We start from the raw sequence: 922,746 nt of genomic DNA, 5'->3' as shown, positions 1-922,746 counted from the left end.
TAAGCGCTCACACCCAGGAGTGGGTAGTAAGTTCCATGATGTTTGGTGCGGCCGTGGGTGCCGTGGGCAGCGGCTGGCTCTCTTTCAGGCTGGGCCGCAAAAAGAGCCTGATGATCGGTGCAATCCTGTTTGTTGCAGGTTCGCTCTTCTCAGCAGCGGCTCCAAACGTTGAGGTATTGCTGCTTTCTCGCGTGCTGCTTGGTCTGGCCGTGGGTGTGGCATCGTATACCGCCCCACTCTATCTCTCTGAAATCGCACCCGAGAAAATCCGTGGCAGTATGATTTCGATGTACCAGCTGATGATTACCATCGGCATCCTCGGAGCTTACCTTTCCGATACCGCGTTCAGCTACAGCGGCGCATGGCGCTGGATGCTTGGCGTGATCATTATCCCTGCCATTCTGCTGCTGATTGGCGTTTTCTTCCTGCCGGACAGCCCACGCTGGTTTGCAGCGAAGCGTCGTTTCGTCGATGCCGAGCGCGTGCTGCTGCGACTGCGCGATACCAGCGCGGAAGCCAAAAACGAACTGGAAGAGATCCGCGAGAGCCTGAAGGTAAAACAGTCAGGCTGGGCGCTGTTTAAAGAGAACAGCAACTTCCGTCGTGCGGTATTCCTGGGCGTGCTCCTGCAGGTGATGCAGCAGTTCACCGGGATGAACGTCATCATGTACTACGCACCAAAAATCTTTGAACTGGCGGGGTATACCAATACCACCGAGCAGATGTGGGGGACCGTCATCGTTGGGTTGACCAACGTTCTGGCGACCTTTATCGCTATCGGTCTGGTGGACCGCTGGGGCCGTAAGCCAACCCTGACGCTGGGCTTCCTGGTGATGGCCGCCGGTATGGGTGTTCTCGGCACGATGATGCACGTGGGGATTCACTCTCCAACCGCCCAGTATTTCGCTGTGGGGATGCTGCTGATGTTTATCGTCGGGTTTGCGATGAGCGCCGGTCCGCTGATTTGGGTGCTGTGCTCTGAAATCCAGCCGTTGAAAGGGCGTGATTTCGGTATCACCTGCTCCACCGCGACCAACTGGATTGCCAACATGATTGTGGGTGCGACGTTCCTGACCATGCTCAATACGCTGGGCAACGCGAACACCTTCTGGGTCTACTCCGGCCTGAACATCTTCTTTATTGTTCTGACGCTGTGGCTGGTTCCTGAAACCAAACACGTGTCACTGGAACATATTGAACGTAACCTGATGAAGGGTCGTCCACTGCGCGAGATTGGCGCACACGACTAATTCTCTGGCGGGAGGTGCCTCTTGCACCTCCCCGCTTCGCGCTTTATGCTCTGCCCCTATGAAAGCACCCCGTCTCCCCATCGCCCTTCAGCAAGCCGTTATGCGCAGCCTGCGGGAAAAACTCGCCCAGGCCAACCTGAAACTCGGCCGGAATTACCCTGAGCCGAAACTCGTCTACCAACAGCGTGGCACGGCGGCGGGCACGGCGTGGCTCGAATCCTATGAGATCCGTCTGAACCCGGTGCTGATGCTGGAAAATCAGCAGGCTTTTATTGAGGAAGTGGTGCCGCACGAGCTGGCGCACCTGCTGGTATGGAAACACTTTGGCCGCGTGGCACCCCACGGCAAAGAGTGGAAGTGGATGATGGAAGCCGTGCTGGGCGTTCCGGCACGCAGAACCCATCAGTTTGAACTTGAGTCGGTACGCCGCAATACCTTCCCCTACCGCTGCCAGTGTCAGCAGCATCAGCTTACCGTCCGCCGTCATAATCGCGTGGTGCGCGGCGAGGCCACCTACCGTTGCGTCAAATGTGGTGAACCGCTGGTCGCGGAATAACCAACTGAACTTTCAGGAACTTTCCTGATCTGACTGATTGCATACAGGAACAACATTCGTTACGTTGCGGGCTCGTTTTGACACGGAGTGTAAGATGTCCCGTAATTTTTCTCTCGCGGTCGCTTTTCTGGCGACAGCACTCTCCGGCCAGGCTCTGGCCGACGGTATTAACAGTTTCTCCCAGGCAAAAGCGGCAGGCGTAAAGGTCAACGCGGATGTTCCCGGTGATTTTTATTGCGGCTGTAAGATTAACTGGCAGGGTAAAAAAGGGATCGTTGATCTCGAATCCTGCGGCTATAAAGTGCGTAAGAATGAAAACCGCGCCAGCCGCATCGAGTGGGAACACGTGGTGCCGGCATGGCAGTTTGGCCACCAGCGTCAGTGCTGGCAGGATGGCGGTCGTAAAAATTGCGCCAAAGATCCGGTCTATCGCCAGATGGAAAGCGATATGCACAACCTGCAACCCGCGGTTGGCGAGGTGAATGGCGATCGCGGCAACTTTATGTACAGCCAGTGGAACGGCGGAGAGGGTCAGTACGGCCAGTGCGGCATGAAGGTTGATTTTAAAGAGAAAGTCGCTGAGCCCCCGGCCCGCGCGCGCGGCAGTATCGCCCGCACCTATTTCTATATGCGTGACCGTTACGACCTCAACCTTTCCCGCCAGCAGACGCAACTGTTCAACGCATGGGACAAGCAATATCCGGTGACGGAATGGGAATGCCAGCGTGACGCGCGCATCGCGAAAGTTCAGGGTAATCATAACCCTTACGTCCAGCGGGCTTGCCAGGCGCAAAAGAGCTAACCTACACTAGCGGCAATTCGCTTATACCGCATGACATATGGAATTTCTGACTATGCGCATTCCTCGCATCTACCACCCTGAGCTGATTACCGTCGGCCGCGAAATTGCCCTCTCTGACGATGCCGCCAACCATGTTGGTCGCGTACTGCGCATGGGAGCAGGACAAGCTATTCAGCTGTTTGATGGTTCTAATCAGGTTTTCGACGCGGAAATTACGCGTGCTGATAAAAAAAGCGTGCATGTAACGATATTGCGCGGCGAAGTGGATGACCGTGAATCTCCGCTGCACATACACCTGGGACAGGTGATGTCGCGCGGAGAAAAGATGGAGTTCACCATCCAGAAATCCATTGAACTGGGTGTAAGCCTCATTACGCCACTTTTTTCTGAGCGCTGTGGCGTTAAACTGGATGCGGAACGTCTGAATAAAAAGATCCAGCAGTGGCAGAAAATTGCCATTGCTGCCTGTGAACAGAGTGGCCGCAACCGTATTCCGGAGATCCGCCCGGCGATGGATCTGGAGGACTGGTGTGCTGAAGAGGAAAGCGGGCTGAAGCTCAATCTCCATCCACGCGCCAGCGCCAGCATCAATACGCTGCCGCTACCCGTTGAACGTGTTCGCCTGCTGATTGGTCCGGAAGGCGGCTTGTCCGCTGACGAAATTGCCATGACGGCGCGTTACCAGTTTACTGATATTCTGTTGGGACCTCGCGTTCTGCGTACTGAGACAACGGCACTCACAGCCATTACCGCGCTACAGGTGCGTTTTGGCGATCTGGGTTAACGCTAAGCCTGAGCCCTCAGGCTTTTAACGGAGATGAAAATGATCAAGCTCGGCATCGTGATGGATCCCATCGCAAACATTAACATCAAGAAAGATTCCAGCTTCGCGATGCTGCTGGAAGCGCAGCGTCGCGGCTATGAACTCCACTACATGGAGATGAACGATCTTTACCTGATCAACGGTGAAGCCCGCGCACGCACCCGCATCGTTAACGTCGAGCAGAATTACGACAAATGGTATGAATTCGGCACCGAGCAGGATATTGCCCTTGCCGACCTCAATGTCATTCTGATGCGTAAAGATCCTCCGTTCGACACCGAATACATCTACTGCACCTATATCCTTGAGCGCGCGGAAGAGAAAGGAACGCTGATCGTCAACAAACCGCAGAGCCTGCGCGACTGTAACGAGAAGCTCTACACCGCATGGTTCTCTGACCTGACGCCTGAAACGCTGGTGACCCGCAACAAGGCACAGCTGAAAGCGTTCTGGCAGAAACACGGCGACATCATCATGAAACCGCTGGACGGCATGGGTGGCGCATCTATTTTCCGCGTGAAGGAGAGCGACCCGAATATTGGGGTGATTGCCGAAACGCTGACCGAGCTGGGCACGCGTTACTGCATGGCACAAAACTACCTCCCGGCCATTAAAGATGGCGATAAACGCGTTCTGGTGGTGGATGGTGAACCGGTGCCGTATTGCCTCGCGCGTATCCCGCAGGGCGGCGAAACCCGCGGTAACCTGGCGGCCGGTGGCCGCGGTGAGCCGCGCCCGTTAAGTGAAAGCGACTGGGAAATTGCCCGCCGCGTTGGCCCGACACTGAAAGCCAAGGGCCTGATTTTTGTCGGCCTGGATATCATCGGCGATCGCCTGACCGAAGTGAACGTGACCAGCCCAACCTGTATTCGTGAAATCGAAGCGGAATTCCCGATTTCGATCACCGGAATGCTGATGGACGCCATCGAGAAACGTTTACAGAAATAACCTTTCAATACTATTAGTGACAGCACCCCGGTTTGTCCGCATACTGGGGCTGTCGCTTTTTAAACCAGGAAACAGTACCTCTGACAATGAATTTACAGCATCACTTTCTTATTGCCATGCCTGCTCTCCAGGATCCGATTTTTCGCCGCGCCGTGGTTTATATTTGTGAATACAATGAAGACGGCGCGATGGGCATTATCATCAACAAACCGCTGGAAAACCTGCAGGTTGAAGGGATTCTGGACAAGCTGAAAATTTCGGCTGAAGAGCGTCTGCCGGAAATCAGGCTTGATAAACCGGTGATGCTGGGCGGGCCACTCGCAGAGGATCGCGGTTTTATCCTGCATACACCGCCGGTCTTCTCTTCCAGTATTCGCATCTCTGACAACACCGTCATTACGACCTCTCGCGACGTGCTCGAAACGCTGGGTACCGCTGAGCAGCCGTCGGAAGTGCTGGTGGCCCTGGGCTACTCTTCCTGGGAGAAAGGCCAGCTTGAGCAAGAGATCCTCGATAACGCCTGGCTGACCGCGCCTGCGGACATGAACATTCTGTTTAAAACCCCTATTGCCGATCGCTGGCGTGACGCCGCGAAACTGATCGGCATTGATATCCTGACTATGCCTGGCGTAGCGGGGCATGCCTGATGAGCGGAACACTTCTGGCCTTCGATTTTGGCACCAAAAGCATAGGCGTCGCCGTGGGTCAGCGAATCACGGGTACCGCACGCCCGCTCACGGCTCTGAAGGCCAGTGACGGCACACCGGACTGGAACCTCATCGAGCGCCTGCTAAAAGAGTGGCAGCCGGATGACGTCATCGTTGGGTTACCGCTGAACATGGATGGCACTGAACAACCGCTTACCGCCCGAGCGCGTAAGTTCGCCAATAAAATCCATGGCCGCTTTGGCGTCTCCGTGAAGCTCCACGACGAGCGTCTGAGCACCGTTGAAGCACGCGCAGGTCTTTTTGAACACGGCGGCTTCAGGGCTCTCAACAAAGGCAGCGTTGACTCCGCGTCTGCTGTCATCATTCTCGAAAGCTATTTCGAACAGGGTTATTGAGCGCCGGGGCCTGGAGTTGCCCCTGCGCCCGTCTTTCAGCCAGGCTCTGGTCAAAGTTCTGCATCCCCGCCTGCTGGCCGGTTTGAATAATACCGGGCAATTGCCACGTTTTTCCTTCGCGAATGAGATTCGCCGCCGCCGGAGTATTCACCAGCAGCTCATAAAGCGCCACGCGCCCGCCCTGCGCATCGGGGAGGAGCTTTTGCGCCAGCACCGCCCGCAGGCTGCCGGCCAGCTGATTGCGCACCGGCTCTTTCTCCTGCGCCGGAAACGTATCGACCAGCCGCTCAATCGCCTGCGCTGCCCCGCGGGTATGCAGTGTCGCGAGCACCAGATGTCCGGTTTCCGCCGCCGTCAGCGCGAGGCGGATTGTTTCACTGTCGCGCAGCTCACCCAGCAGTATGACATCAGGATCCTGGCGTAACGCCCCGCGCAGCGCGTCGGCAAATGACGGGCTGTGTTGGCCAATCTCGCGCTGCTGGATCAGGCAACGTTCGCTCTGGTACAGAAACTCCACCGGGTCTTCGAGCGTCAGAATATGCCCGTCAGTATGGTGATTAAGAAAATCTACCATCGCTGCCAGCGTAGTGGACTAACCGCTGCCGGTTGCCCCGGTGACCAGGATCAACCCGTTGTCACTGGATAACAGCTCAGGAACAACCCGGGGCACCCCCAACGCGGGGAGTTGCGGGCAGACCCCGGGCAACAGCCGCAGCGTCATTGAGACGCCGCTTGTCTGTTTAAACGCGCTTCCGCGCAGGCGCTGGTTGCCCGCCAGGGTGACGGCAAAATCCACCTGCCCGTTCGCCCACCACGTTCCCTGCTGTTCATCGTTGAGCCACGCTTTTAATAGCGTATCGACTTCGGGAGGCGGAAACGGTGCGGGTTCAAGACGACCTGATCTGCGCCAGCGCGGTGGCGAATCACTGCACAGGTGTAGATCGGAGACATTATGCTTTACACTAAGGGCCACAATTTCTTCCACATCCATACAATACTCCTCGGAAAATGAACGACATTGCGCACAACCTGGCACAGGTCCGGGACAAAATCTCAGCTGCAGCAACACGTTGCGGCCGTGCTTCAGAAGAAATTACGTTACTTGCAGTGAGTAAAACCAAGCCTGCGAGCGCCATCGCAGATGCGATTGAGGCGGGTCAGCATGCGTTTGGTGAAAACTACGTGCAGGAGGGCGTGGATAAAATTCGCTTCTTCCAGGAACAGGGGAAGACGGATCTGCAATGGCACTTTATTGGCCCCTTGCAGTCGAACAAAAGCCGTCTGGTCGCTGAACATTTCGACTGGTGCCATACCATTGACCGTTTGCGTATTGCTTCGCGCCTGAACGACCAGCGCCCTGAAGCGTTACCGCCGCTGAATGTGCTGATTCAGGTCAACATCAGTGACGAAAACAGCAAGTCCGGTATTGCGCTGGAAGAACTGGATGCGCTGGCAGCAGATGTCGCGGCACTGCCGCGCTTAACCCTGCGCGGGTTAATGGCCATCCCTGCACCGGAGTCAAGTTATGAAAGGCAGTTTGCCGTGGCACAGCAAATGGCTGTAGCATTTGAGGCGCTTAAAGGGCGCTATGAAACGGTAGACACGCTTTCTCTGGGCATGTCGGATGATATGGAAGCCGCCATCGCGGCAGGCAGCACTATGGTGCGCATCGGCACAGCAATTTTCGGTGCGCGCGATTACACCCAATAATAAGGAAACCTGAGGAACGCCATGAAGACGTTGACTTTCCTGCTTTCAACGGTCATTGAGCTGTATACGATGGCGCTGTTACTGCGCGTCTGGATGCAGTGGGCCCGCTGTGATTTTTACAATCCGTTCTCGCAGTTTGTCGTGAAAATCACGCAACCTATCGTAGGACCGCTGCGTCGCGTCATTCCGGCGATGGGCCCCATTGACAGTGCTTCTCTGCTGGTCGCGTTTATTCTGAGCGTGATCAAAGCGATTGTGCTGTTTATGGTTATCACCTTCCAGCCGATAATCTGGATTGCCGCCGTTCTGATCCTGATAAAAACCGTCGGTCTGCTGATCTTCTGGGTGCTGCTGGTCATGGCGATCATGAGCTGGGTAAGCCAGGGCCGTAGTCCGGTGGAGTACGCGTTAATTCAGCTGGCTGAACCGCTGCTGCGTCCAATCCGTAACCTGCTTCCGTCTATGGGCGGCATCGATTTCTCTCCGATGATCCTGGTTCTGCTGCTGTACGTCGTGAATATGGGGATCGCTGAGCTGTTACAGTCCACGGGCGATATGCTGCTGCCGGGGCTGTGGATGGCGCTATGAGTGCAGTGAGCACCTGCGCTGACGGGCTGGTTTTACGGCTGTATATTCAGCCGAAAGCCAGCCGTGACAGTATTGTTGGACTGCATGGCGACGAGCTAAAAGTCGCCATCACTGCCCCACCGGTTGATGGCCAGGCGAATGCGCATCTGACCAAATATCTGGCAAAACAGTTTCGTGTCGCCAAAAGCCAGGTGATCATCGAGAAAGGTGAACTTGGGCGGCATAAACAGGTAAAAATTCTTAACCCGCAATCTATCCCGACGGAAGTCGCGGCGCTGACAGAGCAGGATTAAACCATGCAGAAAGTTGTTCTCGCTACCGGTAACGCCGGTAAAGTGCGCGAGCTGGCCTCGCTATTAAATGATTTTGGACTGGATGTCGTTGCACAGACCGAACTGGGTGTGGAGTCCGCTGAAGAGACAGGGCTGACGTTTATCGAAAACGCGATCCTGAAAGCGCGCCATGCCGCACAGATTACCGGTTTGCCCGCGATTGCCGACGACTCCGGTCTGGCGGTAGATGCCCTTGGCGGTGCGCCGGGTATCTACTCCGCACGCTATTCAGGCATCGATGCCACCGACCAGCAGAATCTGGAAAAGCTGCTTGTCGCGCTGAAAGACGTGCCAGATGATAAACGCCAGGCTCAGTTCCACTGCGTACTGGTCTATCTGCGTCATGCCGAAGACCCTACGCCAGTCGTCTGCCACGGCAGCTGGCCGGGTGTGATTACCCGTGAAGCGGCAGGCAGTGGTGGCTTTGGCTACGACCCGATTTTCTTTGTCCCGTCTGAGGGCAAAACCGCTGCGGAACTGTCCCGCGAAGAGAAAAGCGCGATTTCCCACCGTGGACGCGCCCTGAAACTGTTACTGGAAGCACTGCGTAATGGCTAATTTGCCGCCTCTGAGTCTTTATATTCACATCCCGTGGTGCGTGCAGAAATGCCCGTACTGCGATTTCAACTCGCACGCGCTGAAAGGTGAAGTGCCGCATGATGACTACGTTGCGCATCTGCTGGCCGACCTCGATGCCGATGTACCTTACGCACAGGGACGTGAAGTTAAGACCATTTTCATTGGTGGCGGTACGCCGAGCCTGCTTTCTGGCCCGGCGATGCAAACGCTGCTGGACGGCGTGCGTGCGCGCCTGAACCTGGCCGCGGATGCTGAAATAACAATGGAAGCCAACCCCGGCACCGTTGAAGCCGACCGTTTTGTCGATTATCAACGTGCAGGCGTAAACCGCATCTCGATCGGTGTCCAGAGCTTTAGCGAGCCGAAGCTGAAACGTCTGGGACGCATTCACGGCCCGGAAGAGGCAAAGCGCGCGGCAAACCTGGCCACTGGCTTAGGCCTGCGCAGCTTTAACCTGGATTTGATGCACGGCCTGCCGGACCAGTCGCTGGAGGAAGCGCTGGACGATCTGCGTCAGGCGATCGCGCTTAACCCACCGCATCTCTCATGGTATCAGCTGACTATTGAGCCAAACACGCTGTTTGGTTCCCGTCCGCCGGTGCTGCCGGATGATGACGCCCTGTGGGATATCTTTGAGCAAGGTCATCAGCTTTTGACCGCGGCAGGTTATCAGCAATACGAAACCTCCGCATACGCGAAGCCGGGTTACCAGTGTCAGCACAACCTGAACTACTGGCGCTTTGGTGATTATCTGGGGATTGGCTGTGGCGCACACGGTAAAGTAACCTTCCCTGACGGGCGCATCCTGCGTACCGCCAAAACGCGTCATCCGCGTGGTTACATGGAAGGCCGCTACCTTGAACGTCAGCATGATGTTGAGGCGGCGGATAAACCGTTTGAGTTCTTTATGAACCGCTTCCGCTTGCTGGAACCCGCACCACGTGCGGAGTTTGCGCGTTATACCGGATTGCCGGAAGCCACGATTCGTCCGCAGATTGACGAGGCGCTGGCGCAGGGATATCTCACCGAGTGTGAGGATTACTGGCAGATCACCGAGCACGGCAAACTGTTTTTAAACTCCCTGCTTGAGTTGTTCCTCGCAGAAGATTCCTGAAGGCTGATTCAGGATTTTGCACCCCATTCTGCCGGCTGAGGGAAAGGCTGGCAGAGTGTGGGGATGGATATTACTCGAACTTATGCAAAACAGCTCAGACGGGAGCTGACAAAAGAAGAAAGACGGCTTTGGTATCTACTGCGCAGCCGCCGTTTCGAAAATTATAAATTTCGTCGACAACATCCTGTAGATTACTACATTCTGGATTTCGCCTGCTGCGCGGCTCATCTGGCTATTGAACTGGATGGCGGGCAACATGATGAAAAGCAGGAATACGATCGTCAAAGAACGTGCTGGCTTAACGAGAAAGGCTGGTATGTCATTCGATTTTGGAACAACGAACTCTGGAATAACGAAGAAGCGGTGTTAGAAAAGATCCTTGAAACACTGCAAATGCTGCAACCCTCACCCCGGCCTTCTCTCTAAAAGGGAAAGGGCGCAAACCATCCCCTCGCCCCTTTGGGGAGAGGTTTAGGGTGAGGGGAAATTACTTCAGCGTTCCCACCAGCGCCTTGCGGCTATCTTCCAGCGACACTACGCGCTTACAGACGTCTTTGCCGAACTGCTGGAAATCGTCTTCCTGGTTCTTCCACTCGTTCTGAATCGAGGTCTGCAGACCGCCCAGGCTACCGAGCACGCCCTGCAGTGGGTTACCGCCGCCTTTCAGCACCGCTTTAGCCCCCATCTCGTTAATGCTGTCCTGCAGGATGCCACCCATTGCCTGGTTCACCAGCTGCTGACCGTCGGCACGAACCTGATCGATTGCCTTGTAATGGAACGTCAGGCCGTCGGCGCGATGCTCAATAATGCGGTTCATCTGCTCTTTCAGCTGTTTGTCGAGCTTCGTCAGGCGGGTGCGCATGTTACTGCTCTCTCCCACCTCTTTGGTGATGATCTTATCCAGCGCGACGCGGCTCTTCTCTACGCGCGTCAGGGCACCTTCATCAATCCACGGCAGCGCGGTACGCAAATCGGCCTGGTAGTCTTTCGCCTGCTCACGCTGAGCGGGGGTCAGGTTGTACTGTTTACCGTTAAATGTGACGTTCCCGTCCGGCGTAATCACCAGATGGCCGTTCTCGCCTTTGACCTGCACGGTTTGCGGGCTTAACACCACGTCATCACGCGGGGTGACGCTACATTTATACTCCGCATGAGCGGTGAATCCGGTTGCCATTAAGGCAACAGCCAGCAACGTTTTGCGCATCTTAAACACTCCCTCAGACAAAATGGGCCAGCTAATGCTGGCCCCTTACTGCTTAATTAGTCCCACCAAACGTCAAAAAGTTCGCTGACGCGGACATCTTCCAGTTTGTGGTCTTCAAGCCATTTGCGCACAAGCGCCTGATGTTCTTCGGTGCATTTACCGACTTCCTGGGTGCAGATCAGACCTTCCCATGCCAGGTAACCGCTACCATCAAAGGCCAGCTTGTTTGGCTCGATCACTTCATTAATGAACGCATCTACGTCCTGATCGATCTGGTCTACACTGGTGCCTTCCGGGAAACGCCACGCAACGGAGAAGCCCACTTCCTGGAATTCTTCGATGTGCATTTTTTTACGCAGACGACGGCTACGATTCTTTGCCATTATTTCACCCTCTCGAACATTAAGTCCCATACGCCGTGACCAAGACGATGGCCACGCTGTTCAAATTTTGTCACCGGACGTGAATCCGGACGCGGTACATAGTCGTTGCTTGCAGACTGGTTTTTATACCCGTCCAGAGACGACATGACTTCCAGCATATGTTCCGCATAAGGTTCCCAGTCGGTCGCCATATGGAAGACACCGCCCAGTTTCAGCTTACTTTTTACCAGCTCAGCAAACGGCGCCTGAACGATACGGCGTTTATTATGCCGTGCTTTGTGCCACGGGTCAGGGAAAAAGAGCTGAACCATGGTCAAAGAATTGTCAGGAATCATTTTGTGCAGCACTTCAACCGCGTCGTGACACATAACGCGCAGGTTCTCAACGCCCTCTTCATGAGCCGTTGCCAGACATGCGCCTACGCCTGGTGAGTGCACCTCAATGCCGAGGAAATTTTGCTCCGGGCGCGCGTGGGCCATGGTAACCAGTGAAGACCCCATACCGAAGCCAATCTCCAGTGTTACCGGCGCGTCGCGGCCAAACAGCTCGGTAAAGTCCAGAGGCTGCTCGCTGAACTCAACGCCCATCACCGGCCAGTAGTTGTCCAGCGCATGTTGCTGCCCTTTGGTCAGGCGACCCTGACGGCGGACAAAGCTGCGAATACGGCGCAGCGGGCGACCGTTTTCATCAAATTCCGGTGAAATGACGTCGTTTTTCATAAAAGAGTTGTCTGCTTGTGAGAATGTTCGGGAAACGGGCATTATCCAAAGTTAAGGCTTCTATGCAAGCATGGGAAAGATCCGGTTTACAGCAGATTGACGCTGTGCTGCAATCGGCGTCCCTGATTATGCGAATCGATGACCATGCAAGCCTCTCAATTTTCAGCCCAGGTGCTGGACTGGTACGACAAATACGGGCGTAAAACCCTGCCCTGGCAAATTGAAAAAACGCCTTACAAAGTATGGCTCTCCGAAGTGATGTTGCAACAAACGCAGGTCGCTACGGTGATTCCTTACTTCGAGCGCTTTATGGCACGTTTCCCAACGGTGACCGACCTGGCCAATGCGCCATTAGACGAGGTGCTGCACCTGTGGACCGGTCTCGGTTACTACGCCCGTGCGCGCAATTTGCATAAAGCCGCGCAGCAGGTGGCGACCCGACACCACGGCACATTTCCGGAAACCTTCGATGAAGTGGCCGATTTGCCCGGCGTCGGACGTTCAACCGCTGGCGCAATCCTCTCCCTGTCTTTAGGTAAACATTTCCCGATCCTCGACGGCAACGTGAAGCGCGTCCTCGCACGATGCTATGCCGTTGACGGCTGGCCGGGAAAAAAAGAGGTCGAAAAACGGCTGTGGGAGATCAGCGAAGCGGTTACCCCGGCAAAAGGCGTGGAGCGCTTTAACCAGGCGATGATGGACCTGGGGGCCATGGTCTGCACGCGATCAAAACCGAAATGCGAACTTTGCCCGGTCAATAATCTCTGCGTGGCTTATGCGAACCACGCATGGGCGCAGTATCCGGGCAAAAAGCCAAAGCAGACGCTGCCAGAGCGCACCGGCTACATGCTGTTGATGCAGCATGGCGAAGGCGTCTTTCTGGCGCAGCGGCCGCCGAGCGGCCTGTGGGGTGGTCTATACTGCTTCCCACAGTTTGAAGATGAAGAATTGTTACGGGAATGGCTTAAACAGCGCGGCATCGCTGCCGATAACCTGACGCAGCTGACCGCGTTTCGTCATACCTTTAGCCATTTCCATCTGGATATTGTACCGATGTGGCTTCCCGTGTCCTCAATCACCGCCTGCATGGATGAAGGAACGGCTCTCTGGTATAACTTAGCGCAACCGCCATCAGTCGGGCTGGCGGCTCCCGTGGAGCGCCTGTTACAGCAATTACGTGCCGGTGCAATGGTTTAGCATCAGCCACCAACAGAGGAATGAGTATGGCCAGAACTATTTTTTGTACTTTCCTGCAGCGTGACGCTGAAGGCCAGGATTTCCAGCTTTATCCGGGCGAACTGGGTAAGCGCATCTATAACGAAATTTCCAAAGAAGCCTGGGGACAGTGGCAGAAAAAACAGACCATGCTGATCAACGAGAAGAAACTCAGCATGATGAACCCGGAGCACCGCAAACTGCTTGAGCAGGAGATGGTGAACTTCCTGTTCGAAGGCAAAGACGTCCACATCGAAGGCTATACGCCACCGGAACAATAACAGCGTGCGGGGGCAACTCCGCCGTACAAGCAAACACAACACGCACTCCCGGAATGATGAAAAAATTTTTAGCGCTAGCCCTTGTTGCGCCGTTGCTTGTCTCTTGTTCTTCCAAAAAAGGCGATGATTACAACGAAGCCTGGATAAAGGACACTAACGGTTTTGACATTTTGATGGGGCAGTTTGCCCATAACATCGAAAATATATGGGGATTTAACGAAGTTCTTATTGCCGGACCTAAGGACTACGTTAAGTACACCGACGCCTATCAGACCCGTAGCCACATCAACTTTGATGAGGGGACTATCACGGTTGAAACCATCGCAGGCACCGAACCTGCCGCACGGTTACGCCAGGCGATCGTGAAAACCTTGCTGATGGGTGACGATCCAGGCTCAATCGATCTCTACTCCGACGCCGATGACATCACCATCTCCAAAGAACCGTTCCTGTACGGCCAGGTTGTCGATCAGACCGGACAGGCCATTCGCTGGGAAGGGCGTGCCACAAAATTTGCCGATTATCTGCTGCAGACGCGCCTGAAAAGCCGCTCTAACGGCCTGAAGATCATCTACAGCGTCACCATTAACCTCGTGCCGAACCACCTCGACAAACGTGCGCATAAGTACATTGGCATGGTGCGTCAGGCCTCGCGTAAGTACGGCGTGGATGAGTCGCTGATCCTGGCGATCATGCAGACCGAATCGTCGTTTAACCCGTACGCGGTAAGCCGTTCCGACGCGCTGGGACTGATGCAGGTCGTGCAGCACAGCGCAGGTAAAGACGTCTTCCGCGCTCAGGGTAAATCCGGTACGCCGAGCCGCAGTTATCTGTTCGATCCGCAAAGCAACATTGATACCGGTACCGCCTACCTGGCGATGCTCAACAATGTCTACCTGGGCGGGATTGATAACCCGACATCACGTCGCTATGCGGTGATCACCGCGTATAACGGCGGTGCGGGCAGCGTCCTGCGCGTCTTCTCGAGTGACAAAGTGCAGGCGGCGAATATCATCAACAGTATGGCGCCGGGGGATGTCTATTCCACGCTCACCACCCGACACCCGTCTGCGGAATCGCGTCGTTATCTGTATAAAGTGAACACGGCGCAAAAAAACTACCGTCGACGCTAAACCCTTTACCCTGCCCTCTTCCTGTGGGAGAGGGCCAGGGTGAGGGCATCAGACCGCACCTTCCCCGCTCCCACCCATACGAAAATGTTATTTGCATCACAATCCAAACTGCAAATTAATGTGGATTGCATTTTTTTGCGGGAGGTAACAAAACATAACCTCGCCTGCTGATAGAATTGCATCAAATAACAACCCTGAATGTTCCTATAACAACATATCTCCCGCTCACTTGTGAGGAAAGTAACATGAACCTTAAGCTGCAGCTTAAAATATTGTCGTTTCTGCAGTTCTGCCTGTGGGGTAGCTGGCTGACTACACTCGGCTCCTATATGTTTGTGACGCTCAAGTTCGATGGTGCGTCTATCGGTGCCGTCTACAGCTCGCTCGGCATTGCGGCTGTCTTTATGCCAACGCTGCTGGGGATCGTGGCGGATAAATGGTTAAGTGCGAAATGGCTGTACATGCTTTGCCATCTGGTGGGTGCGGGGACGCTGTTTATGGCAGCCCAGGTCACCACGCCGGGGGCGATGTTCATGGTGATCCTGTTTAACTCGCTGGCCTACATGCCAACGCTTGGCCTGATCAACACCATCTCCTACTACCGCCTGAAATCTGCCGGTATGGAAATCGTCACCGATTTCCCACCAATCCGTATCTGGGGCACCATCGGCTTTATCATGGCAATGTGGGGCGTGAGCTTCGCAGGCTTCGAACTGAGCCATATGCAGCTCTACATCGGGGCGGCACTCTCCGTGGTGCTGGCGCTGTTCACCCTGACCCTGCCGCATATTCCGGTGTCTAACCAGCAGAAAAACCAGAGCTGGAGCACCATGCTCGGTCTGGACGCCTTTGCGCTGTTTAAAAACAAACGCATGGCGATCTTCTTTATCTTCTCCATGCTGCTGGGTGCGGAACTGCAGATCACCAACATGTTCGGCAACACCTTCCTGCACAGCTTCGACAATAACCCGCTGTTCTCTGGCAGCTTTATCGTTGAACATGCGTCAGTGATGATGTCCATCTCTCAGATCTCTGAGACGCTGTTCATCCTGACCATCCCGTTCTTCCTGAGCCGCTACGGCATCAAGAACGTCATGCTGATCAGTATCGCTGCATGGATGTTGCGCTTCGGTCTGTTTGCCTACGGCGACCCAAGCCCGTTCGGTACCGTGCTGCTGGTTCTGTCGATGATTGTTTACGGCTGCGCCTTCGACTTCTTCAACATCTCTGGTTCGGTGTTTGTGGAAAAAGAGGTGAAACCTGAAATTCGCGCCAGTGCTCAGGGTATGTTCCTGATGATGACCAACGGCTTCGGCTGTATTCTGGGCGGTGTGGTGAGCGGTAAAGTGGTTGAGATGTACACCACTAACGGCATCACCAACTGGCAGCCCGTGTGGCTTATCTTCGCCGCGTACTCATTGGTACTGTTCTTCGCGTTTATCGCACTGTTCAAGTACAAGCACGTACGCGAACCGCACGCTGCGCAGCCTATCGCGCATTAATGATTATCCCCTCTCCTTTCAGGAGAGGGGTAATTTCGCCAGCACCCATCCTACCGACAATAAATCCGCACTGCCGCCCGGGCTTAAATTCCGTTCAATGAGCGCATTGTCCATCTGTATTAATGCATCACGATCCCAGCCACGCGTCAGTAATGCCCGCGCATACCCCTGCACATAACGCAGCCCTTCCATACCGCCGCGCGACACCAGGTTACTGTCCTGATTCATCGCCATCAGGCGCAGCAGCAGGTCATGCAGCGCGTGCCCGTTCCATTGCGCCAGCGCTGCACGCACCGTAGCAAAACCGCTTTCCGCTTCGCCCCGTGCGCCGGTTAACCCATACTGCTGAAACTGCCGCTCCCCTGCCGTCGCCTGTCCACTGCGTGCTGCCAGCTCACGCGCTACCAGCCCGCGACAGAGGTGACTCACCTCACTACAGAGGCTCTCAGCCGTGGCGTGTTTCACACGTCCGGCGGCAAAGCACAGCAAACCGAGGGCAAAAATGCCGCCTTTATGCGTGTTCACCCCGCATGTTGCAGCGTACATTGCCTGTTCACAGGCAATGCCCATCGGGCGAATGATCCGTATTTGTTCCGCCGCGGGTTTATCCGCATGGGTATGACCCAGCTCTGCAAAGCGCGCAAACCACGGGGTGATAGCCGCAATACTGCGGGCAAACAGCGCATGGTCCATATCGCGGTGTGCACCGTTGTTGAGCTTATCCACCAGACCCGGCTTTGGCGTCAACGCCAGCTCCTGCCATAACGCCTCTTCGGCAAGCCCTGGCACATCGCATGGCTGCGGGTTAGTCGCGAGCAAACCAGTCATCGATCATCTTCTCCACGCGAGCCACCACCTGCTCTACAGGATGCTTACGCGAACGAGAACAGGCGTGGGCAGGCTCATCACATACCAGACAGCGCCGGAGATGTGTCCCTAAAGACTGGCGCCCCACATGCCCCTGTACCGGGCAGATCACATCCAAATCCCACAGCCTGCCGAGTGGGTGAGTCTGCTCCAGATCCGTACAGTGCGCTTTGATTTCCGCCGCCGGATGCGCCACGCACCAGATTGCTTCTGGCCCGGTGGGCAGCCACAGCACCTGGCGGTCCAGCACCTGCCAGCGGTTTTCCCACAGCAGCTGGTCGCACATCTGCAATGCCACGCCCATCGTATTGCGATAGCGCAGGCTGTCTTTGATCTCCCCGGGGGTGACGAGCGTGAGAGAAATCACCGGTTGTTGATAGTGCGTGAGCCAGTCAGTCTGGCGTGCTGCACGGCGCTCTTTCGCCGCCAGCAGCTCCTCCAGGCTGACACCCGCCCGCACGGGTGTCGCTACAGTCATCATTACTCCTTCACCTGTCGAACGGTGTCGATAACGCTGCCGTCGCGGTAGCGGATCACACCGACGATTTTGTCGGTAAACTCAATGGGTTTTGGTACGCCGGTCAGTGATATCGCCCGCTCGAAAAGCGCATTGATATCGACAACGTTGAGGCCTGCGGCAAGCAGTCGTTCGCGGATTTCCGGGCGTGCCGGGTTAACCGCGATGCCGTGATCGGTGACCAGCACGTCGATACTCTCCCCGGGCGTCAGCCGGGTGGTCACCCGCTTCACGACGGTTGGAATACGGCTACGCAGCAGGGGGGCGACCACGATGGTCAGGTTCGCCGCCGCGGCCACATCACAATGTCCGCCGGATGCCCCACGCATTACGCCGTCAGAGCCGGTAATAACATTGACGTTAAAATCGACGTCAATTTCCAGGGCGCTCAGGATCACCACATCAAGCTGGTCGCAGCTTGCTGCCTTGCTGCCGGGGTTGGCATAAACGTTGGTGGAGATCTCCACATGATTCGGATTTCGTGCCAGCGAGGCCGCGGCCTGGCCATCGAAACACTGGGTATCGAGCAGCTTTTCGATCAGGCCTTTCTCGTGCAGATCCACCAGGCTGCCGGTAATGCCCCCGAGCGCGAAGCGCGCCTTCACGCCGCTGCGCTCCATTTTCTCCTCCATAAAGCGGGTACAGGCGGTAGCCGCCGCACCGGAGCCGGTCTGCATGGAAAAACCGGGTTTGAAATAGCCTGAATGTTCAATCACATCCGCCGCGTAGCGGGCAATCATCAGCTCACGCGGATTACTGGTCACGCGAGCTGCACCGACGCTGATTTTCGCCGGGTCACCCACGCTCTCCACCTGCACAATGTAATCCACCTGATCCTGCACCAGGCTGGCGGGCATATTCGGGAACGGCACCAGTTCTTCGGTCAGCAGCACCACCTTGCGGGCAAAATGCGCATCCACCATTGCATAGCCAAGCGAGCCGCAGCACGATTTCCCGTGCGTGCCGTTGGCGTTGCCAAATTCATCGCTGCACGGCACGCCAAGAAACGCCACGTCGATATTCAGCTCGCCGTCCTGCAACAGCTTCACGCGCCCGCCGTGGGAGTGAATTTGTACCGGCTCGGCCATCAACCCGTGTGAGATAGCGTCCGCCAGCTTGCCACGCATACCGGAGGTGTAAATCCGGGTGATAACGCCGCTTTCGATGTGTTCGATCAGCGCGTCGTTACAGGTCATCAGCGAGCTGGAAGCCAGCGTCAGGTTTTTAAAGCCCATACGCGCAAGCAGCGCCACGACGGTATTGATCACCCGGTCGCCTTCGCGAAACGCGTGGTGGAAGGAGACGGTCATCCCGTCCTGTAACCCGCTGCGTAACACCGCCTCTTCGACCGAAGCACAGAGCTTACGGGTGTGTTTTTCGTCAGGGCTGTTCAGCCATGGCGTTGCGCTGTGGGCGGCATCAAACGGTTTTAAGTCCCGCAGATGGGGGAAATTCACATGGAGAAGTTCTATCTGATTCATTGTGTAATCCTTAACGACGCACGCCGGAGGCCGCCGCGCGTTCCAGCACCATCTGCGCGTGGTTAATAATAGGGGCATCGACCATTTTGCCGTTGAGCGACACGACGCCCAGGCCGTTACGCTCCCCCTCTTCTGCCGCTTCAATCACCCGTTTCGCGTGATCCACTTCCTGCTGGGTTGGGGCATAGGCGTTATGTAACAGGTCAATCTGACGTGGGTTAATCAGCGATTTACCGTTAAAGCCCATCTTGCGGATCAAATCGACCTCGCGCAGGAAGCCGGCTTCATCGTTAACGTCCGACCACACCACGTCGAAAGCGTCGATACCCGCGGCGCGGGCGGCGTGCAGCACGGCACAGCGGGCATAAAACAGCTCAGTGCCATCCCCGCGTTCCGTCTGCATGTCCATCACATAATCAAAGGCGGCCAGCGCGATCCCGATTAAGCGCGGAGAACTGCGGGCAATGGCCACGGCGTTAATCACCCCAATCGCCGATTCAATAGCCGCCATGACGCGGGTCGAGCCCGGCTCGCGCCCGCATTCACGCTCAATACGCGCCAGATGCCCTTCCAGCTCATCGATATCCTCTGGGGTGTCGGTTTTCGGCAATCGAATCACGTCCACCCCTGCCCGCACGGCGGCTTCCAGATCCAGCAAGCCAAACGGCGTGCTCAGCGGGTTAATGCGCACCACGGTTTCGATATCCTGATACATCGGGTGCTGCAGGGCATGAAACACCAGCATGCGCGCGGTATCCTTCTCGCGCAGGGCGACGGCGTCTTCAAGGTCAAACATGATGGAGTCCGGGCGGTAGATAAATGCCGTAGAGAGCATGGCGGCGTTTGCGCCCGGCAGGAACAGCATACTGCGGCGGAGTTTGCTCATTTCAGCGCCCCCCAGTTGAGTGTCGGCTCAACGGCTGCGCGCAGGAGCGCACTTTGCAGGCGGGCGCGGATCACACAGTCCAGCGCCCCTTTGTCTTCAACAATAATTAATCCCTGGTGCACGTTCATGGCGCGCAATGTGTCGTTAACGACCTGGCGAATATGTTCGCCAAACTGCTTAATCACTTCACTGTGGATGATAATTTCCAGCTCACCCTGAGCGGGGGCAATTTTTACCATCAGGTCGCTGGACTCCTGTGTACCGGCCAGCGCCTCCCTAACAATTTTCATGATAAATTCCTGATAGTTATGCGACTTCCGCACTCGCACGGTAATGCGTTTCGAGGTGCGCGAAGGTGGAGTCCGGGACAATCTCCCGGATCCGGGAAAACTGCTGTGTCTTCAGCAAGCGGCGGACTTCCGACGCGGAAATAGCGTTGCCGGTGACCTTGATGCGCGGCATTTCCACCACGTCAATCTGCGAGGCCAGCAGGTCGTGCAGCGTCTGGTTGTACTGACGGGTGATATCGCAAAACGGCTCCGAACCGATAAAGCGATGCGTAATACCCAGCGCCGGAGCGATGAAGTCCCGGAAGATCAGCACATCGATTTCGCTCCACGCCTGCTGTACTTTGCCGGTCTCTTTCAGGAAGTAGGCCGGGAACGTGGCGCGGGAGATGATGTACTGCGATCCTTCATGCACAATCACGTTCGGCAGATGCGCCACGCCCGCCCGTACCATCTCTAGCCGGGCGCTGAACGGGAAGAACGAGGCATCCTCGCGCACCACAAACAGATGCAGCGCATCGCACTGCCCCGCGGCCTGCTCGACCAGATGCCGGTGGCCGAGGGTAAACGGATTCGCATTCATCACGATCGCGCCAATCTTCTTCCCGGCCTTGCGCTGGCACTTGAGCGCGCGGCAGTAGCGCTGGATCCCCTGCGGGGTGTTCTCCATCAGCACCGCGTTGTTCCCGCTCTGGGCAATCGGCCAGAAGCCGCTGCGGCCAAAGCGCTCCTTGTTGCACGGACGGGTGCAGAGGAAGAGGTGAAAATGGCCGCGCTCCAGCGCCGCATTTTCCACCTCTGCCAGCAACCGTGCGCTGAGGTTCTCCCCACGAAGCTGCTCGTTTACCGCCACGCACTTGATGACGTTAGCGGCAAGCCCGGCACAACCCACCAGCTGCGTGCCGGACCAGGCTTCGACAAACAGCGTGATGTCGTTGTCCAGGCCAAGGCCGCTGTCTGCCAGCAGGTAACGGATCTGGCTTAAGCGTTCCGGGTGTTTCGCCACAAGGGTGTGGCGAAAATCAATAGTGGGTTGACTGTTCATGCCGTTTTACTCAGTGTGCTGCCGCAAGCCCGGTGGCGGGCGCTTCCATGATCACATTGCTCAGATGACCGATATGCTCGATCTCCACCTCAATGCGATCGCCCTCTTTCATGAACAGCGGCGGGTTGCGCTTTTTGCCCACGCCGCCAGGGGAGCCGGTGATGATCACATCGCCCGGGCTGAGGCGGGTAAAGGTGCTGATGTATTCGATAAGCTCCGCGACCTTGTGGATCATGCTGCTGGTGTTGTCTTCCTGCACCATACGGCCGTTAAGCCAGGTGCGGATCGCCAGCTGGTGCGGGTCCGGGATCTCATCAGCCGTCGCCATCCACGGGCCAAACGCTCCGGTCTGACGCCAGTTCTTGCCTGCCGTAAACCAGGTGTGCTGCCAGTCGCGGGCGGAGCCGTCCATATAGCAGCTGTAACCTGCCACATGGCGCAGCGCCTCATCACGGCTGATGTTCTCTCCGGCTTTGCCGATGATGACCGCCAGCTCTCCTTCGTAGTCGAATTCACTGGAGTGACGCGGCTTCAGCACCGGTTCGTTGTGGCCGGTCTGCGAATCCGGGAAGCGGACAAACAGCGTCGGCGCCGGGTTGTGCTGGTCAAACTCTTTGCGTTTGTCGGCGTAGTTCATGCCCACGCAGAGGATTTTTTCCGGCTGCTCAATCACCGGTAAGAAGGTGATGGCATTCAGAGGGACATCCACGGCGTCGTTGAGATAACGGGTGGCCTCAGCCAGCCCGTTGCCCTGCAGCAGCGCTTTGAGGTCGCTGTAGCGGTCGCCGAGACGGCGACCTAAATCAATCACACCTTCGGCCTGAACGATGCCGTAGCTGCGTGTTCCCTGGTATAAAAAGCTTGCGAGTTTCATTGTTCTTTCCTGAAAACTTAAACGAGGAAGTTGCCCAGTATCAGCAGAGAGATGGAGACGTTAATCGCGCCGCCAATACGGGTAGCAATCTGGGCGAAGGGCATCAGACTCATACGGTTGCCTGCGGTCAGAATCGCCACGTCACCGGTACCGCCCTGGCCGCTCTGGCAGCAGGAGACGATGGCGACATCAATCGGGTGCATGCCAATCTTTTTGCCCACGAAGAAACCGGTCGCCACCAGCGCGGAGACGGTGCTGACAATCACCAGCAGGTTGGTCAGCGTGAATGCGGCGACCAGTTCATGCCAGGGGGTAATGGCCACGCCCACAGCGAAGAGAATGGGGTAAGTTACTGACGTCTGGAAGAATTTATACACCACCTGAGAGCCTTCCAGCAGACGCGGAGAAGCACCATTGCAAAGCTTGACCAGCACCGCCATAAACAGCATGCCAACCGGCGCAGGCAGGCCAATCAGCTTGTGGCCGAGCATCCCCAGCATGTAGAGCAGAACGGCCAGCAGTGCGCCAGAAGCGATCGTGGTGACGTCTGCTTTACCGGAGAACGCAGGCTGTGCGGTGGTTCCATCGGTATTCGCACGGTTAGGCATCAGCTGGCCTTCGCCGGTCAGGTGCGGGTAACGTTTACCGAGCTGATTGAGGCAGCCGGAGATGATGATTGCCGTCAGACCGCCGAGCATAACCATAGGCAGAACGCGACCGAGCGCCACGCCCTGGTCCATATGCAGCAGGGTGGCATAGCCGATGGAGAGCGGGATCGCCCCTTCCCCAACACCGCCCGCCATGATCGGCAGAATGATAAAGAAGAAGATCTGGAATGGCTCAAGGCCCAGCGCTATCCCTACGCCCATGCCAACAATCATGCCGACAATTTCGCCGCAGAGCATCGGGAAGAAGATGCGCAGGAAGCCCTGAATCAGCACGGTGCGGTTCATGCTCATGATGCTGCCGACAATGATGCAGCAGATGTAGAGATACAGAATGTTGGTGGATTTGTAGAACTTCGTGGTGGACTCCACCACCACATCCGGCAGCAGACCGTAATAGACCAGTGCCGAAGGAATAAAAGTGGCACAAATCGCCGCCGCGCCGAGTTTACCGACAATCGGCAGGCGCTTGCCAAACTCACCGCAGGCAAAACCGAAGAACGCGAGCGTGGCGACCATCACCACGATATCGCTGGGCAGTTTGCCGCCGAGGCAATCAATGGCAATCAGCGCGCCGGCCAGGACAAACAGTGGCAGAGGGATAATTCCGATTTTCCACGTATCCATAATATGCCACCAGCGCTCTTTGAGTGATGGTCGCTGAATATCAATCGGGTCGTGGGTAACAGAGAAAGAATCGTCAGTTGTGCTCATAATAAGCCCCTTAGTTATTTTGTGCGTTCAGCTTAGAGTCACAAAGGCTTACTTTATGTGAGGGATGGCATATTAAAAGCGAAGTTTTTATGGCAGCTATGGTTTTAATGGTTTCTTTTATTTAATGTGATTTACGCCTTATTTATTGCCGTGGTTTTTATGGTTTCTTTTCTAAAACGAACAATCAAATAACATTTCTCCAGACGGCTTCAGGCGCATAGGCTATTCGGAAAATTCTTTTACAGGGCCTGCTGTGCAAGGGATCACAAGTTTTCGGCAAACCGGGCATCGGCGCGAAAAAAGATGATATATTGGCAATCTTTGCTGCTACCTCGCGTGATAGTTATGAAAGTATCGTTTCAGATTAAGCTGTTTATTTCGCTGGTCGCCTTTTTCTCAGTACTTTTTGCGTTACTGGGCGGATATTATTACGTCGATGTCGGCAAGCAGCTTTATCAGGAAATGAGCGCACGTGCCAAAATACAGGCGGAAGAGATCGCACTTATTCCCTCATTACGTGATGAGGTTGAACAAAAAGATATCAAAGCCATCCATGATTTTATGCAGAAAATTGCCGCTCACAGTGATGCCAGCTTTATTGTGATTGGAGATAATAAAGGTCTGCATCTTTTTCATTCGGTCTTTGCCGACAGAGTGGGCAAGACGCTTATCGGTGGAGACAATGAGGAAGTCCTGCAGGGAAAAAGCACCACCACCATCCGCAAAGGGGGGTTGGGTATTTCGCTGCGCAGCAAAGCGCCCATCTTCAACGATGCGGGGCAAGTGGTGGGGATTGTCTCGGTGGGTTATCTCACCAGCTACCTTGATACCATTACCGTCAGCAAAGTGGTCAATATCCTGCTGGCCGCCGTGCTGCTGTTGATTGCGCTCTTTATCTTCTCCTGGTTCTTTACCCGCAGTATTAAGAAGCAGATCTTCTCCCTGGAGCCACGGGAAATCGGCCTGCTGGTGCGCCAGCAAAAGGCGATGATGGAGTCTATCTATGAAGGGGTGATCGCCATCGATGATGAGCTGCGCATTGAGGTGATCAACCAGGCGGCGCGCAAGTTGCTTGGCCTGAGCCAGCCAGCCCGTGAACTGCGCGGGCAGCTGATTAGCCAGGTTATCGACCCTGTCCCGTTCTTCTCGACGCAGACGATGCTGGCAAAAGATACCCATGATGAAATTTGCCGTTTTAACACCCTCACGGTGATTGCCAGCCGGGTGCGCATCATGCTTGAGGATTCGCTGCAGGGCTGGGTGATCACCTTCCGCGATCGGAATGAAATTGACTCGCTTAGCGCCCAGCTCAGCCAGGTTAAACGCTATGTCGATAACCTGCGCATCATGCGTCATGAGCAGTTGAACCGCATGACCACTCTATCCGGCCTGCTGCACATGGGCCGCTATGAAGAGGCGATTGGCTATATTCAGGCGCAGTCGGAACACGCTCAGGAGCTGCTGGACTTTATCTCTTCCCGCTTCAGCTCCCCGACCCTGTGTGGCCTGCTGCTGGGTAAAGCCGCCCGCGCGCGGGAGAAAGGGGTCGAGCTCAGTTTTGACCCGGCCTGCCGGCTGGACAGGCCGTTCCCGTCGCTGGCTGAAGAAGAGCTGATCTCAATCATCGGCAACCTGCTGGATAACGCCATCGAAGCAACGCAGCGCTCACCGCTCCCCCATGCACCGGTCGAAGTGCTGATCAAACTGAGCGAGCAGGAGCTGATTATCGAAGTGGCCGACCAGGGCGTTGGCATCAAACCGGAGATCCGTGACAGGATATTTGAACGCGGCATCACCACCAAAACACGCGGCGATCACGGGATTGGCCTGTATCTGATCGAAAGCTATGTTACGCAGGCTGGCGGCGCGATAGAAATTGCCGATAACACCCCGCGCGGCGCCATTTTCTCACTGTTTATTCCCGCCCGGCGTCCCGCCCAGCAACTGGAAGATACCGACTATGCAACATGAACTTATCGACGTATTGATTGTTGAAGACGAGAACGAACTGGCGCAACTGCACGCGGAACTTATCGGTAAACATCCGCGCCTGAGGCTGGTAGGGATCGCCTCGTCTCTCGCTGCCGCCCAGGTCCAGCTTGAAAGCAAGCAGCCGCAGCTTATGCTGCTGGATAACTATCTGCCGGACGGTAAAGGGATCACACTGATCAATGACCCCATGCTCACCCGCGCCAACTGTTCGGTAATTTTCATTACTGCTGCCAGCGACATGGACACCTGCAGCCAGGCCATCCGAAATGGCGCCTTTGATTACATCCTGAAGCCGGTCTCCTGGAAACGCCTCAGCCAGTCGCTTGAACGCTTTGTGCAGTTTGCCGAACAACAGCGGGTCTGGAAGATTGTCGACCAGCAGAACGTCGACTCGCTCTACCAGCTGCAGGCGAAAAACTACCGTCTGGATAACGGCAGCAAAGGCATTGAGGAGAATACGCTGGCACGGGTGCAGGCGTTGTTTAACGACAAGGCGACACACTGTTTTTCCGTCGACGAGGTCGTGCAGGAGACAGGATTAAGTAAAACCACCACCCGACGCTATCTGGAGCACTGCGTGGAGGCGGGGTTTCTGAGCGTAGAGATGTTGTACGGGAAGATTGGGCATCCACGGAGGATGTATAAGAGAAGTGCGGTGTGAGCCCTGACCCTCTCTTTTGGGAGAGGGCCGGGATTACGGATGACGGCGGCTATGACAAAACATACCCGTACAGTCGCTTAATCCCATCGGGATCCTTTTCGCTGTAAACGCCCTGCAGCTCCGGCGAGAAGCCTGGCAGCAGGTTGATGCCCTCCTCCAGCGCCAGGAAGTAACGCTGTACCGACCCACCCCAGATTTCACCCGGCACCACGCACAGTACGCCAGGGGGATACGGCAGCGCGCCCTCGGCGGCAATGCGTCCGCCGGCATCACGAATGCGCACCAGCTCCACGTTCCCGCGAATATACGCCTGATTCGCATCCTGCGGATTCATCGCCCGTTCTGGCAAACTCTCTTTACGGAACATTGCCTTCTGCAGATCTTTCACGTCAAAGCTCACGTAGAGATCGTGCATCTCCTGGCAGAGCTGGCGAAGGGTGTAATCGCGATACCGTACCGGGTATTTCTGGTAGATGGTCGGCAGGACGTCAGCAAGCGGCGTATCGTCTTCAATATGCTGTTCAAACTGACCCAGCATCGCCACCAGCTGCGCCAGCTTCTCACTGCTTTCGGCAGGCGTCAGCAGGAAGAGGATCGAGTTGAGATCGCATTTCTCCGGCACAATGCCGTTTTCACGCAGGTAGTGCGCAAGAATGGTCGCCGGAATGCCGAACTCGGTATATTCCCCGGTTTCCGCATCAATACCCGGCGTGGTCAGCAGCAGCTTGCACGGATCGACGAAATACTGCTCGCTGGCATAGCCTTCAAACCCGTGCCATTTAGCCCCCGGCTCAAAGCTGAAGAAGCGGCGCTCGCTGGCGATGGCGTGAGTGGGATGATCCTGCCACGGACGCCCGGCCACCATCGGCGGAATAAACGGTTTGATCATATGGCAGTTGGCAATGATCGCCTTGCGGGCCTCAATGCCCAGCTCAACACACTCCGCCCAAAGCCGGCGCCCGCTCTCCCCTTCATGGATTTTCGCGTTCACATCAAGAGCCGCGAACAGCGGATAGAACGGACTGGTCGAGGCATGGAGCATAAACGCATTGTTGAGGCGCTTGTGCGGACAGAAACGCGCCTGGCCGCGAATGTGATTATCTTTTTTATGGATCTGCGAAGTCTGCGAGAACCCGGCCTGCTGTTTATGCACCGACTGCGTCACGAAAATGCCCGGATCGTTCTCGTTCAGATCCAGTAACAGCGGAGAGGTTTCCGCCATCATCGGAATAAACTGCTCGTAGCCCACCCAGGCCGAATCAAACAGGATGTAGTCACAAAGATGGCCGATCTTGTCGATCACCTGACGGGCGTTGTAGATCGTGCCATCGTAGGTACCAAGCTGAATGATCGCCAGACGAAACGGGCGTTTCTCCATGGCCTTTTCCGGCGCAACTTCACGGATCTGATTTCGCAGGTACGCGTCGTCAAAGCACTGCGCGTCAATCCCGCCAATAAAACCAAACGGGTTACGCGCCGCTTCGAGATAAACCGGCGTGGCTCCCGCCTGGATCAGCGCACCGTGGTGGTTGGACTTATGGTTGTTGCGATCGAACAGCACCAGGTCGCCGCGGGTCAGCAGCGCATTGGTGACCACCTTATTTGCAGCGGAGGTGCCGTTCAGTACGAAGTAGGTTTTATCAGCATTAAAGACTTTTGCCGCGAACTTCTGGGCATGCTTGGCGGAGCCTTCGTGGATCAGCAGATCGCCCAGTTTCACATCGGCATTGCACATATCGGCGCGAAATACGTTCTCACCGAAGAATTCATAGAACTGCCGTCCCGCAGGGTGTTTTTTAAAAAATGCACCGTGCTGGTGTCCCGGACAGGCAAAAGTACTGTTGCCCATCGCCACGTACTGGCTCAGGGTGTCAAAAAATGGCGGCAACAGATTCTCTTCATACCGGCTGGCCGCCGTCTCCAGTTCCAGAAACTCCTGAGCTTTACCTGATATCACTGCCGTTGCGCCATCAGGAACGTCAGACGGCTCTTGCGAGTAAATAAACACCGGAAGCTGAAAGCCCGTGCGTTTAAGCAATGCCAGAATGCCGCTGCAACTTTCCGCGGGGGTAATGACGACTGCCGCCACATCCGTAAAATCAGTGTTATCCAGCGTCACCTTTTCGCGGTGCGTAGACACAGTAGAGACCAGCTCGCGGCTGACGGCGATTTTCATGGTTTTCATAAGTGCAGTTACCCTCACCGAACGGTGAGACAGGAGTAGATAATATCGATACGGGTGAGCGTTCGCGCAGCGACAGACAACATCATCATTGGCGGCTCCGTACACAGGAAGGAGAAATTTCGCGCAATCATGTCACCTTTTATTTTGAGGTGCAAGAAGCAATCAGTATGCGTTAACCCGCCTAAACCTAAGCTTAACAGGCCCCTGGCGTGTCATAATCCTGCAATACCCATGATTAACTAACAGGAGTTCACGGTGGTTATCGGACCCTTTATCAATGCCGGTGCCGTATTGCTGGGCGGCGTACTTGGCGCCGTATTAAGTCAGCGGTTGCCGGAGCGTATTCGCTCTTCCATGCCCTCAATATTCGGCCTGGCCTCGTTAGGTATCGGCATTTTGCTGGTGATCAAGTGCGCCAACCTGCCGGTGATGGTGCTTGCTACCCTGCTCGGCGCGCTCATTGGCGAGTTCTGCTATCTGGAAAAGGGTATTAACAGTGCGGTCAGCAAAGCCAAAAACCTGATTGCCCACCCGGGCAAGGCGAAAAACGGCACTCACGAGTCGTTTATTCAGAACTACGTCGCGATAATTATTCTTTTTTGCGCCAGCGGCACAGGCATTTTCGGTTCAATGCAGGAAGGCATGACTGGCGACCCCAGCATATTGATTGCGAAGGCGTTTCTTGATTTCTTCACGGCCACCATTTTCGCCACGACCCTCGGCATCGCCGTCGCCGCGATTTGCGTGCCCATGCTGCTTATCCAGCTGGCCCTCGCTACCTGCGCCACACTGATCCTTCCTCTCACCACGCCGGCGATGATGGCCGACTTCACCGCCGTCGGTGGCCTGCTGCTGCTGGCGACAGGGCTGCGGATATGCGGAATAAAGATGTTTGCGGTGGTGAATATGCTGCCCGCGTTGTTGATTGCAATGCCGCTATCCGCGCTCTGGACGCACTTTTTTGCTTAAGTTTACGGCGAACTGGTGAGAGAGTGTGCAGTCCGTTACGAAAACAACAAATTTCGTTGACGGCAGAGGGCATATCAGGTTTAATGCGCCCCGTTGCCCGGATAGCTCAGTCGGTAGAGCAGGGGATTGAAAATCCCCGTGTCCTTGGTTCGATTCCGAGTCCGGGCACCACTCTTCAGAAAACCCGCCCTCGTGGCGGGTTTTTGCTTTTGGGGTAAAGCAAAGCTAGGGATCGTTCCCATCCGAATCCAGCAGTTTATTTTTAAAGATAAACAAACAAGCCTCGTTGAAGTTCTCTGCCCCCAGCCGTTCTGAGAGCGCGGTCCGTTTACGGTAGAGGCTTTTAATCGACGTATTCAGTTCCTGTGCCACCTCTTCCATCGCCATGCCAGCCCTGAGCAACCGCAGCATAATGGCTTCATGCGTGCTCAGCCGTAAGTTCAGCAGCCACTTTGTTGTCAGACGTTTGCCCTTCATGTTGAGCACCAGGTTGAATAACGACGCCATATCGGGTGCCGTGAGCGACGTGTTCATAAACAACTTCATGCTGAGCAGATTCTCCTCGCGATGCCGCATATCGAGCATAACGCAGCAGATTGTTTTTTTCGTTCTGGCCGGATGGCGTATCAGGTAATCATATAAACGCAGCGGTGCACGGCTATCAATCAATACAGAATATTCATCTGCGCCGTTATCAAATATCTTTCTGTCAATGGAGTCCAGCAGGATTATATCCGGAAAAAATATCCTCATCCCCCTGACAAGGTAGCGATCCTGTGTCACTAACACTATTGAAGTTGCCACTAACCATCCCTTTTAGATTAAAGCAAGAACGACCCTTCGGAAAGAAGTCCGCCTTCGTTTTATAGCGCTTTTATATTAACGATAAATGTATTCTGGCTTTGATTGACCCTCAATTCGCACATTCATTGATACGCCTTCCCATAGACTATCATTCAATGGCTGCCATTAATTATAAGTAAAAAACAATCTCAGAAAAGTCACTTTTATGGATATTAAGAATTTTTGTCATGAAACTTCCCAAACATGCACCGGAAAGTACTTTAATTCACACCAATAAGGCACATTAAAAATATAAACAAATTTGTCACAATATAAATAAAAACCAATAAAATCATAAAATTACAAATATAAACTCATTTCAAAATAATCGTTTAGGACAGCTCATTACAGAATTATCTCAAAACAACCACCCTGCTTTTCAACATATTTATCTGCCAACATATCGGGTGTACATTACCAGCCACTTAGCCCTGACCATAAGGACCCATAATTACCTTTAAGTAAGTACCCCATAACGTAACTGCATTCAGATTAAACGTTCTCATTTATGGCCTTTAACCCCGTGCTTAAAGGCGGCCGTGTTATGCAATGGATTTATGATAAACAAATGGCAAATAGATATGGAAAGATCACTTCGCTTCAATACGTTATTCTTTTACCGCACTCCCGCTTTATTGTTTCTGTTATTACTTTTCCCCTTTCTGGTTCAGGCAGCAGAATCAGTATATGAACAACAGATTCAGCAGGCGCGTAACGGTAATTACGCACCTTTTCTGCAATATCTTCAGCGTTATCAGCAGCAACATGCCCTGACGCCTGAGCAGGTTGCGGACTGGTTGCAGGTGGCGTCCTGGGCGGGTCGTGATGACGACGTTATTCATGTCTGGCTGCGTTATAAGGTCTATATGCCTCTTCCTGCCCGTGGCGTGGCTGCTGCTGCTCAGGCAAGGCGAAACCAAAAGGCGTGGCAACCTGCGTTAATGCTCTGGAAGGAGGCGTGTAACCTTGCACCGGATAACGACGATTATCGCATCGGCTACATCAAAACCCTCGCCGACGCCCGCATGGATACACTGGCTCTGCAGGAAGCCCGGCAACGGGTGGCGGAAAAGCCCTCTCTGGCTCACCTCCAGACGCTCTCTTATGTCTATTCACGTCAGGGGAAAAACCAGGAGCGGCTTTTAGCAGACATCCGCGCGTTGAATAGTGCGCCAGCGGATGACGCCCTTCGTACTGAGTTGATTGATGCGTTAACAGACAACCGGGCCGACACGCCTGCCCTGCGGCTTTCACAAACGGTGACGCTGCCCCCCGCGCAACGTCGCCGCCTGGCACTCAACGCCGCCGCCGAAATGGTACGCCTTGCCGATGTACCTGCCCGTACTGAAACAGAGCGTTTGCAGCTCGCGCAAGCGGCGCTGAACCGCTATGACGAACTGCTGTCCCGCTGGCAAAACGAACCTCAGGCAGCGGAGGACGTTATCCGGGCCCGTGTCGATCGGCTTGGCGCGCTTCACGCCCACGGTAATTATCAACAGGTCATCAGGGAATATCAGGCGTTAACGTCGGCTCAGCATCCCGTGCCGACCTGGGCAATTGGCTGGGTTATCTCCGCGTATCTGGAGGAGAAAAACGCCGATGCCGCCCTCTCGCTTCTCAAACGGTATCCAGACTATGCGCCGGATCCGCAGGACGACGATCATGCGCTTTTCTACGCCTGGCTGGATACCGGGCAGTATCAGGCCGCTCTCCAGTATGTTGAGAAGATAACCCGTAACACGCCCTGGACCCGCTACGATTTCGGTTCGCCAACCCCGCAACCCAACGATCAATGGCTCATCGGGCAGTCGCTCACCTTTAACTATTTGCTGATGACGAATGCCCTTCCGCAAGCCGAAAAGCTGGCGCAACGTCTGGCTGCGTCAGCGCCGGGAAATCAGGGATTACAGATTGATTACGCCACCTTACTTCAGGCGCGGGGTCTGCCGCGGGCGGCGGAGAAAAAGCTCAAAATGGCCGAGACGCTGGAGCCATCCAATATCGAGCTGGAACGGCAGCAGGCCTACGTCGCAATGGATCTGCAGGAGTGGCGACAGATGGATTTACTGGCCGATGACGTTATCGCCCGCGCGCCTGTCGACGGGAGCGCCCGACGTCTGGACAGGCTCAGAGACGTCCATCATCTGTCCGAACTGCGTTTGAACGCGGGCAAAGGACTGCACTCTGATAACCCCGTCAGCGGCACACACGATCTGAGCTGGGATGCCACGCTCTACGGTCCGCCCGTCGCGGATAACTGGCGGCTGTTTGGTGGAACCCGATTTGCGCAAGGCAATTTCGACGAAGGCAAAGGCAGCAGCCGCCACCTGTTTGCCGGCGTCGAATGGCGGCCTCGCGACCTTCTGGTCGAAGCTGAACTCTCCGGCAACCATTATCACGGTGCAAACAAGCCCGGTGCTCGCCTCTCGGCGGCGTACAGCCTGAACGATAGCTGGCAGGTGGGTGGAAACCTCGAACGTCTTTCACGCACGACGCCTTTACGGGCACTGCGTAATGGCGTCAGCGCAAACCGGGGAGAAGGCTGGGTCCGCTGGTATCAAAACGAACGCCGTGAGTACCAGTTTAACGCCTCTGCCAGCCACTTTTCCGACCATAACCGCCGCCAGGAGTTCGCCCTTACGGGTAAAGAGCGGCTGTGGCAGACACCCACCCTGACGCTGGATCTCGAACCGGGTATATCAGCGAGTACCAACACCCTGCGGGACACGCTCTATTACAACCCGGAGCGGGATCTGTCCGTAACGGCGGCCCTGTCCGTCGATCACCAGATGTACCGCCATTACGACACGCTCTGGAGCCAGCAGGTCGTTCTCGGAGGTGGGGAATACTGGCAGAAAAATCAGCCCGCTGGCGCCATCGCCCTGCTGGGTTACGGGCAGCGCATTCAATGGAACAACGTCATTGATAGCGGCGTGATGCTGAACTGGGACAAGCGCCCTTTCGACGGTAAACGAGAAAGCAATCTCTCCGTCACGTTTGATGCGAATTTACGCTTTTAAGGATGAATATGCTGAACAAACGTTTTTCTGTGAGCCTGATAATTATCGGCTGGTTATGCCTCAGCGCGAGCGTTTGCGCTCAGGCCCTCTCGTTTATGTCCCCCCAGGAACGGCCACAGCCTGAGGCGAGTAAACCCTGGCCAAAGAACCATTTTCTGGTTCTGGCCTACCATGACGTTGAAGATGATGCAGCCGATCAGCGCTACCTGTCCGTTCGTACCAGCGCCCTAAACGAGCAGATCGGCTGGCTTGTGCATCACGGTTATCACGCCATTAGCGTGCAGGATATTCTGGATGCGCATGAGGGCAAAAAAACGCTGCCGCCCAGAGCCTATTTACTCAGTTTTGATGATGGCTACAGCAGTTTCTACACCCGCGTCTGGCCACTTCTTCAGGCCTGGAACGTCCCTGCGCTGTGGGCACCGGTGGGCAGTTGGGTAGATACGCCAGCGAATCAGCAGGTCAATTTCGGCGGACTGATGACGCCCCGCGAGCGCTTTGCAACCTGGGATATGGTGCGGGAGCTAAGCCAGTCTCCGCTGGTTGAGATTGGCTCGCATACCTGGGCTTCGCATTACGGCATACCGGCTAACCCACAGGGAAGCCGTGAACCCGCCATCGCCAACCGCTTTTACGATAAAGCGACGGGGCGTTATGAAACCGATCGGCAGTTCAACCAGCGGATCGCTGATGACGTGCGCAAAGTTACCGACAAAATTACCCGGGTGACGGGAAAAGCGCCCCGCGCCTGGGTCTGGCCCTATGGCGCCGCGAACGGCACATCGCTCGCCATCGCCAGAAAGCAGGGTTATCAGTTGGCTTTTACCCTTGAGGATGGGCTGGCGGATGTGCGCGATCTCGGCAATATTCCGCGTCTTTTGATTTCCGGAAATCCCTCGCTCAAATCCTTTGCCAGCACGGTCAGCCAGATTCAGGAGGCCGATCCCGTGCGCGTCATGCATGTCGATCTCGATTATGTTTACGATCCCGATCCGGCCCAGCAAACCAACAACATCAACAAACTTGTCCAGCGGGTTTACGACATGAAAATCAGTCATGTTTTCCTGCAGGCGTTTTCCGATCCACTGGGCGATGGCACGATCAAAGCGCTCTACTTCCCTAACAGCCGGCTTCCGGTGCGCGCCGATCTGTTTAATTTTGTCGCCTGGCAGCTGCAAACCCGTGCAGGCGTAAAAGTCTATGCATGGATGCCGGTGCTCTCTTTCGATCTCTCACCCGCACTCCCGCGGGTACAGCGCTGGGATCGTCAAACGGGCCAATTGCACGAGGCTACCGACCCCTACATCCGCCTCTCCCCGTGGAACCCCGAGGTTCGTCAGCAGGTCACGGAAATCTATGAAGATCTTGCCCGCTATGCCAGCTTCAATGGGATCTTATTTCACGACGATGCGGTACTAACAGACTTTGAAGATGCCGGCCCGGATGCCCTGCGCGCCTGGAATAACCGCAGCATCGCCGCGATGCAACACGATCCGGCCGCCCTTCATGCCTGGAGTCGCTTTAAAAGTCAGACGCTCATCGGCTTTACCCGCAGCCTTAGCCAGGCGGTGAAAAACATACGCGGCCCGCAGATTAAAACCGCGCGGAATATGTTCGCCCTGCCCATCCTGCAGCCCGAGAGCGAAGCGTGGTTTGCACAAAATCTGGATGATTTTCTGATGACCTACGACTGGACGGTTCCGATGGCTATGCCGCTGATGGAATCCGTTCCGGCCGAGGAAAGCGATGCCTGGCTCACGCGGTTGATCGCCGCCGTTGCCGCACGGCCCGGTGCGCTCAATAAAACCATTTTCGAGCTACAGGCCCGGGACTGGGAGCAGAAACCTCAACGTGCCGTGCCCGACACGCGTCTGGCGCAGTGGATGCGCGTTCTCCAGCTGAACGGCATCAAAAATTATGGTTACTACCCCGACGATTTCATCAACAACCAACCTGATATTTCACGCATCAGGCCTGAATTCTCTTCGTACTGGTACCCTGACAATGACTGATCGCATTATCGCATTCTCTATTTTATGCCTGGTATTCGGGTTGCCTCTGGGCGTGGCTGCCCTCTTTACCGGAGAACTGATTCTGGATTTTGTCTTCTTCTGGCCACTGTTCATGTCCGTGCTCTGGATAACCGGAGGGCTCTATTTCTGGTTTCAGCTTGAACGGCACTGGTCATGGGATAAGCAGACGCCCGCTCCCACGTTAGACGGCGATCCGTTAATTTCAATCCTGATCCCGTGTTTCAACGAGGAAAGAAATGCCCGGGAGACCATTAGCGCCGCGCTGGATCAGCGCTACCCCCATATCGAAGTTATCGCGATCAACGATGGTTCTTCTGACAACACCGCAGAGGTGCTGCAGCAGCTGGCGCAGGAACAGCCGCGCCTGCGCGTCATTCACCTCGCAGAAAACCAGGGTAAGGCGGTGGCGCTTAAGGCCGGCGCGGCGGCGGCGCGCGGCGATCTGCTGGTCTGTATTGATGGCGACGCCCTGCTCGATCGTGATACCGCAGCCTATCTGGTAGAGCCGCTGATTAAGTATCCCCACGTCGGGGCCGTCACCGGGAATCCGCGTATTCGCACACGATCAACGCTGATTGGCCGTATTCAGGTAGGCGAGTTCTCATCGATTATTGGTCTCATCAAACGGACACAGCGGATCTACGGCAGGGTCTTTACCGTCTCCGGGGTTATTGCGGCCTTTCGCCGGCAGGCGCTGGCAGATGTGGGGTACTGGAGCCCGGATATGATCACCGAAGATATCGACATCAGCTGGAAGCTTCAGCTTCGACACTGGGATATCTTTTTTGAGCCGCGGGCGCTGTGCTGGATCCTGATGCCAGAGACGTTAAAAGGTCTGTGGAAACAGCGTTTACGCTGGGCTCAGGGCGGTGCGGAGGTCTTTCTGGTTAACCTTCGCAAGATCGTGCGCTGGGAACATCATCGCATGTGGCCGCTGTTTTTAGAGTACGCGTTGTCAACGCTGTGGGCATTCGCCTATGCGGTGACCGTGTTGCTGTTCATTGTCAGCCATATCATTACGTTACCCACAAACCTGACCGTCGAGAGTCTGTTTCCTCCTGAATTTACCGGGTTGCTTCTGGGGGTCATGTGTCTGATGCAATTCCTCGTCAGTTTGTATATCGAGCGACGCTATGAAAGAAACGTGGCGAGTTCGCTTTTCTGGGTGATCTGGTTCCCGATGGTGTACTGGATGATTGGTCTGTTCACCACCCTCGTCGCCTTTCCAAAAGTCATGCTTAAACGCCAGCGTGCACGTGCGCGCTGGATCAGTCCGGACCGGGGAAAAGGAAGCATTCAATGAACGAAAATACGCTAATTCTGACTGAACATCGGCTATTGCCCCGTCTTTTTGATGCGGTGCTGACGCTGCTGGCATGGGGAGGTTTTCTGTTTTTCCTCTATGCCAATCTGTGGATGCAGGTAACCGAGGAGAGCAACTACCGCTGGGGCATTATTATTGCCTCGTTTAATACGGTGCTGATCTTTTTGCTGATCGCCGCGCTTAACGGCTGGTTGCTCATTCTGTGGTATCAGTACAATCGCCGTCGCGCTCAGGTAAGGCGGCGGCGTCCCGATGCCTGGCGTCACGATGAGCTGGCGAGAAGCTTTAACGTCCCCCCGCAAATCATTTCAGAGATGAGTCAGTACAATTTGCTGACGGTCTATCATGACCAGATCGGCCGCATCATTGACCTGAAGATAAGTCAGCAGCACGACGAGCATCCCTGAGCCGCCAGAAAACGAAAAACACCCGCAAGGAACACTTGCGGGTGTGTGTTGACAGCCGGAACGGCTTACTTGTCTTACACCACAATCAACGGTTCGATGTCGCTCTCTTTCTTCACCACCAGCGAATCATCCCCGCGCAGGCAGGTGCCGCCGTAGTTACCGCCCACGGTAAACGTACAGACCTGGATATGCTTGCCATCCACCTTCGGCAGGCACCACAGCTGCTGGTAGATATTTTTGCGATCGACAAACTTGCCGCTCGACTTGTCCAGCACTTCATCCCCGGCGCTAATCAGATCGATATTGCTGCCGCAGCGTCCGGCAATCGGTTTGATGGCGTAACCGGTCTGTTTCAGCAGGTCGTTAACCTCGAAATCGGTATCGAGCAGATAACGGTGATTCGGGAACAGCTGCCAGAGCACCGGGAGGATCGCCTTGTTGCCGGGAATAACCGTCCACAGCGGTTCGAACACCAGCACTTCCGGACGCAGCAGGACGTCAATCAGCCGTACGTCACCTGCCGGATGCCCGGTGCGGATCGGCACGGCGGCGTATTCGGTTTCGCTCACCTCGCGGATCTGCTCTATCGCCGTCTCCCACGCCCAGGTTTTCCACACGCAGTTAACGTGACGGCCTTCATCGTCAATCAGTTGCCCGGCCGCATCCCAGCTGAGAGCGTTAAGCCCATGCAGAATTTTGGTTTCAAACCCGGCCTGCAGCAGAGAGCGCTGAATAAAGAGCGCGTGATAATCCTCTTCGACGTCATTGTCCTGCATGATGTGCACGAACGGACGCGCATGGCTGTGCTTCCACGCGCCGGTAAGTTCTTCCAGCAAACCTTCCGCCGGATTGTGGCCGTTACCGCGATAACCGTTCTTCACCCACTCTTCGAGGATTAATCCCCCTTCCGTGTGGCAGGAGGCGGAATCGGCGTTGTACTCGTAAACCTTGATGCCACGCTCATCCATACAGAAATCCATACGACCGGTGATCATATGGTGGCGACGCCACTGCCATGAGAGGCGCAGACGCGGCCAGAGGATTTTAGGGATGTCAAAAAGCGCCAGTAAGTTATCGTCCTTCAGCACTTTGTCGGTCGCGTGCAGGTACATCAGGTGCAGTTCATTGGTCGCTTTGATCAGCTCCTGCTCGGCACTTTCGGTAATGGTAAAATACTGGCAGGGATCTTTATTGATAAAGTGGCCGTTTGCGCGGACATACGCCTGCTGCAGGGCGTCGTTTTCGTTGAGCCATTTCCCGTCAAACTGACGTTTATTCTTCAGCCGCGCACCGCTGATTTTCAGCAGTTCACCGTCGAGTTCCGGCTGCGGGATGCTGTGCTCCATGTCGTCCGTCTGGATCATCCAGCCGAGAATTTCGGTATCGTTAAAGGTGTCATGCAGCGTGTAAGTACCGTTCTCAACGGTCATTCGCAGCTCGCGCGTCCACTGCTGCCCGAGCGGGAGCGGAGAGTGAATAACGTTCTGCTCGGCAATGCGCACCTTATCGTCCAACAGTTGCGTGATCACGGCAACGTGGCCGGTCTCATGAAACTCCCCGCCCTTTTGCCAGATAAGCAACGCCCCGGCCTGCGGCGCGCGTTTCGAACCATTGGCAAAGGCCTGAAGCGGCAGGATGTTATCGTTCACGACCTGGCGCAAAAAGCGCAGAGAGAAGATCTCCCACGCCATACCGACGTCGGTGAAAACACATCCATAATTGAGGAACAGAAAACGGCGGGCGAACTCAACACACTGCCACTTGTGGCCCATGTATTCATTGCCAATATAGCTGCGAAAATCCGCGTCTTCCGGATAACGACGCGGATCGAGACTGCCGTAGTTTGAAGAGTAAATCGCCACGCCACCCGGCGCATAACCTAATAACGTCCCGAATGGCGCGTCACTGCTTAACTTTCCTTTACGCATGTATCCAACCTAAGACGGGCAGGCGGCAATGTTGAAAGGGTTGTCGTCGTCTGCACGTTGTAATTAACCTGACAGAGGTGTGATTTATCATACACCCGTTCCGCTGTCTGTGTAGTGTGGCGCGAAGGGGAAATGTATTGCGCTCAGTTCGCTAAACCCTCCCATGAACTCCTGCTACACTCCCTCAACACATCACAAAAAAGGCAGGCCAACATGTCAGACGAAAATACCTATCAGCCACCCAAAGTGTGGGAATGGAAAAAGAACGGTGGCGGCGCGTTCGCCAATATTAACCGTCCGATCTCCGGTGCGACGCATGAGAAAGAGTTACCCGTGGGTTCGCATCCGCTGCAGCTCTATTCTCTGGGCACACCAAACGGGCAGAAAGTGACCATCATGCTGGAAGAGCTTCTGGCGCTTGGCGTGACGGGTGCCGAGTACGATGCATGGTTGATTCGCATTGGTGAAGGCGACCAGTTCTCCAGCGGCTTTGTTGAAGTGAATCCGAACTCGAAAATTCCGGCGCTGCGTGACCACTCCACGACACCGCCCACGCGCGTATTTGAATCCGGCAGCATCCTGCTCTATCTGGCAGAGAAGTTCGGCCATTTCCTGCCAAAAGATCCGGCGGGACGTACGGAAACCCTGAACTGGCTGTTCTGGCTGCAGGGCGCGGCCCCGTTCCTCGGCGGCGGTTTCGGCCACTTCTATAACTACGCACCGGTGAAGATTGAGTACGCGATTGACCGCTTCACGATGGAAGCCAAACGCCTGTTCGACGTGCTGGATAAACAGCTGGCGCGTAGCCGCTACGTGGCCGGTGAAGAGTACACCATCGCCGATATGGCGGTCTGGCCGTGGTTCGGCTGCGTGGCACTGGGTAGCGTGTATAACGCCGCAGAGTTCCTCGACGCTGAGAAGTACACCAACGTTCAGCGCTGGGCGAAAGATGTGGCACACCGCCATGCCGTGAAGCGCGGGCGTATCGTTAACCGCACCAGCGGCGAGCTCAACGAGCAGCTCCACGAACGCCACGCGGCGAGCGACTTCGAGACCAATACGGAAGACAAGCGTCAGGCGTAATGCTCTGCCGGGCGGACCACCGCCCGGCAACAGGGATCCCTGCCAGGGGCATGATTTGCTTAAGGGTTGAGCCGGTATTACTGGCACTATGCGGACGTTTTTCTCAGGTCAGATGACGAGAAAAGCGGACTCAACCGACAGCAGTCACAAAGGATTTGTTATGAAATTGATGAAAACAGCGCTGATTATCAGCACCCTGATCTTTTCCACTTCTGGTATGGCGATAGATAAAACCGCCGCCGGTGCAGTGGCCGGTGCGGCAATTGGCGCAGCCACGGGCAAAGATTTGAAATCCACGGTAGGCGGTGCGGTCGTTGGCGCGGGTACCGGTGCGATGTTCAAAAACGGCGACAAAGGTAAAGCTGCGCGTAAAGGCGGCGCGGTGGGTGCCGTGGTGGGCGCAGGTGCTGCAGCGGTAACAGGCAACAGCGTACTGAAAGGGGCCGCCGTCGGTGCCGGCTCTGGCGCACTGATTGGTGAAGCCACCCACTGATAAGCGGCAGGCGGCGCTCCGTTTGGTTCGCCTGCATTTAACCGAAAAAAAGGCCGCACACGGCGGCCTTTTAACAGTGATTAAGCCGAGAGGCGGAATTTCTGCACCGACCGCTGGAGCTCTTCGGTCTGACGTTCAAGCGCGGAGGCCGCTGCCGAGACCTCTTCCACAAGCGAGGCGTTTTGCTGTGTCACGCCATCCATTTGCGTGATAGCAATACCCACCTGCGAAATCCCCTTACTTTGCTCCTCAGACGCAGACGCGATTTGCTTCATGATGGTCGTCACTTCCGTCACATCACGCAAAATGGCATCCATGGTGGTGCCCGTGTCGCCCACCAGCTTTGCGCCCTGCTCTACGCGGGAAACGGAATCGGTAATCAATCCCTCAATTTCTTTTGCCGCGTTGGCGCTGCGGCTTGCCAGGTTACGCACCTCGCCGGCCACGACGGCAAACCCACGTCCCTGCTCGCCCGCACGTGCCGCTTCCACGGCAGCGTTGAGCGCCAGGATATTGGTCTGGAAGGCAATGCTGTTGATCACATTGGTGATTTCAGCAATCTTCTTCGAGCTCTCAGAAATACCGCTCATGGTGGTCACCACCTCTTCCACCAGCGAGCCGCCGCGGCTGGCCGTTGTTGACGCCACATCCGCCAGTTGGCTGGCCTGACGCGCGCTTTCCGCGTTCAGCTTCACGGTGGCGGTCAGCTGTTCCATGCTGGCCGCCGTCTCTTCAAGTGCGGCGGCCTGCTCTTCGGTACGGGACGAGAGATCGTTATTACCGCTGGAGATCTCCGTCGCGCCGCGCCAGATATTCTCGCTGCCGGAGCGAATAGAGCTCACCGCTTCTCGCAGGCTATCCTGCATCGCGCTCAGCAGAGGAACCAGTTGACCCACGCAGTTGCGACCGAACGGTTCAATCGGCTGACTGAGATCGCCCTGGGCAATCTGGCGGAACTGCTGGCGAATGCGAGCCAGCGGTTTTACCAGCATCGCCACCAGGTAACGGTCGGTGAAGAGCAGGATTAACAGGCCAATAATCGTGGCGGTGATAATCACCGTGCGGGTCATGCTGGTCAGGCTGTCTACGACGACTCGGGTGCTGTCGAGTGCCCGGGCGGCCGCGTTGTTAAAGTTCTCCGCAGCAGCACCAAACGCACGACTCAGCGGAGGGGTGATGTTATTCGCCTGCTGACGGTAGCCCTCCAGAGAGGACTGCTTCGCCTGCTGCATTTGCGGCGTTACGCCCTGCTCAAGCAAAGCCTGCCAGCTACCGATCACCTGAGCTGAAACTTGCTCATCCATCGGTCCTGGTGAGATTGCCTTCATCTCAGCCAGTTTCCTCCCCATATTGTCCAGCGCCTGCTGGGCAGGGGCCAGGTCCGGTGTGCCGCCCGCGGCTTTCACTTCCATCGCGCGACTCAACCGGGTCACAAAGCGAAAATACTGATCGTTACCCTGACTGAGTATGGTCATCTGTTTGACCAGCTGGCGATCCACCTCATTGCCCTCTGATACCCGTGACAGAGACCAGGTGCTGTAAAGCCCCACGCCCGCCCACATTAAACAAAAGATCCCGAGAATCGTCAGCATGACGAAACGGATCGTGAAATTACGCAACATATTCATAAGTCTTCCTTGCCGTGAGGGTGAATTCGCCCAGAGGCGAGTCTTACCCTCGTTATCGGCAGGAATGAGCAAATTCATCACCTTTCACGCATTATTTTTATTAAAATTTTTACTGCTCCTGCGTTCATTCAGAAAAAAGAGACACTTTCGAAGGGGAAAATTACCCTGCTAAGAATGTGTTTTACTTTGTCAGTGGATAAATAAATGTAAAACTGCAGCGCATTAAATTAACGGCCATACCTCCTGAGGAGTACATCATCAACAGGTTGCGTCAATCAATAGCGCTACCCTTTCGCGAAAACCCGCTTAATTTGCAGGGTAACTATTCAGTTCTATTTATGACACAAATATATTAACACCTTATTATCAGATTTCATGATTTAAATACCCCAATAACTTACTCCTTATCTTTTAAATTTCATTACATCCTTTACTTATGAGAAATTCCTTAAATTAAATAAATTCCTTTACAAGGATGTCGACGATTTTTTATTAACGGAGTTTCAGATGCGTAAATTTATGAACCGCACATTGCTTTCGCAGTGTGTCTTAATGGCTTTAACCTCTTTCGGTACCCAGGCAGCAATGACGACAGCGACACCGTGTGAGGATGGCGTGACGACGCAAACCTGTGGATTAACGAAATATACCGATGACAGCTTTTATCAAAATCCCGGTGTGACAAATGCGGTTATGGCCGACGCCACGGCGAATAATATTTTCATGGATGGTCATCGAGGGGATGGCGACACGCAGTCATTAACGGTATCCGGAACGGATATGTCAGGCCACTATATCCAGGGAAGCAACGGCGGTACCGCGAATATCACCCTGAATAACGGCGCTACGGCCGATATGATTGAAGTCGGTAGCGGAGGCGCGACCACCAATACCACCGTGACGGTTGATGGCGCGACGCTGAACGGTGAAAACAGCACAGGCAATTACCAGCGTGATAAAACCTATATGATGGGCTCAGCGATTTATCTCGATCCACTGGATAAAGGCTACCACACCGTCAATATTGAGAATGGGAGCGTGCTGCACGGCAGCATTGTAAGCGCCGGTGCTGGCGAACAGGATATTACCCTCAGCAACAGTACAATGGATAAGGGCGGTATTTATGCAGGGAGCGATCAATCAAATACCCGCATTACGCTGACCGGAGCCACCGTCGATGCCTCGCAGAGTGAAATCGCGCAGAACATGGATCATTTGGCCGAAAAACTCAGCGAGTATAAGCCGTTCAGTGACATCAACCTGGATGGCGTGGGCGATCTTGCTATCGCCATGTACGGCACCCAGGCCGATTCCCTGGCCCTGAATAACAGTACCGTCACTGGCGATATTGGCGTTATTAATGAAAAGGGGTCGACATCACTTACGTTTACTAATAAGAGCGTCGTGAATGGCAATATTACCCTGAACGGCAGTTCAGCGAATTCTGTTCTGGTGGATAACAGCACCATTAATGGTGCGGTAAATACCGGTCAAAACAGCGGCAATACCACCATCACGCTGCAAAACGATGCCACTGTAAATGGTGATATTACAACCGGTGCGGGCGATGATACGGTCGTGCTGACCAATAATTCTCATGTTAACGGCAATGTTGATGGCGGTGACGGTAGCGACACGCTGTCAATGGATGACGGCAGTTCTGTTTCTGGTGAAATTAGTCAGTTCGAGACGGTGAACACGACCAGCAATAACAGCATCGCCATTGATAAAATTAACGATGCCACCAGCTGGAGTTTGCAAAATGGCTCAACGCTTGTCGCTACTACCACCGGCAGTAATGCGATGGTAAATATGAGCACCGACAGCTTTGTTGATTTCGGCAATATCACCGGGGTTAATAATGCCGTTGTCGTCAACAGCATTACTCCTTCGGCACAAAATCAGCAGAACGTGATTCTGGGTACGTTCACCACTTCAGGCACCAGCACCCCGCAAAATTATGCGGCGGCCACCTTCACAAATGGCCAACAGAATGTTGAAAACCGTAGCGGCGCTTATAACTATGACAACAGCCTGAATATTGTGGCCGCAGATACCGCGCCGCAGACACGCCTTACCGCCGATAATACGCAGTCGTGGAATATCGAATTTAACAGCCAGAAGGGCAGCCTCGCGAGCGACGTTCAGGGCCTTGTTGCCGGTCTGGACGCTGCCGAGCAGGCCGGACATCAGGTGGCTGATGATATCAGCAACCATATGAATCAGGTGCATCTGGCTAACCTGCTCGGCAGGCAGGAGGAAGGTGCGCAGGTCTGGGGTGATTTCCTCTATCAGAATGGCAACTTCAGCAATGATGTTGACTATAAGAGCATCACCCAGGGCGCTCAGGGTGGCGTGGACTGGACGGCGCATCTGGACAACGGTGATAGCGTCACTGGCGGTATTGCACTGGCATGGACACGCAGCCGCGTGCAGGATACCCATGACGGCGCTGATAGCTTTAATGACAGCGTCTACGGTAATTACTACAGCCTGTACGGTGGCTGGCAGCAGGCGCTTAACGGCAGAACATGGGGTATGTTTGCCGACGGTAGCTTCAGCTATGGCGATATGCGGTACACCCTGTCTGCGAATAACGTGACGGGGAATACCAGCGGCATGACCGAAGCACTGCACGGTTCGACGGATGGCACCCTGTATATGGCGCAGGCGCGTACCGGTGTGAACGTGTTGCTGCCAGGTGAAACCCTGCTGCAACCTTACGCCACCTTAGGCTGGGATCAAACCAAAGCAAACGGCTTCTCCGACAGTGAAGTGTCCTTCGCCGACAGTCAGGTCTCTTCCTGGAACAGTGGGGTCGGGTTGAGACTCACCACAACGCTTCGCGATCTGAGCAAGAACGTGCAGATGATGCCGTGGATCGACGCACGCTTCCAGAAAGAGTTCAGCGACGATACTGATATTCAGGCGGCGGATTACCACACCACCTCCGGCCATAACAACACGATGGGGATCTTCGGAGCAGGCATCAATGCAACCATCGCGCATAACTTCACGCTCAATACCGGGGTGTATGTCGGCACCGGTGACGTGGACAACGATGCCAGCGTGCAGGCGGGGATGAGTTACAGCTTCTGACGAGTGAACGCCCGGTCAGTCTGATGCTGCCGGGCTTTAATCATTCAGGGTGGTCAGGTATGTCATCGCTTATCAACAGGATTTGTGATTTGATAAGCACAGAATGAAAACGTTGTTTCGAAAATTCATCGACAAGAAAGGAGACATCATGTCCTGGCACCCTTACCCCGCCCGCTACGAAAATATGCAGTACCGCTACTGCGGAAAAAGCGGCCTGCGCCTGCCGGCGCTGTCGCTTGGTCTGTGGCATAGTTTCGGCCACGTACAGCCTCTCGACTCTCAGCGGGCGCTGTTGCATAAAGCCTTCGACCTCGGCATTACCCATTTCGATCTTGCCAACAACTACGGCCCGCCGGCGGGAAGCGCGGAAGAAAACATGGGTCGTCTGCTGCGGGAAGATTTTGCCGCGTATCGCGATGAACTGATCATCTCAACCAAAGCAGGCTATGACATGTGGCCGGGGCCGTATGGGTCGGGCGGGTCGCGCAAATACCTGCTCGCCAGCCTCGATCAGAGCCTCAAGCGCATGGGGCTGGAGTATGTGGATATTTTCTATTCTCACCGCGTGGATGAAAATACGCCGATGGAAGAGACCGCCGCTGCGCTGGCCCAGGCCGTGCAGAGCGGTAAAGCGCTGTATGTTGGTATCTCCTCCTACTCCACAGAGCGCACCCAGAAAATGGCGGACCTGTTACGTGAGTGGAAGATCCCGCTGCTTATCCACCAGCCATCTTACAACCTGCTCAACCGCTGGGTCGATCACACCGGCCTGCTGGATACGCTTGAGAAAAACGGGGCGGGTTGCATTGCGTTTACGCCGCTGGCGCAGGGTCTGCTGACCGGAAAATACCTGAACGGTATTCCTGAAGATTCTCGTATGCAGCGTGAAGGCAAGAAGGTGCGCGGTCTGACGGAAAACATGCTGACTGAAGCCAACCTGAACAGCCTGCGTTTACTGAATGAGATGGCACAGGCCCGTGGTCAGACGATGGCGCAAATGGCGCTGAGCTGGCTGCTGAAGGATGAACGCGTGACATCCGTACTGATTGGTGCGAGCCGTCCGGAGCAGATCGAAGAGAACGTGCAGGCCCTGAATAACCTGCACTTTAGCGACGATGAGCTGAAAAGGATTGACCAGCATGTTGCGGATGGGGAATTGAATTTGTGGCAGGCATCGTCGGATAAATAGCGCGGTCTGTCGCGCTCACGCTCCCCCTCTCCCTTGGGAAGAGGGGGGGAAAATTACTTCTTACTGATCTTATCCAGATACCCCATCACGAACGCAGACAGCACAAACGTCAGATGGATAATCACATACCACATCAGTTTGTTGTCCGGGACATTCTTGGCGTCCATGAATACGCGTAACAGGTGGATAGATGAGATCGCCACAATCGACGCGGCCACTTTATTCTTCAGCGACGAGGCATCCATTTTGCCCAGCCAGTTGAGCTTCTCTTTGCGCTCGTCGATATCGAGCTGAGAGACAAAGTTCTCATAGCCGGAGAACATCACCATCACCAGTAATCCGCCCACCAGCGTCATATCCACCAGCGAGAGCAGAACCAGAATCAAATCTGCTTCGGCAATGGAAAAGATGTTCGGCAGAACATGCAAGATTTCCTGGAAAAACTTAATCGTCAGCGCAATCAGCGCCAGCGAAAGGCCAAAATAGACGGGTGCCAGTATCCAGCGAGAGGCGTACATCGCGTTTTCAAAGAAGCGTTCCATAAAGTCCTGTCTGCAAACGAAACCAGCGCCCAGTATATCTCAACGGCGCTGACTGTTTGCAACAACTCACTCGTTGTACGTTCAGACATTGTCAGGATTGACGTCCGGGCGCGCATACTCCGGCCAGACCAGCACCACCAGTTCCGGATACGCCTCCAGGCTGAACTCACGAAAACACTGGCGCAGGTTTAATACGTCCAGATCGGAACAGGAGACCTTCTCACCGTTAAGGCAACGCTTTTTGATATTGTCATAATATTTATACACCGCGGAATTCAGGTCGCTGCAGCGGCGCTGCGCTTCAAACAACCCAGGCGTGTCATTAATTTCCGACATTTTCATTCGCTTAATTGTCGCGTGCAAAAAGTCGATATATTCATGGTTCACCCGCCAGTACCAAACCGGTGTAACCGAGTTCATCAATACGGAGAAGTGGTCTTCACCTTCCTCTTTTGTCATCAGTTCAGGTAGCGGAGGTTCACTGGCGTCTTTCGACACTTGCGTTTTATTGAACTCCTGCATCAATAAAAGAACACCAGCGGTCAGTAATAGTAATGTGATGACCGTAAAAAAAATGCTGTTCATGGGTAGGCTCCATTTTTTTTGATTTTAAAATTGCCTCATGATATTGTCAACGAATCTCACGCCTTTACCAACCCCACCCTGTTGTAATTAAAGGAAATTAAAATGCTGCCCGACTACCTCGTCCCGGCTAAGTACCACATTGCGCCTGTGGAACAGCAAACGACGGAAGCAGAAAAAGAGGCTAATTTCACTCAGGGGAAAAGAAAGCTCTCTGATTACGAGTCTGACATATTAATAGGCGTTTCTCGCACCGGTAAATCCCGTAATATGTTACTGGAAGAGCACGACCGTCATATAAAGGACCGGTTATTTCGCGCCGTTAAAATAGAAGCCTTTGTCCACCTGCTGAATGACCTGCAGGCCGAAGGTGAAATAGATGCCCAGAAACTAAGTCAAATAATCGCGGAAAAAACCAAAGAAATAAACGAAGCCGGCAATGAAATTTGGCTTAATCTAATTACGCGTGAAACCAACAACCCTATTTTTTATAAGCTGGGGGAAGAGTAACGTGAAAGAAATTAAAGATAACGACGTTTATTTGGCTTTAGATAACAAAAAAAGTGATGAATTTATCTTAAAGCAAAATCTCGATGCACTGCGAAACACAAAAAATGCCGAGATGACGCGAATAACTCAGGACCTGGTATCGATCCCGGCGACGCTGGTACGCCTGAAATGGCATAATCGCCGCGAGATTTATCCTTTGCAGGTGAAGGAAGAGATATACGGCGCGGTGATGAATATCCTCATCGAACAGCGGCCTGAGCTGAAAGAGAAGCTTCTCGGGCGTCTGGAGGCCCATTATCAGTATCTGCTCGCCAGAGAAGTGGCCACCCTGCGCCTGACGCGCAAACTGTCCGACGGCGAGTACCGCACGTCAAACGTCACCTGCGTTGCGCTTGATGAAGACGCGCTGGCGTCCCACGCGCCTGCGCCTGCGTCCACTGAGACAAAAAACTGATCGCCCGACACGCATAAAAAAAGCCGGCTTTCGCCAGCTTCTTTGTTATTTCGCGGCCGCTTTCTCTTCGCCGACCAGCCCAATCTTGAGATAACCCGCCTGATGCAGCGTGTCCATTACCTTCATCATGGTTTCGTAATCGACGGTTTTATCCGCGCGGAAGAAAACCGTGGTGTCTTTCTTGCCGCCGGTGAGCTGATCCAGCGCCGGGATAACAGACTGCTCCGTCACCGGGTCATTGCCGAGGAACATCGATTTATCCGCTTTCACCGACAAATAGACAGGTTTCTCAGGACGCGGCTGCGGCTGGCTGGAAGAGGCAGGCAGATTCACCTTCACGTCGACCGTCGCCAGCGGCGCAGCCACCATGAAGATAATCAGCAGAACCAGCATGACGTCGATAAACGGCGTCACGTTGATTTCATGCATTTCACCGTTATCGTCCAGATTTTCGTTAAGACGCATCGCCATACAATCAACCTACGCGCAGTTTAGACGCCGCATGCACCGGTTTAACGGAGCTGGCATTGAGGTCAAGATCGCGGCTTTGCAGCAACAGCACCTGCGCGGCGACGTCACCGAGCGTGGCTTTATAGTTGCCAATCATACGCGCGAAGATGTTATAGATGACGACCGCAGGAATGGCCGCGACCAGACCGATTGCGGTCGCCAGCAACGCTTCGGCAATCCCTGGCGCAACCACCGCCAGGTTGGTGGTCTGCGTCTGCGCAATGCCGATAAAGCTGTTCATGATGCCCCAGACCGTACCGAACAGACCGATAAACGGTGAGATCGCCCCGATAGTGGCCAGATAACCGTTACCGCGGCCCATATGGCGGCCAACGGCAGCAACGCGACGCTCCAGGCGGAAGCCGGTACGTTCTTTAATGCCTTCGTTATCTTCACTGCCTGCGGAGAGTTCCAGCTCGTTCTGTGCTTCGTTGACTAACAGGGTGGTCAGGCTTTTTCCATGGAAGGATGAGGTCATGTCTAAGGCCTGATCCAGGGAGCGGGCTTCAGCCAGTTGCTGTTGTTCCCGCTTGAGGCGACGCTTCTGCGACAGCAGTTCGACGCTCTTACTGAAGAAGATAGCCCAGGTGATCACGGACGCCAGAACCAGGCCGATCATCACAATCTTAACCACGATGTCAGCATGATGATACATGCCCCAGACGGAGAGATCCGTCTGCATCAAATTATTACCCACTCTGTATCTCCAGGACGCAAATCACAAAATCTGACCGTAATAATATCAAAACGTCGTCGAATTGATAGTAGTTCTCATTAGTATTTACATACTGCCGTAATTTTCGTTCACTTTCCTTGCGCTTACGCAGTAAAAATTTCTTATGCGTATTTTTGCTAATATTTTCTGCTTATTCGATAAGCCCCCGGGTGCAGATTTTTACAATCGTGGTAGTCTGGACGTCCAGACGTATAAAAACAGGGTTAGCGAACATGACAAAGAAGCATCTTGATACCACGCTGGTACAGGCAGGACGCAGCAAAAAATATACTCAGGGATCGGTCAACAGCGTGATTCAACGCGCCTCCTCGCTGGTATTTGATACCGTCGAGGATAAAAAAATCGCCACGCGCAACCGCGCCAAAGGCGGGCTGTTCTATGGCCGTCGTGGCACGCTAACCCATTTTTCACTTCAGGAAGCCATGTGCGAACTGGAAGGCGGCGTGGGCTGCGCCCTGTTCCCCTGTGGTGCGGCGGCAGTCGCCAATACCATTCTGGCGTTTGTGGAACAGGGCGACCATATCCTGATGACCAATACCGCTTATGAACCAAGCCAGGATTTTTGCACCAAAATCCTCAGCAAGCTCGGCGTGACCACCGGCTGGTTCGATCCGCTGATTGGCGAAGGTATCGCTGAACTTATTCAGCCGAACACGCGCATTGTATTTCTGGAATCCCCAGGCTCTATCACCATGGAAGTGCACGACGTCCCGGCTATTGTGAAAGCAGTGCGCAGCAAAGCCCCCGAGGCAATCATTATGATCGACAACACCTGGGCGGCGGGCGTGCTGTTCAGGGCGCTGGAATTCGACATTGATATCTCTATTCAAGCCGCGACCAAATATCTGATTGGCCACTCTGATGGCATGATCGGTACTGCGGTATCCAACGCGCGCTGCTGGGATCAACTTCGGGAGAATGCCTACCTGATGGGCCAGATGGTGGATGCGGATACGGCCTACATGACCAGCCGCGGTATCCGTACGCTGGGGGTGCGCCTGCGTCAGCACCATGAAAGCAGTCTGAAGGTGGCCGAATGGCTGGCCCGGCACCCGCAGGTCGAGCGCGTTAACCATCCGGCGCTTCCGGGCAGCAAAGGCCATGAATTCTGGCAACGTGACTTTACGGGCAGTAGCGGGTTGTTCTCATTTGTTCTTAAAAAACGGCTCAGTAACGACGAACTGGCGAACTACCTGGATCATTTTACCCTTTTCAGCATGGCTTACTCCTGGGGCGGGTTTGAATCCCTGATCCTGCCTAACCAGCCGGAGCAAATTGCGGCCCTGCGCCCCGGTGGAGAAGTGGATTTCAGCGGCACGCTGATCCGACTGCATATTGGTTTAGAAGATGTTGACGATTTAATTGCGGATTTAGCGGCAGGGTTTGAACGTATCGTGTAGAGTGCATGCTGAAAATGTACTCCCTGGACGCTTTTGTGAACACTGCCACCAGAAAAGTCTGCATTAGTTGCGCCCGCGATCAAACCCCACGGGCGAATTAGGGAGTACAATAGCGCTATATCTGCATCTGCTGTTCCACAGGAAAGTCCATGGCTGTTATTCAAGATATTATTGCGGCACTCTGGCAACACGATTTTGCCGCGCTGGCGGACCCTCACGTTGTAGGTATCGTCTATTTCGTGATGTTCGCAACCCTGTTTCTGGAAAATGGATTACTGCCAGCCTCATTTTTACCCGGTGACAGCCTGCTTTTACTGGCCGGGGCGTTAATCGGTAAAGGCGTCATGGACTTCACGCCGACGATGGTCATACTCACCTCCGCTGCCAGCCTCGGTTGCTGGCTGAGCTATCTGCAGGGCCGCTGGCTCGGCAATACGCGCGTCGTGAAAGGCTGGCTGGCTCAGTTACCGCATAAATATCATCAACGTGCGACCTGCATGTTTGACCGCCACGGTCTGCTGGCGCTGCTGGCCGGGCGTTTTCTGGCGTTTGTTCGCACGCTGCTGCCGACCATGGCAGGCATTTCCGGGCTGTCAAACCGCCGCTTCCAGTTCTTTAACTGGTTGAGCGCCCTGCTGTGGGTAGGCGTGGTGACCACGCTTGGCTACGCGCTGAATATGATCCCCTTTGTGAAACACCACGAAGACCAGGTAATGACCTTCCTGATGATCCTCCCGCTTTTCCTGCTGGTCGCGGGACTGCTCGGGACGATTGCGGTCGTGATTAAGAAGAAATACTGCAGCGCGTGATATAAAAAAGCCGGGTGACGTTACGCTTACCCGGCTGGACTCTCTCCTCAGGTCCCCTGCATCATTCTGATGCGCGACGCATCTTCCCCCGGTGTGACGCCGAAGTAACGCTTAAACTCCCGGCTAAACTGCGACGCACTTTCATAGCCCACCCGCATCGCCGCCGCGCTGGCCTTCATGCCGTCGTGGATCATCAGCATACGAGCCTTATGCAGCCGATAGGTTTTAAGATACTGCAGCGGCGAGGTGCTGGTCACCGACTTAAAATTATGATGAAACGCCGAGACGCTCATGTTTGCTTCCGCCGCCAGCTGGTCAACGCTCAGGTTTTCCGTGTACTGGCTTTCGATTCGCTTGAGCACGCGGCTAATCAGGCTGAAGTGCGTCTGGCGGCTGACCAGCGCGAGTAATGCCCCACCGCCCGGCCCCAGCAGCACATGGTAAAGAATTTCGCGGATAATCTGTTTGCCCAGGATGCGTGCATCCAGCGGCCGTTCCATAACGTCGAGCAGACGCTCAATGGCGCAGAGGATCTCCTCGGATAACGTCGCGGAGTTAATCCCGCTCGCGGGCATCGACGGGCGGAACAATGCGTCCTCGCCAATCTCCATCAGCAGCTCCTGCAGCTGAAGGAGATCAACATTTAAACGAATGCCCGCCAGCGGTACCGCTTCTGTCGCGAAAGTTTCACATTCAAAGGGTAAAGGTACTGTGAGCAGAAGATATTCATTGGTGTCATACCGGAACACGCGCTCATTGATATAGCCAATTTTATGGCCTGAAAAGAGAAAAACGATGCCCGGCTGGTACATGACCGGTGTGCGTGTCCCTGGCTGCGTCCCATACAGAAGACGAATGTCAGGCAACATTTCACCGACGCCATTTTCTTTATCAATCAGTCTTTTAATCTGCGCAGTAAGCTGAAGGCAGATCGCTTCACGGTTCATTTTACGTTACTCCGGCTACGGTTTCCGACGTTAACAGTGTGCGCAGTTTACCGTGTTTTCTCCAGCGTTCTGTAGAAATGGGCAAGACATCGGCAGGAATGTGCATTGAGAGGATAGCCCCGGACGGCCACAATGTGCAGCATCAGGTCGCCTTCAGCGCCACCACGGTTTTTCACCCACATAAGGGAACGAGCAATGAATAATTTTAATCTCCACACCCCAACCCGCATTCTGTTTGGTAAAGGCGCTATCGCCGACCTGCGCGCACAGATCCCCGCTGACGCCCGCGTACTGATCACCTACGGTGGCGGCAGCGTGAAAAAAACCGGCGTACTGGATCAGGTTTACAGCGCGCTGGAAGGTCTGGACGTGCGTGAGTTCGGCGGTATCGAGCCTAACCCGTCTTATGAAACACTGATGAACGCGGTCAAGATCGCCCGTGATGAAAAAGTCACCTTCCTGCTGGCAGTCGGCGGCGGCTCCGTTCTGGATGGCACCAAATTCATCGCCGCTGCGGCGCACTACGCGGACGGTATTGACCCGTGGCACATTCTGGAAACCCGCGGCAGCGATATCAAAAGCGCGATCCCAATGGGTTCCGTGCTGACCCTGCCTGCGACCGGTTCTGAATCCAACAAAGGTGCCGTTATCTCCCGTAAAACCACGGGTGATAAGCAGGCCTTTATGAACGATCACGTTCAGCCTGTATTCGCCATCCTCGATCCGGTTTACACCTACACCCTGCCTGCACGTCAGGTCGCGAACGGTGTGGTCGATGCGTTTGTGCACACCGTTGAGCAGTACGTTACCTACCCGGTAGATGCCAAAATTCAGGATCGCTTCGCGGAAGGCATTCTGCTGACGCTGATTGAAGACGGTCCGACAGCGCTGAAAGAGCCGGAAAACTACGATGTGCGCGCCAACGTGATGTGGGCGGCAACCCAGGCGCTGAACGGTCTGATCGGTGCCGGCGTGCCGCAGGACTGGGCAACCCATATGCTGGGCCACGAACTGACGGCCATGCACGGTCTGGATCACGCACAAACGCTGGCCGTCGTCCTGCCTGCACTGTGGAACGAAAAACGTGATACCAAACGCGCTAAATTGCTGCAATACGCTGAGCGCGTGTGGAACATCACCGAAGGTTCTGACGATGCGCGTATCGACGCGGCTATCGAAGCAACCCGCAGCTTCTTTGAAGGTCTGGGCGTGCCAACGCGTCTGTCCGGCTATGGCCTGGATGGCAGCTCCATCCCTGCCCTGCTGGCGAAACTTGAAGAACACGGTATGACCCAGTTGGGCGAGCACGGCGACATTACGCTGGAAGTGAGCCGTCGTATCTACGAAGCGGCACGCTAAGCGTTTTTGACATCCCGCCTTTCGTTTTTTGACATTTCGTCCAGACTTAATGCACATCACATCGTCGGGGGTTCCCTCCGACGATGAGCACCTGAAGGAGGAAAAATGGCAAACCAAACCGTAATCAAGCTGCAGGATGGCAACGTGATGCCCCAACTGGGGCTAGGTGTATGGAAAGCCGGTAACGACGAGGTCGTCTCCGCCATTCATAAAGCACTGGAAGTCGGCTATCGGTCGATTGATACCGCCGCCGCGTACAAAAATGAGGACGGCGTGGGTAAGGCACTGGCCAGCGCTGGCATGCCCCGCGACGATCTTTTCATTACCACCAAACTGTGGAACGACGATCAAAAACGCCCCCGCGAAGCCTTGCAGGAGAGTCTGGACAAACTCCAGCTCGATTTCGTCGATCTCTATCTGATGCACTGGCCAGTCCCGGCTATCGATCACTATGTTGACGCCTGGAAAGGGATGATTGAGCTGCAGCAGGCAGGGCTGGTAAAAAGCATCGGCGTGTGTAATTTCCAGGTTCACCACCTGCAGCGCCTGATTGACGAGACGGGTGTCGCGCCGGTTATCAACCAGATTGAGCTGCACCCGCTGATGCAGCAGCGTCAGCTTCACGCCTGGAACGCCACGCACAAGATCCAGACCGAGTCCTGGAGCCCGCTGGCACAGGGCGGTGAAGGGGTGTTCGACCAGAAAATTATTCGCGATCTCGCGGATAAATACGGCAAGACGCCGGCGCAAATCGTTATTCGCTGGCATCTGGATAACGGCCTGGTGGTGATCCCGAAATCGGTCACGCCATCGCGTATCGCTGAGAATTTCGACGTCTGGGATTTCCGCCTGGATAAAGATGAACTGAGTGAAATTGCGAAGCTGGACAAGGGCAAGCGTTTAGGCCCGGATCCCGATCAGTTTGGCGGGTGAATAAAAAAACCCCGGCTCGCCGGGGTTTTTATTTTTTACGCTTTACGTTTCACGGGTTTCTTCGCACTGACGTTACCGTTTGAACGCTGATGCACAATCGGCGTGTGCTTGGTCAATGCCGGGCGCGTATGGCGGTTCTGGCGGCGCGCTTCACGCATCTCATCAAGCGTAGGCGCAGGCACCAGGCAGTCGCGGCGCGAGCCGATCAGATGCTTTTTACCCATATCTTCCAGCGCCTGACGGATCAGCGGCCAGTTAGCCGGATCGTGGTAGCGCAGCAGTGCTTTATGCAGACGGCGCTGTTTATCCCCTTTCGGCACCACCACATCTTCACTCTTATAGCCAATTTTACCCAGCGGGTTCTTGCCGGTGTAATACATGGTCGTTGAGTTTGCGAGCGGTGATGGATAGAAGTTCTGCACCTGATCCAGACGGAAGCGACGCTGTTTCAGCCACAGCGCCAGGTTCACCATGTCCTCATCGCGCGTGCCGGGGTGCGCGGAGATGAAGTATGGGATCAGATACTGCTCTTTACCCGCCTGCTTCGAGTAGGTGTCAAACAGCTCTTTAAAGCGATCGTAGCTGCCCATACCCGGCTTCATCATCTTGGACAGCGGGCCTTCTTCGGTATGCTCAGGGGCAATCTTCAGGTAGCCACCCACGTGATGCGTCGCCAGCTCTTTGATGTAGCGCGGATCTTCCACGGCGATATCGTAACGTACCCCGGAGGCGATCAGGATCTTCTTGATCCCTTTCAGGTCACGCGCACGACGATAAAGGTTGATCGTCGGTTCATGGTTGGTATCCATGTGCTGACAGATATCCGGATACACACACGACAGACGACGGCAGGTCTGTTCCGCGCGCGGTGACTTACAGCGCAGCATGTACATGTTGGCAGTCGGACCGCCCAGATCGGAGATCACCCCGGTGAAGCCAGGCACGGTATCGCGAATGGCTTCGATCTCATTGATGATCGAATCTTCGGAGCGACTCTGAATAATGCGCCCTTCGTGCTCGGTAATGGAGCAGAAGGAGCAGCCGCCGAAGCAGCCGCGCATGATGTTTATTGAGAAACGGATCATCTCATACGCCGGGATTCGGCGCTCGCCGTATGCCGGATGCGGCACGCGTTTGTACGGCAGCGCGAAGACGCTGTCCATCTCTTCGGTGGAAAGCGGGATTGCCGGCGGGTTGATCCAGATAAAGCGCTCGCCGTGCTTTTGCATCAGCGCACGCGCGCAGCCCGGGTTGGTTTCGTGGTGCAGAATACGGGACGCATGCGCGTAGAGCACTTTATCGGCTTTGACCTTCTCAAAGGAAGGCAGCAGCACGTAGGTTTTTTCCCACGGTTTCGGGCGCGGCGGCTGAACAACGATAGCTTTCGTTTCGGCTTTCTTTGGCTCTACCGGTTTGTTATCCGCACACGGCAGATCGTCGCCGTACGGGTGCGGGATCGGGTCGATTTTACCCGGCATATCAATGATACGGGAATCCACCCCGCTCCAGCCCGGCAGCGCCTCTTTCACCATGATCGCGGTGTTGCGCACGTCGCGGATGCTGCTCACCGGCTCACCCTGTGAGAGACGGTGCGCCACTTCCACCAGCGGACGTTCACCGTTACCGTAAATCAGCATATCGGCTTTGGAATCCACCAGCACCGAACGGCGCACGGTGTCTGACCAGTAGTCGTAGTGCGCGGTACGGCGCAGACTCGCCTCGATGCCGCCCAGGATAACCGGCACGTCTTTCCAGGCTTCTTTGCAGCGTTGGGTGTAGACCAGCGTCGCACGGTCAGGACGTTTACCCGCGACGTTATCCGGCGTGTAGGCATCGTCATGACGCAGCTTACGGTCGGCGGTATAGCGGTTGATCATCGAGTCCATGTTGCCTGCGGTCACGCCGAAGAACAGGTTGGGTTTCCCCAGACGCATAAAGTCGTCTTTGCTGTTCCAGTCAGGCTGGGCGATGATCCCCACACGGAAGCCCTGCGCTTCAAGCATACGGCCACAGATAGCCATGCCAAAGCTCGGGTGGTCGACATAGGCATCGCCCGTCACCAGAATGATATCGCAGCTGTCCCAGCCCAGTTGGTCCATCTCTTCCCGGGACATCGGCAGGAACGGTGCCGGTCCAAAGCAGGCCGCCCAGTACTGGGGCCAGGAGAAGAGGTCACGATCCGGCTGGATCAGGGAAATTGCGCTCATAGTGCTTCCGAAGAAAAAATAGACAAAAGGAGCGGGATTATACGCTGTTAGTCTGCCGGATTTGAAGAAAAGGATGCAAGAAGTAAACAGAAAATCCTGGAAGCCGTTAAAATACAGCGCACTGTTAATTTTGGATCATAATATCCACTATATCTTGCGGTAATCAGTTACCGGGATGCATTCTGGCACGGAGTTTCTTTGTGAAGTTCAACGATTCGTTACATGTGTCCCAGCTGCGGGTTGTGCTTCACCTCTGCGGTTTTCTGGTTCTTCTGTACAGCCTGTCCATGCTGCCGCCGATGGTTATCGCCCTGCTGAATAAAGAGCGAACCTACTTTGCTTTTTTAACCACCTTTTTGACCTTTTTTACCCTTGGCGGACTCACCTGGCGGGCAACACGTCATTCCGGTATACAGCTGCGCACCCGTGACGGTTTCGTGATTATCGTTCTGTTCTGGCTGCTGTTTTCATTGATTAGCGCCATGCCGTTATGGATGGATGACGGTCTGCAACTCTCCTTTTCCGATGCGCTCTTTGAAGGGGTCTCAGGGATCACCACCACCGGGGCGACGGTGATTGGAGACGTCAGTGCCCTGCCGAAGTCGTACCTTTATTACCGCGCTCAGCTCAATTTCATTGGCGGATTAGGGGTCATCGTACTGGCCGTCGCGGTCCTGCCGCTGCTCGGTATCGGTGGCATGAAGCTGTATCAGTCGGAAATGCCTGGGCCGTTCAAGGAGGAGCGCCTGACGCCCCGACTCGCCGATACCGCGCGTACGCTGTGGGTAACCTATCTGGCGCTGGGACTGGTCTGCACGCTGGCGTACTGGCTGGCGGGCATGCCCTTTTTTGACGCCGTCTGTCACGGGCTTTCCACCGTCTCATTGGGTGGGTTTTCAACCCGAAGTGAGAGCATCGGGTTTTACGACAGCCACGCGATTGAGCTTGTCGCCGGGGCTTTTTCACTGCTTTCCGCGTTTAACTTTACCCTCTGGTATGTCGTCATCGCGCGCCGCACGCTGAAACCGATTCGGCGCAGCCCGGAGGTGAAATTCTTTCTCGGTGCCGCCACCGTCATTATCGCCATCACCGCCTGGCAGGTGTGGCACGCGGGGATGTACAACGGCACCGACAGCCTGGTACATGCCTTCTTTCTGGCCAGCTCCATGATGACCGACAACGGTCTTTCGACGGCCGATTACGCTCACTGGCCTCCCCACACCATTTTCCTGCTGTTGAGCGCCAGCTTTTTTGGCGGCTGCGTCGGCTCTACCTGCGGCGGGATCAAAGCGCTGCGTTTTCTCATCATGTTTAAACAGTGTATTCAGGAGATGAATCAACTCGCGCATCCGCGCGCGCTGCTGAGTATTAAGGTCGGCAAAAGCGTCGTGAATGAACGCGTTCTGCGCTCGGTGTGGAGCTTCTTTTTTCTCTACGTGATGATAACGGGCTTTTTCGTCTGGGCGCTGAACCTGCTGGGATACGATCTGTTCACGTCATTTGCCACCGTTGCGGCCTGCATTAACAATATGGGGCTGGGGTTCGGCGAAACGGCATCGACCTTCGGGACGTTAAAAGACGAGGCCAAGCTGTTGATGTGTGCGGCGATGATTATGGGACGTCTGGAAATTTATCCGGTGCTGATCCTGTGCTCACGCTTTTTCTGGCGGGCATAAACATTCCCGGCGAACCGGGAATCGTATCGTGGTTTAGGGTGCCGGGTTGACCAGCATCTGGCCGACGGAACCCCTGTCCATCATCTCCAGCGTCTGGCTGTGGAACAGGAACGGGAAGTGCGGCCACGAAGGCTGTCCGTAGTAGACCAGCAGTTCGACCTGCCCATCCACCCAGACGGTATCCTTCCAGCCCCTGTCTTCGGGGAACGGCATCGCGCCATTGACGTTGCGGATCAGGAAACTCACCCCTTCGATATGGAACGACTGCGGCATGTCCGAGCGAACCGTCCAACGCTCCCAGGTACCCTGCTGCGCGGTAATATCGATACGGTTAACGTCCCACAGCGTGCCGTTGATCCCCGGGTCGTCGCCCAGGTTGATATCGCGGCTGCGCACCGGCGAACCGCTCATGATCTCCTGCGGTAGCAGGCGCATCGGCAGGCTGTCGGTCACCAGCGGCAGCAGGCCGGTAGGACGCAGGGTCAGCACCAGGGTGGAGACCAGGATACTCGACGGCTCAAAGAAACCGCGAATGCGGTCCACAATGCTGGCCGCTTCGCCACAGGTGATCGACACCTCATCACCGTTGGTCATATCAATAAGGATTTCGCGGCGTTCGCCTGGCGACAGCGCCAGCTGCTTCACGGAAACCGGGGCCGGTAAAAAGCCCTGGTCGCCGGAGATGACGTGTAGCGCGCGGCCATCGCTCATTTGCAGCTGGTAGCGGCGCGAGTTAGAGGCGTTCAGCAGACGCAGACGTACCCATCCGCGCGACACTTCAACATACGGACTTTGCGCGCCGTTAACCAGCAGCGTATCGCCAACGAAGCCACCGCTGCCCGGCTCGCTGTATTCCGGCGTGCCGAAATTATCCAGCCGTTTGTCCTGAATAATGACCGGAAAATCATCCACGCCATAGTGGTTCGGGATTGGCAGGGATTTACTGATTTCATCTTCCACCAGCCACATGCCGGCCAGGCCGTTATACACCTGCTGGGCCGTGCGGTTAGGGGTATTGGCATGATACCAGAGCGTCGCCGCGCTCTGACGAATCGGCAGAACGGGCGCCCAGTCAGCGTTAGGCGACATCATGCGCGCCGCGCCGCCAAGCAGCGGGCCAGGCACCTGTAAACCACTGATGGTCATGGCGACATTTTCTGTCGTACGGTTACTGTAGATCAGCTTAACGTCATCGCCATTCCACACGCGTATGGTCGGCCCAAGGTAACGCCCGTTAATGCCCCACACCGGCGCACGCGTGCCCTGGGTAAAGGACCAGTGGCTGCGCTGTAGCGTCAGGAAAAGCGGCTGCCCGCGACGGGATTCTATTAACGGCGGAATGGGCAGCGGCTGTTGCTGCCCGGCGGCGTTGGCTGTCAGCGGCAGCGCACCCGCACAAAGGGCGATCCCGGAAGCCTGAATAAACTGACGCCGACTGAATGACATATAAGCTCCATCTGAAACGACTAACAACGCGGGAATTCGTTTTCCCTTTTAACGCCGGCTTACTTCTTACCGGCGGCTTCTCTCTCTGCGACTTCTTTGTCGAGCAGCGCAATATGCTGAGCCATCAGTTCACGGCAGTGTGCTGCCAGCTCGCGAACCTGATCTTTACCGTATTTGCTGGTATCCACCGGCGGCAGCATTTCGACAATCACCAGCCCGTTATTCAGGCGGTTAAGATTAATCTTATTAGAAGTATTGGAAACACACACAGGAATAATTGGAACACCTGCCGCAATTGCAGCATGAAACGCACCGGTTTTGAACGGCAGCAGGCCACGACCACGGCTGCGCGTCCCTTCCGGGAACATCCAGATTGAGATCCTGCGCTTTTTGAAGTGATTAACCACTTCAGCAATAGTGCTGTGCGCTTTCGCGCGGTTGTTACGGTCAATCAGCAGGTTACCGGTCAGCCAGTACAGCTGGCCGAAAAAAGGGATCCACAGCAGGCTCTTTTTGCCCACGGTCACGGTCGGTGGCAGAACAATGTTGGAGGCCGTCACCATATCGTAGTTGTTCTGATGGTTAGCGATAAAGATGGCGTTACCGAAGTTCTCAGCCCCTTCCGGCAGGCGTTTTTCAACCTTCAGGCCAAACAGCGGCGCAAGGCGGCCGAACATATGGCCGAAGGTGGCGACATGTTTCGGATTGCGCGGACTGAACAGGCAATAAATAGAGCCGAAAATACAGACCAGAATGCAGTAAATAATGGTAAGAATTAAACGAACAATGAATAGCATAGCGACCTCTGAAGCCCTGACAGCTGACAATTATACTTCACCTGTGGCCAGGTAAGGACTTTATTACGAGCGCGTATTGTTAATCGCAACGCACGAATTAACAACGATTTTACGGGAAATTTTATTGAAATTCCCCCTCCGGAACAGAGGGGGAGATAACGGCGTTACTCTTCGCTGTCGCCCGCGGTACTGCGCGCAGGAGAGTCAATCTCCACGCGGTCAATACGCTGCAGGCCGCGCATCAGCGAGCCGCGTCGACCGCGCTCGCCCACCACTTTCTGCAACTCTTCCGGACGAAGCTTGATTTTACGTTTGCCGACATGAATGGTCAGCGTGCTCTGCGGCGGCAGAATAAAGAGGTGCGCCAGACCATCTACCCCTTTCGCCGCTTCCGCTGACGGGATGCTGATGATCTTGTTGCCCTTGCCTTTTGACAATTCCGGCAGGTCGCTGACCGGGAACATCAGCATACGTCCGGCGGCAGTGATCGCCAGCAGCATATCGCTGTCGTTTTCCACCACCAGCGGCGGCATCACATGCGCGTTGTCAGGCAGGCTGATCAGCGCCTTACCGGCACGGTTGCGGGAAACAAGATCGTTAAAGGTACAGATAAAGCCGTACCCCGCGTCAGACGCCAGCAGCAGTTTCTGGTCATCGGCTTCCATCAGCATATGGTCAACCGTCGCACCCGGCGGCAGCGTCAGCTTACCGGTAAGCGGTTCGCCCTGTCCGCGGGCAGAAGGCAGCGTGATCGGGTCAATGGCGTAGCTGCGCCCCGTCGAGTCGATAAAGGCGACCGGCTGGTTGCTCTTACCTTTCACGGCCGCTTTAAAGCTATCGCCCGCCTTGTAGCTCAACCCTGGCGCGTCGATATCGTGACCTTTAGCACTGCGCACCCAGCCGCTCTGAGACAGCACAATGGTGACCGGCTCAGATGGCTGCATGTCGTGCTCATTCATCGCCTTCGCTTCTTCGCGCTCATGCAGCGGAGAACGACGGTCGTCACCGAATGCATCGGCGTCAGCCTGCAGCTCTTTCTTGAGCAGGTTGTTCATCTTGCGTTCGGACGCGAGGATCGCCTGCAGCTGATCGCGCTCTTTTTCAAGTTCGTTCTGCTCACCGCGGATCTTCATCTCTTCGAGTTTGGCGAGATGACGCAGTTTCAGCTCAAGGATCGCTTCGGCCTGGGTTTCACTGATGTCAAAGCGCGACATCAGCGCCGGCTTCGGCTCGTCCTCGGAACGGATTATCTCAATAACTTCGTCGATATTGAGGAACGCCACCAGCAAACCTTCAAGGATGTGCAGGCGTTTAAGCACTTTTTCCAGTCGATAGTTCAGACGGCGGCGAACGGTATCGCGGCGGAACGTCAGCCATTCGCTCAGGATCTCCAGCAGGTTTTTCACTGCAGGACGACCGTCGAGGCCGATCATGTTCAGGTTGATGCGGTAGCTTTTTTCCAGATCGGTGGTGGCAAACAGGTGGTTCATCACCTGCTCCATATCCACGCGGTTGGAACGCGGCACGATCACCAGACGCGTCGGGTTTTCGTGGTCGGATTCGTCGCGCAGGTCATCCACCATCGGCAGCTTTTTATTGCGCATCTGGGAGGCAATCTGTTCCAGCACTTTCGCGCCGGAGACCTGGTGCGGCAGCGCGGTGATGACCACTGCGCCGTCCTCTTTGGTCCACACCGCACGCATGCGCACGGAGCCGCGGCCGTTCTGGTAGATTTTGCGGATTTCCGCGCGCGAGGTGATGATTTCGGCCTCGGTCGGGTAGTCCGGCCCCTGCACGATATCCAGCAGATCGTCCAGCGTGGTTTTCGGCTGTTCAATCAGGGTGATGGCGGCTTTCGCCACTTCACGCAGGTTGTGCGGCGGAATGTCCGTCGCCATACCCACCGCGATACCGGTAGTGCCGTTCAGCAGGATGTTCGGCAGACGCGCAGGCAGCATTTTCGGCTCCTGCATCGTACCGTCGAAGTTTGGCACCCAGTCCACAGTTCCCTGACCCAGCTCGCCCAGCAGCACTTCAGCGTAGCGGGAGAGACGGGATTCGGTATAACGCATCGCTGCGAAGGATTTCGGATCGTCCGGCGCCCCCCAGTTCCCCTGACCATCCACCAGCGGATAACGGTAAGAGAACGGCTGTGCCATCAGCACCATCGCTTCATAACAGGCGCTGTCGCCGTGCGGATGGTATTTACCCAGTACGTCACCGACGGTACGGGCGGATTTTTTGAACTTGGCGGTCGCATTCAGCCCCAGCTCGGACATCGCATAGACGATGCGGCGCTGAACGGGCTTCAGGCCATCCCCGATAAACGGCAACGCCCTGTCCATAATGACGTACATGGAGTAGTTCAGGTAGGCGTTTTCCGTGAATTCATGTAGCGCGAGGCGCTCTGCCATATCGCTCATTATGTGTGATTCCTCAACTCAGAAACCGAAAGGTTTCAGGCAATATTGCCGCAGATACTACCTTATCTGGCGTGTTGAGTCACAAAGAAAAAGGGCCGCATCCGCGGCCCTTTCGGGGTTATTTGTTCAGTTTGATAACCTGCTTCACGTCGATTTCAAAATCGTTCCACTCTTTATCGACTTTACCCTGAATTTCCACCTTATCCTGCGGGGTTACGGTCACGCCGTTCCAGCGCTTGTGGTCAATCTCCACGTTAACCGTACCGGTCTCATCGCGGAAGGTGTAGCGGTCATCAGACAGGCGCTGAGTGATGTTCCCGCGCAGCTTCACCCAGCTGTCGTCCTTCATGTCCTTCACTTTCACCGCGGTGGTGAGGTTCGCGTCATTATCGACAAAACCGCCCGCCTGCGTCTGGGCCTGGGTTTGTGCGGCAGAGGGGCCGTTAAATCCGCCCTGTGCAGCAAAAACAGGGGCAGTGGTCATCATCATGATGGCGGCAATCGCAGCGAATTTTTTCATATTAACTCTCCCTTTAATGTGGTTTCGCAGTCCATTTAACAGGGTAAACCTTAACAACTTCTTAAGGGAAAAATTTATTTATTATTACTGTACAGCAGGCTGATGCAGAGGGTTTACTGACGTTATCAAGGAGGGAACATGCGCATTTTACTGGTTGAAGACGACAAGTTGATCGGCGATGGCATCAAGGCGGGTTTAAGCAAAATGGGCTTTAGCGTGGACTGGTTCACCGACGGAAAAACCGGCCAGACCGCGCTTCATTCTGCACCGTATGATGCCGTAGTGCTGGATCTGACGCTGCCGGAAATCGACGGACTGGAGATTCTGCGCGCCTGGCGCGAAAGCGGACGCCGCGAGCCGGTATTGATTCTGACGGCGCGGGATGCGTTGAACCAGCGTGTCGAAGGGCTGCGTCTGGGGGCGGATGATTACCTGTGCAAGCCCTTTGCACTGATCGAAGTGGCTGCCCGCCTTGAGGCGCTGGTGCGCCGAAGCCACGGCCAGACCCGCAGCGAGTTGCACCATGGAAAGGTCACGCTCGATCCCACCAGTCTCGTGGCCACGCTGGACGGCGAAACGCTGACGCTCAAGCCGAAAGAGTTCGCCCTGCTGGAGCTGCTGATGCGTAACGCGGGCCGCGTGCTGCCGCGCAAGCTGATCGAGGAAAAGCTCTACACCTGGGACGACGACGTCTCCAGCAACGCCGTTGAAGTCCACGTCCACCATCTTCGTCGTAAACTGGGCAGCGAATTTATCCGCACCGTGCACGGTATCGGCTATACCCTGGGTGACGCATGAAACTGACTCAACGCCTGAGCCTGAAGCTGCGCCTGACGCTCCTCTTTTTAGTGCTATCGCTGACGGCGTGGTTTGCCGCAAGCCTGGTCGCCTGGCAGCAGACCACCCACACGCTGGATAAGCTGTTCGATACGCAGCAGATGCTGTTTGCCAAACGGCTGTTGACCATGGATCTGGATGAGATCCGGGCCCCCGAACGGATGCGTGAGATCCCCAAAAAAGCGAAACATGGTCGTCTGGATGACGACGCGCTGGCCTTCGCCATCTACGCCACCGACGGCAAGATGATGTTAAATGACGGCGAAAACGGGCGGGACATTCCGTACCACTATCGCCGTGACGGGTTTGATAATGGACGGCTACAGGGCGACAACGACGAGTGGCGTTTTCTATGGCTCACCTCACCCGACGGGAAGTACCGCGTGGTGGTCGGCCAGGAGTGGGAGTATCGCCAGGAGATGGCGGTAGATGTGGTCAGCTCCCAGTTGACCCCGTGGCTGGTGGCGCTGCCCCTGATGCTGTTGTTGCTGATCGTTCTGCTGAGCCGGGAACTGAAACCGTTAAAAAAACTGGCGCAGACCCTGCGCTCCCGCTCACCGGATGCCACCGACGCGCTCCCGACTCAGGGGGTTCCCACTGAGGTGCGCCCGCTGCTCGACTCGCTGAACCATCTGTTCACGCGAACCCAGGAGATGATGACCCGCGAGCGTCGTTTTACCTCAGATGCCGCGCACGAGCTACGCAGCCCTCTCGCGGCCCTGAAGGTGCAAACCGACGTGGCGCAACTGTATCAGGACGATCCGCAGGCGCAGCAAAAAGCGCTGGCGCAGCTGCATGCGGGTATCGATCGCGCATCCCGGCTGGTGGATCAGCTCCTTACGCTGTCGCGTCTGGACTCGCTGGATAACCTCGACGATATCGAACCGATCGTGATGGCCGATCTCCTGCAGTCGGCGGTGCTGGATATCTGGCATCCGGCACAGCAGGCCGGGATTGATATTCGCCTGAACATTCATGCCCCGCAGGTCACACGTCAGGGCCAGCCGCTGCTGCTGAGCCTGCTGGTGCGTAACCTGCTGGACAACGCCGTGCGTTATAGCCCGCATGGCAGCGTGGTGGACGTCACGCTGGACACCCGGCGTTTTACCGTGCGTGACACCGGCCCCGGCGTTTCCACCGATGCGCTGGCGCGTATTGGCGAGCGTTTTTATCGCCCACCGGGACAGGATGCAACGGGTAGCGGCCTGGGGTTATCTATCGTCAGGCGCATTGCCGCCCTGCATGGTATGCGCGTCGCGCTGGGCAATGCGGCAGAAGGCGGCTTCGAAGTGAAGGTCAGCTGGTAAGGGATTATTGCGTTTAATGCAAAAGACTTTGCACATTTTGCTCATTTAACCGCATCGCTCGCGCGCGTAAAATCCTCGCCATACTTTCATCTTCGAGGACACCTCATGAGCAACATTCTGATTATCAACGGTGCAAAAGAATTTGCGCACTCTAAAGGCCAACTGAATGACACCCTGACCGAGGTCGCGGACGGTTTTCTGCGCGACGCCGGGCATGATGTTAAGGTCGTGCGCGCGGACAGCGATTACGATGTCAACGCGGAAGTGCAGAACTTCCTGTGGGCTGACGTGATTATCTGGCAGATGCCTGGCTGGTGGATGGGCGCCCCCTGGACCGTGAAAAAATACATGGATGATGTCTTCACCGAAGGCCATGGCGCACTGTACGCCAGCGACGGTCGCACCCGCTCCGACGCATCCAAAAAATACGGTTCTGGCGGCCTGATTCAGGGCAAAAAATATATGCTGTCCCTGACCTGGAACGCACCGCTGGAAGCGTTCACCGAGAAAGATCAGTTCTTTGAAGGGGTGGGCGTTGACGGCGCGTATCTGCCGTTCCACAAAGCTAACCAGTTCCTCGGAATGACGCCGCTGCCAACCTTTATCGTTAACGACGTCATCAAAATGCCTGACGTCCCGCGCTATATCGCAGAATATCGCAAGCATCTCGCGGAAATTTTTGCTTAACTGGTAACCTGGAATTAGAAGGAGTTAACCATGCTTACTGTTATTGCTGAAATCCGTACTCGTCCAGGCCAACATCACCGCCAGGCGGTGCTGGATGAGTTCGTGAAAATTATCCCCACTGTACTGAAGGAAGAAGGCTGCCACGGCTACGCGCCGATGGTCGACGCCACCACCACCGCCAGCTTCCAGGCTACTGCCCCAGACTCGATCATTATGATTGAGCAGTGGGAAACCGTGGCCCATCTTGAAGCCCATCTGCAGACCGCGCACATGAAAGCGTGGAGCGACGCGGTGAAGGGCGATGTGCTGGAAACGCATATCCGCATTCTGGAGCAAGGGGTGTAAGTTTACCCTGTTCCTGATTCCTGCCCTCCCCCTTTCGGGAGAGGGTCAGGGAGGCATATTACCAGTACAACTTCCAGCTTTGGGTAAACCTGACCAGCGCCTCCACGTAGAAGTAGTCCCCCCAGCTCGCGCACTCGTCCACGCCTTTATTGCTTGCCAGATGATAAACGGAGTGCTTCAGCAGCCCTGTGCCCTTCTCGTCTTTGCCCATCAGGTAGTGTTTCGTCAGTGACGACATCATTCCTTTTGCCCATTCAGAATACCGCTCGCGATCCGGGTCGGTCACCGGCAGATGCTTCACCAGCTCCAGCAGGCCACATACCGCAATCGCCGCCGAGGACGCGTCGCGTAGCGCATCCGTGCCGACCAGCGCCAGATCCCAGTGGCAGACGTAATCTTCCGGCAGACGGTTGAGGAAGTAGTTCGCCAGCCGTTTCGACAGGGCAATCATCGTCGCATCACCGGTATAGATGTAGCTCAACAGGAAGCCGTAAATTCCCCACGCCTGCCCGCGTGACCAGCAGGAGTCATCGGCATAGCCTTGCTGAGTATTGCCGTAGCGCGGCGCGCCGGTGTGCACATCCATATAGTAGGTGTGGAACGTTGAGGCATCTTCACGGATAAGGTACCTCGCTGCCTGCATCACGTGTGCTTTAGCAGCATCGGCAAAGCGCGGATCGCCCGTCTGTTCGCTCGCCCAGTAGAGCAGCGGCAGGTTCATATTGCAGTCGATAATCATCCGCCCGGCCTGTTCCGGGTCAGCCAGATCGCCCCACGCCTGAATAATTTTTGCCTTCTCGTGGAAGCGCTCCAGCAGCGCCTCTGCCGCCAGCAGCGAGAAGCCACGCGCCTCACGGTTACCGGTCAGTCGCCAGGCCGCCACGCAGGAGAGCGTATACAAAAAGCCCAGATCGTGGGTGTTAGTGTCGTGGCGCCCGGCGATACGCAGGCCAAACGAGCGCACATGTTTTTCCGCCATCGCGCGGAATTTCGCTTCGCCGCTCATCTCCCACGCCAGCCACAGCTGCCCGGTCCAGAAGCTGGTGGTCCACTCCACGTTGTCGGTCAGCGGATAAAAACCCTGCTGGCAGGTTTCCGCCGGGAACTGCTCACCAAACGCCGTTAAATGGCGGCTAATCAGCGCAAGGACATGGTCGCGTGCTGAACTCAGTTCATCGCGGAATACGCGCGAATCAACGGGCACGGGGATAGCGGGCAGGCGTTCCTCTGCGATACGACTTAACATATTTCGGTTCCTTCTTTGACGGCTTAATTATCGTGATGAGGGTTCTGCTACGTTCAGCGAGCGTGGGCCGCGCCATTTACTCTGGCAGGCCGATAACGTAAAGGCAGAAATAAACGTGAAGATCAGCGCCGTGGCGCCCATGATGATATAGGTGTTCTCGAAACCGATGCGGTCATACATATAGCCGGCAGGCGACGAGACCACGACATTGCCGACGTACAGCATCGCCTGATATCCCAGCAAATACATGGTGGCGTTAACGCGCTTATCGAAATGTTCGGCAATATATTTAAAGACGGAGACCAGCAGCAGACAAATTTCCAGACCGTACAGCGGCTTAAGAATGGAAATTAACAGATGTGAATCACACAGACCGGAAATAATCAGACGCGCACCGACCACCAGCCCGACAATTAACAGCCCACGTTTGGCGCCAATAGCGTTCACCAGCAGCGGGATCACCATATACATGACAAACTCCATTCCCGACTGCACGGTCCCCAGATAACCAAACACCGCATTGCCCTGGTGAATATCATCAAAGAAGGTCACGAAATAACGCGAAAACTGCTGCTCGGCGATAAACATCATCCACGCCACACCGGCTACGTACAGACAGAAGGCCCAGAATTTACGGTTACGCAGCAGCGCGTAAACGTCTGACGGGGCAATTTTCTCTTTCGTCAGCACTTCGCCGGCATGTGCGGAGTTAGTGTTCACTTTCAGGCTCAACAGGACAATCAGCATCACCACCGATGCCACGCTGCCCATAATAAAGTTATACGCTGGCGAGAGATTAAAGAGCAGGCCGGAGAAGGAGGACGCCACTGCCCAGCCAAGGGAGCCCCACATCCGGATCTGACCAAACTCCATGCCGTTTAAACGGCTAAAACGGTCAGAATAGGATTCGCACGCCGCCACGCCCGCATACCAGGCAAAGCTTAAATAGAGTGCGCCAATAATAATCCCCAACAGCGTGTTGGACATTAACAGCGGCTGATAGACATAAATAAAGAACGGCGCCATCAGGGCAGACATTGCCACTACAAAATAGAGCAGGTATTTGCTCATGCCGATCTTATCGAGAATATAGCCATAGATGGGCTTCAGAATGACGGAGAAAATCCCGTTCACCGCAAATACGGTACCAATCACCGAACCACTGAGGTTCGCTTTCTGGCCTAACCAGATAGCCAGCAGGCCAATACTGGCAGACCAGGTAAAGAAATAGAGAAATATAAAACTGCTGATTTTGTAATATTCAGTTCTGTTTGTTGTAGCGGTCTTTTTCATATCATCCTCGCCGACGTGTAGGGTCAGAGTTTTTATAATGAGAACGACAGCTGTCGCTCACTGCCGGGCTCGCGGATAACAACCCGGTTCTCGCTGATATTCAGTTGTGGGACTGCCATAACCGGCTGGCTTTCGCCGGCGACGGCGGCACAACAGAGCCAGCTCTCCCCCTGCGCAAGCGTGGTTTTCAACAGCGGAATGGCAGCGCATTCCGGGAACATAATGCTGCTGTTCGGCGGTGTGACGATGCTGTCCGGTTCACGGTTAACCACCGGAGAGAGATCGACCAGCACGCTGGTGCCGTTACCGGCGACAAGCCAGCATCCGTTCTCACGGATCTGCGGTTCAGTGTTCATCACCGCAAAACCGCCCTCCGCCGTATTCAGTCGACGGGCGCTGTTGATACGGTGCAGTCGCAGGTGCCACTCACCAAACGGCACTTGCCAGGTCTCGATATGGACGTCATGCCACGGAGACCAGCGTGAGTAGAGATAATCTTCAGTGACCCGCACCGCTTCACATTCGCGGCGACCGCGGAAATAGTTATCCCCGTCTGCCAGCAGCAGCATGGAGTCGCAGGCGGCATGTTTCAGGCCAAACCGTCCGCGCTCAATCGTGAAACCAAAGCGGCTGGAGTAGGCAAATTTGGTGTATTTGGCTTCCGTATTCACGTAGTTATTCAGCTCAAGCTGCCCGGCGGTAAGCAGGGTGATGTGCTGCGACTGACCGGCATGCATCAGGATCTGCTGCGCGTGCGGGATGACGCGTTTTTCCGCAAGCGCGGGCAGCGGCTGCTCTTCAGCCTGCCAGAACGGATGGTCCTCCGGCATCGCCAGAATCAGGTAAGTTTTCAGCGCCCAGTATGGCGAGCCGGGGGCGTTATAGTCCTCACACATCGCCAGGTTCGGGTAAGCAAAACCGAGGGTCAGAATGCCGTCCCGATCGGTGATGGGCTGTTGCTGCCACCAGCGAAGATGGCGCAGCACGACGCCCTTCACAATCCCCGGCGTGAACACCTCCAGACCGGAAAAGGCGACGGCACTCCAGAAGGCGACCATTGCAAAGCGATAGGTCAGACTGCGACCAAACGGTACCGAGGCACCGTCGGCGGCTGACCAGTAGATAAAGTCTTCGGCGAACAGGCGCGAACGTGCTCGCAGCACCTGCGCCCTCTCCTCGTCACCGCTCAGGGTGGCGTAAATCAGGCCGTAGAAATGGAATGCCATCGAGATGTAATAATCTTTCGGCCGCCCCGGCCCGTCGGAATACCAGCCATCGCCCAGATAATAGGCCTCCATCATCGCAAACCGTCGGTCAATCGCCGTCTGGTCATACGGCAGCCCGGCGCGCTTAAAACCGAGCTGCACCATAATGGCAAAGTAGTTCCAGTTGCTGTCCGGCATTTGCGCATGGGCGCTCTGGTTGAGCCATGCGTGCAGGTTCATGACCTCGCGCCCGGTGAAGTGCGCGGTGAGTTTATCCCCCAGCAGGGCAAGCCCCAGACCGTAGGCCGCCATTTCGACCAGACGCTGATCGTAGGGGCCGGTTTCGCCCCAGTAACCGTCACTGTGCGGATCGGTGCCGAGTTTGATCGCGGTAAGGTATTTTTCGCAAAAGGGGCTGGCATCGCCGGATGCCAGCAGCGGAAACAGCCCCCATAGCGCACGTGAGAGTCCCTCCATCTGCGCGATATCCGTGCTGTAATGCGCACAGGTTTCGCCCAGCGAAAATCGTGAACTGTCCGGCGCAAACGCCTTATCCAGCGCACTCAACAGAGTATTCAGTGACGCCACGATATCCTGGCGTGAAGACAACGGATTTGATTTTTCTTTGTTTGCCGCCCACATACGCTCACCCTCGTAATCAACTGCGGCAAAGCATAGTGAATCCGCACGGGGCAGAAATGTTAGCCATGTCACAGCTAAGAGCGATGAATAAACCCGCAGTTAAGAAAATTTAAAAAGGTGGTTTATAAAGAGATTCTGACGGGAAAAAGTTGAGTTTTATTGCACTATGCGCGACACGCCAACATCCGATCATCTGGAGCTGATTACCTTAAATGACACCGTGGTGTCGTTTAGCCGCCTGTTCGCCAATACGGTGCGCTATCACCACTGGCATCAGTGTCTGGAAATTCTCTATGTGGAAGAAGGCTTTGGCGTGGCGATTGTCGATAACCGTCATTACACCATGCGCCCCGGGCGGCTGTTTTTCTTCCCACCGTTTACCCTGCATAAGGTGATGGTGGACGAGAAGGCAGAAGCCCTTTACAGGCGCACCATTATTCATCTCGACCAGCATGCCGTACTGAAAACCCTGCGTGATTTTCCGCAGGCTCAGCAGCGTCTGCAGAAGCTGTCTCGTCGTGGCGGCGAGGCCTGGGTCGCTGACCTGGCGCATTGCCAGAAGCATATCGATTATCTTCTTGGCTGTTATCAGCCGCCGCTGAACAGCGAAAACATTGCCGGGCTGTTGATTAGCCTGTTTGCCATGCTGCCGGATGATAACGACGGTGCCCCGGGGAGCAGTCAGGGAGTAGCAAGTCAGGTGATGTTCTGGCTGGATGAGCACTATCGGGAGAAATTTCGCCTGGATGCGCTGGCGGCTGAGCTGGGAAAATCACGCAGCTATGTATCGCGAAAATTCCATGCGGAAACAGGCGAGAAGATCCACGACTATCTGAATACACTACGGCTGCGAAAAGCCTGCGAGTACTTGCTGCACAGTGATGCCAGCGTGCGTGAGATTGCCGCGCAGGTGGGATTTTCCGACGTGACGTGGTTTATCAGCGCCTTTAAAAAAGGAATTGGTGAGACGCCGCTGCAGTACCGGAAAAATCATGGCGCGGCGTGAACCCCTCACCCGCTCTTCTTGCCCGGTTTTAACCCGCGATGAAATTCGTTAATGCGCTTCATCGACCTGATGGTGCGCTGGGGCTCCATTGACGCTACAGACAAAATGATCATCTCCAGACACAGCAGCACCGTGCCGTGGAGCGGAATTTTGCCCTTTTCACCGCCGCGCGGAACGTGGATCACCACGCTGGCCTCTTTGCTGAAGCGCGAGTCCGTAGCATTGGTCAGCAGTATCGTGGGAATACTCAGCCGTTTCGCTTCACGCAGCGTGGTTTGTCCTTCCCGGTGGGCCGATTTTTGCGCCATCATCACCAGCACGTCGCCGCGCTGTAAGGCTATCAGTTGCTCTGCCAGACCAATGCCGGTGCGGTTGAGCGCAATAGCGGGCAGGCCGATACGGCTGAACAGCCGGGAAGTGTACTCGGCCAGAATGCCGGAAGCCCCAATCCCAAAGATCGCGACCTGACGTGCCTGCGCCAGCAACGACACCGCCTGCGCCATTGCGTAGCGGTTGTGCGGCTCGGATAGCACGTCACAGGTATGCTGATGCCCTTCCAGCACAAAATCGATGCTCGCGTTCACGTCGCTGGTGAGCGTATTCACCGTGGTGGACATTTTTTCGCTGGAGGAGACCACCGGCCCAAACCACTGCTCCAGAGTCTGCTTCAGGTCACGCAGCCCGGCAAAGCCAAGAGCCTGAATGGCGCGTACCACCGTAGCGTCCGAGGTTTTCAGCAACGCGGCAATCTCCATCGCCGTCTGCTCCATCACCGCTTCGCGGTTTTCATTGATGTAACGCGCAACCTGCAGCAGGCGCGGCGTGAGCTGGTGCCCCCGCGAGCGAAAGCGGTCGCCATAGACATCAACCCGGGCTTTGTCTTTTCTGATCACTGTGACGCCTCCGGCAGCGGTCGACCGGCAATCTGCGACTGCACCTGGGCGGCCATCAGGCCTAAGGAGGCAAAGGAGTTCGAGATGGCCTCTTCACGGGAGATCAGTATGTAGTGACCGGTGCGACAGGCATTGAGGAACTGACACCAGCCAGGCATCACGGCATCCATCGCTGCCAGCTCATCCTGCGGTTTGCCGCCGGTATCCCCGCGCCAGGTGGCAAAGACAAAATCTGCATCCAGCTCGGGCAGACGCTCGGCGCTGACGTCAATTCGACCGCCGTCAGGGATGGACTCAATCAGCGGCGGGAATGTGAATCCTGCGTCACGCAGCACGCGCCCCAGCGAGTGGTAGCTGTGCATGGCGTTGATTTTGCCCTGGTTGGCCTGTATCACCGACACGGTGATGTTGCGGGTGTCGATGGTCGCTTTCAGGGCGTTAATCTGCTCCTGATAGCGACGTTCAAGGATCTTCAACCGGGCTTCGGTGCCCGTGAGCTGTGCCAGCTTGCGGTAGATCTCCGGCGCGCCGCCATCGAGATGATCGATACTCACCGTCGGGGCAATTTTCTCCAGCTGTTCAACCGGCGTGTTACGGGTTGGTTCGGTGATGATCAGATCCGGCTTTGCAGCGGCGATGGCCTCGATGTCGATATCCGCGGAGCCGATAAATTTGATGTCGGCGTTATCAAAATCAACGCCCGTCAGCATGCCGCTGGCGCGCAGAAAATGGCTACCGTCCGGCCGCGTGCGCCCGTGGCTTGCCACTGGCGGCACGCCGAGCTCAATCAGCGGAATGGTGATATCCAGATCGTGCAGCGAGACAATCCGCTTCGGGTGAAGGGGCACAGTCACCTTGCGGTTCAGATCGTCGGTAAACGTCTGCGTCGGCTCCGCCGCACTCACGGTAAACCCCACCAGCAACAACATCGAAAAAAGTATACGCATCACCATCCCCTAAAATCTGTCCCGTCGCTGCCAGAGCAGCAGCAGGAAAAACGGTCCGCCAATCAATGAAATGACTACGCCTGCCGGCAACTGCAGCGGCAGGAAAGCCAGACGTCCGACGTTATCTGCCAGCAGAACCAGCAGCGCACCCAGGACGGCACTTCCCGCCAGCAGCGCGGTTTGTCCGCCGCGCAGCAGCAGGCGTGCCATATGTGGCGCAATCAGTCCCACAAAACCGATACTGCCCACGCAGGAGACGCAGGCTGCGGTCAGCACCACCGGGGCAAGCACACGCAGCAGCGCCAGCCGTGAGGTGTGTACGCCAAGCCCCGTTGCGGTGGGGTTGCCCATCAGGGCCACGTCTGCGGCGCGCGCGGTCAACAGCAATAGCGCAAATGCCGGCAGCGTCCAGGCTGCCGCAATGCCCACCAGCGTCCAGTTTGCGGCATGCAGGCTTCCCGCCAGCCACAGCATCGCCGTCTGCACGTCACGCACGTCGGCGGTGGTCATGAAGACCCCCATTGCCGCGGCAAACGCCCAGGAAACGCCGATCCCCGTCAGGATAAATCGCGGCCGCGAAATATCGCGCGCCAGCGCCACCACCAGCAGCGCGGTGAGTATGCCCCCCGCCATTCCCGCCAGCGGTCGCCAGGCCAGGCTGAGCGCCGGGAACTGAAAAATCAGCACCAGCACCGCCGCGCTACATCCCTCTTTCACGCCGATAAGCCCCGGGTCGGCAAGGCCATTACGGGTGACAGACTGCATCGCTGCCCCCGCCATGCCGAGCATGGCACCGCATAACACCGCCATGAGCAGACGCGGCAGACGAATATCCATCACGATGTAGCGCGTATCCGCCTCCAGACTTTGCGGATACAGCAGCGCCCGTCCGATGGCCGACGTCGGGATCGGCAGCGAGCCGTGCGTCAGGCCAAACCCGAGCAGGATAAAGGCCGTGAGTGAAATCAGCGCAAGGCAGGCCAGCGCCCTCGGGCGTACCAGCGTAGAAAAGGTGCCTATACGCAACGCGCGCAGTCCGGCCCGGCTCATTTGAACACCCTCGAGGCCATAAAGATAAAGACGGGAGCACCGACCAGCGCGGTCATAATGCCGGTCGACAGTTCATAAGGGGTAAACAGCGTGCGGGCGGCGAGATCCGCCAGCAGCAAAACCAACCCTCCACACAGGGCTGAAAGCGGCACCATCACGCACAGATCCACCGTCACCAGACGCCGTATCAGCTGCGGCACCACGAGGCCAATAAAACCAATCGGCCCGGCAACGGAGACTGCCGCGCCGCACAGCAGCGCGATTGCCAGCAGCGCGAACAGGCGCGTCCTGAGAAGCGATACGCCAAGCCCCTGGGCCATCCGGTCTCCCAGTGCCAGCATATTGAGTGATGGCGACAGCCAGAGCGCAAGGGCGAAACCCGCGCCAGCGGCCCACGAAGCGCTGCGAAGCGTTCCTTCTGTTATCCCGGCCAAATCCCCCGCCAGCCAGGTGCGTAAGGCGAGAAGCGTCTGCTCATCGAGGATCAGGACCGTGGCGGTAATCGAGGAGGCGAACGCCGACATCGCCACCCCGCACAAGGTGACTTTCATCGGCGTCAACCCGGTGCGTCCCGAAGAGGAGAGCATCAGTACCAGCAGAAACAGCCCGGCGGCGCCGGTGGCGGCAATCAACGGGCGACCAAACGGCAGGGTGAACCCGAGTGCACTTGTCAGCACGACGGCCAGCGCGGCGCCAGCATTCAGCCCCAGAATATGTGGCTCACCCAGCGGGTTACGGATAACGGACTGCAGCAAGACGCCTGCCACGCCAAGTGCAGCGCCGGTCAGCATGGCCGCAAGGAGGCGTAACAGGCGCAGCCTGATAATGATGTTATGGTCGAAATTGCGCGGGTCGAAATCGACAAAAGCCTGCACGACCGTCAGGGGGGAAATAACGCGCGCGCCCGTGCCCAGGTGCGCAATTGCGCCCATCACCAGCAGCAGCGCAAAGAGCAGAAAAGCCAGTGACGTTCGCATCATGATTTTTCTGCGACCTGGCGAAACGGCATGAAGAACGGTTTGCCGGTGAGCGGATTAACTGACATATGTACGTCAACCTCAAACACCGCTTTGATCAGTTCCGGCGTACAGGTATCGCCCTCGTGAAGCACGCCCTCGACTTTCCCCTGGCGTAAAAAGACCAGGGAATCACCGTAGTTCACCGCGAAGTTAAGATCGTGCAGCACCACCACGACGGTGCGCCCGTGCTGACGGGTCAGCGTATGCAGCAGTTCAAGGATTTCCACCTGATAGCGGAGGTCAAGAAACGTTGTCGGCTCGTCGAGCAGGATATAGGGCGTTTGCTGCGCCAGCGCCATCGCAATCCAGCAGCGCTGACGCTGGCCGCCGGAAAGGCTTTCCACCGGCAAATGGGCAAACTCCGCCGTACCGGTCAGGCGCAGTGCCTCTTCCACGGCCTGCTCGTCTTCGTCACTCCACTGGCGCATAAAATTTTGCCAGGGGAAACGCCCGCGTGAAACCAGCTCAAACACGGTTAACCCTTCCGGCAACAGCGGTGACTGCGGCAGAATGCCCAGCTGACGGGCGACCGCTTTGGTTGGCTGTTGATGAATGGCTTTGCCATCCAGCAGCGCAGCTCCCCCGAGCGGTTGCAGCAGACGTGCGATCGTGCTCAGTAGCGTGGATTTTCCACAGCCGTTCGCGCCCACCAGAACGGTTATTTTCTGTGGGGGGATCGCAAGCGAGATCTCATCGACGATGATTTTTTTCTGATAGCCAGCAGAGAGGTTCTCAAGAACCAGCCCTGACTTATTCGTGTTGTGAGCCACGTGAACGCCAACTTAATAAAAAACTAACAAATAAAAATAAAACTCATTCTCTTTTGAGAGTTTGCCGCTGCGCCATGTAGTAGTCAAGAGAAGAAACACCCTTAAAACCCCAGGGCTATCGTGCAGAAACGGGAAAACCGCTAAACGCATTAATTAATTATTTTCAACAGGTTAATTACTTACCTCGCTAAGCATTAGAGGGAAAGTACCGCTGTAGTCGATTTTTGCTTTTTTCCATTTACTACTACATCAGCGCATGATTGAATGATTCTCAATTACATGTTCGATGCCAGCGATGGCTAACGAGCAGACCGTAAAGGGCAATGACTCACACATTCTTCCGTGACGCTTCATTCGCGGGATATTTCGGGAAAACAGATGTAATGGCTACGTTCACTCCTTCACTCTCTGGGGTAAAAGGGCGCGCGCTCTTTTCACTGCTGTTTATGGCGCCGCTGGTGCAGGCAGCAGACAACACCGCGGCTCAGGACGGCGAAACGCTTACCGTCACCGCCGATCCTAATGCCGTGGCCGATGCCACCAACGGCTATCAGCCGCTGAACACCTCCACCGCCACGCTGACCAACATGCCGATGCTGGATATCCCGCAGGTGGTAAATACTGTCAGCGATAAAGTGCTGGAAGATCAGCATGCTACCACGCTGGATGAAGCCCTCTATAACGTCAGTAACGTGGTGCAGACCAACACGCTGGGCGGCACGCAGGATGCGTTTGTACGCCGTGGATTTGGCGCGAACCGCGACGGTTCAATCATGACCAACGGCCTGCGCACCGTGCTGCCGCGCAGCTTTAACGCGGCCACCGAGCGTGTGGAAGTCCTCAAGGGACCGGCCTCAACGCTGTACGGCATCCTCGATCCGGGAGGGCTTATCAATGTGGTCACCCGACGCCCGGAAAAACAGTTTGGCGGTTCGATCTCGGGCACCTCCTCAAGTTTTGGCGGCGGTACCGGCCAGCTCGATGTCACAGGTCCCATTGAAGGAACGCGTCTGGCTTACCGCCTGACGGGCGAGTACCAGGACGAAGATTACTGGCGAAGTTTCGGCAAGGCGCGCAGCACCTTTATCGCGCCCTCGCTGACCTGGTTTGGCGATGACGCCACCGTGACCGCGCTCTATTCACATCGTGATTATAAGACGCCGTTCGATCGCGGTACGATCTTCGATCTCACGACCAAACAGCCGGTGAATGTTGACCGTAAAACCCGCTTTGACGAGCCGTTCAACATTACCGATGGCCAGTCCGATCTGGCGCAGCTCAACGCGGAATACCGCCTTAACAGCCAGTGGACGGCGAAGTTCGATTACAGCTACAGCCAGGATAAATACAGCGATAACCAGGCGCGGGTGATGGCCTATGACGCGAAAACCGGCAACCTGACCCGTCGTGTCGATGCGACGCAAGGATCAACGCAGCGCATGCATTCCACCCGTGCAGACCTGCAGGGGAACGTGGATATAGCGGGCTTTTACAATGAGATCCTGACCGGCGTGTCGTATGAGAATTACGACCTGCTGCGCACGGATATGATTCGCTGTAAGAATGTAAAAGATTTCAATATTTACCATCCGTCTTACGGCAATCTGAGCAAGTGTACGACCGTTTCCGCCGCGGACAGCGATCAGACGCTCAAGCAGGAGAGTTACTCCGCTTATGCTCAGGACGCCCTGTACCTGACGGATAAATGGATTGCCGTCGCGGGGCTGCGTTATCAGTATTACACCCAGTACGCGGGCAAGGGCCGGCCGTTCAACGTCAATACCGACAGCCGCGACGAGCAGTGGACGCCGAAGCTGGGGCTGGTCTACAAGCTCACGCCATCCGTCTCGCTGTTTGCGAACTACGCCCAGACGTTTATGCCGCAATCGTCCATCGCGAGCTACATTGGCGACCTGCCGCCAGAAACGTCCAATGCCTACGAAGTCGGCGCTAAATTTGACCTGTTCAACGGCATTACCGCCAACATCGCGCTGTTTGATATCCACAAGCGCAACGTGCTGTACACCGAAAGCGTGGCGGGTGAAAACATTGCTAAAACCGCTGGCCGCGTGCGCTCGCAGGGTGTGGAAGTGGATCTGGCTGGCTCTCTGACCGAGAACACCAATATTATTGCCAGCTATGGCTACACCGATGCGAAAGTGCTGGAAGACCCGGACTACGCCGGCAAACCGCTACCAAACGTGCCGCGCCATACCGGTTCGCTGTTCCTGACGTACGATATTCACAACGTCATCGGCGGGAATACCCTGACAATCGGCGGCGGTGGACACGGCGTGAGCCGTCGCTCCGCGACCAACGGTGCGGATTATTATTTGCCAGGGTACGTTGTTGCTGATGCCTTTGCGGCCTATAAAATGAAGCTACAGTATCCGGTGACGCTGCAGGTCAACGTGAAGAACCTGTTTGATAAGACCTACTACACCTCGTCGATTGCGACCAATAACCTCGGCAACCAGCCAGGCGATCCGCGTGAAGTGCAGTTTACGGTGAAGATGGAATTTTGATGTAAAAAAGCCCGGTGGCGCTAGCGCCTACCGGGCCTTCGTTCCATCCCCTCTCCCGGTGGGAGAGGAGTAAAGAGAGGGCATCAGGCCTCAATATCCGCCATATCGCCTTTTTCCTGCAGCCAGTTGCGTCGGTCTTCCGAACGCTTCTTGGCAAGCAGCATATCCATCATGGCGTTGGTTTGCTGTTCGTCTTCGTCGCTGATGGTCAATTGCACCAGGCGGCGGGTGTTTGGATCCAGCGTGGTTTCGCGCAACTGCATCGGGTTCATCTCGCCCAGCCCTTTAAAGCGCTGCACGTTCGGTTTGCCCTTTTTACGCTTGAGCTGTTCCAGTACGCCCGCTTTTTCCTCTTCCGTCAGCGCGTAGTAAACTTCTTTGCCGAGGTCGATACGGTAGAGCGGCGGCAGCGCCACATGGACGTGACCGTTTTTCACCAGCGTCCTGAAGTGCTTCACAAACAGCGCGCACAGCAGCGTAGCGATGTGCAGCCCATCGGAGTCCGCATCCGCGAGGATACAGATCTTACCGTAGCGCAGCTGGCTCAGATCGTCGCTGTCCGGATCGATACCGATCGCAACGGAGATATCATGCACTTCCTGCGAGGCCAGCACTTCATCCGACGACACTTCCCAGGTGTTCAGGATCTTACCCTTGAGCGGCATGATCGCCTGATACTCACGATCGCGCGCCTGCTTGGCAGAGCCTCCTGCCGAGTCCCCTTCCACGAGGAACAGCTCGGTGCGGTTCAGATCCTGCGCGGTACAGTCCGCCAGCTTGCCCGGAAGCGCCGGGCCACTGGTCAGTTTTTTACGCACCACCTTCTTGGCAGCACGCAGGCGTCGCTGGGCGCTGGAAATGGCCATTTCTGCCAGCATCTCGGCGGCCTGCACGTTCTGGTTCAGCCACAGGGTGAAAGCATCTTTGACCACGCCGGAGACGAACGCCGCACACTGACGTGAGGACAAACGTTCTTTGGTCTGACCGGCGAACTGCGGATCCTGCATCTTCACCGACAGGACGTAGGCGCAGCGATCCCAGATATCTTCCGCCGACAGCTTCACGCCCCGGGGCAGAATGTTGCGGTATTCGCAGAACTCGCGCATTGCATCCAGCAGCCCCTGACGCAGACCGTTGACGTGCGTACCGCCAAGCATGGTCGGGATCAGGTTGACGTAGCTTTCGGTCAGCAGCTCGCCGCCTTCCGGCAGCCACAACAGCGCCCAGTCCACCGCTTCCGTATCACCGGTGAAATTACCGACAAACGGTTTTTCCGGCAGGGTTGGCAGGCCGTTAACGGCTTCGCACAGATAGTCGTTTAGACCGTCTTCATAGCGCCAGGTCTGTTCGGTGTTGTTGACGTTATCTTTAAAGGTAATTTCCACGCCAGGGCACAGTACCGCTTTGGCTTTCAGCAGGTGCGTCAGGCGTGAAACAGAGAAACGAGGACTGTCAAAGAAGCTTTCGTCAGGCCAGAAGTGGACGCTGGTCCCGGTATTGCGCTTGCCGCACGTGCCGACGACCTGCAGATCCTGCACCTTCTCGCCGTTTTCAAAGGCGATGTTATACACCTGACCGTCGCGGCGGACATTGACTTCCACGCGTCTGGACAGGGCGTTAACCACGGAGATCCCCACGCCGTGCAAACCACCCGAGAACTGGTAGTTTTTGTTGGAGAACTTACCGCCCGCATGAAGACGACAGAGGATCAGCTCAACGGCTGGCACCCCCTCTTCCGGGTGGATATCCACCGGCATGCCGCGTCCGTCGTCGATGACTTCCAGCGACTGATCGGCATGGAGGATGACGTCAACGCGTTTGGCATGGCCAGCCAACGCTTCATCCACACTGTTATCAATAACTTCCTGGCCCAGATGGTTTGGGCGTGTCGTATCGGTGTACATCCCAGGGCGGCGGCGAACCGGCTCAAGCCCGGTGAGTACCTCAATGGCATCAGCGTTATAGGTTTGCGTCATGATTTAAACTAGCAGTTCGCATTGATTGTCAGTGGCTGTGCAGTCCAAGAAAATCGACAATCTGGGTGAAATGATTCTCAAAGCCCGTGAAAGCATGGTTTCCGCCTTCTTCTATAGTCTGGCGGCAGGATGCGTAATACGCCACTGCCTGGCGGTAATCCAGCACTTCATCACCCGTCTGTTGCAGCAACCAGATAAGATCGGGCGCTTCAAGCGGGTCTACCTGCATAACTTTGAGATCGTAAATATGGCGTGACTCTAGCACATATTGTTGGCCGGTGTAGGGGTTCTCGTTTTGCCCGAGAAAGTCCCGCAGCAGCTCAAATGGCCGAACCGCCGGGTTAACCACCACCGCAGGCAGCATAAAACATTGCGAGAGCCAGGTGGCGTAATATCCGCCCAGCGAAGAACCGACCACGCCGAACGATTCGCCGCCGTGTTCCATCACAACCGATTCCAGCATTTCTGCGGCTTCCGCCGGGTAAGGCGGCAGTTGTGGGACGATCATCTCAACGTGCGGGTGATGTTCGCTCAGCCACTGGCGAAACTGCGTCGCTTTCGCGGAGCGCGGCGAACTGTTGAATCCGTGCAGATAGAGGAGCGTAGACATCAATAGCCTTCTGAAGCGGTGTCCGGGCGGAATTTTGCGCCGGTTAAACGGCAGACTTCCGTGGTGAGCAGGCCATCGGGATGCAGTTCGAGCCAGCGCCAGCCCGGTGCGATGGTGTCCAGGGTAAAGTTTGCGCAATGCGGCTTGAACTGAACGCAGGTCGAGGGCGTGGCCAGCAGTCGGCGGCCATTCCAGTCGAGATCCTGTTCCTGATGAATATGTCCGCACAGGAGATTCTGCACCCGCGGGAATTTCGCCAACACTCTGTCCAGCGCGGCAGAGTTGCGCAGGCTGTGTTGATCAAGCCAGCTACAGCCTGCCGGCAAAGGATGATGATGCAGCAACAGCAGCGTATGACGTTCAGGTTCGGCAGACAGTTTGGTCTCAAGCCAGTCGAGTTGAAAGTCGCTTAACTCACCGTGTGGGACGCCAAAGACCTGGCTGTCCAGCAGCAGGATCTGCCAGTGGTCACCCACAAAAACACATTTTGCCGGAGAGATCCCCGCATCCTGCAGCGAGCTGTACATGGCAGGCTGGAAATCGTGGTTTCCCGGTAGCCAGACGCAAGGCACGCTAAAACTCGCGATGCCTTCAGCGAAATGCTGGTAGGCCGCGGAGGATTGGTCCTGCGCCAGATCGCCCGTCGCGACAATCAGATCGCATGGGCGATTTTCAGCGTGAATGGCGCTAAGTACCGCCTGATAGCTCTCCCAGGTATTCACCCCAAGCAGAGTTTCATGCTTTTCGGCAAAAAGGTGGGTATCGGTGATTTGTAATATCCTGACTGGTGCCCCACCAGCAACAGTCAGGTTCAACAGGCTTTCCAAATGGTGTCCTTAGGTAGGTTTATGACGCTAACAAACCGGAATCGCCATTGCTCCATGTGCTAAACAATATCTTAGCCAGTCGGCTAAAAACTGGTTAATTTGATGCTTTTCGTCGCGTTGATGCAACTTTTTATTCGGATAATCATACCGCGCTTTGAAGCGAAAGATCTGCTGGCTTGAACACACTTCAGCGACCATCGCGTCATGGTAAAGGCGCACCGTCATCGACGGCAGGCTCCAGTAGCTAATGCTGGGCGCCGTTTGTTCAATTTCGACAAGCGTAGTGTAGCGCGTTGATTCTGTTATCGTTAATCGATACTGCGCGTTGCTCACCTGATAGCTCACCGTTTCGCCGGGTGCGTCGTTTTTCGGCAGCAGGCGGCGCAATTGTGCGAAATTGGTTTCGCACAGGCGCATCATTTCTGGGAAGTCAGGTGTATAACGCTTCATTTTTTCCACTCGTTTCGTAAAGTCTGATAATGCAGTTGCAGCCATTGCAGAGCGATGACAGACGCTGCGTTGTCGATTTTCCCCTCTTCTACCCACTGATAAGCCTGCTCCCGACTCACCACATGAACCCGAATATCTTCGTTTTCATCTGCCAGACCGTGGATCCCTTCCGCCGTCGTGGCGTCCACTTCGCCCACCATAATGGACAAGCGCTCGCTGGTGCCGCCTGGGCTTGCCAGATAACTCAGCACCGGTTTTGTCCGGCCAACCACCAGCCCCGCCTCTTCCAGCGCCTCGCGGCGGGCAACATCTTCGACCGATTCGCCCTCTTCAATCATGCCGGCCACCATCTCCAGCAGCCAGGGGCTGGCGCTGACGTCATACGCGGCAATACGGATCTGCTCCACCAGCACGACTTCATCACGCACTGGGTCAAAGGGTAGCAAGACTGCCGCATGCCCGCGCTCAAAAATTTCGCGTCTGATTTCACCGCTCATTTCGCCGTTAAACAGGCGATGCCTGAAACGGTAAAGTTCCATTGAAAAAAAACCGCTATAAAGCGTTTCTCGTGCAATAATTTCTACATCGTTTTTCGCGAATGTCACGGGCAAGTTTTCTGGTTTTTGCATGAGTCGAGTCCTGGTAGCAATGGTGATGAAATTATGAATTTCAAGGCTGTTTGGCTGCCGTTTGTAAGGCTATATGGTAGATTGGTGCAAATTACCGCCAGATGGCACGTAACGCCAACCTTTTGGTATGGAAGATTCTGTTAGAATCGGCAATTATTTTTTAATTAGATCAGCGCTAATACTGCTTCACAACAAGGAATGCAAATGAAGAAATTGCTCCCCATCCTTATCGGCCTGAGCCTGACGGGCTTCAGTGCAATGAGCCAGGCGGAAAACCTGTTACAGGTCTACCAGCAGGCACGTCTGGGCAACCCTGATTTACGTAAATCAGCGGCCGATCGTGATGCTGCGTTTGAAAAGATTAACGAAGCGCGTAGCCCATTGCTGCCACAGTTAGGTTTAGGTGCAGATTATACCTACAGCAACGGCTTCCGCGACGCCAATGGCGTTAACTCCAATGCTACCAGCGCCTCACTGCAATTAACACAGACGCTGTTTGATATGTCCAAATGGCGCGCCCTGACCCTGCAGGAAAAGAGCGCGGGCATCCAGGATGTGACGTATCAGACCGATCAGCAGACGCTGATCCTGAACACCGCCACCGCATACTTCAACGTGCTGAGCGCAATTGACTCGCTCTCCTACACCGAAGCGCAGAAACAGGCGATTTACCGCCAGTTAGATCAAACCACCCAGCGTTTCAACGTGGGTCTGGTGGCAATCACTGACGTTCAGAACGCCCGTTCACAATACGATAGCGTCCTGGCCAACGAAGTGACCGCACGTAATAACCTCGATAACGCGCTGGAATCCCTGCGTCAGGTTACCGGGAATTACTACCCTGAGCTGGCGTCTCTGAACGTCGACAGCTTCAAAACGGATAAACCGCAGGCCGTTAACGCCCTGCTGAAAGAAGCGGAAAACCGCAACCTGACGTTACTGCAGGCGCGTCTGAGCCAGGATTTGGCCCGCGAGCAAATCCGTCAGGCACAGGACGGCCACCTGCCGACCCTGAGCCTGAGCGCGTCTACCGGCGTGTCTGATACCACTTACAGTGGTTCTAAAACGAACACGTCCCAGTACGACGACAGCAACATGGGTCAGAACAAAGTGGGTCTGAACTTCTCGCTGCCACTGTACCAGGGCGGCCAGGTGACCTCTCAGGTGAAACAGGCGCAGTACAACTTTGTTGGCGCGAGCGAACAGCTGGAAAGTGCCCACCGCAACGTGGTACAGACCGTTCGTTCGTCCTTCAACAACGTGAATGCCTCTATCAGCAGCATCAACGCCTACAAACAGGCCGTTGTGTCTGCGCAGAGCTCTCTTGATGCCATGGAAGCGGGTTACTCCGTGGGTACGCGTACCATCGTTGACGTCCTGGACGCGACCACCACGCTGTACAACGCGAAACAGCAGCTCTCCAGCGCACGTTACCAGTACCTGATTAACCAGCTGAACATCAAACAGGCGCTGGGTACGTTGAACGAGCAGGATCTGCAGATGCTGAACAGCACCCTGGGTAAACCTGTCTCTACTTCTCCGGAAAATGTCGCGCCAGAGAACCCTGAGCAGGTTGCCGCCGTTGATAACTTCAACGGTAACGGTGCTGCACCTGCCGCGCAGCCAGCTGCCGCACGTACGACTGCACCGGCCAGCAGCGGTAACAATCCGTTCCGCAATTAAGCATGTCATCGGGCCCACTGCGGCCTGATGCCTTCGCCATACCCCTCTCCTTTCGGGAGAGGGCGTACGTAAATCACACCTGAACGTAAGCCAACGTAAAGATCCCCCTCATTCCGGCCATCATCGCTTCATTTTCAACCACTCATCCTCTATCCTGAGCGTTATTACCACTGGGTCCAGGAAGACAACGATGAAACGGACAAAATCTATCAATCACGCTTCGTTCCGCAAAAGCTGGAACGCGCGTCATCTCACCCCTGTTGCGCTGGCCGTCACGGCTGTCTTTATGCTTGCAGGCTGTGAGAAAAGCGATGAAACAGTTTCGCTTTATCAAAACGCGGACGACTGCTCTGCTGCAACCGGCAACGCCGCAGAGTGTAAAACGGCGTATACCAACGCCCTGAAAGAGGCGGAACGTACGGCTCCGAAATATGCTTCACGTGAAGACTGCGTAGCAGAGTTCGGTGAAGGTCAGTGTCAGCAGGCACCGGCTCAGGCAGGCACGGCCCCTGAAAACCAGGCACAGGCCCAGTCCAGCGGCAGTTTCTGGATGCCGCTGATGGCAGGTTACATGATGGGCCGCCTGATGAGTGGCGGCGCGGGTTACCAGCAGCAGCCGCTGTTTAGCTCGAAAAACCCGGCCAGCCCGGCTTATGGGCAATATACCGATGCCAGCGGCAAAGGCTATGGCGCAGCCACCCCTGGCCGCTCCGTAACCGTACCGAAAACGGCGATGGCTCCGAAACCCGCGACCACCAGCACCATTACCCGTGGCGGGTTCGGTGAGTCTGTGGCGAAACAGACCAGCATGCAGCGTAGCGCGTCAGGCACGTCCACTCGCTCAATGGGCGGCTGATCATGGAACGAGTCAGTATCACCGAGCGCCCGGACTGGCGCGAAAAAGCGACCGAATACGGTTTTAACTTCCACACCATGTACGGCGAGCCATACTGGTGTGAAGACGCTTACTACAAGCTCACGCTTGCCCAGGTTGAGAAACTGGAAGAGGTGACCGCCGAGCTGCACCAGATGTGCCTGAAAGTGGTGGATAAAGTCATCGACAGCGACGCGCTGATGGCGAAGTTCCGCATTCCGAAGCACACCTGGAGTTTCGTCCGCCAGTCGTGGAAAACCCACCAGCCTTCGCTTTACTCACGTCTGGATCTGGCGTGGGACGGCGTGGGCGATCCTAAGCTTCTGGAAAACAATGCTGATACGCCAACCTCGCTGTACGAAGCGGCGTTCTTCCAGTGGATCTGGCTGGAAGACCAGGCCAATGCCGGCAACCTGCCGCAAGGCAGCGACCAGTTCAACAGTCTGCAGGAAAAGCTGATTGAGCGTTTCGCCGAACTGCGCGAACAGCATGGTTTTAATCTGCTGCACCTTGCCTGCTGCCGTGACACGGAAGAAGACCGTGGCACGGTGCAATATCTGCAGGACTGCGCGGCTGAAGCTGAAGTGGCGACCGAGTTTCTTTATATCGAAGATATCGGCCTGGGTGAGAAAGGTCAGTTTACTGACCTGCAGGATCAGGTGATAAGCAACCTGTTCAAGCTCTACCCGTGGGAATACATGCTGCGTGAAATGTTCTCCACCAAGCTGGAAGACGCCGGCGTGCGCTGGCTGGAGCCGGCATGGAAGAGCATTATCTCCAACAAAGCCCTGCTGCCGATGCTGTGGGAGATGTTCCCGAACCATCCGAACCTGCTGCCGGCTTACTTTGCGGAAGACGATCACCCGCCGATGGAGAAATACGTCGTTAAACCGATCTTCTCCCGTGAAGGGGCGAACGTGTCGATTATTGAAAATGGCAAAACGCTGGAAGCCGTTGAAGGGCCTTATGGCGAGGAAGGAATGATCGTCCAGGCGTTTTATCAACTGCCGAAGTTTGGTGACAGCTATACCCTGATTGGCAGCTGGCTCATCAACGATCAGCCAGCCGGGATTGGCATCCGCGAAGATCGCGCGCTGATCACGCAGGATCTGTCACGGTTCTATCCGCACATTTTCGTCGAGTGATCGGGTGTGCCGGGGTGCGAGCGGAAGCCCTCACCCCGGCCCTTTCTCTTTGGGAAAGGCACGCATACGTTATCCAATCTGCACCGACAACATACTTAAGCTTCCCATCTCAATGCCATCGACCGGTATGCTGATCGGCTCCTGACCATCCCACGCGCCCAGTACATACAGCAAAGGCAGGAAGTGTTCCGGCGTCGGGTTAGAGAGTGAACCGCCTTCGTGATCCAGATAGTTCACCAGCGGATGCTCCTCAACCGGCCCTTGCCAGGTCAGATTTGCTTTCACGTAATCGTTAAAAGATGTCGCCCACGGGTATGGCGTGTTCTCACCGTGCCAGCGCGCTGTACGCAGGTTGTGTACCACGTTGCCGCTTGCGATCAGCATGATACCCTCGTCGCGTAAGGTCGCCAGTTTTCGCCCCATCTCCAGGTGCCAGGCCGCCGGTTTAGTGCTGTCGATACTCAACTGCACCATTGGGATATCCGCCTCGGGATACATCTTTATCAGTACGCCCCACGAGCCATGGTCAAAGCCCCAGGCTTCGTTATCCAGCGCCACAGGCACAGGTGCGAGTAATTCCACCAGCTGTCGGGCCAGCGCTGGCGAGCCAGGTGCCGGATAGTGCGTGTCGTACAACGCCTGCGGGAAGCCGCCGAAATCATGAATGGTTTTTGGCGTTTCCATTGCGGTCACGCCCGTGCCCTGGGTAAACCAGTGCGCAGACACCACCACAATCGCTTTCGGACGCGGTAGCGTCTCGCCCAGATGACGCCATACTCGGGTATAGACGTTGTCTTCCAGAACGTTCATTGGGCTACCGTGGCCTAAAAACAGTGCTGGCATACGGGAAGAAGTCATGGTGATATCCTTACAGAAGGTGTCAATTTAATGGTTCTACATTACGCGCAATCTCGCCCGGATGAACGCTGATAAGCGTGAAGATCATCATCAGGAAATTTGAATGTAAGGAATGTGTAAAGCAGGGTTTCGCCTCTCGCTTTGACCGAAATGAACCATTAATATTAATGATAATCATTATCATAAGGAGCAATGCATGTCAGTCCCCTTGATCCTGACTATACTGGCGGGCGCCGCAACGTTCATCGGTGCCATTCTCGGTGTGCTTGGTCAAAAGCCGTCTAACCGCGTGCTGGCCTTCTCATTGGGCTTTGCTGCCGGGATCATGCTGCTCATCTCTCTGATGGAGATGCTCCCTGCCGCACTGGGCACCGAAGGCATGTCTCCGGTGCTGGGATATGGCATGTTTGTATTCGGCCTGCTTGGTTACTTTGCCCTCGACCGCATGCTGCCGCACGCGCATCCGCAGGATTTAATGCAAAAAAGCGTGACCCCGATGCCGCGCAATATTAAGCGCACGGCCATTCTGTTAACGCTCGGCATAAGCCTGCACAACTTCCCGGAAGGCGTGGCAACCTATGTCACCGCCAGCAGCAATCTGGAGATGGGCTTTGGTATCGCCCTGGCGGTAGCAATGCACAATATTCCTGAAGGACTGGCGGTGGCCGGGCCGGTTTATGCCGCCACGGGCTCGAAACGGACCGCGGTCTTCTGGGCGGGGATCTCGGGGATGGCCGAAATTCTCGGCGGCGTGCTGGCGTGGTTGATTCTGGGCAGCCTGGTCTCGCCTGTGGTGATGGCCGCTATCATGGCCGCCGTGGCCGGGATAATGGTGGCGCTCTCCGTGGATGAGCTGATGCCGCTGGCGAAAGAGATCGATCCGAATAATAACCCGAGCTATGGCGTGCTGTGCGGCATGTCGGTGATGGGCTTGAGCCTGGTGCTGCTGCAAACGGCAGGGATCGGCTAAAACAATCGCGCATTAACGTCTCACAACAAAAAAGCCGGGTTTCCCCGGCTTTTTCACATCAGCCCTTTCAGCTGGCTTTGCGCGCGTGCGCCTGGCGATACTCCACCAGATCTTCAATCGTCACCACGGGCATATTATGCAGACGGGCAAAGGTGATGCACTCCGGCGCACGTGCCATGGTGCCATCGTCGTTGGTGAGTTCACACAGTACGCCCGCAGGTTTAAAGCCTGCCAGGGTCACGAGGTCAATGGTCGCTTCGGTGTGACCGCCACGGGTCAATACACCGCCGGCCTGCGCACGCAACGGGAAGACGTGGCCTGGACGATGCAGGTCTGATGGCTTCGCATCATCGGCAATCGCGGCACGTACGGTGGTCAAACGGTCAGCCGCCGACACGCCGGTGGTCACGCCATGTGCCGCTTCGATGGTCACGGTAAAACCGGTTCCAAAGGCGCTGGTGTTGTTTTCAACCATCATGGGCAGGTCGAGCTGCTTACGACGGTCTTCGTTGATACACAGGCACACGATGCCGCTACCGTGACGGATGGTCAGCGCCATCTGCTCAACGGTCATGTTTTCGGCGGCGAAAATCATGTCGCCTTCATTTTCACGGTTTTCATCGTCAAGCACCATCACGCCGCGGCCTTCGCGCAGTGCATCCAGTGCATGTTCAACACGTTCAATAGAAGTGCCAAAAGAGGAAAGTAGCGTCTGATTCATGGTAAAAAAACCTCATTAACATTATGGTTACCAGAATCAGGGCAGTCTTAGGAGCGCCGTATTAGCGGCAAAAAGATAACGTGAGCGGGCCAGGCCCGACTTGATCGTTACTCTCTCCCATCCGGACTCTAACCGTCGGCCCCGGAATTACACCGGATCTGCTGTCCTTTGAGTGGTGACCCAAAGCGCTCGCGGGCTTTCAGCGTTACGCTGATTTACCGCCGGTGGGGAATTTCGCCCCGCCCTGAGAATAAGCGAGATAACTATAACGCGATTGATTACCCTGGGCAATGCGCAGACATAAAATCTCCTTTATCCTGGGGCATGACGCGCTACAATGTTCATTAACACCGTCTTATCAAGGGAAGCCACAATGATTGACCCGAAGAAAATTGAGCAAATTGCGCGTCAGGTTCATGAGTCTATGCCAAAAGGTATTCGTGAGTTTGGAGATGACGTAGAGAAGAAAATCCGCCAGACGCTGCAGGCGCAGTTGGTTCGCCTTGATTTAGTCAGCCGCGAAGAGTTTGACGTGCAGACGCAGGTTCTGCTGCGTACCCGCGAGAAGCTGGCCCTGCTGGAGCAGCGTCTGAACGAGCTGGAAAACCGCAATACGCCAGCGGAAGTAAAACCGGCACCGGCCATTCCACCGGTTGATGAAGCAGAATAACAGCCGCGTATAACGGGCTGTTTGCGAAGATACCCTCTCCTGCAAAGAGAGGGTGAAAAAAACGGGCCAGATGGCCCGTTTTTTATTGGCTGACTTTATTTGCTGTCTTTCTGGATCTTCTTGATGATGTTGGTGGTTGAGCACCCGTCCTCAAAGTTGAGCACCATCACTTCACCACCATTAGCCCAGACCTCTTCGCTGCCTGCGATTTGATCCGGTTTGTAATCGCCGCCTTTCACCAGCAGATCCGGCAAAATACCGGCAATCAGGCGCTGCGGGGTATCTTCTTCAAACGACACCACCCAGTCCACCGCTTCCAGCGCACCCAGTACGATCATGCGCTGCTCCAGCGGGTTCACCGGACGCGTTTCACCTTTAAGACGTTTCGTCGACGCATCGCTGTTCACCGCCACAATCAGACGGTCGCCCAGCTTACGCGCATTGGCCAGATAAGAGACATGACCGGCATGCAGGATGTCGAACACGCCGTTGGTCATCACCACTTTTTCACCGCGTTTACGGGCGGCGGCAACGGCCACTTTCAGCTCATCTTCGCTCATCACGCCAAAACCGGTATCGGCACGACCGCGCACCGCGTTTTCCAGTTCGATCGGCGAAACGGTGGAAGTCCCCAGCTTGCCGACGACCACGCCTGCCGCAGCATTAGCGAAGTAGCACGCTTCTTCCAGAGAGTTCCCTGCCGCCAGCGTCGCCGCCAGAACGCCTATGACCGTGTCGCCGGCACCGGTCACGTCATACACTTCCTGCGCCTGGGTCGGCATATGCAGCGGCGCTTTGCCAGGCTGCAGCAGCGTCATCCCCTGCTCGGAGCGGGTCACCAGCAGCGCGGAGAGTTCGAAGTCAGCAATGATCTTCATGCCGCGCTCAACGAGCTCTTCTTCCGTCTTACATTTGCCCGCCACCGCTTCAAACTCAGAGAGGTTTGGCGTCAGAAGCGTTGCGCCGCGATAGCGCTCAAAGTCAGTACCTTTCGGGTCGATCAGCACGGGCACATTGGCTTTACGCGCGAGCTGAATCATCTGCTGTACGCTTGCCAGCGCACCTTTGGCGTAGTCGGACAGCACCAGCGCGCCGATAGTGCTCAGCGCCTGGTTAATGCGCTCGTGCAGCGGCTCAGGATCAACGCCCTCAAAGCCTTCCTCGAAGTCGAGGCGGATCAGCTGCTGGTTACGCGACAGAACGCGCAGTTTGGTGATCGTCGGGTGTGTCGGAACCGAAACGAAGTCGCACTTCACGTTCACGTCCGCCAGCGACTTGCTCAGCGCACGCGCCGCATCATCAATGCCGGTTAAGCCAACCAGACGCGACTGCGCGCCCAGAGAGGCAATGTTCATCGCCACGTTTGCCGCGCCGCCAGGACGCTCTTCAATGGTGTCGACCTTAACTACCGGTACCGGTGCTTCCGGAGAGATGCGGCTGGTCGGCCCGTACCAGTAGCGATCCAGCATGACATCCCCGACAACCATAACTCCAGCACGTTCAAACTCTGGCAGTGTTACTTTCATTCCTGACTCCAGAAAGATTCACAATTTGCGCGCGATAATATCACACTTGTTTTGTTACGCACGGTTCCACCAGCCACTTCTGCCAGCTGGCGGTAACCTGCGCGCGTTCAGTGGCGAAACAGTCCAGCGCGACGTGGCCAGGCTGCTCCTGTAAGGCCAGGTGGTGCAGCTCGTCGCGCAGCGTGGTATAGGCGCGCGTTAAGGCCTGCGCCTCCTGCTCATCCATAATGTCGTTTTGCGCCAGCAGTTCCAGAATACGCACATTATCAGACCAGCGGGTCAGCTTCGGTTTAGCGTGCGCATGGCGTAGCACCAGATATTGCGTAATAAATTCAATATCGGTAATGCCGCCCTCATCCGCTTTAATATCAAAGCGATCGCGATGCTTATTGCCCAGGTGCGCGCGCATTTTCTCGCGCATCTCTCGCACCTCGGTCTGCAGCGTGCTGCCGTCACGCGGGGTCGTCATAATCTCCCGACGAATGGCATCAAACTGCGTTTTCAGCGACGGATCGCCGTACACCACGCGGGCACGCACCAGCGCCTGATGTTCCCACGTCCAGGCTTCATTCTTCTGGTACTCAGCGAAGGACTCCGTTGAGGTCACCAGCATGCCGGCCGCGCCGGAAGGACGCAGACGCGCATCCACTTCATATAAAATGCCGGATGACGTGCGGGTGCTGAACAGATGCATAATGCGCTGGGCCAGACGCAGGTAGAACTGACGCCCGTCGATTTCACGCTCGCCGTCGGTCATGACGTCTGCCGGGCAGTCATGCAGGAAGATTAAATCGAGATCCGAGCTGTACCCCAGTTCCCATCCGCCGAGCTTACCGTAACCCACAACGGCAAAACCGCGGCCTTCGCGGTCAGCAAGGTGTTTCGGCTGGCCGTAGCGCGCCACCATCTGAATCCATGCCTGATGCACCACCGCATCAATGATCGCTTCTGCAAGCCAGGTTAAGTGATCGCTCACTTTCATCACTGGCAGCGTTCCGGCGATATCTGCCGCCGCCACGCGCAGCATTTGCGCCTGCTTAAATTGACGCAGCGCCTCCAGCTGTTGCTCTTCGTCCTCTTCCGGTACGCGCAGCAGATACTGACGCAGCTCGTCACGGTAGGCGTCCGTTGCCGTCGGCTGGTAGAGCGTATTGGGATCGAGCAGCTCATCCAGCAGCAACGGATACCGCGCCAGCTTGTTGGCCACCATCGGCGAGGCGGCGCAAAGCGTAATCAGATGCTTGAGCGCGCCCGGGAACTCGCTCAGCAACTCAAGATAGGTCGTACGGGTGATGATCCCGCTCAGCAGCGGCATCATGCGCGACAGCGGGACCGGCGCATCCGCACGCGAGCAGACGTTGCTCAGCAGGTGCGGCATCAGATGATCCAGCACCTGACGACCGCGCGGACCAATGGCCCGTTTATTCAGTTCGAGACGGAAATCAGCAATTAACGCCACCACACGATGGCGATCGTCATCGCTCAGGTGCGCCAGCACCGGCGTGGTGTCATCTTCCTGCAGCGCGTCCTGCCACAATTCGCGCCAGTGTTCAGAGAGCGTATCGTCCTGCGATTCACTTTCATCGTCACCAATCAGCGCGTTAAAGACACGGCGCACGCCGGCCATATGCGCATCCAGTTGCCCGGTCAACGTTGACCAGTCGTCGACGTGCATCCCCCAGGCCAGCCGCGCCCGGTTCAGGTCATCGCCTGGCAAAGTCTGGGTCTGCTCGTCATTGATGCTTTGCAGCAGGTTTTCCAGGCGGCGCAGGAACAGATAGGCCTCACGCAGGATCTGCGCGTCGCCTTCCGGCAGCAGATGCAGTTGCTCTATGGCTGACAGCGTCGGCAGCAGCGAACGGGATTGCAGTGAAGGCTCACGTCCGCCGCGGATCAGCTGGAAGACCTGAACGATAAATTCGATTTCGCGAATGCCGCCCGCGCCGAGCTTGATGTTGTCCTTCAGACCCCGGCGACGCACTTCACGGGCGATCATTCCTTTCATGTTGCGCAGCGACTGAATAACGCTAAAGTCGATATAGCGACGGAACACGAACGGGCGCAGCATGGCGCGCAGCTCGTTGGCGTAGGCATCGTCGCTGTCTCCCATGATCCGCGCTTTGACCATCGCGTAACGCTCCCAGTCGCGCCCCTGCTCCTGGTAATAATCTTCCAGTGCCGCAAAGCTCAGCACCAGCGGACCGCTGTCGCCAAACGGGCGCAGACGCATATCCACGCGATAGACAAAACCATCCTGGGTAGGTTGATCCAGCGCTTTAATCAGACGTTGCCCGAGACGGGTAAAGAACTGCGCATTGTCCAGTTCACGGCGGCCCCCGCGTGTGGAGCCGTTCTCCGGCCAGGCAAAAATCAGGTCGATATCCGAGGAGAAATTCAGTTCGCAGCCCCCGAGCTTGCCCATGCCCAGAATCAAGAGTGGCTGAGGAACCCCATCCTCATTGCACGGCGTGCCCCACTCTTTACAGCAGGCGGCATAGAGCCAGTCCCGTGCGGCAACAATCAGCGTCTGTGCCAGCTCGCTCAGCTGCTGCAGGGTACTTTCTTCGCTGACCAGTTCCAGCGCCTGAGCCCAGGCAATACGCACCATGACCCGGCGGCGGAACTGGCGCAGGACGCGCATCAGTGTCGCTTCATCCGCGACCTCTTCAAGTGCGGTTTGCAACCAGCCCGCATAATGCCGCCACTCGTCTGCCTGCGGCGGGGTGCTCTCAAGCGCCTCCAGCCAGTCCGGGTAAGCGGTGATACTTTCCTGCACAAAATCACTGAAGGTGAGCACGCTCCTGGCCTGCTCGCTTAACGATGACGCCGGTAATGACTCAGGCAGACGTTCGCAAACGGTCTGCCACTGCTGCTGTAACTGCGAAGAAAGCGGCATTATAGGGTTCCTTGCCAGAGTTAACGTTTTCCGCTGTGCAGCCAGAACGGCTCCTGCGAAATGGCTTCATTACGGAAATGCTCAATCTCTATGTGCTGACGGGTTTCGATAGCATGTTTCAGCCCCTGCCAGTTCTCCAGCCAGGCCTGCGCTTTAGGGCCGTCATAGGCACCCGACAGCAGCAGCATGCTGTCGATATTGCGCGACAGGCGGATCAGCTGATCGCCATACTGGTCTCCCAGCGGATACGCAAAGGTGGTTTTAAGCTCCGCCGCGTGGCGTGAAAGATGGATATCCGCGAAACGTTTGAAGTTATCTTCAATTTTGGCCTGCGCTTTTGCATCCAGGAAGGCACGCCAGCTACGCGTCACCAGAAACTCGGTCAGCGCCAGCCTGGCGGCGGCGTTTTGCGGGCTGTAGAGCGCCGTTTGTGCGGATACATCAGAGAGCAGCAGCGCTTCGGTCTGGGTCAGCAGGTCACGTAAGTGAGCGCTCGCTTTACGAGGTACGATGCCGCCGAACAGCGCCAGGGTATGACGCACAAGGCTCATCGCCGCTAACACGTGCGCTTTTGCGTTTTTCACATTACGCACCCACAGCTCTTCATGATAAAGCCACTGTGAGAGCGCCAGCTCCAGCGCCGCCTCCATGCCCTGCTCAACGCTGGCTTTCGGTGGCACGTGCAAAATAGTCGTCTCTTTCAGCAGGCGCGGCGCATTCCCGGCGGCCAGATGATACCCCCGCGCCGCTTTGCTCAGGCTGCCCTGACGCAGGCCCGGCTGGCTTACCAGCTTACGCGCCAGCTTCAGTACGTCCTGGACTTCACCCTCCAGCAGTTCGAGCTCCAGCTCGCAAATCGGCTCCTGAAGCTCACCCGCTTTTACCTCACCCTGATCGAGGGCGATTTCAATGCGGCTTTTCCCTTCCGTTACCAGCCATTTTTCACGCCAGAAATCGGTACTAAACAGCGGTTTCACCTCGGCGGATAAGGTTTCTGGCAGCACGCCGTTCGGCCAGACTTCTGCCGGGAAACGATCCAGCTCAAGTTCTGGCTGATTGATGTCGATATTGTATTCCGGGCGCTGATGTAAACCGCCGACCACGCGGCCAGCGATTTTCATCGTCATCTCGTAGCGCCCGTTCGCGCCACGGATGCGCAGTCCCATATCATGGCGGCGCAGCCAGTTGTCTGGCGTTTCGTAATAGATATTAAGCAGTTGTACCGGTTCATGGTGTTCGCCGGAAAGGGTCTGCAGATGCTGACGGAGTGCGTCAACGCTGTCTTTTTCGACGATAAATTTTAATTCGATTTCTTGAGCCATAGCCTTGTACTTTTGCAGGCGTCACAGACGCGTCAATGAGGGCGAACTTCCTCGCCATTTGTTTGTCAGTACATAGTATTTTGCGCCAAATTGCCACGCAATGAGCAATTTGACGGGCGTAAATGTTTAGGGTCGTGACACAGATGATTCTGATTGCTGACGAATGCTTTGCGTAGAGACACTGTTGCCACTACTATCGTTCCACTATTTATGAAAATAACGACTAATGATGCTTAAATTACGCCTGATTGGACTTACTTTCCTCGCTTTTAGCGCCGCAACCGCCGTGCACGCTGAAGAGAAGCGTTACGTTTCTGACGAACTGAACACCTGGGTACGCAGTGGCCCCGGAGATAATTATCGCCTCGTGGGTACGGTCAATGCCGGCGAGGAAGTGACGCTGTTACAGACCAACGCGGAGACCAATTATGGTCAGGTTCGCGACAGTACCGGCCGCACGTCCTGGATCCCACTGAAAGAGCTGAGCGCGGTGCCAAGCCTACGCACCCGCGTGCCGGACCTGGAAAATCAGGTGAAAACGCTGACCGACAAGCTGAACAATATCGACGGTACCTGGAACCAGCGCACCGCGGAAATGCAGCAGAAAGTGGCCCAGAGCGACAGCGTGATTAACGGTCTGAAAGATGAGAATCAGAAACTGAAAAACGAGCTGATTGTCGCGCAGAAGAAGGTGAACGCCGCCAATCTGCAACTTGATGACAAACAACGTACCATCATCATGCAGTGGTTTATGTACGGTGGCGGTGTGCTGGGCGTTGGCCTGGTGCTGGGTCTGGTGCTTCCTCACCTGATCCCAAGCCGTAAGCGTAAAGACCGCTGGATGAACTAATTCGTCTTCTCTGCCAGACTTACGTATTATCTTGCGAAAAGAGAAAACGGGAGTACAGGGCGTGAAGAGTTATCTGGTCGGTGGTGCGGTACGTGATGCGTTGTTAGGTCTGCCGGTCAAAGATAAAGACTGGGTGGTGGTGGGAGCCACACCTGAAGAGATGCTTAACGCGGGCTACCAGCAGGTAGGCCGCGATTTTCCCGTGTTTCTGCATCCGCAAAGCCGTGAGGAGTACGCCCTGGCGCGTACCGAACGGAAATCCGGTTCGGGTTATACCGGCTTCACCTGCTATGCCGCACCGGACGTCACGCTGGAGCAAGATCTCCTGCGTCGCGATCTCACCATCAACGCGCTGGCGCAGGACGAAGACGGCCAGATCATTGACGCGTATGGCGGTCAGGACGATCTGCGTAATCGACTGCTGCGTCACGTCTCCCCGGCGTTTTCTGAAGATCCGCTCCGCGTGCTGCGCGTGGCGCGCTTTGCGGCGCGTTACGCGCATCTGAGCTTCCGCATTGCTGATGAGACCCTGGCACTGATGACCGCCATGACCGAGGCGGGCGAACTGGCCCACCTCACGCCAGAGCGCGTCTGGAAAGAGACGGAAAACGCCCTTACTACCCGCAACCCGCAGGTCTTTTTCCAGGTGCTGCGTGACTGTGGTGCACTGAAAGTGCTGTTCCCGGAAATTGACGCGCTGTTCGGCGTGCCCGCCCCGGCGAAATGGCACCCGGAAATCGATACCGGCGTGCATACCCTGATGACCCTGAGTATGGCTGCCATGCTCAGCCCCGAGGTGGATGTGCGTTTTTCAACGCTGTGCCACGATCTCGGCAAAGGATTAACGCCAAAAGCCATGTGGCCGCGCCACCATGGCCACGGTCCTGCCGGGGTGAAGCTGGTCGAAGGGCTTTGCCAGCGCCTGCGGGTACCGAACGAGATCCGCGATCTCGCCAGACTGGTGGCGGAATTTCACGACCTGATCCACACCTTCCCGATCCTCAAACCGGCCACCATCGTTAAGCTGTTTGATAACATCGACGCATGGCGCAAACCCCAGCGCGTCGAGCAGATCGCGTTGACCAGCGAAGCCGACGTACGTGGCCGCACCGGTTTTGAAGCCTGCGATTATCCGCAGGGGCGGCTGTTACGCGCAGCGTGGGAAGTGGCAAAAGCGGTACCGACTAAAGCGGTTGTCGAGGCGGGCTTCAAGGGACCGGAAATCCGGGAAGAGCTGACGAAACGTCGAATTCAGGCGGTGACGGACTGGAAGGAAAAGCATTGCCCTCAGCCTAAAGACTGAGGGCCGTCGGTCAGAAGAAGACCACGTAAACCGCAGCCGCCACGATAAAGCGATAGATCGCGAACGGAATAAACGAGATACGCTTAATCAACTGCAGGAAGGTTTTGATGGCGATCAGCGCCACAATAAAGGCGGTGACAAAGCCCACGGCGAACATCGGAATGTCACCCGTGGTGAGGAAGCCAATGCTTTTATAGACGTCGAGTGCGGTCGCGCCCATCATCATCGGCACCGCCAGCAGGAACGAGAACTCCGACGCAGCATAGCGGCTAACGCCCATCAGCATCCCGCCAGAGATGGTCGCGCCTGAGCGTGAAAAGCCCGGCCACAGCGCCAGACACTGGAAACAACCAATGATAAACGCCTGACGGTAGGTCATGTCATCCAGACCTTCCGCGCGTGGCGTTTTCGGCTTCAGCAGTTCTGCCGCGATCAGCAGGAAACCGCCGACGACCAGCGCATACATGACGTTAATCGGGTTAAACAGCGATTTAATGGTGTCGTGGAAAACCAGGCCCAGAACCACTGCCGGAACCATGCCAAGCAGAATATGGATAAGCGTCAGGCGACCTTTGCTTTCACCCTCGCGCTGAGGAAGACGGCCAAAGTGGATACCGATAAGCCCGAACAGACGACGCCAGAACATCACAACGACCGCCAGAATAGACCCCAACTGAATGACAACTTCAAACGTCTTTGCGGTATCGCCTTCAAAGCCCAGCAGATGGCCAACGATAATCATATGGCCCGTACTGGAAACCGGCAAAAACTCCGTCAATCCTTCGACCACACCCAGTATTGCCGCCACCAGCAGCGAGTGCATATCGCTCATCTATAAACCCCTAAAAAGATATAAAAAAAACGGTGTCCCACGCGGACAACCGTGAAAGATACAGCTTTAAGACCGGTATAACCTAAAATGGTTTAGCTATTATGACGTTAAATCTTCCCTTTCAGATTTGTGCCACGCTCAATGATCACGCCGACGTTAGCAGCACGCGCCACGGCGCCCGGTTTGCTCAATTTGATGCGTACCCACGGTGCGTTGAACTTGCTCAGCAGCAGCTCGGCCACCTCTTCTGCCACACGCTCCACCAGCGCAAAACGTTGCCCTTCGACGTGGCCCACGACCGTTTCACTGATATCGGCGTAGCTCAGACAGTCATTCACGTCGTCGCTTTTTGCTGACTTGCGGTTATCCCAGCCCATTTCGATATCGAACACGAGTTTCTGCTCAATGGTCTGTTCCCAGTCGTAAACACCAATAGTGGTGATTACCGAAAGTTGCTCTATAAATACAATATCCATCACGACCTGCCTGCTTTTTGGCTAAACCGGATACCACTTCCGGCGAATTATGCGTATTATCCACAGATGCTGAGAATACAGATACATTTTCAAAACGGAACAGCGTTATGAGTGCAATCGCGCCTGGAATGATCCTCCTCGCCTACCTTTGCGGCTCAATCTCCAGCGCCATTCTGGTCTGCCGCATTGCCGGGTTACCTGACCCGCGCGAAAGTGGTTCCGGGAATCCGGGGGCGACCAATGTACTACGAATTGGCGGCAAGGGAGCAGCCGTAGCGGTATTGATTTTTGATGTTCTGAAAGGAATGTTACCCGTCTGGGGAGCGTATGCGCTGGGCGTAACGCCGTTCTGGCTGGGGCTCATTGCTATCGCCGCCTGTGTCGGCCATATCTGGCCTGTATTCTTTGGTTTTAAAGGCGGTAAAGGCGTCGCCACCGCCTTTGGTGCTATTGCCCCTATCGGCTGGGACTTAACCGGCGTGATGGCCGGCACCTGGCTACTGACCATTCTTCTGAGCGGTTACTCGTCACTGGGCGCCATCGTCAGCGCGCTGATCGCGCCATTCTATGTCTGGTGGTTCAAACCGCAGTTCACCTTCCCGGTGTCGATGCTCTCCTGCCTCATCCTGCTGCGTCATCACGATAATATTCAGCGCCTGTGGCGTCGCCAGGAGACCAAAATCTGGTCGAAGCTCAAGAGAAAGAAAAAAGACGCCCCGTAAGGGGTTAGTTATGCCTTATAACCAAATGTGATTTTGGTCACCCTCTGCCTGTGGTAACTGTTAATGACACAACACAACCACACAAAAAGAAAATGGCAGACATTACAGACACAACTCCCCTTTCAACGGCAGGACATTCGCCTGATGGCGACATCAAGTGGGTACGTAACGCCTCTGACGTTTCACGTCTGGTCAACGACGGTTCTCAGGGTCGGGCCAACGCCCGCATCGTAGTCGGTATCGCGCTGGGCGGTATTTTCCTCGATGCGTACGACCTTGGCGCGCTGGCGTTCGGCATCAAAGACATCACCCGCGAATTTAATCTCACCCCCGCCGGTACCGGCATGGTGGCCTCGGCCATTACCTTTGGTGCGATTGTCGGGGCGCTACTGGGTGGCTATCTCACGGACAAGATCGGACGCTACCGCGTCTTTATGGCCGATATGCTGTTCTTCGTGGTAGCGGCCATCGCCTGTGCACTGGCACCCAACGAATATGCGCTGGCGGGCGCACGCTTTGTGATGGGCCTCGGCGTGGGGATCGATCTGCCGGTGGCGATGGCGTTTCTTAGCGAGTTCGCCAGGCTCAAAGGCCCCGGAAACAAGGCCTCCAGCGTGGCAATGTGGTGCCCAACCTGGTATGCCGCAATCAGCATCTCTTACCTGTTGGTGTTATTCTTCTACGCCGTACTGCCAGAAAGTCACAGCGACTGGCTGTGGCGCTTAATCCTGGGGTTTGGCGCGGTGCCAGCGCTGGTGATTATCGCCATTCGTAGCCGCTACATGAGCGAGTCCCCGGTCTGGGCGGCGAATCAGGGCAACCTGAAAGAGGCGGCCGCTATCTTGCGGCAATCGTATAACATCAACGCCCACGTGCCGCAGGATGCGCTTAACCAACCGGCACCGGTGGTCAACAAGGCGAAGTGGGCAAACTATCTGAACCTGTTCCGTGGCGTCTATTTGCGACGTACCACGCTCGCTACCCTGCTCTCGGTGGTGTCGTCTTTCGCCTATAACGCCGTCGCATTTGGTCTGCCGGTCATTATCTCCAGCTTCTTTGTGCAGTCGATGCTGACCACTATTCTGATCTCGCTGGTGCTAAACCTGCTGTTTGCCTTCGTCGGCGGATTGCTGGCAGTGCGCTATGTTCCGCGCTTCGGCGCGTGGCGGATGTCACTGGCGGGCTACGCCTGTCAGCTTGTTGCTCTGCTGGGGCTGGCGCTGATTGGTCGTCCGGAAGGCGTATCGGAAGGCATTATCGCCGTCGCGATGCTGGCGCTGTTCCTGTTCGGTCAGGGATTTGGGCCCGGCGCCCATACCATGACGTTTGCGTCCCTGAGCTATCCCACCTCTCTGCGCGGCGTGGGCGTGGGCCTTAACCAGACGCTGATGCGCAGCAGTTCTACGCTCTCGCTGTTTCTGTTCCCGCTGCTGGTGGCCTCTCTTGATACCGCCGTGTTCTGGGTGATCGCCCTGGCACCGTTTATCGGGCTGGCTTCGCTACTGGCGATCCGCTGGGAACCGTCCGGCTATGATGTGGATGCAGAGGATTATCGATAACCTTCTCAACCGGCTCCTTGAGCCGGTTTTTTTATCCATAAGCGACTCATATGACAGCCTTCATTTCTGCCAGGGCATACTGAAACGTCTCCCGATGATGAGCAGATGGATGCAGCATGTTAGCAGCTCAGGTCACTGATAATTCTTACAAAGGCTGGCAGGCATCGCTCGCCCTGCAGTTTTGTTACACCCCTGAGAAAACCCTCCTGCACGCTGCTCATCACATCGGGCCCCTCACCGTACAGCGACCTTTTTATCCCGAAGGCGACACCTGCCACCTGTATTTACTGCACCCGCCAGGCGGGATAGTCGGCGGCGATACGCTGGATATTTCGGTGCATCTGGACGCGAAAAGCCATGCGCTGATCACCATGCCCGGCGCGAGCAAGTTCTATCGCAGCAGCGGTCCGCAGGCCTGTCTCAATCAGCACTTCTGGCTCGACGATGAGGCTACGCTGGAGTGGCTGCCGCAGGACACCATTATCTTTCCCGGTGCGAATGCCGCCCTGCGTTCCGTTTTTCATCTGAAGGCTTCCAGTACGCTGCTGGCGTGGGAATTGTACTGTCTGGGTCGCCCGGTGATCGGCGAAACCTTCAGCCACGGCACGCTGGAAAGCCGCCTTGAGATCTGGGTCGACGATGAGCCACGGCTGATTGAACGTCAGCACCTCAGCAATGGCGATCTCACGCCCGTTGCAGGTCTCCCGTGGGTCGGCACGCTGCTGTTCTTTCCGGCCAGGGAAGCGCACCTCGAAACGGTGCGCGAGCTGCTGACGCCGCTGAGCCACTTTGCCGGGGCAACGCTCACAGACGATCTGCTGTCGGTGCGTTTTCTCTCCCACGACAACCTGATTTGCCAGCGGGTGATGCGCGATATCTGGCAGTCGCTTCGCCCGCTTTTAACCCCCAAAACCGCCTGTTCGCCGCGTATCTGGCAGACATAAGAGAAACGTTATGGAACTGACCCCCAGAGAAAAAGACAAGCTGTTGCTGTTTACCGCTGCGCTGGTTGCCGAACGCCGCCTTGCGCGCGGGGTAAAACTGAATTACCCGGAATCAGTCGCGCTGATCAGCGCGTTTATTATGGAAGGCGCCCGCGATGGCGAAACCGTCGCCTCACTGATGGAAGCGGGCCGTCACGTCCTGACGCGCGACCAGGTGATGGAAGGCGTACCGGAGATGATCCCCGACATTCAGGTGGAAGCGACGTTCCCGGACGGATCAAAGCTCGTCACCGTCCATAACCCGATCGTATAAGGAGCGCGTGATGATCCCAGGCGAATACCAGATCCAATCCGGAAACATTACGATCAACGTTGGGCGAGACACGCAAAACGTGATCGTCGAAAACCATGGCGACAGACCGATCCAGGTGGGATCGCACTACCACTTTTATGAGATTAACCCGGCGCTGAAATTCGACCGGGAAGCCACCAAAGGCTATCGGCTGAATATTCCGGCAGGCACCGCCGTGCGTTTCGAACCCGGACAGAAGCGCGAGGTGACGCTGGTTCAGGTCAGCGGCGCGCAGCGTATTTTCGGCTTTCGCGGCGAGGTGATGGGAGAGGTGAAAAATGGCTGAAATTTCACGTCAGGCCTACGCCGATATGTTCGGCCCCACCACTGGCGATAAAGTGCGTCTGGCCGACAGCGAGCTGTGGATAGAAGTGGAAAACGATCTCACGGTCTACGGCGAAGAGGTCAAATTCGGTGGCGGGAAGGTGATCCGCGACGGTATGGGCCAGGGGCAGATGACATCCGACGGCTGCGTGGATCTGGTGCTGACCAACGCGCTGATTATCGATCACTGGGGGATCGTTAAAGCCGATATTGGCGTAAAAAACGGGCGGATCTTTGCCGTGGGTAAAGCCGGCAACCCGGATATACAGCCCGGGGTCACGATCCCAATTGGCGCAGCGACAGAAGTGATCGCCGCCGAAGGGAAAATTGTCACCGCCGGCGGGATCGACACGCACATCCACTGGATCTGCCCGCAGCAGGCGGAAGAGGCGCTGGTCTCTGGCGTCACCACCATGATTGGCGGGGGCACGGGCCCTGCGGCAGGCACCAACGCCACGACCTGTACGCCGGGGCCCTGGTATATCGCACGAATGTTGCAGGCGGCCGATACACTACCGGTGAATATCGGCCTGCTTGGCAAAGGTAATGGTTCCAACCCTGATGCCCTGCGCGAGCAGATCGCAGCGGGTGCCATCGGGCTGAAGATCCACGAAGACTGGGGCGCGACGCCTGCCGCCATCAACTGCTCACTGGCGGTGGCGGAGGAGATGGATATTCAGGTGGCGCTGCACAGCGACACGCTGAACGAATCCGGGTTTGTTGAGGACACGCTGACGGCTATCGGCGGGCGGACCATTCACACCTTCCATACGGAAGGGGCGGGCGGCGGACATGCACCGGATATTATTACTGCCTGCGCGCACCCGAATATTCTGCCCTCCTCCACTAACCCGACGCTGCCCTACACGGTGAATACCATCGACGAGCATCTCGACATGCTGATGGTGTGTCACCACCTCGATCCGGATATCGCCGAGGACGTGGCCTTTGCTGAATCACGCATTCGCCGGGAGACCATCGCTGCGGAAGATGTCCTTCACGATATCGGCGCCTTCTCGCTGACCTCGTCCGACTCCCAGGCAATGGGTCGCGTCGGCGAAGTGATTATTCGTACCTGGCAGGTGGCGCACCGTATGAAGGTTCAGCGCGGCGCACTGCCGGAAGAGACCGGGAACAACGATAACTTCCGCGTGAAACGCTATATCGCCAAATACACCATTAACCCGGCGCTGACCCACGGGATTGCTCATGAAGTGGGCTCGATTGAGGCCGGGAAACTGGCGGATTTAGTGGTCTGGTCCCCCGCGTTCTTTGGCGTCAAACCCGCCACCATTGTGAAAGGCGGGATGATCGCCTGCGCGCCGATGGGGGATATCAACGCCTCTATCCCAACGCCGCAACCGGTCCATTACCGTCCGATGTTTGGCTCGCTGGGTGCCGCACGCCATGCGACGCGGCTGACGTTTGTCTCACAGGCTGCCGATGCGAAGGGCATTTCGCACCAGCTCAGCCTGCAGAGCGGCATAGCCGTTGTAAAAGGCTGCCGCACGGTGAAAAAGGCCGACATGATCCACAACAGCCTGCAGCCCAACATCACCGTTGATGCACAAACTTACGAGGTTCGCGTTGATGGCGAGCTCATTACCAGCGAGCCGGCAGACGTTCTGCCGATGGCCCAACGCTATTTCCTGTTTTAAGGAGTGACAATGATCTACCTGACCCAACGCCTTGACCATGCCCATCCGATAACCGCCAGCGTCACGCTGCCGATTGATGTCCGGGTGAAAAGCCGCGCCCGCGTGGCGCTGAATGACGGTCGCGAAGCCGGGCTGATGCTGCCGCGCGGCCTGCTGCTGCGCGGGGGAGATCTGCTGACCACTGACGACGGCAGCGAGGTGATCGAGGTGATCGCCGCGCCGGAATCGGTCTCCGTGGTGCGCTGCGACGATCCATTCCTGCTCGCCCGCGCCTGCTACCACCTCGGCAACCGCCACGTGCCGCTGCAGATCATGCCCGGCGAGCTGCGCTATCACCACGATCATGTGCTCGATGACATGCTGCGCCAGTTCGGACTCGAGGTGACATTTGCCACCCTCCCGTTTGAACCGGAAGCAGGGGCGTATACCAGCGATGCCCACAGCCATAGTCACTCTCACGCTCATTCACATTAAGGATTCATCATGCGTACGTTTTTACCTCTGTTACTGCTGGCCTTTTCTCTTCCTGCCCTGGCGCATCCCGGACACGGCACAGACAGCTTTCAGGCCGGTTTTTTCCATCCGCTGACGGGTCTTGATCATCTGCTGATGCTAACCGGTGCGGGCGTACTTTCGGCCCTGAGCGGGCGCAAGCTACTGCTGCCTCTCGCCACTCTCGGCATGATGCTGGCCGGGGCCGTTGCAGGCAGCCTGCTTGGCGGCTTTAGCGGCATGGAAATGCTGATTATCGCCTCGCTGGCGGTCTGCGGCGCGATGATGTTTAAAACCGAAAATCGCCTGCTGTTGGCCGTGCCGGCGCTGGCAATGTTCCACGGCTGGGCGCACGGGGTAGAGATGTCTGGCCACAACTTCTGGCTCTTCACCAGCGGCTTTATGTTTGCAAGTGCCACGGTGCTGTGCGCCAGCTTCGCCGCCGGGTTACTGCTGCGCCGTCACGACGGGTTGCGTAAAACCTTTGGTGGCGGGCTGATTGTCTCTGCGCTGCTGGCGCTGATGAGCTGATGGAGCACGTCCGCCAGCGGCTGCGCCTGATGCAGCTCTCCAGCAGCAGCCTTCCGGTCGGGTCATTCACCTGGTCGCAGGGGCTGGAGTGGGCCGTTGAAGCAGGCTGGGTCCCCGATGCTGAGGCGTTCAAAAACTGGCAGATCCTGCAGATGGAGCAGAGCTTTTTCTGTGTCGATCTGCCGCTGTTTTCCCGACTTTATCAGGCGTGCGAGCAAAACGATTTGGCGACGGCAACACGCTGGACGGCCTACCTTCTCGCCTGCCGGGAAACGCGTGAACTGCGTGAAGAGGAACGCAACCGCGGGGCGGCCTTTACGCGCCTGCTCAAAAGCTGGGAGCCAGACTGTCCGGCAGAGTGGCAGACGCTGTTTATGCAAAGCCAGCTCAGCGGCATGGCGTGGCTCGGAGTACGCTGGGGCATTAGCGCCCATGAGCTGGCCCTGAGCCTGGGCTACAGCTGGATTGAGAGCGCGGTCATGGCGGGCGTCAAGCTGGTGCCGTTCGGGCAACAGGCGGCGCAGCAGCTGATTATCGACCTGAGCGACCACTTTGCCGCCGGGCTTGAACCGGCATTTTTGCGTGGCGACGACGCGCTGGGTGCGGCAACGCCGCTGTCGGCCATCGCCTCTGCGCGCCACGAAACACAATATTCACGATTATTCCGTTCCTGAGGAGACAACATGGCTGATTACAAACATCCCCTGCGCGTGGGCGTGGGCGGCCCGGTGGGGTCGGGCAAAACCGCGTTACTGGAAGCACTCTGCAAAGCAATGCGCGACACCTATCACCTGGCAGTGGTGACCAACGATATCTACACCAAAGAGGACCAGCGCATTCTCACCGAAGCGGGCGCCCTTGAGCCAGAGCGCATCGTGGGCGTGGAGACGGGCGGCTGCCCGCATACCGCAATCCGGGAAGATGCCTCAATGAACCTGGCGGCAGTGGAAGCGTTAAGCGAAAAGTTCGGCAATCTGGATCTGATCTTCGTTGAAAGCGGCGGTGACAACCTGAGCGCCACCTTCAGCCCGGAGCTGGCTGACCTGACGATCTATGTGATTGACGTCGCTGAAGGGGAGAAGATCCCGCGTAAGGGCGGCCCAGGGATTACCAAATCCGATTTTCTGGTGATCAACAAAACCGACCTGGCACCCTATGTGGGGGCCTCACTGGAGGTGATGGAGCGTGACACCCACCGCATGCGCGGCGAGCGCCCGTGGACCTTCACCAATCTGAAGGCGGGCGACGGACTGGCAACGATCGTGACATTTCTGGAAGAGAAAGGGATGTTGCGGGTGTAACCGTATAAATCCCCTCTCCCTGGCGGGAGAGGGTCAGACATTACGCCTCCGGCAACTCCGCCAGCGGCCAGCGTGGACGTACAGAGACGCTCAGATCGGCGGTCGCGCCAGCGTTCAGACGTACCATACCCGCGTAGGCGATCATCGCCCCGTTATCGGTACAGAATTCCGGACGGGCATAAAATACTTCCCCACCACGCTTTTGCATCATCTGCGCGAGTTTTGCACGCAACGTGCGGTTGGCGCTGACGCCCCCGGCCATCACCAGACGCTTAAAGCCGGTCTTTTCCAGTGCGCGTTTGCATTTGATCATCAGGGTATCGACCACCGCGTCTTCGAACGCACGGGCGATATCAGCACGGGTCTGCTCGCTATCGTCGTTATTGCGAATGGTATTGGCCGCGAAGGTTTTCAGACCGGAAAAGCTGAAATCCAGCCCTGGACGGTCAGTCATCGGACGCGGGAAGACGAAACGCCCTTCCGTGCCCTGCGATGCCATTTTCGAGAGCATCGGACCGCCAGGATAATCCAGGCCCAGCAGTTTGGCCGTTTTGTCGAAGGCCTCACCGGCTGCGTCGTCAATGGACTCGCCGAGCAGCTCATACTTGCCAATCCCCGTTACGCTAATCAGCTGGGTATGGCCACCTGAAACCAGCAGCGCCACAAAAGGAAACGCAGGCGGATTATCTTCCAGCATCGGCGCCAGAAGATGCCCTTCCATATGGTGAACCGGAATGGCCGGCACATCCCACGCGAATGCCAGCGAACGGCCCACCGTTGCGCCGACCAGCAGCGCACCCACCAGGCCTGGGCCTGCGGTATACGCTACAGCATCAATATCAGTAGAGCTCAACCCGGCTTCTTTCAGCGCCGCCTGAATCAGGGGAACCGTTTTACGCACGTGGTCACGAGAAGCCAGTTCAGGCACGACGCCGCCGTAGTCAGCGTGTAATTTCACCTGACTATACAGTTGGTTGGCAAGAAGCCCTTTTTCGTCGTCGTAAATGGCGATGCCGGTCTCATCGCAGGATGTTTCAATACCCAGTACACGCATGACTTGTTTTACCTCGTTTCAATACCGCGCAGTGTAGGGCCAATGCGGATTGATGTAAAACTTTGTTCGCCCCAGGAAGAAGCCTCGTGTATACTCCTCACCCTTATTAAAGTCCCTTTCAAAAACGCGTCGGTGCTTTACAAAGCAGCAGCATTTGCAGTAAAATTCCGCACCATTTTGAAATAAGCTGGCGTTGATGCCAGCGGCAAACCGAATTTATCAAAGGTGAGAGTTACATGCCGGTAATTAAAGTACGTGAAAACGAGCCGTTCGACGTTGCACTGCGTCGCTTCAAACGTTCATGCGAGAAAGCAGGTGTTCTGGCTGAAGTTCGTCGTCGTGAGTTCTATGAAAAACCAACGACCGAACGTAAGCGCGCTAAAGCTTCTGCTGTGAAACGTCACGCGAAGAAACTGGCTCGCGAAAACGCACGCCGTACTCGTCTGTACTAATCAATTGAGGGCCTCAGCCCTCAATGACAGACAGAGTTGTAGTCGTAAGGCCGTGCTTCCGGAAGGAATGCGCGGCTTGTTTTCGTTTATGAGTTACTAAAAATTTTGGGGCATATGGCCGGACGAATCCCACGCGTATTCATCAATGACCTGCTAGCCAGAACCGACATCGTCGATCTCATCGACGCGCGGGTAAAGCTGAAAAAGCAGGGCAAGAACTACCATGCGTGCTGTCCTTTCCATAACGAAAAAACCCCCTCCTTCACCGTAAACGGTGAAAAGCAGTTTTACCATTGCTTCGGCTGTGGTGCTCACGGTAATGCTGTCGATTTTTTAATGAACTACGACAAGCTCGAGTTCGTTGAAACCGTCGAAGAACTGGCGGCGATGCACAACCTTGAAGTGCCGTATGAAGCAGGCAGTGGACCAAGCCAGATCGAGCGCCATCAACGGCAAACGCTGTACCAACTGATGGATGGTCTGAACTCGTTTTATCAACAGTCTCTTAAGCACGCTGCTGCTGAGCCTGCGCGTCAGTACCTGACAGCGCGCGGACTGAGTGACGATGTGATTGCGCGTTTCGCTATTGGTTACGCCCCGCCCGGCTGGGACAACGTGTTAAAGCGTTTTGGCGGCAATAGCGAAGATCGTAAGTCTCTTATCGATGCCGGCATGCTGGTCACCAATGACCAGGGACGAAGCTACGACCGCTTCCGCGAACGGGTGATGTTCCCGATCCGCGACAAGCGTGGCCGGGTGATTGGTTTTGGTGGTCGCGTGCTGGGTGATGCCCTGCCGAAGTACCTCAACTCCCCGGAGACCGATATTTTTCATAAAGGCCGCCAGCTTTACGGTCTTTATGAGGCGCTGAAGGATAACGCGGAACCTCCGCGCCTTCTGGTCGTCGAAGGCTATATGGATGTCGTTGCGCTGGCGCAGTACGACATCAACTATGCGGTTGCATCTCTGGGCACCTCGACCACAGCCGATCACATTCAGCTGCTGTACAGGGTGACTAACAATGTCATCTGCTGTTACGACGGTGACCGTGCAGGGCGCGACGCCGCCTGGCGTGCGCTGGAAACCGCACTGCCTTATATGACCGACGGGCGTCAGTTACGCTTTATGTTCCTGCCCGACGGTGAAGACCCGGATACGCTGGTGCGTAAAGAGGGCAAAGCGGCGTTTGAAGCGCGGATGGAGCAGGCTCAGCCGCTCTCCACGTTTTTGTTTAACAGCCTGATGCCGCAGGTCGATTTGAGTACCCCTGACGGGCGCGCGCAGCTCAGCACGCTGGCGCTGCCGTTAATCAGTCAGGTGCCCGGCGAAACGCTGCGCATCTATCTGCGTCAGGAGCTAGGCAACAAGCTCGGCATTCTGGATGACAGTCAGCTTGAACGTTTAATGCCTAAACAGTCTGAAAACGGTGCGGTTCGTCCCGCGCCTCAGCTAAAACGCACAACCATGCGTATACTGATAGGGTTACTGGTTCAAAACCCCGAACTTGCTCCGCAAGTGCCATCACTGGCGGGTTTGAACCACGAAAAATTGCCCGGGCTTGGCTTATTTTCAGAATTGGTCAACACTTGTTTGTCTCAGCCAGGTCTGACCACCGGACAACTTTTAGAACATTATCGCGGCACAAAAGAGGCTGCTACCCTTGAAAAATTGTCGATGTGGGACGATATAGCAGATAAGGACATTGCAGAAAAAACGTTCACCGACTCACTCAACCATATGTTTGATTCGATGCTTGAGCTGCGCCAGGAAGAGTTGATAGCTCGCGAGCGCACACACGGCTTAAGCAGCGAAGAACGCCGGGAACTCTGGATGCTGAACCAGGAGCTGGCAAAAAAATGAATTCAACGGCTTAAGTGCCGAATATCGATCGGGAAGCCCCCGGCAGCCGCACTGAGAGGCAGCGGCACAAATATAAGTACGCCCTCGCTTTAAAGGTTGGCAGCCCCATCGCCGACACCAATCAAACGAATTAAGTGTGGATACCGTCTTATGGAGCAAAACCCGCAGTCACAGCTGAAACTTCTTGTCCAACGCGGTAAGGAGCAAGGCTATCTGACCTATGCCGAGGTCAATGACCATCTGCCGGAAGATATCGTCGATTCAGATCAAATCGAAGACATCATCCAAATGATCAATGACATGGGTATTCAGGTGATGGAAGAAGCACCTGATGCCGATGATCTGTTGCTGGCTGAAACCTCCAACAACACTGACGAAGATGCGGAAGAAGCTGCTGCACAGGTCCTGTCCAGCGTGGAATCTGAAATCGGGCGTACCACTGACCCGGTCCGCATGTACATGCGCGAAATGGGTACCGTTGAACTGTTGACCCGCGAAGGCGAAATTGACATCGCGAAACGCATCGAAGACGGGATCAACCAGGTTCAGTGCTCTGTTGCCGAATACCCGGAAGCGATCACCTATCTGCTGGAGCAGTACGATCGTGTTGAAGCGGAAGAAGCGCGCCTGTCTGACCTGATCACCGGTTTTGTCGACCCGAACGCTGAAGAAGATATGGCACCGACCGCCACTCACGTGGGTTCTGAACTGTCTCAGGAAGAGATGGATGATGACGAAGACGAAGATGAGGAAGATGCCGACGACGATACCGCCGATGATGACAACAGCATCGACCCGGAACTGGCGCGCGAGAAGTTTGCCGAGCTGCGTACCCAGTACGAAGTCACGCGTGACACCATCAAAGCAAAAGGTCGCAGCCACGCAGCCGCACAGGAAGAGATCCTGAAACTGTCTGAAGTCTTCAAACAGTTCCGTCTGGTGCCTAAACAGTTCGACTACCTGGTTAACAGCATGCGCGTGATGATGGATCGCGTACGTACCCAGGAACGCATCATCATGAAACTGTGCGTTGAGCAGTGCAAAATGCCGAAGAAGAACTTCATCACCCTCTTCACCGGCAACGAAACCAGCGAAACCTGGTTCAATGCGGCTATCGCGATGAACAAGCCGTGGTCTGAAAAACTGCATGACGTGAAAGAAGACGTGTTCCGCGGCCTGCAGAAACTGCATCAGATTGAAGAAGAGACCGGCCTGACCATTGAGCAGGTTAAAGACATCAACCGTCGTATGTCCATCGGTGAAGCGAAAGCCCGCCGTGCGAAGAAAGAGATGGTTGAAGCGAACCTGCGTCTGGTTATCTCTATCGCCAAGAAGTACACCAACCGTGGCCTGCAGTTCCTGGATCTGATTCAGGAAGGCAACATCGGTCTGATGAAAGCGGTTGATAAGTTTGAATACCGTCGTGGTTATAAGTTCTCCACCTATGCTACCTGGTGGATCCGTCAGGCTATCACCCGCTCTATCGCGGATCAGGCGCGCACCATCCGTATTCCGGTGCATATGATTGAGACCATCAACAAGCTCAACCGTATCTCCCGCCAGATGCTGCAGGAGATGGGCCGCGAGCCAACGCCAGAAGAGCTGGCTGAGCGCATGCTGATGCCGGAAGACAAGATCCGTAAAGTGCTGAAGATCGCCAAAGAGCCAATCTCCATGGAAACACCAATCGGTGATGATGAAGATTCGCATCTGGGTGATTTCATCGAGGATACCACCCTCGAGCTGCCGCTGGACTCTGCGACGACCGAGAGCCTGCGTGCTGCAACACACGACGTTCTGGCTGGCCTGACCGCCCGTGAAGCAAAAGTGCTGCGTATGCGTTTCGGTATCGATATGAACACCGACCATACTCTGGAAGAAGTGGGTAAACAGTTCGACGTTACCCGCGAACGTATCCGTCAGATCGAAGCGAAGGCGCTGCGTAAACTGCGCCATCCAAGCCGCTCTGAAGTACTGCGTAGCTTCCTGGACGATTAATCGATCCTGTCAGTGAAAAAGCTCCCTTTGGGGAGCTTTTTTTTTGCATTTTCTCCGCCCCTCAGGGACAAGGAAACACCGCCCTACAGCCCACGCACAACCAGGGCCTCATCCAGTTCCCGATACGCCTCCACCAGCTTATCCAGCGTTGCCCTGTTAAGCCCGCTCGGGTTCGGCAGCACCCACACCTGCGTGACGCCAATGGTGATGGCCTGTTTGCCCCACTGCGCACCGCGCTGACTGAACGCCTGTTCGTAAGCCTGCTTGCCCAGGATGGCCAGCGCTGCCGGCTGATAATCTTCAATCTTCTTAATCAGCTCCCGCCCACCGCTGCGCAGTTCATGCAGGTTCACCTCACTCGCCTGTACCGTGGGCCGCTCGACCAGCATGGTTATCCCGCAGCGCGTATCCAGCAGGTGCTGCTCCTCTTCAGGCTTTAGTAGCCTGTCGGTAAACCCGGCCTGATAGATAACCTTCCAGAAGCGATTCCCCGGATGGGCAAAGTGAAAACCGGTGTGCGCCGAGGACTTCCCCGGGTTAATCCCGCAAAACACCACCCGCAAGCCCGGGGCCAGAATATCGTTGATCATCTCTACTCCCATTGATACATCCTTATGGAAGTATAAAGGATTGATTATGCATTGTTTATAAAAACAGCAGGCAGGTGTGAATGGCTGGATTGCTGAAGGGAGTTCCTCTATAATTCACCGCCACGGCCCCTTAGCTCAGTGGTTAGAGCAGGCGACTCATAATCGCTTGGTCGCTGGTTCAAGTCCAGCAGGGGCCACCAAATTTAGCTGTATAATCAAATGATTAAGCCACTCGATTGAGTGGCTTTTTTATTGGTTTTTTTGAGCCGGTGGCGCAGTCGCTAACCATGGGTCTGCGAAGCCGTTCGGACACGCTCAGCGGCGCCAGGTGTCGCAATCAGACGCTCCACGGACTCCATCGTCACGAACGTACAGCTGCAGTCCACATTGGTGCACTGGTGATAGCGCTCTTTGGTATTTTCACTTAAATAGCGACTGGTACGCGCATGCGCGGAATGCTTGCACTTAGGACAATGAAACATGTACCCCTCCACGTAATTCACAATTTGTGAATTATAATACCCGAAAAGAACTCAATAGCAAATACATTACTCATTTTCGATAGAAAATTTTTCATCGGCGACGTTCAGCTCAAGCTTAAGTTGCGTGGTAAATCCACTCTCGCTGAGAGTATGAACCACCTCGTTGATAATCCACGCCTGCTCGTCAATGACCCGTTTAAAGCCGTTGACCAGCACCGGCGTTTCGGGATACAGATCGGCGCGTCCCAGCGCCAGCTGGATAGAAAAATTCACGGTACCCCGCTGAAGCGCGCGCCACTTCGCCTCTGCAGCCCTGAGCGCCTGCTCTTGAGAGGCATAAACCGTGGTGAGCTCAAAAACGTTTTCCGCCGATCCCACCAGCCTCTCTTGCGGCTTCTCTGCCTTGCCTCCTGCTCCCGCTACCGGTGTAGCGGCATCCGGGTGCTGTAGTCCTTCTGTCGGCTGCCCCCCGGGCTGACGAGCAATACTCAATTGAGTATTTTGTTGTTTTGGGTCACGCGTTTGCAGCCATTTGGCCGTCACGCCGGAATAATTTTCACGGTCAGCGACGGAAAAAAGGTGCCGATCGCCATCTCCACGCTCAATCATCATTAAGGGAAGCGGTGTGCCACTGGCCGTCACGGCATGGCCCGCTTTCATAAAAATAACCTTCCCGGCTTTGATTGAAACAAATGCACCATTACGTTCGGCCAGGCGGGAGAGAAACGCCGCGTCAGTCTCCTGAGACTGATCGATATGAGAAATGGCGATGGATGCAAGTCCCGCCCCGACGCTGGCGGTAAACCGGTTACGCTGAGCAATGGTGTTGACTATCGCGCCGATCGTCGTGTCATGCCACGACTGTTCGCGCCGCACGTTGAGCTTCCCACGAAAATCGGCGCTGCATCCTCGGATGGTCAGCGTGTCCGGCGTGCCCCGGAATTCAATCGCATCTATCGTAAAGTCCCCTTTCGGCTGGAGCGGTGTTCCTTCCCATCCCAGCCATAAGGACAGTCTTGCCCCCCGGGCAGGCAGGTCTAACAACCCGTCGGAATCATCCAGTAGAATATCCAGCTGATCGGCTTCCAGCCCACGTTTGTCGGTCATGGTCAAACTGATAAGACGATGGCTGAAATTTTGCGTGATATCGCGCTCGTCAAGCTTAAGCATAAAATCAGGGGCGATTTTCCCACCTGCCCGGATATTCATTTCGGTGATCATCCCACCAGCCCTCCAATGCTATTACGTGCGCTTTCCACCAGCTCTGAGGCCTGCGTTCTCAGGTCGCCAAACGTCGTCATCAGCGATTCATCCACGCGTTTCAGTACCAGGGTAAAATCAATTTTCCGGGCAGTGCCATCGCTGTAAAAATCCGAATGCGTATGCGTGACTTTCTCAATGATAAACATGCCGTGAATGATGCCGGTACCGTCTATCAACGGCCATGCCCGCCCTTCATTCGCCATCAGCTCAACCGCCTTGAGAGAAAGCCGCCCTCCCGTGAGCTCCGGGTAAAGTAATCCGGAAAGGTTAAAGGATGTCTCACCTTCGCCAAGGTACTGCCAGGCTTTGGGTTTCCCGATGCGTTCGTTGGATGCCCAGCGGTAGTCTTTTGTAAATACCATTGACTGATACGGTAAGGTTCGTCGTTCAAAGACAAACAGACCCAGCACCATTAACATTTTCTCTCTCCTTAACCATACATAAAGCTGGATTGCTGCCGTCTCGCTTTTTCCTGCTCACTGCTCTCTATAGCCTCCCGGATTTGACGAGTCAGATCCGTTCCGGAGGCTGCGCTCCCCTGCAGCGTGAAGTTGTATTCACTTTTACTCTGATCGATGTAAGAACGTCCTCCCGCTGCTGCCATCGGCTGGTATCCCATGAAGCCGCTGTAAACAGGTGACGCCGGGTCCCAGGCACTGCCGGCGTCAGCAGAGGAGGTGCCTTCTTTCGGTACAGCCGAGTCGATATTGCCCGACTCTCTTTTTATGACGCCGAGTTTCTCCAGCAGCCAGCTGGCCTTGCCGCGCAGGCTGTTAAAGAGATTTAGCGGCGCCATTAGCGCATCTCCCAGCGCCTGACCGAACGCCACGCCGACATTTTTGCAGCTGTCGAGCGTTTCCTGCGTCGCCTTAATCGGCGCAATCAGATCGATGAACCACTGCCAGATCCCGCCCAGTTTTTCTGAAATGAAACCAAAGGCCTGTAACAGCGGAGAGAACAGCTCGCCCAGCGGCGCGAAGGCCGCAGAAAGCCCCTCAATCACCCCGCCAAAGAAGGCGCTAATGGGCTCCCAGTATTTAAGAATCAGTAAAGCGCCGGCGGCAATTGCCGCTCCGAGAGCAATAACGGGCCAGCTCAGGGCGCCCAGCACCGTCATGATGCTCCCCCCCACTACGCTGAATACCGTGCCCAGCATCCCGGCAGCGGTTATCACCAGATTCAGGCCTGACACAATGGGGGCGACCACCATACCTAGCGTGCCCAGGACACCGGCAAAGGCTTGTGCGCCCATAACCACGCTGACCAGGGCTTGCGTCAGTGCAGGGTTAGCGTTGACCCAGAGAGAGAGCGTACTAAGCCATCCGGTCGCGGTTGAGATCAGCGTGCGTAGGGCACCATCGGCCTTATCAAAGACATCAATCTTCAGGCCGTTTAATGCAGCCTGGAACTTGCTGATATCACCCTCGAGGTTATCGCCCTGAACCGAGGCTGTCAGCGCGGTGCTCCCCCTCGCGCCCTGGAGTGTCTGGCGCTTGTTATCCAGCGTTCCATTCCCAGCCGCTGAAACCAGTACGCCTGCGCCTTGCATCGCATCCGTACCGAAAATGGCCTTCAGGTATTCAGTTTGTTGAGCCGCACCGATTTTGCTGTTTTCGAATGAGGCAGAGATCGCCTTGAGGATATTCTCTGTCGGCAGTGGATTACCCTCGCCATCCCGGGTTTGCACCTTCAGTTCATTCAGCGCTGCAGAACGCTGCCCATCCGGCGTCTGCAGGCGGCTCAACATGGCGCTAACCTCTGCGCCGGCATCTGCCCCTTTCATCCCCTTTTCCATCAGAATACCAAGCAGCGCGGTGGTCTCCTCAAGGCTGGCGCCGGCTTCTCCGGCGGCAGGTGCGGCGGATGCAACGGCGGTACTCAGTTCGGTGAGACTGGTATTTGACGCAGTGAAACCGCGGGTAAGGACATCTGCAACGCGTTCAACATCCGTATTCGCCAGGTTAAACGAGGCCTGCGTGCTGCGGATGATGTCGACCGCTTTGGCGGCATCAATATTCCCAGCGAGGCTGAGGTTGACCGTCGGCACAGTGGCGGCCACCACCCCGTCGGCGTCATAGCCTGATCGGGCCAGCTCGCCCTGCGCCCGGGTGACAACATCTGTAGAGGTTCCTGTACTGACGCTGACATCCCGTGCCTGCTGGCGAATGGCCTCCAGCCTGGTATCCCCCTTCTGCAGACCCAGGCTTGCCTGTATGGCAGACATCTGCTTTTCAAAACGGATTCCCGGGGCAATAAAGCGGGACGTCTGATTAAAGCCCGCCTTTGCCATTCCTGCGCTCACATTAGCAAACTGCTGCACACCCGCGGCAACACGTTTGCCAGACTCGTAGCGGTTCTGAACGGTATTAAGCCGCTCCTGTTGCTGATTGACCCTGGCAAGCGCCTCTTTATGTCGATTTAGTTGTAGCGTTTTTTCGCTGATACCCTGTCTTAAACGACGCTCATCTGACGACAGCGTGCGCGTATTAATCCCTGCCTGCGCCAGCTCACCGCGCTGGCGCTGCACCGACTGGCGTAAATTGTTGTACTCAAGCTTAAGCGCGGCGGCAGATTGGCGGGCTGCCGCCAGCGCATCCGCCTGGTCACGGGTTGGGTTCTGGGTGTTTTTGAGCTGGAGCGCCAGTGCCGCGGTCTGCTGTTTCGCCCGGGCAAGAGACTGCCCCGTCACGGCGAGCTGTTCGTTGGCTTTTCTGAAGCCGTTAATGCGGCCCGCCTGTTCATCAAGCGCGCGCAACGCCGCCTCAGAATCGCGGATACTGGCCGCGAGAGAGAGACTGGCGTTCTGGATAGCGTTAAGCGGTCGGCTTGCCCGGTCGACTGCCTTAAGCAACTCCTGAAGTCTGACATTATTACTCATGGTAGTTTCCGCTTCGCTGCAGCGCCTTTTCGCGCCATATAAGGAGTTCGGTCATGCTCAGCGAGTACAGCTCTGACGGCGGCCAGTGAAAGATCACCGCGATATCCGCCATCAGATCATCGACCGACAGGTTTTCGGGAAATGTTAGCGAGCCGAAGCCGGTGACAAAAAACCGATCACCTTGCCCGCAAAAGAGAGCAGATCGGAAGCATCCAGACGCGCAATCTCATGCTCGGTCAGGGCCGGAGAGGTCATTCGCGGCAGCACTTTAATCAGCGCATCGACGTCAGATTGTGCCAGCGACGCCAGCGATACCCCACGCAGGGTCCCCGCGTTGGGTTTTGCGACGGTCACCTTTTCGATTTTTTGCTCGCCGCGCAGAACGGGGGTATCGAGCGTAATGGTGTTCGGGTTTTCGCTTTCGTTAATGACGGTCTCGTTGATATTTTCCATTTCGTTACTCTTCAGAAAGTTAACTTACCGGCCGGCAGTCCCGGCCGGTTAAAGGTTTACAGGCCAATCGCCTTACGGTGTTCCGCCAGACGATCGACGCCGTCGACTTTCAGCACCATGTTGATGATGTCAATTTCGATGATCTCTTTGCCATCGATGGTCAGTTGGTAGTAAGCGCACTCGGTGGACATCTTGGTGGTGCCGCTCTCGCCCTGCTTGTTTTCACCACCATCAAACTCTTTATGACGGCCTCGCATGACGATTTCGACGGCGGAGATTTCGCCCGTGTCGTCACGCTGGAAGGAGCCGGTAAAGCGCAGAGGCACGCTGTCCGCGCCCGGAGAGGCATACTGTGCCCACAGCGCGACGTCCGGCAGACCGCCAATGGTCCACTCAAGCGCCAGGGCATCATCGTCCAGGCCGAGGTCGACAGAGACCGAGCCCGGCATACCGCCGCCGCGATACTTCTCCAGTTTGCGGGTGAGCTTCGGTAAGGTGACAGACTCAACAACGCCCATATAACTCAGGCCATCGTTGAACATGTTCAGATATTTAAGTTTGCGTGGTAACGCCATGCTTCAGCTCCTTAGCTGTTAACCGAATCGGACAGATCTGCCAGATAGGTATCGGTGATGCGCTGGCGCAGGGTCAGGTTCTCCAGCGGCGGGACAGGGGTGTAGTCGTAATCGATGTACAATTTCCCTGCTTTCAGGGTCGATGCATCATTTGATTCCGGGTCATACCAGCAAGTGCCATCAACGATATAGCCGTTGGTTTTCAGCTCACGGAATTTGGCATTGATACCGGAAACGATGTCGCGGATGAGCGTTGGCGTAATGGGTTTATCCATTGCCCATGCGTGTGCTTCGGCCATGGTATCGGCCAACACCTGCGCGGTACGGGTGTAGTTTTCAAAGACGAAGAGCGGATCGTCTGAACAGGTACGGTTGCCCCAGAATTTGAAGCCGTCGTTACGAATAAGCGTGGTGACGCCGGCCTGGTTAAGCAGGTTCGCATCGGTCGCTTGTTCCTGCAGATCCCAGGACACGGAGGCGCTTACACCTGTGACACCGTTAACGCCGATGTTGGACAGGGTTTTGTGCCAGCCAATCGTCTGGTCGATTTTGGCGCGCAGGCCGAGAGCACGTGCAGTGGCCCAGGCGTGGGTCGTCGTGTTGGTGGTGGTATCCCACGCCAGAAAATCAGGGTGAATTACCATCAACTCGCGCTGACTGAAGTTTTTGCGGTAATCGATAGCGGCTGAAATGGTTTTACAACCCCATGCACTGACATAGCCAAACGCGCGCAGGCTCTGGCACATGGCGGCCAGCGCGGTCGCCACTTCCTGCGAATCCAGCCCCGGAACACCGAGAATACGTGGCTTAACGCCAGTGACCGTTTTCGCGGTAAGGAGCGCTTTCAGACCGGTATATTTACCGTTTTCATCGGTTGTACCGATGATATTAGAGATAGTCTCTTTCTGTGCTTCCTCAGCGGTATCAGCGGTGCCTTCAGCGACACGCACGACAACAACAACCGGTTTACACTGATCGGCAATCGCCTGCAGGGAAGCGGACAACGTCCCCATTTTCCCGGCTTTCGCAATCGCGGTTTGCACGTTGGTAATGAGCACAGGCTCGTTTAAAGGAAATGTCTTGTCGTCCGCATCGCTGGCCGTACAGACCATGCCGATGATTGCCGTCGAGACGGTAGAAATGGTGCGGGTGCCATCGTTGATTTCGATGACTTCCACGCCGTGATGATAGTCGCCCATCCGTTTAACTCCTTCGTTTAGTGGTGAGGCTATTGTCTGTGGAGCGCACGATTGATGCGACGTATTGGGGTTGGAGAAAGGATTACACAACAAACGAAAAACCCTCCGGATGGAGGGTTTGGGGTCAGGCAGGGCGTTCTGGCCATTCAATATCCGGGGCGGTGGTAACATCAACCCGATTTAGCATTACCCGGTACCGCTTCCAGCGTAACAACGCGGCAGCTTCTTCCTCGGTAGCAATGCCTAGCTCGGAGGCATCCTCAAGCGGAGTGATAATGTCATTTGCCGCTTGCATTAAGGATGTTTTTTGAGAATGCGCCAGAGCAACACGATCTTCATGCGTGGGTGCTGGCGGTTCCGCAAGCACGGGATAGCCGTTCTTATCTGAGACAATCACTTTTCCCTCGGTTTGCCCGGCCATAAGCGAATCATAATCTTCATCGATCACTTTTACATAATCATCTGGCCAGGTGCCGGCGGAACGATAGTCTGCCTCAAGAGTATCGTTATAAAAAGCCCGGGTAATGGGACAATAAACATAACTCATATTAATAGCCTCTCGCCTCGAAATAAACTTTAACCTCACCACTGCCAGCAACATAGGTAAAACCTGATTTATCAGGGTTTTGAACATAAATATTCTGATCGTGGAATCCATTGGTATAAAGCAGTGTTAACTGCACACTCAAACAAGCATTAGGAAATGCCGTAGGGAAAGCGATACGTGTTGAATCCGCACTCCGTGTTGCCACACCCCATTGCTTCATAATTCCTGTCGAGTTATCTTTCTCCCAACCACTCGCCGCCTTGCTGGCTGTATTTTTAAGATTGTACCGCGCATCGCTTTCGGCTTTTGTATAGGCAGAAGTTTTTGCCATATAACCGGCATCACTTTGTCCCTTGGTGTAATAACGGGAGTCGAAATTAGTAAAACTCCCTGGAATAATCTGTCCTGGTGCAATAAAATTACCGCTAGTATCCCATTTATAATTAACGTCCTGACCTCCACTCCCTTTCATATGTAAATGCCATGAAAGAACGCTACTGCTTACCAGGGAGCCCATTGAAAATGCCCAAGAGTTTACCCCCTGAATGGTTGCCTGTTGTTTTAAAACTGGGTGATATTCGCTTGTCCCGGCTGTACTGTATAAATTGAAAAATGGCGCTTTAGTATTATATTGCTCGACCCATGCATAATTTCCGCTATAACCCGCCGTAATTTCTTTTCCAGCATAAATCGTATTATTAACAGATAGCGGCGAAGCGGAATTTAGCGCACCGGTTTCAAGGCTCACCCACAAAGGGCGCAGCGAATTATAGCCACCAAATTTATCACCTTTGTTCGTTAGCATGAGATATAGGTTTGCGCCATCATTGCGCCAAAAGGTGCCATAGTCACCGTAAGCAATACGCATACCATTTGCATTCAAGGAGGTGATTTCGAGTCGTGCACGTAACCCGTTTGCAGTACTGAGATTGATTTCCTCCTGACCGTCTGTCGAACCAGTTGCAAGACGCCAATTTCCCTGTTGTACCGTCTCATGCCAGATAGTATCACCTTCCCCACCACGCATTTTTCGTAGGTAGTTTTTTTCACCGCGCATGCCATTACTCAGTCCAGATTGCAGATAAACTCCTTGCTTTACGCCATCAAGATTGAGCGTACCGCTCATGCTGTCACCAAATTTACTTACGCGTTCGCTGGCATTACGATTTGCGGCTACAGCGTTATCATTAGCTGTTTTGACGGCTTTCGGAGTGGCGGCGAGCGCCTCAGATGCGCTGTCGGCTGCGCTACTAAGCTGAACGATGCCCTTTTGTGTCGTAGTAGCATCCAGAGCGGTGTATTTCCCTTTAGCAAGATCATAAGCAGTCTTCACCGCTTTCGGCGTCGCGGCCAGCGTCTCAGATACATTGTCAATGGCGCTGCTGAGCTGGACGATACCTTTTTGTGCCGTGCTGGCATCCTGAGCCGTATATTTCCCTTTGGCCAGGTCATAGGTGGCCTTTACCGCTTTAGGCGTTGCGGCCAGCACCTCAGACACGCTGTCGATCGCACTACTGAGCTGGACGATACCCTTTTGTGCCGTGCTGGCATCCTGAGCAGTATATTTCCCTTTAGCCAGGTCATACGCGACCTTCACCGCTTTTGGCGTCGCGGCAACGACTTCAGAGACACTGTCGATCGCACTACTGAGCTGAGTAAAACCTTTTGCCGTCAGAGAAGCATCAGGATGGCGTCGGGACTGCTCGTGCTCGGCAAGTTTGTCGTCGACGTAATCCTGCGTCGCCATCACCGTTGAGGTGTCAATCGTCAACTCGACGGAGGCGATATCACTCACCATGATGACCATACGCACAGTCTGCGCACGTCCAGATCCTTCAGCGAGTGCAGGTTTGTAACTTTCAGCCATATTGCCGACAGCAATCAGCGTCCCGGTATCATCATAGAGCCCCATTTCACGCATCCAGAACCCGCCGATCTCAGGAGGGATCAGCAGCTCCGCCACGACATAATTTTTATTCTTTTTGTCCTGGCTGATTTTGTTCAGCGCATGACGCCAGACCTCATTGATGAGTTTCGTCTGGCTGGCATTTGGCGTCGGGAGTTGCCCGCCGCCATCACCCACCGCCATCGCCGTAAAATTCACTTTCTTCCCGTTCGGGACGGTTGCGGCAGCCAGTTTTTCGGCGCCGGCTTTGGTGATAACCGTTTTATACTTCACTGTCATTGTGCTCTCACTTATCCGGGGTAAACCGTGATGATGTCGCCGTCATAGCTCAGGGCACCGGTATAGAGATAGCCCGGAACATCCTGAATGATATTGAGGCCGATAAGATGTCGGCTGGCAGGCTTTGCATCAGCAATAAGCCGCTCCATTTCGTAATACATTTCTTCGGTGATGCCGGTTTCCAGCACGCCAATGTCCAGGCGAAACGTGCCTGCCGGGTCGTTGGTTTGCCACCACTCCGTCACGTTGATCAGATAGCCAAGTGGCTCCACCACGCGGCGTACTGCGCCGATCGTTCCTTTGTGTGCATGGATAAACCATGCATTGCGGATAACATCGCGCTTGGTGGCCTCCGGCCAGTTTTCATCCCAGCGATCAACCGAAAACGCCCACGCCAGCCAGGGCAACAGATTTGCCGGACAGGTGTCGGCATTCCAGAGGTGACGAAGCGGGACGGGGGTATTCTCAATGTCGGCACAGGCGCGCGCCGCCGCGACCTCAAGCGGCGACGACCCCACCGGTAACAATCGGGCATTACTCATCGTTTCCCCCAACGGTTACGCTGTACTGGCTGCACCATGAGGCCTGGGTTTCATCAAGCACAATATCGGCCGCAGGCGCGGTCAGTTCGACGCGTTGTACACCCTCAACATGCAGTGCAGCGTAAATGGCGGACTTACGAATATCCCGCCCGAGCCGGTGCTGTGCCGTTATATAGGCCTGCAGCCGGGCCCTTGCCGCGTTGAGTACTGGCTCGCTTTCGGGACCTGGGAAGAGAAAAAGAGAAGCCGCAATGCGGTAGTCGACAATGCTGGCGGACTGGACGGTCACACGATCGGCAACGGGCCTGACGTCCTCATCGTTCAGCGCGTTGCGCACAATGGCCAGCAGCTCTTCAGACGCCACGCCGTTATTCTCCCGGGACAGCACGGAGACGGTAACGTTCGCAGGCTGAGGACTGATGACAGAGATGTCCGCTACCCGGCCATCCGCGCTGCGACCATGGAACTGATAAGCCCCCGTCGATCCCGCCACGCTCAGCCCTTCCGGGGCTTGCTGGATGCGCAAACGAAAGTCGGTGTCAGACTCCATCACTGCCGGCGTGGGCGGAAACGTCATGTCGTCGGCAGGCGTTATCACCAGACGCGCAAGGTTAGCGTTAGCACCAAGCTGGTCGAGATCGCTACCGGTGGCGTAGGCCAGCATGACCGCACGCGCGGCCTCGTTAACGCGCTGGCGCCAGATAACTTCCCGATACGCATTCTCCTGCAGCAGTTTCACAATCGGCTCTGACTCAAGCGTCAGCGTTCGTGCAATTGCCTCCTGCTCTTCTTCGGGATAGAGCGAGACAAAAGTGGCCTTTCGTTCTGCCAGCAGCGTTTCGTAATCCACCTCCTCCACGACATCCGGCGCGGCGAGCTGGCTCAGATCAACAATAGCCATAGCGTTTAACTCAATGAAATAGTGATAGAAAAGGAATGTCCGGAGGTCTGGCGGGTGCCGGTGAGATCGACATACAGCGTCCCGTCATTCTCCGAACGTTCGAAAGTGATGGCCGTCAGGCTGATCCGCGGCTCCCATTTCTGGATAGCGGAGTAACATGCGGCCATGATTTGCAGGCGCAGCGCCGGACTCTGCGGCCTGTCGATCATTGCCGCCAGCAGTGAACCGTACTCGCGGCGCATCACCCGCGAGCCAATCGGCGTGACCAGAATGTCCCGCACGCTTTGTCTGATATGTTCAGCCTTTGAAATGCTGAGCCCGGTCTGACTGTTCATTCCCCTGTAGCGCACCGTCATTGCGTCCCCTTAGTCCAGCTTCCGCCGCTTTGCACACTGCCGTGAGCATGGTTGTCCACCTGCACCCCATTGGAGGTGAATTTACCGCCGGAATGCTCAATATTGCCGGCCATTACCCCGCCCTTCTGCACTTCAAGAGAGGCGGTAATTAGCTTGTTGGTACACACCACCTCAGGTGTATCCAGGGTGATGCGCGTCTCAGACTTCACCAGGACCACCGGTACGGTGGCGGTGAGTGATTCAGAGGCTGTGATGTCAGCCGTTTTAATGCCTGCGGCCATGAGTGCTCCGCTCCCGGGCTCGTACTCGATAACTGCCCCATCAGGGAACGAGACGTGGAGTGCGTCAGGGGAACCTGACGGCGCCGGGTGGTCATCGGAAAAGATACCTGGCAGCACGAAGGCGGTATCAAGCTCACCGCCGATGGCCAGCAGCAGCACTTGTTCTCCCTCGGACGGTGCCCACCACACGCGCGAACGGCCGGCGCGACAGGTCAGCCAGTTCAGCCAGGTGGTTTTCATCCCTCCGGACTGGACGCGGCAGAGCCCTCTGTTGAGGTCAACATCGGTGACAACACCGATACGAATCAGGTTACGGATCGCGCGAGCGATACCGTGCATGGAAGTGAGTGTATTCATGAGAAGAGAATGCCCTTCAGGGGGATCGGCAGCAACGAGACGGGGTTTTATGCGGGATGAAACAACAATCGTTCACGCTGATGGCTGGACAGCCATCAGCGCGGTGAACTTACGCTTTCCACTGACTGACCAGTTCACCGTTGATGTACAGCTCCAGCGGACGTGTGACGGGCTCTGGTAACGGCGGCTCCGGGGAATAGGTGGCATGCAACGTTCCCTGCTCCTGCGAAACAAGAATGCGCTCGGTGAGCTGCAGGCTAAAGCTGATATTCGCCGTACCATCGTCGTTGATGGTGACGCCAAAGAGAAACCCGTTTTTTCGCCCGTCATCGAGGGTAAAAATATCTGGCTGGTTATCACGCAGCCAGGCGAGTACCGGGACGAAGACCCCCTCGCTGTCGCCGGCGAAGCTACTGATATTCGCTTTCAGTTCATACTTTTTTTCAAAGGAGAGCGAGGACGCGAGGCGGGCGTCAATATTTCCGCTCCCCACCGACATCTGCAGATGATCAGGGTGAGCGTTCAGTTGAGGAACGGCGTCAATTAATGCCTGACGCAGGCTGTTGAGTTTGTGCATCGAGTTTATCCTGACAGTCTTTTATGGTTTCGACCTGCAGCGCGCAGGCGATAAGGGCATGCTCAAGCCGACGAATATCAGCACTGAGATCGCCGTTGGTGATGGGCTCACTGCCCGGCATCGGACAGGCGCTCACCTTCGGGCAGGCGTTGTAAACAATGTGCTGCGGAGGCGCAGGCGGCGCGGGTGTGCAACCTGCGCACAGCATCAGGCAGCTGAGCGTTATACCAGCGGCGTAACTCTTCATTTTCATTTACCCATTTCCCGATAGCCGCTTCGCGTCGTGCCATCTCCTCGCCGACGGCAGCAAGATCCTCGCGGAGCCTGACCTGCGCATCTTCGTTCGACCTGGCAATCCGCTGTGCTTCGGATAACTGCTGAAGCAGCGTGTTGATAGTGTTTTTTTGATCGCGGGCGATCTGGTTGGCTTTAGCAAGAGAGCGGGACAGGTTCACGTTGTCATGACGAAACCACAGCGTGATGGCCAGCAGAACAGCCAGTACCAGCAGGAGAGGTTTCATGGCATCCCCTTCAGGCACCAGGCCTTCTCACGAGCTCGACGGTTTTCCAGTCCGGCATTTTTGACCCCATTGACGTACACCCAGCGGGTAAGCTGATTGCACGCCTGCGGCCACTGTTTACGCTTTATGAATGACACCAGCGTGGAACGGCAGGCAGCCCCTGTTCCAACGTTAAAGGCAAAACTCACCAGCGCATCATAGACACGGGGTGGCATCTCCACCGGTGCGCATACCGCCAGCCGTCTTTCAACGTTCATCACGTCGGCAACAAGGTTCTCTGCCGCCTCACGCTCCGTAATTTCCCGTCCCGGCACGACGCCTGACGTATGGCCAATGCCTGATGTCCATACGCCCGCACTGCAACGATAAGGCGACAGGCGACACCCTTCGAGATCAGCAATGAGCGCCAACCCCTCCGGTGAGATGTTCAGTAACCGGAAGTCAGGCATCAGCACCGCCAGGGCCAGTACGCCCGCGGCACTGCAACGCTTAATGATTGAGTTCACGAATACTCTTCTTATCGAGTCCAAGAGAGGTCAGATAGCGATAGGTTTTCCGCTTAAACCAGTAATTCGTCAGCGCGGTAAAAATGGCGCAGAGGCTTCCCACGTATAGCGCGACTTTTTCAGGAGACATCGCCCCGAACCAGGCCAGCGCTACGGCCAGCCAGTAGGCGATAAACGTGGTGATTTTCTCAAGACTCAGTCCCATAGGTTCACTGATTCTTTAGTCGGTGCGCTATCAACCTCTGGCATGTCTATCGGCGTGCCATGAGGTAAGATGACCCCCAACTCCGCGAGGCCAGAATTGGCGTTCAGAACGGTTTCAACCACCCCTGCCGTGCGCCCATAATAACGGGCACAGATGGCATCAAGCGTGTCCCCCTGCATTGCATAGATTTTCATCAGACGCTCCCAACATCCGGATTTCCAGGTACCGTTGAGTTTCCAGCGCTGGCGCCCTTTTTGCTATTGCTGCAGGATGGACAATCGCGGACACAACAGACTGCCCGCGAGATGGCAGAGGGCCTAGCGCCAGCTCTCGTCTTCCCAGACTTCCCGGAGGATATTGTCCAGCGCTTCGCGATCGGCCTCTCTTTCAATCCCCTGCAACTCCACGCCGGTCATGGATCCTTTTTTGACGGTAACCAGCGTTGACGGAAACACGGATCTTATCCTGCGGGTTAATTCGTCCTGAAACGCCTCCACGACGGACGGACCAATAAGCTGATCCTTATCCAGGGTAATGTTCACCCGCACGCTGGCCTCTTTTTTGATTCTGTCCGGAACGGGTGATGCCGAGAAAACCACGGTAAACGCGTTGTTCCTGATTAAATTTCCTCTCGCAATCTCAGCGATCAAATTCAGGGCAATTTCACGATCTCTTTCCTGACACGTTCCTTCTGTCGTCAGCCGCGCAATCATCTCGACGCGTTCAATCATGACTTGCTCGTTCAACTCTCTGTCCACACAACCTCCACCACGAGATACTGTATAAACATACAGTAGCATGTATTCATAAAAAGAGTGAAGCAAAAAATCAGAACCATGCGAGGTATGTACATGATATCGATGAAGATTAGCGAATCCCTTTGCTTATCAGATGCGTTAAATACCTTATACGTTCAAGGATTTTCCGGGCCTTTTGCTGATAAGACGGTGCCGCAGGAAATAGCGATCCGTCTGCAGATCCCCGGCACCATTTGTCGTTAAAACGGCTAATGCCCCCCGCCATAAGATGCAGGGCTTCCCCCCGGCTGATCGTTATTCCGGTGGCGAGCCGTATCTCATCAATCACTCTCTCTGCCACTCCGTTCTGCGGATCCTTTTCATAGACAAAGGGAGTCTTTGCAACCGGTCTGGGGAGGGTTATGCGTGCGGCTAACGCGCGTCTCGCACGGCGGCTGAGGGGTTGAGAGACGTCGCTCACCGTACAGTTATTGACAGAACTCCAAGAACGCGCAGCGGTGCCGTTAAGGTCAACGGCCAAATCAACGGCACGCTTCGGCACAATTTTCCACTGCGTGAGCCGGGTCAAAATCGGCGAGCCCGGGCCGAGTGCGGTGTCGTAAACGCCGCGAATACAGACTCGTTCTTCGCCGTACTGATTGTATTCGGCACGGGGCTCATACAGCGTGCGCACCTGCAACGCATCCCGACGAACAAACGGTCCTCCCTGTGCATTGACGTATCCTGCCCAGTCTCCGGCGTCCGCGGCGTCATGCGCTGCCGCAAATTCTACGCTCAGACCGTGTGCGGCCTGCGTATCAGTCAAACGGCGCAGCTCACGGTAGACGGTCACCGGTGCACCGCCGATAAACTGAAACTGACGGATATGCCAGCGCGCCGCCCAGGCCGAAACGGCAGATGCAGTCACTTTAAGCAACTCGCCGCTTTCGTTATCAGTCTCGCCATCAAGGGCATAGCCGTCGATATTCTTGGAGATGTATTTAGCGATATAACCGGTGGCACTGCCCTTTTGCGGGTCTATAGCTTCAGCGTGAAAGCGAGCTTTTCTGGCGTTATCGCTTTGCAGTTCAAAAGCGTCTTCCTCCTGTGTGTATTCCTCCATAATGCGGCGAACGCGCTCAACGTTTTCGGGCAGCATGAACATCAGCATGTGCCAGTGAGGCGTACCGTCATGGTGGGGTTCAGCAACGCGGATGCCAAACAGACGAATCGCCTGCCGGTGGAGTTTTGCCCGGATCCGCGCCCACAGTTTTGTCAGGTAGCTTTGTGTATCCGCAGGGCTCGCCCCGTTCCATTTACCGTTACGATAGCCGGTGTTCAGGGTGGCGTGATATTTCGACGGCGCGGTTAAGGTATAGAACTCGCCCACATAGCCAAGCTCATGGCAGATATTTTCAAACCCGCGGATGCGGGTCATCAGTTCGCAGCGACGTATCGCGGGATTGGCCACCGAGCCATCGTGCCTGGCAATCAGGCTTATACGGTTGCCCTCTTCATCCTCCAGTTCCAGACCTTTAAGAAATTCACGCGTGCGCCGCTTCTGTTCACGCCAGTCAGTGATGCAGCGTTTACTCGCATAGGCAGACTTCTTTTTGCTGACGTTTCCAAGTGCAATCTGCACATGCTCACGCCAGGCGGCCGCCATGCGACGCAGTCGTCCACGCCACCAGTCTTCGGAAAACATGCGGATCACCGCTGGCGCAATGTCCTCTTTGTTAAAGAGTATCTTCGACACGCGCTCCCAGTGAGGAGGCAGTACATTGAACTGGCGGGTGATTAATCCAGCTCGCTGATACCAGACATGAAGGGTTTGAAATTCGCCGAGGCCAGCGTCATTGATATTCGCCAGCTCGGAACGAATAAAGCCAGCGATGTCAGCGGCCAGCAAATCAATATCGGCGCGGGACATATCCGGGAGACGATTGAAGCGGGCAATCAGCGTAACCATCCGCGATGCAAGATATTGCAAAAGCGGCGTGTCGAAGTGTCCACCAAAAACGGCGGTGGAGACGTTACGGTCAACACCTGAACAGGCATACCGTGCAGAGACCTGCTGCAGACGTGGTAATACCCTGTTGCAGAACCGAATCAAAAAGGCATTGGCTCGCAGGCTGCCCTGATGAAGTTCAAGAGCATCAACCGTGCGCCAGACGTCAAAACGCACGCAGTCAGGCTGCAGAGCGAGCGCTTTTCTGGCTTGCCGCAGCGCCGCGAACAGACGGTCGCGACGCTGTAATTGGGGGTGAGTCAGGTAGGGGCTGGCAATAGCCGATCGGGGTTCATTCCACGGATAAGCAAATGACATCACCAACTTATCCTCCCCGGAAATGTTTGTTTTTCAGCTCCGTTATCTCCTGGCAGGTGACGCATAAGGCCACTCCAGGTAACGCCTTTCGCCGCGCCTCGGGGATGGGGATGTCGCATTCCTCGCAGGTAAAACGCGAGGGCGATGCGCATCGCTGGCGGGCGCTATTAATATGACGTTCGCGATCTTCAAGCTCACGCTCCTGCGCCAGATCGATAAAATCGGCCATCAGTGCAGCTCCTGGGATTCGCGTTCGTAACGGGCAGCCTCGTGACACAGCAGTTCCGCTGCGTCTTCGCCACACATTCCGGTCTTATAGATGTGACTGGCTAATGCCTCCAGCCGCAGGGAGACGGCGAGTGCGAGTGCCCTGCGCTCCTCCATCTTCGCCTGCACCAGCAGGTGCTGGAGTTCCTCGCGCCCGTTCAGAAAAGTGCGGTTTTCGCTATTTCGCATCACTCATTCTCCTTAATTCAGGCAATAAAATGCCCGGCGGGTTTACGCCATTACGTTTTGGGGTGGATTAAAGCGGCATGGTCAGCCGTTCAGGAAATAAACTCACGACTGCACGGAAATGATTCATGGCTCCGATAAGCGCTCTTTTCTCCTCAGTCGTCAGCTCGTTGATACCGCATTCGTGACGGGCGGCGGGTAATTTAGCCAGGAAAAAGATGGCCGCCAGCGCCCTGTTATTCTCCTCAAAACTGGGATCGCGCTTATCACGCATCTCGGCCAAAAACCGCGCCAGCGCTTTCTCGTTATCGCCCCAGTACCTGGCACGCAGTTCGGCCACGTGATTAAGCCCGGAAAGACGTGCCCCCACCTTGAGTGGGACCGTTGCACGTGTCGCTTCTATTGCCATAACGACCCTCGCGTTGATTCACACTGTGTGAATTACTCACCCGTAACGGGCTGAAAACGGGATTGGCCTACGCGTTACGCCGCTTTCCAGCGCAGCGAACTGCGCCAGCCTAACGACAGGGCTGGCACTTTGATGATTGCGATTTCAGAAGCCATGTTGCATGATTCCCATTTTGATAATGTCTGCAATCATTAGCCTCTGTTTGCCAACGTCTGCCGCTGATTGCCCGAATTCGCATTGATACTAATACCCAATTGAGTATTAGTAAATACCCAAAGGAATATATTTTGATTTTAGATTCTCAAGTGAATAATGAAGAGTTACTCGATAGAATCTGTCAGGTATATGGTTTTACCCAAAAAATCCAGCTGGCCCGGCACTTCAATATTGCCGCCAGTTCCCTTCAGAACCGCTACGCGCGCGGCACCATCTCCTACGACTTCGCGGTACAGTGTGCACTGGACACAGGGGCCAGCCTGCGCTGGTTGATGACCGGACAGGGTGCCCAGTTTGAAGGTAACCCTGCGCCTGGCGATCCCGTTGCGGTTGTCACATTCACTCTCAGTGATGGTCAACTGGAAGAAAATTCCACTTTGAGTATCGATTCACATCTCTTTAGCAAACCGCTCACTCGCGGTATCGCAGTCCGGTCTGAGGCAAAGCTCCACTTTGTTGAAAAAGGGGCGTCATTAACCGACGGGCTATGGCTGGTTGAGATTGAAGGCACCACCAGTCTTCGTGATTTAACCCTGCTGCCGGGGAAAAAACTCCACGTCGCGGGCGGCAAAGTTCCCTTTGAATGCGGTATCGATGAGATAAAAACACTGGGCCGTGTGGTGGGCATCTACAGCGAGGTGAACTGATGACGGTACATATGGTTCGTATGGCATCTTTCGATTTCGCTATGCAGGGCATTCAGCCTTAGGTATTCCTTCAGGAATGGCAGAACAAGAACCGGGGCCAACGCTCCCCCGCCAGCCTTTCGGCTTCCTGTTCGTGCCACTCTTCTTCACAAACCCTAAAAACTAAAGAAATCCCCCATCGCGCCGATCATCATCCGTGTGTATTATTTCCTGTAGCGTTTACAACAATTAACCTTAACTCAAATACTTAAGCGCCAAAGCGAAAGGCATCATGAGCACACCGATCAAACGGCTAGAAATCATAAAAAATGCGATTGAACTGGAAGACGACGACATCATCCAGAGCCAGCTGACACGGCTGAAAAATGAAGCGTTTGACGATGAGCTACAGGCAATCGTCGCGGCGCTTGAGCAGAAAAACTATACCGTGGCCATGGCGGCGATCGCTGCCTGGCTACAGGGCCAGCGCGCCATGACGCAATGGCGTGACCCGCAGGTGGCGGCCAGCAAGATGGAGCTAAAAGCGCTGGAAGAGCGCCTCAGGGATTTGATTGACCGTCGCAATGCCCGCGTGCAACAGCTCGATGAATTCAACGATCTCTATTTCTCACGCCTCGGACCGCTGATGCAGCAGATCCTCGCCCTGCGTAAAACGCTGGCGGAGCTGAACCTGCGACGTCAGCAGGCGGAGGCGCGTCGACGTGAGGAAGATTACCGTCGCTGCCAGCGCTATATGGCGCAGGCGGTGGAAGTGCTGGCGATACTGACCCAGCGCTGGCGCGATCTGCCTGCGGATTCCGTACAGGCCGCCGAGGCGCGTAAGCAACTGCAGCAGCAAAGCAATCTGATTGCTAACCTGCTGGCCGAAGCGCTGGAACTGGAGAGTGGCTTAACGCGCGAAGAAGAGCCTGCACGTCAGGCGCGCGACGAGGCCAATGAAGAGTACGAGAAATACCGCGAGCAGCATCACGATGCCGAAATGCGTCTGCGTAAAGGCAAGAACCTCTCCGAGGAAGATCAGAACGAACTGAAGCGTCTCTGGCGTCAGGCGAGCAAGCTCTGCCATCCGGACCTGGTCGCTGACGATCTGAAAGAAGAAGCCAACGCGATGATGGTGCAACTCAACCAGGCCAAACAGCGTGGTGACGTTAAAGCCATTCGTTCGCTGGTGGCACGTCTGCAGCAGGGCTTTGAGCCGCTGATGGCCAGCGACAGGCTGAACGATCTGGAACGCATCCGCAAAAAAATGGCGCAGGTTCGCGAGCAGATTGACACGTTAGTGAACGAGCTGGCGGAGCTGGAGAAAGAGGAGTCCTGGCTGCTGGTCTCGTCGCTGAGCAATATGGAAACCTACTTTGCCCAGCAGGAGAAGGCGCTGCACGACGTTCGCGCCTCGCTCGAACATCAGGTGAGCGAAGCGCAGCTGGAGTCCGCAGCCTGATTATTTAGCATGCCAGTATGCACTGGCACGCACCAGTTGCTGGTCGATTGCGTCGGTTTCAAACTGACGGCTCAGGTTTTTCACTACCTTCCCTTCCCCGGTCAGCCAGATAAAATAATCTTCCGCAGGCACCGTCAACGCCGCCAGACGCTCGGCCACCGCCTGTTCGCTGTGGCCGACAACCCAGGTGATGTTGAACGCGCTCAGATGGGCCAGATAGTCCTGATACGACGCATCACCGACCGTCACCACCGCATGAATGTCCGGGCGAACCGGCAGTGTTGCGATGCTTTCCAGGCGACGGCGCAGCGCGGGCATGCCGGATTCATCGCACACATACAGTTGCCAGGCATAATCTTCCGGCACAACAAGCGAACCGCGCGGGCCGCCAATCGTGAGCGTGTCACCCACTTTTGCCTCTGTCGCCCAGTGACTGGCAACGCCGCCATCGTGTATGAAGAAATCGAGCACCAGCTCATGCCGTTCGGCATCGTACAGAGGTGTATAGTCTCGCGCCTGCGGACGCACACCGTCGCCCCAGTCGATACCTTCATCGGTAACAACCGGTGGTACAAAGGTCGCCCCCGGGGCCGGGAAAAACACTTTTGTGTGGTCGTCGAAACCGCGAGAGCTAAAGCCCTCCAGCGCCTCGCCGCCTAAAACAATGCGCTGGAAACCTGCGCTGACACGCTCAACGCGAAGCACGTCCAGCTTGCGAAAACGGAGATCATTACGAACACGTTGTGGGTAACGGGTGGATGTCATGATGAGACCCTTCTCAGGTGAATACGATATATCTAAATCAATTTTAAATGATAATGATTGCTAATCAGCAAGAATGCAAGATCTTTTAGATTGCATCTGAATATATCTAAGATATAGTTTAGATATATCAATTTGAAGGGATGAGTATGCGAAACGAACACGACGGCGGCGGACGCCGACCACGCTTTTTTGGTCACGGCGATCTGCGTCTGGTGATACTGGATATCCTGACCCACAACGCGAGCCATGGCTACGAGTTGATCAAGGCGATCGAGAACATGACGCAGGGGAATTACACCCCAAGCCCTGGCGTTATCTACCCGACCCTCGATTACCTTCAGGATCAGACCTATATCACCATCACCGAAGAAGAGAATGGCCGCAAGAGAATTGCGATTACCGTGGCCGGTCAGCAGTGGCTGGATGAAAATCAGGAGCAGCTGGCGCAAATTCAGGCGCGTATCAAAGCGCGCTCCGTCGGCTTCCAGCTGAGAAAAAACCCGCAAATGAAGCGGGCTCTGGATAACTTCAAAGCGGTGTTAGACCTGAAGGTGAACCAGGGCGAACTCAGCGATGCGCAGCTTAAGCAGATCATCGGCGTGATCGACCGCGCAGCGCTGGAGATCTCCCAGCTGGATTAAGCCAGTACGCGATCGCTCACGCGGAAGACGCGGACAAGGTCTTTCAGGTGCATCGCCTGTTCGTTCAGGGACGCTGCTGCCGCGACAGACTCCTCCACCAGGGCGGAGTTCTGCTGCGTGGTGGCATCAATCAGGCCGATCGCGCTGTTAATCTGCGAGATCCCTTCCGTCTGCTCATGGCTGGCCTGGCGGATCTCACGCAGAATGACGTCCATCTCTTCCACGTTGCCGACCATACCGTTAATCAACTCGCTCGCTTTCTCGACCAGGTTCATCCCGTCCTGCGTCTGGCTGGTAGAACTTTCGATCAGCTGGCGAATTTCACTGGCAGATGACGCACTCTTCTGCGCAAGCTGACGCACTTCGCCCGCCACCACCGCAAAACCACGACCGTGCTCGCCCGCACGTGCTGCTTCCACCGCCGCGTTCAGCGCCAGAATGTTGGTCTGGAAAGCGATGGCATCGATCAGGTCGATGATGTCGGACATCCGGTTAGAGGTCTCGTTAATCAGGCGCATTTTGCTGGTGACCTGCTTCATCATCTCGCCGTTGTTTTTGACCACCATGGCGGCGTCCGCCGAGAGGTGAGTTGCTTCTCCGGTGTGTGAGGCGGTGTTTTTTACCGTCGCCGTGATCTGCTCCATCGAGGCAGCGGTCTGTTCAACAGAGCTGGCCTGCTCTTCAGTGCGCGCGGCAAGATCCTGGTTCCCCGCGACAATCTGCGCGGCGGCAGTCGAGATATTCTCCGAACCGGTCTGGACCTGCTGCACAATGTCCAGCAGACGCGTTTTCATCTCCATCAGCGCATGCAGCAGCAGGCCGGTTTCGTCTTTACCGTGCGGCGTGATGCTGCCGGTCAGATCGCCTTCAGCAATGGCTTTTGCAAAATCCACCGCCTCGCCCAGCGGACGCGTGATTGAGCGCACGATAAACCAGCCAATCAGGCTGCCGGTCGCGACGCTAAAGAGCGTGATCAGGATCAGCAGCAGGCGGTTCGATTTGAAATCGCCCTCGACCTGCACTCCTGCGCTTTGCATTTCCTGGTTCTGAATCGCGATCAACGCCTGCACGTTGGCTTTATAGGCCTGCTGTAGCTTCAGGGTGTTGGTCATCATCTCCTGAATAGCGCCCGCCCGATCGTTATTCTGCACCGCCTGCAAAATGCGATAACGCGAGTCCAGATACTGCTGACGCACGCCGCGTATCTCAGCAAGAACCCGCTGTGATTCAGGATCCTGCAGCGCAGTATTCAGCTCGCCGAGGATCACCGTAATCTGTTCGCTGATCGCTTTTAGACGCTGCTGTGACTGCGCTGTATACGTTCCCTGTTCATCCAGTAACATCAGCTGCTGAGTGCCAATAAATTCCTGGAAGTTGTCGATTAACTGGTTCGCTTTTACCGTGGTCGGATAATCACGGGTAATGATGGATTGCATTCCGTTGTTCGCCCGGTTCAGGCTTAGCAAGGATAAACTCGCACTGACCACCATCAGGACAATAAAGAATCCAAACGCCAGAAATAATTTCGTGCCGATCTTTACGTCATGTAAGAACATATTTTCTCCATCGATGTGATTATTTCTCAGACGATCACCGTTATCGGTAACGAAACCGCTAACTTTATGACTTTGATCGTTTTTTTATTTCATAACCACAACAATGGATAGGTGTAGGCTATTAATATCCGTAAATCGATCGTTACGTCACCCTCTGATGAGGCATTTTCAAAATAGCATCGGGAAAAACGGACTTAGGCTGGGGTAAATATCTGATGTGCTTTCTTTAGTTACTTAATATAAAGTTAACAATAAAAGACATTAATAATTACATTCAGAAAAAATAAAGCCGCTTATTCCTGATGAAATAAACGGCTTTCTGGAACCTTACTGGCTCAATGGAGCACGGTTACCGCATCCTTAAGACGCCCGGCGCGATGCTTCACCATTGCGGATATGTGGGCACTTTCCTCAACCAGATCGGCATTTTTCTGCGTGATGCTGTCCAGCTCGGCCACCGCACGGGTGAGCTCTGACAAGCCGGTAGCCTGTTCAGAGGTGGAGTGGCTGATCTGCGCGATAAGCTGCGTCACGTTTTTCACCTGCTCGACGATATCATCCATTGTACGACCGGCGGCATGAACCTGATCAGAGCCGGACTGCACCTTGCTGGCGCTGGCATCAATCAGCTTGCGAATATCGTTGGCTGCACTGGCGCTACGGCTGGCGAGATGGCGCACTTCGCCGGCGACAACCGCGAAGCCTTTCCCCTGCTCACCGGCTCTTGCCGCCTCCACCGCCGCATTCAGCGCCAGAATATTGGTCTGAAACGCGATGTCGTTAATAAGGGAGGTAATCGAGCCAATCCGCTGCGTGCTATCCGCGATGTCATCCATGGTTTTCACCACCGTCTGCATCGCGTTTCCGCCTTTGGTCGCCGCGCTGCTGGCGGCCACTGACAGCTTGTCCACTTCGGCGGCGGTTTCTGAATTACTCTGCACGGAGGCGGCCATCTGATTCATTGTCGCCACGGTCTGCTGCACATTGGCCACGGTCTGACGCGTCCGATCGTTCAGATCTTCATTCCCCTTTGCCAGCCTGTCGCTGCCATCACGCACGCTCACCACCTGGCTTGACACATCGTTAATCAACCAGCGGCACATCAGCCCCAGCTGCCCTACCGCACGCAGGGTCAACCCCAGCTCGTCGCTGCGGTTCAGGTGCTGCACGCTGTTGCGCTCGCCGGTGGCGACTTTCAGCGCCTGACGCGCCACGTTTTCGATCGGACGAACAATCTGCTGCTCGAACAGCAGCGTGCCCAGCAGCATGACTACCGCGGCGGCAGCCAGCGGGTACGCACCCGCTGAGGTGCCCACCAGCGTGATAGCCAGCACCGCAAACAGCCCTGCCATCACGCTGCGCACGCGCCAGCGCAGCGGCATTGCCGGAAGTTTCCCCAGCCAGCCTTTCCTTACCACCAGTCCTTTATGAATACGTTTCTTGCAGCGCCCGTCATTCAAAGCACGATAGAGCGGCTCCACGCCAGCAATCTCTTCTGCCGTGGCTTTGGTGCGAATCGACATATAGCCCGTCACCTGCCCGTGACGCACCATCGGCACCGCATTGGCGCGCACCCAGTAGTGGTCGCCATTTTTACGTCGGTTTTTGACAATGCCGCTCCACGGCTCGCCCTTTTGCAGGGTGTACCACATATCGGCAAACGCCGCTTTTGGCATATCGGGGTGGCGCACCAGATTGTGCGGCTGGCCCATCAGCTCATCAAGCTGATAGCCACTCACCTGCACAAAGGTGTCGTTGGCGTGGGTCAGGTAACTGTGGATATCGGTGGTCGACATTAAGGTGGTGTCATCGTCCAGAGGATATTCATTCTGGGTGACAAAGGTTGGAGCGGACATCGTGAGCATCCCTTGCAGGTTATTTGAATGTTAATTTTGTGGATTAATGTTTTTTCGGCGGTAAAGAATTTATCTTTAGTTGTTAAAGTTGATAGAGATCGCAGATTTCACTTAAACCGCACTTTTTGTGAGATTTTATAATTCATTGATTTCAAATACTTTCACAGAGAAATTACCTGCAGAGTATGACGCGTTAACGCCCACTTAAGTCGCAGCGTCTGCACTCTATAAGTGCAATTGCCTCTTGTTCGCACCTCCCCAGCCTTTTCCGCCGTACCGCTAAATCCCGTATCGGTTATATCGGCATGATTAAATTTTGCGCAACATAATGTTAACCTGGTGTTTATCCTGATTTTCGTTAAGGCATCTGAAGTGGCGTAATCCCTGCAATACTTAATCCAGTATCATGTGATACGCGATCCCCGGGAGCACATTTTGAACAGGTTACCTTCCAGCGCCTCGGCTCTTGCCTGTACCGCGCACGCACTGAATCTCATTGAGAAGCGAACGCTTGATCATGAGGAGATGAAACAACTTAACCGAGAGGTCATCGATTACTTTAAAGAGCATGTCAATCCAGGGTTTTTGGAGTATCGCAAATCTGTTACCGCCGGCGGGGATTACGGAGCCGTAGAGTGGCAAGCGGGAAGTCTTAATACGCTTGTCGACACCCAGGGACAGGAGTTTATAGATTGCCTGGGTGGTTTTGGCATTTTCAACGTGGGGCACCGTAATCCAGTTGTGGTTTCCGCCGTACAGAATCAACTTGCGAAACAACCTCTCCATAGCCAGGAACTGCTCGATCCACTTCGCGCTATGCTCGCGAAAACGCTCGCGGCCTTAACGCCCGGCAAACTGAAGTACAGCTTCTTTAGCAACAGCGGCACGGAATCGGTCGAAGCGGCGATTAAACTCGCCAAAGCGTACCAGTCGCCGCGCGGCAAATTCACGTTTATCGCCACCAGCGGCGCGTTCCACGGAAAATCCCTGGGCGCACTGTCGGCTACCGCCAAATCTACCTTCCGCAAACCGTTTATGCCGCTGCTGCCGGGCTTCCGCCACGTGCCGTTTGGTGACATTAGCGCTATGCGCACCATGCTGAGCGAATGCCGTAAAACCGGCGACGACGTGGCAGCGGTGATCCTGGAGCCTATTCAGGGTGAGGGTGGCGTGATCCTGCCCCCGCAGGGCTATCTGCCTGCTGTGCGTCAGTTGTGCGATGAGTTTGGCGCACTGCTGATCCTCGACGAAGTCCAAACCGGGATGGGGCGTACGGGCAAGATGTTTGCCTGCGAGCATGAGAACGTCCAGCCGGACATTCTCTGTCTGGCAAAAGCGCTGGGCGGCGGCGTGATGCCGATTGGCGCGACGGTGGCAACCGAAGAGGTCTTCTCGGTGCTGTTCGATAACCCGTTCCTGCACACCACTACGTTTGGCGGTAACCCGCTGGCCTGCGCGGCCGCGCTGGCGACCATCAACGTGCTGCTGGATCAAAACCTGCCTGCACAGGCGGAACAGAAAGGCGATATGCTGCTGGACGGTTTCCGCCAGCTGGGCCGGGAATATCCGGATCTGGTGCAGGATGCGCGGGGTAAAGGGTTGCTAATGGCCATTGAGTTTGTCGACAACGAAATCGGCTACAGCTTCGCGAGCGAGATGTTCCGCCAGCGTGTCCTGGTTGCCGGAACGCTCAACAACTCGAAGACCATTCGCATTGAACCGCCGCTGACGCTGACGGTTGAACAGTGTGAGCAGGTGCTGAAAGCGGCGCGTAAAGCGCTGGCAGCCCTGCGGGTAAGCGTGGAAGAAGCGTGATATCCCCTCCCCCTCCTGACGGAGGGGGCGTTTTTAGCGGTGAAACTCCGCCACCGTCATGGTAAACCGCAACACATTTTCGCCCTCATTCGCGTAGCCGTGTGCCGCTTCCGTTTTCGCCACCGCCGAAGCGCCTGCCGCCACCTGCGTCACCGCCTCTTCGACCGTCAGGGTCAATCCTCCCTCAGTGACATGCAGCAGCTCAAACGTTCCCGCCGGATGCCCCGGTGAGGTAAAACGCTCCCCCGGATGCATCACCCACTGCCAGAGTTCAATCATATCCGGGCCAGACGTGCCCGCGAGCAGCCGGGCATATCCGCCCTGTGGGCCCTGCCACAGAACCGGGATCGCCGCTGCTTCTATGACGTGCACCCGCGGCTCGCTGGAGACGTTTACGATATCCGCCACCGAAACGCCCAGCGCGGCAGCCAGCTTGCAGAGAATGGCAATGCTGGGATTCGCCGCCCCTTTTTCAATCTCCACCAGCATGCCTTTGCTGACGCTGGCGCGGCGTGAAAGCTCATCCAGCGACAGTTTTTTCTCTTTGCGCCAGTTGCGAATGCGGGTGGCGACGGCCAGGCTTACCTGGGCGATATCGGCACCCGAATCGGTCATTATATTGACTTTATCAGTCATTGGTCACTACCATAGTATAAAACAGTCAATACAGGATTATTTATGTCTCTCGTTACGCCGTCAATAGACCCGCGTCTTGCCGGGATTGCCCCCGGCTTTCGGGCGCTGAGCATTCTGGTTGAAGCCGCCCCGATAACCCAGCCGGACGTGGCCTCTGCCGCGCTGGCACAGGCCTGCCAGCAGGTCCTCACTGATGATGTCGTCTGGGCGGAAGCGCACCTCAGCGCCTGGGATGACGTGTTCAGGGCATTTGGTGCGAAACCGAAACGCACGCCCTGCTCGGCATCGGCCCTGCGTAAGCGAGTGCTGAAAGAGGGCGCACTGCCCCCGCTCGATCCAGTGGTCGATATTTACAATGCCATCAGCATTCGTTACGCCATTCCCGTCGGGGGTGAGAACCTTGCCGCTTATGCAGGCGCACCGCGTCTGACGCTTGCCGAAGGTAATGAACCGTTTGATACCCTGAAAGAGGGCCAGCCGGTTATCGAATACCCGGATGCGGGCGAAGTTATCTGGCGCGATGATATCGGCGTCACCTGCCGTCGCTGGAACTGGCGCCAGGGCGTGCGTACACGTCTCGATAGCCAGGCGCAACACATGTGGTTTATTCTCGAAAGTCTGCCGTCGATGCCGTTATCGGCGTTGCAGGAGGCTGGCGATGAGTTAGTCAGCAACCTGCAGCGGCTGATGCCGGGCTCCACTGCTCACCTTCAACTGATTGAACTCTAAAAGGATAAGCGGATGTTTCACGGGTTAAGCGCATTCCCTCTGACGCCATTGCGAGAGGGGAAATTTGATGAGCAGGCGTTTGTGCAGTTGCTGCGCCCGCTGGTGGATGCCGGTGTCGATTCGCTGGGGATCCTCGGTTCGACGGGCAGTTACGCGTATCTGACGCCTGAAGAGCGCACGCATATCACCCGCTGTGCCGTGGCGCATGCCGACAACATCCCGGTGAGCGTAAGTATTGGCGCGCTTCGCCTCGACGATATTCTCCGTCTGGCGGATGAGGCGCAAAGTGCCGGCGCCCGCGGGGTGTTACTGGCCCCCGTGTCGTACCAGCGCCTGACGGCAGAGGAAGTGTTTACCCTGTATGAGACGGTGACCCACCGGATCTCTGTTCCGCTGTGCATTTACGACAACCCGGCCACCACCGGGTTCGAGTTTAACGACGATTTGCTGTATGCCGTGGCGGCGCTACCGAACGTCAAATCCGTCAAGCTCGGGCGCATACCGGACGATATCGCCCACATGCGCGCCCGTCTTCCTGAAAACGTCACCCTGGGCATCAGTGGCGACTGGCGGGCGGCGTCAGCCCTGCAGGCCGGGTTTGATGTCTGGTATTCGGTTATCGCAGGGCTCTATCCGCAGACGGCACTGGCGATTGCACGAGCCAAAGACACCGCAGCCTCTGACCGGCTGGCACCGCTGTGGGCGCTGTTCCGCCAGTACGGCAGTTTGCGGGTGATGGCCGCAGCAGCAGAAATGTCAGGGAAAGTGGCCGCGCCTGCACTGCCGTTCCCGCTTGCGTCGCTGAGCGGGAAACCGCGCGAAACGCTGGCGGCGATCCTGGCGGAACTGGCCCTCGCCTGAGCATCGCCGGGCTAGCGTAAGCGCTACCCGGCGGTCTGTTACGCCGGCAACAACCCGACAAAACTGCGTTTTTTGCGCGGCTCTGACATCAGGTCCTCAAGCTTATCCACGCAGGCCAGATAGTGCGGGGTTTTCTTGTGCGCCAGCACCGCCTCTTCATCCTTGTAGGCTTCGTAGATAAAGAACCGGGTTTTCACGCGCGGATCCTGTAAAACATCAAAGCGCAGATTGCCCGGCTCCTGAATCGCCCCTTCGTGGTTAGCGCGAAACACCTCCAGAAACTCATCGACCCGCTCGGGTTTGATGTTGATTTCCACTAATGTCACGTTCATTTTGCTTCTCCCTGTTTCTCTTCCTGCCAGAACTGGAACGCGTCCCGCGCGCTCATGTTCTCATGTACCACTTTTTTCACCGCTTTCAGCATGGCCAGCGGGGCGCTGGACTGGAAGATATTGCGGCCCATGTCAACGCCGGACGCCCCCTGGTCAATCGCCCGCCAGCACATCTCCAGCGCGTCGTGCTCCGGCAGCTTTTTGCCTCCGGCAATCACGATCGGCACCGGGCAGCTGGCGGTTACTTTTTCAAACCCTTCGTCGACATAATAGGTTTTGACGAACTGCGCCCCCATCTCGGCCGCGATACGGCTGGCAAGCGAGAAATACCGCGCGTCGCGCGCCATCTCTTTGCCAACGCCCGTCACCGCCAGGGTCGGCATGCCATAGCGCGCACCGGCATCCACCAGTTTGATGATGTTGTTGATCGACTGATGTTCAAACTCACTGCCGATGTACACCTGCGCCGCCACCGCGCAGACGTTCAGGCGCAGCGCATCTTCCATCGCCACCGCCACGCACTCGTTGGAAAGTTCCCCTAAAATCGAATTGCCGCCGGAGGCGCGCAACACGACGGGTTTATTGGTGGCGACAGGCACCTGGCTGCGCAAAATACCGCGGGTGCACATCAGCACGTCGGTTTCCCCGAACAGCGGGGCGATAGAGAGATCGATACGCTCAAGGCCGGTCGTCGGTCCCTGGAAATAGCCGTGGTCAAAGGCCAGCATCACCGTGCGGTTGCTTTTTGGGTTGAAGATGCGCGCCAGCCTGGACTGCATTCCCCAGTCCAGCGAGCCGCATCCCTTCAGGGTAAACGGCACGTTCTGCTGCGGTGTGCCGATGCCAAAATCTTTGCCGTCTTTGATGTCGTCTAAATCAGCCATTTGCTCCCCCGTCAGAAATCGTATTTGTTGATGTTCTCTTTGGTAAACACCACCCGCTCCGGCAGCAGCACAATGCCGTTGCCCTTCGCTTCATACTGGTAGCCCTGCACGCTGTTCGGCTCGACCTTCAGCGTACCGATATCTTTCACCTCCACGCTGTCGCCAACGTTAAGATCGCCTTTTTTCAACAACCGATCGGCGACATTGACCGCAATTTTGCCCTGTTGCACCACATCCCACAGGCCGAAGGCTTTCACCGTGCCGCGTTCTACGTACGGACGCATCACGTTAGGCGTGCTGAAGCCGACAATCGCCACCCCTTCTCGCTTCAGGTTTTCCGCCGCCTGCGCCGCCGCCGGCAGGGCGTTGGCATCCGGGGCGATGATCGCATCCAGATCCGGATACGCTTTTAAGATCCCCTCGGCGGTTTGTAGCGATTTGGTGGCATCGTTATAGCCAAACTGCGTGGTCACGACCTGCCACTGCGGATGATCTTTCTCGATTTTGGCCTTCGCCTCTTTCACCCACTGGTTCTGGTCGGTAACGGTCGGGCTGGAGTAAAAGAACGCCACTTTGGCATTCGGTTTGGTGACCTGTTTACCGGCCATGTCGACCAGCAGGCCGCCGAGCTGCGCCGGGGTGCCCTGGTTGATGTAGATGCTGCGGCATTCCGGTTTGGTGTCGGAGTCCCAGGTCAGTACTTTGACGCCACGCTGCATCGCACGCTTCAGCGCCGGGCAGAGGCCATCCGGCGACACCGCCGAAACGATAATGGCGTTATAGCCCTGGTTAACGAAGTTATTGATAAGCTGCACCTGGCCTGAGACGCTGGGCTCGGTCGGGCCGTCGTAGGTGACGTCCACGCCGAGATCTTTACCCGCCTCTTTCGCGCCATTGCCGCCGCTGGTAAAGAAGCCAACGCCCACCAGCTTGGGGATAAAGGCGATGCGGTCCGCGGCCTGTGCCGACGCGAAGCTGAGTGCCATCGCCAGGACTATCAGTTTTGTTTTCATCTTACGCTCCGGGTATGTTTTGTGAGGAGAGAGCGCACCCATTCACGGTGCAAACTCAGTGAACGTCCCATCACCACCACAACCAACAGCGCCCCTGACAGCGCGCTCGACACCTGGTTGGGGATGCCGACCATCTGTAAACCCTGCTGCAGATACCCCACCAGCAACGCCGCCAGGGCCGTACCGATTACCGACCCCGAACCGCCATAGATATTGGCGCCGCCGAGGACCGCTGCGGTCAGTGCAGGCATCAGTAAATCGCGTCCCAAATCCGAACGCGCCGAACCGAAATAGGAGACCATCACCAGCGCAGCAATGGCCGAAGCGACGCCCACCAGGCCATACAGGGCGTAGGGCATCCCGTTGACCGAGAGCGCCGCATAGCGCGCCGCGCGCGGGTTCTGCCCAATCAGAAACAGATGGCGGCCAAAGCGTCCGCGATGGGTAATCAGCCAGAAGAAGACGGTAATCACGGCGAACAGCACCAGCGGGATTGGCAACCCCAGGAACGTGAGGTTAGCGAACGCGGTAAAGCTGTCCGGGAAGCCCCCGATGCCTTCGTAACCGGTCGCCCCCGCCATGCCGGAGAGCAACAGTGCGCCACCGCCGTAGAGATAGAGCGTGCCGAGGGTGATAACCAGCGGGCTGATGCCGGTGTAGTGGATCAGCGCAGCGTTGACCAGACCGCACAGCAGGCCGAGCAGCAACGTCAACGGTATCGCCAGCGCCATCGGCCAGCCCGCCTGCATCATCACCCCCAGCGCGATGGCACACAGGCCGATGGTCGAACCGAGAGAAATATCAATGCCGCCGCTGATGATCACCAGGGTGAGCGGCAGCGCCACAATGCCAATGCAGATAAAATCGCTGGTGCTGAACAGCAGCATGTTGATATCGAGCATGCGCGGATTGATGGCCCCAAAGAGCAGGATTTCCAGCACCAGTAATATCAGCAGCGCGCTTTCCCAGTTAAGCTTCATTTACGCCACCTCTTTTTTGTGTTTCGTAAACGGGGTGACATGCTTCCCCCCTTTGTTACCGGGCTGGAAGCGGCTGTACTTAAGTGCGCGCTGATGCCGGGCCAGCGCCTGTCGCAAGCGCCCGTCGAGCACCAGCACACCGAGCAGCACCAGCCCGGCGATAAAGTCATTCCACCACGCGGGCAGCCTGAACAGCACCAGCACGGTGTCGATTTGAGTCAGGAAAAAAGCCCCCAGTAAGGCGCCAATAAGCGTCCCGGTACCGCCCAGCAGAGAGATCCCCCCGAGTACGCAGGCGGCAATGGCTTTCATCTCCAGCCCGCTGCCGGTCTGGTTAGGTACAAAGCCAATCTGCGAAGCGAAGACAATTCCCGCACACGCGGCCAGCATGCCGTTCAGCGTAAAAGCGATCATTCGCGTCCGGTTCACCGCCACACCCAGCTGGCGTGCGGCGGTAAGGTTATCGCCCACGGCGTAGAAATCGCGTCCGAAGGCGGTGCGCGACAACGTCCATGCGCCGACCGCGGCTAAAAACACCACGCCCATTCCGAGCGGTGAAATACCCATAGCGGCAGGTTCAGAGAGCGATTTCAGGCTCGGCGGTAGCCCTTCAATCCACTTTCCTCCCGTCCACAGCAGCATCGCCCCGCGATAGAGACCCAGCGTGCCGAGGGTGGCCACGATTGCCGGAATACGCAGCCCCACCACCAGAAAACCGTTAAATGCTCCCGCCAGTGCGCCAATCGACAGCGCAAAGAGGATCGATACCGGCAGGGTGTAGCCGCTGTTCAGGGCCACCCCCACGGCAATGGCAGACAGCCCGACGGTAGAGCCGACGGAAACATCAATATTGCGGGTCAACATCACCAGCGCGGCGCCGAGCGCCAGCAGGATCAGGATTTGCGAACTGGCGAAGATCATCCCCAGCGTTTGCAGGCTGAAATAGGCCGGATTGAGCCCCACCAGCACCGCGAACAACGCCAGAATGGCGATGAACGCGCTCAGTTCGCGATTTTTCAGTAAGGTCTTCATGACTGCCCTCCGAATGCCAGCGCCATCATTCTGTCGAGACTGACCGCGTGCCGGGACAGCTCGCCGCTCAGCACGCCCTGGTGCATCACCAGCACGCGATCGGCAAGCCCGGGGAACTCATCCAGATCGCTTGAGATCATCAGCACCGCCACGTTCTGCGCCGCCACGCTTTTGATGAGCTGATAGATATCGGCCCGCGCCGACACATCCACTCCGCGTGTCGGTTCATCGACGATCAACAGCAGCGGGTTCGCCTCCAGACAGCGCGCCAGCAACACCTTCTGCTGGTTGCCGCCGGAGAGCGTGCGCACGGTTTGATCCGCATGGTTAAGCTTGATCCCCAGCGCCCGGTGATAGCGCTCCACCACCGCCGACTCCCGTTTGCGCTGCTGCCAGACCGAGGGCTCATTCAGTGCCACGGTGTTCCAGCGAATCGGCGCATCCAGGAACAAGCCGGAAACCTGTCGGTCCTCTGGCAGGTAGACCAGCCCTTTCTCAAGCCGTGCCGCCACGGGTTCGCCGGTTATTTCCTGATTTTCCAGCCAGACTCGCCCACCGCGCACCGGGCGCAGCCCATACAGCGTTTCCGCAAACTCGGTACGCCCGGAGCCGACCAGCCCGGCGAGGCCAACTATTTCCCCGGCATAGATTTCCATGCTGAGATCGATAAACCCCTCACCGGTAAGCTCTTCCACCCGCAGCACCGGGAAATCCTGCGGCTGCGTGCGGCGATTGCCCGGCAGCGCCAGCCACAGTTTTTGCGCATCACTTAATCCTTTTTCGCGGCTCACCGGCGTCATGGCGGCAATCAGGGCATTATCGTCAAACTGTGCAGTTTCACCGCTGAGCACAATCGCGCCGTCGCGCATTACCGAAACGTGGCTCGCCAGCTGGCGGATCTCCGGTAATTTGTGCGAGATAAAAACAATGCCGACGCCCAGCGCCTGCAACGCGCGGATCTGGCGGAACAGCCGTTCGGTTTCCCCCGGGGTGAGCGACGCCGTGGGTTCATCAAGGATCAGGATCTTCGCGTTGCGCATCAGGCCGCGCAGGATCTCCACCATCTGTTGATCCGCCACTTCCAGGGTGCTGGCGGTGGCATCAAGATTGAGCTGGCACTGCAGCTGCTGGAGTTTCTCCGCCAGCCGTTCCCCCATACCGGCCTCACGCGGCAGGCGGAAAAGGATGTTTTCCCGCACCGTCAGGTTGGGGAAAAGCAGTGGTTCCTGCGGCACCAGATAAATCCCCAGCCTGTGGGCCTGCGCGGGCGAAAGCCGCGCAAACGCGTGGCCGTCAACCGAAAGTTCACCGCTGTCCGGCGTTTCCACCCCGGCGATGATTTTCATCAGCGTTGATTTTCCCGCGCCGTTACCGCCCATCAGCGCATGCACCTGACCCGCAAGCAGCGTGAAATGAATACCTTTCAGGACCGGTACGCCGGAGAACTGCTTGCTGATATCACGTGCTTCGATAAGTGGCGTCATTATCGCTCCGCTATTGAACAAATGATTTTTAGATTTAATAATGTTCAAAAGCGTAGACGGTGAACTATATTTAGAACCGTGCAGGGATCACAAATTTATCGATTAAGATCCACACAGACACAAATCAATCTAAAAGATCTGTTTTGTCGCGTGGTTCACACTTTCTTTCTGCGCGATCACGAACATATGATCTAAATTTTTATAAGAGTTCAATTATGAGCGATAAACGCACTGCGGAAGAAGGTCGTTTTGCCGGGCTGGCACTGTCGGAAGAAGAGCTGGTTGCCCGCGTCGCCTGGTGCTACTACCACGACGGATTAACCCAGAACGACATCGGCGAGCGGCTCGGACTGCCGCGTCTGAAGATCTCGCGTCTGCTGGAGAAAGGACGACAGTCCGGGGTGATCCGCGTGCAGATCAACTCCCGCTATGAGGGGTGTCTGGCGCTGGAAACCGAGCTGCAGCAACGCTTCGGGCTCAAGCTGGTTCGCGTGTTGCCGGCCCTGAATACCCCGCCCATGAATGTCCGGCTGGGCATTGGCGCGGCGCAATCGCTGATGGGCGTGCTGGAGCCCGGCCAGCTGCTGGCGGTGGGATTTGGTGAAACCACCATGAGCAGCCTGCAGCACTTAAGCGGTTTTATCAGCTCGCAGCAGATCCGCCTGGTGACGCTCTCCGGCGGCGTTGGGCCGTATATGACGGGCATCGGTCAGCTTGATGCCGCCTGCAGCGTCAGCATGATCCCCGCCCCGCTTCGCGTTTCCTCCGCCGAAGTGGCCGGGATCCTAAAACGTGAATCCAGCGTGCGGGACGTGATCCTCGCCGCCGCCGCGGCCGATGCGGCGGTGGTAGGCATTGGTTCAGTAAACCAGCGCCGGGACGCCACCATATTGCGCTCCGGCTATATCAGCGAAGGTGAACAGCTGATGTACGCCCGCAAAGGGGCGGTGGGCGATATCCTTGGCTATTTCCTGAACGCCGAAGGGGAATGCGTGCACGAGCTGGAGATCCACCGGGAATTACTGGGCGTCACACTCGATGAACTGGCGCAGTTGCCCACCATCGTTGGCGTGGCCGGAGGTGAAGAGAAAGCCGATGCGATTTATGCCGCACTCAAAGGCCGCCGTATTAATGGCCTGGTGACGGAGGAGACGACAGCCCGCGCGGTGCTGGCTCTGGCGAGCTAAGAGCCTGTCCTGCGCCTGACACGAGGCATGCTCATGAGTTACCTTTTAGCGTTAGATGCAGGGACAGGCAGCGTTCGCGCCGTAATTTTCGATTTGCAGGGCAACCAGGTTGCCGTCGGCCAGGCCGAGTGGAAACACCTGAGCGTGGAGAATGTGCCGGGCTCGATGGAGTTTGATCTCGACATTAACTGGCGGCTCACCTGCCAGTGTATTCATCAGGCGCTGGAGCGCGCCCACCTGAGCGCAGCGGATATCCAGTCCGTGGCCTGCTGCTCAATGCGCGAGGGGATCGTGCTGTATGACCGCAACGGCGACGCCATCTGGGCGTGCGCCAACGTCGATGCCCGCGCCAGCCGCGAGGTAGCCGAACTCAAAGAGATCCACGACTACCGTTTTGAATCCGAAGTGTATGACGTCTCTGGCCAAACCCTGGCCCTGAGCGCCATGCCGCGCCTGCTGTGGCTGGCGCACCATCGTCCGGACATCTACCGCAAAGCCGCCACGATCACCATGATAAGCGACTGGCTGGCGGCAAAACTGTCCGGCGAGCTGGCCGTTGACCCGTCCAATGCCGGGACTACCGGTATGCTGGATCTCTTCTCCCGTGACTGGCGTCCGGCGCTGCTCGACATGGCCGGGCTGCGTGCCGATATCCTCTCTCCGGTGAAGGAGACCGGCACCGTGCTCGGTGCGATCACCAAAGATGCCGCACAGCAGAGCGGCCTGCGCGAAGGCACGCCGGTGGTGATGGGCGGTGGCGATGTGCAGCTTGGCTGTCTTGGGTTAGGCGTCGTGCGGGCCGGGCAAACGGCCGTGCTGGGCGGTACCTTCTGGCAGCAGGTGGTCAACCTGCCGCAGGTACGCACCGACCCGGAGATGAACATCCGCGTGAATCCGCATGTGATCCCCGGCATGGTGCAGGCGGAGTCGATCAGCTTCTTTACCGGCCTGACCATGCGCTGGTTCCGTGACGCCTTCTGCGCGGAAGAGAAACTCATCGCGGAGCGGATGGGAATGGACACTTACTCCCTGCTTGAGGAGATGGCCAGCCGCGTGCCTGCCGGTTCACACGGTGTGATGCCGATCTTCTCAGATGCTATGCACTTCAAGCAGTGGTATCACGCCGCGCCGTCGTTTATTAACCTCTCCATCGACCCGGAAAAATGCAACAAAGCCACGCTGTTCCGTGCGCTGGAAGAGAACGCGGCGATTGTCTCGGCGTGTAACCTGACGCAGATCTCACGGTTCTCAGGGGTAACGTTCGACGGTCTGGTGTTTGCAGGCGGTGGCTCGAAAGGTGCGTTGTGGAGCCAGATTTTAAGCGACGTGACCGGTCTGCCGGTGCGCGTCCCGCAAGTGAAAGAGGCGACAGCGCTGGGCTGCGCGATTGCTGCCGGAACGGGAGCCGGGCTGTTTTCGGATATGGCGGCGACAGGCGAACGGCTGGTGAAATGGAGCCGCGAGTTCACGCCGAACCCGGCGCACCGGGAGCTGTATGACGGTATGATGCAGAAGTGGCAGGCCGTTTATGCCGACCAGCTTGGGCTGGTGGACAGCGGACTGACGACATCGATGTGGCAGGCACCGGGCTTAGTGCGTGCCCCCTCTCCCTGAGAGCTATTACGCCCCCTCTCCCTCCGGGAGAGGGCGTCAGGCCACACCAATATTTGAATCCCATCACAATCGCCGCATTCCCCTTTTCCCTTTTACTCATCGCTGGCTAAATTAGTAACTCATCCGACCACATAACAATAATTTTACACTGGAAGAGACTATGAGCCACTACCCGTCGTTATTTGCCCCCCTCGATCTGGGGTTCACCACCCTTAAAAACCGCGTGCTGATGGGCTCAATGCATACCGGGCTTGAAGAACATCCGGACGGGGCCGAACGTCTGGCGGCCTTCTATGCCGAGCGTGCACGTCACGGGGTGGCGCTGATTGTTACCGGCGGGGTGGCCCCTGCGCCTTCTGGCGTGGGGATGGAAGGCGGTGCGGTGCTGAACGACGCCAGCCAGCTGCCGCATCATCGCGTGGTCACTGACGCCGTTCACCGGGAGGGCGGGAAAATTGCCCTGCAGATCCTGCACACCGGGCGTTACAGCTATCAACCGAATCTGGTCGCACCGTCGGCCATTCAGGCCCCGATTAACCGCTTTACGCCCCATGCCCTCAGCCACGATGAGATCCTGACGCTGATTGACGACTTCGCCCGCTGTGCGGCACTGGCGCGTGAAGCGGGCTATGACGGTGTTGAGGTGATGGGCTCGGAAGGCTACCTGATCAACGAATTCCTCGCGGCCCGCACTAACCAGCGCGACGATGAGTGGGGTGGCGACTACGCGCGCCGCATGCGCTTTGCAGTGGAAGTGGTGCGCGCCGTGCGTGAACGTGCCGGGGCGGATTTTATTATTATCTACCGCCTGTCGATGCTCGACCTGGTGGAAGGCGGCGGGACGTTCGACGAAACCGTACAGCTGGCGCAGGCGATTGAAGCCGCCGGCGCGACCATCATCAATACCGGCATCGGCTGGCATGAGGCGCGTATTCCGACCATCGCCACGCCGGTGCCACGCGCGGCGTTCAGCTGGGTCACGCGCAAGCTGAAAGGGAAAGTGTCTGTCCCGCTGGTGACCACTAACCGCATTAACGACCCTCAGGTGGCGGAAAATGTGATCGCCGCCGGTGATGCCGACATGGTCTCCATGGCGCGTCCGTTCCTTGCGGATGCCGAGCTGCTTTCCAAAGCGCAGAGCGGGCGTGCAGATGAGATTAACACCTGCATCGGCTGTAATCAGGCCTGTCTGGATCAGATTTTTGTTGGCAAGGTCACTTCGTGTCTGGTCAACCCCCGCGCCTGCCACGAAACCAAAATGCCGATTTTCCCGGCGGTGAATAAAAAACGCCTGGCCGTGGTCGGTGCCGGCCCGGCGGGTCTGGCGTTTGCGGTGAATGCCGCCTCGCGCGGCCACAGCGTAACGTTGTTCGATGCCGCCGCTGAGATTGGCGGGCAGTTCAATATCGCCAAACAGATCCCGGGCAAAGAAGAATTTTACGAAACCCTGCGCTATTACCGCCGAATGATCGACCTGACGGGCGTGGATCTGCGCCTCAACCAGTTTGTAAACCCGGCGGATGTAATGGAGTACGATGAGGTGATCCTTGCGAGCGGGATCGCACCACGCAGGCCTGCGATCGAGGGCATCGATCATCCGAAAGTCCTGAGCTATCTGGACGTTTTGCGTGACAAAGCGCCGGTGGGGGCAAAAGTGGCGATCATCGGCTGCGGCGGGATCGGGTTCGATACCGCGATGTACTTAAGTCAGCCCGGCGAACCCACCAGCCAGAACATTGCCGACTTCTGCGTGGAATGGGGTATCGACACCAGCCTTAACCAGTCCGGCGGCTTGCGACCGGAAGGACCCCAGCTGCCGAAAAGCCCGCGTCAGATCGTCATGCTGCAGCGTAAAGCCAGCAAACCCGGTGAAGGACTGGGCAAAACCACGGGCTGGATCCATCGCGCAACCCTGCTCTCTCGCGGGGTGAAGATGATACCGTCGGTGAGCTATCAGAAGATCGATGACGCGGGGCTGCACGTGCTGATCGGCGGTGAGCCGCAGCTGCTGCAGGTGGATCATGTGATTTTGTGTGCGGGTCAGGAGCCGAAGCGCGATCTGGTGGATCCGCTACGTGAGGCGGGAAAAACGGTACACATGATCGGCGGATGCGACGTGGCGATGGAGCTGGATGCGCGACGCGCCATTGCGCAGGGCACAACGCTGGCCTTGAGTCTCTGAGTGACGCAACGCTCACCGGGCCTGCACGCGAGGCAGGCCGGTGTAAACTCAGCGCCCCGCGTTAGCGGCGGCGACCCAGCTTGACGGATTTCAGCACCACGAACTTGTTGTTGGTGGCAACCGTGGTGCAGTTACCGAAGATCTTCTTCAGCTTGTGGAAGTAGTCCAGGTGACGGTTCGCCACGATATACAGCTCGCCGTTAATTTTCAGGCAGCGGCGTGCATGGTGGAACATCTCCCAGGCGACGTTATCCGTCAGGGCGTGTTTCTGGTGGAACGGGGGATTACAGAACACGGCATTAAAGCGGAACGGCTCAACGCCCGACAGCGCGTTATTAATCATAAACTCGCAGCGATCCAGCGCGTCCGGCATGTTAATTTCAACGTTCAGACGACTGGAGGCCACCGCCATCGGCGACTCATCACTAAATACAACGCTCGCTTCAGGGTTCTTCGCCAGCAGCGTCAGGCCAATCACACCGTTACCACAGCCCAGATCGACGATTTCGCCTTCCAGGTTATCCGGCAGATTTTCAATAAAGAAACGCGCCCCGATATCAAGGCCGGTGCGGGAGAAGACGTTCGCGTGGTTGTGGATTGTCCAGTCAGTGCCTTCCAGCGTCCAGCTCAGAGTTTCTGGCGCGTCGGCCAGTTCGGGGGCACTGAAAGTACAGTTAATGAGACGCGCTTTTTTCCAGGCGAGCGTCGTGGTGGTTGGGCCTAGCACTTTCTCGAACAGCTCCAGCGTTGAGGTATGGATATCACGCGCCTTGGCCCCCGCGATAATACGCGTTTGTGGGGTAACGACGTTGCGCAGTGCGCGCAATTGTTGTTCCAGCAGCGCCATTGTTTTCGGCACTTTGATCAGCACCACGCCCGGCGCCTGCGGATAGTCCGCGGTGCTGTCGAGGAACTTAACGCTGGATTCGTCGATGTCGTTGTGGCGCAGGTTTTCCCGCGTCGCCAGCTCGCTCAGGTAGGAATCACCGATGCTGTAAGGCGTGTGTTCTGCCAGAGCACAGCCCAGCGCGCCAAACGCGTCATTCAGGATCAAAACCGGGCCGCTGATTTCAGTGTCATCCAACTGTTGCAGCAGATATTCATCCGCCGCTTCCCACGCCTGAAGCGGGTTAACGTCGTCCGTTTCCGGGAAACGTTTAAGGTTGAGTGAACGGAAACCGTTGTCTAAGTGGCTCATCGGCCCTCCTGAATGGTAAAATTTCGGCGTTATCCCTGAAAAGGGTGCGTGAGTATACCCGTTTTATTGTCAAATTGGGGCGTTGATGAACCAACTAACTTATCTCCAGGGCTACCCGGAGAACTTACTTTCTCAGGTTCGCAGCTTAATTGCCGAGCAAAAGCTGGGCGCGGTGCTGGAAAAACGCTATCCGGGTACGCATGACTTCGCGACCGATAAGGCGCTCTGGCAGTATACCCAGGATCTGAAAAACACCTATCTGAAGAGCGCGCCACCCATCAATAAGGTGATGTACGACAACAAGATCCATGTGTTGAAAAACGCGCTCGGCCTGCACACTGCCGTTTCCCGTGTTCAGGGCGGCAAGCTCAAAGCGAAAGCGGAGATCCGCGTTGCCACCGTGTTTCGTCACGCGCCGGAAGCGTTCTTGCGGATGATCGTGGTGCATGAGCTGGCACACCTGAAGGAAAAAGAGCACGACAAGGCCTTCTACTCTCTGTGCTGCCATATGGAGCCGCAGTACCACCAGCTGGAGTTCGATACCCGTTTATGGCTTACGCATTTATCGTTAAAGAGTAATGCGCAGTAGCGCACTGGTTTTGCAATAATCACGTGCTACAGTGGCTAAAGGTTCCCTGCTACGGAGTACGTAAACGTTTATGATACGTTTCGCAGTTATTGGCACGAACTGGATCACCCGCCAGTTCGTCGACGCCGCCCATGAAACCGGCAAATTTAAGCTCACCGCAGTCTATTCCCGCAGCCTGGAGCAGGCGCAGAGTTTCGCGAACGACTATCTGGTTGAACATCTGTTCACGTCGCTCGATGAGATGGCGCAAAGTGACGCCATTGACGCGGTCTACATCGCCAGCCCAAACTCCCTGCACTTTCCGCAAACGTCGCTGTTTCTCAGCCATAAAAAACATGTGATTTGCGAGAAGCCGCTGGCCTCGAACATTCAGGAAGTGGAAGCCGCGATTCAGCTTGCCCGCGACAATCAGGTGGTGCTGTTCGAAGCGTTCAAAACCGCCAGCCTGCCAAACTTCCTGCTGTTACAGCAGTCTCTGCCGAAGATTGGCAAAGTGCGTAAAGCGTTTATTAATTACTGCCAGTACTCGTCGCGCTATCAACGTTATCTGGACGGTGAAAACCCGAACACCTTTAACCCGGCCTTCTCTAACGGCTCGATTATGGACATCGGTTTTTACTGTCTGGCCTCTGCCGTGGCGCTGTGGGGCGAGCCGCACGGCGTCACCGCCACGGCCAGCCTGCTGGAAAGCGGTGTGGATGCGCACGGCATCGTGGTGCTGGATTACGGTGATTTCAGCGTTACGCTGCAGCACTCCAAGGTGAGCGATTCCGTTCTGCCCAGCGAAATTCAGGGCGAAGCGGGCTCACTGGTTATCGAGAAGATTTCCGAGTGTCAGAAGCTGAGCATTGTCCCACGCGGCGGCAAAGCGCAGGAGCTGACGCAGCCTCAGCATATTAACACTATGCTCTATGAGGCAGAGGTCTTCGCCCGTCTGGTTGAAGACAACGAAGTGAATCACCCTGGGCTGGCGGTCAGCCGCACCACGGCGAAACTGCAAACCGAGATCCGCCGTCAAACCGGCGTGGTCTTCCCTGCAGATGGCGTGGGCGCAGAAGCTATCGCGTAAAGCTGTGTAATGAAACGGTGCAGACCATTGACGAAATCACTGGTCTGACATATTTTGTTACCTGCAAAGGGGAGTAACTTCCTTGCCGGTGGATCGTCATTACGATGCGTGCAAAACCGCATCCGGTCGCCGGGCAACCAAAAAGCCCGTCTTTTTGGTTGTAAGTGAGACCTTGCCGGAAGGCGAGGTCTATGCATAAAAAGCTAACGGCTATCGTCTTCTGACCATGGCCGTTTTTGTTTTTTATGTGTAAGGAAAATAGTATGCATTCTGTCGGCACTCCCATGTTGTGGGGCGGATTCGCGGTTGTCGTGCTCATCATGCTGGCGATCGACCTCTTTTTGCAGGGGCGTCGCGGCGCACATGGCATGACCATGAAACAGGCTGCGGCCTGGTCACTGGTGTGGGTCACCCTCTCCCTGCTCTTCTGTGCTGCCTTCTGGTGGTACCTGGCCTCAACGGAAGGCCGCGCGGTTGCCGATCCTCAGGCGCTCGCGTTCCTCACCGGCTATCTGATTGAAAAAGCCCTGGCGGTCGATAACGTCTTCGTCTGGCTGATGCTGTTCAGCTACTTTGCCGTGCCTGCGGCCCTGCAGCGTCGCGTGCTGGTGTACGGCGTGCTGGGTGCGATTATCCTGCGTACGATTATGATCTTCGCCGGAAGCTGGCTGATTACGCAGTTCGAATGGCTGCTGTATGTCTTTGGCGCATTCCTGCTGTTCACCGGGATCAAAATGGCGCTGGCAAAAGAAGATGGCTCCGCCATTGGCGACCGTCCGCTGGTGAAGTGGATCCGTGGTCATCTGCGCATGACCGACAAGATCGAGAGCGAGCACTTCTTCGTGCGTAAGAACGGCCTGCTTTTTGCCACGCCGCTGCTGCTGGTGCTGATTCTGGTTGAGCTGAGTGATGTGATTTTCGCGGTAGACAGCATTCCGGCTATCTTCGCGGTCACCACTGACCCGTTCATTGTGCTGACATCTAACCTGTTCGCCATCCTCGGTCTGCGTGCCATGTACTTCCTGCTGGCAGGCGCGGCTGAGCGCTTCTCAATGCTGAAATATGGTCTGTCGGTGATTCTGGTGTTTATCGGTATCAAGATGCTGATTGTCGATTTCTACCACATCCCTATCGCTATCTCGCTCGGTGTGGTGTTTGGCATTCTGATCGTGACGTTGCTTATCAATACCTGGGTTAATCGTCAGCACGATAAGAAGCAACAGATGGAGTAATTACGCTCCTTCCTGCTGCCTTTACGCTGGCCCTCTTCCCCCCAGGGAGAGGGCCAGCACACTTTTGTAAATGAATAGTTAAAAACTATGACGCAACACGTAAAATGCAGCATTTTACGCTTCCCTCCGCATCCGGTTTCCCTATACTCAACCAGGCAAACATTTTCTTACATCCGGACATAAATGTGACTTAGAGCACATAAAGGATGGAACGCAATTTCACTTAGGAATTTTTATGAGCACACAATCAACTGGTCTCTTTGCGCGCCTGGCGCAAGGCAGTCTCGTTAAACAAATTCTGGTAGGGCTGGTACTGGGGATTCTGCTGGCAATGGTGTCAAAACCGGCTGCGGAAGCGACGGGGCTGCTTGGCACCATTTTCGTTGGCGCACTGAAAGCCGTGGCACCGGTGCTGGTGCTGATGCTGGTCATGGCGTCAATTGCCAATCATCAACACGGACAAAAAACCAACATTCGCCCTATCTTGTTCCTGTATCTGCTGGGCACCTTCTCTGCAGCCTTAACAGCCGTCGTTTTCAGCTTCCTGTTCCCTTCCTCGCTGCACCTGACCAGCGCTGCGGGTGATATCACCCCGCCATCCGGTATTGTGGAAGTGCTGCGCAGCCTGCTGATGAGCATGGTCTCTAACCCGATTACGGCACTGATGAACGCTAACTACATCGGCATCCTGGTCTGGGCGATCGGTCTTGGTTTTGCCCTGCGTCACGGCAACGAAACAACGAAAAACCTGGTCAACGACGTGTCGAACGCCGTGACCTTTATGGTCAAAATCGTGATTCGCTTTGCGCCAATTGGCATCTTCGGTCTGGTCTCTTCCACACTGGCGACCACCGGCTTTGGCGCACTGCTGGGCTATGCGCAGTTGCTGGTGGTACTGATTGGTTGCATGCTGCTGGTTGCGCTGGTAATTAACCCGCTGCTGGTGTTCTGGCAGATCCGCCGTAACCCGTATCCGCTGGTGTTAACCTGCCTGCGCGAGAGCGGTGTGTATGCGTTCTTCACCCGCAGTTCTGCGGCAAACATTCCGGTTAACATGGCGCTGGCGGAGAAGCTGAATCTGGATCGCGACACCTACTCGGTTTCCATCCCGCTGGGTGCGACCGTGAATATGGCGGGTGCGGCAATTACCATTACCGTGCTGACGCTGGCGGCTGTGCATACGCTGGGCATTCCGGTCGATCTGCCCACGGCGCTGTTGCTGAGCGTGGTGGCGTCGCTGTGTGCGTGTGGTGCATCGGGTGTAGCGGGTGGTTCGCTGCTGCTGATCCCACTGGCGTGCAATATGTTCGGTATCCCGAATGAGATTGCCATGCAGGTAGTGGCCGTCGGCTTTATCATCGGTGTATTGCAGGACTCCTGCGAAACCGCGCTGAACTCCTCAACGGACGTGCTGTTCACCGCAGCGGCATGCCAGGCGGAAGACGCGCGTTTAGCGAAGAACGCGTTACGCGGGTAAACAAAAGCCCGGTGACAAAACGTAAAGCAAAACGGCAACCGAAGGTTGCCGTTTTAGTATTTGACCCTCTCCACAGGGATGAGGGCATCACCCGCACCACACTTACAGCGTCACGCCACTCTTGAAGATCGCCAGTTCGCGGAAGTCATTCTTCTCGTTACAGGTCTGTCTGCCGTTGGCAAACTCCACAATGGTATCCACGAATTCCGTCAGCAACTGCGGCATCCCTTTGCCGTGGATTAACTGGCCTGCATCAAAGTCGATCCAGTGTTTTTTCTTCGCTGCCAGCTCGCTGTTGGTCGCGATTTTGACCGTCGGCACAAAGCCACCGTACGGTGTCCCGCGCCCGGTGCTGAACAGCACCATGTGGCAGCCGGCGCCGGCCAGCGCGCTGGTCGCAACCGCATCGTTACCCGGTGCGCTGAGCAAATTCAGACCGTGCGTTTTAAGACGTTCACCGTAGCGCAGGACATCAACCACCGGGCTGGCGCCCGCTTTTTGCGTGCAGCCGAGAGACTTCTCTTCAAGCGTGGTGATCCCGCCCGCTTTGTTACCCGGAGACGGGTTTTCATAAATCGGCTGGTTGTGGGCGATAAAGTACTGCTTGAAGTCGTTCACCATCGTGACGGTCTTCTCAAACGTCTCTTCGTCGCGACAGTGGCTCATCAGAATACGTTCAGCGCCGAACATTTCCGGCACTTCTGTCAGCACCGTCGTACCGCCGTTGGCGATCACATAATCTGAGAAGCGGCCCAGCATCGGGTTCGCGGTGATCCCGGACAGGCCATCAGACCCGCCGCACTCCAGGCCAAACTTCAGCTCACTCAGCTTGCCCGGCTCACGCCTGTCGTGACGCATCACCTCATACAGCTGGTGAAGGTGCTCAATGCCCGCTTCCACTTCATCATCCTGGTGCTGACACACCATAAAGTGCACGCGCTCGGGGTCAAACTCACCCAGCGTGTCGCGAAACGCATCCACCTGATTGTTCTCGCAGCCCAGGCCAATCACCAGCACCGCGCCCGCGTTCGGGTGGCGGACCATGTTTTGCAGCATGGTGCGGGTGTTGATGTGGTCGTCGCCAAGCTGAGAACAGCCGTAGGTGTGGCTGAACAGGTGCACACCGTCCGTACCTTCGGCGTCATGGGTCTCTTTCAGGAAACGCGTCTGGATTTGACGCGCGATCCCATTCACGCAGCCGACGGTGGGAAGGATCCACAGCTCGTTGCGGATCCCCACCTCACCGTTCGCCCGGCGGTAGATCTGTACCTCGCGATCCGCCGCCTGCGCTTCTTCCGCCGCTAAATCAGGTTGATAGCTGTACTCGTCCAGATCGCTCAGATTGGTGCGGGTGTTGTGGGAATGAATATGCTCACCCGGCGCAATATCCGCCAGCGCATGACCAATCGGGAGACCGTATTTAACAACGTTGTCTCCTTGGGCGATCGGCTTCACGGCAAACTTATGCCCGCGAGTCACCGCCTGACGCAGGGTTACCGTCTGGTTATCAACGGTGACAACTTCACCTTCGGCCAGATCCGCCAGCGCGACGGCAACGTTATCCAGCGAATGGATTTTGATGTATTGCATATCAACCTCAAACGGCCTTAGTTCAGTTCAATGGCGAAGTAGTCGCGCGCATTGTTAAAGCAGATGTTTCTCACCATTTCGCCCAGCAGCTGAATATCGGCAGGGGCCTCACCCGCGGTTACCCAGCGGCCAATCATCTGGCACAGAATGCGGCGGAAATATTCGTGGCGCGTGTAAGAAAGGAAGCTACGGCTGTCGGTCAGCATGCCCACAAAGCGGCTTAACAGACCCAGCTGCGCCAGCTGCGTCATTTGACGCTCCATCCCGTCTTTCTGGTCATTGAACCACCAGCCGGAACCGAACTGCATCTTGCCTGGCATACCTTCACCCTGGAAGTTACCGATCATGGTACCCAGCACTTCGTTATCGCGCGGGTTCAGGCAGTAGAGGATGGTTTTTGGCAGCAGATTTTGCTCGTTCTGTTTGCTCAGCAGCTTAGAAAGTTCTTCCGCAAGCGGGCGATCGTTGATGGAGTCGAAGCCCACGTCCGCGCCCAGCAGTTTAAACTGACGCTGGTTGTTATTGCGCAGGGCACCAATGTGGTATTGCTGCACCCAACCGCGGCGAGCATATTCCGCACCGAGGAAGACCAGCACCGCCGTTTTGAACTGTGCCACTTCGTGCTCGCTCAGGGATTCACCGGACAGGCGACGTGCCAGAATGCTATCAAGCTCAGCTTCATTTGATTCCGCAAACATCACCACATCCAGCGCGTGGTCAGAGACTTTACAGCCGTGTGCCGCGAAGTGGTCCAGACGTTTGGTCAGCGCGCTCTGCAGGTCTGCAAAACGACGAATGTCGGTGTCAGACACTTCCGCCAGCTTCGCCATGTAATCATTGAACGTCGCCTGTTCGATATTAAAGGCTTTATCCGGACGCCAGCTTGGCAGCACTTTAATATCAAACGAGGTATCGCGGGCGACCACCGCGTGATGTTCCAGGGAGTCAATCGGATCGTCAGTGGTCCCCACCATCTTCACGTTCATCTGCTTCATGATACCGCGGGCGGAGAAGGTATCCTGCGCCAGTAATTCATTGCACCGATCCCAGATTTCATCGGCGGTAGCCGGGGAGAGCAGCTTTCCGGTGATGCCGAACGGACGGCGCAGCTCAAGGTGCGTCCAGTGATATAACGGGTTGCCGATGGTGTGCGGAACGGTCGCCGCCCAGGCGTCAAACTTCTCGCGGTCGCTTGCATCACCGGTACACAGGCGCTCCGCCACGCCGTTGGTGCGCATCGCACGCCATTTGTAGTGGTCACCTTTCAGCCAGATGTCATACAGGTTTTTGAAACGGTAATTTTCGGCAACCTGCTGCGGCGGTAAATGGCAGTGGTAGTCGAAAATTGGCTGGTCTTTGGCGTAGTCGTGGTACAGGCGGCGAGCAAATTCGGTATCTAACAGAAAATCTTCGGTCATAAACGGTGTCATTATCGTCTTCCTCGTAACGAGAGCGTCAGAAAGCTTATGCTCAGATGCTGCAAAGTTATCACACCAATTTCCAGAGACAGAACATTTTTTCGTGAGTTAGATCAATAAACGCAGACAAATTAATTACCTCAAATGAGGTAAACCCTTCGCCAGGCCGCGCCAGAACTGGCTTTATCCGTAACACATAATGTCCCTACAAATAATCATGCATTTGTGATGTCACTCACCTTTTAAAGTTGTATGACAAGTTATCTTTTCGCCGTCGCAAACACTAAGCCGACGGAATGCATTCCCGGTGTGAAAACACCGGTTTTAACGGTACGGATACCGACTTATGCACGCTTACTTATGGCAAGGTTCGGGCCGTTCCGGGACATCTCCCGGTTATGCCCCTCCCGTTACACAACCGCTCCCGGACACGGTCGAGAGGTTGCCGTGCAAGGCACGGAATTAACATAACGATGAGGTTTTAGATGCGTAAAATTAAAGGGTTACGTTGGTATATGATCGCACTGGTGACGTTAGGCACCGTGCTGGGCTACCTGACACGTAACACCGTGGCAGCCGCAGCCCCGACGTTGATGGAAGAGCTGCATATCTCCACTCAGCAATATTCCTACATCATTGCTGCTTATTCCGCGGCTTACACCATCATGCAGCCTGTCGCAGGCTATGTTCTGGATATTCTCGGGACCAAAATCGGCTACGCCTTCTTCGCCATCGCCTGGGCTATTTTCTGCGGCGCCACGGCGCTGGCAGGCAGCTGGGGCGGTCTGGCGCTGGCACGTGGTGCGGTAGGTGCGGCGGAAGCGGCAATGATCCCGGCCGGGCTGAAAGCCAGCTCTGAGTGGTTCCCGGCGAAAGAGCGTTCTATTGCCGTCGGCTATTTCAACGTCGGTTCTTCCATCGGTGCGATGATTGCACCACCGCTGGTGGTGTGGGCTATCGTGATGCACAGCTGGCAGATGGCGTTCATTATCTCTGGTGTACTGAGCTTTGCGTGGGCCATGGCGTGGCTGATTTTCTATAAACACCCGCGCGATCAGAAAAAACTGTCTGAAGACGAACGCGAATACATCATTGGGGGTCAGGAAGCTCAGCATCAGACCAACAACGGCAAAAAAATGACGGTCTGGCAGATTCTGGGTACCCGTCAGTTCTGGGGTATCGCCCTGCCGCGCTTCCTCGCCGAACCCGCCTGGGGGACCTTCAACGCCTGGATCCCGCTGTTCATGTTTAAGGTCTATGGCTTTAACCTGAAAGAGATTGCGATGTTCGCGTGGATGCCAATGCTGTTTGCCGATCTCGGCTGTATCGTTGGCGGTTATCTGCCACCGCTGTTCCAGCGCTGGTTTGGCGTGAACCTGATCGTTTCCCGTAAAATGGTCGTGACGATGGGCGCAGTGCTGATGATTGGCCCGGGCATGATCGGCCTCTTCACCAGCCCGTATGTGGCAATCGCCCTGCTGTGCGTCGGTGGTTTTGCTCACCAGTCACTGTCCGGTGCGCTGATTACGCTCTCTTCTGACGTCTTCGGGCGTAACGAAGTGGCTACCGCTAACGGCCTGACCGGTATGGCTGCCTGGACAGCAAGCACCCTGTTTGCTCTGGTGGTGGGTGCGCTGGCGGACACTATCGGCTTCAGCCCGCTGTTTGCCGTACTGGCTATCTTCGACCTGATGGGTGCAGTGGTTATCTGGACGGTGCTGAAAAGTAAGTCGGCAGAAGAGGTGCTAAAAGAGTCCCTGGGGGGACCGGCAACGCAAAGTTAGCGCCCCTCCTGCTGTCACAGAAGCCGCCTCCGGGCGGCTTTTTTCATGGCAAAATCTGGAGACTGGCACGCAAAAGTGGTATAACAAATAATCCGCCGTACCCTGCCTGGAGCGCATATGGAAATCACCGAACCACGTCGTTTATATCAACAACTTGCTGCCGAGCTGAAAGATCGCATCGAGCAAGGTGTCTACCTTGTCGGTGATAAACTCCCCGCTGAGCGCTTTATCGCTGATGAAAAAAGCGTAAGCCGCACCGTGGTGCGTGAAGCGATTATCATGCTGGAAGTGGAAGGCTACGTTGAAGTTCGCAAAGGCTCCGGCATTCACGTGATTTCTAATCAGCCGAAACACTCCCCGGTCGCCGACGAAAGTCTCGAATTCGCCAGCTACGGTCCGTTTGAACTGCTCCAGGCGCGCCAGCTTATCGAAAGCAATATTGCGGAATTTGCAGCGACCCAGGTGACCAAGCAGGACATCATGAAGCTGATGGAAATCCAGGAAAACGCGCGCAAGGAAAAATGTTTCCGTGATTCAGAGTGGGATCTGCAGTTCCACGTTCAGGTCGCGCTGGCAACGCAAAACACGGCGCTGGCGGCAATCGTGGAAAAAATGTGGACTCAGCGCGTTCACAACCCGTACTGGAAAAAACTGCACGATCACATCGATTCCCGCACCGTGGATAACTGGTGCGACGATCACGATCAGATCCTTAAAGCGCTGATTCGCAAAGATCCCCATGCGGCAAAACTGGCCATGTGGCAGCACCTGGAAAACACCAAGCAGATGCTGTTCAATGAAACCAGCGATGACTTCGAATTTAACGCTGACCGCTATCTTTTTGCCGATAATCCTGTCGTTCATCTCGATACGGCAGCCAGTGCGGCAAAATAGTTTACCTTTTCGCTGGCAGGCGCTTCGCTGCGCCTTCTGGCAGAGGTGGGTAAGCAAAACATATATAGTGTCAGCCTTTGTAAATCCCCTCGCTCCCCTCCATGGCTTACGCCAAAATCATCACACCCCTGCAAATTCTGTGACGCAGAACCTTGGGCTTTGTTACAATTGGATTCAATTCGTTATTTTGTAAGTTAGTGCTTGCTAACCAGCCAATTAACAGGGAACAGTGTTGGCCACACCTCAATGTGTCCGCGAGCGACCATAATGAAATCACAACAATGTCGCCGTGCTGTTTGTCCCGGATAACAGGCGTGACGTTAACCGATTTCCAGGAACACTGAATGGAACTTTTGACCCAACTACTGCATGCCCTCTGGGCGCAGGATTTTGAAACGCTGGCCAACCCTTCCATGATTGGCATGCTCTACTTCGTCTTATTTATGATTCTGTTCCTTGAGAACGGTTTACTGCCTGCCGCCTTTTTACCTGGCGACAGCTTACTGGTGCTCGTCGGCGTGCTGTGTGCCAAAGGGGCAATGGCCTTTCCGCAAACCATTTTATTACTGACCATCGCCGCCAGCCTTGGCTGCTGGGTGAGCTATATCCAGGGACGATGGCTGGGCAATACGCGTCTGGTGCAGAACTGGCTCTCCCACCTTCCTGCGCATTATCACCAGCGGGCGCACCATCTTTTCCATAAGCACGGGCTTTCCGCGCTCCTGATCGGCCGCTTTATCGCCTTTGTACGCACCCTGCTGCCTACCATTGCGGGTCTTTCCGGATTAAGCAGCACCCGCTTCCAGTTCTTCAACTGGATGAGCGGCCTGCTGTGGGTTCTGATCCTGACCACGCTGGGCTATGCGCTGGGCAAAACGCCGGTCTTCATGAAATATGAAGATCAGCTCATGTCCTGCCTGATGCTGTTACCGGTGGTTCTGCTGGTCTTTGGTCTGGTCGGTTCGCTGGTGGTGCTGTGGAAGAAGAAATACGGGGCCAGAGGTTAACGATGGTTATCTCACCGCTTGCCGTGCGCCGTTTTGCCGTGGCCATGATTGCCCTGGGCTTGCTCAGCCTCATGTTCCTGGCCTGGACGACGCTTTCGCATCAGGAATCGACGCTGGCCATTCGTCCCGTGAGTCAGGGTGTCAGCGTGCCTGACGGTTTTTCGGTGTGGCATCATCTTGATGCCAACGGCATCCGCTTTAAGAGCATCACCCCGCAGGACGATGTTTTACTGATTAAGTTTGATTCCCGCGCGCAGAGTGCCGCCGCGAAAGTGGTGCTCGACCGTACGCTGCCGCACGGTTATATCATTGCCCAGCAGGAAGATGACAACCAGCCTGCAGCCTGGCTGTCACTGATTCGCGATTCGTCGCATAGATTTGGATAATTACCAGGATTCCGAATCTTTTCACTCACTTTGGTGAATCCCCCGTTTACTTACTATGCTTAAGTACGCGGAGCACCCCATGAATGTACTCCGCTTGACTCTGGATAGCGGCTCACGCCGCAACACAATGGAAGGTTTCGATAATGAAATTCCGCATTACTCTGGCTCTGGCCCTTTTTTCTTTAAGCACAGCGTCCTTCGCCAACTCTCTCTGTCAGGAGAAAGAACAGGATATTCAGCGTGAGATCAGTTATGCCGAAAAGCATAACAATCAGCATCGTGTTGAGGGTCTCAAAAAAGCGCTGAGCGAAGTGAAAGCGAACTGTTCTGACAGCAAGCTACGTGCCGATCACCAGAAAAAAATCGCTGAACAGAAGGACGAGATAGCCGAGCGCCGTCACGACCTGCAGGAAGCGAAAGAGAAAGGGGATGCGGAAAAAATTGCTAAGCGCGAGAAGAAGTTGAAAGAAGCGCAGGACGACCTGAAAGCGCTGGAAGCTCGCGATTATTGAGTTAACGGAAATCTCAACAGGAGAGAATCATGTCAAAAGATACGACGTCTGAAAATCTGCGCGCTGAACTGAAATCCCTGGCCGATACCCTGGAAGAGGTGCTGAACTCCTCTGCAGATAAGTCAAAAGAAGAGGTCAGCAAACTGCGCAGCAAAGCTGAGCAGGCGCTGAAAGAGAGCCGTTATCGCCTGGGTGAAACCGGTGATGCACTGGCGAAACAGACCCGCGAAGCGGCAGCTCGCGCGGACGAATATGTTCGCGATAATCCGTGGACGGGTGTAGGGATTGGTGCCGCGGTAGGTGTGGTACTGGGTGTCCTGCTGACGCGTCGTTAATATGGAAGATCCTCGTCACGCACAAGGGCCTGCTAACAACGTCCTCGGCATCGGCCAGCGTATTCTGACGACGCTGGTCGGGATTGCCGAAACGCGCGTCCGACTGGCAGTGGTTGAACTGGAAGAGGAGAAAGCGAACCTTTTCCAGATGCTGCTGATGCTCGGGCTTACCATGCTCTTCGCCGCGTTTGGTCTGATGAGCCTGATGGTGTTAATCATCTGGGCCATTGACCCGCAATATCGACTCAACGCGATGATTGCCACCACCGTTGTTCTGCTGGTTGCGGCATTGATTGGCGGCATATGGACGATGCGTAAAGCACGCAAATCCACTTTCCTGCGCCATACGCGCCAGGAACTGGCCAACGATCGCGCCCTGCTGGAGGATGACAAGTCGTGAGCGATAAAGCCGAACGTCAGAAGCGAAAAGCATTCCTGCTCAGTCAGATCCAGCAGCAACGGCTGGATTTGTCTGCCAGTCGTCGCGACTGGGTTGACGCGACGCGTCGTTTTGACCGGGGCTGGAATACCTTCCTGAGCCTGCGATCATGGGCGCTGGTCGGAAGCAGCGTGATGGCTATCTGGACGGTTCGTCATCCAAATATGCTGATCCGCTGGGCCCGCCGCGGCTTTGGTGCCTGGAGCGCCTGGCGTCTGGTGAAAGCGACGATTCGTCAACAACAGCTGCGTTAGTTCTTATGCCGGGTAGCGTTTCGCTTACCCGGCACACTTTCCCCCTTCCCCGTTACTCAATATCTTTGAAGAAGATTGACAGTTTTCCTTGCTAACAATTCCCATCTGCCCCGTTTACACTCCTCTCCATCGACAGCAAAGACGCGGTATCTACCCGAATTTGCACACAAATAAAGTTCAGCCGCTGATGTGGTTTCCTGGAGAGTAAAATGAAAAAATTAGAAGATGTTGGTGTTCTGGTAGCGCGTATTCTGATGCCGGTTCTGTTTATCACCGCAGGCTGGGGCAAAATCACCGGTTATGCGGGCACGCAGCAATACATGGAAGCCATGGGTGTTCCCGGGTTCCTGCTGCCACTGACTATTCTCCTTGAGTTCGGCGGCGGCCTGGCGGTACTGTTCGGCTTCCTGACCCGCACCACGGCACTGTTTACCGCAGGCTTCACCCTGCTGACGGCGTTCATCTTCCACAGTAACTTTGCGGAAGGCGTGAACTCTCTGATGTTCATGAAAAACCTGACCATCGCGGGTGGCTTCCTGCTGCTGGCCATCACTGGCCCAGGCGCATACAGCATCGACCGCGTTCTGAATAAGAAGTGGTAAGCACGCTATACTGAATGAACACAAAGCGAGGAGATATCTCCTCGCTTTTGCTTATTGACGGAGGAGAAAAAAATGGGACAACTCGTAGACGGCGTCTGGCAGGATGTCTGGTATGACACCAAATCCACCGGGGGACGCTTCAAGCGCTCTGTTTCGGCCTTCCGTAACTGGCTAACCGCCGATGGCGCACCGGGCCCAAGCGGCGAAGGCGGCTTTGCGGCTGAGAAAGACCGTTATCATCTCTATGTTTCTCTGGCCTGCCCGTGGGCGCACCGCACGCTGATTGTGCGCAAGCTGAAAGGACTCGAATCCTTAATTCCGGTTTCGGTGGTCAACCCCCTGATGCTGGAAAACGGCTGGACGTTTGACAGTGATTTCCCGGCCGCCACCGGTGATGACCTCTACCACCACGATTTTCTCTATCAGCTCTATCTGCGCGCCGATCCGCACTACACCGGACGCGTGACCGTACCCGTGCTGTGGGACAAGAAAAACCAGACCATTGTCAGCAATGAGTCCGCAGAGATCATCCGCATGTTCAACACCGCGTTTGATGCCCACGGGGCCCGCGCCGGGGATTACTATCCGGTTGAGCTGCGCGATAAGATTGATGAGTTGAACAGCTGGATTTACGACAACGTGAATAACGGGGTCTACAAGGCCGGCTTTGCCACCAGCCAGGAAGCGTATGACGACGCGGTGGGAAAAGTGTTTGAATCGCTGGAGCGTCTTGAGCAGATCCTCGGCCAGCATCGCTACCTGACGGGCGACCGCCTGACGGAAGCAGACATTCGTCTGTGGACAACGCTGGTTCGCTTTGATCCTGTTTATGTCACCCACTTCAAGTGTGATAAACACCGCATCAGCGATTACCTGAACCTGTACGGTTTCCTGCGCGATATTTATCAGATGCCGGGCATTGCTGAAACGGTCGATTTCAACCATATCCGCACCCACTATTTCCGCAGCCATAAGACCATCAACCCGACGGGTATTATCTCGGTGGGCCCGTGGCAAGACCTGGATGAACCGCACGGTCGCGACGTGCGTTTCGGATAAATATCAAGGGCATCAATTGATGCCCTTTTTTAATTCACAATCTCCATCTATCCTTACCTCGATCGCTTAAAAAACAAGTGATTGACTGACTAATGAGGCAAGGAAAATGGACTGGTATTTAAAAGTACTGCGCAACTACATTGGATTTGGTGGCCGCGCTCGCCGTAAAGAGTACTGGATGTTCGTTCTGGTGAACTTCATCCTCATCATGGTGCTGGGCATTATCGATAAAATTCTCGGCTGGGAACGAGCCGGCGGTGAAGGTGTTCTCACCACGATTTACGGCCTGCTGGTCCTGCTTCCCTCATGGGCCGTACTGTTCCGACGGCTACACGATACCGATCGTTCAGCCTGGTGGTTACTGCTGCTGCTGATCCCGATTGTGGGCTGGCTGGTCATTCTGGTCTTCAACTGCCAGGCCGGCACGCCGGGCGAAAACCGCTTCGGGCCCGATCCAAAACTCAACGCATAAATAAAGCCCGGTGGCGTTTCGCGTACCGGGCTCGATTTTTTATTTGTTGTGATGGGCAAAGAGCTTGGGTATTTCGCGCAGGCACCACGATTTGGCCTCACCCATGCTGTCGCGCCGCCACGCCATAATGATGTCCACTTCGCTGGTGTACTCCGGGCTGACCACGCGTAGCCGCCCTTCTGCAATATCTTTTTCGACAAACGGATACGGCATTGTTGCCACGCCCAGGCCCGCCAGCAACGCCTGACGTTTGTCTTCAAGCGATGTGACGGTCAGACGCGGTTGTTTATCCAACAACTGCACCGTTAACACCGGACGCTCGCGTGCGGTATCTGCGACCGCGACCCCGCGGTATTTCACCCGAGTCACTTCCGAGAGCGGCTCCGGCTCCTGGTGAATCGGATGATCGGGTGCGGCGACATAGACGTTCATCACGCTGTAGAGCTTGCGGGAGTTGATTTCAGATGAGGAACGGAAGTGCATATCCGGGGCAATGACGATATCCGCCCTGCCCGTCTCCAGTCGCTCCCAGGCCCCGGCCAGCACCTCGGTGATGATCGATAACTGGGTGTTTGCTTTGTCGGCCAGCCGGTTCACCAGCGGGAACAGCGCCTCGGTGGGCACCAGCGCTTCCGTCACCAGCGTCAGATGGGTTTCCCAGCCGCGCGCCAGCGCTTCGGCGTCCGTCGTCAGCTTGTCCGCCGCTTCCAGCAGGACGCGACCACGCTCCAGCAGCATCCGTCCGACGTTAGTGAATTTTGTTCGATGACCGGAGCGGTCAAAGAGCACCACGTCCAGCTCTTCCTCCAGCTTCTGCATGGTATAGCTGAGCGCAGACGGAACGCGCCCCAGTTCATCTGCCGCCGCGGCAAAACTGCCACGCCGATCAATTGCGTCCATGACGCGAAGCGCCTCAAGCGTCAATGCTCTCTCTTTAGCCATCTCGTTCTCATTCAGGAAATTTGAACATACCGGGCAGAATATCTGGCTAACAATGAAGCGTCCATACCTTTACCATTGTTTAGTGTAAAGAGAGGTCAAGTTTATGATTACGACAAGAACAGCTAAACAGTGCGGACAAGCCGATTTCGGTTGGCTGCAGGCCCGCTACACCTTTTCCTTTGGACACTACTTTGACCCTAAACTGCTCGGTTACGCTTCATTGCGCGTATTGAATCAGGAAGTGCTCGCCCCAGGCGCGTCCTTCCAGCCGCGTACGTACCCGAAAGTCGATATCCTGAACCTGATCCTGGAAGGCGAAGCAGAATACCGCGACAGCGAGGGCAATCATGTTCAGGCGAAGGCCGGCGAAGCATTATTAATCTCCACGCAGCCGGGCATCAGTTACAGCGAGCATAACCTCAGCAAAGACAAAACGCTGACCCGTATGCAGCTGTGGCTGGATGCCTGCCCTGAGCGGGAAAACCCGCTGGTACAGAAGTTAGATTTGACGGGCGACAGGCAGCAGCTGATAGCCTCCCCGGACGGCAGTCAAGGCAGCCTGCAGTTGCGCCAGCAGGTGTGGTTGCACCATATCGAACTGAAGAAAGGGGAACAGGCGAGCTTCCAGCTTCATGGTCCGCGCGCCTATCTGCAATCGATTCACGGTACGGTGCATGCGGTGACGCATACGGAAGAGAAAGAAGCGCTCACCTGCGGTGACGGGGCGTTTATTCGCGACGAAGCGAATATCACGCTGGTTGCTGATTCGCCGCTGCGCGCGCTGTTAATTGATTTACCGGTTTAACACCCGATGCTCCTCTCTCCCCGGCGGGGAGAGAGGAAACCGTTACACTTTACGTGCCATAATCTCAATAATCTGCCGGTCCGTCGCCTGCATGGCGCGGCACGCCAGCGAACACAGGTTCGCGATCGACTGCTCCACATCGTGCGCCACAATCCCTTCATTGCCCGTTACCGCCGAATCATCCAGCGCCATCATCACCGCTTTCCAGGCACTGCCGACGCTGGTTGAGACCTTCATGGCACAACTGTTGGACGCGCCATCGCAGATCATCCCGCTGACATCGCCAATCATGCTGCTGATTGCCATTGAGAGCGTCTGATAGCTTCCGCCCATCAGCCAGGCCATGCCTGCCGCCGCCCCCATCGCCGCCGTGGTAGCCGCACACAGCGCCGACAGGCGCGGAAGCTGGGCGTGGATATAAATAGCCGAAAGGTGTGAAAGCATCAGCGCCCGGGCAAGACGTTCATCATCCGCCTGGACATGTTCCGCCACCACCACAACCGGCATGGTGGCCGTGATCCCCTGGTTGCCCGATCCGGAATTGCTCATTGCCGGCAGCGTCGCCCCGCCCATTCGGGCGTCCGAGGCCGCGCTGGTGCGAATGACAATATCCGAGCCCAGGTCCTGCGCTATCCATCCGCGAGCGCGCTGCTTATTGAGCGTCGCGCCAATATGCAGCCCCCATTTTCCGCTTAAACCTTCACGGGAGAGCGCATCATTTAATTGTCCGGCAGCCAGGATAAAGCGGATCGCGTCAAACGGCACCTGCTCCACAAACTCAAGGATCTGCGATAGCGTGGCGTTTGAAAGTACCGCCAGCGGATCGTCGTTCCTCTCGTCGGGTTGAGAATCAAGCGTAAAGCGGGTTTCGCCCTGACAGACAATCTCCACCACCCGCGTATGCCCACCGGCGATGGTCACCATCGCCGAGGCCTGTCCGGCGTGAACGCAGGCGCGGGAGTAGAGGATGTCATCGCACGGCTCCTGCAGCTTGACCTGCACCTGTCCGGCGTCCAGCAGCGCTTTGGCACGCACCAGCGCATCAGCAGTGGCATCTTTCAGTACCTCCAGCCCGGCGTGCGCGTTGCCGCCAATGGCCCCCAGTGCCGCCGCAATCGGCAACCCAACCATCCCGGTGCCAGGTACCGTCACGCCAAGGCCATTTTTCATCAGATTCGGTGAAACCCACGCCTCAATCTGTGTGACGTCACCCGGCAGAAGCTCCGCGGCCATCGCACAAGCCAGCGCCAGAGAGATCGGCTCGGTACACCCCAGTGCAGGTTTAACTTCCTCCTGCACCGCCCGAATAAATTGATTCCATAAAGATTGAGTTTGCTCTGACATCGTTACGACCTTGTTTGCCCTTAAGAAAACGCGAGGAAAGGAGAAACACACAGCAGCAGACCGGTGATGATAATGATCACCAGCGACACGCCTTTATATTTGTGCAGCGCCGGCACTTTGTAGACCAGCCACGCCGGAATCAAACACCCCACCATGCCGAAGATGGGGCTGCAAATAGAGGTGAAGCTCAGTACCGGCGCGTTTAACACAATCGCGCTCCATGCCAGCAGAATGGCAAACAGCATGATGCCGCGCTGTACGGTGTTTTCGTTGATTTTCTCTGCCGGCATTTTGCGGCGCAGAATGTTCATCACAATGCCCTGCGTCGCTTCACGAAAGCCCAGGTACACGCCGAAGAACGCGGTCATGACGGCAAAAATATTCAGGATAACGCTGACAATTTTGACCCAGCCGGCACCGTCGCCACTGATAAACTGCGCGGCAATTGCCAGTGCGGAAATATTCTGTTCGTAGGCTTTGACTGCCTCATCATGCCCCATTGCCAGGGTGAACGAGACCGCGTAGAAAAAGACCGTCACGAAGAGTATCGCGAAGGCGATGTTCATCGCCCGCAGCGCTTTATGGCGCGCCACTTCAACCGATTTTTCGCGTGAACGATAGGAGATCACCATCGGGCTTAATGTCTGAATAAACAGAATCGACGTTAAGGTAAACGGCAACGTGATAATCGCGTTTTTAATGAGTAGCCCCACGGGTGGCAGCATGCCCACGTTGGCTAAATGCCAGAGGCCAATCATCGACAACCCGAGCGCCGCCACCACAAATAACTTGGTCAGCACCATCAGGCTGGAGACTTTAAACAGCAGTTTCTCGCCACGGGAGGAGATCGCCACCAGGATGCAGATCAGGAACAGACCGTAGAACGGATTTTCAGAGAGCAGCCCCTCCGTCACGCCGAAGGTGTGTAAATAGGAGGCGCTGTCGTTGGTGATGGCGGTGGAGTAGACGAACATCCAGATAACCAGCATCACGAAATAGAGCGCACCTAATAAAATGCCCCAGTTCTTACCGAGGTAGCCGCTGATGACGCTTGGATAATCTTTGCACTCCGGCGATTCTGCCAGCGTGTTAATAAACAGCCGCTGAAACAGGTACATGGCCGGATAGCCAATCACTGACGAAAGCAGAAACACCCACAGTCCCATCAGCCCCACCTGTACCGGGAGAAAAACAATCCCCGCGCCGATGGCCATTCCGATACTCATGATGACCCAGCCCGTATCGGTGCTGTCGAATTTAATGGCCTCCTGCCACTCGCTTTCACTCATCCCTGCCCGCTTTGCCGCGGGTGAATCGTTCACAATCACACTGCTGTTTGTTGCCGTATCCATAAGGCACTCGCTTATTTTGTAGGGTAACCAGTTGTTTTTATGGGATTCTGACCACCAGCGATAATGAGCCAGACTGCTGCAGGTGTGTGTTATTGGAATGGACAAATCATACGTGGAGAGCGGGAGAAAAAAGTCACAATATTTATAAGGCTTTTCGCAAGCGAGAGAAATAAATACTCTGATATGATGAATAATCGATGGGTTTTTCTAAAAGTGATGCCGATCAAGAAATAAAAAACCCGCGACATGCGCGGGTGTGTCATCAGTTAGCCAGCGCGTTCGCCATATCGGTTTTCACCTGTTTACGCTGCTCCGCTGTCAGAACCTGGCTGACATCAAAGTAGTATTTGACGCGGTAATAGCGGGTCTGCTCTTCAATTTTACTGAACGCGGCAAGCTGGTTTTTCACCGTGCTTTCATCCCATTTCCCTGTCTGGAACATCTCGATCAGCGCACCATCTTTCACGCCGGTCATCGGGATCTTGCTGACATTTTGTTCCAGCGTCTGATGCAGCGCGTCGATCTTCTTAATCTGATCGTTGCTCAGCTTGAGGTGTTGCACCAGCGGATCCTGCGCCGGAGAGGGGGCAGCTTCAACGTCAGCGGCCTGTGCGGCAAAACTGCACGCCACCAGCGAGGCAGCAACCAGGGTGATACGGGTCATTTTCATCATCTTACTGTCCTTACATACTGTTTCAGGGGAAAAGCAGGCGCATTGTTTTTCAGAAGCGGATGAAGATGTGTGAGTAATTATATAAACATTTTTGTATGTTCCGCGGACAAAAAAGCCCCCTTAACCAAAGGGGGCCTGTTTCAGACGACGATCACAGTGCCTGGGTAAACGTCCTTGAGATCACGTCCTGCTGCTGCTCGCGCGTCAGCGCATTAAAGCGCACCGCATACCCTGAGACACGAATGGTCAGGTTGGGATAGTTCTCCGGGTGCTCAATCGCCTCCATCAGCATCTCCCGGTTCATGACGTTAACGTTGAGGTGCTGTCCCCCCTCAATGGCCGCTTCGTGGTGGAAATACCCGTCCAGCAGCCCGACAAGGTTGGTTTTGCGCACCCTCTCATCCTTGCCCAGCGCCTGAGGCACGATGGAGAAGGTGTAAGAGATCCCGTCTTTCGCATAGGTGAACGGCAGCTTAGCGACAGAGGTTAACGAGGCCACCGCCCCTTTCCTGTCTCGTCCGTGCATCGGGTTCGCGCCCGGTGCGAATGGCGTACCGCCGCGGCGTCCGTCCGGCGTATTGCCGGTCTTCTGGCCGTAGACCACATTCGACGTAATGGTCAGGATCGACTGGGTCGGCACCGCGTTGCGGTAGGTCGGCAGCGCCTGAATTTTCTTCATAAAGCGTTCCACCAGGTCACAGGCAATGCTGTCCACGCGGTCATCATTGTTACCGTACTGCGGGTAGTCCCCTTCAATCACAAAATCGACCGCCAGGCCGGTATGGTCGCGTACGGGTTTTACCGTGGCGTATTTGATGGCGGACAGCGAGTCCGCCGCCACCGACAGCCCGGCGATACCGCAGGCCATGGTGCGGTAAACGTCCCGGTCGTGCAGCGCCATCAGCGAGGCTTCGTAGCTGTACTTATCGTGCATGTAATGAATGAGATTCAGCGCGCTAATGTACTGCACCGCCAGCCAGTCCATAAAGTGATCCAGGCTCGCCATCACGGTGTCGTAATCCAGCACCTCATCCAGCAGCGGCGCGGTTTTCGGCCCGACCTGGATCTTCAGCTTCTCATCCACCCCGCCGTTGATCGCATACAGCAGCGTTTTCGCCAGGTTAGCGCGGGCGCCAAAGAACTGCATTTGCTTGCCGATCACCATCGGGCTGACGCAGCAGGCAATGGCGTAGTCGTCGCTGTTGAAATCCACGCGCATCAGGTCGTCGTTCTCATACTGCAGCGACGAGGTGTCGATCGACATCTGTGCAGCGTACTTCTTGAATGCGACGGGCAGTTGTTCGGACCACAGGATCGTCAGGTTTGGCTCCGGTGCAGGTCCCATCGTGTGCAGGGTATGCAGGTAACGGAAGCTGTTTTTGGTGACCAGCGTGCGACCATCCAGCCCCATTCCGCCAATCACTTCGGTGGCCCAGACAGGATCGCCGGAGAAGAGCGTGTCGAACTCCGGAGTACGCAGGAAGCGCACCATGCGGATCTTCATGATGAAATGATCGACCAGTTCCTGCGCCTGGATCTCACTCAGGCGACCCGCCTCGATATCGCGTTCGATATAAATATCCAGGAACGAGGCCGTGCGTCCCAGCGACATCGCCCCGCCGTTCTGGGATTTCACTGCGGCCAGATAGGCAAAGTAAACCCACTGTACCGCTTCCTGCGCATTCATCGCCGGGCGAGAAATATCGAAGCCATAGTTCGCTGCCATCTGCTGGATCTGCAGCAGTGCGCGTTTGTGTTCCGCCAGCTCTTCACGCAGGCGGATCGTCGCCTCCAGATCTTCACCCCGTTCGAGTTTGCCCTGCAGATCCGCGAACTGGCGCTCACGCTCGTGCACCAGATAGCGGATGCCGTACAGCGCCACGCGACGGTAATCGCCGATGATGCGCCCGCGTCCGTAGCCGTCCGGTAGCCCGGTCAGCACGCCTGATTTACGACAGCGCATCATCTCGGGGGAGTAAACGTCAAAGACCCCCTGATTATGGGTTTTGCGCAGTTCGGTAAAGAGATATTCGAACTGCGGATCCATCTCACGGCCATAGGCTTCGAATGAACTGCGGATCATATTGATCCCGCCGTACGGATGCAGCGCACGTTTGAGCGGCTTATCGGTTTGCAGGCCGACGATCGTCTCCAGCTGCTGGTCAATATAGCCCGGTCCGTGGGCCGTGATGGTGGTGGCAATGTTGGTGTCAAAATCCACCGGCGCATGGGTGGCATTCTCCTGACGAATGCCCACCATTACCTTCTCCCAGAGCGCCGTCGTTGCTGGCGTCGCCTGCGCGAGGAAAGTTTCGTCGCCTTCATAAGGGGTATAGTTATGCTGAATAAAATCGCGCACGTTGACGGTGTCTTTCCATTCTTCACCGCGAAACCCGGCCCATGCGTCGCTGTAAGGGGCCACGCGCGTATCGATTGCTACTTTCATGAATTTCTCGCTCTGTCAGGCATAAGCCGCAGCCGGAATGACCTTCCCAAGACGGAGGGCATCCAGCGCGATCATTTTTTCTTCGTTGGTTGGGATCACCGCGCAGGCCACGCGGGACGAATCGGTGGTGATCACGCGCTCACCTGCGCTGCCCGGCAGGGCATTTTTGGCTTCATCGAGGGTGATGCCAAAGACGGCCAGGTGTTCCGCCACCAGCGTGCGGATCAGTCTGGAGTTCTCACCAATCCCGCCGGTGAACACCACACCGTCCAGGCGGTGTAACGACGCCGCGTGACCGGCAATATGCCGTGCGATACGGTGAACAAAGGTCTGGATCGCCAGCTGTGCCCGCTGATGTCCCTCATGCCAGGCCTTTTCGAGAGCTCGCAGATCGGAGGATATTCCCGAGATCCCCAGCAGGCCGGACTCTTTATTGACGACGCGTTCCAGATCCTCAAATGACTGTCCGGTCTGTTGGGCTATCCAGGCCATGGCGCCGAAATCAACGTCGCCACAGCGGGTCCCCATGATCAGCCCTTCCAGCGGCGTCATGCCCATGGAGGTATCCACGCTCTCACCATTGCGTACCGCGCAGATGGATGCCCCGTTGCCGAGATGGGCAATCACCAGCCCGCTGTCCTCAGGCGAAATCCCGAGCAAGGCATGCGCCTGCCCGGCAACGTAGCGGTGGGACGTCCCGTGGAAGCCATAGCGCCGCACGCCAAGCTCTTCAAAATAGCGGTACGGCAGCCCGTACAGATAGGCCTGCGGGGCCAGCGTCTGGTGGAAGCTGGTGTCAAACACCGCCACCTGCTGTATGCCCGGAAACAGGCGTTCGGCTGCCTCGACGCCGCTTAAGTTGGCGTAGTTATGCAGCGGTGCCAGCGAGGAAACCTGACGGATCTGCTCAATAACCTGTTCCGTGATAAGGGTCGACTCGCTGAAGAGGTCGCCGCCGTGCGCAATACGATGGCCAATCAGGACCACGCTGCTCATCAGGTCACGCTTCTCCAGCTCCAGGGCGATGGCTGCCAGCGCCCCTTCGTAGTCATGGTGAGCCAGTCTGGCTGGCTCACCCCCGTTCACGGAAATAAAGGCTTTTTCAGTGTTAATCCCGTCTGCAATGCCCGTCATCAGGGCATCACAGCTGCTGGCATCGAGTACTGAAAACTTAACAGAGGACGATCCGCAGTTAATAACCAATACAACCGGAAACTCAATCATGGTGTTACTCCGCTCTTCCTGAGCCAGGGTTTAGAACAGTTTGTAGACGATGTTCAGGATGGTCAGCAGGCCCACAACCGTGACGAAGATGTTTTCGGGTCTGCCCTTATATTTCGCCATTGCCGGCGCTTTACGAATGGCATACATCGGCAACAGGCACAGCAGAGAGGCGATGATTGGCGCCCCCATGGCTTCGATAAGGTCAAGAATGTTCGGGTTGGCATAGGCAACGACCCAGGTCGACCCCATGATGAACACCATGCTGATGGTGTTCAGTTTGCCCACGGAGACTTTCTTCTTATCGCCTTTATAACCGAACTTCAGGATCAGGCCGTTCAGCCCTTCCAGCGTGCCCAGATAGTGGCCGAAGAAGGATTTGAAGATAGCGACCAGCGCAATGATGGAGGCACCGTATTCCAGCACCGTAGCAAACGTTGATTTAGTGCCTGACATGGTCGCAAAGTGGTTCGCCAGGTAAGAGAGCACGGGAATATTCTGCGCTTTGGCATCGGCCATGTTCTGCGGCGAGAGCGTGAACAGGCAGCTAAAGGCGAAGAACATCACCACCGCGACCATCAGCAAGCTGGCGCGACCGATGATTTTGGAACATTTCTGCTCGGTAAACGCTTTACCGAACTCGGGTTCGTACTCTTCACGTTTCGAGACCACAAACGAGGAGACGATGGGCGAGAAGTTGAAGGAGAAGACCATGATGGAGATCCCCAGCCAGACCGTCACCAGAATGCCGTCATGCCCGGTAAACGCAATATCGCTCAGATTGACCTGGTCAATCACCGACGAGTTCCAGTAAGGGATCAGCGACAGGGAAATCAGCACCAGGCTGGCGATAAACGGGAACACCAGGAAGCTCATCACCTTCACCATCAGGTCTTTACCAAACCAGATAACAAAGGCCATCAGCAGCAGCAGGAACAGCGCCACCACGCCGCGGTTAAGCGCGGGCAGCTGGAGCTGGTTTTCCCAGAAGGTCATAAAGGTGTTCGTAATGGTGACGCCGTAAATCCACAGCAGCGGGCAAATGGCGAAGAAGTAGAGGAACGTAATCACCACCCCACCGGTCTTACCAAAATGCTCTTCCACCGTTTCGGTGATGTTGCCAGACACGTTACTGCCGGACAGACACAGGCGTGCCAGCGCCCGGTGGCAATAAAACGCAATCGGGAAAGCGAGAACCAGCATCAGCAGGATAGGAATCAAGCCGCCGAAGCCTGCGCGAATCGGGAAGAACAGCACACCTGCGCCAATGGCGGTTCCAAACAGGCCAAGCGTCCAGGTGGTATCAGACTTACGCCAGGAGGACGTTTTTGTCTGGCCAACGATAATGCTTTCTGTGTTGCTCATAGGTCATCCTTTATGCGTCAACGAAGCCGGTAATTTGGGATACGCGGGAGAGATCGATATTGCCGCCGGAAATAATGCAGACGGTTTTACGACCCTGAATATAGTGATCAAGCTTGCCGCTTAATAACGCCGCACAGGCCAGTGCGCCAGCACCTTCTGTAACCACTTTATTTCTCTGAATGAGGGCAATCATGCTGTTACGAATATCGTCTTCGCTGACCAGCACAATGTCATCGACTAATTCGCGAACAATCTCGAAGGTTAATTTACCCGGACGAGACACATCACATCCGTCGGCTAGTGTACCGGTAACGCGGTGGTTAATGATTTCTCCTGCCTGATACGATGCGGCCATTCCATGTACGTTTTCAGACTGCACGCCGATAATATTAATGGTCGGGTTGATGGATTTAATGGCCGTTGCAATTCCGGCAATTAAACCGCCACCGCCGATGGGTACAATCACGTTATCCACATCATACAAATCTTCGAGAATTTCCAGACCAATGGTGCCCTGGCCGGCAATCACTTTCGGATCGTCATACGGCGGGATAAAAATGCGCCCTTCCAGCTCCACGATTTCGCTGACTTTGGCGATGGTGTCGTTGAAGTTTTCGCCGTGCAGCACCACTTCAGCCGAGTAGTCACGGGTGGCGGCGACTTTAGATTTCGGCGCGCCCATCGGCATGACCACTTTGCCGTCGATACCGAGCATTGCACAGGAGAGCGACACGCCCTGCGCGTGGTTGCCTGCAGAACAGGCGACCACGCCTTTACGTTTTTCAGCTTCGGTCAGCGAACTTAATTTATTAAACGCACCGCGGATCTTGAAGGAGCCAGTACGCTGCATATTTTCAAACTTCAGGAATATCTCACCTTTACAGCGTTCGCTGAGATAATTTGAGCGCGGCATGCCGGTTTTATATATTTTGCCTGCCAGTCGTTTTCTGGCGTCCTGAATATCTTCAATGGTCACCGGGAGATCGTAGGTAATATGCATAATATCCTCGTTATAATAATTCATTTTCTTCAGGCAAAGTCAGGGTATCAGAGCACGGATAAAATAAGCTCTGGGTGTTTTTAAACAGGTTAACGCGTTATCAGAGGGTTATTTAATCATCGTCGTCTTTCACTGGTCAGTGACGCGTATTGTTTTGCCAGTTCGACTAATACTGACGCCGATTTCTTAATTCTGTAATTTTTTGACCACACCGCAGCATAACGCGCTATGGGTAATTCATCTTCCACCGGCAGTACAATAAACTGGTCGGAACCGAATGGCGCAATCATGTCGCGGGGAATAACCGTCAGGTAATCGGCATTCAGGACAAGGTTGTAAATGGTCACGACGGAATCGGTCTGGACGATGTTTTCAATGCTGATGTGATTGTCTTGCAGGGTGGTCAGAAGTTCTTTGTAGTAGCCCATATCGGTTTGCGGCATCACCCACTGTTCATCCGTGAGTGATGCCAGTGTAGTCGAGCCGGTGCACGTTCGTGATTTGTTGGCTACCAGGACAAACTCAGACTCAAACAGCGGCTCGACATGAAGATCCTGCAGCAGCATTTCATCACTTAATGTGCCGATGGCAAAATCCAGCCGACCGTCGCGAATGGCCGGCAGGAAAGAGGACAGCTGAGCTTCGTACATCGAGACGCGCGCTTTCGGGAACACTTCCTTGAATTTTTTGATCATTTCGGACAGGAAGGTGAAGCCAATGAGCGACGGGTAACCAAATGAGACATCCATGACGGTACTGAAACTGAGGCTGTTAATCTCGCTCACCATGTTTTTCATCTCACGGGTGATCGACTCAGAATACGAGAGTAATACCTGGCCTGCCGCAGTCAGTTTAACGCCGGTGTTTTTGCGCACCATGACTTCAACGCCAAAGTAAGATTCGATATCGCTGATAATTTTGCTGACGGCAGGTTGCGTCAGGCCCAGTTGTCTTGCAGCAGAACCAATGGAGCCACTTTTAATGACTTCCTGAAATACCACGAGGTGCTGTGTTTTCGGTAGAATAATAGTGTTCATAATATTCTGCGCTTATTTCCCTATGACGGGGTGGATTCTACTCAATATGGCTGACGGGGGTATGTGCTGTTACTCACAATTTGCTTTTTCACACCCTTAATCAGCATAACGATAATCCTTTAAAACACCTTGCTATCAATAAGTTACATTAAAATAAATACGCCATAACGCTGATATTGATCAACAAAAAGAGCAGTAATAAATTTATTTTATGGCGATAACACAGGTAAATTTTTCGGCGCTAAAAAAATCGATAAAGACTATCTTTCAGGCAATTAAAGATTAATAAATAACCGTAATTCGTTTAAAACATTCTTTCAATTTATCAAATTTGTCTGGGGTGATTTTGCTGACTTTCGGGAAACAGTGGAATGCATCACACATTCATGAGCCAAATGTTTTTGAATTCAATATACATATATCAAATAAGAAAACATTCACGATCAGAAAAGCAACATTCATAACAAATTAACAATATTGCAGAATCAGTATTATTTAGCGCGAAATTTTGCGATTACGATCGCCAGCAGATGCGAAAAAGAGGCTGAAGGGGTGAAAGCAGTGAAATGTGCTTAATGTCGCAAATATGAGAATTGATGTCGTGTGAGCGATGCATCGGGTGGCACTTGCTTGCAATTTCTAAGGCCGATAAAAGAAAAACCCCGCCGAAGCGGGATTTTATAAAAAGTTGAAGCTGGCCGATAAGCCGCGTTCTTTTATAGAAAGCGGAGTGGACAGTCATTCATCTCGTTTTGCGCAGATAGCAAAAACCCTGCCGAAGCGGGGTTTTGTAAGAAGTTGAAGCTGACCGATAAGCCGCGTTCTTTCTTAGAAAGCGGAGTGGACAGTCATTCATCTCGTTTTGCGCAGATAGCAAAAACCCCGCCGAAGCGGGGTTTTGTAAAAAGTTGAAGCTGACCGATAAGCCGCGTTCTTTCATAGAAAGTGGAGTGGACAGTCATTCATCTCATTTAGCGCTGATAGCAAAAACCCCGCCGAAGCGGGGTTTTGTAAGAAGTTGAAGCTGACCGATAAGCCGCGTTCTTTCTTAGAAAGCGGAGTGGACAGTCATTCATCTCATTTAGCGCAGATAGCAAAAACCCCGCCGAAGCGGGGTTTTGTAAGAAGTTGAACCTGACCGATAAGCCGCGTTCTTTCTTAGAAAGCGGAGTGGACAGTCATTCATCTCATTTAGCGCAGATAGCAAAAACCCCGCCGAAGCGGGGTTTTGTAAGAAGTTGAAGCTGACCGATAAGCCGGGTTCTGTCGTGGACAGTCATTCATCTAGGCCAGCAATCGCTCACTGGCTCAAGCAGCCTACCCGGGTTCAGTACGGGCCGTACCATGTGAACCCCTATTTGGCCTTGCTCCGGGTGGAGTTTACCGTGCCACGGACTGTTGCCAGCCGCGCGGTGCGCTCTTACCGCACCCTTTCACCCTTACCTGATCCCGCTTGCGCGGGCCATCGGCGGTTTGCTCTCTGTTGCACTGGTCGTGGGTTTCCCCCCCAGGCGTTACCTGGCACCCTGCCCTATGGAGCCCGGACTTTCCTCCCCTCCGCCCGTCTCCCCCCGAAAGGGGACGACGACGAAGCGGCGACTGTCTGGTCAGCTTCGGCGCGCAGTATAGAGGGTTTGTGCCCTGCTGTCACCCTTGGGTGTGCATCCCTATCTGCAAAGTGGCGGCGATATTGCGCGAGGCGCGGTAAATATTGTCAAACGCCCCACGGTAAGCCTCTTCCAGCGACTCGACGCAGCTCAGCACGCTGAATACCGCGTCGATGCCATACTGATGCACGACCCCCACATCCCGGGACAGACTGCCGGCAATGCCGATCACCGGCTTATGGTATTTTTTGGCGATACGGGCGATACCGACGGGCACTTTGCCCTGAATGCTCTGGCTGTCAATGCGCCCTTCGCCCGTCAGTACCAGCGTGCAGTCGTGAATATGTTCTTCGAGGTTAAGTGCCTGGGTGACAATCTCAATACCGCTCTTCAGTTCCGCGCCGAGGAAGGCCATCAGGGCCGCCCCCATGCCTCCCGCGGCACCCGCACCGGGAACCTGCTTCACGTCAATTCGCAGAGATTTTTTTATCACATCGGCATAGTGGCTGAGATTAGCGTCGAGAGTGAGGATCATCTCCTCTGTCGCCCCTTTTTGCGGGCCAAAGATACGGGAAGCGCCTCTCTCGCCAACCAGCGGATTCGTGACGTCGCACGCGACGTGGATTGTGCAATCTTTTAGCCTGGCGTCGAGGCCGGAGAGATCGACGCTGTTGAGCGCCATCAGGCTGCCGCCGCCATAACCCATTTCAGTACCGTTGGCATCGCGGAGCGTGGCCCCCAGCGCCTGCATCATTCCGGCGCCGCCGTCGTTGGTGGCACTGCCGCCAATGCCGATAATGATATGTCGAGCACCTTTATCCAGCGCGCTGAGAATAAGCTCCCCGGTACCCCGGGACGTGGTGACGAGCGGGTTACGTTGGGTGGCCGGGACCAGTGCCAGGCCGCTGGCGGCGGCCATCTCAATAAATGCCGTGCTGCCATCGCCGGACATGCCCCAGCGGGCGTTTACCTGTTCACCCAACGGGCCCGTGACCCGAGCATACTGTTCTGTGCCCTGGGTGGCGGCGATCATCGCGTCAACCGTACCTTCCCCGCCGTCAGCAACCGGCACCGAAACATAAAGTGCATCGGGGAAAATTTCCCGAAATCCTTTTTCAATCGCCTGAGCAACCCCGGAGGCAGAAAGGCTTTCTTTCCAGGAATCTGGCGCGATTACGATTTTCATAGTTGTCGCCTGTTACCGCACTCGGCAAAAATAGCGGACGCGTTCCCGCGTCCGTTTTTATTAGCGAGAGACTTCCACCTTCGCCAGTTTTTCGTAGTAGCACGCAATCGCGCTGTGGTCGGCAGTGCCCAGACCATCCGCGCGCAGGGCCTGCATCATCTCCATGACGGCGGCGGTCAGCGGCAGCTGCGCGCCCACGCCGTGGGAGGTATCCAGGGCATTCGCCAGATCTTTAATGTGCAGGTCGATTCTAAAACCGGGCTTGAAGTTACGATCCATCACCATGGGCGCTTTGGCATCCAGCACGGTGCTGCCCGCCAGGCCGCCACGGATCGCCTGATACACCAGATCAGGGTTAACGCCCGCTTTGGTGGCCAGCGTCAGCGCTTCCGACATTGCGGCAATGTTCAGCGCCACAATCACCTGGTTTGCCAGCTTGGTGACGTTACCCGCCCCGATATCGCCGGTATGCACCACGGATCCCGCCATGGCTTTCATCAGGTCGTAGTATTTATCGAAAACAGCTTTGTCGCCGCCAACCATCACCGACAGGGTGCCGTCGATGGCTTTGGGCTCTCCGCCGCTGACCGGGGCATCCAGCATATCGACGCCCTTCGCGTTTAGCGCCTCACTGATTTCACGGCTTGCCAGCGGCGCGATAGAACTCATGTCAATCACCACCAGGCCGGGTTTGGCACCGTCAATGATGCCGTTCTCCCCCAGGGCCACCTCTTTCACATGCGGGGAGTTTGGCAGCATGGTGATAATGACATCGCACTGCTCAGCAATCGCTTTGGCGTGTGCTGCGGTTTCTGCGCCTGCGGCAATCACCTCGGCCACGGCTTGCGGATTATGGTCTGCAACCACCAGGGAGTAACCTGCTTTGATGAGGTTTTTACTCATGGGTTTACCCATGATCCCAAGGCCAATAAAACCCACTTTCAGCGTCATAATTCGTTTCCTCAATGATGGTTATTTTTTAAAGGCGTCCGCTAACTTCTGCGTGGCCGAGCGGAATACGCCGAGGTCGCTACCGACGGCAACGAAGGTCGCGCCCCACTCCAGATAGCGACGGGCATCAGCCTCAACCGGCGCCAGAATGCCGCACGGTTTGCCGTGCGCGTTGGCACGGGCAAAGATGTGCTGAATAGCGCGCTGCACCTCAGGATGACCCGCATTGCCCAGATGGCCGAATGCCGCAGCAAGATCGCTTGGGCCAACGAAGATGCCATCCACACCGTCGGTGGCAGCGATAGCGTCGACGTTATCGACCCCCTGCTGGCTCTCAATCTGTACCAGGATGGTGATGTTGCTGTTGGACTGTGTGAAGTAGTCCGGGACGGTGCCAAACATGTTGGCACGATGGGAAACGGAGACCCCGCGGATCCCTTCCGGCGGATAACGCGTTGACGCCACGGCCTGCACCGCCTGCTCTTCCGTTTCCACAAACGGGATCAGGAAGTTGTAAAACCCAATATCCAGCAGACGTTTGATGATTACCGGCTCGTTGGTCGGGACGCGAACCACCGGCGCGCTATGGCTCCCTTTGAGCGCCATTAACTGCGGAATAAAGGTGCTGATATCGTTCGGCGCATGTTCGCCGTCCAGCACCAGCCAGTCGAAACCGGCCAGGCCCAGTACTTCGGTGCTGATGGGGCTTGCCAGCGCGGACCAGCAGCCAATCTGGATCTGGTGCGCCGCGAGGGCCGCTTTAAACTTATTCGGGAAGATATCATTATTCATCACGTTTACCTTTTTAATTCCGCAGTCTTATTCAGGTTCATATTTATATTTTCAGACGCAGCGTCAGCGTTATATTTATTTCCTGACTTAATTTAGGCGTTATAAAATCGTCATTCAGTATAATCCTCACGTCATGGCAGCACATTGTTTTAATGCTCAAGCATTGCGGCGTGTTTTGATAATATTTTGAGCATATGCACAACGCGATGGGCGCTGATGCACAGAATCAGGTATTGCTGGCCGGGTGGCATCTGCGCCGGTTTTAAGGAGCGATCGGGATCACATTTTGATATCTCGTCTCCTGACATTCTTTATTGACTCAAGCCGCGTCTTTATTTCTGCGATAAGAAAATAAACATCCCCTGGCTGCATTTACTATCAGACATTTTGCTGGAGAATATTGAACAATGGCCGACATTGAAATTCGACAAGCGTCGCCGACGGCGTTCTATATCAAAGTTCACGACACGGATAATGTGGCGATAATTGTTAACGACAACGGTCTAAAAGCGGGCACCCGTTTCCCGGATGGGCTGGAGCTGACTGAACATATTCCGCAGGGGCATAAAGTCGCCCTGGTGGATATCCCGGCCCACGGTGAAATCGTGCGGTATGGCGAAGTTATCGGGTATGCGGTTCGCGCTATTCCTCAGGGGAGCTGGATTGAGGAGTCGCTGGTTGAGTTACCCGAAGCGCCGCCGCTGAACACGCTACCCCTGGCCACCCGGGTTCCTGAGCCACTGCCCCCGCTGGAAGGGTACACATTCGAAGGGTACAGGAATGCGGACGGCAGCGTAGGCACCAAGAATCTGCTCGGTATCACCACCAGCGTGCACTGTGTGGCAGGCGTGGTGGATTACGTGGTGAAAATCATTGAGCGCGACCTGCTGCCGAAATACCCGAATGTCGACGGCGTGGTGGGTCTGAACCATCTGTACGGCTGCGGCGTGGCCATCAATGCTCCGGCGGCCGTGGTACCGATTCGTACCATCCATAATATCGCCCTGAACCCGAATTTCGGTGGCGAAGTGATGGTCATTGGTCTGGGTTGCGAAAAGCTGCAGCCAGAGCGTCTGTTGCAGGGCACCGAAGATGTGAATGCCATTCCGGTCGACGAGGCCAGCATTGTACGTTTGCAGGATGCGCATCACGTCGGATTCCGTTCAATGGTTGACGATATCCTTCAGGTGGCGGAGCGCCATCTGGAAAAACTGAACCAGCGCCAGCGCGAGACCTGCCCGGCATCAGAGCTGGTGATAGGCACCCAGTGCGGCGGCAGCGATGCGTTTTCAGGCGTCACGGCGAACCCGGCGGTGGGCTATGCCTCGGATCTGTTTGTCCGTTGTGGCGCCACGGTGATGTTCTCCGAAGTGACCGAAGTGCGTGATGCCATCCATCTGCTCACCCCACGCGCCATCAATGAAGAGGTGGGCAAACGCCTGCTTGAGGAGATGGCCTGGTACGATAACTATCTCGACATGGGACAAACCGATCGCAGCGCCAACCCCTCTCCGGGCAATAAAAAAGGCGGTCTGGCGAACGTGGTGGAAAAAGCCCTCGGCTCGATTGCCAAATCCGGCCAGAGCGCCATTGTTGAAGTGCTCTCCCCGGGCCAGCGCCCCACCAGACGCGGCCTGATTTACGCCGCGACCCCGGCCAGCGACTTCGTCTGTGGCACACAGCAGGTGGCATCCGGCATTACGGTGCAGGTCTTTACCACCGGGCGCGGCACGCCGTACGGGCTGATGGCGGTACCGGTGATTAAAATGGCCACCCGTACCGAGCTGGCAAACCGCTGGTATGACCTAATGGACATCAACGCAGGCACCATTGCCACTGGCGAAGAGAGTATTGAGGATGTCGGCTGGAAGCTGTTCCACTTCATTCTGGACGTGGCAAGCGGCCGTAAGAAGACGTTCTCCGATCAATGGGGATTACATAACCAGCTGGCGGTGTTTAACCCGGCACCGGTGACGTGACCGCTTTCCCCCTCTCCCGAAGAGAGGGGGCAACTTATCCCTTCACCAACACCACATCTATCCCGCTCTTACGCAGCCCTTCCAGGCTCTCAGGCGGAATCCCTTCATCGACGATAATCATATCGATTCTCTGGGTATCGATGATTTTATGCAGGCTCGAACGGTTAAATTTGCTGGAGTCAGTGACCACGATAATACGCTCTGCCACCTCGCACATCCGCCGGTTCAGTCGGGCTTCATCTTCATTGTGGGTACTGACGCCGCGATCGAGGTCGATGGCGTCGACCCCAAGAAAAAGCAGATCAAAGTGGTAATTCTGTAAGGACTGCTCAGCCTGATCGCCGTAAAAAGATTGCGACTGGCGGCGCAAGTGCCCACCGGTCATCAGCAGCTCCACCCCTTCCGCTTCCAGTAATGCATTCGCCACGTTCATTCCGTTGGTCATGGCAATCACATCCGTGTGCTGACGCAGCATACGGGCGATTTCAAACGTTGTGGTTCCGGAATCCAGAATGATGCGATGACCCGGCTTCACCAGCGCGGCGGCGGCCTGCGCGATACTGCGCTTAACTGCAGTATTGAGCGAACTTTTGTCCTCCACGGAGGGTTCAGTGCCAGGCGCATTGCCTTCACAAATCAGCGCTCCGCCATAAGCACGAACGGCAATGCCCTGCTTCTCAAGAAACGCCAGGTCGTTACGGATCGTCACCGTGGAAACGCCATATAAATGAGAAAGATCGTTAACCTGCACGCTTCCCTGTGCCCGCAACCGCTGAATGATCTGCTCTCGCCTTTCACTGGTGCCGGTGACGCGCTTCTCCGCGGATGAATCGGTGCTGCTCATGCGAGCTCCTTAATAAATGGTCTTTCGTTTCATTTCGTTTTGTCTATTAACGCCTTTCTTTTATGGGAATGCAAGCCCTGCCTGCTTCCAGTCAGCGCACTCTCTCGTCGCTGAAACATTTCATTATGTTTCTTTTGTGAAACAGATCGGAAAACCATTATCTTTCGTTTTATTTTTATATCACCATGATGCAGGATTAAATGAAACAAAACGAAAGATGAAAACCATCACCATCCGAAATGGAGAGGAAAGTGAAACATCTGACAGAAATGGTGGAACAACATAAACGGGGGAATGCGAACGGGATTTATGCCGTTTGTTCCGCACATCCACTGGTACTTGAAGCCGCAATTCGTTACGCCCAACTGCATCACACGCCGCTGCTGATTGAAGCCACCTCTAATCAGGTGGATCAATTTGGCGGTTACACCGGTATGACACCCGCCGATTTTCACGGGTTCGTCTGTAAGCTGGCGGAATCCCTTGGTTTCCCGACATCGCAACTGATCCTCGGCGGCGATCATTTAGGGCCAAACCGCTGGCAAAACCTGCCTGCCCGGCAGGCGATGGCGAATGCCGAAGATCTGATCAGAAGCTATGTCGCTGCCGGGTTTAAAAAGATCCACCTCGACTGCAGCATGTCCTGCGAAGACGATCCGGTTCCGTTAACCGACGCCATCGTTGCCGAACGCGCGGCACGCCTGGCGAAAATTGCGGAGAAAACCAGCCTGGCGCACGCTGATGTCGCTGACCTGGTGTATGTCATCGGTACGGAAGTGCCGGTTCCGGGCGGCGCGCATGAAACGCTCACCGAGCTTGCCGTCACGACCCCAGAAGCCGCGCGTGCCACCCTTGAAGCTCACCGCCACGCGTTCGAGAAAGAAGGGTTAAGCGACATCTGGCCACGCATTATTGGCCTGGTGGTTCAGCCTGGCGTTGAGTTTGACCACGCACATGTGTGTGACTATCAACCCCAAAACGCCGTCGCCCTGAGCCATATGGTTGAAGCTTACGACACGCTGATATTTGAAGCGCACTCTACCGACTACCAGACACCGCAGGCGCTGCGCCAACTGGTGAAAGATCACTTCGCCATCCTCAAAGTTGGCCCGGCACTGACCTTTGCCCTGCGTGAAGCGTTGTTCTCGCTGGCCGCCATTGAAGAAGAGTTGCTGCCTGCAAAAGCCTGTTCGGGCCTGCGTCATGTCCTGGAAAACGTGATGCTCGATCGCCCCGAATACTGGCAAAGCCATTATCACGGTGATGGCAATGCGCGACGCCTGGCACGCGGGTATAGCTACTCCGATCGGGTGCGCTATTACTGGCCGGACAGCCAGATCGACGAAGCCTTTGCGCGACTGGTACGCAACCTGGCAGACGAACCGATCCCGCTGCCGCTGATCAGCCAGTACCTGCCGTTGCAATACAGCAAAGTTCGCGAGGGTGCTCTCAAGTCGACACCACGGGACCTCATCCTCGACCACATTCAGGACATACTCCAGCAGTACCATGCCGCCTGCGAAGGCGTAACGACTCAAAACGCATAATTAAAAAGAGGAAAGCGCTATGCCAAACATTGTCTTATGCCGCATCGATGAACGCCTGATCCACGGTCAGGTAGGTGTGCAATGGGTTGGGTTTGCGGGGGCCAACCTGGTGCTGGTCGCTAATGATGAAGTCGCTGAGGATCCGGTTCAACAAAACCTGATGGAGATGGTGCTCGCAGAAGGGATCGCCGTGCGTTTCTGGTCGCTGCAAAAAGTGATCGACAACATTCATCGCGCTGCCGAGCGCCAGAAAATTCTGCTGGTCTGCAAATCACCCGCGGATTTTCTGACGCTGGTCGAAGGCGGCGTGCCCATCACCCGTATCAACGTAGGAAACCTGCATTACGCCAGTGGCAAAAAACAAATTGCCAAAACGGTCTCTGTCGATGCGAACGATATCGCCGCATTTAACGGCCTGAAAGCCGCCGGAGTGGAATGCTTCGTTCAGGGTGTTCCGACTGAGACTGCTTTGGATCTCTTTAAACTGCTCTGAGGGATTCACAATGGAAATTAGTCTCTTGCAGGCATTCGCGCTGGGCATTCTCGCCTTTATCGCGGGCCTGGATATGTTTAACGGGTTAACACACATGCACCGCCCGGTGGTGCTCGGGCCGCTGGTTGGCCTCATTCTGGGCGATCTGCACACCGGTATTTTAACGGGCGGTACGCTGGAGCTGGTCTGGATGGGGCTGGCTCCGCTGGCCGGCGCGCAACCGCCAAACGTCATTATCGGCACGATTGTCGGCACCACGTTTGCGATCAGCACCGGTGTGAAGCCGGATGTCGCCGTTGGGGTCGCCGTCCCGTTTGCGGTTGCGGTACAGATGGGGATCACTTTCCTGTTCTCCGTCATGTCCGGGGTGATGTCACGCTGTGACCGCATGGCAGCCAATGCGGACACGAACGGCATCGAAAGAGTCAACTATCTGGCACTGCTGGCGCTCGGTATCTTCTATTTTCTGTGTGCCTTCCTGCCGATCTACTTTGGCGCTGAACACGCGAAAACCGCCATTGATGTGCTGCCGGAACGTCTGATTGACGGCCTCGGCGTCGCCGGCGGCATCATGCCCGCGATTGGCTTCGCCGTATTGCTGAAAATCATGATGAAAAACGTCTATATCCCTTACTTTATCATCGGCTTTGTTGCCGCAGCCTGGTTGAAACTGCCGGTGCTGGCGATTGCCGCGGCCGCGCTGGCAATGGCGCTGATTGACCTGATGCGTAAATCGCCTGAACCGGCGACACCTGCAGCCCAGAAAGAGGAATTCGAAGATGGCATCTAATCAAACTACGCTGCCTGGCGTTTCTGACCACGAAGAGACGCTGCTCACGGGCGTGAATGAAAACGTCTATGAAGATCAACATATTGGTGCCGAGCTGACGAAAAAGGATATTAACCGTGTCGCCTGGCGTTCGATGCTGCTGCAGGCCTCGTTTAACTATGAACGTATGCAGGCTTCCGGCTGGCTGTATGGCCTCCTGCCCGCGCTGAAAAAGATCCATACCAACAAGCGGGATCTGGCCCGCGCCATGAAAGGCCATATGGGCTTCTTCAATACGCATCCATTTCTGGTGACATTTGTCATTGGCATCATCCTGGCGATGGAGCGCTCCAAGCAGGATGTCAACAGTATCCAGAGCACCAAGATCGCCGTGGGGGCACCGCTTGGCGGCATTGGCGATGCCATGTTCTGGCTTACGCTATTGCCAATTTGCGGCGGGATCGGCGCAAGCCTTGCCCTGCAAGGCTCCATACTGGGTGCGGTGGTCTTTATTGTGCTGTTTAACGTAGTGCATCTTGGCCTGCGTTTTGGCCTGGCACATTACGCCTACCGGATGGGTGTGGCAGCCATCCCGCTGATTAAAGCCAATACCAAAAAGGTCGGCCACGCGGCTTCCATCGTGGGGATGACGGTCATTGGCGCGCTGGTGGCAACCTACGTACGTCTCAACACCACGCTTGAAATCAAGGCCGGGCATGCGGTGGTCAAGCTGCAAGCCGACGTTATCGATAAACTGATGCCCGCTTTCCTGCCGCTGGTCTATACCCTGACCATGTTCTGGCTGGTTCGTCGCGGCTGGACCCCACTGCGCCTGATCGGTATCACCGTGGTGCTGGGGGTTGTCGGTAAGTTCTGTCACTTCCTGTAAAGCAAAGAGGTCGCAATGTTAGGCATTATTTTGACGGGTCACGGCGGGTTTGCCAGCGGGCTTGAACAGGCGATGAAACAAATCCTCGGCGAGCAGCCGCAGTTTATCGCCATCGATTTTCCTGAAAGCTCCACCACCGCGCGGCTGACCGCGCAGCTTGAACAGGCAGTCAGTGAACTGGACGGGCAGCACGATATTGTGTTTCTCACCGATCTGCTCGGGGGGACGCCGTTCCGGGTGGCATCAACGCTCGCCATGAAAAGACCCGGCAGCGAGGTGATTACCGGTACAAACCTGCAGCTGTTGCTTGAGATGGTGCTGGAGCGCGACGGGTTAAGCAGCGAAGCCTTTCGTCTGCAGGCCCTGGAATGCGGGCATCGCGGCCTGACCAGCCTGGTGGATGAGCTGGGGCGCTGTCGTGAGGAAGCCCCCGCTGAGGAAGGGATATGAGTCAGGTGCTGCGCGCGCGTCGTCTGCTGACCGAGCAGGGCTGGCTTGAGGATCACCAGCTACGCATGGAGAGCGGAATTATCACCGCCATCGAGCCGATCCCAGCTGGCGTGCATGCCCGGGATGCCGACCAGCTTTGCCCGGCGTATATCGATACCCATGTTCACGGTGGCGCGGGTGTGGACGTGATGGATGATGCCCCAGAGGTGCTGGACACGCTGGCGATGCATAAAGCGCGTGAAGGCACAGGGGCTTTTTTACCGACGACCGTCACCGCACCGCTGGAGACTGTCCACCGGGCGCTCGCACGCATCGCCCGGCGCTGTATGTCCGGGGGTCCCGGCGCGCAGATACTGGGCAGCTATCTTGAAGGTCCCTATTTTACGCCACAGAACAAAGGGGCACATCCGCCAGCGCTGTTTCGTGAACTGGATGTCAGCGAACTGGACTCGCTGATTGAAGTATCGCGACACACCCTCAGGGTTGTCGCTCTGGCACCGGAGAAACCCGGTGCGTTGCAGGCCATTCGCCACCTTAAGCAGCGTGGGATACGGATCATGCTGGGCCACAGCGCCGCGACGTACGATCAAACGCTTGCCGCTTTTGAGGCGGGCGCTGATGGGTTAGTGCACTGTTATAACGGCATGACCGGGCTCCATCATCGTGAACCCGGTATGGTCGGTGCAGGCTTGACGGACCCGCGGGCATGGCTGGAACTGATTGCCGACGGGCATCACGTTCACCCGGGCGCTTTGCGGCTGTGCGCCTGCTGTGCCAAAGAGCGGATCGTTCTGATTACCGATGCCATGCAGGCCGCAGGGATGCCCGACGGACGTTACAGGCTATGTGGCGACGAGGTCAACATGCACGGTGGGGTGGTACGCACCGCTTCCGGTGGGCTTGCAGGCAGCACGCTGTCTCTCGATGCCGCCGTGCGCAATATGGTGGCGCAGGCGGGAATAACGCCAGCGGATGCGATCCATATGGCCTCGCTGCACCCTGCCCGATTGCTGGGTATTGATCACCAGCTCGGTTCATTAAAACCGGGCAAGCGTGCCAATATGATTGCGCTGGATGAAGGTTTCCACCTTCAGCAGATCTGGATCCAGGGTTTGTCTCTCCCCCTTTAGACCTTTCATTGTCCCGTTATTGGGCCTTGCGGCAAGCGATCGCAAGGTCTTTCTTTTCCTTTCCTTAATCATTGCCTTTTCTTTGCCGATCACACTTTTCGTTTTATTTCTTTTCTTTCATTGAACTTTCGATTTCTTTTCTATAGATTTTATTTAACTGCTTAAGTGAACAAGTGAAACGAAACGAAAGATAGCGACACGTTTGCCAGCGTCTGATGTGGAATTCACACGACTAAGGACTGAAGTTATGTCAGAAACCAACACTACCGCCACCACCGGCACATGGACCGAAGAAGAGATCCGCCAGCAACCTGCCAGCTGGATCCGCTCACTCAACAATATCGATAACCTGCGCGCGTCGATCGATAACTTCCTGACGCCGCTGCTGCGCAAGCACGAGCTACGGATCGTGTTGACGGGGGCAGGCACCTCGGCCTTTATCGGCGACATCATTGCGCCCTGGCTCGCCAGCCACACCGGGAAAAACATTACCGCCGTACCGACGACCGATCTGGTCACGAATCCGATGGACTACCTGAGCGCCGCACACCCGCTGCTGCTGGTGTCGTTTGCCCGTTCCGGCAATAGTCCGGAAAGCGTAGCCGCCGTTGAACTGGCAAACCAGTGTGTGCCGGAGTGCTACCACCTGTCGATCACCTGTAATGAGGCGGGAAGCCTTTATCAGACCGCGGTAAACAGCGATAACGCGTATGCGCTGCTGATGCCTGCCGAAACACACGATCGCGGGTTCGCGATGACCAGCAGCATTACCACCATGATGGCAAGCTGCCTGGCAGTCTTCGCCCCGGAGACGATCAACAGCCACACCTTCCGCGATGTGGCCGATCGATGCCAGACGATCCTCACGTCACTGGGCGATTTCAGCCAGAGCGTCTTTGGCAACGATCCGTGGAAAAGGATCGTCTATCTGGGAAGCGGGGGTCTGCAGGGAGCCGCTCGTGAATCGGCGCTGAAGGTGCTGGAGCTGACGGCAGGCAAGCTGGCGGCGTTCTACGATTCCCCAACCGGTTTCCGCCATGGCCCCAAATCGCTGGTGGATCGCGAAACGCTGGTGGTGGTGTTTGTCTCCAGCCATCCGTATACGCGGCTGTACGATCTGGATCTGCTTGCTGAGCTGCGCCGCGATCGTCAGGCCATGCGCGTGGTGGCCATTGCCGCCGAAACCGATCCGGTCATTGAGGCTGGCCCGCATATCCTGCTGCCCCCTGCCCGCACGTTTATCGATATGGAGCAGGCCTTCTGCTTCCTGATGTACGCCCAGGTTTTTGCCCTGTCTCAGTCACTTCGTGTGGGCAATACCCCGGATACACCGTCCGCCAGCGGCACGGTTAACCGTGTCGTGCAGGGCGTCGTTATTCATCCGTGGCAGGCTTGAGAGGATCCGATCATGAGTATTATTTCGACAAAATATCTTCTGCTGGACGCCCAGGCGAAAGGCTACGCCGTACCGGCGTTCAATATCCATAACGCGGAGACGATCCAGGCGATCCTCGAAGTGTGTAGTGAAATGCGATCGCCGGTGATCCTCGCGGGCACGCCGGGCACCTTTAAGCACATTGCCCTGGAAGAGATCTACGCCCTGTGCAGCGCGTACTCCACCACTTACGACATGCCGCTGGCGCTGCATCTCGATCATCACGAATCACTCGACGACATTCGTCGCAAAGTTAACGCGGGTGTGCGCAGCGCGATGATCGACGGCAGCCACTATCCGTTTGAGCAAAACGTAAAGCTGGTGAAATCAGTGGTCGACTTCTGCCACCTCAACGATTGCAGCGTTGAAGCCGAACTGGGCCGCCTGGGCGGCGTGGAGGATGACATGAGCGTGGACGCTGAAAGCGCGTTTCTGACCGACCCGCAGGAAGCGAAACGCTTCGTTGCGCTGACCGGCGTCGACAGCCTGGCCGTGGCCATCGGAACCGCCCACGGTCTTTATACCAAACGTCCGAAAATCGACTTCCGGCGGCTGGCTGAAATCCGCGACGTGGTGAGCGTACCGCTGGTGCTGCACGGGGCGAGTGATGTGCCGGATGACGATGTTCGCCGCACCATAGAGCTGGGCGTTTGCAAAGTGAACGTGGCAACCGAGCTAAAAATTGCGTTCTCTGGCGCCGTTAAGGCCTGGTTTGCTGAGAACCCGCAGGGCAACGATCCGCGTTTCTACATGCGGGTTGGCATGGATGCCATGAAAGACGTGGTCAGAAGCAAAATCACCGTGTGCGGCTCGGCGAACCGATTGCTGCTCCCGGCGGAAGCCTGATCTCATCGCATCGAACATCAATAACTCAAAAATAACTATAAGCCTCGCAAATATGAAGGCGCGTTCTTAAGCCAGACAGCGCCTTCCATTACGATAAATAATTCCGAGGAGTCCCTACATGACACAGGAAAAGTCGTTTAAATCGAAAGCGTGGGAGTTTTTTCAGAGCCTGGGAAAGACCTTTATGTTCCCGGTCTCCCTTCTGGCCTTTATGGGGTTATTGCTGGGTATCGGTAGTTCTGTTACCAGCCCCTCCACCCTCAAAAGTTTCCCCTTTCTGGGCGGCGAATTAACTCAGCTCACCTTTGGCTTTATTGCCATGGTTGGCGGCTTCGCCTTTACCTATCTTCCCCTCATGTTTGCCATGGCGATCCCAATGGGGCTGGCCAGACGCAACAAAGCAGTGGGCGCTTTTGCCGGGTTTGTTGGCTATATGCTGATGAACATGAGCATCAATTATTACCTGATTGCGACCCACCAGCTTGCCGATGCCGCCTCCATGAGACAAGTCGGGCAATCGATGGTGCTGGGCATTCAAACCCTGGAGATGGGTGTGCTGGGCGGTATCGTGGTTGGGGTCATTACCTTTTTCCTGCACGAGCGTTTTCAGGACACCGTTTTACACGACGCGTTCGCCTTCTTTAGCGGCATTCGTTTTGTGCCGATTATCACCGCCCTCACCCTCTCACTGGTGGGGCTGTTTATTCCCCTGCTGTGGGAGTACGTTGCGCTGGGTATTACCGGGATTGGCCATATTATCCAGAGCACCAGCGTGTTCGGCCCGTTCCTCTACGGCGTGGGGGTACTACTGCTCAAACCCTTTGGCCTGCACCATATTTTGCTGGCGATGGTGCGCTTCACGCCCGCGGGCGGTATTGAAATGGTCAATGGTCATGAAGTCGCCGGGGCGCTGAACATTTTCTACGCCGAACTGAAAGCGGGTCTGCCGTTCAGCCCGCACGTTACCGCGTTCCTGTCGCAGGGCTTTATGCCGACCTTTATCTTCGGCTTACCGGCAGTGGCATACGCCATCTATCGCACGGCCCGCCCGGAAAACCGCCCGGTGATTAAAGGCCTGCTGCTCTCCGGCGTGCTGGTCTCCGTCGTCACCGGGATCTCCGAGCCAATTGAATTCCTGTTCTTGTTTATCGCCCCTGCCCTTTACGCCTTCCATATTGTGATGTCGGGCCTGGCGCTGATGGTCATGGCTCTGCTGGGGGTGACCATCGGCAACACCGACGGCGGCATTCTGGATCTGCTTATCTTCGGGGTCATGCAAGGAATGTCGACCAAATGGTATCTGGTATTCCCGGTAGGCATTGCCTGGTTTGCCCTCTACTTCTTCGTCTTCCGCTGGTACATCCTCAAACACGATATTAAAACGCCGGGCCGTGAAGTGGACACCCAGGGTGCACAGCAGGCCGTCGAGGCCAATACCCGGGCACGCGGAAAATCGAAATACGATCACGGGCTTATCCTGCGTGCGCTCGGCGGTAAAGAGAACATCGAGTCGCTTGATAATTGCATTACCCGGCTGCGTCTGGTGGTGAAAGACATGAGTCTCATCGACCAGCAGGCGTTAAAAGAGGCCGGTGCATTGTCGGTTGTGGTGCTGGATGCGCACAGCGTCCAGGTGATCATCGGCCCGCAGGTGCAAAGCGTAAAAACCGGCATTGAAGCCTTAATTTAACAGGGGGTTGTGGTGTTTAATTTTGACGAAATCATTGAGCGTAAAAGCGACCGGTGTCGAAAATGGGATCACGCCTTTGTCCGCTCGCGCTTTGGTGATGTGCCTGAAGGCTTTATCCCGCTGTGGATTGCCGATATGGATTTCACCTCCCCACCTGCCGTGACAGAAGGTTTCCAGCGCATCGTGGAGCATGGCACCTTCGGCTACACCTGGTGCTTTGACGAATTTTACGATGCGGTTATCGCCTTCCAGCGCGAACGACATCAGGTTGACGTCGATAAATCGTGGATCACGCTGACGTACGGTACCGTCTCCACGCTGCATTATACGGTTCAGGCGTTTTGTAAATCTGGCGACACGGTGATGATGAACACACCGGTGTACGATCCGTTTGCCATGGCCGCCCAGCGTCAGGGGGTAGCGATACTGGCAAACCCGCTGTGCGTGAGGGAAAATCGCTACCAGCTTGATTTTAATCTGGTGGAAGAACAGCTCAGAACGTACCGTCCAAAACTGTGGTTCTTCTGCTCGCCGCATAACCCTTCCGGCAGGATCTGGCACGCCGATGAGATACGCCAGGTTTCAGACCTCTGTCAACGCTACGGCACCCTTCTGGTGGTTGATGAGGTCCACGCCGAACATATTCTGGACGGTCATTTCGTCAGCTGTCTGGCATCCGGCTGCGCGGCGCAGGACAATCTGATCCTGCTGACCTCCCCGAATAAAGCGTTCAACCTTGGCGGGCTGAAAACCTCCTACGCCATCATTCCGGATGCCACCCTGCGCCAGCGCTTTCGCCACCAGCTTGAGAAGAACGCCATCACCTCACCCAATATATTCGGGATATGGGGAATTATTCTTGCCTACCAGCATGGTTTGCCGTGGCTCGACGCGCTGAACGGCTATCTGCGCCGTAACGCTTGCTATCTGGCAGAGGCCATCCAGACCCACTTCCCGGCCTGGAAAATGATGAACCCGGAATCATCGTATCTGGCCTGGGTTGACGTCAGCGCAGATGAACGTAGCGCCACTGAATTGACCCGACATTTCGCCCATCAGGCTGGCGTCGTCCTCGAAGATGGCAGCCACTACGTCCAAAACGGCGAACACTACCTGCGCATTAATTTCGGCACCCAGCGCTACTGGCTGGAGCAGTCCATCACCCGAATGCTGAAGCATTACTAATAAGGATCTTACCCTGATGAAAAAAGTGCTCACACTCTCGATGCTTGCCTTGTGTGTTTCTCATGGCGCGGCGGCAGCGCAATACGCGCTTGATAACGACTCCATTGCCCTCTCGTTTGATGACGCCAGTTCAACGGTGGTAGTGAAAGACAAAACGGTTAACCATCCGCTTACGCCGCAGGAGCTGTTCTTTCTGACCCTGCCGGATGAGACCAAAATTCACACCGCAGATTTTACAATTAAGCATGTAGAAAAACAGGACAACGCGATTGTCATTGATTTCACCCGTCCGGATTTTAACGTGACGGTGAAGCTGAATCTGGTGAAGGGAAAATACGCCAGTATTGATTACACCATTGCGGCCGTCGGCCAGCCGCGAGAGGTGGCGAAAATCACCTTCTTCCCGACGAAAAAACAGTCTCAGGCACCGTACGTTGATGGCGCCATCAACAGCTCGCCCATTATTGCTGATTCGTTCTTTATCCTGCCGGATAAGCCAATCGTTAATACGTATGCCTATGAAGCGACGACCAATCTGAACGTGGAGCTGAAAACGCCGGTTCAGCCTGACGCACCGGTCAGCTTTACCACCTACTTTGGCACGTTCCCGGAAACCAGCCAGCTGCGCCGTAGCGTAAACCAGTTTATCGACGCCGTGCGCCCACGGGTGTACAAACCCTATCTGCACTACAACAGCTGGATGGATATCGGCTTCTTTAACCCCTACACCGAACAGGATGTGCTGGGGCGGATGGATGAGTGGAATAAAGAATTTATCACCGGACGCGGCGTGGCGCTGGATGCGTTCCTGCTGGACGATGGCTGGGACGATCGTACCGGACGCTGGCTGTTTGGCCCGGCCTTCAGCCACGGCTTTGGTAAGGTCAGGGAAAAAGCGGACAGTCTGCACAGTTCCGTCGGGCTGTGGCTCTCACCGTGGGGAGGTTATAATAAGCCGCGCGATATTCGCGTCTCCCACGCCAAAGAGTACGGCTTCGAAACGGTAGACGGGAAGCTGGCTCTCTCGGGCCCGCGCTACTTCAAAAACTTCAATGAGCAGATCATCAAACTGATTAAAAACGAACATATCACCTCGTTTAAGCTCGACGGGATGGGCAACGCCAACTCGCATATTACTGGCAGCCAGTTCGCGTCCGATTTTGATGCGTCTATCGCCCTGCTGCATAACATGCGCAGCGCAAACCCCAATCTATTTATCAACCTGACGACCGGTACCGACGCCAGCCCGTCCTGGCTGTTCTATGCCGACTCCATCTGGCGTCAGGGGGATGACATCAACCTTTACGGCCCCGGCACGCCGGTACAGCAGTGGATGACCTACCGCGATGCTGAAACATATCGCTCTATTGTGCGTAAAGGCCCACTGTTCCCGCTGAACTCGCTGATGTACCACGGGATAGTTAGCGCGGAAAATGCCTATTACGGACTGGAGAAGGTGCAAACGGACAGCGATTTTGCCGATCAGGTCTGGAGCTACTTCGCCACAGGAACGCAACTGCAGGAGTTATATATCACGCCATCAATGCTGAATAAGGCGAAATGGGACACCCTGGCGCAGGCAGCAAAATGGGCGCGAAATAACGCCAGCGTGCTGGTGGATACGCATTGGATCGGTGGCGACCCGACGGCGCTTGAGGTTTACGGCTGGGCCTCCTGGAGCAAAGACAAAGCCATTCTGGGCTTGCGAAACCCGTCGGATAAACCGCAAAGCTATTATCTGGATTTGGCAAAAGACTTTGAAATCCCCACAGGGGGCATGGCGCAGTTCAGTCTGAACGCCGTGTACGGCAGTAACACAAGCGTACCAGGAGAGTATCAAAAGGCCGTGGTGATTACGCTGCAGCCGCTGGAAACGCTGGTGTACGAGGCCATTCCCGCGAAGTAAAATAAACTGGCCCGGCGTGATTGCCGGGCCGATAAATTACCCCTGCTGCTCCAGCGCATACTTATACAGTGCGTTTTTCTTCACGCCATGGATCTCTGCCGCCAGCGCAGCCGCTTTCTTGAGCGGCAGTTCAGCCTGCAGCAGCGCAAGTGTACGAAGCGCATCGGCAGGTAATGCGTCCTCCTGCGCCTTATGTCCTTCGACAATCAGCACCATCTCGCCCTTGCGGCGGTTTTCGTCTTCCTTCACCCACGCCAGCAGTTCTCCTACCGGTGCGCCGTGAATGGTTTCCCAGGTTTTGGTCAGCTCGCGTGCCAGCACCACGTAGCGGGCTTCCCCCCAGACGGTCACCATATCTTCCAGGCTTTCCAGCAGGCGATGCGTAGATTCGTAGAAAATCAGGGTGCGCGGTTCAGCTTCCAGCGCTTTTAACACGTCGCGGCGGCCTTTGGATTTGGCAGGCAGGAAACCTTCATAGCAGAAGCGGTCGGAAGGCAGACCCGCAGCGCTCAGCGCCGCGATAGCCGCACATGGGCCAGGCAGCGGCACCACGCGGATCCCGGCCTCACGGCAGGTACGCACCAGATGGTAGCCGGGGTCGTTAATCAGCGGCGTACCCGCATCGGAGACCAGGGCAATGTTCTGCCCCTCTTTCAGCTTCGCCACCAGCGTTTCGGCTTTTTGTTGCTCATTGTGATCGTGTAACGCGAACAAACGCGCGCTAATGGCGAAGTGCTGGAGCAGTAAGCCTGTGTGTCGGGTATCTTCAGCGGCAATTAAATCAACAGCCTGCAATACGGTAAGCGCACGTTGGGTAATATCAGATAAATTCCCGATAGGAGTAGGTACAATATAGAGCTGGCCTTGAGAATTATCTGCCGTTTCGTGTTGTTTCATTGTTTCGTCCGTATTGCCGATTTAATATTGAGCATTGCGTAAAAAAAATCACTGGATACAGTATGGTACCGTTAACGTTTCTTCGAAAAAAAGCCACGCGCAGCGTGCCGCTCCTGCTGGCAGCCCTGATCTTTGCAGGCTGTGGCACCCAGGCACCCGACCAGAGCACCGCCCATTTGCAGGGTTCTGCTCAGGCTGACTCTGGCTTTTATCTGCAACAAATGTCGCAGAGCTCAAATGATACCAAGACCAACTGGCAATTACTCGCCATTCGTGCACTGCTGAAAGAGGGTAAAACCCAGCAGGCTGCCGAATTGTTCAACCAGTTGCCAAAAGATCTGAATGATATTCAGCGTCGTGAGCAGAGCCTGCTCTCTGCCGAGCTGAAAGTCGCGCTGAAAGATTATGATGCCGCGAAAAAGATACTCGGGGATATCGACGTGAGCGCGCTGGACAAAAATCAGCAGGCTCGCTTCTGGCAGGCGGGCATTACCGCTGAACAGGGCCGCCCTTCCCTGACGCTGCTCCGTGCGCTGATCGCCCAGGAGCCTCTGCTCGGCGGGGCTGATAAGCAGAAAAATATCGATGCCACGTGGCAGGCGCTGGCCTCTATGACGCAGGAACAGGCGCGTGCACTGGTGATCAATGCAGATGAAAACGTCCTGCAGGGCTGGCTGGATCTGCAGCAGATGTGGTTTAACAACCGCAACGATCCGAAGATGCTGAAAGCCGGTATCACTGACTGGCAGACCCGCTACCCGCAGAATCCGGGCGCGAAAATGCTGCCGACGCAGCTGGTAAACGTGCAGAACTTTAAGCCGGCCTCGACCAGCAAGATTGCACTCCTTCTGCCCTTAAACGGTCAGGCGGCGGTATTCGGTCGCACTATTCAACAGGGTTTTGAAGCCGCGAAAAACGGCACGACGCCAGTGACGGGCAGCGCAGTGCCGACCCAGGCGGCACAGGCGGCAAACGTGAACGACGTGGTCAGCCCTTCCGCCGCTGAAACCAGTGACCTGACCACCGCGCAGACGCCGGCACAGGGGACGATGCAGAACCCGGTAACGGCCCCTACGACGGCAACGCCAGCGCCGGCTGAAACTCAAGCAGCTCCGGCGACTGACACCGCTTCTGAACAACCTCAACCGCAGAACGTTCAGCCTGCACCGCCCGCCACGCCGGCGCCGGCTGAAACTCAAGCAGCCCCAGCGACTGACACCGCGTCTGAACAACCTCAACCGCAGAACGTTCAGCCTGCCCAGCCCGCAGAACAAACGGCACAACCTGTCGCGCAAACACCGTCGGTGGCCACCACCAGCGCGAACCCGGGTGCTGAGCTGAAAATCTACGACACCAGTTCGAAGCCGCTTGACCAGGTACTGGCGCAGGTTCAACAGGATGGTGCGAGCATCGTTGTCGGCCCGCTGCTGAAAAACAATGTCGAAGAGTTGATGAAGAGCAATACCACGCTGAACGTGCTGGCACTCAACCAGCCAGAGCAGGTTCAGAACCGGGCCAATATTTGCTACTTCGCGCTGTCGCCAGAAGATGAAGCCCGCGATGCGGCGCGTCATATTCACGAGCAGGGTAAACAGGCTCCGCTGTTGCTCATCCCACGCAGTACGCTGGGGGATCGCGTTGCTAATGCTTTTGCCGATGAGTGGCAGAAGTTGGGCGGCGGCATTGTGCTGCAGCAGAAATTCGGCTCCGCGTCTGAACTGCGCGCGGGCGTCAATGGCGGAGCGGGCATTGCCCTCAACGGCAGCCCGGTCAGCGCAAGCCTGCCGCAGCAGCAGAGTGTGACCATTGGCGGTCTGTCGATCCCTGCGCCACCTACCGACGCGCAGATCAGCGGTGGCGGTAAAGTGGATGCAGCGTATATCGTTGCCACCCCGCAGGAAATCGCCTTCATCAAACCGATGATTGCAATGCGTAACGGTAGCCAGAGCGGCGCAACGCTGTACGCCAGTTCACGCAGCGCGCAAGGTACCGCCGGCCCGGATTTCCGTCTGGAGATGGACGGCCTGCAGTACAGCGAAATACCCATGCTCGCAGGCAGCAACCCGGCACTGATGCAGCAGGCGCTGAGCACCGTCCGCAATGACTACTCTCTGGCACGTCTGTATGCCATGGGTGTCGATGCCTGGGCGCTGGCGAACCACTTTACCCAGATGCGTCAGGTGCCGGGCTTTGAGCTTAACGGCAATACCGGCGATCTGACGGCCACTCAGGATTGTGTGATTAACAGGAAGTTATCATGGCTCAAATACCAGCAGGGGCAAATCGTCCCGGCCAGTTAAGCCGTAAAGAGACCGGTGACGCGTGGGAATTAAAAGCGCGTCGCTGGCTTGAAGGCAAAGGACTGCACTTTATCGCCGCTAACGTTCGCGGACGTGGCGGCGAAATCGACCTCATCATGAAAGACGGTGAGGTCATCGTGTTTGTAGAAGTTCGCTACCGACAGTCTTCCCGTTTTGGCGGCGCTGCCGCCAGCGTGACGCTCGCCAAACAACATAAATTATTACAGACTGCCCACTTGTGGCTTGCCCGCCATAATGGGAGTTTTGATACTGTGGATTGCCGGTTCGATGTGGTAGCCTTCACCGGCAATGCGATCGAATGGCTGAAAAACGCTTTTGGCGAAGACGCATAATTAAGATTTAAAAGGGATAACGTGCTCGAAAGAATTAAAGTGTGCTTCACTGAAAGCATCCAGACTCAGATTGCAGCGGCGGAAGCCCTTCCGGACGCTATCTCTCGTGCCGCCATGACGCTGGTGCAATCCCTGCTCAACGGCAACAAAATCCTCTGTTGTGGCAATGGCACTTCAGCCGCCAACGCACAGCATTTTGCTGCCAGCATGATCAATCGTTTTGAAACAGAACGACCGAGTTTACCCGCCATTGCACTTAATACCGATAATGTGGTCTTAACAGCGATTGCTAACGATCGTCTGCATGATGAGATTTACGCAAAGCAGGTGCGAGCCCTGGGTCATGCCGGAGATGTTCTGCTGGCAATCTCCACGCGCGGCAACAGCCGGGACATTGTCAAAGCCGTTGAAGCCGCCGTCACCCGCGACATGACTATCGTTGCCTTAACAGGCTATGACGGTGGTGAGCTGGCGGGTTTGCTTGGGCCGCAGGATGTTGAAATCCGCATTCCCTCTCACCGTAGCGCGCGCATTCAGGAGATGCATATGCTCACGGTGAACTGCTTATGCGATTTGATCGATAACACGCTTTTCCCTCACCAGGATGATTAAGGAGTTCTTATGAAGGCTTTATCGACCCTCGCAGTCCTTATGTCTGCATTACTGCTTCAGGGATGTATCGCTGCGGCTGTCGTGGGTACCGCCGCGGTTGGTACTAAAGCGGCAACCGACCCGCGTTCCGTAGGGACACAAGTCGATGACGGTACGCTGGAGCTGCGCGTCAACAGTGCGCTGTCGAAAGACGAACAAATCAAGAAAGAAGCGCGTATCAACGTCACGGCCTATCAGGGCAAAGTGTTGCTGACGGGCCAGTCGCCGAATACCGAACTCTCCAGCCGCGCAAAACAGATCGCAATGGGCGTTGAGGGCACCACGGAAGTCTTCAATGAAATCCGTCAGGGGCAGCCAATCAGCCTGGGTACCGCGTCGTCTGATACCTGGATCACCACCAAAGTTCGCTCCCAGCTGCTGGGCTCGGACCAGGTGAAATCCTCAAACGTGAAAGTGACAACGGAAAACGGCGAAGTGTTCCTGCTGGGTCTGGTCACTGACCGTGAAGGCAAAGCGGCGGCCGATATCGCCAGCCGGGTGAGCGGCGTGAAACACGTCACCACCGCCTTTACCTACATCAAGTAACCAGGACGTCTGACAAAAAGCCCGGTAAGCGGTAACGCTACCGGGCTTTTTTTATACCAGTGCAATACTTCCTACCATCACCCCGCTCAGCGCCACCAGCCCCGCGGTCAGCCACAGCGCTTTCGCCGGGAATGACTTACGCAACATGACAAGCGACGGCAGGCTGATTGCAGGCAGGGTAATCAGCAGCGCCAGTGCAGGCGCGGTGCCCATCCCGGCCAGCATCATGGTCTGAACAATGGGAATTTCAGCGGCCGTTGGGATCACGAACAGGCAACCGGCAACCGCCATTGCAACGACCCACAGCAGCGTGTTGTCGATAGCCCCGTCCGCATGCGGGAACAGCCAGACGCGCGCCGCGCCCAGCACCAGAACCGCCAGGATATAGACCGGGATGGTGCTCCAGAAAAGTTGCCACAGCGCCCTGCCCCAGCGCGCGAAGAAGCCGCCCTGCGGTTCGCTGATATCCACGTCAACTGACGCAGGCGCTACGGTTTTGTCTTTCACCAGATGTTGCACCAGGGTCGCCACGACCAGCACCGTCAGCAGCCCGGCCACCAGACGAATAAAGGCGAAATGCCAGCCCAGCACAAAGCCCATAAACACCAGCGTCGCCGGGTTTAACAACGGGTTCCCCATCCAGAAAGCAAGCGCACCGCCCATCGAGACGCGCTGACGACGCATCCCGGCGGCCACAGGCGCCGCACAGCACGAGCACATCATGCCCGGCAGGGAGAAAATCGTCCCCAGCAGCGTACCCTGAAAGCGGGGCTGACCGAGGGTTTTCACCAGCCAGTGACGCGGGATAAGCACCTGAATCAGCGAGCCCAGCAGGACGCCCAGTACCGCGGCTTTCCAGACGGCAAGGAAATAGATCATGGCGTAATCCCACGCCGCCTGAAGCGGGCTGGAATCAGCCTGAGCGAGAATAGATTTTCCGATACTGTGCGTTTCGGCGGCCGTGAAGGCTTTACCGTAGTACGGCTGCCATTTCACATACCAGAGGCCGATGATGACCACGAGAAAGAAGAGCGCGGGCTTCCACCATTGAACAGGTGAAGCCGCCTGAGATGAAGACTGACCAGTCATAGCATTCCCCGGAGAGTAGTAGGTTATTAGCCGGGGGAGTTTACGCCTCGCCCTGTGCGATTTCACGCAGTTTTGCCGACGGGATGATATTCACGCCCTCCTGCGATGGCGAGAGCCCTTCTTTTAGCATCGCACGCGCCACGTCCGCTGCCTCAATGGATTTCCAGTTACCCGGCAGGATGCGGAACAGAGGCGCGAAAAACGATTCGTTAAAACGGCGTTCATCCCGATGCCCGAGCAGCATGGAGGGGCGAACAATGGTCAGTTGCTCCCACTTCTGGGCAATCAGCGCCTCTTCCATTTTGCCCTTCACCTTGTTGTAGAAAAAAGGTGACCCGGCATTGGCACCGAGCGAACTGATTACCACAAAATGTGTTGCCCCCAGCTTTTTAGCCGTCAGCGCCGTATCGACCACCAGCGTGTAGTCCGCATGCACAAAGGCCTCTTTACTGCCCGCTTCACGCAGCGTTGTACCGAGGCAGCAAAAGGCGATATCAACAGGATCCTGTACCTGCGCCAGTGCATCGGTAAGCTGCGGGTCGTGGGGGTTAAAGACGCCGGAGATATCCGCGAGAGGCCGACGCGTCGGGGCGGCAATATAGTTAACCCGATGCTCCTGAAGCAGCAGCCGCAGCAGATGTCCGCCCACCAGCCCGGTCGCGCCGGTAATCAGTACCTGACTCATCTCATCTCCCCTTTACAGAATTGTCCGTTTGCGAACTCAGCGTCGTCGACCACACTTAGAAGTCTGTTACAGGTAAGTATTTACCACAAGCGGAGAAAAATCTGTCTGAAGCCAAAACAACGGAGGAAGCATGGGCAAGAAAATCGCAGTCTTGATCACCGACGAGTTTGAAGATTCAGAATTCACCTCGCCAGCCGAGGCATTTCGCAAGGCAGGACATGAGGTCATCACCATTGAGAAAGAGGCGGGTAAAACGGTGAAAGGCCATAAGGGCGAAGCCAGCGTGACCATCGATGAAACCATCGATAACGTCAGCCCGTCAGATTTCGATGCCCTGCTGTTACCCGGCGGTCATTCACCGGATTCCCTGCGTGGGGATGAACGGTTCGTGACCTTCACGCGAGACTTTGTCTCGACGGGCAAACCGGTCTTTGCCATCTGCCACGGTCCGCAGCTGCTCATCAGCGCAGATGTCGTGCGCGGGCGTAAACTCACGGCCGTGAAACCGATCGTTATCGATCTGAAAAATGCGGGGGCTGAGTTTTACGATCAGGAGGTTGTGAACGACAAAGACCAGCTGATCACCAGCAGGACCCCGGACGATCTGCCCGCGTTTAACCGTGAAGCGCTACGCCTGCTCGGCGCGTAGCCAGTGAAGCTTTGTGCCAAAGCCCAGGGTGTTGTCGGTAAATTTCAGCTCATCAAGGCGGATTTCCCACACCGGAGCTTTTAGCGCAATGGCAACCGGAAAGCGGCGCGTGTAGCGTTTTCGCTGCGCGTCGCTCTCTTCTCCGTCCAGGCGGCGGATCTCCCCTTTAAACTGCAGGCCACGAATCAGCGCGACCGTTTTAGGCTGGCCGTTCACCGTGCCCGCCACCTTCGCCTGCGGACCCGACATTTGCGCATGACGGGTTTTATCCTCGCTCAGGACATAAAAGGCGACGCGCTCTGGATCGTAGTAATAAAACGCGTTTGCACACCACATTTCACCTTCGTCATACACGCACCAGGTGACGACATGCTGTTTTGCCAGCCAGCGGTTAATGGTGGTCAGAGTTTCCATTTTCGCTCTCTCTCATGCTAAGGTGCGTTCACCTTAACATACTGAATCTGTTTACCGTGTGCTGGTTTCTCTATCTTGTTCGTACCGCCGATAACGCCCTGTACACCGGGATTACTACCGATGTGGCGCGGCGTTTTCTGCAACATCAAACGGGGAAAGGTGCCAAAGCGCTGCGGGGGAAAGGGGAATTACAGCTCGCCTTTTCAGCGCCCGTTGGCGACAGATCGCTGGCGCTCAGAATGGAATACCGCATTAAGCAACTGACGAAGCGTCAGAAAGAGCGCCTCGTCACCGGAGACGGCTCCTTTGAGGCGCTTCGCGAGAGCCTGATTAAAAGCGATTGAAATGGTCGTGATACTCAACCAGACCGTTCACGCCATTAAGCGCGTCATCCGCCAGACGGTGCACCTGGAAGGCGGATTCCGTTCCCGGCCAGCGGCAGCGGAGATCGTAATGCGCTGCCGGCTCGAAGCCTAAACGGCCATAGAACGTAGCATCTCCCAGCGTCACCACGGCGGCATAGCCAAATTCGTTGAGCGAGTCCAGCCCTTCGTAAACCAGCTGGCGCGCCAGCCCCTGGCCGCGGTAGTGCTCATCAACCGCCAGCGGTGCCATTCCTACCCACTGTAACTCTTCGCCCTGAACGGTAACCGGGCTGAAGGCAACATAGCCCACCACCTGACCTTCGTCATCGGTGGCAACCAGCCCCAGCGTAATCAGGCCGTCTTCGCGGAGATCGTGGACCAGTTGCGCTTCGTCATCCCGCGCAAAAGAGCGGCGTAACAACGCATCGATTCCCGGTGCATCAATCCCAATTTCGACTCGAATCAGCATGGCTCACCTACTGAAGTGTGTTTACTTTCCGGCGGGGTTTTCAGCCCCGCCTCAACGAAATCTGCCATTTGCATCAACATCACACGCAGCGCTTTCGGCATCTGCTCCAGCTCAATGGCATCCATTAAATTCTTCACGTACAGACCAAGTTCCGTATCGCCTTCGATAACCAGTCGGCGCTGGAAGAAGAGTGTGTCCGGATCCTGCTTACGCGCGGCGATCATCAGCAGATCGCTGGCGCTGGCGCTAAAGCTCACATCCGCCTCGGCGGACTCACGGACGATCAGTTGGTTATTCTCAACAGAGGTAAACCAGCGCAGCCCGATATCGTGGACGTCAATGCTTAACCAGCGCCCTTCCAGGAACGCCAGCTCACCGTCCTGCAGTGCCTGGCGGAATTGCCAGCTCAGCACCTGCTCCAGCACCTGGCGTTTAAGCGCGAACGGGGCCAGTTTTACCGGCACGCTCAGCATTGATGGACCAAATTGTACGAGACGTGAACGCAGTTTATCCAGCACGAGCTTTACTCCCTGATAGCTATAGTCCTGCTATTTTGCCATATCCGAAGCACAACATAGCGGCGTAAATCAACAAACTGTCGTCAGGTGTACCTCATTATTGGTGCCATCAATACGCCATTAGCTGCCTTAAATCAAAAATTGTCGCGTATGGGTTAATTAAAATCCCAGCTCGTTAACAAATTTGCGATCGACTACATCAGGATAAATTATGGAGCTGCTCTGCCCAGCCGGAAATCTTCCGGCGCTTAAGGCGGCCATCGAAAATGGGGCCGATGCGGTCTATATCGGGCTGAAAGATGATACCAACGCCCGCCATTTTGCTGGCCTCAACTTTACGGAGAAAAAGCTTCAGGAAGCCGTTACCTTCGTCCACCAGCACTGCCGCAAACTGCATATCGCCATCAATACCTTCGCCCATCCTGATGGCTACGCCCGCTGGCAACGCGCGGTGGATATGGCAGCACAGCTGGGTGCCGATGCGCTGATCCTCGCCGACCTCGCTATGCTTGAGTATGCGGCAGAACGCTATCCTCATATTGAGCGTCACGTCTCCGTTCAGGCATCTGCCACTAACGAAGAGGCGGTGCGTTTTTATCATCGTCACTTTGATGTTGCCCGCGTGGTGCTGCCACGCGTGCTCTCTATTCATCAGGTTAAGCAACTCGCGCGCGTCACGCCAGTACCACTGGAAGTTTTTGCCTTTGGCAGCCTGTGTATCATGGCCGAAGGCCGTTGCTATCTCTCTTCCTATTTAACCGGCGAATCCCCCAATACCGTTGGGGCCTGCTCGCCCGCCCGCTTTGTTCGCTGGCAACAAACGCCGCAGGGGCTGGAATCGCGCCTGAACGACGTGCTGATTGACCGCTATCAGGACGGCGAAAATGCCGGTTACCCGACGCTGTGCAAAGGCCGCTATCTGGTAGACGGCGAGCGTTACCACGCGCTGGAAGAGCCAACCAGCCTTAATACGCTGGAACTGCTGCCAGAACTGCTGGCCGCCAATATCGCCTCGGTGAAAATTGAGGGCCGCCAGCGCAGCCCGGCGTACGTCAGCCAGGTGGCGAAAGTCTGGCGCCAGGCTATCGATCGCTGCATGGCAGACCCGCAGAACTACGCACCGCAACCGGCGTGGATGGAGACACTCGGTGCGATGTCCGAGGGTACACAAACCACGCTTGGCGCGTATCACCGTAAATGGCAGTGAGATAATCATGAAATATTCATTAGGGCCGGTGCTCTACTACTGGCCAAAAGAGACGCTGGAAGATTTTTACCACCAGGCCGCGACCAGCAGCGCAGATGTGATTTACCTCGGTGAAGCGGTATGCAGCAAGCGCCGCGCCACCAAAGTGGGCGACTGGCTGGATATGGCGAAAAGCCTCGCCGGAAGCGGTAAACAGGTGGTGCTCTCAACGCTCGCCCTCGTCCAGGCCTCCTCCGAACTGGGTGAACTCAAACGCTACGTAGAGAACGGTGAATTCCTGCTGGAAGCCAGCGATCTGGGCGTAGTGAACATGTGCGCCGAACGCAGGCTGCCGTTTGTCGCAGGCCATGCGCTGAACTGCTATAACGCCGTGACGCTGCGCCTGCTGCTTAAACAGGGGATGACGCGCTGGTGCATGCCGGTCGAACTCTCGCGCGACTGGCTGGCTAACCTGCTCAACCAGTGCGAAACGCTGGGTATTCGCAATCAGTTTGAGGTGGAAGTGCTGAGCTATGGTCATCTGCCGCTGGCCTATTCTGCCCGCTGCTTCACCGCCCGCTCTGAAGACCGCCCGAAAGACGAGTGTGAAACCTGCTGCATCAAATACCCGAACGGGCGCAGCATGCTGTCGCAGGAAAATCAGCAGGTGTTCGTCCTGAACGGTATCCAGACCATGAGCGGCTATGTGTATAACCTCGGCAATGAACTGGCGTCGATGAACGGTCTGGTCGACATGGTGCGCCTGTCACCGGTGGATACGGGCGTATTCGCCATGCTGGATGCCTTCCGCGCCAATGAAAACGGTGACGCTCCGCTGCCGTTAACCGCTAACAGCGACTGTAACGGCTACTGGAAACGCCTCCCCGGGCTGGTGCTACAGGGCTGAAGAAGAAATGTAAAAGCTCACTTTGTTAACAACGGTTATTAAATTTTAATGCACTATTAAAAGATTCACCGTCGACAAAGTGAGCTGTTATGACTGATAAAACCATTCCGTTTTCGGTGCTGGATCTGGCGCCGATCCCTCAAGGGTCCTCAGCACGAGAAGCCTTTACCCACTCTCTCGATCTCGCTCGCCTGGCAGAAAAACGCGGTTATCACCGTTACTGGCTGGCTGAGCACCACAATATGGTTGGTATCGCCAGTGCCGCGACCTCCGTGCTGATTGGTTACCTGGCGGCGAACACCACCACGCTGCACCTTGGCTCCGGTGGCGTGATGTTGCCGAACCATGCCCCGCTGGTGATTGCCGAGCAGTTTGGTACGCTGAATACCCTCTATCCTGGCCGTATCGACCTGGGTCTTGGCCGTGCGCCGGGCAGCGACCAGCCGACCATGCGCGCCCTGCGTCGCCATATGAGCGGCGACATCGATAACTTCCCGCGCGATGTGGCTGAACTGGTGGACTGGTTTGACGCGCGTGACCCTAACCCGCACGTGCGCCCGGTGCCAGGCTACGGTGAGAAGATCCCGGTGTGGCTGTTGGGCTCAAGCCTGTACAGCGCGCAGCTTGCCGCGCAGCTGGGGCTGCCGTTCGCCTTTGCCTCACACTTCGCGCCAGATATGCTCCACCAGGCGCTTCACCTCTATCGCACAAACTTCAAACCTTCAGAGCGTCTGGAAAAACCGTATGCGATGGTGTGCATCAACATCGTTGCCGCCGACAGCAATCGCGATGCGGAATTCCTGTTCACCTCCATGCAACAGGCTTTTGTGAAGTTGCGTCGCGGTGAGACCGGCCAGCTGCCGCCGCCGGTGGAGAATATGCATCAGCTGTGGTCGGCATCCGAACAGTATGGCGTTCAGCAGGCGCTGAGCATGTCGCTGGTGGGGGATAAGGCAAAAGTGCGTTACGGGCTGGAGGCGGTGCTGCGTGAGACGCAGGCGGATGAAATTATGGTTAACGGCCAGATTTTCGATCATCAGGCACGCTTGCATTCGTTTGACCTGGCGATGCAGGTGAAAGAGGAAGTGTCAGGTTAGCGCGGTTTGTCACCCTCTCCCGTCGGGAGAGGGTGACAGGTGGTGTTACTGATACACCGGCAGCAGGTTAAAACTCGACAGGACATGCACCAGCGCGTTGCCAATACCGAACACCAGAATCAGCGCAATCATCGGCTTTCCACCCCAGACGCGGAATTTCGGGCTGCCGAAGCGTTTACGTGATTTGCGTGCCAGCAGCGCAGGCACAATCGCCGCCCAGATGGTCGCCGCCAGCCCGGCATAGCCGATGGCATAGAGGAAACCATTCGGCCACAGCAGACCGCCAACAATCGGTGGCAGGAAAGTCAGCAGCGCGGTTTTAAAGCGCCCCATAGCAGAATCATCAAAACCAAACAGATCGGCCAGGTAGTCAAACAGGCCCAGCGTCACGCCGAGGAAAGAGCTCGCGACGGCAAAGTTAGAGAATACTACCAGCAACAGATCCAGACTGCGGCTGTTCAGTACGCCGCTCAGCGCCTGTACCAGTACATCAATGTTACCGCCCTTCTGCGCAATGCTGATAAATTCAGGACGCGGGATATTGCCCATCGTCCCCAGCAGCCAAATCACGTACAGCGCCAGCGCCAGCAGCGTGCCGTAGATCAGGCACTTCACAATCGTGCGGGGATCTTTACCGTAATACTTCATCAGGCTCGGCACATTACCGTGGTAACCAAATGATGCCAGACAGAACGGCAGGGTCATCAGCAGGTACGGCGTGTAAGCGGTATTCGTCTCCGCCACGTTGAACAGCGTGGCCGGCGTAACGTGCCCAAGCAGGCTGCCGAAGGTCAGGAAGAAGGTGATCACCTTCGCGCCCAGCACAATCGCCGTCATGCGGCTCACCGCTTTGGTGCTCATCCAGACGATAAACGCGACGCCCAGCGCGAAGCACAAGCCCGCCATTCTTGCCGGCACGTTCAGCGACAACTCCGAGAATGTGTGATGCAGAATGGAGCCACTCGCTGAGATGTACGCGTAAGTCAGGATGTAGAGCACAAAGGCAATGGAGAGGCCGTTTACCAGGTTCCAGCCTTTGCCTAACAGGTCTTTAGTGATGGTGTCGAAGCTGGAGCCAATGCGGTAGTTCAGGTTGGCTTCGAGGATCATCAGCCCGGAATGAAGCATACAGAACCAGGTAAACACCAGTGCCGCCAGCGACCAGAAGAACCACGCACCGGACATAACCACAGGCAGGGAGAACATCCCGGCACCAATAATGGTTCCGCCGATGATCACCACGCCGCCAAGCAGCGAAGGTGACGTTTGGGTGGTGGTAAGTGTCGCCATACAGCCTTTTCTCCAGTCAATAATGCGGTTATGCATGTTAATGTGCAGCACTGTACCAGTACAAGAGTACAAAAGGAATAAAAAAAGCCCCGACAGTGTTTATCGGGGCTGTATAGATTACTTTACGTCAGAAACGAAAGACTTACGCGTCACCGAAACGACGACGAGCGGTACCTTCTTCACGACGTGGGCCACGGCTTTCGCGACGCTCGCCAGAGAAACGACGACCTTCGCCTGCGCCAGCGCGGTTGCCTTCGCTACGACCGCCTTCACGACGTTCGCCACCGAAACCACGACCACCGCCACGACGTTCGCCACCACGGTCAGTACGTGGCTGGGCATCGCCCATCAGCTGCATGTTCATCGGCTTGTTCAGGATGCGGGTGCGAGTAAAGTGCTGCAGTACTTCGCCCGGCATGCCTTTTGGCAGCTCGATGGTAGAGTGAGATGCGAACAGCTTGATGTTACCGATGTAACGGCTGCTGATGTCGCCTTCGTTAGCGATCGCGCCAACGATATGACGAACTTCAACACCATCATCACGGCCCACTTCAATGCGGTACAGTTCCATTTCGCCAGCGTCACGACGCTCACGACGTGGACGCTCTTCGCCACTGCGCTCTGGACGGTCAGCACGTGGACCACGATCGTTACGGTCGCCACGACGTTCGAAACGCTCGTCACGGTCACGGAACTCACGCTTAGGACGCATCGGTGCATCTGGTGGCACGATCAGGGTACGTTCGCCCTGTGCCATTTTCAGCAGTGCTGCGGCCAGCGTTTCCATATCCAGCTCTTCGCCTTCAGCGGTAGGCTGAATCTGTGCCAGCAGCGCACGATACTGGTCCAGGTCGCTGCTTTCCAGCTGCTGCTGGACTTTCGCGGCGAATTTTTCCAGACGGCGTTTGCCCAGCAGTTCTGCATTTGGCAGTTCCGCTTCTGGAATGGTCAGCTTCATGGTGCGTTCAATGTTACGCAGCAGACGACGCTCGCGGTTCTCAACGAACAGCAGCGCACGACCTGCACGACCCGCACGACCGGTACGACCGATACGGTGAACGTAGGACTCGGAGTCCATTGGAATATCGTAGTTAACAACCAGGCTGATACGCTCAACGTCCAGACCACGTGCTGCCACGTCGGTTGCAATCAGGATATCCAGACGACCGTCTTTCAGGCGCTCCAGCGTCTGCTCACGCAGAGCCTGGTTCATGTCACCGTTCAGCGCTGCGCTGTTGTAGCCGCTACGCTCCAGCGCTTCAGCCACTTCCAGGGTCGCGTTTTTGGTACGAACGAAGATAATCGCCGCATCAAAATCTTCCGCTTCCAGGAAACGAACCAGCGCTTCGTTTTTACGCATACCGTATACAGACCAGTAGCTCTGGCTGATGTCCGGGCGAGTGGTCACGCTGGACTGAATGCGCACTTCCTGCGGCTCTTTCATGAAGCGGCGGGTAATGCGACGAATCGCTTCTGGCATGGTTGCAGAGAACAGAGCGGTCTGATGACCTTCCGGGATCTGCGCCATAATCGTTTCTACGTCTTCGATGAAGCCCATACGCAGCATTTCATCTGCTTCATCCAGTACCAGACCGCTCAGTTTAGAGAGGTCAAGGGTACCGCGCTTCAGGTGATCCAGCAGACGGCCCGGCGTACCGACAACAATCTGTGGACCCTGGCGCAGGGCACGTAACTGCACGTCATAACGCTGGCCACCGTACAGGGCCACCACGTTTACGCCGCGCATATGTTTAGAGAAATCAGTCATAGCTTCTGCAACCTGAACAGCCAGTTCACGGGTTGGAGCCAGGACGAGGATCTGCGGTGCACGCAGTTCCGGATCGATGTTGTGCAGCAGCGGCAGCGAGAACGCTGCGGTTTTGCCGCTACCAGTCTGGGCCATGCCCAGCACGTCACGACCAGACAACAGATGTGGGATACATTCTGCCTGGATCGGAGATGGTTTTTCGTAACCCAGATCGGTAAGGGCTTCAAGGATAGGAGCCTTCAGGCCCAGATCTGCAAAAGTGGTTTCGAATTCAGCCATGTAGTACGAGTGCCTCAATGTCAATGGCGGCCAGTCTACTTAGCTCATCGTGAAAATGATTAGCAATTTTCATTGAAAAGTGTGAACCGGCTCAAAGTAGATGTATTGACGAACAACAACGCCCTCACCAGTTAAGGTGATGGCAATCAAAAGATTACGGGCTGATGTTTATGTCGTCAGCTATTGCTGGTCCGATTCTGCCAGGTCGTCTTGCTCCTGGCCCAAGAGCGATAATTCCAACAATGCATAACGGTGCTCAACGAAGTTGTGTACGTTGTTAGCAACCGCTAATTTGAACAGTGCCGTAGCGCTGTCCTTATCCCCCAGACTTAGGTAGTACTTACCTAAATAGAAGTTGGTTTCACTGAGATGCTCAGCGAGCGAGGTGTTATCCGTTGCGTCCGCCTTGAGGCGTTCCATCAGCGTTGCTTCGCTAATGTTGCCCAGGTAGAACTCGACAATGTTCCATCCCCACTGTTCCTTGTCCGATTTATCGAAGCGCTGTTTCAGTGCTTCTTTTGCCTGCTTCTCATCGAGCTTCTGCTCAACGATGTATAACCACAGACTGCGGAAAGGATCATTAGGATCGTCTTGATAAAACGCCAGCAGATCATCTTGCGCTAACTTATCACGACCGCCGTAATACAGGGCGATACCGCGATTCAAGTGCGCGTAGTTGTAAGTTGGATCAAGCTCAAGTACAGAATCAAACGCTTCATAGGCAGCATCAAAATTGCCTGCCTGCGTTAAATAAATGCCTAAGTAATTGAATACTTCAGGCATATCAGGTCGGATTGCCAGCGCTTGTGAGAAATCATTCCGCGCTAATGCCCTCAGACCGAGACTATCATACAACACTCCGCGCTCATATAAAAGCTGTGCGCGTTCGTCATCGGTTAAAGCCCGACTGGCAAGAATTTGTTCCATGCGTGCCAGAATCACTTCCTGCTGCAAAGTCGGTTGCAATGGCACTGCGAGGACTTCGCTCTTACGCCAGGCAGAGTTGCTGCATCCTGCCAGCGTTAAAGCTGTCGCAACGAAACACCAGCGCAAAAAAGGCTTCATTTCCCACTCCCGAAGACAACTATTGGATGAACGTCCTGTCCCCCGGCGGCTTAACAAGGCGTCCTGCCTGATAATAGGCCCTCCACCGAAGCGGAGGGCAAATGCAACACTTACTCGCCTTGCTGTTCTGCTGCCGATGCTTCTGGCGCAGCAGCCGGCTGAGACTGCTCGGTTGCTTCTTTAATGCTCAGACGGATACGGCCCTGGCGGTCAACTTCCAGAACTTTAACCGGGACTTCCTGACCCATCTGCAGGTAATCGGTCACTTTCTCAACGCGCTTGTCAGCGATTTGAGAGATGTGAACCAGACCTTCTTTACCGCCACCGATGGCAACGAACGCGCCAAAGTCAACGATACGGGTCACTTTACCATTGTAGATACGGCCCACTTCGATTTCTGCAGTAATTTCTTCGATGCGACGAATAGCGAATTTCGCTTTCTCGCCGTCGGTCGCTGCAATTTTCACCGTACCGTCATCTTCGATTTCGATAGTGGTGCCAGTCTCTTCGGTCAGAGCACGGATAACGGAACCGCCCTTACCGATAACATCTTTGATCTTGTCTGGATTGATCTTGATGGTGTGGATACGCGGAGCGAACTGAGAAATGTCGCCACGTGGCGCGTTGATCGCCTGTTCCATCACGCCCAGGATGTGCAGACGAGCACCTTTAGCCTGGTTCAGCGCAACCTGCATGATCTCTTTGGTGATACCTTCAATTTTGATATCCATCTGCAGCGCAGAGATACCGTCGCGGGAACCCGCAACTTTGAAGTCCATATCGCCCAGGTGGTCTTCGTCGCCCAGAATGTCAGACAGAACAACAAAGTTCTCGCCTTCTTTCACCAGGCCCATTGCGATACCCGCAACGGCGGCTTTGATTGGCACGCCTGCATCCATCAGCGCCAGAGATGCGCCACACACGGAAGCCATGGAAGAAGAACCGTTAGATTCGGTGATTTCAGAAACCACACGAACGGTGTACGGGAATTTGTCAGCATCCGGCATCACTGCCAGCACACCACGCTTCGCCAGACGACCGTGACCAATTTCACGACGCTTAGGCGAACCCACCATACCGGTTTCACCTACGGAGTATGGAGGGAAGTTGTAGTGGAACAGGAAGCTGTCAGTACGCTCGCCCATCAGTTCGTCGATGTTCTGCGCGTCACGTGCTGTCCCCAGGGTCGCGGTAACCAGCGCCTGCGTTTCGCCACGGGTGAACAGTGCAGAACCGTGAGTACGTGGCAGAACGCCAGTACGCACGTCCAGACCACGGATCATGTCTTTTTCGCGGCCATCGATACGCGGCTCACCCGCCAGGACGCGGCTACGAACCACGTTTTTCTCGATAGCGTGCAGAATTTCGCTCAGCTCGTTAGCATCCAGCGTTTCGTCTTCAGCAATCAGCGTTGCGATAGTTTCGTCTTTGATCACGTCAACCTGAGCATAACGCTCCTGTTTGTCGGTGATGCGATAAGCATCGCTCAGACGAGATTCAGCCAGCGCAGCAACGCGTGCATTCAGCGCGTCGTTGACGGCTTCAGGCTGCCAGTCCCAACGTGGTTTGCCCGCCTCTTTAACCAGATCGTTGATGTTCTGAATAACGATCTGCTGCTGATCGTGGCCAAAGACCACCGCGCCCAGCATCTGGTCTTCGCTCAGCAGTTCCGCTTCGGATTCAACCATCAGCACAGCCGCTTCAGTACCAGCAACAACCAGGTCCAGCTTACTTTCTTTCAGCTCTTCCTGCGTTGGGTTCAGCACGTACTGGTCGTTGATGTAACCAACGCGTGCAGCACCGATTGGGCCATTGAATGGAATACCAGACAGTGACAGGGCTGCAGAAGCACCGATCATCGCAACGATATCCGGGTTAACCTGTGGGTTAACGGAAACAACGGTCGCGATAACCTGCACTTCGTTCACGAAGCCTTCCGGGAACAGCGGACGAACCGGGCGGTCAATCAGACGCGCAATCAGGGTTTCGCCTTCGCTTGGACGGCCTTCACGACGGAAGAAGCCACCCGGAATTTTACCGGCAGCGTAGGTACGCTCCTGGTAGTTAACGGTCAGTGGGAAGAAGTCCTGACCTGGTTTTGCTTTTTTCTGGCCAACTACGGTTACGAATACCGCAGTGTCATCCATGCTTACCATAACGGCAGCAGTAGCCTGACGTGCCATCATGCCGGTTTCCAGCGTGACGGTGTGTTGACCATACTGGAATTTACGAACGATCGGATTCAGCAAAGTTCTGTCCTTTCTTAAATGTATGACAGCACACCACCGGTGTGCTGACGTTTTAACCCGACCTTCTTCGCATCCTCGCGACTAATGACAACCAACACCCCCATGGGTGAAGCCTCTCATTAGCCGCGCGAACCTCTGCAATGAAGATCATTTATAGCAACAATACAATAGTTTCCAGTGAATTGCTGCCGTCTGGTTGAAAAAAGGGGCCATCAGGCCCCCTTTTCTGAAACTCGCAAGACTTAGCGACGCAGACCCAGACGCTCGATCAGCGCGGAGTAACGTGCAACATCTTTACGTTTCAGGTAGTCGAGCAGTTTACGACGCTGAGAAACCATACGCAGCAGACCACGACGGCTGTGGTGATCTTTTTTGTGCTCTGCAAAGTGACCCTGCAGGTGGTTAATCTGTGCAGTCAGCAGTGCAACCTGAACTTCGGTAGAACCGCTGTCGTTAGTACCACGACCAAACTCAGAAACGATTTTAGCTTTAGCTTCAACGCTTAGAGACATTTTCAAACTCCAGAATATAAAGAATGTAAGGATGCCGATCTCTAATTCAGCAATCCCAGTATACGTCCCGCAATATGTTAAACAATTTGCCGAACGTTAAGCCGCGATATTCTACTCGTCTCCCCTGCTTATCGCAAGGCGAGCCGTTATCGCTATCAGGCTTCAACCGGATACTCAACGACCAGGCGACGCGGCGCGACGCGCCCTTCGCTATCCATTTCACCCATGCCGATAAACTTACCTTCATCCCCCTCGGTCACGCGCACCAGACCTTCAGAAGGAGCACTGGTGGTACGAACCGGGTTTCCGTTCTTAAAGTAAACGGAGGATGTTAAAGGAAGATTAACAACCGGGAAATCGGCCGCCGGGCTGTCCATTGGCATCAGCAGCGGATCGAGCAAATCGGCCGGCGCAATCTCCTGCGCTTCCGCCTGCTCAACCAACTCGCGCAGATGTTCAAGGGTCACCATTCGCTCAACCGGGTACGTGCTGACAGCCAGGCGACGCAGGTAAATCACGTGCGCACCGCAACCCAGCTTTTCACCCAGGTCGTCAATGATGGTACGAATATAGGTGCCTTTCGAACAGTGAACTTCCAGCTCCAGCTCATCGCCTTCGTGACGAATAAAGAGCAGTTCGTACACGGTAATCGGACGGGGTTCACGAGGAACGTCAATGCCCTGGCGTGCATATTCGTACAGTTTTTTACCCTGGTACTTCAGCGCCGAATACATTGACGGTACCTGCAGCGTGTCGCCACGGAAACTTTCCAGCGCAGCATCAAGTTGCTCCGCGCTGAAGGTCACCGGACGCTCTTCTACCACCTGACCATCGGCATCGGAGGTGTCAGTGCGCTGGCCTAATCGGGCGATGACCCGATAGCGCTTATCGGAGTCCAGCAGGTACTGGGAAAACTTTGTCGCTTCCCCCAGGCAGATCGGCAGCATGCCGGTCGCCAGCGGATCGAGCGCGCCCGTGTGGCCCGCACGGTTGGCGTTAAAAATACGCTTAACTTTTTGCAGCACGTCGTTGCTGGAAGCGCCCTGGGGTTTATCCAGCAGCAGCACACCATGCACGTCGCGACCGCGACGACGAGGACGACTCATTAGTCCTCCTTGCTGTCGTCCGTTGGGTTAACACGACGTTCGTCGTCATGTTTCACCACGCTGGTCACCAGGTTGGACATGCGCATACCTTCGACCAGAGAGTTGTCGTAGAAGAAGGTCAGCTCAGGCACGATACGCAGACGCATCGCTTTGCCGAGCAGAGAGCGGATGTAGCCAGAGGCTTCCTGCAGCGCTTTAATGCCGTTTTTTACCGCGGCTTCGTCCTGATCGTTCAGGAAGGTCACGAACACTTTGGCATACGCCAGGTCGCGGGACATTTCCACGCCGGACACGGTGGTCATCACACCCACGCGTGGATCTTTAATTTCACGTTGCAGGATGAGGGCGATCTCTTTCTGCATTTCTTGCGCTACGCGCTGCGGGCGACCAAATTCTTTCGCCATAATAAATTCTCCAGACAAAAAAGGGGCAAAAAGCCCCTTTTAAAATTATTACCGGGTGGCGCTTTGCTTACCCGGCCTGCATCGATGATTAAGCAATCGTACGCTGAATTTCGATGATCTCGAACACTTCGATCATGTCGCCAACGCGAACGTCGTTGTAGTTCTTCACGCCGATACCACATTCCATGCCGTTACGGACTTCGTTAACGTCATCTTTGAAGCGGCGCAGGGATTCCAGCTCGCCTTCGTAGATAACCACGTTGTCACGCAGTACGCGGATTGGGTTGTGACGTTTGATGATACCTTCGGTAACCATACAGCCCGCGATCGCACCAAATTTCGGTGATTTGAACACGTCACGCACTTCAGCCAGACCGATGATCTGCTGTTTCAGCTCTGGAGACAGCATGCCGCTCATCGCTGCTTTCACTTCGTCGATCAGGTTATAGATGACGGAGTAGTAACGCAGATCCAGACTTTCAGCATCAATCACTTTACGTGCAGACGCGTCAGCACGTACGTTGAAGCCGACCAGGATTGCATTGGATGCAGCAGCCAGGGTGGCGTCGGTTTCGGTGATACCCCCTACGCCAGAACCGATAATCTTCACTTTAACTTCGTCAGTAGACAGTTTCAGCAAGGAGTCGGAGATCGCTTCCACAGAACCCTGAACGTCGGCTTTCAGAACGATGTTCACTTCGTGAACTTCGCCTTCGGTCATGTTCGCAAACATGTTCTCGAGTTTAGATTTCTGCTGACGAGCCAGTTTAACTTCACGGAATTTGCCCTGACGATACAGTGCAACTTCACGCGCTTTCTTCTCGTCACGTACGACGGTCACTTCATCGCCCGCAGCCGGCACACCGGACAGGCCCAGGATTTCCACTGGAATGGACGGACCTGCTTCCAGAACTTCCTGACCCAGTTCGTTACGCATCGCACGAACACGACCGTATTCGAAACCACACAGAACGATATCGCCTTTATGCAGCGTACCTTCACGAACCAGAACGGTTGCAACCGGACCACGACCTTTATCCAGGAAGGATTCGATAACCGCGCCGCTCGCCATACCTTTACGAACCGCTTTCAGCTCCAGAACTTCAGCCTGCAGCAGGATAGCGTTCAGCAGGTCGTCGATACCGGTACCGGCTTTCGCAGATACAGGGATGAACTGCGCTTCACCGCCCCACTCTTCCGGCATAACACCGTACTGGGAGAGTTCGTTTTTAACGCGATCCATGTCAGCTTCTGGCTTATCGATCTTGTTCACTGCAACCACCAGAGGCACCTGCGCCGCTTTCGCGTGCTGGATAGCTTCAATGGTCTGTGGCATCACGCCGTCATCTGCAGCAACAACCAGTACAACGATATCCGTTGCCTGAGCACCACGAGCACGCATAGAGGTAAACGCTGCGTGGCCCGGGGTATCCAGGAAGGTGATCATGCCGTTGTCGGTTTCTACGTGGTACGCACCGATGTGCTGGGTAATACCACCCGCTTCACCGGAGGCCACTTTCGTCGAACGAATGTAGTCGAGCAGAGAGGTTTTACCGTGGTCAACGTGACCCATGATGGTCACTACAGGCGCGCGCGGTTCTGCCGCTGCGCCGGTGTCACGGTCGCTCATTACTGCTTCTTCCAGCTCGTTTTCACGACGCAGGATAACTTTATGGCCCATCTCTTCGGCTACCAGTTGCGCAGTTTCCTGGTCGATAACCTGGTTGATGGTGGCCATTGCACCCAGTTTCATCATCGCTTTGATGACCTGAGAACCTTTAACCGCCATTTTGTTGGCCAGATCGCCAACGGTGATGGTTTCACCAATCACTACGTCACGGTTAACAGCCTGAGCTGGCTTCTGGAAGCCCTGCTGCAGTGCGGAACCTTTACGCTTGCCGCCTTTACCACCGCGGATCGCTGCACGTGCTTCTTCACGGTCAGCTTTAGATTCAGCGTGCTTGTTGCCTTTTTTGGCTGGGCGAGCAGCTTTGGTGCTGCGAGTACGGCCACGACCACCTTCAACTTCACGGTCGTTATCGTCTTCTGCCTGACGCGCATGCTGAGAAGTGGTGACGTGATAATCGCTGGTGTCTTCAGACGCTTCAGCAGGGTTCACACCGTTCTTCTCGTTTTCTTCGGCCATACGGCGCGCTTCTTCAGCTACACGGCGAGCTTCTTCTTCAAGCTTGCGGCGGGCTTCTTCTTCCGCTTTACGCTTCAGCTCGGCAGCTTCATTTTCACGGCGGGCTTTTTCAGCCTGGGCGGTTTTTGTCATTTCGTCGGTCTGTTGATTGCTCACTTTGTCTTTTTCCGCAGCTTCACGCTTCACTTTATCACTTGCGTCGCGTTTCGCTTTTTCTGCGGCCTCACGTTCAGCTTTTAATTCTGCTTCACGTTTGGCAGTCGCTTCTGCCTCACGCTGAGCTTGTTCTTCCGCTTCACGCTGTGCCTGCTCTTCCGCAGCAAGGCGTTCTGCCTCTTGCGGATCACGTTTTACAAAGGTGCGTGTCTTGCGGACTTCAATTTGTACCGATTTGCTTTTACCACCGGTACCAGGGATATTCAACGTGCTACGCGTTTTGCGCTGCAGCGTCAGCTTGTCAGGCGTCGAACCGTGTTCACGGTTCAGGTGCGCTAACAAGGTTTGTTTTTCTTGCGCGTTCACCGAGTCATCAGCGGACTTCGGGATCCCTGCATCAGCAAATTGCTGTACCAGGCGGTCCACGGAGGTCTGAATCTCGGCAGCCAGCGATTTTACAGTTACATCAGTCATGCTGTTCCTTCCTGCTACAGTTTATTACGCTTCGTCGCCGAACCAGCAAATATTACGTGCGGCCATGATGAGTTCGCCGGCTTTCTCGTCGGTTAAACCTTCGATATCAGCCAGGTCATCAACGCCTTGCTCAGCGAGATCTTCCAGCGTACAAACACCACGGGCAGCCAGCTTGAACGCAATCGCACGATCAAGACCTTCCAGATTCAGCAGGTCATCAGCCGGCTTCTTATCGCCAAGGCTTTCTTCCTGAGCCAGTGCCAGGGTGGTCAGTGCGTTTTTAGCGCGTTCACGCAGGGCTTCAACGGTGGCTTCATCAAGACCGTCGATTTCCAGCAGCTCTTTCATTGGCACATAGGCCAGTTCTTCAAGGGTAGAGAAACCTTCTTCAACCAGAACAGTGGCGAAATCTTCGTCAATATCCAGGTATTTCGTGAAGGTATCGATCGCCGCATGGGCTTCAGCCTGATGCTTAGCCTGCAGGTCATCAACGGTCATTACGTTGAGTTCCCAGCCGCTCAGCTGTGACGCCAGGCGTACGTTCTGACCGTTACGGCCGATTGCCTGCGCCAGGTTGCCCGCTTCAACAGCGATATCCATGGTGTGTTTGTCTTCGTCAACAACGATAGACGCCACATCCGCCGGAGCCATTGCGTTAATCACGAATTGCGCCGGGTTGTCGTCCCACAGGACGATATCGATACGCTCGCCGCCCAGTTCGGTAGAAACCGCCTGAACACGCGCACCGCGCATACCTACGCAAGCACCGACCGGGTCGATACGCTTGTCGTTGGTTTTCACCGCGATTTTCGCGCGTGAACCCGGATCGCGGGCAGCCGCTTTAATTTCGATAACTTCTTCGCCGATTTCCGGTACTTCGATACGGAACAGTTCAATCAGCATCTCTGGCTTGGAACGGGTCACAAACAGCTGTGCACCACGCGCTTCAGGGCGTACGGCATACAGAACGCCACGAATACGGTCACCCGGGCGGAAGTTTTCACGCGGCAGCATGTCTTCACGCAGGATAACGGCTTCAGCGTTACCTGGCAGCCCTTCAGATTTGATTTCCAGAGAGATGTTGTCGCGGTTTACTTTCTTCACCACGCCGGTAATGATCTCACCTTCCTGATCGCGGAACTGATCGACAACCAGCGCGCGCTCAGCTTCACGGACTTTCTGGACGATAACCTGTTTTGCGGTTTGCGTGGTGATACGGTCGAAGGTGACAGATTCAATCTGGTCTTCAACATAGTCACCCACGTTCAGGCTTTCGTCTTCAAAACGCGCCGCTTCCAGGGTGATCTCTTTCGTCGGCTGGGTCACCTCTTCAACGATTACCCAACGACGGAATGTATCGAAGTCACCGCTTTTACGATCGATTTCTACGCGAACATCGATCTCTTGTTCGTATTTTTTCTTGGTTGCTGTAGCCAGTGCACTTTCCAGCGCTTCGAAAATCTTCTCACGCGGCAGTGATTTCTCGTTGGAGACGGCTTCAACAACAGCCAAAATTTCTTTGTTCATCGCGGGCTTTTCACCTCAATCCAGACTGTTAAAAGTGGGGAACCAGGTTCGCCTTCTGGATATTACTCAGCGCGAACACTTCATCTTTGCCTTCGACTGTAACCGTGATCATTTCACCATCAACGGCTTTGATAATTCCCTGCCATTTACGGCGGTTCTGTACGGCCATACGCAGAACGAGAGCCACTTCTTCACCGGTAAAGCGCACATAGTGCTCGGCCGTGAACATCGGGCGATCGAGGCCGGGTGAGGAAACTTCCAGGTTGTACGCAACGGTAATCGGGTCTTCAACATCAAGAACCGCACTCACCTGGTGGCTAACATCAGCACAATCATCAACATTGATGCCATCTTCACTATCAATATAGATGCGCAGCGTCGATGTACGGCCGCGAACGAATTCGATGCCGACCAGTTCGTAGCCCAGTGCTTCGACCGGTGCAGTAATCATCTCTGTTAATTTTTGCTCTAATGTGGACAAGCCCACCCCCAAGACATAAAAAAAGGGCGTAAAGCCCAGTTATTCTGTAGTCAGATAACAAAAAACCCCGATAAATCGGGGCTTTAGATAACTGAACCCTATAGCCGCAACTGCGGCCTGGAGCACTCTCCGAAAGAATTTTTTCAAATCCAGCTACGAAGGCTCTAAGTCTTCACAGTATATTTGAAAAAGAACTTTATGGGAAAGTGGTTGCGGGGGCCGGATTTGAACCGACGACCTTCGGGTTATGAGCCCGACGAGCTACCAGGCTGCTCCACCCCGCGCCTGAAACGTGGCAAATTCTACGCGTTTTGGAGAGAATTTGCAAATAATGCTGGGATTTGGTACCGAAGACGGGACGTAAAATCGGCGTTTAGTATATTGATAGTGAACCCCACCTGTCAAGCCAGTTTCCGCCAGGTCAAACAAAGGGAAAATTTTACAAAAAACGCACGAGTCTCTTCCGGTCATCGACAAAAGATGATTAAATGAATACTCACTTATTTTGCATAAACATGCATCGAGAGCGAAAGCGGTCTCTTAATCAGTCAATCAAGCAGGGTTTTATTTTATGACGACGATTCTCAAGCATCTTCCGGTAGGACAACGTATTGGCATCGCTTTTTCAGGCGGCCTGGATACCAGCGCTGCACTGCTGTGGATGCGCCAGAAGGGAGCGGTTCCGTATGCATATACTGCGAACCTGGGTCAGCCGGATGAGGACGATTATGATGCAATCCCTCGTCGTGCTAAAGAGTATGGCGCAGAGAACGCGCGACTGATTGACTGCCGTAAGCAACTGGTCGCTGAAGGTATTGCTGCTATTCAGTGTGGTGCTTTCCATAATACCACCGGCGGCCTGACCTATTTCAATACCACCCCGCTGGGCCGTGCAGTGACCGGTACCATGCTGGTTGCCGCCATGAAAGAAGATGGCGTAAACATCTGGGGTGATGGCAGTACGTATAAAGGAAACGATATCGAACGTTTCTATCGTTATGGCCTGCTGACCAACGCCGAGCTGCAGATTTATAAACCGTGGCTCGATACCGACTTTATCGACGAGCTGGGCGGCCGTCATGAAATGTCCGAGTTCATGATCGCCTGTGGCTTCGACTATAAGATGTCCGTTGAGAAAGCCTACTCTACCGATTCCAATATGCTGGGTGCGACGCACGAAGCGAAAGACCTGGAATTCCTGAACTCCAGCGTGAAGATCGTTAACCCGATCATGGGTGTGAAGTTCTGGGACGAAAACGTCAAAATCCAGGCGGAAGAAGTCACCGTGCGTTTCGAGCGCGGCCATCCGGTTGCCCTGAACGGCAAGACCTTCTCTGACGATGTGGAACTGATGCTGGAAGCTAACCGTATCGGTGGCCGTCACGGTCTGGGCATGAGCGATCAAATTGAAAACCGTATTATCGAAGCAAAAAGCCGTGGCATCTATGAAGCCCCTGGGATGGCGCTGCTGCACATCGCTTATGAGCGTCTGCTGACCGGTATTCACAACGAAGACACCATCGAGCAGTATCACTCTCATGGTCGTCAGTTGGGTAAACTGCTGTACCAGGGCCGTTGGTTCGACCCACAGGCCCTGATGCTGCGCGATGCACTGCAACGTTGGGTGGCAAGCGCGATCACCGGCGAAGTGACGCTGGAGCTGCGTCGCGGGAATGACTACTCGATTCTGAACACCGTGTCCGACAACCTGACTTATAAAGCAGAGCGTCTGACCATGGAGAAAGGTGAATCCGTGTTCTCTCCGGACGATCGTATTGGCCAGCTGACCATGCGTAACCTGGACATCACCGATACCCGTGAGAAGCTGTTCAACTACGTTGAGAATGGCCTGCTCTCCGCAAGCGCCGGTAATGGCCTGCCGCAGGTTGAAAACCTGGAGCACAGTGTTAAGAAATAAGGCTTACGCAGAAATGCAAAAGGCGCTCAGTGGGCGCCTTTTTTACGATCGCTGCAGAACCGGTCCCGCTGGCACGAACGTACCCGCCGACGAAAACGCTCCTTCTACAGACGAAATCTACAGACGAAAAAAAAGACGTCTTTCGACGTCTTTCTTCTGGAATATTGGTACCGAGGATGGGACTCGAACCCACAAGCCCGTTAGGGCACTACCACCTCAAGGTAGCGTGTCTACCAATTCCACCACCTCGGTACTGAATACTTAGTGCGGGATATCGCTGGTCGGCTTAGCCGGTGCAGCTGGCTGAGTCTGCTCAGTTTTCGCTGGCGCGCTCAGATTTTCCCACTCGCTTCCTTTGCTGGTCTTGTTGCTGTTGATATTGCCAAGCGCCAGACTGATGATGAAGAACAGCGTAGCCAGAATCGCCGTTGTGCGGGTCATGAAGTTCGCAGAACCACTTGAACCGAACAGCGTACCGGAAGCGCCTGCTCCGAAGGAGGCTCCCATATCAGCGCCTTTACCTTGCTGCAGCATAATCAGCGCTACGAGAGCGATGGCTACAATAAGGAAAATAACTAAAAGAGCTTCGTACATAATCAACCTGTTCCTTGCGGATTTGCCGCATACCAATGCTTCGACCAATTAGCAGGATTTTTGTTTCCCACTGAAGCGGGTGTGAATACTAACCAAAGCGAATGTGCTTCGCAAGGGCAATTTTGACGCATTGTATCAACTGCGGAAAAAAACAGCAAAAAGCCATCAATTGCTCAAAACAAAGGCGGCAAGCGCCGCCTTTTTAATCACTTAACGTGAAAAACTATGCAGCTTTTACGGCATCCGCAATACGGTGCGCAAATTCATTCACCTGCGCCTCGTCTTCGCCTTCCACCATTACGCGGATCAGCGGTTCAGTTCCAGACTTACGCAGCAGCACACGCCCACGGTTGCCCAGCGCGGCTTCAACGTCAGCCATCACCGCTTTCACATTTTCATTTTCCAGCGGGTCGCCTTTACCGGCGGTGAAACGCACATTCACCAGGATCTGCGGGAACATTTTCATGCCGCTGCAGAGATCGTGCAGGCTCATATGGTTGCGCGCCATGGCGGCAACAACCTGCAGCGCAGCGACGATACCGTCTCCGGTGGTGGTTTTATCCAGCAGGATCACGTGGCCTGAGTTTTCAGCCCCGATGCGCCAGCCTTTTTCCTGCAGTTTTTCCAGCACATAGCGGTCGCCCACTTTTGCACGGACAAACGGAATACCCAGCTGTTTCAGCGCCAGCTCCAGACCCATGTTGCTCATCAGCGTGCCTACTGCACCGCCGCGCAACTGGCCCTGACGCAGACCTTCACGCGCAATGATATAGAGGATCTGGTCGCCGTCGACCTTATTACCTTCGTGATCGACCATGATCACGCGATCGCCGTCGCCATCCAGTGCGATGCCCAGATCGGCTTTTTCCGCCAGAACGCGCGCCTGCAGAGCACGAACGTCAGTCGCACCCACCTGTTCGTTAATATTCAGGCCATCAGGCTCACAGCCGATGGTAATCACGTTCGCACCCAGTTCGCGGAAAACATTCGGCGCAATGTGATAGGTCGCACCGTTGGCGCAGTCCACCACAATTTTAAGATGGGCCAGGCTCAGTTCATTCGGGAAAGTACCTTTGCAGAATTCGATGTAACGACCCGCGGCATCGACAATGCGGTTCGCTTTACCCAGCTCGGCGGAGTCGACACAGGTGATCTCTTTTTCCATCTCCGCTTCGATCGCCTCTTCCACTTCATCCGGCAGCTTAGTGCCGTCGATGGAGAAGAATTTAATGCCGTTGTCATAAAACGGGTTATGCGAGGCCGAAATCACAATCCCTGCTTCAGCACGGAAAGTACGCGTCAGATATGCCACAGCAGGCGTTGGCATTGGGCCAGTGAAGGAAGCGGAAAGCCCCGCGGCAGCCAGACCGGCCTCCAGCGCTGACTCCAGCATATACCCGGAGATACGGGTATCTTTACCAATGATGATTTTACGGGAGCCATGACGCGCAAGGACTTTACCCGCTGCCCAGCCCAGTTTCAGTACAAAATCAGGGGTGATTGGCGCATCACCCACGCGCCCACGAATACCATCGGTACCAAAATATTTACGATTACTCATAGCGTTTGTTTTCCTTCGCTGCCAGTGTAGCTTCCACTACACGCATGGCTTCTACTGTTTCTTTAACGTCATGGACACGAATAATGTGCGCGCCCTGCATCGCCGCAATTACAGCGCAGGCCAGGCTTCCGCTCAGACGTTCGCTCGGCCCTACATTCAGTAACTGACCAATCATCGACTTTCTCGACATACCAACCAGCAATGGCAGGTCGAAATGATGGAATTCCGATAAGCGCGCAAGCAGCTCATAATTGTGAGAGAGATTTTTACCGAAACCGAACCCCGGGTCGAGCAGCAATTTCTCTTTTGCGATACCCGCACGTTCACAACGTGCAATATGCTCAATAAAGAAGCAATTTACGTCGGCATAAACATCGTCATACTTTGGCGCTTCCTGCATGGTTTTCGGCTGTCCTTGCATGTGCATCAGGCAAACCGGTAGCCCGGTCTCCGCGGCCGCCTCCAGTGCGCCAGGCTCCGTCAGCGAGCGAATATCATTGATGATGTGAGCACCCACTCTCGCGACTTCACGGATCACTTCAGGTTTAGACGTATCGACGGAGATCCACACTTCGAACCGCTGTGCGATAGCTTCAACCACAGGCACCACGCGCGCCAGTTCTTCTTCCACCGAAACGTCTGCCGCCCCCGGGCGCGTCGATTCCCCACCTACGTCAATGATGGTGGCGCCCGCGTTAATCATCAAATTTGCGTGCTTCACAGCCTCGATAAGCGTGTTATGCGTGCCGCCGTCAGAGAAGGAGTCAGGCGTGACATTCAGGATACCCATCACATGCGGATGTGAGAGATCGAGATGCGAGTCCTGGGCGAATAGTTTCATGGTCAAATCCCTGGTATCAATATGGTTTTACAGAAAAGAAAAACCCCGGAGCAAGCTCCAGGGTTTGAGGTGCAAACATAGACTTCAACAGCAGTGACTTACTTGTCGCCCAACTGTTCTGACATGGTGTTGCCCGGGTTCGGCGTACGCGGTTCATCGACCGGACGCGGTGCACGCGGTGTGCCATTGTTGTCAGAATTGTTGGAAGCGCCTGGGTCTTCCCAACCCGCTGGCGGACGCACTTCGCGGCGAGCCATCAAGTCGTCAATCTGCGGAGCATCGATGGTTTCATATTTCATGAGCGCATCTTTCATCGAATGCAGAATGTCCAGGTTATCGTTCAGGATCTGACGGGCGCGATTGTAGTTACGCTCGATCAGCAGCTTCACTTCCTGGTCAATGATACGTGCGGTTTCATCGGACATGTGTTTCGCTTTCGCCACGGAGCGGCCCAGGAACACTTCGCCTTCTTCTTCCGCATACAGCAGGGGACCCAGCTTCTCGGAGAAGCCCCATTGGGTCACCATGTTACGCGCCAGGTTGGTCGCGACTTTAATGTCGTTGGACGCACCGGTCGAAACATGTTCCGCACCGTAAATAATCTCTTCTGCCAGACGACCGCCGTAAAGGGTTGAAATCTGACTTTCCAGTTTCTGACGACTGGCGCTGATGGCATCGCCTTCCGGCAGGAAGAACGTCACACCCAGCGCACGACCGCGCGGAATAATCGTCACTTTATGCACCGGATCGTGTTCCGGCACCAGGCGACCGATAATCGCGTGACCGGCTTCGTGGTAAGCCGTGGACTCTTTCTGCGCTTCCGTCATCACCATGGAGCGACGTTCAGCACCCATCATGATTTTGTCTTTCGCTTTCTCGAACTCCACCATCGACACAACGCGTTTGTTACCGCGAGCAGCAAACAGTGCAGCTTCGTTGACCAGGTTTGCCAGGTCAGCACCGGAGAAGCCCGGCGTACCACGCGCGATGATCGCCGCGTCGACATCAGGTGCCAGCGGTACGCGACGCATGTGAACTTTCAGAATCTGTTCACGACCACGTACATCCGGCAGACCAACCACAACCTGACGGTCGAAACGGCCTGGACGCAGCAGCGCAGGGTCAAGAACGTCCGGACGGTTAGTCGCCGCGATAACGATAATACCTTCGTTACCTTCGAAGCCATCCATCTCAACCAGCATCTGGTTCAGCGTCTGTTCACGTTCATCGTGACCACCGCCCAGGCCTGCGCCACGCTGGCGGCCTACGGCGTCGATTTCATCGATGAAGATAATGCACGGTGCTGCCTTCTTGGCCTGCTCGAACATGTCACGCACACGAGATGCACCAACACCCACGAACATTTCAACGAAGTCAGAACCTGAAATAGTAAAGAACGGCACCTTCGCTTCACCCGCGATGGCTTTCGCCAGCAGGGTTTTACCGGTACCCGGAGGCCCTACCATCAGAACGCCTTTCGGGATCTTACCGCCCAGTTTCTGGAAACGGCTCGGCTCGCGCAGGTATTCGACCAGTTCGCCCACTTCTTCTTTTGCTTCGTCGCAACCTGCAACGTCGGCAAACGTGGTCTTGATCTGATCTTCCGTTAGCATACGCGCCTTGCTCTTACCGAACGACATGGCACCTTTGCCACCGCCGCCCTGCATCTGGCGCATAAAGAAGATCCAGACGCCAATAAGAAGCAGCATCGGGAACCAGGAGATGAAGATAGAAGCCAGCAGGCTTGGTTCTTCTGGCGGCTCGCCTACCACCTTGACGTTTTTGGTCAGAAGGTTATCAAGCAGCTTAGGATCGTTCACCGGGATGTAAGTCGTGTAACGGTTACTATCTTTCTTGGTAACGTTGATCTCACGTCCGTTGATACGCGCTTCGCGAACCTGGTCCTGATTGACCTCCTGCAGGAAGGTAGAATAATCCACCTTGCGGCCATTCGACTCGCTGGGCCCAAAGCTCTGGAATACTGACATCAGCACAACGGCAATGACCAGCCAGAGTATTAGGTTTTTCGCCATGTCACTCAAGGGATTAACCTCATATTACAACTGTGTTAAAAACAGCGTCAGGATACTCTATATCCCGTGTCATTCAAACTTTCGTCTGAAAGACGCGGGTTATCATTTTCGCCCGGTCGCTACAATATACACTTCTCGGGAACGGGCCCGGGAAGAGTCCGGCTTACGAACTTTAACCTTCGCAAACAGGGAGCGAATTTCCTTAAGATACTCCTCGAAACCTTCGCCCTGAAACACCTTCACAACAAAACTACCACCAGGCGCTAGTACATCACGACACATTTCTAACGCTAGCTCCACCAAATACATGGCGCGGGGGATATCCACCGCCGGTGTTCCACACATATTTGGTGCCATATCTGACATGACAACCTGGACCTTACTATCACCTACACGCTCAAGTAGCGCTTTCAGCACTAATTCATCACGAAAGTCGCCCTGAAGGAAGTCGACACCGACGATGGGATCCATTGGTAAAAGGTCGCATGCGATGATTCGGCCCGTTCCGCCGATCTGCGTAACCGCATACTGGGACCATCCGCCAGGTGCTGCACCGAGATCGACAACCGTCATTCCCGGCTTAAAAAGTTTGTCACTTTGCTGTATTTCATCAAGTTTAAACCAGGCACGGGAACGCAACCCCTTTTTCTGTGCCTGTTGAACATATTTATCGCTAAAGTGTTCCTGAAGCCAGCGGCTGGAGCTGGCAGAACGCTTTTTACCTGTCATTTAACATTTCCGTCCTGGTTCATCGTTACTTGCCTGTGACGTAAATTTCTACGCAGCTATTTGGCGATATAAGGGAGATGGCGGTAGAATGAACCGTTTTCAATCCCAACGTAAGCAAAAATATACGATGAATCTGAGTACTAAACAAAAACAGCACCTTAAAGGTCTGGCACATCCGCTCAAGCCTGTAGTCATGCTTGGCAACAATGGTTTGACCGAAGGGGTGCTTGCCGAGATTGAACAAGCGCTGGAACACCACGAGCTGATCAAGGTGAAAATCGCCTCTGAAGACCGAGACACTAAAAACCTGATCGTGGAAGCCATCGTGCGTGAAACGGGTGCCTGTAATGTACAGGTCATCGGTAAAACGCTGGTGCTCTATCGCCCATCTAAAGAGCGTAAAATCTCGCTGCCACGCTAAGGATATCCTGAATCGAACACATTTTCTGTGTAAAACGAGGGATTTCTGTCAGCAGGTGAGCAAAATGCCACGCTCCTTGAGTTGATAAAAGGCCGCTATGCGGCCTTTTTCTTTTCTTTACAATGTATCAACATCTTAGTCGAGATGCGAATTACAGGTATTCAACCTTAATAATTTCGTATTCCACTTCACCACCCGGGGTGCGGATAGTGACAACATCATCCTGCTCTTTGCCAATCAGGCCGCGAGCAATCGGGGAGTTCACCGAAATCAGATTCTGTTTAAAGTCCGCTTCATCATCACCCACGATGCGATAAGTCTGCTCTTCGTCATTGTCCAGGTTCAGCACGGTAACGGTTGAACCAAAAATGACGCGGCCATTGTTAGGCATTTTGGTGATATCGATAACCTGCGCATTGGACAGTTTTGCTTCGATATCTTTAATACGCCCTTCACAGAAGCCCTGCTGCTCACGCGCCGCGTGGTATTCAGCATTCTCTTTCAGGTCGCCATGCTCACGCGCATCCGCGATAGCGGCGATGATTTCAGGGCGACGAACGGATTTCAGAAAATCCAGCTCTTCGCGCAGTTTTTCGGCACCACGTAAGGTCATCGGAATAGCTTGCATTTGTTATACCTCTTAAACATTCCTGTTGGGAGCAGTGTTCCCTGCCCCGGCCCCCATGAGCGGGCCAGAAGCAAAAAGAAAACCGACCCGGGAGCGAAGCCCCAGGTCAGCAACAATTTTCAATTTGATACGCATTTTACCGCGAAGTTCACTATGGGTCATCGTTTACTTTGCAGTGCTATGCACCGTAGTATGACGGTTTGTTTTCGGGTTGTTAGCGCGAGATTATGCGATTTTCCAGATTTATCATCGGATTGACTACCAGTATAGCGTTCAGCGTTCAGGCCGCGAATGTTGATGAGTACATTAATCAGCTCCCCGCAGGTGCCAACCTTGCCTTGATGGTGCAGAAGGTCGGGGCGCAGTCGCCAGAGATTGACTATCACAGTCAACAGATGGCGCTGCCTGCCAGTACCCAGAAGGTGATCACCGCACTCGCCGCCCTGCTTCAGCTTGGACCTGACTTCCGTTTTACCACCACGCTCGAGACCAAAGGCAACATCGAGGGTGGCGAACTGAAAGGCGATCTTATCGCTCGTTTCGGGGGAGATCCTACGTTTAAACGCCAGGATATCCGCAACATGGTCGCGTCGCTGAAAAAATCTGGCGTGCAGAAGATTGATGGCAATGTGTTAATCGACACCTCTATTTTTGCCAGCCACGATAAAGCGCCAGGATGGCCGTGGAACGACATGACGCAGTGCTTTAGCGCTCCGCCAGCCGCCGCGATTGTGGATCGTAACTGCTTCTCCATTTCACTTTACAGCGCGCCAAAACCGGATGACTTAGCGTTTATTCGCGTGGCGTCTTACTACCCGGTGACGATGTTCAGCCAGGTTCGTACCCTCGCAAAAGGCTCCCCGGATGCGCAGTATTGCGAGCTGGACGTGGTGCCAGGCGATCTTAACCGCTTCACGCTGACCGGGTGCCTGACACAGCGCGCCGACCCATTGCCGCTGGCCTTTGCGATACAGGATGGCGCAAGCTATGCGGGTGCCATTCTCAAGGATGAACTGAAGCAGGCGGGAATAACCTATTCCGGTACCCTGCTGCGCCAGACGCAGGTTAATCAATCCGGTACGGTCATCGCCAGCAAACAATCTGCGCCGCTGCACGATTTGCTACGGATTATGCTGAAAAAGTCTGACAACATGATTGCTGACACGGTGTTCCGCATGATTGGTCACGCGCGTTTCGGCGTGCCAGGAACCTGGCGTGCGGGTTCCGACGCCGTACGTCAGATCCTGCGCCAACAGGCGGGGATCGATCTTGGCAACACCATTGCCGTCGATGGCTCCGGGTTATCGCGGCATAATTTGATCTCCCCGGCAACGATGATGCAAGTACTTCAGTACATTGCACAACATGACACTGAGCTAAACTTTATTTCGATGCTGCCACTTGCCGGGCATGACGGTTCGCTTCAGTACCGTGCCGGCCTTCATGCGGCCGGGGTGGATGGAAAAGTTTCAGCCAAGACAGGTTCACTGCAGGGGGTTTATAACCTTGCAGGCTTCATCACTACCGCCAGCGGGCAACGCATGGCATTCGTGCAGTATCTTTCCGGCTATGCCGTCGAACCGACCGACCAGCGTAATCGTCGTATTCCACTGGTTCGCTTCGAAAGCAGGCTTTATAAGGACATCTACCAGAATAACTAGCGATGAAACTACTCATAGTTGAAGACGATCTGTTATTGCAGGAAGGGCTGGCTCTGGCGCTGGCCAATGAAGGATATGCCCTCGACTGCGCCGCCACGGCGGCTGAGGCGGATGCCCTGATCCAGAGCGGCGAATACAGTCTGGTGATCCTCGATTTAGGCTTACCGGATAAAGACGGCGCTACGCAGCTAAGCCAGTGGCGCCGCCGGGGTATCGCCAATCCAGTATTGATCCTGACGGCACGTGATGCCATTGAAGATCGTATCAACGGCCTCGATTCTGGCGCTGATGATTACCTGGTGAAACCGTTTGCCCTTGCGGAGCTTCAGGCGCGGGTACGGGCGTTGATTCGTCGTTATCAGGGACACAGCGATAACTTACTGACCGACGGCGATATTACGCTGAATCTGCAAACCCAGCAGGTGCTGTGCCAGTCCCTGCCGGTTGAAGTAACCCCTAAAGAGTTCGCGCTGCTGACGCGCCTGATTATGCGCAGCGGACAAACGGTACACCGCGAAACCCTGCAGCAGGATATTTACTCCTGGCAGGACGATCCGGGCTCAAATACCCTCGAAGTGCATATTCACAATCTGCGTCGCAAACTGGGTAAAGACCGGATTAAAACTGTCCGTGGCGTAGGCTATCGTCTGGAGAGCCAGAAATGAACAGCATGCGTCGGCGATTAATGGTTCTGCTGGCGGTCATTCTGTTATTTTTCCAGCTGATAAGCGTGATCTGGCTCTGGCATGAAAGCCGTGAACAGATTGGTTTTCTGGTCAACGAAACGCTCTCGGCGAAATCGCGCAATAATCATGTCGAGAAAGAGATCCGTGAAGCGATTGCCTCGCTGCTGGTTCCCTCTCTGGTGATGGTCGGTTTTACGCTGTGCTTCTCATTCTGGGCGGTCACCTGGATAACCCGGCCGCTGAATCAACTGCGCGTCAGCCTGGCGAACCGCTCGGCGGATAACTTAACCCCACTCCCTGTCTATTCCGACATGGAAGAAATTGGTGCCGTCACAACCTCGCTCAACCAGCTCCTCGCCCGTTTGGATCACACCATTCAACAGGAACGTCTCTTCACCGCGGACGCCGCTCACGAGCTGCGAACGCCGCTTGCGGGGATCAGACTGCATCTGGAACTGATGGCGCAGTCCGGCTCTCCACAGGCCACGACGTTAATTACCCGTATCGATCAGCTGATGCACACGGTTGAGCAACTGCTGATGTTGTCCCGTGCCGGACAGGCGATGGCGAGCGGTCACTATGAAACCGTCAACTGGACAGACGATATCATCATGCCGCTCGGTCTTGGGCATGAAGCCAAAGAGCATACGGTGATATGGCCGGACAAAAGTCCGCTCACGGTGCAGGGTGATGCGGTACTTCTGCGTTTGATGCTGCGCAATCTGCTTGAGAACGCCGGGCGCTACAGTCCGTCAGGCACAACGATTCGCGTGACTCTGGCCGACGTTGACGGGGGGACACAGGTCAGCGTTATCGATCAGGGGCCGGGGATAGATGAAGCGCACCGCCAGTTGATTACTGAACCGTTCCGTCGTCTTGACCAGCGCTACGGTGGCAGCGGCCTGGGGCTGAGCATTGTGCAACGTATCGTGCAGCTCCACCACGGCAAGCTGACGCTGGAGAATGGTGCTGAGGGCGGCTTAATCGCCAGCTGCTGGTTGCCGTCCAGCCTGCAATAAAAAAGCCCCCTTCCGGGGGCTTTAAACTGCGATTAGTGCTTGTAGATGAACTCGACACCTTCTTCGTCGTCTTCATCCCAGTCGTCGTCCCAGTCTTCTTCCTCTTCCACTTCCAGCTCTTCGAGCTGTTGGCGGTGGTAGTCATCCCACATGAATTCGACTTTTTCTGGCTGTTTCGCTTCTTCAGCCTGAACAACCGGGTTCTCGATGATAAAGGTCATCACATCCCAGCACAGATCTTTCACGCCAACCTGGCTTGCCGCGGAGATCAGGTAGTATTTATCTTCCCAGCCCATCGCTTCAGCAATGGCTTTCGCTTTCGCTTCCGCTTCGGCTTTATCCATCAGATCGATCTTGTTAAAGACCAGCCAGCGTGGCTTGTTCGCCAGTTTTTCGCTGTATTTTTCCAGCTCGCCGATAATGATGCGGGCATTTTCTACCGGATCGGAACCGTCGATTGGATCGATATCGATGAGATGCAGCAGTACGCGGCAGCGCTCAAGGTGTTTCAGGAAGCGGATACCCAGACCGGCACCTTCTGCAGCACCTTCAATCAGACCCGGGATATCAGCAACCACAAAGCTCTTCTCGTTATCCATACGGACAACGCCCAGGCTTGGTACCAGCGTGGTAAACGGATAATCCGCCACTTTTGGCTTGGCTGCAGAGACCGCGCGAATAAACGTCGATTTACCGGCGTTTGGCATACCCAGCATCCCGACATCGGCCAGAAGCATCAGCTCCAGCTGCAGATCGCGCTTGTCACCCGGCGTACCCATCGTTTTCTGACGCGGGGTACGGTTTACGGACGATTTGAAACGGCTGTTACCCAGACCGTGCCAGCCGCCTTTCGCCACCATCAGACGCTGACCGTGTTTGGTCATATCGCCCATGGTTTCGCCCGTCCCCTGGTCAATCACACGCGTACCGACCGGAACCTTAATGGTCACGTCTTTACCGCGTTTGCCCGTACAGTCACGGCTTTGACCGTTCTGACCACGCTCAGCGCGGAAGGATTTTTCGAAACGGTAGTCGATCAGCGTGTTGAGGTTCTCATCCGCCTCCAGCCACACGTCACCGCCGTCCCCACCGTCACCGCCGTCAGGACCGCCACGTGGAATATATTTCTCACGGCGGAAGCTCACGCAACCATTGCCGCCATCACCTGCCACGACCAGGATTGTCGCTTCATCAACAAACTTCATTTTACTCTCCGTAACTCATTCGCCTGAGCGGGGGACTACTACGACCGCTTCATTTTTGCGCCAACGCCCCCAAAGACGATGACCAATGGCGGAATACATCGCGCCCGCAACCACGACAAACGCACCGAGATAGCCCAACATGTTGAGCATCGGTCTGACGAAGACATCGGGCCAGGCCATTGATAACAAATCTGAAAATAACAGCGTAAACAGCGGGGTAAGCGTAATGAGTGCGCTCACCTGTGCTGCCTGCCAGCGCGCCATCGCTTCGGCCAGCGCGCCATAACCGACCAGCGTGTTCAGCCCACAAAAAATGAGGCACGCCAGTTGCCAGTCGCTAAGCTGGGTAATCACACCCGGTTTTGCTAACGGCAATAATGCTATTGTACACAAAGTGTACAGCAAAAAGAGGATCTGCTGTGAGGCCAAACGACGCAATAACACCTTTTGCGCGACGCCATAACTCACCCAAACCGTTGCTGCTCCCACTCCGAAGATCACACCCCAGGTGTAATCCGTCAGTCGGGTAAAAATCTCTATCAGACTGGTGTTGAAGAACATCACCAGACCACAGAGCAACATGCTCGCCCCGATAATTTGCGTGCCACGCATCTTCTCCTTGAGGATAAAGACGCTGGCGACCATCATGCCGACCGGTGAAAGCTGACCAATCACCTGCGACGCCGTGGGGCTAAGATACTGCAGGGAAGAACTGAACAGTATGAAGTTACCGAACAAGCCACCCGTCGCGATAGCCAGCAACACCAGCCAGCGCGGTTTACGGAAGATACGCAACGGCGGAAGCTTACCTTTGATCGCGAGGATGGCCCCAAGGCCGATACTTGCCATCAGAAAGCGATAAAATACCACCGTTGGCGGCTCCATCACTTCCAGTACCTGCTTCATTGCAATTGGCAGCGCACCCCAGCACATTGCGGTCGTGAGCGCCAAAAGAATACCAATGCCGGCCTGCTGCTTCATGCCCGTTTTCCCTACAGAAAAAATTACCGGGTTTCCAATGTAAAAAGCCCCGCAACAGGTTGCGGGGCTTTAATCCGTTACCGGACCGAGAAAACCTTACTCAGCAACGATGCTGATGTATTTACGGTTGTTCGGGCCTTTAACTTCAAATTTCACTTTACCGTCTGCTTTAGCAAACAGAGTGTGGTCACGACCGCAACCTACGTTGTTGCCAGCGTGGAATTTGGTGCCACGTTGACGAACAATGATGCTACCCGCCAGAACGGATTCGCCACCGAAACGCTTAACGCCCAGGCGTTTAGCTTCTGAATCGCGACCGTTACGTGTGGAGCCGCCAGCCTTTTTATGTGCCATTTAAATCTCTCCTCAGGTCTTAGGCGCTGATGCCAGTAATTTTCACATCAGTGAACCACTGACGGTGGCCCTGCTGCTTACGGTAGTGTTTACGACGACGAAACTTAACGATTTTAACTTTCTCGCCACGACCGTGAGCAACAACTTCAGCTTTGATAACGCCGCCATCAACGAAAGGAACGCCGATTTTGACTTCTTCACCGTTTGCGATCATCAGAACTTCTGCGAACTCAACAGATTCGCCAGTTGCGATGTCCAGCTTTTCCAGGCGAACGGTCTGACCTTCGCTTACTCGGTGTTGTTTACCACCACTTTGGAAAACCGCGTACATATAAACTCCGCTTCCGCGCACATCCTCGTATGAATCAGAGTGCGCTATAAATATTCACAATAGGGCGCGAATATTACGCAAAACGCGAGCCTTTGACAAGTGCTACCATCAATACATGAAGAAAAAAAACACAACGCGTAAGGTAACGTTTATCTGAGCCGTTTTTTCAGTACAATCAGCACTACTATTGATAAACCTAACCCTTCGTTACCCCATTGAAGATGGGATAAACAGGATAAAAAGCCCGGCTTTTGCGATGAATTTAGAAAAAATCAACGAGTTAACCGCGCAAGATATGGCGGGTGTGAATGCAGCAATCCTGGAGCAACTCAATTCTGACGTTCAGCTGATCAATCAGTTGGGCTATTACATCGTCAGCGGCGGCGGTAAACGCATTCGCCCGATGATTGCCATCCTGGCTGCCCGAGCCGTCGGCTATCAGGGAAATGCTCACGTCACGATCGCGGCACTGATCGAATTTATTCACACTGCGACGCTTCTTCATGATGATGTTGTGGATGAATCAGACATGCGCCGGGGTAAAGCCACCGCCAACGCCGCCTTTGGCAATGCTGCCAGCGTCCTGGTGGGGGATTTTATCTATACCCGTGCCTTCCAGATGATGACCAGCCTGGGTTCGCTGAAAGTGCTGGAGGTCATGTCTGAAGCCGTTAACGTGATTGCTGAAGGCGAAGTGCTTCAGCTGATGAACGTCAACGACCCTGACATCACCGAAGAAAACTACATGCGCGTGATTTACAGCAAAACTGCGCGCCTGTTTGAAGCGGCTGCACAGTGTTCCGGCATTCTGGCTGGCTGTAGCGAAGCCCAGGAAAAAGGGCTGCAGGACTATGGCCGTTATCTGGGTACCGCATTCCAGCTGATTGATGATTTGCTGGATTACAGTGCAGACGGCGAAACGCTCGGCAAAAACGTGGGTGATGACCTGAACGAAGGCAAACCGACGCTGCCGCTACTCCATGCGATGCGCAACGGGTCAGCCGACCAGGCGAAAATGATCCGTGAAGCGATCGAGCAGGGAAATGGTCGTCATCTTCTGGAACCCGTGCTGGAAACAATGGCCGTTTGCGGATCGCTGGACTGGACGCGTCAGCGTGCCGAAGAAGAGGCGGATAAAGCCATCGCTGCACTTCAGGTCATCCCGGACAGCCCATGGCGCGATGCGCTTATTGGTCTTGCCCATATCGCCGTTCAGCGCGACCGTTAATCCTGCTCTCCCCTCCCCGCGGCCCTCGCGGGGAGATTCCAGTACACACCTGTATATTCCTCTTTCACGTAAACGCACCGGTTTACAGACCGCATGAATAAAGCTATGCCTTATTCTGAATATCCCTACCAGTAACGCGAACTTTTTAGAACAAGAAATTGAAATGGGTATAGTAAGGCCAGTCGTTTCAGACGAAATGGCGTAAGTGAATCCGAACTTAAGGACAGCGTTATGGATACGAAATTTATCGACTGGCACACAGCAGATATCATTGCGGCACTGCGCAAAAAAGGCACATCACTGGCTGCGGAATCTCGCCGCCATGGCCTGAGTTCTTCAACCCTGGCAAATGCCCTGACGCGCCCCTGGCCGAAGGGAGAATTGATCATTGCGACGGCGCTGGATACGCATCCGTGGGTGATCTGGCCTTCGCGTTACCACGATCCCATTACCCATGAATTTATCGACAGATCGCGCATGATCCGCCAGAGGAAAGTGAAGAAAGACCCGCAGGAATAGCGGTTTTTTTGACAGGAACAGCAACCCCCCGGTCATTTCTGGCAGGGGGCTGCCGGAACGATTACTCGCCCTTCACACGCTCGATATTCGCACCCAACGCGCGCAGTTTATCTTCGATACGTTCATAGCCACGATCGATGTGATAAATACGATCAACGACCGTCGTCCCTTCCGCAATACAACCCGCCAGCACCAGGCTTGCAGATGCACGCAGATCGGTTGCCATCACCTGAGCACCAGACAGTTTCTCAACGCCGTGGCAAATCACGGTATTACTCTCGATCTCAGCATGTGCGCCCATACGGATCAGTTCCGGTACGTGCATAAAGCGGTTTTCAAAGATGGTCTCGGTAATGAACCCCGTCCCTTCCGCCACCAGGTTTAACAGGGTGAACTGCGCCTGCATATCGGTCGGGAAAGCAGGATGCGGAGCTGTACGCACGTTTACCGCTTTTGGACGATTGCCGTGCATGTCCAGGCTGATCCAGTCTTCACCGATTTCGATATCAGCGCCTGCGTCACGCAGTTTCGCCAGCACCGCATCCAGGGTATCTGGCTGCGCGTTGCGGCAGGTAATTTTCCCGCCTGAAATCGCGGCAGCAACCAGGAACGTCCCGGTTTCGATACGGTCTGGCAGGACGCGATACACGCCGCCGCCCAGACGCTCAACGCCTTCGATGGTGATACGGTCGGTGCCCTGGCCGGTGATCTTCGCACCCAGCGCCACGAGGAAGTTCGCGGTATCCACAATCTCCGGTTCACGCGCGGCGTTTTCGATGATGGTAGTACCTTCTGCCAGCGTTGCCGCAGACATGATGGTGACGGTGGCACCAACGCTCACTTTGTCCATGACAATGTGCGCGCCTTTCAGGCGGCCATTCACAGACGCTTTAACATAACCTTCTTCGAGTTTGATCTCGGCGCCCAGTTTCTCCAGGCCAAAGATGTGCAGGTCAACCGGACGTGCACCGATTGCGCAGCCACCCGGCAGGGAAACCTGACCCTGACCAAAACGTGCCACCAGCGGGCCAAGCGCCCAGATGGATGCACGCATGGTTTTCACCAGATCGTAAGGTGCAGAGAAGTTGTTTACATTGCTGGCGTCGATCCAGACGGAACCGTTACGCTCAACTTTGGTGCCCAGCTGGCTGAGCAACTTCATGGTGGTGTCGATATCTTTCAGCTTCGGTACGTTCTGAATTTCTACCGGCTCTTCCGCGAGCAGCGCAGCAAAGAGGATGGGCAGCGCGGCATTTTTTGCGCCAGAAATTGTGACTTCGCCCTGGAGACGCGTTGGCCCCTGTACACGAAATTTATCCATTGTGTGCTCTCTTATAAATTCAACCGTGCTGCGGGCGTGTCGCCCACAACTCAAAAACCGTTTAGTTTGCGATCGCGTGCCCACTCTTGAGGGGTGAACGCTTTAATCGACAGGGCGTGGATGCGGTTATCCGCAATGTATTCCATCAGCGGCGCGTATACAGCCTGCTGTTTCTTCACACGGCTCATACCGTCGAACATCTCACCCACAGCAATAACCTGGAAGTGACTGCCATCGCCAGTGACGTGGGCTTCCTGAAGGGAGAGTGCATTCATCAGCACTGTCTGGATTTCATGATTTTCCATGGGTTCTTAATCATCTGATAGTGAAAACAAGCCCAACATCTTAGAGCAAAGTGGCGTCGTCTTAAACAAGCAAAAAGCCCCGACGATGAATCTGTCAGGGCTTTCAGAAGTAACGCACTGAAAATATTAACGAGGCAGTACGTCCTGAGGGAGATTATAGAGCTGGGCCAGGGTGACCACATTATCGCTCGCCGCGTGCAGCGTAACGCTTGTCCCCTGCTTTTTCCCCACGGCAACAAGATGGGCCAGCAGCGCGACGCCTGCCGTGTCCACCCGTGAAATGCCGCTCAGATCGATAACCGTCACGCCCTGCATCGCTTCAAAACGTTTGTCCCAGAGCGGGTTCAGCAGATCCTGGTCGAGTTCACCCGTCAGCTTCAACGTCTCACCCTCACGCGACCAGCTCAGTTGATCCGACATTACTTCTTCTCGTCCAGAGAGATTTTCTGACGCGAGATAGACTGCAGCTGTGCGGTCAGGCCATCAATGCCTTTGGTGCGCAGCAGGTCACTCCACTCGTTCTGTTTAGTGGTGATCATGCTCACCCCTTCCGCAATCATGTCATAGGCCTGCCAGTGACCGGTCTGGCTGTTTTTACGCCACTGGAAGTCCAGGCGTACTGGCGGACGGCCGTTAGGATCGATAATCGTTACGCGGATAGGAATGATAGTCGCGTCGCCCAGCGGCTGCTCTGGCGCAATCTGATAGGTCTGACCGTGATACATCGCCAGTGCCTGACCGTAAGCCTGTTTCAGGTATTCACGGAACGCGGCAAAATAGGCGTCGCGCTGCGCCGGGGTCGCGTCTTTGTAATAACGGCCCAGAACCAGCGCACCCGCATATTTGATCTGCACGTACGGCAGCAGCTCTTGATCAACCACGTCGCGCAGATAATCAGGATTGGAACGAATTTTCGGCTGTTCGTTTTTAAGCCGGTCGAAGGTCTTCTTCGCAGCCTCATCCATCAGTTTGTACGGGTTACTCTGATCCGCAGCATGCGCCGCGGTGAGAGGGGCAATGACCAGCATGGCAACCATTAACAGTCGTTTAAACATGAATGACTTCTCCTGAAATTAATTCGTCGTGCCTGGTGTCGGTGCGACACTGGCAGGATCTTCGCTCTGCGCCGGGGCAGCGTCGGACTTCTTATCATCTCCTTTACTGTTATAAAGGAACTGACCAATCATATCCTCCAGTACCATCGCGGACTTCGTATCCTGGATTACGCTACCGTCTTTAAGGATAGTCGTTCCCAGCTCCGGGTCTTCAAAACCGACGTTAAGCGCCAGATATTGCTCACCCAACAGGCCGGACGTGCGGATAGAAAGCGAGCTGGTGTCCGGGATATGGTTGTAACGCTCTTCAATATCCATCGACACGCGCGGCAGATAGGTTTTCTCATCAAGCGTAATGTCAGAGACACGTCCGATGACCACCCCGCCTATACGTACCGGCGAGCGCGCCTTCAGCCCGCCGATGTTATCAAAGGTCGCATAAATGCGATAAGTCGGCTCGGTGCGCACAGACGTGATATCCGCCGCTCTCAGGCAGATAAACAGCGCGGCCAGCAACGCCAGTAACAGGAACACGCCGACCCAAATTTCATTTTTTCTCGTTTGCATGAACTCAATTCCCAAACATCAGTGCGGTGAGCACAAAATCCAGACCCAGTACGGCCAGCGACGAATGTACGACAGTACGTGTAGTTGCACGGCTGATGCCCGCCGAGGTCGGGATCGCATCATAGCCATTGAACAAGGCGATCCAGGTAACCGTAATGGCAAATACCACGCTTTTAATCAGACAGTTAACCAGATCCATTCGCAGATCGATGGCGTCCTGCATGGCCGACCAGAAGAAGCCCGCATCGATGCCCTTCCAGTGAACGCCAACCAGCGAGCCGCCCCAGATACCCACGGCGACAAAGAGGATCGTCAGGAGCGGTAAGGAAATCACCCCCGCCCAGAAGCGTGGCGAGATCACGCGACGCAGCGGGTCGACCGCCATCATCTCCATGCTGGAAAGCTGCTCGGTCGCACGCATCAGGCCAATTTCAGCGGTCAATGCCGACCCTGCACGCCCGGCGAACAACAGCGCCGCCACTACCGGCCCCAGTTCACGCAGCAGCGACAGCGCCACCAGCATGCCGAGGCTGGTTTCGGCGCTGTAGGTCGTCAGAACGAGGTAGCCCTGCAGCCCCAGCACCATGCCGATAAACAGACCGGAGACAATGATGATGAGCATCGACAGCACGCCGACATTATAGAGCTGCCGCACCAGTAGCGGTGCATGCTTACGAAATTCCGGCTTGCCGACCAGCGCGTTGAACAACATCAATCCGGCACGCCCGAACGTCCTGATGGTTTTTATGCCACGGTGTCCAAGAGCGGCCAATGCATTTAACAGCATCAGTGGCTTAACTCCCTATTCCCAGTAAATCGTCACGATAGTCGCCCGCCGGATAGCGGAATGGCACAGGCCCATCCGCAATGCCGTCGAGGAACTGCCGTACACGCGGATCGCAGTTTTCCTGCAACGCCTGAGCGCTGCCATGCGCAACGATCCTTTTGTCTGCCACAATGTAGGCATAGTCGGCGATGCTCAACACTTCCGGTACATCGTGAGAAACCACTATACAGGTTACGCCGAGCGCGCTGTTCAGTTCAGAGATGAGCTTCACCAGCACGCCCATCGTGATAGGGTCCTGCCCGACGAACGGTTCGTCGAACATGATTAAATCGGGTTCTAAGGCGATGGCGCGTGCCAGCGCGGCACGACGTGCCATACCGCCGGACAGCTCTGAGGGCATCAGTTTTGCAGCCCCTCGCAGTCCCACGGCTTCAAGCTTCATCATCACCGTACTTTTCAGCAGCTCTGGCGGCAGACGGGTGTGTTCGCGCAGCGGATAGGCCACGTTATCAAAGACATTCATGTCCGTGAACAACGCTCCCGACTGGAAAAGCATACTCATGCGTTTACGAACAGTATACAGGCGCGATCGTGACATCTCGGGGATGTTTTCGCCGTCAAAGAGGATTTCACCGCTATCGGGTGGGATCTGGCCACCAATAAGGCGCAGCAGGGTCGTTTTACCGATCCCGGACGGCCCCATGATGGCAGTGATCTTGCCACGCGGTACGGTCAACGAAATATCATCGAATATCAATCTGTTGGCGCGAGAAAAACTCACACCCCGGACATCAACTAAATTCGCCATAGTTTGGCTCATTTATGGTTCCTTTCTTACCCTGCTCACGTTAAGCATGCAGACTGAATCAGCCCTAAACTCAGCATTTTTACAGAATATTAGCCGTTGAGGTTAGCGAAAGCTGGCATTTGTTTTACTTTTCCGGCGCATAAAGTCAAAATTAGGAATTCGTTACGCCTCAGACTGTATGCAGTCCTGCCATTCCATTCCTGCGCGATGGACCGACGAGTATACCTGAAGAAAGGACTTTTGATGCTTTTAGCAACAGCACTGTTAATAATTGGTTTACTTTTGGTGGTCTACAGTGCTGACCGTTTGGTATTTGCTGCATCTATCCTGTGCCGCCTGACTGGCGTACCGCCTGTCGTCATCGGGATGACCGTGGTCAGTGTCGGAACCTCGCTTCCTGAAATCATCGTCTCTGTCACGGCATCACTGCACGGTCAGTTAGACCTTGCCGTCGGCACCGCGATTGGTTCCAACATCGTCAATATCTTACTGATCCTTGGCCTTGCGGCCCTGCTCCATCCATTTCGCGTGCATTCTGATGTTCTGCGCCGTGAATTGCCGCTAATGTTAATCGTAAGCCTGCTGGCAGGGTGCGTATTTTATGATGGCGTACTGAGCTACGGTGACGGCATTTTCTTGCTGGCGCTGGCCGTTATCTGGCTGCTGTATAGTGTTAAAATCGCCCGTCTGGCAGAAAAACAGGGCCAGGATAGCCTGACGCGAGAGCAGGTCGCCGAACTCCCGCGTGAAGGCACGCTGCCTGTAGCGCTGCTGTGGCTCGGCGTCGCGCTGATCATCATGCCGATGGCCACGCGCATGGTCGTCGATAACGCCACGGTGCTGGCGAACTATTTCGCCATGAGTGAGCTCACCATTGGCCTGACGGTCATTGCCATTGGCACCAGTCTGCCGGAACTGGCCACCGCTATCGCAGGGGCACGTAAAGGTGAAGATGACATTGCCATAGGCAATATTATCGGTTCAAACATTTTTAATATCGCCATCGTGATGGGCCTGCCGGCCCTGATAACGCCCGGGCCTTTTAACCCCCTGGCATTCTCACGCGATTACGGGGTGATGTTGCTGGTCAGCGTCATTTTTGCCCTGCTCTGCTGGCGGCGGCAACGACAGATCGGCAAAGGCGCAGGGGCGCTGCTGACGGGTGGATTTATCGTATGGATGGCGATGCTGTACTGGCTTTCGCCTCTTCTCTCTGGGTAAACGGAAACGCATTATGTCGCAAATAGAATTGCAGCCGGGTTTTGACTTTCAGAAAGCAGGCAAAGAGGTTCTGGAGATTGAACGTGAAGGTCTGGCGCAGTTAGATCAGTACATTAATCAGGATTTTAGTCTGGCATGTGAGAAGATGTTCTACTGTGCCGGTAAAATCGTGGTGATGGGCATGGGCAAGTCCGGTCACATTGGGCGCAAAATGGCAGCAACGTTTGCCAGCACCGGAACCTCTTCCTTCTTTGTACACCCGGGGGAAGCCGCGCACGGCGATCTGGGCATGGTAACGCCGCAGGATATCGTCATCGCGCTGTCGAACTCCGGTGAGTCTAATGAGATCCTGGCGCTGATCCCCGTGCTGAAGCGGCTGCGGGTTCCGCTTATTTGCATGACCAGCCGCCCGGAAAGTAGCATGGCGCGCGCGGCGGATATTCACCTGTGCGTGAAAGTGCCTAAAGAAGCCTGCCCGCTGGGTCTTGCTCCAACGTCCAGCACGACCGCTGCGCTGGTCATGGGCGATGCGCTTGCCGTTGCGTTGCTGGAAGCCCGCGGTTTTACCCCGGAAGATTTCGCGCTTTCCCACCCAGGTGGCGCGCTCGGGCGTAAGCTTCTGCTTCGGGTTAACGATATTATGCACACTGGCGATGAGATCCCTCACGTCAGTAAAGAGGCCTCCCTGCGCGATGCGCTGCTGGAGATCACCCGCAAGAATCTGGGTATGACGGTTGTGTGCGACGACCTGATGAAGATCCAGGGGATCTTCACCGATGGCGACCTGCGCCGCGTGTTCGACATGGGTGTTGATGTTCGCACGCTGGGCATCGCTGATGTGATGACGTCCGGCGGTATCCGTGTTCGTCCGGGCACGCTGGCGGTGGATGTGCTGAACCTGATGCAGTCCCGTCATATCACCTCAGTGATGGTTGCCGATGGCGACCAGTTGCTGGGTGTGGTACATATGCATGATCTGCTGCGCGCAGGCGTAGTGTAATGAAGGATAAGACAATGAGTAATGCGGGTGCATCCCTTGCAACCTGTTATGGTCCGGTCAGTACCCATATGATGGCAAAGGCGGAAAACATTCGCCTGCTCATCCTGGATGTGGATGGGGTACTCTCTGATGGCCTGATTTACATGGGCAATAATGGTGAAGAGCTGAAAGCGTTTAACGTTCGCGATGGCTACGGTATTCGTTGTGCGCTCACATCAGGCATCGACGTTGCCATCATCACCGGTCGGAAAGCTAAACTGGTAGAAGACCGTTGTGAAACGTTAGGCATTACCCATCTGTATCAGGGTCAGTCCGATAAGATGGCGGCGTTCAACGATTTACTGGGTAAACTGGCCGTCGCGCCGGAAAACGTGGCCTATGTCGGGGACGATCTGATTGACTGGCCGGTGATGGCTGAAGTCGGTCTGAGTATCGCCGTGGCCGATGCGCATCCGCTGCTGATCCCGCGCGCTGACTATGTCACCCATATCAACGGTGGCCGTGGTGCCGTACGTGAAGTCTGCGATCTGCTTTTGCTGGCGCAGGGCAAGCTTGATGAGGCCAAAGGGCAATCGATATGAGTAAAACCAGACGTTGGGTTATCATTCTGCTTTCGCTTGTCGCACTGGTATTGATTGGCGTGAACCTTGCCGATCGCGACGATACGCAGACGGAAGTGGTCAATACGAGCGAGCCAACTTATAAAAGCGATCACAGTGACACCGTGGTCTACAGCCCGGAAGGTGCGCTGAACTATCGCCTGATTGCCCAGCATGTTGAATATTTTTCAGATGACGGTATTTCGTGGTTTACCCAGCCTGTCATGACCACGTTTGATAAAGACAAAGTGCCGACGTGGTCGATTAAATCTGACCGGGCAAAACTGACGAATGACCGTATGCTTTATCTGTATGGCCACGTTGAAGTCAACGCCCTGACCGCTGACTCACAACTGCGCAAAATCACGACGGATAATGCACAGATCAACCTCGTGACCCAGGACGTGACGTCGCAGGATCTGGTCACACTGTATGGCACAACATTTAATTCCAGCGGTTTAAGAATGCGCGGGAACTTACGCAGCAAAAACGCCGAGCTGATTGAAAAGGTTAGAACCTCCTATGAAATTCAAAACAAACAAACTCAGCCTTAAAGTAATTATCGCCAGTGCGATGCTGGCGACCAGTCTTCCCGCGCTTGCTGTAACGGGCGATACTGACCAGCCTATCCATATCGAGTCCGACACGCAGTCGCTTGATATGCAAGGCAATGTCGTTACCTTTACCGGTAACGTCGTCATGACCCAGGGCACCATCAAAATCAACGCCGACAAAGTGGTCGTTACCCGTCCCGGTGGCGAGCAAGGCAAAGAGATCATTGATGGCTATGGCAACCCGGCAACCTTCTACCAGATGCAGGATAACGGCAAACCCGTGAAAGGCCGCGCCACGCATATGCACTATGAGCTGGCAAAGGACCTGGTCATCCTGACCGGTAACGCTTATCTGGAACAGCTGGACAGCAACATCACCGGCGACCAGATCACCTATCTGGTGAAAGAGCAAAAAATGCAGGCCTCCAGCGAGAAAGGCAAACGCGTAACCACCGTGCTGGTTCCGTCGCAGCTGCAGGACAAAGGTAAGGGTCAGGCCCCGGCACAGAAGAAGAGTAACTAATTCGTTATGGCAACATTAACTGCAAAAAATCTCGCGAAGGCCTATAAGGGCCGCCGTGTCGTAGAAGATGTCAGTCTGACCGTCAACTCCGGCGAAATTGTAGGCCTGCTTGGCCCTAACGGTGCGGGCAAGACCACAACCTTCTACATGGTCGTTGGCATTGTGTCGCGCGATGCAGGCAACATCGTCATTGATGATGAAGATATCAGTCTTCTGCCGCTGCATGCGCGTGCGCGTCGCGGTATCGGCTATCTGCCGCAGGAAGCCTCCATTTTCCGCCGCCTGAGCGTCTTTGATAACCTGATGGCCGTCCTGCAAATTCGTGACGATCTGACCAGCGAACAGCGTCAGGACCGGGCTAACGAGCTGATGGAAGAGTTCCATATCGAACATCTGCGCGACAGCCTCGGTCAGGCGCTGTCCGGCGGTGAACGCCGTCGCGTTGAGATTGCACGTGCGCTGGCTGCAAACCCGAAATTTATCCTTCTGGATGAACCGTTTGCAGGCGTTGACCCGATCTCCGTTATCGACATTAAACGTATCATTGAGCATCTGCGCGACAGCGGGCTTGGCGTACTGATCACTGACCATAACGTCCGTGAAACGCTGGCCGTGTGCGAACGCGCATACATCGTGAGCCAGGGCAATCTGATCGCCCACGGTACGCCGCAGCAGATCCTCGAAGATGATCATGTTAAGCGTGTCTACCTTGGGGAAGACTTCAGACTCTGATAGGGTAGAGGTAATGTAACGCCGAACCGGAGAAAAATGCTCTGAACATGAAGCAAGGTTTGCAATTACGGCTCAGCCAACAACTGGCGATGACGCCGCAGCTACAGCAGGCGATTCGCCTGTTGCAACTGTCCACCTTAGAACTCCAGCAGGAGCTCCAGCAAGCGCTGGATAGCAATCCGTTGCTGGAGCAAGCCGATCTTCATGAAGAGGTAGATACCCAGCAGTCGCAGGATACTGAAGCACTCGACACCGCCGATGCGCTCGAACAAAAAGAGATGCCGGACGAGCTTCCGCTGGATGCCAGCTGGGATGAAATCTACACCGCCGGAACCCCTTCCGGTACGCGTGCAGACTACCAGGACGATGAGCTACCGGTTTATCAGGGTGAAACTACCCAGTCACTGCAGGATTACCTGATGTGGCAGGTGGAACTTACCCCCTTCTCCGATACCGACCGCGCGATAGCGACATCCATTGTCGATGCCGTGGATGACACCGGTTATCTGACCGTCACGCTGGACGAAATTCTGGAAAGCATGGGTGACGAAGAGATTGAACTCGAGGAGATAGAAGCCGTTTTGAAGCGCATTCAGCGTTTCGATCCGGTTGGGGTGGCCGCAAAAGATCTGCGCGACTGCCTGCTTATCCAACTTTCTCAGTTCAGTAAAGAGACGCCATGGCTTGATGAAGCCCGCTTGATCATCAGCGACCATCTGGATCTTCTGGCCAACCACGATTTCCGCAGCCTGATGCGCGTCACGCGCCTGAAAGAAGAGGTGCTGAAAGAGGCGGTCAATCTGATTCAGTCCCTCGATCCGCGCCCCGGTCAGTCCATTCAGACCAGCGAACCCGAGTACGTCATCCCGGATGTGCTGGTCAGAAAACACAATGACCGCTGGGTCGTTGAACTGAACTCAGACAGCATCCCTCGCCTGCAAATCAACCAGCAGTATGCCTCCATGTGCACCAGCGTGCGTAACGACTCCGATAATCAATACATTCGTAGCAATTTGCAGGAAGCGCGATGGTTGATCAAAAGTCTGGAGAGCCGAAATGATACGCTGCTCCGCGTAAGCCGCTGTATTGTCGAACAGCAGCAGGCGTTCTTTGAGCAGGGCGAAGAGTATATGAAACCGATGGTGCTGGCGGATATCGCCCAGGCCGTCGAGATGCATGAATCAACCATTTCCCGCGTGACCACGCAGAAGTATCTGCACAGCCCACGCGGTATTTTTGAGCTTAAGTATTTCTTCTCCAGCCATGTGAATACCGAGGGCGGCGGTGAAGCGTCGTCAACGGCCATTCGCGCCCTGGTGAAGAAGTTGATCGCCGCGGAGAACCCCGCGAAGCCACTGAGCGACAGTAAGTTAACCACCATACTGTCCGACCAGGGTATTATGGTGGCACGCCGAACTGTTGCGAAGTATCGAGAGTCTTTATCCATTCCGCCGTCTAACCAGCGTAAACAGCTGGTCTGACACAACCGATAAGGAAGACACTATGCAGCTCAATATCACAGGACATAACGTCGAGATTACTGAGGCTTTACGTGATTTTGTGAATGCTAAATTCGCGAAACTCGAGCAGTATTTCGAAAGGATCAACCAGGTCTATGTTGTATTGAAAGTGGAGAAAGTGACTCATATCTCGGATGCGACCCTGCATGTCAACGGGGGTGAGCTCCATGCCAGTGCGGAAGGGCAAGACATGTACGCTGCTATCGACGGCTTGATTGATAAGCTTGCACGACAGCTCAATAAACATAAAGACAAACTGAAACAACACTAATTGTCCGGGCAGTTAACGGGTGCAGGAAGGCCTGTTGTGAAACACAACAGGCCGTTTGTACAGTTAGCGCTTAGGTGAAATTATGATGAACAACGATTCCGCTCTTCAACTGAGCAATGTCCTTAACCAGGAATGTACGCGCAGTGCTGTTCACTGCCAGAGCAAAAAACGTGCGCTGGAGATCATCAGTGAACTGGCCGCAAAACAGCTGGGCCTGCCGCCGCAGGTCGTGTTCGAAGCGATCCTGACCCGTGAAAAAATGGGCAGTACCGGCATCGGCAACGGCATCGCGATCCCGCACGGCAAACTGGAAGAGGACACCCTGCGTGCCGTCGGTGTGTTTGTGCAGCTGGAGACGCCTATCGCCTTCGATGCCATCGATAATCAGCCCGTCGATCTCCTCTTCGCGCTGCTGGTGCCTGCCGACCAGACGAAAACCCATTTGCATACGCTTTCGCTGGTCGCAAAACGCCTGGCCGATAAAACCATTTGCCGTCGACTGCGCGCAGCCCAAAGTGATGAAGAGCTATATCAAATTATCACTGAAGCAGAAGGCAATCAGGATGATGCATAACCAGGAGATGGCCTTCACATCTGTTGTCCTGAGGAGAAACGGAACATGGTGCTGATGATTGTCAGTGGCCGTTCAGGGTCCGGGAAATCCGTGGCCCTGCGCGCGCTGGAAGACATGGGGTTTTACTGCGTAGATAACCTGCCGGTCGTGCTGCTGCCCGACCTGGCACGCACGCTTGCGGAGAGGCAAATCTCTGCCGCCGTCAGTATCGACGTTCGTAACATGCCTGAATCGCCAGAAATCTTTGAACAGGCAATGAGCAACCTGCCTGATTCATTCTCGCCTCAGCTGCTGTTCCTCGATGCAGACCGCAATACTCTGATCCGTCGCTACAGCGATACCCGTCGTTTGCACCCGCTTTCCAGCAAGAACCTCTCGCTGGAAAGTGCTATCGACGAAGAGAGCGATCTGCTGGAACCGCTGCGTTCCCGTGCTGACCTGATTGTCGATACGTCCGAAATGTCCGTGCATGAGCTGGCGGAAATGCTGCGTACCCGTTTACTGGGCAAACGCGAGCGTGAACTGACGATGGTGTTCGAGTCGTTCGGCTTTAAGCACGGTATTCCTATCGATGCGGATTATGTTTTCGACGTGCGCTTCCTGCCGAACCCGCACTGGGATCCGAAGCTGCGTCCAATGACCGGTCTCGATAAGCCCGTCGCGGCCTTCCTCGACAGACACACAGAAGTTCACAATTTTATCTACCAGACGCGAAGCTACCTTGAGCTATGGTTACCTATGCTGGAGACAAACAACCGTAGCTACCTGACCGTAGCGATTGGCTGTACCGGCGGTAAACATCGTTCGGTCTATATCGCCGAACAGCTGGCCGACTATTTCCGTTCACGCGGAAAGAACGTTCAGTCCCGTCATCGCACGCTGGAAAAACGTAAAACATGACCGTAAAACAAACCGTTGAGATCACCAATAAGCTGGGCATGCATGCACGTCCGGCGATGAAACTGTTTGAGCTGATGCAGGGTTTCGATGCAGAAGTTCTGCTGCGTAACGATGAAGGTACCGAGGCGGAAGCGAACAGCGTAATTGCGCTACTGATGCTGGACTCCGCCAAAGGCCGCCAGATTGAAGTAGAAGCTACCGGTCCACAGGAAGAGGAAGCGCTGGCGGCGGTGATTGCGCTGTTTAACGCCGGGTTTGACGAAGACTAACGCCTCTTTCATGGCGGGTAGCGCTACGCTTACCCGCCTTACATCAATTTATTTCTCGCCATAAACCCTTCTCCTCCCAGCTGCCGCATCTGGCGCATGATCCACGCCTGTCGGTTTCGCACATAGCCTGAGGGGGCATCAGCCTTAAAGCGAATTGGGTTAGGCAAGACCGCGGCCAACAGCGCAGCTTCAGAGAGGCTCAGCCGGCTGGCAGGTTTATTGAAATATCTCTGCGACGCGGCTTCGACACCAAACACGCCATCACCAAACTCGGCAATGTTCAGATAGACCGTCAGAATACGTTTCTTGCTCCAGACCGTTTCCATCCCCAGGGTCAATCCGGCTTCCAGCCCTTTTCGCACCCAGCTACGGCCATCCCACAAAAACAGGTTTTTGGCCGTCTGTTGTGACAGCGTCGATGCGCCGCGCACGCGGTTTTCATGGCGTTCGTTATGGGCGAGCGCTTTCTCGATTGCCGCCACGTCAAACCCCCAGTGCTCCGGGAATTTCTGATCCTCCGCCGCTATCACCGCCAGCCCCATCCACGGGGAGATTTCATCTGTGCTCACCCAGTCAGAGTGGGCAACATAGCTGAAGTCACCGGTGAACCACGCGCTCAGCTGACGCTCAACCATCACGGCAGAAAACGGAACCGGCAGAATGCTGAATAATGCCAGTCCGCCGCCCCAGAACACCGCCAGCACCAGCACGGCACGCCAAAGAATACGTTTTACCCAGGCGCCTGCGGCGAATTGACGCCTCATTCAGTCAGCACCAGCACTCTGGCCACCAGCTTTTCAATGCCTGAAGCGGCTTCCGCGATAGTCTGCGCCAGCATATACGCGGGTGTGGTGACGATTTTATTGTCTTCATCCACCACAATGTCATCCACCGGACAAGGGATATGCTCGCCTCCCATCTCCTCGATGATTTCCGCTGTATCAATATCGGTCCCGATGGTCAGGCGCAGCGGGAAATCAAAAATTGTCGGAAGCATGGCCGGAGCGATACAGATAAAGCCCTGCGGTTTACCCGCCGCATGCATGGCCTGTGATAATGCTTTTAAATGCGGATCAACCTGACACCCGGCGCCTTGCGTGGCAAACGTGCTGAGGTTTTTAGCCGCCCCAAACCCGCCCGGCACAATTAACGCATCAAGCTCTGCCGCGTCCGCCTGAATCAGAGGATGAATTTCGCCACGCGCAATACGCGCGGCTTCAATCAGGACGTTACGGGTTTCCGCCATCGGCTCCCCGGTCAGATGATTAATGACATCAGCCTGATTTTTGTCTGGCGCGAAGCAAATGACTTCAGCCCCCTCTCTTGCCAGGGCCAGCAATGTGATGACGGCTTCGTGTATCTCAGAACCATCGTAAACGCCACATCCGCTCAGTACGACACCAATCTTTTTCATCATGACGATCCTTCTCTGCAACTCGCTGAAGCACATAATTAATTTTGATTAAAACGCTATGCTTCACACATTTCACTGATTCCTGTAACAAACCATTTAAGATTTGCTATCTTATTTGCGTGCGGCCTAAATTTTCAGGCGGCGTCCATACGAAAACAACACAAAAAAACAGGCGCAGCCACAATTTCCCTGGTGTTGGCGCAGTATTCGCGCACCCCGGTTAAGCCGGGGTCATTTTTTTCTGGCGTCCACCCAGGCTTTAAGCACCGCCACATCGTTCTGCCACTCTTGTTTCATCTCTTCAACCCAATCACCTACGTTATCTTCCCAGGCAGGTAAATCAGGTGACTGAATCTGTTGTCCCAGCTGCTGCAGGTGACGTAAGCCGACCGAGCCGGCCGCGCCTTTGATTTTATGCCCTTCTTCCACAATGCCTTTCTGATCCCGCGCTGTCAGATTTGACTCCAGCACGCTCAGATAGCCCGGCATCATTTTTTCAAATACCGCCAGACCGTCGGTAATCAGTTTTGGACCAACCAGATCGATGTACTGCTCCAGCATCGCGGTATCGAGTATCGTTTGGGCTTTCGCACTATCCACAGACGTCATGGTGTTCTCCTCTTCATCATGGGTATCCCAGAACTTCTTGATCATGGCGGTCAGGGCAGGCACCGCCAGCGGCTTGCTAAGTACATCATCCATACCGGCATCGAGGTACTCTTTTTTATCTTTCAGCACGTTCGCCGTCAACGCCACCAGCGGCGGCAGTTCGTCGGCAGCGTACTGGCTCGTCAGTTCACGGGAAATATCCAGCCCGGTCATGTCCGGCAACTGAATATCCAGCAGAACGAGATCATATTCACCCGGCTTAAACATCTCCAGCGCGGCTTTACCGGTCATCGCCACATCTACACTGTTGCCCAGTTTTTCCAGGACAGAGCGTGCGACAATTACGTTAAGCTCAATATCTTCCACCAGCAGGACATGCAGCGCAGGCAGCGGCATATCGTCGTTTTCGAAGGTATCTTCCACCTCTTCCGCCACCGCCGGCGCGTGCACCGTCAACGTGAAGGTTGAGCCTTTGCCCGGATGGCTGGCGACGGTAATATCACCGCCCATGCTCTTCGCAAGGCGTTTAGACACCGCCAGACCAATTCCTGTGCCGGTCGCGGGCTTGCCGCCGTTGCTGTCCTTCACCTGATAGTACATCGCAAATATTTTGTCCTGCTCTTCCTGCGGAATCCCAATGCCGGAGTCTTCCACCTCAAAGTGCAGCATGTCGCCCTGGTCATAGCGAATACGTACCGAGACCTGCCCCTTCTGGGTAAATTTGACCGCATTGCTGATAAGGTTCCACAGGATCTGGCGCAGACGCGTGCCGTCGGTAACCACCTTGTGCGGCAGCGGCAGCGTGGGATCCATGACAAAGCTCAGCCCCTTCTGTTGCGCCTGCAAGCCAGACAGGTTTTCCAGATCGGCAAGGAAACCGGTGAAATCAACCGGCTGGTTATCAAGCTGCACTTTGCGGCGTTCCATCTTATCCATATCGATAATATCGTTGAAGATATTCCCCAGCGTGACCGCTGAGACATGGATGGTTTTAAGGTATTTTTCCTGTTCTGCGGTGAGATCGGTGTCCAGCAGAATGCGGCTCAGGCCGACAATTCCGTTAAGTGGCGTACGCAGTTCATGGCTGATGGTGGAGATGAAGGTGGTTTTATCGCGGCTGGCACGTTCAAGGGCATCCTGATAGCGCTTACGCTCGGTGATATCGCGGCCAAACCCCATCAGACCGTGGCGTTTCCCCACGCGGTCGTAGTACGGCACCTTCCGGATCTCAAAGCAGGCTTTGCGCCCGTCGGGGTAATCCAGCCACTGTTCATAGGTCAGCGAAACGTTATGACGGAACACTTTTTCGTCCGTCTCCATCACTTTGGCGGCCGCCTCTTCGGAGTATACGTCCTGCGGCTTCAGGTGAATCAGCTGCTTCTCGCTCTTCCCGGTCAGCAGTTCCATCGCCCGGTTACACCCGGAAAACTCTTTATCTTCATTACGGTAGAAAACCAGATCCGGTGATGCATCAAGGAACGAGCGCAAGAAAGAGGATTGCTGCTCAAGCTGGATCTGCGTCACCTCGCGCTCTTTCATTTCGATTTTCAGCTGCTCCAGCGTCGCCTGGCGCTCAGCCTCCGCCTTCTCACGATCCGAAATCTCCTGGTTCAGTTGGGCGATATTATCCTTTAGCTGAACGTTGAGCTTCAGATCGCGATCGCGCATCTCTTCCAGTTTATCGACCAATTTTGACAGGCGCTGACGGGACTCCTCCAGTTGTTCAACCACCACGGAGAGGAAATAGACCGCCCAGGGTGTAATCAGCAAGCCAAAGAAGATGGAGCGGATCACGTCGATACTCTCGACCTGACCGTGCAGAACCATGGTTACGGCCATCTGCACGACAATGGCCAGAACGACCAGCGCCAGTGCCAGCAGCATGGAGAAACGCACCAGCCCAAGCTTCATCATCAGATCGACGTAGTACTGGGCCAGCATTCGAATTTGCTTCATAGAGGATCCCTTCACGACTTTATCGCTCAATAATACTCAAATTCGCGGCGGGGCGTTGAAGGTTGTGAGAAAAAGTGCGGGGTGAAACAGGAGATTAGCCTCGCTTCCGGTTCTCCGGAAGCGAGGAGAGGTATGTCAGGAGCGTTTCAGCATCAGCCAGAGGCTGATCAGGAAGAAGCTGGCGCTCGGCAGCAGCGCGCCGATAACAGGCGGAATACCATAAACCAGCGTCAGCGGGCCGAAGATCTGATCGAGAACGTAGAACACAAAGCCGAAGCTGATCCCGGTCACCACGCGCACGCCCATCGGCACGCTACGCAACGGGCCAAAGATAAACGACAGTGCCATCAGCATCATCACCGCCACGGACAACGGCTGGAAGATTTTGCTCCACATGTTGAGCTGATAACGTCCGGCGTCCTGTCCGCTCGACTTCAGGTATTTCACGTAGTTGTGCAAACCACTGATGGAGAGAGCGTCAGGATCCAACGCCACCACGCCGAGTTTGTCCGGCGTGAGTTTGGTTTTCCACATGCCCGACACCGTCTGAGAGCCGGAGATCTGTTTTGGATCGGTCAGGTCTGACTCATCCACCTGCGACAACCGCCACTGCTTATGCTCGGCGTCAAACTTGGCCGAAGAGGCGTGACGCACGGAGAGCAAACGACGATCGTTATTGAAGGTGTAAATACTCACGCCCCCCAGTTCGTCATCGCCCTTCACACGTTCGATATAGACGAAGCTGTCACCATCTTTTGCCCACAACCCTTGCTGCGTTGAGAGCAATGAACCACCGTACATCGCCTGCGCACGATAGTTACGCGCCATCTGCTCACCCTGCGGTGCCACCCACTCACCAATTGCCATGGTCAATAGCACCAGCGGGATCGCGGTTTTCATCACCGACAGCGCAACCTGCATACGGGTGAAGCCCGAAGCCTGCATAACAACCAGTTCACTGCGCTGTGCCAGCATCCCTAAGCCCAACAGCGCACCCAGCAGGGCTGCCATCGGGAAGAAGATCTGCACATCTTTTGGCACGCTGAGCAGGGTATACATGCCCGCACCCAGCGCGTCATAGCTCCCCTGCCCGGCTTTTTTCAACTGATCGACAAATTTGATAATGCCGGAGAGCGACACCAGCATGAACAACGTCATCATGATGGTGGAAAAAATAGTTTTACCGATATAGCGGTCAAGAACGCCAAACGCCTGCATTAGAGGGCTCCTTTACGCGAGAAGCGGGCACGAATGCGGCGCACAGGCACCGTATCCCACAGGTTGAGTCCCACCGCCAGCAGCAGATACAGACCATTGACCACCCAGGTCCAGACGAACGGGTCAATTTTACCTTTACCACCGTTAGACTTAATTGAGGTCTGCAACAGGAAGAACACCAGGTACAGCAGCATGGCTGGCAACATTGACAGCACGCGTCCCTGACGTGGGTTAACCACACTCAGCGGAACGACCATCAGAGCCATCATAAATACGGCGAATACTAGCGTGATACGCCAGTGCAGTTCGGCACGCGCACGGTTGTTGTCCGTATTGAACAGGGTACGCATATCCATTTGCTCGGTATCACTTGGATCGAGCGCCACGGTCTGGTGACCAATAATGGCCTGGTAGTTCTGGAAATCGGTGATGCGGAAATCGCGCAGCATCGCAGTGCCTTCGAAGCGCGTGCCTTTATTCAGCGTCACTACCTGAGAGCCATCTTTACGCTGTGACAGTTGACCCGAATCGGCCACCACGACGGAAGGACGGGCATTCCCTTTGGTGCGGAGCTGCGCAAGGAACACATCGTTAAAGCGGCTACCATCCACGCTTTCGATAAAGAGAACAGAATTCCCGTCCGTCGCCTGCTGGAACTGGCCCTGCGCCAGTGCGGCCATACCCGGGTTTGCTTTGGCTTCTGCCAGCACTTCATCCTGGTGACGGGAAGACGTTGGGCCCGCCCACATCACATTCACCGCCGCAACGATACCTGTGAAAAGCGCCAGAACCATAGCGGCTTTCACCAGTACGGCTTTACTCAAGCCGCAGGCGTGCATCACGGTGATTTCACTCTCGGTATAAAGCTTGCCGAGCGTCATGAGCAGACCGAGGAAAAGACTTAGCGGCAGGATAAGCTGCGCCATTTCCGGGATCCCTAAACCAAGCAGGGAAAGCACCAGATTCGTAGGAATTTCGCCGTCAACGGCCGCACCGAGGATCCTGACCAGCTTCTGACAGAAAAAAATCAGCAGCAGGATGAAGAGGATCGCCAGCTGGCTTTTGAGCGTCTCCCGCACCAGATATCTTATGATTATCACTTTAAATACGCCCGTAAAAACCCGTCTCTTTGCTGGAAAATCGCTTGTTTCATGGCTTAAACGTCATTTATTCTCTTGAGTCGTCGAAATCATCGCTAAGATTAAAACATCCGGCGGATTCACGCTTCAGGACTTTTTCTGACGTGTCGAAACCGTAGTAACGTAAGATTAACACGAAGTCACCACAACAGCGGACATGAGTTACGAAAGGTTTCAATTCTATCTGTAGCAGCCGCTGTTGTCTTTAAGATTCAGGAGCGTAGTGCATGGAGTTCAGTGTAAAAAGCGGTAGCCCGGAGAAACAGCGGAGTGCCTGCATCGTTGTGGGCGTCTTTGAACCACGCCGACTCTCCCCGATCGCCGAGCAACTCGATAAGATCAGTGATGGCTACATCAGCGCCCTGCTGCGCCGTGGCGAACTGGAAGGCAAACCTGGGCAGACGCTGTTACTGCACCATGTTCCAAACGTACTGTCTGAACGTATTCTGCTGATTGGCTGCGGTAAAGAGCGCGAGCTGGATGAACGTCAGTATAAGCAGGTTATTCAGAAAACGATTAATACGCTGAATGATACCGGCTCAATGGAAGCCGTTTGCTTCCTGACCGAGCTGCACGTCAAAGGCCGTAACACCTACTGGAAAGTGCGTCAGGCGGTCGAAACGGCAAAAGAGAGCCTGTACAGCTTCGACCAGCTGAAAACCAACAAAAGCGAGCCACGTCGTCCGCTGCGTAAGATGGTCTTTAACGTACCGACCCGTCGCGAGCTGACCAGCGGTGAACGCGCTATTCAGCACGGCCTGGCGATTGCTGCCGGGATTAAAGCCGCAAAAGATCTGGGCAATATGCCGCCTAACATCTGTAACGCAGCGTATCTGGCCTCTCAGGCACGTCAGCTGGCTGACGCCTACAGTAAAAATGTCATCACCCGCGTCATCGGCGAACAGCAGATGAAAGAGCTGGGAATGCACTCCTATCTGGCAGTCGGCAACGGCTCCCAGAATGAGTCGCTGATGTCGGTTATCGAGTACAAAGGTAACCCGTCTGAAGATGCGCGTCCGATTGTGCTGGTTGGTAAGGGTCTGACCTTCGATTCCGGCGGTATCTCCATCAAGCCTGCCGAAGGCATGGACGAGATGAAGTACGACATGTGTGGTGCAGCAGCAGTGTATGGCGTGATGCGTATGGTGGCGGAACTTCAGCTGCCGATTAACGTCATTGGCGTGCTGGCGGGCTGTGAAAACATGCCTGGCGGTCGTGCGTACCGTCCGGGTGACGTTCTGACGACCATGTCCGGCCAGACCGTTGAAGTGCTGAACACCGACGCCGAAGGCCGTCTGGTGCTGTGCGACGTGCTGACCTACGTTGAGCGCTTCGAGCCTGAAGCGGTCATTGACGTGGCCACGCTGACCGGTGCCTGTGTGATTGCGCTGGGCCATCACATCACCGGGCTGATGTCGAACCACAATCCTCTGGCGCACGAGCTGATTGGCGCGTCCGAACAGGCCGGTGACCGCGCATGGCGTCTGCCGCTGGGTGACGAGTACCAGGAACAGCTGGAGTCTAATTTCGCCGATATGGCGAACATCGGCGGTCGTCCTGGCGGGGCAATTACTGCGGGCTGCTTCCTGGCGCGCTTTACCCGTAAGTACAACTGGGCGCATCTGGATATCGCAGGTACCGCCTGGCGTTCCGGTAAGGCCAAAGGCGCAACCGGTCGTCCGGTCGCGTTACTGTCGCAGTTCCTGCTCAATCGTGCGGGTTTTAACGGCGAAGAGTAATTGCCGTCAGATGCCCGGTAGCGCTACGCTTACCGGGCCTACGGAAAGATGCCGTTTGTAGGCCGGGTCAGCCCGGCCTTGCATTTAAATCCACAACAAGAAGCCCCATATATGAAGAATGCAACGTTCTACCTTCTGGACAACGACACCCATCAGGACGGCCTCAGCGCAGTTGAACAGCTGGTGTGTGAAATTGCCGCAGAACGTTGGCGCGCAGGTAAACGCGTTCTGATTGCCTGCGAAGATGAGCAGCAGGCCATCCGCCTTGACGAAGCACTCTGGGCACGCCCGCCGGAGAGTTTTGTTCCGCATAATCTGTCTGGCGAAGGCCCTCGTGGCGGCGCACCGGTAGAGATTGCCTGGCCGCAAAAGCGCAACAGCAGCGCGCGCGATATTCTGATTAGCCTGCGGATAGATTTTGCAGATTTTGCCACCGCTTTCACAGAAGTGGTAGACTTTGTCCCTTACGAAGAATCTTTGAAACAACTGGCGCGCGAACGCTATAAAGCGTACCGCCTGGCTGGTTTTAACCTGAATACGGCAACCTGGAAATAATGGAAAAGACATATAACCCACGCGATATCGAACAGCCGCTTTACGAGCACTGGGAACAGCAGGGCTATTTCAAGCCTAACGGCGATGAAAGCAAAGAGTCCTTCTGCATCATGATCCCACCGCCGAACGTCACCGGCAGTTTGCATATGGGTCATGCCTTCCAGCAGACCATCATGGATACCATGATCCGCTACCAGCGCATGCAGGGCAAAAACACCCTGTGGCAGGCGGGGACTGACCACGCGGGTATCGCGACCCAGATGGTGGTTGAGCGTAAAATTGCCGCTGAAGAAGGTAAAACCCGCCACGACTACGGTCGCGACGCGTTCATCGATAAAATCTGGCAGTGGAAAGCAGAATCCGGCGGTACCATCACCCGTCAGATGCGCCGTCTTGGCAACTCCGTGGACTGGGAGCGCGAGCGCTTCACCATGGACGAAGGCCTTTCCAACGCCGTTAAAGAAGTGTTTGTCCGTCTGTACAAAGAAGACCTGATTTACCGTGGCAAGCGCCTGGTAAACTGGGACCCTAAACTGCGCACCGCTATCTCCGACCTGGAAGTGGAAAACCGTGAGTCTAAAGGCTCCATGTGGCATATCCGCTATCCGCTGGCCGACGGCGCTAAAACGGCAGACGGTAAAGATTACCTGGTGGTAGCGACCACCCGTCCGGAAACCCTGCTGGGCGATACCGGCGTGGCCGTTAACCCGGAAGATCCGCGTTATAAAGATCTGATTGGTAAATTCGTGGTGCTGCCGCTGGTTAACCGCCGCATTCCCGTTGTGGGCGATGAACACGCCGACATGGAAAAAGGCACCGGCTGTGTGAAAATCACCCCGGCACACGACTTCAACGACTACGAAGTGGGCCGTCGTCACGCCCTGCCAATGATCAACATTCTGACGTTCGACGGTGATATCCGTGAAAGCGCGGAAGTGTATGACACCAAAGGTAACGAATCCGACGTTTACTCCAGCGACATTCCGGCTGAATTCCAGAAAATGGAACGTTTTGCCGCGCGTAAAGCGATTGTCGCTGCAGTGGATGCACTCGGCCTGCTGGAAGAGATCAAACCTCACGATCTGACCGTGCCGTACGGTGACCGTGGTGGTGTTGTTATCGAGCCAATGCTGACCGACCAGTGGTACGTGCGCGCCGACGTGCTGGCGAAACCGGCTGTTGAAGCGGTCGAGAACGGCGACATCCAGTTTGTGCCGAAGCAGTATGAAAACATGTACTTCTCCTGGATGCGTGATATTCAGGACTGGTGTATCTCCCGTCAGCTGTGGTGGGGCCACCGTATCCCGGCCTGGTACGACAGCGAAGGCAACGTCTATGTTGGCCGCAGCGAAGATGAAGTTCGTCAGGAAAACAACCTGAGTGCCGATGTCGCCCTGCGTCAGGACGAAGACGTACTGGACACCTGGTTCTCCTCCGCACTGTGGACCTTCTCCACGCTGGGCTGGCCGGAGAACACCGACGCGCTGCGTCAGTTCCACCCAACCAGCGTGATGGTGTCCGGCTTCGACATCATCTTCTTCTGGATCGCCCGCATGATCATGATGACCATGCACTTCATCAAAGATGAAAACGGCAAGCCACAGGTTCCGTTCCATACCGTCTACATGACCGGTCTGATTCGTGACGACGAAGGCCAGAAGATGTCCAAGTCCAAGGGTAACGTTATCGACCCGCTGGACATGGTTGACGGTATCTCCCTCGAAGAGCTGCTGGAAAAACGTACCGGCAACATGATGCAACCGCAGCTGGCAGAGAAGATCCGCAAGCGTACTGAGAAACAGTTCCCGAATGGGATCGAACCTCACGGTACTGACGCCCTGCGTTTCACTCTGGCGGCACTGGCTTCAACCGGTCGTGACATCAACTGGGACATGAAGCGCCTGGAAGGTTACCGTAACTTCTGTAACAAGCTGTGGAACGCCAGCCGCTTCGTGCTGATGAACACCGAAGATCAGGATTGCGGCTTCAACGGCGGCGAGATGACCCTGTCTCTGGCCGATCGCTGGATCCTGGCAGAGTTCAACCAGACGGTAAAAGCCTTCCGCGAAGCGCTGGACAGCTACCGCTTCGATATCGCGGCGGGCATTCTGTATGAATTCACCTGGAACCAGTTCTGTGACTGGTACCTGGAGCTGGCAAAACCGGTAATGAACGGCGGTTCTGAAGCGGAACTGCGCGGTACGCGCAACACGCTGATTACCGTTCTGGAAGGTCTGCTGCGTCTGGCGCACCCGATTATTCCATTCATCACCGAAACCATCTGGCAGCGTGTGAAAGTGATTGCCGGCATCAACGCCGACACTATCATGCTGCAGCCGTTCCCGGAATTCGATGCAGCGAAGGTCGATGAAGCGGCGTCAGCCGATACCGAATGGCTGAAACAGGCGATCGTGGCGGTACGTAATATCCGTGCCGAAATGAACATCGCCCCGGGTAAACCTCTGGAGCTGCTGCTGCGCGGTTGCAGTGAGGCTGCTGTTCGCCGTGTCACCGAGAACAACACCTTCCTGAAAACCATGGCGCGTCTGGAAAGCATCACCGTGCTGCCTGCGGATGACAAAGGTCCGGTATCCGTGACCAAAATCATCGACGGCGCCGAGCTGCTGATCCCGATGGCAGGTCTTATCGACAAAGACGCTGAGCTGGCCCGTCTGGCAAAAGAAGTGGCTAAGGTCGATGTGGAAATTGGCAAAATCGAAAGCAAACTGGCGAACGAAGGCTTTGTTGCCCGCGCGCCGGAAGCGGTTATCGCGAAAGAGCGTGAGCGTCTGGTTGCCTTCGCCGATGCTAAGACCAAACTGATCGAGCAGCAGGCGGTTATTGCAGCCCTGTAATGCTTTTACCCCTTACGCTTCAGGGCGTAAGGGGTATCCTTCCTGAAAACTCCTCGCTTGCGCTCCCTTTACTGCGGTGCTATTAACAGCAGTTGTGTGTCAATTTTTGTAATGAGTAAGACTATGAGCGTGATTACCCCCGTCGCGACGACGATGCGTCGGATCACTGAGCAGGACAACCCGGCTATTGCCGCCGTTATCCGAACGGTTTCCGCAGAGTATGGCCTGACCGCCGACAAAGGCTATACCGTTGCCGACCCGAATCTGGATGAGCTGTTTCAGTTGTACAGCCAGCCGGGCTACGCCTATTGGGTTATTGAGCAGAACGGCCAGGTCGTGGGCGGCGGTGGCGTGGCGCCTTTAAGCTGCAGCGAGCCGGATATCTGCGAACTGCAAAAAATGTATTTTCTGCCGTCGGTACGCGGGCAAGGGCTGGCGAAAAAGCTGGCGCTTATCGCCCTTGAACATGCGCGTACTCAGGGTTTTAAACGCTGTTACCTGGAAACAACCGCCTTCCTCAAAGAGGCCATTGGCCTGTATGAACATCTGGGCTTTACGCATATTGATGCGCCGCTGGGCTGTACCGGCCACGTCGATTGCGAAGTCAGAATGCTGAAAACTCTGTAAAGGGCATTCCTGCCCTCTTCTGTTAAGCGACTGTAAACTGAATGCTCTACACTCTCAGTTCACACCATAACGGGGGAAACACGATGTCGAAGATAAAAAGCTACGCCGCACCGCAGGCGGGTGCAGAACTTGAGCTGTACGAATACGATGCGGGCGACCTAAAAGCAGAAGACGTCGAAGTGCAGGTTGATTACTGCGGGATCTGCCACTCCGATCTCTCCATGATCGACAATGAATGGGGCTTCTCACAGTATCCACTGATTGCCGGCCACGAAGTCATTGGCCGCGTTGTGGCGCTCGGTAGCGCCGCACAGGACAAAGGGCTGAAGGTCGGCCAGCGCGTGGGTATTGGCTGGACGGCGCGCAGCTGTGGTCACTGCGATGCCTGTATCAGCGGTAACCAAATTAACTGCCTCGAAGGCGCAGTCCCTACCATTCTGAACAAAGGCGGTTTCGCCGATAAACTGCGTGCCGACTGGCAATGGGTTATTCCCCTGCCGGACAGCATTGATATCGAATCTGCCGGTCCGCTGCTGTGCGGCGGTATCACCGTATTCAAACCGCTGCTGATGCATCATGTCACCGCCACCAGCCGTGTGGGTGTCATCGGGATTGGTGGTCTGGGCCATATCGCAATTAAACTGCTGCATGCGATGGGCTGTGAAGTCACGGCGTTTAGCTCGAACCCGGCCAAAGAGAAAGAAGTGCTGGCGATGGGGGCGGATAAGGTAGTCAACAGCCGCGATCCGCAAGCGCTCAAATCGCTGGCAGGTCAGTTTGATCTGATCATCAATACCGTTAACGTCGATCTCGACTGGCAACCGTACTTTGAAGCGCTGGCCCACGGCGGTAACTTCCACACCGTCGGTGCGGTGATGAAACCGCTGCCGGTGCCTGCGTTTACGCTGATCGGGGGGGATCGCAGCGTCTCCGGTTCAGCAACCGGTACGCCGTTCGAATTGCGCAAACTGATGAAGTTTGCCGGACGCACTAAAGTGGCGCCCACCACCGAACTGTATCCGATGTCTAAGATCAACGAAGCTATCCAGCATGTGCGTGACGGTAAAGCCCGTTATCGCGTGGTGTTGAAAGCGGATTTTTGATGTGAACGCGCGGGGTGCGTGCGGCCTGATTGCACGCATCTACATCCTCTCCCGTCGGGAGAGGATGTAATACTCAAAACGCTACCGTTTTGCTGCGGTCATTGCCTTGAACACCTCTGCCACCGCCACGGCCCCCGGGTCGGTCACACCCTCCAGGTTCTCTTTGTTGACATACGACGAACGTCCGGCACCTGCTTTCACCATATTCGCTGTCGCCTCAGCGCCCGCGTTCGCAGCCTGCGCAGCAGCCTGAAGGTCGCCTTTCTGCAATGCCTCCAGCGCCGGTTGCAGGGCATCGATCAAGGTGCGATCGCCAAGATCTGCCCCACCATACTGCTTCATCTGCGCCAGCCCGCTGAAGAGCGCTTCCGGCAACGGCTGACCGTCGTGCAACGTCTGCCCGGCAGCGGTAAAGAAGATCGACATCAGCACACCGCTTGAGCCCCCCATAACCGTTGCCAGCCGCTCGCCAACCAGCAGCAACAGCGTCGACACATCATTTAGCGGAAGCTGTTTCTTCTCCAGACGCTGCGCAATATCCCGCGCCCCTTGCGCAAAGGTAGAGCCCGTATCGCCATCACCCACTTTGGCATCCAGCGCATTGAGGCGGTTTTCCAGCTGGATCAGCGTCTGCGTGACCGTGGAGACGATCTCTGCGACCCGTGGATTGTCCGAGGCGGTATATTCCACGCGGTCATGGATCGCGCTATGTTCCTGCACGCGCAGCGGCGCAAACGCCACCGGCTTCTGCCAGCCCAACGTCTCCACCTCTTCATGGAGAGCTTTTTCGAACAGATCGTTAAGCTTCAGCAACGTCAGCGAAAAGCCTTTCATATCCAGGGCACTCACCAGCGGTGCCGGACCAATCAGATAAGCGATATTTTCTTTCAGCGCCGAGTGGGCCAGCTCTTTGGTGAGCAACGCCATCTCCAGCGCCGACACGCCGCCGAGGTTATTGATAAGCACGGCAAAACGCCCGTTACCGGCCTGCGCTTTGAGCGGCTCGACCAGCGTGTCGATGATGGCTTTGCTGTTTTGCGTATCGACAACCGAGGCACCAGGCTCCCCGTGGATCCCGAGCCCCAGCTCCACGTGCCCCTGCTTGATCCGCCCCTCTTCATCATCACTGCCCGGCAGGTTACAGGTTTGCATTGCCACGCCCAGGCTCCAGAGATTATCGCAAGCCTGTTGCGCGATATCGCGCACCTCGGTCAGTGATTTGCCGTGCTCTGCCGCATAGCCCGCGATTTTATGTACCAGTGCCGTACCGGCGATACCGCGCGGCTGCTTGTTCTCCGGCAGGGCAATATCATCGGCGACAATGACCATCTCGACCTTCAGGCCATAGCGCTTGGCTTTTTCTGCCGCCAGGCCGAAATTAAGCCGGTCGCCGGTGTAATTTTTCACGATCAGCAGACAACCCCGATCGCCCGTTACCGCCACAATGGCGTTCAGCACCGCATCAACGCTCGGCGAAGCAAAAAGATCCCCGCACACCGCTGCCGTGAGCATCCCTTTGCCGACAAACCCGGCGTGTGCAGGTTCGTGACCAGAGCCACCGCCTGAAATGACCGCCACCCGGCTTTTATCCCAGTCGCTGCGCGCCACCACCCGAATGGCCGGGTCGATATCAAGTTTGACGAGATTAGCGTGTGGTGCCGAAATCAGTATGCCTTCGATGGCGTCGTTGACCAGCTGTTTGCGATCGTTAAAGAAGAATCTGGACATAGTTTTCCAAAATTTTGTGAACCGTATGCAAAAGCATAGTCCGCGCTGGATAATGCGCCGCAAAGTCAGCAATTTACTCAGCCATTTTGCCGTCAGGTTGCCTATACTCGACCGAGGACTAAGAGAGGAAGCGCATTATGAGTACACCATTGTTAATTGCCCGCACGCTGGACAAAGAGCTGTTTTTACTGCCCGCGATGGCCAACCGCCACGGTCTCATCACCGGGGCCACCGGGACGGGGAAAACCGTGACCCTGCAGAAGCTGGCAGAGTCGCTTTCAGAGATTGGCGTACCGGTCTTTATGGCCGATGTAAAAGGCGATTTAACCGGTGTGGCTCAGGAAGGCACTCCCTCCGAAAAACTGCTCGACCGACTCAAAAATATCGGCATCACGGACTGGACACCGCACAACAATCCGGTCGTGTTATGGGATATCTTTGGTGAGAAAGGTCACCCGGTACGTGCAACCGTCTCCGATCTTGGTCCGCTGCTGCTGGCTCGTCTGCTCAACCTCAACGATGTGCAGTCCGGTGTGCTGAATATCATCTTCCGTATTGCCGACGACCAGGGTCTGCTGTTACTTGATTTCAAAGATCTGCGGGCCATTACCCAGTACATCGGTGATAACGCCAAATCGTTCCAAAACCAGTACGGTAATATCAGCAGCGCCTCAGTCGGGGCCATCCAGCGCGGGTTACTGACCCTGGAGCAACAGGGTGCCGAACATTTCTTTGGCGAGCCGATGCTGGATATCAAGGACTGGATGCGCACCGACAGCAACGGGAAAGGCATCATCAATATTCTGAGCTCAGAGAAGCTCTACCAGATGCCGAAGCTCTACGCCGCCAGCCTGCTGTGGCTGCTCTCTGAACTGTACGAGCAGTTACCCGAAGCCGGCGATCTCGACAAACCCAAGCTGGTCTTCTTCTTCGACGAAGCGCACCTGCTGTTTAACGATGCGCCTCAGGTTCTGCTGGATAAGATTGAACAGGTGATCCGCCTGATCCGCTCTAAAGGCGTCGGCGTCTGGTTTGTTTCGCAAAACCCGTCCGATATTCCTGACAACGTGCTGGGACAGCTTGGCAACCGCGTACAGCATGCCCTGCGCGCCTTTACGCCGAAAGATCAGAAGGCCGTCAAAGCCGCCGCGCAAACCATGCGAGCGAACCCGGCATTTGATACCGAAGCGGCCATCCAGGCGTTGGGCACCGGTGAAGCGCTTATCTCTTTCCTGGATGCAAAAGGCAGCCCGTCCGTTGTGGAGCGCGCAATGGTGATTGCCCCTTGCTCCCGGATGGGACCCGTGACGGACGATGAACGCAACGGCCTGATTAACCGCTCCCCGCTGTATGGTAAGTATGAGGACGACGTGGATCGCGAGTCGGCATTCGAGATGCTGCAAAAAGGGGTTCAGGCCACCACCGAATCCCAGGACGCACCTGCCGCCAAAGGCCAGTCTGTTGCCGTGGACGACGGCATCCTGGGCGGGCTTAAGGATATCCTGTTTGGTACAACCGGACCACGCGGCGGCAAACGCGATGGCGTCGTGCAGACCATGGCGAAAAGTGCAGCGCGTCAGGTCACGAATCAGATTGTACGCGGCATGCTGGGGAGCCTGTTAGGCGGTCGTCGCCGGTAAGCGGGGAACCCAGGGGCGACCAAGCGCCGACCCCTGTACGCCGTGCTCTTGCAGATAACGGTCGATTTCAACCATCCCCGTCCAGCGGTTCTCACACCAGAGCGGTGCAAGAAGCGTTGGACGGCGGGCGCTGGCGGAGATGCGGTGGTAGACAATCTCCGGTGGGGTGTGCCGAATCATCTCCCCCGCCGTCATCGTATACGCATCAAGCTCAATACCGGTTAAGCGCCCGGCTTCCCAGGCTTTGGCCATGATACTGCCCTTTACGATGTGCAGTGGATGCAGCTTAATTCCGTCCACACCGGTCTCGACCACCTTTTCCAGTGTCTCAAGACCGTGCTGCTGCCCTTCGCCTGGCAGGCCGACAATCAGGTGCGAGCACACCTTTAGCCCACGCTCACGCGCGAGACGTGTGGTGCGCTGGTAACAGGCGAAATCATGCCCACGGTTGATGCGGTGCAGAGTTTTGGCGTGCGCACTTTGCAGGCCCAGCTCCAGCCAGATCTCATACCCTTGTTCCTTGTACTCGCTGAGCAGGTCCAGTACCGCTTCCGGCACGCAGTCCGGGCGGGTGCCCACACACAGCCCTACGATACTGGCCTGACTTACCGCCTGCTGATACATGGAGCGCAAGACCTGTACTTCCGCCCATGTGCTAGTGTAGGCCTGGAAATAGGCCAGATACTGTTTCGCACGGTTGACCAGACCCGCCTGATGGGACAGCTGTTCGACGATGGAACGATGCTGCTGCGCTTCGTCAGCAAAAGACGCCACATTACAGAAAGTACAGCCCCCGCGCCCGATCGTCCCGTCACGGTTCGGGCAGCTAAAACCGCCATGCAGCGTCAGCTTGTGAACCTTTTGCCCATAACGCTGCAAAAGATCCCCACCAAACATATTGACTAATTTCTGTAACTGCATAATCTGATAGACCGTCCCAAAGAAAGGGGACAAGCCTGCCATTTTTAGCCTCTGTCGGCGATGACCTGGATCAATCGCCCTGGACGGCCTTTATCTCTATGAATAAATACTCAGGATTACTGCAATTTCATTCACGCCAGTTGTGATTACTTTTCCTTATGTTCTGATTGTTTTTTTCACTTATAGCGTCAGCACTGAAAAACAGTGACTTTATGCGGGTTTGCATTTCATCGTAGAGAATTATTCTGCTAAAAAACGGCTATTCAGCACGCTACATCGATAATACCGCTTTCATATAGTGAGTCAGATCACACTCCGCTGCGTCTCACCACAGCTTACAAACGTTGTAAATAGAGTTGAATTTCTTTTATATACAAATAGTTAATAGCTCTTTAGCACATTTTTGTATAAATAAGATTGCCATTTGACCTGTGTACCAATTCCCGATAAGTTGGAAATCCGCTGGAAGCTTTCTGGATGAGCAGCCTGCTCATCATATTTATGCAGTAATTGAGATTCCCTCTGAAGCAAGTCCTCAAACTTGTTTACCTGCGCGAAAGGATGAAAAAGAGGGCGAATGCGAGGTACGCGTATGAAACGCAAACCCCGTCGCCATGCTCTTTCTGTGCCTGTGCGCCACGGTTCAGTGGGAAGCCCGACGAGCCTGGGGAGGTTCACTGATATGTTGTACGATAAATCCCTTGAGAAGGATAACTGTGGTTTCGGCCTGATCGCCCACATAGAAGGCGAACCTAGCCACAAGGTAGTGCGTACTGCTATTCACGCACTGGCCCGCATGCAGCACCGTGGTGCCATCCTTGCTGATGGTAAAACCGGCGACGGTTGCGGTCTGCTGCTGCAAAAACCGGATCGTTTCTTCCGTATCGTTGCGGAAGAGCGCGGCTGGCGTTTAGCCAAAAACTACGCTGTCGGTATGCTGTTCCTGAATCAGGATCCTGAAAAAGCTGCCGCCTCACGCCGCATCGTCGAAGAAGAACTTCAACGTGAAACCCTGTCTATTGTTGGCTGGCGCGATGTGCCAACCAACGAAGGGGTACTCGGCGAAATCGCCCTCTCCTCGCTGCCTCGAATTGAACAGATTTTTGTTAATGCCCCTGCGGGCTGGCGTCCGCGTGATATGGAACGCCGTCTGTTTATCGCCCGTCGTCGCATTGAAAAACGTCTCCAGGACGACAAAGAGTTCTACGTCTGTAGCCTCTCTAACCTGGTGAACATCTATAAAGGTCTGTGTATGCCGGCTGACCTGCCGCGCTTCTACCTGGACCTGGCGGACCTGCGTCTGGAATCGGCCATCTGCCTCTTCCACCAGCGCTTCTCCACCAACACCGTCCCTCGCTGGCCGCTGGCGCAGCCGTTCCGCTACCTGGCGCACAACGGCGAGATCAATACCATTACGGGTAACCGCCAGTGGGCGCGTGCTCGTACCTATAAGTTCCAGACGCCACTGATCCCTGACCTGCATGATGCCGCGCCGTTCGTTAACGAAACCGGCTCTGACTCCAGCTCCATGGATAACATGCTGGAGCTGCTGCTGGCAGGCGGTATGGATATCGTGCGCGCCATGCGTCTGCTCGTGCCACCGGCATGGCAGAACAACCCGGATATGGATCCAGAGCTGCGCGCGTTCTTCGACTTTAACTCCATGCACATGGAGCCGTGGGATGGCCCGGCGGGCATCGTTATGTCCGACGGTCGCTTTGCTGCCTGTAACCTGGACCGTAACGGTCTGCGTCCGGCACGCTACGTCATCACCAAAGATAAGCTCATCACCTGCGCCTCTGAAGTCGGTATCTGGGATTACCAGCCTGACGAAGTGGTTGAGAAAGGCCGCGTTGGCCCGGGCGAGCTGATGGTTATCGACACCCGCGGTGGGCGCATTCTGCACTCTGCTGAAACCGATAACGATCTGAAGAGCCGCCATCCGTACAAAGAGTGGATGGAGAAAAACGTTCGTCGCCTGGTGCCATTCGAAGATCTGCCGGATGAAGAAGTGGGCAGTCGTGAGCTGGACGACGATACGCTCGCCAGCTTCCAGAAACAGTTTAACTACAGCGCCGAAGAGCTGGATTCCGTGATCCGCGTACTCGGTGAAAATGGCCAGGAAGCGGTCGGCTCCATGGGTGACGATACCCCGTTTGCCGTGCTCTCCAGCCAGCCACGCATCATTTATGATTACTTCCGTCAGCAGTTTGCGCAGGTGACCAACCCGCCAATCGATCCGCTGCGTGAAGCACACGTGATGTCACTGGCCACCAGCATCGGTCGCGAGATGAACGTCTTCTGCGAAGCTGAAGGCCAGGCGCACCGCCTGACCTTTAAATCGCCGATCCTGCTGTACTCTGATTTCAAACAGCTCACCACCCTGAAAGAGGATCACTACCGCGCCGACACGCTCGATATCACTTTCGACGTGACCGAAGCGACCCTCGAAGAGACGGTGAATGCGCTGTGTGACAAAGCGGAACAGATGGTGCGTAACGGTACCGTTCTGCTGGTGCTCTCTGACCGCAATATTGCGAAAAACCGTCTGCCGGTACCGGCCCCAATGGCGGTAGGTGCTATCCAGACGCGTCTGGTCGATAAGAGCCTGCGCTGCGACGCCAACATCATTGTTGAAACCGCCAGCGCCCGCGATCCGCACCACTTTGCCGTGCTGTTAGGCTTTGGTGCGACGGCTATTTACCCGTACCTGGCCTACGAAACGCTGGCGCGTCTCGTGGATACCCGTGCTATCGACAAAGATTACCGCACGGTGATGCTGAACTACCGTAACGGCATCAACAAAGGCCTGTACAAAATCATGTCCAAAATGGGCATCTCGACCATCGCCTCCTACCGCTGCTCGAAGCTGTTTGAAGCGGTCGGTCTGCATGACGACGTGGCGACACTTTGCTTCCAGGGTGTTATCAGCCGTATCGGCGGTGCCGGATTCGCTGACTTCCAGCAGGATCTGATGAACCTGTCGAAACGCGCCTGGCTGGCACGTAAGCCGCTGGATCAAGGTGGTCTGCTGAAGTATGTCCACGGCGGTGAATATCACGCTTATAACCCGGACGTGGTGCGTACGCTGCAACAGGCCGTTCAGAGCGGCGAGTACAGCGATTACCAGCAGTATGCTGAACTGGTGAACAACCGTCCGGCGGCGACGCTGCGCGACCTGCTGGCGCTGAACCCGGGTGATGAAGCCGTCAGCATTGACGACGTTGAGCCTGCCACTGAACTGTTTAAACGCTTTGACACCGCGGCAATGTCCATCGGTGCGCTCAGCCCGGAAGCTCACGAAGCGCTGGCTGAAGCGATGAACAGCATCGGCGGCAATTCAAACTCCGGTGAAGGTGGTGAAGACCCTGCCCGTTATGGCACCAACAAAGTCTCACGTATCAAGCAGGTTGCATCCGGTCGCTTTGGCGTCACGCCAGCGTATCTGGTTAACGCCGACGTGATTCAGATTAAAGTCGCTCAGGGTGCAAAACCGGGCGAAGGCGGCCAGTTACCGGGTGATAAAGTCACGCCGTATATCGCCAAATTACGCTATTCCGTACCGGGTGTGACGCTGATTTCTCCGCCACCGCATCACGATATTTATTCTATCGAGGATCTGGCTCAGCTGATTTTCGACCTGAAACAGGTCAACCCGAAAGCGATGATCTCCGTGAAGCTGGTTTCCGAACCGGGCGTTGGCACCATCGCGACCGGTGTGGCAAAAGCCTATGCGGACCTGATCACCATCGCCGGTTATGACGGTGGTACCGGGGCAAGCCCACTCTCCTCCGTGAAATACGCGGGCTGTCCGTGGGAGCTTGGCCTGGTGGAAACCCAGCAGGCGCTGGTGGCTAACGGTCTGCGTCATAAGATCCGTCTGCAGGTGGATGGCGGCCTGAAAACCGGCCTCGACATCATCAAGGCGGCGATTCTGGGTGCGGAAAGCTTTGGTTTCGGCACGGGCCCTATGGTCGCGCTCGGCTGTAAATACCTGCGTATTTGCCACCTGAACAACTGTGCTACCGGTGTTGCAACCCAGGACGAGAAGCTGCGTAAGAACCATTACCACGGCCTGCCGTTCAAAGTGACCAACTACTTTGATTTCATCGCCCGCGAAACCCGTGAGCTGATGGCACAGCTGGGCGTGAAACGCCTGGTGGATCTGATTGGCCGTACCGACCTGCTCAAAGAGCTGGAAGGTTTCACAGCCAAACAGCAGAAGCTGGAGCTGTCTAAGTTGCTGGAAACTGCCGAGCCACATCCTGGCAAAGCGGTCTACTGCACTGAGAATAACCCGCCGTTCGACAATGGCGTGCTGAACGCGCAGCTGCTGCAGCAAGCGAAGCCGTACGTGGATGACAAGCAGAGCAAAACGTTCTGGTTTGATATTCGCAACACTGATCGTTCTGTCGGTGCATCGCTTTCCGGTTACATCGCGCAAACGCACGGTGACCAGGGCCTGGCGGCCGACCCGATTACCGCACACTTCAGCGGTACCGCGGGTCAGAGCTTCGGCGTGTGGAACGCCGGCGGCGTTGAACTGTATCTGACCGGTGATGCCAACGACTATGTCGGTAAAGGCATGGCGGGTGGTCTGCTGGCGGTACGTCCGCCGGTCGGTTCAGCCTTCCGTAGCTGCGATGCCAGCATCATCGGTAACACCTGTCTGTACGGCGCGACCGGTGGTCGTCTGTTTGCAGCGGGTCGTGCAGGTGAACGTTTTGCCGTACGTAACTCCGGTGCCATCACCGTGGTTGAAGGTATCGGTGATAACGGTTGTGAATACATGACGGGCGGGATTGTGTGCGTCCTGGGTAAAACCGGCGTGAACTTTGGCGCAGGCATGACGGGCGGTTTTGCTTACGTCCTGGATGAAGACGGTGAGTTCCGCAAACGCGTGAACCCTGAACTGGTGGAAGTGCTGGACGTTGAAACGCTGGCTATCCACGAAGAACACCTGCGCGGTTTGATTACCGAACACGTGCAGCATACCGGTTCTTCGCGCGGCGAAGAGATCCTGGCCAACTGGCCGGCGTTCTCTGCGAAATTCGCGCTGGTTAAACCGAAGTCCAGCGATGTTAAAGCCCTGTTGGGTCACCGTAGTCGTAGCGCAGCAGAGCTGCGTGTGCAGGCGCAGTAAGGAATTCAGATGAGCCAGAACGTATACCAGTTTATCGACCTGCAGCGTGTTGATCCGCCAAAGAAACCGCTGAAGATCCGTAAAATTGAATTTGTAGAAATCTATGAGCCGTTTTCAGAAGGCCAGGCCAAAGCACAGGCAGACCGCTGCCTGTCCTGCGGTAACCCTTACTGCGAATGGAAATGTCCGGTCCATAACTACATCCCGAACTGGCTGAAACTGGCCAACGAAGGACGTATTTTTGAAGCTGCCGAGCTGTCTCACCAGACAAACACCCTGCCGGAAGTGTGCGGCCGCGTGTGTCCTCAGGACCGTCTGTGTGAAGGTTCCTGTACGCTGAACGACGAATTTGGCGCGGTGACCATCGGTAATATCGAACGCTATATCAACGATAAAGCCTTCGAAATGGGCTGGCGTCCGGATATGACCGGCGTGAAGCAAACCGACAAGCGTGTGGCGATCATCGGTGCGGGCCCGGCGGGCCTGGCCTGTGCGGACGTTCTGACCCGTAACGGCGTGAAGGCGGTGGTCTTTGACCGCCATCCGGAAATCGGCGGTCTGCTGACCTTCGGTATTCCGGCCTTCAAGCTGGAAAAAGAGGTCATGACCCGCCGCCGTGAAATCTTCACCGGTATGGGCATCGAGTTCAAACTGAACGTGGAAGTGGGTCGCGACGTGCAGCTCGACGACCTGCTGAAGGATTACGACGCCGTCTTCCTGGGCGTGGGAACCTATCAGTCCATGCGTGGTGGTCTGGAAAACGAAGATGCGCCGGGCGTATTCGACGCACTGCCGTTCCTGATTGCCAATACCAAACAGATCATGGGCTATGGCGAAACCGCCGATGAGCCGTATGTCAGCATGGAAGGCAAACGCGTGGTGGTGCTGGGCGGGGGTGATACCGCGATGGACTGCGTGCGTACCTCCATTCGCCAGAATGCGGCACACGTGATCTGCGCCTATCGTCGTGACGAAGAGAACATGCCGGGCTCTAAACGCGAAGTGAAAAACGCGCGTGAAGAGGGCGTGGAATTCCAGTTCAACATCCAGCCTCTGGGTATTGAAGTGAATGCCAACGGCAAAGTGAGCGGCGTGAAAATGGCGCGCACTGAGATGGGTGCGCCGGATGCGAAAGGTCGTCGTCGCGCAGAGATCGTGGCAGGTTCCGAGCATGTGATCCCGGCCGATGCCGTAGTAATGGCGTTCGGTTTCCGTCCTCACAGCATGGAGTGGCTGGCGAAGCACAGCGTAGAGCTGGACTCTCAGGGTCGTGTTATTGCGCCGGAAGGCAACGAAAACGCGTTCCAGACCAGCAACCCGAAAATCTTTGCTGGCGGTGATATCGTTCGCGGTTCCGACCTGGTCGTTACCGCGATTGCCGAAGGCCGTAAAGCCGCTGACGGTATTCTGAATTACCTGGAAGTGTAAAAAAATAAGCCGGATGGCAAATACCATCCGGCTTTTTTTATGCGGCTAACCACCGTTGATTCCCGCCCTGCAGCTCCGCTTTTCTGTGGTGCCGCAAAAAGAAGGGTTACTTCGTCAATAAGCTCCAGGTCAAATCACTTTCCAGCGTAGTTTGATCTGTCAGATGGCTGAACGCGCTTTCGTTGAGTACCGGTGAGAGCGTTACGTTGAAACTCATCTGCTGGCCGGAAGGGACCTGGTTATTCTCAAGCGCAATCACCGCCTCGTTATTACGCAGATAGAACGGCGTCGGTGTACCGTTTTCCGGCGTAAAATTCAGCTGATCGACCGTTTTACCCACGGTGTAACTTTTGCCATCGACGGTCATGTTGTCAATTTTGACTGCGACACCGCCGGACTGCCCAAAAAGAAACCGCCCCTTATCTCCCGCTGTACCGCGCAGTATCACCGCCATCTGCTGAGACTGAGGGCAAAAAACATTTACCGTGATGTCACGATCGGCCATTTTATGCCAGTCCTGCTGCGTCGTTTCGATCGTATCCCGGCGCATTTCATGATAATCCACCACCGGCTGTGAGAGACTGAGCTGGCAATCTTCAGCATGGGTTATTCCTGTCACACCGAGCATCAGCAAGGCCACTAAGCCCGATAAGTGTCGACTGTTCATCGGCAGACTCCGTTCACTTCTTCATAGAAGGCATTTTCGTCACGCTTATCAGCCAGGGTGTAATCAATCTTACACAGCCGGTTATTGTCACCGTCTAGCGCGTAGAGCGCGCTCAGCTGATCGGCATCGTTAATAAAGACGTGGCCATCATCAACCGTGGTCACGATATAGTTACCTTTCTCATCAACAATCGAGATCCCTTTACTCAGGGGCTGACCGTCAGCCTGCTTAACGCTTAGCATGACGCGGCGGCTGTTAAGTACTTTGAAATCAATCTCGCTGACCGAGGCATGGCCTGAGGCAATATATTTCGTGCCGTTAGCCAGCGTCATACTCTGCGGCAGCTTATTAGCATCAATTTCTATGCGGGAGTTATGCCATTCGTTGAGTGAAGGTACCACGGCCTGACCCCATGGATCGGTCCAGACGGTACCTTGCGGAGTGGAGATTTCAACGCCGCTCTTCTTCTCGCTCAGTCTGGCAATCGCGAAGGTGTCCTGAATCGTATATGGCGAGAAAGTCACACCCTCTTTATGCATGGCCACGCCACCCGACAATGTCGCATTGTAGTTCCGCTGATTATCCCCACTGGTTCCGCCCCCTACGCTCAATTGCGTATAGCGCAGGTTAGTGTTGATGTTGCCGTTGAAGCTGTTGTCTTTCGAATCCTGATCGCGATCGGCTGAGATGTAATAGTTCGTATTGTCTCCCAGCGAGCCGCTGTTAGACGCGCCATAGGAGGTGCTATCACCCTGTTTACGCATATAGGTACTGATGGACTGACTGCCGCCGAGCGGGATGCTCACGTTGACGTAGAACATCTCATTGTCCTGATCGTCATCGACATTACCGACCGCACTTTGCCAGTTCATGGATACTGACGCGTACGTAAAGGTCTTGCCCCATGACAGCAAGAGGTAACGTGAATCTTCACCGTCACCGCTGGTCTGGTTGTAGTTGAACCCTGCGCTAAACACCCCCGCCAGAGGGGAGGAGAAACGAACGTTGCCGGAATAGGTGTTGTCATATCCCTGATAATCATCGTCCATCGCATCAGCCAGTTCGCGATACTCTCCGCTGTAATGTGTCGCACTGCCTGAAAGACCGACGTACTCGTTCAGGATGTAATCACTTTGCAGCTCGGTTTTTACCCCGCTGCTGCTGTCACCAAAGCTCGCATTGCTGACTGCCGCACCCGTTGAAAGGGTCCAGTCATCGCTTATCAGGAACTCTGTCCTGCCGCCTGCCGCCTGGTAGTTTTCCGCAGCGGCACCTGAAGCCAGGAGATTCATCCACGGAGAGACACGCCAGCCGTCAGAGATGTTCATCACCAGCGGATCGTTATAGTCGCTGTCGATGCTGCGCACCTGACCTACAGAAAGGGTTAGACCCTGCGGGCGTGAAAGGTTGCGCGCCCTTACCTGAGACGCCGGGACGATGAAACGGTTAGTTGCGCCGTCGGATTCCACCACCGAGACGTCCAGATCCACATTGTTGCGAACCACGGGCACGTCATCCAGCGTGAAGGGGCCGGCTGGCACAAGGGTACTGAAGACCAGTTGACCGTTCTGGCGGATTTCGACACGTGCCTGGGAAGACTGGGCAATACCGGAAACGCTCACGCCAGAGCTTGCTCTCGCCAGACCGCTGGTCGGCATAAACTGAACGCCGGTAATCGGCACCCCGCTCAACACGTTGGACATGGCGTTGATTTCACCCACCTGCATCGTCATTTTTTGCGCGGTAAAGACATGCTCTGCATAGGTGTAAATGCTTTCGGCATTTCGGCTACCGTCGTCATCCGTCAGGATATAACGGCTGCGCAGCGCCCAGTCCATCGTGTTGAATCCGGCTTCCAGGCTGGCCTGAGAGTAGCGACTGCTGTCATTGTCACCATAGTCGTTATGGGTGCTGAACAATGAATAGTTCAGCAACGCCGCCGTTCCACCATGCTGGAAGTTTTTGATATCCGACGACAGACTGTTCACCGCTTCAGCTGGCAGATAGAGTTCAACGGCCTCCTGGTTAGGCAAGGCGTTGATGACGGCTTTAGGATAGTTATCCCGAATATCATGACACTCCTCACCGGACTTTATTGACACAGGCATCAGCCCAGCAAACTCCATGAGATCGTTATCAAAGCAAAGCATGCCATCTTTGTTGAAACGAACTGCAGCCATTCCCCGCTCTTTCCCGTTGACCTTCACCGAAACGGAGTGGGTTCCGGGTAAAAAGCGCGGTGCTTCTGCGAAGTAATGGTTGAGATCTTTATTCAACCCCAGCGTTTGCATTATCCCCGTGTCGAAGGTGACCTCCCTCGCCAGAACGGATGTTGAATCAAGTAACACCAGAGGTAATGTGCCGCAAAGAATGGCGCGGACACAAAGTGCAAGGCGGCTTTGTTTACTGACCGTCATATCCCTATTTTATTTATTTAATTCCGACGTAAAGCTCGGTACCTCAACGCCATAGCGGCTGGCCGGGAAAAACTTAACGCTGCTGTCACCGCTGACTTTCTTACTCATATCAGCCGTTAGCGTTTCGCCAGGAAGAATGTAGGTTTTGGACAGAGAGGCACTCACACCTGAAGGCAGCAGCATCACGTTCTGCCCAAGACGGACCACATATTTGCTGGGATTGTTCACGGTGACGGACGTGCCGTTTGAGGACCACTTCAGGAACTTCCAGGCATCAGTGACCACTCCCAGGGATGCCGGACGAATAAGCACGGGGATATCCTGGCGAATGTTAATGCCAATCTTTATTTTTTTATCATCGTTTTTAGGCGGAATACCGTCGAATGTGACGCGTTTATAATGCTCTACATCCAATGGCTGTTTGTTCTGAAGAATAAAGCGCAGCTGCTGCGTCTGACCTGGCTCAAGACGTACCACCGGCTGCGTTGCAATAAGCTTAAGACCAGTATCGTCCGGCAGGTCAACGACATTTGTATATAAAAGTGAAGGATGCGAATCGGTATTCTTGACGTTAATCGTTCCACTGTGCGTCGCTTCATCAATGATTAACAGACTGGTTTCAGGCACCATGCCTTCTGCATGTACAGCAACACTGGCAGATAATAACGCGGCAGTAATAAGCGTGTTAAATAAAGTGGATTTTAAACAATGCATAATAATATCTCCTTGAAAGCAACAACAGAACAGTCCATGTTTATCGCGCCGTTAAAAAGAGAGTAAATGCAGCGCATTTACTCTCCGGTTAATTAAATTACGTTTACTCGATTAAAAGTCTTACAGATAACGCAGGCTGATAGTCACCTGACCATCAAGCTGGGTGTCATCAGTGATCGCCAGCGTGGTGGTATCCTGGATCGCCAGAGAGGTCACCAGTGGGAAGGTTGCGGTCTGGAACGCCAGTGGAGCCAGGGTGCCAACAGTCGCAACGGTGAAATCACGATAGTTATCGCCCTGAGTTGTACCGTTGGTGCTCTTCGACCAGTTACCGGTAGCATTCTGCTGGTAAATTGGGTCAACTTTAGCGCCGTCAGCCATTACGCTGTCAGTTTTAACGAACAGCGAGTATGTTCCGATGTTCACTGGTGTTGCACCTGTTGTTTTACCTACACCGTAAGTCTGGCTTTCAGACGAATTAGAACCACCACCAAACATGCCATTCTCAACGGTGAGTTTCGCGTTAGAATCAGCGCGATCGTCAATCATATTCCAGGACACTTTTGTTGCTGCGGTGCAGGTAATAGTCAGATCGATGTCTTTCTGGCCCAGCTGGTTAACTGCCGTTGAGCTTAAACCACCCAAACTAACTGTGCCGTAGTCAACCGTTCCGCCGTTGCTTAACTGAGGCGTACAGGCTGAATTAGTCAGCGTACCTTTGACTTTCAGAACGGCAGTTGGGTTAGCCGCAAAAGCGGATGTCACACACAGAGAGAGCGCAGTAGCGAGTAAAACCTTTTTCACTTGTTATTCCTTAACATATGAGTAATTGCAATATTAAATACAGCAGGGATAAATAAATTTACCCCATACTGTTTATCGTCATGCTTGAGAGCATGCGTAGATAATATAATCTTTATAAATACAAGCAATTTAGAAAAATTAATTTATGGATTTAGAATAACGTTATCAATAAGTGATATTTATTTATAAGAGTGTATATAGCTTTAAAACGACATATTATATTCAGCGGAGATATAGCTTGAAATTATCCGAACGGTGGGGGCAAGCAAAAAAGAAGGGATGTATATGATTTACTTTATTAAACGTTTTGACATAAAAAGACATAAAAAAAATCCAGCTAGTCTGAATAACTAACTGGATAGTCGATAAAAATGCTTTTACTACTTCACAACGCGCAGTGCCGGACGGCCTCCGCGCGGCGGCGGATCGTCATCAGGATCGTCATTGTGATCGGGCTTGTCACCCTCAATGACCGACATCAGCGTTTCGCTTTCGTTTTCCGAAGCGCCGTTTTCGTCATTCAGGCCGACAACATCCTCGTCATAAGCCGCTTCCGGCTCAAACATAGTGCCTGCACCGTTTTCACGCGCATAAATCGCCAGCACCGCAGCCAGCGGTACAGAAACCTGACGCGGCACACCGCCGAAACGCGCGTTAAAGCGCACTTCGTCGTTGGCCAGTTCAAGGTTACCCACCGCGCGCGGCGCGATGTTCAGTACGATCTGCCCGTCACGTGCATATTCCATAGGAACCTGCACGCCCGGCAACGTCACATCCACAACCAGGTGCGGCGTGAGCTGGTTATCCAGCAGCCATTCATAGAAGGCGCGCAGCAGATACGGACGGCGTGGGGTAAGTTGTGACATTTCCACAGTCATTAGCCTCGGCCGAGACGCATTTCACGTTCCGGTTCAGTTAAAGATGCCAGGAAAGAATCGCGTTCAAATACGCGAGTCATGTAGCCCTTCAGCTCTTTCGCGCCCGGACCGCTGAACTCTACGCCCAGGGTTGGCAGACGCCACAGCAACGGCGCCAGGTAGCAATCTACCAGGCTGAACTCATCGCTCAGGAAGAATGGTTTCTGACCAAACACAGGGGCAATCGCCAGCAGCTCTTCACGCAGTTGCTTGCGTGCAGCGTCTGCTTCAGAAGAGGAACCGTTGACGATAACGTTCATCAGCGTGTACCAGTCTTTTTCGATACGCTGCATGTACAGGCGGCTTTCACCACGTGCAACAGGGTAAACAGGCATCAGTGGTGGATGCGGGAAACGCTCATCCAGATATTCCATAATGATACGGGATTCCCACAGGGTCAGCTCGCGATCCACCAGCGTCGGTACGCTTTGGCTCGGGTTGAGATCGATCAGATCCTGAGGCGGGTTATCCTTTTCCACATGCTCGATCTCAAAACTGACACCCTTCTCGGCCAGCACGATACGAACCTGATGGCTATAAATGTCAGTAGGACCAGAAAACAGCGTCATTACCGAACGTTTGTTGGCAGCGACAGCCATGAAAACCTCCAGGTATATTCAGAATTTTTACTGCTACCAGCCCAAACAGGGCCAGCCAGATGTTGTATCGCCCATCCCAGAGAAAACACATTGTTCAAGAATCGAACAAAAAACGAGTATTCACCGATATTTGGGCAGAAAATTGGATGATAGTTTACCAGATTTTGATGGCTTTGTGGTGAGGGGATTCTGGAAATGTGGAAAAAGAGAAGATATATGCAGTGATGCTGTGGATAACCTGCACATTATCCATAAAAAAAAACCCGCCGAAGCGGGTTTTTCGCCAATCGTTTCTGCGTAAGCAGAAAAGGATTAACGTTTGGAGAACTGTGGACGACGACGTGCTTTACGCAGACCCACTTTCTTACGTTCAACCTGACGAGCGTCACGAGTAACGAAGCCAGCTTTACGCAGTTCAGAACGCAGGGATTCGTCGTACTCCATCAGAGCGCGGGTGATACCGTGACGGATCGCACCTGCCTGACCGGAGATACCACCACCTTTAACGGTGATGTACAGATCCAGTTTTTCTACCATATCAACCAGTTCCAGCGGCTGGCGAACTACCATGCGGGCAGTTTCACGACCGAAGTACTGTTCCAGAGAACGTTGGTTGATTACGATTTTACCACTGCCCGGTTTGATGAACACGCGAGCTGCGGAACTTTTGCGGCGACCAGTGCCGTAGTATTGATTTTCAGCCATTGCCTATAATCCCGATTAGATGTCAAGAACTTGCGGTTGCTGTGCCGCGTGGTTGTGCTCGTTACCTGCGTAAACTTTCAGTTTACGGAACATAGCACGACCCAGCGGGCCTTTTGGCAGCATGCCTTTAACCGCGATTTCAATCACACGCTCAGGACGGCGAGCAATCATCTCTTCAAAGGTCGCTTCTTTGATACCACCGATGTGGCCAGTGTGATGGTAGTACATTTTGTCTGTACGCTTGTTGCCGGTTACAGCAACTTTATCTGCGTTCAGAACGATGATGTAATCACCCGTATCAACGTGCGGAGTGTATTCCGCTTTATGCTTACCGCGCAGGCGACGAGCCAGTTCAGTAGCCAGACGGCCCAGAGTTTTACCGGTCGCGTCAACAACATACCAGTCGCGCTGTACGGTTTCTGGTTTAGCTGTAAAAGTTTTCATTAAAAGCTTACCCAAATAATAAGTTACACGTTGGTGAACACCCAAACGTTTAGTCAGTTGAGGTTCACACGACAAAGTCCGGCAAACCTACCCCTTCGAATAGCTAATGCCGACACATAGAAAGTTTCGGGAAAAAAACCTTCTCGTAACGTGGGGTCGCAAGATTATAGAGAAGTTGAGGTCAAAGATCGACCCTTAAATGTGATTCGAGGCGGGTTTTTCGGGGGTAAGGTTTTTGCGGTCTGCCGCCCTCACCCCCAGCCCCTCTCCCACAGGGAGAAGGTCGCATTTATGGCATATGCTGAAGCTTAAGATACTCCTCGCTTTGCATCTCCTGCAGGCGCGACAGACAGCGCTGGAACTCAAACTTCAGCCGCTCGCCTTTATACACCTCATATAAAGGTACCTCGGCGCTGACCACAAGCTTCACGTGACGCTCATAGAACTCATCGACCAGCGCAATGAAGCGGCGCGCTTCGCTTTCCATCAGCGGCGTCATGACCGGCACGTTGAGCAGCATCACGGTATGGAACAAACGCGAGAGCGCGATGTAGTCATGCTGACTGCGGGCATCCACACAGAGCGTTGCAAAGGAGACGGCCAGGGTTTGATTTTCGACACCCAGGGTTTGCAGCGGGCGATGGTTAATCTCGAGCTCAGGGGCATGAGCCCGTTTTGCCCCCGCCAGCGCCAGCCACAGTTTATCCATCTGCTGCGTGGTCTCATCGTTTAAGGGAGAGAGCCACAGATGCGCCTGAGTTAAGGTACGCAGGCGGTAATCCACCCCGGCATCAACATTCATGATGTCGCAGTGCTGTTTGATGGCATCAATAGCGGGCAGGAAACGCGCGCGCTGCAGGCCATTGCGGTATAGCTCATCCGGCGGGATATTCGAGGTCGCCACCAGCGTTATCCCGCGTGCGAACAGCGCTTTCATCAGGCCACCCAGCAGCATGGCGTCGGTAATATCGGAGACAAAAAACTCGTCAAAACAGAGTACGTCCGTTTCCGCCTTGAACCTGTCGGCCACAATCTCCAGCGGATCGCTTTTGCCCTGCAGTGCCGTCAGCTCTTCGTGAACCCGCAGCATAAAGCGGTGGAAATGCAGACGCTGCTTACGGGTACCCGGCAGGCTCAGATAAAAGAGGTCCATCAGCCAGGTTTTCCCGCGCCCGACGCCGCCCCACATATACAAACCGCGCACCGGCGCATGAGTCTGTGGCTCTTTTTTTCCGAGCAACCGCCCCAGAGCCGCCTTCAACCCACCGCTCTGTTCACCCTCTGCAGGTTTTGCCGTGAGCTCCTGATAAATCGTATCCAGACGATTCACCGCTTCACGCTGAACGTCATCCGGCTGATGTGTACCCTCATTAAGGGCAAGTTGGTATCGCGATGCAGGGGACAGGTTTTGCATAAACGTATTGTTATTCCTTCAAATAATACTCACCAGCAGACGTGACTGATGAAAAAAAGGCCGTTCTACACTACGCGATGATACGTCAGGATTCCACTTCTGCGGAAATAGCGGTTATAGTGGCAATATCAGGCACAGGCAGGAGCCGAGCCAACACCCTACGGAACAACAAGACAACGGGAGAAGTTCATGACCTGGGAATATGCGCTAATCGGTTTAGTCGTCGGCATCGTCATTGGTGCTGTGGCCATGCGTTTCGGTAATCGCAAATTGCGTCAGCAGCAGTCACTGCAGTACGAACTGGAAAAGAACAAAGCCGAACTGGAAGAGTATCGTGAAGAGCTGGTCAGCCACTTTGCCCGTAGCGCCGAGCTGCTGGACAACATGGCGACCGACTATCGTCAGCTCTATCAACATATGGCAAAAAGCTCCAGCAGCCTGCTGCCAGAAATGACCGCGGAATCCAATCCATTCCGTAACCGTCTGGCCGACTCTGAAGCCGGTAACGATCAGGCCCCTGTTCAGATGCCACGCGACTATTCAGATGGCGCGTCCGGCCTGCTGCGCGGCGGTGCAAAACGCGATTAATCGCACAACCTGAATTTATTTTACGGGCGCTGCTATTGCGCCCGTCCTTTCTTCATGACCCCAGCTATTATTGAGTAAGCACTTCATTGTTCAGCGGTTTAAAATTCAATAACATCAACGTGTTTTAGGGCCGTTTTTCCTTTATTCCAGGTTACGAGAGTCAGCATCGATGAAGAAAAAAAACCAGCTGTTGAGCGCTATAGCGTTAAGTGTCGGGTTATCTCTCTCGGCGTCCTTCCCTGCATCTGCCGCCCTGCCTTCCCAGGTACCCGGCCAGGCGGCAATTCCAAGTCTTGCGCCAATGCTGGAAAAAGTTCTGCCTGCAGTAGTGAGCGTGCAGGTAGAAGGCACGGCATTACAAAATCAACGCGTACCTGAAGAACTGAAAAAATATTTTGGCGATGAGTCGCCCGACCAGCAGGCGCAGCCTTTTGAAGGTCTGGGTTCTGGCGTCATTATTGATGCGGCCAAAGGTTATATTCTGACCAACAATCATGTTATCAGTCAGGCCGATAAAATCAGCGTACAGCTCAACGATGGGCGTGAGTTTGAGGCCAAACTGATTGGCGGCGATGACCAGAGCGACATCGCGCTGCTGCAGGTGCAAAACCCGAGCAATCTGACTCAAATTGCCATTGCGGACTCCGATAAACTGCGTGTTGGTGATTTTGCTGTCGCCGTGGGAAATCCGTTTGGTTTAGGGCAAACCGCCACCTCCGGGATAATCTCGGCGCTGGGTCGCAGCGGTCTGAATCTGGAAGGTCTGGAAAACTTTATCCAGACCGATGCCTCAATCAACCGCGGGAACTCCGGCGGGGCCTTGCTCAATCTCAACGGCGAGCTGATTGGGATTAACACCGCAATCCTGGCGCCGGGCGGCGGCAGTATCGGCATCGGTTTTGCTATCCCCAGCAATATGGCCAAAACGCTGGCGCAGCAGCTCATTCAGTTCGGTGAGGTCAAACGCGGGCTGTTGGGCATCAAAGGGATGGAGATGAGCGCTGACATCGCGAAAGCGTTCAACATCAATGTGCAGCGCGGTGCGTTTGTCAGTGAAGTGCTGCCAAACTCCGGCTCGGCAAAAGCTGGCGTGAAGTCGGGCGATGTGATTGTCAGCCTGAACGATAAACCGCTGAGCAGCTTTGCGGAACTGCGCTCGCGTATTGCCACCACCGAACCGGGTGCCAAAGTGAAGTTAGGCCTGATTCGTGATGGTAAGCCGCTGGATGTCGAAGTGACGCTTGATAAGAGCACCTCATCCTCTGCCAGCGCGGAGCTTATCGCCCCGGCGCTGCAAGGGGCAACGCTGAGCGATGGACAGCTGAAAGACGGGACGAAAGGGATTAGTGTCGATACCGTCGAGAAGAGCAGTCCTGCCGCGCAGGCCGGATTGCATCAGGATGATGTGATCATCGGCGTGAACCGCAATCGCGTGCAATCCATCGCAGAACTGCGCAAGGTGCTGGAAAGCAAACCGGCGGTCATTGCCCTGCAGGTTATGCGCGGCAACGAGTCTATCTATATTCTGTTGCGCTAAGCATTTGCGATTCCGGACATCACCGCTGCGTGTGATGTCCGGATAACTCATGTTATGCTGCAAATCGTTCCTTTATTAACGACACGCGCATCATGCTTTTAAAGCTCTTTCGTTCAATTGTCATCGGTTTGATTGTTGCCGGCCTGCTGCTGGTCGTCATGCCGTCTTTACGCCAGTTCAATAAGCTGTCGGCGCCTCAGTTCGACAGTGCGGATGAAACGCCTGCGACCTACAACCAGGCCGTTCGCCGTGCCGCGCCTGCCGTGGTTAACGTTTATAACCGTGGCCTCAATAGCTCAGCCCATAACCAGCTGGAGATCCGCACTCTCGGTTCCGGGGTAATTATGGACGAGCGCGGCTACATCATTACCAACAAACACGTGATTAACGATGCCGACCAGATCATCGTTGCCCTGCAGGATGGCCGCGTGTTTGAGGCCCTGCTGGTGGGCTCGGATAGCCTGACTGACCTGGCTGTTTTGAAGATCAACGCCACGGGCGGTTTACCGGTTATTCCTATCAACCGTAAACGAACCCCTCATATTGGCGACGTCGTGCTGGCTATCGGTAACCCTTATAACCTGGGCCAGACGATCACGCAGGGGATTATCAGCGCCACCGGTCGCATTGGCCTCAACCCGTCGGGACGGCAGAACTTCCTGCAAACCGATGCGTCCATCAACCACGGTAACTCCGGCGGTGCGCTGGTCAACTCGCTGGGCGAACTGATGGGTATCAATACCCTCTCGTTCGATAAAAGCAATGACGGTGAGACGCCGGAAGGGATTGGGTTCGCCATTCCATTCCAGCTGGCGACCAAGATCATGGATAAATTGATCCGCGATGGCCGTGTGATCCGCGGTTATATTGGTATTGGCGGTCGTGAAATTGCGCCTATGCATTCGCAGGGCGGTGGCATCGATCAGATTCAGGGCATCGTGGTCAACGAAGTGTCGCCTGGCGGCCCGGCGGCTAACGCGGGAATTCAGGTTAATGATGTCATCGTGTCGGTCAACGGCATACCAGCGGTATCGGCGCTGGAGACCATGGATCAGGTTGCGGAGATCCGTCCTGGCTCTATCATCCCGGTTGAAGTCATGCGTAACGATAAGAAGCTGACGCTGCAGGTGACGATTCAGGAATACCCGGCCACCAACTGACAGGCATAAAAAAACGGAGCGCATTGCTCCGTTTTTTTTGCCGGGCGGCATGACGGCCCGGCCTATGGGGACATCCGTTTTACTTGTTAACGAACTCTTCGCCCAGAGTGATATCTTTCTTCAGCGTATCCAGCATGCCTTCCATCGCGTTCTGTTCAAACGCGCTCAGCTTGCCAATCGGCTGATGTTCTTCGATACCGTTTTTACCCAGCAGCAGCGGCTGAGAGAAGAAACGAGCGTGTTCTCCGTCGCCTTCAACATACGCGCATTCAACAACGCCTTTCTCGCCCTGCAGTGCACGAACCAGTGACAGACCAAAACGTGCCGCCGCCTGACCCATAGACAGGGTTGCAGAACCGCCACCCGCCTTCGCTTCCACCACTTCGGTGCCCGCGTTCTGGATGCGTTTGGTCAGGTCAGCCACTTCCTGCTCGGTGAAGCTAACACCAGGGATCTGCGACAGCAGAGGCAGAATGGTGACACCAGAGTGACCGCCGATAACCGGCACTTCAACTTCTGAAGGCTGTTTGCCTTTCAGTTCAGCCACAAAGGTGTTGGAACGGATGATGTCCAGCGTGGTTACGCCGAACAGTTTGTTCTTATCGTAAACACCGGCTTTTTTCAGCACTTCTGCCGCGATAGCGACCGTGGTGTTCACCGGGTTAGTGATGATACCAATGCACGCTTTCGGGCAGGTTTCAGCAATCTGCTGCACCAGGTTTTTCACAATACCCGCGTTGACGTTGAACAGGTCTGAACGATCCATGCCTGGCTTACGCGCCACGCCAGCGGAGATCAGCACCACGTCCGCGCCCTGCAGGGCAGGACGAGCATCTTCACCGGAGAAGCCTTTGATTTTCACAGCTGTCGGGATGTGGCTCAGGTCAACCGCCACACCTGGGGTTACCGGAGCAATATCGTACAGGGAGAGTTCTGAGCCTGAAGGCAGTTGGGTTTTCAGTAGTAGGGCAAGCGCCTGGCCGATACCACCAGCAGCGCCGAGGACTGCGACTTTCATCCTAAACTCCTTATTATGGTTAACTTAAGTATCTGTAACTCCGTTGCGGCGACCATAATTCAGCAGGTAATTAATTACAATTTTCGTCACTAAATAATTTGAGGTCGCGCGACTTTATCTCTCACCAGAAGGCTATCTGACGACAGACGACAACGAATTAAGAGGGGGTTACAATACACCCTGCCACGCCACCAAAACAACATCATTTTGATAACATTTAATTTACTTTTAAGCTTATTTGCTTGCCGTGACCCAGGCATGTTTTCTGATAACGAAATCTGATAAAATCACTCCCTTTCATAACATTATTTCAGCCTAACCGCTGGCAGATAATTTGCATAAAAATTCATCCACATGCATAATAATGTTGTTTCTTTCGTCATATTCCGGGTGACTTATGCGAAGCTCGTCTAAGCAAGAAGATTTAGTGAAGGCGTTTAAAGCGCTACTCAAAGAAGAGATATTCAGTTCTCAGGGAGAAATTGTTCAGGCTTTACAGGAACAAGGCTTCGATAACATCAACCAGTCGAAAGTCTCCCGCATGTTAACCAAATTTGGTGCGGTACGTACGCGTAACGCCAAAATGGAGATGGTCTACTGCCTGCCTGCAGAACTTGGCGTGCCAACCACCTCCAGCCCGTTGAAGAATCTGGTTCTCGATATCGATTACAACGATGCCGTTGTCGTGATCCATACCAGCCCAGGTGCTGCACAGTTGATTGCACGTATGCTGGACTCGCTGGGTAAGCCCAAAGGCATCCTTGGGACGATTGCGGGTGACGATACCATCTTCACTACCCCCGCCAATGGCTTCTCAGTGAAAGATCTCTACGAAGCGATTCTGGACCTGTTCGAGCAGGAACTCTGATTACCCTCCCCGTGGCGTCCTGCTGCGGGGATCATTCTGCTTCTGCCGCGTTTACCCCTGTTTTATCCCGCCCTTTACTTTAACAAATAGTGCTTTTTACCGCCCATTAACATTCATTTGGTGAATGATAAATCAAAAAATCGCACAAAAAATCAAAAGCTGATATCCATATGATTTTCTTAGATATACAGCCACACATTGAACAATAAACGCACAATTTTATGCCATTAGGTTATAAAAAACAGGTTAGTTAATACGTAATAACAACAGAAACAATTAGTCTGGTATTAATTTTTACCGTTATTAGTGTATACTTGATTTTGTGATGAGGGTCACGAAACAAAGACCCCACTAAAAATTCGACGAGGTAAAGAATCATGAAAATCAAAACTACTGTAGCGGCGCTCAGCGTCCTGTCTGTCCTGTCATTCGGTGCTTTCGCCGCTGACGCTATCAATGCCGAGCAGGCACAATCCCGCCAGGCAATCGGTACGGTTTCTGTCGGCGCAATCGGCACGTCTCCAATGGACATGCATGAGATGCTGAACAAAAAAGCGGAAGAACAAGGTGCGTCATCTTATCGCATCATTGAAGCGCGTTCAGGTGACCACTGGCACGCAACCGCTGAGCTGTACAAATAAGTTTTAGTAATAACTGAAGACCAAAATCTCTACTCAACGGCACCAGGCATAAAAATAGCAGTTCAACCCTTCTCGCCGTTGAGCAAAAACCCTATTCAGGAGCAAAAACTATGAAAACCAAATTCATCATCGCAACCCTCGGTCTGGCATCCGTTCTCTCTTTCGGCGCAAGTGCCGCCGTACAGCAAGTGAACGCTGACCAGGCGCAGAATCTGCAGTCTATGGGGAGTGTGTCTGTGACGTCCGTTACCGGCTCTCCAATGGATATCCGTCAGGCACTGGCCGCTAAAGCTGAAAAAGCAGGCGCCAGCAGCTATCGCGTCACCGAGCTGAACCAGGGTGACCACTGGCATGCAACGGCTCAACTGTATAAATAAACCCTCGTCGTATCTCATCATACGACTTGCCCCTGGCCTTCTGGTCAGGGGCTTTTTTATGGCTTGATCAATGGCGCGCGTTGAAGCGTAGCTGCCCTTCCAGCTCTTCTTCCGCTTCATCAAACAGCAAAATGAGTGCGCCAAACCGTCTGCGCAACTTTTCAGGCAGATGGATAAACTCAATTTCCAGCGGTAACGGCAGCAGGCTGCCGGTCACCACGTCCCACAGCGTGTCCAGATTGGTGACGCTTTCCCGTTCAAGATCAAACACCCGGATAAATTCACGATAGAAGTCATCCTGACTGTCGATCTCGTCAAAATCAAAGGTATAGGTTTTCATTGCCAGTCACCCAGTCCAGGCGAGCGGCCTGCGCCGCCCTGATTATTATAATCCCCCAATATGCAGGGTTTTGACTTCCAGATACTCTTCCAGCCCCAGCACGGACCCTTCGCGCCCAAGGCCAGACTCTTTTACCCCACCAAACGGCCCCAGCTCTGTGGAGACGGCACATTCGTTAATTCCTATCATCCCGCTTTCGATGGCCTGCGACACGCGGAAGACACGTGCCAGATTTTGGGTATAGAAGTAAGCCGCCAGGCCATATGGCGTGTTATTGGCACGCTGGATAACCTCATCTTCCGAGGTAAAACGGAAGCAGGCCGCAACCGGGCCAAACGTCTCTTCTTCAGCCAGTTTCATGCCTTCATGGCAATCGCCCAGGACAGTTGGCATCCAGAAATTGCCGCCAAGCGAATGGGGTTTACCGCCCGCCAGAACGGTCGCGCCACGGGCCACGGCATCTTCAACGTGTTCACGCGCCTTATCGACGGCGGAGGATTCGATCAGCGGCCCCACGATGACGCCCTCTTCCAGACCATTCCCGACCTTCAGGGCCTTCACCGCATCGGCAAGCTTATTCACAAATTTGTCGTAGACGGTTTCCTGGATATAGAAACGGTTAACGCTGACGCAGACCTGGCCGGCATTGCGAAATTTATTGGCGATAGCCCCTTTAACGGCAGCCTCGATATCCGCATCTTCAAAGACGATATACGGCGCATTGCCTCCCAGCTCCATCGACACTTTCTTCATGGTTTCTGCGGCGTTACGCACCAGCGTTTTGCCGACGGAAGTCGAGCCGGTAAAGGAGATTTTCCGCACCTCATGGCTCGCCATAATCGCGTCGCTGATCTCATGCGTATTCCCGGCTACGGCGTTGAGTACCCCATCCGGTACACCGGCCTGTTTTGCCAGCGTAAGCAGCGCGAAGGCGCTGAGAGGTGTGTTATTTGCCGGTTTGATTACCCCGGTACACCCTGCCGCCAGCGCCGGACCTAATTTACGGGTGAGCATGGCCATCGGGAAGTTCCACGGCGTAATCGCCGCGACCACGCCGATGGGCTCGCGGGTCGCCAGGATGCGGGAGCCCGGTTTGATCGGTGGAATAATTTCACCGTTCGCGCGCTTGGCCTCTTCGGCGAACCACTGGATAAAACTCGCGGCGTATTCCACCTCGCCTTCCGCTTCTTGCAGGGGCTTGCCCTGTTCGGTGGTCATTAAACGCCCGAGCCAGCTTTTGTTCTCAATGATCAGTTCGTACCAGCGGTAGAGAATTGCCGAACGCGCTTTCGCGGTTTTGGCGCGCCATGCCGGGAAGGCTTTGGCCGCCGCGGCAATGGCGTCTTCGGTTTCTGCTTTGCCGGCTTTGGCTACTCTGGCGATGACCTCACCGGTAGCCGGGTTCAGCACATCAAACGTCGTGTCCAGCGTTTTCCATATGCCGTTGACCAGATAACCGGTCTGAAAAAGGTGATTGTCCTGAAGCGCCTGGGTTGTCATGTGTCCTCCCTTCCTGAATGTAAGAGCATGCTGGAATAAGTATAGCCACAAAAAAACCGACGCTTTTGGCGTCGGCTTTTTTACTTCAGTCAGTTATCCGTAAGGGCGTTCTGATAGCGATGCAGCATAAACACCAGCCGTCCTACCGGCTCTGTCACCTGAGGCGGTGCTTCCCAGACTTTCAGCTTCTCCTGGTAGATATCCAGCTCTTCAAGCAGTTGCTTAAAGTAACGACGTCGTTTGTCATCGCTGGAGGCGGAAAGCACGTGGTCGGCCGTCCGACGCAGCTGGCGGTGGAAAGCCGACAGATCGTCATTGATGGGCACGGGGGCATTACGCAAACGCTGGTGCGCGATAATCATGGTCAAGGCCAGACGGAACTTGGCGATGTCACCCGGGAACTTGTTCAGCAGTAAAAACAGCTGCTGATAGAGCGCCGGCAGGTGGTTCTCTTTGCGACGCGCGGTATTGGTGGTCATGGACGACACAGCAGCCGAGACAAACTGATTCAACAGCACGCGGCCCGTCCGTGCCTGAGAGTTATCCCGCACCAGCAGAATGACCATCATCGCCAGGAAACAGCCCACCAGCTGACCTAAGGCGCTGTCTAAGAACTGGCTGAAATGGAAGGTCATCGGGTTATCCAGCACAATGATGTTAATCGTACTGGCCAGGGCACCCAATGAACCCAGCCGGCGCTTTTGCACTTCGATTCCGATAAAGAACGCCATCACCGCGAGGCTAATACAGAGCAGTAACATGCTCTGCTGGGTCGAGGGAATGATCACCAGAAAATAGAACGCGCCAATCGGCAGTGCAGCAATTGTGCCGAACAGAAAATCAATGGCCACCATGCGCGGATTCGGAAGACGCATCGCCAACGCGGTAACGACGGCGATCATCACCATCGCGCCGCTGCCGGAGGTCCAGCCGGTCCACAGCCAGAACAGCGTGCCGAGCATACAGGCAAGCGTTGTACGCCAGAAGTTAACCATTGCGTGATGGCGTTCGGCGGATTCTGCCTTGATCACCACTTCACCCTGCAGCACCTCTTCTTCTACCGCGCTGATTTTGGTGTTACTGATCACACCGCGTTTCAGCAACAGGTAGCGCGTCGCGGCCCCGACCCAGGTATAGATCGTTACTGGCGTATCACGATCCCCGGTCCAGGCAATGACCCGGCGCATGCGTTTAAGCTGTTTGTGTACGTCCTGCACGGTTTCCACCGGCTCAGCAAACAGCTCGCGGAAGGTATCGGTTACCGCGTCCGGGCGGGTGTTTTGGATCAGATAGGTTTCACACGCCTGGGTAATCAGCGTTAAGGAGACGGTGTTGATGGCTTTAAGGCGGCGGTTGGCACGGGCCCAGCGCGAAGACTCCATGTTCAGGTTGCTGCGCATCCCTTCCAGCGCCGTGGTGCGGCGCACCAGAGCACTCCAGGCTTTATCCACCTCTTCGCTGTCACCATGCTTAATACAGAGCTGCATCAACTGATACTGGGCAACAATCAGCGCATCCAGTTCACGATCCACTTCCTGCTTAATGGAGCGAGGAGAGAAAAGCAGGTCAGCGACAATGGCACTGACAATACCGATGACAATCTCACTGCAGCGCTCTACGGCAAACTGCGGGGCAAGCAGCGGTTCGCTTTGAATGGTGATGATAATAATCAGCGCGGTATAACCGGCCAGACCCCAGGCGTAGGAGTTCTCCACTTTCACCAGCGACGAGAGCCAGGTACAAAAGCCCGCCCAGATACAGCACACCATCAGCATCAGCAGCGGCGTGCGGATCATCAATATGATGATGGTCAGTGCGGCGAAACAGCCAATAAATGTCCCAATGATGCGCAGCATCCCACGGTAGCGGATCGCCCCGGAGTAAGGTTCCCCGCCCGCAGCAAAGGCAGGCCCTGCCGCCACAATCGCCGCCGTCAGTACGGCCCAGCGGGGGGTTTCCAGCTGAAAGTGGAAGCCGACAAACAGCGCCAGCACAATGGCACACGCCAGCTTAACGGCGAAGCGAATGTGCTGGCTGGCGATGGAAAAGATACCCATAACGATTAACCAAACTCGCGCAGGCGATGGGCAATTTTACGGAAGATGGAGTCCTGGCTGGCGTCACGGTCTTTTTCACCGGTGATCACCACCGTCGCTGTGGTCCCGGCAGGCCACAGATTGCCCTGCTGTTCATCCAGGTGGATACGCACCGGCACACGCTGGGCCAGACGTACCCATTCCAGGTTGGAATCCACCGTCGCCATCCCTTTAGTATCGTTAGAGCTGCTGGAGTTAGTGACCCCCGCGGCTACGCTGTCGACGGTGCCTTTAAGCACTCGGTTGCTGCCAAGCGGCGTAATTTCAGCCCGGAACCCCGGACGCACGCCTTCCAGTTTGGTCTCTTCCATATAAGCGAGCACGTAGAAGGAGTTCTGTTTAACCAGCGCCACGGCGGTTGAGCCGCGGGTGATAAACTCCCCGGCATAAACATTCAGGTTGGTGATCCAGCCATCGGCTGGTGCACGGATCACGGTGCGCTCAAGATCGAGCCGGGCAAGATCGCGTGTCGCTTGCGCTTTGGCCAGCTGATGCAGCACGGTTTGCAGGACGTTATTGGACTGGTCAATCTCTTCGCGGGACATCGCCTGAACACCCAGTTGGTTACGGCGACCTGCCTCACGGCGTTTCTCGGAAGCCAGCGCCTGATAATAGGCCACATCCGCTTCGGCTTCTTCTAACGCTTTCTGATAACGCGGCTGGTCGATGGTGAACAGTACCTGATCTTTTTTCACCAGCTGGTTATCGTGGACATTGACCGCAGTGATGAGACCCGCCACGTCGGGGGCGATTGCCACGACATCGGCGCTAAAGCGCGCATCACGCGTCCACGGTGATTCAGTGTAATAGACCCAGGCGCGGAAAATAGCGATGAACGCGAGGATAACGAGCGCCATGGTGATGGCAGTGCGGGAGATTTTTCTTGTTAGCGTTTTCACATCAACCTCAGACAAACATGCGCGATATCAGGTAAAACAGGCAGCAATACAGCGCGGTATTGAACAATGCAGGATGCCAGACAAAATCGTAGATCCCGGTGGGGACCAGCACCTTGCGCACCAGCCAGAAAATCGCCAGTGATAAAAGAAGCTCGAAAAATATCGGTGGGAACGACAAACCGAACACCACGATAACGGGAAACAGACTCATGTTGACCTTGATTAGAGAGAGTGCAGGCTTCAGACTTTTTTAGCGCACGCCACCGCAGGAGAGCAAGAAACGCCGGGCGAGAATGGCGCAGCCGTTATGTAATTAATAATATATTAACGTAACTGTTATGCTGTTATCTATAATATGTGATCTAAATCACTTTTAAGTCAGAGTTAACAATGGAACGTCTAAAACGGATGTCGGTCTTTGCCAAAGTGGTTGAACTTGGCTCTTTTACCGCCGCTGCACGTCAGCTTCAGATGAGCGTCTCTTCCATCAGCCAGACCGTGTCCAAACTGGAAGATGAGCTGCAGGTCAAGCTACTCAACCGCAGCACCCGCAGCATTGGGCTGACGGAAGCGGGTAAGATTTACTATCAGGGTTGTCGCCGCATGCTGCTCGAAGTGCAGGATGTGCACGAACAACTTTACGCCTTCAACAACACGCCTATCGGTACGCTGCGCATCGGTTGTTCTTCAACTATGGCACAAAATGTTCTCGCCGCCATGACCGCTGACATGCTGAAAGAGTACCCGGGATTAACCGTCAATCTGGTCACGGGCATTCCCGCCCCGGACTTGATTGCCGACGGGCTGGACGTGGTGATCCGCGTGGGGGCATTGCAGGACTCCAGCCTCTTCTCCCGGCGGCTGGGCAGTATGCCAATGGTGGTCTGCGCCTCGAAAAGCTATCTGGCTCAGTACGGGGTGCCGGAGAAACCCGCCGATCTCACCAACCACTCCTGGCTGGAGTACAGCGTTCGCCCCGACAATGAATTTGAGCTGATTGCCCCGGAAGGGATTTCCACCAGACTGCTGCCGGAAGGACGGTTCGTCACCAACGATCCGATGACCATCTCGCGCTGGCTGGTGGCCGGCGCCGGGATCGCGTATGTGCCGTTAATGTGGGTGATCAACGAGATCAACAGCGGTGTACTGGAGATCCTCTTCCCGCGCTATCAGTCCGATCCGCGTCCGGTGTACGCGTTGTACACCGAGAAAGACAAACTGCCGCTCAAGGTTCAGGTGTGCATAAACTATCTGACCGAGTATTTTGTGGACGTGGCGGAGTTGTTTCAGGGAATGCGCGAAAGACGAAAGGAATAACCTTTAATTTCCGAAATGTATATTTGTGATGAATATTCCAGGATGATACAGACCGTCATTCAGGAATATTCCTTCACCCCTGCCAGGAATAGCGAATTGACACTGCCGCCATCTGCGCCTTACCTTATAAACAGTCTGACAGTCAGGCTGTTATTAATTTGTTACCGATATGAATAATAAAATGTATTTCTCAGGATGACGTTAAACAAGGAAAAGAAATGAATATATTTGAACAAACACCGCCTTCACGCAGGCGCTATGGACTCGCCGCGTTCATTGGTTTGATTGCAGGGATTGTCTCCGCCTTCGTAAAATGGGGAGCAGAGGTGCCGCTTCCGCCGCGAAGCCCTACCGATTTATTCACCAGCGCATGCGGACCGGAGCAATTAATAAGAGCCGCAGGTCAGATTGATTGTTCCCGCAATTTTTTAAATCCTCCTTATGTATTTTTACGCGACTGGCTGGGCATTGCTGACCCTAACGCCGCGGTTTATACCTTTGCCGGACATATATTTAACGCGGTCGGCGTAACACATATTATTTTCTCTATCGTCTTTGCTGTAGGGTATTGTGTAGTTGCTGAAGTCTTCCCAAAAATTAAACTCTGGCAAGGTTTACTGGCGGGTGCGTTAGCACAGCTTTTTGTTCACATGATCTCCTTCCCGCTGATGGGGCTGACACCCCCGCTGTTCGAACTGCCCTGGTACGAACACGTCTCAGAGATCGTGGGGCATTTGATCTGGTTCTGGTCGATTGAAATCATTCGTCGTGACCTACGTAACCGCATCACGCACGAGCCCGACCCGGAAATCCCGCTGGGTAACGCACGTTAAAAAAAATGGCGCGACTTTTACAGTCGCGCCATTTTTTCAGATTGATTCAGGTCAGGCGGTGCCGCCCACCGTCAGGTTATCCACTTTCAGCGTTGGCTGACCGACGCCAACCGGCAGGCTCTGGCCCTCTTTACCGCAAACACCAACGCCGTTATCCAGCTTCAGATCGTTGCCGACCATGGAGATCTGCTGCATGGCTTCAATACCGGAGCCAATCAGGGTCGCCCCTTTCACCGCTTTGGTCACTTTGCCTTTCTCAATCAGATACGCTTCTGAAGTGGAGAAGACGAACTTACCGGAGGTGATATCTACCTGACCGCCACCAAAGTTTGGCGCGAAGATGCCGTAATCAACGGACTCGATGATCTCCTGCGGTGTGGATTTACCCGGCAACATGTAAGTGTTCGTCATACGCGGCATCGGCAGATGCGCGTAGGATTCACGACGGCCGTTGCCCGTTGGCGCAACGCCCATCAGACGCGCGTTGAGTTTGTCCTGCATGTAGCCTTTCAGTACGCCATTTTCGATCAGCACGTTGTACTGCCCGGGCGTACCTTCATCGTCGATTGAAATCGAGCCACGGCGATCCTGCATCGTGCCGTCATCAACCACGGTACAGAGTTCAGATGAGACGCGTTGTCCCATCTGGCCGCTGAATACGGAGGTGCCGCGACGGTTAAAATCGCCTTCCAGACCGTGGCCCACCGCTTCGTGCAGCAGCACGCCAGGCCAGCCTGCGCCAAGTACCACCGGCAATGTACCGGCGGGTGCCGCCACGGCAGACAGGTTCACCAGCGCCATGCGCACGGCTTCTTTTGCCCACGCGTCAGCGCGTGCTTCACCGTCAACATCGCCCAGGAACCAGTCATAACCAAAACGACCGCCGCCACCGCTTGAACCGCGTTCACGCTTACCGTCGTCTTCAACCTGCACGCTGACAGAAAGACGTACCAGCGGACGCACATCCGCTGCCAGCGTGCCGTCTGTCGCCGCGACCAGGATCAGTTCATAGACACCGCTCAGGCTGGCAGAGACTTCCTGCACGCGTTTATCCGCAGCGCGTGCGACTTTATCCACGCGACGCAGGATATCCAGTTTCTCTTCACGGCTCATGCTCTGCAGGGGATCGATACTGGTATAGAGTGCAGAGTGCTGCACTTCACCCAGCGTCTTCACGCGACCGTCACCGCTTTCACGCACGATAGTCCGCGCGGCCAGCGCGCTCTGCTCCAGTGCGGCCAGGCTAATCTGGTCGGCATAAGCAAAACCGGTTTTCTCGCCGCTGACGGCACGTACACCGACACCCTGGTCAATGTTATAAGAGCCATCTTTAATGATGCTGTCTTCTAAAACCCAGGATTCGTGATAGCTCGACTGGAAATAGAGATCGCCGTAGTCGAGACGGCGTTCGGTCAGTTGACCAAGAATGGAGAACAGGTCCTGATGGCTCAGGCCGTTCGCTGCGAGCAAATGTTCACTTACCAGGTTCAGACTCATCGTATTGCTACTCGTTCGTTGCCGCCCGTGGCGGTATATAAATCGTATTTATTGAGAGTGAGGCAATTACCTGCCCACGTCAAATCATTGCTGTGCATCTTTGCGCGGCTGGCGCAGCACTTCATTAATCTGCGGTTTATCCACCGGCCCGGTGATGCGATAGCGCAGAATAGAGACTTTGCTCCACAGCGGCCCCAGCACTTTACTGGCGGCAAACACCGCCGCACCGACAATCGGGTTCACCACAAAAGCCGCCGCCACGCCGACGGTGGCAGAAATTTCAGGTGCCACCACCGCTTCCATATCCAGTTCGCGGCGCACGAGGTTGACCGAGCCTTTCATCGCAATATCCGCTTCCAGGCCGTCCACCAGCGTATCGTCGGTATGCAGCACCCCGTCTTTGATCCATGCCGTACTGCGGATGGAGTCGTAATAGAAACCTTCGCTGAAGGTATCGCTAAAGTCGAAACGCAGCTTACGCAGCAGGGCATCAAAGCTCAACAGACGCAGTATCTGGCCCGCATGCCCGGTACTCACATCGGCAATTTCACCCTTGCCAAAGCGGGTTTTCAGAATGCCGTTCAGTGAGGCTTCATCCGGCGTCCACGGTGCCGCACGCCAGTGGAGATCGTAATTCACGTCAAATGATGACCCCCGCAGCGGCGTGCTGATGCCAAAGAAGTTAGCCACGGAATCCAGTTTATTGCCCTTGATGTCGCCCTTCAAAGAGGTTCGCTGCTCGCCCGGGTTATTAACCCACTCCCCGGCGGCCCTCAGACGGCCAAAGCCGGTGTCGATAAGCCCGCCCGCAAGGCTCAGCGTATTCCCCTTAATGGCGAAATCGCCGTCAATACGGCCATACTTTTGACCCCAAAGCCAGCACTCAGCACAGCGTAGCTGGAGATCGGGCCAGCCGCTGAAGTCGATACGGGTTGGGTTATTCAACGGCGCCGTATTTGACGGACGATCTTTTCCGCTCGCGGTGGCCGGGTTGTAGTAAAGATAGCGAATCGCCGCCTGCCACGGCGCGTTGTCGCGCATGGTCAGCGTGCCATTGATCTCGCGGCCCTGGGCTTCGACTTTTGACCCGTTCGCCGTTGGCTGCGAAACAATGCTCAGGTTATTCCACTGCTGTCCACCCAGCATCAGCGACGGCGTACGAACAGTAATGCTCTGCGGGAACTGGGCAGCCTCATCAACGTTTTGGCCTACGCCCTTCTGGAACAGAGCCAGCCACTCGGCCCCGTCCATTGGCGGCAGATTAAGCTCAATGCCGGTGTGATCGGGCAGCGGCGGCGTGGTGCGGCTGTCCGTCGTCCAGATGGCTCTGTCGAGCGTGAGCTTACGGTTAAGCAGCCAGCGGCTGTTGAAATGGTTTTTCTCACCCGCACTGCCGGTTAGCGCGAAGCTGTTAAGATTGCCATCGACGTTAACCTTTATTGGCAGCGGTTGACCGGACGATTTATCCAGCGGTGCAGGCAACTGGCTCTGAATGTTTTTCAGATCGCCAGTGATATCAACTTTATAGCGCGCACCGGCGTGATAAGGCAGTTCAATTGCCACCTTGCCATTCCAGGAGACTGCACCGTTAACGGACTCCTCAATCGGCTTCGGCAGAACATCCATGCGCGATGGCTGCCAGTTGCCGTCCAGGTTGACGGCTACCTGATAAGCTTTCTCGCCCTCGGTGGTCGAGAAATCAATATTCACAGGCTGATTAAACCAGCTGGCCTTGAGCGGCTCGCTCTTCAGGTTACCGTTCTCAAAGCTAAACTGCCCGCTGAGGTTCTTCAGGGTGCTTTCAAGCGGCTTAATATACAGGCTGTTGTTATTGAGACGGACGTCGCCTTTGGCGGTGGTCATTTCACCGTCGAGCGGGATATCAAGATGTAAGCGAGCACTCACATCGCCATCCAGCTGCAGCTGCTGAAGGGTGGCTGCCAGTGACTCTTTCAGCGGCGTGTCTTCAAAATAGGGGCCGACCGCTTTCCCGGGGCCGTTAATGTCGGCATCGATCAAAAGCTTCTCTTTTGAGTAATCCGGAATGTTTGCCGTCAGGTTACTGGCCGTTACGCCGCCCAGCGCCACGTTGTCTGCCTTCATCCATAATCCGTCATTGATAAAATTAAGTTCAATGTCGAGATTTTTCAGCGCAGGCCAGCCCGGCTGGAAGGCAAAGGTGGCGTTGTGCAGCGGCACCAGCACCTGGAATTGACCTTCATTGTGCTTGTACGGGAAAAGATGCGGATTACCGCCGTAGACCAGGGTGGCATTATCCGCCTGGCCGCCCTGGATCGCGCCGCTCAGATAGTCCACCAGCGCTTTGCCCATCAGGTTCTCGGGGAAGTAGCGCCAGGCCTGAGAACCGTCGTTAGTGCTGATCCCGGCCAGAATACCCAGCCACGGCTCTTCACCTTCAGGCTGCAGATAGCGGAAATCGCCACGCGCATGTACCGCTTTGGCTTTCACATCGATATGGCGTCCATCCAGCTGGAAGCCTTTATCGTTACGCAGCCAGTTGAGCACCGCATTGCCTTGTTCAATTTCAAGCGGCGCACGGAAGACCGTTTCGTAAGGCATTCTGGCGTCATGCATATCGACCGTTAGCCTGCCGTTCTCAACGCTCCCTTCCAGCTTACCGCTGAAGTTTTCCGCGCCCGGTAACATCTTCCACTGCTTCCAGGCCAGACATTTCCATGCGGCCTGAAAACGGGTCTTTTCCGTGGCCTGAAGCGGGATATCCAGCGCCAGCGAATCTATCTTTCCGCTTGGCTGCGTTGCCAGCCAGATCTCACCCAGGTCCGGAGAGAGCTTGGCGGCCATCGAGCGCAGACCTTCTATTGCGGCCAGATCAAGGTTGCTGGCGCGAATACGCAGCTCGTCACTGCGTTTGCTGGTCGCCCCACCGACATCCTGTTCCGGCATCCAGGCCAGCGTCAGAGCACCGCGCGGCCAGGGTTTGTTATCCATGGTGATGCGTGTGTCCGGAATGGCAAACTGCCACCCCTCTTTCTCTTTCGTCACGTGCGCGGTGAGGTTGTCGACCGAAAGTTGATGCTGCTGTTTTTCGCCCTTCCAGCTTGCGCCCCCCTGCTTAAGCCAGATATCGCCGCTGGCAAATTCCCCTTTCGTCAGGGTCATCCAGCCTTCAAGGCTAAAACGGGCGGTTTCCAGCTGCATATTTTGCTGTAACCAGTCGCCGAGCCACGGCTTAACATCCACGTCGTCGGCCTGCAGCCATACCTTGCCGTTATTTAACAAACCGTCGTCGTCGCGCAGATCCATACGAACCTGCATCACGCCATGCTGGCCGTTCAGGCTGGAGAGATTCACCTGTCCTTCCGCGCGATGGCGTTCTTTGCCGTTGAGCCAGGTCAGCTGTGGTATCGCCAGTTCAGCGCGCTGCCCGGAGAGGGTAATAAAGCTCACTTCGCTGTCACGCAGATCGAAATGATCGAACTGACGCAGGAAGAGATCGCTGAAGCGGTTGGTTTCAAGGCTCTGATTGCTATCGCCGCCGGACAGCGGGGTATTGGTCAGAAACTGAAGCTGATAAAAGGTGAGATCGCGGAACTGCCAGCGAAAATGGAGCAGGCTTTGCCAGACATCCAGCGCCAGGGTGACGCGTTTGATTTTCAGATAGCCGCCATCTTTCAGGCTGGCATTGATATCCCGGACATCAAGCGTCGGGCCAAAATTCTGCCAGCTGGCGCTTATCTGGCTCACGTCCACCGGGACACCGGTGGTGGATTCGATTTTTGCCAGCAGCTGCGGACGCCAGCTGTCCAGATGCGGTAAAACGAGGCGCAGCCCGCTCACGAGCAACGCGACAATCACGACCAGCGTTGCCCCTGTAAGCAATAAAATCCCCGGCAATCGCCTCACTCATCTCTCCTTGTCAGCTTTGGTCACGCGGCGTACCGCGTCTTACATCATCACGACGTCAAACTGCTCCTGGTTATAGAGCGGTTCGATTTGAACTTTTACCTGTTTGCCGACAAAGATTTCCACTTCCGCCAGCGCGTGCGACTCTTCGCCTTTCAGCGCTTCAGCCACCGCAGGGGAAGCATAGACCAGAAAACGATCGGAGTCGTAGGCATGATGAACGCGAACGATTTCACGCATGATCTCGTAGCAGACGGTCTCAACCGTCTTTACTGTGCCACGTCCGTGGCAGGTTGGGCATTCATTGCACAGCACGTGCTCCACGCTTTCGCGGGTACGCTTACGCGTCATTTCCACCAGCCCCAGCTGTGAGAAGCCGTTGATGCTGGTTTTCACGCGATCTTTACTCAGCGCCTGCTCCAGCGAGTGCAGCACACGACGGCGATGGTCTTCATTACTCATATCGATAAAGTCGATGATGATAATGCCGCCCAGATTGCGCAGGCGAAGCTGGCGGGCGATGGCCTGCGTGGCTTCGATGTTGGTATTAAAGATGGTGTCATCCAGGTTGCGATGACCGACAAACGCGCCGGTGTTGATATCCACCGTCGTCATCGCTTCGGTCTGATCGATGATCAGATAGCCGCCGGACTTCAGTTCAACCTTGCGTTCCAGCGCTCGCTGGATCTCATTTTCGACGTCATAGAGATCGAAGATAGGCTGACGCCCCGTGTAATGCTCCAGCAGACCAGGCATTTCGGGAATGTATTCGGCGGTAAATTCCAGCAGTGCTTCATAGGTCAGGCGGGAATCCACGCGAATTCTGTCGAGCTGTGCATCGGCAAAATCACGCAGGACGCGCTGAGCCAGCGCCAGTTCGCCGTAAAGCTGGTAGCGGGTCTGGTTGCGTTTTTTACGCTCCATGACTTTGGTCCAGACGCGCTTGAGGTAGGCCGCATCAGATGCCAGATCGTCTTCACTGATCCCTTCTGCGGCGGTACGGATGATAAACCCGCCCTGTTCATCGCAGTAAGCGCTGACCACTTTTTTAAGACGCTCGCGCTCGCTTTCGCTCTCAATGCGCTGCGAAACGCCCACGTGCGACGCGCCAGGCATAAAGACCAGATAGCGGGAAGGCAAGGTAATGTCGGTCGTCAGACGGGCGCCTTTCGTGCCCAGCGGATCTTTGACGACCTGCACCATCAGATCCTGGCCCTGACGCACCAGTTCGGAGATATCGCGCACGGCAAACTGCTTTTGCTCTTCGCCCGCGACGCACTCGGTATGCGGCATAATGTCGGAGGCATGTAAAAATGCCGCCTTATCCAGTCCAATATCTACAAAAGCCGCCTGCATACCCGGTAGTACACGACTGACACGACCTTTGTAGATATTGCCTACTATTCCGCGCCGCGCTTCACGCTCAATATGAATTTCCTGAAGAATGCCACCATCAATATAGGCCACACGGGTTTCCGATGGCGTTACGTTTACCAACAATTCAGCCGTCATAATTATCCCTTCCCTCACGCAGTGAGTTAAAATTGCTCAGCAACTCATACGTTTCCACCAGCGGTAAGCCGACTACGGCGTGATAGCTGCCATTAATCTTCCTGACAAAACAGCCACCCAGCCCCTGAATACCGTATGCACCTGCCTTATCCATCGGTTCACCGCTGGTGATATAAGCGGCGATCTCGTCGTCGGTAAGCACTCTGAATGTCACGTCCGTCACCACCAGGCAATCCAGCACGTGCTGGCTGTCCGCCAGCGCGACGGCGGTCATTACCTGATGTGTTTGTCCGGACATTTTGCGCAGCATGCGCGCCGCATGTTCAGCGTCGTGCGGTTTCTCAAGCACTTCACCGTTAAGAATAACGATGGTATCTGCCCCCAGCACCGGCAAGTCACGCGGCGTTTGCGCCACGCCTGCCTGCGCTTTCTCACGCGCCAGTCGAGAAACGTACTGCTGGGCACTTTCGCCTTCAGCGCGTTTCTCTTCGATGCCCGTAACGATGCGTTCAAAGGAGACACCCAGCTGAGTGAGCAACTCCTGACGACGCGGAGAACCAGAAGCAAGATATAGAGACGTCATAGAAACCTTTTATTGCACAGCAAACTGCTGGCGAACCTTACGCATCAGCAGGAACAGCCACGGCCAGAGCACACCGTTTACTACACTACTCCAGAACACTTCCGGTCGGAAAGAGACGTTGATCACTAAAAACTCTGCCCAGAAAACAACGATATCCGCAGCAAGCGACAACAACATCACCACCAGCGCCTGTTGCCAGAGCGCGAGGTTACGAAAGAGCTGGAATTTAAGTGCGACGAGGTACGCAATAATACTCATGGACAAGGCGCGCACGCCAAGCGTAGAGCCACTAATGAGATCCAGTATGGCACCCATCACAAAACCTGTGCCGACATTTACGCGGTGCGGCAGGGCAAGGATCCAGTAGAGCAAAATGAGCAATACCCAGTTTGGCCGGAAAACGAGAATGTCGTCCGGCCAGGGCATGATTTGCAGTAACAGCGCAATGAGAAATGAGAGCCAGATAACCCAGCGTCCCTGGCTACGATAACTTGCCACTACTGCCCTCCCGAGGAGAGTTTAGGCGGTGGCGGTGCATCCGGCAGCGGCTGCGTTAGCCCCGTAGCAGGGGCCGGTACTGGCGCAGGGGGTCCCATGGCATCCGGTGCCGGCAGAACCTGCGGCATCATTTGCATCAGGCGTTCATTCGCGACGCGATGAACATCTTCAGGCGTCATGGGGTTAGCACCATTGCGGTCGGCGCCCCACAGCAGCAGCAGGTAGCGAAGACGCTGTAAACCCGCGGTTGGACGCGCCTGAATCACGGTATAGGCACGCTGCGTATCAAGCTTCACCGAAGAGACAACCGCAACCGGATACCCTTCAGGGAAACGTCCACCCAGACCCGACGTCACCAGAACGTCGCCCACACGAATGTCCGTGTTAGCCGGCAGATGTTCCAGCTGGAGATCGTCGGTACACCCGTTACCGGCCGCGATGACGCGAATGTCATTACGCAGTACCTGAATCGGCAACGCATGCGTGGCATCGCAGATCAGCAGAACGCGGCTGGTCAGTTTGGCCACAGCAACAACCTGGCCTACAACGCCTTTATCACTGATAACAGGCTGACCTTCATACACACCGTTCACGCTTCCTTTGTCGATCACAACCTGATCGCTGTAGGGATCGTTGACGGTGGAGATCACCTGCGTCACCATCTTCTGCTCATCCTGACGCAGCGGCGAGCCAAGCAGCTCACGCAGACGCGCGTTTTCCTGCTTATATTGTCCCAGCATCAGCAGCTCGCTGTTTTTCAACAGCAGTTCCTGACGTAATGCCCGGTTTTCGAGTTCGAGTTGGTCACGTGAAGACAACGTTTGAGAAACGGAGTCGAGCAACTCACGGGGACCATTTGAAATAAAGTAGAAAGGACTGACGGCGGTATCCATGTACGTTCTGATCTGACTGAACGTACCGAGGCGGCTATCGGCAATAATGACCCCAAGCGCAACCAGGACCGCCAGAATGAGGCGAAACTGTAGCGATGGGCCACGGCTAAAAATTGGCTTCATAGGCTATGCGTATTCTCGTGTCAGAGAGAAAGGGTAGCGATACGCTACCCTTTCACAATGACTACTCTTCGCTGAACAAGTCGCCGCCGTGCATGTCGATCATTTCCAGCGCCTTGCCACCACCACGGGCGACGCAAGTCAGTGGATCTTCTGCAACTACGACAGGAATACCTGTCTCTTCCATTAACAGGCGGTCGAGGTTACGCAGCAGCGCACCACCACCGGTCAGAACCATACCGCGCTCGGAGATGTCAGACGCCAGTTCTGGTGGGCACTGTTCCAGGGCAACCATCACTGCGCTCACGATACCGGTCAGAGGTTCCTGCAGCGCTTCCAGAATTTCGTTGGAGTTCAGGGTAAAGCCGCGTGGAACACCTTCAGCCAGGTTACGGCCGCGAACTTCGATTTCACGCACTTCATCGCCCGGGTAAGCGGAACCGATTTCATGCTTGATACGCTCAGCGGTCGCTTCGCCGATCAGGGAACCGTAGTTACGACGCACATAATTAATGATGGCTTCGTCGAAACGATCGCCACCGATACGCACGGAAGAGGAGTACACCACGCCGTTCAGGGAGATAACGGCCACTTCAGTGGTACCACCACCGATATCCACCACCATAGAACCGGTCGCTTCAGAAACAGGCAGACCCGCACCGATTGCCGCCGCCATTGGCTCTTCAATCAGGAACACTTCACGCGCGCCTGCACCCTGGGCTGATTCACGGATTGCGCGACGTTCAACCTGGGTGGCGCCAACCGGCACACACACCAGAACACGCGGGCTTGGGCGCATGAAGCTGTTGCTGTGAACCTGCTTGATGAAGTGCTGAAGCATTTTTTCAGTCACGAAGAAGTCAGCGATAACGCCGTCTTTCATTGGGCGGATTGCGGCGATGTTGCCAGGGGTACGTCCCAGCATCTGCTTCGCGTCATGACCCACAGCGGCTACGCTTTTCGGCGAGCCGGCACGATCCTGACGAATGGCCACAACGGAAGGCTCATTCAATACGATGCCTTGTCCTTTAACGTAAATAAGGGTATTCGCGGTACCCAGGTCAATGGACAGGTCATTGGAAAACATGCCACGAAATTTTTTCAACATACTAAGGGATAATCCTGAAAGCTGGGGCGGAAAACAAAATCCGCTTACTTTACCAACCACACGCAGCAGCGACAAGGCGCAAAAATCATCTGCAGCGGTGAAAATTTGTGCAGTACGTATCCTGATGTTACAAATCTTTCCCTGATTCCCTCAGGGCTGAGTACACAGTAGCGTCCCTCACTGACATTTGTAACCCGCTAAAGGTCGTTCACTGGCTTTTTGCTCGTCATACTCAAAGCTACAGGCGCGATATTCTACGTGAAAACGGATTAAACGGCAGGTCAAACAGAGTATCTTTGCAAATATTTTTTCACATTGGTGTCAAGCGGCTGAGAGGAGGCAAAAAAATCCCCCTGACCGCCCGTCACACCGCGCTCTGTCAACATCTGCCATTCGCTTCTGGAGCGCACGCCCGTGGCAAAGACTTGTGTTCGCGTTCCCTTGCACGCTTCCACCAGACTCTGTACCAGCAGCTGGTTTTCCGTGCGCTTTTCAATGTTCCTTACCAGCCCCGGATGCAGCTTTAATAACTCCACATCCAGTTCCTTAATCCAGTTAGTACTGACCAGCGTTAAACCCGCCTGCGTGACCGCGACACGGGCACCTAGCGCATTAATCAACCGTACTACCGGACGTAACCGGCTGATGTGTTGACCCACATCCGCCTCAGCAAGTTCAAAAATAATGTGTTTGCGTTGCGATTTTTCGCATTGCATTAATGTATCACGCAACCAGCGCTGAAAACGCGGGCGAATTAACGACTCCACGGTAACCTGTAGCGCCAGGTTTTCTTCGGGCCAAAAGGATAAAAACGGCATGAGTCGGGTGATCTGCTGGCGGTCATACTCTTCAGAAAGCCCAAACTGCAGCACCATCGGCAAATATTCCGCGGAGATGACCTCTTCCGTACCGTCAAAAATACGGCACATCAGCTCACGGTGATGAACGATCCCGTTTTTCATCACCGCCGGTTTTTGATAAATGCGCGGCCCGCCGCGGCTGAGCATTTGCTCTATCAACGTTCGCCAGCGCACATTGCCGCGCCCTTTTTCCGGTAACGAATCGTCGTACACAGCCCAGCCGTTAGCGCCCTGCAACACGGCGTTGCGGGTTGCCGCTTCAGCATGTTCCATCACCTGTTCCGTCGACTGGCCGCCGCGCCAGGCACAGATGCCCATATGAACCATATCGTCCCTGTCGAGCATTTTGCTCTGCGGCAGCGCATCCACCGCTTTCAGCAGCTGGCTGGCGATGCTTTCTGACTCTTTCAGCGTACGATGAGGCAGCAGCACGGCAAAGTCGCTGCGGTGATAACGGGCCAGCAGCGCTCCCGGATAACGCATAATAAAGGTGGAGAGCAGGTTGATCAGCGTAAAGAGATTCTCTTCCGCCACGCGCTGTCCCCAGGTGTCGCGCAGCAGATCGAAATCGGGCAGGCGAATCATCATGACAACACCGTGCGTCCCGACTTTTTCCGGATCGTCCAGCAACGTGGCCAGTTGATTATCAAAGAAAAGACGGTTGTTCAGCCCGGTTTTATTATCCTGCGCAGCGTAAGAGCGGATCAGCGTGTCCATACGGCTGCGCTGGTCGCTGGCGAACTGAATTTCTGAGAGCAGCATATCCAGCGCACTGCTGGCACGTGCAGGCCATTCATGGATCGAGCCACGCACCTGCGGGCCGCGTTCACCGTTCAGTATTCGCACGGAACGCATCTCCAGCAGTTCCTGACCAGAGAGCTGACGGCGCAGCCAGCGAACCGCGAGAAAAATCAGCAGGACAATAAACGCGACGGCGACGGTGAGCGGCGCGGTGGTCATCATCGAGCGGAAGTAGCTGGCCATCGGATCGAGGTAGACCATGTTTATGGTCATGCCGGGGTTTTTAAGGGAATGCACCGTCACTTCCCGGTACTGGCTTACCACGCCCGCAGGCCGATAGCTGTCCTGCCGGGCATGGCTTAAAACATTATGCTTTCCCTGCAGAATGTCGATTTGGACAATATCGACAGGCACCATCAACTCATCCAGCTCGCGGGACAGCGCCGGCAGCGGGGTGGTGAGGAGACGATTATCAATCACCGACGCGACAGACTGCACCCGATTAACCAGCTTGTCCTGAATGGCGTTATAAAAGCTCAGAGAACAGCCAAGGAGCGTGACAAAAATGGTCAGCCCCGTCAGTAAGGTGATAAAAGCCGAGAACTTCGTCGTTAATCGCATCCTTGAGATAACTCCGTGGGTTGAGGGGTTAGCGAGTAAGCGCTAACTTGCATTTCAAATGCGGCATACTATCAAACCTGGCGTATCTGGCAATTTATTGCGTTAAATCGGCATTGCTTTTCCCTGAGGGAGTATAGTCTTCAGGAGCTATTTTCCAATCATCTGAGTCGTGAGGACCCTGTATGCAGGCTTTGATCTTAGAACAGCAGGACGGCAAAACGCTTGCCTCGGTGCAGGCCGTTGAAGAGAGCCGACTGCCGGCCGGCGAAGTGACCGTCGACATCGACTGGTCCAGTTTAAATTATAAAGATGCGCTGGCTATTACCGGGAAGGGTAAAATCATCCGAAATTTCCCTATGGTGCCAGGTATCGATTTTGCGGGCCGGGTTCATGCGAGCGAAGATCCGCGCTTCCATGCCGGCCAGCAGGTGCTGCTCACGGGCTGGGGCGTGGGTGAAAATCACTGGGGTGGGCTGGCGACACAGGCGCGCGTGAAAGGCGACTGGCTGGTGCCGATGCCACAAGGCCTGGATGGTCGTAAAGCGATGATCATCGGTACCGCAGGCTTTACCGCCATGCTGTGCGTGATGGCGCTGGAAGATGCCGGTATTCGCCCTGAATCGGGTGAGATCGTCGTGACCGGTGCCAGCGGTGGTGTGGGCAGCACGGCGGTGACATTGCTGCACAAACTGGGTTACCAGGTTGCGGCAGTTTCCGGGCGCGAGAGCACCCATGCATACTTGCGTCAGCTCGGCGCTAATCGCATCCTGAGCCGCGACGAGTTTGCCGAAACCCGTCCACTGGAAAAACAGCTCTGGGCAGGTGCGGTAGATACCGTCGGTGACAAAGTGCTGGCAAAAGTGCTGGCGCAGATGAACTACGGCGGCTGCGTGGCAGCCTGTGGTCTGGCGGGCGGTTTTGCCCTGCCCACCACCGTGATGCCCTTTATTCTGCGTAACGTTCGCCTGCAGGGTGTTGATTCCGTGATGACCCCGGCGGCGCGCCGCATTGCAGCCTGGGAACGTCTGCAGCGCGATTTGCCGGACACGTTCTTTACTCAGAGCGCAACCGAAATCACGCTTAGCCAGGCGCCTGAATATGCCAGCAAGATCATGGACAACCAGTTCCACGGCCGCGCGCTGGTGAAAATTGCCTAATCTTCAAATTTTCGTGACATATTCGCGCTAATCCCTCTCCTCCGTCATGCTTAGAAAAACGCATGACGGAGGATGCCATGAAAACCCGAAAACTGACGGAAGCCGACGTAACGTCTGAATCTGTCTTTATGTTACAGCGCCGCCACATCCTGAAAATGCTTGGCATCAGCGCCACCGCACTGACGCTTTCCCCTGCGGCTCATGCCGACCTGCTCGACTGGTTTAAAGGTAACGATCGCCCCAAAGCCCCTTCTGGCGCCCCACTCACCTTTACGAAGCCCGCTCAGTGGCAAAACACACTGACGCTCACGCCGGAAGACAAAGTGACCGGCTATAACAATTTCTACGAATTTGGTCTCGATAAGGCCGATCCTGCGGCCAACGCGGGGAGTATGAAAACCGATCCGTGGACGCTGAAAATCGACGGTGAAGTGGCAAAACCGCTGACGCTGGACCATCACGATCTCACCACCCGTTTTCCACTGGAAGAGCGTATCTACCGCATGCGCTGCGTGGAAGCCTGGTCGATGGTTGTGCCCTGGGTAGGCTTCCCGTTGCATAAACTGCTGGCGATGGTTGAACCCACCAGCAACGCAAAATATGTCTCTTTCCAGACGCGCTACGCTCCGGACGAGATGCCGGGCCAGAAAGATCGGTTTATCGGTGGTGGGCTTGCGTATCCGTATGTCGAAGGGTTACGGCTCGACGAAGCGATGCATCCTCTTACGCTGCTGACCGTCGGCGTTTACGGCAAAGCACTCCCGCCGCAGAACGGCGCGCCAGTTCGCTTAACGGTGCCGTGGAAGTACGGTTTTAAAGGGATTAAATCTATCGTCAGCATTAAGCTCACCCGCGAACGTCCACCCACGACCTGGAACCTGGCGGCGCCCGACGAATATGGCTTTTTTGCCAATGTGAACCCGCACGTCGATCATCCCCGCTGGTCGCAGGCCACCGAGCGATTTATCGGTTCCGGCGGCGCGCTGGATGTGAAGCGTCAGCCGACACTGCTGTTTAACGGCTACGCTGATGAAGTGGCGTCGCTTTACCGTGGCCTTAATTTACGGGAGAACTTCTGAGTGCGTTTAACGGCAAAACAGATAACCTGGCTGAAAGTGCTGTTGCACTTAGCCGGGTTGCTTCCTTTTATCTGGTTATTCTGGGCCGCCAGCCAGGGGCTTTTTAGCGCTGATCCGGCAAAGGATATCCAGCACTTTACCGGTCGGATGGCTCTGAAATTTTTACTGGCGACCTTGCTGGTGTCACCGTTAGCGCGCTACGCTAAACAGCCATTATTGATACGCACCCGCCGGCTTTTGGGGCTATGGTGTTTTGCCTGGGCGACGCTCCATTTGACCAGCTACGCCTTGCTGGAACTGGGCGTTAACAACCTGGCACTGCTGGGCCGCGAACTGGTTACCCGTCCGTACCTGACGTTAGGTATCGTGAGCTGGCTGGTGTTACTGGCATTAGCACTGACATCAACGCAATATGCACAACGTACATTGGGCAGGCGCTGGCAACTGCTGCACAACTTCGTCTATCTTGTCGCGATCCTCGCACCCATCCATTATCTGTGGTCGGTGAAGATCCTCTCCCCGCAGCCCATACTCTACGCGCTGCTGGCTGTGGCGCTTTTAGCATGGCGTTACAAGAAGTTCCGTCAGTGGTTGCGATAATTCGCGAAACTGTGCGTTTTCCCGCAGAATCCCTGTCAACCGCGAATCTTTTTCGGATAGCGGTTGATAATCTTCCCTGATAAGACCAGTATTTAGCTGCCAAATGCTACGAAATCGTTATAATGTGCGACTTTGGTTTACCCGACAGCGGTTTTAGGCCTCTGAAAAGGTGACAATCGTGCTTCGAAGGTATATTTTGTTTTTTACCGGAGAATCGCAGGAGATAGCGGCACAATGGCTGATAAGTTCCATATCTTAGTTTTAAACGGACCGAACCTGAACATGCTCGGCACCCGCGAGCCAGAGAAGTACGGCTCGCTAACATTGAGTGAAATTGTTAACCGTCTGAGCACGGAAGCAACGTCGCTGAATGTGGATTTGGATCATTTTCAGTCTAACGCGGAGTACGCAATCATCGACCGTATTCATCAGGCTAAAGACACTGTGGACTATATCCTGATCAATCCGGCCGCGTTTACGCACACCAGTGTTGCTATTCGCGACGCACTGCTCGCAGTGAGTATCCCGTTTATCGAGATCCACCTGAGCAACGTGCACGCCCGAGAGCCGTTCCGCCACCATTCCTATCTATCAGATATCGCCGCTGGCGTTATTTGCGGACTGGGCGCTGACGGCTATTCATACGCTTTACAGACAGCGGTAAAACGCTTGTCACAATCACACTAAACAAGAGTACGGAACCCACTCATGGATATTCGTAAGATTAAAAAACTGATCGAGCTGGTTGAAGAATCAGGCATCTCCGAACTGGAAATTTCTGAAGGCGAAGAGTCTGTACGCATCAGCCGTGCAGCCCCAGCCGCTAGCTTCCCGGTAATGCAGCAGGCTTATGCTGCGCCAGTGCAGCAGCCTGCGCTTTCCGCAGCCGTTGCACCAGCAGCTGAAGCCGCACCTGCCGCTGCAGCAGAAATCAGTGGTCACATCGTACGTTCCCCAATGGTTGGTACTTTCTACCGCACCCCGAGCCCGGACGCGAAAGCGTTCATCGAAGTGGGTCAGAAAGTCAACGCAGGCGATACCCTGTGCATCGTTGAAGCGATGAAAATGATGAACCAGATCGAAGCAGACAAATCAGGCACTGTGAAAGCGATTCTGGTCGAAAGTGGTCAGCCGGTTGAATTTGACGAGCCGCTGGTCGTCATCGAGTAACGAGGCGAACATGCTGGATAAAATTGTTATCGCCAACCGCGGCGAGATTGCACTGCGTATTCTTCGTGCCTGTAAAGAACTGGGCATCAAGACCGTCGCTGTGCACTCAAGCGCGGATCGCGATTTAAAACACGTATTGCTGGCGGATGAGACGGTCTGTATTGGCCCGGCTCCGTCCGTAAAAAGCTATCTGAACATCCCGGCTATCATCAGCGCCGCTGAAATCACCGGCGCGGTGGCAATTCATCCGGGTTATGGCTTCCTCTCTGAGAACGCCAACTTTGCTGAGCAGGTTGAGCGCTCTGGCTTTATCTTCATCGGCCCGAAAGCTGACACTATCCGCCTGATGGGCGACAAAGTGTCCGCAATCACCGCGATGAAAAAAGCCGGTGTTCCAACCGTACCGGGCTCTGACGGTCCTCTGACCGACGACATGGATGCTAACCGTGCTCATGCGAAACGCATTGGCTATCCGGTTATCATCAAGGCGTCCGGCGGCGGCGGCGGTCGCGGTATGCGCGTTGTGCGTAGCGATGCTGAACTGGCTCAGTCCATCTCCATGACCAAAGCGGAAGCGAAAGCAGCTTTCAGCAATGACATGGTGTACATGGAAAAATACCTGGAAAACCCACGCCACATCGAAATTCAGGTGCTGGCTGACGGTCAGGGTAACGCTATCTATCTGGCAGAACGTGACTGCTCCATGCAGCGTCGTCACCAGAAAGTGGTTGAAGAAGCGCCAGCACCGGGCATTACGCCGGAACTGCGTCGCTACATCGGCGAGCGTTGTGCTAAAGCCTGTGTCGATATCGGCTATCGCGGTGCGGGTACTTTCGAGTTCCTGTTCGAAAACGGCGAGTTCTACTTCATTGAGATGAACACCCGTATTCAGGTAGAACACCCGGTTACCGAAATGATTACCGGCGTTGACCTGATCAAAGAACAGCTGCGTATCGCTGCGGGTCAGCCTCTGTCCATCAAACAGGAAGAAGTTGTGGTCAAAGGCCATGCGGTGGAATGCCGTATCAACGCCGAAGACCCGAATACCTTCCTGCCAAGCCCGGGTAAAATCACGCGTTTCCACGCGCCGGGTGGCTTTGGTGTGCGTTGGGAGTCTCATATCTACGCGGGTTACACCGTACCGCCGTACTATGACTCCATGATCGGTAAGCTTATCTGCTACGGCGAAAACCGTGACGTGGCAATTGCCCGCATGAAGAACGCCCTGCAGGAGCTGATTATCGACGGTATCAAAACCAACGTTGAACTGCAGATGCGTATCATGAGCGACGAGCACTTCCAGAATGGTGGGACTAACATCCACTATCTGGAGAAAAAACTCGGTCTGCAAGAGAAGTAAGCGCGCAGTCACGCCAAAAAGGCCGGATAATCCGGCCTTTTTTTATTTCTGGGGATCGGAAAGCCCCATCATGTACAATCCCCGCTTTATTCATCCACAAGGGACAAAAAATGGACAAGCGTTTTGTTCAGGCCCATAAAGAAGCGCGATGGGCGCTGTGGCTGACCCTTCTCTATCTTGCCGCATGGTTGGTGACCGCTTACTTACCTGACTCGGCTATCGGCATTACCGGCCTGCCTCACTGGTTCGAAATGGCCTGCCTGCTGGTGCCGCTGGTCTTTATCCTGCTGTGCTGGGCAATGGTGAAATTTATCTACCGGGATATCCCGCTGGAGGATGATGATGCAGCTTGAAGTCATTCTGCCGCTGGTCGCGTACCTGGTGGTCGTGTTTGGTTTGTCCGTTTATGCAATGCGTAAGAGAACGACCGGCACCTTCCTGAATGAGTATTTCCTCGGCAGTCGCTCGATGGGCGGTGTCGTGCTGGCCATGACGCTTACCGCCACCTATATCAGCGCCAGCTCGTTTATCGGTGGCCCCGGTGCAGCCTATAAATACGGGTTAGGTTGGGTGCTGCTGGCAATGATTCAGCTGCCTGCCGTCTGGCTCTCGCTGGGTATACTGGGTAAAAAATTTGCCATTCTGGCACGCCGTTATAACGCCGTGACGCTCAACGATATGCTGTTTGCGCGCTACCAGAGCCGTCTGCTGGTGTGGCTGGCAAGCTTAAGCCTGCTGGTCGCGTTTATTGGTGCAATGACGGTGCAGTTCATCGGCGGGGCACGTCTGCTGGAAACCGCTGCTGGGATCCCCTATGAGACGGGCCTTATCATCTTTGGGGTGAGCATTGCGCTGTATACCGCGTTTGGCGGATTTCGCGCCAGCGTGCTGAACGATACGCTGCAGGGGATGGTGATGCTCGTTGGCACAATCGTTCTGCTGGTGGGAATTGTTCACGCCGCAGGTGGTCTGAGCCATGCCGTTGAAACTCTGGAAGCGATTGACCCGAAACTGATTTCCCCGCAGGGTGCGGATGATATCCTTTCGCCAACATTTATGACGTCGTTCTGGGTGCTGGTGTGCTTTGGTGTTATTGGCCTGCCGCATACCGCCGTGCGTTGTATCTCGTATAAAGACAGCAAAGCCGTTCACCGGGGTATTATTATCGGGACGATCGTTGTTGCAATCCTGATGTTCGGCATGCATCTGGCGGGTGCGTTAGGACGTGCGGTGATCCCCGACCTTACGGTTCCCGATTTGGTGATCCCAACCCTGATGGTCAAAGTGCTTCCGCCTTTTGCCGCGGGGATATTCCTCGCCGCGCCAATGGCCGCCATAATGTCGACCATTAACGCCCAGCTACTGCAGAGTTCCGCTACGATCATTAAAGATCTCTATCTGAACCTGCGTCCTGAGCAGGTGCAAAATGAACGACGCCTGAAGCGTATGTCGGCGGTGATTACGCTCGTTTTAGGCGCGCTGCTGCTGTTAGCCGCATGGCGTCCGCCGGAGATGATTATCTGGCTGAACCTGCTGGCGTTTGGCGGCCTTGAAGCCGTCTTCCTGTGGCCGCTGGTATTGGGCCTCTACTGGGAGCGCGCCAACGCTGCCGGCGCCCTGAGCGGCATGATTGTCGGCGGTGTGCTGTATGCCGTGCTAGCTACATTTAAAATTCAGTACCTGGGCTTCCATCCTATTGTGCCTTCGTTACTGTTAAGTTTACTGGCGTTTGTGGTCGGGAACCGTTTCGGTCAGCCTGTCCCACAGCCCGCTACGATTTCTACTGATAAATAAAGAGTTTTGCCATGCCGTGGATCCAACTAAAACTGAATACAACCGGCGCTAACGCCGAAGAGCTAAGCGATGCGCTGATGGAAGCCGGTTCGGTCTCCATCACCTTCCAGGACACGCATGACACGCCGGTGTTTGAGCCACTGCCGGGCGAAACCCGCCTGTGGGGTGATACCGACGTTATTGGCCTGTTTGATGCAGAAACTGACATGAAAGAGGTTGTCGCGATCCTGGAAAATCATCCGCTGCTGGGTGCGGGTTTTGCACACAAAATCGAACAACTGGAAGACAAAGACTGGGAACGCGAGTGGATGGATAACTTCCACCCGATGCAGTTCGGTAAACGTCTGTGGATCTGCCCGAGCTGGCGTGACGTTCCGGATGAAAACGCGGTAAACGTGATGCTGGATCCGGGCCTGGCATTTGGGACCGGTACTCACCCGACGACTTCTCTGTGCCTGCAGTGGCTGGACAGTCTGGATCTGGACGGCAAGACGGTGATCGACTTCGGATGCGGCTCCGGGATCCTCGCTATCGCGGCGCTGAAACTGGGCGCGGCCAAAGCCATTGGGATCGATATCGATCCACAGGCTATTCAGGCCAGCCGTGATAACGCTGAACGCAACGGCGTTTCTGACCGCCTTGAACTGTATCTGCCGGATGCGCAGCCAGAAGCCATGAAAGCCGATGTGGTGGTGGCGAACATTCTGGCCGGCCCATTACGCGAACTGGCCCCGTTAATCAGCGTGCTGCCCGTTGACGGCGGTCTGCTGGGGCTTTCCGGGATCCTTGCAAGCCAGGCTGACAGCGTTTGCGAAGCCTACGCCGATCTTTTCGCCCTCGACCCGGTGGTCGAAAAAGAAGAGTGGTGTCGTATTACGGGCCGTAAAAAGTAAGCCATTGGCGTGGTCATCTGACCACGCCTCTCTTCCTCCGATAATCCTCTCCTCCTATGCTCTTCTCCGGTAAAATACCCACACAAATCATATTGATAACAATGGTTTGAACCACAATAATTCACCGGAAGAATACTATGACCCACTTTACTGGCAAGGCAGCGCTCTTTGCGCTGAGCATTATCTCGGCTTCAGCCTGCGCATCACACTGGAGCTACGAAGGCGAAGGCGCACCGGAACACTGGGGCGAACTGGACGAGGCTTACAAAACCTGTCAAAGCGGGATGAATCAGTCCCCCATCAACATTGAATCCACCGCGAACGCGCACCTCTCCCCGCTGCAAACACATTACATTGATGGCCCTGTGACGCTGACGAACAACGGCCATACCATTCAGGCAAGTGAAAAGCCGGAAACCCGCGATACCCTTACCCTCGATAAGCAAACCTGGACCCTGCAACAGTTCCATTTCCACGCGCCGAGCGAAAACACCGTGCATGGCAAGAAATTTGCGATGGAAATGCATCTGGTGCACAAAAACGCGGCCGGTGAGCTGGCGGTGGTGGCGGTCATGTTCGATAAAGGGGCCGCGAACCCGGAGCTGGATAAGCTGTGGAGCGTCATGCCTGAGCAGGCCGAACAGAACGTCTCGATTAAGCAAGATCTCAATCTGAACAAGCTGATTCCAAAAGATAAAACGTACTGGCGCTTTAGCGGCTCGCTGACCACACCGCCGTGCTCAGAGGGGGTAACCTGGATTGTACTGAAGCACCCGCTGACCGTCTCTGCAGAGCAGCTTGAGAAATTCTCCCACACGATGCACCACGAAAATAACCGCCCGGTACAACCCCTTCATGGTCGCGTAGTCGTCGAATAATGCGCATTTTTCGCATGCAGATCATGTTCTAAAATGCGACTCAGATCGCAAACAAGCGGGATAATCTGCTGCTAAAAACAGCAGATTATCCCGCTCAAGTGATGCATTTATTCAGAAATGATGAGAAGTTACGGGAAATTGTAAGCGGCTATAAAATAATCATTCCATCATAACTTTATGATTTAACAGGTTTATAATTTTCACCTGAAGGACAGAGCGGCGATTCCTTGATCTACAACAGTGGATTGTTCAAAGTTTGGCCTTTCATCTCGTGCAAAAAATGCGTAATATACGCCGCCTTGCAGTCACAGTATGGTCATTTCTTAACTCATGCGCATCGGACACTACCAGCTCAGAAATCGCCTGATCGCAGCCCCAATGGCAGGTATTACCGACCGGCCGTTCAGGACGCTGTGCTATAAGATGGGGGCAGGTTTAACCGTTTCCGAGATGATGTCGTCTAACCCACAGGTGTGGGAAAGCGATAAGTCCCGCCTTCGGATGGTGCACGTTGATGAACCAGGTATTCGCACCGTGCAAATTGCCGGAAGCGTGCCTGAAGAGATGGCAGATGCCGCGCGGATTAACGTGGAAAGTGGCGCCCAGATTATTGATATCAATATGGGTTGCCCGGCCAAGAAAGTGAATCGCAAGCTTGCAGGTTCAGCCCTTCTGCAATACCCCGACCAGGTGAAGTCTATCCTGACCGCGGTTGTCAGCGCAGTGGACGTTCCTGTTACGTTGAAGATTCGCACGGGTTGGTCGCCGGAACACCGTAACTGTGTAGAGATTGCCCAACTGGCCGAAGACTGTGGCATTCAGGCCCTGACCATCCATGGACGCACTCGCGCCTGTTTGTTCAATGGTGAAGCTGAATACGACAGCATTCGGGCAGTTAAGCAGAAAGTTTCCATTCCGGTTATCGCGAATGGTGACATTACTGACCCGCTTAAAGCCAGAGCTGTGCTCGACTATACGGGAGCTGATGCTCTGATGATAGGACGTGCCGCTCAGGGAAGACCCTGGATCTTTCGGGAAATCCAGCATTATCTGGACACTGGGGAGTTGCTTGCCCCACTGCCACTGGCAGAGGTAAAGCGCTTGCTTTGTTCGCATGTTCGGGAATTGCATGACTTTTATGGTCAGGCAAAAGGGTACCGAATTGCGCGTAAACACGTATCCTGGTATCTCCAGGAGCACGCTCCAAATGACCAGTTTCGGCGCACATTCAACGCCATAGAGGATGCCAGCGTACAGCTGGAGGCGTTGGAGGCATACTTCGAAAATCTTGCGTAATGAAATAAAGAGCTGACAGAACTATGTTCGAACAACGCGTAAATTCTGACGTACTGACCGTTTCTACCGTTAACTCTCAGGATCAGGTAACTCAAAAGCCCCTGCGTGACTCGGTTAAACAGGCACTGAAGAACTATTTTGCTCAACTGAACGGTCAGGATGTTAATGACCTGTATGAGCTGGTACTGGCTGAAGTTGAACAGCCACTGTTGGACATGGTGATGCAATACACCCGCGGTAACCAAACCCGCGCTGCCCTGATGATGGGTATCAACCGTGGTACACTGCGTAAGAAACTGAAAAAATACGGCATGAACTAATTTCGGTTAGCGAAATGCTTGTTTAAAAAGGCGCTACCTGGCATGGGGATGCGCCTTTTTTATTGCCCGCGCCTGTCACCGTCAAGGCTGTGTAAACCTTCGTTTATCCCCCTTTTAAACCGCAACTTTTCGTGTATATTTCCACCACCTCACTGAACCTCTTCGCCCGGAACGGTACGTATGATTCGTAAATACTGGTGGCTGGTTGTATTTGCTGTCTCGGTTTTCCTCTTCGACGCGCTCCTGATGCAGTGGATTGAACTGATGAGCACTGAAGCCGATAAGTGTCGTAATATGAATTCCGTAAATCCGCTAAAATTAGTGAACTGCTCAGAACTCGACTAACCGCCTGACGCCGCTAAACTCACTGTTATGACCTACTAAAAACGGGGATTTAAATCCCTTTGAGCCATTACCTTACGATGATAATGTCTCGCCCTTCTCAACCGCGCCTGCGTAACCTCACACTCGAGTAGAACCGATCATGCTGGTTAGCCAATACAACCATATCCTCGTCGTCCTCTCCTTTGTTGTTGCTATCCTTGCTGCCTATACCGCGCTGAATATGGCTGCACGTGTTGCCGGGAGTCAGGGCGTGGCTGCGCGCGTCTGGCTGGCCGGCGGCGGTATTGCCATGGGGATTGGCGTGTGGGCCATGCATTTTATCGGCATGCTGGCGATGGACCTCTCCATGAGCATGCGCTACAACGCGACCCTGACGGTGCTATCCATGGTTATCGCCGTGGGCTCGTCACTGTTTGCGCTGTGGCTCGTTAGCTGTGAGCAGTTACGTTTACGCCGTCTGCTGCCCGGTGCGTTAGTGATGGGCTGCGGCATTGTGGCGATGCATTACACCGGCATGGCGGCGCTGGAAGTCTCTCCCGGTATTATCTGGGACAAAACATGGGTGGCCATTTCGGTTGTCATTGCGCTTGCGGCTTCGCTCGCCGCATTATGGTTGACGTTCCGCTTGCGGCATGAAGCGTCTCAGGTGTCGCTGATGCGTTTTGCCGCCGCCGTTACGATGGGGATCGCCATTGCCGGTATGCACTATGCCGGGATGAAAGCCGCTCAGTTTCCCATGTCGACCATGGCGCACCATGGAGGTATTAACGGCAGCTGGCTGGCAGTACTGGTCAGCGTCGTCGCACTTGCCATACTGGGGATCACGCTGCTAGTCTCGATGCTGGATGCCCGCCTTCAGGCACGAACCTCCCTTCTGGCCTCATCCCTTGCAGAAGCGAACCGCGAACTCGCTCAACTGGCTTTACAAGATACGCTGACGCGTCTGCCGAACCGTGTTTTGCTGGAGGACCGACTCGATCAGGCCATCAGCAAAGCTGACCGTGAAGGCACCCATTTTGCACTGATGTTCATGGATCTCGACGGGTTTAAAACCATCAACGATGCGTACGGCCATGATATCGGTGACAGACTGCTTGTCGCCGTGACGCAGCGCCTGCTCACGCCCCTGAAGGGTCAGTTCACCCTTGCCCGTATCGGTGGTGATGAGTTTGTTCTGCTGGCAGAAGGAGAAGGTCCGGATGATGCGGCCTCGCTGGCCAACTCGCTGGTTCGCGCTATCGATAACCCGTTCAATCTGGATCCCTATGAACTGGTGGTAACCCTTAGCATTGGTATCGCGCTCTATCCCCACGACGGTAAAACCGAGCGCGAGCTGATGTTTAACGCCGATGCGGCGATGTACCACACGAAGCACATGGGCCGAAACGGTTATCACTTTTTCCAGCCCTCCATGAACACCCTGGCGCAGACCCATCTCCAGTTGATGAACGATCTGTGGCTGGCTATCGATCGTAATGAACTGCGCCTGCTTTATCAGCCAAAATTCCACGCACCGGCGGGTCCTGTCCTTGGGTTCGAGGCGCTATTGCGCTGGCAACACCCGAAGCAGGGATTACTGACGCCAGACCTGTTCCTGCCGCTGGCGGAAAAAACGGGGCTGATCATCCCGATTGGTAACTGGGTGCTTAATGAGGCCTGCCGTCAGTTGCGGGAGTGGCACCTTCAGGGGCATCAAAACTGGTCGATGGCGGTGAACCTGTCGACACTGCAGTTTGAGCAACCTTCACTGGTTAAAACGGTGCTCGACTGCCTGACGCGTCACAACGTACCGCCGGAGATGCTGATCCTTGAAGTGACGGAAACCACGGCGATGAGCAACCCGGATGAGAGTGTGCGCGTGCTGACAGAGCTGACGGACGCGGGCGTGAAAGCGTCCATTGATGATTTTGGTACCGGTTATTCCAGCCTGCTTTATCTCAAGCGCCTGCCGGCCTGTGAATTGAAAATTGACAGAGCGTTCGTGAAAGAGTTAAGCGGTGAAAGCGAAGACGCCACCATTGTCTCAGCGATTGTGGCTCTGGCAAAAACGCTAAATCTGAAAGTCGTGGCGGAAGGGGTGGAAACCGAAGCACAGCAAACCTTTTTGACGGCGCTGGGCTGCAACACGCTTCAGGGCTATCTGTTGGGCAAACCGGTCAGTGCACAGACCATCGAAACGCTCTGCGCACAAGGGGAAATGTTACCTGGCGCTGAGCTAAAATCATCCTCATGAGGCGACACCTGCACGACAGGGAGTGTCGCCAGAATACTATCGACCAGCGCAGGAGCCTGCTGGTAAAGATTAAAACTGCTGTTATTCATTAACCAGTTTTTAATGATTCCGCTGAAAAAACCGTGGAAAACAATCAGGGTCAGATCAACATTTACCTGTGACGAAATGAGGTTCCGCGAAATACAGTCCTGCAACGTGGCACGTAAAGAATCATAATTAAAACCAATACGTTTTCTGATTTCACACTCTGAAATCATATCGCTATTAAATTCACACTTATGATACAAGATTTGCAAAAGAGCGCATTGCCGAGGCTCATGTGCAATATATTGCAACGCAGCAATAAATTGCTCACGAAGCATTAACAAGGGATCGCTGCCCGCAGAAAGAGAAAGTCTGTCACGAATGATGTCACGAAACGGTAATTGCTGTTCCCAGATGGCATTAAATATTTCTGATTTACTGGTAAAATGCCAGTAGATGGCACCCCGTGTAACATTTGCTGCATCCGCGATATCCGTCAGCGTCGTGTTCGCCACGCCCCGCGTCGCAAACTGCCCGATAGCCGCTTCAATCAGCTGCTGACGGGTTTGTTGAGCCTCTTCTTTCTTTTTACGCGCCATAGACGACTACTCGTTACTCACAAGGTTTATATTTACACGGTTCAGGTATACGAAAGTATTCACTACTTTGCGTTTTAATTTTGCACAAAAAAAGTCAAATCGCTTAATTAATAATTTAGACAAATGCATAGATATAATTAAATTCATGAGATGAATAATTCAACCACGTTAAATGCCATTTATCTGATTAACCAGCCAGAAGTATATCCCCGCTAACACCAGGTTTGATTCTGATTTTTGCCTTAAGGCCTGTTCATTCGCACTTATAAATTAAAAAACATTAATTACCCTCATTATTATACGCCCTACATTTTATTTTTATCCCTCTGCCCTGCTACCGATTCACGGCAAATATCGGTTCATGGGTATTTAAAGGAACAGTAATGACGAATTATTTCAGACGTTTGCCCTTATCCGGTTTTATTGTCTGCGCGGTACTGCTCGCTGGATGCGATGGTCAGGAAAACCAACCACCACATCCGCAGGCGCCTCAGGTCAGCGTGCATATAGTGAAAAGCGCCCCTCTGGCTGTCACCACCGAACTCCCGGGCAGAACAGATGCCTTTCGCGTTGCGGAGGTTCGTCCTCAGGTGAGCGGCATCATATTGCGTCGTAACTTCACAGAGGGAAGTGATGTAAAAGCCGGCGAGTCACTTTATCAGATCGATCCTGCCACCTATCAGGCCGCGTATGACAACGCGAAAGGTGAACTCGCGAAGGCCCAGGCGGCGGCTAACATTGCGCACCTGACGGTAAAACGTTATCTCACGCTGGTTGGCACGCAGTATGTCAGCAAGCAGGAATACGACCAGGCCGTGGCGACAGCGCAGCAAGCAGATGCCAGCGTCGTTGCCGCACACGCAGGCGTTGAAAGCGCGCGCATTAATCTTGCCTATACCAAAGTGACGTCTCCCGTCGAGGGTCGCATCGGTAAATCCAGCGTCACCGAAGGCGCGCTGGTGACCAACGGGCAAGCCGCAGCCCTGGCAACGGTTCAGCAGCTTGATCCGATGTATGTCGACGTCACCCAGTCCAGCAGTGATTTTATGCGTCTGAAGCAGACGAGCCTGCAAAAAGGAGAGGCCACCAGCACCGTTGAGCTGGTGATGGAGAATGGTCAGCCCTACCCGTTGAAAGGTACGCTGCAGTTCTCAGATGTCACGGTCGACGAAAGTACCGGCTCTATCACCTTGCGCGCGATTTTCCCAAACCCACAGCACCTGCTGTTGCCTGGCATGTTTGTCCGGGCCCGCATTGATGAAGGCACACAGCCTGATGCGATTCTGGTCCCACAACAAGGCGTGACCCGCACGCCGCGCGGTGATGCATCCGTTCTGGTGGTTAACGATAAAAACCAGGTTGAGTCACGTACCGTCGTTGCCCCTCAGGCGATTGGCGATCGCTGGCTGGTGACGGAAGGGCTGAAAAATGGCGACCGCGTCATTGTCAGCGGCTTACAAAAAGTCAGACCGGGCGCTACCGTCGTCGCGACGCCTGATACCACCACGACTCCAGCCGGTTAAGGGACGACGACATGGCTAATTTCTTTATCCAACGGCCGGTTTTCGCCTGGGTGCTTGCCATCATTTTGATGATTGCAGGCGGGCTGGCCATTCTCAAACTGCCCATCGCGCAGTATCCGACCATTGCCCCTCCCGCCGTGGCTATCACCGCAACGTATCCGGGTGCTGATGCGCAAACGGTGCAGGATACCGTAACGCAGGTTATCGAACAGAACATGAACGGTATCGATAACCTGATGTATATGTCATCCACCAGCGATTCCGCAGGTAATGTCACCATCACGCTGACCTTCCAGTCTGGAACAGACCCGGACATTGCGCAGGTACAGGTGCAGAACAAACTGCAGCTCGCCATGCCGCAGCTCCCCCAAGAGGTCCAGCAGCAAGGGATCGGTGTTGAGAAGTCCAGCAGCAGCTTCCTGCTGGTCGCAGGCTTTGTTTCCGATAACAAAGACCTCACGCAGGATGACATCTCTGACTATGTCGCGTCTAACGTGAAAGATGCCATTAGCCGCACCACGGGAGTTGGTGATGTGCAGCTGTTTGGTGCCCAGTATGCGATGCGCATCTGGCTCGACAGCAACGCGATGAACAAATACCAGCTGACGCCACTGGATGTGATTAATCAGCTGAAAACGCAGAACGACCAGATAGCGGCCGGCCAGTTAGGCGGAACGCCGTCAGTACCGGGGCAGCAGTTGAACGCCTCGATCATTGCACAAACGCGTCTGAAATCTCCGGAAGAGTTTGGCCGCGTGACGCTAAAGGTGAACCAGGACGGCTCCATGGTTCATCTGAAAGATGTGGCCCGCATTGAGCTGGGTGGCGAAAACTACAATATGGTCACCAAAATCAACGGGCAAGCGGCAACCGGCCTGGGGATTAAGCTGGCTACCGGTGCAAACGCACTGGACACGGCCGCCGCCATCAAGAGCAAACTGGCCCAGCTCCAGCAGTTCTTCCCGCAGGGGCTGAAAGTAGTCTACCCCTATGACACCACGCCTTTTGTGAAGATCTCTATCCACGAAGTGGTGAAAACGCTGTTCGAAGCGATCATTCTCGTCTTCCTGGTGATGTATCTTTTCCTGCAAAACCTGCGGGCGACGCTTATCCCGACAATTGCGGTGCCGGTCGTGCTGTTGGGTACGTTTGCGATCCTGGCGGCGTTCGGTTTCTCCATCAACACCCTGACCATGTTCGGTATGGTGCTGGCGATTGGCCTGCTGGTTGATGACGCCATCGTGGTGGTTGAGAACGTCGAACGCGTCATGGTTGAGGACAAGCTGCCGCCAAAAGAGGCGACGCAGAAGTCGATGGGGCAGATACAGGGCGCACTGGTGGGTATCGCCATGGTGCTCTCGGCGGTCTTTATCCCCATGGCCTTTTTTGGCGGTTCAACGGGAGCCATCTATCGTCAGTTCTCGCTGACCATTGTCTCGGCTATGGCGCTGTCAGTGCTGGTCGCTCTGATTCTGACACCGGCACTGTGCGCCACCTTGCTTAAGCCCGTTTCCAGCGATCACCACGAAAAGAAAGGTGGCTTCTTCGGCTGGTTTAATGCGCTCTTTGATCGGAGCGTGGAGCATTACAGCAACAGCGTAAGCGGCATTTTGCGTAAGACCGGGCGCTATCTGGTGGTATACGTCATCATCGTCGGTGGTATGGCTGTACTGTTCCTGCGCTTACCCACCTCCTTCCTGCCCGAAGAGGATCAGGGGGTATTTATGACTATGGTCCAGCTCCCCGCCGGAGCCACCCAGATGCGTACCCAGCAGGTGCTTGACCAGGTTCAAAATTATTATCTCAACAACGAGAAGGCTAACGTTGAATCGGTGTTTACCGTGAACGGCTTTAGCTTTAGTGGTCAGGGTCAGAACTCCGGTATTGCGTTCGTTAGCCTGAAGCCCTGGGAAGCGCGTCCCGGAGCAGAAAATAGCGTTGAGGCGATCGTAAGGCGTGCGACAAAGGCCTTCAGTCAGATTAAAGATGGCCTCGTGTTCCCGTTTAACCTGCCTGCGATTATCGAGCTGGGTACCGCAACGGGCTTTGACTTTGAGTTGATTGATCAAGCTAACCTGGGGCATACCCAACTGACCCAGGCGCGTAATCAGCTGCTCGGTATGGTGAAAGCGCACCCCGATCTGCTGGTTCGCGTTCGTCCTAACGGTCTGGAAGATACCCCACAGTTCAAACTGGATGTCGACCAGGAGAAGGCACAGGCGCTGGGCGTCAGCCTCTCTGACGTCAACCAGACGATCTCGACGGCATTGGGGGGAACCTATGTGAACGACTTTATCGATCATGGACGCGTGAAAAAAGTGTACGTCCAGGCCGACGCTCACTTCCGTATGTTGCCAGGGGACATCAACAACCTCTACGTGCGCAGCGCGAACGGAGAAATGGTGCCGTTCTCCTCCTTTAGCAGCTCGCACTGGGTGTATGGCTCGCCTCGCCTGGAGCGCTACAACGGGATGCCTTCGATGGAGATCCTCGGTGAGTCCGCGCCGGGTAAAAGTACCGGTGAGGCGATGGCCTTGATGGAGAACCTCGCCGCAAAACTGCCTTCCGGTATCGGCCATGACTGGACGGGAATGTCTTATCAGGAACGACTGTCTGGTAACCAGGCACCTGCCCTGTACGCCATTTCACTGATTGTGGTGTTCCTGTGCCTGGCTGCGCTTTATGAAAGCTGGTCTATTCCCTTCTCGGTCATGCTGGTTGTGCCGCTGGGTGTCACGGGCGCACTTCTCGCCGCATCGATTCGCGGGTTAAATAATGATGTCTATTTCCAGGTCGGCCTGCTGACAACGATTGGTCTGTCGGCGAAAAACGCCATCCTGATCGTCGAGTTTGCTAAGGATCTGATGGATAAAGAAGGTAAAGGGATCATTGAAGCCACACTGGAAGCATCCAGAATGCGCCTTCGACCGATCCTGATGACGTCGCTGGCCTTTATCCTTGGCGTGATGCCACTGGTCATCAGCAGAGGAGCCGGGAGCGGCGCGCAAAATGCTGTCGGGACAGGTGTTATGGGAGGGATGCTTTCCGCAACGCTTCTGGCCATTTTCTTCGTGCCCGTCTTCTTTGTGGTTGTCCGGCGCCGGTTTACGAAACACAAAGAGTAATGTTTCTCAAAAAAGGCACCTCAGGTGCCTTTTTTATTTTTAGCATAAACAATGAATTAGATATGTCATACTCACAGCATTAATAGTTAACCATTTGCATTAAGTAAAAACGCCGCGTTACGTCTTCATATTTTCTCCATTAATTCATCCTGACAGCGACTTTTCTCCACGATTTTTACAAACAACATAATTTGAGATTATTCCCCGTGCAACGTTGCCTTATCCCGGTGGTAAAATAGTCTCCAGTTCGTTAATAGCCCTCCTGGCTGTATAGCGAATGAGAAATAATACTGAGGTAACATCATGAAAAGATTCATTTCCGTTGCACTACTCGCTGCGCTGCTTGCTGGATGCGCGCACGACTCTCCATGTGTACCGGTATACGACGATCAAGGCCGACTGGTTCATACCAATACCTGTATGAAAGGCACCACTCAGGACAACTGGGAAACAGCAGGTGCTATCGCCGGTGGTGCTGCCGCAGTGGCAGGTTTGACGCTGGGTATCGTTGCTCTGACGAAGTAACATCAGAACGTATCATTTGTGTAGAAAGCGCGGCTCTGTACGCGCTTTTGCTTTTAAAGAGTGCAGCGTTTTCAGATAAGTAAAAAAATAGCCCCGTCTTTACCCAGACTGTTTATTTCATTCTGCGGACAGTCACATATTTTTAATGCACAGCGTTAAATTACATATTCTATCGTGATGATTTTCACATATTAATTACATTTAATACCCTGCCAATATTCACCCCAGAAACTATCTCTTCTTTTTAAGGTATAGCCGCTGAAAGTTTTGCTCCGATTTGTGGCACAGGTTGTAATTTCGCACCGTTTCGGGGCGCTCTCTTTATTTAACCCTGTCTACACTCAGCATTATGCGTTCATTGGTCACCTATTTTGTTGAGCGCAAAACCTGGCATTACGTTTGCTTTATAAACGTTGGCCAAAGCCACAGACAGGTAAAGCGTTTAAAACGCCTCTATAACGATAAATTTCGCCACACAGGATGCATTATGAAAAAGACGATGATAGCCAGCCTGGCCGCCGCGGGCATGTTGTTTGCTGTAGCCGGTCAGGCCCATGCGGGTACGACACTGGATGCCGTTAAAAAGAAAGGGTTTGTTCAATGTGGGATCAGTGACGGTTTACCTGGCTTCTCTTATGCCGATGCAAACGGCAAATTTACCGGTATTGATGTTGATGTCTGCCGCGGTGTCGCCGCCGCCGTTTTCGGTGACAACAGTAAAGTAAAATATACCCCGCTGACGGCGAAAGAACGTTTTACTGCATTACAGTCTGGCGAAGTTGACATGCTTTCCCGTAATACCACCTGGACCTCCTCCCGTGATGCAGGCATGGGAATGGCATTTACTGGCGTGACCTATTATGACGGTATCGGTTTCCTGACCCACAATAAAGCGGGCCTGAAAAGCGCCAAAGAGCTGGATGGCGCGACCGTTTGTATCCAGGCCGGTACCGATACCGAGCTGAACGTCGCGGATTATTTCAAAGCAAATAACATGAAATATACCCCTGTGACATTCGATCGCTCCGATGAATCGGCCAAAGCGCTGGAATCCGGTCGTTGCGACACGCTGGCTTCTGACCAGTCACAGCTGTACGCCTTGCGTATTAAGCTGAGCAACCCGGCGGAGTGGATTGTCCTGCCCGAAGTGATCTCCAAGGAGCCTCTTGGACCGGTTGTGCGTCGTGGCGATGAAGACTGGTTCTCCATTGTTCGCTGGACGCTGTTTGCCATGCTGAATGCCGAAGAGATGGGCATCAACTCGAAAAACGTCGACGAGAAAGCCGCTAAACCGTCCACGCCGGATATGGCTCATCTGCTGGGAACAGAGGGCGATTTCGGGAAGGATCTGAAGCTGGATAACAAGTGGGCTTACAACATCATCAAACAGGTGGGTAACTACGCTGAGATCTTTGAGCGCAACGTGGGATCGGAAAGCCCTCTGAAGATCAAACGCGGCCAGAACAATCTCTGGAACAACGGCGGTATTCAGTACGCGCCACCAGTACGTTAAGTCATTGCTGTAACGGGCACTGTTAAGGCAGTGCCCGCCCCAGAGTCATGGTTACCGAGGTTTCTTTATGTCCCATCGCCGCTCAGCCGTAAAAGGATCGCTATCCTTTTCTCATCCCGCGGTCCGCGCCTGGCTATTCCAGGTTATTGCGATTATTGCGGTTGTTCTTATCGCCGTGTATCTCATCCATAACACTATAACCAACCTGAATAATCGCGGTATTACCTCCGGCTTTGCTTTTCTGGATCGCAGCGCGGGGTTTGGCATTGTTCAACACCTTATTGATTATCAGGAAGGCGACACGTATGGACGCGTGTTCGTGGTCGGTTTACTGAATACGCTGCTAGTCTCTGCACTTTGTATTGTTTTTGCCTCCATACTGGGCTTCTTTATTGGTCTGGCACGTTTGTCCGAAAACTGGCTGCTACGCAAACTGTCTACTTTTTATATTGAGACGTTCCGTAATATCCCGCCGCTGCTGCAGATCTTTTTCTGGTATTTTGCCGTGCTGCGCAACCTGCCGGGGCCACGTCAGGCTATTGACGCTCTTGATCTGTTTTTCCTGAGTAATCGCGGGTTGTATATTCCTTCTCCGCAGCCGGGTGAAGGGTTGTATGCCTTCATTGCCGCCCTTGTAATAGCGCTTGCTCTCTCAGCCGCCATGTTCCGCTATAACCGCACGCATCAGTTCAAAACCGGGCAGCTTCGTAAAACCTGGCCAACCGCCGCCATCCTTATCATTGGTCTGCCACTTCTGACACACTGGCTGTTTGGGGCCGCCCTTCACTGGGATATTCCGCAGCTGCGTGGCTTTAACTTCCAGGGCGGAATGGTTTTAATTCCTGAGCTGGCAGCCCTGACGCTGGCGCTTTCGATTTATACCTCTGCATTTATCGCCGAGATTATTCGTGCGGGGATCCAGGCCGTTCCTTACGGGCAACACGAGGCGGCGCGCTCGCTGGGATTACCCCATACGGTGACGCTTCGTCAGGTCATTATTCCGCAAGCGTTACGGGTCATCATTCCGCCGCTGACCAGTCAATACCTCAATATTGTCAAAAACTCATCGCTGGCGGCCGCCATTGGTTACCCCGATATGGTGTCGCTGTTTGCCGGAACCGTGCTTAACCAGACCGGACAAGCCATTGAAACTATCGCCATCACAATGTCTGTCTATCTGATCATCAGCCTGGTGATTTCGTTGCTGATGAACCTCTATAACCGTCGTATAGCACTGGTCGAGCGCTAAGGATCTATGATGACAAAAGCGATACTGTCGCACTCCTCGCGCCCTGCCGGTTCGACAGGCGGACGTTTAATTCTCTGGGCGCGTAAGAATCTGTTCTCCAGCTGGAGTAACAGCCTGCTGACAATTGTATGTTTGTGGCTTATGTGGGAATTAATTCCACCGCTGCTGAACTGGGCTTTTTTACAGGCTAACTGGTCGGGATCCACTCGCGCAGACTGCACAAAAGCAGGGGCCTGCTGGGTGTTTATCCATGAGCGTTTTGGCCAGTTCATGTATGGATTGTATCCGCATGAACAGCGCTGGCGGATTAATCTGGCACTGGCCATCGGGCTACTCTCCATCGCCGTAATGTTCTGGAAAAAACTGCCTCATCGGGGGCGTTATATTGCCTGTTGGGCAGTGGTGTATCCCATTATTGTTTGGGTGCTGTTGTATGGCGGCTTCCTGGGGCTGGAACGTGTTGAAACACGTCAGTGGGGTGGGTTAACGCTGACGCTGATTATCGCGTCCGTTGGGATAGCCGGCGCACTGCCATGGGGTATTTTGCTCGCGCTTGGGCGGCGCTCAAAAATGCCTGTCGTACGTGTGCTTTCCGTTATTTTCATTGAATTCTGGCGTGGTGTACCGCTTATCACCGTTCTGTTTATGTCTTCGGTCATGTTGCCGCTGTTTATGGCAGAAGGGACAACGATAGACAAACTGATCCGTGCCCTGGTCGGGGTCATCCTTTTCCAGTCCGCTTACGTTGCGGAAGTGGTGCGTGGGGGCCTGCAGGCTCTGCCTAAAGGTCAGTACGAAGCGGCGGAATCACTGGCGCTTGGCTACTGGAAAACGCAGGGACTGGTGATATTGCCACAAGCACTCAAGCTGGTTATCCCGGGCCTGGTCAATACCATCATTGCCCTCTTCAAAGATACCAGCCTGGTGATCATCATCGGGCTGTTCGATCTCTTTAGCAGCGTGCAACAGGCGACCGTTGACCCTGCCTGGCTGGGTATGTCCACCGAGGGATATGTCTTTGCTGCTCTGATCTACTGGATCTTTTGTTTTAGCATGTCGCGCTATAGCCAGCATCTGGAAAAGCGCTTTAACACCGGGCGTACACCGCACTGAGGAAATTATGAGCCAGATTACTATGACACCTGCCGACGCGATGATAACGCTGGAAAACGTGAATAAATGGTACGGGCAGTTTCATGTTTTGAAAGACATTAACCTCAAGGTTAAGCAGGGAGAACGGATCGTTCTTTGTGGCCCTTCCGGGTCCGGGAAATCCACGACCATTCGCTGTATTAACCACCTTGAAGAACATCAGCAGGGGCGCATTGTTGTTGATGGCATCGAGCTGAATGAAGATATTCGTAACATCGAACGGGTGCGCCAGGAAGTGGGAATGGTGTTTCAACACTTTAACCTGTTTCCCCATCTCACCGTTCTGCAGAACTGTACGCTTGCGCCAATTTGGGTACGAAAGATGCCTAAAAAGGATGCTGAAGCACTGGCGATGCACTACCTGGAACGGGTACGTATCGCAGAGCACGCCAATAAATTTCCAGGCCAGATATCAGGCGGTCAGCAGCAGCGCGTGGCTATCGCCCGTTCGCTCTGTATGAAACCAAAAATTATGCTGTTTGATGAACCGACATCCGCCCTGGATCCGGAAATGGTGAAAGAGGTACTGGATACCATGATTGGACTGGCGCAGTCCGGGATGACCATGCTGTGTGTGACGCACGAAATGGGGTTTGCCAGAACCGTGGCCGATCGGGTGATCTTTATGGATCGTGGGGAAATCGTTGAGCAGGCACCGCCGGATGAGTTCTTCGCACATCCTAAATCTGAACGTACGCGGGCTTTCCTGTCACAAGTGATCCATTAAGCGTGTCTTAGCCCGGTGGCGCTTCGCTTACCGGGTCTGACTTTTTCCGGGAAACATAACGCAAAAAGGCCATCCTTTCGGATGGCCTCTTCACTTGTTTGATGTCTGGCAGTTCCCTACTCTCACATGGGGAGACCCCACACTACCATCGGCGCTACGGCGTTTCACTTCTGAGTTCGGCATGGGGTCAGGTGGGACCACCGCGCTAAAGCCGCCAGACAAATTCTTTTACTTCTTGCCGAACTTTAACCTAAGTATAAAGTGGTGCTGATACCCAGAGTCGAACTGGGGACCTCACCCTTACCAAGGGTGCGCTCTACCAACTGAGCCATATCAGCACGCTAAATTTGATGCCTGGCAGTTCCCTACTCTCGCATGGGGAGACCCCACACTACCATCGGCGCTACGGCGTTTCACTTCTGAGTTCGGCATGGGGTCAGGTGGGACCACCGCGCTAAAGCCGCCAGGCAAATTCTGTAATCTGTATCAGCTGAAAATCGTCTCTCATCGCCAAAACATCTTCGGCGTTGTAAGGTTAAGCCTCACGGTTCATTAGTATCGGTTAGCTCAACGCATCGCTGCGCTTACACACCCGACCTATCAACGTCGTAGTCTTCAACGTTCCTTCAGGAGACTTAAAGTCTCAGGGAGAACTCATCTCGGGGCAAGTTTCGTGCTTAGATGCTTTCAGCACTTATCTCTTCCGCATTTAGCTACCGGGCAGTGCCATTGGCATGACAACCCGAACACCAGTGATGCGTCCACTCCGGTCCTCTCGTACTAGGAGCAGCCCCCCTCAATTCTCCAGCGCCCACGGCAGATAGGGACCGAACTGTCTCACGACGTTCTAAACCCAGCTCGCGTACCACTTTAAATGGCGAACAGCCATACCCTTGGGACCTACTTCAGCCCCAGGATGTGATGAGCCGACATCGAGGTGCCAAACACCGCCGTCGATATGAACTCTTGGGCGGTATCAGCCTGTTATCCCCGGAGTACCTTTTATCCGTTGAGCGATGGCCCTTCCATTCAGAACCACCGGATCACTATGACCTGCTTTCGCACCTGCTCGAGCCGTCACTCTCGCAGTCAAGCTAGCTTATGCCATTGCACTAACCTCCTGATGTCCGACCAGGATTAGCTAACCTTCGTGCTCCTCCGTTACTCTTTGGGAGGAGACCGCCCCAGTCAAACTACCCACCAGACACTGTCCGCAACCCGGATCACGGGTCTACGTTAGAACACCAGCCATTAAAGGGTGGTATTTCAAGGTTGGCTCCACGCAGACTGGCGTCCACGCTTCAAAGCCTCCCACCTATCCTACACATCAAGGACCAGTGTTCAGTGTCAAGCTATAGTAAAGGTTCACGGGGTCTTTCCGTCTTGCCGCGGGTACACTGCATCTTCACAGCGAGTTCAATTTCACTGAGTCTCGGGTGGAGACAGCCTGGCCATCATTACGCCATTCGTGCAGGTCGGAACTTACCCGACAAGGAATTTCGCTACCTTAGGACCGTTATAGTTACGGCCGCCGTTTACCGGGGCTTCGATCAAGAGCTTCGCGTTACCGCTAACCCCATCAATTAACCTTCCGGCACCGGGCAGGCGTCACACCGTATACGTCCACTTTCGTGTTTGCACAGTGCTGTGTTTTTAATAAACAGTTGCAGCCAGCTGGTATCTTCGACTGATTTCAGCTCCACCCGCAGGGGCTTCACCTACATATCAGCGTGCCTTCTCCCGAAGTTACGGCACCATTTTGCCTAGTTCCTTCACCCGAGTTCTCTCAAGCGCCTTGGTATTCTCTACCTGACCACCTGTGTCGGTTTGGGGTACGATTTGATGTTACCTGATGCTTAGAGGCTTTTCCTGGAAGCAGGGCATTTGTTACTTCAGCACCGTAGTGCCTCGTCATCACACCTCAGCGTTAACAAGGAACCGGATTTACCTGGAACCTCCGCCTACATGCTTAAACCGGGACAACCGTCGCCCGGCTAACATAGCCTTCTCCGTCCCCCCTTCGCAGTAACACCAAGTACAGGAATATTAACCTGTTTCCCATCGACTACGCCTTTCGGCCTCGCCTTAGGGGTCGACTCACCCTGCCCCGATTAACGTTGGACAGGAACCCTTGGTCTTCCGGCGAGCGGGCTTTTCACCCGCTTTATCGTTACTTATGTCAGCATTCGCACTTCTGATACCTCCAGCACCCCTCACAGGACACCTTCAACGGCTTACAGAACGCTCCCCTACCCAACAACGCATAAGCGTCGCTGCCGCAGCTTCGGTGCATGGTTTAGCCCCGTTACATCTTCCGCGCAGGCCGACTCGACCAGTGAGCTATTACGCTTTCTTTAAATGATGGCTGCTTCTAAGCCAACATCCTGGCTGTCTGTGCCTTCCCACATCGTTTCCCACTTAACCATGACTTTGGGACCTTAGCTGGCGGTCTGGGTTGTTTCCCTCTTCACGACGGACGTTAGCACCCGCCGTGTGTCTCCCGTGATAACATTCTTCGGTATTCGTAGTTTGCATCGGGTTGGTAAGCCGGGATGGCCCCCTAGCCGAAACAGTGCTCTACCCCGAAGATGAGTTCACGAGGCGCTACCTAAATAGCTTTCGGGGAGAACCAGCTATCTCCCGGTTTGATTGGCCTTTCACCCCCAGCCACAAGTCATCCGCTAATTTTTCAACATTAGTCGGTTCGGTCCTCCAGTTAGTGTTACCCAACCTTCAACCTGCCCATGGCTAGATCACCGGGTTTCGGGTCTATACCCTGCAACTTAACGCCCAGTTAAGACTCGGTTTCCCTTCGGCTCCCCTATACGGTTAACCTTGCTACAGAATATAAGTCGCTGACCCATTATACAAAAGGTACGCAGTCACCCCATAAAAGAGGCTCCCACTGCTTGTACGTACACGGTTTCAGGTTCTTTTTCACTCCCCTCGCCGGGGTTCTTTTCGCCTTTCCCTCACGGTACTGGTTCACTATCGGTCAGTCAGGAGTATTTAGCCTTGGAGGATGGTCCCCCCATATTCAGACAGGATACCACGTGTCCCGCCCTACTCTTCGAGTTCACAGCCTGTGTGCTTTCGTGTACGGGACTTTCACCCTGTACCGTGCGACTTTCCAGACGCTTCCACTAACACACAAGCTGATTCAGACTCTGGGCTGCTCCCCGTTCGCTCGCCGCTACTGGGGGAATCTCGGTTGATTTCTTTTCCTCGGGGTACTTAGATGTTTCAGTTCCCCCGGTTCGCCTCGTTAACCTATGTATTCAGTTAACGATAGTGTGTCGGAACACACTGGGTTTCCCCATTCGGACATCGCCGGGTCAAAGGTTCATATCACCTCGCCGGCGCTTTTCGCAGATTAGCACGTCCTTCATCGCCTCTGACTGCCAGGGCATCCACCGTGTACGCTTAGTCGCTTAACCTCACAACCCGAAGATGTTTCTTTCGATTCATCACCGGTTTGCGAAAATTTGAGAGACTCGAACACACATAACATGTGTGTCGTTTCAATTTTCAGCTTGATCCAGATTTTTAAAGAACAAAATTTCACAATGCACTTCGCAGTACATTTTGAAATTTATCATTCATCAGACAATCTGTGTGAGCACTACAAAGGCAGGTTCTTTAAGGTAAGGAGGTGATCCAACCGCAGGTTCCCCTACGGTTACCTTGTTACGACTTCACCCCAGTCATGAATCACAAAGTGGTAAGCGCCCTCCCGAAGGTTAAGCTACCTACTTCTTTTGCAACCCACTCCCATGGTGTGACGGGCGGTGTGTACAAGGCCCGGGAACGTATTCACCGTAGCATTCTGATCTACGATTACTAGCGATTCCGACTTCATGGAGTCGAGTTGCAGACTCCAATCCGGACTACGACGCACTTTATGAGGTCCGCTTGCTCTCGCGAGTTCGCTTCTCTTTGTATGCGCCATTGTAGCACGTGTGTAGCCCTACTCGTAAGGGCCATGATGACTTGACGTCATCCCCACCTTCCTCCAGTTTATCACTGGCAGTCTCCTTTGAGTTCCCGGCCGGACCGCTGGCAACAAAGGATAAGGGTTGCGCTCGTTGCGGGACTTAACCCAACATTTCACAACACGAGCTGACGACAGCCATGCAGCACCTGTCTCAGAGTTCCCGAAGGCACCAATCCATCTCTGGAAAGTTCTCTGGATGTCAAGAGTAGGTAAGGTTCTTCGCGTTGCATCGAATTAAACCACATGCTCCACCGCTTGTGCGGGCCCCCGTCAATTCATTTGAGTTTTAACCTTGCGGCCGTACTCCCCAGGCGGTCGACTTAACGCGTTAGCTCCGGAAGCCACGCCTCAAGGGCACAACCTCCAAGTCGACATCGTTTACGGCGTGGACTACCAGGGTATCTAATCCTGTTTGCTCCCCACGCTTTCGCACCTGAGCGTCAGTCTTTGTCCAGGGGGCCGCCTTCGCCACCGGTATTCCTCCAGATCTCTACGCATTTCACCGCTACACCTGGAATTCTACCCCCCTCTACAAGACTCTAGCCTGCCAGTTTCGAATGCAGTTCCCAGGTTGAGCCCGGGGATTTCACATCCGACTTGACAGACCGCCTGCGTGCGCTTTACGCCCAGTAATTCCGATTAACGCTTGCACCCTCCGTATTACCGCGGCTGCTGGCACGGAGTTAGCCGGTGCTTCTTCTGCGGGTAACGTCAATTGCTGTGGTTATTAACCACAACACCTTCCTCCCCGCTGAAAGTACTTTACAACCCGAAGGCCTTCTTCATACACGCGGCATGGCTGCATCAGGCTTGCGCCCATTGTGCAATATTCCCCACTGCTGCCTCCCGTAGGAGTCTGGACCGTGTCTCAGTTCCAGTGTGGCTGGTCATCCTCTCAGACCAGCTAGGGATCGTCGCCTAGGTGAGCCGTTACCCCACCTACTAGCTAATCCCATCTGGGCACATCTGATGGCAAGAGGCCCGAAGGTCCCCCTCTTTGGTCTTGCGACGTTATGCGGTATTAGCTACCGTTTCCAGTAGTTATCCCCCTCCATCAGGCAGTTTCCCAGACATTACTCACCCGTCCGCCACTCGTCACCCGAGAGCAAGCTCTCTGTGCTACCGTTCGACTTGCATGTGTTAGGCCTGCCGCCAGCGTTCAATCTGAGCCATGATCAAACTCTTCAATTTAAGTTTGATGCTCGTGAATTAAACTTCGTAATGAATTACGTATGTTCACTCAGAGACTTGGTATTCATTTAGTGTCCGAAGACATTAAGAATCCATGTCACTTTGAGTGCCCACACAGATTGTCTGATAAATTGTTAAAGAGCAGTTGCGACGCGGCTTACAGCTCACCGTCGCGAGGTGGCGTATATTACGCTTTCCTCTTTCAGAGTCAACCCTGATGTTCAGGATTTTTTCTCTTCAACCGACCGGGTTATCTGTGAAGTGATTCACATCTGCCGTGTCGATGGAGGCGCATTATAGGGAGTTCTCTGCAGGCCGCAACCTAAAAGTTGCAAAAAGATGACTGACTGCTGTATTCCCCAGCAAAACCCCGCTTTATACCCTTTTACGCACAGACTTATCCACAATTGAGGCGGGATCTCTGTGCGATCCTACGGATTAACAGGCAAGATCAACTATACTAGCGACAAATATTCCCCCACCAGGCCACCCCATGACCACACAACAACTGACGCGTGACTGGCGCCTTCCTACAGCAGGCATCATGTTGCTGGCGATGCTCTTAGCCGGGTTTACCCTGCATACGCACTGGAACACCTTTCTTCAGTGGTGCCTTGCCACGCAAATTACCCTGCACCGTTATCTGGTGATGTACCTGCTCCAGCTTAACAACCACCAGTACAGCGGCGGGTTATGGCTATTAACCGGCGCCTTCTTCTATGGCGTATTGCACGCCATCGGGCCGGGGCATGGGAAATTCATTGTGACGACCTACCTCACGACAAATAAAGAAAGCGAACGGGCCGCCCGGGTCGTTCCTTTTCTTGGCAGCCTGATGCAGGGCGTCAGCGCCATTCTCTTTGTCTTTATTCTGGCGGTAGGGTTTAACCTCGCATCGGGGGATATCAGTACCAGCCGCTGGTACGTCGAGAAGATAAGCGCGGTGCTCATCGGTGCATTTGGTGTATTTGTCATTTACCAGGCGCTGAAAAGCCTGCGGCCTCGCCGGATGGCTATCTCAGCCATCACGCCCCTTCATCAACATAATGAACACTGTGGTTGTGGTCATCACGGTGTAGGTGCAGATCTGGCGCAAGGCGACTGGAAAACCCGGTTGGGCGTCATACTGGCGATTGGTGCGCGTCCGTGCAGCGGGGCGATCATGATCCTGATGTTTTCAAATGCGCTGGGTATTGTTACCTGGGGGATGGCCGCGGTCATGACCATGTCGCTGGGAACGGCGTTGTCGATTATGGGCCTGTCACTGGCGGTACGTTATGCCCGAGAGCGGACGGTGGCCTGGTTTGGCGGCGGGGCTTCACTCAGCTGGCTGGTTCCGGTCTTTAAAATAGCCGGAGGAATAGTCCTGATCCTGTTCGCGACCGTGCTGTTCCTGACGGTACTCCCCATCAGCGCCAATGGCGATTACATCGCCGCAGGCTGCTAATAAAAGAAAACCCGCCAGCGGCGGGTTTTTTATTACTCGTTGATTCGTGGATGCTGGTCCACCAGGCGGGAGCGTTTTTGCTGCAGCTCTTCAATCTCTGCATCAATGTCTTCAATCTTCTGCTCTACATTATCGTAGTGTTCGCGCAGGATCTCTTTCGCTTCCTGGATATCAGACGCCGCAGGAGTGGCCCCTTTAAGAGGACGATTCGCCGTCTCCTTCATGGTAATACCGGTAATCAAACCAATCACCGCGATAACCATCAGGTAATAAGCCGGCATCATCAGGTTCTGCGTACTTTCCACCAGAGAGGCGGCAAGCGTCGGGGTCAGACCGGCAATCAGCACCGAGATGTTAAAGGCAGCCGCCAGCGCACTGTACCGAATGTGTGTCGGGAACATCGCAGGCAGCGTCGACGCCATCACCCCGATAAAGCAGTTAAGGATCACCGCCAGCATCAGCAGACCGGCAAAAATCAGCCCCAGCACATTACTGTTAATCAGAATAAAGGCCGGGATTGCCAGGGCAAACAGCGCGACACTCCCCAGAATAATGAACGGTCGACGGCCAAAGCGGTCGCTCAACAGCCCCATAATCGGCTGCACAAACAGCATACCCACCATGATGGCGATAATAATCAGCACACCGTGGTCTTCTGAATAGTGCAGGTTATGCGACAGATAGCTCGGCATGTAGGTCAACAGCATGTAGTAGGTCACGTTCGTGGAGATGACCAGACCAATACAGGTCAGCAGGCTGCGCCAGTGCTTCGTCGCAATCTCTTTAAAGGAGACTTTCGGGCCATCCTGCAGCCCTTCGCGGTCGCCCTGCTCCAGCTTCTCAACGTGCTGCTGGAACGCCGGCGTTTCTTCAAGAGCATGACGCAGGTAAAGACCGATAATCCCTAACGGCAGCGCCAGGAAGAACGGAATACGCCAGCCCCAGGAGAGGAAGTTCTCTTCACCGACGACGGTAGAAATCAGCACCACCACGCCCGCCCCCAGGACAAACCCGGCAATCGAGCCGAAGTCCAGCCAGCTTCCCATAAAGCCGCGCTTACGGTCCGGGGAATACTCTGCGACAAAGATAGAGGCACCCGTATACTCACCGCCTACGGAGAAGCCCTGGGCCATCTTACAAAGCAGCAGCAGAATCGGAGCCCAGATGCCGATGCTGGCATAGGACGGTATCAGGCCGATACAGAACGTACTGATCGACATAATGACAATGGTGATAGCAAGGATCTTCTGGCGACCATATTTATCGCCAAGCATACCGAAGAACAGACCACCCAGCGGGCGAATCAGGAAGGGGACGGAGAACGTACCCAGCGCGGCAATCATCTGCAGACTGGGGTCGGCGCCGGGGAAGAACACTTTACCTAACGCATAGGCCACAAAGCCGTAAACACCAAAATCGAACCATTCCATCGCATTACCCAGCGAGGCGGCGGTGATCGCTTTGCGCAGTTTGGCATCATCAATAATGGTGACGTCGCGAAGCGTGATGGGTTTGATTTTTTTCCTTCTGAGCATAGCTATCCTCGTAGACTCGGCCCTGTCCGTTTCACAGTCCCGTATGCGATCTGTGAACCATGGGATCCGCTCCATGCGAATCGCCTTATTCAAGCGTAGCAGGTTTACTTACATTGACGTTTTACGTCGATACAACCGAACCTGTTGACGCCTGCCTGGGCAGTTAATGACCTTTTTACCCTACCAGCGTTTATATTTGTGATCAACTTCACACATATATTTATGTTACGTCAACTGGCTGCAGTTTTTGTCAATTAGCGCAAATCTGCACGTTCTCAATCGCCATAAAAACACATCCTCACACACGTCATTATTTCCCGGACAACGGAAAATGAAACCCCATTACTTCACATCAGATTTACATAAATTCTAACCCTCCGACGCGCGTTTAAAACGTTTACGTCAATATGTGATGCAGATAACTAAAACAGTGTTTTATTTTCATTGAATCATCATTCCAATGATCGCATGATAATTCCGAATACCACGTTCCCGGTGCTGTGGCACCGCGTTTACCAGGATCGCTTTTTTAGTTTTATTGCATGGGTAATGACACCATCGAACCCAAAGACATTCAATTCATTGAATTTATTGATTTATTTTTTAGTTTTTGCCGCCCGCCATGCGGGATACGATTTGAGGGTTATCTATGAAGATTAAAGCCACGATTGAACGCATACCGGGCGGTATGATGCTGGTTCCGCTTGTACTGGGCGCTATCCTGAATACCCTGGCTCCTGAAACCGGCGCTTATTTTGGCGGGTTCACAAAAGGGATGATTACGGGCACCGTTCCCATTCTGGCCGTCTGGTTCTTTTGTATCGGCGCCTCAATTAATTTACGGGCAACAGGCACCGTATTACGGAAATCCGGCACGCTGGTGATTACGAAAATTGCCGTGGCCTGGGTAGTGGCAATGATCTGTGCGATGTTCATTCCGGAGAATGGAATTCAGACCGGATTCTTCGCCGGATTATCGGTTCTGGCAATTGTCTCTGCGATGGATATGACCAACGGCGGTTTGTATGCCAGCCTGATGAACCAGTACGGCACCAAAGAAGAGTCAGGTGCATTTGTCCTGATGTCTCTGGAGTCCGGTCCGCTGATGACCATGCTGATTCTGGGCTCTGCTGGCCTGGCGTCCTTTGAACCCCACCACTTTATCGGCGCGATCCTGCCCTTCCTGATCGGTTTTGCTCTGGGTAACCTGGATCACGATCTGCGTGATTTCTTCAGCAAAGCCACGCCGGTGCTGATCCCGTTCTTCGGTTTTGCGCTGGGTAACACCATCAACCTGAATGTCATCCTCGATACGGGTCTGCTGGGTATCGTGCTGGGCGTGGCGGTTATCATCATCACCGGTATTCCGCTGATTATTGCCGACCGGGTCATTGGGGGAGGAAACGGAACGGCGGGGATCGCCGCCTCTTCAGCCGCAGGCGCAGCCGTGGCCAACCCGGTAATCATTGCGCAGATTAACCCGGCTTTTGAACCGGTGGCCGCGTCCGCGACGGCACTGGTTGCAGCCAGCGTGATTGTGACCGCGATTCTGGTTCCCATCATCACCGCACTGTACGCAAAACGCGTCGGACATGTTGCTGAGATTCAGACAGAGCCTAAGCCTGTTGAAACACACCACTAACCGGTGCTCCCCCTCCCGGTGAGAGGGGGATTTCAGCCACCAAAAATCTCTTCCACCATCCCATCCACAAGCCGTTTTGCCGAGCACAGCCTCGGCATACCCAGCGCGACAGTGTGCCAGCTTTGCGTCACCGACCAGCTCACCGGATGGTTATCCGCCTGACACCAGTCGCCCAGCCAGCCGAGCATGTCTTTATGATCTATCAGTCCCGGCGACGCGGGCGTTGTCAGCCACTGATGGTAGAAATGGCGGGTGGAAGGAGAAGCGTTGATGCCCTGAGCAAGATAGTTTGCCGCCATACTGCGTAAGTTATCCTTGAGCATCGCCGCCACGTCTTCATTCGCCAGGCGACAGGCATCACCAAATGCGCCCCAGCGCAGCTCTTCCAGGACGACATAGCAACGCCCGGCCAGCGACCAGCCATCGTAGTGACCGGCTCGCCAGCGGGTAAAAATTTGTTCGCTGTGCTCACCCGCCTGCACCGTCAGCCCTCGCTGGGAGAGCGCCTTCTCTTTATAGGCGGCTCGTTGCGTAAAATGAGCGGAAAGCTCAGCGTACTGCTGAATCAGGCCGGGCGATTGCTGGGCCCGCGGGTTAGTCTGCTGACGCAGCGCAATCAATTTGTCTGCCATCAGCGTCAGCGCAAGGTGCCCGGGGTCAAGCATACCGGCCAGCTTTTCCGCCAGCCCCAGGCGCAGCGCCGCATTTTCATTAAGCATACCCGCCATCGCCCAGGGCCGTAGCCGGGTATGCGTCATGATCTCCTGGGTCAAACGCTCACGAAACTGCAGCTGTTGTGGTCCCGGGTGGGGATGACGCGCCGCGTCCACCCCCTGAACCAGATCGACCATAAATTTTGGATGAATACACTCCAGCGTTCGCCCGGGGCCGTCCAGTAGTTGTGTTGTCATGGTTGTTCTGCCGCGAATAGGGTTTGAATATCATCGCGTAACAGTCGGGTATCTTCCTGTATCCACGTCGCAGTCGTGATACTTTGCTTTAACAGCTGGCTGAGCGCTCGGGTCGAATGCTCATTTTGCTGACGTACTGCGAGGCTATCACGCAAACTTTCCTGTAACCCGGTCAGGCATAACGAAAATTCCGCAAAGAACGTTGCCATCCCCGCCGTAACAGAGACATCGACCTGGGCGGTCAAAGCTTTACGGATTTGTTCACAGAACTGATCGATATGCTGCTTGAATTTTTCATGCAGCTTTTCAATATCAATGACATAGCGTGTGCGTGCAACAACATAATCTTCCCAGCCCCAGCCCGGGTTATTCAGCCAGCGAGAGACGGTTTCACGCATGCTCGCCGCGCCCGCTGGCTGGCCTGCCGGGCGGTGATCCTGCGCAATGGCATCGTTAAACAGCGCCCGGGTGTTGAAGTTAAGTTGATGCGCCTGAAACGCCGGGAAGCTTATCCGCGCGCGAAAACCCGCATGGCTGAGTTGTTCTTTAATACGCGTTTCGATTGGCCGCATGGCTTCATTCAGCGAGCGCGCCAGCGTCGACTCCAGTTGATCGAAGCGTAACGCCAGCTCCCGGCCGATCTTCGTCTGCGCATCCAGCATGATCAGCTCGCAGGAGGAGCGGATTTTACTCAGCGCAATTCGCGCCTGCCCTTCATCATCCAGTACCAGCTGTTTCAGCGCCTGCGGCTCGTCACGGCGAAGATCCCGCGGTTCGATGCCAGCCAGGTCGAGAACAGAGCGGGCGCTAAACACATGGCTAATCGCCTGCTGGAGTGAAGTATTCTGCGACATCATAAAGTCAGCGGTGGCGTTAAGCGCCTGCTCCACTTCATGCTTCACTTCGTCGCTCACCACGCGCTGACGCGTATGCAGCAGGGCCATGTCCTCTTCCAGGCGCGCGATATTCAATTCCAGCGCCTCAAAAGCGACCGTCAGCCCCTGGTAGCGGAAGTCCAGGTACTCCCGGGCATTTTGGGCGTAGTTAAGCAGCTTATGCGACGCCGAACGCAGAGCGAAGAGCGATGCATTGGCATAGGCGGCATAAATAAGCTTGCGGATCGGCTGTTCAAATAACGAATCTTCCCACAGCAAATCGGCAGCATGACGAATATGGTCGATGTCGTCCAAATCCTCCGTACGCCAGCGGCGTCCCAGCGCGGCTTCGGCAAAATCCTGAACCCAGCGCTGCTCCTTGTGATCCGGTAGCTGACCGTGGGTAGTCATCTCATAACGGGCGCGGTTCGCCAGATACGCCCACATCGACGAAACGGGATAAATTTGCCCCGGCGAAATATTCCCTTTCATTAAGGTGCCGGAGATCATCGCTTTAACCTGTTCTTCATCGTCGCTGTTACGATCTTTCTGATCGAATTTATTGACCAGCGCATACAGCGGCACCGATTTACCGGCGACTGAAATGGCCTGCCGGACCTCTTGATCGGAAATCGATTTGAGCTGGGTGTAATCCATCACCGCCAGCACCGCCGACGCGCGGGATAACTGCTCGCTCAGCATTTTTTGCAGATGCGGTTGCCCGGCCTCATTCGGCCCGGGGGTATCAAGCAGCGTCAGTTGCCCAAGGTGGGCATCCAGACCCGCGAGATGCACGAACTCCACTTCAATCACCGGAATGTGTTCGATGGCCGCATATTCAGAGAACGGAAATTCGACGCCCAACGCCTGTGAGAGCCTCACCAGGTCGTTAAGGCTTTTCAGACAATGAAATATCGGCTGCGCACCAAGGTGATGCTTCTCGAAAGCCTCACCTTTTTCAATTCTTTCCAGCAGCGTAATCATGTCCTTATCAATTTCCAGACGCTGCGCCAGCTTCCCGCGATCGTAATCGCAGAGCTTTTTCTGTAACAGGAGGATTAATTCATCGATAGGAGAGACGTGAGCAAAATGGAGCACCGGCTCTTTCTGACCCGGCGTATGACGGATCAATGTCGGAAGCGCCGTCATCGGGCGGTTGCGGTTCGGCAACACTTCGGTTCCGACAATGGCATTAATGGTGGTCGATTTCCCCGCTTTCATGGTGCCCACAATTGCCAGCACCATTTCCAGACGGGTTATTTTCCGTAATTCATTATTCAGCATAGCCTGCTGGGCTTCGACACCCCGCGCACTAAAATGCAAAGGTAAGACGTTGTTCTTTTCACCCGTAATGGCTGCGGCGGTGCTTTCCAGCTTCGCCGTCGGCATTGATTTCAACGTATCAAGATTTTGCAGGGCGAGCTGTAACAAACGCTCTGCTTCCTGGCTTAATTCAAAAATGGTCTGTGTGTGCATGATAAAAGCCTTTCCTTAACGCAAATTTATTACTTTTATTAAGCCACTGGTTTTAATTATGTTGTTCAGGCTTATATGATCACGTGTGGAAAACATGTTCACCGAAATATAACTGATTGAAGATAATCAGAAATAAATCGCTATCCTTGCATGGCGTGTAAAGCTTCCCCTCTGGCATGACAGCCAAAAGATAAAAGCCTGGCCCATTTTTAAGAAACTTCAGGATATATCATCATTATTTACCCACCTAAAAAGAGAGGTAATGCGTCACCGCCATAAGATATGAATGACGGGGAAGTCAGGAGATAAATAACAATGTGTCGCTTCACCTTATCCGAAATGGAGGTGCGTAGCAATTTGCTGCAATAAAATATTCGATATATTTACTGCCATTTCTTTCCACCGTGTTAATGCCGTCAGCATCGCTTAACTGACTGACAGGAAATGTCACTGGCGACACGCTTTTTGCTTTTTTTTTTAAATAGAATATCACCGACAACGGTGTGGATTTGCGTTATACTTGCCCCCTTTTTCGGCACCCAGCCGTCATTTTGCTGGCACTTTCCAGCGTGTTACGCACTTTTTGAGGATACCCTTATGCAACTCCCACACTGCCCGAAATGCAATTCTGAATACACCTATGAAGATAATGGCATGTTCATCTGCCCGGAATGCGCTCACGAATGGAATGACGCCGAGCCGTCGCACGATACTGATACGCTTGTTGTAAAAGATGCGAACGGTAATCTGCTGGCTGATGGCGACAGCGTCACCGTGATTAAAGATTTGAAGGTTAAAGGCAGCTCTTCCATGCTGAAGATCGGCACTAAAGTGAAGAATATCCGTCTGGTAGAAGGCGACCATAATATTGACTGCAAAATTGACGGCTTTGGCCCGATGAAACTGAAATCAGAGTTTGTGAAAAAGAACTGATTTACCCGCCCGGTGGCGCTTCGCTTACCGGGCTGGCGAGAACTACACTTAACGGGCTCTTCTTACGTGAGGTATAGATTATGCCGTTAAGTCCCTACATCTCTTTCGCCGGTAACTGTGCCGAGGCCTCCGCCTTTTATCAGCACGCCGTCGGCGCAGAGCTCCTCTATAAAATCACCTTCGGTGAAATGCCAAAAGGCGACAGCAGCGAAGAAGGCTGTCCGTCTGGCATGCAGTTTCCGGATTCGGCGATCGCCCACTCGAATGTTCGCATTGCGGGCAGCGATATCATGATGAGTGATGGGCAGCCGCCCGGCAGCAAAGCGCAGTATGCCGGGTTCACGCTGGTGCTGGACACCCAGGACGTGGCAGAAGGCAAACGCTGGTTCGACAATCTGGCCGCGGAAGGCCATATCGAAATGGCCTGGCAGGAGACCTTCTGGGCGCACGGTTTCGGTAAAGTCACCGACAAATACGGCGTACCGTGGATGATTAACGTCGTTAAGCAACAACAGTGACCTTCTGGCGGTGGGCAGTCTGCCCCCGCCTGTCATCAAACTCCCCTGAACTCTTCAAACTCCCGCAACCGAGACTTAACCCAAATGTCATATTGATGCGCCAGCATGAGGCCACATTTATTGTGAGGCCCAGCATATGCAAACTGTTATCCGCGTCGAGAAACTGAGCAAGACCTTTCATCACAACAAGGCCCTGCATGCCGTTGATCTGACCGTCCAGCAGGGCGAAATGGTGGCGCTCCTGGGGCCATCCGGCTCTGGTAAATCCACCCTTATGCGTCATTTAAGCGGCCTTATCACCTGTGATAAGACCTCAGAAAGCCACGTCGAGCTGCTGGGCAACACCGTGCAGCGTGCAGGACGCCTGGCGCGGGATATCCGCAAAAGCCGCGCCCAGACGGGCTATATCTTCCAGCAGTTCAACCTGGTCAATCGCCTGACGGTACTGGAGAACGTGCTGATTGGCGCGCTCGGCAGCACCCCGTTCTGGCGTACCTGTCTGCGCTGGTTCTCCCCCTCTCAAAAGCAGGAAGCGTTGCAGGCGCTGACCCGCGTCGGAATGGCGCATTTCGCCCACCAGCGCGTCTCCACACTTTCCGGTGGACAGCAGCAGCGCGTGGCGATCGCCCGTGCCCTGATGCAAAAAGCGCAAATCATTCTTGCCGATGAACCCATCGCCTCGCTGGACCCGGAATCGGCTCGCATCGTGATGGAAACCCTGCGCGACATCAACCTCAACGACGGCATCACCGTAGTGGTGACGCTGCACCAGGTGGACTACGCCCTGCGCTATTGCGAGCGCATCGTCGCGTTGCGTCAGGGGCATGTGTTCTTTGATGGCCCAAGCCATCAGTTTGATAACGACCGTTTCGACCATCTCTACCGCAGCATTAACCGCGTCGAAGAGAACGCGCAGGCTGCTTAATTAAAACCGATCCGAGGAAAGTACATGAGCTACAAAGCCGTTGCCGCGCTGGCGTTTACCAGCATGTTCAGCATAAGCACTCTGTTAAGCCCTGCGTACGCCCAGGAGCAGGAAAAAGCGCTGAACTTTGGCATTATTTCGACGGAATCACAGCAGAACCTGAAACCTCAGTGGGAACCGTTCCTGAAAGATATGGAAACCAAACTGGGGATCAAAGTGAACGCCTTCTTCGCCCCGGACTATGCGGGCATCATCCAGGGGATGCGCTTTAACAAAGTCGACATCGCCTGGTACGGTAACCTCTCCGCCATGGAAGCGGTGGATCGCGCGAACGGCCAGGTCTTTGCCCAGACCGTTGCCGCGGATGGCTCTCCGGGTTACTGGAGCGTGCTGATCGTCAATAAAGACAGCCCCATCAACAACCTGAACGACATGCTCGCCAAACGTAAAGAGCTGACGTTTGGTAACGGCGATCCCAACTCCACCTCTGGTTTCCTTGTGCCGGGCTATTACGTCTTTGCTAAAAACAACGCCTCTGCCAGCGAGTTTAAGCGCACCGTGAACGCCAGCCATGAAACCAACGCGCTGGCCGTGGCCAATAAGCAGGTGGATGTCGCCACGAATAACACCGAGAACCTCGACAAGCTGAAAACCTCGGCACCGGACAAGCTGAAAGCGCTGAAGGTTATCTGGAAATCCCCTCTGATCCCGGGCGACCCCATCGTCTGGCGCAAAAACCTGTCTGAGACCACCAAAGACAAGGTGTACGACTTCTTTATGAATTACGGCAAAACGCCGGAAGAAAAAACGGTTCTGGAACGCCTGGGCTGGGCACCTTTCCGCCCGTCAAGCGACCTGCAACTGGTCCCGATTCGCCAGCTGGCGCTGTTTAAAGAGATGCAGGGCGTGAAGGACAACAAGGGCCTGAAGGAGGAGGAGAAGAGCAGCAAAGTGGCTGCGATTCAGGCTCAGCTCGAAGACCTTGACCGCCTGACCGCGGCGCTCGGCGCCATGAGCAGCGTGAATAAAGCGGTGCAATAACGCTTACCGCCCTCTCCCGGTGGGAGAGGGCATTCAGACCAAAGGGGCACACATGCAAACCATCACCCTCCCACCGCCGAAACGCAGCTGGTTCTCGCTTTTTAGCTGGGCCATTTTGCTTGCGGTGCTCGTTATCTCCTGGCAGGGCGCGGAAATGGATCCGCTGCTGCTGTTTAAAGATGCCGGCAATATGGCCACTTTTGCCGCCGACTTCTTCCCGCCTGATTTCAGCCAGTGGCAGGATTACCTCAGTGAAATGGCGGTCACTCTGCAAATCGCCGTCTGGGGCACCGCCCTGGCCGTCATCCTTTCTGTTCCGTTCGGCCTGATGAGTGCCGAGAACATCGTACCGTGGTGGATTTACCAGCCGATGCGTCGCCTGATGGACGCCTGCCGCGCCATTAACGAAATGGTCTTTGCCATGCTGTTCGTGGTGGCCGTCGGCCTGGGTCCGTTCGCCGGGGTGATGGCGCTGTTTATTCATACCACCGGCGTGCTCTCCAAGCTGCTCTCCGAGGCGGTGGAAGCTATTGAGCCGGGCCCGGTCGAAGGGATCCGCGCAACGGGCGCCAACAAAATTGAAGAGATTCTCTTCGGCGTACTGCCCCAGGTGATGCCGCTGCTGATCTCCTACTCCCTGTACCGTTTCGAATCCAACGTTCGTTCCGCCACCGTCGTCGGCATGGTGGGTGCAGGCGGTATTGGCGTCACGCTGTGGGAAGCGATTCGCGGGTTCCAGTTCCAGCAAACCTGCGCCCTGATGGTGCTCATTATCATCACCGTCAGCCTGCTGGATTTTATGTCTCAACGTTTGCGTAAGCACTTCATCTGAGAAGCGAGGCTTTGATTTGTATGCACTTATCCAGACATCCGACCAGTTACCCTACCCGCTGGCAAGAGATAGCGGCAAAGCTCGAGGTGGAACTTCGCACCCACTACCGCTGCGGAGACTACCTGCCTGCCGAGCAGCAGCTTGCCGACCGCTATGAAGTGAACCGACACACGCTGCGCCGCGCCATTGATCAGCTGGTCGAGCGCGGCTGGGTGCAGCGCCGTCAGGGCGTCGGCGTGCTGGTGTTGATGCGTCCGTTTGACTATCCGCTCAATGCGCAGGCGCGTTTTAGCCAGAACCTGCTGGATCAGGGCAGCCACCCGACCAGCGAAAAACTGCTGTCGGTGCTGCGCCCGGCCTCAAGCCACGTTGCGGACGCGCTGGGCATTCAGGAGGGCGACAATGTCATCCACCTGCGTACCCTGCGTCGGGTCAACGGCGTGGCGGTGTGCCAGATAGACCACTACTTCGCCGACCTGGCGCTGTGGCCGGTGCTGCAAAATTTCTCCAGCGGCTCGCTGCATGATTTTCTTCAGGATGCCACGGGCATCTCGCTTAAACGTACCCAGACGCGCATCAGCGCCCGCCGCGCGCAGGCCAAAGAGAGCAAAGTGCTGGAGATCCCCAACATGGCTCCGCTGCTCTGCGTACGTACCCTCAACCACCGTGACGGCGAAATAGACGCGACGGAATACTCCGTCAGCCTGACCCGCGCCGACATGATCGAATTCACCATGGAGCACTGAATGCATTTCGACACCTCCACCCGCCAGCGCTGGATGGGCGTTCTGGCGCACAGCCAGCCCGCTGCGCTTTCGGACCGCATACAGGCGCTGAATCTGACGCCGGAATATGACCTCATCCGCGCGCCGGAAATCGGTCTGGTGCAGATCCAGGCACGTATGGGCGGTACCGGTGAGCGCTTCTTCGCCGGCGATGCCACCCTCACCCGCGCAGTGATCCGCCTGAACAGCGGCACGCTGGGCTACAGCTACGTGCTCGGGCGCGACAAACCACACGCCGAACGCTGCGCGGTGATTGACGCCCTGTTACAGGAACAACCTCATTTCCAGACCCTGATGGAAACCCTTATTGCCCCGCTGGAAGCCGACCGTGCTGCACTGATTGCCGCCCGCCAGGCCCAGATAAACACCAGCCGGGTCGACTTCTTTACGCTCGTTCGCGGAGATAACGCATGACGCTTCAACCCGCTTTTACCCTGGCCGTCCAGGATGCCCAACAAAGTTTTCGTCGCCTGCTGAAAGCCATGAGCGAGCCGGGCGTCATCGTCTCGCTGCATCAGCTCTCTCAGGGTTGGCTGCCGCTGAATCTGGCGACCACCAGCGTACTGCTGACGCTCGCCGACAACGACACCCCGGTGTGGCTCTCTGGCGCGTTATCGAATGATATCGCCAGCCAGAACCTGCGCTTTCACACCAACGCCCCGCTGGTTGAACAGCCCCGGCAGGCGGTGTTTGCCGTGGCCGACGAGCAAATCAGCCACGAGCAGCTTAATGCCCTGAGCGAAGGAAGCGCGGTGGCACCGGAGACCAGCGCCACGCTGATTTTGCAGGTATCAAGCCTGAGCGGTGGCCGCATGCTGCGACTCACGGGGGCGGGTATTGCCGAAGAGCGCATGGTCGCGCCACAGCTGCCGGAGTGCATCATTCATGAACTGACTGAACGCCCGCACCCGTTCCCGCTCGGTATTGACCTGATCCTCACCTGCGGAGAACGCCTGCTGGCCATCCCTCGTACCACTCATGTGGAGGTGTGCTGATGTACGTTGCCGTCAAAGGGGGCGAGAAGGCTATCGCCGCCGCCCATGCCTTGCAGGCGCACAGACGACGGGGTGATGACGCGCTTCCCGAGCTCAGCGTCACCCAGATTGAGCAGCAGCTCAATCTGGCCGTCGACCGGGTAATGACTGAAGGCGGCGTCGCTGATCGCGAACTGGCGGCGCTGGCGCTGAAACAGGCCAGCGGCGACAACGTCGAAGCCATCTTCCTGCTGCGTGCTTATCGCACCACACTGGCGAAACTGGCGGTGAGCGAACCGATCAATACGGCAGAAATGCGTCTGGAACGTCGTATTTCGGCGGTCTATAAAGACATCCCCGGTGGCCAGCTGCTTGGGCCCACCTATGACTACACCCACCGTCTGCTGGATTTCACCCTGCTGGCGAACGGCGAAACGCCCCAGTTGAGCACCTCGGATGCAGAGCAGGTTCCCTCCCCGCACGTTTTTAGCCTGCTGGCGAAACAGGGTCTGGCGAAGGCCGAAGACGATACTGGCGCGCAACCTGACGACATCACCCGCACGCCGCCGGTTTACCCCTGTTCACGCTCGTCGCGCCTGCAGCAGCTGATGCGCGGCGACGAGGGGTATTTACTGGCGCTGGCCTACTCCACCCAGCGTGGCTACGGCCGCAACCATCCGTTCGCGGCGGAAATTCGTAGCGGCTACCTTAACGTCGAGATCGTGCCCGAAGAGCTGGGTTTTGCGGTGAACGTCGGCGAACTGCTCATGACCGAATGCGAAATGGTGAATGGATTTGTCGCCCCCGAGAACGAGGCCCCACATTTTACCCGCGGTTACGGGCTGGTGTTCGGCATGAGTGAGCGCAAGGCGATGGCGATGGCGCTGGTCGACCGTGCCCTGCAGGCACCGGACTACGGCGAAGCAGTCTCCGGTCCGGCGCAGGACGAGGAGTTCGTGCTGGCCCATGCGGATAACGTCGAGGCCGCGGGCTTCGTTTCCCACCTCAAGCTGCCGCACTACGTCGATTTCCAGGCCGAACTGGAACTGCTGAAACGCCTGCAACGGGAGCGCGCTCATGACTAACTTAAGCGGCTACAACTTTGCTTATCTGGATGAACAAACTAAACGCATGATCCGCCGCGCCATTTTGAAAGCGGTGGCCATCCCCGGTTATCAGGTGCCGTTCGGCGGCCGCGAAATGCCCATGCCTTACGGCTGGGGTACCGGTGGTATTCAGCTGACCGCCAGCGTCATCGGCGAGTCGGACGTGCTGAAGGTCATCGACCAAGGGGCTGATGACACCACCAACGCCGTGTCGATTCGCCAGTTCTTTCAACGCGTGACGGGCGTCAATACCACCGAAAAAACCGAAGATGCGACGCTGATCCAGACCCGTCACCGCATTCCGGAAACACCGCTGACGGAAGATCAGATTTTGATTTTTCAGGTGCCAATTCCGGAGCCCCTGCGCTTTATCGAGCCGCGTGAAACGGAAACCCGCACCATGCACGCCCTGGAAGAGTACGGCGTCATGCAGGTAAAGTTGTATGAGGATATCGCCCGCTTCGGCCATATCGCCACAACCTACGCCTATCCGGTCAAGGTCAATGGACGCTACGTGATGGACCCGTCCCCCATCCCCAAATTCGACAACCCGAAGATGGACATGATGCCTGCCCTGCAGCTGTTTGGTGCCGGGCGTGAAAAACGCATCTACGCCGTACCGCCTTACACCCGCGTGGAGAGTCTCGATTTCGACGACCACCCGTTTACGGTGCAGGAGTGGGACGAGCCGTGCGCCATTTGCGGCTCAAAACACAGCTATCTGGACGAAGTGGTGCTGGATGACACGGGCAAACGGATGTTTGTCTGCTCCGACACCGACTTCTGCCGCCAACAGAGCGAGGCGAAAAGCCAATGAAACCGCTGCTTTCGGTTAATAACCTGACCCACCTTTACGCGCCGGGCAAAGGCTTCAGCGACGTCTCGTTTGAGCTGTGGCCAGGCGAGGTGCTGGGCATTGTCGGCGAGTCCGGCTCGGGCAAAACCACGCTGCTGAAATCTATCTCTGCACGACTGACGCCGCAAAATGGCGACATTTTATATGAGGGCCGGTCGCTGTACGGCATGAGCGAGGCCGAACGCCGTCGCCTGCTGCGCACCGAATGGGGCGTGGTGCATCAACATCCCATGGACGGCCTGCGCCGGCAGGTCTCGGCCGGAGGCAATATCGGTGAAAGGCTGATGGCCACCGGCGCACGCCATTACGGCAACATCCGCGCCACGGCACAGCAATGGCTGAGCGATGTGGAGATCCCCACCTCGCGCATTGATGACCTGCCCACCACCTTCTCCGGCGGTATGCAGCAGCGCCTGCAGATTGCCCGCAATCTCGTCACTCACCCGAAGCTGGTGTTTATGGACGAACCCACCGGTGGGCTGGACGTCTCCGTTCAGGCGCGTCTGCTCGACCTGCTGCGCGGCCTGGTGGTGGAACTGAACCTGGCCGTGGTGATTGTCACCCATGATTTAGGCGTTGCCCGCCTGCTGGCGGACCGTCTTCTGGTGATGAAGCAGGGTCAGGTGGTGGAAAGTGGGTTGACCGACCGCGTACTCGACGATCCCCATCATCCGTACACCCAGCTGCTGGTGTCATCGGTATTGCAGAATTAAGAGGCCCCCATGATCCGCGTAGAAAATGTCAGTAAGACCTTTGTGCTCCACCAGCAAAACGGCGTGCGCCTGCCGGTCCTGCACAGCGCCTCTCTGGAGGTTAGCAAGGGTGAATGCGTGGTGTTGCACGGCCATTCCGGCAGCGGCAAATCGACGCTGCTGCGCTCCCTGTACGCCAACTATCTGCCGGACGAAGGCCACATCTATATTCGTCATGGCAATGAATGGGTCGATCTGGTGCAGGCGCCGGCGCGTAAGGTGCTGGACGTGCGCCGCTCGACGATCGGCTGGGTCAGCCAGTTTTTGCGGGTGATCCCACGGATCTCCGCCCTGGACGTGGTCATGCAGCCGCTGCTGGACCTGGGCGTTCCGCGCGAAACCTGCGCCGCGAAAGCCGCCGGCCTGCTCACGCGCCTGAACGTACCGGAACACCTCTGGCACCTTGCCCCGTCGACCTTTTCCGGTGGCGAGCAGCAGCGGGTGAATATCGCTCGCGGGTTTATCGTCGACTACCCGATTTTACTGCTTGATGAACCCACTGCCTCGCTCGACAGCAAGAACAGCGCGGCGGTGGTTGAACTGATCGAACAGGCCAAAGCACGCGGCGCGGCGATCGTGGGGATCTTCCACGACGACACCGTTCGCTCCCGCGTCGCAGACAGGCTGCACCCGATGGGGACGCTCGCATGATCGTGAATAACGTAAAGCTGGTGCTGGAAAATGAAGTCGTTGATGGCTCGATTGAGATCCAGGCCGGAGAGATCCGCGCCTTTGCGGAAACCCAGAGCCGCGCCCCGGAAGCGATGGACGGTGAAGGGGGCTGGCTGCTGCCGGGCCTTATCGAACTGCACACCGATAATCTGGATAAATTCTTTACCCCGCGTCCGAAAGTCGACTGGCCAGCTCATTCCGCAATGAGCAGCCATGACGCGCTGATGGTCGCCAGCGGCATCACCACCGTGCTGGACGCCGTAGCGATTGGCGACGTGCGCGACGGCGGCGACCGTCTGGAAAACCTCGAGAAGATGATCAACGCCGTGGAAGAGACGCAAAAACGCGGCCTTAACCGCGCCGAGCATCGTTTGCACCTGCGGTGTGAACTCCCGCATCACACCACTCTGCCGCTGTTTGAAAAGCTGGTGGACCGCGAGCCGGTCTCACTGGTCTCGTTGATGGACCACTCGCCGGGGCAGCGTCAGTTCGCCAGAATAGAGAAATACCGCGAGTACTATCAGGGAAAATACGCGCTGACCAACGAGGAAATGGCGCGTTATGAAGAGGAACAGCGACAGCTTGCTGCCCAGTGGTCTCAACCAAACCGGCTCTCCATTGCCGCCATGTGTCGGGATCGCAACATTGCCTTAGCCAGCCATGATGATGCGACGCATGAACATGTGCGCGAATCGCACCAGCTTGGCAGCGTAATCGCTGAATTTCCCACCACGTTTGAAGCAGCAGAAGCCTCACGCACCCACGGCATGAACGTCCTGATGGGGGCGCCGAATATCGTGCGCGGCGGCTCCCACTCCGGCAACGTGGCGGCAAGCGCGCTCGCGTCGCTAGGTCTGCTGGATATCCTCTCGTCCGACTACTACCCCGCCAGCCTGCTGGACGCCGCCTTCCGGGTCGCGGCTGACGAAAACAATCGCTTTACGCTGCCGCAGGCGATTCGTCTGGTAACGAAAAACCCGGCAACGGCACTTAATCTTCACGATCGTGGAGAGATAGCTGAAGGTAAACGGGCGGATCTGGTGCTGGTTCACCGTAAGGGCGAGCACATCCATATCGACCACGTCTGGCGTCAGGGAAAACGGGTGTTCTGATGGGAAGACTAATCTGGCTAATGGGGCCGTCAGGCTCTGGTAAGGACAGCCTGCTGTCCGCGTTACGGCAGCGGGAACATCCCCAGCTTCTGGTTGCGCACCGCTATATCACCCGTGCGGCGAATGCCGGGAGTGAGAACCATATCGCCCTGAGCGAGCCGGAATTTTTCACGCGCGCCGGGCAAAATCTGCTGGCGCTCAGCTGGCACGCCAACGGTTATTACTACGGGATAGGCATCGAGACAGACCTGTGGCTGCACGCCGGGTTCGACGTGCTGGTCAACGGCTCACGCGCACACCTTCAACAAGCGCGCGCTCGCTATGAAGCAGCGCTGTTGCCGGTCTGTCTGCAGGTCTCGCCTGATGTGCTGCGCAGCCGGTTGCAGAGCCGGGGTCGCGAAAACGCCAAAGAGATCGAGCAGCGGCTTGAACGTGCGGCGCGCTATACCCCATCGAACTGTCATATCCTCAATAACGACGGAAGTTTGCTACAGTCAGTCGATAACTTTTTAACGCTTATCCGTCAGAAGGAGAAACAGCATGCCTGACTGCCAGCTTCGCCCCGCCACTGCCGACGATGCGCAGATTGTTTACGCGCTGATTTGCGAACTCAAGCAGAGTGAGTTTGATCATCAGGCGTTCCACGCCGGGTATCTTGCCAATCTGCAGGACCACAATATGCGTTACCAACTGGCTGAATTAAACGGCCAGGTGGTGGGCATGATTGGCCTGCATATGCAGTTTCACCTGCACCACGCCAGATGGATTGGCGAGATCCAGGAGCTGGTGGTCATGCCGCAGGCGCGCGGTCTCAGGGTGGGCAGCCAGCTGTTGGCCTGGGCGGAGAACGTGGCGCGGCAGGCGGGCGCTGAACTGACAGAGCTATCCACCAGCGTGAAGCGCCTGGACGCTCACCGTTTTTATGCGCGTGAAGGGTATACGCAGAGCCATTTTCGTTTCACCAAACTGTTGTAGAGGTGCACGATGAGTCTGACGATTACGTTAACGGGAACCGGTAGCGCTCAGCTGGTGCCGGTGTTTGGCTGCGACTGCGCCGCGTGTCGCCGGGCGCGTCTGCAGGATAACCATCGCCGTCGCCCCTGTAGCGCGGTAGTCAAATTCAACGATGCGGTAACGCTGCTGGACGCCGGTATCCCGCACCTGATGGACGACTGGCCGGCAGGCAGCTTTCAGCAGTTTTTACTGACCCACTACCATATGGATCACGTCCAGGGGCTGTTCCCCCTGCGCTGGGGCGTCGGTGCCCCTGTTCCGGTGTACGGCCCACCAGACGAGGCGGGGTGTGACGACCTGTTTAAACACCCGGGGATTCTGGATTTCAGCCATACGGTAGAGCCGTTTGTGGTGTTTGAACTGCAGGGCCTGCGGGTCACACCGTTGCCGCTGAATCACTCGAAAATCACCTTTGGCTACCTGCTGGAGTCCGCCCACAGCCGTGTGGCCTGGCTTTCCGACACCGCCGGATTACCCGATAAAACGGTAAAATTCCTGCTCAATAACCGGCCGCAGGCGATGATCATCGACTGCAGCCACGAGCCGCGTGACGAAACGCCGCGCAACCATTGCGATCTGAATACGGTTATTGCCTTAAATGAGATCATCGGCTGTCCACAGGTGATCCTGACCCATATCAGTCATCAGTTCGACGTATGGATGATGGATAACCCGCTACCCGACGGGTTCGAGGCGGGATATGACGGAATGACGTTGTTGCTGGATTAGGTCACTCCCTCTCTGAATGAGAGGGCGAGGCGTATGGATGCTAAACCGCGCGTATCAGCGATCGTAATCGTCTTCTAACCGGCGTTCATCTTCTTCTAACTGACGTCTGTCATCATCCAGCTGGCGTTGACGCTCATCCAGACGGCGACGGCGATCCTCCAGTTGCCTGCGGCGATCGTCATACTGACGGCTGTCGGTCTGGCGGCTGCGATCGTAGCGATCGTCGTCATCATCGCTACTGCGACTGCTGCTGGGGTTATAGGCATCGTTGATCGCCTGCTGAATATTGCCAATGGCTTCATCAATAACATCGGCGTGAGCCAGTTGGCTGGTAAGTGACAGCAGACCAAATAACAGAGCGGTAGAGTAACGTTTCATAAGACCAGACTCGCAGGTGGACTGGCCTTACGGTAATGAACAACAGCTGGCTGGGGTAGCGGAGGAATCTCAAATTACCATCACCTTGCGCAACGCCTGCGCCAGCTGTACACGGGTAAAAGGCTTACGCAGTAACGCCACGTCCGGCAGTTGCGGGTTATGCGTCGGACGCAGATCCTGGCCGCTGATCAGCAACACCGGAAGCTGCGGATAATGGCTGCGCACATGGTTGATCACCTCGGCGCCGCTGAGGTTGCCGGGCAGCATTAAATCGCTAATAAACATGCCAATATCCGGTGACGCGTCCAGCATCTTCAGGGCCTGTTCGCCGTTGTCCGCTTCAAGCGTCAGATAGCCCAGCTGATGCAGCTGCTCGCACAGGGTCTGGCGGACATCGGCTTCATCTTCCAGTACCAGTACCAGGCGTTCATTTTCAACGGCAGCCGCGGCGGCCTGGGTTTCATCAGCAGAACTAACAGGCAGCGTCGAGCGTGGCAGATGCAGCCGCACGGTGGTCCCCTGCCCCGGCGCGCTTTCAATCTCCACGCGCCCACCGGACTGGCGTACAAAACCGTAGACCATCGACAGGCCTAATCCGCTACCGCTCCCGGTTTGCTTGGTCGTGAAGAACGGTTCGAAGACCCGGGATTTGACCTCCTGCGACATTCCACTTCCCCGGTCAATAACCTCCAGCGCCACCATATCCTGCCTGCGTCCGTCACTGCGGGTCACGCGCTGATTCCACGTGCGGATCTTAATAACCCCCGTCTGTCCCTCCATCGCATCGCGGGCGTTCATCACCAGGTTAATAATGGCGTTTTCCAGCTGGCTGACGTCTATCCACGCCGGCCACGCCGGTGATTGCGCTTCAATTTCCAGCGTCAGGGTGGCCGGCAGCGAGTGGTACATCAGCTCCCGCAGGTTCTCGAGCAGCGGTTTCATCTCTACCGCGTGCGGGGTCAGGGATTGCTTGCGGGAAAACGCCAGCAGGCGCTGGGTCAGCACCGCACCACGTTCGGCGGCCTTGAGTGCCCGGGTGATACGCGGGGCGTCATGTGAGTCAGGATCGGTGAGTTCCAGACTGCCAATGATCACCGCCAGCAGGTTGTTAAAGTCATGAGCCAGACCGCCCGTCAGCTGCCCGACGGCCTTCATCTTCTGGCTGTGCACCAACGCCTCTTCCAGCCCCTGACGCTCGATGCGGTCGATCTCCATCTGCGTGGTTTTTTCTTTCAGCAGGCGGGTGGTGTGGACAAGCGAGGCGGTGTTGCGGGCAAAAACGTTAAACGCTCGCGCCAGCTCACCCAGCTCATCACGACGCTGCAGCCCGGGGACGGAAACATCCTGCTCGCCGTGAGCAAGGCGCGACATCGCCCGGGAGATGGCCGTCAGGTTGGAGGCCAGATTACGGTAGATATACCAACAGGCGCACCCGGTGATGATCAGCGCCAGCACGGCGAACACGCTGATAAATACGCTGATGGAGCGCAGCTCCTGGTGACTCTGGGCAGTGCGCAGCCGGGAGGCCTGCGCCACCTGTTCAACGTACTGATTGATGTCGCTGTTTAATATCGCCACCAGCGCCTTGATGTGGAACATATACCAGCTGATCGCCAGATCGCTCTCCTCCAGCTGCGTCGAGAGCGGAACAAGCTTGTGAAGCTCGGCATTAAAATCGGGCAGGATAGCGTTCACCACGGGCTGCGTCACGCTCCGGGGCAGCGTTGCCGTCACGGCATCCAGCTGCTGAACCGTGGCGCGCGGCGAGGGCGTTTCAATAGCGGCGATGATTAGCCTGTCCATTTCCATAAGCTGTTGCGCATCCGGGACGTTGCTGGCGTAACGGCGGTTGATGTCCTGCAGATGGCGCAAATAGCTCTGGCTTTGATAGAGCGCGCTGAGAAGCGCATTACGCTCCAGATGACGCCGCTGCCCGCGCTCCAGCATGCCCGTCACGCTCTGCTGTAACTCATTACTTCTCTGAATAATTCGCGCCACCAGCGCGGGCTCCTGTTGCGCCAGTGGCGCATCGGCAAGCTGTTCCAGCGAGTGACGCAGCGCCATCTGCGTCTGCTTCAGGCGCTCGGCTTCGCCCTTGTATTCCAGCGCGCCTACAACTTGCGAGAGCCGCACCGCCGCCGTTGCCACATTGGCGGTATCGCGGGCGAGGTTCATGCTGCCGGTCATGTCATCCAGCGTCTGCTGCTGCACCTGTTCCTGGATCTGGCTGGCATGACGAAAGCCGAGCACCGCCACGCCGCTGACCATCAGCGTCACCGCCACCACCAGCAGATTAAAAATCAGCAGGCGACCACGGGCGCTGGCAAAGAAGGGCGGACGGTGTGATGGCATACGGTAAGCTCCGGTGCAATGTGATGCCCTCACCCTGGCCCTCTCCTGCTGAGAGGGAAAAAGCGGGGAATTGTGATGTAAGTTAACTATTCATAACTATGACAAATATGAACGGCTTCTGACATTTTGCATTTACCAACCTGTGATGAAGTGCGGATATCGACATTCAAGGAGATCCGCCATGAGCAGAACCCCGGTACTGGAGATGCGCAACATTGCCAAAACGTTTGGCCATTTCCACGCGCTCAAGGGTGTGGATTTGACGGTGTACCCTGGTGAGATCCACGCGCTGATGGGGGAAAACGGCGCAGGAAAGAGTACCCTGATGAAGATCCTCGCGGGGGCCTATACCGCCACCAGCGGCGAGATCCTGATTGACGGACAGCCGTTTCACATCAAAGGGCCAAAGGATGCGCTGGCCGCGGGTATCACCCTCATTTATCAGGAGATGCAGCTTGCCCCCAATCTGACCGTCGCTGAAAACATTTTCCTGGGCAGCGAGCTGTCGCGCGCGGGGCTGGTACAGCGCAAAGAGATGGCCGCACAGGCGCAGGCGGTGATTGACCGTCTGGGCGCGCACTTCAAGGCGACCGACCTGGTAATGAGGCTGACCATCGCCGAGCAGCAGCAGGTTGAAATTGCCCGCGCGCTGCACCGCAACAGCCGCATTCTGGTGATGGATGAACCCACCGCCGCCCTCTCCTCACGTGAAACCCATCGCCTGTTCGAGCTGATAATGCGCCTGCGAGAGGAAGGAATGGCGATTATCTATATCAGCCACCGCATGGCGGAAGTGTATGAACTCTCCGATCGCGTCAGCGTTCTGCGTGACGGGCAGTACGTCGGTAGCCTGACGCGCGACAAACTGAACGCCTCTGAGCTGGTGAAGATGATGGTCGGCCGTCCGCTAAGCGATCTGTTTAACAAAGAGCGCGATATCCCGCTCGGCAGCCCGCGTCTTAACGTGCATCACCTTACCGACGGCAAGAAAGTGCTCCCCTGCAGTCTGCAGGTGCGTTCCGGAGAAATTGTCGGGCTGGCAGGTCTGGTGGGCGCCGGACGTTCCGAACTGGCGCAGCTGATCTTCGGCGCGCGCAAAGCCACGGGCGGCATGATTGAGGTCGACGGCGAACCGGTGGTGATCCACTCCCCGCGTGCCGCCATCGACAACGGGATCGGTTTTCTCACCGAGAACCGCAAAGAACAAGGGCTGTTCCTCGAGCTGGCCGCACAGGAGAACATCACCATGGCGACGCTGGAGCGCGACGCCACCTTCGGCATGCTGAACCGCAAAAAAGCGCAGACCATTTCTGACGATGCGATCGCCCTGCTTAACATCCGCGTGCCGCATTCACAGGTCCGCGCGGGCGGCCTGTCCGGGGGCAATCAGCAAAAGCTGCTTATCTCCCGCTGGGTGGCCATCGGCCCACGCATTCTGATTCTGGACGAACCGACGCGCGGCGTCGACGTCGGGGCGAAAAGTGAAATCTACCGCATCATGAACCAGATGGCGCGCAAGGGCGTGGCGATCCTGATGATCTCCAGCGAGCTGCCGGAAATCGTCGGCATGAGCGACCGCGTCTATGTCATGCATGAAGGCAGCATTGCAGGTGAACTTCACGGAGCAGAAATTTCTCAGGAAAACATCATGACGCTGGCGACCGGCGTGAACGACTCTCATCATCAGGCGGTGCAACTATGACAAATTCAACCCATCCGCAGCAGGTGGCGAAGTCCGCCTCTGCCAAAAAAATGCTGATGAGCGATCTGATGCAGACGGTCGGCATTTTGCCCATCTTGATCCTGATTGTGGCGGTATTTGGTTTTATCGCGCCTAACTTCTTTACCGAAAGTAATCTGCTCAATATCACCCGCCAGGCGTCGATCAACATCGTACTGGCCGCAGGGATGACCTTCATCATTCTGACCGGCGGGATCGACCTCTCCGTCGGCTCCATTCTGGGCACCACGGCCGTGGCGGCGATGGTGGTGTCGTTAATACCTGAGTTCGCCATGCTTTCTATTCCGGCAGCGCTCATGCTCGGCCTGGTGCTGGGTTTGTTCAACGGCGCGCTGGTGGCTTTTGCCGGGCTGCCGCCGTTTATCGTGACGCTCGGTACCTATACGGCCCTGCGCGGTGCGGCTTATTTGCTGGCGGACGGTACGACCGTCATTAACTCCAACATTAACTTTGAGTGGATCGGCAATAACTACCTTGGACCCATTCCGTGGCTGGTGGTGATCGCGCTGGCGGTCATTGTGCTGTGCTGGTTTATTCTGCGCCGCACCACGCTTGGCGTTCACATTTATGCGGTTGGCGGCAACATGCAGGCGGCGCGTCTGACAGGCATTAAGGTCTGGCTGGTGCTGTTGTTTGTGTACGGCATGAGCGGGCTGCTCTCGGGCCTGGGCGGCGTGATGAGTGCCTCGCGTCTCTACAGCGCCAACGGCAACCTGGGCATGGGCTACGAGCTGGATGCGATTGCGGCGGTGATCCTCGGCGGTACCAGCTTTGTTGGCGGGATCGGCACGATCACCGGCACGCTGGTGGGGGCGCTGATCATCGCCACGCTTAACAACGGCATGACGCTGATGGGCGTCTCCTACTTCTGGCAACTGGTGATCAAAGGGGCGGTGATCATCATAGCGGTGCTGATCGACAAATACCGTACCCGACACCATCAAAGTGCATAACAACAATACCCTACAAGCGAGGAAGAGAAGATGCGTTTGAAACCGTTAGTGACCGCGCTCTGTGCTGGCGCGCTGCTTGCCGCAACGCCGTTTGCGCAGGCGAAAGATCTGAAGTCCATCGGCGTGACGGTGGGCGACCTGGCCAACCCATTCTTCGTGCAGATCACCAAAGGTGCCGAGCTGGAAGCGCGCAAACTGGCGGGGGATAACGTCAAAGTGACGCTGGTCTCCAGCGGTTACGATCTCGGCCAGCAGGTGGCGCAGATCGACAACTTTATTGCGGCCAAAGTGGACATGATCATCCTTAACGCCGCGGATTCCAAAGGGATCGGCCCGGCGGTTAAACGCGCGAAAGAGGCCGGGATCGTGGTTGTCGCGGTTGACGTCGCGGCGGAAGGGGCGGATGCCACCATCACCTCCGATAACACCCAGGCGGGGGAAATGGCCTGTAAATACATTACTGATCGCCTGAAAGGCAAAGGCAACGTGGTCATCATCAACGGGCCGCCAGTGTCCGCGGTGCAAAACCGCGTCGAAGGCTGCCAGACCGAGTTCAAAAAACATCCGGATATCAAGGTGCTCTCTGATAACCAGAACGCCAAAGGTAGCCGTGAAGGCGGTCTGGAAGTGATGACCTCACTGCTGGCGGCCAATCCGAAGATCGACGGCGTGTTCGCGATTAACGATCCGACGGCGATCGGTGCCGATCTGGCGGCAAAACAGGCCCAACGCAATGAATTCTTTATCGTTGGCGTAGACGGCAGCCCGGACGGCGAGGAAGCGCTTAAGCGTGAGAACTCCCTGTTTGTCGCGACGCCGGCTCAGGATCCGCAGGTAATGGCGGCAAAAGCGGTTGAGATCGGCTATGACATTCTGCAGGGCAAACCTGCGCCTAAAGAGCCTGTGCTGATCCCGGTGACGATGATCGATAAAAAGAATGTCGGATCCTATAAGGGGTGGACAGTGAAGTGATGTAGTGCGGTTTGATGCCCTCACCCTGATCTTCTCTTCGCGCGAGGGAGTTGGGGTGAGGCCTGACATAGCGTCCAGGGGGCCCCATGAAACGCTCCGAAATCAATGAAATCCTTGGCCACACGCGGCAGTTCTTCTCCATGCACGATGTGCATCTCCCTCCCTTTGCCAGTTTTCCGCCGACGAAATGGCAGCAGCTTGACCCGGCCGCCTGGCAGGAAGTGTTTGATCTCAGGCTTGGCTGGGACGTAACGGCATTCGGCGGCGACCATTTTGCCGCACAGGGGCTAACGCTCTTTACCCTGCGCAATGGCTCACCGAACGGCGTGCCCTATGAAAAGTGCTATGCCGAAAAAATCATGCACGTCCGGGATGGTCAGGTGACGCCCATGCATTTTCACTGGCGTAAACGGGAAGACATCATCAACCGTGGCGGCGGAAACCTGATCGTCGAGTTATGGAATGCCGGCGCACATCAAGAACCTGAAAATACCGACGTGACCGTTACCCTCGACGGCTGTCTGCAGACCCACGCGCCCGGCAGTCAGTTACGCCTGCAACCCGGGGACAGCATCTGCCTCACCCCCGGCCTGTACCACAGTTTCTGGGGCGAACGCGGTTTTGGCGACGTACTGGTGGGGGAAGTGTCATCGGTGAATGACGATGAACACGATAACCATTTTTTACAGCCCATTGCCCGCTATAACAATATCGAAGAAGACGAACCGGCGGTGCTGGTGTTGTGCAACGAGTACAACCTGTTTCGGAAATAAGGAGTAAATAATGCCATTGATTTCTCTTGCCGACGGTCTTGAGCACGCCAGGAAACACCGCTACGCGCTCGGCGCGTTTAACGTTCTCGACTCCCATTTTTTGCGCGCGCTGTTTGCTGCCGCGAAACAGGAACGCTCGCCGTTTATCATTAATATTGCGGAAGTCCACTTTAAGTATGTCTCCCTGGAGTCGCTGGTCGAAGCGGTCAGGTTTGAAGCCGCCCGTCATGATATTCCGGTGGTGCTCAACCTCGATCACGGCCTGCATTTCGAGGCGGTGGTACGTGCGCTGCGCGTAGGCTTCAGCTCCGTGATGTTTGATGGCTCCACCCTGAGCTACGAAGAAAACATTCGCCAGACGCGGGAGGTGGTGAAGATGTGCCACGCGGTTGGCGTATCGGTAGAAGCGGAACTGGGCGCGGTAGGCGGTGACGAAGGTGGCGCGTTGTATGGCCATGCGGATGAGGCGTTGTTTACGGACCCGCTGCGGGCGCGCGAGTTTGTCGATGCCACCGGCATTGATGCGCTGGCGGTCGCCATTGGCAACGCGCACGGTAAATACAACGGCGAGCCAAAACTCGATTTCCCTCGTCTGGACGCCATTCGCCAGCAGACCGGCCTGCCGTTGGTCTTACACGGCGGCTCCGGCATCAGCGATGCCGATTTTCGTCGCGCCATCGAACTGGGGATCCATAAAATCAACTTTTATACCGGCATGTCACAGGCCGCGCTCTCTGCCGTTGAGCAACGGATGGCAAAACGTCAGCCTCTGTACGATGAATTTGCAGAACTGTTGCTGGGTATAGAAGAGGCGATTACCGATACGGTCGCCGCGCAAATGCGCATCTTTGGCAGCGCGGGGCAGGCATAATGGAACGTAAAGGGATTATCGCCGCCGGCAATATGCTGGTGGATCACGTCCACCAGATTGTGCAATGGCCGGAGCGCGGCTGGCTGGCGGAGATTACCCACAGCGAACGTTCAACCGGCGGTGCGCCGCTGAACGTCCTGCTGACGCTGGCCAAAATGCACGTTGGCCTGCCGCTGCAGGCCGTCGGCCTGATTGGCGAAGATACCGACGGCGATTACATCCTGGCGATGCTCGATCAGTATCACGTCAACCGCCAGCGGGTGCAGCGCACGACCTTTGCGCCAACCTCTATGTCGCAGGTTATGACCGACCCCAGCGGGCAGCGCACTTTTTTCCACTCCCCGGGCGCCAACCGTCTTCTGGATCTGCCCGCCTTCGACCGCCTCGACGGCGCGATGAAGATTTTCCACCTCGGCTACCTGTTACTGCTCGACAGCCTGGATATGCCCGATGACGAGTACGGCACCCGCAGCGCACGGCTGCTGGCCCAGATGCGCGATCAGGGGTATGAAACCTCGCTCGATCTGGTCTCGCGAAAGGGTGACCCTCGCTACCAGCCGCTGGTCCTCCCTGCCCTGCGCCATCTTGATTATCTGGTCATCAACGAACTGGAAGCCGGCGAGTTTAGCGGGCTGGAAATGCGCGACGAGAAAGATGCCCCGCACATTGCCCATATCGCGGAAGCCGCCTCACAGCTTCTGGCGGCTGGCGTGCGTCAGCGGGTGGTGATCCACTGTCCGGAAGGGGCGTGGGGGTTAACACCGGACGATGAAGGGCGCTGGATCCCCTCCTGGTTGCTGGAGCGGGAAGAGATTATCGGCAGCGTCGGGGCGGGTGATGCCTTCTGCGCAGGCTTCTTATACGGCTGCCATGAAGCGTTGCCGCTGATCGAGAGTATTTATCTGGCCCATGCCTGCGCGCGGGCAAGCCTGCTGGCTGCGAACGCCATTGATGGGGCAAAAACGCTGGCCGAGCTGCAACTGTTTATTAAAGAGAATATTTAAGCCGCTTTCTCGCTGTGAGACACATCGGCAGCAAAGACGTAGCCCAGCCCACGGACGGTTTTAATGAGTGCGGGCTGATGCGGGTTGGCTTCTATTTTACGGCGCAGGCGCATGATCAACACATCGATTGTGCGGTCGAACACCTCGGCACTTTCGCTGTGCGTCAGCTCGAGCAGTTGTTCCCGGCTGAGCACCCGCCGGGCGTTCTGGGTGAGCGCCAGCAGCAGACCATATTCTCCCTGGGTCAACGGTACGGGGTTACGCTGCGGATCGCTGAGTTCACAGCGGGAGGTATCCAGCGTCCAGCCATTGAACGTCACGCCCGCCACGCGTGGCACCGGGGTGTCTGCGGCCAGCGCCCCGGTACGGCGAAGCACGGCTTTAACCCGGGCAACCACCACGCGCGGGTTAAACGGTTTGCCAATATAATCGTCGGCCCCCATCTCCAGCCCCACCACCACGTCTGACTCACTGCCCAGCCCGGTCAGCATCACCACCGGCAGCTCCGGACGTTGCTTTTGCAGGTGCAGTAATACCTGCAGGCCGTTGATATCCGGCAGCATCATATCCAGCAGGACAAGGGCGATGTGTGGCTCATGCTGAACCAGACTCAGCGCGTCCTGGCCGTTATGGCAGACGAGCACGCTAAAGACGTGCTCACTCAGCACATCCTGCAGCAGCTCGCAAACTGCGGTATCGTCATCAACCACCAGAATCGCCGGTTTCATCGCATGCTTCCATCAGGGGATTATGTTAAGTCTGAACTATTCTGCCGTCGGCTCCAGCCAATTTGACTTTTACATGACGGAATTACAACCCATGTCACATCCACTGCCCATTCGACACGTCAATTTTGACGATTGGCTGTTTTTCGTCAGGGTTTTGCCCCTGTTTTGGCCGTAAAGTCTGCGGATACCCACAATAAAAACATGGCATAGAAGCTGCATAGTGGGGCGTAAGCATTGATTAACTGGAGCAGACTGATGAAAAAAGTCGTCACGGTTTGCCCTTATTGTGCCTCGGGTTGCAAGATCAACCTGGTGGTCGATAACGGCAAAATCGTCCGGGCGGAGGCCGCCCAGGGGAAAACCAACCAGGGCACGCTGTGCCTGAAAGGCTACTACGGCTGGGATTTTATTAACGATACCCAAATCCTTACCCCACGCCTGAAAACCCCTATGATCCGCCGCGAGCGCGGTGGCAAGCTGGAAGCCGTCTCCTGGAGCGAGGCGCTGGATTATGTCGCCACGCGCCTGAGCGCTATCAAAGCCAAGTATGGCCCGGATGCGATCCAGACTACCGGCTCTTCACGCGGTACCGGTAATGAAACCAACTATGTAATGCAAAAATTCGCGCGCGCCGTTATTGGTACCAATAACGTCGACTGCTGCGCTCGCGTCTGACACGGCCCATCGGTTGCAGGTCTGCACCAGTCGGTCGGTAACGGCGCTATGAGTAATGCGATTAACGAGATAGATAACACCGATCTCGTGTTTATTTTTGGCTATAACCCGGCGGATTCTCACCCTATCGTCGCGAACCACGTTATTCGCGCCAAACAGAATGGGGCGAAAATCATCGTCTGCGATCCGCGCAAAATTGAAACGGCACGTATTGCGGATATGCACATTGCACTGAAAAACGGCTCGAATATCGCGCTGTTGAATGCGATGGGCCACGTCATTATCGAGGAGAATCTCTACGACCAGGCGTTCGTCGCGACCCGTACGGAAGGGTTTGACGAGTATCGGAAAATTGTCGAAGGCTACACGCCGGAGTCCGTTGAAGCGATAACCGGCGTAAGCGCGCAAGAGATCCGTCAGGCAGCGCGGATGTACGCCGGGGCGAAAACCGCGGCCATTTTGTGGGGCATGGGCGTCACCCAGTTCTATCAGGGCGTGGAAACCGTACGCTCCCTGACAAGCCTCGCGATGCTGACCGGAAATCTGGGCAAACCGCATGTGGGCGTGAACCCGGTGCGTGGTCAGAATAACGTGCAGGGTGCGTGTGACATGGGCGCACTGCCGGATACCTATCCGGGCTATCAGTACGTTAAGTTCCCGGAAAATCGTGAGAAATTCGCGAGGGCCTGGGGCGTGGAGAGCCTGCCGGAACATACCGGGTATCGCATCAGCGAGCTGCCGCACCGTGCGGCGCACGGTGAAGTGCGTGCCGCCTACATTATGGGTGAAGATCCGCTGCAGACCGACGCCGAGCTGTCAGCGGTGCGTAAAGGCTTTGAGGATCTCGAACTGGTGATTGTCCAGGACATCTTTATGACCAAAACCGCGGCGGCGGCGGATGTGATTTTACCGTCAACGTCATGGGGCGAGCATGAAGGTGTTTACACGGCGGCAGACCGCGGCTTCCAGCGCTTCTTCAAAGCGGTGGAGCCGAAGTGGGATCTGAAAACCGACTGGCAGATCATCAGCGAAATCGCCACCCGCATGGGTTATCCGATGCACTACAACAACACTCAGGAAATCTGGGACGAGTTGCGCAAACTGTGTCCGGACTTCACGGGTGCCACCTATGAGAAAATGGGTGAGCTGGGGTATATCCAGTGGCCGTGCCGCGATGAGTCAGAGGCCGATCAGGGCACGTCGTATCTCTTTAAAGAGAAGTTCGACACCCCGAACGGACTGGCGCAGTTCTTCACCTGCGACTGGGTCGCGCCAATCGATAAACTCACCGATGAGTATCCGATGGTGCTCTCTACCGTACGTGAAGTGGGCCACTACTCCTGTCGTTCGATGACCGGTAACTGCGCTGCGCTGGCGGCACTGGCGGATGAACCGGGCTATGCGCAGATCAACACCGCTGACGCAGAGCGTCTGGGTATTGAAGATGAAGCCCTGATCTGGGTGCACTCGCGTAAAGGACGCATCATTACCCGTGCGCAGGTCAGCGACCGACCTAACAAAGGGGCGGTCTATATGACCTACCAGTGGTGGATTGGTGCCTGCAACGAACTGGTGACGGAGAACTTAAGCCCGATAACCAAAACGCCGGAGTATAAGTACTGCGCCGTACGCGTGGAGCCGATTGCCGACCAGCACGCCGCGGAACAGTATGTGATTGACGAATATAGCAAGCTGAAAGCCAGACTGCGCGAAAGCGCGTTGGGTTAATGCCGTTAATTAATCGATGAATAAAAGGGGGTGACTTATTCACCCCTTTTTTATTTCTTAATAAGCTATTTATATTATCAATATATATTGTGCACGCTGCCCCGCAGCAATAATGTCATTAGCACCGAAATAAATACCCGGCTTTGTATTTTAATTCAGTGAGAGAATCTCCCCCGCGAGCGTCTAATGCCCTCTTTCACAAGCATTATTGTGAGACGAAACGCGGCGGACACCGGGAAATGTTCATTCACCTTTACCGCGCCCGTTTTTTTCTTCTGCGACGACGATTATACTGCGCGGCGTGTACCCAGATGATAAGAATCCATGAAATCAATTTTTCTGATGTTGTTATTTTTTACGTCACTCGTCCACGCGGATGAGATTGGCAGCCAGTACAAGCAACAGGCGGAAGCGGGTGACGCCCGCGCCCAGTATTACCTTGCCGATACCTACTTCAGTTCCGGCGACAGCAAGCAGGCCGCGCAGTGGGCAGAGAAAGCAGCAAAAGGGGGCGATGTCGACGCCATGGCGTTGTTATCGCAAATCCAGTTTACACAGGGCGATTACGCGCAGGCCAAAGCGCTGGCGCAGCAGGCCACTATCGCCGGCAGTAAACGCGGCGCAATTATGCTGGCACGCGTGCTGGTCAACACCCAGGCAGGGAAAACTGACTACCCACAGGCCATCGCACTGCTGCAAACGGCAACCGAAGATATCGACAACGACTCCGCGGTGGATGCGCAAATGCTGCTGGGGATGATTTATGCCAACGGCGTTGAGGTGGCGCAGGACGACGTCAAAGCCGCGTCGTGGTTCAAACGCAGCTCCTCCCTCTCACGTACGGGTTACGCGGAGTACTGGGCCGGAATGCTGTTCCAGCAGGGCGAGAAAGGCTTTATAACGCCGAATAAGCAGAAAGCGCTCTACTGGCTGAACCTGAGCTGTACCGAAGGGTTTGATACGGGATGTGAAGAATTTGACGCGTTGAGTGGGGAGTAAAGCCTCTTACACGGCCCTCTCTTTTGGCAGAGAGGGAATACGAAAAGGCCGGGTTAACCCCGGCCTTTTTATTTTACTGGTCTGCGGTCTTATCAAAACGACCCAGCACTTCGCGTTCATACGCCAGCGCTTTTTTACGGTCGAATTTGTGCTCCCACTTAGCGATAACCAGCACCGCCAGGGCGTTACCCACCACATTCAGCGCCGTACGCGCCATGTCGAGGATACGGTCGACACCGGCGATAAACGCCAGACCTTCCAGCGGGATCCCTACGCTGCCCAGGGTTGCCAGCAGCACGACAAAGGAGACGCCAGGTACGCCTGCGATGCCTTTTGAGGTCACCATGAGGGTCAGCACCAGCACGATCTCCTGCCACAGAGACAGGTCAATGCCGTACAGCTGAGCAATAAAGATAGCCGCAATACTCTGGTACAGCGTTGAGCCGTCCAGGTTAAAGGAGTAGCCGGTTGGCACCACAAAGCTGGTAATCGACGCCGGCGCGCCGTAGGCCTCCATCTTCTCGATAATACGCGGCAGTACGCTTTCAGAGCTTGCCGTGGAGTACGCGAGAATCAACTCATCTTTGAGAATACGGATCAGGATCCAGATGCTCAGCCCACACAGGCGCGCCACAATTCCCAGCACCACCAGCGCGAAGAACAGGATGGCGAAGTGAACCAGAATCACCAGCTTCGCCAGCGGCCACAGGGAGGCGAAACCGAAGTTCGCCACGGTTACCGCGATAAGCGCAAACACCCCAACCGGCGCGTAGCGCATCACCATGTGAGTCACTTTGAACATGGTTTCAGAAATTGAGCGGAACACGGTGACCAGCGGTTCACGGTGCGTGGCAGGCAGGGAGGAGAGACCCAGACCAAACAACACCGAGAAGAAGATGATCGGCAGCATCTCGCCCTTCGCCATGGAAGCCACGATGTTGGTCGGCACCAGCGAAAGGATGGTTCCCATCAGGCCATGCGCGTGGCTCTGTACTTCAGCGGTAGTGCTTTGATATTTCGAAATATCCACCGTCGCCAGCTGCGACATATCGATCCCGGATCCTGGCTGGAACACGTTCGCCAGTGTGATGCCCAGAATGATGGCAATCGTCGTGATCACTTCGAAATAAAGAATTGTCTTCGCGCCGATACGGCCTAACTGTTTTGCATCCCCCACACCGGCAATGCCGACGACCAGCGTTGAGATAACAATCGGTACGACAATCATCTTGATCAGATGAATAAAGATATCTCCTGCCGGGGAGAGCAGGTTCGCAATCAGCCACTCGCGGCTGTCGCTGTGATAATGCAGGTAACTACCCAGCAGGATACCCAGCACAAGGGCTAGCAAGATTTGCCAGGCCAGGCTGACTTTAACGTTTTTCATAGAAACTGACTTCCTCAATGAAGCGCCCTATTCACATAAACTGCATGAATATGGATACATACTGAAAGGGTATGAATTGTGTTGCGTTGGTTTATGGGATTTTTTAACGCGGCGTATGAGTATCATTTGCGCGGCATGTTGCGCAAGCCTTAAAGAACGGCACATTTCGCTGCAAAAAGCGGCCATGACGTGAGTTTGTCACAATTCCCATCAATAACTTTTTGTTATAAAAAGGCTTTTTTAATGGAAATTGTGAATAATCGGCACGGTGAATTATTTTCCTTCAAAGTTTCATTCGCTCATTTTTCATACTCTTCAAACAATGCGTGATCTGTAGCCCAAATAATAAACAAAGCTTGTAAAGCCCCTACTATTAACGTTTTTGAGACATATTATTAACATCTTACAAGGAGAAAAAAAGCCATGAGCCAAGTACATAAACACGACATTCCCGCAAACATTGCGGACCGTTGCCTGATAAACCCGGAGCAGTACCACGAGAAGTATCAGCAATCCGTCTCCAGCCCGGACGTCTTCTGGGGTGAGCAGGGCCATATTCTTGACTGGATTAAACCTTATCAGAAGGTGAAGAACACCTCCTTTGCGCCCGGCAACGTCTCCATTAAATGGTACGAAGACGGCACGCTGAACCTGGCAGCAAACTGTCTTGACCGCCACCTTGCCGAACGCGGTAATGAAACGGCCATTATCTGGGAGGGCGACGACGCCTCTCAAAGCAAACACATTACTTATAAAGAACTGCACCGCGATGTGTGCCGCTTTGCCAACGTTCTGCTGGAAAGGGGCATTAAAAAAGGCGACGTGGTGGCTATCTATATGCCAATGGTGCCTGAAGCGGCGGTAGCCATGCTGGCCTGCGCGCGCATCGGTGCGATTCACTCGGTGATTTTTGGCGGCTTCTCACCGGAAGCGGTAGCCGGACGTATTGTCGATTCCAGCTCGAAACTGGTGATCACGGCCGATGAAGGCGTGCGCGCTGGTCGTGGCATTCCCCTGAAGAAAAACGTCGATGAAGCGCTGAAAAATCCGAACGTGAAAACCGTCAGCAACGTCATCGTTCTCAAGCGTACCGGCGGCAAGATTGACTGGAACGAAGGACGCGACCTGTGGTGGAGCGATCTGATTGAAAAAGCCAGCGACCAGCATCAGCCGGAAGAGATGAACGCGGAAGATCCGCTGTTTATTCTTTACACCTCCGGCTCAACCGGCAAACCGAAAGGCGTGCTGCACACCACCGGCGGCTATCTGGTCTATGCCGCTACCACCTTCAAGTACGTATTCGACTACCATCCGGGCGACATTTACTGGTGTACTGCCGACGTGGGCTGGGTCACCGGTCACAGCTACCTGCTATACGGCCCGCTGGCCTGTGGTGCCACTACGCTGATGTTTGAAGGCGTACCGAACTGGCCAACGCCGGCACGCATGTGTCAGGTGGTCGACAAACACAAGGTCAATATTCTCTATACCGCCCCAACGGCGATCCGCGCATTAATGGCGGAAGGCGATAAGGCCATTGAAGGCACTGACCGCTCTTCGCTGCGCATCCTCGGTTCCGTTGGCGAGCCCATCAACCCGGAAGCCTGGGAGTGGTACTGGAAGAAAATCGGCAACGAAAAATGTCCGGTAATGGACACCTGGTGGCAGACCGAAACCGGCGGCTTTATGATCACCCCTATGCCGGGTGCGACGCAGTTAAAAGCCGGTTCAGCAACTCAACCGTTCTTCGGCGTACAACCTGCTCTGGTGGATAACGAAGGCAATCCGCTGGACGGGGCCACCGAAGGCAATCTGGTGATCACCGATTCCTGGCCGGGCCAGGCGCGTACCCTGTTCGGCGACCACGAGCGCTTTGAGCAGACCTACTTCTCGACCTTTAAAAATATGTACTTTAGCGGTGACGGCGCCCGGCGTGACGAGGACGGTTATTACTGGATAACCGGGCGCGTGGACGACGTGCTGAACGTCTCCGGCCACCGTCTGGGTACCGCGGAGATTGAATCCGCGCTGGTATCTCATCCGAAGATCGCCGAAGCCGCCGTCGTCGGGATCCCACACAACATTAAAGGCCAGGCGATTTACGCCTACGTCACGCTGAATCATGGCGAAGAGCCGTCACCAGAGCTGTATGCCGAGGTGCGCAACTGGGTACGTAAAGAGATTGGCCCGCTTGCCACGCCGGACGTGCTGCACTGGACCGACTCTCTGCCGAAAACCCGCTCAGGCAAAATTATGCGCCGCATATTGCGCAAAATCGCAGCCGGTGACACCAGCAACCTCGGTGATACCTCAACGCTTGCCGATCCTGGCGTGGTGGAAAAACTGCTCGAAGAGAAGCAGTCCATCGCAATGCCATCGTAACGCGATCTCCCCTCTCCCCCCGGGAGAGGGAATAAAAAACCTCCCCTATAAATACTTCTGGAGACCTCTGATGAATAACGATATTTGTCAGCAGATAGAGAATAGTGCGCACTACAGGGAGCTCGTGGATAAACGGCAACGGTTTGCCTTCTTACTTTCCATCATCATGCTGATTATTTACGTCGGCTTTATTCTGCTGATTGCCTTTGCCCCACACTGGCTCGGTACGCCGCTGCACGCGGGCACCAGCGTCACGCGCGGAATTCCGATTGGGATTGGCGTGATAATCATTTCGTTTGTGCTGACCGGCGTGTACGTCTGGCGCGCCAATGGCGAATTCGATCGTCTTAACAGAGCAGTCCTGGCAGAGGTAAAAGCATCATGAAGAGAGTCCTGACGGCGCTTGCCGCCACACTTCCCTTTGCCGCCAACGCCGCTGATGCCATCACCGGCGAGGTACAGCGCCAGCCAACCAACTGGCAGGCGATTATCATGTTCCTGATTTTCGTGCTGCTGACGCTGTACATCACGTACTGGGCCTCGAAACGCGTGCGCTCCCGTAATGATTACTACACCGCAGGCGGCAACATTACCGGTTTTCAGAACGGGCTGGCGATTGCAGGCGACTTTATGTCCGCTGCCTCCTTCCTCGGTATCTCCGCGCTGGTGTACACCTCCGGCTACGATGGTCTGATTTACTCCCTCGGCTTCCTCGTGGGCTGGCCGATTATTTTGTTCCTGATCGCAGAACGCTTGCGCAACCTGGGCCGCTATACCTTCGCAGACGTGGCCTCCTACCGGCTGAAGCAGGGGCCGATTCGTACCCTCTCCGCCTGCGGCTCGTTGGTGGTGGTCGCGCTGTATCTGATTGCGCAGATGGTCGGCGCGGGTAAATTGATCGAACTGCTGTTCGGCCTGAACTACCACATCGCGGTGGTGCTGGTGGGTGTGCTGATGGTGATGTACGTCCTGTTCGGCGGCATGCTGGCCACGACCTGGGTGCAAATCATCAAAGCGGTCCTGCTGCTGTTCGGCGCCAGCTTTATGGCCTTTATGGTCATGAAACACGTCGGGTTCAGCTTCAATAATCTGTTCACTGAAGCAATGGCGGTACACCCGAAAGGGGAAGCGATCATGAGCCCTGGCGGGCTGGTGAAAGACCCTATTTCTGCGCTTTCGCTCGGTCTGGGTCTGATGTTTGGTACGGCCGGCTTGCCACACATTCTGATGCGTTTCTTCACCGTGAGCGATGCGCGTGAAGCGCGCAAGAGCGTCTTCTACGCCACGGGCTTTATGGGTTACTTCTACATCCTGACCTTTATCATTGGTTTTGGCGCCATCATGCTGGTGGGGGCGAATCCGGCGTTTAAAGACGCGGCGGGCGGGCTGATTGGCGGTAACAACATGGCGGCAGTGCATCTGGCCGACGCGGTAGGCGGTAACCTGTTCCTTGGCTTTATCTCGGCCGTGGCCTTCGCCACCATCCTCGCGGTGGTTGCCGGGCTGACGCTGGCGGGTGCGTCTGCGGTATCGCACGACCTCTATGCCAACGTTATCCGCAAAGGGGCAAGCGAGCGTGATGAGCTGAAAGTCTCGAAAATCACCGTGCTGGTGCTGGGCGTGGTCGCTATTCTGCTGGGGATTTTGTTCGAGAAGCAGAACATCGCCTTTATGGTGGGGCTGGCCTTCTCCATTGCGGCAAGCTGTAACTTCCCTATCATCCTGCTCTCCATGTACTGGTCAAAACTGACCACCCGTGGGGCGATGATTGGCGGCTGGCTGGGGCTTTTGACGGCAGTGATTCTGATGGTCCTTGGCCCGACGATTTGGGTACAGATCCTCGGTCACGAAAGCGCTATCTTCCCGTATGAATACCCGGCGCTGTTCTCCATTGCCGTGGCGTTTATTGGTATCTGGATCTTCTCCGCGACCGATAACTCGCCGGAAGGTAACCTGGAACGTGAGAAATTCCGCGCCCAGTTTATCCGCTCACAAACGGGTCTGGGCGTCGAGCAAGGCCGCGCGCACTAACCTCGTCTCCCCGGCCTTTCCGGCCGGGGAAATCAGAACATCACCCACGCCACCAGCGGTGCAATCAATACCATCACCACGCCCGAGAGCATCATCACCAGGCTTGCCACCACCCCTTCCTGCTGCCCGAGTTCATACGAACGTGCCGTTCCCGCACCGTGCGATGCCGCGCCAAATCCCGCCCCTTTCGCCATTCCTTCACGGATCGACAGCCGCAAAAAAAGCATGTCGCCAACCGCCATCCCGAAGACACCCGTCACGACCACAAATAACGCGACCAGATCCGGCTGTCCACCGAGCGGCTTGGCCGCGGCCAGCGCAAACGGGGTGGTGACCGAACGGACGGCCAGGCTGCGCTGAATTTCATCGGGCAGCGTAAACAGCCGGGCCAGCCAGACGGAACTGCAGACCGCCACCACCGTGGCCGTGATCACGCCAGCGCTGAGCGACATCCAGTGGCGTTTGATGATCGCCAGGTTGTCATACACCGGTACCGCAAAGGCAATGGTCGCAGGCCCCAGTAGCCACAGCAGCCAGTGGGATTCCCCAATGTAGTTCTGCCAGGAGATATGCCCGAAGACCAGCATCAGGACCAGCAGGATCGGCGTGAAGACCAGCGGCATCAGCGGCAGCGCGTGAAAACGGCGATACAGCCGTTTATTGGCAAAGTAGATCGCCAGGGTGGCAATCAGGCACAACACGCTTATCTGGAAGTTAGTCATGCTTTTGCCTGCTGATTTCAAACCGATACACTTTATCAACCACCCAGGCGGTGGCCCCCAGCACCATCAGCGTGCTCAGCGCAATGACCGCGAAGATACGCCAGCCATCTACCCTCAGCAGTTGCGCATAGTTCACCACCGCGACCACGGCAGGCACAAAGAACAGCAGCATCTCCGCCAGCAGCCAGCGCGCGCCGGCGCGTACCCAGTTGAGGGGGATAACGCGGCAGAGGATAAGCGTCAGCATCAGTACCATTCCGACCAGGTTGGCAGGCAGCGGCAGATGCAACCAGTTGACAAGATATTCCGCGAAAACAAACAGTCCCGCATAAAGCAGTACCTGAACCGGTACCTGAAGTCGTTGCACAACGGCAGGCGTAACACGGCTTAACGCCACGGCCATGGGGGTTTTCCTCAAAAATGAGACGAGGCGCCAGTATAGTGAGCGCACGTAATGGACTGAAATGAATTAAAATCATCAAAGGTATAGTTCCGAGGAATAATCATGGACATAAGAACGCTGCGCTATTTTGTCGAAGTGGTTCGTCAGCAAAGTTTTACCCGCGCAGCGGAGAAGTTGTTTGTAACCCAACCCACCATCAGCAAGATGCTGAAAAACCTCGAAGATGAACTGAACTGCACCCTGCTTATCCGCGACGGACGCAAGCTGCTGCTGACCGATACCGGGCGGGTCGTCTTTGAACGCGGGCTGGCGATCCTGGCGGAGTTCCGCCAGCTGGAAGCGGAGCTTGGCGATATCAATCACCTGACAAAAGGGCTGCTGCGCCTCGGCATCCCGCCGATGGTTGGGATGATGATGGCCGGCCCCATCAGCCTGTTTCGCCAGCGTTATCCCGGCGTTGAGCTGAAAATTTCCGAGTTTGGCGGCTTAACGGTTCAACAGGCGGTCACCAACGGCGAGCTGGATGTCGCCATGACCGCCCTCCCCGTGGAGGAAGAGAGCGGTCTGGCGACGCTGCCGCTCTTTAGCCACCCGCTGTGCGTGCTGGTACCCCGCTCTGGTGACTGGCTGAAGGTCGACACGGTGAAACCCGAACGGCTCGGAGAACACCCGCTGCTGATTTACAACGAAGATTTCGCCCTCAGCCGCCAGCTGATGGCGCTGTTTAATCAACACAACGTGAAGCCGCGCATTGCGGTGCGCAGCGGGCAGTGGGATTTCCTGGCCGCGATGGTGCAGGCAGGCGTCGGCATTGCGATATTGCCGCAGCCGATTTGCGAACGGCTCGATAAAAACACCCTGCACTGGATCCCGCTGGAAAGCGATTTACACTGGCAGTTAGGGATGATTTGGCGCGAAGGGGTTTATTTATCGCACAGCGCGCAGGCGTGGCTGAAATGCTGTGAAGGGTTTTGGGTCCCCTGACCCTCTCCGGGAGGAGAGGGTCAGGGTGAGGGCATCAGCCCGCACGGACTACTGATTCTCAATCAGCAAGGCTTCCAGCAAATCCAGATCGTGCAGCAGTTTTTGCAGCGTCTCATTGCTGATTTGCCGCGTGGCGCGCAGGTGGTACAGCTCGGCACGCTCTGAGCGCAGCGCCGCCAGACGGAACCGACGCTCCAGGTTCTCCTCCTGCAGCGAACTTTCCACATCGTTGCGGCCATCGGCACGACGACGCAGGTTACCAATCACGCGCGAGCTCACTTCGGTCAGCAGCTGGTTGTCGATGTTCTCTTCCGTGTCCGCCGCAAGACGTTCTTCCATCTTCTGAATGGCCACAATCGCCACTTCAGCGGTCGCCGCGCGGGCAATACGCTCCTCTTTATGCTGCTGAGTCGAGTCACCCGTCTCAATATGCTGCAGCAGAAGAGGCAGCATTATCACGCCGACAAACAGTGAGAACAGAATCACCCCTGCCGCCAGGAACACCAGTTCATAGCGCGCCGGGAAGACATCGCCCGTGGGCAGCAGCAGCGGAATGGACAGCACACCGGCAAGCGTAATCGCCCCGCGAACACCAGCAAAAGAAGCAATCAGCAGCTCCCGCGTGGTCCACGAGCCGAACTCCATCGGTTTTTTCGTCAGGAAGCGCATGCTGAATTTTTTCATCGTCCACAGCCAGCCGAAACGCACCAGCATCAGCGCCATGTAGATCAGCACGATATCGGTGAACAACATCCACGTTTCGACGTTCGGGTCGGCCTCGGCCGCCACCAGCGAGGATTCCATGATGCCCGGCAACTGCAGGCCCAGGAGCAGGAACACCATACCGTTAAAGACAAATTCCAGCATCGCCCAGGTGCTGTTCGCACGCAGGCGCATGGCCAGCGGCGCGCGGCGCATTACGCCGGAGCGGGTGATGGTCATCCCTGCCGCCACCGCCGCCAGAATGCCCGACACGCCGATATGCTCGGCAATCAGGTAAGAGGCAAACGGCAGAAGGAACAGCAGCACAATCTGTGTCGCCGGTTCATCGCCGCCCCAGCGGCTGAGGAAGCGCAGCGAACGACCATACAGCCAGCTCACCACAAACCCGGCCAGGATACCGCCAATCGCCACCTTGAAGAATTCCAGGGTCGCGCCGCCTACGGTAAAGATCATCGTGCCCATCGCGACGGCCACGGCAAATTTCAGGGCAACCAGGCCAGAGGCGTCATTCATCAGCGCCTCACCCTGTAAAATCCCCATGATTTTCTTCGGAATACGGCCTTCACCGACAATGCCGGACAACGCCACGGCATCGGTTGGTGACAGCACCGCGGCCAGCGCAAAGGCCGGAATTAACGGAATGCCCGGTACCGCCCAGTAGATCAGGAAACCAATCCCGACCACCGTGACCACCACGAGCGCCAGCGCCAGACCTAATATCTCTCGCCCGTGTTCAAGGAATTCACGCGTGGGCGTTTTCCAGCCATCGGCAAACAGCAGCGGCGGAATAAACAGCACGAGGAACAGTTCGGGGTCGAACTCCACGTGCAGGCCAAACGTCGGCCACGCCAGCAGCGCGCCGATGGCAATTTGCATTAATGGCAGGGGGACCTGAAAGGGCAGTACGCGTGTGACTACCCCGGATAGCGAGACCACAAGAGTCATGATGAGTATTGTGAAGAAGATTTCCATGCGTTCCCTGTTTGCTGTGTTTCTTAAAAGCCAAACCTAAGGCGTCGTGCCTGTTATTCTATCTTCCCCAGAGTAACGCAAAAGACAACGGGATGAGTCCTGAAAATAAAAACGGGCGGCCTGAGCCACCCGTTTTCGCATCAATGGACAACTTAGATTGCCCAGCCGCCCGCGTAGAACGCCACCAGCGCGACGGCAATCACAACGGTGCCGATGTTCAGCTTGCGCCACTCGCCGGAGACCAGACGCCCAATCACCAGCGACGCGAAACCGATCATGATGCCGGTCACGATATTACAGGTCAGCACGATAAAGACCGCCGTGATGAGGCCTGACATCGCATCCACAAAATCAGCAAAATCGATTTTCGCCACGTTGCTCAGCATCAGCAGACCAACGTACATCAGCGCAGGTGCGGTCGCGTAGGCCGGCACCAGGTAGGAGAGCGGAGAGAGGAACAGGATCAGCAGGAACAGCACGCCAACGGTAATGGCCGTCAGGCCGGTTTTACCGCCTGCCGCCGTACCCGCAGCGGACTCGATATAGACCGCAGCCGGAGCCGCGCCCACCAGACCCGAGAAGACGCTGCTCAGGGAGTCGGTGGTCAGCGCTTTGCCGCCATCGATAATCTGACCGTCTTTATCCAGCAGGTTCGCCTGACCCGCGACGGCACGGATGGTACCCGTTGCATCAAACACCGCGGTCATCACCAGCGCCAGCACGCTTGGCAGGATCACCGGGTTCAACGCCCCCATGATATCCAGACTGCCAATCAAAGAGTTGCCTTTGTCATCGCTCAGCGACGGCATGGCGAAAATCCCGGAGAAGTGAACATTAGGATCGAAAATCAGGCCAACAATGGACACCCCGATAATGGTCAGCAAAATGCCGCCCGGGACTTTCAGTTTTTCCAGACCAATAATTACCGCCAGACCGATCAGGGACATAATGACCGGGAAGCTCGCGAAGTGCCCCAACGCCACCGGCAGACCGTCCAGCGGGTTCTTGATCACCAGGCCGACGCCGTTTGCGGCAATCAGCAGCAGGAACAGCCCGATACCAATGCCGGTGCCATGCGCCACGCCCTGAGGCAGGTTGCGCAAAATCCAGCTACGGATGCCGGTGGCGGAGATAACGGTAAACAGTACACCCATCAGGAACACGGCGCCGAGCGCAACCGGTACGCTGATGTGCTGACCCAGAACCAGGCTGAAAGCGGTAAAGGCGGTCAACGAGATTGCACAACCGATCGCCAGCGGCAGGTTCGCCCACAGGCCCATCACGATGGAGCCAACGCCCGCCACGAGACAGGTAGCAACAAAGACGGCCGCCGGTGGGAAGCCCGCTTTACCCAGCATACCCGGAACGACAATGACGGAGTAAACCATCGCCAGAAACGTGGTCAGACCGGCAACGATTTCCTGGCGCACGGTGCTGCCGCGAGCCGAAATTTTAAAGATGGCGTCAAGCGAACCGCCAGTACGCGCAGATGGCGTAGACATAGAAAACATCCCCTGAGAGTTTTTATAGAAAGTCCGTAAGCGTGGTGGAGACGCCACTGCCAGCTAAACGTCAAATCCGTGTTTTGCATTTGCGACGAAAGGGGCGTCACAGAAAAAGCAAACGTTTAGCTCCGCGCTTACAAACGGGTGGTCAAATTAAGGCAAACGATTATCTAGCCTAATCCCCGCCCTTTTCAACTGAACTTTATCGTTTTTCGCTAAAATTCCCTTATGACGCTGAAGAAATAAACAGAGGATGCGCAAACGTTATCGTCTGTGCGCAATTTGTTTACATTTCACTCCCCACCCGGAATCGATAACGGGCCACCTTGCTCCAGCGTTTTTTGCCAGCCAGGGCTGCTCTCTACTTTTTTCTTCCAGGCCTGGGTATGCGGGAGGTTATCGATGCCACCGCGCGCCAGCAGGGCAAAAATCGGGAAACTCATCTGAATATCCGCCATGCTGAGCGCGTCGCCGGCAAACCAGCTGTTTTCGGCAAGATGCGACTCAATAAAGCGTGCATGGGTTTCAAGCTGGCGGTTGAGATACGCTTTTTGCACTCCCTGCCCCAGCGCTTTACCCAACGTGCGGATACCAAACGGCACGGGCGGCTTACCGAGGCTACTGAAAACCAGCTTCATCAACAGCAGCGGCATTAGCGAACCTTCGGCATAGTGCAACCAGAAGCGGTATTGCACCTTATGCGCAGGATCCAGAGGCTTAAGCTGCGACTCAGGATCGTAGGTTTCCTGAAGATATTCGAGGATGGCCCCCGACTCGGCGAGGATCAGGCCGTTATCTTCAATAACCGGCGATTTGCCCAACGGGTGCACTTTTTTGAGCGACTCAGGCGCCAGCATGCTCTTTTCGCGCTGGTAACGAACAATCTCATAGGGCAGGGAAAGTTCTTCCAGCGCCCAGATCACACGGTGTGAGCGGGACTGGTTCAGGTGGTGTACCGTGAGCATTGTGTTCTCCTTTTATTCATACTTTTTAACTATAGAAAATCGAACAACACCGCGAAAAAAATTCGCCTAAAAAACGGCCTGACCGACTGGCGAAAAGACGGGTCTTGCATAGAATTAAAGTGTCAGCACAATCCGGAACCTCCCCAACACGCTCGACATGAGGGGTGCTGATGTCGGGGGAAACCCTCCCGTGAACCAGCGGGATAGAGTGAAAGACAAAGACCGGGAAAAACTAAAGCGCCCTTTTGTGGCGCTTTAGTTCTTTATGAGGTGCGGTTTTCTGCCGCATCTCAGTCTTCCTCCAGCAACCGCGCCCCTGTCCCCTGCTCACCCAACCTGTCGCCCGGGTTACGCAACGGACAATCACTGCGCGACAAACAGCCGCAGCCAATACATCCGTCCAGTTCATCACGCAGCGCTACCAGCGTGTGAATGCGTCGATCCAGCTCTTCACGCCACTGAGAGGAAAGCTCTTTCCACTCTTTCGGGCTGAGAGAGTGCCCTTCCGGCAGCACGCCGAACGCATCGCCGATGGTGGCCAGGGGGATTCCGATTCGTTGGGCAATTTTGATAATTGCGACATAACGGAGCACGTCACGCGTGTAGCGTCGCTGGTTTCCGGCGTTTCGGATGCTTTTAATTAACCCTTTGCTTTCATAGAAGTGAAGCGCCGACACCGCAACACCGCTTCGCTTCGCCACTTCGCCGGGGGTTAACAACGCTTTAATTCGCGGCAATCTCTTTTCCATAAAACCTCTTTACCTCAAGTTAACTTGAGGAATTATACTCGCCCGCAGAGAAAACGACGAATCAACCAGGGCAGTTGTATCTACAGAGGGGCAACCTTATGTCGCATCAGCAAATTATTCAGACACTTATTGAATGGATTGATGAACATATCGACCAACCGTTGAACATTGATGTGGTCGCTAAAAAATCCGGCTATTCGAAATGGTATTTACAGAGAATGTTCCGTACCGTTATGCACCAGACGCTGGGTGAGTACATTCGTCAGCGCAGACTGCTGCTGGCGGCGCAGGCCTTACGCTCAACGCAGCGGCCCATTTTTGATATCGCGATGGATCTGGGTTATGTGTCGCAACAAACCTTTTCCCGCGTGTTTCGCCGCGAGTTTGACCGCACACCGAGCGACTATCGCCACCAGTTGAATTAATGGCTCTCAATGCAAAGGTTGCTGCTGCCAGGTCATAAACTCCTGGGGCGGCATCGCTTTCGCGAAGTGCCATCCCTGACAGAACTGAACGCCACGCTTCAACAACCAGCTCACCTGTTCTGCCGTTTCCACCCCTTCCGCAATGGTTTTAAGCCGCAGGCTTTGTGCCATCTCAATAATATGCTCGGCGATAAGGTGGCTGGTGCTGTTGGTTGTTAGGGTGTCGATAAAGGATTTGTCGATTTTCAGAATATCGACATTCAGCGAATAAAGGTTGTGCAGGTTAGAGTAACCCGTTCCAAAATCATCAATCGCCACTTCGTAACCCGCCTGACGGAACGCCTGAATAACCGGAGTGGTTTTAGGGACATCAATAAAACCGCGCTCCGTGACTTCAATTTTAATTTGCTGCGCACGCACGGCGTAGTGTCGGGCCTTGTCCGAAATCATGGCGATCAGCCGTGAAGAGTGGAAATCCGTGGCCGACAGGTTAATTGAAATATAGAGATGCGGATGCGTTGCCAGGAATGTGCCCAGATCGCTGAATACCTCTTCGACAACATAATCCGTAATTCGCTCGCTCATGCCTTCTTTTTCCGCCAGCGGAATAAATTCAGCCGGGCTCATGACCGGTCCGTTAAAGCCAGGCCAGCGTAATAACGCCTCGGCTCCCACGCACTGGTTGTTCTTGATATCAATAATCGGCTGATAGTGGACACAAAGCTGGCGTTTATTGAGCGCTCGCTGCAGTAACCGCCCGGGAGAATTGAGTTCACGATGGGTGCGAGACCACACCAGCAAAATAATTATGCTGCAGATCATCCCCAGCGGTAGCGTCAACGTCGCCTGGTGATAAAGCATTTCATAAAAACGTTTATTCGATGTCGACACGATAGCGGCAATAGGCCGTTTTGGGGATTTGACGACCGTATAAAAACGGTTATCTTTTTGAAATACCGATTCCTTATCCCGAATCATCGAACTTAATAAAGAAACATTCGCGCGCTGACTGACGGAAAAGAATGCATTCGTTACCGTGTCGTATACCCCCCACGAAAGGGAATGATCTGTCGACATTACTTCGCTGTAGGAAAGCGGATTGACCACCACAACATAATTTCCGCGCTGCATATATGTCATTTTATAGCCAGTGAAAAATGGCGTATCGCGATAATAATAGATAGCAACGTCAGGTTTACGTGTGTAATTAGCAGTGGATATCAGATAAGGATTGGCGGGTGTAAAAGCGGTCGAACAAAGAAAATTCTGGCCTTCTGCATAAATTAAATCCGCAACAAACAGACGACCGCGAACAACGTTCAACATATATTGGCGATGTTCTGGTGTACAACGTTCACCCTGATATTTTTCAGCCTCGTCGCGGGCCAGATCAACCTGTTGAATTACCAGTTCTGTTTTGTCTAACGCCAGTTCAGCAAAGGTACGTAGCTGGGCGCTTGTTTCCGACACGGCTCTTATCTGGGCAAACCATAGCGCAAGCATCACCGGCAGCATAACTACCATGATGATCCCTACCACCCTGAGCATCTTGCGCCGCGCGCTACGATTCATTTCCCGCCCTATATCCCTGCATGTTGTACGCCTGTAGTAATGAAGGCCGGATGCTTTGTTTAACAGGTGATTACGTTGCATGAATCATGCGAAGTTAGCAACTGACTTTTAGTATTAAAAATCTTAATTTTCGTTATGACGATAATATTTTCCCGTAAGCTAAACTGTAAGTATTCGTTCCGTTTCAATTAAGGAAAATAATTATCCAGCGGGTACGGGAGGTTTGAAGATAACACAACAGAGGATCGTTGATTAAGCCAAACTTCTGGCAGTGTGAAAAAACAACAACGGCAACATGACATTTTATGCTATTTACTCGCGCGTATTTTGTTTTTTGATTTATAAATAATCAGCAGCCACCACCGTTTTCCCCCGACCCGTACGCTTGGCGTCATATAATGCTTTATCGGCACGCATCAGTAATCCTGAAGTATCGCGTTGGCCCTGGCAGACCTCCACCGCCCCGGCGCTGAATGACAGCACCAGCTTTTTCTCTCCCACCACGAGCGGGTTGGTTTTGAGGGCAGTACGTAGCCTCGCCGAAAAAAGGGCGCCCGCGTTGCCGTCGGTTCGTGCCAGCAGGAGCAAAAACTCCTCGCCGCCCACACGGCCAAGCGCAGCATTCTCGGGGCTTAACTCACGGATAGCCTGGCAAAAGTGGATAAGTGCCCGATCGCCCACCTGATGCCCCCACCGATCGTTGATCTGTTTGAAAAAATCCAGGTCAAACATGAGCACGCAAAAATGGCTGTCAGCATCCTGCCTGGCATTTGCCGCCAGCGCGGATTCCAGCTGCTGTAAAATGGTTGAACGGTTAAAACACCCGGTAAGATCGTCCGTGGTGGCTTTCACTTCCAGCTGCTGTTCGGCTTTTTTACGTTCGGTAATATCAAGCCCGATATTCAGGACTGAGCTGTCCGGCAGCAGAATGTTTGACCACAAAACCGTCAACGGCGTACCGTCTTTACGCAGTGGATGCCACTCGTACATATCCTTTAGCGGCGAGACATTTACCGACTCCCTGACCCGTCGCCGCTCTTCCGGGTCGGGGTAAAACAGTGAGAGCGGATCGGCATGGGCGCTGATCTCCGCCATTGTCCAGCCAAACACTTTTTCACACTCAGCATTCCACAGCACGCAGCGGTTAAATTTATCGAATGAGTTCATTAAAACAGGCGCTCGTTCAAACAGGGTTTTATATTGGGTCACCACACGCTGCATTTCCTGCGCTGTTTTTTCACGAACGATAATTTCTGAAAAATAGTCTTTTAATTTTTCGACCAGTACCGCAACAATACTTTTCAGGATGGACAGAGAATATAACGGCTCAGCAAACGCCAGAAAAAAATAGCCGCTGCCTTGTCCGTTATGGGTTGAAAGCTTGCATAACACCCCGCTTTGCAATTGCGAATAGCCAGGATGATGAGCGGAGAATAATGCGCGGCCGATATTCTCTTTCCAGTAGACGACCCGCCACGCGCGGTGATGCTTCTCCAGCAGAGTACCGGCAAGAAAATCGGCCACCTCAAATGAGTGACAGGTCACTTCACCGGCACAGACCACGCGCTGCAGCCCGTCAGTATCAACGCTAATCCAGGCCAGGCTTGCCCCGAAGGCCCGGTTGATCGTCTCAAGCATCTCGCCCAGCGAACAATGGGCGTGAAGCTGGGGCATCAGATCTGCCAGCGCATGCAACGCCTGCAGGCTGTCATTAACAATCTCACGTCGTTTTTCTTTCATTTTTTTCGCAGATTATTAAGCGTTAAACCGGACGCAACTTTCTTCAGATTCAAAAATCGGCGAGCCAGAGCAGGATGCTGAATATCAGCACAGCTGGAGTGCGAGACGTTGTGTGTAATTAAAAACGTACAAAGAGAAAAAAACCAATAAAATTCAAAAACCTGAATTATAGAATGCGAGTAAATTTATTTATCCACTCAAGCATAATCCAAAGGGTTGTTGCTGTAAACGTTCTACAGCACACCTCAATTTGCAGAGGATTTGTTATCTCAATGAATTTATTACCTGGAAGCGATAAAAGGGGGTCATTAGCGTGCAAAGATATATTTTCCCCTCAATCCTCGTGCGACGCCTGGCTGTGATAATTCCTGCTTTTTTCACCCTTCTGAGGCTGGCGAATAAATCAACAAATGTGATATAGTTCACACATATTTTGTAACGAGAAACACTGTTTCATTCAGTTCGTCTGTTTTGTTGAGGATGGGTTTTATGGCAACCATTACTACCAGCATGGTTCTCCTGCGCTGGCCTTTGTTAAGTGCGGTGCTGATGTTCCTGGCCAGCACGCTAAACATTCAGTTTCGTAAATCTGACTATGCTGGCCTTGCTGTCATCAGCACCCTGTTGGGGTTGGGCGCAGCATGCTGGTTCGCAACGGGCCTGCTTGGCATCACCCTGCTGGATCTCGCTGCCGTCTGGGAAAATATTAAAGTGGTCATGGTGGAAGCCATGAGCCATACCCCGCCAGACTGGCCGATGGTGATTACCTGATCCCTGAGATGAATAAAAAAACCCAGACCGAGGTCTGGGTTTTTTGTTTTAAACAGTCGGATATCAGAACGGAATATCGTCGTCGAAGTCCATTGGGGGTTCGTTAGACGGTGCTGGCGCGGACTGCTGCTGTGGGCGAGACTGCGCGCCACCGCTGAACTGGTTGCCGCCCTGTGGCTGCTGAGGCTGACCCCAACCGCCCTGCTGCTGCTGACCGCCACCTGCTGGTGCGCCACCGCCCTGACGGCCACCGAGCATCTGCATGGTGCCACCCACGTTGACCACAACTTCCGTGGTGTACTTCTCAGCGCCGGCTTGATCGGTCCATTTGCGGGTACGCAGCTGGCCTTCAATATAAACCTGAGAACCTTTACGCAGATACTCACCAGCCACTTCCGCCAGTTTGCCAAACAGCACTACGCGGTGCCATTCGGTCTGCTCTTTCATCTCACCGGTCGCTTTATCACGCCAGGATTCGGAAGTAGCCAGCGTAATGTTGGCAACTGCGCCACCACTCGGCATGTAGCGTACTTCCGGGTCCTGGCCCAGATTACCGACGAGAATCACCTTGTTTACGCCTCTGCTGGCCATGTTCGTGTCTCCTGAATACGTTTCTTAATAGTGTAAACGCGCGAGTGTACCATTTCCACGCTGCAATTTGCATAGTTGCGTAGTCGGTTCCGAAATCTCTCGCGAACTCGACATTGTTACACAGTGAATCAGAAAATGCATTCCAATACTGTATATTCAAACAGGTCATTTTGTGTCATAATTAGCCGTTTCTGACAGCCGTTTGTCCTTCAAACAAACCAGGCAATCCGTGTTCCAACCGGGAAAGGTGAATGGATAAGATCGAAGTTCGGGGCGCCCGCACCCACAATCTCAAGAATATCAACCTCATAATCCCTCGCGACAAACTCATCGTCGTGACCGGGCTTTCGGGGTCTGGCAAATCCTCACTGGCTTTCGACACTTTATATGCCGAAGGACAGCGTCGTTACGTGGAGTCACTCTCTGCATACGCACGTCAGTTCCTGTCACTGATGGAAAAACCGGATGTAGACCATATTGAAGGGTTATCACCTGCTATCTCCATTGAGCAGAAATCCACCTCGCATAACCCGCGTTCAACGGTTGGTACGATTACCGAAATTCATGACTACCTGCGTCTGCTGTATGCACGCGTGGGTGAGCCGCGCTGCCCGGATCACGACGTCCCGCTGGCCGCGCAGACCGTAAGCCAGATGGTGGATAACGTGCTGTCGCAGCCGGAAGGTAAACGCCTGATGCTGCTGGCGCCCATCATTAAAGAGCGTAAGGGCGAGCACACCAAAACGCTGGAGAACCTGGCAAGCCAGGGCTATATCCGCGCCCGTATCGACGGCGAAGTGTGTGACCTGTCGGATCCGCCTAAGCTGGAGCTGCAGAAGAAGCACACCATCGAAGTGGTGATTGACCGTTTCAAAGTCCGTGACGATCTGGCGACCCGCCTGGCCGAATCCTTTGAAACCGCGCTGGAACTCTCTGGCGGTACGGCCGTGGTCTCCGATATGGACAACCCGAAAGCGGAAGAGCTGCTCTTCTCCGCCAACTTTGCCTGTCCGATTTGTGGTTACAGCATGCGCGAGCTGGAGCCGCGTCTGTTCTCGTTCAACAACCCGGCGGGCGCCTGTCCGACGTGTGACGGACTGGGCGTACAGCAATATTTTGACCCGGACCGCGTGATCCAAAACCCGGAGCTGTCGCTGGCTGGCGGTGCGATCCGCGGATGGGATCGCCGCAACTTCTACTATTTCCAGATGCTGAAGTCGCTGGCAGAGCACTATAAATTCGACGTCGAAGCCCCGTGGGCCAGCCTGAACCCGAACGTGCACAAAGTGGTGCTGTTCGGTTCCGGCAAAGAGAACATCGAGTTCAAGTACATGAACGATCGCGGTGATACCTCCGTGCGCCGTCACCCGTTTGAAGGGGTGCTGCACAATATGGAGCGCCGCTACAAAGAGACCGAATCCAGCGCGGTTCGCGAGGAGCTGGCGAAGTTTATCAGCAACCGTTCCTGTGCGACCTGTGAAGGTACGCGTCTGCGCCGTGAAGCTCGCCATGTGTTTGTTGAAAACACGGCGCTGCCGACCATCTCAGACATGAGCATCGGTCACGCGATGGACTTCTTCAACAACCTGAAGCTCTCCGGCCAGCGCGCGAAAATCGCGGAAAAAGTGCTGAAAGAGATCGGCGATCGTCTGAAGTTCCTGGTGAACGTCGGCCTGAATTACCTGACGCTTTCCCGCTCCGCAGAGACCCTCTCCGGTGGCGAAGCTCAGCGTATCCGCCTCGCGAGCCAGATTGGCGCAGGCCTCGTCGGCGTGATGTATGTGCTGGATGAACCCTCAATCGGCCTGCACCAGCGTGACAACGAGCGTCTGCTCGGCACGCTTGTCCACCTGCGTAATCTCGGTAACACGGTGATTGTGGTTGAGCATGATGAAGACGCGATCCGCGCCGCTGACCACGTTATCGATATCGGCCCGGGCGCTGGCGTACACGGCGGTCAGGTGGTCGCGGAAGGAACGTTGAAAGATATTATGGCGGTGCCGGAGTCATTGACCGGCCAGTACATGAGCGGCAAGCGCAAGATTGAAGTGCCGAAACAGCGTGTACCGGCGAACCCGGAAAAAGTGCTGAAGCTGACCGGCGCCCGCGGCAACAACCTGAAAGATGTGACGCTGACGCTGCCGGTTGGGCTGTTTACCTGTATCACCGGCGTATCCGGTTCCGGTAAGTCGACGCTGATCAACGATACGCTGTTCCCGATTGCGCAGACGCAGCTGAACGGCGCGACGCTGGCCGAACCGGCGCCGTACCGTGACATCCAGGGGCTGGAGCATTTCGATAAAGTGATCGATATCGATCAGAGTCCAATCGGGCGGACTCCGCGTTCCAACCCTGCCACCTATACGGGCGTGTTCACACCCGTACGTGAACTGTTTGCAGGTGTGCCGGAAGCGCGTTCACGCGGGTATACGCCAGGGCGTTTCAGCTTTAACGTGCGCGGCGGACGCTGTGAGGCGTGCCAGGGCGACGGGGTTATCAAGGTTGAGATGCACTTCCTGCCGGATATTTACGTGCCGTGCGACCAGTGCAAAGGCAAACGCTATAACCGCGAAACGCTGGAGATTAAGTACAAAGGCAAAACTATCCACGAAGTGCTGGATATGACCATCGAAGAGGCGCGTGAGTTCTTTGACGCGGTCCCTGCGCTGGCGCGTAAGCTGCAGACGCTGATGGATGTGGGCCTGACCTATATTCGTCTGGGGCAGTCTGCCACCACGCTGTCTGGCGGTGAAGCACAGCGCGTGAAGCTGGCGCGTGAGCTCTCCAAACGCGGTACCGGCCAGACGCTGTACATTCTCGATGAGCCGACCACCGGTCTGCACTTTGCCGATATCCAGCAGCTGCTTGATGTTCTGCATCAGCTTCGCGATCAGGGCAACACGATTGTGGTCATTGAACACAACCTGGACGTGATTAAAACCGCGGACTGGATTGTCGATCTCGGCCCGGAAGGCGGCAGCGGCGGCGGTGAAATCCTCGTCTCCGGTACGCCAGAGACCGTTGCAGAGTGCGAAGCCTCGCACACCGCGCGCTTCCTCAAACCGTTGCTGTAATTGTCACACGGAGAGTTGCTGTCGGGTCGCTTCCGGCAGCAGCTCTACCGCCTGCTGATAAGACGCGTCCACCAGATAGTAAATTTGCGAACCCGGCAGTGAACCGTCGAGATAAACGGTACTCCAGTGCGCTTTGTTGAGATGCTTGCTTGGCCGGACGTCATGGTGCTGCTGGCGTAACAGCTCCGCCAGTTCCGGGCTGGTTTTCAGCGACGCCGCCGGGCGACCCTCAACCTCTTTCACCATCGCAAACAGAATATCCCCCACTTTAATCTGCGTGGCTTTCCAGTCGCTGTGAACGCTTTGCTCCGCGCCAGGTTTACTCATGCAGTACTGAAGTAGCTCCGAAATTGTCATCTTTATTCCCCTTGTAGCGTTGCGATAATTTTACGCGAACCACCGTGAATACGATGTTCTCCCAGCCAGATCCCTTGCCACGTTCCCAGCAGTAACCGACCATTGTGCACCGGCAGCATCAGCGATACGCCCAGCAGAGAGGATTTGATATGCGACGGCATGTCATCTGCTCCCTCATAGTCATGTTCATAAGGGGCGTTGTCCGGAACGGTTTTGAGAAAATGCTGCTCCATGTCAGACCGGACGGTGGGATCGCAATTTTCATTAAGCGTGAGAGAGGCTGACGTGTGCTGAAGCAGCAGATGCAGTAACCCCGTCCTGATGCGCGAGAGGTCGCGAATTTGCCCAATGACTTCATCAGTCACCAGATGAAATCCACGAGGTTTCGCGCTTAAGGTCAGGGTCTGTTGATACCACATGTGCTGCTCCGTTATGAAAGATGAATCTTTCTAAGTGTGCAGCAAGAAAGCGAAAGGTAAAACCCACAGCGGCGAGATTTGATTAAAAAAGAGGCAGCCTCGCCGCCCGGCGGTTAATACTCAGAATTAACAATTACTTCTTCGCCAAACTTTCCGGCCATTGGCAACGGTCGATACGTAGAGTTTGAGGCGCGTAACACCCTGATCCCTCTGGCTCCGACGTCATGCGCGGCGGTGATATCGTTATCTGAATCGCCATAGAAGACTTTGATGTTCTTCTGTTCCAGCCATTGGGTTTTGGTGTTTTGGCCGGGTTTGTCGCCGGCAAAAATAACCGGATTCATGCTGGAAGCCGGGATCTGAAAATCATCCTGCAGCGTTTTAGAGACGGTTTCGGTTTTGGTCTGGCTGCGTCCGGTCACAAAGTAAATGCTGTCACCGCGTTTAACGTGCATGGCGATAAGCGCGCGCGCCACCTCTTTAGGAATGCTGAACTCGTCCCAGCCGTTATTCATCTTTTCCCAGAACTCGGGGTTCTTCAGATACGCTTCGCTGTCCGGTGAGTAGGTTTTTTTGCCCCGCCAGAATCCCGGGCTGGAAAACAGGACCGTATCGTCGATATCAAAGCCTACAGCCATTGGAGGGCGCCCTAACAGGCTATTTTCGATTTGGGCTACGGATACCCAGTGAACAGGTGCTTGCTCGGCAAGCATGGCGGCTGTTGTGCCGGTGTAAAGTGGCGTCGGTGCGGAAGCGCGCGCCACGACGGCACTATTTAGCGAGAACAATAAGCAGGCGGCGCTGAGCGCCAGTGTGATCTTGCGCATGTTTTCCCCTGAATATTCAGTTTGTTATCGTTTTATTTTGAGTGAATGGTCAAAAAACTATCCGACCATAACCCCGGGGGGAGATGAAGGGAAGGAGTTTTTACTTATGAAGCTGAATAAAAAGAAGAAGATCACAAAGCGCTGATGAGGTCTGAAGGCCCGGTAGACGCAGCGCCACCGGGCAAGATTTTTGTGCGTCCTGATGCTCTCACTCGGCCCTCTCGCGGGAGAGAGGGATGATAGTAAGTGCTTACATCACTGCAGCAAACGCCTGCGCAACACGATGAACGTTGCTGGCATTAAGCCCGGCCACGCACATACGGCCGCTTGAAATCAGGTAGACGCCGAACTCTTCACGCAGGCGATCGACCTGAGCCGCGCTGAGGCCGGTGTAGCTGAACATCCCACGCTGCTTAAGCAGATAGTCAAAATTATGCCCTGGGACGGCCTCTTTCAGCACGTCGACCAGCTCCTGACGCATCGTCAGGATGCGCTTGCGCATAGATTCCACTTCGGCGAGCCACGACGCTTTCAGCCGATCGTCACCCAGTACCGTGGCGACTACCTGCGCACCAAAGTTTGGCGGGCTGGAGTAAATGCGGCGCACGGTCGCCTTCAGCTGTCCGAGTACTCGCCCGGCCGCTTCAGCGTCCTCACAGACCACTGACAGGCCGCCGACGCGCTCACCGTACAGAGAGAAGATTTTTGAGAACGAGTTGCTGACCAGCGCAGGCAGTCCGGCGCTGGCAACGGCGCGGATAGCGTAGGCATCTTCTTCCATGCCCGCGCCAAAGCCCTGATAGGCGATGTCGAGGAAGGGGATCAGGTTACGCGTCTTCAGCACGTCGATTACCGCATCCCACTGGGCATTAGTCAGGTCTGCACCGGTCGGGTTATGGCAGCACGGATGCAGCAGAACAATACTGCGCTCCGGCAGCGTATTCAGTTTTTCCAGCAGCGCGTCAACGCGCACGCCGTTGGTTTCGCTGTCAAACCACGGATAGGTCTGCACCGTAAAGCCTGCGCCCTCAAAAATCGCCACGTGGTTTTCCCACGTCGGGTCACTGACCCACACGCCAGAATCCGGGAAGTATTTTTTCAGAAAGTCAGCGCCAACTTTTAATGCGCCCGAGCCACCCAGCGTCTGGATGGTCGCCACCCGTTTTTGTGTCAGCACGGCGTGATCGGCACCAAACAGCAGCGGCGCAATGGTGTTGCGGTAGCTGTTTAACCCTTCCATTGGCAGATAGAGCGAGGCTCCGTGCGGGACGGCGTTAAGACGCGCTTCCGCTTCTGCTACGGCTTGCAGCTGAGGAATAATGCCCTCCTCGTTGTAATACAAACCAATACTGAGGTTGACTTTGTCGCTGCGAGGATCTTCTTTGAAACGCTCCATTAAGGAGAGAATGGGGTCGCCGGCATAGGCGTCAACTTTCTGAAACACGCGATGATTCTCCGGAATTCGATGAGGCAGGGATTTCAACAATAAACCGGATATGACAGAAGATCGAGAGCGATATCAGATCCGTTCCTGCAGATGTCGTCGAATCTGTTCAATGCGTTCAGCGAGCGAACCAGAAACAGGCAGATAGGGGATATTTCTGTCTGTTAACGCGCGGATGTACCATGCCTGTTGCCGCTGGCGGAATGCAGCCCCCTGACGGGTACCATCCTGAACAAAAGGAAACTCATCGCCACAGAGCACCACCAGAGAATATGCGCGCCCGGCTAATTCCTCTAGCTCGCGTGGCGCGCTGCCAAACTGGTCGAGCATATAAAACAGCGTGGTTAAGGGCGAGGTATCGCAAACCAGGAAGGGAGCCGTGCTGGCCATCGCTTCACGACGCACCTGCTCGCGGGCAATATGCAGCAGATCGTCGCATCCCAGCACGCCATTCTTCTCTTCCCAGTATTCTCGGCCAAACTCGGCGACAAACGGGGCGTTGAGCGTCGTCGCCAGCGCGCGGGAAAGCGTGCTTTTTCCTGTCGATTCGCCCCCTAATAAACAAATCCGAAAGACAAAGCTACGGTAGACCTCCGGGGACATCATCGTGCGGTAGCGATGGACGTCAGAACGTATCAGGGTTCCCGAGGGCGCATCAGGCCCCTTCGGACGCTGGAGGCGGACATGCGTAACCTGCTTGCCAAAACGCTGGCTTAACACCGCCGCAAATCCGTCGCCGTAGTCTTCGGCGGTAAATACGGCCTGTGGCTGGCAGTGAAGTATTTTTTCACACAGCGTTGCCACGTAATGCCGGTGAAGATCGGCATCCGCATCATTATGCGGAAGTGGTTCAAGCGCATGGGTCGCGATGACCTCCGGCGTCAGCACAAGGTGATGACATTGCGGGAAGCGCGCGCTTAACCAGTGAAGGCGCTTGTCGGGGTCATAACCCGGGATTTCCGGACGCGAATAACTAATGATATAGACCGTCTCACACTGGGCCAGCGCAGCATTTATCAGCGCTTCATGCCCCACGTGTAATGGCGCAAATTTGCCCACAACCAGACCGTCGCGATAAGGCTTCACTGGGTGCGAATCTCCTTACGCCACTGATATAAACCGTGCCAGGCATTAAACCAAAACACCAGATATAAACCCGCGGTCAAATGCAGATCTCTCATCGCATATAACGGTACCGCCAGCGTATTTACAGCCAGCCAGACGTACCAGTTCTCCAGGCGTCGCCCCATTAACATAAACTGTGCAAGCACGCTGAATGTCAAAATAACGGAGTCCACCCAGGGGGCCCAGGCGTTAGTGTAGCGATGCAAGATCAGGCCATAACCCGCGGCCACCAGCAGGGCGCAAGCGAGCAGGATGAAGAAATGTCTGGGCGGGGTACGCCGAACGGGCAATACCTCCCCGCGATGACCTTTGAGCCAGTGCACCCAGCCGGTAATGCTGGTGATGATGAAAAAGAGCTGCAGGGTAACGTCAGCGTAAAGCTGAACCGAATAAAAGACCCAGCCATAAAGCCCACTGCCGATGATGCCTATCCACCACGTGTGAATACTGTTTCTGGCAGCCAGCCAGACCGAGAGGGCATAAGCCAGACAAGCGGCCATTTCGGATGGTGACATTACCCCTCCCTGGAAAGGTCTGTTAGTCGATGTACTTCATCGCAACCCTTGATGTCAGGCGCGTGATAAGTTCGTAAGCACTCACTTTTGTGATTTCAGCGATGCGTTCAACAGGTAAACCCTCACCCCACATCACCACGTCATCACCCGGTTTGTCCTGTGCATCTGGCCCGAGGTCAATACAGATCATGTCCATCGCCACGCGGCCCACGATGTTCGCTTCACGGCCATTGACCAGTACCGGCGTGCCGGACGGCGCGGCGCGAGGATAACCATCGCCATAGCCCATCGCCACCACGCCAAGGCGTGTGTCGCGCTCGCTGGTCCACGTTCCGCCGTAGCCCACGGGCTCACCCGCTTTGTGATCGCGCACGGCAATCAGGTTAGACACAAGGGACATCACCGGCTGGAAACCAAAATCCGGCCCCCAGGGTCTGTTCTCCAGCGGAGAGACGCCGTATAGAATAATGCCTGGACGCGCCCAGTCGAAGTGCGACTGCGGCCACAGCAAAATACCGCCAGACGCGGCAATGGAGCGCATTCCTGGCTTGCCTTCGCAGAAAGTATTAAAAATATCCAGCTGCTGCTCGGTCGCGCCACACTCGGGTTCATCGGCACGGGCAAAGTGGCTCACGATATTCACCGGCTGACGGACGTTTTTGCACTGACACAGACGCTGATAAAACGCGTCCGCCTTTTCCGGGCGCACGCCCAGACGGTGCATGCCGGTATCGAGCTTCATCCAGACGGTGACAGGCTCACTCAGCTCGGCGGTTTCCAGCGCCGCGAGTTGTTCTTCGTTATGTACCGCGGTGTGCAGATGCTGGTCAGCAATGGTCGGCAGATCTGCCGCTTCAAAAAAGCCTTCCAGCAGCAAAATCGGTTGAGTGATCCCACCCGCGCGCAGGCGGATGGCTTCTTCAAGACGGGCGACGCCAAAGGCGTCGGCATCGGGGAGCGTTCGCGCGGTCTCAATAAGACCGTGTCCGTAAGCGTTCGCTTTCACGACTGCAACGAGTTTACTGGCGGGAGCCAGTTCACGCAGACGTTGCAGGTTGTGTCGCAGAGCGCGGCGGTTAATGACTACAGTTGCCGCTTGCATTTGAATTCCTTAGAAATTACTCATCATCATATTGAGGACCGGCGTAGTTGTCGAAACGCGACCACTGTCCGTTAAAGGTCAGACGTACCGTACCGATAGGGCCGTTACGTTGTTTACCAATAATAATTTCGGCGATCCCTTTCAGGTCGCTGTTCTCGTGATAAACCTCATCACGGTAGATGAACATGATTAAGTCGGCATCCTGCTCGATGGAGCCCGATTCACGCAGGTCGGAGTTGACCGGGCGCTTATCAGCACGTTGTTCCAGGGAGCGGTTAAGCTGCGACAGCGCCACCACGGGCACATGCAACTCTTTGGCTAACGCCTTGAGCGAGCGGGAAATCTCCGCGATTTCCAGCGTACGGTTGTCGGACAGCGACGGCACGCGCATCAGCTGAAGGTAGTCAATCATGATAAGGCCAATACCGCCATGTTCACGGGCGATACGGCGCGCACGGGAGCGCACTTCCGTCGGCGTCAGGCCGGAGGAGTCATCGATATAAATATTCCGTTTTTCCAGCAGGATACCCATGGTGCCGGAGATACGCGCCCAGTCCTCATCGTCGAGCTGGCCGGTACGGATACGGGTCTGATCCACGCGCGACAGCGACGCCAGAGAACGCATCATGATCTGTTCTGATGGCATCTCAAGACTGAAGATAAGAACCGGCTTGTCCTGCAACATCGCCGCATTTTCGACGAGGTTCATCGCAAATGTCGTTTTACCCATGGAGGGACGCGCCGCAACGATAATCAAATCTGACGGCTGCAGACCCGCGGTTTTCTTATTGAGATCGTCATAGCCGGTGTTCACGCCGGTGACACCGTCGTGCGGCTGCTGGAACAGTTGCTCAATACGCGCGACGGTAGCATCAAGCACATCAGCGATATTTTTCGGGCCTTCGTCTTTGTTTGCCCGGCTTTCCGCGATTTTAAAGACGCGGGACTCGGCCAGATCAAGCAGGTCTTCGCTGGTACGCCCCTGCGGATCAAAACCGGCTTCGGCGATCTCATTCGCCACCGAGATCATCTCACGAACAACTGCACGTTCGCGCACGATATCGGCATAAGCGCTGATATTCGCCGCACTTGGCGTGTTTTTTGACAGTTCCGCCAGGTAAGCAAACCCACCCACGCTGTCCAGTTGCCCCTGACGCTCCAGCGATTCCGCGAGCGTGATAAGGTCAATCGGGCTGCCCGACTCCTGCAGACGTGCCATTTCGGTAAAGATATGACGGTGCGGACGGGTATAGAAATCCTCGGACACCACGCGCTCGGCGACGTCGTCCCAGCGTTCGTTATCCAGCATTAAACCGCCCAACACCGACTGTTCCGCTTCAATCGAGTGCGGCGGGACTTTTAATCCTGCGACCTGGAAATCACGCTCGCGAGGTTCAGTCTGTTTGTTGAAGGGTTTGTTTCCTGCCATAGTGAATGGAGTTACCGAGATAAAGAGTGGGTCGAAAGATTACCATATTTTTCTGACGGAGGGAGCATGGCAACGCGCATTGAATTCCAGAAACATGGTGGGCCAGAAGTGTTAAACGCGGTGGAGTTTACCCCCGCAGCGCCTGGTGAAAACGAAGTTCAGGTTGAAAACAAAGCCATCGGCATTAACTACATCGACACCTATATTCGCGGCGGTCTCTATCCGCCTCCCTCCATGCCAAGCGGACTGGGAACGGAAGCGGCAGGCGTCGTGCTCAAAGTGGGCAGTGCCGTTAAGCATATTAAAGAGGGCGATCGCGTGGTGTACGCGCAATCCGCGCTGGGTGCCTACAGTTCCGTGCACAACGTGCCGGCCGATAAAGCCGCCCTTCTGCCAAATGCCATCTCGTTTGAACAAGCGGCCGCCTCATTCCTGAAAGGGCTCACGGTCTATTATCTGCTGCGCAAAACCTATGAGATCAAACCTGACGAGCAGTTCCTGTTTCATGCCGCGGCGGGCGGCGTGGGGCTGATCGCATGTCAGTGGGCCAAAGCGCTCGGTGCAAAACTTATCGGCACGGTGGGCAGTGCACAAAAAGCCCAGCGCGCGCTTCAGGCCGGCGCCTGGCAGGTGATTAACTACCGTGAAGAGAGCATTGCTGAGCGCCTCAAAGAGATAACCAACGGCAAAAAGGTGCGCGTGGTTTATGACTCGGTGGGTAAAGATACCTGGGAGGCGTCGCTGGATTGTCTGCAGCGTCGCGGGCTGATGGTGAGCTTCGGCAACGCCTCGGGCGCTGTGACCGGCATTAATCTTGGCATTCTCAACCAGAAAGGGTCGCTGTATGTGACTCGCCCTTCCCTGCAGGGGTATATCACTAACCGGGAAGAGCTGATCGAGGCCAGCAACGAGCTCTTTTCGCTGATCGCCAGCGGCGTGATTAAAGTGGATGTGGCGGAGGCGCAGAAATACGCGCTAACCGATGCCAGGCGTGCACATGAGGTGCTGGAGAGCAGAGCGACACAGGGTTCAAGTCTGTTAATTCCCTGACCCCTAAAAAGAAATTGGGCTTCCCGTGGGAAGCCCTTTCTTTTTTTAGTTCGGCTGTATGTAGGGTACAGCTCGATGAATTCTTTAGCGGCAGTCATAGTGACAGATTCGATAAGTAAATCCTATTCTGTTCTAAGCAATGCTGCCGGAAAAGTTGCAGGTATGTGACGAACACCTCAATACCTTAGTAACGAAAACGGTTATTGCGCTGATAAGTGGGCAGTTTTGGTGATTTAATCGCCCGTATCACCCACACCACGGCAATGGCCAGCAGCAGCCACGGCAGGAGCTTCAGCGTCAGGGCAAATAATCCCCCGATAAACATGACCACCGTCGCCACGACGATAGCCGCCAGAATCCCGAGCAGGGAAATCCCCGTCATCATCAGCATGACAAAAAAGCCAATCACAAAAAGTAGTTCTAACATGGTGCTCTCCCACGCGTTCCCGAATGATACCGCGATCATTACAAGAATCATGCCAACCATAACCCGCTGTTCTTAAAGCAAAACGCCCCGCACGGGTGTGCGAGGCGTGGTGAATTTGACGATCTTTTAGCGAAAATTATCGCTTATCAGCGACCAGACGTAGCGCGTGTTCCAGCACCTCGATGTCTGCACCGGCTTTATGTGCGTTCTCGCTAAGGTAGCGACGCCACTGGCGTGCTCCCGGGATCCCCTGGAACAGGCCCAGCATATGACGGGTGATATGACCAAGGTACGTCCCGTTACTCAGCTCACGCTCAATGTAGGGATACATGGCGCGTACCACGGCCACCGGGTCGGTATCTGCGCCTTCAACGCCAAAGATTTCCCTGTCGACCGTCGCCAGAATGCCTGGATTTTGATACGCCTCGCGCCCGACCATTACGCCATCCATATGCTCCAGGTGTGTTTTGGCCTCTTCCAGCGATTTAATGCCGCCGTTGATCGACATCGTGAGCTGCGGGAAGTCACGTTTTAGCTGGTACACGCGCGGGTAGTCCAGCGGCGGGATTTCACGGTTCTCTTTCGGGCTAAGTCCGGAGAGCCAGGCTTTACGCGCATGGATGATAAACATCTCGCACTCGCCTTTCCCGGAGACCGTATTGATAAAATCGCAGAGAAATTCGTAGCTGTCCTGGTCGTCAATGCCGATACGGGTCTTGACCGTCACCGGAATGGAAACCACATCGCGCATCGCCTTGATGCAGTCTGCCACCAGGGATGCATTGCCCATCAGACACGCGCCGAACATGCCGTTCTGCACACGATCAGACGGACAGCCAACGTTAAGGTTAATCTCGTCATAGCCGCGCGCTTCTGCAAGCTTCGCACACTGCGCCAGCGCAGCGGGATCGCTACCGCCAAGCTGCAGCGCAACCGGATGCTCTTCTTCGCTGTAGGCCAGATAGTCGCCCTTTCCGTGAATAATTGCTCCGGTGGTCACCATTTCGGTGTACAGCAACGTATGGCGGGAGAGCTGACGCAGGAAGTAGCGACAGTGTCTGTCCGTCCAGTCGAGCATCGGCGCAATGGAGAAACGGTGTGCAGGGAAAGCAGTCTGTAATTCTGACGACATGGCGAAGTTTTAAGCATCTGGTGAAAAGGGGGCGCTACTATAGCACAAAGAAAAGCCGGAGGCGCAGCGCCTCCGGTGCACTTTAGAAGGTCATGCTCAACTGGGCGCCTGCGCCCCAGGTCTCGTCTTCACCATACAGGCCCATCAGGTCGACATGGACCGTGTTAAACGGTGCAAAACCGACACCGCCTGTGAAGACATTGCTGTCATTACCTTTCATGTCAGCACGGAAACCCGCACGCACCGCCAGCCAGTTCAGCGGCGTCACTTCGGCGCCTACGCCAACATACTGAGAAGTGTCTTCGCTTTTGAAGCCTTTGGTTTCCGTCAGATCGCCATCGGCGGTTAACGTCACCAGATCGTTATGCCAGGCGGCACCCGCGGTAACCAGAGGGCGGATCTGGTAGGTATCTTTATAGCTCACCACCTCCCCCGTGCGCCCGTTACGGATGCGAATGTCTTTGGTGTCGATATCGCGTGACATCAGGTTTTGCCCGCTCACGCCGACCGTCCAGTGCTCACCAAAATCGGCCGCGATACCAGCATCAACGTTAAAGCCGGTGTCGTCAGTACGGTAGCGGCTGTCGTTCCACTTGTTGCTGTCATAATCGTAAATGGAGGTGGTGTAGTTATAGACCCAGGTCTTTTGCAGTTTTGGAGTGACGCCAACAGACACCGGAACACCGCCAAGCTCGAACTGACGCGCCACCGCGATACCATAGTCGGAGACAATTGCCGCCCGGCCAGACGCCGTTGAGTTGAGGTTTTTCGTGATTTGATCGGTGCCGTTCAGCGCAGCGTCCAGTGCAACGCCGGCAGCCACCGCATCACTGCGTTGAATACCGCGCAGGTAATCAATATCTTGCTGATCAATAGAAGAACTGACGCGTCCGTGGGCATAGCCTTTAGCCATAAAGGCCACGGAAAGGACATCGTTAGGAATACTGACGGCTATCCCCGCACCCGCCGTGGCGCGTGCCGTTTTGCCCTTAAGATAATCCAGCTCATCGGCGAGATCTTTCGCCGCGCCCTGGAACTGGTTGATGGAACCTAACGGGTTGGTAATGATCTCAATCGGTGTAAGGTTATCAACCACGTCTTTGTAATGGTTGATTTTATCATTGATGGTATCAATCTCATCCTGAAGATTGTCTTCATCGGTCACCTGCACGCCAGCGGACGGTAAAATGACCGTCACATCGTCGTCCGGTTTCGCCTTCGCCAGTAGCGCAGGGTTGATTAACGCCCCGCTGCCATAGTTTCCGGCCGCGACACCCGTGCCCCCCATGGCGTCGCTACGTGATTCTGTCCAGGTATTGGCTGCTCCCGCCTGATTTGCCATAAACAAGGAGACAGCGATGCTAACCACCGAAAATTTAAAATGTTTTTTCACAGTATGCTCGTCTTATAGTCTGTTATTAAATAACCCCTGTCTGTTATCTCCCAAACAGGAACGAACTATTGCTGTGAATAAGTGCAAAAAGACCCGCTATTTCCTTAAGTTAAATTCCCGCCAGGCCTGTTGTTATTTGTGACGGCCCTCAATATTTATAGAAGAGGAAATTATTTTTTCCCAGGTTTTCCATCGTGCGGTCCAAAAAACTGAGGAGGGTGGTCTACCCAGCGATCGTCGCGCGTGGCGGCGTACTCCGGATTAAGCGGGTAATAGATACGGTTATGCTTCTTGTTGGCCTCACCCACCACCAGGAGCCGTACCTCTTCGTCGGTGTTGTTGATGAAGGTATGACAGACCCCGGTTCCGGCGGGAAAGCCCACGCTGTCGCCAGGTTCAAGTTTCCATAAATATCCGTTAATCCAGGCTTCAGGGTAGCCTTCAAGCACGTAGATAAACTCTTCTTCGTCGCTTTCAGCATGAGGATAAGAGGTCCGTCGGCCTGGCGGTAAGCGCTCATGGTGTATACCAATGCGTCCAAGGCCGAGCTTACGCGCCAGCGGTGCGCCAATGGCAAAACGTTCACTACTGTCGGGATAGGTTGAGTCATCTGCGCCTTCTACGTCGCGCCAGTGTCGAATACAGTCAGGTCTTTTCATCGTTTATTCCCCGGATTGCGTTGCGTCAGGTATAGCACAGCCTGGCGGATCTCGGTGTTTTTAGCAGAACATGATAAAGTGGGGGTTTTCCAGCCTATAACATCCGGGGTGCTAAATGGATAAGTCCACAAAAGAGCTGTTAGCGCAGGCAGAAAAGCTGTGCGTGCAACGCAATGTGCGCCTGACTCCGCAGCGCCTTGAAGTATTACGTTTGATGAGTCTGCAGCAGGGCGCGATCAGCGCGTACGATCTGCTTGATCTGCTGCGCGAAAGCGAGCCACAGGCTAAACCGCCAACGGTGTACCGCGCGCTGGATTTCCTGCTGGAACAGGGCTTTGTGCATAAAGTTGAATCGACAAACAGCTATGTGCTGTGCCATCTGTTCGATCAGCCAACCCATACGTCGGCCATGTTTATCTGCGATCGCTGCGGCAGCGTGAAGGAAGAAGGTGCGGAAGGCGTTGAAGATATTATGCATACGCTGGCAGCCAAAATGGGCTTTGCGTTGCGTCATAACGTGATTGAAGCGCACGGCCTGTGCTCAGCCTGCGTAGAGGTAGAAGCCTGTCGTCACCAGGATGAGTGCCAGCACGACCATTCTGTACTGGTGAAGAAAAAGCCGCGTTAACGGCAAAAGAAAAGGCGGCCCGAAGCCGCCCTCAGGGGGAGTAAAGGATTACCAGCGATAATCGTTACGTGTTTCCCAGTCTTTCACTTCGTTTTCAGCACGATCTTTCTCGTAGCCGTAACGTTCCTGAATTTTACCCACCAGCTGATCGCGTTTACCTTCGATGATGGTCATATCATCATCCGTCAGCTTACCCCACTGTTCTTTCGCTTTACCTTTGAACTGCTTCCAGTTGCCGCCGATTTCGTCTTTATTCATAATCGTGTCCTCGTGTTAAGCGTCTGTATGTTTCGTCCGCTTCGTTCTTTTCTGCTGGACGTGATTATTATTGTAGTTAAGGATCCGGCAGTTGTTTTTATTTTCGGAATCTTTAACCGTCACGATATATCGTGGCGGGAAGGCAGCCAGGTGTTATTTCGCCAGTGACGATGCCAGATAAAGGCCAGCGACAGGCCACGTAACGCGAGGAAAACCGCCAGAGCCAGCCACAAACCGTGGTTGCCCAGATACGGCAGCGTCAGCAACGTCAGACCAAATCCCGCCGCAGCGACCGCCATGCTATTGCGCATCTCCGCACCTCGCGTCGCGCCAATAAACATGCCGTCCAGCAGATAACACCACACGCCCACCACCGGTAAGATTGCCTGCCAGAAGAGATAGTGACTCGCCAGTTCGCGCAGCGATGGGAGGGAGGTGAGTAAGGCAACGATCTGTTCACCCAGAAAGGCGTAAATGAGTGCAAACGCCAGCGCCACCAGGCCTGACTGACGACAGGCGGCCCGCCACACCTCGCGGAGCTGGCCGCTTTCGCGTGCACCATACGCTTGTCCGGAATGGGCTTCAACGGCATAGGCAAAGCCATCCAGCGCATACGCGGTAAAGGTGAGCAGCGTCATCAGGACCGCATTAACCGCGACGATCTCCGGCCCAAGTCGCGCCCCAAAGACCGTCAGCGCGCCAAAGCAGAGCTGAAGCAGTAACGAGCGCAGCATAATGTCGCGGTTAAGCGCCAGCAGCGTGCGGATATTACCGCGCCACGCGGTTTTGAGCATCGCAAGCGAGATACCGCGCAGGGCCAGCACGCGCCAGACCATCCACAGGCCGATGAAAAAGGTACCGTATTCTGCAATTGCCGTCGCCAGCGCGGCGCCCTGCACGTTCATATGCAGACCCATCACCAGCCAGACATCAAGCACGATGTTGAGAAGATTGCCTGCCACCAGCAGAATGACTGGCGCACGGGCATACTGCACGCCGAGTAACCAGCCAAGCAGAACCAGGTTCGCCAGTGATGCAGGCGCGCTGAGCCAGCGAATTTCAAGGAAGCGCCGCGCCTGCTCAAGTACCGCCTCGCTACCGCCAACGACATGCAGCGCCAGATCAATCAGTGGCGTGCGCAACACCACGATCAGCGCACCCGCGCCCAGGGCAAGGATCAAGGGTTGTACCAGCGCTCGCGCCAGACGCAACGGATCTTTTGCGCCGTACGCCTGAGCCGTAAGCCCGGTGGTACTCATACGCAAAAAGAGCAGCAGCATAAAAAGGAAGCTGGTTGCCGTCGCGCCGATCGCGACGCCGCCCAGATAAACGGGGGAATCCAGATGACCAATAACAGCCGTGTCTACCAGTCCCAGCAGAGGGACGGTGATATTGGAAAAAATCATTGGCAGTGCAAGACGCCACAATGCCTTATCTGATGTCGTCAGCAGTGACATGAAAAATACCGGCAGTGGAGATTGAATCAGGCTACGGCAGGTCCGTAGCCTGTTATGACATGATTACAGCCATTCACCGTTGCGGATAACCCCAACAGCCAGCCCTTCAATAGAGAAGTTATGTTCGCGGAGATCCACCACAATCGGGGAGAACTCGTTGTTTTCAGGCAGTAACTGGACGGTGTTACCCTGCTTTTTCAGACGCTTAACGGTAACTTCATCGTCAATACGCGCGACCACAACTTGCCCGTTGCGCACGTCCTGGGTTTTATGAACTGCGAGCAGATCGCCGTCCAGAATACCGATATCTTTCATCGACATGCCGCTGACGCGCAGCAGGAAATCTGCGCTCGGTTTAAACATGCCCGGGTCAACCTGGTAGTGACCTTCAATATGCTGTTGTGCCAGCAAAGGTTCACCTGCCGCGACACGGCCCACCAGCGGAATGCCTGTCTCTTCTTCCACCAGCAGACGGATGCCACGCGAAGCGCCCGATACAATCTCAATGACGCCTTTACGCGCCAGCGCTTTCAGGTGTTCTTCGGCAGCATTCGGAGAACGGAAACCCAGACGCTGAGCGATCTCCGCACGCGTGGGTGGCATACCCGTCTGGCCGATATGATCCCGGATGAGATCAAACACCTCTTGCTGCCTGGTCGTTAACGCTTTCATTCCGCCCCCTGGGTGTATATACAGTTATGCTGTGAGTATATACAGTCAAAGGCGATTTTGGAACCAAAAACTGCACAAAAAACCAGGGACTTAATTATTTCTCGAGGCTTATCGGAAATGTGACCAAAGCAGCGTGACCCAGGTGATGACCGCAGTGATAATCGCCAGCAATACGGCAGCAGACCCCATGTCTTTCGCCCGGCCGGAGAGCTCATGGAAATCAGAGCCGATACGGTCCACCACGGCCTCAATAGCGCTATTGAGAATTTCCACTATCATCACCAACAGCACGGAGCCGATCAACAAAACGCGGGTAATCGCATCAACATCAAGGAAACAGGCGATAATCACCGCGATGATAGCGGCGACGCCCTCCTGGCGAAACGCGGCTTCATTGACCCACGCGGCACGGAAACCTTTCCATGAATAGCCGGCGGCTTTGATGATTCGGGTTAACCCAGTGGTATTATTGGCCATTAAAAGAACCTTTTAATTAAAATAGCGTCAGTAACAGTAGGCGCAGCGTGTTTCGCTGCTGCCTGAAGTATGACGGGTAACAACAGAAATTTTGCGCGCTTTCTGTTATCCTTGCGCCGCAATTGCATTATTAACCAGAGGCTTTACATCGTTTATGTCCGGCTGGCCACGAATTTACTACAAATTACTTAATTTACCATTAAGCGTCCTGGTAAAAAGCAAGTCTATCCCAGCGGAACCCGCGCTGGAATTGGGGCTCGATACGTCACGCCCAATTATGTACGTTTTGCCTTATAACTCGAAGGCAGACCTACTGACGCTTCGCGCCCAGTGTCTGGCGCATGATTTACCTGACCCGCTTGAACCCCTCGAAGTCGACGGCACTCTGCTGCCGCGCTATGTGTTCATTCACGGCGGGCCGCGCGTGTTTACCTATTACACGCCAAAGGAAGAGTCCATCAAGCTTTTCCACGACTATCTCGACCTGCACCGCAGCAATCCGGGTCTGGATGTGCAGATGGTGCCGGTATCGGTGATGTTTGGTCGCCGCCCGGGCAGAGAGAAAGGTGAAGAGAACCCACCGCTGCGCATGCTTAACGGCATTCAGAAATTCTTCGCGGTCTCCTGGCTGGGACGTGACAGCTTCGTGCGTTTCTCCCCGTCCGTTTCGCTGCGCCGTATGGCGGACGAACACGGCACCGACAAGATTATCGCGCAGAAACTGGCGCGCGTGGCGCGTATGCACTTCGCCCGTCAGCGTCTGGCTGCCGTCGGCCCGCGTCTTCCTGCACGTCAGGACCTGTTCAACAAGCTGCTGGCCTCCAAAGCGATTGCCAGGGCCGTTGAAGACGAAGCGCGCAGCAAAAAGATTTCCCATGAGAAAGCACAGCAGAACGCTATTGCACTGATGGAAGAGATTGCCGCGAACTTCTCTTACGAGATGATTCGTCTTTCCGATCGTATTCTGGGCTTTACGTGGAACCGCCTCTATCAGGGAATCAACGTTCATAACGCCGAGCGCGTACGCCAGCTGGCCCATGATGGCCATGAGATTGTCTATGTCCCCTGCCACCGCAGCCACATGGACTATCTGCTCCTCTCCTATGTGCTCTATCACCAGGGTCTGGTACCGCCGCACATCGCTGCCGGCATTAACCTGAACTTCTGGCCAGCCGGCCCGATTTTCCGCCGCCTGGGGGCGTTCTTTATCCGTCGTACCTTTAAGGGCAACAAGCTCTACTCCACCGTATTCCGTGAATATCTTGGCGAGCTGTTCAGCCGCGGTTATTCCGTTGAATACTTCGTGGAAGGGGGGCGCTCCCGTACCGGTCGTCTGCTCGATCCTAAAACCGGCACGCTGTCGATGACCATTCAGGCGATGCTGCGCGGGGGAACCCGCCCGATCACCCTGGTACCCATCTACATTGGCTACGAACACGTGATGGAAGTGGGCACCTACGCCAAAGAGCTGCGCGGTGCGACCAAAGAGAAAGAAAGCCTGCCGCAGATGCTGCGCGGCCTGAGCAAGTTACGCAACCTTGGCCAGGGCTACGTCAACTTTGGCGAGCCGATGCCGCTGATGACCTATCTGAACAACCATGTTCCGGAGTGGCGCGAGTCTATCGATCCTATCGAAGCGATTCGCCCGGCCTGGCTGACGCCTACGGTCAACAGCATCGCCTCTGAACTGATGGTGCGTATTAACAACGCCGGTGCGGCAAACGCCATGAACCTGTGCTGTACGGCGCTTCTGGCCTCTCGTCAGCGTTCACTGACCCGTGAACAGCTTACGGAGCAGCTGGATTGCTATCTGGATATGATGCGCAACGTGCCGTACTCGGTGGATTCGACCGTACCGGTAAGCACGGCAAGCGAGCTTATCGAGCATGCCCTGCAGATGAACAAGTTTGAAGTCGAAAAGGACACCATCGGCGACATCATCATTCTCCCGCGCGAGCAGGCGGTGCTGATGACTTACTATCGCAACAACATCGCGCATATGCTGATGCTGCCCTCGCTCATGGCGGCCATCATCACCCAGCATCGTCGCATCTCGCGTCAGGAGCTGTTGCGTCATGTTGAAACGCTCTATCCAATGCTGAAAGCGGAGCTGTTCCTGCGCTGGGACAAGGACGAACTGGCGACTGAGCTGGATAAACTGACCGAAGAGCTGCGTCGTCAGGGGCTGATTACCGTCACGAATGACGAGCTGCATATCAATCCGTCACGGTCCCGTACCCTGCAACTGCTGGCGGCGGGCGCGCGTGAAACGCTGCAGCGCTACGCCATCACCTTCTGGTTGCTGAGCGCGAATCCGTCCATTAACCGCGGTACGCTCGAGAAAGAGAGCCGGACGCTGGCACAGCGCCTGTCTGTTCTGCACGGGATTAACGCCCCGGAATTCTTCGACAAAGCGGTCTTCAGCTCTCTGGTGCTGACGCTGCGTGATGAAGGGTTTATCAGTGATACGGGCGATGCCGAGCCGGAAGAGACGCTGAAGGTGTACCAGATGCTGGCCGAACTGATCACGTCTGATGTGCGTTTAACGATTGAAAGTGCGACGCAAGGCGAGTGAAGCGTGCAGCGGTCTGATGACCTGCGATGAAAACAAAAACGGCAGCCTTCTGGCTGCCGTTTTTTTACGAAAAGTAGCTCATCGCCAGCCCTAAAAACAGCACCAGACCGACATAGTTGTTATTCATAAACGCCTTGAAGCAGGCTTCACGCTCCCGTTTCGCAATCAGCTTCTGCTGGTAGACAAACAGCATTCCCGCCACCAGCACGGCCCAGTAAAACGCCCAGTTGAGCCCGTTCAGGTAACCCATCGTCACCATCAACGCCAGCACCGCAACCTGCAGGATACCGATGATCAGCTTGTCATGACGTCCGAAGAGGATCGCCGTCGATTTAATGCCAATCTTCAGGTCATCGTCGCGGTCTACCATCGCGTATTGCGTGTCGTATGCGACGGCCCAGAGAATGTTCGCCAGGAACATCAGCCAGCAGCTTAACGGGACGGACTCACTCACCGCCGCAAACGCCATCGGGATCGACCAGCCAAACGCCGCGCCCAGCACCACCTGAGGCAGGTGGGTGTAGCGCTTCATGAACGGATAAACCCAGGCCAGAGCCAGGGCCGCGACTGAAAGCAGAATGGTCATGGTGTTCAGGGTTAACACCAGCAGGAAAGAGAGCAGCACCAGTACGATAAACAGCGTACGGGCCTCTTTTTCGGTCACTTGCCCGCTGGGCAACGGACGATGGGCCGTACGTTTTACGTGCCCGTCGAATTTACGATCCGCATAGTCATTGACCACGCAGCCCGCCGCACGCATCAGCCAGACGCCTGCAATGAACACCCCCAGGATCCACAGCGGCGGTACCCCTGGTGTTGCTACCCATAGCGCCCAAAGGGTCGGCCACAGCAACAGCAGCGCGCCGATGGGTTTATCTGTACGCATCAAGCGGTGATAAGCCAACAGCTTATTCTGCGTCAGGCTCCACTCCATTTTTTCTTCCTCTTAGTACAACGGCGATGCCGGTAAAAAAAGCTCCGTCAGTATTAACGGCTTACCGCTCAGGCGAAGGCGGGAACGACGCCCCCACAGTTCGGCATCGCGACCAATCTCAATAAAATCCCGGGTAAGCTCGGACGACGTGAAAAGATAGCGCCCCAGCGGCGTATTCCCCAGCCGTTGTAGCGCCAGCTCTGGCCCGGAAAGGGTGGACTCGGGAACGACCGTTCGTCCGGCAAGCCATGGCTCACCGTCTGCACAGAGTAATATTTCGCGCAGCCAGTAGCGTTCTTCCTGCGGCAATAGCGGCAGCTCAGAGGCAATCTCAGCGCAAGAGACAAACCCTTCCTGAACCAGGGTCACCGTAACGGTTTTGCCCTGCTGCTCGAAACGTTTAGTCATGGAATCTTCCAGCAGCAGCCAGTCCAGTTGCTCCGGGTCAAGCGCAGGTATTTGGTCGAAATAGCGCAGCGCACGCAGTTGCGTTAGCGCGGGGTGTGACATGCCAGACTCTCCGATACATAACGTAATGGCATTGTATCGCAGAAAAGCGGATTGAGGGGGGCCAAACGTTATTTAACGATCACGATCGCAACAAGAGCGCAACAGCCCGTGTGACACCAAAAAAAGTGCGCCCACTCAGGCGCACTAAACTACTAACAAATCAGCACTGTGGGGAAACGGTTACCCCTTGCCTTTTACACTGCTGATAAAGGTGGAACGGGCAGTGGTTGAACCTAAACGTTCGGCTTCATCAAGCAGTTTCAGCGCTTTGTCGACATCGCCGCGCTTCACCGCCTGCTTAATGGCGTTATTGAAGTATTCTTCGGTGTCGTTCAGTACCGGCTCGGCTTTCTTCGCCGGAGCTGGGGCTGCGGTTGCAGCCGGAGCCGCCGCCGTAGCAACGGGTGCGGCATACACAGGCGCAGCAGTGTTCCCCACCGTGACCGGACCTGTACCGGATGAACCAAACAGAGGGCCAACCAGTACGCTGGAAGCACTGTTTGTTGAGACTTTCAGCTTCAGCAACCCGTCGGTGACATGACGCGCTAACGGATCCGGGATATCCGGAACAGAGTTACCGGTTCCTTTGGCATAGGCTTTTGCCGGGTCGGTGAGCTTAGTGGTCTGCTGCAAATCTTTGTCCGTGGTGAAGACCAGGACATAAATCTTCTGCTGTCCCAGAGCAGGCGTCAGGCGCATTTTGCCTTCGAGGCGGTCAGCGCTCATGACGCCAGGTTCCTGGTAGCCAAAATAGTCGCTCGGGAAGAAGGCAGATGGCGTCAGGTTTTGGTCCAGAATCAGGACGTTAGGCGCAAATACGCTGGTCTGCTTGCTTACTTCGCTGGTCAGCGTCAGGGTCAGCTCACCAATATTGGCCGGGACGCTGAAAGCGGCAACCGGACCGGCAATCCCCGGCACGTTAAGCTGTTGGCCTGCCGCAGAAAGTTGGGTTGACTGGGTTTTGGATTGGTCAACCGGCGTCCAGGTCAGTTGCTGGAGCGCCGCCGCCGGGATGGCAGGCGCAGCGCTGGTATTTTGTGGCACGAAATTGACATCTGCGAAGGTGATCGCCGGAACACAGGCCAGCAGCCCCGCAGAGAGGCACAGCGCGACGAGACTTTTCTTCATTTTCATTGTTATTACCTCTGATAGCGTGAGCACTGCGGTGGCCAGGCAATAGCGCGCAGCACCCTAAGGATAGAGGGGCTTACGCCCCTCTTTTTAGGTCATTACGTCAGGTCTACCGAATTACCACCAGATTTCCATCTGGGCACCGAAGGTCCACTCGTCGGAGTCGCCACGGCTGAAGGTTTTCGCGGAAGTGTCGCTATACGCTACGCCGGAGGTGTAACCTGCGCCTGAGTCGTTGTTCGCATAGCCCCATTTCTCATCCCACTTCGCGTAGGTTGCGAAGACACGGATAGCCGGGCGAGACCAGATGCTGTCGCCTGCCTGCCATTGCTGTGCCAGGGTGATTTTGTATTGGCTGTTTTTCTCGTCAGTTTTCTGAGACTTAACGTTGTCGTAGCCCACTTCAAGCAGGGTGCTCATGATTGGCGTCCATTTGAACATTGGACGCACGCCAACAGTCCACCACTCTGTACCATTGTTGTTGTCACGATCGATATTCTGGTACATACCGACGTACATCAGGTCCCAACGGTCTGCCAGGGTGATTGCACCGTGGTCCAGCACACGCCACATGGAACCGTCGTTATCAATGCTACCGCCCTGCGGAATACCTTTGCCGTTAGAGGTCATGGAGTCCGTACCGTACTGCAGCACGAACTTGTTGAAGCCTTTCAACATGCTCTGGGTGTGCTCAGCGGTGAACAGCCAGCCGTCTTTAGAGGCGCCAGGCTGCAGATAGTAGTCGTCAGGAATGTTGGTGTGACCATAGTCAACACCCAGTTCCAGTGTACCACCCGGGTTGGTTTCCAGGCCGGCCAGACGGACGTCGAAGACATCGTTTGGTACTACGTTGTCATAAATACGGTCGCCGTTCGCATCACGATCGGCGAAGGTTGCAGAACCGCCGGACTCAGAAGAACGGGTCGCGGCCAGAGACAGTTTACCGAAGCCCAGATCGATGTTTTCGATACCCGCACCAGGACCAGAGATATCCCAGTAGTAGAAGTCGATCATGTGGACGTCATGACGCTGATAGAAACGCTTACCGGCCCAGATGGTGGAGCCTGGCAGCCATTCAATCAGGTTTTTACCCTGCACGTTTGCTTCACGGAAGGCCGGGCTGGTGGATTCCCAGTCATTCTGTTGAGAAACGGAATACGCAACGTTAGTGTCGAAATAGAAGCTCTTATCGCCCTCTTTCCACACTTCCTGACCCAGTTTCAGTTCGGCGTAGGTTTCACATTCGTTACCGAGACGGTATTTACTTTGTGCACCGGTTGCCTGGAAACATTGTTGTTCACCGCCACTCCCGGTCCAGCCAATGCCAGAACGAGCATAACCTTTAAAGTCCACGGCACCCGCGTGTGCAGACAAAATGCCTGCCGTCACGGCGATTGCCAGAGGAAGCTTGCGCAGAGTAATCATCATTCTATCTCCTGAGATCATTGCTTTTCTTTGTAATTGGAATGCTTAAACGCCTGGCTCTTTGTGCAACCGACGACATGCGGTGCCATCCTCACGGAACAGATGGCAACGCTCTGGCGGCAAACCGATAGCGAATGTGGCACCCTCTTCTACCAACACCACGTCATTCTGGCGGTAGACCAGGTTCTGACGGATGGCGGGGATCTGGATATGAATCTGTGTTTCGTGACCAAGTTGTTCGACGACCTGAACGTCACCTTCCAGCGTCACATCGGCGATGTGGCTCGGCAGTAAATGCTCAGGACGAATACCGAGGGACATATTGGCCCCCACCTGTACGTTGGCGCTGTCGACCGGCAGCCACACTTGCTGACGGTTTGGCAGCTCCACCTGTACCTGTTCAATGGCTGTCGCGGTCACTTTGACGGGCAGGAAGTTCATCTTTGGCGAGCCAATAAAGCCCGCAACAAAGCGGTCTGCCGGGTAGTGATAAAGCTCCAGCGGTTTACCCACCTGCGCCACGCGACCGGCGTCCAGCACCACAATTTTGTCGGCCAGCGTCATCGCTTCGACCTGATCGTGGGTGACGTAAATCATCGTGCGGCCAAGACGTTTGTGCAGACGGGAGATTTCGATACGCATCTGGACGCGCAGGGCGGCATCCAGGTTAGAAAGCGGTTCATCGAGCAGGAACACACGCGGTTCGGCGACCAGCGTACGGCCAATTGCCACACGCTGACGCTGACCACCGGAGAGGGCTTTTGGTTTACGCTCAAGCAGGTGTGCCAGCTGTAACACTTCCGCCACCTGCGTGACGCGCTGGTTAATCACCTCTTTTTTCGCGCCCGCCAGCTTCAGACCGAAGGACATGTTCTCGGCTACGGAAAGGTGGGGATAGAGTGCATAAGACTGGAAAACCATGCCGACGCCACGTTCGGCAGGCGGAATGTCATTCATTCGGGTATCACCAATCAGCAAATCGCCGCTGGTGATGGTTTCAAGACCGGCAATCATACGCAGCAGAGTTGATTTACCGCAGCCAGATGGGCCGACAAATACCACGAATTCACCTTCGTGGATGTCCAGATTGATGTCTTTCGACACCACAACGTCACCCCAGGCTTTCGTTACATTACGCAGCTGTACGCTCGCCATGCCCTTCTCCCTTCGTTACAACCTGTCACCGACAGAAACATTCAAGATAAGTTCACTATGGGGTATCCATTACTTTCGTGAATCCTCCACCCCCCGGCTTTTTTATGGGGGAGGAGGCGGGAGGATGAGAGAGCAGGCTCTGCGACCGCCGCTGGAGGGCTGAGGCGAAATTCGTGAAGCCACCTGCAAAATTCACTGTGTTTTTATGTGCGCCAGCACTCATAACTTAAATTTATGTAACGGAGATCACACAAACGGGGGGTGGGGCGTAGGGGTTGGGAGGATGGAAAGAGGATGTCAAATAAGGAGACTGAGTCACGTTGAACCACCTCAGTGTATCCACGAGCACATCACCAAAAAAGGATGGCAGATATGAAGATCAAGACTGGCGCACGCGTTTTCGCATTGTCCGCCCTTGCAGCAATGATGATTTCCGCACCGGCTCTCGCCAAAATTGAAGAAGGTAAGCTGGTTATCTGGATTAACGGCGATAAAGGCTATAACGGCCTGGCCGAAGTGGGCAAGAAATTCGAGAAAGACACCGGTATCAAAGTTACCATTGAACACCCGGACAAACTGGAAGAGAAATTCCCGCAGGTGGCTGCAACGGGTGACGGTCCGGACATCATCTTCTGGGCACATGACCGTTTCGGTGGCTACGCGCAGTCGGGTCTGCTGGCTGAAGTGACGCCAGACAAAGCTTTCCAGGACAAACTGTACCCGTTCACCTGGGATGCCGTTCGCTATAATGGCAAGATCATCGCTTACCCAATCGCGGTAGAAGCGCTGTCTCTGATTTACAACAAAGACCTGGTACCCAACCCACCGAAAACCTGGGAAGAGATCCCGAAACTGGATAAAGAGCTGAAGGCGAAAGGTAAGAGCGCGCTGATGTTCAACCTGCAGGAACCGTACTTCACCTGGCCGCTGATTGCTGCCGACGGCGGTTACGCGTTCAAATTTGAAAACGGCAAATATGACGTGAAAGACGTGGGCGTGGACAACGCTGGCGCGAAAGCAGGCCTGATCTTCCTGGTTGACCTCATCAAGAACAAACACATGAACGCGGATACCGACTACTCCATCGCAGAAGCGGCGTTCAACAAAGGCGAAACCGCGATGACCATCAACGGTCCGTGGGCCTGGACCAACATCGACAAGAGCAAAATCAACTACGGCGTAACCCTGCTGCCAACCTTTAAAGGCAAGCCGTCTAAACCGTTTGTTGGCGTGCTGAGCGCAGGTATTAACGCTGCCAGCCCGAACAAAGAGCTGGCGAAAGAGTTCCTGGAAAACTACCTGCTGACCGATCAGGGTCTGGATGAAGTGAACAAGGACAAACCGCTGGGCGCGGTTGCGCTGAAATCCTTCCAGGATCAGCTGGCGAAAGACCCACGTATCGCGGCAACCATGGATAACGCCCAGAAAGGCGAAATCATGCCGAACATCCCACAAATGGCAGCGTTCTGGTACGCCACCCGTACCGCCGTCATCAACGCAGCAAGCGGTCGTCAGACGGTTGATGCTGCGCTGAAAGATGCTCAGGGTCGTATCACGAAGTAAGGCTTTTATCCCCTCTCTCCCCTGCGGAGAGAGGGAGAACAAAATGTGTTGTAGAGGAAGAACCCCATGGATGTCATTAAAAAGAAACACTGGTGGCAAAGCTCTGCCCTGAAGTGGTCTGTAATGGGTCTGCTGTGTCTGCTGGTGGGTTACCTTGTTGTTTTAATGTACGTACAAGGGGAATATCTGTTCGCCATCATGACGCTGATTTTAAGCTCTGCTGGCCTGTATATTTTCGCCAACCGTAAAGCCTATGCCTGGCGATATGTTTACCCGGGCGTGGCCGGGATGGGTCTGTTTGTCCTGTTCCCGCTGATTTGTACCATTGCTATCGCGTTCACCAACTACAGCAGCACCAACCAGCTTGCGCAGGAACGCGCCCAACAGGTGCTGATGGACCGCTCTTATCAGGCGGGCAAAACCTTTAACTTCGGCCTGTATCCTGCGGGCAGCGAGTGGAAGTTAGCACTCACTGACGAAGAAACCGGCAAAAATTATGTCTCTGACGCTTTCAAATTTGGCGGCGAGCAGAAGCTGGCCTTAAAAGAGGCTGCGGCCCTGCCGGAAGGCGAACGCGCTAACCTGCGCATCATTACGCAGAACCGTCAGGCGCTGACGCAGCTTACCGCCCAACTGCCGGACGAAAGCAAAGTGACCATGAGTTCACTGCGCCAGTTCTCCGGGACACAACCGCTCTATACGCTGGCGGACGACGGCACGCTGACCAACAACCAGAGCGGCGTGAAGTACCGTCCAAACAACGACATTGGTTTCTACCAGTCCATTACGGCTGATGGCAAATGGGGTGATGACAAGCTCAGCCCGGGCTACACCGTGACGATAGGCTGGGACAACTTCACCCGCGTCTTCACCGATGAAGGGATCCAGAAACCGTTCTTCGCCATCTTTGTCTGGACCGTGGTGTTCTCCATACTGACGGTGATCCTGACCGTTGCCGTGGGCATGGTGCTGGCGTGTCTGGTGCAGTGGGAATCTCTGAAAGGGAAAGCCATTTACCGCGTGCTGCTTATTCTGCCGTATGCCGTCCCGTCGTTTATCTCGATTCTGATTTTCAAAGGGCTGTTTAACCAGAGCTTCGGTGAAATCAACATGATGCTGAGCGCGCTGTTCGGCATCAAACCGGCCTGGTTCAGCGACCCGATCACCGCCCGCTCGATGATTATCATCGTGAACACCTGGCTCGGTTATCCGTACATGATGATCCTGTGCATGGGCCTGCTGAAGGCAATTCCGGACGATTTGTACGAAGCCTCGGCAATGGATGGCGCGGGTCCGTTCCAGAATTTCTTTAAGATTACGCTGCCGCTGCTCATTAAGCCGCTGACGCCGCTGATGATTGCCAGCTTTGCCTTCAACTTTAACAACTTCGTGCTGATTCAGCTGTTGACCAACGGTGGGCCTGACCGTCTTGGCACCACCACGCCGGCAGGCTATACCGACCTGCTCGTCAGCTACACCTACCGTATCGCCTTCGAAGGCGGCGGCGGTCAGGACTTCGGTCTGGCGGCAGCGATTGCCACCCTGATCTTCCTGCTGGTTGGCGCTCTGGCGATTGTGAACCTGAAAGCAACACGCATGAAATTTGACTAAGGAGGGCACAGAATATGTCTATGGTCCAACCCAAATCTCAGAAACTGCGCCTCTTCGCGACGCATTTAGGGCTGCTGATTTTTATCGCGGCAATCATGTTCCCGCTGCTGATGGTCATCGCCATCTCCCTGCGTGCCGGTAACTTCGCGACCGGGAGCCTGATCCCGGATGAAATCTCCTGGGAGCACTGGAAGTTAGCGCTGGGCTTCAGCGTTGAACACGCGGATGGCCGCGTCACGCCACCGCCGTTCCCGGTGCTGTTATGGCTGTGGAACTCGGTGAAAATTGCCGGGATTACCGCGATTGGAATTGTCGCACTCTCCACGACCTGTGCTTACGCCTTTGCCCGTATGCGTTTCCCGGGTAAAGCCACGCTGCTGAAAGGGATGCTGATTTTCCAGATGTTCCCGGCAGTACTGTCACTGGTGGCGTTGTATGCCTTGTTTGACCGACTGGGCCAGTATGTGCCGTTTATCGGCCTGAACACCCACGGTGGCGTCATCTTCGCCTATCTTGGCGGTATCGCGCTGCATGTGTGGACCATCAAAGGGTATTTCGAAACCATCGACGGCTCGCTGGAAGAAGCGGCGGCGCTGGATGGCGCGACCCCGTGGCAGGCATTCCGTCTGGTGCTTCTGCCGCTGTCGGTGCCGATCCTGGCGGTGGTCTTTATCCTGTCGTTTATCGCAGCCATCACCGAAGTGCCGGTCGCTTCCCTGTTACTGCGTGATGTCAACAGCTATACGCTGGCCGTCGGTATGCAGCAATACCTCAATCCGCAGAACTATTTGTGGGGCGACTTTGCGGCGGCGGCTGTACTCTCCGCCATCCCTATCACCGTCGTGTTCCTGCTGGCGCAGCGCTGGCTGGTGAATGGCCTGACGGCGGGCGGTGTGAAAGGTTAAGTTTCATTTGTTATGCCACTGCAACCCTCAACTTTAGACGTATTGTATTGACCCAACTTGTGACTGTTGTTAGGCGGCCTCCGGGCCGCCATTTTTTTATTCCCGTTTCAGCCGTTTCGAATTGCACAGCCAGAGCGTGATCACCAGCAGCAGGATCGCCGCCGAATAGATCAGTACGTCGAGCGGGGAGGTATGATCCACGATGATCAGCCGCACAATCGCGGTGATCCCGATGTAAACAAAATAGCGTAGCGGGAAGTGAAAGCCCGACTGGAAATACTTCACAATCAGCGCGATAAATTCAAAGTAGAGAAAGTAGACCACCAGGCCTTCCACCAGCTCATATTTGCTGGTTTGTTCAGGGGCGAACAGCACATCCGCCAGATGCACCGTCTCTTTGCCTAAAAAGACGACCAGTATCAGGCCAAGGCTCAGCAGACCGAGGTTCAGCACGGTCTGGAGGATTGTTGAGATAAACTCAACGCGCGGGCGAGTCAGGGATGTCATAGAGCACCTCATTCTCCAGGGCGAGGTTCCTGTATAACGCAAAAATGTGACGGTGATCTATATTTTTTGTTTATATTATGTTCAGCGCTGTGGCATGTTGCACTGTGACACGCTTATTTCGACGAAGGGATGATGAAATTAACCATTCAACGCGCCACCGTGGATGATGCAAAACAGCTGAGTGAAATGGGTTATGCCAGCTACCGGCATCACTTTGGGCATCTATGGGAAAGCCAGACAGAGCTTGCCGCCTTTCTTGAACAGGAATACGCGCCGCAGGCGATAGCAGACAGCCTGATGCAGCCGGGCACTTACTGGCTCATTGCCAGCGCACAGACACCCGTCGGTTTCGCAAAATTCTCAACCCAGCAGACCATCGAGCCCGAGGGGCTGACGGGTACGCTCCTGCATAAACTCTATTTATTGCCGGATGCCACAGGACACCGCTACGGCGAGCAACTCCTTGCGGAAGTGATTCGCCAGGCAAAAGCCTGCTCGGAAAATCTGCTGTGGCTGGAAGTCCTCGAAAAGAACCCTCGCGCACGCCGGTTTTACGAAGCGCAGGGGCTGAAACATGTCAAAGACACCCTCTTCGTCACTGCGGCGCAAACCAGCACCCTCCATATTATGTCGATGCCAGTCTAAGGAGATGTATGCCAGAGCAACGCCAGGCGGCTATTCGTCATGTTGTCTGCGGCGAAAACGTCGTCATTTACGAACCCGCGAATCTTTATGAATGTTCGCTGGGCGATAACGTCTTTATCGGCCCGTTTGTTGAAATCCAGGCTAACTCGCACATCGGTGCTGACAGCAAAATTCAGTCCCATACCTTCATCTGCGAGTACGTCACCGTCGGCGAGCGCTGTTTCATTGGCCATGGGGTGATGTTCGCCAACGATATGTTCCGCGACGGTAAACCCAATGCCGACCGGCGCAGCTGGGGACACATTCGCGTGGGCAACGACGTTTCAATCGGCAGCGGGGCCACCATTCTGGCTGTCTCAATTTGCGATGGGGCGGTGATTGGGGCGGGAAGCGTGGTGACAAAGTCCATCACCGAGAAAGGGGTTTACGCCGGGAACCCGGCGAGACTGTTGCGGCGTTTGTAAGGTGCCCGGCAGGCGTAACGCTACCGGGCACTCACGCATCATCTGAAGTTGATGTTCTTATCGCTGGTCATGTCGTACAGCTGGAATTTACGACCCAGCTGCTGACCACCGTCACGCGTCAGCGGCGTCCAGCCAATTGCCGCACGGCTGCGGGTTGGGCCTGACGAGAACAGATCCAGCGGAATGGAGACGTACACGCCTTTGGTGAAGTCCCCTTCCCCGTACTCGTCCGGCGAGACGTTAGTGATCGTGGCATAGCCACCGACCACCACACCGCTGTCGAAGTGTTTAGAGATATCCAGCGTGCCACCTTTATCCCCCGCCAGATACTGACCAACGCTGGCTTTCACCAGTACATCCGGGGCAAACGACGGCGTCCAGTAGGCCGTCAGGTGGCCGGTTTTAACGCTGTAGTCGGTGAACTTCATCATGTCCTGCGCGCTGCGCCAGTCACGCTGTTTCACGTAGTTGGCATCAAGACCAAACGCCCAGTTGCTGTCTACCGGACGGTAGAGCACTTCAGCCCCCGCGCCGCCAAACATCGTTTCCAGATAACCGCCGTAAACCTGGCCGTAGAAACCGTTACCAAAGTACTGGAAGTAGTTGGCCTGCAGGTTGTTTACGTAAGCGTCGTTCTGCACATATTCACGTACGCGAGTACGCACGCGCGGCAGCTTCGAGTCGTTCGGCGGGTTGGTATAGTTGAACTTGTCGTAGTTGTTGGCAAGGTTACCGAACAGGCTGCCGGTGGTCAGCAGGTGGTCGGTGACCCACAGATCCGCCGTCGCCATGACGCCCAGCTGATACATGTAGAAGTTTTCTGGCCCACCGACAGACTGGTTCAGTACCGGATCGATATGGAAATCAAAGCGCGACTTATCGATATACCAGCCCTGCTCGGTGGTGTCTGGCACCACTGGCTCAACGCGTTTTTGCACCAGCTCGGTTTCATGCCCAAGCGGTTCGCCTTCCAGATGGCGCTTAAGGCTGGCGACATCCGTTTCCGTCGTGACCTGCGGCATGTTCAGACGGTTTTCGGTCACGCGGATCGTGCTGATCCCGTCCGGCAGATCGTTCATGATGATCCGGTTGGCGCGTTCGATCCCTTCCCGCGAGTCGCGGTATTTCACCTGCTCGCCGGTCACGTACAGCGTATCACCTTTCACCTGAATCTTCGGATCCGCCAGACCGGCGTTGTATTTCAGCAGTGTCAGCTGGTTCGCCACGACGGAGTGCTGCAGAATGGCATCCTGCGGCTCCGGCTGGTAGGCAGGGCGCGCGTTGTCGTTGTAGTGTGGCCGCATATCGTTAAAGTTGGTACGCAGCGTCACGCCAAACATCACGGTATTGCCACGCTCATAGCTGAGGTTAACGTCAGCCCAGTCAGCCACACGGTAAATGGCACCGACGTTAAATTTGCTCTTCTGCTCAATCTTGCCGGCGAAATCCTGTGAATAATCATTCCCTTCGTATTCCAGCTTCAGGCGCAGCGGCTGCCAGGGCGTCTGGTACTCTACGCCACCAAACAGCGAGGCCGGGCCGTGGAACATCTGGTCGCCGTTGATGGAGCCCGCTTTTTGATAGCTGTTATCGCGATAGCAATATTTGTCGCTGTAGGAGCAAAACGGGTTTTTCACGTTGCCGCTGGTGCCCAGATACCCCCAGCCGAGACCGAGCGAAAAATCAAACGGTCCCCAGGCTTTGCTGGCCACCACATATTCCGCATCAAACAGACCGGTACCGCCGATATCCCGCGCGCCAACGGAGACCTGCGGCATCCAGTAGCTCTCTTCCCACAGACGCAGCTTCACGTCGAACGCTTTATCTTTGTAGGTCTGATCGCCGGAGAAAGACTCGACGCTGCTGTACCGTTTGGTGCGCACGTCAGTGTAGCGCAGCGTGGTTTCGAGCCACGGAAACAGCTGTACAGCGGCGGAGTAGTAGCGATACTGATCGTTATCACGGTAGTTGAGGCTGATTTCCCCTTCCCGCGCCATGCGCGCGGTAGGCGTTTGCAGTAAACCGACGCCGCCGAAGTCTGACTGAGACGGGCCAATGGGTGCCGGATACGTTTCTGCATGGCAGGCGGCACTCACGCACAACGCCAGCATGCTATAGAGATAGGTTCTTTTCATTATTCCGGTATCCGCTGTTTCAGGGAGTGAAGGATATCGGCGTTCAGCCCGTCATATGTCTTCGTCCAGAAATGGTCGGCAAAACCGACAAAAATGACGCTGCCTGGCATCGGTTCGATATGGCGTTTATTCCAGTAGGCTACCGGTGCTTTCTGCGTTTGGCCGTCCGGGTACACCACCCATGCGTAGCTCTTATCCGCACCGCTCAACAAATTTTGTTCATCGAGATAGCTCGCCACATCGCGACCCGGCATAAACGGCTTATTACCCGGACTGCTGACAAGCCCGAACACGGTAATGGTAGAAGGCTGAACAGGTAGCCAGAGCGTGTACTCGCCTTCCAGTGACGGGTTAGCCGTTTCCGCGACGCGAACGTGGTCCGGATCGAGATTGACCGGCAACCGTCCGGTGACCTTCAGCGCCTTAAGCTGCTGGCGAAGGCTGTTAATGGCCGCCGCGTCGTCACCCTCTTCCTGCTCCGCCAGCCCTGTCAGCCTGGCGAGCAGCGCGTTATGTTGTTGCTCCGCCACCACCGTCGCCTGTCGTTCACTGATGACCGCACCCGGCCACCAGCTGTTCGCCAGCCTTGGCTGGCCGACGAGATCGATCAAGTGTCCGGCGTTGGCCAATGTTTTAGGCTTCGTATTGTCCTGCGTATAGACTTTCACCGTCCCGGCAGACCATGCGAGCGGCGTAGCAAAGCTTGCGATCAGCGCAACGCGAATTAGTGTTTTCATGATTTCGCGGCCTTGATCAGCGTGGTTTTGACCGGGAAGAATCCGGCACCCAGATACTGTAACGACTGGCGTATCTGGCCGTCATCGTCCACCCAGAAGCGGTTATGCCAGGTTGCCTGATCGGTAGTGACCTCTTCATCCAGCACGCGAACCCGGGTTTCGTCGCTGCCCACGTTGACGCTGTCCGTGCCATCCCAGCGGAAGGTGGAGCGGGCGGTGGCATAGCGAACCTGCTTGTGTTCGGTCCAGCCCATCGTGCGGGTCCAGCTTGCCCCGTCGGTTATCTGGTTCGGCTTGTTCAGCGGATCGGCGGCGAGATTGTTGACTTCAAGCAGGTTGTCGCCCCCGAGCAGGGTTTTCACGATACGGCTATGCTGCGTTACGATGGTGGCCTGATCCTGCGTCACCCATTTCTGCTGCCCGTTTTCATCGAAAGCGAGCACCACAAACAGCTGTGGGCCATCGTTGAGCTGCATGTACTGACTGGCATAGGGCATGTTCTGAAGTTCGTCATCGGTCAGATGCACGCCCGGCGTACCGAACATGCTTTCCCACAGTGAATGGCCCAGCCCTTTGGTGGTGGCCGAGCACGCCTGCAAAAGCAGACAAATCAGGATGATCCCAGGTCGCTTCACGACTCTTCTCCGCATTATTGCCGGGTGATGCTGCGCTTACCCGGTCTACAGGTCCCGAAGGCTACTGAAAAGCCAGAATAACCACACCGAAGTGTGGTTATGATTAAAACACCCGTTATTACTGGGTGCTGGTGGTCGTGGTGGTCGTGGTTCCGGTATTGGAGCCATCACCGCCACCGGTTGCCGCCAGGGCGACACCCACGGCTGAACTTACGGTGCTGGCGCTGGACGCGGTAGAAATCCCCGCAGACGCAGACGTCGCAGCCGAACCTGCCGCTTCTCCGACCTGAACCGGAGCCGCATTAACAGATGTCGCCGCAAGCGCAGATATGGCGAAAATGCCATACAGTACTTTCTTCATAAGAATTTCCCTTCATTTAATGAATGGAGATTTGCCCAAAAAGAATTTCAGGCGGATTCGAGTATACACAACTAAAGGTGAGGGTTTGCCGTAGGGGTAAATAGAAGAAGGGTTTTCGGACAATTGGATAAAATGGAAACAAAAGGACGATTAGATAATAATATAGCCCATAAAAATCAACAACATAGAATTATATCCAGTGGCAATAATTATCCGTATTTTCCTAAAATAAACCGCAGCAATTAACAGGTTAACGGCTATTTTCAGATTAAACTCACTACAGGAATTTGAGTTTAATAACAGACATCAGGAATTATCCGATAAAAAAATGCCGGCATTTCGCCGGCACTTTTTCATGACACTTTAATTACGCGCGCCATGCTTTATAACGGTTGATCAGACCATTTGTGGAGCTGTCGTGGCTGTTAATCGCGTTATCGTCACCCAGTTCAGGCAGGATACGGTTTGCCAGCTGTTTACCCAGCTCAACGCCCCACTGGTCAAAGGTGAAGATGTTCAGGATAGCGCCCTGAGTGAAGATCTTATGCTCGTACAGGGCAATCAGCGCACCCAGGCTGAACGGCGTAATTTCGCGCAGCAGGATGGAGTTGGTTGGACGGTTGCCTTCGAACACTTTGAACGGCACAACGTGGTCCAGCGTGGCCGGATCTTTACCCTGTTCGCGGTATTCCTGCTCAACCACGTCACGAGACTTACCGAACGCCAGCGCTTCAGTCTGTGCGAAGAAGTTAGACAGCAGCTTCGGATGGTGGTCTGACAGCGGGTTATGGGTAATGGCCGGGGCGATGAAATCGCACGGAACCATTTTGGTGCCCTGGTGGATCAGCTGATAGAACGCATGCTGGCCGTTAGTGCCTGGCTCGCCCCAGATGATTGGGCCAGTCTGGTAATCCACGGCGTTACCGTTACGGTCAACGTATTTACCGTTGGATTCCATGTTGCCCTGCTGGAAGTAGGCCGCAAAACGGTGCATGTACTGGTCGTATGGCAGAATCGCTTCGGTTTCAGCCCCGAAGAAGTTGTTGTACCAGATACCAATCAGCGCCAGCAGCACAGGCAGATTTTTCTCAGGTGCGGTGGTGGAGAAGTGTTTATCCATCGCATGCGCGCCGGAGAGCAGCTCAACGAAGTTGTCGAAGCCGACGGAGAGGATGATCGACAGGCCGATAGCGGACCACAGAGAGTAACGCCCCCCCACCCAGTCCCAGAACTCGAACATGTTCGCGGTGTCGATACCGAACTCGCTAACGGCTTTCCCGTTGGTCGACAGCGCGGCGAAGTGTTTCGCCACGTGCTTGTTGTCGCCTGCGGTTTTCAGGAACCAGTCGCGCGCGCTGTGGGCGTTGGTCATGGTTTCCTGAGTGGTGAAGGTTTTAGACGCGACCAGGAACAGGGCCGTTTCCGGATTCACGTTCTTCAGCACCTCGGCAATGTGGGTACCATCGACGTTAGAAACAAAGTGCATGTTGAGGTGGTTTTTGTATGGGCGCAGCGCTTCGGTGACCATGAATGGGCCAAGGTCAGACCCGCCGATACCGATGTTAACGACATCCGTAATCGGTTTGCCGGTGTAGCCTTTCCAGCTTCCGGAGATGATCGCTTCAGAGAAAGCTTTCATCTTTTCCAGCACCGCGTTCACTTCCGGCATCACATCTTTGCCGTCAACGACAATCGGAGTATTGCTACGGTTACGCAGCGCCACGTGCAGCACGGCACGGTCTTCGGTGCGGTTGATCTTCTCACCGGAGAACATGGATTTGATGGCGTCGGCCAGCTCAGTCTCTTTCGCCAGATCCTGCAGCTTCGCCAGCGTTTCTTCGGTAATGCGGTTTTTGGAGAAATCCACCAGCATCAGGTCATCGAAGGTCGCGGAGAACTTATTGAAACGATCGGCATCTTTCGCGAACAGGTCCGCGATGGTGACGTCTTTCATTTCATCATAATGTTTCTGTAGTGCCTGCCAGGCAGCGGTCTGCGTTGGGTTGATGTTTTTCATTAGCAATACTCTTCTGATTTGAGAATTGTGACTGCGGTCGATTGTAGCGCCTGCAAATAAAAATTGTGATGGTTTTTATGCCATTGCCCTGGCCTGCATCAAACACAGGTGAAAAGACCCGAAAAGTATAGCTGCTGAAACGCCCTTCAGGGGCGGCGAAATGTCGGTCAAAAGGCGGTAAAAAGGAGCATAAAATATGGCCCTGTTATAAGTCCTGTTACTGAGGGGTACCCCCCCATAAAAAATCCGCATAATCCCAGCATTGACAGGACCTCCCCCACATTTTATTTATAGGGCCGTATTTTGCGCCTGCACCTGTTCTCGTTTCATTCTTGTGCCAAGGTCGCTTTATTCATTCCCTGACACGAGGTTGTTATGACGAGTTTTGTGGTCGCCAAATTTGGCGGCACCAGTGTGGCCGATTACGATGCCATGAACCGCAGCGCCGATGTGGTGCTGGCCGATCCGAATACCCGCCTGGTGGTGCTTTCCGCCTCTGCTGGCGTGACGAACCTGCTGGTTTCTCTGTCTGAAGGACTGGAAGCAACCGAACGTTTCGTTAAGCTGGACGCACTGCGCAAAATTCAGTTCAACATCCTTGAACGTCTGCAGAATCCGAACGTGATCCGTGAGGAAGTGGAACGCCTGCTGGAAAATATCACTACCCTGGCTGAAGCCGCCTCTCTGGCGACCTCCACCGCGCTGACCGATGAACTGGTCAGCCACGGCGAGCTGATGTCCACGCTGCTGTTCGTGGAGATCCTCCGCGAGCGTAACGTCCATGCCCAGTGGTTTGACGTGCGTAAAGTCATGCGCACCAGCGATCGCTTTGGCCGTGCCGAGCCGGATGTTGAAATGCTGGCCGAGCTGACCCAGCAGCAGCTGGCTCCGCGCCTGGCAGAAGGGATGGTGATCACTCAGGGCTTTATCGGTAGCGAAGCCAAAGGCCGTACAACTACGCTTGGCCGCGGCGGCAGTGACTATACGGCAGCCCTGCTCGGCGAAGCGCTGCATGCCACCCGTGTGGATATCTGGACTGACGTGCCGGGTATTTACACCACCGACCCGCGCGTGGTCTCTGCGGCGAAACGCATTGATGTGATCGCGTTTGAAGAGGCGGCAGAAATGGCCACCTTCGGCGCGAAAGTATTGCACCCGGCGACGCTGTTGCCGGCCGTGCGCAGCGATATCCCGGTCTTCGTTGGCTCCAGTAAGGATCCCAAAGCAGGCGGTACGCTGGTGTGCAAGAAAACCGAAAACCCGCCATTGTTCCGAGCGCTGGCCCTGCGCCGCCGCCAGACGCTGGTGACGCTGCACAGCCACAATATGCTGCATTCTCGCGGTTTCCTGGCGGAAGTGTTTGGCATCCTCGCGCGCCATAATATCTCCGTGGATTTGATCACCACATCCGAAGTGAGCATCGCGCTGACGCTGGACACCACTGGCTCCACGTCAACCGGCGACACCCTGCTGACGCAGTCGTTGCTGATCGAACTCTCTGAGTTGTGCCGCGTGGAAGTGGAAGAAGATCTGGCGCTGGTTGCCATCATCGGCAACAAGCTGTCGCGTGCCTGCGGCGTGGGCAAAGAGGTCTTCGGCGTACTCGACCCGTTCAGCATTCGTATGATTTGCTACGGCGCCTCCAGCTACAACCTCTGCTTCCTGGTGCCAGCCGATCAGGCCGAGCAAGTCGTGCAAAAACTTCATCAGAATTTGTTTGAATAAAATTCGTTAGCACGATAAACAATATCTATAAGCCGGGCACAGACCCGGCTTTTTTATAACTAAACAACACGACAATACTGCAAGGACTATCTATGTTATCCGCCATCACCCGGCTGTTCCCGTTGTGGGCACTGCTGCTTTCCGTACTCGCGTATTACACTCCCACCCACTTTACGGGCATTGGCCCATGGGTCACGACGCTGCTGATGCTGATTATGCTCGGCATGGGCGTACACCTGAAAATTGACGACTTCAAACGCGTTCTGTCGCGCCCGGCCCCCGTAGCGGCAGGGATTTTCCTGCACTACCTGGTCATGCCGCTTGCGGCCTGGCTGCTGGCCATGGCCTTTAAAATGCCGCCAGATTTATCCGCCGGTATGGTGCTGGTCGGCAGCGTGGCCAGCGGCACGGCATCCAATGTGATGATTTACCTGGCAAAAGGTGATGTGGCGCTCTCGGTGACCATCTCTTCCGTTTCAACGCTGGTGGGCGTGATTGCCACGCCGCTGTTAACGCGTCTGTATGTGGATGCGCAGATTCAGGTAGACGTCATGGGGATGCTGCTCAGTATTCTGCAGATTGTGGTGATCCCGATTGCGCTGGGCCTGGTGATTCACCATCTGTTCCCGCGCGTGGTCAAAGCCGTTGAACCGTACCTGCCTGCCTTCTCGATGGTCTGTATTCTGGCCATCATCAGCGCCGTGGTTGCCGGCTCTGCATCGCACATTGCCTCAGTGGGCTTTGTGGTGATCATCGCGGTGGTGTTGCATAACACCCTTGGTCTTTTGGGCGGTTACTGGGGCGGGAAGCTGTTTGGTTTCGACGAATCCACCTGTCGTACGCTGGCAATCGAAGTGGGGATGCAAAACTCGGGGCTGGCCGCAGCTCTGGGCAAGATCTACTTCTCGCCGCTGGCGGCCCTGCCGGGTGCGCTGTTCTCCGTCTGGCATAATCTGTCCGGCTCGCTGCTGGCAGGCTACTGGTCAGGCAAACCCATTAATGAGCCCGCGAAAAAAGATGCAGTGAAACAGGGTTAATTTCCTTCGCTTGCTTTACACTGGAGCCTCCCCTTCAGGAGGCTTCAGCAATGGCTACACCACGTTTGACCCAGAAAGACATGACGGAAGCTGAGCAGCGCGAACTGAAAACGCTCCTCGACCGCGCTCGTATCGCCCATGGCCGCACGCTGACTAATGCCGAAACCAATCAGGTTAAAAAAGAGTACATCGATAAATTAATGGCTCAGCGTGAAACTGAGGCGAAACAAGCCCGCAAGCTGAAAAAAGAGCAGGCTTATAAACCCGATAAAGAAGCGACCTTTTCCTGGTCAGCCAATACCTCACCCCGTGGAAGGCGCTAATTAGCGCCCTTTCTTTTTACGGCCCGGCTGGACGAAGCGTTTGCCCGCAGGCTTGCCGCGGCTTTTCTCTTCTGATGGCGGCGCTTTCACCACCGGGCGCTTAATGGCCTGGGTTTTCGGTTTGGCTTTCGTTTTTGGCTTCGCTTCAGACGATGAATTCTCGATGAGCCTGAACAGCTCAATCAGTTCGTCATCCGTTAAATCACGCCACTCGCCCAGTGGAATACCGGACAGACTCACGTTCATAATGCGCGTACGTTCGAGCTTCACCACGTCATAACCGAAGTGCTCGCACATCCGGCGGATCTGACGGTTTAAGCCCTGCACAAGGGTAATGCGGAAAGCAAACGGCGCCTCTTTCTTCACCTTGCACTTCTTCGTGACGGTCCCCAGAATCGGCACACCTGCGCCCATACCGCGGATAAAGTCGTCCGTGACCGGCTTATTGACCGTAACGATGTACTCTTTCTCGTGGTCGTTACCGGCACGCAGAATTTTGTTCACCAGATCGCCGTGGTTGGTCAGGAAAATCAGCCCCTGTGAGTCTTTATCAAGGCGGCCAATCGGGAAGATACGGCTGCTGTGATTAACGAAATCAACAATGTTGTCCCGCTCGCCGTCTTCCGTGGTACTGACGATGCCAACCGGCTTATTCAACGCGATAAATACCAGGTCTTCCGCATCACGCGGTTCAATGAGCTGACCATTCACTTTGACCACGTCACCGGGGACGACCTGGTCACCGATGGTGGCGCGTTTGCCGTTGAGGAACACGTTACCCTGTTCAATGTAACGGTCCGCCTCGCGACGTGAGCAGATCCCGCTCTCGCTAATGTATTTGTTTAATCGTGTTGATTGAGTTGGCAGCATAGTTTCTCCTGTAAAGGCGAAATATACCTTAGGTTTGGGCTGGTAAAAAGATTAGCCGACGGTTACCGGGCATCATGCCCGGCGTAAACCTGCTGGTTTTCAGGTTAACCGCCTTATAAAGGCGCTTTCAGAGATTAATATTCATCTCGATCGTCGTCTTCATCCGGCTGCTCCATGACGCTATAAGCGACCGCGCAGAATAACGAGTTGAGACGCTTCATGTCCCCCAGCAACCCCAGGTGCAGGGAGCTGGTTTCAATGCTCTGGACGTTCTGCTGGTGCAGTCGTTCAACGTGGGCGTGCGAGTAGCGCCGGTTGAGGATACGGAAGCGATGTTTGTTACGACGCAAACGGCGTGCGCTCGGTACGTCGCTGGAGAAGAAGACCAGCATTGCCAGCTTCAGGTTGCTCAGCAACTGCTCGTGCAGCGCCTCGAGCTCCTTCAGGCCTTCAACCGAGAAGGCGCGGCGCGCGGCAAGGGATTTGTCAGCAATTTCACTTCCCATACGCTCAACGATATCCGAGGCCTGCTCGAGGTTAAGCGACATTTCGATGATTTCCGCCCAGCGGCGGGACTCTTCCTCTGCCAGTTCATCCTGCGGAATACGCGCCAGGTAGAGCTTGATGGCGGTATAGAGCACGTTGATATCGTCCGCCAGCCTGCGCAGCTCTTTCTCTTCTCGCGGCTCTCCGTGCATGACCTTTTGCAGCCCTTCAAGCATCGTTTCCATGGCATCGCCCATGCGCAGCGTCTCGCGCGCGGCATTAGCCAGCGCCAGTGCCGGGGTATCCAGCGCGGAGGTGTCCAGATGCTTAGGTTTCAGACGCGCATCCAGCTCCGGTTCATCCCGGATAAGCCGTTCGCAGAAGCGGGCCATGGGTTCAGCAAAAGGCACCATCGCCAGACAACGCACCAGGTTGTAAAACACGTGGAAATAGATTACCAGCTCAGCCTTCGGTAACGGGAGATTGTCCATCAGGTTGGCCAGCGGATAGACAAACGGCAGAATAATCAGGCTGCCCACCAGCTTAAACAGCAGGCTTCCGAGCGCCACGCGCCGGGCAGCAGCGTTTGCGGCGCTGTTATTGAGCATCGCCAGCAGGCCAGAGCCAAGGTTGGCCCCGATCACCAGACACAGCGCGACCGGGAAAGAGATCGCCCCCGCGGCGGTTAACGTCGCCGTCAGCAGCACAGCGGCCAGGCTGGAGTAACTGACGATGGCAAATACCGCGCCGATCAACGCATCCAGCATGATGTCCCCGGTCAGCGAGGCAAAGATGACCTGAACGCCGTTGGCCTCGGTGATGGGGGTCACCGCCTGCACAATCAGCTCCAGCGCCAGCAGGATCAACCCAAGGCCAATCCCCACGCGGCCAAGCTGTCCGGCACGCGTCTGCTTACGGCCAAGGAAGAAGATGACACCGATAAAAATCAGCAGCGGCGACAGCCAGGAGAGATCGAAGGTCAAGATACGCGCCATCAGCGCGGTCCCCACGTCAGCGCCCAGCACAATGACCAGCGCGGGTGCCAGCGCCACCAGATCCTGCGCCACAAACGAGGTCACGAGCAGGGTCGTCGCATTACTGCTCTGCACCAGTGCCGTCACGCCGATGCCCGCGCAGAAGGCGAGCGGCTTCTTCTCAACGCTGCTGCTGAGAACGGTGCGTAAGCGCGCGCCAAAGACGCGCATAACGCCGGTACGGACAATATGCGTGCCCCATACCAGCAGTGCTACTGCGGAAAGCAAGTGTAACAGGGTCAGCACGGAAGGTTCTCCTCCTTATCGTTCTACGTTTTTATGATTCAGTATAAGGGTTTAAACGTAAGAAAGAGACAGGGCGCCCAATGAGCGCCCTGTTTGTTGTAAGGAAAAGTGACGTTAGTCAGCGTCGTAGCCTAAATTGGGTGCCAGCCAGCGTTCAACCTCTGAGACACTCATGCCTTTGCGCAGGGCGTAATCTTCAATCTGATCGCGCTGCAGCTGTGCGACGGCGAAGTATTTGCTGTCGGGATGGCTGAAATACCAGCCGGACACCGATGCCCCAGGCCACATGGCGAAAGACTCGGTGAGCTTCATGCCGGTATGGGCTTCTACATCCAGCAATGTCCAGATAGTGCCTTTTTCGGTGTGTTCCGGGCAGGCTGGATAGCCCGGAGCCGGACGAATCCCCTGGTAGTTTTCGCGGATCAGCTCCTCGTTGCTGAGGTTCTCATTGGCCGCGTAGCCCCAGTGAACCTTGCGCACGCGCTCGTGGAGGTACTCTGCGAAGGCTTCCGCCAGACGATCGGCAATCGCTTTCACCATGATTTTATTGTAATCATCGTGCTGCGCGTCGAACGCCTCCGCCAGCGCATCTTCCTCAAGACCCCCGGTCACGGCAAACGCCCCGATATAATCCGCTTTCCCGGAAAGCTTCGGTGCAACGAAATCGGCCAGGCAGTAGTTAGCAAAGCCCACTTTCTCGGTTTGCTGGCGCAGATGGCGACTTACTGCCAGCACGTGCGTGCGGGTCTCGTCGCGATAAATTTCGATGTCGTCGCCCACACGGTTCGCCGGGAACAGGCCCACCACGCCGCGCGGGTTGAGGCTTTTCTGCGCACTCAACTGGTCAAGCATTTCGTTGGCGTCGTTGAACAGGCGTTTGGCTTCTTCCCCGACCACCTCATCTTCAAGGATGCGGGGATATTTGCCCGCCAGTGACCAGGTCATGAAGAACGGTGTCCAGTCGATGTAGTTACGCAGCGTCTCGATGCTGGCAGTGACGTCCTGAACGCCCAGACGATGCGCTACGGGGGGCGTATAGCTGGCCCAGTCAAACGCCAGATCGTTATCGCGTGCGGCCTGGAGTGTCACCGGCGGCGTCCGCGGTTTCTTACGGCCATGCTGAATACGCACGGTCTCGTACTCTTTGCGGGTACGCGCGACAAAATCATCGCGCTGGGTGGCAGACAACAATGCCGACACGACGCCCACGGTACGCGAGGCGTTTTGCACATAAACCGTCGGGCCACTGTAGTTCTGCTCGATTTTCACCGCCGTGTGCGCTTTGGACGTTGTCGCCCCGCCAATCAGCAGTGGAATGATAAAGCCCTGACGCTCCATCTCTTTCGCCACGTTGACCATCTCGTCCAGCGACGGGGTAATCAGCCCGGAAAGTCCAATCAGGTCAGCATTCACTTCGCGCGCAGTTTTGAGGATTTTATCCGCCGGCACCATCACGCCAAGATCGATAATCTCGTAGTTATTACACTGCAGTACGACGCCCACAATGTTCTTACCGATGTCATGCACGTCGCCCTTCACGGTGGCGATCACCATTTTACCGTTGCTGGAGCCTTTCTCTTTGCTGGCTTCGATAAAGGGTTCGAGATAGGCCACCGCCTGCTTCATGACGCGTGCGGATTTCACCACCTGCGGCAGGAACATTTTGCCTTCGCCAAACAGATCGCCGACCACGTTCATGCCGTCCATCAACGGCCCTTCGATCACTTCAATCGGGCGCGTGGATTGCTGACGTGCTTCTTCGGTGTCCTGTTCAATAAACTCGGTAATTCCTTTGACGAGTGAGTATTCCAGACGTTTTTTCACGTCCCAGGCACGCCACTCCGCCTGCTGAATGTTTACCGATGCATCGGATTTACTGCCGCGGTATTTCTCGGCCAGATCCAGCATGCGCTCGGTGGCGTCATCACGCCGGTTGAGGATCACGTCTTCTACGGCGTCGCGCAGTTCCGCCGGCAGGTCGTCGTAAATGGCCAGCTGTCCGGCGTTAACGATCCCCATGTCCATACCGTTACGGATAGCGTAATAGAGGAACACGGCGTGGATAGCTTCACGCACCGGATCGTTACCGCGGAAGGAGAATGACACGTTCGATACGCCGCCGGAGATCAGCGCATGCGGCAGCTCGCGTTTGATGTCTTCACACGCGCCGATAAAGTCCTGCGCGTAGTTATTGTGCTCTTCAATGCCGGTGGCAACCGCGAAGATGTTCGGGTCGAAGATGATGTCTTCCGGCGGGAAGCCCACCTCTTCGGTCAGAATTTTGTATGCGCGGCGGCAAATCTCGATTTTGCGCGCACGGGTATCGGCCTGGCCCATTTCATCGAAGGCCATCACCACCACGGCGGCACCATAACGGCGCACCATCTTCGCGTGGTGGATAAAGGTATCAACGCCTTCTTTCATCGAAATGGAGTTAACAATGCCTTTACCCTGAATACACTTCAGCCCTTTCTCGATGACTTCCCACTTAGAGGAGTCAATCATGATCGGCACCCGGGCAATGTCCGGCTCACCGGCAATCAGGTTGAGGAAGCGCACCATCGCCGCTTCGGCGTCGAGCATCCCCTCATCCATATTGATGTCGATGATCTGGGCGCCGCTCTCAACCTGCTGGCGGGCCACGTCCAGCGCTTCACTGTACTTCTCTTCTTTAATCAGCCGTTTGAATTTCGCCGAACCGGTCACGTTAGTCCGCTCCCCGACGTTCACAAACAGGCTGTCGTCACCGATGGTCAACGGCTCAAGGCCGGCCAAACGACAGGCAACCGGCAGCGTAGGCAGTTGACGTGGCGGCAGACCCGCCACCGCATTGCTCATCGCGGCAATATGCTCTGGCGTGGTACCGCAGCAACCACCGACGATATTCAGAAAACCGGATTCGGCCCACTCGCGGATTTGCGCCGCCATGGTGTCTGCATCCAGATCGTATTCACCAAAGGCGTTCGGCAGGCCGGCGTTCGGGTGTGCGGTGACATAGCATTCAGCGATGCGCGAAAGTTCCTGCACATACTGGCGCAGCTCATCGGGACCCAGCGCGCAGTTCAGGCCGAAGGAGAGCGCTTCAGCGTGACGCAGGGAGTTGTAAAAAGCTTCTGTGGTCTGGCCGGAGAGGGTACGACCAGAGGCGTCGGTGATGGTACCGGAAATCATGATCGGCAGGTCGACGCCCAGCGCCTCGAACTCCTCTTTCACCGCGTAAATCGCGGCTTTGGCATTGAGGGTGTCGAATACCGTTTCAATCAGGATCAGATCGGAACCGCCTTCCACCAGCGCTTTGGTCGATTCACGATATGCCGCCACCAGCTGATCAAAGCTGATGTTACGAAAGGCCGGGTCGTTCACATCGGGTGAAATCGACGCGGTGCGGTTGGTCGGGCCAAGCACCCCGGCCACGTAGCGCGGTTTGTCCGGCGTACGGGCTGTCCATTCATCAGCGCAGGCGCGGGCCAGCTTTGCCGCGGCAAGGTTTATCTCCGCCGACAGGGATTCCATCTGGTAATCCGCCATGGCGATGGTTGTCGAGTTAAAGGTGTTGGTTTCGACGATATCCGCACCCGCCTCGAAATACGCGTTGTGGATCGCCGAAATGACCTGCGGTTTGCTGAGCACCAGAAGGTCGTTGTTACCTTTGAGGTCGCATGGCCAGTCGGCGAAACGCTCGCCGCGGAAATCGTCTTCACTCAGACGATAGCTCTGGATCATGGTACCCATGCCGCCGTCCAGCACCAGAATTCGTTTATTTAACTGCGCACGCAGTTGCTCTACTTTGCTGCTCACACTTGCTCCCGACAACGCTCAACCAGGCCAAAAGGCCAGCAGTCCATACTGGCACAATCTCGCAGGGTGTAAAAGTCACACAGCGGTAACATGAGACATGTTCACTATCACTCATCCGATCAGTCAGGATAACGGTTGCAAAATCACCAAATAAAACGAAAATGATTTCCACGATACAGAAAAAGGAGTTCGTCATGGTCACGACCGTTCCCGCTAAACGCGGCAGAAAACCTGCTGCCACCACCGCCGCCTCTCAGGGCGGACAGGTTCAATCGCTCACGCGCGGTTTGAAGCTGCTGGAATGGATAGCCGAGTCACACAGCAGCGTGGCCCTGACAGAGCTGGCACAGCAGGCTGGCCTGCCGAACTCAACGACCCATCGACTGTTGACCACGATGCAGCAGCTGGGCTTTGTGCGCCAGGTGGGCGAGCTGGGACACTGGGCGGTGGGCGCACATGCGTTTATCGTCGGCAGCAGCTTCCTGCAGAGCCGCAACCTGCTGGCGATTGTGCACCCTATTCTGCGTAAGCTGATGGAAGATTCCGGCGAGACGGTAAACCTGGCCGTGCTCGACCAGAGCGACCATCAGGCCATTATCATCGACCAGGTACAGTGCACGCAGCTAATGCGTATGTCGGCACCGATTGGCGGCAAGCTGCCGATGCATGCCTCCGGGGCGGGGAAAGCGTTTCTGTCGCAGCTCAGCGAAGAGCAGGTCACCGGACTGCTGCACCGGAAAGGGCTGCACGCCTACACCCACGCCACGCTGGTCTCACCGGTACATCTGAAAGAAGATCTGGCCCTGACCCGCAAGCGCGGCTATTCGTTTGATGACGAAGAGCATGCGTTAGGCCTGCGCTGTATTGCAGCCTGCATCTTTGACGAGCACCGCGAGCCGTTTGCCGCCATTTCGATCTCCGGACCGATTTCCCGTATGACCGATGACCGCGTCACGGAGTTAGGTGCGCTGGTGATTAAGGCGGCGAAAGAGGTCACGCTGGCATATGGCGGGATTCGATAACATCGGGAGCACCTGAATCCCTCTCCCGTCGGGAGAGGGGGCATTACACCGCATATCGGATGCAAAACCGTTGTTTGCGGCGATAGGCATACACATCTTCCACATGCCCATTCCTGATGCGCGTCTGCAGGCCCCGCCAGTAGCTGGCGCGGAACAGATCATCATGCATCTCTTCAAACAGTGGCCTGATGCGCGGGTCAGCGCACAGCCAGTGACGAAATTCCTCAGGAAAGACATCTCCCGGTGAGATGCTGTACCACGGCTCGCCGGACAGTTCATCTTCCGGATAGCGGGGCTGCGGTATATCGCGGAAATTCACCTCAGTCATATAGCAAATTTCATCGTAATCGTAGAACACCACCCGCCCGTGACGGGTGACCCCGAAGTTTTTAAACAGCATATCGCCCGGGAAGATATTCGCGGCGGCAAGCTGACGGATAGCGTTGCCGTATTCTTCTATGGCATCCCGTAATGCCTGACCTTCGGACTGCTCCAGCCAGATATTGAGTGGGATCATGCGGCGTTCGATATAGAGATGGCTGATGGCAATTTTGTCACCCAGATCGGTGATTTTCGCCGGCGCTTCCTGCAGTAATAACGCCATTAATGCCGGATCGATCTGCTGCTTATCCAGCACAAAGTTCTCGAACTCCTGGGTGTCCGCCATTCGCCCGACGCGATCGTGCTCTTTAACCAGCTGGTAGCAGGCGCGGACGTGAGCAGCGGTCATCTCCTTCTGCGGCGCGAACGTATCTTTGATGACCTTAAACACCCGATCAAAACCCGGCAGGGTAAAGACCAGCATCACCATGCCGCGAATACCGGGGGCTTCGATAAATTGCTCATCTGCCGTGGTGACATAGCGCAAATATTCCCGATAGCTTTCCGTCTTGGCGTGTTTCTGACAGCCAATGGCCATGTACAGCTCGGCGGTGGTTTTCCCCGGCAGGATCTCGCGCAACCACTCCACCAGAGCAGCAGGCAGCGGGGCATACACCATAAAGTAGGAGCGGGCGAAACCAAAGACAATGCTGGCCTCGGCGCTGGTCGTCAGGCAGGTATCAACAAACAGTTCACCGTCATCGGTACGATGGATGGGTAACAGAAACGGCACAATGGCCGACGGTGTCATCAGTTTACCGACCAGCCAGGCGGCCTTATTACGGTAAAAAAGCTCATTGGCAACCTGCAAATGGCTTTGCCCGAGCACCTCTTCGCCGAAGGTCTCCTTGAGATGCGCAGAGATATAGCCGATATCACGGGTTTTATTCTCCCAGGGCAAACGCAGCGGCAAATCCGTTAATACGCGATGCAGGAGTTTTTCCCAGCCACGATCGGGAAAGAAATCCTTCGCCAGCGGACGCGGAATAGTGCGAAAGCGGCGTTCCGGCTGAGAGCTAAAGATAAATAACCGCTCAGGAGATAATGAGCGGTGGTCAAATAACCGGCAATAGACGGAGTTGAAAAAGCTCTCCGCAATCTCGAAGCGCGGGTAATCAGGTAACAGATGGGTGTAATGCTCCTTCACGCGCAGTAAAAACTCCGCGTCAGGGATTTTGCCGTCGGTAATGCAGCGCAACTGCTCCACCACCAGACCCACATGGTGGTCGTAAAGGTGGATTCGCTGCTTCATGGCCTGCTGAACCGCATGCCAGTCGGCGTGCTCAAAACGCTGCTGCGCGCCGGATGTGACTTCCAGGAAACGTCCGTACTGGGCATCGAAGCCCTGCAGAATAGTTTGGGCAATCAGTAATTCCAGACCACGCGACATTGTTCATGCTCCCTCACCCCGGCCCCCTCCCGACGGGAGAGGGAGTATGTTCACAGGCCCGGTAGCGTGCCACCGGGCGTTACATGGCTCAGAACTGGGCTTCTTCCGTCGATCCCGTTAAGGCGGTGACGGAGGAGGTGCCCCCCTGGATGATAGTGGTCACGTTATCGAAGTAACCGGTCCCGACCTCCTGCTGATGCGAAACGAAGGTATAGCCCTCTTTACCGGCAGCAAATTCCGGCTGCTGCACCTTCTCAACGTAATGCTTCATGCCTTCCCCCTGCGCGTAGGCATGCGCCAGGTCGAACATGTTGAACCACATGCTGTGAATGCCAGCCAGCGTGATGAACTGATATTTGTAGCCCATGTCGGACAGTTGCTGCTGGAAGCTGGCGATGGTTTTATCGTCCAGTTTCTTCTGCCAGTTGAAGGACGGCGAGCAGTTATAGGCCAGCAGTTTGCCCGGATATTTGGCGTGGATAGCATCGGCAAAGCGTTTTGCCAGCGCCAGGTCCGGCGTGGAGGTTTCGCACCAGACCAGGTCCGCATACGGTGCATATGCCAGCCCACGGCTGATCGCCTGTTCAATGCCAGCATGGGTACGATAAAACCCTTCGCTGGTGCGTTCACCGGTAATGAACTCGCTGTCGTAAGGATCGCAGTCAGAAGTGATCAGGTCAGCCGCATCCGCATCGGTACGGGCAATCACCAGCGTGGGTACGCCGAGCACGTCAGCCGCCAGACGCGCCGCAACCAGCTTCTGAATCGCTTCCTGGGTTGGGACAAGGACTTTCCCGCCCATGTGTCCGCATTTCTTCACTGACGCCAGCTGGTCTTCGAAGTGAACGGCCGCTGCACCGGCCTCAATCATCGATTTCATCAGCTCAAAGGCGTTCAGCACGCCGCCGAATCCCGCTTCCGCATCCGCGACGATCGGCAGGAAATAGTCAATAAAACGCGGATCGTTTGGCTCAATGCCTGCCGCCCACTGGATCTGATCCGCACGGCGGAAGGTGTTGTTGATCCGATCCACCACGGTTGGTACCGAGTTTGCCGGATAGAGCGACTGATCCGGATACATGCTGGAGGCCAGGTTGGCGTCCGCCGCAACTTGCCAGCCGGAAAGATAGATGGCTTCGATGCCGGCTTTCGCCTGCTGCAGGGCCTGGCCGCCAGTCAGCGCGCCGAGGCTATTGATGTAACCTTTTTTGGCACCGCCGTGCAGCAGCTCCCACATTTTCGCCGCGCCGCGCTGCGCCAGGGTACATTCCGGATTGACCGAGCCACGCAATTTCACCACCTCTTCCGCGCTATACGGGCGGCGGATGCCTTCCCAGCGAGGTTGGGTCCACTCTTTCTTCAATTCTTCGATTTGTTGGGTACGGGTTTTCATGTGCAGATGCTCCATATTGTTGTGGGGTGAATTACGCCAGGAAGCGGTAGCCCGGCAGGGTCAGGAAGTCGATTAAGTCATCGGATGTGGTGATTTGCTCCATCAGGCGTGCGGCGTCATCAAAACGTCCGCTGCTGAAGCGGTGTTCACCCAGTTCGTCCTGGATCACCCGCATCTCTTCGGCCAGCATCTGACGGAACAGGGATTTGGTCACCGGCTTGCCGTTACTGAGCGTTTTTTGATGGTGGATCCACTGCCAGATTGAGGTGCGAGAGATCTCGGCGGTAGCGGCATCTTCCATCAGGCCGTAGATCGGCACGCAGCCGTTACCGGAGATCCACGCTTCAATGTACTGGACGGCTACGCGGATATTGGCGCGCATGCCCTCTTCCGTACGCTCGCCCGCACACGGTGCCAGCAGGTGTTCTTCAGCCGTTGGGGCATCCTCATCACGCGTCACAAACAGCTGGTTTTTGTTCTCACCGAGTACGCGGTTGAAGACGTCCATTGCCGTATCCGCCAGACCCGGATGCGCGATCCACGTTCCGTCATGGCCATTTCGTGCTTCAAGCTCTTTATCGGCTTTCACCTTGTTGAGCACCTGATTGTTACGTTCAGCATCTTTGCTTGGGATAAATGCCGCCATTCCACCCATCGCAAAGGCCCCGCGCTTGTGGCAGGTTTTAATCAACAGGCGTGAGTAGGCACTCAGGAACGGTTTATCCATGGTGACCACCTGGCGATCCGGCAGCACACGATCGGGATGATTTTTCAGGGTTTTGATGTAGCTGAAGATGTAATCCCAGCGTCCACAGTTCAGCCCAACAATATGGTCGCGCAGCGCATGCAGAATTTCGTTCATCTGGAACACGGCAGGCAGCGTTTCAATCAGCAGGGTGGCTTTAATGGTGCCGCGCGGCAGGTTGAAACGATCTTCCGTGTAGCTAAACACTTCACTCCACCAGGCCGCTTCCTGCCAGGCCTGTGTTTTCGGCAGATAGAAATAGGGGCCGCTGCCTTTTGCCAGCAGATTCTTGTGGTTGTGGAAGAAATAGAGGGCGAAGTCAAACAGACTGCCCGGAATAGCTTCGCCACGCCAGGTGACATGCTTTTCAGGCAGATGCAGTCCACGTACGCGACAGATCAGAACCGCCGGATTGGGTTTCAGTTGATAGATTTTGCCGGCTTCGTTGGTATAGCTGATGGTGCCGTTCACGGCGTCGCGCAGATTGATTTGCCCGTCGATAACCTTATGCCAGTCCGGCGCCAGTGAGTCCTCAAAATCTGCCATAAAGACTTTTACGTTCGCGTTCATGGCGTTGATCACCATTTTGCGCTCCACCGGGCCGGTGATTTCGACGCGCCGATCCTGTAAATCATCCGGAATGCCGCGGATTTTCCACTCACCACGGCGAATGGAAGCGGTTTCCGAAATAAACCCAGGCAACTTGCCATCGTCAATTTCCTGCTGCTGATGAATGCGTGCCGCCAGCAGCTTATTGCGCGTTGGCGTAAAGCGGGTCACCAGTTCGGTCAGGAATTCGACAGCGTCTGCTGTCAAAATTTGCTGTTCTTGCTCGCCATGCGGCTGGGTAAAGGCCAGTTCATCGACCGTCGTTGCCTGTTGAGTCATTACTCTGCTCCTCATCAAAGATCCAAAATCACGCCCCCGATGCGAACGAAAGATCGTTGTGTAGTTTTCGCTCAGCAGAATTAAGACTATCTATATTTTTTTCAAAATCAAAAACAATTTCCATTTTAATTATTAAATGCATTTAACGCATTGATTAATATGAAATTAAAGTTTTATTGTTTGTTGAGTGACATTTCGGAAATGAAAAAGGCACCCGAAGGTGCCTGATGTGAATAGCTGAAACGCTTTAGGATCGTTTAGTGCAGAAGATTACTCCAGCGTTGGATTCATGTGGCGCAGATCGTATGGTGTGATCTGGTAGACGTAATAGTTGAGCCAGTTAGTAAACAGCAAATTCCCGTGGCTACGCCAGGTGGCTCTCGGTTTGTTCTGTGGATCGTTTTTGGGGAAATAGTTGTACGGAACGTCCGGATTCAGACCGGCTTCAACGTCACGGAAATACTCCGACGCGAGGGTGTTCGGATCGTATTCAGGATGCCCGGTAACAAAGGCAATGCGCTTGTCTTTACTGGCAAACAGGTAAGCATCCCCGTCTTCGGTTTCGGCCAGGATATCGAGATCGGTGTAATCACGAATCAGCTGTGCCGGAAAATCGGCGTAGCGCGAGTGTGGCGCCAGGAAGGAGTCATCGAACCCGCGCGTCAACAGGGCGTGAGGTTGGACAAGGTGGTGCTCGTAAACACCTGAAAGCTTCTCAGTGCGGGTTTGTTTGGGGATCCCATAGAGGATATTCAGGGCGGCTTGCACCGCCCAACAAACAAACAGCGTGGACGTGACGTGATCTTTAGCCCACTCCAGTACCTGTTTGATCTGCGGCCAGTAGGCAACATCATTAAATTCGACCAGGCCCAGCGGTGCACCGGTCACAATCAGCCCGTCGAAGTTTTCGTCGCGAATGTCGTCGAAGTTACAGTAAAAATTATTCAGATGCTCAGAAGGCGTATTTCGCGACTCACGGGCATCGATTCGCAGCAGCTGGATATCAACCTGCAGCGGCGAGTTCGAAAGCAAACGCAGGAACTGGTTCTCTGTTTCGATCTTTTTCGGCATCAGATTGAGAATAAGCACCTTCAGTGGGCGAATTTCCTGACCTGTAGCGCGTGAAGTCGTCATCACAAAGACGTTTTCATCACGTAAGAAATTGACGGCTGGTAGCTCGTCCTGCACCCGAATCGGCATAACCTCATATCCTCACAGCATACGTATAAACGTTTAGACATCCAGACAGCTAACGATACCCAGAAACAGGCTGAATGTCGAGTCTGCAAGCGGAAGGTGAGAAAGTTTCAAGGAGGAAGTAAGAAGCCCAAAAAGCAAAAAACCCCGCACCATACGGTACGGGGTTCTTTTAATTGATGCCTGGCAGTTCCCTACTCTCACATGGGGAGACCCCACACTACCATCGGCGCTACGGCGTTTCACTTCTGAGTTCGGCATGGGGTCAGGTGGGACCACCGCGCTAAAGCCGCCAGGCAAATTCTGTTATCTGTATCAGCTGAAAATCGTCTCTCATCGCCAAAACATCTTCGGCGTTGTAAGGTTAAGCCTCACGGTTCATTAGTATCGGTTAGCTCAACGCATCGCTGCGCTTACACACCCGACCTATCAACGTCGTAGTCTTCAACGTTCCTTCAGGAGACTTAAAGTCTCAGGGAGAACTCATCTCGGGGCAAGTTTCGTGCTTAGATGCTTTCAGCACTTATCTCTTCCGCATTTAGCTACCGGGCAGTGCCATTGGCATGACAACCCGAACACCAGTGATGCGTCCACTCCGGTCCTCTCGTACTAGGAGCAGCCCCCCTCAATTCTCCAGCGCCCACGGCAGATAGGGACCGAACTGTCTCACGACGTTCTAAACCCAGCTCGCGTACCACTTTAAATGGCGAACAGCCATACCCTTGGGACCTACTTCAGCCCCAGGATGTGATGAGCCGACATCGAGGTGCCAAACACCGCCGTCGATATGAACTCTTGGGCGGTATCAGCCTGTTATCCCCGGAGTACCTTTTATCCGTTGAGCGATGGCCCTTCCATTCAGAACCACCGGATCACTATGACCTGCTTTCGCACCTGCTCGAGCCGTCACTCTCGCAGTCAAGCTAGCTTATGCCATTGCACTAACCTCCTGATGTCCGACCAGGATTAGCTAACCTTCGTGCTCCTCCGTTACTCTTTGGGAGGAGACCGCCCCAGTCAAACTACCCACCAGACACTGTCCGCAACCCGGATCACGGGTCTACGTTAGAACACCAGCCATTAAAGGGTGGTATTTCAAGGTTGGCTCCACGCAGACTGGCGTCCACGCTTCAAAGCCTCCCACCTATCCTACACATCAAGGACCAGTGTTCAGTGTCAAGCTATAGTAAAGGTTCACGGGGTCTTTCCGTCTTGCCGCGGGTACACTGCATCTTCACAGCGAGTTCAATTTCACTGAGTCTCGGGTGGAGACAGCCTGGCCATCATTACGCCATTCGTGCAGGTCGGAACTTACCCGACAAGGAATTTCGCTACCTTAGGACCGTTATAGTTACGGCCGCCGTTTACCGGGGCTTCGATCAAGAGCTTCGCGTTACCGCTAACCCCATCAATTAACCTTCCGGCACCGGGCAGGCGTCACACCGTATACGTCCACTTTCGTGTTTGCACAGTGCTGTGTTTTTAATAAACAGTTGCAGCCAGCTGGTATCTTCGACTGATTTCAGCTCCACCCGCAGGGGCTTCACCTACATATCAGCGTGCCTTCTCCCGAAGTTACGGCACCATTTTGCCTAGTTCCTTCACCCGAGTTCTCTCAAGCGCCTTGGTATTCTCTACCTGACCACCTGTGTCGGTTTGGGGTACGATTTGATGTTACCTGATGCTTAGAGGCTTTTCCTGGAAGCAGGGCATTTGTTACTTCAGCACCGTAGTGCCTCGTCATCACACCTCAGCGTTAACAAGGAACCGGATTTACCTGGAACCTCCGCCTACATGCTTAAACCGGGACAACCGTCGCCCGGCTAACATAGCCTTCTCCGTCCCCCCTTCGCAGTAACACCAAGTACAGGAATATTAACCTGTTTCCCATCGACTACGCCTTTCGGCCTCGCCTTAGGGGTCGACTCACCCTGCCCCGATTAACGTTGGACAGGAACCCTTGGTCTTCCGGCGAGCGGGCTTTTCACCCGCTTTATCGTTACTTATGTCAGCATTCGCACTTCTGATACCTCCAGCACCCCTCACAGGACACCTTCAACGGCTTACAGAACGCTCCCCTACCCAACAACGCATAAGCGTCGCTGCCGCAGCTTCGGTGCATGGTTTAGCCCCGTTACATCTTCCGCGCAGGCCGACTCGACCAGTGAGCTATTACGCTTTCTTTAAATGATGGCTGCTTCTAAGCCAACATCCTGGCTGTCTGTGCCTTCCCACATCGTTTCCCACTTAACCATGACTTTGGGACCTTAGCTGGCGGTCTGGGTTGTTTCCCTCTTCACGACGGACGTTAGCACCCGCCGTGTGTCTCCCGTGATAACATTCTTCGGTATTCGTAGTTTGCATCGGGTTGGTAAGCCGGGATGGCCCCCTAGCCGAAACAGTGCTCTACCCCCGAAGATGAGTTCACGAGGCGCTACCTAAATAGCTTTCGGGGAGAACCAGCTATCTCCCGGTTTGATTGGCCTTTCACCCCCAGCCACAAGTCATCCGCTAATTTTTCAACATTAGTCGGTTCGGTCCTCCAGTTAGTGTTACCCAACCTTCAACCTGCCCATGGCTAGATCACCGGGTTTCGGGTCTATACCCTGCAACTTAACGCCCAGTTAAGACTCGGTTTCCCTTCGGCTCCCCTATACGGTTAACCTTGCTACAGAATATAAGTCGCTGACCCATTATACAAAAGGTACGCAGTCACCCCATAAAAGAGGCTCCCACTGCTTGTACGTACACGGTTTCAGGTTCTTTTTCACTCCCCTCGCCGGGGTTCTTTTCGCCTTTCCCTCACGGTACTGGTTCACTATCGGTCAGTCAGGAGTATTTAGCCTTGGAGGATGGTCCCCCCATATTCAGACAGGATACCACGTGTCCCGCCCTACTCTTCGAGTTCACAGCCTGTGTGCTTTCGTGTACGGGACTTTCACCCTGTACCGTGCGACTTTCCAGACGCTTCCACTAACACACAAGCTGATTCAGACTCTGGGCTGCTCCCCGTTCGCTCGCCGCTACTGGGGAATCTCGGTTGATTTCTTTTCCTCGGGGTACTTAGATGTTTCAGTTCCCCCGGTTCGCCTCGTTAACCTATGTATTCAGTTAACGATAGTGTGTCGGAACACACTGGGTTTCCCCATTCGGACATCGCCGGGTCAAAGGTTCATATCACCTCGCCGGCGCTTTTCGCAGATTAGCACGTCCTTCATCGCCTCTGACTGCCAGGGCATCCACCGTGTACGCTTAGTCGCTTAACCTCACAACCCGAAGATGTTTCTTTCGATTCATCACCGGTTTGCGAAAATTTGAGAGACTCGAACACACATTAACTGTGTGTCGTTTCAATTTTCAGCTTGATCCAGATTTTTAAAGAGCAAAACTTCGCAGTGCACCTTTTCAGGTTCACTCTGAAGTTTTCTTGTTTTCGCAGTAAAAGATGGTGGAGCTATGCGGGATCGAACCGCAGACCTCCTGCGTGCAAAGCAGGCGCTCTCCCAGCTGAGCTATAGCCCCATCGTATGACCAACCTCTTCAAATCTGCATGACAGATTTGGTAGGCCTGAGTGGACTTGAACCACCGACCTCACCCTTATCAGGGGTGCGCTCTAACCACCTGAGCTACAAGCCTGTAGAGGTTTTTTACTGCTGTTTTTCATCAGACAATCTGTGTGAGCACTACAAAGGCAGGTTCTTTAAGGTAAGGAGGTGATCCAACCGCAGGTTCCCCTACGGTTACCTTGTTACGACTTCACCCCAGTCATGAATCACAAAGTGGTAAGCGCCCTCCCGAAGGTTAAGCTACCTACTTCTTTTGCAACCCACTCCCATGGTGTGACGGGCGGTGTGTACAAGGCCCGGGAACGTATTCACCGTAGCATTCTGATCTACGATTACTAGCGATTCCGACTTCATGGAGTCGAGTTGCAGACTCCAATCCGGACTACGACGCACTTTATGAGGTCCGCTTGCTCTCGCGAGTTCGCTTCTCTTTGTATGCGCCATTGTAGCACGTGTGTAGCCCTACTCGTAAGGGCCATGATGACTTGACGTCATCCCCACCTTCCTCCAGTTTATCACTGGCAGTCTCCTTTGAGTTCCCGGCCGGACCGCTGGCAACAAAGGATAAGGGTTGCGCTCGTTGCGGGACTTAACCCAACATTTCACAACACGAGCTGACGACAGCCATGCAGCACCTGTCTCAGAGTTCCCGAAGGCACCAATCCATCTCTGGAAAGTTCTCTGGATGTCAAGAGTAGGTAAGGTTCTTCGCGTTGCATCGAATTAAACCACATGCTCCACCGCTTGTGCGGGCCCCCGTCAATTCATTTGAGTTTTAACCTTGCGGCCGTACTCCCCAGGCGGTCGACTTAACGCGTTAGCTCCGGAAGCCACGCCTCAAGGGCACAACCTCCAAGTCGACATCGTTTACGGCGTGGACTACCAGGGTATCTAATCCTGTTTGCTCCCCACGCTTTCGCACCTGAGCGTCAGTCTTTGTCCAGGGGGCCGCCTTCGCCACCGGTATTCCTCCAGATCTCTACGCATTTCACCGCTACACCTGGAATTCTACCCCCCTCTACAAGACTCTAGCCTGCCAGTTTCGAATGCAGTTCCCAGGTTGAGCCCGGGGATTTCACATCCGACTTGACAGACCGCCTGCGTGCGCTTTACGCCCAGTAATTCCGATTAACGCTTGCACCCTCCGTATTACCGCGGCTGCTGGCACGGAGTTAGCCGGTGCTTCTTCTGCGGGTAACGTCAATTGCTGCGGTTATTAACCACAACACCTTCCTCCCCGCTGAAAGTACTTTACAACCCGAAGGCCTTCTTCATACACGCGGCATGGCTGCATCAGGCTTGCGCCCATTGTGCAATATTCCCCACTGCTGCCTCCCGTAGGAGTCTGGACCGTGTCTCAGTTCCAGTGTGGCTGGTCATCCTCTCAGACCAGCTAGGGATCGTCGCCTAGGTGAGCCTTTACCCCACCTACTAGCTAATCCCATCTGGGCACATCTGATGGCAAGAGGCCCGAAGGTCCCCCTCTTTGGTCTTGCGACGTTATGCGGTATTAGCTACCGTTTCCAGTAGTTATCCCCCTCCATCAGGCAGTTTCCCAGACATTACTCACCCGTCCGCCACTCGTCACCCGAGAGCAAGCTCTCTGTGCTACCGTTCGACTTGCATGTGTTAGGCCTGCCGCCAGCGTTCAATCTGAGCCATGATCAAACTCTTCAATTTAAGTTTGATGCTCGTGAATTAAACTTCGTAATGAATTACGTATGTTCACTCAGAGACTTTGGTATTCATTTAGTGTCCGAAGACATTAAGAATCCATGTCACTTTGAGTGCCCACACAGATTGTCTGATAAATTGTTAAAGAGCAGTTGCGACGCGGCTTACAGCTCACCGTCGCGAGGTGGCGTATATTACGCTTTCCTCTTTCAGAGTCAACCCTGAAGTTCAGGATTTTTTCTCTTCAACCGACCGGGTTATCTGTGAAGTGATTCACATCCGCCGTGTCGATGGAGGCGCATTATAGGGTGCCGCCGAGGAATGACAAGCGGAAATATGCATTTTTATTTCGACCGCTCACCTTTTCACCAAAAAGGCTATTTTTGGTGCTTTTTAATCTCTTTTGGCAGCTCTGCCAGGCTATTAATCACCCAATCCGCAGCACTCTCTGCTTCAGGCGTCACAGGTTTGCCGGTGCGCACAAGTATTTTAGTCCCCACACCTGCGGCGGTTGCTGCCTGCATATCTTCCAGTTTATCGCCCACCATATAAGAAGCAGCCATATCGATATGCAGGAATTCCTGCGCAGAGATAAACATTCCCGGATGCGGCTTGCGGCAATCACACGTCTGGCGAAACTCTTCTACAGTTCCCTGCGGGTGGTGCGGGCAATAGTAAATGCCATCAAGTTCGACACCGCGGTCAGCCAGCGACCAGTCCATCCATTCCGTCAGCGTCTCGAATTGCGCCTCGGTGAATTTTCCACGTGCGATGCCGGACTGGTTGGTCACGACCACCAGCGCATAGCCCATCTCTTTCAGCTGGCGCATGGCATCGATAACGCCCTCGATAAACTCGAACTCATCAATCTCGTGGACATAACCGTGATCCACATTAATAGTGCCATCACGATCGAGAAAAATTGCGGGTACTGATTTTGCCACCGGTTTGCTCCTGAAAAAGGCATGTACAGCTAGTATCTCATGAATCGCAGCGCAATAAAGTGCTCATCGTACAGAGTTGGATTGATTTAGACGTCTGGATGCCTTAACATCCGTTTTGTTTACGGTCATCACCCGTATCTGGCAGAAGAAAATGCCACGGCTAACTTACATACGATAAAAATAATCTAATGATTAAACTTTCCAATATCACCAAAGTGTTCCAGCAGGGGAACCGAACCATTCAGGCGCTGAACAATGTCAGTCTGCATGTTCCTGCTGGTCAAATTTATGGCGTCATTGGCGCATCGGGTGCAGGTAAAAGTACGCTGATCCGTTGTGTTAACCTGCTTGAGCGCCCAACCCAGGGTCGTGTAGAAGTAGGCGGGCAGGAACTGACCGCCCTTTCAGAGAAAGAACTGACGAAAGCACGCCGCCAGATTGGCATGATCTTCCAGCACTTTAACCTGCTGGCCTCCCGTACGGTGTTTGGCAACGTTGCCTTGCCGCTGGAACTGGACAACACGCCAAAAGAAGAAGTTAAGCGTCGCGTAACCGAACTGCTGGATCTCGTTGGACTGGGTGATAAACACGATAGCTACCCGGCAAACCTGTCCGGTGGACAAAAACAGCGTGTGGCCATTGCCCGCGCGCTGGCAAGTAACCCGAAAGTGCTGCTGTGCGATGAAGCCACCAGCGCATTAGATCCCGCCACTACGCGTTCCATTCTGGAGCTTCTGAAGGACATCAACCGTCGCCTCGGCCTGACCATTCTCCTTATTACACATGAAATGGACGTGGTGAAACGCATCTGTGATTGCGTCGCGGTAATCAGCAACGGTGAGTTGATTGAGCAAGACACGGTCAGCGAAGTGTTTTCCCATCCGAAAACCCCACTGGCACAACAGTTTATTCAGTCCACGCTGCACCTGGATATTCCGGAAGATTATCTGGAGCGTTTAAAAACAGAATCGACCGCGGACAGCGTCCCGATGCTGCGTATGGAGTTCACTGGCCAGTCCGTCGATGCGCCACTGCTGTCCGAAACCGCGCGCCGCTTTAATGTGAATAACAACATCATCAGCGCGCAAATGGATTACGCCGGTGGCGTGAAGTTCGGCATCATGCTGACGGAAATGCACGGCACACAAGCAGAAACCCAGGCGGCAATTGCCTGGCTGCAAGAACATCACGTAAAAGTAGAGGTACTGGGTTATGTCTGAGCCGATGATGTGGCTGCTGGTTCGCGGCGTTTGGGAAACGCTGGCAATGACCTTTGTATCAGGCTTCTTTGGTTTTGTGATTGGTCTGCCGGTCGGCGTGCTGTTGTATGTGACGCGCCCGGGACAAATCATTGAGAACGCGAAGCTGTATCGCACCCTGTCTGCACTGGTGAATATCTTCCGTTCTATCCCGTTCATTATTCTGCTGGTGTGGATGATTCCATTTACCCGTGTGATCGTGGGAACGTCTATCGGTTTGCAGGCAGCCATCGTTCCGCTGACCGTGGGAGCTGCGCCGTTTATCGCCCGTATGGTGGAAAACGCCCTGCTGGAAATCCCGACCGGTTTGATCGAGGCTTCCCGCGCGATGGGGGCAACGCCAATGCAGATCGTGCGTAAAGTCCTGCTGCCTGAAGCGCTGCCTGGGCTGGTTAACGCGGCAACCATTACGTTGATTACTCTGGTGGGTTATTCCGCGATGGGCGGTGCCGTTGGCGCCGGCGGTTTAGGCCAGATTGGCTACCAGTACGGCTATATTGGTTATAACGCTACCGTAATGAATACCGTTCTGGTATTGCTGGTTGTGCTGGTTTACTTAATCCAGTTCTCTGGCGATCGCATCGTCCGGACTGTTACTCACAAATAACGTTACACACAACACAAACTCGACGAGTTAAGGATATAACATGGCGTTTAAATTAAAGACCTTTGCAGCGGTAGGCGCGCTGATCGGCTCTCTGGCACTGGTGGGTTGCGGTCAGGACGAAAAAGATCCAAACCACATCAAAGTGGGCGTTATCGTGGGTGCAGAACAGCAGGTTGCTGAAGTCGCGCAGAAAGTCGCGAAAGAGAAGTATGGTCTGGACGTTGAGCTGGTGACCTTTAACGATTACGTTCTGCCGAACGAAGCGCTGAGCAAAGGCGATATCGACGCCAACGCCTTCCAGCACAAACCTTACCTGGATCAGCAGATCAAGGATCGCGGCTATAAACTGGTGGGTGTGGGTAACACCTTTGTTTACCCTATTGCCGGTTACTCCAAGAAAATTAAATCTCTGGACGAACTGCAGCCAGGCTCTCAGGTTGCCGTCCCTAACGACCCAACCAACCTTGGCCGTTCCCTGCTGCTGCTGCAGAAAGTGGGCCTGATTAAGCTGAAAGACGGTGTTGGCCTGCTGCCAACCGTTCTGGATGTCACCGAGAATCCGAAAAATCTGAAAATTGTTGAGCTGGAAGCCCCACAGCTGCCACGTTCTCTCGACGACGCGCAAATTGCCCTGGCCGTTATCAACACCACGTACGCCAGCCAGATTGGCCTGACGCCAGCGAAAGACGGTATCTTCGTTGAAGACAAAGACTCCCCGTATGTAAACCTGATCGTGACTCGCGAAGACAACAAAGATGCGGAAAACGTGAAGAAGTTCGTACAGGCTTATCAGTCTGACGAAGTTTACCAGGAAGCCAACAAAGTGTTTAACGGCGGCGCTGTTAAGGGCTGGTAATCTCACCTCAGTGTAATATCATCAAGACGGGCTTATGCCCGTCTTGTCATTTGTGCAGTCAACTGATTCAATATCTGACGTTTTGATTATCCATTGAGGAATTATTATGCGTGCTTTACCGATCTGTCTTTTAGCACTCATGCTGAGCGGCTGTTCTATGCTAAGCAGATCTCCTGTTGAACCTGTCCAAAGCACGGCAACCCCGCCAAAAGCAGAACCCGTAAAACCGAAAGCGCCTCGCCCTGCGCCGGTTCGCATTATTACCAAAGCTGACGAACTCGTGGGTAAACCTTTCCGTGAACTGGGTGAAGTAAGCGGCGAATCCTGTCAGGCTACCAATCAGGACTCTCCACCGAATATCCCAACAGCGCGTAAACGCATGCAGATCAACGCGGCAAAAATGAAAGCCAACGCGGTTCTGCTGCATAGCTGCGAAGTGACCAGTGGAACACCGGGTTGTTACCGTCAGGCGGTTTGCATCGGCTCGGCGCTGAACATTACGGCGAAATGAGTTCATTTCAGTTCGAACAGATAGGCGTTATTCGCTCTCCCTATAAAGAGAAGTTCGCCGTGCCACGCCAGCCAGGTCTGGTCACCAGCGGTGGCGAGCTTCACTTGATCGCGCCCTACAATCAGGCCGATGCCGTACGCGGGCTCGAAGCATTCAGCCACTTATGGATTGTGTTTGTGTTTCACCAGACGATGGAAGGTGGCTGGCGTCCGACCGTACGCCCTCCTCGCCTGGGAGGCAACGCCAGGATGGGCGTGTTTGCGACGCGCTCAACCTTCCGTCCAAACCCTGTCGGGATGTCGCTGGTCGAACTGAAAGGTATACGCTGTCAGAAGGATCAGGTCATACTGGAGTTAGGCAGCCTTGACCTGGTTGATGGCACGCCAGTTATCGATATCAAGCCGTATCTCCCCTTTGCCGAAGCGTTACCCGACGCCCGCGCAAGCTATGCCCAGGAAGCACCGCAGGCAGATATGCCTGTTCACTTCACGGCTGAGATAACCACGCAGCTTCAGCAGCTGGAAACACGCTATCCCCGCCTTCGTGACTTTATCACCGAAGTGCTGGCTCAGGACCCCCGTCCGGCCTATCGTAAAGAAGAGGACGCCGGGAAAACCTACGCCGTCTGGCTGCTGGATTTTAACGTTCGCTGGCGCGTGACCGGGGCAGGTTTTGAGGTGTTTGCCCTTGAACCCAGGTAATTTTGTCCTCCTCTCTTTTGGCATCTTTGCCACACTGGTAAACTAAACCACTTTTTTTGTCTCAGGCTGGTGTTTCAGCCTGTTCCAATCGTCGAAATGGAACCGTAACAACATGCGTACTAGCCAATATCTGCTCTCCACTCTGAAGGAGACGCCTGCCGACGCCGAAGTGATCAGCCATCAGCTGATGCTGCGCGCCGGGATGATCCGCAAGCTGGCCTCCGGGTTATATACCTGGCTGCCGACCGGCGTGCGCGTCCTGAAAAAAGTCGAAAACATCGTGCGTGAAGAGATGAACAACGCCGGTGCTATCGAGGTGTCCATGCCTGTGGTTCAGCCCGCTGACCTGTGGCAGGAGAGCGGCCGTTGGGAGCAATATGGCCCTGAGCTGCTGCGTTTCGTTGATCGTGGCGAGCGTCCATTCGTCCTCGGCCCAACGCATGAAGAAGTCATTACCGACCTGATTCGTAATGAGCTGAGCTCTTACAAACAGCTGCCGCTGAACTTCTTCCAGATCCAGACCAAGTTCCGTGATGAAGTTCGCCCACGTTTCGGCGTCATGCGCTCACGCGAATTCCTGATGAAAGATGCTTACTCTTTCCATACGTCTCAGGAATCGCTGCAAGAGACCTACGACAAAATGTACGAGGCTTACAGCAAAATCTTCTCCCGTATGGATCTGGATTTCCGTGCTGTACAGGCTGATACCGGTTCTATCGGCGGAAGCGCGTCTCATGAGTTCCAGGTTCTGGCTCAGAGCGGTGAAGACGATGTGATCTTCTCTGACTCTTCTGATTACGCCGCGAACATCGAGTTTGCAGAAGCGCTGGCCCCTAAAGCGCCACGTGCTGCTGCAACCGAAGAGATGACGCTGGTTGATACACCTCACGCAAAAACCATTGCCGAGCTGGTTGAGCAGTTCAACCTGCCCGTCGAAAAAACGGTAAAAACCCTGCTGGTGAAATCCACCGAAGGTAGCGCGTACCCGCTGGTTGCCCTGCTGGTGCGTGGCGATCACGAACTGAACGAAGTGAAAGCTGAGAAGCTGCCTCAGGTTGCCAGCCCACTGATGTTCGCAACGGAAGCGGAAATCCGTGCCGTCGTGAATGCAGGTCCAGGCTCTCTGGGCCCGGTGGATATGCCGGTTCCGGTGGTTATTGACCGTACGGTAGCCGCAATGAGCGACTTCGCCGCTGGCGCTAACATCGACGGTAAACATTACTTCGGCATCAACTGGGATCGCGATGTCGCGACGCCGGAAGTGGCTGATATCCGTAACGTGGTGGCAGGCGATCCGAGCCCGGACGGCCAGGGCACCCTGATGATCAAACGCGGTATCGAAGTGGGCCACATCTTCCAGCTGGGGGATAAATATTCCCGCGCGCTGAATGCCGCCGTTCAGGGGGAAGATGGCCGCAACCAGATCCTGACCATGGGTTGCTACGGTATCGGTGTGACGCGTGTGGTTGCAGCCGCCATTGAGCAAAACTACGACGAACGTGGCATCGTCTGGCCAGACAATATCGCCCCGTTCCAGGTGGCTATTCTGCCAATGAACATGCACAAGTCTTACCGTGTGCAGGAGCTGGCCGAAAAACTTTACTCCGAGCTGCGCGCTCAGGGTATCGAAGTGCTGATGGATGACCGTAAAGAGCGTCCAGGCGTGATGTTTGCCGATATGGAACTGATCGGTATCCCGCACACCTTAGTCATCGGCGACCGTAACCTCGACAGCGACGACATTGAATACAAATACCGTCGCAGTGGTGAAAAGCAGATGATCAAGACTGGCGACATTCTTGATTACCTGGTGAAAGCCATCAAAGGTTAACGTTCAACAAAAAAACCCCGCTCAGGCGGGGTTTTTTAATGGGCCGATATCGGCTTATTTGCTGTTACAGTCTTTGCCCGCAACAAACTTCGCGTCTTTATCTGTCACCAGCGTTTTCACCAGCTCTCCGCTGTCCGGGTTCGGCTCCAGCGTAAAGTGACCATCTACCGTCAGCAGGACAGGCTTGCTGTCATTGCCACGCGCAACAGCGTAATCACGCTCCAGCTGCGCATTGTTCGCCACGCTGATTTTCTTGCCGGTGGCGCAGTCGGTAAAGATCGCCGCATCCGCCATATAGAAATACATCCCACGCATTGGCATTGGCGTTGCAGGCAGGGCCGCTTTCACCGGGGCCAGCGTATAGTTGAACTGGGACTCAATCGGATTGCCTTCGCGGTCGAGCATCTCCATCCCTTCACCTCTGGCGCGGAAATAGGTTTTCTCACCGGTGGTATCCGTCAGTACCAGCTTCTCAGCCGTACGCGCCCATGTCCCGTAGGACGCAAAGGAAGATGGTTCTTTCGCCCCCTGATAACGCTGGTTCATAACCCAGGTACCGTCTTTCTGCAGGAACAGTGACGTTTCAATGCCCTCGCAGTCGGCACACGGTAAAACGCCGCGCCAGCTCTGCTGCATTGGCTTTAACTCTTCATTCTGCGCAGGCTGCACGACCTGCGTTTCAGAACGGTTGTTACACCCGAAAAGCGCAAACAGCGTACTCACTGCCAGCGCTGACAATAATGCTTTTTTCACAATGAATTCCTTATGAAATTGTGTTCCTTTTCGTCACTCCGTAGGGCGACGAACTTTACCGCGTAGTGCTTTCACTGTGGATTTTTGGGCCTTCGACGATAGCCGACGCTCTTTCGATGCGCGGGTCGGTCGCGTTGCCCGACGGCTTTTTTGCACTGCCGTTAATTCTTTAATCATCGACACCAGTCTGGCAATCGCCGCTTCGCGGTTCAACTCCTGGCTGCGGTACTCCTGCGCTTTAATCACAATCACGCCATCACTGGTGATCAGGTGATGGCTGGCAGTGAGCAGGCTTTCTTTGTAATACTCTGGCAGGCTGGAGGCCCGAATGTCAAAGCGCAAATGGATAGCCGTTGAAGCCTTGTTAACGTGCTGTCCACCCGCCCCCTGAGCACGGATGGCGGTGATCTCCAGCTCATTGTCAGGGATGCTAACATTTCGGGACAAGACAATCATGGCGCTGGCTGCCACGCCGTCAAATGAATTTCCAGATTATTCTGAGAATCAGAAAGCCAGATAGCGCCGTCCTGAATTGTGGCCTGCAGGACCATCGTCCGGCTGGCAAACTCGCTCAGCTTCGCCAGTTGCTCATCGTCCAGATACCAGACGGTAAGGTTGGCAAATTGCCCGCACTTGCTCTTGCTTTGCTGCCACCAGATTTCCGCAGCACGTTGATTATACGCGAATAACGCCACGTTAGCGGACTGCGTGCAGGCCTTTTTAATGCGGCGCTCATCCGGCAGGCCGAGTTCAATCCATAAATCGATACCCAGATGATCGTTGTGCAGCCAGGCCTCTGGCTCGTCCTCAGCGCTTAAGCCACGGCTAAATTGCAGACGCTCGTCAGCATACTTTATCCACGCCAGCAGGCGCAGCATCATGCGCTCCTGGGTTTCAGAGGGGTGGCGTGCCAGAGTGAGTGACGCATCCAGGAACTGGTTGCGGTCAAGATCTGCCACATTGACCACAGCTTTATAAATTGTCGCTTTCAGCGCCATGAGAGAACTCCTTTCGAATCAGGCGCACATTGTAGCGAAAAAGGAATAAAAAGGCTGTTCCCGGGTGAACATTCACCGGCTATCAAGGCGCTGATATTGCTTAAATGAGTATGGTATAGTCACCTTGCTAAACCGAGTTTATCTTCGTAGGCTTAATGATATCTCACAGTAAGTCAGTGCGCTGGCGGGAGGGGATGTGAATAATTATTGTGAGTTAATTCGCAAACGGTATGCGGAAATCGCCAGCGGAGATCTGGGGTATGTCCCGGACGCGTTGGGCTGTGTATTGAAAGTGCTTAATGAAGTGGCCTCTGATGAGGGCCTTTCAGAATCGGTCAGGGAAAAAGCAGCGTATGCTGCGGCGAATTTACTGGTGAGCGATTATGTCAATGAATGAAACTTATCAACCCATCAATTGTGATGACTATGACAACCTCGAACTCGCCTGCCAGCATCATTTAATACTGACGCTGGAGCTAAAAGATGGCGAAGTGTTGAAGGCAAAAGCCAGCGACCTGGTTTCGCGAAAGAATGTGGAATATCTGATAGTGGAAGATGCCGGGGCGACGCGTGAGCTACGTCTGGACAAAATTGCCAGCTTCAGCCACCCGCAAATCGGCACCGTTGTGGTGAGCGAATCCTGATGACACTAACGGGCAGCCCGGCTGCCCGTTACGCTTTCCACTCAAACTGCACGCCCGTTTCTGCCCACCCCTCTTGCGTAATGAATACCCCTGCTGCAGCAATCAGCGTTTCACCGTAGAAAAGTAGCGGCGTGGTATCGCGTCGCCAGGGCGGCACATTGCTCTCCTGCCAGATTTTCTTCAGCTTCCGCCCTCCGTTGCGCCCGACAATATGCAGCAGACCGCCCGCCTTAAAGCGCACGGTTACTGGCTCCCCGGGTTCAGGCAGACGCACATGGCCGGTTGGCACCAGAGACACACGCCCGGCATCACAGGGCAACAGCAGCGGTTCCGCAAGCGACGGCCAGTCGAGCACCCTGTCGGCAAGCGAGGGGGATGATTTAACCCACCAGAGCGCCCCTTTATAGCGTCTGACGTCGAAACCGTTCAGGTGCACACACGGCGTAGCATCTTCCCGTGCCAGGGCGACTTCATCCCAGAGACGAGCCAGCATTGCCCGCGACGGCATAGCGGCACCGTGAGAGGCCAGCCAGCGTCGTAACAATGCGGCCCGACGCGCCGGGCTCATTGCTTCCAGCGGTGCGATGGTAAGCGATCCCTGTGCGGTAATCAGTTCCGCCAGCTCTTCGCTCAGCAGCTCATCCAGCAGACTCTCCTGTTCAGCGCACAACATGGCGCTGCGTGCTGCCGCTTCTGCAAAGTGCGGCCAGCGCTCGCTCAGAAGCGGTACGACACGCAGACGCAGGAAGTTACGGTCATAGCGGTCATCCTGGTTGCTTTCATCTTCAATCCAGCTCAGCCCGTGTTCCCGTGCCCACGTTTCCAGCGAGGCTCGCGTCTCGCCAAGCAGTGGGCGAAGGAGGTGCGATCCGGCGAAATCAGCCCGTTCTGGCATCGCGGATAACCCCGCCGGGCCGCTTCCTCGTTTGAGGGCCAGTAATAACGTCTCGCACTGGTCATCGAGATGCTGCGCCGTGACCAGCGCTTCGTCAGGCTGTAATTCAGCGGCAAAAGCGGCATAGCGTGCTTTACGCGCCTGCGCCTCAATGCCCAGCCCCTCATCATGGAGATGTACACGTTCAACAGTCAGCGGGATCGTCCATGCTGCACACACCGCCTCGCAGTGTGCCACCCACGCATCCGCGTGCGGGCTTAACCCGTGATGAATGTGCATCGCCCGAAGCTGAATATCAGGCTCGTTGTCACGCCAGAGTTTGAGACGGTGGAGCAGAACGGTGGAATCCAGGCCACCGCTAAACCCCACCAGCAGCTGGCGGTACGGTGAAACGGCTTGAGCAATCGCGGGTAGGGTCATAGAAAATCACACATAAAAATGCCCGAACTGAGCGGGCATTATCACACAGGGTGGAAATTACTGCTGGTAAAGCTCCAGCGGAAGGCCATCCGGATCGTTGAAAAAGGTAAAACGCTTGTCGGTGAACGGGTCGATACGAATCGCTTCGCACTTCACGCCGTGGGTCTCCAGATGTTTTACGGCGCGATCAATGTCGTCGACGCTAAAGGCAAGGTGGCGCAGGCCGCAGGCTTCCGGGCGGGACGGACGTGCTGGCGGAAAAGGAAAAGAGAACAGCTCAATCACATATTGCCCGTTTAAAGCGAGATCGCCTTTCCAGGAGTCACGCTCCTCACGGTAAGCCTCGCTTAACAACGTAAAGCCCAGAATATCGCAGTAGAAGGCCTTACTTTTTGCGTAATCGGTGGCAATGATCGCAATATGGTGAACCTGTTTTAAACCCAGCATAGCTTCTCCTTTTTATGATGCCTGAACGTTACAACCGACACCCCGGGCCTGGCAAGCTGTCGCCCTTATTTTAGGACTCGCACCCAGTAAACCCCTTGCTCATCGCGCTTCGCCCCGTGAATATCAGTCTCAAAGCCCGGATAGTGGCGCCCCACTGAGCAAAGCATCAGCAGAAAATCGAGCACCGCCCGACTCTCTTCGGTGATCATCTCCCCCGGCATCAACAACGGTACGCCCGGCGGATAAGGCAGGATCATGTTAGCCGACACGCGCCCGACCAGATTTTCCAGCTCAACGGTTTCAACCTCCCCTTTCACCTGACGTTGCCAGGCCTTGTGTGGGGTCAACTTCATCTCCGGTAGCACGTCAAACGCCTGCAGCATCAGGCGCGGCAGATCGTGCTGACGGATCAGCCGATGGATCCCCTGGGCCAGATCCTGAATACGCATATTGCGGTAGAAGTCAGGATCTTCAGCATAAAGATCCGGCAGCATATTTTTCACCCGCAGGTTGAGATCGTAAGCGCGCTTAAACTCCATCAGTCCGCGCAATAAGCCCATCGCACGGGTTTTATCAATCCCAATACTGAACAGGAACAAGAGGTTATACGGGCCGGTTTTCTCCACCACTACGCCACGTTCATCAAGGAATTTTGCCACCAGAGCAGCAGGAATGCCTTCGTCACTCATCGTGCCTTGTTCGTCCATCCCCGGCGTCAGGATCGTTACCTTCACCGGGTCGAGGAACATATGGTCGGCGTCGGCATCGCGAAAACCGTGCCAGCTCTCGCCAGGTGAGACAGGCCAGCACTCGGCCTCATCAATCTCTTCGGGTTGCCAGATATCGAAGAACCAGCCGTCTGCTTCATCTTTAAGCCGCTGGACTTCTTTACGGAAATGCAGCGCCCGCTCCACAGACCGATTGATCAGACGCTTGCCCGGATTCCCACGCAGCATTGCCGCCGCCGTTTCAATAGAGGCCACCAGCGGATAGCTTGGCGAGGTGGTGGTGTGCATCATAAAGGCTTCGTTAAACGTCTCTTCGTCGTACTCGCCTTTGATGTGAATAAGCGAGGCCTGAGAAAACGCGGCCAGCATTTTGTGCGTCGACTGCGTTTCGAAAAACACTTTGCCCGGCACGCGCTCACCGCTCATGCCGCTTTTTCCCGCGTAAATCGGGTGAAAGTTGGTGTATGGCACCCACGCGGAGTCAAAGTGGATCGACGGCACATCCAGCGTCTGCTTAATCCAGTTGGTGTTATAGAGCAGACCGTCATAGGTGGAGTTAGTGATGACCGCATGGATCGGCCAGCTTGCCCCCGGGATCGCCGCGACCTTATGTTCAATCGCGGCGTGGCTAAATTCACGACGCGGGATCCCGCCGAGGATCCCAAGCGCGTTTCGCGTCGGGGAGAGCCATAACGGCACGACATCGCTCATCATCAGCAAATGAGCCAGCGACTTGTGGCAGTTACGGTCAATCAGCAAGGTGCTGCCGGCGGGTGCGGCGTACATTCCGACGATTTTGTTTGATGTCGAGGTGCCGTTGGTCACCATATAACTCTGCTCGGCCCCAAAAGTCCGGGCAATGTATTCTTCAGCTTCCAGGTGCGGTCCGGTGTGATCGAGCAGCGATCCGAGTTCAGTGACGGAAATCGACACGTCCGCTTTGAGCGTGTTGCCCCCGAAGAAATCATAGAACAAACAACCCACCGGGCTTTTTTGATAGGCCGTCCCTGCCATATGGCCAGGCGTGCAGAAGGTGTATTTGCCTTCTTTGACGTAAGTGAACAGCGCGCGGGTAAACGGTGGCGTGATGTTATCGAGATATTCACCGGTGTACTGTTGAATACGGGTCGCAATATCTTCCGCGACACCGAGTGAGTATTCAAAGAACCACAGCGCCATTCGCATATCATGAGCGCTCACGTCCATTGTCGAGTGGGTATTAATAAAAGCGTACAGCGGGAGATATTCGTTCAGCTTATTGATATCGCTGCACAACTCCATGTCGTACTCGTCCCAGTCGAAGATCACGCCACAGATGCGAGGGTTGTGCTCGATAAATTTCAGCAGGTCGGCGCTATTGTGCGGCCAAATCAGCTGGTACCCGCGGGACTGAAGGGCGTGCTCCAGCTCCTTAATGGGCTCGTCTTTATAAAAGACGCCGTGCGGCCCCATAATGGCGATGATGTTCACGGTTTACCTCCTTGAAAAACATTAGCTAAGCATAGTTAAGGTAAACGGCAGGCATAAAAAAAGCCGCAACAATGTGCGGCTTTTAGGATAATTGTGAAGCTTACGCGTAACCGTAGGTCATCAGACGCTGGTAACGACGGTTGAGCAGATCTTCTGTGCTCAGGACATCCAGGTCCGCCAGGTCTGCCAGCAGCTGCGCTTTCAGGGAAGCCGCCATCACTTCCGGCTTACGATGCGCGCCGCCCAGAGGTTCAGGGATCACGGAGTCGATCAGCTTCAGCTCTTTCAGACGTGGGGCAATGATGCCCATCGCTTCTGCAGCCAGAGGCGCTTTATCGGCGCTCTTCCACAGAATAGAGGCACAACCTTCCGGGGAGATAACGGAATAGGTGCTGTACTGCAGCATATTCACTTTATCGCCCACGCCAATCGCCAGCGCACCACCGGACCCCCCTTCACCGATAACGGTACAGATGACCGGCACCTTCAGGCGAGACATCTCGCGAAGGTTACGCGCGATGGCTTCTGACTGGCCACGCTCTTCCGCGCCCACGCCAGGATACGCACCCGGGGTGTCGATGAAGGTGATGATGGGCATCTTGAAACGCTCAGCCATCTCCATCAGACGCAGGGCTTTACGATAGCCTTCTGGTGCCGGCATACCAAAGTTACGACGAATTTTCTCTTTGGTTTCACGGCCTTTCTGATGACCAATGATCATCACCGGGCGCCCGTCCAGACGTGCGATGCCGCCGACGATAGCTTTGTCGTCAGCGTAAGCGCGATCGCCTGCCAGTTCGTCAAATTCGTCAAACGCCAGGCGGACATAATCCAGGGTGTACGGACGCTGTGGATGACGCGCCAGCTGGGCGATCTGCCATGCGCCGAGATCGGCAAAGATTTTGCGCGTCAGTTCTACGCTTTTCTCACGCAGACGATGCACTTCTTCATCGATGTTAATATCCAGTTTTTCATCCTGACGGCTTACCGCTGTCAGAGAATCGATTTTCGCTTCCAGCTCAGCAATCGGCTGTTCGAAATCAAGGAAATTCAGACTCATAGTATTCCTGTATTAGTCAAACTCCAGTTCCACCTGCTCCGAACCAATGAGGCCACGGAGATCGTTAAGTAAACGATCGCTCGGAGAGACACGCCACGTTGCACCAAAGCGCAACCGCGCACGTGCATCCGCCCTCTGATAGTAGAGATGTACTGGAATTGTCCCCGAGCGGTGGGGTTCCAGAGACTGACGGAGTCGGTTTAAAAGCTGGTCATCAATTTGCCTGTCCGTCAGCGAGATAGCAAGCCCGCGAGCATATTTTTCCCGGGCTTCGTCAATGTCCATCACTTCGCGGGCGGTCATTTTAAGCCCCCCACTGAAGTCATCAAAGCTGACCTGTCCGCTGACGATAAGTATGCGGTCTTTTTCCAGCAAATGCTGGTATTTATCCAGCGCGTCGGTGAACAACATCACCTCCAGACGCCCGGAACGGTCATCCAACGTACAGATGCCGATACGATTGCCGCGCTTGGTGACCATAACCCTTGCAGCAATCACGAGCCCCGCAGCCGTGGTGATTTTACCACGTTCTGTCGGATGCATGTCTTTCAGCCTGTAGCCTCCGACATAGCGCTCAATTTCTTTGATGTACTGGGTGATGGGGTGCCCCGTCAGGTATAAACCTAACGTTTCACGCTCTCCATCCAGCACCACCTGTTCTGGCCACGGCTGGCAGCTGGCATAAGACTGCTCTATCTGCTCTGGCTCTTCTGCCAGTACGCCAAACATATCCGCCTGACCGATCGCTTCCGCTTTGGCGTGCTGATCCGCCGCTTTCAGCGCATCGCCGAGAGAGTTCATCAGCGCGGCACGATGCGGACCCAGCCTGTCGAACGCGCCGGACATGATCAGTTTTTCGAGCACGCGGCGGTTCAGTTTTTTGGTGTCCGTACGGGCGCAAAGATCGAACAACTCGCGGAAATAACCGCCGTTGTTACGCGCTTCGAGGATCGCCTCAATCGGGCCTTCACCCACGCCTTTGATCGCGCCAATCCCGTAAACAATTTCCCCGTGCTCGTTGACGTGGAAATGATAGAGACCGGAGTTGATATCCGGCGGCAGGATCTTAAGCCCCATGCGCCAGCACTCATCGACCAGGCCAACCACCTTCTCGGTGTTGTCCATATCGGCAGTCATAACCGCCGCCATAAATTCAGCAGGATAGTGCGCCTTCAGCCACAGCGTCTGGTAAGAGACCAAAGCATAGGCAGCAGAGTGGGATTTGTTAAATCCGTACCCGGCGAATTTCTCTACCAGGTCAAAGATTTTGATCGCCAGCTCGCCATCAATACCGTTTTTTCTTGCGCCTTCTTCGAAGGTGCCGCGCTGCTTGGCCATCTCTTCCGGCTTTTTCTTACCCATCGCACGACGCAGCATGTCCGCGCCGCCAAGGGTGTAGCCAGAGAGCACCTGGGCAATCTGCATAACCTGTTCCTGGTACAGGATAATGCCGTAGGTTGGCTCCAGAACGGGCTTCAGGCACTCGTGCTGCCACTGCACATCCGGATAGGAAATCTCTTCACGCCCGTGCTTACGGTCGATAAAGTTATCTACCATCCCTGACTGTAGCGGGCCCGGACGGAACAGGGCCACCAGTGCGATCATATCTTCGAAGCAGTCAGGCTGCAGGCGCTTAATCAAATCTTTCATGCCGCGGGATTCAAGCTGGAAGACGGCGGTGGTCTCCGAGCGCTGCAGCATGTCGAAACTTTTCTTATCATCAAGCGGGATGGCCGCGATATCCAGCGGCGGTTCGCCATTCTTCTCGCGACGGGCGTTGATCATCTCCAGCGCCCAGTTGATGATGGTGAGCGTACGCAGACCGAGGAAGTCAAACTTCACCAGCCCGGCGTATTCGACGTCGTTCTTGTCAAACTGGGTGACCGGATGCTGGCCCGCTTCATCGCAGTATAGCGGCGCAAAATCGGTGATTTTGGTCGGCGCGATAACCACCCCACCCGCATGCTTACCGGCGTTACGCGTGACGCCCTCCAGCTTACGGGCCATGTCGATCAGCGCTTTAACTTCTTCATCGGCTTCGTAGATTTCTGGCAGCTGTGGTTCAGCTTCAAACGCTTTTGCCAGCGTCATACCTGGGTCAGGTGGCACCAGTTTAGAGATACGATCGACAAAACCGTACGGATGCCCCAGTACACGGCCAACGTCGCGAATAACCGCTTTCGCTGCCATCGTACCGAAGGTAATAATCTGCGATACCGCGTCGCGGCCGTACATGTCCGCCACGTGTTCAATAACCTGGTCGCGTTTCTCCATGCAGAAGTCGACGTCGAAGTCGGGCATCGAGACACGTTCCGGGTTAAGGAAACGTTCGAACAGCAGGTCAAATTCCAGCGGGTCGAGGTCGGTAATTTTGAGTGCATAGGCCACCAGCGAGCCCGCACCGGAGCCACGCCCCGGTCCAACCGGTACGCCGTTATCTTTCGACCACTGGATAAACTCCATAACGATCAGGAAGTAGCCCGGGAAACCCATCTGGTTGATCACCTGGAGTTCAATATCCAGGCGCTCGTCATATTCTGGACGACGCTTTTTACGCTCTTCTTCATCCGGGAAGAGGAATTCCAGACGCTCTTCGAGGCCTTCTTTTGACTTCATGACCAGGAAGTCTTCCGTGGTCATGTCCCCGGTCGGGAACTGCGGCAGGAAGTATTCGCCAAGGCGCACGGTGACGTTACAGCGTTTGGCTATCTCAACGCTGTTCTCCAGCGCTTCCGGGATATCGGAGAAGAGTTCGCACATCTCTTCTTCATTGCGCATGTACTGCTGCGTCGAGTAGTTACGCGGACGTTTCGGATCGTCAAGCGTGAAGCCATCATGGATCGCGACGCGAATCTCATGCGCGTCAAAATCGCCAGGCTCAAGGAAACGCACGTCATTGGTTGCCACCACGGGCAGGCCGCGTTCTTCAGCCAGCGCAACCGCGGCGTGCAGGTAACTCTCTTCGTCCTGCCGACCGGTGCGGATCAGCTCAAGGTAGTAACGATCCGGGAAATGTTCTTCATAGAACGACACACACTGATCCACCAGCGCACTGTTGCCACGCAGCAGACATTTGCCGACATCACCCATACGGCCGCCGGAGATCAGCAGCAGCCCGTCGTTCAGCTCAGCCAGCCAGTCCCGGTCGATCCACGGCCCCAGTGCGCCATAGCCGCGCTGATAGGCTTTGGAGATAAGCAGAGTCAGGTTTTGATACCCTACGTTATTCATCGCTAACACGGAGATTTGCGTCAATTCATCGCCGATAAGATCGCTTTGGACGTGAAAATCCGCGCCAACGATGGGTTTCATCCCCGCGCCATGTGCCGCTCCGTAGAACTTCACCAGACCACACAGGTTGGTAAAATCGGTGATCGCCAGCGCAGGCATGCCAAGCGAGGCCGCCTTTTTTACCAGCGGCCCGGTCTTCGCCAGTCCATCGATCATGGAGTAGTCGCTATGCACCCGCAGGTGTACGAAACGTGGTTCAGCCATCTTCAGATTCCGCGTTACTTAATTGCTTGCGTATTGATTCAGGACACCAGTCCCAGCGCGCGTTTCACCGGGCCAAAGCTGCGTCGGTGATGTTCAGTTGCGCCATGTTCAGCCAGCCTTTCCAGATGAAAGGCCGTTGGATAACCCTTATGCTGGGCGAAGCCATACTGAGGGTAAGTGAGGTCCAGCGCGGCCATTTCGGCATCACGCGTCACTTTGGCAATGATAGAAGCCGCACTGATTTCTGCGACCCGGCTATCGCCTTTCACCACCGCCATTGACGGCATCGGCAATGCAGGGCAGCGGTTTCCGTCAATCAGGACATACTCCGGGGTAATGTTCAGACCCGCCACTGCACGCTGCATCGCCAGCATAGTGGCATGCAAAATATTGAGTTCGTCGATCTCATACGGCTCTGCACGCCCCAGACTCCAGGCCAGCGCCTTTTCCTGAATCTCACTAAACAGCGCCAGACGGCGCTTTTCAGACAATTTTTTAGAGTCGTTTAACCCGATAATCGGGCGAGCAGGATCGAGGATCACCGCAGCGGTCACCACTGCACCCACTAACGGGCCACGACCGACTTCGTCCACACCCGCCACGAGGTGGGTGTGAGGATAAATAAATTCCATCATTTTGCTAACTCCAGCACCGCTTCAGCCGCTTGTTCATCGGCATTACAGCGGATCTGCTGATGCAGTTCGCGGAACGTATCATGCATCTGGTGGCTGGTTTTGCCGTCGGCCAGTAGCGGTAACAACGCATCGGCCAGCGCCTGCGGCTCGCACTCATCCTGCAGAAGCTCTTTCACCAGCTCGCGCCCGGCAAGCAGGTTTGGCAGAGAGACATAATCCGTTTTCACCAGACGTTTCGCCAGCCAGAAGGTGAACGGCTTCATGCGATAGCCAACCACCATCGGGCACTTCGCCAGCATACACTCCAGCGCAGCGGTGCCCGAGGCCAGCAGTGCGGCGTCGCTTGCGACCATCGCCTCACGGCCCTTCCCGTCCAGCAGATGAACATGGAGATCCGGAGCAACGTCCGCCTTGATGCGCTCAAACTGCTCGCGACGTTTTGCATTCACCAGCGGCACAACCACTTCGAGGTCAGGATAGGTCTCGCGAAGGATTTGCGCCGTTTTCAGGAAGTCCGCGCTGAGCATCTCGACTTCTGCACCACGGCTGCCGGGCAGCAGTGCCAGACAGTGCGCATCATGGGGAATACCCAGCACATCGCGCGCCGCGTTTTTATCCGGATCCAGCGGCATTGCATCCGCCATGGTATGACCGATAAAACGGCACGGAACATTAAATTTGTCGTAAAACGCTTTTTCGAAAGGCAGAAAAGCCAGCACCAGGTTGGTTGACCGTCCGATTTTGAAAACGCGTTTCTGTCGCCACGCCCAGACGGACGGACTGACATAATGGATGGTTTTGATGCCCTTCTGCTTCAGATTCCCTTCGAGGGTAATGTTGAAATCCGGTGCATCGATACCGACAAACACATCGGGTTTGAGTTCGGTAAAGCGACGGGTGAGATCGGCACGAATGTGCAGCAGACGACGCAGGCGACCCAGCACCTCAACGATGCCCATCACGGCCAGCTCTTCCATTTCATACCAGGCTTCACAGCCTTCGGCCTGCATCAGCGGGCCAGCAACGCCTACAAAGCGCGCATTGGGTACCCGGGCCTTGAGCGCACGGATAAGACCTGCACCAAGAATATCGCCGGAGGTTTCTCCGGCGACCAGGGCTATCGTAAGCGGACGACTGTCGACCATTAACGAATCAGACCCCTTGTGGAACGGTCAAAGAACGTCATGAACTCGTTCACTTCAGAGTGCTTTTCCGCCAGCTCGGCAATTTCCGGCTTCGCCTCTTCCAGCGTTTTACCGCTACGGTACAACAGTTTGTACGCGTTGCGGATTGCAGTAATCGCTTCGCGGCTAAAGCCACGACGCTTGAGGCCTTCGATGTTCACGCCAAACGGCGTGGCATGGTTACCCTGCGCAATGACGAACGGTGGGACATCCTGCGCCACACCGGAGCATCCGCCGACCATCACGTGTGCACCAATGATGCAGAACTGATGGACTGCGGTCATGCCGCCAATAATTGCGAAATCATCTACCGATACGTGTCCTGCCAGCGTTGCGTTGTTGGCAAGAATACAGCGGTTACCTACCGTACAGTCGTGCGCGATATGCGCATTAACCATAAACAGGTTATCGCTGCCCACCTTCGTCAATCCACCACCCTGTACTGTTCCACGATGAATGGTGACGCTTTCGCGAATGCGGTTACGATCGCCGATTTCCAGACGGGTCGACTCACCAGCATATTTAAGATCCTGGTTTACTTCGCCGATGGAAGCGAACTGATAGATCTCGTTATTGCAGCCAATAGTCGTATGACCATTCACGACAACGTGAGATTTCAGTACTGTACCCTCACCAATTTCGACATGGGGTCCAACAATACAAAATGGGCCAATATGGACGTTAGCACCAATAATGGCACCGACTTCCACAATGGCGGTAGGATGAATAAAGGCGGATTTATCAATCACGTATCAAGACTCCCGGCTACGAGCACACATCATAGTCGCTTCGCAAACAACTTTGCCGTCAACCAGAGCTACGCCTTTGAAGCGAGTCAGGCCGCGACGCGTTTTTTCAAAAGTGACTTCCATGATCATCTGATCACCAGGCACGACAGGACGCTTGAAGCGCGCTTCATCGATACCCGCGAAGTAGTACAGCTCACCCGGCTCCAGTTTGCCCACGCTTTTAAACGCAAGAATACCGGTAGCCTGTGCCATCGCTTCCAGAATCAACACACCCGGGAAGATAGGTTTACCCGGGAAGTGTCCCTGGAAGAACGGCTCGTTCACGGAAACATTTTTCACTGCGCGCAGAAAACGACCTTCTTCAAAATCCAGCACACGGTCTACCAGCAAAAACGGGTAGCGGTGCGGCAGAAGTTCTAAAATCTCTTCAATATGCAGAGTATGAGTGTCAGTAGTCAAAATACTCTTCCTGTCAAAATGTACTGATAAAAATAATAACACGGCCTGCCGGTTTATAAGAAAGCCGACAGGCCGGGGAATATAGCATTAAACGGATGAACGCTTAGTCTTGTTGATCGATTTTGCGCTCAAGAGACTTGAGTCGCTTGCTCATATCATCAATATTCATCACCAGAGCAGCTGTTTTACGCCATACCTTGTTGGGTTGCAGCGGGATGCCAGAGGAATAGACGCCAGGTTCGGTGATAGGACGCATTACCATGCCCATTCCTGTCACGGTCACCTTGTCGCATATTTCCATATGGCCATTAATCACGCTCGCACCGCCGATCATGCAGTAACGGCCAATTTTCAGGCTGCCCGCCATGATAACGCCACCCGCAACCGCGGTATTGTCGCCAATCACAACGTTATGCGCAATCTGGCACTGATTATCGATGATAACACCATTGCCAATAATCGTATCGTCAAGTGCACCACGGTCAATGGTGGTACAAGCACCGATCTCAACACGATCGCCGATAATCACGCGACCAAGCTGTGGGATCTTAACCCAATTACCACGATCGTTAGCGTAGCCAAAGCCATCAGAACCAATCACTGTGCTGGACTGAATGAGGCAATTTTCGCCAATTTCTACTTCATGGTAAACAGACACGTTGGCCCATAAACGGGTCCCGGCGCCGATTTTCGTATTTTTCCCAACGAAGCAACCTGAACCAATGACAACGTTATCGCCCAGCACCACGCCAGATTCGATAACGGCATTTGCGCCAACTGCCACGTTGTGACCAAGCTGAGCCGTCGGATCAATCGCTGCACTGGCAGCAATGTCCTGCGCCGGCTGCGGCGTGGAATCAAGAATTTGTGCCATGCGTGCATACGTCAGGTAGGGATTTTTCACTACCAACGCGCTTCCAGTGGCAAACGGAAGATCGTCCTGCGTCAGAACAACAGCTGACGCCTGGCATTGAGCCAGTTGCTCACGGTACTTAGGGCTTACCATGAAGGTAATAGTGCCGGCTTTAGCAGATTGCATGGACGCAACAGCGGTGATGACGAGATCGCCATCACCGTGTAATTCTGCATCCAACTGCTGAGCTAAATCAGCCAGTCGAATTGAAGGCATTACTTATTTAACCTGTTTCAGAACATCAGCGGTGATGTCTTTAACATCGCTGCTGTTGAAAGCAACGGCATTCGCATCAACAACCAGATCGATGCTCTGATCGGCAGCAACTGCTTTAACAGCAGTCTGAATGCGAGTCACCAGCTTGCCACGCTCTTCGTTAGAACGACGCTGACGATCCTGCTCGAAAGCCTGCGCTTTCTGGGAGAACGTCTGACGCTGAGCCATTACGTCTTTTTCCAGTTTGCTACGGTCGCTCGCTTTCATGGTAGAACCATCACGCTGCAGACGCTGCATTTTGGACTGAAGATCGTTTTCCATACCCTGCAGTTCGCTTGCACGGCCTTTGAATTCGTTTTCCAGCGTCGCAGAAACACCTGTTTTCTGTGCAACCTGCTGGAACAAATTACCCATGTTGACGATTGCAATTTTGTCTGCTGCCTGAGCAGAGGTTGCCATCGCTAAACCGAGACCTGCAGCTAATAACCACTTTTTCACAATTAACTCCTTACCATCCCATTGGCACCAGAAGGTACCGTTCTTTGCGTGGCAAGGCGATCGTGTTACCGATCGCCAGTTGTCAGCGCTACACTGCCAACGCATTCCATTGCAGCGGATTATTACCAGGTTTTACCAATGTTAAACTGGAATTGCTCCGCTTTGTCTCCATCGTATTTCTTAAACGGCTGGGCGTAAGAGAAGACCAACGGCCCCAGCGGTGACATCCATTGTAATGCGATACCTGCAGACATGCGAATATTGCTCGGATCGCTGTAGTCTGGTACGCCTGCCGCACGCATCTGGGCAGTATTCTCCCAGTTGGTATCCCATACAGTACCGGCATCCCAGAAGATGGATGTACGGACTGAGTTTGCGTATTTATCACTGATGAACGGCGTTGGTGTGATGAACTCCAGGCTAGCAACGGCCATGGCGTTACCGCCCACCGCATCATCTGAGCTACAGACTTCAGAAGACGACGATTTATTACAGTTATCGGTGTCGTTACCGCCGTAATAGACCGCTTTCGGACCAATGTTGTTGGACTGGAAGCCACGGACGGTGCTGGAACCACCGGCATAGAAGTTCTCATAGAATGGCAGTTCTTTGCCACCTAAACCATCGCCATAGCCCCAACGGGTACGACCCAGGACTACCCACTTGTGGTCGTCATCAATTGGGAAGTAGGACGCGGTGTCCAGCGTTACCTTGTAGAACTCGTTATCAGACCCCGGAACGGTCACTTTACCGTTCAGGTTGACACGAGAACCTTCCGTCGGGAAGTAACCACGGTCGAGACGGTTATAGGTCCAGCCATAGTTGAAGGTGAAGTCATCAGCAGCAAAGCCGTTGTTGTCCCCATTTTTACTGGTTGACTGGCCAATAGAGTCCAGATAACGCCACATCGCCACCTGCGGTTGCATGTTGGACAGGTCGTTATGCACATAACCTAAACCAGCGCGCAGCGAGTTGTATTCGTTAACCGGGAAGCCGAGCGTGCCATCTACACCGTAGCTCTTGTTGGTGTAAGAAGACAGATCCGCGTCATCTGCTTTAAAGTCGTTATAGAAGATACGACCGCCCAGGCTCACACCATCTACGGTGAAGTATGGGTTGGTAACAGAGAACTCAGAGTAGGTCTGGTAGTCGTTTTTGGTACCGTTGATACCTACGGAGTAACCCGTACCCAGCCAGTTATCCTGCTGTACGCCGACCTGGAAGCTGACGCCACTTTCAGTACCGTAGCCCACACCGAAGTTAAAGCTACCGGTGTTACGCTCTTTGACTTTATAAACGACATCAACCTGATCCGGGCTGCCCGGAACACGCTGGGTATCGGTATCAACCGTTTCGAAATAGCCCAGACGGTTCAGACGCTCTTTACCCTGGTCAACAAGGTCGCTACCTAACCATGCGCCTTCCATCTGACGCATCTCGCGACGCAGGACAGAATCTTTGGAGGTGTCGTTACCTTCGAAGCGGATCTTACGCACGTAGAAACGGTTACCCGCATCAACGTTAACGTGAAGCTTCACAGTTTTATCCGCGTCGTTGATTTCAGGCTGAGTTTGTACACGCGGATAAGCATAACCATAGCGGCCGAGCAGCTTCTTAATGCTGTCTTCCATTTTGGTCACTTTAGACCCGCTATACAGCTCGCCCGGCTGAATTTTGGTCAGCGATTCGATCTCAGCAGAATGGCCTGCCAGGTTACCACTCACGTCAACACCAGAAAGCTTGTACTGATCGCCTTCTGTGATGTTAATCGTAATGTAGATGCCTTTCTTGTCTGGCGTCAGACTGACCTGAGTCGAGTCGATGTTGAAACGGGCATAACCGCGATCCAGATAGTAGCTGCGCAGGGTTTCAAGGTCGCCCGCCAGTTTCTGCTTCTGGTATTTACGATCGCCCACCACGTTCCACCATGGCACTTCGTCGCGCAGCTGGAACGTAGAGATCAGTTCATCGGTGCTGAACGCGTGGTTACCCACGATGTTGATCTGCTGGATCTTCGCAGAAACACCTTCCTGGAAGACCAGTTTCAGGTCAACACGGTTACGTGGCAACGGCGTCACAACCGCTTTCACGCTGGCACTGTATTTACCCACGCTGTAATAGAAATCTTCCAGACCTTTTTCTATGTCTGAAAGGGTTGTGCGGTCCAGGGATTCCCCCACACGTACGCCAGATGCTTCAAGGTTCTGCTTGAGCATGTCATCTTTCACCGACTTGTTGCCGGAGAAGGTGATACTGGCGATCGTCGGACGTTCTTTTACCTGAACCAGAAGCGTATCACCATCGCGCAGGACGCGGACATCCTCGAAGTTGCCAGTGGCAAACAGAGCACGGATGGTGTTACTGATGTCATCATCATTAACCGTATCGCCGGGGCGCACAGGCATACTGAGGAGGGCCGCACCAACGGCGACACGCTGAAGGCCTTCGAAATGAATGTCTTTCACTACGAACCCGTCAGCACCGTATACGGTGGCGCTGCTAAACAGCAGCGACGCTATGAGCAACTTTTTCATCGCCATCGTTATTATGCGTTCTTCCTAACTAACTCTCTTACAACCGAGAGAAATCATTGAAAAGTGCAAGCCCCATTAACAGCACCAGCAAAATCGAGCCAATGCGATAACTAAAGTCTTGAACTCGCTCGGATACCGGCCCGCCTTTTAGCTTTTCAATCGCCAAAAACAGCAGATGACCCCCGTCTAAAACGGGAAGCGGGAACAGGTTGATTATCCCAAGGTTCACGCTAATGAGCGCAAGAAACATGAGATAGTAAATCACCCCGAATTCCGCTGACATCCCAGCCCCCTGAGCTATTGAAATTGGCCCACTGAGGTTGTTCAGTTTCACATCACCGGTTATCAATTTCCCCAACATGTTTACCGTCAGCTTCATCAGTTGCCATGTTTTATCCGTGGCTTCAAGGATGGCGCTGAACGGCCCATACTGGCGTATTGTCTTGTACTCATCTGGCAGCGGGATGACTTTCGGCACAACGCCTGCAAACCCTTCTGCCTTTTTGCCGACCGACTTCGTATCCGGAGTCAGCGTCAGCGAAAGCGGACTGCCCTGCCTTTCAACTTCCAGCGCGAGCGACGTGCCCGGATTATCGCGCACCAGAGTAACAAAGGTCATCCACTCTGTTAATGGTTGACCATCGACTTTAACGATCCTGTCGCCCGCTTGCAAACCTGCTTTGCTGGCAGCCGAGTTTGCCTGTACTTCGGCTAATACCGGCTCAATCTGCGCACCGCGTGGACGAATGCCCAGCGCAGAGACGGGATCTTCTTTGTCTGGCTCGAAACGCCAGTGACGTAAATCGAGCACTTTGTCCTGCCGCTGGTCAGAACCAAACTGCGACACGCTGAATGTTGTCTGCCGATCGCCAATTTTGGCTACCAGCTGCAGACGCACGGCATCCCAATCAGGGGTTTCGATGCCATCAATCGCTTTAAGTTCCATCCCCGGCGTAATTTGCGCACTCGCCGCGATGGAATCAGGCGCAATTTCACCCACAACCGGACGCACGCCAGGCACGCCGATGATAAACACCAGCCAGTAGGCGAAAACAGCAAAGATGAAGTTGGCTACCGGCCCGGCAGCGATGATGGCGGCGCGTTGTCCAACGGTTTTATTGTTGAATGCGCTGTGTCGTAGCTCAGGGGCGACAGGCTCAACGCGTTCGTCGAGCATCTTAACGTAGCCGCCAAGCGGGATAAGAGCGATGACAAATTCTGTGCCGTGGCGGTCAGTGCGCGTCCAGAGTGATTTACCAAAACCAATGGAAAACCGCTCTACCCGTACACCGCAACGGCGAGCAACCCAGAAATGGCCAAATTCATGCACGGTAATCAGTACACCCAGTGCAACAATGAACGCCGCCAGATTCCAGAGAATGCTCAGCATAAAACCTTCCGTTAAATCGTCCCGAATACCAGTAAAAGCAAGCACGCAAACACTGGAACAGCCGCTGTCAGGCTATCAATGCGATCCAGTATACCGCCATGTCCTGGAATCAGGTGTCCGCTGTCCTTAATCCCTGCTTCACGCTTAAACATACTTTCGGTTAAATCACCGAGTACCGAGGCCAGCGCAGCAAAAATAGAGCACACCAGCAGTATTGACGGTGCCACTTCCAGATTCGCCCAGACGCCATAGCCCCAGGAAATGATTGCTGCCGTAAACAGGCCGCCGATGAATCCTTGCCAGGTTTTGCCCGGAGACACTTTTGGCGCCAGTTTATGTTTGCCAAACAGTTTACCAAACATATAGGCCCCAGAGTCAGCCCCCCAGACGAGAATCATCACATAAAGCAGCCAGATCGCGCCGCTGTAGTGGTTTTCGTCATAGTGCCAGGCGCGCAGTGCGACCATACCCCAGAAAAAAGGAACAATTGTGAGCAGGCCAAAAATAAGACGCAACACTTTTGAATTACGCCAGAATGCCGCGGAACCTGGGTAAAAAAGCACCAACAGCAGCGCGGCAACCCACCAGCCCAGCGATATCCAAAGGGAACCGGCAACCAGCGGTTGATGAATATCATGGTGATATTCAGGCAAGGTAAACAGCATCAGGGCCAGGATAAAGCCACAGAGTACCGCCAGCCATACCCGCTGAGTGCGTGAGGTAAAGCCGCTAAACTGACCCCATTCCCACGCGGCGAGCATGCAGACCACCAGCGTCAAAATAGCGAATCCCACCGGGGGCAGTAAAAACAGCGCCGCAATGACAATGGGTATTAATACAAAAGCGGAAATCAGGCGATACTTCAGCAAAAGCTACCCCCATCAGGCTTTGTCGCCACCTGGCTCGGTGCCGCCGAAACGACGCTCTCGATTGGCAAAGGCATGCAGCGCACCTTCAAAGTCTTGTTCATCAAAATCGGGCCAAAGAACATCAGTAAAGTAAAGTTCGGCGTAGGCAATTTGCCACAGCAAAAAGTTACTGATGCGATGTTCTCCCCCTGTCCTAATTACCAAATCCACAGGTGCCAGTTCATTCATGCAGATTTGCTTACTCAGCGCCTCTTCATCAATTTGGTCGGGTCTCAACAGCCCTTCCTGAACCTGTTCGGCCAGATGCCGAACGCCCTGGATAATATCCCAGCGTCCACCGTAATTCGCCGCGATATTGAGCGTCAGACCGGTATTATTTTCAGTCAGCGCTTCTGCTTTACGAATCCGTTCCTGCAAACGTGAGTTAAAACGACTGGTTTCGCCGATAATACGCAGACGGACGTTGTGGCGGTGCAGGCTTTTAACTTCGCTATCGAGCGCCCACACAAACAATTCCATCAACGCGGTCACTTCCTGCGGCGGTCGATTCCAGTTTTCACTGCTAAAAGCATAGAGCGTTAACGCATCAATGCCGTTATTGGCGGCAAAAGAAACGGCGCGGCGAACAGATTTCGCCCCAGCTTTATGCCCAAAGGCTCGTATCTTCCCTTGTCTTTTCGCCCAGCGGCCGTTGCCATCCATAATGATTGCTACATGACGGCAGCCATGAGCTGGCAAGTTTTCGCTTATTGGTTGATTCGCAGACAACATAACGCGTTTTTGGTCCCTGAAAAGGATTTAACGGTACTCAGGAATACTGAAGCCTATACATAAAAAAGCCGTGTCAAACCACGGCTTACCTGACCACGTAAAGTCAAATACCTGCGATCAGGTGGCGCAGACTATATCACTGAAGCCCAACGCTAACAAATAGCACAACCACTAGTGCTTGCTTTATCACCAGCTTGCGAGGCGTGTCACCTGCTTACGTGCAATAACGCGAGCCTGTGCATCCACCGCCAGCACCTCTTCCACGCTTTGTGGTTCGCGCAAATCCATCATTTCCAGTACCGATAAATTCAACGTCGCAATATCGGTAAATCGGATCTGCTGATTCAGAAATGCCTCAACGGTAATTTCATTAGCTGCATTAAGTGCCGTCGTCGCCGCCTGCCCCTGGTCAAAGGCTTTCATCGCAAGCTTCAGACACGGATAACGATCGTAGTCCGGTTCGCTAAAGGTCAGTGAACTCAGCTTGCAAAAATCGAGCGGTTTTGCCCCGGACTTCACCCGATTCGGCCACGCCATGGCATGCGCGATAGGCGTGCGCATGTCCGGTTCGCCCAGTTGCGCAAGGACGCTGCCATCCTGATAGCGCACCATCGAGTGAATCACCGATTGCGGGTGGATCAGCACTTCCATCTGTTTCGCCGACGCATTGAACAGCCAGCGCGCTTCAATGTATTCCAGACCTTTGTTCATCATGGTGGCGGAGTCAACGGAGATTTTACGCCCCATTGACCAGTTCGGATGACGGCACGCCTGCTCAGGCGTCATTGCGCTCAGTTCAGACAGTGGCGTTTCACGGAACGGGCCACCTGACCCGGTAAGCAAAATCGATACAACGCCATTCTGCTCCAGGTCAGCGTACCCCAGGTTCTGTTGAAAAGGTTGCGGTAAACTCTGAAAAATCGCGTTGTGCTCGCTATCGACCGGTAAAAGACGCGCCCCGCGCTGCTTCACCGCCTCCATAAAGAGACGTCCGCAGGTCACCAGCGACTCTTTGTTAGCCAGCAGAACCTCTTTACCGGCATCAATAGCGGCAAGCGTCGGTAGCAGCCCTGCAGCCCCGACGATTGCCGCCATGACCTGATCAACCTCATCCAGCGCAGCCATGTCGCAGGCCGCCTGCTGGCCACTCAGGACCTCAGTACGACAGCCTTTCTCACGCAACTGCGCGGTGAGCAGGCGGGCGCTCTCTTCGTCATCCATAACCGCATAGCGAGGCGTAAACTCCAGGCACTGTTCGATCATACGCTGCACATTCTTACCGGCCACCAGCGCGGTCACGGTGTAATGTTCAGGATTATGGCGAACAACGTCGAGAGTGCTGCAACCGATAGAGCCGGTTGAGCCAAGGAGTGTTAAATGCTTCATGAGATGCCCGAAAAAAGTTAGACCAGATAAAAGCAAAACGCCGCCAGCAAGACCCGAAGTCCTTCTGAACGGCGTTTATCAGTGTACGACAGAAATCAGAACTGCATCAGTTCCGCTTCTTTATCTGCCAGCGCCGCATCAATTTTCTTGATCGCAGCATCCGTCATCTTCTGAATGTCGTCCTGAGAACGACGATCGTCATCTTCACTGATCTCTTTTTCTTTCAGCAGCGCTTTGAGTTTATCGTTCGCATCACGACGTACGTTACGCACGGATACGCGACCCTGCTCAGCTTCACCACGAACAACTTTGATCAGGTCTTTACGACGTTCTTCAGTCAGTGGAGGCAGTGGAACGCGAATGTCAGCGCCCGCAGAGCTTGGGTTCAGACCCAGGTCAGACGCCATGATCGCTTTCTCAACCGCTGGGCTCATAGAACGATCGAAGACGTTGATTTTCAGCGTACGGGTATCTTCAACGGTAACACTCGCCAGCTGACGCAGTGGCGTTGGCGTGCCGTAGTATTCTACGATGATGCCATCCAGCAGGCTTGGGGAAGCACGGCCAGTACGGATTTTGCTGATTTGGGTTTTGAACGCTTCTACGCATTTTTCCATGCGTACTTCAGCATCTTTTCTGATTTCGTTAATCACGTTACGAATCCTTGAAAACTTGTCTCAGGCAGACTATCCGCCAGCACAGCGCTACAGGTGTGCTAAGTATAGTCGCGTTTAATTCTGACAACGCCAAAGGCGCGCCCAGGTAAGATACCACTACAAAATAAAGCGGAATCTTACCTGTATTTATCGCCGACGGAAATTATTCCGTGATCAAAGTGCCTTCTTTTTCACCCATGACCACGCGACGCAGTGCGCCAGGTTTGTTCATGTTGAAGACACGGATCGGCAGTTTGTGGTCACGAGCCAGCGTAAAGGCGGCAAGATCCATCACTTTCAGCTCTTTTTCCAGCACTTCGCTGTAGCTCAGCTGATCGTACATGGTGGCAGACGGATCTTTTGCCGGGTCGGCAGTAAACACGCCATCCACTTTGGTCGCTTTCAGAACCACATCGGCTTCGATCTCGATACCGCGCAGGCAGGCAGCGGAATCGGTAGTAAAGAACGGGTTACCCGTACCGGCGGAGAGGATCACCACGCGGTTGTTGCGCAGCAGGCTAATCGCCTCTGCCCAGCTGTAGTTATCGCAGACGCCATTCAATGGGATTGCGGACATCAGGCGGGCGTTCACATAGGCGCGATGAAGCGCATCACGCATTGCCAGGCCATTCATCACGGTTGCCAGCATACCCATGTGGTCGCCCACAACGCGGTTCATCCCCGCTTTCGCCAGACCAGCACCACGGAAAAGGTTGCCACCGCCAATGACCACGCCAACCTGAATACCCAGTTCGACCAGTTCTTTGATTTCCTGTGCCATGCGGTCAAGGATGCTTGCGTCAATACCGAAGCCTTCCGATCCCTGCAGCGCTTCGCCACTCAGCTTAAGCAGAATGCGTTTGTACACGGGTTTTGCATTGGTAGCCATGTTTCTTTCCTGAGACTGTCAACGATTAAGATGGGGGTTAATTCTGGCGACATGATATGTCGCATATCAGCACAGGGATACTGGAGCCTGTCTGATTTCGTGTGACGGGTGACAAAAAGAAGCCGCCCTCAGGCGGCTCCTTTTCAATCATTAAGACTGCTTGGACATTGCAGCAACTTCTGCTGCGAAGTCAGTCTCAACTTTCTCGATGCCTTCGCCCACTTCGAAGCGGATGAAGCCAGTCACGTCAGCGTTGTGCTCTTTCAGCAGCTGAGCAACAGACTTGCTTGGATCCATAACGAATGGCTGGCCAGTCAGAGAAACTTCGCCGGTGAATTTCTTCATGCGGCCTTCAACCATTTTCTCTGCGATTTCTTTTGGCTTACCAGACTGCATCGCGATGTCCAACTGAACCTGGTACTCTTTCTCTACCACTTCAGCAGACACGTCTTCTGGCTTAACGAATTCTGGTTTGCTTGCAGCGATGTGCATAGCCAGCTGTTTAACCAGCTCTTCATCAGCGCCTTTAGCCGCAACCAGAACACCGATACGTGCACCGTGCTGGTATGAACCCAGAACGTCGCCTTCCAGAGAAGCAACACGACGGATGTTGATGTTCTCACCGATTTTAGCAACCAGAGCAACACGTTCTTCTTCGAACTGTGCTTTCAGAACTTCAACGTCAGTGATTTTGCCCGCAACAGCTGCGTCCAGAACTTTGTTAGCAAATGCCTGGAAACCACCATCTTTAGCAACGAAGTCAGTCTGGCAGTTAACTTCCAGGATGATGCCGTAGTTGCCGTCGATCTTGGTGATGATCACGCCGTCAGCAGCAACGTTGCCTGCTTTTTTAGCTGCTTTGATCGCACCGGATTTACGCATGTTTTCGATTGCCAGCTCGATGTCGCCGTTCGCTTCAGTCAGCGCTTTTTTGCAATCCATCATGCCTGCGCCAGTACGCTCGCGCAGCTCTTTTACCAGGGATGCGGTAATTTCAGCCATTCTTAAATCCTCGGGAGATGTGAACTGCCCGGCCTGCGGCCAAACAGTGTAAATTGAAAAAAGGGGCCGATAATTGGCCCCTATTCATACACGGTACTAATAAGGGGTGAAACCTTATTATTCAGCTTCTACGAAGCTTTCTTCCGCCTGAGAAGCCAGATCCTGGGAACGGCCTTCACGAACGGTAGCAGCTACAGCGCTCAGGTACAGGCTAACAGCACGGATTGCGTCGTCGTTACCCGGGATAACGAAGTCAACACCGTCCGGATCGGAGTTGGTATCAACGATAGCGAATACCGGGATACCCAGGTTGTTAGCTTCTTTGATTGCGATGTGCTCGTGGTCTGCATCGATTACGAACAGCGCGTCTGGCAGGCCGCCCATATCTTTGATACCGCCCAGGCTGTTTTCCAGCTTGTCCAGTTCACGAGTGCGCATCAGCGCTTCTTTCTTAGTCAGCTTGTCGAAAGTACCGTCCTGAGACTGGGTTTCCAGATCTTTCAGGCGCTTGATGGACTGACGAACGGTTTTCCAGTTAGTCAGCATGCCGCCCAACCAGCGATGGTTCACGAAGAACTGATCGCAGCTGTTAGCAGCATCTTTCACAGCTTCGCTTGCAGCGCGCTTAGTACCAACGAACAGAATCTTACCTTTACGGGAAGAGATCTTGTTCAGCTCAGCCAGGGCTTCGTTGAACATTGGTACAGTTTTCTCAAGGTTGATGATGTGAACTTTGTTACGTGCGCCGAAGATGAAAGGCTTCATTTTCGGGTTCCAGTAACGGGTCTGGTGACCGAAGTGAACACCAGCCTTGAGCATGTCGCGCATGGAAACAGTTGCCATGTTTAAAACCTCTATATTAAAAGTTGGGGTTATGCCTCCACGTATCCCATATTACCGACCCCGAAGGGCACCCCGGAATATGTGCCGATACGTGTGTGTTGTTACACAAAGTGAGATTTGTCGCTTCCGTCCAGCCTGTGTATCTGAAATGGATCGGAAGTCCGGCGCGCTTTATACCACAAAACACGACCAGAAACCAACAGTTGTTGGCCGAGTGTGCTGTTAATGATTCTCAATTTGGCACGGGGTGCGCCTGACTGATACCATTAACGACACTTAGACTAGTATTGTCGAAAAAATCGACACTGATGGACAGATTACATGGCTATCTCTATTAAGACACCTGAAGAAATTGAAAAGATGCGCATCGCCGGTCGTCTGGCCGCAGACGTGCTGGAAATGATCGAGCCGTACGTGAAGCCGGGCGTGAGCACGGGTGAACTGGACCGCATTTGTAACGACTATATCGTCAATGAGCAGCACGCGGTCTCCGCCTGCCTTGGCTACCATGGTTTCCCGAAATCCGTCTGCATTTCGATTAACGAAGTGGTTTGTCACGGTATTCCGGACAACGAAAAACTGCTCAAAGATGGCGACATCGTCAACATCGACGTGACGGTCATTAAAGATGACTACCACGGTGACACCTCTAAGATGTTCATCGTGGGCAAGCCGACGATTCTGGGCGAGCGTCTGTGCAAAGTGACGCAAGAAAGCCTCTACCTGGCGCTGAAAATGGTTAAACCCGGCATTCGCCTGCGCACCATCGGGGCCGCTATCCAGAAATTCGTTGAAGCGGAAGGTTTCTCCGTTGTGCGTGAATACTGCGGCCACGGCATTGGCCGTGTCTTCCACGAAGAGCCACAGGTTCTGCACTATGATGCGGATGACGGCGGCGTGGTACTGCAAAAAGGCATGACCTTCACCATCGAGCCGATGGTTAATGCCGGTGATTACCGCATCCGCACCATGAAAGATGGCTGGACGGTGAAAACCAAAGACAGAAGCTTGTCTGCGCAGTACGAGCATACTATTGTGGTAACAGACAACGGCTGCGAAATTATGACGTTGCGCAAGGATGACACCATCCCGGCGATACTCACGCACGATGAATGATAAAAAAGCCGGCAGATGCCGGCTTTTTTAATGGCTATAGCTTTTTCTTATGGGTGGCGCACGATGAGTAATCTTTTACCCGAACAGTATGCTAACACAGCACTTCCCACCCTACCCGACCAGCCCGATAACCCGGGCGTCTGGCCCCAGCAGGATCTGACCTGCGCCGGTATCAAGGCGCATATGGATGTCTTCCAGCGCTGGCTCGGAAGCGCATTTGATGCCGGTATCTCCGCGGAGCAGCTCATTGAAGCTCGCACCGAGTTTATCGACCAGCTCCTGCAGCGTCTGTGGATTGATTACGGGTTTGGGCAGATCAGTGACGTGGCACTGGTCGCCGTCGGGGGCTATGGCCGCGGTGAGCTTCATCCGCTTTCCGATATCGACTTACTGATTTTAAGCCGCAAAAAGCTGCCGGATGAACAGGCGCAGAAAATTGGCGAACTGCTGACGCTGCTGTGGGATGTGAAGCTTGAAGTGGGCCACAGCGTGCGCACGCTGGAAGAGTGCCTGCTCGAAGGATTATCTGACCTGACCGTCGCCACCAACCTGATTGAAACCCGCCTGTTGATTGGCGACGTCGCGTTGTTCCTGGAGCTGCAAAAACACATTTTCAGCGACGGCTTCTGGCCTTCAGAAAAATTCTTCGCCGCGAAGGTCGAGGAGCAGAATCAGCGTCACCAGCGCTACCATGGCACCAGCTATAACCTGGAGCCGGATATTAAAAGCAGTCCGGGTGGACTGCGCGACATTCACACGCTGCAGTGGGTGGCCCGCCGCCACTTTGGCGCCACCTCAATGGACGAGATGGTTGGCTTCGGCTTTTTAACCGAGGCTGAGCGAAACGAGCTGAATGAGTGTCTGCACCTGCTCTGGCGGATCCGTTTTGCCCTGCATCTCGAGCTTAGCCGCTACGATAACCGTCTGCTGTTTGACCGTCAGCTCAGCGTGGCGCAGCGCCTCAACTACCGCGGTGAAGGTAACGAGCCGGTTGAGCACATGATGAAGGATTTCTTCCGCGTTACCCGTCGTGTCACTGAACTGAACCAGATGCTGCTGCAGCTGTTCGACGAAGCGATCCTGGCCCTGACGGCGGACGAAAAACCGCGGCCGATCGATGATGAATTCCAGCTGCGCGGCACGCTTATCGATCTGCGCGACGAAACGCTGTTTATCCGTGAGCCGGAAGCGATCCTGCGGATGTTCTACACCATGGTTCGCAATAGCACGATCACCGGGATCTACTCCACAACGCTGCGTCATCTGCGCCATGCGCGCCGTCATCTGACGCAGCCACTGTGCTATATCCCGGAAGCCCGATCCCTTTTTCTCAGTATGTTGCGCCATCCGGGTGCCGTCAGCCGTGGGCTTCTGCCGATGCATCGCCACAGCGTGCTGTGGGCCTATATGCCGCAGTGGTCACATATCGTCGGGCAGATGCAGTTCGATCTGTTCCACGCCTACACGGTGGATGAACACACGATCCGCGTCATGCTCAAGCTGGAGAGCTTTGCCAGAGAAGAGACACGCTCACGTCACCCACTGTGCGTCGAACTGTGGCCACGTCTTACCCACCCGGAACTGATCCTGATTGCCGCCCTGTTCCACGACATCGCCAAAGGTCGCGGCGGTGACCACTCGGTGCTCGGCGCGCAGGACGTGCTGAAATTTGCCGAACTGCATGGACTGAACTCTCGCGAGACGCAGCTGGTTGCCTGGCTGGTACGCCACCACCTGCTGATGTCCGTCACCGCGCAGCGTCGTGACATTCAGGATCCGGAGGTCATCAAGCAGTTTGCAGAAGAGGTTCAGACGGAAAACCGCCTGCGCTATCTGGTCTGCCTGACGGTAGCCGATATTTGTGCCACCAACGAAACGCTGTGGAACAGCTGGAAGCAAAGCCTGTTGCGCGAGTTGTACTTTGCCACCGAAAAACAGCTGCGCCGCGGGATGCAAAACACCCCGGACATGCGCGAGCGTGTACGCCATCATCAGCTGCAGGCGCTGGCGCTGTTGCGGATGGATAACATTGATGAAGAGGCGCTGCATCAGATTTGGGCGCGCTGTCGTGCCAACTATTTTGTCCGCCACAGCCCAAACCAGCTTGCCTGGCATGCGCGACATCTGCTTCAGCATGATTTGTCGCAGCCGATGATCCTCCTCAGTCCGCAGGCCACGCGCGGCGGTACAGAGATCTTTATCTGGAGCCCGGATCGGCCTTATCTGTTTGCTGCGGTTTGTGCCGAACTGGACAGGCGTAACCTGAGCGTTCACGACGCGCAGATTTTCACCACCCGGGACGGCATGGCGATGGACACCTTTATTGTGCTGGAGCCAGACGGAAGCCCGCTGTCGTCGGACCGCCATGAAGGGATACGTTTTGGCCTGGAACAGGCGATCACCCAGCGCAGCTGGCAGCCACCGCAGCCGCGTCGTCAGCCGTCGAAATTACGCCACTTTACCGTCGATACCGAGGTCAATTTCCTGCCGACCCACACCGATCGTAAATCGTTCCTGGAGCTGATCGCGCTCGACCAGCCAGGGCTGCTCGCCCGCGTCGGCCAGGTTTTTGCCGATCTGGGAATTTCGCTTCACGGCGCCAGAATTACAACCATTGGCGAACGAGTAGAAGATTTATTTATAATCGCCACCGCCGACCGGCGTGCCCTTAATAATGACCTGCAACTTGAAGTGCAACAACGGTTGACAGCAGCCCTCAATCCAAACGATAAAGGGTGACGTGTTTTTTAGTGAAATGGAAAGAGTAAACAATGCAGCAGTTACAGAACGTTATTGAGTCCGCTTTTGAGCGTCGCGCCGAGATTACTCCGGCAAATGTGGATACCGTTACCCGTGAAGCGGTTAATCAGGTTATTTCTCTGCTGGATTCCGGCGCGCTACGTGTAGCAGAAAAAATCGACGGTCAGTGGGTAACTCATCAATGGCTGAAGAAAGCCGTGCTGCTCTCTTTCCGTATCAATGATAACCAGGTTATCGACGGAGCAGAAAGCCGCTACTTCGATAAAGTCCCTATGAAATTCGCTGACTACGACGAAGCTCGCTTCCAGAAAGAAGGCTTCCGCGTAGTACCGCCAGCGGCCGTACGTCAGGGTGCGTTCATCGCGCGTAACACCGTGCTGATGCCCTCCTACGTTAACATCGGTGCTTACGTAGACGAAGGCTCCATGGTGGATACCTGGGCAACCGTCGGCTCCTGCGCGCAGATCGGTAAAAACGTTCACCTGTCCGGCGGCGTGGGTATCGGTGGTGTACTGGAGCCACTGCAGGCTAACCCAACCATCATCGAAGATAACTGCTTCATCGGCGCGCGCTCTGAAGTGGTGGAAGGCGTGATCGTTGAGGAAGGCTCCGTTATCTCGATGGGCGTTTACATCGGTCAGAGCACCCGTATTTACGATCGTGAGACCGGTGAAATTCACTACGGTCGCGTGCCGGCCGGTTCCGTTGTGGTCTCCGGCAACCTGCCGTCAAAAGATGGCAAGTACAGCCTGTACTGTGCGGTTATCGTGAAGAAAGTTGATGCGAAAACCCGCGGTAAGGTGGGCATCAATGAGTTGCTGCGCACCATCGATTAATCGGATATAACAAAAAGCGGGGGCCACCCCGCTTTTTTCATATCTGAGGGTGGCGAAAATAGATTTTTTCGTTAATTATTCAAAGGTTATGTTGAGATCAAGGGTACCGCTATGTACGATAATCTGAAAAGTCTGGGCATTACCAATCCTGATGAAATTGATCGTTACAGCCTTCGCCAGGAAGCTAATAACGACATTCTGAAAATCTATTTTCACAAGGACAAAGGAGAGTTTTTCGCCAAGAGCGTGAAGTTTAAATATCCACGCCAGCGTAAGACCGTCGTCGCTGACGGTGTAGGACAGGGATACAAAGAAGTTCAGGAAATCAGCCCTAATCTGCGCTATGTGATCGATGAACTCGATCAGATCTGTCAGCGCGACCGCACTGAAGTCGATCTCAAACGTAAGATCCTCGACGATCTGCGTCACCTTGAAAGCGTAGTCACCAACAAGATTAGCGAAATCGAAGCGGATCTTGAAAAGCTTACCCGGAAATAAACTTAAAACGGCAATCTTTGATTGCCGTTTTAGTGTTTGCGCCCTCTCCCGTGGAAAGGGATGGCGTAAGGGCATCAGGCCGTATTCCACTCATCTCTGCTCATCGAGCTGTAACGCCACATAAAGCAGCAGCCTGTCGTCAAAGCTCCCCAGATCCAGCCCTGTCAGCTCCGAAATCCGGTTAAGTCGATATTCCAGCGTATTGCGATGTATAAACAGCGCTTTCGACGTAGCCAGCGGCTGTACGTTATGACGGAACCACGCCTGCAGCGTCCGACGCAGCAGACCGTTATTGTCCATCGCCTTGAGGCGCGCTAACGGACGTGCCAGCTCATTGGCCTGCCAGCCACCGCGCAGGCTGTCGAGCAGCACCGGCAGCATCAGATCCTGGTAGAAATAACTGCGGCTTTCCGGCATCCGCTGCTTACCCACCATCATGGTGGTGCGGGCAGTACGCCAGGAGCGGGCAATACTGCCCGGACCGGTGAAGTAATTGCCCAGCGCGACGCGAAAACGAAGCTGACCATTCTCCTTCATGCGGGCTATCAACTGCTCCACGCGACGACGATGATCTTCTGCATCCCAGCGCCCGAACGCGTTCAGCGCGGGCTTGAGCACCACCATTTCCGTCAGAGAGACAATCGCCACCAGGTTATCGCGTTCCGGTGTCGCCAGCGCATTTTGCAGCTGCTGCAGCTCAGCCATCGCACTGTCGACACCAAGCTGGCCGCTGTCCACCTCAATTACCGCCACGACGCGCGGCTGATTCAGATCGATTCCCAGGCGCTGCGCCCATTCATTGAGTGCAGGGGTATGCTCATCCGCCTGAATCAGATTCATCACCAGCTCTTCACGCAGACGGCTGTCCTGGGCGAGCAGATGCATCAGGCGCGACTGCTCAAGCATCATCTCCGCCGTCATACAGACCAGTTCGCCATATTTTCGCAGCGACTCCGGCTCGCCGGTCAGGCCGATAACGCCGACAATTTCCCCCTCAAGACGCAGCGGTAAATTGATGCCCTGACGGACACCGTGCAGGTGTTTCGCCACTGCATCGTCGATGTCCACCACCCGCCCCTGGGAGAGCACCAGCAGCGCCCCTTCGTGCAATTCCCCAATACGCTCACGATCGCCACTGCCAATAATGCGCCCACGGGCATCCATTACGTTGATATTGGTATCAATGATGCGCATGGTGCGTGCCACAATATCCTGCGCCATTTTGGTATCGAGATGCCAGCCAGCCATGTAACCCTCCTGTGAGCAGAGCTCAAGCATAGGGAAGTTCAGCTACCGCTGCATTGTGCGAATGCACAAAGTGAAAGGGAGAAGTATGGAGTTGTGGAAAAGGTCACAGAAAGGTGAAAAGCCCCTGCTCATCTGAAACAGGGGCCTGAGAGGATTACTGCATCAGCAGGTAAATTGAGGTATCACCACGCTGAATATTCAACGCCAGCACGGAAGGTTTGCTGTCCAGAATTTTGCGCAGTTCAGCGATGTTTTTCACTGGCTGCTGGTTCGCACCCATGATCACATCGCCTTTTTTCAGGCCAATGCGCGCAGCCGGGCTGTTCGCTTTAACGTTGTTCACCACAACGCCTTTGTCCTGACCTTTATTGCTCATCTCGGCGCCTTCAATGCCGCTGAAGATGGTGCTGGAATCAACCTGATTCTGGCTGCTCTGCTGCAGTTCCAGGCTCACGTTAACCGGTTTACCGTCACGCAGCAGGCCGAGGGTGACTTTGCTGCCAATCGGCATGGAGCCCACTTCAGCACGCAGCGCGGCAAAGCTGCTGATCGGTTTCCCGTTCAGGGAGGTAATGACATCACCCGCTTTAATGCCCGCTTTCGCCGCGGAGGAGTTCGGCATCACCTGGCTGACAAATGCGCCGCGCTGGGCGTCAACTTTCATCGCCTTAGCCAGTTCGGAATTCAGTTCGGTACCCAGAATCCCCAGTTCACCGCGTTTCACCTGCCCATACTGCACCATCTGCGCGGTCAGGTTTTTCACCATGTTACTTGGGATAGCAAAGCCGATCCCGATATTGCCGCCGTCTGGTGCAAGGATCGCGGTGTTGATACCAATCAGCTCACCGTTCAGGTTCACCAGCGCACCGCCGGAGTTACCCCGGTTGATGGCGGCATCCGTCTGGATGAAGTTTTCATAGTTTTCGGCGTTGAGGCCGCTACGACCCAGCGCGGAAACAATCCCCGAGGTTACGGTTTCACCCAGACCGAACGGGTTACCGATAGCGACGGTATAATCACCGACACGCAGCGCATCGGAGTCGGCAATTTTAATCGCCGTCAGGTTTTTCGGATCCTGAATCTGGATCAACGCGATATCGGAGCGCGGGTCTTTCCCGACCACTTTGGCATCAAATTTACGCCCGTCGCTCAGCTGAACCTTAATGCTGTTGGCGTTATCAACAACGTGGTTGTTGGTCACGACGTAGCCTTTCGCCGCATCGATAATCACACCCGAGCCAAGCGCCATGAATTTCTGCTGCTGGCCACCCCCCTGGGTGTCATCCCCTGCACCACCGCCCTGACAGAACGGGGAGCTCTGGAATGGCGAACCGTCCTGGCAGAAAGGTGAGTTATCACCAAAAAACTGCTGGAAGTTACGCGGCATACGCGGCGTATTGACGGTTGTGCTGCCCTCAACGTTAATACTCACCACCGATGGCATCACTTTTTCGAGCATCGGTGCCAAACTTGGCATCTGCTGCGCGGTCGCTGCCGACGATGCGGTCTCAGCTGCAGTAGCAGTCAGAGGAGACAGCGCTAAACCTAAACTCAGAGCCAGTGCACTCATTGCTAATGTGGTTTTTTTCATGTGTCTTAATCTCGATTTACAGATAACGCAAAATTGCTGTGTAACTCAGATTCATTTTATACCGCTTAGTTCCGGCCATAAGTTTATGGAAAAGGTAAAAATTTATTGGCCGTCTTTACAAAACTCCGTGCTTATTCCACCGCCATGAGCTTGCGGTATTCATCCCAGGCATACAAATCTGTCATCCCGCTGATATAGTCCTGGATAAGACGGCAGCGATAATAATATTCCAGCACCGGCCACTGGGACGACTGACGATCCAGCTTGCCGATGGCTTCGACATAAGCCAGACGGTGGCGGGTTGAAAGTTTCTGATAAAGCCGGGATTCAATCGGTATTCGCCGCACGCGCTCTTTTTCCACCAGCTCGCTGAACTCGTCGACGGATAATTGCAGCAGAGGCCGATAGATTTCGAGTAACCCACTGATAACCCTGTATCCCTGCAGCTCAAGCTGTTCAACATCCGGATGGCTGAAAACATGACGCACGGCCACGTTTTTATAGAGCTCAAGAAGCTGGCTAAAGCTGCTGTCATCTTCCAGCAACGCATGGTTGAATTCGCCGCTATAAATTAACGGCAGGTTGTCTATAAAGCGCGAGGCGGCATAAGGCACCAGTTTATTTAATGTATTGACCCGTAAATACATAAAGAACTGATCTTCCGTGCTGCGGCTTAATGTATTTGAACGCGATTTATCCCAGGCATTTTCGACAACCTGAGCAAACAGCGAGCCTTTTTCATGCGTTCCCCAGGCCTCATAAAGATGCTGATAAAGTTCTTCGACGCTGAATATTCTTTTCTCAACGGCGTCTTCCAGGTCGGCAACACAATATGAAATGTCGTCGGCAGCTTCCATAATCCAGGTTAAGGGGAAGCGGCCGTTTGGTGTCAGAGAAAGTTCTTTACGCAGGCGCTCTATATAGGCTTCTTCAGAAAGATAATAGCCCGGCTTTTTCATCAAATAACTGTGCGACGCGGGCGTCTCGCCCATCCACCAGGCCGGTCGCGTATATTTCAGGATGCACCCCACCTGTGCCCAGGTCAGGTTCATACGCATCAGGGAGTGTACCAGCCGGATCCCCTGCGCATTGCCTTCGAAGTGACAGAGGTCGTGACGGACTTTACGCCGCAGGTCGTTCAGCGCGTCTTCACCTTCGCGCAGGCGTAAATCCCGCACCAGGCAGCGGTCATCGCTCAGAGGCTGGCTTACCGCATCAGCAGGATAAAGCCGCTGTTTAAACCAGTCATTTATGGCGGCTTCGCCAAAATGACCAAAGGGCGGGTTACCGATGTCATGCATCAGGCAGGCCATCTCAACGATGCTCTCAAACGGCCCGGTCAGCTCATTCAGCCCATAGGTTTCGAGAAGCTGCTGCTCTTTGAGACGGCTTAAGATCTCTTTGGCAATGTAGCGGCCAACCTGCTGAACTTCCATAGAATGCGTTAAGCGCGTGCGCACCGCAGCGTTACGTTCAAGCGGAAACACCTGGGTTTTTTGCTGTAAACGACGGATTGCCGGCGAGTTTATGATCCGCCCACGATCGCTTTCGAAGATACGCAGGATCTCATGCTCGCTCTTGTCGCCCTGCGGCGAACGGAAACGTCGGTGCCAGTTAATTTTGGTGCGAAAATCGATTGGTGACATGTGCTCCCCCGCGTGAGAATGCGTTTCCTCTTAACCGCATGATAGACTATGCATCTTAACAAGGCACATCGCGAGTAAATCTATGAAAATCGGCATTATTGGTGCAATGGAAGAAGAAGTTACGCTGCTGCGTGACAAAATTGAGAACCGTCAGACTCTCTCCCTCGGTGGCTGTGAGATCTATACCGGCCAGTTGAATGGCGTTGACGTCGCTCTGCTGAAATCAGGCATCGGTAAGGTTGCTGCTGCGCTGGGCGCGACCCTGCTGCTCGAACGCTGCAAGCCGGACGTTATCATTAACACCGGTTCTGCAGGCGGCCTGGCGTCGACGCTGAAAGTCGGTGATATCGTTGTTTCCGATGAAGCGCGTTACCACGATGCAGACGTTACCGCATTCGGCTACGAATACGGCCAGCTTCCGGGTTGCCCGGCCGGGTTTAAAGCCGATGACAAACTGATTGCGGCGGCTGAAAGCTGCATCGCTGAGCTGAACCTCAACGCGGTGCGCGGCCTGATCGTCAGCGGTGATGCGTTCATCAATGGCTCCGTCGGCCTGGCGAAAATTCGTCATAACTTCCCTCATGCCGTTGCCGTTGAGATGGAAGCGACCGCCATTGCTCACGTTTGCCATAACTTCAACGTTCCGTTCGTGGTGGTTCGCGCCATCTCCGACGTGGCTGACCAGCAGTCTCATATCAGCTTCGACGAGTTCCTGACCGTTGCGGCAAAACAGTCCACCGTGATGGTGGAGCGCCTGGTGCAGAAACTGGCTCGTGGGTAACCCATACATCAGGGCGCTGGTCGCCCTGCTTTTTCTCGCACCGGCATGGCTATTTGCCGCGCCGCGTGTGATTACGCTCTCTCCGGCAAACACCGAACTGGCCTTTGCCGCCGGGATCACGCCTGTCGGCGTGAGCAGCTTTTCGGATTACCCTCCGCAAGCGGCCCATATTGAACAGGTGGCGACCTGGCAAGGGATGAACATTGAGCGCATCGTGGCGCTTAAACCCGATCTCGTGCTCGCCTGGCGCGGCGGTAACGCCGAGCGGCAGGTCAACCAGCTCTCCTCGCTTGGGATCAAGGTGATGTGGATTGATGCGGTGAGCATTGAGCAGGTCGCTCAGGCATTGCGTTCTCTGGCCCCCTACAGCCCTACCCCAGCAAAAGCCGAGAATGCCGCGAAACAGATGCTTAGCGACTATGCCGCGCTGAAATCCCGCTACGATACCCCCGTCAAAAAACGCATCTTCCTGCAGTTTGGCAGCCAGCCGCTGTTCACCACCGGGAAAGGATCCATTCAGAATCAGGTGCTGGAAATCTGCGGCGGTGAAAACATCTTTGCAGCCAGCCGGGTGCCGTGGCCTCAGGTCAGCCGGGAACAGGTGCTCGCACGCCAACCCCAGGCCATCGTGGTGGTCGGAAATGCGAGCGAGATTCCTAAAATTGAACAATTCTGGCAACGTCAGCTAAAAATACCGGTGATCCCCCTCACCAGTGACTGGTTTGAACGCGCCAGCCCGCGTATTATCCTCGCCGCAAAACAGCTCTGTGCCGCGCTGGCAGAGAGTCACTAACAACATACCCCGCTCGAGGATTTAACGATGCTCGTTTATTGGCTGGATATTCTTGGCACAGCCGTTTTTGCTATCTCCGGCGTTTTACTCGCCGGAAAACTGCGCATGGATCCGTTTGGCGTGCTGGTGCTGGGCGTGGTCACCGCCGTGGGTGGCGGGACGATACGTGATATGGCCCTGGCGAATGGCCCGGTATTTTGGGTAAAAGATCCAACCGATCTGGTGGTGGCGATGGTCACCTGTCTGTTGACCATCGTGTTGGTTCGCCAGCCCCGCCGGTTACCGAAATGGATACTCCCGGTACTGGATGCCGTCGGTCTGGCCGTCTTTGTGGGCATCGGGGTCAATAAAGCCTTCAATGCGGGAACGGGCCCGATGGTGGCCATCTGCATGGGCGTGTTAACCGGGGTCGGCGGCGGGATTATTCGCGACATTCTGGCGCGTGAAGTTCCCATGATCCTGCGTACCGAAATCTATGCCACGGCGTGTATTATTGGTGGGATTGTTCACGCGACGGCGTATTACACCTTTGCGATGCCGCTAGAAAATGCAGCCATGCTGGGTATGGTGGTCACGCTGGGGATACGGTTAGCGGCGATACGCTGGCATCTGAAGCTGCCGACGTTTGCGCTGGATGATAATGCACGATAAGCGTTGTTTATAAGCCCGGTGGCGCTACGCTTACCGGGCTTACGACTGCATCCCTGTCAGATGCTGAACGAAGAGCCACATCCACAGGTACTTGTCGCGTTCGGGTTAGTCACAACGAAGCGCGAACCTTCCAGGCCTTCAGTGTAATCCACCGAACCACCCACCAGGTACTGCAGGCTCATCGGGTCAACCACCAGCGCAACGCCCTGCTTCTCGATAGTCATATCGCCGTCGTTGACCTGATCGTCAAAGGTAAAACCATACTGGAAGCCGCTGCAGCCGCCACCGGTAATATAGACACGCAGTTTCAGATCCGGATTGTCCTCGTCGGCAATCAGGGTTTTCACTTTGTTGGCTGCTGCTTCGGTAAATTCCAGCGGCAACGCTACGTCATCACTCATCTTATGCTCCCATGAATACTGCTACTGCTATTGGGTAAAATTCACCCAATTCTTTATGTCATTATCTAATACCCTGGTAATTCATTCAAGTATTCTGCGTCGGGGCCCGCTCGGCCTCTTGTTTTGCCAGGGTACGAGCAAGAATGGTGGAGTATAGCGGTTTTCCACCCAGGAATTGGGCTAATAGTGTCGCGCCGAGACAGGTAATGATCATTGGCAAAATGAGCTGGTAATTATCCGTCATCTCCAGAACCAGCACGATGCCGGTCAACGGCGCGCGCAGGGACGCCGCCAGCAGCGCGCCCATTCCGGCAATAGCAAAGGTCCCGGCGTCCAGATGATAGGCCGGAAATCCGGCAGCAGAGACCATGCCAAACGCGGTTCCCAGAAGCGTACCCAGCGCCAGCATCGGGGCAAAAATACCGCCAGGCGCACCAGAGGAGAAGCACAATACGGTGGTAATCACCCGCGAAATAAACATGAACAGCAACAGACCAATGCTGAAATTACCCGCCGCGGCAATCGGTATCAGCCCGAAGCCACCGCCTGCGGCATTGGGCTCAATGAAGCCGAGCACGCCGCAGGCGCCGCCCAGCAGTCCGCCGATCAATACCCAGCGGGTGGTATTCCCACCGTGAATGCGCTGGAACATATCCTGAGCGCGTAAGATAAGCGTGTTAAACAACGGGCCGACCACGCCAAAAATCATGCCGAGGATCAGGTACAGCCACAGCGTATTCACCGGCGCATTGGTCAGTTTTCCCACCTCAATCACCGCCCCTTCGCCATTAAAAATGCGAAAGACAATGCTCGACATAATGACGCCGGTGAATACCGCTTTTATCGAGATCAGGTTGTAGCGAAACTGTGCCCGCATCTCTTCAATAATGAACAGGATCCCCGCGAGCGGTGCGTTGAACGCCGCCGAAAGGCCGGCCGCCGCCCCCGTTGCCAGCAGCGTATGTCGCGCCTCCGCGCTGCGCATGCGAAACAGATCGCCGACCATGCGCCCAACGTTTCCGCCCAGCTGCACCGTTGGCCCTTCGCGCCCGAGCACCATGCCTGCACCGAGCGTTCCCATGCCACCGATAAATTTTACCGGGATGACGCGCCACCAGCGAACCGGCCTCAGCTCTTCCAGTGCGCCTTCTATTTCAGGGATCCCGGAACCGCCCGCTTCCGGCGCAAATTTACGAACCAGGAAATAGCCCACCATGGCAAACAGCGCAGATAAGCCAAAGGCCCACACCCATACCCATCCACCGCTATAGGCAAAACCCGCCACGGTTCCAATTCGCCAGTTCATTATCGCGTTAACCGCTTTTTCGAAGGCGATACCCACCAGCCCGGCAACGGCGCCGACCACGGCAGCAGCCAGCAGGATAGCCAGCGGCGTTTTATCACGATTAAGCAAGCGCCGGATGCTGATACGGTGCTGCGCACGTCTGAACTGCTGTTCAGTATAAGAATGAGTGTCTGCTTTCATTACCGTTTCTTTTCGTCATACAAATAACCGCAGGGATTTTACCAGAGTGCGTAATATCATCCCGTGAAAAATACTTAACAATTGTTTGGGCATGAAAGGGGGCAAAAATTTCATTACCTTCCGAGGATCACTTAGAATAGTGTGCTTAATCATTTTATACGAACCAGGAACGACGCCATGAGCAAGTCTGAAAACCTCTACAGTGCAGCCCGCGAGCTTATCCCAGGTGGCGTGAATTCGCCTGTTCGCGCCTTTACCGGCGTAGGCGGTACGCCGCTGTTTATCGAACGTGCTGACGGCGCGTATCTGTATGATGTCGATGGCAAAGCCTATATCGATTATGTCGGCTCCTGGGGTCCGATGGTGCTGGGTCACAACCATCCTGCTATCCGCAATGCGGTGATTGAAGCCGCCCAGCGCGGCCTGAGCTTCGGCGCGCCAACCGAGATGGAAGTGAAAATGGCGGAACTGGTCACCGAACTGGTCCCGACTATGGACATGGTGCGTATGGTGAACTCCGGTACCGAGGCCACCATGAGCGCGATCCGCCTGGCACGTGGCTTTACCGGCCGCGACAAGATCATCAAATTTGAAGGCTGCTACCACGGTCATGCGGACTGCCTGCTGGTAAAAGCCGGCTCCGGCGCGCTGACCCTCGGTCAGCCGAACTCACCGGGCGTACCGGCTGACTTTGCGAAGCATACCCTGACCTGCACCTATAACGATCTGAACACCGTTCGGGCAGCCTTCGAGCAGTATCCGCAGGAGATTGCCTGCATCATCGTTGAACCTGTCGCAGGCAACATGAACTGCATTCCTCCGCAGCCGGAGTTCCTGCCGGGTCTGCGCGCCCTGTGCGATGAGTTTGGCGCTCTGCTGATCATCGACGAAGTGATGACCGGCTTCCGCGTCGCGCTGGCGGGGGCACAGTCTTACTACGGCGTAGAGCCGGACCTGACGTGCCTTGGCAAAATCATCGGCGGCGGCATGCCTGTCGGTGCATTCGGGGGACGTAAAGAGGTGATGGAAGCGCTGGCGCCGACTGGCCCGGTCTACCAGGCGGGTACCCTTTCCGGCAACCCGATTGCGATGGCCGCAGGTTTCGCCTGTCTGACCGAAGTCGCGCAGCCGGGTATTCACGAAACCCTGACCGATCTGACATCTCAACTGGCCAACGGCCTGCTGGAGGCCGCGCAAGAAACCGGTATTCCTCTGGTGGTAAACCACGTTGGTGGGATGTTCGGGATTTTCTTCACCGATGCGAAAACCGTGACCTGCTATCAGGATGTGGTGAAGTGTGACGTTGAACGCTTCAAGCGCTTCTTCCATCTGATGCTGGAAGAAGGCGTCTACCTGGCACCATCCGCGTTTGAAGCAGGCTTTATGTCCGTCGCGCACAGCGAAGACGATATCAATAAGACTATCGATGCTGCGCGCAGGGTCTTTGCGAAGTTGTAAGACAGAAACGATCTGCTGCCCTCTCCACCGGGAGAGGGCAATACCCCACCGCCCTTCTACCTGCTTTGCTTTCTCAACAAATAGATAAAGTACGGCGCACCGATAAACGTCGACAGCAACCCGGCAGGTATCTGGTACGGGAACAGCACCATCCGCCCCAGCCAGTCAGCCACCACCAGTATTACGCCCCCCGTCAGCGCCGACATCACAATGTGCGGCATCGTGCGACGAAAGCCCATCATTCTGGCAATGTGCGGCGCCATTAAGCCGACAAAACTCAGCGGGCCGATGGTCATGGTGGCCGTTGCCGTGAGGCATGCGGCCAGCAGCAGTAACCCGATACGGGACGGCGCCAGGGCCATCCCCACCGCACGCGCGGTCTCGCCGCCCAGCGGCAGAATGGTCATCCAGCGACGGCACAGCGGCACCATCGCCAGCAATACAATCATTGCAATCCCGGAATGCACGACCTGGCTGCCGGTGGCGCTGTACGTTGAACCGGAGATCCAGGTCAGGATCTTGGCCATACGCGGATCGCCACTCGCCTGCAGCATCATCAGCAGCATGGTAAATGCCGTGCTGAGCGCCATCCCGGCAAGCAGCATCCGGTGAGGGGAAAACCCACCACGCCCGGAGGCAATGAGGATGATCAGCAGCGTCACCGCCGCGCCAACGCTCCCGGCAGGCATCAACCAGCCGAAGGCATTTCCCGGCACCAGGAACAGCATCAGGACCACGCCAAAGGCGGCACCAGAACTGATACCCAGAACCTCCGGGCTGGCCATCGGATTACCGGTCAGACGCTGGATAATACAGCCCGCCACCGCCAGCATGACCCCGGCGATTAACGCCGAGAGAATGCGCGGCCAGCGCCACTGCATGAGTTCGTTAAGCAGATCCCCAGACGCCCAGTGCCAGCCCACCGCATCGCGTCCGAAAGCGAGCGCGGCAAATGAGATAACAATCAGCACTGCCAGCCCGGCAAGGCTGAACCCCAGCACTGACTGGCGCTCAGCATAGACTTTATCGCCAGCATCCATCGCTGGCGCGCTGATACTGCGCAGACGCGGCAGCAGCCACAGCAGCAGCGGTGCACCGATAAGCGCCGTCATCGAACCGGTAGACACTTCCATCCAGACGCGTGCCAGCCAGAGAATGATTTGATCGGAAAGCCAGAGGATCAACGCGCCAATCAGCGGGGCTAACATCAGGCGCGCCAGCAGGCGGCGCGCACCGAGCATTTTTGCCAGCAGCGGCGCAAACAGTCCGATAAACCCGATGATGCCTACCGCATTAACCAGCAGGGCACTGAGCACAATTGCCAGCGTCAGCGCCCCCAGACGGGCCAGCGACAGCGCCAGCCCCAGATTACGCGCCACGCCATCGTCAAGACCCATCAACGTCAGCGGGCGCAAGAGCAGCAGCGTCAACACGACGCCACCGACGAGCTGCGGCCACAGACGCTGCACGACGCTCCAGTCGGTCTGGGTGAGCGTACCGGTGCTCCAGAGGAACATGCTCTGCAGCTGATCGTGATGGAACAGCACCAGCAGCTGATTAATCGCGCCGCAGTACAGGCTCACCACCAGCCCCGCAAGAATAAGCGTGACGGGGGAGAGACGCTTGCCCCAGGCGACGCCGAATACCAGCGCGCCCACTACACACGCACCGGCGAGGGCAGCAAACTGCGAGGTCAATGCCCCAGGCAACGCCCAGAGTGTGGTAATCGTGATTCCAAGCTGTGCCCCGGTCGCCACGCCAAGCGTCGTCGGCTCGGCCAGAGGGTTACGCAGTACCTGCTGGAATAAAACGCCCACCAGCCCTAATCCCGCACCGACCAGCAGCGAAATCGAAAGGCGCGGCAACAGACTGTAGTGGAACAGCATTTGCTGAATATTATCGATATCTGGCGCCACCAGCGCCCCACGCCACTGGTCGCGCGGTAAGGCCGTCGACAGATTGAACCAGGTCAATGCCAGCGCGCACAGGAAAAGGAGGCAAAGCAACAGTGCCGGGAAACGGGCTATACGCGTACTCATGCCTGGCCTCCCAGCGCGTTGTCCAGCACGCGGGCAAAGTGCATGGCAGAAAGCGTCGCGCCGTAGAACCATACCGCAGGTGCGCGCAGGAACCGTTTTTCACGCACAAACGGCATCGCCTGCCAGAGCGGCGTCGCCATCAGGGTTTGCATCTCCCGCTCGTTGCCGTGGTCAAAGCACAACACATCCACATCGCGAAATGCCGCAAGACGGTCAATCCCCACGGCGGTGCTGCCCCAGAAGGTCATCTCCCCTTCCCAGGCATTACGAATACCAAAACTGTCGAGCACGTCCTGGAACAGGCAGTTTTTCCCAAAGACCAGCATATGGCGGGCATCCAGCAGCGTCACCATCAGCAGCGGGCGATCGCCCCGGTGAGCAAAACGCGGCTTCAGGGCGTTAATCAGTGCATCAAAATCGTCGAGATGTTTTTTGGCCTCAACCTCACGGTTAAGGAACTGTGCCATCTCGTGGAGGGAGTTTTTCGCCATCGCCAGCGGATTTTTACCGTCGCTGAAGGAGAAACCACGGCCGGGCGCAATCCGTGCCATTGTCTCTTCTGACGGGCCGTAACCTGCAGACCAGAACAGGAATGACGGCTTCATCTGGGTGAGCAGTTCGAGATTTGGCTCGGTGCGCAGGCCGATGTCGATTACCGAGTCCGGTAGCCTCGGCTCATTCACCCATAGCCTGTAGTTGGGAATATCCGCCACGCCATAGGGCGTAACGCCCAGCGCCATCATCAGCTCTACCGGCAACCATTCCAGCGCCACAATGCGGTGTGGATCGACCGCAGCCGCACGCGCGGTATTCATTTTTAACAGCAGCGGTGAAAGCGCCATTGCCGTCAGCAGACGACGGCGACTCATCAACATAGAATCCAGCATCAGTACACAAAGCTCACCGGTGCTGCCCCGGCAGGGTGAGGCAAAATCCCCATTGGAATACCGTAAATGTGTTCCAGCGTTTCACTGCGCATCAGTTCAGACGGCGTCCCCTGGGCGATCATTTCACCGCCGCGCAGGGCAACGAGGTAATCGCAGTAACGCGCGGCCATGTTGATATCATGCAGGACCGCGATAACCGTCAGACCGCGCTGCTGGCTTAAACGATGCACCAGCGCAAGCACGTCGACCTGATGGGCAATGTCCAGCGCAGAGGTCGGTTCGTCGAGCAGCAGGCAGCGGCTGTCCTGGGCCACCAGCATTGCTATCCACGCGCGCTGACGTTCCCCTCCTGACAGGCTGTCTACCAGACGGTGGGCCAGCGGTTTTAGCCCCACCAGCGCAATCGCCTCTTCCACTTTCTCTCTGTCGGCCACGCCGAAACGGCCAAGCGCGCCGTGCCACGGATAACGTCCAATCGCCACCAGTTCACGCACGGTCATCCCCTCCGCCTGCGGCAACTGCTGCGGCAGATACGCCACTTTGCGGGCAAAGGCTTTACTGCTCCAGCTCTCCAGCGGCTGACCGTCCAGCAGGATATCGCCTTCTGACGGCGGCTGATGGCGGCCAAGCATTTTGAGCAGCGTTGATTTACCAGAGCCGTTGTGACCAATCAGGCCTGTCACTTTACCTGCCGGGAAGGTCAAAGAGAGCGGATGCAGCAGGGTGCGTCCGGGCACGCGAAAGGAGAGATTATTGAGCGTGAAGGTGGTGTCGGATTGCGTTTGATTATCCTGCATATCGGCCAACTTAAATAAAAAGGGCACGGCGAACCGTGCCCGAAGAGAGATTAGAAGCGGAAGGTCGCGGTGGCGACAACCTGACGTTCAGCACCCCAGTAGCATGCATAATCCTTGTAGCAGCTGGAGACATATTCCCGATCGAACAGGTTATTCACGTTCACCGCCACAGATGACCCCGGCAGACCCAGACGGGCCAGATCGTATTTCACCATCGCATCGGCAAGGGTGTAGCTCGCGACGTTAAACGGCTGATCTTTTTTGTCGCCGCTTGAGTAGTAGCTCACCGTGTTACCGATGTAACGGGTACCGGCACCAATCGTCAGGCCGCTTAAGGCCGTGTCGGTGAAGGTGTAATCTGCCCACAATGACACCTGATTACGCGGCACTTCCGCCGGACGTTTACCTTCAAAGGTGCTGTCATGGGTGTACTCAGCATCAATAAAGCTGTACGCCGCGGTCACATTAATATTGGCGTTAACCGCTGCTTTCGCTTCCAGTTCGAAACCACGAGAACGGATCTCACCGGTCTGGATACTGTGAGTATTCGTTGGATCATTCGGATCCGCCGTCAGGTTCTTATCTTTCGTCAGCTGGAACAGCGACGCGGTGACCACAACCGGCAGGTCTTTCGGCGCGTATTTCACACCCGTTTCATACTGCTTACCGCGGGAAGGGTCGAACGGTGTGCCGTTACGATCGGCGCCCGATACCGGCTCAAACGACTCGCTGTAGCTGAAGTAAGGTGAAATACCGTTATCAAAGAGATAGTTAATCCCCCCGCGCCAGGTGAAAGCCTGGTCGTGGTTTTCAGCCAGCGAATCGGCCGTACCGCGCGTCAGCGTTGAGGCCATCACGTAGTCGTAGCGTCCGCCCAGCGTCAGCACCCACTTATCCCACTCCGCCTGATCCTGAGCATAGAGCCCGGTCTGTTCATTACGATTAACGACGGAATAGTTAGACCATGGCAGGTTGGTGTTGATGTTCGCGTTGCCGTAATCCGGGTTCTGGATATCAATAGGGTCGGCGGAACCGTACAGCGCATTGATATCATTACGCATACGCGAGTAATCAACGCCCGTCAGCAACGTGTGGTCTACGGCGCCCGTCGCGAATGTCGACTGCAGCTGAGTATCCACGGTAAACATATTCAGATCTTCATCTGAACGCACGTAAGCGCGGTTAATCTTGCCAGGCTCAGCGTAGCCATTGCCGTAAACAGAGCGGTAGAGCGTATGCACTTTTGCGTAACGCAGATTCTGACGCACGGTGAACGTGTCATCAAACTGATGCGAGAAGCTGTAACCAATCAACTGCTGGCGACGAGCCATCTTATTATCCGCTTCACCTTCGTTGAAATCGGTTGGGATCTTATGCTCATTGCCGTTTGCGTCACGGTATGGCACCACGGTCCCTTCCCGTGGCAACCAGCCGTAGTAGCCCGCTTCCGGATCGTTCTGGAAATTGCTCAGGAAGGTGAAATCGGTTTTGTCATCCGGACGCCAGCTAAAGGAGGGCGCAATCGCATAGCGGGTTGATTTTGACATCTCCTGCTGTGCGTTCTGACTACTGCCAAGACCGGTCAGGCGGTACGACCACACGCCATCTTCATCGATTGCATCACTGAAATCGAAGCCCGTTTGCCACAGGTTATTGGTCCCCATTTTAAACTGGACTTCTTTCAGCGGCTCGGTCAGTGGGCGTTTGCTCACCATACTGACGATACCGCCGGGATTGCTGTTGCCGTAGAGCACAGACGTAGGTCCGCGCATCACTTCTACGCGCTCAAGGAAGTACGGATCCATGGAAGCTTCGGAGTAGTTATTCCCCATCAGCTTCATGCCATTGAGATACTGGTTGGTGTTTACCGTCGAAGGCGCGGTAAAACCACGAATTGAGACCACATCATAGGTGGTGGAGCTGCCGCGGGTCGCAAACACGCTCGGCGTATAGCCCAGCGCCTCTTTTACGGTCGCTGGCTGGCGGCGTTCCATTTCATCACGCGTCACCACGGAAATAGACTGCGGGGTCTTTTCAATCGCGGTATCGGTTTTGGTCGCCGTGGCCGTGCGCTTTGCTGCGATCGTTGGCGCAGGCCCCCACGGACTTTCCTGGGCGGCAGGCGCGGCAGTGACGGTGATGGTTTCTTCTTTTTTCTGGGTTTCAGCCGCATGTGCATACGTAGACATGCCGGCAACCGCTGTGGCTACGACGACCGCGATTTTTCGCAGCGACGTGTGAATTGGCTGAGCAGTATTGGAAAGCGCCATGTTTATCTCTGATGGAAAAGTGAATGATAACGTAAACGAGAATTATTATTATGACCGCAGAATAATATGCGAAACGCTGGTTGCATAGCAAGCAGTAAGCGGCCCTACGAGAATTAAGGGTTTAAGAAATAAACAAGAGAAAACGAAGGGTTAATCAGAATGAAAACGAGAGTTAAGGAAATGGAAAGTACAGGTAAAAAAATCCCCCCTTTCGGGGGGATGTGAAGCGTTAGTTACCGCCGAACATATCTTTAATCCAGCCCGCGACACCGTCGCTGTCTTTTTTCTCATTCTGCTGCTGCGGCTGTTGTTGCGGCTGCTGCTGAGGCTGAGAAGACTGCTCGAACGGGTTACCCGTCGGTTGCTCTGGCTGGCTTTGCTGGCACAGCGAATCCGGGTTGGTGGTCCAGACAGGCAAGGTACGCATACCGCCGCCACAGACAAAGTTACCGGAACCGTCCACGCCCATATCGACGATATCTTCCGGCGCCACCAGATTCAGCGGTACCGGAGACTGATTCGCCAGATAGCGCTGGTAAATCGACATCGCCCCGCTTGCACCGTACAGTTTGGTTGGCTGGTTGTTATCGCGGCCTACCCAGGTGATCACCACTTCACGGCCATCGATACCGGCGAACCAGGTATCCACGTTGTTGTTGGTGGTCCCGGTTTTACCTGCCAGATGCAGGCCCGGATACTTCGCACCCAGTTGACGTCCGGTTCCCCGCTGCACAACCTGCTGCATCGTCCACAACGTCATATAGGCCGCCTGCGCTGGCACGGCACGTTCCGCTTGCGGGAAGCTCTGATACAGCACGGAGCCGTCCTCAGCAATCACCGAACGCAGAGCAGAGAGCGGTGCACGGTTACCCCCGCTGGCAATGGTCTGGAACGCCTGAGCCACTTCGATCGGCGTCAGGTTAAGCGCCCCCAGGATCATCGCCGGAACAGGATGGAGCTGATCTTTCGGCACACCCAGTTTCTGCCAGGTGTCGACAATCGCCGGCAGACCGAGCGCCATACCCAGGTTCACCGTTGGCACGTTCATCGAGCGGGTCAACGCATCCACCAGCATGACCTGGCCGCTGAACTGTTTATCGTCGTTCTGCGGAGACCATACCTGGCCGTTAGGCTGGCGCAGGGAAATCGGCGCATCGGCAATCCAGGTATTCAGGCGATACTGGTTAGGCTGACTCAGGGCGGTAAGATAGGTTGCCGGTTTCGCCAGTGAACCAATCGAACGTCGCGCCTGCATTGCACGGTTGTAGCCTGCGAACTGCGGCTCAGCACCGCCCACCATGGCGCGAACTTCGCCGGTGTTACGGTCAACCACCACCATCGCGGTTTCAAGATCGCTCAGCTTACGCTGTTTCTTCAGCGCCGGGATGCCTTCCACCGCGGCTTTTTCAGCGGCTTCCTGCGCCACGGAATCGAAGGTGGTAAAGATCTTCACGCCGGAGAGATCTTTCACCTTATCACCGAGCTTGCTTTGCAGCTCCTGACGCACCAGCTGCATAAACGCAGGCTGAGGCGAGATCACGCCACCGCGCGGCTGAACGCCGAGTGGTCGTGCGCTCAGCATGTCGTACAGCTCCTGGTCAATCACCTGCTGCTGTTGCAGCAGACGCAACACCAGGTTACGACGTTCCAGCGCCAGTTTCGGGTTACGCCACGGGTTATAAATGGACGCCCCTTTCACCATGCCCACCAGCAGCGCCTGCTGGTCAAGGCTCAGCTCTTCCACCGGACGACCAAAGTAGTACAGACTTGCCAGCGGGAAGCCGCGGATTTCGTTATCCCCGCTCTGACCGAGGTACACCTCGTTCATGTACAGCTCAAGGATACGATCCTTGCTGTAACGCGCATCCATCAGTACGGCCATGTACGCTTCGTTGGCTTTACGCCAGTAAGAGCGTTCACTGGAGAGGAACAAGTTCTTCACCAGCTGCTGGGTCAGCGTACTCGCCCCCTGCACCGTCCGTCCGGCGGTCAGGTTAGCCAGCACCGCACGGCCAATCGAGTAAAGGCTGATGCCATCATGCTCATAGAAGTGACGGTCTTCGGTTGCCAGCAGGGTATCAACCAGCAGGTCCGGGAAGCCGTTACGGGCAACAAACAGACGTTGTTCGCCGTTCGCCGACGAGAGCATGGTGATCAGACGCGGATCGAGACGGAAGAAACCGAACTGACGGTTGTTATCCATGTTCTCGATGGTGTCCAGACGATCGCCGTCAAAGGTCAGACGCGCACGCACCTGACCCTCTTTGCTGTCCGGGAAATCAAACGGACGGCGGATCATCTCAATGCTTTTCGCCTGCACGGTAAATTCGCCAGGACGCGTCATTTTCGACACCTGACGATACTGGGTGGCTTCCAGCAGTTTCACCATCTCGTTCTTGCTGATGGACATATCTGGCTCAAGGTTCACCATGCGGCCATACACCGCCGCAGGCAGTTGCCAGACTTTTCCGTCTATACGGCTACGGATCTTCTGATCCAGATAGACGCCGTAAATCGCCATCAGCACAACAAATACAATGAACAGCTTCAGCAGCAGCCAGAACCAGCCGCGCTTGCCCCGAGGCTTACGCCCTTTGCCTTTCCCTTTACGCGGCATCGGTTCTTCATCCTCATAATCGTCTTCATAGTCATCGTCATAGTCCTCATCTCTGAGGCGACGACGGCTTACCTTTTCTTTCGCCGGACGCGTTGGTTTTCCCTTACGTCCTATTGGCTCGCGGTCATTCCCCGCCATGCTTTTTCTCCGCAACTTTCAGGCGCAAGGGCCCGATTCTCTTTTCTTCCACTGGCCTGTGAAAGAAGAAATCTCTCAAAGTAAACAGCAAGACCTTCCAGACAGGAACGTCTTTAGTATTTTCTCCCGCACCCTGCGGGTGAGGGCATCAAGCCGCACGTTCCCAGCCCCCCGTCACGAATACTTCTTCGTCCGTCGTGTCGGTGCCGTATTTGCCGGATCGTCCGGCCAGACATGTTTGGGATACCGCCCCTTCATCTCTTTTTGCACGTCACGGTAGCTCCCCGCCCAGAATGCCCCCAGGTCGCGGGTAATCTGTAACGGGCGATGGGCTGGCGACAACAGCTCCAGCACCAGAGAGACGCGCCCTTGCGCCACAGAAGGCGTGGTGGCCTCTCCAAACATTTCCTGCATACGTACCGCCAGCGCCGGAGGATTATCCTCGTGATAACGAATGGCAATCCGGCTTCCGGTCGGCACAGTGTAATGCCCTGGCAGTTCACTATCCAGACGTTGACGTAATGACCAGTCCAGTAAATTCTGTAACGCGACCTTAACATCAAGCGCTTTTAGCGCACGCAGCGAGTGTACACCGTGCATTTGCGGCAGCAGCCAGCGTTCCAGCGAGCCCAGCAATGTCTCATCATCGACTGCGGGCCAGTCATACTCCGGTAGCCAGCGCGCGGCACAGTGCAGACGAATACGGTACTGTTCCGCCTCTGGCGTCCAGTTCAACACCCCTAACCCTTTGTCCCGGATGCCGTTCAGCATGGCCAGATGCAGCACCTCTTCCGACGGTTTTGCCAGCGGCGTGGTGCCGAGGATCAGTTTACCTGTCTGGCTGCGACGAAACGCCTTCAGCGTGCCCTGAGCCTCATCCCATTCCACGGTATCGGATTGCTGGACCAACTGCGGACAGGCACGCGTCAGGGCATCTATATCCACCGCGATAGCCTGTAAAATACGCGCGTCCGGGGAGTGGCTACCCTGTAACAGTAACGGCGCAATCAGCCATTCGTGACGCGTCATGGCGTCATCGCTGTCCAGCATCGCACCCATGCCATTGGCCAGTTGATATCGCCCGTCCAGCCCGCGACGACGTGCGATCCTGTCGGGAAACGCCTGCGCTAACAGAGGCGCGATAGCCGCGCTGTCTGGCGACCCGGCTTTGCCGTTAAGTCGCCGGCAAAGCTGCTGCGCCCGCTGCTGCCAGTTCCCCTGATTGCGGGAAAAGGCCTGCGCCAGATCGCTGCTGCCACCGCGCGGTGGCTCCTCAAGAATAGCCGCCAGTTTCGCCGCCGTAGCAATTTCATCTTCCCCCTGCGCAGCCACCAGCATCGCCGCCAGGCGAGGGTCATTGCCCAGCGCGGCCATTTTTTGCCCGCGGGATGACAATCGCTCACCATCAAGCGCCCCCAGGCGGTTCAGTAAGGCCCGGGCAGCAGCAAGGTTCGCGGCGGGTGGAGGATTAAGCCAGGTCAGCTGTGCCGGATCCGGGCATCCCCACTGCAGAAGATCCATCACCAGCCCCGCCAGATCGCTGTGTAAAATTTCCGGCGTGCTTTGCTGTGCAGCGCGCTCAGCCTGCTCTGCGCTGGTCAAATGCAGGCAGATACCGGGCTCAAGACGTCCCGCACGGCCTGCTCGCTGGACCATCGACGCCTGGCTTATGCGCTGCGTCAGCAGTTTAGTCAGCCCGGTGCGCGCGTCAAAGCTCGCCACCCTCTCCTGCGCACTGTCCACCACCAGGCGAATGCCTTCAATGGTTAAACTGGTTTCGGCAATATTGGTTGCCAGCACCACCTTACGCTGCCCCGCGGGCGCGGGCAGGATTGCTTTACGCTGATCCGCCAGCGACAGCGCGCCGTAGAGCGGGCAAAACAGCACGTCACTTCCCACCCGGGAAGCCAGTTGGTCCTGCACGCGCTGGATCTCGCCTACGCCTGGCAAAAACAGCAGTAGCGATCCCGATTCCTGGCGGAGCAAGTCGGCGGTTGCGATGGCTACCGCGTCGTCAAAACGCTGATGGGCAGGCAACGGCTGATAGCGACGCTCAACGGGAAATGCTCTGCCTTCGGAGGCGATAACCGGCGCGTCGGGCAACGTCTGCTGCAGTCGCTCGTTATCCAGCGTAGCGGACATGATAAGCAACCGGAGGTCGTCGCGTAGCCCTTGCTGAACATCAAGTAACAGCGCCAGTGCCAGATCTGCCTGCAGGCTACGCTCGTGGAATTCATCCAGAATCACCAGTCCGACGCCGTTTAACTCCGGATCGTTTTGCAGCATGCGGGTCAGGATCCCTTCGGTCACCACCTCAAGGCGCGTGGACGGGCCAACGCAGGTTTCGGCGCGCATACGGTAACCCACCGTCTCGCCCGGCTTTTCACCAAGCAGTTCCGCCAGGCGCTGCGCCACGTTCCGTGCGGCCAGCCTGCGCGGCTCCAGCAGGATAATTTTCCCGCGGACAGTGCCCTCTTTGAGGATCTGCAGCGGCAGCCAGGTAGATTTACCTGCGCCCGTCGGGGCGTTAAGTAAAACCTGCGGGGCATGGTGGAAGGCAGCAAGAAGCTCAGGAAGGACGACGGCGACCGGCAATGAGGACACTAACAGCTCCAGAGGGTTAACATTAGTCGGCGTACATTGTAGCATCGGCGCATACCATTACCGAGTCCCCTGTATGTCTGAGTCGAAACGGCTGTTTTTTGCCATAGAATTGCCCTCCACGCTGCAGCGAAAAATCGTTCGCTGGCGAGCCAGCCATTTTCCCCAGGACGCAGGGCGTCCGATCGCGGCGGCAAACCTGCACCTGACGCTGGCCTTTCTGGGCGATGTCAGCGCCGAAAAACAGCGCGCGCTGGCAGCAATGGCTGGCCGCATTTCTCAGCCGGCGTTTACGCTGCACCTCGACGACGCGGGCCAGTGGCTGCGCTCACGCGTGGTCTGGCTGGGCACGCGCCAGCCGCCCCGCGGGCTTTTACAGCTTGCCAGTATGTTGCGCGCCCAGGCGGCTCGCAGCGGGTGTTACCAGAGTCCGCAGCCGTTTCATCCGCATATCACCCTGCTGCGCGATGCCGGTCAGGCCGTTGCCATTCCGCCACCCGGCTTTCACTGGGACGTTGAGGTCAATACCTTCGCGCTTTACGAATCGGTCTTTACCCAAGGACGCACCCGTTATACGCCGCTACAGCGCTGGTCGCTGGGCGATACCCTAAGGAATTCTGATGAAGTTTAGTCCTGCCCTGCAGCACGCCACGCTGGTTCAACGCTACAAACGCTTTCTCGCTGATGTGATCACCCCCGAAGGTGAACAGCTCACGCTGCACTGCCCGAACACCGGTGCCATGACCGGCTGTGCGACGCCGGGTGACACGGTCTGGTATTCCACTTCAGAAAATACTAAACGCAAATATGCCCATACCTGGGAAATGACCGAGACGCAAAACGGGGCATTTATTTGCGTGAATACCCTGCGCGCCAATCAATTAGTTAAGGAAGCATTGACCCTTGGCACCCTGCCCGAACTGGTGGGATATGGCACGCATAAAAGTGAAGTTAAATATGGCGATGAAAGCAGCAGAATTGACTTCATGTTACAGGCGGAAGACCGGCCCGAGTGCTATATTGAAGTAAAATCAGTGACGTTAGCGGAACAGGAAAACGGCTACTTCCCGGATGCGGTCACGCTACGGGGGCAGAAGCATCTGCGGGAGCTGATGAGTGTTGCGGCGGCGGGCAAACGCGCCGTATTGCTGTTTGCGGTTTTACATTCAGCCATTGAACGATTTTCTCCAGCCCGCCATATTGATCTCAAATACGCGCAATTGTTGAATGAGGCACAAAAGCAGGGGGTGGAGGTTTTGGCTTATAAAGCGGAACTTTCTGCCGATAATATGACTCTGAGATCCTCTCTTCCCATTGTCTTATAAGGGATTAGACGATTGACTATTAAGTGTTCTGGCCGCGTGCGCAAATACGCTTTTCCTCACAGGCTTGTCAAGTGTTACGTTTAGATAATTGCCATACGGAAAAGCATCTGCTATTTATAGCGACCTGATTTTTCCCCCAACACGGGGATCGATAGTGCGTGTTAAGGAGAAGCAACATGCAAGAAGGGCAAAACCGTAAAACATCGTCCCTGAGTATTCTCGCCATCGCTGGGGTGGAGCCGTATCAAGAGAAGCCGGGCGAAGAGTATATGAACGAAGCCCAGCTGTCGCACTTCAAGCGTATTCTTGAAGCATGGCGTAATCAACTCAGGGATGAAGTCGATCGCACCGTTACTCATATGCAGGATGAAGCTGCTAACTTCCCGGACCCGGTAGACCGTGCCGCTCAGGAAGAAGAGTTCAGCCTCGAACTGCGTAACCGTGACCGCGAACGCAAACTGATCAAAAAGATCGAAAAAACGCTGAAAAAAGTCGAAGACGAAGATTTTGGCTACTGCGAATCCTGCGGTGTTGAAATCGGAATTCGTCGCCTGGAAGCGCGTCCAACCGCCGATCTGTGCATCGACTGTAAAACGCTGGCAGAAATCCGCGAAAAACAGATGGCCGGTTAATACCAGCGCTGTTTACACACTCCAAAGGCGGGAGTTTATCCCGCCTTGTTACTGTTGATATGTCTGAATCACACTATATTGGGCGCTTCGCGCCATCCCCTTCTGGTGAATTACACTTCGGCTCATTAATTGCCGCCCTCGGCAGCTACCTGCAGGCTCGCGCCCGTCACGGTAAATGGCTGGTCCGCATTGAAGATATTGATCCTCCGCGTGAAGTTCCCGGTGCAGCAGATACCATTCTGCGTCAGCTGGAACATTACGGTCTTCACTGGGACGGTGACGTCCTCTGGCAGTCAAGGCGACATGATGCCTACCGGGAACGCCTGGCGTGGCTCCACGCACAAGGGCTCTCCTACTACTGCACCTGCACCCGCGCGCGTATTCAGAGCGTGGGTGGCGTCTATGACGGCCACTGCCGCACGCGCAATAACGGCCCAGAACTGGCCGCCGTGCGCATAAAGCAGCATGCCCCGGTGACGCACTTTACTGATTTACTCTCCGGCGAAATCCATGCGGATGAACGTCTTGCACGCGAAGATTTTATTATCCACCGCCGTGACGGCCTGTTCGCCTATAACCTGGCGGTAGTGGTTGATGACCATTTCCAGGGCGTGACGGAAATTGTGCGCGGGGCTGACCTGGTGGAACCTACCGTGCGACAAATATCGCTCTATCACCAGTTTGGCTGGAACGCGCCGGATTACATTCATCTGCCGCTGGCGGTCAATGAACAGGGCTTTAAACTGTCAAAACAAAATCATGCGCCCGCCCTGCCAGACGGCGATCCGCGCCCTGTTTTGATCGACGCGCTGCGATTTCTCAACCAGAATGTAACCAACGAATGGCAGGATTTGCGAATTGATGAACTGCTGAAAATGGCGATCGCCAACTGGACGCTGACGACCGTGCCAAAAATCCAGCATTCTCAAATGCGTTGCGCTGAGCTATGATTAGCCGCTTTTTTCATAACAAAACACACTACGAGGTGTACTATTTTTACCCGAGTCGCTAATTTTTGCCGTAAAGTGCTAAGCCGCGAAGAGAGCATGGCGAACGACGCTATTGCGCAAAACCGCATGTCGGTTATTCCACGTGAGCAGCACAATATTTCCCGCAAAGATATCAGTGAAAATGCCCTCAAGGTGCTCTATCGTCTGAATAAAGCAGGCTACGAGGCCTATCTCGTTGGCGGTGGGGTGCGTGATTTACTGCTGGGCAAAAAACCAAAAGATTTCGACGTGACGACCAGCGCCACGCCAGAGCAGGTGCGCAAATTATTCCGTAACTGTCGCCTTGTTGGCCGTCGTTTTCGTCTTGCTCACGTCATGTTTGGGCCGGAAATTATTGAAGTGGCGACCTTCCGCGGTCACCACGAAGCGGGCGAATCCGATCGCACCACCTCCCAGCGCGGCCAGAACGGCATGCTGCTGCGGGACAATATCTTCGGCTCTATCGAAGAAGATGCCCAGCGTCGCGATTTCACGATCAACAGCCTTTACTACAGCGTGGCAGATTTCACCGTCCGTGATTACGTCGGCGGCATGCAGGACCTGAAAGACGGTCTGATTCGCCTGATCGGCACGCCGGAAACGCGTTATCGTGAAGACCCGGTGCGTATGCTGCGCGCCGTACGTTTCGCCGCCAAACTCTCAATGCGCATCAGCCCGGAAACCGCAGAGCCGATACCGCGTCTGGCGACGCTGATTAACGACGTGCCGCCAGCCCGTCTGTTTGAAGAGGCGCTGAAGCTGCTGCAGGCCGGTTACGGCTACGAAACCTACAAGCTGCTACGCGAATACAGCCTTTTCCAGCCCCTGTTCCCGACCATTACGCGCTGCTTTACCGAAAACGGTGACAGCCCAATGGAACGCATGATTGCGCAGGTGCTGAAGAATACCGATACCCGCATTCACAACGATATGCGTGTGAACCCGGCGTTCCTGTTTGCCGCGATGTTCTGGTATCCGCTGCTGGAAGCAGCGCAGAGAATTGCGCAGGAAAGCGGTCTGGCCTACTACGATGCGTTTGCGCTGGCCGCAAATGACGTGCTGGATGAAGCCTGCCGCACACTCGCCATTCCAAAACGTATTACGACGCTGGTGCGTGATATCTGGCAGCTTCAACTGCGCATGTCTCGTCGTCAGGGTAAACGCGCCTGGAAGCTGATGGAGCATCCTAAATTCCGCGCTGCGTTCGATTTACTGTCTCTGCGTGCTGAAATTGAACGGAACCAGGAACTGCAGCGTCTGGCGCAGTGGTGGGGCGAATTCCAGGTTTCAGCACCGCCAGAGCAGAAAGATATGCTCGTCGACCTCGATGACGAACCGACGCCGCGTCGTCGCCACCGTCGTCCGCGCAAACGTGCGCCGCGCCGTGAAGGTACGGCATGACCCTGGCGTACATTGCCATCGGCAGCAATCTGGCCTCTCCGCTGGAGCAGGTTAATGCTGCCGTTCAGGCGCTGGGTGAAATCCCACAAAGCCGTATTGTGGCGGTCTCTTCTTTCTACCGGACACCGCCGCTGGGGCCACAGGATCAGCCTGATTACCTGAATGCCGCCGTGGTGCTGGACACTGCGCTGGATGCCGACACGCTGCTGGATAATACTCAGCGAATCGAACTGCAGCAGGGCCGCATACGCAAAGCCGAACGCTGGGGGCCGCGCACCCTCGATCTCGACATTATGCTGTTTGGCCATGAGGTGATTAACACCCCCCGTCTCACCGTTCCGCACTACGACATGAAAAATCGCGGCTTTATGCTCTGGCCGCTGTTCGACGTTGCCCCTGACCTCACCTTCCCTGACGGCCTCTCGCTGAAGGCAGTGCTGGATAGCCTCGACGCAGAAAAACCAGCCCGCTGGTGATCCGCATTTTTACCGGTTAACCCTCACGGAATTGTGGTTAATCGGTTGCCTAAAATCATTGTTCCCTCAAATGTTACTGTTAGAATGCGCAAAGATTCGCTTTTGGGCTATCAGGAAACAGTATGAAACCAACCACCATCTCCTTACTGCAGAAATGCAAACAGGAAAAGAGACGCTTCGCCACCATTACTGCGTATGACTACAGCTTCGCTAAGCTTTTTGCCGAAGAGGGTATCACTGTCATGCTGGTCGGAGATTCGTTAGGGATGACGGTACAAGGCCATGATTCCACCCTGCCGGTGACGGTCGAAGATATTGCCTACCATACCCGTGCCGTGCGCCGCGGGGCACCTGCCTGTCTGCTGCTTTCCGATCTGCCTTTTATGGCCTACGCGACGCCAGAGCAAGCGTTCGAGAATGCGGCAACCGTCATGCGTGCCGGGGCCAATATGGTCAAAATCGAAGGCGGAGCCTGGCTTGCAGAGACCGTGAAAATGCTCACCGAACGTGCCGTGCCGGTCTGTGGTCATCTGGGTCTGACGCCGCAATCCGTCAATATTTTTGGCGGCTATAAGGTGCAGGGCCGCGGTGATGCAGCACAGACGCTGTTTGAGGATGCCCTGGCGCTGGAAGCCGCTGGCGCACAGCTGCTGGTGCTGGAGTGTGTGCCGGTTGAACTGGCAAAACGCATCACCGAGGCGCTGTCGATTCCGGTGATTGGCATTGGCGCAGGCAACGTTACCGACGGTCAGATTTTAGTGATGCACGACGCCTTTGGTATTACCGGCGGTCATATCCCTAAATTCGCCAAAAATTTCCTGGCAGAAGCAGGCGACATGCGTGCTGCTGTGCGGCAGTATATTGCCGACGTTGAATCCGGTGTTTACCCGGGTGAAGAACACAGTTTCCATTAAGGAGTCTTGTTGTGCTAATCATTGAAACCCTGCCGCTGCTTCGCCAGCATATCCGTCGTGCACGTCAGGAAGGTAAACGTATCGCACTGGTTCCCACGATGGGTAACCTGCATGACGGCCATATGAAGCTTGTCGATGAAGCCAGAGCGCGTGCAGATATCGTGGTGGTCAGTATCTTCGTGAACCCCATGCAATTTGACCGTGCCGACGACCTGGCGCGCTATCCGCGCACCCTGCAGGAAGATTGCGAAAAACTCAAAAAACGCCACGCCGACATTGTCTTCTCTCCGGCACCTGCAGACGTCTACCCGCAGGGGACCGAGGACGCGACCTACGTGGACGTGCCGGGCATTTCAACCATGCTGGAAGGCGCCAGCCGTCCGGGCCATTTCCGCGGCGTTTCAACCATCGTCAGCAAGCTGTTTAACCTGGTGCAGCCCGACGTTGCCTGCTTCGGTGAGAAGGACTTCCAGCAGCTGGCGTTGATCCGTAAGATGGTCGCCGACATGGGTTATGATATCGAGATCGTGGGCGTGCCGATTGTGCGCGCCAAAGACGGTCTGGCGCTCAGTTCCCGTAACGGGTACCTTACCGCGGATGAGCGTAAAATCGCGCCGGGATTGAGCAAGGTCATGAATACCATGGCGGAACAGCTTGTGGCTAAAGAGCTGAGCGCAGAAGAGATCGTTGCCCTCGCCGAACAGGCGCTGAACGACAAAGGCTTCCGCGCTGACGATATCCAAATCCGTGATGCCGATACGCTGCTTGAGCTGACCGATACCAGCAAGCGCGCGGTGCTTCTGGTGGCTGCATGGCTCGGTCAGGCACGCCTTATCGACAATAAAGTGGTTGAGCTGGCTTAACTCTCTACCTCCCCTCGTTCGCGGGGGGTTAACGCATGATGATTAAAGGTAAACGTAATGATTCGCAAAATGCTGCAAGGTAAGCTTCACCGTGTGAAAGTCACTCAGGCCGACCTGCACTATGAAGGCTCCTGCGCCATTGATCAGGATTTTCTTGATGCAGCGGGCATCCTTGAAAACGAAGCCATTGATATCTGGAACGTGAATAACGGTAAGCGCTTCTCTACCTATGCGATCGCGGCGGAACGCGGCTCCAGAATTATCTCCGTGAATGGCGCTGCCGCTCACTGTGCCGACGTCGGTGATATCGTCATCATCGCCAGCTTCGTGATGATGTCTGACGAAGAAGCCCGTCGCTGGCAGCCAAAAGTGGCGTACTTCGAAGGCGACAACGAAATGAAACGCACCGCGAAAGCCATTCCGGTCCAGGTTGCCTGATATCCTGAAGGCTGTGAACCGTTCACAGCCTTCTCTCACCTCATCCCTGCGGCTGATTACTGATAAGCCGCGACATCGTCTCCAGCGAATCCGTCCTTAAAATATACAGTCGCTTAAGCAGGAACGGATTGTCCCCGGGCTTCACTTTACCTTTTACCGTTGTCACCGCCAGGTGGAACCCTGCGTCATTCGCTGCTTTTACCGCTTTGTCGTCATAGGCGCCAAACGGATAAGAGAGATAGAGCACGTGCGGGTTAAATTGCGCCAGCGCCCGGCGTGAACGCGCGAAATCGAACAAAATCACGTGATGGCTACGGCTCAGTAAGATCGGGTGTTTATTGCCGTCCACCCGATGCAAGAAGTGGGTATGGGACTGGATATCAAACACATCCTGGATCTGCTCAAGCTCAGAGACACTCATAAACTGCAGGTATTTCGGCGCCCACTTCTGCGGATGACGTTTTATACGCGACGAGATGATAAACGCCGTCGCCTTGAATCCATACGCTTTGAGGACGGGATACGCATAGCGGCTCACCGACTTCAGCCCGTCATCAAAGGTGATCACCACAGACTTCGCCGGCAGGTTCATTTTGTTACGCACATACCCTTCAAGCTGAGCCATCGTCAGCGTGGTATAGCCCTGATCGCGAAGCCAGGTCATCTGGTTGCTGAACGCACGCACGCTGGTGGTCGTGGAGGTATGTCGGAAACGGGTGTTCTCTTCATCACGCAGGATATGGTGATAGGTCAGGACCGGGATGCCGTTATCTTCCTGCGCATCCAGGCTGCTGATCCACGCCAGACGATTGCCGATGCGGATCTGATACCAGGTCTGGTTCAGACGGTCTTTAAGTTTATTCAGAATGGGGTAGCGAAGGTTAGCACTCATCGTGCCGAAAGGAGCGCTTCCGCTGCTGGGGGCGTTAAAGACAGGCGTGTCTTTCCAGGTTATCAGGTTCTGGTTACTCAGCGGTTTATTCAAATCGCCAAGGCTGTCTTCCACCCGCTGTTTGCCCTGCACGTCTTCCAGGTGCTCTTTATCAATAAAGCCCGTGCCGAAGCCAAAACGAAACTCGTAATAATCAGCGGATGTGGGGACGACGGCCAGGATTTGCCCGGCACGGATATTGCCGACATTGACCACATTGTTACCTACTTGCGCCCAGATAGCCGCATCTTCGGTGGTTTGCATATATCGGGCGGGAAGCCCTTGCTGAGCGATCAGGCTGGCAGATGCGCCGCCGGAAACCAGCAGCAACAGAAGGAACACAACGCGCATGAACATGGAATATTAATCGACACGAAAAATCAGCCACCATTGTAACAAAAGCAGCATCAATACCAATGTTTAATTCTTATACAAATCATGGAGCAAGACAAAGGGAGGATTTTTTTGCTGCTGATGCCACAGGCTGCTGACGCCGGCCACTTTTTTGTCGACGATCGCATGACGGAATTCAGCGCTGCTTAAGGTTTCCCGAAAGGGATACATGTATTCCAGCAGCAAAGAGTTAATGCCTGATATCACTTCACAGTTGTCGTGCTTGTGGCTCAACAATGCCGCAGAGCGATAAGGTGCCGCGCCGGATTTATCGGTCAGGAAGATGACGCCGTCACCGGTGTCGGTTTCATGCAGGGCATCGCACATCATGCGGCTGAGCATGTTGGTGCTCAATCCACGCCAGTAGTTAACCGCACGGCATTGCGCCAGCGGACCAAATCTGGCCTCCAGTTTATCCAGCATATCCTGCGCCTGTTCATCATGGCAGGCGATCACCCATCCCAGCATCACTCTCTCCTTAGCAGGCAAGTAGTTTAGCGGAGTGAAGGTTAGCGTACGGTGATAACAATCAAAGAAAAGCGCCCGGCAAACAGAATGTCGCCGGGCGGAAGATTAGCTGCGCAGACCGCGTCCACGCTGAATCAGAGACCAGCACAGCAGGTAGAAAGCGATAATAAACACCACCAGCACCGCAACCGTGGTAATCAGTGGCACATCCGTAATGCCGAGGAAACCAAAGCGGAAGCCGCTGATCATATAAACAATCGGGTTCAGGTGTGACAGCGCCTGCCAGAACGGCGGCAGCAGCGTCAGGGAGTAGAACACCCCGCCAAGATAGGTCAGTGGCGTCAGCACAAAGGTCGGGATCAGGCTGATATCATCGAACGTTTTAGCAAACACCGCGTTCAGCAGACCGGCCAGCGAGAACAAGATGGCCGTCAACAGTAACGTGAGCGCCACGAACAGCCATGAATGCACCTGGAACGGCACAAAGAACAGGGAGATCGCCGTCACCAGAATCCCCACGCAGAGACCGCGCGCCACGCCGCCGCCCACATAACCCGCAATGATCACATGCGTTGGTACCGGCGCGACCAGCAGCTCTTCAATGTTACGCTGGAACTTGGCGCTAAAGAATGACGATGCCACGTTAGCATAGGCGTTGGTGATCACCGCCATCATGATCAGGCCCGGCACAATAAACTGCATATAGGTAAAGCCGTGCATTTCACCAATGCGGGAACCGATGAGGTTACCGAAGATGATGAAGTAGAGCGTCATGGTGATCACCGGCGGTACCAGAGTTTGCACCCAGATACGCATAAAGCGGTTAATCTCTTTCGCCCAGATGCTTTTCAGCGCGACCCAGTAAAGATGCGTCATGCCTTGTCTCCTTGTTTATCCTGCACCAGAGAGACAAACAGCTCTTCCAGTCGGTTCGCTTTGTTACGCATACTTAATACCTGAACACCCTGCGCGCTCAGCTGTGAGAACACGCTGTTGATGCCCTGCTCGCGCAGCACTTCCACTTCCAGCGTTGAGGTATCCACCAGACGATAGTTATAACCTTCCAGCGTCGGCAGCGGGCTTTTCGCCGCCAGGTCGAGAATGAAGGTTTCGGATTTCAGCTTGGCGAGCAGGCTCTTCATCGAGGTGTTTTCCACCAGCTCACCGTTCTGAATGATGCCGATATTGCGACACAGCATCTCCGCCTCTTCGAGGTAGTGCGTGGTCAAAATAATGGTCGTGCCTTTGTCGTTGAGGTCCTTCAGGAAGCCCCACATTGAACGACGCAGTTCGATATCCACGCCCGCGGTGGGCTCATCAAGGATCAGCAGCTTTGGCTCATGCATCAGCGCACGGGCAATCATCAGACGGCGCTTCATCCCGCCAGACAACATGCGCGCACGTTCATTGCGTTTTTCCCACAGATCGAGCTGTTTGAGGTACTTTTCGCTGCGCTCCACCGCTTCTTTGCGCTCAACACCGTAGTAACCCGCCTGATTAACCACGATTTGCTGCACTGTCTCGAACGGGTTGAAGTTGAACTCCTGCGGCACCAGTCCGAGCTGGCGCTTGGCATTCACCACATCTTTTTGCAGGTCGTAGCCAAACACGCTCACCCGGCCGGACGTTTTGTTGACCAGCGAACTGATAATGCCAATGGTGGTGGATTTCCCCGCCCCATTCGGCCCCAGAAGCGCGTAGAAATCCCCCGCTTCCACTTTGAGATCTATCCCACGCAGCGCCTGAACGCCGCCTGGATAGGTTTTTTTGAGCTGCTCAAGCTCCAGTGCAATCGCCATGAATTAAACTTACCTTAGGTTCTGACACACGTTGTGTGGTTTCATTAAAAGTCGAGTTACCCTATATTAGCGCAACGCAATCACTCGGTTACAGGTCGCTAACCTCCATGAACGACATAGATACACTCATCAGCAACAATGCACTATGGTCAAAAATGCTGGTGGAGGAAGACCCCGGATTTTTTGGAAAGCTCGCGCAGGCGCAAAACCCACGCTTTCTCTGGATTGGATGTTCCGACAGCCGCGTTCCGGCAGAGCGCCTGACAGGTCTCGAGCCTGGCGAACTGTTTGTGCACCGTAATGTTGCCAACCTGGTGATCCATACCGACCTCAACTGCCTTTCGGTTGTTCAGTACGCCGTTGACGTTCTGGAGGTCGAGCACATCATTATTTGTGGCCACTATGGCTGCGGCGGTGTGCAGGCCGCGATTGAAAATACCGAACTCGGGTTAATCGATAACTGGCTGCTGCATATCCGCGATATCTGGTTCAAACATAGCTCACTGTTGGGTGAAATGCCGCAGGAGCGTCGTCTCGATACCCTTTGCGAGCTGAACGTGATGGAGCAGGTTTATAACCTTGGCCATTCCACCATCATGCAATCGGCGTGGAAACGCGGGCAAAAAGTCTCGATCCACGGCTGGGCGTACGGTATTCACGATGGTCTGCTTCGTAACCTGGAAGTGACCGCCACCAACCGTGAAACGCTGGAGCAGCGCTATCGTTCCGGGATAGCTAACCTGAAGCTTAAGCACGTCAACCATAAATAGCTGCCTGTAAGCAGTTCAGATAAAAACAAAACGGCAACCCGGGTTGCCGTTTTTACTGTGTGTCCCCTCGTCAGAGGGCAACAGACCGCACATCACAAACCTTACTCGTCGAGCAGGATCACTTTACCCACATACGGCAGATGACGGTAACGCTGCGCGTAGTCAATGCCATAGCCCACGACGAACTCGTCAGGGATAGAGAAGCCGACAAACTCTACCGGCACCTGCACTTCACGGCGGCTGGGTTTATCCAGCAGGGTGCAGATCGCCAGGGATTTTGGCTCACGCAGGCTCAGGATCTCGCGCACTTTAGAGAGCGTGTTGCCGGAGTCGATGATGTCCTCAACGATCAACACATCTTTGCCACGAATATCTTCATCCAGATCTTTCAGGATTTTCACATCACGGGTTGTGGACATGCCGCTGCCGTAGCTGGAGGCGGTCATAAAATCGACCTCATGGGACACCTGCACTTCACGGCACAGGTCTGCCATGAACATGAAAGAGCCACGTAAAAGACCGACCAGCACCATTTCGCTGCCGCTGTCCTTGTAATGTTCGGTGATTTGACGACCCAGTTCGGCGATACGCGCTTTGATCTCGGCTTCCGGGATCATCACTTCAACAGTATGTTTCATATTACTAACCATATGATTTTAATGAAAATCTCTCAATGCGGATGAATGTTACTCCGGCATCGATACGCAAGCCAGCCATTATATCAGTAAATGGATACACCTGGCGCATGAGTTATAAAAAGCAAATATTGTGATTCCGATCACACTTGTTAATACCTATAATTAGTTGCTAGCAAATAATTAACAAAACTGACGAGTACACTTTCTATGGCTGAAATAAAAACTCAACAGCCACGTCTACTGGTGACATTAACAGCGCTATTCGCCGCCTTCTGCGGCCTGTATCTGTTAATCGGTGGCGTCTGGCTGGCCGCAATTGGCGGCTCCTGGTACTACCCTATTGCGGGTCTGGTTATGCTTGGCGTAACCGTCCTGTTGTGGCGTAGAAAACAATCCGCGCTATGGCTTTATGCTGCTTTACTCCTCGCAACCATGATCTGGGGCGTCTGGGAAGTCGGTTTCGACTTCTGGGCACTGACGCCGCGCAGTGACATCCTGGTCTTCTTTGGTATCTGGCTGATCCTGCCGTTCGTGTGGCGTCGCCTGATTATTCCTTCAAGCGGTGCCGTTGCGGCGCTGGTGGTTGCCCTGCTGATCAGCGGCGGTATTCTCACCTGGGCCGGTTTTAACGACCCGCAGGAGATTAACGGTACGCTGAATGCCGAATCCACCCCAGCTGCGGCTATCTCGCAGGTCGCGGATGGCGACTGGCCAGCTTATGGCCGTAATCAGGAAGGTCAGCGCTACTCCCCGCTCAAGCAGATCAACGCGGACAACGTTAAGAACCTGAAGGAAGCCTGGGTATTCCGTACCGGCGACCTGAAGATGCCAAACGATCCGGGTGAACTGACCAACGAAGTGACGCCGATTAAAGTCGGTAACATGCTTTATCTGTGCACCGCGCACCAGCGTCTGTTCGCGCTTGACGCGGCCACCGGTAAAGAGAAATGGCACTTCGATCCGCAGCTGAACTCCAACCCGTCGTTCCAGCACATCACCTGCCGTGGCGTCTCTTACCACGAAGCGAGTGCTGATAATGCGAGCCCTGAAGTCATTGCCGACTGTCCTCGCCGCATCATGCTGCCGGTAAACGATGGCCGCCTGTTCGCGATCAATGCCGAAACCGGTAAGCTGTGTGAGACCTTTGCCAACAAAGGTATCCTGAATCTGCAGACCAACATGCCGGACACCACGCCGGGTCTGTATGAGCCAACCTCACCGCCGATCATCACCGATAAAACTATCGTGATTGCCGGCTCGGTAACCGATAACTTCTCCACCCGCGAAACCTCTGGCGTTATCCGTGGTTTTGACGTGAACACCGGTAAACTGCTGTGGGCCTTCGACCCGGGCGCGAAAGATCCAAACGCGATCCCATCGGACGAACACACCTTTACCTTTAACTCACCTAACTCCTGGGCACCGGCGGCGTATGACGCGAAGCTGGACCTGGTCTACCTGCCGATGGGCGTCACCACGCCAGATATCTGGGGGGGTAACCGTACACCTGAGCAAGAGCGTTATGCCAGCTCTATCGTGGCGCTGAACGCGACCACCGGTAAACTGGCCTGGAGCTACCAGACTGTTCACCACGACCTGTGGGATATGGACATGCCGTCCCAGCCGACGCTGGCTGACATTACCGTTAACGGCAAAACCGTTCCGGTGATTTATGCACCCGCGAAAACGGGCAACATCTTTGTGCTGGATCGCAGCAACGGTAAGCTGGTTGTCCCGGCACCCGAAAAACCCGTTCCGCAGGGCGCTGCCAAAGGCGACTATGTCACCAAAACACAGCCGTTCTCTGACCTGAGCTTCCGTCCGAAGAAAGATCTCAGCGGTGCAGACATGTGGGGTGCCACAATGTTTGACCAGCTGGTGTGCCGCGTGATGTTCCATCAGCTGCGCTATGAAGGTATCTTCACGCCACCTTCTGAGCAGGGCACGCTGGTCTTCCCGGGTAACCTGGGCATGTTCGAATGGGGTGGGATCTCCGTTGACCCTAACCGTCAGGTGGCGATTGCCAACCCGATGGCCCTGCCGTTTGTTTCTAAGCTTATTCCACGCGGTCCAGGCAACCCAATGGAGCAGCCTAAAGATGCTAAAGGCAGCGGTACAGAAGCGGGTATTCAGCCGCAGTATGGCGTGCCCTATGGCGTCACGCTGAACCCGTTCCTGTCGCCGTTTGGTCTGCCGTGTAAACAGCCTGCCTGGGGTTATATCTCCGGCCTGGATCTGAAAACTAACCAGATCGTCTGGAAAAAACGTATTGGTACGCCTCAGGACAGCATGCCGTTCCCGATGCCAGTTCCTGTCCCGTTCAATATGGGTATGCCAATGCTGGGTGGTCCAATTTCTACCGCCGGTAACGTGCTGTTCATCGCGGCAACCGCCGATAACTACCTGCGCGCGTACAACATGACCAACGGTGAAAAACTGTGGCAAGGCCGTCTGCCAGCAGGTGGACAGGCAACGCCGATGACCTATGAAGTGAATGGCAAGCAGTACGTTGTCATCTCTGCGGGTGGTCATGGTTCGTTTGGTACGAAGATGGGCGACTACATTGTGGCTTATGCTTTACCCGACGACGCTAAATAATTAACACCGCCAACGGTAAAAAAAACGGCAACTTCGGTTGCCGTTTTTATTGCTTATCCCCTGTGGACCGGGGGCTGGGCATCAGGCCACACGATATTAAACCGTGAACCCCAGCATCATGCCCGTATCTTCATGCTCCAGCAGATGGCAGTGCGCCATATAGGCAAACGCCTTCGGTGCCTCGTGGTCAAATTTCACCAGCACCTCACTGACGCCACCTTCAACCCTGACGGTGTCTTTCCATCCCGCGCGATGCGCCTGTGGCACGTTACCGTTTTCAGAAAGGATGCGGAACTGGGTGCCGTGAATATGGAACGGATGCAGCATCATGTCGCCTTCGCCTGAAATCACCCAGCGTTCAAACTGCCCTTTTGCGGCAGCAAACATTGGCGTGTTCATGTCGAACGCTTTGCCATTGATCATGTTGGCATTGTGGAAATCGAAATCATGGCCACCGTGCCCCATGCCGCCCATTTTACCGTGGTCCATATTCATATGGCCCATCATCTCTCCGTGGTGCATACCCGCCATCGCCTGATTGCCATATTTCGCCATCAGTGCCTGCATGCCCATCATATCGAGCATCGGGTTCATGGACAGTTGCAGCTTGCGTTGGGTCAGGCCCTCGAGAGAAGGTAGCGCCGGGAGCGTGGTCAGGGTATCCGGCAGCATGCCCGAGGCCGTGACCTGCAGCGGCTGGATCTGCAGCACCGGGTGCGGCTTATCAAAGGGTGCAACCGCCATTCCCATCTGACTGACCGGTAGCGTGACCAGGTCAAACGGTTTGCCGTCGCTGATATCCACCAGCACCTCAAAACGCTCCCCCATCAGCATCGGTAGCGCATCCACCTTCACCGGTTCAGGCAGCAGCCCCCCGTCGCTTGCGACCACGTACAGAGGGCGTTTATCGCTGGTGGCGAAATTCAGTGAGCGGGCGTTGCAGCCGTTGAGCAGGCGTAAGCGCAGCCAGCCTTTCGGTGCCGCATGCTGCGGGTAAATGGCACCGTTGGTCAGCAGGGTGTCGCCAAACCAGCCTACCGCCGCGCTCATGACGTCCAGCTGGTAATCAATTTGCCCGTCAGCGGTGAATTTTTTGTCTTGCACAATGACCGGCACATCGTCGATGCCCCACTGTTTGGGCAGGCGCAGCAAACGGCTTTCGTCATCTTCAATCAGCACCAGTCCCGCCAGCCCCATCGCCACCTGATGGCCCGTTTTGCCATGCTGATGGGGGTGGAACCAGCAGGTCGCGGCGCGCTGGTCCGGGGTAAAGGTCACGCTTCGCTTACCGCCCGGTTTTATGATGCCCTGCGGCCCCCCATCCACCTCGCCCGGCACTTCCAGTCCGTGCCAGTGCAACGTGGTCTCCTCAGCCAGCGTGTTATGGATATCCACCGTCACCGCTTTCCCTTTACGTAACTGAAGTGCCGGGCCGAGAAGATTGCCGTTATAACCCCACGTTGTCGCACTGTGTGCGCCAAAGGTCGTTTTACCGGACTGGACAACAAGCTGGATGCGGCTTCGGGCATCTGCGGTGAGTAAATCAGGGATCGGTAAGGCAGGTCTGTCGGCCGCAAAAGCCGCGCGGCTCCACAGCGGTAAAGCGCTGGCTACGCCAAGCGCAACGGAATATTTTAAAAAATCACGGCGTTGCATGTTCATTTCCTTATTTCCAGCAGGCGATCTTTTGAGCATAAACCCTCCCCTTACCGGAAGGTCAAGTGAAGCGGTAATAATAAAGATCGTCGGCCTGGCATCAAGTATGCTAACGTTAATTTTCCGTGATGCAGTGGTAGAAGCAATGAAGACGTTTTTCAGAACAATTTTGTTCGGTAGCCTGATGGCGATGTGTGCGAACAGTTACGCGCTGAGTGAAAATGAAGCGGAAGATATGGCCGATCTGACGGCAGTTTTTGTCTTTCTGAAAAACGATTGTGGTTACCAGAATTTGCCCAACGGGCAGATTCGTCGCGCACTGGTCTTTTTTGCCCAGCAAAACCAATGGGATCTCAGCAACTACGATAGCTTCGACATGAAGGCGCTCGGCGAAGACAGCTACCGCGATTTAAGCGGTATTGGTATCCCTACCGCCAAAAAATGCAAAGCGCTGGCTCGCGATTCACTCAGCCTGCTCGCCTACGTGAAATAACCTTCCCGACGCCCCCTTGTTGAGCCTATAGCCGTGCAACCACGGTTATAGTTAGCTATCATGTTTCGCTCATTTTTTGTGAGCGTAACGGATGTTAACAAAGGAGGAGTCCGCGTATGGCCGACCACACGTTGTGGCATGAAACACTGCATGACCAGTTTGGTCAGTACTTTGCCGTTGATAACGTGCTCTATCATGAGAAAACCGATCACCAGGATCTGATCATCTTCGAGAATGCCGCCTTTGGCCGCGTGATGGCGCTGGACGGTGTCGTGCAAACGACCGAGCGTGACGAGTTTATCTATCATGAGATGATGACCCACGTTCCGCTGCTGGCACACGGGCATGCGAAGCATGTTCTGATTATCGGTGGTGGTGATGGCGCAATGCTGCGTGAAGTCTCCCGCCATCAATCCATCGAAACCATTACGATGGTGGAAATTGATGCCGGCGTGGTCTCTTTCTGTCGTCAGTACCTGCCGAACCATAACGCCGGTAGCTATGACGATCCGCGCTTCAGTCTGGTCATTGATGATGGGGTTAACTTCGTTAATCAGACGACCCAGACCTTCGACGTTATTATCTCCGACTGTACCGACCCGATCGGTCCCGGCGCGTCGCTGTTTACCTCCGATTTCTACGAAGGCTGCAAGCGCTGCCTGAAGCCGGGCGGGATTTTCGTGGCACAAAACGGCGTCTGCTTCCTGCAGCAGGATGAAGCCCTCGACAGCCATCGCAAGCTGAGCACCTATTTTGGCGATGTCAGCTTCTATCAGGCCGCTATTCCGACGTACTACGGCGGGATCATGACCTTTGCCTGGGCGACAGATAACGACGTACTGCGCCATCTTTCCACCGAAATTATTCAGGCCCGCTTCCACCAGGCCGGTCTTACGTGCCGTTACTACAATCCGGCAGTTCATACCGCAGCGTTTGCCTTACCGCAGTACCTGCAAGACGCATTATCCACTAAGGGGGTGAGCTAATTGAAAAAGCTTAAACTGCATGGCTTTAACAACCTGACCAAAAGCCTGAGTTTTTGTATTTACGATATCTGCTATGCCAAAACAGCGGAAGAACGCGATGGTTACATCGCCTATATCGATGAACTCTACAATGCCAACCGTCTGACCGAGATCCTGTCAGAAACCTGTTCGATTATCGGCGCGAATATCCTGAATATCGCCCGTCAGGATTATGAACCTCAGGGTGCCAGCGTCACGATTCTGGTCAGCGAAGAGCCGGTCGACCCTCAACTTATCGATAAAACAGAACATCCGGGCCCGCTGCCGGAAGTGGTCGTCGCCCATCTCGATAAAAGCCACATTTGCGTGCACACCTACCCGGAAAGCCATCCTGAAGGCGGTCTGTGTACTTTCCGTGCCGATATCGAAGTGTCGACCTGCGGCGTGATCTCCCCGCTGAACGCGCTGAACTATTTAATCCACCAGCTGGAATCCGATATCGTGACGATTGATTATCGCGTGCGAGGCTTTACCCGTGACATTAACGGCATGAAGCACTTTATCGATCACGAGATCAATTCCATTCAGAACTTTATGTCCGACGACATGAAGTCGCTGTATGACATGATGGATGTGAACGTGTATCAGGAAAATATCTTCCATACCAAGATGTTACTTAAGGAGTTCGACCTTAAGCACTACATGTTCCATACCCGACCAGAAGATTTAAGCGAAGAAGAGCGCAAGGCCATTACTGACCTGCTCTGGAAAGAGATGCGCGAAATCTACTACGGCCGCAATATTCCGACCGTGTAAACCGCGCTGGGAGCAAGGACGCTCCGGTGTGCTATTTCTGTTTCATGAACGCCCGGTACGCCGTTACGACTTGTAAAAAGTCTTCTACGCCGCACAGCGACAGACTCTCTTCATCGTAGTAGCTCATCCCCTCTTCCATCTCATCACCGGAGAATTCAAGCTGGTTGGCACGCACCATCACCTCTTCGCCATCCATCCACAGCGTGTATTCGTGCCCGGCACGTTGCCAGGAGCGTTCACTGCCTTTCACCGTATTTGCCGCCTGTTCAACTTCGTCCAGAAGGGCGAGATTCTCTTTCACCTCTTCGTTGAACCAGTGTCCAACAGCTTCGTGGCCCATCGACATACGCACTTTCACCACTCCGGTGATGTCGCGCAGAAATTCGTAATCCATAGTATTTTCCTCTGCAAAGCCATTACGCTAATTATCGCAGCAGAGAGGAAGAAAAAAAGCGTGGGAGGCAGGAGGAATGAAAATAAAAAGGTGAGAGCAAGACCTTGCGGTCTGATGCCCTCACCCTGTCCCTCTCCAGGGGAGAGGGTGCAAACACAAAACCGCCTCCGTGAAGACGGTTTAGCTGTTTATACTGCCGTCTGGAAGATAACCCCGTCAGCCTTCTCGGTGTACTGAGAGAGCTGGTCGAAGTTCAGATAGCGATAGGTATCTACCGCCGTCTTATCCACCTGAGCCACAAAGGTCTGGTACTCTTCCGGCGTTGGCAGTTTACCAATCAGTGCCGCAACCGCCGCCAGCTCCGCAGAGGCCAGGTAGACGTTAGCACCGGTACCTAAACGGTTCGGGAAGTTACGGGTAGAGGTGGAAACCACCGTCGCACCGTCAGCCACACGCGCCTGGTTACCCATACACAGGGAACAGCCAGGAATTTCGATACGCGCACCGCTCTTACCGAACACGCTGTAGTAGCCCTCTTCGGTCAGCTGAGCCGCATCCATACGGGTTGGCGGAGCCACCCACAGACGCGTTGGCAGCTGGCCTTTGTGGGTATCCAGCAGCTTACCGGCAGCACGGAAGTGGCCGATGTTGGTCATACAGGATCCGATGAACACTTCGTCGATCTTGTCGCCCTGAACGTCGGAAAGCAGACGCGCGTCGTCCGGATCGTTTGGTGCACACAGGATTGGCTCTTTGATATCCGCCAGATCGATGTCGATCACTGCCGCGTATTCTGCGTCAGCATCGGCTTCCAGCAGCTGTGGATCCGCCAGCCATTTTTCCATGCCCTGAATACGGCGCTCCAGCGTACGACGGTCGCCGTAGCCTTCTGCAATCATCCACTTCAGCAGCACGATGTTAGAGGTCAGATACTCAATAATCGGCTCTTTGTTCAGCTTGATGGTACAGCCAGCAGCAGAACGCTCCGCGGACGCATCGGTCAGTTCGAACGCCTGCTCGACTTTCAGATCCGGCAGACCTTCAATTTCCAGAATACGGCCAGAGAAGATGTTTTTCTTCCCTTTCTTCTCAACGGTCAGCAGACCCTGTTTGATGGCATACAGAGGAATAGCATGCACGAGGTCACGCAGGGTGATACCCGGCTGCATTTTGCCCTTGAAGCGCACCAGAACCGATTCTGGCATATCCAGCGGCATCACGCCGGTTGCAGCAGCAAACGCCACCAGCCCCGAGCCCGCCGGGAAGGAGATACCGATTGGGAAACGGGTATGGGAATCACCACCGGTACCGACGGTATCAGGCAGCAGCATACGGTTCAGCCAGGAGTGAATAACACCGTCACCCGGACGCAGCGACACACCGCCACGGTTCATGATGAAGTCAGGCAGCGTGTGGTGCGTGGTCACGTCAACCGGCTTCGGATACGCGGCAGTGTGACAGAAGCTCTGCATCACCAGGTCAGAAGAGAAGCCCAGGCACGCCAGGTCTTTCAGTTCATCACGGGTCATTGGGCCGGTGGTGTCCTGAGACCCCACGGAGGTCATCTTCGGTTCGCAGTACGCGCCAGGACGGACACCGGCGACGCCGCAGGCGCGACCCACCATTTTCTGCGCCAGGGAGTAACCACGATTGCTTTCCGCCACATCCTTCGCATGACGGAACACGTCGCTGTGCGGCAGACCCAGCGCTTCACGCGCTTTGGTCGTCAGGCCACGACCGATGATCAGCGGAATACGGCCACCGGCACGCACTTCGTCAATCAGCACGTCGGTTTTCAGCTCAAAACTCGCCAGCAGTTCGTTGGTTTCGTGGTTGCGCACTTCACCTTTGAACGGGTAAACGTCAATCACGTCGCCCATATTCAGGTTAGAGACATCCACTTCGATCGGCAGTGCGCCCGCATCTTCCATGGTGTTGAAGAAGATTGGCGCAATTTTGCCGCCCAGCACCAGGCCGCCGCCACGTTTGTTAGGCACATGAGGAATGTCATCGCCCATGAACCACAGTACGGAGTTGGTCGCGGACTTACGGGACGAACCGGTACCCACTACGTCACCGACGTATGCCAGCGGGAAACCTTTTTCCTGCAGGGCTTCGATCTGTTTGATCGGGCCAACGCTGCCCGGCTGATCCGGCTCAATACCTTCACGGGCGTTTTTCAGCATCGCCAGCGCGTGCAGAGGAATATCAGGACGAGACCACGCATCCGGTGCCGGAGAGAGGTCATCGGTGTTAGTTTCACCGGTCACTTTGAAGACGGTAACGGTGATTTTTTCAGCCAGTGCAGGACGGTTCAGGAACCATTCGGCATCGGCCCAGGATTGCATAACCTGTTTCGCGTAGGCGTTGCCGGCTTTGGCTTTTTCTTCCACATCGTAGAAGTTATCGAACATCAGCAGCGTTGAGGAGAGCGCTTTGGCGGCAATCGGTGCCAGCGTGTCGTTATCCAGTGCGTCAATCAGCGGATGAATGTTGTAGCCACCCTGCATGGTACCGAGCAGTTCAATAGCTTTTTCAGGAGTAACCAGTGGGGAGGTTGCTTCGCCTTTGGCGACGGCGGCAAGGAATCCGGCTTTTACGTAGGCAGCTTCATCTACGCCAGGCGGTACACGGTTGATCAACAGATCTAACAGGAATTCTTCTTCGCCCTTAGGCGGGTTCTTCAGCAGCTCGACGAGCGCGGCCATTTGGGTTGCATCTAAAGGTTTGGGTACAATTCCCTCGGCGGCACGTTCTGCTACGTGCTTACGGTATTCTTCTAGCACGACGGTTCTCCTCGCTCTCATTGTCATATGCGGCGGGCGTTCTCTTCACGCTCCTGTGAGACAGCAGTTTGTAGGGTAAATGCCCGATACCGCGTCGGGCAGCATAGCAGGATTTCTGCACAGTGTTAATCCGTTTACAAAAAAGCAACATTAAAAAATTTGCTGAATCGTTAAGCATGGTGTAGCGGGCAGGTGCAACGAATTCTGACTGCAAAAACCGTGAGTGCGACCTTCTGAATATTCCGGCGGCATTTCAGCCATCCGATATAATTGTGTAATAAATACTCACACTCTTTATCCGGACGTACCGGATGATTCCCCACAAAAGTCAAAACAGTAAAAGACGGGTGATTGATACTCACGCCAACCGTAACGCCTCACGGCACAGCGCTTGTCTCGTTGGAGTCATTTTATGAAGTTGCCCTTTAAGCCACAACTGCTTGTCCTTCTGTGCAGTGCCGGGCTGTTTGCCGCCTCAGGCGTCATGTTCGTTAAAAGCCGCGCAACGGAGCCTGTGGCTCCTGCCCCCGTCGCACAACAACCGGCTGCGCCGCCTGCCGCCCCTGCCGCTCAGCCAGCACCGGTCGTCGCGCCAGCCTACACGGCTGCGCAAATTGATCAGTGGGTTGCTCCCATCGCGCTCTACCCGGATGCCCTGCTATCGCAAATTTTGATGGCTTCGACTTATCCAGCCAACGTCATCCAGGCAGCACAGTGGTCAAAAGACAACCCTAAACTGCAGGGCGATGCCGCCATTCAGGCCGTGGCGAATCAACCCTGGGATCCGAGCGTGAAATCACTGGTGGCGTTTCCTCAGCTGATGTCCCTGATGGGCGAAAATCCACCCTGGGTGCAGAGCCTGGGCGACGCGTTTCTCGCGCAGCCGAAAGATGTGATGGATTCCGTGCAACGTCTGCGTTTGCTGGCGCAGCAAACCGGTGCATTGCAATCAACACCGCAGCAAACGGTCACCACCGAGACAAAACCGGCCCCGGCGAAAACGGCCACCGGCCAGACAACAAGCACCGCCACGACGTCAGCCCCGACGGTCATTAAAATTGAGTCCGCCGACCCGCAGGTGGTTTACGTTCCCACCTACAACCCGAATACCGTGTATGGCACCTGGCCGAACACCGCTTATCCGCCCGTCTATTTACCGCCCTCCCCGGGAGAGCAGTTTACGGACAGCCTGGTCAAAGGCTTAGGGTTCAGCCTGGGCGTGGCGACAACCTACGCTATTTTCAGCAACATCGACTGGGATGATGACGATGACTGGGATCACCACCATGATGACGACTGGGATCACCACGGCGGTTATAACCGCAACGGTGATAACAACATCAATATCAACGTTGAGAACTTTAATAAAATCAGCGGCCAGCGCCTGACGGACGCCAACCGCACCTGGCAGCATAACCCGGCCTATCGTGAAGGAGTGCCCTATCCCACTAACACGCTCAACAATCGCTTCCACTCAACGAACATGGCAACGGGGCTAAGCGCGACGCAGCAAAAACCGGTCAACCGGGACAGCCAACGGCAGGCTGCGCTGAGCCAGATGGAGAAATCAACGGGAAAAACCTTCCCGCAGACCGCGCGTCCGGGCACCAAAGATGCACAGCGTCAGGCGTCAACCGCCCAGCTGAAGCAAATTTCCCAGCGCAACAACTACCGGGGCTACGACACCAAACCGCAAACGGCACAGCGGACAGCCGCTAAGACGCGAGACAGCCGCCCGACCACCTCGCAAAGGCAAGAGAAACGGGTTTCGCAGCCTGCGCGGAGTAGCCAGCCGCGCGCCAATGCGCTCAGCGGTAACGACAGTCGTTCCGCCAACTGGCAAGCCCAGCAGCAGCGAGGCGCCCAGAGCAGGCAACAGGCAGCCCGCCATCAGCAACCGCGCCAGACGTCTACCGGGCGTGCTGAACACCGTGAATTCCGTCACCGTTAAGGAAGCCGACATGAAAAGCAAATTACTCAGTGGGATCGCGTTATTCATGCTGTCGGCCGCCGCAATGGCGCAGCAATCTTTCAGCACACCAGACCAGGCAACCGATGCGCTGGCCAGCGCCATCAGTGAGCAAAATGAAAGCGCGATGAACACCCTGCTCGGTGAGAACTGGCGTGATTTCCTGCCGCCGGAAGGGGTGGATCCTGATGCCGTGGATCGCTTCCTGCGCGACTGGAAAGTTCGGCACAATACGGTCGTTGACGGGAATAAGGCACATCTTGTGGTCGGTGACAGCGACTGGCAGCTACCGATTCCGGTGATCAAAACCGCCTCTGGCTGGCAATTTGATATCAAAGAAGGGGCTGAAGAGATCCTGACCCGCGAGATTGGCCGCAACGAGCTCGCCGCCATCGAGGCGCTGCACGCGTATGTGGATGCACAGCAAAGCTATTTTGCGCTGAACCAGAAATATGCGCAGAAGATTGTCAGCTCAGCCGGCAAAAAAGACGGCTTATACTGGCCGGCCTCGCCCGGCGAAGCCCCCAGCCCACTCGGTCCGGCCTTCAGCCCGAAAGAACCCGGCACTGGCTATCACGGCTACCGTTTTCGCATCCTGCCGGATAAAAATGGTTTTGCCATGGTGGCCTGGCCAGTCAGCTACGGCCAGACGGGCGTGATGAGCTTTGTAATAAACCAGACCGACAAGGTGTACCAGTCGGACCTCGGCAGCGAGTCAGAGAAGAAAGCGCAGGCGTTACCTGCTTATCACCTGGATCACACCTGGCAACCGGTCGCCCCATAACGCAGGCAAAAAAAACGCCTCCGGAGGAGGCGTTTCGCAATCATGAAGAAACTTATTTCTTCTTCGCTTTCGCGTTAGGCAGGTCGGTGATGCTACCTTCGAACACTTCTGCCGCCAGGCCAACAGACTCGTGCAGAGTCGGGTGAGCGTGGATAGTCAGCGCGATGTCTTCAGCGTCACAACCCATTTCGATAGCCAGACCGATTTCACCCAGCAGCTCGCCGCCGTTGGTACCGACAATCGCACCACCGATCACACGGTGAGTCTCTTTGTCGAAGATCAGTTTGGTCATACCGTCTGCGCAGTCGGAAGCGATAGCACGGCCAGAAGCAGCCCACGGGAAGGTGGCGGTTTCGTAGCTGATGCCTTTCTCTTTCGCTTCTTTCTCAGTCAGACCCACCCATGCCACTTCTGGCTCGGTGTAAGCGATAGATGGGATCACTTTCGGATCGAAGTAGTGTTTCATGCCGGCGATAACTTCAGCGGCAACGTGACCTTCGTGAACACCTTTGTGCGCCAGCATTGGCTGACCGACGATATCGCCGATAGCAAAGATGTGCGGCACGTTGGTGCGCAGCTGTTTGTCAACGCGGATGAAGCCACGGTCGTCCACTTCCACGCCTGCTTTGCCCGCGTCGAGGTTTTTACCGTTCGGCACACGGCCGATAGCCACCAGCACGGCGTCGTAACGCTGTGGTTCGGCAGGGGCTTTTTTGCCTTCCATGGAAACGTAAATACCGTCTTCTTTTGCTTCAACGGCAGTCACTTTAGTTTCCAGCATCAGGTTGAATTTCTTGCTGATACGTTTGGTGAAGACTTTAACGATGTCTTTATCGGCAGCCGGGATAACCTGGTCGAACATTTCAACCACGTCGATCTCTGAACCCAGCGCATGGTACACGGTACCCATTTCCAGACCGATGATACCGCCACCCATAACCAGCATACGCTTAGGTACGGATTTCAGCTCCAGCGCATCGGTGGAATCCCACACGCGTGGATCTTCATGTGGAATGAATGGCAGCTGAATTGGACGGGAGCCCGCAGCGATGATCGCGTTGTCGAAGTTAATAACGGTTTTGCCGTTTTCGCCTTCCACTTCCAGGGTGTTCGCGCCGGTGAATTTACCCAGACCGTTGACCACTTTCACTTTACGGCCTTTGGCCATACCTGCCAGACCACCGGTCAGCTGAGTGATAACTTTCTCTTTCCAGGTACGAATCTTGTCGATATCGGTTTTCGGCTCGCCGAAGACGATACCGTGTTCAGCCAGTGCTTTGGCTTCTTCGATAACTTTCGCAACGTGCAGCAGAGCTTTAGAAGGGATACAGCCTACGTTCAGGCAAACACCACCGAGGGTGTTGTAGCGTTCTACGATTACGGTTTCCAGACCTAAATCAGCGCAACGGAAGGCAGCAGAGTAACCCGCCGGGCCTGCCCCAAGTACCACGACCTGAGTTTTGATTTCAGTACTCATCATGACCTCTTATTGATTTCCGGCGGTCCAGGTACTTGTCGCCCTTCATCCACCGGGACGTTCTATCCGCCCGCAGTTTACAAAATTGTTAACAATTTTGAAACAACAAACGGCTCACGAATTGTCGCTTTTCGCCAATAACCTCACAGACCACATGAGATTAACAGAAAAAAGCCGGCCGACTGGCCGGCTTTTCGATTACATCACCAGGCGGCGAATGTCGCTCAGGGTGTTGTTGATGATGGTGATGAAACGCGCACCATCAGCACCGTCGATCACGCGGTGGTCGAAGGACAGAGAGATTGGCATCATCAGACGCGGCACGAACTCTTTGCCATTCCATACCGGTTCCATCGCGGACTTGGACACACCGAGGATAGCCACTTCCGGCGCGTTAACAATCGGTGCGAAGTGGGTAGTACCCAGGCCGCCGATGCTGGAGATAGTGAAGCAGCCACCCTGCATTTCGCCGGCAGTCAGCTTACCATCACGCGCTTTTTTGGAGATGGTGGTCAGTTCACGGGACAGCTCAGTGATGCTCTTCTTGTTCACGTCTTTAAAGACCGGAACAACCAGACCATTTGGCGTATCAACCGCAACACCGATATTGATGTATTTCTTCAGCGTCAGCTTCTGGCCATCTTCGGACAGGGAGCTGTTGAAGCGTGGCATCTGCTCAAGCGCCGCAGCAACGGCTTTCATGATGAAGACGACTGGGGTGAATTTCACGTCCAGTTTACGCTTCTCAGCTTCGGCATTCTGCTGTTTACGGAACGCTTCCAGATCGGTGATATCCGTTTTGTCGAAGTGCGTAACGTGCGGGATCATGACCCAGTTACGGCTCAGGTTGGCACCAGAGATTTTCTGGATACGACCCAGTTCCACTTCTTCGATTTCACCGAACTTGCTGAAGTCCACTTTCGGCCATGGCAGCATGCCCGGGATACCGCCGCCAGCAGCAGCAGCAGGGGCAGCTTCAGCGCGTTTCACCGCATCTTTCACATAGGCCTGAACGTCTTCGCGCAGGATACGACCTTTACGGCCAGTCCCTTTCACTTTCGCCAGGTTTACACCGAATTCGCGCGCCAGGCGACGAATCAGTGGCGTAGCGTGAACGTAAGCGTCGTTCTCAGCGAACTCAGATTTACCTTCTGCTTTTGCAGCAGGGGCAGCAGCAGGTTTGGCCGCCTGAGCCGGTGCAGCGGCAGGTGCTGGTGCAGCAGCGGCTGCCGGAGCAGCTGGCGCAGCGCCTTCCACTTCGAAGACCATGATCAGAGAGCCCGTAGACACTTTGTCGCCGGTGCTGATTTTGATCTCTTTAACGGTACCCGCGAATGGCGCGGGTACTTCCATAGACGCTTTGTCGCCTTCTACGGTGATCAGTGACTGTTCAGCAGCAACTTTGTCGCCCACTTTCACCATCACTTCGGTGACTTCAACTTCGTCACCACCGATGTCAGGTACGTTGACATCTTTCGCACCGCCAGCAGCAGGTGCAGCGGCCGGCGCTGGCGCAGCAGCCTGAGCAGGCGCGGCAGCAGGTGCAGCACCTGCCACTTCGAAGATCATGATCAGAGAGCCGGTAGAAACTTTGTCACCGGTGTTGATCTTGATCTCTTTAACCGTACCCGCGAATGGCGCCGGCACTTCCATAGAGGCTTTGTCGCCTTCTACGGTGATCAGGGACTGCTCAGCCGTAACGCTATCGCCCACTTTCACCAGGATTTCAGTGACTTCTACTTCGTCACCGCCGATGTCAGGCACGTTGACTTCTTTTGCCGCAGCAGCTGCTGGTGCAGCAGCCGCAGGAGCAGCTTCTTTCTTCTCTTCCTGCGCAGGTGCAGCAGCTGCTGCACCGTCGGCGGAATCGAAAATCATGATCAGTTTGCCAGTCTCGGTTTTATCGCCAACAGAGACTTTGATCTCTTTAACGATGCCAGCCTGAGGAGACGGAACTTCCATAGAGGCTTTATCGCCTTCTACAGTGATCAGCGACTGTTCAGCTTCAACTTTGTCGCCCACTTTGACCAGGATCTCGGTGATTTCAACTTCATCAGCCCCGATGTCCGGTACTTTGATTTCGATAGCCATTCTTCTTTTACCTCTTACGCCAGACGCGGGTTAACTTTATCTGCATCGATGTTGAATTTGGTGATTGCGTCCGCAACCACTTTCTTATCGATTTCGCCACGTTTAGCCAGTTCGCCCAGTGCTGCTACAACCACGTAAGATGCATCCACTTCGAAGTGGTGACGCAGGTTTTCGCGGCTGTCAGAACGACCGAAGCCGTCAGTACCCAGTACGCGGTAATCATCAGCCGGTACGTAAGTACGAACCTGCTCAGCGAACAGTTTCATATAGTCAGTAGACGCAACCGCAGGCGCGTCGTTCATCACCTGAGCGATGTATGGAACGCGTGGCGTTTCCATTGGGTGCAGCATGTTCCAGCGCTCACAATCCTGGCCATCACGCGCCAGTTCAGTGAAGGACGTTACGCTGTACACGTCAGAGCCAACGCCGTAGTCGTTCGCCAGGATCTGTGCCGCTTCACGTACGTGACGCAGGATTGAACCGGAGCCCAGCAGCTGAACTTTACCTTTGCTACCTGCAACGGTTTCGAGTTTGTAGATACCTTTACGGATACCTTCCTCGGCACCTGCTGGCATGGCCGGCATGTGGTAGTTTTCGTTCAGCGTGGTGATGTAGTAGTAAATGTTCTCTTGCGCTTCACCGTACATGCGCTGCAGACCGTCATGCATGATGACTGCCACTTCGTACGCGTAAGACGGGTCGTAAGAGATACAGTTAGGAATAGTCAGAGACTGAATATGGCTGTGACCATCTTCGTGCTGCAGACCTTCACCGTTCAGGGTCGTACGACCAGAAGTACCACCGATCAGGAAGCCGCGAGCCTGCTGGTCGCCTGCCTGCCAGCACAGGTCACCGATACGCTGGAACCCGAACATGGAGTAGTAAATGTAGAACGGGATCATCGGCAGGTTGTTGGTGCTGTAAGAGGTCGCAGCAGCCAGCCAGGATGCGCCTGCGCCCAGCTCGTTGATACCTTCCTGCAGGATCTGACCTTTCTCGTCTTCTTTGTAGTAAGCAACCTGCTCACGGTCCTGCGGGGTGTACTGCTGGCCGTTCGGGCTGTAAATACCGATCTGACGGAACAGACCTTCCATACCGAAAGTACGCGCTTCGTCGGCAATGATTGGAACCAGACGATCTTTGATCGACTTGTTCTTCAGCATCACGTTCAGGGCACGAACGAAAGCGATAGTGGTAGAGATCTCTTTGTTCTGCTCTTCCAGCAGCTGAGAGAAATCTTCCAGCGCTGGCAGTTCCAGCTTCTCGGTGAAGTTAGGCTGACGAGCTGGCAGGTAGCCTTTCAGCGCCTGACGACGTTCGTGCAGGTACTTATGCTCTTCAGAACCTTCAGGGAAGGTGATGTAAGACAGGTTTTCTACCTGCTCATCGGTCACTGGAACGTTGAAACGGTCGCGGATATAACGCACGCCGTCCATGTTCATTTTCTTAACCTGGTGAGCGATGTTTTTACCTTCTGCGGTATCACCCATGCCGTAACCTTTGATGGTATGGGCCAGGATTACAGTCGCTTTACCTTTGGTTTCACGCGCTTTTTTCAGTGCAGCGTAAATTTTCTTCGGATCGTGGCCGCCACGGTTCAGAGCCCAGATCTGTTCGTCAGTCCAGTCTGCAACCAGTGCTGCGGTTTCAGGATATTTACCGAAGAAGTGCTCACGAACGTAGGCACCGTCTTTGGATTTGAAGGTCTGGTAGTCACCGTCAACGGTTTCGTTCATCAGCTGGATCAGTTTACCGCTGGTGTCTTTACGCAGCAGTTCGTCCCAACGGGAACCCCACATCACTTTGATCACGTTCCAGCCAGCACCTGCGAAGATGCCTTCCAGTTCGTTGATGATCTTGCCGTTACCGGTTACCGGACCATCCAGACGCTGCAGGTTACAGTTGATGATGAAGCACAGGTTGTCCAGTTTCTCACGGGTCGCAATGGTGATTGCGCCTTTCGATTCTGGCTCATCCATCTCGCCATCGCCCAGGAAGGCGTAGACGGTCTGTTCAGAGGTGTCTTTCAGACCACGGTGTTCCAGATATTTCAGGAATTTAGCCTGATAGATAGCACCGATTGGGCCCAGCCCCATGGATACTGTCGGGAACTGCCAGAATTCTGGCATCAGTTTAGGGTGTGGGTAAGAAGACAGACCTTTACCGTGAACTTCCTGACGGAAGTTGTTCATCTGCTCTTCAGTCAGACGACCTTCCAGGAATGCACGTGCATAGATGCCCGGAGAGATGTGGCCCTGGAAGTACACCAGATCGCCGCCGTCTTTCTCGTTAGCTGCACGGAAGAAGTGGTTGAAACACACTTCGTAAACGGTCGCAGAAGACTGGAAGGACGCCATGTGGCCACCCAGCTCCAGGTCTTTCTTGGACGCGCGCAGAACGGTCATGATGGCGTTCCAGCGGATTGCAGAACGGATACGGCGTTCCAGATCCAGATTGCCCGGGTATTCCGGTTCGTCTTCAACGGCAATCGTGTTTACGTAGTTGCTAGCCCCTGCACCTGAAGCAACCTTCACACCGCCTTTGCGGGCTTCAGAAAGCAGCTGATCAATCAGATACTGAGCACGCTCAACACCTTCTTCACGGATGACCGATTCGATCGCCTGTAGCCAGTCGCGAGTTTCGATCGGATCCACGTCATTTTGGAGACGTTCTGACATGGGGGTATTCCTTATCTATCTAATACGTTGATTTGTCTGGAACCTGTCCCATTGTGCTCTTGGGCAAGAACACAATAAGACAGGTTCTGCGTTTAGTTGCCGCGCTCTAAAAAACCCTGGCGCTTAATCCTTTCGTTGCTGTATGCGGCGTAATGAACGTTCGCGACGCGATTGTTCACGGCTGCGGTCCAGCAAGATTTCCTCAATGAAAGCCAGATGTCGGTGCGACGCTTCGCGCGCCTGCTCCGGTTCCCCGGCCATTATCGCCTCGAATACTCGGGTGCGATGGTTGCTTACCAATGGGAGCATGTCCCGACGGGCATACAACAATTCAAAATTCTGACGAACGTTCTGGGCCAGCATCGGCTCCATGCAGCGTAGCAGATGGAGGAGCACAACATTGTGTGCAGCTTCGGTGACGGCGATTTGATACTGGACAACGGCATTGGACTCGGCGTCTAAATCGCCGGATTGCTGTGCCCGTTCAATGGCCTGATGAAGTTCGCGGATACGCACGCGATCTTCATCAGTGCTACGAAGTGCGGCGTAATAGGCCGCGATACCTTCTAGCGCGTGACGGGTCTCAAGCAGATCAAACTGGGATTCTGGGTGGTCAGAGAGAAGTTCTACCAGCGGATCGCTGAAGCTCTGCCACAGGCTGTTTTGCACAAAGGTTCCGCCGCCCTGGCGACGAAGCAGCAAGCCCTTTGCTTCGAGACGTTGAATCGCCTCACGCAGAGAGGGACGTGAAACGTCGAACTGTTTTGCCAGCTCGCGTTCTGGCGGAAGTTTCTCACCCGGGCGCAGTGTCCCTTCGAGGATTAAAAACTCCAGCTGCTGCTCAATCACATCAGATAGTTTTGGTTGGCGAATTTTGCTGTAGGCCATATTCCCTGTCTTACGCCTTTTTGCCCGGAGTCAATTGGTCTTACCAATTTCAAGTTCGTATCGCTAAAGTAACAAAGTATTCACCTTCTGTCCATATTGGTTTTGATTGAAATCAGTAAACCCTGCACATTTTAACAACCTTACAGAAATAACGTTTCAGAAATGTAACTTCGCACAAATGAGTTAGTTACTCCCTTAGTGGGAGTTTTAACCTTAATGAAACGAGGGTTTTTGCAATCTGAAGCGATTCAACAACGCAAAATATGAAATTTTGCCCACTTACGGAGCATTTCTATTCTATAGGTTGGGGTAAGAAGGGTTAGCGGGGTGATTTACAAATGCTTTCTTTTTATTCAACTCGTCATCGCCTCGTCATAAAGCAGGTGCATTCGCTGGCGCTTACCACTATTCTGGCGCTTACGGAAGACATCTCCGCTTTTTTCGGTCTCATTGACTGTAAAGAAACAAATACAGAAAACGGATATTCATAATTACACACGCGTCGCGTGAACATAACAACCACACACGAGGTTTCAAATGGAAGCTCAACAGCACGGCGATCAGCTAAAGCGCGGTCTGAAGAACCGCCATATACAGCTAATCGCACTGGGCGGTGCTATTGGCACTGGACTGTTTCTGGGAAGTGCATCCGTTATCCAGTCTGCCGGTCCCGGCATTATTTTGGGTTACGCCATTGCCGGTTTTATCGCTTTTCTGATTATGCGCCAGTTAGGTGAAATGGTCGTTGAAGAGCCGGTTGCGGGCTCTTTCAGCCACTTTGCCTATAAGTACTGGGGCAGTTTCGCCGGCTTCGCGTCAGGCTGGAACTACTGGGTGTTGTACGTTCTGGTTGCCATGGCTGAACTGACCGCCGTCGGGAAATACATTCAGTTCTGGTACCCGGAGATCCCCACCTGGGCTTCTGCTGCGGCCTTCTTCGTCATTATTAACGCCATCAACCTCACCAACGTTAAAGTCTTCGGTGAGATGGAGTTCTGGTTTGCCATCATCAAAGTGGTTGCCGTCGTGGCGATGATCATCTTTGGCGGCTGGCTGCTGTTTAGCGGCAACGGTGGCCCGCAGGCCACGGTACGCAACCTCTGGGAACAGGGCGGCTTCCTGCCTCACGGCATGACGGGCCTCGTGATGATGATGGCAATCATTATGTTCTCCTTCGGCGGTCTGGAGCTGGTCGGCATCACTGCAGCTGAAGCCGACAACCCGGAACAGAGCATCCCGAAAGCGACCAACCAGGTTATCTACCGTATTCTGATTTTCTATGTGGGCTCACTGGCCGTTCTGCTCTCTCTGCTGCCGTGGACGCGCGTTACTGCAGACACCAGCCCGTTTGTCCTGATTTTCCACGAGCTGGGCGATACCGTCGTGGCGAATGCGCTCAACATCGTGGTGCTGACGGCGGCGCTGTCGGTCTATAACAGCTGCGTATACTGCAACAGCCGTATGCTGTTCGGCCTGGCCCAGCAGGGTAACGCGCCGAAGATGCTGCTCAACGTCGACAAGCGTGGCGTTCCGGTGAACACCATCATCGTTTCGGCGATCGTAACGGCGCTGTGTGTCCTGATTAACTATCTGGCACCGGAATCGGCGTTTGGCCTGCTGATGGCGCTGGTGGTCTCTGCCCTGGTTATCAACTGGGCGATGATCAGCCTGGCACACATCAAGTTCCGCCGTGCCAAGCATCAGCAGGGTGTGAAGACTCGCTTCCCTGCCCTGCTCTATCCGCTGGGCAACTGGATCTGCCTGCTGTTTATGGCGGGAGTGCTGGTCATCATGCTGCTGACTCCGGGTATGGCAATCTCGGTGTACCTGATCCCAGTCTGGGTTGCCGTTCTTGGTATCGGCTATCTGTTTAGCCAGAAAAGCCGCAACGCCCTGAAAGCTCACTAAGTCTCCCCCGTGGTATCTGCGTTTTGCAGGTACCGCGTGTTGTTACCTCCCTCACAGTTTCACGCCAACAGCGCATTTATCCATATCACCGCCCTGATACTGCAACGCATATATTCGTTTGCCAGCAAATAATTCTCTCCATACCGTAACCCGGAGAGCAGTCTATGGATAACGCTAAACTGTCAGTAAAAGAAAAGATCGGCTATGGGATGGGCGATGCAGGTTGCAACATCATCTTTGGCGCCATCATGTTGTTTGTTAATTATTTTTATACCGATATTTTTGGCCTGGCACCTGCACTGGTCGGCGTACTGCTGCTGTCTGTCCGCGTAATTGATGCCGTAACGGATCCGATTATGGGGGCCATCGCCGACCGTACCCGCAGTAAATATGGCCGGTTTCGTCCATGGCTGCTGTGGATTGCCTTTCCCTATGCGCTGTTCAGCATCCTGATGTTCACCACACCAGAGTGGAGCTACAACAGCAAAGTTATCTATGCCTTCGTCACTTATTTCCTGCTCTCTTTAACCTATACGGCAATCAACATTCCTTACTGCTCGTTAGGCGGCGTGATTACCAACGATCCGCAGGAACGTGTTGCCTGCCAGTCCTATCGCTTTGTGCTGGTAGGTATCGCCACGCTGCTGCTGTCGCTGACGCTGTTACCGATGGCCGACTGGTTTGGTGGCGACAACAAAGCCAAAGGCTACCAGATGGCAATGACCGTGCTGGCGCTGATTGGTACCGGTATGTTCCTGTTCTGCTTCTATACCGTTCGCGAGCGTGTACGCCCGGCGGTACAGACTCATGACGAGCTGAAAAACGACCTGAAGGACGTGTGGAAGAACGACCAGTGGGTGCGCATTCTGCTGCTGACCCTGTGCAACGTGTGTCCGGGCTTTATCCGCATGGCGGCCACGATGTACTACGTGACCTGGGTTATGGGCCAGAGTACCCATTTCGCCACGCTGTTTATCAGCCTGGGCGTGGTTGGCATGATGCTCGGCAGTATGCTGGCGAAAGTCCTCACCGACCGCTGGTGTAAGCTGAAAGTGTTCTTCTGGACCAACATCGTGCTGGCGATTTTCTCCTGCGCCTTCTATTTCTTCGATCCGAAAGCCACGGTCACCATTGTGGTGCTCTACTTCCTGCTGAACATCCTGCACCAGATCCCGTCTCCGCTGCACTGGTCGCTGATGGCCGACGTCGATGACTACGGTGAGTGGAAAACCGTTAAGCGCATCACCGGAATCAGCTTCTCCGGTAACATCTTCTTCCTCAAACTGGGGCTGGCGATTGCCGGTGCGATGGTTGGTTTCCTGCTCTCCTGGTACGGTTATGACGCGGGGGCGAAAGCGCAAAGTCCGGATGCCATCAACGGCATTGTATTGCTGTTTACCGTGATTCCGGGCGTCGGGTATCTCATTACCGCAGGCGTGGTACGTCTGCTGAAGGTTGACCGCGAAACGATGAAGCAGATCCAGGAAGACCTCGAGAAGCGCCGCAACAATTATCGCGAGCTGAATAATTATCAGGAACTCAAAGCCGCTGAGACGAAATAAGGAAAGCCGAATGCACACCTGGCCAAACCCGTTTATTGAACAACGTGCCGACCCCTACATTCTGCACCACGAGGGTCTGTACTACTTTATCGCCTCCGTGCCGCAGTACGACAGGCTCGAGATCCGTTGCGCCGACTCGCTGGAAGGACTACGCGATGCCGAAGAGGTCGTGGTCTGGCGTAAACCGGAGACCGGGCCGATGAGCCAGTTGATCTGGGCACCGGAACTGCACCACATTGACGGTAAGTGGTATATCTATTTTGCCGCCACCCATACCCAGGCGCTGGACAGCCTCGGGATGTTCCAGCACCGTATGTTTGCGCTGGAGTGTGCGGACCCCGATCCCCTCACCGGGACGTGGATCGAGAAAGGCCAGATTACCACCCCGTTCGACACCTTCGCACTGGACGCCACCACGTTCGTCCATCAGGGAAAACGCTGGTATTTGTGGGCACAAAAAGCCCCGGATATCTCCGGAAACTCCAACCTCTATCTGTGCGAAATGGCGAATCCGTGGACGCTCAAAGGCGAGCCGGTGATGCTCAGTAAACCGGAGTATGACTGGGAATGCCGCGGATTTTGGGTCAACGAAGGTCCGGCAGTGCTGTTTCACGAAGATAAGCTGTTTATCAGCTACTCCGCCAGCGCCACGGATGAGAACTATTGCATGGGGTTACTGTGGATAGATATGAACGCCGATCCGCAAAATCCGGCGAACTGGCATAAAGCGTCGCGTCCGGTTTTCCGAACCAGCGTCGAGAATCGTCAGTTTGGGCCCGGGCATAACAGCTTTACGCAAACGCCGGAGGGAGAAGACGTGCTGGTCTACCACGCGCGAAACTACACCGAGATTGAAGGCGACCCGCTCTATGACCCGAATCGTCACACGCGTCTTAAATGCGTGCGCTGGGACGAAAACGGGATGCCTGACTTTGGCATCCCGCCTGCTGATACGCTCTGACCGGTACGGCGCGCTGGCTTAGACCAGCGTGCCGTAAATGGTCAGCAACGCCACGACCACGACCACCACAAATGACGTTTTCTTCGCCATGGAGACGGCCGCTTTCGGCGTTTCAATCTTGTCGGTATGCGGCTCACGCGCCAGCGAGAACTGCGCCAGACGTGTTAACACCTGATACTGAGACGTGTGGCGGTCGGCAAGCGAAGCAAACCATGCCGGCAGCGCTTTTTCACCGTGGCCAATTAACGCATAAACGACGCCCACCAGACGTACCGGGAGCCAGTCCAGCACATGCAGAATGGCATCGATACCCGACAATAAACGTTCATGCGGGGTAAGGTAACGGGCAAGCCAGGTCTGCCAGGCACGCAGAAACGCATAGCCCATCAGCAGTACCGGCCCCCACGGACCGCCCACCACAAACCAGAACAGCGGTGCCAGGTAGTAACGGAAGTTGATCCACAGCAGCGCATTTTGCAGTTCGCGCAAAAATTCACGCTCATCGCAATCCGGCGGCACGCCGTGGATCATCGTCAGCTCGCTCGCCATGGCGCCCCGCGCATGGGCATCGTCACGGGATGCGGCTTTCAGATAGGCGTGGTAGTGCATACGCACCTTGCCCGCGCCAATACAGAGCACGCCGAGCAGGATCCACACCACCAGCAGCGGCACGTTGAAAAAGAGGCCGTAAAGCGAACGCAGCAGTAAAAATGTTATAACCATCACGCCAGCGGTCATCAGCAGCGTGCGCAGCATGGAAAAATGTTTAATCCGGCGGAAAAGCACCTCCAGCCGGTGATCCAGATGCCAGTGCTCACCGAGTTTGAACAGGCGTTCAGCGATGATAACCAGCAGCATGGTAAACAACGTCATGTTATCTCCTTATTCTGACGACGCGGTAAGCAAGGCGCGAAACCGGGGCCAGTCAAAAGCCGGGCCGGGATCGGTTTTTCTCGCCGGAGCAATATCGCTGTGTCCCGTAATATTCCCGGCTATCGCGGGATAGAGCCCGATCAGCGTTTGGGTTACAGCCACCAACTGTTGATACTGTGAATCGGTGTAGGGGGTGGTGTCAGTGCCTTCCAGCTCAATCCCGATGGAAAAATCATTGCAGCGGTCGCGTCCCTGGTACATCGACACGCCGGCATGCCAGGCGCGTTTATCAAAAGGGACGTACTGAACCACTTCACCGTCGCGACGGATCAGACAGTGAGCCGACACGCGCAGATGCGCAATCTCAGCAAAGAAAGGATGGGCATCAGGATCCAGGGTCCCCGTGAATAACGCGTCGATCCACGGGCCGCCAAACTCACCCGGCGGGAGACTGATATTATGAACAACCAGCAGTGTGGGCTTTTCATCCTCCGGGCGGCGGTCGTGGTGCGGCGAGGGCACATGCCGCGCATCCACCAGCCATCCGTTTTCTAACAACATGCTGGAACTCCTTATGTATGGTGCTGTTACTCGGTTCAGAGTAGCATGTTTCAATATTATGATTCGTTACCAATTTGGAGTTTTATCATGCCGCCTCGCCGTTACAACCCCGACAACCGACGTGAAGCGCTTCTGGAACGTATTAATATGGATATTCCGGCAAGCGTTGCCCATGCCCTGAAAGAAGATCTGGGCGGTGACGTCAGTGCCGACAGGGATATTACCGCACAATTATTGCCAAAAGAGACTCGCTCACATGCGGTCATTATTACGCGCGAAGAGGGTATTTTTTGCGGTAAGCGTTGGGTTGAAGAGGTCTTTACCCAACTGGCAGGCGATGAGGTGCAGATCACCTGGCATGTCGACGACGGTGATGCGATTACGGCAAACCAGCCGCTGTTCGAACTTGATGGACCTTCCCGCGTACTGCTGACCGGCGAACGAACCGCGCTGAACTTCGTGCAGACGTTGTCCGGCGTGGCAAGCGAAGTGCGTCGCTACGTTGACCTGCTGGCGGGTACCCGCACGCAGTTGCTGGATACCCGCAAAACGCTACCGGGTCTGCGCACTGCGTTGAAATACGCGGTGCTCTGTGGCGGCGGTGCAAACCATCGTCTGGGGTTGTCTGACGCGTTCCTGATTAAAGAGAACCATATCATTGCCTCGGGATCCGTGCGTCAGGCGGTCGAAAAAGCCTTCTGGCTGCATCCGGATGTGCCCGTCGAAGTGGAAGTCGAAAACCTGGAGGAGCTGGAGCAGGCTATCAAGGCCGGCGCCGATATCATCATGCTTGATAACTTCGAAACCGGGCAGATGCGCGAGGCGGTAAAACTGACCAACGGCAAAGCCCAGCTTGAAGTATCCGGCAACGTGACGTTTGATACGATCCGTGAATTCGCCGAGACCGGCGTTGATTTTATCTCCGTTGGGGCGCTGACCAAGCACGTTCGCGCCCTCGACCTCTCGATGCGCTTCAAATAATGACCCTCCCCTCTCGTTGCGGAGAGGGGAAATTCACTCCCGCTCGCAAAACCATTGCCCTACACTGCAACACGTCACGAATTCCCTGAAAGCCCCTTCACGTTCCTTTTTTTGCCCCTCGTTTCTGCGCTGTCTCACTGCCAGAGTAGCCCTACTTAACGTAAGGAGCAGACATGGACAGACAACAAGGATTCACACTCATTGAGCTGATGGTGGTGATCGGCATTATTGCCATTCTGAGCGCCATCGGCGTTCCCGCGTACCAGAACTACCTGCGAAAAGCAGCGTTGACCGATATGCTGCAAACCTTCATTCCCTACCGCACCGCCATTGAGCTTTGCGCCCTGGATCACGGCGGCGTGGAGAGCTGTGACGGAGGCAGTAATGGTATCCCGTCCCCCACCACTACCCGCTACGTTTCAGGCATGAACGTGGCGAAAGGCGTCGTGACCTTAACCGGCCAGGAGAGCCTTAACGGGCTGGAGGTGGTCATGACGCCACAATGGAATGATGGCAACGGCATGACGGGGTGGACGCGTGACTGCAACATCGGTACCGACAGCGCGCTCAAGCAGGCCTGTGAAGACGTTTTCCGCTTCGACATCCACTGAGGAGCGGATGATGAATACCGATCAGCTTGTCGCACTTTGTCTGCGTCATCATGCCCTTCTGCTGAGCAGCGATAGCGACATGATTAGCATTGCCGTCGTGGGAAACCCCGGCCCTGAACTGATGGAAGCCCTGCGTTTCGCTACCCAGAAACGGATTGATATCGAGTGCTGGAGCGCCGAGCGCATGGAAAAGCACCGGCAGTTAACCACACAAACGCATCTGCCCGTCGTTACGCCGACACACTCAGCGGTGGATATTCTCAACCACACGCTGCAGCAGGCGATAAACCAACGCGCTTCTGATATTCATATTGAACCGATGGAGCTGACTTGCCAGATTCGCCTGCGCATCGACGGCGTGCTTTGCCCGCAGCCCCCACTTTCAGCCGCGCTGGCCACCATGCTCAGCGCCCGGTTAAAAGTGCTGGGTAACCTCGATATTGCGGAGCGCCGCTTACCGCAGGACGGTCAGTTTACGATTGAGCTGGCAAACGAGCCGGTCTCATTTCGCATCGCCACACTTCCCTGCAGCGGGGGTGAAAAAATTGTACTGCGCCTGCTGCATCAGGTTCAGCAATCTCTTGAGCCAGAAACGTTGGGGATGAATGCTAAACAGCTGGCCGGCTTTAGCGAAGTGCTCCACCAGCCGCAGGGGCTGATTCTGGTTACCGGCCCCACCGGCAGCGGTAAAACCGTGACGCTGTACAGCGCGCTGCAGGCTCGAAACACGCCGGATGTGAACATCTGCAGCGTGGAAGACCCGATAGAGATCCCGCTTGCAGGATTAAACCAGACGCAGATAAACCCGCGTGCGGGCCTCACCTTCCAGACGGTGCTGAGAGCGCTGCTACGTCAGGATCCTGACATCATTATGGTCGGCGAAATTCGTGATGGCGAAACGGCAGAGATTGCCATTAATGCCGCACAAACGGGGCATCTGGTGTTGTCAACGCTACACACCAACTCGACGGCGGAAACCCTGATCCGCCTGCAGCAGATGGGGGTGGCGCGATGGATGATCTCTTCCGCCCTCTCGCTGGTCATCGCCCAGCGGCTGGTGCGCCGTTTATGCCCCCATTGCCGCCAGGAAACCGACAAGCGGGCAGAACTGCCTCGCTCCGTTTGGCCCCGGCCGCTACCGCGCTGGCAACCCACCGGCTGTGAGCGCTGTTATCACGGTTTTTATGGTCGCGTCGCCATTTTTGAAGTGCTCGTCATTGACCAGACACTCCGGCAGGCCATTGCCAGCGGAGCGGGGTCAGAGGTGATTGAGGCCAGCGCCCGTCAGGCAGGAATGACATCCCTTTTCGAACATGGCTGTATGGCTGTTGAACAGGGACTGACCACGCTCGAAGAGTTGCTGCGTATCCTGGGAATGCCCGATGGCTGCTAATCACCTCTGGCGCTGGCATGCGCTATCCGTTGAAGGAGAGCCCCGAAGCGGGGCTCTGTGGGCAACTGACCGCAATGCGGCTTTCGACAGGCTGATGCGCAAAGCGCTGCATCCTCTGACAATCACCCGCTGCACGCAGAGGTATCGCTGGCGACCACATCACCGCTACGAGGTATTTCGCCAGCTCGCCACGCTTTTGCAGGCAGGCCTGACACTGTCTGACAGCCTGCAGATGCTGGCGGACCAGCATCCGATAACGCCCTGGCAGGCACTCCTGCAAAGCCTTGCCGATGAGCTGAGTGAAGGATGCCCTTTTTCTGAGGCGCTGAAGCGCTGGCCCGCGGTATTTAGCCCACTGTATGTGTCGATGGTGAAGACCGGCGAGCTAACCGGGAAGCTGGAGACGTGCTGCCGTGAACTTGCCCAGCAACAAAAATCACAGCAGCAACTCAGTGCGAAAGTGAAAAAGGCACTGCGTTACCCAATGGTAATCCTGGCTCTGGCGGTACTCGTGGTGCTGGCCATGGTCACTCTGGTCTTGCCCGAGTTCGCTGCCATCTACAAAACGTTTAATACCCCACTCCCGATGCTGACACAGATAGTCATGGGAATGGCAACGTTTATACAGTCCTATGCCCTCGCGCTGTTCGCGGGGCTACTCCTTCCCGTGATCATCGCCTGGGGTTTGCGGCAGGATCCGCGCTGGCAACACGTACTGCTGCATATCCCCGTCATGGGCGCGCTGGCTAAAGGACAAAAGCTGGGGCAAATTTTTACCGTACTGTCGCTCACGCAGCAGGCGGGCATCGCTTTTTTAAAGGGTCTGGAGAGTGCAGAAGAGACGGTTGAGAGCAGGTACTGGCAGGGGATACTCCGCGCCATCCGGGAAGACATTGAAAAGGGTTATCCCCTTTGGGCATCCTTTCAAAAGGCGGCGGTTTTTACTCCGCTGTGTATTCAGCTATTGCGAACCGGCGAAACGTCAGGTGCGCTCGATATCATGCTGGTAAACCTGGCGCGTCACCACACGGAGCAAACCTTTCAGTCAGCAGATAACCTGGCTGCCGTGCTGGAGCCTGTGCTGCTGATCGTGACGGGTGTGATTATCGGCACGCTGGTGGTGGCAATGTATCTGCCTATCTTCCATCTCGGGGATGCGATGAGTGCGGGATAACGCTGGCACACGGATGTGCGCCAGCTTACGCGATTACAGGCTGTTGAAAACGCGGTTTTCCTGTTCCTGAACGCGGATAAAGGTCGTGCGTTTCGTCAACTCTTTCAGGCGGGATGCCCCCACATAGGTGCAGGCCGAACGCAGGCCACCAAGAATGTCACGTGCGGTATTCTCAACCGGGCCGCGCAGCGGCAGCTTCACGGTTTTGCCTTCTGCCGCACGGTATTTTGCAACACCACCCACGTGACGGGTCATCGCCGATTCAGAGCTCATACCGTAGAACAGCATAAATTTCTCGCCGTTCTCTTCCACCACGGTACCGCCACTCTCTTCGTGACCTGCCAGCATACCGCCAAGCATCACGAAGTCTGCGCCGCCGCCGAAAGCTTTCGCGACATCACCCGGGGTAGTGCAACCGCCGTCACTGATGATCTGGCCGCCCAGGCCGTGTGCAGCATCGGCACATTCAATAACCGCAGAAAGCTGCGGATAACCGACACCGGTTTTGACACGCGTGGTGCACACGGAACCCGGGCCAATGCCCACTTTGACGATATCTGCGCCAGAGAGGATCAGCTCCTCACACATCTCGCCGGTCACTACGTTACCCGCAATGATGGTTTTGTTCGGCCAGGCTTCACGCGCCTTGCTCACGAACTGCACGAAGTGTTCGGAATAACCATTCGCTACATCAATACAGACGAAGTTCAGCGCGGGGTTACTCTTGAGGATTTGTTTGGTCTTTTCGAAATCGGCATCTGAGGTTCCGGTAGAGACCATCACATGCTTCACGACCTCAGCAGAAGCGGATGCCACAAAGGCGTTCCACTCTTCAGGGCTGTAGTGTTTGTGAACTGCCGTGAGGATGTCGAACTGTGCCAGCGCGGTTGCCATCTCGAAGGTTCCCACGGTATCCATATTGGCAGCGATGATCGGCACGCCAGACCAGGTCTGACCGGAATGTTTAAAGGTGAATTGACGTTCGAGTTCAACGTCTGAGCGACTTTTCAGTGTAGAGCGTTTAGGGCGGATAAGAACGTCTTTGAAACCTAACTTCAGATCTTCTTCGATACGCATGTGCGGATTCCTGGGGTTAGAGGCAAATATGTTAAAAGCACAACTCCAGTGACGTTATCATACGCACTAATACCTGCTCCGCAAGACTGCGAAATTCTCTTTTTTTACGCTACAATCCTATAAATTTACCTGGTAAAAAGCCGGTAAAGAGAGCTAAACATTGGCTGGCACACGTTTGAATTTCAACCAACTGATTTTAATAATGAATAATTCCCAGGATTTGATTTAATGGGGTATACCGTCGCATTAACCGGCGGCATCGGTAGTGGCAAAAGTACCGTTGCGGACGCTTTCGCTCGCCTGGGTATCGCGATTATCGATGCCGATATCATTGCCCGTCAGGTGGTAGAACCGAATACACCCGCGTTAAAGGCCATTGAAGAACATTTTGGTCCGGCCATCATCAATGCAGACGGCACGCTAAATCGCCGACAACTTCGCGAATGCATTTTTTCCGATTCTGCGGAAAAGGTCTGGCTTAATGCCCTGCTCCACCCCATTATCCACCAGGAAACTCAGCGTCAGATTGCCGCCGCCCGCTCAGCGTATGTGCTGTGGGTAGTTCCGTTGCTGGTAGAAAATCAGCTGCAGAAGAAAGCCGATCGGGTTCTGGTCATTGATGTCCTTCCCGAAACGCAAATCCAGCGAACCATGACGCGCGATCGCGTCTCGCGCGAACATGCCGAACAAATTCTTGCCGCTCAGGCCACGCGCGATCAGCGCCTGGCCGTTGCGGATGATGTTATTGATAATAACGGCGCACCAGATGCCATTGCATCGGATGTTGCCCGTCTGCACGCGCAGTATTTGACCTTCGCCGCGCAGGCCGTTGCACAGGAAAAACCATAATGTCGACTCACATCCTTTTTGAGCATCCGCTTAACGAAAAAATGCGTACCTGGCTGCGTATCGAATTTCTTATTCAACAACTCTCGCAACATCTGCCTGTCAACGATCACGCCACTGCGTTGCACTTCTTCCGCAATGTGGGCGACCTGCTGGATGTGATTGAGCGTGGAGATGTTCGCACCGAATTACTGAAAGAACTTGAGCGTCAGCAGCGTAAACTGCAGGCATGGGCGGAAGTCCCGGGTGTTGATCAAAGCCGTATCGATTTCCTGCGTCAGCAGTTAAAAAGCAGTAGCAGCACGTTAATGGCAGCCCCTCGCGTTGGCCAGTTTTTGCGTGAAGATCGCTTGATTGCCCTGGTACGCCAGCGTCTGAGTATTCCCGGTGGATGCTGCAGCTTTGACCTGCCGACGCTTCATATGTGGCTGCACATGCCGCAAACGCAGCGTGATGCGCAGGTGAATATCTGGCTGGAAAGCCTGGAGCCGATGCACCGGACGTTATCGCTGATCCTCGATCTTATCCGTAACTCTGCGCCGTTCCGCAAGCAGACCAGCCTGAACGGTTTTTACCAGGATAACGGGGACGATGCCGATCTGCTGCGACTGAACCTTTCGCTCGACGTGCAGCTTTACCCGCAAATTTCCGGGCATAAGAGCCGTTTTGCGATTCGCTTTATGCCGCTGGACAGCGAAAATGGCACCGTGCCGGAACGCCTCGATTTTGAACTGGCCTGTTGTTAAGGAGTGCCAATGTCTGACGTAACCATCGTAAACTGCCCAACCTGTGGCAAAAGTGTTGTCTGGGGCGAAGTGAGCCCATACCGCCCATTCTGCTGTAAACGCTGTCAGTTAATTGACCTGGGCGAATGGGCGGCGGAAGAGAAACGCATTCCGAGTGAAGGCACTCTTTCGGACAGCGATGACTGGAGTGAAGAACAGCAGTAAATTAAACGCCCTGCACTAACCGGGTAATCACAGGCTCATTTGCCGGCGGGAATTTGTCGGCATCGCTTGCCTGCAGTTCAACCCAGTTACCCGGTTGCCCCTCTTTGCCCCAGGGATCCCCCTCCCAGTTTTCCACCAGCCAGAACCAAAGCGTAATGTGACGATCGGGAAACTGGTATTCGAGCTTGTCAAACAGCGTTGCGCCAAGCGGGGTGATCCCCACTTCTTCCTGAAGCTCACGGATCAGCGCCTGTTCCGGCGTTTCGCCTGACTCGATTTTCCCGCCCGGAAACTCCCATTTGTTCGCCATATGGGCGTCGGCGGCGCGCTGGGTGATAAAGAACTGGTTTTGCGGGTTGCGAATAATCCCGACGGCAATTTGCAGTATTTTCATATTGTCACTTCCATAAAAAAGGCGCAGATTTCTGCGCCTTTTTGTTTTGTTATGAATTTAGCTCAGACGACCGTGGCACGCCTTGTATTTTTTACCGGAACCACACGGGCACGGATCGTTGCGGCCAACTTTACGATCGCCAGTCTGGGCCGCGATCGCTGCCGCAGCTTCGCTCTCGTCAGTCTGGTGGCTCAGCTGTTGCATCTGTGCCAGACGCTCAGCTTCTTCACGGCGCTGTTGCTCCATTGCTTCCACTTCTTCCGGCATGCGTACCTGAACTTTGCTCAGGGTGCTGATCACTTCATACTTCAGTGACTCCAGCATGGACGCAAACATGGCGAAGGATTCACGCTTGTACTCCTGCTTCGGATCTTTCTGCGCGTAACCACGCAGGTGGATACCCTGACGCAGGTAGTCCATCGCCGCCAGGTGCTCTTTCCACAGGGAGTCCAGCGTTTGCAGCATCACGCCTTTTTCGAAGTGACGCATCATCTCAGCGCCAACGACTTCTTCCTTACGCTTGTATACGTCCAGCGCGGTTTCGAAAATACGTTCACGCAGGGTCTCTTCGTGCAGCTCAGGCTCTTTGTCCAGCCACTCTTTGATTGGCAGTTCGAGGTCGAAGTCGTTTTTCAGGCGTTCCTGCAGACCTTCAATATCCCACATTTCTTCCAGAGACTGCGGTGGAATATGCGCATCGATAGTCGCTTTGAATACGTCTTCGCGAATGCTGTTGATGGTGTCGCTCACGTCGGACACGTCCAGCAGTTCGTTACGCTGGGTATAGATGGCACGACGCTGGTCGTTGGCCACATCATCATATTCCAGCAGCTGCTTACGAATATCGAAGTTGCGGCTTTCCACTTTACGCTGGGCGTTAGCAATCGCTTTGGTGACCCACGGGTGTTCAATGGCTTCGCCAGGTTTCATACCCAGTTTACGCATCATGCCGGAAACACGGTCGGAGGCGAAAATACGCATCAGCGCATCTTCCATAGACAGGTAGAAGCGGGAAGAACCGGCATCGCCCTGACGACCCGCACGGCCGCGCAGCTGGTTATCGATACGACGAGATTCGTGACGTTCGGTACCAATGATATGCAAACCACCGGATGCCAGCACCGCGTCATGGCGTACCTGCCAGTCCGCTTTAATCTGAGCAATCTGCTCCGGCGTTGGGTTTTCCAGCTCGGCAATCTCTGCCTGCCAGCTACCACCCAGCATAATGTCGGTACCACGACCCGCCATGTTGGTGGCGATTGTTACCGCTGCCGGGTAACCCGCCTGCGCAACGATATCCGCCTCTTTGGCGTGGAATTTGGCGTTCAGAACGTTGTGTTTGATGCCCGCTTTGGTCAACTCATTGGAAACCACTTCGGATTTCTCGATGGAGATTGTCCCCACCAGCACCGGCTGGCCATTAGCGGTACGATCGCGAATATCTTCAATGATTGCCTGAATTTTTTCCGCTTCGGTCATGTACACCAGGTCCGGCATATCCTTACGGATCATTGGACGGTTGGTTGGAACGACCACGGTATCCAGTTTGTAGATGGAGCTGAATTCAAATGCTTCGGTATCTGCAGTACCGGTCATCCCCGCCAGCTTCTCGTACAAACGGAAGTAGTTCTGGAAGGTAATAGAGGCCAGCGTCTGGTTTTCATTTTGAATATCAACGCCTTCTTTGGCCTCAACGGCCTGGTGCAGACCGTCAGACCAGCGACGTCCCTGCATGGTACGGCCGGTGTGCTCATCAACGATGATAACTTCACCGTCTTTCACGATGTAGTCGACATCGCGGGTGAACAGCGCGTGGGCACGCAGCGCGGCAGTGACGTGGTGCATCAGCATAATGTTCGTCGGAGAGTACAGAGACTCGCCCTCTTCCATGATGCCTTCAGCCACCAGCAGCTCTTCAATTTTCACCAGACCGCGTTCGGTCAGGTTCACCTGGCGCGCTTTTTCATCGACAGAGAAGTGACCTTCACCCTGGAAGGTGTCGGAATCTTCTTTCTCCTGACGCAGCAGGTGCGGAATGATTTTATCGACTTTACGGTACATCTCGGAGCTGTCTTCGGCCGGGCCGGAGATGATCAGCGGGGTACGCGCTTCATCGATCAGGATGGAGTCCACCTCATCCACCAGCGCATAGTGCAATTTACGCTGCACGCGCTCTTCAGGGCTAAACGCCATGTTGTCACGCAGGTAGTCGAAGCCGTATTCGTTGTTGGTACCGTAGGTGATATCCGCGTTATAGGCTTCACGTTTGGCGGGTGCCGGCAGACCGGACATGTTGATGCCAACGGTCATGCCCAGGAATTCGAACAGGGGACGGTTGTTTTCGGCATCACGCTGTGCCAGATAGTCGTTGACGGTAACGACGTGAACGCCTTTACCGGTCAGTGCGTTCAGATAGGCGGGCAGCGTTGCGGTCAGGGTTTTACCTTCACCGGTACGCATTTCCGCGATGCAGCGCTCGTTAAGCACCATACCACCCAGCAGCTGAACGTCGAAGTGACGCATGCCAAACACACGTTTACTGGCCTCACGCACAACGGCGAAGGCTTCCGGGATCAGGCTTTCCAGCGTTTCGCCTTTTTCAAGACGCGCGCGGAATTCTACGGTTTTCGCTTTCAGCTCGTCATCAGAGAGCTTCTCCATCGCCGGCTCCATGCCATTGATGACGGTAACAGCTTTGCGCATACGGCGCAGGGTACGATCGTTACGACTACCAAAAACTTTTGTTAACAATTTGATTAGCATAATAAATTCTCAAACGCCCCAGGTTGGGCAGATAAATTAAGGTATTGAAAAAAGGTTAATTTAGCTGAGGCGTTGAGGCCCGGCGCGGATGCCGTGAGCCTGGCTAATCCATGTCGAAACGGAGAAGCTCGCAGGAGGAACGTGCGCGATTTGCGTGGTCTGACGCACCATGACGGGTGGTTGACTGTCCTGCGTAAGCAGCGCGTTAAGCGTGTCCAGCAGAGCAAGATGCTGCGCCTGTACCGGCAGCGTCTCTTCAGCAACAGGCAGTGCCTGCGGAGCCATCGCAAATGACAGATGGCGAATAACGGTACGGATCGCATGCTGGTGCCAGTAATCCACCGAGAAATTCGGGCGGCGATTGGCTTCAAGCCACGCCAGGTTAGTAAAATTAACCCGCGTGTTGAGATCGTGTTTGGTTGTGGAGGTCTTCGTCGGCGTCGCCGCTTCCGCACTGTTGCTGAGCGCAGGCAAGCCGAAACTCGCCGCGACCATCCCTAATAAGAGATGCGGCCAGAAGTAACGTCTGCCAAATTGTCGCCAGCGCGTCAGTATTCCGCTCACTTGCTCCACCACATTAAGCCAGCCTTCAACAGGCTGAATTCAATTATTCTTTTAAGCGCCCAGATATTACCACTAAAGCCAATACACAGCAGCAGGAATGACGTATTGCTGCGGGGAAAAACGGTCAAGAATGCAGCTAACGCACAGATTTTCTGCACCGGGCAAACGAGAAGTGACGCTGGGGCAAATAAATGAAGAGGGGTAAAAATAAAAACGACTGGTCTCCCTGGTCGGAGAGAGTACCAGGTTAACCAGTCGATTTTTTACGAAACGGCTTTAACCGTTACGCCAGTACCGTGTTTGGTGCTTTGAAGGCCAGCGGCAGCTCAGCTTCGTCTTCAAAGGTCACATATTCCCAGGCTTCCTGTTTTGCCAGGACTGCCTGCAACAGTTTGTTGTTCAGTGCATGACCGGATTTAAACGCGGTAAATGCACCAATGATGTTGTGACCACACATAAACAGGTCGCCGATAGCATCCAGCATTTTGTGACGAACGAATTCATCTTCAAAACGCAGACCGTCTTCGTTCAGTACGCGATAATCGTCAACAACGATGGCACAATCGAAGCTGCCGCCCAGGCACAGGCCGCGGGACTGCAGATATTCGATATCACGCATGAAGCCAAACGTACGGGCACGGCTGATCTGGCGCATAAACGCATCAGCAGAGAAGTTCATCGCATAGCGTTGGGTGCTGGCATCAATCGCCGGATGGTTAAAATCGATGGTAAAGTCCAACGAGAAACCATTGTACGGTTTGAATTCAGCCCATTTGTCGCCATCTTCGACGCGAACGGTCTCTTTGATACGAACAAATTTTTTCGCGCAGTTCAGTTCTTCGATGCCGGCATCCAGCAACAGATAGACGAACGGAGCAGCACTACCATCCATGATCGGGATTTCTGGCGCATCGACTTCAACCATAATGTTGTCGATACCCAGACCCGCCAGGGCGGCGTTCAGGTGCTCTACGGTAGAAATCCGCACGTCATGCTCGTTCACCAGACAAGTACAGAGCATAGTATCACGCACAGATTTGGCATCGGCCGGAAAGTCTACCGGTGGATTCAAGTCGGTGCGACGATAGATGACCCCGGTATTGGCCGGCGCAGGGCGTAACGTCAGTGTGACTTTCTTGCCGGTATGTAAACCGACACCAGTCGCCTGAACGATACGTTTAAGTGTCCTTTGTTTGATCATCGTATAATCTCGCCAAATTAACTATCCAACCGAAAGTGTATATCACTGACGGTGGGCCAGTTTAGCACAAAGAGCGAAAATCCCCAAATTCCAGCCAATTCTTAGTCAGCTTGCTTGCGCAGGAACGCCGGGATATCCAGATAATCTGGCTCTTTCGCCGTTTGCGGAGTGGGGTCGTTAACCACTTTCGCGGCCGGTTTCTGCTCCTGAGTCAGAGGAGACATACCGTGCTGCTGGTAACGATCCATAACCGGCTGCTGAGTCTGTTTGTTGGTCACCAGGGTGATCTCAGGACGCTTGTCCATACCGATACCGGTAGCAACAACAGTAACACGCAGCTCGTCGTTCATTTCCGGGTCAAGGGAAGTACCGATTACCACGGTAGCGTTGTCAGAGGCGAACGCACGGATAGTGTTACCCACGGTTTCAAACTCATCCAGACGCAGGTCGAAGCCAGCGGTAATGTTGACCAGCACGCCGCGCGCACCAGACAGGTCGATATCTTCCAGCAGTGGAGAAGAGATAGCCATTTCAGCCGCTTCTTCTGCACGGTCTTCACCGCTTGCCACGCCAGAGCCCATCATCGCGTAGCCCATTTCGGACATCACGGTACGAACGTCTGCAAAGTCAACGTTCATCAGACCCGGACGGGTAATCAGTTCAGCGATACCCTGCACCGCGCCTTTCAGCACGTCGTTGGCTGCGCCAAAAGCGTCCAGCAGAGAGATACCGCGACCCAGAACTTTCAACAGTTTGTCGTTCGGGATGGTAATCAACGAGTCCACGTGCTTGGACAGTTCAGTGATACCCTGCTCCGCGAAAGCCATACGCTTCTTGCCTTCAAAGTTGAAAGGCTTGGTCACGACAGCAACGGTCAGGATACCTAAATCTTTCGCTACTTCAGCCACAACAGGTGCTGCGCCGGTACCCGTACCGCCACCCATACCCGCTGCGATAAAGACCATGTCCGCACCTTCCAGTGCAGCGCGCAGGGCCTCACGATCTTCTTCAGCCGCATTACGACCGACTTCCGGGTTAGCCCCAGCGCCCAGCCCTTTGGTGATGCCACCGCCGATCTGGATAGTCTGGCCTACAGCCGTCTTACGCAGTGCCTGTGCATCGGTGTTAACTGCAAAGAACTCAACACCTTCAATGCGTTCACGCACCATATGCTCTACGGCGTTACCGCCGCCGCCACCGACGCCGATGACTTTAATCACCGCGTCGTTGGTCAGTTCCATAGGTTCAAACATAATTTCTCTCTCCGTTGTGCCTGTCGCCCGAGACCGCTAATTCTCTCCGGTCTCTTAAAAAAATTAAAACTCTTTTCGCAACCAGTTGTTCAGTCGTTTGACCCACGACCCAACTGAGACGCGTTTTTCCACTTCTGCTTCACCACTGAGATGAGATTCTTTCCCGTAGTGGAGCAGGCCCACGGCCGTTGAATAGTACGGCTCCTGAGCATAATCCGTTAAACCGGTGATATTCAGCGGAGCACCGATACGCACTTGCGTATGGAACACGCGCTGAGCGCAGGCCGCAAGACCTTCAATTTGCGCTGCCCCGCCGGTTAATACAATCCCCGCTGCAAGATGATGTTTCACGCCCTGCTGGCGAAGCTGTTCCTGTAACTGCAAAATCTCTTCGTTGACCAGGTTAAGCAGCTCGGTATAACGCGGCTCAATGACCTCTGCCAACGTCTGGCGCTGCAGGCTGCGCGGTGGACGTCCGCCCACACTCGGCACTTCAACGCTCTCATCTTTGCCAACGATAGACCCCAGCGCACAGCCGTGGCGTACTTTAATCGCTTCTGCATCACTCGGTGGCGTACCAAAAGCGTAAGCAATATCGCTGGTCACAACGTTCCCGGCATACGGGATCACTTTGGTGTGGCGCAGCGCACCGCCGGTATACACGGCCATGTCCATTGTACCACCACCAATATCGACCACACAGACACCCAGTTCACGTTCATCTTCGGTCAGCACGGAATAGCTCGCTGCAAGACCGGCGAAAATGAGTTGGTCAACTTTCAGGCCACAACGTTCAACGGCTTTTACAATGTTCTTCGCCATATCGTTGTGACATGTGATCAAGTGCACTTTTGCCTGCATACGTACGCCGGAAAGACCGACCGGGTTTTTGATCCCTTCCTGGTAGTCAATCGCATACTCCTGCGGGATCACGTGCAGCACGCGATGCTCATCGCGAACGCGCACGGATTTCGCCGTATGCACAACGTTTTCAACGTCTTCCTGCGTCACTTCTTCTTCGGAAATCGGCACCATGCCGATTTCGTTCTGGCAGCTAATGTGCTTACCCGAAAGCGCCAGATAAACAGAGGAAATCTGGCAATCTGCCATCAATTCAGCCTGATCGATGGCGCGCTGTACGCACTTCACCACCGACTCAAGATCGTTAACCCCACCTTTATCCATACCACGGGACGGGCAACTGCCCACGCCAATGATATTGACCATACCGTCGGGCAGAACTTCCCCTACTAAAGCGGCAACCTTCGCGGTGCCAATCTCCAGTCCAACTACCAGTTTTCTGTCCGTCGCCTTGATCATTGTTGTTCTGCCTGTACCTGTGCCTGATTCTGTTGCTGATTAGGTTCCTCGACCGGAGCCGGTTCCCAACCGACTGCTGCGCCTGAGTCATAGCGCAAATCAACGTAGCTTATCCGTTTGCCGTCAGTCTGTGCCTGCTGCTGTAAAACCGGGTAAAGTTCTACAAATCGCGCCAGACGTTTCATTGTGTCCCCGCGACCCAGGTTGAGCTTAATGCCATTCGTTAACGTCAGTTGCCAGGAGCGGCGCGCCGTCATTGCAGCATCTTTTAGCGTAAACCTGTCCTTCGCCAGCACCTGCCCCATTTCACGAAAACCTTGTAACACTTCGTTTTCGCTACCTTCCGGGCCATACAACATCGGTAAATTTTGCTTGTTGACACGATCGGCCGGGACGCTGAAGGAATTTCCGTCTACGTCAACCATGTGCTGATCATTCCAACGCGCAATGGGCACATATTCAACCAGATGAATCTTCAATTCATCAGGCCATTGCTTTCTGACACTCGCCTGTTTTATCCATGGCAGACGTTCAATCTGACTCTGGATAATATTGACGTCCTGCGTCATAAAGGTGCCAGGCGATCCCAGCGCCAGAATTGTCTGGCGAATGTCATCGTTACGGGTGTAATGACGCTCACCGGTGACCACCAGCTTCGAAAGCGGCAACCGTTGCGCATCTTCCATCCAGCCCAGAACCATCCAGCCGCTGATAAACACGGTGCACAGCACCCCGAGCAGGAAAATAATACCTGCAAGACGCGTTCCATTACTCCGGCGTGAAGAAGAGTATTCTTCTTCGTCATCGCGGTTGCGCGTGTTCAATGCAGCCTGAGACATATCAGCCCGCCTGGTCCAGAATACGTACGACTAATTGCGAGAAGCTCATCCCCGCCTGACGCGCTGCCATCGGCACAAGGCTGTGGCTGGTCATTCCCGGAGAAGTATTTGCTTCCAGCAGATAAAATTGTCCATCACTGTCGAGCATCACGTCGATGCGGCCCCATCCACGGCAACCCAGAACATGCCAGGCTTTAACCACCAGGGACTGTAAATCGGTTTCACGCTCAGCTTCAAGACCACTTGGGCAGAAATATTGCGTCTCATCAGAGAGATACTTCGCCTCATAATCATAGAAGGTTCCGGCCGGTTGGATACGAATTGACGGTAAAATTTCTTCGCCAAGCATCGCGACGGTAAATTCCGGCCCGCTGAGCCATTTTTCAATCAGAACTTCTTCATCATGTTGAAATGCCAGGGCTAAAGCGGAAGATAAATCCTCAGCTTTATCAACTTTGGACATGCCAACGCTCGACCCTTCGCGGCTGGGCTTTACAATAACCGGTAAGCCCAGCTCAGCAATGCGTGCATTAACGCTATCGGAGAGGCCCATTTCAAATTCGCGACGCGTCAGGGCAACCCAGGGGGCAACGGGTAAACCCGCGCCCTGCCACAGCAGTTTGCTGCGCAGTTTATCCATAGAAATGGCGGAGGCCATCACACCGCTGCCGGTGTACGGCATGCCGGTGAGTTCCAGCAGCCCCTGAAGGGTGCCGTCTTCTCCACCACGGCCATGTAACGCGATAAAGACTTTATCGAAGCCCATCGCCTTTAACTGGGTTACGTCAGTCTCTTTCGGATCGACCAGGTGCGCATCCACACCACCTTCACGCAGGCCCGCCAGTACAGCGGCACCTGAATTCAGGGAAACCTCGCGCTCGGCGGATGTGCCGCCAGACAGGACAGCAATCTTATCAGCCATGATGCTCATCCTCCTGAGTTTGCGGCTTCAGTTTGATTTCAGCTAAGGTACGGGCGATTTTGCCGATATTTCCCGCGCCCTGAATCAGAATTAGATCGTTGCCGGTCAGCACCGGGGCCAGAATTTCAGCCACCTGAGCAGGATCGGAAACCAAAATAGGGTCTACTTTACCGCGTCCGCGGATGGTACGACATAAAGAACGGCTGTCTGCACCAGGAATAGGAGTTTCGCCCGCTGCATAAACATCCAGCATCAGGAGCGTATCCACCTGTGACAGGACGCTGGCGAAATCGTCATACAGGTCACGGGTACGCGTGAAACGGTGCGGCTGGAAGATCATGACCAGATTTTTTTCTGGCCAGCCTGCACGCGCGGCTTTGATCGTCGCGTCCACTTCCGTCGGGTGGTGACCGTAGTCATCAACCAGCATGGCAGTACCGGGTTTACCGTTCACCGCCTCCAGCGGGTATTCACCGAGGAAGTCGAAGCGACGCCCGGTTCCCTGGAAGCTTTCCAGTGCACGAAGAATGGCTTCGTCATCAATGCCTTCTTCTGTCGCCACGGCCACTGCCGCTGCGGCATTCAGGGCGTTGTGACGCCCTGGTGCATTCAGGGTGACATGCAGCAGTTCTTTGTCCTGACGCGCCAGGGTGAAATGCCCCTGCGCACCCAGCTGTTTGTAATCTTCCACGCGGACATCAGCGTCTTCGCTGAAGCCGTAAGTCGTGATTTGACGTCCGACGCGCGGCAACAGCTCGCGAATCACCGGATCGTCTACACACATTACCGCGCGTCCATAGAACGGCAGGTTGTGCAGGAAATTAATAAAGGTCTGCTTTAAGTTCTCGAAGTCGCCCTGGTAAGTATCCATATGGTCGGCTTCGATATTGGTGACGATGGCGACCATCGGCTGCAGATGCAGGAACGACGCATCGCTCTCATCCGCTTCGGCAATTAAATAACGGCTGTGTCCGAGACGCGCATGCACGCCTGCCGCTTTTACCAGACCACCATTGACGAACGTCGGGTCGAGGCCCGCTTCTGCATAAATGCTGGAGACCATCGCCGTGGTGGTGGTTTTGCCGTGGGTCCCGGCAATCGCAATGCCATGTCGAAAACGCATCAACTCCGCCAGCATTTCCGCACGGCGGATCACCGGAATACGCGCTTCGTGCGCGGCCACGATTTCCGGGTTATCAGAGGAGATGGCGCTCGACACGACCACCACACTCGCATCGCGCACGTTTTCCGGGCGATGATTGAAATAGATAGTCGCCCCAAGCGACGCCAGCTGCTGCGTAACAGGGTTTGGCGCCAGGTCAGACCCGCTGATCTGATAGCCTTCGTTAGCTAACACTTCGGCAATACCGCCCATGCCAGCACCACCGATGCCAACAAAGTGAATGTGCCGGACGCGACGCATCTCGGGCACGATAGAACGCAGTTTTGCCAGTTGTTGTGTATTCATTCTCTAAACGCCATCGACTACTTAAAAAATTCGTGCAGCGCAACACGCGCTGCGAGGGTTAAGCCTGGGCTGCCAGGCTCACTTCTTTTGCCACCCGTTCCGTTGCATCAGGAATAGCGGTCGCGCGTGCGCGTTGCGCCATCTCCAGTAATGCCTCTCTGTTCCAGCCCGCCAGGGTGGTGGCGACCGTATCGGCGGTAAATTGTGGCTGTTCAAATATTTTCGCGGCGCCGGCTTTCTCAAGCGGCAGCGCGTTCCAGTACTGCTGTCTGTCTTTGTGCTGGAACGGCACAAACAGAGCCGGCAACCCGGCGGCGGCAATTTCGCTCACCGTCAATGCGCCAGAGCGGCAGACCACGACATCGGCCCAGGCATACGCTGCGGCCATGTCGTCGATAAATTCCGTCACTTTATGCTGCGGCTGGCCTTCATCGGCGTAAGCCTGCTCAACCATCTGCTGAGCACCTTTTCCGCTTTGGTGCCAGATTGTCACCGCATCCCCCAGCTTTGCTGCAACCTGCGGCATCGTCTGGTTTAAAATGCGTGCGCCCTGAGAACCGCCAACGACCAGCACACGGACCGGCCCTTCACGACCCGCCAGGCGCGCATCCGGTAATGGCAGCGCCAGCACGTCTACGCGCACCGGGTTACCCACCACGTCCGCCTTCGGGAAGGCTCCTGGGAAAGCCTGCATCACTTTGGTGGCAATTTTCGCCAGCCATTTATTGGTCAGACCGGCAATGCCGTTCTGCTCATGCAGCACCACGGGGATGCCCAATGACCAGGCCGCCAGCCCACCCGGGCCAGAAACATAGCCGCCCATCCCCAGCACCACATCAGGCTTAAAACGCTTCATGATGGCGCGCGCCTGACGCCAGGCGTTGAAAATACGCACCGGAGCCAGAAGCTGGGCCTTAATGCCTTTTCCGCGTAAGCCGGAAATGCGAATAAAGTCGATCTCGATACCGTGCTTCGGTACCAGGTCGGCTTCCATGCGATCCGCGGTTCCCAGCCAGCGTACCTGCCAGCCCTGATCCATTAAATGGTGCGCAACTGCGAGCCCCGGGAACACATGTCCACCGGTACCGCCTGCCATCACCATTAACCGCTTCGGTTGATTCATCGTGAACCTCGTGTAAACGCTTGGGCTTTTTCCAGACGCGTTTCATAATCTATGCGTAACAACATCATGATGGCCGTCGACATAATCAGCAGACTGGAACCACCATAACTGATCAACGGCAACGTCAGGCCTTTGGTCGGCAGCATACCCGCTGCGGCCCCGACGTTAACCAATGCCTGGAAACTAAACCAGATACCTATTGAGCAGGCTAAGAAACCTGAAAAGCGGTGATCGATCTCCAGCGCTTTCCGCCCAATCGACATGGCGCGGAAAGCGACGAAGAATACCATTAATAGCGCTAATACCACACCGATATAACCCAGTTCTTCCCCAATAATGGAGAAGATGAAGTCAGTGTGCGCTTCGGGTAAATACTCCAGTTTCTGTACCGAGTTGCCCAGCCCCTGACCCCAGACTTCACCGCGACCAAAAGCCATCAGCGACTGCGTTAGCTGATAACCGCTGCCAAACGGGTCTTCCCACGGGTTCCAGAATGAGGTCACACGGCGGATACGGTAAGGCTCGGCGAGGATCAGCAGCACAACCGCTGAGATACCCATTCCGATGATGGCGATGAACTGCCACAGCTTCGCCCCGGCCAGGAACAGCATTGCCAGCGTGGTGACAAACAGCACGACCACGGTACCAAGGTCAGGCTGCGCCAGCAGTAAGACCGCCAGCACCAGAATAACGCCCATGGGTTTTAAGAAGCCGCGCAGGTTATTACGCACTTCATCCACTTTACGTACCAGGTAGTTAGCCAGGTAGCAGAACAGGGAGAGCTTGGTAAATTCCGCGGGCTGAATACGCAGTGGGCCAAAGGCAATCCAGCGCGATGCCCCGTTTACGGAGCTCCCCACCACCAGTACGATTAACAGCATAATGATGGAGGCGATCAGCATCGCGGTACTGTGCCGCTGCCAGAACTCCATCGGCAGACGTAATGTCACCAGCGCCAGACAGAACGCCAGGATGATGTACAGGCCATCACGTTTCGCAAACAGGAACGGGTCGTTCGCCAGTCGCTGCCCGACAGGCATTGACGCCGAGGTCACCATGATAAAACCAACCGCCGCCAGTCCCAGCGTGAGCCAGAAGAGCGTACGGTCGTACATGACCAGGCTGTCGTTATCTTTTTGACGAGAGCCCATCACCCAGCCTTTGAGTGCCGCAAACACCCACGCCAGAACGCCAAATCCTGGCAGGCGCGGCATTTTCAGGCGAGGGAGAGATAAACGCATCAGCCTAACTCCTTCGCCAGACGGGTAAAGAGATCGCCACGCTGTTCGAAATTCTTGAATTGATCGAGACTGGCGCAGGCCGGAGAGAGCAGCACCATATCACCCGGCTTCACGCGAGGGGCAATCAGCCGCATCGCCTGCTCCATGGTCTCGGTTTGCTCGGCAATGTCAGGACGCAGCTCAGCCAGCTCACTGCCGTCGCGACCAAAGCAGTACAAGCGGATATTATTCCCGGAGAGATACGGTTTCAGCGTGGAGAAATCCGCCGATTTACCGTCACCGCCCAGCAGTAAATGCAGGGTCCCTTCAACGTGCAGGCCGTTCAGGGCGGCCTCGGTACTGCCGACGTTGGTGGCTTTTGAGTCGTTAATCCAGCGCACACCGTTGTGCTCCAGCGCCAGCTGGAAACGGTGCGCCAGGCCGGTAAAGGTGGTCAATGCTTGCAGGCTGGACGAACGCGGCAGCCCTACGGCATCCGCCAGCGCCAGCGCCGCCAGAGCATTGGTGTAGTTATGCTGGCCGGTAAGCTTCATCTCTTTCACGTTCAGCACTTTCTCACCCTTCACGCGCAGCCAGGTTTCGCCCAACTGACGGTTAAGATGATAGTCACCCATGGTGATGCCAAAGCTAATGCAGCGATCGTCCGCCCCGCGCACCGGCATGGTCAGGGCATCATCCGCGTTGACGACGCAGACCTTCGCATTTTCATAAATGCGCAGTTTGGCGGCGCGGTACTGCTGCAGACCAAACGGATAGCGATCCATATGATCTTCAGTAACGTTAAGGATCGTCGCCGCGGCCGCACGAAGGCTGGAGGTCGTTTCCAGCTGGAAGCTGGAAAGCTCGAGGACGTACAATTCACAGCCTTTATCCAGCAGCATTAGCGCTGGCAGGCCAATATTGCCTCCCACGCCCACGTTCATGCCCGCCGCTTTCGCCATCTCACCCACAAGGGTGGTGACGGTGCTTTTACCGTTAGAGCCGGTAATCGCGATAACGGGTGCCTGCGCTTCACGGCAGAACAACTCAATATCACCGACAATCTCAACGCCCGCATCGGCCGCGGCGCTGAGTGAAGGATGCGCCAGCGCCATACCGGGGCTGGCGACAATCAGATCGGCTGCCAGCAGCCAGTCATCATTCAGACCACCAAGGTGGCGTTCAACCTGTTCCGGCAGTTTATCCAGACCCGGCGGAGAAACACGCGTATCCATTACGCGCGGCGTCACGCCGCGCGCGAGGAAAAAGTCCACGCAGGAGAGGCCTGTCAGCCCCAACCCGATGATAACGACTTTTTTGCCCTGGTAATCTGCCATGATTAACGTACCTTCAGCGTTGCCAGGCCAATCAGCACCAGCATCAGCGAAATAATCCAGAAGCGCACAATCACGCGCGGTTCCGGCCAGCCTTTCAGTTCATAGTGATGGTGAATCGGTGCCATACGGAAGATGCGCTGACCGCGCAGCTTGAAGGACCCGACCTGCAAAATCACTGAAAGGGTTTCAACCACAAATACCCCACCCATAATCACCAGCAGGAACTCCTGGCGCAGCAGTACGGCAATAATGCCCAGCGCGCCGCCCAGAGCCAGTGAACCGACGTCACCCATAAAGACCTGCGCCGGGTAGGTGTTGAACCACAGGAAGCCCAGTCCCGCCCCGACAATCGCCGTACAGACGATAACCAGTTCGCCTGCGTGTCGCAGGTATGGAATGTGCAGATAGTTAGCAAAGTTCATATTACCTGTGGCCCACGCCACCAGCGCAAAACCGGCGGCGACGAAGACGGTTGGCATAATCGCCAGGCCATCCAGACCGTCGGTCAGGTTTACGGCATTACCGGTGCCCACGATGACGAAGTAGGCCAGCAGAATGTAGAACAGCCCCAGTTGCGGCATCACATCTTTAAAGAACGGCACCACCAGCTCGGTGGCGGGGGTGTCTTTTCCTGCCAGATACAGCGCGAAGGCCACGCCCAGCGCAATCACCGACATCCAGAAGTATTTCCAGCGGGCGATCAGGCCCTTGGTGTCTTTACGCACGACCTTGCGGTAATCATCAACAAACCCAATGATGCCGTAGCCCACCAGCACGGTAAGTACGCACCAGACGTACGGGTTAGAGGGATAAGCCCACAGCAGTACGGAAACAACGATCGCGGTCAGGATCATGATCCCGCCCATGGTCGGCGTACCTCGCTTGCTGAAGTGCGACTCCGGACCGTCGTTACGCACAACCTGACCGAAGGAGAGTTTTTGCAGACGGGCAATCATGCGCGGGCCCATCCACAAAGAGATGAACAGCGCAGTCAGCAGGCTGACAATGGCGCGAAACGTCAGATAGGAAAAGACGTTAAAGCCTGAATAATATTTGACCAAATGTTCGGCCAGCCAAACTAACATGTCCCGTTCTCCTGTAATGCGTGCACAACCTCTTCCATGGCGGCACTACGTGAACCTTTCACTAACACAGTCACAATTTGTTTTTCTGTCATCAATGCCTTAAGGCGTTCAATCAGCGCGGCTTTATCGGCAAAGTGCTCGCCAACACCGCTGGCATGGCTAATCGCCTGGCTCAGTTTTCCGGCGCTCAGCACGCAATCAATACCTGCCGCTTTCGCCGCGTCCCCCACCTGGACATGACAGGCTTCGCTTTCATCACCCAGCTCAGCCATATCGCCCACCACCAGCACGTGATAACCTGGCATCTCAGACAACACCTGCACCGCCGCGGTCATTGAGCCGACGTTCGCGTTATAGGAGTCATCCAGAAGCAGTTTGTTTTCCGCAAGCTGGATCGGGAACAGACGCCCCGGCACGGCTTTTAAATTTGCCAGACCGGTTTTAATCGCCTGATGCGACGCACCAACCGCCATCGACAGCGCCGCTGCCGCGAGCGCATTGGCGATATTATGACGACCCGGCAATGGCAGAAGCACCTCAATGCCCCCGGTTGGGGTATTAAGGGTGAATTCCGTGCCATGCGAAGTCACATGAATATTGGTCGCGGTAAAATCACTGTTGGCCGCGTTCGGCGAGAAGCGCCAGGTCTTGCGGGAACCAATGATCTGTTGCCAGTTCAGCCAGTCATTGTTGTCGGCATTCATAATGGCGATACCGTCTTCCGGCAGGCCGGTATAGATCTCGCCTTTAGCTTTCGCCACGCCTTCCAGCGAACCAAAACCTTCCAGATGTGCAGCGGCCAGGTTATTCACCAGCGCTGCTTCCGGGCGCGTCAGGCTCACGGTCCAGGCGATTTCGCCCTGGTGGTTTGCCCCTAACTCGATCACGGCAAATTCATGCTCTTTGGTCAGGCGAAGTAATGTCATCGGCACGCCGATATCATTGTTAAGGTTGCCTGCTGTATAAAGCGTATTTCCGCACTGGCTCAGGATGGCCGCAGTCATCTCTTTCACAGAGGTTTTGCCTGATGAACCGGTCAGCGCGACGACGCGCGTCGGCACCTGCTGACGAACCCAGGCCGCCAGCTCGCCGAATGCCAGACGGGTATCTTTCACCACGATCTGCGGCAGATCGACAGCGAGTTTACGGCTGACCAGCAGCGCCCCTGCACCATTCTCCCTGGCCTGTTGTGCAAAATCATGCGCGTCAAAACGTTCGCCCTTCAGCGCCACAAACAGACAACCCGGGGTCACTTTGCGGGTATCGGTCGTCACGGCCTCGATGGTCAGATCGTGACCCAGCAGCTCGCCCTGCAGTACCGCAGCGGCCTGACTTAAGGTGATGCTAATCATGCCACGACTCCCAGCAGACGCGCGGCCGTGACGCGGTCCGAATAATCGAGACGACGGTTGCCAACAATCTGATAATCCTCATGGCCTTTCCCGGCCAGCAGCACAACGTCGTTTTCCTGAGCCTGCATGATGGCGTTGGTCACGGCTTCCGCACGGCCTTCCACCACGCGGGCGCGGCCTGCATCCAGCATGCCCGATAGAATGTCGTTAATAATGGCGCGCGGCTCTTCAGTACGCGGGTTGTCATCGGTCACAACCGGAATATCCGCGAACTGTTCAGCAATGGCACCCATCAGTGGACGTTTGCCCTTATCACGGTCGCCACCGCAGCCAAACACACACCAGAGCTTACCGGTGCAGTGCAGACGCGCCGCTTCCAGTGCTTTTTCTAGTGCGTCCGGCGTGTGGGCATAATCGACCACCACGGTCGGTTTGCCCGGTGCGCTGAACACTTCCATACGGCCGCATACCGGCTGCAGACGCTTAGCCGTTTCCAGCAGCGCGTTCATCGGATAACCCAGCGCCAGCAGCGTCGCCAGCGCCAGCAGCAGGTTGCTGACGTTAAACGCGCCCATCAGACGGCTTTCAATTTCACCGTCACCCCATGAGGAGCTAAAACGAATGGAGGCGCCACTGTCGTGATAATCCACCGCAACCGCCTTCAGCCAGCGGCCGTGGCAGTTCGGGTTGATATGGTCTTCCATCGACACCGCAACCGCATCCGGCAGCTTCGCCAGCCAGCGGCGACCGACTTCGTCGTCAGCGTTGATGATGGCCTGTCCGCTATGGTGGGTGGAGTAGAGCAGCCATTTCGCCGCTTCGTAATGCTCCATATCACCATGATAATCAAGGTGATCGCGGCTCAGGTTAGTGAACACCGAGGCGGCAAACTTCAGCGCCGCCACGCGGTGCTGCACCAGACCGTGGGAAGAGACTTCCATCGCGGCAAAGGTTGCCCCCTGCCCTGCCAGGCCGGCCAGCACGTGCTGTACGTCGACCGCGGAGCCGGTGGTGTTTTCGGTCGGGCTCACTTTGCCCAACAGACCGTTACCGACAGTTCCCATGACCGCACCGGTTTCACCCAGCAGCTGCGCCCACTGCGCCATGAGCTGCGTGGTCGTGGTTTTGCCGTTTGTACCTGTCACGCCCACCAGACGCAGCCGATCGGACGGTTCGTGATAGAAACGTCCGGCCAGCGCAGAGAGACGCTCGTTTAACTGACTGAGATAGATGACCGGCACCCCGTGCATTTCACGGATTTCACCGTCGGTTGCCTCATCTTTAGCCTCAGCAATAATGGCAGCAACACCTTGCGCAATCGCCTGCGGGATATAACGACGCCCGTCCGCCTGATGACCGACCACCGCCACAAAAAGATCGCCAGAAGCAGCCGCACGGCTGTCCAGTACCATCTCTCGCAGTGCTCGCTCCGGTGCATTAGGCACCCACGGAGCGAGAAGGTCGCGCAAATTACGATCTGCCACCTGTACCCTCGCCTTGATTAATTACAAATTCACTTTTCTCGCCCGTTGCCAGCGCATCCGGTTCGATGTTCATGGTGCGCAACACGCCGCCCATGATGGCCCCGAACACAGGCGCGGAAACGGCGCCGCCGTAGTATTTACCCGCCTGTGGATCGTTAATGACGACCACCAGCGCAAAACGCGGATTACTGGCAGGCGCAACGCCTGCGGTATAAGCAATGTATTTGTTGATGTAACGGCCGTCTGGCCCCACTTTTTTCGCGGTACCGGTTTTGATGGCGATGCGATAGCCTTTGATCGCCGCCTTCACGCCGCCGCCGCCAGGCAGCGCCACGCTTTCCATCATATGAACGACGGTACGCACGATGGATTCCGGGAAGATACGCTCACCCGGAACCGGTGGATCAACTTTGGTAATGGACAGCGGACGATAGACGCCATAGCTGCCAATCGTTGCGTAGACTCGCGCTAACTGTAACGGCGTTACCATTAGCCCGTAGCCGAAAGAGAAGGTGGCCCTCTCTATGTCAGACCACCGTTGTTTTTGAGGATATAAGCCACTGCGTTCTCCGACCAACCCCAAATTGGTCGCCTTTCCAAGCCCAAAACGTGAGTAAGTCTCTACTAACGCTGAGGACGGCATCGCTAACGCCAGCTTTGAAACGCCAACGTTACTCGACTTCTGTAAAACCCCGGTCAGGGTCAATTCGCTGTAGCGCGCCACGTCTTTAATCTCGTGGCCGTTAATACGGTAAGGGATCGTGTTCAGAACCGTGTTTTCATTGACGATGCCACGCTGGAGCGCCGTCATGACCACCATCGGTTTCACCGTGGAGCCCGGTTCGAACACGTCGGTAATCGCCCGGTTACGCATCGCATCTTTTGCGGTGCCGGTAAAGTTGTTCGGGTTATAGGACGGGCTGTTGGCCATCGCCAGCACTTCGCCCGTACTGACGTCCACCAGCACGGCGCTGCCGGATTCCGCCTTGTTGAAGGCGACGGCGTTGTTCAGCTCGCGGTAGACCAATGCCTGCAGACGCTCATCAATACTCAGCGCCAGGTTGTGTGCCGCCTGACTGTCCGTGGAAGAGATATCTTCGATAACGCGGCCGTAGCGGTCTTTACGAACAATTCGCTCGCCAGGCTGGCCGGTGAGCCACTTATCGAAGCTTTTTTCAACGCCCTCAATCCCCTGGCTATCAACGTTGGTAAAGCCAATGAGGTGAGCGGTTACTTCGCCGGAAGGATAGTAGCGGCGTGATTCTTCACGAAGGTGAATACCCGGCAGCTTCAGCTTACGAATGTAGTCCGCCATGTCAGGGTTGACCTGACGCGCCAGATAGATAAAACGCCCTTTTGGATTGGCGTTGACGCGGGAAGCGAGCTGATCCAGCGGCATTTTCAGGGCATCCGAGAGCGCCTTCCAGCGGTTATCAAGCGTAATACCACCCGCATCGTGCAGTTCTTTCGGATCGGCCCAGATGGCTTTAACCGGTACGCTCACGGCCAGTGGACGGCCTGAGCGGTCGGTGATCATCCCGCGGGACGTCGACACTTCCTGAACGCGAAGGGAACGCATGTCGCCCTGTCGAACCAGCATGTCAGGGGCGATGATTTGCAACCATGCCACGCGTCCCAGCAGGAAACCCAGCGCCAGTAAAATGCAGCCGCAAAGCAACGCAAAACGCCAACTGATAAAGTTGGCCTGTTCTTCCTGACGTTTTGGTTTAAGCGTTTTTGCCGCTGCTCTCATGCGTCGCGTTTTCCCTTATTTTTGTACTACAATATTTTCCTGAGAAGGATCAACATGCTGCAATTGCAGCTTTTCCGTTGCGATCCGTTCAACCCGGCTGTGATCGCCGAGCGCATTTTCTTCAAGGATCAGGTTTCGCCATTCAATATCCAGCGCATCGCGTTCCAGTACCATCTGCTCGCGTTGCGCAGTTAATAAGCGTGTGTGGTGGGCAGTCGTGACCACCGTGACGGCCGTGACAATGATGCAAATGAACAGACAGAGTGGCAGTTTCCCAAACCGCAAAAGATCGTCGCCGATCACGCCAGGCAAGGCATGGCGCTCGTTGCTTCCTAACGAATCCTTAACTTTGCTTAGGGTCTCTGTCACTCTGCCGATCATGCGTTCGTCCTCTCTGCAACACGCAGCACTGAACTACGGGCGCGTGGATTCTGTGCCACTTCTTCTTCGCCCGGCATCAACTTGCCTAATGCTCGCAACTGACGGCCACCCAGCTTCCTGAGTTGTTCTTCCGTCATCGGCAGCCCCGCTGGAACCTGTGGACCGCGGCTTTGTTCACGCATAAAGCGCTTCACAATGCGGTCTTCCAGCGAATGGAAGCTGATGATGGATAACCGCCCACCCGGGGCCAGCACGTCGAGCGAGCTTTTTAGCGCCAGCTCTATTTCCTCCAGTTCACTGTTTACCCAGATACGAACCGCCTGGAAGGTACGGGTCGCGGGATGTTTGTGCTTATCCTTCACCGGCGTCGCCGCCGCGATCACCTCGGCCAGCTCTTTTGTGCGGGTCATCGGCTCAATGCGGTTACGCTCAACGATGGCGCGCGCGATACGCTTGCCAAAACGCTCTTCGCCGAAGGTTTTGATCACCCAGGCAATATCCGCTTCGTCCGCGGTCTGTAACCACTCGGCGGCAGACTGACCGCGAGTAGGATCCATGCGCATGTCCAGTGGACCATCGCGCATAAAGGAGAAGCCGCGTTCAGCATCATCAAGCTGGGGTGAAGAGACGCCAAGATCGAGAAGGATTCCGTCGATCTTGCCCGTCAGGCCGCGCTCGGCAACATAATCAGCGAGCGCTGAGAAAGGTCCATGCACGATGGAAAAGCGTGGGTCATCGATGGTTTGCGCAACGGCAATCGCCTGCGGATCGCGATCGATTGCCAACAGACGCCCTTCCGCTCCAAGCTGGGAGAGGATTAAGCGCGAGTGGCCACCGCGACCAAAAGTGCCATCAATGTAGATGCCGTCCGGACGAATATTCAGGCCGTTAACGGCCTCATCCAGCAGCACCGTTTTATGTTTGTAATTTTCCATCATATTTATAGAGACAAGTCCTGCAGCCGTTCCGATAATGTCGCGGAATCAGACTGCTCAGCGTCGATATCTTCCTTGACCTGTTGATACCAGGTCGTTTCATCCCACAGTTCAAACTTGTTGAACTGCCCGACCAGCATCACTTCTTTGGTCAGACCGGCATGTTGCCGTAACACAGGGGCAATCAGTAACCGGCCTGCGCTATCCATCTGACATTCACTGGCATGTCCCAATAACAACCGCTGCACGCGGCGTTCCTGCGGGTTCATGCTCGACAGTCGCGACAGCTTTTGCTCAATAATTTCCCATTCAGGTAAGGGGTAAAGCAGCAGGCAGGGGGAGTTGATGTCAATGGTGCAAACCATTTGACCCGTAGCGTTCTCAATCAGCTGGTCGCGGTATCGGGTTGGTACCGATAAACGCCCTTTGCTGTCGAGATTGACTAACGTAGCTCCACGGAACATGCCAGTCTCACCCCTCCTCACCACTTTAACCCACAAATTCCCACCTAAAGGAGTTTACGGAGCGAGGGAAAAGCTTGTCAAGCCAGGACTCTCCCTATACAGGCCCGAAAGGCCTCTATTTACAGAGATAAACAGTCCCGGTTAATAACTGCACAACTGGCGAGGCAAAATTAACGTTATGAATATTTGTAAGAAAAAAACCGAATATGCACACTAGCGTTAAGGCTCACTCAATATCATCGCAGATAAATATAAAGTGTCAGTTTGCGACGCGGGCAGCATTTTATGACAGATTCTCAGGGGATAACAGCGCCAGATTCACCCCAGGGCTCGCGAAACGCAGCGGTTGCCGTGCAAGCTGGCACAGGAGAAGGAAAAACGTCTGAATATTCATCGCCGGAAGAGGGTTTGTAACAAAATAATACAAAGACAGGCATTTAAAATCGTTTAAACGTCCTTTAAAGGAACCATTAAACGCCAAAATGAATTAAGAAAAATAGCAGAAAGTAAATTCGCAAGAATTATCCTAATTTCTCTACGGGAATTATCCCGGCGAATTATTTCGTCAAAAGGGGGCAGATTTCTCCGCCCCGTCATTTCATTTATGGCGGCTCAAAATTCCGCGATGGTAAAGATTACGTTTAATACGCGTCAGACCCGGCTTCGGTTTACGCGGCTCGTCCAGACTTGCCAGCACAATTTCCAGCACGCGTTCAGCCACATCACGATGGCGTTGAGCCACCGCCAGAACCGGGCACTGGAGGAAGTCGAGCAGCTCGTTATCACCGAAGGTCGCGATGGCCAGGTCGGAAGGCAGTTTACCCTCACGGCGTAAGGTCACATCCATCACCCCCTGCAGCAGAGCAAATGAGGTGGTGAATAGCGCCTGCGGCATCGGGTGCGTTTCCAGCCATTTCTCGAAAAGCTGTGCGGCCGCTTCACGTTCATAGCTGTTGGCATAGAGGTAGTGCACCTCACGGGGATCGTCTTTCCAGGCGGTTCTGAACCCCTGTTCACGCAGGAAGCTGACTGACAGTTCAGGCAGCGCCCCCAGATACAGCACCGTTTCAGCCGGGAAGGTTCTCAGCTCTGCCCCCAGCATCTCGGCATCATCCTGATCGGCACCGACGACGCTCGTGAAATGCTCCCTGTCGAGCGCACGATCCAGCGCCACAATCGGGAATGGGTCGTTCGCCCAGCGCTGATAAAACGGGTGTTCAGGCGGTAAAGAGGTGGAGACGATGATGGCATCGACCTGACGCTGGAGCAGATGCTCAATACAGCGCATCTCGTTGTCGGGCTGGTCTTCCGAGCAGGCAATCAGCAACTGATAACCACGCTGGCGCGCCTGACGTTCAAGATAGTTGGCGATACGGGTATAGCTGGTGTTTTCCAGATCCGGGATCACCAGGCCAATAGAGCGGGTGCGTCCGGCACGCAGGCCAGCTGCGACAGCATTCGGATGGTAGTTATGTTCACGAACCACCGCCATAACTTTTTCAACGGTCTTATCGCTGACACGGTACTGCTTTGCTTTACCGTTAATCACATAGCTGGCCGTTGTTCGTGACACGCCGGCTAGCCGGGCGATTTCATCCAGTTTCACAATTGCCCCTTAAAAAATGAAAAGAGTCCATGGCCTTGGCAAGGTTATGGTTAAATCTTTTAACATCTAAACGCAGAATAGCCTTCGCGGCAACCGCTTTTATCTCTGTTGTCGGCTGATTACACAAAAAAAAGCCCGGCTTTGGTGACCGGGCAGAAAGAGGCGAACCTTTTAGACAACTAACGCATGATCTTATCGCCGCGTGACAGGCCAACAACGCCCGATCTCGCAACCTCAACAATTTTTGCCACATCCCGCACAGATGCCAGGAAGGCATCCAGCTTGTCACTCGTTCCGGCCAGCTGAACCGTATATATAGAAGGCGTGACGTCTATAATCTGCCCACGGAAGATATCCGTGTTACGTTTCACTTCCTCGCGCCCGTAACCGCTGGCCTGGATTTTCACCAGCATGACCTCTCGCTCAACGTAGGCACCCTGCCCCAGCTCGCTGACGCGCAGAACATCGACCAGCTTATGCAGCTGTTTCTCGATCTGCTCAAGCACTTTGGCATCGCCGACGGTCTGGATGGTCATGCGCGACAGCGTCGGATCGTCAGTCGGCGCAACGGTCAGGCTTTCAATGTTATAGCCGCGCTGTGCAAAAAGGCCAATGACGCGCGACAGTGCGCCAGACTCGTTTTCCAGTAAAACAGATAATATCCGGCGCATATCAGGTTCTCTCCGTTTTGCTTAACCACATTTCATCCATACCACCACCGCGAATATGCATCGGGTATACGTGCTCGGTGCCATCAACAATGACATCCATAAAAACGAGGCGGTTATTTTTAACGTGCTCAAGCGCTTCACCGAGCTTCGTTTCCAGCTCTGCCGGATCGGTCACTCGCATCCCAATATGGCCGTAGGCTTCAGCCAGACGAACAAAGTCCGGCAGTGACGTCATGTAGGACTGAGAGTGACGACCAGAGTAGATCATATCCTGCCACTGCTTCACCATCCCGAGATAACCGTTATTCAGGTTCAGCACCAGTACCGGCAGCTCATACTGAAGGGCCGTCGACAGCTCCTGGATGTTCATCTGAATACTGCCGTCTCCCGTCACGCAGACGACGGTTTCGTCAGGCAGAGCCAGCTTGACGCCCAGTGCGGCAGGCAAGCCAAAGCCCATCGTTCCTAACCCTCCGGAGTTAATCCAGTGGCGCGGTTTATCAAACGGATAGTAAAGGGCGGCAAACATCTGATGCTGACCCACGTCAGACGTCACGTATGCCTCGCCTTTCGTCAGCCGCCAGATAGTTTCGATCACCGCCTGCGGCTTAATGCTGTCGCTTTGCGTGTCATACTTCAGGCACTGACGCGCGCGCCATTGTTCGATCTGCTGCCACCAGTCACGGATCTCATCCAGCGGCTGGGAAGGCGGCTCCTGTGCCAGCAGATCCAGCATTTGCTCCAGCACCTGGCGGGCATCACCGACGATCGGCACATCCGCAGACACCGTTTTCGAAATAGAGGTGGGATCGATATCAATATGAAGCACGGTGGCGTTCGGGCAGTATTTCGCCAGATTGTTGGTGGTGCGATCGTCAAAGCGCACGCCGACGGCAAAGATCACATCGGAATGGTGCATCGTCATGTTGGCTTCATAGGTACCATGCATACCCAGCATCCCCAGAGCCTGACGGTGAGTTGCCGGGAAAGCGCCCAGCCCCATCAGCGACGACGCAACGGGAAGATTGAGTTTCTCGATAAGCTCCCGAAGCTGCCCTTCACAGGCAGAATTGATTGCCCCACCACCGACATAGACTACCGGTTTTTTGGCGGCCAGCAGCGTTTGCAAGGCACGTTTGATCTGCCCCTTGTGGCCCTGCGTCGTTGGGTTATATGAACGCATGCTCACCGACTCCGGCCAGACATAAGGAAGCTTGTTCGCCGGGTTCAAGATATCTTTCGGCAGATCGACCACCACCGGGCCGGGACGCCCGCTTGCTGCCAGCCAGAAGGCTTTTTTCAATATCCCCGGGATGTCTTCAGTTTGCTTAACCAGGAAGCTGTGCTTCACAACGGGACGTGAAATTCCCACCATGTCGCACTCCTGGAACGCGTCGTAGCCGATCAGTGACGTCGCCACCTGGCCGGAAAGAATAACCAGCGGGATAGAGTCCATATACGCCGTGGCAATGCCGGTGATGGCGTTTGTCGCGCCGGGACCGGACGTCACTAATACCACGCCTACTTCACCTGTCGCGCGGGCCAGCCCGTCAGCCATATGCACCGCCGCCTGCTCGTGGCGTACTAAAACATGGTCAATGCCGCCTACCGTATGAAGCGCATCATAAATATCCAGGACTGCGCCGCCGGGATAACCGAACACTTGCTTCACGCCCTGATCGATTAACGATCGAACGACCATTTCCGCGCCAGACAACATCTCCATGCTTTGCCTCCAGGCATTTTGTTATAGACGAGCTGCAGAATTCATTTCCGCACCGTCTTACGACTGGGTTAAACCAATCTTATATTTTGCAGAGTGATCGTTACCTTAACCGCTCGTTATGAGGCAGGCAATTAGCAGACCGGGTGAGCTAAACGGTTCGCAAAGCAGAAAAAACAGGTATTAAGGAAGGATATGGTCAATTCATCTGGTATTAGAGGACGAGATGATTAATCATCGCTGAAAAGCGCGTCGATTCAGGAAATCATCTATTTTTGCGAGCCAGAGAGCAATAAGAAAAAATTCACAACAGAATAAAATAACAATAACAGAGAAAAAACCAGGATAAATCACACGCGAAGATGCAATTTATCCTGATGCGCTTATCGACGGCAAATACTGATCAGCAACTCTTCCATCCACTGGTGCCCTTTATCCCGACCGGCGGCTTCATGCCAGGAGAGATAGCAGGTACGGCTATTCAGCTTGAGCGGCAACGGCAACATTTGCAGTTGTAGTTGACCGGAAAACTCTTCAGCCAGCCAGCGTGGTGCAATAGCCACCAGATGTGTCTGCGAGACCACGTTCAATACGCTGACCATTGCCATTCCCTGATAAGCAACGCTTGCCTGTTTATCCGCCGTGTCATACCACGGCAGGCTAAAGGAAGCATATCTGTCGAGCGCAACAACAGCATGCTGCTCGCTATAAACGTCACTTTCCCGAAGCGGAGAATTGAGTCGGGGGTGCTTTTTACTGGCGACCAACACCATTTCATCTTTAAACAGCGGAACGCAAGAAAATTCAGGACGTCGAAATTCTTCATATCCCAGAACGAACTCAGTCTCCTGGTAGCGTAACTGATGCTCGGTGTTTTGATTTAAGGATGATTTAAAAACCAGATGGATATTGGGAGCGATCTCTTCAACTTTATTATAAATAATCGACGTCAAATAATTATCTAACGGACTGCAAACACAAAGATTGAATACACGCTCACTGCTTAAAGGTTCAAAGCCTGACCCTGGCAGCTCGTTCTGAACCAGCTGCAACGCCTGACGGATAGAGCCGAATAACTGGAATGCCCGTGCGGTAGGCTGTATTCCTCTCCCGTAACGAACGAATAACTCGTCGTTAAACATAACCTTAAGTCTGGCGACAGCATTACTGACCGCGGGCTGAGACATCCCCAACGTATGTGCCGCCCGGGTGATATTCTGCTCCTGCATGACAGCATCAAATACCGTGAGCAGATTAAGGTCCACCGTACGTAACTGCGGTTTAATCCCATCAGTAGTTTGAGGTTGTTTAATATTAATTTCTGGCACTTCTGACTCCACTGTCACGCTACACTCCCTTTGCCAACGTACTGTAATAATTCCGAAGAATATGATTTACCATGCATATACGATCAGCGAAAGAGAATTATTTTAAATTCGGAAAATATAAAGAACAGTTTAGCGAAAATGACTTTTCGCCGCTGACAAACGATAAAATAAACACCACTGCAAATGATATACTTCACTTTAGGATTTGAATGAAACCATAAACTAGACCAATATACAATCGCCAGCGGGTTAATGATGTCTTAAGTATTATTAAACTGTTATTGCAACCCCGATTAAATAAGTTAACAATCTGTAATAACCATAATAACTCCGAAGTGAGAAAAAACATTCACCGCATTTATAACTTAATGATATCAAACCCATTTGCGTCCCACACAATTGGGTAGCGAACTTTTAATTTATTCATCACAATTATATTCAATTATTTCTGCAACCTTTTTCTCAGTCCAAAATTAGACAATTTGTAGGGTCGGAAAAGCAAAACCCAGCACAATTAGCTAAAGCACATATCCTGTCAACCAGGCCAGCCGGGTGCGTTTTTGCCTGCAGGGGTTGACATGCACAGTCGTATCCAGTACCACTAAAAGCATATTGAATTTAACGGAGCACGATTCATGATTCGCACCATTCGTTTCACCGGTCTACTACTACTAAACGCATCCACTGTGCGCGGTAGACTGGCGGGCGAAATTCAGCGTTGAATCGTCACCAGTAAGACTAAAAACCCGCGCCACTGCGCGGGTTTTTTTATGCTCGTAGCAAGGCGCCCTAAGACTGACAAGGACCTAACCCATGAGCCAGCAAGTCATTATTTTCGATACAACTTTACGTGACGGTGAACAGGCATTACAGGCAAGCCTGAGTGTGAAAGAGAAACTGCAGATCGCGCTGGCTCTCGAACGTATGGGTGTCGACGTGATGGAGGTCGGTTTCCCTGTCTCTTCTCCGGGTGACTTCGAATCCGTGCAGACCATTGCGCGTACCATCAAGAACAGCCGCGTCTGTGGCCTGGCACGCTGTGTGGAAAAAGATATCGATGTTGCAGCCGAGTCGTTGAAGGTTGCCGAAGCATTCCGTATTCATACCTTTATTGCTACCTCTCCTATGCACATTGCCACCAAGCTGCGCAGCACGCTGGATGAGGTCATTGAGCGCGCGGTCTACATGGTCAAACGTGCCCGTAACTACACGGATGACGTTGAATTCTCCTGTGAAGATGCTGGCCGTACGCCGATTGAAGATTTGGCGCGCGTGGTGGAAGCTGCCATCAATGCGGGCGCTAAAACCATCAATATCCCGGACACTGTCGGCTACACCATGCCGTTTGAGTTCTCCAACATCATTACCGGTCTGTATGAACGCGTACCAAACATTGATCAAGCGATTATCTCCGTACATACCCACGATGACCTGGGGCTGGCCGTTGGCAACGCCATCGCGGCGGTGCACGCCGGTGCACGTCAGGTAGAAGGCGCGATGAACGGCATCGGTGAACGTGCAGGTAACTGTTCACTGGAAGAAGTGATCATGGCGATCAAAGTGCGCAAAGACATCATGAATGTGCATACCCGCATCAATCACAACGAAATCTGGCGTACCAGCCAGACCGTCAGCCAGATCTGCAACATGCCCATCCCGGCTAACAAGGCGATTGTGGGTACCGGCGCCTTTGCGCACTCCTCCGGTATTCATCAGGATGGCGTGCTGAAAAACCGTGAAAACTACGAAATCATGACCCCGGAATCCATCGGCCTGAACCAGGTTCAGTTGAACCTGACCTCCCGTTCCGGTCGTGCGGCGGTGAAACACCGTATGGAAGAGATGGGTTATAAGGACAGCGATTACAACATGGATCAGCTGTACGACGCCTTCCTGAAGCTGGCCGATAAAAAAGGTCAGGTATTCGACTATGACCTGGAAGCGCTGGCCTTCATCAATAAACAGCAGGAAGAGCCTGAGCACTTCCGCCTCGATTACTTCAGCGTGCAGTCAGGCTCCAGCGACATTGCGACTGCCTCGGTCAAACTGGCCTGTGGCGAAGACATTAAGGCCGAAGCGGCAAACGGCAATGGCCCGGTTGATGCCATTTACCGCGCGATTAACCGCGTCACCGAGTACGACGTAGATCTGGTGAAATATGACCTGACGGCCAAGGGCCACGGTGAGAATGCCCTGGGTCAGGTTGATATCGTGGTCACCCACAATGGCCGTCGTTTCCACGGTGTGGGCCTGGCGACGGATATTGTTGAATCCTCCGCGAAGGCGATGGTCCACGTGCTGAACAATATCTGGCGCGCCGCTGAAGTTGAAAAAGAGTTGCAACGCAAAGCTCAGAATAAAGAGAACAACAAGGAAACCGTGTAATGTCGAAGAATTACCATATTGCTGTGTTACCGGGTGACGGTATTGGCCCGGAAGTGATGGCACAGGCGTTGAAAGTACTGGAAGCCGTTCGTTCGCGTTTTGCGATGAAAATCTCCACCAGCCACTATGATGTGGGCGGTATCGCCATCGATAATCACGGTACTCCGCTGCCAAAAGCGACCGTTGAAGGGTGTGAAAATGCGGATGCAGTGCTGTTTGGCTCCGTGGGTGGCCCTAAATGGGAACACCTGCCGCCCGCCGGGCAGCCTGAGCGCGGCGCGCTGCTGCCACTGCGTAAACATTTTAAATTGTTCAGCAACCTGCGTCCGGCGAAGCTGTACCAGGGGCTGGAAACGTTCTGTCCGCTGCGTGCAGATATCGCGGCTAACGGCTTTGACATCCTGTGCGTGCGTGAACTGACCGGCGGGATCTACTTCGGGCAGCCTAAAGGGCGCGAAGGCAGCGGTCAGCATGAAAAAGCCTTTGATACTGAGGTCTATCACCGTTTTGAAATTGAACGTATCGCCCATATCGCCTTTGAGTCGGCGCGCAAACGTCGTCATAAAGTGACGTCTATCGATAAAGCGAACGTTCTGCAGTCTTCTATTTTGTGGCGTGAAATCGTCAGTGAAGTCGCGAAACAGTATCCGGATGTCGAACTGTCCCATATGTACATCGACAACGCGACCATGCAGCTGATTAAAGATCCATCACAGTTTGACGTTCTGCTGTGTTCCAACCTGTTCGGCGATATTCTCTCGGACGAGTGCGCAATGATCACAGGCTCTATGGGGATGTTGCCATCAGCAAGCCTCAATGAAGAGGGATTTGGCCTGTACGAACCTGCAGGCGGCTCCGCGCCCGATATCGCCGGCAAAAACATTGCCAACCCGATTGCGCAGATCCTCTCCCTGGCCTTGCTGTTGCGCTATAGTCTTGATGCCGGTGATGCAGCAACTGCAATTGAAAACGCCATTAACCGTGCGTTAGAAGAAGGTGTCCGTACCGGTGATTTAGCACGCGGCACGGCGGCAGTCAGTACCGATGAAATGGGCGACATTATTGCCCGCTATGTCGCTGAAGGGGTGTAATCATGGCGAAAACGTTATATGAAAAATTGTTTGATGCGCACGTAGTTTACGAGGCACCAAACGAAACCCCACTGTTGTATATCGATCGCCATCTGGTGCACGAGGTTACCTCCCCTCAGGCATTCGACGGACTGCGTGCGCATAAGCGCCCGGTGCGCCAGCCAGGTAAAACCTTCGCGACAATGGATCACAACGTCTCCACGCAAACCAAAGATATCAATGCGTCGGGCGAAATGGCGCGTATCCAGATGCAGGAGCTGATCAAAAACTGCAATGAATTTGGCGTCGAGCTCTACGATCTGAACCACCCGTATCAGGGTATCGTCCACGTAATGGGGCCAGAACAGGGCATCACCCTGCCCGGCATGACCATTGTCTGCGGTGACTCCCACACGGCCACCCACGGCGCGTTTGGGGCCCTGGCGTTCGGTATTGGTACCTCTGAAGTTGAACATGTTCTGGCGACGCAGACCCTGAAACAGGGCCGCGCCAAAACCATGAAGATTGAAGTGAAAGGCAAAGCGGCCCCGGGCATTACCGCCAAAGACATCGTGCTGGCCATCATCGGTAAAACCGGCAGCGCAGGCGGCACCGGTCACGTGGTTGAATTCTGCGGTGAAGCCATCCAGGCACTGAGCATGGAGGGCCGTATGACGCTCTGCAACATGGCCATTGAGATGGGGGCAAAAGCGGGTCTGGTTGCGCCAGACGAAACAACCTTCAGCTATGTGAAGGGCCGTCTGCACGCGCCGAAAGACCAGGATTTTATTGAAGCAGTTGCGTACTGGAAAACCCTGAAAACCGACGATGGTGCGACGTTTGACACCGTGGTTACGCTGCAGGCGGAAGACATTGCGCCACAGGTCACCTGGGGAACCAACCCGGGCCAGGTGATTTCCGTTAACGATAACATTCCTGACCCGGCCTCTTTCAGCGATCCGGTCGAGCGCGCCAGTGCGGAAAAAGCGCTGGCCTATATGGGTCTGAAGCCAGGCATTCCGTTGACTGACGTGACCATTGATAAAGTGTTTATCGGCTCCTGCACCAACTCCCGTATCGAAGATTTGCGCGCGGCGGCCGAGATTGCCAAAGGCCGTAAAGTGGCACCGGGCGTTCAGGCGCTGGTCGTGCCGGGTTCCGGCCCGGTGAAAGCCCAGGCGGAAGCTGAAGGCCTGGATAAGATCTTTATCGAAGCGGGCTTCGAATGGCGCCTGCCTGGCTGCTCCATGTGCCTGGCCATGAACAATGACCGCCTGAATCCTGGCGAGCGTTGTGCCTCCACCAGTAACCGTAACTTTGAAGGCCGTCAGGGCCGCGGTGGGCGTACTCACCTGGTCAGCCCGGCAATGGCCGCCGCTGCGGCAGTGACCGGTCATTTCGCCGATATTCGCAGCCTGAAATAAGGAGACAATCATGGCAGAGAAATTTACCCAACATACGGGCCGGGTTGTCCCACTGGACGCCGCTAACGTCGACACTGACGCCATCATTCCAAAGCAGTTTTTGCAGAAGGTGACCCGTACCGGGTTTGGCGCGCATCTGTTTAACGACTGGCGCTTCCTGGACGACAAAGGCGAAGTGCCCAATCCCGAGTTCGTGCTGAACTTCCCGGAATTTAAAGGCGCATCGATTCTGCTGGCGCGTGAAAACTTTGGCTGCGGCTCTTCCCGTGAACATGCACCCTGGGCGCTCACCGACTACGGGTTTAAAGTGGTTATCGCCCCAAGCTTTGCCGATATCTTCTACGGCAACAGCTTCAATAACCAGCTGCTGCCGGTGACGCTGAGCGATGCGCAGGTGGACGAATTGTTCGCCCTGGTGAAGGCAAATCCTGGGATTTCGTTTGAAGTGGATCTGGAAGCGGAAGTGGTGAAAGCGGGTGATAAATCCTACAGCTTCAGCATTGACGCCTTTCGTCGTCACTGCATGCTGAATGGCCTGGACAGTATTGGCCTGACGCTGCAGCACGAAGATGCTATCTCCGCCTATGAGCAAAAACAGCCTGCGTTTATGGGGTAGGCTGCGTACCATCCCGGTGAAGATCAACATCGTCCAACATAATGGGTGCAGTACACCCTCAGTGTTAATTGATGTGGGACTCACCACTGTTTGCCTCTTGCGTCAGCCTGAGGCAAACAGCCTCGGCTGACGCCACGCGCGCTATGCGCCTTCTCAGACCCTGTCAGAAAATCGTTTTATTGCGTGAAGCCGCCTTCCAGAATCAGACATCTTTTACCCGGCAGGTTAGCACCAGCGTCACCACGGAAATGGCCGCAATCATCCAGTACACTGACGCGTGGCCGTAGGTTTGCGACAACGCCCCCTGAATCACCCCTGCCAGAATAACGCCCGTTGAAATGCTGTTGGTAAAGAGCGTAGTGGCAGAGCCTGCCCTTCCCGGCATTAAGTCCTGGAACCAGAGCATCCCAATCCCGGCCACGATGCCAATAAACACGGCATTAAACAGCTGCAGCGCAAGCAGTGCTTCGCGCGAATGGAAGACGATCAGCCCCAGATAAAAAAGCACTCCCGCCGCCACGGCGACGATCATCATGCGGCGCTTTCCAAAACGCTTAACGTAATAACCCGCCAGGATCATCGCCGGAATTTCCAGGCCGGCTGCCGTCCCCATCAGGATCCCCGCAAGCTTGTCCGGCAACCCCAGATCGCTGCTGATCCACAGCGGCATATCAATGATGTACATGGTGTTGCAGGTCCACATCAGCATGGACGCGATAAACAGCATGCGGACGTTTTTATCCTGCCAGCCGCTCACCTGGGTGATGGGTTTATCCGTTGTCTGCTCCACTCGCGCCACTGAGGGTAGCGTAAAGGCAATCAGTATCAGGCTGATGACAAAAATGCCGGCAGCGATGGAAAACATGGTGGTAAAGCCATAGTTCAGCGCCAGCATAAACGCCAGCGGCGGGCCGATCACCCAGGCCAGAGAGAGCTGCGCACGCATGACCGAGCTGAACATCACCACTTCCCGCGCCGAGTTATCCGCATATTCACGGGCCAGCGCGAACAGCTGCGGCATGGCGGTATTGGCGAGCGACGCCAGAAGCACGCCGCAGGTAATCAGCGTCAGGTAATGGCGATTGAAGGCAAACAGCAGCGCGTTACCCACGGCCATGGCGCAGCAAAAGAGGATCAGTTTGCGACGATCGCCCCGATTGTCCGATCGTTTTGCCAGTGCCAGACTGACCAGGATCCCGGCGATGGCGTTCACGGTATAAAACAGCCCCACCCAAAACGGCTGCGCCCCCACCTCACGGCTGAGAAACAGACTCAGCGTCGGAGCCTGCAATGCCCCCGCCACGCCCATCATAAAGGCCACCAGCATAAAAGCGGCATACACGCCGTTCAGGCGTCGCCCCATCGTCATCAACCAGAGCATGCGCAAGTCCTTGTGAAAGCGAATCGAAAGTGGGTGAATAGTAAACGAAAAAAGCCAGCAAAAACATTTTGCTGGCGGGTGATAAGCACCAATACTCAGTCACACATGATCGAGGCGAGTTAGCAAGAAGAGGTCGGTTTCGTAACGTCCCACTGCATCAGATCTTCCAGGATTTTCAACCGTTGCTCTGCACACTGGCGGGCCAGCCAGGACGCTCCCTGCGTCGCTGAAAAATAACGCTGATAAAACTGACGTGCGGTAGACCTCTTCATAATTTACCTCCTCACTTCATCGGGAAGAATTATTGGCCTAATATAGGGATTAATAAATTGCTGATTTTTTGTCAGGAGTTCCCCTTTTATGCCCTCTGGTCGTCTGCAACAACAATTTATCCGCCTCTGGCAATGCTGCGAGGGGCGATCGCAGGAGACCACGCTGAACGAGCTGGCGGACCTGCTCAGCTGTTCGCGCCGGCACATGCGCACGCTGCTTAATACCATGCAGCAGCAGGGCTGGCTCAACTGGGAGGCCGAGGCGGGTCGCGGAAAACGCTCGCGCCTGACCTTCCTGTATACCGGGCTGGCGTTGCAGCAGCAGCGGGCGGAAGACCTGCTGGAACAGGACCGCATCGACCAGCTGGTGCAGCTGGTGGGGGACAAAGCGGCAGTACGCCAGATGCTGGTGTCGCATCTCGGGCGCAGCTTTCGTCAGGGTCGCCACATTCTGCGGGTGCTCTACTATCGACCAATGAAAAACCTGTTACCCGGCACGGCGTTACGCCGCTCTGAAACCCATATGGCCCGACAAATATTCAGCGGCCTGACGCGCATAAATGAGGAAAATGGGGAACTGGAAGCGGATATTGCGCACCACTGGCAGCAACTTTCTCCTCTTCACTGGCGCTTCTTTCTACGTCCTGGTATTCATTTCCACCACGGCCGCGAGCTGGAGATGGTCGATGTGATTGCCTCTTTAGAGCGCGCCTGCACGCTACCGCTCTATTCCCATATTTCACGCGTTCACTCCCCTACGGCATGGACACTGGATGTTGAACTGTCTCAGCCGGACAAATGGCTTCCGTGGCTGCTGGGCTATGTACCGTCGATGATTTTGCCCGGTGAATGGGAGTCGATGAATAATTTTGCCAGCCTGCCGATTGGCACCGGCCCCTACTCTGTATCGCGCAATAACAACAACCAGCTGAAAATCCGTGCCTTTGATGACTATTTTGGCTACCGGGCGCTGATCGACGAAGTGAACGTGTGGGTATTACCGGATCTCAATGAAGAGCTGAGCGCCGGGCTGACGCTGGAAGGGCCCACCACGGGCGAAAAGGCCGTGGAGAGCCGGCTCGAAGAAGGGTGCTATTACCTGCTGTTCGACAGCCGTACCCATCGCGGGGCAAACCATGAGGTGCGCAAATGGATAAGCCACGTGTTGTCGCCCTCCAGCCTGATTTATCATGCGGAGGAGCAGTACCAAACCTACTGGTTCCCGGCGTATGGTCTGCTTCCTCGCTGGCATCACGCCCGTCCGACATACTGCGACAAGCCCGCCGGGCTGGAGTCCATCACCCTGACCTACTATCGCGAGCACGTTGAACACCGCTTTATCGCCAGAATCATGACCCGACTGCTGGCCGCCGTTGGGGTGAGGCTGGATGTCAAAGAGGTGGATTACGATGAATGGCATCAGGGGGAGATCGTCAGCGACATCTGGCTCAACAGCGCCAACTTTACCCTGCCGCTTGATTTCTCGCTCTTCTCTCACCTGTATGAGGTCCCGCTTATCCAGCACTGCATAGACCGGGACTGGCAACAGGACGCGGCACGCTGGCGCGCCGGCGACATGAATCTGGCCTCATGGTGCCAGCAGTTGCTGGCTGAACAAGCGATCGTGCCGTTGATCCACCACTGGCTGATGATCCAGGGGCAGCGTAGTATGCGCGGTGTCAGAATGAATACGCTGGGCTGGTTTGATTTTAAATCCGCCTGGTTTTCACCGCCGGAGCCATAACACTTTCGTAATATTTGCCAAATCATTACAATAGCGCCGTTCTCAACGGGGTGCTGCATCACTGATGTGCGCTGAGATAATACCCGTCGAACCTGATCCGGATAACGCCGGCGAAGGGATTTGAGGCTGTCACTCAAAATCCTTTGCCACTCAACCTTGAGGTGCAAAGTGTTAAAAAAAGTTCTCCCCCTTCTGGCGCTGTTTGCGCTGCCTGCTGTCGCGAAGCCCGTCCTGACGGTCTACACCTACGATTCCTTCTCAGCCGACTGGGGTCCGGGTCCGGTGGTGAAAAAAGCCTTTGAAGCTGACTGTCAGTGCGAACTGAAGTTCGTGGCGCTGGAGGATGGAGTCTCGCTGCTTAACCGCCTGCGCATGGAAGGCAAAAACAGTAAAGCCGATGTGGTGCTTGGGCTGGATAACAACCTGCTGGAGGCCGCCTCGAAAACCAAACTGTTTGCCAAAAGCGGCGTCGCCACCGATGCCGTCAGCGTCCCGGGCGGCTGGCAGAACGACACCTTTGTGCCGTTCGATTACGGTTACTTCGCGTTTGTTTACGACAAAAACAAGCTTAAAAACCCGCCGAAAAGCCTGAAGGAACTGGTCGAAAGCGAGCAGAAATGGCGCGTTATTTATGAAGATCCTCGCACCAGTACGCCAGGCCTGGGGCTGCTGCTGTGGATGCAGAAAGTCTACGGCGATGACGCTCCGCAAGCGTGGCAGAAGCTGGCCGCCAAAACCGTCACCGTGACAAAAGGCTGGAGCGAAGCCTACGGTCTGTTCCTGAAAGGGGAAAGTGATCTGGTTCTGAGCTACACCACCTCCCCGGCTTACCACATCATCGCCGAGAAAAAAGACAATTACGCCGCCGCCAGTTTTGCTGAAGGGCACTATCTGCAGGTCGAAGTGGCAGCCCGCACGGCATCCAGCAAACAGCCCGAACTGGCCGAGAAGTTCCTGAAATTTATGGTCTCCCCGGCATTCCAGAACGCTATTCCAGCGGGTAACTGGATGTACCCCGTGACCAGCGTGGCGTTGCCAGCGGGCTTTGAGAAACTGACCAAACCGCAAACCTCGCTGGAGTTTACGCCTCAGCAGGTTGCCGCACAGCGAGCAGCATGGGTAAGTGAATGGCAACGCGCCGTCAGCCGTTAATTCCCGGCTGGTTAATTCCTGGGCTGCTCGCCGCCGTATTGATGGTGGCGGTCAGTCTGGGCGCATTCCTTGCTTTATGGTTTAACGCGCCAGAGAGCGACCTGTTCGCGCTCTGGCACGACAGCTATCTCTGGCACGTTATCCGTTTCTCTTTCTGGCAGGCCTTTCTCTCTGCGCTGCTGTCGGTTATCCCCGCCATTTTCCTGGCACGCGCGCTTTATCGCCGCCGTTTCCCCGGCAGGCAGGCCCTGCTGCGCCTGTGCGCCATGACGCTGATCCTGCCGGTCCTGGTGGCCGTGTTTGGCATCCTGAGCGTCTATGGTCGTCAGGGGTGGCTGGCTTCACTATTCGGCCTGCTGGGTCTGGAGTGGCGCTTCTCGCCCTACGGACTGAAGGGCATTCTGCTGGCGCACGTCTTTTTCAATATGCCGATGGCGACCAGACTCTTTTTACAGGCACTGGAAAACATCCCCGGTGAACAGCGCCAGCTTGCCGCCCAGTTGGGCATGCGCGGTATGTCCTTCTTCCGCCTGGTCGAATGGCCGTGGCTGCGTCGTCAGATCCCGCCGGTTGCGGCTCTGATCTTTATGCTCTGTTTCGCCAGTTTTGCCACCGTGCTTTCACTCGGCGGCGGCCCGCAGGCCACCACCATCGAACTGGCAATTTACCAGGCGCTCAGTTACGACTATGACCCCGGCCGCGCCGCGCTGCTGGCGATGGTGCAGATGGTTTGCTGCCTGTGCCTTGTGCTGCTGAGCCAGCGTCTGAGCAAAGCCATCCCGCCGGGCAGTAATCAGATAACCGGCTGGCGCGACCCGCAGGACAGCATGCATAGCCGGATCGCTGATCTGCTGCTTATCACGCTGGCGCTGCTGCTTCTGCTTCCGCCGCTGATGGCCGTCATCGTCGATGGCCTGAACCTGAATCTCGTTACCGTGATGCAGCAGCCCGTTCTCTGGCAGGCAACGTGGACCTCGTTACGGATCGCGCTCGCCGCCGGGCTGCTGTGTGTCATGCTGACCATGATGCTTTTATGGAGCAGCCGCGAGCTTTACGCGCGTCAGGCCCGTAAAGCCGGGCACGCCCTGGAGCTGACAGGCATGCTGATCCTGGCGATGCCCGGCATTGTACTGGCGACGGGGTTCTTTTTACTGTTCAACAGCACTATTGGCCTGCCGGAAAACGCCGACGGCATCGTGATTTTCACCAATGCCCTGATGGCGATCCCCTACGCGCTGAAGGTGCTGGAAAATCCGATGCGAGACATCAACAGCCGCTACGCGCTGCTGTGCCAGTCGCTCGGTCTGCAGGGCTGGCAGCGGCTAAAGATTATCGAACTGCGTGCGCTGAAACGCCCGCTGGCCCAGGCCCTGGCCTTCGCCTGTGTGCTCTCAATTGGTGATTTTGGTGTCGTGGCGCTCTTCGGTAATGAAGATTTCCGCACCCTGCCGTACTGGCTGTACCAGCAAATTGGCTCCTATCGTAGCCAGGAGGGAGCCGTCACGGCGCTGCTGTTACTGGTGCTCTGCTTTGCCTTATTTACCGTTATCGAAAAACTTCCGGGGCGTAATGTTAAAACTGACTGATGTAACCTGGCTCTACCAGCATCTGCCAATGCGCTTCTCCCTTTCGGTTCGTCAGGGAGAGATGATTGCGGTTCTGGGTCCGAGCGGGGCCGGAAAGAGTACTTTGCTCAATCTGATTGCCGGTTTTCTGCAACCGGCGAGCGGGTCGATAGTGATTGAAAACCGCGACCATACGCGCACGCCACCCGCCCGACGTCCGGTGTCGATGCTGTTCCAGGAAAACAATCTGTTCATGCATCTGACGGTGCGGCAAAACATCGCCCTGGGTATGGATCCTGGCCTGAAACTCAACGACGGTCAGCGCCAGAAGCTGGAGCTGATTGCCGCTCAGATGGGCATTACCGCGTTTATTGATCGCCTCCCCGAAGCCCTCTCCGGCGGGCAGCGTCAGCGGGTGGCGCTGGCGCGCTGCCTGGTGCGCGAGCAGCCCATACTGCTTCTGGATGAGCCCTTCTCTGCACTCGATCCTGCCTTGCGCCAGGAGATGCTTACCCTGGTGCAGGACGTGTGCCAGCGTCAGCAACTGACAATGCTGATGGTTTCGCACAGCATTGAGGATGCCGCGCGGATTGCGCCACGATCGGTGGTCATTGCAGAAGGGCGAATTGCCTGGGATGGCGGCACAGAGGAACTGCTCAGCGGTCACGCAGGGGCGTCTTCATTGTTAGGCATCAGTGCGGGCTGACCCTCTCCCACGGGAGAGGGAAACAGATTAACGGCTCACCACCTTCAAGAGAATTTCACCGTACACCGGCATCAGCGGGTGGCGAATCAGGGCGACCAGCGCCACTGCGGCAACCCCCAGCATTAACGGCGCGAGCCACAACAGGCGCGAGCGTGGCAGATAACGCGTCAGGCGATCAACATTCGCTTTCGCGCTGCGCCACAGTCGCCAGCACAGCCAGGCAGCGATCCACAACAGCAGGGCCGTAGCCAGCAACAACCACTTAAACTCACCGCTTTGCATTCCGTCAGGAATATCAACGGTGGCCCCTGCCAGGATCCCCGGCAGAAAGTAGAACGGCGGCCAGAAAACACAGCCGATGATGTTCGGCAGCACGAATTTCGCAACAGGCAGATCCAGCATCCCCGCGACCATCGGCACCAGCGGACGCGTTGGTCCAACAAAGCGACCCACGAGGATCGTGAACATGCTGTGCTGATGCAGCGCATGTTCGGTTTTATCCAGCAAGGCTTTGTTCTTTTTCATGAACGACCAGCGGTGCAGCGGTTTCTTAAAGCGCCAGCCCAGCCAGAAGGAGATCCAGTCGCCAAGTAAACAGCCGATAATCCCCGCCATCCACGCCTGCCAGAAATTCACTTCACCGCTGCCAATCAACGCGCCCAGCCCCGCCATCATCACCGTGCCGGGGAGGATCAACCCAACAAGTGCAAGCGATTCCAGAAACGCCACCAGCGCAACGGCGATAAGCGAATACATAACGGACTGGGTGATAAAATGTTCCAGCAATGCCTGCATAACTATTCCGGTCAGAAAACGAATCAGGGATTCTGCTTAGCGCCCTGCACCGCGTCAAGACAACAATTGTCTGAATAGTTTACAGGTTGCTTCCACAGTTCACCTGCTTGTTTATCTTTTTTTACCGTTTATTCACATCCTGCCCGGAATTCACTGGGGCTGGCACCGGTGCATTTTTTAAATACCCGGGAGAAATAGAGCTGATCTTCAAAGCCCACATTGCGCCCCACGGTGGCAATGGGCATGCGGGTGGTGCTGAGCAGGAGCTTCGCCTGGCTGATACGCTGGTCCTCACGCCAGCTCAGGACGCTAACGCCCAACTGCTGACGGAACAGATGTGACAGCCGCGACGGTGAGAGACACACATGCTGGGCGACGCTGGCGATATCGAACTGGCTGTCGGCCAGATGGTCGCTGATGTACTGGCAGGCGTCGCGCACGCGGTTGTCCAGCGGAGGATTAAGTGACGCGTTTATCGCCTCCATCCGGCGCAACAGCACCTGTTCAAGCAGGTTAATCGCCAGCAGTTCGGCATACCGGCCACCCGCCTGCCCCGCTTCAATAATTTGGGCAAAGAGTTCGCGGAACTGCGCCAGATGAACCTCGTCCGGGCGATAAAAACCGGTGTGCGCAAAAATAGCCGGCCACGAGAGCCACTCCTGCCAGTAGGCGCGCGGGCGGAAGTAGACCCACTGGTGATACCACTCTTTGGCCTCCGGGTGGCGCCCGTAGTGGTGGATCTCCCCCGGCGGAAACAGCAGCATATCGCCCGGACGGCAGACAAACTGCTGATCGTTATTTTTGATAATCCCTTCCCCACGCACCGTCAGGTTCAGAATATACCCTTTCATCCCGAGCGGTCGGTCGACGTAAAAATCGAGATATCCCTCAGCCTCGATAGGGGTCAGCCCCGCCACCAGGTGAGCATTAAACGAGTAGCCCGGTAATAAGGGATCGTTTTGCGTTTCGGCCATAGATTCAGTTCTCCCAAGGGTCCTGAAGGAAACCAATTGTCCATATCGATAAAAGCAGTATAAAAATGGCCCGCGAAAAGATCCAAAAAGCATCACACCTCTTTTACGTCCGCCATGTTTCAGCCTTTCCCCCTGATTTCTCCGCCCACGGGGGCAGATCAGCAGTAACAAAAGTGTCTATAAGTGCGGCAGAAATGTCCACATTGATTATTTGCACGGCGTCACACTTTCTATTGCAACAGCAATTTAGTCCATAAGATTAGCGGATCCTGCCTGACGATTTTCGCCTCCAGTCTCTAATGTTCTCTCATACCTGTTTTTTGATGGAGCAACACCATGGCAATTGCGATTGGCCTCGATTTTGGCAGCGACTCGGTTCGCGCTCTGGCAGTGGACTGTACAAGCGGCCAGGAAATAGCAACCAGCGTTGAGTGGTACCCGCGCTGGCAAGAGGGGCGCTACTGCGATGCGCCAAATAACCAGTTCCGTCACCATCCACGTGACTACATTGAGTCGATGGAAGCGGCAATCAAAACCGTGCTGGCTGAACTGACCGACGCCCAGCGGGCAGAGATCGTCGGGATTGGCGTCGACAGTACCGGCTCAACGCCTGCCCCTGTGGATGCCGAAGGCCATGTTCTGGCGCTGCGTCCGGAGTTTGCTGATAACCCGAACGCCATGTTCGTGCTGTGGAAAGATCACACCGCCGTTGAAGAGGCCGAGGCCATTACCCGCTTGTGTCACCAGCCCGGTAAAACGGACTACTCGCGCTACATCGGCGGTATTTACTCCAGTGAATGGTTCTGGGCCAAGATCCTCCACGTAACCCGCACGGACGCATCCGTTGCGCAGGCCGCGGTATCCTGGATTGAACTGTGCGACTGGGTACCAGCCCTGCTCTCCGGTACCACGCGTCCGCAGGATATCCGCCGCGGACGCTGCAGCGCCGGACACAAATCCCTGTGGCATGAAAGCTGGGGTGGCCTGCCACCGGCGGCGTTCTTCGATGAACTCGATCCCGTCATCAACACGAGTTTGCAATACCCGCTGTTCACCGACACCTTCACCGCCGATATTCCGGTGGGTACGCTTTGTGAAGAGTGGGCGACGCGCCTGGGTCTGCCGCAAAACGTGGCGATCTCCGGCGGGGCGTTTGACTGCCACATGGGCGCGGTGGGCGCCGGTGCCCAGCCAAACACGCTGGTGAAGGTTATCGGCACCTCCACCTGCGACATTCTCACCGCGGATAAAGCCAGCGTAGGCGATCGGGCGGTAAAAGGCATCTGCGGCCAGGTTGACGGCAGCGTCGTACCGGAGTTTATCGGTCTGGAAGCGGGTCAGTCCGCCTTTGGCGATATCTACGCCTGGTTTGGCCGCGTGCTGGGCTGGCCGCTGGATCAGCTGGCGGCGGCACATCCTGAGCTGAAGACCCAGATTGCCGAAAGTAAAAAGCAGCTTTTGCCGCAGCTCACCGCCGCGTGGGCAAAGAATCCTTCTCTCGATCACCTGCCGGTAGTGCTCGACTGGTTCAACGGTCGCCGTACGCCATTTGCCAACCAGCGCCTGAAAGGGGTGATCACCGATCTTAACCTCGCCACCGACGCGCCAGCGCTGTTTGGCGGCCTGATTGCCGCAACTGCCTTTGGGGCGCGCGCCATTATGGAGTGCTTCACCGAGCAGGGCATTGACGTCAACAACGTGATGGCACTGGGCGGCATCGCCCGTAAAAACCCGGTAATCATGCAGGCCTGTTGTGACGTGCTGAACCGTCCGCTGCAGATTGTCGCCTCCGATCAGTGCTGTGCCCTCGGTGCAGCGATCTTCGCGGCCGTTGCGGCAGGCGTTCATGCCGATATCCCGACCGCGCAGCAGCACATGGCGAGCGCTGTCGAAAATACCCTCCAGCCGCGTGCTCAGCAGGCGCAGCGTTTTGAACAGCTTTATCAGCGCTATCAGCAATGGGCAAAAAGCGCCGAACTTCACTATCTCCCTGTCGCCGCCCCGGCCAAACACACCGCGGACACTACGGCAACCCTGACACATTAAGGACACAATAATGACCATTTTTAATAATTATGAAGTGTGGTTTGTCATTGGCAGCCAACATCTGTACGGGCCGGAAGCGCTGCAACAGGTGACGAAACATGCTGAGCACGTGGTCAACGCGCTCAATGCAGAGGCTAAACTGCCGTGCAAACTGGTGCTCAAACCGCTCGGCACGACCCCGGATGAGATCACGAACATCTGCCGCGACGCGAACTACGACGATAAATGCGCTGGCATGGTGGTGTGGCTGCACACCTTCTCGCCGGCCAAAATGTGGATCAACGGTCTGGCCATCCTCAATAAACCACTGATGCAGTTCCATACCCAGTTCAACGCGTCCCTGCCGTGGGACAGCATTGATATGGACTTTATGAACCTGAACCAGACCGCGCACGGCGGCCGCGAGTTCGGCTTTATCGGCGCACGTATGCGCCAGCAACATGCGGTCGTCACCGGCCACTGGCAGGATCAGCATGCGCAAAAACGTATCGGCTCCTGGATGCGCCAGGCGGTGTCCCGACAAGATACTCGTCACCTGAAAGTGGTGCGTTTCGGCGACAACATGCGTGAAGTGGCGGTCACCGACGGCGATAAAGTTGCCGCACAGATTAAATTTGGTTTCTCGGTGAATACCTGGGCCGTGGGTGACCTGGTGCAGGTGGTGAATGAAATCAGCGATGGCGACGTAAGCGCGCTGGTCGACGAATACGAAAGCAGCTACCGTCTGACCCCTGCGGCACAAATTCACGGTGACAAACGCCAGAACGTGCTGGATGCAGCACGTATCGAACTGGGCATGAAACGCTTCCTGGAACAGGGTGGCTTCCATGCCTTTACCACCACTTTTGAAGACCTCCACGGCCTGAAACAACTGCCCGGCCTGGCGGTACAACGTCTGATGCAGCAGGGCTACGGCTTTGCCGGCGAAGGCGACTGGAAAACTGCCGCTCTGCTTCGCATTATGAAAGTGATGTCAACCGGTCTGCAGGGCGGCACCTCCTTTATGGAGGACTACACCTACCACTTCGAAAACGGCAACGACCTGGTACTGGGCTCGCATATGCTGGAAGTGTGTCCTTCCATTGCCGTTGAAGAGAAACCGATCCTCGACGTGCAGTACCTTGGCATTGGCGGAAAAGCCGACCCGGCACGTCTGATCTTCAACACCCGTACCGGCCCTGCCATCAACGCCAGCCTCATTGACCTGGGCGACCGTTTCCGCCTGCTGGTGAACTGTGTGGATGCGGTTGAAACCCCGCATTCTCTGCCAAAACTGCCGGTCGCCAACGCCCTGTGGAAAGCGCAGCCTGACCTGCCAACCGCCTCGGAAGCCTGGATCCTGGCCGGTGGCGCGCACCACACCGTCTTCAGCCATGCGCTGGATCTGAACGACATGCGTCAGTTCGCCGAACTGCACGACATCGAACTGACCGTTATTGATAACGATACCCGCCTGCCCGCGTTCAAAGACGCACTGCGCTGGAACGAAGTCTATTACGGTTCAAAACGTTAACAGGGGAACCTTTGGCCTGCCGCAGGGCGGGCCTCTTTTCCTGGAGGATTGCATGTTAGAAGATCTCAAACGTCAGGTACTTGAAGCCAACCTGGCGCTGCCCAAACACAATCTGGTGACGCTGACCTGGGGCAACGTCAGCGCCGTTGACCGCGAGCACGGCGTCTTCGTGATAAAGCCGTCAGGGGTGGATTACACGGTAATGACCGCGGAAGATATGGTTGTCGTCAGCATCGCCACGGGCGAAGTGGTGGAAGGAAAGAAAAAACCCTCCTCGGACACGCCAACGCATCGCCTGCTCTACCAGGCCTTCCCGACCATTGGCGGTATTGTGCATACCCATTCGCGTCATGCGACCATCTGGGCGCAGGCCGGCCAGTCCATTCCGGCGACCGGTACCACGCACGCAGACTACTTTTACGGCACCATTCCCTGCACCCGTTTGATGACTGATAAAGAGATCAACGGCGAGTATGAGTGGGAAACCGGCAACGTTATCGTCGAAACGTTTGAAAAACAGGGTATCGACGCTGCGCAAATGCCCGGCGTGCTGGTGCACTCCCATGGACCTTTTGCCTGGGGCAAAAACGCCGAAGATGCGGTACATAACGCGATTGTGCTGGAAGAGGTCGCGTATATGGGCATCTTCTGCCGCCAGCTGGCACCGCAGCTTCCGGATATGCAGCCAACCCTGCTGGATAAACACTACCTGCGTAAACATGGCGCAAAAGCCTATTACGGGCAGTAAACTGTATATATACCCAGCATAAAATATTCAACCAGGCTATAATCAAGCCTGGTTTTGTTTTATGGGATAGCGGCGTGGCGCAGGCGCAAGAAGGTTTTTTACTTACCCGACACTGGCGGGATACTCCTCAGGGCACCGAGGTGGCATTCTGGCTGGCGACGGACAACGGCCCGCTGCACGTGACCCTGCCGCCGCAGGAGTCCGTGGCTTTTATCCCGAACGATCATGTTGAGAAAGTAAAGCAACTGCTGCGCGGTGAAAATGGCTGGCGCCTGACGCCGCTTGAACTGAAAGATTTCCACCGTCAGCCCGTACATGGCCTTTACTGCCGCGCCCATCGCCAGCTGATGCGTTATGAAAAACTGCTGCGCGACGCTGGCGTGACGCTGTACGAAGCCGATATCCGCCCGCCAGAACGTTTTTTGATGGAGCGGTTTATTACTGCCCCCGTCTGGGTCGACGGCACCGCGCAAAACGGCAGCCTTATTAACGCCCGTCTCAAACCCAACCCCACCTACCGGCCGCCGTTGAAATGGGTCTCGCTGGATATCGAAACCACTCGCCACGGTGAGCTGTACTGTATCGGCCTTGAAGGCTGCGGGGATCGGGTTGTTTATATGCTTGGCCCCCCGAATGGCAACGCGTCCGCGCTGGATTTCCGGCTGGAGTATGTCAACAGCCGGCCACAGCTTCTGGAAAAGCTAAACCAGTGGTTTGCCGATCGCGATCCCGATGTGTTGATCGGCTGGAACGTGGTGCAGTTCGATCTGCGCGTGCTGCAAAAACATGCTGAACGTTACCGCATCCCCCTGATGCTGGGGCGCGGAAACAGCGAGCTGGAATGGCGCGAGCACGGTTTTAAAAACGGTGTGTTTTTCGCGCAGGCCAATGGCCGCCTGATTATCGACGGCATTGAGGCGCTCAAATCTGCCTTCTGGAATTTTTCCTCTTTCTCTCTGGAAGCGGTGGCGCAGGAGCTGCTCGGCGAAGGGAAATCCATCGACAATCCGTGGGACAGGATGGATGAAATCGACCGGCGTTTTAACGAAGACAAACCGGCGCTCGCCACCTACAACCTGAAAGATTGTGAACTGGTGACGCAGATTTTCCATAAAACGGAGATCATGCCCTTCCTGCTCGAGCGCGCGACGGTGAACGGCCTCGCCGCTGACCGGCACGGTGGCTCCGTGGCCGCCTTTAGCCACCTCTATTTCCCGCGTATGCACCGCGCGGGCTATGTCGCCCCCAACCTCGGTGATGTGCCGCCGCAGGCAAGCCCGGGCGGTTACGTGATGGATTCCCGGCCCGGGTTGTATGACTCCGTGCTGGTGCTGGACTACAAAAGCCTCTATCCGTCCATTATTCGCACCTTCCTGATCGATCCCGTCGGGCTGGTGGAAGGGATGGCGCAGCCTGACGATTTGCACAGCACAGAAGGTTTTCTTGGGGCCCGCTTCTCACGGGAAAAGCACTGTCTGCCGGAAATCGTGGGAAACATCTGGCACGGTCGCGACGAGGCTAAGCGTCATGGCAACAAGCCCCTTTCTCAGGCGCTGAAAATTATCATGAACGCGTTTTACGGGGTTCTGGGGACCAGCGCCTGCCGCTTCTTCGACCCACGACTGGCGTCATCTATCACCATGCGCGGGCACGACATCATGCGCCAGACCAAAGCGTTGATTGAATCCCAGGGTTATGACGTTATTTATGGCGATACGGATTCCACCTTTGTCTGGCTTAAGGGCGCGCATTCAGAAGAGGATGCCGAGCGAATCGGCAAATCACTGGTGGCTTTTGTGAACGCCTGGTGGCAGGAAAGTTTGCAAAAAGAGCGGTTAAGCAGCGCGTTAGAACTGGAGTTTGAAACCCATTTCAGCCGCTTTTTAATGCCCACCATTCGCGGTACCGACCAGGGCAGTAAGAAGCGCTACGCCGGACTTATTCAGGAAGGTGACAAGCAGCGAATGGTCTTTAAAGGGCTGGAAACCGTACGCACCGACTGGACGCCGCTGGCACAGCAGTTTCAGCAAACGCTTTATCTGCGTATCTTTCGCAACGAGCCTTATCAGGACTACGTGCGTGAAACAATTGCCAGCCTGATGGCCGGTGAACTCGACGCCCAGCTGGTGTACCGCAAGCGCCTGCGCCGCCCACTGGCGGAATACCAGCGCAACGTTCCGCCGCACGTCCGCGCGGCGCGTCTGGCTGATGAGGAGAACGTGCGCCGGGGGCGTGCTCCGCAGTATCAGAACCGGGGAACCATCAAATACCTCTGGACCACCAACGGCCCGGAACCCGTGGATTACCAGCACTCGCCTCTGGATTACGAGCACTATCTTACGCGTCAGCTTCAGCCGGTCGCGGACGGAATTTTGCCCTTCATCGACGACGACTTTGCTACACTAGTGACAGGGCAACTTGGCCTATTTTGACACGTGACGAAATGGCTGCCATCCAGTACCATAGCGCCCTTTCCATTCCCGGACCCATTTTTCAATGACTGTCTTTTTTGACGGTGGTTGAACTATTGCCTGCAATTTACGATTAGAGCCGAACAAATATGCCTTTTACACTTGGTCAACGCTGGATCAGCGATACAGAAAGCGAACTTGGATTAGGAACCGTGGTTGCCGTGGATGCACGAATGGTTACCCTCCTTTTCCCTGCTACCGGTGAAAACCGCCTGTACGCCCGCAATGATTCCCCTGTGACCCGCGTGATGTTCAACCCGGGTGACACCGTGACCAGCCACGACGGCTGGCAGCTAAAGGTCGAAGACGTAAAAGAAGAGAATGGACTGCTCGCCTACATCGGGACTCGCCTGGACACCGACGAGGCCAATGTCATCCTGCGTGAGGTGCTGCTCGACAGCAAACTGGTATTCAGTAAGCCGCAGGATCGCCTGTTTGCCGGGCAAATCGACCGTATGGATCGCTTCTCCCTGCGCTATCGCGCACGCAAGTTCCAGAGTGAACAGTACCGTATGCCGTGGAGCGGCCTGCGCGGTCAGCGTACCAGCCTTATTCCCCACCAGCTGAACATCGCCCATGACGTGGGCCGCCGTCACGCACCTCGCGTACTGCTGGCAGATGAAGTGGGCCTGGGGAAAACCATTGAAGCGGGCATGATCCTGCATCAACAGCTGCTTTCCGGCGCAGCCGAGCGCGTGCTGATTGTGGTACCCGAAACCCTGCAGCATCAATGGCTGGTCGAGATGCTGCGCCGCTTTAACCTGCGTTTCGCTCTGTTTGATGACGAGCGCTATGCAGAAGCCCAGCACGATGCGGACAACCCGTTTGAAACGGAACAGCTGGTGATCTGCTCTCTGGATTTCGTACGCCGCAGCAAGCAGCGTCTTGAGCACCTGTGCGATGCCGAATGGGACCTGATGGTGGTCGATGAAGCGCACCATCTGGTCTGGAGCGAAGACGCACCAAGCCGGGAATACATGGCTATCGAACAGCTTGCCGAGCGCGTGCCAGGCGTCCTGCTGCTGACCGCAACGCCGGAGCAGTTAGGTCTGGAGAGCCACTTCGCCCGTTTGCGCCTGCTCGATCCAAACCGATTCCATGACTTTGAGCAGTTCGTTGAAGAGCAGAATAACTACCGTCCGGTCGCCGATGCCGTTGCCCTGCTGCTGGCGGGTAAACATCTCTCGAATGACGAGCTCAACACCCTGAGCGATCTGATTGGCGAGCAGGATATTGAGCCTCTGCTGCAGGCGGCCAACAGCGACAGTGACAACGCGGATTCCGCGCGTAAAGAACTGATCGATATGCTGATGGATCGCCACGGCACCAGCCGCGTCCTGTTCCGTAACACCCGTAACGGGGTGAAAGGTTTCCCGAAACGCGAACTGCATACCATCAAATTGCCACTGCCGACGCAGTACCAGACGGCCATTAAAGTTTCCGGCATTATGGGCGCGCGCAAAACTGCAGAAGAGCGTGCACGCGACATGCTCTACCCGGAACAGATTTACCAGGAATTTGAAGGCGATACCGGCACCTGGTGGAACTTCGACCCGCGTGTTGAGTGGCTGATGGGCTATTTGACCGCGCACCGTTCTCAGAAAGTGCTGGTGATCTGCGCCAAAGCAGCCACCGCGCTGCAGCTGGAGCAGGTCCTGCGCGAACGCGAAGGTATTCGTGCCGCCGTGTTCCACGAAGGGATGTCCATCGTCGAGCGGGACCGTGCCGCGGCATGGTTTGCAGAAGAGGACAGCGGTGCCCAGGTTCTGCTGTGCTCTGAAATCGGGTCTGAAGGCCGTAACTTCCAGTTTGCCAGCAACCTGGTGATGTTCGATTTGCCGTTCAACCCGGATCTGCTGGAACAGCGTATCGGCCGTCTGGATCGTATTGGCCAGGCGCATGATATTCAGATCCACGTTCCTTATCTGGAAAAAACCGCCCAGTCCGTTCTGGTGCGTTGGTTCCACGAAGGTCTGGATGCGTTTGAGCATACCTGCCCGACCGGCCGCCCGATTTACGATCAGGTGCACGCCGATCTGATCGGCTATCTGGCCGCGCCAGAGAACACCGACGGGTTTGATGAATTGATCAAAGCCTGCCGTGATAAGCATGAAGCGCTGAAATCACAGCTGGAACAGGGCCGTGACCGCCTGCTGGAGATCCACTCCAACGGCGGTGAAAAAGCCCAGGCGCTCGCTGAAAGCATTGAAGAGCAGGATGATGACACCAGCCTGATCAGCTTCTCCATGAACCTGTTCGACATCGTTGGCATAAACCAGGACGATCGTGGCGAGAATTTGATTGTCCTGACCCCGTCCGACCATATGCTGGTCCCGGATTTCCCTGGCCTGCCGGAAGATGGATGCACCATCACCTTTGAACGTGATGTGGCACTGTCGCGCGAAGATGCGCAGTTCATCACCTGGGAGCACCCGCTGATCCGCAACGGTCTGGATTTGATCCTCTCAGGCGATACCGGCAGCAGCACCATCTCGTTGTTGAAAAACAAAGCGCTGCCAGTGGGTACCCTATTGCTGGAACTGATTTACGTTGTCGAAGCGCAGGCGCCGAAACAGCTGCAGCTCAACCGCTTCCTGCCGTCAACGCCTGTGCGTCTGCTGCTGGACAAAAACGGCACGAACCTCGCCGCTCAGGTTGAATTCGAGAGCTTTAACCGCCAGCTGAGCGCCGTGAACCGCCATACCGGCAGTAAGCTGGTCAATGCGGTACAGCAGGATGTGCACGCTATTCTGCAGCTGGGTGAAACGCAGATCGAAAAAGCGGCCCGGGCGCTGATTGATGCCGCACGTCAAGAAGCCGACGACAAACTGTCCGCGGAACTCTCCCGTCTGGAAGCGTTGAAAGCGGTAAACCCAAACATCCGCGATGACGAGCTGGCAGCGATCGAGAGCAACCGTCAGCAGGTGCTGGAAAGCCTTAATCAGGCAGGCTGGCGTCTGGATGCCCTGCGTCTTATCGTTGTGACGCATCAGTAAACGGAGCGCAAGATGGTGATGGAGCCTTACAATCCACCTCAGGATCCCTGGCTGGTGGTGCTTTATCAGGATGAGCACATTATGGTGGTCAACAAGCCCAGCGGCTTGTTGTCCGTGCCAGGGCGTCTGGATGAGCACAAAGACAGTGTGATGACGCGTATTCAGCGCGATTATCCTCAGGCGGAGTCTGTCCATCGTCTGGACATGGCCACCAGCGGTGTGATTGTAGTGGCGCTGAATAAAGCGGCGGAACGCGAACTGAAACGCCAGTTCCGCGATCGCGAGCCGAAAAAGCAATATGTCGCACGTGTCTGGGGGCATCCTCAGCCGGCGGAAGGGCTGGTGGATTTACCGCTGATCTGCGACTGGCCGAACCGACCAAAACAAAAGGTCTGTTACGAAACCGGCAAAGCAGCACAAACCGAGTATGAAGTGCTGGAGTACGCGCCAGATAACACTGCGCGCGTGCTGCTTAAGCCGATTACCGGGCGCTCGCACCAGCTGCGTGTCCATATGCTTGCGCTGGGGCACCCGATACTGGGGGACAGATTTTACGCGCCGCCCGATGCACTGGCGCTGGCGCCACGCCTGCAGCTGCATGCGCAGACGCTCACCATCACCCATCCGGTTTTTGGCAATGCAATGACGTTTAAAGCCCCAGTCGACTTCTGAAAAAAAGCCCGACAGTGTCGGGCCTTTTTTATTTGAAACTTTTCTTCTCTTTAATCAACTCGTACGCTTTCTGAATTTCCTGCGCTTTTTGCTTCGCCATCTCCATCATCTCCGGCGGTAAACCTTTCGCGACCAGTTTGTCCGGGTGGTGCTCACTCATCAGCTTACGATAGGCACGCTTGATGGTGGTTACATCGTCCGATGGCTTCACCCCCAGCACGTTACAGGCATCCTCCAGCGTCGGACCCCGCTGCGCCTGCTGCCAGGCACCGCCAGAGGACTGCTGGTGATAGCCGCCGCCAAACTGCGCACCGCCCTGCATCATGCGCAGGAACTGGTCGAACTGCATACGGGAGATGCCCAGTTCTTCCGCAATAACGTATAAAACATCGCGTTCATTAGGATGAAGTGAACCATCGGCAAACGCCGCCTGGATTTGGATCTCCAGAAACATCCGAATTAAATCAAAACGGCCGAAGCAGATGCTGCGGAACTGACGCATTTTATCGCGCAGCGGATAATTATCCGCTTTACCGATGCGAAACGCATTTTGTGCCGCGAGACGGGAGTCACCATGCAGATTCATGCGGTCCATAAAGACGCTGGCTATCTGAATATCGGCTTCCGTCACACGCCCTTTTGATTTGGTTAAGTGCCCCATCACCTCAAACGTGGTGGAGAAAAAGAGGGACTGACGCTCACGCTGATTGGCAAACCAGGCCATTTTGCGGCTGCGAGCCTTATCAAACATATGGCCGATAATAAGCCCCAGTACGATCCCCCAGAACCCGGCACCCATGATGATGGCGAACGCAACGCCGATTATTTTACCCCAATACTGCATATACTCCCCGGTTAGTCATGTTCCTGGCCGACGCAACGTCATCATCACAGTGTTCAAGCCACGGTCAATTGAAGGACATCGCCTATAATTTGCTTTATCATACTCGTCATTCGATAGCGAGCCTAACACTCTGGCGCGCAAACGGGCAGGATTAACGCTGGTACTGCGCTGATGAGTAAGATAGTCTCTGAGCGTTTGTAAGCCGTAGCCACTGATGACGGAACAATAAAATACAACGTATGAAAAAACGTATCCCCACCCTCCTGGCCACAATGATTGGCACCGCCCTGTACAGCCAACAGGGACTGGCGGCCGATCTCGCCTCGCAGTGTATGCTTGGCGTCCCAAGTTATAATCGTCCACTGGTAAAGGGCGATACGAATAGCTTGCCGGTAACCATTACTGCCGATAGCTCTAAAGGCACATATCCTGACAATGCGACATTTACTGGCAATGTGGATATTAACCAGGGCAACAGCCGTCTGCAGGCAGATGAAGTGCAATTACACCAGAAGCAGCCGGAAGGTGCGGCCGAGCCGGTACGAACGGTGGATGCGCTGGGTAATGTGCACTATGACGACAATCAGGTCATCCTGAAAGGTCCGAAAGCCTGGTCAAACCTGAATACCAAAGACACTAACGTCTGGGAAGGTGATTACCAGATGGTAGGTCGCCAGGGGCGCGGTGATGCGGACCTGATGAAACAGCGCGGTGAAAACCGCTATACGATTCTCGAAAACGGCTCCTTCACGTCCTGTCTGCCCGGGTCTAATACCTGGAGCGTGGTCGGAAGTGAAGTCATCCATGACCGTGAAGAGCAGGTTGCCGAGATCTGGAACGCCCGCTTTAAGCTCGGTCCGGTACCTGTTTTCTACAGCCCTTACCTGCAGCTTCCTGTGGGTGACAAACGCCGCTCAGGTTTCCTGATCCCGAATGCCAAATACAGCACCACGAACTACTTTGAGTTCTATCTGCCGTATTACTGGAACATCGCGCCCAACATGGACGCCACGATCACGCCGCACTATATCCATAAGCGCGGCAACGTTATGTGGGAAAACGAGTTCCGCTACCTGACGCAGGCGGGCGCTGGCCTGATGGAACTGGATTATCTGCCGTCGGATAAAGTCTTCCAGGATGAACATCCAACAGAAGGTGATAAACACCGCTGGTTGTTCTACTGGCAACATGCCGGGGTAATGGACCAGGTCTGGCGGTTTAACGTTAACTACACCAAGGTTAGTGACCCATACTATTTTAACGATTTCTCGTCAAAATACGGTTCGAGTACCGATGGCTATGCCACGCAGATCTTCAGTGTGGGCTATGCGCTACAAAACTTTGATGCAACGGTCTCGACCAAGCAGTTCCAGGTTTTCTCTAACCAAACGGCAAGTACGTACGGTGCAGAACCGCAGCTGGACGTTAACTGGTATCAGAATGATGTAGGTCCATTCGACACCCGAATTTATGGTCAGGCAGTCCACTTCGTTAACACTAATTCGAATATGCCAGAAGCGACACGTGTCCATCTGGAGCCAACCATCAATTTGCCATGGTCTAACGACTGGGCAAGTTTGAATACTGAAGCCAAGCTGATGGCGACACACTATCAGCAAAAAAATATTGATGATTATAATTCCAGTAACAATAAGCATCTTGAGGAATCAGTAAATCGTACGCTTCCACAGTTCAAAATGGACGGCAAACTGATCTTCGAACGCGATATGGGTCTTCTGGCGGAGGGTTATACCCAGACGCTTGAGCCACGTATGCAGTATCTGTACGTGCCGTATCGCGATCAAAGCAACATTCAGAACTATGACTCCTCATTCCTGCAGTCTGACTACAGCGGCCTGTTCCGCGACCGTACCTACGGTGGCCTCGACCGTATTGCGTCAGCAAACCAGTTAACGACCGGCGTCACAACACGCGTTTATGATGATGCCGCCGTTGAACGTTTTAACGTTTCTGTTGGTCAAATCTACTATTTCACCGAGTCCCGGACCGGTGATGACAACATTAACTGGGAGAAAGACAACAAAACGGGTTCTCTGGTGTGGGCGGGTGATACCTACTGGCGTATGACCGATCGCTGGGGTTTACGCGGGGGTGTGCAGTACGATACGCGTCTCAACAATGTTGCAACAAGCAGTGCGGCGATTGAATACCGTCGTGATGAAGACCGTATGCTGCAGTTGACCTATCGTTACGCCAGCCCTGAATATATTCAGGCCACGTTGCCAGACTATGCAACCGCGGAACAGTACAAAGACGGCATCTCGCAGGTGGGTGGCGCAGCGAGCTGGCCAATCGCCGATCGCTGGTCAATCGTCGGTGCTTACTACTTTGACACCAACACCAGTAAACCTGCTGACCAGATGGTTGGTCTGCAATATAACTCCTGCTGCTACGCGCTGCGTGTCGGTTACGAACGTAAGCTTAACGGCTGGAATACTGAGAATAATCAGAGCAAATACGATAACGTGATTGGCTTTAATGTCGAACTGCGCGGCCTGAGCTCCAACTACGGCCTGGGCACGCAGCAGATGCTGCGCTCGAACATTCTGCCGTACCGCAGTTCCTTGTAATGTGCTTAATTTGCAACGTAATCCGCTTTGCGGTTAATTGAAATGGAAAAAGTATGAAGAACTGGAAAACGCTGCTGCTCGGTGTCGCTATGGTTGCGAATACCAGCTTCGCGGCCCCCCAGGTTGTTGATAAGGTCGCCGCTGTGGTTAACAACGGCGTCGTGCTCGAAAGCGACGTTGACGGTTTGATGAAATCTGTGAAGCTCAATTCGGGTGAAGCAGGTCAGCAACTTCCGGATGACGCAACCCTGCGCCATCAGATCCTGGAACGTCTGATCATGGATCAGATTGTCCTGCAAATGGGTCAGAAAATGGGTGTGAAGGTCACTGACGAGCAGCTCGATCAGGCCATTGCTAACATCGCGAAGCAAAACAACATGAGCCTGGACCAGATGCGCAGCCGTCTGGCCTATGATGGCATCAGCTATGCAACGTACCGTAATCAGATCCGTAAAGAGATGCTGATTTCGGAAGTGCGCAACAATGAAGTCCGTCGTCGCGTCACGATCCTGCCTCAGGAAGTGGACGCGCTGGCAAAACAGGTGGGTAACCAGAACGACGCCAGCACCGAACTGAACCTGAGCCACATTCTGATCCCGCTGCCAGAGAACCCAACCTCCGACCAGGCTGCGGAAGCTGAAAGCCAGGCGCGTTCGATTGTCGAGCAGGCACGTAACGGCGGTGACTTTGGCAAACTGGCCATCACCTACTCCGCTGACCAACAGGCGCTGAAAGGCGGCCAGATGGGCTGGGGACGTATCCAGGAGCTGCCTTCCATCTTTGCCCAGGCGCTGAGCACGGCGAAGAAAGGTGACATCGTGGGTCCAATCCGTTCAGGCGTGGGCTTCCACATCCTGAAAGTGAACGATCTGCGCGGTCAGAGTCAGAACATTTCAGTTACCGAAGTTCACGCTCGCCATATTCTCCTCAAGCCGTCACCTATCATGACTGACGATCAGGCGCGCGTGAAACTGCAACAGATTGCTGCAGACATCAAGAGCGGAAAAACCTCGTTTGCGAATGCCGCGAAAGAGTTCTCTCAGGATCCCGGCTCTGCTAATCAGGGCGGCGATCTGGGCTGGGCGGCCGCAGATATCTACGATCCTGCGTTCCGTGACGCACTGATGAAGCTGAACAAAGGCCAGATGAGCGCCCCGGTGCACTCCTCCTTCGGCTGGCATCTGATCGAACTGTTGGATACCCGCAATGTTGATAAAACGGACGCGGCGCAGAAAGACAGAGCCTACCGCATGCTGTTTAACCGTAAGTTCTCTGAAGAAGCAGCAACCTGGATGCAGGAACAACGCGCCAGCGCTTATGTGAAAGTACTGAGCAACTAATGAAACAGCATCGTGTTGTGATCACTCCCGGCGAACCTGCCGGGATTGGGCCTGACCTCGTTGTCCAGCTCGCCCAGCGCAGCTGGCCGGTGGAACTGGTTGTCTGCGCTGATGCAACACTGTTACAAGACCGGGCAACGCTGCTCGGTCTGCCTTTAACGCTCATCCCCTACGTTGAAGGCCAGCAGCCTGCACCACAGCAAGCCGGCACGCTTACGCTTCTTCCTGTTCCACTTCGTACTCCCGTCATCCCGGGTCAGCTCAGTACCGAAAACGGCCACTATGTTGTAGAGACGCTGGCGCGTGCCTGCGACGGTTGCCTGAAGGGTGAATTTGCCGCCCTGATCACCGGTCCCGTGCACAAAGGCGTTATCAACGAGGCGGGGATACCGTTTACCGGGCACACGGAGTTCTTTGAAGAGCGCTCACACAGCCCGAAAGTGGTCATGATGCTGGCGACAGAAGCAATGCGCGTTGCCCTCGTGACGACCCATTTGCCCATCAGGGCCATTCCGGATGCCATTACTCCGTCTCTTTTACGGGAGATCATCGGGATCCTGCATCACGACCTGCAAACCAAATTCGGCATCAAACAGCCGCATGTGCTGGTCTGCGGCCTGAACCCGCACGCCGGTGAAGGCGGGCATATGGGTACCGAAGAGATCGACACCATTATTCCGGTGCTTGAAGAAATGCGGGCAAAAGGGATGAACTTAAGCGGGCCGTTGCCTGCCGATACCCTTTTCCAGCCAAAATACCTGGATAATGCGGACGCCGTGCTCGCGATGTACCACGATCAAGGCCTGCCCGTGCTAAAATACCAGGGCTTTGGCCGCGGGGTGAATATCACCCTCGGTTTACCTTTTATTCGAACGTCCGTTGACCACGGTACTGCGCTGGATCTGGCAGGACAGGGGAAAGCGGATGTCGGCAGTTTTATTACGGCGCTTAATCTCGCCATCAAAATGATTGTTAATACTCAATGACTAATCGAGTCCATCAGGGCCACTTAGCCCGAAAACGCTTCGGGCAAAACTTCCTCAACGATCAGTTCGTGATCGACAGTATCGTGTCTGCCATTAATCCGCAGAAAGGTCAGGCTATGGTCGAAATCGGCCCGGGTCTTGCCGCTCTGACTGAACCCGTAGGCGAACGCCTGGACGAACTGACCGTTATCGAACTCGATCGCGATCTCGCCGCTCGCCTGCAAACTCATCCGTTCCTGGGGCCAAAGCTGACGATTTATCAGCAGGATGCCATGACTATGAACTTTGGTGAGCTGTCGGAAAAAATGGGCCAACCGCTGCGCGTGTTCGGTAACCTGCCGTACAACATTTCCACACCGCTAATGTTCCACCTGTTTAGCTATACTGATGCCATTGCCGACATGCACTTCATGTTGCAAAAAGAGGTGGTTAACCGTCTGGTTGCAGGGCCGAACAGTAAAGCGTATGGTCGTTTGAGCGTGATGGCGCAATATTTCTGCAACGTGATCCCGGTGCTCGAAGTACCGCCAACCGCCTTTACGCCGCCACCAAAAGTGGACTCTGCGGTAGTGCGTCTTGTACCGCATAAAATAATGCCGTACCCGGTGAAAGACCTGCGCGTGCTGAGCCGCATTACTACGGAAGCTTTTAACCAGCGCCGTAAAACGATCCGTAACAGCCTGGGCAATCTGTTTACCGTTGAAGTGCTGACTGAGTTGGGTATTGACCCGGCAATGCGTGCAGAAAATATTTCCGTAGAACAGTACTGCAAGCTGGCTAATTACATCAGCGAAAATGCGCCGCCGAAGGAGAGTTAAGCCATGATTGATTCGCCCCGCGTATGTGTCCATGTACAAAGCGTTTATGTTGAATCCCAGTCCTCACCGGATGAAGAACGTTTTGTCTTCGCTTACACCGTGACCATTCGCAATCTAGGGCGGATGCCTGTGCAACTGCTTGGGCGCTACTGGCTTATCACCAACGGCAACGGCCGCGAAATCGAAGTTCAGGGTGAAGGTGTGGTTGGTGAACAGCCCCACATCGACCCTGGCGAAGAGTATCAATATACCAGCGGTGCCGTGATCGAAACGCCGCTGGGTACCATGCAGGGCCATTACGAAATGGTCGACGTCGATGGCAATGTGTTCCGCGTTGCTATTCCTGTGTTCCGTCTCGCCGTTACAACACTCATTCATTAATCTAATGTCTACATATCTGATTGGCGACGTTCACGGTTGCTACGATGAACTGATCGCATTGTTAAAACAGGTCGACTTTACGCCTGGACAAGATACGCTCTGGCTGACGGGCGATTTAGTGGCGCGTGGCCCTGGCTCGCTGGACGTTCTACGCTTCGTCAAATCACTGGGCGACAGCGTGCGCATGGTACTGGGCAACCACGATCTGCATTTGCTGGCCGTCTTTGCCGGGATCAGTCGCAACAAACCCAAAGATCGTCTCTCGCCTTTGCTGGATGCCCCGGACGCGGATGTTCTCATAAACTGGCTACGCCGCCAGCCACTGCTGCAGATCGATGAAGAGAAAAAACTGGTCATGGCGCATGCCGGGATCACCCCTCAGTGGGATCTTGAGACGGCGAAAACCTGTGCGCGTGACGTTGAAGCGGTGCTGGCAAGCGACTCGTATCCTTTCTTCCTCGACGCGATGTACGGCGATATGCCGAATCACTGGAGCGAAGATCTTAGCGGTCTGGCCCGCCTGCGCTTTATTACGAACGCTTTCACCCGCATGCGTTTTTGCTTCCCGAACGGGCAGCTGGATATGTATTGCAAAGAGACACCGGAAAGCGCCCCTGCACCTCTTAAACCGTGGTTTGCCATTCCCGGTCCGGTGACCAACGCCTATAACGTGGTGTTTGGCCACTGGGCGTCGCTTGAAGGAAAAGGCACACCGGAGGGGATCTACGGTCTCGATACCGGTTGCTGCTGGGGTGGAGAGTTAACCTGCTTGCGCTGGGAAGATAAAACGTACTTTGTTCAGCCATCCAACCGACAGCTGGACTTAGGGGAAGACGAGGCCGTTGCCTCCTGATGAGGATTTCCCTCCCCCGGACGGGAGAGGGACATTCACTTAGCGACGTTCCAGAATTTCGAAGCAGTAGCTGTGGGAGTTCTGCGCATCCGCGTCGTGGAATTCACTGAAGACAGATTCCCACTCATCAGGATCGTAGTCCGGGAAATGCGTATCCCCTTCCACTTCCGCATCAATGTGGGTCAGATACAGCTTCTGTGCTTTAGGCAGGAACTGTTCGTACACACGCCCACCGCCAATCACCATGATCTCCTCGGCATTACCGCATGCGGCAATGGCCTCGTCTACGGACTTCACCCATTCGACGCGATCGTCAGTGCCAGGCTGGCTACTGATAACGATATTTTTACGGCCCGGTAATGGACGACCAATCGACTCCCAGGTCAGGCGGCCCATCACTACCGGCTTGTTTAACGTAGTACGTTTAAACCATGCGAGATCGGCAGGCAGGTTCCACGGCATGGCATTTTCCATACCGATAACACGGTCCACCGCCAGCGCTGCAATCAGACTGATCATTGAAAATTTCCCGGATGCAAAAAATTGCCGCCACTATACGGAAAGCTTAATCTTTCGTCGACTGGCGGCTGAGTAAAGATAGAGAAATTTTTTAATATTGCTGGCAACTCCACTTCACGCGGAAGGTTTACTCTCCGGTTCGTCCGCCGGATCGCCGGTATGCTTGCCCTCTTCCGTGCCCTGCCAGCCGTGACGCTGGATAAGCGACAGGTGATTGCGGTCCTCGTTAATGATTTCCGTCAGCATCGCGCTGGTGCGTTTAAACACCGCTGCACGCTCGGTGGCTGTGCTGCCCGCCATCGCCACCATCTCTTCCACCATCTCGGTGTTAAAGCGGCGGAACAGGTCCGCACGTTCACGGGCTTCATAGGCCCCTAGCCCCAGATTTTCCAGCGCCATCCGGCCAGACTTGAGCGCACCTTCGAACGTTTCACGCTCTGGCGCCTCCACACCTGCCTGACGCAGCCGGATGTAGTGATCCACATCGCGGGCGCGAGAGATAATGGTCAGCTCGGGGAAGTGTTCCTTGACCAACTCCACCATCTGCATGCTGGTCTCCGGATCGTCGATCGCGTTAATCAACACTTCCGCTTTCGCCGCCCCGGCGGATTCCAGCAGATCGACACGGGTCGCATCCCCGTAAAACACTTTCATGTCGAATTTCCGCAGGGTCTCAACATGGTCGGGATCGTGGTCGAGGATCACCATTTTGACCCCGCTCGACAACAGCAAACGGCCCACGATCTGCCCGAAGCGACCAAACCCGGCGATGATCACCCGGGGCTGCTCCTCGTCGATCTCGTCGGCTTCGCGTTCTTGCTCGCTCCCCGTTTTTTCCAGACGCGCCAGCACCACCAGCAGAACAGGCGTTGCGGCCATCGACAGTGCGACGGCAAGCGTCAGCGCTTTCGCCCACTCAGCATCCAGTACGTTGGCCATCTGCGCCGCGCCAAAGACCACGAATGCAAACTCACTCCCCTGCCCCAGCAGTACGGCAAACCAACGACGCTGCTTGTTGGGCACCTTTAATGGACGCGCTATCAGCCACAGCATGCCCATCTTAATGACCAGGAAACCGACCAGCAGGATGAGGATCCGCAGCGGATGCGTTACCAGCGTGCCAAAGTCGATAGACATCCCCACGCCGATGAAAAACAGCCCCAGCAATAATCCCTTAAACGGCTCGATATCACTTTCCAGCGCATGGCGATATTCAGAGCTGGCCAGCAGCACCCCTGCCAGGAACGCCCCCATAGCCATCGATAGGCCGGCTTCCTCAAGCAGCAAACCAAAGCCAAACACCAGGAACAGCGCAACGGCACTGAAAACTTCACGCAGGCCGGAGCGAGCGACAAAGCGCAGCAACGGACGGGTCACGTAGCGGCCAAGCAGAATAACCAGCGCCAGGGCACCAACCACTTTCAGCGCAGAAAGCGCAAAAGCTCCCATGGTCGTTGAGGCACCGCTTGCGGCCAGCAGCGGGATCATCGCCACCAGCGGGATGGCGGCAATATCCTGGAACAGCAGCACCGAAAACGCGCTGCGCCCCATCTGAGAGACCGTCAGGTTGCGCTCGTTCATTGCCTGCATGGCAATGGCCGTCGAGGAGAGTGCCAGCGTCAGGCCGATGAGTGTCGCGACTTTCCAGTCCATGCCCAGCAGGATACAGAACCCGCCCAGCAGCAGACCACAGGCCACCATCTGCAAGGCTCCCCCACCAAATACCGAAGCGCGCAGTTTCCATAACCGCCGGGGATCCAGCTCCAGGCCAATTACAAACAGCATCAGCACGACGCCGATCTCAGCGAAATGGAGAATCGCCTCGGCATCGGTCACCAGACGGAAGCCCCACGGTCCAATGACACAGCCGGCAATGAGGTAACCCAGCACCGAACCCAGCCCCAGACGTACCGCCACGGGTACAATCAGCGCAGCCGCGCCGAGGTAAATCAGCGCCTGTATCAGCGTATGGCTATCCATTGTTCGCCTCCTGCCACTCAAGTAACCGTTGTTTATAATGGCGTGCCTGCGCCTGCAACGTCTCATCATCGCAAACGAACGTACAGTGCATCGCAAAAGGAGGGAGCCAGTTCAGCCCACAATAGAGCGCCGTCGCCTGCAGCGGCTGTGACAGCACCTCAAAGCCCGGGAAAGCACCAATATCGAAGTGGCTTTCTCCCCCGCCGGTGGTCACGGCCCACATCAGGCTTTTGCCTTTAAGCGCGTGACCGTTGTGGCCATACGCCCAGCCGTGGGAAAAGACTTTATCGATCCACAGTTTGAGGAGCGGAGGGGTGCTGTACCATTGCATCGGATGCTGCCAGATAATTAAATCGGCACGAGAGAGCGCCTCCTGTTCGGCGGCGATATCGATATTAAAATCGGGATAAAGTTGATAGAGGGAACGTATCTCTACGTTATCAAGCGTCCTTACCTGCTCAAGCATCCGTTTATTTGCATGCGAGTGATGCGGATACGGATGTGCGTAAATTATCAGAATCATTAATTAGCCTGTTGTTTTACTGCCTTCTTTTACCAAAAGAGTGTAGTCAGTAATTCAACAGGCTAATAGTGAATATTATTGACGGGCTAACGTCAGAAATCTGAACTAGTTATCCAGTTCGCCCATGGATTTCACCTGGTCACGGTTGATCTGTTCAGTTTGACCCGTTTCGGCGTTTTTATAGGAAACCAGACCGGTGTCATCATCGACCTGCGGCTTACCGTCAGTCACTATCGTACGCCCATCCGTGGTTTTTACTGCCTGATTAGATGAACAGCCCGCAACGGTAAACATGGCGGTGGCAGCCAGAACGGACGCGATCAGAAGTTTATTTTGCATGGTGTTTTCCCCTGCTCTCAGTTGAATTTCGTTATCGACCTAACCATTTTAGGCTAACTGACTGAATGCGGTTGGAAAACCAGAAGGTTCTGAAGGTGGGAATAATACCCGGCAGCGAATACTGCCGGGTATGTTGGCTTACTTGTTAATCTGAGCGTGCATTTCCTGAACGGAAATCACCTTCTCGGTGGCATCAGCGTTCAGTGCCATCGCGGTGGCGAAACCACCGTTAAGGGTGGTGTCGTAATGCACTTTGTACTGCAGCGCGCTGCGGCGAATCAGCTTGGAGTCTTCAATCGCCTGACGACCTGCGGTGGTGTTAATGATGTAGGTGTATTCGCCATTCTTGATGCGATCCTGAATGTGCGGACGACCTTCATGCACCTTGTTCACCAGACGCGGATTAATGCCCGCTTCACCCAGCACAATGGCCGTGCCGTGGGTTGCATCCAGCTCGAAGCCCTGTTTCAGCAGCTTAGCCGCCAGGTCAACCACGCGCTCTTTATCACCTTCGCGAACAGAGAGCAGCGCACGGCCAGATTTTTTCATGGTGGAGTTACTGCCTAACTGCGCCTTCGCGAACGCTTCTGCGAAGGTGCGGCCCACGCCCATCACTTCCCCGGTAGAACGCATTTCTGGCCCTAACAGCGGGTCGACGCCCGGGAATTTGTTGAACGGCAGTACCACTTCTTTCACCGAGTAGTACGGTGGGATAATTTCTTTCGTCACGCCCTGCTGTGCCAGCGTCTGGCCCGCCATCACGCGCGCCGCCACTTTCGCCAGCGGAACACCGGTAGCTTTAGAGACGAACGGTACGGTACGTGCTGCACGCGGGTTCACTTCAATCAGGTAGACTTCGTTGTCTTTGACAGCGAACTGGACGTTCATCAGACCGCGAACCTGCAGTTCGAAGGCCAGCTTCTGCACCTGCTGGCGCATCACGTCCTGAATTTCCTGGCTCAGGGTGTACGCTGGCAGGGAACATGCGGAGTCACCGGAGTGAACGCCTGCCTGTTCGATGTGCTCCATGATACCGCCAATCAGCACCATTTCGCCGTCACAGATGGCATCCACATCCACTTCAACGGCATCGTCGAGGAAGCGGTCGAGCAGAACCGGCGCATCGTTGGACACGCTCACTGCCGTCTGGAAGTAGCGACGCAGGTCAGCTTCGTCGTAGACGATTTCCATCGCGCGGCCGCCCAGCACGTACGAAGGACGTACCACCAGCGGGTAGCCAATCTCTTTCGCCTTCTCAACAGCCATCTCGATAGCGGTGACGGTGGCATTGGCCGGCTGTTTCAGCTTCAGACGGTCAACCGCCTGCTGGAAACGTTCACGGTCTTCTGCACGGTCGATTGCATCCGGGCTGGTACCGATTACCGGCACACCAGCGGCTTCCAGCGCGCGCGCCAGTTTCAGTGGGGTCTGGCCACCGTATTGCACGATAACGCCTTTAGGCTTCTCGATACGCACGATTTCCAGCACATCTTCCAGCGTTACCGGCTCAAAGTAGAGGCGGTCGGAGGTATCGTAGTCGGTCGACACGGTTTCCGGGTTACAGTTGACCATGATGGTCTCGTAACCGTCTTCGCGCAGTGCCAGGGAGGCGTGAACGCAGCAGTAGTCAAACTCGATGCCCTGGCCGATACGGTTAGGACCGCCGCCCAGCACCATAATCTTGTCGCGGTCGACGGACGGATTCGCTTCACACTCATCTTCATACGTGGAGTACATGTAAGCGGTGTCGGTCGCGAACTCCGCTGCACAGGTATCCACGCGTTTGTAGACCGGGTGCAGGTCATACTGGTCACGCAGCTTGCGGATTTCCGCTTCACGTACGCCCGCCAGTTTGGCCAGACGCGCATCGGCGAAGCCTTTACGCTTCAGTACGCGCAGGAAGTCAGCGTCCAGGCCATTGATGCCCAGGTCCGCGACTCTTTCTTCCAGACGTACCAGCTCTTCAATCTGCACCAGGAACCAGCGGTCGATGTTGGTCAGGTTGAACACGCCATCAACAGAGAGGCCCGCACGGAACGCATCGGCGATGTACCAGATACGCTCTGCGCCTGCGTCTTTCAGCTCGCGGCGAATTTTGGTCAGCGCTTCAGGGTCTTCCAGGCTCACTTTCGGGTCAAAACCCGTGGCCCCCACTTCCAGGCCGCGCAGCGCTTTCTGCAGGGATTCCTGCTGAGTACGCCCAATCGCCATCACTTCGCCAACAGATTTCATCTGCGTGGTCAGACGGTCGTTTGCGCCGGCGAACTTCTCGAAGTTAAAGCGAGGGATCTTGGTCACAACGTAGTCGATGGACGGCTCGAAGGACGCTGGAGTGCGGCCACCGGTGATGTCGTTCATCAGCTCATCGAGGGTATATCCTACCGCCAGTTTCGCGGCCACTTTCGCAATCGGGAAGCCGGTGGCTTTCGAGGCCAGCGCGGAGGAGCGAGAAACACGCGGGTTCATTTCGATAACAATCAGGCGACCGTTTTTCGGGTTCACCGCAAACTGAACGTTAGAGCCACCCGTTTCTACGCCGATTTCACGCAGTACCGCCATCGAGGCGTTACGCATGATTTGATACTCTTTGTCGGTCAGCGTCTGGGCTGGCGCTACGGTGATGGAGTCGCCGGTGTGGATACCCATCGCATCGAAGTTTTCGATGGAGCAGACGATGATGCAGTTGTCGTTTTTATCACGCACCACTTCCATCTCGTACTCTTTCCAGCCAATCAGCGATTCATCAATCAGCAGCTCTTTGGTGGGGGAGAGATCCAGACCGCGTTCACAAATCTCTTCGAACTCTTCGCGGTTGTAGGCGATACCGCCGCCGGTGCCACCCATGGTGAAGGATGGACGGATGATGCACGGATAACCAACGTCAGCCGCAACAGCCAGCGCTTCTTCCATGGTATGTGCGATACCGGAACGCGCGGTGTCGAGGCCGATTTTCTTCATCGCCACGTCGAAGCGACGACGGTCTTCAGCTTTATCAATGGCATCGGCTGTCGCACCAATCATGGTCACGCCGAACTCTTCCAGCACGCCCTGACGCTCCAGCTCCAGCGCGCAGTTCAGCGCCGTCTGGCCGCCCATGGTAGGCAGAACCGCGTCCGGACGCTCTTTTTCGATGATTTTGCGTACCACTTCCCAGTGAATCGGCTCGATGTAGGTTGCATCTGCCATTTCCGGGTCAGTCATGATGGTGGCCGGGTTAGAGTTCACCAGGATAACGCGGTAACCCTCTTCGCGCAGGGCTTTACACGCCTGGGCACCGGAGTAGTCGAATTCGCAGGCCTGGCCGATCACAATCGGGCCAGCGCCAAGGATCAGGATGCTTTTTATGTCTGTACGTTTTGGCATGGTCTTCTCGGCTCCTGATTATTTAGCGGTCTTACGGTATTGCTCAATAAGTTCGATGAAGTGATCGAACAGCGGCGCGGCATCGTGCGGGCCCGGGCTGGCTTCAGGGTGACCCTGGAAGCTGAACGCTGGCTTATCGGTACGATGAATCCCCTGCAGGGTGCCATCGAACAGAGACTTGTGGGTCACGCGCAGGTTAGCAGGCATTGACGCCTCATCCACTGCGAAGCCATGGTTCTGTGCCGTAATCATTACCGTGTTGTTATCGATATCTTTCACCGGGTGGTTCCCACCGTGGTGACCGAACTTCATCTTCACGGTGTTAGCACCGCTCGCCAGCGCCAGCAGCTGATGACCCAGACAGATGCCGAATACCGGGATATCGGTTTCCAGGAAGGATTTGATGGCGTCGATAGCGTAATCGCACGGTGCCGGGTCGCCAGGACCGTTGGACAGGAAGATACCGTCCGGATTCATCTTCAGTACCTCTTCAGCAGAGGTTTTCGCCGGGACAACCGTCAGGCGGCAGCCGCGGTCGACCAGCATACGCAGGATGTTGCGCTTGGCACCAAAATCGTACGCCACCACGTGGAATGGCAGGTCGCTCTCTTTTTTCGCTTCCGGCAGGTCTCCCGCCAGCGTCCAGCTTCCCTGCGTCCAGCTGTAGGCTTCTGCTGTGGTCACTTCTTTCGCCAGGTCCATGCCGTTCAGACCCGGGAAAGCTTTCGCTTTTTCCAGCGCCAGGGCTGCATCGAGGTTATCTCCTGCGATGATACAACCGTTTTGTGCACCCTTCTCGCGCAGCAGACGCGTCAGCTTACGGGTATCGATATCAGCAATCGCCACGATGTTATGGCGCTTCAGGTAGGAAGAGAGGTCCTCGGTATTGCGGTAGTTGCTGGCAATCAGCGGCAGGTCGCGAATGACCAGGCCTTGCGCATGTACCTGAGAGGATTCTTCGTCAGCAGCATTGGTGCCGACATTGCCGATATGAGGATAAGTAAGAGTAACGATTTGGCGAGAATAGGAAGGATCAGTGAGGATTTCTTGATAACCGGTCATTGAAGTATTGAAAACGACTTCCCCAACCGCCGAACCCGTTGCCCCTATGGCCCGACCGATAAACTGGGTTCCGTCTTCCAGAACCAATAGCGCTGACTTAATCAAAACACCCTCCAGAGAATATTCACTCACTTTATTTGCATATTAATTCATAACCGCGTCATGAATCAATGCAAATGTGTTGCCAGCGGATTTTTGGCAAACGGCGGCATTCTGGGGATTTGGTGGCTAAAAGTCAACTTAAAACGGAGATTTGTCATATTCTTTTGCGAGCCTGAGAGAGCCAGGAGAGCTTAAGCGGCAAAAAGATCAGGTAAATCACTGCGGAAAACGCTTGCGCGGCAAGTTTAATGGGAAAGACCGCTTCGTGGTATCAAAAAGTGGACCAGACGGTCAAAATTTACATTCAGATAACACAAAACACGAAGAAGAGATGAACTTTAGTGTGTAAATTCAGGAAATCATAATGAAATACATAAAATAAAAGGGCAATAAAATATTGCCCTATGCAATCAAAGCATTACGACTGCAATAACCACATCACGATGGGTAATAACGGTTACAAATTGTTGAGATCAAGCACATCTCGCATATCAAAAAGACCATTTCCCTTGCCTTTTAACCACAAGGCGGAGCGTACAGCGCCATTTGCAAACGTCATCCGGCTGGATGCCTTATGCGTAATCTCGACGCGTTCCCCAATATCGGCGAACATCGCCGTATGTTCGCCGACGATATCGCCCGCGCGGACGGTAGCAAAACCAATCGTGCCGGGAACACGTTCACCGGTGTGCCCTTCACGGGTGTAGACCGCGCAGTCTTTCAAATCTTTATCCAGTGCATGAGCAATCGCTTCCCCCATCGCCAGCGCCGTACCGGATGGCGCGTCGACTTTATAACGATGGTGCGCTTCAACAATCTCAATGTCGGTATAACTGCCCATGACCTTCGCTGCCTTCTCCAGCAGCTTCAGCATGACGTTCACCCCCACGCTAAAGTTTGCGGCGAAGACAATCGCAATCTCGTGTGAGGCATCCTGAATGGCCTGCTTCCCGGCATCATCAAAACCGGTGGTGCCGATCACCATTCCTTTACCGTGCTGACGGCAAAATGCCAGATGCGTGAGCGTGCCTTCCGGACGGGTAAAATCGATGAACACATCAAAGTCATCTTTTACCGCCTCCAGGCTGCTCTGCACGATAACGCCTGTCTTACCCGCACCCGCCAGCTCACCCGCGTCAGCGCCAAGCAACGATGAGCCGTCACGCTCCAGCGCCGCGCCCAGTGCCACGCCATCCATCTGTAGTGCCGCCTGAATCAGCTGGCGACCCATACGTCCACCCGCGCCCGCAATGGCGACACGGATCTGTGCATCATGCATAGTTATTCTCTTACGTTAAAATGATGTAAACCGTTTTCAGATTAACCAGCCTTTGCAGATGCTGCCAACTGAAAACGACGATAATTAGAATTTAATGATAAACAGGAAGAAATATCAGCAAAAGGCATAATCTTCAGCGAAAACCGCACGATTCGCGGACCACCAGCGCGGGCGGTAAAATAATGCGTTTCGCCGGCTCCCGGTTCCCCTGTATCCGGCTGAAAAGCAACTCGCCGGCCTTACGTCCTATCTCCTTCGCGGCAACGGAGACGGTAGTCAGTGCAGGCTGTACCAGCCCGGCCTCGGTAATATCGTCAAAGCCCACCAGGGCAAAATGACGTCCCGGCTCGCGTCCCATTTTGCGTAAACACTGCATAACGCCAAGGGCAACAATGTCCTGGTAACACACTGCCGCGGTAATCTGCGGATGGTTCATCAACAACGCTTCCGCCACGCGCGCGCCATCACTCTGGCTTGCCTGTGAGGTGACGATCCATTCGGGATTCGGCGTCACACCATACTCCAGTAATTTACTGGTAAATCCGCCGATACGCTGAGCGCGAGACCCCGAATTCAGGCTACCGCCGATAAAGGCAATCTGACGATGCCCCATCCTCAGAAGATGCTCTGTCGCCATTTGCGTGCCAAGGAAGTTATCGGTTCCCACAAAATCAAAGTCCGGATCGTTTAGCGGTCGCACGACCATAATTGCCGGAATATTGCGTCGTTTAAGACCATCGAAAAAGGCCTGCGGGGTTTCTCGCGCGGCACACAGCACCATGCCACAGACGTTGTTACGCATCAGCGAATCCACAAACTTTTGCTGTCGCTCGGACGACTCTTCACTGTTTGCCAGAAACAGCAGAAGGTCGTGGCGTTCCATCTCATGGCTTAGACCTGCCGTCATTTCGCCATAAAAAGGGTTCGTGATGTCATGCAACAGGAGCCCCACCTGATTACTGCTGCGGTTTCGCAGGTTGGCTGCCGTCTGATTGTAAACATAGCCCGATTCATCCAGCGCCTGAAGTACGCGCTCCCGGGTCCGTTGCGAGATCCGCCCTTTATTACACAGCACCATTGATACGGTGGCGGTTGAAACCCCGGCGCGTTTTGCCACATCAGCCAGCGTGATACCCGTCATGATCGCTCCTTGTCGTTCACATCAGATTAATCGAATAACCTCAATTTTGCACTTTTGCGCGTGAGCCTCTTCACATAATGGCCCCCTTTTCGCCACTTATCGCCAGAACTGGCGGGTTAATCGCGTTAATCACCCTTCCCAAACAAGGTTAATCGAATAACCTTAAGCAACGAAGACGGAGAGAAAAGATGGCAACTTACGATAAATTCCCGGAAGTCGCAGTAGAGGGGTATGACGATTGTGCCTGGCAGGGCTGGGACGCGATTGTGCGCGAGCTTACCCACAGAGCGGGTCAATATACACGCACCGTGCTGGTCATTGACTGCTACCCTGGCGTCAGGCTGGAGGAACTGGAGACAAAACTGCTGCCAGCATTGGGGGCCACGCTGACGCTCAATGCCGAACAGATGCGTCTCGACGAACACGCTTTAAGCCGGCTGCTGGCCCGACATCTCACTGACGACCGCGTCTTCGGCGTGCTCTCCTGCCATCAGCTCGAGGAATTCATCGACCCGGTGAAACGCGAGGCGTTGCAGGCGCAGGTCGAACTGTGCCGCGAAGGGATAATCGTTATTTACGGGCCGGGTGCCGCGCTGGTTAATGCAGGCGATATTCTGGTCTACGCCGATTTACCGCGCTGGGAGATCCAGCAGCGCATGCGCAGCGGTGAACTGGCTAACTGGGGCGCAGCGAACCAAAACGAGGATATTCTGCGTCGCTACAAACGCGCCTTTTTCATTGAGTGGCGCGTATTCGATCGTCACAAAACCCCGCTGCTACGGCGTACTGATTATCTCCTGGATACCACCCAGGCGGTTAATCCGGCGATGGTCGGCGGCGATGCGCTGCGCGCCGGGTTGCAACACACCACCCAACGTCCTTTTCGTGTAGTGCCCTTTTTCGACCCCGGCGTCTGGGGCGGACAATGGATGAAACAGAAATTCGATCTCGATCCCTCTGCGCCTAACTACGCATGGTGTTTTGACTGCGTGCCCGAGGAAAACAGCCTGTTGCTTCGTTACGGCGCGGTGCGGATCGAGATCCCCTCTCAGGATTTGGTGCTGCTGCACCCCCGGGCGCTGCTGGGTGAAAAAGTGCATGCCCGTTTTGGCGCGGAATTTCCCATCCGCTTTGACCTGCTTGACACCCTCGGCGGGCAGAACCTGAGTTTTCAGGTGCATCCGACCACGGAGTACATACAGCAGCATTTTGGTATGCATTACACCCAAGATGAGAGCTATTACATCCTTGAGGCAGAGCCAGGGGCTCAGGTGTATCTGGGGACCCGAACGGGTACCCGGCCCGAAGCGATGATGGACGACCTCAGACGGGCCAGCCGGGGTGAAAAGCCGTTCGACGACGCCCGCTTCGTCAATCATCTTGCGGCGAACAAGCACGATCATTTTTTGATCCCCGCCGGTACGGTTCACTGTTCTGGAGCAGGAACCGTGGTACTTGAGATCAGCGCCACGCCTTACATTTTCACCTTCAAGCTCTGGGACTGGGGACGGCTGGGAATGGATGGGCAACCCCGCCCGGTTCATCTGGCGCATGGCGAAAAGGTGATCGACTGGCAACGCGATACGCAGTGGGTCGAACAGCATCTTGTAAATCAGTGTGAACCCCTCGGCGAAGGCACCGGCTGGCGCGAAGAGCGGACCGGGCTTCACGAACGTGAATTCATCGAAACGCGTCGCCACTGGTTCAGTGAACCGGTGACGCACTCCCCCCACGGAGGCGTGAATGTCCTTAATCTTGTTGAAGGTGAAGAGGCGACGGTAGACAGCCCCGGCGGCGCATTCGCCCCGTTCGTCGTGCACTACGCAGAAACGTTTATCGTCCCCGCTGACGCAGGCGAATACCGTATTTCTCCGTCAGGGCCGAGCTGCGGTAAATCCATTGCCACCATTAAAGCCTGGGTAAGAGGTTAACCATGATTCACATTATTGTGGCGACACACGGCCCGCTGGCCACCGCCCTGCTGGAAAGCGGAAAAATGGTGTATGGCGATCTCCCTCATCGACAGGCGGTATGTCTGAATGCACAGGCTGGCATAGCGGGGTTTCGCCGTGATTTCGCTGCGGCATACCGCCGCGCAGGTGCAGGCGCCGACGGCATCGTCGTCCTGTGCGATATGCAGAGCGGAACGCCGTGGAATGTGGCCTGCGAATACGCGTTTAATCCCCAGACGCATCCGCCGGTCGCCGTGGTGGCAGGAGTCAACTTCCCCATGCTCTTGCTCACCGACGACATTCTGATGGCCCGGGATGTCCATGCCGCCGCCGCGCAGCTCATCGAATTAACGCAGCCCACCCTAGTTCAGGCAAAACGGGTGGAATCCGCCCAGAACGACGATTTCTAAGGAGCTTATATGAGCATTTCATTTGTACGTATTGACGACCGGGTGATCCACGGGCAGCTCGTCACACGCTGGGCCAAAGAGCTGCCCTGTGATGGCATCGTGGCAATTGACGATGCCGTCGCGGCCGATCCGCTGCTCTCGTCGGTAATGAAAGGCGCGGTGTCAGATACCAGAGTGTGGCTGTTCGATACCCTGACCGCCATCGAAAAGCTGCCGAAAGTGATTGCCAGCGATAAGCGTTACTTCGTGATTGGCAAATCGCCTGTCACCCTGCAACGCCTTGAACAGGCAGGCATAAGCCTGAAGAACGGCAATGGCAAAATTAACGTCGGGCCAATGAGTGCCCGCGCCAACATCACCACCATTGGCCCTAATCAGTCCGTAACGCCAGAGGAGGCAGCAGCCTTTGACTGGCTGACTGAACAGGGGCATGCCATTGAGTTTCGTCTGGTGCCCGATGCCAGTTTTTACAGCTGGCAGGACGCCCGGCAAAAACTGAAATAAGGAGCGCATGATGATTTTCGAAGCTTCTCTCATCGGTCTGGTTTGCTATCTCGGTGCACTCAGTAGTCCCTGGCTGTTTGGCCTGACGGGCGGCTGGTATCTCATCTCCCGCCCGCTGGTTTCGGGGATGCTGGTGGGCCTGATTCTGGGCGACGTTAAAACCGGGATCATGATTGGTGTGGCGGTGCAGGCCGTTTATATCGCGATGGTCACCCCCGGCGGTTCAATGCCTGCCGACCTCAATTTTGTCGCTTATCCCGCTATCGCACTGGGCATTCTGTCGGGCAAAGGGCCAGAGGTGGCCGTGGCGCTGGCGGCGACCATTGGCATTGCCGGAACGATCCTGTTTAACGCCATGATGGTATTGAACTCGTTCTGGAACCACCGTGCCGACGTGGCGCTTGAGCTCGGGGATGAGCGCGGAATTTATCTTAACAGCGCGGTCTGGCCGCAGGTGATGAACTTTGTTCTGCGCTTTGTGCCGACGTTCATCGCCGTCTATTTTGGCGCGCAGTACATCAGCGGGTTTATGGACAGTTTGCCCGGAATCGTGCTTTCGACCATGAACGTGCTGGGGGGCATCTTACCGGCCGTTGGGATCGCCATCCTGCTTAAGCAGATCATCAAAAGCTACAGCATGCTGATCTACTTCCTGGTGGGCTTCATATGCATTGTGTTCCTGAAGCTCAACATGGTGGCGCTGGTGATTGTGGGCGCCCTGCTGGCGTTAATACATTACAACTATAAGCCGGAAGCGCCGCAGGCTGTCACGCCGGGTAGGCCCGCCGACGATGAGGATGAATTCTGATGGAAGACCGTAAACTGACCCGAAAAGATCTGCGCCGCTGCTGGCGAGCGTGGATGATGCATAACCTCTCTTCGATGAGCTTCGAGCGTCTGGAATCGTTCGGCTTCTGTCTGAGCATGTTACCGGTCGCCAAAAAACTCTACCCGGATGCCGCCCAGCGCACCGAGATGCTGCGCCGACACGCCTCGTTTTACAACACGGAGCCGCAGATCGGTGCCATCGTAAATGGTATGGCGCTTGGGCTGGAAGAGAAAAAAGCCAACGGCGAGCCCATTGATGGCGAAACGATCAATACCCTGAAGGTGGGGCTGATGGGACCAATCGCGGGGATTGGTGACTCAATGATCCCCGGCATGCTGATCCCCATTTTGCTGAGCATCGGTATGGCACTTGCCGCCGGAGGAAATGTTCTTGGCCCGTTGTTCTACACCGTCGCCTGGCTGGCCATCATTATCCCGGGATCCTGGTTTCTGTTTCTGAAAGGCTACCAGATGGGCTCAGGATCGGTCGAGATGCTGGTGAGCAGCAAGTCAACGCGACTGCGCGAAGCTTTGTCTCTGCTGGGTGTATTTGTGATGGGCGGCGTGGCGGCAAGCTACGTTAAGCTGGGCACCGGACTGGAATTTATCACCCGTGACGGGGTTAACATCCATGTTCAGCAGATGCTTGACGGTATCTTCCCGCAGCTATTACCGCTTCTGGTGGTTCTGGGCACTTGGTATCTGATGGCAAAACGTGGCGTCTCCCCGGTCAGGGCCATGATTGTGTTGCTTGCGCTGGCGGCGCTGGGCGTCGCATCAGGTCTGTTTGCCGGATAAGACAGCCGGGGCAATGCCCCGGTTTTTTTATGGGTGGAAGTTATGCCACAGCTCGGCCACTTTATCCGGGCGAGAGATAAACTGAAAGCGAGCAGGATCGGCAATAAATTGCGTATAGACAGGCTCATCCGTCAGGCCGAATTCGCTGTAGCGACGCGGTGTGATCATCTGTAGCCGCCCCGGCAGATAATGCGTGTTGTGCTGCCAGATGATATGGCTCCCCTGCAGCAGCGGATACCAGGCCAGTCCTTTACGCGCCCGCACGGCTTCATATTCAAAACCATATTCCCTGTCGCACCACGCACCGAAGGTCAGCGGTTCATCCGGCGAGGCAGAGATAGTGGCATGCCCCCAGCCAGGCGGAACCAGCACCTTTTCGCCCGGCCCGGCCAGTACGGCGAAACAGCGCCCGGGATCGTCCGCAACATACTCCTGCATATAGATAATGGCGCGCCCCTGCCAGATTTCATACAGCTCGGGCGGAGACCAGCCGCTGTGACTGCTTTTACGGTGAACATGCCCCTGGCTGCGGATCGGCTCTTCACCCAGTGTTCCCGTCGCGTAGGTCACGACCCCAAACAGCAGCATGCGTTTTTTCAGCTCCTGCCGGTCTGCCAGACGGGCGACATCCATCGCGATAGCATAAACGTCTTCCGGCCCTGAGCAGTCAGGATCCCGTAACGACGCGCGGATCTCATCAAGCGTACGGATCTCTGGCATCGGGCCAGTGACGTCCTCACCGTAGCTGAACCCCAGCGGGTGCCGGGTGATGGTCATGTCCAGCCCAAAGTTATTCATTCTGAACCTCCCAGCCACCGTCAGTGGCCAATACCCGCACGGCAAAACCGTGGGGTAACGCGGCATAGTCGTGTCCGGCGACGGCGGGCCAGACCGCGAGTGAAGAGAGCGTGGTCTCACCGGTATTGATTAAACGGTGGGCGGTAAAAGGCGCAATAATATGGACGGATCCCGGCATCACGCACTCCAGACGGGTTTCGCCGGATGTCGTCTGGAGTAAAAGCAGGCCACTTCCCCGCAGTCCAAAATAGACTTCGCCCTGTTCACGACGTTGATGAAAATGGCCGCGGGTCATAAAGAATTCCCGGCCAATTTTACCTGCATGTAAATGGGTAACGCCGACAAACAACGCCCCTTCATGTGCAGGCGATTCCAGCATTTCGACGTCATACACCGTCTGATGCGGATCGCATTGTGCCCAGGCGTCTCGATCGGCAAACAAACCATTGAGATCGGCAAGGCGTGTGGATTTGAGAATAAGCGCGCCGCGGGCAAGTGTACCACTGGCCCAGGCCACCAGAGGCGGCAGGATAATATCTGAAGTCATCGTCTTCTCCGGCCCGAGGAGAACAACCCGCCCAGCATAACAATTTAAACGATTAACCTGCGCATCAAAGGCGCAATGTGTCAGGTGAATCACAGTTAATCAGCAATAAAAATGCCGGCCACTGACGTGGCCGGCATTCGGGTCATGCGCGAGGAAACTTACTCGACTTCGCGTGCGTCGATACGCAGCTCTTTCGGGACCTCGAAAACAATATTCTCTTCGCGTCCTTCCAGCGGGACCGCTTCGCCGCCGCCCAGTTCCTGCAGACGGGAAATCACGTTCTGCACCAGGATATCCGGAGCCGAGGCGCCTGCGGTTACCCCGACACAGGCCACGTTTTTCACCCACGCTTCCTGGATATCGCTGGAATCATCAATCAGATAGGCCGCTTTCCCCATTCGCTGCGCAAGTTCAGCCAGACGATTGGAGTTAGAGGAATTTTTCGAACCGACAACCAGCACCACGTCCGCCTGTTCAGCCAGAGCACGCACCGCTTCCTGGCGATTGGTGGTGGCGTAGCAAATGTCGTCCTTACGCGGGCCGACGATTTTCGGGAAGCGCTGGCGCAGGGCGTCAATCACGTCCGACGTATCGTCAACGGAGAGCGTCGTCTGGGTCATAAACGAGAGACGCGTTTCATTTTTGACGTTCAGCGTAAACACATCTTCCGGCGACTCCACCAGGTACATCCCCCCTTCCGGGTTGCTGTACTGGCCCATGGTACCTTCGACTTCCGGGTGGCCGGCATGGCCAATCAGGATCGACTCTTCACCACGACGGCTGGCGCGCGCCACTTCCATATGCACTTTGGTCACTAATGGGCAGGTGGCGTCGAACACGGTCAGATCGCGGCTTTTCGCTTCGTTACGCACCGCCTGAGAAACCCCGTGCGCGGAGAAAATCAGGATCGCGCCGTCAGGCACTTCGCTGATCTGCTCAATGAAGATCGCGCCACGCTCGCGCAGGCTGTCGACGACATAACGGTTATGCACCACTTCGTGACGCACATAAATCGGCGCGCCGTAAATCTCGAGCGCGTTTTCAACAATGCTGATAGCGCGGTCTACACCGGCGCAAAAGCCGCGCGGGTTAGCCAACAGGATCTGCATTTCAGGCCTCCAGTACCGGATCGATCTCCAGCACTTCAATATCAAAATGGACGGTGCGCCCGGCAAGCGGATGGTTGAAGTCAACGGTGATGGAGTCACCATTGATTTCGCGGATCACGCCAGGCATTTCGCTGCCATCCATAGCGGTAAAGAGCATGATCGCCCCGATTTCCGGCTCACCTGCATCCATAAACTCGCGGCGCGAGAAGTACTGAACAAGGTCCGGGCTTGGCACGCCAAACGCGGCATCTGGCTCCAGCGAAAATGCCTTTTTCTCGCCTTCTTTCAGGCCAAGCAGCTGTTGCTCAAGGCCTTCAGACAGGGAGGTGTCGCCGAGACGAAACAGGGCGGGTTTGCCGTTATTGCGGGTGGATTCAGCCGTGGAGCCATCATCCAGTTTCAGCGTGAAATGAACGAGAACCGCGCTGTTGCTCTGTACGGATTTAGACATGCAAATTGCTCGCTTGTTTTGACCCACCGGTGAGAGACGGGAGGCCAGACATTCTGTAGGCCGGGGGCGCATGCGCCACCCGGCATTTACATTTAAGCCTGTTTCTTCGCGGCCGCGTTCGGCAAGAAGCCTTCCAGCACGATTAACGCCGCGCCGATGCAAATTGCGCTGTCGGCGAGGTTGAAGGTCGCGAAGTGCCAGTCGCCGACATAGAAGTCGATCATATCGACCACAAAGCCGTGCCACAGGCGATCAAACAGGTTGCCCAGCGCGCCACCGATAATCAGCGCATAGGCGATATTATTTAGCTTTTGTGTTGCCTTCGAACGGTACATCAGCAGCGATAGCACCACGCAGATACCGATAGCGATACCTGCAAAGAACCAGCGCTGCCAGCCACCGCTGTCAGCAAGGAAACTAAACGCCGCACCGTAGTTACGTGCGTAATGCAGGTTAAGCGACGGGAACAGCGACACCGTCTCCCCCAGAGCAAAATTCTGGAGGATCAGGAACTTGCTGCCCAGATCGATAATCAGCACTACCACCACCAGCCACAGCCAGCGCAGTCCTGTTGAACAGAGAGTTTTACTCATCAGGCAAACTTACGTTTCTCGCCGTCACCGGCGACGTTGCTGACACAGCGTCCGCAGATATCTGCGTGTTCCGCCACCTGGCCGACATCAGTGGTGTAATGCCAGCAACGCGGGCATTTATCACCTTCGGCTTTGCTCAGTGCGACTTTCAGTCCTTTGAGCAGTTCGCTCTGCTGTGCATCAGCAGACGCCTGGGCATAATCCGCAACTTTCGCACCGGAGGTCAACAGGACAAATCGTAATTCATCGCCCAGCGCCGTCAGTTTCGCCGCCAGCTCTGGCTCGGCGTACAGGGTAACTGCCGCTTCCAGCGAGCCGCCGACTTTCTTGTCAGCACGCGCCTGCTCGATAACCTTGTTCACTTCGCCACGCACTTTCAGCAGCTCGTCCCAGAAGGCATCGTTCATCGCTTCGGTGCTGGAGAGATCGAACAGACCTTCATACCACTCGCCGGTGAAGACATACTTCTCACGGTCGCCTGGCAGGTAACCCCAGATTTCATCTGCGGTGAAGGACATGATCGGTGCCATCCAGCGAACCAGCGCTTCTGCGATGTGGAACAGCGCAGTCTGGCAGCTACGACGCGCCACGCTGTCCGCTTTCGCGGTGTACTGGCGGTCTTTGATGATGTCGAGGTAGAACGAGCCCATCTCGATGGAGCAGAAGCGCATCAGGCGCTGCACCACTTCGTGGAAATCGTAAGATTCGTAAGCCTTCAGGATATCTTCCTGTGCCGCTTTCGCGCAGCCTACCGCCCAGCGATCCAGCACCACCATCTCTTCCGGTTTCACCATATCTTTTAGCGGATCGAACCCGTTCAGGTTCGCCAGCAGGAAGCGCGCAGTGTTACGGATACGACGATAGCTGTCGGCAGCACGTTTCAGGATCTCGTCCGACACCGCCATTTCGCCGGTATAGTCGGTAGAAGCAACCCACAGGCGCAGAATGTCCGCGCCCAGTTTGTTCATCACGTCCTGCGGAGAGACGGTGTTACCGATCGATTTAGACATCTTACGGCCCTGACCATCCACGGTGAAACCGTGGGTCAGCACCTGGCGATACGGTGCTTTACCTTTCATGGCGGTGGAAATCATCAGCGATGACATGAACCAGCCACGGTGTTGGTCAGAACCTTCCAGATACATATCTGCCGCGTGGCCGGCAAATTCCGGACGTACGTCAACAACAGACGCGTGCGTTGAACCGGAGTCAAACCACACGTCCAGGGTATCAGGCACTTTCTCGTAGTTGTCTGCATCAGCGCCCAGGATGTCGCGGGAATCGAGATCCCACCATGCCTGAATGCCGTCAACTTCTACACGCTTCGCGACTTCTTCCATCAGTGCCAGAGTGTTCGGGTGCAGTTCCTGTGTCTCTTTGTGAACGAACAGAGACATTGGCACGCCCCAGGTACGCTGACGGGAGATACACCAGTCAGGACGGTTAGCGACCATGGATTCGATACGCGCCTGACCCCAGTCCGGGATCCACTGCACGCCTTTGATCTCTTTCAGGGACTGCTCGCGCAGGCCTTTCTGATCCATGCTGATGAACCACTGTGGGGTTGCACGGAAGATGATCGGTGATTTGTGACGCCAGCAGCACGGATAGCTGTGCTGCATTTTCTCAACGTGCAGCAGCGCGCCGCTGGTGCGCAGCATGTCAACGATGATGTCGTTCGCTTTGAAGACGTTGATACCGTCCAGCGCCGGGTAGGTGCCAGGCAGGTAAGAGCCGTCAGGACCCACCGGGTTCGCGATTTCAAGACCGTATTTCAGGCTGATGCTGTAGTCGTCAGGACCGTGGCCACCGGCGGTATGTACCGCACCGGTACCCGCATCCAGCGTCACGTGATCGCCCAGAATCGCCGGCACATCGAAGTCCAGGAACGGGTGTTTGAAGCGCATCAGCTCCAGCGCGTCACCTTTCACGGTGCCCAGTACGGTGTAGTCGGCGATGTTCGCGCGTTTCAGCACGCTTTCGACCAGATCTTTCGCCAGGATCAGCGCCTGACCGTCAACCTGCACCAGCGCGTACTCGAACTCACCGGACAGGGAGATCGCGCGGTTTGCTGGCAGCGTCCACGGGGTGGTGGTCCAGATAACCAGCGAGATGGGGCCATTGACAGAGGTCACGCCAAATTTGGCTTTCACCGCCTCCTGATCGACCGCGTGGAAGGCCACGTCGATAGACGGAGAGGTTTTGTCGTAATACTCCACTTCCGCTTCTGCCAGCGCAGAACGGCAGTCCACGCACCAGTGCACCGGCTTCGCGCCTTTGTGCAGATGGCCGTTACCGATGATTTTACCCAGCGCACGGATGATGTTGGCTTCGGTTTTGAAGTCCATGGTCAGGTACGGACGTGACCAGTCACCCAGCACGCCCAGGCGGATAAAGTCCTGACGCTGACCGTGAACCTGCGTGGCCGCGTATTCGCGACATTTTGCGCGGAATTCTGCCGCGGTGAACTTCTCACCCGGCTTACCAAACTCTTGCTCAACTTTCAGTTCGATTGGCAGACCATGGCAGTCCCAGCCCGGAACGTAAGGCGAGTCATATCCCGCGAGGCCTTTGGACTTCACGATAATGTCTTTCAGAATCTTGTTTACAGAGTGACCAATATGAATGCTGCCATTCGCATATGGAGGGCCATCATGCAGAATGAAGGTTTTTTTGCCTTTTTTGGCTGCACGGATGATGCCGTACAGGTCATCATCGGTCCAACGCGCCAGCATTCCCGGTTCGCGCTTGGCGAGATCGCCGCGCATCGGGAACCCTGTTTCCGGCAAATTCAGGGTTGATTTATAGTCACTCATCAGATTCTCGGTTCCGTATTTTTCACGTAGGCATTTAAGCCGGGTTTACTCGCCCAAAAAACTCGCGGGCCGTTAATTCATCTCGCGCGATTTGCGCCTTTAGTTCATCCAGCGAAGCAAATCGCTGCTCATTGCGTATTTTTTTACGCAGTATCACATCTATATGGCGACCATAAAGGTCCATTACAACGTCCAGCAGGTGCACTTCTAATTGTTGACGGACACCGGCGACTGTAGGACGTGTGCCAATATTGGCGACACCGAAATATGGTTTATCGCCCAGACCAGCCACTTCCACCGCATATACCCCTTTAACCGGGGAGACCTGACGACGTAGCGGTATATTCGCCGTCGGGAAACCTATGGTGCGGCCCAGCGCATCGCCATGGACCACACGGCCTGAAATGCTAAACGGATGTCCCAGCAGCGTTTCCGCCGTATCCAGTTCATCGTTGGCCAGCGCCTGACGCACCGCAGTGCTGCTAACCCGGACGCCGCCTTCGCAAAAGGTCATTGCGCTGGTGACATCAAAGCCGTACTCGAGGCCAGCCTTCTGTAATAGCAAGAAATCGCCCTGACGACCAGCGCCAAAGCGGAAATCATCACCCACGGCCAGAAACTGCACGCCAAGGCGCCTGACCAGCAGGTCACTGACGAAATTTTGTGCTGTGAGCGCGGCAAAGCGGCGATCGAAACGCACGCACAATACGTAGTCCACCCCGGACTCTGCCAGGTAGCGCAACTTCTCGCGCAGGCGAGTGAGGCGAGCCGGTGATTTATCGCCGGCAAACAGCTCCAGCGGCTGCGGCTCAAAAATCATCACTACAACGGGCAGGCCACGCGCCTCCCCTTCTTTACGCAATCCCTGCAGCAGCGCCTGATGACCACGATGCACGCCGTCGAAATTACCAATGGTCAGCACGCACCCGTGCGGTGCTCTGCTGAGATTATGTATGCCGCGTATCAGCTTCATGTCTGGCTCAAAACAGTGAAAATCGCCAAAGTATACCTTGTACAGCGGTTAAGGTTAACCGGCGATTGTTCGCGCAAAACAGAAAGCCGTAATGATTTCATCAGGCTGACCTTTCACAGCAAAAAAATCTGCCCGTGAACTGCGTTTTTTGTGCCGAAAAGCTGTATTCACGAGCGACAAGCTGGTAGAATCCTGCGCCATCACTACGTAACGTAGCGTCGCCAATCAACGGCGCTTATTTGCACAAATCCATTGACAAAAGAAGGTATAGAGGGCATATTCCTCGGCCTTTGAATTGTCCACATAGATCATATTTGGGAGTTGGACCTTGGCTAATATCAAATCAGCTAAGAAACGTGCTATCCAGTCTGAAAAGGCTCGTAAGCACAATGCAAGCCGTCGCTCTATGATGCGTACTTTCATCAAGAAAGTATACGCAGCTATCGAAGCTGGCGACAAAGCTGCTGCGCAGAACGCATTTAATGAAATGCAACCAATCGTGGATCGTCAGGCTGCTAAAGGTCTGATCCACAAAAACAAAGCAGCGCGTCATAAAGCAAACCTGACCGCGCAGATCAACAAACTGGCTTAATCGCCACTTGTTGTTGCTTGTTTTAAAAGAACCCGCTTAACGCGGGTTTTTTTATATCTTCAGATTGCCGGTGGCGTAAACAGCGCCGAGTAGTCGCGGTTACAGATGCGCTGTACTGCCGGATGTTGAATCATCCTTTCTGCAAATATCGCGTGATACTCCTCCATCACGTTATCGACCCGGCCAATCTCCGTAATCTTCTTATCTGAATAGAGATCGTGCACGTACAGCGTCGGTGCAACGAAGATGGCGTTATGCGCCTCACCAAAGGCTTTCATTAGCGCAGCATCATCAAACTCGCCGAGGATCTCCACCTTCAGTCCCTGAGAGTTAAACCAGTTCAGCAGTTTGCGCCCAAGCATGGAGCGCCGGCCTGGCACCAGCAAACGACGCTCCTCCAGACAAGCAGGAAACGGTTTTTCCGGCGGCGGGTTAATGCACCAGAAGCTGACCCCGCATTCGCCAATTTTCACCGAGAACAGCCCTTCCTGCTGCGTAGAGTCGATCGGGCAGTCCGAGATAATCATATCCAGCTTATGCTGGCTCAGTTGCTCCAGCAGCATCTCGTGCGTGGACTCAAAACAGCGCAGGTGGATTTGCTCATCTTCGACCACCGCCGCATCCAGCACGCCGCTGACCAGCCGTTTTGACAACGCATCCGCCACGCCGACGTCAAAGAGCAGGTTTGACTCTTTGCGGTAGTTAACAATATCCAGCATCTCCTGGCTTAAGGTGAACATCTTATCCGCGTAGCGGAAAACCAGTTCGCCCAGCTCACTTGGCTCAATCCCACGGCCCTTGCGCTTAAAGAGCTTGCCCTGCAGCCGCTCTTCCAGCGCTTTGATTTGCCCGGTGATGGTCTGCGGCGTCAGGTAGAGCGCCTCTGCCGCCCCCACGACCGAGCCCTGCTTATAGACATGCCAGAAGTAGTAAAGGTGGTTGTAATTCAAATGAGACATCGTGTCTTCGCTCCCTGATCGTGTAGCGGGAGAAGGTGTTCTTCTCCCGGTTTCCTGTTATGCCTGAACGACCGGTCCGGACAGTTTGACCTTCAATAAGGTATAGCCAGTGACTGCGGCCAGTAACGATCCGATAAGGATACCCAGCTTCGCCCAGACGATAAGCTCAGGCGCATGGGCACCAAAAGCCAGCGTTGAGATAAAGATCGACATGGTAAACCCAATGCCGCACAGCACGCCCACCGCCATGATCTGCTTAAACGTTGTACCGTGCGGCAGTGACGCCAGCTTCATCTTCAGCGCCAGCCAGCAGAACAGGCTAATACCCAGCGGCTTACCAATAAACAGTCCGGCAATAATGCCCAGCGGCAACATTGAGGTCAGTCCCTCAAGGGTTACCCCTTCCAGCGAAACGCCTGCATTAGCGAAAGCAAACAGCGGCAGGATCATAAAGGCGACCCACGGGTGCAGCACATGCTCCAGCTGTTTGGCAGGCGATTTCCCCTCCTGCAGCTTAAGCGGAACGAAGAAGCCGACGATGACCCCGGCGAGCGTAGCGTGCACGCCTGATTTCAGTACCGCGGTCCACAGCACCATCCCCACCAGCACGTAGATCCCGATGCGGCGCACGTTGCAAATGTTCAACAGCGCCAGTACCGCAATCGCTCCTGCGGCAACGCTCAACGACAGGATCGACAGGTCGCTGGTGTAGAACAGCGCAATAATGACAATCGCGCCCAGGTCATCAATGATCGCCAGCGCCATCAGGAAGATTTTCAGTGCCACCGGCACGCGGCTTCCCAACAAGGCCAGCACACCCAGGGCAAACGCGATATCCGTTGCTGCCGGAATAGCCCAGCCATGACGCGATACCGGATCCTGCCAGGTGAACGCCAGGAAGAGCAACGCCGGAATGACCATCCCCCCGAATGCGGCAATCACCGGGAACGCGGCACGCTGACGGCTGGCAAGCGAGCCCAGGACCAGCTCACGCTTAACCTCCAGCCCTACCAGCAAGAAAAACACGGCCATCAGTGCATCGTTGATCCACAGCAGCATGTTCTTGTTAATTTCCAGCGCCCCGACTTTCAGCTCGACGGGAGTTTCCAGAAACGCGTGGTAAAAGTCGCGTGTGAAACCCATATTGGCCAGCGCCATCGCGGCCGCAGCTGCAATAATCAGGATGATGCCGCCTGATGCTTCACTGCTAAAAAAACGGTGTATTAATTTCACGTAGGCTCTCTCTTACAGCAATACTTCGGTAAAACCATAATACCAGGCCAAACAGCTCGGCAAAAGCAGATTAATGTTGAGTATATATTCAGTTTTACCGAATGATAGCCATGAGGACAGCTACAAAAAGAAAAAGCCCGAAATCGCTTCCGGGCTTTTTGAGATGAACACCAGCTAACGGATCAGCGGGTCAAATCGTCGAAGAATTTTTTGACGCCATCGAAGAAGCTTTTGGAGCGCGGGCTGTTTTTCTCACCCGTCGGGCCGCCAAAACTTTCCTGCAGCTCTTTCAGCAGCTGTTTCTGCTTGTCGTTCAGGCCAACCGGGGTTTCAACCACCACGCGGCACAGCAGGTCGCCCTGCGCACCACCGCGAACGGATTTAACACCTTTACCACGCATGCGGAACAGCTTGCCGGTCTGGGTTTCGCCTGGAACCTTCAGATTGACGCGACCATCAAGCGTTGGCACTTCAATTTCGCCACCGAGTGCCGCCATGGCGAAGTTGATGGGCACTTCACAGTACAGGTTGTTGCCTTCACGCTCAAAGATGGCGTGCTGCTTGACCTGAACCTGAACGTACAGATCGCCTGCCGGTGCACCGTGCTCGCCGGCCTCACCTTCACCTGCCAGACGGATACGGTCGCCCGTGTCCACGCCTGCCGGGATTTTAACGGACAGCGTCTTGGTTTTCTCAACGCGACCATGACCGTGGCATTTTGTGCAGGGGTCTTTAATCAGCGTACCGCGACCATGACAGTGCGGACACGCCTGCTGCACGGCGAAGAAGCCCTGACGCATCTGCACCTGACCGGAACCGTGACAGGTTGGACAGGTTTGCGGCTGGGTGCCTGCTTTCGCGCCGCTGCCGTGGCAAACGTCGCACTCTTCCAGCGTCGGAATACGGATCTCTTTGGTGACGCCGCGTACGGCCTCTTCCAGCGTCAGATCCATGTTGTAGCGCAGGTCGGCGCCGCGCGCCGCGCGCTGACGGCCACGACCGCCGCCAAAAATGTCGCCGAAAACATCGCCAAAGATATCGCTGAAGTCAGCGCCGCCGCCAAAGCCGCCGCCACCGAATCCACCGCCGCCCATGCCGCCTTGTTCGAAGGCTGCGTGACCGTACTGGTCATAGGCCGCACGTTTCTGTGCATCGGTCAGGACTTCGTAGGCTTCTTTGATCTCTTTAAATTTGGCTTCAGCCTCTTTGTCACCCTGGTTGCGGTCCGGGTGGAATTTCATGGCCAGGCGCTTATACGCCTTTTTGATTTCACGCTCTTCCGCAGTTTTCGGAACGCCTAAAATCTCGTAATAGTCTTGCTTTGCCATTGGTTTTTTTAAGCCCCTTAACATGCGAGCACGGGCGTGGAGAGTTCTCCTACGCCCGTGCCGATTAATTACCCTGCATCAGGGCGATTATTTTTTGTCTTTCACTTCTTCGAACTCAGCGTCGACAACGTCGTCGTCTTTCGCGTTGTTCTGAGAAGCGTCAGCGCCAGCCTGCTGTTGGGCGTGCTGCTGCTGAGCGATTTCCATCAGCTTCTGAGAAGCCTGTGCCAGCTCCTGCATCTTCGCTTCGATATCCGCTTTGTCTTCGCCTTTCAGAGACGTTTCCAGCGCGCTCAGTGCAGCTTCGATAGCCGTTTTGTCTTCAGCTGGCAGTTTATCGCCGGCTTCTTCAACCTGCTTACGGGTGCTGTGCAGCAGATGGTCGCCCTGGTTGCGGGTCTGAACCAGCTCTTCGAACTTACGGTCAGATTCCGCGTTCGCTTCTGCTTCACGAACCATTTTCTGGATCTCTTCTTCGTTCAGACCGGAAGAGGCCTTAATGGTGATCTTCTGCTCTTTACCGCTGTTTTTGTCTTTCGCGGAAACGTGCAGGATACCGTCAGCATCGATATCGAAGGTTACTTCGATCTGCGGCATACCGCGTGGCGCCGGGTTGATGCCATCCAGGTTGAACTGACCCAGTGACTTGTTATCCGCCGCACGCTTACGCTCACCCTGCAGCACATGGATGGTTACTGCAGACTGGTTGTCTTCAGCAGTAGAGAACACCTGGCTGTGCTTAGTAGGGATAGTGGTGTTTTTGGTGATAAGCGCCGTCATCACACCGCCCATGGTTTCGATACCCAGAGACAGCGGGGTAACGTCCAGCAGCAGAACGTCTTTCACATCACCCGTCAACACACCACCCTGAACGGCAGCACCGATAGCCACTGCTTCGTCCGGGTTAACGTCTTTACGTGGCTCTTTACCAAAGAATTCAGCCACTTTCTTCTGAACCATTGGCATACGGGTCTGGCCACCGACGAGGATAACGTCGTTGATATCAGACACGGACAGTCCAGCATCCTGCAGAGCAACTTTCAGTGGCTCAATGGAACGGTTCACCAGGTCTTCTACCAGGCTTTCCAGTTTCGCACGGGTCACTTTAATGTTCATGTGTTTAGGACCGGTCGCGTCTGCAGTGATATACGGCAGGTTCACGTCGGTCTGCTGAGCGGAAGACAGTTCGATCTTCGCTTTCTCAGCGGCTTCTTTCAGGCGCTGCATTGCCAGCGGGTCGTTACGCAGGTCAATGCCCTGATCTTTCTTGAACTCGTCAACGAGGTAGTTGATCAGACGGGTATCGAAGTCTTCACCACCCAGGTGGGTATCACCGTTGGTTGCCAGAACTTCGAAGGTTTTTTCGCCATCAACTTCGTCGATTTCGATAATAGAGATATCGAAAGTACCACCACCCAGGTCGTAAACCGCGATAGTACGGTTGCCAACTTCTTTATCCAGACCGTAAGCCAGTGCCGCTGCGGTTGGTTCGTTGATGATACGTTTTACTTCCAGACCTGCGATACGGCCAGCATCTTTCGTTGCCTGACGCTGAGCATCGTTGAAGTAAGCAGGAACGGTGATAACAGCTTCAGTTACCGGTTCACCCAGGTAATCTTCTGCGGTTTTCTTCATTTTTTTCAGCACTTCAGCAGAGATCTGCGGTGGTGCCGTTTTGGTGCCTTTCACATCAAGCCATGCATCGCCGTTATCTGCTGCGATGATTTTGTAAGGCATGATAGAAACGTCACGCTGAACTTCTTCGTCCTGGAAGCGGCGGCCAATCAGGCGTTTAATCGCAAACAGGGTATTTTGCGGGTTTGTCACTGCCTGACGTTTAGCCGGCTGACCAACCAGAGTTTCACCATCCTGGGTATAAGCAATGATAGAAGGCGTGGTGCGATCGCCCTCGGCGTTCTCCAGCACGCGTGCGGTAGTGCCATCCATAATCGCTACACAAGAGTTGGTAGTACCCAGGTCGATACCAATAATTTTACCCATCTAAACGTCTCCACTTAAAATTCAGTCAACATGTGGTTGTGTACCTGTAATAAGGGCAGAACGTGCTTTTTCAACTGCCCACAATTGATTTTTTTCAGGTCCACACACTGCGGTTGACTACAAGATGGGGTCGCGCCAGCGTCCATCAAGGGGGAACGGTAAAAAAAATTTTTAATTTCACCCTGATGAGATCATAGACGGCATTGATTGCGCCCATTATGATGCCGCGCCCCGTCAGGGAGAACTGACGCGGGTTTAACCATTTCACCATATTAATGATGATTTTTTGAGGACTTATGGGCAACACTAAGTTGGCTAATCCGGCTCCGCTGGGCCTGATGGGTTTTGGCATGACCACTATCCTGCTGAACCTGCACAACATCGGGATGTTCCCGATGGATGGCATTATCCTGGCGATGGGCATTTTTTACGGCGGTATCGCGCAAATCTTCGCGGGCCTGCTGGAATATAAGAAAGGCAACACCTTCGGCTTAACCGCATTTACCTCTTATGGTTCTTTCTGGCTGACCCTGGTCGCGATCCTGCTGATGCCTAAAATGGCCCTGGCAGATGCGGCAAACGCACATTTCCTGGGCGTTTACCTTGGTCTGTGGGGCATCTTCACGCTGTTTATGTTCTTCGGCACCCTGAAAGGCAACCGCGCACTGCAGTTTGTTTTCCTGAGCCTGACCGTGCTGTTCGCCCTGCTGGCGATCGGCCACCTCGTGGATAACGAAAGCATCGTGCATATTGCCGGCTGGATTGGTCTGGTGTGCGGCGCAAGCGCTATCTACCTGGCAATGGGTGAAGTGCTGAACGAGCAGTTTGACCGCACCATTCTACCGATTGGTGAAAAACACTGATCCATCTGTCGTGTCCGCCTCGCGGGCACGACATCCCTGTTTCTGCCGAAGCCAAATGCCTAACACCAGCCCCATCACCGACAGCGCGAGCACATACCAGGCGGGAGCCATCGGGGATACTCCCATCAACACCGTGACCGCAATCGGCGTCAGCCCGCCAAAGATGGCGTAAGAGACGTTATAGGAAAAAGAGATCCCGGTGAAGCGGACCTCTGGCGGAAAAGCTCGCACCATCACATACGGCACTGCACCGACAACCCCCACGCACAGCCCGACCGTACCGTAGAGCAGGAACAGCTGTTCAGGATGGCTGCCTGCCAGGTGGTAAAACGCCCAGCTCGACGCAGCCAGCAGCAGACTGCCGATGATGAAAGTCAGGCCGGCACCGATACGATCAACGGCCAGCCCCGCGGCCAGACAGCCAAAGCAGAGCATAATGGTGGCGATACTGTTTGCCTGCAACGTTACCGCCGGCGCAAAACCGTACTGCTTTTGCAGCCATACCGGAGACATCAAGATAACGACCACGATGCCCGCCGACAGCAGCCAGGTGAGCAGCATCGACACCACAACCGCGCTCCGGTGGCGCACCACCACGGCTTTTACCGGCAACTCCTGTGCCAGCGCCTTGCGCTGCTGCATCTCAAGGAAAATAGGTGTCTCCTGCAGCCAGCGGCGAAGATACATCGCCACCAGGCCAAACGCCCCGCCGAGCAGGAACGGTACGCGCCATCCCCAGTCGTGAACCGCCTGTTGCGTCATGCTGGTATTCACGATAGTGGCCACCACTGAACCGAGGAGGATACCGACAGTCAGCCCCGCCGTTAAGGTTCCACAGGCGATGCCGATGCGGCGCGCCGGCACATGCTCCGCCACGAACACCCAGGCCCCCGGCACTTCGCCGCCAATCGCCGCGCCCTGAAGAATGCGCATCAGCAACAGCAGCAGCGGAGCAACAATGCCCATTGAGGCGTAAGTGGGCAGCAGACCAATGGCCAGCGTCGGCACGGCCATCAGTAAAATGCTGAGCGTGAACATCTTCTTACGCCCGACCAGGTCACCAAAGTGGGCCATTACAATGCCACCCAGCGGTCGCGCCAGATACCCGGCGGCAAAAATGCCGAAGGTTTGCACCTGGCGCAACCACTCCGGGATATCTGCCGGGAAGAAAAGCTCCCCCACCACGGCGGCGAAGAAGACGAAGATGATGAAGTCGTAAAACTCCAGCGCACCGCCTAAGGCCGCGAGCGTGAGGGTTTTATAGTCCTGTCGATTCAGAGGTCGGGTGTTATGTGACATAGCGAACCATTTGGCTTGTGTTGTGGATTTATTTTTACAGCAAACGTAAAGAAAAAATTACTATACCGTAAAACCCTTACCACGCCACCGTCGCTTCAGCTAATGTCACATATTGATTAATTTCAGGAGATTGTCTCGCGACGGGCGTTTTTCGGACGAAAAGCTGCTACCACTTTCTCATCGGTTTCTACATACGGACCGTCAAGCAACTGTATACAATACGGTACACTTGCAAAAATCCCGTGCACGATCACGCTGCCATCTTCCGCTTTCAGTCCTTCAAGCGTCTCTTTGATGGACTTCGGCTGGCCCGGCAAATTCAGAATCAATGCCTGCTTGCGGATCACCCCGACCTGACGGGAGAGGATCGCCGTCGGGACAAAGTGTAGACTGATCTGGCGCATCTGCTCACCGAAGCCAGGCATCTCACGATCGGCAACCGCCAGCGTGGCATCCGGAGTGACGTCCCGGCGCGCAGGCCCGGTGCCTCCCGTGGTCAATACCAGGTGGCAGCTCATCTCATCCACCAGCTCACAGAGTGTCTGTTCGATAATTGGCTGTTCGTCAGGGATCAGGCGGGTCTGGATCTCAAAGGGGGTTGTCAACGCACTGCCCAGCCATTCTTCCAGCGCGGGGATGCCTTTATCCTGATAAACACCGCTGGAGGCGCGGTCAGAAATCGACACTAAGCCGATGCGTAAGGTATTCATATCCATTCCATTCAAAAAAGTACTGATTAAAGGGAATGATACACGCAGAGGGGAAATTCAGACAGAGTACGAAAGAAGTAGCGTGACCGGGAACCCGGTCACGCAGAATGATTACAGCAGGTCGCCGATCATTTTTTCCAGTTTTTCCTGGTCGATAGCAAACTTACGGATACCGTCCGCCAGTTTATCTACAGCCATTGGATCCTGGTTATGCTGCCACAGGAACTCAGATTCAGTGATGCGCTCCGGACGCGCTTTCACTTCACCGGTGTAGGACAGTTTACGCTCGATAGCACCTTCGCTTTCAGCCAGCTCTTTCAGCAGTGCCGGGGCGATGGTCAGGCGGTCACAGCCAGCCAGTTCGATGATTTCACCTACGTTACGGAAGCTTGCGCCCATCACCACAGTCTCATAACCGTGCTGTTTGTAGTATTCGTAGATTTCGGTCACGGAAACGACGCCTGGATCTTCAGATGCCGCGTACTCTTTCTTATCCGTGTTGGCTTTGTACCAGTCCAGAATACGGCCAACGAATGGAGAAATCAGGTATACGCCGGCTTCCGCACATGCACGCGCCTGTGCGAAGGAGAACAGCAGCGTCAGGTTACAGTTGATACCGTCTTTTTCCAGCTGTTCAGCTGCACGAATACCCTGCCAGGTTGACGCCAGTTTGATCAGGATGCGGTCATTGCTGATGCCGGCATCGTTGTACATTTTGATCAGACGTTTTGCTTTGGCGATAGACGCTTCGGTGTCGTAGGAGAGACGTGCGTCAACTTCGGTAGAGATGCGGCCAGGAACCAGTTTCAGAATTTCCAGACCAATGTTCACGGCCAGTTTATCAGTGGCATCAACAACCTGCTGCGCGCGGTCGTTGCTCTGTGCTTTCGCCCAGGTCACTGCGTCGTCAATCAGTTTGCGATACTCAGGGATCTGTGCGGCGTTAAGGATCAGAGAAGGGTTGGTGGTGGCATCCTGCGGCTGGTACAGCTTCATTGCCGCGATATCTCCGGTGTCAGCTACGACAGTGGTGAACTGACGAAGGGAGGTCAATTTATCCGTCATGATAGTGTTTCTCTTTTAACGTGCCCTGGATAATTCACGCTACCGACAGCATGCCTGCAGCGGAAAAATGACAGGTTTACTTGTTAGGGGGATGTAACCGGTCTGCCCTGATGATAACACGACGGAGGGGTAGCGCAACCGCAGACAGTGCGCTTAGACAGAGTATGATAAACTCAGAATATTAACAGGCTGCTAAGTAACAGCATGTCCAATCAGTGGTAGCGCTTACATATTCATTTTGGCATCAACAAGAGGGACGTTAATGCCTGATTTCCTTTTCTTTATTAATGAAGTCCTTTGGGGTTCGATAATGATATACCTGCTGCTGAGTGCAGGTATTTGGTTTACGCTACGCAGCGGGTTTATCCAGTTTCGTTATATTCGCAAATTTGGCAGAAGTCTGAAAAACAGCGTCACGCCCCAGCCGGGCGGATTAACCTCTTTCCAGGCCCTCTGCACCAGCATTGCAGCACGCCTCGGCAGCGGTAATATGGCAGGGGTGGCACTGGCCATCAGCGCCGGTGGCCCGGGCGCCGTTTTCTGGATGTGGGTCACGGCGCTTATCGGGATGGCCACCTCCTTTGCCGAGAGCGCCCTCGCCCAACTCTACAAAGAAAAAGATAAAAACGGACAGTTTCGCGGCGGCCCGGCCTGGTACATGGCGCGTGGCTTAGGAATGCGCTGGATGGGCGTGCTGTTTTCGCTGTTTTTACTGCTCGCGTACGGTCTGATTTTTAATACCGTTCAGGCGAATTCTGTCGCCCATGCCTTGCGCTATGCCTTTGCGTGTCCGGAGTGGATCACCGGGCTTGTTTTAGCCCTCTGTATCCTGCTGACCATTTCGACCGGCCTAAAAGGTGTCGCCCGCCTGATGCAGTGGCTGGTGCCGGTCATGGCGCTGCTGTGGGTTGCCGCCAGCCTGTTCGTCGCCGCACGGCATATCGAGCAGGTGCCGGAAGTGATTGCAACCATCTTCAAAAGCGCATTTGGCTGGCGCGAGGCGGCATCGGGCGCACTGGGCTATACCTTCAGCCAGGCGCTGATGTCGGGCTTTCAGCGCGGAATGTTCTCCAATGAAGCCGGTATGGGATCAACGCCCAATGCCGCAGCCGCCGCCGCGTCCTGGCCGCCCCACCCGGCGGCACAAGGCATTGTTCAGATGATTGGCGTTTTTACGGACACCATTATTATCTGTTCCGCCAGCGCCATGATCCTGCTGCTGGCCGGTCCGGTACCTCACTCATCGGAAACAGCCGGCATACAACTGCTTCAGCAGGCACTGGTGAATCTGACGGGCGGCTGGGGAGCCGGGTTTGTCTCGCTCATCCTGCTGTTATTCGCCTTCAGCTCGATTGTTGTGAATTACCTCTACGCCGAAAATAACCTTATTTTCCTGAAAGTGGACTCCCGCCGTATGATCACGCTGCTGCGCCTCGGGGTGATACTGATGGTGTTAGCAGGTTCGCTGCTCAGCATGCCGCTGGTCTGGCAACTGGCGGATGTCTTTATGGCGCTCATGGCCATCACTAACCTGACGGCGATCCTGCTGCTCTCACCCGTGGTTACGCTTATCGCACGGGACTATCTTCGTCAGCGCAAACTGGGCGTACCACCGGTCTTTGATGCCTCGCGTTATCCCGACATCCAGGCGCAAATTGCGCCCGGCACCTGGGATGATTTGCCACGGCAATAACAGCTATCGATCAATTGAGGGCGATTTTTTGCTAAAGTCGCTCTAAATTTCCTGCAAGGACTGGATATGCTGATTCTGATTTCACCTGCTAAAACGCTCGATTACCAGAGCCCGCTCGCCACCGAGCGCTATACCCAGCCTGAACTGCTGGACTATTCGCAACAGCTGATTCACGTCGCGCGTAAGCTCTCTGCGCCACAAATTGCCTCGCTGATGAGCATCAGCGACAAACTGGCGGATCTTAACGCGACCCGTTTCCACGAGTGGCACCCGGACTTCACGCCGAACAACGCCCGCCAGGCGCTTCTGGCGTTTAAAGGTGATGTGTATACCGGCCTGCAGGCGGAAGATTTTAGCGAAGCCGATTTCGACTTCGCCCAGCAGCATCTGCGCATGTTGTCAGGTCTGTACGGCGTGCTGCGCCCGTTGGATCTGATGCAGCCGTATCGTCTGGAGATGGGTATCCGCCTGGAAAACCCTAAAGGCAAAGATCTGTACCATTTCTGGGGCGATATCATCACCGACAAACTGAACGCTGCGCTGCGTGCTCAGGGCGATAATGTGGTGATCAATCTGGCCTCCGATGAATACTACAAATCGGTGAAGCCGAAAAAGCTGGATGCGGAAATTATCAAGCCCGTTTTCCTCGATGAGAAAAACGGCAAGTTCAAGGTCATCAGCTTCTACGCCAAAAAAGCGCGTGGGCTGATGAGCCGCTACATCATTCAGAACCGCCTGACGAAGCCGGAGCAACTGACCGGCTTCAACAGCGAAGGCTACTTCTTCGATGAAGAAGCGTCGGGAAAAGGCGAACTGGTGTTTAAGCGCCACGAGCAGTAAAACAAACCCCGCCAGATGGCGGGGTTTTGCATTAATGGTGTTTCCAGTCCGGGCCAGGACGCGGGTCGTCGTGACGATCGTGATGGTGGTCATCATGATGACGATCGTGATGCTCGTCATGTGGGCGCCAGTGATTATCGCGCCAGTCATAGTGAGCCTTCCACCAGTCATGGTCGCGCCAGCGACCACCATCCCAGTAGTGACCACGATTATCCTGATCGCCAATCTGCAGTTTTACCGCAGGGACGAGGGTGATTTCAGAGGCCTGAACCGCCATCGGAGCGACCAGCATCATTGAAAGCACCAGCAGAGCAGGTTTCAGTTTAGACATAGGTGACTCCTTATTCATTTACCCGATGTGGGCCGATGTAAGGAGAATACGTGAGGAGGACGGGGGATGTTATTCTCTGCAATCCTAATCGCTAAGTGACCGCATTTATTGGGAATTTCTGCTTTTTTACTGCTATTTTTCTCCTTAATTTCTCCATAAAAAAAGCCGGGTAAGTTTCACCTTACCCGGCCTGCATAGGGTGACAGAACCGTTATCCGCGCGTCATCATCAACTTACGCAGCGCGGCGAAATCCGCGGGCAGTTCATGCGAAAGCAGCGGCAGGTCCGCACGCTCGGCCAGCTCTTTTGGCAGCGGCAGCGTTTCACCCAGAATCACTTCCACGCTCTCTTTGAACTTCGCCGGATGAGCCGTTCCCAGGAACAGGCCATACTCCCCCGGATTCAGCTGATCGCGCAGCGCACGGTAAGCGATCGCCGCATGCGGTTCAGAGGTGTACCCCACCGCTTTCAGCTCACGCAGGGTGGCTTTGGTGGTCTCATCCGTCACCGCGGCATAACCCAGATCGCCCAGACGCCAGACCTTACGGCGGAACAGCTCTTCCACACGCGGCCAGTTGTTCGGCTGGCTTACGTCCATCGCATTCGAAAGCGTCGCCTGCGTGGCGTTCGGCGCCCATTTACCGTCTTTCAGGAAGCGCGGCACGGTGTCGTTGGCGTTGGTGGCGGCGATAAAGCGTTTTACCGGCAGGCCGAGCGATTTCGCCAGCAGGCCCGCCGTCAGGTCACCAAAGTTGCCGCTTGGTACGGAGACGACCAGCTGATTGCGCGCCTCCTGTGGCAGTTGTGCAACCGCTTCGAAGTAGTAGCAGATCTGCGCCAGCAGACGGCTGATGTTAATGGAGTTCGCCGAGTTCAGACCCAGCGCCACTTTCAGCTCTTCATCATCGAAGGCCTGCTTGACCAGCGCCTGGCAGGCATCGAAATCGCCGTCAATCGCCACGGTTTCAATGTTGCCCCCGAGCGTACAGAACAGTTTTTCCTGCAGCGGACTGATTTTGCCTTTCGGGTAGAGGATCACCACGCGAACGTTCTTCAGACCATAGAACGCATGGGCAACGGCCGCACCGGTATCTCCGGAGGTCGCCGTCAGAATCGTTACCGGTTTGTCGCCGCTGATGTGGGTCAGCATCTGCGCCATAAAGCGGCCACCGAAGTCTTTAAACGCCAGGGTTGGACCGTGGAACAGCTCAAGGCAGCCGACATCCGGCTCAACCTGCTTAACCGGTGCCGGGAAAGCGAACGCTGCACGCACGCGCTCTTCCAGCAGCTCCTGCGGGATTTCATCGCCGATAAAGGCAGAGAGAATTTTAGTGCTGCGGGTGACAAAGTCCTGCTTCAGCAGCTCATCAATGTCGGTCAGCTGAAATTCTGGCAGGTCATGGGGGAAGAACAGCCCCTGATTTTTGCCCAGTCCCTGAGTCACCGCCTGCGCGAAGCTGACCTGCTCGTTATGATCTTTAAGGTTGTAGAGTTTCATTCGTTATCCCAGTACTCGTGCGCCAGCCGTGTCCAGACGGCAAATATGAACAAAGCCTTCCTGATTTTGCAGGTAGTGTTTAGAGAGCCAGTCCGCCACGCGCTGCGCCGTGTCTGGCTTATCGCACAGGGCGAACAGCGTCGGGCCGGAGCCGGAGATACCGCACGCCAGTGCGCCGGTATCCATTGACGCCTGTCGCGCCTCGTTAAAGCCAGGCAGCAGCTTAGTGCGGTACGGCTCGGCGATAACGTCTTTCATTAATTTTGCTGCCAGCTGCGGCTGACGGGTGTAGCAGGCGTGTATAAAGCCGGCCAGATGACGTCCGTGAGCGATACAGTCCTGACGACGATACTGCGCAGGCAGGATCGCACGCGCTTCAGCGGTGGATACCTTAATGCCGGGATAGGCCAGCACCCACAGCCACTCATCAAACCCTGGCACCTGCTGGTTGATGATGCCATTTTCTTCAATCATCAGCTGCATACCGCCGAGGAAGCAGGGGGCGACGTTGTCATAATGAATGCTGCCGGAGATGCGCCCTTCCAGCTCGCCCATTAACCCGAGCAGACGGTTATTATTCAGTGGCTTGCCGCAGTGCTCATTCATGGCCACCAGTCCGGCGACCACGGAGCAAGCGCTGGAACCCAGGCCAGAGCCAATCGGCATACTTTTTTCCAGCGTCATGGCGACCGGCACATTTTTGCCAATCTCCTGACAGAACCGCTCCCAGCACTGATAAACGATATTCTCGCGCGGGTCTGTCGGCAGTTTGCTGGCGAAGCGGCCCACGTTATTCAGGCTAAAGCTCTCTGCCGCTTCAACCGTTACCGTATCGCCCAGCAGCGAACCATCCACCGGCGTCACCGCCGCACCCAGCACATCAAATCCGACGCTCATATTGGCGCTGGAAGCTGGGGCATAAACTTTCACCATGTTAAACTCCTAACTTCCATGACAGGGTACGCAGCAAATCGGCAAATACACCCGCCGCGGTAACATCATTCCCTGCGCCATAGCCGCGAAGCACCAGCGGCAGTGGCTGATAATAGTGGCTGTAAAACGCGAGGGCGTTTTCGCCGTTTTTTACTTTGAACAGCGGGTCGTTGCCATCCACTTCAGCAATCTTCACGCGGCACATACCATCGTCTTCAATATTGCCAACATAGCGCAATACCTTACCTTCATCACGGGCTTTCGCAACGCGTGCGGCAAAGGCGTCGTCTAGCTGCGCTAAATTGGCCATAAAGGTGTTCACGTCACCGCTGTCGTCAAACCCGGCAGGCAGAACAGGCTCAATCACGATATCGGAAAGCTCCAGCTCACGGCCCGTTTCACGCACCAGTATGAGCAACTTACGCGCCACATCCATACCGGAGAGATCGTCTCGCGGATCCGGCTCGGTGTACCCCAGTTCACGCGCGGCACGGGTCGCTTCCGACAGGCTCATGCCCTCATCCAGCTTGCCGAAGATAAACGACAGCGAGCCGGAAAGAATGCCGGAGAAACGCTGCAGTTCATCCCCCGCGTTCAGCAGGTTTTGCAGGTTCTCGATCACCGGCAGGCCCGCGCCCACGTTGGTGTCGTAGAGGAACTTACGCCGTGACTTGCTCGCCGCCAGACGCAGCTGGTGATAGTAATCCATCGACGAGGTGTTGGCCTTTTTGTTTGGCGTCACCACGTGGAAACCTTCGCGCAGGAAATCGGCGTACTGATCGGCCACCGCCTGGTTCGAGGTACAATCGACAATGACCGGGTTAAGCAGGTGATACTCTTTCACCAGACGGATTAACCGGCCCAGATTAAAGGGCTCTTTGGCATCATTCAGCTCAGTCTGCCAGTTTTCCAGGTTCAGACCATGAACGTTGGTCAGCAGCGCTTTTGAGTTCGCGATACCGCACACGCGCAGATCAATGTGCTTTTTCTTCAACCACTCCTGCTGACGCTTCACCTGCTCCAGCAGCGCGCCACCCACACCGCCCACGCCAATCAGGAACAGCTCGATCACCTGATCGGTGTTGAACAGCATCTGATGAACCACGCGAACGCCGGTTGTCGCATCGTCGTTGTCAACGACCACCGAGATTGAACGCTCAGATGACCCCTGGGCAATGGCCACAATGTTGATGTTGGCCCTGGCCAGCGCGGCAAAGAATTTGGCCGAGATACCGCGCAGCGTACGCATACCGTCGCCCACCACCGAGATAACCGCCAGGCGTTCCTGGATAGAAAGCGGCTCCAGCAGCTCTTCTTTCAGCTCAAGGTAAAACTCTTCTTCCAGCGCACGACGGGCGCGCAGGCAATCCCCCTGCGGTACGCAGAAGCTGATGCTGTATTCAGAAGAGGACTGAGTGATCAGCACAACCGAGATACCGTTGCGGGACATGGCCGCGAAAACGCGGGCCGCCATACCGACCATGCCTTTCATTCCCGGGCCGGAAACGCTGAACATGGCCATATTGTTCAGGTTAGAAATGCCTTTCACCGGCAGGCCGTCTTCATCGGTACTGGCACCAATCAGCGTACCTGGCGCTTGCGGGTTACCGGTGTTTTTAATCAGGCAAGGGATCTGGAACTGGGCAATGGGAGAGATGGTGCGAGGGTGAAGAACTTTAGCGCCGAAGTAGGAAAGCTCCATCGCTTCCTGGTATGACATCGACTTCAGCAGCCTGGCGTCCGGCACCTGGCGCGGATCGCAGGTGTATACACCGTCGACGTCAGTCCAGATCTCACAACAGTCGGCGCGTAAACAGGCTGCCAGCACGGCAGCAGAGTAGTCGGAGCCGTTACGGCCCAGTACGACAAGTTCACCCTTCTCGTTTCCGGCGGTGAAGCCCGCCATCAGGATCATATGGTCAGACGGAATTTTGCTCGCGGCAATGCGACGGGTTGATTCGGCTATATCAACGGTAGACTCGAGGTAGTGACCCACTGCCAGCAGTTTTTCAACGGGATCGATAACCGACACATTGTGGCCACGCGCTTCCAGCAGGCCCGCCATGATGGCAATCGACAATTTTTCACCACGGCAGATTAACGCCGCGTTAATGCTGTCCGGGCACTGACCTAAAAGGCTGATACCGTGCAGCACGTGTTTGATTTGGGCGAACTCTTGCTCAACAAACGATTTCAGCTGTGCGAGCGGGAAACCCGGCTGCGCCTCCGCCAGCCCCTGCAGCAGCTCAGCGAAGATACGCTCGGCGTCGCTCAAGTTCGGGAGTGCATCCTGGCCACCGATGGTCTTTTCAATCATCGCCACCAGGTGGTTGGTGATTTTTGCCGGGGCAGAGAGCACGGTCGCGACCTGCCCCTGCCTGGCGTTGCTCTCCAGGATATCGGCAACACGCAGAAAACGTTCTGCATTTGCCACTGATGTACCGCCGAACTTCAACACTCGCATGGTTCTACCTCGTTTCCTTTAGCCGAAAAAAAAGCCCGCACTGTTTGGGTGCGGGCTTTTTTCTGTTTTTCCTGTACGCGTCAGCCCGCATCATTTCCTGTGGTAATGATGATGGTTGTTGTAATGGTGGTGATGCTGATGCGTTTCATGGATGTTGTGTACTCTGTCATTATTATCTGTCTGTGCTGTATTCTTTTAGGGTTAAAGGATTGGGCACCTTAAGTCAATGAATTTTTAATTTGATCACAATTCGGGACGCTCTCACGTCCCGCTGCTTGCAGATTTATTTTCATCCGATTCCCCCAGACGCACCCCACCCAGACAGACGGATACGCCATAGTAAAAACTTATGACAGCATTTTACTCGGCCAATTTTTTTTCAATATCATGCAGCAAACGGTGCAACATTGCCGTGTCTCGCTGCTCAAGACGCCCAAGTCGCTGATGTAGCCAGTCCGCCATTTTTTGATCTTCCGCGACACCGAGTTGTAATAACAGTTGGTCAACGCCAGCGCGCAGCGCGGCCAGCTGGTTTTCATCTGCCCCTTCAGACTGGGGTTGAGGAATTTGTATTAGGGAGGCTAATTGATAGCAATACACCATTACCGCCTGGCCTAAATTTAGCGACGGATAATCCGCCACCATCGGCGCACCGGTCAGGACGTCCGCCAACGCCAGCTCCTCGTTCGTCAGACCGGAATCTTCCCGCCCAAAGACCAGCGCGGCCTTCGTCAGCCACTGGCTTTTCTCCGTTAACATCGGCACCAGTTCCGCCGGCGTGGCGTAATAGTGGAACTTTGCCCGGCTGCGTGCCGTGGTCGCCACGGTAAAAGAAATGTCGTGCAGCGCAGCGGCGAGCGTGTCGTAAGTGGTTATATTATCGAGAATATCCCCTGAACCGTGCGCCACCCAACGGGCCGCGGGCTCGAGGTGCGCCTGGCTGTCCACGATGCGAAGATCGGTAAACCCCATGGTCTTCATGGCACGCGCCGCAGCGCCTATATTTTCGGCTCTGGCTGGGGCGACCAGTACAATCGACAGATGCATTTATGCTCTCTTTTTAATCAGTTAGCGGGTAAAAATGTGATGCACTTCAACATATTACGCGGCGCGAATTTACAAAAATGCAACACTAATCACCGAAATAGCGTTTCAGAACAAATTAAAAACGCTAAACTATTTTGTGGCTGAACAATCAGTTAGAATGTTAACAGAAGGCTATTATCCTTATGTTTTATAATGGTAATGACCTCATGAATACTCTTTTCTGATTGGATTCGTATCGTTTATAAATCAAGGTACGCAACTAGTTGGTTTATTGAAAAATTGTGACAAAGGCTAGCATTCGGCTACGATGATTTCATCAAACTGTTAACGTGCTACAATTGAACTTGATATATGTCAACGAAGCGTAGTTTTATTGGGTGTCTGGTGTCACTTAGCCTGTTATGTTGCTGTTAAAATGGTTAGGATGACAGCCGTTTTTGACACTGTCGGGTCCAAAGGGAAAGTACCCACGACCAAGCTAATGATGTTGTTGACGTTGATGGAAAGTGCATCAAGAACGCAATTACGTACTTTAGTCACGTTAGGCCGGTCATGTTAATTTGCGACATGCATCAGGCAGGTCAGGGACTTTTGTACTTCCTGTTTCGATTTAGTTGGCAATTTAGGTAGCAAACATGCAGACCCCGCACATTCTTATCGTTGAAGACGAGTTGGTAACACGCAACACGTTAAAGAGCATTTTCGAAGCAGAAGGCTACGATGTCTTTGAAGCGACCGATGGCGCAGAGATGCATCAGATCCTTTCTGAAAATGATATCAACCTGGTGATCATGGATATCAACCTGCCGGGCAAAAACGGCCTTCTTCTGGCGCGCGAACTGCGTGAACAGGCGAACGTCGCGTTAATGTTCCTGACAGGCCGTGATAACGAAGTTGATAAAATCCTTGGCCTGGAAATCGGTGCGGATGACTACATCACTAAACCGTTTAATCCACGCGAGTTAACCATTCGTGCACGCAACCTGCTGTCCCGCACCATGAACCTGGGCACGGTCAGCGAAGAGCGTCGTAGCGTAGACAGCTACAAGTTCAACGGCTGGGAACTTGATATCAATAGCCGTTCACTGATTAGCCCGAACGGTGAGCAGTATAAACTGCCGCGCAGTGAATTCCGCGCGATGCTGCACTTCTGTGAAAATCCGGGCAAAATTCAGTCCCGTGCAGAACTGCTGAAGAAAATGACCGGCCGTGAGCTGAAGCCGCACGACCGTACCGTAGACGTGACCATCCGTCGTATCCGTAAACATTTCGAATCTACGCCTGATACGCCGGAAATTATCGCCACTATTCACGGTGAAGGTTATCGTTTCTGCGGCGACCTGCAGGAGTAATCCGGCAACTGAAGTAAAAAAACGGCGCTTTCGCGCCGTTTTTTATTTCCAGACTCGCATCGTATCCGCATCAGGTTCAACGGGGGGGACGGGACGCTTCGGCTGAGAGAGCGAATACCAGTCAAGGTGACGCGTCAGGTACATGACCGCAAACAGTGCCATCGCCAGTACGGCAGCTCCCAGCAGCAACGCGCTGTCCTCAGAACGCAGCAGGAACCACATCACGACATCCAGCCCCAGCAGCGCCAGAATAAACACCCCGCTTCGCCTCCAGCTTTTCAGTACCGCCTGCAGATACATACCATTCATCATCGCGCCGACAAGGCTTGCAATAATCCAGGCCGGCGTAAACCCGACATGCTCAGACAGGGCAAGTAAGACGAGATAGAAGAGGACCAGCGACAACCCTACCAGCAGATACTGCATTGGATGCAGACGCAATCCGGTGAGGGTTTCGAACACGAAGAAGGCCATAAACGTCAGGGCAATCAGTAAAATAGCGTACTTGATCGCGCGGTCTGTCAGCTGGTACTGATCCGCTGGCGTGGCAACCGTCACGCTAAAGGCCGGGATTGAACTCCACTCCGGTGACTCGCCCTCGGCAAACCAGCTTTGCATGTTGTTAGCAAACCAGCTGCTCTGCCAGTTTGCCTGGAAACCAGACTCGCTAATCTGATGCTTAACAGGCAGATAGTATCCCATAAATCCCGGGTGCGGCCAGTTACTGCGCAGCGTCATTTCGCTGTTACGCCCGACAGGCACCACCGCAAAAGTGCCCGTCCCCGCCAGGTTAAACGACATATCAAGGGCGAGCGTTTTCGGCTCAAGGGCTTTATCACTCAGCGGAATATGAATACCGGCAAGTGTGCCATACACGCCGGTTCCCGGCTCTACGCTGAGCGTCTCACCGTTGATTTTTGCGACCTTCACCGTACCAATGCCCCGGGCATCACCCACGCCAATCACCAGGAATGGCTGCCCCAGCGTCATGGTTTCGCCCTTCAGCTGCGCCATTTTCTCCGTCGAGAACTGCGCTTTTATTTTGAGATCGGTGTTCCAGATTTGCCCGTCATAAATACCGATGCTTCTGGACTCCACGCGCTGATTTCCCTCAACGAGCAAAGATTCCGGCAGGATAAAGTGCAGGTAGCTTTTTTTGTATTCGACCTTTTTCTCATCCTCAAGTTTGTAAAAAACCTCGGTGACAGGAATGGCAATCAGCGGTCCTACCAGCTTTTGCGGTCCGCTGGTGCTTTGGCGAAGCGAGTGTTCAACATCGTTACGGTAGCTCTCACGCTCCGAAATCAGGTTACTGACCATAAAGAGCGGGACTAACAACAGCAGAATGCACCCCAGCAGGGTGCTTACTTTCCAGAACAGGGGGGATTTCATCATTACGTCTCCTTTGTGATGTGGAGAGCGTACCGGGGCTATGTGGGGCCAGTTTGAAGTTATGTGAAGTGACGGTGAAGTGTCAGCGTGGCTTTCACGCCGCCTTCTGGCTGGTTATGCAGAGCAATGTCCCCCTGATGCAGACGCGCCACCTCCTGCACGAATGCCAGACCCAGCCCGCTGCTTTTCAACCCGTTCTCGCGGGGGAGCGAGTAAAAACGTTCAAAAATACGCGCCATGGCATAGTCCGGTACCCCGCTTCCGCTGTCGCTTACGGTAAGCCGGATCTCGGTTGGCGTCTCCTCGGCAGCCAGCTGAAGCGTCCCGCCCTGCGGGGTAAAATCGATGGCATTATCCAGCAAATTGCCCAGCGCCTGTTCAAGCAGCTCGGGGTCGCCCTGCACCTGCAGCGAAGTGGGCTGGCAGGTCAGGATGATATTTTTCGCCGTGATAACGGCGGAGCGTGAATCCGCAAGCCGTGAAAACAGCGTGCTGATACTCACGCTCACCGGCTCTATCTCTACCCGGTTTTCAAGACGCGCCTGAGAGAGCAGTTTTTCCACCAGCGACTGCATACGCGCGTTTTGCACCAGAATATTATCGATAAACCGCGCGGCCACCGCCGGCGGCGGCTGCTCATTAAGGATCTCTGCCGCGCCGCGGATTGCCGCCAGCGGGCTTTTGAGTTCGTGAGTAAGCGCATGCACATAATGCTCGATGTAATTCTTACCCTCGAGGCGAATGCGCATATTTTCCAGCGCCTGCGCCAGCTTTCGTAGCTCACTGCTGCCGGGGTTAGGCAGCGGGAGAGGCGTGTCCGTGGTCACCGCATCGGCGTAGCGCGACAATCTGCCAATGGAACGATTGATCCATCCCGCCACCAGCAGACCAATCAGCAGGGCAATGCCGAGCAGCGCCCCACCCGCCCACAGGATCCGCCGCTCGCTACGGTGAATAACCGGTGCCATGGCGCTGTTAGGTTTTCCGACCGACAGCACGCCGATAATGTTGCCCCTGTCCATTACCGGTGCGGCAACATACATCACCGTACTTTCCGGATCGTCAGGGTTGCTCTGGGTGCTGCGCGCGCCATATTCCCCGCGAAGCGTCAGCCAGACGTCATTCCAGCGGGAGTAGTCTTTTCCTACCGCCAGGCCCGCCGAATCAAACACCACCTTGCCCGTGGCATCGGTCATGTAGACGTGGTACTCGTTGCGGACTTTATGAATGCCGCCAATGTTGGCGCGAAACGGCCGCTGATGGAGCCGTGAAAAGGCATGAGCCAGCTGGCCCTGCTGCGGATTGCCTGCGAGCAGGTCGTCTCGCCCCACTTCCGCCAGCAGGGTCGCGGTGTCAATCAGCGTGCCTTCGGTGGCTCTGCGCACGCCGGGCTTGACCTCCTGCACGAAGATAGACAGCACAAACCACGCGGCGATAGCGACAATCAGGAAATAGCCCAGCAGCAGACGCATGCCAATACGCATTAATAAAGCCCCAGACTGTAACCCATCCCGCGATGGGTACTGATGGGCGAAAGCCCGTCATTGACCGCGCGCAGCTTGGCGCGCAAGGTTTTGATATGCGTATCCACGGTACGATCGAAGCTATCGCCGTCTTCGCCCCACACTTTGTCCATAAGCTGCTGGCGAGAAAAGACCCGGCCCGGCGCCTGCAACAATGTTTTGAGCAGCAGGAACTCGTAGCGCGTGAGCGGTAAAGGCTCCCCATACCAGCTGATTCTGGCGGCGGGTTCGTTCAGTTCAAACTGCCCGATACGAACGATCTCGGCAGGGGCGGTGGATTTTTGTAACCGCCGTAGAATAGTCCTCACCCGGGCACAGACTTCACGCGGGGAGAAGGGTTTGGCGACATAATCATCCGCGCCCATCTCCAGTCCGAGCAGCTTATCCACCTCGTCACTTCGCGCCGTCAGAAACAGGATCGGCAGTGACGGATGCTGCGCCAGAAGCTGACGGCAGAGTTCAAAGCCGCTGATGTCAGGCAACCCGACATCCAGAATCGCCAGCGCGGGGACCTGCCGCCGCGCCTCTTCCAGTACCGGTAACCCACGCCCGAAAGCCTTCACCGCAAACCCCTCCTGCTGAAGCATGTAGAGTAGCGTGTCGGCGATACTGATTTCGTCCTCAACCAGCCAGACCAGAGGTTGCTGCATGATTCATCCCTGAATTAGTGCCATGGCATGATCGGCACGGCGCTGATGGCGTTTTTCGGTGAGCCTTCAACCACTTTGTCGGAATAGGCCAGATAGGCGAGCGTGTTGCGTTTGGCGTCATAAAAACGCACCACCTGCAGCTTTTTAAACACCAGCGAGGTCCGTTTCTGGAAAACCACGTCGCCCTGCGCTTTGCCGTTTTTGATTTTGTCACTCAGCTCCACAGGGCCGACCTGCTGGCAGGAGATAGCCGCATCAGAGGTATCTTCAGCCAGCCCAAGCCCGCCTTTAATGCCCCCGGTTTTCGCCCGACTAACGTAGCAGGTGACGTTTTTCACGTCCGGATCATCAAACGCCTCCACCACAATCTTGTGGTCCGGGCCGAACACTTTGAAAACGGTATCGACAGAACCAATCTGTTCCGCCTGCGCGGCGTGCCCCACCGTCAACATCAGGGCAGTGAAGATCAAAGTCTTGTATTTCATATTGTTACCATTTTTAAGAATTACGCTGAGCGATTATTCAACACTGTAGACAAAAATGTAGCAAGATCACAGGATTAGAATATATTCACCCAAAACGAGGAACAAAAGGCATTAATGCGCAAAAAAAACACTGAATGCTAAAACATCAAAAAATGCTATTATCCGCTAACCTGTTATCAGGCACCTGCTGTTTTAAGGATGAGGATAGTATATGGATCAGGCTGGAATTATTCGCGACCTGCTCACCTGGCTGGAAGGTCATCTCGACCAGCCTTTGTCACTGGATAATGTGGCGGCTAAAGCAGGCTATTCCAAGTGGCATCTGCAAAGGATGTTCAAGGATGTCACCGGTCATGCTATCGGGGCCTATATCCGCGCACGTCGTCTGTCAAAATCAGCGGTGGCATTACGCCTGACCGCGCGGCCGATTCTGGATATTGCACTGCAATATCGTTTCGACTCGCAGCAAACCTTTACCCGCGCCTTTAAAAAACAGTTCTCGTTAACGCCAGCGCTCTATCGCCGCTCGCCTGACTGGAGCTCGTTTGGCATGCGTCCGCCGCTGCGTCTGGGTGAGTTTGCAATGCCGAAATATGAATTTATCACCCTGCCAGAAACGCACCTGATTGGTACGACGCAAAGCTACTCCTGTTCGCTGGAGCAGATTTCCGAATTCCGTCATCAGATGCGCGTTCAGTTCTGGCGCGATTTCCTGAGCCATGCACCGGCGATCCCGCCCATCCTGTATGGTCTCAACGAAACGCACCCAAGCCAGGAAAAAGACGACGAGCAGGAGGTGTTCTACACCACCGCGTTAACGCCAGAGCTGGCGAATGGCTATATTCAGGGTTCAAAGCCCGTGGTGCTGGAAGGCGGCGAATACGTGATGTTCGCTTATGAAGGGCTGGGAACGGGTGTACAGGAATTTATCCTGACCGTTTACGGAACCTGCATGCCAATGCTGAACCTGAATCGCCGTAAAGGTCAGGATATTGAGCGCTACTATCCGGCAAGCGATGCTAAACCGGAAGAAGGCCCCATCAATCTGCGTATGGAATTCTTAATTCCGATACGTCGTTAACGCTGAAGTTCGTCAAGTGCAGGGGCATCAAGATGCGAAATGTCCCCTGCCATCTCTACGACCCAACCTGACGCCAGCCACGCGCTTTCCTGATAGTCGATACGGGAAATAGAGCAGTTGCGCAGACGCAAACGGCGTTCTGCATACGCAGGTAACCCCAGAATCGTGCTCACCAGGCAGCCCAGCGCAATACCGTGACTCACCAGCAGCGGACGGCTCCCGGCCGGAAGCTTCAGGCATTCCGCCAGCGCGGCATGCATGCGCACGCTCAGCTCCTGCATGGATTCGCCTTCCGGAATACGGCCATCTTCGGTGCCGTTGACCAGCGTGCGACGCCAGCCCTCTTCCGTTTCCGTCAGCGTATCGATATGCCGTTTTTCCAGCACGCCCATATCCAGCTCGCGCAGACGCGGCTCGATCATGACATCACAACCACAGGCATCGGCAATGATGCGCGCCGTCTGCTGTGTGCGACCTAAGTCGCTGGTGATAACATGCGTAATGCCCAGCGTTCTGGCGCGTTCTGCCACCTGCCACGCCTGCTGCACACCCTTTTCAGTAAGAGGACTGTCTGACTGGCCTTGAATACGTCGCTCGGCGTTCCACTGCGTCTCACCGTGGCGAACAAGGTATACCTGTAACATGCTTTTTTTCCGTTATACTGCGATGAGTTTTTTTTGAATCGAGCTTAATTATGCACCATGTTGTCTCTGCTACCACCAATCCTGCCAAAATTCAGGCAATTCTAAGGGCATTCGAAGAGATTTTCGGCGAAGGATCCTGCCATATTGATGCCATCGGCGTCGAGAGCGGCGTGCCTGAACAGCCGTTTGGCAGCGAGGAAACGCGCGCTGGCGCACGAAATCGCGTGGCAAACGCCAGGGCTGCCGCACCGGATGCTGACTTCTGGGTGGCAATTGAAGCGGGTATCGACGAAGGCGCGACGTTCAGCTGGGTGGTCATCGAGAACCGTGAACAGCGTGGAGAAGCGCGTTCAGCAACCCTGCCGCTGCCAAAAATCATTCTGGAAAAAGTGTCCGCGGGTGAAGCGCTCGGGCCGGTGATGTCTCAGTACACCGGCATCGATGAAATTGGCCGCAAAGAAGGCGCGATTGGCGTCTTTACCGCTGGCGCGCTGACGCGTTCAGGCGTTTACCACCAGGCGGTGATTCTGGCCCTGAGCCCGTTCCATAACGCGATTTATCGCTGAGCGCCCAGCAGCACAGACTCCAGCCACTGACGCAGTTCCACCGGCGCGGATTTCAGGCTGTTCGATCCGCGGGTGATCGTCGCGATACCCGCGCCCAGCTCATTTTTAAGCTCACGCTGGCTCATCTCACCGCGCAACAGCTCTTCGATGATCCGCACGCGTGTGCCCAGAGCTTCACGCTCATCCGGCGTCAGCATCAGCTGCAATAAAGGCAAATGCAGATCCTGGTCGTAAGACTGGCGGAGCAACTCCACAAAACGAAGCCACTCCTGATGACGTTGTTCGGCCATTGCCGAGGAATACGGGGAATGCTGGGTCATGTTATGCCGCCTGTTGTACTCATTAACGAGTACAGCATAACACAACCCGCCCCATCAGTAACGTCTCTGCCACTCAGCATCGCTCATCAGGGTATCTTTTTGTCCCATGAAATAGCGATAGTAGGCGTCATAAGCCAATACGTTCTTCACGTAGCCGCGGGTTTCCGAGAATGGAATACTTTCCACAAACGCGACGGCGTCAATGCGCCCGGCGCTGTTGCCAAGCCAGGTGCGCACGCGGCCCGGGCCAGCGTTATACGCCGCTGAGGAGAAGATGCGGTTATTGCCGAACTGCTGATAAACATACTGCAGGTAGCTGGTACCGATATTGATGTTGGTCTCCGGATCCAGCAGCTGTGACGGGCTGCTGTATCCCGGGATGTTAAACATCTTCACCGTGTGCGTCGCGGTTCCCGGCATCACCTGCATCAGGCCGCTGGCCCCGACCGGGGAACGGACTTTCGGGTTCCACGCACTCTCCTGGCGGGCAATGGCCATGGCGTAGCTTTGCGGAATGTCTTTACCGCTGGTGTAGCGCTCAAACAGATCTTTATAGGCCAGCGGGAAACGCTCTTCGAGATGATCCCACAGCTTGCCGGCGATCGTTGCCTGCACGCTCAGATCCCACCAGTGGTTATCAAAGGCATAGCGGGCAAGCTGTGCCTTCTCATCGGTCGTACGGCTGGTCACCAGATTCGCCCATTCGCTACGGGCGGTATTGTCCATGTTCCAGTACATCAGCTCGCGAACGCGCGCCATTTCTGGTCCCTGAGTCAACGTCGGGCTGGCGTTAGCAGGGGCTTTATCAATGCGGAACGTGTACTCCTCACCCAGACGCTGTGCGGCCGCCATCGGGTAGAACCCACGCTGCTGCATCAGCGCATGGAGGATCTCTTTGGCTTCATCGTCACGCCCGCGCTCCATCAGCAGATCCGCCTGCCAGTAACGCCATTCGTCTTTCTCTTTGGCATCCATTGGCAGACGCGCAAGCCAGGTATTCAGCCCCCGGCGATCGCCCGTCCCCAGCGCCATACGCACGCGGCGCTCCACCAGCGACGTGGAGTTCGAACGCATAATCGCATCGTCTCGCCAGCGCGCCTGCTCGTCGGTTACATCGGTGCTCATCAGTCGCCACGCCACAATGTCGCGCAGCTCCTGAGTTTGATCTTCATTGAGCTGCTGCGCCTGCACCAGCTGCGGGATCATCAGCCGCGCATTTTCCACGTCGTCACGCGCCACGCTGGCAAAAGCCACCGCGGCCATCTGGCGGGTAAAGTCGGTTGCGCCGGTGTTGCGGGCAAAGGTCAGTACGCTGTTCGGATCGTTCGCCAGGGCGATGACGGCGGTTGAGATCGTCTGATAATCAGACGGCATTTGTCCCGCAAGCGTGGTAACCAGCCGCGTGTTTCCGGCTTTCATCGCCAGGCGAATACGTTCAAGGTACGCCAGCGGATCCTGCTTACCTGACGCACGCCATGCGCCAAAGAGGGAATCACAGGCATTTGGCTGGCTTTTTCCGGTCAACCACAGATCTTTCGCGCCCGCCCAGGCCTCTTCCTGCTGTCCGGTAACCCACTTCGCATAGTAGTAGTTACACTGGGCTTCGGTGGTGTTCGGTTTTTCCGGGCTAAACGCCAGCAGCCCACGCCAGTCTTCACGACGTGCCAGTTCGTTCACAAAACGAGACTGCAGCGTCCGCGCGGGTGGCAGCGTCGGGTTCGCCTGAATAAAGTTATTCACGGTGACCGTGGGTTGATTCATGAGATCGTCAGTGATCTGCCGATACTCCAGATACGGATAGAGAGGATACGCTTTTAAGGTCGGCATCAGCGCCTGCACGGTATCCATCTGCTTATTGTCCCACGCCTGTTTAATCTGGGCGTAGCGATTACGTTGTTCATCCAGTGAATCGGCATGCACCGCCTGGCTTGCCGCCATCACGCATACGCTGGCAGCCAGCAGACGCCAGACCACCTGTTTGGCTTTTCCCACAAGCTCTTCCTCATTGTTTTTTCGTCAATTGCAGCGTCTTGCCACGTCAAAGTCTAATTAACTTATGCTAACCAAGCATCCTGCAACGCGCCACGTCGCGGACACTTTTTTACCTTTCTTGCGCGTTTTAACACTCCCGACGTTCCTGGCTGGGATTAGGACGGGAAAAAGGCTACACTTCGAGGCTGATATTCTTTCTCATCACGATAAAAGAGGCGAAGTCCAACGTGGCTCAATTCGTTTATACCATGCATCGTGTCGGCAAAGTTGTCCCGCCGAAACGTCATATTCTTAAAAATATCTCGCTGAGCTTCTTCCCGGGCGCAAAAATCGGTGTTCTGGGTCTCAACGGTGCCGGTAAGTCCACCCTGCTGCGCATCATGGCCGGCATCGATACAGACATCGAAGGTGAAGCCCGTCCGCAGCCTGGCATCAAAATTGGCTACCTGCCGCAGGAGCCTCAGCTCAACCCGGAACACACCGTTCGTGAATCCGTTGAAGAGGCGGTTTCTGACGTCGTTAACGCACTGAAAGGTCTGGATGAAGTGTATGCCAAATACGCTGAACCGGATGCGGACTTCGATAAACTGGCCGCTCAGCAAGGCAAGTTTGAAGAGATTATCCAGGCGCATGACGGCCACAACCTGAACGTGCAGCTCGAGCGCGCCGCTGACGCCCTGCGTCTGCCAGACTGGGATGCGAAAATCGCGAACCTCTCCGGGGGTGAACGCCGCCGCGTGGCGCTGTGCCGTCTGCTGCTGGAAAAGCCAGACATGCTGCTGCTCGACGAACCGACCAACCACCTGGATGCGGAATCCGTGGCATGGCTGGAGCGTTTCCTGCACGACTTCGAAGGTACCGTTGTGGCGATCACCCACGACCGTTACTTCCTCGACAACGTTGCAGGCTGGATCCTGGAGCTTGACCGTGGTGAAGGCATTCCATGGGAAGGCAACTACTCCTCCTGGCTGGAGCAGAAAGACCAGCGTCTGGCGCAGGAAGCCTCTCAGGAAGCCGCGCGTCGTAAGTCTATCGAGAAAGAGCTGGAGTGGGTTCGTCAGGGCGCTAAAGGCCGTCAGTCTAAGGGCAAAGCCCGTCTGGCACGCTTTGAAGAGCTGAACAACACCGAATACCAGAAACGTAACGAGACCAACGAACTGTTTATTCCGCCTGGTGCACGTCTGGGGGATAAAGTGGTTGAAGTCACCAATCTGCGTAAGTCTTATGGCGATCGCCTGCTGATTGACGACCTGACCTTCTCCGTACCGAAAGGTGCCATCGTGGGGATCATCGGTCCGAACGGCGCGGGTAAATCCACCCTGTTCCGCATGATGTCCGGTCAGGAACAGCCAGACAGTGGTTCAATCACTCTGGGTGAAACCGTGAAACTGGCTTCCGTTGACCAGTTCCGTGACGCCATGGATAACAGCAAAACCGTGTGGGAAGAAGTCTCCGGCGGCCTGGATATCATGCGTATCGGTAACACCGAAATGCCAAGCCGCGCTTACGTTGGCCGCTTTAACTTCAAAGGCACCGACCAGGGTAAACGCGTGGGCGAGCTCTCCGGTGGTGAACGTGGTCGTCTGCACCTGGCCAAACTGCTGCAGGTTGGCGGTAACGTGCTGCTGCTCGATGAACCGACCAACGACCTTGACATTGAAACCCTGCGCGCGCTCGAAAACGCCCTGCTGGAGTTCCCGGGCTGTGCAATGGTTATCTCGCACGACCGTTGGTTCCTTGACCGTATCGCAACCCACATCCTGGACTACCAGGACGAAGGGAAAGTGGAGTTCTTCGAAGGTAACTTCACCGAATACGAAGAGTACAAGAAACGTACGCTGGGCGCGGATGCGCTGGAGCCGAAACGTATTAAGTACAAACGTATCGCGAAATAAATGTAAAACGGCAACGTCAGTTGCCGTTTTTTTTGTTTGTTCCTACACCCTGTGAGTGACGCACCGTTCACCCACCCACGTAAAACCGCTTCACCTCATCACACTGCATCGCAAAGTCGATATAACGCATCAGCGCCGGCGAGTTCAGCTTGCGGCTCGGGTAAGCCAGCCACAGATCGTTCCCCTCGACGTTCCACTCCGGCAGCACCTTCACCAGCGCGCCCTTTTCAACCTTATCCTCAAGCAAAAAAGCGGGAAGCAGCGTGATCCCGGCGCCGGCGATGGCACATTCGCGCGCATACACCAGATTATCCGTCAGATGGGCGTTATCCGGCAGATAACGGTAATCCTCACTTTCGCTTTGCAGCAGCCACTCAGACCACGCCTTGTGGGTAATACAGCGGTGATCCACCAGCTGCCGGGGATGCGTCAGCGGCTCCCGGCGCGCCAGGTAAGTCGGTGAGGCCAGCATATAACGCGGGCAATGACCGATCATACGGCCAATCAGAGAGGAGTCCTGCGGCTTACCGGTACGCAGCGCCACGTCAAAACCTGACTCGACCAGGTCGAGCACGTCGTCAGAAATGGACACGTCAAGCGAAACGTCCGGATAGCGGAGCTGGAACTCCGCATTCAAATGCGCCAGCAGCGTCGCGCCGATCCCGGCCGGGCAGGTGATGCGCAGCCGACCGCTGGGGTTTTCACGCAGCCGCTGAATGGCGTACTCCGCCCGTTCACTTGCCGCCAGCATCTCGCGGCAGTGAACCAGATAGTGCTCGCCGGCGAACGTCAGGTTCAGCCTGCGCGTAGTACGGTTGAGCAAGCGGATCCCCACCTGCTGCTCAAGCTGACTGATTCGCTGGCTGACGCTGGATTTCGGCAGCTCAGCTTTCTGTGCCGCCGCGGTAAAGCTGCCCAACTCTGCCACCAGCGCAAACAGCGCCATATCCTGAAGTTGTTTAAACATGATTGTTCATCCTGTACGAACACTTCGTTCTTAATTGTCCATCTTATCACGCGGCTGAGCACTTAATAGACTAGTCTCAACAACACGCTTTCTATAAAGGAGCTCACCATGTCAGTTAAAGCCATTGCCGTTAATCCAGACAGTCCTGCTGATTTCATTGAAATTACCCAACCGATGCCGCAACCCGGCGAGCACGATCTGCTGGTTGAGGTAAAAGCCGTTTCCATCAACCCGGTCGATACCAAAGTTCACGCGGGCATCGTCAGAAGCGGCCTGACGGAACCACGCGTTCTCGGCTGGGACGCCAGCGGCATTGTGAAAGCCGTGGGTGCAGGCGTTAGCGGTTTTAAACCGGGGGATGAAGTGTGGTACGCGGGCGATATTACCCGCCCGGGCAGCAATACCACCCATCAGCTGATCGATGCGCGCATTGTCGGGCATAAGCCGGCAAGCCTCGGCTGGGCTGCCGCAGCAGCCTTGCCGTTAACCGCCCTCACCGCCTGGGAAGGATTGTTTGAACGGCTGAATATCCAGGATGCCGGCCCGGACAAAACGCTGCTCATTATTGGCGGCGCGGGCGGCGTAGGATCGCTGGCGATCCCGTTTGCGAAACATCGCAGCAACGTGAAGATCGTCGCGACCGCCTCGCGGGAAGATTCTGCTCAGTGGTGTCGCGATCGCGGTGCCGATCACGTGGTGAATTACCGTGACCTGAAAGGTGAACTGGCTAAACAGGGCCTGACGTTTGTGGATTACATTTTCATTCTCAATGATACCGACGGCCACTGGGATGCCGTCAGTGAACTGATCGCACCGCAGGGGCATATCTGCTCCATCGTTGAGAACGCACATCCGTTGAACCAGGATAAGCTGAAATCCAAATCTGCCGCGCTGCACTGGGAGTTTATGTACACCCGCAGCATGTACCAGACCGCCGACATGGCGCGTCAGGGCGAGATCTTAAACGAGGTTGCGAAGCTGGTGGATAACGGCGTGGTGGAAAGCTCACTGAGCGAAACGCTGCACGGGCTGAGCGTCGAAAGCATCACCGAAGCGCACCGAAAAGTGCTGGACGGGCATATGCGTGGCAAAGTGGTGGTTGAGTATTGAGGGGGGGTGTACCCCCTCACACCGGCCCTCTCCCTCAGGAGAGGGTTAGGATGAGGGAATTACCCCTGCTCCCCCATCATCTCTTTCACCAGCTCTACGCAGCGCAGGAAACGGCTGTCGTAATCTGACTCCTCCACATGCACAAACTCCACGTTATTTTCGTGCAGCATGTCGATGAGCATGCTCTGGAACTCTTTTCTGTCGACGGAACTGCCGAGGCTGCGGATCCCGTCGGCAACCCACGGGGTGTTGTTTTCGAGCAAAATCACCAGGTCAAAGCGGTATTCGTCTATCAGCGCCTGCACAAACGGATGCTCGCGTCCCTCGTATTTTTTGCAAAACGCCTGGGTGGTGACGAAATCGGTATCAATGAAGGCCACTTTATTGGCGTATTTCACCGCGAAATCAATGTACTGCGCATGACCCAGCGCGATTTTATCGTAGTCGGAGTACTGCAACGCCATCTCGTCACCGCCCAGATGAGAGAAGACGTAATCACGCCCGTACTCCCACGCACTGGTGGTGTTAAAGATGTTGGCCAGCTTGTTGACCAGCGTCGATTTCCCGCTCGACTCGCCGCCCAGAATCGCAACGGTGCGCACAAAGAACGGTTTTACCTCGGTTGGGATGTAATCCCAGTAGCGGAACGGGTTTTCGCGGATCAGCGCCCCGCTGATGTTCATAAAGGTACGCTTTGGATCGATCAGCACGGTTTCAATGCCCAGATGCTCGCGGAACTGCGGCGCATCGGACTCTTCAGAGGTGTAGATCCAGTTCGGGGTGATCCCCTTTTCGTCCATGAACGCTTTGACGCCATTGCTCCACACATCCCAGCCGTGCGGATACGGCTCCATGCCCTCTTCATTAAAAGCATGAATACGAATGTTTTTCTGGTACTTAAAGGTCTGCAGCAGCCAGCGCAGGCGGTCCGGCACGGTCGGCTGCTGCGACATGGCGCTGTCCTCGAACAGCTGACGATCGCGGGTTTCATCGTAACCCATGATGATATGCAGCTCGTCCACCTGGCTACAGGCACGCTGGATCAGATAGATGTGCCCGGTATGCAGCGGGTAAAACTTGCCAAATACCACGCCGATGTTCTTTTGCATACGCGGGAATTCAAGCCCCAGAAAGCGGTGCAACGCTTCCAGCTTTTGTGCGCTGGGGCTTTTGATTTTGGCGTTCAGCAGTTGGCTCAGGTAGCCTTTGGTCATGCCGCTGGCATCCGCCACCTGCTGCAGCGTGCAGCCTTTCTGGCGGATTGCGGTCTTGATGTAGTCAAATGATGACATAAATTACGGTGCCTCCTGCAAAATCGAATACGTAATTATAAGTCGTCAAAGACATTTAACGCATCTGCGAGTTTCTTCACGCCAAAGACCTGCATCCCTTCCGGGATTTTTTTCGGCACGTTGGCGGCGGGCACAATGGCGCGGCGAAAGCCGTGCTTCGCCGCCTCGGAGATGCGCTCCTGGCCGCTTGGCACCGGGCGGATCTCCCCGGCCAGACCCACTTCACCAAACACCACCAGGTCCTGCGGCAACGGTCTGTCACGCAGGCTGGAGACCATTGCCAGCAGCAGCGCCAGATCCGCACTGGTCTCAGTGACTTTGACCCCGCCGACCACGTTGACGAACACGTCCTGATCCGCCATCTGCAGGCCGCCGTGGCGGTGCAGTACGGCCAACAGGATCGCCAGGCGGTTTTGTTCCAGGCCAACGGCCACACGCCGTGGGTTACCCATCATTGAGTGATCCACCAGCGCCTGAATTTCCACGAGCAGCGGACGCGTCCCTTCCCAGAGCACCATCACCGAGCTACCGGAGGTCACTTCATCGCCCCGGCTGAGAAAGATGGCAGACGGGTTGCTGACTTCACGCAGCCCCTGCTCGGTCATGGCAAACACGCCCAACTCGTTCACCGCACCAAAACGGTTTTTGTGGCTGCGCAACGTACGGAAACGGGAATCGGCATCGCCGTCGAGCATGACGGAGCAGTCGATACAGTGCTCCAGCACTTTCGGCCCCGCCAGCGAGCCATCTTTCGTGACGTGGCCGACCATCACAATCGCCACACCGCGCGTTTTGGCAAAGCGCGTGAGATAGGCGGCGGTTTCACGCACCTGCGCCACGCTCCCCGGTGAAGACTGGATATCCGCCATGTGCATCACCTGAATGGAGTCGATAACCATCAGCTTCGGCTGCTCTTCTTCGGCAATCATGCAGATTTGCTCGATGCTGGTTTCCGAAAGCATGTTGAGGTTGCCGGTTGGCAGGCCAAGACGGTGCGCACGCATCGCCACCTGCTGCAGGGACTCTTCACCGGTGACGTACAGGGTTTTCATCTGTTCGGCGAGCTTGCAGAGCGTTTGCAGCAGCAGTGTTGATTTACCCGCTCCCGGGTTACCACCGATCAGGATCGCACTGCCCGGCACCACTCCCCCGCCGAGCACACGGTCAAACTCTTTGAAGCCGGTCGAGAAACGCGGCAGCTCTTCGAGGCTGATATCCGAGAGCTTTTGCACTTTCGCAACACCGGCGTTGCCGGCATAACCGCTCAGGCGTTCATTGCGGGCCACGCTCGGCGAAGCCGCCACACCACGCACTTCGGTGATGGTGTTCCAGGCATGACAGGCGCTACATTGCCCCTGCCAGCGCGGATAATCCGCACCACATTCATTACAGACAAATGCGCGTTTTGGAGCTTTCGCCACGGTTTACCTCGTTATTTCTGATTCACGCTGCCGGAGAGAATGCAGAACACCCCCATCAGGTCAGCATGACGGATGGTGACTTCCGTCTTTTCATTCACTTTAGGCTTGGCATGGTAGGCAATGCCAAGGCCTGCCGCTTTGATCATCGGCAGGTCGTTCGCGCCATCACCGATGGCAACGGTCTGGACGACAGGAATTTCATATTTTTCCGCCAGACGGGTCAGGGTATTGGCTTTGTACTGGGCATCCACGATATCGCCGATCACCTGGCCGGTCAGCTTTCCGTCCATGATTTCCAGCTCATTCGCCACCACGGTGGTCAGGCGCAACGTGTCGCGAAGGTAGTCGGCGAAGAAGGTGAACCCGCCCGAGGCGATAGCCACTTTCCAGCCCAGCGTTTCTAACTTCAGCACCAGCTGCGTCAGCCCCGGCATTAACGGCAGCTCATCACGCACCTGGCGCAGGATGTTCGCATCCGCCCCTTTCAGGGTCGCCACGCGCTGTCTCAGACTGGCGGTGAAATCCAGCTCGCCACGCATCGCGCGTTCGGTCACATCGGCCACCAGCTCGCCGCTGCCGGCAAGCCTGGCGATCTCGTCGATGCACTCGATCTGGATGGCGGTGGAATCCATGTCCATCACCAGCAGACCCGGCGTTTTCAGGTGTGGAATTTTGCCGAGAGGCGCCACGTCCAGGCCGGCATCATGCGCCAGGCGGGTCGCGCGCTGCGTCAGGGAACCTGCCAGGCGGATGACCTGATAATCCTCTACGCACCAGGCCGCCACGATGACCATCGCTGCACCCAGTTTGGTTTGATATTGGGTCAGGCGTTGCTTGTCCAGGCCGCGTCCGTACAGCAGCCAGCCGCTACGGCCAGCGTGGTAATCCAGAGGCATCACCTCATCACCACTTAAAGAGAGCGGCAATCCTGGCCATAAAGAGACATCCGTAGGCAGGTCGCACCAGGTAATGTTCGGCATTGAAGCTCCTGTGAATTCGTTCGCGCCGGAAGGTTCCAGAGGGAAAATAACGCATGAGGCTACCTTGTAACCATCACTTCTGGCAACATTAAGCCGTAAATTTTCAGCAGGTGGAATATGGCTCGCGCAAAACTGAAATTCCGACTTCATCGTGCCGTGATTGTCCTGATATGTCTCGCACTCTTGGTCGCGCTGATGCAAGGAGCATCGTGGTTCAGCCAGAATCACCAGCGGCAACGTAACCCGCAGTTTGAGGAACTGGCGCGTACTCTGGCGCGTCAGGTCACGCTCAACATCGCCCCGGCGATGCGCACCGAAACGCCGGACGAGAAGCGCATAGGTCAGATATTACGCCAGTTAACCGAAAACAGCCGCATTCTTGATGCCGGTGTCTACGACGAACAGGGCGACTTGATCGCCCGTGCCGGTGAACATGTTGACGTCCGTGACAGGCTGGCGCTGGACGGCAAAAAAGCCGGCGGCTATTTCAATCAGCAGATCGTCGAACCCGTGCAGGGGAAAAATGGTCCGCTCGGGTATTTGCGCCTGACGCTCGACACCCACACCCTGCCCACCGAAGCAAAACAGGTGGACAACACCACCAATATTTTGCGCCTGATGCTGCTGCTCTCGTTGGCCATCGGTGTGGTGCTGGCACGCACGCTGCTGCAGGGTAAACGCACCCGCTGGCAGCAATCGCCTTTCCTCCTGACCGCCAGTAAATCGGTGCCCGAAGAGGACGAGAGCGATAAGAAAGAATAGTGATAAAGTAGGCTTACGATTCGGAAAAGGAACTTTGCCATGACGACGTTACGCCTGCTTATCTCTGACTCTCACGATCCCTGGTTCAATCTCGCGGTAGAAGAGTGCATCTTCCGTCAGATGCCAGCCACTCAACGGGTGTTATTTTTATGGCGCAACGCCGATACGGTGGTGATTGGCCGTGCGCAGAACCCCTGGAAAGAGTGTAATACCCGGCGTATGGAAGAGGATAACGTCCGCCTGGCGCGACGCAGCAGCGGCGGCGGCGCGGTATTTCACGACCTCGGCAATACCTGCTTTACCTTTATGGCGGGCAAACCTGAATACGATAAAACCATTTCCACCGCGATTGTGCTTAACGCCCTGATATCGCTGGGCGTGACTGCCGAAGCGTCAGGTCGCAACGATCTGGTCGTCAAAACCCCCGACGGGGATCGCAAAGTCTCCGGCTCCGCCTACCGTGAAACCCTGGACCGGGGATTCCATCACGGGACATTGTTGCTGAATGCCGACCTCAGCCGTCTTGCGAATTACCTTAATCCCGATAAGAAAAAGCTGCAGGCCAAAGGTATCACCTCCGTGCGAGGCCGCGTCGCCAACCTGATCGAATTACTGCCGGGCATCACCCACGAACAGATCTGCGATGCCATCCGCGAAGCGTTTTTCGCTCACTACGGCGAGCGGGTCGAAGCCGAAGTGATCTCCCCGGATAACACCCCTGACCTGCCAAACTTTGCGGAAACCTTTGCCCGTCAGAGCAGCTGGGAGTGGAACTTTGGTCAGGCGCCGGCCTTCTCGCACCTGCTGGACGAGCGCTTCACCTGGGGCGGCGTGGAGCTTCATTTTGACGTGGAAAAAGGCCACATTACCCGGGCGCAGGTCTTTACGGACAGCCTGAACCCTGCGCCGCTGGAGGCGCTGGCCAACCGCTTACAGGGCTGCCTGTATCGGGCCGACACGGTGCAGTTGACATGTGAGGCGTTACGTGGCGAGTTCCCCGATCAGGCAATCGAGTTGGGCGAGCTTTCTGCCTGGCTTTCGCAGGCCGTACGCTAAACCATGTTGCCCGGCGTGCTTCGCCGGGCGAGTAATGTGACCTGTTTACGCGATAACCTCTTATTCTTATTTTTTAAGCAGGCTTCAGGGATCCAGCCTGCCCCATCTCATTAAAAAATATTATATTATCGTCGTGAAAGGCATTGAATGCTTCCCGGCCTTACGAAAACCGCTAATAACTTTCAATAATAAATTGAACAATAAAAGCGGAAATATGCCCGTAAAATGCGTGAACACATTCACACCATCTATGCTTTTATATTTTCATTACTGCCCGTTTAGAAATTCTAAATACACCATTTAGAGTAGCCACAATATACTACTGCCCGTGGTTACACCCATATATAAAACCTATTGATTACATTACTAGTCGACAGCTCTATAATTTCTCTTCGTTAAGGAACAACAATGAAAAAAATTCTTCTTGTCGCGGCCATCGCTGCGGCAACGTCCATGACCACAGCCCATGCGGCTAACACCGCCGTCATGAAAGTGCAAGGCAAACTGACCAACGCGTCATGTACTCCTACAATGAGCAACGGCGGTGCAGTAGATTATGGCAAAATATCAATGGGCTCACTGAGCGCGACTGAGGATAACCAGCTCGGCCAGCGTGATATCACCATGACAATTACCTGTAATTCTGCGACCAAAGTCGGCTGGACAATGTACGACAACCGCAAAGACAGTCTGGCTGATGGCCATTATATTGAAGTCGATGATTCTGCCGTTGATGGCAGCTCGACATTCAGCCCTCAGTACACAAGCGGTTTAGGTTTTACCAAAGAAGGTCAGAAGATTGGCGGATGGGCAGTGTATACCAACCTGCCATATGTCACGGTAGACGGCGCACCTGCTGATGCGATTACCGCGGGAGGCACTAATCTGACTAAATGGAATAAAAATACGACGGGTCGTCTTGTTCTGGATGACTACGAAACCATGTCCGTCGCCAAACCGGGTGAACTCGTGCCGATGGCCTTTACCGAAGCCGTATTCCCAATGAAAGTCTCCATGGCAATCAGGAATACCAACAGACTGAGCATTACCGAAGATACCGAACTGGATGGTCAGGCGACCATTACGCTGAAATACCTCTAATTAAATTATCGCTCAGGCGATAACGTATCTCTGACGGCGAATTTAATTCGCCGTTTTTTATTCCTTTATTCATACTGCATCCATCATATTATTCGCAAGACGTAAATACATACATGATTGTATTTACAGCCCTTAATTAAACTCACAACCGAGTGTAGAATTTCTCATTTCACAAATAACTCTGACCATTAATAGAATTCCCGCGCTTGTGAATCAATACGTTAATTACACGCACACAAGAAAATGTCCACTTTTTGGTTAAGGAATAACAGTGAAAAAACTTCTTCTCGCCACTCTGATTGCCGTGGCTTCTCACGCTGCGCTCGCCGACTCTACCGTTGTGATGAAGGTGAAAGGCAAAATGAATAATGCGTCCTGTACGCCTGAATTAAGCAATGGCGGTTCAATCGATTTTGGCACCATCGCCCTGGATCAACTTTCTCCTACCCAGACGAATCAGATGGGTCAAAAGGACATGTCGTTAACCATTACCTGCCCTTCAGCGACCAAAGTGGCCTGGAGCATCGCGGACAATAAAGAAGATACCAATGCGGCAAATGACCTGACGTCCAGCCAGTTCTACATCCGCGATGCGGCGGATAACGGAGGTGATGCCTGGGGCGCTGGCACCACCTATGGCGTTGGCACCACGGCGGCGGGCGAAAAGATTGGGGCGTATGCCATCGCAACACGCGTGAATGAAGTTACCGCCAATGGTCTTCCGGCTCAGGCCATTTATGCCCCGGCGTACGTCAACAGCAATGGCGAATACATGTGGCGTAACCTGAGTACCGGTATTATTGCCAACGGTAACGCAGAAATTATGACGGCGACCACCCCAGGCAAATCTTCTCCGCTGGCGATTACCAACGTCGTCTTCCCGTTTAAAGTCTCGATGGCCATTGTGAATACCGATCGCCTGACCACGACCGATGAAGCTCAGCTGAGCGGCGAAACCACCATTACGCTGGTTTATCTCTGATACGTTAAGGTCATGTTTTCTTTTCTCCGGCGGGATATCCCGCCGTTTTAAAGCAGAATATAAATCCATTCATATCTGATTGTAATGACTTAATAAAATCTCAATGTGCTCGTTAGAAAATCTAATTATTGCATTCTGTGAATCATTAATAGAATCAGCGGCGCTTGTTATTTAACACGTGTATTCATGCAAGCACTTTGCGGACTAAAAATATCTTTTTTAGTCACTCTCTTTCAGGTTAAGGAATAACAATGAAAAAGCTTCTTCTTGCCACTGTGCTATCCATGGCGGCAACAGCCGTTTGCGCAGAACCGACCGCCATGCTCAAAGTACAGGGCTCACTGACCAGCGCAGGCTGCGTGCCGGAAATCAGCAACGGGGGTCTGGCCAACTTCGGTGAAATCGGTCTGGACTCCCTCTCCTCCAGCGTGCCATATCAGGCAGGCCATAAAGATGTCACCCTGACCATCAAGTGCCAGTCCGCCACACGCGTGGGCTGGACGCTTCACGACGATCGCGCGGACTCCAACGCCGGTGCCAGCCTGCCAGCTAACCAGTTCCACGTGGATAACGCTACCGCAAACGGTGGCCAGGCATCTGGCTCCAGCCAACTGAACGGCGTAGGTAAAACCAGCGCCGGCGAGAACATCGGTGCGTATGCCATTTCTACCTACCTGACCTCCGTTACCGCAGACGGCGCGGCGGTACAGCCTATCGCGGCCACCCTGTATACCGGCGGCACGATCAGCAGCAGAAGCTGGATGAACATGTGGACCAGCGGCATCCTCTCCAACGATGGCACCGACGTCATGACCGTTTCCAAAAGCGGCCAGCGTGCACCTTTAGCCTTCATGAGCGCGGCATTCCCGCTGAAGATTGCGCTGGCCGTAGCCCCAAGCGACAAGCTGACCCTGACCGACAAAACCGAGCTTGAAGGCCAGTCAACGATCACCCTGGTTTACCTCTAATCCAGCCCCCTGACGCAAAACTCTCCAGTTACATGGGGAGTTTTTTTCCTGACCAGCGAATGAAACCCACTATGTCTACGATCCACACATCAACACGTTTGATCTGCTCACTGTGCCTCGCCCTTCCGGCTTCGCTTTTTGCCGCCGGAATGGTGCCTGAAACCACCCTGCTGCTGATTGACGAAGCGAACCACGGCGGCGTCATGAGCGTGAAAAACACCGACAGCATTCCCACCCTGCTTTACACCTCCATCCGGGATATCGGGGGCGACCAGGGGGTAAAACTCAACGTCACCCAGCCGGTTGTGCGCCTCGAGCCAGGCCAGGAGCAACAGGTTCGCTTTATTCTTGAAACCGACAAACCGCTTAGCGTTGAACAGTACAAACGCGTGGTGTTCGAAGGTATTCCGCCCAAGAGCACGGATAAAAACGTGAAGGTCGGGATCAACCTGCGTCAGGATTTACCGGTCCTGATCCATCCCAAAGATCTGCCGGTGGTCACCGACGCCTGGAAATTACTGACCTGGTCAGTCACCGGGAAAGAGGTCAAGGTGCAGAATCCGTCCGCCTACGTGGTCCGTTTCTCCACCTCTGTCACCTTACTGCCTTCGCATACGGAAGGTCTGGTCAACAAGACGTTTATCCTGCCGGGAGAGACCATGACGGTGCAGACCGACACCCCGGTTAATGGCACCGATAACGCCATTGAGTTCAATCCGGCCAGCCGCTACGGGATTGAAGTTGAGAGCTTTACCGCTTCCCTGACGCGCCAGTAAGACAGGGATGTTTTGGTGATTGAGTTCTCTTTGCGTAATCAGACGCTTCGCGCCGCCATACTGGGGGCTTTGACGTTGCCCGCCCAGTCGGTATCGGCGGCCGGTATGGATTTTAATACCGATATTCTGGCGACCCGCGGTATCAGCACCAACCTCGCCCACTACTTCTCCCAGGCCCAGCGATACCTGCCGGGGCCGCATGCCGTGCAGGTAAAAATTAACGGCGTCGATAAAGGCACGCTTGCGATCCGCGTGGGAGAGGAAGGGCAACTGTGTCTGGATGATGACTTTACCCGTGCGGCAGGTCTTCTTCCGCTGAATATCGATGCAAAAGAGCCCTGCCATAATCTTCTGCAAGATTACCCGACGGCCACCGTCACGCTGCTGCCCAACGCGGAGTCGCTTGAGATTTATGTTCCCGCAGAGGCGATGGACAATGGTTTCTATGCAGCGAAATACTACGCGCACGGCGGTGCGGCGGGTCTTATCAATTACAGTGCGTTCAGCAACTACAACGAGTACGGCAGCGGCGGAAACAGTACCTTTTCCCAGGGCAATATTGGCGCCGGTCTCAACGTGGCGAACTGGACGCTGCGCAGCAACTTTATCCTGACCGACGATAACGGAACCCGCAGCACAGAGAATCTCTATACCTACGCGGAACACGTCTTCGAAGAACGAAAACTTCGCATTCAGGCGGGGCAGATTAACGTCAACTCGGCGCTGTTCAGTGGCGCACAAATTAATGGCGTTCAGTTCCTGCCGGAAACGGGCCTGCAACCGAATATTCCGGCGACGACCATTTCCGGCATCGCCCGCACCAACCAGGCGCGCGTTGACGTTCGTCAGTCCGGGCAAGTTATCTACTCTTCGCTGGTGAATGCCGGTCCGTTTACTCTGACCGATGTCCCGGTGGTGCGTGGCAACGTGGATTTGGACATCAGCGTGGTCGAAACCGACGGTTCCACCACGACGTTTACGGTTCCCTCCTCCTCACTGAACGTGAGCGGGATGACGCGCACCGAAGGGCTCAGCGTCTCGTTGGGTAAAGTTCGCGATACCGGGGATGAACAAGGGTCGCCCTGGGTATTTAATTTTTCTGACGGAACCCGGTTTACGCCCCAGCTCACCGGCGTCACGGCGGGCGTGCTGGCAGAGCAGTATCAGGCGGTCGGGGCGATGCTGGAATGGTCGCCAGCCGAGTACTGGCTCCTTTCTCCCAGCGTTCAGATGAGCCGCGCGCAGTTCTACGGTCAACAAAATGGCCGCAAGATAGAATTGCAAAGTCACCTTTCCCTGCCCGAGCAACTCACGCTTGGGGTCAGCGCATCAACCTACAGCACCGGCTACCGGGAGTTAAACGAGGCGATGGACGCTGAATCCCAGCGCTATCAAAGCGCCTGGAATACCAGCCTCAACTGGAACAATGCATGGGTTGGCTCGCTTTCTTTCCAGTACAGCGAGAATGCTGGCGATGAAGAGAGCAGTAGCTCCCGCTACCTGATGGTCTCCTGGGGCAAGAGTCTGGGGCACACGTCGCTCTCAGTGAACTGGCAGCACGCCCTCAGCAGCAGTGAGACGGAGAAGGGCGGCACAAGTGATGGCGACCTGCTCTATCTTAATCTGGTCATTCCGTTTGGCACTGAGCGCATCAGTACCTATATGCGCAGCCAGGGTGAAAAACAAAACCTCGGTATTCAGGACAGCGGATCGTGGGGTCAAAACACCAATTACAACCTCTCGGTCGATCGCGACAATCAGGACAAGACCCAGTCGTTTAACGGCAATGTCAGCACCAACCTGCACTATGCACAGCTGGGCATGGCCGCAGGGCTGAACGACGGGAATCAGCATAATTACAGCACCTCCCTCAGCGGCGGCATCGCCCTGCATGGTCGTGGCATTACGTTTGCACCCTACCCGATTAAAGACACCTTTGGCATTGCGCGATTAAGCGAGCCGGAAAGCGGTATTCAAATCACCACGCCCGATGGAACCGTCTGGACCGATGCGTGGGGACAAGCCGTGGTGCCGGGTCTGCGCGAGTGGCAAACCTCTCAGATTGTCATTGATGCCAGCTCCCTGCCACAGGGAATGGATTTATCAAACGGGATACAGACCGTTTCCGCAGCTTACGGCTCATTCGCGCAGGTGGATTTCCACGTGCTGAACACGCGTCGTCTAATGCTGAGCGTGAAACGCCCTGACGGGTCATGGCTCGCCAGAGGGCTTAGCGTGGTGGATAAAGACAGCCGTTATATCGTCAGCGTAATGGATAACGGCAGCGTGTTTATTCCCGACGCCACGGATGCGCCCGCCCTGTATGTGGTGGACGACAACATGGCAAAAATTTGCCACATCACGTATTCGCTCAGCGAAGACAAAAATACCGAGTCCTATTACGAAAAAGCAGAAGGAATGTGCCAGTGAAAACCTGTTATTCCCTTTTATTCGCGGCGTTTGCCAGCATGATTTTGCTCTTCTCCGCACGCGCGTCCAGTGAAGAGTGTCAGGTTACGTTTTCGCAGCCTGTTGTCTCGTTTGGAAAACTCAAACCGTCGGATATCGCCGCCTCGCAGAAGAACTGGAACCGAATGCCGGCCAAAGAAATTACGGCCAACGTCTTCTGCCCGGAGCCGAGAGTGATGGCGCTGTTTCTGCAGTCCACTGCCGGCGTCAACGGGGGGGTTCTCTTTGGTCAGGACGGGCGACTGGCCATTATTGCCGACAATATGGTGGTTGACGGGCATGCCTGCACGCTGGCGAAAACGACGGACCGTATCGGTTTTACGCCTTCCTCCAGCCCGACGCAACGCGCGTTTATCAAAAATAATGAAGGTCTCGTTGCCCGGCAAAATGCCGCGCCGGTGCGGGGTAAACACATGAGCTTCACCCTTAAGATTGTTCCCGTCATTAATAACAGCCAGCTTCGTCATGTTGCTGACAATACCCTTCTTGAGAGCAATATGGCCTGGGAATTATTAACACAGGAATAACCCCATTCACGCGTCAGGTACCTGCCTGCGTGAAGCGTAGAAAAGCACTACCGTTACAAATACTGACGGGTTAATACCCCGCAATGTCATGCTTTTTATTTATGTTAAGGATTAACAATGAAAAAATGTTTACTCGTTGTCGCGCTGGCCCTGGCGGCCACATCCGCACACGCGGGCGATACCGCCGTGCTGAAAGTCAAAGCCTCGCTTGCCGGTGCCTCGTGTGTACCGGAGCTGAGCAATAATGGCGTGATCGATTTTGGCAGGATTCATATTGGCGATTTGTCGCAAACCCAGGCTACGCAGCTGGGCGAAAAAGGGGTGATGCTGACGATCAACTGCCCAACGCCAACAAAGGTGGGCTGGAGCATTGCGGATAACCGTACCGATTCCAACGCCAGCACGGGCAGCAGTAACCTGAAGGTGAAAAACGCCAATGCTAACGGCGGTGAGCTTCGCGGTGCGATGAGCACCTTTGGGCTGGGCAAAACGCACGATGGTAAAAACATCGGCGCGTACTCCATCTACACCACGCCAGGCGATGTGACGGCGAACGGCAATAACGCTGAGCCTATCCGTACGGCCGTGACCGCGGGAGCGGGCGTGAGCCGCTGGCAGAAAGCCAACGGCGGTACCATCGCCAATAAAGATTTGGGTCTGATGAGCGTTGCACCGGCGGGCAAAAACGACCCGATGGCGGTCACCAGCGTCTCTTTCCCGCTGAACGTGTCGCTGGCGGTCGAGAATCTGAAGAATCTGTCTTTAACGGAAGATACGGAGTTTGACGGTCAGGCGACCATCAGCGTGGTGTATTTGTAACCGGGAAGAGCATGCCGGGCAGCAGACGCCGCCCGGCAGTACAACATTACTCTTTGTCGCCCAGCAGAACGGATTCCAGCGCGATTTTGATCATGTCGTTGAAGGTGGTCTGACGCTCAGCAGCGGTCGTCTGCTCGTGCGTACGGATATGGTCAGACACGGTGCAGATGGTCAGTGCTTTCGCGCCAAACTCAGCCGCGACACCGTAGATCCCTGCAGCTTCCATTTCCACACCCAGGATGCCGTACTTTTCCATCACGTCAAACATCTCGCCGCCGTCTGGTGCATAGAACAGATCAGCAGAGAACAGGTTACCCACGCGTGCGTCTACGCCCAGCGCTTTTGCGGCGTCAACCGCGTTACGCACCATGCCGAAGTCAGCGATGGCGGCAAAGTCGTGGTCTTTGAAACGCATACGGTTAACTTTAGAGTCCGTACACGCGCCCATGCCGATAACCACATCACGCAGCTTAACGTCCATACGTACTGCACCGCAGGAGCCTACGCGAATGATTTTCTTCACGCCGAAATCGGTGATCAGCTCTTTAGTGTAGATGGAGCAGGATGGGATACCCATACCGTGACCCATCACGGAGATTTTGCGGCCTTTGTACGTACCGGTGAAGCCCAGCATGCCGCGAACGTTGTTCACTTCACGCACGTCTTCGAGGAAAGTTTCTGCAATGTGCTTCGCGCGCAGCGGGTCGCCCGGCATCAATACGACGTCAGCGAAATCACCCATTTCGGCATTAATGTGAGGAGTTGCCATCTTCAGTTCCTTTTATCGTGTTTTTGCCGGGTGGCGGCGGCGCCTGCCCGGCCTGCATGGTGTTCTCCCTCTCGCGAAGGGAGAGGGGATACGCCCGGATGTGTTTAGAACATGGCCTTGCCATATTCCATGTCGGACGTACCAAAGTATTTCGCAATAGTCTGACCGATATCGGCGAAGGTTTCACGGTGGCCCAGTGAACCAGGTTTCACTTTCGGGCCGTACACCAGCACAGGAATGTGCTCGCGTGTGTGGTCGGTACCGGTCCAGGTTGGGTCGCAGCCGTGGTCGGCGGTCAGGATCAGAATGTCATCTTCACCCACCAGCTCCATCAGCTCCGGCAGACGGCGGTCAAACAGTTCCAGTCCCGCGGCATAACCGGCCACGTCACGACGGTGGCCCCAGGAGGAGTCGAAGTCCACGAAGTTGGTGAAGACGATAGTCTTGTCACCCGCTTCTTTCATCTCTTTGATGGTGGCGTCAAACAGCGCATCCAGACCGGTGGCTTTCACTTTTTTGGTGATACCGCAGTTGGCATAGATGTCTGCAATTTTCCCCACGGACACCACGTGGCCGTCTTTCTCGTCAACCAGCTTCTGCAGTACGGTCGGTGCCGGTGGCTCAACGGCCAGGTCATGACGGTTACCGGTGCGCTGGAAGTTACCCGCTTTATCACCGATAAACGGACGTGCAATCACGCGACCGATGTTATAGCCGCCTTCGGTCAGCTCTTCACGTGCGATTTCGCACAGCTCGTAAAGCTTATCCAGGCCAAAGGTCTCTTCGTGGCAGGCAATCTGGAACACGGAGTCGGCAGAGGTGTAGAAAATCGGCTTGCCGGTTTTCATGTGCTCTTCACCGAGTTCGTCCAGAATCACGGTACCGGAAGAGTGGCAGTTACCGAGGTAGCCCGGCAGATTGGCACGCTTAACCAGCTTGTCCAGCAGCTCCTGCGGGAAGCTGTTCTCGTGATCGGAGAAGTACCCCCAGTCGAAGAGAACCGGCACGCCGGCGATTTCCCAGTGGCCAGACGGGGTATCTTTACCGGAAGAGAGCTCGTGCGCCCAGGCGTACGCGCCTACCACTTCCGCATTGCCGTCCATACCGGCTGCAATTTTACCGGTAGAACCTTCATGGGCTTTCACCAGACCCAGACGGGTCAGGTTTGGCAGAGTCAGAGGGCCTTTACGACCGTTGTCCGCTTCGCCTTTCGCACAGGCTTCAGCGATGTGACCCATGGTATCGGAACCCACGTCACCAAAACGTTCTGCATCTTCGGTTGCGCCGATGCCGAATGAGTCCAGCACCATAATAAATGCACGTTTCATAATTGTTCTCCGTACGTAGTGCTTCAAAAATTATCGATCAGATCAGTATACCGCTATTCGGTGATACGGCGATAGACAGTCGGTGTGCTTTGCGGTGCTTTATCATCAAGCGTAATGGCCGCTTTCACCGCCTTTGCCGCTTCCTGCCAGCTGGCTTCATCTTTCGCGTGGATCACGGCCAGCGGACGTTGACCATCAACGCTGTCACCCAGACGCGCCATATCGGTAAAGCCGACGCTGTAATCAATGGTGTCCGAGGCCTGACGACGACCGCCGCCCATCGACACGACCGCCATGCCGAGCGCGCGCGTATCCATCGCCGAGACAAAGCCTTCGGTATCGGCGTAGACCGCTTTGCTGAGCGTCGCCGTTGGCAGGTATTTCGCGTAGTGTTCCACGAAGTCGGTCGGGCCTTTCTGCGCCGCTACCATGCGGCCGAAGATCTCTGCCGCTTTGCCGTTATCCAGCACCGCCTGAAGTTTGGCGCGTGCGTCGGCATCATCGCTGGCGAGCTTGCCGGAGATCAGCATCTCCACGCACAGGGCCATGGTGACATCGAGCAGACGCGGGTTCCGGTATTCACCGGTGAGGAACTGCACGGCTTCACGCACTTCCACGGCGTTGCCTGCGCTGGACGCCAGCACCTGGTTCATGTCCGTCAGCAGGGCGGTAGTACGCACGCCCGCACCGTTGGAGACGCCCACAATGGCTTCTGCCAGCGCCGCGGAAAGTTCATAGGTCGGCATAAAGGCGCCGCTGCCCACTTTCACATCCATGACCAGCGCATCCAGGCCTTCCGCCAGTTTCTTGGCGAGGATAGAGGCGGTAATCAGGGGAATAGAGTCAACGGTCGCGGTGATATCGCGGGTCGCGTAGAAGCGCTTGTCGGCAGGAGCAAGAGAGCTGGTCTGGCCGATAATCGCCACACCAACGTCTTTAATAATGTCGCGGAAGCGATGGTCATCCGGGAAGATATCGAAGCCCGGGATGGCTTCCAGTTTGTCGAGCGTACCGCCGGTATGTCCCAGGCCACGCCCGGAGATCATGGGGATATAACCACCACAGGCCGCCACCATTGGGCCCAGCATCAGCGACGTCACGTCACCTACACCGCCGGTTGAGTGTTTATCCACAATCGGGCCGTTGAGGTTAAGGCTTTTCCAGTCCAGAACGGTTCCTGAATCTCGCATCGCCATGGTCAGCGATACACGCTCAGGCATCGACATATCGTGGAAGAAAATGGTCATCGCCAGAGCAGCAATCTGCCCTTCAGAGATGGTGTTATCACGAATGCCATTGATAAAGAAGCGGATCTCTTCGTCGCTTAATGCATGACCATCACGTTTTTTACGAATAATTTCTTGTGCGAGAAACACGGTAACCCCCGAGAAAACAGGTTAAATGCGGCGGATGGCCCGCCGCAGGATAAAAATCAGTAGCTGCTTGCGCTCTTACCGTCGCCGTGACCCAGCGCTTTCAGCAGGCTCGCCAGCAGGCTGGATGCACCAAAGCGATAGTGACGGGAATCCGCCCACGCCGGGCCAAACAGTTCGTCGGCAATCGCCAGGAACTGCTGCGCATCTTCAGCCGTGCGCACGCCGCCCGCAGGTTTGAAGCCTACGGTTTTTTCCACGCCCATATCACGGATCACTTCCATCATGATGCGCGCGCTTTCCGGCGTTGCGTTCACCGGCACTTTACCGGTAGAGGTTTTGATGAAATCCGCACCCGCGTTGATGGAGATTTCAGACGCTTTACGGATCAGCGCTTCTTCTTTCAGCTCACCGGTTTCGATGATCACTTTCAGCAGCACGTTTGCCGCAGCACAAGCGTCTTTACACGCTTTCACCAGGTCAAAACCAACCTGCTCGTTACCGGCGATCAGCGCACGGTACGGGAATACCACGTCCACTTCGTCAGCACCGTACGCGATGGCCGCGCGGGTTTCAGCCAGCGCAATCTCGATGTCGTCATTGCCGTGCGGGAAGTTAGTCACGGTTGCAATGCGTACATCCGGCGTGCCCTGCTCTTTCAGCGTCTTACGGGCAATGGGGATAAAGCGCGGGTAGATACAGACGGCTGCAGTGTTCCCGACGGGCGTTTTCGCCTGATGGCACAGGGCGATGACTTTCTCATTGGTGTCGTCATCATTCAGGGTGGTCAGGTCCATCAGTTTCAACGCGCGCAGGCTGCTTGCAGTTAAATCGGTCATAACATTCTCCAACGGCATCGCCGTATAAATTTCACCTTGCGGTCTGTGACTATTCTAACATCCAGCCGCACTTACACTTCGACATTCATCACAGTTAATGAAAACTGCGTACAAATTTGCATTACTGTAATGAGATGAACTTCAAATTTTACTGCTGTCGCTGCTGATTAAAGCAGCGATACCCGGTGTGGGATCAAAAGTCCCCCCGGGATGACTTCCTACAATTCGGTCATCATCCGCAGAACCATAAAGGAAGCGAATATGTCCCACGCCAGCCCTCACGCACTGCAACAACGTTGCCAGCAAATTGTGACAAGCCCGGTATTGACCCCCGAGCAAAAACGTCATTTTCTGGCGCTGGAAGCGGAGAACCATCTTCCCTACCCCGCGCTGCCTCAGGCCGCTCGCACCGCGCTGGAAGAGGGATTTATCTGCGACATGTTCGAAGGCCATGCGCCTTATAAACCGCGCTATGTTCTGCCTGATTACGCCAGATTCCTCGCCAACGGCTCGGCATGGCTGGAACTGGAAGGGGCAAAGGATCTGGATGACGCGCTCTCACTGCTGACCATCCTGTACCACCATGTTCCTTCTGTCACATCGATGCCGGTCTTCCTCGGTCATCTTGATGCATTACTGCAACCGTATGTTAATATTCTAACACAAGAAGAAATCGATAGCCGAATAAAACGTTTCTGGCGCTATCTCGACAGAACGCTTCCGGATGCGTTTATGCATGCCAATATTGGTCCGGCGGACACGCCCGTTACCCGCGCGATTTTACGCGCTGATGCAGAGCTGAAGCAGGTCGCACCGAATCTGACCTTTATTTATGATCCCGATATCACGCCAGACTCGCTGCTGCTCAGGGTGGCCGAAAACCTCTGTGAATGCAGCAAACCCCATATTTCTAACGGCCCGGTGAATGATAAAATTTTCACAAAAAGCCGTTATGGTATCGTGAGTTGTTACAACTCCCTGCCGCTGGCAGGCGGTGGCAGCACGCTGGTGCGCCTGAACCTGAAGGCCATTGCCGAACACAGCGACTCGCCCGAAGACTTTTTTAGCCGTACGTTGCCCCACTACTGCCAGCAGCAACTGGCCGTCATCAATGCCCGCTGCGAGTTCCTGTATCAAAAATCCGGCTTCTTTGAGAATAGCTTCCTCGTCAAAGAGGGGCTGATTGATCCCGACCGCTTTGTGCCGATGTTCGGCATGTATGGCCTGGCCGAAGCGGTGAACGTGCTGTGTGAGAAAGCGGGTTCACCGGGCCGTTACGGTAAAGACGACCAGGCCAACGCGCTGGGGTATCGGATCAGCGAACAGCTCGCGGCGTTTGTTGAAAGCACACCGGTAAAATACGGCTGGAAACAGCGTGCGATGCTGCATGCCCAGTCCGGAATAAGCTCTGATATCGGTACGACGCCGGGCGCGCGGTTGCCTTACGGGGAGGAGCCGGACCCGATTAGCCACCTGCTGAGCGTGGCGCCACACCACAAGCACTATCACGCCGGGATTAGCGACATCCTGACGCTGGACGAGACGGTCAAACGCAACCCGCAGGCCGTGGTGCAACTGTGTCTGGGTGCGTTCAACGCGGGAATGCGGGAGTTCACCGCCAACGTGGCCGGTAACGATCTGGTACGCGTGACCGGATATATGGTGCGGTTGTCCGACCTGGAGAAATACCGTGAAACAGGGTCACGCACTAACACCACCTGGCTTGGAGAAGAAGCCGCCCGACACACCCGCATCCTGGAGCGCCAGCCACGCGTGATAAGCCATGAACAGCAGATGCGCTTTAGTTAGTCAGGTGATCCCCTTCTCCTGCGTGGACGGGCCGGGCAGCCGCCTGGCTCTGTTTCTCCAGGGGTGCAACCTGCGCTGCAAAACCTGCCACAATCCGTGGACCATCGGACGCTGCAACGACTGCGGCGACTGCGTACCCCACTGTCCGCACGATGCGCTGAACATACAGGCCGGGCGGGTCTGGTGGCAGGAGAGTCAGTGTCAGCAGTGTGATACCTGCCTGCAGTTGTGCCAGCAGCAGGCAACGCCAATGGCGCACCGTTTTAGCGTCGACGAGATCCTCACTCAGCTCTCTAAATCCGCACCCTTTATTGAAGGTATTACCGTGAGCGGCGGTGAAGCGACAACGCAGCTACCGTTCCTGGTGGCGCTCTTCACGGCGATCAAAGCCGATCCCGCCCTGCAACACCTGACGTGCCTGGTGGACAGCAACGGTCTGTTAGGGGAAACCGGCTGGCAAAAACTGCTGCCGGTATTCGACGGGGCAATGGTGGATTTGAAGGCCTGGGGGAACGAACACCATCGCTTCCTGACCGGACGCGAAAATCCGCAGATTAAGCACAGTATCCGCTGGCTGGCACACCACCAGCGGCTGGCGGAACTGCGATTACTGGTGATCCCGGAGCAGTGTGATTATCTGGAGCATCTCAAAGCACTGACGGCGTTTATCCACGCGTTGGGCAATGTCCCGGTACGCATTAACGCCTTTCATGCTCACGGCGTTTACGGTGAGGCGGCGTCCTGGCGCAGCGCCACGCCAGAAGATATTGAGCCGCTGGCGCGGGCGCTGGAACAACAGCAGATTGTGGTAATCCGACCGGCGCTTTATCTATAGCGTGATACCAAATACCGCGCGGGTATTCTCCAGCAGGGCATGCGCAATCACCTCTTCCGGCTCCTCGCGCAACTCACAGAGCGTGTCAAAGACCCGAGCGGCCTGCTCCGGGCGATTTGGCTGCCCCTGAAAACCGCTGAGCGGCATATCCGGTGCGTCGGTTTCCAGTAATAATGCTTCGAGCGGCAGCTGCGCCATCACATCGCGGGTTTTACTGGCGCGTGGATAGGTGATGGTACCCCCGACGCCAATTTTATAGCCCAGCGCAATAAAGCGCTGCGCCTGCTGCAGGCTCCCTGAAAAACCGTGCACAACGCCCCTTCGCGGAAGATCGATACGCTTCAGATGCATTGCCAGTTTGTCATGGGTTCGACGGGAGTGAAGGATCACCGGCAGATCGTGGCGCTTCGCCAGACGCAGCTGCGCATCAAGGATCGTCTGCTGGCGCGCAAACTGCGGATCGTCGCGATAGAGATCGAGGCCGATCTCACCGATGGCGACAAGTTTGTCGCCAGCCGTCTGCACAATGGCGTCCAGCGCGTCGATATGCTCATCAAGATGGTGTTCAATCACAATGGGATGCAGGCCGAGCGCGGCGTACAGCGCCTGGTGTCGCCTTGAGAGATCCAGTACCCGCTCAAAGTATGCCGCTTCAACCGCCGGCACAATTATCGCCTCTACGCCGGCTTGTGCAGCTCGCGTGATGCTTTGCTCTTCATCCCCCGTAAACGGTGGAAAATCAAAATGACAGTGGGTATCGATAAACCGGTACGTCACGCCAGATCCTCATTATCTAACAATGCGTCATTCGCCTGCGGAGCATCCACCAGTGGCATCGCCAGCGCATCATTCGCCACCACTGCCGGTGGGGTAATAATGGCTTTATGACGATGTATAGGCGGTTGTTCAGCCAGCAGTTTGCCTATTGTCGCCAGGAAGTAACGCCCGCACAGGCGCCCCGTTTTGTAATCGGTACGCAGCGCAGGAACGCGGCTGCCCAGCGCCATGCTGACCAGCGGTTTGGGCGGGTAAATTTCAAATATACGCAGCTTACCCGGCGGTTTTTCAATAAAGCGCTGCATGGCGCCGTAGGTCGTTTCATGCTGCTTCGCGATATTGACCAGATGTTGCAGGCTGCTGTCGCCTAACCAGCGCTCCATGCGTTTAAACCACTGCGGGGTATAGTACATTTGCGACGGGACGGTGCGGATCACCACAATGGTGTTTGCCCCGCGTCGCGCAGCTTCCTGTACCGGCACCGCGTCACTGATGCCGCCGTCCAGATAGCTGATGCCGTCCAGCAGCGCGCCGGAACGATAGAAACCGGGAATGGCGCTGGAGGCGCGAATGATATCCAGCCAGTTCTCTTTTTGAGGAGAGAAATACCCCGGCGTGTAGTCATCACCACGGCTGGCGCACATCCAGAACTCTTTTCCGCTGTCGAACAGGCGCGCCGCCGTATCCATTGCCAGCGGCATCTGGCTTGAGGTCGAATCCAGCAGCCAGTCGAGGTCAATCAAATTCCCGCCGCGCACAAAGCGCACCGGGTTGAAAAATTCTTTCGCCGTGGTGTAGCGCATGATCACTTTTCGCGCGTAGCCGGGCTGGTTACAGACATAAGCAGAGAGGTTTTGCGCCCCGGCAGAGGTCCCGAAGTACAGGTCAAACGGGTTGAATTGCGCGCGCATAAACTCGTCCAGCACACCGGCCGTAAAAATGCCGCGCTGTCCGCCACCTTCACACACCAGCGCAAGCGGGCCTGCGCGAAACGGCTTTAACGCCAGCGGCGCAATATTGCCGAGCGTAACGGGAATTCGTTGCCCCACCTCTGCTTTCCTGTTTTCATTTTTCTGTTATGACACAGTAGCGCACCCGACCAGCGACTGAAACAAGAAAAAGCCAGTCACGAGGACTGGCTTTTTTTTGTTGAAGGAATATTGCGTTTGCTACGGACGTCGACGACCCGTAAACAGGCTGACCAGGAACAGAATAATACCCACGACAAAGACAATTTTTGCTGCCCATGCCGCTGTACCTGCCAGACCACCAAAGCCCAATGCGGCGGCAATTAACGCGATAACCAGAAATATAATGCCCCAACGAAACATAAGCTTCTCCTTTACCATAGTTAATGTCGGCCGCTAAATGTGAGCGCGCTCAGGTCACTCACCGGCGATTTTCCAGAGTCATTTTTATTTCGCCCGCTGACGTTAGCCAGACGGGCGAATAGTGCAGATTTACTTCGTTTTCAGATCGTTTTTAACGCTTTTAACACCATCGATCGCTTTCGCGATGGACTCGGCGCGCTCACTTTGCGCCTGAGAATCGACCGTACCGGAAAGCTGAACCACGCCATCGGTGGTTTCCACTTTCACTTTACGAGATGGCACGATGTCATCTGCTAAAAGTTTAGCTTTGATTTCGCTGGTGGTGGCTGCATCTCCGGCATACCCTTTCACCGACGCGTTTTTGCTGTCCCGAACGTGCAGTTTGTCGCTCACGGACGCTACACCTTCAACACCCTTCGCCACTTTTACCGCCTGTTCGGCCTGGGCCTGGCTTTCTACAAAACCACTCAGGGTGACAACTTTCTTGTCAGTTTTAACGGAAATATCGGTGCTCTTGATAGCTTCATCATCCACCAGTGCGGCTTTCACTTTTGCTGTGATTGAGCTGTCATCCATGAAATTACCGACTTTATTCATAGAGCTATCGATTTTTTGCCCTGCGGTATCGGCGGTGGACTGCGCTTTATCCATAGTGCTGGTTTCAGCCAGAGCAGAACCACTTACCAGGATGCTACCCAGTGTCACAGCCAGCAGAGTTTTAGAAATCTTCAGTCTTGTCATATTCATCGATGTATTCCTGTGTATACCCGTCATTCGGGCGACATACTTCCCTAATTGCTAGTTTTATATATTGCGAATGAACACACGGGCAAAATGGAGAACCCAAAGTCATGCATTGAACAGTTAATTCATCCACGCCCGGTGTTAAACACTGAGTTAAATATAGATCACTCTCACAGTGCCGCTTTCAGATTTGGGTAAAAAACGAGCAAAAGACGCGAAATAATGTTGAATTAAGAACATTCCGCAAGAGATTAATAAGACAGGAAATAAAGAAGAGCACGGCGATTGCCGTGCTCTGAGAGGGGATCAGTGTTCGCGCGTTTTGCGGAACTGGACATCAGGATAACGTTCCTGAGTCAGGTTCAGGTTTACCATGGTTGGAGCGATATACGTCAGGTTATCACCGCCATCCAGTGCCAGCTGCACTTCGTTCTTACGTTTAAATTCTTCGAATTTCTTCACGTCAGAACACTCTACCCAGCGCGCGGTCGCCACGTTAACCGATTCATAGATCGCTTCCACGTTGTACTCGCTCTTCAGACGCGCAACGACCACGTCGAACTGCAGCACACCGACAGCGCCTACGATCAGATCGTTGTTAGCGATTGGGCGGAACACCTGGACTGCGCCCTCTTCGGAAAGCTGAACCAGCCCTTTCAGCAGCTGTTTCTGTTTCAGCGGATCGCGCAGGCGAATACGACGGAACAGTTCCGGTGCGAAGTTCGGAATACCGGTGAACTTCATCATTTCACCCTGGGTGAAGGTATCGCCGATCTGAATCGTACCGTGGTTGTGCAGACCGATGATGTCGCCCGGATAGGCTTCTTCAACGTGCGAACGGTCGCCCGCCATAAAGGTCAGCGCGTCGGAGATCACCACATCTTTACCGATACGTACCTGACGCAGCTTCATGCCCTTTTCATACTTACCGGACACCACGCGCATAAAGGCGACGCGGTCACGGTGTTTCGGGTCCATGTTGGCCTGAATTTTAAAGACGAAACCGGTGAACTTCTCTTCTTTCGCTTCCACTTCACGGGTGTCAGTTTTACGTGACATCGGTTGTGGCGCCCACTCCACCAGGCCATCAAGCATATGGTCAACGCCGAAGTTACCCAGCGCGGTACCAAAGAAGACCGGGGTGATTTCACCGCTCAGGAACAGCTCTCTGTCGAATTCGTGAGATGCACCTTGAACCAGCTCCAGCTCGTCACGCAGCTGCGCGGCCAGCTCTTCACCCACAGCCGCATCCAGCTCCGGGTTATCCAGACCTTTTACGATACGGACTTCCTGAATGGTATGGCCTTTGCCGGTCTGGTAAAGATAGGTTTCGTCTTTATAAAGGTGATAGACACCCTTGAACAGCTTGCCGCAGCCAATGGGCCAGGTGATAGGCGCACAGGCAATTTTCAGCTCGTTTTCCACTTCATCCATCAGCTCCATCGGGTCGCGGATGTCACGGTCGAGTTTGTTCATAAAGGTGAGGATCGGCGTATCACGCAGACGGGTAACTTCCATCAGCTTACGGGTACGATCTTCTACCCCTTTCGCGGCGTCGATGACCATCAGACAGCAGTCCACCGCCGTCAGCGTACGGTAGGTATCTTCCGAGAAGTCTTCGTGCCCTGGGGTATCCAGCAGGTTGACCAGGCAATCATGATACGGGAACTGCATCACGGAGGTGGTAATGGAAATACCACGCTGCTTTTCCATCTCCATCCAGTCAGATTTTGCATGCTGGTTGGAACCACGGCCTTTTACGGTACCCGCAGTCTGAATCGCCTGTCCGAACAGCAACACCTTCTCGGTGATGGTCGTTTTACCGGCATCCGGGTGAGAGATAATGGCAAAAGTACGGCGCCTGGCCACCTCTTGCAGATAAGGAGACAACGTCATAATGAAATCTTCTATATAAGCGCGGCGTCAGGCCGCGCATCATGGGATACGAAAAATGCGGCTATTTTACCCATCAATGGGGGGCAGGCAATCATTGTTTACACAGGAGCTGCTCCAGTTCGTTCAATGACGTGACGGTCCAGGTCGGCTGGATACCTTCCGGCAACGTGCGACCGTGTGCATTCAGCCAGACGGTCGACAGGCCGGCGTTCATCCCGCCACGAATATCCGACTCCGCGGTGTCCCCGACCATCAGCACTCGTTCACGATCGGGATTGCCCGCTTGTTCCAGCGCATAATCAAAAATACGCGGATCCGGCTTAGGTACGCCCACCTCTTCAGAGATCACCAGCGCGTCAAAATGATCGCGCAGGCCCGTACGCTCAAGGCGGATCTGCTGCAGGGCGGTAAACCCGTTGGTAATAATGCCCAGCTTCGCCTTGCCCTTCAGGGCGTCCAGCAGGGAAACCGCGCCCTGCAACGGCGCGCAGATATCCGCCATAGCATTAAGGAAGGCATCGTTAAGCGCACCCGGGCTGACGTTTAACCGCTCGGCCCAGACATCAAAGCGCTGGTGCTGCAGCTGTAACGCGGTGATGGCACCGTTCTGGTAATCCACCCACAGCGGTTTGTTTACCGCCTGATAGTCCTGAAAGTCTTCAGCGGTGAAGGTAACGCTATAATCGAGAAACATCCGCTGTAGGCCGCCAAACGAGTCAAACGTAAACAGCGTTTCGTCGGCATCAAAGAAAATCCAGTCCCATTTCATCGTTACAACCTTATTTTAGTTATCCAAGCGGCAGAGCCATTATGATGGCGTCTTCACGTCCCTCTGCGGTGGGGTAGTAGTTACGGCGGATAGTCGCCTCGTTAAAGCCTAAGCTTTCATAGAGTGCGATGGCGGCGACATTCGACGCGCGCACCTCCAGCCACAGGGTGAAAACGTCACGGGTTTCGAGCTCGCGAATGAGATACTCAAGCAGTTCTCTTCCCAGCCCCCGGCGCTGATACGCGGGATCAACCGCGATATTAAACAGCGTCGCTTCGTCCAGAACGACCTGCGTGATGGCAAAAGCGGCCATCGTGCCGTCGACGTCCAGACGGTAATTCAGATACCGCTCGCCCTGATTGCTGGCGAGGGTTTTTTCGCTCCATGGAAAAGCATGGGCGCGCGTTTCAATCGCGTACGCCGCGGTCAGATCAGGCGTCGTGAGGGAAGAAATCGTGTTCATATTCGCAGATTTGTTGCCATAGCGCGCTGCGCGCTTTTGGGTTGGCTTTCAGTTCGTCCAGCGCTGGCGAGCAGATCTGGCTCCCTTCCAGGGAGACCTCATCGATGTCTCCCATACGCCAGCTGTTGCAGCGGCTGTCGGATGGCAGCATGGTGACCCTGTCTGGCGTAAGCTGTAAAACCTGTTCAGTGGTCAGCTCCAGGCTACGAAGGACATCACCAATAAGGGGTTCATTCAGGGCAGGCAGTTCCTCCGCCACCATCACCAGCCGGACGTGCGCAGGGATGGAGATGGCGATTTCGCCCTGCAACGCCGTCGGGCGACGCAAGGCCCACTGGGTGATGCCCAGTTGCTGCAACTGCCAGTCTCGTCGGGATGTCATAGGGAAAACTCCTGTCTCTCAGGCGCGCAAATATAGCAAATGTGTCGAAACTGCGCCATCTACCTACTATAATCCCCGCCTGAGTTAATTGAGGAACAATTCATGTCTGCATTTACCCCGGCAAGTGAAGTCTTGCTGCGTCACAGTGATGATTTCGAAGAAAGCCGTATTCTGTTTGCCGGAGATATGCAGGATGACCTGCCCGCACGTTTCGACTGTGCTGAAAGCCGTGCCCACACCCAATACTACCACCACTGGCAGGTACTGAGCCGCCAGATGGACGACCGCGCGCGCTTTAGCCTGGTCGCTGAACAGAGCGACATCGCCGACTGCGACACGCTCATCTACTACTGGCCGAAGAACAAGCCAGAAGCCCAGTTCCAGCTGATGAACCTGCTTTCTCTGCTGCCCGTTGGCTGCGATATTTTTGTGGTCGGTGAGAACCGCAGCGGCGTTCGTAGCGCAGAACAGATGCTGGAAGGCTATGCGCAGCTGAATAAAATCGACAGCGCCCGTCGCTGTGGCTTGTATCACGGCCGTCTGGAAAAACAGGCGACCTTTGATGCTGAGAAATTCTGGGATGAGTATCAGCTTGACGGTCTGACCATTAAAACTCTGCCAGGCGTCTTCAGCCGCGACGGTCTGGACGTGGGCAGCCAGCTGCTGCTCTCCACCCTGACGCCGCATACGAAAGGCAAAGTGCTGGACGTCGGCTGTGGCGCGGGTGTACTGGCGACCGTACTGGCGAGCCATTCGCCAAAAGTGCGCTTAACCCTGTGCGATGTGAGCGCCCCGGCGGTTGAAGCAAGCCGCGCAACGCTTGCTGCAAACGGCCTGGAAGGCGACGTGTTTGCCAGCAACGTCTTCTCTGATGTGAATGGCCGTTTCGACATGATCATCTCCAACCCGCCATTCCACGATGGTATGGAAACCAGCCTTGAAGCGGCGCAAACGCTGATCCGTGGTGCAGTACGTCATCTGAACAGCGGGGGTGAACTGCGTATCGTGGCTAACGCCTTCTTGCCGTACCCGAAAGTGCTGGATGAAACCTTTGGCTTCCATGAAGTCATCGCCCAGACGGGTCGCTTTAAGGTTTACCGCACCGTGATGACGCGTCAGGCTAAGAAGTAATCCTCCTTATCTGGCAGGCCGGATACGCGTAACCGCTATCCGGCAAAACCGGGCGCTACCATCGGCCATTTTTGCAGCAATCAAAACAGCGTGCGCATTTTTCTGTTGACGTAAAGCTGAAAACATCTAGAATGCGCCTCCGTGGTTACGATACTTTTACAGTGTCGATGGTATGCGAAGGTGGCGGAATTGGTAGACGCGCTAGCTTCAGGTGTTAGTGTCCTTACGGACGTGGGGGTTCAAGTCCCCCCCCTCGCACCATAAATCACGTTGATATTGCTCGCACTGGGCGAAGGTGGCGGAATTGGTAGACGCGCTAGCTTCAGGTGTTAGTGTTCTTACGGACGTGGGGGTTCAAGTCCCCCCCCTCGCACCAACGAGGCGATATCAAAAAAGTAAGATGACTGTGCGAAGGTGGCGGAATTGGTAGACGCGCTAGCTTCAGGTGTTAGTGTCCTTACGGACGTGGGGGTTCAAGTCCCCCCCCTCGCACCAATTATCTTACATCCTTTCTGACGTTCTTCTCGCTTTCCGCTTATTTCAAACTCATCAGTATCACCAGAATTCCACTGACCAGTGCTACGCATGACGGCAGTAACACAAAGTGGCGCAGCTGTTTATGCCAGATCATCCCTGACGTCACTAACAGTCCTGACACAATGAGCGCTTTCCAAACATCAATGGAGAGATCGGCAAACATCAGACCGCCAAGAATCGCCCCCGGCAGTAACACTCCCCAACCACTTCCCAGCGCCCTGTTCAACATGGTTCGCCCTCTCACACTGATAATGATAACCAATATCATATGATATCAGTTATCATTTGTCAGCACGATTAATCAAAAACTATCCCCCTTTACCTTTCCTGTAATGACAGGAAATGCCTAAGGTGATAAATTGCTCACCTGTTAACTAGACCTAAAGTTTTTCTGATAATTACTCTTTGAGTTTTTTGCATCTTTCATTGCGAAACAACACCTATTTACCTGTTTTAATTAAATATTAATAAAAACGCACTACTATGACATCACAATCCTGGCGGTCTTTGGTCCACAGTAAATATCAATTATCGTTACGTTTATTTTTATTTCTGAACGCGACCTCAGCTGTGTTCTCGGTAACAAACCCGCTCTATTCTATTCGCCTGTTATCAGTCCCCCTGATTTCTATTTTTGTTATCAGCACCGGGCTGCTCGTCTGGCACTGGAAAAAGAGAACCCGCAAGGTAAATATTCCTGCCGTTTCAGCGATCTTCGGTATTTTATGGGCGTGGCAGGTGGCCTCGAAATTTTCGTTAATTACCCACGATCAGGCGACCTATTTGATCATGGCATTATTAACGGTACTGTTTATTGGTACGCTGGCCTTCGCCAGTAATATCAAAGCATTTACGCTGCACTCCTTCCCCACCTTTATTGTCTGCCTGTGGTTAAGTAATCATGATATATGGCTGAGAATGACCTATTCTTTCGCACTTCCTGTGGTAGCAATTGCGATTCATAACATTTTGCAAAGACGTAATGACCGCTTCGCGCAGGAACTGCTCTCCCGTTTGCTGGAGGAGCGTGAGACCCTCACCGATCTGAGCATGATGGACCCGCTTACCGGCCTTTATAACCGTCGCGGACTGCAAAGCCGGCTGGAGAATCTTCCGGCAGTGGAGAACGGCGAGCACTTTGTCCTGCTGATGGATATTGACCACTTTAAAGCCTACAACGACCACTACGGCCATATGATGGGCGACCAGGCGCTGATCCGTGTCTCTGCTGCCATCCGTGATGCCGTGCGTTCACGCGATATTGTGGCGCGCTTCGGCGGGGAAGAATTTATGGTTCTGCTGACCAATATTTCTCTCGAGCATGCCCGCCAGACGGCAGAGCGGATCCGCCAGAAAGTCTACGATTTAAAAATCCCGCATATGTTCAATGAAAGCGTGGCGACAAACGTCACCATCAGCATTGGAATTGCCATTTTTGAGGATGAAGACGCCGAAGGCGCACTGGAGAAAGCGGACAAAGCCCTCTACGAAGCAAAGCATATGGGGCGCAATAACATCCTGCTGAGCGAAGAGCTTCAGACCGCGTAAGCGCGGCGTCATATAACGCGGACAAAAGTCTTGCCATCGGTATGAGCAATAGTTAGGATTGGCAATCATTATCATTTAGATTTGTATCTCTACTATGGCCACTCATACCGCACAAATCGTTGAACCCCTTCTCTGGAGAGCCCGCCTCCCCACCGGGAATGTTTCGCTTGCGGATGCCATCAGGGATAAGATCGCTAAAACCCGCGCCCACCTGCTGGACTTTATCAGGCTGGATGAAGCGCACCCGCACCACGCCATGACGCTGGAAGAGTGGCGACAGCCGTCGACACTGCAGTCGTTGCTGGCAACCTATTCCGACCATATCTATCGCAATCAACCGACCCTTACGCGGGAAAATAAACCCCTGCTCTCCCTCTGGGCGCAGTGGTATATCGGGCTGATGGTGCCCCCACTCATGCTGGCGCTGCTCACACAAAAGGGCATGCTGGAACTCTCCCCTGAATATTTTCATGTCGAGTTCCACGAGACCGGCCGTGCGGCCTGTTTCTGGATTGATCTCCACGAAGACCAGAACGCAGAGCACCTCTCTGCTCAGGAACGTATGGAGCAACTCATTACTCGCGCCCTGATCCCGGTAGTGGATGCGCTGGAAGAGACGGGGGAAATCAACGGGAAGCTTATCTGGAGCAATACCGGGTATTTAATCCACTGGTATTTGACGGAAATGAAACCTCTGCTCGGTGATGAGAAGGTCGAGGCCCTGCGCCAGTCCTGTTTCTTTGCAAAACAGCTTTCCGATGGTCGCGATAACCCGTTATTCCGCACCGTGGTCCTTCGTGACGGGCTTCTGGTTCGTCGCACCTGCTGCCAGCGTTATCGCCTGCCGGACGTTCAGCAGTGTGGAGATTGTACGCTCAAGTAAGGTCAGGTGTTGCCGGGCCGCATTAACGCTGACCCGGCACCCGTTTCTCACGCTATCTGCTGATTTTCCTCTTCCGCATTACGTTGCGCTTCTTCCGCTTCCTGCTCCAGCAGCTGCTTCTCATACACTTTAAAGAACGGGAAGTAGATGATGGCCGATACGCACGCCAGGACCACCACCAGAATGGCTGCACGGAAATCCCAGCCCAGCGCCCATGCGGCACCTACCGGTGCAGGTGCCGTCCACGGCACAACGGAGATCACGCGGCCAATCAGATCGAACTTCATCGCCGACCAGGCCAGCACGGCGTTAACCATGGGTGCCAGCAGGAACGGAATAAAGAACACCGGGTTCATGACAATTGGCGTACCGAAAATAACGGGTTCGTTGATGTTAAAGAGGCTTGGCACCACGCTCAGGCGGCCGATAGAACGCAGATGAGCGGAGCGGCTGCGCAGGTAGCAGAACACCAGCCCCATCGTGGCACCTGACCCCCCGATGACGATAAAGAACGTCCAGAACGCTTCCATAAAAATATGCGGCAGCGGCTGGCTGGCGGCCAGCGCGGTCTGGTTAGCGCCCAGGTTGGTCAGCCAGAACATCTGCAACATCCCGGAGACAATCGCGGCACCGTGGATCCCGGCGAACCACAGCAAATGCCCAATCAACACCGCCAGCAGGATTGCCGGCAGGGAGTCTGCGGCGGAAACCAGCGGTTTGAAGACAGACATAATCGCCTGCGGGATCAGCATGCCAAACTCAGACTGAATCACCAGACTCAGCGGGTAAAGCGTCAACACCACCACCAGCACCGGGATCAACAGATCAAAGGAGTTTTTGATCATCGGCGGAACCTGGTCCGGCAGACGGATCCCGATGTTATGCGCTTTGAGAAAACGCATCATCTCAACGCAGTAGATAGCCACCAGAATCGCGGTAAAAATGCCTGTCCCGCCGAGGCTGTCGACCGGAAGCGTGCCTTTGGTTTTCGGCGCCGCGACCAGCAGAAACGCCATCAGCGACAGCATGGCGCACATAAACGGGTCTAACTGATGCGATTTGACATAGTGTTTGCCAAGGTTATAGGCAATGGCCGCGCAGATATACAGGGACATAACGCCCATGGTCATATCAAACGGCGTGAGGATCTGACCTTCAAATTGCTTCGCCATGTCCAGCCAGGCGCGCGCGAAACCCCAGGTGGTATCAGGCGAAAACGGTGGATACGCGAAGACGAGTAAAAATGAACCCACAATCATGAACGGCATCGCGGAGATAAAGCCATCACGAATAGCCATAACATGACGCTGGGAGGAGATCCGCCCGGCAATCGGGCTGACGTAATTTTCTACAAAACGAAATATCAGATTAAACGCAGCATGGTTGGCAGACATAGCAGATCTCCTTTCAGACGTTTATGACGGGCGCATTCACGCCATACGTTGGTCCATACATCACCTTCACAACCTTGCCGGCGCGTTTACCAGCGGTACTGCTCAGACGGAATGGTTTCATATTTAGCTCTTATTATTGGATACAGGGGACGTTACATAGTCAGTATTAATCTCTCACTCACGGTCTGCAACCGGTTACTGTAACCGGTTTCTGTGAATGTGAAGGCGATCCAGAAATCGACCGTGTGGGATATTTGTTACTGAAGAGATATTTACAGAGCATAAATTCTTATGACAGATTACGCGGGATATTTGTCAGGAGGAAACAATGAGTTTGCAGTCTGTACAGCAGTTTTTTGCCGACAACGCTCCGGATATAGAGGTTATTGAACTTAGCCAGAGTACCGCAACCGTTGCGTTGGCTGCTGCCGCCCATCGTGTTGAGCCGGGACAAATCGCCAAGACGCTGTCGTTGAAGGTTAAAAATGACGTCATTCTGGTGGTCGCGAAAGGTGATGCGCGTCTGGATAATAAAAAACTGAAAGACACGTTTGGCGCAAAAGCACGCATGCTCAGTTGTGATGAAGTGGTGACCATCACGGGTCATCCTGTTGGCGGCGTGTGCCCGTTTGGGCTGGAAAATCCGCTCGCGGTTTATTGCGATATTTCACTGAAGCAGTATGCTGAAGTGCTGCCGGCCGCGGGTGCAATTCACAGTGCCGTGCGTATTTCACCAGACAGAATGGCAGAACTGACGTCCGCAAAATGGGTGGATGTTTGCATCTGAATGAGGCGCCAGAGCCTGTCTGGCGCACAGATATCAGCTTATAAAAATGTCGGCTGGCTTAATACTGATGTTCGCGGATCCCGGGCCGGGAGATGAGTCAGAATATCTGCCGCATCAAGCAGTCCCACGTCAGAATTGACCCCAAGCTTCACCATCGCATTAAACTTGTGCGCCCGGATGGTCTTAATATTGCGCTCAAGCTGCGCGGCGATTTCAGGAATAGAAAACCCGCAGGACATATACCGCAAAATCGCCCGCTCCGTTGGGCTTAACATCCTGTTTTGACTCTTGTACCAGTGGTTGAGCATATTGTCATTGATGTGCAGCGTTTCACTCAGCAACACCAGCAGTTCCTCCTGCAGGCGGTCGAGCGACACCGATTTACTGACGACACCGTGAAGGCGTGAAGGGGAAAGATGGCTGATTAACCGCGCTTCCATTTCATCTGCCGCCAGGATGATGCGCTGAATATGATTATGCGTAAATGCGAGATCCCGCAGGGATGCCAGGCAGTTTCGACGCTCTTCTCGCGCATCAGAAAGTGAATAGATCAGCGAGAAAAAAGAGACATGAGGAAGCGCCTTCTTAAAGCAGTCAAACTCACTGAACATGTGCAGTTGATAATGGCTGAGCGTGGGCAGCGCAAACAGGTGCTCCAGCCCGACGGCACTCATCGCGCAATTTTCGATGACGGCAATATGTCTTGTTGAACCGGTTTTATCCATTCCTCGAACTCTCCATAGGCTGACATTAAACTCAGCTCTCTCAATCCCTGAGTACTGTTGATCCAGGCGTACAGATCGGCATTACTCCGTAATGACAACCGTCGCATCGCACTGTTTTTCTGTGCACTGATCGTTTTATTGCTCTTCTTGAGCAAAGTGGCAATTTGGTTAATCCCCCAGCCCTTGCCTAACAGACGCAATACCTTGCGTTCAGAGTGAGTGAGCGCAATGACGCGGTCGTCTTCATCATCGTTACAGGCAGGCTCGGGCGTTAATAACGTCTGGCTTATCCGCTCTGCCCGTTCACTGCCTGCACGGATGGCGTTAATTACGCCTTCTATCGGCTCCATATCAGAAAGCAACGTGCTTTCCGGACGCATAAGCAGCTCAACGGCAATAGGGTAAAGCGGTCGGGAGACTAAAAAAATCCAGTGAATATCCCGATATTGATTTAATAAACCGTAATATTCTTCGAGCGTGCCCCGAGGATTCCTGTATTCACCTGAAATATCAGCGATAATGACGTCTGCACGCCGTAACTGCAGCAGGGTTAATTCCTGCAGCGAACGGCAAAACGTTAAATCAAAATCGGCAAAATGGCGTGTCATCACGCCCCCCAACCCGTTTTGCATTACGGGTATCCTGCTAATGACGACGCCATGTTTACCATTCAATGACGACATAGACCCTCCGTGTCCATTTTCATATGATGAGTAACGTTAAAACGCATCAAGGTATAAGTGTATTCGTCCCTGAGTGTAAAACTGATTAATACAAGCAGAAGATGAGATGTGTGCTTCATTTAAGAAATGCCTAAAACAGCGGTAATATCTCACAAAGCACAGATAAATTTAATTATAAAGGCCTTAAAATAATTAAAATATAAACTTAGTAAAACTAAATATAAATATCTTATATTTCTCAATTAATAATTCATCATATTTATGGCCCAAAACCGCATCCCGCCGCCAGACAGCCCGCAACTGTTTGCATAAATCTTGATCTGACCCACAGCTAGAGGCACTGCAGTTTGTGCTAAAAGTAAGCATGACGGGCCAACAGGCAAGCTATTCACCTTCTCTTCAGGACATGACATGCAGGCAGATCGATCAACGCAGCGTGCCATCACGCGGCTCTGTATTCAGTGCGGTCTTTTTCTGCTCCAGCACGGGGCGGAAAGCGCGCTGGTCGAGGAACTCTCCACCCGGTTGGGGCTGGCGCTGGGTATGGATAGCGTTGAGAGCGCCATTTCATCCAATGCTATCGTGTTGACCACCATAAAAGACGGTCAGTGCCTGACCTCCACCCGCAAAAACCACGACCGCGGCATCAATATGCACGTTGTAACCGAGGTCCAGCATATCGTCATTCTTGCTGAGCATAAGCTTCTCGACCTGCACGACATTGAAAAACGGTTCAACCAGATTAAGCCCTTACGTTATCCCCGCTGGCTGGTGGTGTTAATGGTCGGGCTGTCCTGCGCCTGTTTTTGTAAGCTCAACAAAGGCGGCTGGGACGGCGCGGTCATCACCTTTTTCGCCAGCAGCATCGCCATGTACGTGCGCCAGCTCCTGACGCACCGCCAACTCCACCCGCAAATTAATTTCTGCATTACCGCTTTTGTCGCCACCACGGTTTCTGGCCTGCTGCTTCGTCTGCCGCAGTTTGCCAACACGCCGACGATTGCCATGGCGGCCAGCGTGCTTCTGCTGGTGCCCGGCTTCCCGTTGATTAACGCCGTAGCCGATATGTTTAAGGGTCATATCAATACCGGTCTGGCACGCTGGGCGATTGCCAGCCTGCTGACGCTTGCAACCTGCATTGGTGTGGTAATGGCCATGACACTCTGGGGGTTACGCGGATGGGCATGATCGATTTTCTGCTGGCGCTGGCGCAGGATATGCTGCTGGCCGCGATCCCTGCCGTCGGTTTTGCGATGGTCTTTAACGTTCCGCAACGCGCGCTACCGTGGTGCGCGCTGTTGGGTGCTATTGGTCATGGCTCGCGAATGGTGATGATGACGGCGGGATTCAACATTGAATGGTCAACATTTATGGCCTCAATGCTGGTCGGTAGCATCGGCATTCAGTGGTCGCGCTGGTATCTGGCGCATCCCAAGGTGTTCACCGTCGCCGCCGTTATCCCGATGTTCCCCGGCATATCTGCCTATACGGCCATGATTTCCGCGGTAAAAATCAGCCATTTCGGCTACACCGAACCTCAAATGATCCTCCTTCTGAGCAACTTTCTTAAGGCCTCGTCCATTGTCGGTGCGCTCTCTATCGGACTGTCGATCCCCGGACTGTGGCTGTACCGCAAACGTCCACGGGTTTGAGATTTGTGTTATTACGCTGCCGTGAGGATAATCACTCCAATCCGTTTGGTGACGATAAGGAAAGGATGTGGCTAACCCAGGCAGCGAACTCCCCGAGCACAATGAAGAATCCAGCCTGAAAGAGAAAATCTTTCAGAGCGCTATCACGCTGTTTGCCGAATACGGGTTGAACGGTGCCCGCATGGAACAAATTGCGGAGAAAGCCGGCACCACCAAACGCATGGTTGTTTACCACTTCAAAAACAAAGAGAACCTGTATCTTCTCGTACTGGAGTATGTTTACACCCAGATCCGCGCCAGTGAACAGGCGCTCAGCCTGGCGGGAATGCCCCCTGTCGAAGCACTGGTTCATCTGGTTGAAGCCACCTTTGACTACCATGCCGACCACCCGGATTACATCCGCATTATCTGCATGGAAAACATGCAGCGTGGCCGTTTTATGCAGCAGTCCAGCTACCTCCGCCAGGTCAACCGCAGCGCGCTTGATCTGCTGGAAGCGATCCTCCGTCGTGGGAAAGAAAAGCAGTTGTTCAATCAGACGGTTGAAGCCCGCGATCTGCATCGTTTGATCAGCAGTTTCAGCTTCCACTACGTTGCCAACAGCTACACCTTCACCCTGCTGTTTGAAGAAGGTGCGGACGAACAGGCACAGCGCCAGCACTACCGCAAAATGGCCGTTCAGGTGGCGCTCCGCTATACCTGCCCATAAAATAGCTTGCAATTAAATCGTACACTATCTATATTCATCTCATGAACGCGAAAACGAACGACACGACCGCTGCGCTCCTGCTGGATAACCAGCTCTGCTTTGCTCTCTATTCAGCAAATCTGGCGCTGAACAAGCTGTACCGGCAACTGCTGGCACCGCTGAACCTGACTTACCCGCAATACCTGGTGATGCTGGTGCTGTGGGAGCAGGATGACATTACGGTGTCGGACATCGGTGAACGGTTGTTCCTTGACTCTGCCACGCTGACGCCGCTGTTGAAGCGTCTGGAAAGCGCGGGGCTGATAAACCGCCACCGCTCACGTAAAGACGAGCGTCAGGTCGCCGTCACCCTGAGCGATGCGGGACGTCATCTCGAGAAGCAGGCTTCCGGGATCCCCCATGCAGTGGGATGCGCCGCCCAGTGTGATACTGAGACCATGTTGTCACTTAAGCAGCAGCTGGAACGTTTGCGACAACAGATCCAACGCGCGTAAGGCTATACTTTACGCGTATTTATTTACCCATATATATCGCACGCTATTTAATAGCGCACATTAATGTAAGATGAGGAATCTGCCATGTCTTTAGAAAAAGTTGTCTACACTGCCAAAGCAAAAGCAACCGGAGGCCGTGATGGCCGTGCGACCTCTTCCGACGGCGTACTGGACGTTAAACTCGGCGTGCCAAAAGAGATGGGCGGCATGGGCGGTGACGTCACCAACCCTGAGCAGCTGTTTGCTGCCGGCTACTCTGCCTGCTTCCTGGGTGCCATGAAGTTTGTAGCCGCTCGCGACAAATTTACCCTGCCGAAAGAGGCCTTTATTGAAGGCGAAGTGGGGATTGGGCCGCTGCCAACCGGTTTTGGTATCGAAGCAAAACTGAACATCCACGTTGAAGGTATGGATCCTGCAGAAGCCAAAAAACTGGTCGATGCAGCACACATTGTGTGTCCGTACTCTAACGCGACCCGCGGTAACATCGACGTAACGCTGAACATTATCGCCTGATAACTGCCTGATGGCGTTACGCTTATCAGGCCAGCCGTTGACGCCCCGGCAGGCATCGCGCCGCCGGGGAAAACCCCTCCTTCCCTTCCCGCTCTCTGTGCTACCATAAGCCCATATCACGCCCGTAGTTATCAGTAGAGTAAGCGTTATGTCCTTCAGAATTCTGACCACCAGCATTGCTGGTATTGATGCCTTTATGCGCGATCCCCGCGGTGTGCTGACCCACGCCGAAGGCGGCACGGTTGCGGTATTTGCTGACAACGCTCCGGCGTTTTATGCCATCACACCGGAACGTCTGGCACAGCTTCTGGAGATTGAAGCGCAGTTGTCCCGCCCGGCGAGCGACGTAACCCTCGATAACCAGTTCTTTGACGAGCCGGTTAACGTCCCCATGGCCGTTCCCATGGGAAAATTTGCCCTGTATGCGGGCTGGCAACCTGATGCGGATTTTCAACGGCAGGCGGCATTGTGGGGCATAGCGTTAACGCAACCGGCTACCCCCGAAGAGCTGGCCGCGTTTACCGCGTGGTGGCAGGCGGAAGGCAAAGTATTCACTCATATTCAGTGGCAACAGAAGCTCGCGCGTCATCTGCAAATTAATCGCGCCAGCAATAACGGCCAGCCAAAACGTGATATCAACGCGTTTTCCGAACCGGATAAACAGATCCCAAATGGATTCCGAGGTGCGAAATGAAGAACGTCGGCGACCTGATGAAACGTCTGCAAAAGATGATGCCAGCCAACGTGAAGCCCGCCTTCACGACGGGTGAAGAACTCCTGGCGTGGCAAAAGGAGCAGGGTAAGATCCGCGCCGCCGCGCTGGCCCGCGAAAACCGGGCGATGAAAATGCAGCGCACCTTTAACCGTTCCGGTATTCGCCCCCTGCACCAGAACTGCTCATTTGATAACTATAAAATTGAGACCAACGGGCAGATGAATGCACTCGCTGCCGCGCGTCAGTACGTGGATGAATTCGACGGCAATATCGCCAGCTTCATTTTTAGCGGCAAGCCTGGCACGGGGAAAAACCACCTGGCGGCCGCTATCTGTAACGAGCTGCTGCTGCGCGGGAAATCGGTGCTGATCATCACCGTGGCCGATATCATGTCCGCCATGAAAGACACCTTCAGCAACCGCGAAACCAGCGAAGAGCAACTGCTTAACGACCTGAGTAATGTCGATTTACTGGTTATTGATGAGATTGGCGTCCAGACCGAATCCCGCTATGAAAAAGTGATCATTAACCAGATTGTCGATCGCCGCTCTTCCTCCAAACGCCCCACCGGCATGCTGACTAACCACAACATCGACGAAATGACCCGCTTGCTGGGCGAACGCGTCATGGATCGCATGAAGCTCGGGAACAGTCTGTATGTCATCTTCGACTGGGAAAGTTACCGCAGCCGTGTCACCGGTAAAGAGTATTAAGATATTTCCAGGAAAGACCGGTGGCCCGGAGGTATATACTGACTCCACTTTCGCCCCAAAACGGACCTTTTTTGAGTAAGCCATTATGAAAAAACAGTTTCTTTTCAGCACCGTATTAGGCGCCCTGCTGGTTACCGGCGCGGCACAGGCCGCATCCTGGCAGGATTCGCTGTCCAGCGCAGCGAGCGAACTGACCAAAGAGAGCAGCAGCACCCAGGGCGGACTGTCAGCCTCTTCCCTTACCGGCCTGCTGGGTAACAGCACCCAGAGCCTGAGCGCAGGCACAATGAACAACGCCGCGGGGATTCTGGAATATTGCGCGAAGCAAAAACTGGCCTCCGTGACCGACGCGCAAAACGTGAAAAATCAGGTGCTGGGCAAACTCGGTCTGGATACACAGGAGCAGAAACAGGACACCAACTATATGGATGGTATTCAGGGCCTGCTGAATGCGCAAAACGGTCAACAGCTCAACCTGAGCACCATCGGCAACTCCTCGCTGGCGAAACAGGTGAAAACCAAAGCCTGCGATCTGGTGCTGAAACAAGGCGTTAATTTCATCTCCTGATCCCCGCCTGTATTGCCATTACACGCCGCGTTTAAGACGTTACTCTTTTAACGCGGCGTTAAAGCCGTCTTTTTCCTGCCTGCCACCGTCTGAGCGTCCGTATGTCAGGATGCGACCCCCTTCAAAAAAACGATTTTCTAAACCAAATCCTAACAACAGCACACTTTCGTGACACTAAAATTGCAGCTACACGACAACGCAATTACATTGTATAACCCAAAAAATAATCAGTTAGCCAGCTAAGCGCCTGGCGTCATGAGGATAGACTGTTGTCAGAGTTAATGTCCCTTGTCCTTTTTCTGGCCTCTGTCGGCGTTTACGCCTGCAAAGCGGGCCGTAACACCTGGTGGTTTATCGCCACGCTGGTGGTGCTCGGCATTTTTATTATTTTAAACATTACCTTATACGCCAGCGATTACTTTACCGGTGACGGCATTAATGATGCGGTGCTCTACACGCTGACGAATAGCCTGACGGGCGCGGGCGTGGGTAAATACATTCTTCCCGGGCTTGGGCTGATTGCGGCGCTGGTGATTATTTTTGGCGCCCTGGCCTGGGTGCTGCGCCGCCGTCGACATCTTCCGCATCATGGCGGCTATAGCCTGCTGGCACTCTGTCTGGCGCTGGCGTCCGTGGATGCCAGCCCGGCATTTCATCAGATAACCGAGCTGGTAAAGTCACAGTCGCGCGACGGCGACCCGGATTTCATGGCCTGGTATAAAGAGCCGTCCAAAAAAATAGCCAACCCGAAGCTTAACCTGGTGTATATCTACGGCGAGAGTCTGGAACGCACCTGGTTTGATAACAATGCTTTTCCGAACCTGACGCCGGAGCTGGGCGCGCTGAAAAACGAAAGCCTTGATTTCAGCCACACCGCGCAGCTGCCCGGTACGGATTACACCATCGCCGGGATGGTTGCCTCGCAGTGCGGTATCCCGCTCTTCGCCCCCTTTGAGGGTAATGCCTCGGCCTCAATGTCGAGCTTCTTCCCGCAGAACGTTTGCCTCGGCGATATCCTGAAAAACTCCGGCTACGAAAACTACTTCGTGCAGGGGGCCAACCTGCGCTTTGCCGGAAAAGATGTGTTCCTGAAATCCCACGGTTTTGACCATCTGTATGGCTCAGAAGAGTTAAAAACGACCGTTGCCGACCCGCATTACCGCAACGACTGGGGCTTTTACGACGACACGGTACTGGACGAAACCTGGAAAAAGTTCGAGGAACTGTCCCGCGCCGGCAAGCGTTTCTCCCTCTTTGCCCTGACGGTAGATACCCACCATCCGGACGGGTTTGTCTCGCGCACCTGTAAGCGCAAACGCTATGAGATTGACGGCAAAAACAACACGTCGTTCAGCGCGGTAACCTGCAGCCAGGAGCATATCGCCGCTCTGGTCGAGAAAATCAAAGCCTCGCCGTATTTTAAAAACACGGTCATCGTCGTCTCATCTGACCATCTGGCGATGAAAAACAGCGCCTGGGATCAGCTCAGCAAACAGGATCGCAGCAATCTGTTCTTCATTCTGCGCGGCGACCAACCACAGCAGGACGTGATCGCCACCAAACGCAACTCCATGGATAACGGCGCAACCGTGCTGGATATTCTGGGCGGTGATAACTTTATTGGCCTTGGCCGCAGTACGCTCTCGGGGCAGTCACTGTCGGAAGTGTTCCTCAACATGAAGGAGAAAATCCTCGCGTGGAAGCCGGACATCATCCGCCTGTGGAACTTCCCGAAAGAGATGAAAGACTTCACCATCGATCAGGATAAAAACACCATCGCCTTCTCCGGCAGCCATTTCCGTCTGCCGCTGCTGCTGCGCGTGTCGGATACGCGCGTCGAACCGCTGCCGGAAAGCGAATACTCTGCGCCGCTGCGTTTCCAGCTGGCCGACTTCGCCCCTCGCGATAATTTTGTCTGGGTCGACAGGTGCTACAAAATGGGCCAGCTCTGGTCCCAGCCACTGGCTCTCTCAACCGACTGGTGCGTTTCTCAGGGACAGCTTGGCGGGGAGCAAACCGTGCAGCATGTCGATAAAGCGCAATGGAAAGGCAAAACCGCATTCAACGATACGGTCATCGATACCGCGCGCTATCAGCGAAATGTCGACATGCTGAAAATCGTGGATAACGATATTCGCTATAAAGCAGACAGCTTTATCTTCAACGTGGCCGGGGCACCGGAAGAGGTCAAACAGTTCAGCGGCATCTCGCGTCCGGAATCCTGGGGGCGCTGGTCTAATGCGCAGCTGGGCAGTGAAGTGAAGATTGAGTACGCACATCCTCTGCCGGAAAAATTCGACCTGGTGATCACCGCCCGGGCCTATGGTCCAAACGCGAACCGTCCCATCCCGGTGCGTGTGGGCGATAAAGAGCAAACGCTGACGCTGGGAAATGACGTCACCACCACCACGCTGCATTTTGATAATCCTTCCCGCAGCAATACGCTGGTGATTGTTCCGCCGGACCCGCAGCCGACGAATGAGGGAAATATTCTTGGCCATTCACCGCGCGAGCTCGGCATCGGGATGGTAGAGATTAAAATTGTCAGTAAAGAGAGCTGATCCCTTCTGCGCCCGGCGTTCTGTCGGGTGCTTTATGTAAATATATAATCCTATAAAACCATTAAAAATAAGACAGAGACACCATATATCTCTCATTTCTATTTATAAATTCACCAGAAAGAAATCATATCCCAGAATGTGTAACTTCTTACACCCTGAGAGAGTTACCCACTTTTTATCATGCTAACCGGCAATACGTTCGAATCCACCCTGGCACAGCGCAGCGGAGTACGACCAGCGCTACCAGGGGAAAAAACCCTGATGCCGCAGACACTGAATGCCGACTATAAGGTCATCGTTTTAAGCGGCAATGCCTTCTTGTGGCTGGGCCTGAAGACGTTCATCTCGCAGAGTGTGGACCCCTGCCCTGAAATTTTCTGGATTAACGACGTGAGCCCTGAGGGGATCCTGCCCCTGCGGCAACTGATGTTGAATATCCGCGTCAAAAAAGGGTGGCTGGTATTCACCGATGCGTCCCGCGTCAACGATATTAAAATCATTCTGGGGGGTGAGCGTGTCCACGTGGTGGCGGGAAACCTGTCACTCGCGCAGCTCAGCCGCTGTTTTCAGAACACGCCGTTCGCAAGCGTAAAAAACGCCACGCTCACCTGCCAGGAGCTTCGGGTTTGCATGCTGTTCCGCAACGGGTTCAGCCCGGTTCGCATCGCGCAGATCCTGAATAAATCCCCGAAAACGATCTACACCCACAAGCGTAACGCGATGAACAAATTTCACTGCCAGAACCTGGCGGAATTCCATCGCAAACTCTTCCTGCTCGACTACCCGGCATCGTGTTTGTAACTGCACGGCTAATCACGTCGGGAAATAAGATCATGCGGCGTCATCTTCCCTGTCTCATTCTCTGGCTGTTGATGCTGGCGCTGCTGTCTCGCTATGCCCTTCCCGCCACGTTGGGATGACGTGGTAATCCGACTGCACGAGTAAATTGCCTTAAATCTTGTCTGGATCAATGTTATCGGTAACAATGACGCTAAAATAGCCAGCGTGTTATGTCCGACAAGGCACAGCCTTATCTTCTTTTTTGTTATTTTTTCTGTATTACAATAACTTATGAAATACCTGCTTGCTGACGCCATCGTCTATAACGACGAAGACGGTTCTGTTTCTCTTATCAATGCACCCGATCTGGACAGACAAATCCTCACCTGTACCGCCAACGCCATCATGAAGCTGCTGGTTCAGCATCACGGCAACGTCGTCGAACGTGACACCTTTCTGAGTGATGTCTGGGATCAACGTGGGCTCCAGGGGTCCAACAATTCGTTAAATCAATACATCAGTATTGTGCGCAAAATGCTGTCGAGCCTGCTGCCCGACACCCTGTTTATCGTCACCGTACCGAAAACGGGCTTTATGCTCAGTGCTGATATCGCGGTAACGCCCCTGGAGGACGATTTTCCCGTCGAGGAGGCGGTCCCGGCCTCACGACGCATTCAGCCAGAATGGCTATTCTGCGGTGTACTCACGCTGATGGTCGTGGCGCTGTGCATCGGCGCCTGTTTGACGAAACAGGCGCACCAGTACAGTGACACTCATCTGCTCACCCACATTGGCACCTGTCCGGTCTACACCTTTGCCCCGCTGGCAGATGTGTTTCACACTAAGGCCATGGCGCTGGCGCAGACGCTTCAGCGCGAAGGTAATCTGCCCTGCCTGAAAAACTCTATTTTCTATATGCACATCCAGAGAACACTTTTCTATGGCCACGAAGGGCGTCTGGTCCTTTCCCAGTGTTCTCTCACGGACGGTAAAGCCAGCGCCTGCCGAACGCTTTACTTTTACGAGTGGTGATATGAAACAAAAAAAAGTGTGGCTTATTCTGGCGCTCAATCTGTTGCTGATTGGCGTGACGCTGGCGTGGTACGTCTACACGCCTCCGCTGTCCGGAACCTGTGCAGGAAACCTGACATTTTCAGCCCGACATGACGATCATGATTTCTCCTTTGAAGGGGAGGTTACGCTGCGCTTTCAGCCCGACAACACAGGGTACCTTACGCTTAACGGCGACGTGGTTAACGAGCCACATCACTGGGATGTTTCCCGCCAGGAGATGTTTACGTGGCGGCACGTTGAGGGTTCACTCTATGAAATATTCATACAAAGCGTGGCGCGCTTTAGCCATGACACCCTGCCACCGGGGGTCTTTGAAAAGTACGTCGCCGGCCTGACGCCGGGGAACAAAAGACTTCTGAAGATTGAACGCACGCCGGAAGACGCGCTGGTGATCAGCAATTTCTATGCGCCGGTCCTGATTTGTTCAGAATAGGCGCGGCTGGTCGGAGTATACTTTCCGCCATGAACATTCTCTTTCGACCGACGACGCCCAAAGATGTTGCTGCCCTGCCCGCCATCGAGCGCGCGGCAGGCGAATGTTTTCGGGACGTCCCCGAACTGGCCTGGCTTGCAGACGGCGACGTCATTTGCGCGGAACATCATCTTGATTACGCGAAACGCGGGTTAAGCTGGCTGGCGCTGGCAAACGACCTGCCCGTCGGGTTTATCCTTGCAGAAGCCCATCCGTCATCGCTGTTTATTGTCGAACTCTCGGTTCATCGGGAGTGGCAGGGAAGAGGAATAGGTCGGCGACTTATCGCCTGCGTCGCAGACCATGCCCGCACGCTGGGGCTGACATCGCTGACGCTGACCACCTTTTGCGAGGTGCCGTGGAATGCGCCGTTTTATGCGCGACTCGGGTTTGAAACGGTGACGATGCTAACGCCTGAACTGCGTCAGAAAAGAGAGGAAGAAGCGGCGCACGGTTTCGCGTATGACTCCCGCTGTGCCATGCGCCTGCCTCTTTGATATCGGCCTGCAAAACGCCCCATTACAGGCCGGGTCAGGCGTAGCCGCCCCCCGGCACTGTGGCAGGATTAAAACGTTTCCCAGTTTTCGCCCGCATCGGTGGTCGCGGCTTTACGCGCCATCATAGGGGCTGCAGCGGTTTTCGCTGAGGCCTGCTCGCGGGCTTTCATCTGCTCCTGCTGAATGCGGAACACGGCCACGGCCTGAGTCAGACGGCTCGCCTGCTCTTCCAGTGCCGCTGCCGCCGCGGCAGACTCTTCCACCAGCGAGGCGTTCTGCTGGGTCACGCGATCCATCTCAGCCACCGCCAGACCCACCTGATCGATACCGCGGCTCTGCTCATCAGACGCAGAGGCGATTTCGCCCATGATGTCCGTCACGCGGGTTACCGCATTAACGATTTCACCCATGGTTTCGCCGGCGCTTTCTACCAGGGTAGACCCGACTTCCACGCGGCCAACAGAGTCTTCAATCAGGCTCTTGATCTCACGTGCTGCCTGGGCGCTGCGCTGTGCCAGGTTACGGACTTCACCCGCAACAACGGCAAATCCGCGGCCCTGCTCGCCCGCACGTGCCGCTTCTACCGCGGCGTTCAGTGCCAGGATGTTGGTCTGGAACGCGATGCCGTCGATCACGCTGATAATGTCGGCAATTTTCTGCGAACTGCCCGCGATGTCACGCATGGTTTGCACCACGTTATCCACCACTTTACCGCCCTTCTGCGCGGTTTCAGATGCGCTCAGCGCCAGGTTGCTCGCCTGACGGGCGTTCTCGGCGTTCTGCTTAACGGTCGCCGTCAGCTGCTCCATGCTGGCAGCGGTCTCTTCCAGGGATGCGGCCTGCTGTTCCGTACGGGAAGAGAGATCGTTGTTACCCATCGCGATTTCGCTCGCGCCGCTGTAGATGGCATTAGCACCGTTACGCACATCACCAACGGTACGGACCAGCTCGCCCTGCATATGACGCAGCGAGTCGGCCAGTTCACCCATCTCGTTAGCGCCCTGCACCTCGATGCGCTTCACCAGATCGCCGCTGGCGATATGACGAATGTTGTCGATAAGACGGGTAAGTGGCGAAATCAGCGCCTGCTTGATACCCAGCCACACGGCCACGATCACCACCAGCACCGCAATCAGTACGCTAATCAGCACCCAGATTGCCTGGCTGTAGGAGCTATTGCTGTTTTCCACCGCCATCTGATACAGCTTGTCGTTCTGCTGCAGATAGTTCACGTACTGCTTCTCAAAACCATCCTGATAGCTCTGGGTAGGTTGATCGAAGAAGGCGTTGATTTTGCCCGCGCCCAGCAGCTGGATCAGCTCCGCCAGTGCACCGTGGTAGATATCGTAGTTACGTTTGATCTCCGTCGCGTCGGCGTCGTTTTGACGCGGATCGCGTGGCAGGGCTTCGTATTCAGCCCAGTTTTTTTCTGCCTGTTTCAGGGAAGCCGCCGCAATTTGCATCAGATCGTTCACGGTCGCGCCGCTGCCGATATTGCTCTGATCCATCATGTAGCGAATACCCGCACGGTTCAGGGTATTACGGGTTTGCAGCAGGGCAACCCAGCTGGCGTTCAGCGTGGACTGTTGCTGGCGAATGGTTTGCAGGACGGTGAAATTCTCTTTGTCATGCTTGAGGGCATTGAAGAAAAGACCACCGGATGTGAGTTGTAAAAGGCCAAATATCGCTAATACCAGCATTAAGCTGGTGACAATCTTGATACGGTTTAACATGTTTTCGCTTTCCATCAGACAGATAACAGGATTTTCGGCCTGGAAAGGGAAAACTTTACGAAAATCATCCTTAAATTTGTGGTTTTTACTCTTCTTCGCGCGCTGTGATATGCCGGTTCCCCAGTTCAATAAACTCTTCCAGCAGCGCTGTCAGCTGTTGCATCTTCGCCGGCGTATATTCGGCCTCGATTTGCTGATACGCCTCTTCCACCTGCGCCTGGGCACGCTCGTATAGCCTGTTCCCCTCTTTGGTCAGCGACACATACAACTTTCGCTGATCGTTTACGGGCTTAAGGCGCAGCACCAGACCGTCACGCTCCATGCGCGTCAGAATGCCCGTCAGACTGGGACGCAAGATACAGGTGCGAAACGCCAGATCGTGAAAATCCATCGACGGATGTTCGGCCAGTACGCGCACGATGCGCCACTGCTGCTCGGTCAGGTTATGCCGTTTCACAATCGGGCGGAAGTAAGACATCGCCGCTTCCCGCGCCTGTAACAGGGCGATAGTTAATGAATCATGCATAGCCTCTCCCGGTAATCATTAACACATGAACAATTCAGTTCTGCTGGTTTTACAAACAACGCGTTTTACGACAAAAAGTCTAACAGAAACAAGCCTTATTTTTTAACGCAATGATAAATATAGCCTTTAATCTCTTTATGTAAATTTATTGTTATTCATATCACAAATTATTCACTTCTGGTTGCGAAATGAACAGCAAAGGCATACAACCAGATCATTAACATATTAATGAAATCACAGGCCGGACGTCCGGCCTGAGGAGTAAGTGAATGAAAGGTACTGTTTTTGCCGTAGCGCTGAACCACCAGAGCCAGCGCGATGCCTGGCGCGACGCGTTTGAAAAAGCCCCCTACCACACGCCACCAAAAACCGCCGTGTGGTTTATCAAACCGCATAACACCGTGATCCGCACGGGCGACCCCATTCCCTTCCCGCAGGGAGAAACCGTGTTAAGCGGTGCCACGGTTGCGCTGGTTGTGGGCAAAACGGCGCGTAACGTTCCCGTGGACGAGGCGGCGGAGTACATCGCCGGTTACGCGCTTGCCAACGAGGTGAGCCTGCCGGAAGAGAGTTTTTATCGCCCTGCCATCAAGGCCAAATGCCGCGACGGCTTTTGTCCGCTGGGAGAGCTGGCCGCCGTCGACCACGTTGATAACCTGACCATCGTCACTGAAATTAACGGCCGGGAAGCGGACCACTGGAACACCGCTGACCTGCAGCGCAATGCCGCCGAACTGCTGAGCGCCCTGAGCGAGTTCGCCACCCTCAGTCCGGGCGATGCCATTCTGCTCGGCACCCCACACTCGCGCGTCCCGCTGCAGCCGGGCGATCGCGTACGCATTCTGGCGAAAGGCTTCCCGTCCCTGGAAAACCCGGTGGTTGATGAACGCGAGGTCGCCCATGCGCAAGGCCCACATCCGCACGCCACGCTGTTCGCGCTTGGTCTGAACTACGCCGATCACGCCAGCGAGCTGGCATTTACGCCGCCAACGGAACCGCTGGTGTTTATCAAAGCCCCCAACACCGTGACCGGCGATAACCAGACCTCTGTCCGCCCGAACAACATTGAGTACATGCACTACGAGGCGGAGCTGGTGGTGGTCATCGGCAAAACGGCGCACAAGGTCAGTGAGCGCGAGGCGATGGACTATGTCGCGGGCTATACCGTCTGCAACGATTACGCCATCCGTGACTACCTGGAAAACTACTACCGCCCGAACCTGCGGGTGAAAAGCCGCGACGGGTTAACCCCCCTCAGCCCGCATATCGTGCCGAAAGAGGCCATTCCCGACCCGCATAACTTAACCCTGCGCACCTTCGTGAACGGTGAATTGCGCCAGCAAGGGACCACTGCCGATCTGATCTTCAGCATCCCGTTCCTGATTGCCTATCTCAGCGAGTTTATGACCCTGCAGCCCGGCGACATGATTGCCACCGGCACGCCAAAGGGTCTGTCTGACGTACAGCCAGGCGACGAAGTGGTCGTGGAAGTAGAGGGCGTGGGCCGCCTGGTGAACCGCATTGTCAGTGAGGAGACTGCAAAATGAAAAAAATAAACCATTGGATTAACGGTAAAAACGTCGCAGGAAGTGATTACTTCCACACCACTAACCCGGCCACCGGAGAGGTGCTGGCGGAGGTCGCGTCCGGCGGTGAGGCTGAAATTCATCAGGCCGTGGCGGCGGCCAAAGAGGCATTCCCGACGTGGGCTAACCTGCCGATGAAAGAGCGCGCACGCCTGATGCGTCGCCTCGGGGATCTTATCGATCAACACGTTCCGGAGATTGCGGCCCTCGAGACCGCCGACACCGGCCTGCCGATCCACCAGACCAAAAACGTGCTTATACCACGCGCGTCGCACAACTTCGCGTTCTTCGCCGAAGTGTGCCAGCAGATGAACGGTAAAACCTACCCGGTCGACGACAAGATGCTCAACTACACCCTGGTGCAGCCGGTGGGGGTCTGCGCGCTGGTGTCGCCGTGGAACGTGCCGTTTATGACCGCCACCTGGAAGGTTGCGCCGTGCCTGGCGCTGGGCAACACCGCGGTGCTGAAGATGTCTGAACTCTCCCCGCTGACCGCCGACCGTCTGGGCGAGCTGGCGCTGGAGGCCGGTATTCCGGCGGGCGTGCTGAACGTGGTGCAGGGCTATGGCGCAACGGCGGGCGATGCGCTGGTACGTCACCACGACGTGCGCGCCGTCTCCTTTACCGGCGGCACCGCCACCGGGCGCAACATCATGAAAAACGCCGGACTGAAGAAATACTCCATGGAGCTGGGAGGGAAATCCCCGGTGCTGATTTTTGAAGATGCGGATATCGAACGCGCGCTGGATGCCGCCCTGTTCACCATCTTCTCCATCAACGGCGAGCGTTGCACCGCTGGCTCACGTATTTTCATTCAGCAGAGCATCTACCCGGAATTCGTCAGGCGCTTTGCCGAGCGCGCGAACCGTCTGCGCGTGGGTGACCCGACCGATCCGAACACTCAGGTTGGCGCGCTGATCAGCCAGCAGCACTGGGAAAAAGTCTCCGGCTATATCCGTCTTGGCATTGAAGAGGGTGCGACCCTGCTGGCGGGCGGCCCTGACAAACCCACCGATCTCCCTGCTCACCTGAAAAACGGCAACTTCCTGCGCCCGACCGTGCTGGCAGACGTCGACAACCGGATGCGCGTGGCCCAGGAAGAGATCTTCGGGCCGGTTGCCTGCCTGCTGCCGTTTAAGGACGAAGCCGAAGGGCTGCGTCTGGCTAACGACGTAGAGTACGGCCTGGCGTCATACATCTGGACCCAGGACGTCAGCAAAGTGCTGCGCCTGGCGCGCAATATCGAAGCCGGAATGGTGTTTGTAAACACCCAGAACGTGCGCGATCTGCGTCAGCCGTTTGGCGGCGTGAAGGCTTCCGGTACCGGGCGCGAAGGGGGCGAATACAGCTTCGAGGTGTTCGCTGAAATGAAAAACGTCTGCATCTCCATGGGCGACCATCCGATTCCAAAATGGGGGATCTGAGTATGGGCAAGTTAGCGTTAGCGGCAAAAATTACCCACGTTCCGTCAATGTACCTCTCTGAACTGCCGGGAAAAAACCACGGCTGCCGCCAGTCCGCCATCGACGGACACAAAGAAATCAGCAAGCGCTGTCGGGAGCTGGGCGTCGACACCATTATTGTGTTCGATACCCACTGGCTGGTGAACAGCGCCTACCACATCAACTGTGCGGATCATTTCTCCGGCATCTACACCAGCAACGAGCTGCCGCATTTTATCCGCGACATGACCTACGACTACGACGGTAACCCGGTGCTCGGCCAGCTTATCGCCGACGAAGCGGTGAAACTCGGCGTACGTGCCAAAGCGCACAACATCCCGAGCCTCAAGCTGGAGTACGGCACGCTGGTGCCAATGCGCTACATGAACAGCGATAAGCACTTCAAAGTGATCTCTATCGCCGCATTCTGCACCGTCCATGACTTCGCCGACAGCCGCAGGCTGGGCGAGGCCATCGTCAGCGCGATTCAGAAATACGACGGCACCGTGGCGGTGCTCGCCAGCGGTTCGCTGTCGCACCGTTTTATCGACGACCAGCGCGCCGAAGAGGGAATGAACAGCTACACCCGCGAGTTCGACCGTCAGATGGACGAACGCGTGGTGAAGCTGTGGCGTGAAGGCAAGTTCAGGGAGTTCTGCAGCATGCTGCCGGAGTATGCCCACTACTGCTACGGCGAGGGCAATATGCACGACACGGTGATGCTGCTGGGGATGCTCGGCTGGGACACATACGACGGCAAGGTGGAGTTCCTCACCGAGCTGTTCCCCAGCTCCGGCACCGGCCAGGTTAACGCCGTTTTCCCCCTGCCCGCGTCCGCGTAAGGAGCCACCATGCCGCACTTTATTGCTGAATGCACTGACAACATCCGCGAGCAGGCGGACCTGCCAGCACTGTTCGCCAAAGTGAACGACGCGCTTGCCGCCACGGGAATCTTCCCACTCGGCGGTATCCGTAGCCGCGCGCACTGGCTGGACACCTGGCAGATGGCCGACGGTAAGCATGATTACGCCTTTGTGCATATGACGCTGAAGATTGGCGCCGGGCGCAGTCTGGAGAGCCGGGAGGCGGTGGGAAAGGCACTGTTTGAGCTGATTAAAACCCACTTCGCCGACCTGATGGCATCGCGCTATCTGGCGCTCTCTTTTGAAATAGACGAGCTGCACCCGACGCTCAATTACAAGCAGAACAACGTGCACGCTTTGTTTAAGTAGCGCCCTTACCGGGCCGACAACGGCTTTGAACGCAAGCCGGGTGAGCAGCACGCCACCCGGCAACAACAGGAAATCGCCATGCTCGATAAACACACCCATACCCTGATCGCCCATCGTCTGCATCAGGCGGAGCAGTCCCGGGAGCAGATCCGCCAGATCTCGCTCGACTACCCGACGATCACCCTTGATGACGCCTACGCCGTACAGCGCGAATGGGTGAGCCTGAAAATCGCCGAAGGTCGCGTGCTGAAAGGCCACAAGATTGGCCTCACCTCCAAAGCGATGCAGGCCAGCTCGCAGATTAGCGAGCCGGACTACGGTGCTCTGCTCGACGACATGTTCTTCCACGACGGCAGTGATATCCCTGCCGACCGCTTTATCGTCCCGCGCATCGAAGTGGAGCTGGCCTTCGTGCTGGCAAAACCCCTGCGCGGCCCAAACTGCACCCTGTTCGACGTCTACAACGCCACGGATTACGTCATCCCCGCGCTGGAGCTGATCGACGCCCGCTGCCACAACATCGATCCCGAGACCCAGCGTCCGCGCAAGGTGTTCGACACCATCTCCGATAACGCCGCCAACGCAGGTGTGATCCTTGGCGGTCGCCCGATTAAGCCCGACGAGCTGGATCTGCGCTGGATCTCCGCCCTGCTCTACCGCAACGGCGTCATTGAAGAGACCGGGGTCGCCGCGGGCGTGCTCAACCACCCGGCCAACGGTGTGGCATGGCTTGCCAATAAACTCGCGCCGTACGACGTTCAGCTGGAGCCTGGCCAAATCATCCTCGGCGGTTCGTTTACCCGCCCGGTGCCGGCCAGCAAGGGCGATACCTTCCACGTGGACTACGGCAAGATGGGCTCCATCAGCTGCCGTTTTGTTTAGGAGACCACCATGGAAAACAGTTTCAAAGCGGCGCTCAGCGCCGGAAAACCGCAAATCGGCCTCTGGCTGGGGCTGACCAGCAGTTACAGCGCCGAGCTGCTGGCCGGTGCGGGTTTCGACTGGCTGCTGATCGACGCAGAGCACGCGCCCAATAACGTGCAAACCGTCCTGACCCAGCTGCAGGCGATCGCGCCTTACGCCAGCCAGCCGGTGGTACGCCCGTCGTGGAACGATCCGGTCCAGATCAAACAGCTGCTGGACGTCGGGGCGCAAACCCTGCTGGTGCCGATGGTACAAAACGCCGATGAAGCCCGGCTGGCGGTGCGCGCCACGCGTTATCCACCGGCGGGGATCCGCGGCGTGGGCAGCGCGCTGGCTCGCGCCTCGCGCTGGAACCGCACGCCTGATTACCTGCAGCGCGCTAACGATGCCATGTGCGTGCTGGTGCAGATTGAAACGCGCGAGGCGCTGAAAAATCTGCCGCACATCCTCGACGTGGAAGGCGTGGACGGGGTGTTTATTGGCCCGGCGGATTTGAGCGCCGACATGGGCTTTGCCGGAAATCCGCAACACCCGGAAGTCCAGGCCGCCATCGAGAAGGCCATTGCGCAGATCCGTGCGGCAGGCAAAGCGCCCGGCATCCTGATGGCTAACGAGCCGCTGGCAAAACGCTACCTCGAGCTTGGCGCGCTGTTTGTCGCCGTCGGGGTCGACACCACCCTGCTTGCACGCAGCGCCGAGGCGCTGGCGGCACGTTTTATCGATATCCCGGTTACGTCAGTAAATAACAATAAATCCGTCTACTAAACGTACGATGTGGAGCGCAACATGACGACCTCTACCCTGCAAACCCATGATAATAAAGCTGTAGAACACCGCGTTATTCAGAAGCTGTTTCGTCGTTTGATCGTGTTTCTCTTTATCCTGTTTGTCTTCTCGTTTCTTGACCGCATTAACATCGGCTTTGCCGGGCTGACGATGGGCAAAGATCTGGGCCTCACCTCGACCATGTTTGGCCTGGCCGCCACCCTGTTTTACGTCACCTACGTGATATGTGGGATCCCCAGCAACATCATGCTGGCGAAGGTCGGCGCCCGGCGCTGGATCGCCGGGATCATGGTGGTGTGGGGCATCGCTTCCACCTGCACCATGTTCGCCACCAGCCCGCACATGCTCTATGTGCTGCGCATGCTGGTGGGCATTGCCGAGGCTGGATTCCTGCCGGGGATCCTCGTCTATCTCACCTGGTGGTTCCCTGCTTACCACCGCGCCCGCGCCAATGCGTTGTTTATGATCGCCATGCCGGTGACCATGATGCTCGGCTCGATCCTCTCCGGTTATATTCTGGCCATGGACGGGCTGTGGAACCTGAAAGGCTGGCAATGGCTGTTCCTGCTGGAGGGGCTACCGTCCGTGGTGCTCGGCGTTGTGACGTGGTTCTACCTGAACGACACGCCGGATCAGGCCAGCTGGCTGGATGACGACGAAAAGCAGGCGCTTAAAACAATGATCGCCCGCGAGCAGGAGTCGGCCATCGCCCGTCCCGTCACGCCGCGTTCGACGCTGCGCGAAGTGTTTACCCCGGCCGTGCTGCTCTATACCCTGGCCTATTTCTGCCTCACGAACACCCTGAGCGCGATAAATATCTGGACGCCGCAGATCCTGCAGAGCTTCAACACCGGCAGCAGCAACATTGTGATTGGCCTGCTGGCGGCGATCCCGCAGTTTTGCACCATCCTCGGGATGATCTGGTGGAGCCGCCGCTCCGACAGGCTGAAAGAGCGAAAAAAGCACACCATTCTGCCGTATCTCTTTGCGGCGGCAGGATGGCTGCTGGCCTCGGCGACCCACCACAGCCTGATCCAGCTGCTTGGCATCATCATGGCCTCAACCGGATCGTTTACCGCCATGGCGATCTTCTGGACCACGCCGGATCGGGTTATTAGCCTGCAGTCGCGGGCGGTCGCACTGGCGGTGATCAATGCCATCGGTAACGTCGGATCCGCCGTCAGCCCGCTGTTGATCGGCATTCTGCGTGACAGCACCGGCAGCTTCAGCTCCGGGTTGTGGTTTGTTGCCGGCTTGCTGGTGGTCGGCGCGCTGGTGCTGACACGTATCCCGATGACGCAGCGGGAGAGCCTTGAGCACGAGCCAGGTATGGCGGCGCAGAAAATCCCGTAAGGAGCGGCTATGTGCCAGAACCCGATCGCGAATATCGACATCAGCAAAGAGTACGACGAAAGTCTGGGAACGGATGATGTTCACTATCAGTCGTTCGCCCGCATGGCGGCCTTTTTTGGCCGCGACATGCAGGCTCACCGTCACGACCAGTATTTTCAGATGCACTTTCTGGATACCGGACAGATCGAACTGCAGCTCGACGATCACCGCTACTCGGTGCAGGCTCCGCTATTTGTGCTCACGCCCCCGTCGGTGCCGCACGCGTTTATTACCGAATCCGACAGCGACGGGCACGTTCTGACGGTGCGCGAGGATCTGATCTGGCCGCTGCTGGAAGTGCTCTACCCCGGCACGCGGGAAGCCTTTGGCCTGCCGGGGATCTGCCTCTCGCTGGCCGATAAGCCGGACGAACTGGCGGCACTGAAGCACTACTGGCCGCTGATTGCCCGGGAATCTACGGAACAACTGCCCGGGCGCGAACACACGCTGGTTCTGTTAGCCCAGGCGGTGTTCACCCTGCTGCTGCGCAACGCGAAGCTCGACGATCACGCCGCCAGCGGCATGCGCGGCGAGCTGAAACTGTTCCAGCGCTTTACCCAGTTGATTGACGTCCATTTTCATGAGCACTGGACGGTGCCGGAATATGCCAGCGAGCTGCACCTGACCGAATCGCGTCTGACCGATATCTGCCGGCGCTTCGCCAACCGCCCGCCGAAGCGGCTGATTTTTGACCGTCAGCTGCGTGAAGCGAGGCGGATGCTGCTCTTCTCCGACAGCGCGGTCAGCGAAATCGCCTGGCAGCTGGGGTTTAAAGACCCGGCCTATTTTGCCCGGTTTTTTAATCGGTTAGTGGGGTGTTCGCCGAGCGCGTATCGGGCGCAAAAAGTGCCGGTGTCGTCTGTTACCCCACCCCAGCCCTGACCCTCGCCCGGGTTCAGGGTGAGGGAAATCACACTCTGCGATCATATGCGAAAAGTACCAGCCGTTGTCCCAATCGTCCCTTCACGTTCCCCCCCGCTCAGGCTTCAATTAAACAACAAAAACAAAACATAAATTTAACATCACTGTTCCGATACGAGGTCCCTATGAAGCCTGAAGATTTCCGCGCTGATGCCAAACGTCCGTTAACCGGTGAAGAGTATTTAAAAAGCCTGCAGGATGGCCGTGAGATTTATATCTACGGCGAGCGCGTCAAAGACGTGACCACTCATCCGGCGTTTCGCAATGCGGCAGCCTCCATCGCGCAGATGTACGATGCGCTGCACAAGCCTGACATGCAGGACACGCTGTGCTGGGGCACCGATACCGGCAGCGGCGGCTATACCCATAAGTTTTTCCGCGTGGCGAAAAGCGCCGACGACCTGCGTCAACAGCGTGACGCCATCGCCGAGTGGTCGCGCCTGAGCTACGGCTGGATGGGCCGCACCCCGGACTACAAGGCGGCGTTTGGCTGCGCGCTCGGTGCCAATCCGGCGTTCTACGGCCAGTTCGAACAGAACGCCCGCAACTGGTACACCCGTATTCAGGAAACCGGGCTTTACTTCAACCACGCCATCGTTAACCCCCCCATCGACCGTCACAAACCGGCGGACGAAGTAAAAGACGTCTACATCAAGCTGGAAAAAGAGACCGACGCCGGGATCATCGTTAGCGGCGCAAAAGTGGTGGCAACCAACTCGGCGCTGACTCACTACAACATGATCGGTTTTGGCTCCGCGCAGGTGATGGGCGAAAACCCGGACTTCGCGCTGATGTTCGTTGCGCCAATGGACGCCGAAGGCGTGAAGCTGATCTCTCGCGCCTCTTACGAAATGGTGGCAGGCGCGACCGGCTCTCCGTACGACTACCCGCTCTCCAGCCGTTTCGACGAAAACGACGCGATCCTGGTGATGGATCATGTGCTGATCCCCTGGGAAAACGTGCTGATCTACCGCGATTTCGATCGCTGCCGTCGCTGGACCATGGAAGGCGGTTTTGCCCGCATGTACCCGCTGCAGGCCTGCGTACGTCTGGCGGTGAAGCTCGATTTCATTACCGCGCTGCTGAAGAAATCGCTGGAGTGTACCGGCACCCTGGAGTTCCGCGGCGTGCAGGCGGATCTCGGGGAAGTGGTGGCCTGGCGCAACATGTTCTGGGCGCTGAGCGACTCCATGTGTTCTGAAGCCACACCGTGGGTGAATGGTGCGTATCTGCCGGATCACGCGGCGCTGCAGACCTACCGCGTCATGGCCCCGATGGCCTATGCGAAGATCAAGAACATCATCGAGCGTAACGTCACCAGCGGCCTGATCTATCTGCCGTCCAGCGCGCGAGACCTGAACAATCCGCAGATCGACCAGTATCTGGCGAAATACGTGCGCGGCTCCAACGGCATGGATCACGTGGAACGCATTAAGATTTTGAAACTGATGTGGGATGCCATCGGCAGCGAGTTTGGTGGTCGTCACGAGCTGTATGAGATCAACTACTCCGGCAGCCAGGACGAAATCCGTCTGCAGTGTCTGCGTCAGGCACAGAGCTCTGGCAACATGGACAAAATGATGGCAATGGTCGACCGCTGCATGTCCGAGTACGACCAGCATGGCTGGACGGTGCCGCACCTGCACAATAATTCCGATATCAACATGCTGGATAAGCTGCTGAAATAACGCAGCGGGAGGTTTCAATGCATACAGAACAACGCCTGCGTTTTCGCGATGCGATGGCCAGCCTGTCGGCGGCGGTTAATGTTGTCACCACCGAGGGCGATGCAGGACGCTGCGGCATTACCGCCACCGCCGTCTGTTCGGTCACGGACACCCCGCCATCGTTGATGGTCTGCATCAATGCCAACAGCGCCATGAACCCGGTTTTCCAGGGTAACGGTAAGCTGTGCGTCAACGTGCTGAACCATGAGCAGGAGATCATGGCCCGCCACTTCGCCGGGATGACCGGCATGGCAATGGACGATCGCTTTGCCCTCTCCTGCTGGCAGAAAGGTCCGCAGGGGCAACCGGTGCTGAAGGGCGCGCTGGCAAGCCTTGAAGGCGAGATTAGCCAGGTGCAAACCATCGGCACCCATCTGGTTTATCTCGTTGAAATTAAAAACATCATTCTGAGCGAAGCGGGACACGGCCTGATCTATTTTAAACGCCGTTTCCACCCCGTCATGATGGAGACTGAAGCCGCAGTGTGACCCCCTCCTGCGCTGGCCGTTTCCCGGCCAGCGCCAATTTCCACAAAAATTCCTAAGGTTTCCGCTTAATCACGCCGTTATATAGCCATAAGAGAAATTTTCTGTGTCTGAATACTGACAATACATGTCAGTGCTACCCGCATCATTCAGCGCATACCCTAATATACAGGAAGACCTTATGGCTAAATCGACGCGGAGCCGCTCGGCTGAACGTCTGGTCGATATTCTGGTTGAGTTACATTTAAATGGTGTGGTAAACCGCAGTGCGCTCATGGAAAAATTTAAAATTACCGAGCGCACCGTCTACCGGGATTTAAATGCGCTTTCACCTATTGTGGAACATACCGGTAACGGACTGTATCGTCTGATCCACTCCGCACAATCTCCCGGTGGACAAGGATTACATCACACGATTGCTAACTTCCTGAATGCCGATAGCTTTTTCCCGGAAAGAAATACGGAATTCTGGCAGAAACTTGAAACACGCGTTGACGAAAATCATATTCTTATTCTTGGCAACGAAGCAGAGCACACGGTAGAACGTGATATTCGTCGCTATTTATCGAAAATCGAGAAATCGATTAAGAATCGTAATGTATGCCAGATCGTTTATAAGGGTAAAACCCGCCTGATTAATCCCTATAAACTCATTAACAATAAAAATATATGGTATTTACAAGCCACCGAGAATAGCCGGCTAAAATCCTTCTCGTTGAGTCAGATTAGCTGGTTTGATATTCAACAAAAAACCTTCACGCCGGAAGAAAATGCGCTCGGGCTGCTGGAAAAAAGCCGCGATCCGTGGGTGTCGGAAGACACTTTCGAAGTGAAAATATTCATTAAAGATACTATTTCACATTACTTTATGCGCCGCGACCTGCTGCCGGAACAAGAGCTTGTCGGTGAGCAGTACAACGGCGTCACGCTGCGCTGTCAGGCGGCACACGAGAACCAGATCCTGCCGCTGCTGTTCTACTGGCTGCCGAACATTCAAATTCTGGAGCCCAACTGGCTAAAAGAGAAGCTGCTTAAAACGCTGGAAAATTATCTGGCGGTAGAGCGCACAGCAGATAACCACGTGATCTCAATCACATAATTTCTCCCGGCGGCGGCGAGACGGAACCACTCGCCGCCCTCTTTGACCGCTCACCTGGTCCTTTCAACCGCTCATTCATTTACCTGTCTTTACACGCGCGTGGTTCTGGCACGATCGCTCCAGCATTAATCAATACCTCCTCATAACGAACCCTGACCCTTTTTCATTACATAAAAAACCAGGTCTTACTATGGATACGAAAAAACTACTGAAGCACGTGCCCTGGGCGTTACTCGGGATCCTCGGCGCTTTTTGTCTGGCGGTTGTCGCACTACGCCGGGGCGAACACGTAAGCGCCCTGTGGATCGTCGTTGCGTCTGTCTCCGTCTATCTTGTTGCTTATCGCTACTACAGCTTATACATCGCGCAGAAGGTCATGAAACTCGACCCGACGCGTGCCACTCCGGCGGTCATTAATAATGACGGCCTCAACTACGTGCCCACCAACCGCTACGTGTTGTTTGGTCACCACTTTGCCGCTATCGCCGGTGCGGGTCCGCTGGTCGGCCCGGTTCTGGCCGCGCAGATGGGCTACCTGCCTGGTACCCTGTGGCTGCTCGCGGGCGTAGTGCTGGCCGGGGCGGTGCAGGACTTTATGGTGCTGTTTATCTCTTCTCGCCGTAACGGCGCCTCTCTGGGTGAGATGGTCAAAGAGGAGATGGGCCGCGTGCCGGGGACCATCGCACTGTTCGGCTGCTTCCTGATTATGATCATCATCCTCGCGGTGCTGGCGTTAATCGTGGTGAAAGCGCTGGCCGAAAGTCCGTGGGGGGTCTTCACCGTCTGCTCTACCGTGCCGATTGCGCTGTTCATGGGTATCTACATGCGCTTTATCCGCCCGGGTCGCGTGGGTGAAGTGTCGGTGATTGGTATTGTGCTGCTGGTTGCATCCATCTACTTCGGTGGCGTGATTGCGCACGACCCGTACTGGGGCCCGGCGCTGACCTTCAAGGACACCACCATCACCTTCGCGCTGATTGGGTATGCGTTTGTCTCCGCTCTGCTGCCGGTCTGGCTGATCCTGGCACCGCGTGACTACCTGGCGACCTTCCTGAAAATCGGCGTTATCGTCGGTCTGGCAATCGGCATCCTGGTGATTAACCCGGATCTGAAAATGCCGGCAGTGACCCAGTACATCGACGGTACCGGTCCTCTGTGGAAAGGTGCGCTGTTCCCGTTCCTGTTTATCACCATTGCCTGCGGTGCGGTCTCTGGCTTCCACGCCCTGATTGCTTCCGGTACCACACCGAAGCTGCTGGCTAACGAAAAAGACGCGCGTCTGATTGGCTACGGCGCAATGCTGATGGAGTCTTTCGTGGCGATCATGGCGCTGGTTGCCGCGTCCATCATCGAACCGGGTCTCTACTTCGCGATGAACACCCCTCCGGCAGGCCTGGGCATTACCATGCCAAACCTGCATGAGATGGGCGGTGATAACGCGGCGCTGATCATGGCGCAGCTGAAAGATGCGAGCGCACATGCTGCCGCAACCGTCAGCTCCTGGGGCTTCGTGATTTCGCCTGAGCAGATCATGCAGACCGCGAAAGACATTGGCGAACCGTCAGTCCTGAACCGCGCCGGTGGCGCACCGACGCTGGCAGTGGGTATCGCACACGTGTTCCACAAAGTGCTGCCGTGGGCGGACATGGGCTTCTGGTACCACTTCGGTATTCTCTTTGAAGCGTTGTTCATCCTCACCGCGCTGGACGCCGGTACCCGTGCGGGACGCTTTATGCTGCAGGACCTGCTGGGTAACTTCGTGCCGTTCCTGAAGAAAACCGACTCTCTGGTGGCGGGTATTCTGGGAACCGCGGGCTGCGTGGGTCTGTGGGGTTACCTGCTGTATCAGGGCGTTGTCGACCCGCTGGGCGGCGTGAAGAGCCTGTGGCCGCTGTTCGGTATCTCTAACCAGATGCTGGCCGCTGTCGCCCTGGTTCTTGGCACCGTTGTACTGGTGAAGATGAAACGCACCAAATACATCTGGGTCACCGTGATCCCTGCGCTGTGGCTGCTGCTTTGCACCACCTGGGCGCTTGGTCTGAAACTGTTCAGCGCCAATCCGCAGCTGGAAGGCTTCTTCTTCATGGCTAACCAGTACAAAGAGAAAATTGCCGCAGGCGGCGCGGACCTCACTGCCCAGCAGATTGCCAACATGAACCATATCGTGGTGAACAACTACACCAACGCAGGTCTGAGCATTCTGTTCCTGGTGGTGGTGTACAGCATCATCTTCTACGGCATCAAAACCTGGCTGAACGTGCGTAACGCCGAGGGTCGTACGGATAAAGAAACCCCGTATGTCCCGGTACCGGAAGGCGGCGTGAAGACCTCTTCACACCACTAATCCGCCCTCGCATCCCTCTCCCTCCGGGAGAGGGTTAGGGTGAAGGGAAACTACGCCCGGCAGCCCCTGCCGGGCTTTTTCTATCTGGAAGGCACAATGTTTGGTAACTTAGGCGAAGCGAAAAAATACCTCGGTCAGGCGGCGAAAATGCTGATTGGCATTCCGGACTATGACAACTACGTTGAGCATATGAAGACCAACCATCCGGATAAACCGTACATGACCTATACCGAATTCTTCCGCGAGCGTCAGGAAGCGCGCTACGGCGGGAGTGGAGAAGGCGGCGTACGCTGCTGCTAAAGGAGAGACCATGACCCCGATTGCCGTCACCCTGCTGACCGGTTTCCTTGGCGCCGGTAAAACCACCCTGCTGCGCCACATTCTGAACGCGCAGCACGGCTTCAAAATCGCCGTGATCGAAAACGAATTCGGCGAAGTCTCGGTCGACGATCAGCTGATTGGCGATCGCGCCACGCAGATCAAAACCCTGACTAACGGCTGCATCTGCTGCACCCGCTCGAATGAATTAGAAGATGCCCTGCTGGATCTGCTCGACAGCCGCGATCGCGGTGAAATCGATTTTGATCGCCTGGTGATTGAATGCACCGGTATGGCCGACCCCGGCCCGATTATTCAGACCTTTTTCGCCCATGAGATCCTCTGCCAGCGCTACCTGCTGGACGGCGTCATTGCGCTGGTCGACGCGGTTCATGCCGACGAACAGATGAACCAGTTCACCCTCGCCCAGTCGCAGGTGGGCTACGCCGATCGCATCCTGCTGACCAAAACCGACGTGGCGGGCGACAGCGAAAAACTGCGCGAGCGCCTGACGCGTATCAACTCGCGGGCGCCGATTTACATCGCGACGCACGGTGATATCGACCTCTCGCAGCTGTTCAACACCAACGGCTTTATGCTGGAAGAGCATGTCACCTCAACGCCGCGCTTCCACTTTATGGCAGATAAGCAAAACGACGTCTCGTCGATTGTGGTCGAGCTGGATTACCCGGTGGATATCAGCGACGTCTCCCGCGTCATGGAAAACCTGCTGCTCTCTTTTGCCGACAGGCTGCTGCGCTACAAAGGGATGCTGTGGATTGATGGCGAACCGAACCGCCTGCTGTTCCAGGGCGTACAGCGTCTGTACAGCGCGGACTGGGACAGACCGTGGGGAGATGAAACACCGCGAAGCGTCATGGTGTTTATTGGGCTACAGCTGCCGGAAGACGAGATCCGGACAGCGTTTGCAGCACTGCGCAAATAACCGTACGAGCGCAGCCCTCTCCGCAGTTGAGGAGAGGGCTGTGAGATTATTTCAGCGCGTCGGGCAGCGTCACAATCCACAGTTCGCTTTCTGACGCCGGCTTCGCCAGCGGCTTCACGGCGAGGGTAGTCGCAACCGGTTTATCATCAATCGTGAGCGCACCTTGCGAATTCACCCGATAATCCTTGAGCTTCTTGCCCTCGACCGGATTTTCCATCGCCACCTTCACGCCAAAGTCGTTATCGTTCGCGACCGCCAGCGTGTTGTTGTCAATCAGCGCTAACCCTTCGGCCTTTTCCTGCTGCCAGCCAAGCGCGCGCAAATCCACGACCTGGGTTTTAGCCGCCAGCGTAATGCCGCGCTGGGCCAGCGTCTTCTCGTCATCAAACTCCGGGTATTCGCCCGGCTTATCGAAGCGTGTCAGATCGCTCGCCTTGCTGAGGTCCACCTTGTAGATGAGGTTGCGCATGCCATCGTTTTTATCGCTGCCCTGCTCAATCAGCAGCAGGTGCTGATTATCAAGCGCCACAATATCGCCAATTTTGGCGTCACTGTTTTTGCTGTAGGCTTCGCTGTCGATGGGATAACCGTACATCGCGGTTTTCCCGGTCGCCGGGTCGAAGCTCACCAGGCGGGTAAACAGCGCCTGTTTTTTGCTTTTGCCGTCGATATCCAGCGTGCTTTGCACCGCGGCAATGATACGCCCGTCCGGCATACGGGTCAGGCCTTCAAAGCCCCGGTTTGGTTGACGCCATTTAATAATATTCGGCAAGCCGCCCGCGATGGATTTCTCGCCTTCCGCCGCCTGCGGACCGTGAATCGCCAGGATCTTGCCTTTGCTGTCGACGTTAATCAGGAACGGACCGTATTCGTCACACAGCCAGTAACCGCCTTTACCGTCCGGCGTGATACCTTCCGTATCCAGCCCGCGATTGTCGCCCTTCAGCACCTTTAACGTGTCACTGAACGCCACTTCATTGGTCGAGCCAATCACGCCGCTTTGCAGCGGCAGACCGTTGATCGCGCCTTTATCGTCATGCAGAGGGCGCGCATCGACGGCCTCCGCTTTGCCATTTTGTACGCGAATCGTCATCAGCAGCGGAGCGAAATCGGGCGTGACAAAGATTTTGGCTTCGTCTTTCCCCACTTTCGGCGAATCCGCATTCGGACCGCGATCGGTCACGGTCGCAAACGTCAGGGTATCGCCCTGTTTACCGGTAAACAGCAGGCCAGAGCCAATCCCGACCGGGAGTCCCTTCGGGAACGCACCGGCAAACGCGCCGCTGTAGCTCACGCGCGTGCCTTCGGGGAAGCTGACAACATAGTGCTCGGCCGTGGGCTGCGCCGCCAGGCCAGAGAAAGAGAGCGCACAACCGATAAGCACAGGAATAATTTTTCTTTTCATATTGTTAGTATCCAGAAAGTGAAGCCAACAACGTAAAGAACAAACGTGTCAGGAAAATGACACCGCAGAGATACGCGGGCAGGCAATTGCAGGCGCGTGAACCGCCAGAAATGTAAAACTAAACCACGAAGTGTAAAATTTGAAATGTTTCTGGAAATTATTAGAAAGCCAATTAATTCATGTCAAACGGTTATCCTCTGTCTCGTTCAGTGTCTATTTAGTCAAAAAACTAAACCTGTCCTAAACGTCCAGGTAATACATATTGACCCGGCGATAACTAAACATGAAAGCAACATTTCAAAAGCCAGCCATTAACAAAAACAGCATAAAAACACGACCTTAATCACATTTGCAGTCATAAACATCGCTTGTTAAGGTGGCCTCAGATGAAATTAATGACGAGGCATAAAACATGAAAAAACTGAATGTTCTTCTTCTTTCTGCTCTGACCGTCCTGTCGGGTTCCGCACTGGCTATGGGCGGCACGATTGAGCAAGGTAAAAACTTTACTAACCTTAATCTGGAAATGGGTAAATCCTCATCCGGCGTGTACCTTGAAAGCAACTGGCTCAAAAACACCGACGACGGCACGCAAACAGGTGGCGTTGGCGCCGGTTACAACCTGGAAGTGGGCCCGGTGATGCTGAATGCCGGTGCTAAAGCAATCTACCTTGGCCCGAAAAAAGGCGATAACGGCGTGGCATTCCCTATCGGTGGCGGTATTAACGTTGCGCTGACGGACAGCATCCACGTGTTTGGCGAAGGGTATGCCGCACCAGAAGGTCTGAACAACAGCGTGAAAAACTACGTGGAAGCCAACGGCGGTGTGAGCTGGACGCCAATCACGCCTGTGACGCTGAAAGTGGGTTATCGTCACGTAAGCGTTGACGGCAAAGACGGTCGTCCTGGCCACACGCTGATCGACGGCGCATATGTAGGCGGTGGAGTCACCTTCTGATGAAACACCGCATTACCGCGCTTTGCGTTCTGAGCATCACGCTTATGCTCACCGGTTGCGTCCAGTATAAATGGGTGAAACCGGGAGTCAGTGACGCTGAGATGAATAAAAGGCTCACGGAATGCGAAGCACAGGCCCTGATTGATCTGCCCCCGGACAATGTTGTGACCGGTTCGAGCTCGGAAAAAATGGACAAATCGAAAAAGAAAAAGGATATTTCCACGAGCTACACGGTTGAAGACGCGAATGAATATCGCCGGGATACCTTAGTCGACAGCTGCATGTTCAAAAGCGGCTGGGACAAGATTGAAGTGCAATAACCCCAAAAAAAACCTGCCGAATGGCAGGTTTTTTATTCGCGGAGTTACTTACGCACCACCACCAGCTTCTGGTTCACAAACTCTTTGATCCCCAGGTCCGACAGTTCGCGTCCGTAACCGGATCGCTTCACGCCGCCAAACGGCAGCTCTGGCGCGGTATCGGTGAGCCAGTTGATATACACCATGCCGGTCTCAATACGCGACGCCATTTTCTTCGCCCGCTCGATATCCTTGCTGAACACCGCGCCGCCCAGACCATAGTGGGAATCGTTCGCCAGTGCGACCGCTTCGTCATCATTTTTCACCACATAGATCTGCGCCACCGGGCCGAAGAATTCCTCAAAGTAGGCCGAGTTGTCGCGCGAGATATGCGTCAGGATCGTCGGCTCAAAGAAGCACCCGTCACGCTGCACCGGTTTGCCACCGTAATGCAGCGTCGCGCCGTTTTTCACCGCCTCGTTGACCTGTCTGGTCAACGTGTCCAGCGCATCCTGAGAGGACAACGGCCCCAGGGTGGTGCTCTCGTCCAGCGGATCGCCAATCTTCACCTGCTTAAACGCCTCGGTGAATTTCGCGAGGAAGGCATCCGCAATCTTCTCATGCACGATGAAACGCTTCGCCGCCGTACAGACCTGGCCGGCGTTATTGAGTCGGGCATTCACGCCCGTCTTCACGGCCTTCTCCAGATCGGCATCATCCAGCACCACAAAGACGTCGTTACCGCCCAGCTCCAGGGTCGATTTTTTGATGTGCTTCGCCGCCTGCGCCGCGACCACGCTACCCGCTTTTTCGGAACCGGTCAGCGCGGCACCCTGTACACGATCGTCGGCGATGATGTTCGCCACCTGATCCGACGAAATAAACAGGTTGGTCCATGCCCCTTCCGGTGCACCGGCCTCACGCACCAGATGCGCAAACGTCTCTGCACAGTGCGGCACGATGCTGGCGTGTTTGGCGATCACCGGGTTACCGGCCGCCAGGTTCGGGGCGAGGACACGCATCAGCTGGTAATAAGGGAAGTTCCACGGCTCAACGGCCATCAGCACGCCAATAGGGTGGTGCTCGACCCACGCTTCCCCGAGTTCGGAGTCGTACTTCACCGGGGCGAGGAACCGTTGGGCATTATCCGCGTAGTAGCGGGCGATTTGCGCGCACAGTTTCACTTCACCGCGGCTCTGCTCAATGAGCTTACCCATCTCCTTGCTGGCAATTTTGGCCAGATCCTCCGTACGTTCGTCGATGAGGTCCGCAAGTTTACGCAGTACCGGCAGGCGCTGGTTAATGTCGCCTTTTGCCCAGTCCGAATGGTAAAGCGCATCGGCCGCCTTCAGCGCCGCTTCAACATCCGCGTCGGTATGGGAGGGATATTCTTTGATGAGCTGGTTTGTGGCAGGATTTACTGTCTGGTAAGCCATGTCGAATCTCCTTGTTTTACCGCTTAGGGTATTAAGGGTAGACAATATGACTGGCGATGGACGTAAAGTTGGGTATATCCGGAAGGTTCTTAGCGTGGTACTGCAACATGTCGCGCGGGCATGGTATAAAAAACGTTCCTGACAGGAGTCCCCCATGACCGAGACCCGACACATCCGCCAGACCTTTCATCGCGCCTGCGGCCACGAGCTGCGCAGCACGTGGCAGAGCACCCAGGCGTATAAACGTCATTGTCACCCACAGCTCTCTATTGGCGCGATCCTGGAAGGCCAGACGTGCTGCACAATCCATGACAGGGAGTATATCCTGACCCCTGGCGACATCATCGTCATCCCGGCGCATGCTCCCCACAGCTGCAACCCGGTGGCGGGGCAACCACGCAGCTACCATATGCTGTATATCGACACTGACCTTTCGCTGGCACTGCAGGTCATTCGCGATCAAGCGCTATTTAATCATTATCTTGACGTGGTTGAGAACATGACCGCGGCCTCCCTGAACGCACTGCTTTGCGCCCTTCCCCCCTCTACAGGCCGTACAGATAAGCCCCATTCATTGAGTCAGCAGGTGCAAGAGGCGTTTCTGTCGAACCTCACCGCTCCGCCTTCCCTTGACGACCTTGCCCGGCGATTTTCACTGCGCAAAGAGACATTAATCCGCACCTTTAAACAGGACACCGGCCTGACGCCAGGACGCTTTCTCAGCATCTCTCGCGTGGAATACGCCAAAGCGCGACTGCGTGCGGGGGATGATCTCGCCGATGTCGGTTACCAGAGCGGGTTTGCCGACCAGAGCCATTTCCATAAAACCTTCGTCAGCTACACGGCCGCCACGCCTCGCCAGTACGCGACGGGCCGATCAATATCAGACAATAATCAGGATACGTAACGCCGTAAGGTGATCTCCGTTTTTGCTCTGGAGGTCACGATGGAACTGTTCTTCCCTTCCGCTTTTCTCGCCCTGGCGCTGGCGCATTTTGTAGCCCTGTTAAGCCCCGGTCCGGATTTCTTTTTGCTGGTCGGTTACGCCGCGCGTTACCGGCTGCGCGGCAGTGCCGGGTTGTGCCTCGGTATCGCCGCGGGTAACGCGCTCTATATTGTGCTGGTGATTATCGGCTGGAGTGCCCTGCGCACGTTTTCGTGGCTGTTCACCCTTATCGAATTATCCGGCGCGCTCTACCTGCTCTGGATTGGATCGCGGCTGGCGCGCAGCCGCCCGCAGACGCTTGCGCTCAATGAGACTCATCAGCGGTGCCCCTCATTGCGTAAGCAAATCCTGCTGGGGCTCGGTTCGGCACTGTTAAACCCGAAGAATGCGCTTTTTTATCTGGCGCTCATGACGGCGCTGTTAGGGCCGGATGTCACGCTGCTTCAGCAGTCAACCTGCGGTGTCTGGATGGTAATGATGGTGCTGGTCTGGGATTTAGCACTGGTGTCGCTGATGGGCTTGCCCGTGGTTCAGCGGACGCTCAGCCGTGCACTCTGGCTGATTGAGCGAACCGCTGGCGTGGTGCTGATGGCGTTTGGTGGGTGGGTCGTGTGGCGTTTTTTGCATTTTCTTCCCGCCTCCCTCTATTCTTAAGCCATGGAAAAAATAGCTGAACTTAAACGCGCCAAGCTGCTGGCGCTGTCGCTGCTGCTGATTGCCGCCGCGGCGTTTATCACCACCCTGTTCCTGCCGCAAACCTTCTGGGTGCGCGGCGTAAAGGCCATTGCCGAGGCGGCGATGGTCGGCGCACTGGCGGACTGGTTTGCCGTCGTCGCGCTGTTTCGCCGGGTGCCCATTCCGTTTATCTCACGCCATACGGCGATCATTCCGCGCAACAAAGACCGCATTGGCGACAATCTGGGTCAGTTCGTGCAGGAAAAGTTTCTCGATACCCAGTCGCTGGTGGCATTGATCCGCCGCTATGAACCGGCACAGATGATTGGCACCTGGTTTAGCCAGCCCGACAACGCCCGGCGCGTCGGGCTGCATCTGATTCAGGTAATGAGCGGTTTTCTTGAACTGACCGACGACGGACGCATTCAGCGGCTGCTCAAACGGGCGGTGCACAAGGCCATCGACAAGGTCGACTTCACCGAAACCAGCGCGGTGATGCTGGAGAGCATGACCCGGAACAATCGCCATCAGGTGCTGCTGGACGCCATCATCAACCGCCTGATCGCGCTTATCCAGCGTGACAGCACGCGGGACTTTATCGCCGACCAGATTGTGCACTGGCTGAAGACCGAGCATCCGCGCAAGGCCATGGTGCTGCCTACCGAGTGGCTCGGCGATCAGAGTGCGGAGATGGTGTCGAATGCGGTGAATACGCTGCTGGATGATATCAGCCACGACCGCACGCACCAGATCCGCCAGGCGTTTGACCGCGCCACCCTGAAGTTTATCGACAACCTGAAAAACGATCCGGAAATGGCCGCCAAAGCCGATAACATCAAGCACTACCTGAAGAACGACGAGGCGTTTAACCGTTATCTGGGCGAGATGTGGGCCGACCTGCGTCAGTGGCTGAAAGCGGATATGCAAAGCGAGGACTCGCGCGTCAGGCAGCGCATCGCCAACGCCGGACTGTGGTTTGGTGAAACGCTGTCGAACGATGCCAGCCTGCAGGCATCGCTGAACGAGCATCTGGAGCAGGCGGCGCACCGCGTAGCACCGGATTTTGCCGCGTTCCTCACGCGGCATATCAGCGACACGGTCAAGAGCTGGGATGCCAAAGATATGTCGCGCCAGATTGAGCTTAACATCGGCAAAGACCTGCAGTTCATCCGTGTGAACGGCACGCTGGTGGGCGGGACCATTGGCCTGATCCTGTTTTTACTCTCGCAATTGCCTGCCGTGCTCGCGCATTAATTCGCCTCAGGCGGCGCGATCACATAGCGCGTAGGGGCAAAGCGATTGAGGATCAAATGCACCAGAAAGACCATTGTCAGGGTCGCCACCAGCGCAAAGGTCACCGAGGTTATGCGATAGAGATCGCTGAACACCAGGTCGCTGTCCGGGTGCATGTTCTGCCCGAACATAATGCCGATGGTGGTGATGCTGGAAAACCCGACCCCGGCGCCGACCTTCTCCATCACGTGCAGCCGCGCGCCAAATGCCAGCCCAAGGCCGATAAGCGGCATCATCAGCAGCATATGGCTGCTGTGATCGTAAAGGATAAGCTGGACGACCAGAATGTAGAGGCAGCCCAGCACCACGCCGACCACGCGCCAGAGGGAACTCATCACCGCGCCGCGATAATGCATGGGAAACAGAATCAATACCCCGGCCATCAGCGCGGAAAGTGAGTCGCTCAGGTCGCTTACCTGGAAGATGACGAAAATCAGGGTGGCAACGGTCCCGGAAAGCAGCGACTCGTGGCGCACACGGGCGTCATCTTTTTCAATCAGCGGCGGCGGCTTGCGCGGCTCTACATCCGGCAGCAGGTAATTCATCAGCGCGCTCAGGCACACCGCCATAACGCTCGCTTCGATATTGGAAAACAGCAACGTATGCCAGTCGGTGGTGGGATAGCTCATAAAGTTGAGCATCACGCTCTGGCAGACCACGCCCATCGAACCAAACAGAAACAGCGGTCCCTTACTCATAAAGCGAAAACGCATGACGTACAGGGCGAACACGACTAACGTCATGATCACCGGCCATTGCGACAGATAGCCGATGATAATGACCATTTCAACGCAGTTAAGCGAGGCGCTAAAGATAAATTGCTTCGCCACGTGGCGGTTAAAGACCGGTACCAGTGACAGCAGCATGATGGGGTAGACCACGAAAAACACGCCGTAGTGAGTGTTGTAAAAACTCGAAATGCTCAGCGCAATCATGCCGGCAAAGACGATGCGCAGGGTCTGGCGAAAGTCGTTTGCCGTATAGACGATGTTGCCGTGCGGGGTAAACACCCGCGCCAGAGTGTTAATAGACATAGTGCAGCAGGCTCACCAGGTGGATCTGCATCCCGGAGAAGAAGCGCGCAAACGGCCCTTCGCTGTTATAGAGCTGAACGGTGGCACGCGCACCGGTCGGAAGTTGCTTCGGCAGCGCCTCGTCCAGCGCCACGTGGATTCGCATACGCTGGGCATCACGAACCCACCGGTTGGAGGTTTCTGGCTCGGACAGCTCGCCGTTCACTGCTTCCTGTCCGGCGAGGATCCCCGCATCGCTGCTGGTCACATGCGCACGGAAGACGTGTCCCGGGAAGGCGTCAAACACCACGGCGGCATCGGTTCCCTGATGGGTATGGCGCAGGCTCTTCTCGCGGAAGTCGGCCACGATATCGGCCTGATTATTCACCAGCGCCAGCGCGGCCGAGCCGGAGGAGGCGTAATAGCCGGGGCTGAGCTGCAGGTTACTGACCGTGCCGTCCGCCTGGGCGTAAACCTTCGTCCAGCCAAGATTCAGTTCCGCTTCATCCAGCGCATTGCGGTATTTCTGCAGGGTGACGTTGCGGTGTTCTTCCCGCTCACCGCGCTGAATGCGCAGGTTACGGATGTTCGCCTGCAGCGAACTGACGGACTGCTCGCTGCTCTGCCAGGTGGTCCGGACTTTATCCAGATCCGCCTGCGACACGTTCTGCAGCGTGCTGAGTTTCTGATAACGATCGTAGGTCACCTTGTCGTTACGCGCGGTCAGCACGGCGGTTTTCAGGCTGGCCTGTGCGGCCGCGATCTGTGCATCCAGCTGTTCGTTAGAGAGACGCGCCTGCTCCAGCGCGATTTGCGCTGCTTCCACTTTATTGCGAAACGGCGTGTCATCCAGCTCAAACAGCAGGTCGCCTCGCTTCACCTGGCTGTTGTTGTGTACATGGACAGCCGCCACGTAGCCGGAGACGCGCGGAGAAACCGGTGTCACCACGCGCATGACGGTGGAGTCCGGCGTCAGCGGGATCCAGATGTCCGCGACGACAAAGTAGACAAACATCAGCAGGAAAGAGGCAATACTTACCCTTACCCAGCGGGCAAACTTTTGTTCAGGAGTCATTATTTTTCGGTCTTGTTATCTTCTTCGCGGATTTTCCGCAAATTGCAGGCGATTTGATTCAATGTGGCGCTGAAAATATCGAGATGTTCCGGCGCGATGTTTTGCGATACGCGCGCCTGAAATGTCTCGATCACTCGGGAGAGCGTCCTGAGTACGGCGTTCCCCTCCGACGTCAGCGTGAGTAGCCGGATACGCTTGTCATAAGGCGATACGGTGCGTAACAGGTAACCCTGTTTTTCCAGCTGTGTCAGCGTGCGCATCAGCGGCGGCAGTTCAATACCCTGCACCTCCGCCAGTTCACTCACCGAGACGTTATCCCCAAGCTGTTGAAGCTGCATCATCACCGTCCAGCTCGACTGGGTTAACCCGGTCTCGAGAATGGCGTCGTCAATCACGGCGCGCCACTGACGCACGATCATGGCCATCCGCATCCCCATCGGTCTGCGGCTAAACAGTTCTTCTTCACGCATGGGATATCCTCTCGTAACACGCGGTCAAGATAATAGTTACCAGGGTAAGTATCAAGAAACGAGAGACAAAAGAGCAGGAATTGCGAAAAACGAATGCCCTCTCCCGGTGGGAAAGGGCATCAGACCGCGGAGAATTTAGCGGCTAAAACGTTTTTTAATGGCAACGTTTCCCGACGCGGTGACCACCACGTCCCGATATCCCGCCACCCGCTGGATCCAGCCATTGCTGTCCAGGTACGCGAGGAGCGCCGCGCCCGCCTCGCCCCCCAGATGAAACCGCCGCTCGCTCCAGTCAAGACAGGCACAGCAGGCCTTACGGCGCGGATTGGCGCTTAATGAAATACCGAGCGTCAGGAACTGTTCGCGTCCATACACGGTCAGGGCTGACCCGTCCGTCTCCAGCCAGCCCTGCGCCTGCATAAAATCATAGATTTGAACGGCCACCGTCCCTGCCAGATGGTCGTAACAGGTGCGGGCTTCACGCAGGGCTTTCGGGGCGGTGGTTTCCGGCGGGGTGATGCGGCTCCACGACAGCCCCATCATCTGCTCGACCAGTTCCGCCACGTCGTGTCCTGCCAGGCGGTAATAGCGATGCCGCCCCTGTGACAGGCAGGTAATCAGCTTTCCGTCCAGCAGACGGGTCAGGTGCCCGCTGGCGGTGGAGGGGGCGACATCCGCCGCCGCGCTCAGCTCGGTGGCGGTCCACGCCCGGCCATCCATCAGCGCACAGAGCATTTTCACACGCGACGGATCCGCCATGGCGGCGGCCACTGCCGCCATGGCCTGCTCCAGCAGCGCGCTGTTGTCAGGGGGTAAACGGGTCTTAAGCATTGACTGCCCATGGTCTGGTGATCTCTGCCGCCAGCTTATCATTATCCGTCAGCAGAATGAGGTGATTCGCATGGTCGCTGTACTGGGTCAGTACAGACACACCGTGAGCCGCTAACGCCGCGGCAATCTCGCCCAGCTCACCGGGACGCGCCTGCTGCAGTTTTCTGATCAGCGGTTTACGGACTGATCGGACGTTAAACCCGCCCTCAAGCAGCACGCGACGGGCTTTTTCGCCCTCTTCCACCAGGAAATGGGCTTCGGTACCAAACACGCCGCCGCCCTCCAGCCCCACACCATTGCGCCCCAGCAGCTGGCCAAATCGCGCCAGTTCCCCTGGCGTAGCGTCGAAATTCACATGAACGTCATACATCCGCACGCCCTCCGGTTTCTGAGGCGTATTCCCGCACCACCTGCGCCACCCGAATGCGGTAGTAGGTAAAGATGGCCTCCCGCCCCTCCCTCTGCGCCGCCTGATGAAAGACGTTCTGCTTCCAGCGGCGGACCGCTTCTTCATCCCGCCACCAGGAGAGGGAGAGAATTTTGCCGTCGGTGGTCAGGCTCTGAAAACGCTCGATATCAATAAACCCGTCGATATCCGCCAGCAGGGGCTTGAGTTCGGCTGCGAGCTGCAGGTAACGCGCCTGGTGGGCAGGCGCGGCCTGGGCTTCGAAAAGGACTGCAATCATGGTTGTCTCTCCGTTGTGAGGGTGCGGAGAGCATGCAGGAAAGAAAATGCGGATGCTTCGGTGAAGGGCGAAGTATTGTCGCCCGCTTCCCGGGAGGGCGACAAACGGTTATCCCAGAATCGACTTCGGCTCCATAAACGCGCGGATCCCCCACTCGCCCATCTCACGCCCCACGCCGGAGTGCCTGAACCCGCCAAACGGCGCTTTAGGCTCATGGGCCAGCGTGTTCACCAGCACGCGGCCCGCGACAATCTGCTGCGCCACGCGACGCGCACGTTCGACATCCCTGCCCAGCACCATCGCACTCAGGCCATACTCGGTGTCGTTGGCAATGGCGACGGCTTCGGCCTCGTCCTGATAAGGGAGCACACACAGTACCGGGCCGAAGATCTCTTCCCGGGCAATCGCCATCTGGTTAGTGACGTCAGCAAACAGCGTCGGGCGCACAAACCAGCCGTCCTGCGTGCCTTCTGGACGCCCTTCCCCCCCCACCAGCAGGTTTGCCCCCTCGTCGAGGCCTTTACGGATATAGCCCTGCACCCGCAGCCACTGTTTTTCACTGACCATCGGGCCAATTTCTGTCGCGTTATCCCGCGGATCGCCAGATTTCACGGCCGCGACGGCCTGCGCCAGAGCAGTTTCGATTTCCGCCTTACGCGACTGCGGTACCAGAATGCGCGTTCCGGCCACGCACGCCTGCCCGCTGTTCATAAACCCGGCCTGCACCACCAGCGGGATAGCCTGCGCCAAATCGACATCATCGAGCAGGATCGTCGGCGATTTACCGCCTAACTCCAGCGTCACCCGCTTAACACTCTCCGCCGCGTTGCGCAGTATCGCTTTGCCGGTAACGGTCGAACCGGTAAACGAAATTTTCGCCACGTCCGGATGGCGGCTGAGGGTCTCACCGACCGTATCGCCCCGTCCGGTGACAATGTTAAACACGCCCGGCGGTAACCCGGCATCGCGCAGCGCCTCGGTGACAATGCGGGTTTGCAGCGCGCTCATCTCGCTCGGTTTAATCACCGCCGTGCAGCCCGCCGCGAGCGCAGCCGCCAGTTTGCCGCAGATAAACCCCGCGTCGCTGTTCCACGGGGTAATAAGCCCGGCGACACCAAGCGGCGTCATCTGCACCGTTGCCGCCCCCGCCGTGGTCACAAACTCAAAGGCTTCCAGCGCCTCGATGGCCTGGGCAATGACATCTGCCGGGTAGCGGGCCATCCACGCCGAGCGCGAGGCTGGCGCGCCGTACTCTTCAATCACCGCGTCCAGCAGCGCGTCATGACGGGCGGCAACGGCGGCATGCATGCGTTTCAGCGCGGCAATGCGTTCCTGTCGGGGGGTTTGCGACCATGCCGGAAATGCCGCTTTCGCGGCCGCGATGGCATGCTCAGCGTCTACCTCATCGGCCAGGCGAACCTGGCCAATCACCCGCGCCGTCGCCGGATTGTATAAATCAAAACGTTCGGTGCCGTGCGGGGTAACAAATTCGCCGTTGATAAAGATCTGTTCGATGTTGTGCATATAAACCTCCTCAGGCTGTATGGACACAGTCTGGCACGGCTTCTCCGTTGCGATAATCCACGCTATGCTGCAAGGGTTGTTTCGATTTTCAGGATAATCTATGCATCGTTCGGGTCTGACAGAGCTGGAAGTGGTCATGGCGGTGGTGCGGCGCGGCAGTTTTCGCGGTGCGGCACAGGAGCTGGGCATGTCCGCCACGGCGGTAAGTAACGCTATCGCCGGGCTGGAGAGCCGCCTGGAGACGCGCCTGTTTAACCGCACGACCCGCAGCGTGGCGCTTACCGACGCCGGGCAGCGCTACGTGGCGCGTATTGGCCCGGCCCTGCAGGCGATACGCCAGGCCAGCGAAGAGATCCACAGTGATACCGGCGAACCTGCCGGCACCCTGCGCTTAAACGTACCGAACCATATCGGTGCGCTCTTTCTGGATCAATTGCTGATCGACTTTATGATCCGCTACCCGAAAATGCGCGTCGAGACGCTAAGCGAAGCACGAATGATCGACATCGTCGCGGAAGGTTACGACGCCGGGATCCGTCTTGAAGAATCCGTGCCACAGGACATGATCGCCGTGCCGCTGACCGGTGAGATCCGCCAGCTTGTCACCGCCACGCCGGATTACTTTGCCCGCCACGGCACGCCGCACACGCCGGAGGATCTGCTCTTACATCAGGGGATCGGTATGCGCATGGCGCACGGTGGGATCTACCGCTGGGAGCTGGCGCGTCACGGGGAACAGTACGCTCTGGCGGTACCGCCGCGCTTTGCCACGTCCGATCTCTTCGCCTCGATCCGGGCCGTGAAGGCGGGATTAGGGATAGGGTTTTTACCGGAACTGTATATCCGGGAAGAGCTTGAAAGCGGGGAACTGGTGAGCGTGTTAAACGACTGGACGCAGCCGTTTGCCGGGCTGCGCTTGTACTATCCGGGGCATCGCCACGTCCCGCCAGGGTTACGGGCGCTGGTGGCGATGATCCGTGAGCGCGGGGTTATTCGAGGTTAGCTTTGTTCAGCCCGTAAGCCGCGTCCAGCGAGCCCGGCTCCATGCGGGACGTGATCCCCAGACGGTTCCAGGCGTTGATCGCCACAATGGCAAAGTTCAGCTCTGAAATCTCCACGTCCGAGAAGTGCTCCGCCACGCTGCGGTAGAGCGCATCGCTCACGCCATGCACGCTAATTTGCGTCAGCGCTTCGGCGAAGGCCAGCGCCGCTTTCTCACGGGCGCTGAACAGAGGGGACTCGCGCCATGCCGCCAGATGGTACAGGCGCAGCTCGCGTTCTCCGGCGATTTTGGCCTCTTTCGAGTGCATATCCAGGCAGAAGGTACAGCCGTTCAGCTGTGAGACACGAATGTCGATCAGGTGCTTCAGCGCCGGGTCGAGAGAGGTTTTCGCCACTTCCATGCTCAGGTTGGACAGCGCGTTGGCGAGGGCAGGTGTGATCTTATGGTGGTTGACGCGAGTGCTCATTGTCTTTCCTCTTTTTTGTGCGGCATATGTCATGCGATGAGGACAATCTACGCGGATAATGACATAGTAAAAAGATACAAAAACCGTCAAACGAGGTAGGACATGAAGCCGGGCTATCACGCTATTTATACCCGCTATCGCGACAACATCACGCGTGGCGTGCTAAAGCCTGGCGACAAAGTCCCCGCCATTCGCGTGCTGGCGGAAGAGCTGAAGGTGGCGCGCAAAACCGTTGAAACCGCTTACGCCATCCTGACGGGCGAAGGGTATCTGGTAAGCCAGGGGGCACGCGGCACGCGGGTCAATCCGGACCTGTTACTGCCCGCGCAGCACGCCCCTGCGGAGCAGACCACCGGCACGCTTCCAGCCTCGCTGATCGGCCAGCGCGAACGGGCAGGTTTTCTGCGCCCCGGCATTCCCTCCCTCGACAGCTTTCCCTATAAAAAATGGCTGCTGCTTTCAGGCCAGGCGACGCGCGCCATGCGCCAGGAAGAGATGCTGAATCCGCCCGTGCTGGGCTGGTATCCGCTGCGCCAGGCGATTGCCAGCTACCTTAATATTTCACGCGGGCTCGCCTGCACTGCCGAGCAGGTGCTGATCACCAGCGGCTACAGCGGTAGCCTGCGCCTGATCCTCGATACGCTGGCCAGCCGCAGCGACAAGGTGGTGTTTGAAGATCCGGGCTACTTTATGGGCCAGCAGTTGCTCAAGCGGATCGTGCCGCGCCTGCACACCGTGCCGGTCGATCGCGCCGGGATCGATACGGAATACCTGCTGCGCCACCATCGCGATGCCCGCTTCGCCATCGTCACCCCGTCGCACCAGAGCCCGCTGGCGGTCACCCTCTCTCTGCCGCGTAAACAACAGCTTCTCGACTGGGCGAGTCAGAACGAGGCCTGGATTATTGAGGATGACTACGACGGGGAATTTCACTACACCCGCAAGGTGCTGCCGTCGCTAAAAAGCCTCGACCGGCACGACCGGGTCATTTTTATGGGCACCTTCAGCAAAACCATTATGCCGTCGCTGCGCATGGGCTACGTGGTGATGCCCGCCAGCACCCTCGGGGCCTTTACCGACTGCGCGGACATCGTCACCAGCGGCCAGCCGGTGCTGACGCAAAAGATCCTCACCGCCTTTCTCAACGAAGGCCATTTTTTCCGACATCTTAAGAAGATGCGGGCCCTGTATCAGACCCGGCGGGAGTGGATGATTAAGGCTTTACAGGAGGTGTATGGCGACCTGTTTTTCACCGAGCAAAACGACGGTGGGATGCACATCGTGGCATTCCTTTCGAAGGGGAGTTGTGACCGGGAAATCGCGCACTGCTGGCAAGCGCAGCAGCTGCAGGTTAACGCGCTCTCGGAGTGGTATCGCGGCTCCGGCAAGCGTTACGGACTGGTGATGGGCTATAACAACGTGCGCACGTATCAGGAAGCGGTGGCACTACTTGAAAGGCCAAAACAAGAAACGCTGGAATTACTACTCTGAAATCAGATAGCTATCCACGCCATAAAAGAACGTGATAAAGATACAATCTTGAGCCTTTTTTATATTTCTAAGGAAAAGAAAATGAAAGCCATTCTGGGATTTGACTACTTATTAACGCCACGCGTGCTGGTCTTCTTCTACTGGATCGTCATGCTGGTGATTTTGATTGCCGGCGTGTATTCCATGTTTACCGACCATCTGATCACCGGATTTATCGGGATGATTTTCAGCCTGATCGGCTGTCGCGTGACGTTCGAACTGATCATGGTTGCGTTTAAGAATAACGAATATCTGCGCCGCATCGCTGAAAACACCGCGGTGAAATCAGTCGAATAATCTCTCCGTTGCGCCGGGTAGGGGTTTCTCCTTACCCGGCCAGCGCCGACCCTGCCCGCTTACACATCATAGCGCGACAACCCGACATCCTTGAGCTGCTCGTCACTCATCTTGCTCAGGATGCGACGGGTGCGGTGAATACGGTACCAGTTGCGTAGCGTTTTGCCGATCCAGACAAAAACAATAAACGGACGTTTTGAACGGTTCTCGTAAAATTCCATGATGCTCTCCTCACTGTGCCAGTAGCGTTATCATCGTGGAATTCAGGGCGTACAATACAGATTCAAAAACATCTTTTGTTTAACATACAGATCCGCTAAAACTGTATCTGCATGCCGTTTTTTGCGGCAATCTGTACTGGTTTTACAATCTGTATGGTGAAAACAAAGGATACAGCATGACGCGCTACCAACATCTCGCCAACCTTCTGGCGGAACGCATTCAACAAGGACTGTATCGCAGCGGTGAACGTCTGCCGTCGGTGCGCGCGCTGAGCCAGGAGCATGGCGTTAGCATCAGCACCATACAGCAGGCCTACCAGATCCTCGAAAATCTGCAGCTGATCACGCCTCAGCCACGCTCCGGCTATTTTGTCTCGCAACGTAAGGCCATGCCGCCCGTACCGGCAATGACGCGTCCGGTGCAGCGTCCGGTAGACGTCACCCAGTGGGATGAAGTGATGATGCTGCTGGATGCCCGTGCCGACAAAGAGATGATCTCCTTTGGCGGCGGCTCGCCGGACGTCAATCAACCGAGCCTGAAACCGCTGTGGCGCGAAATGAGCCGCATCGCGCAGCACAACCCGGGCGAGATGCTGAGCTATGACGTGCTCGACGGTCGGCTCGAGCTGCGCGAGCAGATCGCACGGCTGATGCTGGACGGCGGCTCTACCGTGGCCGCGAATGAGATTGTCATCACCAATGGCTGCCACGGCGCGCTGTCGATTGCCCTGCTCTCGATATGCAAACCGGGCGATATTGTGGCCGTGGAATCCCCGTCGTTTCACGGCACCATGCAGATGCTGCGCGGGTTCAACATCAAAGCCATCGAAATTCCCACCGATCCCGAAACCGGGATCAGCATTGAAGCGTTAGAGCTGGCGCTGGAGCAGTGGCCCATTAAAGCGGTGATCCTGGTGCCCAACTGCAATAACCCGCTGGGTTTTATCATGCCGGAAGCGCGGAAGAAGCAGGTGCTGGCTCTTGCCCAGCGGCACGATATCGTGATCGTGGAGGATGATATTTACGGCGAGCTGGCGGCGGAATACCCGCGCCCGCGCACCATTCACTCCATGGACATTGATGGCCGCGTACTCCTGTGCAGCTCGTTTACCAAGACCGTGGCACCGGGCCTGCGCGTCGGCTGGATTGTGCCGGGGCGCTATTACGACCGGGTGATGCACATGAAATACGCCGCAGGCGGCTTTAACGTGCCGGGAACGCAGATGGCGGTGGCGGCGTTTATTCGCGACGGCCATTATCATCGTCACGTTCGCCGTATGCGCCAGATTTATCAGCAGAATATGGAAACCTATACCTGCTGGGTGCGGCAGTACTTTCCGGCGGAGATCTGCGTGACGCGCCCGCAGGGCAGTTTTTTGCTGTGGGTGGAGTTACCGGAAAATGTCGACATGGTGTGCGTCAGCAAGCAGCTGTGCCGGCTGAAGATCCAGGCGGCAGCCGGGTCGCTGTTCTCTGCGTCCGGCAAGTACCGCAACTGCCTGCGGATCAACGTTGCGTTACCGCCAACGGAGAAGCATCGCGAGGCGCTGAAGAAGATGGGTGAGGCAATTGTGATTGCGATGGAGGAGTAGTGCGGCCTGATGCCCTCCTCCACCAGGCCGGGCAAGGCGTCACCGCCGCCCGGCACTGTCACTGACTTAAAACGTCCATGAAACGCTGCCAACGATACTGCGTTCCGCGCCGAAATAGCAGTAGGAGAGCGAGTTACACGCCGCCACATAGCGTTTATCGGTCAGATTATTGACGTTCAGCTGCGCGCTCATGCCCGTGAGCCCCACCTTCGACAGGTCATACCCCACCACCATATCCACCAGCGTATACGACGGCAGCGTATGGGTGTTCTGGCGATCGCTGGTAATGCCGTTGACGTAACGAACGCCGGAGCCGACGGTCAGGCCGTCCAGCGGGCCCGTTTTCACGTCGTAGCTGAGCCAGGCACTGGCCATATTCCGCGGCGCATAGACGGCGCGCTTGCCCTCCTCTTCCGGGCTGCTCTTCTTGTAGCGAATGTCGGTATAGGTGTACGCCGCCTGCATGCGCAGGCTGTCGGTCAGTTGACCCACCGCTTCCAGCTCAACGCCCTCGGACTCGATCTCACCGATGGAACGGTACGGATCGGTCGGCTCCTCTTTGGTGGCGATATTCTTCTGGTTGATGCGGAACACCGAGGCGCTGAACTGGCTGTTCATCCCCTCGGGTTCATACTTCACGCCCGCTTCCCACTGCTTGCCTTTCATCGGGTCCAGAATGTTGCCCTGCTCATCGGCGAAACTGGTCGGCGTAAAGGCCGTGGAGTAGCTGACGTACGGCGCGACACCGTTATCAAACAGATACAGCAACGCCGCGCGGCTGCTGACGTTGTTCTTATCCAGGTCGCTGCGGGTATGGTTAACGTTATCAACGTTCGACACGCTTACCTGGTCATAACGCCCGCCCAGCGTCAGGCGCCAGCGGTCAATGGACATCTGATCCTGCAGGTAGTACCCGGTCTGGCGCAGCTTATGTTTTTCCTTGCTGTACTGGGTGATGTAATCCGGTTTCGCACCGTAAACCGGGTGGAACGCGTCGATGGGCGGGAAACCGCCGTAGTAGCCGGTCACGTTATTGGTACGGTCCTGATAATCCAGGCCGATCAGCACGCGGTGGTTAACTGCTCCGGTATCGAAACTGCCGTCGACCTGGTTATCCAGCGTGATGGCATTCATCTTCTCGTCAGAACCGGAATAGCCGCGGTTGAGCTCGGTATCGTTCAGCCAGCCCGCGGCATATACCTGATTCAGCTCCACTTTGGTGTGCAGATAGCGCAGCTTCTGGCGCACCGTCCAGCCGCTGTCGAACATATGCTCAATGTTGTAGCCCACCATGTTTTCCCGACGATCGTACTTGTCGTAATCATCCTCACCTTCAAAGAAGGTGTTGGTGATTTTCTTACCGCTATGCGGCACCACGGTGCCGTCATAAGGCAGGCCGGAGTGGCTCCCCCCTTCCGGATCGCGGTGCAGATAGGCCATCAGATCCAGACGCGTGTTATCAGTGATGCGCCAGGTCAGGCTCGGCATCAGCGCGTAGCGCGCTTCCTTCAGCGGATCAAACTGGGAATCGGCATAGCGGGTCATCCCGCTGAGGCGCACCGCCACGCGGTCGTTATCATCAACCGGGCCGGTGACGTCGAACATCGCCCCGCGCTGGTTATTGTTCCCGGCAAATAGCTTAATCTCCCCACCCGGATCGAACGACGGCTTGCGGGAGGTCAGCGCCACGATACCGCCCGGCGATGAACGGCCGTACAGCACGGAGGCCGGGCCACGCACCACCTCGATATTGTCGAGGAACCAGGGATCCACCACCAGCGAGCTGTGAGAGTTGGTGTCTCCCATCATCTTCAGGCCGTCGAGGTAGACGTTATCCAGACTGCCGTCGGAGAAACCGCGCAGCACCATGTAGTCGAAGCGGTTTGACGCGCCAATCTGGTTGCTGTAAACCCCCGGCGTGTAACTCACCGCCTGGCGCACGCTGGTCGCGCCCTGCTCTTCAAACTGCTCACGGGTAACGATAGAGACCGACTGCGGAGTCTCTATATCCGGCGTTTCAAGCTTGGTGGCAGCAGATTGCATCTGCGACGTGACCACAACGGTGTCCGTTTTTTGGGCATCCTGCGCCAGTAAAGGAAAAGCGACGCTACCGGTAACCCATCCCACCAGCAGTGCCAGACGTGATTTAGCAAACATAACCCTCTCCAAAGGTATTTCTTATTGTTAATAAGAATTATTACCTTTTTGAGAGGGCAAACAGCTATGCGCGCCGCCAGGATACGTATGCGCGGTGCTAAAGCGCACGGGTTGCGTTCGCGCGAAGAGAGAAAGTAGGTTAGCGGCGTTTGCACATGTCGCCCGGTGCAATACCGTAATGGCGACGAAACGCGGTAGCGAAATTGGTGGCGTGCTGATAGCCACACATCCACGCCGCCTGCTGCACGCTGTAGCCTTCAAGCAGATAGCGACGCGCCAGCGCGAGCCGACATTCACGCAGGTAATCAAAAAGGGTGCAGCCGTAGCGTTGACGAAACTTGCTGCGCAGGCTGCTCGGGCTCATGGCGGCGAGGGCGGCCAGCTGCGCAAGAGTATGATCCTGCTCCGGAAACTGTTCCAGCCTGCTGCGCACGCGTTCAAGACGCGCATGCTCAGGCCGGCACGGGAAGGATTGCTGGCGCTGCGCCAAACCCTGGCCCAGAAGCTGATACATCAGCCCTTCCAGCAACAGCTGACGGGATAACGCGCTTAGACCCTGCTGCTGAGCATGCTGGATCCCCGCAAGGACAAACTCAGGAACGTGCCAGACCAGGGTGGGCGCATTCAGGCTTTGCCATTCCTGGAGCAGTGACTCAAGCAGGGTCTCGCGCCTGGCATCGTGTGGGAACAGACCAAACGAGAGCGTTTTCAGCGTGCTGTCGGCATCGTGACGCGCGCACATTATCTGCTCTTCACTAAGGCGGGAGCTGAAGGCCATGCCGGATCGTACGACATATTCAACGCCATTAAGCGCGATCGTGACGCCCCCTTCCAGCACCACCAGCATATAGAGTGGGCTGCTATGGCGAGAGGTGGTTTCGTAAGGTTGTAAAACGCGAACGTTGGAGTGGGTCAGTGAAATGCCGGATGAAAGCGTCATCTCTTCCACATTCCCCTGCAGCACGGCGCGGTTGTTGACCTGCGCATCTTTTAACTGCGGGAACCGGTAGTCGATGCCGTAGCGCTCACCGAATATCTGAAAATCCTCAACAAAAAACAGGCGTTTCGCTGATCTATTTTCACGCTGGAGCATATGACGGTGCCTGCATCGGGGAAAGGACAAACGAAACAGTACCATTCATTGGTGGTGGCAGCAATCACTGGGCATAAAACGTATTACGCTCCGGTCTGAGCCGGAGCGAAGAAATATATTTCAGTTAAAGAGATATATTTATGCTTGCTGCCACTCAGCAAAAACCTCTTTATGGTTTTTGGTCAGGACAACTTTATTATCATCCACTTTGTCCACCCAACCGAGCGGTATAAAGTGGTGCTTCCCACCGGATTCCGGATCGCTTTTCGCAAGCTTGATGCGCTCACCATCCAGATGGTCCACAACACCGACGTGTGTTCCGCAGCTGGCGACAACCTGAGCGTGATCCATAATTGCGTTTTTATCTACCATAATAATTCTCCCGTTTTGGTTATTTGGCCGTTGCACGGAATTAACTGTAGCGCATAAATTTGGCTTACGGGCGCTTATTAGCATTTTGAAACATCATTGACACAACAGGATATTATGACTACCGCGAGGCATAGCGAAGCATAATGAAAAAATAAGAATAAGATGAATTATTCTCGCAGTTTATTTTTTATTTCATAATTACATTATCGCAACCAACGAGGAGGCATTAATGACGATTCGTAATATTCGTAATAATCGTACAGAAATTTCACTGGCTCTTGGTGAAGCGGTTTTAGACATTGTGCAAAAAGGCCACGAGCTATCGCGTGAAAATCTGGCGCAGGCGATGAAAACAAAAGCAGAGAAGGAGCGCGACGATGAGCGGCTCCTGAATTACTGGAAAGCCTGTAATATGCTGGTCTGAACGAGGCGGCGTTTAGCCTGGCTAAACGCCGCCAGCCGTTACTCGTCGAAGAACCAGTAGCCCTGGTTAATCAGTCCGGTCAGTTCGTCAATAAACGCCGGATTGTTCAGCGCCTCGCCCAGCTCAGCCTGGCCGAGTTCCGTGTAGCGACACAGCACGTCCGCAGCCTTTGCATCTACCGTTTCCAGCAGTTCGCTGTTGATGAAGACGCTGCCGTTGATATTCAACACGCGCAGACCGCTCAGGCGAGACAGCGTTTCGCCACCCTGCAATGCATCACGCACTTCTTCTGCCGTGTACGGCGGTTCTGCGGTGGCAATATCCAGCTCATGGCGCGGCGTCGAGACAAAGCTACCGAACCATTTCGTGAAATCATCAGGCTTGCTGATCATGTCGATCATCATCTGGCGAATACGATCCAGCTCGTACTGTTCCACGCGTCCAGGGTGTTCGCGGCAGGTCAGATCCGGATCGCTGTAGTGCTCGCCGCCCAGATCGTTTTCCAGCGCGTAATCGGCAAAGCTGCTGATCAGATCGCGGCCGTTCGGCCCACGGAAACCGACGGAGTAGTTGAGCGCCGTTTCGTGGGTAAAGCCGTCGTGCGGGAAGCCAGGTGGAATGTAGAGGATATCACCCGGGGCCAGATCTTCGTCGATGATCGGCTCAAACGGATCAACGTGCAGCAGTGCCGGATGCGGGCAGAACTGGCGCATTGGCAGCTTGTCACCCACGCGCCAGCGGCGGCTTCCCATCCCCTGAATGATAAACACATCGTACTGATCGATATGCGGGCCCACGCCGCCGCCAGGGACAGAGAAGGAGATCATCAGGTCATCCAGACGCCAGTCTGGCAAGACGCGGAACGGGCGCACCAGCTCCGCTGCAGGCATGTGCCAGTGGTTCACCGCCTGCGCCAGCAGCGACCAGCCGGTTTCGCCCAGGCCATCGAAGTGCTCAAACGGCCCATTGCTGGCCTGCCATTTACCGTTGGAATGGCTGACCAGACGGCTATCGACTTCAGGCTCCATCGCCAGCCCTGCCAGTTCGTCCGGGGTAATCGGGTCGACAAAATCAGGGAAGGCATTTTTCAGCACTACGGGTTGTTTCTGCCAGTATTTTTCAAGAAATTCCGGCCAGTTCAGGTTCAGTTGATACGCCATGGGTAGCACCAGTGAGAGGGTAAACAGGCGCGATTATAGGGGAGACGGTCCAGGGGGAACTTGTCATGGGTCAAACGAGAGGAGAAGGCCGGCGCAAACGTCCGGCCCTGAGGGATCAATCCAGCTTCAGATCGTCATAATGCGTAATCAGTTTACCCACAATGCCGTAGTCCAGCGCTTCTGCCGGAGACATCCAGAAGTTGCGGTCGGTGTCTTTTTTCACTTTTTCCAGCGGCTGGCCGGTGGCGTCCGCAATCAGCTTGTTCACGCGATCCAGCATGCGGATGATCTCGCGCGCTTCAATCTCAATATCCGTCGCCTGACCACGCACGCCACCCAGCGGCTGGTGGATCATAAAGCGGGTGTTGGGCAGAGAGTAGCGATGCTCTTTTTTCGCCGCCAGGAAGATGGTGATCCCGGCGCTCGCCACCCAGCCGGTACCGATGATGTGTACGTCCGGACGGATGAACTTGATGAAGTCATGGATGGTATCACCCGCTTCCACGTGGCCACCCTGGCTGTTGATGTACAGCTTGATCGGATCGTTGCTCACGCTTTGCAGCAGGATCAGTTGGGTAATGACTTTTTGCGCCAGTTCCTGGTTGATCTCACCGGAGATAACAATCGAGCGGGACTCGAGCAGTTTTTGCTGCAGCGCGCCCGCGCCGTTTGACCCTTCCGCTTTATCCTTATCGCCTTCTTTCAGTGTGTAGTGCATTGTTATGTCCTCAGCATTTAGCGCTCAAAACCAGAGTGTAGCCTGTTTTACCGGTCAAAGTCCTCAGGCGCACACAATGCGAACATCCTGCGCCGCAAACGCGTCGATAACGTCCTGTTTAATATTCGCGTCCACCACCAGCACATCAATGTCCCGGCTCTTTGCCACGACAAAGCGCGCCACGCCGGGAAGCTTGTCAGCAGTCAACGCCACGATGGTCTGGTTGCTCTGGGCGATCACCGCTTTTTTGAACGCACAGTCGGCAAAATCAAAGCCGGTCAGCCCCATCTCAGGATCCATCGCACAGCCACCGATAAAGGCCTGATCAAAGATAATCCCCTCAAGCTGGCTTGCAGCCGTGGCACCCACCGTCGCGCCGGACGCCCGCTGGATCTGCCCGCCGGTGATGATCACCTCGCACAGCGGATGTTGCAGCAGCGCGGTCGCGATGGCCGGGGAGTTGGTCACCACCGTCACGCCGAGTTCGGCAGGAAGGGCTTTCGCCAGCGCCAGGTTGGTGGTGCCCGTATCCATAAAGATACAGCCACCTGCTTTGATCAGCGTTGCCGCTTTCTGCGCGATTGTGGCTTTTTGTGCACTGTTTTCCTGCTCACGGCGGCTAAATGTTCCCGCATCCGGCAGCTGAAGTACCGCGCCACCGTAGACCTTTTTACAGAAGCCCTCTTTGCTAAGCTCATGTAAATCACGGCGAATGGTGTGCTCGGAGACCTTCATTTGTGTCGCCAGTTCGGTGCACACCACCCTTCCGCTCTCCTGAAGGATCTGACGGATCAGCGCTTGTCGTTGCTCCGGGAAAGCAGCATAATCGAGCATTATAAGTCCTTTAAAATAACAAAACCGAGCATCAAAGCGCATAATGTTGCACTGCGCGCGCTCTGTCAATCAGCACTCACCGCGAGGATAACAATGAACATTGCCCATGTTGCACTCTGGACCCGACACCTTGATGCACAGGTACAGTTCTGGGAAACGGTTTTTGGCGGACGCCGTAATGAACGCTACCTCAGCAAAAATCGCCCGGGCTTTGCGTCACATTTTATTACCCTGGATGGCGGGCCAACCCTTGAACTGATGACGGTGCCGGACCTGCCCGACGCCCCGGCTCATCTGGAGTTTATTGGCTGGGCGCATATCGCCATTCACGTCGGCAGTCAGGCTGATGTGGACCGTATGGCGGCGCAGGCACAGTCAAACGGCACCCTGCTCAGCGCCCCCCGCATGACCGGGGATGGGTTTTATGAGGCGGTGATTGCGGACCCGGACGGCAACCGGATTGAGCTCACAGGAGAGTAAAAGCCATAACGCCTGCCATGCAGGCGTTAATGTTTAATTCACCGTGGCCGGGCGCGCCAGATTTTCCTCGCCCTCACGTTGCTGCGCTTTCTCGTGCTGACGTTCCGCCAGCAACCGGCAAATCTCCGCATGCTTCTCCTCGGTAAAGGTAAAGCGCGACATAAACCCAAGCCGGATCAGCGAGCCGATGGCGGGCAGCAGACAGATACCAAAGAACAGCCCCGACAGCACGCCGTCACTCTGGGTTTGCGCCTGCGGGACATAGCCGATCATCGTCAGAAACACGCCGATTAGCCCACCGCCGACCGCCACCGACATCTTGCCGGTAAAGGTCTGTCCGGAGAAGGTGATCGCCGCACAGCGCTTGTGGGTGTGGTACTCCGCATACTCAATGGTGTCGGCAATCATCGACGAGGTGAGAATGTTGGACATCATCACAAACAGCGTACTCAGGCCAAGCAGGATAAACAGCATCGCCGTCTGCTGATAGCCCACAAACCACATCACCACGCGTACCGCGACATCCAGCCCGCAGAGGATCATAAACAGCTTCCGCTTCTGCATCCTGCGCGTCAGCATCGGGGCGACGAGACACACTACCGCCGCCATAATCCCCATCACGCCGATCGCCATCTGCAGGCTGCCGTCACCCATGTTGTTGATAAAGAAGTAGATGTAGAGGCCGCCAGCCACGTTATGGAACACGCAGAAGAAGAACGACAGCAGAACGATAAACAGCGGCTTGTTCTGGCGCAGGTTATGGAAGGTGTCACGTATCGTCACCTTTTCCGGACTCGGCGGCACACGCTCCTTAATCTGCATAAAGCCGTTGAGCATCAGCGGCAGGCCGACCAGCATCATCACCAGCGCCGCCATAAAATAGCCTTTGTCGTTGCTGTACTGGGCGAAGAACGCCGTCAGTTTCGGGAAGAAAATGTTGGCGCAGGCGATCCCGGCGTTGACCCCCAGCATGGCCGCCGTCACCGCGCGGGTGCGCTGCCCGGAGTCGTTAGTCATCACCGACGACATCGACCAGAACGGGATATCAGAGATGGCGTACAGCGTTCCCCACAGAATGTACGTCACCCCGGCGTAGAGAATTTTGGTGGTCATATCCGCTTCGATTTTATAGAACGACAGCAGCGTGACGCCGGTAATGAGTAACGGGGCGATCAGCAAAAAGTGGCGAAACTTGCCGAACCGGGTGTTAATGGTGTCCATTATGCTGGCAAAGAGCGGGTCGTGAACCGCATCCCACGCGCGGGCAATCAGGAAGATGGTACTCGCCGCCAGCGCCGAAATCCCGAGCACGTCGGTGTAAAAATAGTTAATAAACGAACCCACTAAACCAAAGCTAAAACACTGACCTAATCCATAACCAAAATAAGACCACAACTCGCGAGACGGTATTTTCATTGTCATTGCCATAGTGCGTACCTGGTTGCCCGGCGGCAGGCCGCCGGGTCGATATTATTAGCCCTGCGCTTTCGGGGCGATCTTACGGAGCTTCTTCATTAAGGCCATTTCACTGCGCGAGAACGGGATACCGTTCTCCTCAAAGACGTCGTGGAACCAGAGGCGGCAATAGTCCGTAGACTCCTTCATCACCACCGGCCACGGCAGCCACGTCTGGGTTTTACCGCGCACCAGCCCCCACTGATACGGCGCGACCTTCGCCGTGTACATCAGCGGGAGCTGCTCCTCGAGGGTGCTGCCCACGTGGCGGGCCAGCCATTCGGTGCAGAAGATTGGCCGCCCAAGCGCCTGCAGCTGCTGGATAATCGCGGTCATACGTCCGGTGTTGGTGTAAGCGTGGAAGCTCACCACGTCGGATAGTGCCAGCGCGGTTTGATCCAGCGGATGCTGATAAAACGTCTCGCCCTCCTCTTCCGCCGGCAGACGCCACGCGCAGACGGTGAGCGGCTGAGTGGGATCCTCTTCACGCACCCACCGGAACGCCAGCTTCATCAGCTCATGCGCGCAGGTCTCCAGCTTCGCGTCGTACTGCACCTCCTGCGTACCGGTCGCAAAAATGCCGCGGTTGCCCGGCTCGTTATACAGATCCCACAGCAGTACGCGCTCATCGTCGCGGAACTGGCGGATAACGTCGCGGATATAGCGCTCAATCTGCGGCCAGCAGTCGGGATCGCAGACTTTATCGCGCCCCGGGCTCGCTGCCGCCTGGCTGTTGTGCTTGCCCGGCACCGGCGGCTTTTGCGGCCCCAGATACGGTTCATCGCCGGAGAAACCGCAGTCGTCCATCAGGGTCAGCATGGTGCTGAACCCGTGGCTGTCGGCCATCGCCAGAAACGCGTCGATGCGCGCCATCAGGCCGTCGCGGTCGTGTTCCCAGACAATAAACGGCAGGTTGATGCGCAGGGTGTTGTAGCCCGCCTCCGCCGCCCAGCCCAGTTCGCGATCGATGGTATCGGCATCGAAGGTCTCTTCCTGCCAGATATCAGTCCAGTTCACCGCCGTCGACGGTAAATAGTTAAACCCACACAGCCAGCCTTTTTGCTGATACCACGCCTGTGCCTGCTCCCTGCTCCACTGCTCTTTCATTACGCGTCCTCTTACTGATAATATTTAGCTAATAAATATTAGCTGCGGGATAAATGCGCAATTCATGACGCTCCGAAAAGCGACAGCCTTCACAAAGTTCATGCAGGCGCGAATAAGAAACGTGATCGACGGCGCGTAAGCGAACAGTTAGGGTATGATGCGGTGTCGCGAGAGGGAGAGGACGGATGAAGCGAAAAACAAAAGTCACGATGAACGATATTGCGCGGGCGGCGGGGGTGTCGCAGGCGACGGTATCGCTGGTGCTCAACCAGTCCCGTAACATCAAGCTCAGTGACGAGACCCGCCAGCGGGTGATCGGCGTGGCGACCGAGCTCGGTTATGACCGCCTGCCTGCCATTCACGCCCCGCGCAACCAGGAGGAAATCGCCCTGCTGGTCAGTTCCCTGCAAAGCTTTGATCCCTTTATCGATGCCATCAGCCAGGCGCGGGAAGCCGCATGGCGCAACGAAGCGCTGCTGACGGTGTACGACTACGGTGATGACGTAGAGCTGGCGCTGAACATTATCCGCCAGCTGGAGAAGCGTAACTGCGTGGGGATCATCCTCGCCTCCCCCGTTACCACGCTTGTCGACATGACCGCTTTTCAGGACTGCACCCGCATTCCACTGGTGCTGCTCAATCAGCGCGACCCCGGTTCGCCGCTGCTGCCGTCGTTTATTCCGGACGACTACGCCAACGCCTTCCAGGTGACCAAACACCTGATCGCCTGCGGCGCAACGCGTGTCGCCCACATCACCGGCGAGAGCTGGATGGAGGCCTCCCGCCAGCGGCTGGCCGGCTATCAGGCCGCCTTACAGCAGGCCGGTTTAGCCTGTGACGAGAGTCTGGTGCGCCAGACCAACTGGCAGTTCAGCGAATCCTTTACCGCCACCACCTCTCTGCTGGCGCTGGACGAACGCCCGGACGCCATCTTCTGCGCCAGCGACTGGCTGGCGATCGGCTGCTATCAGGCGCTGGCGGTAAACGGCGTGCGCATCCCGCAGGATATGCTGCTGGCGGGCTACGACGACCAGAAGATCTCCGAGCAACTCACCCCACCGCTGACCAGTATCCAGCTCCCCTACAGCGAACTCGGACGGCTGGCGGTGGAGTACCTGTGCAATCAGGAAGATGCCGCCACCCATGTGACGCTGGCGGGCAGGCTGAAGGTACGGACATCAAGCCTCGTCTGAGGTGAACACCATTCCGGCATAGGGTTTCTCCCGGCACGCCGCCAGCCGCGCGGCGAGGCTGCCCACGTGCAGCTCCAGCTTGTGCCCGTCCGGGTCGAGAAAATAGAACGATGCCCCCTCACTTTTGTTCTGCTTCCAGACGGTAACGCCTGCCTGCTCCAGCTTGTGCGAGAACGGTTCAAAATCTTCCGTCGCAACGGTAAACGCGTAATGGGTATAGTCGCTCTCCTGCGGCGGCACATACTGGCACGCCTCGTCGTACGACAGGCAGACCCACAGATCGCCGCAGGTAAGATAGGCCCCGGTATTCCAGCGGGCGTGCAGCGTCAGCCCCAGCAGCTCGTGCCAGAAGGTAACGCTTTTTTGCAGGTCGCTGACCGCGAGGGTCAGATGGTTGAGTGATTGCAGCATGACGTGCCCTTTTGTTTTTTGCGCCAGACGTGGTACGGTAACTTTATGAACATAAACCACGCCGTGCTCACCGTAAACCGCTGGTGGCTGCCTTCTTAAAGGCGGCACGGAGTAGTTTTCCCCATTTTCAGATAGCCGCCGAAAGGCGGCTTTCACATTTCTAAGACCCCTTTCGGCAATTGCACATTAAGGAGTCTTTATGAACGTTCAAACCATCCTCACCGGCGACCGCCCAACCGGCCCGCTGCACCTGGGCCATTTCGTCGGTTCGCTGCGCCAGCGCGTGGCGCTACAGCAGACGCATAACCAGTATGTCTTGATTGCCGACCTGCAGGGGCTGACCGACAACGGCAGCAACCCGCAAAAAATCCGCGACAACATCCCTGAAGTGCTCGCCGACTACCTCGCCGCCGGCATCGACCCGAACCTGACGACACTCTGCCTGCAGTCCGCCCTGCCCGCTCTCGCCGAGCTGACAATGTTGTATATGAATATCGTCACCGTCGCCCGCGTCGAGCGTAACCCGACGGTGAAAAACGAGATTGCGCAGAAAGGCTTTGCCCGCTCGCTGCCGGTCGGTTTTATGGCCTACCCCATCAGCCAGGCGGCGGACATCACTGCGTTCAAAGCCGAGTGCGTCCCCGTCGGCGACGACCAGCTGCCGATGATTGAGCAGACCAATGAGATTGTGCACAAGATGAACAGCCTCTTGCCTGCCCCGGTGCTGCGCCACTGCAAAGCGATGCTCAGCGACACCGGTCGCCTGCCCGGCATCGACGGCAGCGCCAAGATGTCGAAATCGCTGGGCAACACCCTGCACCTTTCTGCCAGTGAAGAGACGATTCACCGTGCGGTCAGTGCCATGTACACCGACCCGAACCACCTGAAGGTGAGCGACCCGGGGCAGATTGAGGGAAACGTGGTGTTTACCTACCTCGACGCGTTTCATCCGGACAAAGCGAAAGTGGCAGCGATGAAGGCGCATTATCAGGTGGGCGGACTGGGTGACCGGGCATGCAAGAACGAGCTGGAGGCGTGCCTGCAGGAGCTGATTGCACCGATGCGGGAACGGAGGGCGATGTACATGCAGGATAAAGGGGAGTTGATGGCGATGCTGAAGCGCGGGACCGAACGGGCGCAGGGAGTGACGCAGGGGACGCTGAAGGAGGTGAAGGTTGGGCTGGGGGTGCCGGTGTTTAGTTAAGTTAGTTTGAGCGGTGGAGTGCGTGGGATTGGCATGAAACCGCTTATTGTCTCATTTAAGATAATATTAATGCCCCTAATAATTCTTAATTTCTTGTGTAGATTATATAAATTGCTTTAATTGCATTAATATCACATTGATATTACTCTTTATAACAGATTTAAAGAGATACTATGGCTGACGTAGAAGATATAGCGAGGAGATTATATAATATAATCTCCTCGTCTGATACCGTGACTGGACTTATAAAGGGAGGGCTATCTGCACCGCAAGATTATGGATATCGGGTTTATGGTATCGTTGACACGGACACAGATATACACGCAAGACTGAGAAAATAACAATAGAAAAACCAAAAAACAAACACTACGGCAGGGTCATATGAGTAAGTTTACCATCCCAATTATAAACCTGCTTCTTTGCTCATATTTAATTTTTGCCTATAGTCTTTGCTGGATTGAATTCGACACATGGCATGATAAAACAATCGCCTTTTCCATCATTACTATGAGTGCTTACATTATTTCATTAGTACTCAATAGATTACTGCCAGGAAAGATACTTACTTTAGGTGGGATCCTGAACGTGTTATCAGGCCCTCTGCTCGTGGTAGGTGCATTTGCTTGCATAGCTATCCTTGAGCCGTGGCCTTTGAAAATTCCTGGCTTATTCATATGGGTCGTGGCGATGTTATATCTACCTTCTTTTATAAACGTTTAATAGAACAGTGTGGTGCCGGGTGCCTCCCGGTGAGCAAAGCCCGCATAATGACGTTAACCTATAAATTATGCCCCACCGCACAGGGGGATTCACCACAACACGAAGTATATGAAAAATGCCGCGATAAAAAAGCTATTCAAACCGACAATAAGACAACAGTCATTTCGCCATTTTGCTTAATCATGCCCTGCCAGACACATTACCGCATCCACCCTTCGGCTTATAAAGCATGCCCAGCGGAATAAATCATTGCTATCTTTTTAATAGCCTCAACTTTCGCCATCTTATTAACCTTTCGATTTATTGATGTATTTCATTTTTGTGCCAGGATTTTTAACGAATAAAAAATGAATGCACGGAAGATACCCTACCTCTCCTCCGGCAAAGATATGGACAAATAAGATGAAACTCAGGATAACATTACTTTCAGCACTGCTGGCGCTTCCGCTATTTGCTCAGGCGACCTGCAACGTACCGGAGACGCTCTCCGGCAAAATCTTTATCAATAAAACGGGTCCGCTATGGTCTGTGCAAAACCCTAATGCCGATAGCCTGCTCCGGCTGGAGTTCACTGACGATACGTATACCAGCCATATCTTGCGCACAGGCAATAAGGTGCAAGGGAAATACCGTTATGAAGTTTTTAAAAGCCAAACAGGCCTGGCACACAGCGTAGGCGTTCTGGAAGCAGAGGAGGATTTTCAGGGCCAGACGACGCTGTTTACCCTCACGCTCGTCTGCCTTAGCGACAGCACCGGCACCTTTGTCTACAACCAGCGCCAGGGCGCCATTAAACCGGATATCAGGCAGAACACGGGGGTCTGGATAGTTCAGGATCCTGCGACCTGAAAAAATCCTACTGCCATCCGGGATATTTTCCCTTCAGCATAATCGTGAAAAAGGACAAACAGATGAATACCTACCACGCATTCCCCTGGCAACGGGTTGTTAGCGCGCAGGGCTATACGGCGAAATCAAAGGAAAATGTGATTCACTTCACCGACACGCTGTTCTGTATCGACGGTAGCGGTACCATTGTGGATATTATTCAACATAACGATGACGCGTTCCGGCACGTACGTGACGCCGCCCGTAAAGCGGGTAAGCTCACTGAACTCTCTTCTGACCAGTATCTTCTGCCCGGCCTGATCGATTTGCATGTCCACGCCCCGCAGTGGCCTCAGATGGGCAAGGCGCTGGATAAACCGCTTGAGAAGTGGCTGAATGACTACACGTTCCCGCTGGAAGCCCGATACGCCGACGTCGATTTTGCCCGCCGAAATTATACGGAACTGGTCAGCGCGTTGTTGGCGAACGGCACCACCACCGCCGTCTACTTCGCCACCCTGCACACTGAAAGCAGCGTCGAGTTGGCCCGCATATGCCTGGCCCAGGGGCAGCGCGCCCTGGTGGGCCGCGTCGCGATGGACGATCCCTCTCAGTGCCCTGACTATTATCGGGACGAAACGGCGGCATCGGCCGAGGCGGAAACGCGTGCATTTATTCGCGCTGTCGCAGAGTTACCCGGCAATACGGCAAAACGTGTGCTCCCGGTTATCACCCCGCGGTTTATTCCCTCCTGCACGGACGACCTGCTGAAAAGACTGGGCACAGTGGCGAGAGAAACAGGCTGCCACGTGCAAACCCATTGCTCAGAAAGTGACTGGGAACATGGTTACGTCAAAGAACGCCTGGGGAAAACGGACACCGTGGCGCTGCGTGATTTTGGCCTGTTGACCCAAAAAACCATCCTCGCGCATTCAAACCACATTGAAGATGACGATGCTGACCTGATTAAGAAAACCGGGGCTGGCGTCGCGCACTGCCCCCTTTCAAATTTCTATTTTGCCAATGCAGTATTCCCTCTGCGAGCAATGCTGGACCGTGGTCTGAACGTCGGGTTAGGCACCGATATTGCCGGTGGCCATAGCCCCTCGGTTTTTGATGCCTGTCGCCATGCCATCACCGCCAGTAAAGCCCTGAATGATGGCGTCGATGCCCGTATCAAACCGGAACACCGCGGCAGACCAGGCTCGGCAGTCAGCTTCAAGGAAGCATTCTGGTTGGCGACAGCCGGTGCGGGTGGCGTGCTTGAGCTGCCTGTAGGAAAGCTGGAGGTCGGATACCAGTTCGATGCCATCGTTATCGATACCCGGGCTGCAGGAAGCGATATTTATATTCATCCTGCTGAAGACCAGCCTGAAGATAAACTGCAAAAAATCATCTTTAACGCCAGGCGAAATAACATCAGCCGTGTCTGGGTAGACGGAAAAGCCGTGAAAGTTCAGTAAGATCATACAGCGGCACCGTCTGTGGCATCACCGTGACTCCCTGTAAGTTTACGACCGTATTGCCTTCATGGTGTATCAGACGCTGTTAACGCAGGGGGTCCGAATCCCACAGGATATTGCTGTTCTTGGCTACGATAATCTTGTCGGCATCGGAAATTTGTTTTTACCCCCGTTATCCACGGTCCAGCTGCCGCATTATGAGATTGGGCGCTTAAGTACCCTGCACATTATCAATGGCGACACCCACCGGGATAAGGTGCTGGTCGAGAGCCCCTGGCTCAGGCGCGAATCCTGTTGAGCAAGAGAGGCCGCATACCGACGACCTTTTGACAGTCACCTGGGGACATTATGCAAAACGAATTTTACTGGATAAACGAACCTGCCGAATGGCATAGCGAGAACAACACGTTATCGGTCGTGACAGACGACCACACCGATTTCTGGCGCCATACGTGGTACGGATTCGAGCGTTTCTCGGGCCACATCTACGCGACTGACGCGGCGGGTGATTTCACGTTTCAGACTAACATCCGCGCTGATTTCAGCACGCTCTATGACCAGGCGGGGATCATGCTGATGTCGGACGAGCAACACTGGCTCAAGGCCGGGATTGAATACAATGATGGCGCGCCGGCCATTGGCAGCGTACTGACGTTACAGGCCTCCGACTGGGCAACCGGAATCTTCCCGGGTAACCCCCGGGAGTTCTGGCTTCGCCTGACCCGCAAGGGAGACGCGTTGCGGTTACAGTACTCAGCAGACGGGCTGTCGTGGCCTTTGTTGCGTTTATGCCATTTTCCGTTGGGGCCAGTGAAAGTCGGTGTCATGTGCTGCACGCCCGAACGCAGCGGCTTAGCCGTCGAGTTTAGTGATTTCAGTCTCGCTCCGGCCATGGATAAAGCGCTGCACGATCTCAGCTGATTTACATCGCGCCATCCGGTTCTACGATCCGTTGATGGCGCTGCCTGAGCTTCCACCTGGATCACACTTTTCCCACCCGACCATTCCCTTAAAATAAACAGGTGATATTATTCACCCCGTAAATACCTCTCAACTCAACCCGAGGCTTTGATGCTGGAGAATGTCATCATCCGATAATCAGCTCCCCGACCTTTCAGGCCGGACTGATTATCAATGCGCCGAAATCGAATGCGGACACCGCTGTGTGTTTGCACATTTTGCACATGATGATTAAACAGGTTCTTCAGTATGAATTTATCCCGTCAGGAACAACGTACCTTACACGTTCTCGCCAAAGGTGGACGTATTGCGCACGTCCGCGATAGCTCAGGCCGCGTCACCGCCGTTGAATGCTACAGCCGCGAAGGGCTGTTGCTCGCCGACTGCACGCTCGCCGTCTTCAAAAAACTCAAAACCAAAAAGCTGATCAAGTCCGTCAACGGTCAGCCCTACCGCATTAACACGACCGGGCTGAACAGCGTCCGTGCCCAGCCAGATAATCGTTAAGGAGAGGATGATGGATATCCCACGTATTTTTACCGTCAGCGAAAGCGAACACCGCATTCATAACCCATTCACCCCGGAAAAGTACGCCACGCTGGGCCGCGTGTTACGCATGAAGCCAGGCACACGCATTCTCGATCTCGGCAGCGGCTCGGGGGAAATGCTCTGCACCTGGGCGCGCGATCATGGCATTACCGGCACCGGCATCGACATGAGCCGACTTTTCACCGAACAGGCAACGCGCCGTGCTGACGAACTCGGCGTCAGCGAGCGCGTGCGTTTTATTCATGACGACGCGGCCGGATACGTCGCAGATGAAAAATGTGATGTAGCGGCCTGCGTGGGCGCCACCTGGATTGCCGGCGGCGTCGCCGGAACAATGGCGCTGCTGGCAAAAAGCCTCCGGCCTGGCGGGATGATACTCATCGGCGAACCCTACTGGCGTCAGGTTCCTGCGAGCGATGAGGTAGCCCAGGCCTGCGGCGTCTCATCCATCGCAGACTTTCTCACCCTGCCCGACCTGGTCGCCTCGTTCGACGCACAGGGCTATGACCTGGTGGAAATGGTCCTGGCAGATCAGGAAGGCTGGGACAGATACGAAGCGGCGAAATGGATGACCCTGCGTCGCTGGCTGGCGGAAAACCCTGACGATGACTTTGCACAAGAAGTTCGCGCGGAGCTGACAATTGCGCCCAAACGCCACGTCACCTACACACGAGAGTACTTTGGCTGGGGGGTGTTTGCATTGATTGCCCGATAGCCTGAAACAGGCGGTATAGCCTTAACGACTATACCGCCGTCACGCATCAGGTATTAAGACGCCTCAGGATAATATGAAAGCGGATTCCGTCACGTTTACCCGCGTTTAATCACCGGGATATCGCCCGTATCATTTAACGCTCCTGGAAATGTTTTTAACCACTGAGCGACTTTTTGTTTATTGATATTCACCACACTCATCCCTTCCAGGCATCCCCATAATTCTCTTGTATGCTGCGGCGTGATCACAATACAGTCTTTCATCACCCGGATTTTAACCGGCATACCGCTGATAAACCCTGCTCGTGTTAGCCAGTCTCCCCCCAGCGGAAGATATTTATTATCTATCCGGGCATAGAGTTCACAGCAGGCGGAGCTTGCTTCTGGCGTTTCTGCGCGGGGGTGAACAGGCGCGGCACTGGTCTGGTTGCCGTGAAGTCGGCGGGTGCTGTTTTTGCGTACCAGCTCGCGGTTTTCAATCATGCCGGTGAAAGCGTCTGATTCTGTTTTGCAAACCGTAAACTCTGGCATAAAATTCGGCGCAGCCATTTTCAACTCCTTGTAAGTTGGTAGTGGTTAGCGGTATGGGGGTGTTGCAGCACCTTCATATCGCGTCTCGTTGTAAATAATTCCTGTGAAACTCACTCTGCCGTTCGGCGTTATTTCTGATGCGTATTATACCAGGCTGAATATAAATACAGCGGTTTGGCGTGGGGTAAATTTGGAATTTGCGAGGGGGATTCAGGAAATAGTGTTGTGTGCGCTAAGGCCATGTTTTTGTTCGTTGTGGGTTGATTGGTCTGGGTTTTGCGAGCATCATCGCAATTATTTACCTTCTTCCGTAACGCGATGGCTTCCAGCAAAACACTCGAACAGGCAATTGCCAACATCACCATCTGGCGCAAGGGCGAACAACGTGCGCCACATAAACCCTTATTGCTTCTGTACGTGCTGGCGAACTATCAGCAGGGGCATGCACGTCTGTTTGACTACGGTACCGAGGTACACGCTCAACTGCTAAGCCTGTTAGAACGCTTTGGTCCAGACAGGAAAGAACATTACCCGAACATGCCCTTCTGGCGGCTCAAAGGGGATGGATTCTGGGATCTTGAGAACAGTGAAATCTGTTCCACCACTGGCAGCAAACAACCACCGGTAAAAGAGCTTGTTGAACATAAGGTCGCTGGCGGTTTTGATGAAGAACACTATGCGCTATTGAGAAAGAACAAGAAGCTGATCGGCTCGTTGGCACAGAAGATCCTTGAGGCGCATTTCCCGGAAAGCATCCAGGAAGAGATCGCAGATGAGATGGGTTTTGATATTCAACAGATCCGTAAGGTTCGCGATCCGTTGTTTCGCCAGCATGTGCTTCGCGCCTATAACTATGAATGTGCAATCTGCGGATTCAACATGCGACATGATAACACCTCCGTTGCGCTTGAAGCCGCGCATATCAAGTGGAAACAGTTTGGCGGGCCGTGTGAAATCCCGAATGGGCTGGCGCTGTGTGCAATTCATCATAAGGCGTTTGATAAAGGATCGATTGGGCTGGATGACAGTTTGCGGGTTCTGGTGTCAGAGGCGGTAAATGGTAACGGGCATGGGATTGTAGGAAGACTGTTCTGGGATTTCGCCGGGAAGCAGATAGCACTGCCGATGGTGAAAGGGAATTATCCAGGGGAAGGGTTTGTGGAATGGCATCGGAGGGAGGTTTATAGGGGGTGAGTGCGAAGGCCGGACTCGAATTGCACACCTATTAGACTGATATCAATATTGTTTATAAACAGGAATAAATAGTTATACCCGCACTTGTACCCACAAGTTAAAATCCGTACGAAAAATAGACATTGCAAGTGGTTATAAAGCCATACCAGTAGAACACCGATATGGCTATCAAAGCAAGATTCAGGCAGGAAGGAAAGTTTTCTTCAGAGGGACCAAAAGTTTGGTCTCGATATCGACTTGCTCATAGTTCTCAATAAGCGCACGGACGAGATCATCAAGCGTCCAGAGCGTCAGAGGTATCGTCGAACGATCGGCTTCATAGCGAGCATCTTTCGTAAAGCCCCCCGTACTGACATAAAGCCCGCGATCGTCTTTATGGCGACCGCCGATAAAGCTGCGAATCTGCTGACTCCCCATTTGCTCCCTGCGATGTTTTACCTCAACGACGATACGTGGATTCTCAAATCCAAATCCATCAGGTGATGCGATGATATCCTTCCCACGATCTGGACCCACAGGAGACACCTGTGTTTTATATCCCATGCTGCGTAAAACTCCTGCAACCAGATACTCCATCTCCTTCGGATCGAGTCCATTAACTCGATCTTTAATACCTTCACGCGCCAACGACTCCACATCGCGAAGCGGATCAGAAACGACCTCATCTTCATCCATCGCAATTGGATTCTGTGTAATCACATCTACAGTGGGTTTCTTATCCTGCAAAAGCTCTTCTAGCGCATATTCTGGAAGCTGGAAAACCGTCAGCGTAGAACCCAATGTATTCTTGGTAGCAACAGACAGTCGATCGCGATCAATTTCTTGAGTATTCCATTTAACCTGTCGAGCGATTCCCATCCCCTCTTCCACCCATTCAGGATGATATTGGAAATCTGAAGTAACTTTGCCTAGCAAATAAGTACGGTTGGCTGGCGAATAGGTAATAACCCAATCACCCTTTTGGATTTCGTTCACAAAACGCCAGACCTGCGATGCACCAGAACGCGCAGTTCCCAGTTTTGCTAATGGATCTGCCTCCTGGTATAAGGCGAGTAACTGAGCTCGGGACAGGCCGGGTTTGACTAATGGAGCCAGCTGAGACCAACCGATGCCTACAATTTGCTTATCGCGAAAATCGTCATAGAGCTTGCCGCCGTCACCGCGGATCATCCACATTCTGTTGCCCATACCCGTCCCTTCATGAGGAAAAGAAATTAAGCTGGATCATAAGCTTGTTCGCCGCATGCGTCAAAACCATCAACAACGACGGCCCAGCATTCCCGGATTGTACTTGCGATAATGTGCCCAGTAAAAATTACAGCTTCTATTTGCATGATATCTCGTCCATATAAGTAAAAGCACCAACCAGCATCGGCAGGTGCTTTTTGGAATGAGTAAATAAGTAAGGAAAGCTGCAGTGTGAATCAGGAAGGCTATTCCCAATGTTCACCGTGCCGCGCTAATACGATTTCTTTTCAATAAACCAGTTGCCTGTCGCGCCCGCAGAATATCGACTGCCCGCAGATATGGGGACTGTTCTAGCCAGTCGAATCCCCTGCGATCAATACGAACCAGCCCGTACTTTTCTACCAGAAAATTAACGGCATCGGCCAAAGATATACCGGCATCGATATGTTCCTGAATTACCTTTTCATCACTGAACGGCGTGTCGTTTAGCGTCAGGCCATAATGTTGTTCCAGCAGGCGAGCAAGCAGCATTTGCCAGACTGCCACAGGCGACAGACATAGCGTCGCCGCCTGCGGAGTTGTTGCAGGTAGAGTTTTCATATTTGCTCTTGTGAAAGTAGTTAACAATGAGTGGGGTAAACGGCGATGTATACGTAGCCGCAACTGCCAAGGGTATCGGCTTCGCAGGTGAAACCATTGTGGTACAGGGTGACACAGTGGGCATGGCGAGGATTTATTTCACCAGTAGTCAGCATCGATTCCATCTGGCTGATAAAATGCGGGAATGCCAAATCCAGCTTAAGACATTCTGCTTCGCTGAACTTACCGGTGATACTGGCCCGGTCAGCCAGATAGTGCAGTCGGTTTCCCTCCTGTACCAGACGAGCGCCAAAGCAAGGTGTCACATTACGATTCAGACTCCACTTGAGAAATGAATCGTTCTCTGAATCAGTAGATTTCATTGAAGTGCCCTCATATCCAGCCTCGCTCTGCAAACGACACAATGCCATCTGAACCGACAACCAGATGATCGAGTATGTTCACATCAACCAGTGCCAGCGCTTCTTCAAGCCTGCCCGTAATGTTGCGGTCACATTGACTGGGCTCCGGATCACCGGATGGATGGTTATGCGCCAGCACAACAGCTGCAGCATTGAAGCGAAGCGCTGACTTCACTACCTCTCGAGGATGGACCTGGACATGGTTAATCGAACCGGCAAATAGCGTTTCACTCTCCAATAAACGGTGCTGGTTATCAAGATAGAGCACCATAAACACTTCCCGTTCTTGTCCTGCCAGATGTAACCGAAGCCAGTCACGTGCTGCCGTACTTGAGGTAAAGGATATGCCAGGCTGGCGCAGATATTTATCCAGCAGGTTGATAGCGCGGCGGATGGTCCGTTGGGCATAGGGTGTCAATCCGGAGGTCGCGGGGAGCAGGAAACCATGCTGGGCCATAACCGTCAGTTGGAAAAGTTCAGGCTGTAATGACACCGGGGATAATGCGGTATTCATGTCAGGTATTCCTCAGTCGATAAGATGCATAATGTCGCTGCACTCCGGATGGTTCAGCGCGTAGTCGCGTAAGCGATAATAATGCTCAGTCATCGTGTCGCATTCGGTACGACAGGCATGGTGGCTGTATGCCATCAGGCAGGCGACTATCCCTGCTGCTTCACTGGTAAGCTCTGCGCCATTGCCGTTCATGCTGTTGAACAATGTCCACTTCTCATCTTGCTCTGACTCGGGAGCCATAAAAGCGCCACCGTTACTGAGCGTCGAAAAGTTCCAGATACCGCCGTGATAATCGATACACAGGCGGTCCATCCAGGCAAAGATTTGAGGCTCAAGCGTTATCCATTGCGGGATAGAGCCAAAGTGCTGCGGCCAGAAACCAATTCGTAACTCGTCAGGGACGACTGAGGCAGTAATTGCTGCCTGCTCAGCGAACTGAAGGTTATGTGTATTCATTAAACTATCTCCTTATGCCGGAACTGTTGTTTAACGCCCGAAAAAATCGAGCATGTTTTCTGCCATTACCCACAGGGCGCGATTGAGCTTCACATCGCCATCAATACCGGTAACAGCACGGGTGCGGCTGCTTTTCCCCTGAGCGGTTCGCCCTGACAATCCACCTTTCATCAGGTTCTCCTGCACGCGCTGGTATACGGTCCACAGGTCATCGCTGTAGTCCTCCCGGCGACGAGGGGTCAGTAACTGCGATACCGTGACCGGCTGGTGGTCTTCACCAAAGCGATACTTCAGCGCGGCATTCGCCAGGGCGTTACGGGCTGGTTCTGGCAGTGCCAGTGACTGCATTGCATCGCGCTTCTCCTCAACCCGGTCAAACACACCGAGCACTTCGTAAGCCCCTTCAATCACCTTCTCGACGACATTCCCTTTATGCGGTACCCGCACTTCTCCGAATGACTGACCGCAGACCAGGCCGTTGGTACAGACGCCTCGAAACAGCCCCGGCAGCATCTGGTAGCTTGATGAGCCGTCATGGCTGTTGAGCAAAATGATTTCCGGCACCTGATGTCCGGTCAGTTGACCGGCACGACGCAGGCGAAGCATGTGTTTGGTGTGTTCCCGCTTGCTCTGGTCGCGAACCTTTGTCTGGCAGGCAAAGAACGGCTCAAAACCTTCGCGCTGCAGGCTTTCGAGGATGGTAATGGTCGGGATGTAGGTGTACCTGTCTGAACGAGATTCATGCTTGTCACTCCCGAACACACTGGGGACATGACTCATCAGCTCTTCGTGGGTCAGAGGCCGGTCACGGCGTATCTGGTTTATACGACCAAAGCGGCTGGCTAATCGCATAGCTAACTCCTTATCTGATAATGAAATAAAAACAAAAAGGCCATGTTCCCGAAGGAGCATGGCCTGTTGCTATCTGGTGCTGGTGTGTTGCGAGGTGGAGAGGACTGAAATGTAATTAACTAATCGCTGTAGTGTGTGGTCCGGCACTCACTGAGGTCAGACAGCTCTTTTTGCGTATTCTTCAGACCCGGACTGAAAGTGCCTACTTTTTTATCGCTGACATAAACATCGAAATTTGCTGCCTGCCCCAGTGCGTCAATAAATGACACCCAGGCATTATCGCCATTCCTCCAGCCGAGGGATGAAGGTAATGAGAACTGACTGTTATCCATGACCACCGTTATTTCCGTCCCGTCGTCATGAGAACTTACTGATGTTCCATCAGGCAGAGTGAGATCAACACCGTGTTGCAGAATATTCTGCGCATCCGGATTGCCAGTACAGTTCAGATTAAACACCACCTTCTCCGGGCTGGTAATGATATATTCGGTCACGCCCATCCCAAAACCACTCGTCCACATATTGGGAATAGCCTGTGCTGTTGATACAGAAGCCAGCATAGCTAATGTAAATATTACGTAAGGCAGTCGCATAATGTTGTCCTCAAATCATGTAATAAAGCTTTTGTTGTTTAAAACAATAAAGTAATGAAAAAACAGTTGGATTATTTTATTTGTTTGTAGCGAAACGCTTCTTTCCCGGCATAAATCCCGACAAGATCGTCATAACGAGGGTCCTTTTTATTCGGGCGGAACGTTACTTTCATATCGGGACTGCACATATCCTTCATGGTGAGATTGAATTCTTTACCTGGCGTAATGGTATACCCTGTTGCCACATCGTCTTTACTGGGAGTGATCCACCCCCATATTCCCCCCGGACAATCTCTGGAAGGTTTCGAGCGAACAACAATAAACCATCCCATTGAATCCACTTCCGTCGCTGTACACAGTTTACTGACCTGTCGGTGGGCATCACACCAGAATATATTCCCACTTTTATTATTCACTGCCGCAGGCAGGAACCCGCTATAAGGACGTGCTGCGTGAGCATTACCTGCGATAAGTAAGGGAAAAAACATGACTGGCAGTAAAGACATTAATTTCAATTTTTTCATTAGATTAACCTTACATTCAATTGTGGAGACCATCTCTAATCAGTTTGTCCGGATTGCCCCCGACTTTCTGATGGAGAAAATGAATTCAGCGACTGCTGAATAAAACGGAAATGAGGTAAGGCAGAGATAAAATGTTTGTCCTCCGACAGCTGATAGAGAAGCTCACTGCGAATAAATGTTTCCCGCGATGGCCTTACCAGATGAATCTCATCCAGCCGGAAGACACGTAATTGCCTGTTATGTTCAGCGACAAGATACCAGTAACCGTCAAGAGCGATTAGCCGGTAAGGTGCGATGGCCTCATGACGCTCCCCTTCAGTCAGAACGGTGATGCGCTGACATCCCGAAATAGCTCTGACCAGCCTGTAGAAGCAGAGCTTTCCTGCCGGGGGATGAGGTCTGTCCTGATGCCATACCAGACAGGGTCGATCATCACAGTCCAGCAGGCTGCTGATCAGTCGCCGGTCAAAGCCAGGGAAAACCCCGGCCAGCCCCGTGCGGTGAGCAAAGGTCAGAATATCTATTTCCTGCCGCGTACTGTGAATATCCGAGCGCAGACTGCACTGCCCCTGGTAATAATCCAGGTCGAGATACATCAGACGTTCCCGAAAGTCACGACGCAGCGTGCGCTCTGACACCCCAAATTCAGTTGCCAGTTTGCGAATAAACAGAGTTTCACCGGACACCAGGCGGCTGATAATCAACGACAACCTGACAGCAAGCCGGTCATGTCGCCGCTCCTGAAGCGTCATGAAAGATTTCTCCTGAGAAGTTAACTCTCTGAATTAATACTGATTACTTTAAAGGAAGGAGTGGACAGGGTATGGACAACATCGGAACTATTTTTTATGAGCAGTCCAGCCTTGTGGGCGCTCGTCTGACAGACAATGATGCTTCGCCTGATTTAATTGATGATAAAACGCACTGGAAAGGACATGTCCACAATCAACAAATCATTAACAACCAGTTCATCATTCGCAGAGAAAATTGCGATATCAGAAGAATATCCAGTCCCAGACGGCCCGTGCGACCGACACCACCGCATCACGCACGCTACGAATCACCGTTTTCAATGGCGCAGGCAGGAATGACGATGACTCAGCCGTATCGAAAACACGGCCCACAGCGTCACCGAAACTGTCACGGGCCTGCGACTTTACCGGCTCTGTGCAGAGTCTCCCTTGCAGTTGTGTCACCACCGGGCTGGCGGCGCGGTCAGGCAGACAACACATCATGTTTGCCACCATATCCTCAATGCCCCATCCAGTCCTGGCGGACACCACACAGACCGGATGATGCGGTTTAAACATTGCCATAATTGCAGCCTGCTTCGCTTTAAGATTTCCCAGTTGGTGCGGTGAAGGCTTGCTGGTGAGAGTATCCCATTCATGACAGGGTTCGATTTTGTCAGCCTGGTTAATCACAAACAGTACCTTTTGCCTGTAAGGTTGCATCACACCGTGCCAGAACTGCTCGTCCACGGTTAGTGCCCGATCATCGGCCTTAATGACCCACAGCACCAGGTCCAGCTCCGGCAGCATACGACAGTACAGAGCACGGTATTCTTGATCCCGTAGTCCGTTTTCACCTACCCCCGGTAAATCGACAATCACCAGACTGTGACGACCGCTGCGCAATCGGAAGCGCAGTACGTCGCGAGTACAGGCGTTCACGTCACTCACCGGGGACACCTCGCCCCGGAAAAGTTCGTTGCAGAGAGAGGATTTACCAGCACCACTTTTGCCCATGATGCCAATCACCGGCTCGTAATGGGTCAGGTTCTGGATACGTTCAAGAATAAGCTGGCGAAGCATGCGCGGAAGCGACGCGAGCGGTTGTTCAAAGGCCTGAAGGCCGTCAGGTTTATTCATACAGTAGTCTCAGCGTGAAAAATAAAAAACCCGCTTTCCAGTCAGGAAGGCAGGGATTCACGGAGATAATATCTATCTGAAATTATTTGGAATTTTAGATTAACACGTAAAGGAAATTGTGCAGCGCAGAACTAAAAGATGTCTGCTGAGTGCCAATAACGGACGTTGTTAAGCTCATGCAGTATGGATTCACGAAGAACATACGTTATTTTTTGTCCTGATTGACTCGGAATGAAAGCTCCTGATGGCTCTCTTTTCGCTCGCTGTAACGATCTGCAAGATAACCGGTTTGTCCCTTAAGCAGCACTGTGATTTTAAACAGCGCCTCGGCTACATCGACGGAACTAAATGTTTCTCGACTATTCTCTAAGGCAACTTGCGGCCTATACAAAAAAGAGCCGGGTTATACCCGGCTTTTTTTAGCTGATTTCAAAATCTTTTAATTCCCCACCTTCAGCAATCAGATTTGAGATCCGCTTCGGCATTCGCCCCTGACCTGACCATGTTTTTGACTCTCCAGTTTCGTCAGTATATCGATACTTCGCCGGGCGGGGGGAGCGCGTCCTTTTAGACTTACCCGGAGAGCCAATAGCAGCCATAAGTTCGGAGGGGTCGATACCCTCATCAAGCATCATCTGACGAAGTGTTTCCAGTTTATCGCGGCGCTGACTTTCATTTGCAAGACGTAATGTCTCTTCTTCTCGTCGTTCTATAAGAATAATTTTAAACTTTTCCAGAATATCTTCCAGCACATCTAATGACATTTCACGAGTCTGAGAGCGTAAGGTACGGATATTGTTTAACTGTGTAAGAGCATCTGACATAAAGAGACCTTTAAAAATTTTTTCGTTGTTCAGCAAATACCAATATCGACGGTTGCTCATCAACCCGATTTCTCTTACTGAGCATTTTAATCCGATTGGTACATATTGTTATTAACGAGGTTTAGACTACTGATATAAATCTCTTATCGCAAGACAAAATCAAGAAGAATGTGCAAGAACTAAATTCTAACCCCTACGAAATGTCCATGCATTTTTAAAGGTACTTAAAACGATGATGCCAGGAGTCATCCGAAGAGCCTTTTTATACCCTCATAACTTATTGCTTCAGTCATACCTGATGAGTTTTAAATCAGGAGAGACATTTAGTGAATTAGCGCCGCCGCTTAGTAAGTTTTTTCACAAATGGCAAGATGGCACACAGGGGATAGACACCTGTATTTTTTTCAAATGTAAAAAAAAAGCCTGCTGTTAGCAGGCCATAAATTTTTTTAACTCATTTTTTGTTCGATTCTGATAAATAGGGTAAGCATGCAATTAAACGTGAATCAGAGAGCATAACAAAAATGCTATAAATATTTCCTGGCCGCATCAAATATCTCCTGTGACGTTAACTCCCTGTCAGTAGCCACGTAAACAATGCCATGATCGCCAGTTAAGGAAGGAAAACCTGCAGACATAATCCGAAGATGTGTATCTTCACCGTTTGGATATTCCTGCCTGATAGAGGATATACCTTCCAGAACGGTCATGACTTTACAGGATTCAGCATTAAAGAAAACAAGGACTTTAATCATATTCTATTACCCTGTTCTCTTGTGGGTGTTAACTGGCAGATGCCATTAAGGTCAAAGCCATTACGCACTTCTTATTTAACTTGCGGTTAGCTTGTGCTTTTAAAATTTTTATGCATTAGTCCTGCACTTCATAACATCGGTCAGCGCACTCATAATTGTGAAAAGTATGCTAATCAGATATTAAGAATAAACGATTTTCCACTGATTTAAGTTATGGGTCTGTCTACTCAGGGATAATCCTTCATCGTTATCGCAAACCCACATTGATTTATTTATCGCAAAGTATTACGTTTGCAGCAGCAGGACCTTTGTCTCCGATCTGAATGGCGAATTCAACTTTCTGTCCTTCAAATAAAGTTTTAAAGTTGTCGACATTAAGCTTAGGAAAATGGACAACGATATCTTTGCTGCCATCAAGAGGAGAGATGAAGCCAAAACCTTTGTCTTCGTTAAACCATTTTACCAGGCCTGTAATTCTATAGGTCATACTGACTCCAGTTATGCATCATTGTATTGATAGTAAACGTATGGACTCAAAAAGAGGGGATATCAACGATAGCGCCTGGTAATGAGAACTGCCCGGAAAATATCTAACTTTCATTAGTGCATCGAACTGATGGGATTCATTAAGGCACAAGGAATCGTTATAAGAAAATTATATTTTAGCCGTCCAGAGGTCCTGTTGGGAAAATAAAAATGGCTGAATGCCATTTTCAATGTATAGTCTTTACGAGTTTTTAATAAGGAATTGACTTGTCCCATAAAATGACAGGAATTGTCAAAAGCTTTGACATTCTTAGTGGTAAAGGCCTCATCATCCCATCTGATGGAAGAAAAGACGTTCTGCTTCACATTTCATCCGTTAACTCCCGCGAATCAGAATTACTCATCCGTGGAAGGCGCATAGAATTTTGCCGGATAAACGGTCTCAGGGGGCCTGTGGCTGCGAACATTTATCTTTCCTGATTTTCAGTGTGTCAAAATAGATAGATTAAAACTTAACCACATGTGGTACGGTGAAGCTCATTCATTGAAAGGTTAATGGTTATGTCTGTTATCAATTACGCAATGAAATTCTTCAGCAGTGCGTCTACTGCCACAGCTGCCTGTCCTGTTTGTGGCTTAAAATCAGTACAACCGTTGTCAAAAATCCGGCTCAACCAGACCATGCTTTGCCCCGGATGTAAGGCTCTGTTTATCTCCCGACGCTAGCTCGACCAAAACCGCAGAACAGAGCTCATGTCCTATACTTATGTTAGATTCCGGCAGCTGTTAAATCCCTGATGCCTGACGCCCATCCTGAGAGAACGTTTCTGAACTGATTTCGCAACTGCTCCTGCGCGCTAACGTCGCATCAGAGCAATGCTATGAAAATGATCCCCAGAGCGTGGTTTAACCGCTCCCGTATACTGATGAATGCTGCCGAAAACATAACGTTTTCGGCGAACGATCCTGCCGGTGAAAGCTCGCCGCGGTCAGAACTCTTTTCGACCGTCCAGATGGAACGCTACGGCCAGAAGCTGGCGCGGACTCATAAAGTATCACCGGATAAGCATCCTTATTATCTTCTGAAACGGCTTGGCGACAATGAGGCCGTCATTACCCAAAACTGCTATGAGCTTAACGCGGGTAAAAAGACTAGTATCATGCCCGCTGGTGAATGGCTGCTGGACAATTATTATCTGATTGAGGAACAAATCCGCACTGTCCGCCAGCATCTGCCGAAAAGCTTTGGCAAAGGTCTTCCGTCGCTGGTATCGCCGCTGAATTGCCCACGAATTTATCATATTGCATCAGAGGCTATTGCTCACGGCGATGGCCGCTGGGATGCCGCCAGCCTGACCAGCTATCTCACTGCCTATCAACAGGTGACGCCGCTGACGCTGGGTGAAGTCTGGGCGTTACCGGGAATGCTGCGCCTGGCGCTGATTGAAAATCTTCGTCGTATCAGTATGGAAGTGATAAAAGCGCAGCAAGACAGAAACCTTGCCGATACGTGGATAACAAGGATTGTCGAATGCGCAGAGAGTGCGCCTGGTGATTTAATCATGGTGGTTGCCGATATGGCGCGCTCCCGGCCTCCGTTAACCAGTGCGTTTGTCGCAGAGCTGGTGCGGCGCCTGCAGGGGCATGGCAACGCGCTGTCGTTACCTCTGACCTGGGTTGATCAGTGCCTTCGGGAACAGGGGATCACCACTGACGTTCTCATACATAGTTTCAATCAGCAGCTTGCCGCCAGCCAGCTGTCCGTAAGTAACAGCATTGCGGGCCTGCGATTATTGAGTGAAACGGACTGGGCTGATTTCGCCGAAACGATAAGCGTTGTCGAACAGACATTACGCAATGATCCTGCCGGCATCTATCCCCGGATGCACTTCAATACCCGGGATCATTACCGGCACGTAGTGGAGGTTCTGGCCAGAGACAGCGGTCTCAGCGAGCCTGAGGTTGCAGAGAAAGTGCTGGCGTTTTCAGAGGAAAAAGCGCCCGATACACCGGAACATCATGTTGGTTATTATCTTGCGGGCGAAGGTCGACAGGCGCTGGATATTCATCTCCTGGCAGACGCCTCAAGGCTCCTACGCTTGCGGCACAGTTTCAACAGAATAACCCTGCTGTCATGGATTGGAAGCCTGACGCTGCTGACAACCGCAGCGACCGCAGCAATATTGCACGAAACCGCCATGCAGGGCACAGACTGGCTGTTGATCGCGGTGATATTGCCTCTGATTATCGCTTTGACTCAGTTAATGAGCGATTTACTCAGTGATGCAACCACCCGTTTTCGCGTTCCTCGACCCTTGCCGGGGATGGATTTTTCAGCCGGGATTCCCGCTGACAGTGCCACCATGTTAGTCATTCCCTGCATGTTGACCAGCCACGAAAGTTTCAGCCAGCTCCTCACCAGTCTTGAAGTCTGCTGGTTAGGGAATGAAAACGAAAATCTCAGGTTCGCGCTGCTCACTGATTTTGCTGATTCTGAAAATGAACCCTCGCCGGAAAGTCACGCGCTGCTCAGACAGGCTATCGCCGATACGCAGGCGCTTAATCGCCGCTACCCCTCCGGCCGACCACGTTTTTATCTGTTACATCGCCAGCCTGAATGGAACCCCTCGGAAGGAGCGTGGATGGGCTATGAACGCAAGCGGGGAAAACTGGCGTTACTGAACAGCTGGTTGCGCCATCCCGGAACGCAATTCGTCAGCGTTGCAGAGATGCCTGCCCACCTTTTACCGGGTCACATAAAATACGTCATTACCCTGGACAGCGATACGGTGCTCCCGCGCGATACGGCACACAAACTCGTCGCGACGATGGCGCATCCGCTGAATACGCCTGAGTATGATCCGGTACGCCAGAGGGTTGTCAAAGGATTCGGTATTTTACAGCCCGGTCTTGCGGAGGAGATACCACGCAACGGTCAGGGGCGTTACGCAGCCCTGCGCAGCAGCGTACCGGGCAATAACCCTTATTCGATGATGTCTTCGGATATCTATCAGGATCTCTTTGGGGAAGGCTCGTTTGTGGGCAAAGGGATTTACGATGTTGATATTTTTATGCAGGCCACTACCAACATCTGCCCAGAAAATCTGGTACTCAGCCACGATCTGCTTGAAGGATGCTATGCACGTTCGGGTCTGCTGAGCGAGGTATTACTGTACGAACAGTATCCTAATAATTATCTGTCGGATGTTGCACGACGTTCACGCTGGATCCGGGGTGACTGGCAACTACTTAACTGGCTGAAACCACGCGTCAGAAAAGCCGATGGAACCCGGGGCAGGAATCCGCTGACCGCGCTTTCTTACTGGAAATTACTCGATAATCTACGTCGCAGTCTGGTCGCCCCCTCCTTACTGGTATTGCTGTTCTTCACTCTGCTTTGGGTACCCAATCCGGTTTACTGGCTGGGCATACTGTTGCTGATATGGCTGTTGCCAACCATCCTCTGCATTAGCCACGACCTTCTGCATAAACCTCTGCGTCGCCGCGTGAAGCCGCATCTGTTACTGGTGGGGGCGGGCGCGCTAAAGCGTCTGTCAGGTATCAGCCTTAATTTTGCGATACTGCCGCACGAAGCCGGATATTCGCTGAAAGCGATCGCCGTGACGCTATGGCGACTGGGGATAAACAGGCGTCACCTCAGCCAGTGGGTCAGCCACAGCCAGGACAGCAGTCAGGCCAGACCCACTGTTGCACGTTTTTATCAGGCGATGTGGCTGAACGTTGCCGGTGGCGTGGCGCTGACAATACTGACCGGACAATTTGCCCCACAGCTGCTGGGGATTGCGTTACCGATCGGTTTGGTATGGTGTGTGGCACCACTGCTGATGAGCTGGCTGAGTCGCCAGCCCGTGCGTAAGGTTTTTTCGCCTAACCAGGAACAAAAACAGCTGTTACGCCAGACAAGCCGTGAAATCTGGGCTTTTTTTGAAACATTTGCCACAGCAAAAGAGAACTGGCTTCCGCCTGATAATTATCAGGAAATACCACAACCGACGGTGGCACACCGAACTTCTCCTACCAATATTGGTCTTTCACTTATGGCTAACCTGACGGCATGGGACTTTGGCTACCTGCCTGGCGGAGAGGTGCTCCGGCGCGTGTCGCTCACGCTCGACACGATGGATAAAATGGAGCACTACCGGGGCCATCTCTACAACTGGTATGACACCCGTACGCTGGTCCCCCTAAGTCCACGCTATATCTCCAGCGTCGACAGCGGCAATATGGCCGGGCATTTATTGACCCTGCGTGCAGGTCTGTCCGCCATGCGTCATCAGCCTGTTTTAAGCAACCAACAGATACTGGCAGGACTGAACGATACGCTGGATATTCTGGAAAAACAGTGGGGTAAGAACCCACCTGACAGCCTGAGACTGCTGCGCAAGCATTGCCTGAACGCGGTGTCGCTCTCTCCGCAGGCGCTTTTCAGCGAACTGAAAAGCATGCGCACCCAGTGCAACCATCTGACCAGCGCATGTCATCAGGGATCTCCTCTTCAGATGCGCTGGGCTGGACATCTGGAGCATCAACTGGTTCAGCTTTGCCATGAGTGGTCTCTGTTGCTTGGCTGGTTGCCTGCATCCTGGAATGAACAGACGCTGCCGACGCTGAGCGAGCTTGCCCGTCCGACATTAACCGGTACAGGAATGGCTCCGGCGTCAGTGGCGGAGCAGGCCCGAATGCGACTCAATATTATCACCGAGCTGGAACAGCGGCTGGATGAGCATGCCCGGATGGATTTCGCCTTTCTGTACAGTGAAGCAACCAGTCTGCTCAGCGTCGGTTATAACTGTGACACCAATATGCCTGACAAGAGCCACTACGATCTCCTGCCGTCTGAAATCCGCCTGACCAGTTTTCTTGCCATTGCGACTAATCAGCTGCCTCTTAAAAGCTGGTACGCGCTGGGTCGATTGTTTACCACGATTGATAATGAAACTGCCCTGATGTCATGGAGCGGATCCATGTTTGAATATCTGATGCCGAATCTAGTGATGCCCACCTGGCCCGGCAGCTTGCTCGATGAAATGAGTCAGTCGGCGGTTATGCGCCAGATTCACTGGGGGAAAGAACGCGGGGTACCATGGGGTGTTTCAGAGTCTGGCTATCATGCTTTTGATGTTCAGCATAATTATCAGTATCAGGCATTTGGCGTACCGGGGCTCGGTCTGCGCAGGGGACTTGCCGATGACATGGTTGTTGCTCCTTACGCCACGCTGCTGGCCCTGATGGTTTCCCCACAGAGAGCCTGTGAGAACCTGTTCAGGCTGCAAAAAAATGGTGCACGCGGAGAATACGGTTTTTATGAAGCGCTGGACTATACCCCCTCACGTCTTGCAACCGGTCAGCTCTATGCGGTGGTACAGTCCTGGATGGCGCATCACCAGGGTATGGCATTTCAGGCGCTGGCTCATGTGCTGCTTGACGCCCCCATGACTGAACGCTTTATGTCCAGCACGGTATTCCGGTCAGCGAGTCTGCTGTTACAGGAGCGCGTGCCGGATGCGGTCGATCTGTACAGTCCGCGCCGTCATTTTGAATCTCATGAGGGCAGGGTCAAACCCGTCCGCTATGAACCCCGTATTTTCTATAGCGTGGATACTCCCGCCCCGGATATTCAACTGCTGTCCAACGGCCATTATCATCTGATGTTGACTGCGGGGGGCGGTGGTTACAGTCGCTGGAAGGATATTGCACTAACGCGCTGGCGCAGTGATACCACCCGTGATAACTGGGGAGCATTCTGCTACATCCGCGATACCCAGACGGGAGATGTGTGGAGCAATACCTGGCAACCGACAGGCTACACCAGCGGACAAGACGAGGAAGTGTTGTTCACCGATGCGGGGGCAGAATTCAGATGCAGCTTCGGGGGACTCAGCGTCAAAACTCAGGTGGTGATCTCTCCGGAGGATGATGTTGAATTGCGACGGCTCACACTGATTCATCGTGGTCGCAAGCCTCGCTCTCTGGAGCTGACAACCTATGCTGAAGTGGTACTGGCACCTGATGCCAGCGATCTGGCACACCCGGCATTCAGCAATTTGTTTATTCAGACTGAGCTGGCTCCTGAGCGTGACGCTATTCTTTGCCACCGGCGCCCGCGCTCACCGGATGAACCGGGCCCTTGCCTGTTTCACATGATGGTGGTGCATGGCGATAACCGACATAACGTGTCGTTTGAAACGGACAGGGCAAGGTTTATTGGACGTGGCAGAAACCCTGAGAATGCCCAGGCAATAGAGACGGGAGGGATGCTAAGCAACACGTCGGGCTCGGTGCTGGATCCGATACTGGCAATTCGCAACGCCATCATTCTGCAGCCGGGGCAGCCGGTTACGATTGATATCATTTATGGCATCAGCGAGACCCGTCAGCAGAGCCTGGCGTTGCTGGAGAAATATCGCGATTACCCTATCGCCGATCGCGTCTTTGAACTGGCCTGGTCTCACAGTCTGGTGGTATTGCGCCAGATGAACGCCAGTGAAGATGATGCCACGTTGTTCAATTGTCTCGCCAGCGCTGTGCTTTACCCTGTCCAGGAGCTGCGCGCCGAAGGACAGGCGATCGGCCGCAACCGGCGTGGCCAGTCCGGACTGTGGGGCTGGGCAATTTCAGGGGATCTGCCGATAGTGCTGCTGAGTATAACCAGCGAGGAAAGTATCACCTCAGTGACCACACTGATTCAGGCACATCGTTACTGGAGACAGAAAGGGTTGAATGTTGATTTGGTTATCCTGAATAACAGCCCCGGCGGCTACCAGCAGGGATTACAAAATCAGATTATGGAGTTAATTTATGCCGGGTCTGAAGCCAGTCTGCTGGATAAAAAGGGCGGGCTTTTTGTCCGCAACGGTGAGCATCTCTCCGCTGAGGATAAGTTGCTTTTGATGAGCGTGGCCTGTCTTTATCTTGATGACCGCGCAGGGGGTATTATTGAGCAGCTTAACCAGCGTATTCATACCCTGAAATCGCCGGCAAGGGCATTCATTCCGCGTGCTGTGCGCGAGCGTAATCAACATACGGACTGGAGCCCTGATACCAGTCAGTTATGCCATTTCAATGGGTACGGTGGATTTTCTCAGGATGGGCGGGAGTATCAGATCGTCCTTCGGGAAAATGCGCTTACACCGGCTCCCTGGTCGAACATACTGGCAAATTCCCGTTTTGGCAGCGTGATCTCAGAGGCAGGGCAGGCCTATACCTGGTATGAGAATGCCCATGAATACCGGTTGACGCCGTGGGAGAACGATCCGGTGAGCGATCGCAGCGGCGAGGCATTTTACCTGCGCGATGAAGAGAGCGGGGAGTGCTGGTCGCCGACGGCTTTACCTGTTCGCGGACACGGTGATTACCTGACCCGCCATGGTTTTGGCTACAGCGTTTTTGCCCATCGTGAGAGTGGTATAGACAGCGAGTTGACGGTCCTGGTTGCTGAAGAAGATCCGGTTAAACTGGTGCTCCTGACGCTCAGTAACTCTTCGGGACGGACACGTCAACTTTCCGTCACAGGCTATGTAGAGTGGACGCTCGGAGAAACACGAACGCGCTCAGCCCCTCACATTGTGACACATGTGGCCAGAACGCCCGCCGGCTGCGGGGTGCTTGCGAATAACTTTTATGGTGATAATGGTGGCGGCCGAACTGCATTTTTTGCCGTCAGCGGTAATGACTGTTCTCTGACAGGGGACCGCCGGGAGTTTATTGGCCGTAATGGTTCCCTTCACGCCCCTTCGGCCATGAAACTGCAAAAGCTTTCTGGTAAGACGGGGGCCGGTCTGGATCCCTGCGGAGCGGTGCAATCGGCGGTTACATTAATTGACGGGGACCAGAGGACGTTTATTTTTATCCTCGGCGCAGAGGAGAATGATGTTTGTGCTCAGGAGACGCTGGCCCGCTACATGAACGAGGATACGGTCCGCCAGGAGCTGAACCGGATTCATAATCACTGGCACAATGTGCTCGATAAAATCGTAGTTAACACCCCCGACACGTCCGTAAATTTACTGGTTAATGGCTGGCTGTTGTATCAGACGGTCGCCTGCCGTCTTATGGCCCGGAGTGGCTACTATCAGTCTGGCGGTGCATTTGGTTTTCGCGATCAGCTGCAGGATACGCTGGCTCTGAGCCACGCTGCTCCGAACCGGATGCGTGAACAGATAATACTCTGTGCATCACGGCAGTTTATCGAGGGAGATGTGCAGCACTGGTGGCACCCGCCACACGGCAACGGTGTGCGTACCCGCTGTTCCGATGACTATCTTTGGCTGCCGCTTGCTGTTTGCCACTATGTTGAAACGACGGGGGATATGGATGCACTGGAAATACGCATTCCTTATCTGGAGGGACGCTCGCTTCAGCCTGGTGAAGAGTCTGTCTATGACACGCCGGTCATCAGCGGCACCGAAGAGACACTCTGGTTACACTGCGTCAAAGCTATTCACTATGGACTTCGCTTCGGGGAGCATGGCCTGCCGCTGATGGGGGCTGGTGACTGGAATGACGGGATGAACCGGGTGGGTATCGAAGGCAAAGGTGAAAGCGTCTGGCTGGGCTTCTTCCTGTACGACATTTTGCAGCGGTTTGCAGCGCTGGCGGAGCGCAGGCTGGATGAAAGCGTCGCCGCGATGTGCCGTTCACAGGCTCTGCGCCTGCAAAGTAATCTCGAAGCCCACGCCTGGGATGGGGAATGGTACCGCCGCGGGTATTTTGACGATGGTACTCCCCTGGGATCGAAAACCTCACAGGACTGCCGGATTGATGCGATTGCGCAGAGCTGGTCTGTATTGTCCGGCGCCGCGAGCCCGGGACGGTGCGCAAAGGCCATGCAGGCGCTGGATAAGCACCTTGTGGATAACGAAGGAGGGCTGATCAAACTGTTAACGCCTCCTTTCGACGGACACGGTCCAAATCCGGGCTACATACAGGGGTACCTGCCCGGCGTGCGGGAAAACGGAGGGCAGTATACGCATGGCGCCATCTGGGCAGTGATGGCCTTTGCCCGAATGGGGAATGCCGAACGCGCCTGGCAACTCTGGTCAATGCTCAGCCCTATAAATCATACCCTGAATGCGGACTCTGTCGGGATTTATAAAGCTGAGCCTTATGTCATGAGTGCTGATGTCTACAGCGTCGCTCCCCATATCGGACGTGCAGGGTGGAGCTGGTATACCGGTTCCGCAGGCTGGGCCTGGCGTTTACTTACCGAGGAATTACTGGGGATAAAACGTTCCGGCACTGACTTTAGTGTTCATGCCAGGTTACCGGATGAGTGGTCGTCTTTTTCTATGGCATATCAATATGGTGAAAGCCATTATCAGATTAGTGTTTCACGCGGCGATGCAGAATATTGCGTGACGCTGGATGGTGTTCTCCTCCCTGATGACAGAATACCGCTGAAGGATGATGGACAAAACCACACGGTTGAGATCATTCAGAACTGACACTGATCCCGGAGGTGCGTTAACGTCTGCGGTTAATGCGCTGATTATCCCTGAGAACATTAATCGCAGTCTGCATGGCGATTTTGTCATCCCGCCTTTTTTGTTTGTCCTGCATGACCTGAAGGTATTCCAGCAAGGTGCGGGTATTAATCGGTCGGCCCTGTTTACCCACAGCCAGCACGGCTTCGCCAAGAATAATTTTCACAGGCGGTAGTTGTGCCGGATACCAGTCAAGGGTGTCTTCTGATTTCATCTTAAATTTCTCACGGAAGGGTAGTATACCATAAATGAGACGTTCAATTTTCAATATCTGATATCCTGATTCAGACACAACTTAACATAACTCATGCCAGCTATTTTTATATTAAAGCGTATAATAACTACTATATTCCTCAGAGAATTATTTATGTCTTATACAAATGGGCTCAGGTATTTTAAAGAAAGACCGGTTCATGTTGCCTGCCCGGTATGCGCGCACAGAGCCGATCAGAAAGCAGGTAAACTAAGAAAAGATGCGGTTCTTGAGTGCCCTGCCTGCGGACTGTTGTTCAGACCTTCAGAATGCTGGTGTATCGGCGGCTGATCAGCTTCTGCCACTTAACGTCAGTGATGTCGGAAAATGACAACGTTCCTCCTGTACTGCAGTTGTCGAGGGTATGATAATGAAATCTAAAAAATCTGTTTTTATTGAAGGACATATCCTGTCAAGCAGCTGTCACGGGCAGGCCGGTCAACCTTTCTGTATTCACCGGGTCAGGTTTAGTAATGGTAAATATGCGATTATCCGGGTGGCATCCGGGATATGTTTCAAACCAGGCGAAATTATTCAACGAAACGATTGTGAGTGGTTTTATAAACTTACCAAAATTCGCCTTCTTTCTTTTGAGTACCTTGATGATGATGAATCAAGAAGACAATTTCTTGAGTATCAATGATAAAATCATGGATTTATAATAGAATAACTTTGCTGGCTTACAATTCATTCCTGACTCTTTAAATTCTTTACCAGTCATTGCAAAATTATTTTTTCTGAATTTAGATGAATTTAAATTGCCTCAAACAAAATGTATCGCCAAAGACGAATTGCCTCATTGTTTTCCTTTTGCGTTATAACCTTCATTAGCATTAAGGAAATTTATGGCACAGACTTTTACTCATAATTTACTTCATCCTCGCCACTGGCTTACCTGGTCTGGTTTGGGTCTGCTGTGGCTTCTCGTTCAACTTCCTTACCCGGTTTTACATATTCTGGGTTCTGGCCTTGGAAAAATATCCAGACCCTTTCTGAAACGTCGGGAAGGAATTACGATTAGAAATATCGAACTGTGCTTTCCCGAGATGACACCGTTTGCCCGGAGTCAGATGGTCAATAAAAACTTTGTTTCTCTCGGGCTGGGACTGATGGAAACAGGAATGGCTTGGTTCTGGAGCGATGCGAGAGTCAAAAAATGGTTTGATGTCGAAGGGCTTGAAAACCTGACCGGTGCGACAAGAGGAGTAATGGTTGTCGGGATTCATTTTATGTCCCTTGAGTTGTGTGGAAGAGTAATGGGGTTATGCCATCCTATGATGGCAACGTATCGCCCACACAATGATCCATTAATGGAATGGGTACAGACAAAAGGGCGTATGCGTTCAAATAAGGCTATGATTAATCGACGTAATTTATCAGGTTTTGTTCATGCGCTAAAAGCAGGTGAAGCCGTTTGGTTTGCACCAGACCAGGATTATGGGTCTAAAGGAAGCGTTTTTGCACCTTTTTTCTCGGTAAAAAAAGCAGCCACGACGAACGGAACGTATGCTCTGTCAAAACTAGCTGGTGCACACTTGATCACACTTAGCATGATTCGACGTAGCGATAAAAAAGGTTATCACATGTATATCAGCAATCCGTTGTCAGGCTATCCAGGGGAAGACAAGGTCGCCGCAGCAGCTTATATGAACAAGATCATCGAGCGTGAAATTCTCCGTGCCCCTGAGCAATACCTGTGGATGCATCGCAGGTTCAAAACGCGTCCTGAAGGCGAAGTCTCTTTATACAAATGAACCACTCTGCTTGTCATGAGCCAGAATCTATCTTTCTTGCCACTGCGTATTTGTAAAAAATTCGATAAGGAATTTCCGATCGGATTCATGTTAACGATGGCTTAACTGACAACCAAGGTTAATCAATTGAACCGGTTCGGATTTGAAAGTCCGTTTTTCGCTCATTGCGGACCTTCAGATCAGCTAGCCTGCACGCTTCGAGCCAGAATTAATCGTTCTAATTTTCATACCTCAGCTATGTACTCTGTACGTAACGGGACAAGAGGGAGTAGTTAGAGAACCCTAGTCGATTCAGATTCATAACAGCACTGAGAAATCAGACGAAGAAACCACTGAGATCACAACGCTATTTAGCAGATCGCCGATAAGATTTCGCCGCTTGCCAGGCATGTTTCATCTTCTCAATAAACTCCAGCTTCTCTTCAGGTTGGACGTTCCACACATCTATAGCCGCAATAATCATGTCATAACGCATAGACGTATTATAAGGGCGAAGATAACCCGCTATTCGTCCTTTTCCTTTGAGATAGTCCCAGAGATAAACTAACTGAGTTTCATCATCACGTGACATCCAGTCAAAATCTGTCAGAAAAAAATCATATTGCTCAAGCCAGCGCTCATGCAGTTTTTTGAAATAAGAGATCTTATCTCCAAGTGAGCATGGAGCTTCATCAATGTATCTCATCACACCATTGATGAGTTCACGCTCAGTTACCGGGGAGGGGTTGTACAGAGCGGTACAAGCTCCCGCGTTCAGATAAAATCGGGAGAAAACGCGTTTCGGTTTTTTCGAAGCAGTGGCCTGTGGATTTGTTATCAGATCCCAATCAATATCATCCAAATCGATATTCAAATTAGAGAAATCAAAATTGGTGAAGATATTATCGTCCATTAAAAGAGAATTAAAACCACCTGAACAACCGGCGTCATTCCCCAACCCACCAAGTGTCAACCCTGCAGGTAATACTGGATATTCAAAAATATAATGGTGAGCAAACCACGATGCTCTTGGTGTACCTTTGAAACAATCAAAATAATCTTTATCAATCAGTTGCAGGTCGGCCCATTCTTTAAGTGTTTTCCGCGCAGCTTTGATTCTGTCCTGATCGCCAGAAAAATGCCGTTCAAGTATCTGAGAGATCAAATGTCGAAACTGATCCGGCGTATCATAAGTACTGCACAGTAACGAGTGATCAGTATTTAAAAACCCATCAAGCGTTTTTAAGTACATTATCTCGTAGCGGATCATATCGTAATGCAACATCGTCTCATCCCTCTGATTCTGGCTTCCGAAAAGAGATTAACATGGACATCTTTTTGGTAGATGGAGGCGAGTCACAGACCTGAAGAATGACTGATTTTTAACTGATATCCTGCTGATTTTATTGTGATAACACTCTGACATTTTACTGCGTTATTCCTGTGGTTTTTACTCTATGAATCCCCTCTGTTCACCTCATTAGAATCGCTCAACAGCAGATATGAACATTTGGGTTTTTAGTATAATTAAAGGGGACTCCCTGTTTCTATACCACCCTGTTCATAGCACCTTCTCCAACAAGCAACCCTGCCTGTATTCCCCTGGATACACGGTTCCCTTTATCTGCCGTATCCCCACTTCTCTTAAAAATTACATCTCATCCCAATCCTTTGTACTCCACCTGACAAAGGATAAATCAATGCACACACCCTACCCTTTTAATTCCAGATACACGATGAACTGGTTTCTACTTTCTCTACTCAATGACCACCTGAATCAGCTACTGAACCGATACTCCCGAATACAGGCACTCAGACTCGACCTGTTCTATCAGAAAGGTACAGAGCGCTATAAACGTCATTCATGGAACGAAACAGAGCGAGAAGTTCGTGTACTGATTGAGCGCACCCTGCAACACACAAATCTGGCTGGGAATTTCTGGGTACTCGAGAACTCTGTAGACCACGGCTGCCATGCCCATATCGTGTTCTATCTCGACAGGCACCTTAACCAGGCTACCTACCCAATAGCTGAGAGAGTCGGAACAATATGGCGGGAAATAACGCAACGAGAAGGCTATTACAACCGCTGCGAATACAAGTCCACTTATGACGTCAGTATTGATAAGCCAGTGAACTACGATGATACCGAAGCCATCGATAACCTGCGCTACATTATCAGCTATCTCGCCAAAGAAGAGCAAAAACACGGTCACTATCACTACGGAGCCAGTGAGGTACCGCCGCCGAGCGGACTGGGGCGTCCTCGCACGTTGTAACCTACATTCTGCACTTTTTTACGTATCAACCCATTGATGTGGAAGGGCTGGTGGTAACGAGCGATCAACCACCAGCTCAGGGTAATCCCACAATGGAAGACAGCACCATGACAGAACAAATTTCTTTGCTCGATGACCAACTGGTGGATATGCGGTTCATCACGAAGCTAACGGGACTTACGGACAAGTGGTTCTACAAGCTCATTTCATTGGGTGAGTTCCCAAAGCCCATTAAGCTGGGCAGAAGCTCCCGCTGGCTTCAGAGCGAAGTGGAAGCCTGGCTACAGCAACGCATCGCGCAGTCCCGTCAGTAATCTATCGAACGCAATCACATCTCCCACCTGATTTAACTTCATCAGTCGTATGACCTGCACTGATGCTCTTCTTGGGACGGCTTAGCCCTGCGCGTCATCCGCCAAAGAACCAATATTATGACGATTTACGCCAAATCTTTTATCGCGCTTGATGGTAATAAGCGTCTCACGGGCGCGGTCAATGCACAGCTTCATCCTTACGACCGCTACACCTGCCATCTCTGCGGCAGTGCGCTGGTATTCCACCCTGAATGGAGTACTAACCTCCCATGGTTTGAACACACATGGGAAGACCTGACGGAGAACGGACGCCACCATTGTCCGTATGTACTCCCTAAGCCTAAGGAAGCCAGGCGGGTGCGCATGCTGTGTCGCTATGTGCCGGATGTCTTACCGCTGGTGCGCAAGGCGGAATGGCATTGTTCTGGCTGCAATAGCCACTACAACGGTGAACGGTTTTGCCTGAGTTGCCGTACCGGTGAGCACAGTACCGAACATTGCACCGAATGAGCCTACGTTATCTGCCGCTTGCTATCTGGACATCATTACAGGATTGACACCATGCAATTTCGCACCATTCGTACCGGCCTTGACCACAAGGGCGAAGTCACTTACATCCGGGACCTGTCTCCGCGTTCAAGGGGGCCCTAGTACTGCCGCTCCTGCAACAATCCCCTGCGTCTGCACTGGACGCATGATAGCGGCGGTTATTTCGAACATGACATGGAAGATGCTGACGAACGCAATTTAATGCGTTGTGAATACCGGGTTATTTCTCAGGACAAACCGATATCAGCCTTTGAGCAGGCAGTTAATGCAATGCTGGAACGTGATGATTCAGCCTCCGCTGAGCCCTCAAAAAAATATTATTTCTGCGTACTATGCCAGTATGAATATTATGGTTTTCGATGCTGTCCGGCGTGCAAGCAGCACATCTACAGCACGGAAGTGAAAGATATCGATATGCTAACTGTGCCTGTGACATTTGCGAAATAAAACAGGCTATTCAGTGATAAGTGTGGGTTTACCCCCAAAGAAAAATTCTGTCCTCACAACGAGGCCTGTTCGAAGGCCTCCGGGCTGACGCCGATGAGATGACTTAGGCGCCGGGATCGATTATAGAAGACTTAAATATAATCGAAGATATCGGTCCGGGCCAGATCTTGGGTATTATAGATACGTTTTCTGATCCGTTCTTTTTTCAGCGAACTGAGGAACGATTCAGCCAAAGCATTATTCTTGTAGCTGCCACGCCGGCTCATGCTCGGTGCCAGATTATTGGCTCGACAGACCCATTGCCTAGTGTCGCAGCAGTACTGGCTGCCCTGGACGCCCTTCTAAGAGTGAAGTCATTATTTGGGTACTGTTGATCTTCCGATTTTGATTTAGCAGCAGCGTTTAGACTTCACACGAAATATAGTGCTTATGGCAACGCAGTGCTTCCATTTTAGAATAACCTTCTGCTACCCGCTTTGCCACATATTCCTGTGTTCTCGCGTCTTTCCGTAATCTACCCTTCGCGATAATATACAGGACACTATTGGCTGCGCGAACACCACCACGATTAAGTCGGTTCCGGTTTGTTTTTCCGGAAGTTAACTTTTTCAGCTATGACAGAGCTCCTGTGAGAAAACAGAATTGAATCTCCTGACAGATAACCCGTACAGGTCAGTAAAGAGACAAGCCGTCAGGCCTTTGTTGAGTCACGTACACCAGTGAGGAAATGCCATTTACGCAAGTCTGTTCGATATTAATAAAGGTTCACTGGCGGAATATGCCGCTGCGCTGGAAAGTGCTGCTGCATTAAAACCTAAGTCATTAAGTTTTACCGACGCGGCAAACAGCATTTCATTACTATAACGCTCACCGCAGCACGTCATCAATGCATTTCGGATATCAATATTTATGATCACAAGACTTTTCATAACAATGATTCATTATTATAAAAATGAACACGATGCGGCAGGATTAAAAATGGCTCCGAATGGGAGCCGTTGATGTTTTTAGCCCTTCATCGCCGCATAGCGCTTGCGGTACTCCCCCGGCGGAATGCCGTTGTGTTTGCGGAACACCTTCGTGAAGTAGACCGGGTCGCTATAGCCGACCGACAGCGCTACTTTATTCAGCGGCAGCGTGGTGGTCTGCAGTAGCCACTTTGCCCGACTCACCCGCTGCATCTCGCGCCAGGCGTAGATGGTCTGCCCTAACTCATTCTTAAACAGGTGCGCCAGTCTGGAAGGCGACAGGAAAACCATCGCTGCCAGCGTCTCAATTTTCATCTCCTGGGCAATATTTTCGTTCAGGTAATCACAGATGGCGTTGATGCGCGGGTCGTGGGCATGGCGGTTGCTGATCGGCTGTAGCTGGAAGCAGCTCAAAATGAGCCTCTCAAGCGCGTTCATCGCCAGCGCTTCGGCGAGCGGGGCGGTATCATTGTGGTGATGGATAACCTCATAAAAAAGATCGCGTAGCGCCTGCTGCTGGGGATCGTTGACCGTGGTTTTGCCAATACTATGGGTAGTGTGGTCCCACTTCAGCCAGTCGACCCAGTAAGGACGTGGAATAAAGTAGATCCACAGGTGGTCCCAATGTTCGCTGTGCTCATCGCGCCCGTAGTGGTGTGGCACGCCAGGCGGAAACAGCAGCAGTTCGTTTTCGCCAAACAGCAGCGCCCCTTCTCCCGCCTTCGCGCGCGCCTGGCCGCGCAGGGTCAGGTTGATGATATAACCCTTCATCCCCTGCGGGCGGTTGATGTAGTAGTCGAGCTTTGAACCGCGAGTAATAGGCGTAAAGCCAGCGACGACCCAGGCGTTGAAGGTGAAGGTTTTTATCAATGGTGAGAAGTGCAAAAACGCTTTGATATCTAACTCCATAACTCCTCCGCCCGTTGCCGTTAACTTTCAATGATACTAAATTCCCAGCCTTTGAGACGCAATGGCTCGCCGAGCGTCACCGTTCTACCGCTTAACAGCTCGGTGCCGCTGGTTTCGGCGAGCATCTCTTGACTATCGCCGCTGTAGTTAAACAGGAAGTGAATGCGTTTGCCGTCGCGGTTACGCAGGGTCCTAGTAATTAACGGATAGCGGTAGGCTGACGAGCGCGAACGGAGTTCCAGCCCGTCGGTCAGGGTGTCAAACAGCTGGCTAATCAGCGCCTTGTGCGGCAGGAAGCCAACGTACAGCGCCCGGCCTTTGCCGTAGTCCGCTTCGGTCGCCGCCGCATACTCGCTCCAGGCCGGATGCTGATAGCGCAGCAGCATGCGGGTACCCGGCGCAGGCGTTAACAGCTCCATCCACAGCTCGGCGGCGTTGTGTTCGCGGCAGTCCAGGGTCGAAGTACAGGCGGCAACGGTCACGTCCTCCGGCAGGGTGAACTGACTGTAGGTGACGCCACATGCACTGTGCAGAATACCCGGCTGCACGCTGCTGCGCACCTTCACATTTTCATCGCTGAAGCCTGACTTAAAGCCAATCAGCGCCCGTCCTCCTTGCTCAACGTAGCGGTTAATCCGCGTGAGCAGACCATCATCGGCGGCGTACAGGCCGGGTACGATTAGTGTTTTATAGCGCGACGTCACCTCGGTGACGTCGTTGATGATATCCAGTGCGATATTGTGGTCATACAGCGCGTCGTGGAAGCGGCGGAAAATATCGTTATAGACGTTGCCCTGCGCGTCGCCGGGGCGGAACTGATTGAGCGCATCCATGGCTTCATTGTTAATCAGCAGCGCCACGTCGTTTTCCGCGCGCAGCCCCGCTAGCTGAGGCGATAGTCGGGCGAAATCAGCGCCGATGGTGGTCGCTTCCTGCCAGGTCGCGTTGCGGGAAAAGTCATGGCTCAGCAGCCCCTTCCAGTAGGTTTCAAATGAATTGTGGATAGAGTGCCAGTGCCAGTACGAGACCATCGCCGCGCCCGACGCCACGTGGCTAAAGGCCTGGAGCCGCAACTGGCAGGGGAATGGCGTCCACTGGGCAAAGCCTTGCGCCTGGGTTTCCAGCACGAAGTAGTTATTGCCGCCTTTTAGCCCGCGGGTAATGGCGCCGCCGAAGGCAATTTCTCGTCCGGTTAAATGCTTCTGGCTGGGGTGATAAATATCGACCCCAGCAATATCCAGCGCTTTGGCCGCAGCAAAGTGGTCCACGCGCGGCTGGACGCCAAACGAATAGCCGCGCCATTCGAAATCAAAGTTGTGGGTGACGAACTGGTGCGGTTGCGCGTACTCGCGCACGATCTCTGCCTGCCACGCCAGATACTCAGTGACCTGCTGGCGCTGATAGCGCGAGAACGCGCAGGCGAGGCTGGCATTGATGGTGTTTTCTACCGGCGGGAAGTCATCCCAGCTGTCGATGCGGTTGCTCCAGTAGTCGAGGCCGAAGTCGCGGTTCAACCGATCGAGGCTGGGATATTTTTCCTGCAAGCTGCGCACAAAGCCTTCCTGCATATAGCGCCCGACGTTGTCGTAGTGCTTGGTTTCGTTATCCAACTGCCAGCCGATAATCGCCGGATGATTCTGCACATGGGCCATCAATGTGCGGAGAATGTTCTCTGCATAGCGGCGAAAAGTGGGGTTCACGATGTCCATAATCTGCCGCGGGCCGTACTTTTGCTGGCCTTCGGCTGTGGTCACCAGAATGTCAGGGTGCTTCGCCACCAGCCATGCCGGTACCGCGTAGGTCGGCGTACCGATAATCACCGCGATCCCCGCCTGGTGCATGGCGTTCAGCACGCGGTCGATGTGGTAGAAATGATATTCGCCTTCCTGCGGCTCCAGCGTACTCCAGGTAGATTCTGCGATGCGCACCACGTTGATGCCTGTCTCTCGCATCAACGCGATGTCCTGCGCAAGGCGATCCTCCGGCATATATTCGTCGTAATAAGCGACACCGTAATATAAATCAGACATGCGGTTACCTCGTGTCATTAGTGTGTGGTTGCGGTCTGCAGGGCGAAAAATCGCGCCTTATCCAATGTGATAAAGGAGAGCAGGGTGAAGCACAGGGCGATGCCGCCCAGCACGATGTAACTGCTGGTGAAACCCATGCTCTGATACATATGGCCAATCCCGGTGGAGAGGAAAATAGAGCTAAAGCTCTTGGCGAACTGGAAGCCAATCAGATAAACGGTGGCGGAAAGCAGCGGATTGAAGTTGGCGGCGATATATTTCAGCGCGGCCACCAGCAGCACCGAACTCTCGAAGCCGTGCAGCAGTTTGATCAGGCTGATGGAAACCGGGCCAATCGCCCAGGCCGAGCCGATGATGCGCAGGCTCATGATCATGCCGCAGTACAGCAGGGCGTTTTTCGGACCGATTTTATTGACGAACCACGGGGCGAAGAACATGACTACCGCATCGAGGAAGATCTGCCCGGTGGTCAGATAGCCGAAGACTTCCGCGCCGCGCGCTTTGCTCTCAAAGAAGTGGCTGTAGTAGATGGCAAACTGCTGGTCGTAGGTTTCATAGACCGCGCCGACGCCGATCGTATAGATGGCGAAAAACCAGAACTTTTTCAGCTTCAGCAGCGCCACCGCGTCGTGAAAGGTGACGGGGGTGGTTTTCATTTGCTGTTGACCGGCTGTGCCGGAGGTATCCACCTTGGTTTTCCAGACTATCAGCAGCAGGCAGGCGCCAGCGGCGCTGGCCAGCCAGAAAATCATGTTCTGATCGATACCGTAGAGCTTGCCGGCGGCAAAAGTGCCGATGGCTGCTCCAATACCGCCAAACATGCGCGCGCGGCCAAACTCGAAGCCGGAGGCGCGGCTGACTTTATCAATATAGGCTTCACAGATACCGCAGCCCGCGCCGTAGGCCATCCCGATATACACCCCGCCCGCCAGCGCGCCGAGAATAACGTTGTACTTCAGCAGCGGGGCGAAAACGTAGATCCACCAAGGGGCAAACAGCGTGATGATGATGGCCAGCATCCACATCAGGTGTTTACGGTAGACCAGCTTGTCGGAGATAAAACCGAACAGCGGCTGCACGCAAACCGCGATGATGGCGGTAAACGAATAAACCAGACCAACGTCGGTATAGCTGATACCGATGGTTTCGGTCAGCCACAGCGACAGATAGGGGTAGCAGCAGCCCCAGCCGATAAAGAAAAACAGGAAGAACAAGCAGCTCATAGAGTAATTTTTATTCATGATACCCTCGTTTTCTCACACAGGAATCTTGTTGCAGAGACACGAGAAACGTTACCGTTTCGCATTACGAGGAGTCATAAATGTTTCGCTATCAACCAGTAATAATCTGCTGCGGCGAGACGAGCGTGAACTGCTTCACATTATGCGAGGATACACGGACTCAATACTCCAACACGCGCCAATTCTTCTTGAAGGCCCTTCTTCAATAGCAACGTTGTGAGTTCTGAGGTGGGTAAGCAGTTCTGCCATTGGTAACCGGACGATAAAGCATAAGTCCAAAGATCTGGGCACTGGCAGATGTGCCTTTGGCTCGATTTCCCTGCCATATTCATGGATGTTGATTTTCTGCTGCCCAAATTTAAGTGCCGTTCTGTCTGCACCGAACAGAATCACTTCCATACCAAGCACGTCGCGATAGAACTCGACACAAGCCTGCCGAGCGCGGGTAGTCAGAACATGATGGTCAAGATGAGAAATCATGATGATAAGCCCATTCATTTATTGAAGACTGTCTGGGTATCCTAGGTGTGCAGAAAAATGCATCTTTACTACCGAATGTGATATGTACCGAAAAATATATCCAGCTAATCAAGAAATTTTAGAACCACATGCTCATTCATACTTTACCCTAAGTTTCATCACTGCCTTTAGCTTATGTCACAGGCAATGTAATTCACCTGAAGCTCATCTTGAATCTGTCCTTCTGTTAAGCCATTACCCTACTGGCACAACCGACCTCAGGATGAGCTTCTTACTTTTAACGATGTGTCAGAACTATCTTGCGCCGGGCGAACAGTGTTGATATTCAATGTAATACCCTGATTCTGACTCGAGCAAAATTTCAGGTGGTGATGTACTCTTCCATCACCCTCTGCAATGCATCCAGTACGTCTAATCAATTAATTAGAGCTGCGCAAGTATCGCCTCTATGCTCGCTTTTGCATCACCAAACAGCATAGTGGTATTTTCTCTAAAGAACAGGGGGTTCTGTACGCCTGCGTAGCCAGTATTCATCGAACGTTTGAACACCACCACCTGCTGTGCTTTCCACACTTCCAGTACCGGCATACCTGCGATGGGGCTTCCGGGATCTTCCTGTGCAGCAGGGTTAACGGTGTCGTTGGCGCCGATGACCAGCACCACGTCGGTATCACTGAAGTCGTCATTAATCTCCTCCATCTCCAGCACTATATCGTAGGAGACTTGTGCTTCCGCCAGCAGCATGTTCATATGTCCCGGTAAACGCCCGGCTACTGGATGGATACCGAATCGTACCTTTACGCCTAGCGCAATCAGCCGACTGGTCAATTCCTGTAAGCGGGGCTGACAAAATACACTCGCGTAGGCCCTTACACACCATTTCAATCCTGCAGGAAGCAAACCTAATGGGAATTCAGTTTAGACTTGCCCATGCCTCAGACGTGGAAGCTATTTTCGACGTCAGAACCTCGGTGACCGAGAATCATCTCAGCCGTAAAGAGATGCAGCAGATGGGGATCACCGAGGCCACGATAGCCGCTATGATAGCGCAAGGCCCCTGCGCCTGGGTGGCGGTTGATAACGGGAAAATCGTTGGGTTTTCAATGATTTTAACGGATGAAGGCTGTCTGTTTTCCGCATGTGTAGTTCCTGATTATGAGAATAAGGGGATAGGACGTGGGCTGGTCAGCGCCGCGGAAACAGAGCTGTTTAAACATCATCAAATTGCCTAGCGCTAAAAACAGCCGTGCGGTGCAGTTTTACAGGCACCTCGGCTGGGGTAATGAAACGGATATTGATGATGCTGACGTTCGATTAGAGAAGCGCAAAATTATCTGAATAAACGCTAGCCCAGTGTTCAGGTCGAAGCCCGTCATGCCCCCTTGATAATGGATAGCGTGGCGTCGGCCCGCTAAACCCACCGCAGGGAGCGAAGGTGTAGCCTTTACGATAACAAGGATGCTGTAGCAAATCGGGTAACCGGGAGATTACCCAAGAAATAAGCCTAAAGGGGTGAAACGGTCTCCACAACATGTTGAAAGACGTAAGGCTCGGAAAGTAGCTCAAACTCTTCATCGTCCGGGTAGGTCACCGCCATGTGATAGTTTTCTCCGGCAAATTCTTTGATCGACTGCAGATCCTGCCACCGTTTTGCCAGAAAGAAATGCGGCCAGTCGCCCTGGGTTTCACTGCGCACGAATGCACCTCTGTTTCCCGGTATGTGCTCCACACCCGTGTTCTCAAGGTGTTTTGCAAAACCTTGCGCATGTTTTAGCGGAACACAGCCGTGTCCTGTTCTGACTATCATTCCCCTTTCCTCTTCCAGTGAAAAATACAACCATGCATCGGCAGACGCCGGACTGTGATTTTCCTGTGAGTGCGGCTCCCAGGATAAAGTGGAAAAAAGGCCGAATATTCCAGCTTAGCCCGGCCCTGTTTTCTGGATGGAGATCGTGCAGCTATGGTATTTAGACGTTTTTAACCTCGTAGTCGGGCAGAGAAAATTGGCTAATAAAAGCATCAAGCGCGTCGGTATCCGGCAGAGCGGTCAGCGCACCTTTGCGGGTTGTCGCGAGGGCACCGCAGGCACCGGCCTGAGCAACGGCCTGGTGGAGCTGTTCAAAGCTCTCCGGCATCCCGTTTTGTGCAATCCAGGCCAGCAAACCGGCGACAAAAGCGTCGCCAGCCCCGGTGGTATCAACACTGTCGACGGTATAACCGTTAAAATGGATGACGCCGTCGCGCCAGAGCACCATGGCACCCTGCGCGCCGTAGGTCACTAACTTTAGCTGCGCGGGGAATGCCTTAAGGGCGTCAAGAGCTCGGGTAAAATCGTGCGTGCCCGTCATCCAGTACCATTCTTCCTCCGAGAGTTTAAGAATGTCGGCCTGTGAGGAAAATTGGCGCACAGTATCGAGCATGTGACGCTTATCGAGCCACATTTGCTCGCGTAAATTCACATCAAAACTCAGCAATCCCCCACGCTGCTTAACTTTGCCGATAGCGGTGGCTAACGTAGTGCGGCAAACTTCGGCGACCAGCGCCAGCGAGCAAAAGTGCAGAATATCGTCGTTAAATTCTGGAAGTCCGTCGGGCGTTAAAAACTGATCCGCGGAAGGATTGGTTAAAAACGTAAACCCGCGCTCTCCATCATCGTTGAGCGAGACCAGCACCGTGCTGGTTCTGTACTGGCTATCCAGCTGAAGGCCTGCGGTTGAGACGCCTGAATCAGACAGCGTTGTTTTTAAAAAATGACCAAAGTCGTCGTCACCGACCCGGCCGATAAAACCGCTCTGGCTGCGTAAGCGTGCGGTACCGACCGCAACGTTGAACGGGGCTCCTCCTGCACAGGCCTGATACTGCATGTCTGAAAGGGGTAGAAGATCGACCACCGCATCGCCAAGCGTCCAGATATTCATGACTTTTCCTCAATAATAATTAACTAATTTTATACATACACGACCTGCGGGCACGTCAGGTTTTGCGCTATAGCCTAACCGTATCCATGCCCCGCCGGTCATTCAAACCTATCTGTTAAAAGTTATAATCCAGCATCACCTTATAATCGGTAGCGATGGCATCGCCGTTAGTGACCCAGCTTCCGCTCTGCTTTATCAACGAGCCGGTAACTTCCCCGGACACCGTGAAGCGGGAGGTCAAAGGATAATTCGCTGACACCTTCAGGTAGCGATTGCGGGTATTCTGGAATACTTCGCCATCCTCGGGCTGGGCATTATCTTTCTTATAATGCCCGTACCCTCCGCTGAGCGTTGTGGATAGCCTCCCCCAGTTGTGCCAGACGCCGAATGAGGTGCTCCAGCTTTTTTCGTCGATATCGCCCCACTGCGCCCGGTCTAAAATGGCGGAAGCGAACTGTTGGCGGAACCAGACCCCGGTGGTGTTGTTGATAATGTATTGAACACCGGGTTCAATCTGAAATGAACGCACGTCACGGTCATTTTGTGAACCGCCGCTGCGGCGGTGGTCAACCTGCTGGTACAGGTAGTTAAAGAAGGAGAGGCTGTCCGTGACGCGCAGATCGGTAAACAGCTTGATGCGCCCCTGCCAGCGGTCCTCAATTGACGAGCTTCCGCCCATAACATCCCAGCCGTAGCGCAGCCGTTTGTAGAAATATTCATGGCCGATAATCAGCTGGGTCCACTGATTCTGGCTGAGGTAAGTCTGATCTTCCCACGTCCCGTTATAGTTGGTGGTTCTGCCCTCAGAGAAAGCCAGATACCAGCCGGGTAACGCATCGTGATGCATAACCCCCTGCACAAAAGTCAGTGAATCCTTCCCGCTGTGGAAATGGCTGTTACGCCAGTTATTATCCTCGATGGCATATTTCATTTTCAGCTGTCCGTGAACGCGGCCACCGGTAGGATTAGAGGAGCGGGCTGAGGTCCACATCACATCCTCATCCAGATATGACCACGGATCCACGGCAACAACCTTTCCCGACAAATCCTTCATGATGCTCATACTTGCATTCGCCAGCGCCGGAAACAGAAGAGCAAAAATAACAGTCAGGGCATGATGGTTTTTCATAATAATATCCCGTTAAATCATTTCTTTTATTTTCAGCGTCGCGTGAAAATTATCGCTTTGAGGCAGGCTAATGCTCCATGGCTTGTTCTGCATGGAATACATCCGGGTGCTGAATGCCGCCTTATCGTTGATATAAAAGACGGCAATCGAGTCCTGGATCAGAACGCGTAGCTCAAGTTTTTCATCGAGCGGAACATCCACCCAGGATTCAGCGTTGGCCTGGTGAATCGACGCCAGCGGAGCGTTGAAAAAATAAACCTTCCCCTTGCTCCTGTTGAACACAACGTTGAGCGTTGCGTCAGCCACCCTGTCGTCGGTCAGACCAAAGCTCATCACCATTCCGGCAGAGGGAACGTCTATCGTCGCGCTTAGCTCTCCTTTTTTGGGCAATGGCGGATAGACAGATGACTGCAGCGGGCCGAACTGCGTTGCTATGTTTAGCGTTTTACTGCTCGTTAAGGGGGTTACCGGACCAGGGTTGTTATTGATCACCGTGCGAAGCTCCTGGGGAAGGATGCTGTTGAGCCGCCCGTTGCTATCTGAGGTGAGCTCATGGGCAACCAGATTTCCTGCCCAGTCAATGTTGCCGCCGTCGCGGGTGCCCGCTTTGGTCGGGATCCAGCCGAAGACAAACAGGCGATCGTTTTTAAGCGCCAGTTTTCCCGCGTAAAAACCCGATCCATCGACCACATAGTTATCCATTTTTTGCCACGGTCCTTCCGGATTGTCGGCGACCCGGTACTGGGTCAGGCGCAACGGCCATTGGTCGCTAAAGCTGAGATACCAGCGTCCGTTGAAGAAGACTAGCGTCGGGCATTCGAGATTGGCATTGCTGGTAATGGTGTCGTTATCAAAAAATACGCCGCGGTCCTGCCAGTTTTCCAAATCGGTTGAGCTGTAGCGGGCAATCACCCCGCGCCCGTTGCTGCGGGTGGTAATTAACATCCAGTATTCTTTCTTTTCTTCAACCCAAACGACATGCGGATCCCGGAAGTCATTCCCCCGGTAGCTAGCGCCCGGCAGAATAGTATTCTGCGGATGTTTTACCCAGTGAAGGCGATCTTTACTGGTGGCATGCATTATCGATTCAACCGGGAACACGTTTTCATTGTGTGCGGTGTACCAGGCATGCCAGGTATCGCCGACTTTAATCATTGAACCGGTTCCCAGCAGCAGTTCAGGATCGTCCACGTCGTTAACGTAGGGAATCACTTCCGAATGGTTTTGATAATCATATAAGTTGCTGCTCGACAGCAGATGTATGGCGTGTACCCCGAGGTCGCTGCCGCCGCGGATATCGTTCAGATAAAAAATATCAAATTCACCGTCGTTATAGACCGGCATCGGGTCGCCAACAAAGGAGCCTTCGACCCGTGGGAAAAAATCTTTAATATGGCTAATGCTTTTATTTTGTAATGTTTCTTTAGACGGCTGCGACCAGGCTGGCATATTTGCAAACGAAAGCACCAGCAGAGCGACCGATGCCGCTAGCGTTAATTTTTTCATGATACACCTGAATGTTAGAAGTTATAATTCACGCCAACCACGGTAAAGGGATTCCATGAGTGTCCGGTAGATGTCCAGAGTCCGGTTTCTTTAGTGAACTGCGCTTTGAATTCACCATATAGTCGAACTTCGCCATAAATCGGATAGCTAAGGGTGCCGCCAATAAATTTATATCGGCCGTCATAAAAAACTTCTTTGGCATTGCTGGCATTATCTATTTTGTCCTGCCCGACGCCAAAATACAGGGAGGTTAACAGCGGATACCAGTTGCGCCACAGCCCAGCGGTGATTTTCCATTCTTCTTCAACAATATCGCCCCAGCTTTGACGCTCCTGACGGTTATAGTAATAATATGGTCGTAAATACAGGCCGAGATCCGGATTCACGCGGTATTGAATGGCTGGCTCAATTTCGAAAATGTACTGTTCAAGATCGCCATTTCCCGGCTCATTCCCCTGGGGCTGGAATTCGCCGTAAGCGTACCCGGCCAGGCTCCATTTGTTGGTCAGGCGGATGTCCTGCCAGACTTTGAAGCGGTTTTTCCAGCGTTTAGTTGCCGTTTCGGAGCCGACCATAACTTCCGTCCCGATATTACCCCGCCAGGTTTCAAAGATATGGCCAACAAAAAACTCATTGATCGTATTGGTGCCGCCGTAGTCCTGATTGCTGAATTGACCTTTATAGCTGTCTTCCCTCGCGTTCCAGAAGCCAAAATACCAGTTGGGCAGCTCATCGTGTCTTAAAAATGCCTGAATGGTAGCGAGTTTGAATTTACCGCTATTTTTCTTATTATTACTCCAGCGCACATCGTCAATTTCTATTTGCGTGCCGATGTTGCCGTGCAGGCCGCCAGCCTCCATGTTACGGCCGATACTGTTCCAGTGAACGGGCGGATCTTCCTGCCTTAAGCGCAGTAGGCTGACGTCCTCAGGATTATCCGCTTTACGATTTTTTGTTACCCCGGCTGATTTACTCTGCGTTACCTCGGGTAGCGTTGTCGACTTCATAGATTCAGCCGCTGCTCCCGCAGCAACAGGGGACGAAGAAGCACTAAGGGACGATTGCGCATTTCCCTTTTTTACAGGCGATGAAGGCTTTTCCTGAACGTCAGGTTCATCCTGGAAATAGCTTTGATAGCTGCCCGTATAGCTTCCTGGCTGGCCGTTGGTTTCTTCAGCGACGGCAGAAAATGCGGATAATGACAGCATCAATGCCAACGTTTGTTTTCCAGAAGCGAATATATTTTTATTTATTGCTTTAATGCGACAGTGAGGCGTTAATATTTTATCCATTTCGCTCTCTCATTATTCCAGATAATAAAATGCCAGCCAGAGACTGGCAGAAATAAAAATCTCATAGGGTAAGAAGCAAAGCCGATCCCGGCGAAATTATCTCTCCAGAGACCAGTATCCGGCGTCATGTAATGAGGCGGCGCCATGACTGGCAAACAGTGAAATATCGCGCTGGCCCGGCTGCGGATAAATTCGGCTGCTTAAGCAAGCTTCGCCATCGTTAACAAAAACCTCCACTGATGAGCGGTCAATAAAGATGCGCAGTGACAGTAGGTTATCCGCTGGCAGCGGAATGCTGCGCGTGCCTTCAAGCGAATACTCCGGATAGCGACGCTCCAGCACCAGACGCCTCGCCTGATCGTCGACATATATTCTCAGCCCGTCGCCCAATGCCATGCCAAACCGTTCGGCCGTAGAGGCGCTCAGATCCCATACCAGCTGCACTTCGACCGCTTCGGCATCTGCCGCGACGGGGACTTGCTGATTATTCAGGCAGCGAACCGGCATCGGATAATAGCTGCCGCGCAGGGCGGTGACCTCCTCGGCGGGCTTCATCCTCAGACGACGATCGTCGGTAAGGCTTAATTCGCGCGGCAGAGAGAGCATACCGGCCCAGCCATCCTGCCGTTCTGGCATCGGCGATTCCCACATATCCAGCCAGCCGATGACGATGCGGCGACCATCCGGGGTCAGGAAACTTTGCGGAGCATAAAAGTCGTGGCCGTGGTCCAGCTCAATAAACTGTCCGTTATGGCTAAACGGTTGGCCTGGCTGCCACTCCCCGAGCAGGTAGCCACTCTGGAAGAGGTTGCGATGGTGATACCCTTCCGCCGCCATGCCCTGTGGGGAGAACATCAGGACGCGCTTCCCTCCCAGGGTAAAGAAATCCGGGCATTCCCACATAAAACCCTTGCCGTCTTCGGCCTCGGCAAACACGCCTTCGTCGTGCCATTCGCGGAGATCGGTGGAGCGGTACAGGCGCACCTGGCCGGTATTCTCCACGCGGGAACCGACAACCATGTACCAGAACTCACCTTCGCGCCACACCTTCGGATCGCGAAAATGGTGCAGCCCTGGCGGGGTATCAATCACCAGGCCATGCCGTTCAAAATGGATGCCGTCACGGCTGGTTGCCAGACACTGCACCTGGTAGAGATTGTCGTCGGTGTCTGGCGAACCGTGAAACTTATGTCCGGTATAAATCAGCGCCAGGGTATCGCCGTCCACCACGGCGGAGCCGGAGAAGCAGCCGTCTTTATCCGCCGGGCCTTCGGGAGCCAGCGCGACCGACAGATGTTCCCAGTGCACCAGATCCTTGCTGCGGGCATGCCCCCAGTGCATCGGCCCCCATTCAGGGGAATAAGGGTGATGTTGATAAAACGCGTGATACCAACCGTCAAACCATACCAGGCCGTTAGGATCGTTCATCCAGCCTGCGCGAGCGGCAAGGTGATAGCGCGGATACCAGCGCGAATTAATAGCGGATTGTGCTTTTTCAAGCGTCCGTTCAGCCAGTTCTAATAAGGATGTCATCGTCTTTACTCTCGGTACATTACACAGCTTTTTGCTGCAGAAAGGTTGGCTCAGATGAGGACTTATTTGAGCGCAATAGGAAAATGGAAATAAACGTGGTGCAGAACACCATAATGCCCATGATCAGATAGGACTGGGCGAAGCCAAACTTCTCATAGCTAAAGCCCGCCAGCGGGGATAATACGGTGCCAATAATTGAGCTGGTGCAGGCGAATCCCACCAGATAAATGGTGGAGGACAGGCGCTTGTCGAAGTTCAGGCTGTTGTATTTAAAAATGGCGACCAGCAGTATCGGCAGTTCGACGGCGTGGAGCAGCTTGGTAATCGAAATGAGCAGTGGCCCTTCCACCAGCCCGGAAGCGATCATGCGCAGCGCCATTACCATCCCTGCGAATATCAGGCCATTTTTGGCGCCAACGCGGTTAACCAGCCAGGGCGCGCAAAACATGCCCGCGGCCTCCAGAAAGACCTGGAAGGAGTTCAGGTAGCCGAACATCTCGTTGCCTTCTTTCAGCGTCGGGAACTGTGAAGAGAAGTAGACCGGGAATTGCTGATCGTAGACGCCGTAAATACAGGTGCCGACCACGAAGAATATTAGCGCCCAGAAGCGCGGCAGAGTGAGCAGACGCAGGGCATCATCCAGGGAGACCTTTTTAGCGCCTATCTCAAGCTTTTCCATGCTTGCCGGAGCCGCGATCTTTAAGCGGGCCAGCAGGCAGAAGAAGATGACCCCTGAGCAAGAGGCCACCAGAAAGTTAAGGTCAGGGTTGATATTAAACAGCAGCCCGGCAAAAAACGTGGCGACAGCCCAGCCCAGCGACCCCCACATGCGGGCCCGACCAAACTCAAAGGTACTCTGCCGCGCAACGCGCTCGGTATAGGACTCCAGAACGCCGATGCCGCCGTTAAAGGTCAGCCCGATAAACAAGCCGCCGAATACGCTGCCCAGCAGAATATTAATGCTCAGCAAATAGCTAAAAAGCAGGTAGGCGGGGCCGGAGAGAATGAGCAGCGCCGTAATGCACCAGAGCAAATGTTTACGCAGGCCAAGCCGGTCCTGAATAAAGCCGTAGCAAACCTGAGCGAAGAGCGCGGATACGGATAACACGGAAAAGATAATGCCGGTTTCCGACGCTTTCAGCCCCACTTCCTGATGCAGCCAGATGGAAAGGAGTGAGCTTGATGAGGACCAGGTCACAAAGAAAAAGAACAGCAGAGCGCTAAGCAGCAGATAGCTTTGGGAAGGCCTTTTTTTCATCAACGTAATCTCAGAGGAATGATATGCTGAGATGGTAACGTTAACATTTTTGTTCTACACTTGATTTCGCGTTGATATTCGATGTTAATCACAAAAGTTAACGTTAACATATATGCATTGAGATCAAGATCAAATTTATTTTCGTGGCTTGCAACTCCCCGGGGTTCAACGCCTAGAATAGAATTTTTACAGGTGCTCACAGCCCGCTAAGCGGTGGATTGCGTGCAAATCAGGATTGGATACTTAGTTTGATTAATGGAAGGCTATGGCGTCTTTAAAAGATGTGGCCAGAGTGGCCAACGTATCGCTAATGACCGTGTCGCGGGTGCTTAACGATCCGAAACGCGTGAAGCCTGAAACCCTGTCCAGGGTGCAGGAGGCTATCTTACAGCTAAACTATGTGCCGGACCTCTCTGCCCGGCAGGTTCGTCGCGTCGGCTCCAGGAATAAAACGATTGGCGTGCTTGCGCTGGATACCGTCACTACCCCGTTTTCGGTTGAGATAACGCTGTCTATCGAGGAAACGGCCCGCGCGTATGGCTGGAATAGCTTCGTGGTTAACATGTTTACCGATGATAATCCTGACGATATTGTCGACCTGCTGCTCGCGCACCGGCCCGGGGGGATCATTTTCACCACCATGGGACTGCGCGAGGTGAACATCTCGCCCAGATTACTGGAGCACCCCTGCGTGCTGGCCAACTGCGAGAACACGGGAGAACCGGTTGCCAGCTATATTCCTGACGATGAACAAGGGCAGTATACCGCTGTACAGGCGCTGTTAGCGGCGGGATACCGCCGCCCCCTTTGCCTGCATTTACCTGTCAATCATCTGGCGACGCTTCGCCGCCGTAAGGGGCTGGACCGCGCCTGCCGGGAAGCCAATATCAATCCCGATACGCTTGAGCACTGCTATATGCAGTATGGCGATGAGCACTACCGTGATATTCCTGACATTTTGCTGGCGTATCTGGAGCGGGGGCAGCCGCAGTTTGATTCGGTGATCTGTGGTAATGACCGCATTGCGTTTATGGTCTATCAGACGCTGTTGACGCGAGGGATCCGCATCCCACAGGATATTGCGGTTCTTGGGTACGACAACCTCGTAGGGATCGGTAATTTGTTTTTACCTCCGCTATCCACGGTCCAGCTTCCGCACTATGAGATTGGGCGCTTAAGTACGCTGCACATTATTAACGGCGAAAGCCACCGTGAGAAAGTTTTGGTCGATAGTCCCCGGCTGCTGCGAGAATCATTTTGAGCTAGCGGTTAAGCAATCGTCATTTACGCTGCTCCCTCCCTATGCCCGCGGCCAGGTAAACCAGGCCGCCTCACTCTTGGCTCCCCACACCAATACACGCCAGACGGACGCTCATACCCTCCGCACGATATTTTTATCACTCCTGCCCGAGCCGGTTCTTGGCTCGGGGCATGAAAAGCAGAGGCTCACCTTTCCCTGGTATGCCCATTAATCCCTTAAGCCGTTACCATACTGGCGCAGGTAACCCTGGGGTGAGACTCTTATTTTTAACGACGCGTCAGAACGATCTTGCGCCGTGCGAACAGCGTTTCCGCAGACAGCTGGAATTTATATTCCGCGGCCTTCAGCTTTCTCGATTTAAGCAACTTCAGCGTAACGCCACTTATATGCCCTGCTGCAACCCTTCTCTGAATTTCACCAGCGCTCAGCATGAGCTGCTGCTTCAAAATCGACAACAAGCTGACCTGAAATGAACGGGAAATCCTGACACTAACGCGGACCCGCTGGTGGGCAGTGATGCTTACCGGCCAGCGCTCCTGAACGGTAAAATCAGGCCGACCCGATAGCTCGGCGTTGTTCCGCTTCAGCGTCGCGATATCACAGGCAAAATGTTGAACCGTGGCGGCATCGTTGCTCATCAGCCGATGATAAAGCTGGCGGTCAATTTTGCTGACGTGCAGACGAGAAAACAGGGAAATATTCCAGGTGTAATCACAGTGTGTGCATTTATAGATACTCCACACGTCCAGCACCTTCTTTTGCGAATTAATCCGAAATGCACCTGATGGCGTGAAGTCCCGTTTAATGTTGCATGAAGGGCATCGCTTCGCGATGCGCTGATACCCCACAGGCGTGACGGTCCATGTAACTTTCATAACGTACCTTTTTTAACCCATACAAAATCGGATCCGTACTGAACGGACCATAAATTTTTATGTATGAAAAATATTTAAGAGATATTTTTCAGTGGGTTAAAAAAAGATTTCCAACGCAAAAATCCTATAGATAGTCAACGAGATAAGTCGAGACTATCAAAATGGCGCTAATCGGGTAAATGAGTTCAATCAATATTTATGGTGGTTAATCACGCTACTTAAACCCGGGAATTCCCTGACCGGGATGTAATTGCATTTATGGCTCATCAGAAGCAATTATCTCTCCAGTTCTCATGAGCGCCTATCAATTAGCGGTACTGGATAGTTCCACATTGTTTATTATTTGAGTGTGTATTATTCGAATGGCATTATTTAAATAAACGCTAAACAACCATTTATTTAATATGGATATACTGATTTTATTCGTTAACCTGTTCTGGCTAACAAACGAACAGCTCCCCAGCAGGAAACTGTCAACTCGGAAGGAAAACGTTTAGCCGCTTGTGGCTTGTTCTTACCGCCTTAACCGTTACGTTAGCTCCATGGCAACTAACCTTGCTCATAAGTGCCCTGTTTGTGGAATAATTCTTTTTTCATTGTTTAGCAGCCTGAGCAGGCGGCTCTTTTTCAGGAGGCAGCATGCCACTAAATAAAATGAAGCGTCATGCCATACTCCACACGCTCTCTATACCTGAACGTAAACTACGCCCCGTAAAATGGCTTGCTCTTATCTCATCCCTGCTATTTATCTTTCAACTGGCAATTGAGAGCCTGGTCATAAGCGAATAGCAATTCCTGTACAAGACCAAATCTGGAATGATTTTCTGATACCTGTCGGGTGCAGCGCACAAAACTTAACGTACTTTTTTTCAACAACACAAGCATAACGTAGAGTTGTGCATCTGTTGAGTTTCACAGGTACAGACCTGACTGACAGAATCTGAATAAGGAAATGAACCATGGATAACTATACGCTACATCGTGGCAGACTTATCGACCATATCCAGCTCGTGGTAAACAACTTTGACGCAAGCAAAGCGTTTTACACTGCTGTTCTGGCGGAACTTAAGATCCCCGTGGTTATCACCGATGACGATTATATCTGGGCTGACGAACTGGTCATTTCGTCCGTAAAAAGTTCGGAGTCTGGAGGGGTGCCTACAGGACGGCACCATCTGGCCTTTCAGGCCACAGACCGTGAATCGGTGAACGCGTTTTACCATGCAGCACTAAATCATGGCGGACGTGATAACGGCGCACCTGCCGAACGAACCTATCATCCCGGATACTATGCCGCTTTTGTTCTGGATCCGGACGCTAACAACATCGAAGCTGTTTACCATGGTGAGGGTGATCGCAGTGCCCGCTCTGTAGAAATCAGCTTCACTGTCTGAGAAAACAGGGAGCATATTTTCCCCCTGTAGCTCCCGGTAACCGCAATGGAGAGCTTTATCTATGACCGTTATTCCGGTATCAGCCCTTGAATGCAGCATTACGGAGTTGAGCCGTATTCTTGCAGACAGCTTTAGTGAATCATTGACACCGTTTGCGTTGCCACCAGAAATATTTGCCTTACGTTTCATTTCCGAAGGACTCAGTCTTGAAGACTCGTTTGTCTGGCTGGTCAATGATAACCCGGCGGCAATAGCCATCGTAACCCGCAGAATGGACAAAGCGCGTCTGGCCGCATTTGGTGTGTTACCCGAGTACCGGAGCCAGGGACTGGCAAAACAGATGATTACTCCTCTGTTTACCTCCTTAAAAGAGAAAAAGTTTTCCAGCGTGAGGCTGGAAGTGATGCGCGAAAATACCCGGGCCATCGCTCTCTATCACGCGCTCGGTTTTCAGGTTCGCCGACATCTGTGCAAATACCGGGGAGATCCACAGTCTCAACTGGAAATATCTTCAGGGGCTATGGAATCCAAGTCTGTTGATGACTTCCTGCATACCGTCTGGTCTGCACCAGATGATGATCTTCCCTGGCTGGCCAGTCCCCTGCAGCTCTTGTCTATTCCCTGCGACATCCTCAGGGATAACGAACATGCATGGTGTGCTGTCGCCGAGTTCATGGGACAACCTCAGCTCCGCTGTTTGTTTGTGGAACCGGCGTATCGTTACCAGGGACGGGCTAAAACAATGCTTAAGAAAATCAATGCCAGATGGCCTGGCATAGGTACATCAGCCGCGATCCCAGAAACGCTGGCACCATTATTTACTGCGGCGGGTTATCAGGCTGAACCGTTATGCCAGTTTGAAATGGAACTGACATTTTAAACTATCGTTATGCTGCGTTCCGCATGACAGGAGAACAATGATGAGTTGCAGGTTTGAATGGATCAATGAGCCCGCCGTATGGTGCTACGAAAATAACGCCCTGTCGGTAATCACAGATGAGCATACTGATTTCTGGTGCCGTACCTGGTACGGGTTTGAGCGTTTTACCGGCCACATCTACGCTACTGATGTAACAGGTGATTTTACTTTTCAGGTCAGGATCCGCGCAGACTTCACCACACTCTATGACCAGGCCGGAATTATGATGCTCTCTGACGAACAGCACTGGCTCAAAGCTGGCATCGAATTTAACGATGGAGCACCTGCAATCGGGAGTGTACTCACGCGGGGAAATTCGGACTGGGCCACAGGACTCTTTCCTGGGGATCCGAAGGAATTCTGGCTGCGTCTGACCCGTAAGAAAGATGCGTTACGATTGCAGTATTCCTCAGATGGACAGCACTGGCCATTACTTCGCTTATGTCATTTTCCCACGGGCCCAGTAAAAACGGGCGTCATGTGTTGTACACCTCAACGCCAGGGGTTGGAGGTAGAATTTCTTGATCTCAGACTGACTCCTGCGATGGATAAAGAACTGCACGATCTGAGTTGATTAAAATCAAAGGATTACAGAAAACGGAGAACCCGTTTATGAAGCCATTTTCGGGACGCCTTAGCAGGTATGGCAGCGTTCTATTATTTCCACTGGCGATGATCATCTACGATTTTTCAGCCTACCTGACAACGGACCTTATTCAGCCGGGCGTCATTAGCATTATAAATGAGCTACAGGCGGATGTGACGCTGGCTCCAGCATCAGTCAGTTTGTATATGGCAGGCGGACTGGCGCTACAGTGGCTCCTGGGGCCACTCTCCGACCGGATTGGCCGCCGCCCTGTCCTGCTCACTGGTGCAATGATCTTTGCCCTTGCCAGTCTAAGCATGCTGTTTGTCACCTCGATCGAACAATACTTCGTCGCCCGCTTCATTCAGGGCACCAGCATCTGTTTTATCTCAACCGTTGGTTACGTCTCAATTCAGGAGGCGTTTGGTGAAATGGATTCCATCAGAATCATGGCTACGCTGACCTCTATTGTTCTGCTCGCCCCAGTTATCGGGCCTGTGGCCGGCGCTGCGCTGATGGCGTTCATTCACTGGAAACTGCTCTTTGCCATCATCGGTGTGTTTGGTCTGGTAGCATGGTTTTTACTACTGCTCAAAATGCCGGAAACAGTTATATCTCAGGGAAGAGAATTCAAACCGGGTGAAGTACTGTCAGATTTCATTGCGGCATTTCGCCATCCCTTGGTGCTGACCGGCTCACTGGCAGTTGCTTTTGGCAACCTGCCCATCATCACCTGGGTGGCGCTCTCACCCGTGATCCTGATTGAGCACGGGGGTATGTCTCCCGGAACCTATGCCTGGACACAGGTGCCCGTGTTTAGTGGGATCATTATCGCCAGTGCGATCGTAGCGAATTTTATCAAAGACCCGACTTCACCGCGTTTTATCTGGGGGACTGTCCCGATACAGCTTGCTGGCTTGCTGACTTTGCTGGTCGGCAATCTGCTATGGCCACACGTCTGGCTATGGTCAGTACTGGGAACGAGCTTTTATGCCCTGGGTATTGGACTGCTCTATCCGGTGCTGTTTCGCTTCACGCTCTTTTCTCATAACCTGCCAAAGGGCACCGTTTCTGCCACGCTAAATATTCTGGCGCTCGGCATAATTGCCCTTAGCATTGAAATAACCCGCTGGGTTTACTTCCATGCCGGCGGCAGGATTGCTATCCACGGCGCGGCGCTGCTGGCCGGTATAGCCGTCATCATATCAGTTGCCCGCCTGCTTAAACTACGTGGGCAGCATCAGAGCCAGTCAGTATCACCGGCAGGCTGTCAGGAACAATAATACAAATGTAAGTAAGGAGGGGTTATGTTTTCTTACGTGATGCTGGGTACTAGCGATCTGCCACGCGCCATCCAATTCTACGATCCGTTGATGGAATTGCTTGGGTATCCAAAGGCAGGCCGGAATGAAGAAGGCGCGTCCTGGGGCACATTTAGTGCGAATACCACGACTGGCCTTTGCGTGGGCCGACCATTTGATAAACAACCGGCGTCCGTGGGTAATGGGACCATGGTGGCATTGAATGCTGTGTCCGTAGAACAGGTACAGCAGGCGCACACTCTCGCTCTGTCGCTTGGCGGTACGAATGAAGGGGGGCCGGGATATCGCCCCCAGTACGGTGACGGGTTCTATAGTGCCTATGTACGCGATCCGGATGGTAATAAACTGGCGTTTGTGTTCTACGATTTGGTGGAGTAACGGATGTGATATCGAAGACCTGCAGGGCTAAAATGTCTCAACCACTAGCGATCTTTCGAAAGAATCATTAATTGTTCGATTTCAACTGGTTGTTTAAAATCGTTGCCCCGTTGATTTTTACAAAAATAAAAAATTGACGTGATCAGCTTCTCAATTTTGGCACTCAAACTAGACAAGCTAATCCTGAGCATGTTAGTTATTTAAGCACGCAAGAGAACGGATTTAAATATAAACAAAGTTTAAACCCCTCTCAAATTGCAAAACAAATTAACTGATAATGATTTAGATTTCTGAACCATTATCGCAAGGGTATGTGAATAGAAAGCCCTCAGAGACGTGAGTCTCTGAGGGCTTTTTTTGTTTTTTTATCTTGTTAAGGAGTAAATAAATGTCTAAAGAACGCCGTCTCTCAAAGATTTTTGCAAAAGATGGTAAATCAGTGACATTAGCGCTGGATGGTTACTATTTTTCCACGAAAACAAATGGTATTGATAATACGATAAACCAACTGCCGGCATTGGTTGAGCAAGGGCTGGATTGTGCGTTGGTCACGTACGGCATGCTGAAAAATTTTCGTGAGCCATTAAATTCGGTTCCTGTTGTATTACGCGTCGATAGTACAGTCAGTATTTTTGATAATACCGTTCCCGATACTACCCCGATGTTTACCGTTGAAGATGCATTAAAAGTCGGCGCTGAAGGTGTCGTCTGCATGACCTTCCCGGGTGCCTTCAACGAAGAAAAAACGCACATCATGGCAATGCAACTGGCACAGGCCGCAGACCGCTGGAACGTGCCGCTAATTGTCGAATCACTTCCCTATGGCTACCCCGTGACCAGCGACGACTCGAACAACCCGGCAATTATCGCCGCCTCGGCTCGCGCCGCAGTGGAACTGGGGGCCGATGTCATCAAAACACGTTTTACAGGTACAGCGGAAGACCGCTTGATCGTCGAAGCGGCAGGCGTTCCCGTCCTTGCACTTGGGGGCCCAAAAACCGGCATTGATGGTTACTTCAAGTTTGTTCTGCACTGTATGCAGGTTGGGGCTAAAGGGGTGGCAGTGGGTCGAAATATCACTCAGGACCCGCGACCAGACAGAGTGGTCGCAGGCCTGAATGCTATCGTCCACGAAAATGCCTCTGCGGAAGAAGCATACAGCCTCTATATGGCTAAATAACATCGGATACTAATATGTTTTTAAATAACACCATCATTCCTTCAGTTAGAAAGTATAAGCATTTTGACAAGGCATTATCCTGTGCATCGGAATATGTTCTGTTGTCAGAGGCCAATATCGGCAATCTGCAATCACTGATAGGCAAATGTCATCAAAGTGGTAAGAAGGTTCTGGTCCATCTGGAGTTACTCGGCGGGTTTAAACCCGATCAGGCTGGGATCAATTTACTGAAAAGTTATTATAAAGTTGATGGTGTTATTTCTTCCAATCTCTCCGCCCTGCGCTATGCAAAAAAAGAGGGGTTATTGACTATTTTTCGGGTGTTACTTATCGATTCTCGATCGCTGGATCAGTCTATCGACATCGTTAAACATAACCCGCCGGATGCAATAGAAATCTTACCTGCTGAATATGCCTGCCAGTGCCTGGAATTGATTAGCCGAAATTTAAATGGCTTTGACGTGATATTCATCGCCGGAGGCTTTGTAAAGCGGAAATACCTTGTAGATAAAATATTCCATGCCGGGTTTAAAGGAATAACCACCAGCGAGCCGGGTTTATGGTAACCAATAAGGAGTCCACGGTAATGAAAGATGAATATGTAATGGGTATCGATAATGGCGGGACAGTCACTAAGGCGGCTATCTACGATCGCAACGGCAGCGTGGTTTCTATCGCGTCAAAATCCACCCAGATGCTGACACCCAGGGAATTTCATACCGAACGCGATATTACCGAGCTGTGGGCGGCTAACATCGAGGTCATCAAAAAAGCGATTGAGCAATCAGGGATCGACGCCAGTAAAATCAAAGGAATCGCCGTCACCGGACATGGGAACGGTTTGTATCTGGTAGATGAAGCTGGCAACCCGGTCCGCAACGGCATTATCTCAACCGACAGTCGGGCAAAAGAGTACGTAGAAAAGTGGCAAAACTCACCCGAGTTTTTGACCGACATCCTGCCTAAAACCATGCAGTCAATCTGGGCCGGACAACCCATTGCTCTGCTGGCTTGGCTGAAGGATAACGAGCCGGAGGTGCTGCAGAAAGCACATACCATTTTTATGGTAAAAGACCTGATCCGCTTCTACCTGACCGGAGAGGCTTATCTTGAGCTTACTGACCTCTCCGGGACCAACCTGATTAACGTACGTGACCGCAAGTATGACGATGAACTACTGGCATGGTGGGGGCTTGCTGACCTGCGCGCGAAATTGCCCCCCGTCAAACTGTCCACGGACTGCTGCGGTCGGATAACCGATGAAGTCGCCCGTCAGACAGGCTTATGCGCAGGCACCCCCGTCTCTGGCGGCGTGTTCGACATTTCCGCCTCGTCTGTCGCCTCCGGGATTAATACCCTCAATAAGCTGGCTATCATCACCGGAACCTGGAGCATCAATGAATATGTGACTGACCATCCGGTTATCGACAAAGATCTGTTTATGACGTCGATTTACCCGATCGACGGTAAATGGCTGATAACCGAAGCCAGCCCGACCTCTGCCAGCAATCTTGAATGGTTTATCAATAATTTCATGGAGAACGACCGGGAAACCGCTGCTGCTCAGGGATCTTCCGTCTATGAGTTGTGTAACTCGCTGGTCTTATCCACGACGCCAGAAGAAAGCCATCTGCTGTTCTTTCCTTTCGTATTTGGCTCTAACACCATTCCCGATGCCTCAGCAGGCTTTATTGGGGTGAACAGTTTCCATAAAAAAGCGCATTTCCTGCGCGCGATTTACGAAGGTGTGGCGTTCAGCCATCTCTATCACACCGAACGTTTACGAAACATCAATCCGGATTTGAGTCGCACCATACGAATTGCTGGGGGGGTCACCAACTCGCCGGTCTGGCTACAGGTCTTTGCCGATATCTTCCAGTGCACGCTTGAGATTGTCGATGTTAAAGAGCACGGCACACTCGGAACCGCAATGACAGCCGCTGTCATGATTGGCTGGTTTGATGATGTCTTCGCCGCGTCCAATGAAATGGTGCGCGTCGCGCGTACCGTGACGCCGAATCCGGCCCATCAGCAAGTGTACCAGGACAAATATCAGCTCTACAAAAACCTGTTATCTGAAATGCAGTCCCCATGGAAAAGCTGCAGTAACTACATCACGCATTAAGTGAGGAATGAATGGATCTAAATCTGAAACACCGCACAGCCATCGTCACCGGTGGAGCCACGGGGCTTGGCCGGGAATTTGTCCTTTCCCTGGCTAAAGAAGGCGTCAATATCTGTTTCACGTACCTGCGTGATGAAGAGTGCCCGGAATTACTGATTGAACAGGTGAAATCCACCACTGACGTCAAAATTATTGCGGTGAAAACCGATCTTGCCGATGAGAAAAGCCGGGAGCATCTCTTTGCGGCCTGCATTGAGCAGATGGGAAAGGCCGACATTCTGGTCAATAACGCCGGTATCTGGCTCAGTGGTTACGTTGCCGAGATAACCCCACAAGACTGGGACTTGGTAATGAATGTGAACCTGAAAGCGGTATTCCATTTAAGCCAATTGTTTGTGAATCACTGCCTGCAACAAGATCAGGCAGGCAGCATTTTGAATATTACCTCACAGGCTGCATTCCATGGATCCACAACCGGCCATGCCCATTACGCGGCCAGTAAAGCGGGCCTGGTAGCTTTCTCTATCTCGCTGGCAAGAGAGGTAGCAAAACAAAATATCAACGTGAACAACATCGCTGTCGGGATTATGGACACCGCGATGATCCGTAAAAATATTGAACAGGACCCAGCCTATTACGTCAGCCGGATTCCAGTAGGTCGGGTAGCTCAGCCAAATGAAATTGCCGACATCGGGGTCTTCATGGTTTCTCCTAAAACCAGCTATATGACGGGAGCAACTGTGGATGTCACCGGCGGTATGTTGATGCGTTAATCTATGGAGAATCACTATGAAATGTCTGGCAATTGCCGATCTTTTTATCAACAAAGCGATGATGGAAGCAGGTCTTAATGCGCTCAGGGATAAAGGTATCGACGTTGAAGTTCGTGAATGGTCGCATGATTCGATCGAAAAATTGCAGGAGGATAATCTGCGGGTCGAGCAGGAAGGCGCAGAAGCGGTTACGTTACCCGCAGCCTTACTCGAGGGTGCTGACGACGTTGAAATCCTGATAACCCAGTTTGCTCCGGTCAATACGGCAGTGCTGGATAAACTGCCAAAGCTCAAATACATCGGGGTATTGCGAGGGGGCGTTGAAAACGTCAACCAGCAGGTCGCACTGGCCCGGGGAATTGAGGTAATGAACACGCCGGGGCGCAATGCCCGCAGCGTGGCGGAATTTACGGTCGGGATGATGCTGGCCGAAATGCGCAATATTGCCCGTTCTCATGATGCGTTACGCGATAAGTTCTGGCGTAAAGACAGCCCGAATCATCAGGCTATTCCAGAGCTTGGCGGTAAGGTTGTCGGTCTGGTTGGCCTGGGTCATATTGCTCAACTCGTCGCGGGTTTTCTTAGCGCCTTCGGCACGGAAATTATCTTTTATGATAAGTACGTCTCCGGCCACGAACGCTATGAGAAAGTCGATACCCTTGACGAGCTGGTAACACGGGCTGACGTTGTCTCACTCCATGCCCGTATGACGCCGGAAACCGAAAACCTGATCAACGCACACCATTTCGGGTTAATGAAAAGCAGCGCCATTATTGTTAATACCGCGCGCTCCGGGCTAATCAATGAACGCGATCTGATTGACGCTCTACAGACCGGAAAAATCATGGGGGCGGCGCTGGATACTTTCGACGATGAGCCGTTACCTGACGACAGCGCGTTTTATTTACTGAATAACGTCACCATCACCCCGCATATTGCGGGCAGTACGCTCGACGCCTTCAGTAATTCACCCAAACTATTTGCTGAGATCTTGCTGAAGAAACTCAGTTAAATATAAAAAAGACCTTTAAGGTTTTTATACAGCCCATTGGGCTCGGCTTCGCTCGCGCCCAATTCGGCCGCCTTGTTAAGGAATCATTATGGATATTATCAACAGCATTATTAGTCTGGGGGCATCAGTCATGATGCCAGTAATATTCTTTATTATCGCACTTTGCTTTGGGGTAAAAATCGGTACGGCATTTAAAGCGGGGATGCTGGTCGGTATTGGGTTCGAAGGCGTCGGCCTGGTAATTGGCCTGCTGCTGACGAACATTGGCCCTGCATCACAGGCAATGGTCGAGCGCATCGGCCTGCAACTGAATGTCGTCGACACCGGGTGGCCGACCGCTTCAACGATTGGCTGGGGCTCTCCGCTGATGCTGCCTGTCGTGGTCGGTTTTATTGTCATCAATCTGGCCATGCTACTGCTCAAATTAACCAAAACGGTGAATATCGATATCTTCAACTACTGGATATTCCTGATCATGGGCTCGGTCGTGTATGCCGGAACCGGTAACTACTGGCTTTCTGTTGGCATAACATTTGGTATTTTTGTCTTAACGTTACTGGCAGCAGATTTAACCGCCCCGTATTTACAAAAAAATTATAATCTAAAAGGGATTTCTTTCCCTCACCTTACCTGTATAGCCTACGTCCCCTTTGGCATAGCCTGTAATTACATTATTGATAAGATTCCGCTTATCAATAAAATTAATTTTGATCCGGAAAGCATTAATAAAAAGTTCGGTGTATTTGGTGAGCCGTTAACGCTGGGTTTCGTACTGGGATTGCTGCTGGCATTCCTTGCCGGGTATGACGTTTCGGCTGCCGTTTCGCTGGCAATCAAGGTCTCCGCGGCGATGCTGCTGTTGCCAAAAATGATTGAAATACTGGTGCAGGGATTGCTTATCGTCCGTGATGCCGCAGAAGCAAAATTGAAGGCCAAATTCCCTGACCGTGACTTTTATATCGGCATGGATACCGCGTTATTGATTGGCGAACCTTCAGTCCTGGCCACCGGACTGCTGTTGATCCCGATGGCCGTAGTGCTGTCTATCATTCTGCCCGGTAACCGCGTTCTGCCATTTGTCGACCTCGCTTCATTGATGTTCCTGCTGGCGATGGTCACGCCATTCTGTAAACGCAATATGTTCCGCATGTTCATTAGCGGCACGCTGATCGTCAGCTGCATTTTGTACGTCGGAACGGACATTTCTAAGGAATACACTCAGGCGGCGGTTAACTCCAACATTCCGGTGCCGGAGGGAATGTCTGAAATTACCAATATTGTCGGGGGGGCGACCACACCGGTTGGCTGGCTGGCAGTGAAGTTTGGGGAGTTTTTCAGTACTGCGCCTTAATTAAGAGTCACAACACAAACAGAGGGCAATCCCCTGCCCTCTGTTTCTTTTTAAACATTTCAGAAAAATCTTCAACTGAATGACATATCAACCAGAGCATTCCTTAGAAAAAGATGACTTCAAAAGACAAATCTTGCTATGAAATTTTCTGTATATGACTCATTTAACTTCGTCTCCAAATTGTGTTTTTTTTGAAAATAGAATTAACATCAAGCTCACGCTATTAATATCCCCATCCATTAAACCAGTTAACTACCCTGTTCTTTTCTCTTAGGGACATTAACTTACAAACGCCCACGTATAATCACGCCTCTCCCGAATAACGAGCTGTTCATTGTGATGGTATACATGCGTTCATTTCATGGTATTTCCTCGCATCATGAGAGTCGTTATAACTAACATCATTGAAGCGCCAACATTTCTTCGAAGGAGTGGATAATGAAAGTGCTGAGCAAAAGACAAATATCGCTGGTAAATCAATTAGCTCAGGAAGATGGTTGGCTAAGCACGGCTCAGGCCGCGAAAATCCTTCATATCTCAGTGAGCACGCTCAGAAGAGATGTTGATGCTATCAACGACTTTTTCGCTGATAAAGGCAATCACATACTCTGCAGACCTGGCCTGGGCATGAGGCTGGATGCAAGTGAAATAGTGTCTTTGCCAGTTACATCTCCAGACGAACATGTTGCTAACATATTAAAAAGCAAAAGACTCATTGGCATCATCACTGATTTGCTGACGCACTCACCCACGCCATTATCCATTACTTTTTTGTCAGACAAGTATTTCATCAGCCGCTCCTCAATCGTAGAGGATTTAAATAAAATTGATAAATGGCTGGGCAGTTTTTCACTTGTGATGATAAAGAATCATACGGGAACGTATGTTGAAGGTAATGACTATGATATTCGCATGGCTCTCAAGGAGATCATAACACATAGCGTATTATGTAATTATCAGATGACCGATAGTCGAATCGACAGATTTTCTCGTGTACAACTCATAAAAGAGTTTGGTAAAGAAAACGTCGCGAACTGTATCAACCTCATCACCTTCATAGAAGATGAATTAGCATGTGCAATCAGTGAACCTTACTACACCAATCTTTTTTCACATTTACTGGTCACCATCAGACGAATGGAGAAGTGTCATCCTCATACCGATAACGAGAAGGTTCCAGTTCATGATAATAAAGAATGGAAAGTTGCAGTTAAAGCAATATCATGGCTAGAGGGAAAGTATACATTTTCCTTTCCAGAGATTGAAATTAACTACATCTATCAGTATCTGATTTCATCTGGAAAAGATACGACCTTAACCAACCTTCCAGATAACGATTTTCAGGATAAAGAGGCGGTAAGTTATGCCATAAATCTGACAAGTGACATCTCTCAGTCGCTTAAATGTGATTTAATATCAGACAAAACACTGTTGAACTCTCTGGTCATGCATATTAAGCCGATGCTAAATCGACTAACTTACCGGATAATTATTCACAACCCTCTTCTTGATGAAATAAAAAAAGAACTCTCAGATGTTTTCGCTGCTGTCAGAAGCGCCACTATAAAAATAAATAACTATGATAAACACGACCCCCCTTCAGAGGATGAAGTTGCTTATTTAAGCGTTTATATTCAGGCAGCAATAGAAAAGGTTAAAGAGAACAAAAAAATTATCCTTGTCTGTTCAAGTGGAGTCGGCACATCGCAGCTTCTGTATAGCCGGATCACCAAAGCATTCCCGGACTGGGAGATTGTCGACATTGTGCCTGGAAGCAGGCTTAAAAAAACATTATCTGAAAAGAAATGTGACTTAATCATTTCAACGGTGAGGATAGAAGAAATGATGATCCCTGTGGCATATGTATCCGCTCTTTTTTCAGCAAAAGATATTATTCGCGTGACGGAAACATTATTCACCGAACGCAACTCTCAGGAGAAATAGCATGTTAGATAAAATTGTTTTAAGTGATCTATTAAGCAAAGCCTGCGTGATAACTGATATGCAGGCGAACAGTAAAATGGATGTCATTGAGCAACTGACGCAGTCGCTATGCGAAGAAGGTGTAATCGATAATAAACAAGGTTTTATCGCTGACGTGCTTGCAAGAGAAGCACTGGGGTCAACGGGTTTCGAAAATCAGATTGCTATTCCACATGGAAAATCTCAGTGGGTTAAAGAAACAAGAATTGCTGTTGCCAGGCTAAAGGAGACTGTTGACTGGGAAACCATGGATAGTTCCGATGTCAAACTGGTGATTCTGTTTGCCGTGAAAGACGTCGACAGCGGAGCGGGACACATAAAAGTGCTGGCCCGTATATCAATTGCATTAGGAGATGATGACGTCGTCGACAAATTACTTAATGCCAGCTCACAAGAGGAACTGTACCGGTTAATTCTCAGCAATACCGGGGAGTAGCATCCTTACAAGGAGAATAAAATGAAAATCATTGCAATTACCGCCTGTCCAACTGGCGTTGCACACACATACCTTGCTGAAGCAAACCTCAAAAAGAACGCCTGTAAAAAAAGCATTCCCTTACTTGTTGAAACGCATGGCGCTGTTGAAAGTGAGTATATTTTTACAGATGATGATATCAGGCAGGCGGACGTAGTTTTAATCGCCGCTGATAAGGTTATTGATCTCTCGCGCTTTAATAATAAAAACATTATCCGCGTCTCGGTAACGCGTGCAGCGAAAGATGCATCTGGGTTACTGGATGATATTGTTTCTGGAAAATTACAGCCTGAACGGTATCTTGCGTCAGATATTTCGGAAAAGCAGTCACAAAAAGATACGGATAAATCTCTCGTTTCCCAGATTTATATTCATCTTATTACCGGCGTTAACTTGATGATTCCGTTCGTGGTTGCCGGTGGCATTCTGATTGCCCTGAGTTTCTCATTTGGCATTACCGCTGCAACACCTGGCGATCCAAATTTCAGCCCTGTTGCAAAAATGCTTTCTGATATCGGTGGGGGTGCCGCTTTTGCCCTGATGCTGCCCATTCTTTCACTTGGCATCAGTAAATCAATTAGCGGCAATATGGGCATGGTTTCCGGGGCCGTTGGCGGCATGATGGCGATACAAACGGGTTCGGGATTTCTCGGAGCACTACTGGCCGGATTCCTGGCGGGATATATCACGCTGCTGATTGTGAAATATATCAATCTCCCTAAGTCCGTGGCAGGCCTGAAGCCGATACTGATCGTCCCGTTACTGAGCGTTTTTATTACCGGTGCGTTGATGGTGTTAGTCATTGGCGAGCCCATTAAGTTTCTTCTCGACTCGCTAACCTTATTTCTTCAGAACCTCGGGAATACCAACGCAGCCATCATGGGACTTATGATAGGCATGATGGTGGCCTTCGACATGGGAGGACCGCTGAATAAAACCGTCTGTATGTTTGCTATTGGCCTAATGTCGACAGGTATCTATGAACCGATTGCCGCCTGCATGGCTGCTGGCATGGTACCGCCGTTAGGCATTGCGCTCGCCACCACGCTGTTTGGTCGTAAGTTTACCCGTCAGGAAAGAGACACCGGCAAAGTCACCTATGTTCTTGGCCTGTCTTTTATCACGGAAGGTGCAATCCCTTACGCAGTAGCTGATCCGCTACGTGTCATCCCTGCCATTGTTGCAGGGTCCGGGCTTGCAGGGGCCCTCTCTATGGCGCTGGGATGTGCATCAAGAGCCCCGCACGGTGGCGTATTTGTCATGTTTATTCCGAATGTGATCACCCATGTTGTCAGCTATATCGCTGCTATTGCTGCAGGCGCATTACTGACGGCCCTTATTCTTCGTTTTATTAAGAAAGACAGCCCTGAAACTGTACAGGAGATGTAACCATGCTTATGAATATGAAAGACGTTTTATCCATAGCTCAGCAAAATAAATTTGGCGTTGGCGCATTCAATATTGCCTCTGCCGAGTTTGCCAGGCTCGTCATTGAGGTTGCAGAAAAACTTCGTTCACCCGTCATTCTTGAAGTGCATCCTGATGAGCATGAATTTACCGGGGATGATTTTATTTACTATCTTCGCGAACTGGCGATTAAGGCAACGGTGCCCGTCGTCATCCATCTGGACCACGGGCAGACACTGGAACAGGTTATGCGGGCCATTCGCACCGGCTATACATCTGTCATGATCGACGCCTCAGCCCTTCCATTTGAGGAAAACATTGCGATCACCCGCCATATTACCGAAGTGGCCCATGCTGCGGGCGTATCTGTTGAAGCGGAACTCGGCACGATAGGTGTGGCTGAGGGCAGCAGCGAAGGCGGACACGCTGAAATCCTTTATACCGATCCACAGCAGGCTGAACAGTTTGTGAGAGAGACAGGAGTCGACACGCTAGCGGTTGCGATTGGAACCTCACACGGATTATACCCGGCAGGAAAACAGCCGAAACTGGATATCGAGAGACTGAAAGCCATTAAGCAGCGACTGAGCATTCCTCTGGTTCTGCACGGTGGTTCAGGTAACAAAGATGCTGAGGTGGCAGAATCTGTCCAGCACGGTGTCAGCAAAATCAACATTTCCAGCGATATGAAAAAAGCATTCTATATTGCACTGGAAGAAGAACTGAAATCAGGAAGTCATGAACCTAACGCTCTATACCTTAAGCCAATGGATGCAGCGAAAGAGATTGTGATCCAGAAGATGGATTTATTCTCCTCCATCGGCAAGGCGGCGCTTTACGGCTAAGAAGGCAAGGCGATTCAATAAGGGAGCCCTGACAGGCTCCCATCGGGATCACACTTTTCATCCTTGGGTATTCACTTACTAAAATTAGGTGTTATCATTCACCCCGTAAATACCTTTCAACTCAACCCGAGGCTTTGATGCTGGAGAATGTAATCATCCGATAATCAGCTTCCCGACCTTTTCAGGCCGGACTGATTATCAATGCGCCGAAATCGAATGCGGACACCGCGGTGTGTTTGCACGTTTTGCACATGATGATTAAACAGGTTTTCCAGTATGAATTTATCCCGTCAGGAACAACGTACCTTACACGTTCTCGCCAAAGGTGGCCGTATTGCGCACGTTCGCGATGCGTCTGGCCGCGTCACCGCCGTTGAATGCTACACCCGCGAAGGCCTGTTGCTCATCGACTGCACCCTCGCCACCTTCAAAAAACTCAAAACCAAAAAACTGATCAAGTCCGTCAACAGCCAGCCCTACCGCATCAACACCACCGGGCTGAATAACGTTCGCGCACAGCTTGATAACCGCTAAGGAGAGCATGATGGATATCAGCACCCTTATTTCCGCTTCCCGGCACATCCGGCTGTCAGCGGAGGAGAGCAAAATCCCCTGGGACGAACCGGCCTTCAGCCAGCGCATGCTGGCGAACCATTTGTCGCAGGACCACGACTGGGCCAGCCGCAGGCAGGAGGTCATTGAGCGGCAGGTCGAGTGGATCGCCAGCCAGTTATCCCCTGGCGCACATATCCTCGATCTCGGCTGCGGCCCCGGTTTTTATACCCACCGCTTAGCGGAGCGCGGATTTCACTGCACCGGCGTGGATTTCTCACCGGCATCCGTGAGCTGGGCCCGTCAGCAGGCGCAGAATGCCGGATTGAACATCGACTATGTTCAGCAGGATATCCGCGCATATTGGCCAGATAAATCGTTCGATTTCATCATGATGACGTTCGGGGAACTGAATGTGTTCAGCACGGCAGATGCGCGCTCACTCGTCAGCCGCTGCGCGCTGTGGCTGGAGCCGGGTGGCAGGCTGCTCACTGAAGTCCATACTTTCGAGGAAGTTAAACGTCAGGGAATGGCTGAACCGAGCTGGCAACGCTGTCCGGACGGGCTGTTTCTGGGCGTCCCTCACCTGCTGCTGACGGAACATGGCTGGGATGAAGAAGCCCAGACCAGCTCAACGCAGTTCTGGACCATAGAAGCAAACGGTCACACCACCCGTTTCGGCAGCCAGATGACGGCCTGGCGCGATGACGAGTACATCAGCCTGCTCGGTAATGTCGGTTTTACCCTGCTTCCTCCTCCTGAAAGCCACGACTGGCCAGTCAGCGAGACATTTGAAGGAAAGCTGTTTGCTCTGCTGGCCGAAAAAGCAAAAACCTCAGAGGAACTTCCTCTTAATACTCAACGCAATAAAAGGAATTCCACATTGGATATCCCACGTATTTTTACCATCAGTGAAAGCGAACACCGCATCCACAACCCGTTCACCGAAGAGAAGTACGCCACGCTGGGCCGCGTGCTGCGCATAAAACCGGAGACCCGCATTCTGGACCTCGGCAGCGGCTCGGGCGAGATGCTCTGCACCTGGGCCCGGGATCATGGCATTACGGGGACTGGCATCGACATGAGTTCGCTCTTCACCGCGCAGGCCAGACGCCGCGCGGAAGAACTCGGCGTCAGTGAACGCGTACATTTTATTCATAATGATGCGGCCGGTTACGTCGCCAATGAAAAATGTGACGTGGCAGCCTGCGTCGGCGCGACATGGATTTCCGGTGGGTTTGCCGGGACGGTCGAACTGCTGGCGCAGAGCCTGAAACCGGGCGGGATCATGCTCATCGGTGAGCCCTACTGGCGTCAGCTTCCGGCAACGGACGAGATAGCGCAGGCCTGTGGCGTCAGCTCACTGGCTGATTTCCTGACGCTGCCGGGGCTTATCGGCGCGTTCGACGATCTCGGCTATGACGTGGTGGAAATGGTACTGGCAGATCAGGAAGGCTGGGACCGGTATGAGGCCGCGAAATGGCTGACCATGCGCCGCTGGCTGGAGGCTAATCCTGACGACGACTTCGCCGCCGAAGTCAGGGCCGAGCTAAACATCTCGCCGAAACGCCACGTAACGTACGCGCGGGAATACTTTGGCTGGGGCGTGTTCGCGCTTATCGCCAGGTAACAACAAGCCCCGGTATTTCTGACTGGAGATACCGGGGCTTCGCCTTTGCTTTGATCTGATGCATCACCTGAACAATACAGATTGTGTATGTTTATTAACCAGGATGTCACCATAAGGAGCATCATATGTCACAACATGAAAAGTTCTGTCAGGCTTGCGGAATGCCGATGTCTGCACCCGATGCACACAGTGCCAGCGATCAATATTGCGCGTACTGCTGTGACAGCAACGGCAATCTTAAACCCTGGGAAGAAGCGGTATCAGGCTTAGCCAACTTCCTTGATTCCTGGCAAAAAGTCGGCCCGGAAGAAGCACAGAAGCGTTCAAAACGTTATCTGACGGCAATGCCCGCCTGGGCTCATAAAGCAGACGAGTGAAGAACAAAGCCTTAATAATTTAGGCAGACTATCTTCACTCCCCTGATTCCATAAAGGAGAGACGATGTTTTCTTACATTATGCCCGGCGATCTGCCACGCGCCATCACGTTCTACGATCCGTTGATGGAATTGCTTGCACATCCAAAGGTAGGCCGGAATGAAGAAGGCGCATCTTGGGGACGTTCAGCGAAAATCATACCATCGGATTGTGCGTCGGCAGGCCCTTTGACAGACAACCCGCCGGGGTTGGTAATGGCACGATGGCGGCGCTGAACGCCCGTTCTATTGGACATATCAGATATCAGACAGTTGCATGCGCTTGCCCTTAGTCTGGGAGGCGCGGATGAAGATGCGCCGGATCACAGGCCGCATTACGGGCAAGGATTCCATAGTGCTTATGCAATCCACGTCAGAGAGTTGTTGTTGAGAATAACCTGACGAGTAAGTCTCTTATTGAAGTATATGCGTTAGCAGCCCCTGTAGGACAAGAGTGGCTTGTCCGGTTAGGTGGGATACTTACAAAATCAGCTCCTATTCCATGTCGAGATGCTCATAACGAATGTTTGAAATATCCAGTTGAAAAATAATAATTTTAATCTACTTAAATCTATATAAGGAACACAGTCTAGTAACGCGCCACTTTAGCCATGTCGCTACGTCGTTGCTAGTTAGGGTTAGGGTCCCTGCATCAAATTTCGGGTGGCTTATTCCAGCAGCTCGGACTTTCACTGTCAAAAAACTCTATCAGAATATTTTGCCCAAGATTATCTTTGATTAATTGATTGGCTCTATTGCAATACGCCTGGTCTTTTCTGAAAACGGATACCGCGACTCGCTTTATGCCCGCTCCAGCCATTCGTTTTAGCAGATGTACATCATGTTCGCCTATGCCCCAGCCTAGAATCACAAGATTTTCACACTGTTCGACGAGAACTTCCCGGTAAACCGTTGAAAGATAGAAACTGCTCTGAATAGAGTTTACTTTTTGTTCATGCGTTCCTTCGCTCACAAACAGCGGAACGACCTCCTCGCTTTGCCAACGTTTCAGAATCGATTCAAGTAAGCCCGCATTCTGAATATGAATTTTACTCTCCTGTTCGATACGATTTCGACACAATATGAGGCTGCCATGTGGGTAAAAAACAAGCGTGTTAGATTGTTCATTTCCAAGCATTCCTCTTAACCGTTGCCAATCCTGCTCAAAACGACCTCTGGCAAGAAAGCAGTCCTTAAATCGATGATGATCGTTGATATCTAAACCATATGTCATTGTCCAGTAAACGATCAGATCATAGTTAAGCGAAATAACCTTATTGAATCTTTTCAGAAACTCGTAAATATATGGCAGTTGTTCATCAACTTCATCATGCTCAGGATGCACATCTCGTACAGCCTGAATAAGGCATTCACGTATCCGGACGTACGCCTCATGGGTACGGGTATTGTTACTGGCTGGTGTTTTTAGCCGAAGACGCTTTCGATGCGAAAGCGCATTTAAGCGACGACATAACATAGCGAGGTTTACGATGGATACGGTTTCTCCTGCTAAACGAAGCTATGTTATGTCCAAGGTTAAGGGGAGAGATAGCAATTCAGAAAGAATCGTTAGACGTCTCGTCTATCATGCTGGATTTCGTTATCGTTTATGCGATCCGCGATTGCCGGGCAAGCCAGATTTAGTGTTTTGGGGAAAGCGTAAAGTTATCTTCGTGCATGGCTGTTTTTGACATGGTCATGAGGGATGTCAGCGAAATCGTATGCCAAAGTCAAACCAGGAATACTGGTTTGTTAGGTTGGGGAAAAACAAAGTCAGAGATACTTTGCATTTATCAAAACTACATGAAATGGGTTGGCAGAAGTTGGTGGTTTGGGAGTGCGAACTTAAAGAAACAGATATCCTTTTGGAAAAAATGAAAACGTTCTTAAAAGAATGATGGACCGGACAAATTTTAATAAAACGTTGCGTATTTATATAGATAGATAGTAGTTTTATAGAAAACCCTCACATAAGATCATTATAATGCTTGTTTTTGATAAAAACGGTACTGAACTGAACGCAGAGTGCACAGTAGATGAAGAAGATGGGGTTTATGGCCTAATCCTTGAGTCTTGGGGACCAGCACACAGAAACAAAGACTACAATATTGCCCTCGATTGTATCATTGAGCGACTGATCAATTCCGATGTAGATAATGTCGTTGTATATCTTGCCTCATCGACAGCTAGAAAGCATATGCCGTCCATAGCTGAAAGAAAAATCCATCCAGGTGAATACTTTTCTCTAGTAGGTAATAGCCCTCGAGATATTCGCCAAGAAATGTGTAGTTATCAAGCTCATTTCAGTAGCACAGGTAGAAAAGAAGTTCCTTCTGGTAACAGGACCAAACGAATAATGATAAGTGTTCCTAAAGTCAACAGTGGCGAATTTTGGAAACCAATAATACATGGAGAATCATCAGATCTCTTGCAACCTACAGATGATGAGAACGTTCTGAATACAAGAGTTAGCAAATTAATAAAAAAACCTCTGAGTAAGCCCAAAGGATATAAAGTACCAGGCGCGGTAGAGCGACTTCAAAAGGTCTATGTTAGAGATCCTGCGGTGAAAGCTTGGATCTTGCAGCAAAGTAAGGGTGTTTGTGAAAACTGTGGTGCAAAGGCACCGTTTTATTTAAACGATGGTAGCCCATACCTGGAAGTACATCACGTGATACCTCTATCTTCAGGAGGTGCTGATACCACAAGCAACTGCGTTGCACTTTGTCCCAATTGCCATAGGGCCTTGCACTACAGTCAAAATGCGAAAGAACTAGTCGAGATGCTTTACATTAATACAGATAGATTGCAGAAGTGAGGGGGTTCTTTTCTAAGTGGCTTGCAGACGGGCAACGTCCCATTTCTTTAAGAATAAGCAAGCGAGACGGTGATCTAGTTTCCTCTTTTTTACCCTGCAAAAGCAAACTTCTTGAAGCCGTGTCGTTTGTAATCGCCTTCGTTCCGGGTATCATTTTGCGAACTGCATTCCAAAACTGAATTTGCGATAAAGCATGGCTGCTTTTCGCTACGAACTACCCCGAGGATTTTCATGAACAACGCTGAACAGCTATTCCTAAACGAGCTGGATAACAAATTCTGGAAGGCGGCTGACAAGCTGCGCGCCAACATGGATGCCGCCAACTACAAGCATGTAGTGTTAGGGCTTATCTTTCTGAAGTATGTCTCCGATGCTTTTGAGGCTCGCCAGCAAGAACTGATCACATTGTTCCGCGATGTCGGCAACCCGGACAACATCTACGCCATGTCGCGCGATGATTACGACTCCGACGAAGATTACGCGCAGGCGATTGTTGATGAACTGGAAGTCGAGGATTACTACACCGAGAAGAACATCTTCTGGGTGCCGAAAGCCGCACGCTGGGATACGCTGAAAACGAAAGCGATTTTGCCGACCGGTACAGTGCTGTGGGTGGATGAAACCACCGGGCAGGATGTGAAGCTGCGCTCCGTCTCCTGGCTGGTGGACAACGCGCTGGATGAAATCGAAAAAACTAACCCGAAACTGAAAGGCATCCTGAACCGCATTAGCCAGTACCAGTTGGGCAATGAGGTACTGACCGGGCTGATTAACACCTTCTCTGATGCCAACTTCAGCAACCCGGAATATAACGGTGAGAAGCTGAGTTTAAAGAGCAAAGATATTCTTGGCCATGTATACGAATATTTCCTCGGTCAGTTCGCACTGGCGGAAGGTAAGCAGGGCGGCCAGTATTACACGCCAAAAAGTATCGTCACCCTGATTGTTGAAATGCTGCAACCTTACAACGGGCGCGTGTATGACCCGGCGATGGGTTCCGGCGGGTTCTTTGTTTCCAGCGACCGCTTTATTGAAGAGCACGCGGGCGAGAAGCAGTACAATGCCGCCGAGCAGAAGCGCAATATCTCTGTTTACGGCCAGGAGTCGAACCCGACCACCTGGAAGCTGGCGGCAATGAATATGGCGATCCGGGGTATCGACTTTAACTTCGGCAGCAAAAACGCCGATACCCTGCTGGACGATCAGCATCCGGATCTGCGCGCTGACTTCGTGATGGCAAACCCGCCGTTCAACATGAAGGAGTGGTGGAACGCGAAGCTGGAAAAAGACGTGCGCTGGAAATATGGAACACCGCCGCAGGGCAACGCCAACTTTGCGTGGATGCAGCACATGATCCACCACCTCACGCCAAAAGGCTCGATGGCGCTGCTGCTGGCGAACGGTTCGATGAGTTCCAACACCAACAACGAAGGCGAAATCCGCCGCAACCTGATTGAAGCGGATCTGGTGGAATGTATGGTGGCGCTGCCTGGGCAACTGTTTACCAACACCCAAATCCCTGCCTGTATCTGGTTCCTGACCAAAGATAAATCCGGTGGCAATGGCAAAGCACACCGTAAAGGCGAAGTGTTGTTTATCGACGCGCGTCAGATTGGCTATATGAAAGACCGCGTGCTGCGTGACTTTACCCGCGAGGATATCGCCAGAATTGCTGATACCTTCCATGCATGGCAGACGGATAAAGACTATGAAGATGAAGCGGGATTCTGCTTCGCCGCAACGCTGGAAGATATAAAGAAAAATGACTTTGTCCTGACCCCAGGGCGCTATGTCGGTGCTGCCGAGCAGGACGAAGATGATGAGCCCTTTGCCGAGAAGATGGCACGACTGACGGCGCAACTGAAAGATCAGTTGGAAGAGAGCGCGAACCTGGAAGCACAGATTAAGGCGAATCTGGGGGGGCTGGGTTATGAGTTTTGAGTGGAAAAAATATACTATCGCTGACGTGTCAAAGAAAGTTATTACAGGGAAAACGCCTCCTGGAACCTTAGATAAATACTTTGGTGGTGAAGTACTCTTTGTTACCCCAACAGATATGGGAGATAACAAATACATTGAACTAACCCAAAGAACCTTATCTGATGTGGGGGAAGCTAAACTTGCAAAACAGAAATTTGAATGTGGGATAGTTGTTTCTTGCATTGGATGGCAAATGGGAAAGGCCGCAATTGTCAGAAATACAGCCGTTACAAACCAACAAATCAATACAATTATTCCAAATGGTGATTTGATTGATGTGGATTTTTTATACTATACACTTAGTGAGAAAAGAACGGAGATATTCAATCTCGGTGCAACAGCGACAAGAACTCCAATTTTAAAAAAGTCATTGTTCGAAAGAATTGAGTTTCATGCTCCCAAACTTGAACATCAGAAAAAAATTAGCAATATTTTATCCTCTTTGGATGCTAAAATAATTAGCAACAAAAAAATCAACCAAACCCTCGAACAAATGGCACAAGCCCTGTTCAAAAGCTGGTTTGTCGATTTTGAACCGATAAAAGCCAAAATCGCGGTGCTGGAAGCGGGTGGTTCGCAGGAAGACGCGACGCTCGCCGCCATGACGGTGATTTCCGGGAAAGATTCTGATGCGTTGGTGGTTTTTGAGCGTGAACACCCTGAGCAATATGCCGAGTTAAAAGCCACGGCAGAGCTGTTTCCATCAGCGATGCAGGACAGTGAGCTGGGGGAGATTCCGATGGGATGGGTATCAGAAACTCTAGGGGCAGTCCTTGAACCCAAGAAAGGAAAAAATATAACAAAAAAAACTATAGCGGAGGGTGATATTCCTGTCGTTGCTGGAGGTTTGGCACCAGCTTACTACCATAGTAAATGTAATGTTACTGGCCCTGTAATAACCATAAGCGCTTCAGGAGCCAATGCTGGTTTTGTTAATTTATATCATTGTGATATTTGGGCTTCGGACTGTTCATATATAAATAAAACCCAAACACAATTTGTATATTGTTTTTATACTTTACTTAAAACTAGACAAAAAGAAATTACCCATATGCAACAAGGTGCAGCCCAACCTCATGTTTATCCTAAAGACATAATGAGGTTGGTTATTGTGGCACCTATAACGGCGCTATGGCAAAGACTAGAGAAAATACTAACCAGTATCTACGAACAGATTGGTGTTCATTTAGCTCAAAATATGTGCCTAGAGTCGCTCCGAGACACCCTTCTCCCCAAACTTCTCTCGGGTGAAATTACCCTGCCGGAAGCAGAACAAATAATCAGCGAGGAAGCCTGATGCTAAGCGAAGACGATTTAGAACAGCAATGCCTGCAATGGTTTGCTGAACAGGGCTGGGATGTGCTACACGGGCCGGATATCGCACCGGATGGTGATAACCCGTTACGAGCCTCATTTCACGATGTGTTTCTGCGCCCGGTCATGCTGGAACAGCTACAAACCATCAACCCCCATCTCCCTGTTTCCGTGCTGGAAGAGGTGATACAGCGTATCGCCCATGCGCACAGCCCGGATCTGGTCGTCAGCAATAAAGCCTTTCATCACCTGCTGCTCAATGGCGTACCCGTTGAATATAAGCATGAAGGCAAGGTGATTCACGATAACGCGCTGTTAATGGATTTCAACCATCCAGATAACAACCGCTTTATGGTGGTGAACCAGGTCGCCATTCAGGGAATAAAGCAGGTACGTCGCCCGGATGTCATTGGCTATATCAACGGCCTGCCGGTGGCGGTGATCGAACTAAAAAGCCCCATTGATGCTAATGCCGATATCTGGGCGGCGTTTAACCAGTTACAGACCTATAAAAACGAACTCAGCGATCTATTTATTTGCAACGAAGCGCTGGTGGTGAGCGATGGGCAGAACGCGCGCGTTGGCTCTCTCACGGCGGATGAAGAGCGCTTTCTGCCGTGGAAAACCGTGGCGAACGAAAACGACAAACCGCAGTTTGACTGGCAACTTAAAACTGTGGTGCAGGGCTTCTTTAACCGTGAATTATTGCTCGATTATATCCGCTATTTTGTCCTGTTTGAGAATGACGGCAAACGGTTGATTAAGAAGATTGCCGCCTATCACCAGTTCCATGCAGTGCGTGAAGCGGTGACGGCAACGATTGTGGCCTCGACCGGTAAACACCTGCCGTTGCACAGCAATATTCAGCCCGGTAGTAAAAAAGCGGGGGTCGTCTGGCATACCCAGGGTTCCGGCAAAAGTATCTCCATGTGCTGCTATGCCGGGAAACTGCTGCAACAGGCGGAGATGAACAACCCGACGATTGTGATGGTGACGGATCGTAACGATCTCGACGGACAGTTATACGCCACCTTCTGCCAGGCACAGGATTTACTCAAGCAGACGCCATTACAGGCCAACGATCGCGATGAATTGCGCGAGCTGCTTAATGCTCGTGAATCCGGCGGCATCATCTTTACCACCGTGCAGAAGTTTGCGCCGCTGGACGGAGAGCAGAGTCATCCGGCGCTCAACCAACGCAGCAATATCGTGGTGATTTCTGATGAAGCGCACCGTAGCCAGTATGGCCTGAGCGCCACGCTGGACAGGCAAACTGGCGCCTATAAATACGGCTACGCTAAGCACATGCGCGATGCGCTGCCGAATGCGTCGTTTATGGGCTTTACCGGCACGCCGATTGCCTCGGAAGATAAAGATACCCGTGCCGTGTTCGGTGATTACGTCTCGATATACGACATTCAGGATGCGGTGGATGATGGCGCGACAGTACCTATCTACTACGAATCCCGTCTGGCAAAACTCGATCTGAATCATGAGGAACTGGAAACGCTCTCCGACCAGGTAGATGAGCTGGTGGAAGATGAAGAGACGGACCAGCAAGAGAAAACCAAAGGTGACTGGAGCCGTCTGGAAAAACTGGTGGGATCTGAGCCACGTATCAAACAGGTAGCTGCGGATCTGGTTCAGCATTTTGAAACGCGCAACGCGGCCATGAACGGTAAAGCGATGATTGTCGCCATGAGCCGTGATATCTGTGTGAAGCTCTATGATGCCATCGTCGCAATCCGTCCGGACTGGCACAGTACAGATGTCGAACAAGGTGCCATCAAAGTCATCATGACGGGCTCGGCATCTGATAAAGACCATCTCCAGCCGCATATATACAACAAGCAGACCAAAAAGCGTCTTGAAGCCCGTTTTAAAGATTTGAACGATCCGCTGAAGTTGGTGATTGTCCGCGATATGTGGCTGACCGGGTTTGATGCGCCGTGTTGCCACACCATGTATATCGATAAACCGATGCGCGGCCATAACCTGATGCAGGCCATTGCGCGCGTTAACCGCGTGTTCCGGGATAAACCCGGCGGGCTGGTGGTGGATTACATTGGCATTGCCAACGAGCTGAAGCAGGCTCTGAAAACGTACACTGACTCGAAAGGGAAAGGGCAGACCACGGTAGATGCGCGGGAAGCCTTAGCCATTCTGTTGGAAAAAATCGATGTCATTCATGGGATGTTCGCACCCTCAGCAGGAAAACCCGGCTTTAGCTACGAAGGCTTTTCTCGCGATCCATTAGCATTTTTACGCGATGCCGTGAACTACATTTTGGGTCTGGATGACGGTAAAAAACGCTACCTCGACGTTTCACTGGCGATGAGCAAAGCCTGGTCGCTCTGTAACACCCTTGATGAAGCTGAGCCCTTACAGGAGGAGTTCGCGTTTCTTTCTGCCGTCAGAGTGGGGCTTATCAAACTTGATCCGAAGGCAAAATTTAGCCAGTCAGAAAAAAACTCCCTGTTGAGCAAGATTCTCGATAACGCCGTTGTTGCAACCGGCGTTGAGGATGTGTTTGCTCTGGCGGGGTTAGATAAACCCAATATTGGGCTGCTGTCGGATGAGTTCCTGGAAGAAGTGCGGGAAATGCCACAGCGTAATCTGGCGGTGGAACTGCTGGAAAAACTGCTAAATGACGGCATCCATGCTCGTTCTGGTAATAACGTGGTGCAGCAGAAAAAATACTCTGACCGCCTGAAAGCCGTTTTGCTGAAATACAATAACCGGGCGATTGAAACCGCGCAGGTGATTGAAGAGCTTATCCAGATGGCGAAAGCGTTCCAGGAAGCGATGGCGCGTGATGAAGCGCTGGGGCTAAACCCGGACGAAATTGCGTTCTACGATGCACTGGCGGAAAACGAAAGCGCGGTACGAGAGCTGGGTGATGATGTCCTTAAGAAACTGGCTATCGAAGTCACGTTAAAATTGCGTCAATCCACAACTGTAGACTGGCAGGTACGAGAAAGCGTGCGTGCGAGGTTACGTATTCTGGTGCGCCAGACACTACGCAAATATAAGTATCCGCCGGATAAAACACCGGGTACGGTGGAGCTGATTTTAAAACAGGCTGAGGTTATCTCGAATCATTGGACGGTATAGCAACTGATGAGTTCTATCCGCCGAGGATTACGGTGAATTTTAGTCTCAAAAAAATCTCAGTTGATTATAAAAGGAAAATAGCAAAGTGAGTAGAAACCCATGGGAAGTACCTGAATGGCATGCTCTAGGCCGAGAAGCATCATTAGTCTGTAATCTCATTGGATCAGGTGCAACAGCTATAGGTAGGGCCAATTACGCTGACAAGATGGGAGAATATTACACTGCGTTCTTTGGACTTTCAGTTGGGTTAGAAAGGCTTTCAAAGTTAATATTGGTTGCGCATTATGCTATTGAGAACCAAGGAAGAATGCCTGATGAGAAAGTTGTGAGAAAATTTGGACACAAACTAATCGACTTGACCAATGAGGTTGAGAATATTTCCAAAAAAATGGAACTATTACTTGAATATAAAATGCCTACAGGAAAAATTCCTCACAAGATACTTGAATGTTTAGATTCATTTGCTGATGCTCGGAGAGGTAGGTATGCAAATTTTGCTTCATTAGGTAACCCCTCTTTAACCAGTGATGAACCTATTAACAAGTGGTGGGGAGAAGTAGCTGAGTGCATACTAGAAAAACATTATTACGGTACAACTGCTCAAAGACGTGTTGAAGGGGATGCTGAATTAATCGATGCTATGATGTCACGTTTTACAATGGTATTGCATACAGATGAGACCGGAAATATTATGCAAGATGTTAAGTCTTCCTCAACACGTACTGGCCAAAACGTTATCGTACAAAAGTGGGGAAGATACTATTCTCTAACTATCGCTCGATGGCTTGCAACAATTTTATCTGAGCTTTCTCAGATCGCTTGCTATAAATATAATATCGAAGGTTTTTTTGGTCTGAATGAACATTTTTATAGTTACACTGTTGACGATAGTTTCTTAAAAACCAGAAAGATATGGCCTCTAAAATAATAGCAATCTTAACAAACACCATATATCGTGAATACGAAGCTGAGCTCACAACAAGCTGTGAGCTCCCTATTACTTCAGGCCCCTCTAAGTAAGCATGCATACCGTATTCCTGTTTTTTACACAAACCTGACAGTCAGGTTTTACTGGTTTCAACATATAAAGTTGTTAGGCTAAGTTTGAGCTAATACATATATTGCAGTCAATTGCTGCAACCAGAGATGCTTCCCACTTCAGCCCAACTATTTATCCACCATTACCCCGATTAATTTTCGCATAGTCAAACGGCGTAATCCCCTTCTCCCGATTCGCATCCAGATAATCCGCCCACCACTGCAGCATTAACCTGCGCTCTCCCAGATGCTCCGCCTTGTGGATGTAAGCTGCTCGCACAGAGCTACGCTCTTGGTGACTCATCTGCCGCTCTACCGCATCCCTCGACCATAATCCCGACTCGATCAACGAGCTACACGCCATCGTCCTGAAACCATGCCCACATACTTCCGTTTTCGTGTCATAACCCATCACTCTCAGCGCCTTGTTCACCGTGTTTTCACTCATAGGTTTACGCGGATCGTGATCGCCCACAAAGATCAGCTCACGGTTTCCACTCATGCTTTTGATCTTTTGCAAGATAGCGAGAGCTTGTCGCGACAAAGGAACAAGATGTGGAGTACGCATCTTCGAACCACGTTGAGAATGCTTAACTCCTTCCAGTGGCTCACGCTCGCCCGGAATCGTCCACATAGCCGTTTCAAAATCCACTTCTGTCCAGCGAGCAAAACGTAACTCGCTCGAACGGATGAAAACCAGTAACGTCAAATCCACAGCTAACCGCGTTAATGGTCTGCCGGTGTAGTTATCAATGCGATGGAGTAACTCAGGAATGCGATTGAGATCTAGCGCAGCGCGATGCTTTCGTTTAGCTGTTGCGATCGCACCAGTGATCTCTTGTGCAGGATTGTAATCAATTAAGCCGTTCTGTACCGCAAAGCGCATTATTGCCGTTGTTCGCTGTTGAAGACGCGCAGCCACTTCAAGGCGTCCTGACTTTTCCACTGCTTTAATTGGGACCAGTAAGTCACGAGTACCAATATCTTTGATATTTCGCTTCCCAACTGAAGCAAATAAATTGTCTTCCAAGCTTTTCAATACACGAGCGCTATGCGATGCCGACCACTTTTGATTGCTGGCATGCCAGTCTCTGGCGACCACTTCAAACGTTATCGCCTCTTGCTCCAGCTCTACCTTAACGGCTTTCTTGTTCTCACTAGGATCGACGCCATTAGCTAATAGTTTGCGGGCTTCATCCCGGCGTGCCCTGGCATCCGCCAGTGAGACTTCAGGGTATTTCCCCAGCGCCAGCATCTTCTCTTTACCGCCAAAGCGATAACGAAGCCGCCAGTATTTAGAACCGTTAGGGTGAACCAGCAGAACCATGCCTTCACCGTCAGTCAGTTTATAGGCTTTTGCTTCAGGCTTAGCCGAACGAACCTTCACATCACTCAGAGCCATGATGAGTATCCTTTCAAGGGTTCTGTGTGGGTACAAACATTATCGAACCGCGATATACCCGCAGTTGTACCCGCATCAGTTAGTTGATGTAGATTGAATCAGGTTGACTTAGGTTGAGTGAAAAAGCGAGGAAAGCCTTGCGGATACTGGATTTCGGGCACAAAAAAAGACGTCCGTTGACGTCTATTGATGTTCCGATGGTGCCGAAGGCCGGACTCGAACCGGCACGTATTTCTACGGTTGATTTTGAATCAACTGCGTCTACCGATTTCGCCACTTCGGCACTGAAGGGGATGCGGAAACGTTGTGGATTATACCTGTCGCGCGCCGCCATGCAAGCGGCGACGCGCTAAACCTACGCTAAGTGCCCAAAAAACCAGCGCCCTGTCATTCTACCTCGGAAACCGCCAGCCGAATCACGCCTGCCGCCTTCTGCTCTGGCAGCGCCAGCACCTTCGCCCACATCTCCTGCACCATGTCGCAGGAGAGCTTCTCTTTGCCCACCGCCTTCTCCGGCATCTGCAGCAGCTGGATGTCCTCGCCGTACTTATCGGCCAGCGTTTTCATAATCGGGCGGACATCCGTCACCGCGGCTTCGCGTTCTTCCGGGGTCACGGTGTGGCGATTTTTGCCGTAGGCCGCGCGCATCATGTCGGCGTCGGCCTGCATGCGCCGCGTCATCAGGTCTTTATCCAGCATGCGCATCGGGTTGATGCCCCCTTTTACCGCCGGGTAGAGGAAACGGAAACAGGCGTCGTCGCTCACCTTCTGAATGGCGGCGGTCTGCTCCATGTTGATCGTCATATAGTTCACCACGTTAGCGTCCGGCGCGTTTTGCAGGCGCGACATCTGCAGATGCAGGATCTGCGGCTGGATGGTGTCGATAATCTTCTGTTCCGGCTCGCCGGCTTTTTGCAGGGCCGCCATCTGGTCAAGAATGCGCTGATGAAGCACAGGCTCCTGCTCTTTGATCACCTGCCAGGCGGGCATTGCGTTGAGGGTGGTATCAAGCTGCTGGTCGGGGGTGTGCTGGCGTTGTTTGTCGAAGTAGACCCAGAACGCCACGACGGCGGCCAGGAGAGTCACCACGACTATACGGATCCACGTTTTATTCATCTCGCATCCTTTTCTTTTCGCTATGCCGGTTTACACCGGCACGCCGCTGTGAAAGCGAAACTCATTGTCCGGTGTCGAGATAAGTGTGGCTTCAATTTCGCCAAAAAGCTGTATGCGCGGTGAGATATCGTCGTCGCTCACCTGTTGGGCAAGCGTCAGGTAGTCCTGATAGTGGCGCGCTTCCGAGCGCAGCAGCGAGAGATAGAACTTCTGCAGGTCGTCGTCGAGGAACGGGGCCAGCGCGGCGAAACGCTCGCAGGAGCGGGCTTCGATGTAGGCACCGCAGATGAGCTTGTCGATAAGCGTCAGCGGTTCGTGCGTGCGCACCGCTTTCAGCATCCCTTTGGCGTAGCGGCTGGCGGTGATTTTGACGTACGGAATGTCGCGCGCCAGCATCGCCTCGCGCACCTGCCAGAAGTGGTGCAGCTCTTCTTTGATCAGCAGCACCATGCTGTCGATAAGCGCCTGGCCCCACGGGTCGTCGGTTTTGGGCATGACGCTTTTGCCAATCTGCTTGTGCAGGGCCACAAAATCCGGTTCCGGGCCTTCGCGGAAGGTGAACGCTTCGTAGGGTCTGAGCCAGTCGAGCAGCGCGTCGGCACCGCTTTCATCGGCGACGTATTTGCGCACCAGCAGCAGCGCGGTCTGGGCGGCCTTGAGCTCGCACACCATGTGGTCGGTGAGCAGCAGCGGCAGGTTCGCCGGGTCGCGGGCGTGATCAATCCATGCTGGTGGGGTCGGGCACTGGAGGAAGGTAAGAACGGGGGCGAGTATCTGCGGGTAATCCATGGTTCTGCCTTGAAAAAGCGGTGGCACGCGCCACCGCCTGAAACGCTTAGTGACGCACGCCGTCGTCGTCTTCGTCGATGAAATCTTCGTCGTCGCCTTCTTCGCCGTCTTCACCGTTCGGATCTTCGAAGTAGGTTCCCCAGCCGTCGTATTCCACTTCAAACTTCTCGGCCAGGTTCATCAGCTGTTCGACCTGAGCGTCGATCAGTTCAGCTTTCAGTGCACCTTCGCTCAGAATATCGCAGCAGATGACGGTGTCGCCCTCTTCCACTTCCAGCTCTTCCGGCTCGGTCACTTCGTAACCCAGTTTGAAAGCTTCTACCGCCAGTTTTTCCAGCGCGTCGAAATCGTCAGCAGAGAAATGGTGCTCGATGGTGTACAGCGCGTCCGGATCGCTACCGTCTTCCAGCAGTTCTTCGATAATCAGGCGCGTCTCTTCGCGTTGCTCTTCCAGGTGTTCCGGGTTTGCCATGGCTCATTCCTCTTTAAAGTGCGGCAGATACTTCTATTTTCACACACGGACGGGTTTGCCTCCACCTTTGTTGGAAAGATTTGTGAAACGGGGTTGCAAATGAATAATTAGACATATAAAGTGAATTTTAATTCAATAAGTGGCGTTTGCCATGTGAGGATAAAATGTCTGATCTGTACAAGAAACACTTTCTGAAATTGCTCGATTTTACCCCTGCACAGCTCAATTCCCTGCTGACCCTTGCCGCTCAGCTTAAAGCCGATAAAAAAAAGGGTAAGGAAGTACAAAAGCTTACTGGCAAAAACATCGCGCTCATCTTCGAAAAAGACTCAACCCGTACACGATGCTCTTTCGAAGTTGCCGCATTTGACCAGGGCGCGCGCGTCACGTATTTAGGGCCGAGCGGCAGCCAGATTGGGCATAAAGAATCAATTAAGGACACCGCGCGGGTACTCGGGCGGATGTACGATGGCATTCAGTATCGCGGTCACGGTCAGGACGTGGTCGAAACGCTGGCGCAGTATGCGGGCGTGCCGGTGTGGAACGGGCTGACCAACGAGTTCCACCCAACGCAATTGCTGGCGGACCTGCTGACCATGCAGGAGCACCTGCCGGGCAAAGCGTTTAACGAGATGACGCTGGTTTATGCGGGCGATGCGCGTAACAACATGGGTAACTCGATGCTGGAAGCGGCAGCGTTAACCGGGCTGGATCTGCGTCTGGTGGCACCGAAAGCCTGCTGGCCGGAAGAGCGCCTGGTGGCGGAGTGCAGCGCGCTGGCGGAGAAGAATGGCGGGAAGATCACCCTGACGGAAGAGGTCGCGGCCGGCGTGAAAGGGGCGGACTTCATCTATACCGATGTGTGGGTGTCGATGGGCGAGGCCAAAGAGAAGTGGGCCGAGCGGATTGCCCTGTTGCGCGGGTATCAGGTGAACGCGCAGATGATGGCGCTGACCGGTAACCCGGGCGTGAAGTTCCTGCACTGTCTGCCGGCGTTCCATGACGACCAGACCACGCTGGGTAAGCAGATGGCGAAAGAGTTCGATCTGCACGGCGGAATGGAAGTGACGGACGAGGTGTTTGAATCGGCGGCGAGCATTGTGTTTGACCAGGCAGAAAACCGGATGCATACCATTAAGGCGGTGATGGTGGCAACGCTTGGGGAGTGATCCTCTGTAGTCTTGTGCCCTCACCCCGGCCCTCTTCCACCGGGAGAGGGCGTAAACCGGCGCCACTTCATTGATTTTTCCGCCTGAAAAAGGTACGTTTTCGCCTTAATTCCTGCGTGGACATACCAGCATTATGCCGATTATTCAGTCTGTTGAACGTGCGTTGCAGATCCTCGACCTGTTTAACGAGCAGGCCACCGAGCTTAAGATCACCGACATCAGCAAACTGATGGGGCTGAGCAAAAGTACCCTCCACTCGCTGCTGAAAACCCTGCAGCTTCACGGCTATATCGATCAGAATCCGGAAAACGGTAAATATCGCCTCGGCATGAAGCTGGTTGAGCGCGGCCATTTTGTGGTGGGCTCAATCGATATTCGCCAGAAGGCGAAAGGCTGGCTGACGGAGCTGTCGCAGCGTACCGGGCAGACCACCCATCTGGGGATCCTGGACGGTCGTGAAGGCGTTTATATCGAGAAGATTGAAGGCAAGCTGGCGGCTATCGCCTATTCGCGCATTGGTCGTCGGCTGCCGGTTCACGCCACCGCCATCGGCAAGGTGTTGATTGCCTGGCTTGGCGAGGCCGAGCTGAACGCCCTGCTTGAGGGCTATCAGTACACCACTTATACCCCTTCCACCCTTGCCTCCCGCGACGCGTTGCTGGAGGCCCTCGCCAAGACCCGCGAGCAGGGTTATGCCTTCGACCGCGAAGAGAACGAGCAGGGCGTGCGCTGCGTGGCGGTACCGGTGTGGAACCATGAATCCCGCGTGATTGCCGCCCTGAGTCTGTCGACGCTGACGTCGCGGGTGGATGACGCCGAACTGGCCAGCTTCCGCGAGCAGCTTCAGCAGGCCGGGCTCCAGCTCTCACGCGCGCTGGGTTACCCGGCCTGAGCCGCTATTTCGCGGCCGGTTCGTAGGTGAAGTAATCAAAGTCAGCGTGGCAGCCGTCACCGCTGATGTCTTCGCAGTGCAGGCCGACAAACGCGCCGGTAAAGAAGCCGCGGCCGCCGATGTAGTCATCCGACAGTTTCCACGCTTCATACGTCACCGGCACGGTGTGCCACGCCTCACCGTCAAACGAGTAGCTGTAGCGGTAAACCAGGGTGTCGACGTCAACCCGTAACCAGATGCTCTCTGCGCTGTCCGGTACCGGGATCGGCTGTTCATGCAGCGGCCACGACGGCACGTTGTGGTCAAGCTGGATCACTTTGATCGTTCTGCCCTGCCCCTCCTCGTAGTCCACAAAGCAGTAGCTCCAGTTTTTACTGTTGTAGTAGCAGGTCAGCCCGGCGCTCTGCTGGAAGTGAACCGGCGAGAACTGCATGCGCGTCTCTGCCCGGAAGGCGAAGTGCTGCCAGCGGCGTGCCACGGTCGACTGGGTAAAGGTCGAGTTAAGCGAGTCGTTGCCGTAAAGCCGCAAATACCCCGGGCGCACGCTGAGCGAGCCGAGGGTGTCGTCGAACGGAATGCGCAGGGTCTGCAGCTCCGGGTCAAGCGTGCTGCCGTCGAAATCCTCCCGCCAGCGGTCCCGGGAGGCGGCGGGCTGCTCCGCTATCTGCGGGCCGGGGACGGTCAGCTGCGCGTGTTTGCCGCCTTCAACGTACGGCCAGCCGTCGCGCCATTCGATGCGCGCAATGCCGGTCTCGCGTCCCAGCGGGCAGTAGCCGCGCCCGCCCGAGGCCAGCAGCGGTATACCCGGCAGGCGCAGCGGTCGGCTGGTGAGGTAGGCCATATACCACTCCCCGGTGTGGGTCTGCAGCAGCGAGCCGTGGCCGCTCTTCTGCAGCGGGTTCTCCGGCAGATGCCAGCTGGTCATCATCGTCACGTCCGGATGCAATTCGTACGGCCCGTCGAGCGTTTTTGAGCGCAGCACCACCACCGCGTGTTCATAGCTGGTGCCGCCTTCGGCGACCATCAGGTAGTACCAGCCCTCTTTACGATAAAGGTGCGCCCCTTCGGTGTAGCAGAGCGGCGTGCCGGTAAACAGGGTTTTGCGCTCGGGCGAAAGGGTGCCGGTCTGCGGGTCAAACTCCTGCATCACGATGGTGTTATGCGGATTGCTGTGATGGCGCGGCCCCCACGGGCGGTAGAGATAGTATTTACGGCCATCGTCGTCGTGGAACAGCGACGGGTCAAACCCTCCGTTGCCCATCGGGATCGGTTCGCTCCACGGCCCCTCGATGGAGGGCGCAGTGACGAGGAAGTTACGGCCATTTTTCCACGGCGAATCGACAATTTTCACGTCGGTGTACAGCAGCCAGAATTGGCCATCGGCGTAGCTCAGGCACGGCGCCCAGATGCCGCCGGAGTCCGGGTTGCCCTTCATGTCCAGCATCGACACCCTGTCCAGCGGCGTGCTGACCAGCGACCAGTTCTTCATGTCGCGGGAGTGGTAGATGCGCACGCCCGGAAACCATTCAAACGTCGAGGTGGCGATGTAGTAATCCTCCCCCTGACGGCACAGGGACGGATCCGGGTTGAAGCCGGTGAGGATCGGGTTTGTTATCGTTGTCATGTTGCCTCCTGTTAATGGGATGCGGCTGTCGCAGCGTCGGGCATGGCGTCACCCTGCGTTGCACGGTGCTTAATCAGCTGCTGGCTGATGGCCGCCACGCGGGCGTCGGTGAGTTTGTAGAACGACAGCATGATGAACATGCCCACGTAGAGCACCACCGGCACCACGCAGAACAGAATTTTAATGGTGGTCAGCACTTCGACCGGCTGCACGCTGCTGCTGGCGGAGTAGTTCACATACGCCAGGATCCAGCCCACCACCGCGCCGCCAATCGCCAGACCGATCTTCAGGCTGAACAGATAGGTGGAGAACACCAGCCCGTCGAGGCGGCGACCGCTGCGGCTCTCCTCGTAATCCACCACGTCAGAGGCCATCAGCCACTGCAGAGGCGTGGTGGTGTTAAAGACGAACAGGAACAGAATGTTAAGGGCGAAAATCAGGGCGATATGTTCGGCCGGGATGAAGAAAATCAGCAGGCTGATCAGGGAGTAGGCCACGATAATCCACTTGAAGGCGGTCACCCGGTCAAAGCGCCCCAGCAGGCGGGATGAGCAGAGCGAACCAAACATGGTGGCGAGGCTGCCGTAAAGCAGAAACTGCGTCGCCATCTCCGGGTGATCCATGACGTATTTCACGAAGTAGAGCGTCGCCCCGCCGCGGACCACGTTGGAGCAGGTCGCCATCATCTTGAACGCACACATAATGCGCCACTGGGTATTGCCAAACAGAAGTTTGAGGTCTTTCGACACCGACGACCCCGGCTGCACCTCAAAGGTGTAGCGCTCTTTGGTGGTGAAGAAGCAGACGTAGAGCAGAACCACGCCACTCAGCCCCAGCACGCACATGGCGCCGAAATAGCCAACCTGCTCATCGCCTTTACCAATGATGCTCACCAGCGGCAGCGCAATGCCACTGATGGCCAGCGATCCCGCCGCCGCGAGAAAAAAGCGCCAGGACTGCAGCGCGTGGCGCTCTTTCGGGTCAGCGGTGATGACGCCCGGCATGGCGCAGTAAGGGACGTTAACGAAGGTGTAAACCAGGGTCAGCAGAATGTAGGTTATGCAGGCGTAGATGATTTTACCCTGCGCGGAGAAGTCCGGCGTGTAGAAGGTCAGCACGCAGACAATCCCAAACGGGATCGCGCCCCACAGCAGGAACGGGCGGAACTGGCCGTGACGCGTGCGGGTGCGGTCAACCAGCAGCCCCATCAGCGGATCGGTGACGGCATCCAGCACGCGGGAAACTAAAAACAGCGTCCCCATAATGCCCGCCGACAGGCCAAACACGTCGGTATAGAAATAGGCCAGCAGGAACATGGTGGCCTGCCAGACAAAGCCGCAGGCGGTGTCACCCAGCCCGTAGCCAATTTTATCTTTCATGGTTAATTGCATCATTACCCCCAACGGCAGTACGTGGAACAGTGCAAACGCCAGGGTCCTGATTCAGGCAAATAAATGCCCGGTGCATCATCAGGAATACACCCTTATTTCGTGTGCTGAATTCACAACATCGTGTTAATAGAGTGTAATTAAGTGTTCAATTAACCGACAATGGTCATATCTTATTTCTGAATTATGATATTTTGCTTTTGTGACGCCACTCGACATCCTGATATCATTTAAAGACTTTGTTTTTCATGTAATTACATTATTTTCAGAATAATAAAAAACAGACATGCAAAAGCCGTCCGCGGAATATTTCCCGTAGACGACAAGAGCCAGAAATATAATTAAAGACCGAGCGCTTTTTTACCGGCGTTAATTACCTCGATGATTTTATCGGTGTCATAAATACACCCTTTCCAGGTGCCGCCGCTCACCGACTGCAGAGCCGCCCACAGGCGGGTATCGTCCGGTAAAAATGCATGGGCGTGCAGGTCAGGATGCACCGGACGCGACGCCAGCACGCGCGCCCCCTCGTCCGGCGTCAGCGGCTGTTCCACCGTGCCGATAAAGTTAACGCTGCCCGTTAAGGACAGGCGGTCGACGCTGATCTCAATGATATCGTTGTCGCGCAGCTTGCCGATGGGGCCACCTGCCAGCGCTTCCGGCGACACATGGCCGAAGCACGCCCCGGTTGATACCCCCGAGAAGCGCGCATCGGTGATCAGCGATACCGTCTTGCCCCACGAGATATGTTTCAGCGCAGAGGTTAGCTGGTAGGTCTCTTCCATGCCGGTGCCGGACGGGCCTCCGCCAATCACCACCATAATATCGCCCTGCTGGATTGCCTCCTGCTTGATGGCCTTGATGGCCTGCGCTTCAGAGACAAACACCCGCACCCGGCCGGTATGGCGGTAAACGCCATCGTCATCCACAACAGACGGATCGATGGCCGTGGCTTTGATCACCGACCCTTCGGGCGCGATATTGCCGGTCGGGAAGCAGACCGTCGAGGTCAGGCCTTTCGCGTGGGCGCGTTCAGGCGGCAGGATCACGTCATCCGGATCGACGCCATCCTGCTCGCGCAGGCACTGACGAAAACGCGCCCGACGCGCTGAGTTTTCCCACCAGTCGAGGTTCTCCCCGACCGTCTGGCCGGTAACGGTCATGGCATCTTCATGCAGCAGCCCCAGCTTGCGCAGATGGAGCATCACCTCCGGCACGCCGCCCGCCAGGAAAGCACGCACCGTCGGGTGGTAGTCCGGGCCGTTTGGCAGCACGCTCACCAGACGCGGAACCTTACGGTTGATGCGCGTCCAGTGCGCCACATCCGGAATGGTGCAGCCCGCCGCATGGGCAATCGCCGGGATGTGCAGCAGCAGGTTGGTGGAGCCGCCAAACGCCGCGTGAAGCACCATGGCGTTTTCAATGGCTTTGTCGGTCAGGATATCGCGGGTCGTGATCCCACGGTTATCCAGCTCGCTCACCGCCCGCGCAGACTGACGGGCAATCTCCAGCCACACGGCCTGCCCGGACGGGGCGAGCGCGGAGTGCGGCAGCGCCAGACCCAGCGCTTCGGCCACCACCTGTGACGTTCCCGCGGTGCCGAGAAACTGACAGCCGCCGCCGGGTGATGCGCAGGCGCGGCACCCCAGCTCAGCGGCCTCCTGCAGCGACAGCTCATGGTTAGCGAAACGCGCACCAATGGTCTGCACTTTTCCGGCGTCTTCCCCCACGGTCGGCGGCAGCGTCGCCCCACCCGGCACCAGAATGGTTGGCAGATCATGCATGGAGGCCAGCGCAATCATGGTCGCGGGCAGCCCTTTATCGCAGGTTGCCACGCCGATCACCGCGCGCCGCGTCGGCAGGGAGCGGATCAGACGACGAAACACGATCGCCGCGTCATTACGGTACGGCAAGGAGTCGAACATGCCGTGGGTGCCCTGAGAGCGTCCGTCGCACGGATCGCTGACGAAGGCCGCAAACGGGATCCCACCATTACGGGTGATCTCCTTCGCCGCCGCCTGCATCTGCATGCCAATCTCCCAGTGCCCGGTGTGGTAGCCCAGCGCAACAGGTCGCCCGTCCCCGGCGCGAATACCGCCCTGCGTACCGATAATCAGCACCTCTTTGCCGGTCAGCTTGTTGGCGTCCCAGCCCATACCGGCGTTTTGCGTCATACCAAACAGGTTACCGCTGGGGGATTCCATAAGCATTTGCGGGGTCAGCGGCAGTGCCCCCTGCGGCCCGGCCGCATGGGTGATGACGGCATAAAACGCATCGTCCTGTGGGGTAAAAATTTTCTCAATGGTCATCGTCGTCTTCCGGCTCAGCAGAGCTTGAGCTGTTGCAACAGGGTTTTCAGCTGCGCCTTACGCGGTTCATCCAGTGGTGACGCGGGCGGCAGCACGTACGTGGAGATCGGGCGGCCGCACAGCACAATCGCCTCTTTAATGACGTTCACAAACGGCGTATCAAGCTGATACATCTGCGGTATTTGCAGCAGGACCTGGTGGTATTCGGCCGCCTTCGCCACCTCCTGGTCACGCCAGGCCTTCAGCAGATTCACCGATACCTGCGGAGCAAAGTTACCGCTGGCCGAGATCGCGCCATCGCCCCCCAGGAGCAACGTATTAAACAGATGATCGTCATAGCCGCACAGCACCGTGAAGTGCGGATGGGCAGATTTGACGGTGTGGATCATGCTGCGCAGATGGGCGACGGAATCGATCGTGTCTTTGATGCCGACAATATTGCTCCGCGAGTCGGCCAGGGTTTTGACCAGCGCCGGAGTCAGATCCTGCCCGGTCAGCGCCGGGAAGTTATACAGCATTACCGGCAGCGTGACGCTGTCTGCCACCTGTTCGAAATAGCGGATCAGATTCGCTTCGGACACTTTCCAGTAGTACGGGTTGATCACCACGATCCCGTCGGCGCCGGCCTGCTGCGCATGCTGGCTCAGTTCAAGGGTTTCCCGGGCATTGGTGCCACCGGTGCCAATCAGCACCGGCACCCGGCGATCGACATGATCGATAGCAAACCGGGCAATGGTTTTACGCTCTTCGGCGTTTAGCTGGGAGAACTCGCCGCCGCTGCCCAAAAAGAACAGGCCATCGACGCCTGCGGCGATCAGGTCGTCGATCAACGCGGCGGTGCCGTGTTTATCAAGCTGTCCATCGGCGGTAAAGATGGTGGAGACAGGGGGAATGATTCCCGTGAACAACGCGGTCTGCGGCATGAGATCTCCTTGCTGAATTATTTTGTTCTACATTATAGAACAGCGTTCATTAATTTAACGATCATACTATGACGCAGAAAAAGCGCAGGTAAATGGGAGGCGATGAGGGAGTGCGGAAAATATAAGCTGGATCACATAATGACGGGCTGCGGCCTGATGCTTTCACCCTCTCCCACCGGAAGAGGGAACATTTCACCCTTCTCTTACGCTAACAGGGCTTACCCCACCAGCATTTTCACCACCACTTTACGCACCTTCGCAGGCGCGCCCACCGCGCACAGCGGCTTGTGCACTTCACCCGGATAGAACACCACAAAATCACCTTCACTTAACACCACCGTTTTCTCCTGCCCGCCCTCGGGCAAAAACGCGATGTCTTTATCCGCCAGCCAGTCGGTGTCCGGCGTACCGTGCGGCAGGGTACTGAAGGTCATCCCCTCCTGGCCTTTCATGATTATCTGAATATCCAGATAGCGTGCGTGATACTCAGCACGGCGCTCGGCAAACGGCTGGGTCATATCTTCAGACACCAGATAAAACAGGCTGTTGCCGTCGATGTCGTGTTTGCCGCAGGGGGTAGCATCGGTAACGTGCGCCTTGACGTACTCGATAGCCTGACGCAGTTCTTCAGGTAGCCAGGACTGCAGATGATGGATGTTGCCAGCGATCATAAATAAACCCTCAATATAAAACAGCGTTTCATTTTAATCTTTTATACGAGAATTCAGACTGTCCTACCACCGCTTTTTCGATGAGTTTTGCGCGAGCGCATGTTTATCGGGAAATGTGTTACTCCACTGTTAATCGCTCACAGGCATTTATGCAGTCTTTATGCATAACCTCAGCCCTCCGCTTTCAGGCCGTGATGCTAACTTACTGATCGTATACGCTTCATAGCAAAACTCTCTGTGACTTCACACTTTATCAATTTGGTAATTTGCTATTAAATCCCATAATTATTTATTGATTTTTCTTAAGCCAAAAATAGTTAATGGATAATAGTGCATAGTCATTCTGCTCGCCATTTAATTATCTTCAAAATCAATAGCATAACTAAATATGTCAAAACATTAAATTCTACAAAATAATAACAACTCCAAATAATGCCAACGGATCCTGCTTAGCTATTCACCCGCAAATATAATCAAATTAATCATTATCTGATACGAATCATGCAAATGAAAACAAACTCCTTAATAGCCATTTTCACGTGAGCGACGTCACAATATTCATTATTTAAGCGCCTACTATAAATCTCGAAATCAATTGAGCTTAGCCGCCATGTAAATAAAGACATCACATGGCGCATGCCCTTTTTATTCTGAAAAACAGTTAAAGGAATAATTATGGAAAAGCATTACGTCGGTTCTGAAATTGGTCAATTGCGTAGCGTTATGCTGCACCGCCCAAATTTAAGTCTGAAACGTTTAACGCCATCGAACTGCCAGGAGCTGCTATTCGATGATGTGCTCTCGGTTGAGCGGGCGGGTGAAGAGCATGACATCTTCGCTAACACCCTGCGCGAACAGGGTGTGGAAGTCCTGCTGTTGACCGACCTTCTCACGCAAACGCTTGATATTGCGGAGGCCAAAACCTGGCTGCTGGAGACGCAAATCTCTGACTATCGCCTCGGGCCAACCTTTGCCGGCGACGTGCGCGGCTGGCTGGCAGATATGCCACACCGCGAACTGGCACGCAGATTAAGCGGCGGATTAACCTACGGTGAAATTCCGGCGGCCTTTAAAAATATGGTGGTGGATACCCACACGGCAAATGATTTTATTATGAAGCCACTGCCTAACCATTTATTTACCCGCGATACCTCGTGCTGGATTTATAACGGCGTGTCAATTAACCCGATGGCCAAAGCGGCCCGCCAGCGTGAAACCAATAATCTCCGGGCCATATATCGCTGGCACCCTGCGTTTGCCGATGGCGATTTTATTAAGTATTTCGGCGATGAAAACATTAATTACGACCACGCCACGTTAGAGGGCGGTGACGTATTAGTCATTGGCCGCGGCGCAGTGTTAATCGGCATGTCTGAACGCACCACGCCGCAGGGGGTTGAGTTCCTCGCCAATAGCCTTTTCAAACACCGCCAGGCCGAGCGCGTCATCGCTGTGGAACTGCCAAAACACCGCTCCTGCATGCACCTCGATACCGTCATGACCCACATCGACGTGGACACCTTCTCCGTCTACCCGGAAGTGGTGCGCAAAGACGCTCAGTGCTGGACGCTCACCCCGGACGGCCGCGGTGGCCTGCTGCGCACCCAGGAAACGGATCTGCTGCACGCCATTGAAAAAGCACTCGGCATTAATCAGGTACGCCTGATCACCACCGGCGGCGACGCCTTTGAAGCCGAACGCGAACAGTGGAATGACGCGAATAACGTGCTGACCATCCGCCCGGGCGTGGTGATTGGCTACGAGCGTAACGTCTGGACCAACGAGAAATATGACAAAGCGGGTATCACCGTGCTGCCTATCCCGGGTGACGAACTGGGACGCGGCCGCGGCGGCGCGCGCTGCATGAGCTGCCCACTGGAACGCGACGGAATTTAAAGGAGCCATCATGGAACGAAAACCCACTCTGGTTGTGGCGCTTGGCGGTAACGCATTGCTGAAACGCGGCGAGCCTCTGGAAGCGGAGATCCAGCGCCAGAACATCGAGCTAGCGGCCCGCACCATCGCCGGGCTGACGGAACAGTGGCGCGTGGTACTGGTTCACGGCAACGGGCCGCAGGTTGGGCTGCTGGCGCTGCAAAACAGCGCGTACGACAAAGTCACGCCCTACCCGCTGGACATCCTCGGCGCTGAAAGTCAGGGAATGATCGGCTACATGCTCCAGCAGGCGCTGAAAAACAACCTGCCCCAGCGTGAGGTGAGCGTCCTGCTCACCCAGGTGGAAGTGGACGCCGCCGATCCGGCATTTACTAACCCGACCAAATACATCGGCCCGGTCTACAGCGAAGCCCAGGCAAACACGCTGCAGGCGGAGAAAGGCTGGGTGTTCAAGGCCGACGGCAGCTATTTCCGCCGGGTGGTTCCCTCTCCACAGCCGAAACGCATCGTTGAGAGCGACGCCATCACGGCACTGATACAGCGCGATCACCTGGTGATCTGCAACGGCGGCGGCGGCGTGCCGGTGGTGGAAAACGCCAATGGGTATCACGGCATTGAAGCGGTGATCGACAAAGACCTCTCTGCCGCCCTGCTGGCGCGCCAGATTGAAGCCGATGCCCTGCTGATCCTGACCGATGCCGACGCGGTGTACCTCGACTGGGGCAAACCAACCCAGCGTCCGCTGGCACAGGTCACGCCGGAACTGCTCAGGGGCATGCAGTTTGACGCCGGTTCGATGGGGCCAAAAGTGGCCGCCTGCCGCGAGTTTGTCGAGGCCTGCAACGGCATCGCCGGGATCGGCGCGCTGGCCGACGGGGCAGACATTCTGGCGGGCGAGAAAGGCACGTTGATTCGCCACTGAACCGTATTTTCCCCTCACCTTCCCTCTCTCCCTGTGGGCGAGGGTCGGGGTGAGGGCACCAGACAACACCATTTTAAAAGGGACGACCCAATGACCATCAATCTGAAAAACCGTAATTTCCTCAAACTGCTGGACTACACCCCGGCAGAAATCCAGTACCTGATCGACCTGGCCATCGAACTCAAAGCCGCCAAAAAAGCCGGACGTGAAAAACAAACCCTGGTCGGGAAAAACATCGCCCTGATTTTTGAAAAAACGTCCACGCGCACCCGCTGCGCCTTTGAAGTCGGAGCCTTTGACCAGGGCGCACAGGTGACCTACCTCGGCCCAAGCGGCTCGCAGATTGGCCACAAGGAGTCGATGAAAGACACCGCCCGCGTGCTGGGGCGGATGTACGACGGCATCGAGTATCGCGGCTACGGCCAGGCCATCGTGGAAGAGCTGGGCGAGTATGCGGGCGTGCCGGTGTGGAACGGCCTGACCGACGAGTTTCACCCCACGCAGATCCTCGCCGACCTGATGACCATGCTGGAGCATGCTCCGGGCAAAACCCTGCCGGATCTGAGCTTTGCCTACCTTGGCGACGCGCGGAACAACATGGGCAACTCCCTGATGGTCGGTGCCGCCAAAATGGGGATGGATATCCGCCTCGTCGCACCGAAATCGTTCTGGCCGGAAGCCGGGCTGGTTGAGCAGTGCCGCGCCATCGCCAAAGAGACCGGCGCACGCATCACGCTCACCGACGACGTGGAGGAAGGCGTACACGGTGCCGATTTCCTCTACACCGACGTGTGGGTCTCGATGGGCGAGCCGAAAGAGGCCTGGGCCGAGCGCGTCAGCCTGATGAAGCCTTACCAGATTAACGCCCAGGTGATGAAAGCCACCGGCAACCCGAACGTCAAGTTCATGCACTGCCTGCCGGCGTTCCACAACGAACACACCAAAGTCGGCCGTGAAATCGAGATGGCCTACGGTCTGAAAGGGCTGGAGGTGACGGAAGAGGTCTTCGAATCACCGAACTCAATCGTCTTTGACGAAGCAGAGAACCGCATGCACACCATTAAAGCGGTCATGGTGGCGACACTCGGCGACTAATCACCGCCCGGCGCGCCACGGGGTGCGCCGGGTACAGGAGAACATCATGGGCAAGTTCAAGTTTCCCTCCGCTTACACCATTCTCTTTTTTCTGATTGCCGTTGTGGCGGCACTGAGCTGGGTCGTGCCTGCCGGCCAGTATCAGATGGCAATGAATGAAACCCTCGGTAAAGAAGTGCCGATTGCCGGAACGTACGCGCACGTGGCGGCGCATCCGCAGGGGCTGGTTTCCGTACTGATGGCCCCCATTGCCGGGCTGTACGATCCCGTTTCCGGCCAGGCCGGGGCGATCGACGTCGCGCTGTTTATCCTGATCATCGGGGGATTTCTCGGGATCGTCACCAAAACCGGGGCGATCGACGCCGGGATCGAGCGCGTAACCACCCGCCTTCGCGGACGTGAAGAGTGGATGATCCCGATCCTGATGGCGCTGTTCGCGGCTGGCGGCACCATTTACGGCATGGCCGAAGAGTCCCTGCCCTTCTATACCCTGCTGGTCCCGGTAATGCTGGCCGCCCGTTTCGATCCGGTTGTCGCCGCATCCACCGTGCTGCTCGGGGCGGGGATCGGCACGCTCGGCTCCACCATCAACCCGTTTGCCACGGTGATCGCCGCTAACGCCGCCGGGATCCCGTTTACCAACGGTATCGCCCTGCGCGTGGCGCTGCTGGTGATCGGCTGGATCATTTGCGTGGCATGGGTGATGCGCTATGCCCGTAAAGTGCGGCTGGATCCGTCATGCTCTATCGTCGCAGACAAGCAGGAAGAGAACCTCGCCCACTTCCTCGGCAATAAAGGCGAGCAGTCGCTGGAATTTACCCCGGTGCGCAAAATCATTCTGCTGATCTTCGCCCTCGCCTTCGCGGTGATGATCTACGGCGTAGCGGTGCTGGGCTGGTGGATGGCGGAGATCTCGGCGGTATTTTTGGCCAGCGCCATTATCGTCGGGCTGATTGCCCGCATGAGCGAAGAGGAGCTGACCTCGACGTTTATCAACGGCGCGCGAGATTTGCTGGGCGTCGCGCTGATTATCGGCATTGCGCGCGGTATCGTAGTCATTATGGATAAGGGCATGATTACCCACACCATTTTGCACAGCGCGGAAGGGCTGGTCAGCGGGTTGTCCACGGTGGCGTTTATCAACGTGATGTACTGGCTTGAGGTCGTGCTGTCGTTTCTTGTGCCTTCTTCGTCCGGCCTGGCCGTTCTGACGATGCCGATCATGGCACCCCTTGCTGATTTCGCTAACGTCAACCGCGACCTGGTGGTTACGGCTTACCAGTCGGCCTCCGGCATCGTTAACCTGGTCACTCCGACCTCAGCGGTTGTGATGGGCGGTCTGGCGATTGCCCGTGTGCCTTACGTGCGTTACCTGAAATGGGTTGCGCCGCTGCTGGCGATCCTGACGGTGGTGATTATGGTGGCGTTAAGCCTGGGTGCCTTGTTGTAATTTGCCGGCTGGCACTGCGCCTGTCCGGCCTACGGACCGGTGCGGTGCCACCGGTTATGTCGGGAACTGATATGGGAAATATGATGGATTACGAAGACTGCTCTCCCAGAGAACAACTGCAGCTAACGGTGTGCCAGCAGCTGATCGCCGAAAAGAGTTATCTCTCCCAGGAAGAAATCCGCCGCGATTTGCAGGAGAGAGGGTTTGACAGCATCAGCCAGTCGACCGTTTCGCGTCTGCTGAAATTGCTCGGTGTCATAAAAATTCGAAATGCCAAAGGGCTAAAGATTTATTCGTTGAATCCTCAGTTGCGCCCTGCCCCCGATGCCGCGCGTACCGTTTCCGAAATGGTGGTGAGCGTGGAGCATAATAGCGAATTTATCCTTGTTCATACCGTGGCCGGATATGGCCGTGCGGTGGCGCGAATTCTGGATTATCACCAGTTACCGGAAATTTTAGGTGTGGTTGCCGGAAGCAGTATCGTCTGGGTCGCTCCCCGGGTGGTGAAGCGTACTGCGCTGGTGCATAAACAAATTAATTATTTACTCAGAACGAATTAATATTCATAAAGAACCGTTTGCATTGAGTAAAGTGTGCATTAAACCCCTTGATCCGAAAATCGAGCTGCGTATAATGCCCGACAATTTGCCGGGAGGAAGCATGGTCAAGCGTGTACGACATAACGTCTTACCGCGTCTGAAATCAGACGCTGGCCTGCCGTTTTTCTTCCCGTTGCACAATCTATTCCCAGAGCCCCTCATTTGAGGGGCTTTTTTTTGCCCGGCGTCAGGAGATAAACATGAATCCGCTTTATCAAAAACACATCATTTCCATAAACGACCTCAGCCGCGAAGAGCTGGAACTGGTTCTGGAAACCGCGGCAAAACTGAAGGCAAATCCGCAACCGGAACTGCTGAAGCACAAGGTGATTGCGAGCTGCTTCTTCGAAGCGTCGACCCGCACCCGCCTCTCCTTCGAAACCTCCATGCACCGCCTCGGCGCGAGCGTGGTGGGGTTTTCAGACAGCAGCAACACCTCGCTGGGTAAAAAAGGCGAAACGCTGGCGGATACCATTTCAGTTATCAGTACCTACGTTGACGCGATTGTGATGCGCCACCCGCAGGAAGGCGCGGCGCGTCTGGCGACCGAATTTTCCGGCGGTATTCCGGTGCTGAACGCCGGAGACGGGGCCAACCAGCATCCGACGCAGACCCTGCTGGATCTGTTCACCATTCAGGAAACGCAGGGCCGTCTGGAAAACCTGAACATCGCCATGGTGGGTGACCTGAAATATGGCCGCACCGTTCACTCGCTGACCCAGGCGCTGGCGAAATTTAACGGCAACCACTTCTTCTTCATCGCGCCGGACGCGCTGGCAATGCCGCAGTACATCCTCGACATGCTGGACGAAAAAGGGATCCCGTGGAGTCTGCATGCCAGCATCGAAGAGGTGATGGGCAACGTTGATATTCTGTATATGACCCGCGTGCAAAAAGAGCGTCTGGATCCGTCTGAATACGCCAACGTGAAGGCACAGTTTGTGCTGCGCGCCAGCGACCTCGACGGCGCACGCGAGAATATGAAGGTGCTGCACCCGCTGCCACGTATCGATGAGATCACCACCGACGTGGATAAAACGCCGCACGCCTGGTACTTCCAGCAGGCCGGAAACGGCATCTTCGCCCGCCAGGCGTTACTGGCACTGGTTCTGAATCGCGAATTGGCTCTGTAAGGGGAAATGACAATGACACACGATAACAAACTCCAGGTTGAAGCCATCAAACGTGGCACCGTGATTGACCACATCCCTGCCCAGATCGGCTTTAAGCTGCTGACGCTGTTCAAGCTGACCGAAACCGACCAGCGCATCACCATCGGCCTGAACCTGCCGTCGGGTGAAATGGGCCGCAAAGACCTGATCAAGATTGAAAACACTTTCCTGACCGACGAGCAGGTTAACCAGCTCTCTCTGTACGCGCCGGATGCCACCGTGAACCGCATCGACGAGTACGAAGTGGTCGGTAAATCCCGTCCTAATCTGCCGGATCGCATTGAAAATGTGCTGGTCTGCCCGAACAGCAACTGCATCAGTCATGCTGAGCCGGTTTCGTCCAGTTTTGCAGTGAAAAAACGTGCCGATGACATCGCACTCAAATGCAAATACTGCGAAAAAGAGTTTTCTCATTATGTGGTGCTGGCCAACTAATTGAGGTTGGTAAAGGATCCCGGCCTCCCTATAATGGCCGGGAACATTTAATCAGCTGTTATTCTGGAGAAATCATGACCAAAGTACTCGCGACGGAAAATGCACCAGCGGCTATCGGCCCATACGTTCAGGGCGTTGATCTGGGTAGCATGATTATTACCTCTGGCCAGATCCCGGTGAACCCAAAAACGGGTGAAGTGCCAGAAGACGTGGCGGCGCAGGCGCGTCAGTCGCTGGAAAACGTACAGGCTATCGTGGAGTCTGCGGGTCTGAAAGTGGGCGACATCGTGAAAACCACTGTGTTCGTGAAAGATCTGAACGATTTCGCGACCGTTAACGCCACGTACGAAGCGTTCTTCACTGAGCACAACGCCACTTTCCCTGCACGCTCCTGTGTGGAAGTTGCGCGTCTGCCTAAAGACGTGAAAATTGAAATCGAAGCGATCGCCGTACGTCGCTAAGTTTCAGCCAGGGGCAGCCGAGGCTGCCTTTGCGCCCGGCAGGCAACGCGCTACCGGGCGTTTTGCTACTGATTCCGCGTCGCCCGTAGCAGCGTTTCCAGCGGATACACCGCCGCAATCACCACTTCATCCTGTATTTTCGCCGCGTTATCCAACTCGCCCTGAATAGAGGCAATCTCGTTATCATCCAGCGTCCCCTGACGCGCCACCAGATCCGTCAGCCGCAGGCCAATCGAGGCCAGCTTATCCACCTCCTGAATGACCGGTTTAATCGCCTTCAGTGCGTAGCTGTTTTCACTTAATGCCAGCGCATCGCTGGTGTTGCTTTGCCAGCGGTTGAAGACGTGGCGCAGCGCGTCGGCGCTTTCCGTGTCTTCCGCGTCGCTGACCAGGCGGTCAGCCCATTTGTTCATCTGGCGCACCGTGGCACTTTCGGCGTTGAGCGCATCCGCAAACCGGTTGAGCGGTTCGAACTGATGGTAATTTCCGGCCTGGAACTTAAGGTGCTGACGGGTGTAATACTGCGCCGGCTCGATTGCCTGCGCGAGGATTTGCAGCGGAAGGGTATCGGCGTTATTCGCCAGGCGCGTGAACTGCACCTGCTGCTGAGTATGCTGCTGCAGCCCGACCGAGACCGTCGACCAGCTGTCCATCGCCAGCAGGCGGGTGTACATATTGTCGACATCGTTAACGTCCTGCGCGGACCATAACCGCTCCGCCACCGCAAAGGTGCGCGGCCACAGGCGGATATCCAGCACCGGTGCGACCACGTTTTCCGCCCACAGCGCGGCTTCCCCGCCGAGCAGATTCACCTGATGAGCGGCGTCCGGTACCACCGGCGGGATGCCTTTGGGGATATCGTCCAGGCGCTTGCCGTCAATGGGATAGCGGGCATTGCCCACCAGGAAATAGCCGCTCAGCTTATCGTTGTCCACCGACACCACCGGACGCGTTTCGCCCATCCAGGTATCGACGGTAAACGTCACCTGATTGTCGTCGCGCCACGCAATATCCTGTACCGCACGACGGGATTTCCCGGCGAAATCAATAAATCCACGCCAGCCGGAATCCCCTTTCACCAGGGTGAAGCTCCCCTCCACCGGCTTGCCTTTCAGACGCGGCATGGTGAATGACCAGCTTTGAGCGCTGTCGGTGTCGCCAATCACATCCTCGCCGTTTAACCCCTGCGGCACAATTTCATTGCGGTAGTGATAGGCGGTGGACTGGGGCTGATCGAGGTAAAAGCCGGTCGAGAGAATGCCTTTATAGCCATTTTGCGCCACCTGCCCCAGCGCGTCCTGGCCCTGCCAGGACTGGATCAAGATGCTTTTTGGCAGATCAGGATGAGCAATCTCATCCCAGCCCACCATCTGCCGGTGGTGTTTTTCGAGGATATTTTCCAGCTTGCGGTTGAAATAGGCCTGTAGGGCGTGGCTGTCTGCCAGTGTGTTGTCGCGCATAAACTGCTGAATGGCGGCGTTCGCTTTCCACTGGGTGTCATCCACCTCATCGCCACCGATATGCAGATACGGATCGGGGAAGATCGCCGCCAGTTCACTGACCATCGCCTCCGCAAACTGATAGGTCGCCGCTTTTGTCGGATCCAGGACCGGTTTCAGCACGCCCCAGTGGCGCGCCATCTCATACGGTCCCGGCGCGCTCATCAGTTCCGGGTAGGCCACGGCAATCGCCGAGGCGTGGCCCGGCATGTCGATCTCCGGCACCACGCGGATGCCGCGTTCGGTGGCATAGCGCACAACGTCGCGCATCTGTTCCGGCGTGTAAAACAGCCCGTCGCTGGCGAGCTGCGTGAGCTTTGGATAGCGTGTCGAGCTGAAGCGCCAGCCCTGATCGTCGGTCAAGTGCCAGTGCAGCACGTTGAGTTTTGCCGCCGCCATACCGTCAATCTGCCGTTTGATATCCGGCAGCGGGATAAAGTGTCGTGCCGAGTCAAGCAGCAGCCCACGCCACGGGAAGCGGGGGGAATCCTCAATAGTGACCCACGGCAGAGAGGTGTTTTCCGCCCCGTTTTGTATCAGCTGCAGCAGGGTTTCCATGGCGCGCAGCGCGCCAAAACGGGTGTTGGCAGTGATATCCACGCCACTGGCATCGACCGTGAGCGTATAGCGCTCATCGCTGTCTGGCAGCGGCTGCGGCTTCACTTTTTTGGTAATGGCAATGCGGATAGTGGGCTTGTCCGGTTTAACGACCTGCGGCTGTAGCGTCCAGCCGGTTTGCAGGGCGATGCGCTGGCGCAGACGGTTGACCGCGTCGCCGAGGTCATCTCCGGTAACGCTGACGGAAAGGGTGTTGTTGAGTACCAGTGCGCCCTGCGTCGTTGGACGTTCAACCTTCGCAGGCCAGGGCATCAGGGGAAGGTCGCCTGCCGGAGCGGCAAACGCTGACGCGCCGAGCATCAGCCCGGCGGTTAAGAGACTGTACCGTAACATGAATGTTCCTTATCTGACGGGCCAAATAAAGGCAAAACATTCAGTTAACATGCGCTCATTTTGTCGTCAAGCGAATGCGCTGACGGAGATCACAGGTTGTTGAATTTGGGAGGAAACGTACCCTCTCCCGTGCCGGGAGAGGGGGGAAATCACTGCCACCCATACCGACGGCTATAGAAGCCTTTGACCATCTGCGTCAGCACCATATAGCCCGCGAGGATCGCCACCAGCCACGGGAAGTAGCTCAGCGGCAGCGCCTGCAGCTGGAGGTAGCTGGCCAGCGGCGAGAACGGCAGTGCAATGCCGAGCGCCATCACGATGCCGGTCATGACAATCAGCGGCCACGCGGCCCGGCTCTGGATGAACGGAATGCGACGCGTACGGATCATATGCACAATCAGCGTTTGCGACAGCAGCCCTACCACGAACCAGCCGGACTGGAACAGCGTCTGGTGTTCCGGCGTGTTGGCATGGAATACAAACCACATCAGGCAGAAGGTCAGAATGTCGAAGATGGAGCTGATCGGGCCAAAGAACAGCATAAAGCGCCCCAGATCGGACGGGTTCCAGCGCTGCGGCTTCTGGATCTGCTCGTCGTCCACGTTATCAAACGGGATGGCGACCTGAGAGACATCGTACATCAGGTTCTGGATCAGCAGGTGCAGCGGCAGCATCGGCAGGAACGGCAGAAACGCACTCGCCACCAGCACGCTGAAAACGTTACCGAAGTTGGAACTGGCGGTCATCTTGATGTACTTCAGCATGTTGGCGAAGGTACGACGTCCCTCGATAACGCCCTCCTCCAGCACCATCAGGCTCTTTTCCAGCAGAATGATATCTGCCGCTTCACGGGCAATGTCCACCGCACCGTCTACGGAGATACCAATATCCGCCGCACGCAGGGCGGGCGCATCGTTAATGCCGTCGCCCATAAAGCCCACCACATGCCCTTCCCGGCGCAGCAGGGTGACAATGCGCTCCTTGTGCATGGGTGTCAGCCGGGCGAACAGCGTGGTGCGCTGCGCAAGCGTCGCCAGCGCATCATCGGAGAGGGGCTCAATATCACTTCCCACAACGACGTCACCCGCATCCAGCCCCACTTCATGACACACTTTGGCGGCCACCAGCTCGCTGTCGCCGGTAAGGATTTTCACGGTGATGCCGCTGGCCTTTAACGCTTTCAGCGCAGGCGCGGTGGTCTCTTTCGGCGGATCGAGGAATGCGATATAACCCTCGAGGATCAGATCGGATTCGTCGATACGCTGATAGTCCCCTTCGCGTGCAGGCAGGAATTTGCTTGCCACCGCCACCACGCGCAGCCCCTGACGGTTCAGGTTATCGGTGACGCGCTTGATACGGCGCAGCATGGTTTCATCCAGCGGCACAATGTCGCCGTTATAGCGCACCTGGGTTGAGACATTGAGGATCTCCTGCAATGCGCCTTTGCAGATCAGCTGATGCACGTCCGGATGCTCGCTCACCACCACCGACATGCGGCGGCGCTCGAAGTCGAACGGGATCTCATCCACTTTCTGCCAGCGCCCGGAGAGCGTGCGGGCAGATTCTTCATCCACGCCTTCGAGCACGGCGACGTCGAGCAGGTTTTTCAGCCCGGTCTGGTAGTGGCTGTTCAGCCAGGCGCTGTGCAGCACGCGATCGCTGGTTTTGCCGGCGATATCGGTGTGGTTCTCCAGCACAATTTTGTCCTGGGTCAGCGTGCCGGTTTTATCGGTGCAGAGAATGTCCATCGCACCAAAGTTTTGAATGGCATCCAGGTGTTTGACGATCACTTTCTGTTTTGACAGTTTGACCGCCCCGCGCGCCAGCGTGGAGGTGACAATCATCGGCAGCATTTCAGGCGTTAACCCCACGGCGACGGAGAGCGCAAACAGCGCCGCTTCCCACCAGTCGCCCTTGGTATAGCCGTTGATCAGCAGCACAATCGGCGTCATCACCATCATAAAGCGGATCAGCAGCATGCTGACGCGGCCAATCCCCTTCTGGAAGGCATTCGGTTCGCTCTCCTGCTCGCTCACGCGCCCGGCCAGCTGTCCAAACCAGGTGTTGCCGGCGGTAGCGATGACCATTGCCTGCGCCGTGCCGCTGACCACCGTAGTGCCCATAAAGCAGAGGGTGTCACACTCGAGCGGGTTCATCTGCTGCGGGTCGCGGGTGCGCGCCACTTTTTCCACCGGCAGAGATTCGCCGGTCAGCGAGGCCTGCGCCACGAACAGATCCCGCGCCTGAAGAATACGTAAATCCGCCGGGATCATGTCGCCGGCCGCCAGCTTCACCAGATCGCCCGGCACCAGCTGGTCGATGGGCAGCTCAACCCAGGCGTTCTCCCCGAGATCGTTAATGACGCGCGAGACGGTTGCGGTGTTGCTTACCATCGCTTTCAGGGCGTCTGCCGCGCGGGTAGAGCGGGCCTCCTGAATAAAGTTCAGCAGCGTGGAGATCCCCACCATCAGGGCGATAACCCCGGCGGCAAACAGATCTTCGGTGGCATAGGAGATAATGCCAAGCACGGTCAGCAGCAGGTTGAACGGGTTACGGTAGCAGGTCCACAGATGCATCCACCACGGCGCCGGTTTTTGCGCCGGAATTTGGTTATCGCCATGTACGGCACGGATTTTTTCCACTTCCGCCGCGTTCAGCCCCTCCGGATGCCCGCCAAAGGCACGCCAGACTTCGTTTTCATCCATCGCCGCCACGTTCAGGCAGCGTTGGCTCAGGGAAGCAGGGATCGCTGCAGAGGCCATATTTTTGGCATTTGGCAGCGGGTCGCGCTGAACAAGACGATGTGGCAGGTGGCGGCTCAGCATCGCCTGCAGCTGCCGGGTGATATTTTTAAACATAGTCATTCCCCCGCGCCCGCAAACGCGGACACAGTATTTCCTGCAGGCGTGGCAAGGCCGTACCTGACAGGCACTTAATGTTTTAAGCAGGAACGTGCAGGACGTTGCTGCCTCACATACCGGTGAGACAGCACAAAGGCTGGCTTACCGGAAAGAAAGAACGCTCCCGTTCAGGAGAAGCGTGGGATCGGGATCCATGTCACCTCCGGTAAGTAAAAAAGTAGGGTGCCGCCGCGCAGTATAAGGATTTAACCGTACCGTTTGCGGCGATTCGGGCGGTATTATACTCCCCCGCAAATAAACCGAACGTAAACCAGACTTTGCCCATAGCGAAAACACGCTATAGCATTAGGCTCTACTGACCACGTTGTCATTGTTACAGGGAATACAGCATGCAGAACCGCCTTACGATAAAAGACATCGCGCGTTTAAGCGGCGTGGGGAAATCCACCGTATCGCGTGTGCTCAACAATGAGAGCGGTGTCAGCGAACGCACCCGCGAGCGCGTCGAGGCGGTAATGAATCAGCACGGTTTTTCCCCTTCCCGCTCTGCGCGCGCCATGCGCGGGCAAAGTGACAAAGTGGTTGCCATTATCGTCTCGCGTCTGGATTCCCTGTCCGAGAACCTCGCCGTTCAGACCATGCTGCCCGCCTTTTATGAGCAGGGCTACGACCCAATCATGATGGAGAGCCAGTTCTCCACGCAGCTGGTTGAAGAGCATCTGGGTATGCTCCAGCGGCGCAACATTGACGGCGTGGTGCTGTTCGGTTTTACCGGCATCAAAGAGGAGATGCTGAAGCCCTGGCAGGCGTCGATGGTGATGCTGGCGCGCGATGCCCACGGTTTTGCCTCCGTCTGTTACGACGATGAGGGGGCGATTATTACCCTGATGCAGCGTCTGTACGATAAAGGCCATCGCCATATCAGCTACCTCGGCGTACCGCATGCGGACGTTACCACCGGCAAACGGCGTCACGAGGCCTACCTGACCTTCTGTAAACAGCACAACCTTTCCGCCGTCGCGTCTCTGCCGGGTCTGGGAATGAAACAGGGCTACGAGCAGGTCGCCAGCGTGCTGACCCCGCAGACCACGGCGCTGGTATGCGCCACCGATACCCTGGCGCTGGGCGCGAGTAAATATCTTCAGGAGCAACGCATAGAGGGACTGCAGATCGCGAGCGTAGGCAGTACGCCGCTGATGAAGTTTCTGCACCCGGAGATTATCACCGTCGATCCGGGCTACGCCGAGTCAGGCAGGCAGGCCGCTGCACAGCTGATCGAGCAAATTAACGGACGTGCTGAGCCGCGTCAGATCGTGATTCCTGCCCACCTTTCATAACCCTCGTTTATCAGTTTATTGTGATCTTCGCCCAATTTCGGGAACGTTCCCATTTTCGCCGTCACGCTGAAGGAGTAGGCTTGCGCTCAGGTCATTACCCCCCTCACCATCGGTCATGAGGTTTCATGATGAGTAAAGTCAAACAAGAAGATATCGACCAGTTGATTGTCCTGGTAGGCGGCCGTGAAAATATCGCGACCGTCAGCCATTGCATTACCCGCCTGCGCTTCGTGCTGAACGATCCGGCCAAAGCCGATCCGAAAGCCATTGAAGCGCTTTCCATGGTTAAAGGCTGCTTCACCAACGCCGGTCAGTTCCAGGTCGTCATCGGTACCGAAGTGGGCGATTACTATCAGGCTCTGCTGGCGACAACCGGGCACAGTTCAGCCGACAAAGAGCAAGCCAAGAAAGCTGCACGCCAGAATATGAAATGGCACGAGCAGTTAATTTCCCACTTCGCGGAGATTTTCTTCCCGCTGCTCCCGGCGCTGATCAGCGGGGGTCTGATTCTGGGCTTCCGCAACGTTATCGGTGATGTGCCGATGAGCGACGGCAAAACCCTGGCGCAGATGTACCCGGCGCTGAAAACCGTTTACGACTTCCTGTGGCTGATTGGCGAAGCGATCTTCTTCTATCTGCCGGTCGGGATTTGCTGGTCAGCGGTGCGCAAAATGGGCGGCACGCCGATTCTGGGTATCGTGCTGGGCGTCACGCTGGTCTCTCCACAGTTAATGAACGCTTACTTACTTGGTCAGCAGGTGCCTGAGGTGTGGAACTTCGGTCTGTTCACCATCGCGAAAGTGGGCTATCAGGCGCAGGTGATCCCAGCCTTGCTGGCCGGTCTGACGCTGGGCTTTATTGAAACGCGCCTGAAACGCATCGTACCGGATTACCTCTATCTGGTGGTGGTGCCGGTCTGCTCCCTTATTCTGGCCGTCTTCCTTGCCCATGCGTTTATCGGTCCGTTTGGCCGCATGATTGGCGACGGCGTTGCCTTCGCGGTACGTCACCTGATGACCGGCAGCTTCGCGCCGATTGGTGCCATGCTGTTTGGCTTCCTGTACGCCCCGCTGGTGATCACCGGCGTGCACCAGACCACGCTGGCGATTGATATGCAGATGATTCAGAGCCTGGGCGGTACGCCGGTCTGGCCTATCATCGCGCTGTCTAACATTGCGCAGGCCTCGGCGGTCACGGGCATTATCCTGGTCAGCCGCAAGCATAACGAGCGTGAGATTTCTGTTCCGGCCGCCATCTCCGCCTACCTCGGCGTCACCGAACCGGCGATGTACGGTATCAACCTGAAATACCGCTTCCCGATGCTGTGCGCGATGATCGGCTCCGGTCTGGCAGGCCTGGTATGCGGTCTGTACGGTGTGATGGCGAACGGGATCGGTGTCGGCGGTCTGCCTGGTATTCTCTCCATCCAGCCCGCTTTCTGGCAGGTGTTTTCCCTGGCGATGGTCATCGCGATTGTCGTTCCAATGGCTCTCACCACCGTGGTTTACCAGCGTAAGTACCGTCAGGGCGCGCTGCAGATTGTTTAACTTCATCTTTCGGGGCGCAGTTGCGCCCCTTCGCATTTGCAGGAACGCATTATGAATACCCTTCCTCACTGGTGGCAGAACGGCGTTATCTACCAGATCTATCCAAAAAGTTTTCAGGACACGACGGGCAGCGGCACCGGCGATTTACGCGGCGTCACGCAGCGGCTGGACTACCTGCAAACCCTCGGCATCGACGCCATCTGGCTGACGCCGTTTTATATTTCCCCGCAGGTAGATAACGGATACGACGTGGCGAATTACACCGCCATCGACCCGGCCTACGGCACGCTGGATGATTTTGACGAGCTGGTCGCGCAGGCCCATCAACGCGGCATTCGTATCGTGCTGGATATGGTGTTCAATCACACCTCAACGCAGCACGCCTGGTTCCGGGAATCGCTGAATAAAGAGAGCCCGTATCGCCAGTTCTACATCTGGCGCGACGGTACGCCGGAACAACTGCCCAATAACTGGCGCTCCAAATTTGGCGGCAACGCCTGGCGCTGGCACGCCGAGAGCGAGCAGTACTATCTGCACCTGTTCGCCCCCGAGCAGGCGGACCTCAACTGGGAAAACCCGCAGGTGCGCGCCGAACTGAAAAAGGTGTGCGAGTTCTGGGCCGACCGTGGCGTGGACGGTTTACGCCTCGATGTGATTAACCTGATTTCCAAAGACCAGGATTTCCCGGATGACGCCGTGGGCGATGGCCGTCGCTTCTATACCGACGGACCGCGCATTCATGAGTATCTTCAGGAGATGAGCCGCGACGTCTTTACCCCGCGAAACCTGATGACGGTAGGCGAGATGTCGTCGACCTCGCTGGAAAACTGTCAGCAATACGCCTCTCTCGACGGGCGCGAGCTGTCGATGACCTTCAACTTCCACCACCTGAAAGTGGATTACCCCGGCGGCGAAAAGTGGACCCTGGCCAGGCCGGACTTCGTGGCGCTGAAAACCCTCTTCCGCCACTGGCAGCAGGGCATGCACAACAAAGCCTGGAACGCGCTGTTCTGGTGTAACCACGATCAGCCGCGCATTGTGTCGCGCTTTGGCGATGAAGGGGAGTACCGTCCCCACGCCGCGAAAATGCTCGGTATGGTGCTGCACGGAATGCAGGGCACCCCGTATATTTATCAGGGCGAAGAGCTGGGTATGACCAACCCGCACTTCAGCCGTATAACCGATTACCGCGACGTTGAAAGCCTTAATATGTTCGCTGAACTGCGGGCCAACGGTCGCGCCCCTGAAGAATTGCTGGCTATTCTGGCGAGTAAATCCCGCGATAATGGCCGCACGCCAATGCAGTGGGATGCCACACACAGTGCGGGCTTTACCGAGGGTGAGCCGTGGATTGGCGTTTGCGACAACTACGAGACGGTCAATGCCCGTGCGGCACTGGACGATACTGATTCTGTGTTTTACACCTACCAGACGCTGATTCGCCTGCGCAAAACCCTGCCGGTGCTGACGTGGGGAGATTATGAAGATCTGCTGCCTGACCACCCTTCCCTGTGGTGCTATCGCCGGCGGTCGCAGGGCCAGACGCTGATGGTGGTGGCAAACCTGAGCCGTGAGCGCCAGCAATGGGTTCCCGCGTCAGTACAGGGAGCCTGGCGGGTCGCACTGAGCAACTATGCGGATGCTCCCCCTCAGCCCGACAACCTGCTGTTGCGCCCGTTTGAAGCCATCTGGTGGATACAGGAATAACCCTCAAGAGATACAGCCTGCTGTATCTCTTTTTTTATGTTTAGCGATACGCTAAATGTACGACGATAACTTTTACTTCACGGTGTGCCAAAATAAGAATAGCCCTGCCATTTAAATAACCTCGGCAGGACATTATGAAAAAGACAATTATTAAAGCAACATGTATTAGCGCATTATTATTAAGTACCCAGGGATGGTGCGGAAATACCTCCGTCGATCTTCGCTTTGGTCATAATACGCGCTCAGACGTAAATGATTCACGTATTAAAGTGATGCATCAGGCTGATAACGGTTTTTACTTCTCCGTCGAAGCGGCGCAAAACCATAACGATACGTTCTTTGGTGATACCGACCGATATAATCCGGACGAAAAAGGATTAACGGAGGCAGCACAGGAAATCGAAACGCGCTGGCGTTTTGATCTGGGAAATGGGTTCGCCATCGCACCAGGGATGGTGACCGTCTTTACCGCCAGCAATACGCATTACCGCCCCTTCATCCAGGGCTGGAAAGCATTCGATAACGGCCTGAACCTGTCTGCCCGCTACCGCTATAACACCGTTAACGATGCGCACAGCGACAAACGCCTGGACGGCAGCGGCTACACCCGCCGCGAATCACACCAGTTCGACCTGTGGTTCGCGTACAACATCGGGAAATTCGGCATGTCCTATAACCCGCGCTTCCGCTGGCAGGATAATGTCGATCAGGGAACCGGGGATGATACCTACTGGGAGCACACCGTAGCGTTCAACTACAAGCTCGACGACGGCTGGACGCCTTACGTCGAACTGGTGTCGCTGGATAAAACCTACCTCACTCAGGATGGCAATCATGAAAATGATTACGCCATTCGTCTGGGTATCGTGAAACAGCTCTGACGGCCTGCCTACTCCGTATCGTGCTGCAGAAGCCTGCAGCCGATACGATCGACGGCGCTTAACAGGTCCAGCTGCCCCTCTCGCTGATATAACGAGACGGCATTCATATCAATCGACAACGGCCAGCACAGCGTAGAAAGCCCGGCCAGCGTCGAACCCTGACGGGTAATCGCAATAATCTTTAGCCCCTTACGCAGCGCGTTACGCGCCATTTCTATCAGCGACTGCGTCTCCCCGGATTTACTGATCAACACCAGCGTGCCCTTCGATACCCGGGTCAACTGGTGCATATCATTCAGAATCAGGTGCGGCAGGCTCGCCAGTGACAAAAAACGCGACAGGTAGTTGAGGCTGGTGATAGATGCCCCGCGTGCATATAAATAGATATGGCTGGAATGGGTCAGTAACCGGGACACGTCCACCACGATATCGTCTGCCTGCGGCCCCATCGCAGGCTCGGCAGGGACAGACGTAAAATGGTCGCGTAAAAACCGATAGCGAAGCTCGGTATAACTTTTATAGCCCATTTTCTTACAGACACGATTAACCGAGGTGGTTGTCGTAAAAGTATCACGCGCAATCTCTTTTGCCGATATATCAGAAATATTGCGTGCGTGGTGCTGAATGTATTCAAATATCAACCGTTCACTTCCCTGAAATGAATTCATTTATTACGTCCTGTTAAAACCCAACATGATATTAGCAGAATAGCGAAATAGTCTCTGGAAGGCGCTTCACATATTGCAACATAGCGTATGACGATACGTAATTAGTATTAGCAAACCTTAAACACTGTTTTAAGTTCTCTTTATACTTTCGCTATTTTCACACCCAGGGAATTATTACAATGATGAATCAAAAAATTATCGCTGTAACGGCTTGTCCTACAGGGATCGCGCACACGTTTATGGCGGCAAGTAAAATTATTGCATGGGCAAAAGAGCATAATATTGAGGTCAAGGTCGAAACGCAGGGCAGCGACGGCGTAAAAAACAGATTAACGAAACAGGATATTGCCTCCGCCACGGCCATTATTCTTGCAACCGACATTCCCATTCAGGATGCAGAACGTTTTGAACACGTTCCTCACCTTCAGATCCGCACGCAAGAGCTGATTAAAAATACCGACCGCTACCTGCGTCAGGCGCTGGCCATGCAGAAAAACGTCACCACTGTGGCGGACGAAGACGCCATTCAGCGTTCGGCTTACCAGATTTTTATCGGCCATATCATGGCGGCCATCAGCTATATGTTACCGGTCGTGGTAATGGGCGGCCTGATGATGGCGACGGCCAAAATTACCGGGCAGTTTATAAACATTGAGCATTCGCCGTTCAGCGTGCTGGATAAAATGGGCTTTATGACCATCAAGTTCATGTATCCGGTCTTTGCGATGTACCTGGCCTTTTCCATTGCCGGTAAACCGGCGCTGATCCCCGGACTGATCGGCGGCATCATGTCAGATGAGGTCTACAAACGCTTCTTTGATATTGAAGGCTTTATGCCCTCCGGCTTTTTCGGCGCAATTGGCATCGGCTTTTTTGTCGGCTATCTGGTGCGCTGGCTGAATGATGCAATTCACGTCCGACAGCAGCTTACTACCCTTAAAACCATGTTGGTCGTTCCGCTGATCACCGGTATTACGCTGGTGATGGTAATGGAATATCTGATCAACCCGATTTTTGGTTCGCTTAACCAGCTGATGGTGGTCTTTTTTACCTCGGCGGGTGATACCGGACGCGGCTTCTATTCGGCCATGATCGCCGCGGGTACCGCGTTCGATCTCGGCGGCCCGGTCAACAAGGCGGCAGGATCGGTCGCGCTCGGCCTGAACGGCATGAGCGAGACTTTTGATTTAACCGCCCGCGAGCTCTCCATCGTGATTCCTTCTATTGGGGTAGGCCTCGCCGCGTTCCTCAATGGGCGTTTTGGCCTGCCGGATGTGTTCAGCCGTGAAGAGAAAACCGTTGGCAGCACTTCGTTATTGCTGGGCTTTATCGGTATTTCAGAAGGCGCTATCCCGTTCATCCTGAAAAACCCACGCCTGATCCCCGTGTTCATGACAGGAGCCGTCGCGGGTGCGCTGGTGGCGATTGCCCTCGGCGTGAAGCAGACGTTGCCCCTTCCGGCTATCTGGGGCTGGCCGCTGGCGACCAATGTGGTCGGGTACCTGGCAAGCGTCTTTATTGGCGCACTGATTTGCGCCCTGGGCGTGCTTTATCTCAGCCCAAAGAACGCCAGATAAGGAGAGCGCAATGAGCCAGATCCACGTCATAGCCCATACCCACTGGGATCAGGAGTGGTATTTCACCCGCCAGGACAGCATGGTGCTGGCGTCATACAACTTTGCGGAGGTCATCGAGACGCTGGAGCAGGATCCGGCCTGGCAGTGCTATCACCTTGACGGGCAGATGGCGGTGGTGGATGACTTTCTCGCCATCAATCCCGATTACCGGCCCCGGCTGGAAAAACTGGTCAGGGAGAAAAGCGTGTTTGTCGGGCCGTGGTTCACCCAGACGGATACCTACAACGTTCACGGCGAATCGATTATCCGCAACCTCAAGTACGGTATCTTCGCCGCTCGGGCGCTGGGGCATGCCATGCAGGTCGGTTATCTGCCGGATACCTTTGGGCATAACGCGCAGATGCCCACGATTTTGCAGGGCTGCAATATCGATAATATCGTTTTCTGGCGCGGTGTCGACCACGACACTCAGGCCAAAAACAGCCAGTTTCTCTGGCGCGCGCCGTCAGGTGCAACCATCATCGCCTGTGCAATGGCGCTGGGGTATGGTGCGGCCAAGAATATGCGCGCGGAGGCCAGCCATCTGCACGGCAAGATCTACCCGATGGTGGATCTGCTGCGTTCACGGTCGCAGATTGACGACCTGCTCCTGCCCTGCGGCGGCGATCAGGTCAGCATCGACCCGGCGCTGCCGCATATCCTGCAGGCTGCCAGCGCGCACTCTCCCACGAAGGACCGTTACGTTCTCAGCTCGCTGGAGCAGTACGTCGATCTGCTGCGCACAAAACGGGAACAGCTGGCGTTATGGGAAGGTGAGCTGAAATCGCCGCGCTACACCCGCATTCACAAAACGATCGGGTCTGTGCGTTACGATATCAAAAAGAAAAATGCCGACATCGAGCAGTTCATCCTGCGACAGCTGGAGCCCACCATCGCCATGGCGCGTCATCAGGGCATTCCGGTCACGCTCCCGATTGTGGACACCCTCTGGAAGAAGCTTCTGCGAAGCCATGCCCACGACTCCATGGGCGGCTGCAACAGCGATGCCACTAACCGCGACATTCTTCATCGACTCGAGCAGACAGAGCAGCTTTGTCACAGCCTGTGGAATCTGGTGGTGAAGTCACTGGCCGCCGCATGCTGTCAGGAGGGGGACCTGCTCATTTTCAACCCGCTGGCCACCCCGACCCGCTGCGTGATCCACACCACCCTGTACAGTCGGGCCGACAATATCACCCTGACGTATCAGGGCCAGCCGCTGCCCTTCGACGTTCTGGAATGCGAGACGTTACCCGGAGGAACGGCCATCTCCCTCACCTGTGAGGGTGAACGCGAAACGCACCTTCCGCCTTATTTCCGCTGGCATGTTGTTCTGCAGACGCCTCTCCTGCCGCCGGTGGGCTATATCACCGTCAACCTAAAAGACACGCCGGCTCCGTTTGCCAGGACCTGCGCCGCGAAAGGAGAGGCGATAGAGAATACGGTTTATCGACTGACGCTGGAGGCCGGTACGCTGGTGCTTGAAGACAAGCGCAACGCCAGGCGCATCACGTCGTTATTCAGTCTTGAAGACTGCGCGGATGCCGGAGACAGCTATGATTTCTCGCCGCTCCCGGGCGATGAACCGACGCGCTGCGCGCATTTCACGATGATCGACTGCAGCAAAACCCCTCTTTGCCAAACGATGGTGCTTGAGGCGATCATGTCGCTGCCGCCGGATCTCGCTGGACGCCGGGAAAATACCCGCGCGCCGTTATCAATGCGCATAGTGTGCGAGTTACGTCACGACGATCCGAACCTGCATGTTGATAGCTCGCTGGTAAACAGCCACTGCGATCACCGGCTGCGTTTACTGATCAACAGCGATATTTGCACCCGTCACTCCCTCGCCTCGCAGCCGTTCTCAATAATCGAGCGCGAAACGGGGTACGACGAGACTCACTGGCAGGAGCGCTATCGTGAGAAGCCCGTGGATATCGAAACCAGCGAGGGCATTATCGCTATCGCGCAAGCGGGCAAAGCGCTGGTCGTGAATAGCCGCGGCATGAAAGAGTTTCAGGTTATTGGACGCGATCCGGCAGTCATTGCCCTGACCTTATTCAAATCAACCGGCGTACTGGGGCGCAGCGATCTTGACTGGCGACCCGGCCGGGCATCTGGCATTAACAATACGGTGGTCGATACGCCCGATGCGCAGCTGCTCAAACCGCTGCACTTTTCCTTCACCGTGGCGCTGGCCGATAACGCAGACCATCTGACGCTGCGCCAGCTGGAGAATCAGGCGACGGGTCACCCCTTCACCTATCAACGGCAAACGCTGCATACCCTCGATAACCGGCTTGAGCGTTTTTCGCTGCGCCTGCCCGAACGCACGCTGCCGGCAGAATTTTCGTTATTCGCCTTACCGGAACCGCTCGTTCTTTCAGCCCTGCCTCATGCGCAACGATCGCCTGGCACGATCGCCCGCGTGTTCAACGCCGGGACGCAGCCTGTCCCTGTTCCGGCTGGCCTGGCAGAGCGTCCCCAGCTCAATTATCTGGAAGAACACGTACCATCGGTGACGATGATCCCCCCTTCTGCGACCTGTGATTTTTTGATTGAGGCTTAACATGAACTTGCTTGAACTCACGCACCCCGAACTGGTGTTTATTAACCCACCCTGCCGCACGCCTGAAGCGCTGATCCGCTGGCTCTCCGAACCGCTTGTCGGGCGAAACGTCATCACCGATAAAGACGCCTTTATCCAGAGCGTCTTACACCGCGAAAGTGAAGGTCCCACCGCGCTGGGCGAAGCGCTGGCCGTTCCGCACGGTAAATCAGACGCGGTGCAGCAGGCGGCGTTTTGCCTGGCGCTTTTTGATGAGCCGGTTATCTGGCCGGGGCTGGAAGGCGATGAAGCGGTCAGGATGGTTTTTCTGCTCGCCATTCCACACGCCGAGGCCGGCAGTACGCATATGCAGCTGCTGACGACGCTGACCAGTTCGCTGGCGGAAGAGCGGGTGCGTAACGCGCTTCTGGCGGCGCGCACCGGCGAAGAAGCGCTGTCCGCGTTGCGCAGAGAAACGCCACAAAACGCGGACGCCGAACCCGGGCGCTCACTTGTTATCCCGCTGATACTCGGGAGTATTGCGGCGGCAGCCTTTCTCCAGGCCGGACTGAACTGGGCATGCGGGGTGAGTTAACCGACCGGCGCTCGGCACATGCTGCTGAGCGCTTGTTTTTGTTGAATAATTAATCAGAATTTTCCCTCTCGTCCTTACAAACGCTGGAGTGCCCGTCGTTTGTACTCTCGTCTTTTTACTTTGTTCTGAATCAAATAAATCGCAAACATGTTTGATGCAAATCACTATATGTAGAACTTAAAATGCACGCCGACCCAACATATTGTATTTATCGTCTACTATTCCAACAACAAGACGGCGACTCAGCTCTCCGGAATTGTGGATAACACGCGTTGGGAACGAGGGAAGTCTCTGGCCTGGCTGACAATACGCCCGGTGAACACTTCTCCACCTTTGTGGATAACCTGTTTTTAAAAATGGAGTGATCATGACACCGCATGTGATGAAACGTGATGGCTGTAAAGTGCCGTTTAAATCAGAGCGCATCCAGGAAGCCATTCTGCGTGCAGCTAAAGCAGCGGGTGTCGATGACGCAGATTACTGCGCCACCGTCGCAGAAGTCGTTAGCAGCCAGATGAACGAACGCAGCCAGGTCGATATCAATGAGATCCAGACCGCGGTTGAAAACCAGTTGATGGCGGGCCCCTACAAGCAGTTAGCCCGCGCCTATATCGAATACCGCCACGATCGGGACGTTCAGCGTGAGAAACGCGGTCGTCTTAATCAGGAGATTCGTGGCCTGGTGGAGCAGACCAACTCCGCCCTGCTGAATGAAAATGCCAACAAAGACAGCAAAGTGATCCCCACCCAGCGCGACCTGCTGGCCGGTATTGTTGCCAAACACTATGCCCGTCAGCACCTGCTGCCGCGCGACGTGGTCTCGGCGCATGAGCGCGGTGAGATCCACTATCACGATCTCGATTACTCGCCCTTCTTCCCGATGTTCAACTGCATGCTCATCGACCTGAAAGGCATGCTGACCCACGGTTTTAAAATGGGTAATGCCGAGATTGAGCCGCCAAAATCGATCTCCACGGCCACTGCGGTCACAGCGCAGATTATCGCTCAGGTCGCCAGCCATATTTACGGCGGCACCACCATTAACCGCATTGATGAAGTACTGGCACCGTTCGTCACGGCAAGCTTCAATAAACACCGTCAAACCGCTGAAGAATGGCAAATCCCGGACGCCGAGGGCTACGCGCACTCCCGTACCGAAAAAGAGTGCTACGACGCGTTCCAGTCGCTGGAATACGAGGTGAACACCCTGCATACCGCCAACGGTCAGACGCCGTTTGTGACCTTCGGTTTTGGTCTGGGTACCAGCTGGGAATCACGCCTGATTCAGCAATCTATCCTGCGCAACCGTATCTCCGGGCTTGGTAAAAACCGTAAGACAGCGGTGTTCCCGAAACTGGTGTTCGCTATCCGCGACGGCCTGAACCACAAGTTTGGCGATCCTAACTACGACATCAAACAGCTGGCGCTGGAGTGTGCGAGCAAGCGCATGTACCCGGACATCCTGAACTACGACCAGGTAGTCAAAGTGACCGGCTCGTTTAAAACGCCGATGGGCTGCCGCAGCTTCCTCGGCGTGTATGAAGACGAAAACGGCGAACAGGTTCACGACGGCCGTAACAACCTCGGCGTGATCAGCCTCAACCTGCCGCGTATCGCCCTCGAAGCCAAAGGCGACGAAGCGGCCTTCTGGGCGCTACTGGACGAACGTCTGCAGCTCGCACGAAAGGCCCTCATGACCCGTATCGCGCGTCTGGAAGGGGTGAAAGCCCGCGTTGCGCCCATCCTGTATATGGAAGGGGCCTGCGGCGTGCGCCTGAAGGCGGACGATGACGTGTCGGAGATCTTCAAAAATGGTCGCGCGTCGATTTCTCTGGGCTACATCGGTATTCACGAAACGATCAACGCGCTGTTCGGCAACCAGCACATGTATGACAGCGACGCCCTGCGTGAAAAAGGTGTCGCCATTGTTCAGCGCCTGCGCGATGCGGTTGACCAGTGGAAAGACGAAACCGGCTACGGCTTCAGCCTGTACAGCACCCCGAGTGAAAACCTGTGTGACCGTTTCTGCCGCCTGGATACCGCTGAATTTGGCATTGTCGAAGGGGTAACCGACAAAGGGTACTACACCAACAGCTTCCACCTCGACGTGGAGAAGAAGGTGAACCCTTACGACAAGATCGACTTTGAAGCCGCGTATCCGCCCGTCGCGAACGGTGGCTTCATCTGCTACGGCGAGTATCCTAACATTCAGCACAACCTGAAGGCGCTGGAAGATGTCTGGGATTACAGCTATCAGCACGTGCCGTATTACGGGACCAACACCCCGATTGACGAGTGCTACGAGTGTGGCTTTACCGGTGAGTTTGAGTGCACCAGCAAAGGCTTCACCTGCCCGAAATGCGGTAACCACGATGCGGCTCGCGTCTCGGTGACCCGCCGCGTGTGTGGCTATCTCGGAAGTCCCGATGCGCGTCCGTTTAACGCCGGTAAGCAGGAAGAGGTTAAGCGACGCGTGAAGCATTTGGGGAATGGGCAGATCGGTTAAGGCGTCGGGGGTTTCCCCTCACCCTACCCCTCTCCCTCAGGGAGAGGGAACCGAACGCGCACCTACGTTTTCCCCCTCTCCCTGTGGAAGAGGGCTGGGGTGAGGGCACCCGCGCACACACACTCTGGACATCTTCTTATGCGATATCATCAATACTATCCCGTCGACATCGTCAACGGCCCCGGCACCCGCTGCACCCTGTTTGTCTCAGGCTGCGTCCATGAATGCCCCGGCTGTTACAACAAAAGCACCTGGCGCGTAAATTCAGGCCTGCCGTTCACCGCGGAAATGGAACAGCGGATCATCCACGATCTCAACGACACGCGCATTCATCGCCAGGGGATTTCACTCTCCGGTGGCGACCCGCTTCACCCGCAAAACGTGCCGGACATTCTGAAGCTGATAAAACGCATTCGCCGCGAATGTGCAGGCAAGGATATCTGGGTCTGGACGGGTTATAAGCTTGAAGAACTGAATGCTGAACAGAGGGAAGTGGTGGATTTGATTAACGTGCTGGTTGACGGCAAGTTTGTGCAGGATTTAAAAGACCCTGCGCTGATCTGGCGCGGCAGTAGCAACCAGGTTGTGCATCATTTGCGGTGATCGCTAAAGCCGTTTGTTTGCGTCATGATAAACGGCTGATTTCTCTCTCTTACCGATAGTAATAACACATACCGTCACAACGTTGTCATGAACCTGATAGACCAAACTATAACCCTGGGATCTGAGTTTTATCTTGTCGCAATCAGGCAGGCCATACAGGCGAGCCGATTCAACCCTGGGGTTCACCAACACGTTCGCAAGCTTCTTCTTAAACTGATTTTTTACGGTATCACCCAGCCTGGTCCACTCCTTGAACGCCCTCGGATCAAATACGAGTTCATAAGTCATCCAGCCTAACCTTAATTCCTTTTTGCGGATTAGCCAGCCGCTCCCGGACTGTCTGTATGAGTTCATCTTCACTGTCGCTAACAGTGACCGTTTTCACCGGCATACGCCCCGTCTCCGCAACGTACTGAAACAGTAACCGAACGGCTTCCGTTGGCGTGATATTGAGTTTTTCAAGCACGGCATAAGCCTCGTTTTTGAGTTTGTCATCCAGACGGACGTTCAGCGTGGCCATTATGCCTCCAGTGAAATCGAATGCGTAATGCATTTTAGCATTACATTTGCATTACATCGAATTCTGGATAACGTCTCTCAAAACCGGCTCACACTCTCCATCGCCACCGCTTTAAACCCGGCGAAATCATTGCAACTGCACAGCCGTGACATGGCGCGCTCACGCAGGAAAGTCACGAAAATATCGTAAATCGCCATCGCCTCTTCGTACTCGCGCTTGCTGATGGCGAGCAGGAAAATCACGTGGGCGGTTTCATCCCCCCAGGCAATACCCTGTGGTGCCAGCACGGTATAAACCACCGTTTTTTGTGCCAGTAGCCCGAGGGAGTGCGGCAGCGCAATGCCGTCGCCCAGCATGGTGCTGACGATGGCCTCTCGCTCAACCACCGAATCCAGAAACTCCGCGCCAACAAACCCCTCTTCTTCGAGCTGCTCGCACAGCTCCCGGAACAGCGTTTGCTGGTCAATCGGCCTGTCGATAATGCGAAAATGGGCGGCATCGAAGTATTTATCCAGCATCCACGGGCGGGTTCGGTCCACCAGCACCAGCTTACCTATCTGCTCAAGCTGGTAGTCCGTCGGGAACGGGGCGATCATCACCACCGGTTTAGACTTTTCGCTCACCCGGGCGGTCGAGATAACAAAGTCTTCGCCGATCGGTTCCGCCAGCTCATACTCGCGCAGCGTGAGCGTGCGGGTCACCTCAATCTGCGGATATTTGCGCTGCAGCACCGCTTCAATCATCCGGACCATCGCATTCCCGGCATCGCAAACTAACAGCACCCGCGGCTGGCGCTGGTAGCCGATGTTGTAGTGGCGCTCCAGCCCGACGCCGATATGCAGCACCAGGAAACCGATCTCGTTTTCGCTGATCACATACGGCGTGTATTTCCCCCAGCTCGACACTGCCGCGAGGGTCATATCCCACGCCATCGGGTAGTGCTGCTTGATGTTATCCAAAAGCGGATTCGGGATCATGATTTGATAGCGCACGCGGGTGATCATGGTTTTGATGTGGGTGAGCAAATCCGCATGCAGTTGCTCGTCGCTGAGCAGGTTGTAGTTATAGTGGGTATTGATGTAGCGCAGGATGTAATTGACCAGCGCTTCGTCGTCATCGGCATTGATGGCACTGGGGGCAATCTCCTGGATCTGACGTGCCGCGATGTGAACGCAGAGCCAGCTCTCTTCTGAAGGCGAAAGCGCTTTATCCGCCAGCTGTTGAATGGTCACAGCGATGTCTTTCGCCGCCTCACGGACATTCTCGGCCACATCTTCTGCGTGAAATTCCGGCAGCGGATAGCCCTCGCTGATGCGACGCACCGACACCGCACAGTACAGGCGCAGGAACAGCTCGCCCTCGTCAGTCAGACGAATGTGATGCCGCGTCAGCGCATCGTGCAGCACGGGAACCATCTGCTCCGCCACCCCCGCATTGAGCGCAACGTCGGTCACCAGCGGGTTCAGGCTATCCTGCTGCGCCAGCTCCCAGAGCAGATCGGTGAGACAGGCGCGGGTCGCCATCTCGCTGCCAAACAGCTTCATGCCGTGGCGCGGTCGGGTTTCCAGCGTCAGGTTATAGCGGTGGAACCACTCGCGCACTTCCACCATGTCACTTTGCAGCGTCGCACGGCTGACAAACCACTCATCCGCCAGATCCTCCAGCTTGAGCGAAAACGCGGAGGTAAGAAAACGGACCACCAGATAGTGCACGCGCTCCGGCCCGGTGCGGGGAATGCGCAGCGCGCGCGGGTGTGAGGACTGAAGCTGCTGATAGCGTTCTGCATCGTCAATTTTGAGCTGATAGCCATTGCCGCGGCTGAGAATAAACTGCGCACCGTGGCTCGCCAGCAGCGCGTTCAGGGCGGTGATATCAGCGCGGACGGTTCGCGTGGAGACCGACAGCCGCTGCGCCAGTTCGTCCTGCGGCAGCGTCTCGTTTTGCAACAGATCGAAAAGTTGCGCTAAACGTTGGTTCGGAAATCGCACGGGGTTGTCCTCTTACGGCTTAGGGTGAAATGACCATCTGGGATGGGCTGCCGACCGGGGTATAGTCCGGCTCGGCGCTGAGTTTGCCGTCCTGCGCCACGCGAAAACGGGTAATGTTGTCGCTGCGCTGATTCATGACGTACAGCCAGCGCCCCTGTTTGTCGAGCGTCAGGGTGCGCGGGTAATCACCACGCGTCCACACATCGTCCTGATGCGTCAGCGTGCCATCCGCTGTTACGGTAAAGTGCCCGATGCTGTTATGCAAACGGTTAGCCACATACAGCTGTTTGCCATCGGCACTGAGCGCCAGCCCGGCGGCAAAGCTGGTGCCTTTATAGCCGTGTGGCAGGGCGGAGAGGGTTTTCCCCTCCTGCAGCCTGCCCCGGGCATCCAGCGTATAGTGCGTGAGCGTGGATGCCTCTTCGTTAATCAGCCATAACGCATCGCCTTTCGGCGTAAAGACGAAATGCCGCGGACCGGCCCCTTTCGAGGAGGTACTGATAAACGGCGGATCGTTCGGCGTCAGCTTGCCTGTTTGATCGTCAAAACGGTACTGGTAGATACGATCCAGACCCAGATCGGTAGAAAAAACGTATTTCCCGCGCGGATCGGCGGCGATCATGTGCGCATGAGGGCCATTGTGATCGCTAATGGCAAAACTGCCTTCCACCGCCGCCACCGGTTTCGCCGCGCCCGGCTCTCCCCGATCCTGATGCGTGTCCGTGGCCTCCCCCAGACTGCCGTCTGCATTAACGGGCAGAACAGCAATCGAGCCGCTGACGTAGTTCGCCACCAGCAGGTGGTGACCCTTTGGCGTCAGGGAGAGATAGACCGGCCCCGCTCCGCCGGACGCCACCTGATTAAGCTCGCTCAGTTCGCCGTTATCGCCCACGCGCAGCGCCTGCACCACGCCCTGCTCCACTTCGCTCGCCAGATAGAGCGTCTTACCATCCTGCGAGACGGTGAGCTGCGCGGCGTTTGGCAACGTGCTGACCAGCGTTTTATTCGCGAGCGCACCGGTTTGCGGGTCGAGGGTAAAGCGGTACAGCCCCTCGCCGTTGGGGTTGTACGTCCCGACCCAGGCGTACTGCGTCTGGGCGATGGCGGTGGTAGCGAGTAACGAGAGTGAAGCGACGAGCAGATTGCGGGTGTGCATGGTGGCTCCTTTGGTTTTGTGCGGTTTGTGCCCCTCACCCTAACCCTCTCCCCTTTGGGGAGAGGGGACGATTACACCCTCTCCCCAAAGGGGAGAGGGCCGGGGTGAGGGGTAAAGACTACTTAGCCAGCTTCTTCGTCATCTCCAGCAGCGTACGCACATCTTCCGGACGCGTGTCGCCGCTGGCTTTGTCGATAATCGAGCTGTAGATATGCGGAATGATTTTACTCACGCCCGCATCAAGGGCGATCAGCAGGATCGCTTCATAGTTCTCCAGATCGATCCCACCGGTCGGCTCCAGCCAGAAATCGTGACGGGCGCAGGCTTCCGCCACTGCCTGGTATTCGTCCCGACACGCCAGGCCTCCCATCGGGAAGTATTTGATGGAGCTGCCGCCAAAATCTTTCAGCAGGGCAATCGCGGTTTCAACCGGCACAATGCCGTCCGGCGCCGTGCTGCTCAGCGGACCGGTGGAGATTTTCACCTTGCCAACGGTGCCGGTCGGAGAGACCAGGCCGTTGACCACGGATTCACTCTGCCCCAGCAGCGCACGGCTGGTTGCCACGCCGGTGAACACCTGGTTAACGTGCTGCGGCTGCACCTGACGGGCGATCTCACTGACCATCCCGGACTGGTTCGGATCGCCTGCGCCGAGGCCCACAGAGAGCGCATTATCGATAAGCTGAGCGTAGTCGCGCATATCGGCAACCGCACTGGCGACATCCGGGTAATTTTTGGAGAGCACGCCCACCAGCACGTGGCCTTCCGCCGCCTCGTAAATGGCGCTGGCGTTGGCTTTCGATCCTGCCAGCACGTTCAGGCAGACGCGGTCACGGTAAAAGTTGGGGGTCAGTTTCATGCCTTTTTCTCCTGTCCTAACACTTCACTCATGCGGCGATAAACAATGTTCAGCTGATCGGCATTCACGCTGCGCACGTCCGCTTCGATAATCCCTTCGTTGGCCTTGTAGCCACGGAAGTAAATGGCGTACTCGCCTTGCTTCAGCGCGGTCACCAGGTCGCCGGTGCCAACACCGGTGGTGGCTTCATCAAACTTAATCTCGGTACGGGCGATATCGCGACCGGCACTGTCCCAGACCACGCGTGCCGTCACGCCGTTAAGGGTATTAAGCGCGTCAATAAAGGGCGTCATCTTCGCCACCATCTCTTCGCCGCTCTCTTTGGTCGCCGTCAGGTAGTGTTCGATGGCACAGGTAAGGCCGAGGATCCCCTCTTTACCCACTTTCATTGCGCGGCCAATCCCCGCCGTCTGGCGTTTCACCCACTCAACATACTGCGTTTTGCCGATCACCAGCCCGCTGGTTGGCCCTTCAATCGCTTTCGCACCGCTGTAGATAACCAGATCGGCACCGGAGCGATAGTAAACGTGAAGATCCTCTTCCGCGGCCGCATCCACGATCAGCGGCAGATCGTGCTTACGCGCCACCACTGCCGCCTGCTCTACGCTGAGCATGCTTTTCTGCACGCAGTGGTGAGACTTGATGTAAAGGATGGCCGCGGTACGCGGCGTGATGGCCGCCGCCAGCTGATCGGCGGAGCATTCGTTCGCGTAGCCCGCTTCCACCAGCTTGCCGCCGCCCAGCGCCACCATGGTGCCTACCGGTGCGCCAAAGTTAACGTTATGGCCTTTCGGCAGCACGATTTCGTTGTTCTCAATTGGGGTGACGTGCAGGTTCTCCAGCAGCCAGTCGCTGTTTTTGACCAGCACCGCCGCCACGGACTGGGCGATGCCCGCTGACGCGCAGGAGACCACCGTCGCCCCTTCCACATCCAGCAGCTTTGCGATGTATTCGCCGGTTTTGTTGACCAGATCCTTCATCTCGAAATAGTGATTCATGCCATCCATCGCCGCCTGCACCACGTCCGGGCGCGGCGTGGAAACACCCAGCGCCGTCATACGGCCTGAGGTGTTGATGACTTGCTTTAAGTGATACTTCTCATAAATCGAAGGCATGTTCTGTGCTCCCTTGTTCGGTCATGTAGCCCTTGCCTGCGCGGATGGCGGCAAGCGGCACCAGAATGTGTTCAGCCTGCAGGCTGTCATTTTCAGCATCCACCAGCAGCGTTGGCTGGCGTTTTATCGTGAACAGCGTCAGGTCGGCATCGAGGCCTGGCTGAATACGGCCTTTGTGCGTCAGACGCAGCCCGTCGGCGGCGTTCGCGGTGACGCACTCAATCACCTGCGGCAGCGACATGCCGATGGCGAGAAACTTCGACATCACGCTTGCCAGCGACCCTACCGGGCCGTTAATGCGGTTGCGGCAGTAAATATCCGAGCTGATGGTGTGTGGCAGAATGCCCATCGCAATGGCGCGTCTCGCCACCTCAAAGCTAAAGCTCGCCGTACCGTGTCCGACGTCCAGGCGCACACCGCGTTTCAGGGCGGAGGTGATGGACGCACGCAGTTCACCGGATGGCGTCAGAATGCGGTTCGGCTTGCCGTTGTAGCAGTGGGTGATGATGTCGCCTGAGCTGAGCAGGTCGGCAATTTCATCGAGGTTGGGCGGGTTGTTGCCGATGTGCACCATCAGCGGCAGGTCGCCGTTCTCTTTCTGGATGGCTTTCGCGTGCTCAAGCGGCGTAATGCCGTTTTCGCCGACCACGCTGCTGCTCATGCGCGCTTTCAGGCCAACGATAAAATCCGGGTAGCGCGTGACGGCCTGCTTCACGGCCTTCGCATCAATGTTGGCCATATTGGCCAGTTCGTTCTGGGCAATCAGCCCCACGCGGGAGATGTTCAGTAAGGCATAAACGTCGGTTGAGGCTTTACGGGTGATTTCATAAAAATCGTCCACGTCATCCGCGCCGGTACTGCCGGCATCCACCACTGAGGTCACGCCGGTGGCGATGCCCACGCTGTCCGGCTCGTCGTGATAAATAGGGGAGTTCGGGTAGCAGTGAACGTGGGAGTCAATCCAGCCTGCGCTGACGAACACTTCACCGTTCAACTCAACCGTTTTGCGGGCGGGCGCGGTAATGTCGCCCACCGCCGCGATTTTTCCGTCCTGAATGGCGATATCGGTCAGGGTATCGTCGGTGAGGCGCGCACGGCGCAGGAGTAAATCGAACATGAGGATCTCCTGATAAGGCGGGCGCCGGAGCGCCCGCGGGCATTAAAGGGCGACCGGGAACAGCCAGCCCAGAATCATTGCACCGAGAATGGCGCCACCGGTAATCGGCTTCTGCCAGATATAGAACAGCAGCGCACCCACCAGAGAGCCGACACCAATAGGAATGGAGGCGGTCATGGCGCTGAGGATAATCAACGGCCCGAGGAAACGACCGGAGGCGTTACCGGCGCCCATCATCACGTCCGCCCCGTAGGTGGAGTTGCTCTGATTGATGGTGAACTTACGCGCCAGGATGATGACGTAGCCAATTGCCAGGCCAATCACCAGGCCGGTGATCAGCGCGGCAATAAAGTTGGTCACCGGGAACATGATGCCCGCGCCCAGCAGCAGCGCCGGAACCCCGAGACCCACCCCGGTCTGGATCGCCCCGCCGATATCAAGGATACCGACCAGCGACCCTTCGATAATACGGGCGAACAGGAAGCTGGCACCGAACGCCGCCACCGCGCCGTAAACGCCGGTATCCATCCCCGCTTTCAGCATCGCCACGAAGGCCACTTCGTTGAACGCGCCGATGCCGTAGAGGTAGTACATATGCGTCCCGGCGAAAACACCGGAAGAGAGCAGGCCAACGAAGATCGGGAACGACCAGTCGGCATACCAAAAACCTTTATTCTGTTCCATGTCGAGGCTCCTGTTATTTACCGCTGAGCGCGTTGTGGATCATGTCGAGCCAGTTCGGCACGGTCAGATGGAAGGATTCGATCATCTTCATGTCGAAGCCACGGAAGAAACCGCTCAGCACGAACAGCGCCACGATGGCCGCCATCATCACTTTGGTGACGTGGTTCCATCCGCTCTCTTCAACGCCCTTACCGATCAGGATACCCAGCACCAGACCCGGTACGGCGTTACCCATGATCAGCTGCGCCGCGCCGCCAAAAATGGTGGCCCAGAAGCCCGATTTTTTACCCGCATCGATGGCGGCCAGCCAGAAGATCACCGGCATCACGGTGTTGACCAGCAGGTTTGCTGCAGGCACCAGCACCTTCACGGCGGTTACCTGAAGCGCAGCCGGAACAGAAGAGGCGGTGAGGTTAAGGAAGGTGACGACAATCATGCCGATCACGCCGCAGGCAATTGCCATTTTGCGCGGATCGTGCAGCGTTTCGCCGACGTTACGGTTTTTAATCATCAGTGCTGCAGCACCCCAGTTCGGGATGATACGGTGGTCAACGTCCTGTGTGAATGCACCTGCAGCCACGGAAGAGGCCCAGGCGTTAAAGAAGAAGCCTAACCCAAAGGAGAAGTGAGAAGCCGGATCCCCTTCACAGGAGTTCAGTTCCCCCAACGTACGAAACGCGCCCATACCCTGAGTGGTAGGCGCATGAAACATGCGTGCAGCCCCGGCCCCCACACCGACGCCAACCAGGCCGCCAATGATGAGCGATTTTATTAATATAATTAAGAACATCAGTCTGCCCTTTTATGAATAATCAGCGTTGCGTGACGAAATCCACCTGGTCGAGATTGATGGCAGTCACGTTGACGGTCACATCCAGCTCCACGCTGTAGGTGCGTCTTTCCCGGCGCAGAAAGAAGAACAGAAAAGCTTCTTTACGCACCGCTTCTTGCGCCTGAACGACCTGCACATCCTGTGGCTCAATACGCAGTAAGATATGCGGTGAGGCTTTCATCACCGCGGCCTGAACGTGGTTGAGCGCATCAGCGAAGGCGCGCGCTTTAGCGTCGCCTTTGCCCTTCACCCTCACCGTGGTTGTGAACTGTTCTTTCATGCTTATGCGCCGTGTTTCTTCTGCCACGCCTGAACCAGACGCTCGCCCAGCTCTTCTTTATCCATAAAGCCAAAGCCCAGCACATTGCAGCCTTCATTGATGGCGGTGACGCCTTCATCCACTGAACGCATGCCGTATTTGGCTTTGTAGCCATATTTGGTTTGTGCGGTGATGGCACCCGCGCCGCCGCTGCCGCAGAAGGAGATGCCGAAGGTGGCATTTTCCGCTTTCATCACGTCACCGAGCTTCATGTCTGCCGCCACACCCGGCACGACAACCGCGCGTCCACCGGCTTTTTCAACGCCTGCCGCCACTTTCTGACCTTTACCCAGGCGATCGCCAATCACGACTGTAATCTGTTCCATGTGTTGCTCCTTAAAGGTTGTCTTTCGCGACTTCGAAGTGAACGGAAAGCAGCCAGGCCTCTTCATCAGGAAGGTTGCCAAACTGCGCGACCACTTCACGGGCAAGCCGCATTGAATCGGGAGAAATTTCGTCGAACAGCTCGGCTTCAACCTCCGGCAGCGGCTCGCCGGTCACGGACCGGTGCGCCATCGCGCGAACGTGGGAGGTGAGCATCTGTTCCTGTACTGCGTTGGGGATGATGTTGTGCCGGGCCAGCAGGGCATACACCTGCGCCAGCATGGTGTTAGCGAGCTGCTCTGTTTGCACCGCCTGATCTCCAACGTCGTTCATTACCGCTCCGTTAATCACTCGTCTTACCCCGTTAATGGCTCTGGAATAAAACTAACGTTGGGGGGGAATTGTTTGTAGCGAGTTGTTTTCCACTTCGAAGTGGAAAGGCGAGCACCGGCAGTGATCTGTGCCACATAAATATGCTGAATATAGATAAATCACTGTATTTACGTGATGAATATCACGCTATCTGACGGCAATTAAGGGGGCGTGGGAGCGAAAAAGATTATGGGCAGGCGTGCAAATATGTGAGGTGGATAAGGTTTTCTTATGCCCGGAAAGCAAACATGCGGGGGCGATTAACCGCCCCCGCACGGGGAAAGCGCGTAGCGAGAATTAACGATACTTTTTGTGATAGGTATTACGCGTGGTCACAAACTGGTCGGCTGCCGCCTGGGCTTCCTTCACTTTGCCTTCGTTGGCAAGCTTCAGTGCACCGTCAATCTGACCGACCAGCACGTCAAAGCCGTGGCGGTAGTCTTTCATCTCAGCGCTGTCTGCCGCTTTGTTTTCCAGCTTTGGCGGCGTGGATTTCTGCGCGTCCAGTGCCGCTTCACGCATTTTGGTCAATGCGCCTTTCATTTCCGCCGCATTGTCCGTTTTCTGCACCACCTTCAGGTTTTCACTGAGGATGCCCATGTCGTCTTCAAGATCGGCAGCAAACGCAGAAGAACCAAGAACCAGCGTTGACGCTGCGACGATCGCTAACAGGTGTTTACGCATTGCTCACTTCCTTTTTTATTATTAAAACGCCTTTACGGGTATTACTGCCCGGCGATTTTCATCTCCGGTAAGAGGACTGAACCACACTGTATATTGCTACGTGTTTCAATATCGTTACCGACAGTAACAATATTGCGCCACATGTCTTTCAGGTTGCCGGCGATGGTAATTTCGCTTACCGGATACTGAATTTCACCGTTCTCAACCCAGAAGCCCGCCGCGCCGCGCGAGTAATCGCCGGTAATGCCGCTTACGCCCTGGCCCATTAACTCTGTGACGACCAGACCGGTGCCCATCTCTTTAAGCATCTGCTCAAAGCTCAGGCCCTGACCCGCGATTCGCCAGTTGTGAATGCCGCCCGCGTGACCGGTGCTTTTCAGCCCCAGCTTGCGCGCGGAGTAGTTGGTCAGCAGCCACTGCGTCAGAATGCCGTCTTTGATGATATCGCGGCGCTCGGTGCGAACACCTTCGCTGTCGAACGGCGTCGAGGCCAGCCCTTTCAGCAGGTGCGGATGCTCTTCAATGGTCAACCATTCCGGCAGGATCTGCTTGCCCAGCGAGTCGAGCAAGAACGTCGATTTACGGTAAACGGAGCCCCCGGCAATTGCCCCCACCAGGTGGCCAAACAGGCCGGTCGCCACTTCATTGGCAAAAATGACCGGGGCTTTCATGGTGGAAAGTTTACGTGGCGACAGACGGGACAGCGTGCGCTGCGCGCATTCTGCGCCAACCCACTCAGGAGACTGCAAATCGCCCAGCGCGCGACCGATGGTGTAGGCGTAATCACGCTCCATATCCCCATTCTCTTCAGCGATAACGCAGCTGGAGAGCGAATGGCGCGTTGAGCAGTAGCCCTGCAGCATCCCGTGGCTGTTACCAAACACTTTGATACCGTAGTGGCTGTTAAAACTTCCGCCTTCGGTATTGGTGATGCGTTTATCGGCCTGCAGGGACGCCTGCTCGGCACGGGCAGCCAGTTCGATCGCTTCGTCCGGCGTCACTTCCGCCGGGTGGAAAAGATCGAGATCCGGGGCATCGAATGCCAGCAGCTCTTTGTCGGCAACGCCGGCGTAAGGATCGGGCGAGGTGTAACGCGCAATATCCAGCGCAGCCTGCACCGTACGGGCAATGGCATCCGGGCTGAGATCGGTCGATGATGCGCTGCCTTTGCGATTCTGGTGATAAACCGTGATCCCCAGGGCGCCATCGCTGTTGAATTCTACATTTTCCACTTCGCCGTAGCGGGTGCTGACGCTGATGCCGGTGGTTTTGCTTACCGCCACTTCGGCGCCATCTGATTTACCTGAAGCGAGCGTCAGCGCGGTGGAGACGGCTTCTTCCAGAATCTTACGCTGCGCTTCAACTTGTGAGGTTACTTTCATCGCAAATGCCATACTGTAAGAGAGAGTTAATTGAAGTCTAACAGAGAACCGTTTTTCAGTGCGCGTCTTAACTGGTAACATTAGCCTCTTTTTTAAGGAGCCTGACATGACTAAGCAGCCCGAAGACTGGCTCGACGACGTTCCCGGTGATGACATCGAAGACGAAGATGATGAGATCATCTGGGTCAGTAAAAGTGAAATTAAACGTGACGCCGAAGAGTTAAAACAGCTTGGCGCGGAAATGGTAGAACTGGGTAAAAACGCGCTGGATAAACTCCCGCTCGACCAGGATCTGCGCGATGCCATTGAACTGGCACAGAAAATCAAGAAAGAAGGCCGTCGCCGTCAGCTTCAGCTTATCGGTAAAATGCTGCGTCAGCGTGACGTTGAACCGATCCGCCAGGCGCTGGACAAACTGAAAAACCGCCACAACCAGCAGGTTGCGCTGTTCCATAAGCTTGAGCAGATCCGCGATCGTCTGATTGAACAAGGTGATGATGCGGTACCGGAAGTACTGAACCTGTGGCCGGATGCCGATCGCCAGCAGCTGCGTTCGTTGATCCGCAATGCCCAGAAAGAGAAAGAAGCGAACAAGCCGCCGAAGTCTGCACGCCTGATTTTCCAGTATCTGCGTGAGCTGTCTGAAAACGAAGAGTAAGCACAGCATCGTTGAGTGCCCTTAACCCCGCCCCTCTCCCTGTGGGCGAGGGAGAAAAAGCCCGGTAAGCGTGAACGCTACCGGGCTTTTTTTTACTCTGCGACCGCCTGCGCTTTCTTCGCCAGACCGTCCAGCAGCTTCTGATGGATCCCGCCAAAACCGCCGTTGCTCATCACCAGAATGTGATCGCCAGGCTGTGCGGCTTTCACCACCATATCCGCCAGCGCATCCACATCCGCACTCCAGTGCGCAGGCTGAATGCAGGCATCGGCCACTTCGGCCACCTGCCACGGAATATGCTGCGGCTGCAGCAGGAAGACTTCATCGGCACGCCCTAAGGATGGCGCAAGATCGTCTTTGCAGATGCCCATTTTCATGGTGTTCGAACGCGGTTCCAGCACCGCCAGAATGCGGGCGGTCCCGCCGACTTTGCCGCGTAAAGCTGCAAGCGTCGCCAGAATGGCGGTCGGGTGATGCGCAAAATCGTCATACACCGTGACGCCGTGGGCTTCACCGCGCAGCTCCAGACGACGACGGGCGTTAATGAACGAGCCTAACGCATCCGCCGCATCCGCAGGCTGAACGCCCACATGACGTGCCGCGGCAATCGCCATCAGGCCGTTGTGCATGTTGTGCTCGCCCACCAGGCCCCACTTCACCTCACCCACTTTCTCACCGTCGAGCAGCACTTCCCACTCGGAGGCATCCGCGTTGAGTTTTTTCGCCTGCCAGTGTCCCTGCTCGCCCACCAGCTCCTGCTCGCTCCAGCATCCCATCGCCAGGGTTTGCTTCAGGTTGATGTCGTTTTCCGGCAGGATGATGCGGCCCTGACCCGGAACGATGCGCACCAGATGGTGGAACTGTTTCTGAATCGCTTTCAGATCGTCAAAAATATCGGCGTGATCGAACTCAAGGTTGTTGAGGATCAGCGTCCGCGGGCAGTAGTGCACGAACTTGGAGCGCTTGTCGAAGAACGCGCAGTCATACTCGTCGGCTTCGATCACGAAGAACGGGCTGTCACCCAGACGCGCAGAAACATCGAAATTACCCGGTACACCCCCGATTACAAAACCTGGCTTATAACCACAGGCTTCGAGGATCCAGGTCGCCATTCCGGCGGTCGTGGTTTTGCCATGCGTTCCGGCTACGGCAACGACCCAACGGTCGCGCAGCACGAAATCATGCAGCCACTGCGGGCCAGACATGAACGGAATGTTGCGTTCCAGAACCGCCTCAACGCACGGATTACCGCGGGTCATGGCGTTGCCAATGATCACCAGATCCGGCTCAGGATCCAGCTGGCTGGCATCGTATCCCTGAATCAGAGAGATGCCCTGTTTCTCCAGAAGCGTGCTCATCGGCGGATACACATTGGCGTCCGAACCTGTCACTTCATGGCCCAGAGAGCGCGCCAGCATTGCCAGTCCGCCCATGAAAGTGCCACAAATCCCCAATATATGAATGCGCATACGTCACTATCCTTCTTCAATGTGGCGCACATTTTACTCACATGTCAGCGACAGCGAAACGCATTTCAGGTAAATCCGTATATTGCTGGCGCGATTCACCTCTGCGCTAATATTTGAATGTTTGTTAAGATTGTTGGGCTTTAGTCGTTTTAGTGAACATACAATCGCTCTACTCACAAAGATGCAGGGAAAGTGTTATGAAAACGTTAGGTGAATTTATTGTCGAAAAGCAGCACGAGTTTTCTCATGCTACGGGTGAACTCACTGCTTTGCTGTCGGCAATAAAGCTGGGCGCTAAGATCATCCACCGTGATATCAACAAGGCCGGTCTGGTCGATATCCTGGGTGCCAGCGGTGCCGAGAACGTTCAGGGCGAGGTTCAACAGAAACTCGATCTGTTCGCAAATGAAAAACTGAAAGCTGCACTGCGCGCGCGCGACATCGTGGCGGGTATCGCCTCCGAAGAAGAAGATGAAATTGTCGTTTTCGAAGGGTGTGAACACGCTAAATACGTTGTGCTGATGGATCCGCTGGACGGTTCCTCTAACATCGACGTTAACGTTTCTGTCGGTACCATTTTCTCCATCTACCGCCGCGTCACGCCTGTTGGCACGCCGGTGACAGAGGAAGATTTCCTGCAGCCGGGCAGTAACCAGGTGGCAGCCGGTTACGTCGTTTATGGCTCCTCCACCATGCTGGTGTACACCACGGGCTGCGGCGTTCACGCCTTTACTTACGATCCCTCGCTGGGCGTTTTCTGCCTGAGCCAGGAACGTATGCGCTTCCCGGAGAAGGGCAACACCTACTCCATCAACGAAGGCAACTACATCCGATTCCCGAACGGCGTGAAGAAATACATCAAGTTCTGCCAGGAAGAAGATAAAGCCACTCAGCGCCCGTACACGTCCCGCTATATCGGCTCGCTGGTTGCTGACTTCCACCGCAACCTGCTGAAAGGCGGTATCTACCTCTACCCAAGCACGGCAAGCCACCCTGACGGCAAGCTGCGTCTGCTGTATGAATGCAACCCAATGGCGTTCCTGGCCGAACAGGCTGGCGGCAAGGCGAGCGACGGTAAAGAGCGTATTCTGGACATCGTGCCGGAAAGCCTGCACCAGCGTCGTTCGTTCTTTGTCGGCAACACCCATATGGTTGATGACGTTGAACGTTTTATCCGTGAGTATCCGGACGCATAACCCATAACACGGGGAGCCCTTCAGGCTCCCCGCTTCATTTATATATTTTACCGTATAAGTGTTTATAAAAAACACGCTTTAATATTCGGTTTTGCTCCTGCATTATTTCCATAACAGTTTGACAAATATTTCCTGGAGCCTAATCGTCATGAAAAATTATTCCCGTGCTAATACCGGCATTGATTTAAATCTTATCCCTGTTTTTATTGAAGTGGTCCGCTGCGGCAGTATGGCAAAAGCCTCTGTACGTCTGGAGATGTCGCGCCCCGCGGTGAGTCTGGCATTAAAACGCTTTAATCAGCTGTTTGACGAGCCGCTATTTTTCCGCAAAGGGTTATATCTCGAGCCGACTGAAAATGCATTAGCATTAACCCAGTCTCTGGAAATATTAATGGGCGACATTCACGATAATATTGGCGCATTAAATTCAGCGACACATAAAACCCCGACACAGAATGCGCCGGGGCGGGAAAATATTATGCCGCTGTCTGAGCCGTCAGTTTAAATGATGCCATGGCGTCCATCAGCTGACGCGATTGCTCTTCCAGCGAGCGCGTCGCGGCAGAAGATTGCTGGACCAGCGCCGCATTCTGCTGCGCGGTTTCGTCCATCTGATTCACGGCAATATTCACCTGCTCAATGCCGCGACTCTGCTCCTGGGACGCGGTCGCAATCTCGCGCATCAGTTTGGTCATGCGCAGTACTTCTGTTGCGATCTCATCCATCGTTTCGCCAGCCTGCTGCGCCAGCTCGCTGCCTTCGTTTACATGGGTCTGAGAATCACTGATAAGCGAACGGATCTCTTTTGCTGCGTCAGCGCTGCGGCTGGCGAGGTTTCGCACTTCACCGGCGACAACGGCAAACCCGCGCCCCTGCTCACCCGCGCGCGCCGCTTCCACCGAGGCGTTCAGCGCCAGAATATTGGTCTGGAAGGCAATGCCGTCAATGACGCTCAGAATATCGGCGATGCGTGCCGAACTGCCGGCGATATCACGCATTTTTTCAATGACGTAGCAGACCATTTCGCTGCCGTGATCGGCGGTGTCAGACACGGATTTCGCCAGCTGGTGCGCCTGCTCGGCGTTGTCTGCATTGAGTTTCACCGTGGCGGTGATCTCTTCCATGCTGGCGGCCGTCTGCTCAAGCGATGTCGCGGTGGATTCCGTGCGCTGGGCAAGATCCATGTTCCCCGCCGTCAGCTCGCGGCTGCCGGTATCAATTTGCGAGCTGGCATCACGTACCCGTAAAACCGAGTTCATCAAAGACTGCCGCATCCCCTCAATGGCCGCGTTCAGGCGGTTAAACTCCTGGCTCGCCGGGTCATTCAGCGTATGGGTTAAATCGCCCGCCGCCACGTTCTCCAGCTGAGCAATGGAGGCCGAAAGCGGTTTGAGCAGCATGTGACGCAGTACCAGCCACGCCAGCACAATAATGCCAGCCGTCAGCAGCGCGGCCACCACGATCAGGATCAGTACCCGGTTTTTGCTCGACTGCACGGCCTTCACTTCCGCTTTCCCGCGCGCTTCGCTCCATTTCTGAAAGACCTGCATATCATTATCAAACTGCGCCGCCACCGGGATCAGCGTGTTCTCCAGCAGATCGTAATAGCTGTCTGCGCTCTGATCGTTCAGGGCTTTCAGCATCGGGTCGATCCCCTGCTGGTTATAGGTCGCCAGGCTCGCGGCCACCTTATCCAGCAGTTTTTGTCCCTGTTCATCCGCCACCCCGCCGTCGATCACGCCTTTCAGCGTTTTACGGGCCTGGGCAATCTCCTGATTGATGTTTTTCACCGATTTGGCCGCGTCATCCATCATGCCGATTTCCATCATCCGGACCGCCTGACCCGCTTCATTACGCGCGCGCAGGATCAGGGTATAGCCAGAATTAAGCTGCACCATCTGCTCACCCTGAAGGTGGTTGATGCGCTGGAGTGAAGAAGAACTCTGTGTGAGGGCATAAATGCCAATGCCGCTGACAATCAGCAGCAGAAGGGTCATAACGGCCAGTAAAGAGAGCAAGCCGGTACGAATCGATAGCGTTTTAAGCATGATATTATTTCCGGTAGCGAGATATTTCTGGGCATAAAAAAAGAGTATCGGCCGCTACCGGAAAATGTTTAGACTTTAAGCAAATTCAGCGTGTTATGTCTCTGTTACTGAAGTGTTTACACGGGTAACAGGCGAGCTTTGTAGGTTCTCCCAGAGCACCGTCAGGCCGCGCTGCAGGGCGATAAAAATAAACAACAGAATGCCAATGGCGATCTTGGTCCACCATGAACTGAGCGTGCCGTCAAAGTTGATATAGGTCTGGATCAGTCCCTGGATCGCCACGCCGAACAGCGTCCCCAGCACCGTGCCAACGCCGCCGCTGAGCAACGTGCCGCCAATCACCACCGAGGCGATGGCATCAAGTTCCACCCCGACGCCTGCCAGGGCATAACCCGCCTGGGTATAAATCGAGAAGACGATCCCCGCCAGCGTCGCCAGTCCGGTCGAGAGCATATAGATGCGGATTGTGGTGCTGCGGGTGGAGATCCCCATCAGGTTTGCCGAGGTGGCACTGCCGCCAATGGCATAGACCTGATTACCAAACCGGGTACGGTGGGCAAGGAAGATCCCCACCACCACCACGCCCAGCATCAGCAACCCCATCGCGCTCAGACGACCGCCCCCGGGGATTTTCCACGCCAGGCTGGAGAGCGTGTCGTAGACAGGATGGTTAATCGGAATCGATTCTTCCGAGACCAGGTAGCTCACGCCGCGCAGGAAGAACATGCCGGCGAGGGTGATAATAAAGGCCGGAATTTTCAGCGCGTCGATCAAAAGCCCCATAAAGGCGCCAAACGCGCAGCCCATCACCAGCACCAGCGGGAAGGCCAGCAGCGGCGAGATCCCCCAGAAACCGATCGCTTTTGCGAGGAATACACCCGTGAAAGCGATCACCGACCCAACCGAGAGATCGATCCCACCGGAGAGGATCACAAAGGTCATGCCAACGGCGATAATGCCTAAAAAGGCGTTATCCGTCAGAATGTTGCAAATCACCCGGGTAGAGGCAAAGCCCGGGAATTGCGTCAGGCAGTAGAGATAACCCAGCACAAACACGCCCAGGGTGATCATTAACGGTAAATTACGTTTTATCATGGCCACGGATCCCTTTAATGATGCTGACAAAGCGCGGCGACTGGACGATCAGCACGCAGAGCACGACCACCGCTTTCACCACCTGGTTGAGTTCCGGCTGAAAACCGGAGAGCAGGATCCCGGTATTCATACCCTGAATAATCAGCGCGCCGATCACCGAGAGCAGCAGATTAAACCGCCCGCCCATCAGCGATCCGCCACCGATAACCACCGCCAGGATCGCATCCAGCTCCAGCCATAACCCGGCGTTGTTGGCATCCGCACCACGGATGTCCGCCGCGACGATCACCCCGGCAATGGCGGCGCAAATGCCGCTCAGCACGTAGGTCAGCATGACCATCAGCCGCGTATTAACCCCGGCGTTTCGCGCCGCACGGATGTTAATTCCGACCGCTTCAATGAACATGCCCAGCGCCGTTTTACGGGTAAAGAGCCAGAACACGACTAATGTGACCAGCGCAATAACGATCGGCGTCGGGAAGAAGAACAGTTTACCGCTGCCAAGCCATGCCAGGCCGGGGGAGTTAAAGGTCACAATCTGACCCGAGGTGATAAGCTGTGCCACACCGCGTCCGGCCACCATCAGGATGAGAGTGGCGACAAACGGCTGAATTTTCAGGACCGCCACCAGAATGCCGTTCCACAGTCCGGCCAGCACCCCGGTACCTAATGCAGCCAGCAGCACCACCGGCAGGCTGTGCCCGGCGACGGTCATGGACGCTGCCGTGGCGCCGGCGATGGCCATCACCGCACCGACGGAGAGGTCAATCCCGCCGGTGGCGATCACCAGCGTCATACCAATGGCCAGAAGCGCCACCGGGGCGGCACGGTTTAAAATGTCTATCGGACTGCCAAACAGCCGGCCATCCTGCACGATAATCTGAAAGAAATGCGGGGCGACCAGGCTATCGATCAGCAGCACCAGTAGCAACGCGATAATTTGCGGCGTGCCGGTAGGCCAGGTGAAGCGGCGCCTGGTTGCACCGGTTTGCGGAAGCGAACGGGGCATCACGATTAACTCCTTACGCCGCGATGGCATTCATGATTGCCGGAACGGACAGTTTATCCAGCGGGATCTCTGCCACCTGCTTACGATCGCGCATGATGATGACGCGATCGGCATACCCCACCAGCTCTTCCAGCTCGGATGAGATAACCAGCAGCGCCAGACCGTCTGCACACAGCGTTTCGATAAGCCGGATAATTTCGGCATGTGCCCCGACGTCGATACCGCGCGTCGGTTCATCGAGGATCAGAAACTGGGGTTTAGTCAGCAGCCAGCGTGACAGCAATACCTTCTGCTGGTTGCCACCGGAGAGAAATTCAATGGGCTGTTCAGCGCTCGGCGTACGTATACCGAGCTGACGGATAAATCGCTCGGCAATGGCGTTTTGTTCTTTCCGCGGGATGGGGCGTAGCCATCCGCGCTGCGCCTGCAGAGCCAGAATGATATTTTCCCGCACCGAGGCGGCGGCAATTATGCCATCGGTTTTCCTGTCTTCCGGGCAGAAGCCCACGCCCAGGCAGGAGGCCTGATGCGGCGATCGCAGGGGCTGCGGTTTACCTTTGATCAGCGCGCTGCCGCTGTCCGCAGGTTTGATCCCGAAGATCACCTCGGCGGTTTCGGTGCGCCCGGAACCCAGCAGGCCCGCCAGCCCAACAATTTCACCGGGCCGCACGTCCAGATTAAAGGGCGAGATCACCCCTTTTTTGCCAAAATCGCTGAAGGCCGCGACCGGTTTCTCGCTGAGCAGCGTGCGGCCTGCACGCTGAAGCGCGTTGGTTTCCAGCTCGCGGCCCAGCATCATTTTGACCAGTTCTATCTGCGGCAGCTCGCGGGTTTCGCGGCAGCCGACAAAGCTGCCGTTGCGCAGCACCGTGATGCGATCGCTGACCTCATACACCTGATCGAGGAAGTGGGTGACGAAGATCAGGCTTACCCCCTGATCGCGCAGCTGGCGCATCAGGGTAAAGAGCATTTCAACTTCCTGGGTATCAAGGCTCGCGGTAGGCTCATCAAGGATCAGCACTTTCGCGGAGAGATCGATCGCCCGGCAAATCGCGACAATTTGCTGCATCGCGACGGAAAAACGGTTCAGCGGTTCGCGAACGTCCAGGGAGAAGCCATAGGATTCCATCAGCCTGGTGGCCCGCGCTTCCATCTCTTTGCGTCGCAGCAGGCCGAAGCGTCTTGGCTCACGGCCGATAAACAGGTTATCCGCCACCGACATATTCGGCAGCAGGTTCACTTCCTGGTAAACCGTCCCAATCCCCAGCTGTTGTGCATGGGCGGTGTTTTTTGGCGAAATGGCGTTGCCTTCTAGCCAGATTGTGCCGCGATCGGCATGGTAAACGCCGGTAAGTGCCTTAATCAGCGTCGATTTTCCCGCACCGTTCTCTCCCAGCAGCGCCATAATCTCACCGCGTCGCAGGCTAAAATCAACGTTATCCAGCGCTTTTACACCGGGGAAAAACTTGCTTAAGCCCTCTGTGCGGAGGATTTCCTGGTGTTGTGTGTCGGTCATGTTTCCCCCTCACCCTCGCCCTCTCCCGGTTGGGGAGAGGGAAATGTTCATGCCAGTCTACCCGCCCTTGTATACCCTCTCCCCTCAGGGGAGAGGAGTGGGGTAAGGGGCGAGGGAAAAGGCCTTAGTAGCCCATATTTTTCTTCTTCTCTAACTCTTCTTTCGCGGTGTCAGGCAGGTAGAGCGTCGATTTGGTGATCGTCACTTTTTCAGGCAGGGTGCCGTCTTTCTTGAATTTCTCCAGCGCATCGAATGCCGGGCCAGCCATGTTTGGCGTCAGCTCCACGCTGGCGTTCGCTTCGCCGTCCATCATCGCTTTATAGATATCCGGTACGCCATCGATAGAGCCGGTGAGGATATCTTTGCCCGGCTTCAGCCCCGCTTCTTTGATGGCCTGGATAGCCCCGATCACCATGTCATCGTTGTGGGCGTAAACCATGCAAATGTTCTTGCCGTTGTTTTCAGCCTTGATAAAGCTCTCCATGACCTCTTTACCTTTACTGCGGGTAAAGTCGCCGGACTGAGAGCGGATAATCTTAATGTTTGGCGCTTTGGCGATGGCTTCCGCGAAGCCTTTCTTACGATCGATGGCCACGCTCGCCCCGACGGTCCCCTGCAACTCAACGACGTTACACGGCTTGCCATCTACCTGTTTCACCAGCCAGTCACCAATTAATTGGCCCTCGAGAACGTTGTTGGCGGTGACGGTGGTCATATAGAGAGATTTGTCTTTTACATCAATGGAACGATCGAGCAAAACAACCGGGATCTCAGCGTCTTTCGCTTCCTTCAGGACCGGCTCCCAGCCTGTGGCCACGACCGGCGCAATAAAGATGGCATCAACGCCCTGGGCGATAAATGACCGCACGGCTTTGATCTGGTTTTCCTGTTTTTGCTGCGCATCGGCGATTTTCAGGGTGATACCGCGTTTCTGGGCCTCGCTTTTCGCAACGTTGGTTTCTGCCGCTCGCCAGCCGGATTCAGAGCCGACCTGGGAAAAACCTACGGTTAAAGGGGCGGCCATCGCCATAGACGACATGGCTGCCGAAACTGCTGTGACAAGAAGTAAGCGCTTCCACATATGAACGTCCTCGTAGGGGTGTTTATTGTTGGTTAAAAGATGTTCTGCGAAATGACTATAGCCAATGAAATATGTAACGAATTGCGTTACATCACACTTCAGAAAAGTGAATAAAACGTTAATCACAAGTTTGTAATCGCTTTCATTTCACCATTAAAAAAGCGGCTGAGTTTATGGATTTTCCTGTCATGGAATCGGTCTGAAAAGTGGGGAGAACGTGGAGAGAAGACGAAAACAGGCGGAGACATTCAGCGCCAGTTGGCTATAATACCTGCCACTTGTTTACCATCCATTTTAAAGGACACAGACATGAGCTTACTCAACGTCCCTGCGGGTAAAGAACTGCCAGAAGACATCTACGTAGTTATCGAAATCCCGGCTAACGCAGATCCTATCAAATACGAAGTGGACAAAGAGAGCGGTGCGCTGTTTGTAGACCGTTTCATGTCTACCGCCATGTTCTACCCATGCAACTACGGTTACATCAACCACACCCTGTCTCTGGACGGTGACCCAGTTGACGTACTGGTCCCAACGCCATACCCACTGCAGCCAGGCGCAGTCATTCGCTGCCGTCCTGTTGGCGTGCTGAAAATGACCGACGAATCTGGTGAAGATGCGAAACTGGTTGCTGTTCCGCACACCAAACTGAGCAAAGAGTACGATCACATCAAAGATGTGAACGACCTGCCAGAACTGCTGAAAGCGCAGATCACTCACTTCTTCGAGCACTACAAAGACCTCGAAAAAGGCAAGTGGGTTAAAGTTGACGGCTGGGAAAACGCAGAAGCAGCGAAAGCGGAAATCATCTCCTCTTTCGAACGCGCTGCGAAGAAGTAATTCTTACCGCTGAATAATAAGGCCCCGCGAGTCGGGGCTTTTTTGTACCTTGCGTCTGACGCGATACTGGCACGCTAAATACGGTATAGCGGGTAACATCTCAAGGAACCAGCAGAATATATGAGCTTGTGACCCCAGGTTTTGTCCCCGGCAGAGCCGACCTGTTTGAAGAGCTTGCAGGGTATTATGAGAGTGATGACCTGATATTTACCGAGATAGGTCTTTGATATCATCTAACGCTATTAATAGCCTGCATTTGCCCTACTCGCTGCGTTAAAACAATTACCGACGAATATGCCCGTTTCGTGTCTGCTTCAGGGCTTTATGAAGACAGGTGTGTCTACCCTTTTTGTTGCAATGTACGGCGGGTAGAGTAAATGGCATACCCTGAGCTCAGGTGCTACTAATATCACCCATAGCTATTTTTTAATTGCGTTGCTGGCCAGCACACTCCTGACCGTCGCAATCGTGAGCGTTTTACATGCTACGTTTCTTTCTTCACAGCATAAAGATGGGCTACATAAAGGCGTTTGACTGTTACGGCAAAGACAGCAAATGGCAGTATCTCTGCATCATGACATTCCAGCTCGCCTGGTTTTTGTTTTATTTATGGATCCCCTACCGTAGCGATTATGCCATTTTGCTGTTTTTACTGTTTTTTATTCCCGTCATTTCAAGCAATACGCGGTGCATCAACTACTACGGCTTTTCACGCGCCCTGTGTCTGATATGGCTGGTTGCTCCGTACATCATGCTTTTTGTTCCGCTGTTTTTGACCCGACGCCGAAGCACAGAAGAGAGCTAAGCCCATAAAAAACAACGCCACCTGACGGTGGCGTTGTTTTTTTCAGTACTGGTCTCTGTCTAACCAGTTACCGCTTACAATCCGCTTTAACCCCTCGACCGGACGCTGGTAGACGTACATCCACGCACTTCCATACGGCGTCTGGATCAACTGGCGAGCGTATTCACCGCCCCTGGTGCGCAAGGCATCAAGTTCGGCAAGAGTAGCATTATCAATACGATAAACTTCACCCTGTACTGTTCCTTCCCCAGGAACCGCGCCTGGATAGTGGCCCAGGCTATACAACTGGTAGTTCTCGATATTGTAATTCCCCAGCAGCAGGGCATTGGTCATCCAGTGACTGTTGCCTTGCTTGGTTCGTAAACTGCCGTAGACAAATATTCGCATTGCTAAAACTCAAACTGATAGAGCAGATCAAGTGCCTGGTCTACGCCGGACACTGCTTCCAGATATAGCTTAGGCATAAGGCGATAGCGTAACGTGAGTGTTGCCAGTGAGTCAAAGATCCCCACGCCATATTTTACCTGCAGACCCGGCAGTACATAGCCACTGACCACCACTTGCGAGGAGTCACCCACGCCCTGGGTGTCCAGTGCCAGATTGCTTACGCCGAACGTCTCGCCGATTTTACCCACAACCTGCCCACTTTGTGCAACCCCCAGACCCACTAACATCGAGGTCATCGCTGCACTGTCGCTCTGGCCGCTCTCCAGTCCTTGCCCACGCAGCAGGTAAGACAGGGCTTCCTGTTGGGACATTGCCGGGTCGGAGAAGATCTCCGCCTTCGGTTCATCAGCAGAGCCGGTAACGCGAACACCCGCAATAACGTCGTTTTCGGTGGCTTCCGGGTTACGAATCGCTTCGATATTGAGCAGTGGCTGATCCGGCGGGCCGGAGAACAGCAGTTCACCTTTACGCACAATCAGATCCTGACCATAGGCATGGAAGCGCCCTTCAGGAATATTGATTTGGCCGTTCAGCCCCAGCCCCTGCTTGTCCTGCGCGACTTTCAGATCCCCTGTCAGTCTCGCCTTCAGCCCAAACGCATCCAGACGCACGTTATTGCCGACGTGAACGGTGAGGTTACTGTTGATCGGAATACCGGCGCTCTTCTGCTCAACGGGTTTGAGATTTTCATTGAGCATGACTTCGTCACTGGAGACGCCCACCGCGCTCTCAGGCACCTCGTGCACCACGATGCGTGCCCACGGTACGTCCACGTTGCCGTCCAGCGTGAAGAGGCTTGGGGTGGCTTCAAAGACAATATCCGGGGATACGTCCAGACGTACCATCGGCGGTACGGTGATCCGCACCTTGCTGCCTTTGGCCGCAACACGGGCCCGCCAGTTATCAAGCTGGCTCCAGTCGGCGTCGCCGCTGAGGTTGATTTGCCCCTGCTGGGTACGCACCACCCCGGCGAGGGTCGAGCTCATGCCGTTGAAGTTCATCGCAATCTGGCTTGGCTGCATATCAAACGGCATAAAGTTGCCGTCGATATCCACGCCGTTAAGCTGCATCTGGCCAAACAGCTGCGGGCTTTGCGCATTGCCCGCCAGGCGCAGGTTCGCGCTGAGCATCCCCTCCGCTTTTTCTCCGCGTGAGAAAATCGGGTTGGCCATCGCCAGGTTGAAGTTGCGGATATTAACGTTACCGGCGAGATTACGGCGTCCTTGCGGATCGGTAATCTGCACCTGCCCGTCAAACTGACCGTTATTGGTCAGACGGATAAGCCACCCCAGCTCCGCGCGGTTGTTATGCAGATCGGCACTCAGGTTGAGGGTATCAAACGCCACCGGCAGCGGTGCGTCGTTCACCTCCTGTATCACCTTCACGTTACGACCAGAGAGCGTCACGCTACCCTGCGGCAGCCCCTCTTTGGTCGTGTCCCACGCGACATCGGCTTTCCCGCTAAAGACGCCGCTGGCCTGAGTCGTCTCCGGCATAAACGGTTTTAGCATCGCCAGGTCGAAGCGATTAAGGTTGATCTGCGCACGCCCTTCAGCCCCCGCATCAATGGTCTGCGGCACGCACAGTTCCGCATTCGGGTTGGTCCAGCAGTGCGGTCCGATACTGATCTTTTGTTCGGCGTTGCGGTAGTCCAGCGCGATAGAGCGGGACAGTGCCAGCGGCCCTACCGGGGTGTTGAAGCGGGTATTGTCCAGCGTCCCTTTCCAGCGCGCCTGTTTGCGATCAAAGCTTCCGGTCAGATGAAGCTGACCGGATACCGGCTCGCCCTGCACCTTAAGCTGGAGATCGTGCTGTTTTTCGTTACCTTTGGCATCCAGAGTGACCAGATTAATGTTCACGTCGGGCTGAGAAATGCGCTCCACGCGCAGGTTCAGGTTACCGCCAATCTGATCGGTGGATTTCACATCCCCTTCGATGCGAACCCGCGCAACGGTCAGCGCCTGCCAGCGCAGGTTGCTGGCGGTGATATCGGCCAGCAGCTGCGGAGCCTCTACCGTGCCGCGCACCTTCACTAACCCTTTCGCCGTGCCGCCCAGCCCTGGCAGGGCGTTATCCAGATTTGGCGCATCAATGGTGGCCTCCAGATTAAGATCTTTCACCCCCAGCTCGCCTTTGATATCCGCCGTGTTACGGCCCAGCGCCACGTGCAGACCCGGGATCACCCACTGCAGATAGCTGTTGCCCTTCAGCGAGCCTTCAACGTTGACCTTATTCTGCTTCACGTTACCGGTAAGCTTGATTTCCGGCACGTCCATCTGCCACGTACCGCCATACAGGCTGCCGCGGGTTTTGATCAGACCGTCCAGTTTTGATGGCCAGTCCGGCACCTCTTTGGCCGTGTTGATCCCCGTCAGCTTCAGCTCGCCGCGCCAGCTGATCGCCTGCTGCCAGTCGAGCAGCGCGGTGAGTTCCGTTTTGCCTTCCAGCGCCGCAACGGTCAGTTTGTCGAGATTCACCTGCTGCTCGTTGCCTTTAGCATCCAGCGTAATCGTCGCAGGCGGAACACCTTGCCCCTTCACCGCCGTGCGGAACGACAGGGTGTAATCGGTCATTTTGCCGCTCAGCTTGAGCTTCAGGTCATCGGCCTGGAACTGTTTTTCGCCGGTGAACGGCCAGTAGAGCTGCTTACTGACAACCTCAAGGTTGAGCGGCAGCCCCGCTTCCGCCAGCTGCGTTTGCGCGCGCAGATCCATATCCACCGGGCCGGAGAGGTTAACGCCGACATCCAGTTTATCGCGCAGCGCCCCGCCCACTTTGACCTTCACTTTTTCGCCTTTCAGCGGGTCGATGTTGAGCGAACTGTTCAGGGTGATATCCACCGGCCAGTTGTCGCGCAGCAGGGCATTCCCTGACGCGTTAACCGAGCCCTGGTTGGTGTCGATATCCAGCGCGTCGAGCTTCATGTTGCCGTCGATGCTGCTGACTTTAAGCAGCATGTGGAAGACCGTCAGATCGGTATCGCCGGTGAGACGCAGCTGCTCGCCTTTAAACTCTTCGATATTCAGGTTCAGCGGCAGATGAACGTCCGTCATCTCCGGCAGCACAGGTTTAGAGAAGAGATCTTTCAGCGTTTCGCCCAGCGGTTTCTCTTCCGGCTGCGGGTTCTGGATCTTCGGTTCGACAATTTCTTCCTGCGCCACGTCCGCCACTTTCGGCAGCGCAATCAGCAGCCCCTGAAGGGAGGTTGGCGTCAGGGTGAGGTTTTTCTCCTGCCAGCGCAGGCCGGAGGTGAAATCCATGACGGAGACGGTGGTGTCGTCGATTTTGACATTGACGTTATCCAGCGCCACCCGATAGAGGGCAATCGGATACGGTGTGGAGAGATTCAGCGGGCCGCTATCCTCTTCCTCAACGGGTGCCGATTTCGGCATTTTCTTCGAATCTATCGCCACGTTCACGTCTTTCAGCGACAGATCGTTAACGCACAGCTTGCTGTCCCGCAGGCAGCCCAGCTTCACCGCGAGATGAAATTCCCCCGCGTTTACCGCCACGCCAGGCTGCTCGTAGCGGATGTTTTTCAGACGCAGATCGCGCCAGCCGCCTGTCACCTGGCCAATTTCCAGCCCAGGAACCCAGCGGTTAGCCGCGTTAAACAGCAGATGCAGGCCAGACGTCGTTCCGACCAGAAACGCCACCGTACCGAGCAGCAGTACGATAAAAATCAGCACCCCGAGGCTTATCTTCTTCCATAAACTCATAATTCAGGCCCCAGACCGATGTAAAACTGTAAACCGTGTTCTTCTTTATCACCCACCGGCACGGCGAAATCGAGCTTGATTGGCCCGACGGGAGACTGCCAGCGTACGCCCACGCCCGCGCCGGTTTTAAAGTCGCTGCGGCGGATATCGCTTACCGCTTCGCCGCCGTCGACAAACATCGCGCCCCACCATTTTCCGCTGACGTTGTACTGGTACTCCAGCGAGCCGGTAGCCAGCTTGGAGGCACCAATCAGCTTGCCGTCATCATCTTTCGGCGCGATGGATTTGTATTTGTAACCGCGAATACTGCGGTCGCCACCGGCGAAGAAGCGCAGATCCGGCGGAACTTTGTCGAAGTCGCCGGTTTCAATCCAGCCGAGGTTGCCGCGCATCACGAAGCGGTGTTTGTCATACAGCGTGCGGATCCAGACGTTTTGCGCCTGAATTACCGAGAAATCCACATCGGAGCCCCACATGGTGTTGGAGTAATCGATGGAATAACGCTGGGAATCGCCCCAGGTTGGCATCAGGCCGCCGCGCGAGCGGGTACGGCTGATCATCACCCCCGGGTAGAGCAGCATGGTGGTGTTGGTGACGTTGGCCTGGGTAAAGTGGTCCAGACTCCAGCGCAGGTTAATGGCGCGCTGCCAGCCGCTGGAGAGGTCCCAGTATCGCGATACCGCAAGCGTGGTGGAATCTGCCTCGGTATCATTCAGGTCGGTACGCTTAAAACCGCCCTGAACAAGGTAATACTGTTCAAGCGGGTTTTTCAGCAGCGGCATTTTGTAGCTGAAATCGAGCTGTTGTTCCGGCGCCGAGATACTGGCGCTGGTGGTCAGGCTGTGGCCGTATGAGTTCATCCACGGCTTTTTCCACGTGGCTTTCACGCGCGGACCGACGTCGGTCGAATAACCAACACCGGTCTCAATGGTGTTCTCGGTGCGCGGCGAAACAACGCCATGCAGCGGCAACACCTTGGTTTTGCGCGATTTATCAAACTCCGGCGCGACAACCACCGAGTTAAACCACCCGGTGGCGGAGAGGCGGCGGTTCAGCTCCGCCAGATCACGCGACTGGTAGTAATCGCCTTTTTTGAAAGGCACGAGGTTTTGCAGATACTCTTCACGAATTTGTGAGCCTTCGAAGGTCACATCGCCGAAACGATAACGTTCGCCGCTGTCATAATCGATATCCCAGAAGGCCTGGTGCCTGTCGAGCGCAATGCCCAGCTGGCTTTTGTCGAACTGGCTGTCAAAGTAACCCTTACGCAGGGAGACGCTCGTCAGCTCTTTTTTGAAATGGTCGTAGTCACCGTGGTTCAGCACGGTACCGTTTTTCGGCCGCGTGCTGAGCAGATCCAGGTAATCCCGGTCCGTACGCGCGCCGCCGCGCAGAATGACGTTAGTGCCGCCGATCAAGACCGGCTCACCCGGTGAAACGCGGGCAATAAGCACCTGTCGCCCCTTCTTTGGCGGCGGACGGAGATCGAAATCAATGGTGGGTTCGTAATAACCCAGCGCTTTCAGCCCTTCGCGGATCGCATCATCCACGCGCGCGCGAAAACGCCGGTCCGGCGTCACTTCGTCGCTCTCGATGGTCGACAGCTGCGCACGCACGTTTTTTTCCAGCGCCCCGGATAACCCCTCAACCTGCAAACGGACATTCGCCGCGCTGGCAACCCCGCTTGTCAGCAATAAACTGACCAAACATAACTGGCGGATTTTTGTCACGTTTTCTCCTGAATATCCCTTTTTCCACCCTGGAAGCAAATGAAGTGCCGCTCCGCGGCAAAATACGGCCTGTTAGCCAAAAACCCACATCACGGGTTGAAAACGGGTGTAACACCCAAATATTTCTTATGATTAAATCTAGACTCATTCAGCGCATTTATTGTGTTCAATTAAACGCTTCGTGACAACCTTAACCGAAACATCGCAGCCCGGGAGGCCCCCATCGTGAGTTTATTCGACAAAAAGCATCTTGTTTCACAAGCTGATGCATTACCGGGACGCAACACCCCTATGCCTGTGGCGACCTTACACGCCGTGAATGGCCATTCAATGACAAACGTTCCTGATGGAATGGAAATCGCCCTGTTCGCCATGGGCTGCTTCTGGGGCGTAGAACGCCTCTTCTGGCAACTCCCCGGCGTTTACAGCACCGCGGCGGGCTACACGGGGGGGTATACGCCAAACCCAACCTACCGCGAAGTGTGCTCTGGCGAGACCGGTCATGCCGAAGCCGTGCGCGTGGTGTATGACCCTGCCGTCATTAGCTATGAGCAACTTCTGCAGGTGTTCTGGGAAAACCACGACCCGGCCCAGGGCATGCGTCAGGGTAACGACCACGGCACCCAGTACCGCTCGGCTATCTACCCTCTCACTCCTGAGCAGGAGACGGCCGCCCGCGCAAGCCTTGAGCGCTTCCAGAAAGCGATGCACGATGCCGGTGACAACCGCGAGGTCACCACGGAAATCGCCTCTGCCAAACCGTTCTACTATGCGGAAGACGACCACCAGCAGTACCTGCATAAAAACCCGTACGGCTACTGCGGTATCGGGGGTATCGGCGTCTGCCTGCCGCCACAGCTGGCCTGATTACTGGTCTAGCGCCACGCGAGCCGCGTGGCGCGTGGCGTTACTGACCGACCCATAATTCATGACTTTTCCCTGCAACAGCAGGTTAAAAACCGGTGCCTGCGGCCTGTTAAGGCGGGTCTGCAGCAGGTGCACGGCCTCAATCCCCAGTTCGCGGCAGGGCACCGTGACCCCCGTGACCGGTTTTTCCAACCGGTGCGCTAAATTCCAGGCAAAATCGGTGGTAATCAGAGAGATGTCTTCCGGAACGCGCAGCCCGTGGCGGGTTAATGCCCTCACCACACCTTCGGTCATGCTGGTGCTGTTCGGGAAAATCACCTCTGGCCACTGCGCTCTGTCATGACTCAGCAGCCACTCATCCAGCGCCCGCTCGGCTTCGTCTGCGGTAAACCATTCCGTCACGAGTAAATCACGCTGCGGCTCAAAGGCAACGTGAAAATGGCGATACGCCTCTTTAATGCCATCCAGACGAGCATAAAGCGTATCTCGCCGAAGGCAGGTCAGCGTCAGGACCCGCCGGTGCCCCTGTTCAAAGAGATACTGCATGGCAGTGAAGCCGATCGCCCGGTGATCGGGTGATACCGAATCCAGTACCCGCTCCCGGTCCACGGAATTAATTAAGACGCAGGGTTTATTGAGCGTGCTGGCCAGTTTAAATATGGTGGCATCATCAGTACCAATAATAATTATCGCGTTGATGTTCTTCTGGCTGGCCTTTTCCATAAATAATTTTACATCGGCGTGTTGTTCTTCTAATCCGCAACAGCTGACCCACACATTGTGTGGCGAGCAGGCCTCAGCAATCCCTTTGGTCACCTCAAGATAAAAAATATCGCCGCGCCCCTGAAAGGTTCTTTCCGGAGCAAAAACGGCAATACCGTTAATCAACAGCCGTCCACTGGCCATGGACTCAAGCACGCCCAGCTCTCGTGCGGTGCGAACGATCGCATCCCGGGCTTTATCGCTGGTATATGACTTGCCGCTTAATACCCTCGACACCGTGCTAACGGAATATCCCGTGAGGGCCGCGATCTCCTCCATTTTTAACCTGCCCGGCATAGTGTGACCTCGCTCTCAATCAGTTTTTGCAAATATTTGCAGAAACAGCCTTTTGATTTTAAAACCAAATTTCAGAAAGCCTGGAGATTACTTATTCACCTTGCGAGTATTCTCACAAAAACACATTGTCGCTACGCCTCGCCTTTCCTATTTTCCGGTCATCACTTCTTTTCAACTGAAATTAAGGTGTGACATGGAGAAGGTACGTTTTGGCATTATTGGTATAGGTAATATCGGTACGGTCCACGCACGTTATTTACTCGCGGGTACGGTCAATGACGCCTGCCTGACGGCGGTTTGTGACAATGCACCGGAAAAACACCCGGCCATTCGCCAGCTGGTGGGGGCCATTCCCCTGTTCAGTGATGCCCAGGAGATGATCCAGAGCGGGCTTATCGACGCGGTGATTGTCGCCACGCCCCATTACGAACATCCGCGCCTGTCGATGCTGGCGATGCGTAACGGCATTCATACCCTGTGTGAAAAACCGGCAGGCGTTTATACGGCGCAGGTGCAGGAGATGAACGCCTGCGCGCGCGAGTGCGACGTGGTGTTTGGCATCATGTACAACCAGCGACCAAACCCGCTCTACCGGAAGGTTAAGGATCTTATCGACAGCGGCGAGCTGGGCGAGATCCGCCGTTCTAACTGGATAATCACCAACTGGTACCGCTCGCAGAGCTACTACAACTCCGGCGGCTGGCGCGCGACCTGGAAAGGAGAAGGCGGCGGCGTCTTGCTCAACCAGGATCCGCATCAGCTCGATCTCTGGCAGTGGCTGGTGGGCATGCCGGTCCGCCTGCGCGCGTTTTGCCAGTTCGGCAAACATCGTGACATTGAAGTGGAAGACGAGGTCACCGCCTATGCCGAGTATGCCGGTGGGGCTACCGGTGTATTTATCACTACCGTGGCAGAAACGCCGGGGACAAATCGCCTGGAGATCGTCGGGGATCGCGGCAAAGTGGTCGTCGAAGAGGGGCGGCTTCGCTACTGGCGGCTACGTGAGTCCGAAACCGACTTTAACGCCCGCTGGCAAAACGGTTTTGGGGAGCCTGAATGCTGGGAGGTCGACATTCCTGTCGCCGCCGAATGCAGCGAACATCATGTCATTACCGCAAACTTCTGCACCGCCATCCTACGCGGTGAACCGCTGATTGCGCCGGGCCTGGACGGGATCCACGGCCTGACGCTCTCCAATGCCATGCATCTTTCCACCTGGACTGACGACTGGGTCGAACTGCCGATCAACGAGAAACACTACTTGCGCCTGCTCCAGCAACGCATCAGCACCTCAGTTGCTAAAGAGGCCATAAACGTGACGCTTGATGCCTCAGGCACCTGGTAACTCCGGAGACGACACGATGCTAAATATCGCCATTGTAGGTACAGGCAATATCTCACATAACCATATTCAGGGTTATTTGCAGTTTGGTCAGCGCTGCCGGATTGTCGCGCTGGTGGATATCTACCCGGAAAAAGCGCACGAGAAAAAAACGCGCTACGGCCTGACGCAGGCCCGCGTGTATGAGAGCCATCAGCAGATGCTGGCATCCGAGCCAGACGTCGATATCGTCGATGTCTGCACCCCGCCGTATGTCCACGCACAGATCAGCATTGATGCACTGGAGGCCGGGTGCCATGTGCTGTGTGAAAAGCCGATGGCCGCCTCGCTTGAGGAGTGCGACGCGATGATTGCGGCTCAGCAGGCCAGCGGCAAAACGCTCTCCATCATTGCGCAAAATCGTTTTACCGATGCCTTCTGGCGCTTAAAAGCAGCGCTGGATTCCGGCCTCGCGGGCAAAATCTGCCATGCGCAGGTGGATTCGTTCTGGTGGCGCGGCCACTGCTATTACGATCTATGGTGGCGTGGCACCTGGGAAAAAGAGGGGGGCGGCTGCACGCTCAATCACGCGGTTCACCATATCGACGCTATTCAGTGGATGCTCGGGTTTCCATCCGAGGTGGTGGCGATGATGACCAACGTGGCGCATGACAATGCCGAAGTGGAAGACCTCAGCGCCGCAATATTCAAATATCCCAGCGGCGCACTCACGCAGCTTACCGCCTCGGTGGTGCATCACGGCGAAGATCAGAAGATCGTCATCCAGGGCGATCGCGCGCGCATCTCTGCCCCCTGGCAAGCCTGTGCCAGCGTGAGTGCCGATAACGGTTTTCCTCAGGAAACTCACGACCAGCAGCGGGAAGCACAGCTCAACGCTGTTTTTGCGCAGACACCAGCACTCGCGTGGACGTTGCATACCGGGCAGATTAACGACCTGCTGCTGAGTATTGAACGCGGCACGGCTCCGCTGGTGGATGGATTACAGGGAAAACGCTCGCTGGAGTTGATTACCGCAATTTATAAATCTGCCATCACCCGCACCGTGGTCTCGCTCCCCATTCCACGTGACGATCCGTTTTACCGTACCGGCGGGATTAACACCCTCGCCCCCCGTTTTCATGAGAAATCCACAAGCGTGGCCAACTTCAGCGAAGTGGGCGCTATCCCCCTGGGTAAAGATCTGGATCGAGGAATCTGAAGATGAATAAACATGACGGAATGAACTACGCGCCAGTCGGCAAACCTCAGCCCGTTGTCCGGGAAGGTGAGTTTGTCTTTGCCGCTGCCGCGCTCGACCACGGGCATATTTATGGAATGTGTAACGGGCTGATTGAAGCCGGCGCCACGCTGAAATGGGTTTACGATCCCGATCCGTCCAGAGTGGATAAATTTATCCAGCAGTATCCGCAGGCCAGAGTGGCGGATTCGCTGGAGGCGATCCTCGCCGATAACGAGGTGCGTCTGGTGGCAGGCGCCGCCATCCCCTCTGAGCGCTGTGCGCTGGGGCTGAAATCGATGGCGGCGGGGAAGGATTACTTTACCGACAAAGCGCCGCTCACCACCCTTGAACAGCTGGCAGATGCCAAAGCGATGGTTGAAAAAACCGGTAAGAAATACGCGGTTTACTACAGCGAACGTCTGCATGTTGAGAGTGCTGTCTTTGCCGGTCAACTGGTAAAGCAAGGTGCCATCGGCGACGTGGTACAAACGCTGGGGACAGGCCCACACCGTGAAGGCGAAGGAAGGCCAGACTGGTTTTACGATCGGCGATACTTCGGCGGCATCCTGTGTGACATCGGCAGCCATCAGATTGAGCAGTTCCTTTTTTACACCGGCAACCGCGATGCCACCGTGATAGCAAGCCAGGTCCGGAACGTTAAACACCCGCAGTACCCCGCCTTTGAAGATTTTGGCGACGCAATGCTCAAAGGCGAAAACGGCGCCAGCGGCTACTTCCGCTGCGACTGGTTTACCCCGGACGGGCTGTCCACATGGGGTGACGGACGACTGACGCTGCTCGGCACCGAGGGTTACATCGAAATCCGCAAATACGTCGATTTAACCCGTGGCGAGCAGGATGTGGTTTATCTCGTCAATAAAGAGGGGGAGTTCCGTTATCCGGTGGCAGGCCAGGTCGGATTCCCGTTCTTTGGCGAACTGATCCTCGACTGTCTCCATCGGACTGAAAATGCCATGACGCAGGCGCACGCCTTCAAGGCTGCGGAGCTCTGCGTGAAGGCTCAAATGCTCGCCAACGCGGCGGGTTAAGGGGAGCCGAAGATGACTATCCTGAATACCGCTATCATCGGCGGCGGGGCGATTCATGGCTGCCATGTCAATGCCCTGCGCCAGATACCCAACGTCGCACTGCGTGCGCTGGTCGACATCGACAGCGTTAAAGGACTGGCGCTGGCGAAAGACTATCAATGCCGTTTTTATCAGGATTACCGGGAAATGCTGCTGCATGATGCCATCGACGTGGTACACATCTGTACGCCCCATTTCGAGCATAAAGAGATGATTCTGGCGGCACTTGCCGCCGGGAAGCATGTTTTTTGCGAAAAGCCGGTGGGCATGAACACCCGTGAACTCATTGATATCACCCGTGCCGCCGATCGGGCTCAGAGCCTGCTCGGCGTGTGCTATCAGAACCGGCTCAACCCCACCAGCCAGCGTATTCGGCAGGAGTTAGGCCATGGACAGCTGGGGAAAATGCTCAGCATCAGGGCAGTACTCACATGGTCACGCGCGGGCGCTTACTACACGCAAAGCCCCTGGCGCGGTCGGCTGGCAACAGAAGGCGGGAGTCTGCTGATCAACCAGGCAATCCATACGCTCGACCTGATGCAGTGGTTCGGTGAAGGCGTGACGCGAGTGAAAGGTGTGGTGGATAGCGGTGAGCTGGCAGAGGTGACCGAAGGCGAAGACAGCGCAATGGCCACACTACACTTCGCCAACGGCGCCCGCGGCCTGTTTTATGCCAGCAATTGCCACACCACGGACGCCCCTCTCCTGCTGGAGATCCACTGTGAACGCGGCTCGCTGCTGCTGAATGACAACACTCTCTGGCGCGTCACGCCGGGTGAGCGGTTAAAACTGGCAAGCGATGATTCCCCCGACGGCACGGTAAAAAGCTACTGGGGGCTGGGTCATCAGCAGGCGATCCGCCGGTTTTATACTGCCGTTCATCATCCGGAAAACAGAGACTATATCGATATCCGTACCGCCGGAAAATCACTCACCCTTGTGGAGGCTATTTATCGGTCATCTCAAACAAGACAATGGATAAATATCAACAACCAGAACGTAATTTGAATTCCAGACGTTAATAAAAATACGCCCCGTAAAACGGGTTAATCATTACCCTACACTGGATATTATTATGGTCAAACCAACTGAACGTAGAGTTGGTTATGGCGTGGCGCTTGGCTACGGCATAACCGATCTGTTTGGCGGAGGCGCTTTCGCCATTATCGGCACCTGGCTGTTATTTTTTTACACGACCTATTGCGGGCTGTCTGTTATTGAAGCGGGCTCTATATTTGCTATCGCCCGCGTCATTGATGCGTTGTTAAGCCCGATCATGGGTTATATCACTGATAATTTTGCGGGTACCTGGCTCGGCCGTAAATTTGGCCGTCGCCGTTTCTTTTTATTACTGAGTTCCCCATTAATGTTTTTGTATGCCCTGTTATGGCTGACGGATATGGGGTACTGGTATTACCTGGGAACCTATCTCTCGATTGAACTGCTGTCGGCGATGGTGCTGGTGCCTTGGGAGACGCTGGCCGCAGAAATGACGAACCGCTACGAAGAGCGCAGCCGACTTTCAGGGGTGCGCATGATCTGCTCCCAGCTTGGGGGGTTCCTTGCCGTTTCCGTCCCCGGTGTCATTATGCAGTTCACCGGGAAAGACAATCCGTTTACCTATACGCTCACCGGCCTGATATTTTCCTGCGTTTTTTGCCTTGCGGTGTTTATTACGTGGTACACCACCTGGGAAGCGAAAGATGTGCATCAGGAGTCCGATTTTAAGATAGATAACCAGCGCAGCAGCGGGGTAGCCAATCATCTGAAATATCTGGTACTGGACCTCTTTTCGTCCTTTCGCATCCGCGCATTCCGCCTGCATATCATTATTTATATCTTCTCGTTTACTGCGATGGACGTCTTCGGCTCGGTCTTTACCTATTATGTCGTTTATTGTCTGAGCCAGGATGCGGCGGCCGTGTCGGGCTGGCTGAGCATTGCCGCCTTTGCCTCGGTACCAGGCACGTACGGATTTATGCTGCTTTTGAACCGGCTGAATATCACGCCGTCCGCCGCGCTACGCCTCTCCTATGGCTGTATCTTCGCCGTGCTGGTATTCCTGTTTACGGTCTACCTCACCAAAACGCAGGTGCCAACGCTGCTGTTCTCGGGGGTCTTTATCCTGCTCGGTGCCGCCCGCTCTGGTCTTTATTACATCCCGTGGAATATCTACAGTTTCATCCCTGATATTGATGAGATTGTAACGCAGCAGCGCCGCGAAGGGATTTTTGCCGGCGTGATGGTATTGACCCGCAAAAGCACCGTGGCAATTGCCATTATGATCATCGGCCTGGTGCTGCAGGAGTCAGGGTTTGTGAAGGGCAGCGGCGCACAGCCTGAAAGCGCGCTGGGGGCCATTATCGGCCTGCTGATTTTCGCGACGGCGGCCCTTCTGGCCGTGAGCTTCTTCACGACCTACAAATTTAAACTGACCCGCGAGACGCACAAGCTGCTGCTGAAGGAGATTGCGCGCCGCAAGCTGGGCGGAGATTATCGCGACTGCGACGCCAACACCCGCGTGGTGATCAAACAGCTCACCGGCTATGAGTATGACCAGGTGTGGGGAGGGGATGCCACGCGCCGGGCGGCAGGAAACGCCAGTTTATCCGCAGTAAAATAGCCGTACGTACCGGACAGCGCTTCGCTGTCCGGCCGGTTTTATGCCAAAATGTGACCTCTGGCAGATTTACACGCCTTTACGCTATACTACCCGCTGAAATAATCAGCTCAACGCTACGAGCTGACGTTCTATGTGTCTTCACACAAATGTAATTAACTTCCCTTCCGAGGATCTGGCTGAAGCCGGATAAACTATGTTAAACAGTATTTTAGTGATACTTTGTCTCATTGCCGTCAGTGCATTTTTCTCGATATCCGAGATCTCGCTGGCCGCCTCCCGTAAAATCAAACTGAAACTGCTTGCTGACGAAGGCAACGTTAACGCATCACGCATACTCAAAATGCAGGAAAACCCGGGAATGTTTTTCACCGTGGTGCAGATTGGCCTGAACGCGGTCGCCATCCTGGGCGGTATCGTGGGGGATGCAGCATTTTCACCGGTGTTTCATGGCCTCTTCGCACGCTACTTTTCACCTGAACTCTCCGAGCAACTGAGTTTTATTCTCTCCTTCTCGCTGGTGACTGGCCTGTTCATCCTCTTCGCTGATCTGACCCCGAAACGCATCGGTATGATTGCGCCAGAAGCTGTGGCTTTGCGCATCATCAACCCGATGCGCTTCTGCCTGTTCCTGTTCCGTCCGCTGGTGTGGTTCTTCAACGGCCTGGCCAACAGCATTTTCCGCCTGTTTAAAATTCCGATGGTGCGAAAAGACGATATCACCTCTGATGATATCTATGCGGTCTTCGAAGCGGGTGCCCTGGCGGGCGTGCTGCGCAAGCAGGAGCACGAGTTGATTGAGAACGTGTTTGAGCTGGAATCCCGTACCGTACCGTCATCCATGACCGGACGCGAAAACGTGATTTGGTTCGACCTGCACGAAGACGAGCAGAGCCTGAAGCAAAAGGTGGCCGAGCACCCGCACTCTAAGTTCCTGGTCTGTAATGAAGATATCGACCACATCATCGGTTATGTGGACTCGAAAGACCTGCTGAACCGCGTGCTGGCCAACCAGAGCCTGGCGCTCAACAGCGGCGTTCAGATCCGCAATACCCTGATTGTTCCGGATACCCTCACCCTCTCTGAAGCGCTGGAAAGTTTCAAAACGGCCGGTGAAGATTTTGCCGTTATCATGAACGAATACGCGCTGGTGGTGGGCATCATCACCCTCAACGATGTGATGACCACGCTGATGGGCGACCTGGTTGGCCAGGGTCTGGAAGAGCAGATTGTTCAGCGTGACGAGAACTCATGGCTTATCGACGGCGGTACGCCGATTGACGATGTCATGCGCGTGCTGGATATCGACGAGTTCCCGCAGTCAGGTAATTACGAGACCATTGGCGGCTTTATGATGTTTATGCTGCGAAAAATCCCGAAACGTACCGACTCGGTGAAGTTCTCTGGCTACAAGTTTGAAGTGGTGGATATTGATAACTACCGCATCGACCAGCTGCTGGTGACGCGTATCGATAATAAACCGACCGTGCTGGTGCCGCGGATGCCTGATGCAGAAGAGAAAGTGTCGGCGTAAGGCCCATAAACATCAACGGCTCCCATCGGGAGCCGTTTTTTTATCAACTGCGTTTTTAACTACTGCATAGCACGTTGGTTAAGCCATCTCAGTTTGCAGACGCATAACCTGACGGTTGACTTCAGACATCACAGACAGGTGCTGCTTGTCCTTCACTTTTGGGATAAGGATCTTGCCCTTATCAAACTCAAAAGCGCCAACATCCTTGATATACAACCGTCCACGGAACAGGATCTTCACGTACTTCGCCACCTGAAGCGGGTTGTAGCGTTGGAAAATTTTCATTCTTGTATCTCCTGCGAATCATACGCTCTTGCGGTGCCACAATCGGCCCGACTGTCCTGAGCGCAAATTTTGTTGCCCAAAGACTATAGACCAGAACTACGGTGTTACCCAGTATGCATAAGTTTATTTACCGTTTGATTACAATTATTCAGAATAATCTTTGCAAAGCTTCACTCAGGGCAGTATAAGCCGTCGTTTTTTCATGGATATGTGCGTTCACCCGCAAACTGGCATCGGGATTGCGGGAAAACCACATTGATCGCACTTATGATTAAAAGCGTATGACCAAGTGGTCGGATCACCT

853 protein-coding genes, 11 tRNA genes, 7 rRNA genes, 1 other RNA gene, 10 pseudogenes, 2 riboswitches and 1 other annotated feature (1 of these 885 only partly in view) are annotated in these 922,746 nt (G+C 54.9%); of the genes and pseudogenes, 425 read left to right on the top strand and 457 right to left on the bottom strand.

Features of this window, described 5'->3' with window-relative positions; all coding sequences use genetic code 11:
* The 7 genes from galP to ruvX all read left to right on the top strand — a co-directional run.
* Nucleotides 1-1,250 carry the 3' portion of a galactose/proton symporter gene (galP, locus tag BH714_RS21055; RefSeq protein WP_014171560.1) on the top strand. 148 nt of this gene lie to the left of the window's left edge, so only the last 1,250 of its 1,398 coding nucleotides appear in the window; its start codon lies off the left edge, out of view; it ends in the stop codon at nucleotides 1,248-1,250.
* Nucleotides 1,251-1,308: 58 nt separating this feature from the next.
* Nucleotides 1,309-1,806 carry a SprT family zinc-dependent metalloprotease gene (locus tag BH714_RS21050; RefSeq protein ID WP_032670169.1) on the top strand — a complete coding sequence of 166 codons (498 nt, stop codon included), beginning with the start codon at nucleotides 1,309-1,311 and terminating at the stop codon, nucleotides 1,804-1,806.
* A 94-nt stretch (nucleotides 1,807-1,900) separates the two neighbouring features.
* Nucleotides 1,901-2,608 (top strand): deoxyribonuclease I, encoded by a 708-nt coding sequence (gene endA / locus BH714_RS21045; RefSeq protein WP_020883698.1) that lies wholly within the window; start codon nucleotides 1,901-1,903, stop codon nucleotides 2,606-2,608.
* A gap of 52 nt (nucleotides 2,609-2,660) precedes the next feature.
* Nucleotides 2,661-3,392 (top strand): 16S rRNA (uracil(1498)-N(3))-methyltransferase, encoded by a 732-nt coding sequence (gene rsmE, locus BH714_RS21040; RefSeq protein WP_020883697.1) that lies wholly within the window; start codon nucleotides 2,661-2,663, stop codon nucleotides 3,390-3,392.
* Between the two features lie 39 nt (nucleotides 3,393-3,431).
* The gene (gene gshB / locus BH714_RS21035; protein WP_020883696.1) at nucleotides 3,432-4,379 is read left to right on the top strand and encodes a glutathione synthase; all 948 of its coding nucleotides are present in this window, start codon (nucleotides 3,432-3,434) and stop codon (nucleotides 4,377-4,379) included.
* An 86-nt stretch (nucleotides 4,380-4,465) separates the two neighbouring features.
* Nucleotides 4,466-5,026, top strand: coding sequence for a YqgE/AlgH family protein (locus tag BH714_RS21030; RefSeq protein WP_020883695.1), 561 nt, complete (start codon nucleotides 4,466-4,468; stop codon nucleotides 5,024-5,026).
* Complete coding sequence (gene ruvX, locus BH714_RS21025) at nucleotides 5,026-5,442, top strand: Holliday junction resolvase RuvX (protein WP_014171567.1); 417 nt, start codon at nucleotides 5,026-5,028, stop codon at nucleotides 5,440-5,442. The genes BH714_RS21030 and ruvX overlap by 1 nt, the downstream gene beginning before the upstream one ends.
* Here ruvX and BH714_RS21020 read toward each other — a convergent pair.
* Nucleotides 5,408-6,433 (bottom strand): annotated as a pseudogene (locus tag BH714_RS21020) (type IV pilus twitching motility protein PilT). The gene ruvX and the pseudogene BH714_RS21020 overlap by 35 nt on opposite strands.
* Nucleotides 6,434-6,450: 17 nt before the next feature.
* Here BH714_RS21020 and BH714_RS21015 point away from each other — a divergent pair.
* From BH714_RS21015 to BH714_RS20990, 6 genes are all read left to right on the top strand, one after another.
* A complete protein-coding gene (locus BH714_RS21015) occupies nucleotides 6,451-7,152 on the top strand; it encodes a YggS family pyridoxal phosphate-dependent enzyme (RefSeq protein WP_040018849.1) in 702 nt (233 codons plus the stop codon).
* A gap of 21 nt (nucleotides 7,153-7,173) precedes the next feature.
* Nucleotides 7,174-7,740, top strand: coding sequence for a YggT family protein (locus BH714_RS21010; RefSeq protein ID WP_014171570.1), 567 nt, complete (start codon nucleotides 7,174-7,176; stop codon nucleotides 7,738-7,740).
* Nucleotides 7,737-8,033, top strand: a complete 297-nt coding sequence (gene yggU / locus BH714_RS21005; RefSeq protein ID WP_014885193.1) for a DUF167 family protein YggU — start codon at nucleotides 7,737-7,739, stop codon at nucleotides 8,031-8,033. Before BH714_RS21010 ends, yggU begins: the two co-directional genes overlap by 4 nt.
* A 3-nt stretch (nucleotides 8,034-8,036) precedes the next feature.
* Nucleotides 8,037-8,630, top strand: coding sequence for an XTP/dITP diphosphatase (locus tag BH714_RS21000; protein WP_040018848.1), 594 nt, complete (start codon nucleotides 8,037-8,039; stop codon nucleotides 8,628-8,630).
* Nucleotides 8,623-9,765 (top strand): radical SAM family heme chaperone HemW, encoded by a 1,143-nt coding sequence (gene hemW / locus BH714_RS20995; protein ID WP_014171573.1) that lies wholly within the window; start codon nucleotides 8,623-8,625, stop codon nucleotides 9,763-9,765. The genes BH714_RS21000 and hemW overlap by 8 nt, the downstream gene beginning before the upstream one ends.
* 63 nt (nucleotides 9,766-9,828) lie before the next feature.
* A complete protein-coding gene (locus tag BH714_RS20990; RefSeq protein WP_040018847.1) occupies nucleotides 9,829-10,191 on the top strand; it encodes an endonuclease domain-containing protein in 363 nt (120 codons plus the stop codon).
* 61 nt (nucleotides 10,192-10,252) lie between these two features.
* On the opposite strand, the gene BH714_RS20985 is transcribed toward BH714_RS20990, so the two are convergent.
* Genes BH714_RS20985 through trmB form a run of 3 tightly spaced genes read right to left on the bottom strand, consistent with a single transcriptional unit; the run spans nucleotide 10,253 to nucleotide 12,071 of the window.
* Nucleotides 10,253-10,969, bottom strand: a complete 717-nt coding sequence (locus BH714_RS20985) for a YggN family protein (protein ID WP_040018846.1) — start codon at nucleotides 10,967-10,969, stop codon at nucleotides 10,253-10,255.
* Between the two features lie 56 nt (nucleotides 10,970-11,025).
* The gene (locus BH714_RS20980; protein WP_020883688.1) at nucleotides 11,026-11,352 is read right to left on the bottom strand and encodes a YggL family protein; all 327 of its coding nucleotides are present in this window, start codon (nucleotides 11,350-11,352) and stop codon (nucleotides 11,026-11,028) included.
* Nucleotides 11,352-12,071 carry a tRNA (guanosine(46)-N7)-methyltransferase TrmB gene (trmB, locus tag BH714_RS20975; RefSeq protein WP_020883687.1) on the bottom strand — a complete coding sequence of 240 codons (720 nt, stop codon included), beginning with the start codon at nucleotides 12,069-12,071 and terminating at the stop codon, nucleotides 11,352-11,354. The genes BH714_RS20980 and trmB overlap by 1 nt, the downstream gene beginning before the upstream one ends.
* A 144-nt stretch (nucleotides 12,072-12,215) precedes the next feature.
* Between trmB and mutY the strand changes: the two genes are divergently transcribed.
* From mutY to BH714_RS20955, 4 genes are all read left to right on the top strand, one after another.
* Nucleotides 12,216-13,268 carry an A/G-specific adenine glycosylase gene (mutY, locus tag BH714_RS20970; RefSeq protein ID WP_169745948.1) on the top strand — a complete coding sequence of 351 codons (1,053 nt, stop codon included), beginning with the start codon at nucleotides 12,216-12,218 and terminating at the stop codon, nucleotides 13,266-13,268.
* Between the two features lie 26 nt (nucleotides 13,269-13,294).
* Nucleotides 13,295-13,567, top strand: a complete 273-nt coding sequence (locus BH714_RS20965; RefSeq protein WP_032678953.1) for an oxidative damage protection protein — start codon at nucleotides 13,295-13,297, stop codon at nucleotides 13,565-13,567.
* A gap of 56 nt (nucleotides 13,568-13,623) precedes the next feature.
* Nucleotides 13,624-14,700, top strand: a complete 1,077-nt coding sequence (mltC, locus tag BH714_RS20960) for a membrane-bound lytic murein transglycosylase MltC (RefSeq protein WP_025203253.1) — start codon at nucleotides 13,624-13,626, stop codon at nucleotides 14,698-14,700.
* 245 nt (nucleotides 14,701-14,945) lie between these two features.
* On the top strand, nucleotides 14,946-16,202 hold the full coding sequence (locus BH714_RS20955; RefSeq protein WP_020883685.1) for a nucleoside permease: 1,257 nt from the start codon (nucleotides 14,946-14,948) through the stop codon (nucleotides 16,200-16,202).
* Between the two features lie 18 nt (nucleotides 16,203-16,220).
* Here the strand turns inward: BH714_RS20955 and citG are convergent, their stop codons facing one another.
* The 8 genes from citG to BH714_RS20915 are packed head-to-tail and all read right to left on the bottom strand — an operon-like array spanning nucleotide 16,221 to nucleotide 23,538.
* A complete protein-coding gene (citG, locus tag BH714_RS20950; RefSeq protein ID WP_020883684.1) occupies nucleotides 16,221-17,030 on the bottom strand; it encodes a triphosphoribosyl-dephospho-CoA synthase CitG in 810 nt (269 codons plus the stop codon).
* Nucleotides 17,008-17,547 (bottom strand): citrate lyase holo-[acyl-carrier protein] synthase, encoded by a 540-nt coding sequence (gene citX / locus BH714_RS20945; RefSeq protein WP_040018845.1) that lies wholly within the window; start codon nucleotides 17,545-17,547, stop codon nucleotides 17,008-17,010. Before citX ends, citG begins: the two co-directional genes overlap by 23 nt.
* Before the next feature lie 2 nt (nucleotides 17,548-17,549).
* Entirely contained in the window at nucleotides 17,550-19,067 is a 1,518-nt protein-coding gene (gene citF / locus BH714_RS20940) for a citrate lyase subunit alpha (RefSeq protein WP_040018844.1), read from the bottom strand.
* Nucleotides 19,068-19,077: 10 nt separating this feature from the next.
* Nucleotides 19,078-19,953 carry a citrate (pro-3S)-lyase subunit beta gene (gene citE / locus BH714_RS20935; protein ID WP_014171585.1) on the bottom strand — a complete coding sequence of 292 codons (876 nt, stop codon included), beginning with the start codon at nucleotides 19,951-19,953 and terminating at the stop codon, nucleotides 19,078-19,080.
* On the bottom strand, nucleotides 19,950-20,243 hold the full coding sequence (gene citD, locus BH714_RS20930; protein WP_040018843.1) for a citrate lyase acyl carrier protein: 294 nt from the start codon (nucleotides 20,241-20,243) through the stop codon (nucleotides 19,950-19,952). The genes citE and citD overlap by 4 nt, the downstream gene beginning before the upstream one ends.
* A 16-nt stretch (nucleotides 20,244-20,259) precedes the next feature.
* Nucleotides 20,260-21,285, bottom strand: a complete 1,026-nt coding sequence (gene citC, locus BH714_RS20925; RefSeq protein ID WP_014171587.1) for a [citrate (pro-3S)-lyase] ligase — start codon at nucleotides 21,283-21,285, stop codon at nucleotides 20,260-20,262.
* 10 nt (nucleotides 21,286-21,295) lie between these two features.
* Nucleotides 21,296-22,159 carry a fumarylacetoacetate hydrolase family protein gene (locus tag BH714_RS20920; RefSeq protein WP_014171588.1) on the bottom strand — a complete coding sequence of 288 codons (864 nt, stop codon included), beginning with the start codon at nucleotides 22,157-22,159 and terminating at the stop codon, nucleotides 21,296-21,298.
* A gap of 17 nt (nucleotides 22,160-22,176) precedes the next feature.
* Complete coding sequence (locus tag BH714_RS20915) at nucleotides 22,177-23,538, bottom strand: 2-hydroxycarboxylate transporter family protein (protein WP_040018842.1); 1,362 nt, start codon at nucleotides 23,536-23,538, stop codon at nucleotides 22,177-22,179.
* 345 nt (nucleotides 23,539-23,883) lie between these two features.
* Here BH714_RS20915 and BH714_RS20910 point away from each other — a divergent pair, with 345 nt between their 5' ends.
* A complete protein-coding gene (locus BH714_RS20910) occupies nucleotides 23,884-25,509 on the top strand; it encodes an ATP-binding protein (protein WP_025203246.1) in 1,626 nt (541 codons plus the stop codon).
* On the top strand, nucleotides 25,499-26,191 hold the full coding sequence (locus tag BH714_RS20905) for a response regulator (protein ID WP_014171591.1): 693 nt from the start codon (nucleotides 25,499-25,501) through the stop codon (nucleotides 26,189-26,191). The genes BH714_RS20910 and BH714_RS20905 overlap by 11 nt, the downstream gene beginning before the upstream one ends.
* Nucleotides 26,192-26,240: 49 nt before the next feature.
* On the opposite strand, the gene BH714_RS20900 is transcribed toward BH714_RS20905, so the two are convergent.
* On the bottom strand, nucleotides 26,241-28,376 hold the full coding sequence (locus BH714_RS20900; protein ID WP_040018841.1) for an ornithine decarboxylase: 2,136 nt from the start codon (nucleotides 28,374-28,376) through the stop codon (nucleotides 26,241-26,243).
* A 255-nt stretch (nucleotides 28,377-28,631) separates the two neighbouring features.
* Here BH714_RS20900 and BH714_RS20895 point away from each other — a divergent pair, with 255 nt between their 5' ends.
* Together BH714_RS20895 and BH714_RS20890 are read left to right on the top strand one after the other, a co-directional pair.
* Nucleotides 28,632-29,345: a DUF554 domain-containing protein gene (locus BH714_RS20895; protein ID WP_014171594.1), complete on the top strand. Its 714-nt coding sequence runs from the start codon at nucleotides 28,632-28,634 to the stop codon at nucleotides 29,343-29,345.
* 95 nt (nucleotides 29,346-29,440) lie between these two features.
* A tRNA-Phe gene (locus BH714_RS20890) sits at nucleotides 29,441-29,516 on the top strand.
* Nucleotides 29,517-29,570: 54 nt separating this feature from the next.
* Here BH714_RS20890 and BH714_RS20885 read toward each other — a convergent pair.
* Entirely contained in the window at nucleotides 29,571-30,098 is a 528-nt protein-coding gene (locus tag BH714_RS20885) for a helix-turn-helix transcriptional regulator (RefSeq protein ID WP_044857798.1), read from the bottom strand.
* Nucleotides 30,099-30,769: 671 nt separating this feature from the next.
* Here BH714_RS20885 and pgaA point away from each other — a divergent pair.
* Genes pgaA through pgaD form a run of 4 tightly spaced genes read left to right on the top strand, consistent with a single transcriptional unit; the run spans nucleotide 30,770 to nucleotide 36,972 of the window.
* Entirely contained in the window at nucleotides 30,770-33,208 is a 2,439-nt protein-coding gene (gene pgaA / locus BH714_RS20880; RefSeq protein ID WP_040018840.1) for a poly-beta-1,6 N-acetyl-D-glucosamine export porin PgaA, read from the top strand.
* Between the two features lie 8 nt (nucleotides 33,209-33,216).
* The gene (gene pgaB / locus BH714_RS20875) at nucleotides 33,217-35,220 is read left to right on the top strand and encodes a poly-beta-1,6-N-acetyl-D-glucosamine N-deacetylase PgaB (RefSeq protein ID WP_040018839.1); all 2,004 of its coding nucleotides are present in this window, start codon (nucleotides 33,217-33,219) and stop codon (nucleotides 35,218-35,220) included.
* Nucleotides 35,213-36,544 carry a poly-beta-1,6-N-acetyl-D-glucosamine synthase gene (pgaC, locus tag BH714_RS20870; protein WP_032678962.1) on the top strand — a complete coding sequence of 444 codons (1,332 nt, stop codon included), beginning with the start codon at nucleotides 35,213-35,215 and terminating at the stop codon, nucleotides 36,542-36,544. The genes pgaB and pgaC overlap by 8 nt, the downstream gene beginning before the upstream one ends.
* Nucleotides 36,541-36,972: a poly-beta-1,6-N-acetyl-D-glucosamine biosynthesis protein PgaD gene (gene pgaD / locus BH714_RS20865; RefSeq protein ID WP_040018838.1), complete on the top strand. Its 432-nt coding sequence runs from the start codon at nucleotides 36,541-36,543 to the stop codon at nucleotides 36,970-36,972. The genes pgaC and pgaD overlap by 4 nt, the downstream gene beginning before the upstream one ends.
* 74 nt (nucleotides 36,973-37,046) lie before the next feature.
* Here the strand turns inward: pgaD and gss are convergent, their stop codons facing one another.
* Nucleotides 37,047-38,900: a bifunctional glutathionylspermidine amidase/synthase gene (gene gss, locus BH714_RS20860; RefSeq protein ID WP_040018837.1), complete on the bottom strand. Its 1,854-nt coding sequence runs from the start codon at nucleotides 38,898-38,900 to the stop codon at nucleotides 37,047-37,049.
* 213 nt (nucleotides 38,901-39,113) lie between these two features.
* Between gss and yghU the strand changes: the two genes are divergently transcribed.
* Both yghU and BH714_RS20850 read left to right on the top strand, forming a co-directional pair.
* Nucleotides 39,114-39,983 carry a glutathione-dependent disulfide-bond oxidoreductase gene (gene yghU, locus BH714_RS20855; RefSeq protein WP_040018836.1) on the top strand — a complete coding sequence of 290 codons (870 nt, stop codon included), beginning with the start codon at nucleotides 39,114-39,116 and terminating at the stop codon, nucleotides 39,981-39,983.
* Nucleotides 39,984-40,143: 160 nt separating this feature from the next.
* Nucleotides 40,144-40,476, top strand: a complete 333-nt coding sequence (locus BH714_RS20850; protein ID WP_020883667.1) for a glycine zipper domain-containing protein — start codon at nucleotides 40,144-40,146, stop codon at nucleotides 40,474-40,476.
* Between the two features lie 80 nt (nucleotides 40,477-40,556).
* Here the strand turns inward: BH714_RS20850 and BH714_RS20845 are convergent, their stop codons facing one another.
* Nucleotides 40,557-42,104 carry a methyl-accepting chemotaxis protein gene (locus BH714_RS20845; RefSeq protein WP_040018835.1) on the bottom strand — a complete coding sequence of 516 codons (1,548 nt, stop codon included), beginning with the start codon at nucleotides 42,102-42,104 and terminating at the stop codon, nucleotides 40,557-40,559.
* A gap of 507 nt (nucleotides 42,105-42,611) precedes the next feature.
* Here BH714_RS20845 and BH714_RS20840 point away from each other — a divergent pair.
* Together BH714_RS20840 and BH714_RS20835 are read left to right on the top strand one after the other, a co-directional pair.
* Nucleotides 42,612-45,203: an autotransporter outer membrane beta-barrel domain-containing protein gene (locus tag BH714_RS20840; protein WP_040018834.1), complete on the top strand. Its 2,592-nt coding sequence runs from the start codon at nucleotides 42,612-42,614 to the stop codon at nucleotides 45,201-45,203.
* Nucleotides 45,204-45,351: 148 nt separating this feature from the next.
* Entirely contained in the window at nucleotides 45,352-46,392 is a 1,041-nt protein-coding gene (locus BH714_RS20835) for an aldo/keto reductase (protein ID WP_025203160.1), read from the top strand.
* A 53-nt stretch (nucleotides 46,393-46,445) separates the two neighbouring features.
* Here BH714_RS20835 and BH714_RS20830 read toward each other — a convergent pair whose 3' ends face one another.
* Complete coding sequence (locus BH714_RS20830; protein WP_014171606.1) at nucleotides 46,446-46,934, bottom strand: TIGR00645 family protein; 489 nt, start codon at nucleotides 46,932-46,934, stop codon at nucleotides 46,446-46,448.
* Between the two features lie 81 nt (nucleotides 46,935-47,015).
* Entirely contained in the window at nucleotides 47,016-47,519 is a 504-nt protein-coding gene (locus BH714_RS20825; RefSeq protein ID WP_020883663.1) for an ESA_00282 family adhesion-associated protein, read from the bottom strand.
* Between the two features lie 102 nt (nucleotides 47,520-47,621).
* On the opposite strand from BH714_RS20825, the gene BH714_RS20820 reads away from it, so the two are divergent.
* The gene (locus tag BH714_RS20820) at nucleotides 47,622-48,026 is read left to right on the top strand and encodes a hypothetical protein (protein ID WP_032680298.1); all 405 of its coding nucleotides are present in this window, start codon (nucleotides 47,622-47,624) and stop codon (nucleotides 48,024-48,026) included.
* Between the two features lies 1 nt (nucleotide 48,027).
* Entirely contained in the window at nucleotides 48,028-48,480 is a 453-nt protein-coding gene (locus BH714_RS20815) for a hypothetical protein (RefSeq protein WP_040018833.1), read from the top strand.
* Between the two features lie 45 nt (nucleotides 48,481-48,525).
* Here the strand turns inward: BH714_RS20815 and exbD are convergent, their stop codons facing one another.
* Nucleotides 48,526-48,951 (bottom strand): TonB system transport protein ExbD, encoded by a 426-nt coding sequence (gene exbD, locus BH714_RS20810; RefSeq protein WP_032680295.1) that lies wholly within the window; start codon nucleotides 48,949-48,951, stop codon nucleotides 48,526-48,528.
* Nucleotides 48,952-48,955: 4 nt separating this feature from the next.
* A complete protein-coding gene (gene exbB, locus BH714_RS20805) occupies nucleotides 48,956-49,687 on the bottom strand; it encodes a tol-pal system-associated acyl-CoA thioesterase (RefSeq protein ID WP_014171611.1) in 732 nt (243 codons plus the stop codon).
* Between the two features lie 251 nt (nucleotides 49,688-49,938).
* On the opposite strand from exbB, the gene metC reads away from it, so the two are divergent.
* Together metC and yghB are read left to right on the top strand one after the other, a co-directional pair.
* A complete protein-coding gene (gene metC / locus BH714_RS20800; RefSeq protein ID WP_025203159.1) occupies nucleotides 49,939-51,126 on the top strand; it encodes a cystathionine beta-lyase in 1,188 nt (395 codons plus the stop codon).
* A 149-nt stretch (nucleotides 51,127-51,275) separates the two neighbouring features.
* Nucleotides 51,276-51,935 (top strand): DedA family general envelope maintenance protein YghB, encoded by a 660-nt coding sequence (gene yghB / locus BH714_RS20795; RefSeq protein WP_014171613.1) that lies wholly within the window; start codon nucleotides 51,276-51,278, stop codon nucleotides 51,933-51,935.
* Between the two features lie 47 nt (nucleotides 51,936-51,982).
* Here the strand turns inward: yghB and BH714_RS20790 are convergent, their stop codons facing one another.
* Nucleotides 51,983-52,882 (bottom strand): AraC family transcriptional regulator, encoded by a 900-nt coding sequence (locus BH714_RS20790; protein ID WP_040018832.1) that lies wholly within the window; start codon nucleotides 52,880-52,882, stop codon nucleotides 51,983-51,985.
* 195 nt (nucleotides 52,883-53,077) lie between these two features.
* Here BH714_RS20790 and yqhD point away from each other — a divergent pair, with 195 nt between their 5' ends.
* Together yqhD and dkgA are read left to right on the top strand one after the other, a co-directional pair.
* The gene (gene yqhD / locus BH714_RS20785; protein WP_020883658.1) at nucleotides 53,078-54,241 is read left to right on the top strand and encodes an alcohol dehydrogenase; all 1,164 of its coding nucleotides are present in this window, start codon (nucleotides 53,078-53,080) and stop codon (nucleotides 54,239-54,241) included.
* 105 nt (nucleotides 54,242-54,346) lie between these two features.
* Entirely contained in the window at nucleotides 54,347-55,174 is an 828-nt protein-coding gene (gene dkgA, locus BH714_RS20780) for a 2,5-didehydrogluconate reductase DkgA (RefSeq protein WP_020883657.1), read from the top strand.
* A 35-nt stretch (nucleotides 55,175-55,209) separates the two neighbouring features.
* On the opposite strand, the gene BH714_RS20775 is transcribed toward dkgA, so the two are convergent.
* Nucleotides 55,210-57,381: a YgiQ family radical SAM protein gene (locus BH714_RS20775; protein ID WP_040018831.1), complete on the bottom strand. Its 2,172-nt coding sequence runs from the start codon at nucleotides 57,379-57,381 to the stop codon at nucleotides 55,210-55,212.
* A 200-nt stretch (nucleotides 57,382-57,581) separates the two neighbouring features.
* Here BH714_RS20775 and BH714_RS20770 point away from each other — a divergent pair, with 200 nt between their 5' ends.
* A complete protein-coding gene (locus BH714_RS20770; RefSeq protein WP_014171619.1) occupies nucleotides 57,582-59,057 on the top strand; it encodes a TrkH family potassium uptake protein in 1,476 nt (491 codons plus the stop codon).
* Between the two features lie 33 nt (nucleotides 59,058-59,090).
* Here the strand turns inward: BH714_RS20770 and ftsP are convergent, their stop codons facing one another.
* The 4 genes from ftsP to BH714_RS20750 all read right to left on the bottom strand — a co-directional run bounded on the left by ftsP (nucleotide 59,091) and on the right by BH714_RS20750 (nucleotide 64,243).
* Nucleotides 59,091-60,503 carry a cell division protein FtsP gene (gene ftsP / locus BH714_RS20765; RefSeq protein ID WP_040018830.1) on the bottom strand — a complete coding sequence of 471 codons (1,413 nt, stop codon included), beginning with the start codon at nucleotides 60,501-60,503 and terminating at the stop codon, nucleotides 59,091-59,093.
* Nucleotides 60,504-60,562: 59 nt separating this feature from the next.
* Nucleotides 60,563-61,300, bottom strand: coding sequence for a 1-acylglycerol-3-phosphate O-acyltransferase (gene plsC, locus BH714_RS20760; protein WP_020883654.1), 738 nt, complete (start codon nucleotides 61,298-61,300; stop codon nucleotides 60,563-60,565).
* Between the two features lie 164 nt (nucleotides 61,301-61,464).
* Nucleotides 61,465-63,723 (bottom strand): DNA topoisomerase IV subunit A, encoded by a 2,259-nt coding sequence (gene parC / locus BH714_RS20755; protein ID WP_040018829.1) that lies wholly within the window; start codon nucleotides 63,721-63,723, stop codon nucleotides 61,465-61,467.
* A 118-nt stretch (nucleotides 63,724-63,841) separates the two neighbouring features.
* Complete coding sequence (locus BH714_RS20750; RefSeq protein ID WP_020883653.1) at nucleotides 63,842-64,243, bottom strand: YgiW/YdeI family stress tolerance OB fold protein; 402 nt, start codon at nucleotides 64,241-64,243, stop codon at nucleotides 63,842-63,844.
* A 138-nt stretch (nucleotides 64,244-64,381) separates the two neighbouring features.
* Between BH714_RS20750 and qseB the strand changes: the two genes are divergently transcribed.
* From qseB to BH714_RS20730, 4 genes are all read left to right on the top strand, one after another.
* On the top strand, nucleotides 64,382-65,041 hold the full coding sequence (gene qseB, locus BH714_RS20745) for a quorum sensing response regulator transcription factor QseB (protein WP_040018828.1): 660 nt from the start codon (nucleotides 64,382-64,384) through the stop codon (nucleotides 65,039-65,041).
* A complete protein-coding gene (gene qseC / locus BH714_RS20740; protein WP_014171625.1) occupies nucleotides 65,038-66,387 on the top strand; it encodes a quorum sensing histidine kinase QseC in 1,350 nt (449 codons plus the stop codon). The genes qseB and qseC overlap by 4 nt, the downstream gene beginning before the upstream one ends.
* A 105-nt stretch (nucleotides 66,388-66,492) precedes the next feature.
* Entirely contained in the window at nucleotides 66,493-67,074 is a 582-nt protein-coding gene (locus tag BH714_RS20735) for an NAD(P)H-dependent oxidoreductase (protein ID WP_014171626.1), read from the top strand.
* 30 nt (nucleotides 67,075-67,104) lie between these two features.
* The gene (locus BH714_RS20730; protein ID WP_014171627.1) at nucleotides 67,105-67,419 is read left to right on the top strand and encodes a putative quinol monooxygenase; all 315 of its coding nucleotides are present in this window, start codon (nucleotides 67,105-67,107) and stop codon (nucleotides 67,417-67,419) included.
* A gap of 58 nt (nucleotides 67,420-67,477) precedes the next feature.
* Here BH714_RS20730 and BH714_RS20725 read toward each other — a convergent pair whose 3' ends face one another.
* The 3 genes from BH714_RS20725 to BH714_RS20715 are packed head-to-tail and all read right to left on the bottom strand — an operon-like array spanning nucleotide 67,478 to nucleotide 71,805.
* On the bottom strand, nucleotides 67,478-68,665 hold the full coding sequence (locus BH714_RS20725; RefSeq protein ID WP_020883650.1) for a glycoside hydrolase family 88 protein: 1,188 nt from the start codon (nucleotides 68,663-68,665) through the stop codon (nucleotides 67,478-67,480).
* 27 nt (nucleotides 68,666-68,692) lie between these two features.
* Nucleotides 68,693-69,958 carry an oligosaccharide MFS transporter gene (locus BH714_RS20720; RefSeq protein ID WP_040018827.1) on the bottom strand — a complete coding sequence of 422 codons (1,266 nt, stop codon included), beginning with the start codon at nucleotides 69,956-69,958 and terminating at the stop codon, nucleotides 68,693-68,695.
* 32 nt (nucleotides 69,959-69,990) lie between these two features.
* A complete protein-coding gene (locus tag BH714_RS20715) occupies nucleotides 69,991-71,805 on the bottom strand; it encodes a DUF2264 domain-containing protein (protein WP_040018826.1) in 1,815 nt (604 codons plus the stop codon).
* Nucleotides 71,806-71,971: 166 nt separating this feature from the next.
* Here BH714_RS20715 and BH714_RS20710 point away from each other — a divergent pair, with 166 nt between their 5' ends.
* A complete protein-coding gene (locus BH714_RS20710; protein WP_032680286.1) occupies nucleotides 71,972-72,811 on the top strand; it encodes an AraC family transcriptional regulator in 840 nt (279 codons plus the stop codon).
* Nucleotides 72,812-72,816: 5 nt separating this feature from the next.
* On the opposite strand, the gene BH714_RS20705 is transcribed toward BH714_RS20710, so the two are convergent.
* From BH714_RS20705 to BH714_RS20685, 5 genes are read right to left on the bottom strand one after another with little or no spacing between them, the layout of a single operon-like run.
* Nucleotides 72,817-73,704 carry a MurR/RpiR family transcriptional regulator gene (locus tag BH714_RS20705; RefSeq protein WP_040018824.1) on the bottom strand — a complete coding sequence of 296 codons (888 nt, stop codon included), beginning with the start codon at nucleotides 73,702-73,704 and terminating at the stop codon, nucleotides 72,817-72,819.
* Nucleotides 73,701-74,651, bottom strand: coding sequence for an iron-siderophore ABC transporter substrate-binding protein (locus tag BH714_RS20700; protein ID WP_020883645.1), 951 nt, complete (start codon nucleotides 74,649-74,651; stop codon nucleotides 73,701-73,703). Before BH714_RS20700 ends, BH714_RS20705 begins: the two co-directional genes overlap by 4 nt.
* 9 nt (nucleotides 74,652-74,660) lie before the next feature.
* Entirely contained in the window at nucleotides 74,661-75,701 is a 1,041-nt protein-coding gene (locus BH714_RS20695) for a FecCD family ABC transporter permease (protein WP_040018823.1), read from the bottom strand.
* Entirely contained in the window at nucleotides 75,698-76,681 is a 984-nt protein-coding gene (locus BH714_RS20690) for a FecCD family ABC transporter permease (RefSeq protein WP_040018822.1), read from the bottom strand. The genes BH714_RS20695 and BH714_RS20690 overlap by 4 nt, the downstream gene beginning before the upstream one ends.
* The gene (locus tag BH714_RS20685) at nucleotides 76,678-77,490 is read right to left on the bottom strand and encodes an ABC transporter ATP-binding protein (protein ID WP_014171637.1); all 813 of its coding nucleotides are present in this window, start codon (nucleotides 77,488-77,490) and stop codon (nucleotides 76,678-76,680) included. Before BH714_RS20685 ends, BH714_RS20690 begins: the two co-directional genes overlap by 4 nt.
* A 383-nt stretch (nucleotides 77,491-77,873) precedes the next feature.
* Here BH714_RS20685 and BH714_RS20680 point away from each other — a divergent pair, with 383 nt between their 5' ends.
* Nucleotides 77,874-80,015 carry a TonB-dependent siderophore receptor gene (locus BH714_RS20680; RefSeq protein WP_040018820.1) on the top strand — a complete coding sequence of 714 codons (2,142 nt, stop codon included), beginning with the start codon at nucleotides 77,874-77,876 and terminating at the stop codon, nucleotides 80,013-80,015.
* An 83-nt stretch (nucleotides 80,016-80,098) separates the two neighbouring features.
* Here BH714_RS20680 and parE read toward each other — a convergent pair whose 3' ends face one another.
* The 5 genes from parE to nudF are packed head-to-tail and all read right to left on the bottom strand — an operon-like array spanning nucleotide 80,099 to nucleotide 84,507.
* On the bottom strand, nucleotides 80,099-81,991 hold the full coding sequence (parE, locus tag BH714_RS20675; protein WP_020883640.1) for a DNA topoisomerase IV subunit B: 1,893 nt from the start codon (nucleotides 81,989-81,991) through the stop codon (nucleotides 80,099-80,101).
* A gap of 28 nt (nucleotides 81,992-82,019) precedes the next feature.
* Nucleotides 82,020-82,601 (bottom strand): esterase YqiA, encoded by a 582-nt coding sequence (gene yqiA / locus BH714_RS20670; protein WP_032680279.1) that lies wholly within the window; start codon nucleotides 82,599-82,601, stop codon nucleotides 82,020-82,022.
* On the bottom strand, nucleotides 82,601-83,428 hold the full coding sequence (gene cpdA / locus BH714_RS20665) for a 3',5'-cyclic-AMP phosphodiesterase (protein WP_014171641.1): 828 nt from the start codon (nucleotides 83,426-83,428) through the stop codon (nucleotides 82,601-82,603). Before cpdA ends, yqiA begins: the two co-directional genes overlap by 1 nt.
* Before the next feature lie 27 nt (nucleotides 83,429-83,455).
* Nucleotides 83,456-83,878, bottom strand: a complete 423-nt coding sequence (locus BH714_RS20660) for a DUF1249 family protein (RefSeq protein WP_014833293.1) — start codon at nucleotides 83,876-83,878, stop codon at nucleotides 83,456-83,458.
* The gene (nudF, locus tag BH714_RS20655; protein WP_014171643.1) at nucleotides 83,875-84,507 is read right to left on the bottom strand and encodes an ADP-ribose diphosphatase; all 633 of its coding nucleotides are present in this window, start codon (nucleotides 84,505-84,507) and stop codon (nucleotides 83,875-83,877) included. The genes BH714_RS20660 and nudF overlap by 4 nt, the downstream gene beginning before the upstream one ends.
* Nucleotides 84,508-84,711: 204 nt before the next feature.
* Between nudF and tolC the strand changes: the two genes are divergently transcribed.
* From tolC to BH714_RS20640, 3 genes are all read left to right on the top strand, one after another.
* The gene (tolC, locus tag BH714_RS20650; RefSeq protein ID WP_020883637.1) at nucleotides 84,712-86,190 is read left to right on the top strand and encodes an outer membrane channel protein TolC; all 1,479 of its coding nucleotides are present in this window, start codon (nucleotides 84,712-84,714) and stop codon (nucleotides 86,188-86,190) included.
* Between the two features lie 190 nt (nucleotides 86,191-86,380).
* Nucleotides 86,381-87,046, top strand: coding sequence for a DUF1190 family protein (locus BH714_RS20645; protein WP_014171645.1), 666 nt, complete (start codon nucleotides 86,381-86,383; stop codon nucleotides 87,044-87,046).
* A 2-nt stretch (nucleotides 87,047-87,048) separates the two neighbouring features.
* Nucleotides 87,049-88,209 carry a glutathionylspermidine synthase family protein gene (locus BH714_RS20640; protein ID WP_014171646.1) on the top strand — a complete coding sequence of 387 codons (1,161 nt, stop codon included), beginning with the start codon at nucleotides 87,049-87,051 and terminating at the stop codon, nucleotides 88,207-88,209.
* A gap of 69 nt (nucleotides 88,210-88,278) precedes the next feature.
* Here the strand turns inward: BH714_RS20640 and ygiD are convergent, their stop codons facing one another.
* On the bottom strand, nucleotides 88,279-89,067 hold the full coding sequence (ygiD, locus tag BH714_RS20635; RefSeq protein ID WP_040018818.1) for a 4,5-DOPA-extradiol-dioxygenase: 789 nt from the start codon (nucleotides 89,065-89,067) through the stop codon (nucleotides 88,279-88,281).
* 196 nt (nucleotides 89,068-89,263) lie between these two features.
* Here ygiD and zupT point away from each other — a divergent pair, with 196 nt between their 5' ends.
* Entirely contained in the window at nucleotides 89,264-90,037 is a 774-nt protein-coding gene (zupT, locus tag BH714_RS20630; protein ID WP_040018817.1) for a zinc transporter ZupT, read from the top strand.
* A gap of 67 nt (nucleotides 90,038-90,104) precedes the next feature.
* Here zupT and ribB read toward each other — a convergent pair whose 3' ends face one another.
* Nucleotides 90,105-90,758, bottom strand: a complete 654-nt coding sequence (gene ribB / locus BH714_RS20625) for a 3,4-dihydroxy-2-butanone-4-phosphate synthase (RefSeq protein ID WP_014171649.1) — start codon at nucleotides 90,756-90,758, stop codon at nucleotides 90,105-90,107.
* A 105-nt stretch (nucleotides 90,759-90,863) separates the two neighbouring features.
* Nucleotides 90,864-91,014: riboswitch (FMN riboswitch) on the bottom strand.
* Between the two features lie 117 nt (nucleotides 91,015-91,131).
* Here ribB and ubiK point away from each other — a divergent pair.
* Entirely contained in the window at nucleotides 91,132-91,428 is a 297-nt protein-coding gene (gene ubiK, locus BH714_RS20620) for a ubiquinone biosynthesis accessory factor UbiK (RefSeq protein WP_020883634.1), read from the top strand.
* A 95-nt stretch (nucleotides 91,429-91,523) separates the two neighbouring features.
* On the opposite strand, the gene hldE is transcribed toward ubiK, so the two are convergent.
* Genes hldE through BH714_RS20605 form a run of 3 tightly spaced genes read right to left on the bottom strand, consistent with a single transcriptional unit; the run spans nucleotide 91,524 to nucleotide 97,172 of the window.
* Entirely contained in the window at nucleotides 91,524-92,954 is a 1,431-nt protein-coding gene (gene hldE, locus BH714_RS20615; protein WP_020883633.1) for a bifunctional D-glycero-beta-D-manno-heptose-7-phosphate kinase/D-glycero-beta-D-manno-heptose 1-phosphate adenylyltransferase HldE, read from the bottom strand.
* A 40-nt stretch (nucleotides 92,955-92,994) separates the two neighbouring features.
* Nucleotides 92,995-95,853, bottom strand: coding sequence for a bifunctional [glutamate--ammonia ligase]-adenylyl-L-tyrosine phosphorylase/[glutamate--ammonia-ligase] adenylyltransferase (gene glnE, locus BH714_RS20610; protein WP_088202977.1), 2,859 nt, complete (start codon nucleotides 95,851-95,853; stop codon nucleotides 92,995-92,997).
* Between the two features lie 17 nt (nucleotides 95,854-95,870).
* Complete coding sequence (locus BH714_RS20605) at nucleotides 95,871-97,172, bottom strand: CYTH domain-containing protein (protein WP_040018816.1); 1,302 nt, start codon at nucleotides 97,170-97,172, stop codon at nucleotides 95,871-95,873.
* 229 nt (nucleotides 97,173-97,401) lie between these two features.
* Between BH714_RS20605 and BH714_RS20600 the strand changes: the two genes are divergently transcribed.
* Nucleotides 97,402-98,022: a TIGR04211 family SH3 domain-containing protein gene (locus BH714_RS20600; RefSeq protein WP_025203004.1), complete on the top strand. Its 621-nt coding sequence runs from the start codon at nucleotides 97,402-97,404 to the stop codon at nucleotides 98,020-98,022.
* Nucleotides 98,023-98,083: 61 nt separating this feature from the next.
* Nucleotides 98,084-99,325, top strand: coding sequence for a multifunctional CCA addition/repair protein (locus BH714_RS20595; RefSeq protein WP_020883630.1), 1,242 nt, complete (start codon nucleotides 98,084-98,086; stop codon nucleotides 99,323-99,325).
* 10 nt (nucleotides 99,326-99,335) lie between these two features.
* On the opposite strand, the gene bacA is transcribed toward BH714_RS20595, so the two are convergent.
* Together bacA and folB are read right to left on the bottom strand one after the other, a co-directional pair.
* Nucleotides 99,336-100,157: an undecaprenyl-diphosphate phosphatase gene (bacA, locus tag BH714_RS20590; RefSeq protein WP_014171656.1), complete on the bottom strand. Its 822-nt coding sequence runs from the start codon at nucleotides 100,155-100,157 to the stop codon at nucleotides 99,336-99,338.
* A gap of 107 nt (nucleotides 100,158-100,264) precedes the next feature.
* Nucleotides 100,265-100,633 (bottom strand): bifunctional dihydroneopterin aldolase/7,8-dihydroneopterin epimerase, encoded by a 369-nt coding sequence (folB, locus tag BH714_RS20585; RefSeq protein WP_020883629.1) that lies wholly within the window; start codon nucleotides 100,631-100,633, stop codon nucleotides 100,265-100,267.
* A 107-nt stretch (nucleotides 100,634-100,740) separates the two neighbouring features.
* Between folB and plsY the strand changes: the two genes are divergently transcribed.
* The 10 genes from plsY to ureG all read left to right on the top strand — a co-directional run bounded on the left by plsY (nucleotide 100,741) and on the right by ureG (nucleotide 108,516).
* Nucleotides 100,741-101,355, top strand: coding sequence for a glycerol-3-phosphate 1-O-acyltransferase PlsY (gene plsY / locus BH714_RS20580; RefSeq protein ID WP_020883628.1), 615 nt, complete (start codon nucleotides 100,741-100,743; stop codon nucleotides 101,353-101,355).
* A 92-nt stretch (nucleotides 101,356-101,447) separates the two neighbouring features.
* Nucleotides 101,448-102,914, top strand: coding sequence for an MFS transporter (locus tag BH714_RS20575; protein ID WP_040018814.1), 1,467 nt, complete (start codon nucleotides 101,448-101,450; stop codon nucleotides 102,912-102,914).
* A 116-nt stretch (nucleotides 102,915-103,030) separates the two neighbouring features.
* The gene (locus BH714_RS20570; protein WP_014171660.1) at nucleotides 103,031-103,858 is read left to right on the top strand and encodes an urease accessory protein UreD; all 828 of its coding nucleotides are present in this window, start codon (nucleotides 103,031-103,033) and stop codon (nucleotides 103,856-103,858) included.
* A 10-nt stretch (nucleotides 103,859-103,868) separates the two neighbouring features.
* Nucleotides 103,869-104,171 (top strand): urease subunit gamma, encoded by a 303-nt coding sequence (locus tag BH714_RS20565; protein WP_003862556.1) that lies wholly within the window; start codon nucleotides 103,869-103,871, stop codon nucleotides 104,169-104,171.
* 10 nt (nucleotides 104,172-104,181) lie between these two features.
* Nucleotides 104,182-104,496 (top strand): urease subunit beta, encoded by a 315-nt coding sequence (locus BH714_RS20560; protein WP_040018813.1) that lies wholly within the window; start codon nucleotides 104,182-104,184, stop codon nucleotides 104,494-104,496.
* Nucleotides 104,489-106,192, top strand: a complete 1,704-nt coding sequence (ureC, locus tag BH714_RS20555) for an urease subunit alpha (RefSeq protein ID WP_040018812.1) — start codon at nucleotides 104,489-104,491, stop codon at nucleotides 106,190-106,192. Before BH714_RS20560 ends, ureC begins: the two co-directional genes overlap by 8 nt.
* A 9-nt stretch (nucleotides 106,193-106,201) precedes the next feature.
* On the top strand, nucleotides 106,202-106,666 hold the full coding sequence (gene ureE / locus BH714_RS20550) for an urease accessory protein UreE (RefSeq protein WP_020883622.1): 465 nt from the start codon (nucleotides 106,202-106,204) through the stop codon (nucleotides 106,664-106,666).
* A gap of 9 nt (nucleotides 106,667-106,675) precedes the next feature.
* Nucleotides 106,676-107,215 (top strand): HupE/UreJ family protein, encoded by a 540-nt coding sequence (locus BH714_RS20545; protein ID WP_020883621.1) that lies wholly within the window; start codon nucleotides 106,676-106,678, stop codon nucleotides 107,213-107,215.
* Nucleotides 107,215-107,889, top strand: a complete 675-nt coding sequence (locus tag BH714_RS20540) for an urease accessory protein UreF (RefSeq protein WP_032680262.1) — start codon at nucleotides 107,215-107,217, stop codon at nucleotides 107,887-107,889. The genes BH714_RS20545 and BH714_RS20540 overlap by 1 nt, the downstream gene beginning before the upstream one ends.
* Nucleotides 107,890-107,898: 9 nt before the next feature.
* Nucleotides 107,899-108,516 (top strand): urease accessory protein UreG, encoded by a 618-nt coding sequence (gene ureG, locus BH714_RS20535; RefSeq protein WP_020883619.1) that lies wholly within the window; start codon nucleotides 107,899-107,901, stop codon nucleotides 108,514-108,516.
* 40 nt (nucleotides 108,517-108,556) lie between these two features.
* Here ureG and tsaD read toward each other — a convergent pair whose 3' ends face one another.
* Nucleotides 108,557-109,570 carry a tRNA (adenosine(37)-N6)-threonylcarbamoyltransferase complex transferase subunit TsaD gene (gene tsaD, locus BH714_RS20530; RefSeq protein ID WP_020883618.1) on the bottom strand — a complete coding sequence of 338 codons (1,014 nt, stop codon included), beginning with the start codon at nucleotides 109,568-109,570 and terminating at the stop codon, nucleotides 108,557-108,559.
* Nucleotides 109,571-109,806: 236 nt separating this feature from the next.
* Between tsaD and rpsU the strand changes: the two genes are divergently transcribed.
* From rpsU to rpoD, 3 genes are all read left to right on the top strand, one after another.
* Nucleotides 109,807-110,022 (top strand): 30S ribosomal protein S21, encoded by a 216-nt coding sequence (gene rpsU / locus BH714_RS20525; RefSeq protein ID WP_001144069.1) that lies wholly within the window; start codon nucleotides 109,807-109,809, stop codon nucleotides 110,020-110,022.
* A 114-nt stretch (nucleotides 110,023-110,136) separates the two neighbouring features.
* Complete coding sequence (gene dnaG / locus BH714_RS20520; RefSeq protein WP_025202985.1) at nucleotides 110,137-111,882, top strand: DNA primase; 1,746 nt, start codon at nucleotides 110,137-110,139, stop codon at nucleotides 111,880-111,882.
* A gap of 150 nt (nucleotides 111,883-112,032) precedes the next feature.
* Nucleotides 112,033-113,880: an RNA polymerase sigma factor RpoD gene (gene rpoD / locus BH714_RS20515; RefSeq protein ID WP_020883616.1), complete on the top strand. Its 1,848-nt coding sequence runs from the start codon at nucleotides 112,033-112,035 to the stop codon at nucleotides 113,878-113,880.
* Nucleotides 113,881-113,963: 83 nt separating this feature from the next.
* Here the strand turns inward: rpoD and mug are convergent, their stop codons facing one another.
* Complete coding sequence (gene mug, locus BH714_RS20510) at nucleotides 113,964-114,470, bottom strand: G/U mismatch-specific DNA glycosylase (protein ID WP_025202984.1); 507 nt, start codon at nucleotides 114,468-114,470, stop codon at nucleotides 113,964-113,966.
* Between the two features lie 124 nt (nucleotides 114,471-114,594).
* Here mug and BH714_RS20505 point away from each other — a divergent pair.
* A tRNA-Ile gene (locus tag BH714_RS20505) sits at nucleotides 114,595-114,670 on the top strand.
* A gap of 81 nt (nucleotides 114,671-114,751) precedes the next feature.
* Here the strand turns inward: BH714_RS20505 and BH714_RS20500 are convergent.
* The 25 genes from BH714_RS20500 to BH714_RS20385 all read right to left on the bottom strand — a co-directional run bounded on the left by BH714_RS20500 (nucleotide 114,752) and on the right by BH714_RS20385 (nucleotide 132,223).
* Nucleotides 114,752-114,952: an ogr/Delta-like zinc finger family protein gene (locus BH714_RS20500; RefSeq protein WP_025202983.1), complete on the bottom strand. Its 201-nt coding sequence runs from the start codon at nucleotides 114,950-114,952 to the stop codon at nucleotides 114,752-114,754.
* A 66-nt stretch (nucleotides 114,953-115,018) separates the two neighbouring features.
* Entirely contained in the window at nucleotides 115,019-116,173 is a 1,155-nt protein-coding gene (locus BH714_RS20495; protein ID WP_040018809.1) for a phage late control D family protein, read from the bottom strand.
* A complete protein-coding gene (locus BH714_RS20490) occupies nucleotides 116,170-116,634 on the bottom strand; it encodes a phage tail protein (RefSeq protein WP_014171677.1) in 465 nt (154 codons plus the stop codon). Before BH714_RS20490 ends, BH714_RS20495 begins: the two co-directional genes overlap by 4 nt.
* A gap of 11 nt (nucleotides 116,635-116,645) precedes the next feature.
* Entirely contained in the window at nucleotides 116,646-119,093 is a 2,448-nt protein-coding gene (locus tag BH714_RS20485) for a phage tail tape measure protein (protein WP_040018808.1), read from the bottom strand.
* A complete protein-coding gene (locus tag BH714_RS20480; protein ID WP_014171679.1) occupies nucleotides 119,086-119,205 on the bottom strand; it encodes a GpE family phage tail protein in 120 nt (39 codons plus the stop codon). The genes BH714_RS20485 and BH714_RS20480 overlap by 8 nt, the downstream gene beginning before the upstream one ends.
* 32 nt (nucleotides 119,206-119,237) lie before the next feature.
* Nucleotides 119,238-119,546 (bottom strand): phage tail assembly protein, encoded by a 309-nt coding sequence (locus BH714_RS20475; RefSeq protein WP_014171680.1) that lies wholly within the window; start codon nucleotides 119,544-119,546, stop codon nucleotides 119,238-119,240.
* A gap of 56 nt (nucleotides 119,547-119,602) precedes the next feature.
* Nucleotides 119,603-120,121: a phage major tail tube protein gene (locus tag BH714_RS20470; RefSeq protein ID WP_014171681.1), complete on the bottom strand. Its 519-nt coding sequence runs from the start codon at nucleotides 120,119-120,121 to the stop codon at nucleotides 119,603-119,605.
* Nucleotides 120,122-120,132: 11 nt separating this feature from the next.
* Nucleotides 120,133-121,320, bottom strand: a complete 1,188-nt coding sequence (locus BH714_RS20465; protein ID WP_025202978.1) for a phage tail sheath protein — start codon at nucleotides 121,318-121,320, stop codon at nucleotides 120,133-120,135.
* Nucleotides 121,321-121,444: 124 nt separating this feature from the next.
* Complete coding sequence (locus BH714_RS20460) at nucleotides 121,445-121,867, bottom strand: tail fiber assembly protein (protein ID WP_040018806.1); 423 nt, start codon at nucleotides 121,865-121,867, stop codon at nucleotides 121,445-121,447.
* 1 nt (nucleotide 121,868) lies between these two features.
* Nucleotides 121,869-124,052, bottom strand: a complete 2,184-nt coding sequence (locus BH714_RS20455) for a tail fiber protein (protein WP_040018804.1) — start codon at nucleotides 124,050-124,052, stop codon at nucleotides 121,869-121,871.
* 11 nt (nucleotides 124,053-124,063) lie between these two features.
* Nucleotides 124,064-124,594 carry a phage tail protein I gene (locus tag BH714_RS20450; RefSeq protein ID WP_040018803.1) on the bottom strand — a complete coding sequence of 177 codons (531 nt, stop codon included), beginning with the start codon at nucleotides 124,592-124,594 and terminating at the stop codon, nucleotides 124,064-124,066.
* On the bottom strand, nucleotides 124,587-125,495 hold the full coding sequence (locus tag BH714_RS20445) for a baseplate assembly protein (RefSeq protein WP_040018802.1): 909 nt from the start codon (nucleotides 125,493-125,495) through the stop codon (nucleotides 124,587-124,589). The genes BH714_RS20450 and BH714_RS20445 overlap by 8 nt, the downstream gene beginning before the upstream one ends.
* A 5-nt stretch (nucleotides 125,496-125,500) precedes the next feature.
* Nucleotides 125,501-125,851 (bottom strand): GPW/gp25 family protein, encoded by a 351-nt coding sequence (locus tag BH714_RS20440; RefSeq protein ID WP_040018800.1) that lies wholly within the window; start codon nucleotides 125,849-125,851, stop codon nucleotides 125,501-125,503.
* Nucleotides 125,848-126,489, bottom strand: a complete 642-nt coding sequence (locus tag BH714_RS20435; protein ID WP_032678996.1) for a phage baseplate assembly protein V — start codon at nucleotides 126,487-126,489, stop codon at nucleotides 125,848-125,850. Before BH714_RS20435 ends, BH714_RS20440 begins: the two co-directional genes overlap by 4 nt.
* A gap of 109 nt (nucleotides 126,490-126,598) precedes the next feature.
* On the bottom strand, nucleotides 126,599-127,066 hold the full coding sequence (locus tag BH714_RS20430; RefSeq protein WP_032678998.1) for a phage tail protein: 468 nt from the start codon (nucleotides 127,064-127,066) through the stop codon (nucleotides 126,599-126,601).
* Complete coding sequence (gene lysC, locus BH714_RS23890; protein ID WP_072126476.1) at nucleotides 127,029-127,274, bottom strand: Rz1-like lysis system protein LysC; 246 nt, start codon at nucleotides 127,272-127,274, stop codon at nucleotides 127,029-127,031. Before lysC (BH714_RS23890) ends, BH714_RS20430 begins: the two co-directional genes overlap by 38 nt.
* Nucleotides 127,174-127,587: an Rz-like lysis system protein LysB gene (lysB, locus tag BH714_RS20425; RefSeq protein WP_025202971.1), complete on the bottom strand. Its 414-nt coding sequence runs from the start codon at nucleotides 127,585-127,587 to the stop codon at nucleotides 127,174-127,176. The genes lysC (BH714_RS23890) and lysB overlap by 101 nt, the downstream gene beginning before the upstream one ends.
* On the bottom strand, nucleotides 127,584-128,093 hold the full coding sequence (locus tag BH714_RS20420; RefSeq protein ID WP_040018798.1) for a lysozyme: 510 nt from the start codon (nucleotides 128,091-128,093) through the stop codon (nucleotides 127,584-127,586). The genes lysB and BH714_RS20420 overlap by 4 nt, the downstream gene beginning before the upstream one ends.
* Nucleotides 128,077-128,298 (bottom strand): phage holin family protein, encoded by a 222-nt coding sequence (locus BH714_RS20415; protein ID WP_014171693.1) that lies wholly within the window; start codon nucleotides 128,296-128,298, stop codon nucleotides 128,077-128,079. The genes BH714_RS20420 and BH714_RS20415 overlap by 17 nt, the downstream gene beginning before the upstream one ends.
* Complete coding sequence (locus BH714_RS20410; protein WP_020883600.1) at nucleotides 128,289-128,492, bottom strand: tail protein X; 204 nt, start codon at nucleotides 128,490-128,492, stop codon at nucleotides 128,289-128,291. Before BH714_RS20410 ends, BH714_RS20415 begins: the two co-directional genes overlap by 10 nt.
* A 123-nt stretch (nucleotides 128,493-128,615) precedes the next feature.
* Nucleotides 128,616-129,056: a DinI-like family protein gene (locus BH714_RS23885; protein ID WP_020883599.1), complete on the bottom strand. Its 441-nt coding sequence runs from the start codon at nucleotides 129,054-129,056 to the stop codon at nucleotides 128,616-128,618.
* Between the two features lie 109 nt (nucleotides 129,057-129,165).
* Entirely contained in the window at nucleotides 129,166-131,361 is a 2,196-nt protein-coding gene (locus BH714_RS20400; RefSeq protein WP_040018796.1) for a replication endonuclease, read from the bottom strand.
* A 7-nt stretch (nucleotides 131,362-131,368) separates the two neighbouring features.
* Nucleotides 131,369-131,590 (bottom strand): TraR/DksA family transcriptional regulator, encoded by a 222-nt coding sequence (locus BH714_RS20395; RefSeq protein WP_020883597.1) that lies wholly within the window; start codon nucleotides 131,588-131,590, stop codon nucleotides 131,369-131,371.
* Nucleotides 131,590-131,817, bottom strand: coding sequence for a DUF2732 family protein (locus BH714_RS20390; protein WP_040018794.1), 228 nt, complete (start codon nucleotides 131,815-131,817; stop codon nucleotides 131,590-131,592). Before BH714_RS20390 ends, BH714_RS20395 begins: the two co-directional genes overlap by 1 nt.
* A 67-nt stretch (nucleotides 131,818-131,884) precedes the next feature.
* Nucleotides 131,885-132,223 (bottom strand): DUF5347 domain-containing protein, encoded by a 339-nt coding sequence (locus BH714_RS20385; protein WP_040018793.1) that lies wholly within the window; start codon nucleotides 132,221-132,223, stop codon nucleotides 131,885-131,887.
* 287 nt (nucleotides 132,224-132,510) lie between these two features.
* Between BH714_RS20385 and BH714_RS20380 the strand changes: the two genes are divergently transcribed.
* Nucleotides 132,511-133,086 (top strand): phage repressor protein CI, encoded by a 576-nt coding sequence (locus BH714_RS20380; RefSeq protein WP_020883595.1) that lies wholly within the window; start codon nucleotides 132,511-132,513, stop codon nucleotides 133,084-133,086.
* 271 nt (nucleotides 133,087-133,357) lie between these two features.
* A complete protein-coding gene (locus BH714_RS20375; protein WP_040018792.1) occupies nucleotides 133,358-134,527 on the top strand; it encodes a coiled-coil domain-containing protein in 1,170 nt (389 codons plus the stop codon).
* Here BH714_RS20375 and BH714_RS20370 read toward each other — a convergent pair whose 3' ends face one another.
* Nucleotides 134,528-135,292: a siderophore-interacting protein gene (locus BH714_RS20370; protein WP_032680231.1), complete on the bottom strand. Its 765-nt coding sequence runs from the start codon at nucleotides 135,290-135,292 to the stop codon at nucleotides 134,528-134,530.
* 146 nt (nucleotides 135,293-135,438) lie between these two features.
* Here BH714_RS20370 and BH714_RS20365 point away from each other — a divergent pair, with 146 nt between their 5' ends.
* Nucleotides 135,439-135,933, top strand: coding sequence for a PadR family transcriptional regulator (locus BH714_RS20365; protein WP_032679005.1), 495 nt, complete (start codon nucleotides 135,439-135,441; stop codon nucleotides 135,931-135,933).
* Here BH714_RS20365 and BH714_RS20360 read toward each other — a convergent pair.
* Together BH714_RS20360 and BH714_RS20355 are read right to left on the bottom strand one after the other, a co-directional pair.
* Nucleotides 135,930-137,489 (bottom strand): methyl-accepting chemotaxis protein, encoded by a 1,560-nt coding sequence (locus BH714_RS20360; RefSeq protein WP_040018791.1) that lies wholly within the window; start codon nucleotides 137,487-137,489, stop codon nucleotides 135,930-135,932. The genes BH714_RS20365 and BH714_RS20360 overlap by 4 nt on opposite strands.
* A gap of 335 nt (nucleotides 137,490-137,824) precedes the next feature.
* A complete protein-coding gene (locus BH714_RS20355) occupies nucleotides 137,825-139,345 on the bottom strand; it encodes a methyl-accepting chemotaxis protein (RefSeq protein ID WP_040018790.1) in 1,521 nt (506 codons plus the stop codon).
* A 435-nt stretch (nucleotides 139,346-139,780) separates the two neighbouring features.
* Here BH714_RS20355 and ygjG point away from each other — a divergent pair, with 435 nt between their 5' ends.
* On the top strand, nucleotides 139,781-141,160 hold the full coding sequence (gene ygjG, locus BH714_RS20350) for a putrescine aminotransferase (RefSeq protein WP_020883590.1): 1,380 nt from the start codon (nucleotides 139,781-139,783) through the stop codon (nucleotides 141,158-141,160).
* Between the two features lie 33 nt (nucleotides 141,161-141,193).
* Here ygjG and BH714_RS20345 read toward each other — a convergent pair whose 3' ends face one another.
* Entirely contained in the window at nucleotides 141,194-141,796 is a 603-nt protein-coding gene (locus tag BH714_RS20345; RefSeq protein WP_032680228.1) for a helix-turn-helix domain-containing protein, read from the bottom strand.
* A 42-nt stretch (nucleotides 141,797-141,838) separates the two neighbouring features.
* Between BH714_RS20345 and BH714_RS20340 the strand changes: the two genes are divergently transcribed.
* Both BH714_RS20340 and BH714_RS20335 read left to right on the top strand, forming a co-directional pair.
* Entirely contained in the window at nucleotides 141,839-142,525 is a 687-nt protein-coding gene (locus tag BH714_RS20340; protein ID WP_032680227.1) for a B3/B4 domain-containing protein, read from the top strand.
* Between the two features lie 12 nt (nucleotides 142,526-142,537).
* Nucleotides 142,538-143,386 (top strand): dihydrodipicolinate synthase family protein, encoded by an 849-nt coding sequence (locus tag BH714_RS20335; RefSeq protein ID WP_040018788.1) that lies wholly within the window; start codon nucleotides 142,538-142,540, stop codon nucleotides 143,384-143,386.
* Between the two features lie 38 nt (nucleotides 143,387-143,424).
* Here BH714_RS20335 and lsrG read toward each other — a convergent pair whose 3' ends face one another.
* From lsrG to lsrA, 6 genes are read right to left on the bottom strand one after another with little or no spacing between them, the layout of a single operon-like run.
* Entirely contained in the window at nucleotides 143,425-143,718 is a 294-nt protein-coding gene (gene lsrG / locus BH714_RS20330; RefSeq protein WP_020883586.1) for a (4S)-4-hydroxy-5-phosphonooxypentane-2,3-dione isomerase, read from the bottom strand.
* Nucleotides 143,715-144,602, bottom strand: coding sequence for a 3-hydroxy-5-phosphonooxypentane-2,4-dione thiolase (lsrF, locus tag BH714_RS20325; protein WP_014171710.1), 888 nt, complete (start codon nucleotides 144,600-144,602; stop codon nucleotides 143,715-143,717). Before lsrF ends, lsrG begins: the two co-directional genes overlap by 4 nt.
* Nucleotides 144,603-144,613: 11 nt before the next feature.
* Nucleotides 144,614-145,615 (bottom strand): autoinducer 2 ABC transporter substrate-binding protein LsrB, encoded by a 1,002-nt coding sequence (gene lsrB, locus BH714_RS20320; protein WP_032679011.1) that lies wholly within the window; start codon nucleotides 145,613-145,615, stop codon nucleotides 144,614-144,616.
* Nucleotides 145,612-146,595 carry an autoinducer 2 ABC transporter permease LsrD gene (gene lsrD / locus BH714_RS20315; protein ID WP_014171712.1) on the bottom strand — a complete coding sequence of 328 codons (984 nt, stop codon included), beginning with the start codon at nucleotides 146,593-146,595 and terminating at the stop codon, nucleotides 145,612-145,614. The genes lsrB and lsrD overlap by 4 nt, the downstream gene beginning before the upstream one ends.
* A complete protein-coding gene (lsrC, locus tag BH714_RS20310) occupies nucleotides 146,596-147,627 on the bottom strand; it encodes an autoinducer 2 ABC transporter permease LsrC (RefSeq protein ID WP_014171713.1) in 1,032 nt (343 codons plus the stop codon).
* Nucleotides 147,624-149,111, bottom strand: coding sequence for an autoinducer 2 ABC transporter ATP-binding protein LsrA (gene lsrA, locus BH714_RS20305; protein ID WP_020883582.1), 1,488 nt, complete (start codon nucleotides 149,109-149,111; stop codon nucleotides 147,624-147,626). Before lsrA ends, lsrC begins: the two co-directional genes overlap by 4 nt.
* Nucleotides 149,112-149,326: 215 nt before the next feature.
* Here lsrA and lsrR point away from each other — a divergent pair, with 215 nt between their 5' ends.
* From lsrR to BH714_RS20290, 3 genes are all read left to right on the top strand, one after another.
* Nucleotides 149,327-150,298: a transcriptional regulator LsrR gene (lsrR, locus tag BH714_RS20300; protein WP_040018787.1), complete on the top strand. Its 972-nt coding sequence runs from the start codon at nucleotides 149,327-149,329 to the stop codon at nucleotides 150,296-150,298.
* 33 nt (nucleotides 150,299-150,331) lie between these two features.
* The gene (gene lsrK / locus BH714_RS20295) at nucleotides 150,332-151,912 is read left to right on the top strand and encodes an autoinducer-2 kinase (protein WP_040018786.1); all 1,581 of its coding nucleotides are present in this window, start codon (nucleotides 150,332-150,334) and stop codon (nucleotides 151,910-151,912) included.
* A 160-nt stretch (nucleotides 151,913-152,072) separates the two neighbouring features.
* Complete coding sequence (locus tag BH714_RS20290; protein WP_040018785.1) at nucleotides 152,073-154,094, top strand: NADPH-dependent 2,4-dienoyl-CoA reductase; 2,022 nt, start codon at nucleotides 152,073-152,075, stop codon at nucleotides 154,092-154,094.
* Nucleotides 154,095-154,155: 61 nt separating this feature from the next.
* Here the strand turns inward: BH714_RS20290 and rlmG are convergent, their stop codons facing one another.
* Nucleotides 154,156-155,292, bottom strand: a complete 1,137-nt coding sequence (rlmG, locus tag BH714_RS20285; RefSeq protein ID WP_040018784.1) for a 23S rRNA (guanine(1835)-N(2))-methyltransferase RlmG — start codon at nucleotides 155,290-155,292, stop codon at nucleotides 154,156-154,158.
* Between the two features lie 85 nt (nucleotides 155,293-155,377).
* Here rlmG and BH714_RS20280 point away from each other — a divergent pair, with 85 nt between their 5' ends.
* The 4 genes from BH714_RS20280 to sstT all read left to right on the top strand — a co-directional run bounded on the left by BH714_RS20280 (nucleotide 155,378) and on the right by sstT (nucleotide 159,659).
* Nucleotides 155,378-155,881 carry a YgjP-like metallopeptidase domain-containing protein gene (locus BH714_RS20280; RefSeq protein WP_025202954.1) on the top strand — a complete coding sequence of 168 codons (504 nt, stop codon included), beginning with the start codon at nucleotides 155,378-155,380 and terminating at the stop codon, nucleotides 155,879-155,881.
* A gap of 70 nt (nucleotides 155,882-155,951) precedes the next feature.
* Nucleotides 155,952-156,950 carry a Gfo/Idh/MocA family protein gene (locus BH714_RS20275; protein ID WP_014171720.1) on the top strand — a complete coding sequence of 333 codons (999 nt, stop codon included), beginning with the start codon at nucleotides 155,952-155,954 and terminating at the stop codon, nucleotides 156,948-156,950.
* Between the two features lie 263 nt (nucleotides 156,951-157,213).
* On the top strand, nucleotides 157,214-158,182 hold the full coding sequence (locus tag BH714_RS20270) for a TerC family protein (RefSeq protein ID WP_020883576.1): 969 nt from the start codon (nucleotides 157,214-157,216) through the stop codon (nucleotides 158,180-158,182).
* A gap of 235 nt (nucleotides 158,183-158,417) precedes the next feature.
* A complete protein-coding gene (gene sstT / locus BH714_RS20265; RefSeq protein WP_040018783.1) occupies nucleotides 158,418-159,659 on the top strand; it encodes a serine/threonine transporter SstT in 1,242 nt (413 codons plus the stop codon).
* A 102-nt stretch (nucleotides 159,660-159,761) separates the two neighbouring features.
* On the opposite strand, the gene BH714_RS20260 is transcribed toward sstT, so the two are convergent.
* Nucleotides 159,762-161,249, bottom strand: coding sequence for a UxaA family hydrolase (locus BH714_RS20260; RefSeq protein WP_014171723.1), 1,488 nt, complete (start codon nucleotides 161,247-161,249; stop codon nucleotides 159,762-159,764).
* 17 nt (nucleotides 161,250-161,266) lie between these two features.
* Nucleotides 161,267-162,679: a glucuronate isomerase gene (gene uxaC, locus BH714_RS20255; RefSeq protein ID WP_040018780.1), complete on the bottom strand. Its 1,413-nt coding sequence runs from the start codon at nucleotides 162,677-162,679 to the stop codon at nucleotides 161,267-161,269.
* A 473-nt stretch (nucleotides 162,680-163,152) separates the two neighbouring features.
* Between uxaC and BH714_RS20250 the strand changes: the two genes are divergently transcribed.
* The 11 genes from BH714_RS20250 (at nucleotide 163,153) to BH714_RS20200 (ending at nucleotide 170,411) form a co-directional block, all read left to right on the top strand.
* Nucleotides 163,153-164,451 carry an MFS transporter gene (locus BH714_RS20250; RefSeq protein WP_014171725.1) on the top strand — a complete coding sequence of 433 codons (1,299 nt, stop codon included), beginning with the start codon at nucleotides 163,153-163,155 and terminating at the stop codon, nucleotides 164,449-164,451.
* 117 nt (nucleotides 164,452-164,568) lie between these two features.
* A complete protein-coding gene (exuR, locus tag BH714_RS20245; protein WP_014171726.1) occupies nucleotides 164,569-165,345 on the top strand; it encodes a transcriptional regulator ExuR in 777 nt (258 codons plus the stop codon).
* A 344-nt stretch (nucleotides 165,346-165,689) separates the two neighbouring features.
* Complete coding sequence (gene yqjA, locus BH714_RS20240) at nucleotides 165,690-166,352, top strand: DedA family general envelope maintenance protein YqjA (RefSeq protein WP_014171727.1); 663 nt, start codon at nucleotides 165,690-165,692, stop codon at nucleotides 166,350-166,352.
* A 2-nt stretch (nucleotides 166,353-166,354) separates the two neighbouring features.
* A complete protein-coding gene (gene mzrA / locus BH714_RS20235; RefSeq protein WP_020883575.1) occupies nucleotides 166,355-166,738 on the top strand; it encodes an EnvZ/OmpR regulon moderator MzrA in 384 nt (127 codons plus the stop codon).
* Nucleotides 166,739-166,881: 143 nt separating this feature from the next.
* The gene (locus BH714_RS20230; protein WP_014171729.1) at nucleotides 166,882-167,250 is read left to right on the top strand and encodes a DUF1090 domain-containing protein; all 369 of its coding nucleotides are present in this window, start codon (nucleotides 166,882-166,884) and stop codon (nucleotides 167,248-167,250) included.
* Between the two features lie 29 nt (nucleotides 167,251-167,279).
* On the top strand, nucleotides 167,280-167,585 hold the full coding sequence (locus tag BH714_RS20225; protein ID WP_003862645.1) for an ElaB/YgaM/YqjD family protein: 306 nt from the start codon (nucleotides 167,280-167,282) through the stop codon (nucleotides 167,583-167,585).
* A gap of 1 nt (nucleotide 167,586) precedes the next feature.
* The gene (locus tag BH714_RS20220) at nucleotides 167,587-167,985 is read left to right on the top strand and encodes a phage holin family protein (RefSeq protein WP_040018778.1); all 399 of its coding nucleotides are present in this window, start codon (nucleotides 167,587-167,589) and stop codon (nucleotides 167,983-167,985) included.
* The gene (locus tag BH714_RS20215; protein ID WP_020883574.1) at nucleotides 167,982-168,278 is read left to right on the top strand and encodes a YqjK-like family protein; all 297 of its coding nucleotides are present in this window, start codon (nucleotides 167,982-167,984) and stop codon (nucleotides 168,276-168,278) included. The genes BH714_RS20220 and BH714_RS20215 overlap by 4 nt, the downstream gene beginning before the upstream one ends.
* Nucleotides 168,279-168,487: 209 nt before the next feature.
* A complete protein-coding gene (locus BH714_RS20210; protein ID WP_006178691.1) occupies nucleotides 168,488-168,880 on the top strand; it encodes a DoxX family protein in 393 nt (130 codons plus the stop codon).
* Between the two features lie 72 nt (nucleotides 168,881-168,952).
* Nucleotides 168,953-169,939 (top strand): glutathione S-transferase family protein, encoded by a 987-nt coding sequence (locus tag BH714_RS20205; protein WP_020883573.1) that lies wholly within the window; start codon nucleotides 168,953-168,955, stop codon nucleotides 169,937-169,939.
* 106 nt (nucleotides 169,940-170,045) lie between these two features.
* On the top strand, nucleotides 170,046-170,411 hold the full coding sequence (locus BH714_RS20200) for a DUF805 domain-containing protein (RefSeq protein WP_014171733.1): 366 nt from the start codon (nucleotides 170,046-170,048) through the stop codon (nucleotides 170,409-170,411).
* A gap of 39 nt (nucleotides 170,412-170,450) precedes the next feature.
* Here the strand turns inward: BH714_RS20200 and BH714_RS20195 are convergent, their stop codons facing one another.
* Nucleotides 170,451-171,353 (bottom strand): LysR family transcriptional regulator, encoded by a 903-nt coding sequence (locus BH714_RS20195; protein WP_014171734.1) that lies wholly within the window; start codon nucleotides 171,351-171,353, stop codon nucleotides 170,451-170,453.
* Nucleotides 171,354-171,456: 103 nt separating this feature from the next.
* On the opposite strand from BH714_RS20195, the gene BH714_RS20190 reads away from it, so the two are divergent.
* Complete coding sequence (locus BH714_RS20190; protein ID WP_014171735.1) at nucleotides 171,457-172,158, top strand: pirin family protein; 702 nt, start codon at nucleotides 171,457-171,459, stop codon at nucleotides 172,156-172,158.
* Between the two features lie 42 nt (nucleotides 172,159-172,200).
* Here BH714_RS20190 and BH714_RS20185 read toward each other — a convergent pair whose 3' ends face one another.
* The 12 genes from BH714_RS20185 to garL all read right to left on the bottom strand — a co-directional run bounded on the left by BH714_RS20185 (nucleotide 172,201) and on the right by garL (nucleotide 187,132).
* Nucleotides 172,201-173,502: an L-cysteine desulfidase family protein gene (locus BH714_RS20185; protein ID WP_020883571.1), complete on the bottom strand. Its 1,302-nt coding sequence runs from the start codon at nucleotides 173,500-173,502 to the stop codon at nucleotides 172,201-172,203.
* Nucleotides 173,503-173,522: 20 nt separating this feature from the next.
* On the bottom strand, nucleotides 173,523-174,854 hold the full coding sequence (locus BH714_RS20180) for an SLC5/6 family protein (protein ID WP_025202948.1): 1,332 nt from the start codon (nucleotides 174,852-174,854) through the stop codon (nucleotides 173,523-173,525).
* Nucleotides 174,855-175,116: 262 nt separating this feature from the next.
* Nucleotides 175,117-175,527, bottom strand: a complete 411-nt coding sequence (locus BH714_RS20175) for a Spy/CpxP family protein refolding chaperone (RefSeq protein ID WP_014171738.1) — start codon at nucleotides 175,525-175,527, stop codon at nucleotides 175,117-175,119.
* A gap of 151 nt (nucleotides 175,528-175,678) precedes the next feature.
* A complete protein-coding gene (gene pflB / locus BH714_RS20170) occupies nucleotides 175,679-177,973 on the bottom strand; it encodes a formate C-acetyltransferase (protein WP_040018775.1) in 2,295 nt (764 codons plus the stop codon).
* A 15-nt stretch (nucleotides 177,974-177,988) separates the two neighbouring features.
* Nucleotides 177,989-179,197: a propionate kinase gene (gene tdcD, locus BH714_RS20165; RefSeq protein WP_020883568.1), complete on the bottom strand. Its 1,209-nt coding sequence runs from the start codon at nucleotides 179,195-179,197 to the stop codon at nucleotides 177,989-177,991.
* A 30-nt stretch (nucleotides 179,198-179,227) separates the two neighbouring features.
* Nucleotides 179,228-180,559, bottom strand: coding sequence for a threonine/serine transporter TdcC (gene tdcC, locus BH714_RS20160; protein WP_014171741.1), 1,332 nt, complete (start codon nucleotides 180,557-180,559; stop codon nucleotides 179,228-179,230).
* 10 nt (nucleotides 180,560-180,569) lie between these two features.
* Nucleotides 180,570-181,559 (bottom strand): bifunctional threonine ammonia-lyase/L-serine ammonia-lyase TdcB, encoded by a 990-nt coding sequence (gene tdcB, locus BH714_RS20155; RefSeq protein WP_032679736.1) that lies wholly within the window; start codon nucleotides 181,557-181,559, stop codon nucleotides 180,570-180,572.
* A gap of 116 nt (nucleotides 181,560-181,675) precedes the next feature.
* Entirely contained in the window at nucleotides 181,676-182,596 is a 921-nt protein-coding gene (gene tdcA / locus BH714_RS20150; protein WP_014171743.1) for a transcriptional regulator TdcA, read from the bottom strand.
* A 1,236-nt stretch (nucleotides 182,597-183,832) separates the two neighbouring features.
* Nucleotides 183,833-184,211: RNase P RNA component class A (gene rnpB / locus BH714_RS20145), an RNA gene on the bottom strand.
* Between the two features lie 32 nt (nucleotides 184,212-184,243).
* Nucleotides 184,244-185,389, bottom strand: coding sequence for a glycerate 2-kinase (gene garK / locus BH714_RS20140; RefSeq protein ID WP_040018769.1), 1,146 nt, complete (start codon nucleotides 185,387-185,389; stop codon nucleotides 184,244-184,246).
* A gap of 60 nt (nucleotides 185,390-185,449) precedes the next feature.
* Complete coding sequence (garR, locus tag BH714_RS20135; protein ID WP_040018768.1) at nucleotides 185,450-186,340, bottom strand: 2-hydroxy-3-oxopropionate reductase; 891 nt, start codon at nucleotides 186,338-186,340, stop codon at nucleotides 185,450-185,452.
* Between the two features lie 21 nt (nucleotides 186,341-186,361).
* The gene (gene garL, locus BH714_RS20130) at nucleotides 186,362-187,132 is read right to left on the bottom strand and encodes a 2-dehydro-3-deoxyglucarate aldolase (protein WP_040018767.1); all 771 of its coding nucleotides are present in this window, start codon (nucleotides 187,130-187,132) and stop codon (nucleotides 186,362-186,364) included.
* Nucleotides 187,133-187,539: 407 nt separating this feature from the next.
* On the opposite strand from garL, the gene garD reads away from it, so the two are divergent.
* Nucleotides 187,540-189,111 carry a galactarate dehydratase gene (gene garD, locus BH714_RS20125; RefSeq protein WP_014171748.1) on the top strand — a complete coding sequence of 524 codons (1,572 nt, stop codon included), beginning with the start codon at nucleotides 187,540-187,542 and terminating at the stop codon, nucleotides 189,109-189,111.
* A 34-nt stretch (nucleotides 189,112-189,145) separates the two neighbouring features.
* Here garD and BH714_RS20120 read toward each other — a convergent pair whose 3' ends face one another.
* A complete protein-coding gene (locus BH714_RS20120) occupies nucleotides 189,146-189,955 on the bottom strand; it encodes a DeoR family transcriptional regulator (RefSeq protein ID WP_020883561.1) in 810 nt (269 codons plus the stop codon).
* Nucleotides 189,956-190,206: 251 nt separating this feature from the next.
* On the opposite strand from BH714_RS20120, the gene kbaZ reads away from it, so the two are divergent.
* The 11 genes from kbaZ to BH714_RS20065 all read left to right on the top strand — a co-directional run bounded on the left by kbaZ (nucleotide 190,207) and on the right by BH714_RS20065 (nucleotide 202,295).
* Nucleotides 190,207-191,502 (top strand): tagatose-bisphosphate aldolase subunit KbaZ, encoded by a 1,296-nt coding sequence (gene kbaZ, locus BH714_RS20115; protein ID WP_020883560.1) that lies wholly within the window; start codon nucleotides 190,207-190,209, stop codon nucleotides 191,500-191,502.
* A gap of 19 nt (nucleotides 191,503-191,521) precedes the next feature.
* Nucleotides 191,522-191,995, top strand: a complete 474-nt coding sequence (gene agaV / locus BH714_RS20110; protein WP_014171751.1) for a PTS N-acetylgalactosamine transporter subunit IIB — start codon at nucleotides 191,522-191,524, stop codon at nucleotides 191,993-191,995.
* 10 nt (nucleotides 191,996-192,005) lie between these two features.
* Complete coding sequence (gene agaW, locus BH714_RS20105) at nucleotides 192,006-192,785, top strand: PTS N-acetylgalactosamine transporter subunit IIC (RefSeq protein WP_020883559.1); 780 nt, start codon at nucleotides 192,006-192,008, stop codon at nucleotides 192,783-192,785.
* Nucleotides 192,775-193,653 (top strand): PTS N-acetylgalactosamine transporter subunit IID, encoded by an 879-nt coding sequence (gene agaE / locus BH714_RS20100; RefSeq protein ID WP_040018764.1) that lies wholly within the window; start codon nucleotides 192,775-192,777, stop codon nucleotides 193,651-193,653. The genes agaW and agaE overlap by 11 nt, the downstream gene beginning before the upstream one ends.
* Before the next feature lie 15 nt (nucleotides 193,654-193,668).
* The gene (gene agaF, locus BH714_RS20095; RefSeq protein ID WP_020883557.1) at nucleotides 193,669-194,103 is read left to right on the top strand and encodes a PTS galactosamine/N-acetylgalactosamine transporter subunit IIA; all 435 of its coding nucleotides are present in this window, start codon (nucleotides 193,669-193,671) and stop codon (nucleotides 194,101-194,103) included.
* Nucleotides 194,100-195,233: an N-acetylglucosamine-6-phosphate deacetylase gene (gene nagA / locus BH714_RS20090; RefSeq protein ID WP_040018762.1), complete on the top strand. Its 1,134-nt coding sequence runs from the start codon at nucleotides 194,100-194,102 to the stop codon at nucleotides 195,231-195,233. Before agaF ends, nagA begins: the two co-directional genes overlap by 4 nt.
* A 247-nt stretch (nucleotides 195,234-195,480) precedes the next feature.
* Nucleotides 195,481-196,629, top strand: a complete 1,149-nt coding sequence (locus tag BH714_RS20085; RefSeq protein ID WP_040018760.1) for an SIS domain-containing protein — start codon at nucleotides 195,481-195,483, stop codon at nucleotides 196,627-196,629.
* Between the two features lie 12 nt (nucleotides 196,630-196,641).
* A complete protein-coding gene (gene kbaY, locus BH714_RS20080) occupies nucleotides 196,642-197,514 on the top strand; it encodes a tagatose-bisphosphate aldolase subunit KbaY (RefSeq protein WP_014171757.1) in 873 nt (290 codons plus the stop codon).
* Between the two features lie 118 nt (nucleotides 197,515-197,632).
* Nucleotides 197,633-199,204 (top strand): maltose/glucose-specific PTS transporter subunit IIBC, encoded by a 1,572-nt coding sequence (gene malX / locus BH714_RS20075; RefSeq protein ID WP_020883553.1) that lies wholly within the window; start codon nucleotides 197,633-197,635, stop codon nucleotides 199,202-199,204.
* A gap of 12 nt (nucleotides 199,205-199,216) precedes the next feature.
* On the top strand, nucleotides 199,217-200,389 hold the full coding sequence (locus tag BH714_RS20070; RefSeq protein ID WP_040018759.1) for a MalY/PatB family protein: 1,173 nt from the start codon (nucleotides 199,217-199,219) through the stop codon (nucleotides 200,387-200,389).
* Nucleotides 200,390-200,405: 16 nt separating this feature from the next.
* Nucleotides 200,406-202,295: an alpha-galactosidase gene (locus tag BH714_RS20065; RefSeq protein WP_040018758.1), complete on the top strand. Its 1,890-nt coding sequence runs from the start codon at nucleotides 200,406-200,408 to the stop codon at nucleotides 202,293-202,295.
* 36 nt (nucleotides 202,296-202,331) lie between these two features.
* Here the strand turns inward: BH714_RS20065 and rsmI are convergent, their stop codons facing one another.
* Nucleotides 202,332-203,192, bottom strand: coding sequence for a 16S rRNA (cytidine(1402)-2'-O)-methyltransferase (gene rsmI / locus BH714_RS20060; RefSeq protein ID WP_014171761.1), 861 nt, complete (start codon nucleotides 203,190-203,192; stop codon nucleotides 202,332-202,334).
* 62 nt (nucleotides 203,193-203,254) lie between these two features.
* Between rsmI and BH714_RS20055 the strand changes: the two genes are divergently transcribed.
* From BH714_RS20055 to dolP, 4 genes are read left to right on the top strand one after another with little or no spacing between them, the layout of a single operon-like run.
* Nucleotides 203,255-205,492 (top strand): penicillin-binding protein activator, encoded by a 2,238-nt coding sequence (locus BH714_RS20055; protein WP_040018756.1) that lies wholly within the window; start codon nucleotides 203,255-203,257, stop codon nucleotides 205,490-205,492.
* A complete protein-coding gene (locus BH714_RS24150) occupies nucleotides 205,450-205,845 on the top strand; it encodes a YraN family protein (RefSeq protein WP_040018755.1) in 396 nt (131 codons plus the stop codon). The genes BH714_RS20055 and BH714_RS24150 overlap by 43 nt, the downstream gene beginning before the upstream one ends.
* A 21-nt stretch (nucleotides 205,846-205,866) precedes the next feature.
* The gene (gene diaA, locus BH714_RS24145; RefSeq protein WP_003861754.1) at nucleotides 205,867-206,457 is read left to right on the top strand and encodes a DnaA initiator-associating protein DiaA; all 591 of its coding nucleotides are present in this window, start codon (nucleotides 205,867-205,869) and stop codon (nucleotides 206,455-206,457) included.
* A gap of 9 nt (nucleotides 206,458-206,466) precedes the next feature.
* Nucleotides 206,467-207,042, top strand: a complete 576-nt coding sequence (gene dolP / locus BH714_RS20040) for a division/outer membrane stress-associated lipid-binding lipoprotein (protein WP_014171764.1) — start codon at nucleotides 206,467-206,469, stop codon at nucleotides 207,040-207,042.
* A 51-nt stretch (nucleotides 207,043-207,093) separates the two neighbouring features.
* Here the strand turns inward: dolP and BH714_RS20035 are convergent, their stop codons facing one another.
* A complete protein-coding gene (locus BH714_RS20035) occupies nucleotides 207,094-208,131 on the bottom strand; it encodes a permease (protein WP_040018754.1) in 1,038 nt (345 codons plus the stop codon).
* 40 nt (nucleotides 208,132-208,171) lie between these two features.
* Nucleotides 208,172-208,816 (bottom strand): NAD(P)H-binding protein, encoded by a 645-nt coding sequence (locus BH714_RS20030; RefSeq protein WP_020883547.1) that lies wholly within the window; start codon nucleotides 208,814-208,816, stop codon nucleotides 208,172-208,174.
* 130 nt (nucleotides 208,817-208,946) lie between these two features.
* On the opposite strand from BH714_RS20030, the gene BH714_RS20025 reads away from it, so the two are divergent.
* Nucleotides 208,947-209,465 (top strand): type 1 glutamine amidotransferase domain-containing protein, encoded by a 519-nt coding sequence (locus tag BH714_RS20025; RefSeq protein ID WP_014171767.1) that lies wholly within the window; start codon nucleotides 208,947-208,949, stop codon nucleotides 209,463-209,465.
* Here BH714_RS20025 and BH714_RS20020 read toward each other — a convergent pair.
* Nucleotides 209,445-209,879, bottom strand: a complete 435-nt coding sequence (locus BH714_RS20020; protein WP_020883546.1) for a YhbP family protein — start codon at nucleotides 209,877-209,879, stop codon at nucleotides 209,445-209,447. The genes BH714_RS20025 and BH714_RS20020 overlap by 21 nt on opposite strands.
* A 14-nt stretch (nucleotides 209,880-209,893) precedes the next feature.
* Here BH714_RS20020 and BH714_RS20015 point away from each other — a divergent pair, with 14 nt between their 5' ends.
* Nucleotides 209,894-210,223: a GIY-YIG nuclease family protein gene (locus BH714_RS20015; protein ID WP_014171769.1), complete on the top strand. Its 330-nt coding sequence runs from the start codon at nucleotides 209,894-209,896 to the stop codon at nucleotides 210,221-210,223.
* On the opposite strand, the gene BH714_RS20010 is transcribed toward BH714_RS20015, so the two are convergent.
* Both BH714_RS20010 and ubiT read right to left on the bottom strand, forming a co-directional pair.
* Nucleotides 210,210-210,713, bottom strand: a complete 504-nt coding sequence (locus tag BH714_RS20010; protein WP_020883545.1) for a GNAT family N-acetyltransferase — start codon at nucleotides 210,711-210,713, stop codon at nucleotides 210,210-210,212. The genes BH714_RS20015 and BH714_RS20010 overlap by 14 nt on opposite strands.
* On the bottom strand, nucleotides 210,707-211,231 hold the full coding sequence (gene ubiT / locus BH714_RS20005) for a ubiquinone anaerobic biosynthesis accessory factor UbiT (RefSeq protein ID WP_025202929.1): 525 nt from the start codon (nucleotides 211,229-211,231) through the stop codon (nucleotides 210,707-210,709). Before ubiT ends, BH714_RS20010 begins: the two co-directional genes overlap by 7 nt.
* Before the next feature lie 211 nt (nucleotides 211,232-211,442).
* Here ubiT and ubiU point away from each other — a divergent pair, with 211 nt between their 5' ends.
* From ubiU to BH714_RS19990, 3 genes are all read left to right on the top strand, one after another.
* Nucleotides 211,443-212,438: a ubiquinone anaerobic biosynthesis protein UbiU gene (gene ubiU / locus BH714_RS20000; protein ID WP_040018752.1), complete on the top strand. Its 996-nt coding sequence runs from the start codon at nucleotides 211,443-211,445 to the stop codon at nucleotides 212,436-212,438.
* 7 nt (nucleotides 212,439-212,445) lie between these two features.
* Nucleotides 212,446-213,324, top strand: a complete 879-nt coding sequence (locus tag BH714_RS19995; RefSeq protein ID WP_020883542.1) for a U32 family peptidase — start codon at nucleotides 212,446-212,448, stop codon at nucleotides 213,322-213,324.
* Between the two features lie 89 nt (nucleotides 213,325-213,413).
* On the top strand, nucleotides 213,414-214,421 hold the full coding sequence (locus tag BH714_RS19990; protein ID WP_040018750.1) for a luciferase-like monooxygenase: 1,008 nt from the start codon (nucleotides 213,414-213,416) through the stop codon (nucleotides 214,419-214,421).
* Between the two features lie 45 nt (nucleotides 214,422-214,466).
* Here BH714_RS19990 and mtr read toward each other — a convergent pair whose 3' ends face one another.
* From mtr to BH714_RS19935, 12 genes are all read right to left on the bottom strand, one after another.
* Nucleotides 214,467-215,711, bottom strand: a complete 1,245-nt coding sequence (gene mtr / locus BH714_RS19985; protein ID WP_040019075.1) for a tryptophan permease — start codon at nucleotides 215,709-215,711, stop codon at nucleotides 214,467-214,469.
* Between the two features lie 142 nt (nucleotides 215,712-215,853).
* On the bottom strand, nucleotides 215,854-217,758 hold the full coding sequence (locus BH714_RS19980) for a DEAD/DEAH family ATP-dependent RNA helicase (RefSeq protein WP_020883539.1): 1,905 nt from the start codon (nucleotides 217,756-217,758) through the stop codon (nucleotides 215,854-215,856).
* Nucleotides 217,751-217,831 carry a protein YrbN gene (yrbN, locus tag BH714_RS24530; protein ID WP_100122156.1) on the bottom strand — a complete coding sequence of 27 codons (81 nt, stop codon included), beginning with the start codon at nucleotides 217,829-217,831 and terminating at the stop codon, nucleotides 217,751-217,753. The genes BH714_RS19980 and yrbN overlap by 8 nt, the downstream gene beginning before the upstream one ends.
* Before the next feature lie 107 nt (nucleotides 217,832-217,938).
* Nucleotides 217,939-218,823 carry a lipoprotein NlpI gene (gene nlpI / locus BH714_RS19975; protein WP_013098912.1) on the bottom strand — a complete coding sequence of 295 codons (885 nt, stop codon included), beginning with the start codon at nucleotides 218,821-218,823 and terminating at the stop codon, nucleotides 217,939-217,941.
* Between the two features lie 110 nt (nucleotides 218,824-218,933).
* Complete coding sequence (gene pnp / locus BH714_RS19970) at nucleotides 218,934-221,072, bottom strand: polyribonucleotide nucleotidyltransferase (RefSeq protein WP_014171780.1); 2,139 nt, start codon at nucleotides 221,070-221,072, stop codon at nucleotides 218,934-218,936.
* A gap of 242 nt (nucleotides 221,073-221,314) precedes the next feature.
* Nucleotides 221,315-221,584, bottom strand: a complete 270-nt coding sequence (gene rpsO, locus BH714_RS19965) for a 30S ribosomal protein S15 (protein ID WP_013098914.1) — start codon at nucleotides 221,582-221,584, stop codon at nucleotides 221,315-221,317.
* Between the two features lie 155 nt (nucleotides 221,585-221,739).
* On the bottom strand, nucleotides 221,740-222,690 hold the full coding sequence (gene truB / locus BH714_RS19960) for a tRNA pseudouridine(55) synthase TruB (protein ID WP_040018749.1): 951 nt from the start codon (nucleotides 222,688-222,690) through the stop codon (nucleotides 221,740-221,742).
* A complete protein-coding gene (rbfA, locus tag BH714_RS19955; protein ID WP_014171783.1) occupies nucleotides 222,690-223,094 on the bottom strand; it encodes a 30S ribosome-binding factor RbfA in 405 nt (134 codons plus the stop codon). The genes truB and rbfA overlap by 1 nt, the downstream gene beginning before the upstream one ends.
* Before the next feature lie 88 nt (nucleotides 223,095-223,182).
* Complete coding sequence (infB, locus tag BH714_RS19950; RefSeq protein ID WP_014171784.1) at nucleotides 223,183-225,870, bottom strand: translation initiation factor IF-2; 2,688 nt, start codon at nucleotides 225,868-225,870, stop codon at nucleotides 223,183-223,185.
* A 24-nt stretch (nucleotides 225,871-225,894) separates the two neighbouring features.
* Entirely contained in the window at nucleotides 225,895-227,397 is a 1,503-nt protein-coding gene (gene nusA, locus BH714_RS19945) for a transcription termination factor NusA (protein ID WP_014171785.1), read from the bottom strand.
* A gap of 28 nt (nucleotides 227,398-227,425) precedes the next feature.
* Entirely contained in the window at nucleotides 227,426-227,878 is a 453-nt protein-coding gene (rimP, locus tag BH714_RS19940; RefSeq protein WP_014833432.1) for a ribosome maturation factor RimP, read from the bottom strand.
* A 207-nt stretch (nucleotides 227,879-228,085) separates the two neighbouring features.
* Nucleotides 228,086-228,162: transfer RNA gene (locus tag BH714_RS19935), tRNA-Met, on the bottom strand.
* 287 nt (nucleotides 228,163-228,449) lie between these two features.
* Between BH714_RS19935 and argG the strand changes: the two genes are divergently transcribed.
* Nucleotides 228,450-229,796, top strand: a complete 1,347-nt coding sequence (argG, locus tag BH714_RS19930; protein ID WP_020883538.1) for an argininosuccinate synthase — start codon at nucleotides 228,450-228,452, stop codon at nucleotides 229,794-229,796.
* Between the two features lie 165 nt (nucleotides 229,797-229,961).
* Here argG and BH714_RS19925 read toward each other — a convergent pair.
* The 6 genes from BH714_RS19925 to rlmE all read right to left on the bottom strand — a co-directional run bounded on the left by BH714_RS19925 (nucleotide 229,962) and on the right by rlmE (nucleotide 235,554).
* Nucleotides 229,962-230,048 (bottom strand) — tRNA-Leu (locus BH714_RS19925).
* A gap of 9 nt (nucleotides 230,049-230,057) precedes the next feature.
* Nucleotides 230,058-230,390, bottom strand: a complete 333-nt coding sequence (gene secG / locus BH714_RS19920) for a preprotein translocase subunit SecG (protein WP_020883537.1) — start codon at nucleotides 230,388-230,390, stop codon at nucleotides 230,058-230,060.
* A 223-nt stretch (nucleotides 230,391-230,613) separates the two neighbouring features.
* A complete protein-coding gene (glmM, locus tag BH714_RS19915) occupies nucleotides 230,614-231,951 on the bottom strand; it encodes a phosphoglucosamine mutase (RefSeq protein WP_014171789.1) in 1,338 nt (445 codons plus the stop codon).
* Nucleotides 231,944-232,792, bottom strand: coding sequence for a dihydropteroate synthase (folP, locus tag BH714_RS19910; protein WP_040018747.1), 849 nt, complete (start codon nucleotides 232,790-232,792; stop codon nucleotides 231,944-231,946). The genes glmM and folP overlap by 8 nt, the downstream gene beginning before the upstream one ends.
* Before the next feature lie 98 nt (nucleotides 232,793-232,890).
* Entirely contained in the window at nucleotides 232,891-234,825 is a 1,935-nt protein-coding gene (gene ftsH, locus BH714_RS19905) for an ATP-dependent zinc metalloprotease FtsH (protein WP_025202925.1), read from the bottom strand.
* Between the two features lie 102 nt (nucleotides 234,826-234,927).
* Nucleotides 234,928-235,554, bottom strand: a complete 627-nt coding sequence (rlmE, locus tag BH714_RS19900) for a 23S rRNA (uridine(2552)-2'-O)-methyltransferase RlmE (protein WP_014171792.1) — start codon at nucleotides 235,552-235,554, stop codon at nucleotides 234,928-234,930.
* Nucleotides 235,555-235,681: 127 nt separating this feature from the next.
* Here rlmE and yhbY point away from each other — a divergent pair, with 127 nt between their 5' ends.
* Nucleotides 235,682-235,975, top strand: coding sequence for a ribosome assembly RNA-binding protein YhbY (yhbY, locus tag BH714_RS19895; protein WP_003861814.1), 294 nt, complete (start codon nucleotides 235,682-235,684; stop codon nucleotides 235,973-235,975).
* A gap of 151 nt (nucleotides 235,976-236,126) precedes the next feature.
* On the opposite strand, the gene greA is transcribed toward yhbY, so the two are convergent.
* The gene (gene greA / locus BH714_RS19890) at nucleotides 236,127-236,603 is read right to left on the bottom strand and encodes a transcription elongation factor GreA (RefSeq protein ID WP_014171793.1); all 477 of its coding nucleotides are present in this window, start codon (nucleotides 236,601-236,603) and stop codon (nucleotides 236,127-236,129) included.
* Between the two features lie 227 nt (nucleotides 236,604-236,830).
* Between greA and dacB the strand changes: the two genes are divergently transcribed.
* From dacB to pmrB, 3 genes are read left to right on the top strand one after another with little or no spacing between them, the layout of a single operon-like run.
* Complete coding sequence (gene dacB, locus BH714_RS19885) at nucleotides 236,831-238,264, top strand: serine-type D-Ala-D-Ala carboxypeptidase (protein WP_040018746.1); 1,434 nt, start codon at nucleotides 236,831-236,833, stop codon at nucleotides 238,262-238,264.
* A 2-nt stretch (nucleotides 238,265-238,266) separates the two neighbouring features.
* Nucleotides 238,267-238,929: a two-component system response regulator PmrA gene (gene pmrA, locus BH714_RS19880; protein ID WP_014171795.1), complete on the top strand. Its 663-nt coding sequence runs from the start codon at nucleotides 238,267-238,269 to the stop codon at nucleotides 238,927-238,929.
* Nucleotides 238,926-239,969, top strand: a complete 1,044-nt coding sequence (pmrB, locus tag BH714_RS19875; protein WP_020883533.1) for a two-component system sensor histidine kinase PmrB — start codon at nucleotides 238,926-238,928, stop codon at nucleotides 239,967-239,969. The genes pmrA and pmrB overlap by 4 nt, the downstream gene beginning before the upstream one ends.
* 32 nt (nucleotides 239,970-240,001) lie before the next feature.
* On the opposite strand, the gene cgtA is transcribed toward pmrB, so the two are convergent.
* The 4 genes from cgtA to rplU form a co-directional block, all read right to left on the bottom strand.
* Nucleotides 240,002-241,174 (bottom strand): Obg family GTPase CgtA, encoded by a 1,173-nt coding sequence (gene cgtA, locus BH714_RS19870; protein WP_014171797.1) that lies wholly within the window; start codon nucleotides 241,172-241,174, stop codon nucleotides 240,002-240,004.
* A 15-nt stretch (nucleotides 241,175-241,189) separates the two neighbouring features.
* Nucleotides 241,190-242,155 carry a DMT family transporter gene (locus tag BH714_RS19865; RefSeq protein WP_014171799.1) on the bottom strand — a complete coding sequence of 322 codons (966 nt, stop codon included), beginning with the start codon at nucleotides 242,153-242,155 and terminating at the stop codon, nucleotides 241,190-241,192.
* A 96-nt stretch (nucleotides 242,156-242,251) separates the two neighbouring features.
* Nucleotides 242,252-242,509 (bottom strand): 50S ribosomal protein L27, encoded by a 258-nt coding sequence (gene rpmA / locus BH714_RS19860; protein ID WP_004385076.1) that lies wholly within the window; start codon nucleotides 242,507-242,509, stop codon nucleotides 242,252-242,254.
* Nucleotides 242,510-242,528: 19 nt separating this feature from the next.
* Nucleotides 242,529-242,840 (bottom strand): 50S ribosomal protein L21, encoded by a 312-nt coding sequence (gene rplU / locus BH714_RS19855; RefSeq protein WP_003025032.1) that lies wholly within the window; start codon nucleotides 242,838-242,840, stop codon nucleotides 242,529-242,531.
* A 256-nt stretch (nucleotides 242,841-243,096) separates the two neighbouring features.
* Here rplU and ispB point away from each other — a divergent pair, with 256 nt between their 5' ends.
* Both ispB and sfsB read left to right on the top strand, forming a co-directional pair.
* Entirely contained in the window at nucleotides 243,097-244,068 is a 972-nt protein-coding gene (ispB, locus tag BH714_RS19850) for an octaprenyl diphosphate synthase (protein WP_040018745.1), read from the top strand.
* Between the two features lie 231 nt (nucleotides 244,069-244,299).
* On the top strand, nucleotides 244,300-244,587 hold the full coding sequence (gene sfsB, locus BH714_RS19845; RefSeq protein ID WP_014171802.1) for a DNA-binding transcriptional regulator SfsB: 288 nt from the start codon (nucleotides 244,300-244,302) through the stop codon (nucleotides 244,585-244,587).
* 61 nt (nucleotides 244,588-244,648) lie between these two features.
* On the opposite strand, the gene murA is transcribed toward sfsB, so the two are convergent.
* From murA to mlaF, 7 genes are all read right to left on the bottom strand, one after another.
* Nucleotides 244,649-245,908 (bottom strand): UDP-N-acetylglucosamine 1-carboxyvinyltransferase, encoded by a 1,260-nt coding sequence (gene murA, locus BH714_RS19840; RefSeq protein ID WP_020883531.1) that lies wholly within the window; start codon nucleotides 245,906-245,908, stop codon nucleotides 244,649-244,651.
* Nucleotides 245,909-245,958: 50 nt separating this feature from the next.
* Nucleotides 245,959-246,213, bottom strand: a complete 255-nt coding sequence (ibaG, locus tag BH714_RS19835) for a BolA family iron metabolism protein IbaG (protein ID WP_008501458.1) — start codon at nucleotides 246,211-246,213, stop codon at nucleotides 245,959-245,961.
* 126 nt (nucleotides 246,214-246,339) lie between these two features.
* Nucleotides 246,340-246,633: a lipid asymmetry maintenance protein MlaB gene (gene mlaB / locus BH714_RS19830; RefSeq protein ID WP_014171806.1), complete on the bottom strand. Its 294-nt coding sequence runs from the start codon at nucleotides 246,631-246,633 to the stop codon at nucleotides 246,340-246,342.
* Nucleotides 246,633-247,268 carry a phospholipid-binding protein MlaC gene (gene mlaC, locus BH714_RS19825; protein ID WP_014171807.1) on the bottom strand — a complete coding sequence of 212 codons (636 nt, stop codon included), beginning with the start codon at nucleotides 247,266-247,268 and terminating at the stop codon, nucleotides 246,633-246,635. The genes mlaB and mlaC overlap by 1 nt, the downstream gene beginning before the upstream one ends.
* A gap of 18 nt (nucleotides 247,269-247,286) precedes the next feature.
* On the bottom strand, nucleotides 247,287-247,835 hold the full coding sequence (gene mlaD / locus BH714_RS19820) for an outer membrane lipid asymmetry maintenance protein MlaD (RefSeq protein ID WP_025202923.1): 549 nt from the start codon (nucleotides 247,833-247,835) through the stop codon (nucleotides 247,287-247,289).
* Nucleotides 247,836-247,839: 4 nt separating this feature from the next.
* Entirely contained in the window at nucleotides 247,840-248,622 is a 783-nt protein-coding gene (gene mlaE / locus BH714_RS19815; protein WP_010436044.1) for a lipid asymmetry maintenance ABC transporter permease subunit MlaE, read from the bottom strand.
* 7 nt (nucleotides 248,623-248,629) lie between these two features.
* Nucleotides 248,630-249,442, bottom strand: coding sequence for a phospholipid ABC transporter ATP-binding protein MlaF (mlaF, locus tag BH714_RS19810; RefSeq protein ID WP_014171809.1), 813 nt, complete (start codon nucleotides 249,440-249,442; stop codon nucleotides 248,630-248,632).
* A 231-nt stretch (nucleotides 249,443-249,673) separates the two neighbouring features.
* Between mlaF and BH714_RS19805 the strand changes: the two genes are divergently transcribed.
* From BH714_RS19805 to npr, 11 genes are all read left to right on the top strand, one after another.
* Nucleotides 249,674-250,651, top strand: coding sequence for a calcium/sodium antiporter (locus BH714_RS19805; protein ID WP_020883528.1), 978 nt, complete (start codon nucleotides 249,674-249,676; stop codon nucleotides 250,649-250,651).
* 13 nt (nucleotides 250,652-250,664) lie between these two features.
* On the top strand, nucleotides 250,665-251,651 hold the full coding sequence (gene kdsD, locus BH714_RS19800; protein ID WP_040018741.1) for an arabinose-5-phosphate isomerase KdsD: 987 nt from the start codon (nucleotides 250,665-250,667) through the stop codon (nucleotides 251,649-251,651).
* A gap of 14 nt (nucleotides 251,652-251,665) precedes the next feature.
* The gene (gene kdsC, locus BH714_RS19795; protein WP_014171813.1) at nucleotides 251,666-252,232 is read left to right on the top strand and encodes a 3-deoxy-manno-octulosonate-8-phosphatase KdsC; all 567 of its coding nucleotides are present in this window, start codon (nucleotides 251,666-251,668) and stop codon (nucleotides 252,230-252,232) included.
* The gene (gene lptC, locus BH714_RS19790) at nucleotides 252,229-252,804 is read left to right on the top strand and encodes an LPS export ABC transporter periplasmic protein LptC (RefSeq protein ID WP_014171814.1); all 576 of its coding nucleotides are present in this window, start codon (nucleotides 252,229-252,231) and stop codon (nucleotides 252,802-252,804) included. The genes kdsC and lptC overlap by 4 nt, the downstream gene beginning before the upstream one ends.
* Entirely contained in the window at nucleotides 252,773-253,327 is a 555-nt protein-coding gene (gene lptA / locus BH714_RS19785; RefSeq protein WP_020883526.1) for a lipopolysaccharide ABC transporter substrate-binding protein LptA, read from the top strand. Before lptC ends, lptA begins: the two co-directional genes overlap by 32 nt.
* A 6-nt stretch (nucleotides 253,328-253,333) precedes the next feature.
* Nucleotides 253,334-254,059, top strand: coding sequence for an LPS export ABC transporter ATP-binding protein (lptB, locus tag BH714_RS19780; protein WP_014171816.1), 726 nt, complete (start codon nucleotides 253,334-253,336; stop codon nucleotides 254,057-254,059).
* Between the two features lie 47 nt (nucleotides 254,060-254,106).
* A complete protein-coding gene (gene rpoN, locus BH714_RS19775; RefSeq protein WP_014171817.1) occupies nucleotides 254,107-255,540 on the top strand; it encodes an RNA polymerase factor sigma-54 in 1,434 nt (477 codons plus the stop codon).
* Nucleotides 255,541-255,562: 22 nt separating this feature from the next.
* Nucleotides 255,563-255,850, top strand: a complete 288-nt coding sequence (gene hpf / locus BH714_RS19770; RefSeq protein ID WP_014171818.1) for a ribosome hibernation promoting factor — start codon at nucleotides 255,563-255,565, stop codon at nucleotides 255,848-255,850.
* Nucleotides 255,851-255,932: 82 nt separating this feature from the next.
* On the top strand, nucleotides 255,933-256,424 hold the full coding sequence (gene ptsN, locus BH714_RS19765; RefSeq protein ID WP_014171819.1) for a PTS IIA-like nitrogen regulatory protein PtsN: 492 nt from the start codon (nucleotides 255,933-255,935) through the stop codon (nucleotides 256,422-256,424).
* 45 nt (nucleotides 256,425-256,469) lie between these two features.
* Nucleotides 256,470-257,324: an RNase adapter RapZ gene (gene rapZ, locus BH714_RS19760; protein ID WP_014171820.1), complete on the top strand. Its 855-nt coding sequence runs from the start codon at nucleotides 256,470-256,472 to the stop codon at nucleotides 257,322-257,324.
* Nucleotides 257,321-257,593 (top strand): PTS phosphocarrier protein NPr, encoded by a 273-nt coding sequence (gene npr / locus BH714_RS19755; RefSeq protein ID WP_003861872.1) that lies wholly within the window; start codon nucleotides 257,321-257,323, stop codon nucleotides 257,591-257,593. Before rapZ ends, npr begins: the two co-directional genes overlap by 4 nt.
* Nucleotides 257,594-257,631: 38 nt before the next feature.
* Here the strand turns inward: npr and mtgA are convergent, their stop codons facing one another.
* The 5 genes from mtgA to lptF all read right to left on the bottom strand — a co-directional run bounded on the left by mtgA (nucleotide 257,632) and on the right by lptF (nucleotide 263,890).
* The gene (gene mtgA / locus BH714_RS19750; RefSeq protein WP_014171821.1) at nucleotides 257,632-258,357 is read right to left on the bottom strand and encodes a monofunctional biosynthetic peptidoglycan transglycosylase; all 726 of its coding nucleotides are present in this window, start codon (nucleotides 258,355-258,357) and stop codon (nucleotides 257,632-257,634) included.
* Complete coding sequence (elbB, locus tag BH714_RS19745) at nucleotides 258,354-259,007, bottom strand: isoprenoid biosynthesis glyoxalase ElbB (protein ID WP_032670144.1); 654 nt, start codon at nucleotides 259,005-259,007, stop codon at nucleotides 258,354-258,356. The genes mtgA and elbB overlap by 4 nt, the downstream gene beginning before the upstream one ends.
* 231 nt (nucleotides 259,008-259,238) lie before the next feature.
* Nucleotides 259,239-261,572: an aerobic respiration two-component sensor histidine kinase ArcB gene (arcB, locus tag BH714_RS19740; protein ID WP_032679053.1), complete on the bottom strand. Its 2,334-nt coding sequence runs from the start codon at nucleotides 261,570-261,572 to the stop codon at nucleotides 259,239-259,241.
* 135 nt (nucleotides 261,573-261,707) lie between these two features.
* Entirely contained in the window at nucleotides 261,708-262,790 is a 1,083-nt protein-coding gene (gene lptG, locus BH714_RS19735; protein ID WP_014171824.1) for an LPS export ABC transporter permease LptG, read from the bottom strand.
* Nucleotides 262,790-263,890, bottom strand: coding sequence for an LPS export ABC transporter permease LptF (gene lptF, locus BH714_RS19730; protein WP_014171825.1), 1,101 nt, complete (start codon nucleotides 263,888-263,890; stop codon nucleotides 262,790-262,792). Before lptF ends, lptG begins: the two co-directional genes overlap by 1 nt.
* 266 nt (nucleotides 263,891-264,156) lie before the next feature.
* Here lptF and pepA point away from each other — a divergent pair, with 266 nt between their 5' ends.
* From pepA to ahr, 5 genes are all read left to right on the top strand, one after another.
* Entirely contained in the window at nucleotides 264,157-265,668 is a 1,512-nt protein-coding gene (pepA, locus tag BH714_RS19725) for a leucyl aminopeptidase (RefSeq protein WP_014171826.1), read from the top strand.
* A gap of 111 nt (nucleotides 265,669-265,779) precedes the next feature.
* The gene (gene holC, locus BH714_RS19720) at nucleotides 265,780-266,223 is read left to right on the top strand and encodes a DNA polymerase III subunit chi (protein ID WP_008502815.1); all 444 of its coding nucleotides are present in this window, start codon (nucleotides 265,780-265,782) and stop codon (nucleotides 266,221-266,223) included.
* Complete coding sequence (locus BH714_RS19715; protein ID WP_020883522.1) at nucleotides 266,223-269,078, top strand: valine--tRNA ligase; 2,856 nt, start codon at nucleotides 266,223-266,225, stop codon at nucleotides 269,076-269,078. Before holC ends, BH714_RS19715 begins: the two co-directional genes overlap by 1 nt.
* 123 nt (nucleotides 269,079-269,201) lie before the next feature.
* The gene (locus tag BH714_RS19710; protein ID WP_020883521.1) at nucleotides 269,202-269,705 is read left to right on the top strand and encodes a GNAT family N-acetyltransferase; all 504 of its coding nucleotides are present in this window, start codon (nucleotides 269,202-269,204) and stop codon (nucleotides 269,703-269,705) included.
* 83 nt (nucleotides 269,706-269,788) lie between these two features.
* Nucleotides 269,789-270,808, top strand: coding sequence for an NADPH-dependent aldehyde reductase Ahr (ahr, locus tag BH714_RS19705; protein WP_020883520.1), 1,020 nt, complete (start codon nucleotides 269,789-269,791; stop codon nucleotides 270,806-270,808).
* 81 nt (nucleotides 270,809-270,889) lie between these two features.
* On the opposite strand, the gene BH714_RS19700 is transcribed toward ahr, so the two are convergent.
* The gene (locus tag BH714_RS19700) at nucleotides 270,890-272,536 is read right to left on the bottom strand and encodes a glycerone kinase (protein ID WP_020883519.1); all 1,647 of its coding nucleotides are present in this window, start codon (nucleotides 272,534-272,536) and stop codon (nucleotides 270,890-270,892) included.
* 137 nt (nucleotides 272,537-272,673) lie between these two features.
* Between BH714_RS19700 and BH714_RS19695 the strand changes: the two genes are divergently transcribed.
* Complete coding sequence (locus tag BH714_RS19695; protein ID WP_020883518.1) at nucleotides 272,674-274,176, top strand: helicase HerA-like C-terminal domain-containing protein; 1,503 nt, start codon at nucleotides 272,674-272,676, stop codon at nucleotides 274,174-274,176.
* On the opposite strand, the gene mnmL is transcribed toward BH714_RS19695, so the two are convergent.
* A complete protein-coding gene (gene mnmL / locus BH714_RS19690; protein WP_140418744.1) occupies nucleotides 274,156-275,097 on the bottom strand; it encodes a tRNA modification radical SAM protein MnmL/YtqA in 942 nt (313 codons plus the stop codon). The two genes, BH714_RS19695 and mnmL, sit on opposite strands and share 21 nt — an antisense overlap.
* Before the next feature lie 682 nt (nucleotides 275,098-275,779).
* Between mnmL and gltB the strand changes: the two genes are divergently transcribed.
* Together gltB and BH714_RS19680 are read left to right on the top strand one after the other, a co-directional pair.
* A complete protein-coding gene (gltB, locus tag BH714_RS19685) occupies nucleotides 275,780-280,240 on the top strand; it encodes a glutamate synthase large subunit (protein WP_020883516.1) in 4,461 nt (1,486 codons plus the stop codon).
* A 9-nt stretch (nucleotides 280,241-280,249) separates the two neighbouring features.
* Nucleotides 280,250-281,668, top strand: coding sequence for a glutamate synthase small subunit (locus tag BH714_RS19680; protein WP_014171835.1), 1,419 nt, complete (start codon nucleotides 280,250-280,252; stop codon nucleotides 281,666-281,668).
* 106 nt (nucleotides 281,669-281,774) lie between these two features.
* On the opposite strand, the gene BH714_RS19675 is transcribed toward BH714_RS19680, so the two are convergent.
* From BH714_RS19675 to sspA, 6 genes are all read right to left on the bottom strand, one after another.
* Complete coding sequence (locus BH714_RS19675; RefSeq protein ID WP_014171836.1) at nucleotides 281,775-282,335, bottom strand: DUF1120 domain-containing protein; 561 nt, start codon at nucleotides 282,333-282,335, stop codon at nucleotides 281,775-281,777.
* Entirely contained in the window at nucleotides 282,332-284,752 is a 2,421-nt protein-coding gene (locus BH714_RS19670) for a fimbrial biogenesis usher protein (protein ID WP_040018735.1), read from the bottom strand. Before BH714_RS19670 ends, BH714_RS19675 begins: the two co-directional genes overlap by 4 nt.
* Before the next feature lie 9 nt (nucleotides 284,753-284,761).
* Nucleotides 284,762-285,466: a fimbria/pilus chaperone family protein gene (locus tag BH714_RS19665; RefSeq protein WP_014171838.1), complete on the bottom strand. Its 705-nt coding sequence runs from the start codon at nucleotides 285,464-285,466 to the stop codon at nucleotides 284,762-284,764.
* Nucleotides 285,467-285,586: 120 nt separating this feature from the next.
* Nucleotides 285,587-286,270: a DUF1120 domain-containing protein gene (locus BH714_RS19660; RefSeq protein WP_032679063.1), complete on the bottom strand. Its 684-nt coding sequence runs from the start codon at nucleotides 286,268-286,270 to the stop codon at nucleotides 285,587-285,589.
* A gap of 380 nt (nucleotides 286,271-286,650) precedes the next feature.
* Nucleotides 286,651-287,142 carry a ClpXP protease specificity-enhancing factor gene (gene sspB, locus BH714_RS19655; protein ID WP_025202910.1) on the bottom strand — a complete coding sequence of 164 codons (492 nt, stop codon included), beginning with the start codon at nucleotides 287,140-287,142 and terminating at the stop codon, nucleotides 286,651-286,653.
* A gap of 5 nt (nucleotides 287,143-287,147) precedes the next feature.
* Nucleotides 287,148-287,786 (bottom strand): stringent starvation protein SspA, encoded by a 639-nt coding sequence (sspA, locus tag BH714_RS19650; protein WP_014071978.1) that lies wholly within the window; start codon nucleotides 287,784-287,786, stop codon nucleotides 287,148-287,150.
* On the opposite strand from sspA, the gene BH714_RS24135 reads away from it, so the two are divergent.
* A complete protein-coding gene (locus BH714_RS24135) occupies nucleotides 287,785-288,087 on the top strand; it encodes a hypothetical protein (RefSeq protein ID WP_136342246.1) in 303 nt (100 codons plus the stop codon). The genes sspA and BH714_RS24135 overlap by 2 nt on opposite strands.
* An 11-nt stretch (nucleotides 288,088-288,098) precedes the next feature.
* On the opposite strand, the gene rpsI is transcribed toward BH714_RS24135, so the two are convergent.
* The 3 genes from rpsI to zapE all read right to left on the bottom strand — a co-directional run bounded on the left by rpsI (nucleotide 288,099) and on the right by zapE (nucleotide 290,349).
* A complete protein-coding gene (gene rpsI / locus BH714_RS19645; protein ID WP_003860436.1) occupies nucleotides 288,099-288,491 on the bottom strand; it encodes a 30S ribosomal protein S9 in 393 nt (130 codons plus the stop codon).
* A gap of 15 nt (nucleotides 288,492-288,506) precedes the next feature.
* Nucleotides 288,507-288,935: a 50S ribosomal protein L13 gene (gene rplM / locus BH714_RS19640; protein ID WP_003860434.1), complete on the bottom strand. Its 429-nt coding sequence runs from the start codon at nucleotides 288,933-288,935 to the stop codon at nucleotides 288,507-288,509.
* Between the two features lie 289 nt (nucleotides 288,936-289,224).
* Nucleotides 289,225-290,349 carry a cell division protein ZapE gene (gene zapE / locus BH714_RS19635; protein WP_040018734.1) on the bottom strand — a complete coding sequence of 375 codons (1,125 nt, stop codon included), beginning with the start codon at nucleotides 290,347-290,349 and terminating at the stop codon, nucleotides 289,225-289,227.
* Between the two features lie 189 nt (nucleotides 290,350-290,538).
* Between zapE and zapG the strand changes: the two genes are divergently transcribed.
* From zapG to degS, 3 genes are all read left to right on the top strand, one after another.
* On the top strand, nucleotides 290,539-290,937 hold the full coding sequence (gene zapG / locus BH714_RS19630) for a Z-ring associated protein ZapG (protein ID WP_014171843.1): 399 nt from the start codon (nucleotides 290,539-290,541) through the stop codon (nucleotides 290,935-290,937).
* A gap of 169 nt (nucleotides 290,938-291,106) precedes the next feature.
* Nucleotides 291,107-292,474 (top strand): serine endoprotease DegQ, encoded by a 1,368-nt coding sequence (gene degQ, locus BH714_RS19625; protein WP_014171844.1) that lies wholly within the window; start codon nucleotides 291,107-291,109, stop codon nucleotides 292,472-292,474.
* A 92-nt stretch (nucleotides 292,475-292,566) separates the two neighbouring features.
* Nucleotides 292,567-293,634, top strand: coding sequence for an outer membrane-stress sensor serine endopeptidase DegS (gene degS, locus BH714_RS19620; protein WP_014171845.1), 1,068 nt, complete (start codon nucleotides 292,567-292,569; stop codon nucleotides 293,632-293,634).
* Nucleotides 293,635-293,713: 79 nt separating this feature from the next.
* On the opposite strand, the gene mdh is transcribed toward degS, so the two are convergent.
* Nucleotides 293,714-294,652, bottom strand: a complete 939-nt coding sequence (gene mdh, locus BH714_RS19615; protein ID WP_014171846.1) for a malate dehydrogenase — start codon at nucleotides 294,650-294,652, stop codon at nucleotides 293,714-293,716.
* Nucleotides 294,653-295,049: 397 nt separating this feature from the next.
* On the opposite strand from mdh, the gene argR reads away from it, so the two are divergent.
* The 3 genes from argR to yhcN (BH714_RS19600) all read left to right on the top strand — a co-directional run bounded on the left by argR (nucleotide 295,050) and on the right by yhcN (BH714_RS19600) (nucleotide 296,538).
* Nucleotides 295,050-295,520: a transcriptional regulator ArgR gene (gene argR / locus BH714_RS19610; RefSeq protein WP_014171847.1), complete on the top strand. Its 471-nt coding sequence runs from the start codon at nucleotides 295,050-295,052 to the stop codon at nucleotides 295,518-295,520.
* A 377-nt stretch (nucleotides 295,521-295,897) separates the two neighbouring features.
* Nucleotides 295,898-296,161, top strand: coding sequence for a peroxide/acid stress response protein YhcN (gene yhcN, locus BH714_RS19605; RefSeq protein WP_014171848.1), 264 nt, complete (start codon nucleotides 295,898-295,900; stop codon nucleotides 296,159-296,161).
* 110 nt (nucleotides 296,162-296,271) lie between these two features.
* Nucleotides 296,272-296,538, top strand: coding sequence for a peroxide/acid stress response protein YhcN (gene yhcN / locus BH714_RS19600; protein ID WP_014171849.1), 267 nt, complete (start codon nucleotides 296,272-296,274; stop codon nucleotides 296,536-296,538).
* Nucleotides 296,539-296,605: 67 nt separating this feature from the next.
* On the opposite strand, the gene BH714_RS19595 is transcribed toward yhcN (BH714_RS19600), so the two are convergent.
* From BH714_RS19595 to aaeX, 5 genes are all read right to left on the bottom strand, one after another.
* Nucleotides 296,606-296,878: a barstar family protein gene (locus BH714_RS19595; RefSeq protein WP_014171850.1), complete on the bottom strand. Its 273-nt coding sequence runs from the start codon at nucleotides 296,876-296,878 to the stop codon at nucleotides 296,606-296,608.
* A 45-nt stretch (nucleotides 296,879-296,923) separates the two neighbouring features.
* The gene (locus BH714_RS19590; protein ID WP_040018732.1) at nucleotides 296,924-298,378 is read right to left on the bottom strand and encodes an NAD-dependent succinate-semialdehyde dehydrogenase; all 1,455 of its coding nucleotides are present in this window, start codon (nucleotides 298,376-298,378) and stop codon (nucleotides 296,924-296,926) included.
* An 89-nt stretch (nucleotides 298,379-298,467) separates the two neighbouring features.
* Nucleotides 298,468-300,435 carry a p-hydroxybenzoic acid efflux pump subunit AaeB gene (gene aaeB, locus BH714_RS19585; protein WP_014171852.1) on the bottom strand — a complete coding sequence of 656 codons (1,968 nt, stop codon included), beginning with the start codon at nucleotides 300,433-300,435 and terminating at the stop codon, nucleotides 298,468-298,470.
* A gap of 5 nt (nucleotides 300,436-300,440) precedes the next feature.
* Complete coding sequence (gene aaeA, locus BH714_RS19580) at nucleotides 300,441-301,373, bottom strand: p-hydroxybenzoic acid efflux pump subunit AaeA (protein WP_020883509.1); 933 nt, start codon at nucleotides 301,371-301,373, stop codon at nucleotides 300,441-300,443.
* A gap of 7 nt (nucleotides 301,374-301,380) precedes the next feature.
* Nucleotides 301,381-301,584: a p-hydroxybenzoic acid efflux pump operon protein AaeX gene (gene aaeX, locus BH714_RS19575; RefSeq protein ID WP_003860416.1), complete on the bottom strand. Its 204-nt coding sequence runs from the start codon at nucleotides 301,582-301,584 to the stop codon at nucleotides 301,381-301,383.
* A 179-nt stretch (nucleotides 301,585-301,763) separates the two neighbouring features.
* Between aaeX and aaeR the strand changes: the two genes are divergently transcribed.
* The gene (aaeR, locus tag BH714_RS19570; protein ID WP_014171854.1) at nucleotides 301,764-302,690 is read left to right on the top strand and encodes an HTH-type transcriptional activator AaeR; all 927 of its coding nucleotides are present in this window, start codon (nucleotides 301,764-301,766) and stop codon (nucleotides 302,688-302,690) included.
* 218 nt (nucleotides 302,691-302,908) lie between these two features.
* Nucleotides 302,909-303,523 carry a YagU family protein gene (locus BH714_RS19565; protein WP_020883508.1) on the top strand — a complete coding sequence of 205 codons (615 nt, stop codon included), beginning with the start codon at nucleotides 302,909-302,911 and terminating at the stop codon, nucleotides 303,521-303,523.
* Nucleotides 303,524-303,574: 51 nt separating this feature from the next.
* Here BH714_RS19565 and tldD read toward each other — a convergent pair whose 3' ends face one another.
* The 8 genes from tldD to csrD all read right to left on the bottom strand — a co-directional run bounded on the left by tldD (nucleotide 303,575) and on the right by csrD (nucleotide 315,841).
* On the bottom strand, nucleotides 303,575-305,020 hold the full coding sequence (gene tldD / locus BH714_RS19560) for a metalloprotease TldD (protein ID WP_040018730.1): 1,446 nt from the start codon (nucleotides 305,018-305,020) through the stop codon (nucleotides 303,575-303,577).
* Between the two features lie 84 nt (nucleotides 305,021-305,104).
* On the bottom strand, nucleotides 305,105-308,905 hold the full coding sequence (gene yhdP, locus BH714_RS19555; RefSeq protein ID WP_040018729.1) for an AsmA2 domain-containing protein YhdP: 3,801 nt from the start codon (nucleotides 308,903-308,905) through the stop codon (nucleotides 305,105-305,107).
* 42 nt (nucleotides 308,906-308,947) lie between these two features.
* A complete protein-coding gene (gene rng, locus BH714_RS19550; RefSeq protein WP_014885432.1) occupies nucleotides 308,948-310,417 on the bottom strand; it encodes a ribonuclease G in 1,470 nt (489 codons plus the stop codon).
* Entirely contained in the window at nucleotides 310,407-311,000 is a 594-nt protein-coding gene (locus BH714_RS19545; RefSeq protein ID WP_014171859.1) for a Maf family protein, read from the bottom strand. Before BH714_RS19545 ends, rng begins: the two co-directional genes overlap by 11 nt.
* Nucleotides 311,001-311,009: 9 nt before the next feature.
* Nucleotides 311,010-311,498 (bottom strand): rod shape-determining protein MreD, encoded by a 489-nt coding sequence (gene mreD / locus BH714_RS19540; RefSeq protein ID WP_014071997.1) that lies wholly within the window; start codon nucleotides 311,496-311,498, stop codon nucleotides 311,010-311,012.
* Nucleotides 311,498-312,514, bottom strand: coding sequence for a rod shape-determining protein MreC (gene mreC, locus BH714_RS19535; RefSeq protein WP_014171860.1), 1,017 nt, complete (start codon nucleotides 312,512-312,514; stop codon nucleotides 311,498-311,500). Before mreC ends, mreD begins: the two co-directional genes overlap by 1 nt.
* A gap of 61 nt (nucleotides 312,515-312,575) precedes the next feature.
* Nucleotides 312,576-313,619 carry a rod shape-determining protein MreB gene (gene mreB, locus BH714_RS19530; RefSeq protein ID WP_000913396.1) on the bottom strand — a complete coding sequence of 348 codons (1,044 nt, stop codon included), beginning with the start codon at nucleotides 313,617-313,619 and terminating at the stop codon, nucleotides 312,576-312,578.
* Nucleotides 313,620-313,900: 281 nt separating this feature from the next.
* Nucleotides 313,901-315,841, bottom strand: a complete 1,941-nt coding sequence (csrD, locus tag BH714_RS19525) for an RNase E specificity factor CsrD (RefSeq protein ID WP_040018727.1) — start codon at nucleotides 315,839-315,841, stop codon at nucleotides 313,901-313,903.
* Between the two features lie 182 nt (nucleotides 315,842-316,023).
* On the opposite strand from csrD, the gene acuI reads away from it, so the two are divergent.
* From acuI to BH714_RS19455, 14 genes are all read left to right on the top strand, one after another.
* Nucleotides 316,024-316,998, top strand: a complete 975-nt coding sequence (gene acuI / locus BH714_RS19520; protein ID WP_020883505.1) for an acrylyl-CoA reductase (NADPH) — start codon at nucleotides 316,024-316,026, stop codon at nucleotides 316,996-316,998.
* A 77-nt stretch (nucleotides 316,999-317,075) separates the two neighbouring features.
* Nucleotides 317,076-318,077, top strand: coding sequence for a protein-methionine-sulfoxide reductase catalytic subunit MsrP (msrP, locus tag BH714_RS19515; protein ID WP_040018725.1), 1,002 nt, complete (start codon nucleotides 317,076-317,078; stop codon nucleotides 318,075-318,077).
* Complete coding sequence (msrQ, locus tag BH714_RS19510; protein WP_020883503.1) at nucleotides 318,078-318,677, top strand: protein-methionine-sulfoxide reductase heme-binding subunit MsrQ; 600 nt, start codon at nucleotides 318,078-318,080, stop codon at nucleotides 318,675-318,677.
* 234 nt (nucleotides 318,678-318,911) lie between these two features.
* Nucleotides 318,912-319,364: a type II 3-dehydroquinate dehydratase gene (aroQ, locus tag BH714_RS19505; RefSeq protein ID WP_014171865.1), complete on the top strand. Its 453-nt coding sequence runs from the start codon at nucleotides 318,912-318,914 to the stop codon at nucleotides 319,362-319,364.
* Nucleotides 319,365-319,385: 21 nt separating this feature from the next.
* Nucleotides 319,386-319,847 (top strand): acetyl-CoA carboxylase biotin carboxyl carrier protein, encoded by a 462-nt coding sequence (accB, locus tag BH714_RS19500; protein WP_014171866.1) that lies wholly within the window; start codon nucleotides 319,386-319,388, stop codon nucleotides 319,845-319,847.
* Between the two features lie 10 nt (nucleotides 319,848-319,857).
* Nucleotides 319,858-321,207 (top strand): acetyl-CoA carboxylase biotin carboxylase subunit, encoded by a 1,350-nt coding sequence (gene accC / locus BH714_RS19495; RefSeq protein WP_020883502.1) that lies wholly within the window; start codon nucleotides 319,858-319,860, stop codon nucleotides 321,205-321,207.
* A 110-nt stretch (nucleotides 321,208-321,317) separates the two neighbouring features.
* The gene (locus BH714_RS19490) at nucleotides 321,318-321,560 is read left to right on the top strand and encodes a YhdT family protein (RefSeq protein ID WP_006178860.1); all 243 of its coding nucleotides are present in this window, start codon (nucleotides 321,318-321,320) and stop codon (nucleotides 321,558-321,560) included.
* Nucleotides 321,550-323,001: a sodium/pantothenate symporter gene (gene panF / locus BH714_RS19485; protein ID WP_040018722.1), complete on the top strand. Its 1,452-nt coding sequence runs from the start codon at nucleotides 321,550-321,552 to the stop codon at nucleotides 322,999-323,001. Before BH714_RS19490 ends, panF begins: the two co-directional genes overlap by 11 nt.
* A gap of 11 nt (nucleotides 323,002-323,012) precedes the next feature.
* A complete protein-coding gene (gene prmA, locus BH714_RS19480) occupies nucleotides 323,013-323,894 on the top strand; it encodes a 50S ribosomal protein L11 methyltransferase (RefSeq protein ID WP_014171869.1) in 882 nt (293 codons plus the stop codon).
* Nucleotides 323,895-324,031: 137 nt separating this feature from the next.
* Complete coding sequence (locus tag BH714_RS19475; RefSeq protein ID WP_040018719.1) at nucleotides 324,032-324,772, top strand: carbonic anhydrase; 741 nt, start codon at nucleotides 324,032-324,034, stop codon at nucleotides 324,770-324,772.
* Nucleotides 324,773-325,102: 330 nt separating this feature from the next.
* Entirely contained in the window at nucleotides 325,103-326,068 is a 966-nt protein-coding gene (gene dusB, locus BH714_RS19470) for a tRNA dihydrouridine synthase DusB (protein WP_040018718.1), read from the top strand.
* Nucleotides 326,069-326,091: 23 nt separating this feature from the next.
* A complete protein-coding gene (fis, locus tag BH714_RS19465) occupies nucleotides 326,092-326,388 on the top strand; it encodes a DNA-binding transcriptional regulator Fis (RefSeq protein WP_000462905.1) in 297 nt (98 codons plus the stop codon).
* Between the two features lie 180 nt (nucleotides 326,389-326,568).
* Nucleotides 326,569-326,733: a DUF2556 family protein gene (locus BH714_RS19460; protein ID WP_020883498.1), complete on the top strand. Its 165-nt coding sequence runs from the start codon at nucleotides 326,569-326,571 to the stop codon at nucleotides 326,731-326,733.
* 139 nt (nucleotides 326,734-326,872) lie between these two features.
* Complete coding sequence (locus BH714_RS19455; protein ID WP_040018716.1) at nucleotides 326,873-328,966, top strand: putative bifunctional diguanylate cyclase/phosphodiesterase; 2,094 nt, start codon at nucleotides 326,873-326,875, stop codon at nucleotides 328,964-328,966.
* Here BH714_RS19455 and envR read toward each other — a convergent pair.
* Nucleotides 328,870-329,589, bottom strand: coding sequence for an acrEF/envCD operon transcriptional regulator (envR, locus tag BH714_RS19450; protein ID WP_040018715.1), 720 nt, complete (start codon nucleotides 329,587-329,589; stop codon nucleotides 328,870-328,872). The genes BH714_RS19455 and envR overlap by 97 nt on opposite strands.
* 383 nt (nucleotides 329,590-329,972) lie before the next feature.
* Between envR and BH714_RS19445 the strand changes: the two genes are divergently transcribed.
* The 7 genes from BH714_RS19445 (at nucleotide 329,973) to BH714_RS19415 (ending at nucleotide 339,403) form a co-directional block, all read left to right on the top strand.
* Nucleotides 329,973-331,112, top strand: coding sequence for an efflux RND transporter periplasmic adaptor subunit (locus tag BH714_RS19445; protein WP_040018714.1), 1,140 nt, complete (start codon nucleotides 329,973-329,975; stop codon nucleotides 331,110-331,112).
* Between the two features lie 11 nt (nucleotides 331,113-331,123).
* Entirely contained in the window at nucleotides 331,124-334,237 is a 3,114-nt protein-coding gene (locus tag BH714_RS19440; protein ID WP_040018713.1) for an efflux RND transporter permease subunit, read from the top strand.
* Between the two features lie 303 nt (nucleotides 334,238-334,540).
* On the top strand, nucleotides 334,541-334,762 hold the full coding sequence (locus tag BH714_RS19435) for a lipoprotein (RefSeq protein ID WP_008502867.1): 222 nt from the start codon (nucleotides 334,541-334,543) through the stop codon (nucleotides 334,760-334,762).
* A 487-nt stretch (nucleotides 334,763-335,249) separates the two neighbouring features.
* Nucleotides 335,250-336,275 (top strand): amino acid ABC transporter substrate-binding protein, encoded by a 1,026-nt coding sequence (locus BH714_RS19430; RefSeq protein ID WP_020883493.1) that lies wholly within the window; start codon nucleotides 335,250-335,252, stop codon nucleotides 336,273-336,275.
* 67 nt (nucleotides 336,276-336,342) lie between these two features.
* Complete coding sequence (locus BH714_RS19425) at nucleotides 336,343-337,524, top strand: amino acid ABC transporter permease (RefSeq protein WP_040018711.1); 1,182 nt, start codon at nucleotides 336,343-336,345, stop codon at nucleotides 337,522-337,524.
* Between the two features lie 9 nt (nucleotides 337,525-337,533).
* Nucleotides 337,534-338,637 (top strand): amino acid ABC transporter permease, encoded by a 1,104-nt coding sequence (locus BH714_RS19420; protein ID WP_040018710.1) that lies wholly within the window; start codon nucleotides 337,534-337,536, stop codon nucleotides 338,635-338,637.
* Between the two features lie 7 nt (nucleotides 338,638-338,644).
* Nucleotides 338,645-339,403, top strand: coding sequence for an amino acid ABC transporter ATP-binding protein (locus BH714_RS19415; protein WP_040018709.1), 759 nt, complete (start codon nucleotides 338,645-338,647; stop codon nucleotides 339,401-339,403).
* Nucleotides 339,404-339,506: 103 nt separating this feature from the next.
* Here BH714_RS19415 and rrf (BH714_RS19410) read toward each other — a convergent pair.
* The 5 genes from rrf (BH714_RS19410) to BH714_RS19390 all read right to left on the bottom strand — a co-directional run bounded on the left by rrf (BH714_RS19410) (nucleotide 339,507) and on the right by BH714_RS19390 (nucleotide 344,588).
* Nucleotides 339,507-339,622, bottom strand: a 5S ribosomal RNA gene (rrf, locus tag BH714_RS19410).
* A gap of 43 nt (nucleotides 339,623-339,665) precedes the next feature.
* A tRNA-Thr gene (locus BH714_RS19405) sits at nucleotides 339,666-339,741 on the bottom strand.
* 14 nt (nucleotides 339,742-339,755) lie between these two features.
* Nucleotides 339,756-339,871: ribosomal RNA gene (rrf, locus tag BH714_RS19400) — 5S ribosomal RNA — on the bottom strand.
* 63 nt (nucleotides 339,872-339,934) lie between these two features.
* Nucleotides 339,935-342,840, bottom strand: a 23S ribosomal RNA gene (locus BH714_RS19395).
* Between the two features lie 208 nt (nucleotides 342,841-343,048).
* A 16S ribosomal RNA gene (locus BH714_RS19390) occupies nucleotides 343,049-344,588 on the bottom strand.
* The 16S, 23S and 5S rRNA genes sit together here with 1 tRNA gene alongside, the layout of an rRNA operon.
* Before the next feature lie 493 nt (nucleotides 344,589-345,081).
* On the opposite strand from BH714_RS19390, the gene BH714_RS19385 reads away from it, so the two are divergent.
* Complete coding sequence (locus BH714_RS19385; RefSeq protein ID WP_040018708.1) at nucleotides 345,082-346,035, top strand: nickel/cobalt transporter; 954 nt, start codon at nucleotides 345,082-345,084, stop codon at nucleotides 346,033-346,035.
* 32 nt (nucleotides 346,036-346,067) lie between these two features.
* Here BH714_RS19385 and proP read toward each other — a convergent pair whose 3' ends face one another.
* Nucleotides 346,068-347,570 (bottom strand): glycine betaine/L-proline transporter ProP, encoded by a 1,503-nt coding sequence (proP, locus tag BH714_RS19380; protein WP_020882807.1) that lies wholly within the window; start codon nucleotides 347,568-347,570, stop codon nucleotides 346,068-346,070.
* Between the two features lie 649 nt (nucleotides 347,571-348,219).
* On the opposite strand from proP, the gene kdgT reads away from it, so the two are divergent.
* Nucleotides 348,220-349,212: a 2-keto-3-deoxygluconate transporter gene (gene kdgT, locus BH714_RS19375; protein WP_040018706.1), complete on the top strand. Its 993-nt coding sequence runs from the start codon at nucleotides 348,220-348,222 to the stop codon at nucleotides 349,210-349,212.
* Nucleotides 349,213-349,244: 32 nt separating this feature from the next.
* On the opposite strand, the gene BH714_RS19370 is transcribed toward kdgT, so the two are convergent.
* Together BH714_RS19370 and crfC are read right to left on the bottom strand one after the other, a co-directional pair.
* Entirely contained in the window at nucleotides 349,245-350,123 is an 879-nt protein-coding gene (locus tag BH714_RS19370; protein ID WP_014168272.1) for a diguanylate cyclase regulator RdcB family protein, read from the bottom strand.
* Nucleotides 350,120-352,474 carry a clamp-binding protein CrfC gene (crfC, locus tag BH714_RS19365; protein ID WP_040018704.1) on the bottom strand — a complete coding sequence of 785 codons (2,355 nt, stop codon included), beginning with the start codon at nucleotides 352,472-352,474 and terminating at the stop codon, nucleotides 350,120-350,122. The genes BH714_RS19370 and crfC overlap by 4 nt, the downstream gene beginning before the upstream one ends.
* A gap of 597 nt (nucleotides 352,475-353,071) precedes the next feature.
* Between crfC and BH714_RS19360 the strand changes: the two genes are divergently transcribed.
* From BH714_RS19360 to phnP, 16 genes are all read left to right on the top strand, one after another.
* On the top strand, nucleotides 353,072-353,407 hold the full coding sequence (locus BH714_RS19360; protein ID WP_020882810.1) for a zinc ribbon domain-containing protein YjdM: 336 nt from the start codon (nucleotides 353,072-353,074) through the stop codon (nucleotides 353,405-353,407).
* An 80-nt stretch (nucleotides 353,408-353,487) separates the two neighbouring features.
* The gene (gene yjdN, locus BH714_RS19355) at nucleotides 353,488-353,925 is read left to right on the top strand and encodes a VOC family metalloprotein YjdN (protein WP_014168269.1); all 438 of its coding nucleotides are present in this window, start codon (nucleotides 353,488-353,490) and stop codon (nucleotides 353,923-353,925) included.
* Nucleotides 353,926-354,061: 136 nt separating this feature from the next.
* A complete protein-coding gene (gene phnC, locus BH714_RS19350) occupies nucleotides 354,062-354,850 on the top strand; it encodes a phosphonate ABC transporter ATP-binding protein (RefSeq protein WP_014168268.1) in 789 nt (262 codons plus the stop codon).
* A 24-nt stretch (nucleotides 354,851-354,874) separates the two neighbouring features.
* Entirely contained in the window at nucleotides 354,875-355,891 is a 1,017-nt protein-coding gene (gene phnD, locus BH714_RS19345; RefSeq protein ID WP_014168267.1) for a phosphonate ABC transporter substrate-binding protein, read from the top strand.
* 52 nt (nucleotides 355,892-355,943) lie between these two features.
* Nucleotides 355,944-356,723 carry a phosphonate ABC transporter, permease protein PhnE gene (phnE, locus tag BH714_RS19340; protein WP_025206369.1) on the top strand — a complete coding sequence of 260 codons (780 nt, stop codon included), beginning with the start codon at nucleotides 355,944-355,946 and terminating at the stop codon, nucleotides 356,721-356,723.
* Nucleotides 356,724-356,743: 20 nt separating this feature from the next.
* Nucleotides 356,744-357,469 (top strand): phosphonate metabolism transcriptional regulator PhnF, encoded by a 726-nt coding sequence (gene phnF, locus BH714_RS19335; protein WP_025206370.1) that lies wholly within the window; start codon nucleotides 356,744-356,746, stop codon nucleotides 357,467-357,469.
* Nucleotides 357,470-357,922 (top strand): phosphonate C-P lyase system protein PhnG, encoded by a 453-nt coding sequence (gene phnG / locus BH714_RS19330; RefSeq protein WP_032681898.1) that lies wholly within the window; start codon nucleotides 357,470-357,472, stop codon nucleotides 357,920-357,922.
* Nucleotides 357,919-358,503, top strand: a complete 585-nt coding sequence (gene phnH / locus BH714_RS19325) for a phosphonate C-P lyase system protein PhnH (protein WP_014168263.1) — start codon at nucleotides 357,919-357,921, stop codon at nucleotides 358,501-358,503. Before phnG ends, phnH begins: the two co-directional genes overlap by 4 nt.
* The gene (locus BH714_RS19320) at nucleotides 358,503-359,567 is read left to right on the top strand and encodes a carbon-phosphorus lyase complex subunit (RefSeq protein WP_032679402.1); all 1,065 of its coding nucleotides are present in this window, start codon (nucleotides 358,503-358,505) and stop codon (nucleotides 359,565-359,567) included. The genes phnH and BH714_RS19320 overlap by 1 nt, the downstream gene beginning before the upstream one ends.
* The gene (gene phnJ / locus BH714_RS19315) at nucleotides 359,560-360,405 is read left to right on the top strand and encodes an alpha-D-ribose 1-methylphosphonate 5-phosphate C-P-lyase PhnJ (RefSeq protein WP_014168261.1); all 846 of its coding nucleotides are present in this window, start codon (nucleotides 359,560-359,562) and stop codon (nucleotides 360,403-360,405) included. The genes BH714_RS19320 and phnJ overlap by 8 nt, the downstream gene beginning before the upstream one ends.
* On the top strand, nucleotides 360,402-361,157 hold the full coding sequence (gene phnK / locus BH714_RS19310; protein ID WP_032679401.1) for a phosphonate C-P lyase system protein PhnK: 756 nt from the start codon (nucleotides 360,402-360,404) through the stop codon (nucleotides 361,155-361,157). The genes phnJ and phnK overlap by 4 nt, the downstream gene beginning before the upstream one ends.
* Nucleotides 361,158-361,166: 9 nt before the next feature.
* A complete protein-coding gene (gene phnL, locus BH714_RS19305) occupies nucleotides 361,167-361,847 on the top strand; it encodes a phosphonate C-P lyase system protein PhnL (protein ID WP_020882817.1) in 681 nt (226 codons plus the stop codon).
* Entirely contained in the window at nucleotides 361,844-362,980 is a 1,137-nt protein-coding gene (gene phnM / locus BH714_RS19300) for an alpha-D-ribose 1-methylphosphonate 5-triphosphate diphosphatase (RefSeq protein WP_014168258.1), read from the top strand. Before phnL ends, phnM begins: the two co-directional genes overlap by 4 nt.
* The gene (gene phnN / locus BH714_RS19295) at nucleotides 362,977-363,528 is read left to right on the top strand and encodes a ribose 1,5-bisphosphokinase (protein WP_040018699.1); all 552 of its coding nucleotides are present in this window, start codon (nucleotides 362,977-362,979) and stop codon (nucleotides 363,526-363,528) included. Before phnM ends, phnN begins: the two co-directional genes overlap by 4 nt.
* Nucleotides 363,521-363,955 (top strand): aminoalkylphosphonate N-acetyltransferase, encoded by a 435-nt coding sequence (gene phnO, locus BH714_RS19290; protein WP_014168256.1) that lies wholly within the window; start codon nucleotides 363,521-363,523, stop codon nucleotides 363,953-363,955. The genes phnN and phnO overlap by 8 nt, the downstream gene beginning before the upstream one ends.
* A 9-nt stretch (nucleotides 363,956-363,964) precedes the next feature.
* A complete protein-coding gene (gene phnP / locus BH714_RS19285) occupies nucleotides 363,965-364,723 on the top strand; it encodes a phosphonate metabolism protein PhnP (RefSeq protein WP_040018698.1) in 759 nt (252 codons plus the stop codon).
* A gap of 54 nt (nucleotides 364,724-364,777) precedes the next feature.
* Here the strand turns inward: phnP and yjdP are convergent, their stop codons facing one another.
* Nucleotides 364,778-365,101 carry a DDRRRQL repeat protein YjdP gene (gene yjdP, locus BH714_RS19280; RefSeq protein WP_014168254.1) on the bottom strand — a complete coding sequence of 108 codons (324 nt, stop codon included), beginning with the start codon at nucleotides 365,099-365,101 and terminating at the stop codon, nucleotides 364,778-364,780.
* Nucleotides 365,102-365,170: 69 nt separating this feature from the next.
* A complete protein-coding gene (locus tag BH714_RS19275; protein ID WP_040018697.1) occupies nucleotides 365,171-367,453 on the bottom strand; it encodes an ATP-binding protein in 2,283 nt (760 codons plus the stop codon).
* 181 nt (nucleotides 367,454-367,634) lie between these two features.
* Between BH714_RS19275 and BH714_RS19270 the strand changes: the two genes are divergently transcribed.
* The 6 genes from BH714_RS19270 to BH714_RS19245 all read left to right on the top strand — a co-directional run bounded on the left by BH714_RS19270 (nucleotide 367,635) and on the right by BH714_RS19245 (nucleotide 373,767).
* Entirely contained in the window at nucleotides 367,635-369,155 is a 1,521-nt protein-coding gene (locus tag BH714_RS19270; protein ID WP_040018696.1) for a sugar ABC transporter ATP-binding protein, read from the top strand.
* Nucleotides 369,152-370,147: an ABC transporter permease subunit gene (locus BH714_RS19265; protein WP_014168244.1), complete on the top strand. Its 996-nt coding sequence runs from the start codon at nucleotides 369,152-369,154 to the stop codon at nucleotides 370,145-370,147. The genes BH714_RS19270 and BH714_RS19265 overlap by 4 nt, the downstream gene beginning before the upstream one ends.
* Before the next feature lie 30 nt (nucleotides 370,148-370,177).
* Nucleotides 370,178-371,119 carry an ABC transporter substrate-binding protein gene (locus BH714_RS19260; RefSeq protein ID WP_014168243.1) on the top strand — a complete coding sequence of 314 codons (942 nt, stop codon included), beginning with the start codon at nucleotides 370,178-370,180 and terminating at the stop codon, nucleotides 371,117-371,119.
* Nucleotides 371,120-371,205: 86 nt separating this feature from the next.
* Nucleotides 371,206-371,892 (top strand): D-lyxose/D-mannose isomerase, encoded by a 687-nt coding sequence (locus BH714_RS19255; RefSeq protein WP_014168242.1) that lies wholly within the window; start codon nucleotides 371,206-371,208, stop codon nucleotides 371,890-371,892.
* Nucleotides 371,893-371,902: 10 nt separating this feature from the next.
* Entirely contained in the window at nucleotides 371,903-372,763 is an 861-nt protein-coding gene (locus tag BH714_RS19250) for a ketose 1,6-bisphosphate aldolase (RefSeq protein ID WP_040018694.1), read from the top strand.
* On the top strand, nucleotides 372,760-373,767 hold the full coding sequence (locus BH714_RS19245) for a carbohydrate kinase family protein (protein WP_088202995.1): 1,008 nt from the start codon (nucleotides 372,760-372,762) through the stop codon (nucleotides 373,765-373,767). The genes BH714_RS19250 and BH714_RS19245 overlap by 4 nt, the downstream gene beginning before the upstream one ends.
* Here BH714_RS19245 and BH714_RS19240 read toward each other — a convergent pair.
* Nucleotides 373,764-374,495 (bottom strand): response regulator, encoded by a 732-nt coding sequence (locus BH714_RS19240; protein ID WP_014168239.1) that lies wholly within the window; start codon nucleotides 374,493-374,495, stop codon nucleotides 373,764-373,766. The genes BH714_RS19245 and BH714_RS19240 overlap by 4 nt on opposite strands.
* A 255-nt stretch (nucleotides 374,496-374,750) precedes the next feature.
* Here BH714_RS19240 and fdhF point away from each other — a divergent pair, with 255 nt between their 5' ends.
* Together fdhF and BH714_RS19225 are read left to right on the top strand one after the other, a co-directional pair.
* Nucleotides 374,751-376,898, top strand: coding sequence for a formate dehydrogenase subunit alpha (fdhF, locus tag BH714_RS19230; RefSeq protein WP_080471945.1), 2,148 nt, complete (start codon nucleotides 374,751-374,753; stop codon nucleotides 376,896-376,898).
* A gap of 324 nt (nucleotides 376,899-377,222) precedes the next feature.
* On the top strand, nucleotides 377,223-377,897 hold the full coding sequence (locus BH714_RS19225) for a tetratricopeptide repeat protein (RefSeq protein WP_014168236.1): 675 nt from the start codon (nucleotides 377,223-377,225) through the stop codon (nucleotides 377,895-377,897).
* Between the two features lie 73 nt (nucleotides 377,898-377,970).
* Here the strand turns inward: BH714_RS19225 and gltP are convergent, their stop codons facing one another.
* Nucleotides 377,971-379,284 carry a glutamate/aspartate:proton symporter GltP gene (gltP, locus tag BH714_RS19220; RefSeq protein ID WP_013095082.1) on the bottom strand — a complete coding sequence of 438 codons (1,314 nt, stop codon included), beginning with the start codon at nucleotides 379,282-379,284 and terminating at the stop codon, nucleotides 377,971-377,973.
* Between the two features lie 423 nt (nucleotides 379,285-379,707).
* Between gltP and acs the strand changes: the two genes are divergently transcribed.
* The 3 genes from acs to actP all read left to right on the top strand — a co-directional run bounded on the left by acs (nucleotide 379,708) and on the right by actP (nucleotide 383,697).
* Nucleotides 379,708-381,666, top strand: coding sequence for an acetate--CoA ligase (gene acs, locus BH714_RS19215; protein WP_020882831.1), 1,959 nt, complete (start codon nucleotides 379,708-379,710; stop codon nucleotides 381,664-381,666).
* A 70-nt stretch (nucleotides 381,667-381,736) separates the two neighbouring features.
* Nucleotides 381,737-382,051 carry a DUF485 domain-containing protein gene (locus BH714_RS19210; protein ID WP_014168233.1) on the top strand — a complete coding sequence of 105 codons (315 nt, stop codon included), beginning with the start codon at nucleotides 381,737-381,739 and terminating at the stop codon, nucleotides 382,049-382,051.
* Entirely contained in the window at nucleotides 382,048-383,697 is a 1,650-nt protein-coding gene (gene actP / locus BH714_RS19205) for a cation/acetate symporter ActP (protein ID WP_025206383.1), read from the top strand. The genes BH714_RS19210 and actP overlap by 4 nt, the downstream gene beginning before the upstream one ends.
* A 32-nt stretch (nucleotides 383,698-383,729) precedes the next feature.
* Here the strand turns inward: actP and BH714_RS19200 are convergent, their stop codons facing one another.
* Both BH714_RS19200 and BH714_RS19195 read right to left on the bottom strand, forming a co-directional pair.
* Nucleotides 383,730-384,419, bottom strand: coding sequence for an LrgB family protein (locus BH714_RS19200; RefSeq protein ID WP_023310063.1), 690 nt, complete (start codon nucleotides 384,417-384,419; stop codon nucleotides 383,730-383,732).
* On the bottom strand, nucleotides 384,412-384,822 hold the full coding sequence (locus tag BH714_RS19195) for a CidA/LrgA family protein (RefSeq protein ID WP_032679393.1): 411 nt from the start codon (nucleotides 384,820-384,822) through the stop codon (nucleotides 384,412-384,414). Before BH714_RS19195 ends, BH714_RS19200 begins: the two co-directional genes overlap by 8 nt.
* Nucleotides 384,823-384,924: 102 nt before the next feature.
* Between BH714_RS19195 and BH714_RS19190 the strand changes: the two genes are divergently transcribed.
* Complete coding sequence (locus tag BH714_RS19190) at nucleotides 384,925-385,806, top strand: LysR family transcriptional regulator (protein ID WP_040018688.1); 882 nt, start codon at nucleotides 384,925-384,927, stop codon at nucleotides 385,804-385,806.
* Nucleotides 385,807-385,854: 48 nt separating this feature from the next.
* Here BH714_RS19190 and BH714_RS19185 read toward each other — a convergent pair whose 3' ends face one another.
* The 4 genes from BH714_RS19185 to soxR form a co-directional block, all read right to left on the bottom strand.
* Nucleotides 385,855-387,501 (bottom strand): Na+/H+ antiporter, encoded by a 1,647-nt coding sequence (locus BH714_RS19185; RefSeq protein ID WP_014168228.1) that lies wholly within the window; start codon nucleotides 387,499-387,501, stop codon nucleotides 385,855-385,857.
* Nucleotides 387,502-387,653: 152 nt separating this feature from the next.
* Nucleotides 387,654-389,003 carry a guanine/hypoxanthine transporter GhxP gene (gene ghxP / locus BH714_RS19180; protein WP_020882835.1) on the bottom strand — a complete coding sequence of 450 codons (1,350 nt, stop codon included), beginning with the start codon at nucleotides 389,001-389,003 and terminating at the stop codon, nucleotides 387,654-387,656.
* Between the two features lie 296 nt (nucleotides 389,004-389,299).
* A complete protein-coding gene (locus tag BH714_RS19175) occupies nucleotides 389,300-389,971 on the bottom strand; it encodes a glutathione S-transferase family protein (RefSeq protein WP_040018687.1) in 672 nt (223 codons plus the stop codon).
* A 290-nt stretch (nucleotides 389,972-390,261) separates the two neighbouring features.
* Nucleotides 390,262-390,720: a redox-sensitive transcriptional activator SoxR gene (gene soxR, locus BH714_RS19170; RefSeq protein ID WP_014168225.1), complete on the bottom strand. Its 459-nt coding sequence runs from the start codon at nucleotides 390,718-390,720 to the stop codon at nucleotides 390,262-390,264.
* Between the two features lie 98 nt (nucleotides 390,721-390,818).
* Here soxR and soxS point away from each other — a divergent pair, with 98 nt between their 5' ends.
* A complete protein-coding gene (gene soxS / locus BH714_RS19165; protein ID WP_013095071.1) occupies nucleotides 390,819-391,145 on the top strand; it encodes a superoxide response transcriptional regulator SoxS in 327 nt (108 codons plus the stop codon).
* A gap of 6 nt (nucleotides 391,146-391,151) precedes the next feature.
* On the opposite strand, the gene BH714_RS19160 is transcribed toward soxS, so the two are convergent.
* Both BH714_RS19160 and BH714_RS19155 read right to left on the bottom strand, forming a co-directional pair.
* Nucleotides 391,152-392,717 carry an EAL domain-containing protein gene (locus BH714_RS19160; RefSeq protein ID WP_040018686.1) on the bottom strand — a complete coding sequence of 522 codons (1,566 nt, stop codon included), beginning with the start codon at nucleotides 392,715-392,717 and terminating at the stop codon, nucleotides 391,152-391,154.
* A gap of 339 nt (nucleotides 392,718-393,056) precedes the next feature.
* Nucleotides 393,057-394,457 carry a sensor domain-containing diguanylate cyclase gene (locus tag BH714_RS19155; RefSeq protein ID WP_040018685.1) on the bottom strand — a complete coding sequence of 467 codons (1,401 nt, stop codon included), beginning with the start codon at nucleotides 394,455-394,457 and terminating at the stop codon, nucleotides 393,057-393,059.
* A gap of 489 nt (nucleotides 394,458-394,946) precedes the next feature.
* On the opposite strand from BH714_RS19155, the gene BH714_RS19150 reads away from it, so the two are divergent.
* Nucleotides 394,947-395,228: a YjcB family protein gene (locus BH714_RS19150; RefSeq protein WP_020882839.1), complete on the top strand. Its 282-nt coding sequence runs from the start codon at nucleotides 394,947-394,949 to the stop codon at nucleotides 395,226-395,228.
* Between the two features lie 63 nt (nucleotides 395,229-395,291).
* On the opposite strand, the gene ssb1 is transcribed toward BH714_RS19150, so the two are convergent.
* On the bottom strand, nucleotides 395,292-395,819 hold the full coding sequence (gene ssb1, locus BH714_RS19145; RefSeq protein WP_020882840.1) for a single-stranded DNA-binding protein SSB1: 528 nt from the start codon (nucleotides 395,817-395,819) through the stop codon (nucleotides 395,292-395,294).
* A 251-nt stretch (nucleotides 395,820-396,070) separates the two neighbouring features.
* On the opposite strand from ssb1, the gene uvrA reads away from it, so the two are divergent.
* The gene (gene uvrA / locus BH714_RS19140) at nucleotides 396,071-398,893 is read left to right on the top strand and encodes an excinuclease ABC subunit UvrA (RefSeq protein WP_014168220.1); all 2,823 of its coding nucleotides are present in this window, start codon (nucleotides 396,071-396,073) and stop codon (nucleotides 398,891-398,893) included.
* Between the two features lie 3 nt (nucleotides 398,894-398,896).
* Here uvrA and BH714_RS19135 read toward each other — a convergent pair whose 3' ends face one another.
* From BH714_RS19135 to dnaB, 8 genes are all read right to left on the bottom strand, one after another.
* Complete coding sequence (locus BH714_RS19135) at nucleotides 398,897-399,250, bottom strand: MmcQ/YjbR family DNA-binding protein (RefSeq protein WP_014168219.1); 354 nt, start codon at nucleotides 399,248-399,250, stop codon at nucleotides 398,897-398,899.
* 2 nt (nucleotides 399,251-399,252) lie between these two features.
* Nucleotides 399,253-399,669: a secondary thiamine-phosphate synthase enzyme YjbQ gene (locus BH714_RS19130; RefSeq protein ID WP_014168218.1), complete on the bottom strand. Its 417-nt coding sequence runs from the start codon at nucleotides 399,667-399,669 to the stop codon at nucleotides 399,253-399,255.
* A 113-nt stretch (nucleotides 399,670-399,782) separates the two neighbouring features.
* Entirely contained in the window at nucleotides 399,783-400,496 is a 714-nt protein-coding gene (gene aphA / locus BH714_RS19125; RefSeq protein WP_014168217.1) for an acid phosphatase AphA, read from the bottom strand.
* 250 nt (nucleotides 400,497-400,746) lie between these two features.
* Complete coding sequence (tyrB, locus tag BH714_RS19120) at nucleotides 400,747-401,940, bottom strand: aromatic amino acid transaminase (protein ID WP_032679391.1); 1,194 nt, start codon at nucleotides 401,938-401,940, stop codon at nucleotides 400,747-400,749.
* 75 nt (nucleotides 401,941-402,015) lie between these two features.
* Nucleotides 402,016-403,026 carry an AAA family ATPase gene (locus tag BH714_RS19115; protein WP_025206390.1) on the bottom strand — a complete coding sequence of 337 codons (1,011 nt, stop codon included), beginning with the start codon at nucleotides 403,024-403,026 and terminating at the stop codon, nucleotides 402,016-402,018.
* On the bottom strand, nucleotides 403,023-403,580 hold the full coding sequence (pnuC, locus tag BH714_RS19110; RefSeq protein WP_025206391.1) for a nicotinamide riboside transporter PnuC: 558 nt from the start codon (nucleotides 403,578-403,580) through the stop codon (nucleotides 403,023-403,025). The genes BH714_RS19115 and pnuC overlap by 4 nt, the downstream gene beginning before the upstream one ends.
* 22 nt (nucleotides 403,581-403,602) lie before the next feature.
* Nucleotides 403,603-404,682, bottom strand: a complete 1,080-nt coding sequence (gene alr / locus BH714_RS19105) for an alanine racemase (RefSeq protein ID WP_014168212.1) — start codon at nucleotides 404,680-404,682, stop codon at nucleotides 403,603-403,605.
* 16 nt (nucleotides 404,683-404,698) lie between these two features.
* Complete coding sequence (gene dnaB / locus BH714_RS19100) at nucleotides 404,699-406,111, bottom strand: replicative DNA helicase (protein WP_008503375.1); 1,413 nt, start codon at nucleotides 406,109-406,111, stop codon at nucleotides 404,699-404,701.
* Nucleotides 406,112-406,177: 66 nt separating this feature from the next.
* Between dnaB and BH714_RS19095 the strand changes: the two genes are divergently transcribed.
* Nucleotides 406,178-407,161, top strand: a complete 984-nt coding sequence (locus BH714_RS19095; protein WP_014168211.1) for a quinone oxidoreductase — start codon at nucleotides 406,178-406,180, stop codon at nucleotides 407,159-407,161.
* A gap of 184 nt (nucleotides 407,162-407,345) precedes the next feature.
* On the opposite strand, the gene pspG is transcribed toward BH714_RS19095, so the two are convergent.
* The 4 genes from pspG to BH714_RS19075 form a co-directional block, all read right to left on the bottom strand.
* Entirely contained in the window at nucleotides 407,346-407,588 is a 243-nt protein-coding gene (gene pspG / locus BH714_RS19090) for an envelope stress response protein PspG (RefSeq protein ID WP_020882842.1), read from the bottom strand.
* A gap of 136 nt (nucleotides 407,589-407,724) precedes the next feature.
* Nucleotides 407,725-408,720, bottom strand: coding sequence for a tRNA dihydrouridine(20/20a) synthase DusA (dusA, locus tag BH714_RS19085; protein ID WP_014168209.1), 996 nt, complete (start codon nucleotides 408,718-408,720; stop codon nucleotides 407,725-407,727).
* Between the two features lie 82 nt (nucleotides 408,721-408,802).
* Nucleotides 408,803-410,062, bottom strand: coding sequence for a conjugal transfer protein TraF (locus BH714_RS19080; RefSeq protein ID WP_153853120.1), 1,260 nt, complete (start codon nucleotides 410,060-410,062; stop codon nucleotides 408,803-408,805).
* A gap of 221 nt (nucleotides 410,063-410,283) precedes the next feature.
* Nucleotides 410,284-410,772, bottom strand: coding sequence for a cupin domain-containing protein (locus BH714_RS19075; RefSeq protein ID WP_014168207.1), 489 nt, complete (start codon nucleotides 410,770-410,772; stop codon nucleotides 410,284-410,286).
* Nucleotides 410,773-410,887: 115 nt separating this feature from the next.
* Between BH714_RS19075 and zur the strand changes: the two genes are divergently transcribed.
* On the top strand, nucleotides 410,888-411,400 hold the full coding sequence (gene zur / locus BH714_RS19070; RefSeq protein ID WP_014168206.1) for a zinc uptake transcriptional repressor Zur: 513 nt from the start codon (nucleotides 410,888-410,890) through the stop codon (nucleotides 411,398-411,400).
* A 48-nt stretch (nucleotides 411,401-411,448) separates the two neighbouring features.
* On the opposite strand, the gene BH714_RS19065 is transcribed toward zur, so the two are convergent.
* From BH714_RS19065 to BH714_RS19050, 4 genes are all read right to left on the bottom strand, one after another.
* Nucleotides 411,449-411,658 carry a CsbD family protein gene (locus tag BH714_RS19065; RefSeq protein WP_014168205.1) on the bottom strand — a complete coding sequence of 70 codons (210 nt, stop codon included), beginning with the start codon at nucleotides 411,656-411,658 and terminating at the stop codon, nucleotides 411,449-411,451.
* Between the two features lie 119 nt (nucleotides 411,659-411,777).
* Complete coding sequence (gene dinF / locus BH714_RS19060; RefSeq protein WP_040018682.1) at nucleotides 411,778-413,115, bottom strand: MATE family efflux transporter DinF; 1,338 nt, start codon at nucleotides 413,113-413,115, stop codon at nucleotides 411,778-411,780.
* 63 nt (nucleotides 413,116-413,178) lie between these two features.
* Complete coding sequence (lexA, locus tag BH714_RS19055; protein ID WP_014168203.1) at nucleotides 413,179-413,787, bottom strand: transcriptional repressor LexA; 609 nt, start codon at nucleotides 413,785-413,787, stop codon at nucleotides 413,179-413,181.
* A gap of 108 nt (nucleotides 413,788-413,895) precedes the next feature.
* On the bottom strand, nucleotides 413,896-414,264 hold the full coding sequence (locus BH714_RS19050; protein ID WP_014168202.1) for a diacylglycerol kinase: 369 nt from the start codon (nucleotides 414,262-414,264) through the stop codon (nucleotides 413,896-413,898).
* 154 nt (nucleotides 414,265-414,418) lie between these two features.
* Here BH714_RS19050 and plsB point away from each other — a divergent pair, with 154 nt between their 5' ends.
* On the top strand, nucleotides 414,419-416,839 hold the full coding sequence (gene plsB / locus BH714_RS19045) for a glycerol-3-phosphate 1-O-acyltransferase PlsB (protein ID WP_020882845.1): 2,421 nt from the start codon (nucleotides 414,419-414,421) through the stop codon (nucleotides 416,837-416,839).
* 64 nt (nucleotides 416,840-416,903) lie between these two features.
* Here the strand turns inward: plsB and ubiA are convergent, their stop codons facing one another.
* The 5 genes from ubiA to malK all read right to left on the bottom strand — a co-directional run bounded on the left by ubiA (nucleotide 416,904) and on the right by malK (nucleotide 421,994).
* Nucleotides 416,904-417,773, bottom strand: a complete 870-nt coding sequence (ubiA, locus tag BH714_RS19040; RefSeq protein ID WP_025206398.1) for a 4-hydroxybenzoate octaprenyltransferase — start codon at nucleotides 417,771-417,773, stop codon at nucleotides 416,904-416,906.
* A 12-nt stretch (nucleotides 417,774-417,785) separates the two neighbouring features.
* Entirely contained in the window at nucleotides 417,786-418,283 is a 498-nt protein-coding gene (ubiC, locus tag BH714_RS19035; RefSeq protein ID WP_014168199.1) for a chorismate lyase, read from the bottom strand.
* 180 nt (nucleotides 418,284-418,463) lie between these two features.
* Nucleotides 418,464-419,417 carry a maltose operon protein MalM gene (gene malM / locus BH714_RS19030; protein ID WP_032681924.1) on the bottom strand — a complete coding sequence of 318 codons (954 nt, stop codon included), beginning with the start codon at nucleotides 419,415-419,417 and terminating at the stop codon, nucleotides 418,464-418,466.
* 114 nt (nucleotides 419,418-419,531) lie between these two features.
* The gene (locus BH714_RS19025; protein WP_020882848.1) at nucleotides 419,532-420,842 is read right to left on the bottom strand and encodes a maltoporin; all 1,311 of its coding nucleotides are present in this window, start codon (nucleotides 420,840-420,842) and stop codon (nucleotides 419,532-419,534) included.
* Between the two features lie 42 nt (nucleotides 420,843-420,884).
* Nucleotides 420,885-421,994 carry a maltose/maltodextrin ABC transporter ATP-binding protein MalK gene (gene malK / locus BH714_RS19020; RefSeq protein WP_014168196.1) on the bottom strand — a complete coding sequence of 370 codons (1,110 nt, stop codon included), beginning with the start codon at nucleotides 421,992-421,994 and terminating at the stop codon, nucleotides 420,885-420,887.
* 372 nt (nucleotides 421,995-422,366) lie between these two features.
* On the opposite strand from malK, the gene malE reads away from it, so the two are divergent.
* The 3 genes from malE to malG all read left to right on the top strand — a co-directional run bounded on the left by malE (nucleotide 422,367) and on the right by malG (nucleotide 426,073).
* Entirely contained in the window at nucleotides 422,367-423,557 is a 1,191-nt protein-coding gene (malE, locus tag BH714_RS19015) for a maltose/maltodextrin ABC transporter substrate-binding protein MalE (protein ID WP_040018680.1), read from the top strand.
* A 66-nt stretch (nucleotides 423,558-423,623) separates the two neighbouring features.
* The gene (malF, locus tag BH714_RS19010) at nucleotides 423,624-425,168 is read left to right on the top strand and encodes a maltose ABC transporter permease MalF (RefSeq protein WP_020882850.1); all 1,545 of its coding nucleotides are present in this window, start codon (nucleotides 423,624-423,626) and stop codon (nucleotides 425,166-425,168) included.
* A 14-nt stretch (nucleotides 425,169-425,182) separates the two neighbouring features.
* Nucleotides 425,183-426,073, top strand: a complete 891-nt coding sequence (malG, locus tag BH714_RS19005) for a maltose ABC transporter permease MalG (protein ID WP_014168193.1) — start codon at nucleotides 425,183-425,185, stop codon at nucleotides 426,071-426,073.
* Nucleotides 426,074-426,169: 96 nt separating this feature from the next.
* On the opposite strand, the gene psiE is transcribed toward malG, so the two are convergent.
* Entirely contained in the window at nucleotides 426,170-426,580 is a 411-nt protein-coding gene (gene psiE, locus BH714_RS19000) for a phosphate-starvation-inducible protein PsiE (protein ID WP_020882851.1), read from the bottom strand.
* Between the two features lie 129 nt (nucleotides 426,581-426,709).
* Here psiE and BH714_RS18995 point away from each other — a divergent pair, with 129 nt between their 5' ends.
* Both BH714_RS18995 and BH714_RS18990 read left to right on the top strand, forming a co-directional pair.
* Nucleotides 426,710-427,225: a GNAT family N-acetyltransferase gene (locus BH714_RS18995; protein WP_025206401.1), complete on the top strand. Its 516-nt coding sequence runs from the start codon at nucleotides 426,710-426,712 to the stop codon at nucleotides 427,223-427,225.
* Nucleotides 427,226-427,233: 8 nt separating this feature from the next.
* Nucleotides 427,234-427,689, top strand: a complete 456-nt coding sequence (locus tag BH714_RS18990; RefSeq protein WP_020882853.1) for an acyltransferase — start codon at nucleotides 427,234-427,236, stop codon at nucleotides 427,687-427,689.
* Nucleotides 427,690-427,727: 38 nt separating this feature from the next.
* On the opposite strand, the gene BH714_RS18985 is transcribed toward BH714_RS18990, so the two are convergent.
* The 5 genes from BH714_RS18985 to pgi all read right to left on the bottom strand — a co-directional run bounded on the left by BH714_RS18985 (nucleotide 427,728) and on the right by pgi (nucleotide 433,574).
* Nucleotides 427,728-429,824, bottom strand: a complete 2,097-nt coding sequence (locus BH714_RS18985; protein ID WP_014168189.1) for a YjbH domain-containing protein — start codon at nucleotides 429,822-429,824, stop codon at nucleotides 427,728-427,730.
* Nucleotides 429,824-430,564 (bottom strand): capsule biosynthesis GfcC family protein, encoded by a 741-nt coding sequence (locus BH714_RS18980; RefSeq protein WP_040018679.1) that lies wholly within the window; start codon nucleotides 430,562-430,564, stop codon nucleotides 429,824-429,826. The genes BH714_RS18985 and BH714_RS18980 overlap by 1 nt, the downstream gene beginning before the upstream one ends.
* Nucleotides 430,558-431,196, bottom strand: coding sequence for a YjbF family lipoprotein (locus BH714_RS18975; protein ID WP_025206403.1), 639 nt, complete (start codon nucleotides 431,194-431,196; stop codon nucleotides 430,558-430,560). Before BH714_RS18975 ends, BH714_RS18980 begins: the two co-directional genes overlap by 7 nt.
* A 118-nt stretch (nucleotides 431,197-431,314) precedes the next feature.
* Complete coding sequence (gene yjbE, locus BH714_RS18970; protein ID WP_014168186.1) at nucleotides 431,315-431,557, bottom strand: exopolysaccharide production protein YjbE; 243 nt, start codon at nucleotides 431,555-431,557, stop codon at nucleotides 431,315-431,317.
* 367 nt (nucleotides 431,558-431,924) lie between these two features.
* On the bottom strand, nucleotides 431,925-433,574 hold the full coding sequence (gene pgi, locus BH714_RS18965; RefSeq protein ID WP_040018678.1) for a glucose-6-phosphate isomerase: 1,650 nt from the start codon (nucleotides 433,572-433,574) through the stop codon (nucleotides 431,925-431,927).
* 375 nt (nucleotides 433,575-433,949) lie between these two features.
* Between pgi and lysC (BH714_RS18960) the strand changes: the two genes are divergently transcribed.
* The 3 genes from lysC (BH714_RS18960) to BH714_RS18950 all read left to right on the top strand — a co-directional run bounded on the left by lysC (BH714_RS18960) (nucleotide 433,950) and on the right by BH714_RS18950 (nucleotide 436,659).
* Nucleotides 433,950-435,299, top strand: coding sequence for a lysine-sensitive aspartokinase 3 (gene lysC / locus BH714_RS18960; protein WP_014168184.1), 1,350 nt, complete (start codon nucleotides 433,950-433,952; stop codon nucleotides 435,297-435,299).
* Nucleotides 435,300-435,391: 92 nt separating this feature from the next.
* Entirely contained in the window at nucleotides 435,392-436,336 is a 945-nt protein-coding gene (gene panS / locus BH714_RS18955) for a ketopantoate/pantoate/pantothenate transporter PanS (protein WP_014168183.1), read from the top strand.
* Nucleotides 436,337-436,386: 50 nt separating this feature from the next.
* Nucleotides 436,387-436,659, top strand: a complete 273-nt coding sequence (locus tag BH714_RS18950) for a YjbD family protein (RefSeq protein WP_014168182.1) — start codon at nucleotides 436,387-436,389, stop codon at nucleotides 436,657-436,659.
* Here the strand turns inward: BH714_RS18950 and rluF are convergent, their stop codons facing one another.
* From rluF to metH, 3 genes are all read right to left on the bottom strand, one after another.
* Entirely contained in the window at nucleotides 436,660-437,529 is an 870-nt protein-coding gene (gene rluF / locus BH714_RS18945; protein WP_025206405.1) for a 23S rRNA pseudouridine(2604) synthase RluF, read from the bottom strand. It abuts the gene before it with no gap.
* A gap of 134 nt (nucleotides 437,530-437,663) precedes the next feature.
* Nucleotides 437,664-439,295, bottom strand: coding sequence for a Na/Pi cotransporter family protein (locus BH714_RS18940; RefSeq protein ID WP_020882860.1), 1,632 nt, complete (start codon nucleotides 439,293-439,295; stop codon nucleotides 437,664-437,666).
* Between the two features lie 114 nt (nucleotides 439,296-439,409).
* Nucleotides 439,410-443,093, bottom strand: coding sequence for a methionine synthase (gene metH / locus BH714_RS18935; RefSeq protein WP_040018676.1), 3,684 nt, complete (start codon nucleotides 443,091-443,093; stop codon nucleotides 439,410-439,412).
* Nucleotides 443,094-443,287: 194 nt separating this feature from the next.
* Between metH and iclR the strand changes: the two genes are divergently transcribed.
* On the top strand, nucleotides 443,288-444,115 hold the full coding sequence (iclR, locus tag BH714_RS18930; RefSeq protein WP_020882862.1) for a glyoxylate bypass operon transcriptional repressor IclR: 828 nt from the start codon (nucleotides 443,288-443,290) through the stop codon (nucleotides 444,113-444,115).
* Nucleotides 444,116-444,158: 43 nt separating this feature from the next.
* Here the strand turns inward: iclR and aceK are convergent, their stop codons facing one another.
* From aceK to gmhB, 10 genes are all read right to left on the bottom strand, one after another.
* Nucleotides 444,159-445,886: a bifunctional isocitrate dehydrogenase kinase/phosphatase gene (gene aceK, locus BH714_RS18925; protein WP_032681928.1), complete on the bottom strand. Its 1,728-nt coding sequence runs from the start codon at nucleotides 445,884-445,886 to the stop codon at nucleotides 444,159-444,161.
* An 88-nt stretch (nucleotides 445,887-445,974) separates the two neighbouring features.
* Entirely contained in the window at nucleotides 445,975-447,279 is a 1,305-nt protein-coding gene (gene aceA / locus BH714_RS18920; protein WP_040018675.1) for an isocitrate lyase, read from the bottom strand.
* 31 nt (nucleotides 447,280-447,310) lie between these two features.
* Complete coding sequence (gene aceB / locus BH714_RS18915) at nucleotides 447,311-448,912, bottom strand: malate synthase A (RefSeq protein WP_040018674.1); 1,602 nt, start codon at nucleotides 448,910-448,912, stop codon at nucleotides 447,311-447,313.
* A 270-nt stretch (nucleotides 448,913-449,182) separates the two neighbouring features.
* Nucleotides 449,183-450,112, bottom strand: coding sequence for a homoserine O-acetyltransferase MetA (gene metA / locus BH714_RS18910; protein WP_014168174.1), 930 nt, complete (start codon nucleotides 450,110-450,112; stop codon nucleotides 449,183-449,185).
* Nucleotides 450,113-450,290: 178 nt separating this feature from the next.
* Nucleotides 450,291-450,406 (bottom strand): 5S ribosomal RNA (gene rrf / locus BH714_RS18905).
* Between the two features lie 63 nt (nucleotides 450,407-450,469).
* Nucleotides 450,470-453,375 (bottom strand): 23S ribosomal RNA (locus tag BH714_RS18900).
* 180 nt (nucleotides 453,376-453,555) lie between these two features.
* Nucleotides 453,556-453,631 (bottom strand) — tRNA-Ala (locus BH714_RS18895).
* A gap of 38 nt (nucleotides 453,632-453,669) precedes the next feature.
* A tRNA-Ile gene (locus BH714_RS18890) sits at nucleotides 453,670-453,746 on the bottom strand.
* A gap of 70 nt (nucleotides 453,747-453,816) precedes the next feature.
* Nucleotides 453,817-455,356: ribosomal RNA gene (locus tag BH714_RS18885) — 16S ribosomal RNA — on the bottom strand.
* 371 nt (nucleotides 455,357-455,727) lie between these two features.
* Complete coding sequence (gmhB, locus tag BH714_RS18880) at nucleotides 455,728-456,294, bottom strand: D-glycero-beta-D-manno-heptose 1,7-bisphosphate 7-phosphatase (RefSeq protein WP_014168732.1); 567 nt, start codon at nucleotides 456,292-456,294, stop codon at nucleotides 455,728-455,730.
* A 188-nt stretch (nucleotides 456,295-456,482) separates the two neighbouring features.
* Here gmhB and metN point away from each other — a divergent pair, with 188 nt between their 5' ends.
* From metN to proS, 6 genes are all read left to right on the top strand, one after another.
* Complete coding sequence (gene metN, locus BH714_RS18875) at nucleotides 456,483-457,514, top strand: methionine ABC transporter ATP-binding protein MetN (RefSeq protein WP_014168731.1); 1,032 nt, start codon at nucleotides 456,483-456,485, stop codon at nucleotides 457,512-457,514.
* Nucleotides 457,507-458,160 (top strand): methionine ABC transporter permease MetI, encoded by a 654-nt coding sequence (locus BH714_RS18870; protein ID WP_014168730.1) that lies wholly within the window; start codon nucleotides 457,507-457,509, stop codon nucleotides 458,158-458,160. The genes metN and BH714_RS18870 overlap by 8 nt, the downstream gene beginning before the upstream one ends.
* A gap of 40 nt (nucleotides 458,161-458,200) precedes the next feature.
* Complete coding sequence (gene metQ / locus BH714_RS18865) at nucleotides 458,201-459,016, top strand: methionine ABC transporter substrate-binding lipoprotein MetQ (RefSeq protein WP_014168729.1); 816 nt, start codon at nucleotides 458,201-458,203, stop codon at nucleotides 459,014-459,016.
* Between the two features lie 106 nt (nucleotides 459,017-459,122).
* Entirely contained in the window at nucleotides 459,123-459,527 is a 405-nt protein-coding gene (gene rcsF / locus BH714_RS18860) for an Rcs stress response system protein RcsF (RefSeq protein ID WP_014168727.1), read from the top strand.
* Nucleotides 459,524-460,228 (top strand): tRNA (N6-threonylcarbamoyladenosine(37)-N6)-methyltransferase TrmO, encoded by a 705-nt coding sequence (gene tsaA / locus BH714_RS18855; RefSeq protein ID WP_025205135.1) that lies wholly within the window; start codon nucleotides 459,524-459,526, stop codon nucleotides 460,226-460,228. Before rcsF ends, tsaA begins: the two co-directional genes overlap by 4 nt.
* Before the next feature lie 112 nt (nucleotides 460,229-460,340).
* Entirely contained in the window at nucleotides 460,341-462,059 is a 1,719-nt protein-coding gene (proS, locus tag BH714_RS18850; RefSeq protein WP_040018673.1) for a proline--tRNA ligase, read from the top strand.
* Between the two features lie 54 nt (nucleotides 462,060-462,113).
* Here proS and nlpE read toward each other — a convergent pair whose 3' ends face one another.
* The 3 genes from nlpE to BH714_RS18835 are packed head-to-tail and all read right to left on the bottom strand — an operon-like array spanning nucleotide 462,114 to nucleotide 463,810.
* Nucleotides 462,114-462,812 carry an envelope stress response activation lipoprotein NlpE gene (gene nlpE, locus BH714_RS18845; protein WP_040018672.1) on the bottom strand — a complete coding sequence of 233 codons (699 nt, stop codon included), beginning with the start codon at nucleotides 462,810-462,812 and terminating at the stop codon, nucleotides 462,114-462,116.
* Nucleotides 462,813-462,845: 33 nt separating this feature from the next.
* The gene (arfB, locus tag BH714_RS18840) at nucleotides 462,846-463,268 is read right to left on the bottom strand and encodes an alternative ribosome rescue aminoacyl-tRNA hydrolase ArfB (RefSeq protein WP_040018671.1); all 423 of its coding nucleotides are present in this window, start codon (nucleotides 463,266-463,268) and stop codon (nucleotides 462,846-462,848) included.
* A complete protein-coding gene (locus BH714_RS18835) occupies nucleotides 463,265-463,810 on the bottom strand; it encodes a YaeQ family protein (RefSeq protein WP_014168722.1) in 546 nt (181 codons plus the stop codon). Before BH714_RS18835 ends, arfB begins: the two co-directional genes overlap by 4 nt.
* Before the next feature lie 196 nt (nucleotides 463,811-464,006).
* Here BH714_RS18835 and BH714_RS18830 point away from each other — a divergent pair, with 196 nt between their 5' ends.
* The gene (locus BH714_RS18830) at nucleotides 464,007-464,207 is read left to right on the top strand and encodes a YaeP family protein (protein ID WP_014168721.1); all 201 of its coding nucleotides are present in this window, start codon (nucleotides 464,007-464,009) and stop codon (nucleotides 464,205-464,207) included.
* A complete protein-coding gene (rof, locus tag BH714_RS18825) occupies nucleotides 464,194-464,454 on the top strand; it encodes a Rho-binding antiterminator (RefSeq protein WP_014168720.1) in 261 nt (86 codons plus the stop codon). The genes BH714_RS18830 and rof overlap by 14 nt, the downstream gene beginning before the upstream one ends.
* Before the next feature lie 28 nt (nucleotides 464,455-464,482).
* Here rof and tilS read toward each other — a convergent pair whose 3' ends face one another.
* From tilS to rpsB, 20 genes are all read right to left on the bottom strand, one after another.
* Nucleotides 464,483-465,769 carry a tRNA lysidine(34) synthetase TilS gene (tilS, locus tag BH714_RS18820; RefSeq protein ID WP_040018669.1) on the bottom strand — a complete coding sequence of 429 codons (1,287 nt, stop codon included), beginning with the start codon at nucleotides 465,767-465,769 and terminating at the stop codon, nucleotides 464,483-464,485.
* 57 nt (nucleotides 465,770-465,826) lie between these two features.
* On the bottom strand, nucleotides 465,827-466,216 hold the full coding sequence (locus tag BH714_RS18815; RefSeq protein ID WP_014168718.1) for a VOC family protein: 390 nt from the start codon (nucleotides 466,214-466,216) through the stop codon (nucleotides 465,827-465,829).
* Nucleotides 466,217-466,281: 65 nt separating this feature from the next.
* Entirely contained in the window at nucleotides 466,282-468,414 is a 2,133-nt protein-coding gene (locus BH714_RS18810) for a lysine decarboxylase LdcC (protein ID WP_014168717.1), read from the bottom strand.
* 100 nt (nucleotides 468,415-468,514) lie between these two features.
* Complete coding sequence (gene accA, locus BH714_RS18805) at nucleotides 468,515-469,474, bottom strand: acetyl-CoA carboxylase carboxyl transferase subunit alpha (RefSeq protein ID WP_014168716.1); 960 nt, start codon at nucleotides 469,472-469,474, stop codon at nucleotides 468,515-468,517.
* A gap of 12 nt (nucleotides 469,475-469,486) precedes the next feature.
* Nucleotides 469,487-472,969 (bottom strand): DNA polymerase III subunit alpha, encoded by a 3,483-nt coding sequence (gene dnaE / locus BH714_RS18800; protein ID WP_014168715.1) that lies wholly within the window; start codon nucleotides 472,967-472,969, stop codon nucleotides 469,487-469,489.
* Nucleotides 472,970-473,007: 38 nt separating this feature from the next.
* A complete protein-coding gene (gene rnhB / locus BH714_RS18795) occupies nucleotides 473,008-473,604 on the bottom strand; it encodes a ribonuclease HII (protein WP_040018668.1) in 597 nt (198 codons plus the stop codon).
* Nucleotides 473,601-474,749, bottom strand: coding sequence for a lipid-A-disaccharide synthase (gene lpxB, locus BH714_RS18790; RefSeq protein WP_040018667.1), 1,149 nt, complete (start codon nucleotides 474,747-474,749; stop codon nucleotides 473,601-473,603). Before lpxB ends, rnhB begins: the two co-directional genes overlap by 4 nt.
* Nucleotides 474,749-475,537: an acyl-ACP--UDP-N-acetylglucosamine O-acyltransferase gene (gene lpxA, locus BH714_RS18785; protein WP_040018666.1), complete on the bottom strand. Its 789-nt coding sequence runs from the start codon at nucleotides 475,535-475,537 to the stop codon at nucleotides 474,749-474,751. The genes lpxB and lpxA overlap by 1 nt, the downstream gene beginning before the upstream one ends.
* Nucleotides 475,538-475,540: 3 nt before the next feature.
* Nucleotides 475,541-475,996, bottom strand: coding sequence for a 3-hydroxyacyl-ACP dehydratase FabZ (fabZ, locus tag BH714_RS18780; protein ID WP_010426706.1), 456 nt, complete (start codon nucleotides 475,994-475,996; stop codon nucleotides 475,541-475,543).
* A gap of 103 nt (nucleotides 475,997-476,099) precedes the next feature.
* Nucleotides 476,100-477,125 carry a UDP-3-O-(3-hydroxymyristoyl)glucosamine N-acyltransferase gene (gene lpxD, locus BH714_RS18775; protein WP_040018665.1) on the bottom strand — a complete coding sequence of 342 codons (1,026 nt, stop codon included), beginning with the start codon at nucleotides 477,123-477,125 and terminating at the stop codon, nucleotides 476,100-476,102.
* Nucleotides 477,126-477,128: 3 nt separating this feature from the next.
* Complete coding sequence (skp, locus tag BH714_RS18770; RefSeq protein ID WP_020882619.1) at nucleotides 477,129-477,623, bottom strand: molecular chaperone Skp; 495 nt, start codon at nucleotides 477,621-477,623, stop codon at nucleotides 477,129-477,131.
* Between the two features lie 122 nt (nucleotides 477,624-477,745).
* Nucleotides 477,746-480,163 carry an outer membrane protein assembly factor BamA gene (gene bamA, locus BH714_RS18765; RefSeq protein ID WP_014168707.1) on the bottom strand — a complete coding sequence of 806 codons (2,418 nt, stop codon included), beginning with the start codon at nucleotides 480,161-480,163 and terminating at the stop codon, nucleotides 477,746-477,748.
* 31 nt (nucleotides 480,164-480,194) lie between these two features.
* Nucleotides 480,195-481,547 (bottom strand): sigma E protease regulator RseP, encoded by a 1,353-nt coding sequence (gene rseP / locus BH714_RS18760; RefSeq protein ID WP_040018664.1) that lies wholly within the window; start codon nucleotides 481,545-481,547, stop codon nucleotides 480,195-480,197.
* Between the two features lie 11 nt (nucleotides 481,548-481,558).
* Nucleotides 481,559-482,416: a phosphatidate cytidylyltransferase gene (gene cdsA / locus BH714_RS18755; RefSeq protein ID WP_014168705.1), complete on the bottom strand. Its 858-nt coding sequence runs from the start codon at nucleotides 482,414-482,416 to the stop codon at nucleotides 481,559-481,561.
* Nucleotides 482,417-482,428: 12 nt separating this feature from the next.
* The gene (ispU, locus tag BH714_RS18750) at nucleotides 482,429-483,187 is read right to left on the bottom strand and encodes a (2E,6E)-farnesyl-diphosphate-specific ditrans,polycis-undecaprenyl-diphosphate synthase (RefSeq protein ID WP_014168704.1); all 759 of its coding nucleotides are present in this window, start codon (nucleotides 483,185-483,187) and stop codon (nucleotides 482,429-482,431) included.
* Between the two features lie 186 nt (nucleotides 483,188-483,373).
* Entirely contained in the window at nucleotides 483,374-484,573 is a 1,200-nt protein-coding gene (gene ispC, locus BH714_RS18745; RefSeq protein ID WP_020882617.1) for a 1-deoxy-D-xylulose-5-phosphate reductoisomerase, read from the bottom strand.
* Between the two features lie 95 nt (nucleotides 484,574-484,668).
* Nucleotides 484,669-485,226 (bottom strand): ribosome recycling factor, encoded by a 558-nt coding sequence (gene frr, locus BH714_RS18740; protein WP_014168702.1) that lies wholly within the window; start codon nucleotides 485,224-485,226, stop codon nucleotides 484,669-484,671.
* 166 nt (nucleotides 485,227-485,392) lie between these two features.
* Nucleotides 485,393-486,118 (bottom strand): UMP kinase, encoded by a 726-nt coding sequence (gene pyrH / locus BH714_RS18735; protein WP_003856194.1) that lies wholly within the window; start codon nucleotides 486,116-486,118, stop codon nucleotides 485,393-485,395.
* Nucleotides 486,119-486,268: 150 nt separating this feature from the next.
* Nucleotides 486,269-487,120, bottom strand: coding sequence for a translation elongation factor Ts (gene tsf, locus BH714_RS18730; RefSeq protein WP_008501911.1), 852 nt, complete (start codon nucleotides 487,118-487,120; stop codon nucleotides 486,269-486,271).
* 117 nt (nucleotides 487,121-487,237) lie between these two features.
* Nucleotides 487,238-487,963 carry a 30S ribosomal protein S2 gene (gene rpsB / locus BH714_RS18725; protein WP_003856207.1) on the bottom strand — a complete coding sequence of 242 codons (726 nt, stop codon included), beginning with the start codon at nucleotides 487,961-487,963 and terminating at the stop codon, nucleotides 487,238-487,240.
* A gap of 321 nt (nucleotides 487,964-488,284) precedes the next feature.
* Here rpsB and map point away from each other — a divergent pair, with 321 nt between their 5' ends.
* From map to BH714_RS18705, 4 genes are all read left to right on the top strand, one after another.
* Nucleotides 488,285-489,079, top strand: a complete 795-nt coding sequence (gene map / locus BH714_RS18720) for a type I methionyl aminopeptidase (protein ID WP_040018661.1) — start codon at nucleotides 488,285-488,287, stop codon at nucleotides 489,077-489,079.
* A gap of 63 nt (nucleotides 489,080-489,142) precedes the next feature.
* Nucleotides 489,143-491,818 (top strand): bifunctional uridylyltransferase/uridylyl-removing protein GlnD, encoded by a 2,676-nt coding sequence (gene glnD, locus BH714_RS18715; protein ID WP_020882615.1) that lies wholly within the window; start codon nucleotides 489,143-489,145, stop codon nucleotides 491,816-491,818.
* A 32-nt stretch (nucleotides 491,819-491,850) separates the two neighbouring features.
* Nucleotides 491,851-492,675, top strand: a complete 825-nt coding sequence (gene dapD / locus BH714_RS18710) for a 2,3,4,5-tetrahydropyridine-2,6-dicarboxylate N-succinyltransferase (protein ID WP_020882614.1) — start codon at nucleotides 491,851-491,853, stop codon at nucleotides 492,673-492,675.
* Between the two features lie 111 nt (nucleotides 492,676-492,786).
* The gene (locus BH714_RS18705) at nucleotides 492,787-493,173 is read left to right on the top strand and encodes a DUF3461 family protein (RefSeq protein WP_014168696.1); all 387 of its coding nucleotides are present in this window, start codon (nucleotides 492,787-492,789) and stop codon (nucleotides 493,171-493,173) included.
* Between the two features lie 90 nt (nucleotides 493,174-493,263).
* On the opposite strand, the gene cdaR is transcribed toward BH714_RS18705, so the two are convergent.
* The 3 genes from cdaR to dgt form a co-directional block, all read right to left on the bottom strand.
* Nucleotides 493,264-494,421 (bottom strand): DNA-binding transcriptional regulator CdaR, encoded by a 1,158-nt coding sequence (cdaR, locus tag BH714_RS18700; protein ID WP_020882613.1) that lies wholly within the window; start codon nucleotides 494,419-494,421, stop codon nucleotides 493,264-493,266.
* Between the two features lie 154 nt (nucleotides 494,422-494,575).
* Nucleotides 494,576-496,012 carry a serine endoprotease DegP gene (degP, locus tag BH714_RS18695; protein ID WP_032679638.1) on the bottom strand — a complete coding sequence of 479 codons (1,437 nt, stop codon included), beginning with the start codon at nucleotides 496,010-496,012 and terminating at the stop codon, nucleotides 494,576-494,578.
* Nucleotides 496,013-496,143: 131 nt separating this feature from the next.
* Nucleotides 496,144-497,658: a dGTPase gene (gene dgt / locus BH714_RS18690; RefSeq protein WP_040018660.1), complete on the bottom strand. Its 1,515-nt coding sequence runs from the start codon at nucleotides 497,656-497,658 to the stop codon at nucleotides 496,144-496,146.
* 82 nt (nucleotides 497,659-497,740) lie between these two features.
* Between dgt and mtnN the strand changes: the two genes are divergently transcribed.
* Genes mtnN through BH714_RS18675 form a run of 3 tightly spaced genes read left to right on the top strand, consistent with a single transcriptional unit; the run spans nucleotide 497,741 to nucleotide 499,883 of the window.
* The gene (gene mtnN / locus BH714_RS18685) at nucleotides 497,741-498,439 is read left to right on the top strand and encodes a 5'-methylthioadenosine/S-adenosylhomocysteine nucleosidase (protein ID WP_040018658.1); all 699 of its coding nucleotides are present in this window, start codon (nucleotides 497,741-497,743) and stop codon (nucleotides 498,437-498,439) included.
* On the top strand, nucleotides 498,432-499,232 hold the full coding sequence (gene btuF, locus BH714_RS18680) for a vitamin B12 ABC transporter substrate-binding protein BtuF (RefSeq protein WP_025205196.1): 801 nt from the start codon (nucleotides 498,432-498,434) through the stop codon (nucleotides 499,230-499,232). The genes mtnN and btuF overlap by 8 nt, the downstream gene beginning before the upstream one ends.
* A gap of 27 nt (nucleotides 499,233-499,259) precedes the next feature.
* Complete coding sequence (locus tag BH714_RS18675) at nucleotides 499,260-499,883, top strand: TRIC cation channel family protein (RefSeq protein WP_014168690.1); 624 nt, start codon at nucleotides 499,260-499,262, stop codon at nucleotides 499,881-499,883.
* A gap of 56 nt (nucleotides 499,884-499,939) precedes the next feature.
* Here the strand turns inward: BH714_RS18675 and erpA are convergent, their stop codons facing one another.
* Nucleotides 499,940-500,284 (bottom strand): iron-sulfur cluster insertion protein ErpA, encoded by a 345-nt coding sequence (erpA, locus tag BH714_RS18670; protein ID WP_013095643.1) that lies wholly within the window; start codon nucleotides 500,282-500,284, stop codon nucleotides 499,940-499,942.
* Nucleotides 500,285-500,369: 85 nt separating this feature from the next.
* Entirely contained in the window at nucleotides 500,370-501,770 is a 1,401-nt protein-coding gene (gene clcA, locus BH714_RS18665; RefSeq protein ID WP_040018657.1) for a H(+)/Cl(-) exchange transporter ClcA, read from the bottom strand.
* 177 nt (nucleotides 501,771-501,947) lie between these two features.
* On the opposite strand from clcA, the gene hemL reads away from it, so the two are divergent.
* Nucleotides 501,948-503,228, top strand: a complete 1,281-nt coding sequence (gene hemL, locus BH714_RS18660; protein WP_040018655.1) for a glutamate-1-semialdehyde 2,1-aminomutase — start codon at nucleotides 501,948-501,950, stop codon at nucleotides 503,226-503,228.
* A gap of 56 nt (nucleotides 503,229-503,284) precedes the next feature.
* Here hemL and fhuB read toward each other — a convergent pair whose 3' ends face one another.
* The 6 genes from fhuB to hrpB all read right to left on the bottom strand — a co-directional run bounded on the left by fhuB (nucleotide 503,285) and on the right by hrpB (nucleotide 514,580).
* On the bottom strand, nucleotides 503,285-505,267 hold the full coding sequence (fhuB, locus tag BH714_RS18655) for a Fe(3+)-hydroxamate ABC transporter permease FhuB (protein WP_040018654.1): 1,983 nt from the start codon (nucleotides 505,265-505,267) through the stop codon (nucleotides 503,285-503,287).
* Nucleotides 505,264-506,154 (bottom strand): Fe(3+)-hydroxamate ABC transporter substrate-binding protein FhuD, encoded by an 891-nt coding sequence (gene fhuD, locus BH714_RS18650; protein WP_040018653.1) that lies wholly within the window; start codon nucleotides 506,152-506,154, stop codon nucleotides 505,264-505,266. The genes fhuB and fhuD overlap by 4 nt, the downstream gene beginning before the upstream one ends.
* Nucleotides 506,154-506,951 carry a Fe3+-hydroxamate ABC transporter ATP-binding protein FhuC gene (fhuC, locus tag BH714_RS18645; protein WP_020882606.1) on the bottom strand — a complete coding sequence of 266 codons (798 nt, stop codon included), beginning with the start codon at nucleotides 506,949-506,951 and terminating at the stop codon, nucleotides 506,154-506,156. The genes fhuD and fhuC overlap by 1 nt, the downstream gene beginning before the upstream one ends.
* A 50-nt stretch (nucleotides 506,952-507,001) precedes the next feature.
* Nucleotides 507,002-509,221: a ferrichrome porin FhuA gene (fhuA, locus tag BH714_RS18640; protein WP_040018652.1), complete on the bottom strand. Its 2,220-nt coding sequence runs from the start codon at nucleotides 509,219-509,221 to the stop codon at nucleotides 507,002-507,004.
* Nucleotides 509,222-509,450: 229 nt separating this feature from the next.
* Nucleotides 509,451-511,976, bottom strand: a complete 2,526-nt coding sequence (mrcB, locus tag BH714_RS18635) for a bifunctional glycosyl transferase/transpeptidase (RefSeq protein ID WP_025205202.1) — start codon at nucleotides 511,974-511,976, stop codon at nucleotides 509,451-509,453.
* 174 nt (nucleotides 511,977-512,150) lie between these two features.
* Entirely contained in the window at nucleotides 512,151-514,580 is a 2,430-nt protein-coding gene (gene hrpB / locus BH714_RS18630; RefSeq protein WP_040018651.1) for an ATP-dependent helicase HrpB, read from the bottom strand.
* Nucleotides 514,581-514,653: 73 nt separating this feature from the next.
* On the opposite strand from hrpB, the gene thpR reads away from it, so the two are divergent.
* From thpR to panD, 9 genes are all read left to right on the top strand, one after another.
* The gene (gene thpR, locus BH714_RS18625) at nucleotides 514,654-515,208 is read left to right on the top strand and encodes an RNA 2',3'-cyclic phosphodiesterase (protein ID WP_014168680.1); all 555 of its coding nucleotides are present in this window, start codon (nucleotides 514,654-514,656) and stop codon (nucleotides 515,206-515,208) included.
* Nucleotides 515,198-515,902 (top strand): DNA/RNA nuclease SfsA, encoded by a 705-nt coding sequence (sfsA, locus tag BH714_RS18620; protein ID WP_014168679.1) that lies wholly within the window; start codon nucleotides 515,198-515,200, stop codon nucleotides 515,900-515,902. The genes thpR and sfsA overlap by 11 nt, the downstream gene beginning before the upstream one ends.
* A 176-nt stretch (nucleotides 515,903-516,078) precedes the next feature.
* Nucleotides 516,079-516,534, top strand: coding sequence for an RNA polymerase-binding protein DksA (gene dksA, locus BH714_RS18615; protein ID WP_001155232.1), 456 nt, complete (start codon nucleotides 516,079-516,081; stop codon nucleotides 516,532-516,534).
* A 59-nt stretch (nucleotides 516,535-516,593) separates the two neighbouring features.
* Nucleotides 516,594-517,484, top strand: a complete 891-nt coding sequence (gene gluQRS, locus BH714_RS18610) for a tRNA glutamyl-Q(34) synthetase GluQRS (RefSeq protein ID WP_014168677.1) — start codon at nucleotides 516,594-516,596, stop codon at nucleotides 517,482-517,484.
* A gap of 42 nt (nucleotides 517,485-517,526) precedes the next feature.
* Nucleotides 517,527-518,924, top strand: a complete 1,398-nt coding sequence (pcnB, locus tag BH714_RS18605; protein ID WP_071605427.1) for a polynucleotide adenylyltransferase PcnB — start codon at nucleotides 517,527-517,529, stop codon at nucleotides 518,922-518,924.
* The gene (gene folK, locus BH714_RS18600) at nucleotides 518,921-519,400 is read left to right on the top strand and encodes a 2-amino-4-hydroxy-6-hydroxymethyldihydropteridine diphosphokinase (protein WP_040018648.1); all 480 of its coding nucleotides are present in this window, start codon (nucleotides 518,921-518,923) and stop codon (nucleotides 519,398-519,400) included. Before pcnB ends, folK begins: the two co-directional genes overlap by 4 nt.
* Before the next feature lie 122 nt (nucleotides 519,401-519,522).
* Nucleotides 519,523-520,314, top strand: a complete 792-nt coding sequence (gene panB, locus BH714_RS18595) for a 3-methyl-2-oxobutanoate hydroxymethyltransferase (RefSeq protein ID WP_014168674.1) — start codon at nucleotides 519,523-519,525, stop codon at nucleotides 520,312-520,314.
* Between the two features lie 11 nt (nucleotides 520,315-520,325).
* A complete protein-coding gene (gene panC / locus BH714_RS18590; RefSeq protein ID WP_025205376.1) occupies nucleotides 520,326-521,177 on the top strand; it encodes a pantoate--beta-alanine ligase in 852 nt (283 codons plus the stop codon).
* Nucleotides 521,178-521,234: 57 nt separating this feature from the next.
* The gene (panD, locus tag BH714_RS18585; protein ID WP_014168672.1) at nucleotides 521,235-521,615 is read left to right on the top strand and encodes an aspartate 1-decarboxylase; all 381 of its coding nucleotides are present in this window, start codon (nucleotides 521,235-521,237) and stop codon (nucleotides 521,613-521,615) included.
* Between the two features lie 40 nt (nucleotides 521,616-521,655).
* Here the strand turns inward: panD and BH714_RS18580 are convergent, their stop codons facing one another.
* From BH714_RS18580 to BH714_RS18565, 4 genes are all read right to left on the bottom strand, one after another.
* Nucleotides 521,656-522,903 (bottom strand): polysaccharide deacetylase family protein, encoded by a 1,248-nt coding sequence (locus tag BH714_RS18580; RefSeq protein WP_014168671.1) that lies wholly within the window; start codon nucleotides 522,901-522,903, stop codon nucleotides 521,656-521,658.
* Nucleotides 522,904-522,966: 63 nt separating this feature from the next.
* Entirely contained in the window at nucleotides 522,967-523,407 is a 441-nt protein-coding gene (locus BH714_RS18575) for a PTS sugar transporter subunit IIA (RefSeq protein ID WP_040018646.1), read from the bottom strand.
* A 105-nt stretch (nucleotides 523,408-523,512) separates the two neighbouring features.
* On the bottom strand, nucleotides 523,513-524,283 hold the full coding sequence (locus tag BH714_RS18570) for an ABC transporter permease (protein WP_014168669.1): 771 nt from the start codon (nucleotides 524,281-524,283) through the stop codon (nucleotides 523,513-523,515).
* On the bottom strand, nucleotides 524,280-525,206 hold the full coding sequence (locus BH714_RS18565) for an ABC transporter ATP-binding protein (protein ID WP_014168668.1): 927 nt from the start codon (nucleotides 525,204-525,206) through the stop codon (nucleotides 524,280-524,282). Before BH714_RS18565 ends, BH714_RS18570 begins: the two co-directional genes overlap by 4 nt.
* Nucleotides 525,207-525,313: 107 nt before the next feature.
* Here BH714_RS18565 and can point away from each other — a divergent pair, with 107 nt between their 5' ends.
* Nucleotides 525,314-525,976, top strand: coding sequence for a carbonate dehydratase (gene can, locus BH714_RS18560; RefSeq protein ID WP_020882596.1), 663 nt, complete (start codon nucleotides 525,314-525,316; stop codon nucleotides 525,974-525,976).
* Between the two features lie 101 nt (nucleotides 525,977-526,077).
* Here the strand turns inward: can and hpt are convergent, their stop codons facing one another.
* Nucleotides 526,078-526,614, bottom strand: coding sequence for a hypoxanthine phosphoribosyltransferase (gene hpt, locus BH714_RS18555; RefSeq protein WP_025205381.1), 537 nt, complete (start codon nucleotides 526,612-526,614; stop codon nucleotides 526,078-526,080).
* Nucleotides 526,615-526,821: 207 nt separating this feature from the next.
* Between hpt and BH714_RS18550 the strand changes: the two genes are divergently transcribed.
* The gene (locus BH714_RS18550) at nucleotides 526,822-529,212 is read left to right on the top strand and encodes a glucose/quinate/shikimate family membrane-bound PQQ-dependent dehydrogenase (RefSeq protein ID WP_040018644.1); all 2,391 of its coding nucleotides are present in this window, start codon (nucleotides 526,822-526,824) and stop codon (nucleotides 529,210-529,212) included.
* Between the two features lie 96 nt (nucleotides 529,213-529,308).
* Here the strand turns inward: BH714_RS18550 and cueO are convergent, their stop codons facing one another.
* On the bottom strand, nucleotides 529,309-530,868 hold the full coding sequence (gene cueO / locus BH714_RS18545) for a multicopper oxidase CueO (protein WP_040018643.1): 1,560 nt from the start codon (nucleotides 530,866-530,868) through the stop codon (nucleotides 529,309-529,311).
* Nucleotides 530,869-531,013: 145 nt separating this feature from the next.
* Here cueO and BH714_RS18540 point away from each other — a divergent pair, with 145 nt between their 5' ends.
* The 3 genes from BH714_RS18540 (at nucleotide 531,014) to speD (ending at nucleotide 533,142) form a co-directional block, all read left to right on the top strand.
* Nucleotides 531,014-531,361 carry a YacC family pilotin-like protein gene (locus tag BH714_RS18540; protein ID WP_014882582.1) on the top strand — a complete coding sequence of 116 codons (348 nt, stop codon included), beginning with the start codon at nucleotides 531,014-531,016 and terminating at the stop codon, nucleotides 531,359-531,361.
* Between the two features lie 116 nt (nucleotides 531,362-531,477).
* A complete protein-coding gene (gene speE, locus BH714_RS18535) occupies nucleotides 531,478-532,347 on the top strand; it encodes a polyamine aminopropyltransferase (RefSeq protein WP_014168661.1) in 870 nt (289 codons plus the stop codon).
* Nucleotides 532,348-533,142, top strand: coding sequence for an adenosylmethionine decarboxylase (speD, locus tag BH714_RS18530; RefSeq protein WP_014168660.1), 795 nt, complete (start codon nucleotides 532,348-532,350; stop codon nucleotides 533,140-533,142).
* Between the two features lie 31 nt (nucleotides 533,143-533,173).
* Here speD and yacL read toward each other — a convergent pair whose 3' ends face one another.
* Both yacL and acnB read right to left on the bottom strand, forming a co-directional pair.
* Nucleotides 533,174-533,536, bottom strand: coding sequence for a protein YacL (gene yacL, locus BH714_RS18525; protein WP_014168659.1), 363 nt, complete (start codon nucleotides 533,534-533,536; stop codon nucleotides 533,174-533,176).
* Between the two features lie 188 nt (nucleotides 533,537-533,724).
* Nucleotides 533,725-536,322 carry a bifunctional aconitate hydratase 2/2-methylisocitrate dehydratase gene (acnB, locus tag BH714_RS18520; RefSeq protein WP_020882592.1) on the bottom strand — a complete coding sequence of 866 codons (2,598 nt, stop codon included), beginning with the start codon at nucleotides 536,320-536,322 and terminating at the stop codon, nucleotides 533,725-533,727.
* A gap of 412 nt (nucleotides 536,323-536,734) precedes the next feature.
* On the opposite strand from acnB, the gene BH714_RS18515 reads away from it, so the two are divergent.
* Nucleotides 536,735-538,273, top strand: coding sequence for a DUF3300 domain-containing protein (locus tag BH714_RS18515; RefSeq protein ID WP_040018641.1), 1,539 nt, complete (start codon nucleotides 536,735-536,737; stop codon nucleotides 538,271-538,273).
* 10 nt (nucleotides 538,274-538,283) lie between these two features.
* A complete protein-coding gene (locus BH714_RS18510) occupies nucleotides 538,284-539,075 on the top strand; it encodes a DUF2950 family protein (protein ID WP_020882590.1) in 792 nt (263 codons plus the stop codon).
* 52 nt (nucleotides 539,076-539,127) lie between these two features.
* Here the strand turns inward: BH714_RS18510 and lpdA are convergent, their stop codons facing one another.
* From lpdA to pdhR, 4 genes are all read right to left on the bottom strand, one after another.
* Complete coding sequence (lpdA, locus tag BH714_RS18505) at nucleotides 539,128-540,552, bottom strand: dihydrolipoyl dehydrogenase (RefSeq protein ID WP_020882589.1); 1,425 nt, start codon at nucleotides 540,550-540,552, stop codon at nucleotides 539,128-539,130.
* Between the two features lie 198 nt (nucleotides 540,553-540,750).
* Complete coding sequence (gene aceF, locus BH714_RS18500) at nucleotides 540,751-542,643, bottom strand: pyruvate dehydrogenase complex dihydrolipoyllysine-residue acetyltransferase (RefSeq protein ID WP_040018639.1); 1,893 nt, start codon at nucleotides 542,641-542,643, stop codon at nucleotides 540,751-540,753.
* Between the two features lie 14 nt (nucleotides 542,644-542,657).
* A complete protein-coding gene (gene aceE / locus BH714_RS18495) occupies nucleotides 542,658-545,321 on the bottom strand; it encodes a pyruvate dehydrogenase (acetyl-transferring), homodimeric type (protein ID WP_014168653.1) in 2,664 nt (887 codons plus the stop codon).
* A gap of 123 nt (nucleotides 545,322-545,444) precedes the next feature.
* The gene (gene pdhR, locus BH714_RS18490) at nucleotides 545,445-546,209 is read right to left on the bottom strand and encodes a pyruvate dehydrogenase complex transcriptional repressor PdhR (protein ID WP_013095596.1); all 765 of its coding nucleotides are present in this window, start codon (nucleotides 546,207-546,209) and stop codon (nucleotides 545,445-545,447) included.
* Nucleotides 546,210-546,746: 537 nt separating this feature from the next.
* Here pdhR and aroP point away from each other — a divergent pair.
* The 3 genes from aroP (at nucleotide 546,747) to BH714_RS18470 (ending at nucleotide 550,640) form a co-directional block, all read left to right on the top strand.
* Nucleotides 546,747-548,117, top strand: coding sequence for an aromatic amino acid transporter AroP (aroP, locus tag BH714_RS18480; protein ID WP_014168651.1), 1,371 nt, complete (start codon nucleotides 546,747-546,749; stop codon nucleotides 548,115-548,117).
* A gap of 164 nt (nucleotides 548,118-548,281) precedes the next feature.
* Nucleotides 548,282-549,679, top strand: a complete 1,398-nt coding sequence (locus BH714_RS18475) for a glycoside-pentoside-hexuronide (GPH):cation symporter (RefSeq protein WP_040018638.1) — start codon at nucleotides 548,282-548,284, stop codon at nucleotides 549,677-549,679.
* 10 nt (nucleotides 549,680-549,689) lie between these two features.
* On the top strand, nucleotides 549,690-550,640 hold the full coding sequence (locus tag BH714_RS18470; protein WP_040018637.1) for a glycoside hydrolase family 43 protein: 951 nt from the start codon (nucleotides 549,690-549,692) through the stop codon (nucleotides 550,638-550,640).
* An 18-nt stretch (nucleotides 550,641-550,658) separates the two neighbouring features.
* Here the strand turns inward: BH714_RS18470 and ampE are convergent, their stop codons facing one another.
* Together ampE and ampD are read right to left on the bottom strand one after the other, a co-directional pair.
* The gene (gene ampE / locus BH714_RS18465; RefSeq protein WP_025205391.1) at nucleotides 550,659-551,513 is read right to left on the bottom strand and encodes a beta-lactamase regulator AmpE; all 855 of its coding nucleotides are present in this window, start codon (nucleotides 551,511-551,513) and stop codon (nucleotides 550,659-550,661) included.
* Between the two features lie 9 nt (nucleotides 551,514-551,522).
* Nucleotides 551,523-552,074, bottom strand: coding sequence for a 1,6-anhydro-N-acetylmuramyl-L-alanine amidase AmpD (gene ampD / locus BH714_RS18460; protein WP_040018635.1), 552 nt, complete (start codon nucleotides 552,072-552,074; stop codon nucleotides 551,523-551,525).
* 87 nt (nucleotides 552,075-552,161) lie between these two features.
* Between ampD and nadC the strand changes: the two genes are divergently transcribed.
* From nadC to hofC, 4 genes are all read left to right on the top strand, one after another.
* Entirely contained in the window at nucleotides 552,162-553,055 is an 894-nt protein-coding gene (nadC, locus tag BH714_RS18455; RefSeq protein WP_032679628.1) for a carboxylating nicotinate-nucleotide diphosphorylase, read from the top strand.
* 173 nt (nucleotides 553,056-553,228) lie between these two features.
* A complete protein-coding gene (gene ppdD / locus BH714_RS18450) occupies nucleotides 553,229-553,666 on the top strand; it encodes a prepilin peptidase-dependent pilin (protein WP_040018633.1) in 438 nt (145 codons plus the stop codon).
* A 10-nt stretch (nucleotides 553,667-553,676) separates the two neighbouring features.
* Complete coding sequence (gspE, locus tag BH714_RS18445) at nucleotides 553,677-555,059, top strand: type II secretion system protein GspE (RefSeq protein WP_040018631.1); 1,383 nt, start codon at nucleotides 553,677-553,679, stop codon at nucleotides 555,057-555,059.
* The gene (hofC, locus tag BH714_RS18440) at nucleotides 555,049-556,233 is read left to right on the top strand and encodes a protein transport protein HofC (protein WP_040018630.1); all 1,185 of its coding nucleotides are present in this window, start codon (nucleotides 555,049-555,051) and stop codon (nucleotides 556,231-556,233) included. Before gspE ends, hofC begins: the two co-directional genes overlap by 11 nt.
* Nucleotides 556,234-556,266: 33 nt before the next feature.
* Here hofC and BH714_RS18435 read toward each other — a convergent pair whose 3' ends face one another.
* Nucleotides 556,267-557,310 (bottom strand): GMP reductase, encoded by a 1,044-nt coding sequence (locus tag BH714_RS18435; RefSeq protein WP_014168641.1) that lies wholly within the window; start codon nucleotides 557,308-557,310, stop codon nucleotides 556,267-556,269.
* Between the two features lie 228 nt (nucleotides 557,311-557,538).
* On the opposite strand from BH714_RS18435, the gene coaE reads away from it, so the two are divergent.
* From coaE to yacG, 3 genes are read left to right on the top strand one after another with little or no spacing between them, the layout of a single operon-like run.
* Nucleotides 557,539-558,159 (top strand): dephospho-CoA kinase, encoded by a 621-nt coding sequence (coaE, locus tag BH714_RS18430; RefSeq protein ID WP_040018628.1) that lies wholly within the window; start codon nucleotides 557,539-557,541, stop codon nucleotides 558,157-558,159.
* Complete coding sequence (zapD, locus tag BH714_RS18425; protein WP_040018627.1) at nucleotides 558,159-558,902, top strand: cell division protein ZapD; 744 nt, start codon at nucleotides 558,159-558,161, stop codon at nucleotides 558,900-558,902. Before coaE ends, zapD begins: the two co-directional genes overlap by 1 nt.
* Nucleotides 558,903-558,911: 9 nt before the next feature.
* Complete coding sequence (gene yacG, locus BH714_RS18420; protein ID WP_020882580.1) at nucleotides 558,912-559,106, top strand: DNA gyrase inhibitor YacG; 195 nt, start codon at nucleotides 558,912-558,914, stop codon at nucleotides 559,104-559,106.
* Nucleotide 559,107: 1 nt separating this feature from the next.
* Here yacG and mutT read toward each other — a convergent pair whose 3' ends face one another.
* The 23 genes from mutT to leuO form a co-directional block, all read right to left on the bottom strand.
* A complete protein-coding gene (mutT, locus tag BH714_RS18415) occupies nucleotides 559,108-559,500 on the bottom strand; it encodes an 8-oxo-dGTP diphosphatase MutT (RefSeq protein WP_014168637.1) in 393 nt (130 codons plus the stop codon).
* A gap of 57 nt (nucleotides 559,501-559,557) precedes the next feature.
* Nucleotides 559,558-562,263, bottom strand: a complete 2,706-nt coding sequence (gene secA / locus BH714_RS18410; RefSeq protein WP_014168636.1) for a preprotein translocase subunit SecA — start codon at nucleotides 562,261-562,263, stop codon at nucleotides 559,558-559,560.
* Nucleotides 562,264-562,323: 60 nt separating this feature from the next.
* Nucleotides 562,324-562,827 (bottom strand): secA translation cis-regulator SecM, encoded by a 504-nt coding sequence (gene secM / locus BH714_RS18405; RefSeq protein ID WP_073970991.1) that lies wholly within the window; start codon nucleotides 562,825-562,827, stop codon nucleotides 562,324-562,326.
* A gap of 283 nt (nucleotides 562,828-563,110) precedes the next feature.
* Nucleotides 563,111-564,028 carry a UDP-3-O-acyl-N-acetylglucosamine deacetylase gene (lpxC, locus tag BH714_RS18400; RefSeq protein ID WP_014168633.1) on the bottom strand — a complete coding sequence of 306 codons (918 nt, stop codon included), beginning with the start codon at nucleotides 564,026-564,028 and terminating at the stop codon, nucleotides 563,111-563,113.
* Nucleotides 564,029-564,129: 101 nt separating this feature from the next.
* On the bottom strand, nucleotides 564,130-565,281 hold the full coding sequence (gene ftsZ / locus BH714_RS18395; RefSeq protein WP_008501978.1) for a cell division protein FtsZ: 1,152 nt from the start codon (nucleotides 565,279-565,281) through the stop codon (nucleotides 564,130-564,132).
* 63 nt (nucleotides 565,282-565,344) lie between these two features.
* Nucleotides 565,345-566,601, bottom strand: a complete 1,257-nt coding sequence (ftsA, locus tag BH714_RS18390; protein ID WP_006173845.1) for a cell division protein FtsA — start codon at nucleotides 566,599-566,601, stop codon at nucleotides 565,345-565,347.
* A complete protein-coding gene (ftsQ, locus tag BH714_RS18385) occupies nucleotides 566,598-567,440 on the bottom strand; it encodes a cell division protein FtsQ (RefSeq protein ID WP_014168632.1) in 843 nt (280 codons plus the stop codon). The genes ftsA and ftsQ overlap by 4 nt, the downstream gene beginning before the upstream one ends.
* 1 nt (nucleotide 567,441) lies before the next feature.
* Nucleotides 567,442-568,362 (bottom strand): D-alanine--D-alanine ligase, encoded by a 921-nt coding sequence (locus BH714_RS18380; RefSeq protein ID WP_025205414.1) that lies wholly within the window; start codon nucleotides 568,360-568,362, stop codon nucleotides 567,442-567,444.
* Nucleotides 568,355-569,830 carry a UDP-N-acetylmuramate--L-alanine ligase gene (murC, locus tag BH714_RS18375; RefSeq protein ID WP_014168630.1) on the bottom strand — a complete coding sequence of 492 codons (1,476 nt, stop codon included), beginning with the start codon at nucleotides 569,828-569,830 and terminating at the stop codon, nucleotides 568,355-568,357. Before murC ends, BH714_RS18380 begins: the two co-directional genes overlap by 8 nt.
* A gap of 58 nt (nucleotides 569,831-569,888) precedes the next feature.
* The gene (murG, locus tag BH714_RS18370; RefSeq protein WP_040018625.1) at nucleotides 569,889-570,953 is read right to left on the bottom strand and encodes an undecaprenyldiphospho-muramoylpentapeptide beta-N-acetylglucosaminyltransferase; all 1,065 of its coding nucleotides are present in this window, start codon (nucleotides 570,951-570,953) and stop codon (nucleotides 569,889-569,891) included.
* The gene (gene ftsW, locus BH714_RS18365) at nucleotides 570,950-572,194 is read right to left on the bottom strand and encodes a cell division protein FtsW (RefSeq protein WP_014168628.1); all 1,245 of its coding nucleotides are present in this window, start codon (nucleotides 572,192-572,194) and stop codon (nucleotides 570,950-570,952) included. Before ftsW ends, murG begins: the two co-directional genes overlap by 4 nt.
* Nucleotides 572,194-573,510: a UDP-N-acetylmuramoyl-L-alanine--D-glutamate ligase gene (gene murD / locus BH714_RS18360; protein WP_040018623.1), complete on the bottom strand. Its 1,317-nt coding sequence runs from the start codon at nucleotides 573,508-573,510 to the stop codon at nucleotides 572,194-572,196. The genes ftsW and murD overlap by 1 nt, the downstream gene beginning before the upstream one ends.
* 2 nt (nucleotides 573,511-573,512) lie before the next feature.
* Complete coding sequence (gene mraY, locus BH714_RS18355) at nucleotides 573,513-574,595, bottom strand: phospho-N-acetylmuramoyl-pentapeptide-transferase (protein WP_008501985.1); 1,083 nt, start codon at nucleotides 574,593-574,595, stop codon at nucleotides 573,513-573,515.
* The gene (murF, locus tag BH714_RS18350) at nucleotides 574,589-575,947 is read right to left on the bottom strand and encodes a UDP-N-acetylmuramoyl-tripeptide--D-alanyl-D-alanine ligase (protein ID WP_040018621.1); all 1,359 of its coding nucleotides are present in this window, start codon (nucleotides 575,945-575,947) and stop codon (nucleotides 574,589-574,591) included. Before murF ends, mraY begins: the two co-directional genes overlap by 7 nt.
* Nucleotides 575,944-577,431 (bottom strand): UDP-N-acetylmuramoyl-L-alanyl-D-glutamate--2,6-diaminopimelate ligase, encoded by a 1,488-nt coding sequence (gene murE / locus BH714_RS18345; protein ID WP_052445461.1) that lies wholly within the window; start codon nucleotides 577,429-577,431, stop codon nucleotides 575,944-575,946. The genes murF and murE overlap by 4 nt, the downstream gene beginning before the upstream one ends.
* The gene (locus tag BH714_RS18340) at nucleotides 577,418-579,184 is read right to left on the bottom strand and encodes a peptidoglycan glycosyltransferase FtsI (RefSeq protein ID WP_014168624.1); all 1,767 of its coding nucleotides are present in this window, start codon (nucleotides 579,182-579,184) and stop codon (nucleotides 577,418-577,420) included. The genes murE and BH714_RS18340 overlap by 14 nt, the downstream gene beginning before the upstream one ends.
* A 15-nt stretch (nucleotides 579,185-579,199) precedes the next feature.
* Complete coding sequence (ftsL, locus tag BH714_RS18335) at nucleotides 579,200-579,565, bottom strand: cell division protein FtsL (RefSeq protein ID WP_008501989.1); 366 nt, start codon at nucleotides 579,563-579,565, stop codon at nucleotides 579,200-579,202.
* On the bottom strand, nucleotides 579,562-580,503 hold the full coding sequence (gene rsmH / locus BH714_RS18330; RefSeq protein ID WP_014168623.1) for a 16S rRNA (cytosine(1402)-N(4))-methyltransferase RsmH: 942 nt from the start codon (nucleotides 580,501-580,503) through the stop codon (nucleotides 579,562-579,564). The genes ftsL and rsmH overlap by 4 nt, the downstream gene beginning before the upstream one ends.
* A 2-nt stretch (nucleotides 580,504-580,505) precedes the next feature.
* Nucleotides 580,506-580,964, bottom strand: coding sequence for a division/cell wall cluster transcriptional repressor MraZ (mraZ, locus tag BH714_RS18325; protein ID WP_025205427.1), 459 nt, complete (start codon nucleotides 580,962-580,964; stop codon nucleotides 580,506-580,508).
* A gap of 598 nt (nucleotides 580,965-581,562) precedes the next feature.
* Entirely contained in the window at nucleotides 581,563-582,570 is a 1,008-nt protein-coding gene (cra, locus tag BH714_RS18320) for a catabolite repressor/activator (protein WP_040018619.1), read from the bottom strand.
* A 179-nt stretch (nucleotides 582,571-582,749) separates the two neighbouring features.
* Nucleotides 582,750-583,241, bottom strand: a complete 492-nt coding sequence (gene ilvN / locus BH714_RS18315) for an acetolactate synthase small subunit (RefSeq protein WP_003856371.1) — start codon at nucleotides 583,239-583,241, stop codon at nucleotides 582,750-582,752.
* A 1-nt stretch (nucleotide 583,242) separates the two neighbouring features.
* Nucleotides 583,243-584,967: an acetolactate synthase 3 large subunit gene (gene ilvI, locus BH714_RS18310; RefSeq protein WP_014168620.1), complete on the bottom strand. Its 1,725-nt coding sequence runs from the start codon at nucleotides 584,965-584,967 to the stop codon at nucleotides 583,243-583,245.
* Nucleotides 584,968-585,347: 380 nt separating this feature from the next.
* Entirely contained in the window at nucleotides 585,348-586,292 is a 945-nt protein-coding gene (leuO, locus tag BH714_RS18305; protein ID WP_032669418.1) for a transcriptional regulator LeuO, read from the bottom strand.
* Between the two features lie 635 nt (nucleotides 586,293-586,927).
* Here leuO and leuL point away from each other — a divergent pair.
* The 5 genes from leuL to leuD all read left to right on the top strand — a co-directional run bounded on the left by leuL (nucleotide 586,928) and on the right by leuD (nucleotide 591,787).
* On the top strand, nucleotides 586,928-587,014 hold the full coding sequence (leuL, locus tag BH714_RS24525) for a leu operon leader peptide (protein WP_071530973.1): 87 nt from the start codon (nucleotides 586,928-586,930) through the stop codon (nucleotides 587,012-587,014).
* Nucleotides 587,015-587,105: 91 nt separating this feature from the next.
* The gene (gene leuA, locus BH714_RS18300; RefSeq protein WP_040018614.1) at nucleotides 587,106-588,677 is read left to right on the top strand and encodes a 2-isopropylmalate synthase; all 1,572 of its coding nucleotides are present in this window, start codon (nucleotides 587,106-587,108) and stop codon (nucleotides 588,675-588,677) included.
* The gene (gene leuB / locus BH714_RS18295) at nucleotides 588,677-589,768 is read left to right on the top strand and encodes a 3-isopropylmalate dehydrogenase (protein WP_020882572.1); all 1,092 of its coding nucleotides are present in this window, start codon (nucleotides 588,677-588,679) and stop codon (nucleotides 589,766-589,768) included. Before leuA ends, leuB begins: the two co-directional genes overlap by 1 nt.
* Nucleotides 589,769-589,770: 2 nt before the next feature.
* Nucleotides 589,771-591,171, top strand: a complete 1,401-nt coding sequence (gene leuC / locus BH714_RS18290) for a 3-isopropylmalate dehydratase large subunit (protein WP_020882571.1) — start codon at nucleotides 589,771-589,773, stop codon at nucleotides 591,169-591,171.
* 10 nt (nucleotides 591,172-591,181) lie between these two features.
* A complete protein-coding gene (gene leuD, locus BH714_RS18285) occupies nucleotides 591,182-591,787 on the top strand; it encodes a 3-isopropylmalate dehydratase small subunit (protein WP_014168614.1) in 606 nt (201 codons plus the stop codon).
* Between the two features lie 202 nt (nucleotides 591,788-591,989).
* Here leuD and BH714_RS18280 read toward each other — a convergent pair whose 3' ends face one another.
* Entirely contained in the window at nucleotides 591,990-593,168 is a 1,179-nt protein-coding gene (locus tag BH714_RS18280) for a sugar efflux transporter (protein WP_040018613.1), read from the bottom strand.
* A gap of 119 nt (nucleotides 593,169-593,287) precedes the next feature.
* Nucleotides 593,288-593,440, bottom strand: coding sequence for a glucose uptake inhibitor SgrT (gene sgrT, locus BH714_RS18275; RefSeq protein WP_014168612.1), 153 nt, complete (start codon nucleotides 593,438-593,440; stop codon nucleotides 593,288-593,290).
* 88 nt (nucleotides 593,441-593,528) lie between these two features.
* On the opposite strand from sgrT, the gene sgrR reads away from it, so the two are divergent.
* From sgrR to thiQ, 4 genes are all read left to right on the top strand, one after another.
* The gene (sgrR, locus tag BH714_RS18270) at nucleotides 593,529-595,184 is read left to right on the top strand and encodes an HTH-type transcriptional regulator SgrR (protein ID WP_014168611.1); all 1,656 of its coding nucleotides are present in this window, start codon (nucleotides 593,529-593,531) and stop codon (nucleotides 595,182-595,184) included.
* 36 nt (nucleotides 595,185-595,220) lie between these two features.
* Nucleotides 595,221-595,321: riboswitch (TPP riboswitch) on the top strand.
* 31 nt (nucleotides 595,322-595,352) lie between these two features.
* Entirely contained in the window at nucleotides 595,353-596,336 is a 984-nt protein-coding gene (gene thiB, locus BH714_RS18265) for a thiamine ABC transporter substrate binding subunit (protein ID WP_032679618.1), read from the top strand.
* Nucleotides 596,312-597,922 (top strand): thiamine/thiamine pyrophosphate ABC transporter permease ThiP, encoded by a 1,611-nt coding sequence (gene thiP, locus BH714_RS18260; protein WP_040018612.1) that lies wholly within the window; start codon nucleotides 596,312-596,314, stop codon nucleotides 597,920-597,922. Before thiB ends, thiP begins: the two co-directional genes overlap by 25 nt.
* Nucleotides 597,906-598,607: a thiamine ABC transporter ATP-binding protein ThiQ gene (thiQ, locus tag BH714_RS18255; RefSeq protein ID WP_020882567.1), complete on the top strand. Its 702-nt coding sequence runs from the start codon at nucleotides 597,906-597,908 to the stop codon at nucleotides 598,605-598,607. Before thiP ends, thiQ begins: the two co-directional genes overlap by 17 nt.
* A 27-nt stretch (nucleotides 598,608-598,634) precedes the next feature.
* On the opposite strand, the gene BH714_RS18250 is transcribed toward thiQ, so the two are convergent.
* Together BH714_RS18250 and araC (BH714_RS18245) are read right to left on the bottom strand one after the other, a co-directional pair.
* Complete coding sequence (locus BH714_RS18250) at nucleotides 598,635-599,402, bottom strand: DedA family protein (RefSeq protein WP_040018610.1); 768 nt, start codon at nucleotides 599,400-599,402, stop codon at nucleotides 598,635-598,637.
* A gap of 128 nt (nucleotides 599,403-599,530) precedes the next feature.
* Nucleotides 599,531-600,376, bottom strand: a complete 846-nt coding sequence (gene araC, locus BH714_RS18245; protein WP_025205437.1) for an arabinose operon transcriptional regulator AraC — start codon at nucleotides 600,374-600,376, stop codon at nucleotides 599,531-599,533.
* Between the two features lie 336 nt (nucleotides 600,377-600,712).
* Here araC (BH714_RS18245) and araB point away from each other — a divergent pair, with 336 nt between their 5' ends.
* The 6 genes from araB to rluA all read left to right on the top strand — a co-directional run bounded on the left by araB (nucleotide 600,713) and on the right by rluA (nucleotide 610,822).
* The gene (gene araB, locus BH714_RS18240; protein WP_020882565.1) at nucleotides 600,713-602,422 is read left to right on the top strand and encodes a ribulokinase; all 1,710 of its coding nucleotides are present in this window, start codon (nucleotides 600,713-600,715) and stop codon (nucleotides 602,420-602,422) included.
* Nucleotides 602,423-602,432: 10 nt separating this feature from the next.
* Nucleotides 602,433-603,935 carry an L-arabinose isomerase gene (gene araA, locus BH714_RS18235; protein WP_014168604.1) on the top strand — a complete coding sequence of 501 codons (1,503 nt, stop codon included), beginning with the start codon at nucleotides 602,433-602,435 and terminating at the stop codon, nucleotides 603,933-603,935.
* 52 nt (nucleotides 603,936-603,987) lie between these two features.
* Nucleotides 603,988-604,683: an L-ribulose-5-phosphate 4-epimerase gene (gene araD, locus BH714_RS18230; protein ID WP_040018609.1), complete on the top strand. Its 696-nt coding sequence runs from the start codon at nucleotides 603,988-603,990 to the stop codon at nucleotides 604,681-604,683.
* Between the two features lie 74 nt (nucleotides 604,684-604,757).
* Nucleotides 604,758-607,115, top strand: coding sequence for a DNA polymerase II (gene polB / locus BH714_RS18225; protein ID WP_040018607.1), 2,358 nt, complete (start codon nucleotides 604,758-604,760; stop codon nucleotides 607,113-607,115).
* A gap of 128 nt (nucleotides 607,116-607,243) precedes the next feature.
* On the top strand, nucleotides 607,244-610,150 hold the full coding sequence (gene rapA / locus BH714_RS18220; protein WP_040018606.1) for an RNA polymerase-associated protein RapA: 2,907 nt from the start codon (nucleotides 607,244-607,246) through the stop codon (nucleotides 610,148-610,150).
* Between the two features lie 12 nt (nucleotides 610,151-610,162).
* Nucleotides 610,163-610,822: a bifunctional tRNA pseudouridine(32) synthase/23S rRNA pseudouridine(746) synthase RluA gene (gene rluA / locus BH714_RS18215; RefSeq protein ID WP_014168600.1), complete on the top strand. Its 660-nt coding sequence runs from the start codon at nucleotides 610,163-610,165 to the stop codon at nucleotides 610,820-610,822.
* A gap of 28 nt (nucleotides 610,823-610,850) precedes the next feature.
* On the opposite strand, the gene djlA is transcribed toward rluA, so the two are convergent.
* Complete coding sequence (djlA, locus tag BH714_RS18210) at nucleotides 610,851-611,666, bottom strand: co-chaperone DjlA (RefSeq protein ID WP_014168599.1); 816 nt, start codon at nucleotides 611,664-611,666, stop codon at nucleotides 610,851-610,853.
* 239 nt (nucleotides 611,667-611,905) lie between these two features.
* Between djlA and lptD the strand changes: the two genes are divergently transcribed.
* Genes lptD through apaH form a run of 6 tightly spaced genes read left to right on the top strand, consistent with a single transcriptional unit; the run spans nucleotide 611,906 to nucleotide 618,635 of the window.
* A complete protein-coding gene (gene lptD, locus BH714_RS18205; protein ID WP_032679612.1) occupies nucleotides 611,906-614,257 on the top strand; it encodes an LPS assembly protein LptD in 2,352 nt (783 codons plus the stop codon).
* 53 nt (nucleotides 614,258-614,310) lie between these two features.
* Nucleotides 614,311-615,597: a peptidylprolyl isomerase SurA gene (gene surA, locus BH714_RS18200; RefSeq protein ID WP_014168597.1), complete on the top strand. Its 1,287-nt coding sequence runs from the start codon at nucleotides 614,311-614,313 to the stop codon at nucleotides 615,595-615,597.
* A complete protein-coding gene (pdxA, locus tag BH714_RS18195; protein WP_020882559.1) occupies nucleotides 615,597-616,583 on the top strand; it encodes a 4-hydroxythreonine-4-phosphate dehydrogenase PdxA in 987 nt (328 codons plus the stop codon). Before surA ends, pdxA begins: the two co-directional genes overlap by 1 nt.
* Nucleotides 616,580-617,401: a 16S rRNA (adenine(1518)-N(6)/adenine(1519)-N(6))-dimethyltransferase RsmA gene (rsmA, locus tag BH714_RS18190; protein WP_014168595.1), complete on the top strand. Its 822-nt coding sequence runs from the start codon at nucleotides 616,580-616,582 to the stop codon at nucleotides 617,399-617,401. The genes pdxA and rsmA overlap by 4 nt, the downstream gene beginning before the upstream one ends.
* A gap of 3 nt (nucleotides 617,402-617,404) precedes the next feature.
* Nucleotides 617,405-617,782, top strand: a complete 378-nt coding sequence (gene apaG, locus BH714_RS18185) for a Co2+/Mg2+ efflux protein ApaG (protein ID WP_014168594.1) — start codon at nucleotides 617,405-617,407, stop codon at nucleotides 617,780-617,782.
* Nucleotides 617,783-617,786: 4 nt separating this feature from the next.
* A complete protein-coding gene (apaH, locus tag BH714_RS18180) occupies nucleotides 617,787-618,635 on the top strand; it encodes a bis(5'-nucleosyl)-tetraphosphatase (symmetrical) ApaH (RefSeq protein WP_014168593.1) in 849 nt (282 codons plus the stop codon).
* 39 nt (nucleotides 618,636-618,674) lie between these two features.
* Here the strand turns inward: apaH and folA are convergent, their stop codons facing one another.
* From folA to BH714_RS18140, 8 genes are all read right to left on the bottom strand, one after another.
* Nucleotides 618,675-619,154, bottom strand: coding sequence for a type 3 dihydrofolate reductase (gene folA / locus BH714_RS18175; RefSeq protein WP_008502023.1), 480 nt, complete (start codon nucleotides 619,152-619,154; stop codon nucleotides 618,675-618,677).
* A gap of 114 nt (nucleotides 619,155-619,268) precedes the next feature.
* Nucleotides 619,269-621,134: a glutathione-regulated potassium-efflux system protein KefC gene (gene kefC / locus BH714_RS18170; protein WP_040018605.1), complete on the bottom strand. Its 1,866-nt coding sequence runs from the start codon at nucleotides 621,132-621,134 to the stop codon at nucleotides 619,269-619,271.
* Entirely contained in the window at nucleotides 621,127-621,657 is a 531-nt protein-coding gene (kefF, locus tag BH714_RS18165; RefSeq protein ID WP_020882557.1) for a glutathione-regulated potassium-efflux system oxidoreductase KefF, read from the bottom strand. The genes kefC and kefF overlap by 8 nt, the downstream gene beginning before the upstream one ends.
* Nucleotides 621,658-621,762: 105 nt before the next feature.
* A complete protein-coding gene (locus BH714_RS18160) occupies nucleotides 621,763-621,996 on the bottom strand; it encodes a YgdI/YgdR family lipoprotein (RefSeq protein WP_010427047.1) in 234 nt (77 codons plus the stop codon).
* A 138-nt stretch (nucleotides 621,997-622,134) separates the two neighbouring features.
* The gene (carB, locus tag BH714_RS18155; RefSeq protein ID WP_014168589.1) at nucleotides 622,135-625,359 is read right to left on the bottom strand and encodes a carbamoyl-phosphate synthase large subunit; all 3,225 of its coding nucleotides are present in this window, start codon (nucleotides 625,357-625,359) and stop codon (nucleotides 622,135-622,137) included.
* An 18-nt stretch (nucleotides 625,360-625,377) separates the two neighbouring features.
* Entirely contained in the window at nucleotides 625,378-626,526 is a 1,149-nt protein-coding gene (gene carA, locus BH714_RS18150; protein ID WP_020882556.1) for a glutamine-hydrolyzing carbamoyl-phosphate synthase small subunit, read from the bottom strand.
* A gap of 454 nt (nucleotides 626,527-626,980) precedes the next feature.
* Nucleotides 626,981-627,802 (bottom strand): 4-hydroxy-tetrahydrodipicolinate reductase, encoded by an 822-nt coding sequence (gene dapB / locus BH714_RS18145; RefSeq protein WP_032679609.1) that lies wholly within the window; start codon nucleotides 627,800-627,802, stop codon nucleotides 626,981-626,983.
* Nucleotides 627,803-627,935: 133 nt separating this feature from the next.
* Nucleotides 627,936-628,943 carry a LacI family DNA-binding transcriptional regulator gene (locus BH714_RS18140; RefSeq protein ID WP_020882554.1) on the bottom strand — a complete coding sequence of 336 codons (1,008 nt, stop codon included), beginning with the start codon at nucleotides 628,941-628,943 and terminating at the stop codon, nucleotides 627,936-627,938.
* 188 nt (nucleotides 628,944-629,131) lie between these two features.
* Here BH714_RS18140 and BH714_RS18135 point away from each other — a divergent pair, with 188 nt between their 5' ends.
* Genes BH714_RS18135 through BH714_RS18115 form a run of 5 tightly spaced genes read left to right on the top strand, consistent with a single transcriptional unit; the run spans nucleotide 629,132 to nucleotide 633,435 of the window.
* The gene (locus tag BH714_RS18135) at nucleotides 629,132-630,874 is read left to right on the top strand and encodes a class I mannose-6-phosphate isomerase (RefSeq protein WP_040018603.1); all 1,743 of its coding nucleotides are present in this window, start codon (nucleotides 629,132-629,134) and stop codon (nucleotides 630,872-630,874) included.
* 2 nt (nucleotides 630,875-630,876) lie between these two features.
* Nucleotides 630,877-631,305, top strand: coding sequence for a PTS sugar transporter subunit IIA (locus BH714_RS18130; protein WP_040018602.1), 429 nt, complete (start codon nucleotides 630,877-630,879; stop codon nucleotides 631,303-631,305).
* A gap of 9 nt (nucleotides 631,306-631,314) precedes the next feature.
* A complete protein-coding gene (locus BH714_RS18125; RefSeq protein ID WP_040018600.1) occupies nucleotides 631,315-631,809 on the top strand; it encodes a PTS sugar transporter subunit IIB in 495 nt (164 codons plus the stop codon).
* 10 nt (nucleotides 631,810-631,819) lie between these two features.
* Nucleotides 631,820-632,617 (top strand): PTS mannose/fructose/sorbose/N-acetylgalactosamine transporter subunit IIC, encoded by a 798-nt coding sequence (locus tag BH714_RS18120; RefSeq protein ID WP_088202985.1) that lies wholly within the window; start codon nucleotides 631,820-631,822, stop codon nucleotides 632,615-632,617.
* Nucleotides 632,617-633,435 (top strand): PTS system mannose/fructose/sorbose family transporter subunit IID, encoded by an 819-nt coding sequence (locus tag BH714_RS18115; protein ID WP_040018597.1) that lies wholly within the window; start codon nucleotides 632,617-632,619, stop codon nucleotides 633,433-633,435. Before BH714_RS18120 ends, BH714_RS18115 begins: the two co-directional genes overlap by 1 nt.
* Before the next feature lie 27 nt (nucleotides 633,436-633,462).
* On the opposite strand, the gene BH714_RS18110 is transcribed toward BH714_RS18115, so the two are convergent.
* The 8 genes and pseudogenes from BH714_RS18110 to BH714_RS24375 all read right to left on the bottom strand — a co-directional run bounded on the left by BH714_RS18110 (nucleotide 633,463) and on the right by BH714_RS24375 (nucleotide 640,948).
* Nucleotides 633,463-634,233 carry a glucose-6-phosphate isomerase family protein gene (locus BH714_RS18110; RefSeq protein WP_040018596.1) on the bottom strand — a complete coding sequence of 257 codons (771 nt, stop codon included), beginning with the start codon at nucleotides 634,231-634,233 and terminating at the stop codon, nucleotides 633,463-633,465.
* Nucleotides 634,226-634,780: a glucose-6-phosphate isomerase family protein gene (locus tag BH714_RS18105; RefSeq protein WP_040018594.1), complete on the bottom strand. Its 555-nt coding sequence runs from the start codon at nucleotides 634,778-634,780 to the stop codon at nucleotides 634,226-634,228. Before BH714_RS18105 ends, BH714_RS18110 begins: the two co-directional genes overlap by 8 nt.
* Before the next feature lie 158 nt (nucleotides 634,781-634,938).
* Nucleotides 634,939-635,889, bottom strand: coding sequence for a 4-hydroxy-3-methylbut-2-enyl diphosphate reductase (ispH, locus tag BH714_RS18100; protein WP_020882547.1), 951 nt, complete (start codon nucleotides 635,887-635,889; stop codon nucleotides 634,939-634,941).
* Nucleotide 635,890: 1 nt separating this feature from the next.
* A complete protein-coding gene (gene fkpB, locus BH714_RS18095; protein WP_020882546.1) occupies nucleotides 635,891-636,340 on the bottom strand; it encodes an FKBP-type peptidyl-prolyl cis-trans isomerase in 450 nt (149 codons plus the stop codon).
* A gap of 92 nt (nucleotides 636,341-636,432) precedes the next feature.
* Nucleotides 636,433-636,933 (bottom strand): signal peptidase II, encoded by a 501-nt coding sequence (gene lspA / locus BH714_RS18090; RefSeq protein WP_020882545.1) that lies wholly within the window; start codon nucleotides 636,931-636,933, stop codon nucleotides 636,433-636,435.
* Nucleotides 636,933-639,749 (bottom strand): isoleucine--tRNA ligase, encoded by a 2,817-nt coding sequence (gene ileS / locus BH714_RS18085; protein WP_020882544.1) that lies wholly within the window; start codon nucleotides 639,747-639,749, stop codon nucleotides 636,933-636,935. The genes lspA and ileS overlap by 1 nt, the downstream gene beginning before the upstream one ends.
* Nucleotides 639,750-639,783: 34 nt before the next feature.
* The gene (gene ribF / locus BH714_RS18080; protein WP_014168574.1) at nucleotides 639,784-640,722 is read right to left on the bottom strand and encodes a bifunctional riboflavin kinase/FAD synthetase; all 939 of its coding nucleotides are present in this window, start codon (nucleotides 640,720-640,722) and stop codon (nucleotides 639,784-639,786) included.
* Between the two features lie 7 nt (nucleotides 640,723-640,729).
* Nucleotides 640,730-640,948: pseudogene (locus BH714_RS24375) on the bottom strand (DUF2575 domain-containing protein).
* 102 nt (nucleotides 640,949-641,050) lie between these two features.
* On the opposite strand from BH714_RS24375, the gene rpsT reads away from it, so the two are divergent.
* Complete coding sequence (rpsT, locus tag BH714_RS18075; protein WP_008502037.1) at nucleotides 641,051-641,314, top strand: 30S ribosomal protein S20; 264 nt, start codon at nucleotides 641,051-641,053, stop codon at nucleotides 641,312-641,314.
* Between the two features lie 59 nt (nucleotides 641,315-641,373).
* Here rpsT and nhaR read toward each other — a convergent pair whose 3' ends face one another.
* The 5 genes from nhaR to BH714_RS24215 form a co-directional block, all read right to left on the bottom strand.
* A complete protein-coding gene (gene nhaR / locus BH714_RS18070) occupies nucleotides 641,374-642,273 on the bottom strand; it encodes a transcriptional activator NhaR (protein ID WP_040018592.1) in 900 nt (299 codons plus the stop codon).
* Nucleotides 642,274-642,330: 57 nt separating this feature from the next.
* Entirely contained in the window at nucleotides 642,331-643,506 is a 1,176-nt protein-coding gene (nhaA, locus tag BH714_RS18065; protein WP_040018591.1) for a Na+/H+ antiporter NhaA, read from the bottom strand.
* 182 nt (nucleotides 643,507-643,688) lie between these two features.
* Nucleotides 643,689-644,834 (bottom strand): molecular chaperone DnaJ, encoded by a 1,146-nt coding sequence (dnaJ, locus tag BH714_RS18060; protein WP_020882543.1) that lies wholly within the window; start codon nucleotides 644,832-644,834, stop codon nucleotides 643,689-643,691.
* 87 nt (nucleotides 644,835-644,921) lie between these two features.
* On the bottom strand, nucleotides 644,922-646,835 hold the full coding sequence (dnaK, locus tag BH714_RS18055; RefSeq protein WP_014168568.1) for a molecular chaperone DnaK: 1,914 nt from the start codon (nucleotides 646,833-646,835) through the stop codon (nucleotides 644,922-644,924).
* A gap of 145 nt (nucleotides 646,836-646,980) precedes the next feature.
* On the bottom strand, nucleotides 646,981-647,187 hold the full coding sequence (locus tag BH714_RS24215; RefSeq protein WP_162182834.1) for a hypothetical protein: 207 nt from the start codon (nucleotides 647,185-647,187) through the stop codon (nucleotides 646,981-646,983).
* Between BH714_RS24215 and satP the strand changes: the two genes are divergently transcribed.
* On the top strand, nucleotides 647,132-647,698 hold the full coding sequence (gene satP / locus BH714_RS18045; RefSeq protein WP_040018590.1) for an acetate uptake transporter: 567 nt from the start codon (nucleotides 647,132-647,134) through the stop codon (nucleotides 647,696-647,698). The two genes, BH714_RS24215 and satP, sit on opposite strands and share 56 nt — an antisense overlap.
* On the opposite strand, the gene BH714_RS18040 is transcribed toward satP, so the two are convergent.
* From BH714_RS18040 to tal, 3 genes are all read right to left on the bottom strand, one after another.
* A complete protein-coding gene (locus tag BH714_RS18040; RefSeq protein WP_032681686.1) occupies nucleotides 647,675-648,997 on the bottom strand; it encodes an MFS transporter in 1,323 nt (440 codons plus the stop codon). The genes satP and BH714_RS18040 overlap by 24 nt on opposite strands.
* Before the next feature lie 122 nt (nucleotides 648,998-649,119).
* A complete protein-coding gene (gene mog, locus BH714_RS18035) occupies nucleotides 649,120-649,707 on the bottom strand; it encodes a molybdopterin adenylyltransferase (protein ID WP_020882540.1) in 588 nt (195 codons plus the stop codon).
* Nucleotides 649,708-649,818: 111 nt separating this feature from the next.
* The gene (gene tal, locus BH714_RS18030) at nucleotides 649,819-650,772 is read right to left on the bottom strand and encodes a transaldolase (RefSeq protein WP_014168563.1); all 954 of its coding nucleotides are present in this window, start codon (nucleotides 650,770-650,772) and stop codon (nucleotides 649,819-649,821) included.
* A 262-nt stretch (nucleotides 650,773-651,034) separates the two neighbouring features.
* Here tal and BH714_RS18025 point away from each other — a divergent pair, with 262 nt between their 5' ends.
* Together BH714_RS18025 and yaaA are read left to right on the top strand one after the other, a co-directional pair.
* Entirely contained in the window at nucleotides 651,035-652,465 is a 1,431-nt protein-coding gene (locus BH714_RS18025; protein ID WP_040018589.1) for an alanine/glycine:cation symporter family protein, read from the top strand.
* 66 nt (nucleotides 652,466-652,531) lie between these two features.
* Nucleotides 652,532-653,305 carry a peroxide stress protein YaaA gene (gene yaaA / locus BH714_RS18020; protein ID WP_025205476.1) on the top strand — a complete coding sequence of 258 codons (774 nt, stop codon included), beginning with the start codon at nucleotides 652,532-652,534 and terminating at the stop codon, nucleotides 653,303-653,305.
* Nucleotides 653,306-653,336: 31 nt separating this feature from the next.
* Here yaaA and BH714_RS18015 read toward each other — a convergent pair whose 3' ends face one another.
* From BH714_RS18015 to yjjY, 7 genes are all read right to left on the bottom strand, one after another.
* Nucleotides 653,337-653,636 (bottom strand): DUF2502 domain-containing protein, encoded by a 300-nt coding sequence (locus tag BH714_RS18015; protein ID WP_020882537.1) that lies wholly within the window; start codon nucleotides 653,634-653,636, stop codon nucleotides 653,337-653,339.
* A gap of 211 nt (nucleotides 653,637-653,847) precedes the next feature.
* The gene (gene thrC, locus BH714_RS18010; protein WP_020882536.1) at nucleotides 653,848-655,134 is read right to left on the bottom strand and encodes a threonine synthase; all 1,287 of its coding nucleotides are present in this window, start codon (nucleotides 655,132-655,134) and stop codon (nucleotides 653,848-653,850) included.
* Nucleotides 655,135-655,137: 3 nt separating this feature from the next.
* A complete protein-coding gene (thrB, locus tag BH714_RS18005) occupies nucleotides 655,138-656,067 on the bottom strand; it encodes a homoserine kinase (protein ID WP_040018588.1) in 930 nt (309 codons plus the stop codon).
* A gap of 1 nt (nucleotide 656,068) precedes the next feature.
* Nucleotides 656,069-658,531: a bifunctional aspartate kinase/homoserine dehydrogenase I gene (gene thrA / locus BH714_RS18000; RefSeq protein ID WP_032679597.1), complete on the bottom strand. Its 2,463-nt coding sequence runs from the start codon at nucleotides 658,529-658,531 to the stop codon at nucleotides 656,069-656,071.
* 24 nt (nucleotides 658,532-658,555) lie between these two features.
* Nucleotides 658,556-658,673 (bottom strand) — a sequence feature (Thr leader region).
* On the bottom strand, nucleotides 658,612-658,680 hold the full coding sequence (thrL, locus tag BH714_RS23840) for a thr operon leader peptide (RefSeq protein ID WP_015572623.1): 69 nt from the start codon (nucleotides 658,678-658,680) through the stop codon (nucleotides 658,612-658,614). (Overlaps the previous feature by 62 nt.)
* 211 nt (nucleotides 658,681-658,891) lie before the next feature.
* Nucleotides 658,892-659,578, bottom strand: a complete 687-nt coding sequence (locus BH714_RS17995) for a tRNA/rRNA methyltransferase (RefSeq protein ID WP_040018586.1) — start codon at nucleotides 659,576-659,578, stop codon at nucleotides 658,892-658,894.
* A 399-nt stretch (nucleotides 659,579-659,977) separates the two neighbouring features.
* Nucleotides 659,978-660,118: a YjjY family protein gene (yjjY, locus tag BH714_RS24120; protein WP_001541509.1), complete on the bottom strand. Its 141-nt coding sequence runs from the start codon at nucleotides 660,116-660,118 to the stop codon at nucleotides 659,978-659,980.
* 95 nt (nucleotides 660,119-660,213) lie between these two features.
* Here yjjY and arcA (BH714_RS17990) point away from each other — a divergent pair, with 95 nt between their 5' ends.
* Entirely contained in the window at nucleotides 660,214-660,930 is a 717-nt protein-coding gene (arcA, locus tag BH714_RS17990; RefSeq protein WP_003856501.1) for a two-component system response regulator ArcA, read from the top strand.
* A gap of 42 nt (nucleotides 660,931-660,972) precedes the next feature.
* On the opposite strand, the gene creD is transcribed toward arcA (BH714_RS17990), so the two are convergent.
* From creD to creA, 4 genes are read right to left on the bottom strand one after another with little or no spacing between them, the layout of a single operon-like run.
* Nucleotides 660,973-662,325 (bottom strand): cell envelope integrity protein CreD, encoded by a 1,353-nt coding sequence (creD, locus tag BH714_RS17985; RefSeq protein WP_040018585.1) that lies wholly within the window; start codon nucleotides 662,323-662,325, stop codon nucleotides 660,973-660,975.
* A 56-nt stretch (nucleotides 662,326-662,381) separates the two neighbouring features.
* The gene (gene creC / locus BH714_RS17980; protein ID WP_040018583.1) at nucleotides 662,382-663,806 is read right to left on the bottom strand and encodes a two-component system sensor histidine kinase CreC; all 1,425 of its coding nucleotides are present in this window, start codon (nucleotides 663,804-663,806) and stop codon (nucleotides 662,382-662,384) included.
* Nucleotides 663,806-664,495 carry a two-component system response regulator CreB gene (creB, locus tag BH714_RS17975; protein WP_014168553.1) on the bottom strand — a complete coding sequence of 230 codons (690 nt, stop codon included), beginning with the start codon at nucleotides 664,493-664,495 and terminating at the stop codon, nucleotides 663,806-663,808. The genes creC and creB overlap by 1 nt, the downstream gene beginning before the upstream one ends.
* Nucleotides 664,496-664,509: 14 nt before the next feature.
* The gene (gene creA, locus BH714_RS17970) at nucleotides 664,510-664,980 is read right to left on the bottom strand and encodes a protein CreA (RefSeq protein ID WP_014168552.1); all 471 of its coding nucleotides are present in this window, start codon (nucleotides 664,978-664,980) and stop codon (nucleotides 664,510-664,512) included.
* A 211-nt stretch (nucleotides 664,981-665,191) separates the two neighbouring features.
* Here creA and robA point away from each other — a divergent pair, with 211 nt between their 5' ends.
* On the top strand, nucleotides 665,192-666,061 hold the full coding sequence (robA, locus tag BH714_RS17965) for an MDR efflux pump AcrAB transcriptional activator RobA (protein WP_014168551.1): 870 nt from the start codon (nucleotides 665,192-665,194) through the stop codon (nucleotides 666,059-666,061).
* On the opposite strand, the gene gpmB is transcribed toward robA, so the two are convergent.
* Entirely contained in the window at nucleotides 666,058-666,705 is a 648-nt protein-coding gene (gpmB, locus tag BH714_RS17960; RefSeq protein ID WP_014168550.1) for a 2,3-diphosphoglycerate-dependent phosphoglycerate mutase GpmB, read from the bottom strand. The genes robA and gpmB overlap by 4 nt on opposite strands.
* A gap of 50 nt (nucleotides 666,706-666,755) precedes the next feature.
* Between gpmB and yjjX the strand changes: the two genes are divergently transcribed.
* The gene (gene yjjX / locus BH714_RS17955) at nucleotides 666,756-667,271 is read left to right on the top strand and encodes an inosine/xanthosine triphosphatase (RefSeq protein ID WP_014168549.1); all 516 of its coding nucleotides are present in this window, start codon (nucleotides 666,756-666,758) and stop codon (nucleotides 667,269-667,271) included.
* Here the strand turns inward: yjjX and trpR are convergent.
* Both trpR and sltY read right to left on the bottom strand, forming a co-directional pair.
* Entirely contained in the window at nucleotides 667,262-667,591 is a 330-nt protein-coding gene (gene trpR, locus BH714_RS17950) for a trp operon repressor (protein ID WP_020885267.1), read from the bottom strand. The genes yjjX and trpR overlap by 10 nt on opposite strands.
* Nucleotides 667,592-667,645: 54 nt before the next feature.
* Nucleotides 667,646-669,583, bottom strand: a complete 1,938-nt coding sequence (gene sltY / locus BH714_RS17945) for a murein transglycosylase (protein WP_040018582.1) — start codon at nucleotides 669,581-669,583, stop codon at nucleotides 667,646-667,648.
* Nucleotides 669,584-669,810: 227 nt separating this feature from the next.
* Between sltY and ettA the strand changes: the two genes are divergently transcribed.
* Complete coding sequence (ettA, locus tag BH714_RS17940; protein ID WP_014168546.1) at nucleotides 669,811-671,478, top strand: energy-dependent translational throttle protein EttA; 1,668 nt, start codon at nucleotides 669,811-669,813, stop codon at nucleotides 671,476-671,478.
* 67 nt (nucleotides 671,479-671,545) lie between these two features.
* Here the strand turns inward: ettA and BH714_RS17935 are convergent, their stop codons facing one another.
* On the bottom strand, nucleotides 671,546-672,445 hold the full coding sequence (locus BH714_RS17935; RefSeq protein WP_025205491.1) for a LysR family transcriptional regulator: 900 nt from the start codon (nucleotides 672,443-672,445) through the stop codon (nucleotides 671,546-671,548).
* 108 nt (nucleotides 672,446-672,553) lie between these two features.
* Between BH714_RS17935 and BH714_RS17930 the strand changes: the two genes are divergently transcribed.
* Entirely contained in the window at nucleotides 672,554-673,555 is a 1,002-nt protein-coding gene (locus BH714_RS17930; RefSeq protein ID WP_032679592.1) for a zinc-binding alcohol dehydrogenase family protein, read from the top strand.
* 59 nt (nucleotides 673,556-673,614) lie between these two features.
* On the opposite strand, the gene nadR is transcribed toward BH714_RS17930, so the two are convergent.
* From nadR to serB, 3 genes are read right to left on the bottom strand one after another with little or no spacing between them, the layout of a single operon-like run.
* Nucleotides 673,615-674,847, bottom strand: a complete 1,233-nt coding sequence (gene nadR, locus BH714_RS17925) for a multifunctional transcriptional regulator/nicotinamide-nucleotide adenylyltransferase/ribosylnicotinamide kinase NadR (protein ID WP_040018581.1) — start codon at nucleotides 674,845-674,847, stop codon at nucleotides 673,615-673,617.
* 35 nt (nucleotides 674,848-674,882) lie between these two features.
* Nucleotides 674,883-676,268 (bottom strand): DNA repair protein RadA, encoded by a 1,386-nt coding sequence (radA, locus tag BH714_RS17920; RefSeq protein WP_014168542.1) that lies wholly within the window; start codon nucleotides 676,266-676,268, stop codon nucleotides 674,883-674,885.
* An 11-nt stretch (nucleotides 676,269-676,279) separates the two neighbouring features.
* A complete protein-coding gene (serB, locus tag BH714_RS17915; RefSeq protein WP_020885272.1) occupies nucleotides 676,280-677,248 on the bottom strand; it encodes a phosphoserine phosphatase in 969 nt (322 codons plus the stop codon).
* A gap of 117 nt (nucleotides 677,249-677,365) precedes the next feature.
* On the opposite strand from serB, the gene BH714_RS17910 reads away from it, so the two are divergent.
* The 9 genes from BH714_RS17910 (at nucleotide 677,366) to BH714_RS17870 (ending at nucleotide 686,708) form a co-directional block, all read left to right on the top strand.
* Nucleotides 677,366-678,010 carry a YtjB family periplasmic protein gene (locus BH714_RS17910; protein ID WP_040018580.1) on the top strand — a complete coding sequence of 215 codons (645 nt, stop codon included), beginning with the start codon at nucleotides 677,366-677,368 and terminating at the stop codon, nucleotides 678,008-678,010.
* 39 nt (nucleotides 678,011-678,049) lie between these two features.
* On the top strand, nucleotides 678,050-679,066 hold the full coding sequence (lplA, locus tag BH714_RS17905) for a lipoate--protein ligase LplA (protein ID WP_040018579.1): 1,017 nt from the start codon (nucleotides 678,050-678,052) through the stop codon (nucleotides 679,064-679,066).
* Nucleotides 679,067-679,474: 408 nt separating this feature from the next.
* Nucleotides 679,475-680,167 carry a DUF1120 domain-containing protein gene (locus BH714_RS17900; protein ID WP_040018577.1) on the top strand — a complete coding sequence of 231 codons (693 nt, stop codon included), beginning with the start codon at nucleotides 679,475-679,477 and terminating at the stop codon, nucleotides 680,165-680,167.
* A gap of 271 nt (nucleotides 680,168-680,438) precedes the next feature.
* Nucleotides 680,439-681,149: a DUF1120 domain-containing protein gene (locus BH714_RS17895; RefSeq protein ID WP_020885275.1), complete on the top strand. Its 711-nt coding sequence runs from the start codon at nucleotides 680,439-680,441 to the stop codon at nucleotides 681,147-681,149.
* 251 nt (nucleotides 681,150-681,400) lie between these two features.
* On the top strand, nucleotides 681,401-682,117 hold the full coding sequence (locus tag BH714_RS17890) for a DUF1120 domain-containing protein (RefSeq protein WP_014168534.1): 717 nt from the start codon (nucleotides 681,401-681,403) through the stop codon (nucleotides 682,115-682,117).
* A gap of 71 nt (nucleotides 682,118-682,188) precedes the next feature.
* Nucleotides 682,189-682,893 carry a fimbria/pilus chaperone family protein gene (locus tag BH714_RS17885; RefSeq protein WP_044867940.1) on the top strand — a complete coding sequence of 235 codons (705 nt, stop codon included), beginning with the start codon at nucleotides 682,189-682,191 and terminating at the stop codon, nucleotides 682,891-682,893.
* A gap of 15 nt (nucleotides 682,894-682,908) precedes the next feature.
* Nucleotides 682,909-685,323 (top strand): fimbrial biogenesis usher protein, encoded by a 2,415-nt coding sequence (locus BH714_RS17880; protein ID WP_040018576.1) that lies wholly within the window; start codon nucleotides 682,909-682,911, stop codon nucleotides 685,321-685,323.
* Nucleotides 685,320-685,889 (top strand): DUF1120 domain-containing protein, encoded by a 570-nt coding sequence (locus BH714_RS17875; protein WP_127350138.1) that lies wholly within the window; start codon nucleotides 685,320-685,322, stop codon nucleotides 685,887-685,889. The genes BH714_RS17880 and BH714_RS17875 overlap by 4 nt, the downstream gene beginning before the upstream one ends.
* A 117-nt stretch (nucleotides 685,890-686,006) precedes the next feature.
* Nucleotides 686,007-686,708 carry a DUF1120 domain-containing protein gene (locus tag BH714_RS17870; protein ID WP_040018575.1) on the top strand — a complete coding sequence of 234 codons (702 nt, stop codon included), beginning with the start codon at nucleotides 686,007-686,009 and terminating at the stop codon, nucleotides 686,706-686,708.
* 46 nt (nucleotides 686,709-686,754) lie between these two features.
* On the opposite strand, the gene deoD is transcribed toward BH714_RS17870, so the two are convergent.
* The 4 genes from deoD to deoC all read right to left on the bottom strand — a co-directional run bounded on the left by deoD (nucleotide 686,755) and on the right by deoC (nucleotide 691,017).
* Nucleotides 686,755-687,477 carry a purine-nucleoside phosphorylase gene (deoD, locus tag BH714_RS17865; RefSeq protein WP_013095492.1) on the bottom strand — a complete coding sequence of 241 codons (723 nt, stop codon included), beginning with the start codon at nucleotides 687,475-687,477 and terminating at the stop codon, nucleotides 686,755-686,757.
* A 104-nt stretch (nucleotides 687,478-687,581) separates the two neighbouring features.
* Nucleotides 687,582-688,805, bottom strand: coding sequence for a phosphopentomutase (gene deoB / locus BH714_RS17860; protein WP_020885280.1), 1,224 nt, complete (start codon nucleotides 688,803-688,805; stop codon nucleotides 687,582-687,584).
* A 53-nt stretch (nucleotides 688,806-688,858) separates the two neighbouring features.
* A complete protein-coding gene (deoA, locus tag BH714_RS17855; protein ID WP_014168528.1) occupies nucleotides 688,859-690,181 on the bottom strand; it encodes a thymidine phosphorylase in 1,323 nt (440 codons plus the stop codon).
* A gap of 56 nt (nucleotides 690,182-690,237) precedes the next feature.
* Nucleotides 690,238-691,017, bottom strand: a complete 780-nt coding sequence (deoC, locus tag BH714_RS17850; protein WP_020885282.1) for a deoxyribose-phosphate aldolase — start codon at nucleotides 691,015-691,017, stop codon at nucleotides 690,238-690,240.
* Nucleotides 691,018-691,278: 261 nt separating this feature from the next.
* Here deoC and BH714_RS17845 point away from each other — a divergent pair, with 261 nt between their 5' ends.
* Nucleotides 691,279-692,826 carry a YjjI family glycine radical enzyme gene (locus tag BH714_RS17845; protein WP_040018574.1) on the top strand — a complete coding sequence of 516 codons (1,548 nt, stop codon included), beginning with the start codon at nucleotides 691,279-691,281 and terminating at the stop codon, nucleotides 692,824-692,826.
* A complete protein-coding gene (locus tag BH714_RS17840) occupies nucleotides 692,801-693,661 on the top strand; it encodes a YjjW family glycine radical enzyme activase (protein WP_020885284.1) in 861 nt (286 codons plus the stop codon). The genes BH714_RS17845 and BH714_RS17840 overlap by 26 nt, the downstream gene beginning before the upstream one ends.
* Here the strand turns inward: BH714_RS17840 and BH714_RS17835 are convergent.
* From BH714_RS17835 to BH714_RS17800, 8 genes are all read right to left on the bottom strand, one after another.
* A complete protein-coding gene (locus BH714_RS17835; RefSeq protein ID WP_040018573.1) occupies nucleotides 693,656-694,438 on the bottom strand; it encodes a TatD family hydrolase in 783 nt (260 codons plus the stop codon). The two genes, BH714_RS17840 and BH714_RS17835, sit on opposite strands and share 6 nt — an antisense overlap.
* A complete protein-coding gene (locus BH714_RS17830) occupies nucleotides 694,435-695,487 on the bottom strand; it encodes a patatin-like phospholipase family protein (RefSeq protein WP_020885286.1) in 1,053 nt (350 codons plus the stop codon). Before BH714_RS17830 ends, BH714_RS17835 begins: the two co-directional genes overlap by 4 nt.
* A gap of 120 nt (nucleotides 695,488-695,607) precedes the next feature.
* Nucleotides 695,608-695,769: a DUF1328 domain-containing protein gene (locus BH714_RS17825; RefSeq protein WP_003856556.1), complete on the bottom strand. Its 162-nt coding sequence runs from the start codon at nucleotides 695,767-695,769 to the stop codon at nucleotides 695,608-695,610.
* Between the two features lie 129 nt (nucleotides 695,770-695,898).
* Entirely contained in the window at nucleotides 695,899-696,516 is a 618-nt protein-coding gene (gene osmY, locus BH714_RS17820) for a molecular chaperone OsmY (RefSeq protein ID WP_020885287.1), read from the bottom strand.
* Between the two features lie 303 nt (nucleotides 696,517-696,819).
* A complete protein-coding gene (prfC, locus tag BH714_RS17815; protein WP_014168520.1) occupies nucleotides 696,820-698,409 on the bottom strand; it encodes a peptide chain release factor 3 in 1,590 nt (529 codons plus the stop codon).
* A 91-nt stretch (nucleotides 698,410-698,500) separates the two neighbouring features.
* Nucleotides 698,501-699,178: a pyrimidine 5'-nucleotidase gene (yjjG, locus tag BH714_RS17810; protein ID WP_040018572.1), complete on the bottom strand. Its 678-nt coding sequence runs from the start codon at nucleotides 699,176-699,178 to the stop codon at nucleotides 698,501-698,503.
* A gap of 19 nt (nucleotides 699,179-699,197) precedes the next feature.
* On the bottom strand, nucleotides 699,198-699,641 hold the full coding sequence (gene rimI, locus BH714_RS17805; RefSeq protein ID WP_014168518.1) for a ribosomal protein S18-alanine N-acetyltransferase: 444 nt from the start codon (nucleotides 699,639-699,641) through the stop codon (nucleotides 699,198-699,200).
* Nucleotides 699,610-700,023 carry a DNA polymerase III subunit psi gene (locus tag BH714_RS17800; protein ID WP_040018571.1) on the bottom strand — a complete coding sequence of 138 codons (414 nt, stop codon included), beginning with the start codon at nucleotides 700,021-700,023 and terminating at the stop codon, nucleotides 699,610-699,612. The genes rimI and BH714_RS17800 overlap by 32 nt, the downstream gene beginning before the upstream one ends.
* A gap of 102 nt (nucleotides 700,024-700,125) precedes the next feature.
* Here BH714_RS17800 and rsmC point away from each other — a divergent pair, with 102 nt between their 5' ends.
* The 4 genes from rsmC (at nucleotide 700,126) to BH714_RS17780 (ending at nucleotide 701,649) form a co-directional block, all read left to right on the top strand.
* A complete protein-coding gene (gene rsmC, locus BH714_RS17795; RefSeq protein ID WP_014168516.1) occupies nucleotides 700,126-701,154 on the top strand; it encodes a 16S rRNA (guanine(1207)-N(2))-methyltransferase RsmC in 1,029 nt (342 codons plus the stop codon).
* A 174-nt stretch (nucleotides 701,155-701,328) separates the two neighbouring features.
* A tRNA-Leu gene (locus BH714_RS17790) sits at nucleotides 701,329-701,415 on the top strand.
* A 28-nt stretch (nucleotides 701,416-701,443) separates the two neighbouring features.
* Nucleotides 701,444-701,530 (top strand) — tRNA-Leu (locus BH714_RS17785).
* A gap of 32 nt (nucleotides 701,531-701,562) precedes the next feature.
* Nucleotides 701,563-701,649: transfer RNA gene (locus BH714_RS17780), tRNA-Leu, on the top strand.
* 40 nt (nucleotides 701,650-701,689) lie between these two features.
* Here the strand turns inward: BH714_RS17780 and BH714_RS17775 are convergent.
* Complete coding sequence (locus tag BH714_RS17775) at nucleotides 701,690-701,959, bottom strand: DUF1435 domain-containing protein (RefSeq protein ID WP_062777987.1); 270 nt, start codon at nucleotides 701,957-701,959, stop codon at nucleotides 701,690-701,692.
* A gap of 215 nt (nucleotides 701,960-702,174) precedes the next feature.
* Between BH714_RS17775 and BH714_RS17770 the strand changes: the two genes are divergently transcribed.
* Both BH714_RS17770 and fhuF read left to right on the top strand, forming a co-directional pair.
* Nucleotides 702,175-703,239: a GGDEF domain-containing protein gene (locus BH714_RS17770; RefSeq protein ID WP_025205608.1), complete on the top strand. Its 1,065-nt coding sequence runs from the start codon at nucleotides 702,175-702,177 to the stop codon at nucleotides 703,237-703,239.
* 94 nt (nucleotides 703,240-703,333) lie between these two features.
* The gene (gene fhuF / locus BH714_RS17765) at nucleotides 703,334-704,122 is read left to right on the top strand and encodes a siderophore-iron reductase FhuF (protein ID WP_020885292.1); all 789 of its coding nucleotides are present in this window, start codon (nucleotides 703,334-703,336) and stop codon (nucleotides 704,120-704,122) included.
* A 47-nt stretch (nucleotides 704,123-704,169) separates the two neighbouring features.
* On the opposite strand, the gene BH714_RS17760 is transcribed toward fhuF, so the two are convergent.
* Entirely contained in the window at nucleotides 704,170-705,516 is a 1,347-nt protein-coding gene (locus BH714_RS17760; RefSeq protein ID WP_014168512.1) for a PTS cellobiose transporter subunit IIC, read from the bottom strand.
* Between the two features lie 328 nt (nucleotides 705,517-705,844).
* Between BH714_RS17760 and BH714_RS17755 the strand changes: the two genes are divergently transcribed.
* Nucleotides 705,845-706,303, top strand: a complete 459-nt coding sequence (locus BH714_RS17755) for a YbaK/EbsC family protein (RefSeq protein WP_014168511.1) — start codon at nucleotides 705,845-705,847, stop codon at nucleotides 706,301-706,303.
* A gap of 38 nt (nucleotides 706,304-706,341) precedes the next feature.
* On the opposite strand, the gene bglJ is transcribed toward BH714_RS17755, so the two are convergent.
* Nucleotides 706,342-706,977, bottom strand: a complete 636-nt coding sequence (bglJ, locus tag BH714_RS17750) for a DNA-binding transcriptional activator BglJ (protein ID WP_032670772.1) — start codon at nucleotides 706,975-706,977, stop codon at nucleotides 706,342-706,344.
* Nucleotides 706,974-707,711 (bottom strand): helix-turn-helix transcriptional regulator, encoded by a 738-nt coding sequence (locus BH714_RS17745; RefSeq protein WP_014168509.1) that lies wholly within the window; start codon nucleotides 707,709-707,711, stop codon nucleotides 706,974-706,976. Before BH714_RS17745 ends, bglJ begins: the two co-directional genes overlap by 4 nt.
* Before the next feature lie 411 nt (nucleotides 707,712-708,122).
* Here BH714_RS17745 and BH714_RS17740 point away from each other — a divergent pair, with 411 nt between their 5' ends.
* The 13 genes from BH714_RS17740 (at nucleotide 708,123) to BH714_RS17680 (ending at nucleotide 718,459) form a co-directional block, all read left to right on the top strand.
* Nucleotides 708,123-708,899 carry a threonine/serine exporter family protein gene (locus BH714_RS17740; RefSeq protein ID WP_014168508.1) on the top strand — a complete coding sequence of 259 codons (777 nt, stop codon included), beginning with the start codon at nucleotides 708,123-708,125 and terminating at the stop codon, nucleotides 708,897-708,899.
* Nucleotides 708,890-709,363, top strand: a complete 474-nt coding sequence (locus BH714_RS17735; protein ID WP_014168507.1) for a threonine/serine exporter — start codon at nucleotides 708,890-708,892, stop codon at nucleotides 709,361-709,363. The genes BH714_RS17740 and BH714_RS17735 overlap by 10 nt, the downstream gene beginning before the upstream one ends.
* Nucleotides 709,364-709,430: 67 nt before the next feature.
* Nucleotides 709,431-710,072, top strand: coding sequence for a TetR/AcrR family transcriptional regulator (locus tag BH714_RS17730; protein ID WP_020885296.1), 642 nt, complete (start codon nucleotides 709,431-709,433; stop codon nucleotides 710,070-710,072).
* Nucleotides 710,073-710,113: 41 nt separating this feature from the next.
* Complete coding sequence (locus BH714_RS17725) at nucleotides 710,114-710,566, top strand: MarR family winged helix-turn-helix transcriptional regulator (RefSeq protein ID WP_040018568.1); 453 nt, start codon at nucleotides 710,114-710,116, stop codon at nucleotides 710,564-710,566.
* Nucleotides 710,567-710,650: 84 nt separating this feature from the next.
* Nucleotides 710,651-711,079 (top strand): organic hydroperoxide resistance protein, encoded by a 429-nt coding sequence (locus BH714_RS17720; protein WP_006174091.1) that lies wholly within the window; start codon nucleotides 710,651-710,653, stop codon nucleotides 711,077-711,079.
* 148 nt (nucleotides 711,080-711,227) lie between these two features.
* Nucleotides 711,228-711,773, top strand: coding sequence for a primosomal protein DnaT (gene dnaT / locus BH714_RS17715; RefSeq protein WP_040018566.1), 546 nt, complete (start codon nucleotides 711,228-711,230; stop codon nucleotides 711,771-711,773).
* A complete protein-coding gene (gene dnaC / locus BH714_RS17710; RefSeq protein WP_014168503.1) occupies nucleotides 711,770-712,507 on the top strand; it encodes a DNA replication protein DnaC in 738 nt (245 codons plus the stop codon). Before dnaT ends, dnaC begins: the two co-directional genes overlap by 4 nt.
* An 85-nt stretch (nucleotides 712,508-712,592) precedes the next feature.
* Entirely contained in the window at nucleotides 712,593-713,075 is a 483-nt protein-coding gene (locus BH714_RS17705) for a YjjA family protein (RefSeq protein ID WP_020885299.1), read from the top strand.
* A 269-nt stretch (nucleotides 713,076-713,344) separates the two neighbouring features.
* Nucleotides 713,345-715,636 (top strand): phosphatidylglycerol--membrane-oligosaccharide glycerophosphotransferase, encoded by a 2,292-nt coding sequence (opgB, locus tag BH714_RS17700; RefSeq protein WP_014168500.1) that lies wholly within the window; start codon nucleotides 713,345-713,347, stop codon nucleotides 715,634-715,636.
* 261 nt (nucleotides 715,637-715,897) lie between these two features.
* Entirely contained in the window at nucleotides 715,898-716,437 is a 540-nt protein-coding gene (locus tag BH714_RS17695; RefSeq protein WP_040018564.1) for a helix-turn-helix transcriptional regulator, read from the top strand.
* A gap of 270 nt (nucleotides 716,438-716,707) precedes the next feature.
* A complete protein-coding gene (locus BH714_RS17690) occupies nucleotides 716,708-717,448 on the top strand; it encodes a winged helix-turn-helix domain-containing protein (protein ID WP_025205615.1) in 741 nt (246 codons plus the stop codon).
* Between the two features lies 1 nt (nucleotide 717,449).
* A complete protein-coding gene (locus tag BH714_RS17685; protein ID WP_020885303.1) occupies nucleotides 717,450-717,923 on the top strand; it encodes a hypothetical protein in 474 nt (157 codons plus the stop codon).
* Between the two features lie 29 nt (nucleotides 717,924-717,952).
* Nucleotides 717,953-718,459 carry a GNAT family N-acetyltransferase gene (locus BH714_RS17680; protein WP_040018562.1) on the top strand — a complete coding sequence of 169 codons (507 nt, stop codon included), beginning with the start codon at nucleotides 717,953-717,955 and terminating at the stop codon, nucleotides 718,457-718,459.
* Between the two features lie 68 nt (nucleotides 718,460-718,527).
* Here BH714_RS17680 and tsr read toward each other — a convergent pair whose 3' ends face one another.
* Together tsr and hpaR are read right to left on the bottom strand one after the other, a co-directional pair.
* Nucleotides 718,528-720,192 carry a methyl-accepting chemotaxis protein gene (gene tsr, locus BH714_RS17675; RefSeq protein ID WP_032682055.1) on the bottom strand — a complete coding sequence of 555 codons (1,665 nt, stop codon included), beginning with the start codon at nucleotides 720,190-720,192 and terminating at the stop codon, nucleotides 718,528-718,530.
* Nucleotides 720,193-720,277: 85 nt separating this feature from the next.
* Nucleotides 720,278-720,718, bottom strand: a complete 441-nt coding sequence (hpaR, locus tag BH714_RS17670) for a homoprotocatechuate degradation operon regulator HpaR (protein ID WP_014168494.1) — start codon at nucleotides 720,716-720,718, stop codon at nucleotides 720,278-720,280.
* Nucleotides 720,719-720,987: 269 nt separating this feature from the next.
* Here hpaR and hpaG point away from each other — a divergent pair, with 269 nt between their 5' ends.
* The 14 genes from hpaG (at nucleotide 720,988) to yjiA (ending at nucleotide 735,920) form a co-directional block, all read left to right on the top strand.
* Entirely contained in the window at nucleotides 720,988-722,265 is a 1,278-nt protein-coding gene (gene hpaG / locus BH714_RS17665; RefSeq protein ID WP_040018561.1) for a 4-hydroxyphenylacetate degradation bifunctional isomerase/decarboxylase, read from the top strand.
* Nucleotides 722,262-723,728: a 5-carboxymethyl-2-hydroxymuconate semialdehyde dehydrogenase gene (gene hpaE / locus BH714_RS17660; protein WP_014168491.1), complete on the top strand. Its 1,467-nt coding sequence runs from the start codon at nucleotides 722,262-722,264 to the stop codon at nucleotides 723,726-723,728. Before hpaG ends, hpaE begins: the two co-directional genes overlap by 4 nt.
* A gap of 2 nt (nucleotides 723,729-723,730) precedes the next feature.
* On the top strand, nucleotides 723,731-724,588 hold the full coding sequence (gene hpaD / locus BH714_RS17655) for a 3,4-dihydroxyphenylacetate 2,3-dioxygenase (RefSeq protein ID WP_040018560.1): 858 nt from the start codon (nucleotides 723,731-723,733) through the stop codon (nucleotides 724,586-724,588).
* A gap of 9 nt (nucleotides 724,589-724,597) precedes the next feature.
* A complete protein-coding gene (locus tag BH714_RS17650; protein ID WP_020885308.1) occupies nucleotides 724,598-724,978 on the top strand; it encodes a 5-carboxymethyl-2-hydroxymuconate Delta-isomerase in 381 nt (126 codons plus the stop codon).
* A gap of 78 nt (nucleotides 724,979-725,056) precedes the next feature.
* Complete coding sequence (gene hpaH, locus BH714_RS17645) at nucleotides 725,057-725,860, top strand: 2-oxo-hept-4-ene-1,7-dioate hydratase (protein WP_014168488.1); 804 nt, start codon at nucleotides 725,057-725,059, stop codon at nucleotides 725,858-725,860.
* 9 nt (nucleotides 725,861-725,869) lie between these two features.
* Nucleotides 725,870-726,667, top strand: coding sequence for a 4-hydroxy-2-oxoheptanedioate aldolase (gene hpaI, locus BH714_RS17640; protein WP_040018558.1), 798 nt, complete (start codon nucleotides 725,870-725,872; stop codon nucleotides 726,665-726,667).
* Nucleotides 726,668-726,688: 21 nt separating this feature from the next.
* Entirely contained in the window at nucleotides 726,689-728,041 is a 1,353-nt protein-coding gene (gene hpaX / locus BH714_RS17635) for a 4-hydroxyphenylacetate permease (protein ID WP_040018557.1), read from the top strand.
* 9 nt (nucleotides 728,042-728,050) lie between these two features.
* The gene (hpaA, locus tag BH714_RS17630) at nucleotides 728,051-728,962 is read left to right on the top strand and encodes a 4-hydroxyphenylacetate catabolism regulatory protein HpaA (RefSeq protein ID WP_014168485.1); all 912 of its coding nucleotides are present in this window, start codon (nucleotides 728,051-728,053) and stop codon (nucleotides 728,960-728,962) included.
* A 164-nt stretch (nucleotides 728,963-729,126) separates the two neighbouring features.
* Nucleotides 729,127-730,689, top strand: a complete 1,563-nt coding sequence (hpaB, locus tag BH714_RS17625; RefSeq protein ID WP_014168483.1) for a 4-hydroxyphenylacetate 3-monooxygenase, oxygenase component — start codon at nucleotides 729,127-729,129, stop codon at nucleotides 730,687-730,689.
* Nucleotides 730,690-730,706: 17 nt separating this feature from the next.
* The gene (locus tag BH714_RS17620) at nucleotides 730,707-731,216 is read left to right on the top strand and encodes a 4-hydroxyphenylacetate 3-monooxygenase reductase subunit (RefSeq protein WP_014168481.1); all 510 of its coding nucleotides are present in this window, start codon (nucleotides 730,707-730,709) and stop codon (nucleotides 731,214-731,216) included.
* Between the two features lie 178 nt (nucleotides 731,217-731,394).
* Complete coding sequence (locus BH714_RS17615; RefSeq protein ID WP_040018555.1) at nucleotides 731,395-732,312, top strand: helix-turn-helix transcriptional regulator; 918 nt, start codon at nucleotides 731,395-731,397, stop codon at nucleotides 732,310-732,312.
* Between the two features lie 190 nt (nucleotides 732,313-732,502).
* Nucleotides 732,503-734,656: a carbon starvation CstA family protein gene (locus tag BH714_RS17610; protein WP_020885314.1), complete on the top strand. Its 2,154-nt coding sequence runs from the start codon at nucleotides 732,503-732,505 to the stop codon at nucleotides 734,654-734,656.
* Between the two features lie 96 nt (nucleotides 734,657-734,752).
* Nucleotides 734,753-734,956: a YbdD/YjiX family protein gene (locus tag BH714_RS17605; protein WP_003856610.1), complete on the top strand. Its 204-nt coding sequence runs from the start codon at nucleotides 734,753-734,755 to the stop codon at nucleotides 734,954-734,956.
* A 10-nt stretch (nucleotides 734,957-734,966) separates the two neighbouring features.
* Nucleotides 734,967-735,920 (top strand): GTPase, encoded by a 954-nt coding sequence (gene yjiA, locus BH714_RS17600; protein WP_020885316.1) that lies wholly within the window; start codon nucleotides 734,967-734,969, stop codon nucleotides 735,918-735,920.
* Between the two features lie 46 nt (nucleotides 735,921-735,966).
* Here the strand turns inward: yjiA and BH714_RS17595 are convergent, their stop codons facing one another.
* Entirely contained in the window at nucleotides 735,967-737,325 is a 1,359-nt protein-coding gene (locus BH714_RS17595; protein ID WP_040018554.1) for an esterase-like activity of phytase family protein, read from the bottom strand.
* 412 nt (nucleotides 737,326-737,737) lie between these two features.
* Between BH714_RS17595 and BH714_RS17590 the strand changes: the two genes are divergently transcribed.
* Both BH714_RS17590 and BH714_RS17585 read left to right on the top strand, forming a co-directional pair.
* Nucleotides 737,738-738,283: a YfaZ family outer membrane protein gene (locus BH714_RS17590; protein WP_014168475.1), complete on the top strand. Its 546-nt coding sequence runs from the start codon at nucleotides 737,738-737,740 to the stop codon at nucleotides 738,281-738,283.
* Nucleotides 738,283-738,603: a hypothetical protein gene (locus tag BH714_RS17585; RefSeq protein WP_040018552.1), complete on the top strand. Its 321-nt coding sequence runs from the start codon at nucleotides 738,283-738,285 to the stop codon at nucleotides 738,601-738,603. Before BH714_RS17590 ends, BH714_RS17585 begins: the two co-directional genes overlap by 1 nt.
* 44 nt (nucleotides 738,604-738,647) lie before the next feature.
* On the opposite strand, the gene BH714_RS17580 is transcribed toward BH714_RS17585, so the two are convergent.
* Entirely contained in the window at nucleotides 738,648-740,018 is a 1,371-nt protein-coding gene (locus BH714_RS17580; RefSeq protein ID WP_040018551.1) for an NAD-dependent succinate-semialdehyde dehydrogenase, read from the bottom strand.
* A gap of 154 nt (nucleotides 740,019-740,172) precedes the next feature.
* On the opposite strand from BH714_RS17580, the gene BH714_RS17575 reads away from it, so the two are divergent.
* The 3 genes from BH714_RS17575 to BH714_RS17565 are packed head-to-tail and all read left to right on the top strand — an operon-like array spanning nucleotide 740,173 to nucleotide 742,893.
* Nucleotides 740,173-740,925: an AraC family transcriptional regulator gene (locus BH714_RS17575; RefSeq protein ID WP_040018550.1), complete on the top strand. Its 753-nt coding sequence runs from the start codon at nucleotides 740,173-740,175 to the stop codon at nucleotides 740,923-740,925.
* A gap of 39 nt (nucleotides 740,926-740,964) precedes the next feature.
* On the top strand, nucleotides 740,965-741,618 hold the full coding sequence (locus BH714_RS17570; RefSeq protein ID WP_040018549.1) for a LysE family translocator: 654 nt from the start codon (nucleotides 740,965-740,967) through the stop codon (nucleotides 741,616-741,618).
* Nucleotides 741,619-741,621: 3 nt separating this feature from the next.
* Nucleotides 741,622-742,893, top strand: a complete 1,272-nt coding sequence (locus tag BH714_RS17565; RefSeq protein ID WP_014168469.1) for a DUF445 domain-containing protein — start codon at nucleotides 741,622-741,624, stop codon at nucleotides 742,891-742,893.
* Here the strand turns inward: BH714_RS17565 and BH714_RS17560 are convergent.
* From BH714_RS17560 to BH714_RS17530, 7 genes are all read right to left on the bottom strand, one after another.
* Nucleotides 742,890-743,966 carry a DUF2955 domain-containing protein gene (locus BH714_RS17560; RefSeq protein ID WP_040018548.1) on the bottom strand — a complete coding sequence of 359 codons (1,077 nt, stop codon included), beginning with the start codon at nucleotides 743,964-743,966 and terminating at the stop codon, nucleotides 742,890-742,892. The two genes, BH714_RS17565 and BH714_RS17560, sit on opposite strands and share 4 nt — an antisense overlap.
* Nucleotides 743,956-745,023, bottom strand: a complete 1,068-nt coding sequence (locus BH714_RS17555; protein ID WP_086533213.1) for an HlyD family secretion protein — start codon at nucleotides 745,021-745,023, stop codon at nucleotides 743,956-743,958. Before BH714_RS17555 ends, BH714_RS17560 begins: the two co-directional genes overlap by 11 nt.
* The gene (locus BH714_RS17550; RefSeq protein ID WP_020885323.1) at nucleotides 745,020-745,490 is read right to left on the bottom strand and encodes a MarR family winged helix-turn-helix transcriptional regulator; all 471 of its coding nucleotides are present in this window, start codon (nucleotides 745,488-745,490) and stop codon (nucleotides 745,020-745,022) included. Before BH714_RS17550 ends, BH714_RS17555 begins: the two co-directional genes overlap by 4 nt.
* Before the next feature lie 135 nt (nucleotides 745,491-745,625).
* Nucleotides 745,626-746,321, bottom strand: coding sequence for an ArsR/SmtB family transcription factor (locus tag BH714_RS17545; protein WP_040018547.1), 696 nt, complete (start codon nucleotides 746,319-746,321; stop codon nucleotides 745,626-745,628).
* Complete coding sequence (locus BH714_RS17540; RefSeq protein WP_040018545.1) at nucleotides 746,314-746,691, bottom strand: hypothetical protein; 378 nt, start codon at nucleotides 746,689-746,691, stop codon at nucleotides 746,314-746,316. The genes BH714_RS17545 and BH714_RS17540 overlap by 8 nt, the downstream gene beginning before the upstream one ends.
* A complete protein-coding gene (locus BH714_RS17535; protein ID WP_032681731.1) occupies nucleotides 746,684-747,007 on the bottom strand; it encodes an antibiotic biosynthesis monooxygenase family protein in 324 nt (107 codons plus the stop codon). Before BH714_RS17535 ends, BH714_RS17540 begins: the two co-directional genes overlap by 8 nt.
* A 108-nt stretch (nucleotides 747,008-747,115) precedes the next feature.
* The gene (locus tag BH714_RS17530) at nucleotides 747,116-748,531 is read right to left on the bottom strand and encodes an aldehyde dehydrogenase family protein (RefSeq protein ID WP_040018543.1); all 1,416 of its coding nucleotides are present in this window, start codon (nucleotides 748,529-748,531) and stop codon (nucleotides 747,116-747,118) included.
* Between the two features lie 100 nt (nucleotides 748,532-748,631).
* On the opposite strand from BH714_RS17530, the gene BH714_RS17525 reads away from it, so the two are divergent.
* A complete protein-coding gene (locus BH714_RS17525; RefSeq protein WP_020885327.1) occupies nucleotides 748,632-749,534 on the top strand; it encodes a LysR family transcriptional regulator in 903 nt (300 codons plus the stop codon).
* Here the strand turns inward: BH714_RS17525 and BH714_RS17520 are convergent.
* Nucleotides 749,521-750,000 carry a carboxymuconolactone decarboxylase family protein gene (locus tag BH714_RS17520; protein ID WP_020885328.1) on the bottom strand — a complete coding sequence of 160 codons (480 nt, stop codon included), beginning with the start codon at nucleotides 749,998-750,000 and terminating at the stop codon, nucleotides 749,521-749,523. The two genes, BH714_RS17525 and BH714_RS17520, sit on opposite strands and share 14 nt — an antisense overlap.
* A 102-nt stretch (nucleotides 750,001-750,102) precedes the next feature.
* On the opposite strand from BH714_RS17520, the gene pdxR reads away from it, so the two are divergent.
* Together pdxR and BH714_RS17510 are read left to right on the top strand one after the other, a co-directional pair.
* On the top strand, nucleotides 750,103-751,491 hold the full coding sequence (gene pdxR / locus BH714_RS17515; protein ID WP_014168459.1) for a MocR-like pyridoxine biosynthesis transcription factor PdxR: 1,389 nt from the start codon (nucleotides 750,103-750,105) through the stop codon (nucleotides 751,489-751,491).
* Nucleotides 751,492-751,572: 81 nt separating this feature from the next.
* Entirely contained in the window at nucleotides 751,573-751,827 is a 255-nt protein-coding gene (locus BH714_RS17510; protein WP_020885330.1) for a DUF4282 domain-containing protein, read from the top strand.
* A 59-nt stretch (nucleotides 751,828-751,886) separates the two neighbouring features.
* On the opposite strand, the gene BH714_RS17505 is transcribed toward BH714_RS17510, so the two are convergent.
* The gene (locus tag BH714_RS17505) at nucleotides 751,887-752,048 is read right to left on the bottom strand and encodes a DUF1127 domain-containing protein (protein ID WP_014168457.1); all 162 of its coding nucleotides are present in this window, start codon (nucleotides 752,046-752,048) and stop codon (nucleotides 751,887-751,889) included.
* Between the two features lie 176 nt (nucleotides 752,049-752,224).
* Here BH714_RS17505 and BH714_RS17500 point away from each other — a divergent pair, with 176 nt between their 5' ends.
* A complete protein-coding gene (locus tag BH714_RS17500) occupies nucleotides 752,225-753,640 on the top strand; it encodes an aminotransferase-like domain-containing protein (protein ID WP_014168456.1) in 1,416 nt (471 codons plus the stop codon).
* A gap of 66 nt (nucleotides 753,641-753,706) precedes the next feature.
* Here the strand turns inward: BH714_RS17500 and foxA are convergent, their stop codons facing one another.
* From foxA to BH714_RS17485, 3 genes are all read right to left on the bottom strand, one after another.
* Entirely contained in the window at nucleotides 753,707-755,815 is a 2,109-nt protein-coding gene (gene foxA, locus BH714_RS17495) for a ferrioxamine B receptor FoxA (protein ID WP_140418746.1), read from the bottom strand.
* Nucleotides 755,816-755,936: 121 nt separating this feature from the next.
* Nucleotides 755,937-756,890: a helix-turn-helix transcriptional regulator gene (locus BH714_RS17490; protein WP_040018539.1), complete on the bottom strand. Its 954-nt coding sequence runs from the start codon at nucleotides 756,888-756,890 to the stop codon at nucleotides 755,937-755,939.
* Between the two features lie 138 nt (nucleotides 756,891-757,028).
* On the bottom strand, nucleotides 757,029-757,262 hold the full coding sequence (locus tag BH714_RS17485) for a DUF2171 domain-containing protein (RefSeq protein ID WP_020885334.1): 234 nt from the start codon (nucleotides 757,260-757,262) through the stop codon (nucleotides 757,029-757,031).
* A 229-nt stretch (nucleotides 757,263-757,491) separates the two neighbouring features.
* Here BH714_RS17485 and BH714_RS17480 point away from each other — a divergent pair, with 229 nt between their 5' ends.
* The gene (locus BH714_RS17480; protein ID WP_020885335.1) at nucleotides 757,492-757,686 is read left to right on the top strand and encodes a DUF2767 family protein; all 195 of its coding nucleotides are present in this window, start codon (nucleotides 757,492-757,494) and stop codon (nucleotides 757,684-757,686) included.
* Between the two features lie 38 nt (nucleotides 757,687-757,724).
* Here BH714_RS17480 and BH714_RS17475 read toward each other — a convergent pair whose 3' ends face one another.
* The 3 genes from BH714_RS17475 to BH714_RS17465 all read right to left on the bottom strand — a co-directional run bounded on the left by BH714_RS17475 (nucleotide 757,725) and on the right by BH714_RS17465 (nucleotide 760,398).
* Nucleotides 757,725-758,846, bottom strand: coding sequence for a ribosomal protein uL16 3-hydroxylase (locus BH714_RS17475; protein WP_040018535.1), 1,122 nt, complete (start codon nucleotides 758,844-758,846; stop codon nucleotides 757,725-757,727).
* A 115-nt stretch (nucleotides 758,847-758,961) separates the two neighbouring features.
* Complete coding sequence (locus BH714_RS17470; protein ID WP_014168451.1) at nucleotides 758,962-759,564, bottom strand: ATP-dependent Clp protease proteolytic subunit; 603 nt, start codon at nucleotides 759,562-759,564, stop codon at nucleotides 758,962-758,964.
* A 63-nt stretch (nucleotides 759,565-759,627) separates the two neighbouring features.
* Complete coding sequence (locus BH714_RS17465) at nucleotides 759,628-760,398, bottom strand: DeoR/GlpR family DNA-binding transcription regulator (RefSeq protein ID WP_040018533.1); 771 nt, start codon at nucleotides 760,396-760,398, stop codon at nucleotides 759,628-759,630.
* Between the two features lie 93 nt (nucleotides 760,399-760,491).
* On the opposite strand from BH714_RS17465, the gene BH714_RS17460 reads away from it, so the two are divergent.
* Nucleotides 760,492-760,878: a VOC family protein gene (locus BH714_RS17460; RefSeq protein WP_040018532.1), complete on the top strand. Its 387-nt coding sequence runs from the start codon at nucleotides 760,492-760,494 to the stop codon at nucleotides 760,876-760,878.
* 33 nt (nucleotides 760,879-760,911) lie between these two features.
* Here BH714_RS17460 and BH714_RS17455 read toward each other — a convergent pair whose 3' ends face one another.
* Both BH714_RS17455 and BH714_RS17450 read right to left on the bottom strand, forming a co-directional pair.
* Entirely contained in the window at nucleotides 760,912-762,306 is a 1,395-nt protein-coding gene (locus BH714_RS17455) for an MFS transporter (RefSeq protein ID WP_040018530.1), read from the bottom strand.
* Between the two features lie 45 nt (nucleotides 762,307-762,351).
* Nucleotides 762,352-763,440 (bottom strand): cellulase family glycosylhydrolase, encoded by a 1,089-nt coding sequence (locus BH714_RS17450; RefSeq protein ID WP_032679554.1) that lies wholly within the window; start codon nucleotides 763,438-763,440, stop codon nucleotides 762,352-762,354.
* A gap of 185 nt (nucleotides 763,441-763,625) precedes the next feature.
* Here BH714_RS17450 and BH714_RS17445 point away from each other — a divergent pair, with 185 nt between their 5' ends.
* The gene (locus BH714_RS17445; protein ID WP_040018529.1) at nucleotides 763,626-764,633 is read left to right on the top strand and encodes a LacI family DNA-binding transcriptional regulator; all 1,008 of its coding nucleotides are present in this window, start codon (nucleotides 763,626-763,628) and stop codon (nucleotides 764,631-764,633) included.
* Here the strand turns inward: BH714_RS17445 and fosA are convergent.
* On the bottom strand, nucleotides 764,619-765,044 hold the full coding sequence (gene fosA / locus BH714_RS17440; RefSeq protein WP_040019074.1) for a FosA/FosA2 family fosfomycin resistance glutathione transferase: 426 nt from the start codon (nucleotides 765,042-765,044) through the stop codon (nucleotides 764,619-764,621). The genes BH714_RS17445 and fosA overlap by 15 nt on opposite strands.
* Nucleotides 765,045-765,243: 199 nt before the next feature.
* Here fosA and trpS point away from each other — a divergent pair, with 199 nt between their 5' ends.
* The 9 genes and pseudogenes from trpS to BH714_RS17400 all read left to right on the top strand — a co-directional run bounded on the left by trpS (nucleotide 765,244) and on the right by BH714_RS17400 (nucleotide 771,483).
* A complete protein-coding gene (gene trpS, locus BH714_RS17435; protein WP_040018527.1) occupies nucleotides 765,244-766,248 on the top strand; it encodes a tryptophan--tRNA ligase in 1,005 nt (334 codons plus the stop codon).
* Nucleotides 766,249-766,421: 173 nt separating this feature from the next.
* Nucleotides 766,422-766,588, top strand: a pseudogene (locus BH714_RS24445) (hypothetical protein); the annotation flags it as partial.
* A gap of 41 nt (nucleotides 766,589-766,629) precedes the next feature.
* Complete coding sequence (locus tag BH714_RS24440) at nucleotides 766,630-766,968, top strand: hypothetical protein (protein WP_032681749.1); 339 nt, start codon at nucleotides 766,630-766,632, stop codon at nucleotides 766,966-766,968.
* Between the two features lie 402 nt (nucleotides 766,969-767,370).
* Nucleotides 767,371-767,817 carry a hypothetical protein gene (locus BH714_RS17425; RefSeq protein ID WP_025205686.1) on the top strand — a complete coding sequence of 149 codons (447 nt, stop codon included), beginning with the start codon at nucleotides 767,371-767,373 and terminating at the stop codon, nucleotides 767,815-767,817.
* 62 nt (nucleotides 767,818-767,879) lie between these two features.
* Complete coding sequence (gene guaD / locus BH714_RS17420; RefSeq protein ID WP_025205687.1) at nucleotides 767,880-769,259, top strand: guanine deaminase; 1,380 nt, start codon at nucleotides 767,880-767,882, stop codon at nucleotides 769,257-769,259.
* A 52-nt stretch (nucleotides 769,260-769,311) separates the two neighbouring features.
* Nucleotides 769,312-769,557: pseudogene (locus tag BH714_RS17415) on the top strand (substrate-binding domain-containing protein); the annotation flags it as partial.
* Nucleotides 769,558-769,607: 50 nt separating this feature from the next.
* Nucleotides 769,608-770,180, top strand: coding sequence for a DUF1349 domain-containing protein (locus BH714_RS17410; protein WP_032681752.1), 573 nt, complete (start codon nucleotides 769,608-769,610; stop codon nucleotides 770,178-770,180).
* 288 nt (nucleotides 770,181-770,468) lie between these two features.
* Nucleotides 770,469-770,726: a YjhX family toxin gene (locus tag BH714_RS17405; RefSeq protein ID WP_014168433.1), complete on the top strand. Its 258-nt coding sequence runs from the start codon at nucleotides 770,469-770,471 to the stop codon at nucleotides 770,724-770,726.
* Between the two features lie 10 nt (nucleotides 770,727-770,736).
* Nucleotides 770,737-771,483 (top strand): SAM-dependent methyltransferase, encoded by a 747-nt coding sequence (locus tag BH714_RS17400; RefSeq protein ID WP_040018526.1) that lies wholly within the window; start codon nucleotides 770,737-770,739, stop codon nucleotides 771,481-771,483.
* Between the two features lie 95 nt (nucleotides 771,484-771,578).
* Here the strand turns inward: BH714_RS17400 and BH714_RS23830 are convergent, their stop codons facing one another.
* Nucleotides 771,579-772,031, bottom strand: a complete 453-nt coding sequence (locus BH714_RS23830) for a SymE family type I addiction module toxin (RefSeq protein ID WP_074147066.1) — start codon at nucleotides 772,029-772,031, stop codon at nucleotides 771,579-771,581.
* A 300-nt stretch (nucleotides 772,032-772,331) separates the two neighbouring features.
* Between BH714_RS23830 and BH714_RS17390 the strand changes: the two genes are divergently transcribed.
* Nucleotides 772,332-773,207 (top strand): phosphorothioated DNA-binding restriction endonuclease, encoded by an 876-nt coding sequence (locus BH714_RS17390; RefSeq protein WP_040018525.1) that lies wholly within the window; start codon nucleotides 772,332-772,334, stop codon nucleotides 773,205-773,207.
* A 180-nt stretch (nucleotides 773,208-773,387) separates the two neighbouring features.
* Here the strand turns inward: BH714_RS17390 and BH714_RS17385 are convergent, their stop codons facing one another.
* The 14 genes and pseudogenes from BH714_RS17385 to BH714_RS17325 form a co-directional block, all read right to left on the bottom strand.
* Entirely contained in the window at nucleotides 773,388-774,395 is a 1,008-nt protein-coding gene (locus tag BH714_RS17385) for a restriction endonuclease (protein WP_032681768.1), read from the bottom strand.
* A gap of 258 nt (nucleotides 774,396-774,653) precedes the next feature.
* The gene (locus tag BH714_RS17380) at nucleotides 774,654-774,995 is read right to left on the bottom strand and encodes a TA system toxin CbtA family protein (RefSeq protein WP_032681769.1); all 342 of its coding nucleotides are present in this window, start codon (nucleotides 774,993-774,995) and stop codon (nucleotides 774,654-774,656) included.
* Between the two features lie 20 nt (nucleotides 774,996-775,015).
* On the bottom strand, nucleotides 775,016-775,357 hold the full coding sequence (locus tag BH714_RS17375) for a type IV toxin-antitoxin system YeeU family antitoxin (RefSeq protein ID WP_032681770.1): 342 nt from the start codon (nucleotides 775,355-775,357) through the stop codon (nucleotides 775,016-775,018).
* A 10-nt stretch (nucleotides 775,358-775,367) separates the two neighbouring features.
* Nucleotides 775,368-775,910 (bottom strand): RadC family protein, encoded by a 543-nt coding sequence (gene radC / locus BH714_RS17370; RefSeq protein WP_040018523.1) that lies wholly within the window; start codon nucleotides 775,908-775,910, stop codon nucleotides 775,368-775,370.
* Nucleotides 775,911-775,922: 12 nt separating this feature from the next.
* Nucleotides 775,923-776,366: an antirestriction protein gene (locus BH714_RS17365; RefSeq protein ID WP_032681771.1), complete on the bottom strand. Its 444-nt coding sequence runs from the start codon at nucleotides 776,364-776,366 to the stop codon at nucleotides 775,923-775,925.
* A 30-nt stretch (nucleotides 776,367-776,396) separates the two neighbouring features.
* Nucleotides 776,397-777,218, bottom strand: coding sequence for a DUF932 domain-containing protein (locus BH714_RS17360; RefSeq protein WP_021571974.1), 822 nt, complete (start codon nucleotides 777,216-777,218; stop codon nucleotides 776,397-776,399).
* 119 nt (nucleotides 777,219-777,337) lie between these two features.
* A complete protein-coding gene (locus BH714_RS17355) occupies nucleotides 777,338-777,811 on the bottom strand; it encodes a hypothetical protein (RefSeq protein ID WP_040018519.1) in 474 nt (157 codons plus the stop codon).
* A gap of 71 nt (nucleotides 777,812-777,882) precedes the next feature.
* A complete protein-coding gene (locus BH714_RS17350) occupies nucleotides 777,883-778,335 on the bottom strand; it encodes a hypothetical protein (protein WP_032682060.1) in 453 nt (150 codons plus the stop codon).
* Nucleotides 778,336-778,370: 35 nt separating this feature from the next.
* On the bottom strand, nucleotides 778,371-779,087 hold the full coding sequence (locus tag BH714_RS17345) for a helix-turn-helix transcriptional regulator (protein ID WP_012543038.1): 717 nt from the start codon (nucleotides 779,085-779,087) through the stop codon (nucleotides 778,371-778,373).
* 243 nt (nucleotides 779,088-779,330) lie between these two features.
* Nucleotides 779,331-780,206, bottom strand: coding sequence for a GTPase family protein (locus BH714_RS17340; protein ID WP_032681774.1), 876 nt, complete (start codon nucleotides 780,204-780,206; stop codon nucleotides 779,331-779,333).
* A 205-nt stretch (nucleotides 780,207-780,411) separates the two neighbouring features.
* A pseudogene (locus BH714_RS23825) lies at nucleotides 780,412-780,573 on the bottom strand (arsenical resistance protein ArsH); the annotation flags it as partial.
* 52 nt (nucleotides 780,574-780,625) lie between these two features.
* Nucleotides 780,626-781,030, bottom strand: coding sequence for an H-NS family histone-like protein (locus BH714_RS17335; RefSeq protein ID WP_024195748.1), 405 nt, complete (start codon nucleotides 781,028-781,030; stop codon nucleotides 780,626-780,628).
* A gap of 527 nt (nucleotides 781,031-781,557) precedes the next feature.
* Nucleotides 781,558-781,785, bottom strand: coding sequence for a hypothetical protein (locus BH714_RS17330; protein ID WP_032681776.1), 228 nt, complete (start codon nucleotides 781,783-781,785; stop codon nucleotides 781,558-781,560).
* A 268-nt stretch (nucleotides 781,786-782,053) separates the two neighbouring features.
* Nucleotides 782,054-782,272 carry a cold shock domain-containing protein gene (locus tag BH714_RS17325; protein ID WP_032681777.1) on the bottom strand — a complete coding sequence of 73 codons (219 nt, stop codon included), beginning with the start codon at nucleotides 782,270-782,272 and terminating at the stop codon, nucleotides 782,054-782,056.
* 266 nt (nucleotides 782,273-782,538) lie between these two features.
* On the opposite strand from BH714_RS17325, the gene cspF reads away from it, so the two are divergent.
* The 3 genes from cspF to BH714_RS17320 all read left to right on the top strand — a co-directional run bounded on the left by cspF (nucleotide 782,539) and on the right by BH714_RS17320 (nucleotide 791,735).
* On the top strand, nucleotides 782,539-782,751 hold the full coding sequence (gene cspF, locus BH714_RS23820) for a cold shock-like protein CspF (RefSeq protein WP_071993114.1): 213 nt from the start codon (nucleotides 782,539-782,541) through the stop codon (nucleotides 782,749-782,751).
* Nucleotides 782,752-782,826: 75 nt separating this feature from the next.
* Nucleotides 782,827-782,997 (top strand): YnfU family zinc-binding protein, encoded by a 171-nt coding sequence (locus tag BH714_RS24370; RefSeq protein ID WP_305955329.1) that lies wholly within the window; start codon nucleotides 782,827-782,829, stop codon nucleotides 782,995-782,997.
* 155 nt (nucleotides 782,998-783,152) lie between these two features.
* On the top strand, nucleotides 783,153-791,735 hold the full coding sequence (locus BH714_RS17320) for a GH36-type glycosyl hydrolase domain-containing protein (RefSeq protein ID WP_032681779.1): 8,583 nt from the start codon (nucleotides 783,153-783,155) through the stop codon (nucleotides 791,733-791,735).
* A gap of 19 nt (nucleotides 791,736-791,754) precedes the next feature.
* Here BH714_RS17320 and BH714_RS17315 read toward each other — a convergent pair whose 3' ends face one another.
* Nucleotides 791,755-791,988, bottom strand: coding sequence for a hypothetical protein (locus BH714_RS17315; protein WP_040019073.1), 234 nt, complete (start codon nucleotides 791,986-791,988; stop codon nucleotides 791,755-791,757).
* Nucleotides 791,989-792,081: 93 nt separating this feature from the next.
* On the opposite strand from BH714_RS17315, the gene BH714_RS24520 reads away from it, so the two are divergent.
* The 3 genes from BH714_RS24520 (at nucleotide 792,082) to lpxP (ending at nucleotide 793,781) form a co-directional block, all read left to right on the top strand.
* Entirely contained in the window at nucleotides 792,082-792,318 is a 237-nt protein-coding gene (locus BH714_RS24520) for a YnfU family zinc-binding protein (protein WP_216858821.1), read from the top strand.
* Between the two features lie 79 nt (nucleotides 792,319-792,397).
* Nucleotides 792,398-792,670 carry a hypothetical protein gene (locus BH714_RS24235; protein ID WP_176399547.1) on the top strand — a complete coding sequence of 91 codons (273 nt, stop codon included), beginning with the start codon at nucleotides 792,398-792,400 and terminating at the stop codon, nucleotides 792,668-792,670.
* A gap of 202 nt (nucleotides 792,671-792,872) precedes the next feature.
* Nucleotides 792,873-793,781, top strand: coding sequence for a kdo(2)-lipid IV(A) palmitoleoyltransferase (lpxP, locus tag BH714_RS17305; RefSeq protein WP_016239703.1), 909 nt, complete (start codon nucleotides 792,873-792,875; stop codon nucleotides 793,779-793,781).
* Nucleotides 793,782-794,127: 346 nt separating this feature from the next.
* Here lpxP and BH714_RS17300 read toward each other — a convergent pair whose 3' ends face one another.
* Complete coding sequence (locus BH714_RS17300) at nucleotides 794,128-795,045, bottom strand: hypothetical protein (RefSeq protein ID WP_032681782.1); 918 nt, start codon at nucleotides 795,043-795,045, stop codon at nucleotides 794,128-794,130.
* A 415-nt stretch (nucleotides 795,046-795,460) separates the two neighbouring features.
* Between BH714_RS17300 and BH714_RS17295 the strand changes: the two genes are divergently transcribed.
* From BH714_RS17295 to BH714_RS24575, 5 genes and pseudogenes are all read left to right on the top strand, one after another.
* Nucleotides 795,461-796,039: a YagK/YfjJ domain-containing protein gene (locus BH714_RS17295; protein WP_040018517.1), complete on the top strand. Its 579-nt coding sequence runs from the start codon at nucleotides 795,461-795,463 to the stop codon at nucleotides 796,037-796,039.
* Between the two features lie 107 nt (nucleotides 796,040-796,146).
* Entirely contained in the window at nucleotides 796,147-796,353 is a 207-nt protein-coding gene (locus tag BH714_RS17290; protein WP_032682063.1) for a helix-turn-helix transcriptional regulator, read from the top strand.
* Nucleotides 796,354-796,470: 117 nt separating this feature from the next.
* On the top strand, nucleotides 796,471-796,863 hold the full coding sequence (locus BH714_RS23815; protein ID WP_072040327.1) for a putative zinc ribbon protein: 393 nt from the start codon (nucleotides 796,471-796,473) through the stop codon (nucleotides 796,861-796,863).
* Nucleotides 796,864-797,016: 153 nt separating this feature from the next.
* Nucleotides 797,017-797,157: pseudogene (locus BH714_RS24580) on the top strand (DUF7828 domain-containing protein); the annotation flags it as partial.
* Between the two features lie 15 nt (nucleotides 797,158-797,172).
* On the top strand, nucleotides 797,173-797,349 hold the full coding sequence (locus BH714_RS24575) for a putative zinc ribbon protein (RefSeq protein ID WP_436968435.1): 177 nt from the start codon (nucleotides 797,173-797,175) through the stop codon (nucleotides 797,347-797,349).
* A gap of 53 nt (nucleotides 797,350-797,402) precedes the next feature.
* Here the strand turns inward: BH714_RS24575 and BH714_RS23810 are convergent.
* The 7 genes and pseudogenes from BH714_RS23810 to BH714_RS17260 all read right to left on the bottom strand — a co-directional run.
* A pseudogene (locus BH714_RS23810) lies at nucleotides 797,403-797,681 on the bottom strand (IS3 family transposase); the annotation flags it as partial.
* A gap of 70 nt (nucleotides 797,682-797,751) precedes the next feature.
* Nucleotides 797,752-797,952, bottom strand: a pseudogene (locus BH714_RS23805) (IS110 family transposase); the annotation flags it as partial.
* 131 nt (nucleotides 797,953-798,083) lie between these two features.
* A complete protein-coding gene (locus BH714_RS24115; RefSeq protein WP_140418745.1) occupies nucleotides 798,084-798,278 on the bottom strand; it encodes a hypothetical protein in 195 nt (64 codons plus the stop codon).
* A 78-nt stretch (nucleotides 798,279-798,356) separates the two neighbouring features.
* Complete coding sequence (gene araC / locus BH714_RS17280) at nucleotides 798,357-799,226, bottom strand: arabinose operon transcriptional regulator AraC (protein WP_040018515.1); 870 nt, start codon at nucleotides 799,224-799,226, stop codon at nucleotides 798,357-798,359.
* Between the two features lie 20 nt (nucleotides 799,227-799,246).
* Complete coding sequence (locus BH714_RS17275) at nucleotides 799,247-801,256, bottom strand: beta-galactosidase (protein WP_032681789.1); 2,010 nt, start codon at nucleotides 801,254-801,256, stop codon at nucleotides 799,247-799,249.
* 17 nt (nucleotides 801,257-801,273) lie between these two features.
* Nucleotides 801,274-802,497: an oligosaccharide MFS transporter gene (locus BH714_RS17270; protein ID WP_032681790.1), complete on the bottom strand. Its 1,224-nt coding sequence runs from the start codon at nucleotides 802,495-802,497 to the stop codon at nucleotides 801,274-801,276.
* Nucleotides 802,498-803,400: 903 nt separating this feature from the next.
* On the bottom strand, nucleotides 803,401-803,877 hold the full coding sequence (locus BH714_RS17260; protein ID WP_254915525.1) for an NAD(P)(+) transhydrogenase (Re/Si-specific) subunit beta: 477 nt from the start codon (nucleotides 803,875-803,877) through the stop codon (nucleotides 803,401-803,403).
* Between the two features lie 5 nt (nucleotides 803,878-803,882).
* Between BH714_RS17260 and BH714_RS17255 the strand changes: the two genes are divergently transcribed.
* A complete protein-coding gene (locus BH714_RS17255; RefSeq protein ID WP_226862755.1) occupies nucleotides 803,883-804,209 on the top strand; it encodes a GNAT family N-acetyltransferase in 327 nt (108 codons plus the stop codon).
* A 272-nt stretch (nucleotides 804,210-804,481) separates the two neighbouring features.
* On the opposite strand, the gene BH714_RS17250 is transcribed toward BH714_RS17255, so the two are convergent.
* The 7 genes from BH714_RS17250 to BH714_RS17220 form a co-directional block, all read right to left on the bottom strand.
* Complete coding sequence (locus tag BH714_RS17250; RefSeq protein ID WP_040018513.1) at nucleotides 804,482-804,784, bottom strand: hypothetical protein; 303 nt, start codon at nucleotides 804,782-804,784, stop codon at nucleotides 804,482-804,484.
* Between the two features lie 160 nt (nucleotides 804,785-804,944).
* A complete protein-coding gene (locus BH714_RS17245) occupies nucleotides 804,945-805,895 on the bottom strand; it encodes an aminoimidazole riboside kinase (RefSeq protein WP_032681793.1) in 951 nt (316 codons plus the stop codon).
* A gap of 115 nt (nucleotides 805,896-806,010) precedes the next feature.
* Nucleotides 806,011-807,024: an OmpG porin family protein gene (locus BH714_RS17240; protein WP_032681794.1), complete on the bottom strand. Its 1,014-nt coding sequence runs from the start codon at nucleotides 807,022-807,024 to the stop codon at nucleotides 806,011-806,013.
* Nucleotides 807,025-807,036: 12 nt separating this feature from the next.
* Nucleotides 807,037-808,530 carry a glycoside hydrolase family 32 protein gene (locus BH714_RS17235; RefSeq protein WP_040018512.1) on the bottom strand — a complete coding sequence of 498 codons (1,494 nt, stop codon included), beginning with the start codon at nucleotides 808,528-808,530 and terminating at the stop codon, nucleotides 807,037-807,039.
* A gap of 14 nt (nucleotides 808,531-808,544) precedes the next feature.
* Complete coding sequence (locus BH714_RS17230; RefSeq protein ID WP_032681795.1) at nucleotides 808,545-809,822, bottom strand: OmpG porin family protein; 1,278 nt, start codon at nucleotides 809,820-809,822, stop codon at nucleotides 808,545-808,547.
* A 96-nt stretch (nucleotides 809,823-809,918) separates the two neighbouring features.
* A complete protein-coding gene (locus BH714_RS17225; protein ID WP_040018511.1) occupies nucleotides 809,919-811,355 on the bottom strand; it encodes a glycoside hydrolase family 32 protein in 1,437 nt (478 codons plus the stop codon).
* Between the two features lie 19 nt (nucleotides 811,356-811,374).
* A complete protein-coding gene (locus BH714_RS17220; protein ID WP_032681797.1) occupies nucleotides 811,375-812,616 on the bottom strand; it encodes an MFS transporter in 1,242 nt (413 codons plus the stop codon).
* A 262-nt stretch (nucleotides 812,617-812,878) separates the two neighbouring features.
* Between BH714_RS17220 and BH714_RS17215 the strand changes: the two genes are divergently transcribed.
* On the top strand, nucleotides 812,879-813,874 hold the full coding sequence (locus BH714_RS17215; protein ID WP_032681798.1) for a LacI family DNA-binding transcriptional regulator: 996 nt from the start codon (nucleotides 812,879-812,881) through the stop codon (nucleotides 813,872-813,874).
* Between the two features lie 266 nt (nucleotides 813,875-814,140).
* Here the strand turns inward: BH714_RS17215 and BH714_RS17210 are convergent, their stop codons facing one another.
* Nucleotides 814,141-814,749, bottom strand: coding sequence for a DUF1062 domain-containing protein (locus BH714_RS17210; RefSeq protein ID WP_032681799.1), 609 nt, complete (start codon nucleotides 814,747-814,749; stop codon nucleotides 814,141-814,143).
* A 959-nt stretch (nucleotides 814,750-815,708) separates the two neighbouring features.
* Here BH714_RS17210 and BH714_RS17205 point away from each other — a divergent pair.
* From BH714_RS17205 to BH714_RS23800, 19 genes and pseudogenes are all read left to right on the top strand, one after another.
* Nucleotides 815,709-816,143, top strand: coding sequence for a VOC family protein (locus BH714_RS17205; RefSeq protein ID WP_032681800.1), 435 nt, complete (start codon nucleotides 815,709-815,711; stop codon nucleotides 816,141-816,143).
* A gap of 61 nt (nucleotides 816,144-816,204) precedes the next feature.
* Nucleotides 816,205-817,023 carry a GNAT family N-acetyltransferase gene (locus BH714_RS17200; RefSeq protein ID WP_040018510.1) on the top strand — a complete coding sequence of 273 codons (819 nt, stop codon included), beginning with the start codon at nucleotides 816,205-816,207 and terminating at the stop codon, nucleotides 817,021-817,023.
* Nucleotides 817,024-817,063: 40 nt separating this feature from the next.
* Nucleotides 817,064-817,636 (top strand): DUF1349 domain-containing protein, encoded by a 573-nt coding sequence (locus BH714_RS17195; RefSeq protein ID WP_032681802.1) that lies wholly within the window; start codon nucleotides 817,064-817,066, stop codon nucleotides 817,634-817,636.
* 38 nt (nucleotides 817,637-817,674) lie between these two features.
* Nucleotides 817,675-818,931, top strand: coding sequence for a multidrug efflux MFS transporter MdtM (locus BH714_RS17190; RefSeq protein WP_032682066.1), 1,257 nt, complete (start codon nucleotides 817,675-817,677; stop codon nucleotides 818,929-818,931).
* Between the two features lie 24 nt (nucleotides 818,932-818,955).
* Nucleotides 818,956-819,348 (top strand): VOC family protein, encoded by a 393-nt coding sequence (locus BH714_RS17185; protein WP_032681803.1) that lies wholly within the window; start codon nucleotides 818,956-818,958, stop codon nucleotides 819,346-819,348.
* A gap of 388 nt (nucleotides 819,349-819,736) precedes the next feature.
* The gene (locus tag BH714_RS17180; protein WP_032681805.1) at nucleotides 819,737-820,528 is read left to right on the top strand and encodes a class I fructose-bisphosphate aldolase; all 792 of its coding nucleotides are present in this window, start codon (nucleotides 819,737-819,739) and stop codon (nucleotides 820,526-820,528) included.
* 14 nt (nucleotides 820,529-820,542) lie between these two features.
* Nucleotides 820,543-821,094: a glycerol-3-phosphate responsive antiterminator gene (locus tag BH714_RS17175; RefSeq protein WP_000479583.1), complete on the top strand. Its 552-nt coding sequence runs from the start codon at nucleotides 820,543-820,545 to the stop codon at nucleotides 821,092-821,094.
* 20 nt (nucleotides 821,095-821,114) lie between these two features.
* Entirely contained in the window at nucleotides 821,115-822,653 is a 1,539-nt protein-coding gene (locus BH714_RS17170; protein ID WP_032681807.1) for an FGGY-family carbohydrate kinase, read from the top strand.
* 11 nt (nucleotides 822,654-822,664) lie between these two features.
* On the top strand, nucleotides 822,665-823,426 hold the full coding sequence (locus BH714_RS17165; protein ID WP_032681809.1) for an SDR family NAD(P)-dependent oxidoreductase: 762 nt from the start codon (nucleotides 822,665-822,667) through the stop codon (nucleotides 823,424-823,426).
* Between the two features lie 16 nt (nucleotides 823,427-823,442).
* A complete protein-coding gene (locus BH714_RS17160) occupies nucleotides 823,443-824,438 on the top strand; it encodes a 2-hydroxyacid dehydrogenase (RefSeq protein WP_032681811.1) in 996 nt (331 codons plus the stop codon).
* An 88-nt stretch (nucleotides 824,439-824,526) separates the two neighbouring features.
* Nucleotides 824,527-825,789 (top strand): PTS galactitol transporter subunit IIC, encoded by a 1,263-nt coding sequence (locus BH714_RS17155; protein WP_001546979.1) that lies wholly within the window; start codon nucleotides 824,527-824,529, stop codon nucleotides 825,787-825,789.
* Between the two features lie 438 nt (nucleotides 825,790-826,227).
* Nucleotides 826,228-827,733 (top strand): BglG family transcription antiterminator, encoded by a 1,506-nt coding sequence (locus BH714_RS17150; protein ID WP_032681814.1) that lies wholly within the window; start codon nucleotides 826,228-826,230, stop codon nucleotides 827,731-827,733.
* Nucleotide 827,734: 1 nt separating this feature from the next.
* A complete protein-coding gene (locus BH714_RS17145) occupies nucleotides 827,735-828,208 on the top strand; it encodes a PTS sugar transporter subunit IIA (RefSeq protein WP_032681816.1) in 474 nt (157 codons plus the stop codon).
* 21 nt (nucleotides 828,209-828,229) lie between these two features.
* Nucleotides 828,230-829,636: a PTS fructose transporter subunit IIC gene (locus tag BH714_RS17140; RefSeq protein WP_040018506.1), complete on the top strand. Its 1,407-nt coding sequence runs from the start codon at nucleotides 828,230-828,232 to the stop codon at nucleotides 829,634-829,636.
* A gap of 2 nt (nucleotides 829,637-829,638) precedes the next feature.
* A complete protein-coding gene (locus BH714_RS17135) occupies nucleotides 829,639-830,499 on the top strand; it encodes a ketose-bisphosphate aldolase (protein WP_040018505.1) in 861 nt (286 codons plus the stop codon).
* A 276-nt stretch (nucleotides 830,500-830,775) separates the two neighbouring features.
* The gene (locus tag BH714_RS17130) at nucleotides 830,776-831,033 is read left to right on the top strand and encodes a YjhX family toxin (protein ID WP_032681821.1); all 258 of its coding nucleotides are present in this window, start codon (nucleotides 830,776-830,778) and stop codon (nucleotides 831,031-831,033) included.
* A 7-nt stretch (nucleotides 831,034-831,040) separates the two neighbouring features.
* Complete coding sequence (locus BH714_RS17125) at nucleotides 831,041-832,681, top strand: class I SAM-dependent methyltransferase (protein WP_088202982.1); 1,641 nt, start codon at nucleotides 831,041-831,043, stop codon at nucleotides 832,679-832,681.
* A gap of 125 nt (nucleotides 832,682-832,806) precedes the next feature.
* Nucleotides 832,807-833,058, top strand: a complete 252-nt coding sequence (locus BH714_RS17120) for a zinc ribbon domain-containing protein (protein ID WP_032681824.1) — start codon at nucleotides 832,807-832,809, stop codon at nucleotides 833,056-833,058.
* 64 nt (nucleotides 833,059-833,122) lie between these two features.
* Nucleotides 833,123-833,497 (top strand): annotated as a pseudogene (locus BH714_RS23800) (VOC family protein).
* Nucleotides 833,498-833,747: 250 nt separating this feature from the next.
* On the opposite strand, the gene BH714_RS17115 reads toward BH714_RS23800, so the two are convergent.
* Nucleotides 833,748-834,572, bottom strand: a complete 825-nt coding sequence (locus BH714_RS17115; RefSeq protein WP_236918380.1) for a DUF4917 family protein — start codon at nucleotides 834,570-834,572, stop codon at nucleotides 833,748-833,750.
* 13 nt (nucleotides 834,573-834,585) lie between these two features.
* On the opposite strand from BH714_RS17115, the gene BH714_RS24515 reads away from it, so the two are divergent.
* The 6 genes from BH714_RS24515 (at nucleotide 834,586) to BH714_RS17090 (ending at nucleotide 843,249) form a co-directional block, all read left to right on the top strand.
* Nucleotides 834,586-834,786: a PDDEXK family nuclease gene (locus BH714_RS24515; protein WP_208599395.1), complete on the top strand. Its 201-nt coding sequence runs from the start codon at nucleotides 834,586-834,588 to the stop codon at nucleotides 834,784-834,786.
* 293 nt (nucleotides 834,787-835,079) lie between these two features.
* Nucleotides 835,080-835,913, top strand: coding sequence for an HNH endonuclease (locus tag BH714_RS23795; RefSeq protein WP_071993115.1), 834 nt, complete (start codon nucleotides 835,080-835,082; stop codon nucleotides 835,911-835,913).
* 231 nt (nucleotides 835,914-836,144) lie between these two features.
* The gene (locus tag BH714_RS17105) at nucleotides 836,145-837,854 is read left to right on the top strand and encodes a class I SAM-dependent DNA methyltransferase (RefSeq protein WP_040018504.1); all 1,710 of its coding nucleotides are present in this window, start codon (nucleotides 836,145-836,147) and stop codon (nucleotides 837,852-837,854) included.
* A complete protein-coding gene (locus tag BH714_RS17100; RefSeq protein ID WP_050594885.1) occupies nucleotides 837,844-839,190 on the top strand; it encodes a restriction endonuclease subunit S in 1,347 nt (448 codons plus the stop codon). The genes BH714_RS17105 and BH714_RS17100 overlap by 11 nt, the downstream gene beginning before the upstream one ends.
* Nucleotides 839,190-842,321, top strand: a complete 3,132-nt coding sequence (locus BH714_RS17095; protein ID WP_032681827.1) for a type I restriction endonuclease subunit R — start codon at nucleotides 839,190-839,192, stop codon at nucleotides 842,319-842,321. The genes BH714_RS17100 and BH714_RS17095 overlap by 1 nt, the downstream gene beginning before the upstream one ends.
* 85 nt (nucleotides 842,322-842,406) lie before the next feature.
* Nucleotides 842,407-843,249: a hypothetical protein gene (locus tag BH714_RS17090; protein WP_032681828.1), complete on the top strand. Its 843-nt coding sequence runs from the start codon at nucleotides 842,407-842,409 to the stop codon at nucleotides 843,247-843,249.
* A gap of 243 nt (nucleotides 843,250-843,492) precedes the next feature.
* On the opposite strand, the gene BH714_RS17085 is transcribed toward BH714_RS17090, so the two are convergent.
* The 5 genes from BH714_RS17085 to rraB all read right to left on the bottom strand — a co-directional run bounded on the left by BH714_RS17085 (nucleotide 843,493) and on the right by rraB (nucleotide 847,138).
* Nucleotides 843,493-844,761: a tyrosine-type recombinase/integrase gene (locus tag BH714_RS17085; protein ID WP_032681830.1), complete on the bottom strand. Its 1,269-nt coding sequence runs from the start codon at nucleotides 844,759-844,761 to the stop codon at nucleotides 843,493-843,495.
* A 198-nt stretch (nucleotides 844,762-844,959) separates the two neighbouring features.
* A tRNA-Leu gene (locus tag BH714_RS17080) sits at nucleotides 844,960-845,044 on the bottom strand.
* A 104-nt stretch (nucleotides 845,045-845,148) separates the two neighbouring features.
* A complete protein-coding gene (locus BH714_RS17075; RefSeq protein ID WP_040018502.1) occupies nucleotides 845,149-845,877 on the bottom strand; it encodes a hypothetical protein in 729 nt (242 codons plus the stop codon).
* 30 nt (nucleotides 845,878-845,907) lie between these two features.
* Complete coding sequence (miaE, locus tag BH714_RS17070) at nucleotides 845,908-846,666, bottom strand: tRNA isopentenyl-2-thiomethyl-A-37 hydroxylase MiaE (protein ID WP_032679529.1); 759 nt, start codon at nucleotides 846,664-846,666, stop codon at nucleotides 845,908-845,910.
* Between the two features lie 46 nt (nucleotides 846,667-846,712).
* On the bottom strand, nucleotides 846,713-847,138 hold the full coding sequence (rraB, locus tag BH714_RS17065) for a ribonuclease E inhibitor RraB (RefSeq protein ID WP_014168417.1): 426 nt from the start codon (nucleotides 847,136-847,138) through the stop codon (nucleotides 846,713-846,715).
* Between the two features lie 120 nt (nucleotides 847,139-847,258).
* Here rraB and argL point away from each other — a divergent pair, with 120 nt between their 5' ends.
* The 3 genes from argL (at nucleotide 847,259) to xynR (ending at nucleotide 849,199) form a co-directional block, all read left to right on the top strand.
* Nucleotides 847,259-847,333 (top strand): putative translational regulatory protein ArgL, encoded by a 75-nt coding sequence (gene argL / locus BH714_RS24360; protein ID WP_223399268.1) that lies wholly within the window; start codon nucleotides 847,259-847,261, stop codon nucleotides 847,331-847,333.
* Nucleotides 847,303-848,307: an ornithine carbamoyltransferase gene (gene argF / locus BH714_RS17060; RefSeq protein WP_040018500.1), complete on the top strand. Its 1,005-nt coding sequence runs from the start codon at nucleotides 847,303-847,305 to the stop codon at nucleotides 848,305-848,307. Before argL ends, argF (BH714_RS17060) begins: the two co-directional genes overlap by 31 nt.
* A gap of 133 nt (nucleotides 848,308-848,440) precedes the next feature.
* The gene (xynR, locus tag BH714_RS17055) at nucleotides 848,441-849,199 is read left to right on the top strand and encodes a DNA-binding transcriptional repressor XynR (protein ID WP_025205733.1); all 759 of its coding nucleotides are present in this window, start codon (nucleotides 848,441-848,443) and stop codon (nucleotides 849,197-849,199) included.
* A gap of 4 nt (nucleotides 849,200-849,203) precedes the next feature.
* Here xynR and BH714_RS17050 read toward each other — a convergent pair whose 3' ends face one another.
* The 5 genes from BH714_RS17050 to BH714_RS17030 form a co-directional block, all read right to left on the bottom strand.
* Nucleotides 849,204-850,823 carry a glycoside hydrolase family 43 protein gene (locus tag BH714_RS17050; protein WP_040018499.1) on the bottom strand — a complete coding sequence of 540 codons (1,620 nt, stop codon included), beginning with the start codon at nucleotides 850,821-850,823 and terminating at the stop codon, nucleotides 849,204-849,206.
* Nucleotides 850,824-850,834: 11 nt separating this feature from the next.
* Nucleotides 850,835-852,217 carry an MFS transporter gene (locus BH714_RS17045; RefSeq protein WP_088202981.1) on the bottom strand — a complete coding sequence of 461 codons (1,383 nt, stop codon included), beginning with the start codon at nucleotides 852,215-852,217 and terminating at the stop codon, nucleotides 850,835-850,837.
* A 335-nt stretch (nucleotides 852,218-852,552) separates the two neighbouring features.
* Complete coding sequence (gene yagF, locus BH714_RS17040) at nucleotides 852,553-854,520, bottom strand: xylonate dehydratase YagF (protein WP_040018498.1); 1,968 nt, start codon at nucleotides 854,518-854,520, stop codon at nucleotides 852,553-852,555.
* 14 nt (nucleotides 854,521-854,534) lie between these two features.
* Nucleotides 854,535-855,443, bottom strand: coding sequence for a 2-keto-3-deoxygluconate aldolase (yagE, locus tag BH714_RS17035; protein ID WP_014168410.1), 909 nt, complete (start codon nucleotides 855,441-855,443; stop codon nucleotides 854,535-854,537).
* A gap of 218 nt (nucleotides 855,444-855,661) precedes the next feature.
* Nucleotides 855,662-856,114: a YhcH/YjgK/YiaL family protein gene (locus BH714_RS17030; protein ID WP_014168409.1), complete on the bottom strand. Its 453-nt coding sequence runs from the start codon at nucleotides 856,112-856,114 to the stop codon at nucleotides 855,662-855,664.
* A gap of 675 nt (nucleotides 856,115-856,789) precedes the next feature.
* Between BH714_RS17030 and arcA (BH714_RS17025) the strand changes: the two genes are divergently transcribed.
* The 5 genes from arcA (BH714_RS17025) to BH714_RS17005 all read left to right on the top strand — a co-directional run bounded on the left by arcA (BH714_RS17025) (nucleotide 856,790) and on the right by BH714_RS17005 (nucleotide 862,037).
* A complete protein-coding gene (arcA, locus tag BH714_RS17025) occupies nucleotides 856,790-858,010 on the top strand; it encodes an arginine deiminase (RefSeq protein WP_020885388.1) in 1,221 nt (406 codons plus the stop codon).
* A gap of 10 nt (nucleotides 858,011-858,020) precedes the next feature.
* On the top strand, nucleotides 858,021-858,932 hold the full coding sequence (gene arcC, locus BH714_RS17020) for a carbamate kinase (RefSeq protein ID WP_040018496.1): 912 nt from the start codon (nucleotides 858,021-858,023) through the stop codon (nucleotides 858,930-858,932).
* Between the two features lie 90 nt (nucleotides 858,933-859,022).
* Nucleotides 859,023-860,027, top strand: a complete 1,005-nt coding sequence (gene argF, locus BH714_RS17015) for an ornithine carbamoyltransferase (RefSeq protein ID WP_020885389.1) — start codon at nucleotides 859,023-859,025, stop codon at nucleotides 860,025-860,027.
* 46 nt (nucleotides 860,028-860,073) lie between these two features.
* Complete coding sequence (locus BH714_RS17010) at nucleotides 860,074-861,477, top strand: YfcC family protein (RefSeq protein WP_020885390.1); 1,404 nt, start codon at nucleotides 860,074-860,076, stop codon at nucleotides 861,475-861,477.
* A gap of 80 nt (nucleotides 861,478-861,557) precedes the next feature.
* A complete protein-coding gene (locus tag BH714_RS17005) occupies nucleotides 861,558-862,037 on the top strand; it encodes an arginine repressor (RefSeq protein WP_025205741.1) in 480 nt (159 codons plus the stop codon).
* A 3-nt stretch (nucleotides 862,038-862,040) separates the two neighbouring features.
* On the opposite strand, the pseudogene BH714_RS24510 reads toward BH714_RS17005, so the two are convergent.
* A pseudogene (locus BH714_RS24510) lies at nucleotides 862,041-862,158 on the bottom strand (hypothetical protein).
* Between BH714_RS24510 and BH714_RS23790 the strand changes: the two are divergent.
* The 4 genes from BH714_RS23790 (at nucleotide 862,138) to ridA (ending at nucleotide 864,144) form a co-directional block, all read left to right on the top strand.
* A complete protein-coding gene (locus BH714_RS23790) occupies nucleotides 862,138-862,242 on the top strand; it encodes a pyrBI operon leader peptide (protein WP_168769597.1) in 105 nt (34 codons plus the stop codon). The pseudogene BH714_RS24510 and the gene BH714_RS23790 overlap by 21 nt on opposite strands.
* A 34-nt stretch (nucleotides 862,243-862,276) precedes the next feature.
* Complete coding sequence (gene pyrB, locus BH714_RS17000) at nucleotides 862,277-863,209, top strand: aspartate carbamoyltransferase (RefSeq protein WP_014168402.1); 933 nt, start codon at nucleotides 862,277-862,279, stop codon at nucleotides 863,207-863,209.
* 12 nt (nucleotides 863,210-863,221) lie between these two features.
* Nucleotides 863,222-863,683 (top strand): aspartate carbamoyltransferase regulatory subunit, encoded by a 462-nt coding sequence (gene pyrI / locus BH714_RS16995; protein ID WP_025205744.1) that lies wholly within the window; start codon nucleotides 863,222-863,224, stop codon nucleotides 863,681-863,683.
* A 74-nt stretch (nucleotides 863,684-863,757) separates the two neighbouring features.
* Nucleotides 863,758-864,144 carry a 2-iminobutanoate/2-iminopropanoate deaminase gene (gene ridA / locus BH714_RS16990; RefSeq protein WP_014168399.1) on the top strand — a complete coding sequence of 129 codons (387 nt, stop codon included), beginning with the start codon at nucleotides 863,758-863,760 and terminating at the stop codon, nucleotides 864,142-864,144.
* A 65-nt stretch (nucleotides 864,145-864,209) separates the two neighbouring features.
* Here the strand turns inward: ridA and BH714_RS16985 are convergent, their stop codons facing one another.
* Together BH714_RS16985 and mgtA are read right to left on the bottom strand one after the other, a co-directional pair.
* Nucleotides 864,210-866,594, bottom strand: a complete 2,385-nt coding sequence (locus tag BH714_RS16985; protein WP_040018494.1) for a beta-N-acetylhexosaminidase — start codon at nucleotides 866,592-866,594, stop codon at nucleotides 864,210-864,212.
* A gap of 149 nt (nucleotides 866,595-866,743) precedes the next feature.
* Complete coding sequence (gene mgtA, locus BH714_RS16980) at nucleotides 866,744-869,452, bottom strand: magnesium-translocating P-type ATPase (protein ID WP_040019071.1); 2,709 nt, start codon at nucleotides 869,450-869,452, stop codon at nucleotides 866,744-866,746.
* Between the two features lie 392 nt (nucleotides 869,453-869,844).
* Here mgtA and treR point away from each other — a divergent pair, with 392 nt between their 5' ends.
* The 4 genes from treR to BH714_RS16960 all read left to right on the top strand — a co-directional run bounded on the left by treR (nucleotide 869,845) and on the right by BH714_RS16960 (nucleotide 874,927).
* Complete coding sequence (gene treR / locus BH714_RS16975) at nucleotides 869,845-870,792, top strand: trehalose operon repressor TreR (RefSeq protein WP_014168396.1); 948 nt, start codon at nucleotides 869,845-869,847, stop codon at nucleotides 870,790-870,792.
* Between the two features lie 128 nt (nucleotides 870,793-870,920).
* A complete protein-coding gene (gene treB / locus BH714_RS16970; protein WP_025205752.1) occupies nucleotides 870,921-872,339 on the top strand; it encodes a PTS trehalose transporter subunit IIBC in 1,419 nt (472 codons plus the stop codon).
* A 51-nt stretch (nucleotides 872,340-872,390) separates the two neighbouring features.
* Complete coding sequence (treC, locus tag BH714_RS16965; protein ID WP_032679523.1) at nucleotides 872,391-874,046, top strand: alpha,alpha-phosphotrehalase; 1,656 nt, start codon at nucleotides 872,391-872,393, stop codon at nucleotides 874,044-874,046.
* 134 nt (nucleotides 874,047-874,180) lie between these two features.
* Nucleotides 874,181-874,927: an oligogalacturonate-specific porin KdgM family protein gene (locus tag BH714_RS16960; RefSeq protein WP_025205757.1), complete on the top strand. Its 747-nt coding sequence runs from the start codon at nucleotides 874,181-874,183 to the stop codon at nucleotides 874,925-874,927.
* Nucleotides 874,928-874,935: 8 nt separating this feature from the next.
* Here BH714_RS16960 and BH714_RS16955 read toward each other — a convergent pair whose 3' ends face one another.
* Nucleotides 874,936-875,595, bottom strand: coding sequence for a MurR/RpiR family transcriptional regulator (locus BH714_RS16955; protein WP_040018493.1), 660 nt, complete (start codon nucleotides 875,593-875,595; stop codon nucleotides 874,936-874,938).
* Between the two features lie 179 nt (nucleotides 875,596-875,774).
* On the opposite strand from BH714_RS16955, the gene BH714_RS16950 reads away from it, so the two are divergent.
* The 5 genes from BH714_RS16950 (at nucleotide 875,775) to nrdG (ending at nucleotide 883,463) form a co-directional block, all read left to right on the top strand.
* Nucleotides 875,775-877,172 (top strand): PTS fructose transporter subunit IIC, encoded by a 1,398-nt coding sequence (locus tag BH714_RS16950; RefSeq protein WP_072040326.1) that lies wholly within the window; start codon nucleotides 875,775-875,777, stop codon nucleotides 877,170-877,172.
* A 10-nt stretch (nucleotides 877,173-877,182) separates the two neighbouring features.
* A complete protein-coding gene (locus BH714_RS16945) occupies nucleotides 877,183-879,780 on the top strand; it encodes a glycoside hydrolase family 38 N-terminal domain-containing protein (RefSeq protein WP_040018492.1) in 2,598 nt (865 codons plus the stop codon).
* Nucleotide 879,781: 1 nt separating this feature from the next.
* The gene (locus BH714_RS16940; protein WP_032679517.1) at nucleotides 879,782-880,354 is read left to right on the top strand and encodes a PTS sugar transporter subunit IIA; all 573 of its coding nucleotides are present in this window, start codon (nucleotides 879,782-879,784) and stop codon (nucleotides 880,352-880,354) included.
* A gap of 367 nt (nucleotides 880,355-880,721) precedes the next feature.
* Nucleotides 880,722-882,860, top strand: a complete 2,139-nt coding sequence (nrdD, locus tag BH714_RS16935; protein WP_020885401.1) for an anaerobic ribonucleoside-triphosphate reductase — start codon at nucleotides 880,722-880,724, stop codon at nucleotides 882,858-882,860.
* Between the two features lie 138 nt (nucleotides 882,861-882,998).
* Nucleotides 882,999-883,463, top strand: a complete 465-nt coding sequence (gene nrdG / locus BH714_RS16930) for an anaerobic ribonucleoside-triphosphate reductase-activating protein (RefSeq protein WP_040018491.1) — start codon at nucleotides 882,999-883,001, stop codon at nucleotides 883,461-883,463.
* Between the two features lie 3 nt (nucleotides 883,464-883,466).
* Here nrdG and BH714_RS16925 read toward each other — a convergent pair whose 3' ends face one another.
* The 14 genes from BH714_RS16925 to pmbA form a co-directional block, all read right to left on the bottom strand.
* Complete coding sequence (locus BH714_RS16925) at nucleotides 883,467-883,751, bottom strand: type II toxin-antitoxin system RelE family toxin (protein WP_040018490.1); 285 nt, start codon at nucleotides 883,749-883,751, stop codon at nucleotides 883,467-883,469.
* The gene (locus BH714_RS16920; RefSeq protein ID WP_020885404.1) at nucleotides 883,741-883,983 is read right to left on the bottom strand and encodes a type II toxin-antitoxin system RelB/DinJ family antitoxin; all 243 of its coding nucleotides are present in this window, start codon (nucleotides 883,981-883,983) and stop codon (nucleotides 883,741-883,743) included. Before BH714_RS16920 ends, BH714_RS16925 begins: the two co-directional genes overlap by 11 nt.
* Before the next feature lie 77 nt (nucleotides 883,984-884,060).
* The gene (locus BH714_RS16915; RefSeq protein ID WP_014168384.1) at nucleotides 884,061-885,971 is read right to left on the bottom strand and encodes a BglG family transcription antiterminator; all 1,911 of its coding nucleotides are present in this window, start codon (nucleotides 885,969-885,971) and stop codon (nucleotides 884,061-884,063) included.
* A 19-nt stretch (nucleotides 885,972-885,990) separates the two neighbouring features.
* Complete coding sequence (locus BH714_RS16910; RefSeq protein WP_040018489.1) at nucleotides 885,991-887,127, bottom strand: lactonase family protein; 1,137 nt, start codon at nucleotides 887,125-887,127, stop codon at nucleotides 885,991-885,993.
* A gap of 118 nt (nucleotides 887,128-887,245) precedes the next feature.
* Entirely contained in the window at nucleotides 887,246-887,986 is a 741-nt protein-coding gene (dagF, locus tag BH714_RS16905) for a 2-dehydro-3-deoxy-phosphogluconate aldolase (protein ID WP_040018487.1), read from the bottom strand.
* Entirely contained in the window at nucleotides 887,983-889,101 is a 1,119-nt protein-coding gene (locus tag BH714_RS16900) for a DgaE family pyridoxal phosphate-dependent ammonia lyase (RefSeq protein ID WP_040018486.1), read from the bottom strand. Before BH714_RS16900 ends, dagF begins: the two co-directional genes overlap by 4 nt.
* Nucleotides 889,085-890,218: an amidohydrolase/deacetylase family metallohydrolase gene (locus tag BH714_RS16895; protein WP_040018485.1), complete on the bottom strand. Its 1,134-nt coding sequence runs from the start codon at nucleotides 890,216-890,218 to the stop codon at nucleotides 889,085-889,087. The genes BH714_RS16900 and BH714_RS16895 overlap by 17 nt, the downstream gene beginning before the upstream one ends.
* Nucleotides 890,219-890,260: 42 nt before the next feature.
* On the bottom strand, nucleotides 890,261-890,902 hold the full coding sequence (locus BH714_RS16890) for a DUF4310 family protein (RefSeq protein ID WP_014882285.1): 642 nt from the start codon (nucleotides 890,900-890,902) through the stop codon (nucleotides 890,261-890,263).
* A gap of 13 nt (nucleotides 890,903-890,915) precedes the next feature.
* The gene (locus BH714_RS16885; protein ID WP_014168378.1) at nucleotides 890,916-891,692 is read right to left on the bottom strand and encodes a DUF4311 domain-containing protein; all 777 of its coding nucleotides are present in this window, start codon (nucleotides 891,690-891,692) and stop codon (nucleotides 890,916-890,918) included.
* Between the two features lie 22 nt (nucleotides 891,693-891,714).
* Nucleotides 891,715-892,014: a DUF4312 family protein gene (locus tag BH714_RS16880; protein WP_006810338.1), complete on the bottom strand. Its 300-nt coding sequence runs from the start codon at nucleotides 892,012-892,014 to the stop codon at nucleotides 891,715-891,717.
* 2 nt (nucleotides 892,015-892,016) lie between these two features.
* On the bottom strand, nucleotides 892,017-892,379 hold the full coding sequence (locus tag BH714_RS16875; RefSeq protein ID WP_003830384.1) for an SFCGS family glycine-rich protein: 363 nt from the start codon (nucleotides 892,377-892,379) through the stop codon (nucleotides 892,017-892,019).
* A gap of 10 nt (nucleotides 892,380-892,389) precedes the next feature.
* Nucleotides 892,390-892,728, bottom strand: coding sequence for a glycine dehydrogenase (locus BH714_RS16870; RefSeq protein ID WP_014168376.1), 339 nt, complete (start codon nucleotides 892,726-892,728; stop codon nucleotides 892,390-892,392).
* Nucleotides 892,729-893,046: 318 nt separating this feature from the next.
* A complete protein-coding gene (gene cybC, locus BH714_RS16865; RefSeq protein WP_014168375.1) occupies nucleotides 893,047-893,433 on the bottom strand; it encodes a cytochrome b562 in 387 nt (128 codons plus the stop codon).
* A gap of 41 nt (nucleotides 893,434-893,474) precedes the next feature.
* Nucleotides 893,475-894,827 carry a metalloprotease PmbA gene (gene pmbA / locus BH714_RS16860; RefSeq protein WP_032679509.1) on the bottom strand — a complete coding sequence of 451 codons (1,353 nt, stop codon included), beginning with the start codon at nucleotides 894,825-894,827 and terminating at the stop codon, nucleotides 893,475-893,477.
* A gap of 94 nt (nucleotides 894,828-894,921) precedes the next feature.
* On the opposite strand from pmbA, the gene yjgA reads away from it, so the two are divergent.
* Nucleotides 894,922-895,473 (top strand): ribosome biogenesis factor YjgA, encoded by a 552-nt coding sequence (gene yjgA / locus BH714_RS16855; RefSeq protein WP_014168373.1) that lies wholly within the window; start codon nucleotides 894,922-894,924, stop codon nucleotides 895,471-895,473.
* Between the two features lie 92 nt (nucleotides 895,474-895,565).
* Here the strand turns inward: yjgA and mpl are convergent, their stop codons facing one another.
* Nucleotides 895,566-896,942: a UDP-N-acetylmuramate:L-alanyl-gamma-D-glutamyl-meso-diaminopimelate ligase gene (gene mpl, locus BH714_RS16850; RefSeq protein ID WP_025205787.1), complete on the bottom strand. Its 1,377-nt coding sequence runs from the start codon at nucleotides 896,940-896,942 to the stop codon at nucleotides 895,566-895,568.
* A 197-nt stretch (nucleotides 896,943-897,139) separates the two neighbouring features.
* On the opposite strand from mpl, the gene fbp reads away from it, so the two are divergent.
* Both fbp and BH714_RS16840 read left to right on the top strand, forming a co-directional pair.
* Complete coding sequence (gene fbp / locus BH714_RS16845) at nucleotides 897,140-898,138, top strand: class 1 fructose-bisphosphatase (RefSeq protein WP_020882906.1); 999 nt, start codon at nucleotides 897,140-897,142, stop codon at nucleotides 898,136-898,138.
* A 148-nt stretch (nucleotides 898,139-898,286) separates the two neighbouring features.
* Nucleotides 898,287-898,643, top strand: coding sequence for a helix-turn-helix domain-containing protein (locus BH714_RS16840; RefSeq protein ID WP_025205788.1), 357 nt, complete (start codon nucleotides 898,287-898,289; stop codon nucleotides 898,641-898,643).
* Here BH714_RS16840 and BH714_RS16835 read toward each other — a convergent pair.
* The 5 genes from BH714_RS16835 to ytfQ form a co-directional block, all read right to left on the bottom strand.
* Entirely contained in the window at nucleotides 898,615-900,186 is a 1,572-nt protein-coding gene (locus BH714_RS16835; RefSeq protein ID WP_040018484.1) for a methyl-accepting chemotaxis protein, read from the bottom strand. The two genes, BH714_RS16840 and BH714_RS16835, sit on opposite strands and share 29 nt — an antisense overlap.
* A 93-nt stretch (nucleotides 900,187-900,279) precedes the next feature.
* Nucleotides 900,280-901,281: a galactofuranose ABC transporter, permease protein YjfF gene (gene yjfF / locus BH714_RS16830; protein WP_040018483.1), complete on the bottom strand. Its 1,002-nt coding sequence runs from the start codon at nucleotides 901,279-901,281 to the stop codon at nucleotides 900,280-900,282.
* Entirely contained in the window at nucleotides 901,268-902,293 is a 1,026-nt protein-coding gene (gene ytfT, locus BH714_RS16825; protein ID WP_025205793.1) for a galactofuranose ABC transporter, ATP-binding protein YtfT, read from the bottom strand. The genes yjfF and ytfT overlap by 14 nt, the downstream gene beginning before the upstream one ends.
* Before the next feature lie 10 nt (nucleotides 902,294-902,303).
* Nucleotides 902,304-903,806, bottom strand: a complete 1,503-nt coding sequence (gene ytfR, locus BH714_RS16820; protein WP_040018481.1) for a galactofuranose ABC transporter, ATP-binding protein YtfR — start codon at nucleotides 903,804-903,806, stop codon at nucleotides 902,304-902,306.
* A gap of 124 nt (nucleotides 903,807-903,930) precedes the next feature.
* Nucleotides 903,931-904,887 (bottom strand): galactofuranose ABC transporter substrate-binding protein YtfQ, encoded by a 957-nt coding sequence (ytfQ, locus tag BH714_RS16815; RefSeq protein ID WP_020882912.1) that lies wholly within the window; start codon nucleotides 904,885-904,887, stop codon nucleotides 903,931-903,933.
* A gap of 309 nt (nucleotides 904,888-905,196) precedes the next feature.
* On the opposite strand from ytfQ, the gene ppa reads away from it, so the two are divergent.
* Both ppa and BH714_RS16805 read left to right on the top strand, forming a co-directional pair.
* Nucleotides 905,197-905,727: an inorganic diphosphatase gene (gene ppa, locus BH714_RS16810; protein WP_020882913.1), complete on the top strand. Its 531-nt coding sequence runs from the start codon at nucleotides 905,197-905,199 to the stop codon at nucleotides 905,725-905,727.
* A gap of 511 nt (nucleotides 905,728-906,238) precedes the next feature.
* Nucleotides 906,239-906,532, top strand: a complete 294-nt coding sequence (locus tag BH714_RS16805) for a hypothetical protein (protein WP_032669643.1) — start codon at nucleotides 906,239-906,241, stop codon at nucleotides 906,530-906,532.
* Nucleotides 906,533-906,574: 42 nt separating this feature from the next.
* Here the strand turns inward: BH714_RS16805 and BH714_RS16800 are convergent, their stop codons facing one another.
* Genes BH714_RS16800 through tamA form a run of 3 tightly spaced genes read right to left on the bottom strand, consistent with a single transcriptional unit; the run spans nucleotide 906,575 to nucleotide 912,428 of the window.
* On the bottom strand, nucleotides 906,575-906,919 hold the full coding sequence (locus tag BH714_RS16800; RefSeq protein ID WP_014168360.1) for a gamma-glutamylcyclotransferase family protein: 345 nt from the start codon (nucleotides 906,917-906,919) through the stop codon (nucleotides 906,575-906,577).
* 2 nt (nucleotides 906,920-906,921) lie between these two features.
* The gene (tamB, locus tag BH714_RS16795; protein WP_040018480.1) at nucleotides 906,922-910,698 is read right to left on the bottom strand and encodes an autotransporter assembly complex protein TamB; all 3,777 of its coding nucleotides are present in this window, start codon (nucleotides 910,696-910,698) and stop codon (nucleotides 906,922-906,924) included.
* Entirely contained in the window at nucleotides 910,695-912,428 is a 1,734-nt protein-coding gene (gene tamA / locus BH714_RS16790) for an autotransporter assembly complex protein TamA (RefSeq protein ID WP_020882918.1), read from the bottom strand. The genes tamB and tamA overlap by 4 nt, the downstream gene beginning before the upstream one ends.
* 225 nt (nucleotides 912,429-912,653) lie before the next feature.
* On the opposite strand from tamA, the gene msrA reads away from it, so the two are divergent.
* Nucleotides 912,654-913,295, top strand: coding sequence for a peptide-methionine (S)-S-oxide reductase MsrA (gene msrA / locus BH714_RS16785; protein ID WP_020882919.1), 642 nt, complete (start codon nucleotides 912,654-912,656; stop codon nucleotides 913,293-913,295).
* On the opposite strand, the gene BH714_RS16780 is transcribed toward msrA, so the two are convergent.
* On the bottom strand, nucleotides 913,296-914,354 hold the full coding sequence (locus BH714_RS16780) for a LacI family DNA-binding transcriptional regulator (protein WP_014168356.1): 1,059 nt from the start codon (nucleotides 914,352-914,354) through the stop codon (nucleotides 913,296-913,298).
* 193 nt (nucleotides 914,355-914,547) lie between these two features.
* On the opposite strand from BH714_RS16780, the gene BH714_RS16775 reads away from it, so the two are divergent.
* The 6 genes from BH714_RS16775 (at nucleotide 914,548) to paeA (ending at nucleotide 922,157) form a co-directional block, all read left to right on the top strand.
* Entirely contained in the window at nucleotides 914,548-915,699 is a 1,152-nt protein-coding gene (locus tag BH714_RS16775; RefSeq protein WP_040018479.1) for a Gfo/Idh/MocA family protein, read from the top strand.
* Nucleotides 915,700-915,715: 16 nt separating this feature from the next.
* Nucleotides 915,716-916,894 (top strand): Gfo/Idh/MocA family protein, encoded by a 1,179-nt coding sequence (locus tag BH714_RS16770; RefSeq protein WP_040018478.1) that lies wholly within the window; start codon nucleotides 915,716-915,718, stop codon nucleotides 916,892-916,894.
* A 2-nt stretch (nucleotides 916,895-916,896) separates the two neighbouring features.
* Entirely contained in the window at nucleotides 916,897-917,964 is a 1,068-nt protein-coding gene (locus BH714_RS16765) for a Gfo/Idh/MocA family protein (RefSeq protein WP_032679504.1), read from the top strand.
* Nucleotides 917,965-917,976: 12 nt separating this feature from the next.
* Complete coding sequence (locus BH714_RS16760) at nucleotides 917,977-919,011, top strand: Gfo/Idh/MocA family protein (RefSeq protein ID WP_040018476.1); 1,035 nt, start codon at nucleotides 917,977-917,979, stop codon at nucleotides 919,009-919,011.
* Between the two features lie 67 nt (nucleotides 919,012-919,078).
* Nucleotides 919,079-920,626 carry an MFS transporter gene (locus tag BH714_RS16755; RefSeq protein ID WP_014168350.1) on the top strand — a complete coding sequence of 516 codons (1,548 nt, stop codon included), beginning with the start codon at nucleotides 919,079-919,081 and terminating at the stop codon, nucleotides 920,624-920,626.
* A 193-nt stretch (nucleotides 920,627-920,819) separates the two neighbouring features.
* On the top strand, nucleotides 920,820-922,157 hold the full coding sequence (gene paeA / locus BH714_RS16750; protein ID WP_014168349.1) for a polyamine export protein PaeA: 1,338 nt from the start codon (nucleotides 920,820-920,822) through the stop codon (nucleotides 922,155-922,157).
* Nucleotides 922,158-922,235: 78 nt separating this feature from the next.
* Here the strand turns inward: paeA and BH714_RS16745 are convergent, their stop codons facing one another.
* On the bottom strand, nucleotides 922,236-922,442 hold the full coding sequence (locus BH714_RS16745; protein ID WP_003856054.1) for a DUF1107 domain-containing protein: 207 nt from the start codon (nucleotides 922,440-922,442) through the stop codon (nucleotides 922,236-922,238).
* Between the last annotated feature and the right edge of the window lie 304 nt (nucleotides 922,443-922,746).

Source organism: Enterobacter ludwigii, from assembly GCF_001750725.1.
GTDB classification, from domain to species: Bacteria; Pseudomonadota; Gammaproteobacteria; order Enterobacterales; family Enterobacteriaceae; genus Enterobacter; species Enterobacter ludwigii.
The sequence above is the reverse complement of the archived record's forward strand: the minus strand, read 5'-3'. Positions and strand labels throughout refer to the sequence as shown.

Coding starts and splice junctions, on each gene's coding strand:
- BH714_RS21050 (WP_032670169.1), top strand. CDS start 1,309: ATGAAAGCACCCCGTCTCCCCATCGCCCTTCAGCAAGCCGTTATGCGC.
- endA (WP_020883698.1), top strand. CDS start 1,901: ATGTCCCGTAATTTTTCTCTCGCGGTCGCTTTTCTGGCGACAGCACTC.
- rsmE (WP_020883697.1), top strand. CDS start 2,661: ATGCGCATTCCTCGCATCTACCACCCTGAGCTGATTACCGTCGGCCGC.
- gshB (WP_020883696.1), top strand. CDS start 3,432: ATGATCAAGCTCGGCATCGTGATGGATCCCATCGCAAACATTAACATC.
- BH714_RS21030 (WP_020883695.1), top strand. CDS start 4,466: ATGAATTTACAGCATCACTTTCTTATTGCCATGCCTGCTCTCCAGGAT.
- ruvX (WP_014171567.1), top strand. CDS start 5,026: ATGAGCGGAACACTTCTGGCCTTCGATTTTGGCACCAAAAGCATAGGC.
- BH714_RS21015 (WP_040018849.1), top strand. CDS start 6,451: ATGAACGACATTGCGCACAACCTGGCACAGGTCCGGGACAAAATCTCA.
- BH714_RS21010 (WP_014171570.1), top strand. CDS start 7,174: ATGAAGACGTTGACTTTCCTGCTTTCAACGGTCATTGAGCTGTATACG.
- yggU (WP_014885193.1), top strand. CDS start 7,737: ATGAGTGCAGTGAGCACCTGCGCTGACGGGCTGGTTTTACGGCTGTAT.
- BH714_RS21000 (WP_040018848.1), top strand. CDS start 8,037: ATGCAGAAAGTTGTTCTCGCTACCGGTAACGCCGGTAAAGTGCGCGAG.
- hemW (WP_014171573.1), top strand. CDS start 8,623: ATGGCTAATTTGCCGCCTCTGAGTCTTTATATTCACATCCCGTGGTGC.
- BH714_RS20990 (WP_040018847.1), top strand. CDS start 9,829: ATGGATATTACTCGAACTTATGCAAAACAGCTCAGACGGGAGCTGACA.
- BH714_RS20985 (WP_040018846.1), bottom strand. CDS start 10,969: ATGCGCAAAACGTTGCTGGCTGTTGCCTTAATGGCAACCGGATTCACC.
- BH714_RS20980 (WP_020883688.1), bottom strand. CDS start 11,352: ATGGCAAAGAATCGTAGCCGTCGTCTGCGTAAAAAAATGCACATCGAA.
- trmB (WP_020883687.1), bottom strand. CDS start 12,071: ATGAAAAACGACGTCATTTCACCGGAATTTGATGAAAACGGTCGCCCG.
- mutY (WP_169745948.1), top strand. CDS start 12,216: ATGCAAGCCTCTCAATTTTCAGCCCAGGTGCTGGACTGGTACGACAAA.
- BH714_RS20965 (WP_032678953.1), top strand. CDS start 13,295: ATGGCCAGAACTATTTTTTGTACTTTCCTGCAGCGTGACGCTGAAGGC.
- mltC (WP_025203253.1), top strand. CDS start 13,624: ATGAAAAAATTTTTAGCGCTAGCCCTTGTTGCGCCGTTGCTTGTCTCT.
- BH714_RS20955 (WP_020883685.1), top strand. CDS start 14,946: ATGAACCTTAAGCTGCAGCTTAAAATATTGTCGTTTCTGCAGTTCTGC.
- citG (WP_020883684.1), bottom strand. CDS start 17,030: ATGACTGGTTTGCTCGCGACTAACCCGCAGCCATGCGATGTGCCAGGG.
- citX (WP_040018845.1), bottom strand. CDS start 17,547: ATGACTGTAGCGACACCCGTGCGGGCGGGTGTCAGCCTGGAGGAGCTG.
- citF (WP_040018844.1), bottom strand. CDS start 19,067: ATGAATCAGATAGAACTTCTCCATGTGAATTTCCCCCATCTGCGGGAC.
- citE (WP_014171585.1), bottom strand. CDS start 19,953: ATGAGCAAACTCCGCCGCAGTATGCTGTTCCTGCCGGGCGCAAACGCC.
- citD (WP_040018843.1), bottom strand. CDS start 20,243: ATGAAAATTGTTAGGGAGGCGCTGGCCGGTACACAGGAGTCCAGCGAC.
- citC (WP_014171587.1), bottom strand. CDS start 21,285: ATGAACAGTCAACCCACTATTGATTTTCGCCACACCCTTGTGGCGAAA.
- BH714_RS20920 (WP_014171588.1), bottom strand. CDS start 22,159: ATGAAACTCGCAAGCTTTTTATACCAGGGAACACGCAGCTACGGCATC.
- BH714_RS20915 (WP_040018842.1), bottom strand. CDS start 23,538: ATGAGCACAACTGACGATTCTTTCTCTGTTACCCACGACCCGATTGAT.
- BH714_RS20910 (WP_025203246.1), top strand. CDS start 23,884: ATGAAAGTATCGTTTCAGATTAAGCTGTTTATTTCGCTGGTCGCCTTT.
- BH714_RS20905 (WP_014171591.1), top strand. CDS start 25,499: ATGCAACATGAACTTATCGACGTATTGATTGTTGAAGACGAGAACGAA.
- BH714_RS20900 (WP_040018841.1), bottom strand. CDS start 28,376: ATGAAAACCATGAAAATCGCCGTCAGCCGCGAGCTGGTCTCTACTGTG.
- BH714_RS20885 (WP_044857798.1), bottom strand. CDS start 30,098: ATGAGGATATTTTTTCCGGATATAATCCTGCTGGACTCCATTGACAGA.
- pgaA (WP_040018840.1), top strand. CDS start 30,770: ATGGAAAGATCACTTCGCTTCAATACGTTATTCTTTTACCGCACTCCC.
- pgaB (WP_040018839.1), top strand. CDS start 33,217: ATGCTGAACAAACGTTTTTCTGTGAGCCTGATAATTATCGGCTGGTTA.
- pgaC (WP_032678962.1), top strand. CDS start 35,213: ATGACTGATCGCATTATCGCATTCTCTATTTTATGCCTGGTATTCGGG.
- pgaD (WP_040018838.1), top strand. CDS start 36,541: ATGAACGAAAATACGCTAATTCTGACTGAACATCGGCTATTGCCCCGT.
- gss (WP_040018837.1), bottom strand. CDS start 38,900: ATGCGTAAAGGAAAGTTAAGCAGTGACGCGCCATTCGGGACGTTATTA.
- yghU (WP_040018836.1), top strand. CDS start 39,114: ATGTCAGACGAAAATACCTATCAGCCACCCAAAGTGTGGGAATGGAAA.
- BH714_RS20850 (WP_020883667.1), top strand. CDS start 40,144: ATGAAATTGATGAAAACAGCGCTGATTATCAGCACCCTGATCTTTTCC.
- BH714_RS20845 (WP_040018835.1), bottom strand. CDS start 42,104: ATGAATATGTTGCGTAATTTCACGATCCGTTTCGTCATGCTGACGATT.
- BH714_RS20840 (WP_040018834.1), top strand. CDS start 42,612: ATGCGTAAATTTATGAACCGCACATTGCTTTCGCAGTGTGTCTTAATG.
- BH714_RS20835 (WP_025203160.1), top strand. CDS start 45,352: ATGTCCTGGCACCCTTACCCCGCCCGCTACGAAAATATGCAGTACCGC.
- BH714_RS20830 (WP_014171606.1), bottom strand. CDS start 46,934: ATGGAACGCTTCTTTGAAAACGCGATGTACGCCTCTCGCTGGATACTG.
- BH714_RS20825 (WP_020883663.1), bottom strand. CDS start 47,519: ATGAACAGCATTTTTTTTACGGTCATCACATTACTATTACTGACCGCT.
- BH714_RS20820 (WP_032680298.1), top strand. CDS start 47,622: ATGCTGCCCGACTACCTCGTCCCGGCTAAGTACCACATTGCGCCTGTG.
- exbD (WP_032680295.1), bottom strand. CDS start 48,951: ATGGCGATGCGTCTTAACGAAAATCTGGACGATAACGGTGAAATGCAT.
- metC (WP_025203159.1), top strand. CDS start 49,939: ATGACAAAGAAGCATCTTGATACCACGCTGGTACAGGCAGGACGCAGC.
- yghB (WP_014171613.1), top strand. CDS start 51,276: ATGGCTGTTATTCAAGATATTATTGCGGCACTCTGGCAACACGATTTT.
- BH714_RS20790 (WP_040018832.1), bottom strand. CDS start 52,882: ATGAACCGTGAAGCGATCTGCCTTCAGCTTACTGCGCAGATTAAAAGA.
- yqhD (WP_020883658.1), top strand. CDS start 53,078: ATGAATAATTTTAATCTCCACACCCCAACCCGCATTCTGTTTGGTAAA.
- dkgA (WP_020883657.1), top strand. CDS start 54,347: ATGGCAAACCAAACCGTAATCAAGCTGCAGGATGGCAACGTGATGCCC.
- BH714_RS20775 (WP_040018831.1), bottom strand. CDS start 57,381: ATGAGCGCAATTTCCCTGATCCAGCCGGATCGTGACCTCTTCTCCTGG.
- ftsP (WP_040018830.1), bottom strand. CDS start 60,503: ATGTCATTCAGTCGGCGTCAGTTTATTCAGGCTTCCGGGATCGCCCTT.
- plsC (WP_020883654.1), bottom strand. CDS start 61,300: ATGCTATTCATTGTTCGTTTAATTCTTACCATTATTTACTGCATTCTG.
- parC (WP_040018829.1), bottom strand. CDS start 63,723: ATGAGCGATATGGCAGAGCGCCTCGCGCTACATGAATTCACGGAAAAC.
- BH714_RS20750 (WP_020883653.1), bottom strand. CDS start 64,243: ATGAAAAAATTCGCTGCGATTGCCGCCATCATGATGATGACCACTGCC.
- qseB (WP_040018828.1), top strand. CDS start 64,382: ATGCGCATTTTACTGGTTGAAGACGACAAGTTGATCGGCGATGGCATC.
- qseC (WP_014171625.1), top strand. CDS start 65,038: ATGAAACTGACTCAACGCCTGAGCCTGAAGCTGCGCCTGACGCTCCTC.
- BH714_RS20735 (WP_014171626.1), top strand. CDS start 66,493: ATGAGCAACATTCTGATTATCAACGGTGCAAAAGAATTTGCGCACTCT.
- BH714_RS20730 (WP_014171627.1), top strand. CDS start 67,105: ATGCTTACTGTTATTGCTGAAATCCGTACTCGTCCAGGCCAACATCAC.
- BH714_RS20725 (WP_020883650.1), bottom strand. CDS start 68,665: ATGTTAAGTCGTATCGCAGAGGAACGCCTGCCCGCTATCCCCGTGCCC.
- BH714_RS20720 (WP_040018827.1), bottom strand. CDS start 69,958: ATGAAAAAGACCGCTACAACAAACAGAACTGAATATTACAAAATCAGC.
- BH714_RS20715 (WP_040018826.1), bottom strand. CDS start 71,805: ATGTGGGCGGCAAACAAAGAAAAATCAAATCCGTTGTCTTCACGCCAG.
- BH714_RS20710 (WP_032680286.1), top strand. CDS start 71,972: ATGCGCGACACGCCAACATCCGATCATCTGGAGCTGATTACCTTAAAT.
- BH714_RS20700 (WP_020883645.1), bottom strand. CDS start 74,651: ATGCGTATACTTTTTTCGATGTTGTTGCTGGTGGGGTTTACCGTGAGT.
- BH714_RS20695 (WP_040018823.1), bottom strand. CDS start 75,701: ATGAGCCGGGCCGGACTGCGCGCGTTGCGTATAGGCACCTTTTCTACG.
- BH714_RS20690 (WP_040018822.1), bottom strand. CDS start 76,681: ATGATGCGAACGTCACTGGCTTTTCTGCTCTTTGCGCTGCTGCTGGTG.
- BH714_RS20680 (WP_040018820.1), top strand. CDS start 77,874: ATGGCTACGTTCACTCCTTCACTCTCTGGGGTAAAAGGGCGCGCGCTC.
- parE (WP_020883640.1), bottom strand. CDS start 81,991: ATGACGCAAACCTATAACGCTGATGCCATTGAGGTACTCACCGGGCTT.
- yqiA (WP_032680279.1), bottom strand. CDS start 82,601: ATGTCTACGCTCCTCTATCTGCACGGATTCAACAGTTCGCCGCGCTCC.
- BH714_RS20660 (WP_014833293.1), bottom strand. CDS start 83,878: ATGAAGCGTTATACACCTGACTTCCCAGAAATGATGCGCCTGTGCGAA.
- nudF (WP_014171643.1), bottom strand. CDS start 84,507: ATGCAAAAACCAGAAAACTTGCCCGTGACATTCGCGAAAAACGATGTA.
- tolC (WP_020883637.1), top strand. CDS start 84,712: ATGAAGAAATTGCTCCCCATCCTTATCGGCCTGAGCCTGACGGGCTTC.
- BH714_RS20645 (WP_014171645.1), top strand. CDS start 86,381: ATGAAACGGACAAAATCTATCAATCACGCTTCGTTCCGCAAAAGCTGG.
- BH714_RS20640 (WP_014171646.1), top strand. CDS start 87,049: ATGGAACGAGTCAGTATCACCGAGCGCCCGGACTGGCGCGAAAAAGCG.
- ygiD (WP_040018818.1), bottom strand. CDS start 89,067: ATGACTTCTTCCCGTATGCCAGCACTGTTTTTAGGCCACGGTAGCCCA.
- zupT (WP_040018817.1), top strand. CDS start 89,264: ATGTCAGTCCCCTTGATCCTGACTATACTGGCGGGCGCCGCAACGTTC.
- ribB (WP_014171649.1), bottom strand. CDS start 90,758: ATGAATCAGACGCTACTTTCCTCTTTTGGCACTTCTATTGAACGTGTT.
- ubiK (WP_020883634.1), top strand. CDS start 91,132: ATGATTGACCCGAAGAAAATTGAGCAAATTGCGCGTCAGGTTCATGAG.
- hldE (WP_020883633.1), bottom strand. CDS start 92,954: ATGAAAGTAACACTGCCAGAGTTTGAACGTGCTGGAGTTATGGTTGTC.
- BH714_RS20605 (WP_040018816.1), bottom strand. CDS start 97,172: ATGGCTCAAGAAATCGAATTAAAATTTATCGTCGAAAAAGACAGCGTT.
- BH714_RS20600 (WP_025203004.1), top strand. CDS start 97,402: ATGCTTAAATTACGCCTGATTGGACTTACTTTCCTCGCTTTTAGCGCC.
- bacA (WP_014171656.1), bottom strand. CDS start 100,157: ATGAGCGATATGCACTCGCTGCTGGTGGCGGCAATACTGGGTGTGGTC.
- folB (WP_020883629.1), bottom strand. CDS start 100,633: ATGGATATTGTATTTATAGAGCAACTTTCGGTAATCACCACTATTGGT.
- plsY (WP_020883628.1), top strand. CDS start 100,741: ATGAGTGCAATCGCGCCTGGAATGATCCTCCTCGCCTACCTTTGCGGC.
- BH714_RS20575 (WP_040018814.1), top strand. CDS start 101,448: ATGGCAGACATTACAGACACAACTCCCCTTTCAACGGCAGGACATTCG.
- BH714_RS20570 (WP_014171660.1), top strand. CDS start 103,031: ATGTTAGCAGCTCAGGTCACTGATAATTCTTACAAAGGCTGGCAGGCA.
- BH714_RS20565 (WP_003862556.1), top strand. CDS start 103,869: ATGGAACTGACCCCCAGAGAAAAAGACAAGCTGTTGCTGTTTACCGCT.
- BH714_RS20560 (WP_040018813.1), top strand. CDS start 104,182: ATGATCCCAGGCGAATACCAGATCCAATCCGGAAACATTACGATCAAC.
- ureC (WP_040018812.1), top strand. CDS start 104,489: ATGGCTGAAATTTCACGTCAGGCCTACGCCGATATGTTCGGCCCCACC.
- ureE (WP_020883622.1), top strand. CDS start 106,202: ATGATCTACCTGACCCAACGCCTTGACCATGCCCATCCGATAACCGCC.
- BH714_RS20545 (WP_020883621.1), top strand. CDS start 106,676: ATGCGTACGTTTTTACCTCTGTTACTGCTGGCCTTTTCTCTTCCTGCC.
- BH714_RS20540 (WP_032680262.1), top strand. CDS start 107,215: ATGGAGCACGTCCGCCAGCGGCTGCGCCTGATGCAGCTCTCCAGCAGC.
- ureG (WP_020883619.1), top strand. CDS start 107,899: ATGGCTGATTACAAACATCCCCTGCGCGTGGGCGTGGGCGGCCCGGTG.
- tsaD (WP_020883618.1), bottom strand. CDS start 109,570: ATGCGTGTACTGGGTATTGAAACATCCTGCGATGAGACCGGCATCGCC.
- rpsU (WP_001144069.1), top strand. CDS start 109,807: ATGCCGGTAATTAAAGTACGTGAAAACGAGCCGTTCGACGTTGCACTG.
- dnaG (WP_025202985.1), top strand. CDS start 110,137: ATGGCCGGACGAATCCCACGCGTATTCATCAATGACCTGCTAGCCAGA.
- rpoD (WP_020883616.1), top strand. CDS start 112,033: ATGGAGCAAAACCCGCAGTCACAGCTGAAACTTCTTGTCCAACGCGGT.
- mug (WP_025202984.1), bottom strand. CDS start 114,470: ATGATCAACGATATTCTGGCCCCGGGCTTGCGGGTGGTGTTTTGCGGG.
- BH714_RS20500 (WP_025202983.1), bottom strand. CDS start 114,952: ATGTTTCATTGTCCTAAGTGCAAGCATTCCGCGCATGCGCGTACCAGT.
- BH714_RS20495 (WP_040018809.1), bottom strand. CDS start 116,173: ATGATCACCGAAATGAATATCCGGGCAGGTGGGAAAATCGCCCCTGAT.
- BH714_RS20490 (WP_014171677.1), bottom strand. CDS start 116,634: ATGTTAATGGTGCTGGGTCTGTTTGTCTTTGAACGACGAACCTTACCG.
- BH714_RS20485 (WP_040018808.1), bottom strand. CDS start 119,093: ATGAGTAATAATGTCAGACTTCAGGAGTTGCTTAAGGCAGTCGACCGG.
- BH714_RS20480 (WP_014171679.1), bottom strand. CDS start 119,205: ATGGCGGATATCGCGGTGATCTTTCACTGGCCGCCGTCAGAGCTGTAC.
- BH714_RS20475 (WP_014171680.1), bottom strand. CDS start 119,546: ATGGAAAATATCAACGAGACCGTCATTAACGAAAGCGAAAACCCGAAC.
- BH714_RS20470 (WP_014171681.1), bottom strand. CDS start 120,121: ATGGCGTTACCACGCAAACTTAAATATCTGAACATGTTCAACGATGGC.
- BH714_RS20465 (WP_025202978.1), bottom strand. CDS start 121,320: ATGGGCGACTATCATCACGGCGTGGAAGTCATCGAAATCAACGATGGC.
- BH714_RS20460 (WP_040018806.1), bottom strand. CDS start 121,867: ATGAGTTATGTTTATTGTCCCATTACCCGGGCTTTTTATAACGATACT.
- BH714_RS20455 (WP_040018804.1), bottom strand. CDS start 124,052: ATGACAGTGAAGTATAAAACGGTTATCACCAAAGCCGGCGCCGAAAAA.
- BH714_RS20450 (WP_040018803.1), bottom strand. CDS start 124,594: ATGAGTAATGCCCGATTGTTACCGGTGGGGTCGTCGCCGCTTGAGGTC.
- BH714_RS20445 (WP_040018802.1), bottom strand. CDS start 125,495: ATGGCTATTGTTGATCTGAGCCAGCTCGCCGCGCCGGATGTCGTGGAG.
- BH714_RS20440 (WP_040018800.1), bottom strand. CDS start 125,851: ATGACGGTGCGCTACAGGGGAATGAACAGTCAGACCGGGCTCAGCATT.
- BH714_RS20435 (WP_032678996.1), bottom strand. CDS start 126,489: ATGAATACACTCACTTCCATGCACGGTATCGCTCGCGCGATCCGTAAC.
- BH714_RS20430 (WP_032678998.1), bottom strand. CDS start 127,066: ATGCACAAACTCAACAGCCTGCGTCAGGCATTAATTGACGCCGTTCCT.
- lysC (WP_072126476.1), bottom strand. CDS start 127,274: ATGCTGTGCGCAGGTTGCACACCCGCGCCGCCTGCGCCTCCGCAGCAC.
- lysB (WP_025202971.1), bottom strand. CDS start 127,587: ATGAAACCTCTCCTGCTGGTACTGGCTGTTCTGCTGGCCATCACGCTG.
- BH714_RS20415 (WP_014171693.1), bottom strand. CDS start 128,298: ATGGGACTGAGTCTTGAGAAAATCACCACGTTTATCGCCTACTGGCTG.
- BH714_RS20410 (WP_020883600.1), bottom strand. CDS start 128,492: ATGAAAATCTATGCAATGCAGGGGGACACGCTTGATGCCATCTGTGCC.
- BH714_RS20400 (WP_040018796.1), bottom strand. CDS start 131,361: ATGTCATTTGCTTATCCGTGGAATGAACCCCGATCGGCTATTGCCAGC.
- BH714_RS20395 (WP_020883597.1), bottom strand. CDS start 131,590: ATGGCCGATTTTATCGATCTGGCGCAGGAGCGTGAGCTTGAAGATCGC.
- BH714_RS20390 (WP_040018794.1), bottom strand. CDS start 131,817: ATGCGAAATAGCGAAAACCGCACTTTTCTGAACGGGCGCGAGGAACTC.
- BH714_RS20385 (WP_040018793.1), bottom strand. CDS start 132,223: ATGGCAATAGAAGCGACACGTGCAACGGTCCCACTCAAGGTGGGGGCA.
- BH714_RS20375 (WP_040018792.1), top strand. CDS start 133,358: ATGAGCACACCGATCAAACGGCTAGAAATCATAAAAAATGCGATTGAA.
- BH714_RS20370 (WP_032680231.1), bottom strand. CDS start 135,292: ATGACATCCACCCGTTACCCACAACGTGTTCGTAATGATCTCCGTTTT.
- BH714_RS20365 (WP_032679005.1), top strand. CDS start 135,439: ATGCGAAACGAACACGACGGCGGCGGACGCCGACCACGCTTTTTTGGT.
- BH714_RS20360 (WP_040018791.1), bottom strand. CDS start 137,489: ATGTTCTTACATGACGTAAAGATCGGCACGAAATTATTTCTGGCGTTT.
- BH714_RS20355 (WP_040018790.1), bottom strand. CDS start 139,345: ATGTCCGCTCCAACCTTTGTCACCCAGAATGAATATCCTCTGGACGAT.
- BH714_RS20345 (WP_032680228.1), bottom strand. CDS start 141,796: ATGACTGATAAAGTCAATATAATGACCGATTCGGGTGCCGATATCGCC.
- BH714_RS20340 (WP_032680227.1), top strand. CDS start 141,839: ATGTCTCTCGTTACGCCGTCAATAGACCCGCGTCTTGCCGGGATTGCC.
- BH714_RS20335 (WP_040018788.1), top strand. CDS start 142,538: ATGTTTCACGGGTTAAGCGCATTCCCTCTGACGCCATTGCGAGAGGGG.
- lsrG (WP_020883586.1), bottom strand. CDS start 143,718: ATGAACGTGACATTAGTGGAAATCAACATCAAACCCGAGCGGGTCGAT.
- lsrF (WP_014171710.1), bottom strand. CDS start 144,602: ATGGCTGATTTAGACGACATCAAAGACGGCAAAGATTTTGGCATCGGC.
- lsrB (WP_032679011.1), bottom strand. CDS start 145,615: ATGAAAACAAAACTGATAGTCCTGGCGATGGCACTCAGCTTCGCGTCG.
- lsrD (WP_014171712.1), bottom strand. CDS start 146,595: ATGAAGCTTAACTGGGAAAGCGCGCTGCTGATATTACTGGTGCTGGAA.
- lsrC (WP_014171713.1), bottom strand. CDS start 147,627: ATGAAGACCTTACTGAAAAATCGCGAACTGAGCGCGTTCATCGCCATT.
- lsrA (WP_020883582.1), bottom strand. CDS start 149,111: ATGACGCCACTTATCGAAGCACGTGATATCAGCAAGCAGTTCTCCGGC.
- lsrR (WP_040018787.1), top strand. CDS start 149,327: ATGAGCGATAAACGCACTGCGGAAGAAGGTCGTTTTGCCGGGCTGGCA.
- lsrK (WP_040018786.1), top strand. CDS start 150,332: ATGAGTTACCTTTTAGCGTTAGATGCAGGGACAGGCAGCGTTCGCGCC.
- BH714_RS20290 (WP_040018785.1), top strand. CDS start 152,073: ATGAGCCACTACCCGTCGTTATTTGCCCCCCTCGATCTGGGGTTCACC.
- rlmG (WP_040018784.1), bottom strand. CDS start 155,292: ATGAGCCACTTAGACAACGGTTTCCGTTCACTCAACCTTAAACGTTTC.
- BH714_RS20280 (WP_025202954.1), top strand. CDS start 155,378: ATGAACCAACTAACTTATCTCCAGGGCTACCCGGAGAACTTACTTTCT.
- BH714_RS20275 (WP_014171720.1), top strand. CDS start 155,952: ATGATACGTTTCGCAGTTATTGGCACGAACTGGATCACCCGCCAGTTC.
- BH714_RS20270 (WP_020883576.1), top strand. CDS start 157,214: ATGCATTCTGTCGGCACTCCCATGTTGTGGGGCGGATTCGCGGTTGTC.
- sstT (WP_040018783.1), top strand. CDS start 158,418: ATGAGCACACAATCAACTGGTCTCTTTGCGCGCCTGGCGCAAGGCAGT.
- BH714_RS20260 (WP_014171723.1), bottom strand. CDS start 161,249: ATGCAATACATCAAAATCCATTCGCTGGATAACGTTGCCGTCGCGCTG.
- uxaC (WP_040018780.1), bottom strand. CDS start 162,679: ATGACACCGTTTATGACCGAAGATTTTCTGTTAGATACCGAATTTGCT.
- BH714_RS20250 (WP_014171725.1), top strand. CDS start 163,153: ATGCGTAAAATTAAAGGGTTACGTTGGTATATGATCGCACTGGTGACG.
- exuR (WP_014171726.1), top strand. CDS start 164,569: ATGGAAATCACCGAACCACGTCGTTTATATCAACAACTTGCTGCCGAG.
- yqjA (WP_014171727.1), top strand. CDS start 165,690: ATGGAACTTTTGACCCAACTACTGCATGCCCTCTGGGCGCAGGATTTT.
- mzrA (WP_020883575.1), top strand. CDS start 166,355: ATGGTTATCTCACCGCTTGCCGTGCGCCGTTTTGCCGTGGCCATGATT.
- BH714_RS20230 (WP_014171729.1), top strand. CDS start 166,882: ATGAAATTCCGCATTACTCTGGCTCTGGCCCTTTTTTCTTTAAGCACA.
- BH714_RS20225 (WP_003862645.1), top strand. CDS start 167,280: ATGTCAAAAGATACGACGTCTGAAAATCTGCGCGCTGAACTGAAATCC.
- BH714_RS20220 (WP_040018778.1), top strand. CDS start 167,587: ATGGAAGATCCTCGTCACGCACAAGGGCCTGCTAACAACGTCCTCGGC.
- BH714_RS20210 (WP_006178691.1), top strand. CDS start 168,488: ATGAAAAAATTAGAAGATGTTGGTGTTCTGGTAGCGCGTATTCTGATG.
- BH714_RS20205 (WP_020883573.1), top strand. CDS start 168,953: ATGGGACAACTCGTAGACGGCGTCTGGCAGGATGTCTGGTATGACACC.
- BH714_RS20200 (WP_014171733.1), top strand. CDS start 170,046: ATGGACTGGTATTTAAAAGTACTGCGCAACTACATTGGATTTGGTGGC.
- BH714_RS20195 (WP_014171734.1), bottom strand. CDS start 171,353: ATGGCTAAAGAGAGAGCATTGACGCTTGAGGCGCTTCGCGTCATGGAC.
- BH714_RS20190 (WP_014171735.1), top strand. CDS start 171,457: ATGATTACGACAAGAACAGCTAAACAGTGCGGACAAGCCGATTTCGGT.
- BH714_RS20185 (WP_020883571.1), bottom strand. CDS start 173,502: ATGTCAGAGCAAACTCAATCTTTATGGAATCAATTTATTCGGGCGGTG.
- BH714_RS20180 (WP_025202948.1), bottom strand. CDS start 174,854: ATGGATACGGCAACAAACAGCAGTGTGATTGTGAACGATTCACCCGCG.
- BH714_RS20175 (WP_014171738.1), bottom strand. CDS start 175,527: ATGATGAAAATGACCCGTATCACCCTGGTTGCTGCCTCGCTGGTGGCG.
- pflB (WP_040018775.1), bottom strand. CDS start 177,973: ATGAAAGTAGCAATCGATACGCGCGTGGCCCCTTACAGCGACGCATGG.
- tdcD (WP_020883568.1), bottom strand. CDS start 179,197: ATGATTGAGTTTCCGGTTGTATTGGTTATTAACTGCGGATCGTCCTCT.
- tdcC (WP_014171741.1), bottom strand. CDS start 180,559: ATGAGCAACACAGAAAGCATTATCGTTGGCCAGACAAAAACGTCCTCC.
- tdcB (WP_032679736.1), bottom strand. CDS start 181,559: ATGCATATTACCTACGATCTCCCGGTGACCATTGAAGATATTCAGGAC.
- tdcA (WP_014171743.1), bottom strand. CDS start 182,596: ATGAACACTATTATTCTACCGAAAACACAGCACCTCGTGGTATTTCAG.
- garK (WP_040018769.1), bottom strand. CDS start 185,389: ATGAAAATCGTAATCGCGCCAGATTCCTGGAAAGAAAGCCTTTCTGCC.
- garR (WP_040018768.1), bottom strand. CDS start 186,340: ATGACGCTGAAAGTGGGTTTTATTGGCCTTGGGATCATGGGTAAACCC.
- garL (WP_040018767.1), bottom strand. CDS start 187,132: ATGAATAATGATATCTTCCCGAATAAGTTTAAAGCGGCCCTCGCGGCG.
- garD (WP_014171748.1), top strand. CDS start 187,540: ATGGCCGACATTGAAATTCGACAAGCGTCGCCGACGGCGTTCTATATC.
- BH714_RS20120 (WP_020883561.1), bottom strand. CDS start 189,955: ATGAGCAGCACCGATTCATCCGCGGAGAAGCGCGTCACCGGCACCAGT.
- agaV (WP_014171751.1), top strand. CDS start 191,522: ATGCCAAACATTGTCTTATGCCGCATCGATGAACGCCTGATCCACGGT.
- agaW (WP_020883559.1), top strand. CDS start 192,006: ATGGAAATTAGTCTCTTGCAGGCATTCGCGCTGGGCATTCTCGCCTTT.
- agaE (WP_040018764.1), top strand. CDS start 192,775: ATGGCATCTAATCAAACTACGCTGCCTGGCGTTTCTGACCACGAAGAG.
- agaF (WP_020883557.1), top strand. CDS start 193,669: ATGTTAGGCATTATTTTGACGGGTCACGGCGGGTTTGCCAGCGGGCTT.
- nagA (WP_040018762.1), top strand. CDS start 194,100: ATGAGTCAGGTGCTGCGCGCGCGTCGTCTGCTGACCGAGCAGGGCTGG.
- BH714_RS20085 (WP_040018760.1), top strand. CDS start 195,481: ATGTCAGAAACCAACACTACCGCCACCACCGGCACATGGACCGAAGAA.
- kbaY (WP_014171757.1), top strand. CDS start 196,642: ATGAGTATTATTTCGACAAAATATCTTCTGCTGGACGCCCAGGCGAAA.
- malX (WP_020883553.1), top strand. CDS start 197,633: ATGACACAGGAAAAGTCGTTTAAATCGAAAGCGTGGGAGTTTTTTCAG.
- BH714_RS20065 (WP_040018758.1), top strand. CDS start 200,406: ATGAAAAAAGTGCTCACACTCTCGATGCTTGCCTTGTGTGTTTCTCAT.
- rsmI (WP_014171761.1), bottom strand. CDS start 203,192: ATGAAACAACACGAAACGGCAGATAATTCTCAAGGCCAGCTCTATATT.
- BH714_RS20055 (WP_040018756.1), top strand. CDS start 203,255: ATGGTACCGTTAACGTTTCTTCGAAAAAAAGCCACGCGCAGCGTGCCG.
- BH714_RS24150 (WP_040018755.1), top strand. CDS start 205,450: ATGGCTCAAATACCAGCAGGGGCAAATCGTCCCGGCCAGTTAAGCCGT.
- dolP (WP_014171764.1), top strand. CDS start 206,467: ATGAAGGCTTTATCGACCCTCGCAGTCCTTATGTCTGCATTACTGCTT.
- BH714_RS20035 (WP_040018754.1), bottom strand. CDS start 208,131: ATGACTGGTCAGTCTTCATCTCAGGCGGCTTCACCTGTTCAATGGTGG.
- BH714_RS20030 (WP_020883547.1), bottom strand. CDS start 208,816: ATGAGTCAGGTACTGATTACCGGCGCGACCGGGCTGGTGGGCGGACAT.
- BH714_RS20025 (WP_014171767.1), top strand. CDS start 208,947: ATGGGCAAGAAAATCGCAGTCTTGATCACCGACGAGTTTGAAGATTCA.
- BH714_RS20020 (WP_020883546.1), bottom strand. CDS start 209,879: ATGGAAACTCTGACCACCATTAACCGCTGGCTGGCAAAACAGCATGTC.
- BH714_RS20015 (WP_014171769.1), top strand. CDS start 209,894: ATGCTAAGGTGCGTTCACCTTAACATACTGAATCTGTTTACCGTGTGC.
- BH714_RS20010 (WP_020883545.1), bottom strand. CDS start 210,713: ATGCTGATTCGAGTCGAAATTGGGATTGATGCACCGGGAATCGATGCG.
- ubiU (WP_040018752.1), top strand. CDS start 211,443: ATGGAGCTGCTCTGCCCAGCCGGAAATCTTCCGGCGCTTAAGGCGGCC.
- BH714_RS19995 (WP_020883542.1), top strand. CDS start 212,446: ATGAAATATTCATTAGGGCCGGTGCTCTACTACTGGCCAAAAGAGACG.
- BH714_RS19990 (WP_040018750.1), top strand. CDS start 213,414: ATGACTGATAAAACCATTCCGTTTTCGGTGCTGGATCTGGCGCCGATC.
- mtr (WP_040019075.1), bottom strand. CDS start 215,711: ATGGCGACACTTACCACCACCCAAACGTCACCTTCGCTGCTTGGCGGC.
- BH714_RS19980 (WP_020883539.1), bottom strand. CDS start 217,758: ATGGCTGAATTCGAAACCACTTTTGCAGATCTGGGCCTGAAGGCTCCT.
- yrbN (WP_100122156.1), bottom strand. CDS start 217,831: ATGAAAATTGCTAATCATTTTCACGATGAGCTAAGTAGACTGGCCGCC.
- nlpI (WP_013098912.1), bottom strand. CDS start 218,823: ATGAAGCCTTTTTTGCGCTGGTGTTTCGTTGCGACAGCTTTAACGCTG.
- rpsO (WP_013098914.1), bottom strand. CDS start 221,584: ATGTCTCTAAGCGTTGAAGCTAAAGCTAAAATCGTTTCTGAGTTTGGT.
- truB (WP_040018749.1), bottom strand. CDS start 222,690: ATGAGTCGTCCTCGTCGTCGCGGTCGCGACGTGCATGGTGTGCTGCTG.
- rbfA (WP_014171783.1), bottom strand. CDS start 223,094: ATGGCGAAAGAATTTGGTCGCCCGCAGCGCGTAGCGCAAGAAATGCAG.
- infB (WP_014171784.1), bottom strand. CDS start 225,870: ATGACTGATGTAACTGTAAAATCGCTGGCTGCCGAGATTCAGACCTCC.
- nusA (WP_014171785.1), bottom strand. CDS start 227,397: ATGAACAAAGAAATTTTGGCTGTTGTTGAAGCCGTCTCCAACGAGAAA.
- argG (WP_020883538.1), top strand. CDS start 228,450: ATGACGACGATTCTCAAGCATCTTCCGGTAGGACAACGTATTGGCATC.
- secG (WP_020883537.1), bottom strand. CDS start 230,390: ATGTACGAAGCTCTTTTAGTTATTTTCCTTATTGTAGCCATCGCTCTC.
- glmM (WP_014171789.1), bottom strand. CDS start 231,951: ATGAGTAATCGTAAATATTTTGGTACCGATGGTATTCGTGGGCGCGTG.
- folP (WP_040018747.1), bottom strand. CDS start 232,792: ATGAAACTATTCGCCCAGGACTCGCATCTCGATCTCTCACATCCGCAT.
- ftsH (WP_025202925.1), bottom strand. CDS start 234,825: ATGGCGAAAAACCTAATACTCTGGCTGGTCATTGCCGTTGTGCTGATG.
- rlmE (WP_014171792.1), bottom strand. CDS start 235,554: ATGACAGGTAAAAAGCGTTCTGCCAGCTCCAGCCGCTGGCTTCAGGAA.
- yhbY (WP_003861814.1), top strand. CDS start 235,682: ATGAATCTGAGTACTAAACAAAAACAGCACCTTAAAGGTCTGGCACAT.
- greA (WP_014171793.1), bottom strand. CDS start 236,603: ATGCAAGCTATTCCGATGACCTTACGTGGTGCCGAAAAACTGCGCGAA.
- dacB (WP_040018746.1), top strand. CDS start 236,831: ATGCGATTTTCCAGATTTATCATCGGATTGACTACCAGTATAGCGTTC.
- pmrA (WP_014171795.1), top strand. CDS start 238,267: ATGAAACTACTCATAGTTGAAGACGATCTGTTATTGCAGGAAGGGCTG.
- pmrB (WP_020883533.1), top strand. CDS start 238,926: ATGAACAGCATGCGTCGGCGATTAATGGTTCTGCTGGCGGTCATTCTG.
- cgtA (WP_014171797.1), bottom strand. CDS start 241,174: ATGAAGTTTGTTGATGAAGCGACAATCCTGGTCGTGGCAGGTGATGGC.
- BH714_RS19865 (WP_014171799.1), bottom strand. CDS start 242,155: ATGAAGCAGCAGGCCGGCATTGGTATTCTTTTGGCGCTCACGACCGCA.
- rpmA (WP_004385076.1), bottom strand. CDS start 242,509: ATGGCACATAAAAAGGCTGGCGGCTCCACACGTAACGGTCGCGATTCA.
- rplU (WP_003025032.1), bottom strand. CDS start 242,840: ATGTACGCGGTTTTCCAAAGTGGTGGTAAACAACACCGAGTAAGCGAA.
- ispB (WP_040018745.1), top strand. CDS start 243,097: ATGAATTTAGAAAAAATCAACGAGTTAACCGCGCAAGATATGGCGGGT.
- sfsB (WP_014171802.1), top strand. CDS start 244,300: ATGGATACGAAATTTATCGACTGGCACACAGCAGATATCATTGCGGCA.
- murA (WP_020883531.1), bottom strand. CDS start 245,908: ATGGATAAATTTCGTGTACAGGGGCCAACGCGTCTCCAGGGCGAAGTC.
- ibaG (WP_008501458.1), bottom strand. CDS start 246,213: ATGGAAAATCATGAAATCCAGACAGTGCTGATGAATGCACTCTCCCTT.
- mlaB (WP_014171806.1), bottom strand. CDS start 246,633: ATGTCGGATCAACTGAGCTGGTCGCGTGAGGGTGAGACGTTGAAGCTG.
- mlaC (WP_014171807.1), bottom strand. CDS start 247,268: ATGTTTAAACGACTGTTAATGGTTGCCATGCTGGTCATTGCCCCTCTC.
- mlaD (WP_025202923.1), bottom strand. CDS start 247,835: ATGCAAACGAGAAAAAATGAAATTTGGGTCGGCGTGTTCCTGTTACTG.
- mlaE (WP_010436044.1), bottom strand. CDS start 248,622: ATGCTGTTAAATGCATTGGCCGCTCTTGGACACCGTGGCATAAAAACC.
- mlaF (WP_014171809.1), bottom strand. CDS start 249,442: ATGAGCCAAACTATGGCGAATTTAGTTGATGTCCGGGGTGTGAGTTTT.
- BH714_RS19805 (WP_020883528.1), top strand. CDS start 249,674: ATGCTTTTAGCAACAGCACTGTTAATAATTGGTTTACTTTTGGTGGTC.
- kdsD (WP_040018741.1), top strand. CDS start 250,665: ATGTCGCAAATAGAATTGCAGCCGGGTTTTGACTTTCAGAAAGCAGGC.
- kdsC (WP_014171813.1), top strand. CDS start 251,666: ATGAGTAATGCGGGTGCATCCCTTGCAACCTGTTATGGTCCGGTCAGT.
- lptC (WP_014171814.1), top strand. CDS start 252,229: ATGAGTAAAACCAGACGTTGGGTTATCATTCTGCTTTCGCTTGTCGCA.
- lptA (WP_020883526.1), top strand. CDS start 252,773: ATGAAATTCAAAACAAACAAACTCAGCCTTAAAGTAATTATCGCCAGT.
- lptB (WP_014171816.1), top strand. CDS start 253,334: ATGGCAACATTAACTGCAAAAAATCTCGCGAAGGCCTATAAGGGCCGC.
- rpoN (WP_014171817.1), top strand. CDS start 254,107: ATGAAGCAAGGTTTGCAATTACGGCTCAGCCAACAACTGGCGATGACG.
- hpf (WP_014171818.1), top strand. CDS start 255,563: ATGCAGCTCAATATCACAGGACATAACGTCGAGATTACTGAGGCTTTA.
- ptsN (WP_014171819.1), top strand. CDS start 255,933: ATGATGAACAACGATTCCGCTCTTCAACTGAGCAATGTCCTTAACCAG.
- rapZ (WP_014171820.1), top strand. CDS start 256,470: ATGGTGCTGATGATTGTCAGTGGCCGTTCAGGGTCCGGGAAATCCGTG.
- npr (WP_003861872.1), top strand. CDS start 257,321: ATGACCGTAAAACAAACCGTTGAGATCACCAATAAGCTGGGCATGCAT.
- mtgA (WP_014171821.1), bottom strand. CDS start 258,357: ATGAGGCGTCAATTCGCCGCAGGCGCCTGGGTAAAACGTATTCTTTGG.
- elbB (WP_032670144.1), bottom strand. CDS start 259,007: ATGAAAAAGATTGGTGTCGTACTGAGCGGATGTGGCGTTTACGATGGT.
- arcB (WP_032679053.1), bottom strand. CDS start 261,572: ATGAAGCAAATTCGAATGCTGGCCCAGTACTACGTCGATCTGATGATG.
- lptG (WP_014171824.1), bottom strand. CDS start 262,790: ATGCAGGCGTTTGGCGTTCTTGACCGCTATATCGGTAAAACTATTTTT.
- pepA (WP_014171826.1), top strand. CDS start 264,157: ATGGAGTTCAGTGTAAAAAGCGGTAGCCCGGAGAAACAGCGGAGTGCC.
- holC (WP_008502815.1), top strand. CDS start 265,780: ATGAAGAATGCAACGTTCTACCTTCTGGACAACGACACCCATCAGGAC.
- BH714_RS19715 (WP_020883522.1), top strand. CDS start 266,223: ATGGAAAAGACATATAACCCACGCGATATCGAACAGCCGCTTTACGAG.
- BH714_RS19710 (WP_020883521.1), top strand. CDS start 269,202: ATGAGCGTGATTACCCCCGTCGCGACGACGATGCGTCGGATCACTGAG.
- ahr (WP_020883520.1), top strand. CDS start 269,789: ATGTCGAAGATAAAAAGCTACGCCGCACCGCAGGCGGGTGCAGAACTT.
- BH714_RS19700 (WP_020883519.1), bottom strand. CDS start 272,536: ATGTCCAGATTCTTCTTTAACGATCGCAAACAGCTGGTCAACGACGCC.
- BH714_RS19695 (WP_020883518.1), top strand. CDS start 272,674: ATGAGTACACCATTGTTAATTGCCCGCACGCTGGACAAAGAGCTGTTT.
- mnmL (WP_140418744.1), bottom strand. CDS start 275,097: ATGCAGTTACAGAAATTAGTCAATATGTTTGGTGGGGATCTTTTGCAG.
- gltB (WP_020883516.1), top strand. CDS start 275,780: ATGTTGTACGATAAATCCCTTGAGAAGGATAACTGTGGTTTCGGCCTG.
- BH714_RS19680 (WP_014171835.1), top strand. CDS start 280,250: ATGAGCCAGAACGTATACCAGTTTATCGACCTGCAGCGTGTTGATCCG.
- BH714_RS19675 (WP_014171836.1), bottom strand. CDS start 282,335: ATGAACAGTCGACACTTATCGGGCTTAGTGGCCTTGCTGATGCTCGGT.
- BH714_RS19670 (WP_040018735.1), bottom strand. CDS start 284,752: ATGACGGTCAGTAAACAAAGCCGCCTTGCACTTTGTGTCCGCGCCATT.
- BH714_RS19665 (WP_014171838.1), bottom strand. CDS start 285,466: ATGCATTGTTTAAAATCCACTTTATTTAACACGCTTATTACTGCCGCG.
- BH714_RS24135 (WP_136342246.1), top strand. CDS start 287,785: ATGAAAACCTCCAGGTATATTCAGAATTTTTACTGCTACCAGCCCAAA.
- sspA (WP_014071978.1), bottom strand. CDS start 287,786: ATGGCTGTCGCTGCCAACAAACGTTCGGTAATGACGCTGTTTTCTGGT.
- rpsI (WP_003860436.1), bottom strand. CDS start 288,491: ATGGCTGAAAATCAATACTACGGCACTGGTCGCCGCAAAAGTTCCGCA.
- rplM (WP_003860434.1), bottom strand. CDS start 288,935: ATGAAAACTTTTACAGCTAAACCAGAAACCGTACAGCGCGACTGGTAT.
- zapE (WP_040018734.1), bottom strand. CDS start 290,349: ATGCAAAACCTGTCCCCTGCATCGCGATACCAACTTGCCCTTAATGAG.
- zapG (WP_014171843.1), top strand. CDS start 290,539: ATGACCTGGGAATATGCGCTAATCGGTTTAGTCGTCGGCATCGTCATT.
- degQ (WP_014171844.1), top strand. CDS start 291,107: ATGAAGAAAAAAAACCAGCTGTTGAGCGCTATAGCGTTAAGTGTCGGG.
- degS (WP_014171845.1), top strand. CDS start 292,567: ATGCTTTTAAAGCTCTTTCGTTCAATTGTCATCGGTTTGATTGTTGCC.
- mdh (WP_014171846.1), bottom strand. CDS start 294,652: ATGAAAGTCGCAGTCCTCGGCGCTGCTGGTGGTATCGGCCAGGCGCTT.
- argR (WP_014171847.1), top strand. CDS start 295,050: ATGCGAAGCTCGTCTAAGCAAGAAGATTTAGTGAAGGCGTTTAAAGCG.
- yhcN (WP_014171848.1), top strand. CDS start 295,898: ATGAAAATCAAAACTACTGTAGCGGCGCTCAGCGTCCTGTCTGTCCTG.
- yhcN (WP_014171849.1), top strand. CDS start 296,272: ATGAAAACCAAATTCATCATCGCAACCCTCGGTCTGGCATCCGTTCTC.
- BH714_RS19595 (WP_014171850.1), bottom strand. CDS start 296,878: ATGAAAACCTATACCTTTGATTTTGACGAGATCGACAGTCAGGATGAC.
- BH714_RS19590 (WP_040018732.1), bottom strand. CDS start 298,378: ATGACAACCCAGGCGCTTCAGGACAATCACCTTTTTCAGACCGGTTAT.
- aaeB (WP_014171852.1), bottom strand. CDS start 300,435: ATGGGTATCTTTTCCATCGCCAGCCAGCACATTCGCTTCGCCGTTAAG.
- aaeX (WP_003860416.1), bottom strand. CDS start 301,584: ATGAGTCTGTTTCCCGTTATCGTGGTGTTCGGTTTGTCGTTCCCACCG.
- aaeR (WP_014171854.1), top strand. CDS start 301,764: ATGGAACGTCTAAAACGGATGTCGGTCTTTGCCAAAGTGGTTGAACTT.
- BH714_RS19565 (WP_020883508.1), top strand. CDS start 302,909: ATGAATATATTTGAACAAACACCGCCTTCACGCAGGCGCTATGGACTC.
- tldD (WP_040018730.1), bottom strand. CDS start 305,020: ATGAGTCTGAACCTGGTAAGTGAACATTTGCTCGCAGCGAACGGCCTG.
- rng (WP_014885432.1), bottom strand. CDS start 310,417: ATGACGGCTGAATTGTTGGTAAACGTAACGCCATCGGAAACCCGTGTG.
- BH714_RS19545 (WP_014171859.1), bottom strand. CDS start 311,000: ATGACGTCTCTATATCTTGCTTCTGGTTCTCCGCGTCGTCAGGAGTTG.
- mreC (WP_014171860.1), bottom strand. CDS start 312,514: ATGAAGCCAATTTTTAGCCGTGGCCCATCGCTACAGTTTCGCCTCATT.
- mreB (WP_000913396.1), bottom strand. CDS start 313,619: ATGTTGAAAAAATTTCGTGGCATGTTTTCCAATGACCTGTCCATTGAC.
- csrD (WP_040018727.1), bottom strand. CDS start 315,841: ATGCGATTAACGACGAAGTTCTCGGCTTTTATCACCTTACTGACGGGG.
- acuI (WP_020883505.1), top strand. CDS start 316,024: ATGCAGGCTTTGATCTTAGAACAGCAGGACGGCAAAACGCTTGCCTCG.
- msrP (WP_040018725.1), top strand. CDS start 317,076: ATGAAAACCCGAAAACTGACGGAAGCCGACGTAACGTCTGAATCTGTC.
- aroQ (WP_014171865.1), top strand. CDS start 318,912: ATGGCTGATAAGTTCCATATCTTAGTTTTAAACGGACCGAACCTGAAC.
- accB (WP_014171866.1), top strand. CDS start 319,386: ATGGATATTCGTAAGATTAAAAAACTGATCGAGCTGGTTGAAGAATCA.
- accC (WP_020883502.1), top strand. CDS start 319,858: ATGCTGGATAAAATTGTTATCGCCAACCGCGGCGAGATTGCACTGCGT.
- BH714_RS19490 (WP_006178860.1), top strand. CDS start 321,318: ATGGACAAGCGTTTTGTTCAGGCCCATAAAGAAGCGCGATGGGCGCTG.
- panF (WP_040018722.1), top strand. CDS start 321,550: ATGCAGCTTGAAGTCATTCTGCCGCTGGTCGCGTACCTGGTGGTCGTG.
- prmA (WP_014171869.1), top strand. CDS start 323,013: ATGCCGTGGATCCAACTAAAACTGAATACAACCGGCGCTAACGCCGAA.
- BH714_RS19475 (WP_040018719.1), top strand. CDS start 324,032: ATGACCCACTTTACTGGCAAGGCAGCGCTCTTTGCGCTGAGCATTATC.
- dusB (WP_040018718.1), top strand. CDS start 325,103: ATGCGCATCGGACACTACCAGCTCAGAAATCGCCTGATCGCAGCCCCA.
- fis (WP_000462905.1), top strand. CDS start 326,092: ATGTTCGAACAACGCGTAAATTCTGACGTACTGACCGTTTCTACCGTT.
- BH714_RS19460 (WP_020883498.1), top strand. CDS start 326,569: ATGATTCGTAAATACTGGTGGCTGGTTGTATTTGCTGTCTCGGTTTTC.
- BH714_RS19455 (WP_040018716.1), top strand. CDS start 326,873: ATGCTGGTTAGCCAATACAACCATATCCTCGTCGTCCTCTCCTTTGTT.
- envR (WP_040018715.1), bottom strand. CDS start 329,589: ATGGCGCGTAAAAAGAAAGAAGAGGCTCAACAAACCCGTCAGCAGCTG.
- BH714_RS19445 (WP_040018714.1), top strand. CDS start 329,973: ATGACGAATTATTTCAGACGTTTGCCCTTATCCGGTTTTATTGTCTGC.
- BH714_RS19440 (WP_040018713.1), top strand. CDS start 331,124: ATGGCTAATTTCTTTATCCAACGGCCGGTTTTCGCCTGGGTGCTTGCC.
- BH714_RS19435 (WP_008502867.1), top strand. CDS start 334,541: ATGAAAAGATTCATTTCCGTTGCACTACTCGCTGCGCTGCTTGCTGGA.
- BH714_RS19430 (WP_020883493.1), top strand. CDS start 335,250: ATGAAAAAGACGATGATAGCCAGCCTGGCCGCCGCGGGCATGTTGTTT.
- BH714_RS19425 (WP_040018711.1), top strand. CDS start 336,343: ATGTCCCATCGCCGCTCAGCCGTAAAAGGATCGCTATCCTTTTCTCAT.
- BH714_RS19420 (WP_040018710.1), top strand. CDS start 337,534: ATGACAAAAGCGATACTGTCGCACTCCTCGCGCCCTGCCGGTTCGACA.
- BH714_RS19415 (WP_040018709.1), top strand. CDS start 338,645: ATGAGCCAGATTACTATGACACCTGCCGACGCGATGATAACGCTGGAA.
- BH714_RS19385 (WP_040018708.1), top strand. CDS start 345,082: ATGACCACACAACAACTGACGCGTGACTGGCGCCTTCCTACAGCAGGC.
- proP (WP_020882807.1), bottom strand. CDS start 347,570: ATGCTCAGAAGGAAAAAAATCAAACCCATCACGCTTCGCGACGTCACC.
- kdgT (WP_040018706.1), top strand. CDS start 348,220: ATGAAGATTAAAGCCACGATTGAACGCATACCGGGCGGTATGATGCTG.
- BH714_RS19370 (WP_014168272.1), bottom strand. CDS start 350,123: ATGACAACACAACTACTGGACGGCCCCGGGCGAACGCTGGAGTGTATT.
- crfC (WP_040018704.1), bottom strand. CDS start 352,474: ATGCACACACAGACCATTTTTGAATTAAGCCAGGAAGCAGAGCGTTTG.
- BH714_RS19360 (WP_020882810.1), top strand. CDS start 353,072: ATGCAACTCCCACACTGCCCGAAATGCAATTCTGAATACACCTATGAA.
- yjdN (WP_014168269.1), top strand. CDS start 353,488: ATGCCGTTAAGTCCCTACATCTCTTTCGCCGGTAACTGTGCCGAGGCC.
- phnC (WP_014168268.1), top strand. CDS start 354,062: ATGCAAACTGTTATCCGCGTCGAGAAACTGAGCAAGACCTTTCATCAC.
- phnD (WP_014168267.1), top strand. CDS start 354,875: ATGAGCTACAAAGCCGTTGCCGCGCTGGCGTTTACCAGCATGTTCAGC.
- phnE (WP_025206369.1), top strand. CDS start 355,944: ATGCAAACCATCACCCTCCCACCGCCGAAACGCAGCTGGTTCTCGCTT.
- phnF (WP_025206370.1), top strand. CDS start 356,744: ATGCACTTATCCAGACATCCGACCAGTTACCCTACCCGCTGGCAAGAG.
- phnG (WP_032681898.1), top strand. CDS start 357,470: ATGCATTTCGACACCTCCACCCGCCAGCGCTGGATGGGCGTTCTGGCG.
- phnH (WP_014168263.1), top strand. CDS start 357,919: ATGACGCTTCAACCCGCTTTTACCCTGGCCGTCCAGGATGCCCAACAA.
- BH714_RS19320 (WP_032679402.1), top strand. CDS start 358,503: ATGTACGTTGCCGTCAAAGGGGGCGAGAAGGCTATCGCCGCCGCCCAT.
- phnJ (WP_014168261.1), top strand. CDS start 359,560: ATGACTAACTTAAGCGGCTACAACTTTGCTTATCTGGATGAACAAACT.
- phnK (WP_032679401.1), top strand. CDS start 360,402: ATGAAACCGCTGCTTTCGGTTAATAACCTGACCCACCTTTACGCGCCG.
- phnL (WP_020882817.1), top strand. CDS start 361,167: ATGATCCGCGTAGAAAATGTCAGTAAGACCTTTGTGCTCCACCAGCAA.
- phnM (WP_014168258.1), top strand. CDS start 361,844: ATGATCGTGAATAACGTAAAGCTGGTGCTGGAAAATGAAGTCGTTGAT.
- phnO (WP_014168256.1), top strand. CDS start 363,521: ATGCCTGACTGCCAGCTTCGCCCCGCCACTGCCGACGATGCGCAGATT.
- phnP (WP_040018698.1), top strand. CDS start 363,965: ATGAGTCTGACGATTACGTTAACGGGAACCGGTAGCGCTCAGCTGGTG.
- yjdP (WP_014168254.1), bottom strand. CDS start 365,101: ATGAAACGTTACTCTACCGCTCTGTTATTTGGTCTGCTGTCACTTACC.
- BH714_RS19275 (WP_040018697.1), bottom strand. CDS start 367,453: ATGCCATCACACCGTCCGCCCTTCTTTGCCAGCGCCCGTGGTCGCCTG.
- BH714_RS19270 (WP_040018696.1), top strand. CDS start 367,635: ATGAGCAGAACCCCGGTACTGGAGATGCGCAACATTGCCAAAACGTTT.
- BH714_RS19265 (WP_014168244.1), top strand. CDS start 369,152: ATGACAAATTCAACCCATCCGCAGCAGGTGGCGAAGTCCGCCTCTGCC.
- BH714_RS19260 (WP_014168243.1), top strand. CDS start 370,178: ATGCGTTTGAAACCGTTAGTGACCGCGCTCTGTGCTGGCGCGCTGCTT.
- BH714_RS19255 (WP_014168242.1), top strand. CDS start 371,206: ATGAAACGCTCCGAAATCAATGAAATCCTTGGCCACACGCGGCAGTTC.
- BH714_RS19250 (WP_040018694.1), top strand. CDS start 371,903: ATGCCATTGATTTCTCTTGCCGACGGTCTTGAGCACGCCAGGAAACAC.
- BH714_RS19240 (WP_014168239.1), bottom strand. CDS start 374,495: ATGAAACCGGCGATTCTGGTGGTTGATGACGATACCGCAGTTTGCGAG.
- BH714_RS19225 (WP_014168236.1), top strand. CDS start 377,223: ATGAAATCAATTTTTCTGATGTTGTTATTTTTTACGTCACTCGTCCAC.
- gltP (WP_013095082.1), bottom strand. CDS start 379,284: ATGAAAAACGTTAAAGTCAGCCTGGCCTGGCAAATCTTGCTAGCCCTT.
- acs (WP_020882831.1), top strand. CDS start 379,708: ATGAGCCAAGTACATAAACACGACATTCCCGCAAACATTGCGGACCGT.
- BH714_RS19210 (WP_014168233.1), top strand. CDS start 381,737: ATGAATAACGATATTTGTCAGCAGATAGAGAATAGTGCGCACTACAGG.
- actP (WP_025206383.1), top strand. CDS start 382,048: ATGAAGAGAGTCCTGACGGCGCTTGCCGCCACACTTCCCTTTGCCGCC.
- BH714_RS19200 (WP_023310063.1), bottom strand. CDS start 384,419: ATGACTAACTTCCAGATAAGCGTGTTGTGCCTGATTGCCACCCTGGCG.
- BH714_RS19195 (WP_032679393.1), bottom strand. CDS start 384,822: ATGGCCGTGGCGTTAAGCCGTGTTACGCCTGCCGTTGTGCAACGACTT.
- BH714_RS19190 (WP_040018688.1), top strand. CDS start 384,925: ATGGACATAAGAACGCTGCGCTATTTTGTCGAAGTGGTTCGTCAGCAA.
- BH714_RS19185 (WP_014168228.1), bottom strand. CDS start 387,501: ATGGAAATCTTCTTCACAATACTCATCATGACTCTTGTGGTCTCGCTA.
- ghxP (WP_020882835.1), bottom strand. CDS start 389,003: ATGTCTACGCCATCTGCGCGTACTGGCGGTTCGCTTGACGCCATCTTT.
- BH714_RS19175 (WP_040018687.1), bottom strand. CDS start 389,971: ATGCTCACGGTACACCACCTGAACCAGTCCCGCTCACACCGTGTGATC.
- soxR (WP_014168225.1), bottom strand. CDS start 390,720: ATGGAAAAGAGATTGCCGCGAATTAAAGCGTTGTTAACCCCCGGCGAA.
- soxS (WP_013095071.1), top strand. CDS start 390,819: ATGTCGCATCAGCAAATTATTCAGACACTTATTGAATGGATTGATGAA.
- BH714_RS19160 (WP_040018686.1), bottom strand. CDS start 392,717: ATGAATCGTAGCGCGCGGCGCAAGATGCTCAGGGTGGTAGGGATCATC.
- BH714_RS19155 (WP_040018685.1), bottom strand. CDS start 394,457: ATGAAAGAAAAACGACGTGAGATTGTTAATGACAGCCTGCAGGCGTTG.
- BH714_RS19150 (WP_020882839.1), top strand. CDS start 394,947: ATGGCAACCATTACTACCAGCATGGTTCTCCTGCGCTGGCCTTTGTTA.
- ssb1 (WP_020882840.1), bottom strand. CDS start 395,819: ATGGCCAGCAGAGGCGTAAACAAGGTGATTCTCGTCGGTAATCTGGGC.
- uvrA (WP_014168220.1), top strand. CDS start 396,071: ATGGATAAGATCGAAGTTCGGGGCGCCCGCACCCACAATCTCAAGAAT.
- BH714_RS19135 (WP_014168219.1), bottom strand. CDS start 399,250: ATGACAATTTCGGAGCTACTTCAGTACTGCATGAGTAAACCTGGCGCG.
- BH714_RS19130 (WP_014168218.1), bottom strand. CDS start 399,669: ATGTGGTATCAACAGACCCTGACCTTAAGCGCGAAACCTCGTGGATTT.
- aphA (WP_014168217.1), bottom strand. CDS start 400,496: ATGCGCAAGATCACACTGGCGCTCAGCGCCGCCTGCTTATTGTTCTCG.
- pnuC (WP_025206391.1), bottom strand. CDS start 403,580: ATGTCACCATCCGAAATGGCCGCTTGTCTGGCTTATGCCCTCTCGGTC.
- alr (WP_014168212.1), bottom strand. CDS start 404,682: ATGCAAGCGGCAACTGTAGTCATTAACCGCCGCGCTCTGCGACACAAC.
- dnaB (WP_008503375.1), bottom strand. CDS start 406,111: ATGGCAGGAAACAAACCCTTCAACAAACAGACTGAACCTCGCGAGCGT.
- BH714_RS19095 (WP_014168211.1), top strand. CDS start 406,178: ATGGCAACGCGCATTGAATTCCAGAAACATGGTGGGCCAGAAGTGTTA.
- pspG (WP_020882842.1), bottom strand. CDS start 407,588: ATGTTAGAACTACTTTTTGTGATTGGCTTTTTTGTCATGCTGATGATG.
- dusA (WP_014168209.1), bottom strand. CDS start 408,720: ATGTCGTCAGAATTACAGACTGCTTTCCCTGCACACCGTTTCTCCATT.
- BH714_RS19080 (WP_153853120.1), bottom strand. CDS start 410,062: ATGGCAAATCAGGCGGGAGCAGCCAATACCTGGACAGAATCACGTAGC.
- BH714_RS19075 (WP_014168207.1), bottom strand. CDS start 410,772: ATGAAAAGACCTGACTGTATTCGACACTGGCGCGACGTAGAAGGCGCA.
- zur (WP_014168206.1), top strand. CDS start 410,888: ATGGATAAGTCCACAAAAGAGCTGTTAGCGCAGGCAGAAAAGCTGTGC.
- BH714_RS19065 (WP_014168205.1), bottom strand. CDS start 411,658: ATGAATAAAGACGAAATCGGCGGCAACTGGAAGCAGTTCAAAGGTAAA.
- dinF (WP_040018682.1), bottom strand. CDS start 413,115: ATGTCACTGCTGACGACATCAGATAAGGCATTGTGGCGTCTTGCACTG.
- lexA (WP_014168203.1), bottom strand. CDS start 413,787: ATGAAAGCGTTAACGACCAGGCAGCAAGAGGTGTTTGATCTCATCCGG.
- BH714_RS19050 (WP_014168202.1), bottom strand. CDS start 414,264: ATGGCCAATAATACCACTGGGTTAACCCGAATCATCAAAGCCGCCGGC.
- plsB (WP_020882845.1), top strand. CDS start 414,419: ATGTCCGGCTGGCCACGAATTTACTACAAATTACTTAATTTACCATTA.
- ubiA (WP_025206398.1), bottom strand. CDS start 417,773: ATGGAGTGGAGCCTGACGCAGAATAAGCTGTTGGCTTATCACCGCTTG.
- ubiC (WP_014168199.1), bottom strand. CDS start 418,283: ATGTCACACCCCGCGCTAACGCAACTGCGTGCGCTGCGCTATTTCGAC.
- malM (WP_032681924.1), bottom strand. CDS start 419,417: ATGAAAATGAAGAAAAGTCTCGTCGCGCTGTGCCTCTCTGCGGGGCTG.
- BH714_RS19025 (WP_020882848.1), bottom strand. CDS start 420,842: ATGATGATTACTCTGCGCAAGCTTCCTCTGGCAATCGCCGTGACGGCA.
- malK (WP_014168196.1), bottom strand. CDS start 421,994: ATGGCGAGCGTACAGCTGCGTAATGTAACGAAAGCCTGGGGTGACGTT.
- malE (WP_040018680.1), top strand. CDS start 422,367: ATGAAGATCAAGACTGGCGCACGCGTTTTCGCATTGTCCGCCCTTGCA.
- malF (WP_020882850.1), top strand. CDS start 423,624: ATGGATGTCATTAAAAAGAAACACTGGTGGCAAAGCTCTGCCCTGAAG.
- malG (WP_014168193.1), top strand. CDS start 425,183: ATGTCTATGGTCCAACCCAAATCTCAGAAACTGCGCCTCTTCGCGACG.
- psiE (WP_020882851.1), bottom strand. CDS start 426,580: ATGACATCCCTGACTCGCCCGCGCGTTGAGTTTATCTCAACAATCCTC.
- BH714_RS18995 (WP_025206401.1), top strand. CDS start 426,710: ATGATGAAATTAACCATTCAACGCGCCACCGTGGATGATGCAAAACAG.
- BH714_RS18990 (WP_020882853.1), top strand. CDS start 427,234: ATGCCAGAGCAACGCCAGGCGGCTATTCGTCATGTTGTCTGCGGCGAA.
- BH714_RS18985 (WP_014168189.1), bottom strand. CDS start 429,824: ATGAAAAGAACCTATCTCTATAGCATGCTGGCGTTGTGCGTGAGTGCC.
- yjbE (WP_014168186.1), bottom strand. CDS start 431,557: ATGAAGAAAGTACTGTATGGCATTTTCGCCATATCTGCGCTTGCGGCG.
- pgi (WP_040018678.1), bottom strand. CDS start 433,574: ATGAAAAACATCAACCCAACGCAGACCGCTGCCTGGCAGGCACTACAG.
- lysC (WP_014168184.1), top strand. CDS start 433,950: ATGACGAGTTTTGTGGTCGCCAAATTTGGCGGCACCAGTGTGGCCGAT.
- panS (WP_014168183.1), top strand. CDS start 435,392: ATGTTATCCGCCATCACCCGGCTGTTCCCGTTGTGGGCACTGCTGCTT.
- BH714_RS18950 (WP_014168182.1), top strand. CDS start 436,387: ATGGCTACACCACGTTTGACCCAGAAAGACATGACGGAAGCTGAGCAG.
- rluF (WP_025206405.1), bottom strand. CDS start 437,529: ATGCTGCCAACTCAATCAACACGATTAAACAAATACATTAGCGAGAGC.
- iclR (WP_020882862.1), top strand. CDS start 443,288: ATGGTCACGACCGTTCCCGCTAAACGCGGCAGAAAACCTGCTGCCACC.
- aceK (WP_032681928.1), bottom strand. CDS start 445,886: ATGTCGCGTGGTCTGGAATTACTGATTGCCCAAACTATTCTGCAGGGC.
- aceA (WP_040018675.1), bottom strand. CDS start 447,279: ATGAAAACCCGTACCCAACAAATCGAAGAATTGAAGAAAGAGTGGACC.
- aceB (WP_040018674.1), bottom strand. CDS start 448,912: ATGACTCAACAGGCAACGACGGTCGATGAACTGGCCTTTACCCAGCCG.
- metA (WP_014168174.1), bottom strand. CDS start 450,112: ATGCCGATTCGGGTGCAGGACGAGCTACCAGCCGTCAATTTCTTACGT.
- metN (WP_014168731.1), top strand. CDS start 456,483: ATGATTAAACTTTCCAATATCACCAAAGTGTTCCAGCAGGGGAACCGA.
- BH714_RS18870 (WP_014168730.1), top strand. CDS start 457,507: ATGTCTGAGCCGATGATGTGGCTGCTGGTTCGCGGCGTTTGGGAAACG.
- metQ (WP_014168729.1), top strand. CDS start 458,201: ATGGCGTTTAAATTAAAGACCTTTGCAGCGGTAGGCGCGCTGATCGGC.
- rcsF (WP_014168727.1), top strand. CDS start 459,123: ATGCGTGCTTTACCGATCTGTCTTTTAGCACTCATGCTGAGCGGCTGT.
- tsaA (WP_025205135.1), top strand. CDS start 459,524: ATGAGTTCATTTCAGTTCGAACAGATAGGCGTTATTCGCTCTCCCTAT.
- proS (WP_040018673.1), top strand. CDS start 460,341: ATGCGTACTAGCCAATATCTGCTCTCCACTCTGAAGGAGACGCCTGCC.
- arfB (WP_040018671.1), bottom strand. CDS start 463,268: ATGATTGTCTTGTCCCGAAATGTTAGCATCCCTGACAATGAGCTGGAG.
- BH714_RS18835 (WP_014168722.1), bottom strand. CDS start 463,810: ATGGCGCTGAAAGCGACAATTTATAAAGCTGTGGTCAATGTGGCAGAT.
- rof (WP_014168720.1), top strand. CDS start 464,194: ATGTCAATGAATGAAACTTATCAACCCATCAATTGTGATGACTATGAC.
- tilS (WP_040018669.1), bottom strand. CDS start 465,769: ATGACCCTACCCGCGATTGCTCAAGCCGTTTCACCGTACCGCCAGCTG.
- BH714_RS18815 (WP_014168718.1), bottom strand. CDS start 466,216: ATGCTGGGTTTAAAACAGGTTCACCATATTGCGATCATTGCCACCGAT.
- accA (WP_014168716.1), bottom strand. CDS start 469,474: ATGAGTCTGAATTTCCTTGATTTCGAACAGCCGATTGCTGAGCTGGAA.
- dnaE (WP_014168715.1), bottom strand. CDS start 472,969: ATGGCTGAACCACGTTTCGTACACCTGCGGGTGCATAGCGACTACTCC.
- rnhB (WP_040018668.1), bottom strand. CDS start 473,604: ATGATGGAATTTATTTATCCTCACACCCACCTCGTGGCGGGTGTGGAC.
- lpxB (WP_040018667.1), bottom strand. CDS start 474,749: ATGGTCGACAGTCGTCCGCTTACGATAGCCCTGGTCGCCGGAGAAACC.
- lpxD (WP_040018665.1), bottom strand. CDS start 477,125: ATGCCTTCAATTCGACTGGCTGATTTAGCTCAGCAGTTGGATGCAGAA.
- bamA (WP_014168707.1), bottom strand. CDS start 480,163: ATGGCGATGAAAAAGTTGCTCATAGCGTCGCTGCTGTTTAGCAGCGCC.
- rseP (WP_040018664.1), bottom strand. CDS start 481,547: ATGCTGAGCATTCTCTGGAATCTGGCGGCGTTCATTGTTGCACTGGGT.
- ispU (WP_014168704.1), bottom strand. CDS start 483,187: ATGTTGTCTGCGAATCAACCAATAAGCGAAAACTTGCCAGCTCATGGC.
- ispC (WP_020882617.1), bottom strand. CDS start 484,573: ATGAAGCATTTAACACTCCTTGGCTCAACCGGCTCTATCGGTTGCAGC.
- pyrH (WP_003856194.1), bottom strand. CDS start 486,118: ATGGCTACCAATGCAAAACCCGTGTACAAACGCATTCTGCTTAAGCTG.
- tsf (WP_008501911.1), bottom strand. CDS start 487,120: ATGGCTGAAATTACCGCATCCCTGGTAAAAGAGCTGCGCGAGCGTACT.
- rpsB (WP_003856207.1), bottom strand. CDS start 487,963: ATGGCAACTGTTTCCATGCGCGACATGCTCAAGGCTGGTGTTCACTTC.
- map (WP_040018661.1), top strand. CDS start 488,285: ATGGCTATCTCTATTAAGACACCTGAAGAAATTGAAAAGATGCGCATC.
- glnD (WP_020882615.1), top strand. CDS start 489,143: ATGAGTAATCTTTTACCCGAACAGTATGCTAACACAGCACTTCCCACC.
- dapD (WP_020882614.1), top strand. CDS start 491,851: ATGCAGCAGTTACAGAACGTTATTGAGTCCGCTTTTGAGCGTCGCGCC.
- BH714_RS18705 (WP_014168696.1), top strand. CDS start 492,787: ATGTACGATAATCTGAAAAGTCTGGGCATTACCAATCCTGATGAAATT.
- cdaR (WP_020882613.1), bottom strand. CDS start 494,421: ATGGCTGGCTGGCATCTCGATACCAAAATGGCGCAGGATATTGTGGCA.
- degP (WP_032679638.1), bottom strand. CDS start 496,012: ATGAAAAAAACCACATTAGCAATGAGTGCACTGGCTCTGAGTTTAGGT.
- dgt (WP_040018660.1), bottom strand. CDS start 497,658: ATGTCACCAATCGATTTTCGCACCAAAATTAACTGGCACCGACGTTTC.
- mtnN (WP_040018658.1), top strand. CDS start 497,741: ATGAAAATCGGCATTATTGGTGCAATGGAAGAAGAAGTTACGCTGCTG.
- BH714_RS18675 (WP_014168690.1), top strand. CDS start 499,260: ATGCTCGTTTATTGGCTGGATATTCTTGGCACAGCCGTTTTTGCTATC.
- erpA (WP_013095643.1), bottom strand. CDS start 500,284: ATGAGTGATGACGTAGCGTTGCCGCTGGAATTTACCGAAGCAGCAGCC.
- clcA (WP_040018657.1), bottom strand. CDS start 501,770: ATGAAAGCAGACACTCATTCTTATACTGAACAGCAGTTCAGACGTGCG.
- hemL (WP_040018655.1), top strand. CDS start 501,948: ATGAGCAAGTCTGAAAACCTCTACAGTGCAGCCCGCGAGCTTATCCCA.
- fhuB (WP_040018654.1), bottom strand. CDS start 505,267: ATGAGTACGCGTATAGCCCGTTTCCCGGCACTGTTGCTTTGCCTCCTT.
- fhuD (WP_040018653.1), bottom strand. CDS start 506,154: ATGCTGGATTCTATGTTGATGAGTCGCCGTCGTCTGCTGACGGCAATG.
- fhuC (WP_020882606.1), bottom strand. CDS start 506,951: ATGCAGGATAATCAAACGCAATCCGACACCACCTTCACGCTCAATAAT.
- fhuA (WP_040018652.1), bottom strand. CDS start 509,221: ATGGCGCTTTCCAATACTGCTCAGCCAATTCACACGTCGCTGCGAAAA.
- mrcB (WP_025205202.1), bottom strand. CDS start 511,976: ATGGCGGGGAATGACCGCGAGCCAATAGGACGTAAGGGAAAACCAACG.
- thpR (WP_014168680.1), top strand. CDS start 514,654: ATGTCTGAGTCGAAACGGCTGTTTTTTGCCATAGAATTGCCCTCCACG.
- sfsA (WP_014168679.1), top strand. CDS start 515,198: ATGAAGTTTAGTCCTGCCCTGCAGCACGCCACGCTGGTTCAACGCTAC.
- dksA (WP_001155232.1), top strand. CDS start 516,079: ATGCAAGAAGGGCAAAACCGTAAAACATCGTCCCTGAGTATTCTCGCC.
- gluQRS (WP_014168677.1), top strand. CDS start 516,594: ATGTCTGAATCACACTATATTGGGCGCTTCGCGCCATCCCCTTCTGGT.
- folK (WP_040018648.1), top strand. CDS start 518,921: ATGACCCTGGCGTACATTGCCATCGGCAGCAATCTGGCCTCTCCGCTG.
- panB (WP_014168674.1), top strand. CDS start 519,523: ATGAAACCAACCACCATCTCCTTACTGCAGAAATGCAAACAGGAAAAG.
- panD (WP_014168672.1), top strand. CDS start 521,235: ATGATTCGCAAAATGCTGCAAGGTAAGCTTCACCGTGTGAAAGTCACT.
- BH714_RS18580 (WP_014168671.1), bottom strand. CDS start 522,903: ATGTTCATGCGCGTTGTGTTCCTTCTGTTGCTGCTGGTTTCCGGCGGC.
- BH714_RS18575 (WP_040018646.1), bottom strand. CDS start 523,407: ATGCTGGGATGGGTGATCGCCTGCCATGATGAACAGGCGCAGGATATG.
- BH714_RS18570 (WP_014168669.1), bottom strand. CDS start 524,283: ATGACGCATCTTTACTGGGTCGCGCTGAAAAGCATCTGGGCGAAAGAG.
- BH714_RS18565 (WP_014168668.1), bottom strand. CDS start 525,206: ATGGCGATTGCACTGGAGCTTGAGCAGCTCAAAAAAACCTATCCAGGC.
- can (WP_020882596.1), top strand. CDS start 525,314: ATGAACGACATAGATACACTCATCAGCAACAATGCACTATGGTCAAAA.
- hpt (WP_025205381.1), bottom strand. CDS start 526,614: ATGAAACATACTGTTGAAGTGATGATCCCGGAAGCCGAGATCAAAGCG.
- BH714_RS18550 (WP_040018644.1), top strand. CDS start 526,822: ATGGCTGAAATAAAAACTCAACAGCCACGTCTACTGGTGACATTAACA.
- cueO (WP_040018643.1), bottom strand. CDS start 530,868: ATGCAACGCCGTGATTTTTTAAAATATTCCGTTGCGCTTGGCGTAGCC.
- BH714_RS18540 (WP_014882582.1), top strand. CDS start 531,014: ATGAAGACGTTTTTCAGAACAATTTTGTTCGGTAGCCTGATGGCGATG.
- speE (WP_014168661.1), top strand. CDS start 531,478: ATGGCCGACCACACGTTGTGGCATGAAACACTGCATGACCAGTTTGGT.
- yacL (WP_014168659.1), bottom strand. CDS start 533,536: ATGGATTACGAATTTCTGCGCGACATCACCGGAGTGGTGAAAGTGCGT.
- BH714_RS18515 (WP_040018641.1), top strand. CDS start 536,735: ATGAAGTTGCCCTTTAAGCCACAACTGCTTGTCCTTCTGTGCAGTGCC.
- BH714_RS18510 (WP_020882590.1), top strand. CDS start 538,284: ATGAAAAGCAAATTACTCAGTGGGATCGCGTTATTCATGCTGTCGGCC.
- lpdA (WP_020882589.1), bottom strand. CDS start 540,552: ATGAGTACTGAAATCAAAACTCAGGTCGTGGTACTTGGGGCAGGCCCG.
- aceF (WP_040018639.1), bottom strand. CDS start 542,643: ATGGCTATCGAAATCAAAGTACCGGACATCGGGGCTGATGAAGTTGAA.
- aceE (WP_014168653.1), bottom strand. CDS start 545,321: ATGTCAGAACGTCTCCAAAATGACGTGGATCCGATCGAAACTCGCGAC.
- pdhR (WP_013095596.1), bottom strand. CDS start 546,209: ATGGCCTACAGCAAAATTCGCCAACCAAAACTATCTGATGTGATTGAG.
- aroP (WP_014168651.1), top strand. CDS start 546,747: ATGGAAGCTCAACAGCACGGCGATCAGCTAAAGCGCGGTCTGAAGAAC.
- BH714_RS18475 (WP_040018638.1), top strand. CDS start 548,282: ATGGATAACGCTAAACTGTCAGTAAAAGAAAAGATCGGCTATGGGATG.
- BH714_RS18470 (WP_040018637.1), top strand. CDS start 549,690: ATGCACACCTGGCCAAACCCGTTTATTGAACAACGTGCCGACCCCTAC.
- ampE (WP_025205391.1), bottom strand. CDS start 551,513: ATGACGTTGTTTACCATGCTGCTGGTTATCATCGCTGAACGCCTGTTC.
- ampD (WP_040018635.1), bottom strand. CDS start 552,074: ATGTTGTTAGAAAACGGATGGCTGGTGGATGCGCGGCATGTGCCCTCG.
- nadC (WP_032679628.1), top strand. CDS start 552,162: ATGCCGCCTCGCCGTTACAACCCCGACAACCGACGTGAAGCGCTTCTG.
- ppdD (WP_040018633.1), top strand. CDS start 553,229: ATGGACAGACAACAAGGATTCACACTCATTGAGCTGATGGTGGTGATC.
- gspE (WP_040018631.1), top strand. CDS start 553,677: ATGAATACCGATCAGCTTGTCGCACTTTGTCTGCGTCATCATGCCCTT.
- hofC (WP_040018630.1), top strand. CDS start 555,049: ATGGCTGCTAATCACCTCTGGCGCTGGCATGCGCTATCCGTTGAAGGA.
- BH714_RS18435 (WP_014168641.1), bottom strand. CDS start 557,310: ATGCGTATCGAAGAAGATCTGAAGTTAGGTTTCAAAGACGTTCTTATC.
- coaE (WP_040018628.1), top strand. CDS start 557,539: ATGGGGTATACCGTCGCATTAACCGGCGGCATCGGTAGTGGCAAAAGT.
- zapD (WP_040018627.1), top strand. CDS start 558,159: ATGTCGACTCACATCCTTTTTGAGCATCCGCTTAACGAAAAAATGCGT.
- yacG (WP_020882580.1), top strand. CDS start 558,912: ATGTCTGACGTAACCATCGTAAACTGCCCAACCTGTGGCAAAAGTGTT.
- mutT (WP_014168637.1), bottom strand. CDS start 559,500: ATGAAAATACTGCAAATTGCCGTCGGGATTATTCGCAACCCGCAAAAC.
- secA (WP_014168636.1), bottom strand. CDS start 562,263: ATGCTAATCAAATTGTTAACAAAAGTTTTTGGTAGTCGTAACGATCGT.
- lpxC (WP_014168633.1), bottom strand. CDS start 564,028: ATGATCAAACAAAGGACACTTAAACGTATCGTTCAGGCGACTGGTGTC.
- ftsZ (WP_008501978.1), bottom strand. CDS start 565,281: ATGTTTGAACCTATGGAACTGACCAACGACGCGGTGATTAAAGTCATC.
- ftsA (WP_006173845.1), bottom strand. CDS start 566,601: ATGATCAAGGCGACGGACAGAAAACTGGTAGTTGGACTGGAGATTGGC.
- ftsQ (WP_014168632.1), bottom strand. CDS start 567,440: ATGTCTCAGGCTGCATTGAACACGCGCAACCGCGATGACGAAGAAGAA.
- BH714_RS18380 (WP_025205414.1), bottom strand. CDS start 568,362: ATGGCTGATAAGATTGCTGTCCTGTCTGGCGGCACATCCGCCGAGCGC.
- murC (WP_014168630.1), bottom strand. CDS start 569,830: ATGAATACACAACAACTGGCAAAACTGCGTTCTATCGTGCCCGAGATG.
- murG (WP_040018625.1), bottom strand. CDS start 570,953: ATGAATCAACCGAAGCGGTTAATGGTGATGGCAGGCGGTACCGGTGGA.
- ftsW (WP_014168628.1), bottom strand. CDS start 572,194: ATGCGTTTATCTCTCCCTCGCCTGAAAATGCCGCGCCTGCCAGGATTT.
- murD (WP_040018623.1), bottom strand. CDS start 573,510: ATGGCAGATTACCAGGGCAAAAAAGTCGTTATCATCGGGTTGGGGCTG.
- mraY (WP_008501985.1), bottom strand. CDS start 574,595: ATGTTAGTTTGGCTGGCCGAACATTTGGTCAAATATTATTCAGGCTTT.
- murF (WP_040018621.1), bottom strand. CDS start 575,947: ATGATTAGCATCACCTTAAGTCAGGCCGCTGCGGTACTGCAGGGCGAG.
- BH714_RS18340 (WP_014168624.1), bottom strand. CDS start 579,184: ATGAGAGCAGCGGCAAAAACGCTTAAACCAAAACGTCAGGAAGAACAG.
- ftsL (WP_008501989.1), bottom strand. CDS start 579,565: ATGATCGGCAGAGTGACAGAGACCCTAAGCAAAGTTAAGGATTCGTTA.
- rsmH (WP_014168623.1), bottom strand. CDS start 580,503: ATGATGGAAAATTACAAACATAAAACGGTGCTGCTGGATGAGGCCGTT.
- mraZ (WP_025205427.1), bottom strand. CDS start 580,964: ATGTTCCGTGGAGCTACGTTAGTCAATCTCGACAGCAAAGGGCGTTTA.
- ilvN (WP_003856371.1), bottom strand. CDS start 583,241: ATGCGCCGGATATTATCTGTTTTACTGGAAAACGAGTCTGGCGCACTG.
- ilvI (WP_014168620.1), bottom strand. CDS start 584,967: ATGGAGATGTTGTCTGGCGCGGAAATGGTCGTTCGATCGTTAATCGAT.
- leuL (WP_071530973.1), top strand. CDS start 586,928: ATGATTCGCACCATTCGTTTCACCGGTCTACTACTACTAAACGCATCC.
- leuA (WP_040018614.1), top strand. CDS start 587,106: ATGAGCCAGCAAGTCATTATTTTCGATACAACTTTACGTGACGGTGAA.
- leuB (WP_020882572.1), top strand. CDS start 588,677: ATGTCGAAGAATTACCATATTGCTGTGTTACCGGGTGACGGTATTGGC.
- leuC (WP_020882571.1), top strand. CDS start 589,771: ATGGCGAAAACGTTATATGAAAAATTGTTTGATGCGCACGTAGTTTAC.
- leuD (WP_014168614.1), top strand. CDS start 591,182: ATGGCAGAGAAATTTACCCAACATACGGGCCGGGTTGTCCCACTGGAC.
- BH714_RS18280 (WP_040018613.1), bottom strand. CDS start 593,168: ATGCTCTGGTTGATGACGATGGGGCGACGCCTGAACGGCGTGTATGCC.
- sgrT (WP_014168612.1), bottom strand. CDS start 593,440: ATGAAGAGGTCTACCGCACGTCAGTTTTATCAGCGTTATTTTTCAGCG.
- sgrR (WP_014168611.1), top strand. CDS start 593,529: ATGCCCTCTGGTCGTCTGCAACAACAATTTATCCGCCTCTGGCAATGC.
- thiP (WP_040018612.1), top strand. CDS start 596,312: ATGGCAACGCGCCGTCAGCCGTTAATTCCCGGCTGGTTAATTCCTGGG.
- thiQ (WP_020882567.1), top strand. CDS start 597,906: ATGTTAAAACTGACTGATGTAACCTGGCTCTACCAGCATCTGCCAATG.
- BH714_RS18250 (WP_040018610.1), bottom strand. CDS start 599,402: ATGCAGGCATTGCTGGAACATTTTATCACCCAGTCCGTTATGTATTCG.
- araC (WP_025205437.1), bottom strand. CDS start 600,376: ATGGCCGAAACGCAAAACGATCCCTTATTACCGGGCTACTCGTTTAAT.
- araB (WP_020882565.1), top strand. CDS start 600,713: ATGGCAATTGCGATTGGCCTCGATTTTGGCAGCGACTCGGTTCGCGCT.
- araA (WP_014168604.1), top strand. CDS start 602,433: ATGACCATTTTTAATAATTATGAAGTGTGGTTTGTCATTGGCAGCCAA.
- araD (WP_040018609.1), top strand. CDS start 603,988: ATGTTAGAAGATCTCAAACGTCAGGTACTTGAAGCCAACCTGGCGCTG.
- rapA (WP_040018606.1), top strand. CDS start 607,244: ATGCCTTTTACACTTGGTCAACGCTGGATCAGCGATACAGAAAGCGAA.
- rluA (WP_014168600.1), top strand. CDS start 610,163: ATGGTGATGGAGCCTTACAATCCACCTCAGGATCCCTGGCTGGTGGTG.
- djlA (WP_014168599.1), bottom strand. CDS start 611,666: ATGCAGTATTGGGGTAAAATAATCGGCGTTGCGTTCGCCATCATCATG.
- lptD (WP_032679612.1), top strand. CDS start 611,906: ATGAAAAAACGTATCCCCACCCTCCTGGCCACAATGATTGGCACCGCC.
- surA (WP_014168597.1), top strand. CDS start 614,311: ATGAAGAACTGGAAAACGCTGCTGCTCGGTGTCGCTATGGTTGCGAAT.
- pdxA (WP_020882559.1), top strand. CDS start 615,597: ATGAAACAGCATCGTGTTGTGATCACTCCCGGCGAACCTGCCGGGATT.
- rsmA (WP_014168595.1), top strand. CDS start 616,580: ATGACTAATCGAGTCCATCAGGGCCACTTAGCCCGAAAACGCTTCGGG.
- apaG (WP_014168594.1), top strand. CDS start 617,405: ATGATTGATTCGCCCCGCGTATGTGTCCATGTACAAAGCGTTTATGTT.
- apaH (WP_014168593.1), top strand. CDS start 617,787: ATGTCTACATATCTGATTGGCGACGTTCACGGTTGCTACGATGAACTG.
- folA (WP_008502023.1), bottom strand. CDS start 619,154: ATGATCAGTCTGATTGCAGCGCTGGCGGTGGACCGTGTTATCGGTATG.
- kefC (WP_040018605.1), bottom strand. CDS start 621,134: ATGGATAGCCATACGCTGATACAGGCGCTGATTTACCTCGGCGCGGCT.
- kefF (WP_020882557.1), bottom strand. CDS start 621,657: ATGATTCTGATAATTTACGCACATCCGTATCCGCATCACTCGCATGCA.
- BH714_RS18160 (WP_010427047.1), bottom strand. CDS start 621,996: ATGCAAAATAAACTTCTGATCGCGTCCGTTCTGGCTGCCACCGCCATG.
- carB (WP_014168589.1), bottom strand. CDS start 625,359: ATGCCAAAACGTACAGACATAAAAAGCATCCTGATCCTTGGCGCTGGC.
- dapB (WP_032679609.1), bottom strand. CDS start 627,802: ATGCATGATGCACAGATCCGTGTCGCCATTGCGGGCGCGGGTGGACGT.
- BH714_RS18140 (WP_020882554.1), bottom strand. CDS start 628,943: ATGACGGGTATCACGCTGGCTGATGTGGCAAAACGCGCCGGGGTTTCA.
- BH714_RS18135 (WP_040018603.1), top strand. CDS start 629,132: ATGGCAACTTACGATAAATTCCCGGAAGTCGCAGTAGAGGGGTATGAC.
- BH714_RS18130 (WP_040018602.1), top strand. CDS start 630,877: ATGATTCACATTATTGTGGCGACACACGGCCCGCTGGCCACCGCCCTG.
- BH714_RS18125 (WP_040018600.1), top strand. CDS start 631,315: ATGAGCATTTCATTTGTACGTATTGACGACCGGGTGATCCACGGGCAG.
- BH714_RS18120 (WP_088202985.1), top strand. CDS start 631,820: ATGATTTTCGAAGCTTCTCTCATCGGTCTGGTTTGCTATCTCGGTGCA.
- BH714_RS18115 (WP_040018597.1), top strand. CDS start 632,617: ATGGAAGACCGTAAACTGACCCGAAAAGATCTGCGCCGCTGCTGGCGA.
- BH714_RS18110 (WP_040018596.1), bottom strand. CDS start 634,233: ATGAATAACTTTGGGCTGGACATGACCATCACCCGGCACCCGCTGGGG.
- BH714_RS18105 (WP_040018594.1), bottom strand. CDS start 634,780: ATGACTTCAGATATTATCCTGCCGCCTCTGGTGGCCTGGGCCAGTGGT.
- ispH (WP_020882547.1), bottom strand. CDS start 635,889: ATGCAGATCCTGTTGGCTAACCCGCGCGGCTTTTGCGCCGGTGTAGAC.
- fkpB (WP_020882546.1), bottom strand. CDS start 636,340: ATGTCTAAATCCGTACAGAGCAACAGCGCGGTTCTCGTTCATTTCACG.
- lspA (WP_020882545.1), bottom strand. CDS start 636,933: ATGAGTAAAACTCTCTGTTCAACAGGACTGCGCTGGCTGTGGCTGGTG.
- ileS (WP_020882544.1), bottom strand. CDS start 639,749: ATGAGTGACTATAAATCAACCCTGAATTTGCCGGAAACAGGGTTCCCG.
- ribF (WP_014168574.1), bottom strand. CDS start 640,722: ATGAAGCTGATACGCGGCATACATAATCTCAGCAGAGCACCGCACGGG.
- nhaR (WP_040018592.1), bottom strand. CDS start 642,273: ATGTCTCATTTGAATTACAACCACCTTTACTACTTCTGGCATGTCTAT.
- dnaJ (WP_020882543.1), bottom strand. CDS start 644,834: ATGGCAAAGCAAGACTATTACGAGATTTTAGGCGTTCCGAAAACTGCG.
- dnaK (WP_014168568.1), bottom strand. CDS start 646,835: ATGGGTAAAATTATTGGTATCGACCTGGGTACTACCAACTCTTGTGTA.
- satP (WP_040018590.1), top strand. CDS start 647,132: ATGGGCAACACTAAGTTGGCTAATCCGGCTCCGCTGGGCCTGATGGGT.
- BH714_RS24215 (WP_162182834.1), bottom strand. CDS start 647,187: ATGCCAAAACCCATCAGGCCCAGCGGAGCCGGATTAGCCAACTTAGTG.
- BH714_RS18040 (WP_032681686.1), bottom strand. CDS start 648,997: ATGTCACATAACACCCGACCTCTGAATCGACAGGACTATAAAACCCTC.
- mog (WP_020882540.1), bottom strand. CDS start 649,707: ATGAATACCTTACGCATCGGCTTAGTGTCGATTTCTGACCGCGCCTCC.
- tal (WP_014168563.1), bottom strand. CDS start 650,772: ATGACGGATAAATTGACCTCCCTTCGTCAGTTCACCACTGTCGTAGCT.
- BH714_RS18025 (WP_040018589.1), top strand. CDS start 651,035: ATGCCTGATTTCCTTTTCTTTATTAATGAAGTCCTTTGGGGTTCGATA.
- yaaA (WP_025205476.1), top strand. CDS start 652,532: ATGCTGATTCTGATTTCACCTGCTAAAACGCTCGATTACCAGAGCCCG.
- BH714_RS18015 (WP_020882537.1), bottom strand. CDS start 653,636: ATGTCTAAACTGAAACCTGCTCTGCTGGTGCTTTCAATGATGCTGGTC.
- thrC (WP_020882536.1), bottom strand. CDS start 655,134: ATGAAACTCTACAACCTTAAAGATCATAACGAGCAGGTCAGCTTCGCG.
- thrB (WP_040018588.1), bottom strand. CDS start 656,067: ATGGTGAAAGTTTATGCCCCAGCTTCCAGCGCCAATATGAGCGTCGGA.
- thrA (WP_032679597.1), bottom strand. CDS start 658,531: ATGCGAGTGTTGAAGTTCGGCGGTACATCAGTGGCAAATGCAGAACGT.
- BH714_RS17995 (WP_040018586.1), bottom strand. CDS start 659,578: ATGCATCTGTCGATTGTACTGGTCGCCCCAGCCAGAGCCGAAAATATA.
- arcA (WP_003856501.1), top strand. CDS start 660,214: ATGCAGACCCCGCACATTCTTATCGTTGAAGACGAGTTGGTAACACGC.
- creD (WP_040018585.1), bottom strand. CDS start 662,325: ATGATGAAATCCCCCCTGTTCTGGAAAGTAAGCACCCTGCTGGGGTGC.
- creC (WP_040018583.1), bottom strand. CDS start 663,806: ATGCGTATTGGCATGCGTCTGCTGCTGGGCTATTTCCTGATTGTCGCT.
- creB (WP_014168553.1), bottom strand. CDS start 664,495: ATGCAGCAACCTCTGGTCTGGCTGGTTGAGGACGAAATCAGTATCGCC.
- creA (WP_014168552.1), bottom strand. CDS start 664,980: ATGAAATACAAGACTTTGATCTTCACTGCCCTGATGTTGACGGTGGGG.
- robA (WP_014168551.1), top strand. CDS start 665,192: ATGGATCAGGCTGGAATTATTCGCGACCTGCTCACCTGGCTGGAAGGT.
- gpmB (WP_014168550.1), bottom strand. CDS start 666,705: ATGTTACAGGTATACCTTGTTCGCCACGGTGAGACGCAGTGGAACGCC.
- yjjX (WP_014168549.1), top strand. CDS start 666,756: ATGCACCATGTTGTCTCTGCTACCACCAATCCTGCCAAAATTCAGGCA.
- trpR (WP_020885267.1), bottom strand. CDS start 667,591: ATGACCCAGCATTCCCCGTATTCCTCGGCAATGGCCGAACAACGTCAT.
- BH714_RS17935 (WP_025205491.1), bottom strand. CDS start 672,445: ATGTTTAAACAACTTCAGGATATGGCGCTGTTTGCGCTGGTGGCAGAG.
- BH714_RS17930 (WP_032679592.1), top strand. CDS start 672,554: ATGTCAGTTAAAGCCATTGCCGTTAATCCAGACAGTCCTGCTGATTTC.
- nadR (WP_040018581.1), bottom strand. CDS start 674,847: ATGTCATCATTTGACTACATCAAGACCGCAATCCGCCAGAAAGGCTGC.
- serB (WP_020885272.1), bottom strand. CDS start 677,248: ATGCCGAACATTACCTGGTGCGACCTGCCTACGGATGTCTCTTTATGG.
- BH714_RS17910 (WP_040018580.1), top strand. CDS start 677,366: ATGGCTCGCGCAAAACTGAAATTCCGACTTCATCGTGCCGTGATTGTC.
- lplA (WP_040018579.1), top strand. CDS start 678,050: ATGACGACGTTACGCCTGCTTATCTCTGACTCTCACGATCCCTGGTTC.
- BH714_RS17900 (WP_040018577.1), top strand. CDS start 679,475: ATGAAAAAAATTCTTCTTGTCGCGGCCATCGCTGCGGCAACGTCCATG.
- BH714_RS17890 (WP_014168534.1), top strand. CDS start 681,401: ATGAAAAAGCTTCTTCTTGCCACTGTGCTATCCATGGCGGCAACAGCC.
- BH714_RS17885 (WP_044867940.1), top strand. CDS start 682,189: ATGTCTACGATCCACACATCAACACGTTTGATCTGCTCACTGTGCCTC.
- BH714_RS17870 (WP_040018575.1), top strand. CDS start 686,007: ATGAAAAAATGTTTACTCGTTGTCGCGCTGGCCCTGGCGGCCACATCC.
- deoD (WP_013095492.1), bottom strand. CDS start 687,477: ATGGCAACTCCTCACATTAATGCCGAAATGGGTGATTTCGCTGACGTC.
- deoB (WP_020885280.1), bottom strand. CDS start 688,805: ATGAAACGTGCATTTATTATGGTGCTGGACTCATTCGGCATCGGCGCA.
- deoC (WP_020885282.1), bottom strand. CDS start 691,017: ATGACCGATTTAACTGCAAGCAGCCTGCGCGCGTTGAAACTGATGGAC.
- BH714_RS17845 (WP_040018574.1), top strand. CDS start 691,279: ATGTCCCACGCCAGCCCTCACGCACTGCAACAACGTTGCCAGCAAATT.
- BH714_RS17840 (WP_020885284.1), top strand. CDS start 692,801: ATGAACAGCAGATGCGCTTTAGTTAGTCAGGTGATCCCCTTCTCCTGC.
- BH714_RS17825 (WP_003856556.1), bottom strand. CDS start 695,769: ATGTTTCGTTGGGGCATTATATTTCTGGTTATCGCGTTAATTGCCGCC.
- osmY (WP_020885287.1), bottom strand. CDS start 696,516: ATGAATATGACAAGACTGAAGATTTCTAAAACTCTGCTGGCTGTGACA.
- prfC (WP_014168520.1), bottom strand. CDS start 698,409: ATGACGTTGTCTCCTTATCTGCAAGAGGTGGCCAGGCGCCGTACTTTT.
- yjjG (WP_040018572.1), bottom strand. CDS start 699,178: ATGAAATGGGACTGGATTTTCTTTGATGCCGACGAAACGCTGTTTACG.
- rimI (WP_014168518.1), bottom strand. CDS start 699,641: ATGAACACGATTTCTTCCCTCACGACGCCTGATCTGACCGCGGCGTAC.
- BH714_RS17800 (WP_040018571.1), bottom strand. CDS start 700,023: ATGACATCCCGACGAGACTGGCAGTTGCAGCAACTGGGCATCACCCAG.
- rsmC (WP_014168516.1), top strand. CDS start 700,126: ATGTCTGCATTTACCCCGGCAAGTGAAGTCTTGCTGCGTCACAGTGAT.
- BH714_RS17775 (WP_062777987.1), bottom strand. CDS start 701,959: ATGATATTGGTTATCATTATCAGTGTGAGAGGGCGAACCATGTTGAAC.
- BH714_RS17770 (WP_025205608.1), top strand. CDS start 702,175: ATGACATCACAATCCTGGCGGTCTTTGGTCCACAGTAAATATCAATTA.
- fhuF (WP_020885292.1), top strand. CDS start 703,334: ATGGCCACTCATACCGCACAAATCGTTGAACCCCTTCTCTGGAGAGCC.
- BH714_RS17760 (WP_014168512.1), bottom strand. CDS start 705,516: ATGTCTGCCAACCATGCTGCGTTTAATCTGATATTTCGTTTTGTAGAA.
- BH714_RS17755 (WP_014168511.1), top strand. CDS start 705,845: ATGAGTTTGCAGTCTGTACAGCAGTTTTTTGCCGACAACGCTCCGGAT.
- bglJ (WP_032670772.1), bottom strand. CDS start 706,977: ATGAGTGCCGTCGGGCTGGAGCACCTGTTTGCGCTGCCCACGCTCAGC.
- BH714_RS17745 (WP_014168509.1), bottom strand. CDS start 707,711: ATGTCGTCATTGAATGGTAAACATGGCGTCGTCATTAGCAGGATACCC.
- BH714_RS17740 (WP_014168508.1), top strand. CDS start 708,123: ATGCAGGCAGATCGATCAACGCAGCGTGCCATCACGCGGCTCTGTATT.
- BH714_RS17735 (WP_014168507.1), top strand. CDS start 708,890: ATGGGCATGATCGATTTTCTGCTGGCGCTGGCGCAGGATATGCTGCTG.
- BH714_RS17725 (WP_040018568.1), top strand. CDS start 710,114: ATGAACGCGAAAACGAACGACACGACCGCTGCGCTCCTGCTGGATAAC.
- BH714_RS17720 (WP_006174091.1), top strand. CDS start 710,651: ATGTCTTTAGAAAAAGTTGTCTACACTGCCAAAGCAAAAGCAACCGGA.
- dnaT (WP_040018566.1), top strand. CDS start 711,228: ATGTCCTTCAGAATTCTGACCACCAGCATTGCTGGTATTGATGCCTTT.
- dnaC (WP_014168503.1), top strand. CDS start 711,770: ATGAAGAACGTCGGCGACCTGATGAAACGTCTGCAAAAGATGATGCCA.
- BH714_RS17705 (WP_020885299.1), top strand. CDS start 712,593: ATGAAAAAACAGTTTCTTTTCAGCACCGTATTAGGCGCCCTGCTGGTT.
- BH714_RS17695 (WP_040018564.1), top strand. CDS start 715,898: ATGCCGCAGACACTGAATGCCGACTATAAGGTCATCGTTTTAAGCGGC.
- BH714_RS17690 (WP_025205615.1), top strand. CDS start 716,708: ATGAAATACCTGCTTGCTGACGCCATCGTCTATAACGACGAAGACGGT.
- BH714_RS17685 (WP_020885303.1), top strand. CDS start 717,450: ATGAAACAAAAAAAAGTGTGGCTTATTCTGGCGCTCAATCTGTTGCTG.
- BH714_RS17680 (WP_040018562.1), top strand. CDS start 717,953: ATGAACATTCTCTTTCGACCGACGACGCCCAAAGATGTTGCTGCCCTG.
- tsr (WP_032682055.1), bottom strand. CDS start 720,192: ATGTTAAACCGTATCAAGATTGTCACCAGCTTAATGCTGGTATTAGCG.
- hpaR (WP_014168494.1), bottom strand. CDS start 720,718: ATGCATGATTCATTAACTATCGCCCTGTTACAGGCGCGGGAAGCGGCG.
- hpaG (WP_040018561.1), top strand. CDS start 720,988: ATGAAAGGTACTGTTTTTGCCGTAGCGCTGAACCACCAGAGCCAGCGC.
- hpaE (WP_014168491.1), top strand. CDS start 722,262: ATGAAAAAAATAAACCATTGGATTAACGGTAAAAACGTCGCAGGAAGT.
- hpaD (WP_040018560.1), top strand. CDS start 723,731: ATGGGCAAGTTAGCGTTAGCGGCAAAAATTACCCACGTTCCGTCAATG.
- BH714_RS17650 (WP_020885308.1), top strand. CDS start 724,598: ATGCCGCACTTTATTGCTGAATGCACTGACAACATCCGCGAGCAGGCG.
- hpaH (WP_014168488.1), top strand. CDS start 725,057: ATGCTCGATAAACACACCCATACCCTGATCGCCCATCGTCTGCATCAG.
- hpaI (WP_040018558.1), top strand. CDS start 725,870: ATGGAAAACAGTTTCAAAGCGGCGCTCAGCGCCGGAAAACCGCAAATC.
- hpaX (WP_040018557.1), top strand. CDS start 726,689: ATGACGACCTCTACCCTGCAAACCCATGATAATAAAGCTGTAGAACAC.
- hpaA (WP_014168485.1), top strand. CDS start 728,051: ATGTGCCAGAACCCGATCGCGAATATCGACATCAGCAAAGAGTACGAC.
- hpaB (WP_014168483.1), top strand. CDS start 729,127: ATGAAGCCTGAAGATTTCCGCGCTGATGCCAAACGTCCGTTAACCGGT.
- BH714_RS17620 (WP_014168481.1), top strand. CDS start 730,707: ATGCATACAGAACAACGCCTGCGTTTTCGCGATGCGATGGCCAGCCTG.
- BH714_RS17615 (WP_040018555.1), top strand. CDS start 731,395: ATGGCTAAATCGACGCGGAGCCGCTCGGCTGAACGTCTGGTCGATATT.
- BH714_RS17610 (WP_020885314.1), top strand. CDS start 732,503: ATGGATACGAAAAAACTACTGAAGCACGTGCCCTGGGCGTTACTCGGG.
- BH714_RS17605 (WP_003856610.1), top strand. CDS start 734,753: ATGTTTGGTAACTTAGGCGAAGCGAAAAAATACCTCGGTCAGGCGGCG.
- yjiA (WP_020885316.1), top strand. CDS start 734,967: ATGACCCCGATTGCCGTCACCCTGCTGACCGGTTTCCTTGGCGCCGGT.
- BH714_RS17595 (WP_040018554.1), bottom strand. CDS start 737,325: ATGAAAAGAAAAATTATTCCTGTGCTTATCGGTTGTGCGCTCTCTTTC.
- BH714_RS17590 (WP_014168475.1), top strand. CDS start 737,738: ATGAAAAAACTGAATGTTCTTCTTCTTTCTGCTCTGACCGTCCTGTCG.
- BH714_RS17585 (WP_040018552.1), top strand. CDS start 738,283: ATGAAACACCGCATTACCGCGCTTTGCGTTCTGAGCATCACGCTTATG.
- BH714_RS17580 (WP_040018551.1), bottom strand. CDS start 740,018: ATGGCTTACCAGACAGTAAATCCTGCCACAAACCAGCTCATCAAAGAA.
- BH714_RS17575 (WP_040018550.1), top strand. CDS start 740,173: ATGACCGAGACCCGACACATCCGCCAGACCTTTCATCGCGCCTGCGGC.
- BH714_RS17570 (WP_040018549.1), top strand. CDS start 740,965: ATGGAACTGTTCTTCCCTTCCGCTTTTCTCGCCCTGGCGCTGGCGCAT.
- BH714_RS17565 (WP_014168469.1), top strand. CDS start 741,622: ATGGAAAAAATAGCTGAACTTAAACGCGCCAAGCTGCTGGCGCTGTCG.
- BH714_RS17560 (WP_040018548.1), bottom strand. CDS start 743,966: ATGTCTATTAACACTCTGGCGCGGGTGTTTACCCCGCACGGCAACATC.
- BH714_RS17550 (WP_020885323.1), bottom strand. CDS start 745,490: ATGCGTGAAGAAGAACTGTTTAGCCGCAGACCGATGGGGATGCGGATG.
- BH714_RS17545 (WP_040018547.1), bottom strand. CDS start 746,321: ATGCTTAAGACCCGTTTACCCCCTGACAACAGCGCGCTGCTGGAGCAG.
- BH714_RS17540 (WP_040018545.1), bottom strand. CDS start 746,691: ATGTATGACGTTCATGTGAATTTCGACGCTACGCCAGGGGAACTGGCG.
- BH714_RS17535 (WP_032681731.1), bottom strand. CDS start 747,007: ATGATTGCAGTCCTTTTCGAAGCCCAGGCCGCGCCTGCCCACCAGGCG.
- BH714_RS17530 (WP_040018543.1), bottom strand. CDS start 748,531: ATGCACAACATCGAACAGATCTTTATCAACGGCGAATTTGTTACCCCG.
- BH714_RS17525 (WP_020885327.1), top strand. CDS start 748,632: ATGCATCGTTCGGGTCTGACAGAGCTGGAAGTGGTCATGGCGGTGGTG.
- BH714_RS17520 (WP_020885328.1), bottom strand. CDS start 750,000: ATGAGCACTCGCGTCAACCACCATAAGATCACACCTGCCCTCGCCAAC.
- pdxR (WP_014168459.1), top strand. CDS start 750,103: ATGAAGCCGGGCTATCACGCTATTTATACCCGCTATCGCGACAACATC.
- BH714_RS17510 (WP_020885330.1), top strand. CDS start 751,573: ATGAAAGCCATTCTGGGATTTGACTACTTATTAACGCCACGCGTGCTG.
- BH714_RS17505 (WP_014168457.1), bottom strand. CDS start 752,048: ATGGAATTTTACGAGAACCGTTCAAAACGTCCGTTTATTGTTTTTGTC.
- BH714_RS17500 (WP_014168456.1), top strand. CDS start 752,225: ATGACGCGCTACCAACATCTCGCCAACCTTCTGGCGGAACGCATTCAA.
- BH714_RS17490 (WP_040018539.1), bottom strand. CDS start 756,890: ATGCTCCAGCGTGAAAATAGATCAGCGAAACGCCTGTTTTTTGTTGAG.
- BH714_RS17485 (WP_020885334.1), bottom strand. CDS start 757,262: ATGGTAGATAAAAACGCAATTATGGATCACGCTCAGGTTGTCGCCAGC.
- BH714_RS17480 (WP_020885335.1), top strand. CDS start 757,492: ATGACGATTCGTAATATTCGTAATAATCGTACAGAAATTTCACTGGCT.
- BH714_RS17475 (WP_040018535.1), bottom strand. CDS start 758,846: ATGGCGTATCAACTGAACCTGAACTGGCCGGAATTTCTTGAAAAATAC.
- BH714_RS17470 (WP_014168451.1), bottom strand. CDS start 759,564: ATGCACTACACACTGAAAGAAGGCGATAAGGATAAAGCGGAAGGGTCA.
- BH714_RS17465 (WP_040018533.1), bottom strand. CDS start 760,398: ATGCTCGATTATGCTGCTTTCCCGGAGCAACGACAAGCGCTGATCCGT.
- BH714_RS17460 (WP_040018532.1), top strand. CDS start 760,492: ATGAACATTGCCCATGTTGCACTCTGGACCCGACACCTTGATGCACAG.
- BH714_RS17455 (WP_040018530.1), bottom strand. CDS start 762,306: ATGGCAATGACAATGAAAATACCGTCTCGCGAGTTGTGGTCTTATTTT.
- BH714_RS17450 (WP_032679554.1), bottom strand. CDS start 763,440: ATGAAAGAGCAGTGGAGCAGGGAGCAGGCACAGGCGTGGTATCAGCAA.
- BH714_RS17445 (WP_040018529.1), top strand. CDS start 763,626: ATGAAGCGAAAAACAAAAGTCACGATGAACGATATTGCGCGGGCGGCG.
- fosA (WP_040019074.1), bottom strand. CDS start 765,044: ATGCTGCAATCACTCAACCATCTGACCCTCGCGGTCAGCGACCTGCAA.
- trpS (WP_040018527.1), top strand. CDS start 765,244: ATGAACGTTCAAACCATCCTCACCGGCGACCGCCCAACCGGCCCGCTG.
- BH714_RS24440 (WP_032681749.1), top strand. CDS start 766,630: ATGAGTAAGTTTACCATCCCAATTATAAACCTGCTTCTTTGCTCATAT.
- BH714_RS17425 (WP_025205686.1), top strand. CDS start 767,371: ATGAAACTCAGGATAACATTACTTTCAGCACTGCTGGCGCTTCCGCTA.
- guaD (WP_025205687.1), top strand. CDS start 767,880: ATGAATACCTACCACGCATTCCCCTGGCAACGGGTTGTTAGCGCGCAG.
- BH714_RS17410 (WP_032681752.1), top strand. CDS start 769,608: ATGCAAAACGAATTTTACTGGATAAACGAACCTGCCGAATGGCATAGC.
- BH714_RS17405 (WP_014168433.1), top strand. CDS start 770,469: ATGAATTTATCCCGTCAGGAACAACGTACCTTACACGTTCTCGCCAAA.
- BH714_RS17400 (WP_040018526.1), top strand. CDS start 770,737: ATGGATATCCCACGTATTTTTACCGTCAGCGAAAGCGAACACCGCATT.
- BH714_RS23830 (WP_074147066.1), bottom strand. CDS start 772,031: ATGGCTGCGCCGAATTTTATGCCAGAGTTTACGGTTTGCAAAACAGAA.
- BH714_RS17390 (WP_040018525.1), top strand. CDS start 772,332: ATGGCTTCCAGCAAAACACTCGAACAGGCAATTGCCAACATCACCATC.
- BH714_RS17385 (WP_032681768.1), bottom strand. CDS start 774,395: ATGGGCAACAGAATGTGGATGATCCGCGGTGACGGCGGCAAGCTCTAT.
- BH714_RS17380 (WP_032681769.1), bottom strand. CDS start 774,995: ATGAAAACTCTACCTGCAACAACTCCGCAGGCGGCGACGCTATGTCTG.
- BH714_RS17375 (WP_032681770.1), bottom strand. CDS start 775,357: ATGAAATCTACTGATTCAGAGAACGATTCATTTCTCAAGTGGAGTCTG.
- radC (WP_040018523.1), bottom strand. CDS start 775,910: ATGAATACCGCATTATCCCCGGTGTCATTACAGCCTGAACTTTTCCAA.
- BH714_RS17365 (WP_032681771.1), bottom strand. CDS start 776,366: ATGAATACACATAACCTTCAGTTCGCTGAGCAGGCAGCAATTACTGCC.
- BH714_RS17360 (WP_021571974.1), bottom strand. CDS start 777,218: ATGCGATTAGCCAGCCGCTTTGGTCGTATAAACCAGATACGCCGTGAC.
- BH714_RS17355 (WP_040018519.1), bottom strand. CDS start 777,811: ATGCGACTGCCTTACGTAATATTTACATTAGCTATGCTGGCTTCTGTA.
- BH714_RS17350 (WP_032682060.1), bottom strand. CDS start 778,335: ATGAAAAAATTGAAATTAATGTCTTTACTGCCAGTCATGTTTTTTCCC.
- BH714_RS17345 (WP_012543038.1), bottom strand. CDS start 779,087: ATGACGCTTCAGGAGCGGCGACATGACCGGCTTGCTGTCAGGTTGTCG.
- BH714_RS17340 (WP_032681774.1), bottom strand. CDS start 780,206: ATGAATAAACCTGACGGCCTTCAGGCCTTTGAACAACCGCTCGCGTCG.
- BH714_RS17335 (WP_024195748.1), bottom strand. CDS start 781,030: ATGTCAGATGCTCTTACACAGTTAAACAATATCCGTACCTTACGCTCT.
- BH714_RS17330 (WP_032681776.1), bottom strand. CDS start 781,785: ATGATTAAAGTCCTTGTTTTCTTTAATGCTGAATCCTGTAAAGTCATG.
- BH714_RS17325 (WP_032681777.1), bottom strand. CDS start 782,272: ATGACCTATAGAATTACAGGCCTGGTAAAATGGTTTAACGAAGACAAA.
- BH714_RS24370 (WP_305955329.1), top strand. CDS start 782,827: ATGGTTATGTCTGTTATCAATTACGCAATGAAATTCTTCAGCAGTGCG.
- BH714_RS17320 (WP_032681779.1), top strand. CDS start 783,153: ATGAAAATGATCCCCAGAGCGTGGTTTAACCGCTCCCGTATACTGATG.
- BH714_RS17315 (WP_040019073.1), bottom strand. CDS start 791,988: ATGAAATCAGAAGACACCCTTGACTGGTATCCGGCACAACTACCGCCT.
- BH714_RS24520 (WP_216858821.1), top strand. CDS start 792,082: ATGCCAGCTATTTTTATATTAAAGCGTATAATAACTACTATATTCCTC.
- BH714_RS24235 (WP_176399547.1), top strand. CDS start 792,398: ATGAAATCTAAAAAATCTGTTTTTATTGAAGGACATATCCTGTCAAGC.
- lpxP (WP_016239703.1), top strand. CDS start 792,873: ATGGCACAGACTTTTACTCATAATTTACTTCATCCTCGCCACTGGCTT.
- BH714_RS17300 (WP_032681782.1), bottom strand. CDS start 795,045: ATGTTGCATTACGATATGATCCGCTACGAGATAATGTACTTAAAAACG.
- BH714_RS17295 (WP_040018517.1), top strand. CDS start 795,461: ATGCACACACCCTACCCTTTTAATTCCAGATACACGATGAACTGGTTT.
- BH714_RS17290 (WP_032682063.1), top strand. CDS start 796,147: ATGACAGAACAAATTTCTTTGCTCGATGACCAACTGGTGGATATGCGG.
- BH714_RS23815 (WP_072040327.1), top strand. CDS start 796,471: ATGACGATTTACGCCAAATCTTTTATCGCGCTTGATGGTAATAAGCGT.
- BH714_RS24575 (WP_436968435.1), top strand. CDS start 797,173: ATGCTGGAACGTGATGATTCAGCCTCCGCTGAGCCCTCAAAAAAATAT.
- BH714_RS24115 (WP_140418745.1), bottom strand. CDS start 798,278: ATGAAAAGTCTTGTGATCATAAATATTGATATCCGAAATGCATTGATG.
- araC (WP_040018515.1), bottom strand. CDS start 799,226: ATGGAGTTAGATATCAAAGCGTTTTTGCACTTCTCACCATTGATAAAA.
- BH714_RS17275 (WP_032681789.1), bottom strand. CDS start 801,256: ATGTCTGATTTATATTACGGTGTCGCTTATTACGACGAATATATGCCG.
- BH714_RS17270 (WP_032681790.1), bottom strand. CDS start 802,497: ATGAATAAAAATTACTCTATGAGCTGCTTGTTCTTCCTGTTTTTCTTT.
- BH714_RS17255 (WP_226862755.1), top strand. CDS start 803,883: ATGGGAATTCAGTTTAGACTTGCCCATGCCTCAGACGTGGAAGCTATT.
- BH714_RS17250 (WP_040018513.1), bottom strand. CDS start 804,784: ATGATAGTCAGAACAGGACACGGCTGTGTTCCGCTAAAACATGCGCAA.
- BH714_RS17245 (WP_032681793.1), bottom strand. CDS start 805,895: ATGAATATCTGGACGCTTGGCGATGCGGTGGTCGATCTTCTACCCCTT.
- BH714_RS17240 (WP_032681794.1), bottom strand. CDS start 807,024: ATGAAAAACCATCATGCCCTGACTGTTATTTTTGCTCTTCTGTTTCCG.
- BH714_RS17235 (WP_040018512.1), bottom strand. CDS start 808,530: ATGAAAAAATTAACGCTAGCGGCATCGGTCGCTCTGCTGGTGCTTTCG.
- BH714_RS17230 (WP_032681795.1), bottom strand. CDS start 809,822: ATGGATAAAATATTAACGCCTCACTGTCGCATTAAAGCAATAAATAAA.
- BH714_RS17225 (WP_040018511.1), bottom strand. CDS start 811,355: ATGACATCCTTATTAGAACTGGCTGAACGGACGCTTGAAAAAGCACAA.
- BH714_RS17215 (WP_032681798.1), top strand. CDS start 812,879: ATGGCGTCTTTAAAAGATGTGGCCAGAGTGGCCAACGTATCGCTAATG.
- BH714_RS17210 (WP_032681799.1), bottom strand. CDS start 814,749: ATGAAAGTTACATGGACCGTCACGCCTGTGGGGTATCAGCGCATCGCG.
- BH714_RS17205 (WP_032681800.1), top strand. CDS start 815,709: ATGGATAACTATACGCTACATCGTGGCAGACTTATCGACCATATCCAG.
- BH714_RS17200 (WP_040018510.1), top strand. CDS start 816,205: ATGACCGTTATTCCGGTATCAGCCCTTGAATGCAGCATTACGGAGTTG.
- BH714_RS17195 (WP_032681802.1), top strand. CDS start 817,064: ATGAGTTGCAGGTTTGAATGGATCAATGAGCCCGCCGTATGGTGCTAC.
- BH714_RS17190 (WP_032682066.1), top strand. CDS start 817,675: ATGAAGCCATTTTCGGGACGCCTTAGCAGGTATGGCAGCGTTCTATTA.
- BH714_RS17185 (WP_032681803.1), top strand. CDS start 818,956: ATGTTTTCTTACGTGATGCTGGGTACTAGCGATCTGCCACGCGCCATC.
- BH714_RS17180 (WP_032681805.1), top strand. CDS start 819,737: ATGTCTAAAGAACGCCGTCTCTCAAAGATTTTTGCAAAAGATGGTAAA.
- BH714_RS17175 (WP_000479583.1), top strand. CDS start 820,543: ATGTTTTTAAATAACACCATCATTCCTTCAGTTAGAAAGTATAAGCAT.
- BH714_RS17170 (WP_032681807.1), top strand. CDS start 821,115: ATGAAAGATGAATATGTAATGGGTATCGATAATGGCGGGACAGTCACT.
- BH714_RS17165 (WP_032681809.1), top strand. CDS start 822,665: ATGGATCTAAATCTGAAACACCGCACAGCCATCGTCACCGGTGGAGCC.
- BH714_RS17160 (WP_032681811.1), top strand. CDS start 823,443: ATGAAATGTCTGGCAATTGCCGATCTTTTTATCAACAAAGCGATGATG.
- BH714_RS17155 (WP_001546979.1), top strand. CDS start 824,527: ATGGATATTATCAACAGCATTATTAGTCTGGGGGCATCAGTCATGATG.
- BH714_RS17150 (WP_032681814.1), top strand. CDS start 826,228: ATGAAAGTGCTGAGCAAAAGACAAATATCGCTGGTAAATCAATTAGCT.
- BH714_RS17145 (WP_032681816.1), top strand. CDS start 827,735: ATGTTAGATAAAATTGTTTTAAGTGATCTATTAAGCAAAGCCTGCGTG.
- BH714_RS17140 (WP_040018506.1), top strand. CDS start 828,230: ATGAAAATCATTGCAATTACCGCCTGTCCAACTGGCGTTGCACACACA.
- BH714_RS17135 (WP_040018505.1), top strand. CDS start 829,639: ATGCTTATGAATATGAAAGACGTTTTATCCATAGCTCAGCAAAATAAA.
- BH714_RS17130 (WP_032681821.1), top strand. CDS start 830,776: ATGAATTTATCCCGTCAGGAACAACGTACCTTACACGTTCTCGCCAAA.
- BH714_RS17125 (WP_088202982.1), top strand. CDS start 831,041: ATGATGGATATCAGCACCCTTATTTCCGCTTCCCGGCACATCCGGCTG.
- BH714_RS17120 (WP_032681824.1), top strand. CDS start 832,807: ATGTCACAACATGAAAAGTTCTGTCAGGCTTGCGGAATGCCGATGTCT.
- BH714_RS17115 (WP_236918380.1), bottom strand. CDS start 834,572: ATGTTATGTCGTCGCTTAAATGCGCTTTCGCATCGAAAGCGTCTTCGG.
- BH714_RS24515 (WP_208599395.1), top strand. CDS start 834,586: ATGGATACGGTTTCTCCTGCTAAACGAAGCTATGTTATGTCCAAGGTT.
- BH714_RS23795 (WP_071993115.1), top strand. CDS start 835,080: ATGCTTGTTTTTGATAAAAACGGTACTGAACTGAACGCAGAGTGCACA.
- BH714_RS17105 (WP_040018504.1), top strand. CDS start 836,145: ATGAACAACGCTGAACAGCTATTCCTAAACGAGCTGGATAACAAATTC.
- BH714_RS17100 (WP_050594885.1), top strand. CDS start 837,844: ATGAGTTTTGAGTGGAAAAAATATACTATCGCTGACGTGTCAAAGAAA.
- BH714_RS17095 (WP_032681827.1), top strand. CDS start 839,190: ATGCTAAGCGAAGACGATTTAGAACAGCAATGCCTGCAATGGTTTGCT.
- BH714_RS17085 (WP_032681830.1), bottom strand. CDS start 844,761: ATGGCTCTGAGTGATGTGAAGGTTCGTTCGGCTAAGCCTGAAGCAAAA.
- BH714_RS17075 (WP_040018502.1), bottom strand. CDS start 845,877: ATGAATAAAACGTGGATCCGTATAGTCGTGGTGACTCTCCTGGCCGCC.
- miaE (WP_032679529.1), bottom strand. CDS start 846,666: ATGGATTACCCGCAGATACTCGCCCCCGTTCTTACCTTCCTCCAGTGC.
- rraB (WP_014168417.1), bottom strand. CDS start 847,138: ATGGCAAACCCGGAACACCTGGAAGAGCAACGCGAAGAGACGCGCCTG.
- argF (WP_040018500.1), top strand. CDS start 847,303: ATGTCTGATCTGTACAAGAAACACTTTCTGAAATTGCTCGATTTTACC.
- xynR (WP_025205733.1), top strand. CDS start 848,441: ATGCCGATTATTCAGTCTGTTGAACGTGCGTTGCAGATCCTCGACCTG.
- BH714_RS17050 (WP_040018499.1), bottom strand. CDS start 850,823: ATGACAACGATAACAAACCCGATCCTCACCGGCTTCAACCCGGATCCG.
- BH714_RS17045 (WP_088202981.1), bottom strand. CDS start 852,217: ATGATGCAATTAACCATGAAAGATAAAATTGGCTACGGGCTGGGTGAC.
- yagF (WP_040018498.1), bottom strand. CDS start 854,520: ATGACCATTGAGAAAATTTTTACCCCACAGGACGATGCGTTTTATGCC.
- yagE (WP_014168410.1), bottom strand. CDS start 855,443: ATGCCGCAGACCGCGTTGTTCACGGGAATCATTCCCCCTGTCTCCACC.
- BH714_RS17030 (WP_014168409.1), bottom strand. CDS start 856,114: ATGATCGCTGGCAACATCCATCATCTGCAGTCCTGGCTACCTGAAGAA.
- arcA (WP_020885388.1), top strand. CDS start 856,790: ATGGAAAAGCATTACGTCGGTTCTGAAATTGGTCAATTGCGTAGCGTT.
- arcC (WP_040018496.1), top strand. CDS start 858,021: ATGGAACGAAAACCCACTCTGGTTGTGGCGCTTGGCGGTAACGCATTG.
- argF (WP_020885389.1), top strand. CDS start 859,023: ATGACCATCAATCTGAAAAACCGTAATTTCCTCAAACTGCTGGACTAC.
- BH714_RS17010 (WP_020885390.1), top strand. CDS start 860,074: ATGGGCAAGTTCAAGTTTCCCTCCGCTTACACCATTCTCTTTTTTCTG.
- BH714_RS17005 (WP_025205741.1), top strand. CDS start 861,558: ATGATGGATTACGAAGACTGCTCTCCCAGAGAACAACTGCAGCTAACG.
- BH714_RS23790 (WP_168769597.1), top strand. CDS start 862,138: ATGGTCAAGCGTGTACGACATAACGTCTTACCGCGTCTGAAATCAGAC.
- pyrB (WP_014168402.1), top strand. CDS start 862,277: ATGAATCCGCTTTATCAAAAACACATCATTTCCATAAACGACCTCAGC.
- pyrI (WP_025205744.1), top strand. CDS start 863,222: ATGACACACGATAACAAACTCCAGGTTGAAGCCATCAAACGTGGCACC.
- ridA (WP_014168399.1), top strand. CDS start 863,758: ATGACCAAAGTACTCGCGACGGAAAATGCACCAGCGGCTATCGGCCCA.
- BH714_RS16985 (WP_040018494.1), bottom strand. CDS start 866,594: ATGTTACGGTACAGTCTCTTAACCGCCGGGCTGATGCTCGGCGCGTCA.
- mgtA (WP_040019071.1), bottom strand. CDS start 869,452: ATGTTTAAAAATATCACCCGGCAGCTGCAGGCGATGCTGAGCCGCCAC.
- treR (WP_014168396.1), top strand. CDS start 869,845: ATGCAGAACCGCCTTACGATAAAAGACATCGCGCGTTTAAGCGGCGTG.
- treB (WP_025205752.1), top strand. CDS start 870,921: ATGAGTAAAGTCAAACAAGAAGATATCGACCAGTTGATTGTCCTGGTA.
- treC (WP_032679523.1), top strand. CDS start 872,391: ATGAATACCCTTCCTCACTGGTGGCAGAACGGCGTTATCTACCAGATC.
- BH714_RS16960 (WP_025205757.1), top strand. CDS start 874,181: ATGAAAAAGACAATTATTAAAGCAACATGTATTAGCGCATTATTATTA.
- BH714_RS16955 (WP_040018493.1), bottom strand. CDS start 875,595: ATGAATTCATTTCAGGGAAGTGAACGGTTGATATTTGAATACATTCAG.
- BH714_RS16950 (WP_072040326.1), top strand. CDS start 875,775: ATGATGAATCAAAAAATTATCGCTGTAACGGCTTGTCCTACAGGGATC.
- BH714_RS16945 (WP_040018492.1), top strand. CDS start 877,183: ATGAGCCAGATCCACGTCATAGCCCATACCCACTGGGATCAGGAGTGG.
- BH714_RS16940 (WP_032679517.1), top strand. CDS start 879,782: ATGAACTTGCTTGAACTCACGCACCCCGAACTGGTGTTTATTAACCCA.
- nrdD (WP_020885401.1), top strand. CDS start 880,722: ATGACACCGCATGTGATGAAACGTGATGGCTGTAAAGTGCCGTTTAAA.
- nrdG (WP_040018491.1), top strand. CDS start 882,999: ATGCGATATCATCAATACTATCCCGTCGACATCGTCAACGGCCCCGGC.
- BH714_RS16925 (WP_040018490.1), bottom strand. CDS start 883,751: ATGACTTATGAACTCGTATTTGATCCGAGGGCGTTCAAGGAGTGGACC.
- BH714_RS16920 (WP_020885404.1), bottom strand. CDS start 883,983: ATGGCCACGCTGAACGTCCGTCTGGATGACAAACTCAAAAACGAGGCT.
- BH714_RS16910 (WP_040018489.1), bottom strand. CDS start 887,127: ATGCACACCCGCAATCTGCTCGTCGCTTCACTCTCGTTACTCGCTACC.
- dagF (WP_040018487.1), bottom strand. CDS start 887,986: ATGAAACTGACCCCCAACTTTTACCGTGACCGCGTCTGCCTGAACGTG.
- BH714_RS16900 (WP_040018486.1), bottom strand. CDS start 889,101: ATGCCTTCGATTTATGAGAAGTATCACTTAAAGCAAGTCATCAACACC.
- BH714_RS16895 (WP_040018485.1), bottom strand. CDS start 890,218: ATGTTCGATTTACTCCTGCGCCGTGCGCGCCTCACCGACGATACCCTG.
- BH714_RS16890 (WP_014882285.1), bottom strand. CDS start 890,902: ATGGAACAGAATAAAGGTTTTTGGTATGCCGACTGGTCGTTCCCGATC.
- BH714_RS16885 (WP_014168378.1), bottom strand. CDS start 891,692: ATGTTCTTAATTATATTAATAAAATCGCTCATCATTGGCGGCCTGGTT.
- BH714_RS16880 (WP_006810338.1), bottom strand. CDS start 892,014: ATGAAAGAACAGTTCACAACCACGGTGAGGGTGAAGGGCAAAGGCGAC.
- BH714_RS16875 (WP_003830384.1), bottom strand. CDS start 892,379: ATGGAACAGATTACAGTCGTGATTGGCGATCGCCTGGGTAAAGGTCAG.
- cybC (WP_014168375.1), bottom strand. CDS start 893,433: ATGCGTAAACACCTGTTAGCGATCGTCGCAGCGTCAACGCTGGTTCTT.
- pmbA (WP_032679509.1), bottom strand. CDS start 894,827: ATGGCATTTGCGATGAAAGTAACCTCACAAGTTGAAGCGCAGCGTAAG.
- yjgA (WP_014168373.1), top strand. CDS start 894,922: ATGACTAAGCAGCCCGAAGACTGGCTCGACGACGTTCCCGGTGATGAC.
- mpl (WP_025205787.1), bottom strand. CDS start 896,942: ATGCGCATTCATATATTGGGGATTTGTGGCACTTTCATGGGCGGACTG.
- fbp (WP_020882906.1), top strand. CDS start 897,140: ATGAAAACGTTAGGTGAATTTATTGTCGAAAAGCAGCACGAGTTTTCT.
- BH714_RS16840 (WP_025205788.1), top strand. CDS start 898,287: ATGAAAAATTATTCCCGTGCTAATACCGGCATTGATTTAAATCTTATC.
- BH714_RS16835 (WP_040018484.1), bottom strand. CDS start 900,186: ATGCTTAAAACGCTATCGATTCGTACCGGCTTGCTCTCTTTACTGGCC.
- yjfF (WP_040018483.1), bottom strand. CDS start 901,281: ATGATAAAACGTAATTTACCGTTAATGATCACCCTGGGCGTGTTTGTG.
- ytfR (WP_040018481.1), bottom strand. CDS start 903,806: ATGACCGACACACAACACCAGGAAATCCTCCGCACAGAGGGCTTAAGC.
- ytfQ (WP_020882912.1), bottom strand. CDS start 904,887: ATGTGGAAGCGCTTACTTCTTGTCACAGCAGTTTCGGCAGCCATGTCG.
- ppa (WP_020882913.1), top strand. CDS start 905,197: ATGAGCTTACTCAACGTCCCTGCGGGTAAAGAACTGCCAGAAGACATC.
- BH714_RS16805 (WP_032669643.1), top strand. CDS start 906,239: ATGGGCTACATAAAGGCGTTTGACTGTTACGGCAAAGACAGCAAATGG.
- BH714_RS16800 (WP_014168360.1), bottom strand. CDS start 906,919: ATGCGAATATTTGTCTACGGCAGTTTACGAACCAAGCAAGGCAACAGT.
- tamB (WP_040018480.1), bottom strand. CDS start 910,698: ATGAGTTTATGGAAGAAGATAAGCCTCGGGGTGCTGATTTTTATCGTA.
- BH714_RS16780 (WP_014168356.1), bottom strand. CDS start 914,354: ATGCCGGGCAGGTTAAAAATGGAGGAGATCGCGGCCCTCACGGGATAT.
- BH714_RS16775 (WP_040018479.1), top strand. CDS start 914,548: ATGGAGAAGGTACGTTTTGGCATTATTGGTATAGGTAATATCGGTACG.
- BH714_RS16770 (WP_040018478.1), top strand. CDS start 915,716: ATGCTAAATATCGCCATTGTAGGTACAGGCAATATCTCACATAACCAT.
- BH714_RS16765 (WP_032679504.1), top strand. CDS start 916,897: ATGAATAAACATGACGGAATGAACTACGCGCCAGTCGGCAAACCTCAG.
- BH714_RS16760 (WP_040018476.1), top strand. CDS start 917,977: ATGACTATCCTGAATACCGCTATCATCGGCGGCGGGGCGATTCATGGC.
- BH714_RS16755 (WP_014168350.1), top strand. CDS start 919,079: ATGGTCAAACCAACTGAACGTAGAGTTGGTTATGGCGTGGCGCTTGGC.
- paeA (WP_014168349.1), top strand. CDS start 920,820: ATGTTAAACAGTATTTTAGTGATACTTTGTCTCATTGCCGTCAGTGCA.
- BH714_RS16745 (WP_003856054.1), bottom strand. CDS start 922,442: ATGAAAATTTTCCAACGCTACAACCCGCTTCAGGTGGCGAAGTACGTG.